We start from the raw sequence: 922,746 nt of genomic DNA, 5'->3' as shown, positions 1-922,746 counted from the left end.
TGGTTGCTCAACCCGCCTACAACAGCCCTTATTTCAGTGGGATAAACCCTTATGCACTTGGCTTTGCGATGTTTAGAGACATCCGACGTATCTGTGAAGAGCCAACCGATGAAGATAAGGAGTGGTTCCCTGAATTAGCCGGCAGTGATTGGTTAGAGGCGGTTCACTTTGCGATGCACAACTTCAAAGATGAAAGCTTCATCAGCCAATACCTTTCTCCAAAGATCATTCGTGACTTTAAGCTATTCTCAGTACTCGACGACGACCGTAAAAATACCATCGAAGTTAGTGCAATTCACGATGATCCTGGCTATCGCTTGATTAGAGAAAAACTGGCTGCACAATACAACCTAAGTAACCTTGAACCGAATATTCAGGTGTTTAATGTGGATGTTCGTGGTGACCGTTCAATGACATTGCAATATGTCCCTCATGACCGTATCCCGCTTGATAAAGGCTACGATGAAGTGATGAAGCATCTCTATCGCTTATGGGGCTTTGATGTCATTTTGGAAGAGCTCAAAGACACAGGCCATAGAGAAATCCTCACGACGTGTCCAAAACGTAACGATTATGGATCCAAGATTTAATACCAATCAAAGTAAGTGATTGGTATAAGACTCCGCTCCCCCTACAACATAGTGGTCAACCCGCTCGGAAGTGGAGCAATAAAAAGCGCATAAGTCTGATGACTTATGCGCTTTCTTTTTAAGGCTCAAACGTCTTCAATAGACGCAAGGCACTAAACCTAGATACTAGAGCTAAAGCTAAATAAGCTTAAACAATCGGCTTTTGGCCGCGTTCAATCAGCTTCATCAGCACGCTGTCTGCAGATTTACCTGCCACGCCCGCTAGTTTGTCTGAAAGCTTTTTCTTCTGTACATAGTGAATCGCTAGAACCGTCTTGTCCTTACATGCCGCTACAACTAAATTATCAGAAGTGCTGATCTCATCCACCAGCCCAAGCTCATGCGCTTGTGTGCCAAACCAGTGTTCACCGGTTGCTACTTTTTCAAGATCTAGCGCAGGTCGGTGGTCATGAATGAAGTCTTTAAATAAACCATGAGTTTCCTCTAGCTCTTCTTTAAACTTCTCGCGTGCTTTATCACTGTTCTCACCAAACATAGTAAGCGTGCGTTTGTACTCACCCGCAGTTAGCTGTTCGAATTCAATATCGTGCTTTTTAAGCAATTTGTTGAAGTTTGGTAGTTGAGCGATAACACCAATAGAGCCAACAATGGCAAAAGGTGCAGATACGATTTTGTCTGCGATACATGCCATCATGTAACCACCACTCGCGGCTACTTTGTCTACCGAGATAGTCAGAGGCAGGCCTGCTGCTTTGATACGGTCGAGTTGAGAAGACGCCAAACCATAGCCATGAACCATGCCACCGCCAGACTCAAGCTTAAGTAATACTTCATCACCTTCACGAGCCACAGCCAACACCGCCGTTACCTCTTCACGTAATGAAGCCACTTCTTTAGCATCAATGCTGCCGTTAAAATCGAGAACGAATAGGTGTGGTTCACGCTTGCTATCAAGCTCACCCTCTTTCGCTGCTTTTTTCACTTCTTTGCCACGTGATTTTACTTTTTCTTTTTCCGCTTTTTTTTCAGCTTTATCACGGGCTTTGATGAAAGCATCATCATGTAGATGGTGCTCAAGTTGCTCAATCGTCTGTTTGTGGTGTTCAGATAGGTTCGTGATTTCCAGCTCACCTTTAATTGCGCTTGATTTTCCACCCACCGATTTAGCAATCACCAAAATTGCAATGATGGCGATTACAACGGTCGCAATCTTGGCTAAAAACAAGCCGTAGTCCAACAAAAATTCCAATGTCATATCCCCTAATGTATGAATTAGTGTATTGTAACCATCTTGTCACGATTACCAAGAATTTCTCATCATTCCTGCGTTTATCTGTGTGATTAAACACCAATGGAATGACGAACATAATAAAAGAAAGAAGGATAAGCACAGTGGATTACCCAATCTCTACAGATGCCCTCAAAGATAAAGTAATTTTAGTTACAGGTGCCGGTGCTGGCATTGGTCGCCAAGCCGCGCTAAGTTTCGCTCAACATGGTGCAACTGTTATTCTGTTAGGCCGCAATGTCAAAAACCTTGAATTAATTTACGACGAAATCGAAAGCGCTGGTTACCCACAGCCTGCGATTATCCCATTGGATTTAAAAGGCGCGACAAAACAGAACTACGTTGATATGGCAGAAACCATTGAGTCACAGTTCGGTCGTTTAGACGGCCTACTGCATAACGCAGGTGTGCTTGGCACGTTAAGTCCATTCGATCAAATCGATGAAGAAACGTTTGATGGCGTTATGCAAATCAACGTTAAAGCTGAATTTCTAATGACTCAAGCATTACTGCCTGTCATTAAGAAAGCGGAAGCGGGTCGTATTGTCTTTACCTCTTCAACGGTTGGTCACTCTGGCCGTGCGTTCTGGGGCACTTACGCGATTTCAAAGTTTGCTACCGAAGGCATGATGCAGATCTTAGCCGATGAGCTTGAAGACACAAACATCCGTGTTAACGCAATCAACCCAGGCGGAACTCAAACACGCATGCGTGCAAAAGCTTACCCAGGTGAAGATGCGAACAAGCTGAAAACACCACTCGACATCATCCCGCTGTATCTACACTTAATGAACCCAAGTGTGACAGACATTAATGGCCAATGTATCGACGCTCAACCTAAGTAGCTGATATTATCAGCAATAACAAGAAGTCGCTTTAATAGCGGCTTTTTTTGTATCTAAATCAACCATCTAATATTTAGTTCATCTGATTTTCATCATTTTTCTTTGCATCTTTTTCATTGTTAAATATACTGTATAAATATACAGGTATTTAATTATGCATGAACTCATAAAAAACTTACAAGACCGCCAGTTAATCTGGAAAGGGTTACAATCGACAACACAAGGAAGTACCACTTCGACAGGCTATCCTCAACTGGATAAACAGCTTGATGGAGGCTTCCCAACGCACGGTGTTATTGAGGTTGAATCACAACAAGGGATCGGTGAACTTCGCCTGCTTACGCCCTATTTAGCTCAACAAAACTCGCAAAAACTGGCCATATTCATTAACCCGCCAGGGAAAATTTGTGCCGAGTTTTTTAGCAGTCAAGGCATTGAACTAGAGAACATTCTCGTTATCCAACCTCAGCGCGACCTCGATGCATTGTGGGCAGCAGAGCAGTGCCTTAAAAGCGGCGCCTGTCACTCGGTATTGCTATGGGGAGCCGATCTAGAGATACACCAAACCAAGCGCCTGCAAGCAGCAAGCGAAACGGGTAAGGGTCTGCAATTTCACTTTAAGGCCACCAGCCATAATCAGTTATCCCTACCCGTTTCTCTAAGCATGAAGCTATCTTCTCACGCCCAAGGGTTAAAGATTGAGGTCACAAAAAGGAAAGGCAGTTGGTCGTATGGCTGCTTTATTCTAGACATGAGCCAAAATTGGCCGTTACTCACAGAAAAAGTCATCTATGAAGACAGTTCAAACCACGGGTTGTCTGGTAATACGGTGCTGGCTTTTCCTATTGCGAAGCAAGGCTAGCGTATGTTGTGGCTTTATCTGCACTTTCCATCTCTGCAGTTGGATACCTTGTTTAACTCTAATGAATTGGGTTCAAGCAAAGACTCACGCGAACAACCTATTATCATCGTGGATGAAAAAGATCACCATGTGCTGCAAGCTAACCCAGCCGCGCTGGAATCAGGCATAACACTAGGTATGGGGCTAGGATCTGCAGCGGCGCTTTGCCATAACTTACACGTTCACCCTTACATCATTGAGCTAGAGAAAAATAAGCTGAAAGAGATTGCTCAATGGGCCTATCTGGTTACATCCGACATGGCCTTACTGCCACCTAATGGATTATTGATTAAGGCCTCTAACATGCTGTCGCTTTACGATGGGCTAGATAACTACTGGCATGAACTCAAAAGCCATTTAGAAACGCTCAATATCCAGTTCAGCTTTGCTACGGGTTATTCGCCGCTTTCTGCAATCCTTTTAGGCAAGCAATCCATCAACCAAGCGACGAATAATGTTGAGCAAATGAAAGCTTGGGTAAGTCAGCAGGCGCTGAGTTCAAGCGAGCTTCCTGCTAAACAAGTTGAGCGCCTGAATCGTGTTGGTATCAATGTCGTAGAAGACCTATTAAAGCTGCCTTTGCAAGATGTCGCGCGCCGCTTTGATATCGACTTGGTGAACTATGTGGGTCGTCTTAATGGGCAGTTCAAGCACCCTATTGATTTTTATCATCCACCAGAGAGTTTCCAACAATATTTGGAGCTGCTGTTTGATATTGAAAACATCCTATTCATCGAAAAGCCTTTGCTGAAATTGTTGAATCAGCTCGAATGCTTTTTGAGGTTACGTGACCGAGTGGCTTTCGAGTTAACGCTGACTTTGCACCTAAGAAATAAAGACGACCACCCTGTCTCTTTTTATTCAGCACAAGGTGATTACCTTGCGACAAAGTGGGTAAATCTCACGCATCTCACCTTAGAATCACTAAAGCTCACAGCACCGGTTCAGGGGCTGACCCTATCCTTGGTTCGTCATGGAGAACCGCAAATGGCCTACCATGATCTTTTTGATGGTAACACAGGAACACTTGCCACGTTAGATTTGCTCTCACTACTGCAAGCAAAGCTTGGGCAAGCCTGCATTCAAACACCGAAAATACAATACGACCCAAGGCCAGAAAAGGCCAATCAGTATTCACTCCCAACACTGAGTAAACCTGTGTCAAAGAGACAAACTCCCTCAGGGAGCGAGCAACAAACCATAGCTCTCAGCGTCAACCAACAACGACTCAGGCCCAGTATTTTACTGCCAGAGCCCGAAGCACTAACCGAAAGCGTCACCTTATCTCAAGGCCCTGAGCGCATTGTGTCTGGCTGGTGGGACGGAGAGAAGATCATTCGTGACTACTTTATTGCTCACAGTGAAAACGGTCGATGGCTCTGGATATTTAGAACACCAGATAAACAGTGGTTTTTGCACGGCTTATTTAGCTAGTTTGTAAGACAGATAGTAAGAAACTTCGCTATCTCGTCCGTTCTGCTTATTGAACTTCAACATCCTTTTTCAATCATATTCACTCGCAATGGTTAAGTGAGATTACGTTATGTCTCAGCAATACTCAGAGCTATTTTGCCAAAGTAATTACTCCTTCCTTGAAGGAGCTTCACACGCAGAGGAGCTTGTTTTACAGGCCGACTTCTTACGTTACAAAGCGCTCGCAGTTACTGATGAGTGCTCGCTGGCGGGCATCGTTAAGGTTCACTCAGCAATCAAGCAACATAAACTGTCGCTCAAACAAATTGTCGGGAGCATGTTTTGGTTAAATGAAGAGTGCCAAGTGATCTTGATATGCCCAAACAGAGAAGCCTATGCCGAGCTGTGTCGTATTATTACCAATGCGAGACGTCGTAGCAGTAAAGGACATTATCAACTCTCTGAGTGGGATATCATGTCGGCTAAGCACTGCTTTATTGTTTGGCTCCCTCAACAGAAAAATGAAGATGCACACTGGGGGCAATGGCTTTCTCAGCATCATTCAGGTCGGCTTTGGATCGGCTTACAACGACACCTAAAGCAAACCGATCAGCAGTACATCGACTATTGCGTCGAGATGTCACACCATCATCAACTGCCGATAACCGCTTGTGGTGGCGTGCTGATGCACAATGCTAACCGCTTACCCTTACAGCACTCACTCACTGCGATAAAATACCAAAAACCTATTACCGAAGTGGGCAGTCACTTACTCGCTAATGCCGAGCGCTGTTTACGAAGTATTAATAAGCTATCGCATATATTCAAAACTGAGTGGCTAGAAGAGAGCAACCGAATCTCAGAGCTGTGCGAGTTTGAGTTAGACAGCTTGCGCTACGAATACCCAAGCGAGCTGATTCCTCAAGGTGAGACTCCAATGAGTTATCTACGCATGTTGGTCGAGAAAGGAAAACAGGCTCGCTTCCCGCAAGGCGTGCCTAGCGACATTCAACAAATCATAGATAAAGAATTGGGGCTGATTGACGAGCTTGAATACCCTTTCTTTTTTCTCACCATTCATGACATCGTTATGTTTGCCAAAAGCCAAGGAATTCTTTATCAAGGTCGAGGTTCAGCGGCCAATTCCGTGGTCTGTTACTGCTTAGAAATCACCTCTGTCGACCCAAGACAGATCTCAGTATTATTTGAACGCTTCATCAGTAAAGAACGTGATGAGCCGCCGGATATTGATGTCGATTTTGAGCATGAGCGCCGTGAAGAAGTCATCCAATACATCTACAAAAAATACGGTAGAGAACGCGCAGCACTTGCCGCAACTGTCATTTCATATCGCTTCAAAAGTGCAGTAAGAGATGTCGGCAAAGCTTTAGGGCTACAAGAAACTCAGCTGGATTACTTCATAAAGAACACCAACCGCAGAGACAAAAGCTTAGGTTGGCAGGCTCAATTAACTCAATTGGGGCTGCAACCGGACTCTTTGAAAGGTCAGCAATTTATCCATTTAGTTAATGAGATCATCGGCTTTCCACGTCACTTATCTCAGCACGTTGGTGGCTTTGTGATCTCTTCTGGGCCTTTGTACGAATTGGTTCCCGTCGAGAATGCAGCTATGCACGATCGAACCATCATTCAATGGGATAAAGATGATCTTGAAACCTTAGGGCTGCTTAAAGTCGATGTACTCGCGCTTGGTATGCTTTCTGCGATTCGTAAGTGCTTCGACCTGATCAAACGCATTCACGGGCGATCACTCACCATCGCAGAGATCACTCGCCTCAAGGACGATCCTCAGGTTTATGGCATGATTCAACGAGCAGACACGGTCGGTATATTCCAAATTGAGTCACGCGCGCAAATGAGCATGCTGCCAAGGCTCAAACCAAGGACTTATTACGACTTGGTGATTCAAATCGCTATCGTGCGTCCTGGGCCTATTCAAGGCAATATGGTTCACCCATTCTTAAAGCGTCGAGATGGTATTGAGCCAATCAGCTATCCATCTAAGGATGTTAAATCGGTACTGTCGCGCACCTTAGGTGTGCCGATATTCCAAGAACAAGTGATTAAGCTCGCGATGGTGGCAGCAGGGTTTACAGGTGGAGAAGCGGATCAACTCAGACGCGCCATGGCGGCTTGGAAGAAAAATGGTAACGTCTTTAAGTTCAAAAACAAGCTCATCGAGGGCATGCAAAATCGCGGTTATGAGACAGAGTTTGCTGAGCAGATATTTAAACAAATATGTGGTTTTGGTGAATACGGCTTTCCAGAAAGCCATTCCGCCTCATTTGCCGTTTTAGCCTATTGCTCAGCTTGGTTGAAATGTTACTACCCAGAATGTTTCTACGCGTCTTTGCTCAATAGCCAACCCATGGGCTTTTATAGCCCTTCACAGTTGGTACAAGACGCACAACGACACAATGTGGCGATTCTTCCAGTATGTGTGAACACCTCACAAGACAACCACATAGTCGTTGAACATCAGAATGGTTTAGCGATTCGCTTAGGGCTACGACAAATCAAAGGGTTCAGCGAGCATGGAATCCAAAGCGTGCTCGCCAATCGCCCACATTCCGGTTATCGCCATCCGAGCCAAGTGAAACAGTTGTCGATGAATAAGAAGGACATAGAGTTACTCGCGTCAGCTAATGCGTTACACAATGTTTCTGGTGACCGTTTTCAGACACGCTGGGCAATGATGGATTCAGCATCTGACTTACCGTTATTTAGTCAAGTTCACGACGACATAAAACACTCACTTCATCAACCCAGTGAAATGCAAAATTTATTAGAGGATTTCAGTAGTGTCGGGATTTCGCTAAATAAGCACCCTATCACCTTACTAGAAGAAACTAATCGATTAGGCCGCTTCACACATATGAAAGACTTAAAACAACAAAGACATAAATCCATGGTCACGGTCGTTGGTTTAGTCACTGGTAAGCAGTCACCCGGCACCGCAGCCGGTGTCACCTTTGTCACATTAGAAGATAACACGGGCAATATTAACGTTGTGGTATGGGGAGCCACCGCACGCGCACAGCAACAAGCTTATCTGACAGCGAAGGCTTTAAAGGTGCAAGGGGTCTTAGAGAAGGAAGGCGAAGTCGTGCATGTGATTGCGGGAAAGCTCATCGATATTACCGATGAAATTACTGGCTTGAACACCAAATCACGAGATTTTCATTAGTTGTGAATTATCAGCAACGGTAAAAATAGCCATGCCATCAAAGACCAACGAAAGAGACGTAAAAAACAGAAAAGGGAGCCTTCAGCCTCCCTTCAATAAAAATTGTTGAGCTATCACTCAACGTCAGCTTCCGTACGTCTTTTCTTAAATTCCCTATATAGTAATAAACTCAAAGTCATTACAACTTTAGAAGTTAACCATATCATTAAGAGAAACTGCCTTAGGTTGTGTGTGAAAAGTTACGCTAATCGTTGAGCATATTTCGTTACGATAAATATGCTTCATCAATGTTAACAAACGTTTTCTATAAGATCATTAAAAATAACCGTACAGCAGGTTTAATTATAATAACTGACGCATTCTCTCTTGAGTCACTTCAACTAAGAGGTCAGGTTGAAATTTAGAAATGAAGCGGTTACACCCTACTTTTTCAACCATAGCTTCATTAAAACTTCCGCTTAATGAGGTATTTAGTGTGATAAATAGATCATGCATTCTAGGGTCAGTACGTACTTCATGAGTCAGCTTATAGCCATCCATTTCCGGCATTTCGGCATCAGTGATCATCAGCAGGATTTCTTGATTAATGTCTTTACCTTCATCACACCATCCTTTAAGTAAGGTTAGCGCTTCTAAGCCATCACAGCACTCGATAATGTTCAAACCCAGTTGTGACAAGGTACCTTTAATCTGATTACGAGCGGTTGAAGAATCATCAACGATAAGCACGTTACGCCCAACCATTTCATTGGCTAGCTGCTCGTCTAAAACACCTTCAGAGATAGAAACGTCGTAATCAATGATCTCGGCCAACACTTTCTCAACATCGATTATCTCAACAATTTTATGCTGATCTTCTTCTTGAATATGTGTGATAGCTGTAAGGTAATTTGCACGACCCGCCGTCTTCGGTGGTGGCTGAATTTCAGTCCAGGTCGTATTCACAATATTACGGACTTGCCCAACCAAGAAACCTTGTACCGTTCGGTTGTATTCCGTAATGATCAAGTTACTTTCTTGAGACTCAGCACGTGATGGAGGAAAGCCAATCGCACTGCGCAAATCAATAACAGGAACAGATTCGCCACGCAAAGAGGCAACCCCTGTAATGTGATGGTGAGAGCCCGGTAAGCGAGTGAGTACTGGTACTTTTAAGACTTCTTTTACTTTAAATACGTTAATCGCGAATAATTGACGACTATTTAAGCTGAATAATAAGAGTTCCAGACGGTTTTCACCAACTAGCTTGGTTCTCTGATCAACCGAATTTAAAACGCCAGACATACAACACCTTAGGGACAAATAATAACTGTGGCTACAATAGCCTACTTCAATAGGTTAAAGCAAAGCGCCAATGCACAGAATGCTTAAACTAAGTACAACAAATAATGTTATACAAAGCTTAAGTACATGGAAAGGTTTCAGGTAAAGCTAAAAGACGGGTAAAAAGAAGTTAGCCTTCAATCACTTTCATTAATAATTGACCATCATATAAGGCCTGCTTGATAAGCGCGGCACCTGGCATGGTCGCCTGCTTATAGAATCGAGACTCCACTAACTCTAAGTCTTGATGGTAAACCGACAAGCTCTGCTCTTCGATACACTTTTGGATCGCAGGATACAACACGCTCTTTGCCTGATTGATAACGCCACCAACCAAGACTTTCTCTGGATTGAAAAGATTAATCACAATCGCTATCGCAGCACCTAAGTAACGACCTAACTGTTCGATCACTTCTACTGCAAGAGGATCTCCATCGGCAGCGGCAGCACAAATCTGTTCAATAGTTACATCTTCAAACACTGTCAGTGTCGATGCTTCACCATTCGCCAATCGTTCTTTTACTTGATCACGGATCGCCTGGGAACTCGCGACCGTTTCTAAGCAGCCTCGGTTACCGCAGTGACAAAGTTTGCCCTGCTTATCGATCTGGATATGCCCAAGTTCACCAATATTACCATGTCGACCTTGCAACACTCGACCGTCGAGAATGATCCCGGCACCTACACCGTGGTGAATTGAGATAAGAACAGAATTATCGTTATCTTGTGAGTGACCAAACAGCTTCTCTGCTAATGCCCAAGCTCGGGTATCATTGGCGATAAAGACAGGTAGCCCCGTTTCTTTGTAGATTTCAGGACCCAACGCTAAATTTTTAACGTTGTAGTGCGGCATTTGCAACACAATACCTTGCTCAGAATTGACCAAACCTGGCAATGTGATTGCAATACTCGTCACCCTGTCGAGTTGTTCAGCATAAGTTTGGAAAAACTCATCAATCTCATGCAGAAGACGTGCAAGTACATCATCTTGATCACGTTCATGAATATCAATTTTAGTATCGATAAGCACGTCGCCACCCAACTCATGAAGTGCGATGGTCAAATATCCACGACCAAGACGCATTGACAAAAATTGCCAACCCTCGTTATTGGTTTGCAAACCGACAGCAGGACGCCCACGAGTCGTGGCTTCTTGAACCGTGGTTTCGTGAATGAGGTGAGCTTCAATGAGTTCACGGGTAATTTTAGTAATACTCGCCGGAGCCAACTCACTTTGCTTGGACAGATCGATACGAGAAATAGGACCTCTAAGGTCAATTAGTTTATATACACGACCAGCATTGACCTGTTTGATATGATCAATATGGCCCGGTTGAGCCATGTACATTTTACGCTCCAGAAATCATCAACAGGTTAATTTTTTTACTTTGCGAAGTAATTGTGAAGTCACTTGGTATATCGCCGTGACCAGTATCACGTATATACATGAATCTTTGTGTATCTAGTCAAATAGTTTGAGAAAAATTAACACCCATATCGATAAATTGAGACTTAATTTTCAGAATGAAACATCGCATTTTTGCTCTGAATTCAATAATTGGAGACAAATAAAGAAATATCTCCCTAGCTCCCAATAAATTATCAATTAATGCATATACTTAATTCAGTCTTTTGAAAGATTACTTGGCCTCACTCTAGGAGTATTCATGACAGCCGAATTAAGAAAAACGAAAATCGTCACAACGCTAGGCCCCTCTACTGATAAAGGTAACGTGCTTGAAGAAATCATCAAAGCAGGTGCCAATGTCGTCCGTATGAATTTCTCGCACGGCACTAGCGAAGACCATATACAACGCGCAGAAAACGTCAGAGCGATAGCAAAAAGACTCGGCACTCAAATCGCTATTCTCGGTGACTTACAAGGTCCCAAGATTCGTGTGTCGACATTCAAAGATAACAAAATACAACTTACCGTCGGTGACCAATTTACGCTCGACAGCAGCCTAGGTTTAGGTGAAGGCGATCAACAAGCCGTCGGTCTTGATTACAAAGAGCTCCCTAACGATGTATCCGCTAACGACATTCTGTTACTCGACGATGGTCGTGTTCAATTAAAAGTCACCAAGGTGGAAGGCTGTCGCGTTCACACAGAAGTCATCATCGGTGGTCCTCTTTCCAATAACAAAGGCATTAACAAAAAAGGGGGGGGGCTTTCCGCAGAAGCGCTGACAGAAAAAGACAAGCGCGATATCGTCACTGCAGCTCAAATCAAAGTCGATTATTTGGCCGTTTCTTTTCCTCGCAACGGTGAAGACATGCATTACGCTCGCCAGCTTGCACGGGAAGCTGGCTTAGAAGCTCACCTTGTCGCAAAAGTAGAGCGAGCAGAAACAGTAGCAACAGTTGAGAACATGGATGACATCATATTAGCCTCAGATGTGGTCATGGTGGCCCGTGGTGACCTCGGAGTGGAAATTGGTGACCCTGAGTTGGTAGGAGTACAAAAACAGCTTATACGTCGTGCTAGAGCGCTTAACAGAACCGTAATCACCGCAACGCAAATGATGGAGTCGATGATCTCCGCGCCAATGCCAACCCGCGCAGAGGTGATGGATGTAGCCAATGCCGTACTTGATGGCACCGATGCTGTCATGCTTTCGGGGGAAACAGCGGCGGGCGATTACCCAGTAGAAACCGTGAAATCAATGGCAGAAGTCTGTATTGGCGCAGAGAAAATGGCGGGCATTAATAACCAATCTAATTACCGTATTGACCGCACCTTTGTTACCGCCGAAGAAACCGTTTCGATGGCGACCATCTACTCAGCAAACCATATGGAAGGCATTAAAGGCGTAGTCACTCTCACCGAGTCAGGGCGAACTGCACTGATGATGTCTCGCCTGAGTGCCGACATGCCTATCTATGCCCTGTCTCGTAACGAAGGAACGCTTAATCGTTGTACTTTATACCGAGGCGTGACGCCTATTTACTTTGAAACAGAGGCCAAAGACAGCTTTGATATTGCACTATCAACATTAGATTGCCTGAAAGAAGAAGGATACCTTAAATTTGGCGACCTCGTGATCGTCACCCAAGGCGATATTATGGATGTGGCGGGGTCAACCAACTGTATGAGAATCCTACCGGTCACATAAGTCTAATCACTAGAGTCTAGAATCCTAGGTTTAGGCATAAAATTAAGAAAACAAAAAAGGGTTATCGAACCAAGTTCAATTACCCTTTTTCACTTCAAAATATTGTCGGTCTAACTACTTATTACCTGCGAGCATTATTTATCAACAACGCTGGTGGCAAGCTGTGACATGTGTGAACTACGAGCGTTCTCTGTTGACGTATAAGTTTCGACAAATCGGTAACCCGCCTCTAAACCCAATTCGTAGTCATGTAGCAAATCTTCTTTGTCACTCATTAATGAACTCGATTTAAGCGGCTGACTAGGTGCTATCTGGACCACAAACGCATCATCGGGTGGTGAGTTAAGAAAGTTTTGAGTTAGCGAGTAAGTTTGATAATGAACCATCAACATATCAGCTAAGCCTGAATCAAACTTATCACCAATCAAATGGCTTAAACGATAGATATCATCAGCACCAAACAACCATCGACCGCCATTTAAAAGATCCAAATGTACCCTGTCGCGCTTTTGCTCTTTTGAACTCAAAATTTGTTGTTGAAAGAACGAGCTCCAATCGGTTTTCCATTGGTCTACTTTTTGTTGCCAATGACCTTGAACATTATTCAACGAACCACGAAACCACTCAAGTTCTTCTACAGAGGCTCTGTTGCTCTTCGCTAAAATTGGCTTATTGTGATCCTGAATGGGTAAGTCAACACTCGACTCAAAGGTAGGTTCGGTTCTAATGACAACAATAGATCGAGCCTGACGGCGCCAAGCTTCTTGCACAGGAATAGCAGCCGAAACACCACCGTCTACGTATGTTCCATTACCAATCAGTATTTCATCATTGTATAAACGAGGGATGGCGCAAGTTGCAATCATCACTTTATACCAATCTTCACCCAGCAAAGGGAAGTAATGGTCTTGAAGGTCTTTCGAGTCGGTTACCGCAGCAAAGAGTTGTCGAGCACCCAGGGTTTGTCGCCCCAAATCAAGATCGAGCTTATATGGGTAAGCCATGATCTGCTCCAACGCCCACTCTAACCCTAAGTTCTTACGATGTCTTATGTAAGAAAACAGATTAAAGAATTCTGGTGCTGTGGTGAGATCGAGAACAAAAGAACGGCCTAGGCCTTTATCACGGCACAGATAGGCACATAAATTTAAAGCACCTGCGGAAGTACCAAAAAATTCATCAAAGGGGTCAAAATTAGAAAGAAGAAAGGCATCCAGCACTCCAGAAGTAAAAATACTTCTCTGTCCGCCACCTTGAGCGACCAGTGCTGTTTTTCCAGCAATAAACTTAGCGTAATAATCCAAGTCTATTGCTGTATCAATATTGGTTATGAGCCCACTATTCATTAATACCCTGAGTATGAAAACCCAGCCTCACGATAAATGGTATTAACTACCAATCGCAATAAAACCAAATGAAAGAATGATTGTGTAAATTAACACCGTTATTTGTAGGGCATTTTTCAGATTATGGTCCATAGACACCTCTGGCTTATTATTAATTTGTTGAGTCACTATTTAAGTACTATCAGGTGTGTGAAGTATCTTCAAGAATCGTCGAAATTAGTCGCACAATATTGATGTAACCATCACAATTAGTAAGTGTATGGATAAGGATATACTCATGAATAACAAAGTAAATATGATGGCATTAATTGCGTTTTTCTCCGTGTCGGGCGTATATGCGTCTCCAGAGATCATCATTACTCCCATGGTAGGTTATACCGGTGGTGGCAGTGTCGAAGACCAGGATGGTAAAACCTTTGACATGGAAGGCTCAGAAAACTTCACCTTCGCAATAGAAACCCCATTAGAAAAAGGACGTATCGGTTTTTTCTATTCCAACCAAAGCTCTGAGTTAGAATCGCTGGATCTTAGCTCCTCAATCCAATACTTGCACTTTCAAAGCAGTATCTACTACCCTGCATCGCCTATGTTATCTGGCTACCTAGGGCTAGGTCTCGGGGCATCATACGTTGATGTGGATTGGGCGAAGGACAAGTATGGATTCTCAACCTCAATCTTTGGCGGCTTGGAATACAAGTTTAGCGACCGCTTAGCGCTGAACACCCAGGTGCGTTGGCTAGGTACGGTTGTCGATAACGACACATCCGGTGTTTGTAACATACCAAGCACTGGACAAGACTGCATTATCCGCTTTGATACAGACTGGATGAACCAATTCCAAGCCAATGTTGGATTGAGTTTTACCTTCTAAGTTGAGTCCCCATACTGGATCAATAAGCCTTTAGACTAGAAGTCTTCTAACGAAATGAAAAAACCAGCTTGATGCTGGCTTTTTCATTATAAAAACGGTTTTCAGTTCAACTTAGAACTTGTAGGTCACACCTAGTGCGCCACCTACTTGTAACTCAACACCTTTATACATGTCGAGTTCAGGATGAACTTGTGCGTACGCATTCCAACCTTCGTAGAAATTCACTTTCACGCCTAAAGGTACTCGCAAACCAAAGTCATCATTCCATTCAGCCCACGCACCTGCACCGACATACCAGCTCAACGGAGCTTCCGTCTCAAACTGACCACGCTTCCAAATGTAGTCAAATGCAGCGCCGTCATTGCCAATAGTTGCGCGATACTTCTGATCAAACTCCACAACGACACTTAGGTCTTGGTCAATAGCGAGACCAACTTCTAAATCTGGAGCTTCAGAAGCATGGGCAAACGAGACCCCGCTGCAACACATAAGGCCGATCAAGTAACGATGTTTCATAATATTCTCAGACTGTTTTAAAAAACGATAGGTTACATGAATCACAAACAGTGGTGTCATCGTAAAGTTAAAGATAGCAGATTGAGCTCACAGAGATTAAACGTATCAAGATCTTTCATAGAGCAAAAAACCAAAAAGGAGGCCTAAAGGCCTCCTTTCAATTTATTGAATCAGTGATTAACCGTTGTTACGGATCCACTCATCCATGTCTGTCTTAAGGTTGTCAGACTTAGTACCGAAGATAGCTTGTACGCCACCAGCTACTACGACTACACCAGCAGCACCTAGTTTCTTCAGTTTGTCTTGGTCAACAATAGCTGTATCAGCAACTGCAACACGTAGACGAGTAATACAAGCGTCAAGACCAGTGATGTTAGCTTTACCGCCAAATGCAGCAACTAGCTCACCAGCAAGTTCAGAACCAGTAGCAACTGACTCTTCTTCAGTTTCGTCTTCACGGCCTGGAGTTTTAAGGTCAAGAGCTTTAATCACAGTGCGGAATACGATGTAGTAAATCGCAGCGTAACCAATACCACATACAACCATTAGACCCATCTTAGACGCATTGCCAGATAGAACTAGGAAGTCGATTAGACCGTGAGAGAAAGATGTACCGTGTACAAAACCTAGAGTATTCGCAAGAACGTAAGCAGAACCAGCTAGTAGAGCGTGGATTGCGTACAGTACAGGAGCAACGAATAGGAATGAGAATTCGATTGGTTCAGTGATACCCGTTAGGAATGAAGTCAACGCAGCAGAAGCCATGATGCCCATTACTTTAGCGCGGTTTTCAGGTTTAGCCGAATGTGCAATTGCGATTGCAGCAGCAGGTAGACCGAACATCTTGAACATGTAACCACCAGCTAGCTGACCGAAGCCATTGCCCGCAGCACGAGATGCGTCATCAGCAACTAGGTAACAAGTAAGAACACCGTTTTGAGTTTCGCCAGCTGCGTTTACACAAGTACCAGCTTCGAAGAAGAAAGGTACGTTCCAAACGTGGTGAAGACCAAATGGAATCAGAGAACGCTCAACGATACCGTAAATACCAAACGCCACTTGTGGGTTTTGGTGAGCTGCCCAATCAGAGAACGCAGAGATAGCGCCGCCAACTGGTGGCCAAACTACAGAAAGTAGGATTGCTAGACCAATCGCAGAGAAACCTGTGATGATTGGCACAGCACGCTTACCAGCGAAGAAGCCCAGGTATTCTGGTAGTTGAATACGGAAGAAACGGTTGAATGCCCAAGCAGCAACACCACCGACTAGGATACCACCTAGTACACCAGTATCGATTTTATCAACGCCCATTACACCGGCCATTACGCCTAGTGTAGCAGTCATGATGCCGTAACCAACGATAGCAGCTAGACCCGCTACACCATCGTTGTTAGTAAAGCCAAGTGCCACACCTACTGCGAACAGTAGTGCCATTTGACCGAATACTGAACCACCCGCTTGTTCCATTAAGTTTGAAACAATTTCTGGAATGAAAGGAAGGTCTGCTGCACCGACACCTAGCAAAATACCCGCAACTGGTAAAACTGATACTGGTAGCATCAGAGACTTACCAACTTTCTGCAGGCTAGCAAAAAGGTTCTTAAACATGTTTATGCTCCTGATAAAGATAAAATAATTATATGGGTTCTAACGGCACACCCCCGTAGCCTTTATGTTAGCACCCTGCGAAAATGTAACCATGTATTGCATTATATTTTCTGCCGCTAAATATATATTGATGGGGAACTAACTTTCTAGTCACTTACGAAATTTAGTTTCAAAACACGTCTTGGATCACATGTCAAATCTAGAAATGCAATCCTTTACAAGAGTCTAATACACTGAAAAATAAACATATTTTTTGAAGGTCTTATTATTTTACTGGGTGAATAAAATAGGAGTAAATGTTATTTTTAGTAACAAAATTACAAATGTTATAAATAGCCCTCTCAAGTTCAACATAATTCGTAAACATTAAAAAAAAACGCACTTTTGGTGATCAAAAACACAAAAAGGGAGCTTTCGCTCCCTTTTATTTACTTACGTAGTTTTTTACCGCAAAAAAAGTTTTTGGTAATTTCTGGTCGTTTGTTCAGCAACCTCTTTCATCGACAAACCTTTCAATTGCGCGATATATGCGGCAACTTCTACTACATATGCAGGCTGATTCTGTTCGCCACGATATGGAACTGGTGCCAAGTATGGAGAATCAGTCTCAATCAATAGCCTATCGAGAGGCAAATTCTTGACAACCTCTTTCAGTTCTGTGGCCTGTTTAAAGGTAACGATTCCTGAAATTGATATATAAAAACCTAACTCCATCGCTGCTTCAGCGAACGATTGATCTTCAGTGAAGCAGTGAATAACACCGCCACACTTTTCAGCACCGCCATCACGTAAAATAGCCAACGTGTCTTCACGAGCGTTACGAGTGTGAATGATTAATGGCTTATTAAGCTCTACAGCGAGCTCTACATGTTGCTTAAATCGTAGTTGCTGTAGCTCTGCAGTCTCAGGCTGATAGTGATAATCAAGACCAGTTTCACCAATCGCCACAACCTTTGGATTACTCGCATACTCGCGCATTCTTTCTAAACAGAAATCGCTTTCTACATCGAGAGGATGAACACCACAAGAGGCTTTCACGTTATCAAACGGTGCGATCATATCGAGCATATTTTCGAACGAATCTAGTGTCACACCAACAGAAAGCAGCTGCTCAACGTTTGCTGCTTTTGCCTTGTTAACGACATCTTCTACACTAGTGTGTAAATCTTGGTAATCTAGCTTGTCTAAATGACAATGGGAATCTACGAACATGTTTCCTCGCAAGTGGCAATTAGCCAATTCATTATGAGTAGCTCCGTATTGAGCCCAGGGTGTTGTTTTAACTGCTCAATCAATGTCAGCAGTTTATTCGAGGCGGCATAAGCACTTTGGTAAGACATCACCTCAAACAGTGCTTTCGCACCTGGTGTAATAGCTTTATTGGTCAAGCCGAAATGCAGCTTCTGTACATCGGAGAGTAAATGCCATAACCAACCAAGTTGAATCAAAGGGTCTTTACCAAGCTCTGTAGAGAATTTTAACATGTCAGGTTGAGTACCTTTGATAACATTCACAAAGCCATCTAGCGCTTTAGTTGAAGTATCAACACCACCTTGTTCAAACATCACCTTTGCTTTTAAAGGCGCGTTGTCATTCAGTGTTAGAACATACGGTGGAACGGCTTTACCCACTTCATAATCTAACCATGCAGAACCAACGTCTAATTGAGGACTCACCACATTAAATTGCTGGCAACGACTTAGGATAGTTGGCATCAAGCGATGGCTGTTACGCGTAGAAAGAATGAAAATACACTTGCTTGATGGCTCTTCCAGCGTTTTTAAAAGCGCATTCGATGCAGATTCGTTCATTGCTTCAGCAGGCTCAAGCAAGATGACACGTACCCCCCCTAGCTGTGAAGACTGTTGGGCCCAGCGGTTACTCGCACGCACTTGGTCAACCGTGATCGACTTACCTTCCTTTTCTGGTGAGAGTACATGGAAGTCAGGATGGCTTCCCGACTTCATTAACTCACAGCTGTGACAAAAGCCACAAGACTCACTTTCATAATTAGTACACATTAATGACGCAGTAAGTTGGCCAATCAGCGCATCAACGCCAAGCCCTTCCGGCGCATTAACAATAACAGAATTGGGAAAGCGCTCTGCATCGAGACTTTTTTTCCACTCACTCCATACGGGAGCAAGCCAAGAATACACTTCAGCCATGACTACCTACTGTTTATCTAGCCAAGCACTTAGCGCGACTTTAATATCAGCGGCTACTTGCTCAATTTCTTGCTGCGCATTAATCACAAGTACAGAATCATCTTGTTCTGCAATTTCTAGATAGCGCTCACGCGTGCGGTCGAAAAATGAGATGTCCATCTTTTCAATTCTATCAAGCTCACCACGACCTCGAGCACGCTCTAGCCCAACTCTAGGGTCTAGGTCCAAATATAGCGTTAGATCGGGCTTAAAGCCGCCTAGTGTAGTTGCTTTCAGTGATTCCATAGTCGTGCGTGCGATCTGACGACCACCACCTTGGTATGCCTGTGAAGACATATCATGACGGTCACCCAATACCCATTGACCACTGTCGAGTGCGGGCTTGATAACGTTCTCTACTAATTGAACACGTGCTGCGTACATCAGAAGCAATTCAGTCATGTCTTGAAGCTTCTCGCCTTCGTGCTCTTCTTTAACCAATGAGCGCATCTTTTCAGCTAAGACAGTACCACCCGGCTCGCGAGTATTAACAATATTCTCGACACCCGACGCTTTTAATGTCTCAACGATGGCATTGATTGCTGTGCTTTTGCCAGCGCCTTCAAGGCCTTCGACCACGATAAATTTCGACTGATTCATAATTTGTTCTTTATTTGTTTTTTCTTAATTGTTTTAAGTAAGCTCGTACTGCACGGTTATGCTCAGTCAAACTCTTTGAAAATACGTGACCGCCAGTACCACTCGCAACGAAATACAAGTAGTTGCTCTTCTCTGGATTCAACGCCGCGTTGATAGACGCTTTACCTGCCATGGCGATAGGTGTCGGTGGCAAACCACTCATTGTATAGGTGTTGTACGGAGTTGGCGTGCGTAAGTCTTTTTTACGGATATTGCCATCGTAGCTGTCACCCATGCCGTAGATAACCGTTGGGTCAGTTTGCAATCGCATACGCTTGTTCAAGCGGTTAACGAACACAGAAGACACACGCTCACGTTCTGACGCAACAGCGGTCTCTTTCTCAATAATAGACGCAAGAATTAACGCTTCGTATGGCGATTTAAGAGGAAGCTTATCCGCTCTGTTTTCCCACTCTTCATTCACCACGTTCATTAGATCTCGGTGGGCGCGCTTCAACAGATCTAAATCCGTTGTGCCATAGGTGTAGTGATACGTTTCTGCTAAGAAAAGACCTTCAAGCTTTTCATTTTCAATACCCAACTTTTCAGCGATCTCTGTTTCAGACACACCGTCCAACGTCTGTTGAATGAATTCGTTGTCTTTAAGCTGAACAAGCCACTCATCAAAGCGACTGCCTTCTACGAAAGTAATCGTGAACTGGTGCTCTTTCCCTTCGACCAACACTTGTAGCGCTTGCTCGAGGGTTAAACCTGGCTCAAGCAGGAATGTACCCGCTTTTACGTCTACAAGCTCAGGATGTAACTTACGGATTAATTTCTCGTAAGGAGAAGCCTCAAATAGCCCCTCATTCATCAACTGTGCCAGAACACGATTAAAGCTGCTGCCTGAAGCAACAGTCACAACTTGTGGTTTTTCTAATTGAATAACTTGTTTCAGGTTATCTTGCGCTTGGTTATAAACGTAGAACCCAGCAGCACCGGCTGCAATTAGGCACAAGATAATAAAAATAAATAACTTTTTGATCACGAGTTTAGTTGTCCTTGAAGGCTACGAGTAACGTTTCCAATGTTAAATTGGGTATCACTTATACGGGTAACTGGGGCAACCCCTAAGATGGAGTTGGTCATGAAAACCTCATCAGCTTGCATGAGTTGAGATAAGCAGTAGTCACTAATAGTAACGGAAAGTTCAGCTTGATTCAGCGCGGTTAACACTTGCTTACGCATAACCCCAGCAACGCCACTTTGTGTCAGTTGAGGAGTGTGAATCGTCTGCCCTTTTCGCCAAAACAGATTGGCCATGGTGGTTTCAATCACATTACCTGAGATATCAAGAACCACACCATCCACTTCATTCGCCTGATCCATTTCATCTTTCATCAAAATCTGCTCAAGACGGTTATTGTGCTTATGGCCAGCAAGCAGCGGACTCAAACCTAGCGCTTGATCACAGATACCGAGTTCAACACCGGAGTCTTGCCACGCTGAATAATGACTGGGGTAATCAAAGATAGTGATGGTTATTGTCGGTTTGACGATATTCTTAGTACTGTAGCCTCGCCCACCGGCTCCACGGCTAACATGCAGCTTAATCCCTGCTTTTTCATTATGAAGAGCGTTATCTTGGATATGTCGAAGCGCATTATCGAGCCAAAGGTTAACCACATCCCAATCAAGTGCGGAAATGCGTAACGCTTTAAGGCAATCATCGACACGACGCTGATGATCGTGAAAATGTTGTATCTCACCATCACTCACGAGCATTGTCGTAAAGCAGCCGTCTCCGTACTGAAACGAGCGATCCAGGATATCGATAGTTTGCTGGCTTTCCCCATCAACCCAAAACATGTTTTTCCCCATAAAAAGAAACGGCTCAATGCTAAAGCATCAAGCCGTTTAAAAACAAGTCTAATTGTGACTATCTACGAGTGTTTACGTCTTTAATAAGATGATTAAATCTTTTTGAAGATCAAACAGCCGTTTGTACCACCGAAACCGAATGAGTTACATGCAGCATATTCCATGTTGCTAACTTCACGCGCAGTGTGAGGTACTAAGTCAATATCTAAACCTTCTTCAGGATCATCTAGGTTGATTGTTGGTGGAACAATTTGATCAACCAGAGACATCGCTGTGATGATAGCCTCAGCAGAACCAGCAGCACCTAAAAGGTGACCAGTCATCGATTTCGTAGAAGATACCAATACTTGCTTGCTGCCTGCTTCGCCAAGAGCACGCTTGATGCCCTTAACTTCCGCTACGTCACCTGCTGGAGTCGAAGTACCGTGTGCGTTAACATAACCGATTTGTTCACCAGTAATGCCTGCATCACGCATAGCCGCCTCCATTGCTAATGCACCACCAGAGCCATCTTCACTTGGAGATGTCATATGGTAAGCGTCACCCGACATACCGAAGCCAACTAGCTCACAGTAAATCTTAGCACCACGAGCTTTCGCATGTTCGTACTCTTCAAGAACCATCATGCCAGCACCGTCACCAAGAACGAAACCATCACGGCCTTTGTCCCATGGACGAGAAGCTTTTTGAGGCTCATCGTTACGAGTAGATAATGCTTTAGCCGCACCAAAACCGCCCATACCTAGTGGAGTTGATGCTTTTTCAGCACCACCCGCTAGCATTGCGTCAGCATCGCCGTATGCAATCATACGAGCTGCATGGCCAATGTTATGTAGGCCAGTCGTACATGCAGTAGAAATCGCGATGTTTGGACCGCGTAGGCCACGCATGATAGACATGTGACCAGCAATCATATTCACGATCGTCGACGGTACGAAGAACGGGCTAATCTTACGAGGGCCTTTTTCAGTTAGAGCCTGGTGACCGGCTTCGATCAAACCAAGACCACCAATACCAGAACCGATAGCAACACCCACACGTGGAGCGTTTTCTTCAGTAATAGTTAGGGCTGAATCATCTAAAGCTTGAATACCTGCTGCGACGCCGTACTGGATGAACAAGTCCATCTTACGAGCATCTTTTTTAGTCATATACTCTTCGCAGTTAAAGTCTTTTACTAGACCTGCAAAACGAGTTGAGAAATTGGTTGCATCAAAATGATCGATATTAACGATACCACTTTGACCAGCTAGCAGGGCTTTCCAAGAAGATTCTACAGTGTTGCCTACCGGTGACAACATACCCATGCCAGTGACAACTACACGACGCTTGGACACGATTTTACACTCCGGAGATTGAGGTGATTTAAGATGAGGATAGATGAGTTAGATAAAACACAGGCGGTCGAGGTGACCGCCTGGGAGAGATTATTACTGAGCGCTAGTTACGTAATCGATAGCTGCTTGAACAGTAGTAATTTTCTCAGCTTCTTCATCTGGGATTTCAGTGTCGAATTCTTCTTCTAGAGCCATTACTAGCTCAACTGTGTCTAGAGAATCTGCACCTAGGTCATCAACGAAAGAAGCTTCGTTTTTAACTTCAGCTTCGTCTACACCTAGCTGTTCAACAATGATTTTCTTTACGCGTTCTTCGAGGTTGCTCATTTTTTCTTTTCCTTTACAGAGTTCGCTTTATGCGATGTTTTCCGTAGTTTATTCAATCTATTGAAAGTTGCAAGGTCAACTTTTCTGGTCAAACCACAATTTTCACGATTTTAACCGAAATTACGTATGATCTTGACTTAAATCATGCACAAATGTTGCACATAATTTACACCATGTACATACCGCCATTGACGTGAAGTGTTTCACCTGTGATATAAGCTGCCGCAGGTGACGCCAAAAATACCACAGCTTCAGCGATTTCGCGAGGGTCACCTAGTCGACCTGCTGGTACATTCGCCAAAGTTGCTGCACGTTGGTCATCATTTAGCGCTTTAGTCATGTCTGTTTCGATAAAACCAGGCGCTACAGTGTTTACTGTAATGCCACGAGACGCAACTTCACGAGCCATTGATTTAGTAAAGCCAATTACACCAGCTTTTGCAGCTGCGTAGTTAGCTTGACCAGCGTTACCCATAGTACCAACTACAGAACCAACGTTAACAATACGGCCTTGACGCTTCTTCATCATGCCACGCAATACAGCTTTAGACATGCGGAAAATAGGCGTTAGGTTAGTATCAATGATGTCGTTCCACTCATCGTCTTTCATACGCATAAGTAGGTTATCACGAGTGATACCAGCGTTGTTAACTAGAATGTCAATCGCACCAAATTCATCGTTGATGGTTTTCAGTGTAGCAGCAATTGAGTCAACATCAGTGACATTAAGAGCAAGACCTTTACCGTTCTCACCCAGATACTCACTGATTGCAGCTGCGCCGCCTTCAGAAGTAGCTGTACCGATAACTTTAGCACCACGCTCAACTAAAAGTTCAGCGATTGCACGACCGATACCACGGCTTGCGCCTGTAACTAGTGCAACTTTGCCTTCTAAATTCATCATAACTTCTCTATTAAGTGGTTATTTACTTAGCAGCTTCTAGTGATGCAGTGTCGTTAACTGCAGCAGCTGTCATAGTTTTTACGATTCGTTTTGTTAGGCCAGTAAGAACTTTACCTGGACCTAATTCTAGTAGTTTCTCTACGCCTTGTTCGTTCATTGCCTGTACACCTTCAGTCCAACGAACTGGGCTGTATAGCTGACGAACAAGTGCATTTTTGATTTTCGCAGGGTCTGTCTCAGCAATAACATCAACGTTATTGATAACAGGCAGTACTGGCGTATTGAACTCTAGCGCTTCTAGAGCAACCGCTAGTTTGTCTGCTGCCGGCTTCATCAGTGCACAGTGAGATGGCACAGAAACAGGCAAAGGAAGCGCACGCTTTGCGCCGGCTTCTTTACATAGTGCACCAGCACGCTCTACCGCCGCTTTGTTACCTGCGATAACAACTTGGCCAGGAGAGTTAAAGTTAACTGGAGACACAACTTCGTCTTGCGCAGCTTCTTCACACGCTTTAGCAATCGCTTCATCGTCAAGACCGATGATTGCGTACATTGCTCCAACGCCTGCAGGAACGGCTTCTTGCATCAGCTGACCACGTAACTCAACCAATTTGATCGCTTCTTTAAAGTCGATGACACCAGCACAAACCAGTGCAGAGTACTCACCTAAGCTGTGACCTGCTAAGTTTGCAGGTTGCTCTAGGCCAAGCTCTTGCCATACACGCCAAATTGCAACAGACGCTGTTAATAGAGCCGGTTGAGTGCGGAAAGTTTCATTTAGATTTTCTACTGGACCATCTTGAACCAATGCCCATAGATCGTAACCAAGTGCTTCTGAAGCTTCAGCAAATGTCTGTTTTACAACATCATACTGTTCGCCTAGGTCAGCAAGCATACCGATAGCTTGAGAGCCTTGGCCTGGGAATACGATAGCAAACTTGCTCATTGTAATTTTCCTTTAAGCAAAGCAAAAATTGAATAAGGCACATAAGTTATGTGCCTTGTTTGTTGATTTTCGCTTGAGGTTAGAATTTAACTAACGCAGAACCCCAAGTGAAGCCGCCGCCAAATGCTTCAAGTAGAAGCGTTTGACCACGTTTAATTCGCCCGTCACGCACAGCTTCATCAAGTGCTGTAGGTACGGTAGCTGCCGACGTATTGCCGTGCTTATCAAGGGTGATCACCACTTGATCAAGTGACATCGTCAGCTTTTTAGCAGTTGCCGAGATAATACGGTAGTTCGCTTGGTGTGGAACTAGCCAATCAAGCTCTGACTTATCCATATTGTTCGCAGCCAATGTGTCTTTTACCAGCTTAGAAAGCTGAGTTACAGCTACTTTAAATACTTCGTTGCCCGCCATGTGCAGCCATTTGTCTGCATCACCGCCACGCTCTGGTACTTCTAGGCTTAGAAGCTCACCGTATTTACCATCAGAGTATATGTGAGTAGACAAAATACCTGGCTCTTCGCTTGCGCCTACAACCACCGCACCTGCTGCATCACCAAATAAGATGATAGTAGAGCGGTCAGTCGGATCACAGGTTTTTGACAGTGCATCAGCACCAATCACCAAAACATTTTTACACATGCCAGTCTTGATGTGTTGATCAGCAACAGACAATGCATAGACGAAGCCAGAGCATGCCGCAGCCAAATCAAACGCAGGGCAACCTTTGATACCAAGTTTGCCTTGTACCTGACATGCCGAAGACGGAAATGTATGGCTACTGCTGGTTGTCGCAACGATGATTAAATCAATATCTTCTTTGTCGATACCTGCCATTTCAATGGCATTTTCAGCAGCGTAAAACGCCATATCAGCAACGGTTTCGTTTTCCGCTGAAATACGACGCTCTTTAATACCTGTTCTAGCAACGATCCACTCATCGCTAGTCTCTACCATTTTCTCTAAGTCTGCGTTAGTACGCACCTGAGATGGCAAGTAGCTGCCAGTACCTAAAATTTTGCTATACATGAAGACTAATAATGCCTCTCGAGTAAAACCGCTTCCAAACGATCGCTAATGCGGCTGGGGACTTGTCGTTTGACCTCGTGTACTGCTTCACCAATCGCGTTGACGACTGCAGACACATCAGCACTTCCATGACTTTTAATGACAATGCCGCGCAATCCTAACAAACTTGCGCCGTTATACTGGTCGGGGTTCAAGGTTTTTAATTCAGTAAATAGCTCAGAAAACAGCTTTCTGGCAATCCAACCCTTTATTGTTGAAGCCATCATGCGCGTTTTTAGCTTATCAATAAAGAGCTGAGCTGTACCTTCGCACGTTTTTAAGCAGACATTGCCCACAAAACCATCACATACGACGACATCAGCTGCATCTTGAAGTAGTTGATTACCTTCAATATAGCCTATGAAGTTAACGGATTGAGTATTAGCCAACATTTCGGCGCATCGTTTTACAAGGTCGTTGCCTTTAATTTCTTCTGCACCAATATTCAAAATAGCGACGCGTGGAGCTCGCCCTAAATGTTGTTCTGCTAATGCGCTGCCCATCACGGCAAACTGAAAGAGTGAATCCGCATCACTAGATACGTTTGCTCCTAAATCAAGCATCCACGTCCGGTTACCAGAGGCAGTAGGCAAAGCGGAAACCAATGCAGGCCTATCAATACCAGGGAGGAGTTTGAGTCGGAAACGAGACAAAGCCATCAATGCACCAGTGTTACCACCACTCACACAAGCATCAGCCTGTGATTCGGCAACCAGATCGATAGCGACACGCATAGAGCTACCCTGACTATTACGTAAAGCTAGTGACGGTTTTTCAGAATTGGAGATAACTCGGTCACAGTGCTGGATACTCAAACGAGAATCAGGCATTTGACCTAATGAAGATAATTGAGATGTGATCGCGTTTCGATCACCTATGAGAATGACTTTTAGCTCTGGGAAATACGACAGTGCCTGCACGGCGGCAGGCACTGTTACACGGGGACCGAAGTCTCCGCCCATTGCATCAAGCGCAACGGTTAGATTTTGCAAAGGTCAACCTTACTTGTTGATAACCTTTTTGCCGCGGTAGAAACCTTCGGCAGTCACGTTGTGACGTAGGTGAGTTTCACCTGAAGTTGCGTCTACAGAAAGTGCAGCTGTAGTTAGCGCATCGTGTGAACGACGCATGCCACGCATTGAACGTGATTTCTTGCTCTTTTGTACGGCCATTGACCCTACTCCTATGTAAATTCTTAAAGATACTTATTTGTTAATAAGTTACTTCTTCAAGTTTTTTAAAACATCAAATGGATTCGGCTTTTTGTCTTCCTCAATTTCTTCAGGAAGTTCACCAAACACCAAGTTATTTGAGTTAACGCTACATTTCGCATCGTCGTGCATTGCTATTTGTGGCAATCCAAGGATGAACTCGTCTTCAACTAATTGAATCAGGTCTAACTCACCGTACTCGTTCAGATCTACCAAATCGTACTCTTCCGGTGCTTCCTCTTCACTTTTCTCGCTGTAAACAGGAGTATAAGTAAATTGGACATCGCACTCATGCGCGAAAACCTCATTACAACGTTGACACTCTAAATCGACTTCGACGTTAGCTTTACCAGAGATAACGACTAATCGTTGTTCATCAAGCCCAAATGACATTGAGACTTGCGCGTCACGTTTTACGCCTTCAGTTGCTTCGGTTAAACGCTTTAAAAGACTGACTTGGATGATACCATCCATATCGAGTCGTTTTTGAGCCGTTCTTGCCGGATCAACTGTACGCGGTATTTTTTCCTTTTGCATAGGGCGCGAATCTTATCTTCCAAATCATGTTTAGTCAAAGGAAATGGCAAAAAAAATGTACTTTCCTGCCTTTCCTATTCAGAGCATTATGAATAGCAGGACAAGTTACGTTATCCTGAGATAAATGCTTCCGTGAATTGTAAATTAAAATGAGAAATTACCAACTAGTTTTAGCCTCTACCTCACCATTTAGGCAAGAGATCCTCAAAAAACTACACTTAGACTTCATAACAGCCAAGCCTGACTGCGATGAAACACCGTTTCCAGAAGAGACACCTCAGCAGTTAGTGATGCGTTTAGCTGAGACGAAAGCCAAGTCTTGTACAATTGAACAACCAGGATTAGTGATTGGTTCTGATCAGGTTTGTGTGATTGACGATGAGATCATTGGTAAGCCACACACTCGTGAAAAAGCAATTCAGCAACTATCTCGCCAAAGTGGTAAAAGCATCACTTTCTATACTGGACTTTCCGTTTGGAACAGCGAAACCAATAAAGCTGACACGCGTCTCGACACCTTCGTGGTGCATTTCCGCGATCTAACAGAGCAACAAATCATTTCGTATGTTGAGAAAGAGCAGCCTTATTTCTGCGCAGGCAGTTTTATGTGTGAAGGATTAGGCATTGCTTTGTTCAAACAAATGGAAGGCAAAGATCCAAATACCTTGATCGGGTTACCTCTGATCGATTTAGTCGATATGTTAGAAGCGCAAGGAATGAGAGTGCTGTAACAAATACTCTCTCTTTGTTAAGGGTCCCCTACTCCTTCCTTCGTCCGTTTAAGAAACGACGAGAAAGAAAAGTGAAATAAGTAGCGAAACGGTCTTTCAGTAAATTTCGTCATCCTCAAGAGAAGGGATGAGCGAGTTAAGGATCTTCGACAACATATGAAAACAAAAAGGTTGACGATATTCGTCAACCTTTTCTAATTAAAGCTCAGATACTCAATTCACGAAAAATTTGTGAACTCGTATATTTCTAAAGCTTACGTAAACCAGTCAGGGCCTTCTCTAGCCTTTTTTCCATTGGCGCTGAGATATCCATCTTCTCTTCGCTACCTGGGTGAGTAAACTTGATGTTTGCTGCGTGAAGAAACAAACGATTCAATCCAACTTTACCCGTATAAGCATCGAATCGACGATCGCCATAACGGTCATCCCAAGCAATCGGATGACCAGTATACTGAGCATGCACACGAATTTGGTGGGTGCGGCCGGTAATAGGGCTCGCTTGAACCAAAGTCGCGTCTTGGAATTTTTCTAAAACCTTAAAACGAGTTTCAGACGCCTTACCATTTGGGTTAACACGAACAATGCTGTTTACTTCATTTTTCAACAAAGGTGCATTGACCACTTTACAACTGTTCTTCCATTCACCCATCACCAAAGCGAAATAGTATTTCTGAACCGTTTTTTCACGGAACTGCGCTTGAAGATGTCTTAGTGCAGAGCGCTTCTTAGCAACAAGTAGAATGCCAGACGTATCTCTATCAATCCGATGCACTAACTCAAGAAAGCGAGCATCAGGACGAAGTGCACGCAATGCTTCAATCGCGCCAAACTTTAGCCCACTACCACCATGAACAGCAGTACCCGACGGTTTATTAAGAATCAACAGATGATCATCTTCATAAATGATGCACTGTTCTAGTTCAGAAACCTTGTTGAGTTTTGTGCTCGGTATGTTCTCTTCTGTTTTCTCTTCAATCGTTACTGGTGGGATACGAACTAAGTCACCAGCTTTTAGTTTGTACTCAGCTTTAATGCGTTTTTTGTTTACGCGGACTTCGCCTTTACGCACGATTCGATAAATCATGCTTTTCGGGATGTTTTTTAATTGGTTGCGTAAGAAGTTATCAATACGCTGACCAGCCATATCTTCGTCGATGTCGACAAACTGGACTTGGGTTCTAATTTCGCTCATGCGGTTATTGTATCACTGTCACTTTTGATAATTGAGATTTTCTTAGCACTATTCCGCACTAATTTACGCTTAATAGTCTCGAATCCATCACTAAATTGCACTCGAAGTTCTATATTTCTTTGATTCTTCGAACAAAAAAGCATCAAGATTCCTGCAAATTAAAATATCAAATGATAAATTATTTATAGACAGTGAGTTAGAGCTATCAAAACCCAAACAAAAACTGTTTTTTTTACAGCATTCCGACAAAGCAGATTGCTGTGTTTACCGACCGCTGCTATAGTTCACAGCTGCTATCAGTGGTTTGACTATTATTTAAACAGCTAACCATTCATAAGCAAGTAAATGAGTAGATAACTCAGATTAGACAGTGCTGCAATCGGCGTAAGACACGGTCAACTGAGCTCCTTATCGCTCTACTCACGTACACTCATGTTGAGTATTCACCGCCACATCGCGGATCATAGGCTAACTCCCTATGATGACTGACGTGCCCCAGAGCATCCCTCTCCAGCCGGGAGGCTGCACCGATAAAGCCATGGGATCTGGCACCATGAGAAACGAAATAAAGCGATAAGAACAATGATGAAAATAAGAAAAGACAATGAGAATTTCTAAATGAAAAGAATGTTAATTAACGCAACTCAAAAAGAAGAGTTGCGTGTCGCTTTGGTTGATGGCCAGCGACTGTTCGATCTAGATATCGAAAGTCCAGGTCACGAGTCAAAGAAAGCGAATATCTACAAAGGACGTATTACCCGTATTGAACCAAGCCTAGAAGCGGCATTTGTTGATTACGGCGCAGAACGTCATGGTTTCCTCCCTCTTAAAGAAATTGCCCGCGAATACTTCCCTGAAGGTTATACATACCAAGGCCGCCCTAGCATTAAAGAAGTGCTAAGAGAAGGCCAGGAAGTGATCGTACAAGTAGAGAAAGAAGAACGTGGTAGCAAAGGTGCTGCACTGACGACTTTCATCTCTTTGGCCGGTAGTTACTTAGTTCTTATGCCTAATAACCCTCGCGCTGGCGGTATTTCTCGTCGTATCGAAGGTGATGAACGCACTCAACTGAAAGCAGCATTAAGCACTCTTGAACTTCCTCAAGGTATGGGCTTAATCGTGCGTACAGCGGGTGTTGGCAAAAGTGCAGAAGAGCTAGAGTGGGACTTGAATGTTCTATTGAATCACTGGGGCGCTATCAAGCAAGCTTCTGATTCAAACGCAGCCCCTTTCCTTATTCACCAAGAAAGTAACGTAATCGTTCGTGCGATTCGTGACTATCTACGTCGTGATATTGGCGAGATTCTAATCGACAGCAACACTATTTTTGAACGTGCACAAGCGCACATTCAATTAATACGCCCAGATTTCATGAATCGCGTTAAGAAATACGATGGTGAAGTGCCTCTATTCAGCCATTACCAGATTGAAAGCCAGATCGAGTCTGCTTTCCAACGTGAAGTTCGCCTTCCTTCTGGTGGTTCTATCGTAATCGATCCAACAGAAGCTCTGACTTCTATCGATATCAACTCTGCTCGTGCAACAAAGGGCGGCGATATTGAAGAAACTGCGCTAAATACTAACTTAGAAGCGGCCGATGAAATTGCACGTCAATTACGTCTACGCGACCTAGGTGGTCTTGTTGTTATCGACTTCATCGATATGACTCCGGTTCGCCACCAACGCGAAGTAGAAAGCCGTCTACGTGATGCCGTTCGTTTAGATCGCGCACGTGTTCAGATTGGCCGTATTTCTCGCTTTGGTCTTCTAGAGATGTCTCGTCAACGTTTGAGCCCATCACTAGCAGAAGCAAGCCACCACATTTGTCCTCGTTGTACAGGTACTGGTGTTGTTCGTGATAACGAATCTCTAGCACTGTCTGTTCTACGTTTGATTGAAGAAGAAGCCCTGAAAGACAATACAGCGCAAGTACTTGCTGTTGTACCTGTTCCAATCGCTTCTTACCTTCTGAATGAAAAACGTCGCTCAGTAAACCACATTGAGAAGAACCAAGAAGTTAAGATCACTGTTGTTCCTAACTCAGACATGGAAACGCCACACTTTGAGGTTATCCGTGTTCGTGAAGGTGAAGAGTTTGATCTACTGTCTTACCTACTTCCTCAAAAGCTAGATGCGCTTAAAGAAGCGGAAAGCAAAGAACCTGCAGAACAGACTATTCGCCCTAAGAAGCTCGAAGAGCCGGCTCTAAAAGGCTTTGCAGCTCCAGCTCAATCAGCACCGACTCCAGCTCCAGCTCCAGCTCCAAAAGCTGTAGAAGAGAAGAAAGCTGAGCCAGTAACAACTCAAGAACCAGGTCTAATCGGTCGTTTCTTCAAGGCTATCGGTAGCTTCCTATTTGGCTCTTCGACTCAAGAAGAGAAAAAAGAAGAGAAGCAAGAAGAAGAGAAACCTAAAAGCAATCGTAACAACGGTAACCGTCAACGCCGTGATCGTAACGACAACCGCCGTCGTAACCAACGTGGTGACCGTGGCGAACAACGTAACGAGCGTGGTGAACAACGCGGCGAACGTGGTGACAACCGTAACGAAAACCGTGACAACAAACGTCGTCGCAAACCTGCACGTGATGAGAAACCTGAAGAGCAAAAAGAAGCAGCTCCACAGCAAACTCGTCAACCTCGTAAGCCAAAGCAAGATCGTCGCAACAAGCCACGTGATGAGCAGAAGCAACGCGAAGAGCAAGTACCATCTAAATTAGCAGAAGAAGGTCTACAGCTGGCGGCAGAAGCTCAAGCTGACAAGCCTGAAGCGCCTAAGGCAAAACCTGAAGCTAAAGCTGTTAAGATTAAAGAGCGTCGTCAGCGTCGTAAACTGAACAAACAAGTTCGAGTTAAAGACCAACAAGCTCAAGCTGAAGCAGACAACTCATCTAAAGAGCAAGTTGTCGCAAAAGAACAGTCAGTAGCAAAAGAGCAAAAAGTTGCGGAACAAGTAGAAGCAACTCAAGCAAACTCTGAGCAAACTGAACAGGAAGAGCCAAAACAACGTCGTAACCGTCGTTCTCCACGTCATCTACGTGCAAGTGGTCAACGTCGTCGTCGTGGTCGTGATCGTCGCCCTAACCCATTCCGCCTACGTAAAGGTGGCGTAGCTTCTCCTGAGATGGCTATGGGTAAAGTAATGCCTCGCTTCGTACCAAAGCCTCATCACAAACAGGCAAAACCTGAAGTGACCGAAGTTCAAGTGAGTACAGAGACTAAAGTTGCTGTTCAAGAGCAAAATGTTGCTCAAGATACAGCACCACAAAGCAACGTAGTTATGGCAGGTGGCTTTGCGTGTCCTGAACTGGCTATGGGTAAAGTAATCATTCGTCGTGACGATGCTGCTATTATTGAGCAAACTGCAACTCAACAAGTTAACGTTGAAGCTCAGGTAACTGAAGCTCCAGCCGTTATTAAAGAAGCTCCTATCGCTGTTGAAACGACGAAAGTTGAAACTCCAGTAGCAGAAGCTCCTGTTGTAGCTAAACCTGTACAATCAGAAGAAGCAACACCCGTTGTTGAACCTGAAGTCGCTGTTGAAACTCCTAACGCTGAAAGTGTAAAAGTTGAAGAAGTTCCTGTTGTAAAAGCAGAAGCTCCTAAAGCGGCACCAAAGGCTGTGGTTGCTAAAAAGCAAGCAGGTTCACCAATGACTAAAGCGCCGGGTCCTCAAGAGATCAAAGAGATTCAAGTTGTTGCAGCTCCCTTCCGTACTGAGCGTTTTGTACCGAAAGGTGCGGGTAGCCAAGCAGCGTCAAACAAAGCTGGCGCAGGCATGACTAAGCCTCAATACTAATAAGTTTCACGGATTAATCCGTAGATAACACCAAAGGGCTGCTTATTAATAAGCAGCCCTTTTTTATATCTATTCTTCCGATAACTTATAATAGATATATTACTCAAAGTGGGGTTCAACCTTGAACTTAATCACATTTTTGGGTAGCATTCGCGCACTTATCTTTTCGACACTTCGCTATTGCCGCTCTTTTCCATCACTGTTTGGCTACGCAATACACTCGTGTCGGTAAATCCATTTTTAGCATAGCTGAGCAAACATGTTCGAATTCCCACAATTTTCAAAGCACTCTGTAAAGAATGACGTGCTTTCAGGTCTTACAGTAGCCCTAGCTCTGGTACCTGAAGCCGTAGCATTCGCTTTTGTTGCTGGCGTTGACCCAATGGTTGGTCTTTACGCAGCATTCATCGTAGGTTTAATCACTTCTGTCTTTGGCGGTCGTCCAGGTATGATATCTGGTGCAACTGGCGCAATGGCTGTAGTAATGGTAAGCCTAGTGGCAACCCATGGTGTTCAATACCTATTTGCAGCCGTAATGTTAGCCGGTCTTCTGCAAATTGCAGCTGGTGTATTTAAGCTAGGTAAATTTATCCGTATCGTTCCGCACCCAGTAATGATTGGTTTCGTGAACGGTTTAGCGATCGTTATCTTCTTGGCACAGCTTGGCCAATTTAAAGCGCCTGATGTAACGGGAGCATTAACTTGGTTACCAAGCGGTCAAATGACTCTGATGTTAGGCCTAGTAGCACTGACTATGGGTATCATCCACTTCCTACCTAAACTCACAACAGCAGTGCCTTCTTCATTGGTTGCTATTGTTACGGTAACGGCTTTGGTTGTTGGTCTTGATCTTGAAACTCGTACTGTTGTCGACTTCCTACGTACTATGTCTGGTGATGAAGCAGCGACACTAGCAGGTTCTCTACCAACGTTCTCGATTCCTGCGGTTCCATTTTCATTTGAAACACTGCAAATCATTCTGCCATACGCCATTATCCTTGCGGCTATCGGCTTGATTGAGTCTCTACTAACACTAACGGTACTAGACGAAATGACAAACACTCGTGGTCAATCTAACCGTGAATGTGTAGGTCAAGGTATGGCTAACGTAACGTGTTCAGTATTTGGCGCGATGGGTGGTTGTGCGATGATCGGCCAATCGATGATCAACGTAAACTCAGGTGGTCGTGGTCGTCTTTCAGGTATCGTAGCTGCAGTTGCACTTCTGATGTTCATCCTGTTTGGCTCCGCGCTTATCGAGATGATTCCTCTAGCGGCACTAGTGGGTGTAATGTTCATGGTTGTTATCGGCACGTTTGAATGGGCCACCTTCAAGCTGGCGCGTCGTGTACCTAAGCAAGACTTCTTCGTTATCATTCTTGTAACAGTAGTAACGGTGTTAACTGACCTTGCGGTAGCCGTTGGTGTTGGTGTTGTAGCTTCAGCGTTAATGTTCGCTTGGCAACATGCTAAACACATCTACGCAGACACCTCAGTAAACGCAGAAGGCTCAAAAGAGTACAAAGTTAACGGCCCAATCTTCTTTGGTTCAACGGCTAACTTCCTAGAGTTGTTTGACGCATACAACGATCCACAAGATGTCATCGTTGATTTTGCAAACTCACGCGTTACTGACCACTCAGCGATTGAAGCAATCGACACGATTGCTGACCGTTACGCAGCATTAGGCAAAACTCTTCACCTTCGCCACTTAAGCAAAGACTGTGTCGCTATGCTGCACAAAGCCGGGAGCTTAGTTGAAGCGAACGTTGCAGAAGACCCTATCTACAAAGTAATGTCTAAGTAATCTTAGCTATCGCTTAAATTAGATTTAGAAAGGCCGACATTCGATGTCGGCCTTTTTATATCTATAATTCTTGATATTCTTGATCGTGTTGATCTTGTTCTTTTTTGCTCAAAGACCGAACATCACTTCGACGTTAAATCGAATTTAATATTGCATCACTCGACTCTTCGATTAAATCCAACACTAATTCAAAGCCATTCCCCTCACCATAATAAGGATCGGGAATTTCTTGATACTGTGACTCTCCAAAACTCAAAAACAGCGCGAGCTTGTATTGGAGGTGAACTGGACACTGGCTCATTAAGTCTTCCAAATTAGCTCTATCTGCTGCAAGTATCAGGTCAAACTCTTCAAAGTCATTCATAACTACTTTGCGGGAGGTTATTCCCTTAAAACTGTACCCTCTCTTCTCTCCTGCCGACTTTGAGCGTGAATCCGGTGGATTGCCTTGGTGGAATCCAATTGTACCCGCAGAGTCGACCACAACATCAATCCCTATCTGCTGAGCTTTCTTTCGAAGCACCGCTTCACCTGTTGGCGAACGACAAATATTCCCCATGCAAACAACGAGTATCTTTTTCATCCGTAATCACCTGTTCTTCCGATGGTTTTTGCTATCGTTAAGTTAGGCTATGATAGACGCAATCACAACTTAAAAGGATTTGTTATGTCGACCGAAGACAACAAAGAACAACGCCATAAGGCAAGACAACAGAAAGTAAAAGAACAAGTCGATGCACGAGTGGCTGCAGCACAAGAAGTGAAAGGCTTATTGTTGGTTATTACTGGTAACGGTAAAGGTAAATCAACATCAGGTTTCGGTACCATCACTCGAGCTGTAGGCCATGGTAAGAAATGTGCCGTTGCTCAATTTGTTAAAGGCACTTGGGATAATGGCGAAAAAAACGTTCTTCAAAAGCTGGATGTAGAGTTCCAAGTGATGGGAACCGGCTTTACTTGGGAAACCCAAAACAAGGCTCAAGATATCGAAGCTGCGCAGCGCGTATGGAAAGAGTGTCAACGTATGCTAACCGACGAGTCGATTGATGTAGTTTTATTTGATGAGCTGACGTACATGGTGAGTTATGGCTACATCGAATTGGACGAAGTAGTAGAAGCTCTAAATAATCGCCCGAAAATGCAATCAGTAATTATTACTGGACGTGGTGCGCATCGAACGTTGACTGACATGGCTGATACGGTATCTGAAGTTCGTAACGTGAAGCACGCTTTCGAATCTGGCGTTAAAGCTCTGCAAGGTGTGGATTGGTAATCCCGTTCAATTAGAGATCCCCGACTCGGTCATTCTTCCCTCTCGAGGATGACGACTCTTCAGTGTTACTCCCCTAAATAAAGGATGAGCACCGATCGTCATTCCCTAGAACGAGGGACGAGTGTCATAGAGAATCTCTCGAAAGTATCATAAGCATCCAAACAAAAGCGCCATTCCCTGCAATAAGGAATGGCGCTTTTTTCTATGCTAGTTCAAGCGAGCAGAGATTAGTTAAAGAAACCTTTCAATAAACCATCAACCGCTTCTTTCGTTTTTTCGTCTTTGATCTTATCCGTTAGCTTATTCACACCACGGTCAATCTCTTTCTGCGCTTTTTGCTTCAACACATCATCAAAAACAAGCGCAAATTTCGGTTCTGCCCACTGGCCAGTGACCTTGATTGGGATAGTGACATCTTTCAGGTCATCGATACTCTTACCACCCTGACCTTCTAAAGACCCAACTATCGATGTTCTCACAAGGAAATCGACTGTCTCATTGATGAAGTTTGCCTTACCTTGGCCCGTCACTCTTAAAAGCGGTGATTGAGCTGACAAGTCATTCGTTGAAACCCAGCCTTTATCCACTTTGAGTGTCGCTTTCATTGCACTGAAATCAGTCTTCTGTGCGCCATCAACTTTTTCGACCTTCTCACCCTTGATCTTGGCGTAGTTTTCTCGAATCAGCTGAGCGACATTAATACCGTTAACCGCACCATCTTCGAAATTAATCGCAATCGTACCGACTAAGTTCTGTTTAATTCCTGTTGGTGTCAAGCTTTTACCTTTGACGTCAACATCGATATTACCAGTACCTTCTAGCATATCGTTTTCAGCGACATCAACCAGTAACGGCTGAACTTTCACACCTTTGATTTTCTTCTTAGCGGTGTAAGTCGCCGGTGTATTACGTGCATCTAATCTAGCTGTTGCAGAGATAGACCCATCGTAGAGATTCGATGTAAATGAGGTTAGCTCCGCGATACCACGATTAACAGAAAATGCTGTTTTAACATTCTGCATCTTCGCGTTGTTCGCTTTGAACTTATCAATCGTGATGTCACCTTTCACGTCTAACGTTTTCAGAGCCGAAAGATCAGGTTCTACTTCTTTAGTAGGAGCTGAACTATCAGAATTTGACGTTGAGCCACCAGCAGAATCAGAAGGCGCTGTGCTCGCTGTTTCTGTTGTCTTACCCAAACCTAAGAACTCATCTAAATCGATATTTGGACTATGGAGAGAGAAACGAACCTTTGGTATTTCAGATAAGGTGACGTCTGCTTTACCGTCTAGCTCGATAGCATTTGCTTGCAACTTCTCTAGCACAAAGCTCAAGTGGCTCTTATTAAGATCAAAGCTTAGGTCAGACAACATATCCACTTTCATTGGTGATTGTGGAAGCGCATCGCCTTTGAGTGTTGAATCTAACGTTAGCTTATTCAATGTGACTTTTGAAATCGCACTATCTACCGTTAGTTCACCACCACCTTTAAGATCAAGGTCAAGGCCTGCGGCGTTACCAACTACAGCATAAGTAAGTTGGTTTACCTTATCGAACTCAAACGTGTTCAAACCAATTTTTGCAGATTCAATCGACGTCGCAGGATCATTGAACTTAGCGTTTAGGTCAATATTGCGAAGTGCGTAACTTGCAAAACCTTCCGCTAATTTAAACTCAGCACTACCTTCTGCAGAGAACTTCTGCTGATTGTTTTCACCAGAGGCAGCAAAGGTCGCAGTGGTCCACGTATCAACCGCAAATTCAGACAAGTTTAAAGACACATCGTATAACTTAGTGAATGAGCCGGCTTGCTTGTCGTCCATTTCAAACAATGCGTTTGAGACAGTAACGCCCGCAAGGTTTATCGTCCAACCTGATACTTCTGTCGTACCTTGTTCTTCGGTCGCTGGCGCGGATTCAGAACGGGTATCTGCAACAGACTCAGGCTCTTGAGACGCTGATGCCTGCGTTAACGCATCGATGTTCTTACGACCATCTTTAAGGGTTTCTAAATAGAATTCTGCACCATCCAGAGTCACGTTGCCGATTTCTAGTTGGTTGCTAAATAGCGGAGTAACCGACACATCAACACCAACGTTATCAACCTTAAATAGGTTAGGTTGGGTAAATCCTTCAGGGTTACGTAATTCAGTTTGACCAAGAGCAAAGCCAATAGATGGGAAGAATTGCCAGCTGATATCACCCTCGATCACGAGCTCTAGGCCGGTGTGTTTTTGGGCTTGTTCGACAATTAATGGCTTAAATTGGTTGGGATTCACTAACAGCACTAGTGCCAGAATTGCTGCAATAACAACAAACACTGGTACAGCTATGAAAATGAGTAGTTTCTTCATCCGCATATTCCTTGCTTAGATTCCAAAAGAAAGTGGCACTATAAAAGTGCCACTGATTCGGTAAAAAATAAAGCTAAGTGAGTCACTTAGGCAAAATTTTATTCGATTAAGACTTCAACAACTTCGCAATGTGCGCTTTTAACACATCAATCGCAATACGGTTTTTACCACCACGAGGAACGATGATGTCTGCGTGTTGTTTTGAAGGCTCGATAAACTGCATAAACATTGGGCGCACTGTTTCTTGATATTGCTTAAGTACCGTGTCCATTGTACGACCACGCTCTTCTACATCACGTTTAACACGACGTAGTAGACAGATGTCTAATGGCGTATCCATAAACACGCTTGCGTGCATTAGTTTACGGAGACGCGGGTCAGTTAGAAGCAGAATACCTTCTAAAATGATCACTTTCTTAGGGGTAAGTGTAGTCGTTTCAGAAGTGCGTGTATGCTCTGTGTAACTGTATTCCGGAACTTCTACTGCATTACCACTCATTAGCTGCTGTAGATGTTCACATAAAAGATCATGATCTAGTGCATTTGGGTGATCGTAGTTAGTTTTAACACGCTCTTCCATACTCAAGTGGCTTTGGTCGCTGTAATAGCAATCTTCCGTGATAACACCAATTTGATGGTCGCCTACTTTTTCGCGCAATTCATTATAAATTGTACTAGCAATCAGACTTTTTCCTGAAGCTGAAGCGCCAGCGATACCTACGATGACACATTGATTATTATCAGACATTAATTTTGCACCCGATATGGTTTGGTGGTGGGAAGAGATAAACCGCCTGATTATAGGGGCTAAACAACATAGATTCTAGTCGCCATTTTAGCTAATTGCAGTCAAATTGATGATATCAATGCATTTAATGAATACAATCGTTTGCTTTCAAATAACTTACCTACAACTATTTGCACAACCCCAATGGCTATTTCCTAAACCCAAAAAGCCATTTATCTTACCAACCATTATTTACAAGACATTGAGAGTGGCCAACTTTATTCAACCATAGAGAAGTTAATTGCTTCCGGTCTCGCTTTTCCCGTCCAAAACATCTTCGCAGCAACATTTTCAGCAAGCTCTAGATAATGACGAGTATGTTCGCTGTCTGGGCGACGTATTACCGTTGGGCAGCCAGCATCAATGTCTTCTCGTACATCAATATGCAGTGGAATTTGCGCCAAGATATCGAGGAAAAATTCTTCAGACATAGCCTCTGCGCCACCAGCGCCAAAGATATGCTCTTTCTCACCACAATGACTACAAATATGGTAGCTCATGTTTTCGACGAGACCCGCCACAGGTACGTTCACTTTATCGAACATCGCTACACCTTTACGTGCATCGGCTAAAGCCAAATCTTGAGGAGTCGTCACGACTACCGCGCCCGTTACTGGGATCTGCTGCGACAACGTTAGCTGAATATCACCCGTGCCCGGTGGCATATCGATAACAAGGTAATCCAACTCTGGCCATACGGTTTCGTTAACAAGTTGGCCTAAAGCTTTAGCTGCCATAGGGCCACGCCAGATTGCCGCATCGTCTTTCGACACAAGATACCCAATAGAATGTGTAAAAATGCCATGCGCCTCAATTGGCATCATCCATTTATTATTCTGTACTTGTGGTCTTGCGTCTAATTGGCCAAGCATCATAGGCACTGACGGGCCATAGATATCTGCATCCAGCAAACCGACTTTTGAACCTGACTTAGATAACGCGAGCGCAAGGTTTACCGAAGTTGTTGATTTACCCACTCCCCCCTTGGCAGACGTTACCGCGATAATGTTCTTAACGCCTTTCAATGGTGTAGCGACGGTAGTTTCAAGCGCTGATGGCTTCACATTCACTTCGAATTGAAAAGCGCTGACAAGTTGCTGTTCGATCTGAGCGTTAATCCAGTATTTAAGATCAGCAGCCAGTTGATTCGCAGCAAAAGGTAAAGTAATAACAAATGATCCACGCGGATCAACCGATACAATATTTTGGTGTTGCGCCCACTCAGGAATGAGGATTGGTGATTCGAACTCATTCAACCATGAACAGAAATCTTGCTTAGAAGTAAAGTTACGCATTGAGGCTCCTTTTTTATTTATGCTATCACCCACGAGATAAAGACTGAACCCCTAAAAAACTAGGGGAATCCTTTGTCTGATACCTTGGCGTATCACACGTTATAAAGTAGTATTACCTCTCAAAATTTATACCTATCAAAAAAGCGAATTATTAAGTATGGCAACTGATCCAAGACAACTTTTGGTAACTTGTGCGCTTCCGTACGCTAACGGCTCTATTCACCTTGGTCATATGCTTGAGCATATCCAAGCTGATATCTGGGTTCGATACCAGCGTCTACGTGGCAACACTGTAAACTTCATCTGTGCTGACGATGCTCACGGCACGCCAATTATGCTTAAAGCTCAACAGATGGGTATCACACCAGAAGAGATGATCGCTGCTGTTAGTGAAGAGCACCAAAAAGACTTCGCTGGCTTTGATATCAGCTTTGATAACTACCACAGCACACACAGCGAAGAGAACCGTGAACTGGCTTCTCACATCTACCTAGAACTTAAAAAGAACGGCTTCATTTCTAGCCGTACTATTTCTCAGCTTTTCGACCCTGAGAAAGAGATGTTTCTACCAGACCGCTTCGTAAAAGGTACTTGCCCTAAGTGTAAATCAGAAGACCAGTATGGTGATAACTGTGATAACTGTGGTGAGACATATAGCCCAACTGAACTGATTAACCCTAAATCAGCGGTTTCTGGCGCAACTCCAGTAATGAAAGACTCTGAGCACTTCTTCTTCGACCTACCTCAGTTCGAAAGTATGCTTAAAGAATGGACTCGTTCTGGCTCTCTACAGAATGAAACTGCAAACAAAATGCAGGAATGGTTTGAGTCTGGTCTGCAACAGTGGGATATCTCACGTGATGCACCTTACTTTGGCTTTGAAATCCCAGGTGAAAAAGACAAGTTCTTCTACGTATGGCTAGACGCACCTGTTGGCTACATGGCTTCTTTCAAGAACCTATGTGACAAGCGTGACGATCTAAACTTCGATGAATACTGGAAGAAAGACAGCACAACTGAGCTTTACCACTTCATCGGTAAAGACATCGTTTACTTCCACAGCCTATTCTGGCCAGCAATGTTAGACGGCGCAGGCTTCCGTAAGCCAAACAACGTATTCGTGCACGGCTACGTAACAGTGAACGGTGCAAAGATGTCTAAGTCGAAAGGCACATTCATCAAAGCAAGCACGTACCTAAACCACCTAGACCCTGAGTGTCTGCGTTACTACTACGCAGCTAAGCTAAACAGCCGTATCGATGATTTAGACCTTAACCTTGAAGACTTCACTCAACGTGTAAACGCTGATGTAGTAAACAAGATTGTTAACCTAGCTTCTCGTAACGCTGGCTTCATCACTAAACGTTTTGAAGGCAAGCTAGCTGCTGAATTTTCAGAACCTGAGCTATACAACGAATTCGTTGCTGCTGCTGAGCGTATCGGCGAGCTATACGAAACTCGTGAGTTCAGCCGTGCTATCCGTGAAATCACTGCACTAGCGGATAAAGCTAACCAGTACATCGATGAGAAAGCACCTTGGGTTCTTGCAAAAGAAGAAGGTAAAGAGAAAGAGCTTCAAGAAGTTTCTTCTGTTGGTATTAACCTATTCCGCGTACTAATGGCTTACCTGAAACCAGTAATGCCAGAGCTTGCAGCTCGCACTGAGGCTTTCCTAAACGAAGAGCTAACGTGGGAAGCGATTGCGACTCCGCTAACTGATCACGAGATCACTAAGTTCAAAGCGCTATTCAACCGCATTGATCCTAAGAAAGTGGAAGCAATGGTTGAGTCTTCTAAAGAAGATGCAGCCACAGAGGCAGCAGCGAAAGAAAAAGCAGAAGCTGAAAAAGAACAAGCAAGCCAAACTGAGCTAGACAAAGAGCCAATCGCAGACGAGATTGAGTTCGATGCCTTTGCTGCAGTAGACATGCGTATTGCTCGTATCATCTCTTGTGAAGAAGTACCAAAAGCGAACAAACTACTAAAGTTCCAACTGGACATCGGTGGTGAGACTCGCCAAGTATTCTCTGGCATCAAATCAGCATACAAACCTGAAGAGCTAGAAGGCAAGCTAACCGTAATGGTAGCTAACCTAAAACCTCGTAAGATGAAGTTTGGTATGTCTGAAGGCATGATCCTGGCAGCTGGCCCTGGCGGCAGCGACCTGTGGATCCTTGAGCCACACGAAGGTGCTCAACCTGGTATGCGTGTAATGTAATTCTGGCTTCAGTCAGATAACAAGCACTCATCACTAAATCCCTAATGCATTTTTAACTTGAAAGAGTTAATCAGCATTGGGGATTTTTTATATCTACCGAAAATAAGCGTTCTCTGTTAGAGTCGCCGTCAACTATGCTATGTAGAGTAGAAATTAGTTTGTCGACGATAAACACCTCTTTACTCTAAAACCCTTTTTAGGAATCCCCAGTGACTAACAACGAAATCTTGCGTCGTATTCAACACGCACTAAACCTTAAAAATGCACAAATCATCAAAGCTATCGAACAAGCTGATGTGACCGTTGCTCATGACCAAGTGATTAACTGGCTAAAAGACGACAACGACAAGTCATGCTCTAAGATGAAAGATAAAGAGTTAGCGGTATTCCTAAATGGTTTCATCAACCTTAAGCGTGGCAAGAAAGAAGGCGAGCAACCTAAACCTGAAGTTGCACTGACGAACAACATGATCTTCATGAAGCTTCGTATCGCATTAAACATGAAAGCAGAAGATGTTTTGGACGTACTAGAAGTAGTTGGCATTAGCTTGAGCAAGTACGAAATTGGCGCTTACTTCCGCAAGCCAGAGAACAAGAACTACAAAGTATGTGAAGACCAGCTACTTTGCGATTTTCTAAATGGCGTGCAATTTACTAACCGTCCAGACTCAGAAGAGTTTGCAGGGTAAGTTACTGCCTATTGATAAGTTTTCACCAACTATCGATGAATAAAAAGCGGCGAGATAATTTGATTATCTCGCCGCTTTTTCGTTTTCTTTACGTCACCGACTAAACAGGAGCAACAATAGTAAACCTATGGCTTAGCTGTCGTCTTCAGTGAAGTTCGTTGGTAATGTCGTTTTCATTTCATTCCAAACTTGTGCACTTGCGATGCCGTAGTTACGAATCACTAATGGCAAGTTTTCACGTTGGCCGCTCTCGCAGATAATGAACAACTCTTTATAGAAGTCCATCGCCAAGCGTCGAGCTTCTGGGTTAGAGAAGTAGTAACTGCCAATTCGGTCATACAATTTACGCACACCATTAAAAATCAGGCCATAGATTTGGTTGCCTGAGTGAAATGCCAGGCGTTGGAAAAGCATGTAGTCATAAAAGTTAAAAGTCTTCGCGATTAGTATCGTCTGACGTTTCGCTTCATCTTTTTCTACATCTTCTTTCACTGATTGTTTGATCTTATCAGCATAAGGTGAAGACTCTAAAAACTCGTCCCACGTTGGTGCCGCAAGTAGCGCTTCGCAAGATTCAATCACATTACTGATCGTACGCTCTGAAGCTTCTTTATTTGATTTGAATGCGTAACGCATAAAGATAGGGCTGATATTCGTTCGAGCAGCAAGCAAGTCTTCTACCATCTTACTTGCATTATCCACGTCCAACGTCATCAATGTATCGAGAATATGAAGACCTGAGGTTTCCATAAACTGATTAACTTTCGTTGGCTTGCCATGTTGGATTGTCAACCAACCATCACGTGCAAGACGCTGAAGTACTTCACGAAGCGTAGTCCGTGTAACGCCAATCAGCTCGGAAAGCTCACGCTCTGCTGGCAAGATAGAACCTGGAGGGAAACGGCCATTCCAAATACTTTCAATAATATACTTCTCTGCAAATCCTGCCGGGCTCTTCGCCTTAATGACCATCTACACTTCAATCCAATTTAATTATTCTGTTTTAATTTACTCATCATACCACTAGTCACACCTAGCGGAAACACCCTCAAAAGTTTTACTCCCCCAAAACACGAGTAGAGTTAAAACTCTAAAGTTCAGCACACGTTTGCAACTTAGCTTTAGAAAGCAAGCAACTACAAACCACCATTTCAACAAATTATTAACACAACAAATTTCCTTTTAAATCAATGATTTTGGTCATATTTTTAAAACCACTAAATTGCAATGTTAAGTTGTAATAATCATATATAAACCGCTTCTATCATGTAAATTTCAATCATTTCGCTCAAATATTGATTCTAGTCGGTTTTTATCACATTTTAAGTGGTATGCTTGCGCTACTTTGATCGCGTTTCTCGATAAAAAAGGGGTATTTTTAGTGCAGCAGGGCTTTTCCTGTTGACTAAATGTTATCTAAGAGTAGAGTTGCGCTCAAAAATTAGCAGTGCTTGAGTTTCTAAGGGAGTGACTTGGCAAGACCACAGAACATTACATGGAATGTAGTTTTTCTAAGTCACTGTTAGTTATGTGTTTTAACAAATACATAACTCGATTCTCAAATGTTGTATTGCTTGTCTATTCATAATCAACATAAAAGAGTATTAACATGCCGATGTCTCTCGGAAACGCTTTTATCAAGAACTTCCTTGGTAAGGCTCCTGATTGGTATAAACTTGCCATCATTTCCTTTTTAATCATCAACCCGTTTGTTTTCTTCCTAGTTGACCCATTTGTTGCGGGCTGGCTATTGGTGGTTGAGTTTATTTTCACGCTAGCTATGGCGCTAAAATGCTACCCTCTTCAACCTGGTGGTTTATTAGCAATTCAAGCCATCGCCATTGGTATGACCAAGCCTGAAATGGTTTATCACGAGCTACAAGCAAACCTTCCTGTATTACTCTTATTGGTGTTCATGGTTGCTGGTATCTACTTCATGAAAGAACTGCTTCTGTTCATTTTCACGAAGATACTGCTCGGCATCCAGTCCAAAGTTTTACTCTCTATTGCGTTTTGTGTTGCCGCTGCTTTCTTGTCTGCCTTCCTAGATGCACTGACAGTAATCGCGGTCGTTATTAGCGTTGCAGTTGGCTTCTACTCTATCTACCACAAAGTAGCATCAGGTAAAGGCACAACGTCTGCGCACGATCATACTCATGATGAAGAGATCTCCGAACTAACACGTGATGATTTAGAAAACTACCGCGCTTTCTTACGTTCACTGCTTATGCACGCTGGTGTTGGTACCGCGTTAGGTGGTGTAATGACTATGGTAGGCGAACCGCAAAACCTAGTAATTGCTAAACAAGCAGGTTGGGAATTCGGTGAGTTTATTATCCGTATGCTACCAGTAACACTGCCTGTATTCGTCTGCGGTATTCTAACTTGTGCGCTTGTAGAGAAATTCAAAGTGTTCGGCTACGGTGCAAAATTGCCAAATAACGTTCGCCAAATCTTAGTTGAGTTCGACAACAAAGAACGAGCAAATCGTACCAAGCAAGACGTTGCAAAACTATGGGTTCAAGGTGCAATCGCAGTTTGGCTTATTGTAGGCTTGGCGCTTCACGTCGCTGAAGTGGGTTTGATCGGTCTTTCAGTTATTATTTTAGCAACGGCATTTACTGGCGTTATCGAAGAGCATTCAATGGGTAAAGCCTTTGAAGAAGCGCTACCATTTACAGCACTTCTGGCTGTCTTCTTCGCTGTAGTTGCGGTAATCATCGACCAATCACTATTTAAGCCAGTGATCGATGCAGTACTTCACGTTGAAGATAAAGGCGCACAGTTAGCCCTCTTCTATGTAGCCAACGGTATCTTATCGATGGTTTCGGATAACGTGTTCGTAGGTACGGTTTACATCAACGAAGTGAAAACAGCGCTCGTTGAAGGCATCATAACTCGTGACCAATTTGACTTACTTGCTGTTGCTATCAACACAGGTACTAACTTACCTTCGGTTGCTACACCAAACGGCCAAGCTGCATTCCTATTCCTATTAACATCAGCACTTGCTCCGTTAATTCGACTGTCTTATGGCCGCATGGTCATCATGGCTCTGCCATATACTATCGTGTTGGCACTGGTTGGCCTTGCCGGTATTGTGTTCTTCGTTGAACCAATGACAGCATGGTTTTATGATGCAGGTTGGATTATTCACCGAACTGGTGAAGTCATTGCTCCAGTTATCTCTGGCGGTCACTAAGCTAAACACTGTGTCACAAACCACAACAAGTATAACTAACTAATCAAAAATATTAGTTGATTAGGAAACTTATCCAAGATAAAAAGCTCTGAGTATTCAGGGCTTTTTTATTTTATAGACAGGATTAAATTCGTGAATTTTTTTGTAATGCTCAAAGACTTCTCTAAGGGACGTTTATCTTGGCTTTTATTGCTGGCTTTTATTGTATTTTTTGAAGCATGCGCTCTCTTCTTTCAGCATGTGATGATGCTTGGCCCTTGTGTAATGTGTATCTATGAGCGCGTTGCTATGCTTGCTATCGGCGTCGCGGCAATCATTGGCGCTGTTGCTCCTAATAACCCAGTATCACGCTGGCTAGGCCTCGCTGGTTGGGGATTTGGTGCTTATAAAGGTTTAATGCTTGCGTTAGAGCACGTTGACTACCAGTTTAATCCGTCTCCTTTCGCTACCTGTGATTTATTCGTAACCTTCCCTAGTTGGGCACCATTAAACCAATGGGCCCCGTGGATGTTCGAAGCTTACGGCGACTGCAGTAAAGTCGTTTGGCAACTCTTAGACCTGTCGATGCCTCAATGGCTAGTGATTATCTTTGCCGGTAACTTAATTGCTTGTGGTTTTGTTATCATTTCTCAATTTTTCAAATCGAAAAACGATTAACACTAGATCATTTAAAATAGAACAACAAAAAAGTCGACCACAAGGTCGACTTTTTTATCGCTTAAGCTTTTTATCACTTAAAGAATGTCTGTCACTCAGCTGAGTTACTCAACAAGCCGTGATTAGCTGTTTTTGCCACAGCACTGCTTAAACTTTTTGCCACTTTCACATGGGCAAGGGTCGTTGCGACCAATACCTTTGAATGGGTTCACGCTCTGCGATTTATTGCCTAACATAGCTTCATCAGCCGCCAATGCCACCTCTGAAATCATTAGATCAACCTGCCCCACTAAATCTTGAAGTGATGGTGGGTTTTCAAGCCCAGCCGCAATCATTTGCTGCTGAGTTTGTTCTTCATCAATCGCTAACATGAGAGTTGTTAGGAGCGCTTGTAACATACGCAGAGTGCCATCAGCCATCGTCACTGTTTGCCATTGCTCTTCCACAGTAGGCCAAACCATCATAAAACCTTCAGCGAAATCGGCGAACTGCTCATTAAAATCGCCATCAGCCAACACATCACTCAGTAAATATTCATTACGCTGAATTAGATTATGTTGACGGTTAATTTGCTCAGTCACCATTGAAACCAATTCTTTGCCAGCTTCAGGAGCAATGACAGCCAGCCACGCTTCTGGATCTAATGGCTTAGTCGCAAGGTTAGAAGCAAGAATTGCCCCTTCGATAAATTGAGGAGTAATGTCAGTCGTAGATTCAGGTAAGTTTAATAATTGATATGTCATGAAAGCTCTATTTATTAGATCATTTATCCCATTATAACGTTATCAGGCTTAACCTGTCGCTATTAACCGCTGAAGCCGTTATGCCGACACCTACTACACGCATAGTGACATCTCTATGATCAAACCGTACAATCACGCCTCTTAATTTTCGATACACTCAGTTTCGGTAGAGCAATATGCGAGTAATACTTGGCCCTATGGAGGGCGTTCTAGATCACCTAATGCGTGAAATTCTTACAGAGATCAATGATTACGATCTCTGTGTCACAGAATTTGTGCGTATCGTTGATCAACTTCTTCCCCCGCATGTTTTCCACCGTATTTGTCCAGAATTACTTCAGGGCTCTCAAACCATGTCTGGTGTGCCTGTCCATGTTCAGCTACTGGGTCAACATCCTAAATGGATGGCAGAGAATGCTATTCAAGCAGCAAATCTTGGCGCGAAAGGGATCGATCTAAACTTCGGTTGTCCAGCCAAAGCGGTAAACAAAAGTAATGGTGGGGCTTCATTGCTCAAAGAGCCAGAACTTATTTACCAAGTAGTAAAAGCATGCAGAGAAGCAGTGCCTGAGCATATTCCCGTTTCAGCTAAAATTCGCTTGGGTTGGGAGCACCCGGATGAGTGCTTTGAGATTGTCGACGCTATCGAACAAGCGAAAGCGGATGAACTGACTGTACATGCTCGTACCAAAGTTGGCGGCTACAAAGCCAGCGAAATCAAATGGGATTACATCAATCAAATAAGAGAGCGGACCTCTTTACCGTTGATTGCGAATGGAGAAATTTGGAACTATCAAGATGGTCAAGATTGCATTGAAACAACAGGAATCGATTCATTGATGGTTTGCCGTGGTGCTTTCAACATTCCGAACCTTGGTAATGTCGTTAAGCACAACCACCCTAAAATGCCGTGGAATAAAGTGATTGAACTTTTACTGCGCTACTCAGAGTTTCAAATTAAAGGGGATAAAGGCATGTACTACCCCAATAGAGTGAAGCAGTGGTTTGTTTATTTAAGTAAAGGCTACCCTGAAGCAAACGAACTATTTAAAGAAATTCGTACCTTTAAGAAGGCGCCACCGATAGTAGAACGCCTGCAGCTTTACCAAGAGCAACACTGCCAATTCCATTAATTCTTTAGGCACGTTTTATTCAAAAAACGCATCACTGCTTACTTACTCCTCAAAACACTTGTCCAATCGCGTGGCTAAAATTCGAGACGGTTTTTACCTGTCGTCTTAGCCACGTACAGCTTTTCATCTGCGTATTTAAATATCTCTTCGAAGTTAAGTTTGTTTTGCTCTGTTTCAACGAGACAGACACCACCTGATACTGTAAATCCATTGGGAATAACATCGGCTGATGTCGCGCAAATCGCATTTTTCACACGCTCTAACGTTCTCATCAGTGTCTCACGATCCTCGCCTTTCATGTAAACAACAAACTCTTCTCCACCAAACCTAGCTGCCACGTCACTGCTTCGAATGCTGTTATTTATCTGACGAGACATAAAGCGAATCACATCGTCGCCTTTATCATGCCCATAGGTGTCATTGATTGACTTAAAATCATCAATATCAAGCACCGTTAGAGCAAATAGTTGGTCATGCTCTACGCTTTGCCAAAACACTTCTAAACCACGTCGATTCAATAACCCTGTCATCGGATCTTTGGCAGCAAGCTCTTTAAAGTAACCGCGTTCAATATTGGAATTAACGTAAAAGAAAATGGTCACGGAGAACAGATAAACGATAATCGCAACAATTAAGCTATCTTTTTCATAAATAAAGAAATGCTCGATTTCCTTAGCTAGATTTAACTCGTAATACATCGCATGATGTGACGCGACGCCTTCTAAGGAAATCTCACGATAAAAGATTGCAGAATCGCTTGGATCCACCAGAGTCGTATCAATAATGTTCACTCTTCCCGCTAAATGCTGATTAGAAGCCTCTAACAGTTTGTCCGCATCAATATCGACAGATAGCATCCCTTGATGGACGCCTTTGTGAAATACAGGAATAGTCATACTGATAATTCGGTCCAGTGAATCGAATCGGTACACAGGCCCAGTTAACGTAAGTTGTTCTGGATTATTAGCAGTTTTTTGCCAATAAGGTCGACTTTTGATGGTGGAAAGAAGCGCCTTACTTAATCCTTTGGCAAAATTTTCAGGTGATGAAATGACATAACCACTCGCATCAATGAAGTGCACACCGTCATGATATTCATCAAGTTGAGATAGAAATGAAAGGATAGGAGCTAAAGCGATCTTCTCTGATGCACCTTTATAGCTATCGCTGCTTTCAGAGCACAACGACTCTTCACCAACCAGCATATAGTCGATGTCAACTGAAGGGATATCGCCGGTTTTACCATCTGCGAGAAGCAGGACGTCGATAGGCCAAATGCGACATAGGCCATTAACTACCTGCTTATTATGGTCGAGAAAAAGTGGATTTCCGGATTTGTAGTAGTTTGAGAAGCTGTAATCTAAAGCAGTAACCACCTTCGTCGTTCGTGTGAACACCTCTTCAATGCGATGAAACTCAACGTTGATATCTTTTTTTACCGCATCAAAATGATTCTTACCAATTAGACCTAGCAACATTATGGCGATCACGGCAGGGAATCCAAAGACAAAGCGAAGGCTAAAGTGCCTGTTTACTTTCATATAATGTGCTCTTAGTGCTCAGCTATTTTCATTTATACCATTAATATTATGGCATTAATTGTCATTTCCCTCGATGTAAAATGATGTAAATTGATATTAACGATATGACTAATGGTAAGATAACTGCTTAAAAATGAATAAAGTAGAACGCAAGCCAGATATAGAATCGATGAGTTTTGTTTATCTAAGCAAATTCAATACTGTTAACAACAATCACTTAAATACTGTCAAACAATTGATAATTAACCTTATCAACGACTGATTATCGCACGATCAATGACGGACTTCGGCAGTGTCACACCAAGTTCGCGAGCCGCGTCTAAGTTAATGACCAGTTTCGAACTCTTTGCTGTTTTAACACTTAACTTTCCAGGTTTTTGTCCGTTCAGAATCGCCGCTACATAGTCTGCAGTTTGGACACCTACGTTATAATAATCTAACCCTAAGCCCGCAATAGCTCCCTTACCAACGTAAGAAGTAGCCCCTGCGACGACGGGAGTATTCGCTTGATTCGCTGCTTCAATAAGACCTTCTATACCACTTGCAACCGTGTTATCGGTCAACGCATAGATAACATCAGACTTCTTGGCAACAAACCCTGCTTTTGATTCAACATCATCAATGGTCAACGCTTTTTCAGTATAAAGAGTAATACCAAAATCTCTCGCAGCCTCTTTCAACAAACCAACTAACGCAACGGCATTTGCTTCTGCAGGATTATAAACAACCCCAATAGAGCTTGCCTGAGGAAGAAGCTCTCTAATCAGTGAGACATGTTGAGAAACCGGAGATAAATCAGAAAGACCGGTGACATTTCGCCCCGGCATTTCCAATTGTTTAACTAGCCTTGCACCGATTGGATCGGTAACTGCCGTAAATACAATAGGAATTGAACGAGTAGCTGAGACTAACGCTTGTGAGGTCGGGGTAGCAATGCCCACTAACACATGGGGATTTTCGCTCACTAACTCTCTAGCGATCTTGGCCGCTTGGACAGGACTGCCATTGGCCATTTCGTAGGAAAACTCTAAATTTTTACCTGCTTCATAGCCTTTCGCTCTCAATCCTTCGATAAGCCCTAGACGTGTCGCATTCAGATCTGGGTGGTCAACAACTTGTGAAACCGATACTTTGGCGACGTTCGCCATTACGTTGCCAGTCCACAGCAACAACAGACAGCCTAAAACCGCTGCCAATACCTTTCTTACAGAACCCATTATCGCTCCCTACATCAAGCTCTACTCGTTATTAATCGCTCGAAGAGAACAACATCAAAATAATCACTATTGACATTATTACCAGTAACTATTGATAAGTTGAAGTGATATTTAACAAAAATACAACAAAGTTCGAGTTATGCGAGAAAAGGCCAGATTAGGTTAACTGAAAGGTAAGAAACAAAATGAATAAGGGAGTAACTAAACAACTAAAGTAGAGAACGAATCTGAGAACGAGCTACTGATGCAAAGTCGTTCTCAGACAAACGGAGGAAACAAACTGCTCTTTTAGAACCAACGCTCCATAGAGGACTTATCTAGCTGACGAAATGCGCGATTTAAAATGATCGCCAATTCTTTATAACGAGGACGTGGCTTTATTGGTTCTAAAGCAAAACCTGTCTCAGTAATTTTCTCGTGTAATTCGCGATACCACGATACTAATGCTGGTGGAAGTTGCGTGTTTGAGCGGTTGCCTAACCACCACATACCCTGAAGCGGTAAACTAATAGCGAACAAAGCCATAACCACAGCTTGCGGCATCGCTTGATAATTATTAAAGACCATTTGCGTAAGAACGCTAATAGCGGCTATTGCTGGCATCACCTTTACGCCAAAGCGCGTCGCCTTGATAATGCGTTGCTCAGGGAAAATAGCGTTTAACTCTTTTCGAACAGGCCAGAGATCCATGTACTTTTGGCCATCTTTTAAACTGCTCGCTAAACCAACTCTATTGCTCATATGAGTCTCCCGTTAAAAAAAAGTTGAAATCATCAACTAAAAACACAAAAATTTGACGAAAAATAATATTCTTTCAAATTTTTTTGTTATATTTGCACAATATCGCTATTATTTGCAGACCTCAATCTCATTGTTGCCCTTATTTACAATTTAAGCAACTCTGGGACGACTTCTGCAAGGAATGCAAGAGCCTCTTTTCTTAAAAAGTGGCTTTCACTTTAATACGGAAATTAACGTTTTTTTGACCAAGGTTAGTACGCAAGCAACAGTGCTTCGTCTATTCTTGAGATTAATTTTCATCCTTAACTGATTTCGATCAGAAAAATAAACAGGTAGTCATTAATGTCTAAGCTAGTTTTAGTTTTAAACTGTGGTAGTTCTTCTCTTAAATTTGCTGTTGTTGATGCAGAAACAGGTGCTGAGCACCTAACTGGTCTTGCTGAATGTCTTGGTCTTCCAGAAGCTCGTATGAAATGGAAACTTGACGGCAAGCACGAAGCACAACTAGGTGCGGGCGCAGCTCACGTAGAAGCACTATCTTTCATGGTAGAAACTATTCTTGCTTCTAAGCCTGAGCTTAAAGCTAACCTTGGCGCTATCGGTCACCGTATCGTTCACGGTGGCGAGCAGTTCACTTCTTCTGCACTTATCACTGATGAAGTGCTTAAGGGTATTCAAGACGCTGCGACTTTCGCACCTCTTCACAACCCAGCTCATCTTATCGGTATTGAAGCGGCTCAACAAAACTTCCCAGGCCTTAAAAACGTTGCTGTTTTTGACACTGCATTCCACCAAACAATGCCTTCTGAGTCTTACCTATACGCTCTGCCGTACAACCTGTACAAAGAGCACGGCATCCGTCGTTACGGCATGCACGGTACTTCTCACCTATTCATCACTCGTGAAGTTGCAGGCCTACTAAACAAGCCAGTTGAAGAAGTTAACATCATCAACTGTCACCTAGGTAACGGCGCTTCTGTATGTGCAATCAAGAACGGTCAATCTGTAGATACTTCTATGGGTCTTACTCCTCTTGAAGGTCTTGTAATGGGTACTCGTTGTGGTGACCTAGATCCTGCGATTATCTTCCACCTACACGATGCTCTTGGTTACTCTGTTGAAGAAATCAACAACATGCTGACTAAAGAGTCTGGTCTTGCTGGTCTAACTGAAGTGACTTCTGACTGTCGTTTCGTTGAAGACAACTACGGTGAGAAAGAAGAAGCAACTCGTGCAATGGACGTGTTCTGTCACCGTCTAGCTAAGTACGTTGCTGGTTACACTGCAACTCTAGAAGGTCGTCTAGACGCAATCACTTTCACTGGCGGTATCGGCGAGAACTCTGGCCCAATCCGTGAAATGGTTCTTAACCGCCTAGGCATCTTCGGCATCGAAGTTGACGGTGAAGCTAACCTTAAAGCTCGTTTCGGCGGCGAAGGTACTATCACTACAGCTAACAGCCGTATCCCTGCAATGGTTATCTCTACTAACGAAGAGCTAGTAATTGCTGAAGACACTGCGAAACTAGCAGGTCTTTAATTGATTTTCCTGACTAGCTTCACTCGAAGCTAGTCAGTTTTTCATATCAAGAAAATGGGGCTCAACTTCTATTCCTACCCCAATTTTAATATCGGTGGGAATAGCAGTTGAGCTTTTTTTATTTCCAATAGTTAAAGGTGTTCGTCAATGTCCCGTACTATTATGCTTATCCCTACAAGCGCTGGTGTTGGTCTTACTAGTGTTAGCATGGGTGTTCTTCGCGCTATGGAGCGTAAAGGCGTAAGTGTTTCTTTCTACAAGCCAATCGCTCAGCCTCGTAGCGGTGGTAACCAACCAGATCTAACGTCTACTATCATCAGCGCAAACAGCGACATTAAGATTGGTGAGCCAATCGCAATGACTAAAGCTGAAGCTTTGATCGGTAGTGAAAAAATGGACGAGCTTCTTGAGTCAGTTGTTGAGCAATACAACAAGATCAACAAAGACGCAGAAGTAACGCTAATCGAAGGCCTAGTTCCTACTCGTAAGCACCCATTTGCTAACCAAGTGAACGCGGAAATCGCGAAAACACTTGGTGCGGAGATCGTATTCGTTGCGACTCCTGGTACTGATAACCCTACTCAGCTTAAAGAGCGTATCGAAGTAGCATGTTCTAACTTCGGCGGTACTAAGAACAAGAACATCAAAGGCGTGATTATCAACAAGCTTAACGCTCCTGTTGATGAAGCTGGCCGTACTCGCCCTGACCTATCTGAAATCTTTGACGATGCAGATAGCGCTCAACAAGCGAACCTTGAAGTAATGCAAATCTTCAACTCTAGTCCTATCCGTGTTCTTGGCTGTGTGCCATGGAGCATCGATCTAATCGCAACTCGTGCGGTTGATATGGCTAAACACCTTAACGCTGAAATCGTTAACGAAGGTGAAATCTCTACTCGTCGTATTAAGAGCATCACTTTCTGTGCACGTTCTTTACCGCACATGATTGAGCACTTCAAGCCAGGTTCACTGCTAGTAACTTCTGCAGACCGCCCTGACGTTATCGTTGCTGCGGCTCTTGCTGCGAAAAACGGTGTTGAAATTGGCGCAATCCTACTGACTGGCGGTTACGACATTCCAGAAAGTATTGCTAACCTTTGTGCACCTGCATTCGCTTCAGGTCTACCGATCTTTAAGGCGCAAGGTAACACTTGGCAGACGTCTCTTAACCTACAGAGCTTCAACCTAGAAGTACCTGCAGACGATAAAGAGCGTATCGAGTTCGTTAACGATCACGTTGCAAGCCACATTGATGGCCCTTGGATTGATTCTCTATCTGAAGGCACTCAAGGTATTCGCCGTCTAAGCCCACCAGCATTCCGTTACCAGTTAACAGAATTCGCTCGTAAAGCGGCTAAGCGCATCGTTCTTCCTGAAGGTGATGAGCCACGTACTGTTAAAGCTGCATCTATCTGTGCTGAACGCGGTATCGCAACATGTGTACTTCTTGGTAACCCTGAAGAAATCCGTCGCGTTGCTGCACAGCAAGGTGTTGAGCTAGGCGCTGGCGTTGAGATCATCGATTCTGCTTCAGTTCGCGAAAACTACGTAGCTCGTCTAGTAGAACTTCGTGGCGCTAAGGGTATGACTGAAGTTGTTGCTCGTGAGAAGCTAGAAGATTCAGTATTCCTAGGCACTATGATGCTTGAAGCTGGTGAAGTTGACGGCCTAGTTTCTGGTGCTGTTCACACAACGGCGAACACAATCGTTCCTCCGTTCCAGATCATCAAGACTGCTCCTGATGCTTCTATCGTATCTTCAATCTTCTTCATGCTTCTGCCTGATCAAGTGCTTGTATACGGTGACTGTGCGATCAACCCAGATCCAACAGCTGAACAGCTTGCTGAAATCGCTATCCAATCTGCAGATTCTGCTGCGGCATTCGGTATCGACCCACGTGTTGCTATGATCTCTTACTCTACTGGTGAATCTGGTAAAGGTGCAGACGTAGATAAAGTACGTGAAGCAACCAAACTTGCTCAAGAGAAACGTCCTGATCTAGTGATCGACGGCCCTCTTCAGTACGACGCAGCAATCATGGAAAACGTAGCCGCTTCTAAAGCGCCTAACTCTCCAGTTGCAGGTAAAGCGACAGTATTCGTATTCCCAGACCTAAACACGGGTAACACGACTTACAAAGCGGTACAGCGTTCAGCAGACCTAGTGTCTATCGGTCCAATGCTTCAAGGTATGCGCAAGCCAGTAAATGACTTGTCTCGTGGTGCTCTAGTAGACGATATCGTTTACACAGTAGCTCTAACAGCTATCCAAGCAGACCAAGCCGCTCAAGCTGAAGAAAAAGTAATTAACTAATTTTTCTTTTGTAGAAAGCAAAAAACCCTAGATTCTTATCTAGGGTTTTTTTATGTCGAGGATTAATCTAACCTCGCCCGTGGGCTGATTCTAAATCTAGCGTTGGTCCTTTTGGTACAACTTGAGTTGGGTTGATACCTGTGTGACTGTAGTAATAGTGACGCTTTATATGGTAAAAGTCGGTCGTCTCTTTGATTCCCTTCACTTGATACAACTCTTTTAGATAACCTTGAATATGGACGTAATCAGCAATGCGCTGTTTATTGCACTTGAAATGCCCGACATAGACCGCATCAAATCGAACCAGAGTGGTAAATAATCTCCAATCTGCTTCTGTAATCTCGTTACCCGCTAGATAACGGTGCTCACTAAGGTGGGCGTCAACTTTATCTAAAGCTTCAAACAACGAGTCATACGCTTCTTCGTAGGCTTCTTGTGTTGTCGCAAAGCCCGTTCGGTATACACCATTATTGATATTCGGATAAATATAATCGTTCCACTGATCAATCTTGCTCGCTAATTCCCACGGGTAGTAATCGTCTGTGTTGCCCGTTAACTCATTAAATTCTGAGTTGAACATGCGGATAATCTCAGAGGACTCGTTACTTACAATGGTGTTTGTTTTCTTATCCCATAACACAGGTACCGTTACCCGGCCAGAGTAATCAGGCTTAGCTTGAGTGTAGATTTGGTGCATACGAGTATGACCGAACAGAGGTTCAGGTAACCCCATTTGCCAACCTTCACTCATCATGTCTGGACAGACTACCGTCACATCAATATGATCGGTTAGGTCTTTCAGCTCACGAAAGATCAGAGTTCGGTGCGCCCAAGGGCAAGCTAATGATACATATAAATGATAACGGCCGCTTTCTGGCTGAAATTGTGCGCCCGACTTGTTCTCTACCCAGCTTCGAAAGCCAGCATCTTCACGAACAAATTTGCCGCCACTTTCCTTAGTGTCGTACCAAACATCATGCCACACACCTTCAACTAACTTACCCATATCCAAACCTCTGTCATCCAAAATTTTATATACCAATCACAGTAAGTAAATGTTCAGAAATAGCGCAGAAAAAGGCTTGAGAACAAGGCAGAATTTTTCTGTTAGTAGTTATTCTACAATCAAAAATTCTAACGCCGTTATCAAGCGTTTTAACAAGCTAGGATGAGCAGTTATTTACTACGATTAGTATTAGTATTAGTATAAAAAAAGCCCACGGTTTCAAAACCAGAAGAAGTTGGCTTAGTTGTTCGAATTATTTGATGAAGCTTGTTCAGCGTGAAAGTCTAGACACAAAAAAAGCGCAACTCATAAAAAAGTTGCGCTTAAGCCTGTCACAGGCTGAACCGTTTTAAATGGGTTCTAGACTTGTACGTGCAAGCAAGATACTGCGTGTACGTCATCGCCTTGAATTGTTGGCTTAGTTTGAGCACAAGCCTCAGTTGCTTGTGGGCAACGAGTACGGAACACACAACCTGACGGTGGATTGATTGGTGAAGGTAAATCACCTTCCAACATCTGAATCGTTTTGCTGCGCTCTAAGCGAGGATCTGGAATAGGAACAGCAGACATCAACGCTTTGGTGTATGGGTGCTTAGGATCGGAGAACAAAGCATCTGATTCACCAAGTTCTACCGCATTACCCAAATACATCACCAATACACGGTCAGAGATGTGTTTCACAACCGACAAATCGTGCGCGATGAATACCAAAGACAAACCTAGCTCTTTCTGTAGTTCCATTAGAAGGTTTACTACTTGAGCTTGGATAGATACATCCAGAGCAGAAACCGGCTCATCACAGATGATCATCTTAGGCTTCAAGATAAGTGCACGCGCGATACCGATACGTTGACACTGACCACCAGAGAATTCATGTGGGTAACGGTTGATTACGTTGGGCAGTAGACCAACCTTTGCCATCATCTCTTTAACTCGATCTTTCACTTCCTGTTTAGAAAGCTCAGGATAGAAAGTTTGTAGAGGCTCAGCAATGATGTCTCCAACTGACATGCGCGGGTTAAGCGATGCTAGCGGGTCTTGGAAGATCATCTGAATCTCTTTACGAGTCTCACGACGCTTCACTTCCTGCATCTTAGTCAGGTCTTGACCTAACCACATAACTTCGCCTTCAGTTGCCTCAACTAAACCAATAATTGCGCGGGCAAATGTTGATTTACCACAGCCAGACTCACCTACTACACCCAGAGTCTCACCTTCGTAAAGGTGAACATCCACACCATCAACCGCTTTAAGGTTTGATGGTTTCGCCCAAGGCCAAGCAGACTTAGCCGCAATGCTAAAGTGAACCTTAAGGTTTTTAATATCTAATAGTAATTCTTTACTCATTTTGTCCAAGTCTCCCAATCAGAAAAACAAGCACGCTGACGGTCTTTAGCAAATGGCTGCAAAATCGGTGCTTCTTGCTTACAACGGTCCATTACGCGGTGACAGCGGTCTTGGTAAGGACAACCTGTCGGTAGGCGAAGTAAGTTGGGTGGGTTTCCTGGAATCGTCGGTAAAATTTCACCTTCGGTATCCAAACGAGGAATTGCTTTAAGCAGGCCTTCCGCATAGGGATGGCTTGGCTCATAGAAGATTTCATCAACCGTGCCGTATTCCATAGTACGACCTGCGTACATCACCAATACTTTGTCACAAGAACCAGCAACCACACCCAAGTCATGGGTGATCATGATAATCGCAGTATTAAACTCATCTTTAAGCTCGTTCAGCAATTCCATGATTTGCGCTTGAATAGTTACATCCAACGCCGTTGTTGGTTCATCCGCGATAAGCAGTTTCGGACGACACAGCAGGGCCATTGCAATCATCACACGTTGACGCATACCGCCAGAAAATTCGTGTGGATACATGGTAATACGTTTACGTGCTTCAGGGATTTTCACCGCTTCAAGCATGCGTACTGATTCTTCGAACGCTTCCGCTTTACCCATACCTTTATGCAGCATGAGAACTTCCATCAACTGATCACATACTTTCATGTAAGGGTTCAGTGAGGTCATTGGATCTTGGAAGATCATCGCGATCTGTTCAGCGCGAACTTTGTTCAATTCTTTCTCAGGTAGGTTGAGAATTTCGTTGCCTTCAAACTTTGCACTGCCTGAGATGATGCCGTTCTTAGCCAGCAACCCCATCAGTGCAAATACCGTTTGAGACTTTCCCGAACCTGACTCACCAACGATACCTAGCGTTTCGCCTTGGTTGAGTGAGAAATTCAGGTCGTTTACTGCGGTTACGGTACCATCTTGCGTGGTAAATTCGACGCGCAGATCTTTGACATCTAATAAGCTCATTATTGCTTCCTTAATCTTTTATAGCTTTTAATTGCTATTTCGTTATCTGTCTTTTGGATCAAGCGCGTCGCGCAGACCATCACCTACGTAGTTAAAGCAAAACAGGGTAACTACCATGAATGCTGCTGGAAATGCCAGTTGCCAGATAGCAACTTCCATTGTTTGCGAGCCTTCTTGTAACAGCGCGCCCCAACTTGTCATAGGCTCTTGAACACCAAGACCAAGGAAAGATAAGAATGATTCTGTAAGGATCATGCTTGGAATAAGTAGCGTTGAGTAAACCGCAACAATACCCAATACGTTCGGTACGATATGACGTGTAATGATTTTCCATTTGCTGACACCACATACGTGAGCAGCTTCAATGAACTCTTTACTACGTAAACTCAATGTTTGGCCACGTACAATACGCGCCATATCGAGCCAAGCAATAGCACCGATAGCAACAAAGATCAGTACGATGTTACGACCAAAGAACGTTACCAGTACGATTACTAGGAACATGAATGGCACCGCGTATAGGATCTCCAGGATTCGCATCATTACTCGGTCAGTGCGACCGCCAATGAAGCCTGAAGCTGCACCGTAAAGCGTACCAATCAGTACCGCTACGAATGCACCCATCACACCTACCATAAGAGATATACGGCCGCCAATCATCGTACGAACATATAGGTCACGACCTAAACTGTCGGTACCAAACCAATGATCCACGCTTGGTGCTGCATGCATTGCGTACCAGTCAGTATCATCATAAGCATGCTGTGCTAGCATCGGTAAGAAAATGACCGATAGCACCATGAGCGTAAGGATAAATAGACTGACCATTGCCGCTTTGTTACGCATAAAACGAATACGCGCATCTTGCCACAAACTGCGACCTTCAATTTCCAAACTCTCAGAGAATTTTTCGATCGCTTCTAAGTTTTCTTTTTTCTTCAACATAACCATGCGTCCTGCTAGTAGCGAATTTTCGGGTCTATAAGCGCTAGTAAAATATCAACGATCGCGTTGAATAAGATAAATAGGAAACCAATCAAAATGGTTACACCCATTACTAGCGAATAGTCACGGTTAAACGCGGCGTTAACAAACAGTTTGCCGATACCCGGTAGGCCGAAGATGGTTTCAACGACAACTGAACCTGTAATGATACCTACGAACGCAGGTCCCATATAAGAAACAACAGGAAGCAGGGCTGGTTTAAGTGCATGTTTAAGAACAATGTAACGGTAACTTAGACCTTTTGCGCGAGCCGTTCGAATAAAGTTACTGTTTAGAGTTTCAATCATGCTACCACGAGTGATACGAGCAAAAGTGGCTACGTACAGAAGAGACATCGCAATAACTGGCAGGACGATGTACATATAAGTACCCCCGTGCCAACCACCTGCTGGAAATATATGCCAGTGTAGAGAGAATAGGTAAATAAGCGCTGGTGCCAACACGAAGGACGGCATGACCACCCCGAGCATGGCAGTCGACATTATGGTGTAGTCGACCCAGGTGTTGTGTTTCAATGCGGCAATGGTTCCGACCGATACCCCCATAATCAGGGTAAAGATAAAGGCAACAAAACCGACCTTCGCAGATACAGGAAGCGCAACTGCGATCAGCTCATTTACGGTGTAATCTTGATATTTGAATGATGGACCAAAGTCACCTTGAACGATGTTAGTCAAGTACGTTGTGTACTGTTCAAATACAGGTTTATCTAAGCCGTATTTAGCTTCGATGTTAGCCATAACTTCTGGCGGTAATGGGCGTTCGCTCGAAAACGGGTTACCCGGTGCGAAACGCATGAGAAAGAAAGATATAGTGATCAACACCAACATGGTTGGAATCGCTTCGAATATCCTTTTCATAATGAATTTAAGCATAAACTCACTCTTTTCAGTCTGTGACAATTAAAAATTAAATAGACACTGCGTGCGATTTCTCGCACACAGGTCTAAGTTAGTTATATTTTATTTTTATAGGAGGTTATTTTGCTTTGATATAAAGATCTTTTGAATAGATCTTATCTTCGGCGTTACCTTCTGGGTAACCACCTAGCTGAGGTGATACAAGACGTGTTGTAACGTACTGGTAGACTGGAGCAATTGGCATGTCTTTAGCTAGCAATTTTTCTGCTTCGATATATAACTTAGTACGCTCTTCTTCTGAAGTAGAGCTTAGTGCTTTATCGATAATCTTGTCATAGTCTGCGCTCTTATAGTGCTGACCAGCAGTTGTATTTTGGCTAACCATCAATGTTAGGAATGAAGATGCTTCATTGTAGTCACCACACCAACCTGCACGAGCAACGTCAAAGTTACCAGTATCTTTACTGTCTAGGTATGATTTCCACTCTTGGTTTTCGAGTTTCGCGTTAATACCAAGCTCTTTCTTCCACATTGATGCGATTGCTACAGCAAGCTTCTTGTGATTTTCAGACGTGTTGTAAAGCAGGTTGAATTCAAGTGGGTTGCTCTTCGTGTAGCCAGCTTCTTCAAGAAGACGCTTCGCTTCAGCAATACGCTCTTTTTGAGAAAGTTGACCATACTCTGGAGTTACCGGGTCAAAACCAGCAGTAATTTCAGGAGTCAAGAAGTAAGCTGGTTTTTGGCCTTGACCAAGAATCGCTTTCGTCACGATGTCACGGTCCATCGCATAAGACATTGCTTTACGAACACGTACATCGTCGAAAGGTGCTTTCTGTGCATTAAATTGGTAGTAATAAGTACACAGGTTACCCTTAATGTTTACATCTTCTGGATACTCTTTCTGTAAGCGACGGAAGTGCTCGTTAGGCACTTCGTATGTGAAGTCTAGTTCGCCAGAAAGGAAGCGGTTCATTTCCGCAACTTGGTTCTCAATTGGTAGGAATGTTACTTTGTTAAGAACTGTATGTTCGTTATCCCAGTAATTTTCGTTACGTACTAGTTCAAGACGCTCGTTAACTACCCATTGATTTGGAACAAATGCACCATTACCAACAAAGTTTTCAGGCTTAGTCCACTGGTCACCGAATTTTTCAACAGTTGCTTTATGTACTGGCTTCACTGTTGTGTGACCCATCATCATTACGAAATATGGGACAGCTGTATCTAATGTCACTTCTAACGTGTAGTCATCTAAAGCTTTAACGCCTAGTTCACTCTTGTCTTTCTTACCCGCGACGATATCTTTCGCATTCGCCATCTTGGTATATTCCATATACCAAGCGTATGGAGAAGCAGTTAAAGGATCAACGGCACGTTGGAAGCTGTAAACGAAGTCATTCGCCGTTACAGGATCGCCATTAGACCATTTAGCGTCTTTACGCAGGTGGAAAGTAAATGTTTTGTTGTCTGTCGTTTCCCAGCTTTCAGCTACTCCTGGGATAGTATTGCCGTCGCCATCTTGGTTCACTAAACCTTCTAGAAGGTCACGAATTACGTGAGATTCTGGTACACCTTGAGATTTGTGAGGGTCGAGTGTTGCTACTTCAGTACCGTTACCACGAACCAGTTCTTGAACTTTTGCTAGTTCAGTGCCTGCTGGAACTTCAGCAGCGATAGAAAGAGTAGAAGTGGCAGCCACTGCCAAACCAGCACCTAGAAGAAGGGCTTGAGTGATTTTATTCTTGTACATTTAATAAACTCCAAGTTTTTCGTATTGCATCCATGACTTCTTTGCTAGGTTCACTGAACGGCAGTGATTTAGATTTATTTAGCTCAAAATATAAGCATAAAAACCTAAAACCTTACAAAGATTGAGGCACACACTATCAACCATTGAAGTAATTTGCCATAAACAAGCCGCAAAAAATCGGATAATTCTCCGAAATATTCAAGGTGTCAGTGTATTAATCTAATAAAACTCCAATACATAGTGAGTTACGCATAGGGATTTATTAAAAAACAGCCTTTAGTGTTGATGTATCTGTACTGATACTTTTTTTTAGCATCTTATGCTAGAACACGGCCAACAAATTAACATTAATGCCACATCAAATCTAATTGCACATCACATATCCCCTAAACAGACTGCACTATTTGTGAGGGTTATCACTTTATACAAAACAGCATAATACACTGCACCAAAACAGAAGAAATACTGCACCAATAAGGGCTAGTTTGTCATTAGAATTTATATTCACAGGAAGTGCTTAATCATTTATTAAAATACAATTTATTTATATATAACGCTATAACAAATACAAAAAAGCCGACTTAGGGAGTCGGCTTCGTTTATTTAAATAAGGACTACTAATTTCGTCAGGACTGTATATATCAGTTCCACTATTTAAAGACGTGACGAAATATTAACGGGCTATTTTTCCCAACGTTCTGCAGCCTTAGCATCGGAATCTCGCGAATCTACCCAACGAGTGGTTTCAGTAGTACGTTCTTTTTTCCAAAACGGCGCTTTGGTTTTCAGAAAGTCCATAACAAACTCACACGCTTCGAAGGCAGCGTCACGATGCGCACTGGATACACCAACGTAAACAATCTGGTCACCGATATCTAGGTCACCCACGCGGTGAATCACTCGCATCTTCTCAATCGGCCAGCGAGCTTCAGCTTGGTCGCAAATCTCGCTCAGCGACTTCTCTGTCATACCCGGATAATGCTCTAGAGACAAACCAATTACGTTGTCGCCAAGATTCATGTCGCGAACTTTACCAACAAACGTCACTACCGCTCCTGCAGCTGTACCTTGAGCTAGATAATCGTATTCGTCACCCACAGAAAAGTCTTCAGCAGTAACTACTACTCTTAGATCTATAACTCGAGAATCATTCATGACTAGCCTCCAGTAACTGGTGGGAAGAAAGCCACTTCGTCGCCGTCTTTCACTTCAGTTGTCAAAGGTACGATTGATTGGTTAAGTGCAGCCAGAAGCTTGCCCTCTTCCAATGCGATATCCCACTTGCCTTCTTGTGCTACAAGGTGGCTGCGAATCGCTTCAATGGTATTAAATTGTGCATCGACTTCTAGGCTATCGACACCGACAAGCTCACGAGTTTGAGCAAAGAACAGTACCGTAATCATGATTCCACCTTGAAGTGACCTGATTTACCACCCGTCTTCTCTAACAGGCGTACATTCTCGATAACAATGTCTTTCTGAACAGCTTTACACATATCGTAAATCGTTAGCGCAGCAACAGAAGCAGCCGTTAGCGCTTCCATCTCAACGCCCGTCTTACCTGCAAGCTTACAAACAGATTCAATGCGAACCTTGTTTTCAGATTCGATAGCTTCTAGCTGCACTTCTACTTTAGTTAGTAGTAGAGGGTGGCACAGTGGAATCAAGTCCCAGGTCTTCTTCGCCGCTTGGATGCCAGCAATACGTGCCGTCGCAAAAACATCACCTTTATGGTGGCTACCAGAAACAATCAGCTCTAGCGTTTCTGCTGACATTTGAACGAAAGCTTCCGCTCTCGCTTCGCGTACAGTTTCCGCTTTAGCCGATACATCGACCATGTTCGCTTCGCCAGACGCATTAATGTGTGTAAATTGGCTCATACTCAAACCACCTTATACAGAAAGATGTGGCATAAAGTTACAAGGGCGGTGGCTAGCATCCATTTGTTGCTTGATGATCTTCGTCCAACCGGTGCGACAAGCACCTGTAGAACCTGGCATCGCAAAGATTACTGTGTGGTTAGCAAAGCCCGCAATCGCACGCGACTGAATTGTCGAAGTACCAATCTCTTCGTAAGACACTTGACGGAAAAGCTCACCAAAGCCTTCTACTTCTTTGTCGAATAGTGGCTTAAGTGCTTCAGGTGTACTGTCACGAGAAGTGAAACCCGTACCGCCAGTGATCATGATCGCTTGCACGCTGTCATCAGCGATCCACTGAGATACGATCGCGCGGATCTTGTACATATCGTCAATAACGATTTGCTTATCAACCACGTTGTGACCCGCTTCTTTAGCATGCTCAGCTAGGTAACCACCTGACGTGTCATTTTCTTCTGTACGTGTATCTGAAACCGTTAGTACTGCAATGTTTGCTGCTTGGAATTTGCTTTCTGCGTGACCCATTTGTTCACCTATATAAATTTTCAATGATTAGACTGATTCGCCCAGCCTAAGGAAGCTGAGCGATAAAATGCTTTAGAGTGTGTAGCGGGTTAACCGCCGATTGACGCCAAGTTTGGAGTCATGCCGCTGTTGCCATCGTGTAAGAAGTGGCTAACGGACTTAGTTTGAAGCTGAGCCTGAATTCGATCAATGAGCTCTTGCTCTTGTTGATCTTCTTGAATCAGATCTCGCAGTTCAACACCGTGGTCGCCAAACAGACATAGGTGAAGTTTACCGGTCGCTGAAACGCGCAGTCGGTTACAACTCTCACAAAAGTCTTTCTCATAAGGCATGATTAAACCGATTTCACCCTTGTAGTCTGGGTGGACAAACACTTGTGCCGGACCATCATTAACGGCTTTGACTTTTAATAGCCAACCATTAGCAATAAGCTGATTGCGAATCGCAACGCCAGAAACATGGTGTTTATCGAACAACTCGTCCATCTCGCCGGTTTTCATAAGCTCGATAAAACGTAATTGAATAGGTTTGTCTTTGATCCAATTAAGGAAGGCTGGTAACTCCTGACTATTGAGGTCTTTCATTAATACGACGTTTACTTTGACTTGTTCAAAGCCAACCTCAAACGCTTTATCAATACCTCGCATAACCTCTGTAAACTTATTCTCACCAGTGATCTGATGGAACATACGCGAATCTAAACTATCCACGCTAACGTTTATGTGGGTTAAACCAGCATCACGCCATTGCTCTACTTGTTTCTCCATGCGGTAGCCATTAGTTGTGGTGGCTACTTTTTCGATGCCAGGAGTAGAAGCGACGGTATGTATGATTTCAGGAAAGTCTTTACGCAGGCTCGGCTCTCCGCCTGTAATGCGGATCTTTGAGGTACCACAATCTGCAAACGCTTTAACAACGCGTTTGATCTCGGGAACACTTAAAAAAGACGAATTTTTTTGCCCTGACGGTTTATAACCATCTGGCAAGCAGTAAGTACATTTAAAGTTACAGACGTCTGTAACCGACAAGCGCAAGTAATAAAACTTGCGATGGAATCTATCTTCGAATTGTTGCGCCACGGAACACCTTTCCAAACACGGGAGGCATAATCATTTCCAATTAAGCCCTTGTGACAACATGTCACTGGCTCTTGATGCGTATCGGTACAGCAAATACCACTGTGCGACTTAGCATGCGAGAGCTCGGAGTTATGGCAACTGCACGTTATATTCACACACGCAGTAGCTGTGTAATAAAATACTTAATATTTGTACGTGAATCTAGCTCTGATGGTAAAAAACGGGCCACATCGGCAAAAAAAACGTATCAAACGCTCAAAATAACTCTTGTTGAGTATATAGCGAGAAGTATTTAACCTAAATTATAGTTGGTAATAATCTAACAAGAATAAAAAATGAATATTTACGCTTCAAAGAAAGTCGTAGCAATCGGTGGAGGCCATGGCTTAGGTCGTATGCTTGCTGCACTAAAAGACTTTGGTAACAACGCAACTGGCATTGTTGCAACAACGGATAATGGCGGCTCAACAGGACGAATTCGAGACTGCCAAGGTGGTATCGCTTGGGGAGATACACGCAACTGTATCAACCAATTAATAACAGAACCTTCAATTAGCTCGATGATGTTCGAATACCGCTTTCGCGGCCAAGGCGAACTCGACGGTCATAACTTAGGTAACCTAATGCTCACTGCATTAGACAACCTCTCGGTTCGCCCACTAGAAGCGATTAACCTAATTCGAAATATGCTCAAGGTCGATGTCAATATCGTCCCAATGACGGAGCACCCTTCTGACCTCACAGCCCTATCCATGGACGGTCGTTGGGTAACCGGCGAAACCAATGTTGATGACATGACCGAAAAGCTACGCATGATGGATTTGTCGCCAGAAGTCCCCGCAACCAAAGAAGCCGTTGCGGCCGTCGAACAAGCAGACTGTATCGTTCTTGGTCCTGGCAGCTTTCTGACCAGTGTGATGCCCCCGCTTCTTCTGCCTGAAATTGGTAAAGCAATCTCGGAGAACGCTAAGGCTAAAGTTATCTTCGTTGAAAACCTTTCGCCAGAGCACGGCCCTGCAGGGAAAATGACCCTTCAAGAACAATTAGAGTGGTGTGAGCGCACCTGTAAAGCGAGAAAAATCGATGTCGTGCTGGGCAATGCTCCACACCCTGAACTTGAAGGACTCTGGAACTGTATAACCACTGACCTTGCTTCTCCCAATCGAGATTGGCGACATGACCGTGTAAAGCTTCAGCAGGCAATTAGATTCCAGCTAGCCTAGGTCCATATTGATGATGTAAAAAAGGAGCATAACGCTCCTTTTTTTGTGCCTGTATCTAGTATACGTCGCCATCAGCGGTTTTAGATGTCGGTCATCAACTGCTGATATTCCTGATAAGTTGTTAGCAACAGTTCTTGCATATTTTGAAAATCAACCTCTGTCACAGGCAAGGCTTGTTTTACTTTTGCATCCAAGCTGATCGCAAAACTGCACAATGAATCTGCGCCAAAACTCGCCGCACTGCTTTTAAGTGCATGGCTAATATCAGCCAAATATTTGGAAGTATCGTTATCTTTATTAAGCTCTAGATGCTCATAATAACCTTTCAATTCACCTAAAAAGATGTCCAATAAAACTGGCACATTCTCTGGCCCTATTTCACTGGCAAGCTCATCAACTTTTTGCTGATTTAATACTTTCGTCATTGTTCTTTTCTTATTGTTTAGTGACTACTGCTTCGCATTCCACGTTTGTAACTTACGATATATCGTCGATGGACTGACATCTAAGAAGCCTGCCGCACGAGGGATGTTGCCATCACATGCTTTTATGGCCTGTTCAATCGCTGTTTTTTCAGTGATCCACAATGGGAAAATGTCTTTTACAGTGATGTCTTCATTTTGCATCTCTTTCAACCGCAGACTGCTCTCAATCGGCTGGTTCAGTGGAGGTGGAAGCATGTTCAGGGTAATCTCTTTACCATTGTTCAGTACCACCACGTTTCGCAACACATTTTGTAGCTGACGAACGTTACCCGGCCACTCGTATTGGTTAAAGCGGTCCAGCACTTCCTGAGCAAAACGAACAAAGGCCTTACCTTCCTCAACAGACATGTAGCCCAGCAGTGAATATGCAATCTCGATAACATCCTCGCCACGCTCACGCAATGGCGGTAGGTGCAGTGGAATTACATATAAACGGTAGTATAAATCTTCTCTAAAGCGACCTTCTTGGACTTCTTTCCAAGGGTCTCGGTTGGTTGCACATACAAAACGAACATCCACACTCTTCATCTTCGAAGAGCCTACTTTTTGGAAAGTACCCGTTTGAATAAAACGCAAAAGCTTGGTTTGTAGCTCAAGATCCATCTCACACAACTCATCGAGGAACAAGGTTCCACCATCGGCAAGTTCAGCCGCACCTTGACGATCGGTTGCAGCGCCAGTAAAGGCACCTTTTACGTGACCAAACAGCTCACTTTCGATTAAATCTTTAGGAATAGCCGCACAGTTAATCGCAATGAATGGCTTATCACCACGCTTACTCGCCGCGTGAATCGCTTCTGCACACACCTCTTTTCCGGTACCACTTTCACCGGTAATGAAAATACTCGCTTTACTCGATGCCGCGGAATCGATTGTTCGATAAACCTGCTGCATGGTTTGGCTACTACCGATGAATCCTTGATAGTTTTGATTACCCGGGTTTTCAGAACTGTTCTTCAGTTTAGTGGCTTTGCGTATCGCGTTATTCACCGTTATACGGAGTCGATCGGCTTCACAAGGTTTAATAAGGAAATCTTGAGAACCATGACGCATGGCTTCTACTGCGGTATCGATAGAGCCGTGAGCCGTCATGAAGATAACGGGGACTTCTGGGTATTTTTGTTTTACAGCAAATAGTACGTCCATACCCGTCATATCAGGAAGGCGCAGATCTAATAAGATGAGGTCAGGGATTCGATGATTCAAACTCTCAATTGCATCGCGACCTGTGCCGACAATGTTGATATCAATTTCGAGCGGTGTAAGATACGAGCGATATAAAGCGGCGACCGAAGCCGTATCCTCCACCATCAACAAATACTTTGATTTGTTATCTAGCGTTTTTGATTGCATATCCTAGCCATTTATAATTTGCATTTCTTATTATAGTCGCATTCCGCTTTGCATTATGCAAATCAACCACGGTATTTGTATTATATTTCTCTACCTGCTTCAAATAATCAATGTATTAGCTACATGGCACGAACGATGCAACGGCTAGATTGACCTTCGGGTCACCTAGCCAACTGACGTTGTTAGTGGACTCAGTGTTCACAAACGTAAGCCAGTAGAACATTTACTACTGGCTGTTTTTTGTCTGAAACACTCTCCACTTTAAATTTTTCCGATATAAACTTCTTGAATAAGAATTGAGATTAGCTGTTGGTAATGAACTGCTTTCTCAACTGCTCTATCTCATCACGCTTTTGCGCCGCTAATTCAAATTCCAAGTTCTGAGCATGTTGATACATCGTAGCTTCTAGCTTACTGATCTCTTTATCAAGCTGCTGCGGGGTAAGCACGGTGTAATTTTCAGAAGGCTCGGCGACTTTCGATAGTGGAACCTGCTTAGATTGTCGCTGCTGTTTCGACTTAGTGAGATCACCCAGCTCCATAATATCTTTGATATTACGTTTCAGTGCTTGCGGAGTGATGCCTTGCTCTTCATTGTAAGCCTGTTGTTTCTCCCTGCGACGGTCGGTTTCATCAATCGCTTTTCTCATCGACTTAGTAATTGAGTCTCCATACAAGATCGCTCGACCCTCCAAGTTACGTGCCGCACGACCAATCGTTTGAATAAGAGAACGTTCAGATCGCAAGAAGCCCTCTTTGTCAGCATCAAGAATCGCCACCAGCGATACTTCAGGCATATCCAAACCCTCACGAAGTAAGTTAATACCCACTAACACATCAAACTCGCCTAAACGTAGATCTCGAATGATCTCGACACGCTCAACGGTGTCGATGTCTGAGTGTAAGTAACGCACTTTAACCCCGTGTTCACTGAGATACTCTGTTAAATCTTCTGCCATTCGTTTCGTTAGCGTCGTGACCAACACTCGCTCTTCCTTAACAGAGCGTATTCTTATCTCAGATAACAAGTCATCAACCTGAGTAGCAACCGGACGAACTTCAATAATAGGGTCAAGCAAACCCGTCGGACGAACCACTTGATCGGCAATTTCGCCATCTGATTTTTCTATCTCATAGTTACCAGGCGTTGCTGAAACGAATATCGTCTGCGGAGCGATCGATTCAAACTCGTCAAACTTCATAGGACGGTTATCCAGCGCAGAAGGCAGCCTGAAACCAAACTCAACCAAGGTTTCTTTCCGAGATCGGTCACCTTTATACATGGCACCAATTTGCGGCACCGTTACGTGTGACTCATCGATGATCAGCAGGCCATCGTTAGGTAAATAATCGAACAGCGTAGGGGGCGCTTCCCCTTCCGCACGACCGCTTAAGTATCGTGAATAGTTTTCGATACCCGAACAAAAGCCAAGCTCAGTCATCATCTCGATATCAAACTGTGTTCTTTGAGAGATACGTTGTTCTTCTAACAGTTTGTTGTTGTCTTTTAGGTATTGAGCCCTATCGCGCAATTCATCTTTAATCTTCTCAATCGCTTCAAGGATTTTTTCTCTTGGGGTTACATAGTGAGTTTTTGGATAGACCGTAAAGCGTGGTAAGTCTCTTTGCTTAATCGCACCAGTCAGTGGATCAAAAATACTAATACAATCGACTTCGTCATCGAACATCTCAATTCGAACCGCATCTTGGTCAGATTCAGCCGGGAAGATATCGATCACTTCACCACGAACACGGAACTGACCACGTTCAAAGGCGACATCGTTTCTTGAATATTGCAGCTCAGCCAAGCGGCGTAAAATATCACGCTGATCCATCACCTCACCGCGACTCAAATGAAGCATCATCTTCAAGTAAGACTTAGGATCACCAAGACCGTAGATAGCCGACACAGAAGCCACAATGATGGCGTCTTTTCGCTCGAGTAAGGCTTTGGTTGCCGAAAGCCTCATCTGTTCAATATGAGCGTTCACAGACGCATCTTTCTCGATGAACGTGTCCGTGGTTGGAACGTAGGCTTCAGGTTGGTAGTAATCGTAGTAAGAAACGAAATACTCAACGGCATTGTTTGGAAAGAAAGATTTCATCTCACCGTAAAGTTGAGCCGCCAATGTCTTATTAGGCGCTAACAGGATCGCAGGTCTTTGAGATTGGGAAATGACGTTGGCAAGAGTAAAGGTTTTACCAGAGCCTGTTACCCCTAATAAAGTTTGATGTGCCAAACCGGAATCTAGTCCGTCCAATAATTTGGTTATCGCAGTCGGCTGGTCACCGGACGGGCTGTAGTCCGATACCAAGTCAAAGAGTTTACTCATAGGTCGCCATTTCCATACTGTTTTTATAATCAGGTCATTGTCACTCTAGGAGGAGTGTCGTTGCAACTATTATCTAGAGAAACGCATCTTAAGATCTGATATCAGTTATAGCTTTTATTTTTATAACTTGGTATCATCCGTGCCCCTGCAAAGTTTCTTCAGCTATATTACTCTAATTTTAATCCACTACTTTTCCCCAAAAAATCTAAAAATACCGCTTGTTCTGCTGTTTTCTTTATAATCTAAAAAAGTTATACAACAGCGATATTTCAATACAAACTCTTTAAATACATTACTTTATTTGTATTTTTTACATTTTCAGATTTATCCCGATTATTGTTGTTAAGATTTCACACACACACTTATCCACAATTTTGGTGGATAACTAAAGCAAAGCTAAATCCGATAAGGTGTTCAAGAAAGTAAAGTTTTTTATCTTACTTTTTTCTGCTATTTTTTGTTGACAGAAAATCGGACTATTATTAAAATCCGCATCGCTAACAAGTAATTCCCCTTTAGTTCAGTTGGTAGAACGGCGGACTGTTAATCCGTATGTCGCAAGTTCAAGTCTTGCAAGGGGAGCCAAATTCAGAAAAGAGCCCAATCGAAAGATTGGGCTCTTTTCGTATATAACTGCGACTAACTTGTTCCAAGTTAATGTCACACCCGAATCGCCGGACCTTGCTACACGCCCGTTTACGAGCCTCAGAAAAGAGGCCAAACTTAAGAAGCCGCATCACTCGATGCGGCTTTTTGCGTTTTAGTTACAGCAGAACTCGGTGAACTCAGTATTAATAATTAACATCCATAAAAAACGCCTCACTAGGAGGCGTTGGAGCTTAGTGACTAAACTGAGTTTTATTCTAGATTAGACGTCGTTTAGCGGTTATGCTTCTGCAGTAATAACATTTACCGGAGTTTCTTTATCAGCTTGGTCTTTATCAAAACCTTCGTGTAGATGGTAGTAACGTTTATAAACAAGAGCACTTACCGTCATTAGAATCGCAGGGACTCCTACCATCATGAACTGTAAACCCATAATTGTACTGTCAGACTGTTCAACGTTTGGTACATAACCTACCACCGACAACCCCATACCAACAATAAAACCACCAGCCGCGCCTGCAAACTTAACAAGCATCGTTTGAACAGAGAAGATAACACTCTCACTGCGACGACCTGTTTTGTGCTCACCGTAATCCACGACATCGGCAAGCATTACAGTTTGCAGTGCGTTAGCGATACCGACACCAAACTTGATTGCAGCGCCTGCGATACCGATTAGAATCGCGCTACCTGGTGCGATAAAGCCCATGATAAGTAGCGTGATACAAGACAGCACTGGGAAGCCACAAGCAATAACCCATAAGTGCTTGCGTGGTAACACTGATGCAATACGAGGGAACAAGAAAACACCAGCGACTTCAGCGACACCTGCGACCATCATATATACTGGGAACAGGTCAGCATTGCCTAAGGCATAAGAAAAGTAGTAAATCGCAAAACCACCAACTAGCAAGTTTGCTATTTGGAACGACAATACGGTACCAATAAGTGCTTTTAGCTGGTCATTCTTACCAATGATAACCAGTACATCTTTAAAACTGAAGCGTTCTGCTGGTTTAGCATTCGCCGGTGCAGATTTTTCTTTCACGTTACGAGCAATCAAAAACGCACTCATCACGAACAATACCGCAATCAAAATAGCTACGTTGAAGAAGCCTTGCCCTTGGTCACCATCACCAAGCTTACCAACAATGTGTAAACCATAAGTACCAGTGACAAACCACGCTAAGCTAGCAAACAGTCTCGGCCACACAACAAGCTTTTCACGTTCTTGACGAGAGCTAGATAACGCAGGAATCATAGACCAGTATGGAATATCCATAATGGTGTACGTAAGCCCCCACAGAATATAAGCAGCGGCTGCATAAATGTATAACGTAGTGCCTTCAAACATATGCGTACTAAAAAGACCCACTAGCACTACAGCATTTAATAAGGTACCAATAACAATCCAAGGACGAAATTTACCAAATCTAGAGCGCGTGTTATCAACGATAACGCCCATCATTGGGTCGGTGACCGCATCGACAATGCGCGCGGCCAAAAAAATAGTACCCACAAATGCCGCTGACAACCCAGCAACGTCGGTAAAGTAAAACATTAAGAAAATGTAGATCGGAGCACAGGCAAAATCTTTACCTAAAGCCCCAAGTCCATAAGATAATTTGGTTTGTAGAGTAATTTGATCAGACATAGTATTTCCTTCAGGCGCGTAACTTCATCTCCTAACAGACGTTGAAACGCTTACCTTTTATTTATAATAATTTATCCACTCAAGTTCTGTTTTAGAGCCACTCTATGGTCGCTTCTTAAAACACTCAAGTATCAAGTCCGACGCTAATGTAACCATTCCAACGAACAGATACTGTGATCAACAACCATTCAAATGGAAACGTTTTCAGTCAACTATCTAAAGTGAGAGATCGAACAATAAAAAAAAACATTTTCTAGGAAATACCGGTAATTAAAACGCTAAAAACAGCTAACAAGGCAAGATTAAGCATGAGAACGATTACACTACGTCATATCAAATTGTGTATTACCTAGCCCCCCTTACGCTAGTAAGGTCGCTTTAAGCCTATTAGATAATTATTGATGACTTATTGAAGGCAATAAAAAACCGCGTAAGTGCACCTACGCGGTTCGTCAAATATAAAAGTCGAAGCTAAAACTTAGTCGATACGTTCAAACTTAATCAGCATCGCTGTTTCTGCATCAAGTATTGGCATCGTTAGACCAACCTCAGCACACCAAGCACCTGATAGCTCACAGCCAGCTTCTGTCCATGGTGGTTGATAATTCACAATATCGTCGTAGTTTAACGGTTTATCAATCACAGAAACTTTGTATAAGCTTTGTGGATCTAGCCCAGGTATGCGCAAATGACCGCTCAACGAATTAGTTGGCATTGCCAGCTGTGCAATCATCACAACAGCTTCTGACACATCTTCGGAAACGACCGCATGGATTTGATGGGCACTATCGTCCGTTGGAACTCGCCAAGTTCTCCCGCTATGCAGTAACGGACGCAGCATCTTATGTAGCTTTATGTAGTGCTCAAAACCCTGTTTCTCTTCTTGAACTTCTTTTACAGGGTCTAATTCAATCCCCATATGACCAAACAGTGCTGTCAGGCCACGAAACTCAATACTATGACGACGACGGGTGCTGTGGCAGTGGCTCGCACCTATATGACTTCCCATTACCTCAGGAGGGAAGAAGTAGCCCATCCCGCGCTGAATAGTTTGCCTTTCTAATGCATCATTGTTATCTGAAGCCCAAAAACGTTGCGTACGCTTAAGAACCTCAAAATCGATACGACCACCTCCAGCCGCACAAGATTCAATATCAACCATAGGGTGCTTATCTCGGACTTTATCGACCAACTCATAATAGCGAGCGGTTTGTTGATGAGCTGCAGCCCTGCCTAAATGCGCAGGTTGTACAACTTCTCGGTTCATATCCCACTTAATGTAAGCAATGTTGTACTTACTTAAGAAATGATCAAGACGTTCAAACAGAAAGTCGAATGCTTGTTGATTCTGAAGATTGATAACATATTGATTGCGACCAGTTGGTTGGTCATAGCCGTCCACCGCGAGCAACCAGTCTGAGTGGGTTCGGTATAAGTCAGAATCCTTATTGATCATCTCAGGTTCAAACCACAATCCAAACTCCATACCTAATTGATTAACCTGTTCAACTATCGGCTCTAAACCACTTGGGTATTTTTTTTCATCTAAGAACCAATCCCCTAGTGCGGCCTTGTCTCCACAGCGCCCTTTGAACCAGCCATCATCAATGATAAAGCGCTCTACTCCCATATCCGCGGCTTGGCTAGCCATCGACATAATATAATCAGGATCGTGGTCAAAATAGATGCCTTCCCATGTATTAAGATGGATAGGTCGAGGCTTTTGTACGAAAGACTCCGGCAAGATGGAACCTCTCACGTGGGAGTGGAATTGGTGGCTCATTCCATTTAGGCCTTCCGAGCTGAAACTGGCATATAACCAAGGTGTCGTTAAGCTTTCACCTTCATCCAATGCAATCTCGCCCGGTAGATAAATAACTTCCGCTTGCACGTAGCGACGACCGTCTGCTTTTACATCCGCGCGCAGTCTGTGATTACCACTCCAAGCGAAGTGAATACCCCACACATCACCTGCCATTTCATTAAAGTTAGCGGTACCAACAACCATCGCTGGATAATGTTCATGAGACGTTCGTCCGCGGCGATTTTCTTGTTGATAGCCCCCTTGCTGTAAGGGTTGACGCACCGTTTGGAACTCATGTACCCAGCGGCCGTAGTACGTCATCAACTCATTAGCTCTTGCTGGTAATGGTAATGTATTGGCGAGACGGCTCACCTGATAAAGGCCGGCTTTAACGTTGCTTAAGGTGTGACGAGATTTCACAACATCATGTTTATCAAGGCATAACTCGGTTGTTAAACGTAAGCCTGCACGTACATCTTCACTCTCAATGATTAAGTTAGATGGTGTTTGTTGAATATCCGTAATAGAGAACACAGGCGCCCAGTCCAATCCGTCTCGGTGTCCTTCTAATGCCGGACTGCTGAACACACCGCGCCCGAGTTCTGGGCTCAGCGACATAGCAACATCATTATCAAGGCGACCGTAAGGAACAGGCCTTTGAAGAGAAACACGAAAGTTTGCTAGATCGCCACGAACTGGAACTCCCCAATGCAGAATTTCCGCGAAATCACCAAGTTGAACGATCAGTTGCGAGTCTTTGCCCGTAATTTCTACTAGGGATTTATTCGTCATTTTATTTAACCTTAAGGCGTTTAATTACCCCGTATCATAATTATTGAGCTGAGAGTTTCTGTGATCAAACCCAAAATCATGAAAACGTTTCCATTAAATATTAATGGATTAATAGGTTCAAATAATACCTCCTAATTCAAAGATTTATACCAACAATCACCTCAACACATATACTCCAGATCCCAAAAAATAGGGGTATTCCACATTAAATAAAGCGTTATAATATTAAAATAAACAGGAGTTTAACAACAATCAAACCCATAAAATTCAATGGGTTATGATATAGCTGTAATTTGAAAATTAGCTCAGACACATTTCCTCTTGAACTCGCCACACCACACTCGTATTCTTAACCTTTAGAGTACAACTATGAAGTGTCTCCCTGGGTCCTAACTTTTACATTCCAGCTTGACGGTATAGAACTCAATGCCTGTAGCCTAGCTTCAGCATTGAATTTGATACTTGCTTCCTTGTCTCACATGCCCAGTTATCATTGACTGGGCTGCTTTTCCCCTCAAAAAATCCCCAAGACACTGATAGCCCTAGCCTCGCATCACTATTACCTACGTCCGAACACAACGAACAACTTCAGCTCTAACGCACGGTCAACCTCCACAACCCCTTAAATAGAAAACGATTCCACTAAAAATCCACAGAAATCTCTATAAAACCTCCACTACAAGCTCAATAATCAGATCAAAATCACACAAAATAGTCACAAACCCATCAATAGAGCAAAAATGCCAACCTCATCATGAAAACGTTTCCATTGTTTATTTACACTCTCGCTCGAGTTAGGACTCAAACATAAAAATATCCATAAAAAAAATAATGGAGACACTTCATGAAACAAAAAATGCTAGTTAAAGCATTAGGATTCACTCTGGCCCTCACCCCATTAATCAGCTCCGCTGCAGTGGAAAACGTAACGTATTTTGGTTATGCGAAATGGGGCAACATCTACACCGACAATGACCAACATAACGATGGAAAAGGAGAACGAAGCGACGTTATTCGAGCAAGCCAAGGTTACGGTAACTATCGTTTAGGCAATGAATTGAACTGGTGGGAAGCCGGTGTTAAAGCGGATGTATGGCGCGACAATGACGCCTATTTTGATACCACTATCTACCTGGGTAGTGGAGATAGCTGGGGGGATGTCAGCACGATCCAACTTTGGTCGGCAGGTCATGGGCTTATAGACGGACAACCCAACGCAAAAATTTGGGCAGGTGAACGTTTTTACCGTCGCCACGAAGTCCACATGATAGATGTGAAGTACTGGGATACATCTAGTACCGGTGTTGGTATTGAAGATTGGGATCTCGGCTTTGCTGATGCTCACTTAGCCTGGATGGCACCAAATTCCAGTGACGATGGGCGTAGTCTTCATAACATTGATGCTCGCTTGAGCGGCATTGAATTGAGTGACACAGCAGATCTTACTCTTGGTTTGAACTACGTAACCACGCAGAACTCGAGCTACGACGATAAAGACATTACTACTTCTGGCGCAATGCTCTCTGCACTTTACCGTCAAGCTTGGAACTACGGTTCAAACACCTTGGCCTTCCAATATGGTACCGATGCGTTGGCAGGCGGATTAATGAGTGCTGAAGGTGGCTCAAACAGAAAATACAGCACGGGCGTTGAACACGATGGCTCTAGCTGGCGACTGTTTAACCACGGTGACTTGAATATCAGTGAAGATGTTCAAGTGATGTACTCCATCGCTTATCAAGACAAAAACCTAGATAACAACGATGGTGAGAAGTGGTTCAGTGTGGGTGCGCGCCCTCAATATGCTTGGACAGATTACATGTCGACAGCATTAGAGGTGGGTTACGAAACGGTAGAAGCTCAAAACGGAGCCGGCACCAACGATATGTATAAAGTGACCGTGGCTCAAATGTTCCAAGCTGGCAAAGGGGTATGGGCTCGCCCATCAATCCGTATCTTTGCAACTTACTCTGAATCAAATAACGAGTGGGATCGTGGTAACGAAGTGTATGGCACGGCGACGAGCATAAACGCAGAGACCGTCGATGAGATTACCTTTGGTTTCAACGTAGAAACTTGGTGGTAAACCACAACCTCCGAGCGTCTATTCAATTAACGAATTGACGCTCTACACTGGAATAGCAATTTAACGGGGAAAGCCACTGTTTTCCCCTTTACTAAGGTAGCAATCAGATGAAATTAAAATCATTGGTGACCATTGTCGCTGCACTCACCGTTAGCGCATGCAGCGGAATACCAGAAAATGAACTCAATACTGATTTCAATAACAGTGCATGCTGTTCTCAATTAAATGCGCTGCCAACGACTCAATTGCCTATTCCATTTCACCAACAAGTGATTATGGACGGTCATTTACCGACCCTCTCCTCTTCATTGTTAAACCAAAATACACAGGCAAGTAGGCAGCGCTTTCCAACTATCGCGTATCAAATCAGTAACACGACAGAATCGCTGTCTTTATTAATTCGCTCATACATTAAAGATGACGCGCTTTTCGCTCCGTCTGTTTATGTCTTTGACAAACAATGGCAACTGCTAGGTCATTACAACGCTAACGACTTCACTTACCACCCTACCTCTATGCAAGGCCTAGAAAGAATTGAGGTATCCATTTCACTTATGCCCCAACGAGACAATGCACAATATGTTGTTGTCAGTACCGATAGCACAAAATTAGACAGCACTATCAGCCGTATTCACCCGGAAGAATTGTATTCAGAATCTCAGCAAATCATAGGCAATAAGCAACTGCCTCTGACTGCCACGTTGAGCAGCGTAGGTGTCATTGATGTCACGGCGAGCAAATCAACAAACAACGCCGTTTTGACTCTATTGGCTGAGCTTAGCGTTTCATCCAACAATGAGCCCGATACCTTAGGTTCAAAGCAAGTTTCTCAACCATCAACTCAGGCAGTTGAAACCAATCAAAAGGCGCAATGGCTGAATATCCAAAAGGACATCGACCAAGCCCTAAACAACAATGACATCAAACAAGCCGCATTTATTGCTAATCAAGCGGCCGAACAGGGCATGCCCGAAGCAAAAGGTTATTTATTAAAACAGCTAGCTGAATAAGCCAACAGAACAATACGTAGAACCAACTATTTGATAACGGTCATCACGGTTTAAAAAACTGATGACTTAATAGAATTATTACCAATATTGAACACTTTAAGAGTAGGAATACCATGAAGGCATTTTCAAACATCATCCAAAGACGCGATTGGGAAAACCCGCAGTCTGTGAATATCCACTGCCTAAATGCGCACAGCCCATTATCAAGCTACCGCAATCTCGAACACGCCCGAGACGGCATTGAATCACGATGTAAATCTCTTAATGGACAATGGAAGTTCAAATACTTTGACACACCGGAAAACGTTAACGGTGAGTTCATCGAAACAAGTTTTGATGACTCACAATGGGACGAAATAACTGTTCCTGCTAACTGGCAACTTCAAGGCTACGATAAGCCGATTTACGCTAACGTAAAATACCCATTTGAAGTCAATCCACCGTTCGTTCCAGCAGACAACCCAACCGGTTGTTACCGTACTCAAGTTACATTAACGGAACAAGATTTAGAGAACACACAACGTATTATCTTTGATGGTGTAAATTCTGCTTTTCATCTTTGGTGTAACGGTGACTGGGTTGGCTACAGCCAAGATAGCCGCTTGCCTGCCGAGTTTGACCTAACTCAGTACCTAACAGTTGGCGAAAACACACTTTCAGTAATGGTGATGCGTTGGTGTGATGGTAGTTATCTTGAAGACCAAGATATGTGGTGGCTAAGCGGTATTTTCCGTGATGTAACCTTGCTAGCAAAACCAAAGCAGTGCATTGAAGATGTGTTCGTTACACCAGACTTAGACTCGTGCTACCGCGATGGTTCGCTATCTATCGTGACAAAAATTACTGCACCAGACATCTTCCAAGTTCAGGTTCAATTGTTTGAAGGCAACCACGCGATGACCGAACCGATTATCGATCGCCCACACAATCGCCGCATTGATGAGCGTGGGACATACCATGATGTGGTATTCCAAACTCTTCATGTCCGAGAGCCAAAGAAGTGGAGCGCAGAAGTTCCTAATCTCTATCGAATTGTCGTTTCATTGCTTGATGAACAAGGTAAACACCTAGAAAGTGAAGCTTATCAAGTTGGTTTCCGAAAAATAGAAATGACCGACGGTCAGCTAAAGCTAAACGGCAAACCGCTATTGATTCGCGGCGTAAACCGTCATGAGCATCACCCAGAGTTGGGGCATGTGATGACGGAAGAAGATATGATCCGTGATATCTGTCTAATGAAGCAGTACAACTTCAACGCTGTACGCACAGCTCACTATCCTAACCACCCTAGATGGTATGAACTGTGTGATGAATACGGTTTATATGTGTGTGATGAAGCAAACATCGAGACACACGGCATGCAGCCTATGAACCGCTTGTCTGCCGACCCGCAATGGGCACACGCTTATATGAGTCGATACACACAAATGGTGATGCGTGATAAAAACCACGCTTCAATTATCATTTGGTCTTTGGGCAACGAGTCAGGGCACGGCAGCAGCCACAATGCGATGTATGCTTGGTCGAAACAGTACGACCCTTCTCGCCCTATACAGTACGAAGGCGGCGGTTCGAACACCACAGCAACTGACATCATTGCTCCAATGTACGCACGTGTTAACAGCACTATCGAAGACGATGCGGTTCCGAAGTGGTCTATCAAAAAATGGGTTTCTTTACCTAATGAGCAACGCCCGCTGATCCTTTGCGAATACGCGCACGCAATGGGTAACAGCTTAGGTAGCTTTAACGATTACTGGGATGCATTCAGAGACTACCCTCGCCTGCAAGGCGGCTTCATCTGGGATTGGGTTGACCAAGGCCTAAGCCAATGGGATGAAAACGGTGAACACTTCTGGGCATACGGTGGCGACTTCGGTGACACGATCAACGACCGTCAATTCTGCATCAATGGTTTGATCTTCCCAGATCGCAGCATACATCCAACCTTGGAAGAAGCGAAGTACTGCCAAAGAATGATCAGCGTGACATTGGATGAGCAAACTGAAAACCAAGTCCGCCTAACGGTGACCAATGAAAACCTATTCCGTGCGACTGATAATGAAACACTGAACTGGCAATTGCTCGAAAACGGCATCGCGATTCAATCGGGCAAACAAATTTTAGCAATTGCGGCAGACAGCTCGCAAGCTCTTGAAATAGATCTGATGTTCGTACCAAAAACAGAGGCTCAATATCATCTCGACACAGATATCACTCTGACTCATTCAACCCAATGGGCGAAAGAAGGCCATGTTTGTGCAACGGAACAGTTTGCCTTGCGTAACCAAGCTGGATTACAAATTCCTGAGCCGAAGAACGCCCTCGCACCTCAAGTAAAACAAAACGACACTCACGTGATGGTGTCTAGCCTAGATGAAACACATCAATGGCAATGGGATACACAAAGCGGATTACTTACGAATTGGATTGTCGATGGACAACCTCAGGTACTCAAAGCACCAGAAGATAATTTCTATCGTGCGCCACTAGATAACGACATTGGCATCAGTGAAATAGACAACATCGACCCGAACGCATGGGCTTGTCGATGGGAACTTGCAGGTATTGGTCAATGGGAACGTCAGTGTACAAGTTGTATCGTGCAAGCACTCGCAGATTCAGTACAAGTGGCGTCAGTATTCGCCTACCAATTTAATGGCCAAATCCAAGCGATTACAAAATGGCAATACACCTTAAATAACCTAGGTGAAATGAATATCGCGGTTGATGTCACCTTAGCCGATCACTTACCACCGATGCCGCGTATTGGTCTTGAAATGGAGCTGCCTTTACCAATCGAAACCGCGAATAAAACACCGATTTCATGGCAAGGTTTAGGGCCGTTTGAAAACTACCCTGACCGCTTAGCCGCTGCGCGATTCGGTTTACACAAACAAACACTGGATCAGATGCACACGCCGTATATATTCCCAACCGATAGCGGGTTACGTTGTGGAACCAAAAACTTGAATGTGGGAAGTATCGGGATCGAAGGCGATTTTTCATTCAGTGTGAGTCAGTACAGCCAGCAACAATTAACGGATGCTAAGCATATCAATAACCTGACTCGTGAAGATAAAATCTATGTACGCGTTGATCACCAACATATGGGCGTTGGTGGTGATGATTCTTGGAGCCCAAGTGTTCACCAAGAGTTTCAACTCACCGACAATCAATATCGTTATCAGGTTACGCTAACAAGCACATCATAAGTAAAATTAAAGCCAACGGCTCGACCTTAAGCCGCTTGGTTTTGCGATGCTCTGACTAGCTTGATTCACACGCCAATGTGATTCCAAAGCCGAGCTCTTGACTAGAGCTTGGCTTTTTATTTTCAAACGAATAAGTCAATCAGAAATAAACCATTAAACCTCGTCATATTTGATGTTTAGCATTTGAATTGCCTAACTATCCGTTGTTAAATGTCCAACCATCAGCACACAGCATTATATTTAGAATAAGAGAGCGGAATGGCTACCATCAAAGATGTTGCGAAGGAAGCAGGCGTATCAATCGCGACCACCTCTCGAGTAATCAACAATGCACCTCACACAAGTGAAACCGCGATTGCAGCAGTAAAAGCCGCTATGGAAAAACTCGGCTATCGCCCAAATGCCAACGCCCGAGCATTAGTCAGCAAATCTTCAAATGCGATTGGTGTACTAGTTAATGATGTCTCTGCTCCGTTCTTTGGCTCGATGATCAAAGCCATTGATACCGTGGCAAGCGAGCAAGAAAAACAGTTATTGATTGGCAGTGGCTATCATGACGCCACCAAAGAGCGTAATGCCATTAATCTACTGATTAACAGCCGCTGCGAATCACTCGTTGTTCATAGTAAAGGCATTAATGATGAAGAATTAGTAAAACTGGCAAACGAAGTACCCGGAATGGTGTTGATCAATCGTATTGTGCCCGATATCGAAAACCGCTGTATTGCACTCGATAATCGCCGAGGCTCTTACATTGCAACCGAACACTTGATTAAAAATGGCCACAAACACATCGGCTACATTTGCTCGAGTCACAATATTGAAGATGCTCATGACCGTTTAGGTGGCTACTTAGACGCGCTCAAAGAATACGGCATTGAATCGAACGATGAATACATCGAGTATGGAGAACCTGATGAGCTCGGCGGCGAGCAAGCCATGGTTAACTTGATGGCAAAAAACACTGATATAACTGCCATTGCAACGTATAACGACTATATGGCGGCAGGCTGTTTGGCACTATTACAAGAAAATGGGGTTCATATTCCAGAAGATATGTCAGTTATTGGGTTTGACGACGGCCACATTGCACGTTTCATCTATCCTCGATTAACCACTATTCGCTATCCAATCCAAGTTATGGCAAACCAAGCAGTTAAGCTCTCTCTTCAACTCGCAAGTGACGAACCTAAAGAGCATCCGGAGCACAAATTATTTATGCCAATTTTGGTGCGTAGAGCCTCTGTCCGAAATATTAATTGAGAAAACTCAAACTTTTGAAGACTACGTAATTTTGCCCCTCAATACTGTTTACAAAAAATAGGATTGATTAGATGAGTTATCATTGAGTTAATCTTATTTTTTATTACGATCAAATACCCACCTATACTTAACCTGACCCATCTTAATTAAACGATTACCTGGTTATTTTTCCACCAAGCATCTAAATCCCTAGTGATCCTTGGTTGTTATTAGGCGAGCAAAGCAGGATAATATCGGGATCGGAATCTCAAGAATTAATCCATTATGACCGAATACCTTTTGTTGTTGGTTGGCACAGTGCTGGTCAATAACTTTGTGCTAGTGAAGTTTTTAGGGCTATGTCCTTTCATGGGAGTCTCCAAGAAACTGGAGACTGCGATTGGCATGGGCCTCGCGACGACTTTCGTTCTGACGTTAGCGTCGGTATCTGCATACCTAGTAGAAACCTACATCCTTACCCCTCTGGGTATTGAATACCTGCGTACCATGAGCTTCATTTTGGTTATCGCTGTGGTCGTTCAATTTACGGAAATGGTCGTTCACAAAACCAGCCCGACTCTTTATCGCCTATTGGGTATCTTCCTGCCTCTTATCACCACCAACTGTGCGGTATTAGGTGTGGCACTTTTGAACATCAATGAAAACCACAACTTCATTCAGTCGATCATCTATGGTTTTGGCGCTGCGGTGGGTTTCTCTCTTGTATTGATCCTATTTGCTGCGATGCGTGAACGTATTGCGGTTGCTGATGTTCCAATGCCCTTCAAAGGCGCATCGATTGCGATGATCACAGCAGGCTTAATGTCTCTGGCATTTATGGGCTTTACTGGGTTGGTGAAATAAGCATGAGTACCATTTTAATTGCGATCATTGCGCTAGCCGTTTTAGCCGCTGTTTTTGGCGCTATTTTGGGCTTTGCTTCTATCCGCTTTAAAGTTGAAGCCGATCCTATCGTCGATCAAATCGACACCATCTTACCGCAAACTCAATGTGGTCAATGTGGCTACCCAGGTTGTCGCCCATACGCAGAGGCGATCGCTAACGGAGACAAGATCAACAAATGTCCTCCGGGCGGCCAAGCAACTATTGAGAAGCTAGCAGACTTAATGGGCGTAGAAGTTGAAGACTCCGCTCATGATTTAGATAACAAAGTAAAAACCGTTGCCTTCATTCATGAAGATATGTGTATCGGCTGTACTAAGTGTATTCAAGCCTGCCCTGTTGACGCCATTGTTGGTGGTACCAAGGCACTACACACAGTAATTAAAGATGAATGTACAGGTTGTGATCTATGTGTCGCACCGTGCCCTACTGACTGTATCGAAATGATTCCAGTGGCAACAACGACTGAAAATTGGAAATGGCAGATGAACATCATTCCTGTTACTGATATCACTAACCAAGCCACTGATGCGACTGCATCAGAGCCGAAAGCATAGGGTTAGTTGGTATGATCTCTTTAATTGAACAAATTCGCACGGGCTCTATTTGGGATTTCCCGGGCGGCGTGCATCCTGCTGAAAACAAAAAACAGTCAAATACTACCGATATCACCCATGCAAGGCTTCCTGAAGAAATCGTTCTTCCAGTGAAACAGCACATCGGTAAGCCCGGTAACCTATTGGTTGCTGTTGGTGACACCGTACTAAAAGGTCAACAACTGACGGCCTTAGATACGGGTTTTACTTTGCCAGTACATGCACCAACTTCGGGTGTGATTACCGCTATTGAACCAAGAACCACCGCTCACCCTTCAGGTCTGAGCGAAATGTGCGTGGTTATTAAACCTGATGGCTTAGACACTTGGATTGAAAAAAATCCAGTTGAAGACTTTTCTAAAAAAACCTCTGACGAACTGCTGGATGTGATTCGCCAAGCCGGTATTTCAGGCATGGGCGGCGCGGGCTTCCCTACGGCTAAGAAGCTTCAATCAGGTTTAGGTCGTACCGACATTTTGATCGTCAACGCTGCTGAGTGTGAACCTTACATCACCTCAGATGACAAGTTGCTTCAAGAGCATGCCAACGAAGTTTTAAAAGGCATTGAAGTGGTTGAACATATCCTTCGACCAAAGCTGACCGTTATCGGTATTGAAGACAACAAACCTGATGCAATAAAAGCACTTGAGGTTGCAGCGAAAAACAAAGACATCGTCATTCGAGTTATCCCAACTAAATACCCTTCGGGTGGTGAGAAACAGCTCATCAAGATCCTCACCAATAAAGAGGTTCCAGCTGGTGGTATACCTGCAGATATTGGTGTTTTGGTTCAAAACGTCGGTTCTCTCTACTCTATTAAAAGAGCAGTGGTTGACGGCGAGCCCGTTATCAACCGTGTTGTGACTTTAACAGGGAAGACCTTTAAGCAACCTCGCAACGTATGGGCACTATTAGGTACACCAGTACACGAGTTACTGGAAGAGTTTGGCTACAAAGCGGATAAAAAGCTGCCGCGATTGATTTTGGGCGGCCCTATGATGGGCTTCACTTTACCACATGCTAATGTGCCAATTACCAAAACGTCCAACTGTATTTTAGCGCCGACACGCAGTGAAATTTCGCCAAGCACTTATGAAATGGAATGTATTCGATGCAGTGCTTGTGCCGAAGCATGTCCTGCGTCATTGCTCCCTCAACAACTGCAATGGCATGCGAAAGCCAACGAGTTGGATAAGTGTGAAGAACTAAATATTAAAGACTGCATTGAATGTGGTGCTTGTGCCTTTGTCTGCCCAAGTGAAATTCCTCTTGTTCAGTACTATCGCCAAGCGAAAGCAGAAATCAAAACAAGAAAAGACGAAGCAACAGCTGCAGAACGCGCCAAGATTCGTTTCGAAGAAAAAAACGCTCGCATGGAGCGTGACAAAGCAGAGCGTGAAAACCGCTTCAAGAAAGCCGCTGACAACCGTCGTAAAGACATGAAGTCTACGGATGGTGATGATGCGATTGCAGCTGCGATTGCTCGCGTTAAAGCGCAAAAAGCCGCGGCAGACCAAGCTCCTAATGCGGAACCGGCTGTAAAACCTGCGGTTGCAGCGGCTATTGCTAGAGCAAAAGCAAAACAAGCTGCGGCCCAGAAAGCAAATGACGCAGAACCAGATAACTCTGAAATGTCTAAGCTACGTGAAGAGCGTAAACGTCAAGCACGAGAACGTAAAGCACAGCAAGCTGCAACGGATAATCCAACAGAAAGCTCTGGTGACGGTAAGAAAGATGCTGTCGCTGCTGCAATAGCTCGCGCTAAAGCGAAGAAAACTCAAAAAACGGAATCTACTTCTGAAGCTCCAGCTGAAAGCTCTGGCGATGCTAAGAAAGATGCTGTCGCTGCTGCAATAGCTCGCGCTAAAGCGAAGAAAGCACAACAAACAGAGTCTGCTTCTGAAGCTCCGGTTGAAAAATCAGGTGACGCTAAGAAAGATGCGGTTGCTGCTGCAATAGCTCGCGCCAAAGCCAAGAAAGCGCAACAAGCTGAATCAGCTTCTGACGCTCCAAGTGAAAGTAGTGGCGATGCTAAGAAAGATGCTGTCGCTGCAGCGATTGCTCGAGCTAAAGCGAAGAAAGCACAGCAAGCTAAACAGGAAGAGACAACTGAAACTCCTGAGCCCGAGGCTCCAGAAGAATCTGTCGATCCTAAAAAAGCTGCCGTTGCCGCTGCAATAGCTCGCGCTAAAGCGAAGAAAGCACAACAAGCTAAACAGGAAGAGACAACTGAAACTCCTGAGCCCGAGGCTCCAGAAGAATCTGTCGATCCTAAAAAAGTTGCCGTTGCCGCTGCAATAGCTCGCGCTAAAGCCAAGAAAGCACAACAAACAGAGTCTGCTTCTGAAGCTCCAGTTGAAAAATCAGGTGACGCTAAGAAAGATGCGGTTGCTGCTGCAATAGCTCGCGCTAAAGCGAAGAAAGCACAACAAGCTAAGCAGATCGAAACAGAAGCAACGACTACTGAACCTGTAATTGAAATTGAAATTGAAGCTGATATTCAGTCAGAACCAGTCGATCCTAAAAAAGCAGCAGTTGCTGCCGCAATAGCTCGCGCTAAAGCGAAGAAAGCACAACAAGCTAAGCAGATCGAAACAGAAGCAACGACTACTGAACCTGTAATTGAAATTGAAATTGAAATTGAAGTGGAAGCTGATATTCAGTCAGAACCAATCGATCCTAAAAAAGCAGCAGTTGCTGCCGCAATAGCTCGTGCTAAAGCAAGAAAGGCGCAGCAAGAGCAAGACAAAAAGAATAATGAGGAGAAAGAGTAGTGGCCTTCTTTATCGCCAGCTCACCGCACGCGCACAATCGTAGAAGCACCCCTGATCTCATGAAATGGGTCGCTATTTGTGCGTTGCCAGGTCTACTAGCTCAAACCTACTTCTTTGGATGGGGTACGCTCATCCAATTAGTATTTGCTATTGCACTTGCTGTTACCTTTGAAACCGCTGTAATGTTGCTAAGAAAACGTCCGCCAGTGATGGCATTGCGTGATTACAGTGCGGTTGTTACCGCTTGGCTGCTGAGCGTCGCGATTCCCCCACACTCTCCATGGTGGATTCTAGTCATAGGTATGTTTTTCGCGATTGTTATTGCGAAACACCTCTACGGTGGTCTTGGGCAAAATCCGTTTAATCCCGCGATGGTGGCTTACGTTGTTTTGCTGATCTCATTCCCAGTTCAAATGACGAGTTGGAATGCGCCGACTAGCTTAACCGCTGAAACAACAAGCTTTGTTGACTCATTTTTGATGATCTTTACCGGTTTCAATAATGAAGGTTTGTCACTGCAACAAGCGCGCCTTGGTATTGATGGCACCACGATGGCAACGCCGCTCGATGCATTCAAAACCGCTTTAACGGCGGGTAACACAGCTTCTGAAGCTCTGTCTCAACCACAATTCAGCTGGTTAGCTGGCGTAGGTTGGGAATGGGTTAACCTTGCTTATTTAATAGGTGGCTTAGTGCTCATTAAACAACGTGTGATTCAATGGTATATTCCGGTCGCTTTTATCGGCAGCCTTACGTTGTTTAGTTTGGTCTTCTTGATCCTAACTCCGGGTGAAACCGCTTCTCCAACCATTCATCTATTGTCTGGCGCAACCATGCTTGGTGCTTTCTTCATAGCAACTGATCCGGTTTCAGCCTCGACGACAGTAAAAGGTCGCTTGGTATTTGGTGCTCTGATTGGCGGGTTAGTCTTTATTATTCGCAGTTGGGGTGGCTTCCCTGATGGTGTGGCGTTTGCTGTATTGTTAGCTAACATGTGTGTTCCACTAATTGACTACTACACCAAACCTCGTACATACGGCCACTAAGGAGCGGATACCATGCTAAATGCAATTAAAAAAAATGGCCTTGTACTCGCGGTTTTTGCTTGTGCTTCGACAGGATTAGTGGCGGTAACTCACTACCTCACCAAAGATCAGATTAAGCAACAAGAACAGGCTCAACTATTATCTGTGCTTAACCAGGTGATTCCGCACGACCTGCATGATAATGAACTATTTTCAGCCTGCACTCTGGTTCAAGCAGAAGAGTTGGGGACGCAACAAGCGATGCCTGCTTACATTGCTAAACTCAATGGTGAGCCAAGTGCGATTGCGATCGAAGCGATTGCACCCGATGGCTACAACGGGGCGATTAAGGTCATTGTTGGAATGAAAATCGACGGTACTATTTTAGGTACTCGCGTTCTTTCACACCAAGAAACTCCAGGTCTGGGTGATAAAATTGATTTACGAGTGACTGATTGGATACTCTCATTTTCGGGTAAACAAGTAACTGACTCTAACCTTGAGCGTTGGAAAGTTCGTAAAGATGGTGGCGATTTTGACCAATTTACCGGCGCAACCATTACACCGAGAGCCGTCGTAAAATCAGTGAAACAAGCGGTTCAGTACGTTAACCAAAACAACCAAGCATTGCTTGCTCAACCTCTAAATTGTGGCGGTGAATAATGAGTGACCATAAAACACTAATTAAAAATGGCATGTGGGCCAACAACCCTGCCCTAGTGCAACTTCTTGGGCTGTGTCCATTACTGGCTGTGTCGTCAACGGTGACCAACGCGCTTGGGTTAGGCATTGCTACATTGCTTGTATTAGTCGGTTCGAACGTCTGTGTATCTTTGGTTCGTCACCATGTACCAAAAGAAATTCGAATCCCAGTATTCGTGATGATCATTGCTTCACTGGTAACCTGTGTTCAACTTCTGATGAATGCTTACGCGTATGGCCTTTACCTATCTTTGGGTATCTTCATACCACTGATTGTAACCAACTGTATCATCATTGGCCGAGCGGAAGCCTTTGCTTCAAAAAATGCAGTTTTACCTGCTGCTCAAGATGGTTTTTGGATGGGTCTTGGCATGACATCGGTACTGGTTGTATTGGGTGCGATGCGTGAGGTTATTGGTAACGGAACCCTTTTTGATGGTGCAGACCTACTTCTTGGCGACTGGGCTTCAGTGTTACGAATCCAGATATTCCAATTTGATAACAGCTTCTTGCTAGCCCTGCTTCCACCAGGTGCCTTTATTGGTGTTGGTTTCTTGATTGCTTTGAAAAACATCATCGACAACCAAGTAAAATCTAGACAGCCAAAACAAGAAAAACCAGCCATTGAACGCGCTCGCGTTACCAATGCTTAATAAGTTACAGTAGCTTAAACCCTGCTGAGTAGCTCAACCGCTCAGCAGATAATTAGATTGACCAAGTACACATAATAATGACGCTCATAAGAGCGCGTAACCGATGATAAAGCCTGAGCATTTAGAGTTTATTGAATACCAACTCCGGAGCTCAAGCCCTAACTATTTGAAAGTAATGTCGCTATGAACAATGTAAAACGAGTAGAAATACTTGAGCGTTTAAGAGAAAACAATCCAAAGCCAGAAACCGAGCTTAACTGGAACAGCCCTTTCGAGTTGCTGATCGCCGTGCTCTTATCTGCGCAGGCAACTGATGTCAGCGTCAACAAAGCCACTGATAAGCTTTACCCAGTGGCTAATACTCCACAAGCTATTTTCGACCTAGGTGTCGATGGCTTAAAAGAGTACATCAAGACAATCGGCCTCTTTAATTCGAAAGCAGAAAACACCATTAAAACGTGTCGCATGCTGCTTGACCTACATAATGGTGAAGTACCGGAAGATCGCGCTGCATTAGAAGCCCTTCCTGGTGTTGGCCGTAAAACAGCCAACGTGGTATTGAATACTGCTTTCGGTTGGCCAACCATTGCCGTTGATACCCACATCTACCGCGTATCAAACCGCACTAAATTAGCGATGGGCAAAACGGTCGACGATGTTGAAGCTAAGCTGCTCAAAGTCATTCCCAAAGAATTCAAACTGGATGTCCACCATTGGCTCATTCTTCATGGACGTTATACCTGTGTCGCGCGTAAACCACGTTGTGGCAGCTGTATCATTGAGGATTTGTGTGAGTTCAAGGAAAAAACAGACGTCTAAGCTAAGAAGCTAAGAAGCTAAGAAGCTAAGAAGCTAAGAAGCTAAACCGTGCCGCACTTTTCTGGCGGCATAAAACAGAATTACAAAAAACGTAAACATAGTTAACGCTAGGAGCAAATCATGTCAAACGGTCGTATTTTACACACCATGCTACGAGTTGGTGATCTAGATAAATCTATCGAGTTCTACACCAACGTAATGGGCATGCAACTATTACGTAAGAACGAAAATAAAGAGTACGAATACACACTGGCTTTTGTTGGCTTTGGTGACGAATCTAAAGGTGCTGTTATTGAGTTAACTTACAATTGGGGCACAACTGAATACGACCTAGGCTCAGCTTTCGGTCACGTAGCGATCGGTGTTGATGATATCTACACTACGTGTGACGCGATTAAAGCCGCTGGCGGTAACGTGACTCGTGAAGCCGGCCCTGTAAAAGGCGGTTCTACTCACATTGCATTCGTAAAAGACCCTGACGGCTACATGATTGAGCTTATTCAGAACAAACAAGCAAGTGCAGGCCTCGAAGGTTAGTCACTAACCATTGCGATACTAGGCTTTGAAAGCAAAAGCTAAATTAATGCACAAGAGAAGCGAGCACTATGCTCGCTTCTTTTTTATCAATTCATTCATAATCAATATTCTTTACCCAGTATTATTCACAATCTAATCGATGAAACTTTACATGATAATGATTATCATTTAAATTAAACCCATCTTGATTAGTGAGGTTATACAATGATTAGCGAATGGGAAAAACACACGTTACTTGCCGATACTGCATTGCAACTCGACGATCCTGTACGAAGCATTCTTCACTATCAGCAGGCGTTGAATTTAAGCGAAGAAATTACTGAGCGTACTGATATTCAGGCCGATGAACGCTTACTGATTTCGGTCATCTCTTGCCACAACCTTGCTCAGTTTTGGCGATGGGCGGGCGATACAGAATATGAACTTAAGTACCTTCAGCTTGCCTCTGAAAAGGTCCTGACACTGATTCCTCAGTGCCCTAATACGCAATGCTCTAGCTTTATAGATTCTATTGGTTGTTGTAAAAAAGCCCTTATCGATTTCATGAAACGTCATCCAAATCCTAAAATAGCCTCTATGGTTGAAAAAATCGATACTGCGACCAACTGTGAAATGATTGCTCGGTTCCGCTTGAATTAATGGTTGCCTCGAATAATTAGAGCCAAATCGACATGTTATCCAAACAAAAAATGCCCATCACGTAGATAGGCATTTTTATCTTTATCTTTATCTTTATCTTTATCTAGACAAGCTATTCAGTTTAAACCTGTGTACGGCCTAAAGAGATCACAACGCGTCGGTTTTTATCTTTACCAATTGGCGAGTTGTTGTCAGCAATCGGGCGACGCTTACCATATCCTTGAACTTGAATACGGTCTTCTGGCAAACCGAGTGACTTAAAGTACTCTCTTAGTGATTCAGCTCTTCGTTCTGAAAGGTTTTGGCTGATGCCTTTACTGTCAGCAGAATCGGTATACGTGGCCACTAGCACAAGATCAATATCTTGGTTGTAGCGAACGTAATCAGCAATCTGGCTTAGCCTGTTACGTGACGATTTGTTCAACTGGTCGCTGTTACGATCGTAGTGCAAAATGGTAAAAGAGATATCTTCAAAGCTATAAGGCAACAAATTGGCAATACAGTCACTAAACACATTGTACTTTTCTTGAAATAGCACTGACGATAAAGATACCTCAATCCGCTGATCTCGGCTCTGCCATTCTTGATAACTGAATGTCGGGTAGCGACCTTTCTCCAACTCGCTCAATATCCCCCAAGCTGTTTGACCACCTACATAGCCGTCAAATTGTTGGAAGAACTTGATGGTTGTCATGCGATCAGCACTCTCGCCCGGACGCCAAGGTGGCGGCATAGAAATCAAGCTAACATTACGTGTTGCTCCCATTGGACGACGCATTTTAAGTTCAAAGTCCAAAATAATTTTTTTGCTTGCACGAGATGAAAACTCAGCATCACCGAAATTGGGAATCGGATGAACTAAACGACATTCGAGTGGTGTATTGGCCACCATCTCCCATTCCGACTGTTGAGGAGATGCTCCGTAACGCTTTTCTTGTGCCAATACCGATGACGACATAAGTAGCGAAAATAACATTGAACCTGTTATGAGTTGTTTCTTCATAAAGTGGAGTATCTCTTAAGCAATTCGTTTAACAATGCAGCCAATTGCCGCATATTTCTATCGAGTTTAAATATGCAAATATCAAGCCGCAATAGAGTGGCTAATTTATTAATTATTGCCGTTCCCTAGTTTTTATCACTGCTATTATCTGCAATAATGTAGCCTTAATCACACTTATTTGGGCTAACATGACTGTAGAAAACGAAGCTCTGACCCTAAAAAACCGCTTTCGTGGCTATTTTCCCGTGGTCATCGACGTGGAAACCGCAGGGTTTAACGCAGAAACAGATGCATTATTAGAGATCTGTGCCATTACATTAAGAATGGATGAGAACGGAGATCTGCAACCTGCATCAACGCTTCATTTTCACATTGAGCCTTTTGAAGGCGCAAATATAGAGCAGGCAGCATTAGACTTTAACGGAATTAAAGACCCATTTAGCCCATTACGTGGTGCTGTGTCGGAGCAAGAAGCCCTTAAAGAAATCTACAAGCTAGTGAGAAAAGAACAAAAAGCTTCAGATTGCAGTCGCGCAATCATGGTCGCTCACAATGCTACATTCGATTTAAACTTCGTAAATGCAGCAAGTGAGCGTTGTAAGCTTAAACGCGTCCCTTTCCATCCATTTGCAACTTTTGATACTGCAGCTCTTAGTGGTCTTGCCTACGGTCAAACCGTTTTGGCTAAAGCTTGCCGCACTGCTGGGATGGAATTTGACAACAAAGAAGCACACTCTGCTTTGTATGATACGCAAAAAACCACAGAGTTATTTTGCGGCATTGTAAACAAATGGAAAGCCCTTGGTGGTTGGCCTCTTGTTGACGAACAACAAAAATAGAATCGGTAAACGTTCGTTCGTATTGCCTTCATAAAAAACACAACATCTCGAGAATAATATGAATCCTGTTGTAATTTCAGTTTGCATCATGCTTGTTTTAGCTTTGATGCGCGTAAATGTAGTTGTTGCTCTCACGTTCAGTGCAATTATCGGTGGCGTAGCCTCTGGTATGGGTCTGAACGACGCTGTAGCTGCTTTCGAAAGTGGATTAGGTGGCGGTGCAACTATCGCACTTAGCTACGCAATGCTTGGTACTTTTGCTGTTGCTATCTCTAGGTCTGGTATCACAGACCTACTAGCTCAAAGCGTAATCAAGCGTATTCACGGCAAAGAGAACAGCGCGGCATCTAATGGTCTTAAGTACGGTATCCTTGCGTCTTTGATCTTAGTGACCATGTCTTCACAAAACGTGATTCCTGTACATATCGCCTTTATCCCAATCTTAATCCCACCTCTATTAGGCGTATTCGCAAAAATGAACCTAGACCGTCGTCTAGTTGCGTGTGTACTTACTTTTGGTCTAATCACACCTTACATGGTGTTACCGATTGGTTTTGGCGGTATCTTCTTAAACAACATCCTACTAAAAAACCTTCATGACAACGGTCTTGAAAGCGTAGTAGCAAGCCAAGTACCAATGGCAATGTTGTTACCAGCAGCCGGCATGATCTTCGGCCTTCTAACGGCGGTATTCTTTACTTACCGTAAACCTCGCCAATACAAAGAAACGTCTCACACTGTTGTTTCAACAGAAGTAAAAGAGATCAACAAGAAGCACATCCTAGTAGCGGCAGCTGGTATCGTTGCTGCATTAACCGTTCAACTGTCGACGGGCTCTATGATCATCGGTGCTCTGGCTGGTTTCATGGTATTCACCTTCGGTGGCGTAATTGCTTGGAAAGAGACACACGATGTCTTCACTAAGGGTGTTCACATGATGGCAATGATCGGCTTTATCATGATTGCAGCAGCAGGTTTTGCAGCAGTGATGAAACAGACTGGTGGTGTTGAATCTCTAGTTGAAGCACTTTCAACAAGTATCGGTGACAACAAGCCTCTAGCAGCTCTGCTTATGCTGGTAGTCGGCTTATTAGTAACAATGGGTATTGGCTCTTCGTTCTCGACGATTCCAATCCTTGCAACTATCTACGTTCCTCTAGCGGCGGCATTTGGTTTCTCACCAATGGCCACTATCGCGCTAGTGGGTACAGCGGCAGCGCTAGGTGATGCTGGTTCTCCGGCTTCTGACTCAACATTAGGTCCAACATCTGGTCTAAATGCTGATGGTCAACACGAACACGTATGGGAAACCGTCGTACCAACATTCTTGCACTACAACATCCCACTGATCGTATTCGGTTGGATTGCAGCTATGGTTCTGTAATTAGGTTCTGTAGTAAAGAACCTAAGCTATTATTACAAAGACCGCCTCGTGCGGTCTTTTTTGTATCTGGGATATATCTTGCTCTTTTATTCTCTCTTACCCTTTACCACCTCAATAAACTCATTGCGCCAGATAAAAGAAAAGGCTTACTGTTGTAAGTAAGCCTTCAAAGTAGTGTGAACTAATTGAGAGTTAGAGCTCTCATTGAACTAAGCAGTAGGAGCGCTATTCACAAGTACTTCACGAATAGATTTAAGCGTCGTCTCCGACGAATGGTAATCCAACGCAACCTCAGTGAAGATACCGTTAACTTCAAGCATTAACGTTGGGTAAGAATGTACGCCTATCGCTTCTTTAAAGCCTAACTGGTCATCCAATTCACTTTCCAATAGTTTGCTAGAAAGATCATTTTCAAACTGTTGTACGTTCATACCCAACTCTTCAGCGAGTTGCAGATGAGTATCTTGGCTGTGTGGCAACATCGCACGCAAATAGTAAGCATGTTGAATCGCTTCAAGCATGGCTTCATAGTGGTCTTGAAAACCAGCAGCTATCACAGCGCGGCACGCTGGATAGGTGCTTCGCACAGGTTTGCACTCAGTCCAAAATTCGTGGTTAAATTCAGTACCCAGCTTAGCTTCGATCTGCTTCCAGATAGCCTGAAGCTTGCCTTTCATCTCCTCAGACATTGGCTCATCAGAATCAGGAGCTAAACCGCCAACTACGTAATTAAACTCAATGCTCGCAGGCAATTGTTGTTTCAATAACTCAAGTGTTGGCTTGTATCCCCAACACCAGCTGCACATTGGGTCATGTACATAATGAAGTTTCACGTCCATTGTTCATTCCTTATTGAGTCAATGACTCAATCAATTAAAACAAAAAAGGAGCCTAATTAAGGCCCCTCATTTTATCTATTCAAGCAAAAAAGCGAGAACTTACTCAGCGTCATCGCCAGCAACTTTAGCCGCTGCTTCTTTAACGATTGGCTGAAGTTCACCTTTTTGGAACATCTCAAGAATGATGTCACAACCACCGATTAGCTCACCTTCAACCCAAAGTTGTGGGAAAGTTGGCCATTGTGCGTAAGCTGGAAGCTCTGCACGGATATCAGGGTTTTGTAGAATGTCTACATATGCAAATTTTTCGCCACACGCCATTAGAGCTTGAGATGCTTGAGAAGAAAAACCACAGCTTGGCAGCTTAGGAGAACCTTTCATGTAAAGTAGAATGGTGTTTTCTTCAATTTGCTGTTTGATTTTATCGATAGTTTCCATTGCTTCCTCGTTAATGGATTACGGCTTTCATTGCCTTTATTCTACCCCAAACCAAAAGAATAAAAACCATATAAAAAAAATGGTTAACAAGTTAAGCTAACAATTCACACAAAAGTGATGAATTAAGCTTTTAATAAAGTAAAAACTTGCTAAACTATATCGCAAGTCAGCAAATTGACCATGGTTGTCAGTATAGCCAGCCATGAATAATAATATCACTGGAAGCAATCGAAAGAGTTAACTCTTTCATATCAATGGAGAATTGAGCAATGGCATTTGAACTACCGGCTCTTCCTTACGCGAAAGACGCGCTAGAACCACATATCTCAGCAGAAACGCTAGATTTCCACCACGGTAAGCACCACAACACTTACGTTGTTAAACTAAACGGTCTTATCCCAGGTACTGAGTTTGAAGGCAAAACACTAGAAGAAATCATTAAGACTTCTACTGGTGGTGTTTTCAATAACGCTGCTCAAATCTGGAACCACACGTTCTACTGGCACTGTCTTGCTCCTAAAGCAGGCGGCGAACCAACTGGCGCTGTTGCAGAAGCTATCAACGCCGCATTCGGTTCTTTCGAAGAATTCAAAGCAAAATTCACTGATTCAGCAATCAACAACTTCGGTTCTTCTTGGACTTGGTTAGTTAAAAAAGCTGACGGTTCTCTAGACATCGTTAACACTTCTAACGCTGCAACTCCTCTAACAGATGAAGGTGTTACTCCACTTCTAACTGTTGACCTATGGGAACACGCTTACTACATCGATTTCCGCAATGTTCGCCCAGACTACATGGCTGCATTCTGGAACCTAGTAAACTGGTCTTTCGTAGAAGAGAATCTAGCTAAGTAATTTTTACTTATGCTGCGCTATTAATAGCGAGTGACTTATTAAAAGCTCATGCCTCGGCGTGAGCTTTTTTGTATCCGTCGTATTTTCAGCTTGAACATGGAAGGTGAAATGAGTTAACAGAGCTTGTTTTATCACCGACTCCTTCAGTTACCCCTAATCGAAACTAAGCTCTTATCTGCTCTACATAGATTATGTATTTGTCTGTAACTAAACACTAAAGTTTGCCGACTCCGTGCCGTTAAAGGTGTATCAAATGAGAGGCAACATGCAAATACACACTTTAGACAAAGCAGGAATCATCAACGAACTAAAGTTCGGCATCGGGATCAACCAAGCGGTTGAACAAGGTCGCCGTGCAGATTTCGCGTTGCTGCTATCCATGTTCTCTAATGATGTCCGCGATTGTACTCCTATAAATACTATCGAGGTAACCGAGACTAGCGAAGATCGCCTGCGCAAACAATTTGGTGTCGCTGAACCTCAACAATTGCGTTCTGATCAATCCTCATACGAAATTTCTGCACAACAGTCGAATTACTTTCATCAAGCAAGCCTTGCTAGTGCAAAACTAAGTCATTACTTAAAACCAGAAGCACTGGCTTTTATGCCTGAAGATACTGGCGATTTTCCCGAAGACGTCTACCAAAACCTTTCAGGTCACGACCGACGAAAACTTGCAAATAAGCACTTACCTGAATTACCTAATGCGACTCTTTACAACGATCTCTCTACCGCTCAACGTCAGTATCAAATTCAGGCCCAAGTATAGTCACAACAAACCTTACCTCACTGCCTGCTCATCAGCTCCTAAATTGTATCCCTTAAGCAATTGATGTGAGTGATATGAACCACTAGCCTTAGGCACACTCAAAATACAAATTGTGGGTTACGTCTTGAAGTTACTACAAAATGTGAGCTGCCACTAAGTTCATACAAACTTATCAATTGGTACGTCTTAGTTTGAACCAATTCACACCCGTTGTATGAAATTTAACCCATCCTTAAACGACATAGATTATTTTCTTAGGTGTTTGGATGGAAATAAAAAGCTCAATCATATTGGTGACATCAGCAGGCTCGCGCTTGGGAGGAACGATTGCGAACCACTTTGTTAACCTTGGAGCCACCGTTATCCTTTGTGATAAAGATCCTACAGCACTGCAAGAAACCTATACCCAATGCTCTCGACTCTCTGATTCGGTCTACCGCTATACGCTCGAAAGTAATCATAACCAAGCCATACTAGCGGTCTTCGATTTTGTCCAGCACACCTTCAATACGACACCTGATGTGTTAGTTAACAACTGGATCAGCGTTCCAATGCCAAGTTTGATTGGCGACCAACCCGTCAGTAGTTATATTGATGATTTGTCTTCGAAAGCCTCTACCCTTTTTGCATTTGGCCAGATAAGTGCTGAGCGATTACGAGAAGAAGATAAAGAAGGCGTGATCGTCAATGTGATCTCTCATGATGATTTCAGTGATGTATCAGGTTTAGAAAGTGCTAACTCAATGATTACCGGCTTTACCCATAGTTGGGCTAAGGAACTCACCCCATTCGGGATACGAGTTGGTGGGGTCGTTCCTGCCGTTCACAATGCAGACGGAAAACTCAACCGATGTCATTGGGCTCAACTACAAGATGAACTGACCAGAACAACCGAGTACATCATTTCTAATGACTACTTCAGCGGACGTGTCGTCGCTGCCGAAGTGTAGATCCTTTTTATTTTCTTACTTTTTATATTGTTAGTTTTAACCTAACCGACCACATAAAAAAGCCCCAGTCTCTCGACTGGGGCTTTGTTCTTTTCCCGATTAGATAAGGTTCGTGCTAGCGAAAACTTATCTCAAAACTAATGCTTACTTATTATGCGTTAGCTTTTTCTTTTTTAGCTTTTGGCGCTTTCGCGTCAGCTGGCTTTTGATCTGCTTTCTTAAGGATAACTGTAGTACCTTCGAAAGTTTCGCCTTCAACGTATGGTTGGCCGAAGTAAGAAGTTGTTAGAACTTCTTTTAGCTCAGTGATTAGAGGGTAACGTGGGTTAGCACCTGTACACTGGTCATCGAACGCTTCAACAGCTAGCTCGTCTAGTTTAGCGATGAAGTCAGACTCGTTAACACCCGCAGCTTGGATAGATAGTGGGATGTCTAGGTCAACTTTAAGCTCTTCTAACCAAGTCAGTAGACGTTCAATCTTCTGAGCAGTACGGTCACCAGCTTGGCTTAGGCCTAGGTGGTCAGCAACTTCAGCGTAACGACGACGTGCTTGTGGACGATCGTACTGAGAGAATGCAGTCTGCTTAGTTGGGTTATCGTTCGCGTTGTAACGTACAACGTTAGAGATAAGCAGTGCGTTAGCAAGACCGTGTGGTAGGTGGAACTCAGCACCAATTTTGTGAGCCATTGAGTGACACACACCTAGGAATGCGTTCGCAAATGCTACACCAGCGATAGTTGCTGCGTTGTGTACTTTCTCACGAGCGATTGGGTCAGCTGCACCATTTTTGTAGCTTGATGGTAGGTATTCTTTAAGCATCTTAAGAGCTTGAAGAGCTTGGCCGTCTGAGTATTCGTTCGCAAGAACAGATACGTAAGCTTCAAGAGCGTGAGTTACTGCATCGTAACCACCGAATGCTGTTAGAGACTTAGGCATGTTCATTACTAGGTTAGCATCAACAACAGCCATGTTTGGCGTAATTTCGTAATCAGCTAGTGGGTACTTAGCACCAGTCTTGTCGTCTGTAACAACCGCGAATGGAGTAACCTCTGAACCCGTACCAGAAGTCGTAGTGATACATACAAGCTCAGCTTTTTTACCCATTTTAGGGAACTTGTAGATACGTTTACGGATATCCATAAAGCGCATTGCTAGTTCCGCGAAGTGAGTTTCTGGGTGCTCGTACATAACCCACATGATCTTAGCAGCATCCATTGGAGAACCGCCACCTAGAGCAAGGATTACGTCAGGTTGGAAGCTCTTCATTGCTTCAGCGCCTTTCTCAACAACAGACAGTGTTGGATCCGCTTCTACATCGAAGAATACTTGAACTTCAATACCTTGTGCTTTAAGGATTTGTACTACGTCGTCTGCGTAACCGTTGTTGAATAGGAAACGGTCCGTTACTAGGAATGCGCGTTTCTTACCTTCTAGGTCGCTCATAGCGATTGGAAGGCTGCCACGACGGAAGTAGATAGACTTAGGTAGTTTGTGCCACAACATATTTTCAGCTCGCTTCGCTACAGTTTTCTTGTTGATAAGGTGCTTAGGACCTACGTTCTCAGAGATAGAGTTACCACCCCATGAACCACAACCAAGAGTTAGAGAAGGTGCAACGTTGAAGTTGTACAGGTCACCGATACCACCGTGAGTAGTAGGGATATTGATTAAGATACGAGCCGTCTTCATCTTGTCACCGAAGTAACGAATGCGGTCTGCGTTAGTATCTTGGTTAGTGTAAAGACCAGATGTGTGACCGATACCACCGATTTCAACCATTGTTACAGCTTGAGCGACAGCATCTTCGAAATCGTCTGCGCGGAATAGACCTAGAGTCGGAGACAGTTTTTCATGAGCGAATTCGTCATCGTAAGAAACTTTACCAAGGCCTTCACCAACAAGTACTTTTGTATCAGCAGGAACTTTAACACCCGCCATTTCAGCGATTGCTGGAGCAGGTTGACCTACGATTTTAGCGTTTAGGTTGCCGTCGATAAGAAGAACTTTACGAACTTTATCTGCGTCAGTTTTAGATAGAACGTGAGCTTTGTGAGAAGCAAAACGCGCTTTAACTTCGTCATATACTTCGCTAACTACGATTGCAGCTTGCTCAGAAGCACATACAACACCGTTATCGAATGTTTTAGACATAAGGATAGATGCTACAGCACGTTTGATGTCAGCTGTTTCATCGATAACTACAGGAACGTTACCAGCACCAACACCGATCGCAGGCTTACCAGAAGAGTATGCTGCTTTAACCATGCCTGGACCACCAGTAGCAAGGATAAGTGCGATACCGTCATGCTTCATCAGCGCGTTAGAAAGCTCTACCGATGGTTGGTCGATCCAACCGATGATGTCTTTTGGAGCACCAGCTGCTACCGCTGCGTCTAAAACCAGTTTAGCTGCATCGTTTGTTGAATTCTTTGCACGTGGGTGTGGCGAGAAGATGATGCCGTTACGTGTCTTAAGAGAGATTAGAGATTTGAAGATTGCTGTTGAAGTTGGGTTCGTTGTTGGAACGATACCACAGATGATACCTACAGGCTCAGCGATAGTCATAGTGCCTAGGCTTTCATCTTCTTCTAAGATGCCACATGTTTTTTCGTCTTTGTATTTGTTGTAGATAAATTCTGAAGCGAAGTGGTTTTTGATAACTTTATCTTCAACAATACCCATTCCAGATTCAGCAACGGCTTGTTGAGCCAAAGGAATACGAGCATGGTTAGCAGCAAGAGAAGCTGCACGGAAGATTGCGTCTACTTTCTCTTGAGAGAATGTTGCGAACTCTTCTTGAGCTGCTTTAACGCGAGCTACTAGAGCATCAAGTTCCGCTAAGTTAGTTACAGGCATGGTGGATCTCCTAAAATAATAAATATTAAAAACTTTTTATTAATTTCACTGCTTGTCTTTAACCCTAATTCACAGCGTTCTTAGTAAATTGCTTTCAGGGCTGAGTATATTATTTCACAGTGTGAAAAAAATTGACCCAGATCAGTTACCCAAAAATAATTAACCAGAAAGTAGTAAGGCAATCGCAAAAACAAACTTAAGAGTCTGATTTATATAGATTAAAGTCACACTTTTCGTTAGCGCAAAAAACAAGCAAACAGACAAAGTTTTTTTACATAGAGTCATAACTTGTAAAAAACTTTCATTTTTAGTCCGTTAAATTACATGTATACAGCTGTATTCGTGCTACTGAGAGTATATCCATAGCGTTGCACGGGCTAGATTCTGACATATTTTTTATTAATTTCGTGCGACAGTTAACATTTACTCAATAAGATATTACAAAATGAAACACCAACGACTAGCTTGCAACAAGGCTAGTACAAAAGTGAGATTCAATTAGTTTTTCTAAGAAAAATCCCCTATTTCGCGTTAGTTTTTTTCATTCGTGAAATTTAGAATTGTCACTTACATTACGCGCTCTGACTATGTACAGATCAAACCCCTCAATCCTAAGAACGCTATCTGGAGATCGCTCTCATGCAAGGTTTAGAACTCGCAATTTTTATGCAATTCTTCCTTGGGCTTGTTGCTGCCGTAAACCCAATCGGCATAATGCCTGTTTTTGTTTCTCTTACTGCTCATATGCCCCCAGAAGAGAGGAATAGGACAGCCTTACAAGCCAACGTTGCTGTTGCCGTTATCTTGATTGTGTCGCTTGTCGCGGGACAATTGCTTTTAGACATGTTCAGCATCTCTCTCGACTCATTTCGAGTTGCAGGCGGCTTGCTATTATTGAGCATCGCATTTTCGATGATGAGCGGTAAGCTCGGTGAAGATAAGCAGAACAAGCAAGAGAAGTCTGAATACATTAGCAAAGAGCAAATTGGGGTCGTTCCTCTAGCGATGCCTTTAATGGCTGGCCCTGGTGCAATCAGTTCGACCATTGTTTATGGTTCTCGCTATCCAGCCGCGATTGATACAGTAGGAATCGGCCTTAGCATTATTGCTTTCGCGACTTGCTCTTGGCTTCTGTTCCGTTCTGCGCCAGTTATCGTTCGCTTTCTTGGTCAAACAGGAATTAATGTTATCACCCGTATCATGGGCTTGATTCTGGGAGCACTCGGCATCGAATTCATTGCAAACGGGTTACGTAACCTATTTCCAGGATTAGCATAACAATATCGGTATAACCCGCCGTTGTGGGGACTCAGCATTGATATTAACGAGGCGAGTAAAGTGGTTAGGCTTTCACTCGCCTCATGATTATGAAGCTTGTATAATCACAGTTAATACATTTAACAAAAGGTGAACTTCACCCTATGTCACGTCAGCCTCTTAAGCATCATTTGTACGTCATTATTTTTGGTACTCATACTCCAGCAGGACGTGCATTTGATATCTCTCTGATCATTGCGATCGTCGTTTCATTGATCGTGCTAATCTTAGAGTCAATCCCGAGCGTGATGACCGAATGGTCACAGCAGTTACGTTACATCGAATACAGCTTCACAGCACTATTCACACTAGAATACTTATTGAGGCTTTATTGCTCCCCAAAACCTAAGTCCTATGCCACCAGCTTCTATGGAGTGGTTGACCTACTCGCCATTCTTCCAACATACCTTGCAATCATCTTCCCAGGTGCTTCGTTCATGGGTGTGGTCAGGCTGTTACGTGTCATGCGCATATTCAGAATTCTTAAGCTGGTTCGTTATTTACAAGACTCCAATATCCTGCTGCGTTCGCTATTAATGGCAAGAAGAAAAATACTTATCTTTTTCAGCACTGTTGGCATCCTCGTCACTATCTTTGGGTCACTAATTTTTGTCATTGAGGGGCCTGAAAATGGCTTCACAAGTATCCCTCAAAGTATCTACTGGGCAATTGTGACAATCACGACGGTGGGTTACGGAGACATCACCCCACAAACCGCGTTTGGCAAAGCTATCGCATCACTGACCATGCTATTGGGTTACTCTATTTTAGCGGTGCCTACAGGGATAATTACCGCAGAACTCAGCAATGAAATGAACTCTCATAAAGAGTTGGTTAAGTGCCCTAACTGTAACCGTGCAGGCCATGATTCGGATGCCATGTATTGCAAGCACTGTGCAAGTGAGTTAGCAGATCCAGACAAACGAGTCGTCGCCAAAGATCCAGACTAAGCATCAGATACAAAAAAAGCGCCTTAAGGCGCTTCTTCTTTAATTATTATCAGAGATGAGGCAGTTACGCTTTCTCAGAAAGAATAATACGTAATGTACGACGTAGTGGTTCTGCAGCACCCCACAGCAGTTGGTCACCAACAGTGAATGCGTTCAGGAAGTCGTTACCCATAGACATCTTACGTAGACGACCTACTGGTACAGACATCGTGCCTGTTACTTTCGCTGGTGTTAGTTCCTGTGCCGTAATATCACGGTCATTAGGAATCACTTTAACCCAATCATTGTGTGTCGCGATTATCTCTTCAATCTCGTCCATTGGAACGTCTTGCTTAAGCTTGATTGTTAGTGCTTGAGCGTGACAACGCATTGCGCCGATTCGCACACAAGTACCGTCAATTGGGATTGGCTGACCATCTAAGCCGAGAATCTTATTCGCTTCAACGCCCGCTTTCCACTCTTCTTTACTTTGACCATTTTCACGTTTCACATCGATCCAAGGAATCAACGAGCCTGCAAGAGGTGCACCAAATTGATCAGTTGGGAATGAAGATGAACGAATGGTGTCTGCCACTTTTTTATCAATATCAAGAATTGAGCTTGAAGGGTTAGCTAACTCAGAGCTAACGCTATCGTTGATAACACCCATTTGCGAAATCAGTTCGCGCATGTTCTTAGCACCAGCGCCGGATGCCGCCTGGTACGTCATGGCACTCATCCACTCAACCATGCCTTTCTCATATAAACCACCCAAAGCCATAAGCATTAAGCTCACGGTACAGTTACCACCAACGAAAGTGTTAGTGCCACCGTGGATGCCTTGTTGGATTTGAGCCAAGTTAACAGGATCAAGAGTGATGATTGAATCAGCGTCCATACGTAAAGTAGAAGCTGCATCAATCCAGTAACCTTTCCAACCTGCTTGACGCAATGCTGGGTATACTTTTGATGTGTAATCGCCACCTTGACAGGTAATCACGGCATCAAGCTGTTTTAGGCTATCAATATCAAAAGCGTCTTGAAGTAGACCCGCATCTTTACCACCTAAAACAGGGGCAGGAATACCAATCTGAGATGTGCTGTAATAAACAGGCTCAATTAGGTCGAAATCTTTCTCTTCAACCATACGTTGCATCAGTACAGAACCAACCATACCGCGCCAACCAACTAGACCTACTCTCATCGCTCACTCTCCATGTATAAATTAAAAATTGCTCTCCCCCATCTATAAGTTTTTCAGAAACAGAACTCAAGTGCTTTTTGTCAAAAAGTGTAACTTTTTCGTTTCTTTTAAGTGAACGCGATGAATCACGCAGTTATCTCTTGTTGTTCATTCCGCCGCTTAGTCACTGATAAAACACCGACTATCACCAAACTTATGTGTTTATTGATATGAATTGTTCAATTTACGAGCAATTAGATCCTGCTTGCAACAGTAATTACCACTATTTAACAAAGGTTAACCAGAATAATATTTTACACAACGAAAACAACGTGCGACAGAATTCAACATGTAACAATCATGAATTTAACAAATTTTCAGACCATGAAACCACGAAACATTTATTTAGCAGTCAAATATCACAACTTAGACGCATTTTTTCGATATAATAAACTAATTACTGTAGTGTCCGTTTTGCACCACACACTATAACGAAGCACTATAAATGCTCGAAATAACAAGAGGCTTTTATGAAGCAGAGTAAAACTCGTCTACCGAACCTATTGCAGGTATTCATCGCGTTAGGACTATTTCTATCCCTTGCTTTTTCCTTTACAGCAAAGCTTGACCTACCAATCCAACTTGCCTTGTACATTGGCTGGTTCATTATCATGGTTTTGGGTATTCGTCTTGGACACCAATACAAAGACTTAGAAAAAGCAGCACTCAAAGGAATATCCAATGGCTTAGGCGCGGTTTTAATACTTTTAGCCGTTGGCGCTCTTGTTGGTACTTGGATCTCTGGCGGGATCGTACCTACTATCATTTACTATGGTCTGAAAGCTATCCACCCTTCTATCTTCCTTTTAGCGACCATGATCATCTGTTCTCTAACTGCATTGGCGACCGGCACCTCATGGGGCGCTGCAGGTACAGCAGGTATAGCGATGATGGGTATCGGCCAAGGTCTAGGTGTTCCAGCACCGATTACTGCCGGTGCAGTGCTGTCAGGTTGTTATTTCGGTGACAAAATGTCTCCGCTTTCTGATTCAGTGATTTTGGCTTCTTCAATGTCTGGTGTTGAAGTAGTTGAACACATCAAGGGCATGCTTCCAGTTGCGTTAATCAGCTACGTGATTACAGGCATCATGTTTACTGCGTTTGGTTTCCACTACGCGGGTAACGTTGACATGAGCCAAGTTGATTCTGTAATCAAAGCGATGGAAGTTCAGTTCTACATCACGCCTTACTCATTCGTTCCGGTACTTATTGTGCTTGGTTTGTTGGCTTTCCGCATGCCTTCATTCCCAGTCATCAGTTTTGGTTCTCTGCTGGGTATTATCTGGGCAGTCATGATCCAAGAGATCGACTTCCTAACGGCATTCAACACTGCTTGGGCACCTTTCTCCATCTCATCTGGCGTAGAGTTCATTGATTCGATTCTTAACCGTGGCGGTATGTCTTCCATGCTGGGTTCGGTTGCGGTCATCGTATTTGGTCTAGGTTTCGGCGGCTTGCTGGATAAAGTGGGCGTACTAGAGACAATTGCTAAAGTGTTCGAGCGCCGAGTAAACAGCGCTGGCTCACTAGCAACTAGCACAATTGGTACGGCTTTCATGGGTAACGTGTTCGGTTCAGCAATGTATGTATCACTCATCCTTACGCCAAAAATCTGTGCGAAAAACTACGACCGTTTAGGCTACAAACGTAAGAACTTATCTCGTAATGCTGAGTTTGGTGGCACGCTGACCTCTGGCATGGTGCCTTGGAGTGACAATGGTATCTACATGGCGAGTATTCTAGGTGTCGCGACACTATCTTACGCACCATTCATGTGGTTAAGCTTCATCTGTATCATCGTGACTATCGTGACTTCTTACATGGGTTGGTTCGTTGATAAGTGTGAACCAACGGCACCTGCGTTTGAAGCTGAAGAGGCGACAGAGTTAAGTAAGCAACAGGCTTAAGTTTATGAGCTAATGCTTTAGGGCATAACTCAAAACGTTAATAGAGAAATGCAAAAAGAGCGCCCTAGAGCGCTCTTTTTTAACCTTCTAATTCATCTATTTACATGTTTACTATTTATTTATGGTTCGCTTACCCAACCAGTAACCGATTCCTAAAGGTGCAAAGAACACGACTAAGATAAACAGGATGAAGTAGATAACCACACCTTTGATTAACTCCATCAGCTTATCAATTGCAAGCACAACCACATCTTGAGAAACACGGTCTAGATCTTGAGTGAACAACTCTCTTTCTGATGCCACAATACCAGCAATTTCAATCCGCTCTTTCGCAACCATCTCTATCAGAGCTTCTCTCTCTCGTGTCACCATATTTTCTAGTGCCACGCGTTCATCGCTTAGTCTCTCTAATTTTTGGTCTGTCTTATCGCTCAAGTCATTCAGTAGCGGCTGCATTTCTGTCGACATAATCGAAGCTAGCGTTTGCATGTACTCAGGGTTATTTTCAATAAAGTCCTGCATGCTTGCTGATGTTTGACGAAGGCTTGCGAGCGTCATAGACAGGTCTTCACCCGTTAGCGAGCTATTCAGAGCGACTAACTCTGCTTTCCACGACATCAATTTTGGTGTTTGATCCGCCATCAAGCTTAAACGGTCTGACGCATCGTTCATCGCCTCTGGCATCGTTCCTAAGCTCTGAACGATTTGCGACTCGTCTTTCCCTAGGTAACTCAGCCATTCACGGTAAGCGGGTGTGCTTCTGAATGTGAGGTCTTTAAATGGGTGGCTAGCAACAAACTGCGCAACGAAATCTTTGCTCTGATCGAAATCGCTCGAGCTCAATACGCCTTTTGCGAGTTTCTTTACTTCTTGATCAAGAAAAATAGCGGTTTCTACCGCATCATTTGTCTCGAACAAATCAGCCCCTTGACTTTGAGCATAGAATTGATTCATTTGCGCAGTAAATACCCAAGAATCAATCAACGCTGACATCGGTGAAGTTTGGTAAGCCGCTTGTTGTAAGCCCTGCTCCGCATGGATCTTCCAAAGCAAAACATAGGATTGATGTAGGGTGTCATCGTCAGAGTAAGATTGCGCGATCAAGTCCGCGGAGCCTTCTACTCGTGTAAAAAACATCTTGGCGTATTCACGCGTCATAATTCGAGCGTTTAGCTCTTGCTGAGTGAGAGGTGTCGACTGACTGTCTAACTTAACTTCTAATAGAGAACAACCACTTAACGCAATGCTAAGCAACAATACCATCCAACTTCGACTCAACACTAGTAACATATAAACCTCTGACAAAGACTAAGGGCGCGGATTGTATGAGCACTTCGTCAGAGTATTGTCAAAATTTCTATGAAAGTTAATTCCGACTATCTAAATAATCTACAGCGGCGTCAACAGAAGCTTTTATTGCCAATTCTAATTCTTCTAAATCGTGCTCACTGATGGCTCTAGATTGTTTCATTGTCATTTCAACGCTCGCTGCAATAATGGCTAATCTCGATGCTTTGATACTACCAGCCACACCTTTCAAGCTATGCACAACACGCGCGGCAGAAGTTTCATCATTAACCAATAAAGATTTGAACTTCGTGTAATCATCAGCATGGTCTTGTACAAAAACTCCAAGCAGCAATTCTACAGATTCAGCGTCACCATCGAGCGTTTCTAACATATCTTCGATATCAATCGCAGGTTTTGAATCGGTCACACTAGCGATATGTTTCCCGGCCATCGACACTTCTTCCAGATTTTGTGAGCTTGTAACACTTGCTGTTAATACATTTTTGTCTAAATTAACACTTGGAATTGTTGGATTAGCGCTTTGAACTTTTAGATTAGAGCTCTGTTGTGATTGCGGTTCTGAGTGTGGGTTAAGTGACGCTTTTCTCTTAGTGTGTGTGTTATTGTTAGATTGTTTGAGGCTCGGAGAAATCGCATTGTCTTTAGACTTTTGAAACACGTGCTCTTCTTCACCAGAAAGCGATATAAAGTCTTTGTTATCAGATTCGTCCTCAGTGTCTAGTCCCAAATTTTCCGCTGATTCTTGCACGACCATTTTTGAGCGAACACATAATAAGACTAGCGCTATCATAGCGACCAAACTCAAGCCTAACATCACAACCAAAAGGTTGAATTGACGATCATGAAATTCAGCTTCGAGTTTAATGATCTGCTCATTAACCGAGTTTTTCTTAATTTTATCGACCAAATAATGGAGCTTAGCGTAATCACCTAATAAGGCTGAAGCATCCACCAACAGTTGTTGGATTGCGTCTTGCTCTTCAGTTTTTAATGAGTAAGATTTTTTTAGAATAGAGTCAAAGGCTCGATAGGTGGCTGATGAGCTTTGACTATCGGAATACATAGCTTCAAAGACAACAACACCAAATTCGTTCATCAGAGGTTTTAATTCAGAAGAAAGATTATTATCTGCACGCATTGCTTTAACCGTATCAACAATATCTTGAACCTGACTTTCGATTGGAATGAACTCGTCAAACTTCTCTAAAAACTGATCGGCTACGTAAAGCAGTTGATTTACATCAGGGCGAAACAAGGCATGTTGGAAATCAGACTCAATCTGCAATCGGATCGAGTAAACAAGTTGTGCATCAAGTGCTAAATCATTAATTCGAGACACTCGCAGCGGTTCAGAGAAATAAAGCGATTGCCTCAATTCATTGACGCGAATACCAAGTTCTTCAATTTGAGCGAGAGAAGTAGTGTAAGAACGGCTTAAATTCAGAAGGGTCAATGAAGGCAATAGCCACAGAGCCAAGAGCACAACCAAGAAAGTGGTTGGTTTTTTAAAGCGACTGGGCTTTGCTACTGATTGTTCCATCTATATTCCTTGTGCGTGTCGTCGATAAGCCATTATCCTGGCTAAGAATACCAAGCACAAAACAAGCGACAGCATCCTGCTGTCGCTTTTCACCATTAACTCAGGACTATGACTTATTGCGAGTCAGTTGGTCACGTAAGTTAGGTGGTGTGCCTTTAATGGTTAGTGTGTCAGTCTCTGGATCGTAAAAGATACGTTCACCAAGAAGTAGACTATCAAAACTAACATTCAAACCGCCACCAGCACCAACAAATTTTGTTAGTTTACGCATAGTTGCGCGATCAGCTGGAAAACTTTCTTCTAACTCGTAGCCTTGCTCACTAGTATAGTCAAAGAAGCTTGTGCCATCAGTGCTCGCTGGCAGTTCTCCAGAAAGCTCACGAACTTGAACCTCATCACCCGCTTTTAGCTGTTCGTTACAGTAATCCGCAACTTGCTTTTTGTAGCTGATCGCCTCTTCTTTCTCTAACTTAGAGTCAGAAACAAAATCTTCTACCGCTTGCATCAATACCTGGTTTTGTTGCTTGGCGTCTAAACCCACTTCAGCTTGTAGAAAATCTAAGAAAAAATCTGCGACTTTACGACCAATACGCCCCTTTATATAAGTAAGGTAACGGTTTGACTCTTTGTCTGTATCGTATGTTGAAAGATCAAGGCGTGCCACGATGTCCATCTTTGAAATATCAAGATAGTCAGTCGCGCTAATGTCGAGACCTTCTGTGACTTTCAAACTTTGGTTCGAAGGCAGTAAGCCAATGAAAAGGTAGTCTGTTGCCAGTGATTGATATTCAGCTAACACCAACGTGCCTTCATCAGCAAATGGATACTTTGAAAGTTCATCTTTTAGACGTAGAGCACTTTTTTGAGAGAAATCATAGAAACTTTGCTCCCCAGCTCGAAATTCATGCAACGACTGCTGGAATTCGCTGTCGGATTTGAAAGAACCAAACCCTTTGCCTGCTTTTGAGTTGAACACGCGGTGAAGCTCAGCCACTAGGCTTTCAGATGAAGCATCGTTCTCTAGAGATTCAGCACGATAGTTAACAATCAGCTCTTCCTGATCGTTCTTGCTTAGTTGGTGTAAAATTACGTTGGAAAGGTGAAGGCTCATAGTGAAAATATTACCGTTCAGGTTTCAGTTGTCATGCATAGTAGGTTATCATAAGCCGCTTTTACTATCATTATTAGAGTCCTTATGCCGATTATATCTAAATACACAGATGCACAAGTTGAAAAAATCCTAGCTGAAGTGGGTGCTGTTCTATCTAAGCACAAAGCTTCACCAGAACTTTCACTGATGATCGCTGGAAATATCGCAACCAATGTCTTAAATCAGAACGTTGCTGCTTCACAACGCAAAGGAATTGCTGAAAAATTTGCCGAGGCTTTAATTTCTTCTCTTGAAGATAAAAAGTCTCACTAAATTTGATTGACGGATAAAAGAATTATAAATGGTAGACAGCGCAAACTCATATAGCGATCGTGTATCTCGACTGGTTGGTTGGGGTCATTGGTTTGCATTTTTCAACATCATTGCGGCGATGTTGATCGGTACTCGTTATATTACTCAATCGGCTTGGCCTGAAACCCTATTGGGTCAGTTTTATTTAGCTGCATCGTGGGTTGGTCATTTTGGCTTTTTAGTCTTCGCTCTCTATCTATTAGTGCTGTTCCCACTCACTTTTATTCTTCCGTCGAGGAAGTTACTACGTTTGGTTGCCGTTTGCTTCGCGACCATAGGTTTAACTGTCCTGTTAATTGATACCCAAACGTATCAAAATATAAACCTCCACCTGACACCTGTCGTGTGGGAGGTTTTATTCAGTGGCGAGGAATCTGCATTCACTTCTGATTTGCAGCACCTGTTCATTGTTATGCCGCTCATCTTCTTATTACAGCTAGGCCTATCTGAATGGGTTTGGCGTAAGCAACGTAAACTGTCTCATAAGCACATCGGCCGACCAATTACGGCAGTGTTCTTTTTGTGTTTCATCAGTAGCCACCTAACTTATATGTGGGCTGATGCGTTTTTCTATAATCCAATTACAAGCCAAAAAGCCAACTTCCCACTGTCTTACCCTATGACAGCGAAAAGCTTTATGGAAAAACATGGCCTACTAGACCGTGAAGAGTACCTCCAGCGCTTAGAAGAGAACAAAGAAAACGTAAATCTAGTTAGCTACCCGCTAGAAAAGATTCAATACAATCGACGCAGTGATGATCTCAACATCCTGATGGTCAGCGTAAATAACCTGCGTTCTGATGCGCTAAACGCTGCAGCAATGCCAAACAGCTACGCTTTCTCTCAACAAGCAATCAACTTTACTAACCATTACAGTTCTAGTAATGACATGTTTGGTATTTTTGGCTTGTTCTATGGGCTGCCAAGTAGCTACTCAAGCAGCATCCGAGCTCAAGGCTCAAATGCCGTACTGTTCGATGTTTTAGACAATCATAATTATAAGTTCGCAGCATTCAGTGGCGATAATTTCGACGATCCACTTTACTCGGAAATCATTTTCCGTGGTCGTGATGTTATGCCAGAGCAAGCAACTTATGATGACCAAAGTGCTATCCAAGCTTGGTCTGATTGGGTGCAATCACCAGACACTAAGGGTCCTTGGTTCAACTTTATTGAGCTAACGACACTCGACAACTTTTCGAATTACGATGCAAGCTCTGATCCTGCGTTAAGTACTGAAGAGCGCTTTGCGGCCGATTACAAAAAATCAGCACAAGCAGCCGATAGCCAGTTAGCGACTATTTACGCGGAATTAGAACGCCTAGAGCTTAGCGATAATACTGTAGTGGTCATCACTTCGAATCACGGTACTGAATTTAACGAAACCAAGACAAACAGCTGGGGTGCAAACTCGAACTACAGTCGCTATCAGTTGCAGGTTCCTTTAGTTATCAGCTGGCCAGGTAAGTCTCCCTCTGAGTACACACATCGTTCAAGTCACTTAGATGTGTCTGTCACATTGATGCAAGAACTACTGGGTGTGTCTTCAAACCCAACAGACTTCAGCAGCGGTCGCAGCCTGTTTGATGAGCGTAAGAGAAAATGGATACTAGCGGGCGATTCTCGTGAATTGGCGCTTGTTACCGACAAGCAAACAACAGTGCTCGACAAGTTTGGCAACTATAAACTGTACGACCAGGATTATAAGCGCTTAAAAGACGTAAGCCCGCGCTTACCAGTGTTGATGCAAGGCCTAACTGAGCTACAGCGTTTCTACACAAAAAATGACTAAATGATCATCAATTAAAAAAGGGAAGCCAACGGCTTCCCTTTTTTATTGCCATCAATGATTAGAAAACAAGCAACAAAACAAAATTATGTAAATTAAGGGTTTACAAGATCCTCCGCCCCTTATATTATTCACGCCACTGGAGGGATGGCTGAGTGGTCGAAAGCACCGGTCTTGAAAACCGGCAACCGTTAATAGCGGTTCTAGGGTTCAAATCCCTATCCCTCCACCACATTAAAGAAAGCCGCTGAGAAATCAGCGGCTTTTTTGCATCTGAAGTTTATGCCCAAACTTGCAAGCCTTCGCCCTAATCATTTGAAAATCTCAAGCTTCAAGTTCTCGCTATATTTATTCTCCTCCCCTAAGTTCCACCCATCGTGGTAAATAACTGATCACTCTAGCGAATGAAGAAACTCGATAACTGCGTTAGGGCTTTTGATTGCAAATACTCGCTTATCAGGAATAAACTGAACTTTTCATCGAAAATAACGCGCAAAAAATTACCAATAGAAATAAAAATATTAAAAAGCGTTCATAAAAAAAGCAGTCAGTTGGTAAGGGTATTTACAAGCGAAAGCCAGCCTTATATTATACGCGCCATTGGAGGGATGGCTGAGTGGTCGAAAGCACCGGTCTTGAAAACCGGCAACCGTTAATAGCGGTTCTAGGGTTCAAATCCCTATCCCTCCACCACATTAAAAAAAGCCGCTGAGAAATCAGCGGCTTTTTTGTATCTAAGGTTTATGTATCTAAGTTGAAGCTTATGCACTCAACTTATCAAGCCTGTGCATCAAGCAACTTTTCTGCTCACTTCAAAGCGTCCGATTAATTGATCCAATCGGCTTAACGCATTCCCCATTAAAGACACTCTACGTGCTAATTGTTTAGTAGAGAGTTGCAAGTCAGATATAGACCGTTGTGCCTTATCGGCAGTTTGCCCATTCTGCTGACTATTTTCATCTAGGTTAGACATCGTGGTAAAGAGCTCAGAAACCGCCGCTTGAATTTGTTCACTGCGAGCGTTTGAGTCTACTGTTAAGTTTCCTTTACTCACATTCTCAACGCCTTGCTCCATAGACTCAACAGCACTACGAGACTTACTATGTAGCTCTTTCATTAGGTCACTAATATGATTAGCGGCTTGGGATGTCCGGTCAGCCAGAGTTCTGACTTCAGATGCGACGACAGAGAATCCTCTCCCGTGTTCACCCGCTCTTGCCGACTCGATGGCCGCATTCAAGGCTAAAAGATTAGTCTGCGCGGTAATGTCAGTAATGATGTCTATAATGTCAGACACTTTGGACATTTCATTATTCACCTCATTAACACTGTTCGCTGAGCTTTCTACGATATTCCGAACAATCTCCATACCTTCGACAGACTGATTGTATTCCTCTTCCGCATTAAGAACAGCTTGCTTCATTACCACATCCATTTGCGTTGCCGATACAGTCGCATGGGTAATTTCACTCTGTTGATACTGACTCAATTGCAGCATATTACTTAACGCCTGTGATGCCTCGTCGCTAGTTTGGCTCATTACCACACTGCGGCGGAACATAGACTCTGAAACTTCTCTGACTTCATGACTAGCATGAACCAACTCACTAACCGTATTATCCAAATTATCGATAAAACTGTTGGTCCAACGCCCCAAATTACCAAGTTCATTATGACTGAATGTGGTTGGGTCGAGTCTCCGACTTAAATTGCCATCGCCTTCCGCTAAGGTTTGCATTACCCCTGTCATCTCATGAACTTTATCCGCTAACGGTTTGGCGCTGATCCATCTGAATAGGCCTAAGCTCACTATTGCGCAAGCGAACATAAGGCCACTTTGTAAGTAAGGCGAAAGTGAATAAAGGTTGGAGAGCAATAGCGGAATAAAGATGGGTAACGACATACACCCGATAAAATGCTTAGATAGGGTATAACTCAAGCTTCGGTCTCTATAGACTTCTTCCAAATCGGATTCACACATCATCCCAAAGGTGTCTGGAGATCCGTCCAGCTGAAATGTAAGCCCTTTTCCAATAACTGGTATATGACGGTAGTCTGAATAACCGGGGTATCCAACAAACAGGTTGCTCCCATTTTCAATGGTTTCCCTGACCCCCGGATGAAGTTGATTAGTGGCCGGATCGGTAAAGCGAATTTCGAACTCAGTGTGTTGTTGAATCTTGACCGTTCCCCAGTCAGTACTGATTCCTTGCTTTAAATTCTCACCATGAGAAAAAGTGTTATCTTCAAAACGAGAACGAGATAGTGCAACACCTGGTTGAATATGTGGATCATGAATCGAGTCCACCATAAAGATATAGTTATCACCCGACTCACTGTAGATATGCCCAGCTTCTCGTTGAATGATATCGCTAATCACATCATTGGGCACTCTGCCACACAAGAACTGCTGTGTGTTATCGTCTCGAGAGAACGGCACATAAAACATCAATGTGACTTGGTCATGAAACGAAGAGCTTGATGCTCCTACATTCAAAGTGCGCGAGTCCATATACGGCCCGTGTAGATAGCGCTGCTTTGCATTTGATATTGCTTTTTTATCTCCGATAGCAATACCGACATGCTCTTGAAAACTCGAAGCTTGTGCGATGCCTTTGCCATCAATGATCGCCAACTCAGAAAAATCCGAACTGCGTTTGAGCAGGCTCGCTAACGTATCCTCAGCTTGCTCTTCATTTCGACTCGCTAAATAAACAGCAGAGTCCTCTAGGAAATCCCATTGATTCTTGACCCAATTGTGAAGCAGTTTAACGCGAGTGTGAGCGATGCTTTCAAATGCTTGCTCAAGCTCTCTTGTTCTACTTCGATTTAGAAAACAGGCTCTTCGCATTGCCAGTTTACCTGTCACACCAAACCAATTAAGCCAACTGCGTTCCTTGTCCGTCAGGTTCATTTACATCCCTTGTATTTTTTATAGACACAGAGGATAAGCAATTTATAGACCATAAATAGTCGCAAAAATAAGTAACTATCTAATAAGAAAGTACTTTATTTAAGCCAAACTGGTGCAATTCCATGTCTTTTTTGGTGCAGGTGAGAACCATTATGGTGCAAGGGGTTTTTAGATAGCCGGTTTCTTTAATAGGTTTTTGGGGGACGTTTAAGCATAAATTTCATAAGCTGCTTTCAATAATTGCATGTGAATAGGAACCAGATCTTGATGCTGAGTCCGATATCCACCACCAACCACACACGCCATAGGAATAGACTCTAATTTTGCGAGACTGACCATCAAACAGTCGCGCTCAAATATCCCTTGTGTCGAGACATTCAAATAGCCCAGCTCATCGTCTTGGTGAATATCAATGCCCGCATCATAAACGATCAGATCAGGTTGGTGATGAGCAATAGCCAACTTGGTAACTTGTTCGAAACAGCGCAGAAACTCTTCATCTCCGGTTTCACGGCTTAATGGCACATCCAAATCGGATAGCGGTTTACGTGCAGGAAAGTTTTTATCGCAATGGAACGATAGAGTAATAATATCGTCATTCTCTTGGCATAGAGTCGCTGTACCATCACCATGATGAACATCGCTGTCGACGATAAGCACTTTATCGATATGTTCAAAGGTCAGCGCATGTTTTGCCGCTAACACCAGATCGTTCAACAAACAAAAGCCGCTACCAAAATCATGGTGTGCGTGATGATAACCACCACTCAAATGAATCGCGAAACCACTCTCTATCGCCATTTCAGCGGCCAAGCAAGTTCCACCGCTTGAGTAGAGTGTTCTCTCAATAAGTTGTTCACTCCACGGGAAACCGATGCGTCTCATTTTCGCCGCGGGCAAATTACCTGAAATAAGCAAATCCACATACTCACTATCGTGAACCTGTTTTACCTGTTCAACCGAAACTGGCATTGGTTGGAAGACTTCAAACTGACTCTTCCATAGAGGATCGCTATCCATTAGTGCTTCAACAGCACCGTGTAACAACTGATATTTGTTGATTGGGTAGCGGTGCCCTTCTGGCAAAGGTAACTGCGAATAAATTGGGTGGTAAATTAAAGGAATCATAATCAGACTAATTGCGTATTTTTATCAAAATCATAACAGCATCAGACTTGGCGACAACCCCAAATAATGATAACAATTATCATTACCTAGAATTATATTCAAAGACCACTATGAAAAACGTAATACTCCTCTTTGGGGTGATCTGCAGGTCCATAGCATCAGTAATGATTTTGTGGAAATGATGATGGCCAGTTGGTGGACCGTTGCTTTTCTTGTGTTAAGCAATCAAACTTAACTAATTGAACTGAAAGGAATCACCATGAGCGTTATTTTTATTACTGGAGCGAACCGCGGCATTGGCTTAAGCCTGACTCAACAATACTTGAAAGGTAATCACAAGGTGTACGCAACTTACCGTGACGCCTCTTCAGCCAAAGGCCTGATCTCACTTGCAGACCACAACACCAACCTAACCTGCATTCAGTTAGAAATAACCGATTACCAAGCGGTGAGCCAACTTCCCTCTCAAATTCCTGCGATCGATATATTGATTAACAATGCTGGCTACTACGGGCCAAAAGGCTACGGTCTGGGCAATACCGATGTTGAAGAGTGGCGCCGTGTTTTTGAAGTCAACACCATTGCGCCATTGAAGCTTGTCGAAACGCTATTACCTGTTCTAGAAAACAGTGACGTGAAAAAGGTCGCTTGCTTGTCTTCTCGAGTGGGCAGCATGACAGAAAACACCTCTGGCGGCGGCTACATCTATCGTTCCTCTAAAGCCGCGCTAAACTCCGTGGTGAAGAGCTTAAGCAACGACTTAACCAATAACGGCTTCACTGTATTAGCACTGCATCCAGGCTGGGTACAGACAGAAATGGGCGGGCCGAATGCTCTGATCGACACTGACATTTCTGCTTCTGGCCTTATTGAAGTCATCGAGTCAGCGAATACCGAAGTCAGTGGTCACTTCTTCAATTTCGATGGCAGCGAAATCGACTGGTAACCCACAGATGAATGTAGGCCCTCTCTCAAACCTAGTAAAGCACTCAGCGCTGTTTTGTCTGACGGTAATACTAGCTGGCTGCTTCAGTGATGGCCCCGGAGACTTATTCGACGACTACCAAACCAAGATAGCCAGAGTACAAGATGTTGACGAGATAAAAGAGGAATGGGAATTTGAAAACCTACCGAGAAAAAGAGAACTGTTGATTGACGTGCCATCGCTTTCTATCGGTCTCATCGACAGTTACCAGCTTCGTCAGTGTGGATTGTTCAACCTGATTGCAGAAAGAAACTCCGTACTTGGAAAAGTAGCCGACGAGTTTCGCAATTATGATTATCAAGTCGCCCTACTTGCAGGTGTTGGGAAATGTTTATCCGGTAGAGAATTAGACTCTGAGGTCGTAGAACTACTCAAAGAAATCGAGCAGCAAAAACTCGCACAATTTCCACTGCACCAATGGAATCTCATCTATGCAAGCGATGCCATGCAATCACAAATGCGTGGTAGTCAGTGGTTACGTGCAGATGTCGGCGATCAGGTACGACAAACCAGTGATGCATTAGGACATATCAATCAAGCGTTAAACACATCGCTCGTTTCGGGCAAAACCATTGAGGTTCAAGAAGTATTAGAGAAGAGTTCGACCCTTGGGGATTTGTATTACTCACTCGCTCGTGCATCGGTTGAGCTTGATACCATCACCAAACAACTCACTACTTTCGATGACAGTATAATCTGTGGTAAACAACGAGACACCACTAAGTTTCGCTATCTCAACAATGTGTTCGAGCAGCAATATATAGGCAAAGTTCAGCCCTACATGGCGCAGCTGGATGGCTACTATCAGCAGTTAGCCCCGCAACTAGGGATGTTTGACGCGCAACCTGAACTGCACAATTATTACTTTCCCATTCAAGATGCACATCAGGCCTTTCGATCATCAACTCGTCGCCACGTGGACTATTGGCAGCAGCTGTTTAAGCGCTGCGGACGAAAGGTCGGGCGCTAATCCTAACCTCAATAAGTCTTAGCTTTTAGTGCCCTTCCTAGCGTAAGTCCCTTTTTTAGCATACGTACCTTTGTTAGCAGAAGACTTCGCACCACCGCCTTTGCGACGTTTAAAAGCCGGTCTTTCGACTTTAGGAAGATGACGCAGAGACTCAGGAACTTCGCCTGTTTTTACCTTGCCCATCAAACCATCAATCTTGCTTTCTAGCGCTTGCATGAAAGGTTGATACGCTTGATTTCGTTCAGCCATGCCTTGCAACTGATGCTCCCAGTGAGCTGTCATGTCGGGAAAGGTCGAGTCCTCAGGTAAAGCATGAATCAAACCTCTGCCCGCAGGGCTACTATGAATGCTCTTACCTTGGCGCGTTAGCAGTTGCCTTTTGAATAGAGTATCTAAAATGCCCGCACGGGTTGCTTCTGTGCCAAGGCCGTCGGTCTCTTTCAAAATGGCTTTAAGGTCTTTGTTCGCGACAAAGCGCGCGATACCTGTCATCGCTTGTAGCAAGGTCGCTTCCGTGAAGTGTTTTGGCGGCTCGGTTTTCTTATCGCCAATCACACCTTCACGACACGTCAACACAGAACCTTTATCTAGCGGTGGAACCGCATCAGTTCCATCCCCCTTCTCTTCGGTATCTGTTTTACCCATCAACGCCTTCCAACCAGGGTTAATAAGCTGACGCCCTTTCGCAATGAACACGCCACCAGCAATATCAAAGACTAACTTGGCATCGGCAAAAATAGCAGGTGGGTAGAATTGCATTAGATACTGACGAGCGATTTGCTGATAGATCTTCATCTCATTGGCAGATAGGCCGTTCACCGATGACTTTTTCGGAGTAGGAATTATCGCGTGGTGAGCGTCGACCTTGCTGTCGTTCCATGCTTTGGATTTAAGAGAAAGGTCCGCACCTTGAGCACCACTTTGCAGCTCTTTCGTATTGTTAGCGATAGCATCCACGACCGACTCTCGTTGTGAGTAGTGATCTTTCGGTAAATAGCGGCTATCAGAACGCGGGTAAGTGATGAGTTTGTGTTTCTCGTACAACGACTGACACGTATCTAACACCTGCTGAGCACTCATACCAAAACGCTTAGACGCATCAATCTGCAGTGCTGACAGCGAATAAGGCAGTGGCGCAGCTTGTTTACTTTGTTTTTGCTCTGATTCCGTTACCGTCGCGGGTTGATTCGCAATTCGGTTAGCCACGTTCTCAACCAGCTTTCGATTGAGCACTCGGCCTTCTTCATCTTGCCATGGTTTACATGCTTCGCTTGGTTTCCAACGCGCTCGAATATCAAAGCTCTGGCCGTTGTTTTGATAAGGGATCAAAGCGTGCAGAGTGAAGTAATCTTTAGGAATGAAATTCTCAATTTCTTCATCACGTCTTACAACCAAACCAAGTACTGGCGTTTGCACTCGCCCTACCGACAACACGCCTTGGTAACCCGCCTTTTGACCCAGCAAGGTGTAAGCTCGGGTCATGTTCATGCCATACAGCCAATCGGCTCTAGAGCGTGCTAAAGCAGAAATAGACAGTGGAATAAAGTCTCGGTTACTGCGCATTTGAGAGAGCGCACGCTTTACCGCTGGTAAGTTCAAATCGCTGATCAGCAGCCTGTCCATCGACTCTTTCTTGGCCTTGGATACCTTGCAATAGTCGATCACTTCATCGACTAGCAGTTGCCCTTCTCTATCTGGGTCACCCGCATGGACAATTTGTGTGGCGTCTTTCAATAGCTTTCGGATCACCGTAAGCTGTTTGCTTGAAGTCTTACGCGGTCTCAGTTGCCATTGCTCTGGCACAATAGGCAGATCAGCTAAGTTCCACTTCTTATAACGGTCATCATAAGCATCCGGCTCAACCTGTTCCAATAAGTGTCCAATGCACCAAGTCACCACGTCCCCATTTCCACATTTGATAAACCCTTGGTCTTTCTTCTGTGGATTCGGTAATGCGGCGGCAATCGCGCGGCCTAGGCTTGGTTTTTCAGCAATGATAAGACGAGACATGTTTTTCCAGGTGCTACAAACAATTAGGGCCACATTATCTAATGTGGCCCTAATAAATCAAGGAAAACTGGTTGTTTATACAGTTAGTATTCCACTATTCAGCTTCAACGTACTCTATAAGAACTCGACGAACTTTGAGAATTCACGCTCTGGTACTTTCATTGGCGTACAGCCCGGAGTACCCAAATATAAAAAACCAACAATTTCGTCATCACCTTCCATGCCAAATGCTTGGTGAACTTCTGGATGGAACATCCATTTCCCTGAACGCCAAAAACCTTGGAAACCTTGCGCGACAGCGGCCATTTGCATTGCTTGTGCAGCGCAACCCGCAGACAGGTGTTGTTCGAACGCTGGCACTTTTTCGTGCTCAGTTACCTTTGCGATGATTGTGATCACCATTGGAGCTCGAAACGGCGCTTTCTTTACTTTCTCAATCACCGCTTCTTCGCTTTGGTCAGCTTGTGCTGCACGAACTAAAATGTCAGAGAGTTTTTGTAAACCTGAACCTTGCGCGATAACAAAACGCCAAGGTGTCAATGCACCATGGTCTGGAGCTCGTAAGCCCGCTTTGATGATATTTTCTAACGCGACACCTTCAGGTGCTGGATCAGAGAGTTTGGCGATTGAGCGTCTGTTGAGCAATAGATCCAAAGCATCCATTTGAAGTCCTTACTAATTCTTTATTATTTATATACTTGAACTGTAGCATAAAATGCAAACGATAATAAATCTCAACGACAGTCCATTTGAAATAAGAGTTAGTGCTACTAGAAACAATAAAGGCTCCTAAATCTGTGACTTAGGAGCCTTATTTACCTTTCAATCTACAGCGAGTTGAGCAAAGTCATTCAACTGTTTTCTAAAGCTTAATAGCCAACTCTACACCTTGACGAATTGCACGCACCGCATCCAGTTCACCTGCATAATCAGCACCGCCTATCACGTGCAGTTTGCCGCCAAACTCTTGCCACATGTCTTCGAATGGACGAACAGAAACTTGCCCCGCACATACAATAACGGAATCGGCATCGAGTACCTGCTCTTTCTTACCAACGCTGATGTGCAGACCTTGGTCGTCAATCTTGTTGTAGCTCACGCCGCCAAGTAAGTTCACACCACGTTTTTCCAATGTGCGTTTATGAATCCAACCTGTAGTCTTACCCGGACCTTTACCGACACGACCTGCTTTACGTTGCATCACCCAAACGGTCTTATCGCTAAATGAATCAGGATAAGGGTAAAGCCCACCTGGGTGCTCCATATTCTTATCAATGCCCCACTCATGTAGCCAGTCGTCCAAGCTGTGAGAAGTCGGCTCGGTCAGCATAGTTGCCACATCAATACCAATACCACCGGCACCAACAATTGCAACTTTTTCGCCTACTGGTGTCTTTTCGCGAATCAAGGTTTGATAGTCGACTACGTTTTCTTGATCGATGCCTTCAATATCAAGCTTTCTTGGTTCAACACCAGCAGCCATCACAACTTCATCGTACTTCAACAGTATTTCAAACGTTGCTTCAGTATCAAGTTTCAGATTCACGCCTGATACATCAATTTGGTTAGCAAAGTAACGAATGGTTTCTCTGAACTCTTCTTTACCCGGAATCTGCATTGCCAATCTGAATTGGCCGCCGATACGATCGTTTTTCTCAATCAAGTCAACCTTATGTCCACGTTGTGCCAAGGTCGTAGCACAAGCTAAACCAGCAGGCCCAGCACCAACAACAGCAATCGTTTTGGTCGCTTCGGCAGGCTGAACAATAATTTCAGTTTCATAACAAGCACGTGGGTTAACTAAACAACTCGCTCTTTTACCTTTAAACACGTTATCAAGGCAGGCTTGATTACAGCCGATACAAGTATTAATAAAACGCGCTTGATCTTGAGCGGCTTTATTGACGAAGTCTGGATCAGCCAAGAAAGGACGAGCCATGGAGACCATATCCGCCTGCCCGGAACTGAGAATGCGTTCTGCTTCTTCAGGCGTATTAATTCGGTTACAGGTAATCACCGGAATAGAAACGTGAGGTTTTACTTTTTCCGTCACCCAAGAGAATGCGCCTCTTGGCACTTGTGTCGCGATGGTCGGAATACGAGCTTCATGCCAACCGATGCCGGTGTTGATAATGGTGACACCCGCTTCTTCGAGTTTTTGAGCCAACAGCACAACATCTTCAAAGGTACTGCCTTGCTCAACCAAATCCAGCATCGACAGTCTAAAAATAATAATGAAATCATCACCAACCGCTTCACGAATCGATTTGACTACCTCTAACGGGAAGCGCATGCGTTTTTCATACGAGCCACCCCATTCATCGTAACGCATATTGGTACGCTTACAGATGAATTGGTTAATCAGGTACCCCTCAGAACCCATGATCTCAATGCCATCATAGCCAGCAACTTGCGCCAACTCAGCACTATTGGCAAAGGCACCAATGGTCTTTTTAATTTGGCGAGGGCTCATCTCACTCGGTGCAAACTTAGCGATCGGCGCTTTAATGCCAGAAGCACTCTGCGCGAAGGGGTGCATTGCATAGCGACCAGCATGCAACAACTGAAGAGCAATTTTACCACCATGCTTATGTACGGCTTCAGTAACAACTTGGTGCGCTCTAGCGTGCTTAACTTTACTAAATTCAGCACTGAATGGGGTTAATCTGCCACGTAAATTAGGAGAGAAACCACCGGTAACAATAAGGCCAACGCCTCCTTTTGCTCGCTCTTCATAAAATGCGGCGAGTTTGTGCAGGCCTTCTTTATTTTCTTCTAAACCTGTGTGCATTGATCCCATCAATACACGGTTACGTAACTGAGTAAATCCAAGATCGAGTGGTTCAAGTAAATGTGGGTACATGGCAGACATCACTTCTATTATTTTATCCTTGTGGTCTGACCACATTATAGTTCAATCACCAAAATTTCAAACAACCGTTTACATTTTTGTAACACCGATCATAATGCAGGCCGCATTAATCGTTCAACACCCCCTAATATGACTACACTTAATGAGAATATATATCGATTAACAATTCTTGGTGTAGTTTGAGCTAGGGAATTATCGTAGGATACTAAGCAGTTCATATTATTGAGATTAATAGTACTGCTGCTTGTTAAAGCGACGTGATCTCACTGCGGAGACAGAATGAAAAAAATATTCAAATTTATAGGCATGATCTTTAAAGGGATTTGGAAGCTCATCACGTTTGTGCGTCTTGCGCTTGTTAACCTCTTCTTTTTACTCAGTATCGCCATCATCTACTTTGTGTACTTTCACTCAGATACGACTCAACCGACAGTCCCACAACAATCGGCTCTAGTGCTTAACCTTTCTGGTCCGATTGTCGAACAAAGTCGCTACATTAACCCAATGGATTCCGTAACAGGTTCATTACTGGGTAAAGACCTTCCAAAAGAGAACGTCCTGTTTGATATCGTTAAAACGATTCGCTATGCCAAAGATGATGATAACGTCACCGGTATCGTTCTTGCGCTCAGAGAATTGCCAGAAACCAACCTAACTAAACTTCGTTACATTGCTAAAGCGCTAAATGAATTTAAGGCAACGGGTAAACCTATTTATGCAGTGGGTGATTTTTACAACCAAAGCCAATATTACTTAGCCAGCTACGCCGATAAGGTCTTCCTATCACCAGACGGTGGTGTGCTCCTTAAAGGTTACAGCGCTTACTCACTTTACTACAAAAGCTTATTAGAGAAGCTAGACGTGAACACACATGTGTTCCGTGTGGGTACTTATAAGTCTGCAATAGAACCTTTCATTCGCGACGATATGTCGGATGCTGCCAAAGAGTCCGCTTCTCGTTGGTTAAGCCAACTATGGGGAGCCTATGTTGATGACGTGAGCAACAACCGTCAGATCGATGCTAAAACGCTGAACCCAAGCATGGACTCTTTCTTAAAAGACCTTGAATCAGTAGATGGCGATATTGCAAAACTGGCAGAGAAGTTAGGGTTAGTCGACGAACTAGCAACTCGCCAGCAAGTTCGACTTGAGCTTGCTGATGTATTCGGTAGTGATGGTCAAGACAGCTACAACGCACTTGGCTACTACGAGTACCGAACAACCATGCTTCCTGATCTAACAAGCGAGTCACACGATGTTGCGGTGATTGTTGCCAGCGGCGCGATTATGGATGGTAAACAACCACGTGGTACGGTTGGTGGTGATACAACTGCAGCCCTACTTCGCCAAGCGCGCAACGACGATCAAGTGAAAGCGGTAGTACTTAGAGTAGATAGCCCAGGTGGCAGTGCATTTGCTTCAGAAGTGATCCGCAATGAAATAGAAGCGATCAAACAAGCAGGTAAGCCAGTCGTCGTTTCGATGTCTAGCCTTGCTGCTTCTGGTGGTTACTGGATCTCAATGGGCGCAGACAAGATCCTAGCTCAACCAACCACGCTGACCGGTTCGATTGGTATCTTCAGCGTCATCACAACTTTCGAGAAAGGCTTGAATGACATTGGCGTTTATACTGACGGTGTTGGAACTTCACCTTTCTCTGGCCTAGGTATAACCACCGGATTAAGCGACGGTGCGAAGGATGCATTCCAAATGGGTATTGAAAATGGTTACCGCCGTTTCATCAGCTTGGTTGGAGAAAATCGAGGTATAGAAGTTGATGCTGTCGACAAGATCGCTCAAGGCCGAGTATGGACAGGTCAAGATGCGATGCAAAAAGGACTCGTGGATGAAATCGGTGATTTTGACGATGCAATCGCGGCAGCAGCTTCACTAGCAGACCTTGAAACCTACAACATCTACTGGGTAGAAGAGCCACTCTCTGCCACTGAACAATTTATTCAAGAATTTATGAATCAAGTTCAGATGTCGATAGGCCTAGATATCCAATCGATGATACCGAGCAGTTTACGACCTGTTACTCAGCAGTTAGCCCAAGATAGCCAGTTGTTAGGCAACTTTAACGACCCACAAGGCCGATATGCTTTTTGCTTAAACTGCCAAGTTCAATAAGTTAAACCAATAACTCAATAATCAAGAGGCGCCTCTGTGTAAGGCGCCTCTTTTTATTGCATGATAATTCGCTATAATCGCCTCCCTGTTCCCTATATCACACTAAGTATTAATCGCCATGGAAAGAAAACACATCTATATCGCGTATACCGGCGGCACAATTGGCATGCAGAAGTCTATTGATCACGGCTATGTTCCTGTCGCTGGTTTTATGGATAAGCAGCTAGCAGGTATGCCAGAGTTTCATCGTCCAGAGATGCCTGAATACACCATTCATGAATACTCTCCATTGATGGATTCTTCCGATATGACGCCACTTGATTGGCAAACTATCGCTGATGATATTCGCGCGAACTACGATAAGTACGATGGTTTCGTTATCCTGCATGGTACAGACACTATGGCTTACACGGCTTCGGCGCTGTCTTTCATGCTTGAAAACCTAGGCAAACCTGTGATTGTTACGGGCTCTCAGATCCCACTAGCTGAGCTTCGTTCAGATGGACAAGCAAACCTGCTGAATGCGTTACACCTTGCAGCTAACTACCCTATCAATGAAGTAACCCTGTTCTTCAACAACAAGTTGATGCGCGGTAACCGCAGTACAAAATCACATGCAGATGGCTTCAATGCCTTTACGTCGCCAAACCTAAGCCCATTGCTTGAAGCAGGTATTAATATCCAGCTTAGCAATAACGTAAAAGTCAACGAACAACCTGAAGGAGCTTTCAAGGTTCATAACATTACGCCACAACCCATCGGCGTAATCACTATGTATCCAGGCATCTCACATGAAGTAATCCGCAACACGCTGCTACAGCCTGTTAACGCGATGATCCTACTGACTTTTGGTGTCGGTAATGCACCACAAAATCCAGAGCTGCTTCAGCATCTGAAAGATGCGTCAGAGCGTGGTGTGATTGTGGTGAATCTAACGCAATGTTTGGCAGGTAAAGTCAACATGGGCGGTTACGCAACAGGATGTGCACTTGCAGAAGCTGGCGTAGTTAGTGGCTTTGATATGACGCCAGAAGCGGCGTTGGCTAAGCTACACTACTTATTAAGCCAAAACCTAAGCTATGAAGAAGTGAAGGCTCAGATGCTACAAGTGCTTCGTGGTGAGATGAGCTTATAAGCTTGTTTTGCTGTGGATTGAGCCAAGATCTTCGTGTTGGTAATAAGTTTCATGGTTCACAATAGGTTTCATGGTTAACAATAGGTTTCGTAGTCAATAGGAGCTTTCGTCGTTAACAGGAGCTTTCATCATACAAAGAAAGCTCCGCGAGAGCATGAACCTTCAATGGGTTCAAAAGTATTTAACGTGAGCTAAATCGTTTAACTGCTTATAAATAAGCGGCTTAAAATTAAAAGGGGTGGCACAGTGCCACCCCTTTGTTGTAATTTAGCTTAGTGATTCGGGTTGACCCTAACAATATCTTCTTGGTCTGACTTAAACTGTTTTTTCAGTTCAGACTTAGATTTAAAGCTAATTTCACCACCAGCTGCAATTGTCATATGTTGAGCTTCAGAGTTATGTTTAGATTGGTATAACATCACCGCCTGCATACACGAGTCGCGCTGTTCTTTTGAGAGCGCCGTACCTTCTGGCCATTTACCTGTTTCAACAGCGTAGGTTAAACGTTCGTAGACTTCGGGAGTCATTGCGCTAAGAAGTTGTTCTGCATCCATGGTAAAAAGCCTTAGTTTTAACAATTTTCACCAGAAAATAACCCGTAACGAAATTGAGTCAAGAACCTGACCGAAAATAAGTGTATTTGATCACAAGTGAAGGAATATGAAAATTATGAAATGGTTGGCGGTTGGCATATTGCCTTTCACTCTGGTTGGGTGCCTTGAAGGAAACAAAAACACGGATCAGCTATGCCAAAGTAACCCAACGTTACAATGTGAGCTGCTGAACATGAACGACGGACAATGTCGTGTTGCACGTACCGACCTCATATGGCATCGATTTGAAGTTCAAAAACAACCAACCGAAACCAATAAGATTAAAGAATTCGAGTTAGTCACTGCATATAAAAAGTGTTTAGAACTTGCCGCACAGATCGAGACCATTGACCAATCCCAACTTCAAGAACGTCGCTTTACGGCATTAATGCACAGTATTGAAGAGTCAGAACGAATCGTTAGTGAGCTATCTCAATCAGACACACCAGAAACACTCTACTTCTTGTGGTCACAAACTGGTGATACTAATGCAAGACGCAGCTTCTTACAGTTAGAAGGAACTGAAGCGTTAAATACGGCGGAGATGCAATATGCTCTAGCGACTTTCTATACCACGAGAGATCATGCCAAGACATTGAAGCTACTCAATAATGCGCTAACCTTGTCGAATAACTCGGTTGTTAATACTGAGATATTTAAGTCCATGGCTAGCATCAATCACAGCTTAGGCCATAGAGAAAAGGCGTACGTATGGGCAATGGTAGCCAAAGAGTTTGATGTGCCGATTGCTTCTGAAGCGGAGTTGGCCGTTCTCTATAACTTCGACGCCCCAAGATACAAGCAGTTAAATAAAGACGCAGACAAAATTGTCGAAGCCATTGAAGATGGGGTTTACAGCCCTTCGGTCGTCCCTAATTACTGATCGAACACTTATTGATTTCTAACCTAGACTTCCTATTCATCAGCCTAAAAAAACAGCTACCTTTCTGGTAGCTGTTTTTATTTGTACTAGAATTAATTCTGAAATCTTGGGCAGTTCAGTATTCCTAAATCGGCAAATGCAATCTGTAAGGATTAAACAATAGTTACAAGTTATTTCGTAATTTTGTCATTTTTGTTGAAAATTAACGACACTGAATTAACACAGAAGCGCTCGCCAGTTGTCTGTGGGCCATCAGGGAAAACGTGACCTAAATGGCTATCACAAGCAGTACAACGGATCTCTACACGCTTCATTCCGTGACTTAGATCTTCTATATAGCGTACCGCTTCATCATTCACTGGGGCGTCAAAACTAGGCCATCCACACCCAGAGTCATATTTGTTATCCGACAGAAACAAAGGGCTTTCACAGCATGTGCAGCTATAGACACCCGTCTTCTGATTATGCAGTAACTTACCGCTATAAGGGGCTTCAGTTCCACGTAGACGACACACTTCAAATTCATCGTCTGATAGGCGTTCACGCCAGTATTCATCAGGCTTTAACATATTTCCTTCCTTTTGAATCACGTTAATATCTCTCCACATTCTCATTTATTATATTTACTTTTTACCATAAAGGCTTGCATATGAGTCGTTTTGTAGCACATACTTTCTCACCAGGAAACATTGTACATATACACTCATAAGTGAATCATCATTTAGGGGTATTTTACCCAACTGGAAGGGTACAGAACCACTCGCAATGGTCAATTTTCAACCACTTACACCCAATTGTTAAGAAAAGCGTCGCTTTTTTTTGACATTAAACAAGTTAAGTCGGATTATCTATTGCAGATGTATACTGGATTCTGTAATTTTACTACCAGTTATCTTTAATCAGAAATTAAGTTGTGGAGCAACTACAATGACTATCAAAGTAGGTATTAACGGTTTTGGCCGTATCGGCCGTTTCGTATTCCGCGCAGCTCAAGAGCGTGCAGACATCGAAGTAGTAGGTATTAACGATCTAATCGACGTAGAGTACATGGCATACATGCTTAAGTACGACTCAACTCACGGCCGTTTCAACGGTACTGTTGAAGTTGAAGGCGGTAACCTAATCGTTAACGGTAAAACTGTACGTGTTACAGCTGAGCGTAACCCAGAAGACCTTAAGTGGGATGCTATCGAAGTAGACGTAGTTGCTGAAGCAACTGGTCTTTTCCTAACTGATGAGACTGCACGTAAGCACATCACTGCTGGCGCTAAGAAAGTAGTTCTTACTGGTCCTTCTAAAGATGCAACTCCAATGTTCGTAATGGGCGTTAACCAAGCATCTTACGCTGGTCAAGACATCGTTTCTAACGCTTCTTGTACTACTAACTGTCTTGCACCTATCGCTAAAGTACTTAACGATAAGTGGGGCATTGAGTCTGGTCTTATGACTACAGTTCACGCTACTACAGCAACTCAAAAAACTGTAGATGGTCCTTCTGCTAAAGACTGGCGCGGTGGCCGTGGTGCTTCTCAAAACATCATCCCATCTTCAACTGGTGCTGCTAAAGCTGTAGGCGTTGTTCTTCCAGAACTAAACGGCCTTCTAACTGGTATGGCTTTCCGTGTACCAACTGCTAACGTATCTGTAGTTGACCTAACTGTTAACCTAAAAGAAGCTGCATCTTACGAAGAAATTTGTGCTGCAATGAAAGAAGCTTCTGAAGGCGAAATGGCTGGCGTTCTTGGTTACACTGAAGACCAAGTAGTATCACAAGATTTCATCGGTGAAGTTCAAACTTCAGTATTCGATGCTAAAGCTGGTGTTGCTCTAACTGACAAATTCGTTAAAGTTGTATCTTGGTACGACAACGAAATCGGTTACTCAAACAAAGTTCTAGACCTAATCGCTCACATCTCTAAGTAATTTCTTTTTAGAAATCGCTTTAGACAAGCATTAGCGAAGACTTTCATTGAGAAAGACTTTGAAAAAGGCGACCTTAGTGTCGCCTTTTTAATACCTGCTATATTTTGAGCGTCTTTTGAATGAAGTTGATTAAAAAACAACGAAGTTCAATTCTAATACTGTCTGAGCTTGTTACTCGTCATATCACAAGCATCACTCTAGTCAGCATTTGAATTCAATTTCCTTAGAAGGATCATGTAATGGATTTATCTACTCTACCCACACTGACTGTACTTTCTGACAACGTGACTATCGTAGAACACGAAGGCGTAAAACTAGTTCGCGTTATCCACGATAAAGCAAACGCAGCCATTTCATTGTTTGGCGGCCATGTCGTGTCATTCCAACCACAAGGCCAAGAAGACCTAATTTGGATGAGTCAACAAGCTAAGTTTGATGGCAAAACGGCTCTACGTGGCGGTATTCCGGTATGTTGGCCTTGGTTTGGTCGCATTGCAGCACCTGCTCATGGTTTTGCACGTTCAAGCGAATGGCAATTAGTTGAGCACCGTGAAAGCGAAGCGGGTGTGATAGTAAGCTTAGGTCTAAAGCCAAACGAAGAGACGTTAACTGTCTGGCCTCATCAATTCGATGCTCGTTTGAATGTTGAAATCGGCGAGCAACTAAAAGTGACCTTGGATGTGAAGAACACTGATTCTCAGCCATGGACTTTCTCTGGTGCGCTGCACTCTTACCTAAACGTTGGAAATATTCACAACACAACCACGACAGGTATGGGCGCTGAATACATTGATAGCCTACAAGGTGGTAAGATCTGCCAAGGTGGTTCTGAGCTTGTCCTGACTGACACCATCGATCGTGTTTACACACAACCAGAAGCGCAAATTTTTGTTGCTGACAAAAAATTGGATCGCACTTTAACGGTTGAGAACCAGGGTCATAACTCTGCTGTATTATGGAACCCGTGGGCTGAAGGCGCTGCGAGTATGGGCGATATGCAAGACGACGGTTACCTCACTATGATGTGTGTAGAATCAACGCTGCATGCACCAAGCCTAGAAGCAGGTAAAACGTTACAGCCAGGCGAGAGCCACCAACTGATTACGGTTATCTCTTCGAATTAAGCGTCTAGCTAATTCGAAGAAAAAACAATAAATGCAGCCTTCACAAGCTGCATTTTTTATTGTCTACAATCTCACCACTCCCCAGAGCAATGGCATGTATCCAATAAGGAGTAGCGTATATCCTGAAAAGTCATAGCGCATAGCCACAACAGCCTTCCTCGTATTGGTTCAAATCAACACCAGATCACCATTTATCAGTTTAATTTATAAAAATAACCATCAATTCATTAATTATTATCAATCCATGCCGATAAATAAGTTCTTATGATATAAAACTCAATAGTAAAACCAAATCTAACAACACCTAAATGAAGACAGGATAGTGAATTCATGTTCGATAAATACAAAAATCAAAGTGTTGGTTTCCAACTTAAGCTAGTGATTTTACTTTGCTTGCTGATCGCCTTTGGTTCAATTGCGACCCTCGTGTATCGAAATGCCTCACAGGTATTATTAGACAACACACTGAAAGAGCATCAGTCAAAAGTCGAAGCAATGGCCAAAACAATATCTGGTCAATTTGATGCCTACCTGCATACCGCCGAAGTTTTAGAATCAACTTTTCGTAACGGTTACCTAGCAGGTGTTTATGTTGAAAGTTATGACGTTGAGTTCAACGGCCATTCGATTCCTAACATGACGCAATATGGTGAAAGCCTGATCAACGACACCAAACTCGTTGATAGCTTTACTCGTGATACAGGCGCAGTAGCAACATTGTTTGCCCCATTCGGTGAGGACTTCATTCGTGTATCAACATCTCTTAAAAACCCTTCAGGTGATCGAGTAGTTGCTACTACGCTAGGACGAAACCACCCAGGCTATAACAAACTCAAAAGTGGCCAGCCTTATTACGCTCAAGTAAAACTATTCGGCCAGCGTTACATCACCTACTACGCTCCCTTAACCAATGCTCAAGGTAAAGTTAATGGTGTGTCTTTCATTGGCTTACCCGTTGAAGAAGCAACTCAGAGCTTATTTGAGTCTTTGCGCTCGGTATCATGGGGAGACACCGGATACACCATCATTGTTGATAATGAAAAAGAACATCAAGGTCAGTACTTATTGCATCCTACCCTTGCTGGCGGTGGCAAATCGATTATTGATGTCGCCGATTACGATGGCAACAAACCTTTCTATCAACTCTTCGAACAATCATCAGGCCTGATCCTATACCCATATGAGTATCAAGGAACAGTAGGTGAAAAATATCTGGTATACACCGACGTTCCGGGTTGGGGATGGAAGCTACTTGGCGGCACGTTCATTAAGGAAGTGACCAAAGGCAGTGACGAGCTTCTGAAGCTTATCGCTATCATTGCGACCTTGATTGCCGCCGCTACAATCGTAGTGTTAACTTTCGTTTTGAACCATACACTAACACCGCTAACAACCTTAAACGAATACATGATGCGTTTAGGGAAAGGCGAAGTCAGCCTACATATTCCAAACTCAGGTAAGCAAACAAAGAATGAAATCAGTAACCTAAATACAGGGGTTGCAACCATGGCTGCCCAGTTGAATACATTAGTGGGTGAAATTCGTGCGACCAGTGATCAAGTTCAAAATAGCTCAAGCAGTGTTTCTCAAGATGCAAGCCACAACTTAACGCAATCTGACCGTCAACAGGCGCAAGTAGAACAAGTAGTAACAGCAATAGAAGAGATGGCGACGTCGGCTGAATCCGTAGCTCAACAAGTCAACAGCATTGCTGAAAACGTCCGTCTGGCAAATGACGATAGTCAGCAAGGCTTAGAGGTTGTTGAAGGTGTGTGTATTGATGTTGCTCAGCTCAACGATCAGCTAGATAAATCAGCATCAGCGATTGAGCAAGTAAGCGCTGATAGCGAAAGCATCCAAACTGTTACCAAAATGATTGATGACATCGCAGAACAAACCAACTTACTTGCGTTGAATGCTGCGATTGAAGCTGCACGTGCTGGAGAACAAGGCCGTGGCTTTGCCGTTGTTGCTGACGAAGTGAGAACGCTGGCTCATCGTACTCAAACCTCAGTACAAGACGTGGTAAGCATTATTGAGAAACTAAAAGCTTCCACTAATAATGCCGTAAATCTAATGACGCAGAGCCAATCGAATGCCAACCAAGTACTCGATAAAGCGCAAGAAGCCGGTACAGCACTAGAATCCATTGCTTCTCAGGTTGAGTCTATTGCTTCTCAAGCTGAAACTATTGCTGCAACATCTGAAGAGCAAGCTCAAGTTTCTCAAGAGATAGCCGCCAACGCACATGCAATCAGCGACCTAAACCAACAAAGCCGAGAAACCAGCGCTAAGACATCTCAAAGTGCTGATGAACTTCAAAAGCAAGCTGAGTCATTGAAAAATCAAGTGAACTTCTTTAGCTAACCATTTATTTAACTAAAGACTTAGTGATTAGCCTTGGTTAATAACTTTAGTAAATAGCTTGAGTTCACATATCGCTGCGTGAACTCAATAACTTCACATAGAGCCAACACCTCGTTGGCTCTACTTATTTAAGGCAACCTCGTTTACGCTAGCGCCCCTCTTTGCTTCCTGTTAAAATTTCGCCCTTAAGATATCTACCTCGAGTTCGCAATGACTTACCAATGCCCTTTGTGTCACCAACCTTTATCTCAAAACGATCGTACGTTTAAGTGTGAAAAGAACCATCAGTTCGACCTAGCGAAAGAAGGCTATGTCAATTTGATGCCAGCACACCACAAACGCTCAAAAGATCCAGGTGACAACAAAGAGATGATGCAGGCTCGTCGCCGCTTCCTTGAAGGCAACCACTATGACCCAATGCGCCAAGCGGTGGTGACATTGTGTTCTCATTATCTACCAGCAGAGGCACCTGCCCTATTGGATATTGGTTGTGGCGAAGGTTATTACACCAACGAAATTGCGGTAAACCTAAAAGAAAAGAATGGTGCTACTTTTGGCCTAGACATTTCTAAGATCGCTATCAAATACGCGGCTAAACGCTACCCTGCAGTCGACTTCTCGGTTGCATCAAGCCATCGCCTACCCTTTGCTGAAAACAGCTTAGACGGCATTCTACGCATTTACGCGCCTTGCAAGGCTGAAGAGCTGCAACGCACCATCAAAGATAATGGTGTGGTGATCACCGTGACACCCGCTAACCGACACCTGTATCAACTGCGTGATGCAATTTATGATGGCGTTCGCTTACATGACGAAGATCCAGAAGTGATCGAAGGTTTTACGCTTGAACACCAAGAACAACTAAACTATATGATGGAACTATCGGGGTCAGATGCATTCGACCTGCTACAGATGACGCCATTTGCTTGGAAAGCGAGTGAAGAGTTTAAACGACAACTCACCGATGCAGAGCAATTCAACTGTGAAGCTGACTTTATGTTGAGAGTGTATCGCAAACAAATTTAATTGATATTGATTATCGTTTGCATTGAAATCTCATCTTGCCTCCTTTAGTATGCGTGTTCTTCAAGGAGGCATTTCATGCAACGTATTATTCTTATCGGATTAGCTACCCTGCTTACAGCTTGTGCTACTCAACCTTCAAACAACACTTCTCAAACAGTGGCTAACACGCAAACAAAAACCGTTTTCACATTTTATGATTACCAGTTTGCTTCCCCACAAGGTAAAACACTTTCCCTCGATGCGTTACCCAAGCAACTGACAGAAGCTGACGTCGTTCTTATTGGAGAATGGCACACTCACTCTGCTATCCATCGCTTCCAAACCCATTTCCTAAAAGTGCGTCGAAACGCTACGCCAAACATTGCGTTATCAATGGAACAATTCACTCGAGAGCATCAAGACACATTAAACCAATATCTAAACGGTGAGATTGGCGAACAAGTTCTTATGTCTCAAGCCGCTGCTTGGCCAAATTACGAAAGTGATTATCGTGCGCTGGTTGAATTCGCAAAAGCCAACGATGTCGATATCATTGCGGCAAACGCACCAAAACCCTTTGTACAGTGTATCGGCCGTAAAGGATTATCCTATCTAGATCAGCTAACGACGGAACAACGCCAATGGATTGCTTCAGAAGTCGATACTGGCGATAGCCCTTACAAAGAAAAGTTCATGGCTTCAATGCATCACGGCACACCAGAGCAAACAGAAAAGCAATTTTCCGCTCAGGTAACCTGGGACGAAACTATGGCTGAATCGATTGTGGATTACCTAGCATCAAACCCTGAACAACAGGTGATCCATGTGGCTGGTAAATTCCACACCGAAGGTGGTTTAGGCACTGCAGCGTCGATTCTACGTCGTAACCCTGATTTGAAAATTGCCATCATCAGTCCAGTTGAAGAAATCTCATCGAATAGCAGTGACTACCAACTAAAAGTGCTTTCTCCACCGGCTCGTTTTGTTAAGAAAGAGAACCGAATGAAGGCATACAAGCACCTATCTAAGCGCGGATCCGATCTCAAGTGCGACTAAACTCGCTATCCAGACTTAATCTTATCCAAGTTTAGGTCTGGCATGCTACAAGTCTGGCAAACTAAAAGCTTGTTCAATCGCGCCCTAAGATAAATATTGATATCGGCATAGGAATTGCTTAATTACCAAGCAGTTTTGATTAAGCAGATGAAAATGTAATGTGCGAATAAAAAAACATCACCATGGTGATTAAATGCACAAGTTTTTCACACCTCTGCCGATACTATATTTAAGGATAGGTAAGGAGAGCTATATGACGCCGGTAGGAACGAGTAATACCCAGCTATATTCACCTTCGCAAATGAACTCACAGAGTAAAAACAGTGAAGCTGAAAAGCCCGCGCCTCTTAAGGTTGAACAAAACACTGTTAAGCTTTCTAATGAAGGCAAAGCGCTCTTATCTGCCCTGAAAGAAATCGATAAAGAAGCAAAAAAAATTGAAGCAGAGAATGAAACCGTTACCGATAAGGTTGAATCATTTGCTCATGGCGCTCTAGGTATGGATCACCCAGACAAGATCGAAGAAGAAGACGACGGTTCGTATTCAGCTGGGCAATATTTGTCCGCAGCGGCAACCGTTGGTGGAATCCTTCTCGCTCTGGTCTAACACTTTATCGTTCTCCACTGCATCCCATCCCTTACGCTGCATCTCTTGCATTGCCCCTTTGCATAGAGTCTTTTCTATTGTAAAAAGTGATTTGTCGTCACGACAACAGACCTGATTTGTCCTAAAAAACGAGTTCACTCCATAATTCCGCTCTCATTTTAATGGAATAATACTCGTGAAAAACACTTTTGAGCTTATTGACAAGCCGACCTTTTTTGGTGCGATAGCACTCCTACTCACGATCGTCTTCCCGCTGATTATGTTCCCTACTCAAGGAGCAGACTGGATTGCGGTAGCTAAAACTTTTATGACCGATCAACTCGGCTTTCTATATTTAGCGCTTGGCCTAGCAGCGTGTGCGTTCATGGTTTATGTTGTCTTCAGTGATATGGGACAAATCAAACTTGGCGAAGCGGACGAAGAGCCAGAATTTAAAACAGCATCATGGGCAGCAATGCTGTTCTGTGGTGGTATCGGTGCAAGTATCTTGTACTGGGGCTGTATTGAGTGGGCTTATTACTATCAATCACCTCCTTTCCAACTGGAGCCAGGCAGTGAGGAAGCCGTTCGTTGGGCAGCGACTTATGGTCTGTTCCACTGGGGACCAATCGCATGGTCTATCTACTTGATCCCTGCGATTCCTATTGCTTACTTCTTCTATGTTCGTAAACAACCTGTTCTAAAAATCTCTAGCGCTCTAATGCCCGTTCTTGGTGAACACCGTAGTAAGGGCGTACCGGGAAAGATCGTCGATATCCTATTCATTTTCGGTCTATTAGGCGGCGCAGCCACAACTTTAGGTTTAGCAGCTCCTCTTATCACTGAAGGCCTTAACCACCTATTCGGTCTGCCTAAAAACAACCTAACTCAAGTGATGGTACTTCTGGTTTGTACTGCTATTTTTGCGTACTCATCTTATGCGGGTTTAGAAAAAGGCATCAAGATCCTCAGCAACATCAACTTCTGGGGTGCGATGGGGCTATTGGCTTTCGTTCTGATTGCTGGCCCTACGATTTTCATGCTGGAAACAGGCCTAGATTCAATTGGTCGCCTACTGTCTAACTTTTTCGTGATGGCAACATGGGCGGAACCATTTGGTGGTTACGGAACCTTTGAAAACACGCACTTCCCACAAGATTGGACCATTTTCTATTGGGCATGGTGGCTAGTTTTCGCACCGAGTATGGGCCTATTTGTTGCACGAATCTCTCGTGGCAGAACCATTAAACAAATGGTGTCAGGCTCAATCTTCTTTGGTTCATTAGGCTGTTTCTTATTCTTCATGATCTTAGGTAACTACGGTTTATCTCTACAGTTGTCTGGCGAGCTCGATGTCGTTGCTATCTTGAACGAAGAAGGCGCAACTAAAGCGATCTTCTCGATGCTGGCACAACTGCCAATGAGCACATTGGTGATCGCAGTATTCACACTACTATGTATCATTTTCACTGCGACAACCTTTGATTCTATCTCTTATATTCTGGCTTCTGTAGTTCAGAACAACGTGACAGAAGAGCCGATGCGTTGGAACCGTATGTTCTGGGCATTTACACTTTCGTTCTTACCAACAATCCTGATGTTCTTGGGGGGGTTAAGTACACTACAAACCGCAGCAATCGTAGGTGGTTTACCACTACTAGCGATCTCTGTGATGTTGATGATTTCAGCCGTTCGAGCCACTAGCCTAGATCTACGTCATCAAGACGCGTACATCGAACCAACGATTAACATCGAAGAACTACCAGACATGGATCCATGGTCGGCAGAAGGTATGGCATTAGCACAGTTTGAAAAAGAGAAAGATGCCGCACAAGAGGCAGCTGAACATGAACGTGAAGCTTACAAAGCGCTAGCGGATGTTAAGAAAGAAATTCGTGCTTATGTTCTTGAACAAGGTGCGCAAATGGAAACACATGAACTTCCAGAAAATCTACAACAAGCTCTTGAGCAGGCTGAAAACGACTTAAGTACAGCTCAAGCGAAGAAAGTAGAGTTATCTGAGCAAGCTCAAAAAGCTCGAGTCGCGTTCAACCAGGTGGTTGCAGAACTGCCGCTTGCTTGACATTAGCCATGACATCGTCCGTTAATCTGGACGCTCCTAAATAAGACCAAGGCTCACAGAAATGTGAGCCTTTTTTTATGTTTTTCTAAAAACTTGAGTTATTGCTCACTTTCATGTTGATGAAACAAATATGAAACGACTTTGACATAAATCGGTGTTCTAATCATCCCGCCTATATAAAAAGGGATAACTAATGAAGCACTTTATGAAACCAATTGTTACCGCAGTGGTAACCTCTACACTCTCATTCAACGTACTTTCAGCAGAAATCAAAAATGTCATTCTGATGATCGGCGACGGCATGGGACCTCAGCAAGTTGGCTTATTGGAAACCTACGCAAACCAAGCGCCAAATTCCATCTATAAAGGGAACAAAACGGCCATTTATCAACTTGCTCAAGAAGGGGTTATTGGTTCATCCCTAACGCATCCGGAAGACGCAATCGTAGTGGATTCAGCTTGCTCTGCGACCATGCTTGCAACGGGTATCTACAGCGGTTCAGAAGTGATCGGTATCGATTCACAGGGTAACCATGTTGAGACCGTACTTGAGAAAGCGAAAAAAGCAGGCAAAGCGACCGGCTTAGTGTCCGACACACGCTTAACTCACGCGACCCCGGCTTCTTTCGCCGCTCACCAACCTCACCGTTCTTTAGAGAATCAAATTGCATCTGATATGTTAGCAACGGGCGCTGATGTGATGCTCTCTGGAGGGCTACGTCATTGGATTCCTAAATCGACCAACGACAAAGGTGAAACCTATAAGCAACTTGAGAAACTGACTCAAGGTGATGTTTATCTCAAATCGAAGCGTAAAGACGACCGTAACCTGCTGACTGAAGCAGAGAAAGACGGCTACCAACTGGTGTTTAATCGCAACATGCTAGACGACGCTAAGGGCGATAAACTACTTGGCCTATTCGCCTACTCAGGCATGGATGATGGCATCGCTTACAGCAACAAGAAAAAGAGTGGCGAACGAACTCAGCCAAGCCTGAAAGAGATGACAAAAAAAGCGCTCAACATCCTATCCAAAGATGAAGATGGCTTTTTCCTAATGGTTGAAGGTGGCCAAATCGATTGGGCGGGTCACAGTAACGATGCCGGCACGATGCTGCATGAACTGCTCAAGTTTGATGAAGCGATCCAAACTGTGTATGAATGGGCAAAAGATCGTGAAGACACGATCGTGATTGTGACCGCAGACCACGAAACAGGATCTTTCGGTTTCAGCTACTCTTCTAACGACTTACCAAAACCACAGAAACGTTCTGGCGAAGCCTTCGCTGATCGCGACTATGCACCCAACTTTAACTTTGGCGCATTCGATATTCTTGATGGTCTATACAATCAGAAACAAAGCTACTACGGCATGATCAGCGAATTTCAAAAGCTAGATAAAGCACAGCAAACACCTGAAAAACTGGCCGAAATCGTCAACAAAAACAGTGAGTTCCCTATTACAGCGGAACAAGCGAAAAACGTATTAGCCAGTAAGCCGAACCCATACCGATTGGCTCAGCACAAATACTTGTCAGCAGAAGAAGTACCTGCTATCAACGATTTCGATGCATTCTTCCCATATAACGACCGTGGCAACCTGCTTGCTCGTGAACAAGCAACGGGTCAAAACATTGTTTGGGGTACAGGTACACATACTCACACACCTGTGAACGTGTTTGCTTGGGGCCCTGCTGAGAAAATACTGCCGGTTTCGAAAATCATGCACCACTCAGAATTGGGTGAGTACATTAAACAACAAGTAAACTAGCCTGAATCTTTTTTGCTCGTTTAACTTTAGCGCCCTCCGGGGCGTTTTTTGTTTTAAGCCTTTAAGTTAAGTAATTAAGTAAGTTTTAAATTTAGGCGACGCAAAACAGCCGCTCAAAAGCGGCTGTTTTTAGAATAACTAACGGTTCGGGTGGTTTAAAATGTGGTCTTCCCAATCGACAACATCAATTTCATACACCACTTTATTACGAACACTTTCGCCTGCTGCATGCATCTCTGTTTTTGATCCCGTGATCAATGGGTGCCATTCAGGAATAGGCTTAGATTCTGATAAAAGGCGATAAGCACAAGTATCTGGTAGCCAGTGAAACTCGTCGATCTTGTCACGAGTCAGCTTCAAGCACTCTTCACCAGAAGTGAAACGGTTCGGGTAGTCTTTACACGAACATGTTTTGTCGTTTAACCAGCTACACGCCACATTGGTGTAGTAAACTTCATCGCTATCTTCATCCATTAGTTTATGCAGGCAACACTTACCACAACCATCACACAGTGATTCCCACTCTTGCTCTGTCATCTGTTCTAGTGTTTTTTCTTGCCAAAATGGATTCGTCATAGGATTACTTCTTACTCATTTACTGGGGTGCGTGTTATACCGCTAGCCCATAAAAAGTTCAAGGATAATCATTGTTCATTCTTTGATTCAATCAACAGCTGTCACTCTCATCATTTTTTGCTACTATCGCGCCCCCTGCTATTTAGTGAGTTTAATTTGATGGAATGTCGTTTAGGTTGTGGAGCATGTTGTGTCGCTCCAAGTATTACATCAGCTATTCCTGGAATGCCCAATGGCAAGCCTGCGGGCGTGCGATGCATTCAATTAAATGAGCAAAATCTTTGTAAGCTGTTTGGTCTATCTTCGCGCCCTAAGGTGTGCCACCAATTCAAAGCCTGCCCTGTCATTTGTGGCAAGACCGACCAAGAAGCCCTTGATAACCTGATCGAATTAGAAGCGATTACCTAAGCGCATCTGCCCTTTTCTGCCTTCTATATGCTCAAGATTTCACAAAGTTACGAAATCTAAACTATCTTGTTGATACTGGTACAGATTAATAAGGATCGTTATGAATAGGTATATCGCAGAAATGTTTGGTACGTTTTGGTTGGTGTTGGGCGGTTGTGGTAGTGCCGTCTTAGCCGCGGCTTTCCCTGATGTGGGAATTGGCCTACTCGGAGTTTCCCTTGCCTTTGGTTTAACCGTACTCACTATGGCTTTCGCTATTGGTCATATATCCGGTTGCCACCTCAACCCTGCTGTCACCATCGGCCTATGGAGTGGTGGTCGCTTTGATGGCAAAGATGTTGCGCCTTATATTATTGCCCAAGTGATTGGCGGTATTATCGCGGGCGGCGTGCTATTTGTGATTGCTTCTGGCCAAGCAGGTTTTGACGTTGTCTCATCAGGCTTTGCTTCGAATGGTTACGGTGAACACTCACCGGGTGACTATTCGCTAACCGCAGCACTCGTGTGTGAAGTGGTCATGACCATGGTGTTCCTATTCGTGATCATGGGGGCAACCGATTCAAAAGCACCGGCTGGATTTGCACCTATCGCGATTGGTCTTTGTTTAACCTTGATCCACCTTATCAGTATCCCCGTCACTAATACCTCTGTGAATCCTGCTCGAAGTACTGGTGTAGCCGTATTTGTTGGAGACTGGGCTGTTTCGCAATTATGGCTATTCTGGATTGCACCGATTATTGGTGCCGTGATTGGCGCTGCGATTTACAAAGCCGTGCGCGGCTCTGATTAATCGTTTGAAAGGTTTTAGAATAGACACGTTCAAGGACAAAGCTTTATAACAAAAGAAGAAAAAGCCGCTTAGTGATTATTCACCAAGCGGCTTTTTTATATCTTATGACGACCGAGTAAGGAGTGCGAAAGCGTGGTGCCATCCACCAGCTCTAGCTCACCACCAACGGGAACACCATGGGCGATTCGACTTGCGTTCACTTCATGGGCATTGCATAGCTCAGCAATGTAATGGGCCGTTGCTTCGCCTTCAACCGTTGGGTTGGTCGCGAGAATAACCTCTGTGATATCACCACGACGTAAGCGGTAATCCAAAACATCGAGGCCAATATCACTTGGACCAATCCCATCAAGTGGCGAAAGGTGGCCCATCAACACAAAGTAACGGCCTGAATATTGGCCAGTTGCTTCAATTGCTGCAATGTCTGCAGGGCTCTCTACTACACAGATTTGACCATTTTCCTGACGTTTAGGGTTGGTACAAATATGGCAGGTATCTTCTTCAGTAAAAGTACGGCACTCATTACAATGACCAATTTCTGTCATTGCCTGGCTAAGAGCATCAGCCAACTGTAGGCCGCCTTTTCTATCGCGCTGTAACAAATGAAAGGCCATACGCTGCGCCGACTTGGGACCAACCCCAGGTAGACAACGTAAGGCCTCCATCAAATGCTCCAGCATATGACTGGTACGCATAGTTAACCGTTCTGATTTTCAAACGGTGACTTGTTCAACACAAACCACCACTTGAATTAACTTTAAAGAATAAGTTACTTAGAAAGGCATCTTCATACCTGGTGGAAGTTGCATCCCACCAGTTACGCCAGCCATTTTCTCTTTTTGAGTCTCTTCAACACGACGAGCCGCGTCGTTGAAAGCAGCAGCGATAAGATCTTCAAGCATCTCTTTATCGTCTTCCATTAGGCTTTCATCGATATCAACACGGCGAACGCTGTGGCTACCAGTGATGGTTACTTTTACAAGGCCAGCACCTGACTCACCTGTAACTTCCATATTCGCGATTTCTTCTTGAAGCTTTTGCATGCGCTCTTGCATTTGCTGGGCTTGCTTCATCATGTTGCCCATACCGCCTTTACCAAACATGTTAATACTCTCTGGTCTAATTGGTTTATTAAAATTTATTAAGCTTTGGTGCTTAAATGGGGGTTAAACCACAGTGATTCAACCCCTCGAGGTTCAGTTCTCAGATTTGCTTATCTAGGATGATACGCAGGTCACTAAACGTGAAAAAGCTCTATATAGGGCGAACACTGTCTCTGTCGAGCTCAGCAGCAAAACGCCTCTCAATAAACTGTACATTGGCATCGTTTTCCAAAGCGGTAAACGCGTCTTTCAACTTACCTTGGTACAATCTTTCTCTTAATTCGAGAGGTGTTTCTCCACCGTCACCGATTTCCACACTCAAATGACACTCTTCTCCGAGCACGGTATTGAGAGACTGTAACAACTCACTCTGTGCTCGATCCGTATTCAGGTGAGCTTGGCTCGATCTTAACGTTAAGGTGATTGATGTGCCATTTTTAGCAAACACTGAGTTCAATGCTAACTGTTCAACAAGCTTTGCTGTTTCCAGCTTTTGAATCGTGGCGGACCATTCATCTTGAGCAATAGATTCTTGCAGCAATTTATCAACCATTTCTGGTGTCTTAATGTGCTCTAACGCGCGCTTGATCTGAGTGGGTGTAAGCTCTTTACTCACCTCTTTCACTACAGGTTTAGACGGTTTCCAGCGATAAGGTTCATTATCATTGGCAACATTTTCTGTAGAAGAAGTGGATAACGAAGCTGGCGACACCCGCTCAGAACCACCGTGTTGCTGAGCAACTCGGTCAAGAACTGAAGTTTTAGCTGGTGTCGCTTTAGCCTTTTTTGGCACTGACCCTTTGTTTTCTGTTGCGGCACTGCCTCTACGTTGAGAACGCAATTGATGGCGTAAGCCACTCACTGGCGAGGTTGCGCGCGCTGGTTGCTCTTGCAAAACAGAAGGAGCAGAAGGTGCAGCGCTTGGCTGTTGAACCGGACTCTGGTTCTGATAATTCGTTTGTTGCTGCTGAGGCTGATCTGTACCGTAGCTAGGACGTTCGTCATAAGCCGGTGGCGCATCATCTTGGCTATGCGGGTAATCCTGTTCTGGATAACCTTGGTTGCCTGAATGATCAGCGTAACCTTGCGAATCTGAATATTGGTTCTGATTCTGCGGCGGTTGTTGTTGCACCGGCTGCTGAATAGGAGCTTGCTGAGGCACTTGAGGCTGTGAAACCGCTGGAGCCTGAGCTGACTGTCTCGGAGCGGCCATTGGTGTAGATGGATTCACAGGTTGAGCAACGCTTTGAGCTTGAGTAGCAGGCGCTAGCACAGGACTTGTCGACTGAGTCGTGATAACTGTAGCAGCCGCTTGTTCAACCGGTCTAAACGCCAACATACGCAGAACCACCATCTCAATACCAACACGAGCGGTTGGCGATAATGGCAAGTCTTCACGACCTTTCAGCACTATCTGGTAGTAGAGTTGGATGTCTTGAGGGCTTAACGCTTTGCTCAGCAGTTCCAGCCTTTCGGCATCAGGCTGAGCCTTATCTAAAGTAGACGGCAGAGCTTGATACATCGCCAAACGGTGTAGTTGAGTCGCAAGTTGACTCAGCAATCCATCCCACTCAACGCCATTTTCAGCAAGAGCTTGAATGCAAGCCATCGCTAATTGTGGCTGTTTACTGCTAATCGCTTCAAGAAGATGAATCGCTTGGTCGGTATCAAGTGTCCCGAGCATATGAGCAACAGTGTCTGTCACTACATTGCCATTGCCTAATGCAATCGCTTGATCTGTTAGACTAAGAGCGTCACGCATACTGCCATCGGCCGCATGCGCAATCATTCCAAGCGCACGAGACTCAGAAGTTACGCTCTCTTGCTCTAGAATATGATCAAGCTGCTCATGAATGTTATCCACGCTGATCGGCTTAAGGTGGAATTGCAGACAACGCGACAAAATAGTCACTGGAAGCTTCTGTGGATCTGTCGTTGCGAGCAAGAATTTCACATATTCAGGCGGTTCTTCTAAAGTTTTTAGAAGTGCGTTGAAACTGTGCCTAGAAAGCATGTGTACTTCATCGATAAGGTAAACCTTGAAGCGACCACGTGCAGGCTTGTACTGAACATTGTCCAGAAGCTCGCGGGTATCTTCTACCTTTGTTCGTGATGCCGCATCAATCTCGAGCAGGTCAACAAAACGACCTTCATCGATCTCTTTACAGGTTGGGCATTCACCACAAGGTGTTGAGGTAATGCCTGTTTCACAGTTGAGGCCCTTAGCAAACAAACGACCGATGGTTGTCTTACCGACACCTCGTGTACCGCTGAACAAGTACGCATGGTGCAACCTATTCTGGCTAAGGGCATTCTCTAATGCTGTTAAAACATGGGCTTGACCAACCACTTCTTTAAATTTGGTTGGTCGCCATTTTCGCGCTAACGCAAGATAGCTCATGAATAATTCCGAAAAGGATTAATGACCGTCGAATTCGCAGATGCTAAACACTTCTAGACCTAGGCCTTTTAAGCGCTTGTCACCACCGATTTCTGGAAGGTTAATTACAAATGCAGCATGCTCTACCACACCACCAAGCTGACGAATCAACTTTGTTGTTGCTTCAATCGTACCGCCAGTTGCAAGCAAGTCATCGACCATCAGTACTTTATCGCCTTCAACGATAGCGTCGGTATGGATTTCTAATGTATCTGTGCCGTACTCTAGCTCATAAGATTGTGCCACTGTTTCGCGAGGCAGTTTACCCGGTTTACGAACAGGGATAAAACCAACACCAAGCTCAAGTGCCAAAGGCGCACCAAATAGGAAACCACGAGCTTCAGTACCAACAATCTTAGTAAAGCCCATATCCTTGTATGTTTCCGCCAGCAGGTCGATAGTCGCTTTGTAAGCTGCAGGATCTTCCATCAAGCTTGTCACGTCACGGAACAAAATACCTGCTTTAGGGTAATCAGGGATACTTTTGATGCTAGCTTTGATCAGAGAGATTTTTTCTGTGTTCATAATCTTATGCACTTCATTAGGCCACTTTCCAAACTCTCGTTAACGAATCAAACAAGTTAACGCACGAAACCAAGGAAAGGTACGATTGGTATTCATTGCAACGAGAGTCATAACTTTCATTGCTGAAATAATAAACGCCCGCTAAATAAGCAGGCACACTGGCTTAATGGTAGTGATTTTCTTTGCTGTCAGCAACCAACTCATGAGTTGGAAGTCGCATAAACCATGTGAGAAGAATAACAAGTACGCAAATTAGGAAAGCCTTGACCCAAATGATAGGAGCAAAGTAGATGGATAACGCAAAACTCAACAAGATAAAGAATACGCCACGCGTTTTAACTTGTTTGGTAACGGCACCGTATTGATACCAATTGTTCAGTAAAGGGCCCAGCGTTTTGTGCTCATGCATCCATTTATGAACTTTCGGATTGCTTCGCATGAAGCAGGCGCTGGCAAGAAGGAGAAAAGGAGTGGTTGGCAGAACGGGCAAAACTATCCCTAGAACTGCGAGAAATATACAAAGGCCACCAGCAATATTGAGGCTTAAAACTCGAACGCTAATTGTGGCCTCCTTGAGTTAACTATATTAGTTTATCTAAGATAGCTTCACTAGAATGTTGCGTAACCATTGAATACTCGAATCAACGTAAGGGTTGCTGGTAATAATGGGATCGCTAAAAATGCGGCTAAAAATCCTAGAAAGTAGAATACATTAAACGGGTCTTGAAAGTCTTTGTTATCTGCCATGATTACTTCTTGTTTTTGTTAGTAAAGGTAAGTGTGTGGCGAACCAAACCCTCTTTGCTAAATCAACATTTAACAAAAAAGGCATAGCCACACCATTTGCGCAACTATACCTTAATCAATTATTCACAAAAACCGAGGAAATATAGGGTTAATCAGTAGACCCTTGGTGTATGTCTAAGCTAAAACTTGCCGATCCCAGTAAGCTCATTGACAACTGGCACCCTTTTTCAATCGGCAGATCCCTTGTAATAAAATTCTTCTTACAGTTTTCACCTAAACGCTCACCTGCAGCAATGTGTTGATTCACCTCACCGTTTGACCACCGCCCATCTAAACCCGCAGGTAAGATAGAGATAGTCCCTTCAGCAAGATTAGCCACACCAAACAAAGCATCAACTGGCGTAGCGCACTTAGAGCAATGAATCCCTTTCTCTAAAACCTCAGCAATATCTTTGAGGTCAACATTAAAATCTTTTCTATTCCTGATGTAATCGTGGAATAGAGCTCTCACCAGTAAGGTCGTCGCGGAGCCTCCATTATCAGAAGAAGACGAATCAACGAGATAAAAAGCAAACTGCCCGTTCATCAGCCACGCGTAATCAAACACAAGTGGCATCATTTCTGTTGATTGCAACAATCGATAACTACAGCGCCACGCTCCTTGTCGTGTATCTTTTTCCGGAAGTAGCGCATGCAATAGATCTTTTGCTGCACTAGGGTTGTCTTGCAAGTAATTCAAGTGCCAATGTAATTCTTGATCTTCAGGGATTTCTCCTCCGTCATCTACCGAAAACCATTGGCTCGAAAAGTCTCGTTGGTCTGAAATATTGTCAAACGAGTCTTTGAGTGTATTAGCTATCGCGCTACCTAAATGGGCGTGATCCTCTAACGGTTTAGCTAAAAAGTCTTTAATGCCAAATCGCAATGCTTTAGCGACATCTGACATGTCGTCTGTCGCTGACACAACAATCATAGGCAATGATGGATACTCTAAGCTGAGCTCTTCTACAAGCTCGATGCCATCCAAAATTGGCATTGATAAGTCACACACAATTAAATCTGGTGCTGAATCCCTAAGCTTTTGCAAAGCATCCAGTCCATTCTCAGCCTCAACCACTTTATAACCAATCGCATCTAAATACGCGCTGGTTATACGGCGAAAAATGGGGTCATCATCAACCAACATGACACATTTTTGGTTGATCATCTCCTGAGCCGAGGTCATTACTGGCTGACTGTAAGTTTTGTACATAATCTTTAACCTCACAAAACTAAGTCGAATTATTATTGTTATCTGTTCCAAGAACTAATATAAAACTTAGTAATAAAATGCTAAATACACAAATTTGCACTCTTTACTGGTAATTCGTGACGAGGGTTGGAATACTTGTAAATAGTGCAACGAGTTGACGTAACGCAAACATTGATCTCACTGTTACGTATAAATTAGATGAGATTGTAAACAAATGTGTCTGGATTTATGAAATTAGATGATTTAAACCTCTTTCGACTTGTCGTTGAAAATGGAAGCTACACCGCAACATCACGCAAAACTATGATTCCGGTTGCGACCATCACACGACGCATCCAAGCCTTAGAAGACTCTTTAAACCTAAGGCTTCTCAATAGACACGCGCGTAAACTCTCTTTGACAGAGGCTGGCGAACGTTTTTTCAATGAGTGCTCTCCGTTACTGCAACGTCTGTCTTCTACTGCAGAAGAGCTCACTGATGTGTGTAAAGGTGCTTCAGGGAAGATCCGTATTACCGCTCCCTCCAACCTGACTAAGCGCATGATGATGCCGATGTTCAGTGAATTCATGACTCAATACCCTGATATCAATATTGAGCTGATGATGAACAACCAAGCCGATCAGCTTGACCCAACGGAGTGGGACGTAATTTTCAGAGTCGGTCCGCAACGTGACTCAAGCTTAATCGCGAGAAAAATCAGCGAAGTGAAAGATATTCTTATCGCAAGCCCTGATTACTTGGCTAAGAACCCTGCACCAAGTCACGCTGAAGAGTTGGCAAACCATTCGTTGCTCAAAGGCTACCCATTGATTAAGTGGCAGCTGAGTAATTCGAATGAAGAGACCGTCGTTAATAGCGAGAAAGGTCGTTTCAACGCCAATGCATTGAATGTTGTCAGACAAGCGTGTTCTGAAGGCCTAGGTATCACCCTAATGCCTGATGTCATGATCCGTGAATACATTGAAGACGGCAGCTTAGTACAAGTCTTAGAAGACTGGAGCGCTAACCCTCGTGATATTTACATGCTTTATAACCACAAAGACCATTTACCTGAGAAGGTTAGATTGTTTATTGATTTTGTGATCGCATACCACATTCATTAATACTAATCCCATTCCCCGCAAACAAAAAAAACCAGAGCTGATGCTCTGGTTTTTCTTTTTAGCCCGCTAACAACACTGTGGTTCGTTATTAGTGAAAACACTTGATTGTTAGCGAACACACTTTATTAATAATGGAATCGCTTTACTGCTTACGAAAGTGCTTTACCACTAACAAAAGTGATCTGTTGCTAACGAGAAACTAAGCGCCTTCGTTATGCAGCTCTAAGTTCGCTAAGTCTTGCTGGATTTCACGTTGAACCTTTGAGTCGTCATTACGCAAAGAATCTAGGAAGTCTAGGTACGCTTGGTCAATATCGCCCGTAACATACTCACCGTTGAATACTGAAGTATCGAAACGAGAGATGTCTTGATTACCCATGCCGACTGCAGAAATAAGGTCTGGTAGTGTTTGGAAAATCAAAGCGTCTGCGCCAATCTGCTTACAAATCGTTTCATTATCACGACCATGAGCAATCAGCTCTGTCGCGCTTGGCATATCGATGCCGTAAACGTTAGGGAAGCGTACTTCTGGAGCGGCTGAAACCATGTAAACTTTGTTTGCGCCTGAATCACGAGCCATCTCAATGATCTGCTCTGATGTCGTACCACGAACAATAGAATCATCAACCAGTAGAACGTTCTTATCTTTGAACTCAGAACGAATAGCGTTGAGCTTACGACGAACTGACTTCTTACGCTGTTGCTGACCAGGCATGATGAACGTGCGGCCAACGTAGCGGTTTTTCACGAAACCTTGACGGTATGGCTTGTTAATCGCTTGAGCGATTCGCAACGCGATATCATTCGATGTTTCTGGAATTGGAATTACCACGTCAATGTCTAGGTCTGCGTACTCTTCCTTAATACGTTTACCTAGCATCTCACCCATCTCAACGCGCGCGCTGTAAACTGAGATTTTATCGATGAACGAGTCAGGACGAGCAAAGTAAACAAACTCAAAGATACATGGATTTAACTGTGGGTTATCTGCACATTGCTTAGTGAAAAGATCACCGTCGAATGTTGCGTAGATAGCTTCACCAGGAGCAACGTCACGCATAAAGTCAAAACCAACAGCGTCTAACGCTACTGACTCAGACGCAACCATATACTCTGTTTTACCATTAACTTCACGCTTACCAAGACACAGCGGACGGATGCCATGTGGGTCACGGAATGCGATCATGCCGTGGCCGATAATCATTGCCGTTACGGCGTAAGCACCACGAATAGTGCGGTGCACGTTCGCTACTGCGCGGAAAACGTCTTCTGAAGTCACGTTACCTTTAACGGTATCGATCTCATGAGCTAATACATTCAGTAGAACTTCAGAATCAGAGGTTGTATTCACATGACGACGGTCTTTCTCGAATAATTTCGCACGAACTTCATTTGCGTTCGTTAGGTTACCGTTGTGCGCCAACGTGATGCCAAAAGGAGAGTTTACGTAGAAAGGCTGAGCTTCAGAAGCACTTGAACTGCCCGCTGTAGGATAGCGAACGTGACCAATACCCACTTCACCTTGTAAGCGCTGCATGTGTTTTGCTTCAAAAACATCTTTTACTAAACCGTTCGCCTTACGCAGACGGAAACGATTGCTTTCTATGGTACAAATACCAGCGGCATCTTGGCCACGATGCTGCAATACCGTTAAAGCGTCATAAATAGACTGGTTTACAGGTGTTGAACCCACGATTCCAACAATACCACACATGTCCTAATCCTCGATTTTCGACATTAACTGGCGCTAAAGCGCGCCAGATAAGAAACTAGATGTTGCTTGTAAATGCTCGAAGAACGGCGCAATGATTCGACTAAACTCCGGAACCAATTGCGAATTCTTCCACCACTCAGAACTTGGGAATGCAGTAAACGCATCCATGAAAAACAACACTGCAGAAACAATCAAAACACCACGTAAGCCACCAAAGACGACACCGAGGATTCTGTCTGTACCCGACAGGCCTGTTTTCTGAACTAGTTGACCGATGACATAGTTAACTAAGGCACCAACAACTAACGTCGCAACAAACAATGCTGCTATCGCAGTTCCGTTTCGAAACATCTCATCTTCGATATTGGTGAAGTACATGGCTAATTTAGCGTAGTACTGGCTAGCAATAAAAAATGCTCCAAACCAAATAACAAGTGACAACGCTTCTTTAGCGAAACCGCGAACTAAACTGATCACGGCAGAGAAGCCGATCACGCCTAAAATGACAAAATCTAACCAATTCATGAATTCTTCATCTTAAGTTGGCGCGCATTTTAACAGAAAAAATGCTGACGCAAACGTTTTCTTATGGATTTAACGGTTTAAATTTGAGCAATTGGCCTTTTGAACCCGTAATTTTTTCTAATTCCTTAATTTGTCGCTCAAGTTTGGATTTAGAGACATCCGGGCCAATAATTACTCGCGTAAAAGTTTTTTCTTGTTTGGTGTGAGCCTGGTAACCACGCTTTTGTAAATCCTTAACAACATTTTTTGCGTTGTCAGCATTCTTCAAAGCCATTAATTGAATAAGCCAAGCACTGTCTTGGTATTCATTTTTTTCTGGTACAGGTTTCACCACGACTGCCACTTTGTCTGCTTCTTTATTGTTTGAAGTCGACGCCATTTGCGTATCGGATTTATCAGCACCGCCACTTTCAACCACTTGCTCAACCGGAGAATCCGGTAATGCAATCTGATCTTCAACAGGGTCGAGCACTTCAAAAACCTCAACATTACTATCAAGCTCAGGTTTAATCGGAATGCTTGCAAACTCTTCTTTGTAGTGGAGCTTCTTACCATCAAGCACATCGGGCAATACAATCACGCCAATGGCCACTAAAATGATGGTGCCGACTAATCGGCTTTGGAATTTACTTGCCATTTAGTTTCCTTTTTTCTGCCAGTGCTCCAACACTTCACCAACGGTATGGAAAGAACCGACCACCAACACAACATCATCACCTTGAGCCGAAGCTAAAGCCGCTTCAAACGCCGCAACAGGAGTTGTATGCTGCTTTATACCTTCAGGTAAGCTTTGACACAATTCCGCCGCCGTTGCAGCTCGTGGGCCTTGCAGTGAAGCTGGGTACCAATGTGTTGTCATCGGCGCTAATACTTCCAATGTCGCGGGGATATCTTTGTCATGAAGCATAGCGACAACAACGTGTAAGTTTTTTCCTGCGTACGTCTTCTCAACTTGCTGTGCAAAATATTCGGCCGAATGCGGATTATGCGCGACATCAAGCACAATCACGGGGTGTTCACTAATTTGCTGCATGCGTCCCGGGAGCTGAGCATTCTTCAAACCGTTCACCACGTTAACATCGCTAATAGTCAGATCTGAAGTACCTAGTGCCATTAATGCTGTTGCTGCATTAGGTAATGGTAGGCTTGGAATAGGCAGTGATTCCAATTGAAATGCACCACTGCGCCAATTCCACACATCACCATCTACATCATAAGCATATTGAATACCCACTTGATAGAACTCAGCCTTAATGTCATCAGCGTGCGCAGCAACCGTCGCAGGTGGCTTGGGTTGACCACAAATAGCAGGTTTACCACTACGATAGATACCCGCTTTTTCAAAGCCAATCACATTGATGTCGTCACCCAACCAATCAACATGGTCGACAGCCAAACTGGTAATCACAGAAACATCATGTTCAACGATATTGGTCGCATCTAGACGCCCGCCTAGACCCACTTCCAATAACACAACATCAACCGTTTCTGTTTGAAAAGCACGTAACGCCGCCAACGTACCATATTCGAAAAAGCTAAGGCTGATTTCGCCACGCTCTTTCTCAATGAAATCGAAAGACTGAACCATCTTTTCGTTGGATAGATCTTGGCCGTTAATACGAACACGCTCGTTATAGCGAATTAAGTGAGGAGAACTGTAGACACCAACTGAGTAACCAGCGTCCAACAGAATCGCTTCCATCAGAGCACACGTTGAGCCTTTGCCATTGGTTCCAGCAACGGTAATAACGTGTTGAGCAGGTTTGGTTAGCTTTGCCTTAGAGGCGACGGCTTGAACTCGGTCTAAACCAAGATCAATAGCACTTGTGTGGATGTTTGATAAATAATCAAGCCACATCTCCAAAGAGGATGTGGCTTGAGGAATAGGTTGTTGACTCATCTAACTCATAACCATGATTAAGTAGGTTTGTTAGATGGTACTTTACCCTTTTTCTGGCGCTTCTGGTACTTCATAAGTAGCTTCATTCGGTGAATCGTTCACAGAAACTACCAATGGTGAAGGCTGGTTGGTCATTTTAGCAACAAGGCTTGCAACACGCTGACGCATTTCACGACGGTCAACGATCATGTCGATAGCACCGTGGTCTAGTAAGAACTCACTGCGTTGGAAACCTTCAGGAAGGTCTTCACGTACCGTTTGCTCAATTACACGACGTCCAGCAAAACCGATAAGCGCTTTTGGCTCACCAATATTGATATCACCAAGCATGGCCAAACTTGCAGAAACCCCCCCCATTGTTGGATCAGTCATTACTGAAACAAACGGTAAGCCTTTCGCAGATAAGCGCTCAAGAGCAGCACTGGTTTTCGCCATTTGCATTAGAGACATAAGCGCCTCTTGCATACGAGCACCACCACTTGCAGAGAAACACACTAAGCCGCAATTGTTTTCGATAGCTGCATCAACAGCTTTCACAAAACGTGCACCTACCACAGAGCCCATTGAACCACCCATAAATGAGAATTCAAACGCACATGCTACGATAGGTAAACCAAGTAGTTCGCCTTTCATTGCCACTAATGCATCTGTCTCACCGCTGTTTTTCTGTGCAGCAGAGATACGTTCTTTGTAGCGCTTAGAGTCTTTAAACTTAAGTTTATCTTGTGGCTCAAGATCAGTGCCCAGTTCAACACGCTCACCTTTGTCTAGGAATGTATCCAGACGGCGACGTGCCTTCATGCGCATGTGATGGTCACATTTTGGACATACTTCTAGGTTACGCTCTAGTTCAGCATGGTAAAGAACCTGCTCACAAGAAGTACATTTAGTCCAAACCCCTTCAGGGATAGACGCTTTACGAGATGTTACGATGTTGCTTTTTTCTAAAATCTTTTCAAGCCAACTCATGGAAGACCTTTTTGTTTCGATTCTTCCGCTTGATTGCGAAAGAAATAAATTTGGGAATTATGCGTGGGAATTAAAGCACATAAAACAGCGACTGTAGATAAAAAACTGGTTGTACCTATTTTCTGTGACTATTTTACGCACGAAACCGTAATATTTTTTGAACCTAAGTCTCACATTTAGTTCAAATTATCCGGTAAAAATAGAGGGCCAATTGGCTCTCTTGGTAGATCAAAATGTTCAGGATAATCAACATCTACCAGATACAAGCCTTCCGCTTTTGCGGTCGCACCTGCAACTTTTCGATCTTTTGCTTCTAAAAGCCATTGGATCCACTCTGGTTTCTGCTCACCTTTACCTACCGCAATTAAGCTACCAGTGATATTCCTCACCATATGATGGACAAACGCATTCGCTTTAATATCGATCACGATGTAGTGTCCATGACGAGTCACGTTTAAGTGAATCATGTTTCGCCATGGACTGCGAGATTGGCAATGTGTTGCTCTAAACGACGTAAAGTCATTTTCACCAAGCAAGTACTGACCCGCTTCGTGCATTTTTTTCTCATCAAGGTGACCATGATAATGACTCACTCCTGAATTTAAAATGCCAGGGCGTAATGCGTGGTTAAAGATAATGTAACGATAGCGACGAGCTGTTGCTGAGAAACGAGCATGAAAATCTTCATTCACTTCTGTAGCCCAACGAACCGCAATATCTTTTGGCATATTGGCATTCGCGCCCATTGTCCACGCTACCATTTTGCGATCGACATTTGTTTCAAAGTGAACGACTTGCCCCGTACCGTGAACACCAGCATCGGTTCGACCTGCGCACATAACTTCTACCGGGTGATTCGCGACAACTGAAAGAGCCTTTTCCAATTCTTCTTGGACACTTTTCACGTCTCGTTGGCGCTGCCAACCAAAGTAGTGGGTACCGTTATATTCAATACCTAAAGCAATTTTCATGTTCTTGTTCTCTTTGAAAATGGGCCGAGAAGTATATACGGAAATGAGTGTTAGCCCAAATGAGATGGAGTTAAAACTGCAATAAACAATCACCAGCGCCCTAAAGTAAAGGGTAGCCAACGCTACCCTTTATGTTTGATTTAATTTATCGGCCGTTTAACGTATCGATGAGGTTCTTTGCCTCTCGGCGAATATCATCGCTGCCGTCTACTATCGCCTCTTCCAAGAGCTTAATAGCTCCATGAGGATCACTCATCTCGATATAGATTTTAGCCAAATCAAGCTTACCAGCAGCTTCAGCGTTGCTGTCCACATCAAAATTACCAATATCACCAATGACATCAGGGAATTCATTTAGGCCAACGTCCAATTTTAACTCTTCATCGTCTGGATTAATGACTTCTTCACCTTCTTGCTCTACTTGAGCCATTAGTTCATCAATCGTCATGTACTGCTTATCACGACTGTTGCCTGATTCGGTTAGGTTGTCTTGTTGAGCCCAATTCTCTTCTTTGATCTTCGGTTCAGCTTGCTGTTCAGCCGACGCCCAAATCTCTTGTTGATCATCAGGCACATCATTATGCATGCTCGATTGTTGCTCTGGCGCTAGGTTAAAGCCTTTCCAATCTTCACCGCCAACTTCAAGCATGGCATCAATATCAAGTCCTGCACTATCAATTGAGGTCGCATCCAGTGGTTTGTTGAACATGTTGTCGACAGAGTCTTGAACATCTTCAGAAAGCAATTCAGCTAATGCTGTTTCATCAAAATCATCAAAGCCTTCAAGTGGCTCGTCTTGAGTCAACGCTGTGTTTAAGTCTTGTCTTGGTGCTTCACCCGCAGAAGTCATCGGTTGAGTAAAGTCTTCAACTTCAGGTTCTTCTGTATCAGAGAAATCATCAGCTTGACTAAAGCTTTGTGGATTAGAGAACAAGTCATGCAATGCGTCTTGCTCTTCACCTTGCGGGCTAAAAGAAGTTAACGGCGTTGGTTTTTCAGCAAAGGCATCTGATATAGCTTCATCTTCACCGTATTCCGGCAAATCAAATTCATCTAATTCTACGCCTTGTTCTTCAGCGACTGGCTCGTCACTACTTTGTTCAATGTCATCAAGAACAGAATCCGCTTTGGCACTCTCTTCATCGTACTCAGGAAGGTCAAGGTCATCGAACTCGAACGTCTCTGTACCATCAGATAAGTCTTGCTCTAACTGTGCTTCGTCCGGTTCACTAACTGCTTCCGCCAACGCATCTTCTTCACCAAACTCTGGAAGTTCAAAATCATCAAACGAAAACTCTTTTTCGCTATCTGATCTCGCCATTTCAGTTTGTGGTGCAGCTTCGGTTTGAGGTTCTGCGGTTGGTTGTGAATCAGTAACAGGTGCTGTTGGTTCTGGTGTTATTTCAGTGTTAGCTTCCGCTAATGCATCTTCTTCGCCAAACTCAGGAAGCTCAAAATCATCAAAAGAGAACTCTTCTTCGCTGTCTGATGGTGTAGCTTCTATTTGAGGTGCAGATTCAATTTGCGGTGCAGCGTCTAGTTGCAATTCAGTATCGAGTTGAGAGTCAACAACAGGAGCTTCTAATTCTGGTGTGACTTCAGCATCAGCTTCCGCCAATGCATCTTCTTCACCGAACTCAGGCAATTCGAAATCATCAAAAGAGAACTCATCCTCGCTGTCTGAGGAAGTAGTTTCAGTTTGAGGTACAGATTCAACTTGCGGTGTGGTTTCCGTTTGAGGCACAGCACCGCTTTCAGGTGCAGCATCGAGTTGAGAGTCAGCAACAGGAGCTTCTGATTCCGATGTTACTTCCGCGTCAGATTCCGTCAATGCACCTTCGTTAATTGTATCCTCTCCAATCAGCCAATCGTCGTCCTCTGGTACACCAAATTCATTGGGAATGATCTCTGGCATATTCGCAGCACGAACTGGCTCTGGCTCTGGCTCTGGCTCTGGCTCTGGCTCTGGCTCTGGCTCTGGCTCTGGCTCTGGCTCTGGCTCTGGCTCTGGCTCTGGCATGGATTCAACAACATTCTCTAGCTCATCGCTACCTTCAATTTTCGGTTCAAAGTCAAAATCAGAGTCAATGTTCTCTGGAGATTCGACATCGTCGATCGCTTCTGCTAGCCAATCTTCAACCGTCTCTTCATCGTCTTCAGATATATCATTCAAAGAAGGCGGAGCAACGTGGTTTTCAAGACTAGGTGCGGTGTCTTCACTACTGTCTTGTGCGGCTGACTCGCCTTGTTCAGGTCTGTGTTGACTAGGTTCTTCCTGCTCTAGCTCATCATAAACTGGTGCTTCGAGATCAGAGTTTTCAGATAGCAGTGAATCTATATCCAGTTCGTCATCTTCAACAGACGACACGCTCTCTTCTGGTAAGGTTTCAGTAGCATCCGGAAGAGACGTTTGTTCTGGCTCTGAAATATTATCAATGAGATCTTCAATTGGCTCTTCAACCGCTTCCTGTAAAGCACTGTCATCAGACGTCATCAACTCATCAACCAACTCTTCGTCAGTTGTTTCTAGTGCATCATCTAGCAATGCATCCGTTGCAGGCGCTACGCCAAACAAATCATCGATAAAGTCATCACTGTTAAACGCTTTTTCACTTTCAGCCGGAACATCAACATCGTTTTCAGCAATTTCCGAATCTAATGATTCATCGTTGGTTGAAGGTTGTTCAGGCTGCAGTGTTTCACTTGTATCGGTTGTTTGTGCTAACTCAGCTTCTGAGGACTCAAGTTCAGTTGGTTGATCGGTTATCTGTTCAGGCTCAACGTCTGAATCGGTAAGAAGGTCATCACTGGTTTTGTCTAAATCAAACGCGATGTCCAACTCTTTATCAAACGTCAATTCTTCTGATTCAAGCTCGTCTTCAATACCACTGGTTAGTAAGTCATCAAACGGGTCTAAAGATTCAGTGACCGGCTTATCTGTTCCATCGGTTGAAAGATCGTCAGCTAATAATTCGCTATCAAGAAAATCATCAAGTAAATCTGTACTCTCAGCATCAAGCTCAAAGTCATCACCATCAGAATCACTGATCAATTCATCCAAGGTTTCTATACTGTCTTCTGCGATGTTTAGTTCATCATCGGTTGATAGACCAGAAAGCTCCTCCAGTTCAGATAAAGCATCAAAGCCCAAAGGTTCGCCAGAATCCTCATCTGATTCATCTTCTAGCATTTCGTCAAGCAGGTCAGTTGAGTTACTTAGATCAACATCATTTCCTGATAATTGTTCATCCAGTAGATCAACACTGTCTGGTTCTTCTTCACTTTCTAATGGTTGATCAAACTGAGCCAGAATATTTTCAATATCATCATCAGACGCTAAACCGCTGTTAAGATCAGAAGCAATCTCATCATCGCTATCTAGGTCAAAAGGATCATTAGCTCCATTGTTCTGCGCTGCGACTTGAGCAAAGATGTCATCAATATCATCTTCTACACTAGGAACCGCAGGTTGTGAGGTCTGCTGTTCAGAAATCAAAGCATCGATATCAAATTCATCGTTGCTCACATCGGCTGGTTTAGCATCGCTCTGTTGCTCTGAAATAAGCGCATCAATGTCGAAGTCATCAGTTGTTGGCATGTTTGTGCTAGAAGCCGAATCATTTTGCTCTTCTGAAATCAACGCATCGATATCGAAGCTGTCATCATCTTCATCATCAAGCGCAAACAGATCATCAAGTAGAGATTGGTCTAGCTCATTTGAGCCTAAATCTTCTGTTGCGGATTCTTGAGATAGTAACGCCTCAATGTCATCAGCAGACATTGTATTGTCATCCGAAAGGTCAAAATCACCATCATCCGAATCAAGTGCGCTTTCTGCCGTTTTATCAAGCGCACGTTCCATCTCTTCAAGGCCAAGTGCTTTTTCTTCAGCGTTGACACTGATGCCGTTACTGCTGTCTAAGTCCAGCTCGTCGAAGTTGGTATCTAAGTCACCGTTATCACCGATGCTGGCAAATGGGTCATCATCTTCACCGTCAAGGTTGAAGTCGAGATCAGACTCTTCTAAACCCGCAAATACATCGTCTTCTTCTGCAAGTGCTTGGTCATCAAACAACTTATTGGCGTCATCTTCAGTGCCAAACAACTCATCATCTAGAGATAGATCGTTGTCAAAGTCATCCATTTCATCGCTAAGAGCGATAGGCGCTGCGCTGCTTGGCTCTGGCTGAATAGGTTGATCTTGAGAGGTTTGTTGCTGTTCATCATTTTTAGAACGACGACCTAACAACATCACAATAATCAAACCAAGTAAAAGACCCGGAATAATCGCAAGGGCCGCAACTAACCAACCATTAGATAACAGTTCGTCCATCGCACTCGGTGCCATTTTTTCGATTTCAGCGTTCTTTCTACGCTCTTCATCAAGTAGCTTTTCGACTTCGCTGCGAATGCGGTCTTCATCACTGAGTTCTGTTTTTAGTTCATCGACTTCCGATTGAACATTCGACAACATCAAACGAAGTTGGTGGTTTTTCTCTTCAAGTGACAACAACTCTGTTTCTGAAAGCTCTAACTGTTTCTCTAGCTTGTTCATCTCCTGGGTTGGAGCTGAGTTGGCTAGAGAGGACTGGGTTGGAGACAATGGCTTTTTAACGGTTTCTGCAGCGCTGACTTGTTTGGCTGGGGCAACATTGTTTGCGCTTTCAGGAATCGGCGCCTTTGGCTTCGAAGCTGCAGGCTTAGTCACAGGAGCGTCAAGCTTAGCAAGGTGCGAGTTCATGATGTTGATAGCTTGCTGCGTCGAGCTAGCACGTGTTTGCTCTAAAGAAGGAACACGTAAATTACTGGCAGGCAACAAGCTATGGATATTCTGATTTTCAAACGCTTGCGGGTTTAAGTGATAAATAGCCAACAAGGTTTGTTGAACTGAAACAGAGTTATCAGGGCGTAGCTTTGAGGCAATAGACCACAAAGTTTCTGAGCCACGAGTTGGACCATAGAAACGAGAAGGCTCAGCGCTATTCGACTGCGCTCTTTGAAGAGGTTCTGAAAACGTAGGCGCTGATTGTATCTGACCATTAGGCCCTACAACTCGAATGGAATCTGCACGAACAACGGAAATCTGAGTCGCAATGATAAAGGCAAAAGGCATTAACCACGGCTTGAAAATTTGAAACATAAAAGGCTCAGCTAGGTGCTTAAATTCGGAAAAGTGATGATCTATTAAATATATCGGATAAATGACGTAAAACTATAGAGATGAAAACAAAAAATGTGTTGCAGCAACAATATTCGCAGCAATTTCACACAATTTGACTAACAATATTTTCAATCGATTAAAAAAGCCTCACTAAAGAGTGAGGCTTGTTTATCAAAGCAATGAAGCTTAGAAGTAATCGCGAATCAGAACTTCAGCGATTTGTACTGCGTTTGTCGCCGCACCTTTACGAACGTTATCAGCAACCACCCACATGTTCACGCCGCTGTGGTGGCTGATGTCGTTACGAATACGACCAACCATAACGTGGTCTTTACCACCAGCATCACGAACCTGAGTTGGGAAGTCGAGCGCTTGGAATACTTCAACACCTTCTGTGTTCTCTAGAAGCTGAACCACTTGTTCTGCACCGATTGGCGCGCGAGTTTCAATGTGTAGAGATTCAGCGTGACCGTAGAATACAGGTACGCGAACACACGTTGGGTTCACTGTGATTGAAGAATCAGCAAAGATCTTTTGAGTTTCCCAAACCATCTTCATCTCTTCACGCGTGTAGCCGTTCTCAGTAAACTCATCGATTTGAGGAATACAGTTGAACGCGATCTGCTGTGAGAACGCTGAATTTTCAGCTGGCATGCCGTTAAGAAGCTTAGCCGTTTGACCTGCTAGCTCATCGATACCCGGCTTACCTGCACCAGACACAGATTGGTAAGTTGAAACGTTAATACGCTCAAGACCGACTTCATCGTGAATTGGTTTTAGTGCTACAACCATTTGGATAGTAGAACAGTTAGGGTTCGCAATGATGTTACGGTTACGGAACTCAGCAATCGCTTCAGGGTTCACTTCTGGCACAACCAGAGGAACATCGTATTCGTAACGAAAGCGTGATGTGTTATCGATAACAACCACACCTTCATCCGCAGCAATTGGAGCCCAACGCTCAGAAAGCTCGCTACCAGCAGAGAAAAACGCAATATGTACTTGAGACCAATCGAAGTCTTCTACGTTTTGTACTTGTATTGTTTTGCCGTTAAAACGGGAAGTTTTGCCTTCACTACGTTCACTTGCTAGTAAGTGCAGTTCACCGACAGGGAATTTACGCTCTTTAAGTACTTCAAGAATGGTTTCACCAACCGCACCAGTCGCACCTAAAATAGCAATATTAAATTCTTGGCTCATTGTTTCTCTCTTTTATAAAGTTGGCTTTACCATAAAACCGAGTTTAGATAACGGCGTTAAATTACAAGATTCGTCGCCCGTTAACTCGACTGCACTGTACTCTCTACGGTCCCAATATTCTTTACGCATCTTATCAAAAGAACCCGGCGTAGAGATATTGCGACGGAATAAGGCGTCGTCTTTGCGCACATCATAGATCAACTGAGTCAAATTGTGCAGTGTTGCTTCATCCCAAGCTCTATCTAATTTCATTTGAGGCACTGGGGCTATCGGCAGAAGATCGCTTGCATAAGCACGTTGTTCAGTACCTAAAAATTCACAATAACTGTTGAAGATCATCGTAGTACCGCGCGCTTTGCCCTCTAAACCGTAGCCCGCTACGTGAGGTGTTGCAAAAGCAAGTAGTGGAAGCAGCTCGAAATCGACTTCAGGTTCAAACTCAAATACATCCAGAACCGCAGTAAAACCGTCAGCTTTTTGCAGACGAGCTTTTAGCGCTTGGTTGTCGACAATCGGGCCACGCGCAGCATTAATTAGGATCTGATCAGCGCGGAAGTTATTCAGCACTTTTTCGTTAATCATGTGGTGCGTTGGAAATTCGCCCGTCTTGGTGATAGGTGTATGCAAAGTAATTACATCAGATTGTTCTAACAACGTTTCAAGGTCGGTGAACTCACGAGTATCACCCTCTTGCTGTTTTAGAGGGTCGTTCAGCAAGACTTTAATGCCAATACCTTCTAAGCACTTCGCTAAGTAGCTACCTACCTGACCACAACCGATAATACCGACCGTTTTGTCGAATACAGAGAAGCCTTGTTGCTGCGCAAGCACCATCATCGCGCTGAAGGCATACTCAGCAACACCCACCTTGTTACAGCCAGGCGCTGCAGTAAAGAAAATACCACGCTCTTTCATCAATTCTTGGTCGACGTGATCCATACCAGCTGTTGCAGTTCCAACAAACTTAAGCTTGTTCGCTTTGCTGATCAGCGCTTCATTGACCTTAGTCACCGAGCGAATCATCAGAGCATCTACGTCAACAAGATCGTCAGCGGTTAGCGTTCGACCGGACTTCATTGTCACTTCACCTAGCTGGCTAAAAAGCGCTTCAGCATAAGGCATATTTTCATCGATTAAGATTTTCATTGGGAAGGTACTTTCGTTGGGGTCTGTCGACCTTAAATGTGAATTGAAATGATTGTGCAAAATTCCACACTCGGTGTCGAGTCGCAATTGGAATACATTATAAATAAAGGGCTGAATCGCCTAGTCTGCACAAACAAGAACAGAAATAAGAACCAATACCTAAAATCAAAAAGTAAAAGTCAGAAGACTAAAACGAAAAATGCCCGATTGAATAAACAATCGGGCAAACATCCAGAACAAAAGGATCCTATCTCGCTCTCCAGGAGACAGAGTCTTGCGTCTGTTCAACCAGTACTAACCAAAGTCACTACTGGTCAAGCTCTGGAAACCTTTCAACTTCTAAATCTTGATTTAAAAAGCCATTTTCTAAAGCGAAGCTTACAAAGCTAAGGTTAAAAAACACGCTTAAAACCCTATTTATAAAAGCTATGTTCTGATGGTCATGATTACTGAGTGGCCTGTGCGTGTTGAATCTGCACTCACGTCACCCATTAACGATTAACCTTTTATTAATTTAACCTTGGCTTCAGTTAGCCTTGGTATTTTTTGATTACTAGCGTTGCGTTCGTACCACCGAAACCAAAGCTGTTAGACATAACCGTTGTTAGCTCTTGCTCACGAGCTTCCGTTACGATGTCTAGGCCTGCACCTGCTTCGTCTAGGTTTGCAACGTTAATGCTTGGAGCGATAAAGCCGTTATCAAGCATTAGTGTTGAGTAAATTGCTTCGTGTACACCAGCTGCACCTAGAGCGTGACCTGTCATCGCTTTAGTTGCTGAGATTGCTGGGCTGTTGCCGCCAAATACTTCTTGGATTGCGCCAAGTTCTTTAACGTCACCAACAGGAGTTGAAGTACCGTGAGTGTTCACGTAGTCAACACCATCAACGTTTTGCATTGCCATCTTCATACAACGAACCGCGCCTTCACCAGAAGGAGCAACCATGTCGTAGCCATCTGAAGTTGCGCCGTAACCCACGATCTCGCCGTAGATTTTTGCGCCACGAGCAACTGCGTGCTCAAGCTCTTCGATTACTAGCATGCCGCCGCCACCAGAGATAACGAAACCGTCACGGTCTGCATCGTAGGTACGAGAAGCCAATTCTGGCGTGTCGTTATATTTAGTAGAAAGAGCGCCCATTGCGTCGAACATCATAGTCAGAGACCAATCCAGTTCTTCACCGCCACCAGCGAATACAACGTCTTGTTTACCCAGTTGGATAAGCTCCATTGCGTGACCAATACAGTGTGCAGATGTCGCACATGCAGAGCTCATAGAGTAGTTCACGCCACGGATTTTGAATGGTGTAGCAAGACAAGCCGAAACCGTCGAAGCCATTGTACGTGGAACCATGTATGGACCAACGCGCTTAACGCCTTTTTCACGGATGATGTCTACAGCGTTAACTTGGTTTAGAGATGAAGCACCACCTGAACCCGCAACGATACCTGTGCGGTCATTAGATACTTGATCTTCAGTTAAACCAGAGTCAGCAATTGCTTGCTCCATTGAAAGATATGCGAATGCCGCTGCATCACCCATAAAGCGCATTTTTTTGCGGTCGATATGGTCAGCAGGGTTCATTTTCAGGTTACCCCAAACTTGAGAGCGCAAGCCATTTTCCTTGAACTGCTCTGAAGCGGTAATACCTGATTTACCCTCTTTCAGTGATGCTAAAACTTCTTCGACGTTGTTACCGATACTTGAAACAATACCCATACCGGTGATTACGACTCGTTTCATGTGACATTCCTATAATTCTAAATTCAGCTAGATGATAACTAAGAAGCCTAACAAAAGTGGTCAGCTTTCCTAGAAATTCGTACAATCCCTACCAACATATCGCTTCAAATCACAAAATGATAGATTTTATGACTTCAATTACTAATGCAGAACTGGAATGGAATGAGTCTGGCACGCCAGTTTCAGACCAATTTGACGACGTTTACTTCTCTAATGTTAACGGTTTAGAAGAAACTCGCTACGTCTTTTTAAAACAAAACCACCTTCCAGAGCGTTGGCTTGAACATCAACAACGCCGTTTTGTGATTGCGGAAACCGGATTTGGTACCGGTTTGAACTTTCTCGCGGTCTGGCAATGGTTCGATACTTTTATTAAAGATAACCCACAAGCGATGACCAAAGAGTTACATTTCATCAGTTTTGAAAAATATCCTTTAAATAAAGAGGATCTCATCAAAGCACATCAATCGTGGCCAGAATTAGCCGAGTATGCGACGCAACTCCAAGACCACTACCCTATCGCTCTGCCTGAATGTCACCGCATTGTGCTAGGCGACGGTACAATCACGCTTGATTTGTGGTTTGGCGATATTAAAGATTGTATGCCTAACGTACCAACCCCACGTGAAGGTTTGGTTGACGCTTGGTTCTTAGATGGTTTTGCGCCAAGTAAGAACCCAGAAATGTGGAATCAAAACCTATTCAACGGCATGGCTAAACTGGCAAAACAAGATTGCAGCTGTGCAACGTTTACCGCCGCTGGTTTTGCTCGCCGCGGTTTAATTGAAGCTGGCTTTGCGATGAAAAAAGTCAAAGGCTTTGGTACTAAGCGTGAAATGATTGCTGGCCGCCTTGACAAGAAGCACGCTCATACCAACATCAAACCTTGGTATGGCCTAGCTCAACACAGTGATTCACAAGATATCGCCATTATTGGCGGTGGCGTTGCCAGTGCTGCATTAGCCAAAACGCTAAGCCGCCGTGGTAAAAACATCACCCTTTACTGTGAACACCCACAAGCAGCGGGCAATGCCTCAGGCAATAACCAAGGTGCGATTTATCCGTTATTGAGCGAAGCGACCTCGAACGTGTCTCGCATTTTTGGCCCTGGGTTACTGTTTGCTCGTCAATTTATTAATCAAGCAGCTCAGTCTATTCAATTTGACCACAGCTGGTGTGGCGTAAATATTCTGATGTGGGATGAAGGCTCAACCAAAAAGCTCAATCGCATGTTGGAAGGCAACTTCCACACCGACCTAATTCAGCGTTTATCGCCAGAACAAGCGAATGAAAAAATTGGCTTACCGGTTGATAAAGAGAGTGTTTACTTTCCATTGGGTGGGTGGCTAAGCCCTCTTCAGCTTACTCGAGGTTTGATTAGCAAGTTAGAACAAACCAACCAAGTGAGTGCGCACTATCAACATCAAGTAACTCAACTTGAGTGGCTCGAAGTTGAACAACAATGGCAACTCACCATTGATACTCCACAAGGTGCGATTCAAACTAAACATGACCAAGTAGTCGTTGCGAACGGCCACAAGTTCACCCAGTTTGAGCAGACTCAACCCGTACCTCTTACTCCGGTTAAAGGCCAAGTAAGCCATATTCCGACCACAGAAAACTTAACCAAGCTAAAAACCGTGTTGTGCTTTGATGGTTACCTAACGCCGCAAAATCCAAATAACGGTCACCACTGTATTGGCGCGAACTACGACAAAACCAATATCGACCAAGAGTTTGATATTGAGGTTCAGCAACATAATGGTGATCGCCTGAACGGATCGCTGCCAGACCAAGAGTGGACAAAAGATGTCGACACCAGTGACAACTTAGCGCGCCAAGGTATCCGAAGCGTAAGCCGAGATCACCTACCATTTGTCGGCAATGTGGGCAATTTCGAATCGATCAAAGAGCAATACCAAGGCCTGCACAACTTCAACCCTCAACGAGATTCGGTTGAGGATGTTCAAACGGTAACGAGCTTCCCTAACCTTTATTGCTTTATTGGACTAGGCTCACGCGGCTTAAGCTCTGCGCCATTATTAGCTGAAGTGTTAGCATCACAAATGTGTGGCAATCCGCTGCCTTTGCCTGTTGATGTGCTTGAGGCTATTCACCCAAGCAGAATGTGGGTTCGTAGGTTGCGTAAAGGCAAAGCGTTAACGGCGGGATGGGTTGCAGACAAGCACTCTAAAACAAACCCGTAGCGTCTAGTTCAACAATTCTGAACATCTGATATTTCCGAATATTAGAAATATATAAAAGTAAAAGCTAATGAAGCCCGAGCAACATTATGTCACTCGGGCTTTTTGTTGTTCATATTGCTCTGAACTGATGTTCTAAACGAAGCAGTATTTACAGCTTAGCAACTGCCTCTTTAATCTGTTGTGCGATCTCTTCGTTGCTGATAGAGCCAGACTCAAAATCAAAGTTATCGTAGAAACTCGGTACTGAAAGCGACGCTTTAACGTTACCGCCAAAAAATGGTGCTGAACCTGTTGCCGCACCAAGCACAGTTTGCGCACCACCAGGACCAGGAGAAGTCGCTAAGTAAACCGCTGGCTTGTCACCAAATACTGAACGTTCAATGCGTGTCGCCCAATCAAAGAGATTTTTGTACGCTGCAGGATAGTGACCATTGTGTTCTGCAAACGAGATAACAAATACGTCAGCTTCTGCTAAATCACGCAAGAATGCCTGCGCACCTTCAGCTTGGCCAATTTCTTTCTCAGTATCTTCACTGAACATAGGAACGTTGTAATCGTTGATGTTTAGAACTTTTACTTCAGCACCTTCAATCAAGTTAGCTGCGTAAGTTGCTAATGCTTTGTTGATGGAGGTAGAGCTTGTGCTTGCACCAAATGCGATAACTTTCATGATGTGACCTTTCTGTAATTCCGTTAAGTGGGATTAGAATAACGTAGCCAGGAAATGGAACCATCACAAGAAATGAACGGACTCATTCAAAAATTTCGAATGAGTCTCAAACTATTCACGACTCAGCAAAATGAAAAGGGAGGGACTGAGCGGATAATGATAAATAGCTAGCGATCAAGCTTGATTCTGTAGCTCAACCCAAAGGTCATTGACGATAGTGCGGTCTGCTGGTGTTAGTTCAGAGCGTGCATCTTCTAAACTCTTTTCAATGCGTACTTTTACTTCAGCCACGTCTTCAATACCTTCTTCTTCACATGAAGCCACTGAAAGAGAAATATGACCACGTAAGTAACCACCAGCAAACAATTCATCGTCTGATGCGTTTTCAATGCGAGCATCAATTACTTCAAGTAGTTTTTCTTCAAATTCGATAATCATAATATTCTCTTATTTCACAATAAATTGACTAGCACATAACGGTTCAACATCGTAGAAGCTGCGTAATGCTTCAGAAAGCATTTTTACTCTAGGAGGGAGGCCAACTTCTAAGATACCCATGACTTCACTGTGTACTTTATTCATAAAGGCCAAGCGATCTGGCTCAAAATCGCCGTGTAGATTGTCACAGCTGACATTAAAAGGAAAGCCTGCGCTCGTCGCAATGATCCATTCATACGCTTGTGGGCGTATTTCGACTTTTTCAAACTCAGCTTGAACTGACTCAGTTCGGCCATCAGGTTCATACCAATAGCCAAAGTCTTCCAATAAACGACGCTCAGGACCAGCGACACACCAATGTGCTATTTCATGTAACGCAGAGGCATAGAAGCCTCGAGCGAAAACAATTCGATGATGTGGAGTGTCGTCGTCGGCAGGTAAATAGATCGGCTCATCAGCGCCGAGCTCCAATTTGGTGTTAAAGCTTTCAAAGAAAGTCTGATTAAAAATGTCGATAATGTCTGAGTATTGGTGCGTCATAAATTCATATTTAAGTAAAAAGAACAGGGGCATTTTGCGTTTTTTTAAGCACTCGGTAAAGCCCTATAACGAGTAATGGTTTTGTGCTAACCATTAGACTTTATCGTGACAATCGATTGCTGATCCAAGATTACACCACTTTGAGGTAAATAATTAGTTTAGCTAATCCGAAATGCCTATTCACGGTACAAATATTCATTCGTCAATCAGCGTTTTTACTACTACACTCGCGCTTCATTTTTATATCCTCAAGGCCTTATAAAACTCCAATTTATAGACCTAAATTATAGAGCTACAGCAATGCTACTAAGTGTTTTGTATATCATTGGCATCACGGCAGAAGCCATGACCGGCGCTCTCAGTGCTGGCAAACAAAAAATGGATTGGTTTGGTGTAATGTTGGTTGCAAGTGCAACGGCAATTGGCGGCGGTACAGTACGAGATATCTTACTCGGCCATTACCCTTTAGGTTGGGTTGAAAACCCACAATATCTGGCGATCACCTGTATCGCAGGTGTTATCACAACAGGACTGGCTAAATGGGTAATCAAGTTAAAAGGCTTGTTCATTCGTTTAGATGCTCTAGGTCTTATCGTGTTCAGCATCATTGGCACGAAGGTCGCGATGACCATGGGTCTGCACCCAATGATCTGTATGGTGTCTGCCTTGGTAACTGGCGTGTTTGGTGGTTTGTTGCGTGACCTTATCTGCCGTCAAACACCATTGGTTCTGCATGAAGAGCTATATGCATCTGTCGCACTTGTCGCTTCAGGTTTATACCTAGGTTTGCTTGAGCTTGGCATTAACGACGTAACCGCAACGATTGTTACGCTTGTGGTTGGTTACTTGCTGCGTATGGCGGCCGTACGATTCAAGTGGCGCTTACCTTCGTTTCAGCTTGACCCTGAAAGCTCGGTACACTAGCGCTTGCTAGTACTAAAATACGAAACGCTGCGCGTCATGCACTAAAATATAAAAAAAGGGGCAGCCTCATAATGAGACAGCCCCTTTTAGTATCTATAATTTCAATATTGAAAGAATAGATGCAAAATTAGATTTTTGGCGTTTCAGTTGTCACACCAAAGTTTTGACCGCGATGGCGTAGCAAGTGATCAAGCAGAACGATAGCCAGCATCGCTTCAGCAATAGGCACCGCACGGATACCAACACATGGATCGTGGCGACCTTTAGTGATTAACTGCGTTGCTTCACCGTCTTTAGTGATCGTGTCACCAGGAACGGTAATGCTTGATGTTGGTTTAAGCGCAATGCTTGCCACAATATCTTGACCAGTAGAAATGCCGCCTAAGATACCGCCAGCATGGTTGCTGCTGAAGCCTTCTGGAGTTAATGGATCACGGTGTTCACTACCACGTTGATTAACGACATCAAAGCCATCACCAATCTCAACACCTTTCACCGCATTAATGCTCATTAGAGCGTGAGCAATGTCAGCATCTAAACGATCAAATATTGGCTCACCAAGGCCTACAGGCACTTTAGTCGCAACCACTTGAATCTTCGCACCGATCGAGTTGCCTTCTTTTAGCAGGTCACGAATCAGTTGGTCAAACTCAGGAACTTTGTCGGCATCTGGGCAGAAAAACGCGTTGTTTTCGATCTCATTCCAATCCACTTTATCAATTGAGATATCACCCATTTGAGAGAGGTAAGCTTGGATTTCAATACCAAATTCTTGTTTCAGGTATTTCTTCGCAATTGCACCTGCCGCAACACGCATTGCAGTTTCACGAGCAGAAGAGCGACCGCCGCCACGGTAATCACGCACACCGTACTTTTGATGGTAGGTATAGTCAGCATGACCAGGACGGAATTTGTCTTTAATTTCGGAATAGTCTTTAGAGCGTTGGTCTGTATTTTCAATCAATAGACCAATAGAAGTGCCCGTAGTTTGGCCTTCAAATACACCTGATAAGATTTTCACTTCATCCGCTTCACGGCGAGCCGTTGTATAACGAGAAGTACCAGGGCGACGACGGTCCAAATCTCTTTGAAGGTCTGCTTCGGTAATTTCTAATCCTGGTGGGCACCCATCTACGATACATCCTAGTGCGATACCGTGACTTTCTCCGAACGTAGTCACGCGGAAATGTTGTCCGATACTGTTTCCTGCCATTACTTCCTCTAAATCAGCTATTGGCAGAAGGTTTGATTCTTAAACCGACTGGCTAATAGCTTTACTTGTCTATTCTTCGTGAATTCATAGTGGCTTTATTACCAAATGATGTAAACCCAAAAAACGAACAATTTTAACTTTATATTACATAAGTCGAATGAAACGAATAACAGAAGAAAATGAGTAACGCTTGAAAAGAAGTGTTTTATGATGTGTAAAATGCAAAAAACCCGACAACTCGGAGAGTTATCGGGTTTCTTTAAGTAATGGCACGCCCTGAAGGATTCGAACCTTCGACCACCTCCTTAGAAGGGAGGTGCTCTATCCAGCTGAGCTAAGGGCGCGCTACAGGAACGAATTATACGAATTCGAATCAGTAAAGCAACGGCTTTATGTAACATTCTGATCTAAGTGAGTAAAAAAAGGGCAACAAACATATAAGTGTTGAAAATTAAACCAAAGCAATCGTTTGCTTGATGGTAATCAAAAAGATTTTCTGGAATAATGCGCCAAAAACATCAGCCACTAACTTGAATATCAATACTAAGGAAATTCATGACTGCTCAAAATATTGATGGAAAGCTAATTTCTCAAACGGTTCGCTCTGAAGTAGCGGCACGTGTAAAGGCTCGTACAGAAGCTGGACTACGCGCTCCGGGCCTAGCGGTTGTTTTAGTGGGTGAAGACCCAGCATCTCAGGTTTACGTAGGAAGTAAGCGTAAAGCGTGTGAAGAAGTTGGCTTCGTTTCTAAATCTTACGATTTGCCAGCCACAGCGACAGAAAATGAACTACTAACATTGGTAGACCAACTGAACGAAGATCCGGAAATTGACGGTATTCTAGTTCAACTACCTTTGCCTGCTGGTATTGATACTACTCACGTTCTTGAGCGCATCACACCAGAAAAAGACGTTGATGGCTTCCACCCATACAACGTAGGTCGTTTGGCTCAACGTATGCCTAAGTTACGCTCTTGTACGCCTAAAGGCATCATCACGCTGCTTGACCGTTACAACATCGACTTACGTGGAAAACACGCGGTTGTGGTTGGCGCATCAAACATCGTAGGTCGCCCAATGACGCTAGAACTTCTTCTAGCAGGTTGTACGACAACAACATGTCACCGCTTCACCAAAGACCTTGAAGGTCATGTACGTCAGGCCGATGTTGTGGTGGTTGCCGTTGGTAAGCCTAACTTCATTCCTGGTGCTTGGATTAAGAAAGGTGCTGTTGTGGTCGATGTTGGTATCAACCGTTTAGAATCTGGCAAGCTCGTTGGCGACGTTGAATACGATGTGGCTAAAGAGAGTGCAAGCTTCATCACACCAGTACCGGGTGGTGTAGGTCCAATGACAGTAGCGAGCCTAATCGAGAATACAATGATCGCTTGTGAACAATTTCACTCAAAGTAACTCGCAGCGACAGTATGAATAAAATGAAAAAGCCGCAACGTGAAGAACGTTGCGGCTTTTTCTATGCTTTTCACTTTTGATACTAAGCTACTCACTTTTAATATAGAGCGACTCGCTACTTATCTGGAATATCGGTTTTTTCTGTCTGTTCAGAAGGTGGTAGTAAGCTAACGATCTCGCAATCGGTGGATGCTAGTTTTTCCAGGTCAGAACCTTGTGTCACTAAGCGGAAATCACCGTCGGTAATCACCCCAAGAGGAATCGCTTTAGGGTACAGAGCCTTAAACTCGTTGAGATCAAATGCTTCTGTTAAGCCTGTGCTCTTAATTTGGCTGCCTTGAGCCATTAGTGAATTCAATTTGGAATACGTCACCCCTTCAGAAAACAGACTTCTATTTCCATCGCGGTTCACTTGATGCCTTTCATGTTTATTCTCTGAGGATTCAAGCTCAAAGACTTTATTCTCTCCAAACTCGTCTTGATAGTGCATGCTAACTAACGGGTTGGTTTGACGATACGGCGATACAATCATCGCACGCCCTATTCCATCCAAATCAAGATTATTTTCAGCGTGGCTCGAAGCTGGATTACCAAAATAGACATTCAAGTTATCCATGCGCGCCAAGCGAATGCTTTCCCAGTTGGTATCGGCAAGCACACTGTTAATGTTATGTGTCGCCAGTACTTTGGCAAACTGCCGTGCAAAGTGAGTCGCACCAAAGAATACAACCCCTTGTGCCTTCTCCTGGGTCACACCTAACTTCCTTGCCCACCAACTGGCAGTGAGACTCTGAATCACAACCGTACCGATGATGACCAAAAACACCATTGGCACCAACAGGTCTGCGCCTTCGATTAATTGCTTTTCTTGAAGCTTGATTGCAAACAGAGAAGAAACTGCGGCAGCGACGATCCCGCGAGGCGCCATCCAACTCAAAAACCATTTATCTGCCGAGCTGAGATCCGTGCCGATCCCGCTGATCCACACACTCAGAGGACGAGCCACCAGCATAACGACCGCTAATAAGCCAATCCCCCCCCAACCTATCGAGAGGAAAGCCCCTGAATCAAGTCGACTCGCCAGTAAGATAAACAGTGCTGAGATAAGTAACACAGTTAAGGTCTCTTTGAACTCAATAATATCTTCGAGATCCAACCCTTTCACGTTAGCAAGCCAGATACCCATGATGGTCACGGTTAATAGACCAGACTCTTCACTCAGGTCATTAGAAAAAGAGAATGCCGCCAACATCAACGTCAGGACAGCCACGTTACGTAGATAATGCGGAAACCAGTGCCCTTGTAACATCTTAGCAATCAGGTGACCGCCAATACTGCCTAACCCCAAACCAATCGCTAGAGTCAGCCCCAAAGCTGAAAGTACATGCCCAGTAGGATCGGCAGAAGAGACAATGTATTCATAAACAAGAACAGCAAATAGAGCGCCGAGAGGATCAATAATAATCCCCTCCCATCGCAAGATACTGCCTAAAGAGGATTTGGGCTGAATACTACGTAGCATAGGTACAATTACCGTAGGGCCAGTGACAACCACCAATGCCCCAAACAGTGCCGCTAACGGCCAACTGAAATCGACAAAATAATAAGCCCCCATCACGATGCACGCCCATGTAATCAACATGCCGAAACTCACTAAGTGAGTCACCATCCGGCCATGGCCTCTGATTTCTTTGAAATTCAGAGTTAATGCACCTTCAAACAGAATGATAGCAACACCTAACGAAATCAGCGGAAATAGAACATCACCGAAAATAACATCGGGATTAAGGATAGTTAAACCGGGACCTAGCAACAGGCCAACGATAAGAAGAGGGAGAATCGCGGGAAGACGCAAACGCCAGCCAAGTAGCTGACAAGCTAAAGACAAAAGTCCAATTAACGCCAAAGAAGAAGTAATCGACAAATCCATTTGTGCCCCTAAAAATTTGAACCACACCCAGTGATACAAACCTATTTGCTGAAACAAGAAAGCCTACGTGATTAAACTATAGGCTCTCTTTTTCGTGCTAACCGAATATTATTGCGATTAATCAGTCACTTTACTATAGGGGAAATAAAGTGACTGACTCATCCATTCGGTACTTATCATCTAGCTACAGAGAAAGTACCACACCAGCAATCGCTGCACTCATTAAGTTAGCAAGCACACCCGCACAAATCGCTTTAAAACCGTATTGTGAGATGAAAGAACGACGCTCTGGAACTAAACTGCCCAAACCACCGATCAGAATCGCCATGGTAGAAATGTTAGCAAAACCACATAAAGCAAAAGTCACGATCGCTTGTGAGTGTTCGCTCAATGCATCTTTTACGTCCATTAGCTGAATGAAAGCCACGAACTCGTTCACGACAATCTTGTTACCGATCAGTGAACCTGCAACCACAGCCTCTGACCATGGCACACCAATCAGCCATGCAACAGGAGCGAACACATAACCTAGGATAAGTTCGAAGCTTAGATTTACGCCAAACCAGTCACCAGCCATGCCCAGTAAGCCATTTAGCATTGCTATCACACTGATAAAGGCAAGTAGTGTTGCGCCCACTGCAACAGCAATGCGAAGTCCAGACATAGCCCCATCTGCCATTGCCTCAACGACGTTTGTTGCTCGTGGAATTTCAACGTCAGACTCAATATTTTCTTGAGCCTCATCTGCGTTACCTGGTACCAAAATCTTGGCCATCAATAGACCAGCAGGCGCTGACATAAATGCCGCAGCGATCAGGTAGTTCAAATCAACACCAAGCGATGCATAGCCAACTAACGTGCCACCAGCCACTGAAGCCAAACCACATACCATCACCGCAAACAGCTGTGAGTCTGTCATGTGTTTTAGATAAGGTTTGACCACCAATGGTGCTTCGATCATGCCAACAAAGATGTTTGCCGTCGCAGACAGTGACTCCGCGCGGCCTGTACCTAGGAACTTTTGCAAAGCGCCGCCGATGAGGTTGATCACCTTTGGCATAAAGCCGATGTGGTACAAACCTGAAATCAATGCAGAGAAAAAGATAATGATGCCCAAAACATTAATCGCAAAAACGAATCCACTATTGGTAAGGCCACCAAAAAGGAAGTTTATCCCTTCTTGACCGTAATTGATTAAGCTAGACACCGCGCCTGTGGCTGCATTCAATACTTCTTTGCCCATTGGAACATACAGTACCAATAGCGCGAATGTAACTTGCAGTAAGAAAGCTAGAGAAACCGTTCTCAGCGGGATATTTTTTCTGTCCGTAGATAGTAACCAAGCGGCAACTAAAATAGTGATAATTCCAAGTAGGGAAGCCATGTGCGTCAACCTAAAAGTTGTAGATAGGAAAGGCGACGCATTGTATAGAGGAAATCGTTTGCGGCAAGGTGCGATTGTTAACGTGATGTTGGGGTAATCAATTCGGAGCAATGGAATTAATTAAATCATTGAATTTTAATAAATAACTTTGATTAAAAAGCATACTTTTTCCATATGGAAATTATATTTATAGATTTAGAAAAAGTTAGCGATGTAATTCAACGCAGGTTTTAAGGTTTTCATCCCAATAGGTCGGTGATCCGATATGGTCTTTAATAAATTCAATCACCGCGGAAAGCTTCTTCGGCATATTCTTGCGGCTAGGGTATACGGCATAGAAAGGCATCAACTGGCTCGCTCGCCATTCCGGTAAAACTTGGATGAGCTTGCCCGTTCTAAACTCTTCCTTCACTAAATATGTGGCTAGATAAGCTACGCCCCACCCTGAAACTGCGGCATCCCGTACTGCTTCAGCCAAATCCACAGAATAGTCGCCTGCTACTTTAACACTGAGATTCTCTTGCCCGTTATCAAACGCCCATGATGTGTAGTCTCGTTCACGACTGCGATAGATAAGGCAGTTATGCTCAATAAGGTCAGAAGGCACGTGTGGGGTCCCTGATTTAATCAGATAATCCGGTGATGCGGCCACCACAAACTGGCTGTCTGCCAAACGCTGCGCAATGTAACCTTCGGGTAGATCTTCATTATTGGTGATCCAGAGATCCAGACGCTCTTCAATCATATCCACTTTGTAATCGAACAAGTGGACCTCGATTCTCAACTGAGGATAAAGCTGTCTGAGTTGATCAATCGCGGGAATGATATGCAGTGTGCCAAATGACTGTGACAAGCCGACTCTCAATATTCCAGAAATATCATCTCGTTGGCTGTCCATATCCATTTGAGCCGCTTTGACAGTATTGAACAGCTGCTCACAGTGCTGATAGAACACTTCCCCAGCTTCGGTCAGCGTTAGGCTACGTGTGGTTCTTTGTACCAGCTTGATACCTATCGAATCTTCGAGCAAAGCAACTTGCTTACTGATGTGAGACACCGACACATTCAAACTTTTTGCAGCACTGGTAAAGCCTTCATGCTTGATTAACGCATGGAATATCACCATCTGTGCGGCTCTATCTGTTAGCACAAGGCCACCTTCTTAAATCTCTGAAATATAAAATCGGATAAAACAAAAAGGACTCCGAAGAGTCCTTTAGTTCGTTCGGCCTATACTAGGCTAAATGCTATTCAAGGCGACCTTAGGTCGATTAATCAAACTTAATTCTGTCTGCTAGGTGGCTAACTGCTAACGCAAAGTAGTAAGAACGATTCCACTTCATTAACACATTGTAGTTGTTGTAAATGAGGTACGAACGACCAGTTTCATCATCAGGCATAATCAGCCAAGCTTTGATGTCTTCGTCTAGCTTAGGTAGCGCGCGACCATCGAAACGCGTAATACCGAGTTCAGACCACTCTTTTAAGTACTTCGCTTTGTCTTCGTCTCGACCTTGCATCTCAATAGACACGGTTGATGGAACGTGAACCTGACGCCCCCAAGTATATTTGTCATCCCAACCCGATTGGCTGAGATAATTAGCCGCCGAAGCAAACACATCTTCTTCAGTACCCCAAATATCTTTCTTGCCATCACCACTGCCATCAGCGGCGTAAGCTAAAAATGAGCTTGGCATAAACTGAGGTTGACCCATAGCACCAGCCCAAGAGCCTTTCATGTCTTTGGGTGCTATATGTCCTTGGTCGAGAATCGTTAGTGCGGCCATAGCTTCTTTACGGAAGAAAGCTTCTCTGCGTCCTTCATAAGCCATGGTCGTCAATGCATCGATAACGCTGTAATTCCCCGTGAACTTACCAAAATTACTCTCTACGCCCCATAACGCGACAATGAACCTTGGTTGAACGCCATACTCATCGCCAATACGCTTTAACGCTTGGTAATGCTCTTTATAAAGCGCTCGCGCCTGCTTCACTTTCCAATCTGGCACTGCTCTTGGAATGTACTCATCCAGAGTCAGTTTTTTCTCAGGCTGATTTTTGTCGGCTTTCACGGCTCTTGGCTTAAACGTCACACCATCAAAGGCTTCTTCAATGATCGCTTCGGAAATGCCTTCTTCACGGCCTTGTTGCTTTAGTTTTTCTACATATTGCTCAAAGCTCAACTCTTCAGCTTGTACTGAGCTAATGGCCAAGCTATTACCCAATAATAACGCCGACACTGCCAATATGGTTTTTGAAAATTTACTCAACGATCACTCCTCCCTGAATTGAGGTGGCTATCACTCTTCGTCTTGAACTTTTTGTTGCGATTTACGCTCTTTATGAAGCTCAAGCTCATTAACCGGTGGTGGCGGAACCTGCAAAAAGAAACCATCGGTATTCAGTGACTCTCTCACTTTATCGATGTTCACTTGAGCCAGTTTACGACCATCCATTTTAATTACCATTACAAAACTAGGTTTACCAAACATTTGCATCAATGCGTCAGGAACTTGTGAGAAATCATCCTTCTTAGGGATATAAAGGTATGTTCCTTCTTTCTTTGAACTTTTATATATAGAACACAGCATGACAAACCTTTTTTAATTGTTTATGACTACAAAACTCTCACTTGCGAGATCAATAGTTTATGTTGGGGAAATATTGAGAACAAAACGTTCATTTGACAACAAGATTACTTGCTGTGCTTGGTTTGGGAATATAACATGATAAACCTAGTTTCAGGCAATGCCCTTTATTTTATTGATAAAGAAATTGTACCCATTCGCTATTGAGGTCCTGTAGTTTTTCGATGTCTAGTAACCCAGATCTAAAAGGTAGCAGTTTTACGCTATCTGTATTGCACTTATCCGATGATCAAGTCGAAAATGCAGTGTCTTTTCTTCAAGAGAAGGTAGACCAAGCACCTACGTTTTTCGCTGCTGCGCCCGTTGTTATCAACATCAGTAAAGTCGCAGGCGATATCGACTTTATTCGACTGAAAAGCGGTATCTCTCAAGCGGGCATGATCCCGGTTGGCGTGGCTGGCTGTTCTGATAAGCGTATGCAAAACCTAGCGAAAGAAGCTGGCTTTGCTGTTATGACAGCAAGCAAGTCTCCCTCTCAAGCTCCGGCGAAAATGGCTCCGATAAAAGTGGTGAGAACACCGATTCGTTCAGGCCAACAGGTGTATGCAAAAGATGGCGATCTATTAATCCTAAGTCATGTAAGCGCCGGAGCAGAAGTGATAGCCGATGGCAGCATCCATATTCATGGCACTTTACGAGGCCGTGCTATTGCAGGTGCAAGTGGTCAAACTGAAGCAAAAATAATTTGTAATGATTTACAAGCCGAGCTGGTTTCCATTGCTGGAAATTACTGGCTCAGCGATCAAATTGATAGCGAGTACTGGCAGAAGAAAACCATGTTCAGTATGGCAAACGATGTATTAAACGTTGATGTCCTCGCAATATAAGAGAAATAAAAGGAAAACAGAATGGCACGCATTATCGTTGTAACGTCAGGTAAAGGCGGGGTAGGCAAAACAACCTCCAGTGCAGCTATAGCCTCGGGTTTGGCTTTAAAAGGAAAGAAAACCGCAGTTATCGACTTTGATATCGGTCTGCGTAACCTAGATTTAATCATGGGTTGTGAGCGTCGTGTTGTTTACGACTTCGTTAACGTTATCAATGGTGAAGCGACGCTGAACCAAGCGATGATCAAAGACAAGCGCACGGAAAACCTGTTCATTCTTCCTGCGTCTCAAACTCGTGATAAAGACGCACTGACGAAAGATGGTGTTCGTCGTGTATTTGATGAACTGGATGAAATGGGCTTTGATTTCATCATCTGTGATTCTCCGGCAGGTATCGAGCAAGGTGCTCTGATGGCGTTGTACTTCGCTGACGAAGCGATTGTTACGACTAACCCAGAAGTTTCTTCTGTACGCGATTCAGACCGTATTCTAGGTATTCTTGACTCTAAATCTCGTCGTTCAGAAGACGGCTTAGAGCCAGTGAAAACGCACCTTTTACTGACTCGCTACAACCCAGCACGTGTGACTCAAGGTGAGATGCTAAGTGTAGAAGACGTTGAAGAAATTCTGCACATATCTCTACTGGGTGTAATTCCAGAGAGCCAAGCGGTATTGAACGCATCGAACAAAGGTGTGCCCGTTATCTTTGACGAAGCAACCGATGCAGGCATGGCTTACAATGATACTGTAGAACGACTACTGGGTAACCAAGTAGACTTCCGTTTCTTAACGGAGCAGAAGAAAGGCATCTTCAAAAGACTGTTCGGGGGCTAATACGCAATGTCATTATTAGAGTTTTTTAGACCACAGAAAAAGACAACCGCAAACCTAGCCAAAGAGCGTTTGCAGATCATTGTTGCAGAGCGACGTAGCCATGACGACCCAGCACCGTCATACTTACCACAACTAAAAGAAGACATCTTGAAGTGTATTGCAAAGTACGTTGAGGTGGATCCTTCAATGGTTGATCTAACGTTCGAACACAAAGATGACGACATTTCAGTATTAGAGCTGAATGTTAAACTTCCAGAAGAAGATCGATAAGTAGAGCTAGAGCCGTGCTTATCAATACTCAATAAAAAAGAGAGCCTAGGCTCTCTTTTTTGTATCTACATTTATAGTTGTAGTTCGCTTAAACTTGGGAGCAATAAACGGTTATTTGATCGCTTTGTTAAGCTTCTCGCCAACCACTTCTAAACGCCAGCCTTGCATAACATCAGGCAATTTCTCAGGGTTACGGTCATGTTTCCAAACCCAGCTCAACACTTGATTTAGTTGCTTCTTGGATGCTAAAAATTCCGTTGCTAAACCACTGTGTTGCGATGCCGTTTTCACTTCGTCTTTCAACACTTTGAATACTTGCTTGTAGCCTGGATAGTCCATTAAGCGTTCTACTGGTGCTGGGTACTCTTCTTCTGGAGTATGCTCAGCTAACTTAACGATTGAACTGATTTTAGCACCATGGCGACGTACAGAGCGGTAATCAAAACCTTCTTGCTCCATTTGCTTGGGATCTTTCATCGAAAAACGCGCCACGGCCCACAAGTCTTGCTCTTTGAATACAAAGTTCAACGCTAAATCGCGCTTAATCGCTTCTTTTAAACGCCAAGTTGCAAGGGGTCTTAAGATAGCAAGCTGCTTAGGCTTTAACTGCCACGCACCCTTAATATCAAGGTAAGCGCTGTCAGGGTTTGCTTTACGGATACGCTTAGCCACTTGTAAATCAGACTCTTGTTGAGCCGCTTCCCACCAGCCTGCTTCCATCACTTTTTCTAGAAGCTTGTTGTACATAGGCATTAGGTAATGAACGTCTGCCGCAGCATAGTCGAGCTGTTTTTGAGAAAGCGGACGAGCTAGCCAATCAGTGCGAGATTCACTCTTGTCTAAATCAACACCGACAAACTCTGAAACCAAGGCAGCAAAGCCAGTTGATAAGCCATGACCTAAAAAAGCCGCCATGATCTGAGTATCGACCATTGGAGTTGGCGTGCAACCAAATGCGTTCTGGAATACTTCTAAATCTTCACCGCAAGCATGCAGCACTTTTAGGACAGAAGCATCTTTTAACAACCCTACAAACGGTGTCATTTCACCAAGAGCAATAGGGTCAATCAGTGACAGCGTTTCACCATCAAATAACTGAATCAAGCCTAATTGAGGGTAATAGGTTCTTGTACGAACAAACTCCGTATCAAGCATAACGACATCGGCTTCACGTGCTTGTTGGCAAACTCGCTCAAGGTCTTTCAATTGGGTAATGATTTGATAATCCACAAAAACTCTCACTGGTTTTACTTTGATCGCCGGATACAAAAATGCCGACATTAACTGTCGGCATTCTAACACCATTTTTCGGCGCTCGCTTAGATTAAGCACTTCGATGGTTTCTGGTGCGATGGTTACTCGAAAATTAGCTCGTTACTCGCTTGCGCGTTTAGCAAGCTCAGCATCATTCTCTTCACGTAATACACGGCGCAAAATCTTACCGACATTGGTTTTCGGTAACTCTTCACGGAACTCAATCAATTTAGGGATCTTGTAGCCAGTTAGGTGTTCACGACAGTGCGCGATAATGTCTTCTTTGGTTAGGCTAGGATCACGTTTTACCACGTAAATCTTAACCAGCTCACCAGACACCTCATGAGGTTGGCCGATAGCCGCTACTTCTAACACTTTACCATGCAGAGCCACTACGTCTTCAATCTCGTTCGGGTAGACGTTAAATCCAGACACAAGAATCATGTCTTTCTTACGGTCAACGATGTATAGCAAGCCTTCTTCGTCAAACTTAACGATGTCACCTGTCGATAACCAACCGTCTTGATCGATCACCTCTTTGGTCGCTTCTGGGCGTTGCCAGTAACCTTGCATCACTTGAGGACCACGAACTTGCAATTCACCCACTTGATCATTGGCAATTACTTTACCTTCATCATCAATAATACGAACTTCCGTCGATGGTACAGGCAAGCCGATTGCACCCGTGTAGTCTTTCAAGTCATAAGGATTACCCGTAACCAAAGGAGCACACTCGGTTAAACCATAACCTTCCAGCAAGTGAATACCTGTCACTTTCTTCCATTGTTCAGCAACAGCACGTTGAACCGCCATACCGCCACCAACAGACAAGCGTAAGTTACTGAAATCTAGCTCGTGGAAATCTTCGTTGTTTACTAGTGCATTGAACAGCGTGTTTACGCCTGTAATCGCAGTAAATGGGACCTTTTGTAGCTCTTTGATGAAACCAGGAATATCGCGAGGGTTAGTAATAAGCAGGTTTCGACCACCCATCTCAACAAACAATAAACAGTTCACAGTCAGCGCGAATACGTGGTATAGCGGCAAAGCTGTTACCACCAGTTCTCGGCCTTCTTGCAATACAGGGCCGTATGCCCCTTTCGCTTGAAGTACGTTCGCAATCATATTGCGATGCGTTAGGATTGCGCCTTTCGCTACGCCCGTTGTGCCACCCGTGTACTGTAGGAACGCGATGTCATCACCCGCCATAAACGGCTTCACATATTGCAGACGACGGCCTTTGTGCAGCGCTTTTCGAAACGAGATAGCACCCGGCAGATCATACTTAGGTACCATACCTTTTACGTATTTCACAACGAAGTCGACAATTGTTCCTTTAGCACGCGGCAGCATTTGCCCTAGACTGGTTAGAACAACGTGTTTAACTGGAGTGTTGTCCACCACTTTTTCTAGCGTACTCGCAAAGTTAGATACGATCACAATCGCCTTTGCACCAGAATCGTTCAGTTGATGTTCAAGTTCACGAGGCGTATACAGCGGGTTGACGTTCACTGCAATCATACCTGCACGCAATACACCAAAGAGTGCAATTGGGTATTGCAGCAGGTTTGGCATCATAAGTGCGACACGATCGCCTTTCTTCAGTTTCAGATCATTCTGCAGGTAAGCAGCAAAAGCACGACTGCGCTCTTCAAGCTTACGGAATGTCATGATAGACCCCATGTTCTCGAATGCCGGTTGGTCTGCGTACTTCTGTACCGACTGTTCGAACATTTCAATAAGAGATGGGTACTGATCTGGGTTGATCGTTTCTGGTACGTCACTTGGATAACGTGAAAGCCAAGGTTTATCCACGATGTTACTCCTCGTTTATCAGCTGACGACTGCTCGCCGCTATTTATCATTGCGGTATTACAGCACAGCTTTAGTGCATGAGCACTAAAAGGCTCAAACACTTGTTTAAATTTTGTTAACTACACCAAGAATTAGCTCTGAAACTAGCTCTGGGCTCTCTAAATGACAATGATGTCCGCCAGGAATAGTCTCTATATGCAGAGAACTATGGGCTGATTTGTAGCGATTATGCTGCAAATGTCGGAATCCATCATTCCCTAAAACTATTAATTGAGGGCATTCAATAGCCGCCATGATCACTTCAGCATGCGTCTGTGACATACGATACAACGAGTCACATTTTAGGTTAGGGTCGCATCGCCATTGCCAAGAGTTCTCGAACTCGGCAATACCTCGCTCAACAATAGGAGCAATAAGTTCTGCTTTAATTTGATTGGCGTGAACTCTCAGCTTAATAGCATCCTCAAGGCTTGCTAGAGGACGTGAAGGCTTTCTTCGCTGTCGAAGACGACTGAGTACCCCTTCCCTCAAGCGAGAGACTGTTTCGTGGGGAGCTTCTGAAAGAGGTCCGTGACCTTCAATTTGAATTAATCCTGACACCTTTTCAGGAAAGGCGGCACTATAGCAACTTGCGATCAATGCACCAAGTGAATGTCCTACTAGTACCAGTCTGTTTGGCGATAATTTAGTCACCAACTGATGCAAATCATCGATATAGTCGTGAAATGGGTAGTAACTGCCTGACTTATGAGATGAAAAGCCATGACCAAAGAGGTCAATCGCAACCAGATGAGAATTTGGTGAAAGTACTTGTAGATTCGATATAACAGAAGAAAAGCTCGCTGAGTTATCAAGCCACCCATGAATAAAAACGACCGTCGTTGCGGTCGTTTTTGGGTTACCAATCTGCTGTGTTGCAAGTGTTCCACTTGCAAGGGAGTATGACTTTTCAATCATATACGGTTTGTTTTCCCTGTTTTGATGTATCCATAAATCTTAACCAACTCTGCCTATTCGACGTCTTTAATTACGCGGCCTTGTCTTGGCATCGTTTGGAAACTACGACAATGTAAGCTGCGACATGAATAATAGGTAGGAGCAAAGTCGTTCACAACCACTCTCTCTGTAATTTGCCACAAGCGTTGGTTATATACATTCATGACTGGGAAGGTATAAGGATAATCACCAATGGTGCTATCTTCTGAGCCATTTGATGTGCCAACTAAAGTAACCAATCGGCCTTCAGCAAAGCTCAATGGTTCAACATAACCATCAATGTACGCAACAAAACGCCCTTTTGGCTCGGCATCTAGATCAGGTTTCCCGTTACTTGAGATCGCCATATTAACCACTTCAACACGCGTCTTATCTTTCAAATTAGTTACTTTGGCAATCACACCACCTAAGCGAACATCGCCCGCATCCGGTAGGGTGTTTACCCATTCCTGATAATTGGTAACCACTTGTTCTGAGTTTGCATTAAGTTCTTTTGGAAGCGATGAGCACCCCATCACCATCGAAGAGAAAGCAACAAGGAAAAATAAGCGAGATTTAGAAATGAGAGAAAACATAATGCTGGTCCTTGGAACAGGAGAAATAAGAGCGCAAAGCTAGATATAAATATCGACCCCAATAAGCTTCGCAAGTTCCTCTTTTTTAGCTTGATTCATCACATCCATATACTCTTCCATCGCACGTCGTCCACGTCCTTCAGGAAGATCATATTGAACCTGAGCTTTGTGAATCTCAGATTCTTTAACTTGGCGAATCGAATGCGAGACAGCATTCGCGACCCTAGTTGGCTGACCAACTGAGGTTTTTGCATCGCCTTTTTTTACCTCATTCTTTTTATTGGTTCGATTGGTTTTGGATGTATTGCCTATCGAAGAAGGAGGTAAGCCGTTTATTGAAACCATGCTTGAAGAGTTTTATACCTGACTTTAGTGATCTGACTTTAGTGATCTGAATTATGAGTTTATCATGGCTCTACAAGATATGTTGCAGAGCCAAACAGTACCTATTTACTCACGACCTGGCAGCTTTTTCCACGTCACTTTATCACGAAGATAAACAGGCTCAGACTCTTCTGCTGCAACCGCTTTACCGTCTGCGTAAGCAAACTGAGCAAGGAACGCCATATCTTGAGCTTCTGGGAACAGCACTTCACACGCTTTGGTGTTGATCGCTAGTGTGTCCATATGCTCTGCATACGCTTCCCACCCTGTACCGACTTTTGCCCATGTCTCAGAATCCGCTTCAAGCTGCGCAGCTAATTCGCTTGGTGGTGTAACACACTCAGCATCAACTGCAGTCCAACGACCATCTTGTTCACGGCTGTAACGAGCCCAGTACACTTCACTCATGCGAGCATCAATCGCTGTTGCTACGTGCGTTTCACCAAATTTACGGTAGCTGCCCTGCGCCATCGCTGCCAATGTAGACACACCGATCATCGGTAAATCAGCACCAAAAGCCAAGCCTTGAGCAATACCGATACCAATACGCACACCCGTGAAACTGCCTGGGCCTTGGCCAAACGCGATTGCGTCGATATCGGTTAAAGCGACATTCGCTTCTTTCAGTACTTCATCAACCATAGGTAGAATTTTTTTCGTATGATCTCGAGGAGCCTCTTCGCTACGTACGAACACCTGGTCACCCATTACTAGTGCAACTGAACAGTTTTCAGTTGCGGTATCTACTGCAAGAATTTTCGCGCTCATTCGTGTCTCAAATATTCGTTATCTAATCTAAAAATAATGGCTAAGCTCAACAATGCTAATTACTCAGCAGCGGTTGAATGGTCTTTAGCTAAGAATTCTTTAATAATCCCTAAGTCACGGGTACGTGGGATAGGCGGTAAACTCGCCAAAAATATGCCACCGTAATCGCGAGTCACCAAGCGGTTATCGCAAATAATCAAAGCGCCATTGTCGCGTTTATCACGTATCAAACGGCCAACACCTTGTTTCAAGGTAATTACAGCGTCTGGCAACTGCACCTGTGCAAAAGGATCACCCCCTTTTAACTTACAGTCTTCGATTCGAGCCTTTAATAAAGGATCATCAGGGGCTGTAAAGGGCAATTTATCGATGATAACACAGCTTAATGCGTCGCCCCTAACATCTATCCCTTCCCAGAAAGCGCCAGTGGCTACCAGCAATGCGTTACCTAATTCCATGAATTCGGCTAAGGTTTTTTGTTTACTTGTCTCACCTTGTAGCAGGACTGGAACCGAGAGCGTTTCACGGAATCTTTCGCCTAGCTCTTTCATCATGCTGTGAGAGGTACACAAGAAGAAACAGCGACCTTGGTTTTGCTCAATCACAGGGGTCAACATTCTTACTAGCTTATCCGCTAAGCCGGGACTATTTGGTTCGGGAAGATAGCGAGGCACACACAAACGCGCCTGATTTGGATAGTCAAACGGGCTTGGCAGTGAAAACTGTGCTGACGGTTTTAACCCGAGTCGAGAGGTGAAATGGTCGAAATCGTCCGACACAGCCAAAGTTGCTGAGGTAAACACCCATGCTCCCGGTTTAAGCTCGATTTGTTCGTGGAATTTATCCGCGACCGACAATGGTGTGATGTGTAAAGCAAAGTGGCGTGGCGTGGTGTCATACCAATAGGAATAACCGGTAATCGACACATCACATACACGTTCGATACGCGACTTAATCATCGTTGCACGCTCAAAAGCCGTATCTAATAACTGACTTCGCCCCAGTGCCAATTTCAATACATCGACCGCAAGCTGCAACGCATCTTGTAAACGTACTAGCTCTCTTGCAATCGACTCTGACTTCAATGCTTCACGCCAGTTACCACGAAAGCCGGTATCACCGAGTACGATACGCAGATCAGCTGACGATTGAACGAGTCTATCCCCTACTTTCTGCAGCTGACGCATGTCTTTGGCTTCAGTTCGGTAAGCGATTTCAATGTCTTTGGCTAGCTCCTGGATCTGTCGACTAGAAACCGATTGCCCGAAATACTGACTGGCGATATCAGGAAGTTGGTGCGCTTCATCGAAAATAAACACATCGGCTTCAGGTATCAGTTCACCAAATCCGGTTTCTTTAATCGCTAAATCCGCTAAGAACAAGTGGTGGTTCACTACAACAACATCAGAGTCCATCGCTTTTTTACGCGCCTTAAGCACGAAGCAATCAGTGTAGCTTGGGCACTCTTTACCTAAGCAGTTATCATTAGTTGAGGTAATAGTCGGGATAACAGGGCTGTCTTCAGCGATATCATCACAATCACCCAAATCACCCGTCTGAGTGGATGACGACCAACTACGAACTTTTACCAATTGCGCTAGTAGTGTTGGATCAGTATGAGTGCCATGACTCTCTATCATTTGGCGGCTCAACCTATCCAAACATAAATAGTTTGAACGACCTTTCAGCAAAGCAACCTGACCATAAAAACCAAGCGCATCGACCATCAATGGTAAGTCACGATGAAATAGCTGTTCTTGAAGGTTTTTTGACCCCGTACTAATAATGGTTTTCTTACCACTAAGCAGTGCCGGTACTAGATAAGCAAACGTCTTACCGGTACCCGTCCCTGCCTCAACAACTAATTGGCTTTGTTGTTGAATTGCTTGTGAGACCGCTTCAGCCATGTCTAACTGAGCTTGTCGTGGTTGAAACCCTGGAATCGCTTTACCCAGAGCACCATCAGCAGAAAACGTTTTAGATATCATAGAGTACGAGGCTTGGAAAAATAGAAGGCGAATTATGTCAGGTTTAGTGAGCCGGTGCGAATCAAGAATGACTTCGCGCCGGAGGTATTTGGTTTCGTTTGATTTGGTTTAAGCGACCTAATAGGTAACGACCAGAGAAGTAGTAATCAAAGAATCGTTTTCATTTTCGGCTAAGATAACGCGACAACCAAGAAGCACCTTCGAAATGGTTATCACAAGGTTGGATGGCTTTTACTGCATCGAATGGTGAAGTCTTACTTTCCCACATTTCATCTAGAATATTACCGTCTAACTCGGTACCTCTCACCAATGAATTCACTCGCTTGCAGTACAATTTTTTTGCTAGTAACTCTTTATCCATAAGTATCACCTCTATTTTTACCGCGGCAAGAATTACCTCGGTTGAAGTTCAAATGCGTACTAAGGTCAAAACTATAAAAACTAAGCTTCTGCCTTTATTACTATCTAAAAACGGATATTTCTACATAAAGCAATTGTTCAAACCGATAAATGAACAGCAGAATTTGTTGAAACCAACTCGATAATAGATTAATTATAACGGTTATATTGCGGCTCAGTTCACCGTTCGGCGGCCTGCATTTAATTTGAATAATAAAAATATTTCATGGAAGTAAGATGCAAATGGAAAGAAAAACGTTACTCACACACTGTACTGACGCCCCTGGCCTCATCTCAAAGATCACCAACATTTGTTACAAGCACCAACTCAATATTATCCACAACAATGAATTTGTAGATAATACAAGTGGTCACTTTTTCATGCGTACCGAGTTAGAAGGGTATTTCAATGATGAAACTCTGCTTGCTGATTTAGACCAAGCTCTACCAGAAAACACAAAACGTAAACTTGTAGATTCGTCTCGCAAACGTGTTGTTATCTTGGTGACAAAAGAAGCACACTGCCTTGGCGATATTCTGATGAAAAATTTCGATGGTAGCTTAGATGTTGATATCGCGGCCGTTGTCGGTAACTACGATACGCTACAAAGCCTAACTGAACGTTTTGACATCCCATATCACCATGTTTCTCATGAAGGGCTAAATCGCCAAGAGCATGAGAAGAAGATGCTTGAAGTTATTGATCAATATGAGGCGGATTACCTTGTACTTGCGAAGTACATGCGTGTGTTGACTCCGGGATTTGTTGAAAAATACAACCATAAGATAATCAACATTCACCACAGCTTCTTGCCAGCTTTCATTGGTGCTAAGCCATACCAACAAGCCTACGAGCGTGGTGTTAAGATCATTGGTGCTACGGCGCACTTTGTAACGAACGATCTCGATGAAGGTCCAATCATTAAGCAAGATGTTATCCCTGTGGATCACAACTTCAGCGCGAAAGACATGGCACAAGCTGGTCGTGACGTAGAAAAGAATGTATTGAGCAAAGCCTTGAACAAAGTGGTCAACGATCATGTATTTGTTTATGGTAACAAAACAGTGATTCTGTAAGCCGAATATTAATTAGCTTCCCAATCAGAAATAAAAACGCGCAATAGGGTTAACCCCATTGCGCGTTTTTTGTATCTAAATCTCAGGTTGGCTTAAGATATTCCCAGTAAATCCCTACTCAAATTCAGCTTGTTCAGACTCAACAATCTTCTTCAAAGTGTGTGGATGCAGCTTGATGCAAATCCCTTGATGCTTGAATGCAACGGTTGGGTTATTCAAACGTTCACCCTCGCCTTTCGGACTAGAGAGTTTTACCTTAACACCGTGCTCCGACAAAGTGTCAAAGTTAGCAGCAAACAGCGGGTAGGTTTCTTTAAGATCCGCTAAATACTCATCGGCGGTTTGCGCGTGAGAAGGAATCACAAACTCTACGTGCTCCCAATCTTGGCTAGGGTAGCTCTTGCCTTCCGCAGGATATGGCAGCTCTAAGCATTCAATTCTCCAGCCTAGGCTTTGTAATGGCTCATCAAAAGCCAACACCACAATGGGACGACCGTTGATCATAGCTTCTGAAATCGTCGAACCATATTCAGACCATGCATGATGCGCAGATTTTGCTAATTCAGTTTTATTGATTCGAAGCGCAATATGATCCGCTTGAGCAAAGCTTAAATCTAAACCTAAGATATTTCCTAGGTTCTCGATTTTTGCCATAAAGGTATCAAGGCGTGCGATCATTTGTTGTGGTTCTAGTTCAGCTTGCTTCAGGCTCATCGTCATCGTCTATATTCTCCAAATAATGGCTGCATGTTATCAGTTTTGCTTCCATCAACAAGCCTTGCTTTGCCAAAAAACACTCAGCGAAGTACGCTAACTCAGCTTCCCAAACAGACAAACTCAGACGGGTAAAAGTCGATTGTCAAAAACCCCTAAGTAAATGTTAATTTTCTATCAATTCGACCTATAAGAAACCTTACAAAATTGGTATGATTACCGCCATTTCTGTGAACTTAAACAGAGTCTGCTGTTCATTTCGGCATTAAATCGTTAACTAGAAGCATAATTAACCAATTTAGTGACCATGAAATAATGGCCACTCTTATCATCCTTGAATTGAAGGAAACGCGTGTGAATATCCAAGCACTTATTAATGACAAAGTATCTCAGGCTCTAGAAGCCGCTGGCGCACCTGCAGGCTCTCCTGCTGCTGTTCGCCAATCTGCAAAACCACAGTTTGGTGATTACCAAGCAAACGGCGTTATGGGCGTTGCTAAACGACTAGGCACTAACCCACGAGAATTTGCTCAAAAAGTATTGGACGTTCTAAACCTAGACGGTATCGCTTCAAAAGTTGAAATCGCTGGTCCGGGTTTCCTAAACATCTTCCTAGATGAAGCTTTCCTAGCAAAACAAGCAGATGCAGCGTTGGCTGATTCTCGTCTTGGTGTTGCAGTAGCAGAAACACAAACCATTGTTGCAGATTACTCTGCGCCAAACGTAGCAAAAGAAATGCACGTTGGTCACCTACGTTCAACCATCATCGGTGATGCGGTTGTTCGTACTCTAGAATTCTTAGGTCACAACGTTATCCGTGCTAACCACATCGGTGACTGGGGAACTCAATTCGGTATGCTGATCGCAAACCTTGAGCGCGTTCAGGCTGAATCTGGTGAAGTTTCAATGGAACTTGCTGACCTTGAAGGCTTCTACCGTGAATCTAAAAAGCTTTACGACGAAGACGAAGAGTTCGCAGTTAAAGCTCGTGGCTACGTAGTGAAACTGCAAAGCGGCGATGAGTTCTGCGCAGAGATGTGGAAGAAGCTAGTTGACGTTACTATGATTCAAAACCAACGTAACTACGACCGTCTAAACGTATCTCTTACTCGTGATGACGTAATGGGCGAAAGTATGTACAACAACATGCTACCAACTATCGTTGCAGATCTGAAAGAGCAAGGTCTTGCTAAAGAAGATGATGGTGCACAAGTTGTATTCCTAGACGAATACAAAAACAAAGATGGCGACCCAATGGGCGTTATCATCCAGAAACGTGATGGCGGCTTCCTTTACACAACAACCGATATTGCTTGTGCAAAATACCGTTTTGAAGAGTTAGGCGCTGATCGTGTTCTTTACTTCATCGACTCGCGTCAACACCAACACTTAATGCAAGCTTGGACTATCGTTCGCAAAGCTGGCTACATCCCAGAGTCTGTTTCTCTTGAGCACCACGCGTTCGGCATGATGCTAGGTAAAGATGGTAAGCCATTCAAGACTCGAGCAGGCGGTACTGTTCGTCTTGCAGATCTTCTTGATGAAGCAGAAGTTCGTGCAGCACAGCTAATCGAATCTAAGAACCCAGAACTAGCGGAAGAAGAAAAAGCAACAATTGCTAACACAGTTGCAATGGCAGCGGTTAAGTACGCAGACCTTTCTAAGCACCGTACTACTGACTACGTATTTGATTGGGACAACATGCTTGCATTTGAAGGCAACACAGCACCGTACATGCAGTACGCATACACTCGTGTTGCTTCAATCTTTGCTAAAGCTGGCATTTCTATGGACTCTCTTGAAGGTGAAATCAAAGTCACTGAAGAGAAAGAGAAAGCACTTATCGCAAAACTTCTACAATTTGAAGAAGCGGTACAGTCTGTTGCTCGCGAAGGTCAGCCACACATCATGTGTAGCTACCTATTCGAACTTGCTGGTCAATTCTCTAGCTTCTACGAAGCATGCCCTATCCTTGTGGCTGAAGATGAAACCGTTAAGCAAAGCCGCCTGAAGCTTGCTGCACTGACAGCTAAGACTATCAAGCAAGGTCTGTCGCTTCTTGGTATTGAAACTCTAGAGCGTATGTAATTCCGTTCGGGTTACAATGAATAAATACAAAGGTTGATGTGAGAGCATCAACCTTTTGTTTTATCTAACATATACTGATACCAATCGTAGTAAATAACTAATCATCCTAGCTAGTTAAAACGCTCGATAACTGCGTTAGAATTTTTGATTGTAGAGTAACTACTTATCAAAAGAATCTGCCTTGTTCTCAAACCTTTTTCCTGCGCTATTTCTGATCATTTACTTACTGTGATTGGTATGACTTCAAGACATCGAAATGGATAATAATAATGAGCTTTGAACTTAACCCACAGTTAGCAAAAGACACCACGCTTATCGGCGAATTTCCACTAAGCTTGGCACTGCTAAGCAAAGACAGTGCAGTGCCTTGGGTTATCTTGGTACCAAAACGTGCCAACCTAAAAGAGTTGCATCACTTACCAATGAAAGAACAACAGCAGTTCTTGCTTGAGTCTCAAGCGGTAAGCCAAGCATTAGAAGCAACGTTCCAACCAGACAAGTTAAACCTAGGCGCGCTAGGTAATATGGTGCCTCAGCTACACATTCACCATATTGCACGCTTCAAAGATGACATCGCGTGGCCAGGTCCTGTATGGGGTAACACCAAAGGCGAACAACGCAGTGAAGAAGATCAAGCAGCTGTCCTGACTCGTATTCAAAATGTTCTGTCACTGAGCTCTATCTTCAAGAAAGCGTAATTCGAATATCTCGTTAAACTTTAAAGCCTAACAGTTCAGAAAAGACACATAACAAAAAGCCGCTTATCTAAAATAAGCGGCTTTTTTAATTTTCTAGCCTCGCCGTTATCAACGAGTGTATGTAGCTCTGAACTACATCATCACGTTAAGCGACAAACCATCTTGTTTACTGATGGTATAGCGAATACGCGTTGTATGACCATGTTTGTTGGTATCGACCAAGCGAGAAACTTTTCCTTTCTTGACCCACACACTCAGCATCGCATCGACGCCATCTTCACTCATGCCAAACTTTGCAGCGAGCTCTTTGCGAGCCGCAACGCCTTGGCTATCAATGTATTGATGAAGTTCAGTTAAAATCATACGACTTGCACCTCTAAGGCTTTCTGCTTACTGCCCACTTTCTTGAAGACACGATACGTCACCACAAAACCACCAGCAATCGCCACCATCCATACTGCACTTGTCACTGGATGGGCAGCAAAGTTTGCTGCTTGGTAGTAGAAGGTCGCACCAAAGTACCCAAGAGCCATCGTCCAAACCGCTATGAAGCGTGCAAACATCTGACCAAATTCACGAACATAAGCACCCATCGCTGCCACACAAGGTGTGTAAAGCAGAATAAGAATCAAGTAAGCGAATGCAGCATGCCCTGACACGAATTTATCTTTCAAGTTACCAAAGATAGAGGTATCCACTTCTTGATCAGCCGCCACAGAACTTGAATCAGACAAATCACCAACTTCAATACCTAGAGGATCTGAATAACTCAAGCCAGATAGGTTTTCAGGAATGGTCATTACCGCTTCTTGCAGGCTTGCTGCTAAATCAAATTCAGCCGCTTCTTCATCGGATGGTGTTGTATATAAACTGTTTAATGTACCCACCACCGCTTCTTTAGCGAAGATACCCGTAATAATACCAACCGTTGCTGGCCAGTTATCTTCCGTAATACCAATCGGTTGGAATACAGGCGTTACAACTTGAGCCGCTTTAGACAACACAGAGTTTTCGCTGTCTTCATTACCAAAGCTGCCGTCCATACCTAGCGAGTTCAAGAAGCTCAGGATTGCCACAACCATTACGATAGTTTTACCTGCGCCAAGTACGAAACGCTTCAGTTTTTGCCACGTTTTAAGCATTACGTTTTGCACTGTCGGCAATTCGTAATCTGGCATTTCCATTACTAAGCTATCGCTGCTACCTGGATAGATGGTGTTCTTAAGGAACAGACCCGTAAACACAGAAGCAACAATACCCATGATGTACAGAGCGAATACCACGTTTTGTCCCGCGCCAGGGAAGAATGCTGCTGCGAACAGTGCGTACACCGGAAGACGAGCACCACATGACATAAACGGCGCCATTGATGCAGCCAGTTTACGTTCGCGTTCTTGGTCAAGAGTACGCGTCGCCATAATTGAAGGCACGTTACAACCAAAGCCCAGTACAAGCGGTACAAATGCTTTACCCGGTAAGCCAATCTTCTGCATTACTTTATCAAGTACAAATGCCGCACGAGCCATGTAACCCGAGCTTTCGAGTACAGCTAAGAACAGGTACAGTGCAGCGATAACAGGAATGAAAGTCGCAACCGTTTGAACACCACCGCCGATACCATCAGCGAGTATGGTTACTAACCAAACAGGTAAGTGGCCATCCAGTAAGTGGTGTCCACCATCAACTAATATTGCCCCTACACCAATATCGAAGAAATCGATAAACGCACTACCAATATTGATAGAGAACATGAACATTAGGTACATGATGACGAAGAAGAAAGGAATACCGACCCATTTATTCAAAATGAATTGGTCTGCTTTCTCTGTAAAGTTGCGGCTTAGCTTACCTTCGCTGCGACGAACACGTTTACAAAGGTCGTGTAAGAAAGTGTATTTTGCATCAGCAACAGCGAGGTCGATATCAAACTCAGCACTAAGACGCACACTATCAATTTGGGTGCGAGTGTGAGGGGCAAGCCCATTTAATACCAAGTAATCATTTTCTAACGCACGAATAGCCAAAGCTCGGTGAGAAACATCAGCATCATCGAACTGTGATTCAACAGAAGGAATCAATGCCTCTAAAGCTACGTCGTAATCAATAGAAATAGGATCAAGGCTCACACCTTGAACAAGCAGTTTATGAAGACGCTCTTTAAAGCGAACCACTTGACCTTTGTCGTTTGCAGACAAACTTAGCACAGGGCAACCTAGCTCTTTCTCTAGCGCTTTAAGATTAATCACCTGACGTTCACGCTTTAACACATCCATTTTGTTCAACACAACGATCATTGGGCGCCCCAACTCACGTAGCTGTAATGTCATGTATAAGCTTCGTTCTAGACAGCTAGCGTCGACAACATTGATGATAACGTCAGCTGGATGAGTCAAAACGGCACGAGACGCGATAGATTCATCAATACTGTTAGCATCATTACCACTATCAAGAGCGTAGATACCTGGAAGGTCAGTCAGTTGAAACTGATCGCCCGCATGCGAATACAAACCCGTTTTCTTTTCTACGGTTACACCAACCCAGTTACCAACGTGCTGTTTCGCACCAGTCAGTGCATTGAATAATGTTGTTTTACCACTATTAGGGTTACCAACGGTAAGAACTTGATAATCCATTTAGATAACCTCGATTTGTTCTGCAATGCTTTCACGAATGGCAATTGAAACCCCTCTCACTTCAACTTGAAGCGGATCACCCATAGGTGCGCGACGAATCAACGTCACCTCGGTTTTTGGCAGCATCCCCATAACCATTAGTTTTTTTCTAACGTCCGGTGTTAGGCCTGTTAGTGCAACAATAGAAGCCGCTTTTCCTTGCTCGAGTTGTGAAAGTTTCATAAATACCCAATTCGTGACTGATAATGAGAAAGATTGTTATTAACAGCCATGATACACATACATGACCACAATTCTATTGTGTGAAATCAAAGTTTTCGGAAATACATACTCGTAAATTTCGTTAAAAACGTTTACGTCAAAAACGTTACTTTCAACAATTAGCGAGAACTACCTCACGAGTACCGCCCAATCAAAACCAAAATAAATCATTAAATATCAACAACTTAATACAATGTCGGTTTTCTCACAGATATCTGGCGTTAATTTTATAAGTAAAATAAGTAACTCACCGTATAGTTTCTCCATCGAAGAGAAATTACTTCTCTTTAATTTTATTCCAGAGGTGGTGTGGTTTCCATATCACTCCGGCAGCAAGCGAAGGTGTCCTTGGCACCCGTGGTATAGTCCCCCCGGCTATGCCACGATATTTTTTTTCTTTCCTTAATTTTGTCACTTTCCACCAAAAATCGTTAGAACTCCCAACTCCAAATATCTTTCGTATCTTCCGTATCTTCCGTATCTTTCGTATCTTCCGTATCTTCCGTATCTTCCGTATCTTCCGTATCTTCCGTATCTTCCGTATCTTCCGTATCTTCCGTATCTTCCGTATCTTCCGTATCTTCCGTATCTTCCGTATCTTCCGTAAAACCCTAAAAAAGCCCCGACATGAATGTCGAGGCTCAAGGTGTCTTTATTGACCTTTAGACAGGAATAAACCTGCGGTTGATTACTCTTCGTTATTTTCCGCAAACTTAGATGGAGACATGCCAAAGTGGTGCTTAAATCGCTGGCTGAAATAAGAAGGGTCATTAAAGCCAGAATCGAACGCGACGTCTGACACCTTTTCTCCGGCCAATAACCTTTCACAAGCATGCTCTAAGCGAACTTGATTAAGGTGCTCTTTGAATGTCTTGTTGTAAGCCGATTTAAAGCGTCGTTGTAAGCTTCTCTCGGACATGAACAAGTATTTAGCAGCTGTTGCAGTGCCAAACTCCGCATCAGCGTAATGTTCACTAACAAGCTGAGACACTTTATTTTTCCATTCTTGTTCTGCCGTCAGTTTTTGTTGCTCTGGTGACGAAGCGGCAAGCTTAATCGTTTCAATCTGTTCTATTGTGCTTGCTTCAAGGTCATCCAAAACCTGATATTCAATTGGCCATGAAAGCTGAACCTTGTTTTGAGAATCAGAAACAAAAGCGTTGAGCTCGCCACCGCTTTGATTGATTAACAAAGGTAGTTTCTCGATATTAAGATCAGTCGACTTTCCATTACTTTCATTAATCGATGAAGCCAATTTAGGAAAAGGCATACCATGATCGCGAATGGTCACGACTAAATGCTCTTCAACCTCTTCAACCAATACCACCATACTCTGCGATTTAAAATTTCTCTTAATGATACTCGCAACTAAGCTATTAAAAATGATATCCAAATTGAAATACAACAACGACACATGCCTATGCTTGGTTTCAACGTTAATATAGAGCTCAATACCCGCTTTAGCTAGATCACCTTTCCACGCTTTAAGCACAGATTCCAATACTAAAATTACATCGCAACAGACTGTCTCTGAACCTTCTTGGCTATTGGTCAATTGGGCGAGCCCGTTCTTCAACGTCAGGATTGGTGACTGACCTTGGTCATCGTTCCAACTAGGTAACATCGCAGCAATCTGAGTCACTTCATCAGATAACTCCTTCGCTGTATGTGAGACCAAAACATTTTTGACCAACAGCTGTTTCTTGAGTTGTTGATTGGTCGTCAATAAAATACGACTTTGATGTCTCAGCTGGTCCGTTTTTAATGCAACTTGCGCTTTCAAGTGTCTGTTGGCAAAAGTGACATAACGCGAACGCCAAAAAACAAGAACAGTCACCAATCCAATTAACATCGTAAGAGAACTAGCTACAGCCCAATTACTCAAGTACCAAGGCTCAGCAATTGAGAAACTTTGGGTTGTAGACACAAATCGATAATGAGAATCTTTCACCGGCTTAACTTCTAGCGTGTAATCACCTGGGAGCAAATGATCCAGTGTTAACAAACCACCTTCAAATTCGCTCCACGGCTCGTCATCGGTGAGCCGATATTCCATCGCAGGCGCGAATGTCGCGGGTAAAATACCAAGCTTAAAGCCAATCGATGAACCGTAAGGCACTTCCTCTAGGTCAACTGTTTTACCACCAAGTGATACAGTTTGCTGATCAACACTTATCTTACTGAGTAATGCTCGGCTATGAGGTGTGGTCGAAACCAATAACTCATTGGACAGTGCTGTAACCACACCATATTTTGAGCCTAAAACCAACCGAGATGATTGATTCTCATCACTGTAAAACAGGGCACACGCACCAGCAGTCAGTTCATTAGTGATCAGACCAAATGGCGAACCAATATGTTTGAGTAATTGCCCATCAAGCCCGTAGTAACTTACACCTTTCGAAGACCCTAACCAAACACCGTTATCATCGCTGATCAAGCAATTTGGGCTAATGTTATCTTCAATAAGAGCAACCTCTTCAATGACGTTGGTGTCATGAGGCATTCGATACACCCCATAACTACCCGCGAACCACTGTGCGCCATCTTTGGCCTGTTCGATATCAACAACTTTACCAAACCGCTCACTCAAACGACTGAAGCTAATTCTCTTATCAATAAAGGAATAGAATCCGTGATCTGTACCAATATAAAGACTGCCTTGCAAACCCATATTAAGGTCAGTAATTTTCGCTGGCAAAAACTTATCAACCAACCAATCAGTGCCATAACTGGTGAGAGCCATAGTATCAAGCAACAATGAATAAAGGTTTTGCCCCGAACTCATCCAGAGCACATTGTCAGCTTGAAGCGCAAAGTTCTCAATGTGGATACCCTCAACAGCTCTCGGTAAGTTGAGCTCTTGAAGTTCTAATGTATTGGTATTAATACTAATAATACCGTTTTCTGTTGCCAGCCAGATTGAAGTATCAAAAACCTCTAAGTCCTTTACAGGTTTTTGATAAACACGAACTGGGGGGGCTTCACTTTGAGAGTCGACTAAATACAGCCCCATCGAAGATGCAACCCACGATAGATTATCATTCACAGGCTGTATCCTATTTATCACCACGCTGCTGGAATGCATTCCCATTCCTGTTAGCGGCGTTCTAGAGAATGTCTTACTGAATAGTGAAAAATATCGAATACCATTATTGGTCGCAACCCACATTCCCCCCGCATGGTCATTGATCAGCGAATATATTTTCTCGCCTGGCAATGAGAAATCTTGATTGGCAGCTTGATCAAAACGTGTAACTTGACCAGTAATAAAATTATAGCTAACGAGCCCGTGCTCTGTACCTATCCAATATTGATCAGACGTTTCAGCAAGAGACAACACATGTGAACCTCGAACAAATATCTCTTTATCTGGATCAGCAAGATCAACAATGACCGCACCATTTAAAGTCCCAATAATGAGTTCGCGTCTAGTGTTCGAGAAATAAACCGTCTCAATGTGGTGCTTGTCTGATGCGGCAATGTGAGTAAACTCTTGATTTTCTGAAAGATAAACTCCAGAACTCGTCGCTAATACCCATTTAGACAACACACGCTCTGCGTCATTAATTACGATGTCACTGCTATTGTTATATCGATACAGCTTGAGTAATGAATAAGTGTTGAATTCTAGAGATTGCGTATTGTAAGTATAAAAATTGCTACCATCAGTCACCCAAATATAATCACCAGATACACCGATATTAACGATCTCAGCACCGGGGCTTAGACTAAACGCGAGCTCATTACCGATACCTGGGGTATGTCGATAAACCTCGTTATCGAAAAAACTCCAAAATTCATCGTTGAGAAACGCCACTTTTTCTGAAGAAAATTGTAGAAGACTGCCCTTTCTCGGTAGCAGGGTACGACCATCGTAAAATAGAACTTTTCCATGCACATCGTGGATCCAGAGACCTCCTCCAGCCCCGAGATATAGGTTTTTGGCCGCAAGAAAATTCCCTTGTGCTTGAACAGGCAAAGGATAGAAAACAGAGGGTGATGTATTTACCGCTAGAACGCTAAATGAAACACTCATTAACATGAGCACTTTGAAGATAATCTGATACAACTTTTAATCCTGAACAGCAACAACACATGAAATTTCAGTAGCCGCAATGGTTCACCACTGCTTGAACATAAGCTGAGTTTTTTTGTGATTATAATTATCTTTCTATTTTAGCGGAATTTAACGAGGGAGAAAGGAGGTTTACGATTTGTTGAAAGGTTTTATCTTAGCGGTCACGAAAATGCCGCAAAAAAGCGGCATGATTCATGAATTATCGGGAACAAAGTAAGGTAATGACTACTTTATATTAATTACTCAGCACTTAAGCAGCTTGTGTAACTATCTGTAAGTTGCTGAAGAAAATCGAAATAACTTCCACTCTTCACTTCAACACTTGAACCTACCGGGTCAAGTTGCCCTTGCTTCGCATTACTTCCACGAGTTACCGACTCAATCACAGCAGGTGTAAATTGAGGCTCAGAGAATACACATTGGACATTGTCACGTACCAAAGTTTTCTTGATTGCAATCAGACTTTTAGCTCCGGGTTTACGTTCAGGACTAACCGTAAAGTGACCTAAGTTATTCAATTCAAATTCTTGTTCAAAGTAACCATACGCATCGTGGAACACGTAATAACCTTTATTTTTCACTGGTGCAATTTGGTCACGAATCGATTGTTCTTTATCTTTCAAAGCAATGAGGAATGAATCTAGGTTCTCTTGATACGCCATCGCGTTATCAGGATCAGTTTCAATCAACTTAGCTGAGATATATTTAGCGGCGACTTCAACTTGATCGATACCTAGCCAAAAATGTGGGTCATGGCTACCATGGTTATGTCCTTCATGCGCGTCGTGGTCTTCATGCCCAAATTCTCTCAAGTTAATGCCAGGAATTGAACTGATCTTTATAACGTTTTCTTTCGAACCAATCACCTTAGTCAAAAAGGCTTCAAGGTCAGGACCGAACCAAATCACCATGTCAGCACTATGAACTTTTTTGACATCAGATGGCTTAAGCGCATAATCATGCGGCGAAGCATTACTGTTCATTAGCACATCCGGTTCACTAACGCCTTGCGTTAATTCCGTGACAATCATTTGAATTGGTTTAAAACTTGTTAAAATAGTATTAGCACTTGCAACACTTGGCGCTAAAAGCAAAGTAGCAAGTATAAAAGATGAACGTGACATAATCCCTCGATAATAGAAAAGTAGCTTAGGCTTGAGGTAAATGTTACATTATAACATTAGCGAATTGCAAATGAGTTCTATTCATGGATAACTTAATCCAACTAGATTCTGTGAGCGTCGAATTTGACGGTCGAAAAGTTTTAGACAACATATCTCTAAATTTAGAGCGTGGCAGAATCACTACCCTAATTGGGCCAAATGGCGCGGGGAAATCAACCTTAGTTAAGGTACTACTTGGGCTCCAGAACAAATATTCCGGAAAGATCACCAAATCAAAAAAACTAAAAATTGGTTACGTTCCTCAAAAGCTAAAGCTGAACGACTCTCTGCCTCTCAATGTAGAGCGTTTTCTTAAGCTCACCGGAAAATTCAGTAAACAAGAGATCCTAGAGTCTTTGATGCTAGTGGGCGCTGAACACCTGATGAAAAGTAACATGCATCAACTGTCTGGTGGCGAAAACCAACGTGTGCTGATCGCTCGCTCTCTTTTGAAAAGACCCGATCTGCTCGTTCTTGATGAACCCGCACAAGGTGTTGATGTACAAGGCCAAATCGATCTTTACGATCTGATAGATTCCATCCGTCACCGCTTTGGTTGTGCTGTGTTTATGGTTTCACATGACTTGCATTTAGTGATGGCAAAAACAGACGATGTGATCTGTCTGCATCACCACATCTGTTGCTCTGGTGCACCAGCTGATATCAAGCACCACCCTTCTTATATCGCGCTATTCGGTACCGCGGTTCAAGAGAGTTTGGCTTTCTACCACCACCAACATGACCACCATCACCATGACTTGGCCGGCCAGCCAGTTTCTGGAGATGTGCACGACTGCTCCAACCATAAACACGGACATCACCACTAATGCTTGAGTTTCTTCTACCTTCTATTCTTGCAGGCTTAGGCATTGCTCTTATTGCTGGACCACTGGGTTCGTTCGTAGTGTGGCGCAAGATGGCTTACTTTGGTGACACCCTTGCACACGCCTCTCTGATGGGCTTAGCGCTTGGCTTCCTGTTCAACATTAACTTGTACTTCGCGCTGCTGATCTGTTGTTTGATGCTGGCTGTGTTGCTCGTAACATTGCAAAAACAAAAGCTGGTCGCGACGGATACCCTACTCGGTATTTTGGCGCACAGTGCGCTATCACTTGGCTTGGTTGCTGTCAGCTTCTTAGACAATGTTCGTATTGATCTGATGAGCTACCTATTTGGTGACTTGCTGGCGGTATCTCCGACTGATTTAGTGTTCATCTATGCGGGTGCCGCTGTAATTGGACTGGTACTGGCTATCTTTTGGCGACCACTATTATCAACGACAGTTAACGAAGATCTCGCGGCTGTTGACGGTATAAACATTGATTTAATGCGTCTGATTTTGATGCTGCTTGTTGGTATCGTGATTGCTGTCGGTATGAAATTTGTGGGTGCGTTGATCATGACATCACTGCTAATCATTCCAGCAGCAACTGCAAGGAAGTTTTCTAATACACCGGAACAGATGGCGTTCCTTGCTTCCATTATTGGCTCTATCTCTGTATTCGGTGGATTAAGCTTGTCTTGGTTCTATGACACGCCTGCTGGCCCGTCTGTGGTTATCAGTGCGGCTGCGATGTTTATGCTATCTCAGATGGTTAAGACCCGAGCGTAATCATACGATTCGTATCTCGTATCTCGTATCTCGTATCTCGTATCTCGTATCTCGGGAACATAAAAAAGCTTGGTCAGTGACCAAGCCTTTTTTATATCGTTCAGTTAACTTCTATCTCATTCGATAAAAGTTAGCTGATTACCAACCTGTGATTTCACGTAGGCCTTTACCGATGTCAGCAAGAGACTTAACTGTCTTAACGCCTGCTGCTTCTAGTGCTGCGAATTTATCTTCAGCAGTACCTTTACCGCCAGAAATGATTGCGCCTGCGTGGCCCATACGTTTACCCGGAGGAGCTGTAACACCAGCGATGTAAGAAACAACTGGCTTAGTTACGTTCGCTTTGATGAACTCAGCCGCTTCTTCTTCCGCAGTACCACCGATTTCACCAATCATTACGATTGCTTCAGTCTCTGGGTCTTCTTGGAAAAGTTTTAGGATATCAATGAAGTTTGAACCTGGGATTGGGTCACCACCGATACCAACACATGTTGACTGACCAAAGCCTTCATCTGTTGTTTGCTTAACTGCTTCGTACGTCAGAGTACCGCTGCGCGATACAATACCTACTTTACCCTTCTTATGGATATGACCAGGCATAATACCAATCTTACACTCATCTGGAGTAATAAGACCTGGACAGTTAGGACCGATCATGCGAACGCCAGTTTCTTCTAGCTTCACTTTAACGTCGATCATATCTGTTGTAGGGATACCTTCAGTGATCGTTACGATCAGTTCGATACCTGCATCAATTGCTTCTAGGATTGCATCTTTACAGAAAGGAGCTGGTACATAGATAACGGTTGCTGTTGCGCCTGTTACTTCTACTGCTTCACGTACTGTGTTGAATACTGGAAGGCCTAGGTGAGTTTGACCACCCTTACCAGGTGAAACACCACCAACCATTTGCGTACCGTATGCGATAGCTTGGTCTGAGTGGAATGTACCTTGACCGCCAGTGAAACCCTGACAGATTACTTTAGTGTCTTTGTTAATTAATACAGACATTATTTAGCCTCCGCAGCAGCAACAACTTTCTGAGCAGCATCTGTTAGAGATTCAGCTGCAATGATATCAACGTCAGAATTAGCAAGTACTTCGCGACCTAGGTCTGCGTTAGTACCTTCTAGACGAACAACTACAGGAACTGTTACGCCAACTTCTTTAACCGCACCGATAATACCTTCAGCGATCATGTCACAACGAACGATGCCACCGAAGATGTTTACTAGTACTGCTTTAACATTGTCATCAGAAAGGATGATCTTGAATGCTTCAGCTACACGTTCTTTTGTCGCGCCGCCACCTACATCAAGGAAGTTTGCTGGCTTGCCGCCGTGTAGGTTTACGATATCCATCGTACCCATCGCAAGGCCTGCACCGTTAACCATACAGCCAACGTTGCCATCAAGTGCTACGTAGTTCAGTTCCCACTGTGCTGCGTGTGCTTCGCGTTCGTCTTCTTGAGATGGATCGTGCATTTCACGTAGTTTAGGCTGACGGTACATCGCGTTTGAGTCGATGTTGATCTTGCCGTCTAGACAAAGCAGGTTGCCTTCGCCAGTGATTACAAGCGGGTTGATTTCTAGTAGAGCTAGGTCGTACTGAGAGAACATTTGGCCAAGACCCATGAAGATCTTAACGAACTGTTTAATTTGATCGCCAACTAGACCAAGTTTGAACGCAAGTTCACGACCTTGGTAAGCTTGAGGGCCAACAAGAGGGTCGATCGCAGATTGGTGAATCAACTCTGGAGTTTCTTCAGCGATCTTCTCAATGTCCACACCGCCTTCAGTTGACGCCATGAATACAATTTTGCGCGTTGCACGGTCAACAACAGCACCTAGATAAAGCTCGTTAGCAATGTTCGATGCTTCTTCAACTAGGATTTTTGTTACAGGCTGACCATTAGCGTCTGTTTGGTAAGTCACTAGGTTTTTACCTAGCCACTTTTGTGCAAACTCTTTAACGCCTTCTTTAGTGTCATGTAGCTCTACGCCGCCCGCTTTACCGCGACCACCAGCGTGTACTTGACACTTAACAACTTTCTTGGCTGTACTAATACGGCCTGCAGCTTCGAAAGCTTCTTGTGCTGTGTCACACGCGAAACCTTCAGGTACAGGCAAACCGAATTCTGCAAACAGCTGTTTGGCTTGGTATTCATGCAAATTCATTTTGATATTCCGTTTATTTTCCCTTAAGGGATTATTATTTCCATAACGACACAGTTTCCTGTGTTACGTCTGTAGGGTCTTCTCAAATCAACTGCTGTCCATTTTCTAATGGCTTTACAGTTCAATTGAAGGCCAGACGTTGAGCAGCCTAGCCTTTGAAACTTTTTACGTCTAGCTAACAGGGTTAACTAGACGTTTTAGCGATACTAAACGTCTAATAGCAGACGTGCAGGATCTTCTAGAAGCTCTTTGATGGTCACTAGGAAGCCAACTGATTCACGGCCATCGATTAGACGGTGATCGTAAGAAAGCGCTAGGTACATCATTGGTAGAATCTCTACCTTGCCATCAACAGCCATTGGACGGTCTTGGATTTTGTGCATACCCAAAATTGCCGCTTGAGGCGGGTTAATGATTGGCGTAGACATTAGAGAACCAAATACACCACCGTTTGTGATAGTAAAGTTACCGCCCATCAGCTCGTCAACAGTTAGCTTGCCGTCACGGCCTTTGATTGCTAGCTCTTTGATGCCTTTTTCGATGTCAGCGAAACCTAGTGTGTCACAGTCTTTCAGTACTGGAGTCACCAGACCACGTGGCGTTGATACTGCCATGCTGATGTCGAAGTAGTTGTGATAAACGATATCTGTACCATCAATAGAAGCGTTCACTTCTGGGAAACGTTTCAGTGCTTCTGTTACTGCTTTCACGTAGAAAGACATGAAACCAAGACGCGTATCGTGACGCTTCTCAAATTGGTCTTTGTACTGCTTACGAAGGTCCATGATTGGCTTCATATTCACTTCGTTGAAAGTAGTCAGCATTGCTGTGCTGTTTTTCGCTTCTAGAAGACGGTTTGCAACTGTCTTACGTAGGCGAGTCATAGGCACACGTTTTTGGCTACGAGCCGCTGCTGGCGCTTCAACTGCTGGTGCAGATGCTGCTGCCGGCGCCGCTTTCGCTGCTGCTAGATGTGCGTCGATGTCTTCACGAGTAATACGACCACCAACACCAGTGCCTTTAACGTCAACCGGTTGTAGGTTGTGTTCAGCAAGCAGGCGACGAACAGCTGGGCTTAGTGCATCGTTGTTCTCTTCTGTTAGCGCAGCCTTATGGCGCTTATCAGGAGATGCTTCTGTATCTTCAGTGGTGTCTTTCGTTGGTTCACCAGCGACAGCACCCGGCTTGATTTTAGCCAGAAGCTGTTTAGAAAGTACCGTAGCACCTTCTTCTTCGATGATAGCTTCCAGAACACCCGCTTCAGGAGCCGGTACTTCTAGAACTACTTTATCTGTTTCGATATCTACAATGACTTCATCACGTGCAACCGCTTCGCCCGGTTTTTTGTGCCAAGTAGCAACTGTTGCATCAGCCACAGATTCAGGTAAATCTGGAACCAGAATTTCAATTGTCATGTGCGTATTTTCCTTTTACTTCTAGTTCTTAAGTAGGGTCAAAGCGTCGTCAACTAACGCTTTTTGTTGTTTCAAGTGTACCGACATATAGCCAACAGCTGGTGATGCTGACGCAGGACGACCTGCGTATTGAATATCAGCACCTACTGGGATAGCAGCTCGGAAATTATGTTGGCTACTGTACCAAGCACCTTGGTTTTGTGGCTCTTCTTGACACCAAACGTAATCGACTACATTTGTGTACTGTGCGATTGCAGCTCTTACGTCCTCATAAGGGAACGGGTAAAGTTGCTCAATACGTACAATAGCGACATCGTCTTGCTCGTTCTTACGTCTTTGATCAAGCAGGTCAAAGTAAACCTTACCTGAACAGAACACGACGCGTTTTACGTTCTCAGGAGCCAGATCATCAATTTCTGCTATTGCTGGTTGGAACGTACCTTCGGCTAAATCTTCCATAGAAGACGTACACAAAGGGTGACGAAGCAATGATTTAGGCGACATTACGATCAGAGGACGACGCATTGGTCGAACAACCTGACGTCGAATCATGTGATAAACCTGCGCCGGCGTTGAAGGAACAACAACCTGCATGTTTTGTTCAGCACATAACTGAAGGTAACGCTCAAGACGTGCAGAAGAGTGCTCTGGGCCTTGGCCTTCATAACCGTGAGGAAGTAACATTGTTAGGCCGCATAGACGTGCCCACTTTTGCTCACCTGATGAGATAAATTGGTCGATCACAACCTGTGCACCGTTTGCGAAATCACCAAATTGTGCTTCCCAAAGGGTTAGACCGCTTGGCTCTGCTGTTGCATAACCATACTCAAACGCTAGTACTGCTTCTTCAGATAACACAGAGTCAAACACTTGGAATGGCCCTTGTTTATCATGGATGTTCGCAAGAGGAACGTAAGTGCTCGCATCTGATTGATTGTGCAAAACTGAGTGACGGTGGAAGAAGGTACCACGACCAGAATCTTGGCCAGAGATACGAATGCGTTTTCCATCATCAACCAGTGTTGCGTAAGCCAGAGTTTCAGCCATACCCCAATCGACTTGTTTTTCACCATTCACCATGGCAGTACGATCGTTGTACAGTTTATTGACTCGGCTTTGCAGCTTATGGCTGTCTGGGTATTGGCAAAGTTTGCTACCAAGCTCTTTCAGGCGCTCGATATCAATTTTGTTGTCCCATTCAATGTTCCAGTCGTGACCAAGGTATGGAGACCAGTCAACAGAATGAAGTGCCATTGGGCGCCACTCTTTAACCACAACTTCACCGTGATCAAGTGCATCACGATATTCGTTAACGAGTTGGGTTGCCGTATCAATACCAAACTCACCGCGCTCCATCAGTACGTCAGCATACAGCTTACGTGGTGTTGGGTGCTTCTTGATTTTTTGGTACATCAAAGGCTGTGTTGCGTTTGGCTCATCGGCTTCATTGTGACCATGGCGACGGTAACAAACCAAATCAATAACAACATCACGCTTAAACGTATTACGATAATCTAGTGCCAGGCGAGCAACGAAAGCGACCGCTTCTGGATCATCAGAGTTGACATGGAAAATCGGAGCCTGAACCATCTTCGCAATATCAGTACAGTACATCGTAGAGCGTGTATCGCGAGGGTTAGATGTTGTAAAACCAACTTGGTTATTTACAACGATACGAACCGTACCACCGACACAGAAACCACGCGCTTGAGACATGTTAAACGTCTCTTGTACTACACCTTGGCCAGCAATTGCTGAGTCACCGTGAATAGTAATTGGAAGTACGCTGCTGCCATCTTTATCGCCTAGACGATCTTGACGAGCACGCACTGAGCCGATAACTACCGGGTTTACGATTTCTAAGTGTGATGGGTTAAATGCGAGTGCTAGGTGAACATTGCCGCCTGGTGTTGCGAAGTCTGCAGAGAAACCTTGGTGGTATTTCACATCACCAGTGCCCCACGTGTCGTCATTGTGCTTGCCCGCAAATTCGTCAAACAGATCTTGTGGCTTTTTACCAAGCACATTGACCAGCATGTTTAGACGACCACGGTGAGCCATACCAACAACAACTTCACGCATGCCTTGTCCACCAGCATGACGAATAATTTCTTTCGTCATTGGAATAAGAGCATCACCACCTTCTAATGAGAAACGTTTAGCGCCTGGGAACTTAGCACCAAGATAGCGCTCAAGACCTTCAGCAGCTGTTAGCTCTTCTAGGAAAGCTTGCTTTTCTTCTTTATTGAAAGATGGTTGACCAGATACAGATTCTAAACGTTGTTGAATCCAACGTTTTTGCTCTGTATTCGTCATGTGCATGTATTCAGCACCGATAGATCCACAATAAGTTTGCTTAAGAGATTTATAGAGATCTTTAAGCACCATCGTCTCTTGGCCTATGGCAAAAGAACCGACGTTAAACGTCTCATTGAGGTCATCTTCGGTAAGAGTGTGGAAAGAAGGATCCAGCTCTGCAACTGTATCTCTTTTCCATAGACCGAGGGGGTCTAGATTTGCTGCTTGATGCCCTCGGAATCGATAGGCATTAATAAGTTGCAGAACTTTTACTTGTTTCGCATCGACATCTGGATCACTAACTTGGACACTGTAATGCTTTGTTTCTTGAGCGAGTCGACGGAAGTATTCACGAACACGAGAGTGTGGTTGTTCCACCGTTTCTGAAGCTTGCACAGGCAATTCTTCGAAAACGCTTCTCCATTCGTCACTTACCGAATCGGGATCACTTAGATACAGTTCATAGAGTTCTTCTACGTACGTTGCATTGGCGCCAGCCAAGTGTGAAGACTCGAGCCATGCCTTCATCACGCCGTTGTGCATATTTTCCCTTAACCAGTAGTTTTCACGTTTGCTGCGGTCTGAGCCGAGCTATTAAAAGGCCGCCCCAAAACTTCTAGGGCGGCAATTTTTTTATAACTTAAACCGAACGATTTACCAGCATGGTCTTAATATGACCAATCGCTTTCGTCGGATTTAATCCCTTAGGACAAACACTTACACAATTCATGATGCCATGGCAACGAAAAACGCTAAATGCATCATCAAGATCGGACAAACGTTCGTCTGTCGCCGTATCTCGGCTATCAATTAGCCAACGGTACGCTGCAAGCAAGCCAGCAGGACCGATGAATTTATCAGGGTTCCACCAGAACGACGGGCATGAAGTTGTACAACATGCACACATGATACATTCGTACAGTCCATCTAAATGCGCGCGCTCATCAGGGCTTTGTAAGTTTTCACGTGCCGGCGGTACATTGCCGTCTGACACGAGGAATGGCTTAACCTTCTCGTAGTTGTCGTAGAACTGCGTCATATCGACAATCAAGTCACGAACAACTGGCAAACCAGGTAATGGGCGGATTACAATTTTGTCTTGGCCAGAAAGCGCAGACAACGGAGTAATACAAGCCAGTCCATTCTTACCGTTCATGTTCAGACCATCTGAACCACACACACCTTCACGGCACGAGCGACGGAATGAGATTGTTGGATCTTGTTCTTTCAACAGAATAAGCGCGTCCAAAAGCATCATGTCTGAACCTTCATCCACCTCTAGGGTGTATTCCTTCATGTAAGGCTTTTGGTCGACATCTGGATTGTAACGATATAAAGAGAAATTCAGTTTCATGGTCATATCTCCTTAGTACGTACGTGCTTTAGGCGGGAACGCTTCACGATGGATTGGTTCCATGTTTACGCCACGCTTAGTCATACTTTCAGATTCAGGGTTGTACAGTGAGTGACATAACCATTGCTCATCGTCACGGTCTGGGAAGTCAAAACGAGCATGAGCACCACGGCTCTCTGTACGGAAGTTAGCAGCAACAGCTGTTGCAAACGCTGTTTCCATCAGGTTTTCAAGCTCTAGACACTCAATACGCTGAGTGTTGAACTCCGTAGATTTGTCAGATAGGTGTGCATTTTTCAGACGTTCACGAATTACTTTAAGCTCTTCTAAGCCTTCAGCCATTGCTTTGCCTTCGCGGAATACTGAGAAGTTGTTCTGCATACATTGCTGAAGATCTTTACGAATTTGCGCAGGGTCTTCGCCGTCTGTACTGTTTTCCCAACGGTTGTAACGCTCTAGAGAACGCTCAATGTCAGCTTCAGTTGCTGGCTTAGCTTCTTCTTGCTTCTTCAGAGTCTCACCTAAGTGTAAACCTGTCGCACGACCAAATACCACCAAATCAAGTAGTGAGTTACCACCTAGACGGTTAGCACCGTGAACGGATACTGATGCAATTTCGCCACAAGCAAATAGACCTTGGATTTCAACATCGCTGCCGTCTTCGGTTTGCTTAATAGCTTGACCAGAAACTTGTGTTGGGACACCACCCATCATGTAGTGACATGTCGGGATTACTGGGATTGGCTCTTTTACTGGATCAACGTGAGCAAAGGTACGAGACAGTTCACATACACCAGGTAGGCGAGATTCAAGCGTCTCTTTACCTAGGTGATCAAGTTTCAGCTTGATGTGTGGACCCCATGGACCATCGCAACCGCGACCTTCACGAATTTCAACCATCATTGAACGAGCAACAACATCACGACCCGCTAAGTCTTTAGCGTTTGGTGCATAACGTTCCATGAAGCGTTCGCCGTCTTTATTGAGAAGGTAACCACCTTCACCACGACAACCTTCCGTTACCAATACACCTGCACCAGCGATACCCGTTGGGTGGAACTGCCACATTTCGATGTCTTGCATAGGAACGCCAGCACGGATAGCCATACCAACACCGTCACCAGTATTAATATGTGCATTAGTTGTTGATGCGTAGATACGACCCGCACCACCAGTCGCAAGAATTGTTGCCTTCGCTTTGAAGTAACAAACCTCACCCGTTTCCATACAAAGCGCGGTTGTGCCTAAAATTGCACCATCTTCGTTCTTAACAAGATCCAGTGCATACCACTCAGAGAAAACCGTCGTTTTATGCTTAATGTTTTGTTGGTAAAGCGTATGAAGCAGTGCGTGACCAGTACGGTCGGCTGCCGCTGCTGTACGAGCCGCTTGCTCACCACCAAAGTTTTTCGATTGACCACCAAAAGGGCGTTGGTAAATAGTACCGTTCTCAAAACGAGAGAATGGTAGGCCCATTTTTTCAAGTTCGATTACCGACTCAGGACCGTTTTTACACATATATTCGATAGCGTCTTGGTCACCGATGTAATCGGAACCTTTTACAGTATCGTACATATGTTGTTCCCAATGGTCTTCATGCGCATTGCCAAGAGCAACAGTAATGCCACCTTGCGCTGAAACCGTATGAGAACGAGTAGGGAAAACTTTAGAAAGCAATGCACAAGATAGGCCTTGCTCAGAAATTTGCAGTGCGGCACGCATACCTGCACCACCAGCGCCGATAACTACGGCATCAAACTCACGAACAGGAATAGTCACTTACGCACCCCACAAAATAAACAGACCAGAGAAGAAATATCCAAGAAGAACTGCAACAACACCGACTTGAAGACCAACACGCAGTTTTGCGCATTTGATGTAGTCAGTTAGTACTTGCCATAGACCGATCCACGCGTGAACCAAAACAGAAGTAAGCGCTAACATAGTGAAGACTTTAGTGAAGGTTCCACCAAAGAATTGCGTCCAAGATGCGTAAGAAATATCACCAGAGAAAGCACAGAAGCTCACTAGGTAGATAGTGTAGAGAGTCATAATGATGGCAGTTGCACGGATCAATAAATAATCGTGAACACCATTACGACCAAAAGTAGAAACGTTGTTTACCATACTAAGATCCCCGCTAGTAGAGACAATACCGCTGTTGCTGCGAATGCAACCTTAGCGCTCTTAGCGCCAGATTCCAGCTCTTCGAAGTGACCGAGGTCCATAAGAAGGTGACGAATACCACCAGCAATGTGGTAAGCCAAAGCGGTTAAAATGCCCCACAGAATAAACTTCACGAAGAAACCGTCGACAATGTCGCTAGCTTCCATAAAGCCTACTGGGGATGAGAGGGAAGTGGATAGTAACCAAAGCAGAATTCCAATCGCGACAAAAGTTATCACCCCAGACACACGGTGTAGGATGGAAGCTATTGCTGTGATCGGAAAGTGGATGGTCTGTAAATCTAAATTAACAGGTCTTGTCTTTCTTTCTTTCACGGGCTTGCTCACTCAGCTCCATTGAGCATTATGGTCATTAAATAACCTTATGATATTGTTATGGACAAAATTTGATTGCTAACCTTCAAAATTTAACATTAACTTAACAAATAACTGCAGTTGAGCCTTAGATAATTGTAAAATAATTGTTAACTGCTCGATTAAGAAAGACACCTCACATTTCTTCTTAGCCTTGCATTTATAAGGTTTTAACCAAACTTTTCAGCGCCACTATACGGCTGGCAACATTCTAATACAATTGATGTAACAAATAATGCTACACAGACCAGATTTTTAACGAATTTAATGTAAAAAACACTAACAAGTGCACACAAAGCTGCAGAAAAATTGACTTTCGGACGTAAGACCAGTAAAAAAATGGCACATAAACATCCTGGACGGATAAAATAATAAACAAAGGAGATTGTTATGGCGGATAAGAAAGCTACCCTTCACATTGAAGGTCATGCGCCGATCGAACTGCCGATTACAGAGGGTGTACTTGGTACACCAGTGATCGATGTTCGTACACTAGGTTCTAATGGTTTTTTTACTTTTGATCCTGGTTTTCTTGCCACTGCATCTTGTGAGTCTCAAATCACTTTTATTGACGGTGGAAAAGGTATCCTTTTACATCGTGGTTATCCAATTGACCAACTTGCCAATAACGCTGATTACTTAGAAGTATGTTACATACTTCTATACGGTGAAGCCCCTTCTCGAACTGAATACGAAAAGTTCAAGACTACCGTGACACGTCACACTATGGTGCATGAGCAAATTGCTAGTTTCTTCCACGGCTTCCGTCGTGACGCTCACCCTATGGCTGTAATGTGTGGTGTTGTAGGCGCTCTAGCGGCGTTCTACCACGACTCACTTGATATCAACAACGATACACACCGTGAAATTGCGGCTTATCGCCTAATTTCAAAAATGCCAACGCTGGCAGCAATGTGTTACAAATATTCAATAGGTCAACCGTTTATCTACCCACGTAACGACTTAGGCTACGCAGAAAACTTCTTACATATGATGTTTGCAAACCCATGTGAAGAATATGAAGTGAACCCTATCGTTGCACGTGCAATGGATAAAATCTTTACACTACACGCAGACCACGAACAGAACGCTTCAACGTCCACAGTACGTCTAGCCGGTTCATCTGGTGCTAACCCGTTTGCGTGTATTGCGGCAGGTATCGCATCACTTTGGGGGCCTGCTCACGGCGGTGCAAACGAAGCTTGCCTACGTATGCTCGAAGAGATTGGTAGTGTAGATAACATTGAAGAATATGTTGCGAAAGCAAAAGACAAAGATGACCCATTCCGTTTGATGGGCTTCGGTCACCGTGTTTACAAAAACTATGACCCACGTGCAACAGTAATGCGCGAAGCATGTCACGAAGTACTTAAAGAGTTAAACATACAAGATCCGCTACTCGATGTAGCAATGGAACTTGAGCGTATTGCCCTTTCTGATGAGTATTTTGTTTCTAAGAAGCTATACCCGAACGTAGATTTCTACTCAGGTATCATTCTGAAAGCAATCGGAATTCCAGTATCAATGTTCACAGTAATCTTCGCGATGTCTCGTACTATCGGTTGGATTGCTCACTGGAATGAAATGCACAGCGATCCGACGAACCGTATCGGTCGTCCTCGTCAGCTGTATACTGGTGAAGAACAACGTGACTTTAAAGCACTTCACGAACGTGAGTAGTTGCTATAAAGCATAATGTTAAAAGGGGTTGATGTGAGAACATCAACCCCTTTTCTTTTATACGGGATACTTTGAATCTTTACCTAACCTTACCAACTGTACTCTTATAGAAATTCTTTCTTTGCAAAAGCTACGATCGACTAGATATTCCCAATCACTTACCTGTTTTACACAGGATTATCAATATCAATAAACTCGACATCTAAACCGTGCTCTTTCGTTAGCCACTCACCTAATGCCTTCACACCATATCGCTCTGTTGCATGGTGACCCGCAGCAAAATAATGGATGTCTTGCTCACGTGCTGAGTAAGTCGTGCGCTCTGAAATTTCACCAGAGATAAATGCATCAATACCCTGAGAAGCCGCTAGTTCAATGTAGTCTTGGCCACCGCCAGTACACCAACCTACCTTTTCAATCATTTTATCGGTGTTTTCAGGAGCAATATGTAACGGTATACGATTCAAAACTTGACCAATCTTTGCAGCAAGCTCTTCACCTGTCACTGGTGTTTTTAATTTACCAAACATTGCAATCGATTGTGGATGTCCTTCCAAGCCACCTTCAACTTCAATATCAAGCAGTTCAGCGAGCTTAGCATTGTTACCAAGTTCAGGGTGGATATCGAGAGGTAAGTGATAACCTAGAAGATTAATGTCATTCTTAATCAGAGTACGAATGCGCTTGCCCTTCATGCCTCGAATCGCTTCTGACTCACCTTTCCAAAAGAAACCGTGATGAACCAACAAAGCATCGGCATTCAATTCTACCGCTTTATCAATCAGAGCTTGAGAGGCCGTTACACCAGTAACGATGCGCTTCACTTCAGAAGCCCCCTCGACTTGAAGACCATTCGGGCAGTAATCTTTAATCTGCTGTGGCTGCAGTTTTTCGTTCAGTAGCTTTTCTAATTGTATGTTATTCATTTTTATTTCCAGCTTACCTTTATAATAACGCCGTTATATCAATTTACGGGTAGAATGTCGAAAGCCCCAGGGCCATGTTTATAAAGATCTACGTTTATAAAGAGCTATGTTTATGAGGAAGAGATGACAGCACTGCAACGTTTTTACCAATGGGTTATCGACTCACCGCCATTATTGGAAATCAAGCCGCCCATATCTGATCTCGGTGCATTCTCAAGCCACCTAGAAATCGACGAATCACATACTTATAATGGTAATCCTAGATTAGGCTTTCTCTACCAACACCTATGTGAACAAGTCATCATTGCTTCGGATAATTATTCAATCAAGCACGATGAGATTCAGATCAATGTCGAAGGTAGAACACTAGGTGCTATCGACTTTATTCTCGAAGAAGAGAACAGCCAAAAACTGCAACATTGGGAAGTAGCGATTAAGTTTTATCTACTCCATGAACAGACATGGTTTGGTCCGAACTCTCACGACCAATTAGATAAGAAGCTCGATCGAATGTTGGACCACCAATTGGGTATGTCGTCTTCAACGGCCTTTCTTGAACAATATCCAGAGATCGATGTCGACTCAAAACATCTCCTCATGCAGGGTCGTCTCTATACCAACCCATTCTTAGATCAAAAAATACCTACTGAATGTTTGGGCTACGACATTAACTCAAGTCAAGTAAACGGTTTTTGGTGCTATCAAAACCAAGCCCATTTAATCACTGAAGCGCTCTACCCTCTCAGCAAAGAGGAATGGGCTGCGGGTACTGATGACTTAACCAGTGAACCTCTTACTGAGTTTGGTGAGCGCTTTGTACATGGGCAAACCCAATCTGGGCAATTCTGGTTTGTGATGCCACAAAGTTGGCCACACGGTTAGCCGCCTAAGCTAACTCATTTTGCTTTTCCCGCTTACACGCAACCAGCGCAAATAAAAAGGGCTGATGCTTTCACATCAACCCTTCTATTATTTGCTTGATAATTCTATGAATCGTAATCGATTATAGACCAGCCGCTGCAAATACTTGGTTCACAATCTCTTGAGCTTCTGCTTCAATTGCTTTTAGGTGCTCTTCACCTTTAAAGCTCTCACAGTAGATCTTGTAGATGTCTTCAGTACCTGATGGACGAGCAGCAAACCAACCGTTCTCAGTTGTCACTTTAAGGCCACCAATCGCAGCACCGTTACCTGGAGCGTGTGTTAGGCGTGCAGTAATTGCATCCCCAGCAAGCGTCTCAGCAGAAACCATCTCTGGAGAGAGCTTTTTAAGCACGTCTTTTTGTGCGCCATTAGCGACTGCTTGAATTCGGTTGTACTTAGATTCACCGTGTTTAGCGGCAAGTTCTTCATAGTACTCTTGTGGGTTCTTACCAGTAACGGCTGTGATTTCAGCCGCAAGTAAGCAAAGAATCAGGCCATCTTTATCTGTAGACCAAGGCGTACCGTCTTTACGTAAGAAAGATGCACCCGCACTTTCTTCACCACCGAAACCAAACTGACCGTTATAAAGGCCATCAACGAACCATTTGAAACCAACTGGCACTTCGCAAAGCTCGCGGCCTAAATCAGCAACAACGCGGTCAATCAGAGCGCTTGATACTAACGTCTTACCAACAGCAACGTCTTTACCCCAACCTTCACGGTTACGGTATAAGTAGTCGATACACACTGCTAGAAAATGGTTTGGATTCATTAAGCCTTTTGGTGTAACAATACCGTGGCGATCGTAATCAGGGTCGTTACCAAACGCTAATTGATAATCGTCTTTAAGGGCCAGTAAACCTGCCATCGCGTACGGAGAAGAACAATCCATTCGAACCACGCCATCTTTATCTAAAGACATAAACTGGAACGAAGGATCAACAGCTTCACTTACCAAAGTAAGATCTAAGTTGTACGCTTTACCAATTTGACGCCAATAATCGATGCCGCTACCACCTAGTGGATCCACACCAATTTTGATGTTTGCTTTCTGAATCGCTTCCATATCAACCACGTTAACCAAGTCAGCAACGTAAGGAGCAACGAGATCAACTTCTTTTACTAAATCAGACTGTTTAGCTAGCGTGATAGGGGTACGTTTAACACCTTGCATTTTCTCAGCAATGATGACGTTCGCACGATCTTCAATCGCTTGAGTTAGCTCAGCTTCAGCAGGGCCACCGTGTGTCGGATTGTATTTAATACCGCCGTCTTGAGGTGGATTATGTGAAGGTGTGATAACAATGCCGTCGGCTTTTTTATCATTTACTAGGTTATGCGTAAGGATCGCGTGCGAGATGCCTGGTGTTGGAGTAAAGCCATTTTTTTCTTGAATAATAACTTCAACACCGTTCGCTACAAGCACTTCGATAACAGTAGAAAACGCAGGCTCAGATAGAGCGTGAGTATCTTTACCTAAGAAAAGTGGGCCTGTTGTACCCTGTTCAGCACGAACTTCAGCCACCGCTTGTGCGATCGCGAGAATGTGGTTTTCGTTAAATGTTGATTTGTCTGCTGTACCACGGTGACCCGAAGTACCGAATAGAACTTTATGCTCAGGGTTACTAGCATCCGGTTGCTGTAAGAAATAGTTAGCCACTAAAGCCGGAATATTATGAAGATCTTCCTGCTGAGCTTTTTGCCCGGCACGAGGGTGCATAGCCATTTTTCGACATCCTTATATATAAAATTTAAAAACAAAAAAACCTCATAATATCTTCTTATCCATGGATATTATGAGGTTTAAATCAGATTTCTTTAAATTGAACCTGTTACTTTTTCTATCAATTCTGCTTGGAAATTCATGCGGCTCATAAGCTGCTCAACCATCTGTCTTTTGCGGCTAGTATTATTATTAGTAATAACCCAAAAAGGACTGTGTGGAATCGCTTTAGGCTTGGTTGTATTCCCGTTTGCTAACAACGTCTCTTCGTTATCTGCAAAGTAAACACGCTTACGGCCTTTTACTTGAGTTGCTTCTGAAAAGCTTAAAGGGTCGATTTTATGCAGTGTTGATAACACAAGCATGAAACGATCAATGGCTTTCTTTAGTGATGCAAACTCATCTGATATTAGTAGTGAGCGCATTTCTTTAACGCCATCGAACTTCTCTGGAGTAAAGCCTACCTCTTTGCTAACAACGATACCTTTTGGTTCAACGATCTCATCGATCGGAACCATGCCTTGGCTATCAACCTGTAACAAGCGGCGCAGAATATCTGAAGCGCTTTCGCCAATACGTTCTGTCTGACCCGCAATAAAACGGTATAGGTCCTCATCAACCTCAATTGTTTTCATTCGCTTTTCACAATCTCAATGTTTAAACTCTGGGGGATTATAGCGAGATCCGCGCGGATACTCTACGTCAAACCCACCATGAATAAGATAAAAATGTCAGTACAGCTCAACTATAAAATTGAAGGTGAGGGTCACACCATTGTTTTGATCCATGGATTATTCGGTAATCTGGACAACCTTGGCCTGCTCGCTAGGGATCTAAAAACCGATCATCAGGTACTTAGCATCGATCTACGCAATCACGGTCAATCCTTCCATAGCGACACCCATAATTATCAAGCAATGGCCCAAGATGTTGCCCAATTGCTGCGTGATCTTGAGTTAAAAGACGTCACTGTAATTGGTCACTCTATGGGTGGCAAAGTAGCGATGGCACTGACACAGCATCTTACACTGCATAAGTTGATTGTCTTAGATATGGCACCGGTCGCATACACCCAAAGTCGCCACGACAACGTATTCGCCGGTCTGCAAGCGGTTATCGAAGAAAAGCCGACCTCACGATTGGATGCGCTAAAGATCCTCTCAAAACATATCGAGATCGACGGGGTTCGTCAGTTCTTAACAAAATCTTTGTTCAAAACAGAACAAGGCATTATGGAATGGCGTTTTAACGTGGCATCACTATTGAATAACTACCCCCAGATTATTGGTTGGGAACCCGTAGATAAAACCTCGGTCAAAACATTGCTAATAAAAGGCGGTGATTCTGATTACCTCACTGCCGATCATCAAGCCGCGGTTCAACAACAATTTTCTAACGCTAAGGCTCATGTCATTGCGAATACTGGGCACTGGCTGCATGCAGAAAAACCAGCTGAAGTACTCAGAGTAATCAGAAAATTCATCGCTTAACTGCTCTTTTTCATGCAGATAAATGAGAACTGTGCAATCACTGCAGATTAACTTTATCTCACAACAGTGATATAGTGCGCCCAAGCAAAATTGGTATATAAGGTTCCCATGCTTTACGACTACATGAACATCATTGAATCTATTGGTTTAGATCTCCTGTTTGCCGCGATTTTCTTTTTAATCGGTATGGCAATTAAGGACGTTCTAAAGCAGGGAAATGTTCCTGCATTTGGTCGTCGTATTGTATGGTTAGTACTTTTCCTTGGCTGCGCAGGTTTTATCGCTAAAGGGATAATCCAACTAAGCTGGGAAGGAACTGGGATCTAACGATTTCCTCCGAACTTTGTTACACCGACAACAGACAAAATTAAAGGTAATGATTCTATGGCAAGTGTAGGTCTCTTCTTTGGTAGCGATACAGGTAACACTGAAGCTGTTGCTAAGATGATTCAAAAGCAATTGAGCAAGCAGCTCGTTCACGTTCAAGACATTGCAAAAAGCAGCAAAGAAGATATCGATAACTTCGATCTACTGCTGCTTGGTATCCCTACGTGGTACTACGGCGAAGCACAATGTGATTGGGATGACTTTTTCCCAGAGCTAGAAGCTATTGATTTCTCAACGAAGCTTGTTGCTATCTTTGGTTGTGGCGACCAAGAAGATTACGCAGAATACTTCTGTGATGCTATGGGTACTATCCGTGACATCGTTGAAGCAAAAGGCGGTACTATCTTAGGTCACACATCAACTGAAGGCTACGAATTCGAAGCATCGAAAGGTTTAGTTGAAGGCGATGATAGCCAATTCGTTGGTCTATGTATCGATGAAGATCGTCAACCTGAACTGACTGACGAACGTGTTTCTAATTGGGTTAAACAAATCCATGAAGAAATGTGCTTAGCAGAGCTAGAAGACTAGTGCCCGTTCACTAATCGTGACTAATTAGTCACGATTATACAGATATGAAAAAACCTCCATTTAGGAGGTTTTTTACTATTTATATCGCCGGATTAGCATTCAGCTTCTAATCCGTCGTCATCCTCTCTAAACTGCGGTTTCTTTCTGACATACAGAGTGCGCTGAATTTCTGAAACCACATTCCCCTTCTTATCCTTCACATAGATAACAAATTCAGGGAAACATTTTTCTCCAAGCTGTGTCTGACGATAAATTTCATCAAGCTGCCCCTGACTGATTTCAAAATCGGCGTACAAGTCAGACTGACCAGGCTTAATGAAGTTAATGCTCGCTTCCTTATCCCAAACATAATACCGCTCACCTAAAATTCCCATTAACATCAAAGAGTAAACAGGGTCAGTTAAAGAAAATATGCTGCCGCCATATTGAGTGCGATTGGCGTTTTTGTTCCACCAGCGTAGCTTTAATATCGTCTTAACGACTCTAAAGTCAGGGCTTATATGAGCAATACGAATACCCGCTCCCCAGAAAGGTGGCCAAATATTGAGTGCGAATTTTACAATGTTCGGTTTGTAGATTTTTGCGAGTTGCTTATTCATAACAACATTCCATGTTCATATCAGAAACACCGTCACCTTGACTGGTCGAACCTCCACTATAAGTGAGATGCCTCTATTTTACAAAACAGATTGTGATGTCAGTGAGTAACCCTTTGAAGTTCGTGGTTTATTGTTATGCCTGACTAAACTATAATGGTATTAATATTGAATTCTGTTAATTGCGGCAGATCATCAACAGGAAAGTATATGTCAGACAATAATCAAGCGCTAAAAGATGCTGGTCTTAAAGTGACCCTTCCACGGCTCAAAATTTTAGAAGTATTACAACAGCCAGACTGCCAACATATTAGTGCTGAAGATTTATATAAAAAGCTGATCGACTTAGGTGAAGAGATTGGCCTTGCTACCGTTTATCGAGTGCTTAACCAGTTCGATGACGCAGGTATTGTAACGCGTCACCACTTTGAAGGCGGTAAGTCTGTATTTGAACTTTCAACACAACACCACCATGATCACCTAGTGTGTCTAGACTGTGGCGAAGTTATCGAATTCTCTGATGACCTTATCGAAGAAAGACAAAAAGAAATTGCAGAGCGTTACAACGTGAAGTTGACAAACCACAGTTTGTACTTATACGGAAAGAGCATTACCGGAGATTGCAAAGGCAATCCAGACGCGCATAAAGCGAAGAAGTAACATAGAACGCTGGCTTGGGCCGGCGTTTTTTATATGGTCACTACATAAGACGATTAATCGCAACTTATTCTATAATTGACGACTTTATTCAGATACAAAAAAACCGGCTCTAAGCCGGTTTTTTATTAGGGTGCTTATCGAAAGCGAATCACTTTAGCGATTAAGCTTCAGTTTTTCCCCAAGTATCGCGTAGACCAACCGTACGGTTGAATACTAGTGCAGCTGCTTTAGAATCTTTCGAATCTACACAGAAGTAACCTGTTCGTTCAAACTGGTACGCTTGCTCTGCTACACCTTCAGCTAGGCTAGGTTCAACAAAACCGTTAAGTGTAACAAGTGATTCAGGGTTGAGCGTTGCAGCAAAGTCATCAGCAGCAGCTGGGTTTGCCACGGTGAATAGACGATCGTACAAACGAATCTCAGCAGGCAATGCTTTATCAGCCGATACCCAGTGGATAACGCCTTTCACTTTACGGCCATCTGCAGGGTTCTTACCCAAGGTTTCGTTATCGTAAGAACAGAAGATAGTCGTAATGTTGCCTTCTGCATCTTTTTCGATACGTTCAGCTTTAATCACGTAAGCACCACGTAAACGAACTTCTTTACCTAGAACCAAACGCTTATACTTTTTGTTTGCTTCTTCACGGAAGTCATCACGTTCAATCCAAATTTCACGCGTAAATGGTACTTCACGAGTGCCCATTTCTGGCTTGTTTGGATGGTTTGCAACGGTTAGCGTTTCTACTGCGTCTGCTTCGTAATTTTCGATAACGATCTTAACCGGATCCAGAACAGCCATTGCACGAGGTGCATTTTCGTTCAGATCATCACGGATACAAGATTCAAGTGAACCGAACTCAATCATGTTCTCTTGCTTAGTCACACCAATACGCTTACAGAATTCACGGATAGAGCTTGAAGTGAAACCACGACGACGTAGACCAGAGATAGTTGGCATACGAGGGTCGTCCCAACCTTCAACTAGGTTTTCAACCACAAGCTGGTTCAGCTTACGCTTCGACATTACCGTGTATTCAAGATTCAGACGGCTAAACTCGTACTGACGAGGTTGGCAATCAATCGTGATGTTGTCTAGCACCCAGTCATACAAACGACGGTTATCTTGGAATTCAAGCGTACAGATAGAGTGGGTAATGCCTTCTAGTGCATCAGAGATACAGTGTGTGAAGTCGTACATTGGGTAAATGCACCACTTGTCACCTGTCTGATGGTGGTGAGCAAAACGAACACGGTAGATAACAGGATCGCGCATCACCATAAATGAAGAGCTCATGTCGATCTTAGCACGTAGGCACGCTTTACCTTCTTCAAAGCCACCGTCACGCATTTTTTCAAACAACGCTAGGTTCTCTTCAGGGCTGCGGTCACGATATGGACTCGCTTTACCAGGCTCTTTTAACGTGCCACGGTATTCACGGATCTGCTCAGGACTTAGCTCGTCAACATACGCTAAGCCTTTATTAATTAATTCCACAGCATAAGCGTAAAGCGTATCGAAGTAGTTTGATGAATAACAAATATCACCAGACCATTCGAAGCCTAACCAGCTTACATCATTCTTAATAGACTCAACGTATTCAACGTCTTCTTTTTCAGGGTTTGTATCATCGAAACGAAGATTACATTGTCCCTGGTAGTCCTGAGCAATACCAAAGTTCAAGCAAATAGATTTAGCGTGACCAATGTGCAGGTAGCCATTTGGCTCCGGCGGGAAACGAGTATGCACGCTACTGTGTGTACCATCCGCTAAATCTTTATCAATAATTTGGCGAATGAAATTCGATGGACGAGCCTCAGCTTCACTCATCTATAGCACCTCTATGTATTTAGTATTGTCAGAGAAAGTTATCTTTCATATCCGAGACAAAGGCCGCTTTTATTGCCTGTCAAAGATAGAAAGATCATTGTTGCTAATCATCCACAATTCTGCGCCTTTGCACAATAAGAACCGTCCTTTAATTGTGATTATTTCTCCGATTCGATGAAGAATAGAACGAACATTGTTCACTGGCTCTAAACAACAGGCACAAAAAAGCCTCCCATGTGGGAGGCTTTCAATTTGACACTTACTTAAGAGTAACTTTACGTCTTAATTAAGTACTTCCCTTACTATGGAAGTTTTACATCAGATAGGTCTTCACCTGCACCGATAGCTTTCATTTCGCCAGCTACAATTTCAGCTAGTGGACCTAGGATAACCTGTAGGTTGTTTTCACCTAGTTTAACCACACCTTTAGCGCCGAGCTTCTTAAGAACAACTTCATCAGCGATAGAGCGGTCTTTTAGCGTTAGACGTAGACGAGTGATACAAGCATCGATTGAAGTCAGGTTTTCGTGACCACCTAGTGCTTTTAGGTATTGGCGTGCAACCTCACCTTTTGGTGCGTCGCCAGCAGGAGCCGCTACAGCTTCGTCATCATCTTCACGACCGGGCGATTTCAAGTTGAAAGCGCGGATTGCGAAAGAGAAAGTGAAGAAGTATAGAGCACCGAATGCTAAGCCAATCAATAGTAGAGTGAATGGTTTAGTTGCTAGACCCCAGTTCAATACGAAGTCGATAAGACCAGCAGAGAAACCGAAACCGTGCAAAGTACCAAACATGTTAGCAACAACTAGAGACAGACCAGTAAATACAGCGTGCATTGCGTATAGAGCAGGAGCTAGGAATACGAACATGAATTCTAGCGGCTCTGTGATACCTGTTAGGAATGAACAGAATGCAACAGAGAACAGTGCGCCACCAACTTGACTACGTTTTTCAGCAGGAGCAGCTAGGTACATTGCAAGTGCAGCACCTGGTAGACCAAACATCATTACAGGGAAGAAACCGTTCATGAATACGCCAGCACCTTTATCACCACCGAAGAAACGGTGTAGGTCGCCAGATTTAACTGTTTCAGTCACTTCTTTCACAACAGTTGTGATTTCTGGAGTAACAGAGTTAGCGAATGTGAACGTGTGCTCTTGACCAACAACTAGTGTTTTAGCCAGTGCAGGGTCAACACAAAGTTGAGTGATACCAGCGAATGCGCCTTGACCAGCAACGATGATTTCTTGACATGTGCCCATACCAAACCAGAAGTATGAGTTCAATACGTGGTGAAGACCAACAGGGATAAGTGCACGGTTAAGAGTACCGTAAACGAATTGACCAACAGCGCCAGACGTTGATACTGCGTGAGCTAGTGCGTCTAGACCAGATTGAACACCAGGCCAAACCACACCAGACACAGCACCTGCAACAAGTGCAAATAAGCCGGCCATGATTGGTACTAAACGTTTACCTGCGAAGAAAGCCAGCCACTCAGGAAGACGTGTTGCATGGAAGGCGTTGTAAGAGTGACCTGCGATGATACCTGCGAAGATACCGCCGAAGAACGACATGTTAACGTCGGCGTTAATTGTCGTTGCTGTAGCTGTTAGTACGAAGTAAGCAACTGCACCAGCAAGACCCGCTGCGCCGTTACCATCTTTAGAAAGACCAATCGCGATACCTAGACCAAAAAGCAATGGTAGGTTACCGAAGATAGCACCACCAGCTTGCGCCATAAATGGAATATCAAGTAGATCGCCTTGACCTAAACGTAGTAGAAGCGCCGCAATCGGAAGCGTTGCGATAGGTAGCATTAACGCTTTACCTAGCTTCTGTGCATATCCTAGAATATTCACCAGTTGTTTCCCCCTATAGGATTTTTTAGAATTCGTCTGAGAAACTTATTTTAGTCGCTCAATTTAGTCCTATTCAGTGTATTCAATTAATTTTGCTCCGCAAATTAAAACCTTACCATTTGTGATCCTAATCACCAGTTTTTACCAAATCCAGAGGTTTTTGCTAGCGAGATCATAAAACTTATTTTATCATTCAAAAAAATGAACATTTATAGATAAAATCCAAATATAAAGATTGGGTTAATGCCCGGTCATTTTAGGTAGAAAATGCCAATAAACAACCGAAAAACATTAGCTTAAAACTATAAAATTAACTAATTGTTCATTTGTTTTTCAAACACTTAAATACTTTTCTCATTTTAAAAACGTTTGCTCGTAAAAGATAAATCGTTACGTAAATGATGCTCGCAAACTAAGTCCACATTTAGGTAACGAACAAATTTAAAAGATCTCACGAAATAAGGATTAGCTGACTATGTACGCGCTAAGTAACTGTAAAATTTACACTGGTAGTGATGTTCTAACCGATCATGCTGTTGTAATTGAAAACGAACTGATCAAAAAAGTCTGTCCTATCTCTGAATTACCAGAAGGAATCGAGGTCCGTGACCTAGATGGTACAAATCTAAGCCCGGGTTTTATTGATCTACAACTGAATGGCTGTGGCGGTGTAATGCTGAATGATGAGATCACTGCTGACACAATGCAGATCATGCATAAAGCAAACCTTAAATCGGGCTGTACTAGCTTTTTACCTACGCTAATCACCTCTTCGGACGAAGATATGCGCGCGGTTATTACGGCAGCTCGTGAATACCACAACCAATACCAAAACCAGTCTTTAGGTTTGCACCTTGAAGGCCCATATCTAAACGTTGCGAAAAAAGGCATCCACAGTGTCGATCACATTCGTAAATCTGACAATGAAATGATTGAGCTTATCTGTGAAAACAGTGACCTTGTGGCCAAAGTAACACTGGCTCCTGAGCTCAACGACCCAGAACATATTGAGCGTCTACACAAAGCTGGCGTAGTGGTTTCTATCGGCCACACCAATGCCACTTACGCTGAAGCGCGTCAAGGCTTTGAATCAGGCATCACTTTCGCGACTCACCTGTTCAACGCTATGACACCTATGGTTGGTCGTGAACCTGGCGTTGTTGGCGCGATTTACGACACGCCTGAAGTTTACGCTGGCATCATCGCTGACGGTTTCCACGTTGATTACGCAAACATCCGAATTGCACATAAAATAAAAGGAGAAAAGTTGGTATTAGTGACGGATGCCACAGCTCCTGCAGGTGCTGACATGGAATACTTTATTTTTGTCGGTAAGAAAGTATATTACCGTGATGGTAAGTGTGTTGATGAAAACGGCACACTGGGCGGCTCAGCTCTGACTATGATTGAAGCAGTTCAGAATACAGTTGAGCACGCTGGTATCGCTTTAGACGAAGCTCTTCGCATGGCTACGCTATACCCAGCTCAGGCTATCGGTGTAGAAAGCAAGCTAGGTCGAATCAAAAAAGGCATGGTTGCAAACCTTGCCGTATTTGACCGAGACTTTAACGTTAAAGCGACTGTTGTTAACGGACAATACGAGCACAATTAAGTATGAATGGCGGACAAATAGGTAACGTAGACTTAGTTAAACAACTAAACAGTGCGGCGGTATACCGACTTATAGACCAACAAGGGCCTATCAGTCGTATACAAGTGGCTGATGTAAGCCAACTCGCACCGGCAAGTGTTACAAAAATTACCCGCCAACTTTTAGAACGCGGCCTAATTAAAGAGGTTGCGCAGCAAGCGTCTACTGGCGGTAGACGCGCTATTTCCCTAACCACAGAAGTAGAACCCTTTCATTCTGTTGCTGTGCGTTTGGGGCGAGACTACATTCAAATAAGCCTGCATGACCTTGGCGGTCGTGAATTGGCTTTCCAACAACAAGACCTGAATTATTCAGACCAATCAGACCTTACCCAAGGCTTGGTCAATAGCTTGAAGGCTTTCATTGCTGAACATCAACCAAAGATCGATCAGTTGATTGCCATTGGTGTCACTCTTCCTGGCTTGGTTAACCCAACAACAGGTGTTGTTGAGTACATGCCAAACACAGACATCGATAACCTAGCATTAAGCGACATTATTCGTGACACATTCCATGTTGCTTGTTTTGTGGGTAATGACGTTAGAGGAATGGCACTTGCTGAGCACTACTTCGGTGCGAGTAAAGATAGCCAAGACTCTATTTTAGTTAGTGTTCACCGCGGTACAGGTGCCGGCATTATTGTAAATGGTCAAGTGTTCCTAGGCCATAACCGCAACGTGGGTGAAATTGGTCATATCCAAATTGATCCGCTCGGCGAGCAATGCCAATGTGGTAACTTCGGCTGTCTTGAAACAGTAGCGGCAAACCCAGCCATTGTTGAGCGAGTACAGAAGCTGATTAAGCAAGGCTATGAGTCTTCTTTGACCGAGCTTGAACATATTACGATTCAAGATGTTTGTGACCACGCGATTAATGGTGATGAACTAGCGAAGCAAAGCTTAGTTCGAGTAGGAAATCAGTTAGGTAAGGCTATCGCAATGACGATTAACTTATTTAACCCTCAGAAAGTTATCATTGCTGGTGATATAACTAAGGCACAAGAGATTGTTTTCCCTGCGATTAAGCGCAATGTTGAGAATCAGTCGTTAACGGCTTTCCATAGCGGCCTGCCTATTGTAGCATCTCAGATCGATAAACATCCTACGATGGGAGCTTTTGCCATGATCAAGCGCGCCATGCTCAACGGTGTGTTACTTCAAAAGCTACTCGAAGACTAAAGAAAAACAATTCTGATTGTCCGCGGGCCGTGTTTGTATAAACACGGCCCGTTTTTTTAAGCTAGGGAACTACAACAACAAGTTATGGAACTTATATTAATATCCACTGCGTTTATTGCAGGATTTATTGCTTTAAAGTGTCACCTTCCTCCATTAGTTGGTTTTTTGGTCGCAGGTTTTGGGCTTTACGCTCTAGGCTTTGAAACCAATGACACCATCATTACCTTGGCTGACCTTGGTGTCACCCTGCTCCTATTTACAATTGGCTTAAAGCTAGACATCAAAACCCTACTCTCTAAAGAGATCTGGGCCGGTGCTACCATCCATAACCTTTTATCCACTCTGTTTTTTGCTGTAGCCCTGTTTGGTTTTAAATTCTTAGGTATTTCGTCTCTAGCAGCAATGTCGATAGAACAAATCGTTCTACTCGGTTTCGCTCTCTCATTCTCTAGTACCGTATTCGCGGTGAAGTCTCTGCAAGAAAAAGGGGAAATGAACGCGACCTATGGCACGCTAGCGATTGGTATTCTCGTCATGCAGGATATCTTTGCAGTGGTCTTTTTGACCGCATCGACAGGTAAGATTCCAGAGTGGTACGCCATCGCACTCTTCGCTTTACCATTTTTACGTCCGCTGTTCTACAAAATCCTTGATTGGGTTGGGCACGGTGAAATGTTGGTGCTGTTCGGCATCTTTTTCGCATTAGTTGTTGGTGCTGGCTTGTTCCAGTTTGTAGGTGTAAAACCAGACTTGGGCGCTCTTATCTTAGGTATGTTGCTAGCAGGTCACCCAAAAGCTTCAGAGCTGTCGAAATCGCTGTTTAACCTCAAAGAGCTTTTCCTCGTTTGCTTCTTCTTGAATATTGGGTTATCCGAGCAACCTACTATCCAAGGCTTCATGCTCGCTATCTTATTCTTGCTGTTGCTGCCAGTGAAAGGCGTGCTTTACTTCTTGGTACTCAACCGCTTCAAATTCCGTGTTCGAACATCCCTACTCGCCTCTCTATCACTGTTTAACTACAGTGAATTTGGTCTTATCGTTGGCGGTTTAGCCTTTAAGATGGGTTGGATGTCTGGTGACATCTTGGTGGCTGTGGCGATTGCAGTTTCGCTATCGTTTTTGATCGCTGCGCCTCTAAACAAAGCGGGCCACAAACTTTATCAACAATCAGGCCGCTGGTTAAAAGAGCATGCAGCTGAAAAACTTAACCAACGTGATAAACGAATTGACCCGGGCCGTGCACAGGTATTGATTCTAGGTATGGGACGTATTGGTACTGGCGCCTACGATGAATTACGTTCGCGCTATGGCAAGGTTAGCTTAGGTGTCGAAGTTCGTGAAGAAGCGGCACACAACCATAGAAACCTAGGAAGAAACGTTATTTCTGGCGATGCAACTGACCCAGATTTCTGGGAGCGTATCTTAGATACAGCAAACGTGAAGTTAGTGATCTTGGCGATGCCTCATCACCAAGGAAATCAAACCGCCTTAGAGCAATTGAAGTCACGCCACTTTAAAGGTCAAATTGCGGCGATTGCTGAGTATCCCGATCAGCTCGAAACACTGAAAGAGAATGGCGTCGATGCGGCATTTAATATTTACAGCGAAGCGGGTAGTGGTTTTGCTCGACACGTCTGCGAACAACTAAACCCAAATATCGATAAAACCTAACCTTAAATGCCCTCTGCCAAACCTCTCAAATTTGCTGTTTTTTTGCACTTTTGGGAGGTTTCTGTACAAAAAACCGACCACAATTAGATAGCAAACACCAAAAACACTAAATAATTAGATATTTTCTAACAGAACACCCTTTATATTATTTTTTTGCTCACATCTGGTTGCTTTTTTTAGCCAGAATGGCAAATTGAATGCAGTTAATTTAGAAATTATTTAAAAGGAAGTTCTATGTGTTCAGTATTTGGCATTCTCGACATTAAAAGTGATGCCGCAGCACTTCGCCCTATTGCTTTAGAAATGTCAAAGAAGCTTCGTCACCGTGGTCCAGACTGGTCTGGTATCTACGCTGGTGAAAAAGCAATCCTCGCTCACGAACGTTTGGCTATCGTTGGCCTGAACAGTGGCGCACAGCCACTATACAGCCAAGATAAAAAACACATTCTTGCAGTGAACGGCGAAATTTATAACCACAAAGAACTTCGTGCACGCTATGAAGATAAGTACCAGTTTCAGACAGATTCTGACTGTGAAGTAATCCTAGCGTTATACCAAGAAATGGGCGCAGACCTTTTAGAAGAGCTTAACGGTATTTTCGCATTCGTTTTATACGACGAAGAGAAAGACGAGTACCTAGTGGGCCGCGACCATATTGGTATTATCCCGCTTTATCAAGGTTACGATGAGCACGGCAACTACTACGTTGCTTCAGAGATGAAAGCATTGGTTGAAGTATGTAAAACAATCAGTGAATTCCCTCCAGGTAGCTTCTACTCTTCAAAAGATGCAGAACCTCAACGCTATTACATCCGCGATTGGAACGAGTACGCTGCGGTACAAGGCAACAGCACAAGCAAAGAAGAACTGACTGAAGCGCTAGAAGCAGCCGTTAAACGTCAACTAATGACTGATGTTCCTTACGGTGTACTTCTATCTGGAGGCCTTGATTCATCAATTACTTCAGCAGTCGCTAAACGCTTTGCAGCAATGCGTATCGAAGATGATGAGCAATCTGAAGCTTGGTGGCCACAACTGCACTCATTCGCTGTTGGCCTTGAAGGCGCACCAGATCTTATCGCTGCTCGTGAAGTTGCAGACAAGATCGGTACAGTGCACCACGAGATGACTTACACCATTCAGGAAGGCTTAGATGCCATCCGTGATGTTATTTACCACATCGAGACTTACGATGTAACGACGATTCGTGCATCAACGCCGATGTACTTACTTGCTCGTAAGATCAAAGCAATGGGCATCAAAATGGTACTGTCTGGCGAAGGTGCTGATGAGATCTTTGGTGGTTACCTATACTTCCATAAAGCACCAAACGCAAAAGAGTTCCATGAAGAGACAGTACGTAAGCTACTTGCTCTAAGCATGTTCGACTGTGCTCGTGCAAACAAATCACTGGCGGCATGGGGCGTTGAAGGTCGTGTACCATTCTTAGATAAAGAGTTCATTGATGTAGCAATGCGTCTGAACCCTGAAGATAAAATGTGTGGTAACGGTAAGATGGAGAAACACATCCTACGTGAGTGTTTTGAAGACTACCTACCAGACTCAATCGCTTGGCGTCAAAAAGAACAGTTCTCTGACGGCGTTGGCTACGATTGGATCGATACGTTGAAAGCAACGGCTGAAGCAAAAGTAACGGATCAACAAATGGAAGCCGCTAAATTCCGTTTCCCTTACAACACGCCAACAACCAAAGAAGGTTACGCTTACCGTGAGATCTTCGAAGAGTTATTCCCTCTAGAATCAGCAGCAGAATGTGTCCCTGGCGGTCCTTCGGTTGCCTGTTCATCTGCGAAAGCCATTGAATGGGATGAGTCATTCAAAAACTGTGTAGACCCATCTGGTCGTGCGGTACAAGCCGTTCACAACGACTCTTACTAAGAGGTTTCGTTTGAATAAATGCTAAACACTAAAAAGGCGCATAATGCGCCTTTTTTATTAAGCCTTGTTTTTATTCTTGCGCTTATGCTTGGGCTTGAAGTGCCTCGTTCTCAATACTGACAGGTACCACTTGACTGATCATCTTAACTAACATGATAGAACGCGCCTCACCATCTTTTTGATGATAGATAGCCTCAATACCAGCAAACTGACCACTCTTAATTTTCACGACTTGCCCTGATTCAAACTCAATACAACAGTCTTCAGTATCGTCACTAAAACATTTCTCGAACTCTTTAAGCTCAAACACTAAATCACCTTGTACTTCATGTGGCCTAGATCCGAATTTAATAAAGTCGACAACACCACGAGTAGAGCGAACCGTCGTAAAACTTGGGCCTTGCTCATAATCAAAGCGAACAAAGATGTAAGATGGAAATAACGGTTCTTTGACCTGCTTTTCTTTCCCTCGAACAACCTTTTCAACTTCTATTTGGGGATAAAAACACTCCACCCCTTGATTTTCTAAGTGCAACTGCGCGCGTTTTTGATCACCACGCTTACAGTAAAGTAAATACCAACGTTTCATTTTACTAGCCATTTTATATTTTTAGATATTTTACCACATGCCTAAAACGGTTGAATCGCCATTAATAAAATGAATCGAGCAAGCAAGAAATAATGCGTAGCAGACCAATTTATCAACAAAAAGTTATAGGTAGCAAAAGTGGTTAAGCATTGTACAGGGATCGTTTTCAGATAAAAAGGTGCATTATTGTAAGCGTGTGTACGCCACTCCTATTATGCATAGCATACTCTTTAAAACCCGAAGTAATACACCAAACTAATACATAACAATTAAACCATTCAGGGATGCGCTTGAATTGTTTATTACGCCACCAAACCAAATTTGAAAAATTAGTTTGCAGCACGCGTTAACTGGGTGACATTACAAAGAAAACCTCACATTATCATTTACTTATAAAAAATAAGTTGTCGTAACCATAAAATACACCTATTGCAGATGGTTATTCTACTCTGTATACATAAGTAACTATAAAATCTTTTAATACCTAAAATTAATAAAACTTATGCCAAGCAATCACAAAATTTTTGGCCACCCTAGAGGCCTATTTCTACTTTTTAGCACAGAGCTATGGGAACGTTTTTCCTACTATGCGATGCGTGCAATTCTGGTTTTATTCTTAACTGACACTACCCTCAACGGTGGACTTGGTTGGTCAACAAAAGACGCACTCGATCTCTATGGTATTTACACCGGTTTAGTCTATATCACACCATTAATTGGTGGCTGGATTGCCGATAATTACCTAGGTCAACGTAAATCGATCTTGATTGGTGGCCTATTAATGGCACTTGGTCAATTTACACTTGCTCTGCCCAATGGTTTCATTGGCTTAGACCAAGTAAACGCTCTTTACCTTGGTTTAGCGCTGCTTATCAGTGGTAACGGCATGTTTAAACCAAACATCTCGACCATGGTTGGCGATCTGTACCAAGAAGGCGATAACCGACGTGACGGTGCTTTCACCATTTTCTACATGGGCATTAACTTAGGCGCACTACTTGGTGGCTTAATTTCAGGCGCTGCAGTCGACTCTTTCGGCTGGAAGGCAGGTTTCCTTGCCGCTGGTATTGGTATGGTCATTAGCCTGATTATGCAAATGACGATGGCTCAATCTTGGTTAGGTAACATCGGTTCGGTGCCAGCAGCTGCACGAGCAAAAGCACTGAACAAGTCGAAAGAGAAAACGCCACTCACAAAAGAAGAGTTCGACAGATTAAAAGTTATTCTGGTTATGGGTCTGTTCGTGATCGTTTTCTGGGCAGGCTTTGAACAAGCCGGTGGCCTAATGAATATTTATACTCAGCAATATACTGACCGTATGATAGGCGATTTTGAAGTACCAGCTGCTTGGTTCCAGTCTCTGAACCCGTTCTTCATCATCACACTTGCGCCATTAATAGCCGCATTCTGGGTCAAACTTGGTAAGCGCGAACCAAACTCTCCTGTGAAATTTGCGATGGCTCTGTTTTTCTTAGCTCTAGGCTTCGTGTGCATGATGGGTGCAGTAATGGAACAAGGTGGCGACCTAACAGTCAAAACATCCATGCTTTGGCTAGTCGGTGCTTTCTTCTTCCATACTCTTGGTGAGCTTTGTCTATCTCCTATTGGCCTGTCGTTGGTCACTAAGTTAGCTCCACTTCGCCTAGCATCGTTAATGATGGGGGCATGGTTTGGCTTTAACGCCATTGCAAACTACGTAGCAGGCCTGGTAGGTTCACACGTAGGTGAGCTTGGTGCTATGTCTATTTTCAGTGGTATTGCGATTACTGCAACGGTGAGTGGCATATTACTGTTGCTGTGTGCTGGTAAACTCGTGTCATGGATGCATGGCGTAGAAACTAACACCTTGCTAGAAGCTGAACCAAAAACAACAGAAGCTTCAGCTGTTTAATAGCTAAGCGTCTATTACTAGACGAAACATCAAAATAAAAAAGGACTGCTCTATGAGCAGTCCTTTTTTATTTCTATTATGTGAAGTGCTGTTGCCAATAAACAGTCGTTAGCGATGAATCGCCACTAGCTCTGCCATCATATCAATATGAGAGTCCCTGTCGTTGAGACACATAATATAGCTAAAGTCTGAACCACCAGCTTCAATGAAGGTCTCTTTGCACTGGTCCGAAATCTCTTCCAACGTTTCCAGACAGTCAACTGAGAATGCAGGTGCCATGATATCGATCTTTTTGATGCCCTTGCTCGGCAGTGATTCCAGCGTCTCGTCAGTGTAAGGCTTCAACCACTCTTCTCGACCAAACCGAGACTGGTACGTCATGGTAATATCGTCCTCTGACAACTCTAACTCTGCAGCCAGTAATTTTGTCGTCGCTTCGCAATGCTGCGGGTAAATATCACCCTCATCTGCCAATCGCTTAGGGATACCATGGAAAGAACACACTAAATGATCGGCTCTGCCATTTTTATCCCAATGGCTACGAACGCTTTCAGCCAGTGCTTTTGCGTAACTTGGATGCGCGTAGTAGTCACGAATAAAGCGGTAGCTTGGAATCACAGACATCTGTTTAAAGGCTTTAGTTAAACCATCAGAAACAGCCGCTGTCGTTGTTCCAGAGTACTGAGGGTACAGAGGTAGTACGATGATGTCTTCGACGCCCTTCTCCATCAGCTGTTCGACACCCGTCTTAAGACTTGGGTTGCCATAGGTCATACCCAACGCAACAGGCATTTGCAATTTCTTCTGCAGTTTCTCAGCTTGTCTTTGTGAGTACACAAGCAGCGGTGATCCATCGTCCATCCACACAGACTGATACAATTTAGCCACTTTCGGAGCTCGAATCGGTAAGATTACACCATGCAGGATTGGACACCAGAGCCAACGAGTTAGGTTTACCACTCGCTTGTCATGTAAGAATTCACTCAAAAATCGACGAACGCCAGCCGGGGTTGCCGAATCTGGAGTCCCTAAGTTCACCAGTAAAACGCCCTGCTTTTTATTATTTTCCATAGATACCTGAGACTAATATGTGATTTTCTGGAAAGTAATATACTAATCGGAATAAGTTCAAGATCATTGTGTATACCAAATGTTTGAATAATCATTCTGAACATGAGGTACCTCAAGCTCCACACTGCTATCTATCATCAGGACTAATAATCTTGAATCATGTGCAATCAAACTTATCGAGATTGGTATCGTACTAAAATTTGGAACAAAAAAAGCGACCCGTAAGGTCGCTTCTAATATATCAAATTCTAAAACTGGCTGTTAGCCAATTATGCTAGTGCTTTCTCAAGTTCTGCACTAACTTCAGCGACTTGCTTAGTACCGTCAAATTTAAGGTACTTAGTGTTGCCTGCTTCCGCTTCTTTACCGTAGTAAGAAATAAGCGGAGCTGTTTGATCGTGGTACACACCTAGACGAGCACGAACTGTTTCTTCTTTGTCGTCATCACGTACAACTAGTTCTTCGCCAGTGATGTCATCTTTGCCTTCTTCTTTAGGTGGGTTGTACACATTGTGGTATGTACGACCAGAAGGAAGGTGAGCACGACGACCAGCCATACGTTCAACAATCACATCATCAGCTACGTCAAATTCAACAACGTAATCTACAGCGATGCCCATTTCTTTAAGGCCATCAGCTTGTGGGATTGTGCGTGGGAAACCGTCTAGTAGGAAACCTTTCTCGCAGTCATCTTGAGCAATACGCTCTTTGATAAGACCAAGGATAATTTCATCAGAAACTAGCTGACCAGCGTCGATTACTGATTTTGCTTGCTTACCAAGCTCAGTACCCGCTTTGATAGCAGCACGTAGCATGTCACCAGTTGAAATTTGAGGGATACCAAATTTGTTCATGATGAAGTTAGCTTGAGTGCCTTTACCCGCGCCAGGAGCACCTAGAAGAATGATGCGCATGTTTAATCCTCTTATAAAATTATGATTTATACCGAAGCTCACTATTCCACTTTCGTAGTTCATTTTTAGGATAAACAGAAAGCGTTAGATAACCATTGAGGTTAAGTAAAACTGCAAATAGAAGCCAAACGGTAAGTTTCGGTATAACGTTTAAAAATCATACAACTGGGAACGATAGGTTCCTAGTCCCAGCTGATTAGGTCGAGCATTCTATCACATTAATATTCAATTTGGCTGAATTTACGACTAAAGAATGCATCGACAACATTTGTGGTAACGATAACGGTGGCGTTGGCCACATTTACCGAATTTTCAACGACGTTCATAAAAAAAGCTCGCATTTGCGAGCTTTTTATTACAATTATTGGATTAGCCCAAAGTCGAAAGACTAGCGCTTTGTTAGTAGCTCGTTGATTGCACCCAAGAATTGTGACGGATCTTCCATTGAGCCTTTTTCAGCTAGCATAGCCTGGCCAAGGAGTAACTCAACCCAACGACCGAACGCTTGCTCGTCCGCTTCATCTGCCATTTGTTTAACCAGAGCATGCTCAGGGTTAATCTCAAAAATGTACTTAACTTCAGGTGCCGCTTGGCCAGCAGCTTCAAGAAGTTTAGCCATTTGCGTACCCATTTCGAAGTCGTCAGTGACAACGACTGCTGGCGTTGTTGCTAGCTTGAAAGTAGTACGAACTTCTTTAACACGATTGCCAAGGTAAGCTTGAGTGCGTTCGACAACAGATTTGAACTCTTCTTCTGTCTCTTTTTGCTTCTCTTTCTCTTCTTCACCTTCAAACTTGCTTAGATCTAAGCCAGCTTTAGTGATTGACTGGAACTGCTTACCGTCGAAGTCCGTTAGGTAGTTCATCACGTACTCGTCAATGCGATCGTACATTAGAACCACTTCAATGCCTTTGGCTTTAAACTGCTCTAAGTGAGGGCTGTTCTTAGCGGCTGCGTAGCTATCAGCAGTTAGATAGTAAATCTTGTCTTGGCCTTCTTTCATGCGCTCAACATAAGAAGCAAGGCTGATGGTTTGCTCTGCAGAGTCTACTTCCGTAGATGAGAAACGAAGTAGACCAGCGATCTTCTCTTTGTTAGCCATGTCTTCCGCTGGGCCTTCTTTCATCACTAGGCCAAACTCTTTCCAAAACTCTAGGTACTTATCGTTATCATTCTTTGCCATACGCTCAAGCATCGTTAGAACACGTTTAGTACATGCACCACGTAGAGATTGAGTTACCTTGTTGTCTTGGAGAATTTCACGAGACACGTTGAGAGGCAGATCATTTGAGTCAATTAAACCACGAACGAAACGCATGTAAGATGGCATGAATTGTTCAGCATCATCCATAATGAATACACGCTGCACGTAGAGTTTCAAGCCACTTTTATGGTCACGGTTCATCATATCCCAAGGAGCTTTCGCTGGGATGTAAAGCAAGCTTGTGTAGTCGTTCTTACCTTCAACTTTGTTGTGGCTCCATGTTAATGGATCAGCAAAGTCGTGAGATACATGTTTGTAGAACTCTTGGTATTCTTCTTTCTCGATATCAGATTTGTTGCGGGTCCAAAGTGCTTGCGCTTTATTGATCTGTTCCCAATGCTCCTCCTCGGTATCTTTACCTTCGTCATCTTTAACGGCTGTTAAGATAGAAACCGGGATACCGATGTGGTCAGAGTATTTACCGATCACTTCACGCAAACGCCATTCATTTAAGAACTCTTTGCCGTCTTCACGCATATGAAGAATGATGTCGGTACCGCGAGACTCTTTAGTGATGTCTTCAATGGTGTAATCACCTTCACCTGCAGAGTGCCATTGAACGGCTTCATTGCTCGCTAGGCCCGCTGCACGAGTGCGAACAGTTACTGCGTCTGCCACGATAAATGCAGAATAAAAACCAACACCAAATTGACCGATCAGCTGAGAGTCTTTGCTCTGATCTTCAGACAACTTTGAGAAAAAGTCTGCAGTGCCTGACTTCGCGATCGTACCTAAATGCTCAATAACGTTGTCGCGGCTCATGCCGATACCGTTGTCAGAAATCGTTAAAGTATTTGCTTCCGCATTAAACGACAGTTTAACACCTAGATCCGCGTCACCTTGGTAGAGGTCACCATTCGATAGCGCTTGAAAACGAAGCTTGTCAGCCGCGTCAGATGCGTTAGAAATCAACTCTCGTAGGAAAATTTCTTTGTTTGAATACAGTGAGTGAATCATCAGATGAAGTAGCTGTTTTACTTCAGATTGAAAGCCACGAGTCTCTTTATTTTGCGTTGCCGTTTCGCTCATTTTTACTCCAAAACATCTATACTTTATGTTGAACAAATACAGGGGCGTTATATTGAATACCTCTCATATGTTCATTAACATGAGGATGACAATTGTAAATTCAAGGTCAAAAATCATAAAAACACTGTTTTTTTGATCTGTTTTTATTATCCTTGAGCCTGATAAATATAAAAGAACATAAAAGAAGCCATAATTTGGTGAAGAATCAGACGAACTTCACCTCTAATTTGTCTATTTCGCACCCAAAATCATCCAAAAATAGAAGAATTCAATGAGCAATATCGGCACAAAGTTTATTCTCGCACAGCGGTTCGTATTCGATCCAAATAGCAATTCACTTGTTGACCAAATGAGCGACGGCGAAGTCGTACGTCTTGGTAGCAATGAAAGCCGCATTCTCCTAATGCTGTCAGAAAGGCCCAATGAAGTTATCACTCGCAATGAATTGCACGAATATGTTTGGCGAGACCAAGGCTTTGAGGTCGATGACTCAAGCTTAACGCAAGCAGTATCGACACTGAGAAAGATGCTGAAAGACTCGACCAAATCTCCAGAGTTCGTTAAGACCGTTCCAAAACGGGGTTACCAATTTATTGCCACTGTTGAGCGTTCTGCACCACTTTCATCAAGTGACCAGTCAATGATGACTGAAATTGCAGAAAATGACGTCGAACCAATCTTGACATTTGCACATACTACGACGATCGAAGATATCGCATCTGAAACCATAGAACTAACACCAATCACGAAAATTCAAGAGACAAAAGTTGAGGTCGAGCCAACCATAACGCCCGTTTTAGCTTCGACCAACAACAATAAATGGCTAACGTTTTCGTTACTGCTTGCAGCTTTCATCATGCCTATTCTGGTTTTGACGTTTACTAATCCTGCAGAATCAGAGTTTCGCACGTTAGCTGAGGTTGACGGCGTGAAAGTACAATCACCAATCAATCACCCTGATCTATCCAGTTGGCTACCAGCCATAGAAAAATGTGTGTTGCATTACAATACCAATCACACAGGAATGCTAAAGCCAGCTGAAGTGATTGCGACAGGCGGTCAAACCAATAATCTTGCTCTTAACTATATTCACCCTCAAGAATATTCGAGTGAAAATGTAACCCTTAGAATTTACGCTAACCAGGCGGATTTAAACGACATTTGTAAAGGTAATCAGTAATATGAAATTAAAAGTATCCATTATTTTACTGGTCCTTTCTGCATTCCTAAGTGGTTGGTTGTATTGGGGAAGTGATGCAAAAGTCGAGCGACTACTTACTCAGCACGAGTGGCAGTCAAAAATGGTGACTCTGATCACTGACAACAAACAAGCTGACTCGATTGGCCCACTTCGTAAGGTTGAACTATCTTCCAACGCAAAATACTTACCTAATGGCACTTACTTAAGAATGTCGATAGTTAGGCTATATAGCACACAAACTGCACCGGCGAATGTGATCAACATTTCAGAGACGGGTCAATGGGATATCAATGACAACTACTTACTTGTCTCTCCTACTGAGTTTAAGGATGTGACTTCGGCCCAGCGCCAAGATTTCTCTGAAGAGCAGCTAAACCTAATCACTCAGGTTATCAAGATGGATGCAGAACAGAGCCGTCGAATTGATATTGTGAACACGAAAACGCTGTTACTCACTAGCTTGAATCACGGTTCTACAGTATTGTTTTCAAACTAAGGTCGAATAGCTCCTACCTCATACCCATTGCTGTGAAACCTTAAACGGTATACCAATAGAAAAAGGGGCATGATGCTCCTTTTTTTATTACCTGTAGCATCTGTATTCTCATTGAAGTCATGATGTTGGTATCAGGATTTACTCATACTTAAAGGACGTCCAATGAATACAAGCTCAGACAAAGCATCATCAATCACTAAAGCATCTATATCCATACACTATTGTCGTCAATGTAATTGGATGCTTCGCTCTAGTTGGTTGTGCCAAGAATTACTGCATACTTTCAGTGAAGAAATAGAGCAAGTGAGTTTGAACCCAGGCACAGGAGGCAGGTTCGAAATCTTTTGTAATGGCGTGCAAATTTGGGAAAGAAAAGCAGATGGAGGCTTTCCTGAAGCTAAAGTACTGAAGCAAAGAGTTCGAAACATCATTGCTCCAGATAAAGATCTTGGCCACGTAGACTCAAAGTAAGCGTTCCAGAAGGGTTTAGCTATTTAGCCTCAATTAACTGTTGTTTTTAATTAACTGAGGCACTCAAATCAACGACTCTACTCAATCGGCGACTGTAGTATTCATAAGTCTCTGATCGGTTTACTCACGACGACCAGTTTATAGATTGCCACTCACAAGCAAGTCGCCTTCGAGGCTAATCACTTGAAATGTGTTGTTTTCATAGATGCCATAGCTAGCGGCATGACCATCTCTTGGAAACGTGACTGAGCTTGGATTGAAGATAAATACACCATCTTGGTATTCTGCAACAGGGATGTGAGTATGCCCGTGCGCAATTACATCACCCGCTTTTAATACAGGTCGCTTGTTGGTGTTATAAAGGTGACCATGAGTTAAGAAGATACGCGCGCCAGACTCTAACAGTACCCATGAATAATCCATCATCATCGGGAAAGACAGCAACATCTGATCCACTTCGCTATCGCAATTACCGCGAACGGCGATAATCTCTTCTGAAAACGCATTTAACTTTTCTGCGACCGCAGGCGGATTATATCCCTCAGGAATCGGGTTTCTTGGACCATGATTCAGAATATCACCCAATAGAACTAAATATTGCGCACCAGACGCTTGATAAAGTTCTAATGCCTTTTCAGTAGCTGGTAGCGATCCGTGTAGATCGGAAGTAAAAAATAATTTCACACATACTTCTCCATAAAAATTATGTGTCTATTGTACGTATTGAAAGGTTAAACGTCATCTCTCGCCATACCATTGATCACGATATTATTGTAACTAACCATACCGACTATCTTATTATCACAGACCACCGGAGCACGGCTGATACCAAAGCGCTCAAACAAACGAGCACAATACTTAACGTTCATATCTGCCGATACGCTTAAGGCTGGTTTTGTCATGATCTCATAAACATTTGTACGCTTTGGAGAGCGGTTCTTAGCAAGCACTTTCTTAGCAATATCGTTCATTAGTACAATGCCGTATTCATCATCCTCATGACGCTTGTCAACGATAATCGCTTTTACCTTGTGGTCTCTTGCCATCTCAATCGCTTCTAACACGGTGGTTAACCCATCGATAATCACATAAGTATTGGCCATCACATCACTTACTCGGATTTTTTCGCTGCTACTCATAGTTCATCCTCCACAACCTTGGTTAGCTTCTCTACTTGATGCGCAACCCCTACGGCATCTTCGACATCTATCTGTACCGCAATACCCTGTCCCGATTCTTGGTCAAACTCCCCCACTTCACTAATTCTTTCGAGAATATGCCTTGCTAGATGCTCCTCGACGACAAACAGCAGCACGTCTTTTTGAACCTCTAACGTCAAACCAAAAAAGGTACGTTTCTGGTTTAAACCTTGCCCTCTGGCATTGTTAATCACCGTCGCCCCGGTTGCTCCAGCATCACGCGCGGCGTCAAGTACGATGTCTGTCTTGCTCTCTTCTACAAACGCTAAGATCAGTTTAAAGCGCATCTTTACTCTCCTTAGAGGTGTATATACGGTTTAACCAATGAGTTATTTGGGCATAACCCATAACCGAAATAATTGGAAATAAGCTGGCAAATGCAATCAAGCCGAAACCATCGATCACTGGATTACGTCCAGGTACGGTTGAAGCAAGTCCTAATCCTAGCGCTGTCACCAAGGGTACCGTCACCGTTGATGTGGTTACACCGCCAGAATCGTATGCGAGAGGGATGATTAATTTGGGGGCATAAAGGGTCTGAATCACGACGATGACATAGCCGAAAATAATGTAGTAATGTATAGGGTCGCCTGCAACGATACGATAGCTCCCAAGAGATATACCAATAGCAACACCGAGTGCAACCGCAATTCTTAACCCGTTGATACTAATGCTGCCACCAGAAACTTGGTTCGCTTTAATCGCGACGGCAATCAAAGAAGGTTCGGCAATAGTGGTACTAAAGCCAATAAAAAATGCAAACAGATAGACCCAATAATAGTCAAACCACACCAACCCATGTCCTGAGCTGATCTTAAATTCCGATAAAAAGTTTGGCTCGGTCAACTGCATCGCCATCGTTTCCCCTAGAGGAAACAGGGCCAACTCTAGTCCCATCAAAAACAAAGATAACCCTAAAATGACGTAGAAAAAACCTAGCAATACTTTGGCTAAATTAGTCACAGGTTTACGCAGCACCACTAACTGAAAGCCAAAAATAATGACCCCAATTGGAATGACATCAGTCACGGTACCAAGAAAGGTATCCAAAAATTGCTGAAAGCTCATAATGTCACCACCATTCCATAAACCATCACAAACATCATCGGTAGCAAGGAAGCAAAAGCAATCAAGCCAAACCCATCAATCATCGGATTACGTCCCTTGATTGCCGAAGCTAAACCAACCCCTAATGCTGTAACCAATGGAACCGTGATGGTTGATGTTGTCACCCCTCCAGAGTCATACGCAATGCCTATGATGTTCTCAGGAGCAAATGCAGTTAGCACCACGACACCAATATAACCACCAATAATCATGTATTGAATTGGCCAGCCTTTTAGGATTCGCAATACGCCGAGTAAAATAGCGATACCAACTGACAACGCCACAGTGAATCGTAAGCCATTCGCGTAGTGTTCCATTTCATCTAAAGAGTTAGGGATTACCCCTCCCTCAGCCGCGACTTCGGCCGCCTCGGCTGCTACCGCAGTTAATGCAGGTTCAGCGATAGTCGTGCCAAACCCCAAACAAAAAGAAAAGGTCAATAACCAGAACACGCTCCCCTTACGAGCAAATGCTTGAGCCATCGACTCACCAATCGGGAAAAGTCCCATTTCGAGTCCAAATATGAAGAAAGTGAGACCCAAAACCACCAGCAGCAAACCAATAAGGATAGAAAAGAGATGTGGAAGCGGCTCTTGGAGGACCGCGAGTTGAAAAAAAGCAATCACCGCGACAATCGGTAACAAATCTCTCAGACTGCCTAACATCGCTCGAAACAAAGCAAGCACTGCTGTCATCGTGACTCCTTTTGTTTGCGATTATGTTCGGTTATCAATTACTAATAATCATGGCAAATCCTTATCATTGCTTGTGTGACAAATATTACGCAGTTGGTAACCTATCTGAGTAAAGTTCATAAGTGTGATAAAGGTACATAGTCCATCATCAAAATTTAAATTCAGGTACCTGTTTATTGCGGTCGTAATTTCACTATCACACGATTGAAACCAACTGATCGTTATAGTTATTTTTTCGTATTGGTTGGCTATTAAAAACAAGCCATGTCTATAATTATATTTAATAGGGAGATTGGTATGAAGATATTGTTAACTGGTGGTACTGGATTTATTGGCTCAGAATTGATCAAGACTTGGAACACTGATGACGTGACATTACTGACGCGGAGCCCAGAAAAAGCAAAGCAAAGCCTAAACCACCTTAATCAGAATAATCTTCATTACATTCAATCTCTGGATGAACTAAGCGATCTCAATGATTTCGATGTGGTGGTTAATCTTGCAGGTGAACCTATCGCTGACAAGCGCTGGAGTTCAGAGCAAAAAGACAGGATTTGTAACAGTCGCTGGCACATTACGGAAAAACTGGTCGAATTAGTTCATGCCAGTAGCAACCCGCCTGAAGCTTTTATCAGCGGCTCAGCCGTCGGCTACTATGGTGATCAACAACAAAAGCCGTTTGATGAAACATTAGAAGTGGAAGATGAAAGCTTTCCTCATAAAGTTTGTGCTCATTGGGAAGAAATCGCCAAACGAGCTCAATCTGACAAAACGCGCGTTGTTTTGCTGCGCACGGGCATTGTTCTTGGCGAAAATGGCGGTGCATTAAAGAAAATGCTGACGCCCTACAAACTGGGAGTTGGTGGGCCTCTCGGCTCGGGGAAACAGTACATGCCATGGATTCACATGCTTGATATGGTTCGGGCCATAAACCACTTATTGTCGATCCCTCACGCTCAAGGAGAATTCAATCTGTGTGCCCCTCATCCCGTCACCAACAAACACTTTAGTAGGACATTAGCCAAGCAATTACGACGCCCGCATATCCTTTTCACTCCTAAATGGGCAATGTCACTACTCATGGGTGAGTCTTCTTGTCTATTATTCGACAGCATTCGCTCTAAGCCAAAGAAACTCACTGAGATGGGGTTCATTTTTAGTTACTCAAGAATCGAACCTGCTCTGAAAAACTTGTTACAACATCAAGACTAATTCTTTACCCTAGAACAATAGAAACTCTAATTAAGGATTAAGTGTGAACAAGTCAATTCTTATTACCGGTTGCTCAACGGGTATTGGCTACACATGTGCTCATGCACTTCAAAAGCGCGGCTTTAATGTCATCGCATCTTGTCGTGATCCACAAGATGTAAAACGTCTTCAAGACGAAGGGCTCACATGTATCCAACTGGATCTTTCCAACCAGGAAAGCATCGAGCAAGGCGCAAAACGAGCATTAGAACTGTCTCCGAACGGATTATACGGCCTCTTCAATAATGGGGCTTATGGCCAAGCTGGCGCACTAGAGGACTTACCAATCCAAGGACTTAGAGAGCAATTTGAAACTAACTTCTTTGGCTGGCATCACTTAGTTTGTCAAATTCTTCCTCACATGCGCGAGCGTGGTGAAGGGCGCATTGTACAAAACAGTTCTGTGCTAGGCTTTGCAGCAATGAAATATCGTGGTGCTTATAATGCATCGAAGTTCGCTCTTGAAGGATGGACTGATACCTTGCGCTTGGAGCTACATGGCAGTGGTATCCACATTTCTCTACTGCAACCTGGTCCGATTGAGACTCAATTTAGAACCAACGCCCTGAAAGCATTTAACAAATGGATATCGATTTCAGGTAGTGCACATCAAAAAGCTTACCAACAGCAAAAAGACCGACTCGAAAAAGAATCATCGAACAACGCGTTTGTTCTGCCGCCTGAAAGCTGCGTTGGGCCAGTATTTCATGCACTCACAGCCGATAAACCCAAGCTAAGATACCGAGTTACGACCCCGACTAAAGTGTTCGCGATATTGAAAAGAATTCTACCAAGTCGCTTGCTAGACCCTATTTTGAGAAAAGCTGCATAAATTACTAACTTTGTATCAATAGTCGCAAACTTTAATGTAACGATGTAATTTTTCCGTAACAATAAGATGCCATGATTACCCTATCTCATCAATTATTCCCGATTGATGAATAGACTCTGGAAACTTCATGACTTTAAACCGCCTTAATTGGGTAGGTGTGGGTTTGGCTATTACGTTGTTTATTCTGTTTTGAGTATCTCACGCAACACCTCACTGACTACCTTTATGATAACGCTATGCCTTCCATGTAGAGACAACTACTTTACCAACATAGAAGCATAGCGTTTTTCTATATTTGTCTCTTTTTATCTGAGATAACAGAGTTAGATCTTGAAGTTACCAACTTATCCCCCCATATTTGCAACGTATCCATAAAACAACCCTCAAGGAACGTAAATGCAATCTCCGCATATTGTTGAACTTAATGAACAGAACTTTCGCCAAGTATTAGAAGGTTCGATGCAGACTCCTGTACTCATCCATTTTTGGGCACCAATGAGCCAAGAGAGCGCCCAAGTCATTCCTGAACTACAAACATTAACTCAGCAATACAACGGCGCTTTCACCCTAGCCCTGTTGAATTGCGAGCAAGAGCAAGCCATTGCTAGCCAGTTTGGTGTACAAGCACTGCCAACCATCGCACTGTTTGTTAACGGTCAACCTGTCGATGGATTAGGTGGTCCTCAAAGCGTGGAAGCGATTGTGGAAATGCTAAGTAAGCACTTACCTAGTCAAGAAGAGCTCGCTTTGCGCCAAGCTCTAGAGCAAATGCAAGCCGGTGAGCACGCACAAGCACTCTCGGCAATGCAACAACTGCCAACAGAGTTAACAAACAAAGGTGAAGTAAAACTGGCTATCGCTGAATGCCTTTTAGAGACACAACAGTTTGAACTCGCTGAAACTCAGCTTGCCACTATCCCTCTCGAGTACCAAGACAACTACTATAAAGGCTTAGTCGCTAAGCTTGAACTTCACAAGCAAGCTGCTGACAGCCCAGAAATCCAAGCATTAGAAGCGGCTTTACAGCAAAATCCAGGCGATGCGAAGACCGCTTCTGAATTGGCATTGCAATATCACCAAGTAAATCGTAGCGAAGAAGCTATGGATCTACTTTGGTCATTCCTAGCTAAAGATCTCAATACGCTCGATGGCGACATGAAGAAAGAGTTCATGGATATCTTAAGTGCATTAGGACAAGGTAACGCAGTTGCGAGTAAATACCGTCGTCAACTGTACTCGCTACTGTATTAGTAAAGCACACATATCACAGCGTAGTGTTTAGCTGATACCTATCTCGATAGATAACAAACCCTCAGCAGACCGTACGAATCGAACAACGTTAAATGGGCCATAAAATCAAGGTTTTATGGCCCATTTCTCATTTATAGATTTGCTCGATTTTTAAATATGAGCCAGTATGAGTAATGAACTATCAAAAACTTAAACTTACAAAGGATTTTGTATGGCTATTGATACATTAATTACCATCGGCGTCTTTACTGTCGTCGCAATACTGTTCATTTTCGCTGGAGTAAAAACGGTTCCGCAAGGCAACAACTGGACTGTAGAACGCTTCGGTCGTTATACACAAACACTCAAGCCAGGATTAAATCTGATCATTCCATTTATCGATAAAGTTGGACAACGCATCAGTATGATGGAACGAGTTCTCGATATCCCGGCTCAAGAAGTCATCTCCAAAGATAACGCAAATGTGGTTATCGATGCGGTGTGCTTTGTACAAGTCATAGATGCCCCAAAGGCTGCTTATGAAGTCAATGATCTTGAGCATGCGATCCGTAACTTAACCCTAACTAATATCCGTACTGTGCTTGGTTCCATGGAGCTAGATGAGATGCTTAGCCAACGTGATATGATCAATACCAAATTGTTAAATATCGTTGATGAAGCAACAAATCCTTGGGGCGTAAAGGTTACACGTATCGAGATTAAAGATGTACAACCACCAGCCGATCTTACTGCCGCGATGAATGCTCAGATGAAAGCCGAACGTAACAAACGTGCTGATATCTTAGAGGCAGAGGGTGTGCGACAAGCTGAGATCTTAAAAGCAGAAGGCCACAAACAATCAGAGATCCTCAAAGCGGAAGGTCAAAAGCAAGCAGCAATCCTGCAAGCAGAAGCGCGTGAGCGTGCTGCAGAAGCAGAAGCAAAAGCAACAGAAATGGTATCAACAGCTATCGCTCAAGGTGACATGCAGGCAGTTAATTACTTTATAGCACAAGGTTACACCGACGCATTGAAGTCTATTGGCCAAGCTGAAAACGGTAAGATCATCATGTTACCACTCGAAGCAACTGGCCTAATGGGTTCTGTTGCAGGTATCGCAGAGATGTTTGCACAAAGCAATGACAAAGGCAGTAAGGACTAACGTATGGTCGAATTACTAGAACAAGTAAACCACTGGCATTGGTTGGCGTTTGGTCTAGCACTATTGGCTCTCGAGCTTATCGGAACGGCTGGCTACTTTCTTTGGATTGGTATGTCAGCCATGCTCGTCGGGGCTCTTTTGGGTGCATTACCACTGAGTTGGCAGATGCAATGGTTGTCCTTCGCGAGCTTCTCTCTTATCACCACTTGGCTGTGGTGGAGAAGGCAGTTGTCTAATGACAAGGAATCAGACGCAGGGCGAGAGTTAAACCAAAGAGAGAAACAACTGGTAGGTCAAACGGTTCGTTTAACAGAAGATATTCAGCGCGGGAATTGCCGTATTAAGGTAGGCGACTCTTCTTGGTCAGCAAGAGCGAGTCAAGATATCCCTTCTGGTACCGAAATTAAGATCATCGCTTTAGACGGAATTGTTCTAATAATAGAACCTTTATAGCAAAATGAAATATAAGGCCTGCATTTTGAACAAGTGTAGGCTTAGGGGATTTTCAGGGCTCAATAATATTCGAATTATCATTGTGATAGTTCAAACTAAATAAAAAATAAGTTCTTATTTCGTAAGGCTAATTTACGTAATAAGATTAAAAAGATATAAGAAAGCCTAGTTTATTTACCAACATGTATATGAATTGGAAGCCGTAAACTCGCTTAATTATAATTAATAAAAATGTTAAGTCTGTCTAATTTTTGAAATTTTCTTTTCCTTGTCCATACTTCATTTATCTCGATTAGAGATAAACATAATGGAGTTCATATGAGACATTTTTTAATAATTTTAACAGCTATTTTCAGCCTATCATTTGGAAACGCTTTAGCAAGCAGTCAGTCTCCAAGCAATGGCAATATGGGGCCTATTGTTAAGTGTTCAGATGGAAACGCAGTCACTCATGTGCCACTGCTGATCTGTAAACATTACGGCGGAAAAGTGCAGTGATAGAAGACTAAGTCAGGCTAGTGATGTAATTGCAGCCTGACGATTATTTATAACTGAAACCGGCTAACTGCGACCTGATAGATTGTTTAGGATTGGGCATTCCGTTGAAGCATCTCCTGGGCAATCATGTACCCAAGATTGCAACTGAGCTTTCATCTTATTTAACTCCACAAGCTTCAACTCTATTTCATCTAACTTCTGAGTGGCCTTTTTCTTTACTTCGTAGCTTTGTCTGTTGGGATTCATTGCCAACTCGACAAGTGACTTACACTCACCGAGAGTAAACCCAACCATTTTAGCTCTCAGTACAAACTCTAACTGTTCGATGTGAATCTCGCCGTATTGCCTGTACCCATTTTCTGAACGGTGCGGTGGGCTCATCATGCCTTTACTTTCGTAAAAACGAATGGACTTCGCTGTTGTGCCAACACGTTTCGCTACTTCACCAATATTCACTGTATTACCTGTAATATCTAAAATGAAAAACCGCAGTACTGCTGTTATACAATACTGCGGTTGAAAAACATAGTTAGAGACTTACGTTGGAAGCTTACTCTTGCTCTAACAACCAAATCATAGTTTGAGACTTTTCTTCGCTGTCTAGCTTGTTGAACCAGTATGAAACCATCTCGATTTCTTTTGAGCCTTCAATTGATGCTGGAGAAGCGTTCTTACGATTTTTGAATGCCCAATCTGTCACTGCAGACTGCTCTTCTTTTGTCGCTTGCCCATACCAGTAGTTAACCATCTCTTGAGCTTGTGAAGCTTTTGGTTCTTCAGCAACAACCGCTGCTACAGGTACCGCGACTGGGGCAACCGCGATCGCAGTATGATTATTTGCACCATTATAAATTGTGTCGATATACGCTTTCGGCACAATGAAAGTTGTACTCATTACTGAGTTTTGTCCATCAAGTGTAAATTCTAAATTCTTTTCTCTTGCTTGCTGGATGTCAGCTTCGCTCAATGGAAATTTAATATATTGAGTCTTTGTGCAGTGTTCGCTGCAACTTTCTCTTGGAAGTTGTCTATCTTCTAGCTCAAGCGTTTTACCAAAAAATCTCACCGTTTCGTATTCTTTATAGCTCTGGAAGTAACTCACATCCATGATAATTGAAGATTCTGGAGCCGAGCTCTGTGTTATTTCTTTGTTGTATGTAAAGTAGAGTGACGATTTCAGGATATCAGCACCGACGTTCGCTTTACTTTCCGCCACGTAAGATTGTCCAGTCACTTGAATGTAACCACCTTTAGGCTGTACATCTGCTACTGAATCTGAAAAATTACTTTTTGAATCAAGTGAACTACAAGCTCCCAAAAATAATGATAATACAACTACGCTAACTTTATTCATTATGACTAATTCCTTATGTTCACTATGGAAAAACGCTGGCAAAATAATTTACCAGCGTTTTGATTTTTATCTAACTATTTTTAAGCTGATAACTTTAGCTTAGAAACCGTATTCAAGACCAACGCGAGTTACGATATCTGTATCAGCGTCACCAACAGTACGACCCGCTACACGTAGGTAAGGTACGAAACCATTGTGAACAGCCATTAGCTGACCAGAGATAGTGTTGCTATCTGTGTTAGCTTCTTTGCTACCGTTAAGCTCAGATTCTAAGTTCGCTGCATAACCAAGTTTGAAACCGATTGGACCATTCCAGTATTGACCAATAATAGAGTAAGAATCTTGAGTTTGCTTACGGATACCGTTATCTAGCTCTTCGCCTTTGAATGCTGCTGCAAAGCCGAAACCTGCAGGTAGGCTAGCTTCAAAACCAACGATGTATGCGAATGTATCATCATCGTAGCCAGCTACTTCAGGAGCTTGCTCTGGCTGACCATTTTCGTCGAAAGACCAATCTCCACCAGTAGCAGCAACTACACGTGTACCAGATTCAACCGCACCCATGAATGTGATTTTTTCAAAGCTGTACTTAGCACTTGCGCCAACGAAGTTCGCATCACGAGTCGCTGCACCGCCACCATTGTCGTTATCATCACGACCAACAGAAGCTGCAAAAGAGAAACCACCAAATTTAGCTGAGTCGTAACGTACTTGGTTAGATTGACGATCGTAGTGACCGTTGATGCCGCCCCAATCGAATACTGAGCCTAGACCAGGGTTAGAGAATGGCCAATCGACGATTTCGTATAGTGGCGTAAGAACACGCCCCACACGTAGGTTACCCCAAGAGCCAGAAGCACCAACGAACGTATCACGGAAACCAAGCACACCGCCTGAAACACCACCATGAGACCAGTCTGTGCTATCTACGTAACCAGATTCAATCTGCATTGTGATTAATACGTCATCAAACATCTCTTTGTGTGCACGAAAGCCGATACGAGATTCATTCTCTACAGCGTAACCTGAGCTAGAGTCATTGTTGTCTGTTGTGTTGTAGTTCACTAGAGAGATAGCTGCAACACCGTATACGTCAACGTTGAAGTCAGAGTTGATACCAACTTCTTTCGCCATTACGCCTGTCGATAAAAGTGCAACCGTTGCACCTAGTAGAGTACGTTTGAAAAATTTGTTTTCCATGGAATAAAACTCCTAAAAATGGATATAGCTGTTTGAATATTCCCCGCCTAAAGTTGGCCGCCGTAGAGAGAAATACCTTTTCTTGTTTGAGAACCCTAAACTCTGAATTCTCTATTTCCTTTCTGGTTATACACATCGTGTGCATCCATGGCATTAAGACTAACTTCGCCCTCAAAAAGATCAATGAGAACTTAATTTTCATCTAAAAAAATATGAGTTGGTGCAAATTTACTGGGTACTTAGTGATCTCGCTCGCTAATTTTAAAAAACCACAAAACAACACACAAAACTAAATTAAAAACAATAACTTAAAATAAAATTAGATTTCATAAAATTGATATGACTCGCAAATATTCTACAACTAGAATAGCATTTCATTAATATTGAGCGTCATCACTGTCCTGATTTTATAGTTCGTATAGACACAAAATTCTCAGCAATTAAAAAGCCTTAATTTTTATAGCGGACACAAAAAAAGCACTCCAGAGAAAGGAGTGCCTTTGAGCTTTTTTTATCTGTATTTACTTACGAAATGAGGGCTATTAGATCATCTTCTGTTCTTATTTCGATACCTAAATCTTGTGCTTTGGTTAATTTAGAACCTGCCGCTTCGCCAGCAAATAATATGTCGGTTTTCTTCGATACGCTACCCGTCACTTTCGCACCTAATGCTTGTAGCGCAGCTTTAGCTTCACTTCGACCTAATTGGGACAATGAACCTGTTAACACAACGACTTTACCTTCTAATGGTAGATCTTGGTCATCCGCAACAGCTTCAATTGCAGGCCAGTTAACACCGAGCTCTAGCAACTGCTCGATTACGGCCCTATTTTTCTCTTGTGAGAAGAAGCTTGTGATATGACTAGCAACAATGTCGCCAATATCTGACACTTCAACCAATTGTTCATGTGTTGCTGTTTGAACTAAATCGAGAGTCTTGAAGTGTTGCGCTAAGTTCATTGCTGTCGCTTCACCCACTTCACGAATACCTAGTGAGTAAAGGAAACGTGCCAGTGTTGTGTCTTTAGCTTTGTTAAGAGCACTCACCACGTTCTGAGCTGACTTAGGCCCCATTCTATCAAGTACCGTAATCACACCTGCACTGAGCTTAAATAAGTCAGCTGGAGTTTCTACCATTTCACGATCCACAAGCTGCTCAATTACTTTTACACCAAGACCATCAACATCAAGTGCTTTTCTAGAGACAAAGTGCTTAAGCGCTTCCTTACGCTGTGCCTGACACACCAAACCGCCAGTACAACGCGCTACCGCCTCACCTTCTACGCGCTCAACAGTAGAGTTACATACAGGACAAGTATCAGGGAAAACAATGTCTGTAGCAGTATCAGGACGACGGTCTTGTACAACAGCCACTATTTGTGGAATAACGTCACCAGCACGGCGAATGATAACGCTGTCGCCCACCTTCACGCCTAAACGAGCAATCTCATCAGCATTGTGAAGCGTGGCATTACTTACCGTCACACCACCAACAAAGATAGGTTCTAGTTTAGCCACTGGCGTAATCGCGCCAGTACGACCAACCTGAAACTCAACATCGTTAAGTAAAGTAATCTCTTCTTGAGCTGGGAACTTGTAAGCAATAGCCCAACGAGGTGCTCGTGCAACAAAGCCTAAAGTTTCTTGTGCGGCAATGTCATCGACCTTAATCACCACCCCATCAATCTCATAGGCCAGAGCATCACGACGAGACATAATATCTTGGTAATACGCTTTCACATCATCGAGTGAAGTTAGCTGCTTGGTCTCTGGGCACATTGGTAAACCCCAGCCTTTAAGCTGTATAAAACGTTGGTAGTGACTAGTAGAGAGCTCAGCACCTTGCACAACACCGACACTGTACGCGTAAAAAGCTAATGGTCGCTTTGCCGTAATACGAGAATCAAGCTGACGTAGACTACCTGCGGCGGCATTACGAGGGTTAACAAAGACTTTCTCGCCTTTTTTCAACGCCAGTTCATTCAGTTTGTTGAAGCCTGCTTTTGGCATAAACACTTCACCGCGAACTTCAATGCGCTCAGGCCAACCTTCACCTTGCAACTTAAGCGGAATAGAACTGATCGTACGCACGTTTTCGGTTATGTTTTCACCTGTTGCGCCATCACCACGAGTTGCAGCTTGAACTAAAGAGCCATTTACATAGAGTAAGCTCACCGCTAAACCATCAAGTTTAGGCTCACAACAGAAAGTCTTGAGGTTTGCCGTTGGCGCTCTATCAGACATACGCTTATTAAACGCATCCAAATCTTCATCAGAGAAAGCATTGTCCAAAGAAAGCATTGGTATCTCATGAGTCACTTGCGTGAAGCCCTCTAAAGGCTGGCCACCAACACGCTGGCTCGGAGAATCTACCGTCACTAGCTCCGGGTTCTCTTCCTCAATCTTGAGCAACTGCTGCATTAAGCGATCGTATTCGACATCAGGGATCTCAGGGCTATCTTCTACGTAATAACGAACGGCATGATAGTGCAGAGTTTCTCTTAACTGCTCTAAGGTAACTTGAATCGATTCTTTCATATCATTCTCTGTCGTGATTGAAATATCAAAAAGGGCTCCCTTAGGAGCCCTTTTCTATAAATATAGATTATTTACAAGGCTAAACAATGAGGCTAGGCATTGGAAGCCGTCATAAAGTCTCTGATTTGTTTACGGTAGTCAGACAAGCGGTTTGGTGTCATTAAGTTACGTGACTCATCTAATACGTTACCGCCCATGTCGTCGGCAATTTTCTGAGCAGCACTGAGCATAACGTTGAAATTTTGATCAGCTTGGCCATAACAAGGCAGCGTCATAAAGAACGAAATACCTTTTGTGGTAAAGTCAGCAGGATCGTCGTGTTCTAGAGTTCCTGGTTGCATCATGTTCGCAACACTGAAAATAACTTTGGGCTTGGCACTAGATTGCGCAAAACAGTGATAGATAGACATCTCACCATAGGCTAAGCCGTTACTCTCCATACTACGGAAAAGTTCAGTACCAACAAATGGAATCTCTCCAGCGCAGTGAACATTAAGAACAATCACTTCCAGACCTAACTCTTCATCTTGCTTAACTTCTTCAACAGGCGCAGCACTTTGTGTCACAACGGCTTCTGTTGTAATGAACGGCTCATTCGGCGTCAAGCGCTCGCTTTGAGTTAAAGGTCCATCAATCACCTCGTCTGACTTGTCATCAAAAGAACCATATTGTTCTCGGAAGCCAGCGTGATTTTCTCTCTGCTCATCAGTCAAATCAAAGCTTGGAACTTCATGTTCAACCACTTCTTCAAGCTCTTTAGGTTCTTCTACCTTGATTGGGTCTTCAACACTGAAAGAAGGAAGATCACTCAATTCTATACCATCTTCGTGCACTTCTTTTGTTTGTGGCGCGGTTAACGGATCTGAGTCAATCAGAGGATCCGTCGCAGATGGCGAAACCGCAAAATCCGGCTCTTTACGCTCTTTTCGGATTATCTCAAAATCATCTTCTGGGGCGAATGAACGGTTTGGGATAGTTTCTGCGTCATCTAAGCTATCGTTATCAAGCTTACCAAGCGGCTTATCACCAAATTTTGCTTTTCCTTCTTTTTTACTCGTCCACAGACCGTGAAACAATAATGCGGCGATAGCTAATGCGCCAACAATAATGAGTACAAATCGCAATTCCTGCATTTTTCGCTCTCAGCTTTCTTAGTCAACTAGCTATAAAGATGCTGTCACTAAGTTGGGTTAATTTGGCCAATTTCACTACTCTATCAAAAGTAGCCACTGTTTTAGAACAACTTAATACAATTAGTTCCTTACATGGTGTGATTTTCGCCACGCTTTTTTTCTTAATTTCGGTCGAGTACACTAGGGATGTTTGCTATTTAACCAAATTCACATGTGACCTAATTTAAATATGACTATTGAATCTGTTCCCCGCTCTGGCTTTGGCTACTTTATTTTCGGAATAAAGATCGCTTTGTCGCCGAGTATTCGTAAGTTTGTACTACTTCCTCTCATCGCTAACGTGTTACTCGTTGGTGGTGCTCTATTTTATATTTTCTCCAATCTGAACACTTGGATAGAAGGCTGGATTGGAGCACTGCCAAGCTTTTTGTCTTGGTTGTCATATATTTTATGGCCACTCTTAGTATTAACCGTATTGGCAACATTTTCGTATTTCTTTAGCACACTTGCTAACTTCATTGCCGCGCCCTTCAATGGTTTGCTTGCAGAAAAGGTAGAAGAGTTGCTCAGTGGCAAAAAAGTCAATGATGATGGTTTACTCGATGTTCTCAAAGACACTCCACGTATATTAGCGAGAGAATGGCGCAAACTTGTCTACGTTCTGCCAAAAGCGATCGGTTTATTCCTACTTTTGTTAATTCCAGCGCTAGGACAAACCGTTGCACCGTTTTTATGGTTTATCTTTACAGCATGGATGTTAGCGATTCAATACGCTGATTACCCATTTGATAACCATAAAATCAAATTTGATGACATGAGAAACAATTTGAAACAAAAACAAGGCAAGACCTACAGCTTCGGAGCGCTTGTTTCTGTGTTCACAACGATTCCAATTCTAAACCTCATCGTTATGCCGGTTGCCGTCTGCGGCGCTACTGCGATGTGGGTTGCTGAGTTTAAAGACCAAGCGCTACGTTCTCGCCTATAAACTCCCTCAATTTTTAATAACTGCGCCTATCTTTTTTGAAGTTCTTATTTCCATAAAGATAGGCGTGAATTCTGCGACATATCTATATGATATAACTTTTTAATCCTTTTACCTTTTTTTCAAGTTGTTTAATCTAAATTCAAGCTAAACAAACATCGAAAGACACTAGACGGTAAAGTGATTGATATACTACGTTTAGTTCTGTCATTAAATGAAGGAATATCGCATGAGCAAGATCTACGAAGACAACACACTAACGATTGGTAACACGCCTCTAGTTCGCCTTAATAAAGTAAGCAAAGGCAATATCCTAGCTAAAATTGAAGCTCGTAACCCAAGCTTCAGCGTGAAGTGTCGTATCGGTTCAAACATGATCTGGGAAGCAGAAAAAGCAGGTACTCTAAAACCAGGTATTGAACTTGTTGAACCTACAAGTGGTAACACAGGTGTTGCTCTTGCATTCGTAGCAGCTGCTCGCGGTTACAAGCTAACGCTAACGATGCCTGAATCAATGAGCCTTGAACGTCGTAAGTTACTTAAGGCGTTAGGCGCAAACTTAGTACTGACTGAAGCGCCAAAAGGCATGAATGGCGCAATCGCTAAAGCAGAAGAAATTGTCGCTTCAGACCCAGAAAAGTATCTGCTGCTTCAGCAATTCAACAACCCAGCTAACCCACAAATTCACGAGAAGACAACAGGCCCTGAAATTTGGGAAGCAACAGACGGTGAGATCGATGTCTTTGTCGCTGGCGTGGGTACGGGTGGTACGCTTACAGGTACAAGTCGCTATATCAAAGGCGAGAAAGGTAAAGCAATCACTTCAGTCGCGGTTGAACCAGCAGAGTCTCCAGTGATTGCACAAGCGCTTGCTGGCGAAGAAATCAAACCCGCTCCACACAAAATCCAAGGTATTGGTGCCGGTTTTATCCCTGGTAACCTAGATTTAGACCTGATTGACCGAGTAGAGCCAGTAACTTCTGAAGAAGCGATTGAGATGGCTCAACGCCTAATGAAAGAGGAAGGTATTCTAGCGGGCATCTCATCTGGCGCAGCAGTAGTAGCGGCAAACAGAATCGCGGAACTACCTGAATTTGAAGGAAAAACCATTGTTACCGTGTTACCAAGCTCAGGCGAACGTTACCTAAGTACAGCCTTATTTGCTGGCATCTTTACGGAAAAAGAGAACCAACAATAATATGTGGTCAAATCAATTTTTCGTCCAAAAAAGCCCCGTTTAGGGGCTTTTTTGTTGATCCCTGCCCCACCTTTGGTAATATCGGGTCTGTTTTATTTTTCGCTTCAAAATAAAAGAAGCAATAAACAAATTCTGAAAGTCATGAGTACTCAATAAAAGATGACCATGGCTGGATAAAAATTTATAACCAGTCTAAGTTCTAACACGAACATGGCGTACTAGCCTCTAGCGCATTTGGGCTAAAGCAGTTAAGCTAATCTGGTTACAAACTTACAAAAAATAAATTAATTGGGGTATATAAAATGTACGAGAAGCAAGTAGAAATCACAGCAGAAAACGGCCTTCACACTCGTCCAGCTGCACAGTTCGTTAAAGAAGCAAAATCTTTCGACGCTGACATCACAGTGACTTCTAACGGCAAAAGCGCTAGCGCAAAAAGCCTGTTCAAACTACAAACTTTAGGCCTAGTAAAAGGTACTAACGTTACTATTTCTGCTGAAGGCCCTCAAGCTCAGCAAGCAGTAGACCACCTAGTTGCTCTTATGGATCAACTACACTAATACGGTCTTCTTCTTTCAAAGCCATTTTGCATAGCAAAGTGGCTTTGTTCGAAATAGATAGCAATAAACGCGACATTAGTCGACGACTTAAAGTCACACATTCTCCCGTTTACAGTTGAACAACTAAGGTAAGGCTATGATTTCAGGCATCCTAGCATCTCCTGGTATTGCTTTCGGTAAAGCACTACTACTTCAAGAAGATGAAATTGTCCTAAACACTCAATCTATCTCAGACGATCAAGTTGAAGCAGAAGTTCAGCGTTTTTTTGACGCTCGTAACAAATCTTCTCAACAACTTGAAGTTGTAAAGCAAAAAGCACTTGAAACTTTTGGCGAAGAAAAAGAAGCAATCTTTGAAGGCCATATCATGCTGCTTGAAGATGAAGAGCTAGAAGAAGAGATTTTAGCACTCATCAAGAAAGACAAAATGCACGCAGACAACGCGATCTACACAGTGATCGAAGAGCAAGCTGTTGCACTTGAGTCACTTGATGATGAGTACCTAAAAGAACGTGCGACTGATATCCGTGATATCGGTACTCGTTTCGTTAAAAATGCACTAGGCATCAACATTGTTTCTCTAGCAGATATCAATGAAGAAGTTATCCTAGTTGCTTACGACCTAACACCATCTGAAACTGCACAAATCAACCTAGATTACGTTCTTGGTTTTGCTTGTGACATCGGCGGTCGTACATCTCATACTTCAATCATGGCACGTTCACTTGAGCTTCCAGCTATCGTTGGTACTAACGATATCACTAAGCAAGTTAAGAACGGCGACATGCTTGTGCTAGACGCGATGAACAACAAAATCATCATCAACCCTTCTGAAGCTGAGCTAGCAGAAGCTAAGAAAATCAAAGAAGATTTCGAAGCTGAAGCGGTTGAACTAGCAAAACTAAAAGATTTGCATGCTGAAACTCTAGACGGTCACCGTGTAGAAGTTTGTGGCAACATCGGTACAGTAAAAGACTGTGACGGTATCCTGCGTAATGGCGGTGAAGGCGTTGGTCTGTACCGTACTGAGTTCCTATTTATGGACCGTGACGCGCTTCCTACTGAAGAAGAGCAATACGTTGCTTACAAAGAAGTAGCTGAAGCAATGGAAGGCGAGTCAGTGATTATCCGTACTATGGATATCGGTGGCGATAAAGACCTACCATACATGGACCTTCCACAAGAGATGAACCCTTTCCTAGGCTGGCGTGCAGTACGTATTAGCTTGGATCGTCGTGAAATCCTACGTGACCAACTGCGTGGCATCCTACGTGCATCTGCACACGGTAAACTACGTATCATGTTCCCAATGATCATTTCTGTTGAAGAGATCCGTGAACTGAAAAAAGCAATCGAAGAGTACAAAGTTGAACTTCGCGCTGAAGGCCTAGCTTTTGATGAAGAAATCGAAATCGGCGTAATGGTTGAGACTCCAGCAGCTGCTGCAATCGCACACCACTTAGCGAAAGAAGTGTCTTTCTTCTCTATCGGTACTAACGACCTAACGCAATACACTCTTGCGGTAGACCGTGGTAACGAAATGATTTCTCATCTATACAACCCATTATCTCCTGCTGTTCTTACAGTAATCAAGCAAGTGATCGACGCATCACACGCTGAAGGTAAGTGGACTGGTATGTGTGGTGAGCTTGCTGGTGACGAACGTGCAACATTACTTCTTCTTGGTATGGGTCTAGACGAGTTCTCTATGAGCGGTATCTCTATTCCTAAAGTTAAGAAAGTAATCCGTAACTCTAACTTCGCTGAAGTTAAAGCGATGGCAGATGAAGCACTATCTCTACCTACAGCAGCAGAAATTGAAGCTTGTGTAGAAAAGTTCATTGCTGAGAAAACTCAGTAATCGCCAAGAGCTTAATAAGATTAGACGGCTAAAAATAGTCGTCTAATTTGTTAGATTGGTATAGTATATTCTACAGAATAAAACTAAACGTTAGGAGCATGACACAATGGGTCTGTTTGACAAACTGAAAAAGCTTGTATCTGATGACAGCGCTGATGCTGGTGCAATCGAAATCATCGCACCTCTTTCTGGTGAAATCGTAAACATCGAAGATGTGCCAGATGTAGTTTTCGCTGAAAAAATCGTTGGTGACGGCATCGCTATCAAACCAGCTGGCGATAAAATGGTAGCTCCAGTTAACGGTACTATCGGTAAGATCTTCGAAACTAACCACGCATTCTCTATCGAGTCTGACGACGGTGTTGAGCTTTTCGTTCACTTCGGTATCGATACTGTTGAACTTAAAGGCGAAGGCTTCACTCGTGTAGCTGAAGAAGGTCAATCTGTTAAAGCTGGTGACACTATCATCACTTTCGACCTAGCGCTTCTAGAAGAGAAAGCGAAATCTACGCTTACTCCAGTTGTTATCTCTAACATGGACGAAATCAAAGAGCTGAACAAGCTTTCTGGTTCTGTAACTGTTGGTGAAACTCCAGTTCTTAAAGTAACTAAGTAATTCTGATTACTTATCTGCTTTAATAAAAACGCTACCCAAGGGTGGCGTTTTTTGTGCCTGTTATATTGATCGAGTTCCTTAAACAACGGTTCTGACTGCCGCTCTTCACCTCCTTGTAGACAGCCCCTCAATAAGCCACAGCAATACCAATCCTTAATTGCCAACTAACCGCACTACTTTGTTATTAAACCCAGTTAAACGCACCCTAGGCGCTGACCTTGCATGTTAGATAACGCGGTATAACTTCAGGTAGACACAGACCTCTGATATCTCGCTCAGATCGATTCTGAGATGACGACCAACGACTTCGATTCAGGTAAACAATGGATAACTACCTCTCTATAGTCGTCATTCCCTACAGCGAGGGACGAGCGTTATAGGGAATCTCGCTTTTGCTCCTTTCAGCATTACGGCACTTTCTCAAACTACACTCTTAGCTAAATCACAGGCAATAAAAAACCCAGCCGAAGCTGGGTCTGTTTAGCGCTCATCTCTCACCACGAGCTAATTTGTGGAAACCAAACGTTAACGCATTGGGTCATGGGTCAACGTGGCCTTTCAATCGATTAACCGAGTAGGCTAAGTGCCGAGTTCGGTGCTTGCTTCGCTTGAGCAAGAATCGAGCTTGAAGCTTGAGAAAGGATCTGAGACTTAGTCATCTGAGTCGTTTCTTTCGCAAAATCGGTATCTTTAATACGGCTCTTAGATGCGTTAACGTTCTCGTTAATGTTGTCTAAGTTGCTGATAGCGTGGTCGAAACGGTTTTGGAAAGCACCCAGTTCAGCACGGTGGCTATCTACGTACTTAAGTGCCGCATCAATTACTGCTACAGACTCTTGTGCACCACCCACTGACGTTACGTCGATAGTATCAACCGTTACGTCTTTGCCAGGTTGCATACCAAGCTCACCCGCTAGGCTACCTGAGAACGCCACTTCGCCTTCAACTTTGTTGTTACCAGTAAACAATTGTAGCTTACCGTCTTCAGTTACAGACGCTTTCACAGAATCTTGTTGACCGTTGATGTACGTTGCTAGCTCTTCGATATCGTCACCCGCTTTTGCGTTGATGTCGATTTCTTGCGCTTGGCCGAAGTTGTCGGTGAACGATAGTTTCAGGTCGTTAGAACCCGCTTGAACGTTCCAGTCTTTGTCTTTCGCGTTCTCAGTTTGGTAGCTCTTACCACCCATCTGAGCGTTATCAGAACGCATGTCTTTCAGTTGAAGCATTACCGCTTCACCGTTATCCGCACCGATTTGGAATGATTTAGTACCGTGAGTACCGTTAAGCAGTTTGTTACCACCAAAAGACGTGGTTTCTGCGATACGGTTTAATTCGTCGTTTAGTGCTGTTACTTCTTCTTGAATCGCTACACGCTCAGATTTTGAGTTTGAGCCATTTGAAGATTGTAGAGACAAATCACGCATACGTTGCAGGATGTTCGTCGTCTCATTCATTGCACCTTCAGCAGTTTGTGCAATAGAGATACCGTCGTTCGCGTTACGAACAGCAACATCAAGGCCGCGGCTCTGAACGTTCAAACGGTTAGAGATTTGTAGGCCCGCAGCGTCATCTTTTGCGCTGTTGATTTTAGAGCCTGAAGCTAGGCGCTCCATCGATGTTTGTTGTGCGCTATTAGCATTGTTTAGGTAACGTTGCGCTGTCATCGCTGAAACGTTTGTATTTACATTCACTGCCATGGTGATTTCTCCAATTGATTTTCCGGTATAGCGGTTTCCGACGTCTCGGAAAACCAAGTAGTTATCTCTAAGTTACTATTAATAACGGCGTGAGTGCTGAAACCTTTAGAAAAAAAACAACAAAATTAAAGAAATAGCGATAAAGGAGAAGAAAGCGTGACTAGTCGTGAAATTATCAAAAAAAGATCAAAAAAACGCTAAAGTTGTCGAGGAGTCAGTCGGGACAAAAGTTGTGTTTTTATTAACCAAAGGGCTTTGGTTAAGCTAGAACACCGTTATAAAATTAAACTTAATTTATTAGCCTAGCAGCGTTAAAGCTAGATTGGGAGCTTGCTTAGCTTGAGCCAAAATAGTGGTGCTGACTTGTTGTAGTATTTGTTGCTTAAGCATCTGAGTGCTTTCTTTGGCGTAGTCGGTATCTTTAATACGACTATTTGATGTCGCCAAGTTCTCATGAACATTTTCAAGGTTATTGATAGCATGATCAAAGCGATTTTGCATTGCGCCGAGTTCGGAACGATGGCTATCTACATACTTCATCGCTGTATCTAAAATAGAGACTGCACGCTGAGCACCACCTACATCAGTCACATTGATGTCATCGACTGACTCGTAATAACCCGCCGACATCGAAAGCTCACTGGCTAACGAACCTGAGAAAGAGATCGTGCCTGCCGTGTCTTCGCCAGACATATAGATCTGAAGCTGCCCTTCATCATTGACGGAAGCAGAGACGAGATCCGTTTGACCATTAATATAAGTCGCCAACTCTTCGATATCGTCGCCTTCTTTCGCGTTGATGGTGATCTCTTGTGGCTGACCAAAACGGTCAGTAAATGACATTGTCATATCATTCTGATCGGGCTTCACTTCCCATAAGTCACTTGCCATGCCGTTGGCAACATAGCTAAAACCACCCATGTTGATGTCGTCAGTACGCATGCTTTTTAAACCGATCTGCACAGCCTCACCTGAACTGCCACCGATTTGAAATGAAGAGCTACCAAAGCTACCGTTAAGAAGTTTTTTACCACCAAATGAGGTGGTTTCTGCAATTCGATTTAACTCATCATTTAAGGCGGTCACTTCCTCTTGGATCGCGGTTCGTTCCGATTGGCTATTCGAGCCGTTACTCGCTTGTAGTGACAAATCCCGCATGCGCTGCATGATATTGGTGGTTTCATTCATCGCCCCTTCTGCGGTCTGCATAATGGAAATACCGTCGTTAGCATTTCGAACAGCAACATCAATGCCACTCATCTGTGTTTCTAATCGATTCGAAATTTGCAAGCCCGCCGCATCGTCTTTTGCACTATTAATACGGCTCCCTGAAGCCAAGCGCTCCAAAGATTGGTTCAGCATGTTGTTGGCATTAGAGAGGTTTCTCTGGGCCACCAGCGCTGAGACATTCGTATTAACAGTTATAGCCATAGACCTTCACTTACAAAAAGATGAATAAAAATCACGATTGCTCTTATATCGACCAGTTCATATAAAGCTTTAATAAAAAAGGAGCCCTGAGGCTCCTTTTCTTTACTGCATACGAGGTTATTTACTTAATCGTTAATGCACTCAACATATCAGTCGAAGGCGCAAAGTAGTAAGCGCCTGTCACTGCTTTAGTGAAACGAAGCAGTTGGTCTGTTTTACCATCTGTCGCGCCGTACATACTCTCTAACATCGCATCAAAGTTATGACGAACATTACAGTAAGCAATGAACAGTAAACCATGATCGCCCGTAGCGGTTCCGTAAGGTAGGCTATGGCGAACAATCTTAAGGCCTTTACCTTCTTCTTTGATATCAACACGGCCTACGTGAGACGCAGCAGGAACATCATCAAGTTCAATTGAATCAGGCTTAGTTCGACCAATCACTTTCTCTTGTGCCGACACATTCAATCTATTCCAAGCTGGCAGGTTGTGTACAAAACGCTGCACCATCACATAACTACCACCAGCAAATTCACCTTCAGGAACAATCGCTACTTCAGCGCGCTGTGCGTCTTTCGGGTTTTCAGTACCATCAACAAAATCAGTCATATCACGAGAATCGAGGAAGCGGTAACCGTAGGTTTCATCAACGACTTCAACGTCCGCAGCGACTTCAGATAGTAATTTGCGTAGGATAAAGAAGTGCAGATCATGTCGATTTGAATGACAGTGAATCAGAACATCAGACAATGTGCTCGGTGCAGTGATATCACCCTCACCAAGCGCAGGAAAATCAATTAAGTCAGAAGGCGCAGCTTGCTCGAACTTATCCCAAAAAGCCTTTGAGAACGCAACCGATGCAGTTAAGTACGCATCTGGTTGAGTTTGATTAAGCTCGGCGATTAGATTCGGAAGCTTTTGAAGTTCCGCTAATACATTAGCAGCGTTAGCATTCACTTTTAATTGAACGTAAAGAGCGAAAGGCCCAGCTTCTGGCAAGATAGCACTTTGAATTTGAGACTGCTCATTTGAGATGTTAAGCATAGATTAATCCTTTCATTTTTAGCTTCTAAGTATAATTGTGAACGGGACAAATGTTTTGATGAGAATCAGTCTTCGTGCTCGACCGCTTTAAAGCAATCTTTAGCGGTATGACTATTGGTTAGATAAAGTGCTAACCACAGGAGTAACAATAAAGTTACCCCATTCGACCAACGAAACCATCCGTTGTCCAAATAGATTAAATAAAGGGTATGTGCTCCCTGTGCCAAAATAGCGATCATGGTAACCCAACGCCCCCATGACACCACTTTGTTCAAGCGTTTTCTATCTGGTGATCTCAACCCAAACAACCACATAATAAGTAAACTAGGAATGCTCAATGCGATCCCAATGTAGAACATGTGGTGATCTGGATAAATAATTTCGAGGATATCAGTTCCCGACTCTCTGCTAGCGCCAGCAACGATGAAAACAACCAAAGCTTTCGCCAGAAATAACCAACCCAACCATAATAAGATTGGGGCTTTCAAAAAACCGTTCTTATCGTATTGTTCTATGGAGTACCGCACAAATCTCACTTTCACTTAGTTTCAAACCAACACTTTAACGCAAATCATTCATACTTAACTAGGTTTGCGTTATCTTATTAGCTAATCCGCTTTAATTATCGAACTCAGTATGAAAAAGAAAACTAATACGCCGTCTGTTGAATCTCAACAAGAAGCTATGAAGATAGCCAAAGCAACTCAAAAGCCAGCTCAAACCAAAGAACAAACCAAACTGATCGCTCAAGGTATCGAAAAAGGCATCGCACTCTATAAAAAACAACAAAAAGAGCGCAGTCGCCAAGCAGATAAAGCCAAGAAACGCATACAGAAAGAAAAGCAGACTCAACAAGCTAATCTAGATGAAGAGAACAGTGTAGATACCAGTGTTGAAACAACATCAAACCACGCCAGTAAATTGCCGTGGCTACTATTAATCATAAGCTGGATAGGCTTCGCGATTTATTTGATGAAATAACAGGATAAACGTATGAAAAAGGAATGGGTTGCTTTGGCTATGAGTGGAACCCTTTTGGGATGCACGACACCGACTTCATCTCCTCACAATGAAGCGGACAAAGTACAAATGGATTTCCACGGTCTTATCAATATTGAGCAGTGCGAGTATAAAGGGGAGGTCACGGGTAGCGAAGGCCACTGGTATAGTTACCTCTTTTTCCCGAACGACACCTTGATTCAGGGCGCCATGAATGAACTCAAATCGAATACGATTGAGCTAGGCGCAGATACGGTGATATTTACACTTCCCCAAGACTTTAGCACTTCTGTCACGATGCTTGGCACAGCCTATCTGTGTGAGTAAGAAAATAGACAGATAAGTAAACCAGCATATCTGTATGCTCTGATTTTGCGACGCCCAAAAGAAAGCCAGCTTTCGCTGGCTTATGCACTAAATCCAAGGCTTGTCGCTATATCGCCTTTACGTTCTAGAACCCACTGACTATCAAACGGCCCCCAGTCGGATAACTGGTAATAACCATCATTATGACGTCGCCCATCTTGAACAAACATAAGTTCGATACCGATCCCCGGTAGCGCCTTGAGTACATCTTGAATCGTACGACGAGGCCAACCCGTTTTTTCGATGAGTTTAGGCACATTTGGCCTATCAAGGCTTTCCACTAACAATGCTAAATATAGCCGCCTTGCAAAAACAGGACTCAACTCCATTGACACCTCCTATATATGTGCAGCTCAATTATTTCTTTTTTCGCTGACAACATGTTGAGGCTGATCAATAAGTCTCCAATAGTGACATTTTCTTACTGTTTTTTTTCACTCTATGAAATATTCCTCACTCTATTTTGTCTGAATTGCCGCTTCCTGATAGGATTCAACTCATAACAATGAAATAAAATCACCCAAAGGAAGAATAATGACTATCACTATGTTTGGTATCCCAAATTGCGACACCATTAAAAAAGCAAAGAAATGGCTCGAAGCTGAAGGTATCGAGTTCGAATTTCACGATTATCGCAAGCAAGGCATCACAGAAGAGCTAGTAACAAGCTTCTGCTCAGAGCTTGGTTGGGAACTTGTGCTGAACAAACGTGGTACGACTTATCGCCAACTTTCACAAGAACAGAAAGAGACGTTAACGGAAGACAAAGCCGTGTCTCTACTTGTTGAGCAACCGGCAATGATTAAGCGCCCAATCCTAAAAGTGGACGGTAAGCTTCACATCGGATTTAAAGCTGACCAATACGCCGCTATTTTTGCTTAGAGCACCGCATTTATATCGAAAGACAACCGGACGTTGATCACTGATGCAACGCCCTAAAAATTAATGACTATACGTTTTATTTAAACAAGGAATTCAAGGATGACAGATAGCCCAACTTTGGCTCTGGCAAAAGATCTCATTAGCCGCCAATCAGTAACGCCTGAAGACGCAGGTTGCCAAGACTTAATGATTGAACGCTTAAAAGCGCTCGGCTTTGAAATCGAAGTGATGGTATTTGAAGATACCACTAACTTTTGGGCTCGCCGTGGCACAGAAGCACCTCTGTTTGCTTTTGCTGGTCACACAGACGTTGTGCCAGCAGGTCCAATTGAACAATGGAACACCAAGCCATTTGAGCCGACTATAGTCGACGGTTTCCTTCACGGCCGTGGCGCAGCAGACATGAAAGGTTCCCTGGCTTCAATGATCGTTGCCGTAGAGCAATTCATAGCTAAGCACCCTGATCACACAGGCTCAATCGGCTTCCTTATCACATCAGATGAAGAAGGCCCTTTCATCAACGGTACGGTACGAGTTGTTGAAGCGCTGATGGCGCGTGGTGAGAACATCGACATGTGTATTGTGGGTGAACCATCGAGCACCGAATACGTGGGTGATGTCGTAAAGAACGGCCGTCGCGGTTCTATCACTGGCGATCTAACGATTAAAGGTACACAAGGCCATGTTGCCTATCCTCACCTAGCGAACAACCCCGTACACAGTTCTCTGCTTGCAATCAATGAGTTGGCAACGACTGAGTGGGACAAAGGTAATGATTACTTCCCACCAACTAGCTTCCAAATTCCGAACGTAAGCGCAGGTACGGGCGCATCGAACGTCATTCCTGGCGAGTTTAACGTTCAATTTAACCTGCGTTTTAGTACAGAATTAAACAACGACATCATCGTTGAACGCATCACATCAATACTCGATAAATACGATTTCGAATACGACCTAAAGTGGACATTCAATGGCGACCCGTTCTTAACAGACGCTGGCTCGTTGCTTGATGCTATCGTGGATGCAGTTGGTTACGTGAACGACGTGAAACCCGCACTATTGACTACCGGTGGTACATCTGACGGACGCTTTATTGCGCGCATGAAAGGGCAAGTGGTAGAACTAGGTCCGGTTAATGCAACCATTCACAAGGTTAACGAATGCGTGAAAGTGGCTGATTTAGAGAAGCTCACTGATATGTACGAAAGAACATTAGTGAATCTTTTCGCCAAATAGTGTTTCACCAGAGATTCATAGCATCCCATTATTGAGAGACGCGTTATGACACCAGAGCAGCTTACCGGACAATCAGATTCTCATCTGGAACCTAACCTGATTGGCACCAAGACATTCTTGGTTCACAGTGATGTCAAAGATGATCTGAACAATTTGATTGAAGCTGCTCAACTTGCTGGTTTTAAAATGGAGATTGCCAGTGGCTTTCGCGACTATGAAAGGCAATCTCTGATTTGGAATCGTAAGTTTTCTGGTCAAGCGCCGATATTAGACTCAGAAAGCCAACCACTTGATGCTTCAACACTCAGTGAACAACAAAAGTTGTCGGCGATCCTAAGATGGTCTGCGCTTCCCGGAGCGAGTCGTCACCATTGGGGTTGTGATTTCGATGTCTTTGCTCGTAATCACTTACCTGAAGATATACAGCTGCAATTAGAGCCATGGGAATACCTTACTGGCCACCAGCAAGTGTTTTATCAATGGTTATCTGTTCATGCATCTCAGTTTGGATTCTTCTTTCCGTACAACCAAGACCTTGGCGGTGTGGCGATTGAACCGTGGCATATTAGCCACCGTAAGGTATCAGACTCGTGCTTATCACAGTTATCACCTACTTTACTTGGCAAGCAACTCCAATCTAAGCCAATATTAGGGTATGAGATTATTATGGAGCAGCTAGACGCAATCTATGCACGCTTCGTAGCAAATATCAATCATTAGGAGCGCTTATGTTGGAGTGGCTTACAAACCCTTGGGTTATCATCATCATCGTGGTTAGCGTTGTGGTAGGTAATATTGCTGCGCTCAAACAGACCGCCAATATGGATCTGACAGGTCGTAACAAAACAGAGAAAGACTTAGATAAGCTCAATCAATTAGATAAGCTTAACCAAGAGAAAACTCAAAAAGATGAGTCAACCGACAACAAAAACGCTTAATGTTGTTACTCTGATGGGCCAACCTAATTAGCGGAAAAATCGCTGCTGATTGCTCAACGAATATAAAAAAGAGGACACATTGTGTCCTCTTTTTTATTGGTTTTAGCTAATCATAGAGCTGATATGACTCAGCTCTATGATTTATTTTGTCGTGCTTACTCAGCTTTCGCTTCTTTGTCATCTTTGGTTTGGTCAGCAATATGCGCGAGTACCGGAACCATTGACTTAAGCAGCTCTTCTTCTACTGGTTTACCTGACGCATCCGTCACGTTGATTGACGTACGGTTGCCAAGGTCACCAAATAGGAAGTTGTATGTACCTGGCGCCAAATCGATAGGCTGTAGGCCAATTTCTTCCCAGAATTCATCATCTGGTGCAGCGTACTTCGCCTTTACCGTACCCTGAGATTGATTACGTTCTTCAAGCTCAAAGCCCATCGTCGGTAACAAGGTAGGCAGACGCTGCCAGAATACGTTGTATGGTGTACGAGCAATGATCACAGGGAAACCGCTGCGGTCAGCACCCATTGAAATTGGAATACGCTTCACCAACTCTTGCGCTTTCAGCGCAGCTTCAGCACGAAGGTTTTCATCGTACTTAGCCATGACTAAGTTGGTTAAAAACGCGTTATAACGCTCTTTATTGGTTGCGGTTACTGGTTTCTCTTCAATACCTTCACGCCAATCAATTAGGTTGATCTTGAAGCCATGGCGGTTATTTGTTTGGAAACGAGCGATAGAGTAGCGACTGCCAATCTCTACATCTTCATCTTCAGAAACCCAAGTTACCCAATCGGTCTCAATCTCATTCTCTGATTGTTCACGAATACCAATACCACGTTGAGCCAGCATATCTACTGCTGTTTGCCACACTCGGTCTGCTTCTTCAGCACGAAGAAGCCATAGCGTCACTTCACCGTTTTGACGCTCGGCACGAGCGCCCGGGATCAGCTCAAGAACCTGCTGTGGTGGACGAATATCCACTTTACGACCGGTACCACCACTAAACTCACCGCTTGGGATGTCAAAGTTTGGGTAAAATTGAGGTTGAGCATCTTCAGGCAATTGCCACTGTGAAAACTCAGGTGTTTCTAAGTATTCGAAATCATCTTTGGCTTGGCGACGTTGAGTCGGGCTGCCAGAACATGCTGTAAGAACGAAAACAGCCAGTGACCCAATCACTAGCTGGTGAGAATACTTCATTTATACTCCTAAATGCCGAAGGTTCGCTTCGGCATCACTTCATACGTTTTTAGTAAATGCACGCTTCAGTCATTGCTTGAGCAACAACAGGTTGAGCTGGCTCTGACAGTTCAGTCAGCGGTAGACGTAAGCCACCTTCAGCAATCAGACCCATTTTGTGAACCGCCCATTTTACGGGAATAGGGTTAGACTCAACGAACAGGTTCTTATGTAGAGGCATCAAACGCTCATTGATCGCTTCTGCTTCTTCAAACTTACCTTCTTTCGCTAGCTTGAACATGGTTGCCATATCAGCGGCTGCAACATTATTGGTTACAGAGATCACGCCATCGCCGCCACGCTTAACAAATTCTAAGCCAGTTAAGTCATCACCACTTAGTAAGATAAAATCTTCGCCACAAAGTTCACGGTGAATTGCAATTCTGTCGAGATCACCCGTCGCATCTTTCAGTGCAACGATATTTTCGATCTCAGAAAGACGAGCAACGGTTTCTGGTAACAAGTCTACAGCAGTACGACCCGGTACATTATATAGAATCTGTGGAACGTCACTTACTTCAGCAATCGCTTTGTAGTGTTGATACAAACCTTCTTGAGTCGGCTTGTTGTAGTAAGGCGTTACGCTCAGGCAACCAGCAATACCAGAACCATTTAATAAACGGCTGAATAACACTGACTCGTGAGTTGCGTTTGCGCCTGTTCCTGCAATAACAGGAATACGACCATCTGCAAATTCAACGATCTTATTGACAACTTTGACATGCTCTTCAATAGTGAGTGTTGAAGACTCACCAGTTGTGCCAACCGCAACCAGACCATCACTACCTGCAGCAATATGGTGCTCAACTAGCTTTTTAAGGCTGTCGAAATCCACTTCACCATCTGTGTTAAATGGCGTAACTAGCGCAACTATACTTCCTGAAAACATGTCTATCTCCCTTAATTTATTCTTTTTGCATGTTACTGTAAGCCAATCAATAAACACAAGACATTAAAGTGGCTTACTGGCAACATCTGCATTAAATATTGTTGTATGTTTGAGGTAAGACGACTTCTAACGGCGTTCTACCTATAAATTTGGCTAACCTTTATTCAATCTAGCGGATGCCGCATCGCTGGATGTCAGTAACAGGTAAGCTGTTTCTTCTTGTTCGTTTCTTGTTTTCACACACTAGATATTCCTATCCTATACAGCACGCGAGAAGCAAAACGCCTCATAAAAAGCCCCGCTCGCACGCTTATTCCTCGTGTTAACTGTGCTAACATGCAGCATCAATGGAATATATAGAGACGTGATTTTATGACTCAACATCTAGTAATCACAGCTGTGGGCACTGATCGCCCAGGTGTATGCAACCAAGTGGTTCATTTGGTCACCCAATCAGGCTGTAACATTATTGATAGCCGTATCGCCCTATTTGGCGAAGAGTTTACGCTTATCATGCTACTGTCTGGAAAGGCAAACAATATTACCCGGGTTGAAACCACCCTGCCTTTGCTTGGCCAAGAGCACGACTTGATTACGATTATGAAGCGAACCTCGCCTCATGATGTGATTGAGAACTCCTACACGTTAGAAGTTTTCGTTGAGTCAGATGACAAACTCGGACTGACCGAGCAGTTCACTCAGTTCTTCGCAGACCGTTATATCGGCCTCGACTCGCTTAGCGCACAAACCATCAACAAATCCAAGATTCAGCTCGATAACGACCAATTCCATATCTCTATTACCGCTTCTGTGCAATCAGAATGTAATTTGATGCAGCTACAAGAAGAATTCAATTCGCTGTGTCAGAGCCTATCAGTTCAAGGCTCGCTCAACTTTATCAAAAACAGTTTTTAAAAAGGAAATATCATGAATACGCTAACGGCTGGTGTTCCAGCACCTGCTTTTTCTCTTCCAGATCAAGATGGCAATATCGTATCTCTTGGTGACTTCAAAGGTAAAAAAGTCCTTTTCTACTTTTACCCAAAAGCAATGACCCCTGGTTGTATTGTGCAAGCTGAAGGCCTGCGTGATATCAAAGCACAGCTTGATGACCTAAATGTGGTTGTTTTAGGTGTGAGTGTTGATCCAGTCAAACGCCTACCAAACTTCGTTGAGAAGAAATCTCTGAACTTCACTCTGTTATCAGATGAAGATCACAGCGTTGCTGAGCAGTTCGGGGTTTGGGGCGAGAAGAAATTTATGGGCAAGGTTTATGATGGCCTACATCGTATTAGCTTCCTCATTGATGAAGAAGGTCAGATTGAACACGTCTTTAATAAGTTCAAAACTAAAACTCACCACGAAGTGGTTTTAGATTACTTCAATCAAGAAGCTTAAGGTCAATTTGAGTGCGTTAATTATTTAGGTTTCCCACTCAAATTAAACGAATGCAAAAAAGGCCGAACATCATAGATGTTCGGCCTTTTTCTATAATAAATCAGTTATTTTTGATGCTCAGGCTCATCCTCTAAAGCATGGCTTGGCAGAGCGTTCCAAACCGCTTTCACTAAGGTCGCCAGTGGTATGGCAAAGAATACCCCCCAGAAACCCCATAATCCGCCAAACACTAATACTGCAACAATGATCGCGACCGGGTGAAGGTTCACTGCTTCAGAGAACAGAACCGGAACCAACACGTTACCATCTAGCGCTTGAATGATGCCGTACGCAAGTAACAGCCAGTAGAACTGAGGTTCAAGCCCCCATTGGAACAAGCCAACAATTGCGACAGGAACGGTCACAGCAGCAGCGCCGATATATGGAATCAAAACCGAAAAACCGACTGCGACCGCTAGCAGTGCTGAATAACGTAAATCTAGAATTGCGAAGGTTACGTAACTGACACCACCGACAATTAGAATTTCTAACACTTTACCGCGAATGTAATTTGAGATTTGCTGGTTCATCTCTACCCAAACCTTAGTCGCTAGACGGCGGTTCTTAGGTAATACACCACTTGCCATGCTGATCATTTCTTCTTTATCCTTGAGCAAGAAGAAGATCAAAAGCGGTACAAGAATCAAGTAAACCGCAAGTGTCGCTAAACTCACAAGAGATGCTAAAGAACCTTTCACTACGCTTTCACCGAAACCTAGCGCTTTGTTCTTTGCGTTAGACATGATCGATTCAACAATCTGTAGGTTGGCTAATTCAGGGTAGCGTTCGGGAATCGTCGCAATGAACTTTTGCAAACTACCATACATGCTCGGAATATCATTAATAAGGTTGCCCACTTGCTCCCAAATCGTTGGTACTAAACCAAACAGTGCCAGCAGCATCAGGCTAAAGAACATCATGATCACCAACATCACCGATGGTGTTCTTGGCACACCAAGTCTTTGAAGTTGGGTAACGGGCCACTCAAGTAAGTAAGCCAAAACAATAGCAACCAATAATGGCGCAATGAGATGACCAAAGAAGTAGATCGTAATAAAGCCGAATAGAATGATGGCAACCAAACTGACAGCATGTGGATCAGAGAAACGTCGTTTATACCAACGATTGACCATTTCAAGCATCTGACTGCGATTCCTTTTTAGTGATGAGGAGATGGTGGTAATTAGAACAAACCTCTGTCATGACAACATAAGCTTGCTTAGACAAAAAAGTAACAATATCTTTCATCGAGCTGTTATCAGAAACATAAATTGACAATGATTGGCCTACTTCTAACTTTACACTGTGACGCTTGGCTAATAATAACGCCATTGGGCATCGCTCTTGGCGTAAATCTAGAATATTAGGTGTCATTCTTGGGCTCGATGCTTATTATAAGGGTCGTATTGTAATCTGTTTTTGAAAACGCGCCATCATTCATTCATCTTCCTTTATGATAGCGCACGTACTTGGCAAAGGTTAAATCAGATAAAGAACCAATTTGCATTGCACTTGTCTTACTGTCAGAAGAAACGGAGTATTACTGACTAATATGTTTAAACGCGCTCGTTCAATTGCTTGCTTATGCATCGCAGCTACATTAAGCACCCCAACGTTGGCAAACACCAACAGTTTGGAGCTTCCAGATATTGGCACCGCGGCTGGTGGCACACTCACTATCGATCAAGAACTAATTTATGGTGATGCCTACATGCGCATCATCAGAAGCAGTCAGCCTATCGTCAACGACCCGGTTCTAAATCAATATATTGATACTCTAGGCCACCGCCTTGTCGCGAACGCGAACGATGTAAAGACACCTTTTCAATTCTTTATGATCCGTGACCGCAACATTAACGCGTTCGCTTTCTTTGGTGGCTATGTAGCATTGCATTCAGGTCTGTTCCTGCATGCACAATCTGAAAGTGAGTTAGCTTCAGTATTAGCGCACGAAATCGCGCACGTTACTCAGCGTCACTTAGCACGTAGTATGGAAGATCAAGCTCGTCGTTCCCCAGCGACCATCGCAGCACTTGCGGCCTCGGTATTATTGGCAATTGCAGCTCCTGAAGCGGGTATTGCAGCTCTAACAGCAACGACTGCAGGCAACATGCAAAGCCAAATAAACTACACACGTAGTAATGAAAAAGAAGCGGACCGATTTGGTATCAACACACTTGCAAAAGCTGGGTTCGATGTAAACGCTATGCCGCGTTTCTTTGGCCGTTTAGCCGATGAATATCGCTATGCGAGTACACCACCACCAATGCTATTAACTCACCCATTGCCAGAAGATCGAATCACAGATTCACGAGCTCGTGCTCGTAGCTATCCACCACTAAAACTGGCGCCTTCGTTGGATTACCATCTAGCAAGAGCCCGCATTGTTGCACGCTACGCGGGTATCAATAATGATGCTGCTCTCGATTGGTTTGAACGTAAGCTGAAAAAAGCCCCGAAAGCGTTGGTTCCATCATTAGAATACGGCCAAGCACTGGTTTACCTTGATTCTAACAAATTAGATAAAGCAGCGCCGATTTTAACCAAGCTCATCAACAGCGATCCAACAAACCTATTTTATTTAGATGCGATTTCAGATCTGCATATCGAGCAAAAAAAGCCTGAAATTGCGATTAAAGAACTCAAGTCAGCACTGGTTCGTCAACCGAATAACTCAGTACTGACCATTAACTACGCCAATGCGCTAATTGAAAATGAAGAACTTCAAGAAGCCGTTCGCGTATTACAGCGTTACACGCATGACAACCCGAACGACACCAATGGCTGGCATCTGCTTTCAAAGGTAAACATTAACCTAGGTAACAGCGATGAAGACCTTGCCGCTCGTGCAGAGATTTTGGCATTGCAAGCTAACTGGAACAAAGCGATTCAGTACTATACGCAAGCAAGCCAAATCGCAGAACTCGGTAGCCTAAAACAAGCGCGTTACGATGCTCGAATTGACCAATTAATGATTCAGCGTGAACGTTTCTTATCGCTACAGTAAATCGCTCAACTCGCTGCAAGTAAACGCAAAACGAAAACGAAAGCTCAACGGATACAGTGAAGAAGCCACTCGAATGGCTTCTCCTGAAAATCAAACCAAAAATAATAATGAGGAAGAACCATGTCTGTCGTGATTTATCATAATCCACGTTGCTCAAAGAGCCGTCAAACTCTCGAACTGCTTGAAGCTAACGGTATACAACCAGAAGTTATCAAGTATCTAGACACGCCTTTAACTGTCGAGCAGCTGAAAGTACTTTTCACTCAACTGGGTTTTGACAGTGTTCGCGAAATGATGCGCACCAAAGAAACTGACTACAAACAAGCAAACTTGGCTGATACATCAGTGACTGATGAGGAGCTTTTCTCTGCAATGGCCAAGAATCCAAAACTGTTTGAGCGCCCTGTGGTTGTCGCGAACAACAAAGCAAAGATTGGTCGTCCACCAGAACAAGTATTAGAGATTTTGTAAGCCAATATGAGCATCAACATCCTTGTTCTCTACTACAGTCGCCACGGCAATACTCAAGCTCTAGCAAGACAGATTGCACGAGGGGTTGAATCCATCCCGAACTGCGAAGCCATGCTAAGAACGGTGAACGACGTGTACACAGTAGAAGAGCAGCCTGATTCGCGCTATCAACCAACAGATCCTATTGCGACCTTGCAAGATCTCCGTTCTTGCGATGGTTTAGCACTAGGTAGTCCAGTATGGTTTGGCAATATGGCTGGGCCAATGAAGCACTTTTGGGATAGCACAACATCACTATGGATCAATGGCGATCTTATAGACAAACCTGGTTGCGTATTTACCTCATCTTCATCACTGCATGGGGGTCAAGAGACGACACAGCAAAGCATGATGTTGCCTCTGCTTCATCATGGCATGTTATTAGTGGGTATCCCCTACTCAGAGCCAGTACTACACACCACTCAAACCGGCGGCACACCTTACGGTGCAAGCAGTACTGGAGAGAGCGCTTCTTTAAGCAAAGAAGAGATTGAGTTGGCGCAGAACCTAGGCAAACGCTTAGCACGTATCGCCATAAACCAGAAGGGAATTTCTCAATGATGTATATGCCAGAGAAGGCTATGTCTCCCAAAACCAAGTTATTTCGCTACCTTGCGCTAACGGGTAACTTGTCACTTTTATTCTGGGTAGTCGCTTGGCAGATGACACTTTCGCCGCACCCTCATCTAAGTAATATAACGCTTGCGATTGCTTGGGCTATACCACTGTTACTGCCATTACCAGGCATTCTAGCAGGCAAACCTTATACGCATGCTTGGGCGAATTTCGTCTTAATGCTCTACTTCCTACACGCATTAACTATTTTGTATATAGACGGTGGTGAGCGATTATTAGCGGCTGTAGAACTACTCCTGACTACCTTAGGGTTCGCGGGTAATATCTTATTTACTCGTTTTAGAGCAAAAGAGTTGGGCATCAAGCTCAAGCGTCTTTCTGAAGTAGAAAAGAAAGAGAAAGCTAAGTTCGAGCAATAACTTAGGTTCGGTTACCTTTAGCTAGTACAAGTAGAAAAAGCAACAATAAACAAACAAAAAGCCCTGCGAGATTTCTCTTGCAGGGCTTTTTCATGAATGCATTTCAATCCGCAATGTCAGTAGACCATTACTAGCGAACCCATTCGTATACTAGACTTGGCTTAGCATGTACTGGCGCAACAACTGTTAGCTCTTCCGAGCCAGACGTATTCGTTAGCTCAGCATCCGCTTTAGCTGATAACTTACTACCTTTGATGACTTGAACACTTGGGTCTGCTTCGTTAACCGTCGCTTCTGCGCCATCGTTCAGGGTCGTATCAGTAATAGCTGCTGAATCATCGCCTACAGACATGGCGTTGTCTTGCGTTTCAAATTCAGGGCTCACTTCAGGTTCAATGTAAGATTCTTCAACCTTTGCGACTTGGCGAATGCTTTCCACTTCTTGCTCAAACTCTTGTTGAGTCGACAATAAGTGAATTCGGAACGTCACTTCGTTGTTTTGAATCTTGAGAATATCTAAACTTGCAACTGAATTTAGACGCTTAAGTGCGTTCTCCAGTTGGAAGAAATCCTGCGCGTTATTCAAGCTAATAAACTGCGTTAATATTGATTCCGAAGATTCACTGGCTACGGTAACCGCACTTTTACCTGCGTAGTAGTTGCTGATTTGGTCGACTAGCTTCTTAGAAGTCGTAGCGCTGTTACCCGACACTGAACCGCTCACTGGCGATGTTGGTGCGCTCGTCAATTGACTCGGCTTTTGATCGTACAAAGTCCAACGTAAACCTGAAGATTGAGCCTTAATCACCAACACAGCATCAACAGGGTAACGCTGACTCGCTTTACTGATTGGCGTAACAAAGCTGCCCCACAAATCAGAAGTCGCAATACCTGTAATATCATCAAAGTCACCCACAGGTAGCGTTAGAGGCAAGCCGCGCTCTTTTGCGTTAGCTTGTAAACCTGCCGCTAATTGTGAGTTGGAGTGTTCCCACACAATATTTTTGTCGTAGTTGTCTTCTTCTACGAGCCAAACAAGAATGTTTGAACGAGTATCAGGCCAGTACGGTAACTGCGCTTGGGTCAATAGAGAACGGATTTGAGCACCGTTAAAACGCATGCGCAATGTTGATTGGTCATTGCTCCCGCCAAAACTCATTTGAGACATGTACTGCGAACTCTTACGCATCGCCTTTTGAATGGTTTCGTTCGATGCAACATCAGTTTGGCCAGTCGCACGTATCAATACCTGCTCCATACCGGTATTTCTTGCCACTTGTTCTGGCTGCTTGTTTTCAGCGTTAATCGCAACTTCAGCACTAAAAATATCTACTTGAGTTAATGCATAACTCGGAGAGGCTAATAGTGCCATTAACAAAAATGCTATGTAGCGCATACTGATCCTAATATTCAAATCTTGTGCCTAGATGATAAGCAACTATGGATTGAGGGGCAAGGTCGATAGCGCCCACTGTGTTTAATAACCACAAAATATCACCTGACCATGATAAATCGTTCACTTGTAAACTGTATTTCTTCTTATTTTGATAGCAACAAACATCACTAAGATAAATAAATTTGATCTATTTGGTATAGCAATCGATTGCTAAGTGATAGAATCCTGCGAATTTTATTTTCCACTTTTCATATAACGACCAATTTAAGGACTTCACATGAAAAATGCTTTGCAAGGTGCGCAAATGCTGTTTGTAGCTTTTGGTGCACTTGTATTAGTGCCGCTACTAACTGGGCTTGATCCTAACGTTGCACTCTTTGGCGCGGGTATCGGTACTCTTTTATTCCAACTGATTACACGCCGCTCAGTGCCAATCTTCTTAGCATCTTCTTTTGCATTCATCGCACCTATCATGTTTGGTATTCAAACTTGGGGCATTGGCGCAACAATGGGCGGCCTAATGGCTGCAGGTGTTGTGTATGTCTTAATGGGCGCATTGATTAAAGTTCGAGGTGTTGCTTTCATCCATAAACTACTTCCACCAGTCGTGGTTGGCCCTGTAATCATGGTGATCGGCTTAGGTCTTGCACCCGTTGCAGTAAACATGGCGTTAGGCAAAACCGGTGATGGTGCTGTGCAACTTATCGATGCTGATGCAGCATTATGGATCTCCTCTATTTCACTACTAGTGACGATTGTCATCAGTGTTTTCTCGAAAGGCTTCCTTAAACTACTGCCTATCTTTGGTGGTATTGTAGCGGGTTATGTAACGAGCTTAGTATACGGAGTCGTTGATTTTACCCCTGTCACTCAAGCAGCTTGGTTAGCACTACCTAACTTCACAGCACCAGAATTTAACATCAACGCTATCTTCTTTATGGTGTTTGTTGCTATCGCACCAGCCGTAGAGCACGTAGGGGACATGCTTGCTATCTCTAACGTAACCGGTAAAGACTACCTTAAAAAGCCAGGTTTACACCGTACTATCACAGGCGACGGCGTGGCTACAATCGCAGCTTCTATGCTGGGCGCTCCGCCAAACACAACCTACAGTGAAGTAACAGGTGCAGTAATGCTGACGAAAGCATTCAACCCAGTGATCATGACTTGGGCTGCTGTTACTGCTATCGTTCTTGCATTGGTTGGTAAGCTAGGCGCACTACTTCAAACGATTCCGGTTCCTGTAATGGGTGGCATCATGATTCTACTGTTTGGCTCTATCGCAACAGTGGGCCTTAACACACTCATCAAGAACAACGTTGACCTGCATAAATCACGTAACCTTGTGATTGTGGGTATTACTTTAGTCTTTGGTATTGGCGGTATGGCCTTTGGTATTGGTGACTTCAGCCTACAAGGCGTAAGCTTGTGCGGTATCGTGGCGATTCTACTTAACCTAGTACTTCCAGAAGAGCTAGGTGACAATACTGTGGTAGACAAAGCTCAAATCGATTAATCCATCGGTAGTGCTAGATTCAAAAGAATCACAAACCAACAAGATCAAAAAAGGGAGAGCGTCGAATGCTCTCCCTCTTTTATTAATACGGCTAATTCAGCGAGTTAAGAAACGGTTTGAGTCACTTAAGCTGAAACCGAATTACTTAGTACCGAAGATTTTATCACCAGCATCGCCAAGACCAGGAACAATGTAGCCCTTGTCGTTTAGCTTCTCATCGATTGCAGCTGTGTAAAGCTCAACATCTGGGTGCGCTTTTTCTAGAGCCGCGATACCTTCAGGTGCAGCAACAAGGACAAGCACTTTAAAGACTTTACAGCCTTGCTCTTTTAGTAGATCAAGAGTTGCAATCATAGAACCGCCAGTCGCTAACATTGGATCAACAACTAGAGCAATACGCTCATCAATGTTAGATGCTAACTTGTTGAAGTACGGTACAGGTTCTAGTGTTTCTTCATCACGGTAGATACCAACTACACTAATACGAGCACTTGGCATGTGCTCAAGTACACCATCCATCATACCTAAACCAGCACGTAGGATTGGTACTACTGTTACTTTCTTACCCTTGATTTGGTCAACTTCTACTGGGCCATTCCAACCATTAATGGTTACTCGCTCAGTTTCGAAATCAGATGTCGCTTCATACGTTAGAAGGCTACCCACTTCTGTTGCTAGCTCGCGAAAACGCTTAGTGCTAATCTCACCTTCACGCATCAGGCCAATTTTATGTTTTACTAGCGGGTGTTTCACTTCAACAACTTTCATTTCCAACTCCGGCAATATTTAAACAAACCTGTAGATTATACACGAACTGTGTGGTTATTTCAGAATCTTTATTCTAATAAAAAAAACCGCGCAAACGTTTGCTCTTCGTAATCAAGCCCTGTTAGAATAGCGCCGTTTTCACATCCAACTTAAGTTCGAGGACTATCCCGTGAGTGGTAATACTTCTTCTCTAAGCTACAAAGACGCTGGTGTTGATATCGACGCAGGTAATGCACTAGTAGACCGTATTAAAGGTGCAGTTAAACGCACTCGTCGCCCTGAAGTGATGGGCGGTATTGGTGGCTTTGGCGCCCTATGTGAACTTCCAACGAAATACAAAGAGCCAGTACTGGTTTCAGGTACTGATGGTGTTGGTACTAAACTTCGCCTTGCTTTGGATCTGAAAAAACACGACACCATTGGTATCGACCTAGTGGCAATGTGTGTGAACGACCTAATCGTTCAAGGTGGTGAGCCGTTATTCTTCTTAGACTACTACGCAACAGGTAAGCTAGATGTAGATACAGCTGCAGACGTTGTTTCTGGTATTGCTGAAGGCTGTGTTCAAGCTGGTTGTGCACTAATCGGTGGTGAAACGGCTGAAATGCCAGGTATGTACGAAGGTGACGACTATGACGTAGCTGGCTTCTGTGTTGGTGTTGTAGAAAAAGCTGACATCATCGATGGCACTAAAGTAGCAGCAGGCGACGCACTTATTGCTGTTGGCTCAAGTGGTCCACACTCAAACGGTTATTCTCTAATTCGTAAAGTTCTAGAAGTTTCTGGTGCTGATAAGAGTGAAGAACTAGAAGGCCGCACAATCGGTGAGCACCTACTAGAACCAACTAAGATTTACATTAAGTCAGCGCTTAAGATGATTGCTGAGCATGACATTCATGCTATCTCGCACATCACAGGCGGTGGTTTTTGGGAAAATATCCCACGCGTACTTCCTGAAGGCACTAAAGCAGTGATTGATGGCAAGAGCTGGGAATGGCCTGCTATCTTCAATTGGCTACAAGAGAAAGGTAACGTGGAAACATTTGAAATGTACCGCACTTTCAACTGTGGTGTAGGCCTAGTTGTGGCTCTACCTAAAGATCAAGCTGAAGCAGCTGTTGAACTACTGAAAGCTGAAGGCGAAAACGCTTGGGTTATCGGTGAGATCGCAAACGCTGAAGCTGGTGAAGAGCAAGTAGAAATCAAATAAGTGATGTATTCACTTATTTAGTTAATCAATGAGGACCTAATGGTCCTCATTTTGCTATTTGGCCCGCAGAAAACCTTAGTTTATGTAGGTAAATTGTAAACAGTCCTGTTAACTAATCGTATGACCCACTCTATGAAAAATAATCACTCAAATAAAACCAGTCACTCTAAGAAAAACATCGTTGTTTTAGTTTCAGGAAGCGGAAGTAACTTACAGGCAATTTTAGATGCCTGCGATAACAATATGATTGATGCTTCTGTTAAAGCTGTGTTCTCAAACAAAGCAGAGGCTTTTGGGTTAGAGCGAGCAAAGGCCGCAGGTGTTAACGCACATTCTGTTAATCCAAAAAACTTTGGTTCACGCGAAGAGTTTGATCATGAATTGATGGTTCAAATCGATGCTTACCAACCCGATTTGATCGTGCTCGCGGGCTACATGCGTATTCTAAGTTCAGAGTTTGTTCGCCATTACGCAGGGAAAATGATCAACATCCACCCTTCTCTACTTCCTAAATACCCCGGCTTACACACCCATCAGCGCGCTATTGATGCGCAAGATAAAGAGCACGGTACAAGTGTTCACTTTGTAACAGAAGAACTCGATGGCGGACCTGTGATCTTACAAGCTAAGGTACCAGTTTTTGAAGACGATGATGCTGACATGTTAGCAAGCCGAGTCCTCACCCAAGAGCACTGTATTTATCCGATGGTCTGCAAATGGTTCGCTGAAGATCGTTTATTAATGGTAAACGGGCAAGCGATCTTAGACGGTATAGCATTGGGCAAGCACGGTTACGCAGAAGAGTAGTTCGTCAAAAACTAAATCAAATAAAAAGGCCGCTTACTGATCTTTTGGTTCAGTGAGCGGCCTCTCTTTTGTTCAGAGCAAATAATACTACCCGGAGGTTTTAGCTCAATGGCTCAGTCGGTGCTTGGCTCGCAACTTTTTTAGGTGCGTAAGCAACATCTTCTAACGCTTGATGGTTGTTACCTATCAGCTCACCAAAATGAAACAGCGCATATTCGCCAGGTTTCATTCTAAACCACTCCTCATTGCATGTAAGAGGTTGAGTTGCCACTACGGTAACTATATCGTTCGGCGTGGTCTCTTCTTGGAAGTTAATCTCAACGTCTTCATCAATTAAGCTCGCGTTGCCAAAAGGCGCGCGTCTTGTTATCCAGTACAAATGATTGGTACAGTACGTCATCACATACTCACCATCACTCAACAACATGTTGAAGACACCTTTATCTCGTAACTGGTCACAACACTCAGCAACAAAGCGAAACATGCCTTCCATGTCTTGAGGTGGTTCAGGAAAGCGATCCTCGAGCTGTTTTAATAACCAACAAAAAGAGAGCTCACTGTCCGTCTCACCTACCGGTCTGAAACGACCACTGATAAGATCATCGTAGTCTGTTAACTGACCATTGTGAGCAAAAGTCCAGTATCTTCCCCAAAGTTCGCGGGTAAAAGGGTGAGTATTTTCAAGATTAACCCCACCACGGTTGGCTTGACGAATATGACTGACAACAGCCTGGCTTTTAATTGGGTAGTTTTGAACCAACTCTGCGATCTTAGATTCACAGCTAGGGTTAGGATCTTTAAAAGTACGAAAACCCTTTCCCTCATAAAAAGTGATACCCCATCCATCACGGTGTGGACCTGTGTTACCTCCACGCTGCATCAGACCAGTAAAACTAAAACAAATATCAGTTGGCACATTCGCGCTCATACCGAGCAATTCACACATGGTTTAATCTACTCCCTATTAAAACCAGCAGAGCCTAAGCTGTGCTTTAAATCTCTGTAAACGACTATTCCATTTCTTTTTCAACAAGTTGAATCACAATATGAATAATCTTAATGTGAACTTCTTGAATGCGATCTGCGTAACCAAAATGTGGAACTCGGATTTCGATGTCTGCACAACCTGCCATTTTACCGCCATCTTTACCTGTTAGGGCGATGGTTTTCATGCCTTTCGCTTGAGCAGCTTCAATCGCTTTTAAAATGTTGCCAGAGTTACCAGAAGTCGACAAACCAAACAGCACATCACCTTTACGGCCTACCGCTTCTACATAGCGAGAAAATACGTGGTCGTAACCAAAATCATTACTCACGCAAGATAAATGGCTAGGATCTGAAATCGCAATACCAGCATAACCTGGGCGGTTCTCACGGTATCGACCAGTAAGCTCTTCCGCGAAGTGCATGGCATCACAGTGTGAGCCACCGTTACCACAAGAAAGCACTTTGCCTTCTTGTTTGAATGAGTCGGCAATCAGTTTTGCAGCCGCTTCAATTTGAGCGATGTTGTGGTCATCGCTCAAGAACTTGTTAAGAACGTCAGCAGCTTCGTTCAATTCACTTTTGATTAGGTCTTGGTACATAAGGCTTATCTCTTATTTTTTTGGCGCAGTTTAACTTGCGCGAAACGAGAATTGAGGGGTTCCCCCTCTTTATATCACTGAGTTTACCCACAAACATGAAATAGTGTCGACACTTAAGCCCAAAGATTGCCACCTTTATTAACCAGTCACTGTCGATCCGCCCAAATATTCACCACCAACCTCTCACAATTAGAATTTTAACTCTATTCAGATCGCTTTTTATCCAATTTAGAGTTTTACAAATATTTAATATTTTGTTTACACTTAACTGGTTAGACCTCTTACCTAAAACTTAATAACAATAAGTGATCTCTGAAAAGGAAATCGATCATGAACATATTGCTCTCCCTACTCGGCATGACCGTCATCTTAGGCGTCTGTCTTTACCATAGAGTTAGTCTTGTGCGTGCATTAGTTGTACTAACCTGCGCGATGATAGCACTCACACTGTTTGACGGCGTCGCGATTACTGGCTGGCTTTGTTACCTATTAGCAGTAGCGATTTTTGCTGTACCGACTATTCGTCAAACCCTAGTAAGCCAAAAGGCGCTTTCTCTATTTAAGAAAGTTCTACCAGCAATGTCTCAGACAGAAAAAGAGGCTCTAGAAGCAGGCACTGTATGGTGGGAAGCAGAGCTATTCAAAGGCAAGCCTGAATGGAAAAAACTACAAAACATCGCCGATCCAAAACTCTCTGAAGCTGAACAAGCATTTTTAGATGGCCCTGTTAATGACGTGTGTGAAATGGTCAATGATTACCAAGTGACACATGAACTTGCTGATTTACCGTCAGAAGTATGGCAATACCTGAAGGACCATAAATTCTTCGCCATGATCATCAAGAAAAAATACGGCGGTTTAGAATTCTCAGCTTACGCTCAATCCTTGGTTCTACAAAAGCTAACCGGCGTGTCTAGTGTATTGTCATCAACCGTAGGCGTACCTAACTCATTAGGCCCCGGTGAACTATTGCAACACTACGGTACAGAAGCACAAAAAAACCACTACCTCCCACGTTTGGCAGAAGGTAAAGAGATCCCGTGTTTTGCCCTAACTAGCCCAGAAGCTGGTTCAGATGCCGGTTCAATCCCTGATTACGGCATTGTATGTAAAGGAGATTGGCAAGGCGAAGAAGTACTTGGAATGCGTTTAACATGGAACAAGCGTTATATCACTCTTGCTCCTGTCGCAACCGTTTTAGGGTTAGCCTTTAAACTACGTGACCCTGATGGTCTGCTTGGAGATAAACAAGATCTTGGTATTACTTGTGCGTTGATTCCAACGGATTTAAAAGGCGTTGAGATTGGCAACCGTCACTTTCCGCTTAACGTTCCGTTCCAAAATGGCCCAACGCAAGGCGACGACCTTTTTGTGCCTATCGACTTCATCATTGGTGGTCAGAAAATGGCAGGTCAAGGCTGGCGTATGCTGGTTGAGTGTTTGTCGGTTGGCCGTGGTATCACACTGCCTTCAAACTCGACAGGTGGCATTAAATCTGCGGCATTAGCTACAGGCGCTTACGCTCGCATTCGTCGTCAATTCAAGCAACCTATCGGCCGTATGGAAGGGGTTGAAGAACCACTGGCACGTCTAGCAGGAAACGCCTATGTAATGGATGCGGCAAGTAACCTAACCGTCGCAGGTATCGACCTTGGCGAAAAGCCTTCGGTTATCTCTGCAATCGTTAAGTATCATTGTACCCACCGTGGCCAACGAAGCATCATTGATGCGATGGATATCGTCGGCGGTAAGGGTATTTGTTTAGGTCCATCCAACTTCTTAGCACGTGGCTACCAAGGTTCGCCTATCGCCATAACAGTTGAAGGTGCAAACATCCTGACTCGTTCAATGATCATCTACGGCCAAGGGGCGATTCGTTGTCACCCTTACGTACTTAACGAAATGGAAGCCGCTTATTCTGAAAGCAGCGATGCGCTTGAGAAGTTTGATTCAGCGTTAGCAGGGCACGTTAGCTTTACTATGAGCAACCTAGTCCGCAGCTTGTGGTTTGGTTTAACCGATGGTCGTGGTTCAGATGCACCAACACCATTAAATAAAACAGATAAACAGACACAGCGCTACTACCAACAGCTTAACCGCTACAGTGCCAACCTAGCGCTACTTTCTGACATCTCAATGGCCGTTTTAGGGGGTTCATTGAAACGCAGAGAACGCCTATCAGCAAGACTGGGGGATATCCTGAGCCAACTCTACTTAGGTTCAGCAACACTGAAACGCTTTGAAAGCGAAGGCAGCCACGCTGAAGATCTACCGCTAGTACATTGGGGTATGCAAGACAGCCTAAGACAGACAGAAATTGCTATTGATGAGTTTTTAGCAAACTTCCCTAGCCCTGTGATTGGTCGTTTACTTCGCGTTGTATTGATGCCATTTGGCCGTATTCGTCGCGCACCAAACGACAAGCTGGATAGCCAAGTAGCGCATATTATTCAAACGCCGAGCGAAACACGTTCACGTATCGGCCGTGGTCAATACTTAGAAGCAACTGAACATAACCCAGTAGGTAAGATTGAGAAAGCACTCGAAGTGATTCTTCAAGCTGAGCCACTGTTCGATAAAGTTTGTAAAGAAACGCATCAAAAACGCGCTTTCTTACGACTAGACCTTGTCGCTCAATTAGGGCTTGAGAAAGGCATCTTAACGGAGAAAGAAGCTGCGTTGCTTGTCAGTGCAGAGGAACACAGACTGTATACAATTAACGTTGACGATTTCTCTCCAGAAAAGCTTGCTTCAAAATCACAGTACCCAGATCAATCAATTGAGAACGTTGCCTAGCATCGATAACCAAGGCTAAACGAGACATTAAAATCGAACGGGTAGCTGAAGCAAACAAGCAATAAAAAACGGGACTCTTATGAGTCCCGTTTTTTTAATAACGACTATGATTCTTTACAATACCAACGCAAATCGGCCTTACACCAATGATTTATATGCCAATGCTCATACTTACAAAGACCATATAGCTTGCAAGCTTACTTAGGTGCCTTTAACTGCATTTCTGGTTGAGCCTTTTTCTTCACTTTCACCTTTCGAACCACAAACCAAACCAACAAACCCAATAGAATCGCGATCACATTGCCCACAGCTATAATGATCATACTACGTTGCCTGTCATCTTCTCGCTTCTGAAGTATCATTAATTCTGCTGCGATACGCTTTTGCTCCTCAAGCGCTTCTGCTTGAAGGCGTCGTGACTCCGCTAAATCGATATCTTCAACAACGCTGTACGATTGCTCAGTAATTGGGAAAATCAGCGGACGCTGGCTTGAAGCATCAGTGGCATAAACCATCCCCGACCAGTTATAAATACCCAGTTCACCAGCGTAAGGTACCTCTAGAGACACTTTCATTGCATCAACCATAGCTTGGCCTTGTCTGTACATAACAAACTCATCAGGAGCCTTGTGCTCAACATGAACCGCCAAAGAGCTGGGCGCGATCATGCCTTGCTCGCCGGACACAACGATAGTATGAGGTAAACCCTCTTTGCGAGACTGGATAAAAGTAGTGGTAATGGGGGTTGGATACACGAGTACTTCTTGTTCTTGCGCTCGCAAAAACACGCCATTGCCAGAGGTTATACGAGCTCGGTATTTACCCGGTTCAATATCAATAGGTAACGATACTGTGAATACGCCATCTCCGGCTTTTTCGTCTAAACCTGTACCGTCGTCGGCAAACTCTCCCATCACAACAGGGACCGGGCGCGCCTCTCTGACTAGAGAATCTTCATTTTCGACAAATTTAGTAAAGGTGACTTTAAGTTTCACGCGATCAAGGAAATCGCGCAGTACTAGAGGCTTACCATCTGAGGTCAAACGAGCGGTGAACTTGATGTGTTCGGTTTGATACAACTTATTTGGAAATTCGTTGGCATCCAAAACCAAATGAGACAATAGTTTAATGTTGTTCTTAGGTGAGACTTTACCTATCGCTTGCCAAGGGCCTGGCATTGGCTTATCAATAGAGACAATGTCCATAGATGATTCTTCGTACCAACGGACGTTATCAGCATTGCGCCAAGAGTAGTATTTCTTGCCATCAGGGCGAACCAAAACGACGGGTTTAGAGTTATCGGCTCGATAAATCACAAAGGTGACTTGTTCAATACTGGGATCAACGCGAAAACGGTTATCCAATAAACTCATTACGGATTCCGTTGCGGCATGTAAGCTAAAGCTTAACAGCAATAAGTAACCGGTAGCCAATACCCTTAACATACTTTCTCCCTACTGACGCCAAAGGCAGCTTCCGCTTTTCTCGACGAGGTCTAAACGATTTTGATGCGCTTCTACTTCATCGGCCGTAGCTCGTAAAACCTTTAGGGATTTTCGACCACTTTCTACTCTTCGTATACTTTCGGCTTCGCCTTCTTGTTGGCCAGCGTTAAATTGTAGCGAAGTTTGCCCACCCGTCATCAATAAGTAGACGTCGGCTAGGATCTCCGCATCGAGCAATGCGCCGTGGAGAGTACGGTGCGAGTTATCAATACCGTAACGGTCACATAAGATATCTAGGTTGTTTCTTTTACCTGGGAATATCTTCTTCGCCATTGCCAAGGTATCGGTGACTTTGCAGTAGTCATCCGTTTTACCTATCGCAGGATTAAGCTTCTCAAACTCATAGTCCATAAACCCCGTATCGAAGGGCGCATTATGAGCCACCAGCTCCGCACCTTTGATAAAGTCGAGAAACTCTTTATGTATATCTTGGTATTCAGGCTTATCAATCAAGAATTCATCGGTAATACCATGAACGCCAATCGCCTCTTCTTGAATCGCACGATCGGGCTTGATGTAGACGTGGAAATGACGCCCGGTCAACCTACGGTTGATGATCTCTACTGCACCAATTTCAACGATGCGGTGGCCCATATAGTGAGGACCACCTTCTGTATTCATACCTGTGGTTTCGGTATCGAGTACAACAATGCGCTTATTTTCGTTCGAACTGTTTTTTTCGTTCGTGCTTTGTTCTGGAGTGCTACTGGTATTCATAAGGATAACTGTGTCAGACTATGCCGATAATGTGCTTGAGGTAATAGTATCAAATCATGACGAAACAAGTTGAAATTTTCACTGATGGTTCTTGTTTAGGTAACCCTGGTCCGGGTGGCTATGGTATCGTACTTCGCTACAAAAAAGTCGAAAAGACACTAGCAGAAGGCTTCACGCTAACAACCAATAACCGTATGGAAATGCTCGCCGCTGTTGTTGCTCTCCAAACCCTCAAAGAGCCTTGCTCTGTGATTTTGACCACCGATAGCCAATACGTACGCCAAGGTATCACACAGTGGATTCACAACTGGAAAAAGCGAGATTGGAAAACAGCTGATAAGAAACCTGTTAAAAACGCCGATCTTTGGCAAAGGCTTGATAAAGAAACTGCTCGTCACACCGTTGATTGGCGCTGGGTAAAAGGACATGCGGGACACAGAGAAAACGAAATGTGTGATGACCTAGCGCGAACTGCGGCTGAGAATCCAACTCAAGAGGATACTGGTTATCAACCAAGCTAATTATCTTGGTTCAATTCGATGTAACATTTGAACCAAGATAGTTTCTCGAACTGATTGATAACTTATTAAAGAAATTGATAATTTCTTAGCCCAATGAATAGATGAAAAGCCGACCTCTAGTCGGCTTTTTCTGTTTTTAGCGGGTATGAAGCTTTGGCTGAATCCATTGTACGACGCGTATTGGTTCTAAAGCTCGCTCCAACAGGAGAAAAACGTCGTTTAAGGTGCCAATGAGGCTTAATCGGTTTGAGCGGATAAGTACGCTTGCGAGCAACAATAAAGTATTGGCTTCCCGCAAAGGAGGCACAACCGCCCAAGCTATTCTCTAACCAAGTCCACATCGCCTGATATTTACTCATCGGAAACAGCGCGTAGGTATCACAGTGGATCACTTCATAATTTAGTACACCTAACCAGTCTTTAACTCGACTTGGCGTATACATGCGCCCACTCCAAGGTAAACTGTTTCTTCGCCAAGGTAGTAAACTCGCAAGCCCAGTAAGACTAAACGGATTAAAGCCTGTGATGATAATATAGCCATCGTCCATCATCACTCGGTCAACTTCTCTCAATAACCTATGTGGGTCATTGCTATAATCTAATTGATGACTGAGCACCACAACATCAAAACTTTTCTCTAAAAAGGGTAAATTATAGCCATCCGCTATCACATTATGTAATGGGTTCTGGATATCTAGGTTTACTTGATGTTGAATGTTGCATGTGCAGCTAGAAATCTCACTACTGAGGCCGCCGAGCTTGAGCATGTGGTAACCAAAAAGCTTTGGACACCACTCATCGAGTCGAGTTTGAATTGATTCTCTCAACCAGTCCCCATTGTGCAACTGTGCCCAAGTGTAAGGACGCTCAAACTTCTTTCTGCTACGCGCTGGCTTCATCAATAATCTATCTCACTTATTCTGTCTCACTAAAAGTGACTGGAGATCCAATAATGTTACATATCAAAAGCATACCTGCATTTAACGATAATTACATCTGGCTGATTGAAAATAGCGATCGCCGTTGTGCTGTCGTCGACCCTGGTGATGCGGCTCCAGTATTAGAGTACTTGGCACATCATGAGCTAACTTTAGATGCAATCTTGATTACACACCACCACCATGATCACATTGGTGGCGTTCCAGAATTAGTAAGGCAACACCCTGGCGTTGATGTAGTGGGCCCAAAGAACGAACCGATCCCAACGTTGACTCACCCTGTCGACGATGGTGACCAGTTAGAGCTGTTTGGCGAAGTCTTTCTAGTACTTGGGCTCAGTGGACACACCGCAGGTCACATCGGTTATGTCGGTGATGCTAAGTTATTTTGTGGCGATGTATTGTTCTCAGCGGGTTGTGGTCGAATCATGGAAGGCACACCACAACAAATGTTTGACGCGCTGAATAAGATCACGGCACTTCCTCAAGAAACGGAAGTCTATTGTGCACACGAGTACACAGCAGCTAATGTCGCTTTCGCACTTGCCGTTGAACCTGATAACCAACATTTGCAGCAATATCGAGACCAAGTAAACCGACTGCGCGCTCAGAATAAGTCGACCATCCCCACAAATTTGAGACAAGAGAAGTTTGTGAACCCTTTCTTACGTTACACAGAGCCAAGTGTAGTTAAATCAGTATCTAATCGTACCGAGCAGACCGATCCTTTATCAGTCTTTACCGCTTTACGTGCGTGGAAGAACGAATTTTAACAAATCCATACTTGTCACTCATAGGGAGTGGCAAGTATTATCAGCAGCCGTTTATTAAAAAGGCTGTAACATGCGAGTTAAGTACAGCTGGGCTTTGGTATTACTACTTTCTGGTTGCCAATTAACTCAGTCAGAGAATCCAGACCAAGCTTCCGAGCAAACCAACACATCTCCTACTAAAGAAGTTTCTCAAACGAACGTTTCATCAGAAGCGACCAAAGAAGAATCCAAAGTTGAAGCACCTATCGTTACTCCACAAACACAAGAAGATGTTTGGAAACGCATTGCGATGCAACTTGAAATGGAAGTACCCGACGAAAAGAAAGTCGACTACTACCGAACTTGGTATCTAAAACACCCTAGTCACCTCAAAACCGTCTCACAACGTGCTGAACCTTTTCTTTATCTGATTACGACGAAGATTGAAGAAAAAGGGTTGCCATTAGAATTGGCGTTGTTGCCAGTTGTAGAAAGTTCTTTTGATGCGTTTGCCTACTCTCATGGCAGTGCTGCAGGACTATGGCAATTCATTTCTGGCACCGGCAAAGACTATGGGCTAGAACAGAACTTCTGGTATGACGGTCGTCGTGACGTAGCCGCTTCTACCGATGCGGCATTGGATTTCCTTTCGGACCTAAATAGACGCTTTGATGGCGATTGGAACCATGCGATTGCGGCCTACAATAGTGGTGGCGGTCGAGTAAACAGCGCAATTCGTAAGAACAAGAAACTAGGTAAACCAATCGACTTCTTCTCTCTAGATTTACCAAAAGAGACCAGCAGCTATGTTCCTAAGCTACTCGCGCTGGCTGATGTAATCGCAAATCAAGAGAAATATGGAATTGATATTCCAGCTATTCCTAACAAACCCGTATTAACTCTGGTGAACCCAGATGAACAGCTCGATCTCGCGATTGCTGCTAGCTACGCAGGTATTCCAGTTAAAGAACTGCAAGGCTACAATCCGGCTTATAACCAGTGGGCGACGGCACCAGAAAAACATCAGCAATTATTGCTTCCTCTAAGCTCTGTTGAAAAGTTCAACAAAGAAGTGGCAGCTAATAAAGGCAAAGGTATGAAATTGGTGCGCTATAAAGTGCAATCTGGCGATAGCATCAGCGTACTGGCGAGTAAATACAGCACCACCAGTAAAGTGATTCGCTCTGCAAACGGGATGAGCAACAACAATATCCGTATTGGTCAGCACCTGCTTATCCCAACCTCAACCAAAGACGACAAAACATATGCACTAAGCGCTTCAAACCGCCTAGCTAACACACAGTCGAAGAGTCGCGGCCAATATAAGCTCAGTCATACAGTAAAAAGTGGTGACAGCTTATGGACGATTGCGCGCGCAAACAAAGTCTCTCACCAATCGCTGGCTAAGTGGAATGGTATGGGGCCACGCGACACACTTCGAGTTGGTCAAGAACTGGTCATCTGGAAGAATAGTTCAGACGGCTCTATCATACGCACTGTCTTCTATAACGTAAGATCAGGTGACACAGTCAGCGGTATTGCATCAAAGTTCAAAGTAAAAAGTGCAGATGTTGTAAAATGGAACACTTTGCAGAACAAGAAATACCTACAGCCAGGACAAAAACTGAAGCTGTATGTTGATGTAACTAAGGTAAGTGTATGAACCCGTCAAGCAACCCACTCGTCATGCTGTTGGATATTTTCCGTTCACCAACGGCTTGTTTCTTAGCGCTTTATCAACGAAGTGCTTGGGGATGGCAACCCTACGTTGTATTAATACTCAGCCCATTTTTATTTTGGGGTGCCTATTTTTCAAATGTAGATTTTGCATGGTTAAGTTCAGAATTGTCACAGCAACTGGCTGAAACTAATCCTGACCAATTGGCATTACTTGACAGCAATACTCTACTCGCGAGCGAAATCATCAGTGATGTATTTGGCCGTACACTAAGCATTGCTCTGTTGGCATTCTGGTTTAACCTCGCAACAAAGCCAAGCCAACATCAGCATAGTTACTGGAGATGGTTTGCCGCTTCATCGGTTGTGATGTTCCCTGCGGTTTTAGGTGATGTAGCAAGCTACGCAAGCCTACTCCTCAAACATGGACAGGTGATGAGCTACGCCGCTGACTTGAACAGCTTAAACGGCTTAATCAAGTTACCACTAACCAATGACTGGTCACAGTTCGCGAGCTCATTACCGCTTTTGTTACCTTGGTACATCGTGCTAGGTTATGCCGCAGTGCTGACGTGGACTGAATTTGAACGCGGACAAGCACTGGTCATCTCTGGTTTGCCATGGGTTGGTTACTACCTAATCTGGGCTCTCTACATTTTAATATTCTAAGCTTGAGTCGATAAAATAAAGGCTAGAGGATACTCACTAGTCTATTTGTTTCATTAGCTAATTATTAAAAGTAACCACTGTGCAAATAGCTAATTGCCATTGGCTTGTTACTATCTAGCCTTAAAGGTCACTCGCATTGGGTTATGATCAGAAGCGTCCGTAATGGGCGCTTTTGCTTTTTCTACCTCTAACCCTCGATAGAACACGTGGTCAAGCACCAAACCTGTCATAAACTGAGTTCGGTTATCAGGGTCAAAAACAACCTCGGTCAGACCAACTTTTTCCAACGCCTCTTTCAATACCGCAAAGCGAGCTTCGCTCCAGCTGTTAAAATCGCCAGCAAAAATGACTGGTCCGCGATATTTTTGCAGGTTATCGGTTAGGCTTTTAAGCTGAGCTTTATAATCTTCGGTGCCAAACGTAAAGTTCACGGCATGGATATTAATGACGGCAAGCTCTTCTCCATTACTTAACTGATAGCGAGACCAAAGTGCAGATTTAGGCAGTTGAAGCCAAGGCTCTTCATGAGTATATGCACAAGCTTCGATCGGTAAATGGGTCGCTAGACTAAGCACACCCGCACTTTGTTCAAAAACTTCAAACGCATTAACACGAGTACTTCCCCACTGTCCGCTTGTCACCCATTGACTAAGCTCTTTAGTCATACGTGCTTCTTGTAACAACACTAAATCACTTCCCTCCGTCAATTGATTCAGTTCATTCTGCCAGTTATTGCGGTTTTGCTTGTAGATATTCCACACAATTAGGCTCAATCCGTCTGAAACATCAATCGATTTAGGTAGTGAATTTTGATAGCAACTATAGGTATCGTTACTGGTGCTATAAGAGGAAGTAACCAGATTAGGTTTTTGAGGAATAACGAAGATAAGATGAAAACTAGCAACAACAAGTGTTATCAAAACTGCGATAACAATGATGGTTTTCTTAAACATACAACACCCACCAGAAATGAAAAAGGAGCGATAAGCGCTCCTTTTAGGGTAATCGTTTTTTATACAGCGTCTTCGTCTTCTTCGCCAGTACGAATACGTACCACACGTTCAACATCAGTAATGAAGATCTTACCGTCACCAATCTTACCGGTTTGAGCCGTTTCGATAATGGTATCTACGCATTGATCCGCAACTTCATCAGTCACGACAATTTCTAATTTCACTTTTGGCAAAAAGTCGACCATATACTCTGCGCCACGGTATAGCTCAGTATGACCTTTCTGACGTCCGAAACCTTTTACTTCAGATACAGTCATACCTGTAATGCCAACTTCTGCAAGTGCTTCACGTACATCATCAAGCTTAAATGGCTTGATAATCGCTTCAATCTTTTTCATGTTCATCCCTTAAACTGTACGAATAGCTCATTATCGGTTAGCTATTGTAAACATTCAATGAAAAAAGCCAGAGCTTTAAAGCTCTGGCTCGAAATTTATCATCTTGTTTAATTAGCGCTTTGAGGAAACTTTATTTAAGGCTTGCATAGTAAGCAGCTAGGTTCGCGATATCATCATCACTTAACATTGAAGCTTGAGCTTGCATTACAGCTGCTAAGCCGCCATTACGTTGCTTTGTTTTGTACGCGTTAATTGATGACACAATATACTGTTCATTCTGTCCCTTGAGGTTCGGGTAACCGGGGATGACAGCGATTCCATCTGCACCATGACATGCTGCACAGATTGCGGCTTTAGCTTGACCTGCGGCAACATCCCCTGCCAGAGCATTACCACTCAATAGTCCAAATCCAATAACTAATCCTAGTGTAATTTTCTTCATTGCATATTCCATTAATTATTTTTATTAAAGTAACGTCAAATTGTGACACAAACTTTTTTTACTTGCTCCAAAGCGCTTCACAATCTTGACCTTCGTAGTTTTTATCTACGAATAAGCCTAAAACTGCGATCACTCGATCACCATCCATTAATATTGGTGTTCGACGTCGTAACCAACTTGGTACCTGATACTCTTGAAAGAGCTTCTTAAGCTTTCTGCTATGCCCGCGTCCAACAGGGTGAGCCGATAATCCTTCCGGATTAAAAATCACCCTTAGTGTTACGCTTTTATCCGACAAACTAAAGCTTTGCAAATCACGGTTGCTAGATACGCCCTCACTCATCGCTGAACTTAAGTGTAGCTCCCCTAAACCATCAGGCAGAACTAAGCTACCTTCCGCTGAAATATCACTTTGCCAGCTCGACAAATCTTGGGTGTCTTGTACCAAATAGAGCTGGTTATTAAAACGCCTAATCTCAACATCATTCAACACCAGCTTAGGATTGGCATCTGCCTGAGCACAGGCTACCTCATCCCAAATAAGTTTTAGCTGCTTTTGGCTCGGCATAGGTTGATTGCAATGGTTCAACCACATTCTTAGCAAGCGTGCGCGCAGTAAATCAGAATGCTGAGATAAGGCCTCAATGCTTAGGCTTAGGCTCTTATTGCCCCTCAAAGCTTGCTGAAAGTGAGACTCAAGCAGTTCATCGAGTAGCAACTCTTGTTCTGCGCACAGTTGAGCGCTGCGACTGACCGACTCTCGAAAACTAGGCCATCGTTCAATTAATGTCGGCGTAACTTGGTGACGAATAAAATTACGGTCATAGCGCAGGTCTTGATTACTCTCATCTTCGACCCAAGTTAAACCCATATTATGAGCTGATGTTTCAATATCTGAGCGGGTCACCGACAGCAGAGGACGAAGCATGAAAGCTTTCCCAAACGGCATAATATTCGCCATAGAAGAGAGTCCTTTTGGGCCACTTCCACGTTTTAACGCTAACAAGAAAGTCTCAAGTTGGTCATCAATGTGCTGACCCGTGACTAACACATCACCCGATCTGACATGCTGCTCAAAAGCTTTATATCGAGCGTCTCGCGCAAGCTTTTCAACGCTCTCGCCACTATTAAGATCTAATGATACTCGCTCTACAGCCAAAGATACCGACAACACATCACACCATGCTTGGCATCGTTCTACCCAGTAGTCGGCGTTTTCGCTTAGGCCATGGTGAACATGTACCGCACGACACTCAATGTCATGCGTTTGCGCGTACTGTGCCGCTAACTCTAACAAAACTCGAGAATCAACACCGCCACTGAAAGCCACGATCAATCTACTAGGCTTAAGTGCGCTTTGATGAAGTGCCGATGTAAAGGTTTTGATTAAGTGAGTCATGAGCGAGTGAACCATGAGAGTAGGTTTGACGGGGGTATGTTCTAATAATAAAAAAGGGTTGGTACTGAGTCCAACCCTTTCATCATCTTGTTACTTGAAGCTGCCTCATTTCAAGGCACGCTTATCAGCAGTAACCGTAGCTCATTAGACGCTGGTAACGACGCTCAAGAAGCGCTTCATTATCAAACTGCTCTAGCTCTTCTAGTTGTTTGACTAGCATGTCTTTCATGTTCTGAGCAGTTTGTACTGGATCGCGGTGCGCGCCACCTAGAGGCTCAGGAATGATTTCGTCGATAAGTTCAAGCTCTTTAAGACGAGGAGCAACTAGACCCATTGCTTCTGCAGCTTGTGGCGCTTTATCTGAATCACGCCATAGGATTGAAGCACAGCCTTCTGGAGATATTACTGAGTACGTAGAGTACTGAAGCATGTTCACGTAATCACCAACGCCGATCGCTAGTGCACCACCAGAACCGCCTTCACCGACAACGTTACAGATAACTGGTACAGATAGACCAGCCATTACCTTTAGATTTTTTGCGATAGCTTCAGATTGGCCACGCTCTTCAGCACCAACACCAGGGTATGCACCCGCCGTGTCGATGAAAGTAATAATTGGCATGTTGAAACGCTCAGCCGTTTCCATTAAGCGAAGAGCCTTACGGTAACCCTCAGGCTTTGGCATACCAAAGTTACGGATCACTTTTTCTTTGGTCTCGCGACCTTTTTGATGACCAATAACCATAACAGGACGGCCATTTAGACGAGCCATACCACCCACAATTGCTTTATCGTCAGCGTAAGCGCGATCACCCGCCATCTCTTCAAATTCTGTGAATGCATGCTCCAGGTAATCTTTGGTATAAGGACGTTGAGGGTGGCGAGCAAGTTGAGCCACCTGCCACGCACCTAAGTCACTAAAGATTTTCTGTTTAAGCTCTAAGCTTTTTTTCTCTAGTTGTTCGATTTCTTTGTCTAGATCTACCGCTGCGTCACCACCGTGACGAGAAACGTCACGTAGCGCTTCGATTTTTGCTTCAAGTTCAGCGATAGGCTTTTCAAATTCTAGAAAGTTCAGGCTCATCTATGAATCCTTGTTGATTCAGCTCCACGTTAGCGAAGCTAAATTTTAGTTAAATTCGAGTTCTACTTGGCTATTTCCAAGCAGCTGTTTTAATTCGTCTAGTAATGTATCACTTGGCGTCACACGCCATTCTGTGCCCAATGTTAACCGCGCTCTAGCGTCGGCACGTTGGTAGTATACATTGACTGGGACCGTTCCGGCTCTATAAGGTTCTAAGATTTGACCAAAGCGTTCAAAAAATTGACCATTAATCTGGGATTGATCGATAGATATCGATACCCCACGAGCATATTTTTCACGGGCGCTTCCTAAGTCCATGACCTCGCGCGCGGACATTTTAAGCCCACCGTTGAAGTCATCAAAGCTGACCTGTCCAGAAACGACCACAATTTTGTCTTTTTCGAGCAATTCTGCGTAGCGATCGAGTGCATCAGAGAACAACATCACTTCCATTCGGCCAGATCGGTCATCAAGTGTCATTAAACCGATTCGTGTACCGCGTTTCGTGGTCATGACCCTAGCAGCAATGACCAAGCCTGCAATCGTTAATGATTGGTCACGACGCGTTGGCGTAGCATCTTTCAAACGACAGCTGGTGTATTTTGCTAACTCTTTGATGTAAGCATTCACCGGGTGACCCGTTAAATACAAACCCAGTGTTTCTCGCTCACCTTCAAGCCAAACTTTTTCAGGCCATTTAGGTACTTGAGTATACTTGTGTTCAACCTCTTCTGGAGCATCAGTCAACACACCAAACATGTCGGATTGACCAAACGACTCAGCATGGTGATGTTGGCTTGCAGCTTTAACTGCATCTTTCAATGACGCCATCATCGCAGCACGGTGAGGACCTAATCTATCTAAGGCTCCAGATAGAATCAACTTTTCGATAACACGTTTGTTAACCTTCTTCAGATCAAGACGCGCACAGAAGTCGAATAAATCTTTAAAGTAACCGCCCTTATTGCGCGCTTCAATAATCGCTTCAATAGGGCCTTCACCCACCCCTTTTATCGCACCAATACCATAAACAATCGCTCCGTCTTCATCGACATTGAATCGGTATAGGCCTGAATTGATATCAGGTGGAAGAAGCTTAAGCTTCATACGGAAACACTCATCAACAAGGCCAATAACCTTCTCCGTGTTGTCCATATCTGCGGTCATTACCGCCGCCATAAATTCCGCTGGGTAGTGCGTTTTCAGCCATAATGTTTGATAAGAAACCAATGCGTAGGCAGCCGAGTGAGATTTGTTGAAGCCGTAGCCCGCAAACTTCTCTACCAAGTCAAAGATCTTCATGGCCAATTCGCCATCAACACCGTTAGCTTCAGCACCCTCTTTAAAGGTACCGCGCTGTTTTGCCATCTCTTCAGGCTTTTTCTTACCCATCGCACGACGCAGCATATCGGCTCCACCAAGCGTATAACCCGCCAGAATCTGAGCGATTTGCATTACCTGTTCTTGATACAGGATGATGCCGTAAGTCGGTTCTAATGTTTCTTTTAACGACTCGTGTTGCCACGTTTCATCGGGGTAAGATACTGCTTCTCGTCCATGTTTACGGTCGATAAAGTTATCTACCATACCTGATTGAAGAGGGCCCGGACGGAACAAGGCCACTAATGCGATGATATCTTCAAAACAGTCGGGCTGTAGACGCTTGATCAGGTCTTTCATACCGCGAGATTCCAGCTGGAATACCGCCGTCGTTTCAGAATTTTGTAATAAGTTAAACGACGCTTGGTCATCAAGAGGAATCGACTCGATACGAACCGGATCTTTACCCTCTTTTGCCAAACGTGGATTCACTAAGCCCAATGCCCAATCGATAATAGTTAAGGTACGCAACCCCAAGAAGTCAAACTTAACCAAGCCAGCGGTTTCTACGTCATTCTTATCGAATTGCGTTACTGGGAAGTTACCTTCCGCATCGGCATAAATAGGTGCAAAGTCAGTAATCGTGGTGGGTGAGATTACAACCCCCCCAGCGTGCTTACCAGCGTTTCGTGTACAACCTTCTAGAATTCGACATTTATCAATCAGCTCACGAACTTCTTCATCACCATCATAGAGTTCAGGTAATGCGGGTTCAGCGAGGAAGGCTTTCTCTAGCGTCATACCCGGGTCAGGCGGAACTAGCTTAGAAATTCGGTCAACAAAGCCAAATGGGTGGCCTAACACACGACCTACATCTCGAATTACCGCTTTCGCTGCCATGGTACCGAAGGTGATGATCTGCGAAACAGCATCACGGCCATACATTTCTGCAACGTGATCAATGACTTGGTCACGCTTATCCATACAGAAATCGATATCAAAATCGGGCATCGATACACGCTCTGGGTTCAAGAAACGTTCAAAAAGTAGATCGTATTCAAGTGGGTCAAGATCGGTGATATCCAATGCATAAGCCACCAAAGAACCAGCACCAGAACCACGGCCTGGACCAACAGGTACATCGTTGTCTTTGGACCACTGGATGAACTCCATAACAATCAAGAAGTAGCCTGGGAACCCCATGTTATTGACAACTTCAAGTTCAATTTTGAGGCGCTCATCGTACTCTGGCCTACGCTCTGCTCGGATTTTTTCGTCAGGGAATAGAAACTCTAAACGACGCTCAAGACCTTCTTCTGACTTCTTAATCAGGAAGTCTTCAATCGCTAAACCTTCGGTTGGGAAGTTAGGCAAGAAGTATTCGCCAAGGCGAACGGTTACATTACAACGCTTAGCAATCTCGACACTGTTTTCCAGAGCTTCAGGGATATCAGAGAACAACTCGCACATCTCTTCTTCGCTACGAAGGTATTGCTGTGCGCTGTAGTTTTTTGGTCGACGTGGATCAACCATTGTAAAACCGTCGTGGATCGCTACGCGGATTTCGTGAGCGTCAAAAAGATCTTCGGTTAGGAACACCACTTCATTCGTCGCAACAACAGGCAAATCTTCTTGTTCTGCCAGTTCTAATGCAAAGTGTAGGTAAGACTCTTCATCCGGACGCCCGGTACGAATAAGCTCAAGGTAAAAACGATCTGCGAAATACGTTTTGTAAAACTCAACGCTGCTCGCGACAAGTTCACGGTTACCTTTCAGTAACGCTTTGCCAATCTCACCATCTTTGGCGCCCGATAAAATAATCAGGCCTTCTGCATGCTCAATTAACCATTCTTTATCGAGAACAGGTTGATGCTGTACATGACCACGAAGATAGGCCTTCGAGATCAATAAAGTAAGGTTGTTGTAACCCTTGTTATCCGTGGCCAGTATTGTCAACTTTGTTAACTCGTCACCAAATTCTGGAGACTGCATAACGAAGTCCGCACCAATAATAGGTTTAACCCCACACCCATGGGCAGTACCGTAAAACTTAACCAAGCCACAAAGGTTGGTAAAGTCGGTAAGTGCTAGAGCAGGCATACCCATTTCAGCTACTTTTTTTACTAATGGTGGCACCTTAGATAGGCCATCCACCATCGAAAAGTCACTGTGTACGCGTAGGTGAACAAATTTTGGATCTGACATTATTTTTCCTGAGTTCTAGGCTCAAGCCTAGGATTACAACTGTGTGTATTCTATTTTTTTCTGCCGCAAATAGGCAACTTTATTCGCTGCTACGTTTAAATCAATACGAAGCCCTAATCAATATAAAGCTCGAACCAATTTAAAGCGTTGGCCAAAGCACGTTAATCGATACCTAAAATACGTTTTACTGGTTTGAAGCTCTTACGGTAATGTTCGGTTACGCCGTGTTTTTCAATTGCTTCGAAATGCGCTTTAGTTGGGTAACCTTTATGTTTAGCGAAACCAAATTCGGGATGGATCTTATCAAGTTCTTCCATCTCTTGATCACGGACCACTTTAGCAATAATAGACGCCGCACTGATTTCAGCGACTCGTAAGTCACCCTTTACAATAGCCATACCGTCCATCGGCAGTTCAGGAACACGGTTACCATCGATTAATGCCATATCGGGCTGAATATTAAGTCCGGCAATGGCACGCTGCATCGCTACCATGGTTGCTTGCAGAATATTAAGTTCATCAATCTCTTGAGGAGAACAGCGACCAACAGACCACGCCAACGCTTTTTCTTTGATTTCAGGAAGTAAAGCAAGGCGTTTTTTTTCAGACAGTTTTTTGGAGTCGTTCAAGCCTTCAATTGGATTATTTGGATCAAGAATAACCGCAGCCGTCACTACATCACCAACCAATGGCCCACGCCCCACTTCATCCACACCAGCAAACAACTGGTAACCCTCAGGATACTCAAAAGGAGGAAGTTCTTTTTTCTCTTTTACTGCCATAATTATTCTCTTAGTGCTCTATTAAAGCTATCAACGCTTACGCTTCAACAAATGGCTTATTAATAAGGTTCAAGACTGCATTGGCTGCTTGCTTGTCCGCGCCTTTACGAATCCAATGATGCATCTCAGTAAAGCGTTCGATCAACGCAGTATTGTCCGCTGAGAGCATTTTATCGACAGACGGAAACAAAAAGTCTGGGTGACACTCTTCAAGAATATGTTCTTTCACTATCTCTTCACCTGCCAAAATATTCGGCAATGAGACGAACTCGGTAATCGATAATTTCTTAACAATGTATCCCGTCAGTTTATTTACTTTGTAGCCAACGACCATCGGGCGTTTCAGTAACATACACTCAAGAGCAACAGTACCTGAGGCAAGCAGCACAGAATCAGCAGCGGTAATTACGTTTCTCGCGGTATCATCCACTAACGAGAATTCAAGTTCAGGTGCTGTCGATTGCCAAATGTCGGTAAACTGTTTTTTACGCTGTTCGTTAACAAGCGCAACAACAAAATTGATATCAGGGTATTTCTGTTTAATGCGTTGGCACGTTTCGATAAATGGTTGAGCAATCAAACTCATCTCACCACCACGGCTACCCGGCAATACCGCAAGCCACTGCTTATCTTGATCTAAACCTAAAAGCTCTCGAGCTTCCTGCTTATTTGGGTCCAGAGGGATAGCGTCTGCCAAGGTATGGCCAACAAATTCACAGGCAACATTATATTTATCGTAGAACGCTTTTTCGAATGGCAAGAAAGCAAGGACTAAATCAGTTGCTTTATCGATTTTAAAGATACGCTTAGGACGCCAAGCCCAAACTGAAGGGCTAACATAATGAACCGTTTTAATTCCAGCTTTCTTCAGATCTAACTCAAGTCTCAGGTTGAAGTCAGGAGCATCAATACCAACAAAGACATCTGGTGGGTTCTGTGTGAAATACTTAACCAGTTCTGCTTTCACTTTTAACAAACGAGGTAAACGACCCAATACTTCAACTAACCCCATTACGGCAAGCTCTTCCATTTCGAAAAGAGATTCACAACCCAGAGCCTTCATCTTTGGTCCACCGATACCTACGAACTCAGCATTCGGATACTGGGATTTTATTGCTTTGATGAAACCTTCACCTAGCGTGTCTCCGGAGAGCTCTCCCACAACAATACCGACTCGCAGTGGTTCATTCGAAACAAAGTTAGAGCTATCAGTATGCGCATCTTGTTGTGCCATAATTTTCAATTCCCTTCTTGCCTAAAACAAAAAAGATCGCCTAACAAGTAGCGATCTTTTTGTTATACCAATCTGATGAAGTAATGATTGTCATACTCATGTTGACTGGTACATAACCACATCAAGTATTAACGAATAATACCGCGCTCAGAGTTCTCTAGCATTTCTAACATCGGAGTTATAGAAGTAAACTCTTTCGCCATTTCAACTAAAGCCACTTTCGCTTCTTCAAGTGTTTTGCCTGAGCGGTATAACTCTTTGTACGCTTTTTGTAATGCTCGGATTTCCGGTTTCTCAAACCCATTTCGCTTCAAGCCCACTAGGTTAAGACCAAATGGAGCAGCATGGTTGCCCTGCGCAAGCACGTACGGCAGTACATCTTGAACAACAGCAGAGCAGCCGCCAATATAAGCGTAAGCGCCGATTGAACAGAATGGGTGAATAGCAGAAAGCGCCATAACGCCAGCGTAATCGCCTACGGTTACGTGGCCACCAAGAATCGCATTGTTACCAATATGAGTATGGTTACCAACAATTACATCGTGCGCTACGTGAGCATTGACACAAAGTAGGTTGTCATCACCAATCACTGTGGTTGCTTTATCTTGAGTTGTACCACGGTGGATCTGAACTGCTTCACGGATCACATTACGATCACCGATCACAACAGTTGTGTCTTCACCGCCGTATTTCTTATCTTGGTTTTCTTCACCAATCACTGCGTGTGGGAAGATTCGATTTTGCTTACCAATTGTTGTGTGACCTTTGATCACAACATGTGACATCACTTCTGTGTCATCGCCAATAGTCACATTACCAGCAATGTAAGTGAAAGGCCCAACCGTCACGTTAGCACCGATTGTCACATCACCTTCGATTACTGCTGCCGGGTGAATTTTCGCTGTTTCATGAATCATATTAAAACTCTCTACGAGCACATTTAAGTTCAGCTGAACATACTACGACGCCGTCTACTTTAGCTACACCATTAAATGATGCGATACCACGACGCTCTTTTAAAAACTCAACTTCGATAACTAACTGGTCACCTGGCACTACAGGTTTACGGAATTTTGCTTTATCGACACTTGCAAAGTAGTAAAGCTCATTGCCAGAAGGAGCACCAAAGGATTTAAATGCCAAAAGACCTGTAGCTTGTGCCATTGCTTCTAAGATCAACACGCCTGGGAATACAGGAAGTTGTGGGAAGTGGCCTGTGAACTGAGGTTCGTTAACAGAGACATTCTTAATTGCAGTCAGTGTTTTTTCTTTTTCAAAGCTAGTCACACGATCAACCATTAAGAATGGGTAGCGATGAGGTAATAGTTCCTGAATTTCAGTAATGTTCATCGTTGTCTGTTCAGTAGTCAAAGTCGTATTCCTATATATTCTTTATTTAATTAGAAGGATTATAAACGAAAAAGACTCGCTGCTCGCGAGCCTTTTATTAGAAATGCTGGAATTATGATTCCGCGCTCTTCTCAATAAGTTTTTCAACGGTTTTCAAACGCTTGTTCATTTCATCAATACGATGTACACGCGTTGCTGTTTTACGCCAATCTTTGTTTGGCTGTAAAGGAATACCAGAAGAGTACATGCCTTTCTCAGTGATGCTACGCATTACCATCCCCATACCAGTGATTGTAACGCCGTCAACGATTTCAATGTGACCATTAATCACGCAGCCACCACCAATGATACAGTACTTACCTATCGTTGTGCTGCCAGCGACAATAGTACCACCGGCAAGGGCAGAACCATATCCGATGTGAACGTTGTGAGCAATTTGAAGTTGGTTATCTAAGATAACATTATCTTCAATCACAGTATCGTCCAAAGCACCACGGTCGATGGTTGTACACGCGCCAATTTCTACGCGATTACCAATACGAACTGAACCGACTTGCGGAATCTTAACCCACTCGCCTTTCTCGTTTGCATAACCAAAGCCATCAGAGCCAACGACAGTGCTTGATTGGATCAAACACGCATCGCCAATAACAACCTCATGATAAATGCTTACATTCGCCCACAACTTAGTGCCGGAGCCAACCTTTGCGTTTTTACCAATAAAGCAACCTGCACCGATGACTACATCATCACCAAGTACAACGCCTGATTCAATCACTGCGTTTGCACCAATAGACACATTTTGTCCAATGGTCGCATCGCCTGAAATTGAAGCAGAATCAGCAATAGCCGCAGCTGGTGCTGGAGTAGTGTCAAGCGCTTGAGCCACTTTAGCAAAAGCAACGTAAGGGTCATTAACCACAATAACGTTGGTCTTACAAAGTTCACGCTCAGTCTCTTTGACCATAATAGCGGATGCCTTACAGTCACCTAAGTGCTTGCTGTACTTAACGTTAGAAAGGAACGTAATGTTACCTTCTTGCGCTTTATCCATAGGAGCGACTGCTGAGACGGTAATACTACCGTCTCCATGTAGCTCTCCACCGGTAATCGTTGCCAATTCGGCTAAAGTCAGGTTCTTCATAAAAACTTATTTCAGTGCTTTAATTACTTTCTCAGAGATGTTGTATTCTGGCTTACCATACTGCAGAGCTTGAATATCAACAATCATGTCGTAGCCTTCTTTCTCTGCAACTTTAGTTACAGCATCTTGAATCACTTTGAAAAGCTTCTGCTTCTCTTGCGCTTCACGACGTTGGCTTGCTTTTTCTAGTGCTTGAGCTTTGATTTTGTACTTACTGTCTAGTTGACCTACTTCGATACGTAGCTTCTCAACTTCGTCAGGACCTAACAGTTCGCCATCACGCTTAAGCTTTTCGATCTTAGTCTTAGCTTGTGCTTGAATACTTTGTAGTTCAGCCGCTTTGTCTTTGAACTCTTCCTGCATTTTTTGAAGAACAACTTCACGCTGAGGTAGAGCCTGGAATACTTGTGCAGTGTTTACATAACCCACTTTTTGCGCAGCTTCAGCCGCTGTTGCAAAGAAAGAAGAGCTAAGAACTACAAGGCCTAAACCTGCTGCTTTAATCATATTTTTCAAAATATTGTCCTTTAAATATTAGAAGGTTCTACCGATGGTGAATGTGAAGAACTCTTCATCATCACCTTCGTAAACTTTAATTGGTTTCGCTAGAGAGAAAACCAGTGGGCCCATTGGTGACATCCATTGAAGAGCGGCACCATAAGATGAGCGATAATTACTTGGATCAGAGTAATCGTAGTAATACTGACTGCCACTGTTAGGTGCGCCTCGGTCTACGAATTCTGTATCCCATACACTTGCCATGTCGAAGAAAACACTGGTGCGAATTTGACTACGCGCTTCATCAGAAGCAAACGGCGTTGGTACGATTAGCTCTAAACTAGCCAAAGCAACCGCATTACCACCTACTGAATCATCCGTAGCTGTGTCGTAAGTTGGGTTGTTACCCGTACTGCTTCCGTAAACGGCTTTCGGACCTGCCGAGTTAGAACCAAAACCACGTAGCGTAGTGAAACCACCTGCATAATAGTTCTCGTAGAATGGGAACAAGTTATCGTTACCATCCGTCTGACCATAACCATTACCATAGCCTAATCGGCCACGCATCAATAGTGTGAACTCATGCTTTTTGGTCAGCGGGATGTAATGTTTTACATCATACTGCGCTTTGAAGTACTGAGCATCAGACCCTGGTACCGTCATTTTAGCGAAAGCACGTTGGTGGTTACCCTCGGTTGGGAAAAAACCACGGTTCAAGTTATTACGTGTCCAAGAAATATTGATGTCGAAATCATCGGTCAAGATGTGTTCGTCACCATATTGGTCAATACTTCTCGCAAACTGTTCAACTTGAATATAGGTCGGAACGTTACCGATCTTGTTGTGTGTATAGCCGATACCAAACTCGATACGATTCAGCTCATCGACAGGGAAGCCCCATGTTAGGCTGGTACCATAACTTTGGTTGGTATAGTCGACGATACCCGCTTCAGATGCTTCGAACTCGTTGTAGAAGATCTTACCGCCTAAACTCACACCATCAAGGTTCCAGTATGGGTCACGGTAGTCTAAGCTCACGTTCTTCTGGTAATCGTTCATCATGGCACTAACGCCAACACGGTTACCTGAACCCGCAAAGTTATCTTGTTGCAAACCAACTTGGAAACTCACGCCTGACTCAGTACCGTAACCAACACCAAAGTTGATGCTGCCTGAGTTAGCTTCTTTAACGTTGTAAACCAAATCAACTTGGTCGTCACTACCTGGGACACGTACGGTTTGTACATCCACAGTTTCAAAGTAACCTAAACGGTTCAGGCGGCTCTTACCGGTATCAATTGACTTAGAGTTAAGCCAGCTTCCTTCCATTTGACGCATCTCACGACGTAACACTTCATCTTTGGTTGAGTTGTTACCCGTAAAACGAATATCACGAACGTAGATACGACTACCCGCTTCTACATTGATCACTAACGAAACTTCTTTCGTTTCATCATCAAATTCTGGAATAGTGCGAACTTGTGGATAGGCATAGCCTGATTCACCAAGAATTCGTTTAACGTTTTCTTCAAGTGAAGTCACCGAAGAACCGTTATAAACATCGCCATCTTCAAATGGGACTAATGCGTCGAAATCTGCTTCACGACCGATCAACTCACCACGGAAAGCGACATCTTTAACGATATAGGCCTCACCTTCATCAATACCGAGCGTGATATAAACGCCTTTTTTGTCTGGTGAGATCGCTACCTGAGTAGAATCGACCTTGAATTTAAGGTAACCACGGTCAAGATAGTAAGATTTCAGAGCTTCAATATCGCCAGCCAATACTTGCTTTTGGTATTTTTCATCCGCAAGAAAGTTCCACCATGCAACATCGACATTCAAGTTGAAACGACTGAGCAAGTCAGCATCAGAGAACACTTCATTACCAATAAAGTTGATTTGCTGAATTTTAGCGGACACGCCTTCAGTAAACACAAATTTAAGGTCAGAACGGTTACGCGGCAAAGGCGTAACAACTGCTTTTACGGTTGCGTTGTATTTACCAACACTGTAATAAAAGTCTTCGAGGCCTTTCTCAATGTTACTCAGTGTTGTACGGTCAAGCGCTTCACCTTCACGAACACCAGACGCATCTAGGTTCTGTTGAAGCTGCTCTTCTTTGATCGCTTTATTTCCTGAAAACGAGATACTTGCAATGGTTGGCCGCTCTTTAACTTGAACAACTAAAACACCTTCATCACGAAGTACTTTAACGTCCTCAAAGTTACCTGAAGCATATAATGCGCGAATGATCTCAGATACATCGCCTTCATCTACTTCATCACCAATACGTACTGGCATTTTCAGTAGAGCTGCACCAAGTGCAACACGCTGTAAACCTTCGATCTTGATATCTTGAACCACAAAGTTTTGTGCTCCGTTCGCAGCCACACTAGTGGCCAATAGACTTGCGAACAGAATTTGCTTAATCGCCATACTTATTCTAATTATTCCTTGCTACTACCAATGCCTGTAAGAAACCATTTACAGGCGAGTAAAATCGTTAAATATTGCCAGAGCCATCAAAGAGAAGAGGATTGCCCCTCCCACTCTGTACCCCATCTCCTGAACTTTTTCAGGGACCGGTTTACGAGTAACGGCTTCAATAGCGAAAAAGAGCAAATGTCCGCCATCAAGCATAGGCAGCGGAACCAAATTAATAATACCTAAGTTCACACTAATCAAAGCCAAAAAGCCTAGGAAATAAACCAAACCATAATCGGCGGTTGTCCCTGCACCTTTGGCAATTGAAATAGGACCACTCAAGTTGTTTAAGCCAACATCACCAACGATAAGCTTTTTAAGCATTGTCAGCGTCAAACCAATAATTTGACCTGTTTTATCAAATGCTTTTCCTACAGAATCAATTACACCAAATTGTAACTCAAAGCGATAATCTTCTGGCCATTCTGCGACTTCTGGAGCAATACCCGCATAGCCAATTACAGAACCATCAGAAAGCTCCCGGCTTTTTGGCGTCATAACCAATGACTGCTCAGCACCATTTCTCAACACAACAAGGTCTAATGACGTCATCGGGTTTGCACGAACTAACTCGACTACCGACTGCCACTGTTCAATGGGCTGCCCATCAATCTCAACAATTTTATCACCGGCTTCTAACCCTGCCGAGTATGCCGCACCGTCGTCAATCACTTGAGCAAGCGTTGTCGATATTTCTGGCGAATACGGTCTAAAACCAAGCGTTGTCATTGCAGATTCAGTTTCTGGGTTAAACGACCAGTCTGAGATATCCAATGTCATCTGTTGTTCGAAGCCGATATCATCTTGAGAAGCGACAGTTACAGTCATGGATTGATCACCAATGTGTGATATCAAACCCATATTAACAGATTCCCAATCTGCGGTTTTGATTCCTGAAACTGATTTAAGTTCCATTCCACTTTCAATTCCGGCTTGTGCGGCAATAGATTGCGGGGCGACTTCGCCGATTACGGGTTTAACCGCAGGCACACCAATCAAAAATACCAACCAGTACGCAAACACAGCAAAGATAAAATTAAATGCAGGACCGGCACCGACTATCGCAGTTCTTTTCCACAATGGCTTCTTATCAAAAGCGTATTGTTGTTCATCTTCAGAAAGGTCATCAACACGACCATCAAGCATCTTAACGTAGCCGCCCAATGGAATAGCTGACAAGCTGTACTCTGTGCCATCACGGCCAACTTTGCTCCAGATTGATTTACCAAAACCAATCGAGAATTTTTCAACTTTCACACCACAGCGACGAGCAACCCAGAAGTGTCCAAACTCATGAACAGCGACCAGAATGCCAAGCGCTACAATAAAAGATGCGAAGTTCCACAGAATTCCACTCATGTAAGCTGCTCTTTAATAAATTGAATGGCTATTAGACGAGACATATTATCGAGCTCGAGAAGGCTTTCCAAGCTATCTAAGCCCTCAGAGTTATGTTGTTCACATACTTTGCTCATAACATGCTCGTTAATGATAGCAATATCGGTAAACTTCACCTGATTATTCAAGAAAGCATCAACTGCAATTTCGTTTGCCGCATTAATTGCAGTTGTTGCATGCTGACCTAAGTAGCAAGCTTCAATCGCTAATCTTAAGCAAGGGTAACGAGTTAAATCAGGCTCTAAGAATGTCAGCTCACCAACCTTAGTAAAGTCCAACGGCTTAACACCGGCTTCAGTACGTTCAGGATAAGACATGGTTAGAGCGATCGGCGTCGCCATATCGGGTTCGCCCATTTGAGCCAATACTGAACCATCTTTGTACTGAACCATAGAATGAATAACAGACTGAGGGTGAATAATAACTTTGAGTTGTTCTTGAGAAGCATTGAATAGCCATTTCGCTTCAATGTACTCTAGGCCCTTATTCATCATAGTTGCTGAATCAACAGAGATCTTAGGCCCCATAGACCAGTTAGGGTGCGCAATAGCTCGTTCAGGAGTCACTGATTCGAGTTCTGCGACATCGGTATAGCGGAAAGGGCCACCAGAGCCGGTCAAAAGAATATGATTGATACCGTTCTCTTCTAGGTTACAACGACCTAGATTGGTTTGTACGTTTTGTGGTAGGCATTGAAAAATAGCATTATGTTCACTATCTACAGGAAGTAGCTCGGCCCCGTACTTTTCTACAGCGTCGATAAACAGCTGACCTGACATCACCAAAGCTTCTTTGTTGGCAAGTAGGATACGCTTACCGGCTTTAACCGCAGACATCGTAGGAAGCAAACCTGCCGCACCGACAATAGCAGCCATAACTGTGTCGACTTCCTCTAAAGAAGCGACCTGACACATACCTTCCGGACCTGAAAGTACTGTAACGTTAGGGTAATTTTCGGACAACATGCCTGTCAGCTGAGATGCAGCATCAGGACAAGCCATAGCAACATAGCTTGGTTGCCACTTTTCAACTAACGCCAGCATCTTTTCAACGTTCGAGCCTGCAGCCAGTGCAACGACCGAATAAAGTTCTGGATTTTGCTCAACGACTTTTAGTGTACTTGCACCAATTGAGCCGGTAGCGCCAAGGATAGTTAGATTTCGCATCACATATGACCGTAGAAATGTAATAAAGGGCAGAAACACTGCCCTTTTTTATTAGAATGCTAAATAAAGCAGAGCAAAGACAGGGAATGCAGCCGTTAAGCTATCTATTCTATCAAGTATACCACCATGACCAGGAATCAGATTACTACTGTCTTTCACTCCGGAAACACGCTTAAACATGCTTTCTACAAGGTCACCAAGAACAGAGATAACAACGGTCACTAGGGTAATAATAATCATGTGAAGAGGGCTGGTGAATTGGATATCAAACAAATCAGCAAAGATCCAAGCCACGATCACCGCAGTAATAATGCCACCAATAAGACCTTCAATCGTCTTATTCGGACTTACCGCAGGTGCCATTTTTCGCTTACCAAAACTCTTTCCTGAAAAATAAGCCCCGCTGTCTGCTGCCCAAACAAGCAAACAAACAAACATTACCAATTTTGCACCGTGGTAAGGGTCAACATCGATGCCGTTAGCGCGCAGGATAACCACACTCCAGAAGAATGGCAGTAAAGTCAATACACCAAAAGCATGACGAAGGAAAGAAGAGTCTTTCCATGCTGGCATCGACTTAGGATAAGTCACTGCCATACCACTTGCGATTACCCACCAAATAGAACCAATAGTTAATATTGCGTAATGGGCGCTAGATAAGTCATTAAGGCTAAATGCATCAAAAGGGATAAAAGCAAAACTTACCGCACTGACCACAACCGTTGGAATCAAGGCTAAATAACGCGACTTGCTTTCAACAAACTGAGTCCACTCCCAAAATCCCAAGAGCGAGATGACCGCTAATGAAAAAATAAACGTAGGAAGTGACAACTCGAAAATACCTAGAATAACTAGGGGAGCTAAAATCAACGCCGTAATAATTCGTTGTTTCAAACCAAAAAATCCTTATTAACTGTCCATCAGAGCTTTGATCTGTTCACCGGTGCATCCGAAACGACGCTCACGGTTTACAAACCAAGTCACAGCTTCTACTAAGCTGTCTTCATTAAAGTCTGGCCAGAATTGTTCAGTGAAATACATTTCAGCGTAAGCCAATTGCCAAAGCATAAAGTTACTAATGCGACACTCGCCACTAGTACGAATTAATAGGTCAACTTCCGGAATATCGGCCATAGTCAGGTGTTGTGTAATCATAGCTTCATCAATGTCTTCTACATTAATATCACCAGACTTTACCTGTTGAGCAATAGAAGTCATTGCTTGCTGGATATCCCACTTGCCACCGTAGTTGGCCGCAATATTAATAACCATGCCAGTATTGGTGCGAGTCAAAGCTTCCGCTTCTTCGATCTTCTTTTGGAGTCGATCATTGAAACGACTTTTGTCACCAATAACACGAAGCTGTAGATTGTTTTTATGAAGTTTTTTTACTTCACTCGAAAGGACTGAAATAAACAGTTCCATCAAGATACCGACTTCTTCTTCAGGACGACGCCAGTTCTCGCTACTAAACGCAAAAAGTGTAACGGCTTTAATGCCAAGTCTGGCTGCAGAAGAGATGGTTTTGCGAACGGCTTTAACACCGTTTTTATGACCAAAAACGCGAGGCTTGCCCTTAGCTTTTGCCCAGCGACCATTACCATCCATAATGATAGCAATGTGTTTAGGAAGAGAGTCTGTGAACGCTTGAGAATTATGCATAAAAGAGTGAATCAAATTCTAATAGTCGAACAGAGTAGCATAAAAAAACGCTGAACCGTGAGTACAGCGTTTTTCCGGAAAGAAAAGAATATGGAAAATTAAACTTCCATCAACTCTTTTTCTTTAACTGCTAAAACTTCGTCTACGTTCTTAACCGCAGCGTCAGTTAGCTTTTGAATTTCGTCTTGTGCTTTACGATCTTCGTCTTCAGAGATTTCTTTATCTTTAAGAAGCGCTTTTAGATCGCCATTCGCGTCGCGACGGATGTTACGGATAGCAACACGGCCACCTTCAGCTTCGCCACGAACAATTTTAACTAGATCTTTACGACGCTCTTCCGTTAGCGGTGGAAGTGGTACACGGATAACCGTACCTGCAGACATAGGGTTTAGGCCTAGGTCAGAAGTCATGATTGCTTTTTCAACGAGAGGAGTCAGTGTTTTATCAAACACTGTAATTGCTAGTGTACGTGCGTCTTCAGCAATAACGTTAGCTACTTGAGTCAAAGGTGTTGGCGCACCGTAGTACTCAACGGTAAGGCCAGAAAGTAGGCTCGGGTGAGCACGGCCTGTACGAATTTTTTGTAGGCTGTTCTTTAGTGCATCAACACTTTTTACCATGCGCTCTTGAGCGTCTTTTTTGATTTCGTTAATCACAATTTCACCTTGATTATGTTCTTTCTTCAAGAAAGCTTTTTATTTGGAGTGATAAGGATAAGCTTACCAAAGCACAAGGCTTCAGTAAGCCCGAAAAATTAGTCAGCGTCGCTGATTAACGTACCTTCAGTTTCACCCATAACCACGCGACGTAGTGCGCCTGGCTTATTCATGTTAAATACACGGATTGGCATTTTGTGATCACGTGCTAGCGTAAATGCAGCCAAGTCCATTACTTTCAATTCTTTCTCAAGAATCGTGTTGTAAGACAAAGTATCATACAGCTCTGCGTCTGGGTTTGCTACTGGGTCAGCAGTAAATACACCATCTACTTTTGTCGCTTTTAGAACTACGTCAGCTTCGATTTCGATACCACGTAGACATGCAGCTGAGTCAGTAGTGAAGAATGGGTTACCAGTACCTGCAGAGAAGATCACAACGCGACCTTGACGTAGTTGGCTGATTGCATCTGCCCAGTTGTAGTCGTCACACACACCTTTAAGCGGGATAGCTGACATTACACGCGCATTTACATAAGCACGGTGCAGAGCGTCACGCATTGCAAGGCCGTTCATTACCGTTGCAAGCATACCCATGTGGTCACCAACAACGCGGTTCATGCCTGCTTCAGCAAGGCCTGCACCACGGAAAAGGTTACCGCCACCGATAACAACACCTACTTGAACACCTAGTTCAACCAATTCTTTTACTTCTTGAGCCATACGATCAAGGATCGTAGGGTCAATACCAAAACCTTCTTCGCCTTGTAGTGCTTCACCGCTAAGTTTTAACAGAATACGTTGATACGCCGGTTTAGGGTTCGTAGTCATGGAGTTTACCTTCCAAAGAGTTGATGATTAACAGTCATGGATAAAAACTGATTAGCTCAGTTCGTATTCATAACAGCTAACAAAGCAAAAAAATTGTTCATTATTCATAAAAAGACCGCAGCATTTGCCACGGTCTTTTTCAAACAATACGCTAAGGATTAACCTTTTTGTACCGCAGCAACTTCGTCAGCGAAGCTCATTTCAGCCGCTTTCTCGATGCCTTCACCAACTTCTAGACGTACGAAGTCAGATACTGAAGCGCCTTTCTCTTTCAGGATAGCGCCAACAGTTTGCTTAGGCTCCATGATGAAAGCTTGACCAGTTAGAGAGATTTCGCCCGTGAATTTCTTCATACGGCCAACAACCATTTTCTCTGCGATTTCAGCTGGTTTGCCTTCGTTCATAGCGATTTCAACTTGAACTGCTTTTTCTTTCTCAACTACGTCTGCAGGTACGTCTTCTGGGTTTAGGAACTCAGGACGTGATGCAGCAACGTGCATTGCAACGTGCTTAAGCGTTTCAGCTTCGCCTTCACCAGCAACAACAACACCGATTTTCTCGCCGTGACGGTAAGAAGCTAGTGCAACACCTTCAACGAATTGTACGCGACGGATGTTGATGTTTTCACCGATCTTAGTTACTAGTGCAATACGCGCTTCTTCAAATTTAGCTTGAAGAGCAGCGATTTCTAGACGTTCTGCTAGAGCAACTTCAGCAACTTCGTTAGCGAATGCAAGGAAACCTGCATCTTTAGCTACGAAATCAGTTTGGCAGTTAACTTCAAGAAGAGCAGCTGCGCCGTTTGCTTCTTTGATGATGATTGCGCCTTCAGCAGCAACGTTACCAGCTTTTTTAGCTGCTTTCGCTGCGCCAGATTTACGCATGTTTTCAATTGCTAGCTCGATGTCGCCTTCAGCAGCAACAAGTGCTTTTTTACATTCCATCATGCCCGCAGCTGTGCGTTCACGAAGTTCTTTAACTAGAGCTGCAGTTACAGTTGCCATTCTCTATTCCTCAGTAAATTCTAAAAAAGATAAAAAACAGGGGCCTAATTAATTGGCCCCTGATATTGACTGTATTCAGTCCGTTAAGCCACCGATTATGACCGCTTAATATGAACTAAATATGGCTCAGAGCCGCTATTATTCAGCTTCTACAAAACCGTCTTTTTCAGCAGCTACAGCAGCAACATCTTTGTTACGACCTTCTTTAACCGCGTCTGCAGCAGCGTTTAGGTAAAGCTGTACTGCACGGATTGCATCATCGTTACCTGGGATAACGAAGTCAACGCCGTCTGGGTTAGAGTTAGTATCAACTACAGCGTAAACTGGGATACCTAGGTTGTTTGCTTCTTTAACTGCGATGTGTTCGTGATCAGCATCGATTACGAATAGAGCGTCTGGAAGGCCGCCCATGTTCTTAATACCACCAAGAGATTTCTCTAGCTTCTCCATTTCACGAGTACGCATTAGAGCTTCTTTCTTAGTAAGCTTGTCGAAAGTACCGTCTTGAGCTTGCGCTTCAAGTTCTTTCAGACGCTTGATAGACTGACGAACAGTTTTGTAGTTCGTTAGCATACCGCCTAACCAGCGGTTGTTAACGTAGAACTGGTTGCTGTTGATAGCAGCTTCTTTAACAGCTTCAGATGCAGCGCGCTTAGTACCAACAAAAAGAACTTTACCTTTCTTCTCGCCAACTTTAGCAATTTCAGCTAGAGCGTCGTTGAACATTGGTACAGTTTTTTCTAGGTTGATGATATGTACTTTGTTACGAGCACCAAAGATGAATGGCTTCATTTTTGGGTTCCAGTAACGAGTTTGGTGACCGAAGTGAACACCAGCTTTAAGCATATCGCGCATTGATACAGTTGCCATTTTAAAATCCTCTATGGGGTTAGGCCTCCACATCCCCCATGAATCCGACCCCTAACAACTAACCACTTTTCAGCCGTTATCTATGTTGTTGAAGCACCCCGGAACATGTGTCGGAATGTGTGTGATTTAAAGAAATAAGTTAGTGGACACAAAGCTTGTTTCGCCAAGTGGAGAAAACAGTCCTGATGTCCGGCGCGCTTTATACCATATTTTGTCTATCTATGGCTAGAAAAAATTCTAAAAATGGCGACTGCTATACTGAACCGTGGCGGCGAATTTCCTCTGTAAAATAGTGTCCTATTCAAATCACGCTGCACCATTAAACCGAACATTATCCACTCAGATTGAGCAGTATCCACCAACATTGTACGGACATGGTAATGTTGCGCTAAAATGCTGCACTGATAGAATAGCCCCAATATGCACACTTAGGTGCTACCAAATTAAGAGATATGCAATGGCTGTAAAAATTAAAACTGCTGAAGAAATCGAAAAAATGCGCGTTGCCGGCAAACTGGCCGCTGAAATTCTAGAGATGATTGAACCTCACATCCAAGTAGGTACAACGACAGAAGAACTGAACAAAATCTGTCACGAGTACGCTCTAGAAAGAGGCGCATACTCAGCACCACTTGATTACCACGGTTTCCCTAAGTCAATCTGTACGTCTATCAACCACATCGTGTGTCACGGCATTCCAGCATCACAAGATGAGACAGGTAGCACAGGTCAATTCAAACCTGCAGTATTGAAAGATGGCGATATTCTAAACGTTGATATCACTGTGATTGTTCCTGATGATGAAAATGCAGATCTAAGCGTTCGTCCACAAGGTTACCACGGTGACACATCTAAGATGTTCCTTGTTGGTGAGGTTTCACCGGCAAACAAGCGTCTATGTATGGTTGCTCAAGAAGCACTTTACGAAGGTATGCGTCAAGTTAAGCCTGGTGTTCAGCTTGGCCAAATCGGTACTGCTATCGAGAAGTACATCAAGACAAACAACAAGAACAACCCACGTGCTAAGTTCTCTATTGTTAAAGATTACTGTGGCCACGGCATCGGTTCTGAGTTCCACGAAGATCCACAAGTGGTTCACTACAAAAACAACGACCGCACTGTGCTAAAAGCTGGCATGTGTTTCACTATCGAACCAATGATCAACGCTGGTAAATTCGGCTGTCGTCTCGATGACGAAGATAGCTGGACAGTGTACACCGCTGACAGCAAGAACTCGGCACAGTGGGAACACACATTGGTTGTGACTGATACAGGTTGTGAAGTACTAACCCTGCGCAGCGATGATACTATTCCACGTATCATGAAGAACGCTTAGTTCATTAAACTGAACGCATCGGCCTTTTAAAAATATCCTCGCATTGTCGAGGATATTTTTTTCCGCTCAATTTCGATTTTCCACCAGCTTCTGGTAAATTGTTTACTATTCTCATTTGCTTGCACGGATAGCAAACTATGCCTTATCAATGCCCTCTTACGTTCAATGATGAACAAATTGAAATCTGCGAATTAAAAAATCAGCTCGAAATCTTCACGCAGTATCAAAAAAATGAATTTCTAAATCATCATCCAGTTACTGATTTAGTACTATTGCGATCCAAATACATGGATTTGCTTCTCAGTCGATTATGGGAACATTTAGGCTTTAATAAACTGCCACATATTTCCCTTGTCGCAGTGGGTGGATATGGTCGAGGTGAACTTCACCCGTTATCGGACATTGATATTCTCATTGTCTCGCAAAAAACGCTTCCACCAGCTCTTGGTGAAAAGGTCAGTCAATTCATTACTCTACTTTGGGATTTAAAGCTCGAAGTTGGCCATGCTGTGCGAACTATTGCTGAGTGTCTTGATATCGGCACCGATGATTTAACCGTCGCGACTAACCTACAAGAGTCACGCTTACTTTGTGGCAGCGAAGACACCTTCCAAGAGCTGAAACTAAAGATTCATTCCGATTCATTTTGGCCTAGTGAGACTTTTTACAAAGCTAAAATTCAAGAACAAAGAGAGCGTCATGCTCGCTACCACGACACCACTTACAATCTAGAGCCAGATATCAAATCAACTCCAGGCGGCTTAAGAGATATTCACACACTGAGTTGGGTAGCTCGTCGACATTTTGGTGCGACATCGTTACTAGAAATGAGTAAATACGGCTTTCTTACCGATGCTGAATATCGCGAGCTCGTTGAGTGCCAAGATTTTTTATGGCGTGTTCGCTTTGCATTGCATATTGAACTGCGCCGTTACGACAACCGTTTAACGTTCGCACATCAAGCTCAAGTCGCTGAGCATCTAGGTTATACTGGTGAAGGAAACCGTGGCGTCGAGATGATGATGAAAGAGTTCTACCGAACACTTCGTCGTGTAGCAGAGCTCAATAAGATGCTACTTAAACTGTTCGATCAAGCGATCATCAATGGCGGTGAGACCCAAGAAGCTGAAATTCTTGATGACGATTTCCAGCGTCGAGGTTCACTGATAGAGGCGCGTAAGCCTGCACTGTTCCAAGCACGACCAGAAACGATTCTCGATATGTTTATCCATATTGCCAATGACTCTTCCATCGAAGGAGTAAGCCCACCAACACTGCGACAACTGCGCACAGCGCGCCGTCGACTGAACCGATTCTTACATACCATCCCTGAAGCTCGTGACAAGTTCATGGCATTGGTTCGCCACCCAAATGCTCTGCATAAAGCCTTTAGCTTGATGCACAAGCTAGGCGTCTTATCGGCATACTTACCACAGTGGAGCCAAATTGTTGGTCAGATGCAATTTGACCTATTCCATGCTTACACCGTTGATGAGCACAGTATTCGTCTGCTCAAGCACATTAACCGTTTCAGCCAGATAGAAAACCACGACAAGCACCCTATTTGTTGTGAAGTGTACCCACGAGTTCAGAAGAAAGAACTACTGATTCTGGCGGCTATCTTCCATGACATAGGTAAAGGCCGCGGTGGAGACCACTCAGAAATTGGGGCAGTAGAAGCTTACTCTTTCTGTATTGAACATGGGCTATCTAAACCCGAGGCTAAGCAAGTGTCGTGGTTGGTACAAAACCACCTGTTGATGTCTGTCACTGCACAACGCCGTGATATCCACGATCCCGATGTTATCGCCGAATTTGCCAAAAAAGTACGTGATGAAGAATCACTTGAGCTTTTGGTTTGTCTAACCGTCGCCGATATCTGCGCCACTAACCCTGAGCTCTGGAACAGTTGGAAACGTACCCTACTAGCGGAATTATTCCATTCAACACAAAGAGCACTGCGCCGTGGTTTAGAAAATCCGGTTGATGTCAGAGACCGTATTCGCCACAACCAACAAATGGCCTCCGCCCTGTTACGTAAAGAAGGCTTCACCGCTCGCGAAATCGAAGTGCTTTGGCAACGTTTCAAGGCCGACTACTTCTTGCGTCATACCCACAAGCAAATCGCTTGGCATTGTGAGCACTTACTTCGCTTGGAAGATCCAAGCCAACCCTTGGTATTGATAAGCAAAAAAGCCACTCGTGGTGGTACTGAAGTGTTTGTCTACTGCAAAGACCAGGCTGCACTGTTTGCGACCGTCGTTGCTGAACTCGATCGACGTAACTTTAACGTCCACGACGCACAAGTTATGGTCAGCAAAGATGGCCATGTTTTAGACACCTTTATCGTTCTAGACCAACATGGCAAAGCTATTGATGAGGCAAGACACAAAGCCGTTGCCAAACATTTGGTTCATGTCCTCGCTGATGGTCGCCCAACTAAGATCAAAACACGTCGTACACCTCGAAATTTACAGCATTTCAAAGTCAAGACTTTAGTCGAATTCCTACCAACAAAGAGCAAAAAACACACTTTGATGGAACTCAGAGCACTGGATACCCCTGGGTTATTGGCTGAAGTAGGTGCGACCTTTGCTGAGTTAGACATCAATTTACATGGCGCAAAAATCACGACTATCGGCGAACGAGCGGAAGATTTATTTATTCTGACCAGTGACGCTGGAGGAAGGCTTTCAGAGGAACAGGAACAAGCGTTAAGAGAAAGATTAACCGAGCATGTTTCGGAACTCGCACCTTAGAAAGCTAATTCAATGCCAAGAGTAGGCTTAATAGCCAAATTAATGTGGGTAAAGATAGAGAGCGATCTTGCCCACAACTTACAATCAATTCCCAGATATCAACTATCTAGCGCGTGATTAGGCTGCTACATTGATTAGGTCAATTTCATAAAAGTATTACATTCATAAACTAGAGGTCGCTTATGTATCCAAACCTCACTGGCTTAGGTATCCACGAACCTAAACAGATTGAACGTTATTCCCTTCGCCAAGAAGCCCACAAAGATATTCTAAAGATTTACTTTTGTAAGCAGAAAGGCGAATTGTTCGCGAAAAGCGTTAAGTTTAAATACCCACGACAGGTCAAAAGTGTGCTTGTTAGTGGTGGCAACAATCAATACAAAGAAGTGACGGAGATAAACCGCAACCTCACCCTTGTGATTGATGAGCTAAACAAGATCACCAAACCTACGCCAACCACTGAGGTCGATGTGAAGCAGAAGATCCTCACTGATTTACGTCACTTAGAGAAAGTAGTATCGAGTAAGATCTCAGAGATCGAAGCTGATCTAGCAAAGTTAAAATGATCCCGCTATTAGCAACTAGATTCTAGTAAGTCGATTCCAATTACACAGATATTAGAAAGGGCTGATATTACTATCAGCCCTTTGTTTTATGCTTTCTACGTTTACTTGGACGCGTGTACTTTTACTTAGGCGAACATGCTTCAGCATTCACTAAGTTGGTATCCCACTCAAAAGTTTCAAACAACCTTAACCACGTTTCATCTAGGTTAGCCTTCATCACTAACTCCTTCTTTGTAAAAGGGTGGATGAAGCGTAGTTCAGAAGCATGCAGTAACAAACGGTGAGAGTCTAAATCATCACGAAACAGACGGTTATGCTTACCATCACCATGCGAAGTATCACCCACGATTGGGTGTCTTAGGTGAGCCATATGACGACGCAACTGATGCTTGCGACCTGTCTTTGGCATCATCTCAACCAAGCGATAACGACTGGTTGGGAAGCGGCCTGTTGAATACGGCACTTCAACTTTCGCTAACGGCTCGTAAACGGTAATAGCCTCTTGTGGTTCTTTATCTTCTTTCACGAACTTGTCTGCGATCTTATCCAACTCGACCTTGAGTGCGTAGTCGAGCGTATCGCCCTCTTCTATCCAGCCACGCACAATCGCATGATAAGTCTTTTGCATCTCATGGTTGGCGAACATCGGCATGACTTCAGAGGCAACCTCACTCGACAATGCAAACACCAAAACACCGGATGTAGGTCGGTCTAAACGATGCAAAGGAAATACATGCTGACCAATTTGGTCACGCAGTGTTTGCATAACAAATTGAGTCTCGTGTTTATCCAACCATGAGCGATGTACTAGCATACCTGCAGGCTTATTCACCGCGACAAAATACTCATCTTGATAAATGATCTCTAACATTACGCGCATACCTCATCAATGCTCAGAATCGTCACTAGCAGTTCAGCTTTGTCTGCCTTATTTTTCCACACTTCACTAAAATAAGGATGAATCGCAAAGCCTTTCGGTAGACTTATTTGGGCATCCATCATTGCGTTGATCTTAACGATAAAGATCCACTGCAACCACTCTTCCGGTTGTAGCGAATCAACCGCGAAAGGTTCAATGCTCGCAAGCGCCTCATCCGAGGGTGGAAACGTGCTCCACAGAGAACATTGGCGCATTTGTTGTTCTAATTGTTGAAGTAAAAGAGGTAACTTTGTGGCAGCTGTCATTTTTCACCAAGTTATTTATCTAGTGACCTTGAAATTGGGGCATAGAGTACCATCTATTTAGGAAAGAAAGTTAGGAGCTTTATTACTATGGAAACCATTCACACGCTCACTCAGTTGCTAAAGAATAGCGGTTGCCAATATGATATCTACGATCTAGGTCGTCGTATCCAAAAGATCGACAACAACCTATTCTCTGATGTTGAGCAGGGGAAACAGCCGTACCCATTTCCACTGCAGAAACAAGCTCACTTAGCGATTAGCTACTGGAACGAACACAAGCAACCTTGGATTTGGTTCCTAAAATTTAAACTGGATGAAAGAGGCCTATTGCATCAAGGAGATGTGGGTAACTTCCTAAAGTTTGTTATTGAAGCAATGGGCACTCGTTTGAACGGCGAGATCACCGAAGAGCAACAACAAAAGCTGTCTAACAACCCATATACCTTCAAGCCTTCTGAAGACAAGATGGCCGTGTTCCATAGCCAAGTAAGATCAGGTTTAGATCTTGCGACGAGCCAATACTACGAACACGCTCAACATTACTTCACAGGTGAACTCGGTTGGGACAACTGGAAAACGGTTGGCTTGCAGGGTATCACAGATATGTGTGCTCGCTTAGGCAGCCAGCAAAACGGTGTCACTATTCGTAAGGCTCTTCATAAACTGCCATCAGAGCCTCTTTATGCAACACTAGGAGCGCTTGAGCATACGCAAATCAATGACAAGCTAGCTCAACGCTTGCAAGAGATGGCAGAGAATGAAATCTCAAGTAAAGAACCGGATCTGTTTTTACTTTCAGCATTAGTTCGTGCCCTTTCAGGTGCAGAGCAAAATACAACGAATGCTGTGATTACCCAAGTTTTGGCTAGCCCACGTTTAAGTCATCAAGAAGTATTAATTGGTTTAGCTGGTCGAAGTTGGAGTGCCCTACAAGATCCAACTATTGCTGAGCAATTTTTGCTGCGTCTCGCACAAACAGGTAATCAAAACCTATTCAATCAGCTATTTGCAGATTTAGTGATGATTCCGACACTAAGAATGGTATTTTTACCATTGTTGAACTCGAATCCATCACCAGAGCTTGCTAATGCATTGGTTGAATTGCAACAAGCAACTAAAGCTCAACAGTAGACTAACTAAAGAGTAGATCTACTCAATAGCTCCTAACACTAAAGTCACAATTGGAAGAAAGAGATAAAAGGAAGTATGGATTAAATGATAGATAACTTATTGGCTATTTTGTTTCTGTGCTTCTTTTGCTTTCTGTTTTGGCAGCAACGCAGGCAATCTGAGTTAGCAAAAACAGCCATTGCGAGAAAGTGTAAAGAACTCGATTTGCAATTATTAAGTGTCGCCTTTAGTGGTCATAAACTGAAGATGCGCCATGAGCTCACCACCATTTGGCGCTGGCATACTGTGTACCATTTTGAGTTTTCGGCGTTAGGTGACGACCTGTACCAAGGAAAACTAACCATGGTAGGTTTCCGCTCTATGCGGTTTGAGCTACAGCCTCATAGAATGTAACGTCGCAATACGCGGTATAGCTATATTCATGATAAGGACCAAACATATCTTGTTTGGTCTCTTTGAATGCAAAGCCTAACTTTTCTAATAATTTAATGGATGGGTTATGACCAACATTTACAGTTGCAACCACATTCGTTAAGTGCTCTTCAAAACAAGCCAAACTAAAAAAGGGTTTTAGCGCTTCACTCGCCAGTCCTTGATGCCAGTACTCTTTGTCCAGAATAAAACCCAGTTCGTGTTTTCCATCCGCAGATGAAATAAACAAGTGCCCAAGGTATTCGCGAGTTTGATTGTGGATAATAGCCCGACAAAAGCCGACGTTATCGTTCAATATTTCTTGGAATAAGTGCTTCGCAGAAGCAATAGAGTGCGGCCCATTCATTTCAGCACGATTAATGGGGCAACAATTCAACTTAATAAAGTCATGTTCTAACTGCTCGGTATAAGGTACCAACAGCGTTCTTGAGGTTGCAATCGTCATAAAACACTCCTTGTGTTGACCATTAGCAGAAAAGCAGATGTGACGCTTTAAGATAAAACTATTAGATAAAAAGCGCTCAGATAACAAAGCACCGAAATAAATAAAGGCCCAGAAAAGAAAAGCCCCGACACCGAAGTGTCAGGGCTAGGGTCTTACTCGCAGCAGTCCGGCTACTAATTAATGCTCCATGCATCATCCATAATAGTGGCTGTAATCCTTCAGCTCTTTCCTTTACTTCGCCGTCCTAGCGGTGTCCAATCTTCCTGAAAGCTAACAATCCTAGTTAGCGCACATCACTTGTTCCGTGAGCGGTGTCCTTTACATCGTCCTGATGCTAATCCAACCCTTTATCCTAAAGGTGTCCATTGTCATTCCGTTGCAGCTAACTTCCTGTTAACTGTCTGTATCCCTACAATGTCCTTGCGCTCCATGCTTGATCACTCAATCCTAAGTAACCAAATCTTCATCCTGAAGATAACCAAATCCTTGGTGCTTTCCTGTTCCGTGTCAGAATCCTTCCGACAAGGTTTAATTTACGCGATTTAAGATTTCGGACAATAGATTTTCATCACACTTTTAATCCAACCAAGTTGTTAATTAAATAAAACACTTAAAATTCAAAACCTTAACCACATGCATATCAATCTCTCTAGCGATATATTCGTGTTATCTCACAGCCTTTGTAAGAGATCTCTCACAAACTATAGGCGCTTTTATGATTCGCTATCGCGCACTGGAGCGAGTAAAATGAAAAAATACTAAAAATGGAGGTCAACATGCTCACAAAAGATGTGTCTGAAGAGTTAAAATCGGTGCTTGAAGGACTGCAAGCCCAAGGGAAAGAGCCGACAGTTGCTTTAGTTAAAGCTCGTATGAGCACATCAGTTCCAATGCCCGCTTTGATCACGACGATCAAAAGCTGGAAAACGGCCAATCGCGTCCCTAAAGTGGAAGTCGCGACACAAGAAGCGCCAGCACTCGATCGTGTTAGCCAACTAGAAAAGCAAATTGTAGAACTTACCGCTCGCGTTGCCATGCTTGAAGCCAAGTTAACTGAGCAATAAGTTAACTGATAAATAAGCTAATAGAGAAATAGAACACTATGAAGATATGGGTTGATGCGGACGCTTGTCCTAAGGTTATCCGAGAAACAATCGTACGCGCAGCTGAGCGAACAGGTGTGGAATGTACCTTCGTGGCAAACCACTTGGTACCCGTTCCTAAACGCAACAACATTCACTCAATTCAAGTACCAAGCGGGTTTGATATTGCAGATGATGAAATCGTAAAACGCACTGCACCCGGTGATTTAGTGATTACCTCCGATATCCCTCTCGCCGATGAAGTGATCACCAAAGGTGCACTTGCTTTAAGTTCTCGCGGCGAGCTTTACACCAAAGAGACCATTAAAGCGCGTCTTAACATTCGTGACTTTATGGATACTATGCGTTCAAGTGGTATTCAAACTGGCGGACCAAGCACCCTTTCTCAAACCGACCGTCGTGAGTTCGCAAACCACCTCGATCGCCTATTAGCAAAACGCTAACCACAGCTTTCTAATGGCGGCAGCTTTAGAAGTCACCTCTTACATCGCTGTAGCCCAGATGAAATTTTAATCGACATACTCCGTTCTTGATATTTATTACAATAACGGAGTATTGCTTATGATTCGTCGAATCGCCCTCTCGCTATCCATTGTTTTTGGCAGCACCCAACTTTCTTTTGCTGATGAAGACTTTGCCGATGAACACTTTGCTGATCAAGAGTACGGAATCATCGGAGGTAGCATCACCTATGGTGAAAGTGTTTTCTCGACTAAAAGTGCCCCTCAATTTGGCGCGACACCCAACCTATTCTATTCAGGTCCAAAAGGCTTTATCGATGGTAGCTTAGCCAATTGGCAACTGCTGCCTTACGTAGGGCTATCTGGAAATTGGCGCTTTGCTGAAGTGTCAGACACTTTTGTGGACCTACCTAACGGCATTCAAGACAGAGATGGGAATGGAGAACTGGGGATAACCTTAGGAACAGTAGGCGCACGCCTCACCTACTTACACGATGTAACTTCAGAACATGATGGCTACGAAGTTCAGCTTCACTTAGGCAGAACGTTAGAAACCTGGACGCAGCCATTCACCATTACGCCCTACCTAGAAGTCGATTATCGAGACAAGAAACTGTCCAATCACCTGTATGGTATTTCTAACACCGAGTCATCAGCTTCGGGACTAAACCAATTTGATGCGGGCTCAACCTTTGTCTATCAAGCAGGGTTAATCGGGCTTTATGAGTTCACGCCAACTTGGATTGGTATCGCTCGAGCAGACCTAATTCATCATGACAGCGACAGCGCGTTGATACAACGAGACGTGGGCTGGTCATTCGAACTAGGCGTTACCTATCGGTTTGCGGGATTGTAAGTTTACTGACTCAAACAAAAAGAGCCTGCATTGATGCAGGCTCTTGGGTATCTCGTCTTTTATTCAGTTAATAAGCGAATTGAAATGTTCGCCTATCACTGTTCACTAAGGCGTGTAGTACGTTGCAGCGCCTGGACCTACTGGTAGACCGAATACGAATACCCATAGGTAGAACAAGATGCTCCAACCAAACATGAATACCATTGAGTAAGGCAACATTGTCGCGATCAGTGTACCGATACCTAGGTTCTTCATGTAGCGAGTTGCTACGGCAAGGATAAGACCGAAGTAGCTCATCATTGGTGTAATGATGTTGGTTGTTGAATCACCGATACGGTAAGCCGCTTGAATCGTTTCAGGTGCGTAGCCTACTAGCATTAGCATTGGAACGAAGATTGGCGCTGTTACTGCCCACTGTGCAGAAGCTGAACCGATCATCAGGTTAATGAAACCACACATTAGGATGAATGCGAAGAACAACATTGGACCCGTTAGGCCGATATCCTGAAGGAATGTTGCGCCGCCTACAGCAACCACTTGACCAAAGTTCGTCCACTTAAAGAAAGCAACAAACTGTGCAGCAAAGAATACAAGAACGATGTACATGCCCATTGAAGACATCGACGTTGCCATTGCATTAATCACATCACGGTCATTCTTCATTGAACCGGTAATTTTGCCGTAAACAAAACCAGGAATAGCAAAGAATACAAAGATAAACGCGACGATACTTTTCAGGAATGGAGAGCCTGAAATCGTGCCCGCCTCTGAACGTAGAACACCGTCAGCAGGAACAACAGTCCAAGCTAAAAGCGCACTCACGATTAATACAGCGACACCCGCCAATCTAAGGCCTTTCTTCTCAATAGCAGTAAGCTTACCCATTGAGTCATTTGAAAGATCTTCAGACGCGTCTTCGACATTGTATTTACCCAGTTTAGGTTCAACAATCTTCTCTGTTACCAATGCACCGGCAATCGAGATAAAGAAGGTCGAAATAAACATGAAGTACCAGTTTGATTCAGGGCCAACAGAGTAAGATGGATCAAGCATTTGTGCTGCTGTTTCTGTGATACCAGAAAGCAGTGGATCAACCGTACCGATAAGTAGATTTGCAGAATAACCACCAGATACACCAGCAAATGCTGCCGCTAGACCTGCTAATGGGTGACGACCCAATGAGTGGAAAAGCATTGCTGCAAGAGGGATAAGTACTACGTAACCCAGCTCTGAAGCCGTGTTAGAGATAATACCGGCAAATACCACGGTTACAGTAACCATGCGCTGAGATGCGCCCATTACCATGCCGCGCATTGCCGCAGATAATAGACCTGAGTGTTCAGCAATCGCAACACCTAGCATTGCAACAAGTACAGTACCAAGTGGCGCAAAGCCAACAAAGTTCGAAACTAGATTCGTTACGATGAGTTGTAAGCCTTCAGCATTAAGTAAGCTTACAACGTGGATCATACCATCAGCAGCACGACCACTAGCACCTTCAGGGCGAGGGTCCATGACAGACACTTCAAAGTAACCAGCAATACCTGAAGAAACTAGGATTGCGACACAGAAGATAGCAAAAAGAGTGATTGGGTGGGGTAAAAGGTTCCCCAAATATTCAACGCTGTCTAAAAAGCGTGTGAAAATAGGTTTCTTTGGTGCGTTGTTTTTTATTGAAGCAGATGAACTCATCTGTTCCCTCCTTGTGTAGTGATTCCTGTGCAATTGTGACAAAGATGTTCAAATTGCCAGCGAAGGGTACGCGACAAAAATATCAATTAGAAATTCAAAATGTTACAAAATGTGTAACAAACGACGACCTTTAACTCTATTTGAACAATTAATTAGCAAATAAATCTATATTAAACACAAAAACTAGATTTATAATTCACAACAACGCATTCACTAGAAATATAACTCACAATATAACCCATTGATTCACTTGAAAATAAAATACATCGTACGTTAAATGCACACTCGATATCCGGTTAAGTTCCTCTCGAAGGAAAAGAAAAACAGACAAATGAATGAAGTTTGACTTTTCCCTCGTTTTTACACACATGTCACATCATATTGACGGTTATTTTTGAACCGCTTTAAATCTTGGATTGGATTTACAGATCACATAGTGACGCCCTCTACGCTTAACTATCTGGCAATCAGGGTGACGGCTTTTCGCACTTTTAAGTGATTTAACAACTTTCATTATTTAGCTCCCTTACCTAATTGACCAAAGCGACGAGTAAAATTAGCAACACGTCCCTCTTTATGTAGCACTCTCTGTTTACCCGTATAGAAAGGATGTGATTTTGAAGACACTTCAATAGTGAAATAAGGGTAAGTATTACCATCTTCCCATTCGATAGTACGCTCTGTTTTCAAGGTGGAGCCAATCAAGAAGTACTCATCAACATTGGTGTCGTGGAACACCACTGTGCGGTAGCCCGGGTGGATATTCGGTTTCATTGTATTTCCCTAAATAATTAAATTGATATGTTATAACATAACAAATGATAATTATTATCAAAAGAAAAACAAGCGATTTTATGATATTTTCCCGCCATAGATCGTAATCAGAGACGTCCACTCATGTACTCCATTGAACCTATTGGCTTTATAGAGTCTCCCTATAAAGAGAAGTTCGCAGTGCCAAGGCAACCTAGATTGGTACCAACATCCACCTCAAGAGTCAGGCTGGTTGACGCAGCAAACTGTCTTGAGTCTGTTCGGGATATTGAGCAATTTAGCCATGTGTGGTTGTTGTTTCTGTTCGATAAGAACCTTGAAGCGGGCTGGAAACCAACTGTGAGGCCGCCTCGACTTGGCGGCAATGAACGTATCGGTGTCTTCGCATCACGTGCGACATTCAGACCGAATGGGATTGGTATGTCCGCGGTTGAGCTCAAAGGTGTCTCTCAAGAAAAAGGACAAACTTGGTTGGACTTGGGCAGCGTCGATCTCGTTGACGGTACGCCTATCATCGACATCAAACCTTATATCCCCTACTCGGATTCAATTCCCGATGCACTAGGAGGGTTTGCCGCCGATGAACCTGAAGTGTTAGATGTGAACTTCTCTCAGCAAGCCCAAAGTAAGCTGTCTGGTCACCCGCAGGCGCGCCATATCATCCAAGTGATCAAAGAAGTGCTTGGTCAAGATCCGCGACCTGCCTATAAAAAAGGCAAGCCAGACAGTAAGGAATATGCGGTAAATTTGTTCGATCTTAACGTGAAATTCGTTGTTGAGGCGCTTTTCATCAATGTAACTGACATTGAACGCTTTTGAGATCCCAAATAGGCTGATATTATATACGGCTATATCAGATTTGCTGTAGTCACTCACTGCAGCAAATTTTCTTTTATCAATGATGAAACGGATACCATAGAATGCGTACCAGTAACTACCTTCTTTCTACTCTGAAAGAGACTCCAAACGACGCAGAAGTTATCAGCCACCAGCTGATGCTACGTGCAGGTATGATCCGTAAGCTAGCTTCAGGTTTATATACTTGGCTACCTACTGGTCTACGTGTACTGCGTAAAGTCGAAAATATCGTTCGCCAAGAGATCGATAATGCAGGTGCCGTTGAAATCTTGATGCCCGTAGTTCAGCCGTTTGAGCTTTGGGAAGAGACTGGCCGTTCTGAAAAGATGGGTCCTGAGCTACTTCGTTTCACAGACCGTCACTCTCGTCCATTCGTTCTTAGCCCAACAGCTGAAGAAGTAGTGACAAGCCTAGTACGTAACGAGATCAGCTCTTACAAACAGCTTCCTCTAAACCTGTACCAAATCCAGACTAAATTCCGTGATGAACGCCGCCCTCGTTTTGGCGTAATGCGTGCACGTGAGTTCTCTATGATGGATGCATACAGCTTTGATATCGACAAAGAAGGCTTAGAAAAGTCTTACCAAGCGATGCACGATGCTTACTGTAAAGCATTCGACCGCATGGGCCTTGAATACCGCCCGGTATTAGCAGACTCTGGCGCAATCGGCGGCAGCGGCTCTCAAGAGTTCCACGTTCTTGCTGAAAGCGGCGAAGACCTAATCGCATTCTCTTCTGAATCTGATTACGCAGCGAACATCGAGAAAGCAGAAGCACTAGCTCCTACTGAAGAAGTTGCAGCGCCTACTCAAGAGATGGAATTGGTTGATACGCCAAACGCAAAAACAATCGCAGAACTTGTAGAGCAGCACGGTCTAGCAATCGAGAAGACAGTTAAGACTCTATTCGTTAAAGCATCTGATGAAGTAGAAACAGATATTATTGCTCTAATCATCCGTGGTGACCACGAGCTTAACGAAGTGAAAGCAGAAAACCTTCCACAGGTTGCTTCTCCACTAGAGATGGCTTCTGAAGAAGAAATCCGCGCACTTGTTGGGGCTGGTCCTGGTTCACTTGGCCCTGTTGGCCTAGAGCTACCATTCATCGTTGACCGCTCTGTTGCCGTAATGAGCGACTTTGGCGCTGGCGCAAACGTAGACGGTAAGCACTACTTTGGTATCAACTGGAGTCGTGACGTAGAGCTTGCTCAAGTTGAAGACCTACGTAACGTTGTTGAAGGCGACCTAAGCCCATGTGGTCAAGGTACTATCCAACTTAAGCGCGGCATCGAGGTTGGTCATATCTTCCAACTAGGTAATACTTACTCTAAAGCAATGAACTGTAACGTGCTTGGTCCTGATGGTAAGAGCGTAATCCTAGAAATGGGTTGTTACGGTATCGGTGTTTCACGTGTTGTTGCATCTGCTATCGAGCAAAACCACGATAAATTCGGTATCACTTGGCCAGACGCACTAGCGCCGTTCCAAGTTGCTATCGTACCAATGAACATGCATAAATCTGAGCGCGTTAAAGAAGCAGCAGAAAAGCTATACGCTGAATTAACAGCTATGGATATCGAAGTACTATTCGATGACCGTAAAGAGCGTCCAGGTGTTATGTTTAAAGATATCGAGCTAGTGGGTATTCCTCACACTATCGTTATCGGTGATCGCAGCATGGACGAAGGTAACTTCGAATACAAAAACCGTCGTACTGGTGATAAAGAAGCTATCGCTATGGACACGGTTATCGAGCACCTTAAGGCTCAACTAGCTAAGTAATCCGATTACTCACTAGATAAATATTGAAAGGCTGCTATTAGGCGGCCTTTTTTGTGCCTGTCGTTTCACTTCAAACTCCCTTCTATTGATCAATAGAGCAAATTACATAAGTTAATCACCAGTTCATCTTTAAGCCCGTATATTGGTTTTAACGACTCTTTAGTACATTTATATTGGAGGTATCGATGGATATCAAAAGCTTACTTAACCATGCACTTAAGTCAGATCTCGTAAAACAAGGTACTCAAAAGCTTTCCCAAGGATCTTCGAGTTTAAGTAGTCTTTCTAAAAGCTGTAATAGCAATGACAAGAGTATCAACAAAAACACACTTGGGGCTTTCGGGGCGGGCGCTGTTGGCGGTGGACTCTTAGGTGTGCTAATGGGTTCTAAGAAAACCAAGAAAATGGGCAAGAAAGCGACTGGGATTGGCGGCGCAGCAGCACTGGGCGCTTTGGCTTATAAAGTCTACAACGACTACCAATCCAAACAAGGGCAGACACCCAATGTCGAACAGGCTCAGTTTGATGAAAATGATGCAAATCACAGCGTGCTGATTCTAAGATCGATGATTGCTGCGTCCAAAGCCGATGGTCATATCGATGAAGAGGAGATGGCAAAGATCGAGCAAGCGGTCGAAAATATGGGCGCCGATTATCAACTGACTAAATTGGTGTCTGAAGAGCTGCACAAACCCCTCGCTCCAAGTGAAATTGCTCAGCTCGCTATTTCACCTCAACAAGCGAGTGAGATCTACTTAGCCTCTTTGATTGTGGCTGATGAGCAGAACTTCATGGAGAAGTCTTACCTCAAAGAGCTAGCCAAGCAACTCAACCTGGCTGATGAAGTGATTTATCAGCTTGAACAACAAATCTCTGATTAAGCGGTAAATATCAGGCTAATCGATAAGTATCTGGTTAAACAACAAGCTAGCAAAGTGATATATTTAGCATCAACAAATGAGATATTGAGCAAGGACAAATTAACTCTGATCTTCATCAGTTCCACTTTGTTTTTGTCTACCTCTATGTGTATATTGAGATAAGTTATCATTTGGTTAGGTATAAAAATGAAAGTATACGATTGTTGTGATTTGGTGCGTGAACTGTATTCTCAAATTGGCAGTGGCGACCAAGGCTATATCCCTAAAGCGGTTACCTGCGCGGTAAAAACATTAAACGACCTTGCTGCGGATGAGTCTCTTCCTAAAGATGCTCGTGATCGTGCAGCATTTGCTGCGGCAAACCTGCTGATCTCAGATTTCGAGGACTAACATGAACCTCGCTAATTTTGCAAAGATGGATCCAGTGATGTTAATGAGCATCGTCAACATGAAGCTACGTGACGACTTCGGTGGTGATTTGGATCGAGTGGTTAACTTCTACGAAATCGATAAGGCAGCCTTGATCGCTAAACTTGCGTCTGCTGGTTTTGAGTATTTTCCAGAAGCAAAACAGTTTCGATAGTCATTTAAAACAAGCTTTATTTCGAAAGACCAACCTCTGTGTTGGTCTTTTTTGTTTGAGGTACGTAATAGACCAATATCAATACCAATACCAATACCAATACCAATACCAATACCAATACCAATACCAATACCAATAAACCTATTATAAATTATCTGTTTGCACCTATACTTTTATATCTTAGAGTCAGCCAACGCTCCTTGAATCAAAGTGTGTTGTTGTATAGGCTACCAAGAACAGCATATAAAAATCATCACTAAATTTGATGATATCGAAGGACTAACAATGAAAAGACTCGGACTATTAGCCGTTATTGCAGCCGCACTCACTGCCGGTTGCTCTTCAAACTCTCAACAAGACAACTTTCGTGAAGCGTCTTTTGAGCTGTGTAATACTGAAGTCGATATCTACTCTGTAAGCCATGATGAGAGAATTCGTATCGTCTGCTCAGATGGTTCTAAATTCGCTTTAAACAGCGAAGATACACTAGAAGTCATGCGTGATATCAACATCGACTACTGCGATGGCGAAGGCTTGGGTAAGTTTAATGAAAGCCGCAGCTACTACTCGTTTAGATGTAAATCAGGCACTTTACTGAGCATCAAAAAGTAAATCCGAGACCAACAAACAACAAACAACAAAGGGTTGATGTACGAACATCAGCCCTTTTTAGTACCTGCCATTGATTACCCAGATAACTAACCTTCAAATACAAAAAAGGCCCCACAAGGGACCTTTAATACCGTCAATCTATTTTCAAAGTAGTTGTTTGAAATTCTAGAAGAGCATGCGGAGCTTACGGATGTAAATGAGCATACTCGACAACGGCTTTATTACTTACGAATACAAAAAAGGCCCCTAACAAGGAGCCTCTAATATCAATATTTTTCAAAGTAGTTGTTTGAAATTCTAGGAGAGCACGCGGAGCTTACGGATGTAAGTGAGCATACTCGACAACGGCTTTATTACTTACGAATACAAAAAAGGCCCCTAACAAGGAGCCTCTAATATCAATATTTTTCAAAGTAGTTGTTTGAAATTCTAGGAGAGCACGCGGAGCTTACGGATGTAAGTGAGCATGCTCGACAACGAAGTTCAAATTACTACGAAGAAAAAATTAAGCGTAAACCGGTAGACGCTTACAGATCTCTAATACTTTCGCTTTAGTTGCTTCGATAACAGACTCATCGCCCATGTTATCAAGGATGTCACACATCCAGCCAGCAAGAGCTTTCGCGTCTGCTTCTGAGAAACCGCGACGAGTGATAGAAGGAGAACCGATACGGATACCAGACGTAACGAACGGGCTACGTGGATCGTTTGGTACTGAGTTCTTGTTAACTGTAATGTTAGCTGAACCTAGTGCTGCGTCTGCTTCTTTACCTGTGATGTCTTTGTCGATAAGGTCAACTAGGAACAGGTGGTTCTCTGTAGAACCTGAAACGATGTTGTAACCGCGTGCTAGGAATTCAGCAACCATTGCTTTTGCGTTAGCAACAACGCGAGCTTGGTATTCTTTGAACTCTGGCTCTAGTGCTTCTTTGAACGCTACTGCTTTACCAGCGATAACGTGCATTAAAGGACCACCTTGGCCGCCAGGGAATACTGCTGAGTTTAGCTTTTTGTAAAGATCTTCGCCTTCGTTAGAAAGGATAAGACCACCACGAGGACCAGCAAGCGTTTTGTGCGTTGTTGTTGTAACAACGTGAGCGTGTGGAACTGGGTTTGGATAAACACCGGCAGCGATTAGACCCGCAACGTGAGCCATATCTACGAAGAAGTAAGCACCTACTTTGTCAGCGATTTCACGCATGCGCGCCCAATCACAAACTTGAGAATAAGCTGAGAAACCACCGATGATCATCTTAGGTTTGTGCTCGATTGCGAGAGCTTCCATCTCTTCGTAATCGATTTGGCCAGCTTCATCAATACCGTAAGGGATGATGTTGTAAAGCTTACCAGAGAAGTTTACTGGAGAACCGTGCGTTAGGTGACCACCGTGCGCTAGGCTCATACCTAGAACGGTATCGCCAGCATTCAATAGCGCCATGTATACAGCGTTGTTAGCTTGAGAACCTGAGTGAGGTTGTACGTTCGCGTATTGAGCGCCAAAAAGTTCACATGCACGTTCGATTGCTAGAGTTTCAACTTTATCTACGAACTCACAACCGCCGTAGTAACGCTTACCAGGGTAGCCTTCAGCGTATTTGTTTGTAAGTTGAGAACCTTGAGCTTCCATTACACGTGGGCTTGTGTAGTTTTCTGAAGCGATAAGTTCGATGTGCTCTTCCTGACGAAGAGTTTCTTCTTGGATAGCTGCGAATAGGTCCGCATCGTAATCAGCAATGTTCATGTCACGCTTAAGCATCTGTATCTCCTGACTCAGATTGTACTGAAAGTTTCAAAAAAACCACACAACGACCGAAAGCAAACGTTTCCGTCACCGTTTTGATGTGACGCATTCTACATAATTTGATCTAGGTCATAAAGAGCTAATTGCAATTTTATCATGCAGTTTTTTCATAATCACAAATAAGATTCATCATGGTTATTAAGCTTATCCAACCAAAGATGACGCTTACTGTCAATTTTACGCTTTACACCCTGTAAAACGCAGATTACATAGGTTTACCTTAATTTTGCACCTCAAGCTACCGAAAGCTAAGGTTTTTATCTACTATGCACGCCTTTATTGGTTAGGTAATTATAAAAACGATGGAAAAACACTCACGTAAAGAAGATTGGGTAGCGATTCTTACTGGCACGTTTTTAGTGGCGTTAGGCGTATTCTTTTTACAATCAGCAAACCTGCTTACCGGTGGTACTACAGGCTTGGCTCTGCTTTTGAGTCAATTTACGCCGGTAACCTTTGGTATTTTGTACTTTATTGCTAATTGTCCATTCTACTTATTAGCATGGAAACGATTTGGCCGTCACTTTGCGATTAGCAGTGCCATCTCAGGCGCTTTAGTGTCTGTATTTGCCGATCATTTATATCTAGTGATTTCATTAGACGTACATAATGAAATTTACTGTGCCGTCGCTGGCGGCTTATTAATGGGCTTAGGCATGTTGATTTTGTTTCGTCATCGCTCAAGCTTGGGTGGCTTCAACGTATTATGTTTGTTCATCCAAGACCGCTACGGTATCTCAGTAGGCAAAACCCAAATGGCCATTGATGCCTGTATTCTGTTTGCATCCTTCCTCTTCGTATCGCCTTGGGTAATTGCAGTATCTGTATTAGGCACAGCGGTATTGAACATTGTATTAGCCATGAACCATAAGCCAACTCGCTACTCAGTGAACTACGCGTCTTAATTCTTATAACTTGCTCTACGTTGCTAATACCTGATGCTTTCGATTCTAAACTATTTAGGCAGAGACACTATAATCAATACATCACTAAAACAAAAAGGCTTTGGGGAGCACTCCAAAGCCTTTGTTGAAACCTAGATCTCTAGGGGAAACGGAGAATTAGGTTAATTGAAATCGTAACGAGACTAAGCTTCGATCAAGAGGATACGCGTCTCGTAAGGTCGCAGCACTTGATGATGAGACGCCGCTAAACTCTCGCTTACTTGATAATTAGACAACAAGCTTTCAGCCTTCAGCATCTCAAAACGTTCAGGTAAAACACATTCCGCCTCTTCACCATAGTAGTTATTAAGACAAACCAAAGTCTGACTATCGCTTTCACGTACATATGCAAAAATAGATGGATGCTCAGGCAATAAATCTTGATAGCTACCACCCGTAATCACTGGCACTTGTTTACGCAACTCAATCAAACTCTTGTAGAAGTAAAATACAGAGTCTTTATCTTCCAATGCTTGTTCGGCGTTGATCTCAATGTAGTTATTCGCAACATCAAGCCATGGCTGAGCTTGTGAAAATCCTGCGTAAGTTTTATCGTTCCATTGCATTGGCGTACGAGAGTTATCACGAGATTTCTGCGCTAAGATCGCCATCATATCTTCATGAGCCACACCATCACGATTAACCATGATATCGTACATATTAGTACTCTCGACATCACGATACTGGCTAATTTCAGTATAGCCAGGGTTGGTCATACCAATCTCTTCACCTTGATAGATATACGGTGTGCCTTGCATCATGTGGACTGACGCAGCAAGCATCTTGGCTGATTCAACTCGATATTGCTGGTCGTTACCCAAGCGGCTCACGACTCTTGGTTGATCGTGGTTACACCAGAATAGTGCGCCCCAACCTTTGCCGTTCAAACCGGTTTGCCAGTGATTGAAGATCGACTTGAGCTGTAAGAAATCAAACGGTGCATTAGTCCACTTCTCACCATTGGTGTAATCGACCTTAAGGTGGTGGAAGTTAAACACCATTGATAGCTCGCTGTTATCAACATTTGAATATTGCTGACAATGTTCCAACGTGGTTGAAGACATCTCGCCGACGGTCACGCTGCCGTATTTCTGGAATACCGCTTCGCTGATCTCTTTCAGGTATTCGTGCACACGTGGACCATCAGTGTAAAAACGACGACCATCACCGATATCATCGTTAGGGAAGTCTTGCTGTTTAGAAATCAGGTTGATCACATCCAAGCGGAAGCCATCAACGCCCTTCTCAGCCCAGAAGCTGATGACGTCTTTCACTTCTTCGCGTACAACCGGGTTCTCCCAGTTAAGGTCGGCCTGTTCTTTGGCGAATAAGTGTAGGAAGTATTGCCCTGTCGCCTCATCGAGTTCCCACGCATTACCACCGAACTTAGACTGCCAGTTAGTTGGTGCTTGGCCATCTACGGGATCTTTCCAGATATAGTAATCGCGATACGGGCTGTTTTTGTCACCCAATGCAGACTGAAACCATGCATGCTCTGTTGAAGTATGGTTGACCACAATATCCATCACGATACGGATGCCACGCTGGTGCGCTTCAGACAATAATAAGTCGAAGTCTTCCATGGTGCCGAATTGAGGGTTAATCGAGTAATAGTCTGAAATATCGTAACCATTGTCGATCATAGGTGATGCGTAAACTGGGGTTAACCAAATCGCATCGACACTCAAATGTTTAAGGTAATCCAGTTTCGAAATGATCCCTTTGATATCGCCAGTACCTTTACTGCCACTATCACAAAAGCTCTTTGGGTAGATTTGATAGATGGTTGCGGTTTTCCACCAACTTTCATCATGCTCAGTCATCGCCATCTCTAACACTCACTTACCAGAAAATATAAAATAAAAATCACCATGTGAATCATGGTTGAATAGCCGTTATAACTAAAAGAAAAAGCTATAACTAAGAGCAAAAGCGATGTCTCACTTTGGAGTCATCGCTTATTTAATGCATTACGCGTTGGCGGTTTCTAGCTCACCTTTCATCTGTGCTCGTTTATAGAAGAACAGTGTTAACGTAACGGGTAGTACAATCGCCACCAGCATCGCGACTAAGTAAATCGACCAATATTGAGGTTGAATCGATAGGATGCCCGGCAAGCCGCCGACACCGATACCATTCGCCATCACACCTGCGCTACCACAAATTGCGGCTGCAACAGCACTACCAATCATTGCGCTCAGCATTGGGAATTTGTATTTAAGGTTGATGCCGTACATTGCAGGCTCTGTCACACCTAAGTAGGCTGAGATTGCCGCAGGTACTGAAATGTCTCGCTCACCTTCACGCTTACTTAAGATAATGATGCCGACAACTGCTGAAGCTTGTGCGATATTTGATAGCGCAATCAAAGGCCAGATTGGCGTACCACCTAAGTCTTGCATCAGTTGTAGGTCAACGGCGTTGGTTGTGTGGTGAATACCCGTAATAACCAAAGGTGCGTAAAGGAAGCCAAATACCACAGAACCCAGAATCGCAAAATCACCCGTCATTGCCGCTTTAGCCGCGAATGCCACGCCATCGCCTAACATACGGCCAAATGGACCAATGAAAGCGTGTGCTAGAATTACAGACAAAATAATCGATACAAATGGCACCACAACTAGGTACAAGTAAGCAGGGACAATGCGCTTAAGATTGGTCTCAATGAACGCCAAAGCCGCACCCGCTAACATCGCAGGGATAACTTGAGCTTGATAGCCGACTTTCTCAATCACGAACAAGCCAAAGTCCCACACCTCAGGTACCGATTTACCTATCATGTAAGCGTTCATCAACTGTGGAGAAACCAAGGTCACACCGAGCGTGATACCCAGAATAGGCGTTCCGCCGAGTTTCTTAACTGTTGCCCAACACACGCCAACTGGTAAGAAGAAGAAAATAGCTTCACCGATCAGCCATAAGAATGAGTGAACGGTTGCCCAAAATTGGCTGATTTCAACCAAAGTTTTGCCGTCGAACATGCGAATGTCGCCAATCACATTACGGAAACCAAGAATCAAACCACCAGTAATGATGGCAGGCAGCAGTGGTACGAAAATTTCGGCTAAATGGGAGATACCACGCTCAAGGAAGTTCATATTTTGACGAGCAGCCAACTTCGCCTCATCTTTTGACGATGCATCTTTGCCCGTTTGCTCAATCAAAAGTGTGTACACCTCATCAACCTCGGTGCCAATCACGACTTGGAATTGACCGGCGTTAGTAAAGCAGCCTTTTACTAGCTTTAGTTTTTCTAGTTCCGCTTTGTTCGCTTGCTCTGTATCGTTCAATACAAAACGCAGTCGAGTCAGACAGTGACTGACACTCGCTATGTTTTCTTTACCACCGACTAACTCGATAAGACGCGCAACGTCTTGCTTCGCTATCTTACTCATACTACCCCACCCTGGTTTCATTCAATTACTCACCTAAACCATGCGGCTATAACCACTCAGATTTAGAGTTATGGGAACATTCCCAATCGTGATTGTTATAATGCCCGCGCTAATTATAAATTAAAATGGGAACAGTCCCATAAATTGAAAGAGATCACACTCTAATTTTAAGCTAGCGGTTCTATTTCGCTTGATTGAGTGGATTATAGAATAGGAGATTGAGTGTGATGAGATATCTCTGCATTGCCTAAAAGCTGGGATATCAATAAATTAGCTGCCAACTTACCTGCTGATTGGTAACCAGGATCAATGCTAAATACTCGCGGGAATAAAAAAGAAAGAAGATCATTACCACCAACGCCAGTTACTATTACATCTTCACGTTGTAGCTCTTGCAGTCGTTTGATGACACCAAGGGCAAGAGTGTCACTGGCACACACAATCGCTTGAGTCGCAGGAGCGAGCACCTCATCCACCAACTGATAAGCACTTTCATGATGAAGTTGACCGGTACGATAGTTGGCAACTGAGCCTGTGTTTTCACACCACTCGAGATAAGCCTTAAGACGCAGTTCACCGGTTGATTTGTCGCTAGGATCAACGCCAATGAAACCAACCTCAGAGATCCCCTGATCTGCTAAATGCGTTAACGCACTATTGATCACCTGTCGGTTATCATAGTTAATCGACGTCACATTCTCAGTATCCAAAGCAATCACCACCGCTTTGTTTCCCCAAGCTTCAATCGCAGGAATATCACAGTCAGTAAAACCAAACACGATAATACCATCTACATTGCGACGCTTGAGAACCTGAAGGTGTTCGTTAGCTTTATCTCTATCTAGCTGACTTTCCATGATCACGACATCGTAATCCGCTCGATACAATTCTGCCAACATGGTGCTAACTGCTTTGTTCTCAGAGGGAGAATCTAAACGAGAGATGATCACGCCGATGACTTTTTGACTGCCACCGCGCATGGATTGCGCAGACTTTGAAGGCGTGTACCCAGATTCTTGAATTACTCTTTCCACCCTTTCTCGGGTTTCAGGTTTCACTTTTGGATCATTGGTCAGAACACGAGATACGGTTGACTTACCAACACCGGACAGCTTAGCAATATCGAGAATAGTGAGTTTTTTGCTCATAAAAAGTCTAACGTTAAAGGAAAGAGAAGAAAAAGTGAGGGTAGGTTTCCTCACTTAACTGTTTGTAAAATATAGCAGTTCTTACTATGACTTACTTTTGGCAATTACGATAGACCACACGGCCTAGTTCTAGACGTGCGTCGTCACCTTTCGTGCGCAAAGTGATGCTGCTAATCATCTCAGAGGTGCCATCGTCTAGAATGTATTTGGTTCCTGAGCCTGCCGGTACTTGAGTCAATTGGTACTCGTTCTCAGGTAAACGCAGTACTGCTTTTTCATTACTAAGGTAAGCCACATCAAACGAGACGTCAGACTCACATTGATAAGTCACGAATTGATTATCAGGGGCTGCTGATTTAGAGCACCCGACCAATGCTACCGTACATAGAGATGCTACCAACATAGCTTTCATACTTCGTTCCTCATCTTTATATAGTCAATGACACTTAGTTTAGACTCAGGTTAGAAAAACCTTAGTGATAAATAGAACGTTTAACCTTTCAAGAAAGCGGGTACGTCTTTAATGCTATCAAGTACTACGCTGGCTAACGCTTCACCTTTTTCAGTGACTGGCTTACCGGTCCTTACCAACACTCTAGTGCCAACACCTGCCGCTTCTGCAGCCATCATATCTTCAGCTTTGTCGCCGATCATGACTGAGTTAGCCATATCAATCTTAAGAAAGTCACGAGCAGAAATGAACATACCTGGTTTTGGTTTACGGCACTCACAATCTTGCTTGTAGTCGCCTAAGCCTTGTTCAGCATGATGCGGGCAGTAATAGATGCCATCAAGCTCAACGCCGTTATCAACAAAGTTCCAATCCATCCACTGCGTTAAAGAAAGAAAACGGTCTTCGCTAAACATACCACGAGCAATGCCTGACTGGTTGGTCACTAGCACCAATAAATAGCCCATATCTTTAAACGCTTTCGCCGCTTCAAACACACCATCGATGTATTCAAAGTCATGCTCATCATGTACATAGCCATGATCAACGTTAATCACACCATCACGATCTAAAAAAACAGCAGGTTTAGACAAAATTTTGTTCTCTATCAACTCTCTATTAATCATTAATTATTACACGCTTTATTTGCTTCATCACTATCTATTTAGTTTTGCGTTCGTTAACGATTTGTTTCCAGCTTAGCCATACAATCGGCGTTTAGCCATCTAGACGTAAAAATATCTATTGACTTAGATCATAGAACACCATAGCATCGTCTGTAAATCGAGCGAGCTATCGACATATTATTCTGTTCTACCGGCACGGGTTTCTCTATGATTAAAGTGAATCAAGTCAATAAGGTTTTTTATCAAGGCACTAAAGAAATCAATGCCTTAATTGATATCAACCTCCATATTCCTCAAGGTCAAATCTTTGGAGTCATCGGCTCTTCAGGTGCAGGCAAAAGTACTCTTATCCGCTGTGTAAACATGTTGGAAGCCCCAACGTCGGGTGAAGTGATTGTTGACGGAATCGACCTGACAAAACTCAACAAATCAGAACTTAGCGTAGCACGTCGTAACATCGGCATGATATTCCAGCACTTCAACTTGCTGTCTTCTCGCACTGTATTTAACAATGTAGCACTGCCTTTAGAACTTGCAGGTAAAGATAAAGCAGCAATTGAAGCAAAAGTCAGTGAGCTACTTGAGTTGGTTGGTCTTGCTGATAAGCGCGATACCTACCCTGCAAACCTAAGTGGTGGTCAAAAGCAGCGTGTCGCGATTGCTCGCGCACTGGCATCTGACCCAAAAGTACTGCTTTGTGATGAGGCGACCAGTGCTTTGGATCCAGCCACGACTCAATCTATCCTTGAGCTACTGCGTGAAATCAACCGTAAATTAAGCATCACTATTTTACTGATTACTCACGAAATGGACGTGGTTAAAAGCATTTGTCACGAAGTCGCAATCATCGGCGGCGGCGAACTAGTAGAAAAAGGGACCGTAGGTGAAATATTTGCTCACCCTAAAACAGAGCTAGCACATCAGTTTATTCGCTCAACACTGGACCTGACGATTCCTGAAGATTACCAAGCGCGTTTACATGAAACTCGAGTAAACAGCAGTTACCCATTGGTACGTCTTGAGTTTACAGGAGCAACCGTTGATGCACCGTTAATGACGCAAATCGCTCGTAAATTCAATATCGATGTTAGCATCCTAAGCTCAGATCTTGATTACGCTGGCGGCGTAAAGTTCGGCATGATGGTAGCTGAACTGTTCGGTAATGAAGCAGATGATAATGCTGCTATACAATTCCTACGCGACAACAATGTAAAAGTAGAGGTGCTTGGTTATGTCCTTTAGTTTCAACGAGATTGCTGACTGGATCAGCCTTAACGGTAACCTTCTACTAGGCGCAACAGGCGAAACGCTTTACATGGTTGCAGTCGCAGGCATCGTTGGCTTTGCCGTCGGTATCCCATTAGGCGTGATTCTACACACGACTAAAAAAGGTGGTTTGCTAGAGAACACCAAACTAAACAAAATTTTGGGTGCGGTTGTGAACGTAGGTCGTTCAGTGCCTTTCTTAGTGTTGATGGTTGCTATTATCCCACTGACTAAGATGCTGATTGGTACCTTCATCGGAACAACAGCAGCGATTGTTCCACTGACGATCGGCGCTATACCTTTTGTTGCTAGACTTATCGAAAGTGCACTACTTGAAGTGCCCACAGGTCTAGTGGAAGCCGCTCAGTCCATGGGCGCAACACCGACTCAAATCATCAACAAGGTTCTGCTTCCAGAAGCACTACCGACTATCATCAACTCAGTAACGATTACACTCGTGACTCTGGTGAGCTATTCAGCAATGGCCGGTACTGTAGGTGGCGGCGGTCTAGGTGATGTCGCGATTCGTTACGGATTTCACCGTTACGATGTGACCATCATGGCAGTGACAGTAGTGATGTTGATTGTGCTTGTACAAATTATTCAATCAATCGGTGATTCATTAGTTCGCCGCGTTGACCACAGATAAAGGCTCACGATTAAAGATTAGAGTCATCGAAACCAAATTAGATAGATTTATTAAAAGGAGATTATTATGAAATTTAACCTTAAAGGTTTACTTACTATCGCAGCAGCGGCATCAGCGTTAGTACTAGCAGGTTGTGGCGATAAAGAAGTGGATACTTCTAAAGTAAAAGTTGGCGTAATGGCAGGTGCAGAAGCACAAGTTGCTGAAGTTGCAGCTAAAGTGGCGAAAGAAAAGTACGGACTAGATGTTGAACTAGTGACTTTCACAGATTACGTAACACCAAATGCAGCTCTAGATGACGGCTCTATCGACATCAATGCATTCCAACACGCACCGTATCTAGATCAGCAAGTTGCTGACCGTGGCTACAAACTGACTATCGCTGGTAACACGTTTGTTTACCCAATCGCGGGTTACTCTAAAGAAGTGAAATCTGTTGACGAAATCCAAGACGGCGCGCGCATTGCTGTACCAAACGATCCAACTAACCTAGGTCGTTCTCTGCTGCTTCTTGAGCAACAAGGTCTACTTGAGCTTCGTGAAGGTGCAGGCCTTCTAGCGACAGTTCGTGACATCGTTAAGAACCCTAAGAATCTTACAATTGTTGAACTAGACGCAGCACAACTGCCGCGTTCTCTTGATGATGTAGCTTTGTCTATCATCAACACAACTTACGCAAGTTCTATCAACCTGACTCCACAAAAAGATGGTGTATTCGTTGAAGACAAAGACTCTCCTTACGTGAATCTAATCGTTTCTCGTGAAGACAATCTAAACGCAGAAAACGTACAAAACTTCGTTAAAGCTTACCAAACTGAAGAAGTGTACAACGCAGCTTCTGACATCTTCCAAGGTGGTGTGGTTAAAGGTTGGTAATCAACTAAACTACAGCGCGGTATAGATACCCGAAGGGCTGATATAACATCAGCCCCTTTTTATTGGTTACGATTTACAAGAAAATTCGACTTACCACCAAGCTTCCACTTGCATGCCAACACTCATTTCACTGTTCTTACCTTCACCGAAAGCATTATCATTTTCAGCATCATTTAGGTAAGTCGCAAAGATACGAAATTCAGGACGTGACCAGAAACCCACTTGCGGTACCCAAGCTTGAGCGACAGTGAACTTGCCGCCCGCGCCGTCTTGGTTATCAATAGTTTCAACAAAGCCACCAATTTCAAGAATGGTACGCATGCGCTTGTCCCACTTATAAAGCGGTCGTATTACTGCACTGAACGACTCATCATCACTGTTATTCGCACCAACCCCCGATGACGCGGCATAACGAACCGTGTGGCCAAATTCGATGTTCTCACCGATAGCAAGCACACCCCAGTTAATCAATCGAAAGCCGTCAGCATCATTGTTGTTTGCATCACGAACAATGCCCTTACCTGTACCAAAGGTTGTCATCTGCTCTGCATAACCAGAGTTAGCAACTTGAAGAATGGTTTTGTTGAAGCCACCCGCTAGGTTTTGATTTAGGCTGGCCGTGAGCATCACACTATCATCCGCGTCCACCGTTTGACCCTGCTTTTCATTGGCGAAGTTCATATCAATACCGACCTCAAGATCCGCATTGTTCCACAATGGAATACCCGCATAACGTATATCAGCAATCATGGCTGTGGTCTCTTTGCCATCAAACACATCGCCCGTAACCGTGTCTTGAATCAAAGCCACCGATAATTTACCAGGGCCCATATTGATGTGTTCAACACCAGCACCAATACCACTTACATCCCAGTAGTAATTATCAACGATGTGTACATCATGGCGTTGGTAGTAGCGCTCACCGGCCCAAATACCAATACCTTTATCTTCAAAAAGCCCTACAGCTTGAACATTGAGTTGAACTACATCCACGCTTTTATCCGCAGCGTTCTCATCTTGGCCTTGCCAGTACGACAACATGGAATCAACTAAAAATGAAACGTCGTCCTCTGCATACACTTCTTTTCTAAAACCAAACTCGCCATATAGGTCATTTTCGTTGCCGAGTCGGCCTACTTTACTCACCTCCCATTTGCTATTTGAACCGCCTTCATTACTCAAGCCAACACCCCCGCGCATGTAGCCATTAAACTCCAATGGTGTGGTTTCGTCAGCGTATAAATTAGGTGCAAGTAAGACAGTAGAGAGTGCAGCAGCAATAGGTAACAGTTTCATCGTCCATTCCTTTCAGATCTTGAATCAGATTATTTTATTATAAATGGGAACATTCCCATGGGATCGATCCCATTTATATTGGGAAGAATATAAATTGAAAGAGAACTGATTGATTATTGTGATCAGGCTAACTATTGAGATGACTGAAAGTTGATGGGTGTAGGGTTATTTAAATGAATACATTGGCACTACAGAAAGAGCTGAATATCACGCTCTGCTCGTATTAAAAGGAGAAAGAGATAAACAATGAGGAGTAAGAAAAATAGAGCTAAAGTAAGTCATGAGGCCACAGTACCGAACATGAAGCAAGGTACTGAATTTTTAATATAGAAATGATAAAAATGAATATCGGAGCACTTAATTAGCACTCCGACACCTAAAATATGACGCTTAAATATACACTAGAAGGTTACTTTAGGTGATCCCAAGAGATGTTTGACACCAGTCGGCAGTCATCACACTTGAAATAGAAAATATCGTGGATCGGTGCATCTAGCAGCCATTCACCACCACACTGCGGGCATTTCCGCTCTTTCTCGGCCTTTAAACTAATGCCCCCCACACGGTACAAGTAGTAATAAGTTGGGATCTTCGTGAGATATTCAATGCGCCCTCTCAAGCCCCAACCGCGTTTGAACAATACGCTTTTGGTATCACTGATCTCCGCTAGCGTTGCGTGTTCTGCACGGCAACCACCGCCCATTTGTACTTCATCACAAGCTTGCCATTCTGTCTGCCATTTCAGTACGGCTTTATGGTCACCATTGAATGTTGGTGGGTTGCGATATAAAGGGATTGGCAGCAAGCTATCACCACTGCGCAGCGGCGAACAGGTATGAACGAATGTCGTGTATAACACCTGCCAACTTGGCGTTTCATCTTCTGCAACTTCTTCGGAATTAAGATCTCGACCCAACAAACGCATTTTAGGCGCAAGAAGGCTCGCGTTAGACAAGCGCTCAAAACACACTTTTACGAAGTCTGAGTGATTACGCGGATGTAAACTGTCTTGCTCAGGACACACAACGCGAACATAGAATTCACCGTCGCCCATCACGATTGGAAACTCACGACCTAACACTTGTCCGTTATAACGAAGTGCATCCATCAAGCCATTAACCGCCTTATCGACAGCGCTGACCGTTGTGTTATCAAAACACTCAAATTGAAGCTCTAATACGTACATCTATTTATACCGCAGGTTGTAGCTTGTCTAAGAATTCTGCCAATGTCTCGGCCAATACATCACGATTTTTAGTGCCTAAGCGTTCTAGAATCACGTTACCCGTTAAGTTACAGATAGAGATAACATCCAGTTCAGCGTCTGTTGCAGCAATAAATACGGTCGGCTTAAGTTTTAAACGGCGTTGAGTCACAAGGTGACCCAGAATATTCTCTTGTAGGCATTCGAAGTCTTCATCACTCCAAATCTGCAATAGAGTCAATTCATTGCCATCAAACGTCGCGTTCATATCAGCACTGTATTGCGCACCATAGAAGGTTTTGATGTCTTCATGCAGGGTTAATTCAATGCCAGTTTCAACATTGGTAAAATCAGCAAATTGCTCACGTGGATAGCTTTTCCATAACACGACGTCGCCACTCTTTTCTTCTACGCATGGCGATACGATATCCACAAGCTCCTCGTTACGGGGTAAGCTCTGGTGTTGCTTTTGCCACGTATCAACGTATCGCTGACTAAAAGAAAACAGTGCGTCTTGAGCACGTTGAGTCATGAAAATCTCCTAAACACAAAATAATAAATAGAATCCGAGCCCTTTCCGCACCGATTAAGCGATGACTTAATGACAGGGTAATGGGGATTCAGTAAAATCGACCCCATTCTAATCGAATTTGAAACGAAAGTATGAGCAAATATTCTGACGCAAAAGAGCTAGCGGGTTTAACCCTAGGCCAAAAAACTGAGTACTCTAACCAATACGATGCAAGTTTATTGCAACCAGTACCTCGTAGCCTGAATCGTGATGATCTTGCGCTAAACGGCGAGCTGCCTTTTGTTGGTCATGATATTTGGACGATGTACGAGCTTTCATGGCTTAACACCAATGGCCTGCCACAAGTGGCTGTCGGTGAAGTTTTCATCCCAGCAACTAGCCCAAATTTAATTGAATCAAAATCTTTCAAGCTTTATTTGAACAGCTACAACCAGACTCAATTCGAAAACTGGGACCAAGTCACTGAACGTCTTACTCAAGATTTGTCTGCATGTGCAGGCGAAACGGTGATTGTAAATGTAAATTCAGTAACGGATTACACCAACCAGCCTATCGTGACGATGGAAGGCGATTGTATCGACAATCAAAACATCCAAATCAACAGCTACGATTTTGAAGCGTCACTGCTAGAAGGAGCTGCTAGCGAGCAAAATGTTGAGGAAACACTGCACAGCCACCTATTGAAGTCGAACTGTTTAATCACCAATCAACCCGATTGGGGCAGCGTTGAGATCGCATATTCAGGTAAGCAAATTGACCGTGAAGCACTGCTGCGCTATTTAGTTTCTTTCCGTGAACACAACGAGTTCCACGAACAATGTGTTGAACGTATCTTTACGGATATCATGAAATACTGCGCACCATCGAAACTCACCGTATTTGCACGTTACACGCGTCGTGGTGGCTTGGATATCAATCCATACCGTTCAACAGAGCAAGATAGACCAAGCCACAATAAGCGTATGGCCCGCCAGTAATTAGGCTGGAACCACCCACACTTATTTGAACCTACCCAATCTTTAAAGGGATATTGAAATGCGTTGGTTATACGTTTTTAGCCTATTTATTTTAAGCTTAAGCACGTCGGTTAATGCGTCGGTTTATTCTTCGGCGCTGCTTAATGAAGCCAATAACTTGGTTGAGATAGAGCCGAGCCAAGCAAAACAAATGGCGAACAGCTACCTAACGCTACGTATCCTTTCAGACCAAAGCGAGAAAAGCCCATCGGCTATTTCTCGCGAAGAGACAGACTCTTCGATCAGAACCCCAAACAGCAGTATTGATGCCTACAAGATATTAGCGAAAGCAGAATACAACCTTGGTAATATTCATATTGCGATTCAACATATCGACAAAGCATTTGAGCTTGCGAAAACCTATAAGCTTGAGTACCTAAAACTGGATCTTGAGATCCTAAAAGTACGCTTACTTTGGCTGAGTGACAGGAAATCAGCCAAAGCAAAAACAGAGCTGGCGAGTATCGAAGCAAACCTAGAATCGGTGAATAAAACCTTGCGTTTAACAGAAGGTATTACCTATCGTTTGATCATGCTGAAAGCTGATATTTCCTCTTATGACAATAAGGTCGATGAAGCCGAGAAGTTCTACCAAGAAGCGAAAACCTACCTCGATCAGCGTTACTCAGAAAAAGTGACTATCGACTACCACATCGCGGTCGGTGAATTTTATCTAACCCATAAAGAGTACAACCACGCACTATCTGAGTTGTTGTATGGCTACTGGAAATCCGTAGAAGGTAATCTGAGCTCACGCTTAGCAAAAGTAAACCGCCTGCTTGCTCAGCTTTTCTTTGAACGCCAAGTGTTAGATAAAGCTCTCGAGCACTTATCTCAAGCTGCTGATTTCTATGATAACTTTGAAAACTCACCTGTTTTGGCACAAGTGCTTAAAAAAATGGGTGATGTATACTTCTTTCAAGGAAAATATAACCTTGCGTTAGTGCATTTCTTCAACGTTTTGGACCATGAAAGCACCGACCGAGATATCCAACAAGTCATTGATATTCGTCTGAGTTTATCAGCTACCTACTTACGCCTTTATAACTACCCTCTTGCAGAACAATACCTAACACGCGCTCTTGAGCTGTTGGAGTACACAGATATTCCAAAACTGGAAGGCCGCGCTGCGCTGCTGTCGGCAGGGTTAGCTTATCATCTACAAGAGAGCGATGACGTAATCAAGCATGCGACACGTGCACTTGAGATTTCACGTCAGATAGAAAATATGCACCTGTCACAGCGTTCGTATTACTTACTGTCCTTAGGCTATGAACAAGCAGGTCGTCCTCAACAAGCATTAGCGAATCTCAAGCAGTACAACAGTTTAGTTTCTTTAGAACAGCAAAAACTCAATCGTGTAGGTGAGGATGCATTCCGTCAGCAGAAAGAGTTTGCTGAACAAACTTTGCACTACGCTGGTCAAGCGCAAGAATTAGAAAGGTATAAGTTAGAGCATCGTAAATTCCAAAAGATATCCTTCGCCCTATTTCTGTTCAGCATCGTCCTATTCTTCTTTGTACTACGCAGAGGCTACCTCATCCAAACCTTAGCTAAAGAAGTGGATTCGCTGCGTACTGATCTTTTCACGCACTCACGTTCAAAGCTTCCGAACCTAAGAATGCTCAATGCTAAGCTCTCAAATTCGTTAGAACAAACCAGCCAAACCTTCGAGCAATGGCAGCTTGGGGAGTTGATTTATGAACCATTAAACGACCGCTTACGCTTCGTTATGATTGACTTACCTTTCCTGCGCAACATGTATACGCAAAATGGTTATAAAGCGGGCTTAGAGCTCGAAGATGCTTTCGGTGATTTCTTAAAATCAAAACTGGAAGGCCCAGCTCGCGTCTATCATTTCTCAGATGCGAACTTGCTTTATATAGAGCCAAATTCAGATCGTGATTCATCACCAGAAGCGATGTTCCTAAAGATTCAATCGTGGGTGAATGACTTCGAGCCAGAACGTAATATCAACCGAACGATTCGAATGGGCATCGCTGACTACCCGTTTTTACCACGAGCTTACACCGCGATTAATGACCAAGAGCTATTAGATGTATTGTTGATGTCGACCAACCTAGCGCGTGAAATCAGCTTGAAAGAACGCACTAGCCAATGGGTATACCTCAAAGCTATCGATAACGCACCAGCGGCAAGCCTTGCAACTGGTAACATACGAGAAGCTTGTAAACATGCCATTAATCAAGGGTTAATAAAAATACAATCGTCGTACCAGAATGAGGACAACATCAAAAAAATGCTAAAAGATGACTGAATTGCGAGCGGTTAAGACTTGCAAGTCGTGACCTTATTTTTAGTTTTGTTATTATCGATGCAACGGAATTTCATCTAAATGATCGTGATCGATCTACGCGGCGCTAATTAATACATCTATGGGCATTCTTGAAAAAGACATTCAGGCGCAACTCCACCAACTGAAATTTCAGTTGGAGCAAGTTCGCTTGACGCAAAGAGACACCTCGTTCAAATTTATTAGAGAGCAAAAAGTTCTTAAGCGCATCGTCACATCTTTAAGTGATGCGTGCGTTGGTAGTAACAGTTATTTAGATGAAAACCTCATTGCCCTTAGGGAAGAGCTAGAAAAGCAAAAAGACATCAGCTCGATGATCCCTAAATTGGCAGTCATAGAAAGAATGCTCAAGCAGAAGACGTTGGCTATGGATAAACAGAACGGATATCTGGATGATAGCATTAAGCACAGTGGAGAAACGCTACAACGCATAACTGGCCTACCAGCACCGTTGAAACGTGATCTACGAAACTTACTTAGCTTCTCCGAATGCAATGGCAGTCAGAAAGTCGACCACGCCATGAAACTCCTCGGTATTTACGAGCGTGCCATAAAGATCATGGCGAACAACTCTCGTACTCATTTTGCCGACGCTGCGCAATCGCCTGAACAAGAACTCCTTGCCGACTTATCAAACGAATTACAACATCTGATCACCGAACTCGATTTTGAGGGTGAATCGGGTGAGCTACTTACCGATATTCGAGCCAAACTGCTGCTTGGTGTTTCTACACAAAACCTCCTTGAGCTGACGCTTCAAATTCTCAAACTAGTCATAGAGGGCACCAATCTAGAGCGTAAAAAGTCTGAACAGTTTATTGACCAGCTTAATTCTTCACTCGCGTCTAGCATCAAAACCGCAGATCAAAATGCAGACCAAAGCCAAAGCTACTTTAAGCATCGCCAAGGCCTGAACTCTGAGCTAAATGAGCTTGTCATCAAGAGCCAGAGTTCTGTAGATAAAGCAACGGACATTGATAACTTAAAGCAGACGATTAATCCTCTGCTTAGTGAAATCGCCTCTCTTTCTGAAAGATTGAATCATGCAGAGCAAAAAGAACAAGCTCTGATAGAGAGAATGAATTACGGGAAAACTCAGTTAGACTCGCTCTATGAAGTGACTCAAGACTATCGAAAGCGTTTAGAAGATCAGGCTCAGCGTATGTTGCTTGACCCGCTCACCAAGGTCTACAATCGTACCGCCTTTACCGATCGCTTAGAACTTGAATACCGCCGTTGGATTCGCGCGCAACACTCACTGCGTGTTGTACTGCTCGACATCGACAATTTCAAAGCCATCAATGATAGTTTTGGTTATACAGCGGGTGACAAAGCACTCAAAATTATCGCAAGAACCATCACCAAAGAGACCGGCGCTACCGATAGTGTGGCTCGTTTTTCTGGTGAGGAATTTATCTTGTTATTACCAGAGCAAACGGATGAATATTGCCACCAGGTAATTCAAAACATCCAGACTCAAGTCAGCCGTTTACCTTTTAAGTTCCGTGACCAACAAATCACGATTACTTTGTGTGCAGCAAGTACTCAATTCAAAGAGTCAGATACACCTGAAGAAGTACTAGAGCGACTCAATAAAACGCTAAACAAAGCCAAACAACGTGGTACTAACCAATTGGTTTGGAATTAAACTAGGCCTGATTTAATTTATTTCTTTTTTTCAAATACTTATCACATACCAATTCCCTCAATGTTTGCTAAGCTTATGATTAACATTCGCTTAACAAGCATTCTTGACAAGTCATGCTGTTTATAAGATCTTAAGCAACTCGATATTAGCCCTTAAGCAATTCCATACAATCCATAAAGCAACGCTGTCGTAACCGTTTCGTCTGGTTAACTCTCCTCACCTTTAACCAAACACTTTCAACGTTTGCTTCTCACTCTCGAGCCAGAGGGTCACTTCAAAAGTCGCCTCTGCTCTTCTCAACAAGGAGGCACTATGATCACTCATATCAGCCCTGCCGGTAGCATGGATTTACTCTCTCAACTTGAAGTTGAGCGTCTTAAAAAAACCGCATCTAGTGATCTGTACCAACTGTATCGTAACTGTACGTTAGCGGTACTGAACTCGGGTAGCCACACCGACAACTCCAAAGAATTGCTCGACAAGTATCAGTCATTTGATGTTGAAGTGGTGCGTCGTGAGCGTGGTATCAAGCTCGAACTAAGCAACCCACCAGAGCATGCCTTTGTCGACGGTGAAATCATCAAGGGTATTCAAGAACATCTATTCTCAGTGCTGCGTGACATTGTCTACGTCAACATGCACTTGGCCGATAACCAAAGGCTTAACCTCACCAACGCAACTCACATCACCAATCTTGTGTTTGGTATTTTGAGAAACGCAGGAGCACTCACACCCGGCATTGAGCCGAGCCTGATCGTGTGCTGGGGTGGTCACTCAATTAATGCCACTGAATACCAATATACTCGCGAAGTCGGTAATGAACTTGGCCTACGTGAACTCAACATCTGTACGGGTTGTGGACCAGGTGCGATGGAAGGGCCAATGAAAGGTGCGGCTATTGGTCACGCTAAGCAGCGCTATACTGAACATCGTTATTTAGGGTTAACTGAACCATCAATCATTGCGGCTGAGCCGCCAAACCCGATAGTGAACGAACTGGTGATCATGCCCGATATCGAGAAACGTCTTGAAGCGTTTGTTCGTATGGCACATGGCATCATAATCTTCCCTGGAGGCCCAGGAACCGCCGAAGAACTGCTGTACATCCTAGGTATCATGATGCACCCAAACAACGCAGACCAACCGATGCCTATCGTTCTAACTGGCTCTAAAGAGAGCGAGGCTTACTTCCGTTCAATTGATAAGTTCATTGGTGAAACATTGGGTGAAGAAGCGCAAAAGCACTATGAAATTGTCATTGATGATCCAGCACGTGCTGCGAAAATTATGAAGCAAGCAATGCCAGATGTACGCTCTCACCGTAAAGAAACAGGCGATGCTTACAGCTACAACTGGTCACTGCATATTGAGCCTGAGTTCCAACTCCCCTTCGACCCTACTCACGAATCTATGGCGGCACTCGATCTGCACATGGATCAGAAAACAGAGAGCCTTGCTGCGAATTTACGTAAAGCGTTCTCAGGTATTGTGGCAGGTAACGTCAAAGCCGAAGGTATTCTGGAGATTGAGAAGCATGGGCCATTCCTCATTGATGGCGACAAAGAGTTGATGACTAAGATGGATCAACTGCTAAATGATTTTGTTGAACAAGATCGAATGAAACTGCCGGGTGGTACCGACTACGTTCCTTGTTATAAAATTGCGCCAAGCAGCTGATGATAATATCTGACTGATAACAAAGCCGTAAGCATAAAGCTAAACAAGTCATGACGTTTACGTCACCAGCGTTTCAACTCACCAAGTGATACGTTACTATAAGGGGCTAGCAGCCCCTTATTTATTGCCTATTTAGTGGAAACTTATGTCTATCCATCTTGTTATTATCGATGCCTTGAACCTAATCCGACGCGTTCACTCAGTTCAGCCGGATCCAACCGATATAGCAAGAACCATCACTACCACGACTCGTACTCTTAATAAGATTCTTGCGGAGTCTAAACCAACTCACATCATCGCGGTATTCGATCACCACTTACAAGATCGGGGCTGGCGTGCAGAAGTCCTTCCTGCCTATAAACAAAACCGAAAGCCAATGCCTGAGCCATTACTGAAAGGCCTCGATGCTATCCAACAAGCTTGGTGGGAATTAGGTATTGATTCGCTGTTATCTGATGGCGATGAAGCTGATGACTTAGTAGCAACACTCGCAAAAAAAGTGGCTGACCATGGTGAAAAAGTTACGATAATCTCTACCGATAAAGGTTACTGCCAACTGTTATCACCTACACTACAGATCCGCGATTACTTCCAACATCGCTGGTTAGATAAGCCCTTTATCGAAGCTGAGTTCGGCGTAAAACCAGAGCAACTTGCAGATTACTGGGGATTAACGGGCGTTAGTTCAAGCCAAGTACCTGGGATCCCTGGCGTGGGACCAAAAGCAGCCAAAGAGATCTTAACGACTTATCCCGATATTGAAGCCGCATTCCTAGCTGAAGATTTACCTAAAAAATATCGTAAGAAGTTCGATGAACACATCGAATCCGCACGAGTGTGCAAGTTGGTTTCAGCTTTAAAAACTGATATAGATTTGGGCTTCAATCTTCAAGACATTCGCTACGAAGCTCATTCTTAACTCCCGATAATGCGATGAGCAGATACAAAAAATGCCCCTTAAAGGAGCATTTTCTTTATCACTGACATACTAATGAAAATATTAGTACGGTGAGATATTCGAAAGTGACTGAATGTGAACCGTGATCTCTTCGCGATCATGGTAAAGGTGCTTCGCCTGCATCTTGAATTTAACTTTGTTATCAATCAGAAACTGTTTTAGGTTCTCGATATCTTGCAGTACTTCATCGTAACGGCCTTTCATTGGCAGTTTAAGGTTGAACAGTGCTTCTTTCGCCCAGCCTTTGATAATCCACTCACCCATCAAGTGAGCAACACGAGCTGGCTTCTCAACCATATCACAGATAATCCAAGTCACGTTCTTACGGTCAGGTTCGAATTTAAAGCCATCTACCATGTGGTGCTTAATTTGCCCCGTTTCCATAAGGCTATCTGCCATCATACCGTTATCAACACAGTGAACAAACATAGAACGCTTAACCAATTGGTAAGTCCAACCACCTGGACACGCACCTAGATCTACGCCCCACATGCCCGGAGCCAGACGCTCGTCCCACTCATCACGAGGGATGAATACGTGGAATGCTTCTTCTAGCTTCAATGTAGAACGGCTTGGTGCATCTGATGGGAATTTCAAACGAGGAATGCCCATGAAGAACTGTGAGTTGTTGGTTGGGTAAGAGTAACCAATAAAACAGTGACCCGGAGCGATAAAACATAAGTGCAGCACAGGCTTTTTAACATTGTCTTTCGCTGTCATCAGGCCTTTACCACGCATAGCTTGACGCATTGGCACAGTAAACTTACGGCAGAATTTCAAAAGCTCTTTCGCTTCATTGGTGTCTGGCGTTTCAATTCGGATATCGCCACAACGTGGGAAACCTTCTTTCTCAGAAAGCGCCTCAAGAATTGGAGAGATACGGTCATCGGTTGGCAGGTCTTTGATTTCAACCGCTACCGCGATCATTTGACGAGCAAAGATTAGAGATTGGAAGTCGACCTCTTTGATCAACTTATCTGCTTCACCTGCTTGATAGCATTCGAACAATACAAAGCCTGTATTGTTCTTTAGGCGAGGAAAACCAAACACTTCCAGTTGTGTTGCCTTGTCTTGAATTTCGCCAGCACATTCTTTTTCAAAACCAGAGCGACAATAAAGTAGTACGTGTTTCACTGAGTTACCTCTTTTATATTCAAAGCAGCGAAGGAGAAGACTCCCCAACCAATGATAAATAGTAGACCACCGAACGGTGTTATAGGGCCAAACCATTTTATTCCTGTCAGTGCTAACCCATAAAGGCTGCCACTAAAACAAAGGATGCCGATGATAAAGCAAATTGCCGCAATGAAAAAATATTTTTGTGATTTAGCGCCAAGTTTCATCTGTAACAGAGCGCCACACGCCAATATCGCCAGAGTATGGATAAACTGGTACTGAACGCCAGTCTCAAACACGCCTAGCTGATACTCAGATAAAATAGCTTTCAGGCCGTGAGCGGCGAAGGCACCTAGCATTACGGCTATTGCACCAGAGATACCTGTAAAGGTGAGTAAATATTTACTTCTCATTAAGCACCTCTTTGATAAACGCCGATAGTTTCTCAACGGTTAAAGCTATGTTTTGCTGTTCGGTGTAGCCAGAACTCTTACGAGGCTTAAAACTGTGGTCGCCATCGGGAATAAATTCAACACGAATAGAACCAGACAGTTCAAAATCAGCAAACTCTTCACGCTTACCGAAGGTGTCACGTTCACCTTGTAAAATTAAACAAGGTTTCTCTAACTCAGCAAGATGCTCACCTTTGTACTTCTCAGGCTTACCTGGAGGGTGGAAAGGAAAGCCTAAACACGCCATTGCTGCCACCTTATCAACTTCAGACAAATGGCTCGCCATGCGTCCTCCCATCGATTTTCCGCCAATAACAAGCTTATCAGCATCAACCTGCTCAATAATCTCTTGGTAAGCTTCAAGCAGCTTAGGCGCTCTGTCAGGTGGACGACGCTTGCCATCTTCAGCACGTTTAATCATGTAAGGGAAATTAAAACGGATAACTCGTATCCCTTTAAAGGCCAACCCTTTTGCCACCGACTGCATGAATTCATGCTCCATACCTGCGCCTGCGCCATGTGCAAAGATAAAGGTGATTGGATTGTCTTCACCATCAATGATGACGTTATTCATCGAGTAAATCCTCTTGTTCACTTTGCGCTTTCGCCAGCATCCAGTCGCGGAAGGTGGCGATACGGCCCATGTCAGCTTGTTTTTCATGACAAACCACATAGAAGGCATTCTTGCTCACCAACACTTCGTCAAAAGGCGCAATCAAACGACCCGCCTCTATTTCAGGCTGGGCTAATACATTATTACCCAATGCAATGCCTTGGCCGTGAGCCGCAGCCTGCAACACCATGGTTGAGTGACTAAAGATAGGACCGTGATTGACGTTCACGCCATCGATGCCATTTTGCTTAGCAAACTGCTTCCAATCCTTTCGAGAAGTATCATGCAGTAACGTATGACATGCCAAATCACTGAGCGTTTCTAACGGCTTGCTCCCAAGCAACACCGAAGGTGAGCATAAAGGAATTAAATATTCTTGATAAAGCTTATCGGCCCTAAGTCCCGACCAATTACCTCGACCATAATAAATAGCTACGTCTACGTCATCGGTCAGCGAGCCTTCGTCCATATCAACGGCTTTGATTCGCACATCAATATCAGGCTCTTGTTGATTAAAGTCAGCAAGTCTTGGCACTAACCATTGAATCGCAAAGCTTGGAGGTAAGCTGATGGTCAATGCGCCCTTCTCACTTCGCTCAAGCACTTTATCCGTCGCTTCAGCCAGTGATGTGAAAATATCTTTGATATCCAAGAAGTAGCTTTGCCCTTCTTCAGTAAGCAACAAAGAACGATTTCTTCGACGAAAAAGCTTCAAAGACAAGAATTCTTCAAGCGCTTTGATCTGATGACTGACGGCAGCTTGAGTAACAAACAACTCTTCTGCAGCACGCGTAAAACTCAAGTGTCGAGCCGCGGCTTCAAACACTCTTAACGAGTTTAATGGGGGTAATCGACGAGACATAGTTACTCTCTAAATAAGCATTAGTTTTTTTTATCTGAAACATTATAATTTGTCCATTGCCTAGCGGCCAGAGAAATTCTATATTTCATCCCGCAGCAGCTAGCCTGAACGGCTTGATTCTCTCTAGAATCAATTGGTTTAGCTCCTGCGATGTTGTGTTTGCAAACTCGTTCTTTTCGAGTTGGGTAGAGTTCTACCAAATGTTTTGTTGCAGTTCTATACTGGAACGAGGCATGTACTTCCTGTATTTATTTTGACCTGTCTGTCAAATTTGTTTGCACCGCCTTATGGGCGGTGTTTTTTTATGTGCAAAGAAAAGTAGCAACAAGTTTATCAATAGCTGTGCTAATTAATCTTTATTATTTTTCATCATTAATCACAGAATTAAACAAGCACTCAAATAATCAACTGAACACATACAAATCGAATCATTGAATCGCACTAAAAACTAACAGAATCCTTCAAGATACTCATATTTTCAGCGTCACAAAAACCCGCTTCAAGCCCAACAATTTAACATATGAAATCAGAGCATATAGATCGCGCACCAAACTCTCGACTATGCCTCAGTACTGTAGAGCATTCTCAATAGAAATAAAAAAGCCGCTTACTTTTCAGTAAGCGGCTTTGCAAAGTATTCAGCAATTCGGTTAGCACACCACTATGGGCGGTAAACCTTAACGTTATGGAAACCTTGCTCTTGTAGGTAAAGTGCCTGTAGACGGCTCATGACACCACGGTCACAGTACAGCAAATATTCTTTCGCTTGGTCTAGGTCGCCAAACTGAGTTGAAAGCTTGAAGAACGGGATGTGCTTAATTTCAACACCATCGATCTCTAGTGGGCTTTCGTCTTCCTCGTCTGGGCTGCGGATATCTAGAACGACAGCGTGCTCAGCAACGGCTTGAACTTGTTCAACTTCAGGAGCTTGCTCTTGACTCTCTTTCTCGATGTCACGGATATCCATAATACGAGCGTTCTCGATCACTTGATCCAGGACTTCAAAGTTAAACTTAGCTTCTTCCGCTTCTAGTTTACCTTTCTTCGCTTTCACTGTTGGCTTCTTAGAAATAACACCACAGTACTCTGGCATTACTTTCGCGAAGTCTTCAGTACCAATCTTACGAGATAGGTCGATAATGTCTTCTTTGTCCCAGTTGATAAGTGGACGAAGAATCAACGTATCGGTCACGTTGTCGATGTGGCGAAGGTTAGTTAGCGTTTGGCTAGAAACCTGGCCAAGCGCCTCACCGGTTACTAGCGCTTCAATACCCAAGCGTTCTGCAACCATACCACCAGCGCGCATGAACATACGCTTAAGAACCACGCCCATTTGGCCGTCTTCAACGTTCTCAAGAATCTCTGCGACTACAGGTTCAAAATCGATAGAGATGAACTTCACCTTGGCCGATGAGCCGTATTTGTCCCATAGATAGTGAGAAACTTGCTTAACGCCAATTTCGTGTGCTGGACCACCTAGGTTAAAGAAGCAGTAATGCACTTTCGAACCACGTTTGATGTGCAAGTAGCTTGAAACGCCAGAATCGAAACCGCCAGAGATCAAGCTCAGTAGGTCTTCTTGAGTACCTAGAGGGAAACCGCCTAGGCCTTTATGACGTTCAATCACTTGGTTTAGCTTGCCGTTCTCGACTTCAACCTTAACGGTAATATCTGGGTTTTTCAGTTTTACTTTTGCTGAGTCTACCGCTTGGTTTAGACCACCACCTACGTAACGCTCTAGCTCGATAGAGGTAAAATCATGTTTACCGCGACGCTTAGCTCGCACAGAGAAAGTCTTACCTTCAATAAGACCACGGCTGCGCTCAAGAACTTGCTCGTAAATATCGTGCAGGTCTTTAAATTCTGATTGCTGAACTTCAAGGGAGTGATGAATACCCGGAGTTTGCGTCAATACTTCGAGTGTTTCTTTAAAGTATTTGTCGCTCTCAGACGTCACTTCAATGTAGTCACGACGGTTGAAAACAGCCACAGACTCAGTACGACGCTGAAGAATAGTGCGAATATTACGTTCTAGAATCTTTGTGAAGCGCTTACGCACCGATTCACTTTTTACAAAAATTTCCGGGTGGGGCTTAACAATAAATTTCATAGTACTTTCACGCCAATAAGGTTCACAATTTTAATAGGTTCATCACCACGTAAAAGGTCATTTCACATAGTTATTGAAGCAATAGTAGATCAATATTAAATCTAAGGGCGCGGATTATACATGAGAAAAGGAAACAAGGAAAAGAGTGCGTGCTTTAGCGCCAGTAATAAATACGCACCTTATTAAAAATAGCATCTCTGTTCACCATCGTAGTGTCATAGGTACACAAATTTGAACTCAGTTAATCATGACGAATTAAAATAAAAAGCCCAACCTCATCATAAGGTTGGGCTTTCTAAATCATATGAGCACGCGATATTATTGAGTAACCACTGGAACTTCTTCGCTGTATAGTGGCTCGCCCTGCATGATGCTGATCTCTACGCGGCGGTTTAGGCTGCGTTGCCATTCCGTATCATTCGGCTCTACAGGCTCAGTATCAGCCATACCACGAACTCTCAAGCGTTGATGAGAGAACCCACGAACCTTCTCCATCTCTTGAGCAACAGATACGGCTCGCTGAGATGACAGATCCCAATTCGAGCGATACAGCTCAGAATCAAGCCTTTGGTTATCAGTGTGCCCTGAGATTCGAACAATACCCGGAACATCTTTCACCAGTTCAGCCACCTGTCTCACCAAAGGTCGGAACTTCGGCTGTAGGAAAGCAGAACCCGATGGGAATGCACCCTTCTCACGAATTCGAATCACAATCTGTTGGCCAAGGTTTTCCACCTCAATCGCGCCTTGGTCGATTTCTCGCTCCAACGCCTTCTTGATGCTTTCCATCAAGGTTTCCATCTCTTGCGATTGAGCTTCAGCTTGTTGTTGCTGTTGGTCTGACTCAGAGTTTTGATTGTCGTGAGTCGAAACCTCTGGCGACTTGCCTCCGGTCATCTTGCCTTGGTCACGCATGGTGCCGCCAGCACGCTCAGATTCACCTTCATGAAACTCCAGCGTCTGCTGAGTAATATCGATGGTTTGCTGCATGATCACATCAATCGGTGTTGGTTCTGGACGACCAGGGCGAAACTCTTGTGCAATGATGCTGGTCCCTTTCGGGATGTCTTTCACTTCTAAACGGTTTTGTACACCAAACGCAAACTTCATCGAGCCCGCGATCTGTTTGAACTTCAGTACGTCCATCTCAGAGAATGAGAGCAGCAGTACGAAGAAACACATCAGCAGTGACATCAAGTCAGCAAATGTCCCCATCCATTGAGGTAACCCCGGAGGAGGACATTTACATGGATTTTCTTCATCCATCTTCAATTCCTCTTACGCGGGTTCACCATCAATCGTGCGCTTACCTTCGTTTAGGTAGCTCTTCAGGTAACCATCGATAACACGTGGGTTCTGGCCATCTTGAATCGCTAAAACACCATCCATCACCAGACGACGGTTTAGTGTTTCTTGGTCACGACGCAGCGCAAGCTTGTCGGCAATAGGGAAGAACACCATGTTCGAAAGGATTGCACCATAAAGCGTAGTTAAGAGTGCAACCGCCATCGCAGGACCGATCGCTTTAGGATCATCCATGTTCGAAAGCATGGCTACCAGACCAACTAAGGTACCAATCATACCCATCGCAGGGGCAACATCACCGAATGCAGAGAACACTTTCGCGCCCTGCTCGTGACGTTCTGTCGTTAATGCGATGTCTTTTTGCAGTGCTGCACGCACCACATCACCATCATGGCCATCCACCAATAAGTCGATACCCTTTTGCATGAAACTGTTGCTGATTTCCATCTCTTCAAGTGCCAAGAAGCCACCTTTACGTGCAGCATCTGCCATCTCTACAACTTTAGCGATAAGATCTTCAGGCTCATCGGCTTTAAACATAAATGCTTTGCCGGCAATTTTAGTCGCACCAAAGAACTGTCCCATGGTGAACTTCATCAGAACAACAAACGTTGAACCACCCACCACGATCAAAATGGATGTCGTGTCATAGAACATCCCGAGGCTTCCACCTAGGATCATTGCCATGATTACAAAGGCAAATCCACCAATCAAACCTATTAGGGTTGCTAAATCCACTGAGCACTCCTCATGCTTTTTTGTAGCTCTACGTCGACGATAATCTTTTTATCGGCCAGACTATAAGATCTTTTAGTAAATTCTTGGCTTAAGTATCACACTTTTCGTTTTTGAGTCACTACTATTCGCAGACTTTACCCCTATACGTAGCGCATAAACTCGATAAAGCTAAGGTTATTCAATCAAAGTGAGTTCAAGCCCCTTAAAAACGAACTTTCTAGCAAAATTCCTTTGTTACATTTGACCATATCAGCGGCCTAGGGTAACGTTCGTTCATCTTTCCAAACGCAGATTTATTATGGCTACTAAGAAACCTGAAAATATGAGCTTTGAAGCGGCAATCGAAGAGCTTGATGGCTTGGTTGATCAACTAGAAAATGGTGATCTAGCTTTAGATGATGCGCTGAAAAAATTCGAACGAGGTATCTCCCTCGCTCGAGCCGGTCAAAGTAAACTAAACGATGCAGAACAACGCGTTAGCATCTTACTGCAAAACGATCAAAATGCAGAACTTAGCGACTTTAACCCACAACCTGAATAACAAATTGTATGAGATCCCCTATGATCGAGACGTTATTGTCTTATCAAGCACGTAATAACGAGCAACTGAACCTTTGGCTTGATCGCCTGCCACACCAAAATCAAAATCTTATCAACGCAATGCGTTATGGATTGCTTTTAGGCGGCAAACGTGCGCGTCCATTTCTTGTCTACATTACAGGGGAAATGCTCGGGTGCACGGCTGAAGAGCTCGATACTCCAGCTTCTGCAATCGAATGTATTCATGCCTACTCTCTGATTCACGACGACCTTCCGGCGATGGATGACGATGAACTGCGCCGTGGTCATCAGACTTGTCACATCAAATTTGATGAAGCGACCGCTATTTTAACTGGCGATGCACTACAAACTCTCGCGTTTACTATACTTGCGGAAGGCACGTTAAGTGCTGATGGGGAAAGCAATCGCGTTCGAATGATTCAACGCTTAGCTGAAGCCTCTGGTGCTCAAGGTATGTGTATTGGTCAGGCGCTTGATATTGAAGCCGAAAACCGCGCTGTTACGCTAGAAGAATTAGAAGAAGTTCACCGAAATAAAACGGGCGCTTTAATGAAGAGTGCCATTCGATTAGGTGCACTCGCTGCTGGTGAAAAAGCGTTAGAAGTAATGCCTCAATTAGATAGGTACGCCGATGCCATCGGGTTAGCCTTCCAAGTTCAAGATGATATTTTGGATATCACCAGCGACACGGAAACTTTGGGTAAGCCACAGGGTTCTGACCAAGAATTGAACAAAAGCACCTACCCTTCTTTGTTAGGTTTAGAGGGCGCTCAAGAAAAAGCGCAAACTCTGCTACAGGAAGCGCTTCAAGCTTTGGCTGCAATCCCATACAATACCCAGTCACTCGAAGAGTTCGCCCGATACGTCATCGAGCGCAAGAACTAAGACAATAAGCGCGCATTACCTATGACTCTTGATATATCAAAGTACCCAACTCTTGCTTTGGCTGATAAGCCAGAGGATTTGCGTCTACTTCCGAAAGAGACGCTAACACAGCTTTGTGATGAATTACGCACCTATCTTCTTAACTCAGTGAGCCAGTCAAGTGGCCACTTAGCGTCAGGCTTAGGTACAGTAGAGCTAACAGTGGCTCTGCACTATGTGTATAACACTCCTTTTGACCAATTGGTTTGGGATGTTGGCCACCAAGCATACCCGCACAAAATTCTTACTGGTCGTCGCGACCGCTTGTCGACTATTCGTCAAAAAGATGGATTGCACCCATTCCCATGGCGACAAGAGAGCGAATACGACACCCTTTCTGTTGGTCACTCTTCAACATCGATCAGTGCCGCACTTGGTATGGCGATCAGTGCTAAGAAGGAAGGTAAGGATCGTAAAGTTGTCAGTGTCATTGGTGATGGCGCGATTACCGCAGGTATGGCTTTCGAAGCCATGAACCATGCGGGTGATATTCACAATGACATGTTGGTTATCCTTAATGATAACGAGATGTCGATCTCTGAAAATGTAGGAGCTCTAAACAACCACCTAGCTCAAGTTCTTTCTGGCAGTCTTTACACGTCAATTCGTGAGGGTGGCAAGAAAGTGCTATCAGGCGTTCCGCCGATAAAAGAGTTGGTCCGTCGTACAGAAGAACATCTAAAAGGTATGGTTGTCCCTGGCACTATGTTTGAAGAGTTAGGTTTCAACTACATTGGTCCAATCGATGGTCACGATGTGAATGAGTTGATTAAAACGCTCAAGAACATGCGAGATCTTAAAGGTCCTCAGTTCTTACATATCATGACGAAGAAAGGCAAAGGCTACGAGCCAGCTGAGAAAGATCCAATTGGTTATCACGGCGTACCTAAATTCGACCCTGCACATTCAAGTCTGCCGAAGAGCACCAGCTCTAAACCAACTTTCTCTAAGATTTTTGGCGATTTCTTGTGTGATATGGCTGCTCAAGACCCTAAGCTAATGGCGATCACACCAGCAATGCGTGAAGGTTCTGGTATGGTTCGTTTCTCTAAAGAATACCCAGAGCAGTACTTTGATGTAGCGATTGCTGAGCAGCATGCTGTGACGCTAGCAACCGGTATGGCGATTGCAGGTGATAAGCCGATTGTCGCTATCTACTCGACTTTCCTACAACGTGGCTACGATCAACTGATCCACGATGTGGCTATCATGGATCTACCGGTTATGTTTGCTATTGACCGTGCGGGTCTTGTCGGTGCCGATGGTCAAACACATCAAGGTGCGTTCGATCTAAGCTTTATGCGCTGCATTCCAAACATGGTGATCATGGCACCAAGCGACGAAAACGAATGTCGCCAAATGCTTTACACTGGTCATCAGCACACAGGGCCAAGTGCCGTTCGTTACCCTCGCGGTAATGGTATGGGTACTGAGATTCAAAGTGAGTTTACCGCTCTTGAGATTGGTAAAGGTCGTATCGTTCGCGAAAGCGAAAAAGCAAAAGATGGCTCGAAAGTCGCAATCCTAAGCTTCGGTACTTTCCTGGAGAGTGCGCTTCAAACGGCTGACGCTATCGATGCGACGGTTACAGACATGCGCTTTGTGAAGCCACTCGATAAAACACTAATCAAACAACTTGCTGCTGACCACGATGTACTTGTGACAATCGAAGAAAACGCGATTGCAGGTGGTGCAGGCGCGGGTGTGATTGAATTCTTGATGCAAGAGAAGCTACTGATGCCAGTATTAAACCTTGGCTTACCAGACAAGTTTATTGCTCAAGGCACTCAAGGTGAACTGCACGAAGAGCTTGGCTTAGATGCCAAAGGTATAGAGAAGTCTATCTCTGACTACCTTGCTAAATAGCTTTCATCAGCAAGCAGCATAAGTAACAAAGCAAAAAAGGTTGGCCCTAAGGCCAACCTTTTTAGTATCTGCTAACTCATTAACTATTCACTGTTTAGTTGTTAGTTATTAGCTATTGGCTATTGGCTATTAAACCAGCTTAGCAACATGGCTTAAGCACCGGTGCGTCATAGTTCTCTGGTTCATCAGAGTAGATAGCAACGTTGAAGTTCTCAACCAAGCCGGTTTCTTCAACACACTGCTCTTGGAAGAACTGTTGAATTTCACGACGTTGACAGTGTGCTTCGAATGCTTCGTTATCAGCCCAGATCTCATTGAATGCAATAGGGAAACTTTCACCTTCTGCAAATGGGCTGTTGATGTGACGAGTCACTGTATATTGAATACAACCGTCTTCACGCATTGTGTTTGGCTCTAGTGATTTCAGAACTTCAAACAACTCGTTCAATTTTCCTTTTTTAGGCTGAAATTGAGCAACACAGTAAACCTTCTTAGACATTGTTATTCCTTGTTTTTATCTATTATTGTTAGTGCTTTGAATATTAATTCTTAAACGAGCCAGCCAGCAAAATGAGCCACAGCATACAAGGCAACAGCCGCCATAATGCCCGCAACAATATCATCAATCATGATACCTAAGCCGCCATGTACTCGCTGATCTAACCAACCAATTGGCCAAGGTTTCACCATATCGAAAAAACGAAACAAGACAAAACCAGTGAACAGCCATTTCCAATCATCTGTAGGGATATTCAATAAAGGCACTAAGCCCATGGTGATCCAAAAGCCTGCGAATTCATCCCACACGATAGAGCCGTGATCGTGCACTCCCATATCATCAGATGTCACTTGGCAAATTTTGATACCAATAATGCAGCTTACAACAACTACCGCAACATAAGCAGGAAAAGGGAGCTGAACCAATAATAGGTACAACGGAATCGACGCAAGCGTACCCATAGTTCCAGGAATAATCGGCGATAAGCCACTACCAAAACCGGTTGCCAATAAATGCCAAGGGTTTTTAAGAGAAATAAGAGAAAGTGGGTTTGTCATCAATTAGCCTTAAAGTGATCGTAACCAGTTAAGTTCCAACTTAGTGGTTCACCATTATTGTGTAGTTCAAAATATTCTACAGGTCTTATCTGGCCAATGCAGGTGACTTTTGTTCCTGTGTGCGACAAAGCACTTTCCAATGAACCTTTATTTTCTTCAGGCACAGTAAAGCAAAGTTCGTACTCTTCACCACTGGTCAGCGCATACTGCTGAGCTGAAGTAATATCACAAGCGAACTGACGTAACTCTGGAGAGAGGGGCAGCGTGCTTACATCAATACTCGCACCAACCTGAGAACGTTTGAGGATATGTTTTAAATCAGCAATAACACCATCAGAGATATCGATAGCCGATGAAGCAAGGTTAACTAGAGCTTGACCCGCCAATATTCGCGGAGTGCTCAGGTAGTGCCTCTCTTCAAGCTCTAGCGCATAAGGCTTCACTTTGTTCTTTTCGGGGTTCAGTAACACGTCTAACCCAGCTTTGCTGTCCCCTAGATTACCCGTCACGTAAATCCAGTCGCCCACTTTAGCGTTATCTCTGCGCAACGCTCGACCTTCTGGCACAAAGCCTTGTACAGTCAACGTCAAACTTAGCGGCCCTTTGGTTGTATCACCGCCGATTAGCTGAATACCAAAGTAGTCTGCAAGTTTGAAAAAGGAATCACAAAATGGGGCAAGCCATTCTTCATCGACTTCTGGCATAGTTAAAGCAAATGAAACCCAAGCAGGCGTCGCACCCATAGCGGCAAGGTCGCTAATGTTCGAAGCTAACGCTTTATGCGCCACCCATGCAGGATTCGCTTCGGCTAAAAAGTGCGTACCTGCAACTAAAGTGTCGGTGCTGATTGCGATCTCTACATTGCTTGGCGCTTTGACCAAAGCACAGTCATCGCCCGCTGCTAGATGTACGTCTTTACGTTGTGGTTGTCGATTTACAAAATATTTTTCAATCAGGTTAAACTCGCCAGACATCACATGCCCTATCTTTGGTCTTAATACAAATCACCGTAATTATTGATATTACAGAAATTTAGTTACAAAAAAGGCCAGCATGAGAGCTGACCTTTATATTCAATATACGCACGTGTTATTTCTTACGAACGTGCGGCGCTGCTTTATCAAGCACACCGTTAACAAACTTATGGCTGTCTTCTGCTGCGAATACTTTCGCAAGCTCGATAGCTTCGTTGATAACCACTTTGTATGGTACATCTTCGCGACGAGTCATCTCGTACATAGCTAAACGTAGAAGCGCTAGTTCCATCAAATCCAGATCTTGCATAGGACGAGATACGAATGGACGCAGCTTGCTATCAAGTTCCATGTGGCTAAGAGCAACACCAGTTAGTAGGTCGCGGAAGTATGCAACGTCTGTTTCTGGCATAGCTAGAGCAGGTTCTGCGGCATGATGCTCTTCTTCATCATACTTACCACCAGATAAGAACTGTTCTTCAACGGTAGCAATATTTTCTTTAGTAATTTGCCAAGAATAAATTGCTTGTAGAGCAAATTGACGTGCGTTACGACGTGCGGCTGGTTTCACACTGGCCCCCATTAGGAATCGATTTCAGAAAGAACGTTGATCATCTCAAGTGCGCTAAGTGCTGCTTCTGCACCCTTATTACCAGCCTTGGTTCCTGCGCGTTCAATAGCTTGATCGATCGTATCAACAGTAAGAACACCAAACGCTACTGGAAGAGAAAATTCCAGAGACACTTGTGCCAAACCTTTATTACATTCACTACAAACATAGTCAAAGTGAGGTGTACCGCCACGGATTACTGTACCAAGAGATACAATCGCATCGAACTTACCCGTTTTTGCAACGCGCTGCGCTACAAGTGGAAGTTCTACTGCACCTGGGCAGCGAACAACAGTAATGTTGTCTTCGCTTACTTGTCCATGACGCTTTAAAGTATCGATTGCACCAGAAAGTAAACTTTCGTTAATAAAACTGTTGAAACGAGCAATAACGATAGCAATTTTTGCATTTGGCGCTGGGAAGCCACCCTCGATCACTTTCATAAGCCTTCCTTTAACTATTTTCATCAAGTGAGAATCGCCGGATTCTAGCACAAAACTGTGAGCAATATCTAATGCTAATTTAGCAGAGCAGACACCGGAGATGTAAAGATGATAGTGCAGCGTCGCTCCCAACCATATGGGAACAGCAAGAAGAAAAGCGCACTCGCTGAGCACAGAGTAAATCAAGCTTCTCTACTTTGCTCTTTTGGCATGTTCAACAGCCAAAAGAGCAACTGAAATCATCGGTAAATTATGCCGCTAAAACGGAGAAACATGTGTTCACCGGCACATGATTTATTCGCAAACGTACTCAACAACGTTAAGACCAAAACCACCCAATGCGTGGTAACGCTTAGTGCTTGAAGAAAGCAGACGCATATCGTGAACGCCTAGATCTTGAAGGATCTGAGAACCCACACCAACACGACGAGAAGTACCTTGCTTCTTGGCCATGGTTGGTTGTTCGTTCTTATCTTGCGCTTCAAATGTCTTCACTTTGTGAATCAAAGAGTCAGACGACTCTTCGTTGCCCAGAATAACTAACACACCGCCTTCGTCGCCAATGCGCTTCATTGCTTTATCTAGCGACCAGCTACGTTCCGTTCCACGGTCTGAATGAAGTAGATCGGTAAACGTGTCATGCAGGTGAACTCGTACTAGTGGAGCGCCTACAGACAAGTCGCCCTTTTGCATTGCGTAGTGGATCTGGTTATCAATCGTGTCACGGTAAGTCACAAGCTCAAAGTCACCAAACTCTGTTGGCAAATGGCATTGTGCTACACGTTCAATCGTCGTTTCCGTGTTGTTACGGTATTCAATCAAGTCAGCAATCGTACCCAACTTGATACCATGCTTTTCAGCAAACACTTCAAGGTCAGGACGACGTGCCATGGTGCCATCGTCATTTAGGATCTCAACAATAACCGAAGCTGGCTCACAACCCGCTAGGCGAGCTAGATCACAACCCGCTTCAGTATGGCCAGCGCGAGTTAATACACCACCTTCTTGAGCTGTCAGTGGGAAGATATGCCCGGGTTGAACAAGGTCAGCGGCTTTCGCATCTTTTGCCACAGCCGCTTGAACGGTAACGGCGCGATCTGATGCAGAAATCCCCGTAGTTACACCCTCAGCAGCTTCAATCGAAACCGTAAAGTTGGTTGTGTATTGAGCATTATTATCTTGAACCATAGGCGCTAGACCCATACGGTTTGAACGCTCTTTGGTCAACGTTAGACAAATTAAGCCACGGCCGTACATCGCCATGAAGTTAATCGCTTCAGGCGTCACATGTTCTGCTGCCATGATTAGATCGCCTTCATTTTCGCGATCTTCATCATCCATCAGGATAACCATTTTTCCTAGGCGAATGTCTTCAATAATTTCTTGAGGAGTACTAATTGGCATTGTTCTATATCCTTTGAAATGGTTCTGCTTCCTAGAACCGACACTATTTAAACCTGATGATATTGCTTCGCTTTACAAAGTCTCGCTTAACACACTTTGTACCAACGATTAGGCAAAACCATTCTGCTGTAAGAATTCCATCGTCAATCGAGATTCAGGCTCAGACTCTTGCTGCTGGCCTTGCAGTAGACGCTCCATATAACGCGCTAATACATCGACTTCTAGATTCACTTTACGACCAACATTGAATTGATCGATGGTCGTTTCTGAAGAGGTGTGAGGAACGATAGTCAGCTTAAAGGCATTTTTGCGTAAATCGTTCACCGTTAGGCTAATACCATCAACAGTGACTGAACCTTTTTGAGCTACGTACTTTGAGATCTCTGCTGGCATTTCAACCCAGAACTCAATTGCACGACCGACTTGGTTACGCTCAACAATCTCACCCACACCATCAACGTGACCCGATACAATATGACCACCAAAACGGGTAGTCGGTAGCATTGCTTTCTCTAGGTTGACCTTATCGCCGGCTTGGTAATCCACAAAGCCCGTTTTTTTCAGGGTCTCAAGCGAAAGGTCTGCACTGTAGCTGTGGTCGTTATACTCAACAACCGTCAAACAAACACCATTGGTAGCGATACTGTCGCCTAACTTAACGTCAGCCATATCAAGATTACCAACATTAACCGTTACGGTGATGTCTTCTCCGCGGGGAGTGATTGCACTCAATGTACCTACGGCTTCTACAATTCCTGTAAACATTTTAAAACTCTTTTTGTTGTCAACGACATGTATTTGGTTAGTAGAACTATTTCCACTATGGTTTCGTTACTATCGGTTTCGAAATACGGGTTTCGCTACGATGCGAATATCCACACCAACCTGTCGAACATCTTTAATTTCTAGGTCAATCACATCAGACATTGAAGTGAGCCCTAATGCGCCCATCAAACCTCGTCCGTCACTGCCCATAAGTTTAGGCGCTAAATAGAGGATTAGCTCATCCACTAACTGTGCTTCAATCAAGCTTTTTGCCAATGTCGCGCCCGCTTCGACCCAAATATGATCAATATGGTTCGCTGGCAATTGACGCATCAAATCGTGTAAATCAAGCTGACCAGCATCCGTTGTTCCGACCTCAATATCAGCAGAGGTTTCAGCAACTCTCAATACCGAAGTTGGAGTCTGGAATAACTTGAGCTCAGGATACAGCTGATTTTGGCGATCAAGAATCACGCGAATCGGCTGACGCAACTCGTCTTCAGCGTAATGATCTTTGATACTACTTGGTAACTCAGTCCAGCGAACATTCAATGACGCGTTGTCTTCAATCACCGTTTGGCTGGTTGATAACACCGCGCCTGATTTGGCTCGGTAGTTCTGAACGTCACGACGCGCTTCTGACGACGTGATCCACTGGCTTTGACCATTTTCCAATGCCGTTTGGCCATCTAGGCTAGCCGCCATTTTTAACTGTACGAATGGCATGCCCGTTTGCATACGCTTGATAAATGCAGGATTTAAATCGAGAGCATCTTGCTCTAACAAGCCTATCTCAACCTCAATACCCGCATCACGTAGCATCTTGATGCCACGCCCTGCGACTTTAGGGTTTGGGTCCTGCATGGCGCAAATCACTTTTGAAACTTGAGCCTTAATCAAACCTTCCGCACAAGGCGGCGTTCGACCATAATGCGAACAAGGTTCTAGCGTAACGTAAGCCGTTGCACCTTTTGCCTTATCACCCGCCATTCGCATAGCGTGCACTTCAGCATGAGGTTCGCCCGCTTTGGCATGAAAACCTTCACCAACGATCTGACCATCGGCTTGTACGATGACACAGCCTACATTTGGGTTTGGCGCAGTGGTGTAAATGCCGCGTTTCGCTAATTGAATAGCGCGCGACATCATTTGAAAATCTAGGGGAGTAAAATTAGACATAACTGAGGGGTTAGTCCTCTAATTTAGCGATTTCTTCGCCAAACTCTCGGATGTCTTCAAAGCTGCGGTAAACAGAGGCAAAACGGATGTACGCCACTTTATCCAATTCTTTCAATTGGCCCATCACAAGATTACCAATCATCTCGCTTGGTACTTCACGCTCACCAGTTGCACGGAGTTGTGACTTAATAGTACTGATCGCAAGTTCGATCGCATCAGCACTCACTGGGCGTTTTTCTAGGGCACGCTGAACACCACCTACCATTTTATCTTCATTAAATGGTTCGCGGTTTCCATTCGACTTAATGACTTTAGGCATCACAAGCTCTGCCGATTCGAAAGTAGTAAAACGTTCACTACATGCAAGGCATTGACGGCGACGACGAACCTGATGGCCATCGGCTACCAGTCTTGAATCGATTACTTTAGTGTCGTTCTCTGAACAAAAAGGACAATGCATATCACCTCCAAATAATTGAATATCAGTGTAACGGAATTGCCAAACGTTAGGAAAGAAAAAGGGCCAATTAAGGCCCTTTTGTGTGGTGATTCATTGATTATTGTTACTCGATCGCCATTTCAAAAATGAGCTGATGAGTAAAATTAACGACCAGCGTTAACCGCGAACTAAATAGTTCGCTTTGCCTACCCATTTGTAGCTTGTCAGCTCTTCTAAACCCATTGGGCCACGAGCATGCAATTTCTGAGTAGACACTGCTACTTCAGCACCCAGACCAAACTGTGCGCCATCAGTAAAACGTGTTGATGCATTCACATAAACCGCAGCAGAACCGACTGAGTTAATAAAGCGCTCTGAGCTTTCTAGACTATTCGTCATGATCGCGTCTGAGTGGCTCGCGTTGTGGACGCGCATGTGGTCAATCGCTTCTGCCACATCCGCGACGACTTTCACGCCTAACGTATAGCTTAACCATTCAGTGTCAAAGTCGCCTTCAACCGCATCACGTTGGTCTTCAAAACCCGCTAGCAGCGATTTTGCACTAGTGTCAGCAACCAAAGTAACCTTGCCGGCTAAACGCTGTGTTAGCTGCGCTAAGAAAGCTTCAGCAACCGCTTCGTGCACTAATAATGTATCTAGCGAGTTACAGGCAGATGGGCGTTGAACTTTAGAGTTTTCAACAACATCAACGGATTTCTCAAGGTCAGCGCTTTCATCAATAAAAATATGGCTGATACCGAAACCACCGATGATCACTGGAATCGTGCTGTTCTCTTTACACATCTTGTGCAAGCCAGCGCCGCCGCGAGGAATGATCATATCCACGTAATCATCCAGTTTAAGCAGTTGAGAAACGAGCTCACGATCAGGTTTTTCGATGTACTGAACTGAAGCGGCTGGAAGCTCCGCTTTCTCTAATGCAGACTGGATAACTTTAACCAACTCCATGTTTGAGAAGAATGTCTCTTTACCACCACGTAAGATACTTGCGTTACCTGTTTTTAGACACAGTGCCGCAATATCGATAGTTACGTTTGGACGCGCTTCGTAAATAACACCAACCACGCCAAGTGGTACACGACGACGAGACAGTGACATACCGTTTTCCAGTACCTTACTGTCCATTTCGCTGCCAACTGGATCATTCAGGCTAATTACGTTACGTACATCGTTAGCGATACCTGTTAGACGCTCTTCATTCAGCAATAGACGATCAAGCAATGCGTCAGTTAAACCCGCTTCACGACCAAGTTCGATGTCTTTTGCGTTCGCTTCTAAAATCGTTGCTGCGTTTGCTTCTAACTCATCAGCGATGATCGCCAATGCCTTGTTCTTTTGCGCCGTTGAAGCGGTCGCTAGGTGGAAAGCAGCGTCTTTTGCTGCGATACCCATGTTAGTTAAATCCACGTTTAACTCTCCCTAAGTTCTGTCTGTCTTTGGATGTAAAAAGGCGCTTTACGATTATGTATATTCGCAGTGCATCGCCTTATCATCACGAGCTACTCTTGAATCACTACCATGTCATCACGGTGAATAACTTCTGATCCGTAGTCATAACCCAGTATCTCACCAATATCTTTACTGTGTTTACCTGCGATTTTCGCTAAGTCTTGGCTCGAGTAGCTAGCGATACCACGCGCCACTACCTTGCCTTTGATGTCTGTAACTTGGGTAACTTCACCACGAGAAAACTCGCCTTGAACTCGAATGACCCCTTTCGCCAACAGGCTGCTACCTTTAGTGTTCACAGCATTAACGGCGCCATCATCAACCACAATATCACCGGCAGATGCAGGGCCAGCTAAAATCCAGCGTTTGCGGTTTTCAAGCGCTTCTTCTAGAGGCAAAAAACGAGTACCTTGTGGATTGTCACTCAACGAGTCAAACACCACATTTTCAGCACTACCCGCCGCAATAATCACTTCAATACCGGCACGACGAGCAATATCAGCCGCCTGCAGTTTAGTCGCCATACCGCCGGTACCTAACGTAGTACCACTTCCGCCTGCGATCTTGCGTAATGTGTCATCAATGGTTTTCACTTCTTTGATGAGCTCTGCATTCGGATCTTTGCGAGGGTCTGCCGTAAATAGGCCTTTTTGATCGGTTAATAGCAGAAGCTTATCGGCTCCACATAAAATACCAACCAGTGCCGACAAGTTATCGTTGTCGCCCACTTTAATTTCGTTAGTTGCTACTGCATCGTTTTCATTAACCACCGGAATAATATCGTGTTCAACGAGTGCGTTGATCGTGTCGCGAGCATTAAGAAAACGCTCGCGATCATCGAGATCAGCACGAGTCAGTAGCATCTGGCCAATTTTAAGGCCATAGATAGCAAACAAAGACTCCCAAACTTGAATCAACTGGCTTTGCCCAACTGCCGCAAGCAATTGTTTGCTCGCCATCGAGTTGGGAAGTGCGGGGTAACTAAGGTGCTCACGCCCAGCAGCAATTGCGCCAGACGAAACCATAACCACAGAGTGGCCTTGTTTTTTTAATTCAGCACATTGACGAACCAACTCAACCATGTGAGCACGATCTAATGCCAATGTTCCACCAGTTAAGACACTGGTACCCAGTTTAACAACGACAGTTTTACTCTGTGTTGTTGTCCCGCTTTGATGATTTGTTGTCATGAAGTCTTTTATAGATAAAACAAATAAGAGGTGATGTTTTAGCAATCAACAGGGGAATTCACAAGCAGAAAAGGTGCGAAATCGCACCTTTTTACTTTATAGAGAAGAGTAACCTTTAAAATCAGACGAATTCGACAGACTCTTCGTCGAATTGAACGCTGATTTCAAACTTATTTTGAAGTTCGTCAACCAGCTTTTGGTGGAAAGCTTCTTGAGTGCGAGACACTTCAGCTACCGCCTTCTTCGGCAATGGTAAGCAATCCCAATTGCCATCGATGTTGTACTTGCCGATGTTGTATTTCGCCGAATATCCCTCTTCCGACTTATCCAACTCTAACCACCAACCCCAAAACTCACGTTCTTCTGGTGATTTTTTATCGTTCACACACACAGATAAACAATCAAAAATATAATGACCTTCTTCTGATTGTGGTTCTCTTAAGTAAGGCCCAATCGCCTTTAAAACATTCAACAAACGATAATGCGTAGGTTGTTGTGTCACTTCTGACATATTGAATCTCCATTTTCAATGTTAAGAATGACGTTACTCAGACTGCAATACGTAGAAAGTACGCAATTGGATTTTATAAATTACCTCTGAGTATCAGGTACTTAGTTTGTACACTTTTCATGCTTAACTAATTTAGGAGAAATGTCATCTAAATAATTCATCCTCAAGCCATTTTATCGCCAATTCGAGGGATTGCTCATAACCCTGTGTAATTGATTTAGCTTTGATTTTCTTCGCTTTGCCGTAATCACTGTAAATAGCAACCAGTTGATTATCCATTGGTGGTGAAACAGGGTCTCCTTCTAAGGCTAGTGCCAAGATAGGAACGCTGGTTTTACTGTTCGACAGCAAGCCTTGTACCTTGAGTGACCAAGCCATCAGTTGCCCAGAAAGACTATTGATATCTACCGCACCTTTACCGAGACGCGAAGCTAACACATCTAAATGCATTTTAGGCATCTGTTTCAATTTGTCTGCATGAACAAAGATATCGTGAATTGGCGCGCCTAAAGAGATACACGCTTTGAGCTTATGTTGCTCTAGGAAAGATAATCTCACCATCGCATTGCCACCAAAACGGAAGCCAAACAAGCCGACCTTGTGGTGATCGACCCATGGGATGTTAGGCAGTTCATTGAGCACAGCTTGGTGAAGGCAAGACGAGTCTTCAGTTAAAGGCCAATGCGCACTGTGCCCTATCGACGGCATATCGACCGTCAACATAGCAATGTTTTTAGGGGCTAGGTAATCTCTAAACAAGCGCCACATATCGGTTTGCAAACTGTCTAGTCCAGCGCTCACAATCACAACAGGCTGAGGTTTATCTGTTTTGGTGAGATGCAAGTTCGCCTTAATTTTCTTATTCTGATACGGCACTTCAAGTTGCTTAACGATCAGCTTGGTATGCTTGATGGCTTCAGAATAAGCCGCGTTCGCCAGCACTTGAGCCTGAGCTGCCAAATTGTCGTTCTTGAGATGTGGGTAACCCGCTATGCTAAAACATAACGATGCTGAAAACAGCTCTTCAGCCATCTCTTCACCGTTCTTTTCATTAGAGCGATTTTGATGCTGCATACCAAGCTTAGTCCACTCGTATGCCCAGTTACCGCTGCGATAACCCATGACGGTATCTAACCACTCGTCCGTCGTGCGAGAATTATCTGACGACGCAATTCGAGCTAACACCGCTTCTTGCTCTATTGGGTTAACGCCTTGCCATACCCACTGAAGACGCCTTAAATTTCGATACCATGATGAATTTTGCTGTTTACGCTTCTCATCCAATAGCTCTTCTGAGCTTGGCATGTAGCGCGTCAGCATTGAGGTTTCTTTAGCCTGCTTATGCTTTACAAACAAGGTTTCCGAAAGGTTCGAGCTCGTTTCTTCTGATTCAGACATAGGGACACTTAATAAGAAATGGTTGTCACTAATAATATAAAAAAAAATGACCCTATAAAGGGTCATTTCTCAAAAAACTAAGTTTACGCTTATTTTGACTTGCGATTTACTGGCTCAACGAAGCTTAAGCTAGTATCCCAAGGCTGCTCAATCCAAGTGTCTTGAGCGATATCAACGATGTACTCATCTAGTAAATGTGCGCCAGATGGTTTTGCACAAACTGCGATTAGTTTCGCTTTCGGGTACATTTCGCGAAGTTTACGTGCAGTGTCACCACTATCAACAAGGTCTTCAACGATAAGGAAGCCTTCGCCGTCACCCTCAGGTGCTTTAACTACCGTCATATCACGTTGGTGATCGTGGTCGTAGCTAGAAATACAAATCGTATCTACGTGACGAATACCTAGCTCACGGGCCAAGATTGCACCAGGAACTAAGCCACCACGGCTTACTGCCCAGATGCCTTTCCACTGTTCTGCTGGCATTTGCTTTTCTGCTAGTTGGCGGCAGTAAGTCTGCATGTTGTCCCAAGTGATAACGAATTTGTTGCTCATAGTATAAAACCTAATAATTTTGTCATGTTATTAGAGGCTATGCGAAACATAGCCTCTTCAACGATTAAGCAGAAATCTAGACGATTAAGCGAAAATATATTTAAGAATAAAGATAGCCGACATTACCCACACTGCAGGTGAAACATCACGACCTTTACCACTTAGCAGCTTAATTGCAGCGTAAGCGATGAAACCTAGTGAGATACCCTCAGCAATAGAGTACGTCAGCGGCATTAGCAAACATGTTACCACGACTGGTGCAGCTTCCGTAAGATCACGCCAATCAATGCCAACTAGACCAGACATCATTAGAATTGCTACATAAAACAGTGCACCAGATGTTGCGTAAGCCGGGATCATGCCTGCAAGCGGCGAGAAGAAAAGAGCCAGTAAGAATAAGATACCAACAACAACTGCTGTTAGGCCGGTACGACCACCCTCAGCAACACCAGCAACACTTTCTACGTAAGAGGTTGTGTTTGATGTACCTAATAATGCACCGATAGACGTTGCTGTAGAGTCAGCGAGTAGTGCTTTATTCAAGCGTGGTAGTTTGCCGTCTTCTTTAATTAGGTTTGCTTTTGTTGCAACACCAACCAAAGTACCGGCAGTATCGAATAAATCGACAAACAAGAATGCAAATACCACTGAAATCATACCGATTTCGAATACAGCAGAGAAATCAAGCTGCATGAATGTAGGTGCTAGGCTTGGCGGTGTAGACATGATACCGCCATATTGAACGTCGCCAATTGCGATACCAATCGCTGTGATTGCTAAAATAGCAATCATTACTGCGCCTTTAACACCACGATGAACGAGAGCAATAGTAAGGAAAAAACCCAGTGCGCCTAGAATAGGAGCAACCGCGGTAATATCGCCCAGTGAAACCTTAGTTGCTGGGTTAGAAACCACGATGCCAGCATTGCTAAGTGCAATGAACGCTAAGAAAAGGCCGATACCTGCAGAGATACCAACACGCAGAGACATAGGGATCGAGTTAATAATCCATTCACGAATCTTAAAGATACTTAAGAAAATGAAGATTACGCCTGATACGAAAACTGCTGACAGAGCAACTTGCCACGTATAACCCATACCCATTACAACAGCGTAGGTAAAGAATGCGTTCAACCCCATGCCTGGAGCTTGAGCAATTGGGTAGTTAGCAACAAAGCCCATAATGAAACAGCCAATAGCAGCCGCTAAACAGGTTGCTACAAATACAGCGCCATGGTCCATCCCAGCGTCAGCTAGAATCATTGGGTTTACAAAAATGATGTAAGCCATTGTTAGGAAGGTTGTTAGACCTGCGATGATTTCAGTGCGCACATTGGTGCCATTTTCACTGAGTTTGAATAGCTTTTCGAACATTATCGAATCCTATAAGGGTAAAAAGTAAACGGTTGCGTAATCGATTGGCTGTGGATTATAAAGTTATCAAATAACAAATTCCAGATAGAATTAAGGCTCTAATTAATATTTATCAGAATGACGTATGAAACAAAGTGATTAAAAACATAAACTGAATAATTAAATAATCATTAAAAACAAAGATTTAAAACAAAAAAACAACAATTATACTTGATTACTTTTTCGACCATCGATTATTTTCATTGAGAATCTAGCCATCAAATTCTCAAATGAAACCCACAAGAGTTGTGTATTTTTCAACAGGATTCGTAATAAGGCGTGAATTGATCGTTTGGCGTTTAAAAAATAACCGCAACGAATGACAGAGAAATAATGAATGAATGAAAGTGGTTGGGAACAAGATAGGCGATAAAGTAGCAGGCAAAAAAAACGCCACTCAAAAATGAGTGGCGGTAGAATCAGTCAACCAAAGGGTTGTAAAAGAATTCCAATATATAGGGGTGAACAAACTGTTCAAGTTACAAGCAGCTGGTATTAGTAACCAAAGCTTGTTGGGTATGCAAAGTTGCTAGTGTAAACAGAGCTGTTAAGCCAGAACATTGCAGATGGTAAACCTTTCATAACTATCACCTTAATAAATCAATAAAAACGAATTTGATTTCTCGGTTCCCTGGAGGCGATAAAACGGACTCATCCTTTGAGCATTTACTCTTCACTTAAGAAGTTGGTTATTAATATACCTCAAAGAAAAAAGATTACAAGCTTTTCCTGCTCCACATCACACTTTTAGCTGTTTATGGTTATTTTACAAACTAAATCTCGTAATTAAATTACACAACAAAACTAAATAAACGTTTGCCTGAATTAATTATAAGCATCAAGACACTTACTCATGATCAAATGAACAATCTAGCTTTCAAAATTTGAGGAGTCTGGGGCTTAGAAGCGCTACTCGTCAAAACGCGCAAGTGGTATGCTGTTGCCATCAAAACAGATCCATATTTTAGATTTTTGTTCTAACTTTCCATCCATCCAAATCCTAAATATATGGTTATCAAATAAAAAAGGAGTCATCCGTGTCTGAATTCCATTCTGAGATCAGTAAATTGTCCCCTGCCCCTATTTGGCAGTTTTTCGATAAGATTTGTTCAATCCCACACCCTTCAAAGCACGAAGAAGAGCTTGCTCAATACATTATTGCTTGGGCAACAGAGCAAGGCCTAGATGTGCGTCGCGATCCAACGGGCAACGTATTCATCAAGAAGCCAGCGACACAGGGCATGGAAAACAAGAAAGGTGTCGTGCTACAAGCTCACATCGATATGGTTCCACAAAAGAACGAAGACACAGTTCATGACTTCGCTAAAGATCCAATCCAACCGTACATTGATGGTGAATGGGTTACTGCAAAAGGCACAACACTTGGTGCCGACAATGGTATGGGCATGGCTTCTTGTTTGGCCGTTCTTGCTTCAAACGAAATCCAACACGGCCCTATCGAAGTTCTACTAACCGTAGATGAAGAAGCGGGTATGACTGGTGCTTTCGGTCTTGAAGCGGGTTGGTTAGAAGGCGATATCCTTCTTAATACCGATTCAGAGCAAGAAGGCGAAGTGTACATGGGTTGTGCTGGCGGTATCGACGGTGCAATGACTTTCGACATCACTCGTGATGCAGTCCCTGATAATTTCGTTACACGTAAGCTAACGCTAAAAGGCCTTAAAGGCGGTCACTCTGGTTGTGATATTCACACGGGTCGTGCAAACGCAAACAAATTACTTGCTCGTTTCCTAGCGTGTCACGCAAAAGAGCTAGACCTTCGTATCATAGAGTTCAAAGGTGGTAGCCTTCGTAACGCTATCCCTCGTGAAGGCTTCGTAACGGTTGCAGTACCGGCTGAAAACCAAGAGAAACTGGCTTCGTTATACAACTACTACACTGAGCTTCTATCTACTGAGCTGGGTAAAATCGAAGACAGTATCGTAACATTCAACGAAGAAGTAACCGTTGAAATGGGTACTCTTACTCAAGCAGAACAAGCTCGCTTTATCGCGGCACTTAACGCATGTCCAAACGGCGTGATTCGTATGAGTGACGAGATTGAAGGTGTTGTTGAAACGTCTCTAAACGTAGGTGTTATCACAACAGAAGAGAACTCGATCACAGTGCTTTGCCTGATCCGTTCTTTGATCGATTCAGGTCGTAGCCAAGTAGAAAGCATGCTGCACTCTGTTGCTGAGCTAGCAGGCGCTAACATCTCGTTCTCTGGTGCTTACCCAGGTTGGAAACCAGACGCAGATTCAGAAATTATGCATATCTTCCGCGACATGTACGAAGGTATCTACGGTCACAAGCCAAACATCATGGTTATCCATGCAGGTCTTGAGTGTGGTCTATTCAAAGAACCTTACCCGAATATGGATATGGTTTCTTTCGGCCCAACAATCAAGTTCCCACACTCTCCTGATGAGAAAGTGAAGATCGACACAGTTGAGCTATTCTGGAACCAAATGGTTGCACTGCTTGAAGCAATCCCAGAAAAAGCATAATTCGATAATATATATACTCAATAGATGCTGCTTACAGTAAGCACCGTTTATTCAAAACAAAATAAAACAGGTACTCAATGAGTACCTGTTTCTGTATCTAATCTTTGTAATCGACTATTTGTGACTAAACAAGCAATTAAGCGCGTGTAGCCGCGTAGCTCTCTAGCTCATCAATTGAAGTTTGTGCCACAACTTCACCATCGATGAAGTACGTCACCATCTCGCCATCGCGAACACCGATTAATGTAGCACGCTCACCAGATTGGTATGTAATATCCATTTGGATAGTGTTTTCATCGATCTGCTGCATTTGACCTTTTTCGATCATATCAGCACTTGTGATAGGACCTACCGGCGCTTCCGTTAGAGACGGATCCAGTTGATGGTTAATATCAAGGTAAGTATCCATCTTAGTATCAAAGATATGCGGGGTACCAGTTAGAGGGTTACTACCCGTCCAGAACTCTAGCGAGTTGAACACTAAGTAATCGGCAGCAATAGTTAGACCGTAAGCTGGTGCTAACAATAAGTTTAAACCACCACGAGCATAACGGTTATCAACAGCTTTAAGGTTGAATTTCATTAAGTACCCCGTCACTGCGTTGCTACCAACGCAGCCAGATAAAGCAACTGATACCACCGCCAGAGCTACGACTTTTGAAATTGTTTTCTTCATTTTTATCTCGATATTTGAATTTGGCCACCAAAAATGGCGATGGATAATAGCAGCCATCACATTCTGAATTATCAGATTAAAATCAATAAATTGTCAGAAAAATCACAAATTGAAACACCCAAAATTATCGCAAATTAAAAATTGAAACCAATAACCAACCCCCTCCATAAAAAAGTTTTGTCGTCACAGTAAAGCGATTGATTCGTACTAAAAATCAACGATTGCTACATTCCGTGTTAACGAATTATCACTATGTTGAGAACAACCTAAATGGCAAGACTAAAACCTAATCAACCATTCGAATTACTTGGTTATACTGTTCAGCCAGGACAACGAAAAGAGATTGAACTACAGGCAGCTCAGCTTTACACGCACTCTCCACTTTCGATCCCGATTGAGATCATCCACGGTCGCCAAGCTGGCCCAACACTAATGGTAAACGCTGCTATTCACGGTGATGAGCTAAACGGTGTTGAGATTGCACGACAGTTAACTAACGCAATAGAACCTAATAAACTGAAAGGTACATTAATTGTTGTGCCGATCGTAAACGTATTTGGCTTCATTCATAAATCTCGTTACTTACCAGACCGTCGCGACCTAAACCGTTGCTTCCCAGGTAGTGAGAAAGGCTCATTGACATCACGCATCGCTTACACCTTCTTCGAAAACGTAGCGAAGCACTGTGATTACATTTTGGATCTACATACAGGTGCTATTCACCGTACTAACCTGCCACAGATTCGTGCAAACCTATCAAATCCAGAAACATTACGAATTGCGAAAGCGTTCGCAACGCCAGTAATCATTGATTCACCTTTGCGTGATGGTTCACTGCGTAGCGAAGCTGAAAAACTGGGCATCCCGGTACTGACTTATGAAGGTGGTGAAGCGCTGCGTTTTGATCCTTTAGCGATTCGTGCAGGCTATCTAGGCGTTCATCAAGTGATGAAAGAAATAGGCATGTTGCGCCCTAACCGTAAGAAGTTGCCAGAGCCAGTATTGAGCAAATCCACCAGCTGGATCCGCGCTGAATCAGACGGCATCTTGCGTAATATGGTAAGACTTGGTGAACAAGTTGAGGCTGGGCAAACTCTAGCTTACATCAGCTCTCCTTTGGGCCACGAAGAAGGCCAAGTGATCACAACCAAAGGTGGTATTGTGATTGGCCAGCAAACGCTGCCTCTTGTCAACGAAGGTGATGCAGTATTCCACATTGCTTACTTCAAACAAGACGATGAAGAAGTAGGCCAATCAGTAGAAAGCTACATTGAAGAAGTAGCAGAAGACGATTGGCTAACCACACTGAACAACTGATTAAAGCTTGATAGAGCGACGTTAAAAACGATAAATAAAAACCGTCGCTCTTAGGCAAAATAGAAACGAACTCCACAAACGAAAAAGCCCCAATATAGTCACCTATATTGGGGCTTTTTTTATAAGTCCCTTATCTTAAAATTAAGGGACCTATAAGTTAATCGTGCACCGAATTACTCAGCGTCTTCCTCTTCTGCACGAGCTTTAGCGCGTGCTTCACGAGCTTGCTCAGCTTTAAGCTCTTTAGTGTGACGTAGTTCGTCACGCTCTTTACGCTGCTCTGATTTACGCTCGTTACGTTCTGCTTGGTTTGCGATGAAAGATGCTAGTTCTTTCTCTGCCCACTCTTGTGCTAGAGCTTCAGTTTCGAAACCAGACTCACGCTTAGATACTGTAGTACTGCGAGATGTTACTTGACGAGTAATCTCTGCACACCAACCGTTGCGTTTTTCTGTAAGGCGGATATCAAATTTTTTGTTCTTAGACATGTTCTATTTTTTCCTAAGGGAGATCATTACGGGATCGGTCAACTTTGATAACTCCATCTAAGTGGGTATCTTTTAACACCATCCCTTGGTAAGCGCGGTATTAGAGCACAAATCAACACATATTGCTGCAAATATTTGCAGCGGATCACACTCTAGTGCGGTAAATCGTTTGCGAGTCATTTCAATTCGTTCATAACTCCAAAATAGCTTCCAATTTACGGGGCACTTTCTCGATAACGAGCAAATGAACTATGCTCAAATAGAGATAAATGAAAGAGATAGCCTATAGACTCGGATCTCACCATCGAAACATCTCACCTACTCCGCCCATAATTACAATAGCGAAGGGGTTGCTATGGATAGCTTTATCAAAAATTTACCTAAAGTTGAACTGCACTTACATATTGAAGGTTCGTTAGAACCAGAACTGATGTTCAAACTCGCCAAGCGTAATAACATTTCAATTCCCTTTGAAAACCCAGACCAAGTAAGGGACGCGTACCAATTTCACAATCTTCAGTCCTTTCTCGATATCTATTACCAAGGCGCTAACGTACTCATTCATGAACAAGACTTCTACGACCTGACATGGGCTTATCTACTGAAGTGCCAGCAAGATAATGTGGTTCATACCGAAATATTCTTCGACCCTCAGACTCACACTGAACGCGGTATTGCCTTTGAAGTCATAGTCGGTGGGATCACTCGAGCTTTGAATCAAGCAGAGCAAGAACTTGGCATCAGCAGCCAACTGATCATGTGCTTTCTGCGTCACCTTGATGAAGACAGCGCTTTTGAAACGCTCAAACAAGCACTTCCCTATAAAGATAAGATCATTGCCGTTGGGCTAGATTCATCAGAACAGGGCAACCCGCCAGAGAAATTTAAATATGTATTCCAAGAAGCTATCAACCAAGGCTTCCTGACCGTCGCACACGCCGGAGAAGAAGGCCCAGCACAAAATATTATCGACGCACTGAGCTTGTTAAGCATTACCCGAATTGATCATGGCGTTCGCTGTGTTGAAGATGAAAACTTGATGGAACAGCTAATCGCTAAACGCACACCGCTGACGGTCTGCCCACTATCGAATACCAAGCTCAAAGTCTTCGACACCATGCAAGAGCACAACATCGTCGAGTTGCTGAGAAGAGAGCTATGCGTCACCATCAATTCCGATGATCCCGCTTACTTCGGCGGGTATATGAATGATAACTTCCTCGCCGTCGCCAATGCTCACATGGTGACGAAAAACGAATTAGCACAGTTCAGTATTAACGCCATCGAAGCCAGTTTCATCTCACCTCACGCCAAAGAAGCTCTCATTGCACAAGTGCGCCAATATCTTGCTGAAAATATTCACTAAAAAATGGACCTATGCAGCGATCAAAAAAAGGGAAGCTCAATGTTTCCCTTTCAAAATGAGTTCGAAAATCAATACGCTTAGCCTGGGTGACCATCCACTCTTGGGGTTAACAGCATCATGCCAAACTTCCAGATAAATAGACCAAACGCTAACGTCCACAAACCTGCGCTGATGTTCACAATTTCAAACAAGTAGGCAGGGAAGAAAGTCACGCCTAAACTGCGAACGAGTGCTGCGATAAAAATAGCAGAGAACGCCAAAGCCATACTCTGCCCTTTATAGATAGCACGACCAGTATGCCCCATCGTCACACGCGTAATCATCGCTAGAATTAATCCACTCAGACCGCCAATAGCAAACAGGTGCAGCATGTTATGGCTTGCGAACGGGTTGTCCAACAAACCTCTCAGCAACAAACTCAAGGGAATACATAAGTAAGCCGCATGCAGTGACCACACCAAAGGTTCAGATAATGTCGTCCACGGTTTCCAGCGAATGAAGCGTACCAATTGAGCTGCTCCCGCAAATACCATCAATTGATTGCCAATTTGAGCAAAAGTTAATGGGAAGAAGCTCAACACAAATAAACCAACCAAAGGTAGATTCGCTAACCATTCTAACCAAACGAGTGGTTGTGCTTTTTCAAAATCAAAACGACGCGCCGTAAAGAATGGAATCACTCGTCCACCCATTACAGACAATAACAACGTAAACCACCACAACATCGCGTGCCATACTGCAGACGATGGAAATGGAGGCATGCCCTTAATGGTTGCATAGCTAGCAAAATTCGCCACGATAGCCAGTATAAACAACGGAACAAAGAACAAGTTCTTCCAGCCTTTTGACTTCACAACTCGGAAACCAATTTCGTAAGCGGCAAAGATCATAAACAGCGCCTCAACCGATGAGATCAGCCACAAAGGTGCAGGAGTCCAAAATAGAAGGCGAGGTGCAAGCCATAATCCCACTAAGGCAGCCAATCGATAATGCTTAGTGCCATTGACTCCCGTCCACGTTTGCACCGCCGTTAAAACAAAGCCGACAACAATCGCCATAGCAAAGCCAAACAACATTTCATGTACGTGCCACCAAAGCGCAGGGACTTTTAAAATCTCCGGCTGACCATTTTGGAACATGACAACCCAAGCCACGATAGCGATAACGGCATAGAGACTGCCCAAAAAGAAGAAAGGTCGGAAGCCTAAACGCAGATAGGCTGGAATTGCGTCTTCTACACTTTTATCTGTGATATTTAACAAACTCGTTCCTCATTTCAGATAACGGCCAAGAATGGCTTATATGGAATTGGCATAAATAGCCAAATTCATGATGCAGTCATCATTACTGTTATTTTTATTTAAGTAATGCACGAAACGCGCCAAAGGTATAAACCCAATAAAAACAATCATAAACGCGTAAAAAACACAAAGAAAAGAGTCAATTAAACACACCAATACATGTCAATTAGACACGAAAGTGTTAAAAATAATAACTACTGACATTTAGTTACTTGGAACATATAGTAAGACTAGTCTCAAATTCAAAAGAACAGACAGGGAACGCGATGTATATTTTCGGTTACGGTAGCTTAATCAACTCCTCTTCACGTCAACTAACAGGTCAAACTGGACAGGCCATTCCTGCAATTGTGCATGGCTTAGTGCGCCATTGGAGTAAAATTGATGACAGTTACGTGTTGTCCCCCCTCATAGTCAATCCAGGAGATGGTCAAGTGAATGGAGTATTGCTTGAGGTTGATGATATTACACTGGCTGATTTTGATCGCCGTGAACGCGGTTATCACCGAATCGAACTCAAAGCCGATCAGATAGAGAGCAACACTGAGTTCAAGCAGGATCAATCGATTTGGGTATACATCAAAAACGAAATTGAAGCGCCTTGCGAGAACAGTCCTATCGTTCAAACCTATGTCGATACGGTATTAGCAGGATGTTTAGAGGTGTCTGAAAGCTTTGCGGCGCACTTTGTTAAACACACACAAGGTTGGCATCACCCATTAGAAAATGATCGCCACCAGCCTAAATACGGCAACCTTGCAGGAGTTTCCGATCATCACCATAGTGTAATTGATGGCTTGATACTGACCGTACGCGGCTAGTTAATATACATAGCTAATTGCTCGACAAAGCTAGCTAATTTAGGTTGGTGAACACATTGACTCACCAACCTAAAGCGAGCTTAAACGACACGAATACCCGTTGGCATCACACGTTCTGGTGTCAGCAGTACACTTTCAGATTCACCTTCCGTTTCTGCACATAACAACATGCACTCAGAGGTGTGGCCTCTCATCTTCGCTTTCGCTAAGTTACACAATACAACCACTAGTTTGCACATTAACTCTTCTTCGGTGTAGTAAGGGACAAGGCTGGTTACCGTTTGTAGCGTCTTCTACTTGCACAATGTAAAGCTTGTCTGCGTTTTCATGACGCACAACCTCAATGATCTTACCCACACGCATTTCTAACTTAGCAAAGTCACCATAAGAGACAGTATCCATTTCTCACTTCCTATATTGATTGGTTTCCACTCATTAAAAATATTTACTAAAATTAAGTAAAATGTAAATGTTTACACTAGCATTAAGCCTAATAGTTACAAGCGGTAAAGATCGCATTAATGGAAGTAAAATGAGAGTTTCATTGCCTTACCTTCATTGTCGGTGTTAAATAGATACAGCAATGAATAGAGGTAAAAGATGGCAACAATTAAAGATGTAGCAAAGGAAGCTGGTGTTTCAGTTGCAACCGTATCTCGAGTCGTAAACAAGTCTCCGAAGGCAAGTGCAAATTCAATTGAGTCTGTAACTAAAGCCATGACAAAACTCGGCTATCGTCCGAATGCCAATGCTCGTGCGCTTGTAAGCCAAAGCACGAACACGGTTGGTGTGTTAGTGGGTGATATCTCCGATCCCTTTTTTGGCACCTTAGTTAAGGCTGTTGATAATGTCGCACGCGAAAACGGTAAACATATCCTTGTCGGCAATGGTTCTCACGATCGTGAAGAAGAGAGACAAGCCATTGAGTTGCTGATCAATAGTCGCTGTGATGCCTTGGTGATCCATTCCAAGGGATTAACGGATGAAGAACTCATCGCCTACGCAAAAGAAGTAAAAGGCTTAGTGTTGATCAACCGTTATATTGCCGAAATCGCCGAGCGTTGTATTTTCTTAGACAATAAGAAAGGCGCTTACCTTGCTACAGAATATTTGATTCGTCATGGTCACAAGAACATCGCATGTATCGCTTCATCACACAGCATTGAAGATGCCGATGAACGAGTGCAAGGCTATCTAGCTGCACTCTCTGATTACAAAATCGCGCTGTCTGAAAGCTACATTGAATACGCCGCTCCAACCAGTGACGGTGGCGAGTACGCAATGACCAACCTATTGACCAAATCTCTCCCGATTACAGGCCTTGTGGCTTACAACGATTACATGGCGGCTGGTGCGTTATCTGTACTTGATGAAAACGGTATTCAAGCACCAGATAAAGTATCGATTGTTGGTTTTGATGACGGCTTAATTGCGCGTTATGTACACCCTAAGCTAACTACGATTCGCTACCCTATTCAGATGATGGCAGAGAAAGCCACTCGCCTAGCGCTTGTGCTAGCTAAAGGTCGAGGTACCTCTTCCGAGCCTATGATGTTCTCTCCTACTTTAGTGCGCCGAAATTCGGTAGAGAAAATCTAAATTTTAGTCAACTCATCAAACAAAAAAAAGCCCTAACAGAAGCAGTTCTGTTAGGGCTTTCTCACCATACTCTTCCCAACAATAATCCCTTTGTTGGAGCCAATTAGCATAAACCGTTTTGAGCTAGAATGGACTAGTTTGAATAATCCCCCGAAAATTCAAACTGGTAACAAGTTCGATAGTGGTATTCCTGTTCAGGCCTAAGAATACAACTTTCTTGCTTCCACTCTGGGTGGTTAGGTGAGTCTGGTAAGAACTGGGTTTCCAATGCAATACCTGCATAGTCTTCATAAGTGCCACCGTTTCGATTGGGTGTTCCACCCAACCAATTTCCGGTATACAGCTGTATAGCTGGCTTAGTAGAAAAGACTTTCAAGGTGACAAGTGCATCAGGCGACGTCACTGTAGCTGCGCATTTATCGCGCTTACAGCCATCCGCTAAAAGAAAAGAGTGATCATAACCTTTGGCCGCTTTTTGTTGTTCATCCCCAAGCAAACGTTCAGAGATCATCATAGGCTGACTGAAGTCAAAGCTAGTCGATTTCACCGCCTTTAAATTGCCTAATGGGATACCAACAGCGTTAGTTGGTAAATATTGTGAAGCATTGATACTAACAATATGAGACAGACAATCGTGACCGTTATTCGCCCCTAGTAGATTAAAGTATGCGTGATTCGTTAGGTTAACCACGGTTGGCTTATCAGCGGTTGCAGAGTAGTTAATGGAAACTCGATTATCTTCGGTTATGTCATAACGCACCGATACATTCAAATTCCCCGGAAACCCTTGGTCTCCATCAGTAGACTCTAGAGTAAACACCACTGACGTTTCTGTTTGCTCGGTAATATTCCAACGACGTTTATCAAAACCATCAGGACCACCATGCAAGGTATTGCCCGCTTGGTTGGTTTCCAACTTGTAGTTCTGGCCGTCAATTTTGAAACGACCATTGGCAATGCGGTTAGCATAACGACCAACCGTTGTGCCCATATAACTGGCTTGTTTCTCGAAGTTCTCCATTGAGTTTACACCTAACAAAACTTCACGTTTGTTTCCTTTGACTGGCAGGATACAACTCAACCACGTTGCACCAATATCCATGAAGGTGACTTGCATGCCATGCTTGTTGGACAAAGTAACTAACTGAGCAGGTTGACCATCATAGGCTGCCGTTTGTGTCATGGATTGATGCAAATTCTGCTCTGAGGTCATTCTAAATTCCTTTCTAGTGCCAGCAAAAAACCTCTACATTAGGTAAAGGATTTACTATTTAGCCTACCATGATCTTTTTACTCGGTAGACCTTCGCTTTTGAGCATTAAGTATCTAAACAGCTAGATTACTTCAACAAGACCCGCTCCGTCTTTAGCTTGGCACACATAAATAGATTCTTTTAGCCCCGTCGCCACTTGATATTTCTGTTCAACGGCTGTTTTAATTTCATCAACCAATGCAGGTGGAACCAATGCCACGATACAACCGCCAAAACCGCCGCCAGTCATACGTACACCACCTTGCTCACCGATCACTTCTTTAACCATATCAACCAACGTGTCGATCTCTTTCACTGTGATTTCAAAATCGTCTCGCATTGAAGCATGAGATTCTGCCATCAACTCGCCCATACGCTTCATATCATGAGTACGTAAAGCTTGAGCCGCTTCAACGGTACGGTCATTTTCAGTAATCACGTGACGAGCACGTTTCGCGACCATTTCATCTAACTCAGACTCTTTCGCTTTGAATTGTTCAATGGTCACATCACGCAGTGCCGGAACACCAAAGATGCGCGCCGCTTCTTCACATTGCTCACGACGCGTGTTGTATTCGCTGTCGACTAAGCCGCGTTTTTTGTTTGAGTTAATGATAACCACAGCCATATCTTCTGGCATAGAGACAGCCGTTGTTTCTAGGCTACGACAGTCCAACAGCATCGCGTGGTTTGCACGACCTTCTGCAGAGATCATTTGGTCCATGATGCCGCAGTTACAACCAACGAATTCGTTTTCGGCTTGCTGACCATTCAGAGCGACTTCCGCTTGACTAATCTCTAGGTTGTAAAGCACCTTGAATGTCTGACCGATGACCACTTCCAGAGCCGCAGAAGAACTTAAACCCGCACCTTGGGGCACGTTGCCGGTTACAGAGATGTCGGCACCTGTAAATTCAAAGCCACGCCCCATTAGGCACTTCACCACACCACGAATGTAGTTAGCCCACATTTTGTCTTGTTGGAATGTAATCTCTTGAGTTAAATCGAACTCATCTACTGCATTACCGTAGTCTACTGATACTACACGCACGATGTTGTCGTCACGCTTAGCCGCTGCGACTACCGTTTGGTAGTTAATGGCACACGGTAGAACAAAACCATCGTTGTAGTCGGTATGCTCACCAATCAGGTTCACACGACCTGGAGCTTGAATTATGTGAGTCGCTTGGTAACCAAGGACTTGCTCAAAAGATGCTTTCACGTTTTGGATCAGATCAGACATAAGTAAACTCTCTGCTTAACTCTTTAATCAATTGGTTATGGCCCCTTTACGACACCACTTTAATTCTTTTAGATTCCCGACTTCTTCGTTCCTCACTCTCGGGATTGACGCTAAACGTTTCAATGAAACTGTCATTCCAGGATCGACGGACGAGATATCAGGAATCTCGCTCGTTATCTACGAAGTAGGCTATTCCTGCTCTTTGTAGTGAACGTCACTCAAATCACGAAGACGTTGCGCGGCTTGTTCTGCGGTTAAATCACGCTGAGATTCCGCCAACATTTCGTAGCCCACCATGAACTTACGAACCGAAGCACTGCGTAACAGTGGCGGGTAGAACAACGCATGCAGTTGCCAGTGATCGATGTCCGTACCTTCTTCGAAGAACGGTGCATAGTGCCAGCCCATTGAGTAAGGGAATGAACATTGGAACAAGTTATCGTAACGACTGGTCAGCTTCTTAATCGCAAGCGCTAAATCATTACGTTGTTCGTCAGTCAGTTCACTCATACGGCGAATGTGTGTTTTTGGTAGCAACATAGTTTCAAATGGCCACGCTGCCCAGTAAGGCACTACGGCAATCCAATGTTCAGTTTCAACCACAGTACGTGAGCCGTCTTTCATTTCAGCTTCAACGTAATCGACTAACAGGTTCGAACCTTGTTGCTCGAAGTACTCTTTCAGTAGCTTTTCTTTACGTTCAATCTCGTTTGGCAGAAAGCTGTTCGCCCAAATTTGACCGTGTGGGTGAGGCTGAGAACAACCCATGGTCTCGCCTTTGTTTTCGAAAGCTTGAACCCATAGGTAATCTTTACCTAGCTCTTCAATCTGCTCGTTCCAGGTATCAATCACACCACGGATTTTATTAACTGGTAACTCTGGCAGCGTTTTGCTGTGGTCCGGAGAGAAACAGATAACGCGGCTCAACCCGCGAACACCTTGAGTCTTGAATAGAGGGTTTTCAGACTCTGGAGCGTCAGGTGAATCAGGCATCAACGCCGCGAAATCGTTACTGAATACGTAAGTACCATCATAATCTGGGTTTTCGTCACCCGAGATACGCGTATTGGTCGGGCACAAGAAACACTCTTTCTCATACGCTGGAAGTTGCGCAGTCGATGGCTTTTCATCTTGGCCGCTCCACGGACGCTTTGCTCGGTGCGGTGATACTAAGATCCACTGACCCGTTAATGGGTTATAACGACGATGTGGGTGGTCTACTGGGTTAAATTCAACTTTTGACATGTTTAGGTTGCTCTCAAATTTTGTGTCTTGGTCAATTCACCAAGATGAATAATTCTTCTACAAGGAGATTCCCTATCACGCTCGTTCCTCGCTGTAGGGAATGACGTTCAGAAATCGTAGTTTTAAAATTCGTCATTCCAGAATAGAGGGACGAGTTATCTGGAATCTCTCTTTTCTCATCTATTACCTTTGCATTCCCCAATGAAATTGGAGTTGCAGCTAGGCAGCTTCAATCACACAGGCTAAGGCTAGTAGCCATTCGGGTTATTCGACTGCCAATTCCACGTATCCGCCGTCATTTCCATCACGCTGCGCGTCGCCTTCCAGCCAAGCTCTCGCTCTGCTTTTTCAGTACTTGCCCAACATTCGGCAATATCACCTGCGCGGCGTGGGCATAGTTCATAAGGAACTAGCTTGCCCGATGCTTGTGCGAAGGCTTCAACCATCTCGAGTACACTTGAGCCTTTGCCCGTACCTAGGTTGTAAATGTGTAAGCCCGCTTTCTCGCCCACCACTTTTAGCGCTGCGACATGGCCATCCGCTAAATCCATTACATGAATATAGTCACGAACGCCTGTGCCATCGACTGTTGGGTAATCGTTTCCAAAAACAGCCAATTTTTCACGGCGACCAACGGCTACTTGAGCAATAAACGGCATCAGATTATTTGGGATACCTTGTGGGTCTTCACCCATGGTGCCTGATGTATGTGCACCAACAGGGTTAAAGTAGCGCAGTAACGTCACGCTCCAGTCGTTTTCAGCGTTGAATAGATCGCTCAAGCACTCTTCCACCATGTATTTACTGCGACCGTAAGGGTTAGTTGTCGCGCCAGTTGGTGAAGTTTCAGTAATCGGCACCACTTCTGGATCACCGTAAACAGTAGCCGAAGAACTAAACACGATGCTTTTCACGCCTGCTTTTTTCATGCTTCGAGCTAACACCAGTGAACCATTTACGTTGTTATCGTAGTACTCCAAAGGCTTAGCCACCGACTCCCCTACCGCTTTCAGACCAGCAAAATGAATCACGGCTTGGATATCATTCTCTGAAAACACGCTATCTAGAAAAGATTGGTCACGAATGTCGCCAAGATAAAACGTTGGTCGCTTGCCAGTTAACGATTCGATTCGTTCCAGCACTAGCTCTTTGCTATTGCAAAGGTTATCAACAATGATCGGCTCCATACCTGCCTGTATCATTTGAATGCATGTATGACTTCCGATGTAACCCATGCCGCCCGTAACCAGTACTTTCACAATCAACCTCTCTTTGTCGTCATTCGTGGGCTAACTCGAACTGATATTCAGCTCAGTAGCACCGTATGTCAGAAATAGTAGCAGCCATTTTGACTATAATTCTGTGATCAAAACCACGAAGTGTAAACGTTTACACTAAGTTTAATCATTGGTACAGAATAAGACATAGAGATAACGCATAGATATTAACCTCTAAACCATTGAATCTTAATAATATAATTATAGATAGTTAGGTTTTAGACATCACAAATGAGTTGAGCATTTATTTTACTAAAAGTTAATGCAATGACGTCTAGTTTGATTACAATAGGTTTGTAGAATAAAGAGGTGCATTGCTTTTTTACTAAATACCAATTTCAAAGCAGCGCAATATTCCAATAACAGGAAGTGAGTATGGCAACGTTAAAAGATATCGCGACTGAAGCGAATGTATCATTGGCTACAGTTTCAAGGGTTCTCAATGAAGATCCAACATTAAGCGTCAAGGAAGAGACCAAAAGGCGTATCTTTGAAATTGCAGAGAAGTTGGAATACAAAACCAGCAGCTCACGAAAAACCGTTAGCAGTAAAAAACAAAACCATCACTTTCTAGCACTGTATAACTACAAGCAAGAAGTTGAAGTTAACGACCCTTACTACCTATCAATCCGCCATGGGATTGAAACCCAATGTAAAAAGATGGAAGTTAAGCTAACCAACTGTTATGAGAGCAAAATACAGATTAACTCAACGCCAATCACAGGTGTTTTGTTAGTAGGAAGAATGACACCGGAGGTTATCGAACAAGCCAAAAAGCTAAGCGATAATATCTGTTATGTCGATTTCACTGATCACTCTGAACCTTATGACTCTGTCGATATCGACCTGGCTTTGATCAGCAAAGAGATCACCAACTTCTTTATCAACCAAGGCTATCAACGCATTGGTTTTATTGGCGGACAAGATAACGTCAACACTCCTGATATTCGCGAAGTAGCCTTTGCTGAATACGGTAGCCTTAAGAACGTTGTCAGTGAGCAAGACATCTACCGTGGTGACTTCTCTAGCTCATCAGGTTACAAGCTTGCAAAACAGATGCTCGCGACTGACGACTACCCTAAAGCCATGTTTATTGCATCAGATTCCATCGCTATTGGCGTTTTACGAGCGATACATGAACACGGATTGCGCATTCCTGAAGATATTGCGCTGATCAGTGTAAATGACATCCCAACCGCTAAGTTTACTTTCCCATCTTTATCAACGGTTCGTATCCATTCTGAACTGATGGGAATTCAAGGTGTTAACCTTCTGATAGAGAAAGCGCGCGACGGCCGAACCATCCCATTACGCGTCTATGTACCAAGCAAAATTAAGCTGCGCGACACAACAAAATAGTTATAAATATCAAATAAATAAACCAAAGCCACCTTTATTTAAGGTGGCCTTTTTTTGCTCATCACATATATCAATCGACACATATCCTCCTCTTTAACCTGCTGCATAAATCAACCAATAGCATTCTTTTAAGTGGATCACACAGCACCGCAAAAAGACCATAAAAACGTGATTAAGTTAAAATAAAACCATCCAATAATTCAGTAAATACTTTACTAATAATTATATCAAACCAAAAGTACTCGTATTCACTAAGAACCTATTATGCATAAGAAAAAAATGCAAATACGTTTCAGAGAGAACGGTTCAGCTACTTTCAACTATTGCATGGCCAATGGAAGGCCACAGCGATCTTAAATACGCAGATGAAGGTTTCCTATTACCAATTGATGTGCCTTTCGTACCATAAGACAACCCAACTGGCACAGACATCATGACCGTAACCTTCTACAACGCGGGCGGTATCTTGATCTTCCTTGGCTACGCATGGTAGAGGTACGGTCAATACGAGAAAAGCTTATCTCCAGAAGAGAACAAACTAGAAGCAAAACCTGAACCGGTGAACGCTTAGTTTTACCCTACATTCTGATTGAATACTTAAGGTACTCCCATTTGGTGAGTACCTTTTTTATGACTAAATAACAAGCTCTTAGACTATTTGGCCTACCATGATCCTTTTACTCTATTCACTGTACGTTAGCCTATGTCACCACAATGGAAGCGCACCTGATAATGGTAATGCTCTTTCAATAATTTGAACTCATCATGGACACTGGGCGTCCATGAGTCATCGCCACCGACGCCCATATGGAAGCCATCCACATAAACAAACAGCTGTTCTTGTTCTGTTAAGTCACAAGTATGCTTTGCCTTCTGTAACTGCTGTAACCCAAAACGACTGACTGAGAAATGGAAGTCTCCTTGCAATTCAAATGCTCCCATTTTTGCGTCACGAACATCACAACGCAAGCCACAATCAGAAGGAAAAATATACGGGGTATGCATTCGTTCAATGCTCTGCTGATATCGCCCCATATGGGCTGACATTTTTCGGTCTGGGTAATTTTCGTGTGGCCCACGACCAAACCATTCCACACCATCAGGCACATGGTTCAAAGCAAACTCAAAACCGACTCGTGGCAGAGAAGGCAAACCTTTCGCCGCTTGAACATGCACTTCAATGTTCACTTCACCATCAGCAAACAGTTGATATTGCCACGTAGAGAGCAAACGTACTTGCCCCTCAACTAAGTGGGCAATTCTTGCAGTCACTGACACCGAGTTTTGCTGAGTAGAACATGAAAATTCGATGCATTCTGGAGTGAGCTTGTCTAACTTCATCGCCTGCCAGCGGGCTATCCATGAATTAGGATCGACTCGGTTTGCTTCACTGACACCGATATCGTTGTCTAATGGTGCACGATAAAAGTTATCTCGAAGGCCACTAGCAAGTTGTTCCACCCCTTTGACTTTCCAGCTCTCTAATGTCCCAGATAATCTGTCGAACTCTACTTGATAAGCATCTCCAATCACCGTCAGCAGCGCGTCGGTTTCAGTCACTTTTGGTGGAAATTGAGAGAGGTTGGCATCCAACATCAATTGCGGCTGAGTGGGTAAGGTAAGCTGTTCAATCGCCGTCACATGACCTTTATTCGCCCATGCAGTATTGGTGTTTAATACCACTTCTAGATTGAGGTAATTTAGCGCGTTGGCCGTATGAGGAATAGTCACACCATTAAGTTCTATCTGGACACTCTCGCCCGCATCAACCATCAATTCGATACAACCATCGCACGTGACCACACCATTCTGGGTAACCGTCCAATTCAACGTTTCAACCCTGCTGGTCACAAATAGGTGTTCGCTGTGTACTTCAATCACCAGTGGTGATGCAGACACCAGCTTGAACTGATAAAACTGTTGCGCCTTTTTCACTTCATGCAGCGTTGGATGTACCGTTCTGTCTGGGAATACCAAACCATTAATGCAGAACTGGCGATCATTAATCTCGTCGCCGAAATCACCACCATAGCCCCAATATTGTGTGCCGCTCGAATCGGTTTTGGTGATCCCTTGATCGACCCAATCCCAGATAAATCCGCCCTGTAATCTTGGGTTGTCTCTAAACGCCTGCCAGTATTTATCAAAGCTACCCAGACTGTTCCCCATTGCATGGGCGTACTCACAGAGAATAAGAGGACGGTGCTCGTTTGGTAGAGCGATCGCTTTGCGAATACCCACGCGAGGTGTCACTTCAGGTTGACTCTCAACCACAGGTAAATCCCAATCAACCCGCGCATACATAGGACATAAAATATCGGTCGCTGCTGTATCAGCACCGCCACCTTCATACTGAACGGGACGTGTTGGATCAGCTTGCTTCACCCATTGATACATCGCATGGTGATTACGACCAATCCCCGACTCATTACCCAACGACCAAATGATCACGCTGGCGTGGTTTTTATCGCGTTCCACTAGCCTTGTCATTCGTCTCATGTACGCATTCAACCACGACGAATCATTAGACAGTCGACACATCGGAAACTGACCATGGGTTTCCACATTCGCTTCATCTACCAGATACAGGCCATACTCATCACACAGTTCATACCATAATGGGTGATTAGGATAATGAGCGGTTCTAACGGCATTGAAGTTATTTTGTTTGAGCAGTTTGATGTCTTGAATCATCCCTTCACGCGTCATGGTGTGACCCAATTCAGGGTGATGTTCATGGCGATTCACACCACGAATCAGCAACGACTTACCGTTAACTTTGAGCAAACTATCGGTAATTTCAACACATCGAAATCCGACATCGTAAGCCTCACAATCGACAAGCTCATCATGTTTATTGAGCAATGACACCACACAACGATATAAGTAGGGTGACTCGGCACTCCACTTGTTCGGATTCACGACCGAAAGGCAGTGCTCTGCGACTTCACACCAAGGCCCTTTCTCATCCACAACTCGCTCACCAAAGCCCACGATTTGAGGTTCACAAACCAACTGTCCTTGAGCATCATAAAGTTCAGCTTTCAGCTTATCGAAGCCTTCTACATCATTACTGTGCTTGGTTATTTGCGTAGAAATATTTAAAACCGCATCGCGATAGCAAGCATCTAGCTGAGTCTCAATACCAACATCCTCGATTGCGACCTTGGGCTTTCTCAATAAAGTCACATCACGGAAGATGCCGCTGAGCCACCACATATCTTGGTCTTCAAGATAGGAACCATCAGACCAACGCAGCACCATGACAGCTAGCGTGTTCTCGCCTGCTTGTAAGTATTCAGACACGTCAAATTCAGCCGGTAATCGACTGTCTTGCGAATAGCCAACCCACTTGCCGTTGCACCACAAATGAAATGCAGAATTCACGCCATCAAAGGTCAGCCTATGGGTATCTAATAGCTCCGGTTCCGTGCAGTTAAAATGCGTGCGGTAGAGTCCTGTCGGATTATCGCTAGGGACGAAGGGAGGGTTATCAGCGAAAGGATATTTCACATTGGTATAGATCGGTTTATCAAAGCCTTGCATCTGCCAGTTGCTTGGCACCGCGATCGACTTCCATGAGGAATCATCAAAATGTTCAGAGACAAACTCTTCGCAGACCAACTCCGGCGAATCGAACAGCTGAAACTTCCAAACCCCATTGAGAGACAAGGTGCGTGACGAGTTCTTCCCCACAGCCTCTGCCAACGAGGTGTAACCATTCAAAGGAGCATGAGCCTCAACAACGTTATGATGAGTGATGTGTTGGTTTTCCCATTCGCGGGCAGAGATGATCTGAGAGAAAGTTCTCATTAAGTGTTCCTTACGATAAACCGAATATAGTGAATCATTGCAAGTAGTACTAGGCAGGTTGTAATGGGTGCCTCTAGTGCTCAAAACGAGGAACACTAATCAAATAACACTAACAATGACAAACTGAAAAGGAAAAGAGCCGCAGCAAGAGTCGCTGCGGCAGATAACGTATTACTTAAAGGTACGCTTGCTCACCTTATCGAGTTTCTTCAAGATTTTTTCGATTCGGTCTGGGTGAACCATAAACTCTTGGAAGCCTTTCATGCCCTCTTTGGCCATCGCGGGATCGGTATCACGGTCATAAAACTGAGCCGTACCTTCGGTAGAAGAGAGCATCGCAACGCCTTTGTCCAAGAACGGATCAGATTTCGCTTTGGCTTTGTTGTTAGTTGGGATTTGCAACAGCATCTCATTGATTAGCTGCTGATTTTCTGCACGTGCAACAAACTCTAAGAACTTACGCGCGTCTTCTTTGTTCTTCGCTTTTGAAGGAATATGTAGCGTATCCATTGGTGCATCTTCAGACATAGGTACGCTTGAGTCGATCACTGGGAATTGGAAGAAGTCCATCTTGCCATCTAATTCAGCCGGGAAGTTTGGCGTAATGAAGTTACCCATTAGATACATCGCCGCCTTGCCGTTATACAAGAATGGTTGAGCTTCTTGCCAAGAATAAGAGGCGTGATTTTCTAAGTAGTAACCAGGCTCAACAAGCTCTGCCCAGTTAGCGAACGTTTTCTTCACTCGCTCGTCAGAATAAGGCACCTTGCCTTCCATCAACTGAATGTGAAAATCCAAGCCGTTGGTACGCATGTTGATGTAATCAAACCAACCTGCCGCGGTCCAAAGATACTTAGTACCGATCGCAAACGGCGCCACACCATTTTCTTTAAGTGTTGCAGACGCAGATTTCAAATCTTCCCACGTTTTCGGTTCTGCAATTCCATATTGCTCAAAGATGTCTTTACGGTAGTAGATGCCCCATTGGTAATACGTGTATGGCACACCAAACTGCTTACCTTGCACTGTCATCGCAGGAGCGGCAGCCGCAAAGTCTTGCTTCATGTTGTTGTCTGTCCAAATATCGCTCACATCTTCGAACAGACCACGGTCAACAAAGGCTTTCATTCGGTTACCCGCATACCAGAAAACCACATCAGGCGGCGAAGTGACCAACCAATTACGAATCGTTGTTTTGTACGACTCGTGATCGTACAAATTGTACTTCACCGTAATGTCGGGGTTTTCTTTTTCAAAGCGATTGATGATCTCACCCCACGCTTCTTTCGGCGCTGGATCGGAAGCATCAGAGTTGATGACTAAGGTTCCTGCAAACGCGGTTGTAGAAACGGAGGCGGCAAGCACTGCTGTGGCAGCGATATGTTTCACGTATTTCATATTGAGGTCCTTGTTATGGAGCTAAGCTCTCTAAGTCCAATTCTTATAGTTTTGTCTTGTAGGGTTTTCGTGCCTTTTTTACTCTTATAGTGAATCCAAGTTGGATCTATTCAGTTAAGGCGGCTAACGTCGAGCCACCTTACTTGATTCTGTTTAAGTCTCCTTTCACCATTCTAGAAGAACGTTTTATCCTTTCGTTGCTCCCAATGTTAGGCCTGCAATAAAGTGTTTCTGCATAGTAAAAAACAGAACCACTGGTGGAATGGCTGCCACTACCGCACCAGCAGACATAAATTGCCAAGATGCTAACCATTGGCCTTGCAGTGAACTAAGACCAGCAGTCACAGGGCGGACTTCGTCGCTCTGAACCAATACCAACGCCCAGAAAAAGTCATTCCAAATAAAGGTAAACACCAAGACTGCTAACGCCGCTAATGCAGGGCGAACCAGAGGCAGTACCACGTGCCAAAATATTTTCCACTCACTGACTCCTTCAACTCGTGCTGCTTCAATCAAAGCATCGGGAATACCAACAATAAAGTTACGCATGAACAAGGTGCAAAAACCGGCTTGGAAAGCGATATGGAAGAAAATCAGCGCCCAATGAGTATCGTATAAACCCAATCCAATGGTTAAATCACGCACTGGAATCATCAAAATTTGGAACGGAACAAAGTTGCCCGCGATAAACATCGCAAAGATCCAAACATTGGCTTTGAAGTTGTATTTCGCCAAGGCGTACCCAGCCAAAGTCGAAAGAGCGACAGCCCCTGCGACCGCTGGCAATGTAATAATCAAACTATTGATTAAGTACTGCCCCATCGAGGTCGAGGTAAAAACTTGGGTGTAGTTCTCAATGAACTGAATCTCGTTCGGCCACCCCCAGTAGTTACCCTTATTGATATCATCCATCGAGCGAATCGATGTCATCATCACAGCAATAAGTGGCAGTAACCACATCACTATCGAGATAGGTAGCGCGACTCGGTAACTGATATTAGTAAAGCGACCGGCTTTTTGAATTGGTTGCGGGAACATTATTTTTCACTCCTTAACATGCGCCACAAGAAGTAAGCGATATAGACATCCATGATCAGAAACAGCACCACGGAAACCGCGGCTCCGTAACCCATTCGATAGTTAAAGATCGACTCTTCATACATTTGATACGCCAGTACCGTCGAGCTTCCCCAAGGTCCACCCGCCGTCATGGTTGCCACTAAATCGAAAGAACGCAGGGCACCAATCACCGTCACCACAACAGCAATAAATGTCGCCGGTCTTAATTGCGGCAATACCACATACCACAACATCCGCCACTTCTTCGCCCCATCAAGGCGAGCGGCTTCTAGCTGTTCTGGATCTAGGTTATTCAAACCCGTTAAATACAAGATCATGCAGTAGGAGATTTGTGGCCATAAACCAGCGGCAATAATTCCATAAGTCACATAATCTTCATCGGCGAGAATCGAAATAGGTTCAATACCAAACGCACCTAATGCAATGTTAAAAAGACCAAATGACGGGTCATAGAACCAAGCAAATACAAGGCCGACCACCACTTGAGAAATAACAAACGGGAAGAAAAATAGGGATTTGACGACACGAATACCTCTCACTTGTTGGTTTAGAAAAAGGGCAATCGCCAAGCCACAAGGTGGCGCAAGCATAAAGAAGATCAACCAAAGGAAGTTATTCGTTAGAGAAGTGTAGAAAGCCTCGGAATCAAACAGTTCACGATAGTTTTCCAGCCCTACCCACTCTTTTTCACCTAGCCCATCCCATTCAAAGAAGCTAAGCCAAATACTGTCCAAGATTGGATAGATAACGTAGAGAGAGAAGATAGCGATAGCCGGGGCTAAGAACAGCCAAGGCGACACCTTAGAGCTTATGCGTCTTTTCTTCTTCGCTGACGGGGTGCGATTTTGTGGGTATATCGTTTTCACAGATTGCTCCATTTCCCGAAATTCCTTGTCTTCAAAGCTTCATTTACTATTTGGTCAATTTCCACCTAGATTTCTAAATTTCATCTAGCAACTCAGCATTTATAATGATTACGTTCAAATATTAGGCTTATTGATAACATTACGCACAGTTATGTTTTATTTTTGTAAACGTTTCCACAAAAAACACTACAGATCGTTAAATTTATATGACTCGGATCAATAAATCATGCGAGGCATCTAACAAATTTCTGATGAAAGCGTATGTTTTAAAGGCAAAGTGATGTAGTCCAACGAAGCAAGGAGAGAGCATGGCTGATATCAGCTTAAAACAGGTCATCAAACGATATGGTGATGTTCAAACGATCCATGGTGTTGATCTAGAAATAAATAATGGCGAGTTCGTCGTATTCGTTGGTCCGTCTGGTTGTGGTAAATCAACCCTCTTACGCTTAGTTGCTGGCTTGGAAGAGATTACTGAAGGTGAGATCCATATCGGTGATGATCTTGTAAACGATGTCGATCCTGCCGAACGTGGTGTCGCAATGGTATTTCAGTCTTATGCCCTTTATCCGCACATGACTGTTGAAGAAAACATGGGCTTTGGCCTGAAAATGAACGGGGTCGCCAAGGAAGTCGTCGAGAAACAGGTCACGGGCGCAGCAAAAACGCTTCAGTTGGAACCTTTATTGAAACGTAAACCTAAAGAATTGTCAGGTGGACAACGTCAACGTGTTGCTATTGGTCGAGCAATTGTTCGTAACCCGAGAGTGTTCTTATTCGACGAACCTTTGTCTAACCTAGATGCAGAACTCCGTGTCGATATGCGCTTACAAATCGCCAAATTACATCAAGATCTGCAAAATACCATGATCTATGTAACGCACGATCAAGTGGAAGCCATGACGCTTGCCGACAAAATAGTCGTACTTAGAGATGGCCGAGTTGAACAAGTTGGTTCGCCACTCGAACTGTATCACTCTCCTCAAAATGAGTTTGTGGCCGGCTTTATTGGCTCCCCGAAAATGAACTTCTTACCTTGTTTGGTCAATAACATCTCTGAGACTCATGCTCAACTGACCGTAAATGGCTCGAGTAAAATTACTCTACCACTGCCAAGTGATGGCCTTGCAGAAGGGCAAAAACTCACTCTCGGTATTCGACCTGAACATTTAGAGATTAATGGCGAGTCGGATATCACCATTGAGTTCCAGAGTGAGGTCGTAGAAAGGCTAGGCAACAGCACTTATATGTTTGGTCAGTCTTGTGGTGTAGACAGCTTTAAAGTTCATCTGCCCGGAGATCAAGAGGTCACTCGCTATCAGTCTCTCAATCTAAATTTCTCATCAAAAGATTGTCATCTGTTTGATGCTGAAGGGCAGAGAATTAATTAAGCGTTTAAAAACGGTAAAGCTAGCTGATGTTGCTCGCTTTACCGCTTCATTTCAAACTCACTTCTTGTGCCACTTTTTAGTCGTTAAACGCTTCCACTTTATTCCTCTTTACCTTATGAAACATCTCTCAAAAGTTTCATAACTCACACTTAAATGTTGGCCTCTGAAGGCTTATTCGAACTTTATTTACCCTTAATAGCTATCCGGACATTAATTTGATAGTCGTTTACTAAATAATCGCTAAACTATAGTGTCGCCTACCCCCTTTTGAGAAAACCTAAATGCCTACTGCTGATTCCACCCTAAATAAACGCATGGGAATCGTTGCGCTCACCTGGCCAATTTTTATCGAAGTTCTTTTAAGAACAGCCCTCAACACCAGTGATGTCTTCATGCTATCTGGATACTCAGACAAAGCTGTGTCTGCCGTTGGTGTTATCTCTCAGATATCTTTTTTTCTGATCATCGTCTCGACCATGGTCAGTAGCGGAACTGGCATATTAATCGCGCAATATAACGGTGCTTCTCGCGACGAAGAGAGCGCTCATGTGGGTGTGGCGAGTATTGTATTAGCCATCATTACAGGCCTGTTACTGAGCATTATCGCCATTCTTGGCGCTGAGTATTTTATCCCGCTTTATCAACTTGAAGCTCAAGTGGAACAATACGCTCAAGAGTACCTATTTATCAGCGGTGCTCTCACCTTTAACGTGACGATTGGCGTTGTGCTAACGACGATTCTGCGCAGTCATGGCTACTCTAAGTCACCGATGATCATTAACTTAATAGCAGGTGTTATTAACGTACTGGGTAACTATTGCGTGTTGTACCAACCTTTTGGCCTACCAGTGTACGGTGTACAAGGCGTTGCTGCAGCAACGGTCATTAGCCAAATGATTGGCCTATTGATCTTAATCGGTGTTGTAAGAAATAAAGGAATAGACTTACCTCTTAAGCAGTTCAAATCCGTACCTAAAGCTATCTACCAAAAAATCATTAAGATCGGCTCGATGAATGCGGGTGAGGTGCTGTCTTACAACATGGCGCAAATCACGATTACTTTCTTCATAGTGCAGATGGGAACCTCGTCATTGGCAGCGTTCACCTATGCACAAAACATCGCGCGTCTCTCTTTTGCGTTTGCTTTAGCTATCGGCCAAGGAAGCCAAATTCAAACAGGCTACTACATTGGAAAGGGTTGGATAGATGAAATTACGAACCGAGTACAACGCTACTTTGTAGTTGGCTTCATCGCCTCAACTAGCATTACTTGTATGGTCTATATATTCCGTTTTGAGATTCTAGATCTATTCACTCAAGATCCTGAAATCATCGCCCTTGCTGCATTACTTATTGCCGGTTCAATCTTGTTAGAAGCTGGCCGTGTTTTTAACCTTATCTTCATCTCATGTCTAAAAGCGACAGGCGATATTAAGTTCCCCGTAAAGATGGGAATATTGAGCATGTGGGGTATTGGGGTTGCAATGAGCTATTTGCTTGGTGTGCACTGGGGCTACGGTGTATTTGGTGCCTGGATGGCTATCGCGATGGACGAATGGTTCCGTGGAATCATCATGGCCTATCGCTGGCGAGCTAAGAAATGGACTCGATTCTCTTTTTAGATCATTTAGCCTTCCATTTATCTTCATCAGACAAACAAACGCCGCTCTCTATTTCCAAGGAGCGGCGTTTTCGTTTTTAATTACTCGAACTCATCTACGCGGTCGCAAGTGCTTTCTTGCGCTTCGCTAATCGGCCAAAAATACCGACTAACATCACGATGCCACATACACCATAGACTTGCATGATGGTTGGATCATCCGAGACAAAACCAACATCAGAGAACATCACGTACGCACCTAATACCATGTAGAGAATGATAGCCGAAGCTTCGAAACGGAACGCCCAAGGCGTAACATCAATGTTTTCATTTACAGGCATCACATAATCATCTTCACGTGGCATAAAGTAACCAATAATGAACATCAGCGCCGTACATACAACAAACAGAATCGCCAATTGGTGTAAGAAGTGAATAGGTGTTTTGAACACTAACTGCATCGCAGCGTATGAACTTACAAATACCACCAATGCCACTTTAGCCGCTAGAGCTGGCACACGTTTAGAGATGTAACCCACAAACACGATAGTGAAGATTGGCACACTGAAGAAGCCCGCTACCATTTGTAGGTATTGGAACAAACCTTCTGGTGCGTACATGATGAATGGTGCGATACATACCGAGATAATCGCGATCACAACGCCAAAGATACGGCCTTTACCCACCAGTTCTTCATCCGTTTTACCTTGACCAAACAAAGGTTTGTAGACATTCAATGCAAATAGAGTGGTCGAACTGTTAAGTACACCATTAAATGTACTTAGGATGGCACCAAACATAACCGCAACAAAGAAGCCAACTAAAGGCTTAGGTAATACTTCGTTTACCAAGCGCGTGTACATGGTGTCAGGGTTACCCGCATCAGCACCAAACATGTGGAATGCAATAATACCTGGAATGATCAAGAACAGCGGAGAGATAACCTTAATTGCCCCCGCAAGGATCACACCTTTCTGACCTTCTTTTAGGTTCTTAGCACCCAATGCACGCTGGATGATCGATTGATCCGTACCCCAGTAGTAAAGGTTCACAAGTAGAAGACCGGTAAACAAGGTTGAGAACGGCAGTGGATCGGTCTCAGTACCAACCGATTGCAGTTTCTCTGGCGCAGCATAAAGCAGTATATCTAATCCAGCACCGAAGCTACCCTCTCCCAGCACCATCAAACCGAATACTGGAATCATCATGCCACCAACAATCAAGCCTACGCCATTAATAGTATCCGCAATCACCACTGCTTTTAGGCCACCATAAATCGCATAAAAGAAGCCAAGTAGACCGATCGTCGCTGAAATTAAGGCTATCGAGCTAAACTCTGAAATATTAAGCAGAGCTTGAACATCAAAGATCTCACCTAGAACAACGGCACCGGCGTAAAGTGTGGTTGGCAAAATATTAATGACGTACTGACATAAGAAAAGCAAGGTCACAAACTTCTTCACCGACATGTCGTAGCGGCTCTCTAAGAAGTCTGGAATCGTCGTGATCCCTTGCTTGAGGTAACGCGGTACCAACATCAGAGCAATGATGACTAAAGTGACACCAGACGCCACTTCCCAACCCATGACGCTCATGTTGTGGGTATAAGCTTGTGCACTCATGCCAACAAAGCTAGTCGCGCTCAAGTTAGTTAAGATAAGCGAGCTTGCAATTAAACCGCCGGTTAAGCTTCTTCCGCCGAGAAAGAAACCATCTTGTGAGGTGTTTTTGTCATTCTTCACTTTGTTGTAGGTAAACGCGACTACAAACCCAGTAAATAACAAAAATGACAGTAGAACTGTAATAGACATTTTGTTTTCCTTAAGTTGAGTTATTGCGGCAGCAATACCTCGCTGCCGATTATAATTTTTATATTTAGATTTTTATTTGTAGGGGTACTCAGAGTCAGAGATTCACATCTTTTTCAAGTGCACAATCAAGGCAGACTCTGGGTCGAGGATAGGTAAGGTCAATCCAATCTCTTTGAGGTTATCGCCGCTTAAGGTTAGAGTTTTGTCTAACCATTGAGGGCGTTGTTTCATCAACTGGAAACTGGTTTTTGGCATGTCCACTAACTTCACTTGATACATCGCGCTGTCTTCCACGCAGCTAATACGAAGTGGCGAAGGCAGAGCATATTCAGGCATAGCAAGTTGACACACGGTGATCAGCATTTCGTCGTCATTTTCAACGCCATAAATATTCTGATTTTTGTCCGAAGGGTCCATGCGGAAACTGCGACCAGAATGCAAAATATGACGAAACTGCTTATGCAGTGAAATGTAATGTGAGAATGCTTGTTTCTCTTCTGGTGACTCTTTAACCGGATCAAGTTCTACGCCCATGTGTCCCATCAAGGCGGTGACACCACGCATATTGATACTGTGACGACGGTTGGTGGAGTGGCACTCAGCAGGACCAATATGTGCACCCATAACTTCTGGTGGGAAGAAGTAACTCATGCCCTTTTGAATCGCTTGGCGTTCTAATGCATCGTTACAGTCAGACGCCCAGAATCGGTGTGTTCTCTTTAGGATTTCAAAATCGATACGGCCACCGCCTGAAGAACAGGACTCAATCTCGACTTCTGGGTGTGCTAGGTTCAACTCATCAACAAGACGATAAAGCGCTTTCGTTTGACCATGTACCGCAGCCTTACCTTGGTGACCTGGTTGAACCAACTCTCGGTTCATGTCCCACTTAAGATAAGTAATGTTGTATCGAGTCAGCAGCGCATTGAGGCGTTCATATAGGTAGTTAAAACACGCTTCATTTTGTAGGTCTAACACGTATTGCCAACGACCAGACGGTTGATGATACCCTTGTAAACCAAGCACCCAATCAGGGTGGTTTCGGTAAAGATTCGAATCTTGGCTGACCATTTCAGGTTCAACCCAAAGACCAAACTCCATGCCTTGTTGGTTTACATGTTCAATGACAGGTTCTAAACCATTTGGGTATTTCATTTCATCGAGATACCAATCACCTAAGGCCGTTTTTTCACCATCACGACCAATAAACCAACCGTCATCAATAATGAATCGTTCAACGCCCATCACACCGGCCTCAGTAGCCATCTGCATGATGTATTCAGGTTTATGGTCAAAGTAGATCCCCTCCCAAGTATTTAAATGCACAGGGCGAGGCTTATCGGTAGGGAATTGAATAATATTGTCACGAACAAACTGCTGAAAACGCTGAGCAATACCGTTCAAACCAGAATTGCTGTAACAGCCATAGAGCCAAGGTGTTTGGTAAGTACTCTCAGGTTCTAGAATCGATTCACCCGCTAGCAATAACTCTCCTGCTTGTACAAAACGTCGACCATCACTACGAACATCCGCGCGCATTTGGTGGTTACCGCTCCAACCCAAATGAAATCCCCAAACCAAACCATTTTGCTCTGAGAAACCTTGCGTACCTGCAAACATTCCTGGGAAGTTTTCATGTGAAGTACGACCGCGACGGTTTTCTTGCATGAAGCCACCGTGTTCAAAGCGCTGGCGTTGCGTTTGAAACTCATGACACCAGCGGCCATGGAACGTCATAAGCTCATTAGCATGATTCGGCAATGGCAGCGTTGAAGAAAGTTTATTAAGGCAGTATTTATTACTGCCTTTATTGGTGACGGTTACACGCTTTTGGACGACGTCAGATTCGAAATCCAGTTTGATCTCAACCTGAAGCTCCAATAGAGCAATCTTGTCTTCAAGGAAAAAACTCACTTCTTGCTCTTGAACATCGTAACGAACGGTCTTAAACACGGGTGCCCAATCAAGCCCTTCTCTATGACCTTCAATGCCCGGAGCGTTAAAGTGTCCACTGCCCAACTCAGGGCAAAGAGAAAGTGGCACATCCACATCCAATCGCGCTTGGGAAATCGGTCTCTCTGTCGAAAGCAGAAGATCTTCATCAATACTGGCGATCTTTGCTCCCCAATGCAAAACCTCTGGAACACGCCCTGATTTAATGATCAAACTATGATTTTTACTCTTTAAGTGAATAAATTCGTTCATTACTAATCTCTATTGTTTTCGTAAACATAATATAAAAATAATAGTGCACTCATAACGCCAAATTAGTATCTAAAATCGACAAAAACGTGATTTAAATTGGCTTTAACATTCGAAGAATTTGCACAAGATCGACTGTTTACGGAAACATTTTTAATGTTTTAAAAGACATTTATTTGAGAGTGCGCAGAGTTTAGTTTGGTAAATTTCGGTAGGCTTATTTCACCCTAAAATATTCGATGAGTAGAGCGATGAGTATCACCTTTAAAGACGTAGCAAAACTGGCAGGGGTATCCACCCAAACAGTATCTCGAGTAACCAATGGCTCACAAGACGTCGCGGAATCCACCCGCAATAAGGTTAACGCCGCCATAAAGCAACTTGGCTATGTGCCCAATAAAGGTGCTCAAATGCTCAGTCGAGCCAAGTCCACCAGCGTTGGCTTAGTCACTCTCGATATGGCCTTACACGGTGCCGCAATGATCGCAAATGGTGTGCGAATGCAGGCTCACGATATGAGTTATGGCGTTGCTTTCTCTGTTGTTTCCGAGCCCAATCTCGCGAATACCCGAGAGGCAATTCGTGAACTGATAGCCCAACAAGTCGACAGCATCATTCTCAATGTGCCTTTAAAGAGTGCCGATGCAGAATTGTTAGTGGATCAATATCAACACCTCAACCTCATTTTCATTGATGTTCCTTCTAACAGCCAAGTGAACTATGTTTGTGGTGACCATGCGGAGGGAGCAAAACTGGCGGCTCAACATCTACTTGAGAGCGGACGAACGGACTTTTTGTTGATCACAGGTCCGAACGAATCCAGCGCCTCAAAGATTCGTCATCAAAGTTGGTTAGCCGCGTTATCAGATGCAGATAGTAAGGTGAAGTATCAATATCAAGGAAACTGGCAAGCAGAAAGTGGTTATCTTGGCGTTCGAGAAGCTGTCGCTAAACAAACCCGATTTGATGCCGTGCTAGTCGCAAGTGACCAAATGGCGTTAGGAGTATTACGCGCGCTACAAGAACTGCAAATCAAAGTGCCCGAAAAAGTCGCGGTCGTCGGCTTTGATGGCATCGAAGACAGCGCTTTTTTTAACCCGCCACTCACCACAATCAAACAAGACTTTACCACGATAGGTCGACAAGCTGTGGTTATTGCAGAGAAGCTCAGCGCGAACTCACAAGATGCCCTATTACAGCAACATATTGAAACTCAACTGATTCACAGAGAGAGTAGCCAATCTAAAGTCACTGCTCACTATGAAAAACAACAGATAGAACAACTATTGAGTAAAATTCACAGCTTACTGCCTGAATAGATGTCAGGGAAAAGAAAAAGCGCTAGGGGGAGCTAGCGCTTCAAGACCAACTAAGTCCGTTTAGCCTGGTAGTTTTTTAAGCTATATCATAAGGATATAACCATTTTTTTACTTAGGTAAATCAAAAAGCCTATTCTTTACGACTGCTTTGAGTCGTAAATTAAGTATAGTCGGATTCTTATAATAAATCGGATTTTTCTAAAATTAATTTATATAAAATTGAAGACTACCCTGCACTATAGACTATTCGGAAATCACAGAAGAGATCGCATTCACAATCAATTTTCTAAGTCGCTTATTTTTATCATCTAAATGTTTAGCCTTTCTATAAACAAGCTGTATATCAAAATCCGGAACATCAATAGGTGGTTTCACCGCCAGCAAAGTTTCTTCGCTGCGCGCGACTAGCTTGGGGACAATACACAACAATTCTCTCCCACGAATCAATCGCTTTACTGTTAAAAAATTACTTGAGGCTATAGCGACCTGTCGACTAAAACCCACTTCTGCCAGTCGACTATCAACGCCCGTTTTTAAATCACCAGAAGGCGACACAAGTGCATGCTCCACAGAAACAAATTGCTCTAAAGACATAGGTAAATCAATAGACAAGACCGATTTATCAAACAAGCAAACATGTTCCTCAGTGTATAAATGCTTTGTTCGATAATGCTTTGGTACCTGACCAAAACTACCGATCGCAATGTCGAGTTTGGCATCTTCAAAAAGTTGTTGATAGTTGCTCCGGTTTACATTGAACAACGCGACTTGGGAGTAAGGAGAAGATTGCTTAATAAGGTCAAACAATATTGGAGCGAACATCTGCTCAGCATAATCAGTGAGACCAATCTTCCAAGTCCCTTTATAAGTCGCGGCATCAAACGATTTAGACAGTAACACCTCTAACTGAATGGTATTGAGTAAAGTCTCTACCGTACTGGATAATTCGATGGCTCGATCGGTCGCCTCCATCCTGCTACCAACACGCTCAAACAAAGGGTCATCAAACAACTTTCGAAGCCGTTGTAAACTATGACTCATTGCTGACTGGCTGACATAACAACGTTCAGCTGCCTTGCTAACGCTATTGGTTTTATACAGCGCCTGTAATGCAATCAACAAGTTAAGGTCGATCCCTTTCCAGTTAAAATCAGCCATAAAACAAAACCTATATTATTCATAGTTATAATTAAAACAATTAATTTGAATCATAGTTTAACTCCACCTAAATTACGCTAAACATTTATCTGGAATCGATCATGCTTTCAATTTTTAAAACCTTTTTCTGGCTTGGCTGGATTAGCTTCGGTGGACCAGCGGCGCATATTGGCTACTTCCGTAAAACATTTGTTGAGAAACTGAATTGGTTGTCCGACGAAGAGTACGGGCAAATAGTCGCACTCAGTCAGTTTCTACCGGGCCCAGGTTCAAGCCAAGTTGGCTTTGCGGTTGGCTACAAAAAAGGGGGCTTGACTGGTGCGATAGCTGCTTTTATCGGCTTCACATCCCCATCGGTCATTCTGATGCTGATATTGGCTTTAGTGAGCAACCAACTATTGGAAGCGCCGTTGTTCAACTCAATCATCCACGGACTAAAGCTGCTCGCAGTTGTGGTTGTAGCTGACGCCACTTTCGGCATGTATAAAAACTTTTGCCAATCAAAGATAGCAACAGCATTGTGTGTGATTACAGCGATTGTCCTGCTGTTAATTCCAGGGATCTGGCCGCAAATTTTTGTACTTCTGTTTGCAGCTATCATTGGCAGCACGTTTTTGACTTCACAAGAGTTAAAGACAGTCCCATCGACACATAAGATATCCATAACGCCGCTTGTTATTTTTGTAGCACTATTGGTTGGTTTACCTCTGTTCAGTGCATATTCTCAAGGCATCGAAGTGTTTGGGTTATTTTACCAAGCAGGCAGCTTAGTCTTCGGTGGCGGTCACGTGGTTCTTCCGTTGCTACAGAATGGTATTGGCGACCAACTGTCTCAAGATACCTTCCTAACAGGCTATGCTGCTGCGCAAGCGGTTCCCGGCCCGATGTTTACGTTAGCTACTTACCTCGGTTATGTGTTAATGCCATCAGCACCGATTACAGGTGCACTGCTCGCAACAATTGCCGTGTTCTTACCGGGCTTCTTATTGCTACTAGGTGTACTGAAGAACTGGCAGGCAATTGCGAGCAAACCTTTGGTGGCTGGTGCTCTTACCGGTGTGAATGCAGCAGTTGTTGGTCTATTACTTGCAGCCCTGTATCAACCTATCTTCACCAGCGTAGTAAGTAGTGGCTTAGATTTCGCATTGATCATTGTTGGTGTTTGGCTATTGAAAACCGTGAAGATGCCGATTGTAGGTTTAGTTGGGATATTCATGTTATTTGGTGCCGCTACTGGCCTGTAACATTAAACAGGAAGTAGGAAGCTAACTGCTAGCTTCCTACTCTAATGCTTAGAAACAATTTTAATTCCATGAAAATTGAAGAATAAATTACAATCGATAAGGGGGGCAAAACTCAACGGCCAAAACGAGTTTTGATTGTCAGGAAGGTAATAGTTTAAAAAGGCAATTAAGTTATTACATGGATTAACATGTTCTCTCGCCATTATGTAATCGTAATTCCAGCCCTTTTTTAAACCGTGTTTTCTTGTCGTCATATAACGCCCGATCTTCCAAGCGATTCCTGGATCGGTAGGAATCAAAATAGACAGAGTTCCCCCTGGTTTTAACACTCTTAACCACTCTTTGATCACCAAATGAGGCTCGTATAGGTGCTCCAATATATGAGTTGCGATCACGCGATCAAAACTGTTACTTTCAAAATCTAACTCACAAGCATTAGTTACGTTAAAAGTGAGTTTGTCATAAGAATTGATATGGCTGAGTTGCTTATCTGCTACTTCTAGTGCTGATGCATCACCATCACTAACAATGTATTCATCGAAGGTGTGTTTAACATGCAATAAGTGTTCACCAGTTCCAGAACCTACCTCTAATACTTTGGGGAAATGCTTATCTTCTCCGAATGGTCTTTCACACGCGATATGACCTGCCCTCATCACATACCCCGTGGTATTACGCTCATAAACTCGTTCATCGTATTCATCACTGAAACGAGATAAATAATCGAGCCAATCGTTATCTTCATCCTTGCTTATTCTCATACCAGAATCCTATTCCAATGGTTTGTTATTACTGCATCTTAATATAGAAAGAATTCGCATCTCTCGCCGACCTCGTGACACATTGTCGAGTATCAATCCACAGAAAAAAGACATCACCGAAATTAATGCAATCGAGCTAGACAAAATCGCAGTTGGCACCCTTTCTACTAGTCCGGTATCAACAAAATCTAAAATAACGGGAATTCCCAAGCTCAATGAGATGACACAAAGCAACATAGACAATACGCCAAAGAAAAACATCGGCTTAACATCTCTCAATAAGAACAAGATAAAGTTGAGGATCTTCAGACCATCACTCAATGTATTCAATTTGCTAGCGGTTCCTTCCGGCCTAGATTGGTACTGAGTTGAGACTTCTTTAATGGACATATTATGATGTAATGCATGCACGGTGAGTTCGGTTTCAATTTGAAAACCATCACTAAAAATCGGGACTGATTTCACAAACCGGCGACTCATAATCCGATACCCCGAAAAAACATCACTTAATTGGGCGTTAAATCCCTGATTGATAAGTGAAGAGAACATTTTATTGCCGAATATATGTCCTTTAGGATACGCACCTGAAGAGCGCTCTCGGCTTCCAATAATCATATCGAGCTTTTCATTATTTAATTGCTCGATCAAAGCCGGACATATAGACGCATCGTAAGTGTCATCACCATCTGCCATCACGTAAATATCAGCCTCAACATCAGAGAACATGCGCCTAACGACTTCTCCCTTCCCTTGACGAGACTCATGTCGAACAACAGCACCGGCTTGCATCGCCTCCTCTATCGTGTTGTCAGTTGAATTGTTGTCATACACATAAATAGTAGAATTAGGTAAAGCTTGTTGAAAAGAAATGACCGTTTTTCCGACCGCGCCAGCTTCGTTATAGCACGGGAGTAACACAGCAATGGTTTGGTTTTTCATGAACTCCCCCTAACTCTAAAGACTCGATAACCGCTTTCAATGTTGTCGTGTACAACCTCCAACCAAGTTGGAGTATCTGAGCTGTATAATTTATTGATAAACGCCTCCTCTCCCGCCGAACCCTTTAGAATCAACAAATGAGGATCATTGCCAACAACAATAATATCTACGCTTTTGTCTATAATTTTCCTTTCAACTAACCCGAGATCTTCCTCTAGCATTACCTCAATAAGAAACCTATTCCCGACAATATTTCGATGATAAGGAGCGGCAATAATACTGTTATTTGTCTTTGCTAATACAGGAGCTCCAGTTTCTATTCCAGAGAGGATTGTTTGTGAGTCTATATCGTTATCTTTTAGTACTTTATAGATATTCAGCGATTCTTTCTCTTCATCAAGAGTAGTTGTAATTTCCTCTGATGGCGACAAAGCGAGAATGACAAATGCTACAGCTAACGGTGCGCCAGAAAAAATAACTGTAGCTTTTAAGATTGAAGAGCGAATGTAACCTGACAACTGCAGAACAACATATGCTTGAAGAGGTGCAGCTAAAACAAAGCACAGTCTCATAACCCTAATCTGCCAAAAAATCGCAAGGGCTAGATTAAACATAAAAATGAGATACAAAATTGTGCAATGGTCGTTTTTATTCTTAAAAAGTGGGTACAACGTGGCTGGAACAACGAGTAAAGCATAATTCTCTATGGATAAAAAACCGTGACTCATGATGTATCTAGCGATCGATTTTGCTTCTGTAACTTGGTCAAGCCAATACAATTTTAGTAGTGGGGAGTAATCAATAAATAAAGCACTACTGAGTGAAGGGTAAAGCACTGCAACTAGAATTAAAAATAAAACAGCAAGAAAAAATAATAACAAAGCCCTTTGCAATAGGCTCTTACCTTCATTCATTATTCGATGGTAAACATTTACAAAGAGCCAGCCACAAAAGAAAAGAATGATGAGAACAAATGATATTTCGTCGTACTTAAAAACAAAAAACTCATCGTAAGGCCGATTTAATAAAATTGCAAAAATTCCAAACAAAGCGGAACTCGCATACAACTTAGAAACATAACTAAGCCACTCGTGGCGTACAAGACCGCAATACACGGTGTAAATAGCGAAGAAAATCATAAATAACAATATATTATCTAAACCCGTCCACAACGATAAAGACAGGATAATTGATTGAGCATAAACACGCCATGAGTGATTCACCTGGCTATGATTCACAGGTGTTAAAGCTAAAAATAGGGCTGCAAAGATAAGCTGAATATTATGATGATCAATAGAACCCGGTAAGAAGTGAATAATTGAAGGGGAGGAGATAGTAAACATCATGCTAATAAAACGATATTTGTCGCCAAATAAATGTTCACTTAAATAAAAGCATGACAATGCAAAAATCAGTAAATAAAGTAATGGAACAATCGATATTGAAATCGTATACGCAACACTATCATCGGCGACTAGTAATAGTGGAAAAGCGACTAGCGATAACATTAGGTCAGGAAAACGAGACCAATGGATTATATTACCATCAGCGGGATTAAAGTTACTCATCGGTTCAAGATACCAATGACCGTTCTTCATCCACTCTTGAAACTGAACAAAACGCATATAATCGTCATTATCATTCAGGTTTAATATTGAAACGCTTTCCCACTTGTAAATAAATATCGCGATGGCGCAAACTAGCCAAATTGCAGAAATAACAACGATATCTTTGTTAAAATTATCATTTTTAGGCAACATGAATATCCTTTTCATTGAGCCAAAGTCAAATCATTACTGTTCCATCTCTCTCACTTCTGCTAACGCTCTGTTTAAATTTTCATTTGCTACTTTGTAATAAGATGATTTTTTATCGATAGCTTGTTGTAAATATGGAATCGCCAGATCAGGCTTTCCTTGTAATATCAGGAAATATCCAACATTATTCAACGCTTCCGGTGCATCCATATGCCTCATGAACACGTTGGTTGCCTTCTTAATATCCCCAGAAGCTAAATAAATAAGCGCCAGATTATTCTGAGCTTTTTCATTATTTGGCTCTAACTCTAAAGCTGAACGCGTGTACTGATACGCTTCCTTATAATTACCGTACATGTAATGAGAGTAGCCCATATTCAACAAAGCTTTGACTGAGCTTTTATCTATCGTCAGTGATTTTTTAAAGTACTCTTGTGCAATCTGATGCTTCCCGTCAACATCTTCCAGTACACCAATCCCCATATAAGCCAATGCAGGAGACATACTATCGACCTTCAAACTAGCTACTTCACTTTGACTCAACGCTTGGTAGTTTTTAATCGTTTCACTGCTTTTTAATCGCACTTGATCTGAGTTGATCGCTTTAAAGAAATAGCTTCGCCCTTCATCTGTGCGGCGCTGTTTCGTATATAAAACTCCCAACTGCTCCAATACTTCTGTATGGGCAGGATTAAAATCTAATGCAGCTAGGTAGGCTTTCTCGGCCAGTGAATAGTTACCTCGAGACGAATGTATTCGGCCAATAGTGAACAAAGTTTTATCATGAAATTCTTTTTCTGGAAAAGATAACGAACGTATATATTCATATAATGCCAAATCTATGTTGTTATCTCGAAGAGCAATATCACCACGCATTATTGCTTCTTTCTCATTAAGAGGTGGATCATCACTCGTTAAAGTATCTATTGGCTTCCCGGAATACAGCTCAGCATCAAACTGGTTTGTAGGCTCATCAGAAGAGGCGCACCCAAGCAGTAATATGGGTAACAGAAAAATAAGAAATTTATTATTAAAAATCATAAGCTTGCTCCCGGCGCACTTAGCGCATCCATTACGATCAATAGTCCTGGGCCAAGTGCAACAATGAAAAAGCAAGGCCAAATAAATATCAGCATGGGGAATAACATTTTAGTCGGTATTTTTGCCGCGATTTCCTCAGCGGCTTGCTGACGCTTATCTCTAAAATCTTCCGTATAATCACGGAGTGTTTGCGCTAAACTCCCACCCATTCTCGATGCGTGAGAAAGCAAAGAAACCAAACCTTCTAATTCTACTAAACCGGTTCGTTCGATAAACTGTCTAAGCGCATCAGGCATAGTGACACCCGCTTGGATTTTGGCAAACACAGTCTCTAACTCATCCGCTAAATCAGGCTGAGAAACATAAAGCTCTGACGCCACACGTCCCAGAGCAGCATTGAAACCAAGTCCAGATTCAGTACACACTACGAGAAGGTCAAGTGCATCAGGTACGCCATTTCTAATTTTTTTCTGACGTTCTTTTTGTAGTTTACTTAGAATAATATTGGGTGTGAAAGTCCCAAGAAAAACACAAGTCATTATGAGTAAATTATTGTAACTACCACCTAGTGATATGTAATAAACCATAAAAGCAGCGACAATCCCTATCAAACTAGATAAGACTTTCAACGCGTAAAAAACAGATAACGCCCTTTTTTCGTGGAACCCAGCGTGCATCAACTTTTCTGAGTAGGTTTCATTATCCTTTTTATTCCCTTTACCAATAAAAGGACTCAGTGACTCTAACGTATTTGAAAAATCATATGGTTTTCTTGAATGAGTACCGCTCTCTTCTGATATCTGTTTTAGCTTCTTATCCAAAGGGGAGCTAGCGCCTAAAAGTAAGAATCCAATCGTTAATGTGAGCAAAACAGTTGTGAGTAGAATCATCAAGTAGATGACCATCTGAGAACTTACTCCAAAACTTGCGAGCATCTGCTTCCATACTTCAATATTTAATAGTTCCATGAGCTAAATCTCTATACTGATGATCTTTTTAATCCATAACGCTCCTATCGCTAAAAGCACAATACCGACACTTACCATCGAAACACCTCGCGGATCTTTATAAAGAGGTTCGATATATTCAGGGCTAGCTATCTTTAAGGCAAAAAATAGACCGAATGGGGATAGCGTTAGGATCCAAGCTGACAAACGACTTTCAGCAGACAGTGTTTTTATTTTCCTTTCTAACTTGAAGCGAGCTCTTAGTACTTCGGATACCTTTTGTAGATTCTCTGACAGATTCCCCCCGGTCTCTTTTTGCAGCATCACCGCACTAGAAAAAGCTAACATTGAAACCGTCGGCACGCGCTCTGCCATCTGCAAAATCGCTAACCGTAAATCATAACCATAGTTAAGCAGGTTATAGGTGTTTTTGAACTCTACGCCAATGGGATCAGGCAGTTCCTCACCTACTTCATTAAAAGACTGAACCAGTGGTTGTCCGGCTTGCAATGCCCGTCGGATAATATCTAACGCTTCCGGAAGTTGTTCTTCAAATCGAGCCATTCTGTAGGTCACTCGATTTTGCACAAATAGATAGGCGATAACCCAAACAAAAATGAAGGCTGCAACGCTAATAAACCATACTTGGTTTGTCATCATCGATATCAGTGAGAGTAATACACCACACAGGAAAACGGTAAACAAGAATCGACTTAGCGTTATCTTCATACCCGCTAACTCCAACATTCTTTTTAATCCAGCAAAGAAAGGGATAATTGTCAGCTTGCGGTCTATCGGAGATAAGTCTTTGTTATAATGTTCTTTAAGTAATGACAAACTCTCTTCATCAATATTACGTTGCGTCTCTTTCAAGCGACGAGATAACTCTTTATGCTTCGCTTTTTTCCCCGCAGCCGGTAATAACAAAGCCTGCGAAATAAAAAGTACTGCGATAAATAACAGGGCTAATGAAACACTTACATTATCCATAATCCCTCCTTAATTATGAGTCTCAGTAAAGAGCTCAAAGGGCAGTTCGAGACCACGTTTTACCAACTGATCGTGGTATTGAGGAACGACACCCGTAGCAGTGAAATAGCCGATAATGTTTCCGTCTTCGTCAATACCTTTACGTTGAAAACGGAAAATTTCCGACATCGTAATCACTTCACCTTCCATACCGTTGATTTCTTGGATACTAACCATACGGCGCTTACCATCTTCTTGTCGCTCCATTTGAACGACAAGATGAATAGCAGAAGCAATTTGAGCTCTTAAGTTTTTGGTCGATATATTCCACCCCGCCATTGAAAACATGTTCTCAACACGGCTTAAGGCGTCACGAGGAGTATTCGCATGAATAGTAGCAAGTGAGCCATCATGACCAGTGTTCATAGCAGCTAACATATCCACCGCTTCACTACCACGTACTTCCCCAACCACGATTCGATCAGGACGCATACGTAAGGTGTTTTTGACCAATTCACGTTGACTGATTTCTCCCTTCCCTTCTAAGTTAGCAGGGCGGGTCTCTAAACGAATAACATGTGGCTGTTGAAGTTGTAATTCCGCAGAGTCTTCAATGGTAATAATGCGCTGATCACGTGGAATGAACCCAGAAAAGATATTGAGTGTTGTGGTTTTTCCTGAGCCGGTCCCACCCGAAATAAGTATATTCAACTCTCCCTTGACCGCCGCCTCGACGAACTTGGCCATTTGGGGAGAAACTGAGTCATAGCCAATTAAATTATCCATCGTCAAACGATCAACAGCAAAACGACGGATTGACACAGAAGGGCCATCAAGTGCTAAAGGGGGGATAATCGCATTTACCCTAGAACCATCGATAAGTCGAGCATCTACCATAGGTGATGCTTCATCTATGCGGCGTCCAACTTGGCTTACGATTCTGTCGATGATATTTCTTAAATGGCGATCATCAAGAAACGTATAAGGCGTTTTTTCTAGCTTACCTCGACGTTCCACATAAACACTTTTAGGTCCGTTTACCAATATATCAGATACAGTTTGGTCGGCTAGCAGTGGCTCTAATGGACCAAGACCAAAGACCTCATCCTCAATCTGCTTAATGACTCTTTTTCGTCCTTCAGCACTTAGAGCATGGCTACCGTCCTCAGCCATTAATTGCACAATAGCCTCATGCAGATCTACCTTCGCTCGCTCTTTCTCCAAACTCGATAACAAGCCAAGATCTAAGGTTTCAAGAAGTTGTTTGTGAAAGAAGTGCTTTATAGAAAGCTCGTGCTCCAATACTTTCCGAGCTTCATCAATGGCTTTTTCTTTCTCTACATTCGCATTTGATTTTTGAGTTTGGTTAGACACATCAACACTAGATAAATGCTCAACAGAATTGACACATTCGGAATCATGCGAAACCTGTTCTACTTTTTTTTCAAACTCTGGGTTTACATTTTTTCGTTTAAAAAACATCACAATCCCTCGTGTTTACTTTTTATCAACGTGTTATGAAAACAACTTTTTCAACCACCCTTTTTCTTCTTGCTCTGGTGGTGAAAGAATGTGAGACAAGTCGATGATAGAGCGAGTAATAGAGCTTTTCTTTCTCGATTGAACTAACGGTTGGCCTAGATTGGCACTCTCTAACGCCACTTTAAAATCATTAGGCATAAGGTGTATGTCATGTTTGCCTACCGCTTGTTCAATGTCTTTTAACTTGATTGAATGTCGCTTTTCATACCGGTTGATAATGACTTCGATTGAATCGCCTTGTAGACCATATTCAAATTTCAGAGACTTAATTAACCTGCTGGTATTTTTTACTGATACTAAGCTTTGCTGCAAAACCAACAGTACTTTGGTTGCTGGTGATATTGCTGATGCAAACACATGATCTAAACCTCGAGAAAGATCGATGATCACATAAGGGTAAAAACGACGTAGTATCGGAAGCAATCGACCTATTTTCTGTGCTTGTTCAAAGTCATCCGCGTTGTTTTCATGTTTAAAGCTTAGAATATGTAGACCAGATTCGTGTTTATTTACTAACGCTCCCAAAGACATTTCATCCAAGTCATTCGAACTATTAATTGCATCAGAAACACTATAAGTAGGCACAATATTTAAATAATCGGGTATCACGCCAAATTGAAGGTCGATGTCGAGCAAAAGAACTTCACCTGGATGCTGACTGGCCATTTCAATAGCAGTATTCAACGCTAGGGTCGTTGCCCCCATCCCTCCCTTAGTATTCAGAAATAGGATGAATTCACCGTAGCTCGAATTTTCGAGTTTTTCAGAAGCCGTTTTTTTCAATAAAGGGAGCAAATCCGAGAGAGTCACGTTATGAGATAAAAAGTCTGAAGCCCCTAAACGCAAAGCGATTTTCAAAGAACCATTATCGCTTTCATCACCAAGCACCACTAATGACAAATCCTTGTCTTCTAGTGATAAATCATACCCCTGAAGCTCCACCATCTTTTGAGCCCAATTCCCATGAGCTTCGACAAAAATAAGCTCAGGAACGTCTGCACTTTTCAAGTACTCCTCTCCCATTGCTGCTAGAGAAAATGACGTCACGTGCACATTTCGACATTTATGCAGCTCTTGGCTCATATGTGAATGAAAACCATCAGTACTGTAAATTAACCAAACCTTAAGGTTTGTTCTTAAACGCGTAATATCGTTCTCATTAGGCGTTATTTTAACCGCTTCCCCCATACCGCTACTCCCGTAATAAATAACTATGGACACCGATTCCTTTTTTCAGAGTCAGCCCTAACCACACCCAAACTTTCAGCGGGTAATATTGTTTCAAATGAGGGAGCGGCCAAATAGCCACCTGCACCTAAAAAACTTAAATTATCAATAAGTTGAATTCCATACCCCGTAGCCCGAGCACGAACAAATTTAATGTTGCTAAACCCTGGATTAGTATCGTAACCGGACGAAATTTCACTGCCATTAATATCTAAATAAGCAACTTCTAGATTTGCATTAGTAAATCCAATAAGCGGCAGTTCAGCCACAACCATTCCTGCAATATTATCTCTATCTTCAACATAGCAAACAGTTGCTAGCCTTGCGGCTTTCCTCGTCGCTTCACTGACCATTTGCAACGAAAATACATAGGCCCCTAGCGCTAAAATGAGAAACACCAATAAAAAAACAAACCATGAGACGATTGTAAATTCAATAATGGCAATCCCTTTTATTCCTGTTTTAAATTTTTTCATCACAGCACCCTCATCACCGAAGTGACGCTCAGCGGAATAGAAAAACTTGCTGAAGAAAAAGGGATAGATAAAAACTGCGGTATGTAGTCATACGTAACACTCACCCGCACGTAACTATCACCTGAAGGTGGACTAATAGTTACGTCAGCTGTTGTTAAAGTAGATAACAGTGCTGTGCCTATGCTGTTCTGACCGTAAACCACCACATTTTGTATTTCTGACGTTGGCGCGATCGTTCCACCTATAGTTCCGTAAACTTCACTAACGGCGTAACGAGCACCATTTTGCACAGACTTTGAGATAACATTGTAATGAATCAGAATATTGCCGAACTCAAGCACTAAGATCAGAAAAAACAACAGTACAGGTGTCGCAATGACCATCTCAATGGCAGCAAAACCGCGATTAGATTTATTAAAAAATTTCATAATCAGGACTCTCCACTGTTAGGGTCTTTGTACAAAACAATTTTGTAAGCCCCTTCTGTAGTTGACTCTGTACTACCTGATCCGCTCGTAACACTGCAAGAATGTATAAACTCACCAAAAACGGCTGGTGTTCCCGAGTTATTGGTTGGTGCTTTTTGCAATAAGAAGAAACAGCCAATTTTGCTCACTGTAAAGTCGGTCGTACCACCACTTTTTCCAGAGCAATCAACCATTGGTATCGGTAGAATACGGCGCCAAGCCACACCATTGGAAGCACATCCCGAACCGTTATTCGCAATGCATGTATTTGTATCTGATTCATATTGAGCAAAGGTATAACTGCCATCAGAATCGATCTCACCAGTATTGGCATCAATCGTTATTTCATCAGTTGGTTCTGTGGTCACATAATCAGAAGGGTAATCGGATGCTGACAAACCACCACCATAATCACCAAAACGAGTATTCAAACCATCGCCAGTAGGGCCAACCGTGCCACCGGGCTTCGTCGTGATATCTTCACCGATTTCGACTGGGTAACTATAGTTTCCGCCCAACCCTTCTTTTACCGCTTTACCACCTGAACCAAAATCTAATAAGTGATAGTTACCATTTCCCATTTCAGATAGATTTTTATCTCCCACTTTTAATGCATGAACGGTCCCAACTTCATAACCAAATACACTCGTTATAGCTGCACCAGTTTCATCATGAAATCCATCTTCTGGATCAATATCGTTATCAGACGTACCATCACCAATACAAACACCAATCGGCACAACATTATTTACAACACGAAATCCTGAACTTGGTCCAGCAACGGCACTCGCCGAGACAGATTTCTCTAAACCAAACATCTGTATAAAGAACTCATCCATATCCAATGAATCCACTCGAACCCGAACATAGACATCATCATCAGCACCAAAAGTGGCAGTCCCAGTGAAGTCTTGAGGATCATTTGAATAATCAATACTTATAGATGCCGTACTAAAATCAAATTCATGATTTCCCGTTGATGCCGCCATGGCATTCAGTGCCGTACCTATTTCCGCGTCGACAGCATCTTTATCTTTGCTGTTGTCTAATATGGTTGCGGCAGCCAACGCTGCAGAATCAACTGCATTTTGTAAGCGTGTTTTATTCACAACCATATGGTTTATATCGACAGCTAACGCTGACACCGCTAAGAAAACTAACAAGGCAGCAGTAATCATTATCACGACTAAACCTTTCTGTTTTTTAGGGCTTTGTGATACTCGATACAACATGTGAGTACCTCCAGATTTAATTAAACTCTTCTAAGATCTGGCTACTACTTCCAGACAGATCGCTTTCACCTCTGCCTACATATCTGTCGTAACCAGTCTGCATCCGCTCCCCTGTACCGTCAGGTACTACGAGTAAGTTCTCTTGGGTCGCATTAGGGTTATACGTTTGTTCTGTTTTCACCAGCGCTACCGAATGCCCCAATCGAACATCATTCGCACAGCCAACTAATACCATTACGAGAAAGACCATCATTGTTCTAATCATATCTATCTCCTTATAAATCATGCCCAAATGAGCCTTCGCTACCACCATCTGTCGAAGGGATATCTTGTGATGCTTGAGATTCGCCTGAGTCAGAACCAGATGGCTCTGCAATGTAAGCACTCCTACCTAACAAGTAATATTCCAAGTCATTCGGATTAACAAAAGCATCAGTTGGTAAGGTCACTTTGCTTCGATCGATTGGCTTGGCGAGTCTTGGGGTCACCAAAATAACTAACTCAGTTTCTCCAGACACATACTCTTGACTATTAAAGAGCTGACCTAATATAGGGACATCACCAATACCCGGCATTTTATTACTGATATCTCTGACATTTTCACTGAGCAAACCAGCAATACCGATAGTCTGACCGTCGGCTAACTCAAGCGTCGACGACGCACTTCTTCGAGTTATCGGAGGAATAAAATAAGTAGCATTTGTCGTGCCTGGGTCAATGGTTAACGAACTACTATTCGCAATTTCACTTACATCGACAGCTAGGTTAAGGTTTATTTTCTTGTCGCTGAGCACTGTCGGTATAAATTTCAACCCTACACCATATTCTTTGTATTCAATCGTAATACCATCGTCATCTGGGACGGGAATCGGAAACTCCCCCCCAGCTAAAAACTCGGCCTTTGATCCACTTAATGCGGTTAGATTCGGTTCAGCCAAGACCTTGGCAACACCATTTTGTTTGGCTACATCCAATGCAAAGGTAAACAAAGTATTACTATCAATAAACGACCCCAAAATGCCGTAATCGGTTGAAATAGGAATATCAAAAATAGGCGTTGCTCCTATCACTCCTGCTGGAACTGAAGAGGCACCCCAAGAAAAATTCGACCCACTCGTTTGAAAGAAATGAAAGTTCGCATCGAATTTTCTCACTAAGCTTCTTTGAACCTCTGCCACCGTAACTTCCAACATAACTTGTTGCGCGCCACCTATCGACATCAAATTAATAACACCCGTTGTAGCAACTTGCTCGCTACCACTTTCCTTTGATTCATCAGCACTTTGACCTGAGGAATACGTTTCGGCAATTCTCATCGCAACATTCATTTGCTGTTGATTACTCACCTGACCACTCAACAACAAACGATTCTGTGCGCTGTGCACCTCAATAGTTTCATCAGGAAGAAACTCATATAATTTCGCTTTTAGGCTGTTGAGATCGTGAGTGACCTCGATATCAATAGATTCGATCAACTGACCTCTTGAATCCCATGCCATTAAGTTGGTAGCACCCAACTTCTTCCCGATTAAAAACAGCTCATTGGATTTCAACATCACAATGTCCAGAACATCAGGATCACCAAGCGATACTTTGCTGGCTTTCCCTGATAGAACCACGTGTGCCGATTTATGATGAGGAACCGTTACGGTTTTTCCAGTTTGAAGAGCAGCAAAGCTCAGTGTAGAAAAACAAACTAGGCTCAAAATACACGTTATTATTATTTTCATATATCACCTCAATCCTTGACGCGAACGCTAGATGCTTGTGTACCTTTAATGATAGTTACGCTAGGTCTAGGTACGTATCGACGAACAACCTTCTTCTCAATTTCGTGAGGATTTCTCAATGTAAGCTGAATGCTGCCTTTACTCTTTGCAGTTAGTAATTTCTCGGCGTCTTTTGGGGAGACCTCTAACGTTACGGCTCGCACAATAATAGGGCTGTTTTCTTTTGTTTTTGCCGTTTGGTCTACCGCAAGTACTTTGATATCCTTGAGTACAGTTTGGGTAGATGCTGAATTTTTGCTATAAGAAACGGTATTTAGGATATCAACCTTGTTCCCTGGCAATAGGAAACCCGCAACACCAATAACATCATCAACTCGAATGGTCACAGCTCGCTTATTTTCAGGGATTAACGCAGCTAACGTAGAGCCCTCACCAGGGACAGTAAAACGCATTCTATGAAGTATTTCTCCAGCATAAATCGTATTGGCGACGACCTTACCTACCAGCTCAGTAGCATCGGAATAGTTGTTTTCATCAATCCAATCGACTTCCATGAGCTTAGTGTTTAAAAATTGCTCTTCAATAACCGTTCCGGCTTCGATTTCTTGGGACGCAACCACAATCGGATGACGCTCCACAGTTTCAACTTCAACGGTTGGCTTAACTTGGTTGTCCATCCACTGTTTAGCAAAAAATACAGCAGCTAAACCAAATACTACGGACAATAAAAACAGTAGGAAAACTTGACTCTTATTCATTATTTTCGTCCTCGTGTCCATCAGAGGTAAAATAGACTTTCCATGCCATAGAAAGAATATCGAAGGTAATCACAGGCGGGAGTTGTTCGAACGAAAGAATGTCTTTGCTGATACCAACGAGATCTTTCGGTAAACAAGGAAAAAGTGGGACTTTGTAAAGCGTGTGCATTTGGGACAAACGCTCAAAGAATCCATCTTGAAGCGCAACCTCTTTTTCAGAAACGATGCTCATCCATAAAGCTTCATAATCTCTCTGATTCAGAGGCTTGAATTGAATTTTGTAACCTAAACGACGTAAGAATGCAGGGTCGCTTATTTTTTCGGGATTTAAGTTGGTAGAAAAGGCTAGCGTTAGCACAAACGGCATCGTTATTTGCTGACCGTTAGGTAGAGATAAATAATCGAAAGAGTATTCCATAGGTACAATCCAACGATTAAGCAAAGTATCAACGGGCATAGGCTGACGACCAAGGTCATCAATCACAAAAATCCCATTGTTTGCCATCATCTGTACAGGTGCTAACCAAACGCGACTATTCTCCGAGTGATTGACCTCAAGCATATCCATGGTGAGCTCTCCCCCAACCTGAATATTTGGCCTTTCACAATTAAGCCAACGTTTATCATATTGATCTTTAAGAGAGATAACTTTATCACTACCATTACTATCCAGCGGCTTATGATGCTGTGCAGAGAACACTTTAATAATGTTACCTAGAGCATAGACCGCGTAAGGTATAAAAACAGATGTACGTAAAGCGTTCACAATCCGGCTCGCGACAAATGTTTTTCCGGTTCCGGCATGCCCATATAACAACAAAGCACGCCCAGAATTTATTGCAGGCCCTAGCACTGAAATCATCTTATCTACACCATAAACATCGCTTAATGCCACTTCAACATGCGGTCTAGTTACCAACTCAGCTCTCAGATCTTGTTGTTTTACTACCTCTGTATATTGGGTAAGCGAAACCGGTGCGGGACCTAAATAGGCATCCCGTTTGAAAGATAAATCTGCTTCCTCAAGCCCTTTGTCAGAAAGAGAATAGCGAACATGGCTATGTGAGACTGACGCAAAAGAAATGTCCGAAGTCGGTTGAAACACCTCTATTAATGACTTTTTCCGCAAAACAGCTAAAGCACTTTCCACAATATGAGTAACAACACACAAATAATTAGATAGATCTAAAACATCCGATTTAGGATAAGCAGATAAATGTTTAAGTACGAGATTTTCAATTACGACTTCAGGAACACCCAACATATCAATAGATGTAGGAACGGTTGGGGCTGAAATTTGAGGCTTCAAAGTTGTTGGATCAGTATGCCCTATAATATCCATATATTATTCCTCTCCATGAAGCGAACCAACAACAGATTCAAGTAAAGTAGCTATACATCGCTAACCCTATGACAACAGATGGTGCAAAAGGCATCGTCACTTTATTTGAGTATCGAATATGCAAGCCAGCAGTTTTGTCTACGACAGGTGCAGCACCACCAAGCACTATTAGCTTATTTTCAAAATAACCTTTGATACTAAGACTGCTCGAATTAGAAAAGTTATATAGCAGATAGAAAGCGCCTATAACTCCAGAAGAAACCAAAATAAAGTATGAAGCATCCAGTAACTGTCCCCACCCAAGATACATCCCTACAATACCTAATAACTTCACATCCCCTGCAGACATCGCTCTAAAAAAATAAAGAAGCAAACCGGCACCGAAAAACACAACGGCTCCAGATAGTGACATTAGAAAAACATCTAAAGTGTAATTGCTGTTAAACATTGATAGTAAATATACAAATATAAACATAATCAATATTTTGTTTGGTATACGATGCTTATCAACATCGTATACCGAAACTGCAATTAACAACGCCCAAAAAACAGAAGGCTCATTAATCATATAGTATATTTACACACTCGATATTATACTTTGGAATTTACTCAACAAAGCTGACGACATTCCAAAAAAAACTAACGCGATAAAGATAACAAGTGAGGCCGCACCGATCACATACTCGACCGTCGTTAATCCTCTCTGTTGTCTCACTATTTTTCTATTCATGAGGTATTAACCACCAGTAGTCGTACCAACATTGGCTACAATAGCATTCAGTTTGGTCGACAATGTGTTTCCTAAACCTGAAAATACCGTTGTTAAGCCTAATACCAATAATGCTGCTCCGATTACGTACTCGATAACAGTCAACCCTTCTTCATCTTTCATGAATTCTTTACAATTATTCAAAAACTTATCCATGAGAACCTCTCCTTGATTTACATATCAGGCTTTGTTTACCTGTAAACTAAATCTAGAGGTGAGTTATATATTAGGTTAGGATTTTTTTGCCATTTACTTGCACTTTTTTGTGGTACTTCTAATCTATTTTATATGCATAGAAATTTATCGTTTTATAAAATTAAAATTTAAATATGAAATAGAGTTGATATTTATATGAAATCAATAACACCTTTATTATCGGATAGAGATAGTGAGTTCAATTCCATTATTATAAAAAAAATCAGTCATTACTTCTCTATTGACAATTTTGGACAAGATATATCTATAATCAGTAACTTAGAGGTCAGGTTAGTATTCTTTATACTAAACAGAACGGATAAACTTCAATTACTTACAATGGCCCTATCTATTTGTGAAAACCTAAACAAACGAATCGTTATTATTTGCTCAGACGCTTTACCTAATATCGTTCGAAATCATAAGAATATATTTTTCATTATTGAAACAAACAGTAATCATCTGACCAGTACCTTTGAGCAACTTAAGCACAAAACGCAACATATCTTCGAGACCCATTTCGATCTCGACAGGGACATGAACAACAACAATCAACTGCCAGCCAAACTGTTTACTTCAGAAGTCGTCAACTTTGTTATGGACAACATAAACAAAGAGATCAGAGAAAAAGAAATTGCAGAAAAATGTCACTGTTCAACGACCTACTTTTCTAAAAAGTTTCATCTACACTTTGGAGTAAGCTTTAGGGACTTCGTGTGCGATAAACGAATCCTACTAGCAAAGAAATTGATTGAGGCAGATACCGAATCAAAAATAGCCGTTATCGCTTATCAATGTGGATACAAAGATGTCTCGTATTTCTCAAGAATCTTTAAGAAAAGAACAGGTGTGACACCTGCGAGCTATAGGCGTGCCTGCATGGATAACATAAAACGCTAATTTTACTCCCTAAAAGAAAAAATCATGGTACATTTAACATGATTTTAACAAAAAATAATAACTTAGCGAAAAACATGGAGTTAGACAATGATTCAGCCTAACGAGTTTAGCCAAGAAAAAGCAACAGCTCTCCCTACACCCAATGACATGATTTTAAGATGGGCAGAAGAACGTCCAGATGAAGTCTACTTAAAACAAATAATTAACCGCCAATTTGTTGAGTTCACTTATAAAGAAGTGGCCGACAAAGCACTAAAACTGGCATCAGCATTAGAGGGACTCGGAGCTCAACCCGGTGACCGAGTCGCTCTCGTATCTAAAAACTGTGCAGAGTGGTTTATCTGTGACCTTGCCATGATGTTAGGAGATTTTGTCAGCGTCCCAATCTTTCCTACTGCTGGCACAGACACCATTCAATATTGTATTGAGCACAGTGAAAGTAAGATTGTGATTACAGGCAAACTTGATGATCCTGCGGCAACTCAAAAAGTACTCGATGACAATCCGAACTTAGTGAGCATTTCGCTACCATACGATAGCGCTGCGAAGTGCCAACACACTTTTGAACAGCTCATCGATACACACGAGCCATCAACCAAACGTCCTCAACATCACGATGATAAGCTAATGTCACTTGTCTATACGTCTGGTACATCAGGACTACCAAAAGGTGCTATGCTCACCTACGGCGCCTTTACGTGGTCTGTACAAAGGTTGATCGATCATATTGGTATTCAACCTGGCGATCGTTTGTTTTCTTATCTGCCGCTCGCCCATATCACAGAACGCGTTTATATCTTTGGCTCTTCAGTAGCCGGTGGTGTGGTCACCGCTTTCCCAGAGTCGTTAGACACATTTATTGATGATGTGAAAATGCACCGACCAACCTTGTTTATTTCAGTGCCTCGTTTATGGACTCTGTTCCAACAACGAATTCAAGATAAGTTACCGCAGAAAAAACTGAACTTTTTACTTAAAATCCCGTTTGTTAATAACATCATTAAGAAGAAACTGGCTGATGGTCTGGGGTTAGACCAAGCTCGCGTTCTTGGCTGTGGTTCAGCTCCGGTATCACCAGCTCTACTTGCATGGTATGAGAGTGTTGGCCTACACATTACCGAAGCTTGGGGAATGACTGAGTCTTTCGCCTACAGCACGATTAACTACCCGTTTAGAGCAGACAAAATTGGCACTGTAGGTAATGCTGGTCCGGGCATTGAACTCAAAATTGCAGAAGACGAAGAGATTTTAGTTCGAAGCAAAGGCATGTTCTCTGGTTATTACAAAAATGACATTGCAACTCAAGAATCTTTTAACTCAGAAGGTTGGCTTCATACGGGTGATATTGGTGATATTGACAGCGAAGGCTATTTAACGATTCGTGGGCGTAAGAAAGATACCTTTAAAACCGCGAAAGGCAAGTTTGTCGCTCCTGTACCAATCGAAAATAAACTCTTTGAGTACAGCCGCGTGGAGATGATGTGTTTGATAGGCTTAGGCTTACCTGGCCCTATCCTGCTCGTAGTGCCGCATGACTTCCCTAATTTTGATCGGGCTCGTTACGAAAGAACAAGCAAACGCGTCATTGAAAAAATGAACGAACAGTTAGCTTCGCATGAGAAGATCAAAGGCGTACTGATGATTAAAGAACCGTGGAGTATTGAGAATGGCGTGTTAACACCAACGCTTAAAATCAAACGACATATCCTTGAGCAGAAATATCATGAGGTCGGTCATAACTGGCCGAAAGATAAATTAGTGGTTTGGGAAGAATAGTCAAAATCGAGAAGGAGCCATTTTGGCTCCTTTTTTGTAAGCTTACATTATAAGTACTTAGTACAATCAACAGAATCACTACTCTTGCAATCTAAACCAACGTCATTTCTCATTAGATGACTTAACGATTACGAGCAAACAAGTTGGATGGAAATAGATATCTTTGATATAGGCATGACACCTGGCGTACAAGTTAACTTATGTTTTGATCCTAGCTCACCGAGGAAAGAGCGTATTGCGGCGTTTACTGAATGGCTACATGAAGAAGTTTCTGATATCTCAAAGATCTAGCGTTGGTTTTGGTGTAACTCTTCCTAAGAAGAAAGAGTTCGTCTGATCATCTGAATCACTCCCAAAATGACTTTCTCACCTCTTCATTAGCCTGACCTCGGGTAATACCAACATCTTCAAGTAAATGATCTGACAGTTCAGCTAGGTGCTTTCTCGTTCTACGGTTCTGAAAATAAAGTCTAAATTTAGAATAGAATTCCTTAACTGATAATGATGAAAACAATGCTTGATGACGATTTGTTCTCGCAGTTATCGTGTTCATAACCTTTCTCCTATTGATTCACCGCTTTGTTATGGTAAATAATCGACCAACAACACACTCGCGACAAACGATAGATACTGGCATTCAGTTAAGGAAAACTAATGTGAGAGAGCGACCCCCACCTTTCCAAGGGATCTACTATTTTTATACTGCAGCTGAAACAGGCAGTTTTAAACTCGCGGCTGAAAAGCTGTTTGTCACGGCAGCTGCCGTCAGCCAACAAATTCGTCAACTTGAAGAGTGGTTAGGTACAGACTTGTTTATTCGTCAGCACCGAAAAATAGTATTAACCCATGAAGGCGAAGTACTGTACCTGCAAGCGAAGAAAGGCTTTGCCCATATTCAAGATGGAGTAAGACGAATTAACCAAGATCCAAACCCTACTCAGCTGTCGATTTCTACCGTGCCTTCCTTTGCTCAGCATTGGCTAGTACCGAGAATTGGCGACTTTCGCGATCGCCACCCTGATCTATCCATGTTAATTGAGCCGACTAACAAGCTAGTCACGTTTGAAGATTCTAATATCGATATCTGCGTTCGATATGGTCATGGAAATTACCCAAATATCGAATCACGCTGGTTGATGGACGAAGTAATTTATCCTGTCTGCCATCCTATTTACCAAGAAACGCATGGAATTCATGGTATAGATGACCTTCACAAAGCCGAACTGATTGAAGATCGCTGGCCAGATATGGATTGGAGTCTCTGGTTACAAGTAGCCGGAGTAAAAGCTGGCCGCACATCATTACAATTTGATGGTTCGCATTTCGTTTTAGAGGGTGCGCTATCTGTTCAAGGAGTCGCCCTTGTTAAACACAGTTTGGTGTATCGCTATCTACAAGAAAGGAAATTAGTTCGGATAGGTAACATCGCACTTCGGCCTAAATACAATTACTATTTATGTGCACCCGCTGGTTACTTTAACCGTGAAAAGATAAAACGTTTTGAAGCATGGATGCAAAGCCAGGTTCAGCTATTTGGTTATAAAGGGCGGGAGGAGCTTTCTATTATCGATACCGACTACCAGTTGAAATGGTCGGATAATTCACCTGATTAACCTGATATACTTAGCCCAAATAAATGGCGAGAACATCTCATGACACAAGAAAACAACCCACTTCACGGGATCACCTTACAAAAACTACTGACTGAATTAGTTGAACATTACGGTTGGGAAGAACTGAGTTATATGGTGAACATCAACTGTTTTAAAAAAGATCCGAGTATCAAATCTAGCTTAAAGTTTTTGCGTAAAACGGACTGGGCACGTACCAAGGTAGAGCAAATTTACGTACAGTTGAAAACCAATTAATTACCTTTAACACAGCGCACTAATTATGGTACGAAAGTATGAGTAATTAGTGTTCGCTCCAAGCTAAAACTTAATTTCATCTTAAAAATCAAACACTAAGAAAATATCGCGTTAGAGTTATTGAATAATATTCAATAAATACTACTATTATTTAACCTAAGATAGCGATATCACCCCCCCTAGCTTACGGATAATTATAGACTTTATGTTTGAATAAATAGAGAGGTCATCATGGAAGCTGGTTCTGAACTCGGTTTGGACATTCATGTACTTACCCGTAATAACTCATACTTACGGGTGATAAAAGACCTACTTGGTTTATCTCTTCCTAATGCTCAAATAACCCATGCTCAGTGCTTCATGCAAATACCCAAACTAGCACCTGAAACTGTAGTTTTATTTGATATTCAGACTATGCCTTGCCCCAAAAGATACGGGTTTATTCTCCATGAACGACACGAGTTCTGGTTAGCGGTAAATGTCAATGACAATACATCGACAATATGGCTAGAAAAAGGTTTTTCGGGACAAGTAGGTCAAAATTTCGAATTCATATCGAAGGCAATACTCTCTGTTTATCAAGAAGATATATGGTTTCCTAGAGCTATTCTAAATAAGCTTGTCTCTTTTTATCAAAATAATGAACCAAGCTTTGAATCTGCTTGCGAAAATTTAGTTAATTATAAAGAGTTAACAAAAAAAGAAAGGGATACTTGCTCATTGATCCTAAAAGGGCTGTCAAACTCTCAGATAGCATCTCAGCAACACGTCAGTATCAACACCGTGAAGACTCACTCATCAAACTTACTTCGTAAATTACACTTACGCTCCAGGTATGAACTTCTTGCTCAGGTAAAAAGCTTTAATTAGATTCCATATAGCAAGGTCACAAGAAATTAGTAAGATCACAAGAAAAGTGGAATATAACAAAACTCATTCTAAACTCACCCTATGTAAGCGATATTTTTCACTCTATGTGATGAGGTTTGGCACTTTGTTCCCTCGTAACCTTTAAAGGTGATGCACGGGTATGCATCTTAAATCAACGAGGGATTGAGTTATGAAAAAGTTACTTCTTGCTACTGCTGTAGCAGCCGCTTCACTTTCTTTTGGCGCTTCTGCGGTTCAATTTAACAATGCGGTGGACTTTACGACACTGAGTAAAACGGACCAAAAAACGATTCGAATCGAAGGGCGAGTTCCGAAACGCTGTCTATTACGAATAGGCAAAAAAGACGTGAAGAATAACGTTCTACGCAAAGCGAACAAAGTACACGAGGATTCATGGTCAAATGGATTCAACAATAAAGAAGTATTAGTGGGTAACTTACGTGCATGGTGTAATTACGGTACTGATTTGGAATTTTCAGTAACGGCTTACCAGCTAAACGGTGTAACCAAGCACAATATGAGTGAGAAAATTGACTACCAAGTGAAAATTGGTTCAGAATCGGTCGCGGATACCGCAAGCGACCACGGCTTGGAAATGACGGCGTCGCCAATACCATCATTGGGCGAACACTTGGTGAACAGCATCAACAAACATCCAATTTATGTTCAACCTGAAGATTCAGGCTTTGCACGAGCAGGTAAATACAAAGGTAAAATTAAAGTGAGTCTTGCTGCGGCAGGTCCAGCAAGCTAAAAGCCGATGACACTTTAAGGATGATGTCTTTTAGACAAATAAAACTTGGCTCGGTTATCGAGCCAAGTTTATTTTATGGAGAAATATCAATGACTAGGATTATAACTCTTCTATTTTCTTTATTTTTCAGCTCAGCCCTTTTCGCGTACGAAGTCAGTCCAATCTATCTAGAACTCGATGATGTTGGTCGAAATGCACAAGGCTTGTACAAAGTGACTAATGTGGAAGAAGAACCAATCCTTCTAGAAGTAAATGTCTACCAAACTGATTTTTCTACTGGCGAAGAAATTTTAACACCAACGGAAGATGAGTTTCTCGTCCTCCCACCTCAAGCTAAAATTGACGGGCTAAAGTCTCAGACTTTCCGCGTACGTTACATGCCAACAGGGCCAATAAAACAAACTGTCACTTACCGTATCGTCTTTTCACAAATTGAACTAGAAAATCAAATAGAGGAAGATGAGGACAGTTCTATTTCCATGTTGCTAGAGTTTGCAACTTTGGTTTTTGTCTCTCCCACATCCAGTAAATCGATTCCAACCACGACAGTTCAAAACAGCCAGGTCGCTATCCGCAACGATGGCAAACGAGTACTGAATATGAATGGTATGGAGTTTAGCTTCTCTGGTGGCAAAGCAAACAAAACAGTTGATTGGGAAGTATTAAGTAAAAAGACAAGCGCTTATTTAATGCCAGGAACGACCGTCAAGTACACTTTACCAAGTGAATTAGGGCAGCCAAAGAAAGTTTCTGTTAAAACAATCGATTAACGAGACTTTCGTGAAGAATCTCATTTTATGCCTCACATTAGTCACAGCCATACAAACCGCGTTTGCGCAAAGTTGGTTATTCCCATTTCCCCTGACTTGGGGTGAGAACACTATAGGTGAAGTGAATGCGTATTCTGATGGTATGACTGTTGGCTCTATTAACGTGGAACAGCTTGCTCAGTCAACTCAAAAGCTGATCAACCCTGAGACACTGACAGCGTTACGAAATTTATCCGAAGAATACATTACGATCAAACAACTGAACCATATGGGCATCAGTGCAACCTTCAACTCTTCCGATCAAAATATTAATTTAGTCATTGATGAAAAGGCTGCAGCTGAGTTCTTGCTGTCGTTTGGTAGCAAGTATGAACCGGCTAAATATTCAGAAAGCACTTTTTGGACAATACAGAATACACTGAATGCGAGTACGGACTACTCCTTATTCAGCGACTCTAATACAGAGGACACGCAAACGTGGCTTGGTGAGTGGTTATTAAAAGCCAATATTGGTGGCGTTCGAGGCGCCAATCTTGACATTTCCGGTTTTGTTAGCGGTGGTAACGATATCAACTCTGATGTGTATCGTGGCGAAGCTCGTCTTTTCTTTGATGAACCTAATACCCCTTTTCGACTAACCTTTGGTGATGTAACCCAAGCAAGTGCTGGACACCTTCCTAGTACACCTCTCGGAGGCATTGCTTTTGAACGTTTGTATCAAGACTTACAACCTACCCGAAATATCCAAAATGGAGGAACTCAACCACTGGTATTGAATGAGAGCGCTGATGTCGAAGTCTATATTAACGACGTTTTTCTCACTGAAATTCGCTTACCCCCGGGGCGATATACACTTGACGACTTGCCTCTCGTTTCTGGTACCAATGACGTTCGATTGGATATAAGTTATCAATCAGGTAGGACCGATACCATCGTTTATAGCCAGTTCTTTAACTCACGTTTGTTACGTGAAGGCATTTCTGATTTTGGCTTCTACTCTGGTTTAACGTCGACGATTGAAGATAACAACTTTAAGTATGACGACGAGCAATGGGTAACTTCTGGCTATTACGACTATGGTGTCAGCGATACCTTAACAATTGGCGGAAACGCTCTGTATCACCCCGAAGGGCAACAAGTCGGCATAATTGCAACAATTGGTTCTGATTGGGGGAACTTGGGGGTTCGAGCCTCTGCACAAAACAACAAGCCCAGTAATGATACAGGTAGTATCTACAGCTTAGATTACTCCCACCAATTATGGGGAACAGACAGTTACGGCTCCCCAAACTTTCGTCTTGGAAGTGAGTATCAAGATAATTATTTTGCATTGCCTTGGCAGATTACGGATGCAAATACTGGGCTCCGCGTCTTTTCAAACTACGTTTTCAGTATTACGGATAACCTTAGTTTAATCCTGAGTGGTGACTACCGTGACTTTGAAGAGTCAGAGGTGCAATGGCAGGCTTCTACGGAAATTGCTTGGCAATTTTACAATCTAGCACTTTCTGCAGGTGTAGAAAAAGAAGAGAACCCAAATGAAAACATTGACGAAACTCGGTTTACTTTTTCTGCAGATTGGGATTGGAACTCTGACAATGGAGAATACAATGCAAATATATCCTACTCCAATGAACCAGATACCTATCGAGCTCAATTTCAACGCCCTTCAGAGGACTATACAGGCAGTTACGGCTATGCGGTGACAGCAGAAGGCGATACTGATTCTCAAGCTTACTCAGTCGAAGGTAATTATGTGGCAAACCGTTTTATCACAGATGCTAAGGTTTCTCACCTAGCATTTGATAGCTCAGCAAGTTACCAAACCGCTTCTTTACGAGCAAGTACAGCGCTTACGTTGGCTGACGGTAACTTAGCTTGGTCACGACCTCTCAATGGACCAGTGGCAATTATTGCCGTCCATGACTCGTTAGATGCTGATGTAGAAATAAATGCAGTTGCAGACGATCCTGCAGAATCGATATCTACCTATACTATCAGTAATGCCGTTCAGTTGTCTGGAGGCCACCAACTGTCCACTGTCTACATTGATGCGCCAGATGCACCTATAGGGTATGACTTTGGCGACCACGAGTACAACATTACGCCAGGAACACAAACGGGCCATCTAATAAAAATCGGTTCTGCAGCATCGAAAACCATCATAGGTAAGATTGAGATCGGGCAAAACAAACCATTAAAACTCATCCAAGGTCAGTTGGTTGGACAACAGAAAACGTATGAATTTTTTACTAATCAATCAGGCAGGTTCGTTGTGGAAGGCGTTGCGCCGGGTAACTACACCATCGTCATAGATGGTTTTATCCCAACAAAATTAAACGTCCCAGAAATCAATGACAACCTGATTTACTTACCAACTTTACTCATTAAAGAGGGATAAACCATGAAACACTTACTTAAGCTCTCAGTGTTCGGTTTAGCCATGTTATCTCAATCACTTTGGGCCGAATGCAATGGCAAATGGACACTAAACGTCGACAGAAGCAATATTGAATTTAAGCGAGATTTGGGCGCTTATATTCCTGCTTATCTAGAGTTGTCGCGTGATATTCAGAGCTGTCGATTCCCGATGGCCCTAGTATCGATCAACAATAAACAATCTAGCTACTTAAGTTCAATCGGAGCGAATTTGCCCCTGACAATTCTGGACAAAAACTTTCGTCAATTGAGTCACTTTCCTAGCAAGGGCTTTCAACTACCTCTGGATAATAGCCAAAGGACGAAGTTTTGGATAAAAGTTCCAGAGGCTAAAGTAGCTGCGTCAGGTAACTACACCGGACTTCTTGAAGCCTCTATTTCCCTAAATAGAAAACGAGAGACAAAAAATGCCAAAGTGAAACTCAACGTCCCTGCGTTTGTAGCTTTCAACTCCGTTCCTAACGCACCAAACCTTCAACGCTCAGGTAGCTCAGGTTATCGCTTCCAGCTTGGTGATCTTGAATCTAACCGCACCTATCGCTCCGATTTTGATCTTCTTTCAAACTCGAATGTAAGGTTAGTCGTAAAGCAGAAATATGGTGAATTAAAGCAGAAGTCGGAACCCAATATCTCGATCCCATATACGTTGCGATTTAATAACGCCTTGGTAAACCAGAAGTCAATTTTTACCTTCTCAAACAATGATGAAACCAAACGTTGGGGGGTTCCCCTTGAAGTAATGCTAGGTAACATCGACTTTGCGAGAGCTGGTAAATATCAAGATACGATAACGGTTGAAGTAAAGGCTATGCCATAGAGGCACGTGATAAGCAAACTTACGGTTTAATCAGTGGACAAAGGAAAATACCTCCAAACTGTAACGAACACCGTATATGACTTTATTACTATCCAACGAAAAGGAACTGATGCATTCCCAGTAATTTTAAGTGTTTGGATATAGACACTTAAGATAGGAGAACAACATTGGTTTAGTTGATAACAAAAAGCCCCGCAAGCTTTCACTTGCGGGGCTTTTTAGCTAATTTAGAAAAGGGCTAATTACTTACCAGCTTCTTTTTCTGCTTTAACTTTTGCAATCACTTCGTCAGCAACGTTAGTTGGACATGGTGCGTATTGTGCGAATTCCATAGAGAATTGGCCACGACCAGAAGTGATAGTACGTAGGTGACCGATGTAGCCGAACATCTCAGAAAGAGGTACGTCAGCTTTAATACGAACACCAGTAACGCCAGCTTGTTGATCTTTGATCATGCCACGACGACGGTTAAGGTCACCGATAACATCACCAACGTGATCGTCTGGAGTAAACACGTCAACGTTCATGATAGGCTCAAGAAGTTGCGCGCCAGCTTTAGGCATAGATTGACGGAATGCACCTTTCGCTGCGATTTCAAATGCGATTGCAGATGAATCGACTGCGTGGAAACCACCATCGAAAAGTTCAACTTCAACGTCTAGCGTAGGGAAGCCAGCTAGTACGCCGTTATCCATCATGCCAGCAAAGCCTTTCTCAACTGCAGGCCAGAACTCTTTAGGAACGTTACCGCCCACAACTACAGAGTTGAACTTGAAGCCTGAACCAGGTTCACCTGGTTTGATACGGTAATCGATCTTACCGAATTGACCAGAACCACCAGATTGCTTCTTGTGCGTGTAGCTATCTTCAATTGCTTGAGTGATAGTTTCACGGTAAGCAACTTGAGGAGCACCTACAGTTAGGTCAACGCCGTATGTACGCTTAAGGATATCTACCTTGATGTCTAGGTGAAGCTCACCCATACCTTTCAGGATAGTTTCGCCAGTCTCTTCGTCAGTTTCAACTTGGAAAGATGGATCTTCTGCAACCATTTTACCGATCGCGATACCCATTTTCTCAGAACCGCCTTTATCTTTTGGAGATACAGCGATAGAGATTACTGGAGTTGGGAAGACCATTGGCTCAAGCGTAACTTGATCTTTAGGATCACATAGAGTGTGACCAGTTTGAACGTTCTTCATACCAACAATCGCAATGATGTCACCAGCTTGTGCGCTAGTTAGTTCGTTACGGTCATCTGCTTGCATCTCAACCATACGGCCAACACGCTCAGTCTTACCAGTAAATGAGTTAAGGATCGTGTCACCTTTGTTCAATTTACCAGAGTAAATACGAACGAAAGTTAGAGCACCGAAACGGTCATCCATGATTTTGAATGCAAGAGCTTTGAATGTTTCGTCAGTAGAAACGATAGCGTGTTCGCCAGTTTCTTCGCCGTTTTCATCCATTAGAGGTTGAGGATCAACTTCAGTTGGTGCTGGTAGGTAATCTACTACAGCATCAAGGATAAGTTGCATACCTTTGTTCTTGAACGCAGAACCACAGAACGTTGGGAAGAATGCGATATCACGAGTACCTTTACGGATACAACGCTTGATATCTTCAACAGAAGGCTCTTCACCTTCCATGTAAGCTTCCATTAGGTCGTCGTCTTGCTCTACAGCAGTTTCGATTAGCTCTTCACGGTATTGCTCAACGTCATCAACCATGTCCGCAGGAACATCAGTGATTTCGTAGTTTTCAGGAAGACCAGTGTCATCCCAAACGTATGCTTTACGGCTTAGTAGGTCTACAACACCAACGAACTCGTCTTCACGGCCGATTGGTAGAACCATAATTAGAGGAGTAGCACCTAGAACGTTTTTAACTTGGTCAACAACGTTGTAGAAATCTGCACCCATACGGTCTAGTTTGTTAACGAAGATCAGACGAGATACTTCTGATTCGTTAGCGTAGCGCCAGTTAGTTTCTGATTGAGGTTCAACACCACCAGAACCACAGAATACACCGATACCGCCATCAAGAACTTTAAGAGAACGGTATACTTCAACTGTGAAGTCAACGTGTCCAGGAGTATCGATAACGTTTAGACGGTGATCGTTCCAAAAACAGCTTACAGCTGCTGATTGGATAGTAATACCGCGCTCAGCTTCCTGTTCCATGAAGTCAGTCGTTGATTCGCCATCATGTACTTCACCAGTCTTGTGGATTTGACCAGTTAGCTTAAGGATACGCTCAGTGGTAGTTGTTTTACCCGCATCAACGTGCGCGAAAATACCAATGTTTCTGTATTTCGATAAATCTGCCATTGTCTTACTCTGTTAATAGGATATAAAATGCGCGCAGAGTATATCACAATCTGTGAAGACTGATAGCTTTGCATGCATTTGGGACTAAAAAACTTTGCCTTTTTCTAACATGTAGAAAAAGGCAATCTGTAGAAACAATCTAAGTGATTGTTAAGTTTAGTGCTAACTTAAAGCGCAATTAGCGCTCAAGTTAAACTGATTTTCTGCTGTATAGAGTAGCTGAAGTGGGCTCAATTACAACTCATCAAAAGCATTAATTGCTTCTGATAATTTTTTCACACCGTGGATCTGCATTCCTGGAATGCCACCTTTCGGCATGTTCGCTGCCGGTACAATCGCTTTCTTGAAACCGTGTTTAAAGGCTTCATTAAGACGTTCTTGCCCACTTGGTACCGGTCGAATCTCACCCGCTAAGCCTACCTCGCCAAATACCACCACATCTTTTGGCAATGCGCGGTCTCTGAAACTCGAAAGTAATGCCATCACTAAAGCAAGATCAGCACTGGTTTCGGTTACTTTAACACCACCGACGACATTCACAAACACATCTTGGTCAGCCATTTGTAAGCCCCCGTGTTTATGCAGCACCGCTAATAACAACGAAAGTCTGTTTTGTTCTAAACCAACTGCAACACGGCGCGGATTTGCCAGCTGGGAATAATCCACCAGTGCCTGGATTTCAACAAGAAGTGGACGTGTCCCTTCCCATACCACCATAACAGAACTACCTGACGTTTCTTCTTCGCCTCGAGATAGGAAAATAGCCGATGGATTACTGACTTCTTTAAGGCCTTGGCCTGTCATTGCAAACACACCCAACTCATTGACCGCACCAAAACGGTTTTTGTGACTACGCAGAGTTCTGAATCGACTATCTGTTCCGCCATCGAGCAGTACAGAACAATCGATAATGTGTTCAAGCACTTTTGGTCCCGCCAACGTACCATCTTTAGTGACGTGCCCAACTAAGAACACAGCAACGTTATTCTGCTTCGCGTATCGCGTTAACGCCGTTGCCGACTCACGAACCTGGGCAACACTGCCCGGTGAAGATTGAACATCAGCTACATGCATAACTTGGATTGAGTCGATGACCATGATCTTTGGCTGTTCTTTTTCAGCAACCTGGCAGATCTTATCAACGTTGGTCTCAGAGAGCATCTTTAGGTGCTCTTTTGGCAACCCAAGTCTAGAAGCGCGCATTGCAACCTGCTGTAGGGATTCTTCGCCGGTTACATAAAGTGTCGGTAATTGAGAAGAGAGCTGACACATGGTCTGCAATAACAGCGTTGATTTACCTGCCCCAGGGTTACCACCAATCAGGATCGCAGCGCCAGGAACAACACCACCACCGAGTACGCGATCGAGTTCTTTGAAACCACTGCTAAAACGTGGCACTTCTTGTAGATTAATTTCAGATAATGTCTGAACGCTCGATTCTGTTACAGAACCAGCATAACCAGATAATCTTTCATTGCGCGCTACCTGAGGTGAAGCGGCTAACCTAACTTCTGTAATCGTGTTCCAAGCACCACATGCGTTGCACTGCCCTTGCCAACGTGGAAAGTCAGCGCCACAGTCATTACACACATAAGCTCGTTTTGCCTTAGCCATAAAACCTCAATAATTTGCTTGGTAACTGGTAAATGTTACTATTTTGTGACCTTGTTGACCGTACGCATTAAAATAAACGTTGCAGTCATACCACTTATACTTAAAGATCGATTGAAACTAGCCGATAACATCAATGCACCGTCCATTCTAACAAGAAAAATATGCAGCAATCTGAAATTCTATCTGTAGCAGAACGACTTATCCCGGCTTACCACGCCGAAGATTTCGAATTCCTTCTTTCACAAATGACAGAAGGCGAGTCGCCGTCTCTAAAGCTACTCGTTAAAATGGAACTGAATCGTATCATGGCTCCGTGTACAAAGAGCATTGATTTACGCGGGCGTATTGATAATGAATGTCGCCAGTTCACGCTAGACGGCCGTAAACACTGGCTTGATGACATCGCTTTGAATGCTTACCAACGCGGCACTAAAAAGTTTAAAGGTTACACAGAGGGCACGTGGGAGTTGGTAATGACACCACGAACTCAGCCACTTCGCAGTGTTGTTAATATCTCCTCTCAAAATAAACATGACATCACCAATGCGAATAGTCCATATGAAGCAGAAGCGATTAACTTGGGCTACGATTTAAAACGTCAAGAAAACAGACTCAAGATCAGTTCACAGGTTGAAGTGACAACATCTAAAGGTCAAAGCCTACATGGTGTGACAGTTGATATATCTCCGTCAGGCGCAAAATTCAAAGTACCAAGCACCTTTCGATACAATCTTGGTGAAATCATTAGTGTTAAATTCACAGAGTTGGTTGAGAAATCTCTAGAGATCGATGTTAACAAAGCCATTGAATTCCGTGTTTTGGGCATTGATGAATCTTATGAAAACAATGCTGTCAAATTTTTAAGAACCATCAAAGTAAGCGACAACAATATTTTAGCTCGCTTACTCGATGAATCTTTAAATAGTTCAAGTAAAAAAACCAGCCATGAGAACCAAGATAGGGTTATTCGAACTCGTACCCGAGGTATCGAACACACCTACTTAAAACACACCTGTAACCTTCCCCTATTTTTCAGTGGTAGCGAACTAAAACTGGCTCTGCTCACGGATAACAACCATCCATTGTGGCAATACTGGCACGACGAACGAAACCAGCAAGCTTTGGGTACCTTATTCAACGAACAAAGAATGAACTTGCTGGCCAAGCCAGGAGTAAAGGGAACCAGTAACGTTATCTACTCTTTTACTCACGAGCATCAAAATAAGACTTTATTCTACTCGATGATGCTACCGGAGGCCTCTCGCGAACAACGACAACTGTTCTGGCACATCGGTGGTAAGCGTAAAAGCTGGAAAGCGTTCAAGTTCTCTGTCTTTGAGCTATCAGAGACTGAGCGACAATCTTTAGCTAAGCACTCGGATACGCTCGCTCAAAGCTCAGAGCAACTGACGCATTGCGGTATATTGCAAGAGATCGGCGATCACGAAAGCGCTGCGGATTACCTACTGAGTGAAAAACCTCGCATTCCAAGCAGTGAACTGAACCGTTTCCGTCACCCACGTACCGTTGTTGGAAATATTCAAAGTATCTACTTTGACTCTCAAACTCGTCGTAAAGAACCGAGATACAAATTTAAATCTCCTTTGCAACTGGCCTCACAAGATGGCACAACAGCGAATGGACACACTTTGGATATCTCGAAACGTGGACTCAGTATTACTCTTGAGCATCCAATGGTACTCAAGACTAGTGACTCTGTATTAGTGAACTTTAATGAGCTTCAACTCTATGACAAAAATTTGCCATTAAGCACAGTTCCATACCACGTTATTCGAGTAAGTCCTAACGGTCGCAACGTACAATTAGTGATCGAAGAAAACGCGAAGACTATGCGAACCATCGCATTCCTTAACGGGCTTATCGATCAAAACCAAAGCAAGCTGATTAAGAAAAAAGAGATACTACCAACGCATTCGTTGCTTGAATCACTGCACAACATTTTGCTGAGCAAGATGGTGAGCAGTCCAATATTCATTGATAAACCAAGCTCAACACTGCGCTGTAAGATCATTGGTGTGAATTTCCCATTGAATAAGCATCTAGCCTTGCTCGCAAAGCTTGGACACAATCAAAAGTTCTCACTCGAACCTATTTTCAAAGGGCACTCTAACTCGCTACTGGCTGAGCCACTAAAAAGGATTGAAGGGGCAGAACCTAAACACCATGACGTCTACATTGCTGCGGTTAAGTTTGGTGACAAGATCCAATCCGTACATACGAAACTGGTCAAAGATTTCACGTCTGCAAAAGAGCGAATCTTATTCATTAAGAAGGCACAGCACTTAGGTGACGTATACGTATTGCGAGTCACGACAGCTCCCATCTTTAATCCACTCACCAGTTTATTCCAATCGGATTTAGAAGAACTTGCACGAATCAGCATGCACCAGGCGAAGAAATTAGAAAATGAGGTCACCGCTTTTATCGGTTATGGTGAGATAGAAGATATTACCGATGAAGTATTGATCCGATTAGAGTTAACACGTTAAACACTGACGTTACACTTAATTTAAAAATCAAAAAGCAGGCGGAAAGCCTGCTTTTTTTGTATCTACTCTGCTATTGCCAAAAACGACCAATAGCGCTGAGAAAGCCCTAAGGTTTGGCTTGCCAGCTAATCTTTTGCTGCTTAGCTAATACACCCGACAAGATACAAAGCACACCACCTAAACCTGCGTAACGCACTGCGGTTTGAGCTTGCTGCTCTACCTTGGGTTTTGCATGGTAAGCTATCCCTAAGCCCGCAGAGCCCATCATCACCAAGTCGTTAGCACCATCACCCACAGCAACCGTGTTATGCAGTTCAAGTTCATACTCTTCCGCTAGCTCAACTAAGATATCCGCTTTAGTCTGCGCCGAAACAACATCACCTAAAACTTCACCCGTCAACTTACCATTAACGATTTCGAGGGTGTTTGACTGAGCGTGGTGAAGATCAAGTGTATCTTTTAGGTAATCTGAGAAGTAAGTAAAGCCACCGGATGCGATAGCAGTTTTCCAGCCAAGTTTATTGAGCGTATTAACAAGTTCAACAAGGTCTGGCATGAATGGCAGAGATTGACGCACTTGCTCAAGAATCGCTTCATCAGCACCTTTAAGTGCTCCAACCCTCTGGCGAAGGCTCTGTTCAAAATCGAGCTCACCTTGCATTGCGCGCTCTGTAATTTCAGAGACTAACTCCCCCACTCCAGCTAACTTAGCGATCTCATCAATACATTCAATTTGAATCGCTGTGGAGTCCATATCCATCACAATCAAACCTGGCTTAGATAAGTCTGGGACCTCGCTAAGGCAAGCATAATCAAGCTTTAGAGCCTGTAGGATTTCTTCATGTAGCGGCGTTAAATTTCCAGACATCAATGCCACTTCGTATTTACCCACTTTCCAAGTATCTAGAATAGTGTTGTAAGTGCCAGTAAAGAAATCGATGTCATCGAAAGATTGTGGTGATAAGTACTCGCCAAATACGATCCAATTGGCTTTAGCTTTAGCGAGTTGAGAAGCGAAACGAGTCTCGGGAAGTCGAGTTAATAATGTCGTATGCCTTTTAATCGGCAGATATTTCTGAGCGTCCATGTGTATGATTCCTAATTAACTATGCTAAACGTTAACCTATTGCAATTTGAAAACGCAAGTCTCAATATGTCTTAATCATAACATTTGTTATTTCAGGCTTCGTTAAACATGAATGAATCATTGTTCTCAATACGTAACGCTTTACGAATGTTAGCCCTCATTTTGTTGGCTACCATGTTCGTCGTGACGATTAAAAATACGGTCGTGATCAGTAAAGGCAACGAGAAAATCCAAGCAAAACAACTAGAGACACTAACCAAGGTTCTTATCTCTCAGGCATCACTTTCTGCTAGTAAGATGATCACGCAACAAGACCAAGAACGACTGCTTGAACTCACTAATCAGCTGTCTCAAGATCGACTGGTATTCGATACCACCATCTACGATGCAGAGGGTATTCGACTGGCATCGAGCGAAAAAGCACTCTCGGTACGCGAAGTTCTTGGCTTAGACACGCCACTTTCAACAGCAAGTATCGGCAGGCAGCAGTTAGTCGAACCTATCTACTCACCAGAAAAAACGATCATCGGTTTTATTCGTGTGACGTTTGAAACGGGGAAAATGACGGCGATTTCTGATCACCACTATCGAAAAAGCGATCGTTATATGATCGGTATGGTCTTAATGGGCTTCGTCAGTGGTGTGCTGTTCATTATGCTGATTCGCAGAAGACAAACGAAATCTGGCGAGAACTTACTGCTTAAGAATGTAAGCTCTTAACGGCTTAAAGGGATCCAATAAAAAGCCCCGACGCTCAGGCAGCGACGGGGCTTTTTGTTATCTAGTGTCTAAACAAATCATTGAGAATAACGACTAACGCTACATTGGCCCTTAAGCCACCAAAGATTTACTCTTGATCACCAAGAAGCACAGAATCCAGTGCAATTATCATCATGTCGTTGAAAGTTGTTTGACGTTCGTCTGATGTCGTTTGCTCACCCGTTTTGATGTGATCAGAAACAGTACAAATAGTCAGAGCTTTTGCGCCGTATTCAGCACATACGCCATAGATACCCGCCGCTTCCATCTCTACGCCGACGATGCCGTACTTGTCCATAACTTCGAACATTTCAGGGTCTGGCGTATAGAACAGCTCAGCCGAGAATAGGTTGCCCACTTTTACGTCGACACCGCGAGCTTTGGCTGCATCTTCTGCCGCGCGCACCATTTTGTAATCTGCGATAGCCGCGAAGTCATGACCTTTAAAGCGAATACGGTTCACTTTTGAGTCGGTACACGCGCCCATGCCAATCACCACATCACGCACTTTGATATCTTCACTCACTGCACCACAACTGCCGACACGAATGATCTTTTTCACACCAAAGTCTTTGATCAGCTCAGTCGCGTAAATAGAACAAGATGGAATGCCCATACCGTGCCCCATGACTGACACCTTACGACCTTTGTAAGTACCGGTGTAACCAAACATATTACGAACATCACACACCTGAACCACTTCTTCTAAGAAGGTTTCAGCAATGTATTTAGCGCGTAGCGGATCGCCTGGCATTAGAACTACGTCAGCGAAATCACCCATTTCAGCATTAATATGTGGAGTAGCCATTGAAAATATCCTTAATCTCAAAACAAAAAAGAAGAGAGAGGTTTCCCTCTCTCTAGCTAACTATTATAAAAAGCTTGTACCGTATCCCATTGGCGATGTGCCAAAGTATGACGCTAAGCTTTGACCGATATCAGCGAAAGTATCACGACGGCCTAGAGAGCCTGCTGGAACCTTGTTACCGTAAACGATCACTGGGATATGTTCACGAGTATGGTCTGAACCCGGCCACGTTGGGTCACAACCGTGGTCTGCCGTTAGGATAAGTACGTCATCTTCTTTCATTATATCGATGATTTCATTGATGCGACCATCGAAGTACTCAAGTGCCGCTGCGTAACCTGCAACATCACGACGGTGGCCGTATGCTGAGTCGAAATCAACGAAGTTAGTGAACACGATAGTGTTGTCGCCCGCTTCAGTGATCGCTTCTTTGGTTGCTTCAAATAGCGCTGGAATACCTGTTGCTTTAGTTTTCTGAGTGATACCACAACCTGCGTAGATATCAGAGATCTTACCGATTGAGTGAACGTTGCCGCCCTTCTCATCAACAAGTTTCTGAAGGATAGTTGCCGCTGGCGGCTCCACAGAAAGATCGCGACGGTTACCAGTACGTTCAAATTGACCTTTACCCGCACCAATAAACGGACGAGCGATAACACGACCAATGTTGTAGTCAGCTAGCTCTTCACGAGCGATCTGACAAAGGTCTAATAGGTTTTGTAGGCCGAATGTCTCTTCATGACAAGCGATCTGGAAGACAGAGTCTGCAGAAGTGTAGAAGATTGGCAAGCCAGTCTTCATGTGCTCTTCACCTAGGTTATCTAGGATTTCCGTACCCGATGAGTGGCAGTTTCCTAAGAATCCAGACAAACCAGCACGCTCAAGAATTCGGTCAGTCAGTTCCTTTGGAAAGCTGTTCTCTTTGTCGGTGAAGTAGCCCCAGTCAAACAATACCGGTACACCTGCGATTTCCCAGTGACCTGATGGCGTATCTTTACCAGAAGACAGCTCAGCAGCGTGACCGTACGCGCCAATGATCTCTGCGTCTGCATCCATACCAGGAGCAAAGCGACCTGTAGACTCTTTGTGAGCCATCGCTAAACCTAGCTTAGACAGGTTTGGCAGCGTTAGTGGACCTTTACGATCCGCGTTGTCTGCAAGGCCTTGATCACAATGGTCAGCAATGTGACCCATTGTATCCGAACCTACATCGCCAAATGTATCTGCATCCGCTGTTTCACCGATACCGAATGAATCTAAAACTAAAATAAATGCTCTTTTCATTTTCTTCACCAACTTATTGCTCTTTGCACCAGAACTCTGTTTATCGGTATACGCGATGTATACCGATACCTGTTATTTACACGTCTTCAGAACGAATCTGACGGTAAACGTCTGGCGTTGCTGTATATTCTCCGCCCACAGTGATTGCATGTTGTAATGCCGTCGCAGCTTCTTGCCACTGTTGTTCATTGCGAGCATGAATCATTGCTAATGGTTTATCGTCGCTTGCTACTTCGCCAAGGCGAATGAAGCTATCAAAACCGACTGCGTAATCAATGCTGTCTGTTGCTACGCGGCGACCACCGCCCATACCAACGACAGCCATACCAATTGCACGCGTATCCATCGCTGATACTACACCGCTTTCGAGTGCGTACACTGGTTTAACAATTTCTGCTTTTTCTAGGTAGTTATCGTAGTTCGTTACGAAATCTGCAGGACCACCAAGGCCCGCTACCATCTTACCGAAGCATTCTGCTGCTTTACCGTTATCCAGTACTGCCATCAGTTTTTCACGCGCTTCATCGGAATCTTTAGCTAGATTACCCAGCACCAACATTTCCGCACACGACGCTAGTGTGATTTCCAACAAACGTGGATTACGGTATTCGCCAGTTAGGAATTGAACCGCTTCACGTACTTCGACTGCGTTACCCGCTGAAGAAGCCAGAACTTGGTTCATATCCGTTAGGATTGCTGTTGTTTTAGTGCCAGCACCGTTTGCTACTGCAACGATAGATTTCGCTAGTTCTTCAGAGGCTTCATACGTAGGCATAAATGCGCCTGAACCTACTTTTACGTCCATCACTAAAGAATCAAGGCCGGCTGCCAGTTTCTTCGAGAGGATTGAAGCTGTGATTAGCGAGATGTTATCTACTGTTGCCGTGATATCACGAGTCGCATAAACGCGCTTATCAGCCGGTGCTAGGTCGCCCGTTTGGCCGATGATCGCCACACCAGCATCTTTGGTTACTGCACCAAATACATCGTTGGTTGGCGTAATATTATAACCAGGGATAGATTCTAATTTATCTAGTGTACCGCCAGTGTGGCCTAAACCACGACCAGAGATCATAGGAACGAAACCGCCACATGCTGCCACCATAGGGCCAAGCATCAGGGAAGTTACGTCACCAACACCACCAGTAGAGTGTTTATCAACGATTGGGCCATCAAAGTTCATGTGACTCCAATCAATCACCATGCCTGAATCACGCATTGCACATGTTAGTGCGATGCGTTCTGGCATCGTCATTTCATTAAAAAAGATAGCCATTGCGAATGCAGCAATCTGGCCTTCAGAAACCGTGTTTTTAGCGACACCTTGGATGAAGAAGTTAATTTCTTCTGTGGTTAGTACTTCGTTATCACGTTTTCTGCGAATAATTTCTTGAGGTAGATACATTAGTGCCTCCCAAACTCTAGTGAGTATGGTGTGTAGGGAAAGAGGTAATATGGAGTGACTTAACGCCACTCCATCAAACAGACTAAATCTTGTTACACCCGATTGGGATATTAGTATGCTGCTGGATCAGCAGTTTGGTCTGTCACTTCTAATGTATTAAGAAGGTTAGTTAGTAGGCTTGAAGCACCAAAACGGTAGTGCATGTTGTCTGCCCACTCAGCGCCTAGTAGCTCATCAGCCATTGCTAGGTATAGTGCTGCATCTTCAGCAGTACGAACGCCACCAGCAGGTTTGAAACCAACTGTTTTAGCAACGCCCATGTCACGAATAACTTCAAGCATCATGCGCGCGTACTCTGGAGTCGCGTTTACTGGCACTTTACCTGTTGAAGTTTTGATGAAGTCTGCACCAGCTTCGATACAGATTTGAGAAGCTTTCTTGATCAGTGCTTCTTCTTTCAGTTCACCTGTTTCGATGATCACTTTAAGCGTGATGTCACCACAAGCAGCTTTACATTGCTTAACTAGCTCAAAGCCAACTTCTTCGTTGCCAGCAATAAGAGCACGGTATGGGAATACTACGTCAACTTCATCTGCGCCGTACGCTACTGCTGCTTTTGTTTCTGCAACAGCAATTTCGATGTCGTCATTACCATGAGGGAAGTTAGTTACAGTCGCAATGCGTACTTCTGGAGTACCTTGCTCACGCAACGCTTTCTTAGCTGCTGGGATAAAGCGAGGGTAAATACAGATTGCAGCTGTGTTGCCTACTGCAGTCTTCGCGTCATGACAAAGCGCCACTACTTTCTCAGTAGTATCGTCGTCATTTAGCGTAGTTAGGTCCATAAGTTTAAGTGCACGTAGAGCTGCTGCTTTTAAATCGCTCATTTCTATCTCCGATCAATATATTCAAATAGTTAACTACTTCGCCCTCCATCCAGTATAGATGGATATTTTAGTAATGCTCAGTAGCCACAAATGAACGGACTTGGTTCCCTGAAGACTTGATAACTTTCGCTATCAATTGCAATCCTTGTCACCGCACAGTACCAGTTTGGTCTATGGCACAACAAATCAGTCATGTTGTGTCTAACATCTATAGCGTATCGCTAAGTTTGGCTTTATCCCAGAAAAATAACGTCGAGTTGATTTCGAGGTTACGTTCTTGCCAACAGAGACATCCTATCCCTTTAGCTTATACATTATAGGTATCCATCAATAAATTGTAGTGCTCCTTAGAACGCAAACGGTTTGTATCTCAAAAAAACATTCTAGACCCAATATCGAATTCAAACACATGTTCATCTTCATGCTTAAAAATGCAGGGCCTAAAAACAAAAAAGCCCCGCAGCAATTTCTTGCTACGGGGCGATATTATTATGGCGTCTATATATCGATTTCTAACGAATTAGAAAGACAGGAAGAAGCCAGCAATTGTTGCTGCCATCAGGTTAGATAGAGTACCAGCAATAACCGCTTTAACACCCATACGAGCGATGTCGTGGCGACGGCTTGGTGCAATACCACCTAGACCACCTAGAAGAATCGCAATTGAAGAAAGGTTTGCGAAACCACATAGAGCGAATGAGATAATTGCTTGAGTCTTAACAGACATCACTTGACCAGTCGCTTCAACGATTTGAGCGTTGTCACCGATGTATGGTACGAAGTTTAAGTATGCAACGAATTCGTTAACAACTGTCTTCTGACCAATGAAAGAACCAGCGATAGTCGCTTCTTCCCATGGTACACCAATGATGAATGCTAGTGGTGCGAATATCCAACCTAGAAGAAGTTCTAGAGTTAGGTTTTCCATACCAAACCAACCACCGATGCCACCTAGGATACCGTTGATTAGAGCAATTAGACCGATGAATGCTAGTAGCATTGCACCAACGTTAAGAGCTAGTTGTAGACCAACTGATGCGCCACCAGCTGCTGCGTCGATAACGTTAGCTGGTTTGTCATCGCCACCGTCCATTTCGTCAGCGATGTTATCGTCTGGCGTATCTGTCTCAGGTTTGATGATTTTAGCGAATAGTAGGCCACCAGGTGCTGCCATGAATGACGCGGCAACTAGGTACTCTAGAGGAACGCCCATAGATGCGTAACCTGCTAGTACACCACCAGCTACAGAAGCCAAACCACCACACATTACTGCGAATAGTTCAGAGTTAGTCATTTTAGGAACAAATGGACGAACAACTAGAGGCGCTTCCGTTTGACCAACGAAGATGTTTGCAGCTGCAGACATAGACTCGGCGCGAGAAGTACCTAGAGCTTTCTGAAGACCACCACCTAGAACTTTGATTACAACCTGCATTACACCAATGTAGTAAAGTACAGAGATAAGTGCTGAGAAGAAAATCAGAGTTGGTAGTACTTGGAAAGCAAAGATGAAACCGATACCGTCAACTGAGAAGTTAACTAGGCTGCCGAATAGGAAACCAGTACCGTCTTTACCGTAGTCGATCACGTTTGCTACACCAGCAGAGAAACCTGCAAGTAGATCACGACCCCAAGGGATGTAAAGTACGAATGCACCAAGTGCGAATTGGATAGCGAAAGCGCCACCCACTGTTCTTAGATTAATAGCTTTGCGGTTGTCAGATAGTAGTACTGCGATTGCAATCAGTACGACCATACCGACTAGGCTCATAAACAGGCTCATAGTTTATGACTTCCTTATTAGTTATTTATTGGCGTGTTACAAAATGGGGCTATAAAGCGGAGGCAATTATACTCATGCGACCACTAATAAAGTAATGCCGTCCTCACACTTTCGTACAAGATTCATGTACCATTCATACACAAATGTGAACCAAATCACACGCCCAGTGCAATTTACGCAAACGATAAACAAAAACCTTCGATTTTATTCACATATACCGAATGCACGATGGCTATTCTGCCAAATCTGCGTTGCAACCGATTGCTTTGTCTCTTTTCTAATCAAAAAAAGTTCATTCAATATCGTAACTAAATATTTGGAATGATTAATATTTCCCTGGTTTCCATACGTTGGCATGTCCGGAGCATCGGTTTCCAATACCAAGTATTCTAGGGGCAGTTTAGCGATGGTTGTGCGCGTTTTTTGCGCTCTTGGGTAAGTTATCGTTCCACCGACGCCAATATAGAAACCAAGCTTGATCCACGCCAAAGCCTGCTGTTCACTCCCGGAAAAGCCGTGAATAACACCACCTAAGGTGAATTTGTACTGCTTTATTAGCTCAATAAGGCGGTTGTAAGACTTCCTCTCATGAATGATCAAAGGCAACTCAAATACCTTCGCTAGTTCCATTTGTTGGATGAAAAATCGCTCTTGTTTCTCCCTCTCAACGTCCACAAAAAAGTCGAGTCCACACTCCCCAATAGCAACACATTGGCTCGGTTTTGAGGAGAGTAATTGACGAAGTTCTGAAAACTGAACCTCAACAGCTTGCTCTAAAAAGTAAGGATGAAATCCTAAAGCGTAATAAATATTGGGGTTAGATTTAGCGATTTTATCGAGTTTCGACCAGTTACTTTGGCCAATAGAAGGAATAAGAATCTTCTCAACTTGTGCCTGTTTTGCTTCTTTAAGGTAGCTATCAATGCTTTGCTCGGGTGCAGATCCCTGATCAATTCCAATATTTTGGCAAAAGACGTCAAAATCCGCATGGCAATGAGTATCAAACAGCGGAGATTCACTTAATGGAGGAGTCATCTTCCCTACTCTCTGTCTGTTTTTCTTGGGGATCACGGCGATAAGCCACACAGCTACGCTTATTTTCAGGTGTTAAGCCAAGATCTTTACACCACATGTCGTATCTTCTAATCCAAACTTTTACCCAACCAAACATATTCACCCTCAAACCTCAGCCTTTAACAAAAATAAAACGCATTAAAAAACGCCTACTGCAGAACAATAGACGTTTTTGATTAGCTCGAATAGATCGCGAAGAAATTAGTGCTCGCGCGTTGCTCGGAATTGAACGTCAGGGAAACGTTCAGAAGCTAGGTTCAAGTTCACCATAGTCGGTGCAATGTAAGACAGGTTGTCACCGCCATCTAACGCGAGGTTAGATTGGTTCTTACGTTTGAATTCTTCTAGTTTCTTAGCGTCATCACACTCAACCCAGCGAGCTGTTGCAACGTTAACGCCTTCGTAGATAGCTTCTACGTTATATTCCGCTTTCAAGCGCGCTACAACCACGTCGAACTGAAGTACACCAACCGCACCAACGATCAAATCATTGTTTTGCATAGGACGGAATACTTGTACTGCGCCCTCTTCTGAAAGCTGAACCAGGCCTTTGAGAAGTTGCTTCTGCTTCAGAGGATCACGTAGACGAATACGACGGAACAACTCAGGCGCGAAGTTTGGAATACCTGCAAACTTCAAGCTTTCGCCTTGAGTAAAGGTATCGCCAATCTGGATTGTGCCATGGTTATGCAGACCAATAATGTCACCAGCGTATGCTTTTTCAGCACGCGCACGGTCGCCCGCCATGAAGGTTACCGCATCCGAAATACTTACGTTCTTACCAGTACGAACATGGTTCATCTTCATGCCTTGGTCGTAAGTACCTGATACGATACGCATGAATGCGATACGGTCACGGTGTTTTGGATCCATGTTTGCTTGGATCTTAAACACGAAACCAGAGAATTTCTCTTCTGTCGCTTCTACATCACGCTCATTCGCTTGGCGCGTTTGAGGTGCAGGAGCCCACTTCGTTAGACCATCAAGCATGTGGTCCACACCAAAGTTACCCAATGCAGTACCGAAGTAAACAGGTGTTAGCTCACCAGCAAGGAACAGTTCATGATCAAACTCCGGACAAGCACCAATAACAAGCTCTAGTTCTTCACGTACGCTTTCCGCAAGATCAGCACCTACCGCTTCATCTAGCTCAGGGTTGTCCAAACCTTTAATGATGCGAACTTCTTGAATCTCATGACCGTGGCCAGATTCGTACAAGATCGTTTCGTCACGGTGAATATGGTAAACACCTTTAAACTCTTTACCACAACCGATTGGCCATGAGATTGGAGCACAGGCCATACCTAGCTCGCTTTCCACTTCATCAAGCACTTCCATCGGGTCACGAACATCACGGTCAAGTTTGTTCATAAACGTTACGATTGGAGTATCACGAAGACGTGTTACTTCCATCAGCTTACGAGTACGGTCTTCGACACCTTTAGCAGCATCGATAACCATCAAACAAGAATCAACCGCTGTTAGCGTACGGTACGTATCTTCCGAGAAATCTTCGTGTCCTGGAGTATCGAGTAGGTTTACTAGGCAATCATTGTATGGGAATTGCATTACAGACGTAGTTACCGAGATACCACGTTCTTTTTCCATCTCCATCCAGTCAGATTTAGCGTGCTGGTTAGAGCCACGGCCTTTTACGGTACCCGCTTTTTGAATCGCGTTTCCGAATAAAAGAACTTTTTCAGTAATCGTGGTTTTACCCGCATCCGGGTGAGAGATAATCGCAAACGTTCTACGTTTGCTCACTTCTTGTTGGAAAGACATAGTCGCCCTTTGCTGATCTAAAGCGTAAAAAGGGCAAGTAGATAATACTTGCCCTTGAATTCTGTGTGCGGATTATACAGAAAGCGTATCACTTTCTAAAGGGTCAGTTTACACCCTATTTCTTGGCTAATTTTATGATTAGCTATCTAGTTAGCGAAAAGACGTAACATTACTAGCTAAAAGACATAAAAAGATAGCTCATAATGATGGCATCTTCGTTGCCTTGTTTAGTTGGATAGTAATTACGACGGCGATCAACTTCGTTGAAGCCTGCCTTTTCGTAAAGATTAAACGCGTTCACATTACTTTCGCGAACTTCCAGCCAAGCGCTTTCAGCATCAGCTTGTTCACATATATCAAGGAAATGTTCAGTTAGTGCCTTACCATAACCTTTGCCTTGCTTGCTTGGGTCTACCGCAATATTAAGCAGCGTCACTTCACCAACAATATTTTGAGCGAAGAAATAGCCCACCACTTGTCCATCAACTTCAAGGACATGATGACAAGCGCCTCGGCTCTCAAGATCCCGGATCATAGTTTCAGACCATGGATGGGAGTGTGCGGCCTGTTCTATCTGCCAAATTGCGTCTAGATGTTGTTGTGAAGTCGGTAAAAATTGATTAGTCATAAGCACAGATTTGTTGCCATAAGTCGCGACGATGTTGGTTATTACCATTAATGTCAGACAGTAATGGAGATTGAAGTGTTTTAGCCTTCAGCTCTTGAGTCGACTCGCAACCAGCAAACCACACCCACTCAACCGCCCCGAAATCCACAGAAGATAGGTGCTGAGGCTGAATATGTAATGCTTGAGATAAGTCGAGCTTGATACTTTTGAGTACTCGCTCAAACATCACAGCAAGATCTTCCTGAGGTTTTTCAGGCGAAACCAACAGTAACTTGCAATCGTTCGAGAGCGAAGTTAATTCAGATTCATAGCCCGCCAAACGCTCTGGGTGGCTAAGCTCCCATTGGCTAATGCCCATCTCTTGCAGGTATTGTGCGTGTGTTTGTGACATATCTAGCGGTGTAACCTTAGGTTGATAGTGGGCGACTTATTAGAGCGGAGTTAAAAACGAGCTCATCAGAGTTGGGCTGATACTAACAAAAAATAAAGGAGCATCAAGCTCCTTTATTTAGTCTAAATCAGTTTGCATCATATTACGTGAGAAATGGACTTATAAGTCGTTGAACTCAGGACTGTAAGCAATCTCACCAGCATGTCCTGCAAGCGCACCTTCAACTAACTCGATAGCTTGAAAGGCTCCCTCAGGCACATCCCAAGTGCAGCTCAAACCAAACTCACTCGCCGCCTTAAAACCAAAACGACCGTAGTAAGCAGGATCACCAAGCACAACGCAGGCTGGGTAACCAAAATCAACCAAAGTAGAGAAAGCATCTTCAACTAATGACTTGGCGATACCTTGATTGCGATATTCTTCTTTCACCGCAAGAGGCGCAAGGCCCTGCCAATTATGATCGTGACCATTTAGGGTTATAGGGCTAAACATCAGATGACCAATCACCTCACCCTCGTCTGAACAGGCCACCAACGATAGTGTTAAATGACTATTCTCACGCAGGCTCATAACTAAATTAGCTTCTGCATCTGTTTCAAAAACAGATTTCAATAAACGATCAATGACAAGTATATCTGCCGGTGCTTCAGTTCGAATAAGCATTCATTACCTCACTTTGTGTATCTGGAGATTGTACCCCCTTCTGCACAAAATCAGCTAATTGATTTAACAAAGTTTTCATAGGTGTCGGTAATAAGTCCAAATCGACGCTATCCATCAAGTTTTTGACTTCTAAACCAAGTTCAGTATCACCTTCAATAGATAACCTACGCTGGAAGAAAAGCGTATCTGGGTCTTCTTTACGGCCAGCAATGAGTACAAGATCGTTAAGATTGCCGCTAAAGCTTACATCTTCATCAACATCTTTATCAGCTACAACTAGTTGCTCATTTTTGTAGCTAATACACCAACTTAACCCCATATCTTTTATTGAGACTTTAAGCCACTTGTCTTCTAAGAACTCAAAGTCACCGTCCTCTAAAGCTTCTTTAAAGACATTTTTCAGAGATTCCAATAAGGCTCTTTTTTGTACTGTTTTAGGCAATAACTGGACTGGAGATCGCAAAATTGATGCGGCATTTTGAACTAGTTGAGTGCGAATCTTGTTTATCACGTGACTTATCCGTAACTTTGTCAATAATATGGAATGCATCATAGATGATGTTGAGATCTCAGTTACTGTTATGTATCAAATTAACTTCTGTTTGATACTCGACCTTTAATATCCTGAAAATCACAGTTATAGTAACTCAGGTAATGAGAATTACAGCGGATCGCTGCACTCACAGGTAAATATCGATAGTCACACAAAAATTAATAAATATTTATCGATAGTGAATATTCAAGCTCTTGGAGAATTGGTAGTACTTTGATGCCTCCCCAGCAACTACAACATTGGTTTACCCAGCTAACTGCAAACAGTCCGTTCTTTTTTGCAGTACTTGATGCCCAACACAACTATTTTATGGTGAATGAGCGTTACTGCGATATTGCTGGTTTAAGTCAAACCGAGCTTGCTGGGATGAATGACCGCCAAACATTGGGTGAGCAATTCTACCAACATCTTAAGCCGTATTATGAGCGAGCATTCAATGGCGAGGCGATTGAGGCTGAAGTCACTCTCAACGAAACTGACCTCGATACCAGCTTGCACTTTAGCCTCTCCCCTCTAATTAACGGCAAAAAAACCGACTACATCGTCTTTCATGCCTTCGATACCTCAGAAAACCAGGTACTTGTTCGTTCTTTAGAAGAATCCGAAGCAAAATTTCACAAGCTATCTCAACTGCTACCTGATGGGTTACTTCTTGTCGAAAATGATTACATCCTGTCGTCAAACCCGGCCGCAGCAAGGTTACTTGGATTTAACTCGACCACTGAATTGATTGGCGAAGAATTAGGTCGCCTATTTATCGATGAACAAACCAAAACAGTCTTCAACAATAGCCTTAGTTCTATTATTTCAGAGTCTGGTTTAGTTTGCTTAACGGGTGCCCGATGTGGTTTTGAACGTAAGGTTCAATTACATATCGACTCAACTTCTGTCCTTGGTAGTAATACCCAACTTGTCCTGATCCAAGACGCACAAGAAACCACAAAACAATTTACACCCGCTAACAGTGAAGATGCTTACATTGATGCACTGACTAAACTCTATAACCGAGTAGGGTTTACCAAGCGCCTTGAGCAGTTCATTCACAATGAAACTCCAGTTGTGATGCTCTATTTGGACATAGATAATTTCAAGAATATCAATGATTCACTTGGCCATCACATCGGTGACAAAGTGATTAAAGAGGTCGCTTCACGATTAAAACGTTTATTGCCTCGCCAAGCAGTTATTGGCCACTTGGGCGGTGATGAATTTGGTGTAATTCTGCCAGAGCCCGAACACCCTCGAACACCTGAAACGCTCTCTGAGAAGATCATTTCCCTGATCAATCAACCCTTCGATCTTCACCATTTTAGTAAACGCTTAGCCTGCTCTATTGGTAGTGTGAGCTTCCCTCAAGATGGTACAGACGCACGTATCTTGCTGCAAAACGCCGACACAGCTATGTACGAAGCCAAAGATCGTGGTCGTAACCGCCTGATTAAGTTCAACGAACAAATGAACAAAGAAGCGCGTATGCGGCTGTGGCTTGAGATTGAACTGCAGAAAGCACTTCAGCAAAATGGACTTGAGGTTTGGTATCAACCAAAGGTCAATGCCCGTGACTTCACCATCAACGGCGCTGAAGCACTAGTACGTTGGAAGCATCCTGTAGAAGGTTATATTAGCCCTGCGGCATTCATCCCTGTAGCGGAACGTGCTGGTCTTATCGAGCAACTTGGTCGCGTGGTTATGCGTGAAGTATTTGCGACGGTTAAGCGCTGGAAAATGCAAGGTATCCTACCTGGCCGCGTAGCGATCAACCTTTCACCAGAGCAATTCGGCAACCCAAAACTGATTGATTACGTTGAAAAACTACTACGCTCTACAGAATTAGATCCTAGTGCCATTACCTTTGAGCTCACAGAAAGTGCCGTAATGAGTGACAGTGATCACACACTGCAAATGCTGAATGCGATTAAGAAACTAGGCTTTGCTCTGTCTATCGATGATTTTGGTACCGGTTATTCTTCTCTGTCTTACTTGGCTCGCTTCCCAATTGATGAGCTTAAGATAGACCGCGCCTTCATTTCTGATATCGATACACTACCAAAGCAAATCACAGTAATCGAAAACATCATCAACCTTGGTAAATCTCTCGATTTAACTGTGGTTGCGGAAGGTGTCGAAACCAGTGAACAAGCGACGCTACTGTCGAACCTCAACTGTAGCTCCATTCAGGGATTTCATTTCTACCGTCCTCAGCCAAAACAAGATGTTGAAGAGCTATTTGCTCAGAATCGCCGTCACAAAAACTAGTTAAGTGATTCGACTTAATTCTCCCTCATAAGCTAAAACAGAAAAAACGGTCACCAGTCAGTACCTCAAACGGAGTAAAAGCAGATTTATCCATCTAAACCTGCCTTACATCAATTCCGTCATTCATAATTCTTCATAAAATGCTCGCCTCAACTTAATTCTACTGGTAGTGAGCAAATGGAACTCTTATGCCCAGCAGGTAACCTACCTGCTTTGAAAACCGCCATTGATTGCGGTGCGGATGCTGTCTATATCGGATTTAAAGACGATACCAATGCCCGACACTTTGCAGGTCTTAATTTTGCGGGTAAGAAGCTCGATCGTGCCGTGCAATACGTGCATGACCGCAACAAGAAAATTCACGTTGCCTTAAATACTTTTGCTCACCCAAATGGCTTCGAACGATGGACTAACGCCGTAGACAACGCCGCAGCACTGGGGGTTGATGCGCTGATCATTGCAGACATCGCGGTGCTCGAATACGCGGCCAATAAATACCCTGACTTAGAACTGCACCTATCAGTTCAAGCCTCTGCAACCAATGCGGCGGCTATCGACTTCTACCACAAGAACTTCAATGTAAAGCGTGTGGTATTGCCTCGCGTATTGTCGATTCATCAGGTCAAACAGCTTTCTCGTAATATCACTTCTGACGTTGACCTTGAAGTATTCGCCTTTGGTAGCTTGTGCATCATGGCAGAAGGCCGTTGTTACCTCTCTTCCTACATGACAGGCGAATCACCCAATACAGTTGGTGCTTGTTCTCCAGCTAAATACGTTCGCTGGCAAGAAACAGAAACCGGCCTAGAGTCTCGCTTGAATGAAATCCTTATCGATAAGTATGAAGCAGGTGAGAACGCAGGTTACCCAACGCTGTGTAAGGGTCGTTTTGAAGCGGATATCGATGGTGAACGTAAGCGCTATCACGCACTTGAAGAGCCGACTAGTCTAAACACGCTATCCATGTTGCCTGAGCTTTTCGCGGCCAATGTTGCCTCAGTGAAGATTGAAGGTCGCCAACGCAGCCCTGCTTATGTTGAACAAGTGACTCGTACTTGGCGCGCTGCTATCGATCGCTACTTAGCGAATCCTGAACAATACCAAGTAGAACAAGCTTGGAACGCGACACTGGCAAATGTATCTGAAGGTACACAAACCACGCTTGGCGCTTATCACCGTAAATGGCAATAGAGCCAAATGGAGAACTCAATGAAATACGCATTAGGCCCTCTACTTTATTTTTGGCCAAAACAAGATGTTGAAAGCTTCTATGAGCAAGCGAAATTAAGCTCTGCCGACATCATCTACCTAGGTGAAGCCGTGTGTTCAAAGCGTCGTGAGATGAAAGCAAAACACTGGATGGATATTGCCAAAGAGCTGTCGGCTTCAGGCAAGCAAGTCGTACTTTCCACCATGGCATTGCTAGAAGCACCAAGCGAAGTCAACATCATGAAGAAGTACATTGATAACGGTGACTTTGCGATCGAAGCCAACGACGTGTCTGCGATTCAATTAGCAAGCGAAAGCAAAGTGCCTTTTGTGGTTGGCCCGGCGGTTAATACCTACAATGCACGCACTCTGAACCTGTTCTTGAAACAAGGTATGACGCGTTGGTGTATGCCTGTTGAGCTTTCTCGCGAATGGCTAAGCAACGTAATGACACAGTGCGAAGATCTTAATATCCGTAATAAGTTCGAAGTAGAAGTATTTAGCCACGGCTACCTACCACTTGCTTACTCAGCGCGTTGCTTTACCGCTCGCGCGGAAAACAAAGCCAAAGACGATTGCGAAACTTGTTGTATCAAATACCCAACAGGGCTACAAGTCGAAAGTCAAGAAGGCCAGTCGGTATTTAACCTTAACGGCATTCAGACACAATCGGGCTACTGCTACAACCTAGTTAACGATCTACCGAACATGCATGACCTAGTCGATGTGGTTCGTTTAAGCCCACTCGGCATCGATACCTTCTCTGAAATTAATAACTTCAGAGCGAACGAGCAAGGTCAAAAACCGATGAAAATTGAAAGCCGCCAATGCAACGGTTACTGGCATCAACTCGCAGGTTTAGACGTTAAGAACATCTAGTTCCTTAAATTAGAATAATCAGTAACAGATACAAAAAAGGTCTAGCATTCGCTAGACCTTTTATCATTCAGTTTAAGAAAAACGATCTACGCCGTCGCGGTTTCCAGCGGCGCAGCATCGAGCTTCTTTACGTCTTTGTAGAGCATGATCATAACAACTACACTTAACGCGATATTGGACAATGGATACGCAATCCAGATCCCCGGCACACCGTACAACTTAGGCATAATATACAAGAAAGGTAATTGGATAAGCATGTTACCTATCGTCACAAACATCGCCTTGCTGCCCTTGTTCACCGCTTGATAGTAAGCACCCGCTACGACTAAGAAGCCATCAAGAGCCAGTGCAAACATGTGTAGTCGAACACCCAACACGGTGTACTCAACTAGCTGAGGTTCATCTGAGTTAAATACTGACACAAACTCACGTGGGAACGCGTTCAAAAGTAGCACGAACGCAACACCGATCAATACTGAACTCATCATCGCAATCTTAAGTAACTTACGAATGTTCGCTTGATTACGCGCACCATGGTTGTAACTCACTAATGGTTGCATGCCGTTTGCGATGCCTTCAGCAGTGAGGTAGTAAACCGTCACGATGTAGCCCAAAATCGCATAAGCACCAATCATCAACTGGTCGCCATACTGGGAGAACAACGCATTGTGCAGCGCCACCATCATCGAACCATAAGCGTACATAAAGAAGCTTGATGTACCAATCGAGAAGATTTGTGGAATCACATCAAGTTTCAGTCTCAATTCATTCCAGCGTAAACGAAGGTTTGCTCGATGCGAGAAAAAGTAAGCTAAGCCAAGTGCAGTCACTACAAACTGGGCAATCGCTGTTGCTAATGCTGCGCCCATCAACTCCCAACCATATAGAGCGATGAACAGGTAATCGAGTACGATATTAATTACTGCGCCAACGATCATCAGTATCGTTGCTAGATTAGGGCTGTCGTCGTTACGCAGTAAAAACGGCATCGCGATCGAACCCAAAGTGAAGACACTAGCACCAATCAGGATGTGTAAATATTGCAGGCCGAGTTCGTACACACGTCCTTCTGCACCCTGCCAAAATAAGAAATTGTCGGCGAACAAAAACAACACTGCAGAAACAATAGGCGTTATCGCTAGCAACAAGGTTAAACCTGTTGCTAAGATCTGCTTAGCGCCTTGAGTATCTTTTTCACCTTGGTGAATCGAGACAAGCGCCCCCGTACCCACGCCTACTAGCATACCAATACCGAGGATCGACCCAATAACAGGCCACGCGACGTTAATACCCGCAAGTCCATCGGCACCTACATAACGACCAATGAAAATGCCATCTACCACTTGGTAAAGGCCATTAACTAACATAGCTGCTACGGTAGGAATTGTGTATCGCCAGAATTGACGACTAATTGAGTTACTCATTTCTTACTCTACTTTCATTAGTGAGCCACCTATCAATATGACGCGACTCAAATTAGTTAACAAGGCTAACTAAATATCTAAATTGTTTACTTCAAAGCTTTGTATAACAGCTGGTTTAATTGTAAGGATTCCTGTTCAGACAAACGACTTTCTAATATTTGTGCCATTACCTGGTAGATCTTACTCTCTTCTTCCAACCCCACTTCTGCCTTATCGGTCAAAATGACCAATTTAGATCTCGCATCCTCAAGCGAAGCTTTGCGTTCGACGAGGCCTTTTCTTTCTAACCTTTGAACCATGGTAGTCGCTGAAGGTTTAGTAACCTGCATCTCAACCGCAAGATCTGTTAGCCTAATAGGTTCTGGCGACGCCTGAATGACCTTCAAATAATCGTACTCATTGAAGCTCAATTGACAGATAGGATCTTCATTAACTTGAGTTCGCCATATCTTAGAGGCGAAGCGTTCAATCTTTTCTAAATTCTGGTTCAGCATACTTACCCAATCAAAGCATTGCATTTAGTTAGCAAGGCTAACTATTTTAATACTGTGTAATTAAAAAGCAATCGAAATGAAATAGGACATATAAAAAAACCGCTGACAGGCAGCGGCTTCTTAAATTTCTAATATGTATTTTATTTAGCTTTGGCTTCTTCTTCAGCTTCTGCCAGTTTAGCGGCTGCTAGTTTAGACTGCGCCAAATGTTCTGCTTTAAGCGTGCTAAAGATACGGCTTAACTCTAGGAATGAATAGCGATGTTCAACGTATTCATATACGTTAAAAGATACCGCTAGCTTGTACAAAGAGATCGCATTCGCGTAATCACCATTCATGTGGTAGCGCTTAGCAAGGTAGAAGTAAGTCTCTGTTAGGCGCTGTGCAAGTAACGTGTTATCACGAGTACCCGTTAAGATCGCCTTAAAAGCCTGCTCTTCAGTAATATCGTCAAGCATGATCGCAACTAATACCCATCCCCACTGCTCATCACGGCTCTCGTAACGCTTTTGCAAATCAAGCTTGGCTTGCTCTGGAGTGAGTTCATGCTGAATGATATAAAGCCACAGAGCGCGAAACGGATCGCTAGGATCATCGGCGTAGTGCTTCATCATCTCTTCATTGGCTAAATCATAGCGCTCGCCATAGTAGAGTGCGATAGAGCGATTTCGTTCTGCATATGAGTTTGCAGGATCAAGCTCTAACGTCGAATCAAAAGACTCATAAGCGGCATCAAACTCCCCTACTTGCGTAAAGTAAACACCCAAAAGGTTGAAGATATCAGGTTGAGCGGGGTTCAATGAAAGAGACTGATTGAAATCAAGACGTGCTAAATCACGCAGGCCAACGCTGTCGTAGTAGTTACCACGTTCAAACAGCATTTTAGCTCGAACTTCATCGTTCAGATCTGGGCGCTGTAATAACTGACTAAGGCGTGCAATTTGAACTTCTTGTTGAACACTTGGTTGCAGTGGCACTGCCATTGGTGGATAAACCCAACGAGAGGTGTTATCTGATGTTGTCGCACAACCAGTTAGTACAAGCAGTAAACACATACTCGCGGTTTGAAACCATTTCACAAATAATTACTCCTGTTATGACCGCAATAAAAAAGGGGAGCGATATGCTCCCCTTTATAACATGCTTTTTTACCAATGGGTTAGAAATCACTAAAAAGCGATATTCCCATCAATACGCTAAGAATTACTCAGCAGCAGGTGCTTCGCCTTCAGCTGGTGTTTCAACTGCTTCTTTCATGCTTAGACGTACACGGCCTTGACGGTCAATTTCAAGAACCTTAACAGGTACTTCTTGACCTTCAGTTAGGTAGTCAGACACTTTCTCAACGCGCTTGTCAGCGATTTGAGAGATGTGTACTAGACCATCTTTACCTGGAAGGATAGTAACGAATGCACCGAAGTCAGCTAGACGAGCAACTTTACCTTGGTAAATGCGGCCAACTTCAACTTCAGCAGTGATCTCTTCGATACGACGGATAGCTTCTTTAGCAGCTGCGCCTTCAGTAGCAGCAATCTTAATCGTGCCATCGTCTTCGATTTCGATTGTAGTACCTGTTTCTTCACAAAGAGCACGGATAACTGCGCCACCTTTACCGATAACATCTTTGATCTTATCAGAGCTGATTTTCATTGTGTGGATACGTGGAGCGAATTCAGAGATATCTTCACGAGCACCAGAGATAGCTTCATCCATTACAGAAAGGATGTGCTTACGTGCACCTTGCGCTTGGTTAAGAGCAATTTGCATGATCTCTTTAGTGATACCTTCGATCTTGATGTCCATTTGAAGTGCAGTGATACCAGCATTAGTACCTGCTACTTTAAAGTCCATGTCGCCTAGGTGATCTTCGTCGCCAAGAATGTCAGAAAGAACAACGAAATCGTCGCCTTCTTTAACAAGACCCATTGCGATACCCGCAACAGAAGCTTTGATTGGAACACCAGCATCCATAAGCGCTAGAGATGTACCACATACAGAAGCCATTGAAGAAGAACCGTTAGATTCTGTGATTTCCGATACAACACGAACTGTGTATGGGAATTCATCAACAGAAGGCATTACAGCTTGGATACCACGTTTAGCAAGCTTACCGTGACCAATTTCACGACGCTTAGGAGAACCAACGAAACCAGTTTCACCTACACAGTATGGAGGGAAGTTGTAGTGTAGAAGGAAGTTATCTTTCTTCTCACCCATTAGGCTATCGATGATTTGTGCATCACGTTGTGTACCAAGCGTTGCAGTAACAAGTGCTTGAGTTTCACCACGAGTGAATAGAGAAGAACCGTGTGTACGTGGAAGAACACCAGTACGTACGTCTAGCGCACGAACCATGTCTTTTTCACGGCCATCGATACGTGGGTTGCCAGCAATGATGCGGCTACGTACTACGTTTTTCTCTAGAGAACCAAGCATGCCGCGGATTTCGCGCTCATCTAGGTTTTCGTCTTGTGCAATTAGAGTTTCAACAACGTCGTTCTTAATTGCGCCAACTTGCTCGTAACGAGCCATTTTCTCAGTGATCTGGTACGCGTCAGATAGACGAGTTTCAGCTTGCTCAGCAACTTTAGCTTTAAGCTCAGTGTTAACTGCTGGCGCTTCCCAGTTCCAAGATGGAGTTGCAACTTCAGCAGCAAACTCGTTGATCGCTTTAATTACAACTTGTTGTTGGTCGTGACCGAAAACAACAGCTGAAAGCATCTCTTCTTCAGATAGGTTATCTGCTTCAGATTCAACCATTAGCACTGCGCCTTCTGTACCAGACACAACTAGGTCTAGTTTAGAGTTTTCAAGCTCAGTATTTGATGGGTTAAGAACAAGTTCGCCATCGATGTGGCCAACACGTGCAGCACCGATAGGACCATTGAATGGTGCACCAGAGATAGCAAGTGCAGCAGACGTTGCGATCATAGTGATCATGTCTGGGTTTACGTCAGGGTTGATAGATACAACCGTAGCGATAACTTGAACTTCGTTTTTGAACGCACTTGGGAAAAGTGGGCGAATTGGACGGTCAATCAGACGAGCTGTTAGTGTTTCGCCTTCAGAAGGACGACCTTCACGCTTAAAGAAGCCACCAGGGATTTTACCCGCAGCGTATGTACGCTCTTGGTAGTTAACTGTTAGAGGGAAGAAATCTTGACCTGCAACAGCTTCTTTCTTAGCAACAACAGAAACGAATACTGATGTATCGTCCATAGTTGCCATTACAGCAGCAGTAGCTTGACGTGCGATTACGCCCGTTTCTAGAGTAACGGTGTGATTACCGTACTGGAACGATTTTACAACTGGTTTTTCAAACATTGTATATCCTTAGCTCTAAAGTCATGACTTTAGATTAAGTGAATAATGACTCAAGATATTACCAATCGCGACTAGTGAAAAGGGACTCGAGATAGTGTTTCTTTGTATGAATTCATACGCCGAATTAGGACCAAATCCGCCTTTGAATAGTCGCGACCTATTGGCCGACATCTGTGACTGTAATCTCTTGAGAAGGTTGATTGCCAAACGTGAAAACGCTATAGGCGGGCGTAGTATAAACTATTTTTATTAGGAGATATATTTCCTATCAGAAAAAGCCAGGTGATATTCTAAGCATCCGGTCTGCCATTTTCTTACAGGCACAAAAAAAGGAGCATAAATGCTCCTTTTCTTCAAACTGTCTTTGCAGACATCGCTATTAGCGACGTAGGCCTAGACGCTTGATTAGGTCTTGGTAACGAGCAAGGTTTTTGCCTTTCAAGTAATCAAGAAGCTTACGACGGCTAGAAACCATACGTAGTAGACCACGACGGCTGTGGTGATCGTGCTTGTGTGCTTTGAAGTGACCTTGTAGGTGGTTGATAGAAGCAGTAAGTAGTGCTACTTGTACTTCTGGTGAACCTGTGTCGCCTTCAGATTGTGCGTATTCTGCAACGATTGCTGCTTTAGTTTCTGCATTCAGAGACATAATTCTCTCCTGATAAGAGTAAGTTTATATTTGTAGCAGCCAATCTCTGATTCAGCCGCTACGCGAGCCGAGGATTATAGGGAAGTTTATGAATTGGTGCAATAACAATCGAACGCCTTAAAACGAAAAAAGCGAACCACTAAATGAAAGGGCTCGCTTTCTTTATCAATTGTTGGCCCTTAAGGACGAACGACTAATATTCTGACTCGATTTAAACGCTACGCTTGTGGCTCTTCATCTCTGAAAACCACCAAGCGCTTAGGTGCAACTCGGCCATCTTCTGCAATCTGAGCAACGCCAACAAACAGCTTTTCTTCACCACTTGTCATACGAACCGTGCCTTCAGTTGGTGCACCAGAAACCTGAACTGGCATGCCGTGCTGAACTAGGTCAGTCAGTTCCGCGTTCAAATTCACTTCTGGTAAGTCTTCTACGGCAGTGTCCATTGGCATCAGAAGTGGATCAAGCAGCTCTTTTGGTGCAATTTCTTGCGCTTGTGCTTGCTCTAGGATCTCGTTTAACTGCTCCAAAGTCACCATACGTTCATAAGGGTACTTTGCTACACCAGTACGACGAAGCATTGTCACGTGAGCACCACAACCTAGCATTTCACCAAGGTCATCGGTAATTGTGCGAATGTAAGTGCCTTTCGAACAATGCACTTCCATTTCAACTTCATCACCTTCAAAGCGAAGCAATTCAATAGAGTACACAGTGATCTTACGAGACTCTCGAGGTACTTCAATACCTGCGCGAGCGTATTCGTACAAAGGCTTACCTTGATACTTCAATGCCGAGAACATTGATGGGATCTGGTCGGTTTCACCCTTAAAGCTTGCAATGCAACGTTCAAGTTGTTCTTGAGTCACATTCACTTCACGAGTTTCAACCACTTCACCATCAGAGTCAGAGGTGTTGGTACGCTCACCAAGCTTAGCGATTACTACGTAGCGCTTATCAGAATCTAGAAGAAACTGAGAAAACTTCGTTGCTTCACCAAGACAAATTGGCAGCATGCCAGTCGCAAGAGGATCCAGAGCACCTGTGTGCCCTGCCTTCTCTGCAAAGTAAATACGCTTTACTTTTTGCAGTGCATCATTAGATGAAATACCAGTAGGCTTATCTAACAGAATTACCCCGTTAATAGGGCGACCTTTACGACGGCGAGCCATTACTCTTCGTCCTTAGACTGAATTTCGTCAGTGCGGCCAGCTTCTTGCTGCTTACGCTTATCGTCGCTTAGAACTTCACTCACTAGGTTAGACATACGCATGCCTTCTACCAATGTGTTGTCGTAAGTAAAACGTACTTCAGGCGTTAGACGGTGGCGAATGCGCTTACCAAGAGCCATACGAACTGGCACTTCATGCTCTTTAAGAGCAGCAAGGCACGATTCAGGCGTTTGCTCGCCGATACATAGGAAAGTAACGAATACTTTTGCGTATGCAAGGTCACGAGACACTTCTACGTCTGAGATCGTTACCATACCAATACGTGAGTCACGAACTTCACGTTGTAGGATAAGGGCAAGCTCTTTTTGAAGCTGCTGAGACACACGCTGTGTGCGGCTAAATTCTTTTGACATTTTCTTTTCTCACTTAGAAAGATGGGGGGCTTGGTAATTACCAGCCCCCCATGGTGTATTCAACAACCGATTACTTATTACCATTACTAGTAATGTTAGTAACCTTAGTCAATATGTCGAGTCCTACTGACTGATTAGTCTAGAGTACGTTTAACTTCAACAATTTCGAATACTTCGATCTGGTCACCAACGCGAACGTCGTTGTAGTTCTTAACGCCGACACCACACTCGTAACCATTTTTAACTTCTTGAACGTCATCTTTAAAGCGACGAAGTGACTCTAGTTCACCTTCGTAGATAACAACGTTTTCACGAAGTACACGGATTGGGTTGCTACGCTTAATTGTACCTTCAGTAACAATACAACCAGCGATTGCGCCAAGCTTAGGTGACTTAAATACGTCACGAACTTGTGCAAGACCAATGATCTCTTGACGGAATTCAGGAGCAAGCATACCGCCCATCGCCTGTTTAACTTCGTCAATCAGTTGGTAGATGATTGAGTAGTAACGTAGATCTAGGTTTTCGTTCTGAACCGTACTACGCGCAGTTGCGTCAGCACGAACGTTGAAACCAAGGATGATAGCGTTAGAAGCCGCTGCAAGCGTTGCATCAGTTTCAGTAATACCACCAACACCAGAGCCTACGATGTTCACTTTAACTTCGTCAGTTGACAGTTTCAGTAGAGAATCAGCAATCGCTTCTACAGAACCTTGAACGTCAGCTTTAAGTACAACGTTAAGTTCAGCAACTTCACCAGCCGTCATGTTCGCGAACATGTTCTCTAGTTTCGCTTTTTGTTGGCGAGCTAGTTTAACATCACGGAATTTACCTTGACGGTAGTTTGCAACTTCACGCGCTTTACGCTCATCACGTACAACAGTCGCTTCGTCACCTGAAGCAGGAACGCCAGAAAGACCTAGAATTTCTACAGGGATAGATGGACCTGCAGTTTCAATGTCTTTACCGTTTTCATCACGCATTGCACGAACACGACCGTACTCTTGACCACAAAGAACGATATCGCCTTTGTTTAGAGTACCAGACTGTACTAGTACTGTTGCAACTGGACCACGACCTTTATCAAGACGAGATTCAACAACAACACCAGATGCCATGCCTTCTTTAACTGCTGTAAGCTCAAGAACTTCAGACTGAAGAAGGATTGCTTCTAGAAGACCATCGATGTTTGTACCCTGTTTTGCAGAGATGTGAACGAAGATGTTCTCGCCGCCCCATTCTTCAGGGATAACGTCGTATTGAGCTAGCTCATTCTTAACGTTGTCTGGGTTTGCACCCTCTTTATCGATCTTGTTCACAGCAACAATCAGAGGAACACCTGCCGCTTTCGCGTGCTGGATTGCTTCGATTGTTTGTGGCATTACGCCATCGTCTGCTGCTACTACTAGGACAACGATATCTGTCGCTTGAGCACCACGAGCACGCATAGCGGTAAACGCCGCGTGTCCAGGAGTATCAAGGAACGTGATCATGCCGTTATCAGTATCTACGTGGTAAGCACCAATGTGCTGCGTGATACCGCCAGCTTCGCCAGAAGCAACGTGTGCTTTACGAATGTAATCAAGTGTTGAAGTTTTACCGTGGTCAACGTGACCCATGATAGTAACAACAGGAGCACGACCCTCAGCCGTTGCATTGTTGTCACGGTCAGCTAGTACCGCTTCTTCAAGTTCGTTTTCTTTACGTAGGATAACCTTGTGGCCCATTTCTTCAGCAACAAGTTGTGCTGTTTCTTGGTCAATCACTTGGTTGATAGTCGCCATAGCGCCCATCTTCATCATTACTTTGATAACTTCAGTTGCTTTAACTGACATTTTGCTCGCCAGTTCAGAAACAACGATAGTTTCGCCGATAGCAACGTCAGATTTAGCAACCGTCGCTGACTTATCGAAGCCTTGCTGCATTGAAGTTGGTTTAGCAAGCTTACCTTTACCGCCACGACCACGTTGGTTACGACCGCCACGGTTGTTTGCTGGTTGGTTAGCAGGAGCTGCTTTCTTCTTGCGACGACGAGGTGCTTTCTCGTCTTTCTTATCTGCCGCATCTTCAGCTTCACGAGCGTAAGTAGAAGTAGTCACATGGTAATCCGCAGATTTCTCTTGCTCTTTCTTCTTCTTCTCTTCTTCAGACCAACGTTCTTGGTTCTCTTCAGCTAACTTACGAGCTTCTTCAACAAGCTTAGCTGCTTCAGCTTCTGCTTTACGAGTTGCTTCTTGCTCTTGACGAGCTTTAAGTTCATCCGCTTCTTTTTTCGCTTGTGCGTTAGCGTCTGCATTTTTTGAATTCATGTCTTTTTTAGCCTTTTCAGCTTGTGCGCGTTGAGCCTTCTCTTCAGCATCACGTTTTGCATCCGCTTCACGTGTTACTTTTTCTTCGGCTTCGCGCTGTGCTTTCTCTGCAGCATCACGTTTCGCTTGCTCTTCAGCATCGCGTTGTGCTTTCTCTTCCGCTTCACGATTAGCTAGTTCCTCAGCTTCACGTTTCGCTTCATCTTCAATAGTGCTGCGCTTCACGTAAGTACGTTTTTTACGTACCTCTACTTGAACATCCTTACTCTTACCGCCTCCAGCAGCAACACTTAACGTGCTGCGGGTCTTGCGCTGAAGAGTTAAACGAGTCGGTTCTGTTTCACCAGAAGTATCACCATGCTCCTTTTTTAGGTGCGTTAGCAATGTTTGCTTCTCTGAATCAGTCACTTGATCCGACCCTGATTTCTTCATGCCTGCATCAGCAAGTTGTTCAATTAAGCGGTCAACTGGCGTACCAATCTCTTCACTCAGTGCTTTAACTGTTAATTGTGTCATACCGCTTTCTCTCCTTGCTGAATTATTCTTCGTCGCCGAACCAACAGATGTTACGCGCAGCCATAATTAGCTCGCCTGCACGCTCTGCAGTTAGGTCTTCGATGCCTTCTAGTTCATCAACGCCTTGGTCAGCTAGGTCTTCCAATGTCGCAACGCCTTTTGCTGCTAGCTTGTAAGCCATTTCACGCTCAAGACCTTCAAGTGCAAGTAAGTCTTCAGCAGGCTCAACACCGTCGAAAGTTTCTTCTTTCGCTAGCGCTAGAGTAGTCAGTGCGTCTTTTGCGCGGTTACGTAGTTCTTCAACGATACCTTCGTCTAGACCGTCTACTTCAAGAAGCTCGTTCACAGGAACGTATGCTACTTCTTCAAGCGTAGAGAAACCTTCTTCAACAAGCATTTGAGCAAAGTCTTCTTCGATGTCTAGGTGCTTCATGAAGTTTTCAATAGAAGCAACAGCTTCTTCTTGGTGCTTCTTCTCAAGATCAGCAACAGTCATCACGTTCAGTTCCCAACCAGTTAGTTGAGAAGCTAGACGTACGTTTTGACCACTACGTCCAATCGCTTGTGCTAGGTTATCCGCTTCAACAGCGATATCCATAGAGTGTGCATCTTCATCAACGATGATAGATGCAACGTCAGCAGGAGCCATAGCGTTGATTACGAATTGAGCCGGGTTATCGTCCCAAAGAACGATATCGATACGCTCACCGCCAAGATCGTTAGAAACAGCTTGTACACGAGCACCACGCATACCAACACACGCACCAACAGGATCGATACGTTTGTCGTTTGTTTTCACAGCGATTTTAGCACGAGAACCAGCGTCACGTGCAGCACCTTTAAGTTCAATTAGCTCTTCACCAATCTCAGGCACTTCAACACGGAATAACTCAGCTAGCATTTCTGGCTTCGAACGAGTAACAAAAAGCTGGAAACCACGAGCTTCTGGTTTAACTGCGTAAAGAAGACCACGAACACGGTCACCTGGACGGAAGTTTTCACGAGGAAGTTGGTCATCACGAAGGATTACCGCTTCAGCGTTGTTACCTAGGTCTAGAATAACGGTATCACGGTTAACTTTCTTAACTGCACCAGTTACTAGCTCGCCTTCGTTATCAATAAACTGTTCAACGATTTGAGCGCGTTCAGCTTCACGTACTTTCTGTACGATAACTTGCTTAGCCGTTTGAGTCGTAATACGGTCAAACGTTACTGATTCGATATCATCTTCAATGAAACCGCCAAGTTCGATCTCTGGGTCATCGTACTTTGCAGCTTCAATAGAGATTTCTTTTGTTGGGAATTCAACTTCCTCAACAGCTTCCCAACGACGGAAAGTTTCGAAATCACCCGTTTTACGGTCGATTTCAACACGAACTTCGATTTCTAATTCGCTTTTCTTTTTTGTTGCCGTTGCAAGCGCGATTTCAAGCGCTTCAAAAATACGCTCACGAGGAACTGCTTTCTCATTAGAAACAGCTTCTACTACCGCCAAAATTTCTTTGTTCATTAATCTAGCCTCTTAAGCTCTTCTCTCTAGGAGAACTAAAATTTAGGGATCAGGTTAGCTTTCGCAATATTGCTAAGGACGAATTCTTCTTCTTGTCCTTCAACCAATACTTTTACTGTCTCGCCTTCGATAGATTGGATATCACCTTTCCATTTACGACGGTTGCCGACAGCCATTTTCAAAACGATGCTTACCTCGTGACCAATAAATTGTTGGTAATGCTCTGCTTTGAACAGTGGTCTCTCTAAACCTGGTGAAGACACTTCAAGGTTATAAGCCACTGAAATTGGATCTTCAACGTCCATTACGGCACTTACTTGGTGACTAACTTCAGCGCAATCATCTACATTGATACCATTTGGTGAATCGATGTAAATACGTAGCGTTGAGTGCTCACCAGCACGAATAAATTCTAATCCAACTAACTCATAACCCGATGCTGCTACTGGAGCGTCAAGCATTTCAGTAAGTTGTCTTTCTAAACCAGTCATTTAACCACTCCAGAAACAAAAAAAGGGCTCAAAGCCCAATTTAAATTCCAAGCAAACATTATCTAAACGCATTTACAAATGCTTAGATAACAAAAAACCCCGTATAAGCCGGGGTTTTTGTTGCTGGACCCTTATATGTTAAGTGCCATCATATTTGATATCACACTTAACTCACAGTGAGGTTCACACTGTGCAAACTTGCTACCAATACAAGCTATATAATAGCATTGAAATTGGTTGCGGGAGCCGGATTTGAACCGACGACCTTCGGGTTATGAGCCCGACGAGCTACCAAACTGCTCCATCCCGCGTCCGACTTGCGAGCATTATACGCCCAACAAGATGTTTTACAAGTTTGTAAACATGGTGCCGAGAGAGGGACTCGAACCCTCACACCCTAAGGCACTAGCACCTCATGCTAGCGTGTCTACCAATTTCACCATCTCGGCATCAAATCTTTACAGCTTATTGTGGAATTTCGTCGCCTTGCGCCGGAATTTCACTCGCTGCATCATCAGCTTGCTGAATTACCTGACCTTGAGTCGGGTCAATCCATTGTGACTCAGTCTTATGTGTAGACATATTACCAAGCACTAAGCTAAGGATAAAAAATGTAGTTGCAAAAACTGCAGTCATTCGGGTAAGGAAATTTCCTGAGCCACCAGCACCAAACACAGTGTTTGAAGCGCCAGCACCGAAAGAGGCTCCCATATCTGCGCCTTTACCTTGTTGAATCAACACTAGGCCAATTACACCAAGCGCTGCCAACAGGTAAATCACAAGTAGAACTGTAAACATTTTTCCACCTATGTTCCTAATTGTTGAGCCAGCGCCGTTCAAAAAACTATTTTTAAGAACAAGGCTAGCGACCTCCTAACTGAAGGCCGAGCAATACTAGCGAATGAGGCGATGGCTGACAAGGAGAATTTGCTAAAAAATAAGCCTTTACCAAGTGAGTGGTCAAAAAAAGGTCAAAAGCGACACAAAACTCATTTTCGCCTCTTTTGACCGTTCTGTAACTCAACCAATCCTAATAACAGGTACATATCATTGCACCTGCTAAATAAAGACTAAATTAGCAGTTTGCTTTTACTGCATCAGCAATTTTAAGTGCCGAAGATTGAACTAACTCAGCGTCTTCGCCTTCTACCATTACGCGCAATAGTGGCTCTGTGCCAGATTTACGTAATAGCACACGGCCTTTCTCGCCAAGTTCCGCTTCCACTTCAACCACAGCCGCTTTAACCGCCTCTGCTTCTAGTGGGTTTGAATCTCCGCTGAAGCGAACATTTTCTAGGACTTGAGGGTATAACGTCATACCTTGAGAAAGTTCATTCAATGTCATTTCACTATCGACTACCGAAGCCAGAACTTGCAGAGCAGCAACAATAGCATCGCCCGTCGTTACTTTGTCTAATAGGATAACGTGACCCGAATTTTCTGCACCGATCTTCCAGCCTTTAGCAAGAAGTTGCTCCATTACGTAACGGTCACCAACAGCAGCGCGAACAAACGGAATACCTAACTGCTTAAGGCCGTTTTCCATACCAAGGTTCGTCATTAGTGTACCAACTACGCCACCTTTCAATTCACCACGACGCAGTGCATCACGAGCAATGATGTAAGCGATCTGGTCGCCATCAACCTTGTTCCCTAGCTCATCAACCATGATGATACGATCACCATCACCATCAAAACCAAGGCCTAATGCTGCATTTTCTGCAAGCACTTTCGCTTGCAGAGCACGTACATCCGTTGCGCCTACTTCGTGGTTGATGTTAGTACCATTTGGCTCAACACCAATCGCAATAACTTCAGCTCCTAGCTCTCTGAATACAGCGGGAGCAATGTGGTAAGTCGCACCATGGGCACAATCAACAACAATCTTCATTCCTGCAAGCGTCATCTGATTTGGGAACGTGCTTTTACAAAACTCAATATAACGGCCAGCCGCATCGTTTAAACGTACCGCCTTACCAAGTTCAAATGAATCAACACATTCGATGTCTTTATCCAGTTCCGCTTCAATCGCTAGCTCGATATCGTCTGGCAATTTAGTCCCCTCTGAAGAGAAAAACTTGATGCCATTATCGTAGTAAGGATTATGCGATGCAGAGATAACAATCCCCGCCTCAGCACGGAAAGTTTGCGTTAGATAAGCAACAGCCGGTGTCGGCATTGGCCCCGTAAACGTAGCCTGAAGACCCGCAGCAGCTAAGCCAGCTTCTAAAGCAGACTCAAGCATGTAGCCAGAGATGCGAGTATCTTTACCGATAATCACTTTCTTTGTGCCTTGTTTAGCAAGAACACGACCCGCAGCCCAGCCAAGCTTCAGAACAAAATCAGGTGTAATCGGGTACTGGCCTACTTTGCCACGCACACCATCAGTGCCGAAGTAACGTCTTTTATCAGACATGTTGATTTTCCTTAATTATGATTAGTGATTGTTATTCATCACTTCGATTATCTTCATCGCTTCCAACGTATCTTCGACGTCATGAACACGAATAATTTGTGCACCTTTCATTGCTGCAATGGTCGCACAAGTAACACTGGCGACCATGCAGTCCGCAGGAGCTTTGTCTAATAGCTTAAAAATCATCGATTTTCTCGACATCCCCGCCAAGACAGGTAACCCAAGCGTGTGAAATTTTTCAAGGTGCGCTAATAGGCGGTAATTATGCTCAATGGTTTTACCAAAACCAAAACCGGGATCCAGAATCAACTGCTCTTTTGATATCCCTACAGCCTCACAAGCTTCAACCCTTTCTTGTAAGAAAGCTTCTACATCCGTTAGAACATCGTCGTAACTAGGATTCGCTTGCATAGTTCTTGGCTGACCTTTCATGTGCATCAGGCAAACCGGAACCTTCGCATCAGCGGCAGCTTCTAAAGCACCGGGCTCTTGTAAAGCTCGCACATCATTGATCAAATCAGCACCAGCTTCAACCGCTTGACGCATCACTTCAGCTTTACTGGTATCGATAGAAATCCAGACATCAAATCTAGCTTGAATAGCTTTAATAGCAGGAATAACTCGAGATAATTCTTCTTCTAAGGCAACCTCAGGAGCGCCAGGACGAGTCGACTCACCACCAATGTCAATGATGCTAACACCAGCTTGAATCATTCGTTCAGCTTGTAACAAAGCATTGTCTAATGAACTAAATTTACCACCATCAGAGAAAGAGTCAGGCGTGACATTGAGAATACCCATTACATGTGGGCGGTCTAAAACGAGCGTTTTATTGTGTGCTTTTAATATCATGGAAGGCTGGTCTTAAAGGTAAAAACATCTTGGGCTAGAAACAGAAAAACCCTGAGCGTACTCAGGGTTTTAATTTAAAGCTTAGCGATTAAGAATCTTTGTTTTGAGCATCATCTGATTCAGATTTAACTTCTTCAACTTTCGATTCTTCAGCTTTTGGTTCGGCTGCTTCTTCTGATTTCGCTTCAGGTTTAGCTTCTTCCTTTGCAGGTTCTGCTTTCGCCTGGTCACCCCAACCAGCAGGCTCGCGAATGTCGTCTTTACGTTCCATCAGGTCATCAATCTGACCAGCATCAATCGTTTCAAACTTCATTAGTGCATCTTTCATCGAGTGCATGATATCCATGTTCTCTTCGAGAATTTGCTTCGCACGAGCGTAGTTGCGGTCGATTAAGATACGAATTTCTTCATCGATCAACTTAGTTGTATCGTCAGAAACATGTTTCGCTTGGCTCATGCCACGACCTAGGAAAACTTCGCCTTCTTCTTCAGCATATAAAAGAGGACCCAGTTTTTCAGAGAAGCCCCACTGCGTGACCATCTTACGAGCAATATCAGTTGCACGTTCGATATCGTTAGACGCACCAGTCGAAACTTTGTCTTTACCGTAGATAAGTTCTTCAGCAAGACGACCACCGTACAAGCTAGAGATCATTGATTCTAGATGTTGGCGAGACATACTTACGCGGTCTTGCTCAGGTAGGTACATAGTTACACCAAGCGCGCGACCACGTGGAATGATTGAAACCTTGTACACTGGATCGTGTTCTGGTACCAAACGACCAACAATCGCGTGACCCGCTTCGTGGTAAGCCGTTGACTCTTTCACTTCTTCAGACATCACCATCGAACGGCGCTCAGCACCCATCATGATTTTGTCTTTCGCAAGCTCAAACTCGACCATCGAAACATTTCGCTTGTTACCACGAGCAGCAAACAGCGCCGCTTCGTTCACAAGGTTGGCAAGATCTGCACCAGAGAAGCCTGGAGTACCACGAGCAATCAGAGATGGTTCAACATCACCCGACAGTGGAACTTTACGCATGTGTACTTTAAGAATCTGTTCACGACCACGTACATCAGGCAGACCAACCACAACTTGGCGGTCAAAACGACCAGGACGAAGTAATGCAGGGTCTAGTACGTCTGGACGGTTAGTTGCAGCGATAACGATAATACCTTCGTTACCTTCGAAACCATCCATCTCAACCAGCATTTGGTTAAGTGTTTGTTCACGTTCATCGTGACCACCACCAACACCAGCACCACGTTGACGACCTACAGCATCGATTTCATCGATAAAGATGATACAAGGTGCTGCTTTTTTCGCTTGCTCGAACATGTCACGCACACGAGATGCACCAACACCAACAAACATTTCAACGAAATCAGAACCTGAGATAGTAAAGAACGGTACTTTCGCTTCACCAGCAATCGCTTTTGCAAGCAACGTTTTACCAGTACCAGGAGGACCAACCAACAGGATACCTGTAGGAATCTTACCACCTAGCTTTTGGAAACGACTAGGGTCGCGAAGGTAATCAACCAGCTCTTTAACGTCTTCTTTTGCTTCGTCACAACCAGCAACATCCGCAAACATCGTTTTAATTTGTTCTTCGCTCATCATACGAGCTTTGCTCTTACCAAAAGACATAGCGCCTTTACCGCCGCCACCGCCTTGCATTTGACGCATGAAGAAAATCCACACACCAATTAGTAAGATCATAGGGAACCAAGAGATGAAGATAGTGCCGAGTAAGCTCTGCTCTTCAGGTGGTGTACCCTGAACTTTTACGTTTTGATTAATTAAGTCATCAAGTAGCTTTTGATCATAAACAGGCATGTAAGTTACATACTTAGAACCACCGCCACGACGTGTGAAGGTAATTTCGCTGTTATTGAACTGTGCGTCTTGAATCTGGCCTTGGCCAACTTCCTGTACAAACGTGGTGTAATCTACTGCTCTGCCGTTGCTTTCCCCAGGGCCGAAGCTCTGGAATACCGACATCAACACTACCGCGATAACAAGCCACAGAATTAAATTTTTTGCCATGTCACTCAAGGTGTAAGCCTCTCGATAACTAATTGTAATTAAAGGTAGGGTACTACAGTTTGTAACCTGTAGCCATGTTGTTAACTCTCACTCTTGGAAGAGAATCGTTAACCTTTGTAACCAGTGGCTACGATGAACACTTCACGAGATCGAGCTCGAGAAGAGTCGGGTTTTCTAACTTTGACTGTTTTAAACATCTCACGGACGTCCTTAACATATTGGTCAAAGCCTTCGCCTTGGAATACTTTTACAACAAAACTACCATTGGTAGCTAGAACTTGTCGACACATATCCAAAGCTAATTCAACTAAATACATAGCTCTTGGCTGATCTACAGAATTATTGCCTGCTATATTAGGTGCCATATCAGACATCACCACATCAACCATGTTGGGTTGTATACGTTCCAACAAGGCATCTAGAACAGCTTCTTCCCGGAAATCACCTTGTAAAAAGCTAACTCCGGCAATCGGGTCCATTGGTAACAAGTCACACGCGATGATTTGTCCGTTGTCGCCAATAATCTTAGCAGCATATTGAGACCAACCGCCAGGCGCTGCGCCCAGATCCACAATGGTCATCCCAGGAGACAGCAATTTATCTTTAGATTGAATCTCTTCCATTTTGAAATAAGCACGTGAACGATAACCTTTCTTTCTTGCTTCGTTTGCGTACTTGTCGTCGAAGTGTTCCTTCAACCAACGACCTGAACTGGCCGAGTGTTTCTGTTTGCTCATTGGATACCTAAATTGGAGGAAAGTACTAATTGCTGAATAAATTATAGTCTTCAGCTTTAGATGGCGTTAAAATAGGTTTTTTCAACCCTAATACTAAATAAAATTGGCCGCGTAATGAACCTAAGTACCAAACAAAAGCAGCATCTAAAGGGCCTAGCTCACAGTTTAAAACCTGTAGTGCTAATGGGCGCAAATGGACTTACTGAAGCTGTTCTAGCGGAAATCGAATTAGCTCTAGACCACCACGAACTGATCAAGATTAAAGTTGCATCAGAAGACCGTGAGACTAAGCAACTGATTATCGATGCAATTGTACGTGAATCTAAAGCTGAAAAAGTACAAACTATCGGTAAAGTTCTTGTACTGTTCCGTCAGTCAGAAGCACGTAAAATCGAGATTCCACGCAAATAAGCTAGTTTGACTTCAAGCTAGCTCCGCAATAAGAAAGCCATAGTGCTTATCTTTTAGTGTAGCGTGAGAAACGAAAAAGGTCGCATTAAGCGACCTTTTTACTTATCAGAAACAAAGCAAATTCAATTAGATGTATTCTACTTTGTCGATTTCGAAGTCTTTATCACCGCCAGGGGTAGAAATATGAACTTCGTCACCTTCCATCTTACCGATCAAACCGCGAGCAATAGGTGATTTAACTGAAATACGACCGGTTTTGATATCGGCTTCATCTTCAGAAACAATTTGGTAACGGAATTCATCATCAGTATCCACATCAACCAAAGTCACTGTCGTACCAAAGATGATCTTACCTGTGTTATCCATCTGGGTTACATCGATGATCTGAGCCAGTGATAATTTGTATTCGATATCTCGAATTTGAGCTTCACAGATACCCTGCTCTTCACGAGCTGCGTGGTATTCAGCATTCTCTTTCAAGTCACCTAGTTCACGTGCTTCACCAATAGCTGCTGAGATAACAGGGCGTAGCTTAAGTAGGCGATCTAATTCGTCACGTAGCTGCTGAGCGCCACGTACTGTCATTGGAACCTTTTCCATTTTTTACCTCTATGCCAAAGCTTTCTTTGACCAACATAAATTCACCCAACATCTTTATTAGGTGATAGAAACAAAACAATTTGGCTTAGTGTAAACAAACTTGATAGCTAAATCACCTTTATTCCACTTTGCGTTATAAAAGCTTTATCTAGGTCTAAATTACAGACATCACAGAAATGAATAATAACCTCCTCATCAATAAATCACCGACCAAATACCTAAAAAAAACAAAAACAAACCAAATAAATACAGATCACACTTTTATAAAAAAACATTAAAAACAAAAACTTAAACAACAGTAAATATAATAAAACAGTGTTCACAATTTTTATTGATATCATTTTACTAACTAGCTATGGAACTTTAGGGGTAAAAAGTAACTCATGGATTGCACTGGCATTTTTTAGACTTCTGTTCTAATCATGGTTATGAAGCTTGATTAATACAGGCAATACACAAAAGGGTTCAAATCCTTGATAAAACTTCTATGGACAGTAATTAGGAAATAATAACATGAACAAGACTATGATCGCGCTTGCTGTATCTGCTGCAGCTCTTGCTACTAACGCTGTAGCAGCCGACGGTAAACAAGCTGGTGGTATTGACGGTACTTCTGTATACAGCTCAAACGGCACTTCTCTAGAGATCGGTGGTCGTGCGGAAGCTCGTCTATCTCTAAAAGATGGCAAAGCTGAAGACAAAACTCGTGTACGTCTTAACTTCCTAGGTAAAGTTGAAATCCAAGACGGCCTATACGGTGTTGGTTTCTACGAAGGCGAATTCACAACGGCTGAAAACGGCGGTTCTACTGATAACAACGACGGCGACATCACTAACCGTTACACATACGCTGGTATCGGCGGTGACTTCGGTGAAGTTACTTACGGTAAAAACGACGGTGCGCTAGGCGTAATCACAGACTTCACGGATATCATGTCTTACCACGGTAACTCTGCTGCAATGAAAATTGCTGTAGCAGATCGTTCAGACAACATGGTTTCATACAAAGGTCAATTCCAAGACCTAGGCGTAAAAGCAAGCTACCGTTTTGCTGACCGTCAAGAAGGTGTTGTTAATGGTTGTAACATCGGTGAGTACTGTGACAACGACGCTGATGGCTACTCTCTATCTGGTATCTACGCTATCGGCGACTCTGGCTTTAAGCTAGGTGCTGGTTACGCAGACCAAGCTGACCAAAACGAATACATGCTAGCAGCTTCTTTCCGTACTGAAGCGCTATACTTTGCTGGTACGTTCACAGATGGTGAACTAGCGAAGAAAGACGGTGACTACACAGGTTACGAATTCGCAACTGCTTACACGCTAGATAAGACTGCATTCACGCTAACGTACAACAACGCAGAAACAGATGGTGATACATCTGCTGACAACGTTGCAATCGATGCTACTTACTACTTCAAGCCTAACTTCCGTACGTACATTTCGTACAACTTCAACCTTATCTCTGAAGGTGACAAGTTCGGTAATGCTGACGGTGTAAACTTTGGCGCTACTAAAGTACAAGCTGAAGACGAGCTAGCTCTAGGTCTACGTTACGACTTCTAATTCTGATTATCTAATTGATTAATTAGTTAATTGAGAATCAAAACGCCCGCTCTCTAGCGGGCGTTTTTTATATCTGTATACTAAAAACATCAGCCATCCAAGAAAAAATCTTCTATGCGCCTTCTATCCACTCTACTTCTATGTGGCTTATCACTTGGTAGTTACTCACTTACCACTTTCGCCTACGCCCCTTTAAATAAACTGCCTGATGGCAGTAGCACAAGTCTAATCTTGGAATCCTTGAGTGGTGATTCAAATGAAATAAGCATCAACATTGATGGTTTTTATCCACCAGCCAGCACCTTAAAACTGGTCACCGCTTTGGCAGCAAAGTTGGAATTGGGGGATGACTTTCACTATACGACCAGCATAGCTCGTTCTAATAAAGATGTTGTGATCTCATTCAGCGGTGACCCAACGCTACAACGAGAGCAGTTAAAAAGGCTTTTAGCTCAATATGCTAAATCACAATCTAAAACTATTAACGGTAACCTGTATCTCGATAACTCAGCTTATACGGGCTATCAACGAGCGGTGGGATGGCCTTGGGACATTCTAGGCGTTTGTTACAGCGCACCTTCTAGCGCGATGACGTTAGACAGTAACTGCGCACAAGCCTCTATTTATACAAAAGATAACGGCAGCACTCGAGTCTATATTCCCGCCCACTATCCGATAGACGTGACAACCATCGCAACCACCGTAACTCGCTCAGGGCAGAAGGCGACACAATGCGACTTAGAGCTCATTACCACTCCAGACAACGCTTACAAGCTCTCTGGTTGCTTAGTAGAGCGTAAGAAACCACTACCACTCAAGTTTGCGATTCAAAACCCCGAGCTTTATACCTATCAAGTCGTGACCTCACTGCTTAAAGAGCTGAAAATCCAAGTTAAAGGCGATGTGATTGTTGGTAAAAAAGCTAAAGCAGACAAAACTACGTTAGTCGCGAGCCACCATTCTGAAAAGCTTCCTGAACTGCTCGATACCATGTTGAAGAAATCAGACAACCTAATCGCAGACAACCTGACCAAAACACTGGGTGCAACGTTTTATGTCCAGCCTGGTAGTTTCAATAACGGCACCGAAGCGATAAAACAGATATTACTGACCAAGGCCAACATTGACCTAAACAAAGCACAGTTGGTTGATGGCTCAGGGTTATCGAGGAATAATCGCATGACCTCGCAAGCTATGGCTCAGGTTCTGCGTTACATCTGGGATAACGACAAACAGCTCAACCTGATTGAGGCTATGCCTATATCTGGCACTAATGGAACGCTCAAGTACCGTCAGAGTATGAGAAAAGCACCAATCCAAGGTAATATTATTGCGAAAAGTGGGTCTTTGTACGGTAGCTACAACATGGCAGGTTTTGGTTTAGATAAAGCGGGCAATCCAAACTCTCTGTTTGTACAGTTTGTCCGTGATTACTTCCCTGAAGAGCAAGATCCAGAAAAACCTGTAGAAGCACCAATCACCCAGTTTGAACGAACTTTCTACAAAGGTGTGGTCGAACTCAGTCAAACACAAAGCAAATCTAAGTAATGTTTAGCTCTCTGTAAGCTTCTACTTAAACAATAAAAATGGCGCTGAAGATCGTATGATCTTCAGCGCCATTTTTGTTTCTAAGGTGTTTTTAGCTATTTTTATAGGTGCCTATTTTTATAGGAGCTAAGCGATACCGAGGAATGAGTTAACGACTGTAAAATAAATCCACATCCCTGAAATATCGACTATTGAAGCGAGGACTGGGCTCACCAGCACCGCAGGATCTAATTTGAATAACCGAGCAACAATTGGCAATCCAGCACCTAGCACGGTTGATATTGTCACTTGAATAAACAGAGCGACAGCAATCGCGTAAGCAATCATATTAATGTCGTAGCCACCCGTTGATTGGTTGTCACTGAACAGTAAGATGCGGCCTATCATCACCAAGGCAATCGCAAGTGCTAAGCAAATCGCGACTCTAAATTCTTTCCAAAGAACGTTCGCCCACTGGCGTTTCTTCAATTCACCAGTAGCTAGAGCTCTGATGACCAAAGTCGCCGCTTGTGTGCCTGTATTACCACCCGCAGCAGCGATTACCGGCATATAGATCGCCAGAAGTACTAGCTGGCTAAGAATGTCTTCATACTGAGCAATGATAAGCCCAGAGACAATACCCAGCAGCGCTAATGCAATAATCCAACCGATACGTTGCCTAACATGGCTAAGCACTCCAGTTGAAAGGTAACCCTGTTGAGGTTCAACCTCTGAGTAGATCAGCCCTAGTTGGTGAGCTAGATGTCGAGAGCGCTTCTCAAAGCCCTGCTCTTCTAGCTCACTAAGTAAAGTCTGAATCGTACTAAGAGAGCATTGCCCAAGTACTAACACCGCATCTTCAAGTGGCATACGGTTCAAAAGGTTAATTTGTTGCTCACGTCCGTACTGTTGAAAGGCATTAGATACAGCTTGGATGTCTTTCTCTGAGTACAGAGCTTCAATAGATAAAAAAGTGTTGTTCATTACCGTCATGGCGAATCTCCCGATTGGCAAAGGTAACGACCATCAAAACAAATAGCTTATAGCGAGTACACCAAGAGCATTTAACTCGTGTATCAAGAGCGTATAGCCCGTATATCAGGAGCGTATAGCTAAGCGCACCAAGAGCTTAAAGCGCTAATGTGTCTACTTGTTAGAATCTAGTGTGTGGAAAAGAATGAGGGGGAAAACAAAGATACCCTACCTGAACGGCAGGACAATAGATCAATACCGAGACAGGTTATTCTTCTCCATTCAAACTAGGAGGATGGTCGGTATTGTTCATAAAAATCTCCAGAATTACTGTCAATATGACAGCGCGCATAGTGTAGCAATGCACGTTCAAAAACTTCGTCAACTTTGTGTCAATAAAAAAGGCATCCGTGGATGCCTTTTGTTCAATTATTGATGTGCACTATTACTTAATAGTAATACGAGCAAACTTACGCTTACCTACTTGGTAAACTGCAGTACCTGCTTCAGGTACGAATTTGCTGTCTTCAATCTTCTCGCCTTCAAGCTTAGCAGCACCTTGCTTGATCATACGCATCGCATCAGAAGTAGAGTTTACAAGACCCGCTTCTTTTAGAACGTTAGCAATCGGTAAGCCTGCTTCGAATTCGAATTCAGGCATTTCGTCTGGTACTTGATTCTTAGCAAAACGGTTAACGAACTCTTGCTCAGCCGCTTCTGCATCCGCTTCACTGTGGAAACGAGCAATGATCTCTTTCGCTAGCAGTACTTTAACGTCACGAGGGTTTTTGCCCGCCTCAACGCCAGCTTTCAGTTCCGCAACTTCTTCAAGTGGACGGAAAGACAGTAGCTCGTAGTAGCTCCACATTAGATCGTCAGAGATAGACATGATCTTACCAAACATCTCGCTTGGTGCTTCGCTAATACCGATGTAGTTGTGCGCAGACTTAGACATCTTCTTAACGCCGTCTAGACCTACAAGTAATGGCATCATCAGTACCGCTTGTGGTTTTTGACCTGCTGCTTTTTGCAGCTCACGACCCATTAGAAGGTTAAACTTCTGGTCAGTACCACCAAGCTCAACATCACTCTCTAGTGCAACAGAGTCGTGACCTTGTAGAAGTGGGTACATGAATTCGTGGATTGCGATCGGTTGACCACCAGCGTAACGCTTTTTAAAGTCATCACGCTCAAGCATACGAGCAACAGTTTGGTTAGAAGCAAGACGAATCATGCCTTCAGCGCCAAGCTCAGATAGCCACTCAGAGTTGAAACGAATTTGCGTTTTCGCAGGGTCTAGAATCTTGAATACTTGCTCTTTGTAAGTTTCAGCATTCTTCAATACGTCTTCACGGCTTAGCGGTGGACGCGTTGAGTTCTTACCCGATGGGTCACCAACCATTGCAGTGAAATCACCGATAAGGAATGTCACTTCATGACCAAGCTCTTGGAAAGCACGAAGCTTGTTAAAGATAACCGTATGGCCTAGGTGGATATCTGGAGCAGTTGGATCGGCACCCAGTTTAATGCGTAAAGGACGACCTTCTTTTAATTTAGCAATCAGTTCGTCTTCTGGAATCAGTTCTTCTACGCCACGTTTGATCTCGGCTAGTGCAGCTTCAATACTCGCCATTCTTGTTCACTCCCACAGATTTGGCAAAAATATAATAATTAGACATCTTACTTGAATAGCGATGTATTTTGAAACCAGTTACACTATTCCGTCGTCTATTTTCATAATATTTACTGAACGAACCGGAACATGTTGTCTATTTTTGCACGCCTTCCTATTTTGCACCGGGCTTTTATCGCATTTTTTAGTGCCGTAATTTTCGTCGCGATTTTCTTACTACCCGATGTCAGCAGTTTACGTGACGATACGGGCGCTTTAGTGGTGGGGAAACATTACCCACTCACGATCAATGCATCGGCGCTTGTGAGTTCGAGTGATGCTCCGCCAACAGCTGTGCTTAGCTGGGAGAGATATACCGTTCGTTCAGGTGAAAGTACCTCGGTTTTATTCGAGCGAATTGGCCTCTCATACCGCCTGTTAATCACCCTACTCAATACCAACAATGATATTAAGAAACAGCTATCAAATCTAAGACCTGGCGACGTATTACAGTTCGGCTTCGATGAAAACAACGACCTTATTCAATTAAAACGACAACTTAGTGCGTTTGAAAGCTTTAAGATCACTAAGTCTGGTGATTCATTCTCCTCTAGCCTCGACAAAAAAGAAGTGGCCTACCAATACAATTATGCCGAAGCCAACATCACCTCTAACTTTTGGAATGCAGGCGTCAGTGCAGGCCTAACTGCAAACCAAATTATGGAATTGGCGGGGATCTTCGGTTGGGATATCGATTTTGCATTGGATATTCGTAAAAATGACAGCTTCAAAATCTTGTATCAAGAGAAAGTAGTAGAAGGTGAAGTGATTGGCCGCGGTAAGATTATGGCGGCTGTATTCAAAAACCAAGGTGATTCGTTTACTGCGGTATTGGATGATAAGAGTGGCAACTATTTCGATGAGAACGGTCGCGCAATGAAGAAAGCCTTTCTACGCTCACCGATTGATTTCCGTCGTGTAACATCGAATTTTAACCCAAACAGAAAACACCCAGTAACAGGCAAGGTTCGAGCTCATCGAGGTACAGACTACGCAGCCCCTGTAGGTACACCTATCTGGGCGGCCGGTGACGGCATCGTTCAGAAATCAGGTTACAACCAATTTAATGGTAACTACGTGTTCATTCGACACAGCAACACCTACATCACCAAGTACCTGCACATGAAGCGACGCATGGTTAAGGCTGGCCAGCGCGTAAAACAAGGCCAAACCATTGGTACCTTGGGTGGTACAGGTCGAGTGACGGGCCCGCACTTACACTATGAATTTTTGGTCAATGGTGTACATAAAAATGCGCGAACCGTGAAATTGCCTCAATCTAAGTCGTTAACAGGTAAAGCAAAAGCAACATTTATTGCGAACTCAGAGATTCGACTGAATAACCTTGAGCGATACGGCCAGTTGCTCGCGACTAATTAGGTTAAGAACCCTATAAGCCAACGAAAAGAGCGCCCACCAAGGTGCTCTTTTTTATTTCCGTCGAACCTGTACTTATCGTTCATCGTCGTTGCTTTGGAGTATATCGGGTTTATTATCTCGCCCTAGCATCAGCAAACAGGGCGTCAGCACCAAGGTTAGTACCGTTGCAAATGCCAAACCTCCAGCAATAGCCGTAGCGAGTTGCGACCACCATTGCGTGCTCGGTGCACCAAACTCAATTTTTTGGTTAATCAAATCGATGTTCATCTCCAACACCATAGGCATCAAGCCTAAAATGGTGGTAACCGTGGTCAGCATTACTGGCCTTAAACGCTGAACTCCCGTTCTGAGAATCGCATCTCGCTTCTCCAAGCCGCGCTTTATCAGTTGGTTATAGGTATCAATCAACACGATATTGTTGTTTACCACAATTCCGGCCAATGCAATCACCCCAATACCAGACATCACTATACCAAACGGACGTTGGAAGATAAGCAAACCAACAAACACGCCAACCGTTGAGAACAACACCGCGCTAAGAATCAAAAATGCTTGGTAGAAGCTATTAAATTGAGTAATCAGAATCAAAGCCATTACCGCCAAAGCGACTAAGAAAGCACTTTGTAAGAAAGCAGAAGAATTTTCTTGCTCTTCATTTTGACCTCGGATACGGAACTCAACGCTACTCGGTAAGCCCAACTCGCTTAACGCTTGCTCGATCTTCGGCAGTTCAAGCGCAAGGTTATAGCCCTCTTCCATATCCGCCATGATATTCACTACACGCTTTCCATCAAGACGCTTAATCGTGTCTTGCTTGTGGTCGGGAATAATCTGCGCGAAGTTGGTAATCGGAACAAGACCAGCCGGTGTTTTGACTCTTAACTGGTCAAAGCGGCCAATGTCTCTCTTATCATTCGGGTAACGCACTAAGATATCGACCTCTTCTGATGAATCATCAGGAAGGTAATCACCGATCTTTAATCCATTAGTCACAAACTGAACGGTATTACCCACCAAGGTAGCATCAGCCGAAAAACGCGCAGCATCTTCTCGGCGAATATCCACCTTCCAGTCGATCCCGTCTTTGCTTGCAGTGTCGCTGATATTGGTCAGTGCTTGATTACCATCCGCCCAGTTTCTGACGATCTTTGCCGCTTGATTAAGCTGCTCTGGCGTCTTGGCCGAAAGCTCAATCACTAAGTCATTCTCAACCGGAGGCCCTGCATCTGGAAACTTATATTCAATCTCAACACCAGCGTATTGATCGGTTTGCACCTTTAACTCTTCAATGATCGCCTTAACACTGCGGCGGTATTGCCAATCAACGGGAGTAATCGATATCAAACCAATCTGGTCATCACCGCCAGTACGTGTGTAAACCGTGTCAAACTCATCATGATTGAGCATCTTTCGTTCAATATCGCGCATGATCAAATCTTTTTCTTGAATAGACAGATCACCATGAGATCGAACTTTAACGTTGAAGAATGGAGGGTCAACCTCTGGGAAAAACTCTGCACCGAGCCCTGCCTTTGAGTAGGTAAAACCAACTGCGATAGATAATACAATCGCACTAACAAGAATCTTAAACGGATGTTCAATAGCAATCGATAGTGTCTGGTAATACGCTTTAGTTAAACCTGTTGCTTGTGAGAAGTCACCATTGTGTAGTGCTACCATTCGAGCTTGGTTTTTAGGGGAAACGTATTGAGGTTTACCGATCAAGCCGCCTAGAACTGGAACAAACAGCAACGCCATAATCAATGAAGCAGTTAACGTGGCAATCAATGTTAATGGTAGGAACTTCATGAACTCCCCCGTCACATCTGGCCAAAACAGTAACGGAGCAAACGCAGCTAAGGTCGTTGCCGTTGATGCCGTTATTGGCCACGCCATACGTTTCGCAGCATCTCTGTAAGCGGCTTTACGCCCTTCACCTTCTTGCATTCGCCTGTCGGCAAATTCGGTAACCACAATTGCGCCATCGACCAACATACCCACTGCCATGATCAAAGAGAACAGCACCACGATGTTGACGGTTAGACCAAACACAGACAACACCAACAATCCCGTGAGGAACGATCCAGGAATTGAAATTCCGACCAATAGAGCGGTTCGAACACCAAGAATGGCGATGATCACGATCACCACTAAAATGATGGCGGATAAGATATTGTTTTGCAGATCGTTGAGCATGATCTTCACATCTTTAGATTCATCCCAAGTGTATTTGACCAAAAGGTTATTTGGCCATTCAGCTTGCTGCTGAGCACCTGCCATTACTGCCTTGACTAGCTCAACGGTTTCAATGATGTTTTCACCCGCTCGCTTCTTTATATCCAAGACAACCGCGGATTTGCCATCTAAACGGGCAAAGCTTTCAGGATCTCGAAACGCTCGGCGAACCGTAGCCACATCGCCAAAGGTCACGACCTGTTTACCATCCACTTTGATTGGCAACTCAAGTACGTCTTTTAAGGAGTTAAACACAGAAGGGACTTTGACAGAAAAACGCCCGTAACCCGTATCAACAAAACCGGCCGCTACTACTCGGTTATTCAAGGCGATCAGGTTATAGATATCCGCTTGATCTAGGCTATAGCTTTCCATCAATAACGGATCAACGATGATTTCAACGATGTCATCACGATCGCCTGCAATATCCACTTCTAGAATTTGGCGATAGCTTTCTAATTTATCTCCAACCTCTCGCGCAATTTGCACAATGGTACGTTCGGGAACAGTACCAAATAGCACAACAGACAAAACTGGTTGTTCAGATGCGAGTGTTACTTCATTTACGGTCGGTTCATCGCTGTCTTCTGGCAACTTGGGTTTGGCCAAATCGACAGCATCGCGCACATCCGCCATCGCTTTGGTAAGATCGACGCCAACATTAAACTCTAACACCACAGAGGCGTGCCCTTCTGCTGCGGTTGCTGTCATCTCTTTTACGCCTTCGATTGACCTAAGCTCTTGCTCAATAGGTCGAACCAATAAACGTTCTGCATCCGTTGGCGAGATCCCTTGGTGCCCGACAGAAACATAAATAATTGGGATGGTAATATCGGGGCTCGACTCCTTGGGTATCGTAATGTAAGTCACTGCACCTGCGACAAGAATTAGCGCCAATAACGAAAGCATTGTTCGTGCACGAGACAAAGCTGCATCAATAATTGAATACATCTGCTATCTCCTACTCAGCTTTCGCTTTAGAAAGTTCAGTACTTTGCTCGATAGCAATCACTGAATCACCATCACGTACAAAGCCTTGCCCAACCGTAATGATATCAACTTGTTGGCCTAGCCCAGTAAGCCAGACTCCATCTTGTTCTGCCTTTACTAATTGGATGCCCACAAACTTCACCATTGGTGAGTCACTAGCAGAGACCAAGGTTTTGACCCCGAGGTTACCCGCCTCATCCAATGCCAGCATCGCCGGTGTTATCTTGATTGCGTCTCTTGTTTCTAGATTGAGGGTTACTTCAGCACTGACACCGGCAGGTAACAGACCATCGGAGTTATCGATTTCAATCTCAATTGGGAAGGTATTGGTTGAGGCCGAAGATATTCGAGAGACGTAACGCAGCCGACCTTCCGCTTCTTCTCTTCCTAACAAACGGACCAAAGCAGATTGATTGACTAACAGGTGTTGGATATGGCGCTCACTGACATCAGCCTCAATAACCAGAGGATCAAGGTCAATCACGCCCGCGACTGGATCGCCAACCCCAACGAAATCACCCAATTCGACCATCAAATCCTGAACCACACCCGAAAAAGGCGAGGTAATTACAGTATTTTTTAAAGCCAACTCCGCATTGCGCATTATGGCTTTTGCTTCAGTTAAGGATGCCTCAGCGGTGGTGTAGGCGATCTCACCTTGCAGACCTCTTTTCTTCAGTGACTGCGCCGCTTTGAACTCTTTCTGCTTCAAGCGATATAACGCAGATGCTCGCTCTAGTTGAATCTCTAAATCACCTTTATCTATCTGGGCAATGGCTTGTCCTGCTTTAACCATATCCCCCTTAACAACATTCAATCTGACAATCTTGCCCGCGACTTCTGCACCTAGACGAGCATGCCGATCGGGCGCCGTTCTTCCATAGAGATCAATCGTTTTAAAGGTCGGTGATGAGGTGAATGTTTGAAAGGATACCTTTGCCAACGGAATTTCTGTCGACTTTTTTGCCGGCGACTCTTCCGCTTGCCCGACTCCTAAGCCAAGCCAGATCGACAATAAAATCACAAGAGCAAGTGAAACTAACCAAGGCTGCGTGAACTTTTGAGAAAGCGATGAGCCAGAAAATTGAGTAGACATACCAAATCCTTTTGTGCCATGTGGTTTAGGTGTGCGATTTTATTGCACAACGTAATGTACAACATCCTGATGCACAAAGAGTTACCTTAACAGAGCAACACCGATCGAAGTTGGACGCTATCGACAATTTAAAAAATATGGCGTTTACTATAATTCAAACTGATGCGACAAATATTACACATCGAAATTATAAATATTTTTATAAGCTAAACGAATTGAATAGATTAGCTTACTCTCTGTTTTATATAATGATTTTCTTAAAAACAAAAACGCCGAACATAAGTTCGGCGTTTACAGTATTTCCAAGATAACTTTTAACTCAAGTTAACTTTCGGGCCAGTCTATACGCTAAATGATGCGCCACAACCACATGTTGTTGTTGCATTAGGGTTGTTTACAAAGAAACGTGCGCCTTCTAGGCCTTCAGTGTAATCAACCATGCCGCCCATTAAGTATTGCAGGCTCATTGGATCAACAACCAGCGTTACACCGCTGTTTACAATCGTAGTGTCGCCATCATTTACTTTTTCATCAAATGTGAAGCCATATTGGAAACCGCTACAACCACCACCTGTAATGTATACACGCAGTTTTAGTTCTGGATTTTCTTCTTCAGCAATCAGCGTTTGTACGCGGGTAGCTGCTGCATCAGAAAAAGACAATGGGATATTTACTTCGCTCACGACAACCTCTCTTACCTGTGTCAAAAACAACATGATACAAATCTAATTCGAGACCATAGTTGTTGAGTATTTTCTTATATTCTGATGATTATCTAATACCTGACTGAAACGTTCAAGTATTCACCACAGGATCGCTCCTTTTACTGCTGTAAAGTCGCTAATATCTAGCAATTAAAACGTGTAACCACACAAAACAACCAGATTCGGGTGATTATCTGGGCGAAAGCATTCCTACTTGGATTGTGGATAGGTACAATGCGTGCCAATTGGTCCGACAGTCAAAAGAGGATATATCAATGACCAAATCAGCAGAGCTATACGAAAAAGCACAGCAAACTATTCCTGGTGGCGTAAACTCTCCAGTTCGTGCATTCAATGGCGTAGGTGGTTCTCCAATCTTCGTTGAACGCGCTGACGGCCCACTTATTTTTGATGCTGATGGTAAAGCGTATATCGACTACGTTGGCTCTTGGGGTCCAATGATCCTTGGTCACAACCACGCTGTTATTCGTGATGCTGTGATTGCAGCAGCTCAACGCGGCCTTAGCTTCGGTGCTCCAACCGAAACTGAAATCAAAATGGCTGAACTTGTATCTGAGATGGTTCCATCGATGGAACAGCTACGTATGGTGAGCTCAGGTACAGAAGCAACAATGAGTGCGATTCGTCTAGCTCGTGGTTTCACTGGTCGTGACAAAATTCTTAAGTTTGAAGGCTGCTACCACGGCCACGCAGACAGCCTACTTGTAAAAGCAGGTTCTGGTGCACTGACTTTAGGTCAACCAAGCTCTCCTGGCGTACCAGCTGATTTTGCGAAACTAACACTAACAGCAACCTTCAATAATCTAGATTCAGTTCGTGAAATCTTCGCAGCAAACAAAGGCGAGATCGCTTGTATCATCGTAGAGCCAGTAGCGGGCAACATGAACTGTATCCCTCCTGTCGAAGGCTTCCACGAAGGTCTACGTGAAATCTGTGACCAAGAAGGTGCATTGCTAATCTTTGATGAAGTAATGACAGGTTTCCGCGTTGCTGAAGGTTGTGCTCAGGCTTACTACAACATCAAGCCAGACCTAACATGTCTTGGTAAAGTGATTGGCGGCGGCATGCCAGTGGGTGCTTTCGGTGGTCGTAAAGACGTGATGCAATACATCGCACCAACGGGCCCAGTTTACCAAGCAGGTACGCTTTCAGGTAACCCTGTTGCAATGGCTGCTGGCTACGCATGTTTGAACCTTCTACGAGAAGAAGGCAACGAAAAGCGTCTAGCTTCAAAAACTAAGCAGTTGGCAAAAGGCTTCAAGCAACTTGCTGACAAGCACGGCATCCCAATGCTAGTTCATCAAGTTGGCGGTATGTTTGGTTTCTTCTTCACAGATCAAGAAACTGTGACGTGCTACGAAGATGTAACTAAGTGTGATGTAGAACGCTTCAAGCGCTTCTTCCACCTAATGTTAGATCACGGTGTTTACCTTGCACCTTCAGCATTCGAAGCAAGCTTTACTTCTCTTGCTCATGGTTCTAAAGAACTGGATGCAACACTAGAAGCTGCTGACCGCTCTCTTGCGATCATCGCTGCTGAGAGCAAATAGTCGAAAGCACTTTATAAGTCGCTAACCGATTGAATTTAGGGCTGCATTAAATGCAGCCCTTTTTTATATATGGTGTTCATTAGCCACACATATGACAGTTTTTTAGCCGTCAATTAAGGCTAAAGCTGAACCAAAAGCGATTAACGTTCCCAGAAAAGAAAAACCAACAGCATCAAGGTACCAAGGAACATTCTGAACCAAGGGATCTCTTTTTTTATTTGCTGTTCCTCGTCTTGGCATTTCTTATCTTTATTACAGCACCCCATAATCAAAACTCCTCATTGCTAACTCTCTGTTTTGCAGCCATTATAAACTCAGAACGCAAATATAGAGACCATTAACGTGTCAGAAAAACTCAAAATCAATACTAGCCACTGGGTGATCATCATTGCCCTACTTGCGGCGGCTTATGCTTGTTACTTGCTTATAGAGCCGTACGTCAACTCAATCGTGATGGCCTTTATCATTTCACTATTGATGTTCCCAATCCATGAGTGGCTTGAAAAGAAGATCCCTAATAAAGAAAACGTCGTTTCGCTACTTTCATGTGTAATCTTGACCTTTATTATTGTTATCCCTTTATTAGCCGTGTTTGCAGCGATTGTGCAGCAAGGCTCTTTGTTTTCTCAAAACACCTACCAATGGGTGACACACGGTGGCATTCAGACTCTGTTTGCTCATCCGTTAGTGGTCAAAGCGCTGTCGTTTGTGAATAATTACCTGCCTTTCGACAACATTGAGCCCCAAGCCATCGCACAGAAAGTCGGTGAATTTGCGACCAGCTTCGGCTCAAAACTGGTTGGTATCAGTGCAAAAATCCTTGGTGATGCGACCAATTTCTTGATGGATTTCTTCTTGATGCTGTTTGTTCTGTTCTTCTTATTAAGAGATCATGACAAAATCATCAGTGTGGTTCGTCATATTCTTCCGCTGTCTCGTAGCCAAGAAGACAAACTTCTAACAGAGATAGAGCAAGTATCGAAATCAGCTGTAATGGGTTCATTCTTAACCGCAATAGCACAAGGTTTTGCGGGCGGTTTAGGTATGTGGATTGCCGGTTTCCCAGGCCTATTCTGGGGCACTATGATGGGCTTTGCCTCTTTCATCCCAGTTGTGGGTACCGCATTAATCTGGATCCCAGCAGCAACTTACTTGTTCCTAACTGGTGATACCACGTGGGCGATTTTCCTAACGGTTTACTGTGTGGCGATTGTTGGTTCAATTGATAACCTGTTGCGTCCGCTGTTAATGCAAGGCAGCGCTGGCATGAATACCCTAATGATCTTCTTCTCGCTATTGGGTGGTATTCAACTGTTTGGCCTAATTGGTCTTATCTACGGCCCACTAATTTTTGCGATTACCATTGTTCTATTCAACATCTACGATGAAGAGTTTAAGGACTTTTTAAACCAACAAGACAAGAGTTAATCAACTGTTCGGCAACTTGGTTGGCGAACGAGTATTAAACACTTCAAGCTTTAGGCGGATTATGCGAAAATCCGCCCTCATTTTTTGCTAACGATTCAACAGAGTGTCCTATGTCAGCTTATATTGCCCCAAGCCAGATTGCTCAACGCCAACTCGCCTATTTTGAAGGCAAACATGTTTTAGTTGCAGGTGAGGCAGAAGACTTGTTCCCTGTTGAGTTAGCCAAGCATTGTGAATCTGTATCTGTATTCACCTCTAATTACAGCTACTACCGTCAGCTTGAAGGTTATAGCAGCATCCAACGCTTTTACGGTTCAGAGTTTACCGAAGAGACCGAAGCTGACTTAGTGATGCTGTACTGGCCAAAAGCCAAAGCGGAAGCAGAATTTTTGTTGGCGATGCTGTTTGCCAAGCTAGGCAAAGATACCGAGATCGTCGTGGTTGGTGAGAACCGTTCAGGCGTGAAAAGCATCGAGAAGATGTTTGCTCCTTACGGCAAAGTCGTTAAATACGATTCAGCTCGTCGTTGCTCTTTCTACTGGGGTCAATGCTTCGAGCAACCACAAGCGTTCAACCTGCAAGACTGGTTTAAGACCTACACAGTTAACATTGATGAACAACCTCTGACGGTAAAAAGCCTGCCTGGCGTCTTCAGTCACGGTCAGTTCGATGTTGGTAGCCAACTTCTGTTGGATACCCTGCCAAAACTAAAAGGCAAAGTACTCGACTTTGGCTGTGGTGCAGGCGTACTGGGCGCAGTAATGGCATCTCGTCACCCTGATATCGATCTAGAAATGTGCGACATCAGTGCATTTGCCGTCGCATCAAGCCAAGCGACCCTCGAAGCGAATGGTTTAACGGGTAAAGTCTTCGCTTCAGATGTCTATTCTGATACTGCAGAAGACTACCAGTTCATCATCAGTAACCCACCATTCCATTCAGGTTTGGACACTAGCTACAGCGCGACTGAGACCTTACTTGCTCAGGCTCCTAAGCATTTGAAGCGTTCTGGTGAAATGATTATTGTTGCGAACAGTTTCTTAAAATATATTCCAATTATTGAACAGGCGTTTGGAAAATGCGCGACTCTAAATAAGACCACTAAATTCGCGATCTATCACGCAAACAAATAACCTATCTAGCACAGCGCAGGGTCATTATCTGCGCTGTCTGTTCATGTTTTTGTCAAAATTCTATAAAAATGAGCTTTTGCACACGCTTTAAATACCACTTACTTGTCAAAGTAAAAAAACTCGTTAATTTCGTTAAATTGGAACCCGTTAATTCTATTCTCTGTACTTGTTTTCGCCCCTTTTAGCAGTACATCAAAGGAAAGTAGTACCCAATTTATGTTTAGATTCTATCGTAAGCAGAAGTTTAAGCGCCTTCAAAATACCCTAATGTTGGCATTTCTTGTCCTCAGTATTACACCAGTGACACTTATCGCGATATTTTTCCTCCAATCGCACAGTCAGGATCTTCAGGAACAAAGCACCTCACACCTTGTTTCGGTTCGTGATACTAAGCAGCAGCAAATTGTCGATTACCTGCAAGCTCAAGAATCCCAAGTCATGGGCTTTGTTCGCTCAGAATTGGCCAATGCCAGTGGCGGACGCTTTTATGGTTTGATTAACGCCTTCCAGCGTCTCGGTTTAGATATTGACGAGGCACGTAGCAATGCTCAGCAACGCTACATCCAAGGCTCCGGCGATCAAATTAAAACATCGATTCTTCCAGAATCCAGCAGCTTTATAGGCAGTGAACGTTATCGTCTGCTGCACAAGCGCTACCATAACGCTTACCTAGAGCTGCTTAAACGCTCCGATTTTGACGATATCTTATTGGTTGATATTAACGGCAATGTGGCTTATTCGGTGTTTAAATATGACGATTACGGCACCAATTTGCTGACTGGAAAATACAAAGATTCAAATCTCGGTGTTACCTTTCAACGCTTAGCAAAAGACGTAAAAGACAAACGTAAATCCAACGAAGATTACACGCCCGTTATTGTTTCCGACTTTAAAGACGAAGACGGAAAACAAACCGCATGGTTAGGTGCGCCTATCGTACAACAGGGCTATCTACACAGTTATGCGATGTTTAGACTACCGATTAACGGCATTACTAAGCTGATCGCCGATTTAAATAAGCGCTCAAATATTCAAACCCTTTTGGTTGGTGACGATCACTTTCCTCGCAGCCTTGCGCACTCACAAGAGTCGATTAATTTGAGTTTGGATGTTGTCGATAAGGCACTTGCCGGTGAAACAGCCGTTGGGACGTTTGATAACACTCAAGATCAAGCGATCATCGCAGCCTACACTCCTATTGATCTTAAATACGCAACATGGGCTTTGGTCGTGGAACTTCCAGAAAAAGAAGCCTTTGCTCGTATTCATCAGCTAGAAAAGATCTTCGTGATCGTTATGCTAACAGCGATCATTCTTGTATTTGTCGCATCGCATTATCTGTCTAACTTTATCACTTCCCCACTACTTAAACTGACGTGGGCTGCCGAGAAAGTCTCGGCGGGAGATCTTGATGAAACCATGATCAATACCGAACGCAAAGATGAAATAGGTCGCTTGGCGGTGAGTTTCGAAAGAATGCAGCGATCGATTCGTGACAAAATGCAGCTGATCAAGAGCCAAAACGATGAACTAGAGGACAACCTTAAGACCATTCAAAAGCAAAACGAAGAGTTGCAACTGGCCAATAAACTGAAAGATGAGTTCTTAGCCACCACCTCACATGAATTGAGAACGCCATTGCATGGCATGGTTGGTATTGCTGAAGCGCTGATATCTGGTGCCAACGGCCCTATTCCTGCCAGCCAGAAATACCAACTGGATATCATCATCAATAGTGGTCAGAGATTGGCAACATTGGTTGATGATCTTCTCGATTATCACAAAATGCGTTATGGCAGCTTGGACATTAAAAAGTCAGCGGTTGACCTGTCGGCTGCCACCAGCTTGGTACTTGAGTTATCTCATCACCTGTTAGGTAACAAACCAATCCGTATCATTAACCAAGTGCCGAGTGATTTAGGGCTCGTTTCATCCGATCCTCAACGACTTGAGCAAGTCATGTATAACTTGGTTGGCAATGCTATCAAGTACACATCCGAAGGCAAGATTGTTATCTCAGCAAGCGTTATCGACGACAACATTCGTGTACAAGTTGTCGATACAGGTCAAGGTATCCCAGCAGAATACCTTGAACACATCTTTGAACCACTGATTCAAGCAGGCCAAGATTCAAGTAACTATCGCCAAGGTGCAGGGCTTGGGTTATCCATTAGCCGTCAGCTCATTGAACTAATGGGCGGCTCGTTGTACGTGAGTAGTCAACCAATGCTTGGGACAACCTTCAGCTTCACATTACCTCTAGCTACCCAACAAGAATTGGATAGTTACAATGAATCAGGGAGCTACTCACACTTCCAAGCCCCAGATTTAATTGATAACTCTCAGCAAGAAAACAGTGTTATCAACGAAGACCCTAATGGTCCGTTGTTAGTGATTGCTGACGATGAGCCAGTCAACCTGCGCGTGCTAGACAGCTTCTTAAAATTGGAAGGTTACCGAGTTCGTACCGCATGTGACGGCCCTGAAACCATTGAACTGATTGAGAAAGAGAAACCAGAGCTACTTCTGCTCGATATCATGATGCCAGGTATGAGCGGCTATCAGGTTTGTGAAGCACTTCGTAAGCGATACGATCATGCACAGTTACCAATCATCATGCTAACGGCACTCAACCAAGCAGAAGACCGTGTTCGAGGTTTCGAAGCAGGTGCCAATGACTATTTATCTAAACCGTTCAACAAACAAGAACTGGCCGCTCGAATTACAGCGCATCTATCAGCAAGTAAAGCCGAACAGAGACGCCTTGAAAACGACCAACTGCAACTGGAACTCAAGCATAGAGCTATGGTTGAAGCTAACCTGTTGGAAACTCAAGGTCGACTGCTAGAACAACTAGAATCAGCCCCTGAAGCCATTATATGTATTCGTGATGACCAACGTATTCGCTTCGCCAACGAAGCGGCAGCGAAACTATTTAGACGTGGGCAAGAACAACTCAAGCGTTCAATGGCCGACGAGATAATCGCGCCTAAATATCTTAAAGTGGAACAAGCCCATTACTGTGGTGATATTGATATCTACATAGATGACACACGTCAGCGCATACCAAGTGATATCCTTAAGCTACCTGAAGGCTCAGGGCTCGACACAATGTATATCTTTAATGTGGGTGGTGGTGTTAACTCAAACCGAGTTAATAATCTTGAAACCGCGGTTGAAGCACTTTCAAGCTACGCCTTTGAAGGTGACAAAGATAAACTACAACAGCTCAAGGAACTTGGCGGTGAGTTTACTCGCCTTGCTGATAAAGCGAGCGGTGAAGGTAAAAACAAACAAGAACTGATGCGTGAAGTACTAGTCGATGTCATGACTAATGCCATCATCTACTGGGAGTCTGTTACTGGTGAAACCAAGTTTGCCTTCGCAGAGAAAAGTGGGTTGTGGCGCGTCTATTTAGACCGCAGCACCCTGCAAACTCGAACGCTAGACAAATACCTACGCGTCGAAACCCTACCGAAAACGCCTCGCTGGCGAACGGTACTAAGCTCAATCGAATTCATACTTGAGCACTGTAAAGAACAAACACCAGAAAGAACTCATATTGAGATGCTAAGGGATAAACTACAGAAACTACTGACTAGTTAACCTTGAAGTAAGATCACAACACTGTGAATCATGGAGCCCACCTAGCGTGGGCTTTTTTGTGAGTATCATTTGCGATAAAGCACAATAACGTCTATTCAAATACACTTCTTTCACGATATTAAACAAGCAAAATGACACGTTACTCAAGCTTAAACAATCACTAGTTCAACCGCTATTTTTAAGCTTATTCTTGGCTGAATTTCACTATCCCCCTACTCTTTGTTGCAGTTTGAGAAGCGAGTCACAACAGAACGGCAGATTTAATTTTCTAGAGAAATTTAACGTAAAATTAGCAAGTGACCAAGATCTACAATTACATCAAAACCAAACAACCCCCTATAATAAAATGAACCTCAAGTAAGTAAGTACTAACAATTAAGTATCACTACAAATTCAACTGCGAGTCACATCACTCTAACAATTGCGCGCAAAAAACCATCAATCCGCCCTATTTTGACGTTAATGACGTGGGGTTGTGTGTTTTTAACGTTTTTGACGGGAAACGAGTTTGATTAATTCATCGATAAGGTGTTTTCTTACTCCTGCCAAAGGCCTACAGGCCACTCTTACCACTTCTCAGAATCAACGATGAATCTGGAGCAACGAAGAAGAGGTAGGCCTTTAACTAGAGTGTGTATCTACTAAACAATTAGCGACAGATAACATTCAATCCATTAGCGAAATGAAAGCAAATAGTAAGGAACAGCTATGCTTGCCAATATAAAAAAAACAGCACTAGCAACAGCAATTATTGCAACTGCTACAACAGGTTTTGCATCAGTAGCAACTGCTGCAGAACGCAGCGAACTGACCGTTCACCCGAAAGAGTACACTACATTCGTACGTAACTTTAACCCGTACCTTGGTGCTACTAACCTACATACTACAACTGACTTCATGTATGAGCCGCTAGTAGTATTTAACGAAATGCACGGTAACACTCCAGTGTTCCGTCTAGCTGAAAACTTCAAGATGTCAGATGATCTGATGAGTGTTGTTTTCGACATTCGTAAGGGTGTTAAATGGTCTGATGGAGAAACTTTCTCTGCTGATGATGTTGTTTTTTCTTTCAACCTTGTAAAAGAGAAGCCAGAGCTTGACCAGTCTGGTATCAACTCTTGGGTAACTTCTGTAGAAAAACTGAACGATCACCAAGTTAAGTTCAGCCTAACAGAAGCAAACTCGAACGTACCTTATGAGATTGCTAAAGTACCAGTAGTACCTAAGCACATCTGGAAAGACATTAAAGACCCATCAACTTTCACTAATGAAAATCCAGTGGGTTCTGGTCCATTTACAGAAATCGATACGTTTACAGCTCAACTTTACATTCAGTGTGAAAACCCGAACTACTGGGATGCTGACAACCTAGATGTTGACTGTCTACGTGTTCCACAAATTGCGAACAACGACCAGTTCCTAGGTAAAGTTGTAAACAGTGAAATGGACTGGACATCTTCTTTCGTTCCAGATATCGACCGTACATACGCAGCAGCTAGCCCGAAACACCACTACTGGTACCCGCCAGCAGGTACACAGGCATTCATCGTTAACTTCAAGCACCCTGATGCTGCAAAGCATGAAGCATTGAGCAACGTTGAATTCCGTCGTGCTTTCTCTATGGCTCTTGACCGTCAAACTATCATCGATATCGCATTCTACGGTGGCGGTACTGTGAACGATTTCGCATCGGGTCTTGGTTACGCTTTTGAAGCTTGGTCTGATGAAAAAACTCATGACAAGTACAAAGGTTTCAACACTTACAACGCTGAAGGCGCGAAGAAGCTTCTTGCTGACGCAGGCTTCAAAGATGTAAACAAAGATGGTTTTGTTGACACTCCATCTGGCAAGTCTTTCGAACTAATGATTCAATCGCCAAACGGCTGGACTGACTTCAACAACACAGTTCAACTAGCGGTAGAACAACTGAACGAAATCGGTATTAAAGCGAAAGCTCGTACACCTGACTTCTCTGTTTACAACCAAGCAATGCTTGAAGGTACATACGACGTAGCATACACAAACTACTTCCACGGTGCGGATCCATACACTTACTGGAACAGTGCTTACAACTCATCACTACAATCTGGTGATGGTATGCCTCGTTTCGCTATGCACTTCTACAAAAACGACAAGCTGGATGGTCTTCTAAACAGCTTCTACAAAACAGCTGATAAGAACGAACAGCTAGATATTGCACATGGCATCCAGCAAATTATCGCTGCAGACCAAGTAACAATCCCTGTGATGTCTGGTGCTTACATGTACCAATACAACACAACTCGATTCACTGGTTGGTGGAACGAAGAAAATCCAAAAGGCCGTCCAAACATTTGGGCTGGTATTCCAGAGCGTCTACTTCATGTACTGGACCTAAAACCAGTTAAATAAGTAATCGTTCAATCTTTGCGGCGTAACCTCTTACGCCGCTTATAAAAATCCCCACACTATCAATTGAAAGTATGGCGCTAGTCGTCAGGGGATTTTTCGTTCCAAATTTCGCTAGGAGCGACCTGAATCCAGAAACAGGGAAACAATCTGGGTGAGTAAGGTGTGAGTTATGGGTTATTTTTTAAGACGTTTGTCATTTTATTTTGTCGCGCTATTAGTCGCAGCGACGTTAAACTTTATTATTCCAAGAGCAATGCCTGGTGACCCAGTTACCATGATGTTTGCGAACGCTTCTGTTCAAGTTACTCCTGAACGTATTGCTGCAATGAAAGAATTATTAGGCTTCGTTGATGGCGGCTTATTAGTTCAATACGTGGCGTACATGAAGAACATTCTTAGCTGGGAGCTTGGTACATCAATCCAATTCTACCCACTTTCAGTAAATACACTGCTGGGTGGTGCATTCGGTTGGTCGCTTTTCTTAGCTGGCACAGCGGTTATTCTTTCTTTCTCTATTGGTTCAATCCTAGGTATTTTCGCAGCATGGAAACGCGGCAGTAAATACGATGCATTTGTAACTCCAGGGATGCTGATTCTCCAAGCTGTTCCTCAAGTTGTTATTGCCATGATTGCGCTGTTTACCTTCGCAATCGGCTTGAAATGGTTCCCAACCGGCTACGCCTATACCGCAGGTACGATTCCGGATTGGACAAGCTGGGCATTCATTAAAGATGTCGCTTTCCACGCCTTCTTACCTTTGCTATGTGCATCTATTGTTCAGATTGGTGGCTTCCTAGTAAACATGCGTAACAACATGATCAACCTGCTAGCTGAAGACTACATCACCATGGCGAAAGGCAAAGGCTTGAGCGAAAACCGAGTAGTATTCAACTACGCAGCTCGTAACGCGATGCTACCAAGTGTGACGGCACTTTCGATGTCACTAGGTATGGCAATCGGTGGTCAGTTGATTATCGAAATCATCTTTAACTACCCAGGTCTTGGCAGCGTACTTTTCAACGCAATTAACGCTCGTGACTACCAAGTACTGCAAGGTCAACTGCTTATCATGACGCTATTCATGCTGTTCTTTAACTTAGTTGCAGACATGCTTTACGTTGTTCTTGACCCTCGTCTTCGTAAGGGTGGTAAATAATCATGAAAGATATTCTAAAACTCATTTGGCGTAACCCGATGGCCCTAACAGGCGTCATCATCCTAAGTATTTTTATTCTTGGTGCTATTGCGGCTCCATTGATCACAAAACATGTTCCAGACAAGCGTACAGGTAATCCACACGAATACCCTGGCTTCGTGGTGAAGTCTGCACAAACTAACCCTGATGGCTGGGTTGCTCAAAACCTAGCAGACGATCGTCGTACGTTGATAATGTCTAAGAAGGCAGACCACGTACTGGGGACAACTCGTATGGGTCGTGACGTTTGGTCACAAGTGGTATACGGCGCACGCGTATCTCTTGCTGTAGGTTTTGGTGCAGGTCTTACCGTATGCTTGCTTGCAACAGTGATCGGTGTTTCTGCGGGTTACTTTGGCGGACGTGTCGATGATGTTCTGACAGCCGCAATGAATATCATGTTGGTTATTCCTCAATACCCATTACTGTTCGTAGTTGCAGCCTTTATCGGTGAGGCAGGGCCACTCACCATAACCTTGGTTATCGGCTTTATGTCCTGGGCTTGGGGCGCTCGTGTTGTTCGTTCCCAAACCTTAGCACTGCGTGAAAAGGAGTTTGTAAAAGCCGCTGAAGTTCTGGGTGAATCTTCATTCCGTATTATCTTCGTAGAGATTCTTCCAAATCTTATCTCTATCGTTGGCGCGAGCTTCATCGGTTCGGTGATGTACGCAATCATGATGGAAGCAACGATTTCGTTCCTAGGTCTTGGTGACCCGAACACAATCAGCTGGGGCATCATGCTTTACAACGTTCAAACCTCTTCATCAATGCTGATTGGCGCTTGGTGGGAACTATTGGCTCCTTGTATCGCACTGACACTACTTGTAACTGGTCTTGCTCTACTTAACTTCGCTGTCGATGAAATTGCCAACCCGCAACTGCGTTCTCACAAAGGCATGAAGCGTTGGAAGAAATTAGCAGCACAAGACAAAGAAGAACGTGAACCAGAACTACCACCACAAAATGCACTTTGGAGCGGAGATAAATAATCATGTCTGAACCACTAATTTCTATCCGCAATTTATGCGTGGATTACATCACAGAGTCTGGCGATGTTCGTGCGTGTAACAACGTAAGTTTCGACATTGCTCCAGGTGAAGTATTTGGCCTAGCTGGTGAATCTGGCTGTGGTAAATCAACCGTTGCTTTCTCTCTTATGCGTCTACATAAGCCACCCGCTTACATCAGTGGTGGTGAGGTTATCTTCAATGGTGAGAACATTCTTGAATACAGTGATGACCGTATGCAAGCATTCCGTTGGAGCGAGATGTCGATGGTATTCCAGAGTGCGATGAACGCACTCAACCCAGTATTACCAATGGAAGAGCAGTTCTGTGACGTAATTATGCGTCACACCAACATGACTCGTGAGCAAGCTAAGCAACGCGCTGAAGGTTTACTTGAAATCGTAGATATTCACCCAAGCCGATTGAGTGACTACCCTCACCAATTCTCTGGCGGCATGCGTCAGCGCTTGGTTATTGCTATCGCGTTAGCATTGAATCCAAAGCTGATCATTATGGATGAGCCAACGACCGCGCTTGATGTGGTTGTTCAGCGCGAAATCCTACAAAAGATCTATGCACTGAAAGAAGAATTTGGCTTCTCTATTCTGTTCATCACCCATGATTTGTCATTGATGGTCGAGTTCTCTGACCGCATCGGCATCATGTATTCAGGTGAACTTATCGAGGTTGCTAATGCTCAAGATATTCTAGAAAACCCTTACCACCCTTATACCAAAGGGCTGGGAAGTTCTTTCCCTCCACTAACAGGGCCAAAGACAAAACTAGCGGGCATTCCGGGCAACCCTCTGAACTTGTTAGAGATTCCTGAAGGGTGTCGTTTCCAAGCTCGTTGTGACCGTGTACATGAAACGTGTACCAAGGTACCAACCAAGCTGCGTTCTATCGACCCGGGGCATTTGTCTAACTGCCACCTGTACGGTGACCCAATAGTACAAAGGAAGCTATAGCTTGCACGCTGATTCAGCGTGAATAACGAATAAGGCGGTTCGACCGCCGAAATGCAAGCAAAGCGAATAAGGATTCTGGAGACAATTATGAGCAAAGATTTCGGTCAATTATTGGTAGAAGGCAAGAATGTCGTAAAAGACTTCCCAATAAGCAGTACCACAATTCAAACCCCAATGATGCGTGCGATTAACGACGTGTCATTCAAGATGTACAAAAGCCGCGGTCTAGCGGTGGTTGGTGAGTCTGGTTCAGGCAAATCAACAACAGCAAAAATGATCGCAAAAATGTACGCGCCTTCGGGCGGTACAATCGAATACAAAGGCCGTGATATCCAAGAGATCTCAAGCAGAAAAGATCTTATGCATTACCGTGAAGGCGTGCAAATGGTATGGCAAGACCCGTTTGGTTCCCTGAACCCAACACATAACATCTTCCACCACATTGCTCGACCATTGTTGATCCACAAAAAAGTATCTCCAGGTAACAAGAAAGAGTTACAGGAGCGTGTGTACGATCTTCTAGAGCAAGTTGGCTTAGTACCACCACAAGCAACGGCAGAGAAGTACCCTCACCAACTCTCTGGTGGTCAGCGTCAACGTGTCAACCTAGCTCGTAATATCGCAGTAGGTGCAGAAGTTGTATTAGCCGATGAACCTACGTCAATGCTTGATGTATCGATTCGTGCTGGTGTTTTAAACCTAATGGAAGAGATGAAATTTGAGAAGCAAATGTCTCTTCTTTACATCACTCACGATATCGCAACCGCTCGTTACATCGCTGAAGATCTTTCAGTGATGTACGTAGGACACATGGTGGAATGGGGCGATACCGATGACGTTATTGCTGACCCTCAACACCCTTACACTCAGCTATTGGTTTCGGCAGTTCCAGATCCGAAGAAATCGATCCACGAGAAACTGGCAGGTAACAAAGGGGAAATCCCTCTTTGGACACCAGTCTCAGCTGGTTGCCCATTTGCAGGTCGTTGTACTCATGCAATGGATAAGTGTAAAGAGCAGTTACCAGGGGTTACGCAATTAGCCGATAACCACTTTGTACGTTGTTACCTACACGAAAGCTAAGCAATAAATGCCCGTTAGGGTCTGCGGACCCTAACTATTTATCCTAAAAAATTTCAGGTACCTAGCCATAAGAAACTAGGACTTTTGGAGAGTATTGATGCTGTTATTGACCAACCATATTGGCTACGAATCCACGGCTCCAAAGCAGGCTATCTTACAAACTAAGAAAGCTCGCTTATCAAGTACGACTGCATTATTAGTGTGTGCCGACAACCATATTACCGTGGGCAACTTTGATGTTGTAAAACAAGGCCGCGTAGCAAACTGGCATCAAGGACAATTCTTCACAATCGATTTCAGTTCATTTACCGAATCCGGTCGCTACTACCTGCGCTTTGATAACCTACGTTCAGAAGTGTTTGAGATTGGCAACAACCTACTAATGAACCACACGTTTTCTGATGTGCTTCATTACTTTAAGTCACAACGCTGTGGCGGTATTTTCGACAAAAAAGATCAACAGGCACAAATTCTAGGCACTGACAGATACGTCGATGTCCATGGCGGTTGGTACGACGCATCGGGTGATGTGAGTAAGTACTTTAGCCACCTGTCTTATGGCAACTACCTTAATCCTCAACAGATTCCTATGGTTGTTTGGAACATGCTTAAAAGCGTGCGCTTAACCAACAATAACCCTGACTTCCCAAAATTCTCCATGACTCGCCTGACGGAAGAAGCCCTATTCGGTGCCGACTTCTTAGTCCGCATGCAAGACGCGGCTGGATACTTCTATATGACGGTATTCGATAAGTGGAGCAAAGACATCAATCAGCGCGACATCTGCGCTTATGCCACTCAAGAAGGCCATAAATCAACGGACTTGCAAGCGGGCTATCGACAAGGTGCGGGCGTTGCTATCGCCGCATTAGCTGCTGCATCTGAACTTGAAACCTCGGGCAGTTACTCGAGCCAAACTTACCTTGAAACTGCCGTTAACGGTTATTGGCACCTAAAAGAACATAACCTGCAGTACCTAAACGATGGCGAAGAAAACATCATCGATGAATATTGTGCCCTACTCGCTGCAAATGAACTGTACCGAGTAACAGAAGACGAGCAGTACCTATCAGAAGCAAGAACTTGGGCGAATCGCTTGATCGCTCGTCAGCAATCCGATGACTCATTTGCCCACTTCTGGTCGGCCAACTCTGATGGCTCTCGCCCCTATTTCCATGCAGCTGAAGCTGGCCTTCCAGTGATTGCTCTGTGCGAGTACATCGACAATGAAACCAATGCAGTTCTGAAAGAACAAGCTCGCACGGTTGTTGAAAAAGCCTGTCAGTTCGAAATCAATATTACCGACAAAGTCATCAATCCATTTGGCTACCCAAGACAGTACGTTAAAAATGTTGATGGTGATAAGCGCGATGCTTTCTTCGTTGCTCAGAAAAATGAAACGGGCTATTGGTGGCAAGGCGAAAACGCACGTCTTGGTTCAATCGCAACCATGGCGTACTTAGTTCAACCACATATTCAAGATAGCGAACTTCAAAAGCGTTTAATCCAGCTTTCACAAAACAGCCTTGATTGGATTTTAGGTCTCAACCCTTACCACATGTGCATGCTCGATGGTCATGGGCATAATAATCCTGATTACCTACCTCAGCTTGGTTTCTTCAATGCGAAAGGCGGCATCTGCAACGGTATTACCGCGGGTTTTGACGATGAACAAGACATCGCATTCAATCCGCCAGCTCAAAAAGACGACATGCTTCAAAACTGGCGTTGGGGTGAACAATGGATCCCTCACGGCGCTTGGTTCCTATTGGCAACCGCTGCGCAATTCAACTACCTAGCACAGCGTAAGGAGCAATAATTATGACGCTTTACTACGTAGGTATTGATGGTGGAGGCACGTCTTGTCGCGCTCGTATTCGTGATGACCAAGGCAAGCTGATTGGTGAAGCAAAAAGTGGCAGTGCCAACATCCTTCTGGGTGTTGATGTAGCGATGAGATCAGTTATTGATGCCATTACTCAAGCGGAACAACAAGGGCAGCTCGACTCAAGCCACTTTTCAAATATGCATGTTGGCCTAGCACTGGCTGGCGCAGAGCAAAAGTCGGCATGGTTCGACTTCATGGCTCAACCACATCCTTTCGCAAGTATGACGCTCAACACTGACGCTTACGGTGCTTGTATTGGCGCTCACAATGGCCAAAACGGCGCCATCATGATAGGTGGAACAGGCTCATGCGGCATCTACCTACAAGACGGTGAGCAACATGTGGTTGGCGGTCGTGAATTTCCAATTTCAGACCAAGGTGGCGGCGCAGTGATGGGCCTTCGCTTAATTCAACAAGTCCTGTTAGCAGAAGACGGTATTCGCAGCAAAACCCCACTGACTCAACACGTGATGAACCACTTTGACAATGATGTTGATGCGATCGTGGCGTGGTCAAAAGGCGCCATTCCAAAAGACTACGGTCAATTCTCGCCAGTGATTTTTCAACTCGCTAACGAAGGCGATGAGCTGGCTATCGAGATGCTCAAGCAAACCGCAGCTGATATCGAAATGTTTGTGCTAGCACTTCATCGCAAAGGTGCAGACAAGGTATGCCTGATGGGCAGTATCGCTGAGCGCATTCTCAACTGGCTATCACCACCAGTACAACAATGGATCGTTGAACCTCAATTTGACGCTATTGAAGGCGCATTGATGTTTGCCGGAAAACCACAACACAACTTGTATCAACAGGCTTAGCAGGGAAGTTATATGAATTATCGCATCGACTTAGCTGTTCTTTCTGAACAAAAAAATAACTGCCGATTTGGCCTTACGGTACATAACTTAAGTGACCTCGACGTAAAAGATTGGTCACTGTATTTTGCCTTTGACCGATTCATCCTTCCGGAGAGTCTATCTCAAGGTGAACTGACTCAAGTTGGAAGCTTTTGCTCGTTCAAACCAAGCTCTCCGGTGTTAAAGGCGAACAACCACTACTACCTTGAATTCAGTATTCAAAGCGCCCCATTTCGCTTCTATTCTGATGGCCTTAATGATGCATTTATCCAATCACATCATGATGGAGAAACATCGGTACTGCCTGTCGCGATATCACCGATTTTTTTGGCTTCGCCATACCGTGAACGCAACCAAATACCTGAAGTTAACGCTGCTGAAATTGCATTAATTCCTCAGCCAAATCAGATCGAACTTCAGTTAGGTAGCTTCGCACTAAGTAGCGAATGCAAGATTGAGGTTCAATCTCAACTTGCTGATAAGGCGTTATCTTGGCTGCAACAAGAATTGCTTTCTACCTTTGAACTGTCGATTTCGAATGAGCTTTCAACTGAATTTTCAAAAGACGAAAGCGGCGACATTCTATTTCGCAGCAACCCGACGTTAGACGAAGCCGAGTACAAGCTCACCGTCACGGCACAACAAATAATGGTTGAATCAGGCAGCCAATCGGGCTTCACACACGCTGTAGCAAGCTTGATTCAGTTGGTACAACAACTGGATGCCAAGAACTTCTCTGTTCCATGTTGCAAAATCGTCGATCAGCCTCGTTTCAAATACCGAGGCATGATGCTGGATTGCGCTCGTCACTTCCATTCAGTGGAGCAAGTGAAACGCTTAATCAACCAACTCGCGCACTACAAGTTCAACGTCTTTCATTGGCACTTAACCGATGATGAGGGTTGGCGAATTGAGATCAATAGCCTACCTCAACTTACTGAAATCGGTGCTTGGCGTGGCCCTGACCATGCACTAGAACCGCAATACACACACCTTGCTGACAACTATGGCGGCTTCTACACGCAACAACAGATTCGCGAAGTCATTGAATACGCAGAGCAGCGTAGCATCACTGTAATCCCTGAGATTGACATCCCAGGTCACTGCCGCGCCGCGATCAAATCACTGCCTGACATGCTGGTAGAACAAGCTGACACCACTCAATACAAGAGTATTCAGCACTACAACGACAATGTCCTAAACCCTGGCTTGCCAGGCACTTACCAATTCTTAGATGCGGTTATTGAAGAAGTCGCAGAGCTATTCCCCAGCGAATTGATTCACATGGGTGCAGACGAAGTACCACCGGGTGTGTGGACTAACAGCCCTGCAGCTCAAGCTCTGATGAAAGAGCATAAATATCAAGACAGCAAAGACTTACAAGGCCACCTATTCCGTTATGCCGAGAACAAACTCAAGCAACTTGGCAAGCGCATGGTGGGCTGGGAAGAAGCGCAACACGGCGACAAAGTCAGTAAAGAGACCATCATCTACTCGTGGCTCAGTGAAGAAGCAGCAGTGAATTGCGCTCGCCAAGGCTTTGATGTGGTGTTGCAACCGGCACAATTTACCTATCTCGACATGACCCAAGATTATGCACCGGAAGAACCGGGCGTCGATTGGGCTGCCGTTATCCCATTAGAACAAGCTTATAACTACGAAGCACTTGCTGAGATATCCGACACCGACCCAATTCGTAAGCGGATCCGCGGAATTCAGTGTGCTCTATGGTGTGAGATCGTCACCAACCAAAAGCGTATGGATTATATGGTATTCCCAAGAATTAGCGCTTTATCTGAAGGATGTTGGACACATAAAAACAACCGAAACTGGCTAGATTACCTATCTCGCCTAAAGGGGCATCTGCCATTACTCGACAGACTCAATGTTGATTATCGCAACCCTTGGAAAGGTCAATAAAACAAACCAAAGCGACACTCACATCGAGCGGTTGCTGACTCAAATTAAGGTGCTCAGTCAGATAAGACTCAGCATCACTATTTAAAAATTAGCTGCATAGATGCAGTTTGTTAAAAAGGAAATGACAATGAAATACGGCTATTTCGATAACGACAATCGCGAATACGTCATCACTCGCCCTGATGTACCAGCACCATGGACCAACTACCTGGGTACTGAAAAGTTTTGTACCGTAATTTCGCACAATGCGGGCGGTTATTCGTTCTACAATTCTCCGGAATACAACCGTGTTACTAAGTTCCGTCCAAATGGCACCTTTGACCGTCCAGGACACTATGTTTACCTGCGTGATGATGAGACGGGTGATTACTGGTCTATCTCTTGGCAACCAGTGGCAAAAAGCCTAGATGAAGCGAACTACGAAGTTCGTCATGGTCTGTCATACTCAAAGTTCAAATGTGAATACAGCGGTATTACGGCAACCAAAACGCTATTCGTTCCTAAGGGCGAAGATGCAGAAGTTTGGGATGTCGTACTGAAGAACAACACCGACAAGCCAAGAACCATCAGCACATTCTCATTTGTTGAGTTCTCATTCAGCCACATCCAATCGGATAACCAGAACCACCAGATGTCTTTGTACTCTGCGGGCACGTCTTACCAAGAAGGAGTGTTGGAATACGACCTGTACTACAACACCAACGACTTTGAAGGCTTCTACTACCTAGCATCAACCTTCTCTCCAGACAGCTACGATGGTCAGCGTGACAACTTCCTTGGCATATACCGTGACGAAGCAAACCCAATTGCCGTTGAGAACGGTAAATGTTCTAACAGTGCTCAAACTTGTTACAACCACTGTGGTTCTCTGCACAAGCAATTTACGATTCAACCGGGTGAAGAAGTTCGCTTTGCTTATGTACTAGGTATCGGTAAAGGCAACGGTGAACGCCTCCGCGAGAAGTACCAAGACACAGCAAACGTAGATGCGGCGTTCCAAGGCATCAAAGATCACTGGGACGAGCGTTGCAACAAATTCCAAGTTAAGTCGCCAAACGAAGGCTTAGACACCATGATCAACACGTGGACGCTATACCAAGCGGAAACCTGTGTGGTTTGGTCACGCTTTGCATCATTCATCGAAGTTGGCGGTCGTACTGGTCTTGGTTACCGTGATACTGCGCAAGATGCGATCTCAGTGCCTCATGCCAACCCACAAATGACCAAGAAGCGTATTATCGACCTGCTTCGCGGCCAAGTGAAAGCGGGCTACGGTCTACACTTGTTCGATCCTGACTGGTTCGATCCAGAGAAAGCTGACGTTGAACCTTCAAAATCACCAACGGTTGTTCCAACGCCGTCAGATGACGACAAGATCCACGGCATTGACGATACCTGTTCTGATGATCACTTATGGATCGTACCTACCATCATCAAGTACGTGATGGAAACCGGTGAACACGATTTCTTTGACGAAGTGATTCCATACGCAGATGGTGGCGAAGCAACGGTTTACGAACACATGAAAGCCGCACTTAACTTCTCTGCAGAATACGTAGGTCAAACAGGTATCTGTAAGGGTCTTCGCGCAGACTGGAATGACTGTCTGAATCTAGGTGGCGGTGAATCTTCTATGGTTTCATTCCTACACTTCTGGGCTCTTCAAGAGTTCTTAGACCTGGCTAAGTTCCGCAATAACGATGCTGACGTTACTAAATACACTGAAATGGCAGCTAACGTTCGCGAAGCGTGTGAAACGCACCTTTGGGATGACGAGGGTGGTTGGTACATCCGTGGTCTAACTAAAAATGGCGACAAGATCGGTACCGCTCAACAAGCTGAAGGTCGAGTTCACCTTGAATCAAACACGTTAGCGGTTCTCTCTGGTGCGGTATCTCAAGAACGTGGCGAGAAAGCAATGGACGCAGTTGATGAGAACCTATTTTCTGAATACGGCCTACACCTAAACTCTCCATCATTCGCAACACCAAACGATGATATCGGCTTTGTAACTCGCGTTTACCAAGGCGTAAAAGAGAACGGTGCTATCTTCTCTCACCCGAATCCATGGGCTTGGGTAGCAGAGGCGAAGCTTGGCCGTGGCGACCGTGCGATGAAATTCTACGATGCGCTTAACCCTTATAACCAAAACGACATGATTGAAACACGTTACGCGGAACCATATTCGTACGTGCAGTTCATCATGGGTAAAGACCACCAAGACCACGGCCGTGCAAACCACCCATGGTTAACAGGCACCTCGGGCTGGGCTTACTTTGCGGTAACCAACTTCATTCTTGGTGTTCGCACCGGATTCGAAGGTTTAACTGTAGATCCTTGTATCCCGACTGATTGGCCAGAGTTTGAGGTCACTCGTCAATGGCGCGGTGCAACTTACAACATCACGGTGCAAAACCCTAATGCAGTAAGCAAAGGTGTAGCCTCTATCACTATCAACGGTGAGTCAGTTGAAGGTGCAATCCCAGTACAAACAGAAGGCAGCGTGAATGATGTTGTCGTTGTTCTAGGCTAGTCACGCAATTTAACGAACAGCTCCGGTCTCAAGTCTTTACAGGCTTGAGACCGTGAGACTAAAAGGATTTTCTAATGATTAAATTTGGTACCGGTGGCTGGCGCGCTTTCATTGGTGAAGAGTTCACCAGAGACAATGTTCGCTTGGTGGCACAAGCGCTCGCTAACATCATCAATAATGAAAATGCCGCAAAGAACGGGTTTGTGATCGGCTATGACCGCCGATTCCTTTCAGATAAAGCAGCATGTTGGTTTGCAGAAGTACTTGCGGCGAACAACATCAAAGTAAGCTTCATTGATAAGTTCGTTCCAACACCTATCGTGATGTTCCAAGCGAAAGAGATGGGCTGCATCTACTCGGCATGTATTACCGCATCTCACAACCCAGCAGACTACAACGGCATCAAAATCTTCATTGAAGGTGGACGTGATGCTGATGAGATCATCACCGAGAAGATAGAACAGCAAATCGCAACATTGACCAGCGAAGACGTTATACGAGTTGATTTCGAGCAAGCGTTAAACGACAAAGAAATCGAGATCATCAACCCGATGAACGACTTTGTTGATTCAATCATCAACTTCATCGATATCGAGTCGATCAAGAAAGCTAACCTACGCGTGCTGATTGACCCAATGTTTGGCGTAGCGAAAAATGCTTTGCAGACAGTGCTGATCAACGGTCGATGTGATGTCGACGTCATCAACGATGGCAAAAACCCAGATTTTGGTGGCTTGATGCCATCACCAAATGCCGCAACGCTCTATCGCTTGAAGCACTTAGTTGCAGCAGAAGGCTATGACATAGGTATTGGTACTGATGGCGATGCCGATCGTCTGGGTATTATTGACGAGAAAGGTCACTTCATTCACCCTAACGAAGTACTACTACTGCTTTATTACTACTTACTGGAATACAAAGGCTGGAAGGGCTCTGTCGTTCGTAATATTGCCACCACACATCTACTGGATAAAGTAGCTGCGGATCATGGAGAGAAGAGCTTTGAGGTTCCTGTAGGCTTTAAGCATATCAGCTCTCAAATGGAAGCTGATGATTCTCTAATTGGTGGCGAAAGCTCAGGAGGCTTAACCATTCGAGGTCACATCAAAGGTAAGGATGGCGTATTTGCATCAAGCTTGCTGGTTGAGATGATCAGTGTGACAGGCAAGAAGCTGTCTGAATTGCTTGATGAGATTTACTCTAAATATGGCTATGCCTACACCGCAGAAGGCGATTGTAAGTTTAAACCTTCAGAGAAAGAAGCGCTCTACACTAAGATCTACGTCGAGAAGCAACTACCTGAATTTGAATACGAAATTGAAAAAGTTAGCTATGAAGATGGTGCAAAGGTGTACTTCAAGAATGGCGGCTGGGTCATTGCTCGCTTCTCAGGAACAGAGCCGTTACTACGAATTTTCGCAGAAATGGAAGATAAAGACACTGCAGAACATGTTCTTCAAAAAGTAAAAGACTTCCTCTCTCTATAGGCTTATAGAGTGCAGCAGCTTTGTATGGGACTTAACATATCACTGCCTTGTTAAAGCCTATTGATGAAGAACTTTTGCCCAGTACTTTTAATTAAGTTCTGGGCTTTTTTATGACTGAGCTTTATTTACAGGAATGGGAATGACGAGAAATCGTTAAAACGCCAATACGCCTTTGGTATCCACTTTTACGGTTACCGGCATACCCATTTCAAGAGCCTCTGAAGAGGTTGCTAATAACTTCTGACCGTTCGCTTCAATCACATAACGACAGTGGTCTCCCATGAACTGCTGTTCTAATACTGAAAGGTTACTGTCTACATCATGAGTAGCCACGATATGTTGAGGTCTTAACAACAACGCACATTCAGCCCCCACTTCGATCTCGGTTTGCGCCTTGGCCTCAATCAAACCTAAGCTTGTTTCAAATTCGTTATCTGAAATACGTTGTGCATTCAAGTAACTTCCGCCACCTAAGAAATCAGCAACAAACTTGCTTGATGGGTGGAAGTACAGTTCTGACGCCGAGCCGTATTGTTCGATGACACCATGATTCATTACTGCCATCTTGTCAGCAAAAGCAAACGCTTCTTCACGACTGTGAGTCACAAAAATAGCCGTCACACCCTGCTTCTTAAAGATTTTACGAATCTGAGAAATCAGCTCATGACGTACTTGGGTATCAATGTTAGAAAACGGTTCGTCCAATAGCAGTAGGTCTGGCTTATATGCCAAAGAGCGCGCAATCGCGACACGTTGCTGTTGTCCACCAGATAGCTGATGAGGGTAACGATCGCCAAATTGGTCAAGGTGTACGAGCTCAAGCATCTCTTGAACTTTCGCAGTCTTATCTTGCTCAGACATATCGCGTAGACCAAATGCCACGTTCTGATTCACGGTGAGGTGTGGAAACAGAGCATAATCTTGGAAAATCATTCCAATGTTACGCTGCTCTGGCGGCAACCAATTCGCAGCGTCATCAATAACTTGGCAATTCAAGCTCATAACGCCACTACTCAATGGAAGCAGACCTGCAATCGCTTTAAGCAGCGTCGTCTTACCACATCCACTGGCACCAAGCAGACAAACAATTTCACCATGCTCAACTTCTAAAGAAAGAGATTCCAAAATGGTTTGGGAATCATACTTACAAGTCAGATTTTTAATTGATAATGCACAACTCATTAGTGTTTCTGCTCCAAGGAACGGTTTACGATGATCAGTGGGATTAAGCCTACCAATACTAATAACACAGCAGGCATAGCTGCTAATTCAAGGTGTTCATCTGACGCATAGTTATAAACATAAGTCGCGAGCGTTTCGAAATTAAAGGGACGCAGCAGCAATGCTGCATTTAGCTCTTTCATTGATTCGATAAACACCAATAAGCCTGCAATCAAAGCACCACGCTTAATCAAAGGTAGGTGAACACGGCGTAACATCTGGTTGGTATTACACCCCATTGTTTTAGAGGCCATATCCAATGAAGGTGATACTTTACTTAGGCTACTTTCGATACTACCAATAGCAACAGCTGAAAAACGCACTACCATTGCAAAGATAAGCGCAAACATGGAACCAGAGAAGATCAAACCAGGTCGTCCCCACTCCATCACTTTAGCGATGTCATTGACCAAGTGATCCATAAACAACACGGGTACCATCACGCCAATCGCTAGAACGGTGCCTGGAACAGCATAGCCCATTGAAGCAAACCTCATGTAAGCCAGGTTTTTCTTACCAGGGCTCACACGTTGATTAAAATTCACAATCAACGCAACGAGTACACCAATAATCGCCGCGACAACAGAGACGTAAAGACTATTAAGTGCATATTCTCTGAATTCTGGTGTCCAACTTTGAGCGAAATACTTGTAGGCATAAATGATCAATTGCGCGAGGGGGAATAAAAACGCTATGCACACTAACCCCCAACACCAAAACAGTGACAACCACTTTTTCCAACCGATTAGTTCATAACGAAAATCTTCGCGGCTACTAAATTGATTTTGAAATAACTTTTGTTTACGACGGCTGTATCGCTCGGTGCTCAATAAGAGAATGACAATCACTAACATGATTGCCGATATTTTTGCAGCGGCTGTTAGGCTCGAGTAGCCCAACCAAGTATCGTAAACCGCTGTCGTTAGTGTGTTAACAGCAAAGTAGCTTACAGTACCGAAGTCACCTATGGTTTCCATCGCAACAAGAGACAAACCGACCGCCATGGAAGGACGAACAAGTGGAAGTGAGATACGACGAAAGCTTTCCCAGGGAGAGCACTTCAACAAGCGAGCAGATTGTAATAGGGAAACGTTTTGCTCCATGAAAGCCGCACGGCAGAGCAAATAAATATAAGGGTAAAGAACGAGAGACAGAACAATAATAGCGCCTGATAAGGTTCTAATGTCGGGGAACCAATATTCACTAGGTCCCCACCCCGTCAGTTCTCGTAGCAGGATTTGAACAGGGCCAGCAAAATCAAACCAGTCGGTAAAAATATAGCCCACAATATAGCCAGGCATTGCCAATGGCAGCACCAAAGCCCATTGCAAAACACGCTCTCCAGGAACACGACACATTGCCATGATCCATGCAGACGGAATACCGAAAATCAAAGACAGGAACATGGTTCCTATGACTAAAACCACCGTATTGTAAGCATAGGTGGGCATTACTGTAGACATAAGATGAGAAAATAGCTCATCCGTTTCTCCAACAGCAGTCGTAAAAATCGCCAAGATTGGTAAAACAAGCAGTACAGCGATTATTCCGCTACTGGTGTTCCATAAATAATTCTTTTCTTTCATCGCCTAACTACAATGAGGCTTAATGAAATACATATGCATTTGCAAATACATCTCATATCCTTTTAATGGTGGGGGTATTTATACCCATATACCGTAATGACTTCAAGGTGAGATACTCATAACTCAATGGATCAAGGGAGAGCTTTGTATCAAAAAGTGATTTCTCCAAAAACAAACAACCCCAAGGAGCCGAAAATAGCCACTTGGGGTCATAATTTTATGCGGGCCGGAGCCTACAATAATAAATTATAGATCGAACTTAACTTCATCTAATAGCTTGATTGCCGCCGCATGGTGGTTTGCAATTTCATCTAGAGAAATAGTATCTGCTTTGAACTCACCCCACGAAGCAACAAGCTCAGAAGGTTTAACGTCTGCTTTTACTGGGTATTCGTAGTTCACTTCTGCGTACATGCTTTGTGCAGTGTTACCAGATAGGAATTCCATCAGCTTAACGGCATTCTCTTCGTTTGGAGAGTATTTAGCCATTGCCATACCAGAGATATTCACGTGAGTACCCGTTGTCTCTTGATTAGGGAAGTTAATGTAAACAGAGTCAGCCCAAGCTTTTTGCTCTTTATCATTAATCATTTTACCTAGGTAGTAACTATTACCAAGAGCAACATCACATAGACCTTCTTTAATCGCTTTAACTTGTGCACGGTCGTTACCTTGAGGCTTACGTGCTAGATTTGCTTTTACGCCTTCTAGCCACTCTTTCGTTTCAGCTTCGCCTTTATGAGCAATCATCGAAGAAACGAGAGAAACATTGTACGGGTGCTTACCGCTACGAGTGCAGATTTTGCCTTTAAATTCAGGCTTAGTTAGATCTTCATAAGTGAATTCTTCACCTAGACGACCAACACGGTCACGTGAAGAGTAAACGCTACGTGTACGAGTTGTTAGAGCGAACCACTCGTTAGCAGTATCTTGGTACTGGGCAGGGATGTTTTTTTCAAGTACATCACTTTCAACTGATTGAACTAGACCTTGCTTAGTTAGCTCAGATAAACGGCTAATATCGACAGTTAATACAACGTCAGCTGGGCTGTATTCACCCTCTTGAGCTAACTTCTCTGCTAAACCTTTTTTAGCAAACTTCACGTTTACTTTAATGCCAGTCTCTTTTGTGAATTCTTTGAACATTGGCTCAACAAGGAAAGGTTGACGGTAAGAGTATACGTTTACTTCTTCCGCAGCCATTGCTGTCGGGGCAATTACACTACACGCTAGAGCTGAAAGTGTTAGCAGTTTTTTCATTGTAAAATCCTTTATATCGAAATGATAATGTCTATCAGTTGCGTTATTATATTCATCATCAACATAATTACAATGACGAGCGACAAAAAATCTGTCTACTCAGACCATTAAAATCTTCACTTTTGTAACAAAACATTTCAACAAGAATAACCACGCACTCACCAGTGCAGAGCCTTTATATTGGCATCAAGGTGTCTAACAATTACTCTACCGTAAATAAAACAAAACCCCACAACCATAAGTTGTAGGGCTTTCTTTCTATCACCTAACCTTTTCAGGCTAGGTTATTATTACTGATTATTTTACTGACACAAACTCAGGGTAAGCACCAACACCACAATCATGCATATCCATACCTTCAAGCTCTTCGTCTTCAGTTACACGAATACCGATTGTCGCTTTAAGCACAGCCCATACCGCTAGACTCGCACCAAATACCCAAGCAAAGATTACTGCAGCACCTAATAGTTGAGCACCAAATGTTGCATCAGCGTTGCTTAGTGGCACAGCCATTAGGCCGAAGAAACCACACACACCGTGCACAGAGATAGCACCAACTGGATCATCAATCTTAGCTTTATCTAGAGCGATGATGCTGAACACAACAAGTGCACCAGATACCGAACCGATTGCTACCGCGAATAGAGGTGATGGTGATAGAGGGTCAGCAGTGATTGCAACTAGACCAGCTAACGCACCGTTAAGGATCATTGTTAGGTCCGCTTTACCCCATGTTGTCTTACATACTAGTAGTGCTGCAATTGCGCCCGCTGCTGCTGCTGCGTTAGTGTTTAAGAAGATTTGACCAACTGCTGTTGCGTTCTCAAAGTCTGAAACCATTAACTGAGAACCGCCGTTGAAACCGAACCAACCGAACCAAAGGATAAATGTACCTAACGTTGCAAGTGGCATGTTTGAACCAGGAATCGGGTAGATTTCACCGTTCTTACCGTATTTACCTTTACGGGCGCCAAGTAGTACAACACCTGCTAATGCTGCCGCTGCGCCTGCCATGTGTACGATACCTGAACCAGCGAAGTCACTGAAGCCTGCTTCTGATAGGAAACCACCGCCCCAAGTCCAGTAACCTTCCATTGGGTAAATGAACGCTGTTAGTACAACAGAGAAGATCAGGAATGACCAAAGCTTCATACGCTCAGCAACTGCACCCGATACTACAGACATTGCTGTTGCAACGAATACTACTTGGAAGAAGAAGTCTGACTCTAGTGAGTGGTCTGCACCTTCACCTTGAGTACCAATTAGAGTACCGAATGAAGGTAACCAACCACCTTCACCATTGTCTACGTACATAATGTTGTAGCCAACCACTAAGAATGTAGTACAAGCAATTGCGTACAAACAGATGTTCTTAGTTAAAATTTCTGTGGTGTTCTTTGAGCGAACTAGGCCAGCTTCTAACATTGCGAAGCCTGCTGCCATCCACATTACCAACGCACCTGAAATGAGGAAGAAAAAAGTGTCTAGTGCGTAACGTAGTTCCGTTACTGTTGTTGTAAGTTCCATATTAAAGTCTCCAGTCCTTGTAATTCTTTAAAGTGCTTCAGCATCCATTTCACCAGTACGAATTCGTACGGCATGGCTAAGGTCATACACAAAAATTTTGCCATCGCCGATTTTTCCGGTGTGTGCCGCTTGGCTAATCGCTTCAACAACTCGGTCAACATTCTCAGCTTGGGTAGCTATCTCTAGTTTTACCTTTGGCAGGAAATCAACTTGGTACTCTGCACCACGATACAATTCAGTGTGTCCCTTCTGGCGACCGAAACCTTTCACTTCAGAAACAGTCATACCTTCAATACCTACATCAGAGAGCGCTTCACGTACATCGTCTAATTTAAATGGCTTAACAATGGCATTTATTAATTTCATATTCGTTCCTTAAATTCTTCACAAATCCGTTAATTCCCTTATTACAATCCAAGTAGCGTGCCAAAAAGTTAAGTCATTGATTTAAAATAAAATAAAGATATTAAGAGCGTAATAACAAAAAAGGCCGCACCATATTGGTGCGGCCTTTTCACTATCTTAATGCGTAACGCTATTGTTGCTCCAGTTTTGGGCAACGAGATGATTACAGTATGAAACTATTGCTAATTCATAACCTAAAAGTCGTTACTGATCGCTGAGAAATCATAACTAATAACCTAAAAAGTCAATCCAGCGTTCGAGCAACAGCTCAAAATCATCAATTCCGCAACTCGCTTGGCTTTCACAGTTATAAAAATCGAACTCACTACCCTCTTCCATCTCTTGCTCATGCGCTAACACATTTTCTTGAATCGTGACTTCATCTTCATTGATCGCAAGGCTGATCTCTTTGCCAAGTAGTGTAACTTCATTACTAAGATCTTGGCGAGACTGCTCAATAAGCGCCATGACATGCTCTAACTTTTGCTTATCTTTACCAATCTCTTCTTGAAGCCAACGACCAACAATTTCATGGCCCATGCTGCATTTCACATAGTATTCACCCATGAGAGTGTTTCTAGTAAATTCGAATTCCATACGGCTCCAAAGTTCCAATAAAGAGAAGATTCAATAAATAAGTAGTAGCAAAAATGAGGCGAGAGTATATAGCTAACTCTATTTGAGATCGAGCCTGTTTAACGAGACACAGTGCCTCTTACAAAAAGCACAAACAAAAACGCCCTCTCACATGGAGAAGGCGTTGAATTAACAGTTAACACGTACCTTAAAAGCAGTAAGTGCTTACTTGTTATCTATTAAGCGCTACGCAGGCTCTTGAAAGATAACAGTGTCTGCTTTTTCCGTGTACTGACCCATTTTATGGAAGTTCAGGTAACGGTATGTATCTGCAGCGGTTGCATTAATCTTCTCAGCGTACTCTAAGTACTCTTCTTTCGTTGGTATACGACCTAGAATCGCGCCAACCGCAGAAAGCTCAGCAGAAGCCAGGTAAACATTCGCGCCATTACCTAAGCGGTTCGGGAAGTTACGAGTTGACGTCGACATAACCGTCGAAGCATCAGCCACACGAGCTTGGTTACCCATACATAGTGAACAGCCAGGAGTTTCGATACGTACACCAGCACGACCGAAGATGCCGTAGTAGCCTTCTTCTGTCAGTTGGTCTTTATCCATCTTCGTTGGCGGAGCTACCCATAGGCGAGTATTTAGCGAGCCGTTAAACTCTTCTAGCATCTTACCCGCAGCTCGGAAGTGACCGATATTTGTCATACAAGAACCGATGAACACTTCTTGAATCTCAGTACCTTGAACGTCAGAAAGAAGACGAGCATCATCTGGATCGTTTGGTGCACATAGGATTGGCTGATCGATGTCAGCAAGGTCGATCTCGATAACATGAGCGTATTCCGCATCTGAATCAGCAGATAGCAACTCAGGGTTCGCTAGCCACTCTTCCATTGCCGTTATACGACGCTCAATCGTACGTACATCACCGTAACCTTCAGCAATCATCCACTTAAGCATAACGATATTCGAGTTCAAGTACTCATCGATAGACTCTTGAGATAGCTTAACAGTACAACCTGCAGCAGAACGCTCAGCAGATGCATCAGAAAGCTCAAATGCTTGCTCAACAGATAGGTGCTCAACACCTTCAATTTCTAGTACACGACCAGAGAATTCGTTGATCTTACCTGCTTTCTCTACGGTTAGTAGACCTTGCTTGATACCGTAAAGAGGAATGGCATGTACTAGGTCACGTAGCGTGATACCTGGCTGCATTTCACCTTTGAAGCGAACCAAGATAGATTCAGGCATATCAAGAGGCATAACGCCTGTTGCAGCAGCAAATGCGACCAAACCAGAACCCGCAGGGAACGAAATACCTAGAGGGAAACGAGTATGCGAGTCACCACCTGTACCAACAGTATCAGGAAGAAGCATACGGTTTAGCCATGAGTGAATAACACCATCACCTGGGCGAAGTGAAACACCCGCACGGTTCATGATGAAATCAGGCAGCGTATGGTGAGTATTTACATCAACTGGTTTAGGATATGCCGATGTATGACAGAAAGACTGCATAACAAGATCAGCAGAGAAGCCAAGACATGCAAGATCTTTAAGCTCATCACGCGTCATAGGGCCCGTAGTATCTTGAGAGCCAACAGTTGTCATTTTAGGTTCACAGTACTGACCAGCACGTACACCTTCAACACCACATGCTTTACCTACCATCTTCTGAGCTAACGTGTAGCCTTTGTCAGAAGCAGAAGGGTCGATTGGTTTAGCAAATAGATCGGTTTCAGCTAAGCCTAGAGCCTCACGAGCGCGACCTGTAAGGCCACGACCGATGATCAGTGGAATACGACCACCAGCACGAACTTCATCTAACAATACTTTGCTTAACTCAAAGTTTGAAATCACAGAACCGTTTTTATGCACAACACCTTCATATGGGTAGATATCAATAATATCGCCCATGTTCATGTCTTGTACGTTTAGTTCAATTGGTAGTGCGCCAGAATCTTCCATTGTGTTGTAGAAGATTGGGGCAATTTTACCACCTAGACAAACACCGCCAGTACGCTTGTTTGGCACGAATGGGATATCTTCACCCATAAACCAAAGCACTGAGTTTGTTGCCGATTTACGTGAAGAACCTGTACCAACAACATCACCAACATAAGCCAGTGGAATGCCATCTTTTTGCATTTCTTCAATTTGAGTAATCGGACCAACGCTACCCTGTTCGTCAGGAGTGATGCCTTCACGTTCCATCTTCAGCATCGCTTTTGCGTGCACTGGGATATCTGGACGCGACCAGGCATCAGGCGCTGGAGATAGGTCATCGGTGTTGGTTTCACCGGTGACTTTGAATACTTTAACGGTAATTTTCTCTGCTACTTTGTCTTTAGCAGTAAACCATTCAGCATCAGCCCAAGATTGAAGTACTTGTTGTGCAGAAGTATTACCTGCTTTCGCTTTCTCTTCTACGTCGTAAAAAGCATCGAACATCAACAGAGTATGAGAAAGCGCTTTAACAGCGATTGGAGCAAGCTCAGCATCATCGAGTAGAGATACGAGAGGTTCGATGTTGTAGCCACCTTGCATAGTACCAAGCAGCTGAGCCGCTTTTTCTTTGCTTACTAGTGGAGAAGCTACTTCACCTTTCGTGATAGCCGTTAAAAAGCCAGCTTTTACATAAGCAGCTTCATCAACGCCTGGTGGAATGCGGTTTTCTAGTAGGTCAAGAATATATTCATCTTCACCTTGAGGTGGGTTCTTTAGAAGTTCAACTAGGCCAGCGACTTGCTCAGCGTCTAGTGGTTTTGGAACAACTCCCTCGGCAGCACGTTCTTCGACGTGTTTACGGTAGGCTTCAAGCACGACTTTTTTCCTCTCATTGCGGTCCACTTCTTCCCTTCATAATTGTTAGTAAAATAAAGAAGTGAACATCCTTGGAAACTTGGCTCTCCATTGCCATTTTTGTCATTCAATTTGTATTGATGAGCGGCGTCATAGAGGCCAAACTGTGGGCGGTAGAATAGCAAATTTAACGTTAAATTAAAATCTTATCATTTTGACCAACATAGCAAGTTAAGACGAAAGTCCTACGATTTTTGCCTATTTAGTCGGAAAAAGAGCTATCACACGCATGTTTATTTGTAAGACGTTCCGATAATTAAGTAGACCGAATCGTAGTTACTTTCGGTTCTACCGTAAGCTAAAATAATCGGCCCTATTGGAGAATCAACTCCAGCAAAGACAGAGCCAGCAGTGAACATCGGCGCTTCATCAAGACTCAGTTCATTGTTCGACCACACACCACCATGTTCAACGGATGCACCCACGTAGAATGGTGATTTAAAGAGGCCGAAATCATTTTCAAACCACTTGTAACGATAGATTAGACTCGTATAAGCCAAGTTTTGACCGATCAGGCTATTTCTTGGGATACCGGATAAATTAAGGAATCCACCAAGCTCCTTCGGATCAATTGGAAATACAGAGTTTTTGCTTTCTACCATACCAAAATCCAGCTTTGCGACTAAAGTATGCTTCTCAATACTTTGTGCCGCCATGAAATTAGCGGAAATCTCGTAAACGGTATCACTCTCAGAGGTTAAGTCAGAATCCCCAAGAGAACTGTCATTTTCAAAGTCATCATGAGAGACAAGATACTCTAAATCAACAAAGTAACCTTCCGTCGGTAAACTAAAGTTATCTAAGGTATCCAACCGATAACTAACGAATCCTCCGATACGTGAATACCCTCCATTACCTAGAGAGGGCAATGAAGCAACCTCAACTTCACCGTCGGTATAACGAACACCTGCTTTAAGCTCTTGCCACAATGTTGGTTGGTAACCCAATGCAAGTTCACCCACATACTCTCTGTAAGTCATCGGTAAGTAATCTTGCGTGACATCGAGGGTCGGCTCTTCAATCGCTTCCTCACCGGCGGGTAAATTTCTTTTCTGGTTGCTGTAAACAAGCGACGCCGAGGTAAACAACTTCTGGCTTGAGAAAAAAGGAGAAAACAACTCAGCCTCAATAAGCTTATCAGTACCCATTTCTAGATTCGTTCTTAACTCAGCACCGTGCGAGTTGATATCAGTGAAGTTCGCAGACATACCTATTGAATATTGGCTATCAGTTGCAAAGTCATCTTCAAGGTAAAAGCGAAAATTGAGATAATTAGGGCCCCATGATTTCTCATTCACATCAACGACGAGTTGATCTTCACCATCAACGTTTTCAAATTCATAAGTGACCAGTTCAAAGCGGTCTAATGCGTAGAGATCTTTAACCTGAGATTCAATCTCACTGGTTTTAAGGATCTGCCCTGAATCGAGGTTCAAGCGATTCTCTATCAACTTATCTGAATAGTGGCTGTTATTGTTGATAATAACCTTATCAACAACGGTTTGATCACCGTGTTTCAGCTTTTTTCGAGCTTGTTGTTTATGCTCGATATACTTCTGATAGTCTGCATTGGAGAGTGATAACTTAGAAAGTTCAGCGCTGTATTGGCGCGCGGCATCATAACCCGCTTGATAGGCGCCCGGCATCTTATCAAATTCAGTGGTTTCCATTAGCCCAACATCAGGGCGTAGGAACACATCGTCGTCCGTTAACGTCTCGGCCTGCTCTTGAGTGCTACGACGAACAAGGTAGTTGGATAGCTGATCGGCGGCGGCTAGAAAATTAGTAAAATCTTCCTTACCTTTGTAGTTTGAGCTGATATCGACAGCAATAACGATATCTGCTCCCATCGCTCTGGCAACATCAACCGGCATGTTATTGGTGACACCGCCATCAACCAGCATTCGCCCATCGACTTCATAAGGCGGCAAAGCGCCAGGCACCGACATACTTGCCATCATCGCATCAACAAGATGACCATGGTCGATAACGACTTCTTCGAGTTTAATAATATCTGTAGCAACAGAACGGTAAGGGATAGCAAGGTGGTCAAAAGAATCCAGCGGGGATAAGTTACCCGTAGTTTCACGCAAAATACGCAACATATTCTGACCTTGAACCACGCCTTTTCTTGCTTTGATTTCTCCCCAGCCTAAACCTAGATCGGTGTTCAGCTGATAGCGGTCTTCATACTCTTTGTCACGCACTCGGCGATCACTACGATTAACGCGATCACGGTAGCCGCGATTCCAATCAACCGTATAAATAAAGCTCTCGATCTCGTCAGCGCTCATTCCTGTCGCATAAAGTCCACCAACATAAGACCCCATGCTGGTCCCCGTAATGTAGTCGACTGGAATTTGCATCTCTTCGAGCGCTTTAAGCACACCTATATGTGCCGCACCTTTCGCTCCACCACCGGCAAGTACTACAGCAACCGTCGGTCTTTTATAGGCTTGTTCAGCCTGTTGAGATTGAGCAACGTCTGTCACAGTAAAAGCAAACAGCTGAAAACTGATCACAGCACTGGCGATGCTCAAGCTACTCACTAACCAACGAGAAATCATTATTTAAACTATCCTTGTCATTCTTTTCTGTTACGACTTTACCACTGAAAAAGCTTTTTTAGCCACTGTTTTGGTTGACTTTCACAGCCCTTCTTAATATTTCCGTTCTCATCCCACACCGGCAATTTAACAGCGCCATCACAGTCTAACTCTAAGGCACCATCTGACGTTCGGGTAAAACTAGCTGTCGCGACTCCTGTTGGCCACGGCAGTAACAATTGTTCAGGTGTTCTCTGCTTTAAGTAATCAGCATAAACACGTAACGCACCACTAGAACCGGTTAGCTTTGTTGGTTGATTGTCATCACGCCCTAGCCAAATAGTAGTCACTTCACGGCCATCAACCCCAACAAACCAACTATCTCGGCTGTCATTACTGGTACCCGTTTTACCGGCCAAACCTGCCCATGCAAACTGACCTTGTAAGAAGCGACCTGTGCCTTCCGACACCCCTCGCTTCATTGCATAAGTCGTTAACCAAGCCGCTTGTTGATCAACACTTTGCGATACACGAGGAATCGATTGATACAGAACCTCACCATCATTATCAACAACCGAACGAAGCGCAGACAAAGGTGCTATACGGCCAGAGTTGGTAATCGTTTGGTACATCTGCGCTACCTGAAATGGGGTCAATGAGAATGAACCCAAAAACATCGATGGCACTGGGCGAATTTCGTTTTTATCGACACCCAGTTTTCCGATCGTATCGGAAACGCTATCGATCCCTAGCTGCATCCCTAAGCGAACCGTTGGGACGTTGTAAGACTTAGAAAGCGCTACATACAAAGGCACCTCGCCACGGAACTTCCGATCGAAGTTTCTCGGGCTCCAGACACTGCCTTTACTGCCTTTCAAACTCAGTGGCGTATCCATCAAGGTCGTCGCCAACGTATATTTCTGGGGTCGTTCTAATGCAGTCAAGTAGATTGCAGGCTTAACCAAAGAACCAATAGGACGACTCGCGTTCAAGGCTCGGTTAAAGCCATCGTAGCCAGTACGTTTACCACCTACCATTGCTCGGATTTCACCAGTATTTCGATCAACGGCAATCGCAGCTGCTTCAAGCTTATTACCCGCTGTTTTCGAGAGTTCCGGAACTTTACGCGCAATCGACTTCTCTAGCTTATCTTGAGAAACCGGATCCAAAGATGTAAATACTCGTATCCCTTTTTTCGCTTCAAAGCGGTCACCAACATATCTCTTCAGTTCAATATTAACCTGTTGGAAATAAGCTGGCTGACGACTGGCTATGCGAGGGTTATCTTGAATATCCAAATCACGGCTCGCCGCTTCTTCGTACTGTTGCGGAGTAAGAATATCTTGTTGCATCAACAAACGAAGAACCAGATCTCGTCGAGTCTTCGCTCGTTCGGGATAGCGAACGGGGTTGTAATACGAAGGGCCTTTGACCATGCCAACCAGCAGAGCCAACTGATCAATTCGCAGCTCTTGAATCGGCTGACCGAAGTACAAACGAGACGCTAAGCCGAAACCATGAATGGCTTCACCACCATTTTGACCAAGATAAACCTCGTTCAAATACGCTTCTAAGATACGATCTTTGCTATAACGATGATCCAAGATCAACGCAATATAGGCTTCACGAACCTTACGCCACAAGGTACGCTCACTGGATAAGAACAGGTTCTTCGCTAATTGTTGAGTCAGCGTACTGCCCCCTTGCACCGTTCGACCCGCCTTAACATTAACCACCATCGCACGAGCAATCGCCAATGGTGAAACGCCATCGTGCTGGTAGAAATTTCGGTCTTCGGTTGCCAATAACGCATCAACCATTACCTCAGGGAACTGATTGCGTTTTAAGAACAGACGCTGCTCATCGTTACTTTTCTCAAGCATGCCAAGCATTTTCGGTTCAACACGCAGGTACCCCATATCGCCTTTCTTCTCTAGCGACTGGATACGAGTTAGTTCGTTGCCGTTGAAATGCAGCATCACATGACGATCCGCTTCTGGCCCATCGACAAACTCGAACGGGCGACGAATCATTTCAATCTTAGTTGATGAAGAAGAGTATTCACCCGGATGACGAGGCGCATTCACCTTGCGATAATTAAGAACATCGAGCTCATTCTTCACTTGTACCAAGCTAACCTGAGTTCCCGGTGACAAGTCCAGCACTCGTGCATAAACAACGGTTGGCAAGTCAAACAACTGGCCTTCAAAGCGCTGTTTGACTACCGAATCCAAATAAATACCGACGAACAGCAGCAATGCTGCTAGCGCTAGGCCCGCTTTCCAAGATATGCCCCATAGAATCTTCAGCCAACTTCTTTTACTCGAGTTCTTAGCGCTTGATTTGGTCTTTTTCGTAGCCGTTCTCGGTTTTCTTGTTTTAGCTTTAGTCGTTGGTGACTTTTTTGCTGGCGCTTTTTTAGGTGGTGCCTTTTTTGGCGTTAACATTTTGGTCATCATCGATTCAACTGTCGTTTGGTTTTAGTGGTTGCTACATGGTTAGCAGGGTCATCCGGCCAAGGGTGTTTGGGGTAACGGCCTTTCATCTCTTTTTGCACTTCTTTGTACGCGCCAGCCCAGAAGCCAGCTAAATCTTGAGTGATTTGTAATGGTCGTTGTGCAGGTGAAAGTAATTCCAGAACCACCTTTTTACGCCCTTGAGCTATCAATGGGGAATCTTGTTCGCCAAAAACTTCCTGCATTCGTACTGAGATCACAGGCTCAGATTGATATTGGTATCGAATCGCCTTTTTACTTCCCGTTGGCATTAGGTAATTCGTTGGTAACCATTGGTCGATGTCTTGATTCAAAGGCCACCCAAGATACGCCGATAGCGCTTGCTCCACCGAAACATTCAACAACCCTTTAGCTGACTTAATGCCATTTAAATACGGCGAAAGCCACTCATCAAGATGCTCAACTAAGCTTGCATTATCCATCGCAGGCCAATCATGCTCAGGCATCCAAAGTTCAGCACAACGCACGCGCTCAACAAACTGCTTCGCTGAAGCTGTCCAATTCAAACGGTCAAGACCACATCGAGCGATATAATTCAGTAGCGCTTTGCTTGTCTGATTCGCATCCGGCTCTGGCAAGGCTTTAGTGCTGATGATTAGGCTACCCAATGACACTCGTTGTTCGGCGACCAAACGGCCACGCTTCTCATCCCAATCCGCATAATCAGAAATCACGAAGAGCTTCGGAAATGCCTCTTCTAACTGTGCGATATCAATCGCAGTTGCGAGGAAGATCTGACTTGCTCGCCCAGTGCTGCGCATCAAGTCAATCACCACGATATAATCATTGTTAGCCAATGGATCATCATCACGCACCTCAGCTCCGTGACCGTTCGCTAGAAGAAAAGCACTGCTCGTTGTGCTTCTCGCCTGAGCAATTCGGTCTGGAAATGCAAAACAAAGCACTAATGGTAGCAATGATTCGTCAAGTTGTGACAAATCTAAGTGATGATTGAGTCTGCTAGCGAGGCTTTTCGCTCGTTGCATAACAATACTGTTTTTCGAGTGTTTTCTTTGCTTAAATCGGTGCAATGAATGCTGAATATCAGTGACATTTCGCTCAGGTTCCTCAAGTAAAGCGGCAGCGACGATGGCAATGTTAAGTGAAAGTTGGCTGCTTTGCTGTGCTTTGATTAGCATGCTAGCGATACGAGGTTCTAAGCCTAAACGCTGTGCCTGCTTCCCCATTGCCGTAAACTGGCCATTGCCATCGAACAACTCAAGACCCTGTAACAGTTGTTTAGCTTGCGCAATTGAAGCCTGTGGTGGAGTGTCTAGCCACTGCAGTTCATCCGCATTTGCAGCTCCCCATTGTGTCAACTCCGCCACCAACGAAGAAAGGTCGAAATGAAGGATTTCAGGTTCTGGTACAGCGGGTTGCTGCATAAGTTGCGTTTCGCTGTACAGACGAACACACAGGCCCTCTTCAATTCGGCCAGCCCGGCCAGCTCGTTGCTCTGCTGAGGACTGCGAGATTTTCACTTGCTCAAGCTTAGTGATGCCCGTTTTCAAATCAAACTTTGCCACTCGTTCTAAACCAGAATCCACCACCAAGCGAATGCCCTCAATCGTCAAAGAGGTTTCGGCAATATTGGTAGCTAACACCACCTTTCGACGGCCTTTCACCGATGGCGAGATCGCTTTCTGCTGTTGAGAAAAGCTGAGCTGACCGTACAAAGGGCAAACATCGATATCACCGGCAAGTTGTTCGAGTTGAGATACCAACTGTTTAATCGCAGAAACGCCCGGCAAGAAAGCTAAAAGCGAACCCGACTCTTTTTCCATCACAGATCGAATCACACTGGCCATTTTAGGGGCTAGATATTCATTTGCGTTAAGAGGCTGATAGCGAAAATTGACAGGGAAACTTCGACCTTGTGATTCCACGTATTTAGCATTCGGCAGCAAAGTTTGTAGAGCTTGTTGATCTAAGGTTGCCGACATCACAACCACTTTTAGATCGTCACGCAGTGCCTCTTGGATCTCTAAACTAAACGCCAATGCGGTATCGGCATGAATGCTGCGCTCGTGAAACTCATCAAAGATCACCATATCAACCCCTGTTAACTCAGGGTCGCTTTGGATCATTCGAGTCATAATCCCTTCGGTAACGATTTCCAAGCGCGTCGAACTGCTGGTTTTAGATTCACCACGAACTCTATAACCTATGCTTTCACCCACCGTTTCTCCCAATTGGCTCGCTAAATAAGTTGCAATATTCCTTGCAGCCAAACGCCTCGGTTCAAGCATGATGATCTTTCCTTGAACAGCGTTAGTCTTAACTAGTTGCAGAGGGAAGAATGTTGACTTACCCGCACCGGGAGCGGCCTTTAGAATAAGTTGAGTGTGCGTTCGTACGCCAGCGAGTAGATCTGGCATCACAGCTTCTATGGGCAGTTGTGGCAATGGGAGAACCTTGTGGTGTAATGTTGGCAACATTGTACATAAAAACCTACCTGTCTAAATAAGTAATATGCACTTCAATCCCCCATTAGAGCCAGCGACTCTTATTAAACGCTATAAACGTTTTCTCACTGATATAAAACTTCCAGACGGCAGTGAGCGTACTATTCACTGTGCTAATACTGGAGCGATGACGGGATGCGCAACCCCAGGCAATACGGTGTGGTACTCCACATCAGATAATGCAAAAAGAAAGTACCCAAACAGCTGGGAGATCTCAGAAACAGACAAAGGCCACCGTATTTGTGTAAATACTGCGCGGGCAAACCAGCTTGCAGTGGAAGCAATTGAAAATGGGACTATAGTTGAACTCTTAGGATACAACGCGTTACGGACTGAAGTTAAGTATGGCAGTGAGAATAGTCGAATAGATATTCTGCTTGAAGATAGCGAAAAGCCGCTCTGCTATATCGAAGTAAAAAGCGTCACTTTGCTCGACGAGCAAGAAACGTCAACCAAAGGACAAGGTTTTTTTCCTGATGCAGTCACAACCCGAGGCCAAAAACATCTGCGTGAACTCACAGAAATGGTCGAATCTGGAAATAGAGCCGTACTTTTATTCACTGTTTTGCATTCAGGTATTGAAAAAGTGTCTGCGGCACACCATATAGACGCCAAATATTCGTTATTACTAAAACAAGCACAAGACGCTGGAGTTGAAGTGCTTTGCTATAAAGCAGAGCTCAGCAGTACTCAAATACAACTAAAACAAGCCGTTGAATTTATCAATAGCTAAGCAAAGATGCTGAACTAATCACATTGATTGCAACTTTGGATAAGAGTATTTGCCACCATTCGTTCTTTCTGCTATAGATACCCGCCTTAAAATTAGCTGCTTTGCAGTTGACTAGGTGTAAATAGGAGATGCTGTATGCCAGAATCTAAGAAAAAAGCGCTAGGCATCCTAGCCATCGCAGGTGTTGAACCGTACCAAGAAAAGCCAGGTGAAGAGTACATGTCACCTGAGCAAACGGAACATTTTACAAAAATTTTAGCAGCTTGGCGCAACCAGCTCAGGGAAGAAGTTGATCGTACTGTGCACCACATGCAGGACGAAGCAGCGAATTTCCCAGACCCAGTTGACCGTGCTTCTCAAGAAGAAGAATTCAGCTTAGAGTTACGTAACCGTGACCGTGAGCGTCGTCTTATCAAGAAAATCGAGAAGACACTAGACAAGATCGAAGAAGACGATTTCGGCTTCTGTGATTCTTGCGGTATCGAGATTGGCATTCGTCGCCTTGAAGCTCGCCCAACTGCTGATCTTTGTATTGACTGTAAAACGCTTGCAGAGATCAAAGAGAAACAGATGCAAGGTTAATTCTTGCGGATGTAAAAAAGGGAGCTTTGGCTCCCTTTTTTGTTTGTTATTCAAGCGAAGTATTTCACACGCTTGATAGTAAATAGCAGCTTTAAGCCTTGGTTCTATACATCAAACCTTGTTTATAGAGATTGAAGCTTAGTTCTACACATTAATGCTCTAGTTAAACGTCTTAAGAATCGGCTACTGCGGTACCATTTAGATTAGGTTGTTCACTCATGAATTATATCGGGCGCTTTGCACCATCACCGTCAGGTCCTCTTCATTTTGGATCACTTGTTGCAGCTCTTGGTAGCTACTTTCAAGCGAAATCTAACCAAGGACAATGGTTGGTTCGCATGGAAGACTTAGACCCGCCAAGAGAAATGGCCGGCGCTGCAGACCTGATTCTTAAGACGCTTGAAGCTTACCACCTGTTTTGGGATGGCGAAGTCGTTTATCAAAGCCAGCGTCATGACCTCTATCAGGCACAAATCGAGCAATGGGTCGCTGATGGCCAAGCTTATTACTGCCAATGCACCCGTAAACAGATAAAGTCCTTAGGCGGATTTTATAATGGTCACTGTAGGCATGCTGGTTTAATTGATTCCGGTGAACAAGCCGTACGTTTGTGCATGGACTTCCCAGTAGAATCTTTTCAGGATGTTCGACACGGTCAGATTCAGATCCCTAAAGGATTGGCTGAAGAAGATTTTATTATAAAGCGCAGAGACGGACTGTTTGCCTATAACCTCGCGGTTGTCCTTGATGACATAGAACAAGGGGTGACAGAGGTAGTAAGAGGTGCAGACTTAATAGAACCGACAGGTCGACAGATTAGCTTGTATAAGACACTCAAACAAAAAACCGTGAATTACTTGCACTTACCATTGGCAACCGATGGCTTGGGGAATAAACTGTCAAAACAGAACCATGCTACTGCAATCGATATCGACAACCCAAAACCGACGTTAATCAACGCCATGCAATTCTTAGGTTTTGATATACCTAAAGCTCTTTATGAGGCCTCAATGGATGAGATTTTAACGTGGGGCAGCCAACAATGGAACGTCAGTCAATTACCTGATAGTTTACAAAAAGAGCACTGTAATTAGCTCGAAACTCACGGCAAATAGTAAAAGCGACACATAAAAATGCCATAACCAATAGCTGCAGCTAAGCAGACGATGTTCTCAAATGGCTCGCGCTAAGTTATTATTAGCCGCAATTAAACTCTGCACTACCACTTTGGACTAAGAGAAAAACAAAGTTGGCGATACCTACTTTGTTCTAAACTAATGAATACAAACGACAATACCCCAAGCGAACAACGCGGATTCCACGAATTAGCACTGAATATTTATACTCGTCAAGAGCACAATATTTCACGCAAGCAGATCAGTGACAACGCACTAAAAGTGTTATATCGCCTGAACGGTGCGGGTTTTGACGCGTTTTTAGTCGGTGGTGGTGTACGCGATATCTTATTAGGCTCTCAGCCAAAAGATTTTGATATTGCTACCAACGCAACGCCAGAACAAATCAAACACCTATTTAGAAACTGTCGCCTTATCGGTCGCCGTTTTCGATTAGCACACATCATGTTTGGCCGAGACATCATTGAAGTAGCGACTTTCCGTGGTCACCACCAGGAACCATCGAAAAACGTTTCGGCTCAATCGGAAGAAGGCATGTTGCTACGCGATAACGTGTACGGTAATGTTGATGAAGATGCAGAGCGTCGTGACTTCACTATAAATGCAATGTACTACAACATTGCAGACTACAGCATCCACGATTACGCAGGTGGTGTAGAAGATTTAGAAGATAAGCTGATCCGTCTAATTGGCGATCCAGAAACGCGTTACCGCGAAGATCCAGTACGTATGCTACGAGCAATGCGCTTCGCTGCTAAACTGGATTTTGATATCGAAGAAGATACTGCAGACCCTATCGAAGAGTTAGCGCATCTTCTAAAAGATATCCCAGCAGCACGCCTTTACGAAGAGTCTCTGAAGTTACTGCAATCAGGCCACGGTTTAGAAACCTACCACTTGATGCGCGAATACAACCTGTTCCAACAGATGTTTCCATCCATCGCTGAGCACTTTACAGAGAGTTACGATTCTCACACAGAACAGATGCTTGATTTGGTCCTTGATTCAACAGACCTTCGTATTGAAGATGGTAAGCGAGTAAACCCAGCATTTATGTTTGCCGCGATTCTTTGGTACCCAATGAACAAGCTCGCTGACAAACTTGTCGCTGAGCAAGGTATGGCTCATTACGATGCGATCATGGAAGCAAGCAATATCATCCTTGATCAGCAAGTTAAATCGATTGCGATTCCTCGTCGTCACACTGCAACCATTCGTGAAATTTGGCAACTGCAACTGCGACTGCCTCGCCGCAACGGTAAACGTGCCGTTCGTTTAATGGAACTCAACAAATTCCGCGCTGGCTACGATTTCCTAGAAATGCGTGGTGAGATTGAAGGTGGTGAAACCAAAGAGCTTGCAAAATGGTGGGAGCGCTATCAAACCGCTGGCCGCAACATGCGCCAAGCAATGGCTAACGACGTAGCGGCACCATCAAAATCAGGTCATCGTCGCCGTAAGACTTACCGTAATAAAAAAAGTAAGCAATCCGAATGATAACGGCTTATATTGCGGTCGGCAGCAACCTTGCCGACCCAGTTAGCCAAGCAAATTTGGCTATCGAAACGCTAAAAAACCTACCGCGTTCAACGTTTATTGCGACCTCTCAGCTATATAGTAGCACTCCAATGGGGCCACAGAACCAACCTGACTACATCAACGCGGTAGTCGCTATCCAAACCGAATTAACGCCAATTGAGCTACTTGATTGCACTCAAAAAATCGAGCTAGAACAAGGGCGTGTCCGTAAAGACGAACGTTGGGGGCCAAGAACCTTGGACCTCGACATTGTGCTGTACGGCAATGAGGTGATCGATTCAGAGCGCTTAATTGTTCCTCATTACGGAATGAAAGAACGAGAGTTTGTACTCTACCCGCTTGCTGAAATCGCACCAAGTTTACAACTCCCTGATGGGACTGAGCTGACAGACTTACTCAAGTTAGTTGATAAGAACGGGCTCAATGTTTGGCAACAATAGCCAGGCGCATTAAGGAAAACCAATGAAAAAAGTAACCATTAACGACCTGATCAAATGCAAACGTGAAGGCCGTAAATTCGCGACGTCGACAGCTTATGATGCGAGCTTTGCTCAATTATTCGAAAGCCAAGAGATGCCCGTCCTACTTGTCGGTGATTCACTGGGTATGGTTCTACAAGGCCATAACGATACGTTGCCAGTAACCGTTGAAGACATTGCTTACCACACGCGTTCAGTTCGCGCAGGTAGCCCAAACTGTCTTCTTATGGCTGACATGCCATTCATGAGCTATGCAACACCAGAACAAGCTTGTGAGAGTGCTGCAACTTTAATGCGTGCTGGCGCGAACATGGTAAAAATCGAAGGCGGAAGCTGGTTGGTTGACACTGTGAAGATGCTAACAGAGCGTGCAGTACCCGTTTGTGCACACTTAGGCTTAACGCCTCAATCTGTGAACATCTTTGGTGGTTACAAAGTACAAGGCCGTGACGACGAGCAAGCCGATAAAATGGTTGCAGATGCGCTAGCTTTACAAAATGCAGGCGCTCAGATCGTATTACTTGAATGTGTACCAGCTTCGTTGGCAAAACGAATTACAGAAGCTTGTGACGTACCGGTTATCGGTATCGGTGCGGGTAACGTTACTGATGGTCAGATCTTGGTTATGCATGACATGTTCGGTATTTCTGCGAACTACATGCCGAAATTCTCTAAGAATTTCCTAGCGGAAACAGGTGATATGCGTAAGGCAGTAGCTCTATACAAAGAAGAAGTAGAGAGCGCGCGCTTCCCTGATGAAGCTCATACAATCGCTTAGGAGTAAGTATGCAAACTTTTGCTGAAATAGCGGCTCTTCGTGAGCAGATTAAACAGTTTAAGCGTGATGGACGTACGATTGCTTTTGTACCGACAATGGGAAACCTGCATGAAGGCCACCTCACTCTGGTAAAGAAGGCTCGTGAATTAGCTGACATTGTTGTGGTAAGCATTTTTGTTAATCCAATGCAGTTTGATCGTACTGATGACCTAAACAACTACCCTCGTACGTTAGAAGAAGATCTAAGTAAACTAACAGGCGAAGGCGTTGAGCTAGTGTTTACACCGACTCCAGAAGTAATGTACCCAGACGGATTAGACAAACAGACGTTTGTTGAGGTCCCAGGTATATCTCACATGCTTGAAGGTGCATCTCGTCCAGGTCACTTCCGCGGCGTCTCAACGATCGTCACTAAACTGTTTAATATCGTTCAGCCAGATTTTGCATGCTTTGGTGAGAAAGACTTCCAGCAACTTACCATTATTCGCCAGATGACGACTGACTTAGCATTAGACATTGAAATCGTGGGGGTGGCGACGGTTCGTGAGATGGATGGCTTAGCGATGAGCTCTCGCAATAGCAACCTAACGATTGACGAACGTCAGCGTGCTCCGGTTCTTGCTCGCACTATGCGCTGGATCAGCAGTGCAATTCGTGGCGGCCGCGATGATTACGCGTCAGTTATTGAAGATGCAACAGACCAACTTCGAGCAGCCGATCTGCAACCGGATGAAATTTTCATTTGTGATGCCAATACGCTACAAGCTATTACTTCAGAATCGACTCAAGCTGTGATTCTAATGTCGGCTTTCTTGGGTAAAACGCGTCTTATCGACAACCAAGTTCTCGATTTGGTAACGGAAACGAAAGAAGAAGTGAAAGAAGAAACAGCGGAATAATCGCTTTCTTCTCTAAATGCAGAAAAACGCAAAATATAAAAAAGGTCGATATATATCGACCTTTTTCTTTGCCTGTCATTCCGAGACTTACAAGGAAGACATTAACTACGTAAGCCGATCCCCTTAGTGACTAAGTAATGTGCAATGCCATACAACAGCACGATAAACACACCTAGTACGCCAAACGATGTCACGATACCCACATCAGACACACCCAAGAAGCCATATCTGAACGCGTTTACCATGTACACGATAGGGTTCAACTTCGATACACCTTGCCAAAATTCAGGCAATAGACTGATAGAGTAAAACACACCACCAAGATATGTCAGCGGCGTTAAGATAAAGGTCGGGATAATAGAGATATCGTCAAACGTACGTGCAAATACAGCGTTGATTAAACCGCCCAGAGCGAACACAACAGACGTTAGAAATACCGTCGCAATAATCACCCCCCAATGATCAACTTGCAGGTCGACAAAGAACAGCGATACGAATGTGACTATGGTACCCACTAACAAGCCACGCACTACACCGCCCATTACGAAACCAGCAATAATCACGTAGTTAGGAACTGGAGCTACAAGCAGCTCTTCAATGTTCTTCTGGAATTTGGCACTAAAGAACGAAGAAGCAACGTTAGAGTACGAGTTGGTGATCACCGACATCATAATCAAGCCAGGAACAATATATTCCATATAGCTAAAACCGTTCATTTCACCAATACGCGCACCAATCAGGTTGCCGAAGATGATGAAGTAAAGTGTCATGGTAATCGCAGGCGGCACCAAAGTTTGCACCCAAATACGCGTGAAGCGATTGATCTCTTTGGTCAACAAGCTGCAGAAAGCGGTCCAATATAGGCTGTACATATTATTTACTCCCCTCACGGACGATACTCACGAATAGCTCTTCTAGACGGTTTGCTTTGTTACGCATAGAGAGGACTTTTACCTTTTGATCGCTCAATTGAGCAAAGATAGTATTCAAACCTAGGTTCTTGTCGATTTCAATTTCTAGCGAGCCATTTACCATCAATTGGCTATTCACGCCTTCTAGCTTAGGTTCAGTCGCGCCCTCTTCAAGATCCAAAATAAAGGTCTCTGCGCTCAACTTACCTAGCAACGCTTTCATAGTTGTGTTCTCAATCAGCTCACCACGATTGATGATACCGATATTGCGACACAGCATTTCCGCTTCTTCTAGGTAGTGTGTGGTCAGAATAATGGTAATGCCTTGCTTCTCGTTGATCTCTTTCAGGAACTCCCACATAGAACGACGCAGCTCAATATCGACACCCGCAGTTGGCTCATCAAGAATCAGCAGCTGTGGCTCATGCATCAGTGCACGAGCAATCATCAAACGACGCTTCATACCACCAGATAAGTTACGTGCACGTTCGCCACGCTTTTCCCACAAATCTAATTGAGATAGATACTTTTTAGCGCGATCTTTAGCAAGTGCTTTCGGCACACCGTAGTAACCCGCTTGTTGCAGTACAATCTGCTCAACAGTTTCGAATGGGTTAAAGTTAAACTCTTGCGGTACTAAACCTAAGTTCTGCTTCGCCAACTCCAGATCGGAATCAATGTCGTAGCCAAACACTTTAACCTTGCCTGATGTTTTGTTAACCAGAGAAGAGATAACACCGATAGTGGTCGATTTGCCGGCGCCATTTGGACCAAGCAACGCGTAAAAGTCGCCTTTTTTGACTTGTAAACTAATGTCTTTAAGAGCCTCAAAGCCCCCAGCATAGGTTTTTCTTAATTGTTCAATTTCTAATGCATACATAGAGATAGACTGCCATTTGCGATAGATAGATGATGACCAAGCATGAGGAAGAGAGTAAAACTTAAAATGAGTTAGCAGAGAACTAACTAAAAACTTTTTCATTCGGCCATTTTGCAAACAAGTTTATCGTTGATTAACGATGAATACAAATATCGTGTGAGAGTTTCTTTCGAAAAAAATAAGCATGCTGGCTACGTGAAGACCAAATCAACGTTCAATAAATATAAAAAATGCCGCTAAGTTATTCACTTAACGGCATTAATGATCAACCTTGAAGTGAGCGTCCAAAGCTTATTCATATCAGTTTATTCATATCAGTTTATTCATATCATCTTATTACAGAATAATTAAACTGACTCAAATTGATGTTCACCTCTGTCGACATAGCTTGTTGCTGCCGTCAGGGCTTCATATCTAAATCGATAAGTATTGGATTCAGGTACGAGATCAAGCACGTGGAATTTCTCTAATTGCTGGCGAGTATTCTCGTTAGGGCACAGCAGGTACACTTCGCATTGTGCATCTAACGCATCTTTAATCGCGTTTTCTAATGCCAAGCCTACAGTGACATCAATCATCGGCACATCCGTCAGATCTAAAATCATAGCTTCATAATCAGAGATACTTGAGTGCTGACGCGAAATCGCCTTTGAAACACTGAAGATCATTGGGCCAGAGAGATAAAAGAACAACACCTTACCATTGGCACTATCCAGCAATTGACGTTCACTATCAGTCAACGGAATATCGTCTTCGTCATCACCATCACTAATGGCCTTAACCTGTCTGGCTTGCTCTCGGCTTAACCTTTCAATGATCAGGATATTCGAGATAAAAACGCCCAGTCCAACGGCGATGATCAAGTCAACAAAAACGGTTAGTAGCATCACGCCATACATCACTCCCATGCCTGCATAACTGACCTTATGTGCACGCTGGATGAAGCTCCAATCAAGTATGTTGAAACCAACATACATCGCGATACCCGCTAAAACCGCCATAGGAATCGGTTCGGTTAAGCCACCAGCAACCAAGACCACTAATGCCAGAACCAATGCACGAATGACGCCAGAAAGCGGAGAACGGGCACCCACCTGAATATTAGTCACGGTACCCATGGTCGCACCGGCACCAGGTAGTGCACCAAATAAGCCCGAAATCATATTCGCAATGCCCTGGCCGCGAAGTTCTTTGTCTGAATCATGCTCTTTACGAGTCAGTGAGTCTCCAATAACCGCGGTCAGAAGCGTATCAATACAACCAAGTGTACCCAGCACCAGAGCATCGATAACCATAGTGGTAAATTGCTCAGAGCTGATCGTAGGAATAACAAGAGAAGGTAAGCCCGCTGGTATCTCACCGATACGGCGAATAGAATCGGTATCAAAAATGATGACGGATAAAAGAGTAACAGCGACCAAAGCAACAAGCTGGGCTGGTACATACTTACGGTATTTCGCCGGAAAGCCGAAAAGGATTCCTAGCGTTAATCCACCTAAAAACAGTTCGCTTATTTTCAGGTTGGCTAAGGTATCAGGCAGCGCAGAAAGCGTTCCCATCACCCCACCAGATGGAGCAGCATGTCCTAACAATGGAGACAGTTGCAAGATAATAAGAATGACACCAATACCCGACATAAACCCGGAGATCACGCTATATGGCATCAACGTAACGTATTTTCCGAGCTTTAATGTACCGAGTAATATCTGAAAAGCACCTGCCATCATGACAACGGTAAAGGTCATTGCCATTCCGGTTTCAGGATACTTAGCCACCATGCTCGTCATCACTGCCGTCATGATCACCGTCATGGGCCCAGTAGGTTCAGATATCAGACTACTCGAACCTCCGAACAACGCCGCGAATAAGCCGACCATGATAGCGCCCCAAAGACCGGCTTCAGCGCCCGCGCCAGACGCGACACCAAATGCCAACGCTAAAGGCAATGAGATAATGGCTGTAGTCACACCGCCAAACATGTCACCTTTGAGACTGATATCCGAAAAACGACTTCCAAACAAAACACACCTTCCTGATGATGAAATGACAAACTTTATAACTTTAACAAATGAGTTAGTCAGACAGAAAGTGTTAATTCAATCACATTATTCATGACTTATAACCAGATGGTAGTTTATGTGCTAAGTTAGTGATTTTAACGACTAGAACACGTCAGATGAGTACGTGTTAACGCAGTTTTTACGGGATTGAATTTGTAACATTGTGTATAGTTACAATTCTTAATTAAGGGATGTAAGACGCAAAATGCCAGAGATTAAACAGCTTTTTGAAAACAACTCTAAATGGTCTGAAGAAATTCGATCTCAAAGACCTGAGTATTTTACAACGCTTGAAGAGGGTCAAAGCCCTGGTTTTTTATGGATAGGTTGTTCAGATAGCCGAGTACCGGCCGAACGCCTCACTGGTTTGTACTCCGGAGAACTGTTTGTTCACCGAAACGTGGCTAACCAAGTGGTCCATACTGATCTCAACTGCTTATCTGTTGTGCAATACGCGGTGGATGTACTCAAAGTTAAACACATCATTGTCTGTGGCCATTATGGCTGTGGGGGTGTGAATGCAGCTATTGATAATCCGAAGCTAGGCCTAATTAATAACTGGCTACTTCACATTCGCGACAATTACCTTAAGTACCGTAAGCAGATCGAATCTTTACCTCGTGAACAATGGGGTGATAAATTGTGCGAAATTAACGTCGCAGAGCAAGTCTATAACTTGGGCAACTCCACCATCATGCAGACCGCATGGGAACGTGGGCAAGATATTGAAATCCATGGTGTTGTTTATGGGATTGGTAATGGCAAGCTGCAAGATCTTGGCGTTCGTTGTTCAAGCAATGACACGTTAGAGAATAGCCACTTAGATGCGCTTGATAAGATCTTATCGACGCCCATTCTTGGTTAACGGTTATCTCTTAACGTTTAATAGACAAATATAAGAAAGGCTCGCATTGTGCGAGCCTTTTTTGTCACTATTTAACAGAGTAATAATTACTCTTGAGGTACAACTTTACCGATGTAAGGTAGGTGACGATACTTTTGTGCGTAGTCGATACCCACACCAACAACGAATTCATCAGGAATTTCAAAACCAATCCATTTAGTATCAACAATCACTTCACGGCGAGAAGGCTTGTCTAATAGCGTACAAATTTCGATGGATTTAGGACCACGTAGGCTTAGAATCTCTTTCACTTTAGTCAGTGTGTTACCTGTATCGATGATATCTTCTACAAGTAGAACGTCTTTACCTTGGATATCGTCATCAAGGTCTTTCAGAATACGTACGTCACGTGAGCTTTCCATACCGTTGCCGTAGCTAGATGCGGTCATGAAATCAACTTGGTGAGTTAAATCGATAGCACGAGCAAGATCTGCCATAAAGACAAAAGATCCACGTAATAAGCCAACTAAAACAAGATCTTCACTACCGTTGTAGTGTTCCGTGATCTGTTTACCTAGTTCATTCACTCGATCCTGAACTTCTTGCTCAGAGATCATGACTTCAACTGTATGCTTCATACTGCTCTCATTTTGTTGGGTGATTGCGACAAGTTTAGACAGTTCTGCCATGGGTGCCGCTCAATTTTGTGCGTAAGTCTAGCATTGCTCAAATACCCACACCACCTTACAGCTCGAATTTACTGTTAGATTCTCAATGAAATGTGCACAGCCCCCTTGTTACATACTCGCTTTCTTTCACATCCATGCTGATCACGCTTTATGTATCAAGTTTGATGTAACTGTCTATAAAATAAGCTCAAAGGATTGACCATTTGCATATGCACCATTACACTCATCTTGGCTTAAATAATAATAAAATCATTAATATAAAAAATTCGTTGGCAAGGAAAACAAAATGGACTCAATATCTAAGAGACCTAGAACTAGGCTTTCACCTTTAAAAAGAAAACTTCAATTGATGGAAATCGCACTTGAGGTATTCTCTCGCCGCGGCATTGGCCGTGGTGGGCACGCTGATATAGCTGACATTGCTCAGGTATCAGTTGCAACCGTGTTTAACTACTTCCCAACCCGTGAAGATCTGGTTGATGAAGTACTTAACCACGTCGTTCGCCAATTCTCTAACTTCCTTTCAGACAATATCGATCTCGATATTCACGCAAAAGAGAACTTACATAATATTGCGACTGAAATGGTGACGTTGGTGGCTAACGATTGCCATTGGTTGAATGTATGGTTTGAATGGAGCGCATCAACCCGTGATGAAGTATGGCCTCTATTCGTAACCACAAACCGCACTAACCAAATGTTACTACAAAACATGTTTAGCAAAGCGATAGAGCGTGGCGAAGTCTGTGACGACCACGACCCTAAGCACCTTGCGAATCTGTTCCACGGCATTTGTTACTCGCTATTCATTCAAGCGAAGCGTGTAGATACGCAAGAAGAACTTTCGACCTTGACGGATAGCTACTTAAACATGCTGTGCATTTATAAGTAGATTCGAGATTCGAGATTCGAGATTCGAGATTCGAGATTCGAGATTCGAGATTCGAGATTCGAGATTCGAGATTCGAGATTCGAGATTCGAGATTCGAGATTCGAGATTCGAGATTCGAGTAAAATGATTTAAGGATTGGCGTTTTGCGTCAATTCTTTTTTATTACCAATAGATTGCTATTTGTTGAAAGAGATTCCCTACAAGTATGATGACCAAATTTTCTTCAGACATAAAAAAACCGCTGACGAATCAGCGGCTTTTATAATCTAGATATGCTCAAAATAATTGGAGTTTCAGCTAGGCGACCCTTTCTTTGTTAAGTAACTAAAGTTCAGCCCTATGAGCATAGATTTACTATGTGATTAGGGTGAACTTACGCCGTTAACAACGCTGCGGCTTCAAGTATGAAGAGTATTTACTTTTTCTTTTTCACTGCTTTCTTATTTGGAAGGTCAGTGATTGAACCTTCGAATACTTCAGCAGCTAGACCAACAGACTCGTGTAGAGTTGGGTGAGCGTGGATAGTAAGTGCAATATCTTCTGCATCACAACCCATTTCAATTGCTAGGCCGATTTCGCCAAGAAGTTCACCACCGTTAGTACCAACAACAGCACCACCGATTACGCGATGAGTATCTTTATCGAAGATCATCTTAGTAACGCCGTCTGCACAGTCAGAGGCGATTGCACGACCAGAAGCAGCCCAAGGGAAAGTAGCAACTTCGTAGTTGATGCCTTCAGCTTTCGCTTCTTTCTCAGTCTTACCTACCCAAGCAACTTCTGGCTCAGTGTACGCGATTGATGGAATAACCTTAGGGTCGAAGTAGTGCTTCTTACCAGAGATAACTTCAGCAGCTACGTGACCTTCATGCACACCTTTGTGAGCAAGCATTGGTTGACCAACAACGTCACCGATCGCGTGGATGTGAGGAACGTTAGTACGCATTTGCTTATCAACATTGATGAAGCCACGCTCATCAACTTCGATACCCGCTTTTTCAGCGTCGATAAGTGCACCGTTTGGAACACGACCGATAGCAACAAGAACAGCATCGTAGCGCTCAGCTTCAGCTGGTGCTTTTTTGCCTTCCATTGATACGTAGATACCGTCTTCTTTCGCTTCAACAGCAGTCACTTTAGTTTCAAGCATTAGCTTGAACTTGTTCTTAATGCGCTTAGTGAAAACTTTAACGATATCTTTATCCGCAGCAGGGATAACTTGATCGAACATCTCTACAACTTCAACTTTAGAACCTAGAGAGTGGTAAACCGTACCCATCTCAAGACCGATGATACCGCCGCCCATGATAAGCAGTTTTTCAGGTACTTCGTTTAGTTCTAGTGCATCCGTAGAATCCCAAATACGTGGGTCTTCATGTGGGATGAAAGGAAGTTTGATTGGGCGAGAACCCGCAGCAATGATTGCGTTGTCGAAGTTAACCGTAGTTGCTTCACCTTCGCCTTCAACAAGAATGCTGTTAGGACCAGTGAACTTACCGAAACCGTTAACAACAGTAACGTTACGCATCTTAGCCATACCGCCAAGACCGCCAGTTAATTGATCAACTACTTTATCTTTCCAGATACGAATCTTGTTGATGTCAGTTTGTGGCTCGCCGAATACAACGCCGTGCTCTGCCATCGCTTTAGCTTCTTCGATTACTTTAGATACGTGAAGAAGTGCTTTTGATGGAATACAACCAACGTTTAGACATACACCACCAAGAGTGCTGTAACGTTCAACTAGTACTGTTTCTAGACCTAAATCCGCACAACGGAATGCAGCTGAGTAACCAGCAGGACCTGAACCAAGTACAACAACTTGGGCTTTAATTTCTTTGCTCATTGTGACCTCTTGTAGTCATTATCCCTAACAGGCTGAGTAGATGTTCTTAAAATTATTGGGCTTTCAAACAGGAAACATTTTACAGAGATGTTAACAGTGTGAAAGTAGCTTTAAGTTAGCCTGTGAGCTAGACAACAATTCCCTCTCGCTTTCTTAGAAATGCGGGAAACTGTTCTCTAAAAATAGTCTTTATATAAAGAATTAAGGTGACCCGAAAGCCACCTTAATAATTACTTTCTCAATTACAGAACTAGACGACGAATGTCAGATAGTGCGCTGTTTAAGAAAGTAATGAAGCGTGCACCTTCTGCACCATCGATCACGCGGTGATCATATGATAGAGACAGTGGAAGCTGTAGACGTGGTTGGAACTCTTTACCATTCCAAACTGGCTTAATCTCAGACTTAGATACACCTAAGATACCTACTTCTGGAGCATTTACGATTGGTGTAAATGCAGTACCGCCAATACCACCAAGGCTAGAGATTGTGAAACAACCGCCTTGCATGTCTGCCGCAGTTAGCTTGCCAGAGCGTGCTTTCTTAGAAACAACCATTAGTTCTTCAGATAGCTCGTAAATACCTTTCTTGTTCACATCTTTGAAAACAGGAACAACTAGGCCGTTTGGTGTATCAACTGCGATACCCACGTTTACGTACTTCTTAAGAATGATGCTTTCGCCATCGTCAGAAAGAGACGAGTTGAATGCTGGGAATGCTTCTAGCGCTTTAGCAACAGCTTTCATGATGAACACAAGTGGAGTGATCTTCATACCAGTGTCTTTCTTCGCTTCGATTGCGTTCTGTTCTTTACGGAATGCTTCTAGCTCAGTGATGTCTGCGTTGTCCCACTGTGTAACGTGAGGGATCATTACCCAGTTACGGTGCAGGTTAGCGCCAGAGATCTTCTTAATCTTAGAAAGCTTCTGAACTTCAGTTTCGCCGAACTTGCTGAAGTCAACTTTTGGCCATGGTAGTAGACCAAGAGCAGAACCGTCACCGCCTTTGCCAGATGCCGCTGCACCAGACTCAAGACGCTTAAGTGCATCTTTAACGTAAGACTGAACGTCTTCTTTAAGGATACGGCTCTTACGACCAGTACCTTTAACCTTAGAAAGGTTAACGCCAAATTCACGAGCAAGACGACGAACTACAGGAGAAGCGTGCGCGTAGTCACCGTTCTCTTGGAAGTCGCCAGCTGCTGGAGCTACTGTTTCTGCTTTAGGTGCAGGTGCTGCTGCCGGAGCTGCTGCTTGTGCTGGAGCGGAAGCCACTACTGCTACTGGAGCTGCGCCTTCCACAACGAAAGTCATGATTAGAGAGCCAGTTGACACTTTGTCACCAGCTGCAATCTTGATCTCTTTTACTGTACCAGCGAATGGTGCAGGCACTTCCATTGAAGCTTTGTCGCCTTCAACAGTAATTAGAGATTGCTCTTCTTCTACTGTATCGCCAACCGCTACCATGATTTCAGTAACTTCTACTTCGTCACCACCGATATCAGGAACGTTCACTTCTTTCTCAGTAGATGCTGCTGGAGCCGCTGCAACTGGTGCCGCCGCTGGAGCAGGAGCTGCTGCAACTGGAGCGCCAGAACCTGCCACTTCAAATACCATCACTAGAGAACCAGTAGATACTGAATCACCAGAAGCGATCTTGATTTCTTTAACGATACCAGCGAATGGTGCAGGTACTTCCATTGAAGCCTTGTCACCTTCAACAGTAAGAAGAGATTGCTCTTCTTCTACTGCGTCACCGATAGCTACCATGATTTCAGTTACTTCAACTTCATCACCGCCGATATCAGGAACGTGAACTTCTTTAAGCTCTGCCGCTGCCGCTGCTGCCGCTGCCGCTGCAGGCGCAGCTACTGGAGCTGCCTCTGCTGCTGGAGCAGGTGCAGCTTCAGCTGCACCCTCGGCTTCGAAAATCATGATAAGAGAACCAGTAGAAACAGAATCGCCTTCAGCTACTTTTATTTCTTTAACAATACCTGCTTGAGACGCTGGAACTTCCATAGAAGCTTTGTCGCCTTCAACAGTGATCAGAGACTGCTCTTCTTCAACCTTGTCGCCAACGCTTACAAGAATCTCAGTAACTTCAACCTCATCCGCACCGATGTCAGGTACATTAATTTCGATTGCCATTGCTTATTTACCTTCTAGTTAAGCGCTGTATTAAGCGTATTGTGGGTTTGTTTTTTCAGTGTCGATATCGAATTTAGCAATTGCTTCAACAACTACAGATTTCTCGATATCACCACGTTTAGCCAGTTCAGTTAGCGCTGCAACTACGATGTAGCCAGCGTTAACTTCGAAGTGACGACGTAGGTTTTCACGGCTGTCAGAACGGCCGAAACCATCTGTACCAAGTACTTTATAAGACTCAGTTGGCATGTACGCACGTACTTGCTCAGCGTAATTCTTCATGTAGTCAGTCACTGCGATTGCAGGTTCTTTACCAAGAACAGTTGTGATGTACGGTACTTTTTCTTCCGCTTCTGGGTGAAGCATGTTGTCACGCTCTACCGCTTGACCATCACGAGTTAGTTCGTTGAACGACGTTACAGAGAATACGTCAGATGCTACGCCGTACTCTTCACTTAGAATTGCAGCCGCTTTACGCGCTTCGTTCATAATAGTACCAGAGCTCATTAGTTGAACTTTGCCCTTAGCACCAGCGTGAGATTCAAGCTTGTAAATACCTTTACGGATGCCTTCTTCAGCGCCTTCTGGCATTGCTGGCATTGCGTAGTTCTCGTTCATTACTGTTAAGTAGTAGTAAACATTTTCTTGCTCAGGACCGTACATGCGACGGATACCGTCTTGCATGATTACCGCTAACTCGTAAGCAAACGTTGGGTCGTAAGAGATACAGTTAGGTACTGTGTTCGCCATGATGTGCGAGTGACCATCTTCGTGCTGTAGACCTTCGCCGTTTAGCGTTGTACGACCAGCAGTAGCACCCAGTAGGAAGCCACGAGCTTGTTGGTCACCTGCTAGCCATGCCATGTCGCCAATACGTTGGAAACCGAACATTGAGTAGTAGATGTAGAACGGGATCATCGGTAGATCGTTTGTGCTGTATGACGTTGCAGCAGCAACCCATGAAGCCATAGAACCTAGTTCGTTGATACCTTCTTGAAGAACTTGACCAGACGTTGCTTCTTTGTAGTAAGAAACGATGCCTTTATCTTCTGGAGTGTAATCTTGACCGTGTGGGTTGTAGATACCAACCTGACGGAATAGACCTTCCATACCGAATGTACGTGCTTCATCACAGATGATAGGAACGATGTTCTTACCAATGTTCTTATCTTTAAGAAGGATGTTTAGCGTACGTACATAAGCCATAGTTGTAGAGATATCACGCTTCTGCTCACCTAGTAGAGGTGCGAATGCGTCTAGCTCAGGAACCTTGAACTCTTGTGTAAACTTAGGAAGACGTGCTGGAGTGTAACCGTGTAGAGCGTTACGACGCGCGTGCATGTATTCGTATTCAGCAGAACCTTCTTCCAGTTTTAGATATGGAAGTTCAGCAATTTTCTCATCTGATAGTAGGTCTTCAAGGCCTAGGCGATCACGCAGGTGTTGAACATGAGTCATGTCCATTTTCTTAACACCGTGTGCAATGTTCTTACCTTCAGCTGCATCACCCATGCCGTAACCTTTAACAGTTTTAGCTAGGATTACCGTTGGCTTACCGTTTGTCTCTTTTGCATTGTTGAATGCAGCAAACAGTTTAGAAGAATCGTGACCACCACGCTTAAGAGCGAAGATTTCGTCATCAGTCATATCAGCAACGAGTGCAGCTGTTTCTGGGTACTTACCAAAGAAGTGCTCACGTACGTATGCGCCATCTTTAGATTTAAATGTTTGGTAATCACCATCGATAGTTTCGTTCATTAGTTGAAGAAGCTTACCAGTAGTGTCTTTAGCCAGTAGTGAATCCCAGTTGCTACCCCAGATAACTTTAACAACGTTCCAACCTGCGCCTTTGAATAGGCCTTCAAGTTCTTGAATGATGCTACCGTTACCCATTACAGGACCGTCTAGACGCTGTAGGTTACAGTTGATTAGGAAACATAGGTTGTCTAGCTTCTCACGCGCAGCGAAAGAGATAGCACCACGTGATTCTGGCTCATCCATCTCACCGTCACCTAGGAACGCGTATACGCGTTGCGCTGAAGTTTCTTTCAGGCCACGGCCGTCAAGGTACTTAAGGAAGCGCGCTTGGTAGATCGCAGAGATAGGACCAAGACCCATAGATACTGTCGGGAATTGCCAGAACTCAGGCATCAGTTTCGGGTGCGGGTAAGAAGGGATACCTTTACCATCAACTTCTTGACGGAAGTTATCTAGCTGCTCTTCAGTTAGACGACCTTCAACGAATGCACGAGAGTAGATACCTGGAGAGATGTGACCTTGGTAATAAACTAGATCGCCACCGTCAGTCTCGTTTGGAGCACGGAAGAAGTGGTTGAAACATACTTCGTAGAACGCTGCTGCTGACTGGTAAGAAGCCATATGACCACCAAGGTCTAGGTCTTTCTTAGAAGCACGCAATACGATCATGATTGCGTTCCAGCGAATAATCGAACGAATACGACGCTCAAGAGTTACGTCACCAGGGTAAGCTGGCTCTTGTGCTGCTGGAATTGTGTTGATGTAGTTTGTGTTGATGCCTGTAGCCATATCAACACCATCTAAACGCGCTTTATCTAGAACTTGTTCTAGTAAAAACTGTGCACGTTCTACACCTTCTTCACGTACTACTGACTCAAGAGCTTCTAACCAATCTTGAGTTTCCAGAGCATCAACGTCATGCTTCATGTCAGACATGGCGATCTATCCTTTTTGTTAGTTGGATTCTACTAAACACGTAAAAAGCCGAAGTATTACGGCTATTTACCCTGTTGAATTCGACGTAGGGAACGTTCGCGACGCGACTCTTCCTTCGTCAAATCCAGCAATGTTTCTTCGATGTAAGCTAAATGAGAATGTGACATTTCACGTGCCTGTTCTGGCTGCCCTGAAACAATCGCATCTACAATGTTAGCTCGATGTATACTCACTTTCTCCACAACGTCTTTACGACGATGCAACAGCTTTAAATTCTCTAAGACGTTTTGTTCGAGTAACGGAGCCAAACTACGAACAATGTGCAATAACACCACATTGTGTGCAGCCTCTGTTAAAGCAATAAGAAAAGCCATCACTGCTGCAGATTCGGCTTCAATATCACCCTTATCTTGCGCACCATGAATCTTTTCTTGGCATGCTTGAATTCGAGCAAAGTCTTCATCAGTACCACGTAATGCCGCAAAGTAAGCCGAAATCCCTTCCATCGCATGACGCGATTCCAACAAGTCTAGTTGGGTTTCAGAATGGGATGACAACAAATTAAGCAAAGGATCTGAAAAGCTTTTCCAGATATTTTCGCTCACAAACGTACCTCCACCTTGACGGCGAGTAAGCAAGCGTTTTGCTTCTAAACGTTGTATGGCTTCTCGAATTGAAGGACGAGACACATCGAACTGTTTCGCCAGTTCGCGCTCTGGTGGCAGCTGCTGCCCAGGAGCCAGTGTTCCCTCCACAATCAACCTTTCTAACTCTTGTTCGATAACATCGGAGAGTTTTGGCTGACGAATCCTTTGATAAGCCATAGTTTGTTATTCTTCTTTTTCTTCGCTGACAATTGGTAATACCAATTTTAAGTTGCGCAGAAATTAACATAATTAAAACGCCACTGTCCAGTCTAAAATTGACCTGCATCATAGAATGCAGTGTGAATTAACCGTGATTTAACAAATGAAATTTAAAACAGCAACCAAATTGGTCTTACCATTTACAGGGGTAATACTTTTGGGGAGGATTCGTGCTAGAAAGTTTCAGGATAAAAATGAATTGTTTCAGAAAGATTAGTCAAACTAGGTCAAAAATCGAACCGAGCGCACATTAGAGACAGAAATTCTGTTCATAAGTCTTAATATTTAGGCGTTTGATAAGCGCGTCACACTCTGGATTTATTGATGCTTAGCTCCCAACCACTTTATTTACATAGCAACAACAAAAATTCACAAGTCATTATGCTAGGCGTTGATTATTCATACCTAGCTGTCAGTAACACCATTTAAAACTCGAAGCTTAGGCCTTGAGCTTTCTTTTGAATTTCTGCCAGTCGAAAACCAAACCAGGATCAGTCTTACGCAAAGGGGCAATATATTGATGTCCTGTGATGCGTTGTTCTGTGATCTCTGGAAAATTCGACATTAGAGTTTCAGTCAGCTGCGACAAGGATTGATACTGCTGCTCGGTATAAGCCGCAAAGTCACTGCCCTCGAGTTCAATACCAATAGAGTAATCATTACACCTTTCACGCCCAGCAAAACTCGACTGGCCAGCATGCCAAGCTCGGTCTAAGAACGAAACAAACTGTACCACTTCACCATCACGACGAATCAAACAATGGGCAGACACGCCCATTTGGTGAATCACCTGAAAAAACGGGTGTTCAGCGGGGTTCAATTTCCCAGTAAAAAATTGTTCAATATACGGGCCTCCAAACTCACCGGGAGGCAAACTAATATTGTGAACCACCAGCAAAGAAACATCATCAACACTAGGCCTAGCATCAAAATGCGGGGAAGGAACATGCCGAGCGTTGTCATACCATCCGTTGGAGCTGATCGTCATCTTAATCTCACTTTCTTTTCCGCTAACACAATAGATTGTGACTTTGCCCATAGAGCCGTCGTGCTAGCCTCTTTAATTTGAAGTTAAGCAAGAGTATCATTCCATTCCCACTCCCTTTCAAGATTAGATTTGCGATGAAAAACACACATAACAGCCACCAACGCCTTGACTACTTAAAAGAGCAACTGCCTCTAGAGATCACTCGTGCAGTGGCTGAGACTATCCGAGAAGATCTAGGCGGAACACTCGATCCAGCGGCTGATATTACGGCAAGTCTAATCCCAGCAGACGCAATCAACAGTGCAACCATTATTACCCGTGAACACGGCGTGTTTTGTGGTAAAGCTTGGGCTGATGAAGTGTTTAAGCAATTGGGCGGTGAAGTGACTATCGAGTGGAACGTAGAAGATGGCGACAAGGTTGAACCAAACCAAACGCTTTGCACGCTAACTGGCCCAGCACGCGCGCTGTTAACGGGTGAGCGTAATGCAATGAACTTCATTCAAACGCTTTCTGGCTGCGCGACGACGACGGCAACCTACGCAGATAAAATCAAGCACACAGAATGCCGCCTGTTGGATACGCGTAAAACGATCCCAGGCCTACGCAGCGCTTTAAAATACGCAGTCGCTTGTGGTGGCGGTTTCAATCATCGTATTGGTGTATTCGATGCTTACCTAATCAAAGAAAACCACATCATCGCCTGTGGTGGCATTGAGAAAGCTATCTCTACGGCAAAAGAGCTTAACCCAGGTAAACCTGTAGAAGTAGAGACAGAGAGCCTAGCAGAGCTAGAGCAAGCAATCAACGCGGGTGCAGACATCATCATGCTAGACAACTTCACTACCGACATGATGCGTGAAGCGGTTAAAATCAACACTGGCCGTGCGGCACTAGAGAACTCAGGTAATGTAACTCTAGACACTATTGCAGAGTTCGCTGAAACGGGGGTTGATTACATCTCGGTAGGCGCACTCACTAAGCACCTAAAAGCTATGGATCTATCAATGAGATTCAAAGCGTAATTTAGAATAGTAAATAACTTATGACTAAGGCACCGTTAATGACGGTGTCTTTTTTATTGCTTAATTTATCAGTATTTCAATCACTTATTTAAGTCGATCGCATAATTTTGCGCTCCATATGAAACATCGCACTAATAAATACCAAACCACTCGCGACCACACCTGAATACCATTCCACTTCCCCATTCCGACTTCTATTCTGTCAATCAACCAGTGCCTGCACTGAAATAACTAAACAATGGAATAGAACAATGAATAACAAAAGTAAAAGAACAAATCAGAAAGGCTTTACGTTGATTGAATTGATGATTGTGGTGGCAATTATTGGTGCTTTATCAGCGATCGCTGTACCTGCATATAAAGACTATGTATCCAAAAGCCAAGCATCTTCTGCATTAGCAACACTAAAAGCACTAATTACACCAGCTGAATTATTAATCCAAGAGGAAGGCAGCATTAGTGGCGGCGTTAGTGCGTTGGGGATTTCAGCTAGCTCAAACACTTTAGGGACTATCTCAGCTTCAGGCACTACCATTTCATTTTCGTTTGTAGACGGTAGCCTTGATGGTGACAGTATGACTATGAGAAGGAGTGCGGATACTGGTTGGTCATGTTCACTATCAGCCTCAAGCGCAATCCCTTCAATAGAAGGTTGCAACTAATTTGGGACTCACCAACCTCCCAACCGTTCTACGTCAGGCTGGCTTACTTAGCCTGGCTCAAGAACAAGCCGTTGCGGAACATGTACAAGCTTCAGGTGTTTCGACACCTGAAGCTTTGCTCGTTCTAGATTTCTTCAGCGGCGATTCCTTAGCAAACAACATTAAAACCATCTTCGGTTTACCCTTAGTACAACTTGCCAATACGGACTATGAAACCTTATGTGACCAATTAGGGCTTCGCGAACTGATTACTAAATATCGTGCTATCCCGATTTCAGTTTCTAGCTCCACTCTCACACTCGCTTCTGCCGACCCTACGGATTTACAAGCTGAAGATGACTTTCGATTCGCAACCGGATTACAGATTGAATTGGTTGTCGCTAATTACTCTGAATTAGAAGGCGTAATACGCAAGCTGTATGGTCGATCTATTTCCGGGCAAGATTCTAAGCGTAAAGAGATCACCCAAGATGAGCTAGCTAACCTCGTGAAGGTATCTGACGACGAAATAACGTCGATTGAAGATCTCAGCCAAGATGACTCTCCTGTGAGTCGCTTTATCAATCAGATTCTGGTTGATGCGGTGCGTAAAGGCGCATCGGACATCCACTTCGAACCTTACGAAGAGCATTACCGAGTTCGCCTACGTTGTGATGGCATTCTTGTCGAGATCCAACAGCCCGCCTCTCATTTAAGCCGTCGTCTGTCAGCTCGCTTAAAGATCCTCGCTAAACTCGATATTGCCGAACGTCGCTTGCCTCAAGATGGTCGTATCAAACTGCGTTTAAATGACGAACTGGCAATTGATATGCGTGTGTCTACGCTGCCAACATTGTGGGGAGAAAAGATCGTACTGCGATTGCTTGATAGCAGTGCGGCCAATCTCGATATCGATAAGCTCGGTTACAGCGAGGCTCAAAAAGCCCTCTACCTCAATGCACTAAAGCGCCCGCAAGGGATGATCTTAATGACCGGGCCAACCGGCAGCGGTAAAACGGTTTCTCTTTATACTGGACTTCGAGTACTCAACACCTCTGAACGCAACATCTCAACAGCTGAAGACCCTGTAGAGATTAACCTGTGTGGCATCAATCAGGTACAAGTGACGCCTAAGATTGGCTTTGGTTTCGCCGAGGCACTACGATCGTTTTTACGACAAGACCCAGACATCGTGATGGTTGGAGAAATCCGAGATTTAGAAACCGCCGAAATCGCGATCAAAGCCTCCCAAACCGGGCATTTAGTACTTTCAACACTGCACACTAACTCAGCCGCAGAAACCGTGACCCGGCTTGCTCATATGGGAATCGAGCCCTTCAACCTTGCTTCGTCTTTGAGCTTGATTATTGCTCAGCGTCTTGCGAGACGCTTGTGTAACCACTGTAAAACCGCAGACGACTCACCAGACATTTATCTGCGCCACTCTATCCCAAACAGCCAAACCATCTACAAAGCCAACTCTCAAGGCTGTAATGAATGTAACCAAGGTTACTCAGGTCGAGTGGGTATCTATGAAGTGATGCCGTTTACCGACAAGCTAAAAACCAGCCTTATCAATAAACCCAATGCGCTAGCGATTGAAGATCTCGCACGTCGAGAAGGCATGAGAACTTTACAAGAGTCAGGGATAGATAAACTGCTTGAAGGCACCACCAGCTACCAAGAGCTACAACGTGTTCTATACCTATAATTCACGGAGCGAAAATGAGTAGTAAAAGCAAACAATCACAACTAAAAAACTACCATTGGAAGGGAATCAATAGTTCTGGTAAGAAAGTGTCTGGGCAGAGCTTAGCGCTCACCGAATTAGAAGTGCGAGAGAAGCTCAAAGAGCAGCATATCCAAATTAAGAAAATCAAAAAGAAAAGTATCTCCGCAATCACTCGCATAACACACCGAGTCAAAGCTAAGGACATCACCGTTTTAACTCGGCAACTCGCGACTATGTTGGCTACGGGTGTGCCTATTGTACAAGCCATCAAGTTGGTATCAGATAATCATCGTAAAGCAGAAATGAAATCTATTTTATCGCATATCTGCAAAGGTGTAGAAGCCGGAACGCCAATCTCAAAAGCAATGAGAACCGCAAGCCGCCACTTTGACGATCTCTACACCGACCTAGTCGCCACCGGAGAGCTTTCCGGCAACCTCGCACAAGTCTTTGAACGCTTAGCGACATATCGTGAAAAAAGTGAACAGTTAAAAGCTAAGGTGGTGAAAGCGCTTATCTATCCAGCAATGGTGGTCACGGTTGCGCTGACCGTCTCCTATCTCATGCTAACCATGGTCATCCCAGAGTTTGAATCGATGTTTTCAGGCTTTGGTGCCGATCTTCCCTGGTTCACCCAACAAGTCCTCGACCTGTCTCATTGGATGCAAGCTTACAGTTTTTATACCGCCCTAGGCATCGGGGCTACCACGCTGGTTGTTCATCAACTGTGCCAACGTTCTTACTCGATTCGACTATCAGCCAGCCGCTTAGTGTTACGCTTTCCTGTACTTGGTAGCGTAATGGCAAAGGCCTCTATCGCCAAGTTCAGCCGCACCTTATCAACCAGCTTTAGCTCTGGTATTCCCATCTTAATGAGCCTCAAAACCACCGCAAAGACTGCAGGTAATCTGCATTATGAATCTGCGATCATCGAAGTACACCGAGAAACAGCCGCGGGTATGCCGATGTATATTGCAATGCGCAATACCAATGCCTTCCCTGAAATGGTGTTACAGATGGTGATGATTGGTGAAGAGTCAGGTAACCTTGATGATATGCTGAATAAAGTCGCTTCCATCTATGAGTTTGAAGTCGACAATACCGTCGACAACTTAGGCAAAATTTTAGAGCCACTGATCATCGTGTTTTTAGGTACGGTTGTGGGTGGGCTTGTTGTCGCGATGTACTTACCAATCTTTAATCTTATGAGTGTGTTAGGATAGTTAAAAGCGACTAAACACCCATGAGTAGAAACCTCTGCTCACCTTGATCAAGTGGTAAAGGACACTATGGAAGTATTTCACTACTATCCTTGGCTATTCCCCGTATTAGCTTTCATTTTTAGCCTTCTTATCGGTAGTTTTCTCAACGTGGTCATACATCGTTTACCGATTATGATGGAGCGAGAGTGGCAACAAGAGTGCTCGGAGTATTTCTCTCAATATAAAATTCCAGCACCAGAGGGGAAGTTTAACCTCAGCATTCCTCGCTCTACTTGCCCTAAGTGTAAAACCCAACTAAGAGTAATCGACAACATCCCGGTATTAAGCTGGTTATTCCTAAAGGGCAAGTGCCACAGTTGTGCTAACCCAATCAGTGCTCGCTACCCTTTGGTCGAACTGCTTACGGCGATACTTTGTACCGTAGTCGCTAGCCACTTTGGTTTCAGTTATTACGCGATTGCGCTGATATTTTTCACCTTTGCTTTGATTACCGCGACCTTTATCGATCTCGATACTATGTTATTGCCAGATCAAATCACCTTGCCTTTAGTTTGGTCTGGTATCGCTTTAGCACTGTTTAATATCAGCCCGGTATCGCTGCAAGATTCCGTCGTTGGAGCGATGGCTGGTTACCTAGCACTTTGGTCTGTTTACTGGCTGTTCAAGCTGCTCACTGGCAAAGAAGGGATGGGGTACGGTGATTTTAAATTGCTAGCGGCATTAGGGGCATGGCTTGGTTGGCAACATCTACCAATGATCATCCTTCTATCATCGCTAGTGGGCCTTGTGTTCGGATTGATTCAACTGCGACTGAAGCAACAAGGCATAGATAAAGCCTTTCCGTTTGGCCCCTACCTTGCGATTGCGGGATGGGTAAGCTTGATGTGGGGTAACGACATCATGGGTTGGTATTTCACTTCTGTACTAGGAATTTAACCATGGCAACGATCATAGGATTAAGTGGTGGTATCGCCAGTGGCAAAACCACCGTGGCTAACCTCTTCAACGAACATTTTAATATTGATATTGTCGATGCTGATATTGTGGCTCGTGAAGTCGTAGCACTGGGCAGCGAAGGTCTCAAACAGATTACTGCTCATTTTGGGGAGGCTATCTTACTTGAAGATGGCACGCTCAACCGAAGTAAACTGCGTGAGCTAATCTTCTCAGATCCCAAACAGAAGATGTGGCTCAATGACCTCCTTCATCCCATGATCCGCAATAAAATTGACAGTGACCTGTCTAAAGTGACCTCTCCTTATGCTTTATTAGTAGCACCTCTATTAATCGAAAACCATATGCAAGGCATGGCTGATCGCGTATTAATTGTTGATGTGCCAGTAGAAGTACAAATAGAGCGTACGATGAATCGTGATAACGTTTCTAGGGAACAAGTTGCGTCAATTTTAAAATCACAGACTTCAAGAGAACAACGCTTAGCAGTTGCAGATGATGTGATTAAAAACCATACTAAAAACCAAGAACTTTTGCCTCAAATCACAGATTTACATCAAAAGTATCTGGCAATCAGTACAGTAGATGGGTCAGAATAGAACAATGTTGAATGAAGGTTTGCTCGATGATCACCCACAAATTTGAACATCCTCTAAATGAGAAAACACGAATCTACTTAAGAGTTGAATCACTCTTGAGGCAGCTACACTTGTCTTCTACATTTTCCGATGCTCAACAGTATCAACTCTTTTTCCGTTCGATCTTTGATTTGATTGAAATCTTTGAACAGATCCAACTCAAAAGCGAGCTCGCAAAAGATATTGAGAAGCAGCGTGTAACCTACAAAAGCTGGTTAGATGTTGAAGGTGTCGATCAAGAAATGCTGACTTCACTGCTCAACGACATTAGCAATATCTATCGTGAATTGATGCAGGCAGAGCGTTTTGGCCAGTCACTTAAAGAAGACCGCTTCCTAAGTGCTATTCGTCAACGCTTTAACCTACCTGGTGGCTCATGTTGCTTTGATTTACCTGCGCTACATTATTGGTTACACCTCCCTCTCGATAAGAGAATGAGAGACGCCAAAACGTGGATGGATAGCCTACAGCCTTTGTATGAGGCGCTAACGCTATGGCTGAAACTAACCAGAGAAACAGGTCACTTTAAAGATCAAATTGCGCGTGCTGGTTTCTTCCAGAGCGATGCTGATGAAGCGAATATCCTACGTCTTTCTATTCCAATGCAATACGGCGCCTACCCGATGATCTCGGGGCACAAAAACCGTTTTGCCGTGAAATTTATGAGCTTTGAGACTGGACAAGCCTGCACTCAAGATATCGAATTTGAATTAGCAATCTGCACCTAATTAATTGTCTTTTATCGTTTGGCTTGAGTACTTATTCAGGCCCAAACTCATTGTTATTGTACCTCCAAATAAAGAATCACTATGTCGAAAAAAATCACCATCGTTAAATGCCCTCAATGTAATGCTGACGTTGAATGGGGTGAACAAAGCCCACATCGCCCGTTTTGCAGCAAGCAATGTCAGATGATTGATTTTGGAGAATGGGCAGACGAAGAGAACAGTATCGCTGGCGCACCGGATATGTCGGATAGCGATGGTTGGTCAGAAGATCCGTACTAAGCGAATAGCGAATAGCGAATAGCGAATAGCGAATAGAATTTGAAGGATTGGCGTTTAACGTCAGTCCTTTTTTTATTGTCTCTAACATGGCGCTAGTAGAGATTCCCTACTCCTTCGTCAGTCTAGGGAATGACGGTTAAATATGAGTTTAGGTTTTGTCCGTAACCCTCAAGAGCAAGAGATGAGCGAGCTGGGGATCTCCTACCTACGATACGCTAAGTAGCAGGCACAAAAAAGCGGAGCCAAATGGCTCCGCTTTTATCGATAGAATGCAAAAAGAATTACTTCTTAGTAAGCTTCTCTTTAATACGAGCTGACTTACCAGAACGCTCACGTAGGTAGTACAACTTGGCACGACGTACTGCACCACGGCGTTTAACTTCGATGCTATCAACCATTGGAGAGTGAGTTTGGAACGCACGCTCTACGCCTTCACCGTTCGAGATCTTACGAACTGTAAATGCAGAGTGTAGACCACGGTTACGAATAGCGATTACAACGCCTTCGAAAGCCTGTAGACGCTCACGGTCACCTTCTTTTACCTTAACCTGAACTACAACAGTGTCACCTGGTGCGAATTTAGGAAGGTCTGATTTTAGTTGCTCTTCTTCAAGAGCCTTGATGATGTTGCTCATTTGTATAAATTCCTAGAATAAACTGATACTAAATTTAATAGGTTACTGCTTGCTTTTCGTTAAGAGCGATGCTCTTTAATGAATTCAGCCAGTAATTGTTCCTGTTCGTCAGTCAGAGCTAGGTTTTCCAGGAGTTCTGGTCTTCTTAGCCAAGTTCGGCCCAGCGATTGTTTCAACCGCCAGCGACGAATATCCTTATGGTTTCCAGACTTGAGTACCGATGGCACATCTTTATCGTCTAGCACCTCAGGGCGCGTATAATGGGGACAATCTAGCAAACCATTTGCAAAAGAATCTTCTTCTGCTGAAGCGAAATCTCCAAGTACACCCGGAACAAACCGAGATACTGAATCAATCAACGTCATGGCTGGTAGCTCACCACCCGTCATCACAAAATCGCCAATCGACCATTCTTCGTCGACTTCAGATTGAATGATGCGCTCATCTACCCCTTCATAGCGACCACAAATAAGAAGTAAATTCTCGTTTGTTGCCAGCTCTTCAACACCTTTTTGGTCGAGTTTACGACCTTGAGGTGAAAGATAGATAACTTTCGTCTTCCCCGGTGCTGCTTGCTTGGCAGTTTTGATAGCGTCGCGCAAAGGCTGAACCATCATTAACATGCCAGGACCACCACCGTAAGGTCTGTCATCAACAGTGCGATGTTTATCATGAGTGAAATCACGAGGATTCCATGTCTCAATAGATAAAAGACCTTTCTTAACCGCTTGACCTGTTACTCCAAAATCAGTAACAGAACGGAACATTTCAGGAAACAGGCTAATTACGCCAACCCACATGTGTTCTCTCGCTCTGTAATTTGGAGTTAGAATCCAGGATCCCAGTCAACTTCGATCCGGCGAGCTTCGCGATCAACTTTCTTGATCACTTGCTCTTCAAGGTACGGTACTAACCGTTCCTTTTGGCCAAAAGCATCTTTAAGATTTGCTTTGATTACTAGAACATCGTTCGAGCCAGTTTCTAACAGGTCAGTGACCTCACCAAGGTTGTAGCCTTTAGTTGTAAAAACTTGCATACCAAACAATTCGCGCCAGTAGAATTCATCTTCTGACAATTCAGGTAACGAAGCAGGGTCAATAGCAATTTCAAAGTTAGTCATCAGTTGCGCGTCTTCACGAACATCTAATCCCGCTAGCTTACATACATAACCTTGGCCATGACGTTTCCAGCTCTCAACTTTGTACTCAACCCACTTACCCTTTAGGTTTAAATACCAAGGGCTGTAATCAAATATGCTTTCAGCATTGTCTGTGTAGGAGAACACTTTAAGCCAGCCACGAATACCATAGGTAGACCCAAGTTTACCCATGACAATTCTATTGTTTTGCTCGCTCATAGTTTCTTTACCCTTCATCGACATAAGCTATTTCTCTTTAAAAAAGAATTAAGCCGCTTTTTGAGCGTCTTTAACTAGCTTAGCTACACGATCAGATAGAGATGCGCCTTGACCAACCCAGTGGTTAACACGATCTAGGTCTAGACGTAGACCTTCTTCTTGACCTTGAGCAGTAGGGTTAAAGAAACCTACTTTCTCGATGAAACGGCCAGTTGCAGCGTTACGGCTATCCGCAACTACGATTTGATAAAATGGGCGCTTCTTTGCACCGTGACGTGCCAAACGAATGGTTACCATGTCGTCCTCTTTGCTTTCTTAATAAAATAATTAACCCCAAGTATAAGTAAATAGCTTGGGGTCTCGTGCCAAATTAAAGCCCCGGAATTTTACTCTTATTCCGGTGCAATGCAAGGGCTTTAGCTATTTTTTCACCAACATAGCTGCCGAACACTTTCTGTGACAGGGCTAACACTATGAAAAGTAACGTAGCTAAAGGTTACATTTGTAGATTATCGACCAAACGGGTTAAAACCACCACCCATTCCGCCCATACCTCCACCGCCGCCCATCATGCCTTGCATGTTGCGCATCATGCCTTTCATTCCACCTTTTTGCATTTTCTTCATCATCTTCTGCATTTGGGTGAACTGTTTAAGCATACGGTTTACATCTTGTACCTGAGTACCAGAACCAGCAGCAATACGCTTTTTGCGAGAGCCTTTGATTAGGTCAGGGCGTTGACGCTCTTTCATTGTCATAGAGTTGATGATCGCTTCCATCTGCTTGAACATCTTGTCATCAACTTTATCTTTAACGTTATCTGGTAGCTGAGACATACCTGGAAGCTTATCCATCATGCCCATCATGCCGCCCATATTTTGCATCTGACCAAGCTGTTCACGGAAGTCTTCTAGGTCAAAACCTTTCTTCTCTTTGAACTTCTTCGCCAGTTTCTCTGCTTTCTCGGTATCAACGTTCTTTTGTAGGTCTTCAATTAAAGACAGTACGTCGCCCATACCTAGGATACGAGAAGCAACACGATCTGGGTGGAACGGTTCTAGTGCATCAGTTTTTTCACCAACACCTAAGAATTTAATCGGTTTACCCGTGATATGACGAACAGACAGTGCAGCACCACCACGCGCATCACCATCAACTTTCGTCAAGATAACACCGGTTAGTGGTAGAGCATCACCAAAGGCTTTAGCCGTGTTCGCTGCATCTTGACCTGTCATAGCATCAACAACGAATAGAGTTTCTACTGGCTTAATTGCCGTATGAAGCTCTTTGATTTCGCCCATCATCTCTTCATCGATAGCTAAACGACCCGCCGTATCGACAAGCAGCACGTCGTAGAATTTTTTCTTCGCATGGTCGATTGCAGCGTTTGCAATATCAAGAGGCTTTTGATCCGCTGAAGACGGGAAGAAGTCTACGCCCACATCGCTTGCTAACGTTTCAAGTTGTTTTATCGCCGCAGGACGGTAAACGTCGGCAGACACAACCAATACTTTCTTCTTGTCACGCTCAGTCAGGAGCTTAGATAACTTACCTACCGATGTGGTTTTACCCGCACCTTGTAGACCCGCCATTAAGATGACTGCTGGCGGTTGCGCTGCTAGATTAAGAGCTTCGTTAGACTCACCCATCACCGCTTCAAGTTCAGCTTGAACGATCTTAATGAATTCTTGACCCGGTGTTAGAGATTTAGATACCTCAACACCCACAGCGCCTTCTTTTACGCGCTTAACAAAATCACGGACAACTGGCAATGCAACGTCGGCTTCAAGTAGCGCCATACGTACTTCACGCAGCGTCTCTTTAATATTGTCTTCGGTCAGACGACCTTTACCGCTGATGTTCTTCAGCGTTTTGGATAGACGATCCGTTAAATTATCAAACATAGTTTTCTCTTCGCTCAAAACTGCGACTATTACTGTGAGTATACATTAGCGCGGATTAGAGTCATACCCGTTGTAGAGCGTTAATCATCCGTGCTTGTGATGTGAGACATTATTCACTTGGAATTGAATGAGGTTCACCATAGCCCCAAAGAGCGATGCGAGGTATAATTCGCCAATTAGTAATCATTTAAATGGATACCATGGACAGTCTTATTGCGATCGCAGCAGCCTTTCTTTATATAATGGCGATTTCCACGATCATTCCAGGTCTCGTGCACCAAACAGGGATCCGTGTAAAAACGGTGCTTATCAGCGCATTACTTGCTCTAGTTTTTCATGCTTTGTTGCTTGGCGATTTGATTTTTAATGCCAGTGGCCAAAACCTAAGTATCTTGAACGTTGCTTCATTAATCAGTTTAATTATCTCTGTGGTAATGAGCGGTGCCATGCTCAAAACCCGTTTGTGGTTCATCTTGCCCGTTGTTTATAGCTTCGCTGCGTTGAATTTGATGGCGGCCACTTTTCTTCCAAGCACCTTCATCAAACATTTAGAGAACGATCCAAAACTGCTCGTACACATATCTTTGGCGTTGTTCTCGTACGCAACGCTTACCATCGGTGCGCTATACGCCCTACAGCTCGCTTGGCTCGATCACAAACTTAAAAAGAAGAAAGCCCTAGTGATAAACCCTAACTTACCTCCTTTAATGATGGTGGAAAGGCAGCTTTTCAAGATCATTTTGATTGGTAATGGTTTATTAACGGGTACTTTATTGACTGGCCTTATCTTCGTACAAGATATGTTTGCTCAAGGAAAAGCACACAAGGCTGTATTGTCTTTTATCGCTTGGGTTATCTACTCCATCCTTTTGTGGGGTCACTACCAGAAAGGTTGGCGTGGACAAAAAGTGACTTGGTTCGCCTTAGCAGGTGCCAGCATGCTGACATTAGCCTACTTCGGTAGTCGCTTCGTTCAAGAAATAATCCTGAACTAATCTGTAAAATAAAGGCAAGGTCTCGTGTACCTTGCCTTTAATATATTGAGTGCAAGACATTCAATTGACATCTCGGCCATGTTCGGTCATAAATTAATCAAGATACACAAATAGGAAAAGAATAGTTTTGGACGACATATCAACGGGTATCTTATTTGCGCTACTCGCGTGTCTCATTGTAATTTCTGGTTATTTTTCTGGTTCCGAAACGGGCATGATGTCCTTGAACCGCTACCGTTTAAAGCACTTGGCCAATACGGGTCATAAAGGTGCGAAGCGTGTAGAAAAACTTCTGAACCGCCCAGACAGATTGATTGGCCTCATTCTCATCGGTAACAATCTCGTCAATATTCTAGCATCAGCGATCGCGACTATTCTAGGTATGCGCATCTACGGGGATATCGGTGTGGCTATCGCTACAGGTGTCCTGACTCTCGTGATCCTTGTGTTTGCCGAAGTCACCCCAAAAACCATCGCCTCTCTGTTTCCTGAACGTGTCTCTTACGCCAGCAGTATTCTATTGATGATACTGATGAAGGTACTGTCACCACTGGTGATTTTAGTGAACTTCATTACTAACGGGTTCATTCGTATCTTAGGAGTCAAAGCCAGTCACGATGCAACCGACCACTTAAGCTCAGAAGAGCTGAGAACCGTGGTAAATGAAGCGGGAAGCTTAATACCTCAGCGTCACCAAGATATGTTGGTCTCTATTCTAGATTTAGAGCACGTCACCGTGAATGACATCATGGTGCCACGTAATGAGATCACCGGCATCGACATCAATGATGATTGGAAATCAATCGTCCGCCAACTGACTCACTCACCTCATGGCCGTATCGTGTTATACCGCGATCAAATAGATGAAGTGGTTGGCATGCTGAGACTGCGAGAAGCTTATCGTTTGATGCTTGAAAAAAACGAGTTCAATAAAGAGACGCTGTTACGTGCTGCAGATGAGATCTATTTTATCCCTGAAGCGACACCACTCAACATTCAACTACTGAAATTCCAACGCAATAAACAGCGTATCGGTTTAATTGTTGATGAGTATGGCGATATTAATGGATTGGTTACACTAGAAGATATTCTTGAAGAGATCGTTGGTGAGTTCACGACTTCAATTACACCTAGCTTGTCGGAAGAAATCACTCCGCAAAGTGATGGGAGCTTCTTGATTGAAGGTAGCGCTAACATCAGAGACATAAACAAAGGCTTACAGTGGGCTCTGCCTACCGACGGTCCAAGAACGCTTAATGGTTTGATATTAGAGCACCTCGAAGATATTCCTGAGAGCCACTTAAGTGTTCAAGTTGCGAGTCACCCAATGGAAATCGTAGAACTTGAAGAGAACCGTATCAAACTGGTTCGCGTGTTCCCGCAGGTCGTGAATGGGTAATGATTGAGTGACCACTATCGGTTGAGAGCAATTGCTTACTCTCACGCTTAGATAAAAATAGATTGATAAACAAAAGAAGGCCCGGTTCATCGAACCGGGCCTTTTAATATCTAGCTAATTTAAAATAAATCTAAATGATTAGTCGATTTTAAGCTCTTGTAGCATAGACTCTGGCAACGCCAGTTCGTCATTTTTGTTTACAGAGATACCAGCTGAGATGATCGCATTGGCAATCTCTTTCGCTTCATCCAAAGAATGCATTGCCGCAGTACCACATTGGTATTCGTTCAACTCAGGAATTTTATTTTGATTCTCAACTTTCAGCACATCTTGCATTGCTGCCAACCAGCCGTCCGCTACCTGTTGCTCTGTAGGTGTACCAATTAGGCTCATGTAGAAACCAGTACGACAACCCATCGGTGAAATGTCGATAATCTCTACATCTGAACCGTTCAGTTGATTACGCATGAATCCAGCATATAAGTGCTCAAGCGTGTGGATACCTTTCTCAGATAGGATATCTTTGTTTGGCGCAGTAAAACGCAGGTCAAACACAGTGATGGTATCCCCTTTCGGGGTTTGCATTGTTTTAGCAACACGAACGGCTGGTGCGTTCATGCGTGTGTGATCAACAGTGAAACTATCTAATAAAGGCATTGCTCTTCTCCATGACGGTTGGCTTTAGAAAAACCAACTTCGATTGTCTTCCAGTTCTTTGCGGCACTGTTTAAGTTGCCAGCCATAATCTTTTGCTTGTTGTTCTACTTTGCGAGCCACCTTAATCAAAGATGGTTTGCTGTTGTATGATTTACGCTTATAACCACCACGCCCTTCATGATAAGCCAGGTATTGGTTATAAGGATCCCACAAAGAAATTCCAAGCTGACGGCGCGTCTCGTTGGTGTACCAACCAATGAACATCAATGCATCATCGAAGTTGGTTCTTGAGCCACCGTTATTAGTCGCTTTTTGGAAATCTTCCCAAGCAGGATCTTGAGCTTGCGCATAACCGTAGGCACTACTTACACGCCCCCAAGGAATGAAGCCCAGAATATAATCTTTTGGTGGGCGCGCATCATGACGAAAGCTACTTTCTTGTTTCACAAAAGCCATCGCTACGTTGATTGGTGTGCCCCACTTTTCTTGCATATCCAAGGCATCTTCATACCACGATGGGTGTTCTCTGAAGATGCTACACAGATTATCTTGCTGTTTAGGCGGTGGCGTTGCACAGCCAACCAACAGGCTAGAGACAACACCAACAGTGATGACAGGTAACCATTTACCACTCGCATGAGTAGGCTGACCTAATAAGGCTTGCTTCCTTTCCACCAAAGTCTCGCTATGCTTTTAAATACGAAAAATAATCCGCTAAGAAGCTATCAAAGTCTTGAGTGCTAGCTTCTTCACTTTGTTGCTGAGCAATCATAGAGCGTTGAACTTCCGCTTCCATCAACTCAGCTGAATACACTTTGTACTGGTGCGCTTTATGTTGCTGAGCGTAAGTTTTTCCTAACGCACAACCTACATTACCCAAACCACCTAATTTTTTGGTTTCTTCAAGCAACTGACCTGAAATAGTCAGCTCTGGATTATCAATCCAAGTTTCAAGCGTATCGCAAGTTTCTTGGTAAGCACGGCCACCTTGCTCTGCATCCATCATTTCAGCAATAGAACGCAAATCTTTGAATACACGCTTAGCCCAGTCTTGTAATGATAGTCTCTCGCCGTCACAACCAATTTTCAGTTCTAAACCAACCTGACGACCTTCTAAGATTACCTTGTTCCAGTTATCTCGCCAGCATTCCAACTCACAATTATCCATCTCAGCAGAGTCTGTTAACACGCTCCACGTTAGGAACAGGTCAAGGAAACGAACCTGCTGCTCATTGATACCAACTGAACTGAATGGGTTTACATCTAAAGAACGAACTTCTATGTACTCAACACCACTGCGAGCCAATGCTTCAGACGGCTTCTCACCGTTTTTCGCTACGCGCTTAGGGCGAATTGGCGCATACAGCTCATTCTCAATTTGAAGAACGTTAGTATTAAGTTGACGATATTCACCATCAACCTTGGTACCAATCTCAGCAAACTCTTCTGATGGTGTACGAATCGCTTCATTCAAACCTTCGAGGTACTGACCTAGGCTGTTGAAACCAATTTTCAATACACTTTGAGCGCTGTTAGTGTAGCCAAGATCACTCAGGCGAAGTGCCGTTGCTTTTGGCAGGTATAGTGTCTCACCAATTTTTTCAAAAGGTAGGTTTGTTTCTCTTCCTTTAATGAAAGAAGGGCACAATGCCGGTGAAGCACCAAAGAAATATGGGATTAACCAACCAAAACGGTAGTAATTACGAATCAAACCAAAGTACGCATCTGACTTAGCTTCACAACGCGCTTCTTCTGTTTGCTCACCAAACAAGCTATCCCAGAAACTTTCAGGGAAAGAGAAGTTAAAATGAACACCTGAAATGATTTGCATCAGACTACCGTAGCGGCGCTTTAGGCCTTCACGATATAGCGTCTTCATTTTGCCGTTGTTAGAGGTGCCGTATTGCGCCAGCTGAATGTCATCTTCACTCCCTACGTAACAAGGCATTGAAAGCGGCCACATTTTCTCGCCATCTAACTTGGTTTGTGTGAAATGATGGATATCAGATAACTGATTCAAAAGAGTCGGAACGTCGTTAGAAACAGGCGTAATAAACTCCAGTAGCGACTCGGAAAAATCGGTCGTTACCCATCCGTTCATCAACGCAGATCCCAAAGCCTTTGGGTGCGGCCCAGTAGCAAGATGCCCATCTTCCGTGTAGCGTAACGTTTCCCTTTCAACACCACGACCAAATTGAGAGAAGGTCTTAGGGTTGGTTGCAACTTGCTTTAGTCGCGCAGCAAAATCAGTCAAAATTCAGTTCACTTATCTTATATCGTTCTGATTAGAACTATCATAAATTAGGTTGGAGGAGAAAAGTAGAGTCTATTCCCTCCCCCTTTAATGTGTACTCTAACGAATGATTTCAAGCTCTTCTATTGGAATATCTAACTTTTCTAATTGAGGACGAAGCGAAGTCGCATCGCCAACAACAATTATTTGATAATCATTCGGGTCAAACCATTTCTTCGATAGCTCGTTTAACGTCTCTTTTGAGACGGTTTCAACTATCTGATTACGTTGTTGTAGGTAATCTTCATCTAGGCTCAATGCGACAATATTACTCAACAAACCAGCCTTTTGACTTGGTGTTTCGTATTTAAGCGCATCTTGTTGACCGACCGCAAGGCGCATAAATTTCACCTCTTCGTCAGTTAATCCACTCTGACTAAACTCATTCAGTTCATTAATAAACTCTTGAATCGATGGAACCGTCGCATTGGCTCTCACTTGAGCACTAAATACTACGGCACCGGTTTCTCGAGTACTCGCGAAGTAACCGCTTGCACCGTAAGTGTACGCCTTGTCTTCACGTAAGTTTTGGTTAATGCGGCTATTGAAGTTACCGGCCAAGTTAAAGTTGGCTAGCTGGCTCAAATACAACTCACCAGTCGCGTCGAAAGGTAAACCTTTACGCACTAAACGAACGATGCTCTGTGGTGCTCCTGGCTTATCCACTAAGTACAAACGTTGCCCTGAAAGCTCTTTGATGATCTGAGGACGCGTTAGTGGTGCCGCATCGCCTTGCCATTGTTCGAAGAATTGAAGCTGCTTGCTGGCCTCTTTCTTCGAGATGTCGCCTACAATAACAATATTAGCCCCCTCAGGAGTATAGTGCTGACTGTAAAACAGTTTTACATCGTCTAAGGTTAACGATTCTAAAGAGGCCTTAGTACCATCACTAGCTCGACCAAAGATGCTGTTGCCAAACAAAACTTCACGTGTGGCTTGAGAAGCCATCCAGCTTGGTTGTTGATGCTGATAAACCACCCCTTCTAACATCTGTTTCTTAACGCGTTCGAAATCTTGCTCATCAAACTTAGGCTTAAATAGAACCTCTTCTGCTATTGCTAAGGTTTGAGGCAAATTTTTCTCTAACGTTGAGATAGAAATATCCGTGGTATAGCTGCCCGCGTTTATGCTAACGCTACTGCCCAATTTATCTAAGGTTGCTTGTAACTCTTCAACCGTTCGTTGAGTCGAGCCTTCTTCCATCATCGCTGCGGTTAGGTTTGCTAGGCCTTCTTGACCTTGACGAACATAACGCTCACCAGCAGGAAGCTGAATTTGTAGCTGTACTGTCGGTGTTTCATTGGTCTCGGTACCAATCAAGTCAGTACCGTTTGCAAAGTGCATGCGATAAAGATCAGGCATAGTTGCTTCAACACCAAAGTTCACTTCAGGCATCACACTGCGATCAAAAGTATTCGGTGCTTTTCTGATATCAAGCTGATCTTCCGTTACCTTGCTGTATTCAGGCAGAGTACGATCGGGGGTAGTGAAAGTGGCTTCACGAACCGCTAAATCGAGCTGTTTTTTCGGAACGACACTCAACGTCACCTTATGCTTACCCTCGATAAAATCTTGATAAGCTTTGCTAACACTTTCAGGCGTAACCGCTCGAATTTGATCTAACTGCGATTCAATACGATCCGGTTGGCCATAGAAAGTTTGATTAGAAGCGAGTTGTGACACCTTGCCTTTGACACTTTGCAGCGCAAAAACCGCATCCGCTTCAGCCATACCAGTAATTTGGTCTAAACGCTCTTGTTCAACACCCTCTTTAGAAAATTGTTCTAAGGTATCCATCAATTCTTTATTAAGAACCGTCAAATCACCTTTTTTACCCGAGTTGCCCATCGCATAAACATACATAGTACAAGCGAGTTCAGCACAATCATGGAAAGATCCTGCGCTTACTGCTTTTTGTGTTTTTACTAGGTTTTGATACAGGTAACTGTTGGTACCAGAACCCAATACGTTAGACAAAGCATTTATTGACGCTTGTGTTTCTTCACCGCGATAAGTCGTCGGCCAGCCGACAAGCACCATCGGCTGACGAATATTATCTTCTAGGGTGATGTATTTATCTTCTTTTAGTATCGCTGGTTGCTTCTCTGCAGCCTTAACTTCCGGGCCTCTAGGGATAGGACCAAAATACTTGTTAATCCACTCTAGCGTGTCATCAACATCGATATCACCACCAATCGTCAATACTGCATTATTTGGACCATACCAACGTAAGAAGAAAGCCTTAAGATCATTCACATCAACGCGGTCTAGATCTTCAACATAACCAATTGGTTGCCACGAATATGGGTGGCCTTCAGGGTAAAGAGCTTCACCCATTCGTTCCCACATTAAACCGTAAGGGCGGTTTTCATAACTCTGAGCTCGTTCGTTTTTAACCGTGCCTCTTTGAACCTCAAATTTCTTTTGAGAAACCGCGTCCAATAGGAAACCCATTCGGTCTGATTCTAACCACAACATTTTCTCAAGTTGGTTAGAAGGAACCGTTTCAAAGTAATTGGTACGATCGCGGTTAGTAGTGCCGTTTAGCGAACCACCCGCTTCGGTAATAATCTTAAAGTGTTGCTGGTCACCGACGTTCTCAGAGCCTTGGAACATCATGTGTTCAAAGAAGTGTGCAAAGCCCGACTTCCCAATCTGTTCACGAGCAGAACCGACGTGATAAGTCACATCGACATGCACCAATGGATCAGAATCATCAGGGGAAAGAATAACAGTTAGACCATTCTCAAGTTGATACTTAGTATAAGGGATCACAACTTTATCTTTGGAAGGTTTAACTTCTTCTAATAAAGTGACGCCTTCCGGTAATGAAGAAAAGAAGGGTGTTGAGCTAGGTACATTGTAAGAACAGCCTACGATGGCGATAAGAGAAAATGTACCAAGTAAAACCTTTTTCATAGGTTCTCCTTAGAAAAAACCGAAGTAAATAGCAGCTAGTAAGCTATAGCGAGCGGCCTTGCCAATTGCTATCAAGATAACGCTAGGGATGAATTTCATTCTTAGCCAACCCGCAGCAAGACACAACGGATCACCAATGATCGGTAACCAACTAAACAACAGAGTCCAATAACCATAGCGGCTCAGCCAAGCCATAGCCTTATGACCATGTTTTTCAGATTCAGTTCGGTTAGGCAACCACAAACCAATCCAATAATTGGTCAAGCCGCCTAAGGTATTGCCAAGTGTCGCCAAAAGGATAATCGATGATGTTGAGAACTGATCTAAGCTCAAGGCAGCCACAAGGCTTGCTTCTGAACCGCCGGGTAACAATGTGGCACTCAAAAAGCCACTGATGAAGAGTACCCATAGCGCTGAATCTGAAAACCACAACGCTATATTTTCAAAAAGAGAATTGAAAAACTCTAGCACTGCATATCAACCTTCTTGCATTTTAAGTAGTACCTTGCCTCTGGTGTGTCCGGTTTCAACCTGTAGGTGAGCCGACTGCGCTTCGTCTAACGGGTAAATACCTTGAATTTCTGTTTTGAGCAATCCAACGCTAACCATGTAAAGCATGGTATCCATTTGCTCTGGGTTTGGCTCAACCAGCATACCTGATGCAGTAAAGCCTAATAATGTTGCTTTTTCGCAAATCAATTCAGCAGATAAAGTTGGGACTGTCACAACTCTTGCACCATCTTTTAAGCACTTCAGTGCATCAAGAGCGGTGTCTCCACCGACAAGATCGATCAAAACATCAACATCAGAGACTCGTTCAGATGCCGGAGCAAATTTATAGTTGATCGCATGAGCCCCTAATGTCGCTAGGTAATCAAGGTTGGATTCACTACAAGTTGTGTAGACTTCAGCTTTTGCCGCCACAGCGATTTGAACCGCTAGGTGACCAACGCCGCCTGCCCCCGCCAGAATGAGTACGCGATCGCCCTCTTTCACTTCAGCTTTGTTTAGTGCTTGTGCTGCTGTTTGGCTAGCGAGTGGCAGTGCAGCTGCCGCTTCTAGCGTAACTGAATCAGGTACCATGCTTAAGGCTGCTTCTGGAACACACACATACTGGCTGTAGCCGCCACCTTGCAGTGGGAAACCAATAAAGCCAGCTACATTATCGCCAATAGCAAAGCGCTCAGTCTGATCGCCTACCGTGACGATTTGCCCTGAAATGTCGTAACCAGGAACCCAAGGAAGGTTCTCTTTGTTCTGCGCCGCGGCCCAACCGAGGCCTGCACGAGTTTTAACATCAATCGGATTAATGCCCGAAAAAGAAACTTTAACCACCACTTCTCCAGCTTTAGGCTCAGGAATAGCACGGGTTTGAATACTAAGGTTTTCGACGCCGCCGAATTGAGTAATCGCTATCTGTTTATTTTCCATTTCCACATTTCCTTGATTGATAAAGCCCTAGTGAGCAAACACCCTAATTGATAAAAAGAAAGGGATGCGAAAGCATCCCTTTGACTATAAACCATTTAATAAGGCTAAGTTAACCGCTCATTCGTAAATTGACGACCAATTAACGTAACGATACATGACCCAGTATTTTATTAGCCTACTAGCGCTAATAAAATACCCGCAGCAACCGCACTACCAAGTACACCAGCCACGTTAGGTCCCATTGCATGCATTAACAAGAAGTTCTGAGGGTTTGCCTCAAGTCCAACCTTGTTCACAACACGAGCCGCCATCGGAACGGCTGATACACCAGCTGCACCAATAAGTGGGTTAATGTCTTCTTTCGAGAAGCGGTTAAGCACCTTCGCCATCAAGACACCACCGGCCGTACCAATACTGAACGCCACGGCACCTAAACCGAGAATACCAAGCGTCTCTAAGTTCAAGAACGTATCTGCTTGAAGCTTAGAACCAACGCCTAGACCTAGGAAAATAGTCACGATGTTAATCAGTTCATTTTGGGCTGTTTTTGAAAGACGATCCACTACACCAGCTTCACGCATTAAGTTACCCAAACAGAACATACCTACGAGAGGTGTTGCTGAAGGTAGGAACAAAATCGTCATCAATAGTACAGCCAGCGGGAAAAGAATTTTCTCTGCTTTGCTAACATGACGAAGTTGAGCCATCTTAATCTTACGTTCTTCCGGTGACGTTAACGCTTTCATAATTGGAGGCTGAATAATAGGAACCAAAGCCATGTAGCTATATGCCGCTACGGCGATTGCGCCTAATAGATCAGGAGATAACTTACTCGCCAAGAAGATCGCAGTTGGGCCGTCGGCACCACCAATGATCGCAATTGACGAAGCATCTGCCATCGAGAACTCCATTCCAGGAACATAATTCAGCAAGATTGCACCAAATAATGTTGCAAAGATACCAAACTGAGCAGCAGCGCCTAGCCACAATGTTTTAGGGTTCGCAATTAACGCACCGAAGTCCGTCATAGCACCAACACCCATAAAGATTAGTAGTGGAAAAATACCCGTCTCAATACCTACGTAGTAGACGTAGTAAAGCAAACCACCAGGCTCAGTAAATCCAGCATTTGGAATGTTTGCTAATACTGCACCAAAACCAATCGGTAACAACAATAAAGGTTCAAACCCTTTTCGAATAGCCAAAAACAACAATAAGCAACCAACCAGCATCATACAGATTTGGCCGAACTCAAAGTTAGCAATTCCTGTTTCAGACCATAAGGTCATCAATCCTTCCATGGTACTCCCTTACGCCAAGCTTAGTAGTGGAGCGCCTACAGTAACTGCATCGCCTTCTTTAACATTCAATTCTTGAACGATACCACCACGAGCAGCACGAACTTCCGTTTCCATCTTCATCGCTTCCAAGATAAGCAGAACATCGCCTTCAGCAACCTCCGCACCCGGTTGAACGATAACTTTAAAGATGTTGCCCGCCAATGGCGCAGGTACGGATTCCGCATCAGACGCTGCCACTGGTGCCGTTTGAGTCGCTTGAGCCGGTTTTGCCGATGGTGTTACTGATGTAAGTTCACCTTGTGGGCCAACTTCAACATCATAAACTTGACCATCAACCTTCACACTATAGCTTTCAATACCACCAGAAGCTTGTACAGGAGCTGCTGCAACTGGAGACGCTGTTTCTAGTGTTGGCGCAGGCTCAAATGCTTCAGGGTTATGACGATTCTTAAGGAACTTAAGACCTACTTGTGGGAACAGTGCGTAAGTAAGAACATCATCAACCGTGTCTTCAGCTAATGAAATACCGTCTGATTTTGCTTTTTCTAAAAGCTCTGTCGTTAGCGTATCCATCTCTGATTTAAGTAAATCAGCAGGGCGACAAGTGATTGGCTCAGCACCATCGAGAACTTTAGCTTGCAGTTCAGTATCAACTTCAGCAGGAGCTTGACCGTATTCACCTTTCAGTAGACCAGCCGTCTCTTTAGTGATGCTCTTATAGCGTTCACCCGTTAGCACATTGATAACCGCTTGAGTACCGACAATCTGAGAAGTTGGTGTTACCAAAGGAATGTACCCAAGCTCTTTGCGTACGCGTGGTATCTCTTCCAGTACCTCATCCATACGATCGGCCGCGCCTTGCTCTTTCAGCTGGCCTTCCATATTGGTTAGCATGCCACCAGGAACTTGAGCAATTAAAATACGAGAATCCACACCTTTTAACTGACCTTCCCATTTTGCGTACTTTTTACGTACATCACGGAAATAAGATGCAATAGGCTCAATCTGATCAAGTTTAAGGTTAGTATCGCGCTCAGTACCCTCTAACATCGCCACAACAGTTTCAGTTGGCGTGTGACCGTAGGTACAGCTCATTGAAGAAATAGCGGTGTCTAGAATATCGATTCCCGCTTCAACGGCTTTAACCGCGGTTGCTGTCGATAGACCTGTTGTTGCGTGGCTATGTAGCGCTAGAGGCACGCCACACGACGCTTTGATACGAGTAATCAGCTCTTCAGCTTCATACGGCTTCAATAAGCCTGACATATCTTTAATACATAGAGAGTGACACCCTAAATCCTCTAAGCGTTTAGCCAAATCAACCCAAGTATCTGAGTTGTGAACCGGACTGGTTGTATAAGACAAAGTACCTTGAGCGTGACCACCAACGTCGATCGTTGCTTTCACTGCTGTTTCAAAGTTACGTACATCATTCATCGCATCAAAGATACGGAAAACATCCATACCATTCTGGTGTGCACGTTCAACAAACTTTTCGACTACATCATCCGCGTAGTGACGGTAACCCAGCAGGTTTTGACCACGCAGTAGCATCTGCATTGGTGTGTTTGGCATCGCTTTTTTCAGTTCACGCAAGCGCTCCCATGGATCCTCTCCAAGAAAACGGATACACGAATCAAACGTCGCTCCGCCCCAAGTCTCTAATGACCAGTAACCGACTTTATCCAGTTCTGCCGCAATTGGCAGCATATCTTCGATACGCATACGAGTAGCAAATAGTGACTGGTGCGCGTCACGAAGTACCACATCTGTGATAGCTAGTGGTTTAGACATGCTCATAAACTCCTTTTTAATCCTTTAAATGCTACTTAGCAGTAGACGCACGGTATTGATGAACCGCGGCCGAAATTGCTGCCACAACTTGTGGACTAACAGCTGAAGGGTTTGATTGTGATTTTTTGATTTTTTTAGGTGCTGCGATCGGTTCAGGTACTTCTTCTGGTACCAGTTTTGACATCAACCGAACGAGGTAAACTAGAATAGTTAGGAAAATAAAGACAACGGACATACCCGTTATCATTAGAGTTGCCGCATCTCCTAGCAGGCTTCCAATATTAGTCATGTTGCTTCCTTTCTTCGTCATCCTGACATGTGCGCAGGATTTCAGCGAATAGTTATCCCGACCCATGGATTATCTCGATTGCTAAAAGTTTGTCAATTTTGTTTAAGGTTCTGTTACGGATAACGCACACATCAGGTTAATTATTCGCCTATCAGATCACATAAATCTGTTAAATACGTCATTTTTAGATATTTAAACTGTGACTTAAACGGGGCTCTTCTGAGAAATGATATGAGAAAGGTAGAATAAGAAGGAAGCACTCAAGAACTACTTAAAATACAATAAGTTAAATAATCATTAAATTTAACATTACAGCAACAATTTTATGACAAGTATAAAAAAAGCCTCGCATAAACGAGGCTTTTTTTAATAATGTGGCGCGCTCTGGAGGATTCGAACCTCCGACCGCCTGGTTCGTAGCCAGGTACTCTATCCAGCTGAGCTAAGAGCGCACGGTTTTAATATCAATTTATTGTTAGTAACAACATATCAATATAAGGATTTCATTCTCATAAGAAAGAAGCCCTAAAGAGTGGCGCGTCCTGGAGGATTCGAACCTCCGACCGCCTGGTTCGTAGCCAGGTACTCTATCCAGCTGAGCTAAGGACGCGCAGTTTTCGATATCGGTATTTCCAATATCAGGAGTTCACAAGGAAACCCTAAAGAGTGGCGCGTCCTGGAGGATTCGAACCTCCGACCGCCTGGTTCGTAGCCAGGTACTCTATCCAGCTGAGCTAAGGACGCGCAGTTTTCGATATCGGTATTCCCAATATCAGGGGTTCAGAAAAGAAACCCTAAATAGTGGCGCGCTCTGGAGGATTCGAACCTCCGACCGCCTGGTTCGTAGCCAGGTACTCTATCCAGCTGAGCTAAGAGCGCACGGTTTTAGTATCAATTCGCTGTAAACAACTATTCAATACAAGGGTTTCTATTCTTAGTAAGAAAGAAGCCCTAAAGAGTGGCGCGTCCTGGAGGATTCGAACCTCCGACCGCCTGGTTCGTAGCCAGGTACTCTATCCAGCTGAGCTAAGGACGCGCAGTTTTCGATATCGGTATTCCCAATATCAGGGGTTCATAAAAGAAACCCTAAATAGTGGCGCGCTCTGGAGGATTCGAACCTCCGACCGCCTGGTTCGTAGCCAGGTACTCTATCCAGCTGAGCTAAGAGCGCACGGTTTTAGTATCAACTTGTTGTAATCAACAATTCAATACAAGGATTTTCATTCTCGTAAGAAAGAAGCCCTTAAATAGTGGCGCGTCCTGGAGGATTCGAACCTCCGACCGCCTGGTTCGTAGCCAGGTACTCTATCCAGCTGAGCTAAGGACGCACGGTGTTCATTCACTTAGAATGAAGTTGTGAAATATATCACATTCTTCTTGCTACGAAGAAAAAAAAAGGCCATCGGCCTGTAATGAATGGCGGTGAGGGAGGGATTCGAACCCTCGATGCGGCTACAAACCACATACTCCCTTAGCAGGGGAGCGCCTTCGGCCACTCGGCCACCTCACCTAATTCATTATTCCCAAATCACTTACAAGTAAGAGAAAAGAGAATGGCGCGTCCTGGAGGATTCGAACCTCCGACCGCCTGGTTCGTAGCCAGGTACTCTATCCAGCTGAGCTAAGGACGCACATTTACATTTGTCTAAGTTGCTAATTTTAGACTCGCAAGAAATGGCGGTGAGGGAGGGATTCGAACCCTCGATGCAGCTACAAACCACATACTCCCTTAGCAGGGGAGCGCCTTCGGCCTCTCGGCCACCTCACCGTCTTGCGGAGGCACATATTACGTTTTACCGAAAATATGTCAAACACTTTATTGAAAAAAATTGGACAAAAACACTCAACCGTTTGCTATTTAATCAAAGCGCTTGCAAATTGAACTTCCAAGATCAATTTAACGCATTTTCCCTTAAAAATTAAGGCGAAAGATTGACGATAATAAACAGTCGAAAACAATTATCTATTTTATCCAGTAACAAGTGTTACCGCTGTTTGCACCATACTACGGGATGCATTATTGCGCCATAGGGCAAGCTAACAAAACTTGAGTTTTAGCCAACAAATAAACCGTCAAACGAACGACTTCAATCACATCTGTGTCTCACCACTTTATGAAGTATTCGTTTCACTGCCGCAGTGATCATCTAGCTGGTCGTCAATTTATATAGAAATACTCTTTTCTATTCTGCAAGATCAAAAAAGGCTAGCAATAATGCTAGCCTCTTCTCTACGCAAAAGTATTAGTAGTTGCCAGGTGCAACGTTACCATTACCTTTTTCAGCTTGAATGCGCATGTAAATCTCTTCACGGTGAACAGATACTTCTTTAGGTGCGTTAACACCGATACGTACTTGATTACCTTTAACGCCCAGTACAGTAACTGTTACTTCATCACCAATCATCAGTGTTTCGCCAACGCGGCGAGTCAAAATTAGCATTCTTTGCTCCTTGAGTAATCTCTAAATTTATCTAGCTACGAGAGCATTATCCAACAAAAGTTATATTTTCGTAAACTATCGATTGAGTTTATTTAACCAAAATGCACTTCTTTTTTAGGATAATCCTGTGTTTCACGCGCTACGATGTATGCATTGTGTAATATGTTAGCAGCCATATCGACTTGCGTTGGTGATATCACCAAAGTTAAAGACTGCTGCTGCAATAAGTGATGTTGTACATCAATTTCGCCTTCAGACAACAATCCATGTGAACTGACCACAATATCTTGTGTTCGGCTTCCTACCACAGTTAACAAACTAACCTGTTCACTATTACGGATTTTTTCGGCAAAAACTAGTTTTAATTTAGCACTTATGTCTTGTTTAATAATGAGCGCTGCCCGTTCTGTTTCCTCGATCACACTACAGACTTCGATCCCTAACAAATGGCATTGCGATATAAAAGACGGTAAATCATCATTCAAACACTCAATACGCACCATATCTCTTTGAATGGCGATGCCAGCGATCTCATTCAAACACTGATTGCCCGCAATTAACGTGCCCTCGCCTGATTCAAAACTTGATAGCACTCTCAATGGCAGATTATGTTGCCACGCATACTGGACACACGGTAGATGCAGCACTTTAGCGCCTCTACGGGCCATCTCTTCCATCGAGGGAAAATCTAGCGTATCCAGTTTTTTAGAATGCTTAACGACTCTAGGGTCACAAGAATAAACACCATCAACATCAGTATAGATTTGGCACTCTTTAGCCTGCAGTGCGCCCGCTAGTGCAACCGCCGTGGTATCTGAACCGCCACGGCCTAATGTCGTTATATCGCCTTTGGCACTGAAACCTTGAAAGCCAGCCACTACGACAATTTGACCATCATCTAACAGGGCTTGAATTGGAGCGGTATCAATACGCTCAATCGTCGCATTATTATGATTTGAATCGGTGTGTATCTTAGCTTGATAACCCGTCATCGATGTCGCTTCATAACCTAACTTGTGCAACGTCATCGCCAACAAAGCCATGGAAACTTGCTCTCCAGCCGTTAACAGCACATCCAGTTCTCTAGCGTTTGGTACGCTATCAATTTGCGAGGCTAAGTTAACTAACCGATTTGTTTCACCTGACATAGCAGAAACGACAACCACTACCTGGTTACCTTCATTTTTCGCTTCAATGATTTTATCTGCTACATGATGGATTCGCTCTATTGAACCCACCGACGTTCCACCAAATTTCTGCACGATAAGAGGCATTTTCACCCTTCCTCACCTTCCCAAGACCAATGTCTATATATGACAAAAAAACACTCGCTCCGCGTCATAGCGAAGCAATAAAAAATTAACCAAGGAGTCTAACGTTACCATTAGACTTCTTGGTTAATCTCAATCAAACCTTGTTTAAAAGCTCTTGCTATAGGCAAAATAAAAGATGCCCAATCAATTGATTGGGCATCTTTATATCAATTACTTAAGCTTAAAGGCGCTCTTCAAGCCAAGTACGTACCGATTTAAGCGCTTCTGGTAGTGCTTCAACGTCTGTACCACCCGCTTGAGCCATATCAGGACGACCACCGCCTTTACCGCCAACTTGCTCAGCAACCATCTTAACGAGGTCACCCGCTTTTACTTTGCCAACAAGGTCTTTGGTTACGCCAGCAATCAAGCCAACTTTGCCGTCAGCGATATTCGCGATAAGGATGATGCCGCTACCTACTTGGTTTTTAGCGTTATCAACCATAGTACGTAGGTTCTTGTTGTCTGCGCCTTCAATTGCAGCAACCAAAACTTTAGTACCAGAGATATCTTCTACTTTGCCCATGATGTTTGCGCTTTCTGCCGCAGCCATCTTTTCTTTAAGCAGTTGGATTTCTTTCTCTAGCGATTTTGCTTTCTTAGCTGATTCAGCAAGCTTCTCTTCGTAAGCGTTAGCCTGAGCTTCTACTGCATCTAGAGCTGCTTCACCCGTTACCGCTTCAATACGACGAATACCCGCAGCAATACCACCTTCAGAAGTGATCTTGAATAGACCGATATCACCCGTGTTGCTTGCGTGGATACCACCACAAAGTTCAGTAGAGAAATCGCCCATAGATAGAACGCGAACTTCATCATCGTACTTCTCGCCAAACAGTGCCATTGCACCTTTTTGTTTCGCTGACTCGATGTCCATGATGTTGGTTTCAATCACGTGGTTCTTACGAACTTGTGCGTTAACCAAGCGTTCTACTTCTTTAATCTGTGCCGGTGTTACCGCTTCAAGGTTGGAGAAGTCAAAACGTAGATTGTCTGGCTTAACTAAAGAACCTTTCTGAGCAACGTGCTCACCTAGCACTTCGCGCAGTGCAGAGTGAAGTAAGTGAGTTGCAGAGTGATTCAGTGAAATAGCAGCACGACGCTCAGCATCAACGCGCGCTTCGACTTTATCGCCTTGAGCAAATACGCCTTCAATTAGCTCGCCGTGGTGTGCAAATGCGTTACCTAGCTTCTGAGTATCTTGTACTTTGAAGAGACCCGACGCAGTGCTTAGCGTACCAGCGTCACCACATTGACCGCCTGACTCTGCATAGAATGGTGTCTCTTCAAGGATGATGATTGCTTTGTCGCCAGCCGATAGTGAAGATACTTCTTCACCGTCAACGAATAGCGCAGAAATATCACCAGCACCTTCAGTACTTGTGTAACCACAGAACTCAGTGTTCGTGTCTACTTTGATCGTCGCGTTGTAATCAGTACCGAACTGACCGGCTTCACGTGCACGCTTACGCTGTGCTTCCATCGCCTTCTCAAAGCCTTCTTCATCGATGGTAAAGTCGCGTTCACGAGCTACATCGTTCGTAAGGTCAGCAGGGAAGCCGTATGTATCGTAAAGTTTGAATACTGTTTCACCGTCAAGCTCTTTGCCTTCAAGTGCGTCTAGTGCGTCGTTAAGGATAACCATGCCGCGCTCGAGCGTGCGACCAAAGTTCTCTTCTTCAATGCGAAGTACTTTTTCAACAAGCTCTTGCTGTTTCTTAAGTTCATCTGCCGCAGAGCCCATCACTTCAGCCAGTACACCCACAAGTTTGTGGAAGAACACGCCTTGTGCGCCAAGCTTGTTACCGTGACGAACTGCACGACGAATAATACGACGTAGAACGTAGCCACGACCTTCGTTTGAAGGCATAACGCCGTCAGCGATTAAAAATGAACAAGAACGGATGTGGTCAGCAATAACGCGTAGCGATTGGTTAGATAGATCGTCATGACCCACAACTTCCGCTGTCGCTTTGATTAGCTTTTGGAATACATCAATTTCGTAGTTAGAGTGAACGCCCTGCATGATTGCAGAAATACGCTCAATACCCATACCTGTATCTACAGCAGGCTTAGGTAGCGGTTCCATTGTGCCGTCAGCGTGACGGTTGAACTGCATGAATACGTTGTTCCAGATCTCGATGAAACGGTCACCATCTTCTTCAGGTGTACCAGGACGGCCGCCCCAGATGTGCTCACCGTGATCGTAGAAGATTTCAGTACATGGACCACAAGGACCTGTGTCACCCATCGTCCAGAAGTTATCAGACTCGAACTGTTTACCGCCTTCTTTGTCGCCGATTCGAACGATACGGTCAGCAGGTACACCTACTTTCTTGTTCCAGATATCGAATGCTTCATCATCTGTCTCGTATACCGTTACTAGTAGACGATCTTTTGGCAGTTGAAGAGTTTCCGTCAGGAATTCCCAAGCAAACCCAATCGCTTCTTCTTTGAAGTAGTCACCAAAGCTGAAGTTGCCTAGCATTTCGAAGAACGTGTGGTGACGAGCCGTAAAACCTACGTTTTCAAGGTCATTGTGTTTACCACCCGCACGTACACAACGCTGAGCCGTAGTTGCTCGAGTGTAGGCACGTTTTTCGGCGCCTAAGAAGCAATCTTTGAATTGGTTCATACCTGCGTTAGTGAATAGCAGGGTTGGATCGTTATGTGGAACTAACGATGAACTGTCTACGATTTGGTGTTCTTTGCTCTCAAAGAACTTAAGGAACGCGTTGCGAACCTCATCAGTGCTCATGTACATGCAGCTCTTCCTGAAAATAGTCGAGTTAGAATTTTGCCGTATTGTAGATCATGGTTAAGGCTTCGACTAGTTTTCTTGTAGAAAAGACACCCTTGGGCAGGATTTTAGTTGAAATTCGATAAAACGTAGAATATTCCACTATATCTAGCCGTAGAAAAGCAGAACTAAATTGGCGACATAATCACTAAAAACTCAGGTAACGAGAGAGAGTTGATTAAAGAGATATCCGATAGGCTATTCCAATAAAAAAGCCCCGCAAAATATGCGAGGCTTTAAATTCTTTCCAAGTGAATGCTTATTTCAAGCATTCACTTTATAAAACGTTAGCTTATAGCTCTTCGCTTTCTTCTTCTTTCTCTGCGCCCTTCTCTTCAAGAACAGCAGGAGTTAATAACAACTCACGAAGTTTAGTATCGATCTCAAGAGCAACCTCTGGGTTTTCACGTAGGTATTTACCAGCGTTAGCTTTACCTTGACCGATCTTGTCGCCCTTGTAGCTGTACCAAGCGCCTGCTTTTTCTACTAGCTTATTCTTAACACCTAGGTCGATAAGCTCGCCTTCACGGTTGAAGCCTTTGCCATAAAGAATTTGAGTTTCAGCTTGTTTGAATGGTGCAGCAATCTTGTTCTTAACAACCTTGATACGCGTTTCATTACCAACAACTTCATCACCATCCTTAATCGCACCTGTACGGCGAATATCAAGACGAACAGATGCGTAGAACTTAAGCGCATTACCACCAGTTGTTGTTTCTGGATTACCGAACATCACACCAATCTTCATACGAATTTGGTTAATGAAGATAGCCATACAATTAGACTGCTTAAGGTTACCTGTTAGCTTACGCATTGCTTGAGAAAGCATACGAGCTTGAAGACCCATGTGGCTATCGCCCATTTCGCCTTCAATTTCCGCTTTAGGTGTCAGTGCAGCTACTGAGTCAATAACAAGAACGTCGATAGCACCTGAACGAGCTAGAGCGTCACAGATTTCTAATGCTTGCTCACCCGTATCAGGTTGAGAAACAAGAAGCGCGTCGATATCAACACCAAGCTTCTGAGCGTAAATAGGGTCAAGTGCGTGCTCCGCATCAACGAATGCACACGTTTTACCTACTTTCTGTGCTGCAGCAATAAGCTCAAGCGTTAACGTTGTTTTACCTGATGATTCTGGGCCGTAAACTTCAACGATACGACCCATTGGAAGGCCACCAGCACCTAGTGCGATATCTAGAGATAGAGAACCTGTAGAAATAGTTTCTACGTCCATTGTGCGGTTGTCACCAAGACGCATGATCGAACCTTTACCAAATTGTTTTTCAATCTGACCAAGGGCTGCGGCTAACGCTTTTTGTTTATTCTCGTCCATTTCTATCTCCACATAATCGGTTGTCTCAACAAGCGATTTAGAATCTATTTCTAACCCACATAGGGGTGACTAATTGGCTTTCATTATACTGTTGATTCATACAGTGTCTATACCTGTGTGAAAATAATTTGTACAAATGTTATCTGTCTTCCATTGAGAGGTAATCATAAATAACTTGCAGGGCATGGTGCGTCGCTTGTTGGCGTACTTGTGATCTATCACCTGTAAATACATTCGTTTCTACTTTATTCCACCCATCACAGGCCTTCCAAGCAAAACACACCGTCCCTACAGGTTTATCTTCCGAGCCACCACCAGGACCGGCAATACCACTTATCGATACCGAAATTGTGCCATTTGAATTTTGCAACGCACCATCAGCCATTTCGATTACTACAGGCTCACTGACAGCACCAAACTTAACTAAGGTTTCAGACTGAACACCGATCATCTCTTGCTTTGCTTCATTACTGTAGGTCACAAAGGCGCGATCAAACCATGCTGAACTTCCAGCAATATCTGTAATAGCGGTCGCTACACCTCCACCAGTGCAAGATTCAGCCGTCACTAAGATATGTTGGTGTTTAGCGAGTAAATGTCCAAGCTGTTCACTAAGAACTTGAATCGTATACATCATCGGCTCCCTTTATCTACGGTCATATCATTTGGATTTGCATCTTTTCGCATGTGTCGCTTTTCGCACGAAACGCTTTCACGTATCCTAAGCCGCAATAGAAATAAACGAAAGAAGTTAACTGTGAAAGCCGATCAAAAACATACTCCCATGATGCAGCAGTATCTGAAACTCAAAGCAGAAAACCCAGAAATTCTGCTGTTCTATCGCATGGGCGATTTCTACGAGCTTTTCTACGATGACGCTAAAAAAGCCTCTCAACTACTCGATATTTCACTGACTAAGCGTGGCTCTTCAAATGGTGAGCCAATTCCTATGGCGGGTGTTCCATACCATGCTGTTGAAGGGTATCTTGCGAAGTTAGTGCAGTTGGGCGAGTCCGTAGCAATTTGTGAGCAGATTGGTAATCCAGCAACTTCAAAGGGCCCTGTTGAGCGCGCGGTTGTGCGTATCGTGACACCGGGTACCGTAACCGACGAAGCCCTGCTTTCTGAGCGAGTCGACAACTTAATCGCCGCTATTTACCACCACAATGGTAAATTTGGCTACGCGACGCTTGATATTACTTCTGGTCGATTCCAGCTATGTGAGCCGGAAACCGAAGAAGCAATGGCGGCAGAATTGCAGAGAACGTCACCACGTGAACTGCTATTCCCTGAAGATTTCGAACCTGTAAATTTGATGGCAAGTCGTAATGGCAATCGCCGTCGTCCAGTATGGGAATTTGAATTAGATACAGCTAAGCAACAACTCAATCAACAATTTGGTACTCGCGATCTTGTTGGCTTTGGCGTAGAAAATGCGAAGCTCGGTTTGTGTGCTGCGGGTTGTCTGATCCAATACGTTAAAGATACCCAACGAACAGCCCTTCCGCATATCCGTTCACTCACAATGGATAAGCAAGATCACTCAGTGATCCTTGATGCGGCAACTCGCCGTAACCTAGAGATCACTCAAAACTTATCGGGCGGCACTGATAATACCCTTGCCGAAGTGCTTGATCACACCGCAACCGCTATGGGCAGTCGTATGCTTAAGCGTTGGTTACATCAACCAATGCGCAATATCTCAGCACTCGATCAGCGCCTAGACGCGATAGGTGAAATGAAAGATTTGGCTCTATTCACAGAGCTACAACCAACCTTAAAACAGATCGGTGATATCGAACGCATTCTTGCTCGATTAGCACTTCGTTCAGCGCGTCCTCGCGATATGGCTCGTCTTCGCCAAGCAATGGAATACTTACCAGAGCTTGCTGAAACACTGACGCAACTTAAACACCCATATCTTACTCAACTTGCTCAATATGCTTCTCCTTTGGGTGAAGTTTCTGAACTACTTGAGCGTGCGATCAAAGAAAACCCACCGGTGGTTATCCGAGATGGTGGTGTGATTGCAGAAGGCTATAATACCGAGTTAGACGAATGGCGTGACCTTGCAGCGGGCGCAACAGAGTTTCTTGACAAGCTTGAGCAAGAAGAGCGTGAACGCCATGGCATCGACACGCTTAAAGTTGGCTACAACAACGTACACGGATTCTTCATTCAAGTAAGCCGCGGGCAGAGCCACCTTGTGCCACCACACTATGTTCGCCGTCAAACGCTTAAAAATGCAGAACGCTACATTATTCCCGAGCTAAAAGAGCATGAAGATAAAGTCCTCAACTCAAAATCGAAAGCCCTGGCTATCGAGAAGCAGTTGTGGGAAGAGTTATTTGATTTGTTACTGCCTTATCTAGAGCAACTGCAAAATATCGCTTCTTCTGTATCTCAGCTTGATGTTCTGCAAAACTTAGCGGAACGTGCAGACACTCTTGATTACTGCCGTCCAACGATGACAGAGTCAGCTGGTGTGCAAATTCAAGCAGGTCGTCATCCTGTAGTGGAACAAGTGATGGACGAACCTTTCATTGCGAACCCTATCGACCTCAATGATCAACGTAAAATGCTGATCATCACAGGTCCAAACATGGGTGGTAAGTCGACCTACATGCGTCAGACCGCACTCATTGCGCTGATGGCTCATATCGGTTGTTATGTACCAGCAGAAAGCGCGACGATTGGCTCTATCGACCGTATCTTTACGCGTATTGGCGCATCGGATGATTTAGCTTCGGGTCGTTCAACTTTCATGGTTGAGATGACAGAGACCGCGAATATTCTGCATAACGCTACACCAAATAGCCTTGTGCTAATGGATGAGATCGGCCGCGGCACCAGCACTTATGATGGCCTATCACTGGCTTGGGCAAGTGCTGAATGGCTAGCTAATCAAATCAATGCGATGACACTATTTGCAACGCACTACTTTGAACTAACTGAACTGCCTAACCAACTTCCAACCTTAGCGAACGTACACTTAGACGCAGTTGAACACGGTGACAGCATTGCCTTTATGCACGCAGTGCAAGAAGGTGCTGCAAGTAAATCTTACGGCCTCGCTGTAGCTGGATTGGCTGGTGTACCTAAAGCGGTCATCAAGAATGCACGCACGAAGCTGACTCAGTTAGAGTCATTGAGTATCGACTCTCCAACCTCAAAGCCAAGCGGCGTCGATATAGCGAACCAACTGAGCCTGATACCTGAACCAAGTGAAGTAGAACAAGCACTGGCGAATGTTGATCCTGATGATCTAACCCCTCGCCAAGCATTAGAAGAGCTCTACCGCTTGAAGAAACTACTCTAATTAAAATAACCAAGCGCTGTGTTTTCTAGCTAAGATAGAGCTAGACCAAAAACTAAAAAACGCTGACATTTGGTCAGCGTTTTATTATTTCGAGATCGTGGAATATCGTTTAGTCGTTTTCAACGTTAAACAGGTTTTCCATGTTCAGACCTTGCTTGATCAGAATCTCTCGTAGACGGCGAAGACCTTCAACTTGGATTTGACGAACACGTTCACGAGTCAGGCAGATTTCACGGCCTACTTCTTCTAACGTTGACGGTTCATAGCCAAGTAGTCCAAAGCGACGTGCAAGCACCTCTTTCTGTTTCGGGTTCAGCTCATCTAGCCAGAAAATCAACGAGTTCTTGATATCGCTATCTTGAGTTGAAACCTCAGGATCGGAATTGTTGATGTCCGGAATAATATCCAACAGTGCTTTCTCACCGTCACCACCAATTGGCGTATCAACGGAGCTCACTCGCTCGTTTAAACGAAGCATCTTGCTCACATCACCAACTGGCTTGTCTAGCTTAGTAGCAATTTCTTCAGCCGTTGGTTCATGGTCAAGCTTTTGTGATAACTCTCTTGCTGTACGTAGGTAGATGTTCAGCTCTTTCACAACATGGATTGGCAAACGGATGGTGCGAGTCTGATTCATTAAAGCACGTTCAATGGTTTGACGAATCCACCATGTCGCGTAAGTTGAAAAGCGGAAACCTCGCTCTGGGTCAAACTTCTCTACGGCGCGAATCAAGCCTAGGTTGCCTTCTTCAATTAGATCGAGAAGTGCCAAACCACGGTTGCTATAACGACGAGATATTTTAACCACCAAACGCAGGTTACTTTCAATCATGCGTTTGCGGGCCGCTTCATCACCGCGTAGAGCTCGACGTGCATAAAGCACTTCTTCTTCAGCGGTTAGTAGTGGTGAGAAACCAATTTCGCCTAAGTAGAGTTGAGTAGCATCTAAACTTTTAGACGTAACTTCAGCTTCTTCTTTCGCTTCGGTTTTCTTAGTGACTGTTCGTTTTGCTTTTCCAAGTGTTTCCGATTCCGTGGTTACTTGGTTAAGATCGAACTCTTCTTTGGTTACTGCATTGCTTATACTCATAACGCCTCCCCCTGGCGAAATTAGCATGACATCACAACTTTATATGTCGCTAAATGACTATGTCACTCCATACAATATGTATTATTTGCATATTGTATTTAAGGCAAATATCGTTTTGGATTAACGGACTTACCTTGGTAACGAATCTCAAAGTGCAGCCTAACACTGCTGGCTCCAGAGCTTCCCATTGTTGCAATCTTCTGCCCTGGTTTCACACTTTGCCCTTCAGATACTAATAGTCGGTCGTTATGCGCGTATGCACTTAAGTAATTATCATTATGCTTCACAATCACTAGATTGCCGTAGCCTCGTAATGCATTACCCGAATAAACAACCGTTCCCCCTGCAGTAGATACTATTGGCTGACCTCGCTGTCCTGCTATGTCTATGCCTTTATTTCCTTGTTCGCCTACAGAGAAATTCTTGATTACTCTCCCTTTAGTTGGCCATAACCATTTGGATACTTTATCACTTGTTGGTTTGGTGGACGGTGTAACATTCTGTTTACCTTTAGAACCAACATACTCCTTTGATTTGGATTGTTCAACCTTCTTTGGTGGATCTTTTTTAACCACTTTAGTCGTAGTTTGAGTTGGCGCAGGTTTAGAGTTTTTACTCTTTTTAGGCGTAGTTTTAGGGGTACTTGCTGTCGATGACGTAGTGGATGCCGATGATGTAGTGGATGCCGCGACAGGCGCAGCAACTGCTGCAACCGCCACTGTTGATTTACCATACGCTGGTGCGCTGTAGCTCGGGCGCCACAACTTAAGCTTCTGGCCTGGGTGGATTGTATAAGGAGCAGAGAGCTTGTTATAACTAACTAAATCGTTAACGTCTTTGTTCGTCACATAAGCAATAAAATAAAGCGTATCGCCTTTTTTCACTTCGTAGTAACTACCGCGATAGCTGCCACGATCAATCGAAGAGTATTTTTTATTTAAGCTTGAAACTGGCGCAGGCGAATTCGCTGCACACCCAACAAGGGCACAGCTAAGTAGTAAAGCACTTACTTTTAACAACTTCGAACGCATCGACTCTCTACCCACCTACACCATTAGTCTTGTTATTAAGCTAGTTCACCGGGAACAAGAGGTACAAATCTCACCATCTCGATCACGCTCGATAAAAACTCGTCACCATGGCGAACAATCTTCAACAATTGTTGTTCGTCATCACCAACAGGGATTAATAAACGGCCGCCATCTTTCAACTGCTGTAAAAGAGCCTGAGGAATCGACTCTGCAGCTGCGGTGACAATAATCGCATCAAAAGGCGCCTTGGAAGACCATCCTTGCCAGCCATCACCATGTTTGGTTGAAATATTGTAGAAATCGAGTTGCTTCAACCTGCGTTTAGCATCCCATTGTAGAGACTTTATTCGTTCAACCGAATACACATGGTCAACAAGTTGAGCTAGTACAGCGGTTTGATAACCAGAACCCGTGCCAATTTCCAAAACACGGCTATCTTGTTGTAGTTCAAGTAACTCTGTCATTTTAGCAACGATGTACGGCTGAGAGATCGTCTGCCCTTGTCCAATAGGCAGCGCATTATTATCATAAGCTTGATGATGCATCGCCTGCGACAAAAAACTCTCTCTTGGTAATTGGTAAATCGCATCAAGCACTTTCTGATCTTGAATGCCATTTTCAATCAGAAAAGTAACTAAGCGCTCTGCTTGTGGATTACTCACTTACTTCTCTCCTAACCATGTCGCCATCGCACCCAACGACTCATGCGCCGTTAAATCAACCTGTAGCGGTGTTACCGATACAAAACCATGCTCTATCGCATAAAAGTCCGTACCTTCACCAGCATCTTGTTCTTTTCCCGGAGGACCAAGCCAATAAATATCATGCCCGCGAGGATCTTTCTGCTTAATCATATCTTCAGCATGATGACGAGCTCCTAAGCGCGTCACTTGAGTACCAGACAGTTGATCCAAGGCTAAGTCAGGAACATTAATGTTTAGTAGGCGATTGGTCGGGATTGGATTTGCTAAATGTTGTTCGACGATACGACGAGCAATAACTGCCGCTGTCTTAAAATGTTTTTTTCCAACCAGAGAAAACGCCACTGACTGAACACCTAAAAAGTGCCCTTCCATTGCTGCTGCTACTGTACCTGAATAAAGCACATCATCACCAAGGTTAGCACCGTGATTAATACCCGTTAAAACCAGATCAGGCATCTCATTTTTGAGTAGTTCATTTAACGCAAAATGCACACAATCTGTTGGTGTCCCTTGTACCGAATAGGTATTTTCAGCAATCTCTTGAACACGCAGAGGTTGTTCTAAAGTTAATGAATTTGAAGCTCCCGAACGATTACGATCAGGTGCAACAATGATAATTTCAGCAAGATCACGTAATTCATTTGCCAGCTCATGAATACCTTGAGCGTGCACTCCATCATCGTTGCTGAGTAAAATCTTCATCTTGTTTCCTTTCTTTTGTTCCATGCCAAGTGACTCAAATTCCCATATCAAGCCACTTAGCTCCAAACTGAATCATTACTGCTCGTAGCTTCTCTCTACGTGAACTTCTTCGACAAGTTCACGAACGATAGCGGTAGCAAAACAACCCGCATCAAGAGAAAACTTAAGAGTAATATTATCTTCGTCCACTTCCCAAGTTAAACCAGTAGGCTTCAACGAAGCTTCACGGCGATCATGGCGCATGCGGTTACCGCAAATAAGCGCCATTAGATCCGGTTCAGCATCAAGGTGTTTTTGCTCTAAAGCTTGAGACGCATCAATTGTAGGTAACGCATTATCTCCAGCCAAAGCAACCGTAATAAACGAAGAGCCGTTCTCGATGTCTTGATTTACCGCTTCGATATTATCCGCAGTTACCACTAGTTGAGCACCGTCTTTCACGACAATATCGCCAACCAGTGCCGATGCAAACGCATCTTGCTTGATACGGTCTGAAAGGATCAGGTTGTAAATCCAAGAACGAGCTGCAGAAAGGTACAAGCTGCGCTTATTCTGATTACGCGTACGAACATTTTCACGCCCCCAACGTCGAGCTTCAGATAAGTTGTTACCTTCATTACCAAAACGCTGAGCTCCGAAGTAATTTGGCACGCCGACTTGAGCGACTTTTTCTAAACGCTTTACCACATCATCACAATCAGTTACTTCAGACAAAGTCAGCTCAAATTGGTTGCCAACTAAATCACCTGGACGTAACTTTTTGTTGTGTCGTGCCATCGCCAAGATCTCAATGCTTGGATACTGTGCTAAGAAATCTGAAAAGTCAGGCTGACCTTTAGGTAGGTGTACGCTCAACCATTGCTCGGTAACCGCGTGACGGTCTTTCAAACCAGCCCAACTCACGTCCTTCGACTTAACACCACATGCTTTAGCCAGCTCATTTGCTACGAAGCTCGTGTTTTCACCAGTTTTACGAATACGAACCATTAGGTGTTCGCCTTCACCAGTAAACTCAAAACCTAAGTCTTCATTAACGACAAAGTGTTCGGCTTTTGCTTTTAGTTTTGCTTTCGCAGTTGGTTTACCGTTTAGGTAAGCCAATGAAGATAAAATATCTGACATGCTGTTCTTTTCGTGTTGGTGCTTACGCACTTTTAGTAATTAGGACTACCGCTTCACATGCGATGCCCTCTTTGCGACCTGTAAAACCTAAACGCTCAGTAGTCGTCGCTTTTACATTCACATTGCCAATGCTGGTTTCTAAATCTTGTGCAATAGCTTGGCACATAGAGTCTATATGAGGAGCCATTTTAGGCGCTTGCGCCATGATAGTAATATCTGCATTACCAATCACATAACCTTGCTCTTTTACTCGACGGTACACATCTTTAAGCAATTCACGACTATCTGCGCCTTTCCATTCATCATCCGTATCAGGGAAATGACGACCAATATCACCCGCTGCAATTGAACCCAGTAAAGCATCGCATAATGCGTGCAGGGCAACATCACCGTCTGAGTGTGCGATAAGTCCTTGCTCGTAAGGAATGCTAACGCCACCAATAATTACCGGGCCTTCACCACCAAACTTATGTACATCAAAGCCGTGACCAATACGAATCATCATTATTCCTTATTCTGACTTAAATAAAACTCAGCCAAAGCTAAATCTTCAGGCTGAGTAATCTTAAAATTATCTGAACGCCCCGCTATTAAGGCTGGTGATAAACCTTTCCACTCAAAAGCAGAGGCTTCATCTGTAATTGAAACACCTTGCTCTAACGCCTGACTCAATGCGTTACGTAAAGGCTTAGTTCGAAACATTTGTGGTGTAAGGGCGTGCCATAAATCGGCTCGATCAACGGTATGCTCAACCTGCCCTTGGGCACCTCGCTTCATCGTATCGCGAACAGGCGCAGCTAAAATAGCCCCTACCTCATGGTTCATCGCACCTGAAATCAACTTGTCGATATCACTCAATTGAACACAAGGTCTTGCTGCATCGTGGACCATAACCCAATCACCGAGTTGCTGTCGCGCGATATAATCTAAGGCAGAGAGCACGGAATCAGCTCTCTCGCTCCCACCAGACACTCTGAGCACTTGTGGATTATGATTAAGCGTAAGCTCTGGGTAGTAAGGATCATCGTCACTAACCGCAACCACAATTTGCGACACTTGTGGATGAGAAAGTAACTTCTCAACGGTGTGCTCTAAAATGGTTGTGCCGTGAATCTTAAGATATTGCTTAGGTCGGTCAGCCTTCATTCGGCTACCAATACCAGCTGCTGGTACGACCGCTACAACGCTTTGAAGTTGTGTAGACATTAATGAGATTCCTCACCAATTATGCGGTAAAACGTTTCGCCTTCTTTCACCATCCCAAGCTCATGACGAGCACGCTCTTCTATTGCGTCTAAGCCTTGGCGCAGATCATCAATCTCAGCAAACATTTCTGCATTTCGAATATGCAGCTTTTCATTTACTTGTTGTTGAACTTGGATTTCGTTGTTCACACCGTAGTAATCAGAAATACCATTTTTACCGAGCCACAGTGTATGTTGTAGCCAGCCAAACACTATGAGCAGTACTAAAGCAAAAATTCGCATAACACCTTTCGCCGGTTGAAAAAGAAGGAACTAGAATAAGGCACATATATACCATAATGCGCTTATTGGTGCGAGATATGTGGAGCTAGGGAATAAATAAGTCGGGGGACTATTATTGTTCGTAACACGCGATGAGATTATCAACGCCCTCCTCCGTAGGTCTCGAGAATGACGAATTGTAGGTATAAAAAGGACAGTTTAATAAGTTCACTTTTATACAGGCAAAAAAATACCCCGCATAAGCGAGGCATTTAAAAAGCTTAGATGAATAATTCGCTAGGAATTATTGACCTTTAACTTCTTTAAGACCGTTGAAAGGAGCTTTAGAACCTAGAGCTTCTTCGATACGGATAAGTTGGTTGTACTTAGCAACACGGTCAGAACGGCTCATAGAACCAGTTTTGATTTGACCTGCAGCTGTACCTACCGCTAGATCAGCGATAGTTGCATCTTCAGTTTCGCCAGAACGGTGAGAGATTACTGCAGTGTAGCCAGCGTCTTTAGCCATCTTGATAGCAGCTAAAGTCTCTGTTAGAGAACCGATTTGGTTGAACTTGATAAGGATAGAGTTAGCTACGCCTTTCTCGATACCTTCAGCAAGGATCTTAGTGTTTGTAACGAACAGATCGTCACCAACGATTTGAAGCTTGTCGCCTAGAAGTTCAGTTTGGTGCTTGAAGCCATCCCAATCTGACTCATCAAGACCGTCTTCGATAGAAACGATTGGGAAGTTGTTCGCTAGCTCAGCTAGGTAGTGGTTGAACTCTTCAGAAGTGAAAGTTTTACCTTCGCCCTTCATGTTGTAGATACCAGCTTCTTTGTCGAAGAACTCAGATGCTGCACAGTCCATAGCAAGAGTAACGTCTTTACCTAGTTCGTAACCAGCAGCTGCAACAGCTTCTGCGATAACTTCTAGAGCTTCAGCGTTAGACTTAAGGTTAGGAGCGAAACCACCTTCATCACCAACTGCAGTGCTGTAGCCTTTAGACTTAAGAACTTTAGCTAGGTTGTGGAATACTTCAGCGCCGATACGTAGACCTTCTTTAAGAGTTTTAGCGCCAACTGGTTGGATCATGAACTCTTGGATGTCAACGTTGTTATCTGCGTGCTCACCACCGTTGATGATGTTCATCATTGGTAGAGGCATAGAGAACTGACCAGCAGTACCGTTTAGCTCAGCAATGTGCTCGTATAGAGGCATGCCTTTCGCAGCAGCAGCAGCTTTTGCGTTAGCTAGAGATACAGCTAGGATAGCGTTCGCGCCAAACTTAGACTTGTTATCAGTACCGTCTAGGTCAAGCATGATTTGGTCAACGTCAGCTTGTGCTTTAGCGTCAGAACCTACTAGAGCTTCAGCGATTGGGCCGTTTACAGCTTCAATAGCTTTAAGAACACCTTTACCTAGGAAACGTGATTTGTCGCCGTCACGTAGCTCAAGAGCTTCGCGAGAACCAGTAGATGCGCCAGATGGAGCAGCAGCCATACCTACGAAACCGCCTTCTAGGTGTACTTCAGCTTCTACAGTTGGGTTACCACGTGAATCGATGATTTCACGACCTAGAACTTTAACGATCTTAGACATTGAATGTTTCCTTCTCGTTGAATATATATAAATGTCAAATTTAAAAGGTAGCAGCACAACTTACGCAGCTACCTGTATTCCTTTTTACTTTTCTAATTCGCCGCGCTGATATTCACCAGCTGCTTTAACGAAACCTGCAAACAATGGGTGACCATCGCGAGGTGTTGAAGTGAACTCTGGGTGGAATTGAGCAGCAACGAACCATGGGTGGTTCGGGTTCTCAATAACTTCAACCAGTTTCTTGTCCGCAGATAGACCTGATACTTTTAGGCCCGCTTTTTCAATTTGTGGACGAAGATTATTGTTCACTTCGTAACGGTGACGATGACGTTCATGGATCGTCGCGCTACCGTATAATTCGTAAGCCTTAGTACCTTTAGCAAGGTGACAAAGCTGTGAGCCTAGACGCATAGTACCACCTAGGTCGGATTTTTCAGTACGTTCTTCAACTTTACCTTCGCCGTCGATCCATTCAGTGATTAGGCCAACAACAGGGTATTTAGTTTCCTTACAGAATTCAGAAGAGTGTGCTCCTTCCATCTTCGCAACGTTACGAGCGTACTCAATAAGAGCAACTTGCATACCCAGACAGATACCTAAGTAAGGTACTTTGTTTTCACGAGCGTATTGAGCAGCAAGAATCTTACCTTCAACACCACGATCGCCAAAGCCACCAGGAACTAGGATTGCGTCTAGGCCTTCTAAAATTTCTACGCCTTTTGACTCAACATCTTGAGAGTCTACGTATTTAATTGTGACGCTTAGGCGGTTTTTCAAGCCTGCGTGCTTAAGTGCTTCGTTTACTGATTTGTATGCATCAGGTAGTTCAATGTACTTACCAACCATACCAATCGTCACTTCACCCGTTGGGTTAGCTTCTTCGTAAATTACTTGTTCCCACTCAGACAGATCAGCTTCTGGTGCATTGATACCGAAACGCGTACACACAAGATCATCAATGCCTTGTGCACGGATTAACTGTGGGATCTTGTAGATAGAATCTACGTCTTTCATCGAGATAACGGCTTTTTCTTGTACATTACAGAAAAGAGCAATTTTCTTACGTTCGTTTGCTGGGATAACACGATCTGAACGACAAACTAGGATGTCAGGTTGGATACCGATAGAAAGTAGCTCTTTTACAGAGTGTTGCGTTGGCTTAGTTTTCACTTCACCTGCAGCCGCTAGGTAAGGAACTAGAGTTAAGTGCATGAACATTGCGCGTTCACGACCTAATTCGACAGCTAGCTGACGAATCGCTTCCATGAATGGTAGAGATTCGATGTCACCAACAGTACCACCAACTTCAACAAGCGCGATATCGTGGCCTTTAGCACCAGAGATTACGCGTTCTTTAATAGAGTTAGTAATATGAGGGATAACCTGGATTGTTGCACCTAGGTAATCACCGCGACGTTCATTACGTAGAACGTCAGCATAAACACGACCTGCTGTGAAGTTGTTACGCTTAGTCATCTTGGTGCGAATGAATCGCTCGTAGTGACCAAGGTCAAGGTCAGTTTCAGCGCCATCTTCCGTAACGAACACTTCACCGTGTTGAGTCGGGCTCATAGTGCCTGGATCAACGTTGATGTAAGGGTCAAGCTTCATCATAGTCACTTTAAGACCACGAGCTTCTAAAATAGCCGCAAGAGATGCTGCTGCAATACCTTTACCTAGAGAGGATACAACCCCGCCAGTAACAAAAATGTAATTTGTCGTCATGTTTAACCTGAAATTGGTTGAATGAGGGAAATGGATTACTTCTGGACGGGATGAAAATATACCAGAAGCCCCTTATCGCCACAACGTGAAATCTATCACACTGCTATTTTTTATTTTTTGCTTCAAATCAATTCATGATAAATGCTTTGGTTATCTTTTCTCCGCCACTTTGACTTCATCCCACATAGAATCAAGCTGTTGTAGTGAAAAATCGGTTAAATCCTTATCTTGTTGGCGAACTATTTGTTCGACGCCTTTAAAACGTCGTGAAAATTTCAGGTTTGCTTTTGTCAGAGCCGATTCCGGATTTTTCCCCAGATGTCGGACCAAATTAACCGTCGCAAACAGTAAATCACCCAACTCTTCTTCAACCATGTCTTCATTTGGTGTCACTTGAAGCGCTTCTTCTAGCACCTCATCGACTTCCTCTAAAACCTTATCTGCAACTGGACCGATAGAGTCCCAATCAAAGCCGTATTTTGCGACTTGTTTTTGAATCTTTGTAGCACGCGAAAGTGCGGGCAGAGAGTTTGGTATTGAGTCTAGAATACTTTCCTGAGTTTTTCCTGCCTCGGCTTTTTCTTTGGCCTTTTCAGCTTCCCAGTTAGCATTAATTTCTTCATCACTTGCAAATTCGGTATCAGAAAAAACATGCGGATGGCGGCGTGTTAGTTTCTCATTGATACCGTCGACCACATCAGAGAACTCAAACAAGCCCTGCTCTTTTGCTAATTGGCTGTAGAAGATTACCTGAAACAACAAGTCACCCAACTCTTCTTGCAGGTTCGGCCAGTCTTTGTTGTAAATCGCGTCCACCACCTCATATGTTTCTTCGATAGTATGCGGCACAATTGTTTCAAAGTTTTGTTTCAAATCCCAAGGACAGCCACCTTCAGGATCGCGCAGCTTAGTCATAATCTGTTCAAGTTGTTCAATCGGGTGATTCATCGTTTTCTTCCTATTCACTGTCTTTGATTTTTTAAATTTATAGCTTCACTGAAACTAAAAGGTACTCAAACTAAAAGATATTAGAACTAAAAAAGGTGAGCAGCCAAAACCACTCACCTTTGTTGATACTGTCTAATTCTCTAAATAATTGAAACTGTGGCTAGGCGACAAGCAAGCGAAACTCCTGAGCATAGCTTGTCTATGTGATGAGCCTGGGCCGGCACTCCGGAGTGCGCGCAGGCAACAACGCCATCAGCTTCAAGTATGACGAGAATTTTAGCCTAGGCGTTTTACGCTCATGACATCTTTGATTTGTTCTACTCGGCTAGTCACTCGACTCAGAATTTCAATATTGGTCACTTCCAAATCAAAATCCATCACCGATAGCTGACGTTTGTAGTCGATACGGCTCTTCATTGTCGTCACACTAATCTTTTCATTTGAAAACAAAGAGGTGATATCTTTCAATAAGCCATTCCGCTCTAGCGCTTCAACACGCAGCGTTAGGATATATGATCCAACGAAGCCATTACCCCAGACGGTATCAATGATACGCTCTGGTGCGTGCAGGTGAAGCTCACCTAATTGCTCACAATCAGCCCGGTGAACTGAGATACCACGCCCTTGAGTGATATAACCTTTGATTGTATCGCCAGGGATAGGTTGGCAACAACGCGCTAAATGCGTCATCAGGTTATCAACGCCTTCAACGACAACCGCATCTTTCTTAGGGCGGCTTTGTTGCGCGGGTTTGTTTTCTGACTCAAGCAGTTTCTCTAACGCTTTTTTGTCTTCTTCTTCCGCTGTTGGTTTGTTAACCAAGGCATTAATGTGATTAACCACTTGGTTAATACGCAAATCGCCACTACCAATACCAGCATAGAGTTCATCTGGCGTATTTACATTGAAACGTTTCAAAGCATATTGATCGGCATCTTTTAGGGTTGCACCCACTTTGGCTAGTTCAACCTCAAGGATGTCTCGACCCGCTTCTAGATTTTTCTCACGACTTTGAGCACGGAACCATGCGTTAATTTTTGCACGAGCACGACCAGAATGAACGAAGCCTGTGGTTGGGTTTAGCCAGTCACGTGAAGGGTTCGGTTCTTTCTGGGTGATGATTTCAACTTGATCACCCATTGATAGCTTATGAGTGAATGGGACGATTCGACCAGCAACTTTGGCACCGATACAACGGTGTCCAACCATCGAGTGGATGTGGTAAGCGAAGTCCAGTGGGGTTGCACCCATAGGTAAATCAACCACGTCACCTCGTGGTGTAAAGGCATAAACGCGGTCATCGAATACTTGGCTACGAACTTCATCCAGCATCTCGCCAGAATCAGACATCTCTTCTTGCCAGTCGATAAGTTTACGCAACCAAGTAATTTTCTCGTCGTAACCACTGCGTCCGCTTGAAGCACCTTCTTTGTACTTCCAGTGCGCAGCGACACCAAGCTCAGAGTCTTCATGCATCTGCTTGGTACGGATTTGAATCTCAATGGTCTTGCCTTCAGGGCCCAGAACTACAGTATGAATTGATTGGTAACCATTTGGCTTAGGGTTCGCCACGTAGTCATCAAATTCACTTGGTAAGTGTTTGTATTTGGTGTGAACCACACCCAAACCGGCATAACAGTCTTGCAGTTGATCTGCGATAATACGCACTGCACGCACATCAAAAAGCTCATCAAACGCTAAGCCTTTCTTCTGCATTTTACGCCAGATACTGTAGATGTGTTTTGGTCGACCGCTGACTTCCGCATTAATGCTTGAACGCTTCATTTCTGCCGTTAAGTCATCAACAAAGTCTGTGATGTATTGTTCTCGGACGATACGACGCTCAGACAGCTGTTTAGCAATCTGCTTATAAGTGTCGGGTTGTTGATAACGGAACGCGTAATCTTCGATTTCCCACTTCAGCTGACCAATACCTAAACGGTTAGCAAGTGGAGCATAAATATTAGAACACTCTTTTGCTGCCGCACGGCGCACAGAATCAGGGGCCTTTTTCACTTCAATAAGGTTACAAATTCGCTCTGCTAGCTTGATGACTACGCAGCGGAAGTCGTCGACCATCGCCAGTAGCATACGACGAACGTTATCGACTTGACCCGAGGCAGCACTGCCTTCAAGGGTCACGTTTAGCTGGCCTAACGCCGCCATTTCTTCAACGCCATCAATCAGCTTTACGGTTTCTTTGCCGTAGTATTCTTCAAACGCTTCACGCTCAAAAACACCACTTGAGACGACTGGGAAAAGTTGTGCAGCGATCAACGTCGCACGGTCCATAGACAGCGTAACCAAGATTTCGATCATCTCACGCCCACGCCAAAGCAGGAGAGACGCTTGATCGTGATCTTTTAACAGCTCTTCACAGTGACGATAAACTTTGATCAGTTTATTCGAGGTCTTTGCGTCTTGATTCAATGACGCAATCCAACTTTCTAGCTCAAACTGTTCGCTTGGGTTTAAATGTGCGCTTCTTACCGCAACCATCATGCCTTCCTAGTTATTATGTTTTATACCCAATTCAATATGACTAACTGATTCCAAGTTAGTTCGACCATATTGATATCAGCGCAGGCTTTCCTGCACCTTTTTGATTCATTTTGAAGCCTTATTTAGAGGCCTCTAAGCCTTGATAAAGAGAGCCATCGATTCTAGATGACTGGTGTGCGGGAACATGTCTAGCATACACAATTTGGCCAATTGATAGCCTTGTTTTTCTAAGCTCTCAGAATCTCTAGCTAGAGTAGCAGGATTACACGAAACATAAACCACACGCTTCGCTCCTAGCGCTGAAATTTGATCAACGATCCCACTCGCTCCAGCACGGGCAGGGTCAAGCAATATTTTATCAAATTTCTCTTTTGCCCAAGGTTGTGAAGACAGCTCTTCTTCTAGGTTTGCTTGGTAGAAATCCGTATTGCTTAACTGGTTTAATGCTGCATTAGATGTGGCCTGTTGGACCATTTCATCTACACCTTCAACACCCACCACAAATGCCGATTGTTGCGCGATCGGTAAACTGAAGTTACCCAGGCCGCAGAACAGATCAAGCACTCGCTCATCGGCTTGAGGTTCTAGCCATTCAATCGCTTGAGCAACCATTTGCTGGTTCACTTTCTGGTTTACTTGAATAAAGTGGTTTGGTTCAAACGGTAACATTACGCCAGTTTCGCTATAAGAAGGCGTATCGCCAACTAAACGAATAAGCTTGTCCGTTTCTGGCATAGTATACAACGTAGCACCTTCAACTTTAGCGAGTGCAATCAATGCTTGCTCATCTTTCTCAACCAAAGGCTTAAGATGACGTAGCACCATAACAGGGCCAGTATCGCCCAAAACCAATTCAACGTGTCCTAAAGACGTAAGGTTGCTGAAAGTATTGAGTAAACTTTTCAGCTTTGGCAGCAATATATTAAGGTGAGGATCCAGTACAGCACAGTCGGTGATGTTTTCAATCTGCTTACTTTGTTTCTTACGGAAACCGAATTGAAGCTGTTGTGTCTTCTTGTCAACAAATAGGCTGATACGCGCGCGACGTCGATAACCGGTTTCATCACCTACAATCGGCTGAGTAACTTCAGTATTCGCCGTTTGATATTGGCTCATCAAATGCGTCAAAGATTGTGATTTATGCTCAACCTGAGAAGAGTAACCAAGATGTTGAAGGTGACAGCCACCACACTGATTAAAGTGATTACAAAATGGCTTTAATCGCAGCTCACTCGGTTTAAGTAATTTGATAAGTTTTGCTCGCGAAAACTTACTTTTGCTCTCAGTAAGTTGAATAACCACCTGCTCACCTGGCAATGCGCCATCAATGAAAACGGGTTTATTCTTCTGATAAGCGATGCCAGCGCCATTGTGATCCATTCGTTCAACCAAAACCGATTGATGCTTGGTCTCGAGTTGAGTTTTCTTTTTTGGTTGGAAAAAACGTGCCATTGCTTGTGCCTAATGTATCTTTTAATAAGTAATTGGTATCCAGGACTCACTATTATGTCTTGGAATCATTGTCGAACGTCACGGCTTTGATTAAGCTTACCGTTCACTTAACCGCCATTGTGTGCGTTATTTTCCCATATCCAGACCTCGATGTAATTAAAGAACATGACCAGATATGGCTTAAGAGCCCGTGTAATTACCTTAACTCTAGCTCCAACCCTGATTATTGGGCTGCTATTGAGTGCATTTTTCTCATTTAACCGCTATCAAGACCTTGAGGGTCAAGTGGTTAATACTGGTACTAGCATCATTGAACCACTGGCGATTGCGAGTGAATCAGGCATGAAACTCGAAAGTCGAGAGTCTGTTCGTCAGTTGATTAGCTATGCGCATCGAAAAAATTCTAAACTGGTGCGCAGTATCGCGGTATTTGATGAACGCCATGAGCTGTTTGTAACCTCAAACTTCCACCCAGACTTCGAAAGCCTTACCTACCCTAAAGATAAACCGATTCCGCATTTAAGCTCATCGAACCTACTCGATAACACGCTGATTCTTCGGACGCCTATCATCGCTGAGGGTCAATACATCAACTCAGCCAATGGGCAGTCTCAAGCCAACCAAGCGATCGGTTATATTGCGATAGAGTTAGACCTGTCATCACTGCGATTACAGCAGTATCAAGAGGTGTTCTCTGCTTTCTTGGTATTAATTCTTGGGCTTGGGCTCTCTGGTGTATTTGCTTTTCGCTTGATGCATGACGTAACGCAACCGATCACACACATGAAAAATATGGTCGACCGAATTCGTCGTGGTCATCTCGATGTGCGTATCGAAGGAAAAATGCATGGTGAGCTAGACTCATTGAAAAACGGTATCAACGCGATGGCGGTATCGCTATCAGAATACCACGTCGAAATGCAGCACAGTATCGACCAAGCGACCTCAGATCTACGTGAAACGCTGGAGCAGTTAGAAATTCAAAACGTTGAGTTAGACATCGCGAAAAAACGAGCTCAAGAAGCGGCGCGAGTTAAGTCTGAATTTTTAGCGAATATGTCTCACGAACTGAGAACGCCGCTGAACGGGGTGATTGGTTTTACTCGTCAGATGCTTAAGACGCACCTATCGAACAGTCAAACTGATTACCTGCAAACCATTGAACGCTCAGCCAACAACCTGCTTAGCATCATCAACGATATCTTGGACTTCTCGAAACTTGAAGCCGGCAAACTGGCTCTAGAGAACATTCCATTTGAGTTCCAAGCTAGCCTTGAAGAGGTAGTGAACCTTCAAGCAACCAATGCTCATGAGAAAGGGCTAGAGTTGACGCTTAAGATCGATCCGAAAGTTCCACCAGGTGTGGTAGGAGACCCACTCCGAATCCAGCAAATTCTAACCAACCTAGTAGGTAACTCAATCAAATTCACTGAGCGTGGCAACATAGACATCAGTGTTGAACTACGCTCTCAAACCGAAGATAGCATTGAGCTACAGTTCATGGTTCGAGATACCGGCATTGGTATCTCTGAGCGCCAACAAGCTCAACTATTCCAAGCGTTCAGCCAAGCCGATGCAAGTATTTCTCGTCGTTATGGCGGTACTGGTTTAGGCCTAGTTATTACCCAAAAGCTGGTGAGCCAGATGGGAGGAGAGATAAGCTTAACCAGTCGCCTACACCAAGGTTCTACGTTCTGGTTTACGTTGAGACTTTCTTCTACCGATATGCCAATGACAGAGCTTATCGAAACACAGTGCCTACAAGACAAACAGCTCCTGCTGATCGAACCAAATATGCAAGCGGCATCGATCACTCAGCAGATCTTGACCCAAGAAGGCTTAGTGGTCACTTATCGTTCGGTGATGCCGGACGAGTCTACCTCGTATGACTACGTTCTACTCAACCTTGCTGCAAATCAAGAATACCAATTTGATACCGTAAGTGGTTGGGCTATTGGCGCTAAGAAGATCGCTCAAAATGTAATTATAGGAACACCAAGTACCGAACTCGCGCTGGGTGAGCAATTAATGAAAGAGGTCGATGTTCAGTGCATAACCAAACCTCTCTCTCGTAAAAAACTGTTGCAAACTCTCGTCTCTAATCAGGCGCCAACCTTGATTGCACCAGCGATTGAGACTCACTCGGAAGAGAAGTTGCCGCTCACGGTATTAGCGGTTGATGACAACCCAGCCAACCTTAAATTGATTACCGCGTTGCTAAAAGAACGTGTAGAAACGGTCATAAGTTGCACCAGTGGTCAGCAAGCGATCGACAAGGCAACAGAAACACACTTTGATATCGTCTTCATGGACATTCAAATGCCTCAAATGGACGGTGTAACCGCCTGTCAGAACATTAAGAAACTGGCTAATAATGCGAATACACCCGTGATAGCCGTGACAGCTCATGCCATGATTGGCGAACGTGATCGACTGCTTGCAGCAGGTATGGATGACTACCTCACCAAGCCAATTGAAGAGCACGTTTTACAACAGGTGTTGATACATTGGAGTTCGACATCAGAGGTTGAGCACATTGAAAAAATAGATCCAGCGCATCCGGCGGTATCCACTGAAATAGACAGTAGTCAAATATCAGAAACAGAAGCGAACGAACATAAGAACATCATCATTGATTGGCAAGCAGCAATGAAACAAGCCGCCAACAAAGAAGATCTCGCACGCGATATGCTGAAGATGCTAGTGGACTTTATCCCTGAGGTTTATGAGGCCGCAGATAAGGCCATTGAAGACAGTGATTACCCAGTTGAACAGTTGATACACATAATCCATAAGATGCATGGCAGCAGTTCATACAGTGGTGTCCCAAGGCTAAAATCGGTTTGTGCGACGATAGAGAAAGAGTTACGTTCAGGCACTTCCGTTGAAGATATCGAGCCAGAACTTTTTGAACTTCAAGATGAATTAGATAAGGTTCAAGCAACCGCAATTCATTATTTGAAACCGGCCAAGAGATAACAGCGGTAGAACGGCTGAGCGCTCTAAATGTAGATCAATAAAAAGCAGAGCCTATGAGCTCTGCTTTTTTTGTCTAATTCTGAATTCGAACTAGATTAAGATTAGCGGTAATCTGTTTATGATTCGAGTAAGACCGTTGCTACTGCATAATACCGCTCATCGGAAATAGTCAGATGGATCGACTTGGTTCCACTTGCTTCCGCAATTTCACGCGCTTTTTTATGCAGACTCAATACGGGCTTGCCATGCTCATCATTAGAAACCTCAAAGTCGTGAAAGGTCACACCAAGCGCGATGCCGGTGCCTAACGCCTTAGATGCAGCTTCTTTTGCCGCAAAACGCTTCGCAAGATAACGCCCTTTCTGCTTGAGTTGCTGAAATACTTCAAACTCAGAATCCGTCAAAATTCGCTGTGCGAAAGCGTCACCACTTCTCGACAACGCCTTTTCGACACGTTCAATTTCTGCGATATCTGTACCTAATCCAACAACAGCCATGTTTACCCTACTACCAAATTTCTATCGATTAACTTTAACTATTTTACTGATTAACCGCTTAACGCTTACTACTAAACTACTTACTCGTTAAAGAACTAAGCGTTGTTGCGTGCTGTCTCCATTACGGCTTTCATGTCTGCAACGGCTTTGTTTAAACCATCAAAGACTGCGCGTCCCATGATCGAGTGGCCAATGTTCAGCTCATAGATCTCTGGAAGTGCCGCAATCGGTGCAACGTTATGGTAAGTCAGACCATGACCTGCATTAACTGTAATACCAAGATCATCAGCGTAGCTTGCGCCTGCTGCAATTTTTTTCAGTTCGTCTTGTTGGTCTTCTTCTGTTTTCGCGTCAGCATAGTGGCCAGTGTGCAGTTCAATGAACGGTGCGCCACACGCTTTTGCCGCATCGATTTGCTCACGGTCAGCATCGATAAACAGAGATACTTTGATACCAGCAGCCGACAGTTTCTCTGTCGCCGCTTTGATCTTTTCAAGCTGACCAACCACATCCAAGCCACCTTCAGTCGTCAGTTCTTCACGCTTTTCTGGAACCAGACAAACAAACTCAGGGTTAGTATCGAGTGCAATTTGAACCATCTCGTCCGTCACTGCCATCTCTAAATTCATACGAGTTTGAATAGTTTCAGCCAGAATACGTACATCGCGATCAACAATATGACGGCGATCTTCGCGCAAGTGAATGGTAATGCCATCTGCACCCGCACGTTCAGCAATTTCAGCTGCGTGTACTGGATCTGGGTATTTAGTACCACGTGCATTACGCAGTGTTGCAATATGGTCGATATTAACGCCTAAAAGGATTGAGCTCATTTTCCAATACTCCGTGCTCTAGAGAGAGCTATTGTTGGCATAAATAGCTCTCTACTTTTTAATGGTTTGCCGCCAAGATACGGCTTTAAGGCTATGCGTGTAAAGCGTTTTGCCGCTTTTAACTGCTCTTTAGTGATAAACCTACGTTCGCTGATTGCGATAAGTTCATCGCCCATGAATGTCAGGTTATCTCTGCGTATCGAAGCGATGAAGCCTTTCTGTTCTCGATAGCGATAAGTCATACTAGGATCAATCGTTTCACCGGTGCCCGCGCAATGTAAAAAGTCGACGCCGTATCCCATAGCGGATAATAGAGCCAACTCAAAACGACGCAGCGCTGGCTCAGGGTTCTCATTATGAGCCAGTTCTGTTAAAGCATGAAGATAGTCGTGAAAAAGGGCAGGCATGGCGACTTCAGCCATCAATACTCGGCCGATTAACTCGTTCACATACATAGCTGAATACAGATTGATACCGGCGAGGGGAAGCCCTAAGCTAATAGGCTCAGCTTGGCGTAACGTTTTCATTGAACCATTGCCTGACCACTTAAGCAGTAGCGGCGTAAAAGGTTGCAATGCACCTTTCAAATTGGAACGCTTACTTCGAGCGCCTTTAGACATCAACGTCACCCGACCGAACTCTTCACTGAAGACATCCAGAATCAGGCTCGACTCACTGTATGGTCGACGGTGCAACACAAAGCATCGCTGTAACCCTTCGCTCAATCACTTACCCTTATTACAGATACAAAAAGAGAGAGTTCGCACTCTCTCTTGGATTTATATTTAGTTCAACTTTCTTATCGAAGAAAGTGATACTCAGCCTATATTATAGATCGTCGATGTAACCTAGTGAACGAAGTGCACGTTCATCATCAGCCCAACCAGATTTAACCTTGACCCAAGTCTCTAGGTAAACCTTACGACCGAATAGCTCTTCCATATCGATACGCGCTTCACGACCAATCGTCTTGATCTTCTCACCCGCTTTACCAATCACCATTTTCTTCTGACCAGTACGCTCAACAAGAATCAGTGCATTGATATGGAAACCATCGTTATCTGGGTTGTAATCAAAACGTTCGATTTCAACCGTCACCGAATAAGGTAGCTCATCACCTGTAAAGCGCATTAGCTTTTCACGGATGATTTCAGATGCCATAAAACGTTGCGAGCGATCAGTCACATACTCTTCAGGGAAGTGATGTGTCGCTTGCGGTAAATGCTCACGTACGTGCTTACGCAGTACATCAATGTTTTTACCTTGCTTCGCCGAAATAGGTACAACATCAACGAATTCCATCTTCTTAGAGACTTCCATCATGTGTTGCATTACATCTGTACGGTCTTGAACGTTATCTACTTTGTTAATACAAAGTACCACTGGGAAATCTGTTTTTCTCAGCTTATTCAATACCATTTCATCATCTTCAGTCCAATGTGTACCGTCAACAAGGAAGAATACTAGGTTCACATCACTCAGTGAGCTATTCGCCGCACGGTTCATCAAGCGGTTGATTGCACGCTTTTCTTCAATATGAAGTCCAGGAGTATCAACAAAAATCGCTTGGTAATCACCTTCAGTTTCTACGCCCATAATACGGTGACGTGTCGTCTGAGGTTTACGTGATGTAATAGAAATTTTCTGTCCCAGAATATGGTTCAGAAGCGTCGACTTACCTACGTTTGGGCGACCGACAATAGCGATGAAGCCACAGTGTTGGTTTTCCGGTAGGCCCGTTTTTTTGCTATCAGATGAAAAGAATGCATCGATATCGAAATCTTGATTGTTATCAGACATTGCTTAGTTGCTCTAATGCTGTTTCAGCAGCCGCTTGTTCTGCCTTGCGGCGGCTAGTGCCTTTACCGATAACAGGTTTATCCACACCTGCCACTTCACACTCAACCGTAAACTCTTGGTTGTGTGCTTCACCTTTAATATTAGTCACTGTGTAGACAGGTAGAGGATTTCTTCGACCTTGCAAAAACTCTTGTAGACGAGTTTTCGGATCTTTTTGAGATACTCCAGGCTGAATAGCATCTAGGCGAGATTGGTACCAGCTTAAAATAATGCCGCGAACCACTTCGGTGTCACTATCTAAATAGACAGCACCGATGATCGCTTCGACAGCATCCGCTAGAATAGAATCGCGACGGAAACCGCCACTCTTCAACTCACCTGGACCTAATTTTAAGTAATCTCCTAGTTCGAATTCACGACCTAGTTCTGCCAATGTATGACCACGTACTAATGTTGCGCGCATGCGGCTCATATCACCTTCGTTTACCTTAGGAAAACGGTGGTAAAGATCATCAGCGATAACAAAACTTAAAATTGAATCGCCCAGAAACTCAAGACGTTCGTTATGTTTACCTGCGGCGCTGCGGTGAGTCAGCGCCAAGTGGATAAGATCGGCATCATTAAACTGATAGCCAATCTTTCTCTCTAGTTTATCAATTGGAGAATTCATGCTCTCTCGATGTGTTATGTGATCGATTAATGAATCCCACCGATGCGATTAAAACGCACACCAGTAGGAATCCATGTTGGAAGTATACTGTCTGAACCGCGTTCGAATTCGAAGCTGATCCAAATAGCAACAGCCTTACCAACAAGGTTTGCTTCAGGGACAAAGCCCCAGTAACGGCTATCGGCACTGTTGTCACGGTTATCACCCATCACAAAGTACTGGCCTTCTGGAACGACCCATTCATTAACACCATTGCGAGGCTGATATGCTTGCACACGATCACGACGTAATGGGTTAACTAAAATCTGGTGCTCTACGTCTCCAAGCTGTTCGTTCAGCTGAATCAGAGGCACACCATCTTGAATAAATTGACTTTCTTCAACGTTACTTAGTTTCACTGGTTCACAGCTACTTGTACCCTTCGCCTGAATACAGATCTCTTTACGACTGCTGTAGCGAATCGTATCACCTGGCATACCAACAACACGCTTAATGTAGTCAATGTTCGGCTGAGGTGGATACTTAAATACGATTGAGTCACCGCGTTCTGGTTTGCCTGTTTCTACCAATTGAGTTCGCCATACTGGGTCTTTCAGACCGTACGCGTACTTCTCTACCAAGATGAAATCACCAACCAAAAGGGTTGGCATCATCGAGCCAGAAGGGATTTGAAACGGTTCATAGATGAATGAACGCAAGATCAAAACAAATGCAATTACCGGGAAAATAGACACACTGTTCTCAACCCACCAAGGCTGAGCCGTAACTTTTGCGCTGATTTCAGCGTCTAGGCCATTCGATTGTGCTTCAACGTCAGCAAGCTTTTGCTGGCGCTTCTTCGCCCACACAAACTTTTCCAACGCCCATACAATGCCGGTTACTAGAGTTACGATCACTAAGATAAGCGAAAATGTGTTAGCCATTGATATCCCTTAAATTTCATTTCTTTAAAAATAACGAAAGTGAAAGAGTAGCGAGCTACTCTTTCACTTTCAATTATTCGTTTAATGCTGGATAAAGTTAGTCTTTTCCAACATGAAGGATTGCAAGGAAAGCTTCTTGAGGCAGTTCAACGTTACCGATCTGCTTCATACGCTTCTTACCTTCTTTTTGTTTCTTAAGAAGTTTCTTCTTACGACTGATATCACCACCATAACATTTTGCGATTACGTTCTTACGCAGTTGTTTCACTGTAGAACGAGCAATGATGTGGTTACCAATCGCTGCTTGAATCGCGATATCGAACATCTGACGAGGGATGAATTCTTTCATCTTCTCTACCAGTAGACGACCACGAGACTGGGCAATATCTTTATGCGTAATGATCGCTAATGCATCAACGGTTTCGCCATTCAGCAATACGTCGACACGTACCATGTTTGATGGCTCGTAGCGTTGGAAGTTGTAATCCAATGATGCGTAACCGCGAGACGTTGACTTCAGACGGTCGAAGAAGTCTAGAACGACTTCTGCCATAGGAAGATCATACGTCACAGCAACTTGGTTACCGTGGTAAACCATGTCGACTTGTACGCCACGCTTCTCAACACACAGTGTAATTACGTTACCTAGGTAATCAGAAGGTACCAGAATATTACAGCGTGCAATTGGTTCGCGAATTTCTTCTAGGTCATTAACTGCTGGCAGTTTAGCCGGGCTATCAACGTACAGAACCGTTTTATCTGTTTTTACAACTTCATATACTACTGTTGGTGCAGTCGTAATTAGGTCTAGGTCGTATTCACGCTCTAAACGCTCTTGAATGATCTCCATGTGAAGCATTCCTAAGAAGCCACAACGGAAACCAAAACCAAGTGCTGCTGAACTTTCTGGTTCGTAGAACAACGATGCATCGTTCAGGCTTAATTTGCCTAGCGCGTCACGGAAGTTCTCGTAGTCATCAGATGATACAGGGAATAGGCCTGCATATACCTGAGGTTTCACTTTTTGGAAACCAGGTAGACGTTCAGTGCTGCCGCCTTTAGCAAGCGTCAACGTATCACCAACCGGTGCACCTAGGATGTCTTTAATACCACAAACAACCCAACCTACTTCGCCAGTATTTAGCTCAGTGGTGTCGATTTGCTTAGGAGTAAAGATACCTAGACGATCAACACCCCAAACTTGGTCTGTCGACATAACTTTAATCTTGTCGTTCTTCTTCAGTTTACCGTTTTTAATACGAACCAAAGAAACAACACCAAGGTAGTTATCGAACCAAGAGTCAATGATCAGTGCTTGTAACGGCGCTTCAGGATCACCTTCCGGTGGCGGGATTGCCGTCACGATGTTCTCTAAAACGTCGTCGACACCCAAACCTGTTTTCGCAGAACAGCGAGTCGCTTCCATCGCATCGATACCAACGATCTCTTCGATTTCTTCTGCAACACGTTCTGGTTCAGCTGCAGGTAAGTCAATCTTATTCAAGATTGGCACTACTTCCAGTTCCATTTCAATCGCGGTGTAACAGTTAGCTAGAGTCTGAGCTTCAACACCTTGGCCAGCATCCACTACAAGAAGTGCGCCTTCACAAGCTGCTAGAGAACGAGATACTTCGTAAGAAAAGTCTACGTGTCCAGGAGTGTCGATAAAGTTAAGTTGGTAAGTTTCACCATCTTTAGCTTTATAATCTAAAGTCACACTCTGCGCTTTAATTGTAATACCACGCTCGCGTTCTATATCCATAGAATCGAGGACTTGAGCTGCCATCTCACGTTCACTTAATCCTCCACAAACTTGGATTAAGCGGTCAGAAAGGGTCGACTTACCGTGGTCGATGTGGGCGATAATCGAAAAATTACGAATGTGCTTCATAGGCTTGGTGTGACTAAACTCTTTGAATAGGGATAATAAGAAAGCCGCGACACGTCCAATCTAGATTCAGCATTGGTGGCGGCATTTCAATCAAGTTGGCAGATTCTACCCAATTTAAGGGCAAGAAGCATCATAAATTAGACGAGAGACTCACCTAGAATTCGAATCAATACGACTTCTTGCTTGGATTTGTCTTCCATAGGTTTGGCCAACCGCTTCGCTAAGGCAATCCCACCAGCAGTAAACAGCGCTGCACTGAGTATGACTATCCCCTCGCCCCCTTGGAGCAAGGGTTGTAACAAGAGTTGTCCAAAACCAGCACCAATCATCAACATGAAAAGTGGGATGAGATAAACGATCGCAGCCGACTGAAGTAGGCTTTTTTCTGGAAAGCCAATTTCTACAATTTGTCCTGCTTTGACTAAACTTTTGGTTTTAAGCTGCCAAAACAAAGATTTATTGCCAACAGCCTTAGTCACAATACCCGTGCCGCAGCTTTTTTGAGAAGAGCAACTGCTACAACTAGTTTGTTGTTCACAGCTCAGCTGAACAAAATATTGCTTACCTGTTCGTTCGACCGAGCTAACGGTCGCTAACGCGGTCATCATTGCGTTGACACCTGTTTGTTGAACGTCACAGATTGAGCTACACGTTTGGCGGTTTCTGGCGGAATATCACCAACGACAGAGATTTCTTTATCGCCAATCACTAAGCTGTGTAAGGTTCTGCGCCCTTGGCGTACCAATTGCCCTTTCAATGAATGCTCATCTTTATCGGCGATATACACAGAAAAGCTAAACAACCCATCACTAAACAGCTGACTTTCGACCATTTTATCGGTCGCTGCCATTTGATAACGACTAAGCTCTTTTGACTTAAACCCTTCCGGAATCCAGGCAGCTTGCCAGTTAGTTTCGCTCACAAGACCTTCTGGCAGTGATAGAACCTTAGGTAACTGAGCTTGATTCAAGCCTCCCATAGCCTCGGCAATCTTGTCACTCACCACGAAAGAGATGGTGCGGTACTGTTCAAGCACTTCGCCATCACGGTCAAGAAGGTCTGCACGCAATGGAAGGCTCGTTTTTTCATCAACCCAAACCACGTAAGAGTAACGAAGGCCGTCTTTCGGCACGACACGTAGGACTTGAGTGGTGCTGCCCGCCTCACGAGAACGTCCAACTTTTACAAAGTCGTAGAACTGATTAAGAGATTCGATATCTCGATTAATCATTGGAATAACAGGTGCAACCATACTGCCAGACTGAATAGTAAAAGGCTCTGTTCCCGGTTCGATATAGCTAACTTCATTGCCACGTCGAATGACTTCACGAACAGGGCCACTCAGATAAACAAGGTGTGCAAGTTGTTGGTCGTCTTTAACTGCATGTCGATAAACCAGAGGTTCGATACTGCTCTTCTTTATCAATATGTAGGAGAGTTCGTAATTTAGATGCTGACTGGCCTCGTTCATTTGATGTAACAATGCCTTTGCAGTAGTTTCCTCTGCAAAGGCTGTTGGAGACATCAAGCTGAACAGTGTCAGTGCACTGACCAGGATTTTCTTCATTCAATGTCCGATTCTAGATGTGCATCTTGCATTGGCGATGCATCACTGTTTAATCTTAGTTGTAGCTCATAATCTTCTAGCATTGCATGAACGCGTTTACGCTGCTCTTGCAAGTTAGCTTCAGATGCAGGCTTTTCAACAGAGTCACGAGTCAAGCTTACTGGTTCAGCAGAGCCCGCAAATGGAATCGTTTGTAGCACAGGCAACTGTTCTGGTGCTGCTGGATCGCTACCACCATATTGCTGAACACCTAGAACAACGGCCAGAGAAACACACGCTGCCACGGCAACTTGTCCAAACTGTTGTAACCACGCAGGAAGCTGACGCTTCGCTTGCTGAGGTTTGGGCTGCTCTTCAATTGGAGTAACAGCCGGTTCTAAATTCACTTGGTGCAGATTCGACATTGAACCATGAGCAGGCTCATTATCAAGCGCTGCCGCAACACTGTTAGCAATGTTCCACTCTGGAGTTTCTGGCGCATCCCCACGCATAACATCACCAATTAAATGGTAACTCTGCCAGGTATCCATGCTTTCTTGATCAGATTCTAAGTCTACTATGAGAGCTTTATCGATCGTTTCACCATCCATGAGTGCCGAAAGCTTTTCTTTATCAGCCATTATTTTCACCATAATTATTACAAGTTCTAGCGTTGCAAAAGAGGCTTAATTTTCTTTTCCACCGCTTCACGAGCTCGGAAAATACGCGAACGTACGGTTCCTACAGGGCAATCCATTACTTCTGCAATCTCTTCGTAGCTCAAACCTTCAAGCTCACGTAACGTCATTGCAGTTTTTAAGTCTTCTGGTAACGCTTCAATCGCTCCAAAAACGACTTGTTTCAATTCTTTTGACAGCGTTAAGTTCTCAGGGTTCGATATTTCTTTTAAAGCGCTGCCTGTTTCGTAATATTCTGCATCTTCTGCATCTACATCTGTTGCTGGCGGCCTACGGCTTTGGGCAACAATATGATTTTTAGCGGTGTTCACGGCAATTCGGTACAGCCATGTATAGAAGGCACTCTCGCCACGAAAGTTAGGTATCGCGCGGTAAGCTTTAATAAAAGCTTCTTGTGCTACATCAGGTACATCACCGGAATTATTCACGTATCGAGAGATAAGATTACAAACTTTGTTTTGATACTTAACCACTAGTAAGTTAAATGCCTGCTTATCTCCACTCTGAACTCGCTCAATCAACACTTGATCGGTTAGCTGCTCGTTCATTCGAGCGGGTACTCCTATTGTTATAACCCTTACCTTCACAGATATGGGTACTAATTATGCGAAATGTAGTATTGACACCACCGTCTACAAGAGCACTATTGTGACTGAGCCAAATACCGAAAGTTCCAACTTTCTTAAAATTATTTGCCATTATTGTTTCACAATGTGATGTAATAAAAACAGCTATCCCTATAAATTTGGGGAAACTTGAGCAAAAGCAATGGTATTGAGCAATTAAATATTTCTAGATAGCTGTCTATATCTTGATTTTGCATAGCGTTTTAGGATGGCTCAAGGAAGATTATAACAGTCTTAGCGCATCTCCTAGAACAAGACAAAGTCAATTGAGAGTGGACAACTCGACTATAGCCCGGGATTGAATAAGTGTTATGAACGCAAACCGTGAACATCAGTGTGATGTATTAGTGGTAGGAAGTGGTGCGGCAGGCTTGTCATTAGCCTTACGTGTAGCTGAACATGCAAAAGTAATTGTATTGAGCAAAGGACCACGCAGCGAAGGATCGACGTATTACGCACAGGGTGGTATCGCCGCGGTGTTCGATGAGTCGGACAGTATTGAGTCTCACGTAGAAGATACTCAAATTGCTGGGGCTGGGTTATGTGAAGAAGATACCGTTCAATTCATTGCTGAAAATGCAAAAGAGTGTGTTCAGTGGCTGATTGATGGCGGCGTTCCATTTGATAAAGATGAGAACAGTACCGAAGGTCAACCGAAATACCACCTCACTCGTGAAGGTGGTCACAGCCACCGAAGAATTCTGCATGCGGCCGATGCCACTGGCATGGCGATGCAAACCTCACTACAAGATAACGTCAATAATCACCCAAACATCGAGATCTTCGAGCGCCACAATGCACTTGATTTGATCACTGAAGATAAAGTTGGTGGTTCAAAAGACAAGGTTATCGGTGCCTACATCTGGAACCGTAACCAAGAACACGTGGAAACCGTGCGCGCTAAATTTGTTGTACTAGCAACTGGCGGCGCTTCAAAGGTTTATCAATACACGTCTAACCCAGATGTTTCTTCAGGTGATGGTATTGCTATCGCTTGGCGCGCGGGTTGTCGAGTAGCAAACCTTGAATTCAACCAATTCCACCCAACTTGCTTGTTCCACCCAGAAGCACGTAACTTCTTGCTAACGGAAGCACTGCGTGGTGAAGGCGCTTACTTGCGTCGCCCAGATGGTTCTCGTTTCATGAAGGACTTCGATGAGCGCGGTGAACTGGCGCCTCGCGATGTAGTCGCTCGTGCGATTGACTTCGAAATGAAGCGCCTAGGTGCTGACTGCATGTATGTCGATATCAGCCACAAGCCTGAAGATTTCATCACAACGCACTTCCCAATGATCCACACTCGCTTGATGGACCTTGGTATCGACATGACCAAAGAGCCTATCCCGATAGTGCCTGCAGCGCACTACACTTGTGGTGGTGTCATGGTCAATAAGCAAGGTCAAACTGACCTAACCAATCTATATGCTATTGGTGAAGTGAGCTATACCGGCCTACACGGTGCGAACCGTATGGCTTCTAACTCACTGCTTGAATGTGTGGTTTACGCCTGGGCTGCAGCCAAAGACATCGTTGAAAACATCGATCAGTCTCAGCTTTGTGCTGAACTGCCAGCATGGGATGAAAGCCAAGTCACCAACAGTGATGAAGAAGTTATCATTCAACATAACTGGCACGAACTACGCCTGTTCATGTGGGATTACATGGGCATTGTTCGAACCGATAAACGACTAGAGCGAGCTTTACGTCGTATCCAAATGTTGCAACAAGAAACTCATGAGTACTACAGCTACTTTAAGGTTTCAAATAACCTGCTAGAGCTGCGTAACTTATTACAAGTTGCTGAACTGATGGTGCGTTGTGCGATGCAGCGTAAAGAGAGTCGCGGTTTACACTACACATTGGATTACCCTGAGCTTGCAAAAGACAGTGGCCCAACGATTCTGACGCCAGAGAAAAACCAGTCATAATCATTATTTAAAAGCGACTAGTGAATCAATTATTTAACTAAACGCAATCAAACGAAAAGGAGCCTAGTGCTCCTTTTTCTTTTTATCGAGTGTTCTCATTAACCTCATGCGGTCGTTGTAAGTTCGTCAGAAAATGGCGATATTCACGTTCGCAACAGCTATCACGCCAAAGCAGTACCGAGTGCCCACATTCGAATTTTAACTTAACGAAAAACTGTGCCCAGGTCTTATCGACTGACTTTAATTTGTAGGATTGATCATTCAGGCGAATCTCACCATCTTCTTTGTAATCAAAGTATCCATGTGCGGTATTAAGGATCACATGATCGGATCTAAACAAGCTGAAAATTAGAGATAAACAATAGAGAGCGACAACGAGCGGAATAGAAGATAGGACAATGAAAAACAAAAGGCACCCAAAAATAGTGCCTTTTGCAAATAATGCGAAATACGAAGGGTTAAGCTGAAGCTTAACGAACCTTGCTGAGGTTGTGTGCGACAATTTTATCAACCATTGATGCATGGCCTAGGTTTTCACTGCGTCCGTGTCCCATCACCCAAGTAAACAAATCTGGGTCATCACACTCAAGTAGAGAAACAAACTCACGCTGTTCCTGCTCTTGCAATGAATCAAAACACTCTTCAAAAAATGGCATGATGACAACATCAAGTTCTAACATGCCACGACGGCAACCCCATTTAATTCGTGCTTTCTGCTCTGCAGTGTACATTGGCTATCCTCACCTATAATTTTTCTTTCTCGGAGTGTAACAAGTCATACGCTCTGCAACTACTATGTGAGTCACAGTCCCTATCTAAGCTCACAAAAAAACCTAGGCTGACAAAGAAACAGAACCGGATTAACATAGAGCCAAATAAAATTCTTAGGAAAGATAAAATGGATTGGAAAAACACATTTCAGCCGCTCGCTCATACGCAAAATGAATCGCTTCCAGAACTGATGATGACACACGTGTCGGATTGGAGCGCAATTACCATGATAGGCGATGACAAAAAATCATACCTACAAGGTCAAGTTACATGCGATGTCGTCACTCTTCCTAATGATGAATCTACATTAGGTGCACATTGTGATGCGAAAGGGAAGGTATGGAGTATCTTTCGTTTGTTCCACCACAACGGTGGCTACGCACTCATGCAGCCTAAATCTGCGATTGAAGTAGAGCTCGTTGAAATCAAAAAGTACGCGGTGTTCTCTAAGGTCGATATCGAGCAAACGTCTGACGTTGTTATCGGTGTGATGGGTGCGTCTGCTAATCAATACATTGATTCCATTTCAGAAAGCCAAGGTAATGTACGTGCTATCTCTGGTGGTACGGCTGTTCTAGTATCAGATAACCGCTGGGCTCTACTTGTTACAGAAGAAGCCGCTGAAGCCTTGGTATCAAACAGCGCTGCGGAGAAAGTATCAGAAGCGCTATGGCAGTATCATGAAATTCTTGATGCTCAGCCTAACCTATCGAAAGCAGAGCAAAACGAACACATTCCTCAAGCACTTAACCTGCAAGCGATTGGCGGTATCAGCTTTTCAAAAGGCTGCTACACAGGTCAAGAAACGGTTGCTCGTGCTAAGTATCGTGGCATGAACAAGCGTGAAATGCGTATTGTTTCAGGAACGACTTCAGATGTACTGTCTCTTGAGAATACGATTGAACTAGAACGCAGTGTGGGTGAAAACTGGCGTGGTGCAGGTCGACTATTAAACGTGTATCAATTTGCTGATAACTACGCGATTGGTTTGATGGTGCTACCAAACAACCTTGATGACGATGTTCAGCTTCGATTGACAGCACAACCTGACCAAGTGTGGAACATTCTGCCACTGCCTTACAGCCTTGACGAAGAGTGACCACGTGGAAACACTGATAACACAATGGTTAGATCAACAGCAGGTGGACTATCGCCTGCTGATGCAAAGCAAACCAACCACCAGCATTGAAGAGACAGCGCAAGAACGAAGCATCGATGCCTCTCAAATGGTCAAGTGCATCCTGCTCAAGGATATGGGAAACCAGTATGCGTTAGCTTGTATTGCTGGTGATCGCCCTATCGACCCGAAGAAAGTACGCTCGGTACTGAATTGCCGTCGAATGACCTGCGTATCACTGAAAGATGTTGAAGCCATCACCGGCTTTAAAGCTGGATGTGTCGGGCCGATTGCTCTGAAGAGACACATGCCGATCATTTTTGATCCTTCCATTCAAAAAAACTCGACCGTTACTATTAGCTCCGGTGACCGAATGGCTGGAGTTGCGCTGAATCCCAATGATCTAATGGCACTTTGTGCACCAATCGTTGCAGACATCAGTCGATGATCTTTTCGATCGCGCCTTCGCTCTCAAACTTAACTACAACTTTGCATTGAGTACATTTTTAGTGTGAAGTTTGTCATAAGAAGAGCACTGTAGTAGTAAATATTTAATCAAAATAAAAGCATAAGTAGTCACAGAGGTGAATTTGCGTTATTGTGGGTTTACTGACTCGCCTTAAGGCAAATCAGTACAAGTGAATCCACTGAGTAACATCAGTATCCACTTTTGTGTAATGCATCTGTGACTATTCGCCCGTTTTAGACGGGCTTTTTTTATACTTAAAATTTACAATTTGATTACACAAACAAAAAAATCCCGCCTATTCTTATACTTGTAACATTACCACTGCTTAATACCGGACAGGAAAGTTCACAGCAGTTCACTACTCAGTATTATTTTGGGGAGGAGCTCACGTAAAAATAGATATTTACTGAAGAAAGTGCTTAGAGCAGCACAAATATCTAATTCACGTTAACTCTACTGCATATAACTCCATACTTGTCACACTTATTATCTCGGAGTTTTTCTATAATATGCAGGCTAGGTAAATATAAGGATAATTTAGAATGAGACTGTTTAAGCGCTATACACCGGGTATGATTGCTAAACATGTAAGTCGACTTTTCAAAGGACGAATCTACATTTACGGCGTAGGAAAATTTGAGTTTGATAACGGTAAACTAGTGCTGCCAGATCGAGCAGAAAAACGTCACTTTCAAACTGTGAAAGAGATAAATAGTGAAATTATGAAACTGCGCTGCGCATACGCATGATCTGATTACCTAAAGAATTAAAAACAAAAAGGGTTGGCATTATGCCAACCCTTTTTTCGTGTTTGTGATGCAATGACTAAAATCTTCTATTTGCTATCAACAATGACTCGTCGTGCGCGACTATCGTTGCGATACGGGACGTTTGGCTAAATCAGGAAGATTACCTGATAAGCCAAGTGCCCGCTTCATGATTTCATCTTTCGCGCCAGGCAGTTGACCCGCTAGCTTCATACCGATGCCACGAATCAACTTCTTGGCTGGATTATCGCCTTCAAACAGATCTTTAAAGCCCTGCATTGAAGCAATCATTTTCGCCGCCTCTGCTTTTCTCCAGCGCTCATAACCACGAAGATTGCGCTTGGTACCAATATCCTCACCAGCACCCCATAACGTTAATAGCTCTTGCGCTAAGCTTGCTGCGTCTAATAGGCCAAGGTTCACGCCTTGCCCTGCTAACGGGTGAATCGTATGAGCAGCATCACCCACCAAAGCAACACGCTCTACAGCAAAGTCACGTGCATAACGCATGCGCAGAGGGAAGGCAAAACGATCACCAACCACTTCGCATAAGCCAAGTTTTGAGTCAAATTCAGCAGTCAGTTGCTTGTTAAAATCAGCATCTGACATTGATACAAGCTTCTCTGCACGATTAGGATCCGTTGACCAAACAATCGAACTCATATGGCTTGGCTGCATTGGTAGGAATGCCAAAGGCCCTTGTGGTGTGAATATCTGACGAGCAACGCTGTGATGCGGCTCTGTGGTCTTGATATTCGCGACAATCGCACTGTGGCCGTAATCCCAATGTGTCAGAGGGATGTCTTGCTGCTTACGAACCCAAGAATTTGCGCCGTCCGCTCCAACGACCAACTTGGCTGTCAGTGCTTGTCCATTATCTAATGTTAACCATGCTTCGCTTTCACCAATCGCCATCGTTTTGCAGATTGCAGGCATGTATAGGCTAACGTTGTCTTGCTTCTTAACCTGCTCAAGCAAAGCTAATTGGATCACACGGTTTTCAACAATGTGGCCAAGATTAGGCTGAGCCAAGCGCGTTGAATCAAACTCAATGCGAGCAAAGCTGTCTTGTTCCCATACTTCCATCGCTTGGTAAGGTGCAGCGCGCCTTTGTTCAATGCCTTGCCATGCGCCTAAATTACGAAGAATCAATTCGCTCGAACGACTCAGAGCCGAAACTCGAACATCAGGTAATTCACTAAGCCCTTCGCTAGGTGCCTTGCCTTCAATAACAGCAATTCTTAAGTCACTGTCTTTCAGTGCTGCAGCGAGTGCTAAACCAACCATGCCACCGCCAACAATGGCGATATCAACACTTTGCATCATTATTTTTCTACCTTATCTTTCTACTAGGCCAAGCGTATGACGCAAAAGTGGACCTTTAAGAGGTGGGAGGTTATCGATGACAGCTAACCCAAGATTTCGCCCAATACGAGCAGTCAAAAAATCGTTTGAAAACAGGTGGACTAGGCTTGATGTCAGCGTTATCGTGGTATCTCTGTCTTGTTCTCTACGCTTTCTAAAGTTAACAAGACCGGTATAACGACCCACGTCATCCAATTGAGAACACAGCTCTTCAGCTAATGAAGCGACGTCACGAATACCGAGGTTAAAACCTTGCCCGGCAATCGGGTGAAGAGTTTGAGCTGCATTACCTATAATCGCGAATCGATGAGAAATATTTTGTTGGCGGTGGCGAAGAATCAATGGGTAGTTAGCACGCTTGCCTACCTTCTTTAATCGGCCAAGTCGCCAACCAAAGTCATTCTGCAACTGCTCAAGAAATTCGTCATCGTTTAAAGCCATAACTTGATGTGCTTGTTCCGGTGACAAACACCAAACCAGCGACAAACGGTTGTCATTCATCGGTAATAGAGCGACGGGCCCATGATGAGTAAAACGCTCAAATGCTCGACCTTGATGGGGTTCACTCGCCACAATATTAGCAATCACAGCGACTTGCTCAAAGTCATGTTCACTCAATGGTATATTCAGTTGCTGGCAACAGGTTGAGATAGCACCATCAGCAGCAACCAATAATTTGGTTGTGACTGTCTTTCCACTTGTCAGTTCAATGGTAGTTAGTGCTTCATCACGTACCACGTTACTGACAGACTCAGGGCAAAGCATCGTAATTGTGGCTTCTGATTCAAGCTTTTGCTGATAGATTCGCCCCACATCCGCCAATTCAACCACATAGCCAAGTGCATCTACCGCAAGCTCTTCACTGTAGATATCTGTCATTCCGGCATGACTTCGATCCGATACGTGAATATCTTTAATCGGAGTCGCAACCGGAGCAATAGCTTGCCACAAGTGCAAAGAATCGAGGATCTGTACCGTGCCATAAGACAAAGCAATCGAACGAGAATCAAACCCTGGATGAGCTTGATGGTTAACCTGATAAGGCTCCACTACCGCAATCGACAAGGAACCTTGACTTAATTGGTTCAGAGCAAGAGCTAACGTAGCCCCTGCCATTGCACCACCAGCAATTACAACATCATACTGAGCCATCATAACCTCAAACCGACAAACGGATTAATGAATGGTTGGAGCCACATCTTCAGATGGGCGAGCACCGAATTCAGCATGAATTGTCAATGCACACGCTTTTACGTGCTCAATAACATGCTCTAGCAACTGTGCTTGCTCTTCTAGATCATCTTCTTCGTCGATACCGAGCTTTGCCATCTCTTCAAGATCAGCTAATGCTTCTTTAGTACCGTCAGACGCTTTGTTTAATTGAGCGCCAACCAGACCTAAACCAGAAATAAAGTGGTTAATCCAGTCAGAAACGCCATCCGCCAAATCAAACAAGCTTGCACTTGCATCTTCATCAGGCAGCAACATAGATAGTTCCATACCTGAACCTGTGATTTCACTGGTCGTTACTTTTAGTGTCGCTTCCGCTAATGTCAAAGCACGATCTGGCCATCCCATACCTTCGTTGGTGTAATCAAAGATAAGTGGTTGCCAGCTTTTATCTGTTAGGTTTAAGCCTCCGCTCAACATACCCGTTAATAAACCATGCATCTCAGCAGGGGTTACGGCTAGACTTGCCGATTGAAGTTCAGTCGCAACCGTTAGGTAGTCAGGTAAAGTAGTTTCGCTCATCAGATAGCTCGCTCAGTTATTCTTTATATCGATAGTTTAATCGTACCACTTCACCCCAATTCTGGTAAGCATCGATCCTGAGCAATTGAAGGATGACTGACTACCAATTGTTCAATTTGCTGAATTACTGTGTGCTCAAGCTCTCATTTACAAACAGTCACTCTGAAAAGCTTGAATCTTAATAGCGGTTTACCTATAGTTTCTCCCTCAGAGGAGATTGCTTCCTCATCGGTACTTGCACTTTTTCTTTTAAAAAAAATGATAAAGAGCAGCAGCCTTAAAAATAGCGCGTTAAAGAGTTCATCCATCATGAGTAATCAAGCGGTAGACGTTGAAATATTAGGAAAACTGACTCGAGTGAATTGTCCCCCAGGGCAAGAAGAGTCATTGATTGCAGCGGCGGCCGATCTTGATAATCGATTGAAAGAGATGGCTGAACGTACTAAGGTAACCAATGAAGTGAAGCTGCTAACGATTGCAGCTCTGAATATTTGCTACGAATTACAAACCAAGAAGTTTGAAGCAAATGACGAACAAAACGCACTGACCGAGCGAATGGAACAGCTCACGACATCACTTTCAGATGTTCTCAGTAAAGTTAAGCACGGACAGCAATAGCGTACACAAAATTTACCCTGGAGTGTTTGTCAGAGGATTCACGTCCCCGAGCCGATAAGCAATCCCTAAGGGTTAGTACTTGAGTGCTATTGAGCATGCTCGGCCTGACCGAGAAGCCTACGGTAATCATTGCTGATCCGCCTTGAACTCGCTGGTTCAAGGGCCATCTATTCTCAACGGCACTTTGGGGTATCCCTTCTTATGAAGACGCTCACACGCAGCGAATTTCGCAAACAGATCCGTATCAAACGCAATGCCTTATCTGGCGAACAACAAACTCAATCCGGTATCGACTTAGTAAAGCAATGTTCTCAACTCAATGAGATTCAGTCAGCTCAACATATTGCCCTCTATATCTCCATTGATGGCGAACTCGATACTCAGCCTTTAGTCGAATGGTTATGGGCGCAAGGTAAGCAAACTTATTTACCAGTATTACACCCCTTCTCTGCCGGACATCTTCTGTTCCTGCACTACTCGCCAACCACACCCACTGTGTTGAATAAATACGGTATTGTCGAACCTCAGCTCAATAAATTGCTCGTTAAGCCGTGCCAACAACTAGACCTTATTCTTACGCCCCTTGTCGGCTTTGACTCCCATGGCCATCGCCTAGGTATGGGCGGCGGATATTACGATCGCACCTTGGCGAAGTGGTTCGAGACAGGGGAAGGCGCAACTCCCATTGGTTTAGCTCATGATTGCCAGCATGTTGATACCCTACCGATTGAAGAATGGGACATTCCGTTACCTAAAATCGTGACTCCGAGTAAAACTTGGCAATGGGAAAACAACCATTAAAGCGCTATAATCGCGCCGCAAACGTTAACCTCGATATATAAACGTTAACTTCAATACGCGAACGATTAATTCAAAGCGCAAGACCTTATTCAGGAGAATGGCATGACTCAAGATGAAATGAAAAAAGCAGCTGGCTGGGCAGCACTTCAATATGTTGAAGAAGGCAGCATTGTCGGCGTAGGTACTGGCTCTACAGTAAATCACTTCATCGACGCACTTGGCACAATGAAAGACAAAATCAAAGGTGCGGTTTCAAGCTCTGTAGCCTCTACTGAAAAATTAGAAGCACTAGAAATCAAAGTTTTTGAGTGCAACGACGTGTTCAAACTAGACATCTATGTCGACGGCGCAGATGAGATTAACGGTTCACGTGACATGATCAAAGGCGGCGGCGCTGCACTGACCCGTGAAAAAATCGTAGCGGCGATCTCTGATAAGTTTATTTGTATTGTTGACGGTACTAAAGCCGTTGATGTATTGGGTAAATTCCCACTGCCTGTTGAAGTTATCCCGATGGCACGTTCATACGTTGCACGTGAACTAGTAAAACTTGGTGGTGACCCAGTTTACCGCGAAGGCTGCACAACCGATAACGGCAATGTGATCTTAGATGTTTACGGCATGGCCATCGAAAATCCAAAACAACTGGAAGATATCATCAATGGTATCGCAGGTGTGGTGACGGTTGGTCTTTTTGCTCACCGTGGTGCTGATGTGGTAATCACTGGCACACCTGAAGGTGCAAAAATCGAAGAATAAATAATAGAAAATTGAGTTTTTCTGTTACTTCATTACATACGGTGCCCAAGGGCGCCGTTTTTTTTGCTTTCTGTCTGTAAAATTATGTCTTATTCCGTAATTTTCTTACCCAAAACATTTTTTTTTTGTTACTTTATTGTTCAGAAGACGCACAGGGAAAACGTTTGTCTCCTGACAAAGTGGTGAATTTGTTCCCCTTTCAGCCATTTTGTAGCACGTGCGCCGCATTTGCCCAACCTTTCCATTTTAAGGACGAGAACAATGGCCAAAGTTTCACTGGAAAAAGAAAAGATTAAAATTCTACTTCTGGAAGGTCTTCACCCTTCTTCTGTAGAAGTACTGCAAGCCGCTGGTTACACAAATATTGAGTACCATAAAGGCTCGCTACCTGAAGATGAACTTCTTGAAGCAGTTAAAGATGCTCATTTCATTGGTATCCGTTCTCGCACAAACATCTCCCAAGAAGTGATTGATGCAGCTGAAAAGCTAGTTGCAGTCGGTTGTTTCTGTATTGGTACTAACCAAGTCAATCTTCAAGCGGCAGCAAAACGCGGTATTCCTGTTTTCAATGCTCCGTTCTCAAACACTCGAAGCGTGGCTGAGCTGGTTCTTGGCCAGGTTCTACTACTATTACGTGGTATTCCTGAAAAGAACGCACTTGCTCACCGCGGCATTTGGAAAAAGAGTGCCGATAACTCAAACGAAGCTCGTGGTAAGCGTCTCGGTATTATTGGTTACGGCCACATTGGTACTCAGCTGGGGATTATTGCGGAAAACCTTGGCATGCGCGTTTACTTTTACGATATTGAAAACAAACTATCTCTAGGTAACGCAACTCAAGTCCATACCATGACTGAATTGCTGAATAAGTGTGACGTGATCTCTTTACACGTACCTGAAACCAATGAAACGAAGAACATGATGGGTAAAGAAGAGTTCGAGCGCATGAAGCCTGGCTCTATCTTTATCAATGCAGCACGCGGTACTGTAGTCGATATTCCGGCTCTGTGTGGCGCTCTAGATTCTGGTCACCTTTCAGGTGCAGCAATTGATGTATTCCCAACAGAACCAAAAACCAATGCCGACCCATTTGAGTCGCCATTGATGCAATTCGATAACGTGATTCTTACTCCTCATGTAGGTGGTTCAACACAAGAAGCACAAGAGAATATCGGTGTAGAAGTTGCAGGTAAGTTGGCTAAATACTCAGATAACGGTTCAACACTATCAAGCGTTAACTTCCCAGAGGTATCATTGCCACTGCATACAGGTACTTCTCGCCTACTTCACATTCACGAAAACCGCCCAGGAATCCTAACTCAAATTAATACCATCTTCGCTGAAGAAGGGATTAACATCGCAGGTCAGTACTTACAGACTGCAGCAGATATGGGTTATGTGGTTATTGATGTAGAAGCAAACCGTTCAGAAGAAGCACTGCTTAAGTTGAAAGAAATTGAAGGCACAATCCGCGCTCGTTTACTTCACTAATCATCGAATTAGATCTTAAGTAACAACAAAAAGGCTCTCACAATGAGAGCCTTTTTAGTATTTAGTCTACCGTAGGTAAATAGATCATGATGATCTAACGACTCTTTGAAGTACGCTCACTACTCTTCTAGTTGGTAGATCACATTCACTCGGTCACGAATGGTGATCGTCGAATCTTCATAAGAATTCGACTCGGTTCTTGCATCCATCGCCATTGAACGCATCAATACAGGCTGAGAAGATTGTGCGTTGTAATCTACGCGCCAAACGTCACCTAACTCTCGTTCAAAACCGCTCGCTAATGATTTGGCTTTTGATCTTGCATCTTTGATTGCTTCTAAACGCGCTTGCTCTTGATACTTAGCTTGGTCACGAACTTGAAGCTGGATGTTATCGATCTGGTTAATGCCCTGCCCAATAGCAATATCCATATACTCATTGAGATTTGCTAACTCATTCACTTGAACTGTCACATTACGTGAAGCTCTATAGCCCACCAATTCAGGCTTACCATCTTTAGGGTAATGGTACTGAGGCGATAAATAGAGGTTCGAGCTGTGCACACTCGCCTCATCTACACCAGCTTGATGCAGCTTGTTAAGAAAACCAGTCACCACTTTATCAACGGTATTTTTAGCCTGTTCAGCAGTCATCGTCGATTCTACGACTCTCACGGAAAATGTCGCCATATCTGGTGTTGCGATCACTTCACCGTAGCCCGTCGTTGAGATATGCGGAAAAGATGGCGAGTTAGCCAATGATGGAAAACTCACAGAACTCAACGCAACAGTAAGAGTAAGAGTAAGAGTAAGAGTAAGAGACGTTGCTAACATCTTTGGTACAAACTTCATTAGGTAGACCTATGCTGAACAAATGTTCTTTTATCATAGAGCAATTTGTAACATAACCAATCCCACGGAAGGACTTCTAACACAACTTTGACGCTGTAAAAACCAACAGCTTACTGAGGTAAGTGATTGTGGGTATAGCTTAATATCGCTTGAGATATCTCTTTTAATACCCCGCTCTCTAGTTGCCAATGGTGCCAATAGATTCGATAAGACAACAAAAAGCCGGGCGTAATATCGATCAATACACCGGACTCTAGCTCATCAATGATCTGCAATCGAGGGATCAAACAATAAGCAACACCTGACAGCGCCAAACGCACAAATGCTTCCGAGCTGCCGACCGTATGATTAATAACGCTGTCCCTTGGTACATTAAAATGATCATGCAAAAACTTCTTATGTAGATCATCGTATTGATCATAAGAAACAGCCGGAGCTTTACTGAGCGTTACGTAATTTACACCCTCAGAAAAATAGCGTTCATGGAAATCCGGACTAGATACACACACATAATCCATCCTACCCAGATAGTCTGCACTGCAGCCCGGAATCGCTTGGGACTCTAAACTGATCGCCCCTGCAACCTCACCGCTTTTAATCTTCTCAATGGTTCTCGATTCACCATGAATCGCAAGATTCAATTCAACCTGACGCGACGTCATTACATCCGATAATGCTGGTAACAACCAAGTTGCTAAGCTATCAGCGTTGGTTGCGATAGAGATCGATAATGGTTGAGAACCCTCTTCATTCATTAGCTCAGGTACAAGCTCATGCTCTAGTAAGCGAACTCGACGATATAAACCCAAAAGCTTTTTACCTGCCGGTGTCGGCCTTGGTGGATTTTCTCTCACTAAAGCCGGCTGTGCTATCCACTTTTCGAGCTGCTTGATACGCTGTGACACCGCTGATTGAGAAATATATAACTGCTCAGCGGCCCTTTCGAAACTGCGTTGTTTTACCACAGCATCGAGTGCTTCTATCCACTTATAGTCCAACCCACGCATCAACTTGCTTCCTTTTTAACCTAATCATCCTTTACATTAGCAACTCTAATAATAGATTAAAATCATTAATTATACTTATTCAAAGGGTCAGAGTATCTTCGCCATATAGCACATAAATATCGTTAAATAAGTGGAGGTTAAAATGAATTTTTGGGTTTTATTACAAGGTTTTGGTCTAGGGGCGAGCATGATCATCCCTATTGGCGCTCAAAATGCGTATGTCCTAAATCAAGGGATAAAGCGCAATCATCATTTAACGACAGCGACAATTTGTAGCCTGCTCGATACCTTATTTATCTCATTGGGTATTTTTGGCGGAGGAGCGATCCTTTCGCAAAATGAATTGTTGTTAACCTCTGTCACTTTGGGTGGTATTACCTTTCTAACGGTCTATGGGTTGTTATCACTACGTAGTGCATTTAGAACACGTACAAGTAATGAATCAAAGGGTGAGATACTGGCTCGTGGCAAGCGTACCGTTGTTTTAGGTGCGTTAGCGGTGACCGTGTTAAACCCGCACCTCTACTTGGATACCGTAGTGATTCTAGGTTCAATCGGTGGGCAATTTGAAGGTAATGACAGAATTGCGTTTGCTATGGGGACGATCTTGGCTTCATTCGTGTGGTTTTACTCATTGTCACTAGGCGCTGCAAAATTAGGCCCAACGCTATCTAAACCGAATGTTAAGAAAGGCATCGATATCGCAGTAGCGGCTATGATGTTTGCTATTGCGTTTGTACTTGCCAACGGACTAGTTGAACAATACGTGTAACCTGATTTCAAAACAAAACGTAGCCCACAAAAAAGGCGGATAACTTAAGTTATCCGCCTTTCTTTATAAAAGCTTATCGCTATAAAAACGAACTAGAGATTAAGCTTCTACTTTATTCATGTGTACATCCATTTGCGGGAATGGAATTTCGATGCCTTCATTATCCAAGCCTTCTTTGATTGCTTGCATCAGGTCGAAATAAACACTCCAGTAGTCAGCCGTGCTAACCCATGGACGAACTACGAAATTAACTGAAGAATCAGCAAGTGTATGAACACCAACTTGAACGCCAGGTTCTTTTAGTACACGCTCATCAGATTCACAGATCTTAGTCAGTAGCGCTTTTGTCTTCTGAAGATCAGCGTTGTAAGAAACACCAATCATTAGATCAATACGTCGCGTCGCATGACGAGAGTAGTTTGTGATTGGACTACCGATAACACTGCCGTTAGGTACTACAACCATTTTGTTGTCTGGCGTTGTTAGGATTGTTTGGAAGATTTGAATAGAATCAACCGAACCTGCTACACCACCAATCTCTACATAGTCACCTGACTTGAATGGACGGAATGCAACAATAAGTACACCGGCAGCAAAATTAGATAGCGAACCTTGTAGTGCAAGACCTACCGCTAAACCAGCAGCACCAATAACAGCGACCACAGATGCAGTTTGAACACCTAGACGACCAAGTGCAGCAATAAGAACAATAACAAACAACAAGTAACGAACTAAACCGTGGATAAACTCCACAACAGCTCGGTCCATTTTCTTCTTCTCAAGAACCTTGGACACGCTATTCGCTATTGCTTTAACGATGATGTTACCGATAAATAAAATTATCAGTGCAGAAATGATATTTACGCCATATTGGATAAATAGGTCTGAATTATTTGTTAACCACTGCTCAGCGTGAGACAAGCCGTCCACAAGTGGGGTTTCAATTGCTGTCGAACTATCAGCCATAATGTGCATCCTCTATATAATATGCTATGGGCTAAACTGCCTTAAGCCAAACTTACTCTACGATAACGAAAAAGATTAACCTCTGTTAAGTCATTGTGTTAAAAGTAAATTAAAGCCAAGTCCTTTTTATAAACTGAACCAAGTTCAGTTTTTCGGCACGATATCCTATCTTTGACAGATTGCAAAGTCATATTTATGTAAGCTTTTGAATTAATAAAACTTACTAATAAACACAAATACCGATAACTAAAAGACTACGAAATTTATTCACCGTAGGCTAGGTTTTTCACATATTTAATACAAGTTTTTATCAGACATAAAAAAACCCGCTCTATGAGCGGGTTTTAAAAACTTAAAGAGTACTTAATTCAAAGAATTATAGTACGTCTACAGCGTTAAGGTCAGCAAATGCTTTCTCTAGACGAGCAACCATTGAAGCTTGACCAGCACGTAGCCATACGCGTGGATCGTAGTACTTCTTGTTTGGAGCAGCTTCGCCAGTTGGGTTACCAATTTGACCTTGTAGGAAGTCGAAGTTGTCAGCAGAGTACTGACGGATACCATCCCAAGTTGCCCACTGTGTATCAGTATCGATGTTCATTTTGATAACACCGTAGCCGATAGACTCTTGGATTTCTGCTTCAGAAGAACCAGAACCACCGTGGAATACGAAGTTTAGAGCGTTAGGTGCAATACCGAACTTCTCTGCACAGTATGCTTGAGAGTCACGTAGGATAGTTGGAGTAAGTACAACGTTACCAGCTTGGTAAACACCGTGTACGTTACCGAAAGAAGCAGCGATAGTGAAACGTGGGCTAACAGCCATTAGTTTCTCGTATGCGTATGCTACGTCTTCTGGAGAAGTGTAAAGCTCAGATGCGTCCATATCAGAGTTATCAACGCCGTCTTCTTCACCACCAGTACAACCAAGTTCGATCTCGATTGTCATGTTCATTTTAGCCATGCGCTCTAGGTACTTAGCACATGTTTCGATGTTCTCTTCTAGAGACTCTTCAGAAAGGTCTAGCATGTGAGAAGAGAATAGAGGCTTACCAGTTTGTGCGAAGAACTCTTCACCAGCGTCTAGTAGACCGTCGATCCATGGAAGAAGTTTCTTAGCAGCGTGGTCAGTGTGCAGGATAACTGGAACACCGTAAGCTTCAGCTACAGCGTGTACATATTTTGCACCAGCTACAGCGCCAAGAACTTGTGCGCCTTGACCTTCAAGTTTAACGCCTTTACCTGCGAAGAATGCAGCGCCACCGTTAGAGAACTGAACAACTACTGGAGCTTTAACTTTAGCAGCTGCTTCTAGTACTGCGTTTACAGAGTCAGTACCAACAACGTTTACAGCAGGAAGAGCAAATTTGTTTTCTTTTGCTACTTCAAATACTTTCTGTACGTCATCGCCAGAAATCACACCAGGTTTTACAAAATCGAAGATCTTAGACATGGAAATAGTCCTATTTATTCTATCGTTTTAAGATTAAAAAACTTAAGTTCAAAAACTTGCAATCGTTTGCTCACAACTTGTGCCATTCTAGCAAAAAAGTGTGATATGCCGCAAACGTTAAAAGGCGAGATTCACATCTCGCCTTTCTGAATCAATTATGCTTTAGCACGCTCTTCAAGCATTGCTACTGCAGGAAGTACTTTACCTTCAACGAACTCAAGGAAAGCGCCACCACCAGTAGAGATGTAAGAAACGTCAGCTTTGATACCGAACTTGTCGATAGCTGCTAGCGTGTCACCACCACCGGCTACAGAGAAACCTGCAGATTCAGCGATTGCTTTAGAGATACCAGCAGTACCCGCTTCGAAGTTCTTAAATTCGAATACGCCTACAGGGCCGTTCCAAAGGATAGTTTTTGCATTGCCGATGATTTCAGCAAGAGCAGCCGTTGAATCTGGACCAAGGTCGAAAATCATGTCGTCGTCTTGAACTTCAGAAACGTGCTTGATTTCAGCTTCAGCGTTTTCATCGAAAGCTTTAGCACATGCAACGTCAGTTGCTACTGGAATAGCACACTCTTTCATTAGCTTCTTAGCTGTCTCAACTAGGTCTGCTTCGTATAGAGACTTACCTACGTTGTGGCCTTCAGCAGCGATGAACGTGTTCGCGATACCACCACCAACAACAAGTTGGTCAGCAATTTTAGAAAGAGACTCTAGAACCGTTAGTTTAGTAGAAACTTTAGAACCACCAACGATAGCAACTAGTGGACGAGCCGGGTTGTCCATTGCTTTGCCAAGAGCTTCAAGTTCAGCAGCTAGAAGAGGACCAGCACATGCTACAGGTGCATAAGTACCAACACCGTGAGTAGAAGCTTGTGCACGGTGAGCTGTACCGAATGCATCCATTACAAAGATGTCACATAGTGCAGCGTACTGCTTAGAAAGTGCTTCTTCGTTTTTCTTCTCGCCTTTGTTAAAGCGAACGTTTTCAAGAACAACTAGTTCACCAGCGTTTAGCTCTAGGCCGTTAACGTAATCTTTCGCTAGCTTAACTTCGCAGTCTAGTGCGTCGTTTAGGTAGTTAACTACAGGTGCTAGAGAGAACTCTTCGTTGTATTCGCCTTCAGTAGGACGACCAAGGTGAGAAGTAACCATAACTTTTGCGCCAGCTTCTAGGCAAAGTTTGATAGTTGGTAGAGATGCAAGGATACGTGCATCTGAAGTTACTTTACCGTCTTTTACTGGTACGTTTAGGTCAGCACGAATAAATACGCGTTTACCTGCAAGTTCCAGGTCAGTCATCTTGATCACAGACATGTTTTGTCCTCTCAAATTTAAATAAATATAAAGTTTTGGAAACTCAGCAACCCTGCTAAGCCTATAAATTATTCAACTGGTAATTCTTTAACTACTCATAATATGTGGATACTTTGTATTTATTTCAAGCTAAAAAATAAATAATCCGCACATTTGCTTCTAGGTCTTACTTCTTGCCTTCAGAAGCTTGCATTGCAAGAACCGTATCCAGCATTCGGTTCGCAAAGCCCCATTCATTGTCACACCACACCAGCATTTTCACTAGGTGGCCGTTGCTCACTCGCGTTTGTGAACCATCAACAATTGCGCTATGGGGATCGTGATTAAAGTCGATGGAAACGAGCGGCGCTTCAGTATAGTCAACTATATTGTGTAATGTACACTGGGACGCATTAACAATGGTTTGATTTACGTCATTAACTTTCACATTTGTATTAATTGTGACACTTAAATCCATCGCAGTTACGTTTACCGTAGGCACACGCACAGATATCGCTTCGAACTTGTTAGAAAATTTCGGGAAGATCCTTTCAATACCTTTGTGCAATTTGGTATCAACAGGAATGATGGATTGGCTTGCAGCTCGAGTACGGCGAAGGTCGCTATGATATGCATCGATCACTTGTTGATCATTCATTGAAGAGTGAATAGTCGTGATGGTCCCAGACTCAATACCAAAAGCGTCATCAAGTACCTTGATGATAGGGACAATACAGTTAGTCGTGCATGAACCGTTGGAAACAATTCGATGGTCAGCTGTGATAGTGTCGTGATTCACACCGTAGATAATGGTGTTATCAAGGTCATTCGCACCAGGATGTGAAAATAGAACTTTTTTAGCCCCTGCAGCGATGTGCGCTAGGCCATCATCTCTACAACCGTAGACGCCTGTACAATCGAGAACAATATCCACCTCAAGGTCACGCCAAGGCAGCAGTTCAATATCAGCAAGATGTAAGATACGAATAGTATCAAACTCGCCTTTATCTTCTGCACCAATACCATGGTGGATATAGATGTGCTCTTGATCGTTGGAGATCTTCTTACCAAAGCGACCGTGACTGGTGTCGTATTGTAATAAGTGAGCCATAGCGTCAGGCTGAGCAAGCTCATTGACAGCTACCACTTTGATTTGTTGGCTTTTGCCACTTTCATAGACAGCGCGCAATACATTACGCCCTATTCGTCCAAATCCATTTATCGCGACTTTTAGCATAGTTCCGTACATCTAACCAAAATTTCGTGCAACAGATGATAACTGAATCCTACCCAAAAGGCATTACTTGAATACCTCAGTCTACTTAGGACAGGTTGATCTGCTACTTATAAAGATGAGTCTAGGAGAAAACAAATCCCAGATACAAAAAACCGAGCTCAGCGCTCGGTTTTTTCCTTCATTTAACTGTTAGCACAAGGCCATCAGTCAATGATTAAGCAAGAAGCTCTTTCGCTGTGTTTACTACATTTTCAGTAGTGAAACCGAACATCTTGAATAGCTCACCCGCTGGTGCAGATTCGCCGAACGTTGTCATACCGATGATCTTGCCACCGAAACCAACGTACTTGTACCAGAAGTCAGCGATGCCAGCTTCTACAGCGATACGTGCAGTTACGTCAGATGGAAGTACAGATTCGCGGTATTCAGCGTCTTGCTTATCGAATGCGTCAGTTGCAGGCATAGAGACTACGCGTACTGCTTTACCTTCAGCTGTTAGTTGTGCTGCTGCTTCAACAGCAAGCTCAACTTCAGAACCTGTAGCAATGATGATTAGCTCTGGCTTACCAGCACAATCTTTCAGGATGTAACCACCCTTAGCGATATTAGCTACTTGCTCTGCGTTACGATCTTGTTGTGCAAGGTTCTGACGAGAGAAGATTAAAGATGAAGGACCATCTTTACGCTCAATAGCCAGTTTCCAAGCAACTGCTGATTCAACTTGGTCACATGGACGCCATGTGCTCATATTTGGAGTCAGACGTAGAGAAGCGATCTGCTCAACCGGTTGGTGAGTCGGGCCATCTTCGCCAAGACCGATAGAATCGTGCGTGTAAACTTGGATGTTCTGAACTTTCATCAGAGCAGCCATACGCATTGCGTTACGCGCGTATTCCATGAACATTAGGAACGTTGCACCGTAGGGTACGAAACCACCGTGCAGAGCGATACCGTTCATGATAGCCGTCATACCGAACTCACGTACACCGTAGTGGATGTAGTTACCAGAGAAGTCAGTTGCTTCAAGAGACTTAGAACCAGACCACATAGTTAGGTTAGAAGGCGCAAGGTCAGCAGAGCCGCCCATGAATTCAGGTAGCATCGCACCGAACGCTTCTAGTGCATTTTGAGACGCTTTACGTGAAGCGATGTTAGCTGGGTTAGCTTGAAGGTCAGCAATGATTGCGTTTGCTTTCTCTTCCCACTCAGCTGGAAGTTCGCCGTTAGTACGACGTTTGAATTCTGCTGCTAGCTCTGGGTAAGCCGCTGCGTATGCGTCAAACTTAGCATTCCACGCTGCTTCTTTCGCTGCGCCTGCTTCTTTCGCATTCCACTCAGCTGCGATATCTGCTGGGATTTCGAAAGGACCGTGTTCCCAACCAAGTGCTGCTTTAGTTGCTGTGATTTCATCTGCACCTAGTGGAGCACCGTGACAGTCGTGCGTACCCGCTTTGTTTGGAGAACCAAAACCGATGATAGTTTTAGTACAGATAAGTGTTGGACGAGGATCTGCTTTAGCCGCTTCAATTGCAGCATTGATAGCGTCAGCATCGTGACCATCAACAGCAGGGATTACATGCCAACCGTAAGCTTCAAAACGCTTAGGTGTATCGTCAGAGAACCAACCTTCAACTTCGCCATCAATAGAGATGCCGTTGTCATCCCAGAAAGCAACCAACTTACCAAGGCCTAGCGTACCCGCTAGAGAACATGCTTCGTGAGAGATACCTTCCATCAGACAACCATCACCCATGAATGCATAAGTGTAGTGGTCTACGATGTCGTGGCCTTCTTTGTTGAACTGTGCAGCCAGTGCTTTCTCAGCCATTGCCATACCAACAGCATTAGTGATGCCTTGACCTAGAGGGCCTGTCGTTGTTTCGATACCAGGAGCGTAACCGTACTCAGGGTGACCAGGCGTCTTAGAGTGCAGCTGACGGAAGTTCTTAAGGTCTTCAATTGAGAGCTCGTAACCTGCCAGATGAAGCAGAGAGTAAATCAACATTGAACCATGCCCGTTAGACAAGATAAAACGGTCGCGGTCAGCCCACTCTGGGTTTCCTGGGTTGTGGTTCAAGTGACCACGCCAAAGAACTTCAGCGATGTCAGCCATACCCATAGGTGCGCCAGGGTGGCCTGAATTTGCTTGTTGAACGCCATCCATGCTAAGTGCGCGAATTGCATTGGCTAGATCTTTACGAGAAGGCATGTCTGCTCCTGAGTACATAAGCGATTTAAAAAAGAGATTAATGCTAAAATTTTCATTCTTATTAGCGCGGGTATTCTCTCAAACGACTTTAGCGACTGCAAACGTTTTACTGGCATTTTAACAGTCATTTTTCGCAATTTTCGAACATTTACATCGCTTGGCAATGGCTTATACCGACCGATACGCAAACGTTTAGTTATGACATATCATAAAAAAGAGCTTGTAATTCGACCGCTGGAATTTAGAATAGCCGTCTAGATGTAGAAACACCTACAAAATATACTGTATTTAATGGCAGCGCTTGCTAGCTTGCGATGCCTAAAATTATTTGCATTTAACTGTTTGCAACTAAAAACTAATTGCAACTAAAAACTAAAAGTGGAGCTCTCATGGCTAAGCACCTATTCACTTCTGAATCTGTTTCAGAAGGCCATCCAGATAAAATTGCAGACCAAATCTCTGATGCTGTTCTTGATGCCATCTTGGAACAAGATCCAAAAGCACGTGTTGCTTGTGAGACTTACGTAAAAACCGGCATGGTTATGGTTGGCGGTGAAGTAACAACGTCTGCATGGGTTGATATCGAAGAAATCACTCGTGAAACAGTACGTGAAATTGGTTACGTTCATTCTGATATGGGCTTTGACGCTGACTCTTGTGCCGTTCTAAACACAATTGGTAAGCAGTCTCCAGACATTAACCAAGGTGTCGATAAAGCAGACCCTAAAGAGCAAGGCGCTGGCGACCAAGGCATCATGTTTGGTTACGCGACTAACGAAACACCAATCCTAATGCCAGCTCCAATTACTTACTCTCATCTTCTTGTTAAGAAGCAAGCTGAAGTACGTAAGAGCGGCAAACTTGACTTCCTTCGCCCAGATGCGAAATCTCAAGTAACATTCCAGTACGACCAAGGTAAGATTGTTGGTATTGATGCTGTTGTTCTTTCTACTCAACACTGTGATTCAGTAACAACTCCGGATCTACGTGAAGCGGTAATGGAAGAGATCATCAAGCCAGTACTTCCTGCTGAATGGATCAACAAAGACACTAACTTCTTCATCAACCCAACAGGCCGTTTCGTAATCGGTGGCCCAATGGGTGACTGTGGTTTAACAGGTCGTAAGATCATTGTTGATACCTACGGCGGCGCAGCTCGCCACGGTGGCGGTGCATTCTCTGGTAAAGATCCATCGAAAGTTGACCGTTCTGCAGCTTACGCAGCGCGTTACGTTGCGAAAAACATCGTTGCTGCTGGTATGGCTGATCGTTGTGAGATTCAACTGTCTTACGCTATCGGTGTTGCAGATCCAACATCTATCATGGTTGAAACGTTTGGTACTGAGAAAGTCGCTCACGAAATCATTATTGAAGCGGTTCGTCAAAACTTCGACCTACGTCCATACGGTCTTCAAGAAATGCTGAACCTTCTTCAACCTATCTACAAGCAGACAGCTGCATACGGCCACTTCGGTCGTGAAGAGTTCCCTTGGGAAGCGACTGACAAAGCAGCAATCCTTGCCGACTTCGCCGGTCTAAAATAATTTAGCCACTGCGATTTGTTTCTTTAAAGCCCTTACTTGTTAGTAAGGGCTTTATTTTTATGTACTTATCTAACCCTTACTCTGCGTAACTCGCTCTACCTGCCTTCTTTACAGTTAACCACTTAGTATAAAAAGCCATTGATAATTTGTGTTTTCTAGTACTAATGACAATAGTTAAGGTAACTCCTAGCAGATCAAGCTCACATTTAACCCCAATGCAGTTAAGCCTAATATCAATAGTTAAGTGAACGCTAGAACAATAACTAGGACGATAACGAGCACTTTAGCTCAATCCCATAATGCTCATTTAAGCCACAATATTGAGCTCTATGGAATTATAACTAGGACGTTATTTAACTAGGGGGATCTATGCCTCGTACCGCGCACCCATCCGAACTGAACGATAAAAAACACAAGGTCAGCGATCAGGATTATGCTCGCACCATTCCTTGCAACCAAATCAGTATTTCTGCACCCTTTCATTGGTTGTCGCTTGCTCTGCATGACTTAGTGAGAATGCCATTAATCAGCGCGTTTTACGGGCTGTGCTTTATGGCTGCGGCAATCGCCATTGTTCAACTTGTCCAGTGGCAAGGAACGCACTTGGTCGTGATGCCAAGTTTGATCGTGTACATGTTGATAGGGCCATTTCTTGCTCTGGGCTTGTATGACGCTGCTTGGGAAAGAGAAAAAGGGCACAACGCTAGTCTATTGCACTCGATGAAAGCCATCACGCGTAATTCTACCCATCAATGGGCCTTTGCGATTGTATTAATGGTCGCGATGATATTCTGGATGCGTATCGCTGCGTTATTGCACGCACTCTACCCTTCAGTACAAGGCGCGCCATTGACCGAATTTGCTCCCTTTTTAATCACGGGTTCTGTGATTGGTTTTGTTATCGCAAGCCTAATATTCAGTATTTCTGCCTTTTCAATTCCATTGATGATGGAGAGACGTGTTGATGTCATGAGCGCTATTTTCACTAGCTTTAATGCCGTGAAATCGAACATCCCTGCAATGGTCGTGTGGGCGAGTATTATTTGTACCGGTATTCTGGTGGGCTTTGCAACCTACGGAATCGGAATGATCGTCACCATGCCGCTACTTGGCTATGGTACATGGCATGCTTATCATGAAATCATCAAAAAGAAACATCACGTATAAATCGTAGAGAGATCGACGAGCAGTGTTATTATGAGGCCTTAGCGTTAATGCTGAGGCCTTTTATTTGGAGTTAACTCGCTTGTCATACACCCCGCAACAACATCGAGCCAATAAGAAATTGGCGGAATGCTTAACCACCGCTAACCAACATTTCTCACGTGTATTTCCATGCCCGCTCATCACTTACAAGTTAAGAGGTAAGGCAGCAGGAAAAGCCTACTTGCAGCTGAATGAAATTAAGCTCAACCAAATACTTTTTACAGAAAATGAAGAAGCCTTTATCAACGAAGTGATCCCTCATGAAGTCGCACACCTGATCACACATCAAGTCTTTGGACGCGTTAGACCGCACGGCAATGAATGGAAGTACGTAATGGAAAAGGTATTTAACGTACCAGCCAAAACCACTCACAGCTTTGAAATCACCTCAGTACAAGGGAAAACCTTTGAGTACCAATGTGAGTGCACCACTTACCCGTTATCCATAAGGCGACACAATAAAGTACTTCGAAACCAATCGACCTACCGTTGCCAACTGTGCCAGCAAACCTTAGCTTTTACGGGGACTCAACTAAGCTAGTTAGGGGTTGATTAACTCAATAGAATAAATCTAATAGAGAGATCTAACATTTGAGTGCTAGACTGATGTTTATCATACTTTTATCAGTCTTTTTCTATGCAAAAAATCACCTTCAAAGCATTTGGCCTACCTATGTCTTTTTACTTAACGATAGTATTGGGCCTACTGGTAACCCAAAGTGTTTTCGCGGCACCACCGAGCTCATTTTCCAAAGCAAAAAAAGAAGCAGTGAAGATTTATCTCGACCACCCGACCTCATTTTATTGTGGCTGTGACATTACTTGGAAAGACAAAAAGAAAGGTATTCCCGACCTTGATGGTTGTGGTTATCAAGTCAGAAAACAACAAAAGCGAGCGAGTAGAATTGAGTGGGAACATGTGGTCCCAGCTTGGCAGTTCGGCCACCAGCGTCAATGCTGGCAAGACGGCGGACGTAAGAACTGCACTCGAAATGACAAGATATTCAAATCGATGGAAGCCGATCTTCATAACCTGACACCTGCCATTGGCGAGGTTAACGGTGATCGATCCAATTACAATTTCAGTCAGTGGAATGGAATGGATGGCGTGAGCTATGGTCAGTGTGAAATGCAGGTCAACTTCAAACAGCGCAAAGTTATGCCACCGGACCGAGCAAAAGGATCTATCGCGCGAACTTATCTTTATATGAGCCAAGAATACGGTTTTAAACTATCTAAGCAGCAAACGAACCTGATGATGGCATGGAACAAGCAATTTCCCGTAAATAAATGGGAATGTACTCGTGATGAGCGAATCTATGCTATCCAAGGTAATCACAACCCATTTGTCTACCCTGCTTGTAACTAACTTCTACCACACAATCACCTCGAACAAACAAGAGTTTCAAAATTGCCTCTGAAACTCTTGCCCTACCCTTGTTTTTTCGACTAAAAGCATCCATGTTAGGCAGAGATAAAATACCCAAATGAACATATTTATAGGTTTACCAGCATGAGAATCCCTCGTATCCATCACCCAGAACGCATTCATCAGTTAGGTTCACTCGCTTTAGGCGAAGATGCCGCGGGTCATGTTGGTCGAGTCCTTCGCATGAAAGAAGGCCAAGAAGTGCTTCTATTTGATGGCAGCGGCGCTGAATTTCCATCAACCATTGCAGAAGTATCAAAGAAGAATGTCACAGTTAATGTTACTGAACGTATCGAGCGTAGCAGCGAATCTCCGTTAGACTTGCATTTAGGCCAAGTGATTTCACGTGGTGATAAAATGGAGTTTACGATTCAGAAATCGGTTGAGCTTGGTGTCAACACCATTACCCCACTGATTTCAGAGCGCTGTGGCGTTAAGCTTGATACTAAACGCTTCGAGAAAAAGCTCGCGCAGTGGCAAAAGATTGCTATCGCAGCATGTGAACAATCAGGCCGTAATACGGTTCCAGTTATTCGTCCAATCATGCAACTTGAAGAGTGGTGCAGCGAACCGAGTGAAGCGTTAAAGCTAAACCTGCATCCTCGTGCAAAATACTCAATTAACACCCTTCCAGAACCCATCAGCAAGGTGCGCCTGTTGATTGGCCCTGAAGGTGGATTGTCAGCTGAAGAAATCGGTATGACAGAACAATACAAATTTGAAGAGACGCTACTCGGCCCACGTGTACTTCGTACCGAGACAGCAGCTCTAACCGCAATTACTGCCTTACAAGTCCGCTTTGGCGATCTAGGCTAGGAGAAAAAAATGATCAAACTTGGCATCGTAATGGATCCAATTTCATCCATTAACATCAAAAAAGACTCTAGCTTTGCCATGATGCTTGAAGCTCAGCGTCGTGGTTACGAAATCCATTACATGGAAATGGATGATCTACATTTAGATCAAGGCGTAGCCATTGCTGACACTAAGGTTGTTGAACTAAAAGAAGACCCAAATGGTTGGTACGAATTCAAATCAGAACAAACTATTGCATTATCTGATTTAGATGCAGTATTGATGCGTAAAGATCCTCCGTTTGATACTGAGTACATCTACGCTACTTACATTCTTGAGCGTGCTGAAGAAAATGGTGCACTGATCGTCAATAAGCCGCAAAGCCTTCGCGACTGTAACGAGAAACTGTTCACAGCCTGGTTCCCTGAACTCACGCCAACAACAATCGTAACTCGTAAAGCTGAAAAAATTAAAGCGTTTCGAGAAGAACACGGTGATGTGATCCTAAAACCACTTGATGGCATGGGCGGCGCGTCTATCTTCCGAGTGAAAGAAGGCGATCCAAACGTATCAGTGATCATTGAAACTTTGACTAACCATGGCCAAAACTACGCAATGGCACAAACTTTTGTTCCAGACATCAGCAATGGTGATAAGCGTATTCTTGTGGTTGACGGTGAACCAATGCCTTACTGCCTAGCGCGTATTCCTGCTAAAGGAGAAACTCGAGGTAACCTTGCCGCTGGTGGTACAGGTGAAGCTCGTCCGCTAAGTGAAACCGATTGGGCTATCGCAAGAGCAGTTGCTCCTGCACTTAAAGAGAAAGGCTTAATCTTTGTCGGACTTGATGTTATCGGCGACAAGCTGACTGAAATTAACGTGACAAGCCCTACTTGTATCCGTGAAATTGAAGCTGCTTTTGATATTTCGGTAACGGGTAAATTAATGGATGCAATCGAGCGTCGCGTTAACGCTAAATAGCCTAAACTAAAGAAAGCCTTAGCTATTCGAAAACACAAAAATATCTAGGCAAAGAACAATGAGCGGCTTTACGTCGCTCTTTTTCCTTTACTGGGAACACACTGGCAGGAGGCTCTATGAATTTAACGAACCACTTTCTGGTCGCTATGCCCGGAATGAAAGATCCATATTTTCAAAATTCGGTGATCTACCTTTGTGAGCACAATGACGAAGGTGCGATGGGCTTGATGATCAACGCCCCTATCGATGTCACTGTCGGCAGCATGCTTAAGCAAGTTGAGGTTGATTCTGAACAGCCGAAACCCAACCAAGCAAGCCTTGATAAGCCAGTACTTAATGGTGGGCCAGTCGCAGAAGACCGAGGGTTTATTTTGCACAAACCCAAAGGCAGTTATCAATCCAGCATCAACATGACGGATCAAATCTCGGTAACAACCTCGAAAGATATTCTAATGGTGTTAGGTACAGAAGATGAACCAATGCATTATCTGGTCGCGCTTGGTTATGCAGGATGGGAGCCAGGACAACTAGAAGTAGAGCTTACAGAAAACTCATGGTTAACCGTAGAAGCGGATCCAAAGGTTATTTTCGATACGCCAATTTCAGAACGCTGGAAAGTTGCCGTGCAGATGTTAGGCATTAATGCAGCTCAGCTTTCAGCAGACGCTGGTCATGCTTAGCCCAAACCAGTGAATAACACCTCAAACACAGACAAATTTGGAAACTTCATGTCACGAACAATTATGGCATTTGACTACGGTACAAAAAGTATCGGTAGTGCGATAGGACAGGAAATCACGGGCACAGCCAGCCCTTTAAAAGCCTTCAAAGCCAAAGATGGTATCCCGAATTGGGATGATATTGAAAAGCAAATTAAAGAGTGGCAGCCAAACCTTATCGTTGTTGGCTTACCAACCGATCTTCATGGTAAAGATTTAGCAGCCATTACACCGAGAGCAAAGAAGTTCGCAAACCGTCTTAAAGGACGCTTTGGTGTGGATGTTGAACTGCATGATGAAAGACTTTCTACGACAGAAGCAAGGGCCGACCTTTTTGAAATGGGTGGCTATAAAGCGCTAAGTAAAGGCAATGTTGATAACCAATCAGCTGTTGTCATTTTAGAAAGTTGGTTTGAAGCGCAATATTCTTAGCAAAAATTAAGTGAGCAAAATTTGAGCTAATTTATGATCCCACACGAATTTAACTCCGTAGTGCCAGAGCAAGTCATAATAAGGACGTGGGAGTTCATATGAAAATTTTTCTAGCAATATTCACCTCTCTAGCAATCACAGCGTGCAGTTCAATGAGCGGAGGCTCAGCAGGCTATACCGGTGAACAATATCCGACAAAAATTAAATTAGAGAAAGAACGAGGATATTCTGGTAACAACAATAGTTACGGCAATCACTAATTTATCTAGCCCAAAAAACCGCCTTCACAGCGGTTTTTTCAGCATTTAGCATCGATCTAACCCATATCAATTTTAACTCCCGCTAAGGCTCCCACTCCGTAATCGTCATCACCACGTTTAGTCTTGAGCATCAAGCGCAAATCATTAGCGGAATCGGCACTATGGAACGCATCCTCTTCACTGATCTTGCCTGCAACGACTAAGTCATACAAAGCTTGGTCAAAGGTCTGCATCCCAATCTCTTTTGATTTAGCCATTGTCGACTTGAGTTCATGTAACTCACCTCTACGAATCAAATCAGACACCCGTGGGCTGTTGAGTAGGATTTCGAACACACCATGGCGACCACTACCATTCTTATCTCGGATTAATTGCTGAGCAACGACACCACGTAGATTCATCGACAAATCAAATAAGAACTGATCTTTTTGCTCTTTCGGCACCAAGTGAAGAATACGCTCTAGCGCTTGGTTGGCATTGTTGGCATGTAAAGTCGCCATGCAAAGGTGACCGGTTTCAGCAAACGTCATCGCGTACTCCATGGTTTCACGGGTACGGATTTCACCAATCAAGATCATGTCAGGGGCTTGGCGTAACGAGTTCTTAAGCGCGACTTCATAGCTCTCGGTATCGAGCCCAACTTCTCGCTGAGTCACAATGCACTTTTTATGTTCGTGCACGAACTCAATCGGGTCTTCAACCGTCAAGATATGCCCCGAACGGTTGGTATTGCGATACCCCGTCATCGCAGCCATTGAGGTTGATTTACCAGAACCTGTAGCCCCAACCACCAACACAAGTCCGCGTTTTGCGATTGAAAGGTCTTGTAGTACGTCTGGAAGCTTTAATTGTTCGAAGGTTGGGATGTTAGTCTCGATACGTCGAATTACCGCTCCTGGTAGCTCTCGCTGAAAGAATGCGCTAACACGAAAACGACCAAAATCACGCACAATAGCAAAGTTAGCCTCACGCGTTTGTTTGTACTCGTCGCGCCTGTCTTGCTCCATCATCGCATCCAGTAACAGCGCAACCTGAGCCGCATTCAGTTTCTCTCCCTGAGGTCGCAATTCACCATCAACACGAAACAGAACCGGTGCATCTACCGTGATGTAAAGATCCGACGCTTTTTGTGAAAGCATACCTTCAAGAATTTGATTCAATTCCATTTTTATCACCTTGATTAAAACATAGAGGCTTGAATTTCGATCTTTTTCTCGACCTCGTCCGAATCAACCAAACCTTGCGCGATCAATTGCTTCGCATTTTGCTCCATGGTTTGCATGCCATGTGCGGCACCCGTTTGAATGATCGAGTACATCTGCGCGACTTTGTCTTCACGGATCAAGTTTCTAATTGCAGGTGTCGCCATCATTATTTCATGACAAGCCACACGACCACCACCAACACGTTTTAACAGCTTTTGAGCAATCACCGAGCGTAGTGATTCAGATAACATTGAACGAACCATATCTTTGTCGCTACCTGGGAAAACGTCGATAATACGGTCGATAGTTTTTGCCGCAGAGCTTGTATGCAAAGTACCAAAAACTAAGTGACCCGTTTCAGCTGCGGTTAACGCTAAGCTGATCGTCTCTTGGTCACGAAGTTCACCAACAAGAATCACGTCCGGATCCTCACGTAATGCACTGCGCAACGCCGCTTTAAAGCTGTGAGTATCACGATGAACCTCACGCTGGTTTACTAGGCATTTATTATTGGTGTGAACGAATTCAATTGGATCTTCAATCGTCAAAATGTGTTTGTTGTGATTGCGGTTTACGTAATCCACCATCGCCGCCAAAGTTGTCGATTTACCAGAACCTGTAGGGCCAGTGACAAGCACTAAACCTTTCTCGTAGTTCGCAATCTTTTCAAAGATTTCTGGCGCACCAAGCTGATCTAAAGTCGGGATCTCTACAGGGATAGTTCGAAAGACAGCAGCACACCCACGAGCTTGATTAAAAGCATTAACACGGAAGCGACCAACATTGGGTAATTCAAAAGAGAAGTCGACTTCCAATTTTTCCTCAAACTCACCGCGTTGTGAATCGTCCATGATCTCAAAAACTAAACGATGTACATCAGCATGACTCAAAGCTGGTATTCCAAGCTTCCTTACTTCACCATCTATACGTACCATTGGAGATACACCCGCAGAAAGATGTAGATCTGACGCGTTATGCTTTACACTAAAATCTAGTAACTCAGTGATATCCATTTATTTTCCCTTAAGTAAAGTCAGCTATGAGTAGTATTCAACAAAATATAGAACAAATCACCTCACAGATTCGTAGTGCTGAGAAAAAGTGCGGACGAGATCCAGACTCCGTGCAACTTTTAGCCGTCAGCAAAACTAAACCTATTGATGCGATTCTAGAAGCCGCACTCGGAGGCCAAGTTGCCTTTGGTGAAAACTATGTTCAAGAAGGTGTTGATAAAGTAAAACACTTTTCAGAACATCATTCTAATCTAAATTTGGAGTGGCATTTTATTGGTCCAATTCAATCCAATAAAACCCGTCCAATCGCTGAAAGCTTCCAATGGGTTCATTCTGTCGACCGCGATAAAATCGCACAAAGGCTCAATGATCAGCGACCAAGCGAGCTTCCACCTCTGCAAGTTCTCATCCAAGTAAATACCAGCGGTGAAAATTCCAAATCAGGAACGTCAGAAGAAACAGTTTTTGCACTCGCAGAGTTGATTTCGTCGCTCCCTAACCTCACTTTAAGAGGATTGATGTCAATTCCTGCAAACGTCTCTGACTATCAATCACAGCTTAATGCATTTTCTCAATTGGCAAAGCTTCAACAAAAGCTAGTCGCTAAGTATGCAGACATTGATACCCTTTCGATGGGTATGAGTGGTGATATGGATGCAGCAGTTGAGGCTGGTAGCACAATGGTTCGTATTGGAACGGCTATTTTCGGTGCTCGTGATTACGCGAAATAGCACAGCAAGTAACAAGAAATAGCTACAGCAAGCAACAACAAGTAGCAACGAAAAATACAGTATTGATACCGCTTCGCTTTAACCGCGCAGCGACACGCTCAGGATTTTATATATGGAACATAAGAACATCGCCTTTATTGGGGCAGGAAACATGGTTCGCTCAATTGTAGCGGGCTTAGTAGCAAGTGGTTATCCAGCGCAAAAGATTACGGCAACAGCGCCTTCAGAAACCAGAAGGCTGCCGTTAGAGCAAGAATACGGCATCAATACTACCAGCGATAATATTGCCGCAGCTGAGCAAGCAGACGTTGTTGTATTATCAGTGAAGCCACAAATGATGGCTAATGTATGTAACCCCTTACAAAGCATCGACTTTAGCAACAAACTGGTTATCTCAATTGCTGCGGGTATTAATGCGAATCGACTCAATGAGATGTTAAACTGCCAACTGAACCTTGTTCGTGTGATGCCAAACACGCCATCACTGCTTGGTAAAGGGATGAGCGGTCTTTATGCCGACTCAGCGGTCAGCCAAGATGATAAAGACTTCGCTTCTCAGCTGATGCAAGCTGTAGGTGAAGTCAGCTGGGTTGAGCAAGAGTCTGGTATCAACAACATCATTGCGGCAGCGGGGAGTGCTCCAGCTTACTTCTTCCTGTTTATGGAAGCGATGCAAGCTGAGGCAATCAACCAAGGCTTCGACCAAGAAACCGCTCGTAAATTAGTGCAGCAGTCTGCATTAGGCGCGGCAGAGATGGTGGTAGCGAATCCAAATACTGAATTATCTACTCTGCGTGAACAAGTGACTTCAAAAGGCGGAACAACCGCAGAAGCGTTGCGCACGTTCAATGAACATCAACTATCAGACATCGTAGCCAAAGCCATGCAAGCGGCAGTCGCTCGAGCTGAAGAGATGGAAAAACTGTTTTAATACTCGTTACAGTACAAAAGCATTATGTCGTTCGGGTTATACCTAAGCGGCAAGTAAATCCGAAAAAGGAAACAATATGAATTCGATGAGCTTTCTGATCTCGACCGTTTTTGATCTTTACATCATGGTTGTGATCTTGCGTATCTGGCTACAAGCATCACGTGCAGATTTCTACAACCCGTTCTCACAATTTATCGTAAAAGCGACACAACCGGTTGTAGCCCCACTACGCCGAGTGATTCCATCAATCGGCAGCCTTGACCTTGCGACTGTTGTTTTCGCTTATGTGCTGTGTGTACTTAAGTTCGTCGCTCTAAACTTGATTATCTCTGGCGGTGCGGCTGTATTTGATATCAGCTTCCTGATCTTTGGCGCCCTTTCTCTGCTCAAAGCGGCGGGAGGTTTAATTTTCTGGGTTCTACTAATCCGTGCAATCCTGAGCTGGGTTAGCCAAGGCCGAAGCCCAATCGAGTACGTGTTCCATCAACTGACTGAACCAATGTTAATGCCTATTCGCCGTATCCTTCCTGACATGGGTGGTTTCGATCTAAGCGTACTGGTTTTGTTTATTGTACTGCAGTTTGCAAACTTCCTAATGGGCGACATGATCGGCCCTATTTGGTATCAGCTATAATTCAAGTACGAACATCAGGTACTTTGACGATGCCAAAAGCCGTTTGGGCCGAGGAGGACGATATTCTTCTTAGGCTTTATATCCAACCCAAAGCAAGCCGCGATAAAATCGTTGGCCTGCACGGCGAAGAACTAAAAATTGCCATTACCGCACCACCGGTTGATGGCAAAGCCAATGCCCACTTAGCGAAATACCTTGCGAAACAGTTTAAGGTCGCTAAAGGGCAAATTAAGATAGAAAAGGGAGAGCTCGGTCGGCATAAGCAAGTTCGAATATGCTCGCCAAGCCAAGTCCCAACTGAAGTCAAAGCCATCCTATGATGGCTTTTTGCTATTTATTGGAGTCACTCTATGCGTCTATGGATTACAGCACTACTCACCGCTCTTGTTGCCCTACCAAGCTCAGCAGGACAATTTAAAAACATTAAGGATGTCGAGGTTCACTACTCGGCTTTTAACTCGACATTTCTAACAGCTCAAGTCGCTAAGCAATATAAGCTTAAGCGAAATGGCTACTCAGCGATTCTGAACATCAGCGTTTTAGACAAAGCTTCCCTTGGCAAGCCAGCAACAACGGCTAAAATCACGGGAACAGCGAAGAACCTTGTAGGCAACACTCGCACGCTTAACTTCCGCGAAATAAAGGAAGGTGATGCGATTTATTACCTAGCTGAGTTCCCTGTAACACACGAAGAAAACATCACTTTTAATATCGATGTTAACGCAGGTTTGAAAGGCACTGGCCCACTGCGATTCACACAAAAATTCTATATAGAAGAGTAGCTTCAACCACCACTTTTCTGTTCACTAACTTATTAGAGCCACATCCCCATGAGTAAGATTGTTTTAGCCACAGGCAACCAAGGTAAAGTTCGCGAGATGGCAGATATTCTGTCTGAGTTTGGTTTTGACGTTGTCGCGCAAAGTGAGTTTAACGTTTCAGAAGTCGCTGAAACGGGAACAACTTTCATTGAAAATGCCATCATCAAAGCTCGCCACGCTGCGAAAGAGACGGGGCTACCAGCCATTGCTGACGATTCTGGCTTAGAAGTTGATTACCTTAATGGTGCACCCGGTATCTACTCAGCGCGTTACTCAGGTGAAGGGGCGACTGATAAGCAAAACATCGAAAAGCTTTTAGATGCTATGCAAGGTGTCGACGTTGAAAAACGTACCGCTCGTTTCCACTGTGTGTTGGTTCTAATACGTCACGAAAACGATCCAACACCATTGGTGTGTCACGGTAAATGGGAAGGTCGTATTCTGACTGAAGAACACGGTGAGAATGGCTTTGGCTACGATCCTGTATTCTTTGTGCCAGAAGATAACTGCGCCTCAGCAGAGCTTGAATCGTCGCGTAAAAAGCAACTATCACACCGTGGTAAAGCCCTCGCGTCATTATTTAAGACTCTCAAAGAGCAAGCTCTGTAATGCACAATACAGCGCTAATTCCACCCGCACTTAGCCTTTATGTCCACATCCCATGGTGTGTACAAAAGTGTCCGTATTGTGATTTTAACTCTCACGCTCTCAAAGCCGAGATCCCAGAAAAAGAGTACATCGATGCACTGCTTGAGGATCTCGATACTGACATTGAAAAATATCAGCTCGATGGTATGCCTCGTCCGCTACATTCGATCTTTATTGGTGGCGGAACCCCAAGCCTGTTTTCTCCTGAAGGAATTGGCCGATTGCTACAAGGCATTGAACAGCGTATCCCGTTCAAACCTGAAATAGAAATCACCATGGAAGCCAACCCGGGAACTATCGAAGCTGAGCGTTTTGCTGGTTACCAAAAGGCAGGGGTGAGTCGAATCTCGGTAGGCGTACAAAGTTTTGAGCAAGAGAAACTGGAAAGGCTTGGGCGTATTCATGGTCAAGATGAAGCGGTCAACGCAGCTTACTTAGCGCATAAGATTGGATTAAATAGCTTCAACCTAGATCTAATGCACGGCTTACCGGATCAAAGCATTGATCAGGCCTTGGCTGATCTAGACAAAGCGATCGAGCTCGACCCTCCACATTTGTCTTGGTATCAGCTAACAATAGAACCTAACACCATGTTCTATTACAAAACGCCCAAACTGCCTGACGATGATGACCTTTGGGATATCTTCGACTTGGGTCATAAGAAGCTCGCAGACGCAGGGTATGTGCAGTACGAAATTTCAGGCTACAGCAAGCCGGGATATCAGTGTCAGCATAATCTCAACTACTGGCGCTTTGGTGACTACCTAGGTATTGGCTGTGGCTCTCATGGCAAGCTGAGCTTTGCAGATGGACGTATTGTTCGAACCACTAAGGTTAAACACCCTAGAGGCTACCTAGCAGCGTATCAGAATTTAGTGAAGCCCTATCTGTCAGATGAACTTGAAGTCACTAATGAAGACCGCCCTTTTGAATTTTTCATGAATCGCTTCAGGCTAATGGAAGCGTGTCCAAAGCAAGACTTCATTGATACGACGGGGCTAGACTTTGACTCGATCCAGCCAACAATAGAGTGGGCAAAAGATCTCGGTTACTTGAGCGAAACCGACACTCATTGGCAGATTACCGAAAAAGGAAAGCTGTTCCTAAATGATTTGCTGGAAGCCTTTATGGCTGAAGAAGACGAATAATTCGAGATTCGAGAAGTATTGCGTAAGGGTTGGCTTAAGGGTCAACCCTTTTCTAATTTGAGCGCCGACAAATAATAGATTCCCGATTACGCTCCTTCGTCGCTATCGGGAATGACGGGTATCAAGCAAGTCTTATCCCGCAAAAGTTAGAGGTCAGTACGTCGAAAGTTACAAACACACCGTCATCCTCAAGAACGAGGGCGAATGAGTTGGGGATCTCTTACAAATGTAGAACCCCAGCTTAAAAGCGCTTTTAGAAAATAGAACGACCAATTCGCTCAGAAAGCAGCTCTAGCGCCTTAGTGCCCGCTAACGAGTTGCCCGAAGGATCCAGCTCTGGAGACCACACTGCAATCGTCATTTCGCCAGGAACGATGGCAATAATACCGCCACCGACACCCGATTTGCCCGGCATACCAACGCGGTAAGCAAACTCACCTGCCCCATCGTACAAACCACATGTTGCAAGCAAAGCATTCAACTGCTTGGTTTGCACAGGTGTGATGATCTCTTTCTTGGTCTGAACCGACACACCTTTGTTCGCCAAATAGCTAAAGGTTTTCGCCAAGTCCACACATGTCATTTTAAGTGCACAAGCATGAAAGTAATTGTTGAGTACGGGGATAACATCGTTCTCAAAATTACCAAATGAACGCATCAAGTACGCGATAGCCGCATTACGATCGCTGTGCATCATCTCAGAAGCCGCTACTATCTTGTCATACACAATATGAGTGTCACCCGATAACTGGCGCACAAACTCTAATAAGCGATGTCTCGGTGCTGACAGGCGGCTTTGTAATAGATCCGCTACGACAATAGCACCTGCATTGATAAACGGGTTACGAGGAATACCATGCTCCATTTCAAGCTGAATCATCGAGTTAAAAGCTTGACCTGAAGGTTCCTTGCCTACGCGCTGCCAAATTTCGTCTGGCTTATAAAGCACCATAGCTAAGGTCAAACTCAGTGCTTTCGATATTGATTGCACGGAGAAAGCTTCGTTGGCATCACCCGCTTGAATGACTTCACCTTCATTAGTGTATACCGCAATCGCCAGTTTCTGGTTCGATACGCGAGCCAATGCAGGAATATAGTCAGCGACCTTTCCCTGACCAATTAAGGGACGAACTTCGTCTAAAATCTCGGCTAAAATAGCTTGAGTTGGTTTCATGTGAGCTTACTTCTTATTGTTATTTTTGTAGGGGTATAACATTCAATTTTGTCCTTAAACTTCTAATTTGATAAAAGCCTAAGGACAAAAAAGCCAACACTACAATAATGTTGGCTTTTATCAATCCCACAAAATGTAAGGTTAAGATCTTAATCCGATCTCACCTTCATTTTTTGTTCAGAATTACTTGGTACGCTTGTACTTGATATCCCAAACACCATGACCTAAACGGTGGCCCCGAGCTTCAAATTTCGTTAGCGGGCGCTCATCCGGACGGGGGATGTAATCACCATCTTCAGCAATATTCTCGAATCCTGGAGCTACGTTCATCACTTCAATCATATGTTCTGCGTAGTTTTCCCAGTCTGTTGCCATGTGGAAAATACCGGTATCAAGTTGCAGCTTACCGCGAACCATCTCTGCAAACTCTGCCTTAACGATACGACGTTTATGGTGACGAGCTTTGTGCCATGGGTCAGGGAAGAACAGTTGCAGCGTATGCAGGCTGCTATCTGGAATCATGTGCTCAAATACTTCGACTGCATCGTGACACATTACGCGTAGATTCGTCACACCCGCATCGCGAGCTGTACCCAAACATGCACCAACACCTGGGCTATGAACTTCAATACCTAAGAAGTTTTTCTCAGGCGCATTCTTTGCCATTTCAACCAGTGATGCACCCATACCGAAGCCAATTTCTAGTACAACAGGGTTATCGTTGCCAAATACTTCTTTCCAGTTAAGAAGCTCTGGGTTGTAGTCGATACCCATTGTTGGCCAACATTCGTTCATCGCGTTCTCTTGGCCTTTTGTTAAGCGGCCTTCACGGCGAACAAAACTACGGATCTTACGAACCAGTTTGCCGTCTTCAGTATATTCGTTAGTGGTCACTTCACTCATTGATTTTTGCCTGCACATTGATTAATCAAAGCGGGGATTATCCAAAGAATTGCCTCCGGTGCAAGTCTTTCCGTGGATAAATTCCCACACAATTTGTCTGTTTTACATCCAACCGTAAGTGTGGTGCAATTTCACTCCTAATAATAGCAAAGCATAGAGCATGTCGTGACTCCTTTCGCAACCGCCATATTAAAGTGGTATGACGCCTACGGGCGTAAAGAATTACCTTGGCAACAAAACAAAACCGCCTACACCGTTTGGCTATCTGAAATTATGCTTCAACAGACTCAGGTTGCTACGGTCATCCCATACTACCAGCGCTTCTTAGAACGTTTTCCAACGGTGATTGACCTAGCGAATGCCGAACAAGATGAAGTACTCCACTTATGGACGGGGCTTGGTTATTACGCACGAGCTCGCAACCTTCACAAAGCAGCCAAGATCGTTGCTGAGCAGTATGGTGGAGAGTTTCCGCTATCGATTGAAGAGATGAACGCGCTACCAGGTATTGGGCGCTCTACGGCAGCAGCAGTACTGTCATCCGTTCACAAGCTTCCTCATGCGATTCTTGATGGTAACGTTAAGCGTACACTGGCGAGAAGCTTTGCCGTTGAAGGTTGGCCTGGGCAAAAGAAAGTTGAAAACCAGCTTTGGGAACACGCTGAGGCAAACACGCCCAACCAAGATGTCGATAAATACAATCAAGCAATGATGGACATGGGGGCAATGGTTTGTACTCGTAGCAAGCCAAAATGTACCTTATGCCCGATTGAAAGCATGTGTGAAGCTAAGAAGCTCGATAGACAGCTCGAATTCCCGGGCAAAAAGCCTAAGAAAGAAAAGCCAGTAAAAGAAACATGGTTTGTGATTCTGTATCACGACAACCAAGTGTGGCTCGAACAGCGCCCTCAATCTGGTATCTGGGGAGGACTATTCTGTTTCCCTCAAAATGAAAATGCAGAGGTCGAACACCAACTAGATCTTCGTTCGATCAAAGACAATGAAACCGATTCAATCAAGACAATGAAACCGATTCAATCAAGACAATGATCGCGTTTAGGCACACTTTCAGCCACTACCACTTAGATATCACGCCAGTATTAGTAAAATTAGATAAACAACCAGATTTGATAATGGAAGGGACTAAAGGTCTCTGGTATAACTTATCAAAACCGGAAGAAATTGGCCTAGCCGCTCCTGTAAAGCAGCTTATTGAGAGCCTACCCTTTGAACTAAACGACGACGTTTGAATAAGCGAACGCGATAAGAGGAACCACTATGAGCCGCACTGTATTTTGTGCTCGCCTTCAAAAAGATGCTGAAGGCCTAGATTTTCAACTTTACCCAGGTGACTTAGGTAAGCGTATCTTTGACAACGTCTCTAAAGAAGCTTGGGGACAATGGCAGAGCAAGCAAACTATGCTCATCAATGAAAAGAAGCTAAACATGATGGACCCAGAACACCGTAAACTTCTTGAAACTGAGATGGTTAACTTCCTTTTCGAAGGTAAAGATGTCGTTATTGATGGCTATACTCCACCAAGCGAATAAGACATTTATTTAAGCAATTTTTAATGACATCATAGTTCACGCTACGGTGTCATTTTTGTTTGAGGAACTATGAAAAAGCTAAGTTACTTCCTAATAACCTTGTTATTAACAGGGTGCAGTCGTGAATTTGTCGAAAGCATTTATGATGTTAATTATGAACCGACCAACCGATTCGTAAGTAATTTGGCGGAGCTACCCGGTCAATTTGAAAAAGATACGGGCGCATTAGACTCTTTAATCAATAGCTTTTCAGGCAATATCCAAAAGCGCTGGGGAAGCAGTGAAGTAAAAATAGCGGGTAAGAGTAACTATGTGAAATACATAGATAATTACTTGAGTCGTTCAGAGGTGAATTTTAGCGAAGGCCTCATAACGGTAGAAACTGTTTCCTCCACAGATCCTAAAAAACACCTAAAAAACGCAATAATGACAACGCTTTTAACGCCAGATGATCCAGCGCATGTCGACCTGTTTTCTTCCAAAAGCATCAAGTTAGAAGGTCAACCTTTTCTCTACAATCAAGTTGTAGACCAAGAAAAAAAACCAATCCAATGGACATGGCGCGCGAATAAGTTTGCCGATTATCTGATCGCTAATAACCTAAAAACCAAAGAAATCGACTTTAAAAAAGCTTACTACGTTGAAATTCCTATGGTGGCCGACCACGCCAGTAAACGTAGTTATAAGTATGCTGATATAGTGCAACGAGCATCTCAGCGTTATGACATTCCTGAAGACTTGATTTACGCGATCATCAAAACAGAAAGCAGTTTTAACCCATACGCTGTGAGCTGGGCTAATGCCTATGGACTTATGCAGGTTGTCCCAAAAACCGCAGGTCGAGATGTCTTTAAGCTTGTCAAAAAGAAACCTGGAGAACCAAGTCCTGAGTATTTATTCAATCCAGAAAACAACATAGATGCTGGCACTGCGTACTTTTACATCCTTAAAAATCGTTATTTGAAGGACGTGCAACACCCGACAACTCTCGAATACAGCATGATCTCAGCATACAACGGTGGTACTGGTGGCGTACTCAATACCTTCAGTAAGGACAGAAAGCGGGCAATGCGTGACTTAAACTCATTGCAACCTAGTCAAGCTTACTGGGCACTTACAAAGAAACACCCAAACAAAGAGTCGCGTCGATACTTAGAAAAAGTAACAAAATTCAAGAAAGATTTTAACCAAGGTAAAACGTAAGCCTCACTTTTGAATAAAAAAACAACTAACGAACGTTTTTTTTGATTATTTTCAAAAAAGGTGTTGACGGTTATGCAGAAAATCCGTTTAATAGCGCTCCGTTGCCCGGATAGCTCAGTCGGTAGAGCAGAGGATTGAAAATCCTCGTGTCGGTGGTTCGATTCCGCCTCCGGGCACCACAATTTGATTTGTTGGTGTCATTACTCTTTAACAGGGAGTAGCAACACGAACAAAAGCATAAAGAATTTAGTGTGCCGACTTAGCTCAGTAGGTAGAGCAACTGACTTGTAATCAGTAGGTCACCAGTTCGACTCCGGTAGTCGGCACCATTCTTTTGCCTCGATAGCTCAGTCGGTAGAGCAGCGGATTGAAAATCCGCGTGTCGGTGGTTCGATTCCGCCTCGAGGCACCATTATTTGGTACTTAACAAATAATGGTCTTTATAGACCTGATGTTGAGACAAGTAATTCCCCTTTAGTTCAGTTGGTAGAACGGCGGACTGTTAATCCGTATGTCGCAAGTTCAAGTCTTGCAAGGGGAGCCATTTTAAAGAACTTCATTTTATATGAGGTTTTAATTAGAGAGTTTACTCTCTAAAGCAAAGAATTTAGTGTGCCGACTTAGCTCAGTAGGTAGAGCAACTGACTTGTAATCAGTAGGTCACCAGTTCGACTCCGGTAGTCGGCACCATTCTTTTGCCTCGATAGCTCAGTCGGTAGAGCAGCGGATTGAAAATCCGCGTGTCGGTGGTTCGATTCCGCCTCGAGGCACCATTATTTGGTACTTAACAAATAGTGGTCTTTAATAGACCAGATGTTGAGACAAGTAATTCCCCTTTAGTTCAGTTGGTAGAACGGCGGACTGTTAATCCGTATGTCGCAAGTTCAAGTCTTGCAAGGGGAGCCACATCCGAGAAAGCCAAGTCGAAAGACTTGGCTTTTTTTTCGTTTGAACAAAGGTTAACTAGACCCAGTCTTCGTATTCGATCAACACGAAATATTGATGAACCAATCAAGAGAGCCACTTTCCTTCTACTTTAAGTACAACATTTATTTCATTTCTAACGAAGTCTTCCCTACCCAAACTAAGTCGAGTGGTTTGATATTATACATTCTGCAACACGCCCATAATCACACTCGAGTAAACAATACATAGATCTGTTACTTTTTTTTCTTCGAAAATTTAATGTTCATCATGTTTGATACCTTTCTAATATCAGACCTACACCGCTTAGATTAAGATTCGATACGTTATACCTAATCTTATTATTACATCGCTGCGCGGGGAAATATGAAACTTAAAACGCAAGCTTACTTATTATCGGGCATAATATTGATTGCACTGCTAGCCCTGACTGCTACTGGTTTATGGACATTGAGAGTCGCTAGCAACATGGACAACAAAGCTCGCGTGACAGAGCTATTTAAGAGTGCATATAGCATTCTTACTGAAGTCGAGAAAATGGCGATTGATGGCACACTAGAAGAAAAGCAAGCTAAGCAACTTGCCACTCGTCTATTACGAAACAACATTTATAAAGACAACGAATATGTCTACGTTGCTGATGAAAACATGACGTTTGTCGCGACACCACTAGATCCTCAACTACACGGAACCAGCTTTAATGACTTTAAAGATGGCGACGGCAATAGTGTTGGCCAACTCATTCAACGAGTACTTGGCAATCGTACTGGCCAGATCATTGAGTACACCTGGACACAAAAGCTTCCAGACGGAACGATTGAAGACAAACGGTCTATTGCAGAGAAGACTCCGCATTGGGGTTGGGTTGTCGGTACAGGTACCGGCTTCAATGAAGTCAATGCACGTTTCTGGTCAACGGCTCAATGGCAATTGTTTCTATGTGTCGTGATTGCTGGCCTTATTTTATCAAGCCTAATCGTATCTATTAAGCGAATGCTATCGCTTCTTGGCGGCGAGCCTAAAGATGTAAGAGAAGCGGTACAAGCCGTCGCAGAAGGCCGCATTCAAACCTCTTTTGAAACTCAGGCAATAAACGGCAGTATTTATCACGCCGTACAACAAATGAGTAAGTCGTTAGCCGAGCTAGTCTCAAACCTTGATGCTTCAATGCTGGCACTGAGAGCCGAATTGCAACGCGTAGAAGACCGTGCAGGGTCAATTGCTCAACTAACAGAGACCCAGCAGCAATCAACAGAGATGATCGCAACAGCAATGACCGAGATGGCTTCTTCAGCAAACAACGTTGCTGATTCAGCTAGCGATACCGCGCGCAACACCGATGAGGCCGATAAACAGAGCCAACATACCCAACAACTCATTCACAACACTGTAGACAACATTCAAGGCCTGGCAGGGCAACTAAACACAGCAAGCGAAGCTGTCGCTAACCTAGATAGCGATGTAAACAACATTGTGAAAGTATTGGATGTGATTGGTGATATAGCGGAGCAAACTAACCTGTTGGCACTGAACGCAGCCATTGAAGCAGCTAGAGCTGGCGAACAAGGTCGTGGATTTGCAGTTGTGGCAGATGAAGTTCGTAACCTTGCAGGCCGAACGCAATCAAGCACTAAAGAAATCCAGTTAATGATCAATAACCTTCAAGAAGGCTCTCGTAATGCGATTCAAACGATGGAAGTATGTGCGACTACCAGTGAGAGTACAGTCACAGAGTCTCAGAGTGCCTCTGAAGCACTACAACAGATTGTTATTGCTCTAGAGTCCATCTCATCAATGAGTCATCAAATCGCGACAGCAGCGGCTGAGCAGACTCAAGTGAGCGATGATATCTCAAAGCGTATCAACATGATCGAAGAGAGCGGCAACCAACTAAGTAATGTAGTAACTGAAAGTCATAATAGCACCCAAACACTCGCTTCCCTTTCTAACGAATTAGAAGCTTGGATTAATAGGTTTGAAGTAAAACACTAAACTCACAGGAAAATCTCCAACCATAGAAGCACGTTTTCACACGTGCTTTTTTTATTTCGGCACCCATTCAGTGTAGTTAAAAGAAGTTTTACGATCTTTTAGAGCATGCTAGACCTGGGTTTTTTGAACCAAATGAACAAAAACAACCCACTAAGTATAGAAAAACATCAAACGATACTTTTTTTGCAATTTAATGTTGACCCAGAACGCGAAAACACGTTTAATACACCTCGTCGCCCGGATAGCTCAGTCGGTAGAGCAGAGGATTGAAAATCCTCGTGTCGGTGGTTCGATTCCGCCTCCGGGCACCACAATTTATTTGTTGGTGTCCTAGACAACAACAGTAAAGCACAAAGAAATATTTATGTGCCGACTTAGCTCAGTAGGTAGAGCAACTGACTTGTAATCAGTAGGTCACCAGTTCGACTCCGGTAGTCGGCACCATTTCTTTAAAGCTTTAAGAATAATTCCCCTTTAGTTCAGTTGGTAGAACGGCGGACTGTTAATCCGTATGTCGCAAGTTCAAGTCTTGCAAGGGGAGCCAAGTTAATCATCAAGCATAAGCTTTTTGATTCATGATGCCGACTTAGCTCAGTAGGTAGAGCAACTGACTTGTAATCAGTAGGTCACCAGTTCGATTCCGGTAGTCGGCACCATTCTCTTGATTAGAGACTAAACAATCAATTCCCCTTTAGTTCAGTTGGTAGAACGGCGGACTGTTAATCCGTATGTCGCAAGTTCAAGTCTTGCAAGGGGAGCCAATTAGAAAAGGCCGCATCATTGATGCGGCCTTTTTGCATTTATAGATCCTAACTTATCAATACAACTACCCTCACCTTTCAAATACCATATTCAATTCAGAAACCAACCGTTTTCATATCCTTTCAAAGCTACAAATCTTCGCTACTTAACTCTCTTCAATATTTCCCAACAACAAACGACACATTCACGTAAGAGTTATTCAGAGTAACGTTACTAATCATTTTATTAATGAGGAGAACCGCTGGACAAATCAATACTAAGCCTGGAAATGAGAAAGCTAAGTAACGAATCAAATAAGCGCTAGAAAAGCTCTGAAAAGCGCTTCAATCCAAATGATACACAAGTCACTCTTTATCAAAACTATCCACTACAATAGCGCCCATAGAGGCTGGCATTGAAATAACAATAACTCTTTTGAACGATACAACTGGATCACTCAATAGAGGTAATTTGTCCAGGCAAGTCAGTACCAAAGCAACGACCAATGCCGTCATAACATAAGCAATCACTATTCTGAAAATAAACACTGGCAACCGAGCAACAACGTCTTTTTGAAAGACACTCTCATACGTATAGAAGCCCAGGAACACCGCAGACAGCAAAAACAACAGCAATAGATTTGCGGTAGGTAAGGTCTCCCCTAACTTCCAGGCCTCTTCAGAAAAAGAAATCGGCACGGCCAAAGCAAAAGATCCCACAAAGATCTGGCTCGCATCTTCAAAGTTAAAGCTCAATTTCATAGTTCTACCCATTAGGTTTATTTAAGGCTTTATCTATTTATTAAAATAATAACAAACTATCCGCGATGATTTGGGGAATTTTCTATTCTTACCAAGCAATAAGCCATAACACTTCTTAGTTTTATATTAGTCGAAATATAACCAAAACATAGCTTGAACTAACCAGCAAGAAATTAATATGTTGAGAGCAAAGTGGTCAAAACGACTAATTCATATCGAGTCAACAAACACCTCAGAATAGAAGAGATACTGGTCACCCTAAAATACCAATGCCTAGAACCAGAGAATATAGCAATCAGCTGGGTGATAAACAGCACTACATGTATAGACACGGGTGTGAAGGATGCTCTATTTCTTAGCTTATCATCCCTCCGACATTACTTTAGTAGGCCCGCAATCTAGCGACTTTCACCTTCAAAGTGAATCTAGTCCATTTTCACCCTTTGAAATACGTCGAAAAAGGCACTCAATACCATCGAGAAAGGTTTAAGCATAGAGCATTAAGTCGACTCATTTAGGGCTATAGCGTTCTTAGCAGAACTATCCTATAGATTCACAGGTAGGGTAGAAGCAAGGTTTCATAGAGGAAAAGCTGTAAACCGAGTACCTGAAAGGACACTTGCTAAATAAAGAAGCGACATACAAGTACAGAGCAGAAAGATGGGTTGTAGGGCTTATATAGCTTCAGGTTTTGAGAAGATAATATGTTGAGTCAGTTCAATCTCATAAAGCTAACTTACAACGTCATATGGCTCGAGGTATTTGATCACTCAGCTTAAAGCTATAATGTTTAAAGTCGTGCTCGTGTCAACTCACACCGGAATCAGAAATGATGTCACTCTAATCGTAAAGTTGGGATTTCTGATAAGCGATGGAATAATAGGAACACGTTGCTAGGAGTTATGAGCTACGAGAAAACGGGTGGGGAAGCCATTCGATAGAAGGGCGGAATAGATGCAAAAAAGCCCCGCTATTTCTAGCGAGGCTTATTATAAGTGGCGGAGTGGACGGGACTCGAACCCGCGACCCCCGGCGTGACAGGCCGGTATTCTAACCAACTGAACTACCACTCCGCAGTGTCTATTCAGCATAAAGCAATATGAGCCTGACGATGTCCTACTCTCACATGGGGAAGCCCCACACTACCATCGGCGCTATTGTGTTTCACTTCTGAGTTCGGCATGGAATCAGGTGGGTCCACAATGCTATGGTCGTCAAACAAATTCTGTTGTTAACTTGATAAATCAAATCAACTAAATAGTGGTGCTGATACCCAGACTCGAACTGGGGACCTCACCCTTACCAAGGGTGCGCTCTACCGGGCTGAGCTATATCAGCGATTTAAGAACCGTTAAAAAACGACTCTAAAAATTTAAAGCCTGGCGATGTCCTACTCTCACATGGGGAAGCCCCACACTACCATCGGCGCTATTGTGTTTCACTTCTGAGTTCGGCATGGAATCAGGTGGGTCCACAATGCTATGGTCGCCAAGCAAATTTTAAAATTCGGAAAGCTGCTTCTCTATTTAATAGAGCTATAAAAGTATCTCTTCAAACGCATTCAAGGTCTGTCTTTCTTTGAGTCCACAAAACCCCTTGGGTGTTGTATGGTTAAGCCTCACGGGCAATTAGTACAGGTTAGCTCAATGCCTCGCAGCACTTACACACCCTGCCTATCAACGTCGTAGTCTACGACAACCCTTTAGGACACTTATAGTGCCAGGGAAAACTCATCTCAAGGCTCGCTTCCCGCTTAGATGCTTTCAGCGGTTATCGATTCCGAACTTAGCTACCGGGCAATGCCATTGGCATGACAACCCGAACACCAGAGGTTCGTCCACTCCGGTCCTCTCGTACTAGGAGCAGCCCCTTTCAATTTTCCAACGCCCACGGCAGATAGGGACCGAACTGTCTCACGACGTTCTAAACCCAGCTCGCGTACCACTTTAAATGGCGAACAGCCATACCCTTGGGACCGACTTCAGCCCCAGGATGTGATGAGCCGACATCGAGGTGCCAAACACCGCCGTCGATATGAACTCTTGGGCGGTATCAGCCTGTTATCCCCGGAGTACCTTTTATCCGTTGAGCGATGGCCCTTCCATTCAGAACCACCGGATCACTATGACCTGCTTTCGCACCTGCTCGAATTGTCATTCTCGCAGTCAAGCGGGCTTATGCCATTGCACTAACCACACGATGTCCAACCGTGTTTAGCCCACCTTCGTGCTCCTCCGTTACTCTTTGGGAGGAGACCGCCCCAGTCAAACTACCCACCAGGCACTGTCCGTAACCCCGATTCAGGGGCCAACGTTAGAACATCAAAACTACAAGGGTGGTATTTCAAGGACGACTCCATCACATCTAGCGACGCAATTTCATAGTCTCCCACCTATCCTACACATGTAGGTTCAATGTTCAGTGCCAAGCTGTAGTAAAGGTTCACGGGGTCTTTCCGTCTAGCCGCGGGTACACTGCATCTTCACAGCGATTTCAATTTCACTGAGTCTCGGGTGGAGACAGCGTGGCCATCATTACGCCATTCGTGCAGGTCGGAACTTACCCGACAAGGAATTTCGCTACCTTAGGACCGTTATAGTTACGGCCGCCGTTTACCGGGGCTTCGATCAAGAGCTTCGACCGAAGTCTAACCCCATCAATTAACCTTCCGGCACCGGGCAGGCGTCACACCGTATACGTCATCTTACGATTTTGCACAGTGCTGTGTTTTTAATAAACAGTTGCAGCCACCTGGTATCTGCGACTCTCGTCTGCTCCATCCGCAAGGGACTTCACTGATAAGAGCGTACCTTCTCCCGAAGTTACGGTACCATTTTGCCTAGTTCCTTCACCCGAGTTCTCTCAAGCGCCTTGGTATTCTCTACCCGACCACCTGTGTCGGTTTGGGGTACGATTCCTTACAATCTGAAGCTTAGAGGCTTTTCCTGGAAGCATGGCATCAATGACTTCACTACCGTAGTAGCTCGACATCGTATCTCAGCGTTAGTAGCGGTCCGGATTTACCTAAACCACCCGCCTACATACTTGAACCTGGACAACCGTCGCCAGGCCCACCTAGCCTTCTCCGTCCCCCCATCGCAATTGTAAGAAGTACGGGAATATTAACCCGTTTCCCATCGACTACGCCTTTCGGCCTCGCCTTAGGAGTCGACTTACCCTGCCCCGATTAACGTTGGACAGGAACCCTTGGTCTTCCGGCGAGGGAGTTTTTCACTCCCTTTATCGTTACTCATGTCAGCATTCGCACTTCTGATACCTCCAGCAGCCCTTACAGACCACCTTCAACGGCTTACAGAACGCTCCCCTACCCCACATACCCTAAGGTACGTAGCCGCAGCTTCGGTGTATAGCTTAGCCCCGTTACATCTTCCGCGCAGGCCGACTCGACCAGTGAGCTATTACGCTTTCTTTAAATGATGGCTGCTTCTAAGCCAACATCCTGGCTGTCTGAGCCTTCCCACATCGTTTCCCACTTAGCTATACTTTGGGACCTTAGCTGGCGGTCTGGGTTGTTTCCCTCTCCACGACGGACGTTAGCACCCGCCGTGTGTCTCCCGGATAGTACTTACTGGTATTCGGAGTTTGCAAAGGGTTGGTAAGTCGGGATGACCCCCTAGCCTTAACAGTGCTCTACCCCCAGTAGTATTCGTCCGAGGCGCTACCTAAATAGCTTTCGGGGAGAACCAGCTATCTCCAGGTTTGATTGGCCTTTCACCCCTAGCCACAAGTCATCCGCTAATTTTTCAACATTAGTCGGTTCGGTCCTCCAGTTGATGTTACTCAACCTTCAACCTGCCCATGGCTAGATCACCTGGTTTCGGGTCTAATCCTAGCAACTGTACGCCCAGTTAAGACTCGGTTTCCCTACGGCTCCCCTAAACGGTTAACCTTGCTACTAAAATTAAGTCGCTGACCCATTATACAAAAGGTACGCAGTCACACCACGAAGGTGCTCCTACTGCTTGTACGTACACGGTTTCAGGTTCTATTTCACTCCCCTCACAGGGGTTCTTTTCGCCTTTCCCTCACGGTACTGGTTCACTATCGGTCAGTCAGTAGTATTTAGCCTTGGAGGATGGTCCCCCCATATTCAGACAGGATATCACGTGTCCCGCCCTACTCGTTTTCACTGATTATGAGATGTCGACTACGGGGCTATCACCCTTTACTGCGGCACTTTCCAGAGCCTTCGTCTGTCTCATTAAAAGCTTAAGGGCTAATCCAATTTCGCTCGCCGCTACTTTCGGAATCTCGGTTGATTTCTCTTCCTCGGGGTACTTAGATGTTTCAGTTCCCCCGGTTTGCCTCCTGTTGCTATGTATTCACAACAGGATACTTACTTATGTAAGTGGGTTTCCCCATTCAGGAATCCCAGACTCAAAGGTTATTACTACCTAATCTGGGCTTATCGCAAGTTATTACGCCTTTCATCGCCTCTGACTGCCAAGGCATCCACCGTGTACGCTTAGTCACTTAACCATACAACCCGAAAGGGTTTCTATTTGCTTTCACTTTAAAAAGTGAAGACAAATAAGCGTATGGCAACTAACCAAGGTTTTTGGTTGTCATCAAGAAGGGTTAATTCTTGATAACTGTTTGCCGGACTCAATTGTGAATCAATGTAAACATTGATTCGAATACAAGACACTTGAATGTGTTTGTTGTGTTTATCTAATGAAAGATAAACATTGAGAACTTTTAAATTTGATTGAATTACTCGTAAGTAATCAATCAGTCAGCTTTCCAAATTGTTAAAGAGCTTGATTCAATAAAATGAACCATTTTTAAAGACTCTCTTAAGAGAATACTTAAAGATGGTGGAGCTATGCGGGATCGAACCGCAGACCTCCTGCGTGCAAGGCAGGCGCTCTCCCAGCTGAGCTATAGCCCCATCTAGGTCGATATTGGTGGGTCTGAGTGGACTTGAACCACCGACCTCCCGCTTATCAGGCGAGCGCTCTAACCAGCTGAGCTACAGACCCAATATCGTCTCTTAACTTTTTTAAACCTAATCAATCTGTGTGGACACTCATCGTAAGTATCTTCGTATAAGGAGGTGATCCAGCCCCAGGTTCCCCTAGGGCTACCTTGTTACGACTTCACCCCAGTCATGAACCACAAAGTGGTGAGCGTCCTCCCCGAAAGGTTAAACTACCCACTTCTTTTGCAGCCCACTCCCATGGTGTGACGGGCGGTGTGTACAAGGCCCGGGAACGTATTCACCGTGACATTCTGATTCACGATTACTAGCGATTCCGACTTCATGGAGTCGAGTTGCAGACTCCAATCCGGACTACGACGCACTTTTTGGGATTCGCTCACTATCGCTAGCTTGCTGCCCTCTGTATGCGCCATTGTAGCACGTGTGTAGCCCTACTCGTAAGGGCCATGATGACTTGACGTCGTCCCCACCTTCCTCCGGTTTATCACCGGCAGTCTCCCTGGAGTTCCCGACATGACTCGCTGGCAAACAAGGATAAGGGTTGCGCTCGTTGCGGGACTTAACCCAACATTTCACAACACGAGCTGACGACAGCCATGCAGCACCTGTCTCAGAGCTCCCGAAGGCACACCTGCGTCTCCGCTGGCTTCTCTGGATGTCAAGAGTAGGTAAGGTTCTTCGCGTTGCATCGAATTAAACCACATGCTCCACCGCTTGTGCGGGCCCCCGTCAATTCATTTGAGTTTTAATCTTGCGACCGTACTCCCCAGGCGGTCTACTTAACGCGTTAGCTCCGAAAGCCACGGCTCAAGGCCACAACCTCCAAGTAGACATCGTTTACGGCGTGGACTACCAGGGTATCTAATCCTGTTTGCTCCCCACGCTTTCGCATCTGAGTGTCAGTGTCTGTCCAGGGGGCCGCCTTCGCCACTGGTATTCCTTCAGATCTCTACGCATTTCACCGCTACACCTGAAATTCTACCCCCCTCTACAGCACTCTAGTTCACCAGTTTCAAATGCAGTTCCGAGGTTGAGCCCCGGGCTTTCACATCTGACTTAATGAACCACCTGCATGCGCTTTACGCCCAGTAATTCCGATTAACGCTCGCACCCTCCGTATTACCGCGGCTGCTGGCACGGAGTTAGCCGGTGCTTCTTCTGTTGCTAACGTCAAGATGCGCAGCTATTAACTACACACCCTTCCTCACAACTGAAAGTACTTTACAACCCGAAGGCCTTCTTCATACACGCGGCATGGCTGCATCAGGCTTTCGCCCATTGTGCAATATTCCCCACTGCTGCCTCCCGTAGGAGTCTGGACCGTGTCTCAGTTCCAGTGTGGCTGATCATCCTCTCAGACCAGCTAGGGATCGTCGCCTTGGTGAGCCATTACCTCACCAACTAGCTAATCCCACCTAGGCATATCTTGACGCGAGAGGCCCGAAGGTCCCCCTCTTTGGCCCGTAGGCATCATGCGGTATTAGCCATCGTTTCCAATGGTTATCCCCCACATCAAGGCAATTTCCTAGGCATTACTCACCCGTCCGCCGCTCGACGCCCATTAACGCACCCGAAGGATTGTTAGTGTCGTTTCCGCTCGACTTGCATGTGTTAGGCCTGCCGCCAGCGTTCAATCTGAGCCATGATCAAACTCTTCAATTTAAGATTTTGTGACTCAACGAATACTGACTTCAAAACTAATATTCATTCGCTCTTTCGAAAAAGATTGATGAACATGTAATTCTAAAGCTATTACCATTCCAACAGAATGGTAATGAATTGACTGTGCCGAATAACTACAAGTAGTTAAACGTATTGGTCACTCAGTTCATTGAAATCAATTTTGATTCCGAAGAATCTGTTTTATCTAACGATAAAACGTTTTGATATTCATCAACGAGTGCCCACACAGATTGATAGGTTTAAATTGTTAAAGAGCTTGTTCTCTAAAAAGAGAACGCTTTCAGTGCCTTAGCACTTAAGCAGGACGCGTATAATACGCTTTCCACTTTGAAAGTCAACATAAAATACTAAGAAAACTTAGAACTCTATGGTGACTTGTCTATTAAATAGACAAAGTCGAAATTAAAGCCTGGCGATGTCCTACTCTCACATGGGGAAGCCCCACACTACCATCGGCGCTATTGTGTTTCACTTCTGAGTTCGGCATGGAATCAGGTGGGTCCACAATGCTATGGTCGCCAAGCAAATTTTAAAATTCGGAAAACTGTATTTAAAAGTTATGTCTCTTCAAACGCATTCAAGGTCTGTCTTTCTATTGAGTCCACAAAACCCCTTGGGTGTTGTATGGTTAAGCCTCACGGGCAATTAGTACAGGTTAGCTCAATGCCTCGCAGCACTTACACACCCTGCCTATCAACGTCGTAGTCTACGACAACCCTTTAGGACACTTATAGTGCCAGGGAAAACTCATCTCAAGGCTCGCTTCCCGCTTAGATGCTTTCAGCGGTTATCGATTCCGAACTTAGCTACCGGGCAATGCCATTGGCATGACAACCCGAACACCAGAGGTTCGTCCACTCCGGTCCTCTCGTACTAGGAGCAGCCCCTTTCAATTTTCCAACGCCCACGGCAGATAGGGACCGAACTGTCTCACGACGTTCTAAACCCAGCTCGCGTACCACTTTAAATGGCGAACAGCCATACCCTTGGGACCGACTTCAGCCCCAGGATGTGATGAGCCGACATCGAGGTGCCAAACACCGCCGTCGATATGAACTCTTGGGCGGTATCAGCCTGTTATCCCCGGAGTACCTTTTATCCGTTGAGCGATGGCCCTTCCATTCAGAACCACCGGATCACTATGACCTGCTTTCGCACCTGCTCGAATTGTCATTCTCGCAGTCAAGCGGGCTTATGCCATTGCACTAACCACACGATGTCCAACCGTGTTTAGCCCACCTTCGTGCTCCTCCGTTACTCTTTGGGAGGAGACCGCCCCAGTCAAACTACCCACCAGGCACTGTCCGTAATCCCGATTCAGGGACCAACGTTAGAACATCAAAACTACAAGGGTGGTATTTCAAGGACGACTCCATCACATCTAGCGACGCAATTTCATAGTCTCCCACCTATCCTACACATGTAGGTTCAATGTTCAGTGCCAAGCTGTAGTAAAGGTTCACGGGGTCTTTCCGTCTAGCCGCGGGTACACTGCATCTTCACAGCGATTTCAATTTCACTGAGTCTCGGGTGGAGACAGCGTGGCCATCATTACGCCATTCGTGCAGGTCGGAACTTACCCGACAAGGAATTTCGCTACCTTAGGACCGTTATAGTTACGGCCGCCGTTTACCGGGGCTTCGATCAAGAGCTTCGACCGAAGTCTAACCCCATCAATTAACCTTCCGGCACCGGGCAGGCGTCACACCGTATACGTCATCTTACGATTTTGCACAGTGCTGTGTTTTTAATAAACAGTTGCAGCCACCTGGTATCTGCGACTCTCGTCTGCTCCATCCGCAAGGGACTTCACTGATAAGAGCGTACCTTCTCCCGAAGTTACGGTACCATTTTGCCTAGTTCCTTCACCCGAGTTCTCTCAAGCGCCTTGGTATTCTCTACCCGACCACCTGTGTCGGTTTGGGGTACGATTCCTTACAATCTGAAGCTTAGAGGCTTTTCCTGGAAGCATGGCATCAATGACTTCACTACCGTAGTAGCTCGACATCGTATCTCAGCGTTAGTAGCGGTCCGGATTTACCTAAACCACCCGCCTACATACTTGAACCTGGACAACCGTCGCCAGGCCCACCTAGCCTTCTCCGTCCCCCCATCGCAATTGTAAGAAGTACGGGAATATTAACCCGTTTCCCATCGACTACGCCTTTCGGCCTCGCCTTAGGAGTCGACTTACCCTGCCCCGATTAACGTTGGACAGGAACCCTTGGTCTTCCGGCGAGGGAGTTTTTCACTCCCTTTATCGTTACTCATGTCAGCATTCGCACTTCTGATACCTCCAGCAGCCCTTACAGACCACCTTCAACGGCTTACAGAACGCTCCCCTACCCCACATACCCTAAGGTACGTAGCCGCAGCTTCGGTGTATAGCTTAGCCCCGTTACATCTTCCGCGCAGGCCGACTCGACCAGTGAGCTATTACGCTTTCTTTAAATGATGGCTGCTTCTAAGCCAACATCCTGGCTGTCTGAGCCTTCCCACATCGTTTCCCACTTAGCTATACTTTGGGACCTTAGCTGGCGGTCTGGGTTGTTTCCCTCTCCACGACGGACGTTAGCACCCGCCGTGTGTCTCCCGGATAGTACTTACTGGTATTCGGAGTTTGCAAAGGGTTGGTAAGTCGGGATGACCCCCTAGCCTTAACAGTGCTCTACCCCCAGTAGTATTCGTCCGAGGCGCTACCTAAATAGCTTTCGGGGAGAACCAGCTATCTCCAGGTTTGATTGGCCTTTCACCCCTAGCCACAAGTCATCCGCTAATTTTTCAACATTAGTCGGTTCGGTCCTCCAGTTGATGTTACTCAACCTTCAACCTGCCCATGGCTAGATCACCTGGTTTCGGGTCTAATCCTAGCAACTGTACGCCCAGTTAAGACTCGGTTTCCCTACGGCTCCCCTAAACGGTTAACCTTGCTACTAAAATTAAGTCGCTGACCCATTATACAAAAGGTACGCAGTCACACCACGAAGGTGCTTCTACTGCTTGTACGTACACGGTTTCAGGTTCTATTTCACTCCCCTCACAGGGGTTCTTTTCGCCTTTCCCTCACGGTACTGGTTCACTATCGGTCAGTCAGTAGTATTTAGCCTTGGAGGATGGTCCCCCCATATTCAGACAGGATATCACGTGTCCCGCCCTACTCGTTTTCACTGATTATAAGATGTCGACTACGGGGCTATCACCCTTTACTGCGGCACTTTCCAGAGCCTTCGTCTGTCTCATTAAAAGCTTAAGGGCTAATCCAATTTCGCTCGCCGCTACTTTCGGAATCTCGGTTGATTTCTCTTCCTCGGGGTACTTAGATGTTTCAGTTCCCCCGGTTTGCCTCCTGTTGCTATGTATTCACAACAGGATACGTGCTTATGCACGTGGGTTTCCCCATTCAGGAATCCCAGACTCAAAAGGTTATTACTACCTAATCTGGGCTTATCGCAAGTTATTACGCCTTTCATCGCCTCTGACTGCCAAGGCATCCACCGTGTACGCTTAGTCACTTAACCATACAACCCGAAAGGGTTTCTATTTGCTTTCACTTTAAAAAGTGAAGACAAATAAGCGTATGGCAACTAACCAAGGTTTTTGGTTGTCATCAAGAAGGGTTAATTCTCAATGACTGTTTGCCGGACTCAATTTACTTTTTGTTTCCACTTTTTAATAAAAAGTAGAATCAAAAAATGAACAATCATTTCTGATCATTCGAATACAAGACACTTGAATGTGTTTGTTGTGTTTATACTGTTCTTAATAAATAAGAGCAGATAAACATTGAGAACTTTTAAATTTGATTGAATTACTCGTAAGTAAATCAATCAGTCAGCTTTCCAAATTGTTAAAGAGCTTGATTCAATAAAATGAACCATTTTTAAAAACACTTAAATAAATGTGCTTAAAGATGGTATCCCGTAGGGGAGTCGAACCCCTGTTACCGCCGTGAAAGGGCGGTGTCCTAGGCCTCTAGACGAACGGGACATAGGTTACTCTTAACTGTTTAAACATATCAATCTGTGTGGACACTCATCGTGGTATCTTCGTATAAGGAGGTGATCCAGCCCCAGGTTCCCCTAGGGCTACCTTGTTACGACTTCACCCCAGTCATGAACCACAAAGTGGTGAGCGTCCTCCCCGAAAGGTTAAACTACCCACTTCTTTTGCAGCCCACTCCCATGGTGTGACGGGCGGTGTGTACAAGGCCCGGGAACGTATTCACCGTGACATTCTGATTCACGATTACTAGCGATTCCGACTTCATGGAGTCGAGTTGCAGACTCCAATCCGGACTACGACGCACTTTTTGGGATTCGCTCACTATCGCTAGCTTGCTGCCCTCTGTATGCGCCATTGTAGCACGTGTGTAGCCCTACTCGTAAGGGCCATGATGACTTGACGTCGTCCCCACCTTCCTCCGGTTTATCACCGGCAGTCTCCCTGGAGTTCCCGACATGACTCGCTGGCAAACAAGGATAAGGGTTGCGCTCGTTGCGGGACTTAACCCAACATTTCACAACACGAGCTGACGACAGCCATGCAGCACCTGTCTCAGAGCTCCCGAAGGCACACCTGCGTCTCCGCTGGCTTCTCTGGATGTCAAGAGTAGGTAAGGTTCTTCGCGTTGCATCGAATTAAACCACATGCTCCACCGCTTGTGCGGGCCCCCGTCAATTCATTTGAGTTTTAATCTTGCGACCGTACTCCCCAGGCGGTCTACTTAACGCGTTAGCTCCGAAAGCCACGGCTCAAGGCCACAACCTCCAAGTAGACATCGTTTACGGCGTGGACTACCAGGGTATCTAATCCTGTTTGCTCCCCACGCTTTCGCATCTGAGTGTCAGTGTCTGTCCAGGGGGCCGCCTTCGCCACTGGTATTCCTTCAGATCTCTACGCATTTCACCGCTACACCTGAAATTCTACCCCCCTCTACAGCACTCTAGTTCACCAGTTTCAAATGCAGTTCCGAGGTTGAGCCCCGGGCTTTCACATCTGACTTAATGAACCACCTGCATGCGCTTTACGCCCAGTAATTCCGATTAACGCTCGCACCCTCCGTATTACCGCGGCTGCTGGCACGGAGTTAGCCGGTGCTTCTTCTGTTGCTAACGTCAAGATGCGCAGCTATTAACTACACACCCTTCCTCACAACTGAAAGTACTTTACAACCCGAAGGCCTTCTTCATACACGCGGCATGGCTGCATCAGGCTTTCGCCCATTGTGCAATATTCCCCACTGCTGCCTCCCGTAGGAGTCTGGACCGTGTCTCAGTTCCAGTGTGGCTGATCATCCTCTCAGACCAGCTAGGGATCGTCGCCTTGGTGAGCCATTACCTCACCAACTAGCTAATCCCACCTAGGCATATCTTGACGCGAGAGGCCCGAAGGTCCCCCTCTTTGGCCCGTAGGCATCATGCGGTATTAGCCATCGTTTCCAATGGTTATCCCCCACATCAAGGCAATTTCCTAGGCATTACTCACCCGTCCGCCGCTCGACGCCCATTAACGCACCCGAAGGATTGTTAATGTCGTTTCCGCTCGACTTGCATGTGTTAGGCCTGCCGCCAGCGTTCAATCTGAGCCATGATCAAACTCTTCAATTTAAAGTTTTGATTACCTAAATTAATAGGTGTGACTCAACGAATACTGACTTCAAAACTAATATTCATTGTTCTTTCGAAAAAGATTGATGAACATGTAATTCTAAAGCTATTACCATTCCAACAGAATGGTAATGAATTGACTGTGCCGAATAATTTCTTTCTACAAGAGAAAGTAGTTAAACGTATTGGTCACTCAGTTCATTGAAATCAAGTTTGTTACCGAAGTAACTGTTACTACCTAAGTAATAACGTTTTGATATTCATCAACGAGTGCCCACACAGATTGATAGGTTTAAATTGTTAAAGAGCTTCTCTTCGTTGTGAGTTACATCACTTCGGAAGAGGCGGCCATTCTAGCGATTTAATTCTCAGTGTCAAACACTTATTCGGAATTAATTTCTACTTTTAAAAAGTAAAAGCGAATCATCGCTTAAAGCTAGTTGCCTTACTAACATTCTTCGCTGAAGCCTTATGGCATCTGCCGTGTCAGTGAGGCGGCATTATAGAGATGCAGCTCTCATTGGCAAGCATTAAATACGTTTTTCATTAAAAAAAGAGGCTAAGCGAAGAGATTTCAACCAAGAGTCTATTTATACCAATCTCACCCCAACTTTTAAACAAATTAACCACAGAACCTTGTGGATAACTAGTCGTTACTTTCAAAAAAGTAAGATAATCGAGCTCGTGGATTTAAATACTCTCTCACTTGCTCGGGTAGTTTGCTTGGATGTACTGCATTAACGATTTTTATCTCTTTATTAAGCAAGTCAATAATCGGAGCTTGAGTTCTAGGGACGCTAGGATCATAAATCAGTACATTCGGGTAGAGCATATGTTTCGCATTAACGGAGATCACAACACCAATAGAGTCATTGGAAAGTTGTACCACCGTACCTGGCGGATACACACCCATAAACTTAACTAACAAACTCAAGTTGTCCTGACTATATAGGTGTTTGCAATTCTTGTATAAGTGGGACAATGCTAGATAAGGGATCTTAGGGTGAGGTTGCCCTCTGCCATGACAAAGGTTGTCGAAGGTATTCGCTACAGCGACTATCTTCGCAAATTCATCAATCTCTCCTTCCGTTAACCCTTCGGGGTAACCTGAACCATCATTCATTTCATGGTGCTGACCAATTACCTTCTTCGCGCTGTCAGGAAAATCATCAATTCCTGCGACTATATCCACACCGTATTTCGTATGAAGCTTTAAATAGTTTTCTTCCGGTACCGTTAACGCAGTCTGTTTTCTTAAGATAGCCGTAGGTATTTTTATTTTGCCGATATCGTGAAATAACGCAGCAAAGGAGAGTTCTTTTAATTGTTGAGTATCGAAACCTTTAGCCTTACCTATCATTAGTGCAACAACAGAAACATTCAATGTATGAAAGTAGAGGTCATCAAAGTCCACTTTAGTATTCATAAGATGCAGGGTAACGTTGTCATCGCTCACGAGTGTTTCGACAATATCGTCAACAAGAGCCTTCACCTCCCCTACCGCAGCTAAAGGACGATTACGAATCTTGGTCATAACAGAACGCATTCGAGCAAGCGAACGTTCGAACTCTTTCTCACAATGGCTTACTCTGCGACGGTAAGAACTTAGAGTTTCAATACGTTCATGCTTATCTTTCCACATTCTTTCCGTTTCAATACTTGCCTGTAAATCAGTATCCAAGGCTTGTTCATTCACGTGGTTAACTGGTAGAGGGGATGTATCGCTCTGATTCGGATTTATATAGACGTGCTTGATTCCAAGATGTCGAATTACTTGTACTTGAGCATCATCTTTGATTTTGAAACTGTTGAGTAGAAATGGGTGTTCATTCCATTTTACTGGGAGTCGTATGTGTAGACCGGGCTGAATGCGATCTACGGTAATCTTTATGCTGCCCATTTTTATATATAATATCGATCAATAATCTCTATTTATAATTCTAATAAAACCAAGCAGCAATTTCACTATCCAATTTCACTGGTTCAACTTAAAGAGTCACAATGTACCATCCAGCGTATACCAAATTTATCTTCCACTTTACCAAACCGCGCTCCCCAAAAAGTATCCGCTAAAGGTGTCATAATACGACCACCTTGCTTTAATTTTTCAAAGATTTGCTCTTGAGTCGTCGTATCCTCAGTAACAAGGGAGAGTGCAAGATTGTTTCCTTCTAATTCTTTCGCTTTGACGCCATCTGACATCATAAGCTTCATACCGAATGCTTCAAACTCTGCGTGCATAACCCAATCAGGCTGAGCACCCTCTATTACCTGTGGTGCGTCACTAAATAGTTGTTTTGATAAAACTACACCACCAAAGCACTTGTGATAAAAGTCCAATGCTTCATTACAACGACCATCAAAAAATAAGTAAGGGGTAACTTTCAGCATATCTCTCTCCTTTATGATCTATCTTAAACATAGACAATAGATGTGAGAATTAAAGGTAACATTCTGATTTAAGATAATTAATTCATTGGCACATTAGATTACGAAGAGAAATGATGAAATTTAGGAATGAAACATCAAGATCTGACTGATTGAACAGGCATACCTGCCGCCACAGCGAAGACAACGTTTTCTGCTCTCCAGATACAACAAAGCCCCGATTTGAGTCGAGGCTTTGTCATTAAATATGATCCGATAGGCGACTTGACTGGGCTTGCATCCAAGCCGGCACCCTGGGTTAGGAATTCACAAACGCCCAAAACGACGAAAGGTCGAGATAAAAACGACCTTTCTATGTTTGGTACCCGCAGGCGGACTGATTGGACAGGCACCCCTGTCGTCACAGCGAAGGCAACGTTTTTTGCTCTCCAGATACAACAAAGCCCCGACTTGAGTCGAGGCTTTGTCATTTAAATATGGTACCGGTAGGCGGACTTGAACCGCCACGCCCGAAGGCAACGGATTTTGAATCCGTCGTGTATACCAATTTCACCATACCGGCATTATCTTGGGGCATTGCCCTTTCGATGTCTGGCATTATACGTATGCGAACTGATGTGGCAAGTATAAAAACTTGAATTCATGTGTGTTTGCCGATAATTTCGCCACTAAGTCATAAGCTGTGCGTTATGTCTCTTTTCACGCTAAGCCTTAAACTATATTCTGACGCCTCAATTTTTGAAGAAGTAATAACACAATGACATCAACAAACACTCTGCCACCAGCAGGAGTAATGCGCCGATTTGGTGCTTTGTTCTATGACGCCCTTATTGTAATCGCTATTGAAATGTTGGCAGCTGGCGTTATTGTCGCTCTGCTGCACGCTCTAATGGCTCTTGGTATTTTTAACCATAGCGGATATGCAGATGTTAGTGACTTCTTAACAAACCATCCGATTTGGAGCCCAGCGTATACTTTTTACTTAGTGGTCGTTTGGGTTTACTTCTTTGTGTTCTTCTGGACAAGAGCAGGACAAACTCTGGGAATGAGAGCCTGGAAGCTACGCGTTCAAAACAAAGACGGTTCAGCTATTACAGTAACTCAGGCGATGATTCGTTTGGGTACTTCAGGTTTTGGATTGGCAAACCTATGTGTTCCATTCGATCCAAAAAAGCGTGGCTTTCACGATATCTGGGCAAAGACCGAAGTCGTTGTGTTACCACAAGCACGATAGCGTGATTTAAGTTAGCTCTAATCAAGATCAAAAAAGGAAGGCGTTATACCTTCCTTTTTTCTATTTACAGTTTCCGCCTCAAGAGCATGACTGCTATTCCGAGGAATACCACACTCGGAGCTAGCGCACCAAAAGCGGGGGGAATTTGATAAACCAAACTCACTGGACCAAAAAACTCACTGGATATGTAGAAAGTAAAACCTGCGATAACACCAGAAAGAATCCTAGCACCCATGGTCACACTACGTAGAGGGCCAAAGATAAACGATAATGCCATCAGCATCATGACCGCTATCGAGATAGGCTGAGTTATCTTTCGCCATAACGCCAGTTCATAGCGTGATGCATCTTGTTCTGAAGCTTTGAGATAAGAAACATAATCATACAATCCACTTAATGAAAGCTCTTCTGGTTTAACCGTTACTATCGCGAGCTTATCCGGTGCTAATGATGTCTTCCAAGAATAAGTTGGCAGGCTTTCTTTAGTAATTTGAAGTTCGTTTTCAAAAGACGTGATCTCTACATTTTTCATCGTCCACACGTTATCTCCAACGTAATCAACTTCGTCAGAGTAAATAGCGGTCTTTAGAGCTTTATTCTCATCAAAGCGCCACATGTTCATTCCATATAGCTTCTCATCATCAATTTTGACAATGAAGATAAAATCATTGGCATCGCGAGCCCATACACCACTTTGAGTCGAGATAATATTACCACCAGCAATTGATATGGTTCTTAAGTCACGAGCCATTTTCTGTGCTTGAGGTGCGCCCCACTGACCAAGCAATGTCACAACGATCATCAGTGGGATTGCGGTTTTGAGTACCGATAGGCCGATATCTAACTTAGAGAAACCCGCAGCCTGCATTACAACGAGTTCAGAACTTGCAGCAAGCATACCAAGCCCGATCAATGCGCCAAGCAAAGCGGCCATTGGAAAGAACATTTCAATATCACGTGGGATACTCAACAAAACGAAATACAGCGCTTGTAATAGATCGTATGTACCGCGACCAACCTTTCTAAGCTGCTCTACGTACTTGATGATCCCAGAGAGGCCAACAAACGTCACCAATACCAATGACGTCGTTGCGATGATGGTTCTGCCTATATATAAATCGAGAATTTTAAACACGGCTTAAGCCAACCTCTTATTCTTGAATTTTTCTTTCAAACGCCTTACTGGCACACTATCCATAAAGTTTGCACCAATCGCGACAAGTAACAACAACGCATTTATTGGCCACATGCCGACTACCGCGGGAATACTCCCTTCTTCAATCGAAGATTTGGTTGCACTGATTGCTAAGAAGTAAGTTAGATAAATCAGTATAGCTGGGCCGATTTTGGCGAAACGACCTTGTCTAGGGTTTACTGCAGACAGTGGCACAACAAGCATGGTCAACAATGGAATACAAAGCACCAATGAAATTCGCCACTGCAATTCTGCTTTCGCACTGTTTTCTGGATTACCAATCAGATCGAGCGTAGGAATGGCTTCCCAGTCACGGCCTTTCTTCTCAACTTCACGTTGGCCAATCAGGCCTTCGTACTCTTCAAAGTGTGTCACCATATAATCAAGACGAGTTGGAACACCTTCATGACGGGTACCATCGTACATCACAATCACTTGTCGACCATCGCTAAGCTCTTTTACGTCTCCGGATTTAGAGAACATTACACTAGGTAACACTGAATCACGTGGGCGCATTTGAGCTACAAACACATTTTCTAACTTATTACCGTCGATGTCATCGATGAAAACGACTGAAGAACCATCAGGAGTGCCTTCAAACTTACCTTTTGGCAGTAAATCCACACTGTTCTCTGCAGCCACTTCTTCATACATTTGCTCAACTTTATCTTGCGACCAAGGAGACAGCCAAAATGAGTTAAAAGCAGCAACAGATGCTGTGATTAAGGCCAAGTAAAGTGCAGATTGAATAAGGAATTTATTACCAATACCAGTCGCGTTCATTACGACTATTTCACTTTCAGCGTAAAGGCGACCAAAAGTAAGTAAAATACCAATATAGATACTGAGTGGAAGCATCAATAAGCCCATCGCGGGCATATTTAAGCCAACAATTGATAATATGAGGCTCGCTGGGATATCACCATCAGAGGCGTCCGCTAAAACACTGATGAATTTTTGGCTGAGAAACACGAGAAAGAGAACAAAAAAGATCGCAAATTGGCTCTTGATTGTCTCGCGGATCAAATATCTAACAATAATCACGCTCAAATTACCTATACAAAACTTGTTTTTTTGATTGAATCACTATAATTTCCCGTTGAACCTTTTATTTTTTTAAATTTTTAGCTAAGTGTTAGCGTTCTTCTTTAAGGTTAGTTCCATTATAGGATCCAACAAGTAAGAACCCATTATCTAACATTTAGTTCGATTTGTCTTCAGGATGTAGGAGTACGCATGGAGTTCAGTGTAAAAAGTGGCAGCCCAGAGAAACAACGCAGCGCATGTATCGTTGTCGGTGTATTCGAACCGCGCCGCCTTTCTCCAGTCGCCGAGCAATTAGATAAGATTAGCGATGGCTATATTAGTTCACTGCTTCGTCGCGGTGATCTAGAGGGTAAACCTGGCCAGATGCTACTACTGCATCAAGTACCTGGTGTACTTTCAGAACGTGTTCTACTGGTAGGCTGTGGTAAAGAGCGTGAGCTAGGCGAACGTCAATACAAAGAAATCATCCAAAAAACCATCAGCACACTAAACGAAACAGGTTCTATGGAAGCAGTATGTTTCCTTACAGAACTTCACGTTAAAGGTCGCGACACTTACTGGAAAGTTCGTCAAGCTGTAGAAGCAACTAAAGATGGCCTTTACACGTTTGACCAATTCAAGAGTAATAAGCCAGAGACTCGTCGCCCACTACGTAAATTGGTATTCAACGTACCTACACGTCGTGAATTGAGCCTTGGTGAGAAAGCTATTTCTCATGGCCTTGCTATTGCTTCAGGTGTGAAAGCATCGAAAGATCTAGGCAATATGCCACCGAACATCGCAAACCCTGCTTACCTTGCATCTCAAGCTCGTCGCCTAGCTGACGATTATGAAACTGTGAAGACTAAGATCATTGGCGAAGAAGAGATGGAAAAACTGGGTATGACTTCATACCTAGCAGTAGGCCGTGGCTCTAAGAACGAATCGATGATGTCTATCATGGAATACAAAGGCGCTGCGGATCCAGACGCAAAACCTATCGTCCTAGTCGGTAAAGGTCTTACTTTCGATTCAGGCGGTATCTCACTTAAGCCTGGCGAAGGCATGGATGAGATGAAGTACGATATGTGTGGTGCTGCCTCTGTATTCGGTACAATGAAAGCATTGGCGAAACTTAACCTGCCAATCAACGTTGTTGGTATTCTAGCGGGTTGTGAAAATATGCCTGGTAGCAACGCTTATCGCCCTGGTGACATCCTAACTACGATGTCTGGTCAAACCGTTGAAGTATTAAATACTGATGCAGAAGGTCGTTTGGTTTTATGTGATGCTCTAACTTACGTTGAGCGTTTTGAACCTGATTGTGTTGTCGACGTTGCGACACTAACTGGCGCATGTGTTATTGCTCTAGGTCACCACATCAGTGGTGTTCTATCAAACCACAACCCACTATCTCATGAACTTGTTAATGCTTCAGAGCAAGCAAGCGACCGAGCATGGCGTCTACCTATGGCTGACGAATACCATGAGCAGCTAAACAGCCCATTCGCTGATATGGCGAACATCGGCGGCCGTCCTGGCGGCACAATTACTGCTGGTTGCTTCCTGTCTAAATTCACTAAGAAGTACCACTGGGCACACATCGACAGTGCTGGTACGGCGTGGAAGTCAGGCGCAGCGAAAGGCTCGACAGGTCGTCCTGTCTCAATGCTTGTCCAATTCTTATTGAACCGCAGCGGCCAAGAGACTGAAGAGCAATCTTCAAAATAGTAAAAAGGGCCTACGGGCCCTTTTTTAATAACTGCTATTTGTTAGAGTCTGTAGACCAAGTAATATTGAGGTCCACAATTTTCAGTTCGAGTGTTAAGTATGCAAACTGCCACTTTTTACATAGTGCCTTCAGACAGTCCGCAAGCCCGCGAAGATGGTTTTACTCACTATGTGCTGTTTCTTGTTCAGCACTTTGCAAAACAAGGCGCTAAACTTTATCTCAACTGTAATGACAAAGAGCATGCCGAACGTATTGCGGAAGTTTTCTGGCAAGTTGAACCCAGTGAATTTATGGCACACAACTTGGTTGGCGAAGGACCAAAGTATTCAACCAACGTCGAAATCGGCTACCAAGGCGTAAAACATAATTGGAATCGTCAGCTAGTAATTAATCTGGCCGATAATCATACAACCTTTGCGAACGCCTTTGCTCAGGTGATAGACTTCGTGCCTTGCGAAGAAAAAGCTAAGCAACTCGCTCGAGAAAGGTATAAAATTTACCGTCAAGCTGGATATCAGCTACAAACTATCGAGATTCAACATCCATAGTCAAACGTCATAGTTAAAGCTCTCTTTGACTTTAAACTCAAGAAGCTTCACTTATGAAGTTTGACCACGATTAACCATTCACAGTATCCGTTTAAGAGCACTATGGAAAAGACATACAACCCAACATCAATCGAACAAGCTCTGTACAAGACTTGGGAAGAGAAAGGCTACTTTAAGCCACACGGTGACACATCAAAAGAAGCTTACAGCATCATGATCCCGCCACCGAACGTCACTGGCAGCCTACACATGGGTCACGCGTTCCAAGATACGATCATGGATACGCTTATCCGTGCTCAACGTATGAAAGGCAAAAACACGCTTTGGCAAGTGGGTACTGACCACGCTGGTATCGCAACTCAAATGGTTGTTGAGCGTAAGATCGCTGCTGAAGAAGGCAAAACAAAACACGACTACGGCCGTGAAGCTTTCATCGATAAAATCTGGGAATGGAAAGGCGAATCGGGTGGCACGATCACTCAACAACTTCGTCGTCTTGGTGCATCTGTAGATTGGGATCGTGAACGATTCACTATGGATGATGGCCTATCGGCTGCGACTCAAGAAGTGTTTGTTCGTCTATACGAAGAAGACCTAATCTACCGTGGTAAGCGTCTAGTAAACTGGGATCCTAAACTGCACACGGCAATCTCGGATCTTGAAGTTGAAAACAAAGACAAAAAAGGTTTCATGTGGCACTTCCGCTACCCGCTAGCGAACGGTGTTAAAACGGCTGATGGTAAAGATTACATCGTTGTAGCGACGACTCGTCCAGAAACCATGCTTGGCGATACTGGCGTTGCTGTTAACCCAGAAGATCCTCGTTACAAAGATCTTATCGGCAAAGAAATCCTACTTCCTGTTGTAAACCGTCTTATTCCTATCGTAGGCGATGAGCACGCAGATATGGAAAAAGGCACGGGTTGTGTGAAGATAACTCCAGCTCATGACTTTAACGATTACGAAGTGGGTAAGCGCAACAACCTACCAATGATCAACATCCTAACGTTCAACGCTGATATCCGTGATGCTGCTGAAGTCTTCACAACGAACGGCGAAGAAAGCGATGTTTACTCAACGGACATCCCTGCTAAATACCAAAGCATGGAGCGTTTTGCTGCACGTAAAGCTATCGTTGCTGAATTCGATGAGCTTGGTCTTCTTGAAGAGATCAAAGATCACGACCTGACTGTCCCTTACGGCGACCGTGGTGGCGTGGTTATCGAACCAATGCTGACTGACCAATGGTACGTGCGCACAGCACCTCTTGCAGAACCTGCGGTTAAAGCGGTTGAAGATGGCCAAATCCAATTCGTACCTAAACAGTACGAAAACATGTATTTCGCGTGGATGCGTGACGTGCAAGACTGGTGTATCTCTCGTCAACTTTGGTGGGGCCACCGTATCCCAGCATGGTACGACAACGATGGTAAGGTTTACGTAGGTCGCACTGAAGAAGAAGTTCGTGAAAAGAACAACCTAGCGCCTGTTGTTGTACTTAAGCAAGACGACGACGTACTAGATACTTGGTTCTCTTCTGCACTTTGGACATTCGGCACGCAAGGCTGGCCTGAAGATACTGAAGCACTAAAAACATTCCACCCATCTGAAGTACTAGTATCTGGTTTTGATATTATCTTCTTCTGGGTTGCTCGTATGATCATGATGACCATGCACTTCGTGAAAGACGAAGATGGCAAGGCTCAAGTACCTTTCAAAACCGTTTACATGACAGGTCTTATCCGTGATGAAAACGGCGACAAGATGTCTAAGTCGAAAGGTAACGTACTTGATCCAATCGACATGATTGACGGCATCGGCCTTGAAGAGCTAGTAGAGAAGCGTTGTGGCAACATGATGCAACCTAAACTGGCTGCTAAGATCGAAAAGGCTACACGTAAAACTTTCGAAGATGGTATCGAACCATACGGTACTGATGCATTACGTTTCACTCTTGCTGCTATGGCTTCAACTGGCCGTGACATCAACTGGGACATGAAGCGTCTTGAAGGTTACCGTAACTTCTGTAACAAGCTATGGAACGCAAGCCGTTACGTACTGATGAATACAGAAGAGCACGATTGTGGCATGTCACTGTCTGTTGAAGACCGTGCAAACATGGAATTCTCTCTAGCAGATAAGTGGATTGAATCTCAGTTTGAAGTTGCAGCGAAAGAATTTAATGCTCACCTAGACAACTACCGTCTAGACATGGCAGCAAACACGCTTTACGAATTCATCTGGAACCAATTCTGTGACTGGTACCTAGAGCTAACTAAACCGGTTCTTTGGAAGGGTACTGAAGCTCAACAACAAGCGACCCGTTACACTTTGATCACGGTTCTTGAGAAAACACTGCGTCTTGCTCACCCAGTTCTTCCTTACATCACTGAATCTATCTGGCAGAGCGTTAAGCCACTAGTAGACGGTGTTGAAGGAGAGACAATCATGACTCAAGCACTTCCTCAGTTTAATGAAGCTAACTTCAATGCTGAGATCGTTGACGATATCGAATGGGTTAAGACTTTCATCACTGCTATCCGTAACCTACGTGCGGAATACGATATTGCTCCTAGCAAAGGCCTAGAAGTGATGATCAAAGTCGCTGATGAGAAAGATGCTGCGCGTATCGAAGCAAACAAGATCGTTCTTACTTCTCTAGCGAAACTAGATGACATCAAAGTACTGGCTGATGGTGAAGTGACTCCAGCTTGTGCAACGAAGCTTGTTGGTAAATCTGAATTGATGATCCCAATGGCGGGTCTTATCGACAAAGATGCTGAACTTGCTCGTCTAGATAAAGAAGTGGCTAAGACTCAAGGCGAAATCAAACGTATCGAAGGTAAACTAGGTAACGAAGGTTTCGTTGCTAAAGCACCTGAAGTTGTTATCGCGAAAGAGCGTGAAAAGCTTGAAGGCTACCAAGAGACTCTTGTTAAGCTTGAAGAGCAAAAAGCGACCATCGCTGCGCTTTAACTGATTGAACGAGAAAGCTTCGAACTTCTCGATCTAAATAGAAAGGTTGGTCCTCGTGACCAGCCTTTTTTATGCCTCTGATTCCAATATATCTTACTCGCCACACTTATTGATAGGTTTCATCTATCGAATCAATCCTTACAACCCACTTTAATTAATGATAATAATTCTCAATAATAGTTCTATCAAAACAACAAAACGATTGAGTAATTATCATGAAAAAGACACTAACCTTTGCCGCATTGCATTTTACTATCGCATTTAGTGTCGCTTACGTACTAACGGGCGACATCTTGATTGGTAGCTTAATTGCCATGATTGAACCCTCCGTAAATACAGTCGCTTTTTATTTTCATGAAAAGGCTTGGGCTCAAATTCCAGCACTTAAAGCTCGCCAATTTATGACTAAACTAAAAACAGCAAGCTTTGCCGCTATCCATTTTAGTGTTGCCTTTGCCGTTGTCTATTTATTAACTGGTGATGCCTTTATTGGCGGTGTGATGGCCACGCTAGAGCCAGCTTTAAATACAATCGCTTACTATTTCCACGAAAAAGTTTGGTTACGAAAAACAGAAAGCCAAACAACACAATTACAGTTTTGTTTGCACCAACATGCTTAATCACAATATATTGGGCTTCTGATGAGTAACCCATTTTTATAGGCAGAACATGGAACAGATTGCTAACCTCACTATTCGCTCAATTGAATTAGAAGATAATCCAAGCATTGCTAACGTAATTCGCCAAGTTTCTTATGAGAACGGACTGACAGAAGACAAAGGCTATGGCGTAGCAGATCCAACATTAGAAGACATGTTCAGTGTTTATAACAATGAAAGATCGCAATATTGGGTGATTGAGCTTAATGGAAAGGTCGTCGGTGGCGGTGGATTTGCGCCGTTAGCAGGAATGCCCGAAGTATGCGAACTACAAAAGATGTACTTCTTACCAGTAACTAGAGGTAAAGGCTTAGCTAAGAAGTTGGTCAATATGTCGATGGACCGGGCTAAAGGTTTAGGTTATCAACATATGTACTTAGAAACGACAGAATGCCTTAATGCAGCGGTGAAACTTTATGAAAAGCTAGGCTTTGAACACCTGGATTCAGCATGGGGAGAAACTGGCCATGATGCTTGTGAAGTTGTCATGGCCAGATCGTTGTAAAAAGAGTAACTAAGAAATAACTCTTCTAACGCAGGAAGTTACTCACGCAAGAAGCTGGATTCAAGGCCACAAAAGAGCTTTCTTTTTGCCCATCGAGTTCAACTTCTAACGGATACAAATGCTTAGGATTGGGGTTCTCAAGATCAAAACAGATCGGAGCCTCAACCTGGAACACAACGCCAGTATGTTCGGCTCGCACATCTATCGGCATAACTAATGTCATACCATTAAATTTAATAGAAGCCGACACCAACCCTGCTTTTAGTGTCTGATAAATAACATCCACTTTAAACTCACAGCCGCCACCGTGATGCCAAATTTGCTCGGTGACAACTTGCTCTAGCTTGACGTTACGAACAAATTGCAAGTACGGTGCGTGCCAAACCCCGATACGCGAATCAGATTTAGCGACAATTGCTGAAGAGGCTGACTCATCCATGTCCTCTTCAAGCAACAAGCTCTCCTCTTCCTCTAAGAAAAGAATCTCAAAACGATTTCGACCAAGCTGCATATAAGGGCGAATGTCTTTACGGTATTCAGATTCGCTGCCATCACAGTCAAACACAGCAACGCCATTAAGCCGTACTTCTGCAAAGTAATCGACGCCTGCAACCACTAGCTCAACAAACGGGCATGCCAACATGGCATCATCCACTTCAATGTCGTGCATCAAGTGCCATTCTTGCTTTGCAATATCGTCTTCACTCAAGCTATCAGGGAGCTTTGAACTTAACGGAGCAGGAAAGGCAATGTCATCTTGTGGAATAGAAAGATCCGTCAGTGGCGAAATTTGCCAAAGACCATCGAGAGGTAGCCGCATGTCATTCCTTGAGCTAGATCAATTTTGAACGCATTATAAAGAATGAATGCATATAAAGACATTTATTTTTCTGAGGACAAAAAAATGCCAGCTCGAAGCTGGCATTCTTTAAAACTGGGAGAGATTACTCTTCGCCTTCATCATCTTCATCTGGGTAGATAGCATCTTCACCTTCGTAGTAAGTGCCCCACCCGTCATAGATAATGTCAAACTTCTCTGCAAGATTCACAAGCTTCTCAACTTGCTCATCAATCGCTTCTGCATTCAGAGTACACTGCATCGTCGCATCACAACAAAGTAGCTTATTGCCATCTTCGTCTTCTGTCTCTTCAGCTTCAAGAACTTCAAAGCCCATTTTGAAGGCTTCAACAACCGCTTTCTCAAGTACACCGAAATCTTCAGCAAATAGGTGATGCTCGATATCGTATAGAGCTTCAGGATCGCTACCATCTTCAATTAACGCTGTAATGATGTCGCGAGTCTCTTCCTTTTGAAATTCAATTAATTCCGCTACTGATAGATATTCATCTTCGTGAGACATGTGTCTGCTCCAGAGTGTTGACTATGAAAAGATCAAATTTGATTGCCACGAAATATGTCATGGATCGTCCAGAAAAGCCACCTAGATCAGGCTTATAAAGGTAAGTTTCTCGCCGGATAACAAAGGCAATACCAATAAAAAAGTGAAATCAAAATCACAGAAACAAATTTTCAACATATTATTAACCCATGCGTGTTTTAGCATTTCATTTTTATTGCGCTCTTTGCCGAAAGTGAATAAAAACTGCGTGCTTAGTCACACAAAATGCATACTCCTGACAACTTTAGAGTTGCATAAAATCTCGACCTGAAATCAAAAAATGAATAATAGTGAATAAAAAATCACTATTATCAGACAAAAGTCGACTCCAAACTCACAAGGTTTTGAGCATAGATCGTCAAAAAGGTTGTTGGGGAATTACATCTGTTATTTGGGTTAAAATATAAATAAATAGAATATATATGGGATTTAACACTAAATATTCTAGAAACACCTCGTATTAACACAAGCTTTAAAACTTGCATATTACGATCAAGCTTGTCATAAATAGACGCTGGATTAATAGTAAGGATGCAAAATGAGTAAGCTGTACGTTGGCTCCGAAGTCGGTCAATTAAGACGAGTTCTCCTAAATCGACCTGAAAGGGCACTCACCCACCTCACCCCTTCTAACTGTCATGAGTTACTCTTTGATGATGTACTTGCAGTAGAAGCCGCAGGTGAAGAACACGATGCCTTTGCGACAACACTTCGTAACCAAGACGTTGAAGTGTTATTACTGCATGACCTACTGGTTGAGACACTTGCTGTTGCTCCAGCTCGTGAATGGTTGCTTAATACTCAAATATCTGATTTTCGTTATGGTCCAACATTTGCGCGTGATTTGAGAGAATATCTTGCTCAAATGGACAATGAGCATTTGGCTACCATCCTACTTGGTGGTTTAGCTTACTCTGAGCTTCCTATCAAATCATCTTCAATGCTACCGAAGATGCATCGCCCACTCGATTTCGTTATCGAACCGCTCCCTAACCATCTATTTACACGAGATACCTCATGTTGGGTTTATGGAGGCGTCTCTCTTAACCCGATGATGATGCCTGCTCGTCAACGAGAAACAAATCACTTACGAGCAATATACCGCTGGCATCCTGTCTTCGCTGGCCAAGATTTTATTAAGTATTTCGGTGATGAGGATCTTCACTACGATAACGCAAATATTGAAGGCGGCGATGTCCTAGTTATTGGTAAAGGCGCCGTGCTTATCGGTATTTCAGAGCGAACTAAACCACAGGGTGTCGAAAACCTAGCAGCGAGTTTATTCAAATCGGGTCAAGCAAAAGAAGTCATTGCAATTGATTTACCAAAGCACCGCTCTTGCATGCACCTTGATACGGTTATGACTCATATGGATATCGACACGTTCTCAGTCTACCCAGAAATTGTTCGCAAAGACTTAGACACCTGGCGCTTAACGCCAAAAGAAAATGGCGAGATGCGTGTAGAAAAGGCTGACAACTACCTTTCTGCTATTGAAGGTGCATTAGGACTCGATCAACTGAAGATTATAACCACAGGTGGTGACAACTACGAAGCTGAACGTGAACAGTGGAATGACGCAAACAACGTACTTACCGTGAAACCAGGTACGGTTATCGGTTATGAGCGTAATGTTTACACCAATGAGAAATACGACAAAGCAGGTATCGAAGTTCTGACGATTCCAGGCAATGAACTGGGTCGTGGTCGCGGTGGCGCTCGTTGTATGAGCTGTCCTATCGAAAGAGACGGTATCTAAGCTACAAAATTTAATAAAGCGAACACACTAACTTATCTAGGCCAGTACCATTGTACTGGCCTTTTTTATCAATTTAATAAAATAAATATTCACAAATACAGCATTTTTATGTTTAACTGAGTTCTTCATTGATTCTATATACACAAGGAGCGAGAGATGGCCTTTAATCTTCGCAATCGTAACTTTCTAAAACTTCTCGACTTTACTCCTAAAGAGATTCAGTTTTTACTCGACTTGTCTGCTGACCTAAAAAAGGCAAAGTATGCAGGAACAGAACAGAAGAAACTCAACGGTAAAAACATCGCTTTGATCTTTGAAAAAGCATCAACTAGAACTCGATGTGCGTTTGAGGTGGCTGCCTTTGATCAAGGAGCTCAAGTCTCTTACTTAGGTCCTTCTGGCTCTCAGATTGGTCTAAAAGAATCAATGAAAGATACGGCTCGTGTATTAGGTCGTATGTACGATGGCATTGAATACCGTGGTTTTGGTCAAAGTATTGTTGAAGACCTAGGCGCTTATGCGGGTGTACCGGTTTGGAATGGTCTCACCGATGAATTCCATCCTACTCAGATCTTAGCTGATTTCCTCACTATGCTTGAGCATGGTCGCGGTAAACATCTGCACCAAATCAGCTTTGCTTATCTAGGTGATGCTCGCAATAACATGGGTAACTCTCTGCTAGTGGGGGCCGCGAAGATGGGTATGGATATTCGCCTTGTCGCACCAAAATCATTTTGGCCAGAAGAGCAGCTTATTGAAGAGTGCCAAGCTATTGCGAAAAATACTGGTGCAAAAATCACGCTGACAGAAGACGTTGCCGAAGGCGTGAAAGGTTGTGATTTCCTTTATACCGATGTTTGGGTTTCTATGGGTGAAGCGCCCGAAGCTTGGGACGAACGAGTAGCAGTAATGACGCCTTACCAAGTGAATATGGATGTCATAAAGCTCACTGGTAACCCTCAAGTGAAGTTTATGCATTGCCTGCCCGCTTTCCACAACAATGAAACCGTGATCGGCCAGCAAGTTGCAGACAAGTATGGAATGAACGGCTTAGAAGTCACTGACGAAGTGTTTGAGTCTGACTACTCAATTGTATTTGATGAAGCAGAGAATCGTATGCATACCATCAAAGCGATAATGGTGGCGACCTTAGGTCAATAACTAAGAATGAAAGTAAACAAAAGCTTGATGTAATCGCTTGCGCTCACAATTTGAAAGCGTATAATTCTCGGCAATTTGTCTGAGAGTAGTGAAAATGACGCCAAGCAATGTTGTGATAAAACATAATGATATTGTGAAAACACATAATAATATTGTGAAAACACCAAATATTGCTCGTAAGCTAAGATGCTTACCAGGTCGTCTATTCTGCTTTTCAGCACTTTTTTAAAGCCTCCCATTATGGGGGGCTTTTTTATGGCCAATACATTATTGTGGGGAAGAAGATCATGGCGAATTCGCTTTATCAAAAGCACATCATCTCAATTCCAGAGCTTTCTCGTGAAGAGCTAGAATTAATTGTTCAAACAGCTGGTCAACTCAAAGCTGAACCGAACCCAGAACTCATCAAGAACAAAGTTGTGGCAAGCTGCTTCTTCGAACCTTCAACGCGAACTCGTCTCTCTTTTGAAACTGCGATTCAACGCATCGGTGGTGATGTGATTGGTTTCGACAGTGGTGGTAACACTTCCTTGGCGAAGAAAGGCGAAACGCTAGCGGACTCTGTACAGGTTATTTCTTCTTATGTTGATGCTTACGTAATGCGTCACCCTCAAGAAGGTGCTGCGCGTCTGGCCTCTGAGTTTTCTAACGGTGTACCTGTTATTAACGCAGGTGACGGTGCAAACCAACACCCAACTCAAACACTGTTAGATCTATTCTCTATCGCTGAGACACAGGGCCGCTTAGATAATCTCAATGTTGCATTTGTCGGTGACCTTAAGTACGGACGTACGGTTCACTCGCTGACTCAAGCACTAGCTAAATTCGACAACATCTGTTTTTACTTCGTTGCTCCAGAAGCACTAGCGATGCCTGACTACATTTGTGAAGAGCTTGATGAAGCGGGTATCAAATACCAACTACTGACAGACATGGAAGATGTCATTCCTGAACTTGATGTTCTTTACATGACTCGAGTTCAAAAAGAACGTTTTGATGAATCGGAATACGCGCACATCAAATCGGCGTACATCCTGACCGCTCCGATGTTGGAAAATGCACGTGATAACCTAAAGGTTCTTCACCCTCTTCCTCGTGTTGATGAAATTACTGTCGATGTCGATAAAACACCTTACGCTTACTACTTCCAGCAAGCAGAGAACGGTGTTTACGCACGTGAAGCATTACTAGCCCTTGTTCTTAACGAAACGCTGTAGAGGAGAGATATCATGTCTAAAGAGACTCAATTAAAAGTTGAAGCAATCAAGAACGGAACGGTTATCGACCATATCCCAGCAAACATCGGGATCAAAGTGCTAAAACTGTTCGACATGCATAACTCTCATCAACGTGTGACGATTGGCCTAAATCTACCTTCATCTGCGCTCGGAGGCAAAGACCTACTCAAGATTGAGAATGTGTTTATCACTGAAGAACAAGCAAGCAAACTGGCACTATATGCACCTCACGCTACGGTTAACCAAATCGAAGATTACGAAGTAGTTAAGAAATTAGCATTAGAGCTTCCAGAGCAAATCAACGATGTGTTTGAGTGTCCAAACACCAACTGTATTACTCACAATGAACCAGTTGAAAGCAGCTTTAAGATCTTTGAAAAGAAAGAAGATATTCGATTGAAGTGTAAGTACTGCGAAAAAGTTTTCTCTCGCGAAATCGTGACAGAAAGATAACGCCATACGGCAATATTTACCGAACCTATAAACTATCAAATACCTCGCCTATGCGGGGTATTTTGCTCTTTACCTATCGAAAGTTTGTAGGCACACTGAAAATTGCTTTTTATCTAATAACTGATGGAATAAACCAATGACTAAAGTACTTCACACAGAATCAGCTCCAGCTGCAATCGGCCCATACGTACAAGGTGTTGACCTTGGCAACATGGTACTGACTTCTGGTCAAATCCCAGTAAACCCAGCAACTGGTGAAGTATCTGCAGATATCGCAGAACAAGCTCGCCAATCTCTAGATAACGTTCAAGCCGTAGTTGAAGCTTCAGGCCTGACTGTAAAAGACATCGTAAAACTAACGGTATTCGTTAAAGATCTAAACGACTTCGGTACAGTAAACGAAGTTTACGGTAAATTCTTCGATGAACACGGCGTTGCAAACTACCCAGCACGTTCATGTGTTGAAGTAGCGCGTCTACCAAAAGATGTAGGTATCGAGATCGAAGCGATTGCAGTTCGCAAATAGATTTTAATATCTAGAATAAACGGTTTCTAGTAAACAAGTTGGCATAAAGCTGAATGTTTATCAGAGACAAAAAAGGTTGCCCTATTGGCAACCTTTTTTATTATTCATCGTTTCGCTTAGCTTAAATTACTTCTTATTAAGCTCAACCACTTCTTTGTCTAACTCTTCAAGCTTAGCGGCCATTTGCTCTCGGGCTAGGTTAGCAAGTTGACGAACGTTCGACTTGTCGTAACCTTCAGTGCTGATAGGCGGCAACATTTCAACTATCACGTGACCATTGTTCCAACGGTTTAGCTTCACGCCACCTGTTGAGCTACACACGATAGGGATAATAGGCAAGCCAGCGCCAATTGCGGCATGGAAAGCACCCGTTTTGAATGGCAACAGACCACGACCACGAGAACGAGTCCCTTCAGGGAACATCCATACTGAAACATCGCTCTCTTTTAAGCTCGTCACTACTTGGTCGATCGTACCTACCGCTTTGCTGCGATTGGCACGGTCAATTAGGATATTACCCGTCAGCCAGTAAAGCTGACCAAATAGAGGCATCCACACTAAGCTTTTCTTACCAACCGTCACTACCTTAGGTGTCACTGCTGATGAGATAGTGAATAGATCCCAGCTGTTTTGGTGGTTCGCCACATAAACATGTTGGCCACGAGAGTAAGCATCTTCCGGGATACGAAGTTCTAACTTCATGCCGAATATTTTAGACATACGACCGAAGTAACGACCAAAGGTAAATACGTGTTTCGGGTTACGTGGGCTTAGTAAACAGTAACCACACCCAAATACAAACATAAGAATCGCAAATATCGCCACTGCGAAAATACGTAATATTGCTATCATTTTGTTCCTCTCAACCGTCAAGTTTTTCACCTATTCGCACAAAATTGGCATCAGATTCACTTGCGGTAAATACAACTATAAAAAAGCCGAAACCAAGGTTCCGACTTTTATGCTTTCATGTCACTAATTCAAGAACCCACTAACCGAAGTTAGTTCGAATCACTAAATCGTGTAATGTTTGCGCCTAGGGCTGAAAGCTTATCTTCAATCTTATCGTAGCCACGATCGATGTGATAAATACGATCAACGATAGTTTCGCCTTGAGCGATACAGCCAGCAATAACAAGGCTCGCAGATGCGCGCAGGTCCGTTGCCATTACTTGAGCACCGCTCAATTTTTCCGTTTCACCACAGATAGCCGTGTTACCTTCAATCTCAGCTTTCGCACCCATTCGCTGTAATTCAGGAATGTGCATAAAGCGGTTTTCAAAGATAGTCTCCGTGATAACACCACTGCCCTTCGCCATCATGTTAAGCAAAGTAAATTGTGCTTGCATATCAGTAGGGAAACCAGGGTGAGGTGCTGTTACGATTTTTACCGCTTTCAGCTCACGACCTGTCATATCAAGACTTATCCAGTCTTCGCCCGTTTCAACCTTCGCACCCGCTTCTTCAAGCTTCGCTAATGCAGCTTCAAGAAGATGAGCGTTAGTATTGCGACAAGTCACGGTACCGCCAGACACAGCAGCAGCAACTAGGAAAGTACCGGTTTCAATACGGTCAGCAACCACAGAGTGGTGACCACCACCAAGACGTTCAACGCCTTCGATCGTAATCGTGTCTGTACCTGCGCCAGAAATCTTAGCACCTAGCTTGTTTAGGAAATCAGCTGTATCAACAATCTCAGGCTCGCGGGCCGAGTTATCAAGTACTGTCGTTCCTTCTGCTAGCGTTGCTGCACACATGATAGTAATGGTGGCACCCACACTTACTTTATCCATCACGATGTGCGCGCCTTTCAAGCGGCCATCAACACTTGCTTTCACATAACCATCTTCCAGTTTAATGGTCGCACCTAATTGTTCTAGGCCATGGATATGTAAATCAACAGGTCGAGCACCAATAGCACAACCACCAGGAAGTGACACTTGTCCTTCACCAAAGCGAGCGACTAGCGGACCTAAAGCCCAAATAGAAGCACGCATTGTTTTCACTAAATCATATGGCGCACAGAACTCGTTGATTTCGCTGCCATCAACATGAACGCTACCATTACGCGATACTTTTGCGCCTAAACGCTTAAGCAATTCCATCGTCGTATCGATGTCACGTAGGTGAGGAACATTACTGACTTCTACTGGCTCTTCAGCAAGAATTGAAGCAAATAAAATAGGTAGCGCTGCATTTTTTGCGCCGGAGATCGTCACTTCACCGCTTAGCGGTTTATCCGATCCAATAACTCGAAACTTTTCCATCATAAACCTTAAAGTGACATCAGTTTCTTATCACGTTCCCACTCTTCAGGCGTAAAAGCCTTAATAGAAAGAGCATGGATATCATTGCGTTGAATGTATTCCATTAGTGGGCCGTAGATTAGTTGCTGCTTCTTAACTCGATTCATGCCGTCAAAACATGCATCAACCGCAACAACTTCGTAATGACTGCCTTCTCCCTTCACGAAAATTTCCTGAAGGTTCAGTGCTTCTGCTAATAATTCTTGTACTTTTGTGCTGTCCACAAATAGCTCCTGCCTAATTTTTTATGTGTTCTGCCATCATTGGCTGGATATTGCTCAATTGGAACAACGTTCGTAATTGTTCTGGCACGAAACTGAGCATTATATGACAGTTTTGATTTTTTGCATGCTCTAATAAGTGAATTAGCATCACCATTCCTGCTGAATCGACTCTATTTATATGGCTGAGGTTAATTTCAACACTCGATTCCGTCGTTTGCCACTTTTCTAATATACGCCAGATTGCAGGGACGGTATCTCGGTCAATGTCTCCGAGAAGTTGGAACTCTTTAGAACTTAGCTTTTGCCATTGAGAGTCGCTCATTATTTATTACTCTCAAAACGAATCGGCTGTGCGGACAGTTTCTCCAATTCATCAGCAACTTGTAAAATGCCTTCTTGACGAATTTTAGTATTCCACTCTGATTGCTTGCTCGATAATAGGCTAATACCTTCAGCAACCATATCAAATGCCTTCCACTCACCCGACTTCTTATCTTTACGTAGCTTAAACTCAAGTTTAATGTTTGGTCGAGGTGTATCAATAATATCAACCTTGATACTGGTGATGCGGCTTTCCGGCTTCACTTTTGGCTCTGGACCAAATTCAATTGTCTGATCTGTGTATTGAGTCAACACTTGAGCATAAGAAGAAACGAGGTATTTACGGAATGCATCAATAAATACGCGTACATCTTTTCTGTCCGCACCTTTTAAGTTAGGCCCTAACAACTTAAGTGCCGCATATTGAGCATTCACATAAGGCATCAATTCTTCTTCCACGATGACCTTTAGTAACTCAGGATCATTGTGAATGTTTTCTTGCTCGTTTTTTAAACGTTCAAAAGCGACTTCAGCTACTTGAGTCATCATCTGATAAGGCTGAGTGCGGTCAATCGATTCAGCAGCAAAGGCTTGAGTCGATATCAATAAAGCGACCGCAGTCATAACCAATCTTTTCAAAATGGCATTAGTCTTCAACATGTTTTTGAACTGTGACATGAGACTACTCCTTAGCTTCGTTGTTATCAGAACCACCAACGCTATACAGCACTTGGCCAATCAAATCTTCTAGCACTAGTGCTGATTTAGTGTCTTCAATCGAATCACCATCAACCAGCATCTCTTCGTCATCAAAAATGAACCCTGGTACTAGGCTGATATATTGCTCACCGATCAAGCCTGACGTTAAGATTTGAGCACTAGAGGTATCAGGAAATTGTGAGTACTTCGCATCAATAGACAATTCGACTACAGGAAGGTAACTCTCGGTATCAAGCTCAATGCTTTTAACTCGACCAACAACAACGCCACCGACCTTCACTGGAGAACGAACCTTTAGACTACCAATATTGTCGAAAGTCGCTTTTAAGTTGTAAGTATGGTTTGAACCTAAGCCTTTTACGTCAGCGACTTGAAAGATCATGATTAAGATTGCGCAAATTCCGGCTATAACAAAGGTGCCGACCCATAATTCTAGTTTTCGAGTTTGTTGCATGATTAATTCCCAAACATCAATGCGGTAAGAATAAAATCTAGCCCTAGTACCGCTAGAGAAGAGTGCACGACTGTGCGCGTGGTTGCCTGACTAATGCCTTCAGAAGTCGGTACTGCGTCATAACCGTTGAAAAGTGCGATCCAAGTTACGGTGATAGCGAAAACCATACATTTGATCATGCTATTACCAATATCTCGACCAAGCTCAACTGAAGACTGCATCGCAGACCAGAAACTGCCGTGATCAATGCCTTTCCAATCAACACCAACTAGCTGACCGCCCCAAATCCCGACCGCCATAAAGATCATAGCTAACAACGGCATTGAGATAAGCCCAGCCCAAAGTCGTGGTGCAATAATACGTTTAAGAGGATCAACAGCCATCATCTCAAGGCTGGAAATCTGCTCTGTTGCTTTCATTAAACCAATTTCAGCGGTTAATGCTGAACCTGCGCGGCCTGCAAACAATAACGCAGTCACAACTGGGCCCAACTCACGTAACAGTGAAAGTGCGACCATTTGACCAAGGTTACCTTCAGCGCCGTAGTCGATAAGTACGACATAGCCTTGAAGACTCAGCACCATACCGATGAATAAACCCGAAACTAAAATAATAGCCAATGACTGAACGCCAACGCTATAAAGTTGTTTTACTAATAAGGGGAAGTTTTTTAGTCGCGGGATGCCAAACAAAGCCCCAAATAACATTAGGCTTGCTCGACCAAATGACTCACAGATCGCAAGTGTGCGTCTACCGACACCTACAATAGTTTTAACAATCATATTAAAACAGATCCTCTTCTAAGCTCTTTGCAGGGAACCTAAATGGCACGGGACCATCCGCTTCACCTTGCAAAAATTGCTGCACTCGAGGATCGCTATTGTTGTACAACTCCTCAGGCGAGCCCGATGCAATAATCTTCCCATCAGCCATCAAATAAACCCAATCAGCGATACTCATCACCTCTGGGACGTCATGCGACACCACAATCGAGGTTAAGTCTAAAGCTTGGTTGAGGTTTCGGATGAGTTCAACCAAAACGCCCATGGTAATTGGATCCTGGCCAACAAAAGGTTCATCGTACATGATAAGTTCCGGATCCAACGCTATTGCTCGAGCTAACGCCGCACGCCTCGCCATACCACCAGACAGTTCACTTGGCATTAATTCTGCTGCGCCTCGTAAACCCACCGCTTCAAGTTTTAGTAATACGATGGTACGAATGAATTTTTCATTAAGTTCAGTGTGCTCTCGCAGTGGAAACGCCACATTATCAAAGACATTGAGATCCGTAAAAAGTGCACCCGATTGAAAAAGCATGCTCATTTTCTTACGTGCTTGATAGAGCTTTCGACGAGATAATGCAGGGATATTGTCCCCATCAAACCAAATTTCACCGCTATCTGGCGGTAATTGTCCACCGATCAAACGCAACAAGGTCGTTTTACCGATCCCTGAAGGGCCCATAATTGCGGTTATTTTTCCTTGAGGTACTTCTAAACTGATGTCATCAAAGATAACTCGTTCACCTCGAGAGAAACTTAGGTTTTTAACTTTTACAAGCTCAGTATTCAACATGATCTTGTTGTTTCCTTGCTCTAAAAAACGCCAATTGTGGCTGCAATAATAATGAGTCTACTTTAGAATTAAAAGCACTGTTCAATTAATTGTACAAAACAGAAAACAGTGACAGGGATTTGAAAGCATTAAGAAATTCATCATTCAGCGACATTTCTTTACTGCTAACGGGCAATTAATTTGTCGAGTGACTTCCCTTTTATCTAGCAACAAGTCAAAATTAGCGGTTAATTCTCCGTTTTTTATTAATTTTTAGGAATCATCATGCTTGAAGCGATTGCGTTTCTTATTATCGGCCTAGGTTTTTTGGTGTGGAGCGCAGATAAACTGGTCTTCGGCGCCGCCGCTCTTGCTCGCAACTTCGGTATATCACCATTAGTTATCGGTATGACGATTCTAGCAATGGGCTCTTCAGCCCCTGAAATGATGGTTTCAGCAACAGCAGCTCTTGACGGCAAAACAGATACGGCTGTTGGTAACGTTCTCGGTTCTAACATCGCCAACATCGCTCTGATTTTGGGTATTACAGCACTTATCAAACCGCTATCAATTAGTTCAGGCGTAATTCGCCGTGAACTACCATTAATGATTGGTGTCACTCTACTAGCAGGCGCACTGCTTTGGGATAACCATTTAGGTTTCTACGAAGGCGTGTTGTTGTTTGTTCTTTTCGCCGCTTTCTTATTTGCGATGTTACAAATCAGCCGTAGCGAGAAAAAGAACGGCGATGCTTTCCTTGATGAACAAGAGTCAGAGATCCCTGAGGGCGTAAGTAACCTTAAAGCCGCCATGTGGGTAGTAGTTGGTCTAATTATTCTACCTTTAGCGGCCAATATGTTGGTTGATAACGCGGTTGTTATCGCGAAGTTCTTTGGCATGAGCGATCTTGTGATTGGTTTAACCATTATTGCTGTTGGTACCAGTCTTCCCGAACTTGCCGCATCACTTGCCGGTGTAATGAAAGGGGAAGATGACATGGCCGTAGGTAATATCATTGGCTCGAACGTATTCAACATTCTTGCAGTGATGGGGATACCGGGCATCCTCAACCCTTCAATCTTAAGTGAATTTGCTATGGGTAGAGATTTCTGGGTAATGCTAGGCGTATCACTTTTACTCGTGGTAATGGCACTAGGTAAATCTCGCAGTGTGAATCGTATTGAAGGCGGCGTGTTAATCATAACGTTCGTGGCCTACCAAGCTTACTTACTTATGAACATGTCGGCTTAATTGTTGATTTAAATTCCCGTACTTGGAGTATTTGATGTCTCAGCCATTTGATTATCGCAGTGTTGCAAAACAAGTTTTGGAAACCGAAGTTGCAGGTCTTACTCAATTAGACCAATATTTTAATGATGATTTTTGCAAGGCTTGCGATCTTATCCTGAACAACAAAGGTAAAGTCGTTGTGATGGGCATGGGTAAATCAGGCCACATTGGTAACAAAATAGCAGCCACACTGGCAAGTACTGGTACATCAGCTTTCTTTGTACATCCAGGTGAAGCGGCACATGGTGATTTAGGAATGATCGAACCTGGCGATATTGTGATTGCAATATCAAACTCAGGTGAATCAGGAGAGATCCTCAGCCTATTCCCAGTATTAAAGCGTTTGAACATTAAGATTATCAGTATGACAGGTAAGCCAGCGTCGAACATGGCGACCTTATCTGATATCCATTTACAAATTTCAGTACCGGAAGAAGCATGCCCACTGGGCTTAGCGCCAACAACCAGTACCACTGCTACTTTGGTGATGGGGGATGCACTAGCCGTTGCACTTTTACAGGCACGAGGCTTTACCGCTCAAGATTTTGCTCTGTCTCATCCAGGTGGCGCTTTAGGTCGTCAATTACTGTTGAAACTCGATGACATCATGCACACAGGTGATGCTCTGCCTGTTGTGGCTCCGGATGCTCTGATAAGAGATGCTCTATTAGAGATATCTCAGAAAGGCTTAGGCATGACGGCAATCGTTGGTAGCGATGGTCAAATGGCCGGTATTTTTACTGATGGTGATTTACGCCGTATCTTAGACAAACGTGTTGATATTCATAACACTCAGATTGGCGACGTAATGACGCTTAATCCTACGGTAGCAGAACCAAACATGCTTGCAGTTGAGGGGCTAAACTTAATGCAGGCTAAAAGTATTAATGGCCTGATGTTATGCCATGAAGGTACATTAGTTGGAGCTTTGAACATGCATGACTTACTGAAAGCAGGAGTAATGTAATGACGCAGACAGTTGAAACGTTATACGGCACGGTCGATTCAGACGTATTTGCCGTAGCAAAAGAGATCAAACTGCTAATTTGTGATGTCGATGGCGTATTCTCGGACGGTCGTATTTACATGGGCAACAACGGTGAAGAGCTGAAAACCTTTCATACTCGTGATGGCTACGGTATCAAATCACTGATGAATGCTGGTATTGAAATCGCAATCATAACTGGTCGTAAATCTCAAATTGTTGAAAACCGCATGACAGCTCTGGGTATTAAACTTATTTATCAAGGCCAAGATGATAAAGTAAAAGCGTATTACGATATTTGCGATAAACTTTCTGTTGCGCCTGAAAATACAGGCTACATCGGAGACGATCTGATCGACTGGCCTGTCATGGAAAAAGTTGGCTTAAAGGTATGCGTGGCAGATGGTCACCCACTACTTGCGAAGCGAGCGAATTATGTGACCACGATTAACGGCGGCCATGGTGCTGTACGTGAAGTATGTGACCTTATTCTGCAAGCAAGAAATGAACTCGACGTGCATAAAGGTTTAAGCATATGAGTTTTACTCGTATTATCTATTTAATACTCATATTTATTGCTTCTTGGTCGACCTATTATTTGTTCGACAAAGAGCAAGCTTCGACAATACAAGTGGCTCCAAATTTGGAGCTGCCCGCTTTTAGCGGCAAAAGTCTAAACAACATAAGCTATGACCAATCAGGTATCCGTAGCTATCAAGTTGAGTCGACGTATTTAGAACACTATTCAGTAGTTGGTGATACACATTTTCAAAATCCTGTTCTTTCGGTGTTCCGGGAAGGACATACGATTGAATGGCAAGTCACCGCTGATCGCGCGATTATGGATGAGAATCAAGTTGTCACGTTCTATGACAACGTTGTGGCAAAGAATCTATTGCCAGAAGCCAGTTTCGATACTATGACCACAGATAAAATGGTTGTTGAGCTGACTAGCCGAGATTTTTATTCAGAGACTCCGGTCCATATGATCGGTACATTTTTTGAAACTGAGGGTCAAGCAATGAAGGGGAACTTCGGTACCAACAATGCGACTCTCTTTAATTCTGTTCAAGGTAGATATGAAACTCTTACACCTTAGTTTATTCGCTTTGACCCTTGCGGCACCTAATGTCTATGCCCTATCTTCGGATAGTGAGCAGCCTGTCTACATTGACTCAGACAGCCAGCAATTGGATATGAAAAGTAACCAAGTGACCTTCCTTGGTGATGTAAACCTTAAGCAAGGTAGCATCAACATCAATGCCGATAAGGTCATTGTTACTCGAAATGCGGTCAACGGTGAGATAGAAGAAATTCAAGGCTATGGCAAGCCTGCGACTTTCTCTCAACTCACTGATGATGGAAAAACACTTTACGGTGAAGCTGATGATTTACATTATCAACTGATTGCCGATAAATTGATCATGACCAAGAATGCAATGCTCTCTCAAGATGGCAGTATCATCCGTGGCTCTAAGATTACTTATCAAATCGCTTCTCAAAAACTGGTTGCCGATAGTGATAGTAGCGAACGTGTATCAACGGTCTTACAACCTGCGGAAGTGAATAAGTAGCCATGGCTGTTCTTAAAGCAAAAAACCTAGCAAAAACGTACAGCAAGCGTAAAGTTGTAACCGACGTAAGCCTGCAGGTAGAGTCTGGTCAAATCGTTGGACTACTTGGGCCTAACGGGGCAGGCAAAACGACCTCTTTCTATATGATTGTAGGTCTGGTCGCTCGTGATGAAGGCACGATTAGCATTGATGACCGAGACATCAGTATTTTGCCAATGCACAGTCGCTCGCGTCTTGGTATCGGTTACCTACCTCAAGAAGCTTCTATTTTCAGAAAGCTTTCCGTTGAGAACAACATCATGGCCGTTTTACAAACGCGTGACGAGATGACCAACGAGCAGCGTCAAGATAAGTTAGAAGACCTTCTAGAAGAGTTCCACATCCAACATATCCGCACCAGTAATGGTATGGCTCTGTCAGGTGGTGAGCGTCGTCGTGTTGAGATTGCTCGAGCTCTAGCGGCAAACCCTCAGTTCATTCTATTGGATGAACCCTTTGCTGGTGTTGACCCAATCTCGGTTATTGATATCAAAAAAATCATTGTTCACCTACGCGATCGCGGCTTAGGTGTTCTAATTACCGACCACAACGTCCGTGAAACATTAGACGTGTGTGAAAAAGCTTACATCGTAAGCCAAGGGCACCTGATTGCTGAAGGTACTCCTGAAGATGTTCTCAATAACGAGCAAGTTAAACAAGTTTATCTAGGCGAACAATTCCGTCTATGATTAGATAGAGAGTATCGAGAATTCTAAGAATAATAACTAGGTAAGTCACACTGAATGAAACCCTCATTACAACTTAAGCTAGGCCAACAGTTAGCAATGACTCCTCAATTGCAGCAAGCGATTCGTTTGTTGCAGTTGTCTACATTAGATTTGCAGCAAGAGATTCAAGAAGCACTTGAATCTAACCCACTACTCGATGTCGAAGAAGGCAATGAAGAAACGCCTGCATCGGAAGAAAAACCTAGCAGTGACGAGAAAGAAACAGTTGAAGCCACAGAGCAAGACTTACCTGATAGCTCAGACTTAATCGAAAAATCAGAGATTGGTAATGAACTAGAAATCGACACAACTTGGGAGGATGTCTACAGTGCAAACACCGGAAACACTGGTATTGCGATTGATGATGACATGCCAGTTTACCAAGGTGAGACGACTGAAAGCCTACATGATTACTTACTTTGGCAGCTCGACCTAACACCATTCACTGAAACAGATAGAAGCATCGCTTTTGCTTTAATAGATGCCATTGATGACTATGGCTACCTCACCGTATCTTGTGAAGATATTCTTGAAAACTTCGATAGAGAAGAAGTAGAGCTTGATGAGATTGAAGCCGTTCGCAAACGTATTCAGCAGTTTGACCCTTTAGGTGTCGGTTCAATCAACCTGCAAGATTGCTTGTTACTACAACTGGCTACCTTCCCGCAAGATACCCCTTGGCTTAATGAAGCTAAGTTAGTACTTACTAGCCATATCGACCAACTAGGTAACCGTGATTACAAACTGGTTATCAAAGAAACTAAGTTGAAAGAAGCAGAACTGCGTGAGGTTTTGCAACTGATTCAACAACTGGATCCACGACCTGGCAGTAAGATTACACCAGATGAAACCGAATATGTTGTTCCTGATGTTTCAGTATTCAAAGATCTTGGTAAGTGGTTAGTCACCATAAATCCAGACAGCGTGCCTAAACTGAAAGTGAATCAACAATACGCCGACCTTGGAAGCAAAGGTAGCAGCGCCGACAACCAGTACATTCGCTCAAATTTGCAAGAAGCAAAATGGCTAATTAAGAGCTTAGAAAGTCGAAATGAGACGCTACTCAAAGTTGCACGATGTATTGTTGAACATCAACATGATTTCTTCGAACATGGCGAAGAAGCGATGAAACCTATGGTTCTCAACGATGTTGCGTTAGCCGTTGATATGCATGAATCCACAATCTCTCGTGTGACGACTCAAAAATTCATGCACACACCACGTGGCATCTTCGAACTCAAATATTTTTTCTCGAGCCACGTCAGTACAGACAATGGCGGAGAGTGTTCATCGACAGCAATTCGTGCGCTCATTAAGAAGCTTGTCGCGGCGGAAAATACCGCGAAACCTCTAAGTGATAGTAAGATTGCTGCTTTACTGGCTGACCAAGGAATTCAGGTAGCTAGACGTACCATAGCAAAATACCGTGAGTCTCTGGGCATCGCCCCATCTAGTCAGCGTAAACGCCTGCTGTAGGCTAATTTAGTTAGCTATAGATTTAGTTATAGTCAGGCAACCAACTGAAAAGGAAAGTCTATGCAAATCAATATTCAAGGCCATCACGTTGATCTTACCGATTCAATGCAAGACTATGTTCACACCAAATTCGAAAAACTTGAACGCTTTTTTGATCACATCAATAGCATTCAGGTTGTTTTAAAAGTTGAGAAAATCAATCAAATTGCAGAAGCGACCCTTCATGTAAACCAAGGAGAGATTCATGCAACAGCAACAGATGAAAGTATGTATGCTGCGATTGATTCATTGGTTGATAAACTCGTCCGTCAACTCAACAAGCACAAAGAAAAGCTAAGTAGTCACTAACATGCAATTAAGCGAAGTACTTTCATTGGACTGCACCAAAAGTGCAGTCCAATGCACAAGCAAGAAAAGAGCCCTTGAGCTCATCAGTCAGATCGCAGCAGAAAGCTGTGGTCAAGATTCAACAGAACTGTTTGAGTGCATGTTGAGCCGCGAGAAAATGGGCAGTACAGGTATTGGTAATGGCATTGCTATTCCCCATGCTCGTATGAACGTCAGTGACAAAGCAATTGCTGTATTACTGCAATGCCAAGATCCCATCGAATTTGATGCGATTGATAACCGTCCTGTCGATCTACTATTTGCTCTGCTTGTTCCAAGTGAACAATGTAAGGAGCATCTAAAAACCCTTTCTTGCATGGCAGAACGACTTAACGACAAGCAGACTCTTAAACAGTTGCGTAATGCTCAAAGCGATCAAGAGCTTTACGACATCATGATTCAAGTGCCAACTTGCGAGCAATAACATGCGGTTAATCGTTGTTAGTGGCCAATCAGGAGCAGGTAAAAGTGTCGCGCTACGAGTCCTTGAAGACTTGGGGTATTACTGTGTCGATAACCTTCCAGTAAATCTGCTCAACGACTTCGTCGAGTCAGTTCGTGAAATCAATCAAAACGTCGCCGTTAGCATTGATATTCGTAACTTACCGAAAGAGCCTCAATTAGTCACAGATACGCTTGAGCAGCTTGAGTCTGCAACCGACATCGATGTGAACGTGTTGTTCTTAGATGCGAGCAAGCAAACGCTACTTAAACGCTACAGTGAAACTCGCCGAATCCATCCTTTGTCGATTGGCCAAGAAAAGCTCTCTCTTGAACAAGCTATCGATTTAGAGAAGACACTCCTAACACCGCTTGCTGAACAAGCCTGCATTGTAATTGATAGCAGCGACTGCAACCTCTACGAATTGAGTGAAAAGGTTCGCTTTAAAGTTGAAGGTAAAGAGAAGCAAGAGCTGATCATTGTTTTTCAGTCTTTCGGCTTTAAATATGGTCTACCAAGCGATGCTGACTATGTGTTTGACGTACGCTTCTTGCCGAACCCTCATTGGGAACCCGCTCTACGACCATTAACAGGTCTTGATGCCCCTATTCACTCTTTTCTAGAAAAGCACCCGGAAGTTCTAGAGCTCAAGCAACAAATCCAAGGCTTTATCGAGCAGTGGTTACCAATGCTAGAAAAGAATAATCGCAGTTACCTAACGGTCGCGATTGGCTGTACTGGCGGCAAACACCGCTCGGTTTATCTGACTCAGAAAATTGGTGAGTATTTCGATCAACTTGGCCATCAAGTTCAGATCAGACACGCCTCCCTAGAGAAGCACCAACAGGGCTAACCATGGAATTAACTCGAACTGTACTGATCCAAAATCGCTTGGGTCTTCACGCTAGAGCAGCCGTCAAGTTGGTTGAGCTAGCGCAAAGCTTTGATGCGACCATTACTATCCATAGCGAAGAAGATAAGATCGCGACTGCAGATAGCGTGATGGGGCTACTTATGCTGGAATCAGCGCAAGGGCAACACATTACCATTCAAGCGGCAGGCTCTGATTCTCAGCAAGCTCTTGATGCTGTCTGTCAGCTAATTGAAGCAAAGTTTGATGAGGGTGAGTAACGAAATACGTCACTCACGCCGCCAAAAACTCAAACAACGAACCAACCAATATTAAATCTTAGTTCTACCTAAGTTAATGATTTAAATAAGCCCCAGAATTAAGTTACTATTCCAAGCATTGTTAAAATAATGAGATAGGAGGAAAATATGGCAGAGCAATTAGAATTCGACCAAGCTCACCAAACCCTCCAAGAAGTCAGCGAAGCCCTAGAAAACGGCCGATTTGTTCATGTACGCCGACAGCTTCAGGACATGGAACCTGAAGATATTGCACACCTTTTAGAAGCCTCCCCTCGCAAAAGTCGTGATGTACTCTGGCAACTCACCGATCCTGAAGACTACGGTGAAATTCTTGATGAGCTAAACGAAGACGTCAAAGATGCTCTTGTGTCGAAAATGGCACCAGAAACCTTGGCAGAAGCAACCGAAGGCATGGAAACCGATGACGTCGCGTACGTACTTCGAAGCCTACCCGACGATGTTTCTCGCGAAGTACTTTCTCAAATGGACTCCGTTGATCGTGCTTTAGTTGAAACCGCACTATCGTACCCCGAAGATTCAGCGGGTGCGTTAATGAACACTGACGTAATCACAATCCGTGGTGATGTCGATGTTGAAGTTGTCTTGCGTTACTTACGTATGCGTGGTGAATTACCTGACGCAACTGATGCTCTCTATGTTATCGACGACGATGAACGTCTCATTGGTAACCTTTCACTCAGTACATTGATCACAACACAACCCGATGTGGCGGTTTCGGAAGTAATGGAAGATGCCGACGAAGCTATCGCTGTGGAAACCAGTGCTTCTGATATCGCCAGCCTCTTCGAACGTCGTAACTGGGTTTCAGCTCCTGTTGTCGATGTAAATCAACACCTTGTTGGCCGTATTACGATCGATGACGTGGTTGATGTCATTCGTGAAGATGCTGAACACTCTATGATGAGTATGGCGGGTATGGACGATGACGAAGACACCTTCGCTCCGGTCGTCAAATCCGCTCGTCGTCGTAGTGTGTGGTTAGGCGCAAATGTTTTGGCGGCACTCGCAGCAGCGTCTGTGTCTAATATGTTTGAGGCGACACTGAATGAGATGGCAGCCATCGCTGTTTTGATGACCATCGTACCGTCCATGGGTGGTGTTGCTGGTAACCAAACCGTTGCTCTGGTCATTCGAGGTTTAGCACTTGGTCACATTGGTGACAGTAACAAACGTGAATTACTACTCAAAGAAGCCTCTATAGGCTTCCTTAACGGCATTCTATGGGCCGTTATCATTGGCGGTATAGTGGTTGCTTGGAAAGGCAATTGGATCTTGGGAGGCATTATCTCTGCAGCGATGATGACAAACTTGATTGTCGCGGGTATTGCAGGCGTAACCATTCCAGTGATGCTGAAGAAGATGAATATCGACCCTGCCCTTGCTGGTGGTATGGCACTCACAACGGTAACCGATGTAATTGGCCTATCGGTGTTCTTAGGCTTAGCCACCATACTTATCTAGCTTGATTACCGACTCGGTAAATACAAAAAGGGAGCCATTGGCTCCCTTTTTTAATACATCAGATTTAAGCTTCAGGTTTAAATCTTATGTTTAAACCTAAGCAAATTAAGCAAATCACTCGCCTGCGACTTTCATCGACTCAAGCAAGATAGAACCGGTTTGAATTTGCGAACGTGTTTCTACGTCGTTACCAACCGCAACAATCTGAGTGAACATGTCTTTTAGATTGCCCGCGATCGTCACTTCAGATACTGGGTACTGGATTTCTCCATTCTCAACCCAGAAACCCGCAGCGCCACGAGAGTAATCGCCAGTAACGGTATTCACACCTTGACCCATCACTTCAGTCACAAGGAAACCTGTGCCTAATTCTTTTAGCATTTGCTCAAAGCTTTGACCTGTCGATTTAACGAACCAGTTATGGATGCCACCGGCATGGCCTGTTGGCGTCATATCCATTTTACGAGCAGCGTAACTCGTCAGTAGGTAAGTGGCTAAAACACCATCGGTGATGATTTCACGGTCTTGAGTGTAAACACCTTCACTATCAAATGGACTCGAAGCCAAACCACGTAAAAGATGTGGGCGCTCTGAGATATTGAACCAATCTGGTAGAATTTTCTGACCGAGGTGATCCAACAAGAAAGATGATTTACGGTAAAGGTTGCCACCACTGATTGCCATCACAAGATGACCAATTAAGCCAGTTGCGACATCGTTAGCGAACATAATCGGGTATTGGCCTGTTGGTAGTTTTTTAGCATCCAAACGACTGATCGTTTTTTCTGCAGCTTCTTGACCTACACGCTCAGGCGTCCAGAGCTCGTCACGGTGACGTGCAACTGTGTAGCTGTAGTCTCGTTCCATTTCACCGTTAGTGCCTTGCCCAATCACACAGCAGCTCGTACTGTGGCGACTGGAAGCGTAGCTCGCAAGCAAGCCATGACTGTTACCATAAACTTTAACGCCATAGTGACTGTCGTAGCTTGCACCATCACTTTGCTTGATCTTGTCGCTATAAGCTAATGCTTGCTTCTCAGCAGCTATCGCAATCTCCGCGGCATAGTCTGGGTTTGGTTCATCAGGGTGAAAAAGATCCAAATCTGGAATTTCTTTCACCATATATTCTTTTGTGGCAGGGCCAGCAAATGGGTCTTCCGAAGTGTATTGAGCAATGTCTAGTGCCGCTGCGACAGTTTGAGCAATAGCCTTCTCACTTAGATCAGATGTGGATGCGCTGCCTTTCTTCTGGCCACGGTAAACAGTAATACCTAGTGCACCATCACTATTAAATTCAACGTTTTCCACTTCACACATACGTGTTGAAACACTTAAACCCGTTGACTTAGTAATAGCGACCTCAGCTGCGTCTGCACTCACTGATGCCATATCCAACGCTTTAGCTACTGCGGCTTCTAGCTCAACTCTTTGCTGGGCGACTTGCTGTTTTACATCCATATCTATTCTAATTTTGTAGGTCAATATTAGGTAGGATAACAAGAATTTCGCTTTCTCCCCAAGATTCTTGCTAAAATAGGCAATATATTCGTTTGAGATAGTGACATAGGCAGAAAAGATGGCTCGCAAAAACCAAAAAGCCCCATGGGAACCAGAAGAAGAAATCATCTGGGTAAGTAAGACAGAAATGAAAACGGACATGGATGCCCTGCAAAAGCTGGGAGAAGAGCTTGTTGGTTTAAAGCCTTCTGTATTAGACAAGTTTCCTCTGTCTGAAGATTTGGCACAAGCGATTAAAGATGCACAACGCTTTAAAAATGAAGCGAAGCGCCGTCAACTTCAGTACATTGGTAAAGTAATGCGTAGTGTCGATCCTGAGCCAATTCAAGCGGCTTTGGATAAAGTACGTAACAAGCACTCACAAGCAACCGCTGAGCTACATAAGCTTGAGCAACTGCGTGACCGTGTTGTAGCTGAAGGCGATACTGCCATTTCAGACGTTATGGAGATGTACCCTGAAGCAGACCGTCAACGTCTTCGTCAGCTCGCTCGCCAAGCTAACAAAGAAAAATCAGCGAACAAGCCAGCCAAAGCTTCTCGTGAAATCTTCCAAATCTTAAAAGAGCTAAAGCTAGGCGACTAATCTTCGTCTCGCTTTACTTGTAAAGATAATCAAAGACCTAGCACATGCTAGGTCTTTTTGTTTTCGACGCTCTCAATATCAAGAAGTATTCAATATCAAGGCTGAATGAGTCTTCACTCACCTGCTCGAACAAAGGAACTCAATTCGACTTGTGGGTGATCGACAGTTAGCGCATCTATCGAGTCTTCGACTAAAACCTTACCCAATGCCACAAACACAAACTTGTTCGCGATACTGCGCGCATCACCTAAATGGTGTGTCACCATCAAAACAGTAATGTTTCGCTCTGCCGCTAATCGCTTCACTAAGCTCAGCATCTCTTCACGAAGCAAAGGATCAAGCGCAGAAAATGGCTCATCAAGCAGCCAAATATTATGCGGCTGTACAAAACAGCGAGCTAGCGCAACACGCTGACGCTGACCACCCGATAAATGCTCTGGCAGCCGATCTAAATACTCAGCAACCCCTACTTGTGTAGCAGCTTGTTCGACTTCTAGCTTTTGGGTTACCGTAAGCTTTAATCCTGGGTGCAAACCCAGGCCAATATTTTCACGCACCGTGAGGTGCGCAAATAGGTTGTGTTCTTGGAACAACATCGCCAATGGGCGCTGATGTGCTTCTTTGCCAATCAGCGATTGGCCTGCCACCGAGATCTCGCCCGATGTTGGCTCAATAAAGCCAGCAACCAATGCGAGTAGCGTTGATTTCCCCGCACCACTTGGCCCCATAAGAGCAACAATATCGCCCTGCTCTGCTTGGAAATCAAAACTAAACAACTCTTGGTGATAATGGTAATCCACATTTTTCATCACTAACATCATCGGTTCCTTAACTCTTTAGCTTTGAGCTTCGAGTAAACAAAAATTCAATCAAACTAAAGCTGCCCACACTCAGTAACAATAAACTCACTGACACCACTGCCGCCGCTTCCATTTGATAGCTGCCTAACAATTGAAATAGATACAAAGGCAAAGTTCTAAAGTCTTGGCTACCAAACAAGGCTATCGCACTTAAGTCGCCCATCGCCAGCATAAAGCTGATTGAGAATGCTTGCGCCATCGGTTTGCGCAATGCGCGCCACTCCACGAGCCTAAAGCGAGTGAACCCTGTCATTCCTAAGCTTGCACACACATACTGATACTGCTGAGAAAGATGCAGCATAGGTTGGGCCAAGGTTTTAATCACGTAAGGCAGCGCCATCAAGCTGTTTACAGCAATCACAATAAAGAAAGCCAAACTGAACACATCGGTAAATGAGCGCAGTAATAAGAAGAGGCCCGTACTGATCACTAAGCCAGGCGTCACCAAAATAATAGTGCCAATCAGCTCAATCTTATCCGCTCTATAGTTCTTGTTTTGCAAACGCCATGCGCGACTAGTTAGAAGGATTGCGATACCAATACCAACGGCGATAATGCTTGCTAGGGAAGCAACACGAACCGAGGTCATTAGCGCAGCCCAAAACGGCTCACTGCTCAGTACAGTGAGTGCCTGGGAGTTAATACCACCTAGAACAACCATGGCTAATGGCGGTAATACCAGTATTGAGACTATGATGATCCAAAAGCTATCCCAAGCTTTTGACCACCAGCTGTCCTTAACCAAATATTTATCTTCCGACAGCTGACTAGCCGTCACAGAGATGGGCTTAGACAAACGCTGAATACTCACCGCTAATACGCCACACAACAGCATTTGCCATATCGCGAGTAACGCGCCAGCCTGCAGGTCAAAGTCGAATTTAATTGCTTGGTAGATGGCTAGCTCAATGGTGGTTGATTTCGGACCACCACCCAACGCCATCACGGTAGCAAAGCTGGTGAAGCACAACATGAAGACCAAACCGCACACATGCGGCAGCTGCTGTCTTAACCTCGGCCATTCAACCCATTTAAATTTATTCCAATGGCTCATGCCTAAATGAGCACACAGCTTGTGCTGCTCGGCAGGCACGGTATCCAAAGCTTGCAGAAGTAAACGGCTGGCGTAAGGCAGGTTGAAAAAAACATGCGCTAGCAAAATACCATTCAAGCCATAAATCGAGAATGGTAGCTCTATGTCGAAGTTCGCTAAGAACTTAGCTAACCAACCACTGTTGCCGTAAATCGCCAGCAAGCCAAATACGCCGACCAACACAGGTAGAACCAAGGTTGACGCGAACAACCTTAATAACAAGGCTCTTCCAAAGAACTGTCTGCGACACAGAGCATGCGCAATAGGTATAGCAAAGCCAACACTCAGCACAGTTGAGAGTGTCGCCTGATAAAAACTGAATTTCGTTACATGCCAATAGTAAGGATCAGACCATACTAGGCTGATATCAAGAGAAGGGGCATTGCTAAGCAATGCCCCAACTGCTGAAACCACGAAGGCGGTAATGAGTATCGCAACCCAGATCCCGACCTTAGGTGTTTTCTTTATCATAAATTAATTATTTACCGTAAATGGCTCATTCCAAACATCACGAATGAGCCTTTAAGTACAGGGCGCTCATCTTTTTAATAGTAAGTTAAAAAGTAAGTGCACTCTGCCATTCACGAATCCATGGCTTACGCTTAGATGCTATTTCTTCAGGCGTGAAACCTAGCGCTTTTTGAGGAACCGTAAGTTGCTCGAACCCTTTTGGAAGCTCAATATCTGTCACTGGGTACATCCAGTTACCCGTTGGCATCGCTGATTGGAACTCGTCACTCAGGATAAATACCATAAATTCATCAGCCAGCTTTTCGTTCTTGCTGCCTTTGACCTTAGCTGCCACTTCGACTTGAGTATAATGACCTTCTTCAAAGCTTGCTGCTGCGTACTTAGAATCACCTTCTGCAATGATGTGGTAAGCCGGAGAAGTCGTGTAAGACAGGACTAAGTCCGACTCGCCTTTTAGGAACATAGAGTAAGCCTCAGACCAACCTTTAGTCACAGTAACCGTTTTCTGAGCGAGCTTCTTCCACGCGTCTGTCGCTTCATCACCGTAAACAGACTTCATCCATAGCATCATGCCTTGACCTGGTGTTGATGTACGTGGATCCTGGTAGATAACCTTAAGATCATCACGCTGCTCAACCAGTTCTTTAAGGCTCTTAGGTGGATTTACCAACTTCTCTTTGTTGTAAATAAAAGCAAAGTAGCCAAAGTCATATGGAACAAAAGTGCTGTCACTCCAACCATTAGGAAGCGTTACTGATGACGTATCAACACTGTGCTCAGTCAATAAGCCCGTCGCTTTCGCTTCAGCCATTAGATTGTTATCTAGGCCTAACACGATATCAGCTTTGCTGTTACCACCTTCAAGACGCAAGCGATTTAAAATAGACACGCCATCTTCTAGCGCGACAAAATTCACATCACAACCACACTTTTCTTCGAATGCTTTTTCAACGGCAGGACGAGGGCCCCAATCCGCAGCAAAAGAATCATAGGTATATACAGTTAGAGTATTGTCTGCAGCAACGGCAGAGAAAGAGATAGCTGTAGTAACAGCAAGAGTTGTAAATGTTAATTTCACTGGACGCTCTCCATGGTCTGAGCGGCACAGGTTTGAGGGAGGAGAACGGTAGAAGTTGTTCCTAACTCAATTCCTACGCCAGCATTATCTGGTTCAGGTTTACGGGTCCCAAGCACTTGCTTGATCTCAGCTCGCATTCATTATTTGAATGGTTTGCTCCCCGATGAGTGTTCAGAATTGTAATTCGAATTTTAACAATAAGCTATCAAGTTTGGATCAATTACGTTGATCGTACCCCCAACGTGGCACTAAACCTTGCTCGATACCAAGATGATCGAGAATACGCGCCACCATAAAATCGACCAGATCTTCGATCGACTTAGGTTGGTGATAAAAACCCGGAGCCGCGGGCATGATCGTTACGCCCATGGTCGAGAGTTTGTGCATGTTCTCTAAGTGCAACGTAGAAAATGGCGTCTCACGAACCACTAACAACAGCTGGCCTCGCTCTTTCATAACCACGTCCGCTGCTCGCTCGATCAGGTTGTCCGATAAGCCGTGAGCAATGGATGCCAAGCTTCCAGCAGAACATGGACACACCACCATCTGCTTCGGTGCTGCTGAACCAGAGGCAACCGGTGAGAACCAATCATCTTTGCCACACACCACCAGCTTTTCTGGGTCGCAACCTAAATGCTTAACTAAAGCTTGTTTCGCAGCATCTGGCCCAGCAGGTAACTTAAGTTCATGCTCGGTCGCCAACACCACTCGAGCTGCCGACGATATCAGCAAATAAACCTGATAATCTGCCGCCAGTAGGCATTCAAGTAAACGCAGTCCGTAAGGCGCACCAGATGCGCCAGTGAAAGCGAGGGTTATCGCTTTATCGTGTTTTGTCATGTTCTCAATTACTTCAAATTATAAGGTCGTGGATGTCGTTAGCCTTTGAGTGCCAATCCATCCAACAGTTTTTGGTGAATGCCACCAAAGCCACCATTACTCATTACCAAGATTTGGTCGCCCGCTTGTGCCTCTGAGACAATTTTAGCAACGAATGCATCCATATCATCACTCACATACGCAGGTTGGTGACAAGCGTCTGCGACATCTTGAACCGACCAATCAATATTATCCGGTTGGAATAAGTAGGTAGAATCCGCCTGTTTCAACGAATCAGCCAAAGTTTCTTTGTGCACACCACGTTTCATTGTGGCAGAACGAGGCTCTAAAACGGCAATGATTTTTTTCGTGTCGACCTTATTACGTAATCCGCCCAGAGTAAGTTCAATCGCCGTTGGGTGATGTGCAAAATCATCATAAACAGAAACACCTGCCACCTCGCCTTTAAACTCCAAACGACGCTTAGTATTAATAAAAGTAGCTAACGATTCACAAGCTAGGTCTGGTGTCACGCCCACGTGTCGTGCAGCAGCTATCGCCATCAAAGCATTATTTACGTTGTGGTCGCCCACTAAATCCCAGTTTACCGTTCCAACACATTCATTTTGGAGGTAAACCTCAAATTGAGAGCCATCTTTAACCAGCTTCTTAGCATCCCAGTCGCCTTGCTCACCACTCGATTCTCTTTCACTCCAGCAACCGCGAGCTAGAACATCTTGAATAGCGGTGTCTTGCTTAGGTGAAAAAATACGACCGTTACTTGGTACAGTGCGCACCAAATGATGGAACTGTCGCTTAATCGCTTCAAGATCATCGAAGATGTCAGCATGATCGAACTCTAGATTATTCACTACCAAAGTTCTTGGGTGGTAATGAACAAACTTAGATCGCTTATCGAAAAAAGCACTGTCGTATTCGTCGGCCTCCACCACGAAGAACATACTTTCACCAAGGCGAGCCGATATACCAAAATTACCCAATACGCCACCCACTAAGAAGCCTGGCGCATAACCACAATCTTCTAAGATCCAAGCCAACATACTTGATGTTGTAGTTTTGCCATGCGTACCCGACACCGCCAGAACCCAACGGTCATGCAGTAGGAACTCTTGCAACCATTGCGGGCCAGATGTGTATCTAAGATTATTATCCAATACATACTCAACGCACGGATTACCACGGCTCATCGCATTGCCGATAACCACTAGGTCCGGCCTTGGCTCTAATTGGCTCGGGTCGAACCCTTCAATAATTTCAATCCCTTGAGATTCCAACAGCGTGCTCATTGGAGGATAAACATTCGCGTCACTACCCGTAACCTTGTGACCTAATTGACGAGCCAATACCGCAGCACCACCCATGAAGGTGCCACAAATTCCTAAGATATGAATATGCATATATTGCTTCCAAACGCTTGGCTAAATGAACCATGTTTAAATCAAACTATCAGCCTTCATTATCATGAATTGACGATTAAAAGCGAGTGGCAATGCAAAACAAATTTAGTCGACATAGTAAGTGAGATCTGTGTCGCTTAGTTCATTACCATTAAAAAGATCTAAGCCGTAGAATTTAGGTAAGCGTCTAGATGAATAAAGCCCACACAAGAGGCAGAATCTACAGTGCTCAAATCCCCCCTAATATTGAGAGAAGTTTAAGGAAATAACATGTCTGAGATGCGCACCCTTGGTGAGTTCATTGTTGCAAAACAAAATGACTTTCCCCATGCAAGTGGTGATCTATCATCCCTTTTGTCATCAATTCGTCTTGCTGCAAAAATTGTTAACCGTGAAATCAACAAAGCAGGTCTTGTCGACATTACTGGCGCTGTTGGTACAGACAACGTTCAAGGTGAAGAGCAGCAGAAGCTAGACCTTTACGCTAACGACAAATTTAAAGCAGCTCTAGAAGCTCGCGATCAAGTTTGTGGTGTAGCAAGTGAAGAAGAAGACGAAGCAGTTGCCTTCAATAAAGAGCTAAACAAAAATGCAAAATACGTTGTTTTGATGGATCCACTTGATGGCTCTTCAAACATCGATGTGAATGTATCTGTTGGTACAATTTTCTCTATCTACCGTCGAGTATCACCGATTGGCACTCCGCCAACAGAAGAAGATTTCCTACAACCTGGACACAAGCAAGTAGCCGCAGGTTACGTGATTTACGGTTCTTCAACCATGCTTGTTTACACGACAGGCGCTGGTGTAAATGGCTTCACCTACGACCCATCATTGGGTACTTTCTGTCTGTCTCATGAAAACATGATGGTCCCTGATGAAGGTAAGATTTACTCAATCAACGAAGGTAACTACTTCCGTTTCCCTACGGGTGTTAAAAAGTACATTAAGTACTGCCAAGAAGATGAGCCGAGTGACAACCGTCCTTACACCTCTCGTTACATTGGTTCTCTAGTATCGGATTTCCACCGTAACCTACTGAAAGGTGGCATCTACTTGTATCCAAGTACACAAAGTCACCCTCAAGGAAAACTACGTCTGTTGTACGAGTGCAACCCAATTGCTTTCCTTATGGAGCAAGCTGGTGGCATCGCATCAGATGGTGTTCAACGCATCATGGATATCAAACCAACTGAGTTACATCAACGTGTGCCTTTCTTCGTTGGCTCAACAAGTATGGTACGTAAAGTAGAAGAGTTTCTTGAGCTTAACCGAGACTAGTTTTCTCGATTAATTATCAAAATAACGTCATTAAAAAAGCCAGCATTTACATGCTGGCTTTTTGTTATTCATTGTATCTGTTTTAGGATAAAACAGTATTATCGAACACTAAACTTCGATTCTGCGCCCCGTTCAAAGTTAAAACGGAACCATTTGTCTACATCATCACAAATCCCCAGATAAGTCTCACCTCGGCGTCCTAGCGTTCTTGGGTTCTGAGAACAATACTGAGTTTTACCGACTTCATAACCTTGGCCATAAGCAGCATACAAATTTGCATCAATAGAAGGTGAAGACGCAGCTTCAGCCAAACTTTCTTCCGTCTGTTTTGTTTTTCCTTTTAGTGCCATCTCTTCACCAAAACTCTGCCAATCCATGGTGTTGGATGATGTTGGCGGTGGAGTTTGCGCACAACCAAATAGCATTACCGAAAATACCACTAGTAGATATTTCATAATTTCCTCCTTTTGAAAATATGATTAGCCTATATCGAGACTTTTAACTATTACGTCAGAACGCTCTCAGTAGTTCATCAACTAAAGCGGTTATTTCGCTTACACCAGTCACCCGAAAGTATTTCTTTATTCTCTGCTAGATCAAGCTGATACAAATATACCCATGCTAATCCAAATATAGTTTCTATTTGCTCGCGACGATACTCAACCGGGACATCCTCTAACCGATCGAGCGATGCCAGAACTTCGTCGTTAATTAAATAGACCTCACCAGCGACACTTTTCTTTCCAAAAACCATCGCTGGATATGCAACTAAATCAAAAATAGCATAATATTCAGGTGTATCAAACCTTCCTAAGTACTCGCACTGCTGCAAATAGTGATGGTTAGATTGACCTTGTCTCAACGTTCCATATACAAAAACAAGATGCTGCATACGCCCTCCATGACCCTTTCTATTTGTGTACCAATCAATGTATGAAACCACAGCAACTCGAATTCAAATGAATTTACTCAAATTCAAATTGATAAAGAAGGTCCACAGCACTATCAAGGCCAGATACTGCTTCCACGTAGAGATCCTGCATCAATCGATAACGAACGGTAAACTCACCCAATGAGTTGAAGATACCCACGCCATATTTGACTTGTAACCCCGGAAGGATATAACCACTCACCGTCACTTGAGAGTCATCTCCAGAGCCTGCGGTATCCAATTGTAGATCCTGTACGCCAAATGCCTCGCCAATTTCGCCAACGACCTTACCGCTCTTCGCTAAGCTCAAACCAATTAATGTGGTCGTCATAGAACCACTCGACTCTCCATCGATATCTTGGCCCCGTAAGATATAGGATAGCGCGTTGGCTTGCGGCATCGCAGGGTCAGAATAAATCTCGATGGTCGGCTCTGTAGCAGGGCCTGTAACTCGAATCCCAGCAGTCACGTCATCCTGAGTATTATCAGGGTTGCGAATCGCATTTATCGCTACATATGGCTGATCCGGTGGCCCATTCATTAGGATCTTGCCCTCTTCAATCAGGAGGTCTTGACCGAATGATTGATAAGTACCATCTACGATATTTACTTCTCCGGTGATAAACGGGCCTTGATCTTTTTGAGCCACATTCAACTTACCCACTAAATCACCTTCAAGGCCAAAGGCTGAAAGCTTAAAGTCATCACCAATTGAAATATTAATATTAGTCATCACATTGAATGGAATCGTATCTTCACTTTCTGGTTGAAGGTCTTTATTCAAAATAACTTGATCAGAAGACACACCAACTGCTGACGGAGGTAAATCTTCTACGACAATTCGCCCCCATGGCAATGCAATGTCACCCGTAATTTTTGCAAGCTCCGGCGTAACATCAATGGTCATATCAGGAACTACTTTAACCTTGACCATCGGTGGAATATCAACCATCAACTCATCAGCAAAGATTCGGACATTTGATCGCCATGCTTGAAGATCCTGCCAATCTCCGGAGCCCTCAATATCAAGGTGGCCGTCTGGAGTCTCGACATTCGCATCAAGCTTTGCGCTGTAACCGTTAAAGTCGAGATCAATACGACCGTCTTTAACATCCACAGGCGTCACATCCCCTTTAACTTGAATCCCATTAACCGAGAATTGACCAAAAACTTGGGGGTGCATCAAAGAACCTTGGACCTTTAAGTCAGTCTCAAGATCAGCCTTCAGCATGCTGTATTCACCAAGGATCGGCTGTAAGAAGTCCAAATGGAATGTCGTTAGTTTAATTGCCGCATCGACCATTTTGTCTTCAGCAACAATATCTGGTAACGACACCGTGCCAGATAAGTCACCATTATCAGAAACATCCAACTTAAAGTCGGCATCCAGTTTGTTGTCTTTCAGCCGTGCATTCAATGCAACACTTTCCCACCCCAGTGTGATTGGCTCTCCGACTTGCTGAACAACCTGACCTTTTGGCATATCGACGCTAACCGTTACTTCAGGTTCACCTTGTTTCGACCATTTGGCATGAGCGGTCGCATTCACTAAGCCCTCTAGTTGCGTCTCTTTAGGCACAAAGGCTTTAATCTGATCGAAGTCGAATTGGTTGATGGCCAACTTGGCCTCACCCGAATTTCCAACACGAACGTCTTCATCCAAACACACACTAGAACCGGCCTGTTTCCAACAATGAGCTTGAATATCGGCAAACTGCTTGTCGGCATCGGCTTTAATTGCGACGGGTTGATCTAGCACCCAAGGTCCTTGTTCCGTGGCGATTTTGACTCGATCTAACGACCCATTCCAAATAATAGAAGGCTTTTGAATCAGCTCACCCGAAATAGCCAAGCTTGTGGAAATCACGTCGGATACCACGTCGAGCGTCACGGTATGCTGCTTCTCACCACCTTTCACGGTGAGATCAATGCTGTCAACCTTTTGCTCTTGATAGGCTAGGTTATTCGCTTTCAATACCAAATCAGCCTGAGGCGCAGGCAATGGAATCACTGAACCACGAAGAGATAGAGATTCTAATGTAGCTTCATCGTTCCAATCGACACGGTCGACGTTAAGAACCATGTCAACTTCCGGCTCTTTGAAAGGCCCGCTGAGACCAATATCGCCAATCACTGTACCTTTCAGTTCAGGAATACTTTTCGTCAATTGGGGAAGGTTAATAGCAACGCCCATATCCCACTGCTTGTCGAGTTGACCCTGTGCTTTTATAGAATTAACACCGTGAGCTAAGCTCAGGCCGCTGGTTTTTAGTTTAGGCTCACCGCTCGCGCTGCGGTCAGACGCTGATAACTGGCCTTCGATATCCAGAGGATATTCTCGCAAGATCCCCTCGATATCTAACTTAGGCAGCTCAATCGCCCAACCACCCGCTTCGGTCAACTCACCCGAAGTAACGATGCTTCCGCTAATGTTACCTTCGGCTTCTGGCCACTGCAGACCCGGCTGAATATCCTTCAGCGTCACATCGGCTTGCCAGTTAATAAGCTTCTTCCAACTCGCTTTAACCACACCATTGAGTTCACCACCCAGCGTGTTCAGTTTTAAGCGCTCAAGTTCAATCTGCTCGGTGGTGCCCTTACCCTCTAGGTCGATGGTTAAGGCAGGTATCTCCTGACCATCCGCTTCACCTTTAAACTGCACATTAAAACCATCTAATGAGCCATCGGCTTTAAACTTCTCGATAACCGCTTGGTAATCACTTTTACCAGTAAGAGGCCATTGCGCTTTACCTCCCTCTAAAAGAAGGTCAAATGGCAGAGTCGGCTCTAAAGATTGAATATCTCCTGACAGCTTTGCCTCAATCAGTTCAGAAAACTGAGAATCGAAGTGTAGCTTCGCGACACTCCCTTGTGCTTTCAGCGACAGTTTTTGACCTGTAAGATCAGTTTCTTTCACCTGTGCATTTAAAGAAAGGTCTAACGGATAGCCATCTTTAAGCTCAACTTTAGCGGCAAGGTTAGCGCTTGCTTGTGGCATATCAAGTTCAAGAGTAGAAACTTCGACCGTGTTTTTACCCGCTCGAGCTTCAAGCCCAAGGTGGTTTACCACAATCGGTGTTTCTTGTTCTAAGGTGAAACGGTTGAGGTCAAAACGCTCCAGCACAATCTGTAAAGGGACCCAAACTTCAGGCAACTCGATAGCAGCCTTAGTTGCAGTCTCTGGTTCGACGATTTCTGCTTGCGGCTCTTCGGTAGACTCTGCAAGTTTAACCTTAAGATCATTAAATAAGGTTGGCGATACAGTCAGCTTCTCACCCTGCATACTCAAAGCCGTTGAAAACAACCCCCATTCAATCTCATGCCCCAAGATATTCAGTTTAATATCAGACAAAGCAATACGGTTGATCACGATTGGCAGCGGTGTTTTCACCGATGTCACTGGCGGAGTCGGTTCTGTTTCTTCTGTAGAGGCAGGAGGCAATTCAGTAAATGCGAAGTCCAATCCTTGAATCGCTAAACGATCGACACACAACTTAGGATCAAGCAAACAGCGAGGGTTGATAGCCAATGCCATTTTTTGAACCTTGGTATCAATATGAAGACTGTCATCTTTAAATTGAACGTTATGGAGAGTAAAACTCGGAAAAAGTGCCCCATTAGTACTTTCAACTTTAAGCTGTGGCAGCGCTTTTTCAGCCCCCCACAACACCGTGTTAAGTCCTAGGTTAGTAAATAAAACAAAACCTAAAAGTGCTATCAATAACAATAGAATCGACGTCAAAGATATCGATGTCCACTTAATGCACTTACCCATCACTTTGATCATAATTCAGGCCCTAAACTGAAGTGCACTTGAAACTCATCACCTGGGTCAGCATCAAGCCCCCACGCAAAATCTAAACTTACCGGTCCAACGGGCGATGCCCAACGAACGCCAACACCAGTACCGCGCTTCCATTCTGGTTTATCATTGAAGGCATCACCAATATCGTAGAAGGCCGCTCCCCACCAATTTCCAACTAGGCGGTATTGGTATTCAAACGAGCTGGTTGCAATAAATTTTGCACCGGTTAATGCACCACTTTCATCTTTAGGAGATATAGACTCATAGCCATAACCACGGAGACTATTATCACCACCCGCGAAAAATCTTAGTGAAGGTGATAATTTATCAAACTCGTCAGCAAAGTTACCGCCAAACTGAAGCCGAGTTAAACCTCGATGATTATCGCCAATACTTCTGATCCATGCAGTTTGTCCTTGGAAACGAACCACCTTAGTTTCAGACAATATTGTGTCATCGCCCGCTTCAATCATGACGCTCTGTTTATCTCCCCACATCGGCATCGAACCACCTCGAGTTCGAGTTCGGGAAAACGCCACGCCTGGTAACACAAATTGCGCTAAATCGTCTTGTAGACCTTGTTCATAGTTTTCAACTAGGTATCGAATGAACACCGTACGTTGCCAGCCGTTATCTAATCGCCAATATCTTTCCAAAGCGAGGTTTGACTCCAAACTCTTGGTATCACGATTATCCAGATTCTTCATACCGTACTTAATTTGATAGTAATCATTAAGTACATCATCCAAAGGGATTTTATACGTTGCTGTTATCGTCTGCTCTGGTTTAGAGATAGACAAACTGCTATTGAAACTATGACCAAGTGAGTTTACCCAAGGTTTCTTCCATTTGAGGGTACCTTTTACGCCAAGGTCAGTAGATACACCGATACCTGTTTCGATTTGGTTACGCGCTTGCGGAGCAAGGCTCACCTTCATCGGAATTTCTCTGCCATCACCCAACTGACTTAAATCAGGCTCAACAAAAACAGATGAGAACCAATCAGTATTAGAGAGATTTTGGTTATACTCGCCTACTTTTGTGATCGAGTACGGTTCACCATCTTCAAATGGTTTAAGGGATTGCACCTTTTCATCTTCAATTTGGCTACCCGTCACCTGGGTAGCACCAAAGTGATATCGAATGCCACTGTTATAGTGAAGGCGAACATAAGCACGATTTAATTCGGGCGCAACTTCTAACTTACTAAGCTCATACGAGCCATCGAAATAGCCTTTGGCTAATCCAAGATTACGGATAGATGATTTCAAAGAGTCATAATTGCCGTGGTTAAGAATCGAACCTTTCGACAGTTTGCTCTTGGCGATCAGTGCTAGAAAATCAGGATCATCTTCTGCTTCACCACTTAATACGATATCTGAGGTATAAATAACAACGGGTTCACCTGGTTCAACCGTAACGGTCAATTCAATGTCGTCTTCGGAATGGGAAAAAGCGATACGAGGTTGGTAGTAGCCTAACGCATTCAACGCTTCTTTAATAATAGACTCCAAGCGAGATTGGAACCTCAATGAAGCCGAATACTCTTCTTCGGGGATCGCACTCAGATAAGCATCAACATTATCCTCAAGCGCTCCATCAAGCCCTTTAATCTCAAGGGAAACATCAGCGAAAGCAAGCGTCGATGACAATAGAGTGCTAATCAGAACTGGTAAAGTTTTTCTTATCATGTTTAATTGGTGCAGAAGTTATAAATACGTTAATAAAGTGAATAGAAATAATACCGCTAAAAAGGCATTGAGTCTGTAATAAATCCTAGAATAACAAGGTCTAATTTAAAGACTGATTCAATATAAACCAACAGTAAATATGAGCCTACAGTTAATATAAACCTAGATCTAATGTTAACTAACGCGGTAAACGTATGCGAAAAGGAATACAACATGCTAAATAAACAACAACTGGTTTCCGCTACAACCGCATTACCGGGGAATGCTGATCCAATCCGTATCACTGAACGCCATTTCATCAATCAAACCGACTTACTCGATGCGCCTACAGGTTCCCAACAAGAAGTATTACTTGGTATGGGGTGCTTCTGGGGAGCAGAGCGACTGTTGTGGCAACTTGATGGTGTAATTTCTACCTCCGTTGGTTACGCTGGCGGATACACAGTTAATCCAACTTATGAGCAAGTATGTACCGGGCAAACAGGCCATACAGAAGTTGTTCGAGTTATTTTTGATAGTGAGCAAACGTCTTTAGCACTAATACTTGAAACATTCTGGGAACGTCACGACCCAACTCAAGGGATGCGCCAAGGTAATGACTTAGGCACTCAATATCGCTCAGCCATATATACTTTCAGTGAAGAGCAACAGGCTATCGCTGAGCACTCTAAACGTGAATACCAGCGAGCAATGACTGAATCTTTAGGCAACGAGATCACAACGGAAGTTCTGCCTGCTGGAAAATATTTTTTCGCCGAAACTTACCATCAGCAGTACCTAGCAAAAAATCCGAATGGTTATTGTGGACTAGGTGGAACAGGTGTTTGTTTCCCACCGCAATAAAGTATAACCGGATATAAAACTAGAACGACTCGCATTAAAAAGGGCTTCATTAACGAAGCCCTTTTCAATTGTTAGCATGTTTTAGGTACGACAATAAACGAAGTTAAGTTACACGGGCAACGCAGCTATCGTGCCATTAACTTCTTTAAAAATAATCAATTTTTGTTTATCTGAAACTTCAGGGAGAAGCACCTTGCCTTGGTCGAAGCGAAACTCGCCGATACCTTCAATAGCAAACTGGCCTTTGAATAGGACTTTAACGAAACGCGCCACCTGATGTGGACGGTAAGTAGAAAACTCTCTTAACATAATACAACCTCAATTCCATTTGAGTACAACTGCTGCTTCTCTGAACAAAGCCTTATTCAAAGCACATCTCATTGCTAAATCCGTTAGCTAACAGCAAGATAATCTATTGTTTACCCTGATACTGTCGCATTATACCTTTTAGTAACAAGCCCGCAACTTGTTTCTACACCGTACGATAAAAAAGTTAAAGAGGCATTTTTCAGATTTCATATTATACTTCCAATGCAAACCAATAAGCGGAACAAAAATATAATGAAAAACAAAACTCTACTGGCTTTTTTAGCCGCAGCCTCTCCACTCCTCGCCAACGCTCACAATCTATCTGTAGGCTCTTCTCTGCCTGCTGTCGATGTTAGCAATTATGGTGAAATTGTCATAAACGACGGTAAAACAGGATATCAAACTTGGGCAACCAATGAGCTCCTAGGAAAAGTTCGCGTCGTTCAAGCTATCGCTGGTCGTAGCAGCTCTAAAGAGCTAAACGCACCACTGATGGCTGCAATTACAGCATCGAAATTCTCAGAAGACAGCTACCAAACCACCACAATCATCAACCAAGATGATGCCATTTGGGGTACTGGGTCTTTTGTTAAATCGTCAGCAGAAAGCAGTAAAGAAGAATTTCCATGGTCTTCGATGGTGCTAGATGAAGACGGAACGGTAGCGTCATCATGGGCTCTAAAAGAAGAGAGCTCAGCGATTATCGTTCAGGACAAGCAAGGTAAAATCTTGTTTGTTAAAGAAGGCGCACTTAACGAAACTGAAGTCACTCAAGTCATTGAGCTGATTAAAGCGAGTCTTTAATCAGATATTCGCGTCTTTTTCGAGACCTAACCAAAGGATATTGTTATATTATAACAGTATCTTTTTTTAATTCTGTGGTAAATCATCTTCATGTGGCAAAACACACCTAACAATGTGAAACGCAAAATAGGCTTTTTGCTCGGGCTGATGCTCTTGCTCAGCGTATTAGCAGCCACACATATGGTAGACTCTGATCCAGGGCATCATACTTCACACCACTGTGAACTGTTTTCGATAAACCAATTCATCACGGCGCACTCACTTCCACAGGTTCCAGAGTTCCCTTCAGAGTTTACTGTCGCTACCACAGAGTCAATAATTTCGTTACAGCGCTTATATTTTGCCTATTTAGCACGCTCACCTCCTGTAAAGATCGCTTAATTACCATTACTTTTTAATTAACCTTTATTCAGGAAAAAAACATGAAACCTACTATTTTAGCCGTTGTTATCGGCATGGCTGTGTCTACGAACGTTTTAGCAAACGAAGAATTCCGCTCTCACGACGCACATGTGCACGGTAAAGTTGAAGTGAACATAGCTCAAGATGGGCAAGAACTGCTTGTTGAAGTGACGGCTCCAGGCGCTGATGTGGTTGGCTTTGAACATGCTCCAAAAACTGCAGAGCAGAAAGCTTTGTTTGAGCAAGCTATCGCACAATTAAACAAGCCAGAAGAGCTATTTGGTTTCAATAACACTAGCTGTACGCTGAAGTTCAAGTCAGTGACTAACACACTGGAAGGCGATCATGATGACCATGAAGGCCATGACCACGCGGAACACGATCATGATGACCACGAAGGCCATGACCATGCAGAACATGATCATGATGACCACGAAGGCCATGACCATGCAGAACACGATCATGATGACCACGAAGGCCATGACCATGCAGAACATGATCATGATGACCACGAAGGCCATGACCATGCAGAACACGATCATGATGACCACGAAGGCCATGACCATGCAGAACACGATCATGATGACCACGAAGGCCATGACCATGCAGAACACGATCATGATGACCATGAAGGCCATGACCACTCAGAAGGCGGCCACGGTGAATTTACAGCCGAGTACCACTACCAATGTTCAGATATTGCTAATCTGAATACTGTTAATACCCAATGGTTCTCGAAATTCAGTAATACAAAGTCAATGACCGTGAACTTACTGACAGATAGTGTTCAAACGCAAGAAGTTCTTAATGCAGAACGTGTTAGCTTCCGATTCTAATAAGAATTCGATAGATTTTGCGTAGATAAACAACCAAGTAAGTATTCACTTACTTGGTTGTTAAAACCGGTGTACTTGGGGAATTAATTGTCTTTTAGACTGTCCAGAAGAGACACCGCTTTAAATATTGGAGCTAGTATGTCTTTTGACAGTTCATCACTTGTGGTCAAACTAGAAAATATCAGTTTTCGTTGGAAACCTGAATTACCCCCAACGTTAGAAATACCTTCATTACATATTCAACCTAAAGAGCACCTTTTTATTAAGGGGCCAAGTGGTTGTGGTAAATCAACACTGTTAGGGTTACTTACGGGGATAAACCAAGCGCAACAAGGCGAAGTGTCTATCTTAGGCCAAGACCTTACCCAATTGACACCACGTCAGAGGGATAAGTTTAGAGCCGATCATATCGGTTATATATTCCAACAATTTAATCTACTGCCTTACTTATCAGTAATCGACAATGTGACACTTCCTTGCCAATTTTCAAAAATTCGTAGACAGCAAGTCATTGAAAGTCAGAACAGCCTACAAGCAACCGCTCAAGAATTGTTGATCAGACTAAAGCTGCCTCAAGCCTTGATGGATAAACCCGTTACTGAGTTGAGTATAGGCCAACAGCAACGTGTCGCTGCAGCTCGAGCCTTGATAGGCCAACCTAAAATCATCATTGCCGACGAACCGACATCGGCTCTGGATCATAACAACCGAGAAGCCTTTATCGAGTTGTTACTAGAACAAGCGAACCAAGCAGGTTCCACTCTCATCTTTGTTAGTCACGATCCGACATTAGAGAAACTGTTCACTCGAACCATAGATTTAAAAACCGTTAATCAAGCTAAGGTTGTCGTATGAAAGTAATTACTCACTTAGCCCTAAAAAGCGTACTCAACCGTAAAGCCACAGCCATTCTGACGATTCTTACCGTAGCGGTGTCAGTCATTCTATTACTCGGTGTGGAACGTGTAAGAACCGAAGCTAAGAGCAGCTTTGCTAATACGATTTCAGGCACTGATCTTATTGTCGGAGGTCGATCCGGTCAGGTCAACCTACTGCTTTATTCGGTATTTAGAATCGGCAATGCCACCAACAACATCGACTGGAAAAGCTATGAAGAATTTAGCCAGCACAACGCTGTAAAGTGGGCCATACCAATCTCATTGGGTGATTCACATAAAGGCTTCCGCGTAATGGGCACCAACCATAGCTACTTCGAGAATTATCGCTATGGAAGTAAGCAGCCACTTACTTTTCAAAAAGGCAAAGAGTTCGAAGAGCTATTTGATGTTGTGATTGGTGCTGATGTCGCGAAAAAATTGGATTACAAGATCGGTGATAATATCATTCTTGCTCATGGCATCAGCGACGTCGCCTTCAGCCGACACGATAACCTGCCTTTCACTATCGTAGGAATCCTTTCTCCAACTGGAACGCCAGTAGACAAAACCGTGCACGTTTCATTAGAAGCCATTGAAGCAATTCATGTCGGCTGGGAATCTGGAGCAAATCTAGGGCATACACCGAACGCTGAAGTATTGAAGCAACGTGACTTCCAGCCTAAACAAATTACCGCAATGATGCTGGGACTAAACTCGAAGATTCAAACCTTTGCACTGCAACGAGAAATCAATAACTACCGTCAAGAACCTTTGAGCGCAATTATGCCGGGCATTGCATTGCATGAATTGTGGGGCATGATGGCCGTTGCTGAACAAGCACTGCTGATTGTGTCAGGATTTGTTGTCGTTGCTGGATTATTGGGTATGCTGAGTAGCCTACTCACTAGCTTACAAGAGCGACGTAGAGAAATGGCCATCCTCCGAGCAATGGGAGCAAGGCCTCGACATGTTTTCGGTTTGCTGATTAGTGAAGCTAGTGCCCTAACCTTCCTTGGCATAACCTTAGGTGTCGCACTCTTGTTTGCACTGATCGCAGTAGTTGCTCCAATTGTGCAACAAAGTTATGGTATCAACATATCGATATCCGCAATCACACCTCATGAATGGAAACTACTTATGTTGGTTCAAATTGCAGGTATTATTATCGGCTTTATTCCCGCTTTCCGGGCTTACCGTCAGTCATTGTCTGATGGCATGACTATTCGAATCTAAATTAGGAACCTACGATGCAACGCAAATTCCTACTGATACTTGGACTGCTTTTATTTCCATTTATCAGCACAGCTCACGCTGACACAACTCAGACTGACGAATCGGTATTAACACTCGATTGGATTGACTTAATTCCAGAATCAGAGCGAGCACAACTAGACTCATTTGGCATGCCGATGGTTAACCACGACAGTATGGACAAACCTCAGCAATCGACAATTGGTGCTGTTCGCCCCGAGTTGAATGGCAGCACAGTGAAGATTCCTGGTTTTGTCATTCCATTGGAGGGTGATGAGAACATGATCACAGAATTTCTACTGGTACCGTACTTTGGCGCATGTATCCACGTACCACCACCGCCACCAAACCAAATCATCTACGTGAAATTCCCACAAGGAGCACCAATACAGCAATTATGGGATGTGATCTATTTAGTAGGCACGCTGAAAACAGAGTCGATCAGCCACGAATTAGCGCAAACAGGTTATCTTATTGAAGGTACAGCGATTGAAGAATACGACGACATGTAGTCATTAGAAGGGTGGCTCATGGATGAGCTGCGGTCACTGAACAAATGATCTTATTCAACAACAGTTTAATAACGATGTTGTTTATCTAACTTACGCGATGTAATCAGATAAATAAGCTAGCACAGCGACATATGTAACGAGTAATAGCCCTATGCCAAGCTGTTTCTTCAGCTTGTTATCATTGACTTGATTCATAACTCCTCCTTGAGAATTACAACAAATTTAACATTTTATTATCATTAGCAAAAGTAAAATTTTGTTGAAGTCTTCAACTCTGCACGCAAAATCTAGCCACCATTAAGATAAAGAGTTACATTTTAGACAGTTAAGTCGTCTCGTAACGGTACTCTTATGTCAGAAACCAAACAGCCAGTAATCATCGAACATGCTAGCGATACCCAGCATAAGCATGAAAAAAAGCCTCACATTGCCGACAGTGCCAGCAGAATGTTGCACATCGCACAAAGCTTCGGTTTAGATTCCTTAATCAGCCATAGTGCAAAACCAACTGATAAAAGTGAAAGTACACTTATCGAGCGGGCACTGTTACGAGAAAAAAAACGTAGAGAGCAGCGTCAAAAGAACCTAGAGCAGATTCTAAAGTTGGCACACTCTTCATGTAAGGATGAAGCGGCTGGAGACCCTGATCAGGACTGGCTATACCGTTTCTTCGATATGGCACAAGAGATCCACAATACATCGATGCAGAGGCTATGGGCTCAAGTACTGAAACGAGAAGTCACCAACCCAGGATCGACGTCAATGAAGGCGCTTCAGATCTTAAAAGACATGACACCAAAAGAAGCGCTCACCCTGCAACGAGCAGCGTCACTGGGTTGTAGTTTTGGTAGTGATAACAGCAGGAAGCTATTACTCGGTTTCAAAAACCATGCAGGGATATTCAGCTTTGGCAAAAGAGACACCACCAATACCATTAACCTTGGTGGGCATAACCTACCCTATTCAAGCCTATTACATCTGATTGAACTCGGGATTATTCTGGGGACTGAGCTAGAGTCTGGGGAGATTGATTTCGATCCAGCCTTGCATCTAACCTATCAAGGGAAAGGTATGTCACTGGCACCGTTGTCAAAAGGGGTGAAGCTGATTTACTACCGATTCAGTCCTACTGGAAATGAGCTGTGCGCCTTGCTTGGGAATAAACCCAATGGGCAGTACTACGACCAACTTATTGCTTTATTAAGCCAAAAATTTACGGTACAAACAGAAGTTAAAAGCACCGTAAACTACACCGTCTAGACAATAGACGGTGTAAGCAATAGACAATATAAAAAGTGACGATTATTGAGAGGAATAGAAATCTAGTAGATAGGTTTCGTGTCTCGGGAAACCCAAGCTGGATTACTTATGAAAGCGTAAATATGCAGATAAGTAAATGGGTAGCCTTAGTCATACCAACCCTATTAATTGGCTAAAATATTACGCTTCTCTAACGCATCAATACACAATTCGACCAGTTCATCGAGTGTCTTCTCACCTGCCGGTAGATCGATTTCTGGGTTCTGAGGGGCTTCATAAGCAGAGCTAATGCCCGTGAAATTCGGGATTTCTCCAGCACGTGCTTTTTTATACAAGCCTTTAGGGTCGCGCTGCTCGCACACCTCGAGCGGCGTGTTAACAAACACCTCTAAAAACTCGCCTTCAGGTAGCAGGTCTCGCACTAACTGTCTCTCCGCTTGATGAGGAGAAATAAAAGCAGACAGTACAATTAAACCTGCATCCGCCATCAATTTAGCCAGCTCACCAATACGTCGGATATTCTCTCTACGATCTTGCTCAGAGAACCCCAAATCACTACACAATCCGTGACGAACATTATCACCATCCAATAAGTAGGTATGATAACCAAGCTGTGCTAGGCGATTTTCTAATGCTCCAGCGACTGTCGACTTCCCAGAACCAGATAACCCCGTGAACCAGAGCACAGCTGGCTTTTGTGATTTAAGATCAGAGCGAAATGCTTTATCAATCGAATGTTGATGCCACACAACATTCTCATCTTTTGGTTTGAGTACTGCGGTCATAAATAGTCCTTTAAATAAATAGCATTAAAATGGAAAAAAATAAGGAATTAGGGTCAATACCAAGCCCGAATAAACAATCGAGATTGGGATACCGATACGTAGATAATCCGTGAGACGGTAATTACCTACGCTATAAACAAGTAAATTGGTTTGGTAGCCGTATGGCGAAATAAAGCTGGCGCTGGCACCAAACAGAACCGCCATAATAAACGGCATAGGATCAACGCCATAACCTACTGCCATACTGTAACCAATCGGAAACGAGAGTGCTGCTGCCGCATTATTGGTCACCAGCTCTGTAAGAACCAACGTCATAAAGTAGGTCGCGACTAACGCACCAAACACGCCCCACCCATTGAAGGCTTCTATGAACATCAGCCCCATACGCTCAGATAGCCCAGATGAAATCATCAGTTGAGCAATAGAAAGAGCAGAGCCCACTATCACCACAATATCAACAGGAAAACGACGACGAAGCTCACCCAGCTGCACCACACCAAATGCCACCAGCAATAGTAAGAAACCTGCTAGTCCTTTGATAATCGGCACCACGTCAGCAAGGGCTAAACCAATCACACTGGCAAAACCGAGCAACACGAACGTCGATTTATCTGCATCAAGCTTGGCACTTGAGTCCAAGTCATTCATCAGCACAAACTCTTTGTTATGCTGCTGACGCTGCTCTTCAAAGCGTTTTCCGGGAACCAAAATCAAGGTATCACCTGCGGTTAATGTGATATTCCCTAACCCACCTTCAAGGCGTTCATGCCCACGGCGAATGGCAACCACAACTGCATCGAAACGGTCTCTAAATTGACTAGTTTTCAGTGTTTTATTACAGAAGCTTGCCGATGAGCTCACCACTACTTCAACAAAGCTTTGTCCGTTAAGGTGGTGTTGACCAAACAAGGTTAGCCCTTGAATCTCTTGTAATGTCGCTACGCTCTCAACATCACCACAAAACAGCAGTCGATCACGAGCTTGGAGAATAAAATCAGGGTCAATAGACGCCGTAGTTTTCCCGTCTCTAATAACTTCGGCTAAGAACAGTTTTCTCAGCGCTCTAAGGTTGTTTTCACTGACACTGCGACCAACTAACGGTGAGCCGGGCTCAACCCTTGCTTCAAGAAAATACGGAAGGTCGTCCTGCGATCCATCATCGTAGCTAGGTAAAAAGTAACTCAGAGGAATAAGGATCAATACCCCACCGACCAAAACAGCTAAACCGATCAAAGTTGGCGTGAAAAAGTTTAAACTCGGCAGTCCTGCATCTTCAACAAAGCTATTAATGATCAAGTTGGTTGAGGTGCCGATCAATGTCAGGGTTCCACCTAAAATGGCAGCGTATGACAGAGGGATAAGCAGTTTAGATGGCGCGTGTTGTTGATTGCGTTTGATTGCGCCGATCAAAGAGACAACCACCGCCGTATTATTAGTAAAAGAAGAAAGTAACGCTGTGGAAATACCCAACTTCGCGACCACGGTGCCTAGCCGGCCTTCAGAAATATTGCGGCTAACCCAGCTGATCAAGCGAGTTTTCTCCAACGCACTTGATGCGAGGATAAGAAGAATTAAAGTCAGTAGCGAAGAATTCGTGAAATTACTCGCTAAGCTCGACAGATCTATCATGCCTGCCATAAAAGCAATAAACGCTGCACCAGCAAAGATAAAACTAGGCTTAATTCGGGTAACGAGCAGGCAAGTAACAATGCCGAGCAAAATCGCTAATACAAATCCTTGTTGCCACATATACCCGTCCTTTATGGCGGAAACGATGAGTTTCCGCCTTACACCATTGATTCAATGAGCAATTACTTGTCGTTTATGACTTCAGTAACTGGCTTAAATCCTTGGCATCCCAATGAGGGAAGTGTTTACGAACCAATGCGTTGAACTCAAGTTCAAATGCAGAGAAGCTACCTACTTGCTGTTCAACAGAGTCCAAACGATCTCGAATCAAACCTGCACCAACCGTTACGTTGGTAAGACGGTCAATAACAATAAAACCACCGGTATCGGCACTTTCACGATATTTATCCAGCGCAACAGTTTCGTTCAATGACCATTCACATAAACCAATACCATTCAGTAGCAGCTCATCCACTTCATAGGTCGACAAATTATTGATGTCATACTGATGACGAACTACTTCAACCTGACCAACCGTTTTCTTGCCCGCGATTTTGATGTCGTAAGCTTTACCTGGTTTCAGGGGTTGTTCAGTCATCCACACGATATCTGCCAATACATGGTTAGTGGATTCAATTTGCGCGTTTTCCAACACAATCAAATCACCACGACTGATATCGATCTCATCTTCAAGGGTCAACGTTACCGCCAATCCCGCTTGTGCAGATTCCAAATCGCCATCAAAAGTCACAATGCGTGCAACTTTAGAGGTCTTGCCAGATGGAAGCGCCTTGATCTCGTCACCCACACTCACACGTCCAGAAGCAACGGTGCCAGCAAATCCGCGGAAGTCTAAATTAGGACGGTTCACATACTGCACAGGGAATCGGAATTCACCTGCAGAGCGTTTTTGGTCAATGTCTACATTCTCTAGCACTTCTAATAGAGACGGGCCTTCGAACCATGCAAGCTCTTTGCTTGGCGCTGCAACGTTAATGCCTTCAAGCGCAGAAACAGGCAGGATTTGAATATTGGTTTCGCCTTCTAGGTTTTCAGCAAATTCTAGGTACTCATCGCGAATCTCTTCAAAACGATCTTGTGCATAATCCACTAGATCCATCTTGTTGACTGCTACAATGAAATGCTTCAGACCAAGTAGATTGGAGATAAACGAATGACGACGCGTTTGATCCAATACGCCCTTACGAGCATCAATCAAGATCACAGCCAGATCACACGTTGAAGCGCCTGTTGCCATGTTGCGCGTGTACTGCTCATGCCCTGGAGTATCAGCAATAATGAACTTACGTTTTTGCGTCGAGAAGTAGCGGTACGCTACATCGATCGTAATGCCTTGCTCACGCTCAGCCTGCAGACCATCAACAAGCAGTGCTAAATCAGGCTTCTCACCCGTAGTACCTACTCGCTGACTATCAGAGTGAACAGCTGCTAGCTGATCTTCATAAATCTGTTTTGTATCATGGAGCAAACGGCCAATTAACGTACTTTTGCCATCATCTACCGAGCCACAAGTTAAAAATCTAAGCATAGATTTATGCTGATGCTGACTTAGATAACCTTCAATCCCTAGTTCAGCCAATTCGGCTTCTACTGCACTATTCATTTTTCTTTCCTTAGATTCTTAGAAATAACCTTGGCGCTTTTTCAGCTCCATCGAGCCCGACTGATCATGGTCAATCGCTCGACCTTGACGCTCACTAGAAGTAGCCACCAGCATCTCTTCAATAATGCCTGTTAACGTATTGGCTTCAGATTCAACCGCTCCAGTTAGTGGGTAGCAACCTAAAGTTCGGAAACGAACACTTTTCTCTTCAATCACTTCACCTTCTTGCAGCTCCATACGGTCATCATCAACCATGATCAGCATGCCATCACGCTCAACCACAGGGCGTTTGTCTGAAAGGTAAAGTGGAACAATATCAATGCTCTCTAAATAGATGTATTGCCAAATATCGAGCTCAGTCCAGTTTGATAGAGGGAATACACGAATGCTCTCGCCTTTATTTACTTGGCCGTTATAGGTATGCCAAAGCTCTGGGCGTTGGTTTTTTGGATCCCATGTGTGATTCTTGTCGCGGAAAGAGTAAACACGCTCTTTTGCTCGAGATTTTTCTTCATCACGACGTGCACCACCAAAAGCAGCATCGAATCCATACTTATTTAACGCCTGCTTAAGGCCTTGAGTTTTCATGATGTCAGTGTGTTTCGAAGAACCATGCACAAATGGGCTACATCCCATTTCAATACCTTCTGGGTTCTTATGGACTAAAAGGTCAAAGCCGTACTTTTTAGCCGTACGATCACGAAATTCAATCATCTCGCGAAATTTCCAATCGGTATCAACGTGTAACAGCGGGAATGGAATCTTACCTGGGTAAAACGCTTTGCGAGCTAAATGGAGCATCACAGAAGAATCTTTACCTATGGAGTACATCATCACTGGGTTATCAAACTCAGCCGCTACTTCACGGATAATATGAATACTTTCCGCTTCTAGCTGTTTTAAGTGGGTTAAACGTTCTTGGTCCATTTCAGTGCTTCCTTTAAGGCTCGCGTTACGAGCAATTCATTACTTGGCATACCAAGTAAGGGATTTAACTCATCCACTGGTGTGAATGGGAGTATTGGCACTAGAAGAAAACAGAAGCTTCGTATGAGCTATCCTTGCTATTCATCTGCCTGATACGTCCTTGATATAGGCATTATGACGAGCCTCTCATATTACTGGAAATTCTAAAATTTCATTTTTTATTCGAAAAGCTGATAAGGGATTGGATTTATCGATAAACAGATGAAATGAATGGACTAATATTATCGATATCATTTGTACATTGATGGACAGCTTTGAGAGGTATATTGCAGAACACCATAAAGTAATCGATCAAAGTCACGATTTAACATTCGTTGTAATCATTGTTTCATTCGATTTTGTTACATTACGCAACAAATTTTCTACTATCCACTTTGGAGCTACACAATGAAAGTTGCAATAAAACCTTTGTCATTGGCTGTACTTGCGGGTCTTGGTTTGACTCTAGCAGGCTGCACAACAACACCAGATACCGATGAAGTGATTAAACTACGTGTCGTAGAAACGACGGATATCCATACCAACCTAATGGATTACGACTACTACAAAGACAAGCCATCGAAGAAAATCGGCTTAGCACGTACTGCAACTCTAGTAAAAGAAGCTCAAAACGAAGTAACCAATAGCGTATTAGTTGATAACGGTGATTTACTGCAAGGTAGCCCAATGGGTGACTACATGGCAGACAAAGGCATCGTTGCTGGTGAGGTTCACCCTGCATATAAGGCAATGAACCAACTAAGCTACGACGCTGCAAACCTAGGTAACCACGAGTTCAACTACGGTCTTGAGTTCCTAGAAGAGTCTATCAACGACGCTGATTTCCCATACATCAGTGCTAACGTTTACGACGCAGAAACCAAAGAACACTACTTCACGCCTTACATCATCAAGACTCACACGTTTGAAGATACAGCAGGCGTAAAGCATGAAGTAAAAGTCGGCTACATCGGTTTTGTTCCACCACAAATCATGACGTGGGATAAGAAGAACCTAGAAGGCAAAGTGATCGCTCGCGATATCATTGAGACAGCTAACGAGTTAGTACCTCAAATGAAAGCGGAAGGCGCTGAAGTTATCGTTGCTATCCCTCACTCAGGCGTATCAACTGACCCGTACAAAAATGGTGAAGAAAACTCAACGTTCTACCTATCTGAAGTAGACGGCATTGATGCAATCGCATTCGGCCACTCTCACGCAGTATTCCCAGGTAAAGGTTTTGATGACATTCAAGGCATCGACAACGAAACGGGCACAATGAACGGCGTTGCGGCAGTAATGCCTGGTCGTTGGGGTAGCCACGTTGGTGTTATGGATCTAACACTTGCACAGAAAGACGGTAAGTGGGAAGTCGTTAAAGGCCAATCAGAAGCACGCCCTATCTACGACAAGATAGAAAAGAAATCACTTGCTGCTGCTGATGAAGGCATCGTAACAGCACTAGAAAAAGACCACGCAGGTACTCGTGAGTTTGTTAACCAACCGATTGGTAAAGCAGACGATGTGATGTACAGCTTCCTGTCTCTAGTACAAGACGATCCAACAGTTCAAATCGTTAACCTTGCACAGAAAGATTACGTTGAACAGTTCATCCAAGGTGACCCAGACCTAGATGGTACGCCAGTACTTTCAGCCGCTGCACCATTCAAAGCCGGTGGCCGTAAGAATGATCCAGCGAACTTCACTGAAGTTGAATCTGGTCAACTGACATTCCGTAACGCAGCTGACTTGTACCTCTACCCGAACACACTAGTTGCGATGAAGGTTACAGGTCACGAAGTAAAAGAGTGGCTTGAGTGTTCTGCTGGTCAGTTCAACCAAGTGGATGTTAACTCAACTGCACCACAACAGTTGATCGAGTGGGATAACTTCCGTACTTACAACTTCGATGTAATCGACGGTGTTGATTACCAAATCGACGTAACTCAACCTGCGAAATACGATGCAAACTGTAAAGTGGTTAACCCTGACTCACAGCGTATTGTTGGCCTAACTTACCAAGGTAAGCCAATCGACATGAAGCAAGACTTCCTGATCGCAACCAACAACTACCGTGCATACAGCGCTAAGTTCCCAGGCACAGGTGAAGACTTCATCGCATTTGATGCACCAGATGAGAACCGTACTGTTCTTGCAAACTACATATCTCGCGTAAGCAAAGAGCAAGGTCAAGTGAGCCCAAGCGCGGATAACAATTGGTCATTTGCGCCAATCAAAACGGATAACAAACTAGATATCCGCTTTGAAACATCTCCAAGCGACAAAGCAGCAGAGTTCATCAAAGAGAAGGGTCAATACCCGATGAAACGTGTTGCGACTGACGATGTTGGTTTTGCTGTTTACCAGATTGACCTAACTAAATAGATTGCTTAAGTAATCCATAGTTAACATTCTGAAAGGCTGAGTTTAACGACTCAGCCTTTTTCTTTTTCACATGGGATCCCCATATCCAACGCCCGGCTTTCAAATCCAAACTCTCGATACATCTACTTTAAAAACAACACATTATTCGCTTTCATTTCGCTTTAAGATCGACTTAAACAACGCATTTCAAACCACGGATGGAATCAAGCTCGCACAAAAAATCCTCAATCATCTGTAAGTTTTTCTCAGCTCCTCGTGTCTATTTAATTTACTACACTCAATGAATGACCAATAAGCCATTCATTTATAGGATAGATAGGACATTTGATGAGCACCGTCGAGAGTATCCAAGCATGGTTAAATACAGGAGAGGAATCGCTGCTATGGCTGATGCTTGGCATTATCGCGCTTTCTTATCTGCTTGAAGATCTGGCGATTGTTACGGCGGCAGGTATAGCGACTCAAGGTCTAATACTTCCTCAATATGCGCTGCTTGCCATTTTCATCGGCATTGCCACGGGTGATCTCGGTCTTTATTACTTAGGAAAGTCAGGACGTTACTTCCGAGGTGTGCGATATAAAGCTCTCACGAATAAGTACTTTCGTATGCTTCGTACCAAATTACGTCAAAACGCATTCAGCAGCCTTTTTGTTATCCGCTTTATTCCTGGGCTGCGTACCGTTGGTTTTACCCTGAGTGGCTTTTTCGCCATCCCTCTACCTACTTTCTTGTTTGCCGTGATCAGTGCCACTGCGCTCTGGACTGGCATTGTCTTCTCCGCCATCTACTATTTAGGGACATCAGCGTGGCTGCAAGCCTCTGAATATCAATGGATCGTCATTCCGTGTGCCATCGCTTTGCTGTTTATCGGCAATCGATTAATGAATAAAACCTACTCTAGAGGATTATCATGAGTTCACCGCAAGATATTCACATCATTCCCGCACATCAAATTAATGCAGGCATGCCTCTGCTTGAAAAAGATACCGTGCGTAGTGTCTCTCCTTATGAGTTTCTTCCAACTTGGTTTTTCTACACGCCAGTGGTGATTCAAAGCCTGATGCAAGGGTTACGGCACTTTGACTGGGCACTGCCGCTCATCGCCAATCCGAGTATCAAACTCAGTGGTATGGTCGGCGAGTCAAAACACGAGATATTAAGCCTTGCCGGATCTTCAAGTCAGCGTTGGATCTCTCCGTTTATCACCTTAACCAAAACGGATCTTAGCAGTAAGAAACAAGCTGAAGATGCGCGCAGCGCACTCATACAGTCGGATCTCGATTTCCCGATTGTGGCTAAACCGGATCTTGGTTGTCGAGGTGTTGGTGTTAAGCTGATCAACACACAAGATCAACTAGAACAGTATGTTGAATCTTTCCCAAATAATGCTCGCTTTCTATTGCAAGAAAAGGCGCCTTATCAAGCCGAAGCGGGTGTTTTCTATGTTCGCTACCCAAACAAAAAGCAAGGTGAGATCATCTCGATCACACTCAAATATTCACCGATGGTGGTGGGTGATGGCACCTCGACACTCAAACAGTTGATTGAGAATAGCCCGCGAGCTGGACAACTCAGTCACCTCTATCTGCCAAGGCATGAAGATAAATTGGATCAAGTGCTCGCAGAGGGCGAAGAGTTTCAACTCGCGTTCGCAGGCAGCCATAGTCGTGGTTGTATCTTTCGAGACGGTAATCAATACATCACTCAGGCTCTAACAGAACGTTTAGACGAGATATTCGATGATTTCGATGGCTTTCATTTTGGCAGACTCGACGTCAAATTTAAGGACATGCATAGCCTAATGAACGGCGAGGATTTCACTATCCTCGAGGTCAATGGTGCGAGTAGCGAAGCCGGACATATCTGGGATCGCAACACACCACTACGAGAGATATTTTCTACACTACTTCTGCAATACCGCATTCTTTTTGATATAGGTGCTCAACAGAAGCACCGAGGCCATAAGACTCCCTCTTTCAAGAGCTTATTTGCTGCGTGGCAAGAAGAGCGACGTCTTGTTCAACAATATCCGACCACCGATTAACTTTGTACGAGGACCATGAATGAACCCCATAGCCCAACCAAGCGCCCTCACTTCTTTCTCTCCAAGTATCACAGGAGCGGTAGAAATATTGAACCAGGGGCTAGAGTTTTTGTTAGCGATATCCGACAGCGACTACCTGACACGAGCAAAGCCGCACGTTACAAGCTCTATTGGTGAACATACTCGTCATACGCTCGATCTTTTTCACGCCTTGATCTTAAAAGAGAATGCAACCGTTGACTACAACACTCGCCGTCGTGGTCATCCCGTCGAGTACGAGCGCTCAATTGCAGTAAAAGAGATCCATTATGTGATCAACTGGCTTGAGCGATTAGACCGTCGGGATCTCGAAGCGCCTATCATGATCCAAACCGAAGTTTCAATGGATGCTCAAGTATTCGCAAGCCTACCTTCTACGCTAGAAAGAGAAGTCACCTTCGCCGCGCTGCATGCCAATCATCATTACGCGATGATCAAAGTGATCACCACCTTCCTAGACATTGACACCTGCAATACCTTTGGTTACGCCCCAACGACTAGCAGCTATCTGAGGGAACAATAATATGTGCTCAGTCTCTTGGCTACTTGAAGAAAATGGTTATCAGGTCTTTTTCAATCGTGATGAACAGAAAGCACGAGCACTGGCGATGCCGCCTAAACAATATCGAGTCAACGGTGTCGATATCATAATGCCACTCGACCCTACTGGCGGTGGTAGTTGGATAAGCATTAATGAGTTCGGGCTTTCTTTATGCCTACTCAATAACTATCAAGGCATAGTACCTGCTGGTCCTTTGGTCAGCCGCGGTTTATTACTTAAAAACCTATCATCGAGTCGTAACATCAGTAAGCTCTCTGAAGCATTTCATCAGCTAGACCTACACTCTTTTGCTCCTTTTACCTTGTTGGCTTTCGCCCCGAATTTAACTCAGAACAGTGGTTTGGTTATCGCCTACATGTGGGATGGTATTCAACAAAAAATCGTCGACACTGATTCTCCACTCTTCTCATCCGGTGTCGATTTAGAACGCGTGCAAGCTTATCGTAAAGCGAAATATGATCAGCTGATGGAAACCGGTAAGAATCAACAGAACTTACTGATGTTCCACTCTCATCATCACAGCGAACAACCTCATTTAGCAACCTGTATGCATCGTGAAGACGCACACACGGTGAGCTTTACTCATTTACGCAACCTACACGGCCAAGCTTCGATGTTTTATGCACCTGGCTCGCCTTGCGAACCCATTAAGCCATGTCGGATAAATCAACAGCGCTTTACCTTCGATTTATCACCCGTAATCAATCTATAGATGGAGTCTATCATGAGAAAACTATTAACCATGGTTCTGCTACTTGTTAGCCCGTACGTATTTGCCGCCGATGAAATCTACACCGGATTCTTTAGCAGCAAGGCACTCGATGGCTACGATACTGTCGCGTATTTCACTTCCGGTAAGCCCGTCGAAGGCAGTCAAAAATTCAGCACCGAGTACAAGGGTGCAGACTGGTATTTCTCTTCTGAAAAGAATTTGACTTTATTTGTTAATAATCCTGAAAAATATGCCCCTCAATATGGAGGCTATTGCGCTTGGGCTGTATCAGCCAAGAGCGACTTTGCACCTGGAGACCCTCATCAATGGACGATTGTTGATAACAAGCTTTACCTCAACTACGACCAGGAGATTAAGCAACGCTGGGAGCAAGACCAAGCACAACATATTCAACAAGCCGATAAAGTTTGGCCGAAACTGATCAAGTAAGGGAATAACGATGACATTCACTCCAACCAAGCATATCCCTGCGGCATTTATCGCGTTTGTGTTTATTCAGTCACTGTTTTTTAAGTTCACTGGCTCATACGAGACTGAACATATCTTTGGCACTCTCGCGACATGGTCTGGACTAAGTTGGTTCGGCTCGCTTGGCGGCTATTTAATTGGATTCGCGGAATTGATTGCTGCTATTTTGCTATTCACACGCTGGCATGGCCTTGGAGCCATCATGACAGTGGGAATTATGAGTGGCGCGATTTTCTTCCACCTGTTTACGCCACTCGGCATTCAAATGCCTGAGTTCAATACAGCGGGTGACATTGTCGGTTATGACGGCGGGTTATTGTTTGGTATGGCATGCCTAGTCTGGTTATGCGGTGCATTTTTAAGTGTGAAAGATTTCAAGAATCAAGACGGTTTCCTAAACAACTTTAGTCAATAAGGTAGCTTCATTATGATTGATAGTCCTTTTCGTTTACCACGTTACACACCTTTTGGTTTAGGTGAGTCTGTTGTCGAGTGGGCAACTGGGCTATCTAAGCTAGACAAACTCTATCAAGATAGACCGAACGAGTTATCTAGCTTTGAGTTTATGCATCACACTCTATCGGCACTCAATATCGACTATTCGGTTTCATCTGGAACCACAGAGAATATTCCAGAAGATGGGCCTGTGGTGATTGTGGCCAATCATCCTCTTGGCGCGATTGAAGGCGTGATCCTTGCTGATCTCGTAGGATCGGTAAGGAAAGATGTAAAGGTACTGGCGAATGAGTTGCTCAAGCGACTGCCTGAACTGGATGATCTTTTCATCGGAGTCGATGTCTTTAATAGCAAAGAATCGAAACGAACCAACGCCAAAGCGATTCGAGATGCCAATCGTCACTTAGCAGATGGTGGACTGCTGATTGTGTTCCCTGCGGGCGAAGTCTCGAGTTACCGCAAAGGGGCAAAGACACTGACAGACATCGAATGGAGCAAATCGGTAGCCAAATTCGTCAAACGTCATCAAGCCACTACGGTACCTATCTTTATCAATGGTAAAAACAGTGAGCTTTTCTATCAAGCTGGCCGTGTCCATCCACTATTAAGAACAGCTCTACTCGGCCGTGAACTCCTCAATAAGCAAGCGACCACGATCGCTATCTCTATTGGCTCTTCGATTCCATATTCAGAAATAAAATCGTTTGAACAAGAAATGGATATCGTCAACTACCTGCGACTCAATACCTACCTGATGAGTCAACAAGATAGCCCGAACACACCAATCCACGCGCCCTCTTTTGATACTCAAGTGATTGCTCCGATTCCACAAGAAGTCTTGGCAATAGAGATAAATTCACTCCCTGAAGAGATGAAACTGCTCGAGCAAGGTGACTTCGAGGTCTACTGCACGCCAAGCCAATCTATCCCTAACTTAATGCGCGAGATTGGTCGAGTCAGAGAAGAAAGCTTTAGAGAAGTCGGAGAAGGCAGCGGCCTTGCCTGTGATTTGGATGAGTATGACCTTTACTACCATCAACTGTTTGTGTGGAATAAAACTAAAGCAGAACTAGTCGGTGCGTATCGACTCGGTATGGTCGACAAGCTAATCGCTGAGCATGGGCTTGATAAACTCTACTCTCGTAGCCTGTTTAACTACAATCAAGAGTTCATTAACACCTTAGATAACAGTATTGAACTAGGACGCTCCGTAGTGAGTAAACCTTATCAAAAGAGTCTTAACTCACTGTTACTATTATGGAAAGGCATCGCGGCCTTTGTATATCACCACCCTCAATATACCCATTTATTTGGTCCGGTAAGTATCAGTAATGATTACAGCCACAATGCACGATTATTGATAGCGACCACCTTATCCATACATCATTACGATGAACAAAAGGCGAACCTGGTTTCTCCTTCGTCACCACTCAATACCAGTAATAATGTGTTCTGGCAGAATCACCTACTATCGTCATTGGCGAGTGTCCCTCTGCTTTCTAAAGTGTTGGCTCGTATGGAGCAAGGAAAAGGCCTACCAGTACTGCTTCGCCAATACCTGGGGATGAACGGTAAACTGGTGTGCTTTAACGTCGACCCATCGTTTAATGATGCTTTGGATGGCTTGATTGTCGTCAACCTCAAGAAGGTACCATTGAAAACTCTAGGCAAATATATGGGCCGAGAACTTGCTCAAGACTATCTAGAGCAGCATTCAAAGCGTTAGGTCATTAATACTGACCCTATATTGATATTCAAATTCTGTACCTCTCCCCAAATAAGTGCGATGATTTCGACACTTATTTGGGCTAGGTCACCTTCATGCACACGTCTTTTATCGAACAACTACAAAGCTTTGATTTCTCTGAAAATCAGATTGAATCTCTATTAGCCGTCGCAAAGCCCCTTGAGCTCCCAACAAGACACATTCTGATCAATCAAGGTGAGATGGCGAGTTCAATCTACTTTGTGCTTGAAGGCTTATGTCATGCTTGTTACCTCACTAATGACGGAAAACAATACAGTAAAGAATTCTACTGGGAACAAGACTGGATCATAGGCTTTGAGAGCTTGATAAAAAACCAAGCGTCCCCTTACCTATTAGAAACGCTCACACCCATCACCATGTTAGAACTGCCAATGAACGCCGTAATCGAGTGGCGAGCATCAAACAACCCTCTATACCTAAAGTTGTTAGAAACTCAGCTCATGCATAAAGAAAACAAAGAACGCTTTATGCTGCTCTATACTCCTGAACAACGTTATCAACTGTTCTGCGAACATTATCCTGATCTTGAACAGCGCTTGAACGACAATCAAATTGCCGCTTACCTAGGAATAACCGCCATCAGCCTTAGCAGAATTAAAAGTCGAATTAACAATAGTTAATGCCAACAATCATCGCGCATAGTACATTCAGAGCATCGATAATCTCTGGATGTAAACATGATCACTTGGCACTCAATTCCTTTTTCTGAACTCTCAACACAACAGCTGTATCAACTACTTAAATTAAGAGTCGATGTATTTGTGGTTGAGCAAACTTGTCCTTATCCAGAGCTCGACGGCAAAGATATACTCACAGGTGTTGAGCACCTACTTGGTTATTATAATAAAGAGTTAGTAGCGTGTGCACGCATACTCCCTCCTGGCACCACATACGATAACGTCAGTATCGGTCGTGTCGCGACCAAGCAATCAGCAAGAGGAAATGGCTTAGGGCACCAATTGATAAAAGAGGCATTGACTCGTTGTGAAGAAATTTGGCCAAACGCGACCATAGACATCGGTGCACAAGAACACCTAGAAAACTTCTATGCAAGCCATGGGTTCAATACGGTATCTGAGATGTATCTGGAAGATGATATTCCACATCTAGACATGAGATTAGAGAAATAATGTCGAATATCACTGTCGGTATTTTATTACTGATTGCAGGTAACTTGTTTGCCTCGTTTTCCGACGTAGCGGTAAAACTGTTGAATGGCGAAGTGCCGCCACTTCAGTATATTTTTTTCCGACAGTTGATATCTCTGATCATCATTACGCCTTTGTGGCTGCAGCAGAAAAAAGAAAAACGGCACTTAAAACAAGCTAAAATAACCTTCATACGAGGGCAGCTTATCTTAATCGGTAGTGGATGTATGGTTGTTGCAATCACTCACTTATCTTTGGCCACCGCTAATGCTGTATTTTATGTCGCGCCCTTATTGATGTTGCCTCTATCGATGTTTCTACTAAAAGAGCAACCAGCACTCGGTAAAGTTATCGCCACCACAATAGGCTTTATTGGTGCGCTGATTGTATTGAGACCTTCGCAATTTCATTGGGCAGCGCTGTTTGCTTTGGGGACAGCACTCACTCTCGCACTATTTAATGTACTCGTAAGAAAGCTTCCTAGTGAACAAACCGTCATCACAACACTGTGGTGGACAACGCTATTTTCCATTCCTGCATCATTGATACTGTGCTTTCTATACTGGCAACCCGTGTCTGTCGAGCACTTGGGATACATAGCCCTGAGTGCAACACTCATATTAAGCTATAACGGCTTTGCCGTTTCCGCTTACCAAAAAGCTCATTCCAACCAAATAGCATTAGCTGAATATTCAGGATTAGTCTTTGTCGCACTTATAGGTGCGCTATGGTTTAACGAGATTCCAGACACATTAACTTTTACCGGAATAATGCTCATTATCTTACCACTAGCACCTTTTAAGCGACCAAAAAAAAGAGCTAACGCTTAGCTCTTTTTATCACTGATCCATGTCTATGAAGTGCCTTAACTAACGGGTCAGAATCGCTCTATTTGCTTCGACCAAAACCACCGTCAGACAGTCTAAAGAACATTACCGAAGTATCACCCTTCTCTAGCTGAAGAATATCCAGTTGCCCAGTCTCAGCAAGTTTGAAACGAACGAGCTGACCCTTGCGGATCTGGCTTAGTGGCTTATCAGCACCTTCAATACGAACCAAGGCATTAAGATCAGACAATGGCAAATCATTATTTCGGAAAACCTGCGCTAGAGTATCTCCTTGTTTAACAAGGTACTCTTGCCAATTACTGGGTTCTGATGAATTGCTTTTGGCATTTTGCTGTTCGCTTAAACCAACGGTGTTTATCTCAAGCTCAACGCGCGATGTTATCGGAGCAGAATCCACTTTCGGTTCTGGTAGCGGCACAAAAAGTAAAATTAATACAATCGGCGAAATCACCATCAATAATCTCTGGTGCAGCTTTGGTAATGAACTCCAAGTTTCCGTTATCGAAGTCTTCATCTTTTTTATATCGATTGAGTTCAATTTCGCTTTTATCTGTTCCAGTCGAACCTTGAGCTCTGCTAAGTGGTCAACTTTTTGCTTTTTCTTTTGACGACGATTCATGCCACTGCGTCCTATATATTGAATCACTACAGTATAAAAACCAAAGTACCAACAGTATAGATCTTTCCGTCACAACGGAGAGCAAAGCGAGAAAATTGACATCCCTGTGATATCAGCACGGTAAAGCACAAGTGATCATAGGCTAGCCGTTTCTTCACGCTGCTAATACTGGTATTCTTACCCTTTTCGTACTGACAAAAAGAGTGACTTTTCATGTCTGAAGTAAAATTTGAAACTGTAGAGCAAAAAGCTAGCTACGGTATCGGTCTACAAATGGGCCAACAACTTGCTGGTTCTGGTCTTGAAGGCCTAAACGTTGACGCAATTGCTGCTGGTATCGCAACAGCTCTAGTTGGTGACATGCCAGCTATCGAAGTTGACGAAATCAACAACGCACTACAAGAACTACACACTCGTGGTGAAGCTGCACGTCAAGAACTAGCTAAAGCTGCTGCTGCAGATGGCGAAGCTTTTCTAGCTGACAACGCTCTTCGTTCAGAAGTAACAGTTCTTGAGTCTGGTCTTCAATACGAAGTACTAACTGAAGGTACTGGTGAAATCCCAACTGCAGACAAGCAAGTACGTGTTCACTACCATGGCGAACTAACTGACGGTACTGTTTTCGACAGCTCTGTATCTCGCGGTCAACCAGCTGAATTCCCAGTAACTGGCGTAATTCAAGGCTGGGTACAAGCTCTACAAATGATGCCTGTTGGCTCTAAGTGGAAGCTATACATCCCTCAAGATCTAGCATACGGTGAGCGTGGCGCAGGTGCTGCAATCCCACCATTTGCTGCTCTAGTATTTGAAGTAGAACTTCTAGCTATTCTTTAATTTTTATAAAAAGCCTCAGTGAAACAAATTACTATATAGGCAAATAAAATTAAAATAATCCAACGGCGATGTGACTACATCGCCGTTTTTCGTTTATAGTGGAAGAGTAAATGACTTTATTACTTAAGGACAAATAATGAAGAAAGTACTCATCACTGTTTTAAGCAGCCTTGCTGTTGTCTCTTGCGCTAGTACTAGCGATTCTGGCACAACCAGTTCTACTTCTGATACCAACTATTCCCAATTGACTCAAACTGCACTTATGGCTGCGGTGAATATGTGGTCTCAACAAAATGAAACAACACCTCTGGCAGATACCGTTGCCAATCAAGCATCAGTTACGAGCGATCAAGCTGTTGGCGGGATTGGTTCGATGCTCGCTCTTGCACAGAATTCACTTGGCACAGCAGATAACAACGAGCTTGCGTCACTCATTCCAGGAATGTCTACGCTTGAATCTACTGGCCTAACATCGGTACTAAATTCGCAAGGCGCGGTTGAAAGTGCTTTCTCAGGTTTAGGAATGGATTCGTCAATGATCAGCACGTTTGCGCCAATCATTCTTCAAGCACTTCAATCCCAAGGTGCGACGAGTGGCCTAATGGATTCACTTGCAGCTGTTTGGCAATAAGATTAGCGATTAGCGATTAGCGATTAGCGATTAGCGATTAGCGATTAGCGATTAGCGATTAGCGATTAGCGATTAGCGATTAGCGGAATAATATCGATAAGAAGAGCACAGAGGTGCTCTTTTTTGTACGTGGAAGAAAGGAGATACGAGATATTTTTGGAAAATGGCTCAGATCAAGCAAGTAAAAATGCCAAACATCATGGTACAAGTTCTTAATGTACATTTCCTTACTCTACAGATACAAAAAAGCCGAGCTAATGCTCGGCTTTTGTATTAAGAATCTAGTTTAGATTACTCAGCAGCTTCTTCAGCAGCTGGGCGGTCTACAAGCTCAATGTAAGCCATTGGAGCTTTATCACCAGTACGGAAACCACATTTAAGAATGCGAGTGTAACCACCTTGGCGAGCCGCGAAACGCGGGCCTAGTTCATTAAATAGTTTTGCTACCACTTCGTTATCACGAGTGCGAGCAAATGCAAGACGACGGTTAGCAACACTGTCTGTCTTAGCTAGGGTAATCAATGGCTCAATTACGCGACGTAGTTCTTTTGCTTTTGGCACGGTAGTTTTAATAACTTCGTGACGAACAAGAGAGCTAGCCATGTTGCTGAACATCGCTTTGCGATGACTGCTGTTGCGGTTGAGTTGACGACCACTTTTACGATGGCGCATGACCTAATCCTTCTAACTTTTCGATTAATCTTCAGCGATTGACGCTGGTGGCCAGTTTTCTAGACGCATGCCTAGAGAAAGACCACGTGAAGCAAGCACATCTTTAATCTCTGTAAGAGATTTCTTACCAAGGTTTGGCGTTTTAAGTAGCTCAACCTCAGTGCGCTGTACAAGATCACCGATGTAGTGAATCGCTTCTGCTTTCAAACAGTTAGCAGAGCGAACTGTTAGTTCAAGATCGTCTACAGGACGTAGTAGGATAGGATCGAATTCTGGCTTCTCTTCCTTCTCCTCAGGTACACGTACATCACGAAGATCTACGAACGCATCCAATTGTTCAGCTAAAATAGTAGCTGCGCGACGGATTGCTTCCTCAGGTTCTAGAGTACCGTTCGTTTCCATATCGATAACAAGCTTGTCTAAATCAGTACGTTGTTCTACACGTGCTGCTTCTACAGCGTAAGCGATTTTATCAACCGGGCTGTAAGTAGCGTCAACTAGTAGACGACCGATAGGACGCTCATCTTCTTCAGTATGGATACGAGCTGAAGCTGGAACGTAACCACGACCACGTTCTACTTTGATACGCATAGCGATCTCAGCATTGTCATCCGTTAGGTGACAAATTACGTGCTCAGGGTTAGCGATCTCTACATCACCATCGTGGGTGATGTCACCTGCAACAACAGGGCCTGAGCCTGATTTGTTCAGTGTAATAAACACTTCATCTTTGCCTTCAGCAACGCGTACAGCTAAACCTTTAAGGTTTAGAAGGATTTCCAGGATATCTTCCTGAACGCCTTCTTTAGTGCTGTATTCGTGTAGCACACCTTCAATTTCAACTTCTGTTACGGCACAACCCGGCATAGAAGATAGAAGAATGCGGCGAAGAGCATTACCTAGAGTGTGGCCGAAACCGCGCTCTAATGGCTCAAGAGTTACTTTCGCGTGTGTCGTATTGATCTGTTCAATGTCAACAAGACGCGGCTTAAGAAATTCTGTTACAGAACCCTGCATTGTGTCCTCTCTTTTTTTAACCTTACTTAGAGTAAAGTTCGACGATCAAGTGTTCATTGATGTCAGCTGATAGGTCAGAACGCTCAGGCATACGCTTGAATGTACCTTCCATTTTGCCAGCATCTACTTCAATCCAAGTTGGCTTTTCACGTTGTTCAGCAACTTCTAAAGCCGCTTTAATACGAGATTGCTGTTTAGCTTTCTCGCGGATAGAAACAACGTCGTTTGCCGCTACTTTGAAAGAAGGAACGTTTACAACTTTACCGTTAACTAGGATAGACTTGTGGCTAACTAGTTGACGAGATTCAGCACGAGTAGCGCCAAAACCCATACGGTAAACTACGTTATCAAGACGACCTTCAAGAAGCTGAAGCAGGTTTGCACCCGTGTTGCCTTTAAGACGTGCAGCTTCTTTGTAGTAGTTGCGGAATTGTTTTTCTAGAACGCCGTAGATACGACGAACTTTTTGCTTCTCACGAAGCTGAACGCCATACTCAGATAGACGACCGCGACGAGCGCCGTGTACACCTGGTGCGTTATCAATTTTACACTTGGTATCGATCGCACGGACACCAGACTTAAGGAATAAGTCAGTACCTTCGCGACGGCTAAGCTTCAGCTTAGGACCCAAATATCTTGCCATGATCTTTCTCCAATATTCCTAGAAACGAAACTTAAACGCGACGTTTCTTAGGTGGACGACAACCGTTATGAGGGATTGGTGTCGCATCAACAATGTTAGTGATACGGAAACCAGCAGCGTTCAGTGCACGAACAGTAGATTCGCGACCTGGACCTGGACCCTTAACCATAACTTCCAAGTTCTTTAGGCCATATTCTTTAGCCATTTCACCACAACGCTCAGCTGCAACTTGTGCTGCGAACGGAGTAGATTTACGAGAACCACGGAAACCTGAACCACCTGCTGTAGCCCATGCAAGAGCATTGCCTTGACGGTCAGTGATAGTTACGATTGTGTTGTTGAAAGAAGCATGAATGTGCGCTACGCCATCAGCTACTTGCTTGCGTACGCGCTTACGCGCGCGAGTTGGTTGTTTTGCCATTGTACTCTACCTTATCCGACTATTTCTTGATCGGCTTGCGCGGACCCTTACGGGTGCGAGCGTTGGTTTTAGTACGCTGTCCACGTAGTGGTAGACTGCGACGATGACGAAGACCGCGGTAACAGCCAAGGTCCATAAGACGCTTGATGTTCATCGATACTTCACGACGTAGATCACCTTCTACAGTGTATTTAGCTACACCATCACGCAGTTGATCGATCTGCTCTTCAGTTAGTTCACTGATCTTAGCATCTTCAGCAATACCCACTTCAGCTAGAATAGCTTGAGAGCGAGTTTTACCAATACCGTAGATTGCAGTAAGTGCAATTACAGAATGCTTATGATCAGGAATGTTAATGCCGGCTATACGGGCCATTATTCACTCCTAAGGGGTTCATAAAAGAATTATCCGCAGCAAAGCCCGTTATGGATACGCTGCGGCATACTACTTCTTTTGCACGCAAAAGGTAGGCCGAGGAATATACTCGACTCTACCTAGTATTTCAAGTAAAAATTTCTGCTGATTAGCCTTGGCGTTGCTTATGCTTTGGCTCACTGCAAATCACGCGAACGACACCGTTACGCTTGATAACTTTACAGTTACGGCAGATTTTTTTAACGGAAGCACGAACTTTCATTGCTAAACTCCGTAAATGGAATCGAAATAATTACTACCGAATTAACGGCCGTAACCTTTCAGATTCGCTTTCTTTAACACAGAATCATACTGTTGTGACATCAGATGAGTCTGTACCTGTGCCATGAAATCCATGATAACTACCACTACGATTAGTAGTGATGTGCCGCCGAAGTAGAAACGAACGTTCCACGCGACCATCATGAATTCAGGAATCAGACATATAAAAGTAATGTATAGAGCGCCCGCAAGGGTTAGTCTAGTCATCACTTTATCGATATATTTCGCTGTCTGCTCACCTGGGCGGATACCGGGTACGAATGCACCAGACTTCTTCAAGTTATCAGCTGTCTCGCGAGGGTTAAACACCAACGCTGTATAGAAGAAACAGAAGAAGATTATAGCTGCTGCATAAAGCATTACATACAAAGGTTGACCTGGGCTAAGAGCTAATGACACGTCAGTTAACCAACCGAACGCGCTGCTTTCACCATTTTGACCAAACCACTGCGCTAATGTTCCTGGGAACAAAATAATACTTGATGCAAAAATCGCTGGAATAACACCTGCCATATTAATCTTAAGAGGCAAGTGAGAGCTTTGTGCTGCAAAAACTTTACGACCTTGTTGACGTTTCGCATAGTTAACGACGATACGACGTTGACCACGTTCCATGAAAACTACGAAGTAAATAACAGCAAAAGACAATACAGCAATCAACAGCAGAAGAAGCACATGCAATTCACCTTGACGCGCTTGCTCGATTGTTTGACCGATTGCAGAAGGCAATCCAGCAACAATACCTGCAAAAATCAGAATGGAAATACCATTACCGATTCCTCGCTCAGTGATTTGTTCACCTAACCACATTAAAAACATGGTACCAGTTACTAAACTCACGGTAGCAATAAGCGTAAACATGGTTTGGTTGATAACAACCAGATTGTCGACCATGTTTGGTAAGCCTGTTGCGATACCAATAGCTTGGAATGTTGCAAGTACAAGCGTGCCGTAGCGTGTATATTGGCTTATCTTACGACGGCCTGCTTCACCCTCTTTCTTGAGTTCCGCTAACGCTGGATGAACTACAGTTAGCAATTGGACTACGATCGATGCCGAAATGTACGGCATGATACCCAATGCTAATATAGATGCACGCTCAAGAGCACCACCGGAGAACATGTTAAACATTTCAACGATGGTACCTTTTTGCTGATCGAACAAATCGGCAAGTACAGCTGCGTCAATACCAGGGATCGGCACAAAAGAGCCGGCTCGGAATACTAAAAGTGCACCAATTACGAATAATAAGCGCGACTTTAGTTCACTTAAGCCGCTCTGAGCACTACGAAAATCTTGTCCTGGTTTCTTAGCCATCTGTACCTCGTTCCTCGAGATTATTCCTCGATTTTACCGCCTGCAGCTTCGATTGCAGCTTTAGCGCCTTTAGTCACGCGTAGACCTTTAACAGTCACAGCTTTGCTTAGGTCACCAGAAAGAACGATCTTAACAAATTCGATGTTCTTAGTGATAACGTTAGCAGCTTTAAGGCTGTTAAGATCAACTACGTCACCTGTTACTTTCGCTAGCTCAGCTAGACGAACTTCAGCAGACACTAGGCTCTTACGAGAAGTGAAACCGAATTTAGGTAGACGTTGTTTTAGAGGCATTTGACCGCCTTCAAAACCTGGACGAACAGAGCCGCCAGAACGTGACTTTTGACCTTTGTGACCGCGGCCACCTGTTTTACCAAGGCCAGAACCGATACCACGACCTACACGCTTCTTAGAAGGTTTAGAGCCAGCAGCCGGTGATAGAGTATTCAAACGCATTCTGATTACTCCTCAATCTTAACCATGTAGTAAACCTTGTTGATCATACCGCGTACGCACGGTGTATCTTCAAGTTCTACTGTATGGTTGATGCGACGAAGACCTAGACCTTTAAGGCACGCTTTGTGCTTAGGTAGGCGACCAATTGAGCTTTTAGTTTGAGTTACTTTAATAGTTGCCATCGTGTTCTTACTCCGAAATAGATTCAACAGTTAGACCACGTTTAGCAGCAACCATTTCTGGTGACTTAACGTCTACTAGAGCACCAATCGTTGCACGAACGATATTGATAGGGTTCGTTGAACCGTATGCTTTAGAAAGTACGTTATGTACGCCCGCAACTTCAAGTACAGCACGCATTGCACCACCGGCAATAACACCTGTACCTTCTGCAGCTGGCTGCATGTAAACTTTAGAGCCCGAATGACGACCTTTCACCGGGTGGTGAAGAGTGCCTTCGTTAAGCGCAACAGTAACCATGTTACGACGCGCTTTTTCCATTGCTTTTTGAATCGCAGCAGGTACTTCACGAGCTTTGCCGTAACCGAAACCTACGCGACCATTACCGTCACCAACTACTGTTAGTGCAGTGAAGCTCATGATTCGACCACCTTTAACCGTCTTAGATACACGGTTAACAGCGATCAGCTTTTCTTGCAAATCATTAGCTTGTTGTTGTTCTTTAGCCATCTTCCAACCCTACCTTAGAATTTCAGACCAGCTTCGCGAGCAGATTCTGCTAGCGCCGCTACTCGACCGTGGTATTGGAAACCAGAACGATCGAATGCAACCGAAGCTACGCCTTTTTCAAGAGCGCGCTCAGCAACAGCTTTACCAACTGCTTTAGCTGCATCAACGTTACCAGTGTTCTTAACTTGCTCACGGATCGCTTTTTCTACAGTAGAAGCAGCTGCGATAACCTCAGAGCCGTTTGCCGCGATAACTTGTGCGTAAACATGACGAGGAGTACGGTGTACTACCAAGCGAGTTGCGCCAAGTTCTGCAATCTTACGACGTGCACGTGTAGCACGACGGATGCGAGATGCTTTCTTATCCATAGTGATACCTTACTTCTTCTTAGCTTCTTTAGTACGCACATTTTCATCTGCGTAACGAACACCTTTACCTTTGTAAGGCTCAGGAGCACGGTAAGAACGAATGTCAGCCGCAACTTGACCTACTACTTGCTTATCGCAACCAGTAATAATGATCTCAGTTTGGCTAGGGCACTCAGCTTTAATACCTTCAGGTAGAGCGTGCTCTACTGGGTGAGAAAAACCAAGAGTTAGACCTACAGAGTTGCCTTTCATAGCAGCACGGTAACCAACACCCTTAAGAGTTAGCTTCTTAGTGAAGCCCTCAGTAACACCCACAACCATGTTGTTAACTAGAGCGCGAGCTGTACCAGCTTGTGCCCATGCGTTAGCAACACCTTCTTTCGGACCGAAAGTTAGGTTGTTTTCTTCTTGTGCAATAACTACGGCGCTGTTAAGAACGCGAGTAAGCTCACCTTTGCTACCTTTTACAGTAACTTCTTGGCCGTTTAGTTTCACCTCTACGCCAGCTGGAATAGCGACAGGTGCTTTAGCAACACGAGACATAATCTACTCCTTAAGCTACGTAACAGATGATTTCACCGCCAAGACCTGCTTTACGAGCAGCACGGTCAGACATCAGACCCTTGGAAGTAGAAACAACTGCAATACCAAGACCACCCATCACTGTAGGTAAAGAGTCTTTATTTTTATAAACTCTTAGACCAGGACGTGATACACGCTTGATTTGCTCGATTACAGGTTTAGCTTGGAAGTACTTAAGAGTAACTTCTAGCTCAGGTTTTGCTTCGCTGTCAACAGCGAAGTCTACGATGTAACCTTCAGCTTTAAGTAATGCAGCAATTGCAACTTTAAGCTTTGAAGAAGGCATTTTTACAGCAACTTTGTTTGCTGCCTGACCGTTACGAACGCGGGTCAGCATATCCGAAATCGGATCTTGCATGCTCATAAGATTTACTCCAAATGATTAAGTGGCAATTACCAGCTAGCCTTACGAAGACCCGGAATCTCGCCTTTCATGCAAGCTTCACGAACCTTAATGCGGCTTAGACCGAATTTACGTAGGTAACCGTGTGGACGACCAGTTTGGTTGCAACGGTTGCGCTGACGTGATGCACTTGAATCACGTGGAAGAGATTGCAGTTTAAGAACCGCATTCCAACGATCTTCTTCAGATGCGTTTACATCGCTAATGATAACTTTTAGCGCAGAACGCTTTTCAGCGAACTTAGCTACTAGTTTTGCACGTTTAGCTTCACGTGCTTTCATTGATTGTTTAGCCATAACAGTAACCCTACCCTTACTTACGGAATGGGAAGTTAAAGGCAGCCAGCAGAGCTCGGCCTTCCTCATCGGAACCCGCAGAAGTCGTGATAGTGATATCAAGACCGCGGACGCGATCGACTTTATCGTAGTCGATTTCCGGAAAGATGATTTGCTCGCGAACGCCCATGCTGTAGTTACCGCGACCGTCAAAAGACTTAGCGCTAACACCACGGAAATCACGTACACGTGGAAGTGCAATAGAGATTAAACGCTCTAAAAATTCCCACATGCGCTCACCACGCAAGGTTACTTTACAACCAATTGGGTAGCCTTCACGAATTTTGAAACCAGCTACAGATTTACGCGCTTTAGTGATAAGTGGCTTTTGACCAGAGATCGTTGCCATATCAGCTGCTGCGTTTTCTAGCAGTTTCTTATCGTTGATTGCTTCACCAACGCCCATGTTTAGGGTGATTTTCTCAATCCTAGGGACTTGCATGACGCTTGTGTAGCTGAACTCTTTGGTAAGCTCAGCGACTACAGACGACTTGTAGTAATCATGCAGTTTCGCCATAGTAGAACTCCAAATTACTTCTAATTAGTTAGAAACAGTTTCGCCGTTAGATTTGAAGAAACGAACTTTCTTGCCATCTTCGATACGGAAACCGATACGGTCTGCTTTACCAGTAGCCGCGTTAAAAACAGCAACGTTAGAAGCATCAATAGCTGCTTCTTGTTCAACGATGCCACCTTGTTGACCTAGAGCCGGAACCGGCTTTTGGTGTTTCTTAACAAGGTTGATGCCTTCAACGATAACTTTACCAGTTGTCAGAACCTTAGTTACTTTACCTTTCTTGCCTTTATCTTTACCAGCAAGAATGATTACTTCGTCATTACGACGGATTTTAGCTGCCATGTTGCCGCTCCTTACAGAACTTCAGGTGCTAGTGATACAATCTTCATGAATTTCGCGTTACGAAGTTCACGAGTCACAGGACCAAAGATACGTGTGCCGACTGGTTGCTCAGTAGTGTCATTTAACAATACACAAGCATTACTGTCGAAGCGAATGACAGAACCGTCTGGGCGACGAACGCCTTTACGGGTGCGCACTACTACCGCCTTCAGAACATCACCTTTCTTTACTTTACCGCGAGGAATCGCTTCCTTCACTGTAACCTTGATGACGTCACCGATATGTGCATAACGGCGGTGAGAGCCACCCAGAACCTTAATACACATTACCTTGCGCGCGCCAGAGTTATCTGCTGCGTCAAGTGTACTTTGCATCTGGATCATTGTTAGTGCTCCGCTAAATATTAAAACTAGACCCTCTCGGGTCGGGCTGCCTCTTTAAAAGGGACGCGAATTGTACCACCCTTTTTTTAAATTGGGTAGACAAAAAACAAGCGGCTCCAAAAAATAATTTGGAGCCGCTTATAAGTTATAGAATTACAAAGATTAAATCTTCGCTTTTTCTAGAACTTTAACCAATGTCCAAGACTTAGTCTTAGACAGAGGACGACACTCAGCGATTTCAACTTTGTCGCCTAGGCCACAAGTGTTGTCTTCGTCGTGTGCGTGTACTTTAGTCGTGCGTTTGATGAACTTGCCGTAAATCGGGTGTTTTACAGTACGTTCAATAGCAACAACGATAGACTTGTCCATCTTGTCACTTACTACACGGCCTTGCTGGATGCGGTTAGTTTCGCTCATTATGCGCCTGCCTTTTCAGTCAAAACAGTTTTCACACGTGCGATGTCACGGCGTACAGCTTTTAGAGTATGAGTTTGCTGAAGTTGACCAGTTGCAGCTTGCATGCGCAAGTTGAACTGTTCACGTAGCAAATTCAATAGCTCAGCGTTAAGCTCTTCAACGTTCTTTTCGCGTAGATCTTGTGCTTTCATCACATCACCTGCTTAGTTACAAAAGTAGTTTTAACAGGCAGTTTACGTGCCGCTAGGCGGAACGCTTCACGTGCCAACTCTTCAGGTACGCCATTCATCTCGTACATAACTTTGCCTGGTTGGATTTGAGCAACCCAGTACGCAACTGAACCTTTACCTTTACCTTGACGAACTTCAAGAGGCTTTTCAGTAATCGGTTTGTCTGGGAAAACACGGATCCAGATTTGACCTTGACGCTTAATGTGACGTGTCATAGCACGACGTGCCGCTTCGATTTGACGTGCAGTCAGACGACCACGGCCAACAGCTTTAAGACCGAATTCGCCGAAGCTTACTTCAGTACCTTTAGCTAGACCACGGTTACGACCAGTCATAACCTTGCGGAACTTAGTACGTTTTGGTTGTAGCATCGTTCGACTCCTTACTTACGGCCTTTACGCTGCTTCTTAGGCTTATCGCCTTTTGGCTCTACTGCGTTAGCAGCTGGCATACCGCCTAGAATCTCACCTTTGAAGATCCAAACTTTAATGCCGATCACACCGTATTGAGTGTGAGCCGAAGAAGTTGCGTAATCAATGTCTGCACGTAGAGTGTGTAGAGGCACACGGCCTTCACGGTACCACTCTGAACGTGCGATTTCAGCACCGCCAAGACGGCCGCCTACTTGTACTTTGATGCCTTTAGCGCCTAGACGCATAGCATTTTGTACCGCACGCTTCATTGCACGACGGAACATAACACGACGCTCTAGTTGAGACGCGATGCTATCAGCTACAAGCTGACCATCTAGCTCAGGCTTACGTACTTCAGCGATGTTAATTTGCGCTGGTACACCTGCGATTTTAGCTACAGCTGCGCGTAGCTTCTCTACGTCTTCACCTTTCTTACCGATAACAACGCCAGGGCGAGCAGTGTGAATAGTCACACGGATGCTCTTAGCTGGACGCTCGATAACGATACGAGATAATGATGCTTTTTGTAGTTCCTTTGTAAGGAACTGACGTACCTTGAAGTCGCCGTCTAGGTTGTCAGCGAATTCGTTGGTATTAGCAAACCATGTAGCATTCCAAGGCTTAACGATGCCAAGACGAATACCATTAGGATGTACTTTCTGACCCATTGCTTACTCTCCTAGTCTTTAGCGATCTGCTACAACAATAGTGATGTGGCTTGAACGCTTCAAGATACGATCCGCACGACCTTTAGCACGAGGCATAATACGCTTCATGATAGGGCCCTCATCTACGAAGATTTTAGCGACATTTAGATCGTCGATATCTGCACCTTCGTTATGTTCCGCGTTAGCGATAGCTGACTCAAGAACTTTCTTAACTAATACAGCAGCTTTTTTGTTGCTGAAAGTTAGAATTTCTAGAGCCTGGTCTACCGACTTACCGCGAATTTGGTCTGCAACTAAGCGAGCTTTCTGTGGAGAAATACGAGCAAAGTTATGTTTAGCTAAAGCTTCCATCATCTACTCCTTATTTCTTCTTAGCTTTCTTATCTGCAGCATGACCGCGATAAGTACGAGTTGGTGCAAATTCGCCCAGTTTGTGACCGATCATTTCTTCGGTAACGAAAACTGGAACGTGCTGACGACCATTATGGACAGCGATGGTCAAACCAATCATTGTTGGGATGATCATTGAGCGACGGGACCAAGTCTTAATAGGCTTTTTGTCTCCGCTTTCCACCGCTTTCTCTACCTTCTTCAGCAAGTGTAGGTCAATAAAAGGACCTTTCTTGAGAGAACGTGGCATGGCGATTCCTCTTTATAAATTATTTAGTGCGACGACGTACGATGTACTTGTCAGTGCGCTTGTTCTTACGAGTCTTGAAGCCCTTAGTAGGAACGCCCCAAGGAGATACTGGGTGACGACCACCAGATGTGCGGCCTTCACCACCACCATGTGGGTGATCCACCGGGTTCATTACTACACCACGTACGGTTGGACGTACGCCGCGCCAGCGTGAAGCACCAGCTTTACCAAGTTCACGTAGCATATGCTCAGAGTTACCAACTTCACCGATCGTTGCACGACCTTCAGAAAGTACTTTGCGCATTTCACCAGAACGTAGACGGATAGTTACGTATGCACCATCGCGAGCGATGATTTGAGCATAAGCACCAGCCGAACGAGCTAGTTGAGCACCTTTACCAGGCTTAAGTTCAACACAGTGTACAGTAGAACCTACTGGGATGTTGCGCATCGGCAGAGTGTTACCTGCTTTGATTGCAGCATCTACGCCAGATTGAATCTGGTCGCCTGCGTTAACACCTTTAGGTGCAATGATGTAACGACGCTCACCGTCTGCGTACAGAACTAGAGCGATGTTAGCACTACGGTTTGGATCGTATTCTAGACGCTCAACTTTCGCTGGGATGCCATCTTTAGTACGTTTGAAGTCAATTACACGGTAATGGTGCTTATGACCACCACCGATGTGACGTACTGTAATACGACCGTTGTTGTTACGACCACCGTTCTTAGAGTTTTTCTCTAGAAGTGGTGCGTATGGCTTACCCTTGTGTAGGTCAGCGTTAACAACTTTAACGACGTGACGACGACCAGGGGAAGTCGGCTTACATTTAACAATAGCCATTTTTACTACTCCTGTTATTCCGCGCCGCCAACGAAGTCAAGATCTTGACCTTCTTTCAAAGTAACGTAGGCTTTCTTAACGTCTGAACGACGGCCTTCACGCATACCTTGACGTTTGGTCTTACCCTTTAATACAAGAGTATTTACAGACTTAACTTCAACTTCAAATAGCTTTTCTACAGCTGCTTTGATCTCTTTCTTAGTTGCATCTTTAGCTACTTTGAAAACGATAGTGTTCGCTTTCTCAGCTGCCATAGTTGCTTTTTCAGAGATGTGCGGAGCACGTAGAACTTTTAAGATACGCTCTTCAGTGATCATGCTAGCATCTCCTCAACTTGCTTAACTGCGTCAGCAGTCATTAGAACCTTGTCGAAAGCGATAAGTGATACTGGATCAACACCAGCAACATCACGTGCATCTACTTTGTATAGGTTACGAGCAGCTAAGAATAGATTTTCATCTACTTCGCCAGTTACAATCAGAACGTCGCTTAGCTCAAGCTCTTTAAGCTTAGCTACAAGTTCTTTTGTTTTTGGTGCTTCTACAGAGAAGTTATCAACAACGATTAAACGCTCTTGACGAACTAGCTCAGAAAGAATGCTCTTCATAGCACCGCGGTACATTTTTTTGTTTACTTTTTGGCTGTGATCTTGTGGTTTCGCAGCAAAAGTAACACCACCTGTACGCCAGATTGGGCTACGAATTGTACCAGCACGTGCGCGGCCAGTACCTTTTTGACGCCATGGCTTAGCGCCACCGCCAGATACTTCAGAACGAGTCTTTTGAGCACGAGTACCTTGACGAGCACCTGCTGCATATGCAACAACTACTTGGTGTACAAGAGCTTCGTTGAAGTCACGTCCGAAAGTAGTCTCGGAAACAGTTAGTGCATCAGCACCTTTAACCATCAATTCCATTACTTACTCCTAGACGTTATGCTTTAACAGCAGGTTTTACGATCACGTTTCCGCCTGTTGAGCCCGGTACTGCACCTTTAATAAGGAGTAGATTGCGCTCAGCGTCAACACGTACGATCTCTAGGTTTTGAGTCGTTACACGCTCAGCACCCATGTGACCTGCCATTTTCTTGCCTTTAAACACGCGGCCTGGAGTTTGACATTGGCCAATTGAACCCGGTGCGCGGTGAGACAAAGAGTTACCGTGAGTCATATCTTGAGTAGAGAAGTTCCAACGCTTGATAGCGCCTTGGAAGCCTTTACCTTTAGATGTACCAGTAACGTCTACTTTTTTAATTTCGTTGAAAAGTTCTACGTTTAGCTCAGCGCCAACTTCAAACTCTTCGCCGTTTTCTAAACGGAATTCCCAAAGACCGCGACCTGCTTCTACACCCGCTTTCGCGAAGTGACCAGCTTCAGGTTTAGTTACACGGTTAGCTTTCTTAGCACCAGTAGTTACTTGGATTGCTGCGTAGCCGTCTGTCTCAAGAGTTTTAACTTGAGAAATACGGTTCGCTTCAACCTCAACAACAGTTACTGGGATAGAAACGCCTTCTTCAGTAAATACGCGGGTCATACCCACTTTACGTCCGACTAGACCAATCATTATTCTTATCTCCCTTAACCTAGGCTGATTTGAACATCAACGCCAGCTGCAAGATCAAGACGCATTAGAGCATCAACAGTTTTATCTGTTGGCTCAACGATGTCGATCAAACGCTTGTGAGTACGAATTTCGTACTGGTCACGTGCATCTTTGTTGACGTGTGGAGAGGTAAGAACAGTGAAACGCTCTTTACGAGTAGGAAGTGGAATAGGACCACGAACCTGTGCGCCAGTACGTTTTGCTGTTTCAACGATTTCCGCAGTTGAAGCATCGATTAGCTTGTAATCAAACGCTTTAAGGCGGATACGAATACGTTGGTTCTGCATGAGACAGAGCTCCAATTATTAAAAATTACACAAACAATATCGCCACTCAAGCTCGAAAGAACGAGAGAATGCCGATTGATTTATGTGAAACCGTAGCATCCAAAATCAGGACGCATTGTCAGTTAACTTTTGAAGTAAATGCAATATTTACTATTTTTATTAACCGCGAACATAAGCTGAGTATACATTACTAGGTAAGACCTACTCCTCAGTGCTCATTGGTTCACAAACCGGCGTTAGCCAGTGCGATGCATTATACAGATCACACTTTAGTATGCAAGTGGTGTTGGAAAAATAATCGGAATATATTGAAAAAGGAGCTTAAAGGATGTGAGGTATTGCGCGGGAAAAGGCTTTATTTATAAACAAAAAAAAGGGAAGCTAAAGCTTCCCTTTTTAAATGCGTGCTCTTCTAATGAAGAGTGTGCAAAAATCTAAATGCTATTAAGCGAAGATTTTAGCTACAACACCAGCACCAACTGTACGGCCACCTTCGCGGATTGCGAAACGTAGACCTTCGTCCATTGCGATTGGAGCGATTAGCTCAACAGTCATTTGAACGTTGTCACCTGGCATTACCATTTCTACGCCTTCAGGTAGAGTGATGTCGCCTGTTACGTCAGTTGTACGGAAGTAGAACTGTGGACGGTAACCCTTGAAGAAAGGAGTGTGACGGCCGCCTTCGTCTTTAGAAAGTACGTATACTTCAGACTCAAACTTAGTGTGTGGGTTGATTGAACCTTTCGCAGAAAGTACTTGACCACGTTCAACGTCATCACGCTTAGTACCACGTAGAAGTGCACCAACGTTCTCACCTGCACGACCTTCGTCAAGCAGTTTACGGAACATTTCAACACCAGTACAAGTAGTAAGAGTAGTCTCTTTGATACCAACGATTTCTACTTCGTCACCTACACGTAGGATACCGCGCTCGATACGACCAGTTACAACAGTACCACGACCTTGAATTGAGAATACGTCTTCAATTGGTAGTAGGAACGGCTGGTCTACTGCACGCTCTGGCTCAGGAATGTAAGAATCTAGTGCTTCTGCAAGCTCAACGATCTTGTCTTCCCATTGCTTCTCGCCGTTTAGTGCGCCAAGTGCTGAACCTTGGATTACTGGTAGGTCATCACCTGGGAAGTCGTATTCAGAAAGAAGTTCACGAACTTCCATCTCAACTAGCTCAAGTAGCTCTTCGTCATCAACCATGTCACATTTGTTCATGAATACGATGATGTAAGGGATACCAACTTGACGACCAAGTAGGATGTGCTCACGAGTTTGAGGCATAGGGCCGTCAGTCGCAGCAACAACTAGGATACCGCCGTCCATTTGTGCAGCACCAGTGATCATGTTTTTAACATAATCCGCGTGTCCTGGACAGTCTACGTGTGCGTAGTGACGTGCTGGAGTGTCGTACTCAACGTGAGAAGTTGCGATTGTGATACCGCGCTCACGCTCTTCTGGAGCGTTATCGATAGATGCGAAATCTTTAGCAACACCGCCGTACACTTTTGCAAGAGTAGTACAGATAGCAGCAGTTAGAGTTGTTTTACCGTGGTCAACGTGGCCGATAGTACCAACGTTTACGTGCGGTTTCGTACGTTCAAATTTTTCTTTAGACACAATCGTGTTCCTTCCTAGTTATGATTCGCCACGTTCATTATTGAGCGAGACGCGCCAGAAATTGCTATTTTATGCGCCAACTCTCGTTAGCGCAATATTTGGACGCATTGTTCTTTCAAAAAATGAAAAAAAATGCGTCCGTCTTGTTTAACCACGTTCTGCAATGATTGCTTTTGCAACATTGTTAGGCACTTCAGCGTACTCACTAAACTCCATAGAGTAAGAAGCACGACCTTGTGTCGCAGAACGTAAATCAGTTGCGTAACCGAACATGACAGACAACGGAACTTGTGCACGAATTATCTTCAGGCCAGCTGTCCCCTCGTCCATACCTTCAATGAGGCCGCGGCGACGGTTAATATCACCAACAACATCACCCATCCAGTCTTCTGGAGTAGTTACTTCAACTTTCATCATAGGCTCAAGCAGAACTGGTTGCGCTTCAAGTGCACCCGTTCTGAAAGCCATAGAGGCAGCGATTGTAAACGCCATCTCACTTGAATCTACTTCATGGTAAGAACCATCATATAGTGTAGCTTTGATATCCAAAACTGGATAGCCAGCAAGTACACCATTGTTCATCTGCTCTTCAACACCTTTAGCAACTGAAGCGATAAACTCTTTTGGAACGATACCGTTGGCAATTTCGTCTACAAAGACAAAACCTTCGCCAACTTCTGATGGTTCGAGCTTAAGCCATACGTGACCGTACTGACCTTTACCACCATGTTCGCGGATGAACTTACCTTCCGCTTTCGCTGTACCACGAATGGTTTCACGGTAAGCAACTTGCGGGTTACCAACGTTGCAGTTAACGTTAAATTCACGTTTCATGCGGTCAACGATGATATCTAAATGCAGTTCACCCATACCAGAAATTAGTGTCTGGCCTGTTTCGTCATCCGTTTCAACACGGAACGATGGATCTTCTGCTGCTAGCTTACCTAGAGCGATCGTCATTTTGTCTTGATCAGCTTGAGAGCGCGGCTCTACAACGATCTGAATAACTGGATCTGGGAACTCCATGCGCTCAAGAACGATTTTATGGTTCTGGTCACAAAGCGTTTCACCAGTGGTCACATCTTTAAGGCCAATAATAGCTGCGATGTCACCTGCTCGTACTTCTTTTACTTCTTCACGTTTGTTTGAGTGCATTTGAACAATGCGACCTAAACGTTCACGTTGTTGCTTCACTGAGTTGTAAGCCGTTTTACCGCTTTCAACAACACCAGAGTAAACACGGATGAAAGTTAAAGTACCAACAAATGGGTCTGTTGCAATTTTAAATGCCAGTGCAGAGAACGGTTCTTTGTCGTCTGCGTGACGCTCTGCTTCATTCTCGTTCTCATCGATACCTTTAATAGCAGGTACATCAACAGGTGAAGGAAGGAAATCAACGACGGCATCTAGAACAGCTTGTACGCCTTTATTTTTGAACGCACTACCGCAAGTTGCGAGTACGATTTCATTGCTAAGGGTACGAGTACGTAGACCTTGTTTGATTTCAGCTTCAGTCAGTTCACCTTCTTCAAGGTACTTATCCATTAGCTCTTCAGATGCTTCTGCAGCTGCTTCAACAAGTTCTGTACGATACTCTTCAGCCATTTCTTGCATGTCTGCTGGAATATCTTCGTACGTAAAAGTCATGCCTTGATCAGCGTCGTTCCAGTTGATTGCCTTCATCTTGATAAGATCGACAACGCCTTGGAAATTATCTTCAGCACCAATGTTCAGTTGAATTGGAACAGGAGTCGCGCCTAGGCGGTCCTTGATCTGTTCAATTACACGCAAGAAGTCTGCGCCTGTACGGTCCATTTTGTTAACGAAAACCATACGTGGAACTTGGTACTTATCAGCTTGACGCCAAACTGTCTCTGACTGAGGTTCAACACCCGACGAGCCACAGAACACGACAACGGCTCCATCAAGTACACGCAGAGAACGTTCTACTTCAATAGTGAAGTCAACGTGTCCTGGAGTATCGATGATATTGATACGGTGGTCTGGGTACTGAGCTTCCATACCACGCCAAAACGTAGTAGTTGCAGCCGAAGTGATCGTAATACCGCGCTCTTGCTCTTGCTCCATCCAATCCATGGTTGCTGCACCATCGTGAACTTCGCCGATTTTGTGAGAAAGACCGGTATAGAACAGAATACGTTCACTTGTGGTTGTTTTACCTGCATCTACGTGAGCAACGATACCAATATTTCGGTATTGCTCTATAGGAGTTTTACGAGCCACGGTTGAATCCTCTTATTCGAGACTTAGGGACTATTGCTATGTCTAGATTATGCGTTAATGGCGATACTTCGCTAAAAAAGGCTTGCCCTAGAAATAGCAATAGTTCCTAGCATAAGCATAGGAACTAAAGAAGTACTGCAAGGAACCTTGCAGTACTAAAAAGGTATTACCAACGGTAATGTGCGAACGCTTTGTTTGCGTCAGCCATGCGGTGAACGTCTTCACGTTTCTTAACCGCAGTACCTTTGTTCTCAGACGCGTCTAGCATTTCAGCAGCTAGGCGTTGAGCCATAGATTTTTCACCACGCTTACGCGCAGCTTCAACTACCCAACGCATAGCAAGAGCGTTACGGCGAACCGGACGAACTTCTACAGGTACTTGGTAAGTTGAACCACCTACACGGCGAGATTTAACTTCTACCGCTGGGCGAACATTTTCAAGAGCTTCTTCAAATACAGCTAAGTGGTCTTTACCAGACTTCTCAGCCATTGAATCTAGTGCAGTGTAAACAATTTTCTCTGCAGTAGATTTCTTTCCGTCAACCATAAGGATGTTAACGAATTTTGCCAGCAATTCAGATTTGAACTTAGGATCTGGAAGGATCTTACGCTGACCTATTACGCGACGACGTGGCATGGATATTCTCCGTTGTCTTCTTCAGGTTTTTTCCAAAACTTTTCAGAATAATAAATAAAATAGTGTTTGGCCTTACTTAACGCTTTCTTTTAAAAAAGAAAATGCATTAAGACTTAGGACGTTTCACACCGTACTTAGAACGACCTTGTTTACGGTCGTTAACGCCAGCACAGTCAAGCGCGCCGCGAACAGTGTGGTAACGTACACCCGGAAGGTCTTTTACACGACCGCCACGGATTAATACAACACTGTGCTCTTGAAGGTTGTGACCTTCACCACCGATGTACGAAGTTACTTCGAAACCGTTGGTTAGACGTACACGACATACTTTACGTAGTGCCGAGTTAGGTTTTTTAGGTGTAGTAGTGTAAACACGAGTACATACACCACGTTTTTGTGGGCACGCTTCTAGTGCAGGCACGTTGCTTTTAACAACTTGCTTTACACGAGGTTTGCGAACCAACTGGTTAATAGTTGCCATTAACTAGCTCCTGAAATTTACTTGAAAGTAAGCTTTGTGAAAAATCTATCCCTAATTACAAGTCGTAATTAGGGACGCAAAATTCTATTCAGCAGTGGGAGGTGTGTCAAGAAATATACAGATCTTTTTTAGCCATCTAGAGCTCAGGATGGTTTATTTTTGACCACAATGATAAAAGATAGTTACCAAGTTACTGATTTGTCGTTTAAAACCGTTAATTTAACAAATCCATCGAAGTCTACTTGAGCCAATGAACTTGAAGCCAACTGTTGTAAACCTCGACTGTCGAGATCCGGTTTTAATACCGACACATCTTCAACTGCAGAAATTTGAGTGTATAACTCATGATTTGGAAGGCAAACATACACAGCATCCTCGACCAAAATAAACTGATCCTGTGGTTGGGAATACAATAATGCGAGTTTTAGTTTCTCTGCCGATTTTACAATATGAAGCATAGCGTTTCCTAAAAAGTCAGTATTTGTTGGCATTGAGCTAACTTTCGCGCTAATTGATCCACTTCAACAACCGTCACATCAATCAGTAAATTGTCCGTCGATAAACCAAATTGATTTAGGCTACGTTGACACACATACACCTGTTCGATGTCGTATAGGTCCATTAATTTAAATGCAGAGATGTAGTCACGTGATAGTGTTTCGCTTGGCTGCTGTGCTTTGAGAAGCTGTGTCACACCATCTCCGACAAAGAACACGGTAATATCTTCACTGAAAGCTGAAGCCGCGAGCAATGCATCTAGCCCTTCTCTACCAGCCGCGGTTGTGTGAGGAAAACTATTAAATATAAAGGCTAATTTTCTCAAAACTGCACAACCCTATCTTGTGTTAGTAACGCTTCAGATAAGCTTCCCAACCCAGTTTGAGTGAAGCCAGATGCTAGATTAGAACCGCTTAATTGATGTTGCTCAGATTCTTCAGAGCTTACCACACCTCGTCTTAAGGCCGCTGCGACACAAGTTTCAAGGCTAATGTCATATTCACTTGCAAGCTTTTGCCACTCAGAAGCTAAATCAAATTCATCATTAGCAGGCACAGTGAGATTCGAGCCATTGCTCACACCGTCTTGATAGAAGAATACACTGTGTAGCTTATGGCCCTGCTTTAGTAGAGCCAATGCAAACTGGTAAGCACTTCTGGCAGATTGTGAACCATAAACAGGTCCATTGACTAAGAGCGTATAACTTAACAACCCTCTTCATCCTCTGTTTTACGTTGACGGATGTACAAGTACACGGTGTGCTTAGAGATATTCAAACGCTCAGCAACACGGTTAATCGCGTCTTTGATGTCGAAAATACCTTTGTCGTAAAGCTCCATCACTATTTGACGGTTCTTGGTGTTGTTCGATACAGACTTGTCTGCATTGATTTCTTCAATGGTTCGTTCAACCGTTTGGTCAACAAGTTCTTCAACATCACTAGCAAAGTTAACCGAAGATGCAGCTTCGTCAGCATCTTGCGTCGGCATAAAAGATTGCAGCACTTGTGAGAAAGGTGCATCTAAGTTGACGTTAATACACAACAAGCCAATCACTCGGTCTTCACCATTGCGAATAGCAACCGTGATTGACTTCATTAATACTCCACCTTTAGCGCGAGTAAAGTATGAACGAGAGAAGTTACGCTTAGAACCTTCAATATCTTTTAGCATCTTTAGCGCAAGATCGGTGATCGGTGATCCAACCTGACGACCTGTGTTTTCGCCATTGGCAATTTTGATTGCAGAAGTATTGAGGTCTTCTAGAGAGTGTAAAACGATTTCACAAAACGGACCAATCAGGCTCGCGATACCGTCGACCACGGCCTCGTAAGATCTTAAGATAATTTTATCGTGTTCACTGAATGGCATGACATGGACTGATTCCATTTCGAGTAACACGTCCGCATTGACTGTTTCTGTAGTAGTCACTTATTCCTTACCTTCGTGTGAAAAATCAACAAATTTATGTAAGTTTATCAGAAAATTTTAATTGCACACCTAGCTAACATTGCAACTAGTGATTTAGAACAAGTTTAAAAATCAAATACTCACCTTCAAATCATAAAAAAAGCCTAACTTGAAGTTAGGCTTTTTGTTCAATCAACGAATTTGAGAACAAGAGTTCTCGCTGATATTACTGAGCAGGAGCCGCTTCAGCGTTATCAATGTTTAATAGTTCAACTTCGAACACTAACGTTGAGTTAGCAGGGATAGTCGGTGTGTCTTGCTCACCGTATGCTAGCTCTGGCGGAATAACGAACTTGTACTTAGAACCAACTTGCATCAGTTGTACGCCTTCAGTCCAACCCGGGATTACGCGGTTTAGTGGGAATGTTGCTGGTTCGCCACGATCGTAAGAGCTGTCGAACTGAGTACCGTCTGTTAGCGTACCTTTGTAGTGTACTTGAACGGTATCAGTGTCTTTTGGAGAAGCACCTTCACCAGCAGTCATTACTTGATAAAGTAGGCCAGATTCAGTTTGCTTTACGCCTTCAGTTTTTGCGAACTCAGCGCGGAACTCATCGCCCGCTTTTTTCACTTCTGCTGACTTTTCTGCAGCTTGTGCTTGCATCGTTTCAGCAACACGCTTGTCTAGAGCTTCAAGAGCAGCGCGAGTTTCTTCTTCGTTCAGTGCTGTTTTCTCTGCGAATACGTCTTCGATACCTTGAAGAACCATGTCTTTGTCTAGGTTAATGCCTAGCTCACTTGGCTTATCAATACTTGTGCTTAGGTAGTTTGCGAAAGATACACCGATTGCGTAAGCCGCTTTGTCATCTTCTGTTTTAAAGTTTACTGCTTCTACTTTAACTTCTTCAACCTGTGGAGCTTCTGCCTTTGGTTCTTCTTTCTGACAACCAACTGCTAGCATAACCGTTGCGGCAAGCAGTGATACTTTTAAAACTGATTTCATTGAATTCTCCAATTAATGGCCAAGCCATTGGTTATTGTGCACAAATCTAATGATTAGATTGGTGTGAATACGTTAGTTATAACAATATACTAGTCATATGTCTTTCGACACAAACCGGATTATTAGATGTGATGCGAATATTTTTCCACTCATTGCTATATACAATTGTCATCACCTTGTTAAATGGTTGCTTTTTCTTCCAGGATGATGATCAGCGTTGGGAAATAGAACCCAATGGCGCCACCAGCTTTGCACTCAGCAGAGATGGACGTTTTGCCCTGCTCTACTCTCAAGAAAAACAACTGCTCCTTTGGGATTTAGATCAAAACAAAGAACTCGCTCAACTTGGCCCCCAAGACCAATCCGAAAACCAAGTATCGCGAATCCGCATCTCAGACAATGGCCGCTTTGCCATTACCGCCAGCCAGATGAACTTCGCCGTTTGGGACTTATCTTGGACTCAGGCTGAGGGGCTCTGGTCTATTTCCGATGGCTTGATTCGTGATGTCGATATTTCTAGCAATGGTGAAAAAGTCTTGCTTGGCCTATCTAATGGCAAAGCTATCTATGTGGACTTAGTCACCGGACGCCGTCTTGAGTTCCTCGCTCACAGAGAAAAAGTAAATTCAGTCTCCCTTTCTTCGAATGGGCGCTACGCATTATCAGGCGGTAACGACTACAAAGCTTACCTTTGGGACACCGAATCAGGCTTAGTGTTACGTACCTTCAAGCATGAACAAAGAGTAGTACGAGTTGCACTACAACGGGATGGAGAATTAGCTTTTACTTCCGATGGCGGCAACCAAGCGATGATATGGGATTTGGAAACAGGTGAACCTCAAGCGCAATTGCAAAGCTGGTCTCGACAGCTGATATTCTCTAGCGCTCGCTTTTCTGATAACGGCAGTATGCTGGTGACAGGTACGCCATCAAGCCAAGTGAGTGTGTGGAATACTCAAGATGGAAAACGAATTTCTCGTCACGATGCTGAGCCACTAAAAGATGCTCGCCCTCCCCGTGCGGTAGTGTATGATGCAGCCTTTGATGAAAAGAACCGTGTGATATCGGGCACCTCTGCGGGCATCGCCCAAGCTTGGAATGTGGATTAGAACGATGACAGAAAAGCGAATTGAACAACTAGAAAGCCGTGTGAATGACCTAGAATGTCAGTTGGCTTTCCAAGAACAAACCATTGAAGAACTCAATGAAGCGCTTAGCCAACAACAGATGTTGATCACGAGAATGCAAGATCAAATGAAGTTCGTGGTGGGTAAAGTAAAAAATATGGACGGCTCCAACTTAGCTGACGCATCAGAAGAGACGCCACCTCCGCACTATTAAGCGCAGTTCAAAATGACGAATAGATTCTAGTGACGCATATCGCTAGTCTCTCGCCCTCGATGTGTAAACTCATTTCAGGACGGGACATAGAAAACTAAAAGGGCGACAGATGCTTATCTGTCGCCCTTTTGTTCGTTTAATCTTCGCTAATTCAACTAAAGCTAGTTAAGCTAATAAAAGCTTAGTCATCAGCATAAATTTTCACTTCCACACAACCGTTAGTATCAACACTCGCGCGATACATCCCTGAACTGTTCATGCCAAAATGAATATCACCTTGGCCATCAATAGCGATCAAGCCACCTTCTCCACCCATGGCCTTCAACTCACCTTGAATGATAGTTTCACAAGCCGTATGTACATCTTCTTTGAGATAACGCATTCGTGCTGCGACATCACTGGCGACCATTTTACGTAGGAAGAACTCGCCCATACCTGTTGTTGAAACAGCCACGTTGCCATTTTCAGCAATAGTGCCTGCGCCTATAATTGGAGAGTCTCCCACACGACCGTATTTCTTATTGGTCACACCACCAGTACTGGTTGCTGCAGCTAAGTTCCCGGATTGATCTAACGCCACGGCGCCAACCGTGCCGTACTTCTTATCATCTGGATATTTATGGGCTTGCTGTTCATCATATTTCGCTTCAGACAAAGCAAAAATGCCCTTCTCTTTCATTGATAGAAGTTGGTCATAACGACGCTCGGTAAAGAAGTAATCCTGCTCGGTGAAGGTGTACTCATGCTCAAAGGCGAACTTCTCAGCGCCTTCACCAATCAACAACACATGATCGCTTTTCAGCATTACATCACGTGCAAGTTCAATGGGATTCTTGATATGACGAACACCCGCAACCGCACCGGCATCCATTTCACTACCATGCATAACAGAAGCATCCATCTCAACAAACTCATCATGAGTCAGCACCGAGCCTTTACCAGCATTAAAGTGTGGGCTGTCTTCCATCACTTTTACCGAAGCAACTACAGCATCCACAGCATCACCGCCCGATTGCAGCACCTGGTAACCAGCTAACACCGATTTTTTTAAAGCTTCTGTGATGCCTGTTTTTAATTCATCACTCATTTGCTCTCGCAAGATGGTTCCTGCACCACCATGAATGGCAATTGAAAAAAGCTGTGACATGTGAATTCTCCACTGACGTATTTTTATAATGTTGTTCTATCAATACCACATCCATGATCCGATGTCTGATAGTAGAAACTAAACTTTTTCGGATGGTTGCCTTATTAGATAAACAGTTAATCCAAACAAGCCTCGGCTCCAATACGAAAAAACCTCCACAAGGGAGGTTTTCAGCGTTCTTAATCTAAACCGTTCATTCGGTATTAGTGAGAACCACAGCTACCGCCGCCGCAGCAGCCTTCTTTTTTCTCTTCACCGTGGTCATGGCCTTCGCCACCACAACAACCACCTTCGTGATCATGGTCGTGATCACCACAGCCACCTTCTTGGTGTACGTGACCATGTTGAACTTCTTCTTCAGTCGCTTCACGAACCGCTACAACTTCAACGTCAAACGTTAGAGTTTGGCCAGCTAGCATGTGGTTACCGTCAACAACAACTTCGTCGCCATCTACTTCAGTCACTTCAACTGGGATTGGACCTTGGTCAGTATCCGCTAAGAAACGCATACCAACTTCGATTTGCTCAACACCTTGGAATACGTCAGCAGGAACACGTTGAACTAGGTCGTCGTTGTGTTCACCGTAAGCGTCTTCTGGAGTAACCGTTGCAGAGAACTTGTCACCAGCAACTTTGCCTTCAAGCTCTTTTTCAAGACCTGTAATTAGGTTGTTGTGACCGTGAAGGTAATCTAGTGGAGCTTCTGCAGTTGATTGGTCAACTACTACGCCATCTTCAAGTTTCACTTGATATGCAACACTAACTACTACGTTCTTTTCAATTTTCATGAGAGCTCCAAGGAGGTTTGGACTAGGCTCGAACAGTTGAGCCTAGGAATAAATTTTATACACCCGGTATTATGGGGATGAATTAGTGAAACTCAATCATTCTGGTTTAAAAATACCGATCATTTCTTGATTCGCGTGTTCAGATTTCTCTACAGTTTTCGGTTTCCGCTGCTCATTGAAATTACAATCAACACATTCCACCAATTCGATATTATTCTCTATCCACCAGCGAAGAGTATCTTGAGTGTTGCAGCTTGGGCAGCTCGCCCCAGCGATAAAGCGTTTTTTCTGTTTCACGTTAATGTCCTTTACTACTCTGGATTCGCAGTTCATCCCGCCCGCTCTATTAGAAACTAAGCAGAGACCGCGTTTATTATTAGGTTGGTTCTTTAGACTGCTATTTCTGAGTTCAGTTATATTCCTAAGCTCGGGTTATTCACTCTAGACTCAGGCTACTGCCAATAGTTTCGAGACTGATGATCATTTTCCATCTCGTGTCCAAAAATTTCTTCCAGCTCTTTACGAGCCTCTTTCGCTCTTTGAGCTAGCTCGGCATCTTCGTTGTGCTGAGGAAGTAACTCTTTGAGCATACCATTATCCAATTTCCTAAAATGTGCTTCTGCTCGCTTCGCTTTATATGGATGCATGCCAAGTTCAGTCAATGTTTGACGTCCTAAGTCTAATGCTCCAAGGAAAGTTTCACGAGAGTAGTTGCTCACACCATGGTTAAGTAATTGATAGGCTTCAACACGGCTTCGTGCACGCGCTAAGATCTTTAAGCGCGGGAAGTGCTGCTTACATAAATCGACGGTTTTCATGATTTCATCGGGAGAGTCAGTACACAGTACAATCGCCTCCGCTCTATCAGCGCCTGCGGCACGTAACAGTTCTAGATGAGTTGAATCACCGTAAAATACCTTGTAGCCGAATTTTCTAAGGATATGTATTTGGCTGGCATCACTTTCAAGGACGGTGATACGAATCTTATTAGCGTACATCAAGCGACCAATGATCTGACCGAAACGACCAAAACCAGCAATGATCACTCTAGGGCTACGATCAACCACATCAGAAGACATCGCGCTTTCACTGATTTGATTAAGTTGACGAGCAAAGAATCGGTCTTGCAGCTTAAGCATCAATGGCGTAGTCACCATTGATAAACTCACCACGACCAGTAAGAACGATACCTGTTCACCACTTAAAATACCCTGTGCACTCGCCGCAGTAAAAATAACAAAGGCAAACTCACCACCTTGGCTGAGTATCATCGCCATTCGGCTACGCGCTTTTGTCTGTGTACCAAAGATACGGGCAAGTGCATACAGTACCAAACCTTTCAACACGACCAATGCACAAACTGCAATCAGTATCGCGAATGGGCTTTCGGCTAGTAAACCTAAGTTCACCGCCATACCCACAGAGATAAAGAACAGGCCAAGCAATAACCCTTTGAATGGGTCAATCGCAATTTCAAGCTCGTGTCGATATTCACTTTCTGCTAGAAGAACACCCGCTAAGAAAGTACCCAGCGCCATCGACAAACCAATCTGCTGCATGATGACGGCAATACCAATCACCAATAGCAGCGCTGCAACGGTAAACAACTCACGAACACCGCTCATGACCACATAGCGGAATAGTGGTCTCAGTAAGAAATGACCACCAACAAGTAAGCCAATCACGCCGCCTAGCATCCACAACATGTCAGCCCAACTACCGCCCGTATTGCCCGCAAGCAGAGGCAACACCGCTAACATAGGGATTACTGCAATATCTTGGAAAAGTAAGACTGCAAAGCCTGACTGTCCCGCTTCTTTACCACCAAGCTCTCGCTCTTCAATAACGCGCAAGGCGATGGCTGTCGAAGATAAGGCTAACCCCATACCTATCACGAGGCTAGTTTGCCAAGTCAATCCGAACAAACAGGCGATGGCGGTAATAATCAAGGTGGTGATCAACACTTGCGCCCCCCCTAAGCCGAGAATAGGCGCCCGCATCTGCCACAGTTTTTTGGGGTTAAGCTCTAAACCAATAAGGAAGAGCAGCAGCACCACCCCGAACTCTGAGAAATGTAGAATGGCCTCTACGTCACTGATTAGGCCAAGCCCCCATGGACCAATAGCGACACCCGCTAATAAGTAACCTAATACTGAACCTAAGCCTGCTCGCTGCGCGATAGGAACCGCAACCACAGCCGCCGCTAAAAATATAGCGCTACTTTGTAGGAAATCATTAGTCAGAGCCATCATTTGCTCCTATATCTTGTAGCGGATCTCGCAACCAATTTCGATATTCTTCAGCGTGTTGGTAACGCGTCATATCCGAGACATTTCGAGCCCAATGTAAAACTAAAGGTGACATCCAGTGCATCTGGCACAAAGCGGCAGTTAGCTCAAACGGTTGCAAGATCTCTTGTAAGGGATACTTATTATAGCCTGCAGCACCAAACGCCTCTTCTTTACCACCCGTGGTGATAACACTGCGCCAATGCTTACCCTTAAGTGCACTTTGCTCACCAAACGCAAAGCCCTTGCCTAATACTCGGTCAAACCATTCCTTCAATAACGAAGGGCATGAGTACATAAACAAAGGATGTTGGAATACAATCACATCGTACTGCAGAAGCAGTTCATGCTCATAAGGCACATCAATAAAGAAGTCAGGATAGAGGGCATAAAGATCGTGGATTTTAACATTCCCAAGCGACTCTATCTTTTTAACCATGATCTGGTTAGCGATAGAGGTTTGCGGCTCTGGGTGCGCATAGATCACTAATACCTTTGGCACGGGTTTGTCTATCGAGGGAGTAATACTCATTCCTTTGAAACATTCCTTTAAGGGCTAAACGGTGGCAAGGCCACTAGAATTTAAATAAAAGTTATTAATATGTTATTGGCATCATAACGCAAATTGCATTGTGATCGACTTTTATCTGGATTCAGCCTACTATGCAGGCGTCTGTTCACCTCTAATTTCTATGCTACCTCTATATGATTACTTTCTCTGATATTCAATTGCTACGCGGCGGTAAGCCACTCCTCGACCAAGCATCTGCGACTTTTCATCCTGGCGACAAGATCGGTTTGGTTGGTAAAAACGGCTGTGGTAAATCTACGCTGTTCGCCTTAATTAAAGACGAGCTGTCTATTGATGCTGGCTCATTCAGTAAACCAGCCCATTGGGAAATGGCTTGGGTTGCTCAAGAAACGCCAGCACTAGAAAGAACAGCGATTGAATACGTGATTGATGGCGACCGTGAATATCGCGGCCTTGAAGATCAACTAGAGAAAGCTGAACAAGCCGACAACGGCACATTAGTAGCAGAGATCCACGGCAAAATTGAAACCATTGGTGGTTACAGCATCAAAGCACGTGCTGCTGAGCTATTGGATGGCTTAGGATTTCGCCAAGAACAAATGACATGGAACCTAACCCAGTTCTCGGGTGGTTGGCGTATGCGTTTGAACTTAGCGCAAGCCCTATTGTGCCGCAGTGACCTACTGCTACTCGATGAGCCAACCAACCACTTGGATTTAGACGCAGTAATGTGGCTAGAACGCTGGTTACAAAACTACCCTGGCACACTCGTTCTTATCTCGCACGATAGAGATTTCTTGGATCCTATCGTCAACCGCATCGTGCATGTTGAAAACCAGCAGCTCAATGAATACACCGGTAACTACTCATCGTTCGAAACTCAACGCGCGCAAAAACTGATCCTGCAACAAGCGATGTACCAAAAACAGCAGAAACAAATGTCTCATATGCAGAGCTACATTGACCGTTTCCGCTACAAAGCCTCAAAAGCTCGCCAAGCGCAAAGCCGTATCAAAGCATTAGAGAAAATGGAACAAGTGCTGCCCGCTCAATTTGATAACCCATTCAGCTTTGAGTTTAGAGAACCAGACGCGCTACCAAATCCAATCATGATGATGGATGAAGTCTCTGCGGGTTACGATGACAACCTGATTCTAGAGAAGATTCGCTTGAACCTAGTACCGGGCAGTCGTATTGGTCTACTTGGCCGAAATGGCGCTGGTAAGTCAACACTGATTAAACTCCTTTCTGGCGAACTGAAACAGCAAGGTGGTGAACTGAGCTATTCACAAGGCGTTAAGATGGGTTACTTTGCACAGCACCAATTAGAGACGCTGCACCCAGAAGAAACACCGCTGCAACACATGATGCAGATTGCCCCTAAACACACAGAGCAACAACTGCGTGATTACCTAGGTAGCTTCGGTTTCCAAGGTGAAAAAGCGCTCGATAAAGTAGCCCCCTTCTCAGGCGGTGAAAAAGCGCGTTTAGTTCTGGCGCTACTAGTATGGCAAAAACCAAATCTGTTGCTGCTCGATGAACCAACCAACCACTTGGATCTCGACATGCGTCAGGCGCTGACGTTTGCATTGCAGACGTTTGAAGGCGCAATGGTTATCGTATCGCATGACCGTTACCTACTCCGTGCGACTACCGATGATTTGTATTTGGTACACGACCGCCAAGTGGCACCGTTTGATGGTGACCTAAGCGATTACTACAAGTGGCTAACCGAACAGCAGAAAGTTGAACGCAAAGAAGCACAAGCATTGGCACCAGCAAAAGACGGCGCCAACAGTGCAGCAGCAAAAAAAGATCAGAAACGTAAAGAAGCAGAGTTCCGTAAACTAACGGCACCAATTCGTAAAAAGCTGAGTCAATTTGAAAAGCAGATGGATAAATTAACGTTGGCTCTTAAAGAAGCCGAGCAAGAATTATCCGACACTTCACTGTATGAAGCTGAAAATAAGGCTAAACTGAATAAAGTACTCGCTCTCCAAGCGAGCAGTAAATCACAGCTAGAAGAAGTTGAAATGGATTGGATGTCCACTCAAGAAGAGCTTGAGCAGATGGAACAGGATATGGATAGCTTATGAGCCCAGAGCACGCCCCAATATCACTAACACTGGAACGACTATGGCAATTTAGCCTTCAGTATTACAGTGTGCGTGGTGTAAAGGATGCGTGCCTAGCTTTACAAAACCAGTTTCACGGCAACGTCAATCTACTGCTGCTGCTCAAATGGCTTGATGAGCAGCAATTGTCTTTTGCCGAAGAAGAGTGGCACAAAGTTCAACAGTGTTTGAGCCGCTCTGAAACCCTGCTTCATAGTTATCGAGAGCTACGTAAGCATCTCAAAGCACACGTTGTTGATTCACTCTACCGTGAAGCCTTACAGTTCGAATTACAACTAGAGAAACAACAACAATCTGATCTCGTCGACTACATAAACTCTCTTCAGCTTTTCGCAAACCAACAAGCGCCTCTCGCTTTTCAATACTGTCGATTATTAGGGGCAGAAAACCTCTATGTTGCTTTTTCTGAACCAGCCCCTCAGCCCTAAGGCATTCCCTTTTCCTTTTGTTAGATCAAGATCCAAGCTTATTGGGGACTATCGTTCTTCGTGTTCACGCGATGGTGGCTCGGATTATTAGCAATATATAGAGCTTAACCTCGATAGTATTCAACCAGTTACCTACAACCTGTTTTGTAACCTGTATGAGTGAAACTCTTGCGCTTATGCCGAGAATCAACCAAGCTCAAATAAAAACATGGGCGTTTCACTAAAAGCTCAACACTTTATCAAAGCCCATAAAAGAAGCATGGACTGTTTTATGACAATATTTACCGCAGCGGCTGGTCTCTCTAATCCGCACTTACAAACCTTAGTGCCACGGTTTATTAGAAAGCAGGCGTTATTTGATCCTCAATGGCAAACCTTAGAAACTCCCGACGGTGATTTCCTCGACCTTGCATGGAGCGAGGACCCTAAGGGAGATAGCACCAATAGTGATAATAAAAGCAGAGGAGATGCGAATAATAAGCCCATTTTCGTTCTATTCCACGGTTTGGAAGGCAGCTTTGAAAGCCCTTACGCCAATGGACTGATGAATGCGTTTGCTAAAGATGGTTGGTTATCCGTGATGATGCACTTTAGAGGATGCAGCGGAAAACCGAATCGCTTGGCTCGCGCGTACCATTCAGGAGAAGTAGAAGATGCTCGTTTCTTTCTACGACACTTACACGCGCAATTTCCCAATAACCCAAAGGTTGCGGTTGGTATATCTCTAGGCGGAAACATGCTGGCGAACTACTTGGCTGAGTATGCGGACGACCCATTACTGTCGGCGGCAACGATAGTTTCTGCTCCTTTTGATTTAGCTTGCTGCTCCAGTCGTATTGAAAGAGGCTTCTCTAGGCTCTATAAAAAATACCTGCTCAACTCACTCAAATCGAATGCCTTGAAAAAGGTTAAGCTGTTACAAGAAAAAATAGGTATCTCCGCTGAAACCATCAAAAAAATAGACAAACTGTATGAGTTTGATGAAAGGATCACTGCGCCTCTGCATGGATTTAAGAATGCTCAAGACTACTATGCTCAATGTTCAGCGCTTCCAAAACTGAATAAGATTAAGCTACCGACTCAGATCATTCATGCTAAAGACGATCCTTTCATGACTGATGATGTTATTCCAAAATTCGTACTACCAGACAATATTGATTATCGCTTGTTTCAGAAAGGTGGCCATGTGGGGTTCATTACCGGTAGCACGCTCAAGCCCAGGTTTTGGCTAGAAGAAGCATTGCCAGCCTACTATGAAAGTATCCAAGATTCGGCATAATGACCGAGCCTTAGTAAATAGAAGTAAAAACATTACTAATTAATAAACATAGTTATCAACATATCCATGAACATAAAAGAGAGAAGTATTTATGATCATCCCATGGCAAGACATTGCACCAGAAACACTGGAAAACCTCATCAAAGAGTTCGTGCTGCGTGAAGGTACAGACTACGGTGATGTAGAGGTTTCATTGCAAAACAAGATTGACCAAGTGAAACATCAATTAGCCTCAGGAGAAGTCAGTATCGTATTTTCTGAGCTGCATGAAACCGTTGATATTCAAGTCACAAAACGCTTCTAGGCTGCGCTCATAAAGGAGCCGTGTTATAGTGGTAAACGATTGCTAACAAGTAAGTTACTCAAAAGACAAGGGTTGTCATGTCCGCTAAACATCCAATTATTGCGGTGACGGGTTCATCAGGAGCCGGCACCACCACCACCTCAGAAGCCTTCCGTAAAATGTTCAATATGATGGACGTGAAGGCCGCTTGGGTTGAAGGGGATAGTTTCCATCGCTTCACTCGACCAGAGATGGATGTCGAGATCCGTAAAGCGCGCGAGCAAGGTAAGCACATCAGCTACTTTGGTCCACAAGCCAACGACTTTGGTGCGCTAGAAGAGTTCTTCCGTAAATACGGTAACGAAGGTACAGGCAAGGTACGTAGCTACCTGCACACGTTCGATGAAGCCGTTCCTTACAATCAAATGCCAGGCACCTTTACGCCATGGCAAGAGATCCCAGAAAATTCAGATGTGATGTTTTACGAAGGCCTGCACGGCGGTGTGGTTGATGGCGATATCAATGTTTCTCAACACGTCGACTTGCTGATCGGCATGGTACCTATCGTCAACTTAGAATGGATCCAGAAATTCGTTCGCGACACACGCGATCGTGGTCATTCTCGTGAAGCAGTAATGGACTCGATTGTTCGCTCGATGGATGATTACCTTAACTACATTACTCCTCAGTTTTCGCGTACTCACATCAACTTTCAGCGTGTTCCAACGGTAGACACATCAAACCCTCTCAACGCTAAAGGGATCCCAAGTTTAGACGAAAGCTTCGTTGTTATACGTTTGCGCGGCATCAAAAACGTCGATTTCCCTTACCTTTTAGCTATGATTGATGGCTCATTTATGTCTCGCCACAACACGCTTGTGGTACCAGGAGGGAAGATGAGTTTTGCTATGGAGCTCATTGTAAGGCCGATCCTACAACAACTCATCGAAACCGGAAAAATTGGTTAACAGAGCACCATTCTGGTTGATTACTTTTCATACCGTGATCATGTGCACAATTTTGCGTAAAAAATCGTAGCTTGGTCACGATTAAAATCAAGAAATAGTACCTGAAAAAGGATACTATTCTTAAACGAAACACAAGATAGCTTGCAGCGCTCAACGAGTGCTCTTATCCTACAAGTCAATCCAGGCTTAGCTAAAATACGGAAAGCGGCAAGCATACCCTGCAGAGGAAGTGAGATATTATGGTTCTAGGTAAACCTCAAACCGATCCAACATTAGAGTGGTTCCTTTCACACTGTCATATTCATAAGTACCCATCAAAAAGTACTTTGATTCATGCTGGTGAAAAGGCAGAAACCTTGTACTACATTGTTAAAGGTTCTGTGGCAGTTCTTATCAAAGACGAAGAAGGTAAGGAAATGATTCTTTCTTACCTAAACCAAGGCGACTTCATCGGTGAGCTAGGCTTATTCGAAGAAGACCAAGAGCGTACAGCTTGGGTTCGTGCAAAATCTCCTTGTGAAGTAGCTGAAATTTCTTTCAAGAAATTCCGTCAACTTATCCAAGTGAACCCAGACATCCTAATGCGTCTATCAGCGCAAATGGCAAACCGTCTACAAGTAACTAGCCAAAAAGTTGGTGACTTAGCGTTCCTTGACGTAACTGGTCGTATCGCACAAACGCTACTAAACCTAGCAAAACAACCAGATGCAATGACTCACCCTGACGGCATGCAAATCAAGATCACTCGCCAAGAGATTGGCCAGATCGTTGGTTGTTCTCGTGAGACAGTTGGTCGTATCTTGAAGATGCTAGAAGAGCAGAACCTAATTTCTGCACACGGTAAAACTATCGTGGTATATGGCACTCGTTAATCTCGATTAACTGAGCCTAAAATTTGAAAGCCACCAAATGCAAATTTGGTGGCTTTTTTGTTTTCTAAAGATCTAGAGAGCAGATGCGAGATGCGAGATGCGAGATGCGAGATGCGAGATGCGAGATGCGAGATGCGAATGAAACACCTACAGCTTCGAAGCGCAAACACTCTCGAAGCGAAGCCTATCTGCATCTTTAGGGTAAAGTCCGTACTCGTATCTTTCTTTAACCGTTAGTGCTTTCGAAGATCTTGTCAGCCGATGCTGCCACAAAACCGGTATAAAGCTCACCATTAGCCATCGCATAACGCTTAGCGAACTCATAGAAGCCTCCAGGAATCATCTCATTGCCCTCAACAAATGAAACTGGGACTTTATCTGCCATTGTTGATGATTGCTCTAATAAGACCTCTGGAGAGCCTTTAACCTGGCCACCAGATGCATTGATCGTGAAGCCTGATTCGCTCAAATAATCATTCACTGCCTGCACTTCATCAAAAGCATCGAGTTGATTAACGCTCACTGTAAAGTGGTTGGCACCGTAACCATGAGCTGCGAGCCAAGACGCGTATTCACTTTCTTTTGCAAGCACTTGGAAATCTGCGAAGCTCAAGTCCCATAGACGACCACCAAACAAGAATTCATGGCCTTGAAGCTTGCTTACGTCGACTTGCTCAACCAATTTAGCAACGATCTGTTGTAAGTCACTTGAACACTCTTCGACCTTCAACTCACTAATGAACACTTTAGGTTGATTTGGATCTGGGTGCTCGTAATGCTTCGCGACTAGCTTCTTACTCTCAAACAAGTAATCGCCACACGCTTTATAACCTAGCTCAAGGAAAGGCTTAGCCAATGTTTCAATACCTAGCGGAGCAACATTGAAAGTACGCAGTGCAATGTGATCATTAATCAGAGCTTCGTCTTCTTTCAGCAAGTGATGTACTTTCTCAGCCGATGGACAAAGCCTGTGAATGTAATCGTCCCAAAGTGATTTAAAGAGTAGATCGGGCGTCATGGTGACTCCTTGTCAGAGGTTCTAGCAAGCTAGTAATTTGGATTAGAAAGGGAGAGGCTGAGACACAGAGTCAGCAGCCATCAGCCTGTGACATACTTTTCTATTATTATCTACCGCCCAATCTAGGTGTTGGGCGTGATGGAAAAAGGAAGCGATAGCACCGCTTCCTATTTCAAACTTAACGCATAAGCCTAAGACTCATTAGCCTAAATTAAAGCTCAATACCTGGGCTAAACGTTGCCGGAAGTTGAGTTTCGCCACCTTCCATTGAAGCCATAGGGTAAGCACAGTAGTCAGCCGCGTAGTAAGCACTTGGGCGTAAGTTGCCCGAAGCACCTGGACCACCAAATGGAGCATCGCCACTTGCGCCTGTTAGCTGGCGGTTACGGTTAACAATGCCCGCACGGATATGGTCAACAAAGTATTCCCATTCAGAATCATCTGTTGATACTAAGCCAGCAGATAAACCAAAGCGTGTGTCGTTAGCTAGCTCAACCGCTTGCTCTAGCGATTGATAACGGACCACTTGTAGCAATGGACCAAAGTACTCTTCATCCGGCAGTTCAGCAATGTTGGTTGCGTCGATAATACCAGGAGAAACAAACGCCGCTTGACCCGCTTTTGCTTCTACTAGACTTACACCGCCTAACGATTGCAGATTCGCTTGTGCGTCCAGAATGAACTTAGCCGCAGCTTCAGAGATCTGTGGGCCCATGAAGGGTGCTGGCTCAGCGAATGGCTGATCGACACGAATTTTCAAGGTCGCAGCAACGAGCTTATCCAGTAGTTGATCGCCCTTATCTCCTATTGGAACATACAAGCGACGTGCACATGTACAACGTTGACCCGCACTGATGAAAGCTGATTGGATGATAGTGTATACCGTTGCGTCTGCATCACCGTATTGGTCGCTGATCACCATAGGGTTGTTGCCGCCCATTTCTAGTGCCAGCATCTTGCCCGGTTGGCCCGCGAATTGACGATGCAGGATATGACCGGTATTGGCACTACCTGTGAACAGCACGCCATCAAGGCCTTTAGCATCAGCCAGTGCGATACCTGTCTCTTTGGCACCTTGTACTAGGTTAATTACGCCAGCAGGAAGGCCAGCTTCTTGCCATAGTTTCATCGCAAACTCACCCGTCCAAGGTGTCTGCTCTGACGGCTTAAATACCACGGTATTACCCGATAGCAGTGCTGGAACAATATGACCGTTAGGTAGATGACCAGGGAAGTTATAAGGACCAAATACTGCCATTACGCCTAATGGACGATGACGCAGTACAATTTGGTTGCCTGCAGCTTCACGTGAAGCTTCACCAGTACGTTCATGGTAAGCACGAATAGAGATAGCAATTTTGCCCGCCATCGCGCCCGCTTCAGTACGCGTTTCCCAAATCGGTTTCCCCGTCTCTTTTGCAATAATTTGTGCTATTTCTTCGCTATTCTCTTTAACTTTCTCAGCAAAATTCAACACGATCGCTTCACGCTCGGCAAAGCTCAGTTTTTTCCAAACTAAGAAGGCTTCACGAGCCGCTGCTACTGCAGATTCAACCTGTGCAGGAGTTGCGCTATCACCCTGCCATACTACTTCATTATTGTATGGGCTTACTGATGCCATGGCGTCACCTTGACCTGCCACCCATTGTCCTGCTATCCACTGAGTCATACTTCTATCCTTAAAATCTTCGACAGATAATCGCTGCTCTTACTGAGCTAACATGCGAACGAATTCGCCTTCTTTTACTTCAAGAGCGCTTGCTACTTCAGATGATAAAATCACTGTGTCACTTGCTTGGTCATACGCACCTTTCGCAGCGACTGCGCGGAAGTTCTCGAACGAGGTATTACCAATTAGGAAGTCTTTAGAGCTGGAGTGCTCTGCAATTTTTACTTGAGCACGAATCGCATAACGTACCGATTCAATGTTTCTTAAATCACATTCAACCGTTGGCCCCGCATCAAAGATGTCAACGTAGCCTCGGTTAGTGAAACCTTCACGTTCCAGCAACTTAAGTGCAGGGCGCGTATTATCATGTACCTCTCCGATCACCGCCTGAGCTTCTTTGCTCAGCAGGTTCACATAGATAGGTAGCTTCGGCATTAGGTCAGCAATGAAGCCTTTCTTACCAATACCGGTTAGGTAATCAGCAAGCGTGAAATCAATCGAGAAGAAGTGCTCTTGCAGCCATTGCCAGAAAGGAGAGTTGCCTTCGACATCCGATACACCACGCATCTCAGCAAAAATCGTTTTTGAGAAACGCTCTGGGTGTTCCGCCATGATCAAAAACCGACACTTCGACATCAAACGACCGTTCAAGCCGCCACGGAAATCTGGACGCAAAAATAGCGTACAGATCTCACTGCACCCGGTGTAGTTATTACCGAAAGTCAGTAGCTTAACGACGTTGTTCACGCCTAGCTTTTGTGATGAGTGGACTACTTTGCTGATATGGTAAGAATAAAACGGTACATCCCAGCCAATCGAGGCTTCTATGCCGGTCGTACCCGCCACTTCTCCGGTTTCGGTATCGTAGCCAACCATCAGGTAGCCTTCATCACCGGGCTCGGTCACGTCTTGTTTCGCGAAGCTGTATTCAGAGTGAGTAATACGATTGGTTAACAGTTCTTCGTTAACCGGAAGAGATGTGAATCCATGTCCTGACTCAACAGCGCAGGTATGCAACGCGTCGTAATCAGATAGTTTAATTGGGCGAACAACTAGCATCAATATTCCCTCCAGATGCAAAATAGGCCCAAAACCAGAAGCTTGGGCCTTTAGCAAAACGTCATGGGATCGCTCTAATGGCGATCATTCCTATGACGCCGCTTAGGCTAAACTAGCGTAGCGATTGCTTTGTCTAGTTTTGATAAGCCTTCTTCAATTTCTTGTGTAGTAATAACCAGTGATGGCGTAAAACGAACCACGTTTGCACCCGCAACCAGTACCATCAAGCCTTGTTCGCCTGCCGCTACTAATACGTCACGTGCACGTCCTTGCCACTCGTCATTTAGTGCAGCGCCTAACAATAGGCCTTTACCACGAACTTCACTGAATATTTGATATTTGTCATTAATCTTAGCTAAGCCGTCACGAAACAGCGCTTCACGCTCTTTTACGCCAGCTAAGGTTTCTGGTTGGCTAACGACGTCAACAACCGCTTCAGCAACGGCACACGCTAGTGGGTTACCGCCGTATGTTGAACCGTGCGTACCGACTTTTAGGTGTGTCGCGAGTTCAGTCGTTGTTAGCATCGCGCCGATAGGGAAACCACCACCGAGTGATTTTGCTGTACTTAAGATATCAGGTGTCACACCTAGGCCTTGATACGCATAAAAATTGCCCGTACGGCCATTACCTGTTTGCACTTCATCAAAAATAAGCAGCGCATTGTGCTTGTCACACAGCTCACGAACCGTGTTCACAAACTCAGAGGTTGGAGAGATGATGCCACCCTCACCTTGCAGAGGTTCCATCATGATTGCACATGTGCGATCAGAGATGTGCGCTTCTAGCGCGGCAATATCATTGTAAGGCAGGTGAGTTACATCGCCCGGTTTAGGACCGAAGCCGTCAGAATAAGCTTCTTGACCACCTACAGTTACAGTAAAGAAAGTACGACCATGGAAACCTTGTTTGAATGCAATGATTTCAGATTTCTCAGGGCCATGAACATCTGCCGCCCAACGACGAGCCAACTTCAATGCTGCTTCATTCGCTTCTGCGCCAGAGTTGGCAAAAAATACTTTTTCTGCAAAACATACGTCGGTTAGCTTCTTCGCTAGACGCAGTGCAGGTTCGTTGGTCATCACGTTACTCAGATGCCAAATCTTGTTTGCTTGCTCAGTAACGGCATTCACCATTGCTGGGTGACAGTGACCCAAGCAGCTCACAGCGATACCGCCAGCAAAGTCGATATACTCTCGGCCTTGTTGGTCCCAAACGCGTGCGCCTTCCCCTTTTACCGGGATCATTTCCATTGGGTTATAACAAGGCACCATCACCTCATTAAAAAGACTACGTTCTACATTATTTTCCACTGTCATCGTACATTCCTTCTCGATACCGCAAGCTTCGCAAATAAGCGTAATGGTTCATAAGTGAGATAAAGATATTTTGTCCCGCCATAATCCCGCTGCAGCATTATATTTACATTTAATTAACCTTTTCAATAGTAGATTATTCTTTAGCCATCCCTAACAACCAGCTAAACGTCACTACCTATGACTATTTATGCATCAAACAATCTGTTTTATGAAGCTTTTTTTAACTAAACGTCTATCCATCAACAGCAAAGCCTTACTGGTACAGCGGTATAAGGGGTTCGAGAGGAAATAAGGCGAATAATATTGCATAGACTAAAAACTTAGCCTGAAGAGGGAGAAATGTTATAAAAAGTGATCGGCGTCAGAGGGATGAAGACGCGGCGCGCCCGAATTAAAACGCTTAACGAACGAGGTAATACGTTTAACTGGCTTATTTGAACGAATGAAAAGCCAAATTTAAACACTCAACGCGCTAAGAAGTTAGCAAGAAGCTGGTGTCCTTGCTCTGTTTTAATCGATTCAGGGTGAAATTGGACGGCATCAATCGGCAAGGTTTTGTGTTGATAACCCATGATCTCATCCATACTGCCATCTTCAAACTCTGTCCAAGAAGTGAGTTCAAAGCAGTCAGGGAGCGTACCATTTTTCACCACTAAAGAGTGGTAACGAGTCACAGTCAGAGGATTATTGAGACCTTGAAAAACGCTCTTACCGTTATGACGGATCGGAGAGGTTTTACCATGCATCACTTGTCTGGCTCTCACCACTTCACCACCAAAGACTTGAGCAATGGCTTGATGACCAAGACACACACCTAAGATCGGCAACTTACCCACGAAGTGCTCAATGACTTGCAGAGAGATTCCCGCATCATTCGGCGTACAAGGACCCGGAGAGATAACAAGATGGCTAGGGTTCAGCGATTCGATACCCGCAATATCAATCTCATCGTTGCGAACAACTTTCACAGTGACCCCTAACTCACAGAAATACTGATACAAGTTATAGGTAAAAGAGTCGTAGTTATCGATGATAAGTAACATGGGTCGAAATCGTTTGCTAAATACTAAATGATTGAGAGATATAGGGGCGGTATTGTGCAATACCCATGGCGAAAGGCAAGTGGAAACTGCATTTCGCCAATAATTAAGGCCAACCTAAGTTGACCTTAATTGTTTACAGATAGCCCTAAGTTATCTGAACTGGCTTGTCTCGCTTCTAGCGGACTTAATTGTGACTAAGCGGCTTACGACGACGCCACATTGCTAAACCAAACAATGACATCAGTGCACCGAAGCCGAAAGAACCGCCAACAGTACCCTCTGGTTCGGTAGGAACGGTGGGAGTTGTATCTGACTTCTCAACAGTAACCTCACGCTCAGAGCTGAACTTAACCGTTTCACCAGTAGAGTCAGTTAATTTTTCTTCTAGTAGGTACTGCCCTTGATCTAACTCTTCGTTAAATTCAACATTTACACTTCGAGCATCAATATCAGCCTGGTCCAAAGTCACACTAGCAGTGTAACCTTGAGCTTCAGAGTCGGATGAGGCAGCTTGAATTGCCCCAGTTAGAGTTAAGCTGACCGTAACAATGTCATTCACGGCTGCATTTGGTGGCAGACGAACTTCAACTGCGAACTTCTCACCTGGGCTAGGCAAATCAAGATCGGTGTTAGGAAAGTCTATAGCAATGATCACTGGATCATGGTCCGACGCTGAGAATGCATCTTTGTACTTCGGCATATTACCAGTGTACTTGCTGCTATATTCGAACAAGTTACTTTCTAGCGAGTTAATGTGCCAATCTTCAATAGCAACTACTTTTTGAGCCAAACTACTGCTCGCCAGTGCATGATCCAAGTTACCTAGCTCACCAGAATAAGTGTATGAAAAAGTATCAGAACCGTGCAGTACCGTATTCAAATTGTGGTAACCGTAACCTTGTTGAATTTGCGTTTTTTCTACCTGTAGCTCGCCACCATCTAATGTTGTGTAAGACGCAGTGTAAATATCACGCTCGTATTTATCTTTTGAGTAGTCGGTTAAAGTTAATAAAGGATCTTCCATACCGTAGGCATTCAGATCACCCATGACCAACATATCACCTTGAATGTCTTTCAATGCTTCACCAACAACATGGGCAGCGGAAACACGGAAGTTATTACAGTTACCTTGAAGGTCAGTTGGCTCTGAATCTTCAACACCTGCGAGCCACTCTTCAATACACTCAGAGCCCTTCGATTTAAAGTGGTTAACTACAATTGAAAGATCTTCACCCGTCTCTTGCACTGTAAAGGTTTGCAACAAACTATGACGCTGATATTTATCGTATGACGGGTTATTTTCAGCACCTTCATTACGAGTTATTGTATTTGCCTCAATGTGTTGTTCAGGAGTCACAATGACTTTAGCCGCTTGCTTTGGCATCACGGCCTTCGCGCGGTACAAGATAGCAACCATGATTGCATCGCTACCAAAGTACTCATCTTGATATTTATCTTGTTCAGAAACCTCAACATAAGTGTAATGATCATCGACATCATCGATCTCAGCGTTTAATGCGTTAACTAGGTTATTCAAAGCACTATCGTCACCGAAACCGTTGTTCTCGATTTCCATTAAACCAATAATGTCTGCATCCATTTTGCTCATCGCTGCAACGATTTTTGCTTGTTGAATTAAGAATTCATCAAGGTTTGTAGCACCCCGGTTTTGTCCGGTTGGATTGTCATGACCACTGTCAGCAACAGAAGTAAAATAATTGAGAACATTAAAACTCGCGACACGCAGATCAGACTCAGCAATCGATGGTGTTGCTTTTCGAGCTACGTCGAAATTATCACCTGATGTCACAAAGTTTGTGTTATTTACCTCATTTGTGGCGATCAAACGATATTCGTTGTAACTGTAACTGACCACACCATGTAGACCCTCAACACGAGAACCAAGGCGAATATGTTGCTCAGAAGTACCATCTTGATCAGCATCTTGGCCAAATTCTGGGTAATAAGGGATCTGACCGTTAGCCGCTTTGTCATCGGACTCTAAGAACACGCGATTACTAGCATTCTCTTTTGCTAGATCAGTCGCACCTTCACTTTCCGCCGCATACAGTTGAGTTGGTTTAAGTAAAGGCGCTTGATATGACAGCATCATATTGTTGCGCTTTGAATCATAGTCATAAGAAAAATTACGTGTAACAAACAAATCGCTCGCTGAGCTCAATTCAACTTGCATTCCTTCGTGACGCTCTAGCGCATCACGTAAGGTTTCCCCTTCTTTGATGTTCAGTTCAGTAACAAGAGAGATATCGGACTCTCCCGTCTTAATGTAGCTATTTGCATCAGAGGAAAGCTGAGTACTACTATAATACTCTTGGACTTTACCTTTCACACACACAACATCTCCCGGCTTTAAGTCTGTATCTGCGGTATCGGTATGAATAAATAAGCCTTCGGAAGTCTTATCATTATTATCGTTCTCAATAGCCTGCAAATAGAAACCTTTTGTTAAACCAGTGGTTACGGCACTGACAACACCAGTTACAAAGTGATCTTCTTCTGTAATGTACGGATAACCGTCAATAAGTGGAGAGGAGCCTTCTTCACCCTGAATATCTTGAATGGTTGTGAAGGTAGGTTGTTGTCCATCGACTTCACAAACAAACGGAACTGGCGGTTCAACGGTATTTAAATCTCCAAGACCATCAATGTTATCTTTTGCGAATGCAGTCCATTGTGCAGCTTGGTAGGTCGCAGAGGGAGTTAAGGCATCACTATTACGAACTAGAGTGGTATCTTTACCAAAATCAACATCCCCCATAACACCGAGAATGTCGTGTACTTCGCCATTTTTCAGTAATGCTAATGGGTCATCACCGTTGAAATTAGCTACACTTTTATCGGTAAAGTCAGCAATAGCTGTAATCGCGGCGCTCGAGTCACCATGAGCAACAACATATACTTGGTTCGCTTGCAAAGTCACTGTGCTCAGGTCTAGCTTACTGCCCCAACTACCATCTCCATTCGAAGATTTAGCCAATTCATAGCCAGTCAAGGTTACTGCTGTATCCCCAATATTCGCGATTTCTACCGCTTTATTGTATGAGCCACCTTCGACATACTGGGAAATAATAATTTCAGCATTAGCATTGGCACTGAGCGTGCTAGCAATTGTCAATGCAAGTAAAGAGGGTTTGATTAACGTGTCCATTGTCGTACCTGATATTTATTTAAATACAAACTAAGCCCTAAGCAAAGAGCCCACCATTTGTGCTTACTATCAGGTTTATTTATGAAACAAATAAGAAAGAACAACAGAAGCCGTGAAATCAATCACATACGAATGTTAAAAATTATGCCAGAGCTGCTCATTTAAACAATTTTTGTAACAAATATATCAATTAACTAAATCAAAACTAATAATTGGAGTTATTACTCAGATTTATATTTTTCATTATGTTAAGTGAGCTGAGCAATAAAATAACTAGTCTAATCTTTTAGCTCCGATGCAGGTGGTGTATACGATTTAGAACAAAACGAATAGATAACCTGAGTAGAATAAGCGATACAATCCATCACAATAGTTTAATTCGATTCTCCTCTTCATCTTATAAGAAGAAGTGAACCTTACGACGCAGCACTCTTATATTAATACCTCATCGACAATAGACATAAAAAAGCCCCGCCAGTGGCGAGGCTCTAAAGTCTTATTATCATCTCAGTAAGGTCTACGGACGAGTTACAAAACCTACCGCTTCGTATGCTTTTTTCAGTGTTACTGCAGCACGCTCAGAGGCTTTTTCAGCACCCGCTTTCATTACTGCATCCATGTAGGCACGATCAGCACGGATACGGTGATATTCAGATTGAATCGGCTCAAGCATCTCAACCAATGCTGCGCCTACATCTTTCTTGAATGGACCGTACATTTCAACGCCTTGATATTGCGCTTCGATCTCTTCAAACGTTTTACCCGTCGCCGCAGAGTACAGACCCATTAGGTTAGAGATACCCGCTTTGTTTTCCCAATCGTGAGCAATACGTGGTGGCGTTTCTGCATCGGTTTGCGCTTTGTTGATCTTCTTGATGAGCGACTTAGGCTCTTCTAGCAGAGTAATTACGTTCTTACGGTTGTCATCCGACTTAGACATTTTCTTAGTCGCATCTTGCAGGCTCATAACACGTGCATTCACTGTTGGAATGTAAGGTTCTGGTACTTGGAAGATTGGCGTTTCAGGGCCGTAGATGTTGTTGAAACGAGTTGCGATATCACGCGCTAGCTCTAGGTGTTGTTTCTGGTCGCTACCTACCGGCACCTGGTGAGCACCGTAAAGCAGGATGTCTGCAGCCATCAGAACTGGGTAGTCGTATAGGCCTACGTTTACATCATTTGAGTGACGTGCAGACTTATCTTTGAACTGAGTCATACGGCTCAGTTCACCCATTTGTGTGTAACAGTTAAGAAGCCAACCAAGTTGAGCATGCTCTGGTACGTGTGACTGAACAAATAGCGTGCTCTTCTTTGGATCAACACCGACAGCAAGACAGATTGCTAATGCGTCTAGAGTCGCTTCATGCAGTGCTTTCGGATCTTGGCGAACCGTAATTGCGTGAAGGTCTACAACACAGTATTGGCAATCGTAATCATCTTGCATCTGTTGCCATTGACGTAGAGCACCCAAGTAGTTACCGATACTTAGTTCACCAGATGGTTGAACACCACTCAATACGATGGGCTTGCTCATGGTTTTAATTCCTTTGCTTGTTCGCTAAGCTCGTTAACTTAGTTTCTTAACGTAGTATCTGAAAAACTTAGCTTCTTAACTTTAAAATAGAAAAGCCGCACAGCTCTTCTGTACGGCTCATCCAGTGTACTCATTGATAAGTATTTTGCTAGTAGGTTAGCTAACTTTTGTCCGCTTTATGCTGAAACTAGAACGACATCTAGTAATTGCGCAATGTTGTCTGCGACATAGTCAGGGTTCGATGCTGAAATTGGCTCACCGTGGTTGTAGCCGTAAGTCAGACCAAACGAGTGGCAGCCTGCATTCTTAGCGGCTTTGATGTCGTTGCTTGAATCACCAACCATCAGCATCTCTTCAGCCTTCACATTGTGCTTTTCTAGCAACCAGTTCAGCGCCACTGGGTTCGGCTTTTTCTCTGGGAAAGAGTCGCCTCCCAACACATCAACAAAGTACTTACCGATACCGTGCTGCGCCAGAACGTCTGGTACAAATTTCGAGGGCTTGTTGGTGACAAGCGCCATCGTGAAGCCCGCTTTGTCTAGCTCAGCGAGTGTCTCTTTAACCGATGGGTAAAGGTGGCTCAGCTTATGACCACCCTGCTCGTAGAAATCATCAAACAGGATACGTGCTTTCTTTAGCAGCTCAGGCTCTAGGCTTGGATCAACCGTCAGGTTGCGGCTGAGTGAACGTCCGATAAGAACGTCAGCACCATTACCCACATAGTCGCGAACTTGCTCTTCGCTTACTGAAGGGAAACCCAGCTCCCGACAAGCTTGGTCAGCCGCGACAGCCAAATCCGGTACGCTGTCTAACAAGGTTCCATCCAAATCAAAGGCGATCAGTTTTATTGAGCTTAATGACATCTTACTTTCCTATTTATTATGTTCATCTTACAGGTTGAGCTACAAGACGTAAAAAAGGGGCTAATTAGCCCCTTATTCTAAATTTTTAGTTTGGGTCAACAGACCCTAGTTCTACTTTTATGCGTTAACTTTTGCAAGCTCTGCTCGCATCTCATCAATCACTTCTTTGTAATCCGGTTGATTGAAGATTGCTGAGCCAGCAACGAACATATCAGCGCCCGCTTCTGCAATTTCACGGATGTTATCCACTTTCACGCCACCATCAATCTCAAGGCGAATATCGCGGCCTGACTCATCAATGAGTTTACGAACAGCACGCAGCTTATCAAGAGTGTGTGGAATGAAAGATTGACCGCCAAAGCCAGGGTTCACAGACATCAGTAGAATCATGTCTACTTTGTCCAGGATGTAATCTAAGCAAGACAACGGTGTTGCCGGGTTTAGAACAACACCTGCTTTACAGCCGTGTTCTTTGATCAGCTGTAGAGTACGATCTATGTGCTCTGATGCTTCAACGTGGAAGGTAATCATTGATGCGCCAGCTTTAGCGAACTCAGGTACGATGCTGTCTACTGGCTTCACCATTAGGTGAACATCGATAGGAGCAGTAATACCGTAGTCACGCAGTGCTTTACAAATAGGCGCGCCAAAAGTCAGGTTAGGTACGTAGTGGTTATCCATCACATCAAAGTGCACAACGTCGGCACCGGCTGCGAGTACTTTTTCTACGTCTTCACCAAGACGAGCAAAATCTGCAGACAAAATAGATGGAGCGATTAGAAAATCTTTCATACCTGACCTCTTAAGAGTGAGTAAAATGCGGGCGTCACTGCCTCTATGGCTGGTTCACAAAAGAAACACAGACACACAAGCTATTTAGGGCGTAATTCTACCTAAGCACCTAAGCAGATCCTAGCAGTTCGAAAGATTAGTTTAAGAAAGTATCCGTTGGTCACTCAATTTAATGAGTTTGGCGGTTATTCTGACCAGTACTATTCCGCAGATGCGTGTTGCTGGTTTTTCTCTTTATGGAAAAGCGCCAGTAGCTCATCAACTTTATTACGCCCCGCGCCATTACGGCTGATAGTGCGTTTCACCTTAACCACGTTCAACTCCGCCCCGTGATATAAGCGACGTGTTAACGTCGTATCGTGGTTAGATATCAAAACGGGAATACCGCGCTCCATTGCTGCTCTTTCAGCAACGTCAGCCAAGGCCGCTTGATCATCTAAGCTGAAGCCATTACCTGCATAAGAGGTAAAGTTAGCCGTGTTCGACAACGGTGCGTATGGGGGATCACAATAAACCACGCAGCCTTTACGGGCGCGGCTAAAGGTTTCATGGTATCCCTCACAGACGAAAGTGGCTTTTTTCGCTTTCTCAGCAAAAAACTCCAGCTCGGCTTCTGGGAAGTAAGGTTTTTTGTAAGAACCGAACGGAACGTTAAAGCCGCCCTTCTTGTTGTAACGACACAAGCCATTGAAGCCAAATCGGTTCATATACAAGAAAGCAAGCGAGCGATACATGATGTTATCTGTACCGTTGAACTGAGCTCGAATATCTAGAAAAACTTCTTTGCGGTTGTTCTCAGGGCAGAACCAACGCTTTGCTTCAGTGATGTACGTTTCAGGGTCGGTTTTCAGTAGGTTATATAGGTTGATAAGGTCGGGATTGATATCGGCTAGTAGGTACTGCTCAAAATCAGTGTTCAAAAATACTGAACCAGCACCGACAAACGGTTCTACCAATTTACGAGCAGGTGGCAGGTGACGTTGGATGTCTTCAACTAGGCCATATTTACCACCAGCCCATTTTAGAAAGGCACGCTGCTTTTTCATTTACTGCTCTATCTATCAACTCAAAAATAAGGCTGCGGAATGTAACATATTTTGAGGCTAAGCTCAGGGTTATTTCGCACGTTCTATCTCTCGATGCACTTGATTCATCGATTTTGCCCAAGGTTCCAACTGTTGAAGTGGTTTTGATAATGCACTTACCGCGTCCCGAGCTACTTGAATCGTTGGATAATCTTGATAAGTAATAATAAACCACTTGGTGTCATTACGAAGTGTTGGATAGATACGAACCTTGTCTTCGACTTCATATTCTTCAATAAAAGACTGAACGTCTTCTAATGACGTCATGGCACTCAACTGCAGAGTATAAGCTCGTGGTGAGATAGCTTGTAACTCTTCGCGAGCAAATGAGAAAGTGATCTTTTTCGTCGGAGGATTTGAATTTGTTAGGTCTAACTCTTCATCGATCGAAGGCTGTGACTCTACCTTTTCTGATTCTGGCTGTGGACTAACCGGGTCACCTGTGTTTTCTTCAACAACAGCATCAATCACACTGGTATCGGCACTCTCCGGTTTATCGTCAAGTAGAGCATCAACCACATCAGAGGTAATCACGACACGTTGCTGATCTTGCTCCACCTCTCCAACACTAGCGGTATCTTCAACAACGGTTGGTGGCAGAGATGAACTATCATCATCAGCACCTTGGTAGCTCATGTCAGTTTCGGCTTCAGCACTTAGCGCTCCGTCGACTCCAACCTGTTCGGAACTACTTTCCACTTCAAAGGTTGGGATAGCTGTCTGTTCAATGGGAGCAATAAGAGATTGCGCTTTATCGTCAGGGGTTGGTTGACTGAACATCCACCAATAACCACCACCAATTAAAACCAACATCAAGGCCACCACTATTGCAATGTTGATGGGCGAGCCAATAATTGAGCGAATAATAATCCTTTTTTCCACTTTCAATTCTCCTAAAGCCATTAACTCACCGGGCAGAGGTTGTGCTTTATTAAACGCACGTCGCACGCGAGTTTCAGACTCATCATCTACATATCGAATCACCAGAGATTCAAAGAAATGTTCAGCCTCTGATTGTGAAAGGTCATCGATCTCGAGATCGATAGGCTTGTGTTGCTGACCGTAACTCAGACGTGTTAATAACGTATCTAAGTGGCCACTTTCCGAAAAGAGAACGATATTGATCGTCCATTGAGGGTTTGATTGAGCCTCAAGTACCAACATCCATAATTCGGATACTAATAGCTCTGAGAGTCGGTGGGCATCATCAACAACAATAACCACGTTGCACGAGTCTCCGTCAAGTAACCTAGTAAGGCTATCTGACAAGGAATCATGTTGGTTAAACAGTGGATCAGAAACAATTTGGCTAAGAATAAGCGCTCGATGTTGTTGATCATCTTGGCTCGGATGGCAAAGCAGTAAACACTGATTTTTTTCTGTGGACCACGCTTCAAGATAACGCTGAGCTAACCAAGAACGGCCAGAGCCAGCTTTACCAGCTACCGTCACAAGGTTTGAACCAAAGTTCGTCAAAAGTTGTAAGCGTTCTAGTAGCTCAACTTGAGACTCTAACTCCAATACTCTTAATTCATGAGCCAAACTCATTGGGGATCCCTACTGAATAAGACCGATCAGTAAAACGCTTCAGTTGCCTAGGGTTTAGCTAGGCAACCTCACAACCAAATTTAAAGAGTACGGCAGAAATCAATCGCTTGTTTAATGATGTCCTGAGGCACATCAGCAACCACTTCAGCAGTACCAATACTTGTTGGCAATACCAGACGTAACTGACCAGACAGCACTTTTTTATCTCGCATCATATGCTTCATAAAGTCTTCAAAAGACATGCTTTCTGGCGTATGGATTGGCAGTTTCGCATTCTTGAGTATAGAAATAATTCGCTCAAGTTGCTGCTGAGAAATCAGCCCCTGTAATTGAGCAGTTTTCGCTGCCATTACAGTACCTGAAGACACAGCTTCACCATGTAGCCAATTACCATAGCCTAGTTCAGCTTCGATCGCATGACCAAATGTATGACCTAGGTTCAATAACGCTCTGATTCCTGACTCTTTTTCATCGATAGCAACCACTTCAGCTTTAATTGCACAACAACGAGCAATAGCAGTGATCAGTGCTTGTTCATCAAGTTGATAAAGTTTCTCTAGATTCAGTTCCAACCAATCAAAGAAAGCTTCATCATAAATGATGCCGTATTTAATGACCTCAGCAATACCCGCTGCAAATTCACGCTCAGGAAGTGTGGCTAAACAGTTAGTATCGATGATGACAGATTTTGGTTGGTAAAAAGCGCCGATCATGTTCTTACCAAGAGGATGGTTCACTGCAGTTTTACCGCCTACAGAAGAATCCACTTGAGAAAGAAGTGTCGTCGGGATTTGAATGAAATCAATACCGCGTTGGTAACAAGAAGCAGCAAAACCGACCAAATCACCGATAACACCACCACCCAAAGCAATTACCACCACATCGCGGCTGTAATTTCCTTCAAGCATGTAGCTCATCACTGAATTGAATGTTTCAAGGGTTTTATACTGCTCGCCGTCTGGCAACTCTAAAAGAGAAGTCTGACAACCAACTTGATCCAATAACGATAAAATTTTATCAGCATAAAGGGGCGCTACTGTTACATTACTGATAACAACAACTTTCTGTTTGCCTGATAAAAAAGAAAGGTACGCCGGGTCTTCAAATAACCCGGCGCCAATAGAGATAGGGTAGCTACGCTCAGCTAGATTGACCGTAATCCGTTCCATGGGTTTGCTCTCCGAAAAATGAACTTAACGTTCTTCTAGCATTTTTACGATCTGGTTGGCTACCACTTTTGCACTTTGGTCGTCAGTACGAACTGTGTAGTCCGCCACTTCTTCGTATAGTGCGTTGCGAGATACAGCTAGATCTTCTAGCACATCACGCGGGTTGTCTGTTTGAAGTAGAGGGCGTTTCTTGTCGCGGTTAGTGCGAGCAAGTTGCTTTTCAATTGTTGTCTCTAGGTATACAACAATGCCTCGTGCAGATAGACGGTTACGGTTTTCTTTGCTCAGCACTGAACCACCACCTGTCGCAAGAACAATACCTTGTTCTTCTGTCAGATCGTTGATTACAGATTCTTCGCGCTTACGGAAACCATCTTCGCCCTCAACATCAAAAACCCATGCGATGTCTGCGCCAGTGCGCTCTTCGATCACAGTGTCGGAGTCTAAAAACTCCATATGAAGTTGGGAAGCTAGGTGTCTACCAATTGTACTTTTGCCGGCGCCCATTGGGCCAACAAGAAAAATATTGCGTTTCTCAGCCATGTTTTTAGCAGTAATTTACAACGTTAATTCAATGACATCGCCACAAGGTAGGTCAGTACAAGTACTGAAATTAAAAGGCCTGTGGCACCGATTCCTCACAGATAATTCGTGATAAGACCCGAAATTATCAAGGTTAGGTGCCACTAATGCAACTTTATTTTTAATCTAATTGTTCATTACTGAATCACAACTTTAGGTGTAACAAAAATAAGCAGTTCACTTTTGCCTACATTTTCATAGCTGCGACGGAACAATGCGCCTAAAACTGGCAGGTCGCCCAACAGCGGAACTTTGTCGACAGTACTGCTGACACTATGTTGAAAAATCCCGCCAAGTACGACTGTTTCACCATTATTAACAAGCACTTGCGTTCCTATTCGTTGAGTATCAATGGCCACTGCTTCGCCCGTTCCTGTTTTCACTACCTGCCCAGGTCTATCTTGAGTCACACTCAAGTCCAACACTAAGCGGTTATCTGGCGTGATCTGCGGTGTCACCTTCAAACTTAATACCGCTTTCTTAAATGCGACCGACGTTGCACCACTTGAAGAGGACTCCAAATAAGGAATTTCCGTACCTTGCTCAATATAAGCCGGTTTTTTATTGGTGGTGATTAAGCGTGGGCTCGAAATTATTTCGGCTTTAGATTCTTGTTGTAGCGCTGATAATTCAAGATCGAGCAGCGTATCCGAACCCAACTTAGCAACCTGAAACGCAATACTCGATGCGTTCGGCGATGTTGCCCCTAAATTGACGTTGAGATAATCATCAATCGCACTATTCCCACCATTATCGTCATACGGCGTAATTTGCGATGGGTGGTTGCCTTCAATTGAACCGCCAACGGTGAAGCTTCCGTTGTTTGAGGAAACGCCCCAGCGCACACCAAGCTCATCCAGGTTACCCTCGGTGACAGTTACGATGCGCGCCTCTATCTGAACTTGCTTCACCGGAATATCTAGCGATTCAATGATGCCTCGGATCACCGCAATGTTTTCTTCCAACTCACGAATGAGCATTGAGTTGGTTCGTTCATCAATGGTAATTGAACCTCGATCAGACAACATACTCACCGCACCTTCACCGCCAATCATGTCGGCAATGTCGGTCGCTTTAGCAAAGTTGATTTTGATGATTTCAGATTTGAGTTCACCCAACTCCTCTTCTAAACGCGATTTCTCGAGCGCTTGCTGCTCTCGAAGATCGAGTTCCGCTTTCGGTGCGACCAAGATAACGTTGCCATCAACACGTTTATCTAAGCCTTTAACTTGCAAGATAATATCGAGAACTTGCTGCCAAGGTACGCCATCTAAACGTAAAGTTAGGTTACCTGCCACCGAATCAGATACGACTAGATTGAAATCATTGTAATCGGCAATCAGCTGCAAGACATTTCGTACCGGGATATCTTGGAAGTTAATCGATATCAGTTTGCCCTCTTTTTCTAAGATACTTTTCTCAATCGCAGCTTCATCGATCTTAGGCTGACTCACAACAACCTCAATAAAACGTCCTTTGAGGTTGTACTCATATTGGTAGTCATTGGAGATGTTTGCCAACAGCCGAGTGCTCGGCAACTCCCTAAAGACTTCAATCCCCTCAACTAAAGTCGCAAAGTCCTTTACGTCCAGTAGGTACAGTTTATCGTCGTCAACCTCAGTATTGATCAGTTCAATACTCAACCCTTCTTGCACTCGCTGAACATCGACAACCGCAGTAGTCGTTGCCAGTTCAATAATGATGACCGCTTCTTTGTCCTTGTTGACCCTGAAATCAATATTCTCCAGCTTGTTGGAGGTCTCTGCATGACTCATCACCGTAAAAAACAACACCACCGACAACACAATGCCTTGCAGCCCTCTGTTCATTGTCTCACTTATTCCTTTAATCATAGTTACATCTCATATCCACATCATGTGACATTGGTTTACTTCAGAGCCAGCCTAACGTTGCGCTTGTGCCAACAACCTAAGCCATCTGGAAGAGTTTCATTAATCAGAACGTACTGGCTTGTTATCTTGGTAACTCGACCATTGTTTAAGCCGATGAACTGACCTTTCTTAACATTCACAACGTTACCTATAGGCGTCTGCACAAGGCCAAATACACTTGAGTCACTTCCCATTACACCTTTTAAACGCAACTGATTTAGCGGGTACTTTTCTAATTTTCCATTACGAGCACGAGTACTGGGCTGCCAACAGTTTTTTTTAACCAGAGGTTGATTCTGCACAATAGCTTCCTGAGGAAGTTCAAAAGGAGGACGAAAAGCTCGGCGTTGATAAGTGGCAGCAGCAAACTCAGAGGCAGGAACAAGCTGTTCCACCTCTTTCCTCGCCTTGGCCTCAACTTGCACAACAAAGTCTTCTAACGAATCCTCATTTGCTTTGCAGCCCGACAATAAAAGTAATAACAAGATCGAATAAAGCGCGTTACTGGGTTTCATCATTCACCTCCGACTTAAACTGGTAGGTATAAGCGCGAACCCTAAAGTGCAGCGTGCTACTTTCTTGACTGACTCGCTGCCAGTTCACATCATCAAAGCTAATAATTCGTGGCAGCTTAGCGATGGCCGCCGAGAAATCACCAATCTCATGATAGTCACCCGTCAACTCGATATTGAGAGGTAACCGATACAGAAACGCTTTGTTTTGCTTCTGCCCCCAATCAATCCGTGTAAACGTCAGCTTGTTATCCAAGCCAAGTTCATTCACTGAGGCCAACATGCTGGCCAGCTCCTTTTGAACCGGTAGTTGCTCTAACAAGTAGTCGTAACGGCTAGTTAATTCATCTAACTGACTCTGCAACTTAGGCAAGGCTGCAACCTTATTGGCCTTTATTCTCAAGGTCGCTTTTAAGGTTTGCTCTTGTTGTTTCATTTTCTGTAGCTCATCGTCCAAAGGCAGAATATAGAGCCAAGTCCCTAATCCTTGGATAAGCACCATCAACAACAGAATCACCAGTAATTGAGGCAGTAACGGCCATTCGGTGATTTCATCAACATCAAGATCTTGCAAGCTCATCCTATTTTGCCAACTAATCCTATTTTGAAGGTTAGCCATGATTCGCCCCCTTCTCTTTTATGTTCGCAGTTGTGCCCTCTGCGGTTGTGTTTTCTAAAGAAACAGGGCTAAACACAAAAGAGACCTTGAAGCTCTGAAACTCTTTATTGAAGCGCTTACGGTTATGAACAATAGAGTGCATCTCAACTTCTTTAAGAGAGTCAGAACGTTCTAGGTTGTCCAACATGGTGGCTAGACGAGCGGTGCTGTCGCTGATGCCCGACATTTCAATCTCCTGACCATTCATCTTTATCTTGTCGACATACACGCCCTCAGGAATCAGCTCCGGCATCAGGTTCATAAAGTCGGTGGTTTTATTGCGCCCGAACTGTAAAGACTCCACGACAGCAAGTCGTGTAAGGATGGCTTTGTGCTCTTGCTCTGCGACTTTTAATGACTGGATTTGTCGGTCGAGCACTGCGATGTACTTATCGAGATAACTGAGGCGCGCTTGCTGCTTGGCTTGTTGGTCATGAAAATAGTGTCCCACCGCCCATTGCCCGGCAAGCGCAATGATGACGCCAAGAATGACCAGATGAATGAAACGCTTTTTATGCTGAGCGCGAATCTCATCACGCCACGACAACAGGTTAATTTGATGCAACATGCTTTTCTCCCTGCCACTTGAGTCCACTCATCGCCATGCCTGCTGCAATACCAAAATGTTGCCAATCCATGGGTAATCGACGTTTTTTCGCGACCTTATTCTCAAACAAAGATAGGGGGTTCAAAGACTCACAACTTAACTGAAAATGTCGCTCTAACTCTTCAACGACCATCGGCATACTTGCTCCTTCGCCCATTAGCCAAATTCCTGAGATAGGTTGAAGCGCATTGACCGATGAATAGAGCTGTAACTGACGCTTGAGTTTTTCAATCAAATTGACAATAAACTTATGCTTCTCCTCAACGTTACTAAACCCACCCTCCATATCCATCGAGTTACCCGTACTGCAAAGATCTTGAATGCCAAAGGCAATATCTTTATAAAATGGCGCTGAACCTTGGGGAATAATGCCTAATGAAGTTTGATCAACGCCAACATCCACCAACAGCCAATTCTTTTTTTCTGGATACAAATGCGAAGCCAATTGCCAAATGTTGAGTAAACCATGGGCCTGAGTGTCGACAACGATGGGCTTAAACCCTGCTTTCGTTAGCGCGTCAGCTCGGCTATCAACCACCTCTTTACGAGTCGCATACACTTGATAGCTGCTTGTTGCTCCTTTACCAAATCGTTTGTCTTCTAGCTTTACAAAATCTAAACTCAGCTCCTCGATAGGAAAGGGAGATTGATGAGCAAAGGTTTGATAGATCGAGAACTCCTTTTCTCTATCTTCTAATTCGCTCTCTATTTGCAGTACTTTGCTGATCACCGTGTTATCCGGTACCGAAATAGCGACGTTGCGGCTTCCAAAAGGCAGCCCTTTCCTAAGTTCTTTGAGTTTCTTAACAGTTTTCTGATACTCCAAAGTATGGTTAGCTGTAAAAATGTCGTCCGAAATCGGCAGCTCTTTGTATCCCACCAGGGCATACGACTCCCCAACGGGTTTTAGTACCACGGCTTTGATGCTGTGGTGATTTATATCTATACCTGTAATTAATGATGAACCCATGTGACCTAGCTCCTGAAGTGCCAAGCATTTCGTTGATTATCTAGGGGTTGTGATTATTAGTTAAATAAGCGTTAATAAACGAAAGCTAAGTTTTTAACCTAGAGTACAAGGGTTTGCTGCTTATCAGCCTTAACTAATCAGGGATTATCCGGTGAAGTTCATAAAGCGATTATTCATATTTACATTGGTTTGCATGATTCTTGGAGTCAGTACAATTTTCGGGTTTTATTATTACGTAAAACCAGAGTTGCCTGATGTTGCCACTTTGCGTGACGTAGAACTCCAAACGCCAATGCAAGTCTTCAGTCAAGACGGTAAATTGATCTCTCAATTTGGTGAAAAACGTCGTAACCCAGTCACTTATGACGAGATCCCTCGCCACTTAATTGAGGCTCTGATTGCCACCGAAGACAGTCGTTTTTACGAGCACCCAGGTATTGACCCAATCGGTATTACTCGTGCAGCGATCGTGGTTGCGATGTCGGGTTCAGCAAAACAAGGGGCGAGTACCATTACTCAGCAACTTGCACGTAATTTCTTCTTATCTAATGAGAAGAAGATCATGCGTAAAATCAAAGAGATCTTTATTGCGATCCACATTGAACAGCTGCTAAGTAAAGAAGAGATCATGGAACTGTACGTGAACAAGATTTTCCTTGGTCATCGTTCATATGGTTTCGGCGCCGCAGCTCGTGTTTACTTCGGTAAAGACCTTCCAGAACTAACACTCAGTGAGCTCGCTACGCTTGCTGGTATGCCAAAAGCACCGTCAACCATGAATCCTATTTACTCGGTAGAGCGCGCAACTCATCGTCGTAACGTTGTATTGCGTCGTATGTTAGACGAACAGTACATCACTCAAGAAGAGTACGATGACGCTCGCAGTGAAGAACTTATCTCTAAGTACCACGGTGCCGAAATTGAACTCAGTGCACCGTATGTTGCTGAAGTCGCACGTGCTTGGATGGTTGAGCGATACGGTGAAGCCGCTTACACATCAGGTATGAAGGTTTATACGACTGTTGATTCAAAGCTGCAGAAAGCCGCAAACCAAGCTGCGATTAAAAACCTACTTGGTTATGATGAGCGTCACGGTTACCGCGGTGCTGAAAAAGTGTTGTGGCAAACTGAGCAATCGGCTTGGGAGCATGAACAAATCGTTAAGCACCTTAAATCTCAACCAACCTATGGCGACCTAGTCCCAGCAGTGGTTACGGCCGTCGATGCAAAAAGCGCACAAATCTGGGTTAAGAACCAAGGTGAAGGCTCTATCGAATGGCAGGGTATGAATTGGGCGCGTAAATTCCTAACCGACAACCGCCAAGGACCTGCGCCTTCTCAAGCAAAAGAGATTCTGGCTGTTGGTGAACAAATTTGGGTTCGCCATGAAGCAATTACAGGCGACGAAGTATCTGAAGAGCCTAAAGAAGAATCAGCGATAACTGAACCTGCAAAACCTGTTGTATGGCGACTAAGCCAAGTACCCAATGCGAATACCGCTTTTGTTGCAATGAATCCAAATAACGGCGCGGTATTGTCGATGGTCGGTGGTTTTAACTTTGTTCACAACAAATTCAACCGCGCGACGCAATCTATTCGTCAAGTCGGTTCTGGTATCAAACCATTTATTTACTCGGCGGCGATTGATAAAGGCTTAACGCTGGCATCACTGATCAACGATGCGCCTATCAACCAATGGGATAAGAGCCAAGGTACGGCATGGCGACCAAAGAACTCACCACCGACATACGTGGGTCCTACGCGTTTACGTATTGGCTTAGCTCAATCTAAAAACGTAATGGCTGTCCGTGTACTACGTGAAGTGGGGTTGGATGACACTCGTAATTACCTAACTCGTTTTGGTTTTGATATTGATGAAGTACCTCGCTCAGAAACTATTGCTCTAGGTGCTGGCAGCTTAACACCAATGAAAGTAGCGCAAGGTTACTCAGTATTTGCGAATGGCGGCTACTACGTAGAGCCTTTCTACATCAGTCGTATTGAAACGCCATTTGGTGAAATTGAATTTGAAGCGACACCAAAAGTGGTGTGTAAGGATAATTGCGAGCAGAACGTCGCTACAGACCCAATGGCCGATGAGTTTGCAGAGCAAGATGTTGACGCGAAAGTACAATACGCGCCTCAAGTTATCTCTGAGCAGAACGCTTTCCTTGTTCGTGAAATGATGTACAGCAACATCTGGGGTGGCGGAGATTGGAGTGCTGGTACTGGTTGGAACGGTACAGGCTGGCGTGCTCAGCCATTGAAGCGTCGTGACATTGGCGGTAAAACTGGCACCACTAACGATTCAAAAGATACTTGGTACAGCGGCTACGGCCCAGGCATGGTTGCAACGGTATGGGTGGGTTTTGATAACCACAACCGCAACCTAGGTAGAACCAAAGCGAACTCAAACCTTGGCAAGAACCAGATTACAGGTGCAGAAGCTGGTGCTAAAACAGCAGAGCCTGCATGGGTAGATTTCATGGGTACAGCGTTAGCTGGCGTGCCAGCACAACGTAAAGAACTTCCGGAAAACATCATCCGTGTTCGTATCGACCGCGAAACTGGCTTACTGACAAACAAGTTCGATAGTTCATCAATGTTCGAGTACTTCGAGAAAGGCACAGAGCCAACCGAATACATCACTGAACGTTTCAATGACATCTACTCAACATCATCAGGTGAAGCCGTAGAAGAGCTGTTCTAACTAGGGTTTGTTGAACCTAGCAACATGAACCAACAAAAAGGGTTGATATGAATTCATATCAACCCTTTTTTATATCTATTATTTAATACAAACCGCTAAACTGCTTTCTCTAATTGAACTCGGATAGTGTCCGCCAGTTGCTCAAAACGTCCCTTCAATGGAGAGCCCGGTCGATATGCGACCACAATACGACGTGAAGGTGTTGGATTAACAGCCGGTACGTAACACACACCGTCTTTCTTTTTTTCCTTTGGAACGGAAAGTTGAGGTAACAAGGTAATGCCTGCCCCTGCGGCGACCATGTTACGAAGCGTCTCTAAACTGGTCGCTTTAAAGCGTTCATCATCTTTTGCACCTGCGGCAAAACAAAACCCTAACGCTTGGTCTCGTAAACAATGCCCATCGCCCAAAGCCAGTACCGTTCTCCCGTTAAGCTGCAACATGTCCACACTGTCTTGATTCGCCCATTCATGGTCGCATGGCACGGCAACACTCAATGGCTCATCGTAAACATCAATTTCTTTAAAAGAAGCCGTTTCATCAACCGCAGCCAGTACTAAACAATCCAATTTGCCATCTTCTAGCTGACTCACTAATTGATTTGTCTGTGCTTCATGCAAGTAAAGCTCAAGATCTGGAAAGCACTCTTTCAGATGAGGAATAATTTTCGGCAAGATGTATGGGCCAACGGTCGGAATAAAACCAATATGCATTGGCCCCGTCATCGCTTCACCATGCCCGCTCGCCATATCTTTAAAAGTTTTCACTTCATTAAGAATGCGCTTTGCCTGCTCGACAAGTTGTAAACCCGATTCTGTAAATATTACCTTCCTTGGGCTACGCTCGGTTAACTGAAGTCCAATTTCATCTTCTAGTTTACGTATCTGTCCGCTCAAGGTGGGCTGACTGACAAAGCACGCTTCTGCCGCTTTTCTAAAGTGCTTATGCTCTGCAAGAGCCACTAAGTATTCAAAGTCACGAATGTTCATGATCTGTCTCTTACCTCAAGTTTTAAAAAGAACAAAGGTCTGAATATAAATATTTTGGAATAAAATACTTTTGATAGAATTTACCTATCAAAACCATAACATCAAACGATTAGAACTATCAAAGGTTTTATCTAATAATGGGCTCAACGAAACGAAACAGAGCAAAGAAAAACGTTAAGCTCTGATAGAACAAAATTAAAATACTATTTAAGGAAATCAATATGTTTGCATCTAAAGAAGGTCAATCAATCCCTCAAGTAACATTCCCAACTCGCCAAGGTGATGCATGGGTTAACGTAACGACGGAAGAACTATTCAAAGATAAGACAGTTATCGTATTCAGCCTGCCAGGTGCGTTTACACCAACATGTTCTTCAAGCCACTTACCTCGTTACAACGAACTACACTCAGTGTTCAAAGAAAACGGCGTTGATGACATCCTTTGTGTTTCAGTAAACGATACGTTCGTAATGAACGCATGGAAAGCAGACCAAGAAGCTGAAAAAATCACATTCATCCCAGATGGCAACGGTGACTTCACAGACGGCATGGGTATGCTGGTTGAGAAAAACGACATCGGCTTCGGCAAACGTTCATGGCGCTACAGCATGCTGGTTAAAAACGGCGTGGTAGAAAAAATGTTCATCGAAGAAGATGTACCAGGCGACCCGTTCAAGGTTTCTGATGCAGATACTATGCTTAACTACATTGCTCCTGAGCACAAAGAGCAAGAGTCGATCACAGTATTCACTAAGCCAGGCTGTCCTTTCTGTATGAAAGCGAAACAAAACCTAATCGACAAAGGTCTAAACTACGAAGAAGTGGTGTTAGGTAAAGACGCAACAACAGTAAGCCTACGTGCAATCTCTGGTCGTACTACCGTTCCTCAAGTATTCATCGGTGGCAAACACATCGGTGGCAGCGAAGAACTAGAAGCTTTCCTAGGTTAATCACTTAGTCGCTAATAAACGCCTAGCAATTAAATAACCTAAGTAATTAAATAGCTTAGTAATACCAGCTAACCCAACCTCTTGTGGGTTAGCTATTCCAAATCACTCTTATATGAGCTTTGGAAAAGATAAAGCTTCTGACTCGCGAACTTTTAACTAACCTATAGTTAGTAACAAGAAGCAGTTAGTAACAAAAAGCTGAATCACAAGCTAAACCTAATAAAACAGAATCACAAAACTGAACCGCTATCCTGACTCTCAACAAATCACCAGAGTTGGAGGGGTTTGTTCAAACTAAATTTAGCCATTGCGAGAAGATTATTATGAAACAAGTCAATGTAGATGTAGCAGTTATCGGGGGCGGTACGGCAGGTCTAGGTTCTTACCGCGCTGCAAAAGCACACACTGACAGTGTTGTGATGATTGAAGGCGGCCCTTACGGTACAACCTGTGCTCGTGTTGGTTGTATGCCATCGAAACTGCTTATTGCAGCTGCAGAAAGCGTACACCAAATAGAGAAAGCTCCGGCTTTTGGCGTTCACCCACAAGGTGATATCGTGATTAACGGCCGTGAAGTGATGGATCGAGTGAAGTTTGAGCGTGACCGTTTTGTTGGTTTTGTTTTAGAAGGTGTTGATGAAATCCCAGAGCAAGACAAGATCTCTGGTTACGCAAAGTTCTTAGATGACAACACGCTACAAATTGATGATCACACGGTTGTCACCGCTAAACGTATTGTTATAGCAACCGGTTCTCGCCCTGCATATCCTGCAGTTTGGAATGAGCTTGGTGACCGTCTGATCATTAACGACGACGTGTTCAGCTGGGATGATTTACCGGAATCAGTCGCAGTATTTGGACCTGGTGTTATTGGGCTTGAGCTTGGTCAGTCACTGCACCGCTTGGGTGTAAAAACAAAACTGTTCGGTTTAGGTGGTCAAGTAGGCCCAGTAACCGACCCAGAGATCATGGCTTACGCAGACAAAGCTTTCAATGAAGAGTTCTACCTAGATGCTGACGTAAAAATCGAAAGCATGAAGCGTATTATGACTGAATCAGGCGAAGTTCGCGTCGAAATCCAGTTCATCAATAAGCAAGGTGAACTAGAAACCAACATCGTTGAGTTCGTACTGGCAGCAACAGGTCGTCGTCCTAATACAGACAAGCTTGGACTAGAAAATACCTCTCTAGAACTTGATGAGCGTGGTGTTCCAATCGCAGACCACTACACGCTACAAACATCGCTACCATCAGTATTCATTGCAGGTGATGCAAGCAACCAACTGCCTCTACTACATGAAGCAGCAGACCAAGCTCGTATTGCGGGCGACAACGCAGGTCGTTTTCCTGAAATTCGAGCAGGCTTACGCCGCTCTAAAATTTCAGCGGTATTCTCTGACCCGCAAATCGCGATGGTTGGTGAAACGTACAAAGAGATCACAACACGATTGGGCACATGTGGTTGTTTCGCAACAGGTGAAGTGTCGTTTGAGAGCCAAGGTCGTTCACGAGTGATGCTACGCAACAAAGGTATCCTGCACGTTTACGGCGAACAAGGCACTGGTCGCTTCCTTGGTGCTGAGATGATGGGACCAAATGCGGAACACTTGGCGCACCTATTAGCTTGGGCACATCAGAATAAGATGACGATTTCGGAAATGCTAGACATGCCTTTCTACCACCCAGTGATTGAAGAAGGTGTACGGACAGCACTACGTGACTTGAATGCGAAACTGCACCTAGGTCCAGAGACGGTGAAACACTGTCTAGATTGCGGACCGGGCTGTTAATCTCAGATTATCGTTAGCAGTTAGCAGTTAGCAAACACTAGATACTAAAAAGGAAAGCCATTGGCTTTCCTTTTTTTGCAACGAGCAAATAACAGACTCCCTATTACGCTCCTTCGTCACTATCGGAAATGACGATAATTTTCACAATATGGTAGGAACAAAATCCTCTACGTCATTCCAGAACCGAGGGACGAGGTATCTGGAGTCTCTTGAAGCCATAGCCTGTCGCTAAATACTTAGCAGTTACTTCTCAGCAGCAATCACAGAGATTTCAACAAGTAGCGCTTCGCGAGCCATATCGCCAGTCACACATGCGCGAGCTGGAGCGTGACCTTCTGGTACCCATGCATCCCAAACTGCGTTCATTTCTTGGAAATCTTTCATGTCTTTCAAGTAAATCGTTGCTGACAGCATGTGCTCTTTGTCGCTGCCTGCTTGCTCAAGTAGCACTTCTACTTTATCTAGCATCGTCTGTGTTTGCTCAGTGATGTCTTTGGTTGCATCAGCACACACTTGGCCACATAGGTAGATAGTGCCGTTGTGTTTCACAATACGGCTCATGCGTTGTTTGGTGTCTTGGCGCTCAATCATCGACTTTCTCTCTCTGTGTCACCGTGATCCAATATCTTGTGACGTGTTATTATCAGGGCAATAAGCATAACGCGAATCAAACCCAAGATGACATGCATTCATTGCAATAAAAGTGAAAAAATCCGTAACAAACTCGGTCGCTGCCAGCGTTGCATGAATCAGCTGATGGTGTTGTCGATTTTGAGTTGGGGAGTATGGTGGCTATTTTTCAGAGAAGATCCAAAAACCATCAATGCCATCGCTTTGATGATGGCCGCTTTCGCGTTCAGTGGTTTGTTGTCGCTGCATTGGTTCATGAAGTTTGTCGTGCTGCCTTTAAGGAACAAAAAGCATTAATAACGAGATTGGTTGGATAGAGGATAACGGCTAAGTGCTAGATTCAATACACAAAGAATTAATCTCAACTCGAGTTATCATCACTTCTCAAACAACAGATAGAAAAAAGCCCCAGAACCAATCGATTCTAGGGCTTTCTTAGAAAATTCTAAGAAAAAGCAGTGGTACTTTAATAGACCGGACTTTTCTTAATTTGTTCCCAAAAAAGATCAGATTTTTGATCTTTTTTTAGGGAGCTACAAAATCAATGCGTTATGCCACATTAACCTTTGCGATAATCTGCTCTACCAAGTTTACTTCCAAGGCCACTTCATCACATGCATGTTGACGAGGGCACTGGTCACAATCTTTCAGTACTTTCTCTGGCAACAAAGATTTTGAAGTTGGTAAGAAGTCATGCTTCATAAAGAACTCAGGAGTGCGCGTCAGTACAAACACCTTCTTGATGGCCATTTGTCGTGCTTTATCAACCAAGTGTTGCACAATCGCCGTACCCTGCCCTTGACCTTGCCAGCCAGCTTCCACACCAAGTGAGCGAATTTCTGCTAAGCCAGAGTCATACACATAGAGTGATGCACAACCAGTGACTTCACCATGATGTTCTGCGACCGCAAACGAGCCAATATCACGCACCAGTTCATTACGAGAGCGAGGTAGGTTTTCACCCATATTCGCCCAGTAGGCCACCATGCCTTCTAATGCTTCAATATCGGTCAGACGAGCAGGACGAACCTTCACAATAGAAGTGTCACGCTGTGATAAACGTTTCTCTGCTTGGTCAACCGCGTAAGCCACCTGCTGTGGTGATACACCGCCTAGCGCACTACGTTTTTCAAGACACGATTCAATGGTTAGGATGTCATACACATCCTCTTCTATCACCTCAGAGAACTCTTTCATCTCTGCGATGGTTAATTCTTCTAATGCGCAGCCTTTTGCAATCGCCGCCACTACCGTTACACCGACAATGTGGTGAGCTTCACGGAAAGGAATGCCTTTCGCTACTAGATAATCAGCCAGTTCAGTTGAGTTCGCGTAGCCTTGTTTTGCCGCTTCAAGTGTACGCTCGCCGTTCACTTTAATACCGTCAAAACACAATGCCGCCATTTCCATACAATCATTCCAAGTATCTAAAGCGTCGAACAGACCTTCTTTATCTTCTTGCATGTCTTTGTTGTACGCCAAAGGCAGAGCTTTCACTGTCATCATCATTGCGGCTAATGAGCCATAAACACGGCCAGTTTTGCCACGAATCAATTCTAGCGCATCAGGGTTTTTCTTTTGTGGCATCAGAGATGAACCTGACGTCACGGTATCCGCTAACTCGATGAAGTTTGATTCACCTGAGTTGTAGAAAATCATATCTTCTGCAAGACGTGAAAGGTGAAGCATTGAAATAGAAGCGATCGACATCAGCTCCATCACATGGTCACGGTCAGAAACTGAATCTAGAGAGTTGCGCGTTGCACGACGGAAACCTAAGTTGTGAGCTAACTCTTCACGGTCCATCGGGTAAGCAGTTCCTGCAAGGGCACCAGAACCCAGCGGACATGTATCTAGACGCTTAATCGCATCATTCAAACGTGAATAGTCACGCTCAAGCATTTCAACGTAAGCCAAGCACCAGTGAGCAAAAGTTACCGGCTGAGCACGCTGTAAGTGAGTGTAGCCAGGAAGCACGGTTTCTTGATGCTGAGAAGCAACATTCACCATTTGGCTCTGCAGACGATCAAGCGCTAGCAACAGTTGGTTGCCTTGTTGACGACACCATAGCTTAAGGTCTGTCGCCACTTGGTCGTTACGAGAACGGCCAGTGTGGAGCTTTTTACCTAAATCACCGACTTTGCCGATAAGTTGTTGCTCAACCCAGCTGTGAATATCTTCTGCATCAGAACGTAAGATCTGTTCAGGGTCTTCCATCACTTCAAGTTTTAGCTCATTCAGCGCTAACTCAAGCTTCTGTTGCTCTTCTTCTGTTAATACGTTGACCGATTGTAGAGCTTTTGACCAGGCAATTGAGCCCACAATGTCTTGCTCAGCCAATCGGTAATCAAAACGAAGAGAATCGTTAAAATCTTTAAACCGGGTGTCTGCTGCTTGGGTAAATCTACCGCCCCATAATGCCATTGTGTATCTCCTAATTGCACAGTGCTCACTGTTTTTGCAAATGATAATTCTGATTAAGATTCAGTATTTTTCTGATGGTTTAAACTTACGGCAATTCAAAATGAAAATAAAGTATTAATTCATTATTTTCACATATTTATTCACAAAAAGTTCAATCCATTGATTATTTCATTGTGGAGCGTGAATTATATGCCATTCGATAGTAAAAACCGAAGCTGATTTATTAAACAAACAGAAAGCAAAAAGCCCACTCACTAATCAATAGTGAATGGGCTTTGCATAATAATGTCTGTTTACTGGCCTTCAACCTTTCGCGGAGGCTAGCTCACTAACTCATAGTTAGGATTACTTTTGACTATTCAAAGCACGGATACGGCTTGATAGTGAGTAAAGACGGATGAAGCCTTCAGCATGGCTTTGGTCGTAAACTTCATCTTCACCAAAGGTTGCAAATTCTTCTGAGTACAAACTGTTGTCAGAACGTTTCTGAGTCACCGTTGCATGGCCTTTGTAAAGCTTAATAACCACTTCACCATTTACGTCTTGTGCTAGTTCATCTGTCGCCGCAAGAATTGACTTACATAGCGGAGTGAACCAACGACCATCGTATACAAGGTGAGAAGCTTTAACACCTAGCTCTTCACGGAATTCGAATGCCGCTTTATCAAGAACCAGTTGCTCTACTGCACGCAGTGCTTCCATCATGATTGTGCCACCTGGAGTTTCGTAACAACCACGAGACTTCATACCAACAAGACGGTTCTCTACGATATCTATACGACCAACACCGTGCTTAGCACCCTTCTCATTGAGGTAAACCAGTGCGTTGTATGGCGTCATTGCTTCGCCATCTACCGCTACCACTTCGCCTTTTTCAACTTTCAGCGTTACTGTTTCAGATTCGTTTGGTGCTTGCTCTGGATCTACCGTCCAAGCCCAGCAATCTTCATCAGGTGCATTCCATGTATTTTCCAGAACACCGCCTTCTGTAGAGATGTGCCATGCGTTTGCATCACGTGAGTAAATCTTAGTAAGAGAAGCAGTACAAGGAATGTTACGCTCAGCTAGGTAATCTAGACACTCTTCACGGCTCACTAGATCCCACTCACGCCATGGCGCAATTACGTGTAGATCTGGTGCCAGTGCAGCGAATGCGCCTTCAAAACGAACTTGGTCATTACCTTTACCTGTACAACCGTGACAAAGTGCGTCAGCGCCAACTTTACGCGCTACTTCAACCTGTGCCTTCGCGATGATTGGACGCGCCATTGAAGTGCCTAGTAGGTATTTACCTTCGTAGTAAGCACCTGTTTTTAGCGTTGGGTAGATGTAGTCTGCGACCATTTCTTCTTTAAGGTCAGCGATGTAACATTCAGATGCTCCAGACGCTTTTGCTTTTTCTTCGATGCCAATCAGCTCTTCATCACCTTGGCCTACATCAGCAACAAATGCGATAACTTCGCAGTCATAGTTCTCTTTCAACCATGGAATGATTACTGATGTGTCTAGACCGCCAGAGTAGGCTACTACAACTTTCTTTACGTTAACTTTGCTCATTTTCTTTCTCCTAGTTTCCATACTGCACATGGCGGTCAGCGTTGGAAATGACTTTAATAGTTATATGTTTGTACTAAATTTTTTTGTCTAAATTCTTTAAGTAGTAACTCGTTGTGAGGCCTACTGAGGTAAAAACTGTGTTCCTATACTTTTACCTGAAAAAAGTTGTGTTAGTTTTTCTGGATATCGCCAAGTAGCAACTTCGATAGGTCGTCCTAAGTCGTTAGCAGCTTCTAGTGCGGCTTGTACCTTGACGATCATGCCATCGGTAATCACTTTACCGGTAATCAGGTCATCGGCTTGTTTTTGGTTAAGGCTTGGAATGAGGTGGCCTTTGCCATCCAACACACCACTGACATCAGAAAGTAGCACCAATTCAGCATCGAGTGCGCCAGCAACGGCAACCGCCGCTTGGTCTGCATTGACGTTCATCAGTTGGCCTTGTTCAGTCAAACCAATCGAGCTAATGATTGGCAATGCGCCAGCATTAAGAATGGCTTGTAGAACAGTTGAGTCTCCCGGCTCCGCTTTGCCTACCGCGCCCAGTTCAGGATCCAGTTCGCTCACTTTACATAAGCCGCCATCTGCTAGGCTCAAACCAACAGCGTTGATGCCATCTTTAATCGCCTGACCTTGAAGCAGTTTGTTAGCCGTGCCCGCTAGTGCACCGGCGATCACAGGGATTTGGTCGTAAGGGGTAACACGTAGCCCCTCTTTCTTCACCGTCTTTAGGTTTAAATTCTTCATCAAGTCATCAACAAGGTAGCCGCCACCGTGCACAATCACGATTGGTCGTTGTGCCTGTTGTTGGTAAGCAGAAATTGCACCAAATAACTTGCTAAGTGTTTCACCACAAGATAGCGCAGCGCCACCTAACTTTATGATTAATGGTTGATTATTCAGACTCATATCTGGATTCCTTTACACTAACGCAGTTAATGGTGCAAAACCATAACGTAAATTTAAACACTGCATCGCTTGACTAGATGCACCCTTTAATAAGTTATCAATCGCTGAAACAACGATGATGTGCTGACCTTGAACCTTCCAACCTAAATCGCAGAAAGGTGTCTGTTCTACATCTTGAATTCTTGGCAGTGTCTCTTCGAGTAATCTCACTGCTGGCTTCCCTTGATAAGCTTTCTCAAAGGCTTCTTGTATCTGTTTTTCTGTCACGCCTTCAGCCAACTTCATGGTAATGGTTGCCAAAATACCGCGCTTAAAATTCCCTAGGTGCGGTGTGAAAATCACATCACATCCTAGATGGGCAGCCATTTCAGGTTGATGACGGTGGTTAAATACACCATAGGCTTGCAGGCTTACTTCACAGAAGCTGTTAACCATACTCGCCTTTCGACCAGCACCCGTTACACCACTGGTCGCGTTAATCACTGGCCATTGGTTTGTATCAAGTAGCTTTGCTTCCACAAGAGGTTTAATCGCCAATTGGGAGGCCGTTGGGTAGCAACCCGCTACTGCGACAAGTTGAGCTTCTTTAATTTCTTGCTCATTCCACTCAGCTAATCCGTAAGCCGCTTTATCTAGCCATTGTTCGTGTTGATGCTCAAAGCCGTAGAACTCTTCGTAAAAATTTTCACCTTTCACTCTGAAGGCACCTGACAGATCGAATACTTGGCACCCATTTTCAAGAAAGATGGGTGCTAGGTCGTGACTGACTTCATGCGCGGTTGCTAAGAAAATCACATCAGACTGCTTTGCCACTTCTTCAGGATTGGTTAACGGCTGTACTGGCATATCAATCAAGCCAGCTAACTTACCGTGCAATGCTGCAATAGGTTTGCCTGCATCTACACTATTGGCTGAGACATATAAACCTGATAGCGTGAGCTCAGGGTGTCTGTTTATCATTAGAGCCAGTTCTGCTCCTGTGTAGCCGCTTGCGCCAATGATCGTGGTTTTCAACATCTCAACACATCCATTCTTGAGGTAAGTAACATTTCAAATTTGACTATTCATACTTAATTTTTAGCTTTATTTGATTTCTTATGCATTAAATATGATTTAATATGTGTTTTACCGACTTATGGTTTTCCTGTCAATAGTAGAAGTGAAGATAATATGCAATTACCGAGTTTTCTTGAGGTCTATAAAGGCCTAATTTCCACAGACTCTATTAGCTCTACCGATCCAAGCTGGGATCATGGCAACGAAAAAGTCATAGAAAAAATGGCGCAATGGTTTAAAGACCTGGGCTTTAGCGTTGAAGTAGTGGAAGTCGAACCCGGCAAGCATAATATGGTTGCGAAGATGGGTTCTGGTGAAGGTGGCTTGCTACTTGCGGGACACAGCGACACGGTTCCCTTCGATGAAGGACGTTGGAACTTCAACCCTCATGCGCTTACTGAACACAACAATCGCTTCTACGGACTAGGCACCGCAGATATGAAAGGCTTTTTCGCTTTCGTTTATGAAGCTGCGAAGAAAATGGATTGGAGCAAACAAACCAAACCACTTTATGTATTAGCCACCTGTGACGAAGAAACCACCATGCTAGGTGCTCGTCATTTCACGGAAAATGCACCATTTAAGCCGGATTACTGCATTATTGGTGAGCCAACCAGCCTAGTGCCGATTCGCGGTCACAAAGGTCACGTGGCAAATGCAGTGCGAGTAACGGGCAAATCAGGCCACTCTTCAGATCCAGCTTTAGGCGTCAACGCCATCGAGATCATGCATGAAGTATTGTTTGCTTTAATGCAACTGCGTGACAAGTTAGTAAAAGAGTATCATCACCCTGGTTTTGCGATTCCAAGTCCTACTCTAAACCTGGGACATATCCACGGTGGCGACAGCGCCAACCGTATCTGTGGTTGTTGTGAACTGCACTATGATGTTCGTCCTTTACCAGGCATCAGCTTAGATGGCTTGGATAACATGCTGCGTAGCGCACTTAAAGAAGTCGAAGCAAAATGGCCGGGCAGAATTGAGATTACTCCATTGCACGAACCTATTCCGGGTTACGAGTGTCAGCACGATCATCCCTTTATTGGTGGAATGGAATCGGTGTGTGAAACTGAATCTCAAACCGTGAACTACTGCACAGAGGCACCTTTCCTTCAAGAGTTGTGTCCAACCTTAGTACTGGGCCCAGGTTCAATTGATCAAGCTCACCAACCCGACGAATTCCTGAGCTTCGATTTTATTGACCCAACGATTGATGTTCTAAGTAAATCGATCCGTAAATATTGTTTCTAGTTACCCACTATCCATTCGATATTTTCCGATAAAAGCCACCCTAAAAAGTGGCTTTTATTCTGCCATCCCTGATATAGCCGCAATCTTGTAATTAAATTTCACTTTTTCCCTAAGTTTTGAAAAATTTACTTCTCCCGCATTTTTAAACCTAATAATTGCAAACTTAGAATGCTTTATTTGACTAGATACAGCACTTTTCGCTAGATTGTGTACTTAACAAGGAACAATGGATGTAATTTTTTTACGAGGCAGGATGACAATGAACGAGAAATACGCCGCTCTCAAGAGTAACGTAAGCATGCTGGGACGCTTGCTAGGTAACACAATCCAAGATGCACATGGTGACGTTATCTTAGAGAAAGTGGAGACTATCCGTAAACTTTCCAAATCCGCCCGCGCAGGCAACAAAGCTGACCGTGACAGCCTAGTTGAAGAAATTAAAAACCTGCCGAACGAACAACTCACTCCTGTTGCTCGTGCATTTAACCAATTTCTCAACCTCACTAACATGGCAGAGCAATACCACACGATCTCTCGCCACTGTGAGGAGCATGTTTGTGAACCAGATGTGCTGCAATCTCTATTTTCCAAATTAAATCAAAATGACATCAGCAAGCTAGACGCAGCTCAAGCTGTTCGCGATCTGAACATTGAACTCGTTTTGACTGCTCACCCAACAGAAATTACTCGTCGCACCATGATCAACAAGTTGGTTAAGATCAACGAGTGTCTGTCTAAATTAGAATTAAGCGACCTATCACATAAAGAGCGCGTGAAAACCGAACGTCGCCTAGAGCAGCTTATCGCGCAAGGTTGGCACTCTGATGTGATTCGTCAGCAACGCCCGACACCACTTGATGAAGCTAAGTGGGGCTTTGCGGTTGTAGAAAACTCTCTATGGGAAGCTGTGCCTGATTTCCTACGTGATATGGATAGCCGACTAAAAGGTTACCTTGGTGAAGGCCTACCAATTGATGCACGCCCTGTCCACTTCTCATCTTGGATGGGCGGTGACCGAGATGGTAACCCATTCGTAACGCACACCATCACCAAAGAAGTACTGCGCCTATCTCGCTGGAAAGCCGCTGATCTGTACCTAGGTGACGTGAACGAGCTGATTACCGAACTGTCGATGACCAAGTGTAATGATGCCGTTCGTGAATTGGCTGGCGATGAGCACGAAGCTTACCGTGCCATCCTCAAAAGCCTACGCACTCTGCTGAACAACACGCTAGAAGTGCTTGATGCAAAACTGCACGATGCTGAAGTACCGAAGAAAGAAACACTACAGAACATCGACCAACTTTGGACTCCGCTTTACGCGTGTTACCAATCGCTGCACGAATGTGGCATGGGCGTAATCGCGGATGGTTCTCTGCTTGATACCCTGCGTCGCCTGAAAGCATTCGGTGTGCACCTAGTGCGTCTCGATGTTCGTCAAGAAAGTACACGTCACTCAGATGTGCTGTCTGAACTGACTCGCTACCTAGGCATTGGCGATTACGACCAGTGGAGTGAGCAAGACAAGGTTGCTTTCTTAACTAATGAATTAAGCTCAAAACGCCCGCTGCTACCACGCGACTGGGAGCCATCTGAACAGGTCAAAGAGGTTTTAGACACCTGTAAAGTGGTTGCTGCTCAACCTCGTGAAGCCTTCGGTGCTTACGTGATTTCTATGGCTCGTACTGCATCAGATGTACTGGCTGTTCACTTGCTGCTACAAGAATGTGGTTGCCCGTACCGCATGGACGTATGTCCTCTGTTCGAAACGCTAGACGACTTGAACAACTCAGAAGCGGTAATGAAACAGTTAATGAGCATCGACTTGTACCGTGGCTTTATCCAGAACCACCAAATGGTGATGATTGGATATTCTGACTCAGCGAAAGATGCCGGCGTAATGTCTGCAGGTTGGGCTCAGTACGACGCGATGGACAAACTGGTTAAGGTTTGTGAAGAAGAAGGCATTGAGCTGACTCTATTCCACGGCCGTGGCGGTACAGTTGGTCGTGGTGGTGCACCAGCGCACGCAGCCCTACTTTCTCAGCCACCTAAGAGCTTGAAAGGCGGCTTACGTGTAACAGAACAAGGCGAAATGATCCGCTTTAAGCTTGGCCTACCAGATGTTGCCGTAAACAGTTTCAACTTATACGCAAGTGCGATTCTAGAAGCGAACCTTCTGCCGCCACCTGAGCCAAAACAAGAGTGGCGCGACCTAATGGAAGTTCTGTCTCAAGTCTCTTGCGAGGCTTACCGCAACGTGGTTCGTGGTGAAGAGAAATTCGTACCTTACTTCCGTCAAGCGACGCCTGAACTGGAGCTAGGTAAACTACCTCTTGGTTCTCGCCCTGCAAAACGCAACCCGAACGGAGGCGTAGAAAGCCTACGTGCAATTCCGTGGATCTTCTCTTGGAGCCAAAACCGTTTAGTTCTTCCTGCATGGTTAGGCGCTGGTGAAGCGATTCAATACTCAGTAGACCAAGGCCATCAAGCGCTACTTGAAGAGATGTGTCGTGAATGGCCATTCTTCTCGACTCGCCTCGGCATGCTAGAAATGGTGTACTCTAAGTGCAACATGGAAATTGCCAAGTACTACGATCAACGTCTTGTTGACGAAGAACTGTTACCTCTAGGTGAATTACTGCGTGAACAGCTGCAAAAAGACATCAAAGCAGTGCTGAATGTAGAAAATAACGAGAACTTGATGCAAAGCGACCCTTGGGGGCTTGAATCGATTCGTCTACGTAACATCTATGTTGAGCCACTAAACATGCTTCAAGCAGAGCTGCTTTACCGAACTCGTAAGTGTGAGACACCACCAGCAGAGCTAGAAGAAGCACTAATGGTGACGATTGCAGGTATTGCTGCTGGTATGCGAAATACAGGTTAATTAGCGAACCCTACTATAATCTAAGTAGCATTTACCTCTAAAAAAAGAACAAAAGGTCGCCATGTGCGACCTTTTTATTTTGCCATAAAATAATTAATGAGTATTTTGTCAGTTTTTCGGGTTATTTTGTCCATGTATTCTACTTTATGCTTATTATTTAGATATACTACTGCTCCGCTGCGGAAACACTCCAAAAAAATAATCTGCAGCAACTTGACCAATAAACTGGTCAACCTAGGTGATAAACGGCTTTGTAAGGTGACATAACCAACCGATGAGTTGGTGCTACTTAGACATAACCAATATAACGTGCCATTAGAAGCACACTTGTTGTTTAAGTATTTGTTTACTGTTTACCATTTGGATTTCAGACATGTCATTACCACACGTAATTCTAACCGTTTTAAGTACACGCGATGCTACTGGTTACGATATCACAAAAGAATTCTCCGCAAGCATTGGTTACTTCTGGAAAGCTAGCCACCAACAAGTTTACCGCGAGCTAAATAAAATGGCTCAGAACGACCAGGTAACTTGCGTGCTTGAGCCTCAAGAAGGCAAACCTGATCGTAAAGTTTACTCTATCACTGATGCAGGCCGTGGCGCGCTAGGTGAATGGTTTGAACAACCAACTGCACACCCAACTGTTCGTGACGAGTTCTCAGCTAAGCTAATGGCTTGTGCTGTGCAACCTTCTGACGCTTACCGCGTACAACTTGCTGAGCTAGTAGAAGAGTCTCGCAAACTGGTTTCTCACTACAAAGAAATCGAAGCAGCTTACTACGCAACGCCATCGACGCTAGACAAGCAAGCACGCCTTGAACGCCTAACGCTTCGTCGTAACCTACTTATCCGTGAAGCATGGATTGTATGGGCTGAAGAAGTACTGCTTGAACTTGGCGCTCTTGCTTAAGTTAAGCTAGAAGCTGAAAAGCAAAAGGCTTGAACTCTTAGAGTCCAAGCCTTTTTTGTATCTATAAGATTTGAGAGGTACAGCCGATGGCTTTTTATCCGAGCCTGAACTTAACTACAAGGCAGCGACTTATGGACGAACACCCAAAGTATGGCAAAGTGCATAAGTCATTTCTGCACGGTTTAGCGTGTAGAAGTGGAAGTCTTTCACACCTTCACGGCTCAACGTACGAACCATATCGATCGCTTGACTAGCACCCACTAACTGGCGAGTCGTTGGATCATCATCCAAACCTTCAAATTGCTTGGCCATCCAGCCCGGAACTTTCACGTTATTCATCGCAGCAAAGCGAGACGCCTGCTTGAAGTTAGAAACAGGTAAGATGCCCGGTACGATTTCAACATCGATACCTGCCGCCACACAGCGATCACGGAAACGTAAGTAACTTTCTACATCAAAAAAGAATTGCGTGATGGCACGGTTAGCGCCAGCATCCACTTTACGCTTCAAGTTAATAAGGTCTGATTGAGCACTTTTTGCTTCAGGGTGAACCTCAGGGAAAGCTGCAACAGAGATATCAAAGTCGTGGCGAGATTTAAGCAGCTCAACCAAGTCAGATGCATACATATCTGGAGCGCCACCGCCTGTTGGGATATCACCACGCAACGCAACAATGCTCTCAATGCCATTTGCCCAGTAATCATCAGCAATTTGAATCAGCTCTTCACGGCTAGCATCAATACACGTTAAATGTGGTGCAGCAATTAGGCCTGTTTGGTTCTTAATTTCTTTAATAATTGAGTGGGTACGATCACGCTCACCCGAGTTTGCACCGTAGGTTACTGATACAAATTTTGGTTGGAGTGTTTTAAGACGGTGAACAGAATTCCACAAGGTCTCTTCCATCTTCTCACTGCTTGGTGGAAAAAACTCAAATGACACATTGATGTTGTCAGAAAGCTCAGCGATATTCTGATTTAAAGCGTCTATATGGCCTGCGTGTGTGTATCCCATCTTACTCTCCCTGTGGCAAAAACAACCACTAAAACTCAAATCCTTAAACGACGTTTAGACGTCTATATGTCTGTAGAATGTATTGAATACGATTTAATGTCAACAGATCCATTATGAATTTTTCTCAAGTAGATCGTGAGAAAAACTCAAGTCGATAGGTGAGTTGCCAAGAAGAAATAATGTAAAAAAAGGCTGAAAAACACATCGTGCTTCCAGCCTTATTTATCTTAGTGAATAGTATGCTATTTAGAATTTAAAACAGGCTAGACATTCTGTTTAGATCAGATTGAATTGCACCTGCCGTCACTTCACGCCCCGCTCCTGGGCCACGAATAACCAATGGATTATCTTTGTACCATTTGCTCTCAATCGCAAAGATGTTATCGCAAGGCAGTAAGTTAGCCAGCGCATGCTCTTTCGACAACGCCTCCACACCGACCGTTGCCTTGCCGTTCTTCTCTAAACGCGCTACGTAACGTAAAACCTTCTGCTGAGAGTGCGCTTTTTCTAAACGCTCGGCCAGTTCTTCACTCAACACAGAAGCCTTATCAAAGAAATCATCCACTGATAAATCTTGCAGCGCTTCAGGTACTAGCGATTCGACTTTTACGTTTTCAGGCTCGATCTCTAAACCAGATTCACGCGCTAGAATCACCAACTTACGCATTACGTCTGAACCATCTAAGTCAGCACGTGGGTCTGGTTCAGTAAGGCCTTGTTGCCATGCTAAGTCGACCAACTCACTGAACGGTACTGTGCCATCAAACTGTTGGAACAACCAAGACAACGTGCCTGAGAAAATGCCAGACAACGCAATGATGTCATCGCCACTCTCACGCAGGTCGCGTACCGTGTGGTTAATCGGCAAACCTGCACCAACGGTCGCGTTGTATAACCAGTGACGGCTGATCTTAGCAAACGCATCTTGCACCTGATGGTAATACTCACTTGATGCAGAGCCTGCAACCTTGTTGGCCGAGATCAAATGAATGCCTTGTTGTGCGATTTGCAGATATTTTGCTGCAAGCACTGGGCTCGCTGTAACATCAAGAACCACCGCTTCATCGTAACCCTGAATCGAACCTAAGCGCTCTAACCAATCGTTACCATTATTAGCAATCGCTTCATCATCAAAACGCTTACTAACAGACGTCGCATCAATGCCTTGATCGTCAAACCAATAGGTTTGGCTATCAACCACCGCAACCAACTCAAAGTTCATTCCACGACGCTTTTCAAGTTCAGCCTTTTGCTCAGCAAACAGGCTTAACCAACTTGAACCAATGTTGCCCTTACCACATAAGGCAATCGCCACACGCTTCTGTGCTTGAAACAATTGAGAATGAATGCCTTTCACTAAGCTTGAGGTTTCACTCTTACGAATCACTGCGACCAAGCTTAAGCCTGAATTCGCTTCTGAGATAAATTCAACCGGTGAGCTCTTTAGTTGCTGGTAGAAGCCGTAGCAATGGTTCGGGTTTTTAGTCACACCCGCACCCACTGCAGCAATCAGAGAGAAACCTTCCTTTAGTTTGATTTCAGCTTCAATCGCATGGTCTTGTAGGTATTCCAGAGCACCACCAGCGATCTCTTCTGTGTAAGCAAGACGCAAGCAATGTTGATCCGGTTCAAGTTCATAAGCAAGTGGCTCTAGTTGAGCACGCTTAAGACCTTCCAACACTTCACTTTCTAGACGGTCGAAATCATGTCCGTGACCAAACGTCAGTTGCACGATAAGAACTTCATCTAAAGAGGTAATAATTTTTGCACCGCGACCTGAAGCCAGTACTCGCTCTATCTGTGTAGAGCCCGCCTCTGGCTGGTAACTGCAGCGTAAGCTCAGATCCATAGCACTTTGAGCCACAGGTTGTAGCGTTCGGCTATGAAGCACAGGAGCCGCTAGACGAGCCAGTTCACTCGCTTCATCAAGGCGAAGTAAAGGTAACAAACACGCATCTGAAACTAAACGAGGATCAGCGCTGTATACACCAGCCACGTCACTCCAAATCGTTACGCGTTCAACTTCTGCCAAAGCACCAATCACTGTCGCCGAGTAATCCGAACCGTTGCGGCCGAGCAGCACTGTTTCGCCCTCGCAGTTCTGAGCCATAAAGCCAGTAATCACTACACGGCAATGCGTATGCTGAGCCAAAACTTCTTTAATCAGAGGGTAAGAACGTGCGCGATCAACTTCAGGTTGAGCGCCCACTTCTGCTCGTAAAAAAGCACGCGCATCTTGAGCGACGGCTTGTAAATCATTTTGGCACAACAAAGCCGCCAACAAGCGTGAAGACCAAACTTCGCCATGACCAAGCACTTGCGCTTTTTGCACTTCACTTAGAGGAGCAGTTAACTCTCCTAAAGCGGTGAATTCTTGTTGGATGGTTGCCGTTAGTTGCACTGCGAGCTCACCTTCAAGAAGCACTTCAATCAGCTCTAGTTGGAACTGACGAAGAGTTTGTAGGCACTCATGGGCAATACGACCATCTTTATCGAGAGCTTCAACAAACTCTATCAAGCGGTTGGTTGTTTTACCTGCGGCAGATACCACAACCAAATCGGTTGCTGATGAATATTCTCTAAGAATGTTCACAACGCGTTGGTAACATTCAGGGTTCGCTAAGCTGCTACCACCAAATTTATGTAGCTGGCGAAAGGTTGTCATTATTAACCCTCCCCTTCAGCGATAAAGCGTTTTGTCTTTTCAAAGGCTTGCTTGAGATCGTCAATCAAATCTTCAGCGTCTTCTAAACCAACCGAAAGGCGTAATAGTTGCTGAGAGATCCCCGCTTCTGCCAAGGCTTCTTCACCCATTGCACGGTGAGTCATCGACGCAGGGTGACAAATCAAGCTTTCAACACCGCCCAAAGACTCAGCTAAAGAGAACAGCGCTAACTCGCCAACAAAGTATTTAAGCGCCTCAAATGAGCCTGAAAATTCAAAGCTCAGCATTGAACCAAAGCCAGACTGCTGTTTCTTCGCAATATCATGACCTGGGTGGTCAGATAAACTTGGGTGATAAATAGTGCCAACAAGATCTTGCTGCTGTAGCGAAGTTAAGATTTCACGCGAGCTCTCTTCATGAACACGCATACGAGCCCCAAGCGTACGAATACCACGTAGCGTCATGTAGCTATCAAACGGTGTGCCGGTCGCACCGATGCAGTTGCCCCACCAAGCTAACTCTTCAGCGTGCTCTTCCGTCTTGGTAACGACCACACCACCAATCACGTCTGAGTGACCATTAATGAATTTCGTTGTTGAGTGGATAACAAAATCGGCACCTAGCTCTAACGGCTTTTGGAACACAGGCGTCAAAAACGTATTATCAACAGCAACCAATGCACCCACTTCTTTTGCTTTACGGCAAGTTTCAGCAATATCAACAACGCGAACCAGTGGGTTCGATGGAGTCTCTAATAAGATCAGCTTAGGCTTAAGTGCGATCGCCGCATCTAGCGCAGCTTGATCCGATTGATCAACAAACAGCACTTTAAAATCGCCTTTAAGCGAACGCGTGTTAAATAGACGGTAAGTACCACCATAACAATCGTGTGGTGCGACAATAAGATCATCACCACCTAAGAAAGTAGACACCCATAAGTTAAGCGCCGACGTGCCACAGTTAGTCACAACGGCACCTTTACCAGACTCCAGTTCAAACAGAGCAGTTTCTAATAAACCACGGTTTGGGTTACCAGAACGGGTGTAATCGTACTTTGGCACTTCACCAAAAGCGGGAAAACCGTAGTTAGTCGACAGATAAATAGGTGGAACTACGGCATGATGTTGAGTGTCTGACTCGATGCCAGTACGTACGGCGATGGTTGCTGGCTTCCGGCTGCTCATAGGTGCTTCCTTACAAGTTTGGCGTCTGGGTATCACAGCAGCTTGTGGGGTTTTTGCGGCTGTGTTAGATATATGTTATTCACTTTACTTTCATAAACGCGAGACGTCAACACTTCTAGACGTCTATATGTCTTTGCTTATGGCAGTAAATCCCGCTAAAATCACCACTATTAATTTATTCTAACAACTAAAGTGATGAAGGTACGCAATGGCCGACTGGAATGGTGAATACATAAGCCCATATGCTGAGCATGGAAAGAAAAGCGAACAAGTAAAGAAAATTACAGTTTCTATCCCTCTAAAAGTGTTAAAGGTTCTCACTGACGAGCGTACTCGCCGCCAGATTAACAACCTACGCCATGCAACAAACAGTGAGCTACTGTGCGAAGCCTTTCTACATGCGTACACAGGCCAGCCACTGCCAACGGATGAAGACCTTCGTAAAGATCGCCCAGATGATATTCCTGCTGAAGTGAAAGAACTGATGACAGCAATGGGTATCGAGTTCGAAGCATTTGACGAAGAATAACAATAACTCAGTCGCTGCCTTCAGTATTGATCCGCTATAGCTGAACCCTATTTGTCACATCAGCCACTATCTTATCTAGGCGTGTGCTGTAAATGATAGACATAAAAAAACCGACTCCTGATGAGTCGGTTTTTTATTATTCTTTTTTGCTCAATCGAGCAACCGCTATAACAAGCGATTACGCCATCCAGTATCTATGCCATACGCTTTTATGCCATATGCTTTTATGCCATATAGTTAGCAGGCATCTCAATACGAGCTACGCCAGATTCAACTGCCGCTACGGCTACCGCTTTTGCTACACGAGGAAGTAGACGTGGGTCCATTGGCTTAGGAATGATGTAACCCTTACCGAACTTCAGTGCAGTCTCACCTGCAGCTGCTAGTACTTCAGCTGGAACTTCTTCTTTCGCTAGTTCACGAATAGCTTTAACCGCCGCTAGCTTCATTTCGTCATTGATTTCGCTCGCACGTACGTCTAGTGCACCACGGAAAATGAATGGGAAACAAAGTACGTTGTTTACCTGGTTAGGGTAATCACTGCGGCCTGTACCCATAATTAGATCAGAACGAACTTCGTGAGCAAGCTGTGGCTTGATCTCTGGATCAGGGTTTGAACATGCAAACACAACTGGCTTATCAGCCATTAGCGTTAGTGCTTCTGCTGGTAGCAAATTAGGGCCCGATACGCCCAAGAAAAGATCAGCACCTTCAATAACATCTTCAAGCGTACGCTTGTCGGTGTTGTTTGCAAACAGTGCTTTGTACTCATTCAGATCATCACGACGAGTGTGGATCACACCTTTACGATCAAGCATGTAGATCTTCTCACGCTGAGCGCCACACTTAATCAGTAATTCCATACAAGCAACTGCGGCTGCTCCAGCGCCTAAGCAAACGATCTTACACTCTTCGAGTTTTTTACCTTGAAGCTCGATTGCGTTCAGCATACCCGCGGCAGTTACAATCGCAGTACCATGTTGGTCATCGTGGAATACAGGTACATCACAACGCTCAATCAGGCGACGTTCAATTTCAAAACAGTCTGGTGCTTTGATGTCTTCTAGGTTAATACCGCCGAATGTATCTGCGATATTCGCAACCGTATCAACGAACTCATCGATTGTGCGGTGTTTTACTTCAATATCGATAGAATCTAAACCAGCAAAACGCTTAAACAGTAACGCTTTACCTTCCATAACAGGTTTAGAAGCAATAGGGCCAAGGTTACCTAAGCCAAGAATCGCGGTACCGTTAGAGATAACTGCAACCATGTTGCCTTTACCTGTGTACTTGTAAACGTTATCGACGTTCTGTGCGATCTCTCGGACTGGCTCAGCCACACCAGGACTGTATGCAAGTGCTAGGTCTTCTGCAGAGTTTGCAGGCTTCGTCAGTTCTACGGCAATTTTGCCAGGAATTGGGAACTCATGGTAATCAAGAGCTTGCTGACGGAATTGTTCTTGAGGCGATAATTCTTGAGAGGATTGAGCTTGGCTGCTGTCTTCAGACATAGGTGTAGGTTCCTAGGATATTATTATTTGGGGGATCTTGTTCATGTTAATGGATGTACTTCAAAGTTCCTAGATGGTTGAAGCCTCTGTCTCATTAAAAAACGAGATTTCACTACTAATAAGACCAGTGAGCAGTTGAATTTACTGTCGCTTGTTGCACTTTCGAGTAGATTTCAATCATGCATGATTCAGGCGGAACGATGAGAGTTAAGCTTAGTTGGCGAAAGAGTATAAGAATAGGTTAAGAACGGAATAATATTGATCTGTTTATCAAACGCCAGAAAACAAAAAAGGACACCGAAGTGTCCTTTTTGTTTCTAAATAGCGAGAATTACTTCTTGCTAGAAAGAGCACCGAAACGCTTGTTGAAGCGATCAACACGGCCGCCCGTATCTACGATACGTTGCTTACCAGTGTAGAATGGGTGACATTTGTCACATACGTCTAGGTGGATAGATTCTTTTGCAAGCGTTGAGTTGAACTCAAATGTGTTGCCGCAAGAACAAGTTGCAGTAACTGCTTTGTATTCTGGGTGGATTCCAGCTTTCATGGGATAACCTCAAGTAGGCCGTGTCGCTATACGATTCTAAGCCGCACACCACACGTAGTTAAAAAATAAATAAAGACACCGCTGTATCACTAAATAGAGATAAAGCCATACCTTTAAGGCGCAGTATAATAATGAATCTGTGAGATAGGATCAACTAATTTGATACATTTTTCACCAATCGTATCTTTATTTTCTACATCGAGTGGGATTTAGACGTGCTAGTTGGCTTCATACGCTAACTCAGCCTTCTCATCCAAACTGCTTCTCGAATTTAACTGGCTTATCCTTTAGACTGTTCGCTCTCGTCAACTCAGATAAAGCCGTCCCTTTATGCGTCCAATGATTGCCCGTGTGGCACTGCCTGTTCCACTCGACAAGCAGTTCGATTACAAGATTCCCAACCACCTATTTCCTATCATTGGCGGTCGAGTGTCTGTGCCATTCGGACGACAAACCTTAACTGGCATAGTCACGGCTCTGGTTAACGAATCAGAATTCGAGCTAGACAAGCTCAAGCCAATCAAAGCTTTATTAGATAACCAACCCGTTTGGCCAGAATCAGTCTACTCACTCTTAATGTGGTGTAGCCAGTTTTATCAGTATCCATTGGGTGAAACTTTGGCTAACGCTCTGCCAAGCGCTTTACGAAAAGGAAAAGCGGCCGACTTCGCAACACTTGTCGAGTGGCAACTGACCCCATCAGGTAGAGATCAGCTGATGCAAGGCTTTGGTCGTGCAGTCAAGCAAGCCAAAGTGATGCACATGCTTGAGCACGGTCCCGTTCCTCATCAAGAGTTCATCGATGAAGAAGTCGGTAGTGCTGTACTCAAGACACTCGAAGAAAAAGGTTGGATTGAATCTGCTGAGAAAAAACCGAAACGCCAACCGTGGCCAACTGACCTCGAAAACGACCAAGACAAACCTAAGCTCAACGAAGAGCAAGCTATCGCGATAGCAACGGTAAATAGCCAAACCGACTTTGGTTGCTTCTTATTAGAAGGTGTCACGGGCTCAGGTAAAACTGAAGTCTACCTTAATATGATCAAGCCGATTCTAGACCAAGGTAAACAAGCGTTAGTCTTGGTTCCTGAAATAGGCCTGACACCTCAAACGATTAACCGCTTTAAACGACGCTTTAATGTACCCGTTGAGGTCATCCATTCAGGGTTAAACGATTCTGAGCGATTGAATGCTTGGTTATCGGCGCGTGATAAAATTGCGGGTATCGTGATTGGTACACGCTCGGCTCTATTCACGCCTTTTGCCGATCTGGGCATCATTATTGTCGATGAAGAACATGATGCTTCATATAAACAGCAAGACAGCCTCCGCTACCACGCTCGTGATGTGGCGATCATGCGTGCTCACAAAGCACAGATTCCGGTTGTTCTTGGTTCAGCTACTCCGGCCTTTGAGACACTGCACAATGCTCAGATCGGTAAATACAGCTACCTCACTCTCACCTCACGCGCGGGGGTCGCTCTGCCGACCACCAATAAAGTATTGGATGTTAAGGGGGAATACCTAGAAAGCGGCTTATCTGCGTCGTTGATTGCAGAAATGCAAAGGCATCTCAAGGCGGGTAACCAAGTGATGTTGTTCCTCAACCGCCGTGGGTTTTCTCCAGCACTTATGTGTCACGATTGTGGTTGGACTGCAGAATGTAAACGCTGTGACGCTTACTACACCTATCACCAATACAGTAATGAGATGCGCTGCCACCATTGTGGTTCACAACAGCATATCGTACATAATTGCCAAGGCTGTGGTTCAGCGAACTTAGTAACCGTGGGTGTCGGTACCGAGCAACTAGAAGCTCAACTTGGCCAACTATTCCCTGAATACAAAACCATTCGCATTGATCGCGATAGTACTCGCCGTAAAGGCAGCCTAGAAAATGCATTAGAGTCGATTCGCAAAGGTGAATACCAAATTCTGATTGGTACACAGATGCTTGCTAAAGGGCATCACTTCCCAGATGTCACACTTGTTGCGTTATTGGATGTTGATGGCTCTTTATATAGTAGTGACTTTAGAGCTTCAGAACGCCTTGCTCAGTTATTCATTCAAGTAGCGGGACGCGCCGGTCGTGCAAGTAAACCGGGTGAAGTCATCTTACAAACTCACCACCCTGAACACGGATTACTGCAAGCACTATTACATAAAGACTATAACCACTTCGCTCAGACTGCCTTAGCCGAACGCAAACAGGCGATGTTACCGCCATATACCTTTATGACGTTATTCCGAGCGGAAGCTAACGACACGCGCTTAGTGGAAGAGTTTCTACGTCAAGTGCGTCATACATTAGAATCGCATCCGCTGTTTGACCAATATTGTATGGTGTTAGGGCCAACCCCTGCCCCGTTAGCAAAACGAGCGGGCAAGTCGCGCTGGCAGTTAATCTTACAAACTCAGACGCGTTCATTAATGCAGAAGCTATTAATGAGCGCGAAACCGGCAATCAATATGTTACCCGCTGCAAAAAAAGTCCGCTGGTCACTCGATATAGAGCCTCAAGATTTGAGCTAAATCCCATCGGGTTAAAACTAATGATAAGTTTGTTCACAAATCTTTCATATTTCTCGTGAGCAACTTCACACTAGTCATGTGATTTTTGTTAATCTAGCCGTAACTTTACACAGATTAAACGAATAAAATATTGCAATAAAAAAAGTGTTAGCAACACTTTCACAATATCTATTCGATTAAATTTATTATTCATGCCTTAGATACTTAGGCAGCAAAGGAACTTACAAGAGGGTTTAATTTATGGCGACAATGAAGGATGTTGCCCAGCTAGCAGGCGTCTCAACAGCAACGGTATCACGTGCATTGATGAACCCTGAAAAAGTCTCTGTTTCTACTCGTAAGCGAGTCGAAGCGGCAGTGCTAGAAGCTGGATACTCACCCAACACATTAGCTAGAAACTTACGTCGCAACGAATCAAAAACCATCATCACTATCGTTCCTGATATCTGTGACCCTTATTTTGCTGAAATCATTCGTGGTATCGAAGACGCCGCAGTAGAAAATGATTACCTTGTTCTACTGGGTGATAGCGGCCAGCAAAAGAAGCGCGAGTCTTCTTTTGTTAACTTGGTTTTCACCAAGCAAGCTGACGGTATGCTGCTGCTTGGCACTGACCATCCGTTTGATGTCAGCAAGCCTGAACAAAAGAATTTACCGCCGATGGTGATGGCATGTGAATTCGCCCCTGAGCTCGAATTACCGACAGTACACATCGATAACTTAACCTCTGCATTTGAAGCGGTTAACTACCTAGCCCAATTAGGTCATAAGCGTATCGCTCAAATATCTGGCCCAATATCAGCGACACTGTGTAAATTCCGCCAACAAGGCTACCAACAAGCATTGCGCCGTGCGGGTGTATCAATGAACCCAGCTTATAGCACGGTCGGTGACTTTACCTTTGAAGCTGGTGCTCAAGCGGTTCGTCAACTTCTAGCTCTGCCCGAGCAACCTACTGCTATTTTCTGTCATAACGATGCAATGGCGATTGGTGCGATTCAAGAAGCGAAGAAGCTAGGTTTACGCGTCCCTCAAGATTTATCAATTGTTGGCTTTGATGACATCCAATTCGCTCAATACTGCGATCCACCACTGACAACAATTTCTCAGCCTCGTTACGAGATTGGACGTCAAGCCATGCTAATGATGCTTGATCTCCTTAAAGGTAACGATGTTCAAGCTGGTTCACGTCTGCTTGAAGCTAAACTCGTGGTTCGAGGCAGTACTGCACCACCGCGAATTTAATAGCACAAAATACCTATACAAAGTGGCGGTACATTTTGACGTGCCGCTTCCATTTCTGCACTATTATCCTCGCGCAATCTGGATTACCATGAGAGCAGAATCATCAACTATTGAATTGTCTTGTGGCTAATAGAGATTATGTAAAGCGCGGTCGTGGCACAAAAAAAACGACTAAAAAACAAGCCCCTCGCCGTAAGCCTTGGCGCAGTGGTCTTTTGGCGATCCTCCTTGCCGGTGGTTTTGGTTATGGACTTTACTTACTGAGTAATGATCCTGAGCCGCCAACTCCCGCTCCTGTGGTAACCAAACCAAAACCTAAGCCAAAACCTGCGAAAATGATTCCACCACCTCCTGAAGAGAAATGGGATTATGTCGAAACGCTGCCAAGCCGCGAAATTGAAGTCAAAGCAAAAGAGCAACAGATCTCAAAAATCCCTTACGTGATGCAGTGTGGTGCTTACAAAACCTCGTCACAAGCTGAAGCTCGTAAGTTAGATATTGCCTTCCAAGGTATCTCAAGCGAAATCCGCAAGAAAGATGGCAGCAGTTGGTATCGTGTGGTTCTTGGACCATACAAGTTGAAGCGCGACGCTGAGCGAGATCGCCATAAGCTGCAACGAGCGAAAATAGAACCTTGTGCTATTTGGAAAGATACCGAGTAGTTACAGATTTAGCAGAAGCAGAAAAAACCAAACACTGAAGGCCTCCCATTGTGGAGGTTTTCTTTTATTCGCTCCCTTTCTCCAACTTTCCTTACAACTTCCGTCGATAAGTTACACGACATCACTCGTGGTTCCTTGAATTATCCGAGTGCCATCCTCATATACTTTTTATACCCAAAGATAAGAAATATTAAGAGGCCCTACTCGTGACTACCATTGTATCTGTACGTCGTAATAATAAAGTCGTCATCGCGGGTGATGGACAAGTATCTCTAGGCAATACTGTAATGAAGGGCAATGCCCGTAAAGTACGTCGCCTATACAACAACAAAGTACTGGCAGGTTTTGCTGGCGGTACCGCTGATGCTTTCACGCTATTCGAAAAATTTGAAAGCAAGCTACAAATGCACCAAGGCCACCTGACCAAAGCTGCCGTTGAGCTAGCGAAGGATTGGCGTAGCGACCGTGCTCTACGTAAGTTAGAAGCATTGCTTGCAGTAGCGGATGAGACCGCTTCACTGATCATCACTGGTAACGGTGACGTAGTTCAACCTGAGAATGATCTGATTGCGATCGGTTCGGGCGGTAACTTCGCTCAAGCAGCAGCTACTGCACTATTAGAAAATACTGATTTAGATGCGCGTGAAATCGCAGAAAAGTCGCTGAACATTGCCGGCGATATCTGTGTCTTCACCAACCATCACCACACTATTGAAGAACTAGAAAGCACCGTTGAGCTGCCAAAGCCAGAGTAACGACCGCTTCCATCAATAACGTTGTATTCAACAGTGATTAAAGAATTAAGGAAAAACCATGTCTGAGATGACTCCTCGCGAAATTGTTCACGAACTCAATCGCCACATTATCGGCCAAGACAACGCTAAGCGTTCAGTTGCTATTGCCCTGCGTAACCGCTGGCGTCGTATGCAGCTTGAAGAAAGCCTGCGTGTTGAAGTATCACCAAAGAACATCCTAATGATTGGCCCAACGGGTGTAGGTAAAACTGAAATCGCTCGCCGCCTAGCGAAATTAGCAAACGCGCCTTTCATCAAGGTAGAAGCGACTAAGTTCACCGAAGTGGGTTACGTTGGTAAAGAAGTTGAAACCATCATCCGTGATCTAACGGACGTTGCGATCAAGATGACGCACCAACAAGCGATGGAAAAAGTACAATACCGCGCTGAAGAACAAGCTGAAGAACGCATTCTTGATGCCCTTCTACCACCAGCTCGTGATGCTTGGGGTCAGAATGAGCAATCAACTGAAGACACAACCTCTTCAAACACTCGTCAGATTTTCCGTAAAAAACTGCGCGAAGGTAAGCTAGACGACAAAGAGATCGAAGTTGATGTAGCGGCACCGCAAATGGGTGTTGAAATCATGTCACCTCCAGGTATGGAAGAGATGACTAACCAGCTACAAGGCATGTTCCAAAATCTCGCTGGCGACACCAAAAAAAAGCGTAAGATGAAAATCAAAGACGCATTCAAAGCACTGACAGAAGAAGAAGCTGCGAAGCTTGTGAACCAGGAAGAGCTAAAAGAGAACGCGATCTTCAACGCTGAAAACAACGGTATCGTGTTCATCGATGAGATCGACAAAATCTGTAAACGTGGTGACAGCTCAGGCCCAGACGTATCTCGCGAAGGTGTTCAACGTGACCTACTGCCTCTTATCGAAGGCAGCACAGTATCAACGAAACACGGCATGGTTAAAACTGATCACATCTTGTTTATCACATCAGGCGCATTCCAAGTGGCTAAGCCATCTGACCTGATCCCTGAGCTGCAAGGTCGTCTACCAATCCGTGTAGAACTTGAAGCGCTTTCTGCACATGACTTCAAACGAATTCTTACTGAGCCAAAAGCATCTTTAACAGAGCAATACATTGCCCTGATGAAAACAGAAGATGTGAGCATTGAGTTCACTGAAGATGGCATTAATCAGATTGCTGACGCGGCATGGCGTGTTAACGAAACCACGGAGAATATCGGTGCGCGTCGCCTACATACTGTTATGGAACGCCTAATGGATGAGATTTCATTCGACGCAACAGAAAAAGCCGGCAGCAAACTCGTCATTGATGAAGCTTACGTAACGTCGAAGCTCGGTGAATTCGTTGAAGACGAAGACCTAAGCCGCTTCATCCTGTAGCACACGAAACTCCAACTTATTGCTCTATCTCAAAGAAATAGCAGCTAATAAGCGAATTCAAGGCCCACTTTCGAGTGGGCTTTTTATTACTTGAAGAATGGGCGTATACTCAAATCACAGTTTGAAACGAAGACTTACAAAGAAATAGACCTACGATGAAACAATCTCTACTGATTTGGCTTGATGCCGCACGACCGAAAACTCTGCCTCTCGCACTCGTCTCTATTCTTACAGGAAGTAGTTTAGCGTTCTCCAGCGATCACTTTTCTTTATCGATAGCACTACTGGCTTTTTTAACCGCCACACTCTTACAAATTTTATCGAACCTAGCGAATGACTATGGCGATGCGGCTAAAGGCACCGACAACGAAAATCGTCTAGGACCAACACGCGCAATGCAATCTGGCGCGGTGACGGCAACAACCATGAAGCAAGCGATCATCCTCAATATCGTGTTTACCGTTATCGCAGGGCTCATTCTGATTTTCCATGCGCTGACATCAATTGAAAGCATTCTGTCTTTCATCGCACTCGGCGTATTAGCGATTGTCGCGGCTATCGCATATACCGTAGGCAACAAACCCTATGGATATATTGGCCTAGGGGACTTATCTGTCTTTATCTTCTTTGGTTTGTTAGGTGTTTCTGGTACTTACTTCTTACACACTGGTCATGTTGAACCAAGTCTATTTCTTCCAGCGTTAGGCTGCGGACTGATGGCGGTTGCGGTACTCAATATCAATAACATGCGTGATATCGAAAACGACAGTGAATGCGGGAAACGCACCATGGCCGTTCGTCTAGGACAACGCAAAGCTAAGCAATACCACTTTGCACTTCTTGGATTGGCTCTCGCGTCTTTCGCTCTGTACCTACTCATTCAAGAAAAACCAGTCTGGATCAGTCTACCGTTTTTACTCAGCATTATTATTGTCTATAAGCATGGCAAGGCCGTGTGGGAAACAGAGAAGCCAGCACAAATAGCGCCGATGATGCCTGTCATTGTGAAATGCTCACTGGTCACTAACCTATTGTTTGCAGGGGTTGTCGTAGCTCAAACTCTACTGAGTTAATTGAGACTAATCATTGCAAAGGGATCAAGCACCGATATACTCAAACTAAGCTCATTGTTCAAAAGGTACGCAAATGGAATACAACACTTCAGCACTGTGCGACATATATCTGGATCAAGTGGATGTCGTGGAGCCAATGTTCAGCAACTTCGGTGGACGAGCATCCTTCGCCGGACAGATCACGACATTAAAGTGTTTTGAAGACAACGCTTTGATTCGCTCCGTATTAGAGCAAGATGGCTTGGGACGAGTGTTGTTAATCGATGGTGGCGGCTCACTACGTAAAGCGCTGATCGATGCGGAGATAGCCCTACTTGCCGAAGACAATGAGTGGGAAGGTATTGTGGTTTACGGCTGTGTGCGTGAAGTCGATGAGCTTGAAGATATGAACCTAGGTATTCAAGCCCTAGCCTCTATACCTGTCGGCGCAAGCCAAGGTGGAGTAGGTGAGATTGATGTACCGGTTAACTTTGGTAGCGTGACCTTCTTACCGGAAGATTACCTCTACGCAGACAACACCGGCATCATCCTTTCTGCAGAGCCTCTGGATGTAGAACTTGATCTGGATGTTGAAGAAGAAGAGGTCGAGTAACTCAGCTTTGAATAATAAAACAAAGCATAAGAGTACGAAGCATTAGAACACAAACAAAAACGCCCGCTAATCAGTAGCGGGCGTTTTTTTAAATCCGAAGAGTCAATTACTCTACGTCATCCATTTTACCAAGAAGGTTACGGATACGATCTTGCCATGCAGAATGCTCTTCCTGCATTTGCTGAGTTTTTTGCTCTAGCTCATGACGACTTGCTTTAAGCTCACTAGCTTCAGTTGCTAGTGCTTGTTTCTCTTCTTTAAGCTCTTCCACTTCCATTTGAAGAAGTGCAATTGTATCTACTGCTGTTTGAATTTTTGCTTCTAGCTGCTCTAGTACTTCAAAAGACATTCTGGCCTACCTTTAAGTTATTCGTTTGATGGTGAAGGTTCACTCCACTTATTTCCCCATTCTACTCAGCAGAGCAAGGATAAACACTCAATATATTCGATATTTTGCGTCATTCGATGAAAAAAACAGCGCTTTTTACCGAATATTGACGTGAACTATTACCAACGCAACAACAGACTGATTATTTTGATGAATATTACCGGTTTTCGACCGCAAATTGATCAAGAGCAATCCCCAAAAAACAAAAAGGCAAACGTTTCCTTTTGGATATGGTAAAATTCGCCGCGAAATTTCTATTCCCCCTTTGAAAATTTTGGAGTCCGCATGAAACGCGATTTAGCAATGTCATTCTCTCGTGTCACAGAAGGTGCAGCACTAGCTGGTTACAAGTGGCTTGGCCGTGGCGATAAAAACGCTGCAGATGGCGCTGCTGTAGAAGTAATGCGTAGCCTATTAAACAAAACCGAAATTAGCGGTGAGATTGTTATCGGCGAAGGTGAAATCGATGATGCACCCATGCTATACATCGGCGAAAACGTAGGTGTAGGCGGCGACGCTGTCGACATCGCAGTTGACCCAATTGAAGGGACACGCATGACAGCAATGGGTCAATCAAATGCATTGGCAGTACTTGCTGCAGGCGAAAAAGGCAGCTTCCTTAAAGCGCCTGATATGTACATGGAAAAATTGGTAGTAGGCCCTGGCGCTAAAGGCGTGATTGACCTAGAGCTTCCATTGACCGAGAACCTCGAAAACATCGCTAAAGCATTAGGTAAAACACTCGATACTCTAGTAGTAACCACGCTTGCTAAACCTCGTCACGATCAAATCATCGCTGACATGCAAGCAATGGGCGTCCGTGTATTTGCAGTGCCTGATGGTGATGTTGCTGCTTCAATCCTAACGTGTATGCCAGATAGCGAAGTAGACGTCATGTACTGCATCGGCGGTGCACCTGAAGGTGTGGTTTCTGCTGCGGTTATTCGCGCACTAGACGGCGACATGCACGGCCGTCTTCTCCCTCGTCATGAAGTCAAAGGCGACACAGAAGAAAACCGTAAACACGGCGAAATTGAACTAGAACGTTGTGCTGAAATGGGCGTAACAGCGGGCATCGTGTTAAAAATGGAAGACATGGCGCGCAGCGACAACGTTGTATTCTCAGCAACAGGTATCACTAAGGGTGACTTACTAGAAGGTATTTCTCGCAAAGGTAATATCGCAACCACAGAAACACTGCTTATCCGTGGTCGCTGCCGTACGATCCGTCGTATCAAGTCTATCCACTATCTAGAGCGTAAAGACCCAGAAGTAGTGGGTCATATCCTGTAAACCTAAGCTCGGTTAAACAAAACATTCGAAGGCTGATACCAAGTATCAGCCTTTTGTTTTATGTCCTACGAGAATGGCACCATTTACAATCAATATAGTAAATGGTTATCAATATAGTAAATGGTTTGCTTTATAAACACCTTGCCCCATAATAGTAAGGTTCATGAGGTAGGGATAGTATGAAAACGAGCGACAAAATCTTACAAACCATTAAGCGTCAAGGCGCGGTAACCGCGAAACAATTGTCAGAAGAATTTGGCATGACGACAATGGGTGCAAGACAGCACCTGCAAAGTTTGGAAGATGACGGTATTCTTGCGTTTCATGACGTAAAAGTAAAAGTGGGACGCCCTACCCGCCACTGGTCTCTGACTCAGCAAGGGCATAGTCAATTCTCAGACCGACACGGTGAACTCACCATTCAGGTGATTGACGCTGTCGAAAACCTATTTGGCAAAGAAGGCTTAGCTAAAGTTGCAGCTGAACGTGAACAGCACACTCTTAAGCAATATCAAGCCGCTCTATCCGACTGTAATAATCTGATCAGTAAACTTGAAAAACTCACCCAACTTCGCGAAGAAGAAGGCTACATGGCAGAACTTCAAGAACAAGGTGATAACTATATCTTGATCGAAAATCACTGTCCTATCTGTAAAGCAGCGACTCGCTGTCCAAGCCTCTGTCAATCTGAGCTCAATGTATTTACTGAGTTACTCAAAGGTGAGTGTCATGTAAGCCGCACTGAACACATTATCGCTGGTGAGCGACGCTGTACTTATACTTTAACACCAGCACTTTTAACGTAGCCTCTGTATCAATACCAAGTCCAAGTCCAAGTCCAGCAGGCTGACGCCAAGTCATTGATCTTGTCTCAAGATTGAGAAAATACAAATTGATTAAAATTTGTACTAATTTATTTCTTAAGCTTAAAGCATATGAAACATGCTTAACGCTAAGGAAAGAAACATGGCATATCCACAGTCGGATCAAAAACTGCCCCCCTTTGACGAACTCGTCCAACTAGCGAAAAGTGATCCTGAAGCATTTAATCAATTCAAACATGATATGTGTGAACAAATGATTTGTTCTGCCTCTGAGGTGATGCAAGATCGACTTCGAGCCCAACAAAGTCACCTCGACTTAGTGGTCAGCCGTTGCAAGAATCCACACCATGCTAATGTTGTACTGATGCAAGAGCTACGCTGTCAGGTCTGTAAATTTCAAGATGCGCTTCAAGGCCGCTGTAGTTTTGAAGAGCCTGAATCTGAAAATGTGGTTCCTTTTAGGCCGAACACAGAACCGAAAATGTATTAAAAAATCGTTACTCAAACGCCCAAGCATCAGTAGCAAGATATTAGAGACCAAAAACAAAAAAAGGGAGCACAATGCTCCCTTCTTATTTCTCAATCATTCAATCTTTACACTGGGTCGTCACCGTAATCATTACGGCCTTCAGTTCCCTTGAGCAATCCACATTCAATCAAAATCCATAAACCACATACTAATGCTGCAACCGTTGCTGCCATGTGAACTGGCGATACCGACTCTGTTGTCGTTGCGACCATTGGCGAAGCCAAACGCCCAAGCACCAGTGGCACGTTCAACAGCAACCAGTAGTTCGACTTATTGCGGTCGTGCCAGCGTTTAGCGGTAATTGCAAGATCTGGGATAACCAGCAACAGTAGAAAGATTGGTAGCAGGATATAGGAATATGCAGGGAACAGAACAGAAATACCGGAAGCAAAACCAGTAATCGCTACATAGTAGAAAACATTCCAAATCCAGTAAGTCTTACGACCAATTCTCCCTTTGAAAGAGAGCAGTAAATCTTTCATCGACATCTTAAAATACTCAAAAATTAATACGCTACCAAAAGTTAGCAGCAAATAGTTGGTTAATCACTTTTAGATCGTTGATTATTTTTAGCTAATTAATCACTTTCTGAAAGCAACTTTTATCCATATCTCGTATGTTGACCGTTAGGCTTCTTACATGACTCGCTTGTTCTTGCAGGATCTGCATTAACGATCGTGACAATTCTCGCTTTTGCTCTTCCGTTCGTCCCGAAAGTAACTCAAAGCTGATATGAATAAAGTCTACACTATCTTCCTCCTCACCGACCAACCAATTATGGCAACGCAGTGAACGAGACTTCACTGACGGCACATCAAACAAGCCACATGTGAGAGCGACTTGATGGAGATCTTCCAGTAAGCCTTGGATATTCACACGCTCATCCACTGAATTTGAGTACTCTAGAACTAGGTTCGGCATTGTTACTTCCTTATTGTTAACGCAATCGTTTGTCCCTTAATAGCAACTAACGATGAAAAATCCGAGAAGTTAGCTATTATTCTGTCTGCCGGATCACTGATATTTGCTCAGAATCTACTCTGACCATTGAGTAAGATCCAAGAAAGTCATGACCACAGTCATGATCTGTTGATATTAATCTGTTATATTATTTCGTAATAAAGTTTACTTTTTTACATTCGATTTATTTAAATACTTTGGAGATATTCCTATGCGTCATCCTGTAGTTATGGGTAACTGGAAACTAAACGGCAGCAAAGAAATGGTTGTTGATCTACTAAACGGTCTTAACGCTGAACTTGAAGGCGTAACAGGCGTAGACGTAGCAGTTGCTCCACCAGCACTTTTCGTTGATCTTGCAGAACGTACGCTTACTGAAGCGGGCAGCGCAATCATCCTAGGTGCTCAAAACTCTGACCTAAACAACAGCGGTGCATTCACTGGCGACATGTCTCCAGCAATGCTTAAAGAGTTCGGCGCATCTCACATCATCATCGGTCACTCTGAGCGTCGTGAATACCACAACGAATCAGATGAATTCGTTGCTAAGAAATTCGCATTCCTAAAAGAGAACGGCCTAACTCCAGTTCTTTGTATCGGTGAATCTGAAGCACAAAACGAAGCAGGCGAAACTGTTGCAGTATGTGCTCGTCAACTTGACGCTGTTATCAACACTCAAGGTGTTGAAGCTCTTGAAGGCGCTATCATCGCTTACGAACCAATCTGGGCTATCGGTACTGGTAAAGCAGCGACAGCTGAAGATGCACAACGCATCCACGCTCAAATCCGTGCACACATCGCAGAGAAATCTGAAGACGTTGCTAAGAAAGTTGTTATCCAATACGGCGGTTCTGTTAAACCAGAAAACGCAGCAGCTTACTTCGCACAACCAGACATCGACGGTGCTCTAGTTGGCGGCGCAGCGCTAGACGCGAAAAGCTTCGCAGCTATCGCTAAAGCAGCAGCTGAAGCAAAAGCTTAATTTAAACGTCACCGTTTAGATTGAATGAAAGGTCAACTTAGGTTGGCCTTTTTTATTACCTGTCAGTTCTAAAGCCTCAAACAACAGGCACAAAAAAACCGCTGATAAATCAGCGGTTTTTAATATTTTAAGCGAACGCTAAGCGTTGCTTAGAACAACTCTTCTGCAACGCGGAATAGCTCAGAACGGTCTGGGTTCTGCATGTTCTCGATACAGTCGATGATGTCGTGGTGAACAAGCGCTTCTTTCTCAATACCAACACAACGACCACCGTGGCCTTCTTGAAGAAGGTGAACTGCGTAGTTACCCATGCGAGAAGCCAGTACACGGTCAAATGCAGTCGGGCGACCACCACGTTGGATGTGACCAAGAACCGTTGCACGAGTTTCACGACCTGTTGAAGCTTCGATCTCTTTCGCAAGTTCGTTCGCGTCCATCATAAGCTCTGTTAGAGCGATGATTGCGTGCTTCTTACCTTTCGCAATACCATCTTGGATATTGCTGATCAGCTGATCTTTATCTAAGCCAGTCTCAGGAGTGATGATGTATTCACAACCACCTGCAATTGCTGACATAAGCGTAAGGTCACCACAGTGACGGCCCATGATTTCAACAATAGAAATACGTTGGTGAGAAGAAGACGTGTCACGTAGACGGTCAATTGAGTCGATAACAGTGTTAAGCGCTGTTAGGTAACCGATTGTGTAATCAGTACCTGCGATATCGTTGTCGATAGTACCTGGAAGACCGATACATGGGTAACCCATCTCAGTCAGTTTCTTAGCGCCCATGTAAGAGCCGTCACCACCGATAACAACAAGTGCTTCGATACCGTGCTTTTTAAGGTTCTCAATGCCTTTCTCACGAACAGCAACATCTTTAAACTCAGGGAAACGTGCAGAACCTAAGAAAGTACCACCACGGTTGATCACGTCAGATACGCTTGAACGGTCAAGCTTTTCGATACGGTCTTCAACAAGGCCTTGGTAGCCATCGTAAATACCGTAAACTTCAATGCCAACTGATAGCGCTGTACGAACTACACCGCGAACTGCTGCGTTCATGCCTGGAGCGTCACCACCACTGGTCAAAACACCGATCTTCTTAATCATGCTCACCCTCGATTTTTGGGAATCTATTATTCAATTCTTATTCTTGCTGATTGTATATCAACAAGATTTTAAATCTATATTTGTGCGTTATGTTACATTTCCTCAACAGGAATAGCACTCAAATCGCGTAAAATTATGTAACATTTCTACTTCTGTAAGAGTATTACAGTTTTACTCAGTAACTTTGTTGATTCACATCAGAATCAACATTAATTGTTACTAAGGTGATTTTTGAATCACCTTTGAGTTAGTAATTTTTACTCACTCTAGTTCAAAAGCCGGCCACTTACCATTTGCTCTCAGCTTTATCACTCATTACCAAGAATGAAACTTCTGCTGTTTCTCTGGGCCAAATACCACCGAATACGGATCTTGATGAATTAATACATCAGCATCAGGAAAAACAGAGATAAGCTTGTCTTCTACTTCGTCAGAAATGCGATGCGCTTCAATAAGTGGGATATTATCTTCAAGCTCCAAATGCAATTGAATAAAGCGAATTGGGCCCGAACGACGCGTTCGTAATTGATGCACACCCAATACACCTTCGATACTCAACGACGTCTCTTTAATCTGTTTAAGCTCTTCATCCGGTAGCTTTCTATCAAGCAATGACTGAATCGCTTCATTTGCCATTTGATAAGCGCTGTAAAGAATGTAGATACCGATACCAATCGCGAATACCGAGTCCGCTTGCCCAATACCAAACCAGCTCAACGCCAATGCCAGCATAATGGCCGCATTCATATAGAGATCCGATTGATAATGCAGTGAGTCCGCCGCAATAGCCTGGCTACCGGTTTTTTTCACGACATGTTTTTGGAATCGAACCAAACCAAAAGTCATCACCATCGCGAATAAGCTGACGTAGATACCAATTTCAGGAGAGTTCAGTTCGTGAGGCCTAAAGAAGCGTTCAATACCATTAAGTATAAGGAAACAAGCGGAGCCGGAAATAAACATCGCCTGTGCTAGTGCTGCAAGAGATTCAGCTTTGCCATGACCAAAAGTATGTTCTTTATCGGCAGGCTGGAGAGAGTATCGAACGACGATTAGGTTCACGACTGACGCCGCAATATCTAACAAGGAATCAACCACGGAAGCCAACAGACTCACAGAGCCGGTCACCCACCATGCTGCGACCTTCACGATCAATAAAATTGTGGCGATGGTAGTGGCTGCCCAAGCGGCGAGCGTAACTAAACGTGCGTATTCTTGTTTCATAATTTGGCTATAAAATGACTGATAGCACAAAGTATAACCTGCAAACAATCAATTGAATATGACAGACATGATGTAAGAGATTCATTTTAAGGGATCAAAAAAAGCGGCACACGGCCGCTTTTTCACATTATTCTGGGGATTAAACACCAGATTAGATGAAAGACTATTTGTCTTTGTTCATGCGTTTTTCCATTTTGTCAGCGCACTTACTCATACGCTCTTGTTGGATCTCTTTCAATTGAGTTTTTTGCTCTGCTGTCAGAACGCTCATCATGTCGTGTTGTTTCTTCAGCATTGCGACACGACGTTCAGTTTGCTTAGCAACCATTTGGCTTGCTAGATCGTTTGCAGCGGCTTCATCGAAGTTGTCGGCCAATACTAGAGCTTGAACCTTTTCGTGATGCGCTTTCATTTGCGCCATTTTTGCCGTTTTGTTTGCACCGCGCTTTGCTTTCATCTCAGCACGGTCTGCTTCACGCATCTCTTTTAACTGTTCTTTTTGAGCGTCGGTTAGGTCTAGTTGGCGCATTACTTTTTTATCGAAACCGCCACACTTGTCGTGCATACCTTTGTGGTCACCTTTATCACCACCACCGTAAGCATACGCGCTTGCTGTACCAAAAATAAGTGGAAGTGCCGCAGCTGCTAGTACAAGTTTCTTAGTCATTTTCATAATTGTTGCCTCAATTCGGTATAATAAGTCATGTGTTGCGTCTGTTTCTCAGCGCTTGAATATAGATTAGTCTTTCCCTCGTAAAGTGACGTTTAGAAAGCGTAAAGAATCGTAAAGAGTGAAAGTTGACGAATAATTAGCAGTATTATTAACCTAACTAAATGATTAAGGCTTCCCAATGGCGAACATTCTTCTTATTGATGACGACACAGAGTTAACCAGCTTACTTAAAGACATTTTGAGCTTTGAGGGCTTCACTATCTCCGAAGCCAATGATGGCTATGCCGGGCTTGAAGCGATCAATGATGAGATTGATCTGGTCCTTTTGGATGTGATGATGCCGCGCCTTAATGGCATGGAAACGCTAAAAAAGCTGAGAGAAAATTGGGAAACGCCGGTACTAATGCTGACAGCGAAAGGCGAAGAAATAGATCGTGTTATTGGCCTTGAACTTGGTGCGGATGATTACTTGCCAAAGCCCTTCAGTGATCGAGAGCTGCTCGCTCGTATTCGTGCCATCTTGCGTCGTACGCAAACCAACACAGTGCCTAAAGCGGCCAGTGATAGGATTCAATACCAAGACATTGAAGTATTCCCTGGCAAACAAGAAGCTTATTGCAATGGTCAGATTATCGATCTCACCACTACCGAGTTCGCTCTCTTGAGTCACCTAATCCAGAACCCTGGACAAGTGATCACCAAAGAAGCATTGAGTTTAGACGTGTTAGGTAAAAGGCTAGCGGCGTTTGACCGTGCGATTGATATGCACATATCTAACCTGCGCAAGAAGATTCCAGAACGCAGCGACGGGAAATCTCGCATTAAAACCTTACGAGGTCGTGGCTACTTGTTAGTAGAGGAGGATTAATGCGTATACCTAAAATCACCAGCTTATATGGACGTATCTTTGCTATCTTTTGGTTCACCATGTTACTGGTGCTTTTGTCGGTGCTATCACTGCCACACTTAGATCCTCGAGTTGCTCGCGATGTACCGGTCGAGCACCTCAAGAAATTAGAACGCATTGCGAAAAGTACAGAGAAGCGATTCGCCAAAGAAGACAACTTAGGCAAGATTGTCTTCCAACTGGAAGGCCCAACCCGCAGCAGAAAAGACACACGCCCTCGGATGTATTTGACTGACCTTGAAGGCTCAGTACTAACGACTAAAAAGCATTCAGATTACAAAGTGAAAGCAATTCGCAATTTCGTGACTACGATTGATAACCCTGAAGTGCCAAAACAAAAGCTGTATGGGCATTACATGGTGGCAGGCCCAATCCCAGTTTCACTCGCCGGTGAAGACCTGATGATGTACATCGGAGTTAAATGGGATCAGCCACCACCATTTTTACTGCGACTGTTTGATAAACCATTACAGTTATTACTTGCCGTGATGCTGGCGAGTACCCCGCTGCTGCTTTGGTTAGCTTGGGCGCTAAGTCAACCAGCACGAAGGCTAGAACTTGCTGCACAACGCGTTGCTAAAGGTCAATTTGAGGTTGACCCTCAACTGGAAAAAGGCACATCAGAATTCAGACAAGCCGGTGAGAGCTTTAACCAGATGGTCGAAGCAGTAAACCAGATGATTTCAGGGCAGCAACGTTTATTGTCTGATATATCTCATGAATTACGTTCTCCACTCACTCGATTACGCATGGCGAATGCACTCGCCATTCGTAAGCAAGGCGACAGCCAAGAGCTAGAGCGTATCGATACTGAAGCGCAGCGTTTAGAACAGATGATCAGTGAACTTTTAACTTTGTCTCGTATGCAGGTCGATAGTCACATCACACGTGAAGTGCAACCCTTATCGAGCCTGTGGGAAGAGATCCTAAAAGACGCAGAGTTTGAAGCAGAGCAAATGGGCAAGCAGATGAGGTTTTCAAAAATTCCTAATCGTTCTATCTCGGGTAATCCGAAGTTATTGATGAGCGCGCTCGACAATATTACTCGCAATGCCATTTACTATGGTAGAGACCAAGTTGATGTTCAATTTAGTGTTCAACAAGACCAACTGACGATTTGCGTGAATGACAACGGTGAAGGCGTTCCTGATGACGAATTAGATTCAATTTTCCGACCTTTCTATCGTGTTTCAACGGCAAGAGATCGAAACTCAGGCGGAACAGGATTGGGGTTAACCATTACAGAAAGTGCGATTCGTCAACACAGTGGTTCGATCACAGCAAGCCGCAGTAAACTAGGTGGATTACAACTAGAGATCACTCTGCCAATCCTACCAGCGTAATACCCCTACAAAGATCACAGTTGATAATGATAGTTATTATCATTATGGTAAATCCTCTAATTAAGGAGGATTTACCATGTCACACTCTTTCCCAGATCTACCCTACGCTTACGATGCCCTAGAACCTTACATTGATGCAAAAACAATGGAAGTGCATTACAGCAAACACCATCGAACCTATTACGATAAGTTTATTACTGCGGTTTCTGGTAGCGAGCTTGAGCACCAGTCTCTCACCGAGATTTTCGCTAACATCTCTCAGCACAGTCCAGCCGTTCGTAACAATGGTGGCGGTTACTACAATCACATCTTGTATTGGAACTGCATGTCGCAAGACGGTGGGGGTGAACCTACGGGCGAACTAGGTGAAGCGATCAAAAGTACATTCGGAGATTTCAAAACCTTCCAAGACCAGTTTGCTCAAGCGGCAATCAATACCTTTGGTTCAGGCTTTGCTTGGTTGGTGGTGGAAAAAGGACAGCTGAACATCGTCTCGACCTCGAATCAAGACAACCCATGGATGGATACCATTGCCAGTAACGGAGAACCGGTTCTTGCGCTCGACGTTTGGGAGCACGCCTACTACATCAGCTACCAAAACCGTCGCCCTGATTACATCAATGCATGGTGGAACGTGGTGAATTGGAATGCGGTATCTGAAAACTACGCACAAGCACTAGCGAACCAAGCTTAAGCAAATGGTGACGGTGGCGAACTGTACTCACTCTGCTTGCCACCGTATACTCTGGCTATCTTTGATTATTCTTGTGAACCAACATGTTTGATATCGCTCTATACGAACCAGAAATTGCACCCAATACGGGTAACATCATCCGCCTATCTGCTAACTGTGGCGCGAACCTACACCTAATTGAACCGCTTGGTTTTGACTTTGAAGAGAAGAAAGTACGCCGTGCCGGTTTGGACTACCACGACCTAGCGCGAGTAAAACGCCACAAGAATCTAGAAGCCTTTCTTGAGTACTTAGAGAATGAACGTGAAGGTGACTTCCGTATCTTCGCATGTACCACAAAAACCACAGGCCACCACGTTGATGCTAAATTCCAACAAGGTGATGTATTGATGTTTGGCCCTGAGACACGCGGCCTACCTGCTGAGCTCATCGAAAGCATGCCAATGGAACAACGCATTCGTATTCCAATGATGCCAGATGCGCGCAGCCTAAACCTATCTAATGCTGTGGCAATCATTGCTTTTGAAGCATGGCGTCAAATGGGTTTCGAAGGCGCGGTATAACTGAGCGCTCAAACTTATTTGTTATCTGTTATCTGTTATCTGTTATCTGTTATCAATAATAAACAGTAAGTAACAACAAGCGACACGCAATAAAAAAGGCTCTTACCATTATCGCTTTCATGTGAAAGATAAAGGTAAGAGCCTTTTCTGTTTTTCCCTCTATATAAAGAAGAGAGAAAACGGATTAGTTTAGTCGGTTACGATCGTTGTCGTCGTCTTTCTTTTCAAACTCACCCTCAAAGGTGTTGCCGTCTTTTGATTGATCAGATGGATCTCGATTGAATGGGTCTTGTCCAAATGGGCTCTGCCCAAAACCACCTTGTCCACCTGCTTGGAAACCACCAGACATATTGGTAACCACCATTTTTTCCATCATTTTCTTAGCAATCATCGCTCTTGGTGCAGGCAGCAATACCAACATACCAAGTGCATCCGTCATAAAGCCCGGAGTCAGCAGCAATACGCCTGCAACCGCAAGCATCACGCCTTCAAGAATCTGTTGAGCTGGCATTTCGCCTTGTTGTAATCGGCCTTGAACAGACATTAATGTTTGAATGCCTTGGCTACGAACAAGTGATGCACCGACAAATGCAGTGATCAGAACCAACGCAATCGTTGGCCACAACCCTAAGAAGCCACCAACTTGAATAAATAGTCCAATCTCAATGATCGGTACGAAGATAAATAGTAATAATAAGATAGGAAACACACGCACTCCTTTGTTACATCCAGTTTACGCTGAAAGCCCTACCAATCTCAAATTTATCCTGTAAATAAGCGTGTTTATTGACCCGGAATAAGTTTGCTAAATATTGACGAAACAAAAACGAAAAAGGTGATCAACTTACTATTTTTATGCGCTAAGTACAGTATCATGTGCCACATAAGTCAGGACGGATTTATCAGCCCAATATTCTAGCGAACGGAGTATTTGCACACAGAATAGGCTAATAACTAACTATATAATCAGAATAATTCTCTAAGGATCCTGTTATGGCTACTCTATCAGAAGCTCAAGTTGATGCTCCTCAAGCTACTCGTCTCGAAGAAGATCTTTTAGGTCAACGTCATGTTCCAGCTGATGCTTACTACGGCATCCACACCCTACGCGCAGTTGAAAACTTCAACATCTCAAATGTAACGATCTCAGATGTACCTGAATTCGTTCGCGGTATGGTGATGACTAAAAAAGCTGCGGCTTTAGCAAACAAAGAGTTAGGTGTAATTCCAAGCGAAGTGGCTAAATACATCATTCAAGCTTGTGACCTAATTCTAGATACTGGCAAGTGTATGGATCAATTCCCATCGGATGTATTCCAAGGTGGTGCAGGTACTTCTGTAAACATGAACGCAAACGAAGTGGTTGCGAACGTGGCACTTGAACTTATGGGCAAAGAAAAAGGTCAATACGAGTTCATCAACCCAAATGACCATGTAAACCGCAGCCAATCGACAAACTGCGCCTACCCAACGGGCTTCCGTATCTCTGTTTACAACAGCGTACTGAAACTGATCGATGCGATTGAATACCTAAAAGGTGCATTCGAACTTAAGAGCCAAGAATTCAACACCATCCTGAAAATGGGTCGTACTCAACTTCAGGATGCAGTTCCAATGACGGTTGGCCAAGAGTTCCACGCTTGGGCGGTAACCATCAATGAAGAAATCAAAAACCTAGAATACACTTCAAAACTACTGCTTGAAGTTAACCTAGGCGCAACAGCTATCGGTACTGGTCTGAACGCAGCACCGGGTTACCAAGGTCTAGCAGTTAAACACCTAGCTGAAGTAACTGGCCTAGAATGTGTTCCTGCGGAAGACCTAATCGAAGCAACATCTGACTGTGGTGCCTACGTAATGACGCACGGCGCACTTAAACGCTTAGCGGTTAAGCTGTCTAAAATTTGTAACGATTTGCGTCTGCTTTCTTCAGGTCCACGCACTGGTTTCAACGAGCTAAACCTACCGGAACTGCAAGCGGGTTCTTCAATCATGCCTGCTAAAGTAAACCCAGTTGTACCTGAAGTAGTGAACCAAGTTTGCTTTAAAGTTCTAGGTAACGACAACACGGTTTCTTTCGCTGCAGAAGGCGGTCAACTTCAACTGAACGTAATGGAACCCGTTATTGCACAAAGCATGTTTGAGTCTCTAGACATTCTAACTAATGCATGTGTGAACCTACGCGACAAGTGTGTAGACGGCATTACGGTCAACAAAGAAGTGTGTGAATCTCACGTATTTAACTCTATCGGTATCGTGACTTACCTAAACCCATACATTGGCCACCACGAAGGTGACATCGTTGGTAAGATCTGTGCTGAGACAGGTAAGAGCGTTCGTGACGTGGTTCTAGAGCGTGGTTTATTAACCGAAGAAGAACTTGATGACATTTTCTCTGTTGAAAATTTGATGCATCCTCAGTATAAAGCAAAACGCTACGAGTAAATCTAGCAAATAGGGCTCCAAACGGAGCCCTTTTTTAGGCTCCAATACGGTTAACCACGTTTATTTTGTGGGCTTATGTTGGTTGCACTTTTGCTCAATAGAATCTAAACAATAGAACTATTATGTGAACATTCCATCGGTGAATGTTCACATAATAAAATCTAAAATGAGGTGTTACTTATGATTGCAGTAGAACTATTTGTCGTCCTACTCTTTATCTTTTTGGGGGCTAGAATTGGCGGTATCGGTATCGGTTTTGCCGGTGGTGCTGGTGTTATTGCCCTTTCACTTATTCTTGGTGTTCCAACAAGCCAATCTTTCATTCCGATCGATGTCATCTTGATCATCATGTCGGTAATCACTGCAATTGCTGCGATGCAAGTTGCCGGTGGTATGGATTGGTTAGTACAAATTGCAGAAAACTTTTTACGTAAACATCCTGAACGCATTACCTTCTATGCGCCTATCGTTACTTTTGTAATGACATTAATGGCAGGTACAGGTCACACAGCATTCTCTACACTGCCTGTTATCGCTGAAGTAGCGAAGGGCCAAGGTGTTCGTCCTTCTCGTCCTCTTTCTATTGCAGTTGTGGCATCTCAAATTGCTATCACAGCTTCGCCAATTTCGGCAGCAGTTGTGGCTTTCGCTGCGATGCTTGCACCATTTGGTGTTGATTACCTAACGCTACTCATGGTTTGTATCCCAACAACCTTCATCGCTTGTATGGTTGGTGCGGTTGTTGCTAACTACATGGGTAGCGAACTGAAAGACGATCCAGTTTACCAAGAGCGTCTTGAGAAAGGTCTAATCAAGCTAGCAACTGAAGAGAAACGCGAAATTCTACCAACGGCAAAGAGAGCGACTTACATCTTTCTAGCAGCGATTGGTTTTGTGGTTTGCTACGCAGCGGCTATCTCTAGCTCTGTCGGCCTAATTGAAAACCCAGCTCTAGGCCGTAACGAAGCGATCATGTCTGTGATGCTGGCAGCAGCAGCGGCAATTGTTATGTTCACTAAAATTGATGCTGCGAAGATTTCTTCTGCACCAACATTCCGCTCAGGTATGACAGCATGTGTATGTGTACTGGGTGTGGCCTGGTTAGGTTCAACGTTTGTAAACGCACACGTTGCTGAGATCAAAGACGTAGCAGGCGCTCTATTGGCTGACTACCCGTGGATGCTAGCGCTTGTTCTGTTCTTCGCTTCTATGCTGCTTTATTCTCAAGGTGCAACAACGGTTGCACTGATGCCTGCCGCTCTGGCGATTGGCGTGGCACCATTAACAGCTGTCGCTTCTTTTGCTGCAGTAAGTGCGTTGTTCGTACTTCCAACTTACCCAACGCTACTGGCAGCAGTTGAGATGGACGACACAGGTTCAACGCGTATTGGTAAGTATGTATTTAACCACCCATTCTTCATTCCTGGTGTGGCAACAATCAGTACTGCGGTAGCACTCGGCTTCGCATTCGGCGGTCTGTTTATCTAACATTCGCTGATGATTAAAACTTTAAAAGGAAGCTTCGGCTTCCTTTTTTGTTTTCTACTCAATGTGTTATTTGATACACATCAAATAACTATTATAAACTTTAAAATCCGCCCAAAAATAAAATTTGAATAAAATTCCAAGATTATTCAACCCAACTAATAACAACACTTACCAAATCAATTCCCCCTCGCTTCCACCTAATCCACATCGAATATTAATCCAAGCTAACTAACCAAAAAACCTTGCTGATTTTATGCCATTTTCAAGCCATCTTATTGGCCACTATTTTTGTGAACAGCACCAAACTTAAATGCTTACTTAAAGCATAAAATAACCGTAGTTAAATTGGATCTATATTCATTCGGACATGTAAATATATAAACATTTTTAGTTTAAATTCGGAAGTTTTATATAGTTAACGGCTTAATAATGGCAATAGTTTTATATCTTTGAATACTTTATAAATGTCACTGTGTTTACAATCTATAAATCATTAGTCGCTAATTCACATCAATTCTATTTAAGATGGTGTAAGGAGATAGCTATGACGACTCAGACGATACCAAGCGAAACAAAAAAGGGTGGCTTCTTTGCCAACTTTAAATTCCCTTCTGCCTACACCATTCTATTTATTCTAATTGCATTCGTAGCCCTGCTTACCTGGGTTGTTCCAGCAGGCCAATACGACCGAGCAATGAATGAAGAGTTAGGTCGAGAAGTACCGGTAACCGGCACCTATCAAGCAGTAGAAGGTAATCCTCAAGGTGTGATTGACGTACTACTCGCGCCTATTGACGGTTTCTACGACCACAATAGCTATGAAGCTGCAGCAATCGACGTTTCACTGTTCATCTTAATCATTGGTGGCTTCTTAGGGCTAGTAACCAAAACTGGCGCCATTGATGCCGGTATCGAACGCGTCACCGCCCGCCTAGAAGGGCGAGAAGAGTTGATGATACCGATACTGATGGCATTGTTTGCTGCTGGCGGTACCGTTTACGGCATGGCGGAAGAATCACTGCCATTCTATACATTGCTAGTGCCTGTAATGATGGCGGCGCGTTTTGACCCGCTTGTCGCCGCTGCGACCGTACTGCTTGGCGCAGGGATTGGGGTGCTAGGTTCCACCATTAACCCATTCGCAACCGTGATCGCTGCCAACGCCTCTGGTATCCCATTTACTGACGGTATCGTGCTGCGTATTGCCATGTTGATTATTGGTTGGGTTATTTGTGTCGCTTACGTCATGCGCTACGCCAGAATGGTTCAAGCAGATCCTTCGAAATCCATTGTGTTCGACAAATACGAAGAGAACAAAGCGCACTTCTTAGGTAATGCGAGCGGCGAAAAACTTGAATTCACCATGACTCGTAAACTGATTCTGACTATTTTTGGTGGCTCGTTCGCTGTGATGATTTACGGCGTATCCGTTGCTGGATGGTGGATGGCTGAAATCTCAGCGATGTTCCTAGCTGCAACTATTATCGTTGGTATTGTGGCTCGCATGAGCGAAGAAGAGTTTACCACGAGCTTCATTGACGGTGCCCGTGATCTACTGGGTGTTGCGCTTATCATAGGTATTGCACGTGGTATCGTGGTCGTAATGGACCGCGGTATGATCACCGATACAATTCTATTCTCTGCAGAACAAATGGTTACCGGGCTTTCTTCAGTTATCTTTATTAACGTGATGTTCTTCTTAGAAATTCTATTGTCATTCTTAGTGCCATCGACCTCTGGCTTAGCGGTACTCACCATGCCAATCATGGCACCACTGGCTGACTTTGCAGGTGTAGGTCGAGACCTAGTGATTACCGCTTACCAATCCGCATCAGGCTTGGTAAACCTAATCACCCCAACCTCTGCGGTTGTGATGGGTGGCTTAGCGATTGCTCGCGTTCCATATGTACGCTGGGTTAAATGGGTGATGCCATTAGTCGGCATCTTAATGGTATTTTGTATTGTGGTACTGAGTATTGGTGCTCTGATCTAACTCAAAACGCTTCACTCTGTTCTCATCCAAAGCCGCTTCCCATAGCGGCTTTTTTATTAATCCCTCTCCCAATGTGACCCTCTGCTGCTAAAATAGGTCCTCAAAGCCATACACGCGACATTCAAGACACCTCCTGCTCCTACTAAGGCTCAGCGTAACCAAAAGTACTCATCACTAAAGAAACACCCTACTTATAGACATCAAATTAGCTTGATGAAATAACACTCAATTAGCAGCCATGATATTTATCCAGATAGTTAGTCACTTATTAGAGCTAATTATATTTAAAGTAATTTTCAGTCTAATAAACAGACGAGGATTAACGCTCTTTTTTATCAAAAAACACACTTAAACAGACGATTTTAAAATGTGACCACAACAGCTTTATTCTAATTTATTTTGTTAAAATTTAATTAATTTCACATCCAAAATTAAATATATAAATAGAAACACTGCATACTTCCAATCTAAGTACATTCTTATCAATAAAACTATTCTGCATATAATCCCTCATAAATTAGATTCTAGTAAGTTGAGTTAAAAAAGCATGCATAATATTCCCAAGGAGTTAACTATTTAGAAAAGGTTGGCAATAGTTGAAAGTGCATAAAGTTTGTTAAAACCCTTGATTTTAAAGGGCTGCGGGATAAAAAACGATTTGTGATAGATCTCTAAGAATACCTGACTAGCAGGCGTAATATTAATTCAAGACAAGAGACATGAATAAATAATTCATTCTTCTCAACTGAAAATAAATAATTACTCTTAGCGATAAAAGTAATTCAAATATATAAGAGAGAGACGATCATGAGTAAGTTCTATGTAGGTTCTGAAATAGGTCAATTACGCCGCGTTCTAGTTCACCGCCCAAGACGCGCACTGACTCACCTAACACCCTCTAACTGTCACGATTTGCTGTTTGATGACGTATTGGCTGTTGAGCGTGCGGGTAAAGAGCATGACGCATTTACTCAAACGCTACGTGATCAAGGTGTAGAGGTTCTTCTTCTTACAGACCTGCTAGCAGACACGCTAGCCGTGCCAGAAGCGAAAGATTGGCTACTAAACTGCCAAGTATCTGATTACCGTTTGGGTAAAACATTCGCCAATGATGTGCGCTGCTACTTGGGCGATTTACCAACCCTAGAGTTAGCAAAAATCTTAACGGGCGGTTTGTCTTACGCTGAGATGCCAATGAAATCATCTTCAATGATGCAAGGCATGCACGCACCAACCGACTTCATAATCGAGCCTTTACCAAACCACCTATTTACTCGCGACACATCTTGCTGGGTATACGGTGGCGTATCTATCAACCCAATGGCGAAACCCGCTCGTCAACGTGAAACCAACCACGTTCGTGCTATTTATCGCTGGCATCCAACATTCGCAGGTCAAGACTTCATTAAATACTTTGGCGATGAAGAAAACATCAACTACGACAACTCAACAATTGAAGGTGGTGACGTTCTTGTTATCGGTCGTGGCACGGTGCTTATCGGTATGTCTGAGCGTACAACAGCACAAGGTGTTGAGCACTTAGCATCGAACCTATTCAAACACGGTCAAGCGAAACAAGTTATCGCAATGCAGCTACCAAAACACCGCTCTTGCATGCACTTAGACACCGTTATGACGCACATGAACGAAGATACGTTCTCTGTTTACCCTGAAGTGGTGAGTAAGGATGTGCAGTGCTGGAACCTAACTGGTGATGAGTCAGGCGCTGTGAAAGTGAAAGAAGAAGGCTACTTCGTAACGGCTATCGAAAAAGCACTTGGCGTAGACAAGCTAAACCTAATCACAACGGGTGGCGACAACTTCCATGCAGAACGTGAACAGTGGAACGATGCAAACAACGTTCTAACGGTTAAACCTGGCGTCGTTATTGGCTACGAAGGCAACACATACACCAACGAAAAATACGACAAAGCAGGCATCACGGTTCTTCCGATTCCAGGAGACGAACTTGGTCGCGGTCGCGGTGGCGCACGCTGCATGAGCTGCCCAATTGAGCGTGATGGTATTTAATCACTAAGACGAAACGGCCAGGTTGAATGAATCTTAAATCACCTCAGCTTGGCCAAAATGAGAGAACACAATTATGACTAAGCAAACTGTTGTTGTTGCACTCGGCGGTAATGCCCTACTTCGTCGCGGTGAGCCGTTAGAAGCCGATGTTCAACGCCGTAATATTGAAACCGCGGTTAAAACCATCTCTGAAATCGCAAAAGTGTACAACGTGGTGTTAGTGCACGGTAATGGCCCACAAGTTGGTTTACTTGCTCTGCAAGGCTTGGAGTACAAGAAAGTAAATCCGTACCCGCTGGATGTATTGGGCAGTGAGACTCAAGGCATGATCGGCTACATGCTGATGCAAGAGTTCAAGAACTATCTTCCCAACCGCAACATCTCATGCATGTTGACGCAAATGACAGTCGATCCAAACGATCCTGCATTTGCGGATCCAACCAAACCGATTGGCCCGATCTACAAAGAAGCAGAAGCGCGTGAATTGGCAGAGAAATTCCACTGGATCGTAAAACCCGACGGCCAACATTTCCGTCGCGTAGTACCAAGCCCACGCCCTACCGGGATTGTTGAACACGACGCGATCACCCAACTTATCGATGCAGGTCATCTCGTGATTTGTACTGGCGGTGGTGGCATCCCAGTGAAAAAAGAAAATGGCAAATTAGTGGGTGTTGAAGCGGTTATCGACAAAGACATGTCAGCGGCTTTCTTAGCAAAACAATTGGATGCAGATGCACTGCTTATTCTGACTGATGCTGACGCTGTATACCTTGACTGGGGCAAACCAACTCAACACGCACTGCGCAGCACCACACCAAGCGAATTGGCGAAATTCACATTTGACGCAGGCTCTATGGGGCCAAAAATTGAAGCATCGTGCGAATTCATTCAGCAAGGCGGCAAAGTTGTAGGTATCGGTGCACTCGAAGATGGCTTGCAAATTCTGCAAGGCCAAGCGGGCACCAATATCACCAAAGGTTAACGTACTAGCGAGCTTTATCATCTTGAGAACCTTAAACCTTGAGAGCTTTTAAAGCTTGCGAAAACAGATTAAACGAAACAAACCGAACCGAACCGAACCGAACAAATTTAACTAAAAATTGAATCGCGCTTTCTTGAATTTTCTTTCCCTGTAACAGGAAAGCGCCTAAATCTAAGAAGGAATACATCATGGCTTTTAACCTACGCAATCGTAACTTCCTAAAACTACTAGATTTCACTCCACGCGAAATTCAACACTTGTTAGATCTTTCTATGGAGCTAAAAAAAGCGAAGTACAACGGTTACGAACAGCCAACACTGACTGGCAAAAACATTGCGCTTATCTTTGAGAAAACCTCAACTCGTACTCGCTGTGCATTTGAAGTTGCTGCATTCGACCAAGGTGCTCGAGTTTCTTACTTAGGCCCATCTGGCTCTCAAATTGGCCACAAAGAATCAATGAAAGACACCGCTCGCGTTCTAGGTCGTATGTACGATGGCATCGAATACCGCGGCTTCGGTCAAGAAATCGTTGAAGAACTAGGCGCTTACGCTGGCGTTCCTGTATGGAATGGTCTGACTGACGAATTCCACCCAACACAAATCCTGGCTGACTTCCTAACCATGACGGAATACGGCCGTGGTAAACAACTGCATGAAATCAGCTTTGCTTACCTAGGTGATGCTCGCAACAACATGGGCAACTCTCTGATGGTTGGCGCGGCGAAAATGGGCATGGACATTCGCCTTGTTGCTCCAAAACAATTCTGGCCACAAGAAGAGCTATTGGCTCAATGTCGTGAAATTGCAGAGCACACTGGCGGCAAAATCACACTGACTGAAGATGTTCAAGAAGGCGTGCAAGGTTGTGACTTCCTATACACCGACGTTTGGGTATCCATGGGTGAAGCAAAAGAAGCATGGGCTGAGCGTATTAACCTAATGATGCCTTACCAAGTCAACATGGACATGATCAAAGCGACCGGCAACCCACATGTAAAATTCATGCACTGCCTACCCGCTTTCCACGGCGAAGACACAACAGTAGGCAAACAGCTTGCTGCTGAATACCCACAACTAAAAGACGGCGTTGAAGTAACAGATGAAGTGGTTGAGTCTGAATACTCTATCGTGTTCGATGAAGCTGAAAACCGCATGCACACCATCAAAGCAGTAATGGTTGCGACATTAGGCAGTTAATAAGCTGAACAACTAAGAATCTAGATAACTAATAATCTAAATAGTTAAGCACTCACTTGTTCGCAAGACATTAACAAGTTAAGTGTAATAGCAGGGAAATGCGGGTGGCATACTTGGGATTTAACCCTTGGATAAAGCCCGCATTTTTTTTCATTCGACTGAAGAAGTTATCACCCCAAAAAACACAAGTTTTTCTGTTTCAACAAAGGCTTAAATAGAAGTTAAAAACGGACATCATTTCGCATAAAAATCCATTAAATGAATACTTTACAGAAAGTATTGCATGGCGTTTTTATCTGAGTATAATCCTCCGCAATTTGTCTTAAGAGAGCAAAAAATGAACCGCAATTCTGTCGCACATTATTGTCAAACTACACGCCAAAGAGTGGCGGTGGTGTCATTTTTATTTTGCTCTATTGATCGTTTCGAAGCCTCCTATTTTTAGGGGGCTTTTTTTTGTCCGCAATTTGACTGTATGCATAGAAGGAAGACCCGTTATGGCGCATTCGTTATTTAACAAGCACATCATCTCCATACCTGAGCTCACTCGTAATGAACTGGAGCTTATCGTCGACACCGCAGCAAGGCTCAAGGCAGAGCCAAACCCTGAGTTGCTGAAAAATAAAGTCGTTGCGAGCTGCTTCTTTGAGCCTTCAACTCGAACTCGCCTCTCATTCGAAACCGCGGTTCAGCGCCTTGGCGGCACCGTCATCGGTTTTGATAATGGCGGCAACACCTCACTAGCGAAGAAAGGTGAAACGCTTGCCGATTCGGTGCAGGTTATTTCATCTTATGTCGATGCCTTTGTGATGCGTCACCCACAAGAAGGCGCAGCACGTTTGGCCTCAGAATTTTCAAACGGTGTTCCGGTGGTGAATGGCGGCGACGGTGCCAACCAGCACCCAACTCAAACCTTGTTGGATCTGTTCTCGATTTACGAAACACAAGGTACGCTTGATAACCTCAATGTGGCGTTCGTCGGCGACCTAAAATATGGCCGAACTGTGCACTCATTGACGCAAGCACTATCAAAATTCAATAACGTGCGTTTCTTCTTTATCGCGCCAGAAGTGTTAGCGATGCCAGATTATATCTGTGAAGAATTAGAAGAGATGGGTATCCAATACAGCACCCACAGCAGCATTGAAGAGGTGGTGCCTGAACTGGATGTCCTGTACATGACTCGCGTACAGAAAGAGCGCTTTGATGCATCGGAATACGCACACATGAAGTCAGCTTACATCCTAACCGCCGATACATTGAAAGACGCTCGTCAAAACATGAAGGTACTTCACCCACTGCCACGCGTCGACGAAATCACCACTGACGTTGATAAAACGCCACACGCTTACTACTTCGAACAAGCTGAAAACGGTGTGTATGCACGTGAAGCTTTATTAGCCCTAGTTCTAAACGACACTTTATAAGCAGGAGATACAGTCATGGTTAAACAAACTCAGCTACAAGTAGAAGCGATCCGTAACGGCAGCGTGATTGACCACATCCCTGCTCATCTTGGGATTAAAATTCTCAAACTGTTCAAGCTGCATAAAACAGAGCAACGCATCACCATGGGGTTAAACCTGCCATCATCAGCGCTCGGCAACAAAGACCTAATCAAGATTGAGAACATCTTTCTGACCAAGGAACAAGCCAATCAATTGGCTCTGTACGCTCCACAAGCGACTGTGAATCAGATTGAAGAGTACAAAGTGGTCAACAAGCTCACACTTGTTCTGCCAGAACAAATCAACAGTGTGTTCGCCTGCCCAAATAGCAACTGTATTTCACACGGTGAACCTGTCGAAAGTAGCTTTAAAGTGCAGCTAAAACACGAAAACGTACAGCTAAAATGTCACTATTGTGAAAAAGTATTCTCTCGCGAGATCATGAGTGAAATTCGCTAACCCTTAGCGCTACTACCTCCGCAACAAAAACCATTTAAAGTTTATGGATATTTATTCCCAACACGGAATAAATATCCATTTAGTCAAAGAATAAAACCCCACAAAAAAAGCAATTAACCAGAATTTTGTTTGGTGATCACCTTCAAAAAGATAACTATTCTTTAGTGGTAGACTCAATGTATAGATGATCATACATCTCGCATACCCTTCCTTCTCTACTTCGGGATTCATCGGTAAGCCTAATTAATCATCGTACTCTACGGCTTTGGGAGTGCGCTCAGCGCTATGGACAAGCGATATCCACAGTTTGACCTTAAGGAGTTGTTCATGAACGAAATCACTGAGCACGGTTGCTTGTATTCAGCTGAAGATAAAACACTGACTGCCGCGTGCAAACGCTTACTACAACAACAAAGCTTCTCGACCCAGAACCAACTGCGCGAGAAACTGGTCGACATTGGCTATACAGGTATCAGCCAATCGACCGTCTCTCGCATTTTGTCACAGCTTGGCGTTGTCAAAATTCAGAATGCCTGTGGTAAAAAGGTTTACTGCATCACGGTTGAAAGCGCGCCTGTGCGTGTCGATGCCTCAATCTCATCACAAATCGAATTAATTACTCACAACCAAGCGATGGTGATCGTAAAAACAAACCCTGGCTGCGCACAGTTGGTCGCAAGATTAGTCGATATCGACCCACATACCGAGATTATCGGTACGGTTGGCGGCAATGACACCGTGCTAATTATCCCGAAAGACACGATGAACATTGATGCTTGTGAACAAGTAGTAAGAGCACGCTTAGGTGTTGCCTAAATGTCTTATTGGCAAGGGCTGTTACTGCAGTTGCGCAGCTAACCCTCTCTCGACAGCCTAAAAAAGTGGCTCACCCGCCCTAGCGGATATTTGCTGGTCGATGAAACTAATCACAAACTATTACGGTCTGATTGAGTTAAGATACCTTCAACTCCATTTTGATGACTAAATAGTATGCGACGACTTGCCACATTACTTTTTGTTTGTGTTTCCCTGTACACCCAGCCTGCGTGGGCGCTTTTTGGAAACAACAACGCCGAGCCAAGCTTCGGAGGCAATAACAACGGTTTTGTCCCTGTAGACCAGGCTTTCCCTTTCAATTACTACCAGCAAGACGGTAAGGTCCTTCTAGACTGGCAAGTAAAAGAGGGCTACTACCTCTATCAACACAGCCTATCGTTCACTGGCCAGAATCTCGCTATCGGCAATGTTGAAATGGAAGATGGCCAACCACACCAAGATGAATTCTTCGGTGAGGTGAGCATTTATACTCAGCCGTTATTCGTGCAAGTTCCTCTACAGAGTTACCAAGATGGCTCAAAGCTGGTCGTTAAGTATCAAGGCTGTGCGGATGCGGGTTTCTGCTATCCACCCGAAACTCGAATCATCGACATTGAGCCATTTACGGCTTCAGGTTCAAGCGACTCTCAAGCCAATGCCGTGTCGCAAGAGTCATCGGCTGTTAACAATGAGGCCGATGCTTCAATGCAACAGGCTTCTCCAAAAGCAGACGTTGCCAATAACACCACTCCACAATCAAGCGCACCCGTTTCAAAAGAAGCGAGCCTAGCCGATAAGCTCGGTGACAGTTGGTGGACGCCATTATTATTCTTAGCACTTGGTGTTGGCTTAGCCTTTACACCGTGTGTTCTGCCGATGTACCCAATTCTAACGGGTATCGTATTAGGTGGTGGCAAGCTCAGCCAAGGCCGTGCGCTGATGCTGTCCTTCATCTATGTGCAAGGTATGGCGTTAACCTACACCTTATTAGGTCTAGTGGTTGCCTCTGCGGGTATGCAGTTCCAAGCTGCCATGCAACACCCCTATGTGCTAATCGCGCTAAGCGTTCTGTTCGTGGCTTTAGCGATGTCGATGTTTGGCGTTTATAACCTGCAACTGCCAAGCAGCATCCAAACCTGGCTCAACAACCAAAGTAACAAGCAACAAGGTGGTAATACCTTGGGCGTGTTCGCGATGGGTGCTATCTCTGGCTTGGTGTGTTCACCTTGTACCACGGCTCCATTGTCAGGTGCGCTGCTGTATGTCGCCCAAAGTGGTGACCTATTAACGGGTGCGATTGCTCTGTATGCCTTAGCGATGGGTATGGGTATCCCACTGATCTTGGTTGCGGTGTTTGGTAATAAGCTGCTGCCGAAAGCGGGTAGCTGGATGGACAAGGTGAAGGTAGTATTTGGCTTTATCTTGCTGGCTGCACCTATCTTCCTACTAGAGCGTATTATCCCTGAGTTGTGGGCAACCGTGCTTTGGTCTGGCCTTGGCTTCATCGCCTTTGGTTGGCTTTACCACAGCAAGAATGCACTGCCATTCGGCGACTGGAAACAGAGCGTAGTGGGCATCATCGCGATGCTCGGCCTGTTCGCTTCAGCGCAACCAGCATTGAATTACTGGTTCGCAGAAAAGAGCGTTGTGGTTGAACAACAAATCCAATTTGCACGCGTCAACACGGTTGAAGAGTTAGAAATCCAGCTCATCGAAGCCAAGAAACTCGGAAAGCCAGTGATGCTCGATTTCTACGCCGATTGGTGTGTGGCATGTAAAGAGTTTGAGAAGTACACCTTCCACCAAGCTGATGTTGAGAACAAGCTTTCTGATTTCGTCCTGCTCCAGGCTGACGTGACGAGAAACATGCCTCAAGACATTGAACTGCTTAAACAATTACAAGTGCTCGGTTTGCCAACTATAGAGTTCTGGGATGGCGAGGGTAACCATGTTCCAAATGCTCGTGTCACTGGCTTTATGCCTGCAGATGTATTCTTAAAACACATGCAAGACCACCAGCTATAACCTTGCTAAAGCAGTAACGAAAGCAGTAACGAAAGCAGTAACGAAAGCAATAACTGACCACTTCTAAGCTATTCAGTTATATAAAGTAAACCTGAAAGCCGAGTAAACTTCTCCCTAAGTGGGATGGTTGCTCGGCTTTTTTGTTAATGAAAGCAACGGATTCCTGTTCTGGCAATAAAAGTCGATATGGTTCAGACTTTTAATGCATAAATATTGTCCACATACTCAATCAGGATGATAATAAATATTAACTAAATTGTTAAAAGTATGAACGTCATGGACTCGACCTATACCATCATCATTGCTGATGACCACCCTCTTTTTCGCAACGCCCTATTTCAGTCAGTTCATATGGCGATCAGTGGTGCGAACCTGCTTGAGGCTGATTCTCTCGATGCCTTACTGACTCTACTAAAAAAAGAAGATGAACCCGATCTGTTGCTTCTCGACCTTAAAATGCCCGGTGCGAATGGGATGTCAGGCTTGATTCAACTGCGCGCAGAATACCCCGACTTACCTATAGTCGTGATTTCAGCCAGTGAAGAAGCGAGCGTCGTCAGCCAAGTGAAGAGTCATGGTGCTTTTGGCTTTATTCCAAAATCGAGTGATATGCGCGAATTAGTGAGTGCACTCAATCAAGTGCTCAATGGCGACCCGTTCTTCCCTGAAGGACTGATCACCAATAATGCTGCCTGCACCGACCTTGCAGAAAAGATTTCCACACTGACGCCTCAGCAATACAAAGTATTGGGGATGCTTTCTGACGGCTTACTTAACAAGCAAATCGCGTATGAACTAAATGTTTCGGAAGCGACCATCAAAGCACATATGACAGCCATCTTCCGTAAATTGGATGTGAAAAACCGAACTCAAGCAGTTATCTTGCTACAAGAAGTCCACAATTAAACTTCGTCAATATCCTTTCCTAAAGTCGTCTTGGGCAAACATAAACCCAACTTGACGACTTTATAATCATTTATCTCTGCCACCACCCAATTAATGCCATTCCACTTGAAGTTATCGCCCAATACAGGGTGTGCACCAAGCTCTTGAACAACCAATTGTTTTAGCGTCATTTCTCGCTCCTGCTCGGAACCCAACTCTATACCATAACAATCACTGACGGCAGCGACCGATAGCCCAACATCTAAGAAGAAGTCGCCAAAGAATCGAGCGGTATCTTCAGCCAAAGGAGCCTCACTGAACAGTTCGCTTAAGCTATCTAGGTCTTTATCTTGCCCAAGTACACATAAGATATCATTCGCCTCTAACACGGTACTGCCCGATGGGTGGAGCAAAGCATCTTTTCTAAATAACGCGGTAATTCGCGTCCCTTCAGGCATAGACAAGCGTTTAAGCGGTTCGCCAATACACCACTTGTCCTCTTTCAACTTATAGACAAACATCTCCCACTCACTGGTAGGGTAGATCTCAATGCCGGTACGAGAAATCGGTGTCGGCGTTGGCGGTAAGGTCACTTTCGCGAGTCTAGCGACTTTCATTAAGCTGCCGCCCTGAACAATCAGCGAAACCATAACCACGAAGAAGGCAATATTGAAATACAACTGAGCATTTTGCAGGCCTGCCATCATCGGGAAAACCGCCAAGATGATCGGCACTGCACCGCGTAAACCCACCCAAGAAACAAACCAGCGCTCTTTGGTGGTAAAACGTCGAAACGGCAATAAACCGAGCCAAACAGAGATTGGACGAGCAAACAAAATCATACCGAAAGCAAGCGCAAGCGCCGGTATAGCAATGTCCATTAGTGTCGATGGTGTCACCAACAAACCTAACACTAAGAACATCACGATTTGGCTAAGCCACGTCATGCCATCAAGAACATTGAGAATAGAGTGTCGAGAGCGAGTCGGACGATTTCCGATGAACAAGCCCACTAAGTAAATAGATAAAATACCGCTGCCGCCAAGCATGTTGGAGAACGCAAACAGCGCTACGCCACCACTCAGCACCAAAATAGAGTAGAGACCATCAGCCAACTTAACTCGATTGATTAGGCTCCATAAAACCCAGCCGCCACCGATACCTACAAGGGTGCCGATACCAAACTGCATTGCGAAACTTTTCAGTAGGAAATTCATTCCCATTTCAGCTTCGGGGTTACCTAACAGCGCGATTAGGGTTACCGTAAGGAAGACGGCCATTGGATCGTTGGTACCCGATTCAATCTCTAGGGTTGAGCCTACACGCTCATTGAGACTTTGCCCTTTAAGTAAAGAGAATACCGCCGCAGCATCGGTTGAGCCTACAATGGCCCCAACCAAAATCCCCTGCATCAGTGACAGCTCAAACAGCCATGCGGCCATTAAGCCCGTTAAGGTTGCAGTACATGCCACGCCTATCGTTGCTAGGGAGAGCGATGGCCAAAAAGCAACCTTGAAACTCGCCACCTTAGTTCGCATACCGCCATCTAGCAAGATCACGGCAAGAGCCAAGTTACTCACTAAGTATGTCAGAGAGTAATCATCAAAATTGATGCCACCGGGACCATCTTCACCGGCTAACATGCCAACGAAAAGGAAGATCAAAAGAATAGGTACGCCCAATCGAGAGGACACTTGCGAGAAGAGTACACTGATGGCGATGAGTACAGCACCAGTTAAGAATAAGTGGTTGATAGTTATTGCGTCCAATTCGTTCCCCCAAATAATAAACCCGAGCTTTAAGCCTGTTGATCTTCTGCCGTTTAGCAGAGCACGGTCGGTGAAAGTGCCTTAGATACTATAACAAACTTATGTTTCGCTTCGTGTCATATGCAGGACTAAATACCATTTATCGGTGATTTAGTTGTTAAATTTTATGACTCGCACTCTAATTCGCTCTATTTTGTTAGACCTTTGGCTAATTTAACAACATTGCAACATCACACTTTTCTATGGTTATGCCCTCTAGCCCCCATATTTCAGCACTTTAGTCTCAATACCGTCCAGACTAAAGTTGCACAGATCCCTTGACTTATCCTTGCTACATTCTAAATCGTAACATTACGTTAACACGGCTATTTTACAAAAACGGTTTCTACGAAAACGGAATAAAGGAGAAGGCAATGGCGTTCGAATCTACGGAACATGCTCAAGCCTACTGGAAGGAAAACTTGGGAATTATGGGAACACTGCTCGCGGTTTGGTTTGCAGTGTCTTACGGCGCTGGCATCTTATTTGTGGATGCCCTCAATACCGTTCAGTTTGGCGGGTTCAAGCTAGGCTTTTGGTTCGCTCAGCAAGGTTCGATATACACCTTCGTGGCGCTGATATTTATTTACGTTGTTCGCATGAATGCGCTCGACAAAAAATACAACGTACAGGAAGACTAGAGGCTAGAACATGGATATTCAAACTTGGACGTTTATTCTCGTCGGTATTACTTTTGCAGTATATATCGGCATCGCAATCTGGGCTCGTGCAGGGTCAACCAGTGAGTTCTACGTAGCCGGCGGCGGTGTACACCCAGTAGCCAATGGTATGGCGACAGCGGCTGACTGGATGTCGGCAGCATCATTCATCTCAATGGCAGGTATCATCTCATTTGTTGGTTACGACGGTGCAGTTTACCTAATGGGTTGGACAGGTGGTTACGTACTGCTTGCACTATGTTTAGCACCTTATCTACGTAAATTCGGTCAGTTTACGGTTCCTGATTTCATCGGCGAACGTTACTACTCGAAAACGGCACGTATGGTAGCGGTATTCTGTGCAATCTTCGTATCATTCACATACGTTGCTGGTCAAATGCGTGGGGTTGGTGTTGTATTCTCACGTTTCCTAGAAGTCGACATTAACCTCGGCATCATCATCGGTATGGGTATTGTGTTCTTCTACGCAGTACTTGGTGGCATGAAAGGCATCACTTATACGCAGGTAGCTCAATTCTGTGTCCTCATTTTCGCCTTCCTTGTTCCAGCTATTTTTACTTCGATCATGATGACAGGTAACCCGCTTCCACAGGTTGGTATGGGTTCAACTCTCTCTGGCACCGACGTTTACCTACTTGATAAACTGGATGGTCTAACCGAAGAGCTCGGGTTTACCGCCTATACCGAAGGTAACAAGAGCATGGTAGATGTATTCTTCATCTGTGCGGCTCTAATGGTAGGTACAGCAGGTCTTCCACACGTAATCATTCGTTTCTTCACTGTGCCAAGAGTACGTGATGCTCGTATTTCAGCGGGTTGGGCACTACTGTTCATCTCATTGCTATACACAACAGCACCTGGCGTTGCAGCATTCGCTCGTGTAAACATGATCGAAACCATTAACGGCCCAGACATGCAAGGTGTCGCAGCAGCAGACGCACCAAGCTGGTACAAAAACTGGGAAAGCACTGGCCTTGTAGGTTGGGAAGATAAGAACGGCGATGGCAAAATGTTCTACTCGGGCGATGAACGTAACGAGATGAAGATTAACCGTGACATCATCGTACTGGCTTCTCCAGAGCTAGCAAAACTACCAAACTGGGTTGTCGCACTACTTGCAGCTGGTGGCCTAGCAGCCGCACTATCAACAGCCGCGGGTCTACTATTGGTCATCTCAACGTCGATTTCACATGACTTATTGAAGAAAGGCTTCAGACCAAACATGACCGACAAGCAGGAGCTATTAGCCGCTCGTTTAGCCGCTATGGTCGCCATTGTCGGCGCGGGTTACTTAGGTATTAATCCACCAGGCTTCGTAGCACAGGTAGTCGCGTTTGCCTTCGGCCTAGCCGCAGCATCCTTCTTCCCTGCCATCATCCTAGGTATCTTCTACAAGAAGATGAACAAGGAAGGCGCTATTGCAGGTATGTTGTCAGGTATTGCCTTCACAGCAAGCTACATCATCTACTTCAAGTTCATTAACCCAGCAGCAAGCACACCGGAAAACTGGTGGTTTGGTATCAGCCCAGAAGGCATCGGTACGCTAGGTATGTGTCTAAACTTTGTAGTATCAATTGCAGTGAACAAAGTGACCGCTGAAGTTCCTGAAGATGTACAAGAGATGGTTGAGTCTATCCGTTATCCTAAAGGTGCTGGTGAAGCTCACGACCACTAAGAAGCTCGCGACTTAGTGACTAGGATAAGAAGTACTTAGAAAATGAATCAGTGCTTACATTGTAGGGATTAGGTACTGACTCCAAGAAAGCCGATGCATTCATGTATCGGCTTTTTCTTTTCATTTTATAGAAAGATAAACAAAGGGTTGTTTTTAAAATCTCATTTGATAATAATTATCATTAACATCCAATAAAGAGATGCAGATTATGATGAAAGAACAGCAAAGTCTCTATTCGAGATTTTACAAAGCACAGGATCGCTTTGCTTCATTAGAACAAGTACAAGGCCATGAGCCTTTTGTGATTAGAGAGTATATAGAGTGTGCACTCACGCTTTCTGCTTACTATGAAAAACACGCCGCCCAAGAAAACATCTTGTTGTGCGAGCTTTACCTGCGCCAAGTTTTCTTCCATTTAATTGAAGCGATTGAGTCTCCTGAGCGCAGTTTCGCCTTTCGTCATATCTGCCTAGACTCTATTCACTCACCGCTATTTTATCTGAAACGCCACTACTGCCAGCTACCTCAAGGCCAAGCGCGTTTTTTGAATCTCAGCCAAACACTACAACAAGTCCAAGCCCCACTTGGCTAACAAGGATAGAAGATGACCCTACAATATCGAATTGAGAAAGACAGCATGGGAGAAGTGAAAGTCCCTGCCGATGCGCTATTCCAAGCACAAACTCAGCGTGCAGCAGATAACTTTGCTTTTAGTTCACACAAAATGCCAACTAGCTTCATTCAAGCACTAGCATTCATTAAGCAGGCCGCCGCTGACACCAACGCTCAGTTAGGTTTATTGGAAGGTGATATTGCCAACGCGATTTCCGAAGCAAGCCAAGAGATCATTGATGGTAAATACCTCGATCAATTCCCAATCGATGTCTACCAAACCGGCTCTGGCACTAGCTCCAATATGAATGCCAATGAAGTGATTGCAACGCTCGCTTCAAGAAGTTTACAAGGTGACGTGAACCCGAATGACCACGTCAACATGGGCCAAAGCAGCAACGATGTGGTACCAACCGCCATTCAAGTGAGCGTTGCTTTGATGGCAGAAAACAAGTTGTTGCCAGCACTAACTCACCTTGCTGAAGCTCTCACTATCAAGCAACAGGAGCTTGCTGAGGTAGTGAAGACAGGCCGCACTCACCTAATGGATGCGATGCCAATTACCTTTGCTCAAGAGCTAGGTGGTTGGAAGTTTCAGATTGAGCATGCCAAGCAAGCCATTGAAAGCAGTTTGCCAGCAACCAAGGCACTTGCTCAAGGTGGCACAGCGGTAGGAACAGGGATCAATGCTGAACCGCGCTTTGCCGATAAATTTGCGAGTAACCTTTCTCAATCGACAAAGATCAGTTTTACCTCGAGTGAAAACTTCTTTTTTAACCTCAGCAGCCAAGATGCGATCGTCGCATTGTCTGGCCAGCTTAAAACTGCAGCAGTTGCGATCATGAAGATCTCAAACGATCTTCGCTGGATGAACTCCGGGCCGTTGGCGGGCTTAGGTGAGATTGAATTACAGGCGCTACAGCCAGGGTCGTCTATCATGCCTGGAAAAGTAAACCCAGTGATTCCAGAAGCCGCAGCAATGGCTGCAGCGCAAGTGATAGGAAATGACACCACCATTACGCTGGCTGGGCAATCTGGTAACTTCCAACTGAATGTGATGTTGCCGGTGATTGCTCATAACGTGTTAGAAAGTATTGAATTGTTAGCAAATAGTTCTGTCGCCTTGGCAGACAAAGCCATCGTTTCCTTCGCTGTACGCCAAGACAATCTCGATTTGGCACTGTCAAAGAATCCGATTTTAGTCACAGCGCTAAACCCTGTGATTGGTTACCTAAAAGCGGCAGATATTGCCAAGAAGGCCTATAAAGAAGGTTTACCGATCCTCGATGTTGCAGAGCGAGAAACAGACCTAAGCCGAGAAGAACTCAGCAAGCTGCTTGATCCAAGCACACTGACGCAGGGCGGCATTGCGGGCTAGCTCGTTAGCAAATTATTAAATTAGCAAATAAATAGGTATTAACGAGCCTTACTGAAACAAAAAAGGCCTCATCCGAGGCCTTTTTACATCCGTTCATTAATTAGGAATTAGAGCTTATTATTCCTAATTAACTCACCCGATTTAAGACTGCTCTGAGTTTTAGCGGTTTCACTGGCTTAGCAATAAAGCTGAAGCTGTTAGCCTTTATCGCAGCCAACATGTCATCGGTTCTATCAGCACTGATGATGACACCTTCAAAAGAGTCGCCAAGACGTAAACGACACTGTTGCAAAACTTCCAGCCCCGTTCGGCCATTATCGAGGCGATAATCAGAGAAAATTACATCCGGATGCCAATCATCATCGAGACACTTCAAGCTTTCGACTAAGTCGACGGCCGTCTTAACCTCACAGCCCCAGCGACCAATCAAGTTCTCCATCCCGACCAAAATCTCGCGCTCATTATCGACACACAATATTTTCAGGTGTTCGATGTCGCTGGTCGCCATTGGCGCTGAAACTTGTACAATTGGAGTAACCTGTTCGGCTCTAGCCAAGGTGATAGAAAAAACACTGCCTTGCCCTGGCCATGATCGCATTGATATTTGGTGACCTAAAACATGAGCGATGCCTTTAGAAATCGCGAGCCCTAACCCCAAGCCTTGATCGGCACGAACTTGGCTACCACGAGTAAACTCTTCAAAGATCTCTTGCTGCTTATCTTCGTCGATACCCGTTCCGTTATCCCACACATCAATTCGCACCTGGCCGTTAACTCGTCTCGCACCCAGTACTACTTTCCCTTCCGGGTTGTAACGAAAAGCATTGGTCAAAAAGTTCTGAATAACACGCCTTAACAATTTGGGGTCAGAATGAATAAACAGAGATGAAGGGATCATCTTGAACTGGATTTTTTGTTGTGTCGCCAAAGCACTAAATTCAGCATTCAAATGGATAAGAACATCATGCACGGCAATCGCATGAACATTGGTTTCTAACTTTCCCGACTCCAATCGAGAGATATCTAATAAATCACCAATCAAGTCCTCAGCAGCACCAAGTGCACTTTCGATATGGGATGAAAGCTGCTTCACCTCTTGTTCCTTTGCCACTTCAGAGAGTGAAGAAGCAAACAAACGAGCAGCATTCAGTGGTTGCATTAAATCATGGCTAACCGCTGCTAAAAAACGACTCTTAGATTGTGATTCTTGATCAGATATTTGCGTTGCTTTTACTAAGCGATGGTTAAGTTTTTCGAGCTCTTGGGTTCGTTCATGGACTCTTGATTCTAAACTTTCATTGGCATCTTTCAGCGCTTGCTCGGCTTGTCTAAATACCGTGATGTCAGTAAAACTCATGACGAAGCCACCACTTGGCATCGGGTTACCTTGAACTTCAATGACTCGACCATCAGGACGAATACGAGAAGATGTATGTCGAGTGCCTTGCTCAAGGTGATAAACACGACGTCGAACGTGATCCTCTGGGTCGCCTGGACCACACAAACCTTGTTCAGCATTATGACGAATGACATCAGCGATTGGTCGACCGACTTGAATCAACCCCGCAGGAAATTCAAACAATTCTAAATAGCGCTGATTCCATGCTACCAGCCTCATCTGTTTATCTACCACCGCAATACCTTGGCCAATATGCTCGATTGCACCTTGCAGTAAGCCACGACTAAAATCATATAGCTCAGAGGCTTCATCAACGATGGTCACCACTTCTTCAAGCTGCATATTTCTGCCTTGTAAAGCAGAAGTAAGTACTAACTTAGCTGAAGATGCACCAAACACACCCGCAAGCACGCGTTCTGCATGTCGAATCAAACTTGCAGGCGCTTGTTGATTCGGAAGTAGCGGTTGACCATGTTGTTGCCAGTAACTGTGTAAGGCACTTTTTGCCCGTTTACGACCGACAAAACGAGACGCCAACATCTCCAATTCAGCTACCGTGACACGACTCTGATAGAGGCTTATATTTTCATTTTCAGGCAGCGGAGTGCCAACAAATGCCGCTGATTGTAAGCGCTCACTTAGGCTTGGTCTGGTCGTCATTGACACCACGGTATAACACAAAGTATTGAGCGTAATACTCAATACAATACCCCAGTTTGAGCTACTGATATCCCAACTACTGAGCAATTCGGGTGGCGTGATTATCCATAACAATAGGTTGCTTTCGCTATCACCTGCCAACATGCTGGTTTGGCTCATCAAGGTAATAAGCCAAACGACTGACCCGACTAACAAACCGACATAGACACCTTTGCGATTACCTGGACGCCAATACAAACCACCTAACAATGCCGGTGCAAATTGTGCGATAGCAGCAAAGGAGAGAAAACCGATCGCCGACAAAGAATGGATCGTATCTAGCGCCTGATAGAACACCCAAGCGCCAAGTAAAAGCAGTAGAATTAACCCACGACGAATCACCAATAACAGGCCAGAAAAATGCTTATGGGTTCTTTGAGTCAAACGCATCCGGCGCAGCAGCAATGGCATCACTAAGTCGTTCGACACCATAATCGCTAGTGCAATAGTCGAAACAATCACCATACCACTGGCCGCTGAAGTACCGCCAAGAAAGGCTAACAAGGCAATGTGATTCGCTCCTTCAGCCATTGGTACACTGATGACATAAGTATCGGCTGGCATGTTGGTGAGTAACCCCTGACCCGCCCAAGCAATGGGCAGAACAAACAGCCCCATCAAGATTAGGTAAACCGGGAATAACCAACGAGCGGTATGTAAATCCTGTGGGCGCTCGTTCTCAACAACCATGGTATGGAACTGACGAGGTAAGCAAACAATCGCCAGCATGGTTAAAACGGTATGAATGATTAAGGTCGGAATGTTAGGTGATTTATAGGTGGAGGCTGCAACATCAAGTAGGTCGATTTTATCGCTACTCATCGCCAGATAAATAATAAACAGACCGACAATTAAAAAAGCCGCGAGCTTAACGATGGATTCAAATGCCACCGCCATCATCATGCCACGGTGATGCTCTGTGTTATCGATGTGCCGAGTACCAAACAGCATCGTAAAAATAGCCAAAGCACCAACCACAAACCAAGACACGTGATAATCTTGATAGCCGAAATCAGCCGCCAGATTTGGGGCAACAATATCTAACCCCATGGTAATACCGCGAAGTTGTAATGCGATATAAGGAAGAATACCGACCACAGCAATGATGGTCACGGCAACCGCTAGTCCTTGAGATTTGCCATAACGAGCCGCAATAAAGTCAGCAATTGAGGTGATATGTTCACGTTTCGCAATGAGTATCAGCCGCGCTAAGATCCGCCACCCAAGTGTAAATACCAAAATAGGTGCGAGATAAATGGGTAAAAAGGACCAAGGGTTATTGCTGGCCTGCCCGACCGTTCCATAGAATGTCCACGAAGTACAATACACCGCAATTGAGAGGCTATAGATCCACGGGCGCCAACGCGATAGCCAACGAACCTGCCTGTCTCCATACCAAGCGATCAGAAATAACACACCCAAGTAGGCTAAAGAGACTGGAATTACTATCCATCCTTGCATTAAAAACCCTTTTTCATCCATAAAAAAACCTCTCCATAAGGGAGAGGTTTTATTTAACTAAGGATGGGTCATTAACTCAATCGCATCGCTTAAATTCTGTGCTTCAGACTCTAATTATCAGCATTTGCTTTGAGATTCTGACTGTTCCGAATCTAATTGATTAATCTCAACCACTGAACTTCTCTCATCCAACTTAATGAATAGAGCAAGTGCACCCATAGCAGCCATACCCCAGAAAATATTGGCGCCCCAAAGCTCGTAGCCCCAACCACTAAAGGTGGTCATTAGTGCGATAAAAGCACCTAATGGAATCGCGTTATACAGAGCCTGTAGTGCGACCATCTTATTCGGCTCTTCAGACTGGATGTATTGAATCGCTGCGATGTGTGCCATCGCAAACGTCACACCGTGCAGCAGTTGCACCATAACCAGTGCAAAAATCGCTGTCGTTGATGCTGTAATACCCCAACGAGCCATCACACCGAATGCAGCAATCACAAACAGAGTGCGAAGAGTAAGACCAGAGAAAAGTCGCTTACTTAAAGCAAACACCGCAACTTCTGCGACAACACCTAAACTCCACAAATAACCAATAACCGCTTCCGAATGCCCTGCTTCTTTCCAATAAATAGCACTAAAGCTGTAATAAGCGGCGTGGCTACCTTGTAGCAGTGCCATCAAAGCCAAAAACCTAACCACAGATGATTCACGCAACAGTTCAGCTAATTTAGGTCGTTCCGCTTGTTGTTCCGATAACGTCACTGGCATCACGTTAGGATTTCTCATCGCTAAAACTAATGACAGCAGCACACCCGCAAGAGCCGTATACAGAATCATATCAGTGCCAAATTTGGCCACTAGGAAACCAACCACGGTTGAACCTGCAATAAAAGCAATCGACCCCCACAAACGAGTACGGCCGTAGTCGAGCATTTTCAAGCGGCTGTAATGGTTCGCCATCGCATCAGAAAGAGGAATGATCGGCCCACAACATAGATTGAACAATACTGTGGCTAGCAACATCAATAAGAAGCTACCACCAGTAAAGAAATGGAAACCGACAAACAATAAGGCTGCAAAGCTCAAACAACGCAGAGCTGGCATTAGATGTTCCACTTTATGGATTCGTGGGGTAATCACTAGGTTGGCAACACAACGCGTCGCAAAACCGATACCAATTAATACGCCAATATCACCAGCAGACACGCCCTGGTCTTCAAACCACAATGCCCAAAATGGCAAGTACACGCCATACGCAAAAAAGAAACCAAGAAAATACTGAGAGATCCAGCCATAAGGGGAAGGGCTAAACATAAATAACCTATAAAAATGTGCGGAAAAAGGCAGCACTAATTATGCCTATCTCGCATACGATGAAAAAGGGAATTATTACTGGGATAGTATTCCCATATTCAATTAGTTTGAATATCGCATTTCAATGAAATATCTCACTCTCATCGATACCCATTCTCGCATTTAGACTAAAGTCGTCTGGAGCTTCGCTGGTAATTTGCCAGACTAAGTAAAGACTCCCAATTGTTTCGATGCTTATGCCTGATAAATTTAATATGCAGCACCCACCTTTCGATAGCCTGTCCGATACGGAGCAGTTAACACTGCGTTCGTCATTGGATGTGGTTTACTACCGAGCGCACGAGGTGATTTTGGAAGCTGACCAACCAAGTCGTCACCTGCATATTCTGATTAAAGGCGCAGTCGAAGAGCGGGCAAGCAGTGATGGTGAGATCTATGCTCACTATGCCAATGACGATATTTTTGATGTCCGCAGCCAATTCGACGCGCATACCAAACACCAATATATCGCGCTAGAAGATACTTTAAGCTACTTACTACCAACCGATGTCTTTCTCGAGCTGTACCACGCCAATGGCCAGTTTGCCGCATACTTTGATAACAACCTTTCGACAAGAAAAGCGCTAATTGAAGCCGCTCAACAGCAACAGAATCTTGCCGAGTTCATACTGACCAAAGTAGACGAGTCGATCTATCACCCTCCACTGATACTTGAACCAAACCAACCTATCAACCAAGTCACTCAAACCCTTAAAGAACAAGGGCTGGACTCGGCCTTGGTTCATTTAGAACATTATGATCAAAAAGCTTTTAGATCATCATGTACCTTACCGTATGGAATTGTCACAAGAACCAATTTATTACATGCTGTAATGTTAGATAACCGCCCTCTGGATACGCCTGTTGGTGACATAGCGACCTTTCCAGTGATGAATGTCAATCAAGGTGACTTCCTGTTTAATGCCATGATTACCATGACCAGAAATCGCGTAAAAAGGTTGATGGTTTGTGATGGTTTAAATGCAGTTGGTATGGTGGACATGACTCAGATTCTTAGTGCGTTTTCCACTCATTCACACGTTCTCACTTTACGTATTGCGCGAGCTACCAGCGTTGAAGAATTGGCAATGGCCTCCAACAAACAACGTCAATTGGTCGAAAGCCTGCTCGGTAATGGCATTCGCACGCGCTTTATCATGGAGCTCATTTCAGCGGTCAACGAGCAGATAATTGAGAAAGCCTTTGAACTCACGATTCCACCCGCGCTGCATAATCACTGCTGTCTAATTGTTCTGGGGTCAGAAGGCCGTGGAGAGCAGATTCTCAAAACCGATCAAGATAATGCGCTCATCATTCAAGATGGCTTGGAGTGGCATCAATGCCAAAGTGCCATGAACGAGCTCACCCACACTCTGCAACAATTAGGTTACCCACTGTGCCCAGGCAACGTAATGGTCAACAACCCTAAATGGGTGCACTCTCAGCAAGAATGGAAACAAACCCTCACGAGTTGGGTAAGAAAAGCCACGCCAGAAACCGTCATGGATATTGCTATCATGGCGGATGCACACGCCGTTGCGGGTAACAGAGAACTTTTAAAACCGGTCAAGCAGCACCTGAGTAATTTGATATTGGGACAGGAGTTAATCCTCACTGAGTTTTGTCGCCCTGCCCTTAGCTTTTCGGTTCCCCTCACTTTGTTTGGCAATGTTAAACAGTCAAAGTCAGGGCTCGATATCAAACGAGGCGGTATTTTTCCTCTAGTCCATGGTATTCGGGCACTCAGCCTTGAGCATGGAGTCACCGTAAACAACACCTTTGAGCGTATTGAACAGCTCGTCAATAAAAATGTATTAGAACAAAGCACCGCTGACAACCTTAACGAGGCACTCAAGCAGTTCTTTAAGTGGCGGTTATCTCAGCGACTATCCCAACAGCACAGCAGCAATAAAATTAACGTTAAATTGATGGAGCGAGCAGATAGAGATCTGCTTCGCCATAGCCTGCATGTGGTCAAAAAGTTCAAGCAATGGCTCGGCTATCATTATCAGATAAGAGATTGAGGCAATTGAGCGATGAATAGATTGGTTCGTTATTTCTGGCACCACAAACTCAAAGGGTCCCCTTATCAGCCTCTGTTTGTTGCGCCTGCCCATAATGAATACGTATCTTTAGATTGTGAAACCACCAGCCTCGACCCCAATCAGGCCGAATTAGTCACCATTGCCGCCACAAAAATCATTGGCAATCGAATTATTACCAGTGAGCCTTTTGAAGTTAGGCTTCGAGCGCCACAATCGCTCGATTGCAATTCCATCAAGATTCACCGTATTCGTCACCAAGATTTAAAGCAAGGTCTAGAAGAAAAACAAGCCCTGATTGAGCTACTAAACTTCATCGGAAATCGTCCTTTAGTCGGCTATCACATTCGTTATGATAAGAAAATCCTCGATCGTGCCTTTTTAAAACAGCTTGGATTTCCACTGCCTAACCGATTAGTCGAAGTGAGCCAACTCTATCAAGACAAACTCGAAAGACAGCTACCCAACGCTTATTTCGACCTCAGCATGGATGCGATTTGTCGCCAGCTCGATTTACCTATCCCGGTCAATAAACATGATGCATTACAAGACGCTATCTCCGCAGCACTGATCTTTGTCCGCCTTAAGCACGGCGACTTGCCCCGCTTCAACTCTTCTTATTCGTAATTCAACTGCAAGCTTTCCACATAGAGAGCAACATCTCAAAAATGAACTTAACTTGCTATTTTGTAAGTGAAAAGCGGCGTCTCATCCTAAAGTCTAATTGTGGAAATCGTCGTCCTAGCCGAGAGTGATAACACAACGACAGTCCTGTAATAGACTTAAAAACTGAACACAAAGGAAGTTGCCAGTTCATTTAGAATGTAGGCACAAGGAGAGATGCAATGAGTGAAGCCCACGTTTATCCGGTAAAAGAAAATATTAAATCAACCACACACGCGGATAATGACACTTACCTAGCCATGTACCAGCAATCTGTTTCTGACCCTGAAGGCTTTTGGGGTGAACACGGAAAAATCGTTGATTGGATCAAGCCTTTCACACAGGTAAAAAATACTTCTTTCGACCCTGGCCACATTGATATTCGATGGTTTGAAGATGGCACGCTTAACGTTTCGGCTAACTGTATCGACCGTCACCTTGCTGAACGAGGTGATGAGGTTGCTATCATCTGGGAAGGCGATGACCCTACTGATGATAAAACCCTAACCTTCAACGAACTGCACAAAGAAGTGTGCCTGTTTTCTAATGCTTTAAAAGAGCAAGGCGTACGCAAAGGGGATGTGGTTTGTTTATACATGCCAATGGTTCCAGAAGCTGCAGTTGCCATGCTGGCATGTACCCGTATCGGTGCGGTTCACACAGTGGTATTTGGCGGTTTCTCACCAGAAGCACTGTCCGGTCGTATTATCGATTCCAACTCTAAAGTCGTTATCACTGCCGATGAAGGCGTGCGTGGCGGCCGTGCGGTTCCACTGAAGAAGAATGTCGACGAAGCACTGACTAACCCTGAAGTGAAAAACATCGAGAAGGTTGTTGTATTCAAACGCACTGGCGGTGATGTTGCATGGCACGAACACCGCGATGTGTGGTGGCACGATGCTATTGCTAATGTATCTACAGATTGCCCACCAGAAGAGATGAACGCAGAAGATCCACTATTCATTCTTTATACGTCAGGCTCAACAGGTAAACCTAAAGGCGTTATGCACACTACAGGTGGCTACCTTGTTTATGCAGCAATGACCTTCAAATACGTATTCGACTATCAAGAAGGCGAGACTTTCTGGTGTACTGCCGATGTGGGTTGGATTACCGGTCACACATACCTTGTTTACGGACCACTAGCCAATGGTGCAAAAACAATCCTATTCGAAGGTGTGCCTAATTACCCTAATACCAGTCGTATGAGCGAAGTGGTTGATAAGCACCAAGTCAATATTCTTTATACTGCGCCAACCGCGATTCGTGCATTAATGGCGAAAGGTAATGAAGCCGTTGAAGGCACCTCTCGTGACAGTTTACGAATCATGGGGTCAGTGGGTGAACCTATTAACCCTGAAGCGTGGGAGTGGTACTACAAAACAATCGGTAATGAGCAATCGCCAATTGTTGATACATGGTGGCAAACAGAAACGGGCGGTATCTTGATTGCACCACTGCCGGGCGCAACAGACTTAAAACCAGGCTCTGCAACTCGTCCATTCTTCGGTGTGCAACCGGCGTTGGTTGACAACATGGGTAATATCATTGAGGGTGCAACCGACGGCAACCTAGTTATTCTGGACTCTTGGCCAGGTCAAATGCGTACCGTTCATGGCGATCATGACCGTTTTGAACAGACTTACTTCTCTACTTTTAAAGGGATGTACTTCACCAGTGACGGTGCTCGTCGTGATGAAGACGGCTACTACTGGATTACTGGTCGTGTCGATGATGTACTTAACGTATCAGGTCACCGTATGGGTACCGCTGAGATTGAATCGGCTCTAGTGGCGTTCGATAAGATCGCTGAGGCTGCGATTGTGGGTATCCCTCATGATATTAAAGGCCAAGCAATTTATGCTTACATCACACTGAATGATGGCGAGTTCCCAACCGCAGAGCTTCATAAAGAAGTGAAAGACTGGGTACGAAAAGAAATTGGCCCAATCGCAACACCCGATGTCCTGCACTGGACCGACTCGTTACCGAAAACGCGTTCAGGCAAAATTATGCGCCGTATCTTGCGTAAGATTGCCACTGGCGACACGGGGAACTTAGGTGATACTTCGACACTAGCAGATCCAAGTGTGGTCGATAAGCTCATCGCAGAGAAAGCCGAACTGGCATAATCAACCAGCAACACGAGCTAATTACCGTTTAAAACAGGCTCATCCTAAACCGTCACCTATGTGGCGGTTTTTTTATGGCTGATCTTGATCTCAAATATCTCCCACAAAATTAAGGATACAACGGTTTTTTGTTAAGTTGGTAACAATTCCATGTTGTATCAATAGGAGATTAGACCAGTAAATTGCTGCGATTTGCGCTGAATTAGCTATAATCTGGTTCTAATTTTTAATTTTGGGTTTTTCTCACTGGAAATTAACCCCAAATTTTCAATAAAATGGCAACATTCACGTTCGTAAACACGATAAAGGAAGATAGCCCCACGATGTCTACAAAGTTTCGCATTCTAGTTTTAAATGGCCCAAACCTTAACCTGTTAGGCCTTAGAGAGCCTGCACACTACGGTTCTCAAACACTTGACCAGATTATTAGCTCATTGACAGAGCAAGCGAAAGCACACGATGTTGAGCTATCTCACTTACAGTCAAATCGTGAGTATGAGCTGATTGAGGCTATCCATAGTGCTTATCAAAATGTTGATTTCATTATTATCAACCCAGCAGCCTTTACACATACCAGTGTGGCACTGCGTGATGCACTACTTGGTGTAGCTATCCCATTTATTGAGGTTCATCTATCGAATGTTCACGCACGTGAACCATTCCGTCACCACTCATACCTATCTGATAAAGCAGAAGGTGTGATTTGTGGCTTAGGTGCTCAAGGTTATCAATTTGCTTTGACCGCTGCGCTCAGCAAGCTCAACTCAAAGTAAACATAAACAACGAACTATTACTAACCTACTCAGTCATAGAGTAAGTTCAATTAACAGATAAAGAGAAAGAAACAATGGATATTCGCAAAATCAAAAAGCTAATCGAATTGGTTGAAGAGTCTGGTATTTCTGAGCTAGAAATCTCTGAAGGTGAAGAGTCAGTACGAATCAGTCGTAACAGTACTGCACCTGTTGCACCGATTCAATATGCAGCAGCTCCAGCTCCTGTAGCAGCGGCAGCAGCTCCTGCGGCGGCACCTGTAGCAGCAGAAGCAGCGGCTCCTGCAGTTCCAACTGGTCACCAAGTTCTTTCTCCAATGGTTGGTACTTTCTACGGCGCTCCAAGCCCAGATGCAAAACCATTCGTTAAGGTTGGTCAATCTGTAACTGCTGGCGAAACGCTATGTATCGTTGAAGCAATGAAAATGATGAACCAAATCGAAGCTGATAAATCTGGTGTGGTAACCGCAATCCTTGTTGAAGACGGTCAGCCAGTAGAATTCGACCAAGCTCTAGTAATTATCGAATAATAGAGAGCACTCATTATGTTAGATAAATTAGTAATCGCGAACCGTGGTGAAATTGCACTACGTATTCTGCGTGCATGTAAAGAACTTGGTATTAAAACGGTAGCGGTTCACTCAACTGCTGACCGTGATCTTAAGCATGTACTACTTGCAGACGAAACCATTTGTATCGGTCCAGCTCGTGGTATCGATAGCTACCTGAACATTCCTCGTATCATCAGCGCAGCTGAAGTAACGGGTGCAGTCGCTGTCCACCCAGGCTACGGCTTCCTATCTGAAAATGCAGACTTTGCAGAACAGGTAGAACGCAGTGGTTTTATCTTCGTTGGCCCTAAAGCTGAAACCATTCGCATGATGGGTGACAAAGTGTCAGCTATCACGTCAATGAAGAAAGCTGGCGTACCTTGTGTACCCGGTTCTGATGGCCCTCTTGATGATGACGATGCAAAAAACAAAGCGCACGCTAAGCGCATTGGTTTCCCAGTTATCATCAAAGCATCTGGCGGTGGCGGCGGTCGTGGTATGCGTGTTGTTCGTTCTGAAGCAGAACTAACAGAAGCTATCGCAATGACTCGTGCAGAAGCAAAAGCTTGTTTCAACAACGATATGGTTTACATGGAGAAATTCCTAGAAAACCCACGTCACATTGAAGTACAAGTACTTGCAGATGGCCAAGGCAATGCTATCCACCTAGGTGAACGTGACTGTTCTATGCAGCGTCGTCACCAGAAAGTTGTGGAAGAAGCACCAGCCCCAGGTATCACTGAAGAGATGCGTAAATACATCGGCGAACGCTGTACTCGTGCATGTCTTGAGATTGGTTACCGTGGCGCAGGTACATTTGAATTCCTATACGAGAACGGTGAGTTCTACTTCATCGAAATGAACACTCGTATCCAGGTTGAGCACACGATTACTGAAATGGTAACAGGTATAGACCTAGTGAAAGAGCAACTGCGTATTGCTGCAGGTCAGCCTCTATCATTTACACAGGATGATATTAAGCTGCGTGGTCACTCAATCGAATGTCGCATCAACGCGGAAGATCCTGTTCGTTTCCTACCTTCACCAGGTAAGATTCAACGCTTCCACGCTCCAGGCGGCATGGGTGTACGTTGGGAATCTCATATCTATACGGGTTACACAGTACCACCACACTACGATTCAATGATTGGTAAGCTGATCACTTACGGTGAGAACCGTGATGTTGCTATCGCTCGTATGAAGAACGCATTGGGTGAGATGATTATTGAAGGCATTAACGTTAATACTGAGCTTCAATTGGCTATTATGAACGACGAAAACTTCCAACACGGTGGTGCAAATATCCACTACCTTGAGAAGAAGCTTGGTCTCCAATAGAAGCTAGCCTCTATCATTCGTTCTTTTAAGAACAGGTAAAATGCTCACTTCGGTGGGCATTTTTTGTTTTTAGAGCACTCGAAAAAATCAATCGATAATCCCTTTTATATTCCATGGGGTTTTGGTGAATTTGCTCATATTTTCTGCTAGACTCGCCATCCAATTTTTCTCATATAGAAGATGCAGCCATGCCTTGGATTCAAATCAAGCTTAATGCTACCAATGAAAATGCCGAACAGATCGGCGACATGTTAATGGAAGAGACTGGTGCTCTTTCCGTAACTTTCCTTGATGCACAAGATACCCCTGTATTTGAGCCTCTGCCGGGTGAAACTCGCCTTTGGGGTGATACTGACATTCTCGCGCTTTATGACGCTGAGACTGATACAGGTGTCGTCCTAGCACAGATTAAAGCTAGCAACATGTTCCCTACTGACTTTGCTCATAAAGTAGAGCAAATCGAAGACAAAGACTGGGAACGTGAATGGATGGATAACTTCCACCCAATGAAGTTTGGTGAGCGTCTTTGGATTTGCCCTAGCTGGCGTGATATCCCAGAACCAGACGCAGTAAACGTCATGCTGGACCCTGGTCTAGCGTTTGGTACGGGTACTCACCCAACCACCGCATTGTGTCTTGAGTGGCTTGAAGGCCTAGATCTAACGGGAAAAACCGTAATCGACTTCGGTTGTGGCTCTGGCATCCTTGCGATCGCTGCAATCAAACTTGGCGCAGCAAGAGTTATCGGGATCGACATTGATCCTCAAGCTCTGCTGGCTTCAAAAGACAACGCACAGCGCAACGGCGTGGCAGACCAATTAGACGTATTCTTACCACAAGATCAACCTGAAGGTTTGCTAGCTGACGTTGTGGTTGCCAACATTCTTGCAGGTCCATTACGTGACCTTTCAAGCATCATCAAAGGCCTAGTTAAGCCAAATGGTGTACTAGCGATGTCGGGTGTTTTAGATACACAAGCGGAAGATGTAGCGACTTATTATCGTGATGAACTTCACATTGATCCGATCATTGAACAACAAGAATGGTGTCGCATCTCAGGTCGCAAGCAAGGCTAGACAAGACTTTGGGCGCTAATTGACTGAAATTTAAGCGAATTACAAAAACAAATTGTAAATGCTCAAATATTAGTCTTTTCACGCAGCGAAAAAATGCGTAAAATGCGCGCCCTTGCTGGTACAGAACTGTGATGACATTTTTGAAAATCGGAAATTATCAACTTAAGAACAATCTAATCGTCGCTCCTATGGCTGGCGTAACGGATAGACCATTCCGTGAGTTGTGTCTTCGCTACGGTGCGGGGATGGCAGTCAGTGAAATGATGTCCTCCAATCCGAAAGTTTGGAAAACGTCAAAGTCTCAGCAGCGTATGGTACATGAAGGCGAATCGGGCATTCGTTCAGTACAAATCGCTGGTGCAGATCCACAGCTTATGGCCGAGGCTGCTCAATTTAATGTGGATAACGGTGCGCAAATCATCGATATCAACATGGGATGTCCAGCCAAAAAAGTGAATAAGAAGCTTGCGGGCTCAGCCCTACTTCAGCATCCAGAACTCATTGAAGAAATTCTGAAAGCTGTGGTAAATGCTGTCGACGTTCCAGTAACGTTGAAAACGCGAACAGGCTGGGATACAGACAATAGAAACTGTGTCCAAATTGCTAAAATAGCCGAAGACTGCGGCATACAAGCTCTTGCCCTCCATGGAAGAACACGCGCTTGTATGTACAAAGGTGAGGCAGAATACAAACACATTAAAGCAGCGAAACAAGCAGTATCTATTCCGGTCATCGCTAACGGTGATATCGATAGTCCGGAAAAAGCGAAGTTTGTGCTGGAGTACACTGGCGCTGATGCTTTAATGATAGGTCGACCTGCCCAAGGACGTCCTTGGATTTTTAACGAAATCCTACACTATTTGGAAAACGGTACCACGATGGACCCACTCCCGATTTCGGAAGTGAAAGACATCATGCTTGGTCATGTGCATGCTCTACATGAATTTTATGGAGAGTTTTTAGGCCCTCGCATCGCTCGTAAGCATGTGGGTTGGTACCTAAAAGAACATGAACAAGCGAGTGAGTTTCGCCGTACCTTCAACGCATTCGAAGCAGGTGATCTGCAGCTTGAGGCGCTAGAAGGTTTTTTTGATAACGTTGCACCATAATTACGAGAAGAGCTAGACCGAATATGTTCGAACAAAATCTGACTTCAGAAGCATTGACAGTAACTACAGTTACATCACAAGACCAAATCACGCAGAAGCCACTACGTGACTCAGTTAAAGCATCATTGAAAAATTACCTTGCTCAATTAAACGGTCAAGAAGTCAGCGAGTTATACGAATTAGTATTAGCTGAAGTTGAACAGCCACTACTAGACACTATCATGCAATACACTCGCGGTAATCAAACTCGCGCAGCAACCATGATGGGTATTAACCGCGGTACTCTTCGCAAGAAACTTAAAAAATACGGCATGAACTAATCGTTCTTTCGTAATTTTTTGAATGAAAGCCAAGCTCATTTTTTGAGTTTGGCTTTTTTTTGGCTTATGGTTCTTCAATTAGCCGCAGGTTAGTCTCCAGAGCGACAACAGCGTCCTTTATCAATGTTTGCAGAGTCCAAGGCGGCTAAAATAGAACAATGGCTTGCGTTGTCGTCTATGTGGCCACAGCACGCATCGTTAATCTTCCTCAGAGCAGTGCGAATCTTAGTGAGCTCTGTAATTTTCTCATCAATCATCTCCAACTTGGCTGTTGTAATCGATTTAACTTCGGCACAACTGTGCTGCGTCGCTTCCAAGCGAATCTCGAGTAATTCTTTGATCTCATCCAAACTCAACCCTAACTCTTTAGATTTTAGAATAAAGGTCACCTGTTTCTGATTATTTTCATCATATAGTCGATAACCTGATTCACTGCGACTGGCAGGTGCGATCAGGTTATTTTTTTCATAAAACCGTAAGGTATCGGCTGTCACACCGCATCGTTTCGCTAATTCACCGATCTGAAACATGTTTTTCCTATTCCTTCGTCCATTCCATAATTAACCTTATCGTTACTTTTCAGGTTGAAATGACACTTTTCATAATTAATTTTGAGATGCCAAACGATTGCGCGAGCTTTTTTGTAATAAATTAGTTAGAATCTGCGCCATCAAATTTGGAGTTGGTTATCTTATAGCTTAATCATAAGACGACCCCAAAAGGTCTTTACCAAAACTGGCCAATATTTTATCTCTTACCGGTATCTAAGATAACCCATGTTAAGAAGGTAGAAACAAGTTCTTTTTTGGCAAATATCTTTATTTTAACCCCATGAATTTGAGGAAGATGGAAGCATGAATAACGCTCGTCCAATTCGCCGCGCTCTAATCAGCGTATCAGACAAAACTGGTATCGTTGAATTTGCACAAGCTCTTGCTAACCGTGGTGTAGATATCCTATCTACCGGTGGCACTGCTCGCCTGCTTGCTGAAAAAGGCATCTCTGTTACAGAAGTATCTGACTACACTGGTTTCCCAGAAATGATGGATGGCCGTGTTAAGACTCTGCACCCAAAAGTTCATGGTGGTGTTCTAGGCCGTCGTGGCCAAGATGATGACGTGATGGAAACTCACGGTATCAACCCTATCGATATGGTTGTTGTAAACCTATACCCATTCGCAGAAACCGTTGCTAAAGAAGGTTGTACCCTTGCTGATGCAGTTGAGAACATCGACATCGGTGGTCCAACAATGGTTCGCTCCGCAGCGAAAAACCACAAAGACGTGACTATCGTTGTAAACGCACACGACTACGAGCGCGTTGTCGCTGAAATGGACGCGAACGAGAAATCTCTAACGCTAGAGACTCGCTTCGACCTAGCTATCGCAGCATTCGAACACACGGCTTCTTACGACGGTATGATCGCAAACTACTTCGGCACTATGGTTCCTAGCTACGGCGAGAACAAAGAAGGCGACGAAGAGTCTAAATTCCCTCGCACGTTCAACCAACAGTTCGAGAAAAAACAAGACATGCGCTACGGTGAGAACAGCCACCAAGCAGCCGCATTCTACGTTGAAGCAAACCCTGAAGAAGCGTCAGTGTCTACTGCTCGCCAAATTCAAGGCAAAGCCCTTTCTTACAACAACATCGCTGATACTGACGCAGCACTTGAGTGTGTGAAAGAGTTCGACCAGCCAGCATGTGTGATTGTTAAGCACGCTAACCCATGTGGTGTAGCACTAGGTGAAGACATCCTAGAAGCTTACGACCGTGCATTCAAAACAGACCCAACGTCTGCATTTGGCGGCATCATCGCTTTCAACCGTGAACTAGATGCTGCAACAGCAACGGCTATCACAGAGCGTCAATTCGTTGAAGTTATCATTGCACCATCAGTTTCTGCTGAAGCAGTAGAAATCGTAGCGGCTAAGAAAAACCTTCGCCTACTTGAGTGTGGTGAGTGGACAACGAAGACAACCGGCTTTGACGTTAAACGCGTTAACGGTGGTTTGCTAGTTCAAGACCGCGACCAAGGCATGGTGTCTGAAGATGACCTTAAAGTGGTTTCTAAGCGCCAACCTACAGCTGAAGAGCTAAAAGATGCCCTATTCTGCTGGAAAGTAGCGAAATACGTTAAATCTAACGCTATCGTTTACTCGAAAGGCGACATGACAATTGGTGTCGGCGCTGGCCAAATGAGCCGCGTTTACTCTGCGAAAATCGCAGGCATCAAAGCGGCAGACGAAGGTCTACAGGTTGAAGGTTGTGTAATGGCATCGGACGCGTTCTTCCCATTCCGTGACGGTATCGACGCGGCAGCAGAAGCTGGCATCAAGTGTGTTATCCAACCAGGCGGCTCTATGCGTGATGACGAAGTTATCGCAGCAGCAGACGAACACGGCATGGCGATGATCTTTACGGGCATGCGTCACTTCCGCCACTAATATTTAGTTTATCTAAACGATTAGTAGCTATCGAGCCTCTCAATTTTGAGGGGCTTTTAAGAATTAAAGACTTAAGGATTGAAACATGAACGTATTAATCATCGGTGCTGGCGGTAGAGAACATGCTTTGGGTTGGAAAGCGGCACAAAACCCAAATGTCGAAACGGTATTCATCGCTCCTGGTAACGCAGGTACTGCACTTGAGCCGAAACTTGAGAACGTAAACATCGGCGTTGAAGACATCGCTGGTTTAGTCTCGTTTGCTCAAGAGAAAAAAATCGAACTGACCATCGTTGGCCCTGAAGCGCCATTAGTTATTGGGGTCGTTGACGCATTCCGCGAAGTAGGTCTTCCTATCTTTGGTCCAACTCAAGCGGCAGCACAGCTTGAAGGATCTAAAGCATTCACTAAAGATTTCCTAGCTCGTCATGACATCCCAACAGGTTACTACGCAAACTTCACTGAGATTGAGCCAGCTCTCGCTTACGTACGTGAGCAAGGCGCTCCAATCGTAGTAAAAGCGGACGGCCTTGCAGCAGGTAAAGGCGTTATCGTTGCGATGACCCTTGAAGAAGCAGAAGACGCAATCAAAGACATGCTAGCAGGCAACGCATTTGGCGAAGCGGGCAGCCGCGTGGTTATCGAAGAGTTTCTTGAAGGCGAAGAAGCAAGCTTCATCGTAATGGTTGACGGTTCTAGCGTCCTTCCTATGGCCACCAGCCAAGATCACAAACGTGTTGGCGACAAAGACACAGGCCCTAACACAGGTGGCATGGGTGCTTACTCTCCAGCCCCAGTGGTAACGCCTGAAATCCACAACCGTATCCTTGAGGAAGTTATCTACCCTACGGTACGTGGTATGGACGCAGAAGGTGCACCTTACACTGGTTTCCTTTACGCTGGACTAATGATCGATGCTGACGGCACACCTAAGGTTATCGAATACAACTGCCGCTTCGGCGACCCAGAGACGCAACCTATCATGATGCGTATGGAATCGGATCTTGTTGAGCTTTGCCTAATGGCTATCGACGAGAAACTCGACGAAGCAGAGTCTAAGTGGGATCCACGCGCGTCTATTGGTGTCGTTCTTGCAGCTGGCGGTTACCCTGCTGACTACGCAAAAGGTGACGTTATTTCACTACCAACAAGCGAAGTTGAAGGCCAAAAGGTTTTCCATGCAGGTACGACAAATAACGAAGCTGGCGATGTGGTGACAAACGGTGGTCGTGTACTTTGTGCGACTGCACTCGGTAACACGGTTTCTGAGGCTCAGGAACGCGCTTACGCGTTGACTAAGCAAGTTAGCTGGAATGGTATGTTTCACCGCAATGACATCGGTTATCGTGCGATTGCGCGCGAACAAGAGCAGTAATCAACATCATCATTCGGCTAGATTCGAATATCAGCAAATGAATAACTGCAATTGAATAAAAGAAAAGGCGCCTCAACAGGCGCCTTTTTTACCGATTAGTGGTACTTGTACTGACTAATCAGCACTTGGCCTATAGTAGGCCAAATACTCTTATATCTTTTCAATATTCTTTACTCTTTCAGCAAAGATGGTCTTGCGATGCACTGATGGTTATCATCTGCCAACATCAAGAATTCAGCGACTGATAATTTTCTAAGAGATCCCTTGCCGACAAAAGCACCATAGCTTTCTACAGACGACAAACGGTTAATCACAAAATTAGGCAATGTTTGGTTGAACTCAATGTCAGTAAATTGCTGACCAGAACAAGTCTGAAACACTTTACCATTCCAGTAACCCTGTAAAAGCTCTAACCCTGCATCATTTTGCTTCTCAGTAACGTCGAGAGCAGATGTCGCTTCCTGTTTAAATCTGTCCAGTTGAACCGACTGTAGCGGTAGGACTTTTCCATCAAGGCGATATTGCTGGTATACCGCTTCACCAGATTGATTGAAACGCACATGCACACGATACGGAACTAATGAGAGTGAGTCATCGCGTAGCTCGCCTTCACGGACAAATTCACGAAGCACATCTTCTGACCAAGCATAGTCAGTTTTGTACCAGCCGTAATCGCCCATAGTGACATAGTCAGCAGAGGTATGAGGTTGCGTTAGCTTGTTAGTGACCCAGTAGAAACTCGTCGCATCGCCCATAACTTGGCCGCCGGTGTGGGTTTCAAATTGCTCTAGGTTGGTGCGAGGACTGGTTGAAGAACAGCCAATGAGAAATGTAGATAACAGTGAAACGAGAAGAAATGCTTTTTTCATAAAACCTGTACCGAGGTGGAATACGACTACCTCGGTACAGTTTAGATTATTTCACTGAATCTTTCAGCGCTTTACCTGCAACAAATGCTGGAACATTTGCCGCAGCGATTTGGATCTCATCACCAGTTTTTGGGTTACGACCAGTGCGAGCTGCACGGTGGTTTACTTTAAAAGTACCAAAACCAATTAGCTGAACTTGATCGCCGTCTTTAAGAGCATCTGTAACACCACCAAGAGTCGCTTCTAGAGCAGCTTTAGCTTGTGCTTTAGAAAGGTCCGCTTTTTCAGCAATAAAGTCGATTAATTGAGTCTTGTTCATTTTAGGTTTCCCTTCTTTGTATTTTTGAATTCAATTCACTCTAAAACATAAATGCCCCATCTGGCAAAGGTTTGTCGTCGATCTTTAGCTCTAATGCCGGAGTTTTAGCCATAATATGAGTAATAACTCACAATTTGTTACTGAATTTCGATGGCAAGCCCTTGTTTAAAAGGGGCTGAGAGCAAAATTAATGATGACCTAACCACTACTTTATCTCTATAATCCACGCTGAATCGCTGCTAAAGCGTACAATTTAATTTAAGGGCAAACATGCTGCTGCTAACTATTTACGTCTCCATTGCCATTGGAGTTTCTTTTATTTGTTCTGTTTTGGAAGCTGTACTTTTGAGTATTAGTCCGAGCTATATTGCTCAACTAAAACAAAATGGGCACCCTGCAGCAGAGTCATTAGACAAACTGAAAACAGATATTGACCGCCCGCTTGCGTCAATTTTAACGCTCAACACCATCGCGCATACTATCGGTGCTGCGACAGCAGGTGCACAAGCGGCTGTTGTTTTTGGTAGCCAATGGTTAGGTGTCTTCTCAGCCGTGCTAACGCTAGGTATTTTGGTGTTGTCTGAGATTGTTCCAAAAACCATTGGTGCAACCTACTGGCGTCAACTTGCTCCTGCTTCGGCAAGCGTGCTGCGCTGGATGGTATTCTTCCTAACACCGTTTGTATGGTTCTCAGAACAGATCACCAAACGTCTTGCTCGTGGCCACCAAGCACCAAAAATGCGTGATGAGTTATCTGCAATGGCGATTTTGGCAAAAGAGAGCGGCGAGTTTGCAGAAGGTGAGTCAAAAATTCTGAGCAACCTACTGGGTATTCAAGATGTACCCGTGACTCAAGTAATGACACCACGTCCAGTGGTATTCCGTGTTGATGCGGAAATGAGTGTGAATACGTTCCTAGAACAACATAAAGACACGCCATTCTCACGTCCGTTGATTTACAGCGAGCAGAGTGACAACATCATTGGTTTTGTACACCGCTTAGAGCTATTTAGATTGCAGCAAGCAGGTTGTGGCGAAAAAGCTCTGGGTGAAGTTATGCGCCCTATCCACGTGTTGCTGAACAATATGGGTTTGGCTAAAGCCTTTGACCAGATGATGGCAAACCGCCTTCAACTATCTTTAGTGGTTGATGAATACGGTACGATTCAAGGCATCATTACCCTAGAAGATATCTTTGAACACTTAGTTGGTGAAGAGATCGTCGATGAAGCGGACAAAACCACCGATATGCAAGAACTGGCGTTCCAACGCTGGGAAACGTGGAAAGAGACACACGGTGTTATCGAAAACCGCGATGAAGAGGACGAGCCAGAGGAAACTCTAGTAGACGACAACTCATCAGATTCAAAATCAGATAACGGCTCATCAAAGGACAAAGCGCAGAACGAAGGTAAAAAAGATTCTTAATCCACGCCTCATTCCATCAGATAAAACAAAGGCTCCCTAGGGAGCCTTTGTTTTATTCATACTTTGACGCAAAAGCGAATTACAACGCAACACCAATGTTACTCACAGGGTCTTCACGCAGTTCGTGGCGTAAGTCTTTAATCAATTCTAGGTCACGCTCTGCCGTTTCACGTAATGGTCGGAAAATCGCCCACTGAACATCCCACTCTTCACACACCGCTTCATTTTCTTTCTGGTTTTCGTTCGTCACTTCGTCAGCGCCTTGAGCAAACTCAAGCTCAGCAACCGTCTTCACCGATTGTTGACTCACTTTAATTACAGCTTCCAACATATGCTCACGATCAAGTAGACCATGAATTAATGTTGCTAAGCCTTGGCATGCATCCATGGCTGGGTAAACACCATAAAAATCAAAATCATCACCGCTAGGGAATAGCTCTTCAACTTTCTCAAGTTGACGCTCAAAATTCACCTTTGCAGTTTTAACCGTTAAGATTTCCCAGATGCTATCCAACACGTCACGATAGATTCGAGCTTCCGCAAATTCTGTATTCTCACAAAACATGGCATAGTTAGGATACATACGCTCACATAGACACGCCATAAAAGTAATTTGTTGCCAAGGTTCTAACTTTTCAAGACGAACCTGCAGTGGATTCTGAAGCATAGTCACTCAATAATTGCAGAAAAAGACAGCGAAAGTGTACTTGATAAACCCTAGGGGGAAAAGGTAAGCCGATGAACAATTTTACGAATAAGCTCTATATTCTTACTGAGCATGACGATACCTATACGCAACTAATTCTAAACCAGGATTTACCCGACCTAGAAATCACTCAAAACCCCAAGTTAGCCGAGGTTGTCTTGGCATCGCCTCCACTCATAGCTGAACGCCTTGATGAGTTTAAACAACTCGACTGGGTTCAAAGCACCTATGCTGGAATTAACAAGCTCACCCAACCAGATCTTCGCCAAGACTATACACTCACCAATGTGAAAGGTATTTTCGGCCCGGCGATCGCTGAATACGTGTTGGGTTACACGATCAGTCACTTCAGACACTTCCCTCATTACCACCAACAACAGGCCGAGAAGAATTGGCATCCACAGCTTTATACTAGCCTAGCTGGCAAAACTATGGTGATTTTAGGGACAGGTTCAATTGGAAGTCATTTAGCGAAAACTGCCGCTGCGTTTGGTATTTATACCATTGGAGTCAACCGTACGGGTATCCCATCAAAGCAAGAGACCTTTAAACAAACTTTCCACATCAATGAGATAGAAGCCGCCCTTAAACAAGCGGATATTGTGGTCAACACCTTGCCATCAACTGCTGAAACCTATCAACTGTTGGATGAAACTACCCTAGGCTATTGCTCTAATGTATTGCTGTTTAATGTTGGCAGGGGGGAAAGCCTAGATAACAAAGCATTACTGTTAGCGATTAAAAATAAGTGGGTGGAGCACGCATTTCTAGATGTGTTTGAAAATGAGCCTCTACCCAAAGATCACCCTTTCTGGAAACTGCCGCAAGTGACCATCACTCCACACATTGCAGCACTGAGTGAGCCAAGGCAAGTAGTAGAAATCTTCGCCGAGAATTACCAACAGTGGCGAGATGGCTTTAAACTGAACCACACTATCGACTTCGACAAAGGTTACTGATGTTCTCATCACTGCTCACCGAGATACGACAATGCACCGCTTGTGAGCCTCATCTATCACATGGGGCTAATCCTGTGATTCAAGCACACCCAAACGCGCGCTTGCTGATCATAGGTCAAGCGCCGGGCATCAAGGTGCATGAGTCATCCATCCCTTGGAACGATGCCAGTGGTGAACGATTGAGAGAATGGTTAGGGATAGACAGCGATACCTTTTATGACGAGCAAAAAGTGGCGATTGTGCCTATGGGGTTTTGTTACCCGGGGAAAGGAAAAAGTGGCGACCTCCCTCCAAGACCAGAATGTGCTGAGTTGTGGCATCAGAAAGTGCTGCAATCCCTACCCAACATTCAAATGACACTGCTGATTGGTCAGTATGCGCAAAACTATTATTTAAAGGAAAAGACAACTAAAACACTGACAGAGACAGTCAAGAACTGGCAGGCTTGGGCACCAGAGTTTTTACCACTTCCCCACCCTTCACCACGCAATAATATCTGGCTTAAGAAGAACCCTTGGTTCGAAAGTGAAGTCATTCCTTATATCAGGAAACACATTTCAGAGCATTTGGCCTACCATGTTTCAAACGCCTAATTAACTGCACACAACGAATTTCAACAAATCTTCAGGCAATAAAAAAGCGCTGTAGGTTGCCCAGCAGCGCTTTCAATCGTCTTACACAGGATTACTTGTGGTAAGGCTTAGACAGTTCGTGAACAGCGTCAACGAATACACCAGCGTTTTCTGGCGGCACATCTAAATGGATACCGTGACCTAGGTTAAATACATGGCCTGTACCTGCGTCGCCAAAGCCTTCAAGAATGCTGCCCACTTCTTCACGAATACGTTCTGGTTGAGCGTAAAGCATAGAAGGGTCCATGTTACCTTGCAGTGCCACTTTGTCGCCGATGCGAGCTTTTGCATCTGCGATGTTGATTGTCCAATCTAGACCTACCGCATCACAACCTGTTGCTGCGATAGACTCAAGCCACATGCCCCCGTTCTTAGTGAACAGAGTAACCGGTACTCGACGACCTTCGTTTTCACGGATTAGGCCATCAACGATCTTGTGCATGTATTGCAGTGAGAATAGGTTGTAGTCACGAGGAGTCAGCACACCACCCCATGTATCAAATACCATTACCGATTGAGCACCCGCTTTAATTTGCGCGTTCAGGTATTCGATAACACTGTCAGCCAGCTTGTCTAGAAGCAGGTGCAGCGTTTGTGGTTCTGCGTACATCATCTTCTTGATCTTAGTGAATGCCTTAGAACTTCCACCTTCAACCATGTAGGTCGCTAGAGTCCATGGGCTACCAGAGAAACCAATCAATGGCACTTCGCCTTTCAGATCTTTACGGATCTGACGAACAGCATTCATTACGTATTGAAGCTCGCCTTCGGGATCCGGTAGGCCAATCTTCTCTACGTCAGCTTTACATGTGATAGGGCGTTCAAATTTAGGACCTTCACCAGTTTCAAAGTACAAGCCTAAGCCCATTGCGTCAGGGATAGTTAGGATGTCAGAGAACAAGATTGCCGCATCAAGCGGGAAACGACGTAAAGGTTGAAGTGTTACTTCTGATGCTAGTTCAGCGTTTTTGCACAAAGACATGAAATCGCCCGCTTCAGCACGCGTTGCTTTGTACTCTGGAAGATAGCGGCCAGCTTGGCGCATCATCCATACTGGTGTGTAATCAACAGGCTGTTTTAAAAGTGCGCGTAAATAGCGATCGTTTTTTAATTCGGTCATTCCGTTAAATTCCAATTCAATCTTGTCTAGTTTTGATGGCAAGTATTCTAACACTGATTGAAGGGTAAAAGCTGTGTGCTTTGCAACCTAGATCAAGTTATTAACTTTTAAATCAATGCTTAATTTGCACCCAATTGCAGGAGCATGTTAAAAATTTGTTCGCTAGCGAAAATTACAATTATAACATCTGAGTAGTCACTACTCAGCATCTCATAACGACATCTTACTTACCCCCTCCACTTGTGGAGGGTTTTTTTTAGCTTTTGACCACCTATAGACCAAATACTATCATAGGTAAATTAGTACTCTATCGTCTGCTCTGCCACACCATTTTTCATCACGTCACCCACAGTTTTCTCAATCAATTGTCTCGCAATCGTTCCTACTGGAGCTATATCAGGCAGGCTTGTTACATCAAACCATTGGGCATCCGACAGTTCACTGTAATCTGGCTTGAGCGTACCGCCAGCGTAGTCAGCGAGAAAGGCCATCATCATACTCGATGGAAAAGCCCATGGTTGACTGCCAAAGTAACGAATATTATCCACATCAACGCCCGTTTCTTCTTTAACCTCTCTTGCAACACACTGCTCTAGGGTTTCTCCAACTTCTAGGAAGCCCGCTATCACGGTATACATACCAGTTTTATGCCTAGGGTGCTGTGCAAGCAATATCTTGTTGTCGTTACGTACAGCAACAATGATGCACGGGAAGATACGAGGATAATGAAGTGTTCGACAGTCTCCGCATTGCATCGCCACCTGATTATGGTTGAGGTGATTACGACCACCACATTGCGGGCAGAAACGCATACTTTGTGTCATGTGCCCATATTGGATAGCTTTACTTGCGGTAAGGAAACTAGATTCAGGCCAATGAAGTAACTCCCTCAGGTTAACCATGGTTAGTTCACTCTCAACATCACAGTCGTTGAGCCAATACACTTTACGACCTTGATGCTGACCGATACAGATCGCGTGTTCAACACTCAGCCCTAACTCATCAGCAGACCCATAAGGAAACTGATCATTATTAACCCAAATATCACTACCTGAAACGACGCACCAATAAGCTTGCTCTGTCATTTTGTTATCACTTTTTTTTAACATCCCTATACCTCATTGCTTGCAGTTCGTTCATTTTACTGGCAATCTAATTTCATACTAGAGTTGTAGCAGAGAATAATTCAAACTATTACTTTTAGTAGCTACCAATAAAATGGACCCTGCTTAGGCAATTACTTGATCACAAGGTTGTGATCAGATCATGAGGACATGGTCATGCTAAATAAATTCAAACAAGTACAAGAACAATGGGGTGGCTCTAATGAGGTCATCGATCATTGGCTCGAAACTCGACAGTCTCTAATCGTTGAGTATTGTAAGCTTGCCGCTCTAAAGCCTTCATCGTCAAAAACACCTGCTATCACTGAACTACCATCTCCAGAAGCGCTCCAAAAATTCAGCCAACATCTTGTTGATTACATCTCTGAAGGTCATTTCAAAATATATGACATGGTGATGGATAAATGGCAGTCTACTGGCTTCAAAGCAACAGACGAAATTAACCAGTCTTATGGTCATATCGTTCTTACCACTGAGCCACTACTTAACTTTACCGATAAGTACGCTGCAATTGAAGCGAGTGATGCGCTAGAAAGTTTTGATAGTGATTTGTCTCTAATTGGTGAGATTATTGAGGCAAGGTTTGAAGTGGAAGATCAACTGATACAACAAATTGCCGATAGCTTAGCCGTTCCACCAGGGGCATAATTGGCTTAACATCTTCTAAGCTTGCCTCTGTGCAAGCTTTTCGTTTTGTCTATAGATTATATAACCCACCCTACACGTTCAGTGGAAGATTTTAAGATCCCCCAGTACCTTAATGTTCGATACTGGACAAAACTACATTCCAAAATCAGCATCCACCAGCCAACGCTCGATAACTGAGTTAGAGTTTTTGATTGTAAAATAACTACTTATCAAAAAAATTCGCCTTGTTCTCAAATCTTTTTCCTGCGCTATTTCTGATCATTTACTTACTGTGATTGGTATTAAAGAGTTAAGACTGCTCGCAGTCGCCATGATTCACTTATATTTCAGATACAAAAAAGGCACCCGAAGGTGCCTTTTTTTATCTCTTAGAGACTACTCGTAGAGCTTACTCTTCTGAAGAGAAACCAGCATTTAGAAGTGCTGCTAGATTGTCAGTAGCTTGTTCAGCTGAAGGACCTTCTTGCTCTTCTTCACGTTGCTTTTGACGCTCTTGGTGGTATGCGAAACCAGTACCAGCTGGGATCAGACGACCAACAATTACGTTCTCTTTCAGGCCGCGAAGGTCATCACGCTTACCAGAAACCGCAGCTTCTGTTAGTACGCGAGTCGTTTCTTGGAACGATGCAGCTGAGATGAATGACTCAGTTGCAAGAGATGCTTTAGTAATACCTAGTAGATCACGTTCGAAACGTACTAGTTCTTTACCTTCAGCTTCTAGTTTACGGTTAGCAATCTTAACATTGTGGTACTCAACTTGTTCGCCAGGTAGGAACTGAGAGTCACCAGAATGGGTGATTGTACACTTACGTAGCATTTGACGAACGATAGTCTCAATGTGCTTATCGTTAATCTTAACGCCTTGTAAACGGTAAACTTCTTGAACTTCGTTCGCGATGTACTGAGTCACAGCGTGGATACCACGTAGACGCAGGATATCGTGTGGAGTTTCAGGACCGTCGGCGATTACATCACCACGTTCAATCTTCTCACCTTCAAACACGTTCAATTGACGATGCTTAGGAATCATCTCTTCGTAAGCGTCACCGCCTTCACGAGTGATCACTAGACGACGCTTACCTTTCGTTTCTTTACCGAAAGACACAGTACCTGTGTGCTCAGCAAGAATCGCAGGCTCTTTAGGCTTACGAGCTTCGAATAGGTCAGCTACGCGTGGTAGACCACCAGTGATATCTTTGTTTCCGCTCGATTTTTGAGGGATACGAGATAGTGTGTCACCAATGCCAACTTCAGCGCCATCTTCGATGTTTACAATCGCTTTGCCAGGTAGGAAGTAGTGAGCTGGCATATCTGTACCAGGGATCATTACGTCGTTACCTTGCTCATCAACAAGTTTGATAGCTGGACGCATATCTTTACCCGCTGCTGGGCGAGCTGCTGCGTCTGTTACTTCACTTGAAGAAAGACCCGTTAGATCGTCAGTTTGACGAGAAACTGTAATACCATCGATCATATCTACGAATTGGATACGACCTGCCACTTCAGTGATGATTGGCATAGTATGCGCTTCCCAGTTAGCTACAACTTCACCAGCAGTAACTGCTGCGTTGTCGCCTTTGGTTAGCATCGAACCGTAAGGAAGTTTGTGCTTCTCTTTAGTACGGCCGAATTCATCAATAATCGTCATCTCAGATGCACGAGAAGTGATAACCAGTTTCTTATCTTTGTTCACTACGAACTTAGCATTGTGAAGTTTCACAGTACCAGTTGTCTTAGCTTGGATGCTGTTCTCTGCCGCAGCAGTAGATGCCGCACCACCGATGTGGAACGTACGCATCGTTAGCTGTGTACCCGGTTCACCGATAGATTGTGCAGCGATAACACCAACTGCTTCACCTTGGTTTACTAGGTGGCCACGTGCTAGGTCACGACCGTAACACTGTGCACAACAACCGAAGTCTGCATCACAGGTAACAACTGAGCGCACTTTCATGCTATCTACAGAGTTGTCTTCCATGATTTGACACCACTTCTCATCAATCAGAGTATTACGTGGAATCAGTACATCTTCAGTACCAGGCTTAAGAACATCTTCAGCAACTACACGACCAAGAGCAAGCTCAGAAAGTGCAACTTTAACGTCACCACCTTCGATGTGAGGCATCATGTCGATACCTTCATGCGTGCCACAGTCATGTTCGTGTACTACAACGTCTTGTGCTACGTCTACTAGACGACGAGTTAGGTAACCCGAGTTAGCTGTTTTCAGTGCTGTATCCGCAAGACCCTTACGAGCACCGTGCGTTGAGATAAAGTACTGAAGGACGTTTAGACCTTCTTTAAAGTTCGCTGTGATCGGCGTTTCGATGATTGAACCATCTGGACGCGCCATCAGACCACGCATACCTGCAAGCTGACGAATCTGAGCTGCAGAACCACGTGCGCCCGAGTCGGCCATCATGTAGATGCTGTTAAACGATTCTTGCTGTTCTTCTTCGCCATCACGGTTGATAACTGTTTCAGAAGATAGGTTATCCATCATTGCTTTCGCAACGCGGTCATTCGTAGATGCCCAGATATCGATAACTTTGTTGTAACGCTCACCCGCAGTAACAAGACCAGATTGGAATTGCTCTTGGATTTCACGAACTTCTTCTTCAGCAGATTCAATTTCATCGTATTTCGCTTGAGGTACAACCATATCGTCGATACCAACAGAAACACCTGAAAGTGCAGCGTATGCAAAACCTGCGTACATGATTTGGTCAGCGAATACTACTGTATCTTTAAGACCAAGCTTACGGTAACACTCGTTTAGTAGGTTAGAAATTTGCTTCTTACCTAGCTTCTGGTTAACGATGCTGTACGGTAGGCCAGCTGGAACGATTTGCCATAGCATTGCACGGCCGACAGTTGTATCAACCATCTTCGTTTCAGTAGTGCTGTTACCATCTTCATCTACTACAGTCTCAGTGATACGTACTTTAACACGAGCGTGTAGCTCAGCAGTCTTAGTACGGTATGCCTTTTCAGCCTCAGCAGGGCCAGCAAGGTACATACCTTCACCTTTCACGTTGATCTTGTCACGTGTCATGTAGTAAAGACCCAATACAACGTCCTGAGAAGGTACGATGATAGGATCACCTGACGCTGGCGACAGAATGTTATTCGTCGACATCATCAGAGTACGAGCTTCAAGCTGTGCTTCTAGAGTTAGAGGCACGTGTACCGCCATTTGGTCACCATCGAAGTCGGCGTTGTATGCCGCACACACTAGTGGGTGAAGCTGAATCGCTTTACCTTCGATTAGTACTGGTTCAAACGCTTGGATACCTAGACGGTGAAGTGTAGGTGCACGGTTAAGCAGTACTGGGTGTTCGCGGATTACTTCGTCTAGGATATCCCAAACGATAGCTTCTTCGCGCTCTACCATCTTCTTAGCAGCTTTAATTGTCGTAGCCATACCACGAGTTTCTAGCTTGCTGTAGATGAACGGCTTAAATAGCTCAAGTGCCATCTTCTTAGGAAGACCACACTGATGTAGACGAAGGTATGGACCTACTGTGATTACAGAACGGCCAGAGTAGTCTACACGTTTACCAAGAAGGTTCTGACGGAAACGACCTTGTTTACCCTTGATCATATCAGCAAGAGATTTCAGAGGACGCTTGTTAGAACCCGTGATCGCACGACCGCGACGACCGTTATCTAGAAGGGCATCAACAGACTCTTGCAGCATACGTTTTTCGTTACGTACGATGATGTCTGGAGCCGCTAGCTCTAGAAGACGCTTCAAACGGTTGTTACGGTTAATCACACGACGGTAAAGGTCGTTAAGATCTGAAGTCGCAAAACGACCGCCATCTAGAGGTACTAGAGGACGTAGATCTGGTGGTAGCACTGGAAGCACAGTTAGGATCATCCACTCAGGCTTGTTACCTGATGAGATGAACGCTTCAACTAGCTTCAAACGCTTAGTAACTTTCTTACGCTTAGTTTCAGAGTTAGTCGTTTCTAACTCTTCGCGCATTTCTTCCACTTCTTGATGAAGGTCCATTGTTGAAAGCAGATCTTTGATCGCTTCAGCACCCATCTTAGCAGTGAATTCGTCACCCCACTCTTCTAGACGATCTAGATACTCTTCTTCAGTAAGCATCTGAGATTTTTCTAGATCAGTCATACCCGGTTCAGTTACTACGTACATTTCGAAGTAAAGAACACGTTCGATATCACGTAGAGGGATATCCATTAGTAGACCGATACGAGACGGTAGTGATTTTAGGAACCAGATGTGAGCAACTGGTGAAGCTAGTTCGATGTGGCCCATGCGGTCACGACGAACTTTAGTTTGTGTAACTTCAACGCCACACTTCTCACAGATAACACCACGGTGCTTCAGGCGCTTGTATTTGCCACAAAGACATTCGTAGTCTTTAACTGGACCAAAAATACGTGCACAGAACAGACCATCACGTTCAGGTTTGAACGTACGATAGTTAATTGTTTCTGGCTTTTTAACTTCACCAAAAGACCACGAACGAATCGTGTCTGGTGAAGATAGACCGATTTTGATTGCATCAAATTCTTCGGTCTTATGCTGTGCTTTTAGAAAGTTTAATAAGTCTTTCACGTTCAGCTCCTGTAAGGAGTTAAAGGAGCTCACCGACTAAAGTGAGCCCCCTTTACCAAGTAATCCAATCTTTTTAAAAAGAGGGATTACTCTTCGTCTTCTAGCTCGATGTTGATACCTAGCGAGCGAATCTCTTTCAACAGTACGTTGAACGACTCTGGCATACCAGGTTCCATGCTATGGTTACCGTCTACGATGTTCTTATACATCTTAGTACGGCCGTTAACGTCATCCGACTTAACTGTTAGCATTTCTTGTAGAGTATATGCAGCACCGTATGCTTCTAGTGCCCATACTTCCATCTCACCGAAACGCTGACCACCGAACTGAGCTTTACCACCAAGTGGTTGCTGAGTTACTAGGCTGTAAGAACCAGTTGAACGAGCATGCATCTTGTCATCAACCAAGTGGTTCAGTTTCAGCATGTACATGTAACCAACAGTTACAGGACGCTCAAACGAATCACCAGTACGACCATCAAACAGTTTAAGCTGACCAGATTCTGGCAGATCACCCAGTTTTAATAGCTCTTTGATTAGAGACTCAGAAGCACCGTCGAACACAGGGGTAGCAATCGGTAGACCGCCACGTAAGTTCTTAATCAGTGTACGAACTTGATCATCAGACAGTTCAGCAATATCAACTTTCTGACGAGTATCACCAAGATCATAAACCTTCTGTAGGAACTCACGGAACTTATGCAGCTCTTGTTGTTCCTTAACCATTTGGTTGATCTTGTCACCGATACCTTTCGCAGCCAAACCTAAGTGTACTTCTAGGATCTGACCGATGTTCATACGCGATGGTACACCCAGTGGGTTAAGTACGATGTCTACAGGCTGACCTTTCTCATCGTATGGCATGTCTTCAACAGGGTTAATCTTAGAGATTACACCTTTGTTACCGTGACGACCGGCCATCTTATCACCAGGCTGGATACGACGTTTAACCGCTAGGTAAACTTTCACAATCTTAAGAACGCCAGGCGCTAGATCATCACCTTGAGTGATTTTACGACGCTTAGTTTCAAACTTCTTATCGAAGTCAGCTTTTAGCTCATCCCACTGCTCAGCAAGTTGCTCAAGCTGTGTTTGTAGCGCATCGTCTTCTAGAACTTGCTCTAGCCATTGCTTACGACCGATAGTATCAAGCTTAGCTTCAGAGTAACCACCAGACAGAAGTACAGCTTTAACACGGTTAAGAAGGCCGCCCTCGAGAATTTGGAACTCTTCAGTTAGGTCTTTCTTAGCTTCTTTAAGCTGCATCTGTTCGATTTCAAGTGCACGTTTGTCTTTCTCTACGCCATCGCGAGTGAAGACTTGTACATCGATGATAGTACCTGAAACAGAGTTTGGTACACGTAGAGAAGTATCTTTAACATCAGATGCTTTCTCACCGAAGATAGCACGTAGTAGCTTCTCTTCAGGAGTCAGTTGAGTTTCACCTTTAGGGGTTACTTTACCAACTAGGATGTCGCCACCCTTAACTTCAGCACCAATGTAAACGATACCTGACTCGTCTAGTTTAGACAGAGCAGACTCACCTACGTTTGGAATATCAGCTGTGATCTCTTCAGAACCCAGCTTAGTATCACGAGCCACACAAGATAGTTCTTGAATGTGGATTGTCGTGAAACGGTCTTCTTGAACTACGCGCTCAGATACTAAGATCGAGTCTTCGAAGTTGTAACCGTTCCAAGGCATAAATGCGATACGCATGTTTTGGCCAAGAGCAAGTTCACCAAGGTCAGTTGAAGGACCATCAGCAAGAACATCGCCGCGTGCAACTGGTTCACCAGGAAGTACAGTTGGACGTTGGTTAATACATGTGTTTTGGTTCGAACGCGTGTACTTAGTTAGGTTGTAGATATCGATACCAGCTTCGCCAGGTACCAATTCATCTTCGTTAACCTTAACTACGATACGAGAAGCGTCAACAGACTGAACTTGACCACCACGTTTAGCAACCGCTGTAACACCAGAGTCAACTGCGATGTTACGTTCGATACCAGTACCTACTAGAGGCTTATCAGCCTTAAGTGTTGGTACCGCTTGGCGTTGCATGTTGGCACCCATCAATGCACGGTTCGCATCATCGTGTTCTAGGAACGGGATAAGCGAAGCAGCGATAGATACTACTTGGTTTGTCGCAACGTCCATGTAGTCAACGTGATCGCGTGGGTGAAGACCAGATTCACCTTTTTGACGAGCAGTGATTAGCTCATCTGCAAACGTAGATTCTTCAGTAAGAACCGTGTTCGCCTGTGCGATAACGAATTGACCTTCCTGGATTGCAGACAGGTAATCAACTTCTTCTGTTACAACACCATCTACTACACGACGGTACGGAGTTTCTAGGAAACCGTAATCGTTACAACGTGCAAACGCAGATAGCGAGTTAATCAGACCGATGTTTGGACCTTCAGGCGTTTCGATCGGACATAGACGACCGTAGTGAGTTACGTGAACGTCACGTACTTCGAAGCCTGCGCGCTCACGAGTAAGACCACCAGGACCTAAAGCAGAGATACGACGTTTGTGCGTAACTTCTGACAATGGGTTGTTTTGGTCCATAAACTGTGAAAGCTGTGAAGAGCCAAAGAATTCTTTAACTGCAGCAGAGATCGGCTTAGCGTTGATAAGGTCTTGAGGCATAATTGCGTCAAGATCACCAAGACTTAGACGTTCTTTAACGGCACGTTCTACACGAACTAAACCAACACGGAATTGGTTTTCTGCCATTTCACCTACAGAACGGATACGACGGTTACCAAGGTGGTCGATATCGTCCACTTCGCCTTTACCGTTACGGATGCCGATCAGTTTTTTCATCACTTCAATGATGTCTGATTCATCCAGAGTACCGCGCTCTTCTTCTTCTTCACGCTCGATAGAGCTGTTGAATTTCATACGGCCTACAGTTGATAGGTCGTAACGATCTTCAGAGAAGAATAGGCTTTCGAACAATGATTCTGCAGCTTCTTTCGTTGGTGGCTCGCCAGGACGCATCATGCGGTAGATTTCTACCAATGCAGAAATGCGATCTACTGTGCTATCTGCACGTAGAGTGTCTGACATGAATGGACCATGGTCTAGGTCATTCGTGAACAGAACTTCTAGAGTCTTGTGACCTGCTTGAGATAAGTTAGCAAGAGCCTCTAGGCTGATCTCTTGGTTTGCACCAACAATGATCTCGCCAGTTGCTTCGTTGATGTAATCTTTCGCAGCAATCTTTTCAACGATGTACTCTACTGGTACTTCGATGTGCTCAACGCCATCTTTTTCAAGTTGACGGATGTGGCGAGCAGTAACACGACGACCAGTCTCAACGTAAGTTTTACCATTTGCTTCGATGTCGAATGACGCAGTTTCACCACGTAGACGATCAGGGACCAACTCCATAAGTAGAGTTTGGTCTTTCACTTCGAAGTTCACCTTGTCGAAGAACAGATCTAAGATCTCTTCTGTCGATTTACCAAGTGCACGAAGAATAATCGATGCAGGTAGTTTACGACGACGGTCGATACGTACGAATAAGTTATCCTTAGGATCGAACTCAAAGTCTAACCATGAGCCACGGTAAGGAATTACACGTGCGTTATAAAGAACTTTACCTGATGAGTGGGTCTTACCCTTATCACTGTCGAAGAACACGCCTGGGCTTCGGTGCAGCTGGGATACGATAACCCTCTCGGTACCATTAATTACGAAAGTACCATTGTCTGTCATAAGCGGAATTTCGCCCATGTAGACTTCTTGTTCTTTAATGTCTTTTACAGTACCTGCTGGTGCATCTCGATCAAAGATAACTAAACGTAGTTTTACGCGTAGTGGCTTTGAGTAAGTAACACCGCGGATTTGACATTCTTTAACGTCAAAAACTGGCTCACCAAGACGGTAGCTAACGTATTGCAGCTCAGAATTGCCGTTGTAGCTCTGAATTGGAAATACAGAACGGAAAGCAGCTTCAAGACCGTATTGACCTTCTGGATCCTGTTCGATGAATTTATCGAAAGAATCAAGCTGGATCGATAACAGGTATGGAATGTCCAAAACTTGTGGACGAGTACCAAAATCCTTACGGATGCGCTTTTTCTCGGTATAAGAGTAAACCATGGGGTTCCTCAGCTCGCTGATAAGTGACCCAAACCACCCAAAACACTCTTCAGAGGGGGCGGTGACAAACAGCTGTTTACTGTAGTGAACAATCATTTCGAAAAAATGACTGTTTTTTTGCTCGGATTATGACGGTTAAACAGCGGAAAATTCGTCATAGCCCTACAGCGCAAAAAGGCCGGTGGTTAATTAACCACCAGCCATTAGCCTTGCGGCTAAGAAATTAAGTAATAATTACTTGATTTCAACAGAAGCGCCAGCTTCTTCTAGCTGTGCTTTAAGAGCTTCAGCTTCAGCTTTGTCAACGCCTTCTTTAAGCGCTGCAGGAGCTGAGTCTACAAGACCTTTAGCTTCTTTAAGACCTAGGCCAGTTGCGCCACGTACAGCTTTGATAACTTGTACTTTGTTAGCGCCAGCAGCAGTAAGGATAACGTCGAATTCAGTTTGCTCAGCAGCAGCTTCAGCAGAAGCACCACCAGCTACAACTGCAGCAGCAGCAGTAACACCGAATTTCTCTTCCATAGCTTCGATAAGCTCAACAACTTGCATTACAGACATTTCTGCAACTGCGTCTAGGATTTGCTCGTTAGTAATAGACATAACAATTCTCTTTTAAGTCAACAATAAGTTTAAATAGCAACCAGTGAAAAGCAAGGCTTATGCCGCAGCTTCTTCTTTTTGGTCGCGAACAGCAGCGATAGTACGAACCAGCTTGCCAGCAGAAGCTTCTTTCATGCACATCATTAGGCGTGCGATAGCTTCGTCGTAAGTTGGTAGTGTCGCTAGTACTTCAGCATCAGTAACTGCGCCTTCAAATGCAGCAGCTTTGATCTCGAAATCTTTATTCTCTTTAGCGAAGTCTTTGAAAAGACGCGCTGCAGCACCTGGGTGCTCATTAGAGAATGCGATCAGAGTTGGACCAGTGAAAGTGTCTACTAGACACTCGTAGTCTGTACCCTGAACCGCACGGCGTGCTAGTGTGTTACGAACAACTTTCATGTAAACACCCGCTTCGCGAGCTTGTTTACGTAGAGAAGTCATTGCGCCAACTTCAACGCCACGAGAATCAGCTACAACTGCAGAAAGTGCACCACTGGCAGCTTCGTTGACTTCAGCAACAATTGCTTTTTTGTCTTGAAGATTTAAAGCCATTTGGATTAACCTCTGGTTGTGATTACAGCACTCAGTACAAAATGTATTGAGCGTTTACGATGTTATTTAAAAGCAAATAAATTCACTTCAAACAACAACATCGCCTACGTAGGTTTTATTAAGCTTCATCTTAAAAAGATTTAGCGCCTACGGTCTTGGGATAGATGATTTTGAATTGCTTCAAAAACCACCCAACCACAAATATTAGGCGCAGAAGTATACACTAAATCTGCGCCTAAGCAAATTAGTTTGCTTGAGTATCAAGGCTAGCTTGATCAACAGCAACACCAGCACCCATCGTAGTAGAGATGCTTACTTTCTTCAGGAAAGTACCTTTCGCTGAAGAAGGTTTAGCTTTCTTAAGAGCAACTAGAAGAGCTTCTAGGTTCTCTTGAAGCTGGTTAGCTTCGAAAGATGCTTTACCGATAGTAGTGTGGATGATGCCGTTCTTGTCGTTACGGTAACGAACCTGACCAGCTTTAGCGTTTTTAACCGCTTCAGCAACGTTAGGAGTTACAGTACCAACTTTAGGGTTTGGCATTAGACCGCGTGGACCTAGGATTGTACCTAGTTGACCAACAACGCGCATTGCATCAGGAGAAGCAACAACAACGTCAAAGTCCATTACGCCTTTTTTCACTTGCTCAGCAAGATCTTCCATACCAACGATATCTGCGCCAGCTTCTTTAGCTGCTTCTGCGTTTGCACCTTGAGTGAACACAGCAACGCGGATTTCACGGCCAGTACCGTGAGGTAGCACAGTTGCGCCACGTACGTTTTGGTCAGATTTACGAGCATCGATGCCTAGATTAACAGCAACATCTACAGACTCAACGAATTTAGCAGTAGCTAGTTCTTTAAGAAGAGCAACAGCTTCGTTGATTTCGTATTCTTTAGTTGAGTCAACTTTGTCGCGGATTACGCGCATACGCTTAGTAAGTTTTGCCATGATCTTATCCCTCTACCACTAGGCCCATTGAACGAGCAGTACCAGCAATAGAACGCTTCATTGCTTCGATGTCAGCGCCAGTCATATCAGCAGCTTTAGTTTCTGCGATTTCCTGAACTTGAGCGTCAGTTACAGTACCAACTTTCTCAGTGTTTGGACGACCTGAACCAGACTTAACGCCAGCAGCTTTCTTAAGAAGAACAGCAGCAGGTGGAGTCTTAGTTACGAACGTGAAAGAACGGTCATTGTAAACAGTAATAACTACTGGAGTAGGTAGACCTTTCTCAACAGATTCTGTTTTTGCGTTGAACGCTTTACAGAATTCCATGATGTTCACGCCGTGTTGACCTAGAGCAGGACCAACCGGTGGACTTGGGTTTGCCATACCAGCTGCAACTTGCAGTTTGATATAAGCTTCAACTTTCTTAGCCATGATATTTCCTAATATTTTGGGTACGTGCGCTAACCGTAAGGCAAGCTCCCCATAAATTAAATTAACTCTTTTTTACTTCCGAAGAAGCAAAAAGGCGCGAAATTATAATCATAATTCGCGCCTTTAACAACCCTAAAAAGGTGATTTTTTATACTCTTTTATTTTGAACAGCTTATGAAGTATTTATCCACAGCTTGATCAAAGGTTCGAGTATTAGTCCAGTTTTTCAACCTGACCGAATTCAAGCTCAACCGGTGTTGCACGACCAAAGATCGATACAGATACCTTAATGCGGCTTTTCTCGTAATCTACTTCTTCAACAGTACCGTTAAAGTCAGCAAATGGACCATCGTTCACACGAACCACTTCACCCGCTTCGAACATTGTCTTAGGACGTGGAGACTCGCTCGCTTTCTCTAGACGGTTCAAGATAGCATCAGCTTCTTTATCAGTGATTGGTGCAGGACGATCAGAGGTACCACCAATGAAGCCCATAACACGCGGAATGCTGCGTACTAAGTGCCATGATTCATCATTCATGATCATTTGAACTAATACGTAGCCAGGGAAGAACTTACGTTCACTTTTACGGCGTTGACCTGCACGCATTTCCACTACTTCTTCAGTAGGTACTAGCACATCGCCAAATAGTTCTTCCATGTTGTGCATTTTAATATGCTCGCGTAGCGATTGTGCAACACGACCTTCAAAGCCAGAAAAGGCTTGAACTACATACCAACGTTTTTTTGGAGCTTCACTCATGAATCAGAACCCTCTACACCCCAGTTGCTAGAGAAACTAGACGGACCATAATGCCGTCAATTCCCCAAAGCACTAGAGACATAACAATACATACAGCTAAAACGATCAATGTAGTTTGCATAGTTTCTTGGCGAGTAGGCCAAACAACTTTACGAATCTCCATACGAGATTCTTTTGCAAAATCGATCGCAGCTTTACCTTTAGTTGTTGTTGCTGCAACGCCTAGTGCGGCAGCAATCAGCACAACTACACCTGCAGCGCGAATTACAACAGACAATTCACCATACAGGTAATTACCCACAACAGCAGCAGCCAACAGAACAAAAGCGACGATCCACTTCATTGTATCTGCTGCACCTGAGCTATCAGGAGTTTCAGCGTTTGCTTTCATAAAACCAACCTGTGATAAGTCTTAAATATAGACGACAATAACCCCGCTGTTGCAGGGCACATTCCTTTGCGTTGCAAAACAACACATCTAACAGTCATTTTAGTCAAAAAGACCGTTTAATTCTTTGCTAATAGCGAAAATCGATGTCAAAACATCCAACTCTTTTTTCAGCGCAGAAAAAGGGCATCAAATGATGCCCTTTTTACTAGTGGTTCGTCAAATCTTATGCAAAGATTTTAGCTACAACACCAGCACCAACTGTACGGCCACCTTCGCGGATTGCGAAACGTAGACCTTCGTCCATTGCGATTGGAGCGATTAGCTCAACAGTCATTTGAACGTTATCACCTGGCATTACCATTTCTACGCCTTCAGGTAGAGTAATGTCGCCTGTTACGTCAGTTGTACGGAAGTAGAACTGTGGACGGTAACCCTTGAAGAAAGGAGTGTGACGGCCGCCTTCGTCTTTAGAAAGTACGTATACTTCAGACTCAAACTTAGTGTGTGGGTTGATAGAACCTTTCGCAGAAAGTACTTGACCACGTTCAACGTCATCACGCTTAGTACCACGTAGAAGTGCACCAACGTTCTCACCTGCACGACCTTCGTCAAGCAGTTTACGGAACATTTCAACACCAGTACAAGTAGTAAGAGTAGTCTCTTTGATACCAACGATTTCTACTTCGTCACCTACACGTAGGATACCGCGCTCGATACGACCAGTTACAACAGTACCACGACCTTGAATTGAGAATACGTCTTCAATTGGTAGTAGGAACGGCTGGTCTACTGCACGCTCTGGCTCAGGAATGTAAGAATCTAGTGCTTCTGCAAGCTCAACGATCTTGTCTTCCCATTGCTTCTCGCCGTTTAGTGCGCCAAGTGCTGAACCTTGGATTACTGGTAGGTCATCACCTGGGAAGTCGTATTCAGAAAGAAGTTCACGAACTTCCATCTCAACTAGCTCAAGTAGCTCTTCGTCATCAACCATGTCACATTTGTTCATGAATACGATGATGTAAGGGATACCAACTTGACGACCAAGTAGGATGTGCTCACGAGTTTGAGGCATAGGGCCGTCAGTCGCAGCAACAACTAGGATACCGCCGTCCATTTGTGCAGCACCAGTGATCATGTTTTTAACATAATCCGCGTGTCCTGGACAGTCTACGTGTGCGTAGTGACGTGCTGGAGTGTCGTACTCAACGTGAGAAGTTGCGATTGTGATACCGCGCTCACGCTCTTCTGGAGCGTTATCGATAGATGCGAAATCTTTAGCAACACCGCCGTACACTTTTGCAAGAGTAGTACAGATAGCAGCAGTTAGAGTTGTTTTACCGTGGTCAACGTGGCCGATAGTACCAACGTTTACGTGCGGTTTCGTACGTTCAAATTTTTCTTTAGACATGGGGTGTCCCTCTAGGTACGGATTAGGTGGCTTAACATAAGACCACGCAACCAAAAAAATGGTTTTTTATTAAAGGAGAAGAAGCTTTAGACTGGTGCTAATACCCAGAGTCGAACTGGGGACCTCACCCTTACCAAGGGTGCGCTCTACCGACTGAGCTATATCAGCACACAAAATGAGTTGGAGCGTGCAGCGGGAATCGAACCCGCATCATCAGCTTGGAAGGCTGAGGTAATAGCCATTATACGATGCACGCAACACGTAACTCTGCTTGAGCTATTTAACCTTTAGAATATGGTGGAGGGAGACGGATTCGAACCATCGAAGGCAGTGCCGGCAGATTTACAGTCTGCTCCCTTTGGCCACTCGGGAACCCCTCCAAATTTTGAGCTTTCTCTCGCTGCCTTATAGGAAGGGAGAAAGTGGTGCCGACTACCGGAATCGAACTGGTGACCTACTGATTACAAGTCAGTTGCTCTACCTACTGAGCTAAGTCGGCACAAGTGGGGCGCATTTTATTGAATGATTTTCCACCTTGCAATAGTAAATTGAAAAAAAATGGAAAAATCTCATCTCAAATTCCTATATACAGCTATTTAGCTCAAGGTTTCTGCCTTTAACCCGCATCTAGTACAGGAAGATATTTTATTTATCTAGCGCATGATGTATTTTCCATGCACTTGTTTTGTCATCCACTATAGAGTTTAGTATGAGTCCATATATGTCATTCGACCGCGCACGTTGGTCTGAGCTAAGGAATTTAGTTCCGATGACACTTTCTGAAAGCGACTTAAAAGAGCTTCAAGGCATCAATGAAAAACTCACAATGGAAGAAGCTGTAGAGATTTATCTACCGTTATCTCGTCTATTGAATCTCTATGTTGCCGCAAGACAAAACAGAAATTCAGTGCTTCATGAATTCCTAGATAAAAAAGAGAAAGCGCCACCTTTTATTATTGGCATAGCTGGAAGTGTTGCTGTAGGTAAAAGTACAACCGCACGCCTGCTTAAAGCTCTCTTATCCCGCTGGGAAAACCATCCCAAAGTAGAACTCGTGACCACAGATGGCTTTTTGTACCCAAATGAGGTGTTAGAAGAGAAAGGGTTGATGAGTAAGAAAGGGTTTCCTGAGTCTTACGACATCAAGCGCTTAGTCAACTTTGTTTCAGATGTTAAAGCATGTAAAAGAAATGTCACTGCGCCAGTTTACTCTCACCTGACTTATAATATTACTGGTGATGTGAAGTGTGTGGATCTACCAGATGTTCTTATCATTGAAGGACTTAACGTTTTGCAAAGTGGCATGAACTACCCACACGAACCACATCGTGTCTTCATATCTGATTTCCTTGATTTTTCACTCTATGTTGATGCGGACAGCAAGCAGATCAAAGAGTGGTATATCAATCGTTTCATGAAATTTCGTGATGGCGCGTTTACCAAGCCCGGTTCGTACTTTAGTCATTACACCCGTCTGTCGAATCAAGCAGCATTCGATAAAGCGGAAGGTATATGGAGCTCAATTAATGGCTTGAACCTAGAACAAAATATCCTTCCGACAAGAGAAAGGGCACATCTGATTCTACGTAAAGGCGCAGATCATATGGTTGAAGAAGTGTTGCTTAGAAAATAGTAACGCCTTAGTCTCCTTTTCTTAACGATATCTCTCCACCAATATAGCTCTCGATGCCGTTCTCTGTTTTGAGTAACACGGCACCTTGTTCATCGATCCCCTGAACGACACCTTCAATTTCTCTAGGTCCAATAATCAATTTGACATTGCGACCTAAGAAATTATCTAAGCGATTCCAACGTTCGACAAAATTCGACATCCCTGTTAGTTCATAGTCGACAAGAGACTTGTCCCAGGCATTAATCAGAGCCTGTGCAAGCTGATTACGATCCGGTACTTGTCCATCACACACCTCCTTGAGAGAGGTCCATGGCTGGCCAATACCTGATGTTGTCGGATCCATAGATAAGTTAAGGCCCAAACCAATTACAATATGAGCAGCACCACCAGATTGCCCTGACAACTCTACCAATATTCCTGCTAGCTTTTTGTCATTATGGTAAAGGTCATTCGGCCATTTAAGCTTAACGCCTTCGACTCCCATCTCTTCCAAAGCTTCAACAACGGCAACACCAACTACGAGGCTTAATCCCATAGCAGCAGCCATACCCGCATCAAGTCGCCAGTACATCGAAAGGTACAGATTAGCGCCAAATGGTGACACCCACTCGCGCCCGCGACGTCCTCGACCTGCTGCTTGATATTCAGCAATGCAGACTGAACCGGATTCGAGGTCGTTGGTGCGTTCTAACAGATGCTGGTTTGTTGAACCTATGATTGGAATCAGTTCAAGGGAAGCATCACGGCTAACAGCAGACAATCGCCCTTGGTCAAGCATTTCTAAGCGGCTGGCTAGCTTATAACCTTTCCCTTGCACTCGATAAATATCCAAGCCCCACTCTTGAATACCTTTAATATGCTTACTGATCGCAGCTCGTGATACTCCGATCATTTCACCAAGGAATTCTCCAGAATGAAACTCACCATCAGCAAGGCATCTTAATAAGGCAAGCTTAGTACTGTGTTCTCTCATACTAATATCTCCAATGCTTTATCTAAGTTTGTCTCACCTTGTCGTCCCATAAAACGGACTTCATGTTCCAATTGAATATCAAATTTATCTAAGACAGATTGACGTACTCGCTCAGCTAGCTTAATGACATCCAAAGCAGTGGCTTTGTCATAGTTGATAATAACCAACGCTTGGTTTGGGTGAACTTGAGCACCACCTTCGATTACACCTTTGAACTGACATTGATCAATGAGCCATCCAGCAGCAACTTTGATCATGTTATTATTCTCATAACCTACAATGCTCGGGTACAGCAATCGCAATCGATCAAAATGATCTTTGGTGATCACTGGGTTTTTGAAGAAGCTGCCGGCATTACCTTGCACAGCAGGGTCTGGCAACTTGCTCGAACGAATGGCACATACTTCATCAAATATAGTACGAGGAGAAAGAGTCTCTATAGGAAGGCTTTTTAACGGACCGTAGTGATTACACGGCTTCCACTCTTTAGGTAATGCTAAGCCGATCGCAACAACAATCGCTTTACCGTATAAAGCGTGTTTGAAAATAGAATCTCTATAACCAAAGAGACATTGCTCTTTGGTTAATCGTTTAACTGTATAAGTATCCAGGCAAAGAGTATCGACATATTCGCACACGTCTTGCAGTTCAACACCATATGCACCAATATTTTGAATAGGTGCAGAACCTGAACAGCCCGGTATCATTGCTAAATTTTCGAGGCCACCAAGCCCCTTTCCAACGCTCCACTCAACCAAGCTAGGCCAATCTTCACCACCGTTAACATGCAGTAAGTGATGGCTATCTATCTCGGTCAAAGTAATCCCCGTCAACTGATTCACAATGATCAGGCCCGCGAAATGATCAGTAAAAAGCATGTTACTGCCCTTTCCCAGTATTAACTTAGGTAAGGCCGACCATTTAGAGTCTTTATAAACAGAAATCAGTTCTTCGATGGTTGTCACTTCAACCAACGCATCACACGTCTGATCGATGGAAAATGTATGAACATTTTTTAAACTAGCATTGAGATGGAATTGCATGATGATATTCAATTAACTTACACTGCAGCCATTCTACCGTAGATAAACAAGTGGCGCAGTGACAGAATGAACAATGTCATCATTACCCAATTAGACCCCGTAAAGGTTCCTCTCGTTAAACGTTTCTATAAAGAACACTACCCAACAGGAAAAGCTAATAAGAGTGAACTGATTTATTCATTGTTACTGGATAACGAGCTTTGTGGTGTCGTGCGTTTTCGAACGATAGAAGATAGCCGCTTGCTTACCGGCATGGCTATCTCAAAACAGCATAGAGGCAAGCAATTAGGCTCCCAGCTTATGGAGTACTGTGAGCAACATACACTCACAGAAAAAGACTACTGCTTTACATACGCTCATCTCATAAACTTTTATACACGACACCAATTTATACAAATAGACCCAAAACAACTACCTAATGGTTTGAGAGTTTTATACGAGCGATATTCGAATAGCGGAAAAGATCTCATTCCTATGCATTATCAGCAAAATTGTTAGAGAATGCCTCGATTATCTAGTATTTGATGCTATGCCTTTGGTAAAATTAAAGGTTCGCAATTTTGCATATTTTTAAGGTAAAACAGTCAATATGATTGCCAGTAGGAATCCATTCATACAATTGCCAACCATAGCGCAGAATCCTGACAAGTTTGAAGTACTACTATCAGCGCAAGAGTTTCGAACTCGTTTACTTGACGAGATATCTCGCGCAACGACTCGTATTAGTTTAGTCGCTTTGTACCTTGAAGATGATGAGGCTGGCCGTGAGATCCTAACTGCCTTATATGAAGCAAAGCAAAAGAACCCAGATTTGGACGTGAGTGTTTGTGTCGATTGGCATCGAGCACAACGCGGATTAATTGGTGCAGAATCTTCTGAAGGCAATGCAGCAATGTACAAAGAATTCGCTGAAAAATATCAGCTCTCTGTTCCTGTCTATGGCATCCCTGTTCGCGGTAAAGAGGTCTTTGGCGTTTTACATCTGAAAGGATTTATTGTCGACGATAACGTGATCTATAGCGGTGCAAGTCTTAATAATATTTATCTGAATTATCATGACCGCTATCGCTTTGATCGCTACCATGTTTTAAACAACCCAACACTGGCTGATTCAATGTTCACTTATGTACAAGAACAAATGATCGCAGATAGTGCTGTTTATGATTTAGCTGATAAGAACAAGCCTGCTACCAAAGAACTCAAACCAGCTATTCGCCAATTCCGTTCGTCATTAGCAAGATCTCAATATCAGTTCGATGGACAAGAAGTTTCACCTGAACAAGTTGCCATAACGCCACTGGTCGGTATAGGTAAAAGACGTAATCGCCTGAATCAAGGAATTAATCAGCTGGTTGCTCAAGCGAAAGATGAGATATTCATTTGTACTCCTTACTTTAACTTCCCACCTAGTTTAGCAAAGGAAGTAAAGAAAGCGCTCAAGCGTGGTGTAAAGGTCAGCATTGTTGTTGGTGATAAGACCGCGAACGACTTCTTCATTTCACCAGAAGAAGAGTTTAAAACCATTGGCGGGCTGCCTTACCTTTACGAATTGAACTTACGTCGTTTTGCTAAAGCCAATGAAGCCAACATTGCCAGTCGCAATTTATCAATTCGGCTTTGGAAACACGACTCTAATAGCTTCCACCTTAAGGGTATTTGGGTCGATAAGCGCTATATGCTATTAACGGGGAATAATCTCAACCCTCGCGCATGGAAACTAGATCTAGAGAATGGTATTTTTATCCAAGATAACTACCATCACCTAACGGATAAGTTCCAAGCCGAAGTTGATAACATCCTTCAACATACGCAACTTATCTGCACTTACAAACAATTAGATAAAGTCGATACCTACCCGGTCGAAGTTCAGAAATTGATTCGAAAGATCACTCGCGTGAAAGCCGATAGAGTGCTTAAGCAAATACTGTAGTAGATGTATTAAAAACACTATTTATCAACGCCTGGCAAACGCTAGGCGTTTTTGTATCTACGAGGTAACGAGTCAACATCTCTATTTATTCACAGTGAGTGTGGTAGATCTAAGTGCTAAGTACCCTAACTTTTCCTTAGTTAGTCTAAGAGTTCCGGATACCTGTATCCGGTATGATATAGAGAACAGTTAAACGAGTACCAATACGAACATAATCGACAATTACCCTCTACGTATTAAAAGCAATAATGGTCGTCATTCCCTACAGCAAAGTGCGTGAGCGATAGGAAATCTCACATAATAAAGCAATAAGATAAGCCCAATTTGATGTTCTGTTCTATTTTAGCTTAACGACCAGAGTTAGAAGTAACCACCTATATTCCCAAGCAGCACGTCCCGATATCGAGTGAAGTACCAGAGCTAGTGATAAGGATCTGTAGCCAAATTCCAAAACACATACGCTTAAAACGACGAAAGCCTAGTCGTCAGACTAGGCTTTCTAATATGTGCCGGCATAGCGTTAAGTGCAGGGGCTCGATGCCTTTACCGCACTCATACAATCTAAAAGCAAAACACTTTTCTTCAAATGTAAAAAAGCCCTGCTATTACTAGCAGGGCTTTCTAATAAGTGGCGGAGTGGACGGGACTCGAACCCGCGACCCCCGGCGTGACAGGCCGGTATTCTAACCAACTGAACTACCACTCCGCAGTGGTCAACTCACTAAGTGAGCGTCCATATCTCCAGGTTGGTCAACCTAAAGATTT

The 922,746-nt window shown here is 44.0% G+C and carries 821 protein-coding genes, 39 tRNA genes, 7 rRNA genes, 1 other RNA gene, 5 pseudogenes and 2 riboswitches (1 of these 875 only partly in view); of the genes and pseudogenes, 361 read left to right on the top strand and 512 right to left on the bottom strand.

Going from position 1 to position 922,746, the window contains the following annotated elements:
• Positions 1-590: the 3' portion of a SpoVR family protein gene (locus SJY39_RS06675; protein ID WP_010437342.1), read on the top strand. It extends 973 nt beyond the left edge of the window; only the last 590 of its 1,563 coding nucleotides appear in the window; the start codon falls outside the window, past its left edge; its stop codon occupies positions 588-590.
• A gap of 187 nt (positions 591-777) precedes the next feature.
• Here the strand turns inward: SJY39_RS06675 and sohB are convergent, their stop codons facing one another.
• Positions 778-1,845 carry a protease SohB gene (gene sohB / locus SJY39_RS06670; protein WP_032546066.1) on the bottom strand — a complete coding sequence of 356 codons (1,068 nt, stop codon included), beginning with the start codon at positions 1,843-1,845 and terminating at the stop codon, positions 778-780.
• Positions 1,846-1,982: 137 nt separating this feature from the next.
• Here sohB and SJY39_RS06665 point away from each other — a divergent pair, with 137 nt between their 5' ends.
• From SJY39_RS06665 to SJY39_RS06650, 4 genes are all read left to right on the top strand, one after another.
• A complete protein-coding gene (locus SJY39_RS06665; protein WP_016792973.1) occupies positions 1,983-2,723 on the top strand; it encodes a YciK family oxidoreductase in 741 nt (246 codons plus the stop codon).
• A 154-nt stretch (positions 2,724-2,877) separates the two neighbouring features.
• Positions 2,878-3,585: a translesion DNA synthesis-associated protein ImuA gene (imuA, locus tag SJY39_RS06660; protein WP_016792974.1), complete on the top strand. Its 708-nt coding sequence runs from the start codon at positions 2,878-2,880 to the stop codon at positions 3,583-3,585.
• Between the two features lie 3 nt (positions 3,586-3,588).
• Positions 3,589-5,058 (top strand): DNA polymerase Y family protein, encoded by a 1,470-nt coding sequence (locus SJY39_RS06655; RefSeq protein WP_016792975.1) that lies wholly within the window; start codon positions 3,589-3,591, stop codon positions 5,056-5,058.
• 109 nt (positions 5,059-5,167) lie between these two features.
• Positions 5,168-8,245 (top strand): error-prone DNA polymerase, encoded by a 3,078-nt coding sequence (locus tag SJY39_RS06650; RefSeq protein WP_016792976.1) that lies wholly within the window; start codon positions 5,168-5,170, stop codon positions 8,243-8,245.
• Between the two features lie 342 nt (positions 8,246-8,587).
• On the opposite strand, the gene SJY39_RS06645 is transcribed toward SJY39_RS06650, so the two are convergent.
• Complete coding sequence (locus tag SJY39_RS06645; RefSeq protein ID WP_010437325.1) at positions 8,588-9,529, bottom strand: chemotaxis protein CheV; 942 nt, start codon at positions 9,527-9,529, stop codon at positions 8,588-8,590.
• A 169-nt stretch (positions 9,530-9,698) separates the two neighbouring features.
• Positions 9,699-10,916, bottom strand: a complete 1,218-nt coding sequence (locus SJY39_RS06640) for an ROK family protein (RefSeq protein WP_010437323.1) — start codon at positions 10,914-10,916, stop codon at positions 9,699-9,701.
• Between the two features lie 319 nt (positions 10,917-11,235).
• On the opposite strand from SJY39_RS06640, the gene pyk reads away from it, so the two are divergent.
• Complete coding sequence (pyk, locus tag SJY39_RS06635) at positions 11,236-12,684, top strand: pyruvate kinase (protein WP_010437321.1); 1,449 nt, start codon at positions 11,236-11,238, stop codon at positions 12,682-12,684.
• Between the two features lie 134 nt (positions 12,685-12,818).
• Here the strand turns inward: pyk and SJY39_RS06630 are convergent, their stop codons facing one another.
• The gene (locus SJY39_RS06630) at positions 12,819-14,030 is read right to left on the bottom strand and encodes a patatin family protein (protein WP_016792977.1); all 1,212 of its coding nucleotides are present in this window, start codon (positions 14,028-14,030) and stop codon (positions 12,819-12,821) included.
• A gap of 42 nt (positions 14,031-14,072) precedes the next feature.
• Entirely contained in the window at positions 14,073-14,162 is a 90-nt protein-coding gene (locus SJY39_RS06625; protein ID WP_099049783.1) for a YnhF family membrane protein, read from the bottom strand.
• Between the two features lie 145 nt (positions 14,163-14,307).
• Between SJY39_RS06625 and SJY39_RS06620 the strand changes: the two genes are divergently transcribed.
• Complete coding sequence (locus tag SJY39_RS06620; RefSeq protein ID WP_016792978.1) at positions 14,308-14,901, top strand: hypothetical protein; 594 nt, start codon at positions 14,308-14,310, stop codon at positions 14,899-14,901.
• A 111-nt stretch (positions 14,902-15,012) separates the two neighbouring features.
• Here SJY39_RS06620 and SJY39_RS06615 read toward each other — a convergent pair whose 3' ends face one another.
• The 15 genes from SJY39_RS06615 to yceD form a co-directional block, all read right to left on the bottom strand.
• Positions 15,013-15,417 carry a hypothetical protein gene (locus tag SJY39_RS06615; protein ID WP_010437311.1) on the bottom strand — a complete coding sequence of 135 codons (405 nt, stop codon included), beginning with the start codon at positions 15,415-15,417 and terminating at the stop codon, positions 15,013-15,015.
• Between the two features lie 177 nt (positions 15,418-15,594).
• Complete coding sequence (gene ptsG / locus SJY39_RS06610) at positions 15,595-17,025, bottom strand: PTS glucose transporter subunit IIBC (protein WP_010437309.1); 1,431 nt, start codon at positions 17,023-17,025, stop codon at positions 15,595-15,597.
• Positions 17,026-17,469: 444 nt separating this feature from the next.
• Positions 17,470-18,237, bottom strand: coding sequence for a TatD family hydrolase (locus SJY39_RS06605; RefSeq protein ID WP_016792979.1), 768 nt, complete (start codon positions 18,235-18,237; stop codon positions 17,470-17,472).
• Positions 18,228-19,193, bottom strand: a complete 966-nt coding sequence (locus SJY39_RS06600; RefSeq protein ID WP_016791520.1) for a DNA polymerase III subunit delta' — start codon at positions 19,191-19,193, stop codon at positions 18,228-18,230. Before SJY39_RS06600 ends, SJY39_RS06605 begins: the two co-directional genes overlap by 10 nt.
• Before the next feature lie 6 nt (positions 19,194-19,199).
• Positions 19,200-19,832 carry a dTMP kinase gene (tmk, locus tag SJY39_RS06595; RefSeq protein ID WP_010437299.1) on the bottom strand — a complete coding sequence of 211 codons (633 nt, stop codon included), beginning with the start codon at positions 19,830-19,832 and terminating at the stop codon, positions 19,200-19,202.
• A gap of 10 nt (positions 19,833-19,842) precedes the next feature.
• Positions 19,843-20,859, bottom strand: a complete 1,017-nt coding sequence (gene mltG / locus SJY39_RS06590; protein ID WP_016791521.1) for an endolytic transglycosylase MltG — start codon at positions 20,857-20,859, stop codon at positions 19,843-19,845.
• Positions 20,856-21,680, bottom strand: coding sequence for an aminodeoxychorismate lyase (gene pabC / locus SJY39_RS06585; RefSeq protein WP_372042793.1), 825 nt, complete (start codon positions 21,678-21,680; stop codon positions 20,856-20,858). Before pabC ends, mltG begins: the two co-directional genes overlap by 4 nt.
• A gap of 104 nt (positions 21,681-21,784) precedes the next feature.
• Positions 21,785-23,029: a beta-ketoacyl-ACP synthase II gene (fabF, locus tag SJY39_RS06580; protein ID WP_010437291.1), complete on the bottom strand. Its 1,245-nt coding sequence runs from the start codon at positions 23,027-23,029 to the stop codon at positions 21,785-21,787.
• Positions 23,030-23,122: 93 nt separating this feature from the next.
• Positions 23,123-23,356, bottom strand: coding sequence for an acyl carrier protein (acpP, locus tag SJY39_RS06575; protein ID WP_004737381.1), 234 nt, complete (start codon positions 23,354-23,356; stop codon positions 23,123-23,125).
• Between the two features lie 166 nt (positions 23,357-23,522).
• Positions 23,523-24,257, bottom strand: a complete 735-nt coding sequence (gene fabG, locus SJY39_RS06570; RefSeq protein ID WP_010437280.1) for a 3-oxoacyl-ACP reductase FabG — start codon at positions 24,255-24,257, stop codon at positions 23,523-23,525.
• Positions 24,258-24,282: 25 nt separating this feature from the next.
• Positions 24,283-25,206, bottom strand: a complete 924-nt coding sequence (gene fabD, locus SJY39_RS06565; protein WP_016787169.1) for an ACP S-malonyltransferase — start codon at positions 25,204-25,206, stop codon at positions 24,283-24,285.
• A gap of 79 nt (positions 25,207-25,285) precedes the next feature.
• Positions 25,286-26,236 (bottom strand): beta-ketoacyl-ACP synthase III, encoded by a 951-nt coding sequence (locus SJY39_RS06560; RefSeq protein WP_010437276.1) that lies wholly within the window; start codon positions 26,234-26,236, stop codon positions 25,286-25,288.
• A gap of 5 nt (positions 26,237-26,241) precedes the next feature.
• Positions 26,242-27,267: a phosphate acyltransferase PlsX gene (gene plsX / locus SJY39_RS06555; RefSeq protein ID WP_010437265.1), complete on the bottom strand. Its 1,026-nt coding sequence runs from the start codon at positions 27,265-27,267 to the stop codon at positions 26,242-26,244.
• 9 nt (positions 27,268-27,276) lie between these two features.
• Positions 27,277-27,447: a 50S ribosomal protein L32 gene (gene rpmF, locus SJY39_RS06550; RefSeq protein ID WP_004737376.1), complete on the bottom strand. Its 171-nt coding sequence runs from the start codon at positions 27,445-27,447 to the stop codon at positions 27,277-27,279.
• Between the two features lie 48 nt (positions 27,448-27,495).
• Complete coding sequence (yceD, locus tag SJY39_RS06545; RefSeq protein WP_010437250.1) at positions 27,496-28,023, bottom strand: 23S rRNA accumulation protein YceD; 528 nt, start codon at positions 28,021-28,023, stop codon at positions 27,496-27,498.
• Between the two features lie 149 nt (positions 28,024-28,172).
• Between yceD and SJY39_RS06540 the strand changes: the two genes are divergently transcribed.
• Positions 28,173-28,754 carry a nucleoside triphosphate pyrophosphatase gene (locus SJY39_RS06540; protein ID WP_010437248.1) on the top strand — a complete coding sequence of 194 codons (582 nt, stop codon included), beginning with the start codon at positions 28,173-28,175 and terminating at the stop codon, positions 28,752-28,754.
• A 247-nt stretch (positions 28,755-29,001) separates the two neighbouring features.
• On the opposite strand, the gene rluC is transcribed toward SJY39_RS06540, so the two are convergent.
• Entirely contained in the window at positions 29,002-29,946 is a 945-nt protein-coding gene (rluC, locus tag SJY39_RS06535; RefSeq protein ID WP_016783818.1) for a 23S rRNA pseudouridine(955/2504/2580) synthase RluC, read from the bottom strand.
• A gap of 618 nt (positions 29,947-30,564) precedes the next feature.
• Here rluC and rne point away from each other — a divergent pair.
• Both rne and SJY39_RS06525 read left to right on the top strand, forming a co-directional pair.
• Complete coding sequence (rne, locus tag SJY39_RS06530) at positions 30,565-33,744, top strand: ribonuclease E (RefSeq protein WP_016792584.1); 3,180 nt, start codon at positions 30,565-30,567, stop codon at positions 33,742-33,744.
• Positions 33,745-34,003: 259 nt separating this feature from the next.
• Positions 34,004-35,551 (top strand): SulP family inorganic anion transporter, encoded by a 1,548-nt coding sequence (locus tag SJY39_RS06525; protein ID WP_010437243.1) that lies wholly within the window; start codon positions 34,004-34,006, stop codon positions 35,549-35,551.
• Positions 35,552-35,684: 133 nt separating this feature from the next.
• On the opposite strand, the gene SJY39_RS06520 is transcribed toward SJY39_RS06525, so the two are convergent.
• A complete protein-coding gene (locus tag SJY39_RS06520; RefSeq protein ID WP_016767663.1) occupies positions 35,685-36,134 on the bottom strand; it encodes a low molecular weight protein-tyrosine-phosphatase in 450 nt (149 codons plus the stop codon).
• 84 nt (positions 36,135-36,218) lie between these two features.
• Here SJY39_RS06520 and cobO point away from each other — a divergent pair, with 84 nt between their 5' ends.
• A complete protein-coding gene (gene cobO / locus SJY39_RS06515; protein WP_010437241.1) occupies positions 36,219-36,824 on the top strand; it encodes a cob(I)yrinic acid a,c-diamide adenosyltransferase in 606 nt (201 codons plus the stop codon).
• A gap of 227 nt (positions 36,825-37,051) precedes the next feature.
• Here the strand turns inward: cobO and SJY39_RS06510 are convergent, their stop codons facing one another.
• From SJY39_RS06510 to apbC, 3 genes are all read right to left on the bottom strand, one after another.
• On the bottom strand, positions 37,052-39,178 hold the full coding sequence (locus tag SJY39_RS06510) for an AsmA family protein (protein WP_010437240.1): 2,127 nt from the start codon (positions 39,176-39,178) through the stop codon (positions 37,052-37,054).
• Between the two features lie 106 nt (positions 39,179-39,284).
• Complete coding sequence (udk, locus tag SJY39_RS06505; protein ID WP_004734002.1) at positions 39,285-39,926, bottom strand: uridine kinase; 642 nt, start codon at positions 39,924-39,926, stop codon at positions 39,285-39,287.
• 257 nt (positions 39,927-40,183) lie between these two features.
• Positions 40,184-41,260: an iron-sulfur cluster carrier protein ApbC gene (gene apbC / locus SJY39_RS06500; RefSeq protein WP_016787172.1), complete on the bottom strand. Its 1,077-nt coding sequence runs from the start codon at positions 41,258-41,260 to the stop codon at positions 40,184-40,186.
• Between the two features lie 157 nt (positions 41,261-41,417).
• On the opposite strand from apbC, the gene metG reads away from it, so the two are divergent.
• Positions 41,418-43,478 carry a methionine--tRNA ligase gene (gene metG / locus SJY39_RS06495; protein ID WP_010437233.1) on the top strand — a complete coding sequence of 687 codons (2,061 nt, stop codon included), beginning with the start codon at positions 41,418-41,420 and terminating at the stop codon, positions 43,476-43,478.
• A gap of 209 nt (positions 43,479-43,687) precedes the next feature.
• Positions 43,688-44,167, top strand: a complete 480-nt coding sequence (locus SJY39_RS06490; RefSeq protein ID WP_010437231.1) for a DUF1456 family protein — start codon at positions 43,688-43,690, stop codon at positions 44,165-44,167.
• Positions 44,168-44,299: 132 nt separating this feature from the next.
• Here the strand turns inward: SJY39_RS06490 and fadR are convergent, their stop codons facing one another.
• Complete coding sequence (gene fadR, locus SJY39_RS06485; RefSeq protein ID WP_010437230.1) at positions 44,300-45,139, bottom strand: fatty acid metabolism transcriptional regulator FadR; 840 nt, start codon at positions 45,137-45,139, stop codon at positions 44,300-44,302.
• A 637-nt stretch (positions 45,140-45,776) separates the two neighbouring features.
• On the opposite strand from fadR, the gene nhaB reads away from it, so the two are divergent.
• Both nhaB and dsbB read left to right on the top strand, forming a co-directional pair.
• Positions 45,777-47,369, top strand: coding sequence for a Na(+)/H(+) antiporter NhaB (gene nhaB / locus SJY39_RS06480; RefSeq protein ID WP_016767668.1), 1,593 nt, complete (start codon positions 45,777-45,779; stop codon positions 47,367-47,369).
• A gap of 147 nt (positions 47,370-47,516) precedes the next feature.
• Positions 47,517-48,026: a disulfide bond formation protein DsbB gene (gene dsbB, locus SJY39_RS06475; RefSeq protein WP_016767669.1), complete on the top strand. Its 510-nt coding sequence runs from the start codon at positions 47,517-47,519 to the stop codon at positions 48,024-48,026.
• A gap of 122 nt (positions 48,027-48,148) precedes the next feature.
• Here the strand turns inward: dsbB and SJY39_RS06470 are convergent, their stop codons facing one another.
• Positions 48,149-48,769, bottom strand: coding sequence for a YecA family protein (locus tag SJY39_RS06470; RefSeq protein ID WP_016789287.1), 621 nt, complete (start codon positions 48,767-48,769; stop codon positions 48,149-48,151).
• Between the two features lie 176 nt (positions 48,770-48,945).
• Here SJY39_RS06470 and dusC point away from each other — a divergent pair, with 176 nt between their 5' ends.
• Positions 48,946-49,902 carry a tRNA dihydrouridine(16) synthase DusC gene (gene dusC / locus SJY39_RS06465; RefSeq protein ID WP_080572729.1) on the top strand — a complete coding sequence of 319 codons (957 nt, stop codon included), beginning with the start codon at positions 48,946-48,948 and terminating at the stop codon, positions 49,900-49,902.
• 74 nt (positions 49,903-49,976) lie between these two features.
• Here the strand turns inward: dusC and SJY39_RS06460 are convergent, their stop codons facing one another.
• From SJY39_RS06460 to yfbV, 3 genes are all read right to left on the bottom strand, one after another.
• Positions 49,977-51,443, bottom strand: a complete 1,467-nt coding sequence (locus tag SJY39_RS06460; RefSeq protein WP_010437221.1) for a sensor domain-containing diguanylate cyclase — start codon at positions 51,441-51,443, stop codon at positions 49,977-49,979.
• A 251-nt stretch (positions 51,444-51,694) separates the two neighbouring features.
• Positions 51,695-52,660, bottom strand: a complete 966-nt coding sequence (locus SJY39_RS06455; protein WP_016783811.1) for an ABC transporter substrate binding protein — start codon at positions 52,658-52,660, stop codon at positions 51,695-51,697.
• Positions 52,661-52,948: 288 nt separating this feature from the next.
• Positions 52,949-53,401, bottom strand: a complete 453-nt coding sequence (gene yfbV / locus SJY39_RS06450; RefSeq protein ID WP_010437216.1) for a terminus macrodomain insulation protein YfbV — start codon at positions 53,399-53,401, stop codon at positions 52,949-52,951.
• 342 nt (positions 53,402-53,743) lie between these two features.
• Between yfbV and SJY39_RS06445 the strand changes: the two genes are divergently transcribed.
• Together SJY39_RS06445 and pta are read left to right on the top strand one after the other, a co-directional pair.
• On the top strand, positions 53,744-54,940 hold the full coding sequence (locus SJY39_RS06445; protein ID WP_010437209.1) for an acetate kinase: 1,197 nt from the start codon (positions 53,744-53,746) through the stop codon (positions 54,938-54,940).
• A 147-nt stretch (positions 54,941-55,087) separates the two neighbouring features.
• Positions 55,088-57,253: a phosphate acetyltransferase gene (gene pta / locus SJY39_RS06440; protein ID WP_010437208.1), complete on the top strand. Its 2,166-nt coding sequence runs from the start codon at positions 55,088-55,090 to the stop codon at positions 57,251-57,253.
• Positions 57,254-57,320: 67 nt separating this feature from the next.
• On the opposite strand, the gene SJY39_RS06435 is transcribed toward pta, so the two are convergent.
• From SJY39_RS06435 to moaA, 11 genes are all read right to left on the bottom strand, one after another.
• Complete coding sequence (locus SJY39_RS06435) at positions 57,321-58,259, bottom strand: glutathione S-transferase family protein (protein ID WP_010437206.1); 939 nt, start codon at positions 58,257-58,259, stop codon at positions 57,321-57,323.
• Between the two features lie 360 nt (positions 58,260-58,619).
• Positions 58,620-59,606 carry a murein tripeptide/oligopeptide ABC transporter ATP binding protein OppF gene (oppF, locus tag SJY39_RS06430; RefSeq protein WP_010437204.1) on the bottom strand — a complete coding sequence of 329 codons (987 nt, stop codon included), beginning with the start codon at positions 59,604-59,606 and terminating at the stop codon, positions 58,620-58,622.
• Positions 59,603-60,574 (bottom strand): ABC transporter ATP-binding protein, encoded by a 972-nt coding sequence (locus SJY39_RS06425; protein WP_010437202.1) that lies wholly within the window; start codon positions 60,572-60,574, stop codon positions 59,603-59,605. The genes oppF and SJY39_RS06425 overlap by 4 nt, the downstream gene beginning before the upstream one ends.
• Positions 60,575-60,616: 42 nt before the next feature.
• A complete protein-coding gene (gene oppC, locus SJY39_RS06420; protein WP_010437200.1) occupies positions 60,617-61,519 on the bottom strand; it encodes an oligopeptide ABC transporter permease OppC in 903 nt (300 codons plus the stop codon).
• 14 nt (positions 61,520-61,533) lie between these two features.
• Positions 61,534-62,454, bottom strand: a complete 921-nt coding sequence (oppB, locus tag SJY39_RS06415; RefSeq protein ID WP_010437199.1) for an oligopeptide ABC transporter permease OppB — start codon at positions 62,452-62,454, stop codon at positions 61,534-61,536.
• A 103-nt stretch (positions 62,455-62,557) separates the two neighbouring features.
• Positions 62,558-64,189 (bottom strand): ABC transporter substrate-binding protein, encoded by a 1,632-nt coding sequence (locus SJY39_RS06410; RefSeq protein WP_016767672.1) that lies wholly within the window; start codon positions 64,187-64,189, stop codon positions 62,558-62,560.
• Positions 64,190-64,870: 681 nt separating this feature from the next.
• Positions 64,871-65,344, bottom strand: coding sequence for a molybdopterin synthase catalytic subunit MoaE (gene moaE / locus SJY39_RS06405; RefSeq protein ID WP_016767673.1), 474 nt, complete (start codon positions 65,342-65,344; stop codon positions 64,871-64,873).
• Between the two features lie 2 nt (positions 65,345-65,346).
• Entirely contained in the window at positions 65,347-65,592 is a 246-nt protein-coding gene (gene moaD / locus SJY39_RS06400) for a molybdopterin synthase sulfur carrier subunit (protein ID WP_010437182.1), read from the bottom strand.
• Positions 65,589-66,068 (bottom strand): cyclic pyranopterin monophosphate synthase MoaC, encoded by a 480-nt coding sequence (gene moaC / locus SJY39_RS06395; RefSeq protein WP_004734026.1) that lies wholly within the window; start codon positions 66,066-66,068, stop codon positions 65,589-65,591. The genes moaD and moaC overlap by 4 nt, the downstream gene beginning before the upstream one ends.
• A gap of 12 nt (positions 66,069-66,080) precedes the next feature.
• Positions 66,081-66,593, bottom strand: a complete 513-nt coding sequence (moaB, locus tag SJY39_RS06390; RefSeq protein WP_010437177.1) for a molybdenum cofactor biosynthesis protein B — start codon at positions 66,591-66,593, stop codon at positions 66,081-66,083.
• A gap of 89 nt (positions 66,594-66,682) precedes the next feature.
• The gene (moaA, locus tag SJY39_RS06385) at positions 66,683-67,672 is read right to left on the bottom strand and encodes a GTP 3',8-cyclase MoaA (RefSeq protein ID WP_010437176.1); all 990 of its coding nucleotides are present in this window, start codon (positions 67,670-67,672) and stop codon (positions 66,683-66,685) included.
• Positions 67,661-67,813: riboswitch (molybdenum cofactor riboswitch) on the bottom strand. Its footprint overlaps the gene before it by 12 nt.
• A 194-nt stretch (positions 67,814-68,007) precedes the next feature.
• Here moaA and SJY39_RS06380 point away from each other — a divergent pair.
• Positions 68,008-68,895 carry a YvcK family protein gene (locus tag SJY39_RS06380; protein WP_010437175.1) on the top strand — a complete coding sequence of 296 codons (888 nt, stop codon included), beginning with the start codon at positions 68,008-68,010 and terminating at the stop codon, positions 68,893-68,895.
• An 80-nt stretch (positions 68,896-68,975) separates the two neighbouring features.
• Here SJY39_RS06380 and luxU read toward each other — a convergent pair whose 3' ends face one another.
• The 3 genes from luxU to uvrB form a co-directional block, all read right to left on the bottom strand.
• Positions 68,976-69,320, bottom strand: coding sequence for a quorum-sensing phosphorelay protein LuxU (gene luxU, locus SJY39_RS06375; RefSeq protein WP_010437174.1), 345 nt, complete (start codon positions 69,318-69,320; stop codon positions 68,976-68,978).
• 24 nt (positions 69,321-69,344) lie between these two features.
• Positions 69,345-70,733: a quorum-sensing sigma-54 dependent transcriptional regulator LuxO gene (gene luxO, locus SJY39_RS06370; RefSeq protein WP_010437172.1), complete on the bottom strand. Its 1,389-nt coding sequence runs from the start codon at positions 70,731-70,733 to the stop codon at positions 69,345-69,347.
• A 302-nt stretch (positions 70,734-71,035) separates the two neighbouring features.
• Complete coding sequence (uvrB, locus tag SJY39_RS06365) at positions 71,036-73,066, bottom strand: excinuclease ABC subunit UvrB (protein WP_016767675.1); 2,031 nt, start codon at positions 73,064-73,066, stop codon at positions 71,036-71,038.
• Positions 73,067-73,575: 509 nt separating this feature from the next.
• Between uvrB and SJY39_RS06360 the strand changes: the two genes are divergently transcribed.
• Positions 73,576-73,651 (top strand) — tRNA-Asn (locus SJY39_RS06360).
• A 301-nt stretch (positions 73,652-73,952) separates the two neighbouring features.
• Here SJY39_RS06360 and melB read toward each other — a convergent pair.
• The gene (gene melB / locus SJY39_RS06355) at positions 73,953-75,326 is read right to left on the bottom strand and encodes a melibiose:sodium transporter MelB (RefSeq protein WP_010437169.1); all 1,374 of its coding nucleotides are present in this window, start codon (positions 75,324-75,326) and stop codon (positions 73,953-73,955) included.
• 478 nt (positions 75,327-75,804) lie between these two features.
• Positions 75,805-77,922 (bottom strand): alpha-galactosidase, encoded by a 2,118-nt coding sequence (locus SJY39_RS06350; protein ID WP_390241550.1) that lies wholly within the window; start codon positions 77,920-77,922, stop codon positions 75,805-75,807.
• Between the two features lie 844 nt (positions 77,923-78,766).
• Between SJY39_RS06350 and SJY39_RS06345 the strand changes: the two genes are divergently transcribed.
• The 13 genes from SJY39_RS06345 to SJY39_RS06285 all read left to right on the top strand — a co-directional run bounded on the left by SJY39_RS06345 (position 78,767) and on the right by SJY39_RS06285 (position 94,123).
• Positions 78,767-80,008: a carbohydrate porin gene (locus SJY39_RS06345; protein WP_016792666.1), complete on the top strand. Its 1,242-nt coding sequence runs from the start codon at positions 78,767-78,769 to the stop codon at positions 80,006-80,008.
• Positions 80,009-80,115: 107 nt separating this feature from the next.
• Positions 80,116-81,018 (top strand): MalM family protein, encoded by a 903-nt coding sequence (locus SJY39_RS06340; RefSeq protein ID WP_016793850.1) that lies wholly within the window; start codon positions 80,116-80,118, stop codon positions 81,016-81,018.
• 113 nt (positions 81,019-81,131) lie between these two features.
• Positions 81,132-84,233: a beta-galactosidase gene (locus SJY39_RS06335; protein WP_372275603.1), complete on the top strand. Its 3,102-nt coding sequence runs from the start codon at positions 81,132-81,134 to the stop codon at positions 84,231-84,233.
• A 258-nt stretch (positions 84,234-84,491) separates the two neighbouring features.
• Complete coding sequence (locus tag SJY39_RS06330; RefSeq protein ID WP_010437150.1) at positions 84,492-85,496, top strand: substrate-binding domain-containing protein; 1,005 nt, start codon at positions 84,492-84,494, stop codon at positions 85,494-85,496.
• Between the two features lie 264 nt (positions 85,497-85,760).
• Positions 85,761-86,339, top strand: a complete 579-nt coding sequence (gene rsxA / locus SJY39_RS06325) for an electron transport complex subunit RsxA (RefSeq protein ID WP_004734039.1) — start codon at positions 85,761-85,763, stop codon at positions 86,337-86,339.
• Positions 86,340-86,341: 2 nt separating this feature from the next.
• Positions 86,342-86,935, top strand: coding sequence for an electron transport complex subunit RsxB (rsxB, locus tag SJY39_RS06320; RefSeq protein ID WP_004734040.1), 594 nt, complete (start codon positions 86,342-86,344; stop codon positions 86,933-86,935).
• 11 nt (positions 86,936-86,946) lie between these two features.
• The gene (gene rsxC / locus SJY39_RS06315; protein ID WP_372042788.1) at positions 86,947-89,748 is read left to right on the top strand and encodes an electron transport complex subunit RsxC; all 2,802 of its coding nucleotides are present in this window, start codon (positions 86,947-86,949) and stop codon (positions 89,746-89,748) included.
• Positions 89,748-90,794 carry an electron transport complex subunit RsxD gene (rsxD, locus tag SJY39_RS06310; protein WP_016767677.1) on the top strand — a complete coding sequence of 349 codons (1,047 nt, stop codon included), beginning with the start codon at positions 89,748-89,750 and terminating at the stop codon, positions 90,792-90,794. Before rsxC ends, rsxD begins: the two co-directional genes overlap by 1 nt.
• 12 nt (positions 90,795-90,806) lie before the next feature.
• Positions 90,807-91,436 carry an electron transport complex subunit RsxG gene (gene rsxG / locus SJY39_RS06305; protein WP_010437142.1) on the top strand — a complete coding sequence of 210 codons (630 nt, stop codon included), beginning with the start codon at positions 90,807-90,809 and terminating at the stop codon, positions 91,434-91,436.
• A complete protein-coding gene (locus tag SJY39_RS06300) occupies positions 91,436-92,128 on the top strand; it encodes an electron transport complex subunit E (RefSeq protein ID WP_010437140.1) in 693 nt (230 codons plus the stop codon). The genes rsxG and SJY39_RS06300 overlap by 1 nt, the downstream gene beginning before the upstream one ends.
• A 183-nt stretch (positions 92,129-92,311) precedes the next feature.
• Entirely contained in the window at positions 92,312-92,947 is a 636-nt protein-coding gene (gene nth, locus SJY39_RS06295; RefSeq protein ID WP_010437137.1) for an endonuclease III, read from the top strand.
• Positions 92,948-93,067: 120 nt separating this feature from the next.
• A complete protein-coding gene (gloA, locus tag SJY39_RS06290; protein ID WP_016790351.1) occupies positions 93,068-93,484 on the top strand; it encodes a lactoylglutathione lyase in 417 nt (138 codons plus the stop codon).
• Positions 93,485-93,688: 204 nt separating this feature from the next.
• Positions 93,689-94,123: a DUF2753 domain-containing protein gene (locus SJY39_RS06285; RefSeq protein ID WP_004734047.1), complete on the top strand. Its 435-nt coding sequence runs from the start codon at positions 93,689-93,691 to the stop codon at positions 94,121-94,123.
• Positions 94,124-94,244: 121 nt separating this feature from the next.
• Here the strand turns inward: SJY39_RS06285 and SJY39_RS06280 are convergent, their stop codons facing one another.
• Complete coding sequence (locus tag SJY39_RS06280; RefSeq protein WP_010437120.1) at positions 94,245-95,126, bottom strand: flagellar protein MotY; 882 nt, start codon at positions 95,124-95,126, stop codon at positions 94,245-94,247.
• A gap of 188 nt (positions 95,127-95,314) precedes the next feature.
• On the opposite strand from SJY39_RS06280, the gene rnt reads away from it, so the two are divergent.
• Positions 95,315-95,965, top strand: a complete 651-nt coding sequence (gene rnt / locus SJY39_RS06275) for a ribonuclease T (RefSeq protein ID WP_010437118.1) — start codon at positions 95,315-95,317, stop codon at positions 95,963-95,965.
• Between the two features lie 58 nt (positions 95,966-96,023).
• Positions 96,024-97,349, top strand: coding sequence for a Na+/H+ antiporter family protein (locus SJY39_RS06270; protein WP_010437117.1), 1,326 nt, complete (start codon positions 96,024-96,026; stop codon positions 97,347-97,349).
• A 209-nt stretch (positions 97,350-97,558) separates the two neighbouring features.
• Here SJY39_RS06270 and SJY39_RS06265 read toward each other — a convergent pair whose 3' ends face one another.
• Both SJY39_RS06265 and SJY39_RS06260 read right to left on the bottom strand, forming a co-directional pair.
• A complete protein-coding gene (locus SJY39_RS06265; RefSeq protein WP_010437114.1) occupies positions 97,559-98,188 on the bottom strand; it encodes a DsbA family protein in 630 nt (209 codons plus the stop codon).
• A gap of 99 nt (positions 98,189-98,287) precedes the next feature.
• Positions 98,288-98,626: a Grx4 family monothiol glutaredoxin gene (locus SJY39_RS06260; protein ID WP_009848715.1), complete on the bottom strand. Its 339-nt coding sequence runs from the start codon at positions 98,624-98,626 to the stop codon at positions 98,288-98,290.
• 269 nt (positions 98,627-98,895) lie between these two features.
• Here SJY39_RS06260 and sodB point away from each other — a divergent pair, with 269 nt between their 5' ends.
• The 3 genes from sodB (at position 98,896) to SJY39_RS06245 (ending at position 101,199) form a co-directional block, all read left to right on the top strand.
• The gene (gene sodB / locus SJY39_RS06255; RefSeq protein WP_016799205.1) at positions 98,896-99,480 is read left to right on the top strand and encodes a superoxide dismutase [Fe]; all 585 of its coding nucleotides are present in this window, start codon (positions 98,896-98,898) and stop codon (positions 99,478-99,480) included.
• 265 nt (positions 99,481-99,745) lie between these two features.
• The gene (locus SJY39_RS06250) at positions 99,746-100,249 is read left to right on the top strand and encodes a VC2046/SO_2500 family protein (RefSeq protein ID WP_261383653.1); all 504 of its coding nucleotides are present in this window, start codon (positions 99,746-99,748) and stop codon (positions 100,247-100,249) included.
• 266 nt (positions 100,250-100,515) lie between these two features.
• Positions 100,516-101,199 carry an SDR family oxidoreductase gene (locus SJY39_RS06245; protein ID WP_016769061.1) on the top strand — a complete coding sequence of 228 codons (684 nt, stop codon included), beginning with the start codon at positions 100,516-100,518 and terminating at the stop codon, positions 101,197-101,199.
• Positions 101,200-101,350: 151 nt separating this feature from the next.
• Here SJY39_RS06245 and adhE read toward each other — a convergent pair whose 3' ends face one another.
• Positions 101,351-104,056 (bottom strand): bifunctional acetaldehyde-CoA/alcohol dehydrogenase, encoded by a 2,706-nt coding sequence (gene adhE / locus SJY39_RS06240; protein WP_016769062.1) that lies wholly within the window; start codon positions 104,054-104,056, stop codon positions 101,351-101,353.
• A gap of 639 nt (positions 104,057-104,695) precedes the next feature.
• On the opposite strand from adhE, the gene SJY39_RS06235 reads away from it, so the two are divergent.
• Together SJY39_RS06235 and SJY39_RS06230 are read left to right on the top strand one after the other, a co-directional pair.
• Positions 104,696-105,334 carry a YchE family NAAT transporter gene (locus SJY39_RS06235; protein ID WP_010437104.1) on the top strand — a complete coding sequence of 213 codons (639 nt, stop codon included), beginning with the start codon at positions 104,696-104,698 and terminating at the stop codon, positions 105,332-105,334.
• A 143-nt stretch (positions 105,335-105,477) separates the two neighbouring features.
• Positions 105,478-106,323 (top strand): ion transporter, encoded by an 846-nt coding sequence (locus SJY39_RS06230; protein ID WP_010437102.1) that lies wholly within the window; start codon positions 105,478-105,480, stop codon positions 106,321-106,323.
• Positions 106,324-106,387: 64 nt separating this feature from the next.
• Here the strand turns inward: SJY39_RS06230 and asd are convergent, their stop codons facing one another.
• Positions 106,388-107,506: an aspartate-semialdehyde dehydrogenase gene (gene asd / locus SJY39_RS06225; protein WP_016792781.1), complete on the bottom strand. Its 1,119-nt coding sequence runs from the start codon at positions 107,504-107,506 to the stop codon at positions 106,388-106,390.
• 509 nt (positions 107,507-108,015) lie between these two features.
• Between asd and nhaC the strand changes: the two genes are divergently transcribed.
• Complete coding sequence (nhaC, locus tag SJY39_RS06220; RefSeq protein WP_016769064.1) at positions 108,016-109,452, top strand: Na+/H+ antiporter NhaC; 1,437 nt, start codon at positions 108,016-108,018, stop codon at positions 109,450-109,452.
• Positions 109,453-109,563: 111 nt separating this feature from the next.
• On the opposite strand, the gene SJY39_RS06215 is transcribed toward nhaC, so the two are convergent.
• From SJY39_RS06215 to yejK, 4 genes and pseudogenes are all read right to left on the bottom strand, one after another.
• Positions 109,564-110,742 (bottom strand): DHH family phosphoesterase, encoded by a 1,179-nt coding sequence (locus SJY39_RS06215; RefSeq protein ID WP_010437093.1) that lies wholly within the window; start codon positions 110,740-110,742, stop codon positions 109,564-109,566.
• Positions 110,743-110,818: 76 nt separating this feature from the next.
• Positions 110,819-111,190: pseudogene (locus tag SJY39_RS06210) on the bottom strand (Hpt domain-containing protein); the annotation flags it as partial.
• 326 nt (positions 111,191-111,516) lie between these two features.
• A pseudogene (locus SJY39_RS06205) lies at positions 111,517-112,303 on the bottom strand (Hpt domain-containing protein); the annotation flags it as partial.
• A gap of 106 nt (positions 112,304-112,409) precedes the next feature.
• On the bottom strand, positions 112,410-113,414 hold the full coding sequence (gene yejK, locus SJY39_RS06200) for a nucleoid-associated protein YejK (RefSeq protein ID WP_016792779.1): 1,005 nt from the start codon (positions 113,412-113,414) through the stop codon (positions 112,410-112,412).
• An 84-nt stretch (positions 113,415-113,498) separates the two neighbouring features.
• Between yejK and SJY39_RS06195 the strand changes: the two genes are divergently transcribed.
• The 4 genes from SJY39_RS06195 to SJY39_RS06180 all read left to right on the top strand — a co-directional run bounded on the left by SJY39_RS06195 (position 113,499) and on the right by SJY39_RS06180 (position 116,247).
• Positions 113,499-113,726, top strand: a complete 228-nt coding sequence (locus tag SJY39_RS06195; RefSeq protein WP_010437090.1) for a YejL family protein — start codon at positions 113,499-113,501, stop codon at positions 113,724-113,726.
• Between the two features lie 28 nt (positions 113,727-113,754).
• The gene (locus SJY39_RS06190; RefSeq protein WP_010437089.1) at positions 113,755-115,557 is read left to right on the top strand and encodes a DUF3413 domain-containing protein; all 1,803 of its coding nucleotides are present in this window, start codon (positions 113,755-113,757) and stop codon (positions 115,555-115,557) included.
• 138 nt (positions 115,558-115,695) lie between these two features.
• A tRNA-Ser gene (locus SJY39_RS06185) sits at positions 115,696-115,786 on the top strand.
• A 370-nt stretch (positions 115,787-116,156) separates the two neighbouring features.
• Positions 116,157-116,247: transfer RNA gene (locus SJY39_RS06180), tRNA-Ser, on the top strand.
• A 97-nt stretch (positions 116,248-116,344) separates the two neighbouring features.
• Here SJY39_RS06180 and SJY39_RS06175 read toward each other — a convergent pair.
• A complete protein-coding gene (locus SJY39_RS06175) occupies positions 116,345-118,468 on the bottom strand; it encodes a methyl-accepting chemotaxis protein (RefSeq protein WP_010437088.1) in 2,124 nt (707 codons plus the stop codon).
• A 207-nt stretch (positions 118,469-118,675) separates the two neighbouring features.
• On the bottom strand, positions 118,676-119,596 hold the full coding sequence (locus SJY39_RS06170) for a histone deacetylase (RefSeq protein WP_016793848.1): 921 nt from the start codon (positions 119,594-119,596) through the stop codon (positions 118,676-118,678).
• Positions 119,597-119,855: 259 nt separating this feature from the next.
• Between SJY39_RS06170 and SJY39_RS06165 the strand changes: the two genes are divergently transcribed.
• Both SJY39_RS06165 and SJY39_RS06160 read left to right on the top strand, forming a co-directional pair.
• Positions 119,856-120,542: an SDR family oxidoreductase gene (locus SJY39_RS06165; RefSeq protein ID WP_016792778.1), complete on the top strand. Its 687-nt coding sequence runs from the start codon at positions 119,856-119,858 to the stop codon at positions 120,540-120,542.
• 7 nt (positions 120,543-120,549) lie between these two features.
• Positions 120,550-121,551, top strand: coding sequence for a DUF3080 domain-containing protein (locus tag SJY39_RS06160; protein ID WP_032546068.1), 1,002 nt, complete (start codon positions 120,550-120,552; stop codon positions 121,549-121,551).
• A gap of 18 nt (positions 121,552-121,569) precedes the next feature.
• Here SJY39_RS06160 and SJY39_RS06155 read toward each other — a convergent pair whose 3' ends face one another.
• The 3 genes from SJY39_RS06155 to SJY39_RS06145 form a co-directional block, all read right to left on the bottom strand.
• The gene (locus SJY39_RS06155) at positions 121,570-123,561 is read right to left on the bottom strand and encodes a DNA topoisomerase III (RefSeq protein ID WP_016793847.1); all 1,992 of its coding nucleotides are present in this window, start codon (positions 123,559-123,561) and stop codon (positions 121,570-121,572) included.
• Between the two features lie 114 nt (positions 123,562-123,675).
• Positions 123,676-124,224, bottom strand: a complete 549-nt coding sequence (locus SJY39_RS06150; RefSeq protein ID WP_016783800.1) for an NAD(P)H nitroreductase — start codon at positions 124,222-124,224, stop codon at positions 123,676-123,678.
• Between the two features lie 199 nt (positions 124,225-124,423).
• Positions 124,424-126,433 carry an FAD-dependent oxidoreductase gene (locus SJY39_RS06145; protein ID WP_372275501.1) on the bottom strand — a complete coding sequence of 670 codons (2,010 nt, stop codon included), beginning with the start codon at positions 126,431-126,433 and terminating at the stop codon, positions 124,424-124,426.
• Positions 126,434-126,712: 279 nt separating this feature from the next.
• Between SJY39_RS06145 and sppA the strand changes: the two genes are divergently transcribed.
• Together sppA and ansA are read left to right on the top strand one after the other, a co-directional pair.
• Positions 126,713-128,563 (top strand): signal peptide peptidase SppA, encoded by a 1,851-nt coding sequence (sppA, locus tag SJY39_RS06140; RefSeq protein ID WP_010437076.1) that lies wholly within the window; start codon positions 126,713-126,715, stop codon positions 128,561-128,563.
• Positions 128,564-128,681: 118 nt separating this feature from the next.
• On the top strand, positions 128,682-129,698 hold the full coding sequence (ansA, locus tag SJY39_RS06135) for an asparaginase (protein ID WP_010437068.1): 1,017 nt from the start codon (positions 128,682-128,684) through the stop codon (positions 129,696-129,698).
• Between the two features lie 272 nt (positions 129,699-129,970).
• On the opposite strand, the gene SJY39_RS06130 is transcribed toward ansA, so the two are convergent.
• Positions 129,971-130,252, bottom strand: a complete 282-nt coding sequence (locus SJY39_RS06130; protein WP_010437067.1) for a YeaC family protein — start codon at positions 130,250-130,252, stop codon at positions 129,971-129,973.
• 115 nt (positions 130,253-130,367) lie between these two features.
• On the opposite strand from SJY39_RS06130, the gene SJY39_RS06125 reads away from it, so the two are divergent.
• On the top strand, positions 130,368-131,174 hold the full coding sequence (locus SJY39_RS06125) for a DUF2989 domain-containing protein (RefSeq protein ID WP_010437066.1): 807 nt from the start codon (positions 130,368-130,370) through the stop codon (positions 131,172-131,174).
• Positions 131,175-131,344: 170 nt separating this feature from the next.
• Here the strand turns inward: SJY39_RS06125 and msrB are convergent, their stop codons facing one another.
• On the bottom strand, positions 131,345-131,743 hold the full coding sequence (gene msrB / locus SJY39_RS06120; protein ID WP_010437061.1) for a peptide-methionine (R)-S-oxide reductase MsrB: 399 nt from the start codon (positions 131,741-131,743) through the stop codon (positions 131,345-131,347).
• A gap of 358 nt (positions 131,744-132,101) precedes the next feature.
• Between msrB and gap the strand changes: the two genes are divergently transcribed.
• The 8 genes from gap (at position 132,102) to SJY39_RS06080 (ending at position 143,089) form a co-directional block, all read left to right on the top strand.
• Positions 132,102-133,097, top strand: a complete 996-nt coding sequence (gene gap, locus SJY39_RS06115; RefSeq protein ID WP_009848658.1) for a type I glyceraldehyde-3-phosphate dehydrogenase — start codon at positions 132,102-132,104, stop codon at positions 133,095-133,097.
• Between the two features lie 239 nt (positions 133,098-133,336).
• A complete protein-coding gene (locus SJY39_RS06110; protein ID WP_010437059.1) occupies positions 133,337-134,221 on the top strand; it encodes a D-hexose-6-phosphate mutarotase in 885 nt (294 codons plus the stop codon).
• A 330-nt stretch (positions 134,222-134,551) separates the two neighbouring features.
• Positions 134,552-136,588, top strand: coding sequence for a methyl-accepting chemotaxis protein (locus tag SJY39_RS06105; RefSeq protein WP_010437057.1), 2,037 nt, complete (start codon positions 134,552-134,554; stop codon positions 136,586-136,588).
• 210 nt (positions 136,589-136,798) lie between these two features.
• Positions 136,799-137,614: a 23S rRNA (guanine(745)-N(1))-methyltransferase gene (gene rlmA / locus SJY39_RS06100; RefSeq protein WP_010437055.1), complete on the top strand. Its 816-nt coding sequence runs from the start codon at positions 136,799-136,801 to the stop codon at positions 137,612-137,614.
• Positions 137,615-137,689: 75 nt separating this feature from the next.
• Complete coding sequence (locus tag SJY39_RS06095) at positions 137,690-138,649, top strand: ChaN family lipoprotein (RefSeq protein WP_010437054.1); 960 nt, start codon at positions 137,690-137,692, stop codon at positions 138,647-138,649.
• Between the two features lie 253 nt (positions 138,650-138,902).
• On the top strand, positions 138,903-139,256 hold the full coding sequence (locus SJY39_RS06090; RefSeq protein ID WP_010437053.1) for a hypothetical protein: 354 nt from the start codon (positions 138,903-138,905) through the stop codon (positions 139,254-139,256).
• Between the two features lie 175 nt (positions 139,257-139,431).
• Positions 139,432-141,318 carry a BCCT family transporter gene (locus SJY39_RS06085; protein WP_010437049.1) on the top strand — a complete coding sequence of 629 codons (1,887 nt, stop codon included), beginning with the start codon at positions 139,432-139,434 and terminating at the stop codon, positions 141,316-141,318.
• 193 nt (positions 141,319-141,511) lie between these two features.
• A complete protein-coding gene (locus SJY39_RS06080; RefSeq protein ID WP_010437048.1) occupies positions 141,512-143,089 on the top strand; it encodes an alkaline phosphatase in 1,578 nt (525 codons plus the stop codon).
• A gap of 138 nt (positions 143,090-143,227) precedes the next feature.
• Here SJY39_RS06080 and SJY39_RS06075 read toward each other — a convergent pair whose 3' ends face one another.
• Complete coding sequence (locus tag SJY39_RS06075) at positions 143,228-143,665, bottom strand: YcgN family cysteine cluster protein (RefSeq protein ID WP_016767514.1); 438 nt, start codon at positions 143,663-143,665, stop codon at positions 143,228-143,230.
• Between the two features lie 159 nt (positions 143,666-143,824).
• Between SJY39_RS06075 and SJY39_RS06070 the strand changes: the two genes are divergently transcribed.
• Together SJY39_RS06070 and aqpZ are read left to right on the top strand one after the other, a co-directional pair.
• Positions 143,825-144,073: a YkgJ family cysteine cluster protein gene (locus SJY39_RS06070; RefSeq protein WP_010436940.1), complete on the top strand. Its 249-nt coding sequence runs from the start codon at positions 143,825-143,827 to the stop codon at positions 144,071-144,073.
• A gap of 100 nt (positions 144,074-144,173) precedes the next feature.
• Positions 144,174-144,863 carry an aquaporin Z gene (gene aqpZ, locus SJY39_RS06065; protein ID WP_016767513.1) on the top strand — a complete coding sequence of 230 codons (690 nt, stop codon included), beginning with the start codon at positions 144,174-144,176 and terminating at the stop codon, positions 144,861-144,863.
• 95 nt (positions 144,864-144,958) lie between these two features.
• Here aqpZ and recR read toward each other — a convergent pair whose 3' ends face one another.
• The 7 genes from recR to SJY39_RS06030 form a co-directional block, all read right to left on the bottom strand.
• On the bottom strand, positions 144,959-145,558 hold the full coding sequence (gene recR, locus SJY39_RS06060; protein WP_010436925.1) for a recombination mediator RecR: 600 nt from the start codon (positions 145,556-145,558) through the stop codon (positions 144,959-144,961).
• A gap of 78 nt (positions 145,559-145,636) precedes the next feature.
• Positions 145,637-145,966 (bottom strand): YbaB/EbfC family nucleoid-associated protein, encoded by a 330-nt coding sequence (locus SJY39_RS06055; RefSeq protein WP_009848672.1) that lies wholly within the window; start codon positions 145,964-145,966, stop codon positions 145,637-145,639.
• A 151-nt stretch (positions 145,967-146,117) separates the two neighbouring features.
• Positions 146,118-148,367 (bottom strand): DNA polymerase III subunit gamma/tau, encoded by a 2,250-nt coding sequence (dnaX, locus tag SJY39_RS06050; RefSeq protein WP_016793838.1) that lies wholly within the window; start codon positions 148,365-148,367, stop codon positions 146,118-146,120.
• Between the two features lie 18 nt (positions 148,368-148,385).
• Positions 148,386-148,931: an adenine phosphoribosyltransferase gene (gene apt, locus SJY39_RS06045; RefSeq protein ID WP_010436920.1), complete on the bottom strand. Its 546-nt coding sequence runs from the start codon at positions 148,929-148,931 to the stop codon at positions 148,386-148,388.
• A gap of 163 nt (positions 148,932-149,094) precedes the next feature.
• Positions 149,095-149,466, bottom strand: coding sequence for a YbaN family protein (locus SJY39_RS06040; RefSeq protein WP_029189203.1), 372 nt, complete (start codon positions 149,464-149,466; stop codon positions 149,095-149,097).
• Between the two features lie 74 nt (positions 149,467-149,540).
• Positions 149,541-149,678, bottom strand: a complete 138-nt coding sequence (locus SJY39_RS06035) for a hypothetical protein (RefSeq protein ID WP_004734169.1) — start codon at positions 149,676-149,678, stop codon at positions 149,541-149,543.
• 148 nt (positions 149,679-149,826) lie between these two features.
• On the bottom strand, positions 149,827-150,930 hold the full coding sequence (locus tag SJY39_RS06030) for a response regulator (RefSeq protein ID WP_010436916.1): 1,104 nt from the start codon (positions 150,928-150,930) through the stop codon (positions 149,827-149,829).
• Between the two features lie 228 nt (positions 150,931-151,158).
• Here SJY39_RS06030 and SJY39_RS06025 point away from each other — a divergent pair, with 228 nt between their 5' ends.
• Entirely contained in the window at positions 151,159-152,034 is an 876-nt protein-coding gene (locus SJY39_RS06025) for a LysR family transcriptional regulator (RefSeq protein ID WP_004734167.1), read from the top strand.
• 199 nt (positions 152,035-152,233) lie between these two features.
• Here the strand turns inward: SJY39_RS06025 and purF are convergent, their stop codons facing one another.
• The 9 genes from purF to SJY39_RS05980 all read right to left on the bottom strand — a co-directional run bounded on the left by purF (position 152,234) and on the right by SJY39_RS05980 (position 165,620).
• Positions 152,234-153,748, bottom strand: coding sequence for an amidophosphoribosyltransferase (gene purF, locus SJY39_RS06020; protein WP_010436912.1), 1,515 nt, complete (start codon positions 153,746-153,748; stop codon positions 152,234-152,236).
• Between the two features lie 33 nt (positions 153,749-153,781).
• On the bottom strand, positions 153,782-154,273 hold the full coding sequence (locus SJY39_RS06015; RefSeq protein ID WP_009848678.1) for a CvpA family protein: 492 nt from the start codon (positions 154,271-154,273) through the stop codon (positions 153,782-153,784).
• A gap of 61 nt (positions 154,274-154,334) precedes the next feature.
• Complete coding sequence (locus tag SJY39_RS06010) at positions 154,335-154,910, bottom strand: SPOR domain-containing protein (RefSeq protein WP_010436902.1); 576 nt, start codon at positions 154,908-154,910, stop codon at positions 154,335-154,337.
• A complete protein-coding gene (gene folC, locus SJY39_RS06005) occupies positions 154,911-156,173 on the bottom strand; it encodes a bifunctional tetrahydrofolate synthase/dihydrofolate synthase (RefSeq protein ID WP_016767511.1) in 1,263 nt (420 codons plus the stop codon).
• 42 nt (positions 156,174-156,215) lie between these two features.
• On the bottom strand, positions 156,216-157,142 hold the full coding sequence (gene accD / locus SJY39_RS06000) for an acetyl-CoA carboxylase, carboxyltransferase subunit beta (RefSeq protein ID WP_010436898.1): 927 nt from the start codon (positions 157,140-157,142) through the stop codon (positions 156,216-156,218).
• A 176-nt stretch (positions 157,143-157,318) separates the two neighbouring features.
• Positions 157,319-158,113 carry a tRNA pseudouridine(38-40) synthase TruA gene (gene truA, locus SJY39_RS05995; RefSeq protein ID WP_016783795.1) on the bottom strand — a complete coding sequence of 265 codons (795 nt, stop codon included), beginning with the start codon at positions 158,111-158,113 and terminating at the stop codon, positions 157,319-157,321.
• A 145-nt stretch (positions 158,114-158,258) separates the two neighbouring features.
• Positions 158,259-163,253 carry a FimV/HubP family polar landmark protein gene (locus SJY39_RS05990; protein ID WP_390241524.1) on the bottom strand — a complete coding sequence of 1,665 codons (4,995 nt, stop codon included), beginning with the start codon at positions 163,251-163,253 and terminating at the stop codon, positions 158,259-158,261.
• 207 nt (positions 163,254-163,460) lie between these two features.
• On the bottom strand, positions 163,461-164,474 hold the full coding sequence (locus SJY39_RS05985) for an aspartate-semialdehyde dehydrogenase (RefSeq protein WP_010436890.1): 1,014 nt from the start codon (positions 164,472-164,474) through the stop codon (positions 163,461-163,463).
• Between the two features lie 12 nt (positions 164,475-164,486).
• Complete coding sequence (locus tag SJY39_RS05980; RefSeq protein WP_010436888.1) at positions 164,487-165,620, bottom strand: 4-phosphoerythronate dehydrogenase; 1,134 nt, start codon at positions 165,618-165,620, stop codon at positions 164,487-164,489.
• 48 nt (positions 165,621-165,668) lie between these two features.
• On the opposite strand from SJY39_RS05980, the gene SJY39_RS05975 reads away from it, so the two are divergent.
• Complete coding sequence (locus SJY39_RS05975; RefSeq protein WP_010436885.1) at positions 165,669-166,010, top strand: hypothetical protein; 342 nt, start codon at positions 165,669-165,671, stop codon at positions 166,008-166,010.
• 140 nt (positions 166,011-166,150) lie between these two features.
• On the opposite strand, the gene fabB is transcribed toward SJY39_RS05975, so the two are convergent.
• Positions 166,151-167,362 carry a beta-ketoacyl-ACP synthase I gene (gene fabB / locus SJY39_RS05970; RefSeq protein ID WP_010436883.1) on the bottom strand — a complete coding sequence of 404 codons (1,212 nt, stop codon included), beginning with the start codon at positions 167,360-167,362 and terminating at the stop codon, positions 166,151-166,153.
• Between the two features lie 128 nt (positions 167,363-167,490).
• Here fabB and mnmC point away from each other — a divergent pair, with 128 nt between their 5' ends.
• Positions 167,491-169,569 (top strand): bifunctional tRNA (5-methylaminomethyl-2-thiouridine)(34)-methyltransferase MnmD/FAD-dependent 5-carboxymethylaminomethyl-2-thiouridine(34) oxidoreductase MnmC, encoded by a 2,079-nt coding sequence (gene mnmC / locus SJY39_RS05965; protein WP_372275497.1) that lies wholly within the window; start codon positions 167,491-167,493, stop codon positions 169,567-169,569.
• Between the two features lie 148 nt (positions 169,570-169,717).
• Here the strand turns inward: mnmC and SJY39_RS05960 are convergent, their stop codons facing one another.
• From SJY39_RS05960 to SJY39_RS05950, 3 genes are all read right to left on the bottom strand, one after another.
• Entirely contained in the window at positions 169,718-170,239 is a 522-nt protein-coding gene (locus SJY39_RS05960; protein WP_010436877.1) for an NADPH-dependent FMN reductase, read from the bottom strand.
• Positions 170,240-170,413: 174 nt separating this feature from the next.
• On the bottom strand, positions 170,414-170,677 hold the full coding sequence (locus SJY39_RS05955) for a YfcL family protein (RefSeq protein WP_010436875.1): 264 nt from the start codon (positions 170,675-170,677) through the stop codon (positions 170,414-170,416).
• A 9-nt stretch (positions 170,678-170,686) separates the two neighbouring features.
• Positions 170,687-171,217 (bottom strand): elongation factor P hydroxylase, encoded by a 531-nt coding sequence (locus SJY39_RS05950; RefSeq protein WP_010436873.1) that lies wholly within the window; start codon positions 171,215-171,217, stop codon positions 170,687-170,689.
• 300 nt (positions 171,218-171,517) lie between these two features.
• On the opposite strand from SJY39_RS05950, the gene SJY39_RS05945 reads away from it, so the two are divergent.
• Positions 171,518-172,141, top strand: coding sequence for a trimeric intracellular cation channel family protein (locus SJY39_RS05945; protein WP_004734183.1), 624 nt, complete (start codon positions 171,518-171,520; stop codon positions 172,139-172,141).
• Positions 172,142-172,268: 127 nt separating this feature from the next.
• Here the strand turns inward: SJY39_RS05945 and aroC are convergent, their stop codons facing one another.
• Together aroC and SJY39_RS05935 are read right to left on the bottom strand one after the other, a co-directional pair.
• Positions 172,269-173,354 carry a chorismate synthase gene (gene aroC / locus SJY39_RS05940; protein WP_010436870.1) on the bottom strand — a complete coding sequence of 362 codons (1,086 nt, stop codon included), beginning with the start codon at positions 173,352-173,354 and terminating at the stop codon, positions 172,269-172,271.
• Between the two features lie 267 nt (positions 173,355-173,621).
• A tRNA-Arg gene (locus tag SJY39_RS05935) sits at positions 173,622-173,698 on the bottom strand.
• A 211-nt stretch (positions 173,699-173,909) separates the two neighbouring features.
• Between SJY39_RS05935 and folD the strand changes: the two genes are divergently transcribed.
• The gene (gene folD, locus SJY39_RS05930) at positions 173,910-174,767 is read left to right on the top strand and encodes a bifunctional methylenetetrahydrofolate dehydrogenase/methenyltetrahydrofolate cyclohydrolase FolD (RefSeq protein WP_010436868.1); all 858 of its coding nucleotides are present in this window, start codon (positions 173,910-173,912) and stop codon (positions 174,765-174,767) included.
• A gap of 115 nt (positions 174,768-174,882) precedes the next feature.
• On the opposite strand, the gene SJY39_RS05925 is transcribed toward folD, so the two are convergent.
• The 5 genes from SJY39_RS05925 to SJY39_RS05905 form a co-directional block, all read right to left on the bottom strand.
• Entirely contained in the window at positions 174,883-176,697 is a 1,815-nt protein-coding gene (locus SJY39_RS05925; protein ID WP_371960964.1) for a cation:proton antiporter, read from the bottom strand.
• Between the two features lie 184 nt (positions 176,698-176,881).
• On the bottom strand, positions 176,882-178,081 hold the full coding sequence (locus SJY39_RS05920; RefSeq protein ID WP_102337057.1) for a NupC/NupG family nucleoside CNT transporter: 1,200 nt from the start codon (positions 178,079-178,081) through the stop codon (positions 176,882-176,884).
• Between the two features lie 205 nt (positions 178,082-178,286).
• Positions 178,287-179,207, bottom strand: a complete 921-nt coding sequence (locus SJY39_RS05915; protein WP_016767502.1) for a LysR family transcriptional regulator — start codon at positions 179,205-179,207, stop codon at positions 178,287-178,289.
• Between the two features lie 145 nt (positions 179,208-179,352).
• A complete protein-coding gene (locus SJY39_RS05910) occupies positions 179,353-180,351 on the bottom strand; it encodes a lytic transglycosylase domain-containing protein (protein ID WP_016767501.1) in 999 nt (332 codons plus the stop codon).
• 30 nt (positions 180,352-180,381) lie between these two features.
• Positions 180,382-180,672: a YcgL domain-containing protein gene (locus SJY39_RS05905; RefSeq protein ID WP_010436854.1), complete on the bottom strand. Its 291-nt coding sequence runs from the start codon at positions 180,670-180,672 to the stop codon at positions 180,382-180,384.
• A gap of 221 nt (positions 180,673-180,893) precedes the next feature.
• Here SJY39_RS05905 and minC point away from each other — a divergent pair, with 221 nt between their 5' ends.
• The 3 genes from minC to minE are packed head-to-tail and all read left to right on the top strand — an operon-like array spanning position 180,894 to position 182,660.
• Positions 180,894-181,556, top strand: a complete 663-nt coding sequence (gene minC / locus SJY39_RS05900; protein ID WP_010436851.1) for a septum site-determining protein MinC — start codon at positions 180,894-180,896, stop codon at positions 181,554-181,556.
• A gap of 21 nt (positions 181,557-181,577) precedes the next feature.
• The gene (gene minD, locus SJY39_RS05895) at positions 181,578-182,390 is read left to right on the top strand and encodes a septum site-determining protein MinD (RefSeq protein ID WP_010436849.1); all 813 of its coding nucleotides are present in this window, start codon (positions 181,578-181,580) and stop codon (positions 182,388-182,390) included.
• Positions 182,391-182,396: 6 nt separating this feature from the next.
• Positions 182,397-182,660: a cell division topological specificity factor MinE gene (minE, locus tag SJY39_RS05890; RefSeq protein WP_010436847.1), complete on the top strand. Its 264-nt coding sequence runs from the start codon at positions 182,397-182,399 to the stop codon at positions 182,658-182,660.
• Between the two features lie 111 nt (positions 182,661-182,771).
• On the opposite strand, the gene rnd is transcribed toward minE, so the two are convergent.
• The 8 genes from rnd to SJY39_RS05850 all read right to left on the bottom strand — a co-directional run bounded on the left by rnd (position 182,772) and on the right by SJY39_RS05850 (position 190,801).
• Positions 182,772-183,890 carry a ribonuclease D gene (gene rnd / locus SJY39_RS05885; RefSeq protein WP_010436844.1) on the bottom strand — a complete coding sequence of 373 codons (1,119 nt, stop codon included), beginning with the start codon at positions 183,888-183,890 and terminating at the stop codon, positions 182,772-182,774.
• A gap of 144 nt (positions 183,891-184,034) precedes the next feature.
• Positions 184,035-185,729: a long-chain-fatty-acid--CoA ligase FadD gene (gene fadD / locus SJY39_RS05880; RefSeq protein WP_010436843.1), complete on the bottom strand. Its 1,695-nt coding sequence runs from the start codon at positions 185,727-185,729 to the stop codon at positions 184,035-184,037.
• Positions 185,730-185,834: 105 nt separating this feature from the next.
• Positions 185,835-186,686 carry an alpha/beta fold hydrolase gene (locus SJY39_RS05875; RefSeq protein WP_010436841.1) on the bottom strand — a complete coding sequence of 284 codons (852 nt, stop codon included), beginning with the start codon at positions 186,684-186,686 and terminating at the stop codon, positions 185,835-185,837.
• 53 nt (positions 186,687-186,739) lie between these two features.
• Positions 186,740-187,300: a Slp family lipoprotein gene (locus SJY39_RS05870; protein ID WP_010436838.1), complete on the bottom strand. Its 561-nt coding sequence runs from the start codon at positions 187,298-187,300 to the stop codon at positions 186,740-186,742.
• 39 nt (positions 187,301-187,339) lie between these two features.
• Complete coding sequence (locus SJY39_RS05865) at positions 187,340-187,645, bottom strand: hypothetical protein (protein WP_010436836.1); 306 nt, start codon at positions 187,643-187,645, stop codon at positions 187,340-187,342.
• A 105-nt stretch (positions 187,646-187,750) separates the two neighbouring features.
• Positions 187,751-188,452, bottom strand: coding sequence for a tRNA (adenosine(37)-N6)-threonylcarbamoyltransferase complex dimerization subunit type 1 TsaB (gene tsaB / locus SJY39_RS05860; protein ID WP_010436833.1), 702 nt, complete (start codon positions 188,450-188,452; stop codon positions 187,751-187,753).
• A 59-nt stretch (positions 188,453-188,511) separates the two neighbouring features.
• Complete coding sequence (locus SJY39_RS05855; protein ID WP_016767494.1) at positions 188,512-190,440, bottom strand: ATP-dependent DNA helicase; 1,929 nt, start codon at positions 190,438-190,440, stop codon at positions 188,512-188,514.
• A 160-nt stretch (positions 190,441-190,600) separates the two neighbouring features.
• Positions 190,601-190,801, bottom strand: coding sequence for a hypothetical protein (locus tag SJY39_RS05850; RefSeq protein WP_010436827.1), 201 nt, complete (start codon positions 190,799-190,801; stop codon positions 190,601-190,603).
• Positions 190,802-191,082: 281 nt separating this feature from the next.
• On the opposite strand from SJY39_RS05850, the gene purU reads away from it, so the two are divergent.
• Complete coding sequence (purU, locus tag SJY39_RS05845; protein ID WP_010436824.1) at positions 191,083-191,916, top strand: formyltetrahydrofolate deformylase; 834 nt, start codon at positions 191,083-191,085, stop codon at positions 191,914-191,916.
• 114 nt (positions 191,917-192,030) lie between these two features.
• Here purU and SJY39_RS05840 read toward each other — a convergent pair whose 3' ends face one another.
• Positions 192,031-192,636: a VOC family protein gene (locus tag SJY39_RS05840; RefSeq protein ID WP_010436821.1), complete on the bottom strand. Its 606-nt coding sequence runs from the start codon at positions 192,634-192,636 to the stop codon at positions 192,031-192,033.
• 348 nt (positions 192,637-192,984) lie between these two features.
• Between SJY39_RS05840 and argS the strand changes: the two genes are divergently transcribed.
• A complete protein-coding gene (gene argS / locus SJY39_RS05835) occupies positions 192,985-194,718 on the top strand; it encodes an arginine--tRNA ligase (RefSeq protein WP_010436816.1) in 1,734 nt (577 codons plus the stop codon).
• 269 nt (positions 194,719-194,987) lie between these two features.
• Entirely contained in the window at positions 194,988-195,416 is a 429-nt protein-coding gene (locus SJY39_RS05830) for an HIT domain-containing protein (protein WP_010436813.1), read from the top strand.
• 132 nt (positions 195,417-195,548) lie between these two features.
• Here SJY39_RS05830 and SJY39_RS05825 read toward each other — a convergent pair whose 3' ends face one another.
• The 3 genes from SJY39_RS05825 to SJY39_RS05815 are packed head-to-tail and all read right to left on the bottom strand — an operon-like array spanning position 195,549 to position 198,271.
• Positions 195,549-195,779: a FeoC-like transcriptional regulator gene (locus tag SJY39_RS05825; RefSeq protein WP_010436811.1), complete on the bottom strand. Its 231-nt coding sequence runs from the start codon at positions 195,777-195,779 to the stop codon at positions 195,549-195,551.
• Positions 195,776-198,049 (bottom strand): Fe(2+) transporter permease subunit FeoB, encoded by a 2,274-nt coding sequence (feoB, locus tag SJY39_RS05820; protein ID WP_010436809.1) that lies wholly within the window; start codon positions 198,047-198,049, stop codon positions 195,776-195,778. The genes SJY39_RS05825 and feoB overlap by 4 nt, the downstream gene beginning before the upstream one ends.
• Positions 198,050-198,271, bottom strand: a complete 222-nt coding sequence (locus tag SJY39_RS05815; protein ID WP_004734203.1) for a FeoA family protein — start codon at positions 198,269-198,271, stop codon at positions 198,050-198,052. It lies immediately after the preceding gene.
• Between the two features lie 416 nt (positions 198,272-198,687).
• Between SJY39_RS05815 and SJY39_RS05810 the strand changes: the two genes are divergently transcribed.
• Positions 198,688-198,969: a hypothetical protein gene (locus SJY39_RS05810; protein ID WP_390241510.1), complete on the top strand. Its 282-nt coding sequence runs from the start codon at positions 198,688-198,690 to the stop codon at positions 198,967-198,969.
• Positions 198,970-198,998: 29 nt separating this feature from the next.
• On the opposite strand, the gene SJY39_RS05805 is transcribed toward SJY39_RS05810, so the two are convergent.
• Positions 198,999-202,349, bottom strand: coding sequence for an AraC family transcriptional regulator (locus SJY39_RS05805; protein WP_016793834.1), 3,351 nt, complete (start codon positions 202,347-202,349; stop codon positions 198,999-199,001).
• Positions 202,350-202,630: 281 nt separating this feature from the next.
• On the bottom strand, positions 202,631-203,515 hold the full coding sequence (znuA, locus tag SJY39_RS05800) for a zinc ABC transporter substrate-binding protein ZnuA (RefSeq protein ID WP_016793833.1): 885 nt from the start codon (positions 203,513-203,515) through the stop codon (positions 202,631-202,633).
• An 83-nt stretch (positions 203,516-203,598) separates the two neighbouring features.
• Here znuA and znuC point away from each other — a divergent pair, with 83 nt between their 5' ends.
• Both znuC and znuB read left to right on the top strand, forming a co-directional pair.
• Positions 203,599-204,381: a zinc ABC transporter ATP-binding protein ZnuC gene (gene znuC, locus SJY39_RS05795; RefSeq protein ID WP_010436800.1), complete on the top strand. Its 783-nt coding sequence runs from the start codon at positions 203,599-203,601 to the stop codon at positions 204,379-204,381.
• Positions 204,381-205,166: a zinc ABC transporter permease subunit ZnuB gene (znuB, locus tag SJY39_RS05790; protein ID WP_010436798.1), complete on the top strand. Its 786-nt coding sequence runs from the start codon at positions 204,381-204,383 to the stop codon at positions 205,164-205,166. Before znuC ends, znuB begins: the two co-directional genes overlap by 1 nt.
• 138 nt (positions 205,167-205,304) lie before the next feature.
• Here znuB and sucD read toward each other — a convergent pair whose 3' ends face one another.
• The 8 genes from sucD to sdhC all read right to left on the bottom strand — a co-directional run bounded on the left by sucD (position 205,305) and on the right by sdhC (position 214,923).
• Entirely contained in the window at positions 205,305-206,177 is an 873-nt protein-coding gene (gene sucD, locus SJY39_RS05785) for a succinate--CoA ligase subunit alpha (RefSeq protein WP_004734209.1), read from the bottom strand.
• Positions 206,177-207,343: an ADP-forming succinate--CoA ligase subunit beta gene (sucC, locus tag SJY39_RS05780; RefSeq protein ID WP_010436793.1), complete on the bottom strand. Its 1,167-nt coding sequence runs from the start codon at positions 207,341-207,343 to the stop codon at positions 206,177-206,179. The genes sucD and sucC overlap by 1 nt, the downstream gene beginning before the upstream one ends.
• 206 nt (positions 207,344-207,549) lie before the next feature.
• Positions 207,550-208,758 carry a 2-oxoglutarate dehydrogenase complex dihydrolipoyllysine-residue succinyltransferase gene (gene odhB / locus SJY39_RS05775; RefSeq protein ID WP_016767487.1) on the bottom strand — a complete coding sequence of 403 codons (1,209 nt, stop codon included), beginning with the start codon at positions 208,756-208,758 and terminating at the stop codon, positions 207,550-207,552.
• 21 nt (positions 208,759-208,779) lie between these two features.
• Entirely contained in the window at positions 208,780-211,599 is a 2,820-nt protein-coding gene (sucA, locus tag SJY39_RS05770; protein WP_010436776.1) for a 2-oxoglutarate dehydrogenase E1 component, read from the bottom strand.
• Positions 211,600-211,696: 97 nt separating this feature from the next.
• Entirely contained in the window at positions 211,697-212,410 is a 714-nt protein-coding gene (locus SJY39_RS05765) for a succinate dehydrogenase iron-sulfur subunit (protein ID WP_010436773.1), read from the bottom strand.
• 12 nt (positions 212,411-212,422) lie between these two features.
• Complete coding sequence (gene sdhA / locus SJY39_RS05760; RefSeq protein WP_010436771.1) at positions 212,423-214,189, bottom strand: succinate dehydrogenase flavoprotein subunit; 1,767 nt, start codon at positions 214,187-214,189, stop codon at positions 212,423-212,425.
• On the bottom strand, positions 214,190-214,537 hold the full coding sequence (gene sdhD, locus SJY39_RS05755; protein WP_010436768.1) for a succinate dehydrogenase, hydrophobic membrane anchor protein: 348 nt from the start codon (positions 214,535-214,537) through the stop codon (positions 214,190-214,192).
• Positions 214,531-214,923 carry a succinate dehydrogenase cytochrome b556 subunit gene (gene sdhC / locus SJY39_RS05750; protein ID WP_010436766.1) on the bottom strand — a complete coding sequence of 131 codons (393 nt, stop codon included), beginning with the start codon at positions 214,921-214,923 and terminating at the stop codon, positions 214,531-214,533. The genes sdhD and sdhC overlap by 7 nt, the downstream gene beginning before the upstream one ends.
• 417 nt (positions 214,924-215,340) lie before the next feature.
• Between sdhC and SJY39_RS05745 the strand changes: the two genes are divergently transcribed.
• A complete protein-coding gene (locus SJY39_RS05745) occupies positions 215,341-216,630 on the top strand; it encodes a citrate synthase (RefSeq protein ID WP_010436764.1) in 1,290 nt (429 codons plus the stop codon).
• 167 nt (positions 216,631-216,797) lie between these two features.
• Here SJY39_RS05745 and SJY39_RS05740 read toward each other — a convergent pair whose 3' ends face one another.
• Positions 216,798-217,556, bottom strand: coding sequence for a Nif3-like dinuclear metal center hexameric protein (locus SJY39_RS05740; protein WP_016793832.1), 759 nt, complete (start codon positions 217,554-217,556; stop codon positions 216,798-216,800).
• 123 nt (positions 217,557-217,679) lie between these two features.
• Between SJY39_RS05740 and SJY39_RS05735 the strand changes: the two genes are divergently transcribed.
• Positions 217,680-218,438 (top strand): DUF1853 family protein, encoded by a 759-nt coding sequence (locus SJY39_RS05735; protein ID WP_016793831.1) that lies wholly within the window; start codon positions 217,680-217,682, stop codon positions 218,436-218,438.
• 121 nt (positions 218,439-218,559) lie between these two features.
• Here SJY39_RS05735 and pgm read toward each other — a convergent pair whose 3' ends face one another.
• Complete coding sequence (pgm, locus tag SJY39_RS05730) at positions 218,560-220,206, bottom strand: phosphoglucomutase (alpha-D-glucose-1,6-bisphosphate-dependent) (protein WP_010436758.1); 1,647 nt, start codon at positions 220,204-220,206, stop codon at positions 218,560-218,562.
• Between the two features lie 92 nt (positions 220,207-220,298).
• A complete protein-coding gene (gene seqA, locus SJY39_RS05725) occupies positions 220,299-220,838 on the bottom strand; it encodes a replication initiation negative regulator SeqA (protein ID WP_010436756.1) in 540 nt (179 codons plus the stop codon).
• 93 nt (positions 220,839-220,931) lie between these two features.
• Here seqA and SJY39_RS05720 point away from each other — a divergent pair, with 93 nt between their 5' ends.
• From SJY39_RS05720 to fldA, 3 genes are all read left to right on the top strand, one after another.
• Positions 220,932-221,693 (top strand): alpha/beta fold hydrolase, encoded by a 762-nt coding sequence (locus SJY39_RS05720; RefSeq protein WP_372264215.1) that lies wholly within the window; start codon positions 220,932-220,934, stop codon positions 221,691-221,693.
• Between the two features lie 108 nt (positions 221,694-221,801).
• Positions 221,802-222,020, top strand: coding sequence for a DUF2788 domain-containing protein (locus tag SJY39_RS05715; RefSeq protein WP_010436749.1), 219 nt, complete (start codon positions 221,802-221,804; stop codon positions 222,018-222,020).
• A 57-nt stretch (positions 222,021-222,077) separates the two neighbouring features.
• A complete protein-coding gene (fldA, locus tag SJY39_RS05710) occupies positions 222,078-222,611 on the top strand; it encodes a flavodoxin FldA (protein WP_010436745.1) in 534 nt (177 codons plus the stop codon).
• Positions 222,612-222,703: 92 nt separating this feature from the next.
• Here fldA and SJY39_RS05705 read toward each other — a convergent pair whose 3' ends face one another.
• Positions 222,704-223,210, bottom strand: a complete 507-nt coding sequence (locus SJY39_RS05705; protein WP_010436742.1) for a DUF4442 domain-containing protein — start codon at positions 223,208-223,210, stop codon at positions 222,704-222,706.
• 207 nt (positions 223,211-223,417) lie between these two features.
• On the opposite strand from SJY39_RS05705, the gene fcrX reads away from it, so the two are divergent.
• The gene (fcrX, locus tag SJY39_RS05700) at positions 223,418-223,867 is read left to right on the top strand and encodes a ferric iron uptake transcriptional regulator FcrX (RefSeq protein WP_010436739.1); all 450 of its coding nucleotides are present in this window, start codon (positions 223,418-223,420) and stop codon (positions 223,865-223,867) included.
• 160 nt (positions 223,868-224,027) lie between these two features.
• On the opposite strand, the gene glnS is transcribed toward fcrX, so the two are convergent.
• Together glnS and nagE are read right to left on the bottom strand one after the other, a co-directional pair.
• The gene (gene glnS, locus SJY39_RS05695) at positions 224,028-225,695 is read right to left on the bottom strand and encodes a glutamine--tRNA ligase (protein ID WP_016767481.1); all 1,668 of its coding nucleotides are present in this window, start codon (positions 225,693-225,695) and stop codon (positions 224,028-224,030) included.
• Positions 225,696-225,997: 302 nt separating this feature from the next.
• Positions 225,998-227,557, bottom strand: a complete 1,560-nt coding sequence (gene nagE / locus SJY39_RS05690) for an N-acetylglucosamine-specific PTS transporter subunit IIBC (protein WP_010436734.1) — start codon at positions 227,555-227,557, stop codon at positions 225,998-226,000.
• Between the two features lie 475 nt (positions 227,558-228,032).
• Here nagE and nagA point away from each other — a divergent pair, with 475 nt between their 5' ends.
• The 4 genes from nagA to asnB all read left to right on the top strand — a co-directional run bounded on the left by nagA (position 228,033) and on the right by asnB (position 233,956).
• Positions 228,033-229,169 (top strand): N-acetylglucosamine-6-phosphate deacetylase, encoded by a 1,137-nt coding sequence (gene nagA, locus SJY39_RS05685; protein ID WP_016767479.1) that lies wholly within the window; start codon positions 228,033-228,035, stop codon positions 229,167-229,169.
• 2 nt (positions 229,170-229,171) lie between these two features.
• Positions 229,172-230,386: an ROK family protein gene (locus SJY39_RS05680; RefSeq protein WP_010436729.1), complete on the top strand. Its 1,215-nt coding sequence runs from the start codon at positions 229,172-229,174 to the stop codon at positions 230,384-230,386.
• Between the two features lie 84 nt (positions 230,387-230,470).
• On the top strand, positions 230,471-232,057 hold the full coding sequence (locus SJY39_RS05675; protein WP_016767478.1) for a cation:proton antiporter family protein: 1,587 nt from the start codon (positions 230,471-230,473) through the stop codon (positions 232,055-232,057).
• Positions 232,058-232,291: 234 nt separating this feature from the next.
• A complete protein-coding gene (asnB, locus tag SJY39_RS05670; RefSeq protein WP_016767477.1) occupies positions 232,292-233,956 on the top strand; it encodes an asparagine synthase B in 1,665 nt (554 codons plus the stop codon).
• A gap of 82 nt (positions 233,957-234,038) precedes the next feature.
• Here asnB and rfaH read toward each other — a convergent pair whose 3' ends face one another.
• Positions 234,039-234,545: a transcription/translation regulatory transformer protein RfaH gene (rfaH, locus tag SJY39_RS05665; RefSeq protein ID WP_016787729.1), complete on the bottom strand. Its 507-nt coding sequence runs from the start codon at positions 234,543-234,545 to the stop codon at positions 234,039-234,041.
• A 502-nt stretch (positions 234,546-235,047) separates the two neighbouring features.
• Here rfaH and SJY39_RS05660 point away from each other — a divergent pair.
• A complete protein-coding gene (locus tag SJY39_RS05660) occupies positions 235,048-236,436 on the top strand; it encodes a peptide MFS transporter (RefSeq protein ID WP_016787730.1) in 1,389 nt (462 codons plus the stop codon).
• 108 nt (positions 236,437-236,544) lie between these two features.
• Here the strand turns inward: SJY39_RS05660 and hemH are convergent, their stop codons facing one another.
• The 3 genes from hemH to htpG all read right to left on the bottom strand — a co-directional run bounded on the left by hemH (position 236,545) and on the right by htpG (position 240,714).
• Positions 236,545-237,507, bottom strand: coding sequence for a ferrochelatase (hemH, locus tag SJY39_RS05655; RefSeq protein WP_010436714.1), 963 nt, complete (start codon positions 237,505-237,507; stop codon positions 236,545-236,547).
• 269 nt (positions 237,508-237,776) lie between these two features.
• Positions 237,777-238,421 carry an adenylate kinase gene (adk, locus tag SJY39_RS05650; RefSeq protein ID WP_009847341.1) on the bottom strand — a complete coding sequence of 215 codons (645 nt, stop codon included), beginning with the start codon at positions 238,419-238,421 and terminating at the stop codon, positions 237,777-237,779.
• A 388-nt stretch (positions 238,422-238,809) separates the two neighbouring features.
• Positions 238,810-240,714, bottom strand: a complete 1,905-nt coding sequence (gene htpG, locus SJY39_RS05645) for a molecular chaperone HtpG (protein WP_010436709.1) — start codon at positions 240,712-240,714, stop codon at positions 238,810-238,812.
• 271 nt (positions 240,715-240,985) lie between these two features.
• On the opposite strand from htpG, the gene SJY39_RS05640 reads away from it, so the two are divergent.
• The 3 genes from SJY39_RS05640 (at position 240,986) to SJY39_RS05630 (ending at position 242,882) form a co-directional block, all read left to right on the top strand.
• Positions 240,986-241,894, top strand: coding sequence for a transcriptional regulator (locus tag SJY39_RS05640; RefSeq protein ID WP_016793829.1), 909 nt, complete (start codon positions 240,986-240,988; stop codon positions 241,892-241,894).
• Position 241,895: 1 nt separating this feature from the next.
• Positions 241,896-242,411, top strand: a complete 516-nt coding sequence (locus tag SJY39_RS05635; protein ID WP_010436702.1) for a regulatory protein ToxS — start codon at positions 241,896-241,898, stop codon at positions 242,409-242,411.
• Between the two features lie 162 nt (positions 242,412-242,573).
• Entirely contained in the window at positions 242,574-242,882 is a 309-nt protein-coding gene (locus tag SJY39_RS05630; RefSeq protein ID WP_010436699.1) for a SelT/SelW/SelH family protein, read from the top strand.
• Between the two features lie 138 nt (positions 242,883-243,020).
• Here the strand turns inward: SJY39_RS05630 and yfcE are convergent, their stop codons facing one another.
• The 5 genes from yfcE to SJY39_RS05605 are packed head-to-tail and all read right to left on the bottom strand — an operon-like array spanning position 243,021 to position 245,883.
• Positions 243,021-243,566 (bottom strand): phosphodiesterase, encoded by a 546-nt coding sequence (gene yfcE / locus SJY39_RS05625; protein WP_010436695.1) that lies wholly within the window; start codon positions 243,564-243,566, stop codon positions 243,021-243,023.
• 47 nt (positions 243,567-243,613) lie between these two features.
• Positions 243,614-244,021, bottom strand: coding sequence for a CBS domain-containing protein (locus SJY39_RS05620; protein ID WP_010436692.1), 408 nt, complete (start codon positions 244,019-244,021; stop codon positions 243,614-243,616).
• On the bottom strand, positions 244,018-244,368 hold the full coding sequence (locus SJY39_RS05615) for a P-II family nitrogen regulator (protein ID WP_010436689.1): 351 nt from the start codon (positions 244,366-244,368) through the stop codon (positions 244,018-244,020). The genes SJY39_RS05620 and SJY39_RS05615 overlap by 4 nt, the downstream gene beginning before the upstream one ends.
• Positions 244,358-245,152, bottom strand: coding sequence for a DUF1538 domain-containing protein (locus tag SJY39_RS05610; protein WP_010436686.1), 795 nt, complete (start codon positions 245,150-245,152; stop codon positions 244,358-244,360). The genes SJY39_RS05615 and SJY39_RS05610 overlap by 11 nt, the downstream gene beginning before the upstream one ends.
• Entirely contained in the window at positions 245,146-245,883 is a 738-nt protein-coding gene (locus tag SJY39_RS05605) for a DUF1538 domain-containing protein (RefSeq protein ID WP_016793827.1), read from the bottom strand. The genes SJY39_RS05610 and SJY39_RS05605 overlap by 7 nt, the downstream gene beginning before the upstream one ends.
• 297 nt (positions 245,884-246,180) lie before the next feature.
• Here SJY39_RS05605 and SJY39_RS05600 point away from each other — a divergent pair, with 297 nt between their 5' ends.
• The 5 genes from SJY39_RS05600 (at position 246,181) to SJY39_RS05580 (ending at position 250,811) form a co-directional block, all read left to right on the top strand.
• Entirely contained in the window at positions 246,181-247,095 is a 915-nt protein-coding gene (locus tag SJY39_RS05600; RefSeq protein ID WP_016793826.1) for a TIGR01777 family oxidoreductase, read from the top strand.
• Positions 247,096-247,138: 43 nt separating this feature from the next.
• Positions 247,139-247,966, top strand: coding sequence for an SDR family oxidoreductase (locus tag SJY39_RS05595; RefSeq protein ID WP_016767474.1), 828 nt, complete (start codon positions 247,139-247,141; stop codon positions 247,964-247,966).
• A 396-nt stretch (positions 247,967-248,362) separates the two neighbouring features.
• Complete coding sequence (locus tag SJY39_RS05590; protein WP_016793825.1) at positions 248,363-249,217, top strand: co-chaperone YbbN; 855 nt, start codon at positions 248,363-248,365, stop codon at positions 249,215-249,217.
• Between the two features lie 211 nt (positions 249,218-249,428).
• Entirely contained in the window at positions 249,429-250,358 is a 930-nt protein-coding gene (locus SJY39_RS05585; RefSeq protein WP_016793824.1) for an SPFH domain-containing protein, read from the top strand.
• Positions 250,359-250,361: 3 nt separating this feature from the next.
• Positions 250,362-250,811 carry an NfeD family protein gene (locus SJY39_RS05580; protein WP_016793823.1) on the top strand — a complete coding sequence of 150 codons (450 nt, stop codon included), beginning with the start codon at positions 250,362-250,364 and terminating at the stop codon, positions 250,809-250,811.
• A gap of 561 nt (positions 250,812-251,372) precedes the next feature.
• On the opposite strand, the gene cueR is transcribed toward SJY39_RS05580, so the two are convergent.
• The 5 genes from cueR to zipA form a co-directional block, all read right to left on the bottom strand.
• A complete protein-coding gene (cueR, locus tag SJY39_RS05575) occupies positions 251,373-251,765 on the bottom strand; it encodes a Cu(I)-responsive transcriptional regulator (protein WP_016789598.1) in 393 nt (130 codons plus the stop codon).
• A 94-nt stretch (positions 251,766-251,859) separates the two neighbouring features.
• Entirely contained in the window at positions 251,860-252,663 is an 804-nt protein-coding gene (locus SJY39_RS05570) for a DUF2057 family protein (RefSeq protein WP_016793821.1), read from the bottom strand.
• A 99-nt stretch (positions 252,664-252,762) separates the two neighbouring features.
• Positions 252,763-253,863 carry a porin gene (locus SJY39_RS05565; RefSeq protein WP_016789596.1) on the bottom strand — a complete coding sequence of 367 codons (1,101 nt, stop codon included), beginning with the start codon at positions 253,861-253,863 and terminating at the stop codon, positions 252,763-252,765.
• Between the two features lie 525 nt (positions 253,864-254,388).
• Positions 254,389-256,401, bottom strand: coding sequence for an NAD-dependent DNA ligase LigA (gene ligA / locus SJY39_RS05560; protein WP_010436641.1), 2,013 nt, complete (start codon positions 256,399-256,401; stop codon positions 254,389-254,391).
• A gap of 92 nt (positions 256,402-256,493) precedes the next feature.
• Positions 256,494-257,534, bottom strand: a complete 1,041-nt coding sequence (zipA, locus tag SJY39_RS05555; protein ID WP_010436639.1) for a cell division protein ZipA — start codon at positions 257,532-257,534, stop codon at positions 256,494-256,496.
• 229 nt (positions 257,535-257,763) lie between these two features.
• On the opposite strand from zipA, the gene cysZ reads away from it, so the two are divergent.
• The 5 genes from cysZ (at position 257,764) to crr (ending at position 262,754) form a co-directional block, all read left to right on the top strand.
• Positions 257,764-258,522, top strand: coding sequence for a sulfate transporter CysZ (gene cysZ, locus SJY39_RS05550; protein ID WP_016767454.1), 759 nt, complete (start codon positions 257,764-257,766; stop codon positions 258,520-258,522).
• Positions 258,523-258,748: 226 nt separating this feature from the next.
• The gene (gene cysK, locus SJY39_RS05545; RefSeq protein WP_016793820.1) at positions 258,749-259,717 is read left to right on the top strand and encodes a cysteine synthase A; all 969 of its coding nucleotides are present in this window, start codon (positions 258,749-258,751) and stop codon (positions 259,715-259,717) included.
• Between the two features lie 302 nt (positions 259,718-260,019).
• The gene (locus tag SJY39_RS05540; protein ID WP_004734263.1) at positions 260,020-260,277 is read left to right on the top strand and encodes an HPr family phosphocarrier protein; all 258 of its coding nucleotides are present in this window, start codon (positions 260,020-260,022) and stop codon (positions 260,275-260,277) included.
• A gap of 136 nt (positions 260,278-260,413) precedes the next feature.
• Positions 260,414-262,138: a phosphoenolpyruvate-protein phosphotransferase PtsI gene (gene ptsI / locus SJY39_RS05535; protein ID WP_010436632.1), complete on the top strand. Its 1,725-nt coding sequence runs from the start codon at positions 260,414-260,416 to the stop codon at positions 262,136-262,138.
• A 106-nt stretch (positions 262,139-262,244) separates the two neighbouring features.
• On the top strand, positions 262,245-262,754 hold the full coding sequence (gene crr, locus SJY39_RS05530; protein WP_004737851.1) for a PTS glucose transporter subunit IIA: 510 nt from the start codon (positions 262,245-262,247) through the stop codon (positions 262,752-262,754).
• A gap of 566 nt (positions 262,755-263,320) precedes the next feature.
• On the opposite strand, the gene SJY39_RS05525 is transcribed toward crr, so the two are convergent.
• The 4 genes from SJY39_RS05525 to SJY39_RS05510 all read right to left on the bottom strand — a co-directional run bounded on the left by SJY39_RS05525 (position 263,321) and on the right by SJY39_RS05510 (position 267,457).
• Positions 263,321-264,454: a flagellin gene (locus SJY39_RS05525; RefSeq protein ID WP_390241490.1), complete on the bottom strand. Its 1,134-nt coding sequence runs from the start codon at positions 264,452-264,454 to the stop codon at positions 263,321-263,323.
• 297 nt (positions 264,455-264,751) lie between these two features.
• Positions 264,752-265,885, bottom strand: coding sequence for a flagellin (locus SJY39_RS05520; RefSeq protein WP_010436622.1), 1,134 nt, complete (start codon positions 265,883-265,885; stop codon positions 264,752-264,754).
• Positions 265,886-266,006: 121 nt separating this feature from the next.
• Positions 266,007-266,930, bottom strand: a complete 924-nt coding sequence (locus SJY39_RS05515; protein ID WP_010436619.1) for a Dyp-type peroxidase — start codon at positions 266,928-266,930, stop codon at positions 266,007-266,009.
• A 65-nt stretch (positions 266,931-266,995) separates the two neighbouring features.
• Entirely contained in the window at positions 266,996-267,457 is a 462-nt protein-coding gene (locus SJY39_RS05510; RefSeq protein WP_010436616.1) for a DUF2919 domain-containing protein, read from the bottom strand.
• A 109-nt stretch (positions 267,458-267,566) separates the two neighbouring features.
• On the opposite strand from SJY39_RS05510, the gene SJY39_RS05505 reads away from it, so the two are divergent.
• The gene (locus tag SJY39_RS05505; protein WP_010436613.1) at positions 267,567-267,911 is read left to right on the top strand and encodes a DUF2956 domain-containing protein; all 345 of its coding nucleotides are present in this window, start codon (positions 267,567-267,569) and stop codon (positions 267,909-267,911) included.
• Positions 267,912-267,923: 12 nt separating this feature from the next.
• Positions 267,924-268,256, top strand: coding sequence for a DUF4156 domain-containing protein (locus tag SJY39_RS05500; RefSeq protein WP_010436610.1), 333 nt, complete (start codon positions 267,924-267,926; stop codon positions 268,254-268,256).
• 80 nt (positions 268,257-268,336) lie between these two features.
• Here the strand turns inward: SJY39_RS05500 and SJY39_RS05495 are convergent, their stop codons facing one another.
• Positions 268,337-268,624, bottom strand: a complete 288-nt coding sequence (locus tag SJY39_RS05495; protein WP_004741665.1) for a helix-turn-helix domain-containing protein — start codon at positions 268,622-268,624, stop codon at positions 268,337-268,339.
• Positions 268,625-268,829: 205 nt separating this feature from the next.
• Between SJY39_RS05495 and SJY39_RS05490 the strand changes: the two genes are divergently transcribed.
• The 4 genes from SJY39_RS05490 (at position 268,830) to SJY39_RS05475 (ending at position 271,351) form a co-directional block, all read left to right on the top strand.
• Positions 268,830-269,177, top strand: coding sequence for an ArsC family reductase (locus SJY39_RS05490; RefSeq protein WP_010436602.1), 348 nt, complete (start codon positions 268,830-268,832; stop codon positions 269,175-269,177).
• Positions 269,178-269,276: 99 nt separating this feature from the next.
• On the top strand, positions 269,277-270,413 hold the full coding sequence (dapE, locus tag SJY39_RS05485; RefSeq protein ID WP_010436599.1) for a succinyl-diaminopimelate desuccinylase: 1,137 nt from the start codon (positions 269,277-269,279) through the stop codon (positions 270,411-270,413).
• A gap of 45 nt (positions 270,414-270,458) precedes the next feature.
• Positions 270,459-271,133, top strand: coding sequence for a M15 family metallopeptidase (locus tag SJY39_RS05480; protein WP_016787737.1), 675 nt, complete (start codon positions 270,459-270,461; stop codon positions 271,131-271,133).
• Between the two features lie 8 nt (positions 271,134-271,141).
• A complete protein-coding gene (locus SJY39_RS05475) occupies positions 271,142-271,351 on the top strand; it encodes a DUF2897 family protein (protein WP_010436593.1) in 210 nt (69 codons plus the stop codon).
• 155 nt (positions 271,352-271,506) lie between these two features.
• Here SJY39_RS05475 and bamC read toward each other — a convergent pair whose 3' ends face one another.
• Positions 271,507-272,553: an outer membrane protein assembly factor BamC gene (gene bamC / locus SJY39_RS05470; RefSeq protein WP_016767915.1), complete on the bottom strand. Its 1,047-nt coding sequence runs from the start codon at positions 272,551-272,553 to the stop codon at positions 271,507-271,509.
• Positions 272,554-272,602: 49 nt separating this feature from the next.
• Positions 272,603-273,481, bottom strand: coding sequence for a 4-hydroxy-tetrahydrodipicolinate synthase (gene dapA / locus SJY39_RS05465; protein ID WP_010436589.1), 879 nt, complete (start codon positions 273,479-273,481; stop codon positions 272,603-272,605).
• Positions 273,482-273,853: 372 nt separating this feature from the next.
• On the opposite strand from dapA, the gene SJY39_RS05460 reads away from it, so the two are divergent.
• Both SJY39_RS05460 and bcp read left to right on the top strand, forming a co-directional pair.
• Entirely contained in the window at positions 273,854-274,396 is a 543-nt protein-coding gene (locus SJY39_RS05460; RefSeq protein WP_016790916.1) for a glycine cleavage system protein R, read from the top strand.
• A 12-nt stretch (positions 274,397-274,408) separates the two neighbouring features.
• The gene (gene bcp / locus SJY39_RS05455; protein ID WP_010436585.1) at positions 274,409-274,879 is read left to right on the top strand and encodes a thioredoxin-dependent thiol peroxidase; all 471 of its coding nucleotides are present in this window, start codon (positions 274,409-274,411) and stop codon (positions 274,877-274,879) included.
• Between the two features lie 104 nt (positions 274,880-274,983).
• On the opposite strand, the gene SJY39_RS05450 is transcribed toward bcp, so the two are convergent.
• Together SJY39_RS05450 and SJY39_RS05445 are read right to left on the bottom strand one after the other, a co-directional pair.
• Complete coding sequence (locus tag SJY39_RS05450) at positions 274,984-276,060, bottom strand: AI-2E family transporter (protein ID WP_010436584.1); 1,077 nt, start codon at positions 276,058-276,060, stop codon at positions 274,984-274,986.
• A complete protein-coding gene (locus SJY39_RS05445; RefSeq protein WP_010436581.1) occupies positions 276,053-276,292 on the bottom strand; it encodes a sulfurtransferase TusA family protein in 240 nt (79 codons plus the stop codon). Before SJY39_RS05445 ends, SJY39_RS05450 begins: the two co-directional genes overlap by 8 nt.
• 178 nt (positions 276,293-276,470) lie before the next feature.
• On the opposite strand from SJY39_RS05445, the gene SJY39_RS05440 reads away from it, so the two are divergent.
• From SJY39_RS05440 to SJY39_RS05425, 4 genes are all read left to right on the top strand, one after another.
• Positions 276,471-277,925, top strand: a complete 1,455-nt coding sequence (locus tag SJY39_RS05440; RefSeq protein ID WP_016789590.1) for a M48 family metallopeptidase — start codon at positions 276,471-276,473, stop codon at positions 277,923-277,925.
• 120 nt (positions 277,926-278,045) lie between these two features.
• Positions 278,046-278,396 carry an arsenate reductase (glutaredoxin) gene (gene arsC / locus SJY39_RS05435; RefSeq protein WP_010436575.1) on the top strand — a complete coding sequence of 117 codons (351 nt, stop codon included), beginning with the start codon at positions 278,046-278,048 and terminating at the stop codon, positions 278,394-278,396.
• A 6-nt stretch (positions 278,397-278,402) separates the two neighbouring features.
• The gene (gene wrbA / locus SJY39_RS05430) at positions 278,403-278,996 is read left to right on the top strand and encodes an NAD(P)H:quinone oxidoreductase (protein ID WP_010436572.1); all 594 of its coding nucleotides are present in this window, start codon (positions 278,403-278,405) and stop codon (positions 278,994-278,996) included.
• Positions 278,993-279,430, top strand: coding sequence for a DUF2069 domain-containing protein (locus tag SJY39_RS05425; protein WP_016767573.1), 438 nt, complete (start codon positions 278,993-278,995; stop codon positions 279,428-279,430). The genes wrbA and SJY39_RS05425 overlap by 4 nt, the downstream gene beginning before the upstream one ends.
• Positions 279,431-279,560: 130 nt before the next feature.
• Here the strand turns inward: SJY39_RS05425 and SJY39_RS05420 are convergent, their stop codons facing one another.
• Positions 279,561-280,826: a DUF2066 domain-containing protein gene (locus SJY39_RS05420; protein WP_016785014.1), complete on the bottom strand. Its 1,266-nt coding sequence runs from the start codon at positions 280,824-280,826 to the stop codon at positions 279,561-279,563.
• 277 nt (positions 280,827-281,103) lie between these two features.
• Between SJY39_RS05420 and SJY39_RS05415 the strand changes: the two genes are divergently transcribed.
• On the top strand, positions 281,104-282,342 hold the full coding sequence (locus tag SJY39_RS05415; RefSeq protein ID WP_010436565.1) for a uracil-xanthine permease family protein: 1,239 nt from the start codon (positions 281,104-281,106) through the stop codon (positions 282,340-282,342).
• 141 nt (positions 282,343-282,483) lie between these two features.
• Here SJY39_RS05415 and upp read toward each other — a convergent pair whose 3' ends face one another.
• Positions 282,484-283,110 (bottom strand): uracil phosphoribosyltransferase, encoded by a 627-nt coding sequence (gene upp, locus SJY39_RS05410; RefSeq protein ID WP_010436563.1) that lies wholly within the window; start codon positions 283,108-283,110, stop codon positions 282,484-282,486.
• A gap of 169 nt (positions 283,111-283,279) precedes the next feature.
• On the opposite strand from upp, the gene purM reads away from it, so the two are divergent.
• Complete coding sequence (gene purM / locus SJY39_RS05405) at positions 283,280-284,320, top strand: phosphoribosylformylglycinamidine cyclo-ligase (RefSeq protein WP_010436562.1); 1,041 nt, start codon at positions 283,280-283,282, stop codon at positions 284,318-284,320.
• Between the two features lie 132 nt (positions 284,321-284,452).
• On the top strand, positions 284,453-285,127 hold the full coding sequence (gene purN / locus SJY39_RS05400) for a phosphoribosylglycinamide formyltransferase (protein ID WP_010436560.1): 675 nt from the start codon (positions 284,453-284,455) through the stop codon (positions 285,125-285,127).
• A gap of 100 nt (positions 285,128-285,227) precedes the next feature.
• Here purN and SJY39_RS05395 read toward each other — a convergent pair whose 3' ends face one another.
• Positions 285,228-286,073 (bottom strand): class II glutamine amidotransferase, encoded by an 846-nt coding sequence (locus SJY39_RS05395; RefSeq protein ID WP_010436557.1) that lies wholly within the window; start codon positions 286,071-286,073, stop codon positions 285,228-285,230.
• A gap of 64 nt (positions 286,074-286,137) precedes the next feature.
• Positions 286,138-286,713 carry a D-sedoheptulose 7-phosphate isomerase gene (gene lpcA, locus SJY39_RS05390; protein WP_010436554.1) on the bottom strand — a complete coding sequence of 192 codons (576 nt, stop codon included), beginning with the start codon at positions 286,711-286,713 and terminating at the stop codon, positions 286,138-286,140.
• 330 nt (positions 286,714-287,043) lie between these two features.
• Between lpcA and fadE the strand changes: the two genes are divergently transcribed.
• Positions 287,044-289,509: an acyl-CoA dehydrogenase FadE gene (fadE, locus tag SJY39_RS05385; protein WP_029189261.1), complete on the top strand. Its 2,466-nt coding sequence runs from the start codon at positions 287,044-287,046 to the stop codon at positions 289,507-289,509.
• A 197-nt stretch (positions 289,510-289,706) separates the two neighbouring features.
• Here the strand turns inward: fadE and SJY39_RS05380 are convergent, their stop codons facing one another.
• Positions 289,707-290,954: a TIGR03503 family protein gene (locus SJY39_RS05380; RefSeq protein WP_016791319.1), complete on the bottom strand. Its 1,248-nt coding sequence runs from the start codon at positions 290,952-290,954 to the stop codon at positions 289,707-289,709.
• 9 nt (positions 290,955-290,963) lie between these two features.
• The gene (dnaQ, locus tag SJY39_RS05375) at positions 290,964-291,731 is read right to left on the bottom strand and encodes a DNA polymerase III subunit epsilon (RefSeq protein ID WP_010436546.1); all 768 of its coding nucleotides are present in this window, start codon (positions 291,729-291,731) and stop codon (positions 290,964-290,966) included.
• Positions 291,732-291,787: 56 nt separating this feature from the next.
• Between dnaQ and rnhA the strand changes: the two genes are divergently transcribed.
• Positions 291,788-292,252, top strand: coding sequence for a ribonuclease HI (gene rnhA / locus SJY39_RS05370; protein WP_010436543.1), 465 nt, complete (start codon positions 291,788-291,790; stop codon positions 292,250-292,252).
• A gap of 116 nt (positions 292,253-292,368) precedes the next feature.
• On the opposite strand, the gene SJY39_RS05365 is transcribed toward rnhA, so the two are convergent.
• Entirely contained in the window at positions 292,369-293,151 is a 783-nt protein-coding gene (locus SJY39_RS05365) for a class I SAM-dependent methyltransferase (RefSeq protein WP_016787743.1), read from the bottom strand.
• A gap of 53 nt (positions 293,152-293,204) precedes the next feature.
• Between SJY39_RS05365 and gloB the strand changes: the two genes are divergently transcribed.
• From gloB to SJY39_RS05350, 3 genes are all read left to right on the top strand, one after another.
• On the top strand, positions 293,205-293,963 hold the full coding sequence (gene gloB / locus SJY39_RS05360) for a hydroxyacylglutathione hydrolase (RefSeq protein ID WP_010436538.1): 759 nt from the start codon (positions 293,205-293,207) through the stop codon (positions 293,961-293,963).
• Between the two features lie 70 nt (positions 293,964-294,033).
• Positions 294,034-295,605 (top strand): LysM peptidoglycan-binding domain-containing protein, encoded by a 1,572-nt coding sequence (locus SJY39_RS05355; RefSeq protein ID WP_010436536.1) that lies wholly within the window; start codon positions 294,034-294,036, stop codon positions 295,603-295,605.
• Positions 295,602-296,288: a YIP1 family protein gene (locus SJY39_RS05350; RefSeq protein WP_010436533.1), complete on the top strand. Its 687-nt coding sequence runs from the start codon at positions 295,602-295,604 to the stop codon at positions 296,286-296,288. The genes SJY39_RS05355 and SJY39_RS05350 overlap by 4 nt, the downstream gene beginning before the upstream one ends.
• A 110-nt stretch (positions 296,289-296,398) precedes the next feature.
• Here SJY39_RS05350 and SJY39_RS05345 read toward each other — a convergent pair whose 3' ends face one another.
• The 21 genes from SJY39_RS05345 to rpsB all read right to left on the bottom strand — a co-directional run bounded on the left by SJY39_RS05345 (position 296,399) and on the right by rpsB (position 319,173).
• The gene (locus tag SJY39_RS05345) at positions 296,399-297,241 is read right to left on the bottom strand and encodes an endonuclease/exonuclease/phosphatase family protein (RefSeq protein WP_010436530.1); all 843 of its coding nucleotides are present in this window, start codon (positions 297,239-297,241) and stop codon (positions 296,399-296,401) included.
• Between the two features lie 59 nt (positions 297,242-297,300).
• The gene (glnB, locus tag SJY39_RS05340) at positions 297,301-297,639 is read right to left on the bottom strand and encodes a nitrogen regulatory protein P-II (protein WP_004738609.1); all 339 of its coding nucleotides are present in this window, start codon (positions 297,637-297,639) and stop codon (positions 297,301-297,303) included.
• A 130-nt stretch (positions 297,640-297,769) separates the two neighbouring features.
• Positions 297,770-298,081: a cytochrome c gene (locus SJY39_RS05335; protein ID WP_010436524.1), complete on the bottom strand. Its 312-nt coding sequence runs from the start codon at positions 298,079-298,081 to the stop codon at positions 297,770-297,772.
• A 58-nt stretch (positions 298,082-298,139) separates the two neighbouring features.
• Positions 298,140-299,480: a tRNA lysidine(34) synthetase TilS gene (gene tilS, locus SJY39_RS05330; RefSeq protein WP_016787746.1), complete on the bottom strand. Its 1,341-nt coding sequence runs from the start codon at positions 299,478-299,480 to the stop codon at positions 298,140-298,142.
• 124 nt (positions 299,481-299,604) lie between these two features.
• On the bottom strand, positions 299,605-300,564 hold the full coding sequence (gene accA / locus SJY39_RS05325) for an acetyl-CoA carboxylase carboxyl transferase subunit alpha (RefSeq protein WP_010436520.1): 960 nt from the start codon (positions 300,562-300,564) through the stop codon (positions 299,605-299,607).
• A 45-nt stretch (positions 300,565-300,609) separates the two neighbouring features.
• Complete coding sequence (gene dnaE / locus SJY39_RS05320) at positions 300,610-304,089, bottom strand: DNA polymerase III subunit alpha (protein ID WP_010436518.1); 3,480 nt, start codon at positions 304,087-304,089, stop codon at positions 300,610-300,612.
• A gap of 161 nt (positions 304,090-304,250) precedes the next feature.
• Positions 304,251-304,871 carry a ribonuclease HII gene (rnhB, locus tag SJY39_RS05315; RefSeq protein WP_016785005.1) on the bottom strand — a complete coding sequence of 207 codons (621 nt, stop codon included), beginning with the start codon at positions 304,869-304,871 and terminating at the stop codon, positions 304,251-304,253.
• A 37-nt stretch (positions 304,872-304,908) separates the two neighbouring features.
• Entirely contained in the window at positions 304,909-306,105 is a 1,197-nt protein-coding gene (lpxB, locus tag SJY39_RS05310) for a lipid-A-disaccharide synthase (RefSeq protein ID WP_010436514.1), read from the bottom strand.
• Positions 306,106-306,233: 128 nt separating this feature from the next.
• The gene (gene lpxA / locus SJY39_RS05305; protein WP_010436512.1) at positions 306,234-307,022 is read right to left on the bottom strand and encodes an acyl-ACP--UDP-N-acetylglucosamine O-acyltransferase; all 789 of its coding nucleotides are present in this window, start codon (positions 307,020-307,022) and stop codon (positions 306,234-306,236) included.
• Between the two features lies 1 nt (position 307,023).
• The gene (gene fabZ / locus SJY39_RS05300; protein WP_009847408.1) at positions 307,024-307,476 is read right to left on the bottom strand and encodes a 3-hydroxyacyl-ACP dehydratase FabZ; all 453 of its coding nucleotides are present in this window, start codon (positions 307,474-307,476) and stop codon (positions 307,024-307,026) included.
• A gap of 91 nt (positions 307,477-307,567) precedes the next feature.
• Positions 307,568-308,599: a UDP-3-O-(3-hydroxymyristoyl)glucosamine N-acyltransferase gene (gene lpxD, locus SJY39_RS05295; protein WP_010436510.1), complete on the bottom strand. Its 1,032-nt coding sequence runs from the start codon at positions 308,597-308,599 to the stop codon at positions 307,568-307,570.
• A gap of 6 nt (positions 308,600-308,605) precedes the next feature.
• A complete protein-coding gene (locus tag SJY39_RS05290; RefSeq protein ID WP_016767578.1) occupies positions 308,606-309,106 on the bottom strand; it encodes an OmpH family outer membrane protein in 501 nt (166 codons plus the stop codon).
• A gap of 27 nt (positions 309,107-309,133) precedes the next feature.
• Complete coding sequence (gene bamA, locus SJY39_RS05285; protein ID WP_010436504.1) at positions 309,134-311,539, bottom strand: outer membrane protein assembly factor BamA; 2,406 nt, start codon at positions 311,537-311,539, stop codon at positions 309,134-309,136.
• Positions 311,540-311,587: 48 nt separating this feature from the next.
• The gene (rseP, locus tag SJY39_RS05280; protein ID WP_371959191.1) at positions 311,588-312,946 is read right to left on the bottom strand and encodes a sigma E protease regulator RseP; all 1,359 of its coding nucleotides are present in this window, start codon (positions 312,944-312,946) and stop codon (positions 311,588-311,590) included.
• The gene (gene ispC, locus SJY39_RS05275; RefSeq protein ID WP_010436498.1) at positions 312,943-314,151 is read right to left on the bottom strand and encodes a 1-deoxy-D-xylulose-5-phosphate reductoisomerase; all 1,209 of its coding nucleotides are present in this window, start codon (positions 314,149-314,151) and stop codon (positions 312,943-312,945) included. The genes rseP and ispC overlap by 4 nt, the downstream gene beginning before the upstream one ends.
• 51 nt (positions 314,152-314,202) lie before the next feature.
• Positions 314,203-315,045: a phosphatidate cytidylyltransferase gene (locus SJY39_RS05270; RefSeq protein WP_016793815.1), complete on the bottom strand. Its 843-nt coding sequence runs from the start codon at positions 315,043-315,045 to the stop codon at positions 314,203-314,205.
• Between the two features lie 15 nt (positions 315,046-315,060).
• Positions 315,061-315,813: an isoprenyl transferase gene (locus SJY39_RS05265; protein ID WP_010436491.1), complete on the bottom strand. Its 753-nt coding sequence runs from the start codon at positions 315,811-315,813 to the stop codon at positions 315,061-315,063.
• A gap of 98 nt (positions 315,814-315,911) precedes the next feature.
• Positions 315,912-316,469 (bottom strand): ribosome recycling factor, encoded by a 558-nt coding sequence (frr, locus tag SJY39_RS05260; protein ID WP_009847417.1) that lies wholly within the window; start codon positions 316,467-316,469, stop codon positions 315,912-315,914.
• Between the two features lie 98 nt (positions 316,470-316,567).
• Positions 316,568-317,299 carry a UMP kinase gene (gene pyrH, locus SJY39_RS05255; RefSeq protein WP_009847418.1) on the bottom strand — a complete coding sequence of 244 codons (732 nt, stop codon included), beginning with the start codon at positions 317,297-317,299 and terminating at the stop codon, positions 316,568-316,570.
• Positions 317,300-317,457: 158 nt separating this feature from the next.
• A complete protein-coding gene (gene tsf / locus SJY39_RS05250; protein ID WP_010436487.1) occupies positions 317,458-318,303 on the bottom strand; it encodes a translation elongation factor Ts in 846 nt (281 codons plus the stop codon).
• Between the two features lie 138 nt (positions 318,304-318,441).
• A complete protein-coding gene (rpsB, locus tag SJY39_RS05245) occupies positions 318,442-319,173 on the bottom strand; it encodes a 30S ribosomal protein S2 (protein WP_009847420.1) in 732 nt (243 codons plus the stop codon).
• 457 nt (positions 319,174-319,630) lie between these two features.
• On the opposite strand from rpsB, the gene map reads away from it, so the two are divergent.
• From map to SJY39_RS05230, 3 genes are all read left to right on the top strand, one after another.
• A complete protein-coding gene (gene map / locus SJY39_RS05240; RefSeq protein ID WP_010436481.1) occupies positions 319,631-320,509 on the top strand; it encodes a type I methionyl aminopeptidase in 879 nt (292 codons plus the stop codon).
• A 137-nt stretch (positions 320,510-320,646) separates the two neighbouring features.
• Positions 320,647-323,268 (top strand): bifunctional uridylyltransferase/uridylyl-removing protein GlnD, encoded by a 2,622-nt coding sequence (gene glnD, locus SJY39_RS05235; protein WP_010436479.1) that lies wholly within the window; start codon positions 320,647-320,649, stop codon positions 323,266-323,268.
• Positions 323,269-323,450: 182 nt separating this feature from the next.
• The gene (locus SJY39_RS05230; protein WP_010436477.1) at positions 323,451-323,834 is read left to right on the top strand and encodes a DUF3461 family protein; all 384 of its coding nucleotides are present in this window, start codon (positions 323,451-323,453) and stop codon (positions 323,832-323,834) included.
• 121 nt (positions 323,835-323,955) lie between these two features.
• Here the strand turns inward: SJY39_RS05230 and truC are convergent, their stop codons facing one another.
• Positions 323,956-324,705 carry a tRNA pseudouridine(65) synthase TruC gene (truC, locus tag SJY39_RS05225; protein ID WP_390241467.1) on the bottom strand — a complete coding sequence of 250 codons (750 nt, stop codon included), beginning with the start codon at positions 324,703-324,705 and terminating at the stop codon, positions 323,956-323,958.
• Positions 324,705-325,019 (bottom strand): YqcC family protein, encoded by a 315-nt coding sequence (locus SJY39_RS05220; RefSeq protein ID WP_016784998.1) that lies wholly within the window; start codon positions 325,017-325,019, stop codon positions 324,705-324,707. The genes truC and SJY39_RS05220 overlap by 1 nt, the downstream gene beginning before the upstream one ends.
• An 87-nt stretch (positions 325,020-325,106) precedes the next feature.
• Here SJY39_RS05220 and SJY39_RS05215 point away from each other — a divergent pair, with 87 nt between their 5' ends.
• Together SJY39_RS05215 and SJY39_RS05210 are read left to right on the top strand one after the other, a co-directional pair.
• Entirely contained in the window at positions 325,107-326,150 is a 1,044-nt protein-coding gene (locus tag SJY39_RS05215) for a DUF3549 family protein (protein ID WP_010436470.1), read from the top strand.
• Positions 326,151-326,234: 84 nt separating this feature from the next.
• Positions 326,235-326,543 carry a DUF3301 domain-containing protein gene (locus tag SJY39_RS05210; RefSeq protein ID WP_016786808.1) on the top strand — a complete coding sequence of 103 codons (309 nt, stop codon included), beginning with the start codon at positions 326,235-326,237 and terminating at the stop codon, positions 326,541-326,543.
• Here SJY39_RS05210 and SJY39_RS05205 read toward each other — a convergent pair.
• Entirely contained in the window at positions 326,509-327,027 is a 519-nt protein-coding gene (locus SJY39_RS05205; protein ID WP_010436467.1) for a GNAT family N-acetyltransferase, read from the bottom strand. The two genes, SJY39_RS05210 and SJY39_RS05205, sit on opposite strands and share 35 nt — an antisense overlap.
• Positions 327,028-327,803: 776 nt before the next feature.
• On the opposite strand from SJY39_RS05205, the gene SJY39_RS05200 reads away from it, so the two are divergent.
• The 3 genes from SJY39_RS05200 (at position 327,804) to SJY39_RS05190 (ending at position 329,447) form a co-directional block, all read left to right on the top strand.
• A complete protein-coding gene (locus SJY39_RS05200) occupies positions 327,804-328,091 on the top strand; it encodes a hypothetical protein (protein ID WP_010436465.1) in 288 nt (95 codons plus the stop codon).
• A gap of 38 nt (positions 328,092-328,129) precedes the next feature.
• Entirely contained in the window at positions 328,130-328,573 is a 444-nt protein-coding gene (locus SJY39_RS05195) for a YaiI/YqxD family protein (RefSeq protein WP_010436462.1), read from the top strand.
• 118 nt (positions 328,574-328,691) lie between these two features.
• The gene (locus SJY39_RS05190; protein ID WP_016787753.1) at positions 328,692-329,447 is read left to right on the top strand and encodes a MipA/OmpV family protein; all 756 of its coding nucleotides are present in this window, start codon (positions 328,692-328,694) and stop codon (positions 329,445-329,447) included.
• 105 nt (positions 329,448-329,552) lie between these two features.
• On the opposite strand, the gene SJY39_RS05185 is transcribed toward SJY39_RS05190, so the two are convergent.
• The 3 genes from SJY39_RS05185 to SJY39_RS05175 form a co-directional block, all read right to left on the bottom strand.
• Complete coding sequence (locus tag SJY39_RS05185; protein WP_010436458.1) at positions 329,553-331,139, bottom strand: AbgT family transporter; 1,587 nt, start codon at positions 331,137-331,139, stop codon at positions 329,553-329,555.
• 388 nt (positions 331,140-331,527) lie between these two features.
• Complete coding sequence (ykgO, locus tag SJY39_RS05180) at positions 331,528-331,653, bottom strand: type B 50S ribosomal protein L36 (protein ID WP_010436457.1); 126 nt, start codon at positions 331,651-331,653, stop codon at positions 331,528-331,530.
• Positions 331,653-331,913: a type B 50S ribosomal protein L31 gene (locus SJY39_RS05175; RefSeq protein ID WP_010436456.1), complete on the bottom strand. Its 261-nt coding sequence runs from the start codon at positions 331,911-331,913 to the stop codon at positions 331,653-331,655. The genes ykgO and SJY39_RS05175 overlap by 1 nt, the downstream gene beginning before the upstream one ends.
• A 123-nt stretch (positions 331,914-332,036) precedes the next feature.
• On the opposite strand from SJY39_RS05175, the gene tsaA reads away from it, so the two are divergent.
• From tsaA to SJY39_RS05145, 6 genes are all read left to right on the top strand, one after another.
• Entirely contained in the window at positions 332,037-332,732 is a 696-nt protein-coding gene (gene tsaA, locus SJY39_RS05170; protein ID WP_010436453.1) for a tRNA (N6-threonylcarbamoyladenosine(37)-N6)-methyltransferase TrmO, read from the top strand.
• A 101-nt stretch (positions 332,733-332,833) separates the two neighbouring features.
• A complete protein-coding gene (locus SJY39_RS05165) occupies positions 332,834-334,552 on the top strand; it encodes a proline--tRNA ligase (RefSeq protein WP_016784992.1) in 1,719 nt (572 codons plus the stop codon).
• A gap of 185 nt (positions 334,553-334,737) precedes the next feature.
• Positions 334,738-335,433 (top strand): tellurite resistance TerB family protein, encoded by a 696-nt coding sequence (locus SJY39_RS05160; protein ID WP_016784990.1) that lies wholly within the window; start codon positions 334,738-334,740, stop codon positions 335,431-335,433.
• A gap of 186 nt (positions 335,434-335,619) precedes the next feature.
• A complete protein-coding gene (locus SJY39_RS05155; protein ID WP_016767591.1) occupies positions 335,620-335,823 on the top strand; it encodes a YaeP family protein in 204 nt (67 codons plus the stop codon).
• Position 335,824: 1 nt separating this feature from the next.
• Complete coding sequence (locus tag SJY39_RS05150) at positions 335,825-336,016, top strand: DUF4250 domain-containing protein (protein WP_016767592.1); 192 nt, start codon at positions 335,825-335,827, stop codon at positions 336,014-336,016.
• Between the two features lie 285 nt (positions 336,017-336,301).
• On the top strand, positions 336,302-336,628 hold the full coding sequence (locus tag SJY39_RS05145) for a hypothetical protein (protein WP_010436435.1): 327 nt from the start codon (positions 336,302-336,304) through the stop codon (positions 336,626-336,628).
• A gap of 505 nt (positions 336,629-337,133) precedes the next feature.
• Here SJY39_RS05145 and glyA read toward each other — a convergent pair.
• The gene (glyA, locus tag SJY39_RS05140) at positions 337,134-338,384 is read right to left on the bottom strand and encodes a serine hydroxymethyltransferase (RefSeq protein ID WP_010436432.1); all 1,251 of its coding nucleotides are present in this window, start codon (positions 338,382-338,384) and stop codon (positions 337,134-337,136) included.
• Positions 338,385-338,731: 347 nt separating this feature from the next.
• Here glyA and SJY39_RS05135 point away from each other — a divergent pair, with 347 nt between their 5' ends.
• Positions 338,732-339,334 carry a YitT family protein gene (locus tag SJY39_RS05135; RefSeq protein ID WP_010436430.1) on the top strand — a complete coding sequence of 201 codons (603 nt, stop codon included), beginning with the start codon at positions 338,732-338,734 and terminating at the stop codon, positions 339,332-339,334.
• 182 nt (positions 339,335-339,516) lie between these two features.
• Here SJY39_RS05135 and treC read toward each other — a convergent pair whose 3' ends face one another.
• From treC to gmhB, 5 genes are all read right to left on the bottom strand, one after another.
• On the bottom strand, positions 339,517-341,202 hold the full coding sequence (gene treC, locus SJY39_RS05130) for an alpha,alpha-phosphotrehalase (RefSeq protein WP_010436428.1): 1,686 nt from the start codon (positions 341,200-341,202) through the stop codon (positions 339,517-339,519).
• A 141-nt stretch (positions 341,203-341,343) separates the two neighbouring features.
• The gene (gene treB, locus SJY39_RS05125; protein ID WP_032546093.1) at positions 341,344-342,768 is read right to left on the bottom strand and encodes a PTS trehalose transporter subunit IIBC; all 1,425 of its coding nucleotides are present in this window, start codon (positions 342,766-342,768) and stop codon (positions 341,344-341,346) included.
• Between the two features lie 203 nt (positions 342,769-342,971).
• Positions 342,972-343,916 (bottom strand): trehalose operon repressor TreR, encoded by a 945-nt coding sequence (gene treR, locus SJY39_RS05120; RefSeq protein ID WP_016793813.1) that lies wholly within the window; start codon positions 343,914-343,916, stop codon positions 342,972-342,974.
• Between the two features lie 91 nt (positions 343,917-344,007).
• The gene (locus SJY39_RS05115) at positions 344,008-344,328 is read right to left on the bottom strand and encodes an MliC family protein (protein WP_016784980.1); all 321 of its coding nucleotides are present in this window, start codon (positions 344,326-344,328) and stop codon (positions 344,008-344,010) included.
• Between the two features lie 80 nt (positions 344,329-344,408).
• Positions 344,409-344,960 (bottom strand): D-glycero-beta-D-manno-heptose 1,7-bisphosphate 7-phosphatase, encoded by a 552-nt coding sequence (gene gmhB / locus SJY39_RS05110; protein ID WP_032544876.1) that lies wholly within the window; start codon positions 344,958-344,960, stop codon positions 344,409-344,411.
• Between the two features lie 240 nt (positions 344,961-345,200).
• On the opposite strand from gmhB, the gene metN reads away from it, so the two are divergent.
• From metN to SJY39_RS05095, 3 genes are all read left to right on the top strand, one after another.
• Positions 345,201-346,235 (top strand): methionine ABC transporter ATP-binding protein MetN, encoded by a 1,035-nt coding sequence (metN, locus tag SJY39_RS05105; protein ID WP_010436418.1) that lies wholly within the window; start codon positions 345,201-345,203, stop codon positions 346,233-346,235.
• Positions 346,225-346,908, top strand: a complete 684-nt coding sequence (locus SJY39_RS05100) for a methionine ABC transporter permease (RefSeq protein WP_004734372.1) — start codon at positions 346,225-346,227, stop codon at positions 346,906-346,908. The genes metN and SJY39_RS05100 overlap by 11 nt, the downstream gene beginning before the upstream one ends.
• 66 nt (positions 346,909-346,974) lie before the next feature.
• Positions 346,975-347,784, top strand: a complete 810-nt coding sequence (locus SJY39_RS05095; RefSeq protein WP_010436416.1) for a MetQ/NlpA family lipoprotein — start codon at positions 346,975-346,977, stop codon at positions 347,782-347,784.
• A gap of 90 nt (positions 347,785-347,874) precedes the next feature.
• On the opposite strand, the gene SJY39_RS05090 is transcribed toward SJY39_RS05095, so the two are convergent.
• From SJY39_RS05090 to syd, 3 genes are all read right to left on the bottom strand, one after another.
• Positions 347,875-349,080: a carbohydrate porin gene (locus SJY39_RS05090; RefSeq protein WP_010436412.1), complete on the bottom strand. Its 1,206-nt coding sequence runs from the start codon at positions 349,078-349,080 to the stop codon at positions 347,875-347,877.
• Between the two features lie 409 nt (positions 349,081-349,489).
• Complete coding sequence (locus SJY39_RS05085) at positions 349,490-350,266, bottom strand: Zn-ribbon-containing protein (RefSeq protein WP_010436409.1); 777 nt, start codon at positions 350,264-350,266, stop codon at positions 349,490-349,492.
• Positions 350,267-350,270: 4 nt separating this feature from the next.
• On the bottom strand, positions 350,271-350,816 hold the full coding sequence (gene syd, locus SJY39_RS05080) for a SecY-interacting protein (protein WP_010436408.1): 546 nt from the start codon (positions 350,814-350,816) through the stop codon (positions 350,271-350,273).
• 131 nt (positions 350,817-350,947) lie between these two features.
• Here syd and queF point away from each other — a divergent pair, with 131 nt between their 5' ends.
• The 5 genes from queF to xni all read left to right on the top strand — a co-directional run bounded on the left by queF (position 350,948) and on the right by xni (position 358,390).
• Positions 350,948-351,793 (top strand): NADPH-dependent 7-cyano-7-deazaguanine reductase QueF, encoded by an 846-nt coding sequence (gene queF, locus SJY39_RS05075; RefSeq protein ID WP_016767598.1) that lies wholly within the window; start codon positions 350,948-350,950, stop codon positions 351,791-351,793.
• A 58-nt stretch (positions 351,794-351,851) separates the two neighbouring features.
• Positions 351,852-354,110: a lipopolysaccharide assembly protein LapB gene (locus SJY39_RS05070; RefSeq protein ID WP_016793812.1), complete on the top strand. Its 2,259-nt coding sequence runs from the start codon at positions 351,852-351,854 to the stop codon at positions 354,108-354,110.
• 118 nt (positions 354,111-354,228) lie between these two features.
• Entirely contained in the window at positions 354,229-355,794 is a 1,566-nt protein-coding gene (locus SJY39_RS05065) for a GGDEF domain-containing protein (RefSeq protein ID WP_016767599.1), read from the top strand.
• 312 nt (positions 355,795-356,106) lie between these two features.
• Complete coding sequence (ppnN, locus tag SJY39_RS05060; RefSeq protein ID WP_016793811.1) at positions 356,107-357,471, top strand: nucleotide 5'-monophosphate nucleosidase PpnN; 1,365 nt, start codon at positions 356,107-356,109, stop codon at positions 357,469-357,471.
• A 145-nt stretch (positions 357,472-357,616) separates the two neighbouring features.
• Positions 357,617-358,390, top strand: a complete 774-nt coding sequence (gene xni / locus SJY39_RS05055) for a flap endonuclease Xni (protein WP_010436394.1) — start codon at positions 357,617-357,619, stop codon at positions 358,388-358,390.
• An 81-nt stretch (positions 358,391-358,471) separates the two neighbouring features.
• Here the strand turns inward: xni and rlmM are convergent, their stop codons facing one another.
• From rlmM to pomA, 7 genes are all read right to left on the bottom strand, one after another.
• Positions 358,472-359,563 carry a 23S rRNA (cytidine(2498)-2'-O)-methyltransferase RlmM gene (gene rlmM, locus SJY39_RS05050; protein WP_010436393.1) on the bottom strand — a complete coding sequence of 364 codons (1,092 nt, stop codon included), beginning with the start codon at positions 359,561-359,563 and terminating at the stop codon, positions 358,472-358,474.
• Entirely contained in the window at positions 359,560-359,958 is a 399-nt protein-coding gene (locus tag SJY39_RS05045; protein ID WP_010436391.1) for a DUF423 domain-containing protein, read from the bottom strand. Before SJY39_RS05045 ends, rlmM begins: the two co-directional genes overlap by 4 nt.
• Positions 359,948-360,571, bottom strand: a complete 624-nt coding sequence (locus SJY39_RS05040; RefSeq protein WP_010436389.1) for an alpha/beta fold hydrolase — start codon at positions 360,569-360,571, stop codon at positions 359,948-359,950. The genes SJY39_RS05045 and SJY39_RS05040 overlap by 11 nt, the downstream gene beginning before the upstream one ends.
• The gene (locus tag SJY39_RS05035) at positions 360,564-361,472 is read right to left on the bottom strand and encodes a transcriptional regulator GcvA (protein ID WP_010436387.1); all 909 of its coding nucleotides are present in this window, start codon (positions 361,470-361,472) and stop codon (positions 360,564-360,566) included. The genes SJY39_RS05040 and SJY39_RS05035 overlap by 8 nt, the downstream gene beginning before the upstream one ends.
• Before the next feature lie 661 nt (positions 361,473-362,133).
• Positions 362,134-363,582, bottom strand: a complete 1,449-nt coding sequence (thiI, locus tag SJY39_RS05030; RefSeq protein ID WP_016767601.1) for a tRNA uracil 4-sulfurtransferase ThiI — start codon at positions 363,580-363,582, stop codon at positions 362,134-362,136.
• 318 nt (positions 363,583-363,900) lie between these two features.
• The gene (locus SJY39_RS05025) at positions 363,901-364,848 is read right to left on the bottom strand and encodes a flagellar motor protein MotB (RefSeq protein ID WP_016767602.1); all 948 of its coding nucleotides are present in this window, start codon (positions 364,846-364,848) and stop codon (positions 363,901-363,903) included.
• A 12-nt stretch (positions 364,849-364,860) separates the two neighbouring features.
• On the bottom strand, positions 364,861-365,625 hold the full coding sequence (gene pomA, locus SJY39_RS05020) for a flagellar motor protein PomA (protein WP_004734406.1): 765 nt from the start codon (positions 365,623-365,625) through the stop codon (positions 364,861-364,863).
• Between the two features lie 298 nt (positions 365,626-365,923).
• On the opposite strand from pomA, the gene xseB reads away from it, so the two are divergent.
• The 3 genes from xseB to dxs are packed head-to-tail and all read left to right on the top strand — an operon-like array spanning position 365,924 to position 368,976.
• The gene (xseB, locus tag SJY39_RS05015; RefSeq protein WP_010436379.1) at positions 365,924-366,166 is read left to right on the top strand and encodes an exodeoxyribonuclease VII small subunit; all 243 of its coding nucleotides are present in this window, start codon (positions 365,924-365,926) and stop codon (positions 366,164-366,166) included.
• 20 nt (positions 366,167-366,186) lie between these two features.
• Positions 366,187-367,071 carry a (2E,6E)-farnesyl diphosphate synthase gene (gene ispA / locus SJY39_RS05010; RefSeq protein ID WP_010436376.1) on the top strand — a complete coding sequence of 295 codons (885 nt, stop codon included), beginning with the start codon at positions 366,187-366,189 and terminating at the stop codon, positions 367,069-367,071.
• 21 nt (positions 367,072-367,092) lie between these two features.
• A complete protein-coding gene (dxs, locus tag SJY39_RS05005; RefSeq protein WP_016793809.1) occupies positions 367,093-368,976 on the top strand; it encodes a 1-deoxy-D-xylulose-5-phosphate synthase in 1,884 nt (627 codons plus the stop codon).
• A 139-nt stretch (positions 368,977-369,115) separates the two neighbouring features.
• Here the strand turns inward: dxs and SJY39_RS05000 are convergent, their stop codons facing one another.
• The 15 genes from SJY39_RS05000 to SJY39_RS04930 form a co-directional block, all read right to left on the bottom strand.
• A complete protein-coding gene (locus tag SJY39_RS05000) occupies positions 369,116-369,475 on the bottom strand; it encodes a putative quinol monooxygenase (protein ID WP_016767605.1) in 360 nt (119 codons plus the stop codon).
• Between the two features lie 50 nt (positions 369,476-369,525).
• Positions 369,526-370,032: a phosphatidylglycerophosphatase A gene (pgpA, locus tag SJY39_RS04995; protein ID WP_010436368.1), complete on the bottom strand. Its 507-nt coding sequence runs from the start codon at positions 370,030-370,032 to the stop codon at positions 369,526-369,528.
• On the bottom strand, positions 370,032-371,006 hold the full coding sequence (gene thiL / locus SJY39_RS04990) for a thiamine-phosphate kinase (protein WP_010436366.1): 975 nt from the start codon (positions 371,004-371,006) through the stop codon (positions 370,032-370,034). The genes pgpA and thiL overlap by 1 nt, the downstream gene beginning before the upstream one ends.
• A 115-nt stretch (positions 371,007-371,121) precedes the next feature.
• Positions 371,122-371,589, bottom strand: coding sequence for a transcription antitermination factor NusB (nusB, locus tag SJY39_RS04985; RefSeq protein WP_004734399.1), 468 nt, complete (start codon positions 371,587-371,589; stop codon positions 371,122-371,124).
• Positions 371,589-372,059, bottom strand: a complete 471-nt coding sequence (gene ribE, locus SJY39_RS04980; protein ID WP_004734398.1) for a 6,7-dimethyl-8-ribityllumazine synthase — start codon at positions 372,057-372,059, stop codon at positions 371,589-371,591. Before ribE ends, nusB begins: the two co-directional genes overlap by 1 nt.
• Positions 372,060-372,353: 294 nt before the next feature.
• The gene (ribBA, locus tag SJY39_RS04975; protein ID WP_016790437.1) at positions 372,354-373,463 is read right to left on the bottom strand and encodes a bifunctional 3,4-dihydroxy-2-butanone-4-phosphate synthase/GTP cyclohydrolase II; all 1,110 of its coding nucleotides are present in this window, start codon (positions 373,461-373,463) and stop codon (positions 372,354-372,356) included.
• Positions 373,464-373,571: 108 nt separating this feature from the next.
• Complete coding sequence (locus SJY39_RS04970) at positions 373,572-374,228, bottom strand: riboflavin synthase (RefSeq protein WP_004734396.1); 657 nt, start codon at positions 374,226-374,228, stop codon at positions 373,572-373,574.
• A 69-nt stretch (positions 374,229-374,297) separates the two neighbouring features.
• A complete protein-coding gene (gene ribD, locus SJY39_RS04965; protein WP_016790436.1) occupies positions 374,298-375,377 on the bottom strand; it encodes a bifunctional diaminohydroxyphosphoribosylaminopyrimidine deaminase/5-amino-6-(5-phosphoribosylamino)uracil reductase RibD in 1,080 nt (359 codons plus the stop codon).
• A 40-nt stretch (positions 375,378-375,417) separates the two neighbouring features.
• Entirely contained in the window at positions 375,418-375,867 is a 450-nt protein-coding gene (nrdR, locus tag SJY39_RS04960; protein ID WP_004734394.1) for a transcriptional regulator NrdR, read from the bottom strand.
• 156 nt (positions 375,868-376,023) lie between these two features.
• Positions 376,024-377,274: a glutamate-5-semialdehyde dehydrogenase gene (locus SJY39_RS04955; RefSeq protein ID WP_016793808.1), complete on the bottom strand. Its 1,251-nt coding sequence runs from the start codon at positions 377,272-377,274 to the stop codon at positions 376,024-376,026.
• Between the two features lie 92 nt (positions 377,275-377,366).
• Positions 377,367-378,551: a glutamate 5-kinase gene (gene proB, locus SJY39_RS04950; RefSeq protein WP_171343695.1), complete on the bottom strand. Its 1,185-nt coding sequence runs from the start codon at positions 378,549-378,551 to the stop codon at positions 377,367-377,369.
• A 76-nt stretch (positions 378,552-378,627) separates the two neighbouring features.
• Complete coding sequence (crl, locus tag SJY39_RS04945; protein WP_010436351.1) at positions 378,628-379,017, bottom strand: sigma factor-binding protein Crl; 390 nt, start codon at positions 379,015-379,017, stop codon at positions 378,628-378,630.
• A 144-nt stretch (positions 379,018-379,161) separates the two neighbouring features.
• Positions 379,162-380,415, bottom strand: coding sequence for an esterase FrsA (gene frsA / locus SJY39_RS04940; RefSeq protein WP_010436349.1), 1,254 nt, complete (start codon positions 380,413-380,415; stop codon positions 379,162-379,164).
• A gap of 89 nt (positions 380,416-380,504) precedes the next feature.
• The gene (gene tet(34), locus SJY39_RS04935; RefSeq protein WP_010436346.1) at positions 380,505-380,969 is read right to left on the bottom strand and encodes an oxytetracycline resistance phosphoribosyltransferase domain-containing protein Tet(34); all 465 of its coding nucleotides are present in this window, start codon (positions 380,967-380,969) and stop codon (positions 380,505-380,507) included.
• 84 nt (positions 380,970-381,053) lie between these two features.
• Positions 381,054-382,343, bottom strand: coding sequence for an NCS2 family permease (locus SJY39_RS04930; protein ID WP_390241444.1), 1,290 nt, complete (start codon positions 382,341-382,343; stop codon positions 381,054-381,056).
• A 1,076-nt stretch (positions 382,344-383,419) separates the two neighbouring features.
• Here SJY39_RS04930 and SJY39_RS04925 point away from each other — a divergent pair.
• On the top strand, positions 383,420-384,892 hold the full coding sequence (locus SJY39_RS04925; RefSeq protein ID WP_016791373.1) for an aminoacyl-histidine dipeptidase: 1,473 nt from the start codon (positions 383,420-383,422) through the stop codon (positions 384,890-384,892).
• Between the two features lie 136 nt (positions 384,893-385,028).
• Here the strand turns inward: SJY39_RS04925 and SJY39_RS04920 are convergent, their stop codons facing one another.
• The gene (locus SJY39_RS04920; RefSeq protein WP_010436340.1) at positions 385,029-385,568 is read right to left on the bottom strand and encodes a DUF3332 domain-containing protein; all 540 of its coding nucleotides are present in this window, start codon (positions 385,566-385,568) and stop codon (positions 385,029-385,031) included.
• 270 nt (positions 385,569-385,838) lie between these two features.
• Here SJY39_RS04920 and SJY39_RS04915 point away from each other — a divergent pair, with 270 nt between their 5' ends.
• Positions 385,839-386,885 (top strand): succinylglutamate desuccinylase/aspartoacylase family protein, encoded by a 1,047-nt coding sequence (locus tag SJY39_RS04915; RefSeq protein WP_010436338.1) that lies wholly within the window; start codon positions 385,839-385,841, stop codon positions 386,883-386,885.
• A 173-nt stretch (positions 386,886-387,058) separates the two neighbouring features.
• On the opposite strand, the gene SJY39_RS04910 is transcribed toward SJY39_RS04915, so the two are convergent.
• A complete protein-coding gene (locus tag SJY39_RS04910) occupies positions 387,059-387,373 on the bottom strand; it encodes a DUF3622 domain-containing protein (protein WP_010436335.1) in 315 nt (104 codons plus the stop codon).
• A 355-nt stretch (positions 387,374-387,728) separates the two neighbouring features.
• Here SJY39_RS04910 and SJY39_RS04905 point away from each other — a divergent pair, with 355 nt between their 5' ends.
• Positions 387,729-388,739, top strand: a complete 1,011-nt coding sequence (locus SJY39_RS04905; RefSeq protein WP_016793807.1) for an adenosine deaminase — start codon at positions 387,729-387,731, stop codon at positions 388,737-388,739.
• Between the two features lie 77 nt (positions 388,740-388,816).
• Here SJY39_RS04905 and SJY39_RS04900 read toward each other — a convergent pair whose 3' ends face one another.
• A complete protein-coding gene (locus SJY39_RS04900; protein WP_016767617.1) occupies positions 388,817-390,001 on the bottom strand; it encodes an NnrS family protein in 1,185 nt (394 codons plus the stop codon).
• A 305-nt stretch (positions 390,002-390,306) separates the two neighbouring features.
• Between SJY39_RS04900 and SJY39_RS04895 the strand changes: the two genes are divergently transcribed.
• Entirely contained in the window at positions 390,307-390,861 is a 555-nt protein-coding gene (locus tag SJY39_RS04895; protein ID WP_010436312.1) for a gamma-glutamylcyclotransferase family protein, read from the top strand.
• An 80-nt stretch (positions 390,862-390,941) separates the two neighbouring features.
• Here SJY39_RS04895 and SJY39_RS04890 read toward each other — a convergent pair.
• Positions 390,942-391,263: pseudogene (locus tag SJY39_RS04890) on the bottom strand (tRNA-binding protein).
• Positions 391,264-391,461: 198 nt separating this feature from the next.
• On the opposite strand from SJY39_RS04890, the gene SJY39_RS04885 reads away from it, so the two are divergent.
• Entirely contained in the window at positions 391,462-392,460 is a 999-nt protein-coding gene (locus tag SJY39_RS04885) for a substrate-binding domain-containing protein (RefSeq protein ID WP_010436305.1), read from the top strand.
• 133 nt (positions 392,461-392,593) lie between these two features.
• Here the strand turns inward: SJY39_RS04885 and galM are convergent, their stop codons facing one another.
• The 4 genes from galM to galE all read right to left on the bottom strand — a co-directional run bounded on the left by galM (position 392,594) and on the right by galE (position 397,459).
• A complete protein-coding gene (gene galM / locus SJY39_RS04880) occupies positions 392,594-393,673 on the bottom strand; it encodes a galactose-1-epimerase (protein WP_010436301.1) in 1,080 nt (359 codons plus the stop codon).
• A 121-nt stretch (positions 393,674-393,794) separates the two neighbouring features.
• Positions 393,795-394,955, bottom strand: a complete 1,161-nt coding sequence (gene galK, locus SJY39_RS04875; RefSeq protein ID WP_010436297.1) for a galactokinase — start codon at positions 394,953-394,955, stop codon at positions 393,795-393,797.
• 189 nt (positions 394,956-395,144) lie between these two features.
• A complete protein-coding gene (locus tag SJY39_RS04870) occupies positions 395,145-396,200 on the bottom strand; it encodes a UDP-glucose--hexose-1-phosphate uridylyltransferase (RefSeq protein ID WP_016787772.1) in 1,056 nt (351 codons plus the stop codon).
• Positions 396,201-396,448: 248 nt separating this feature from the next.
• Complete coding sequence (gene galE, locus SJY39_RS04865; RefSeq protein WP_016767619.1) at positions 396,449-397,459, bottom strand: UDP-glucose 4-epimerase GalE; 1,011 nt, start codon at positions 397,457-397,459, stop codon at positions 396,449-396,451.
• Positions 397,460-397,852: 393 nt separating this feature from the next.
• Here galE and ebgR point away from each other — a divergent pair, with 393 nt between their 5' ends.
• Together ebgR and SJY39_RS04855 are read left to right on the top strand one after the other, a co-directional pair.
• Complete coding sequence (ebgR, locus tag SJY39_RS04860; protein WP_016791861.1) at positions 397,853-398,836, top strand: transcriptional regulator EbgR; 984 nt, start codon at positions 397,853-397,855, stop codon at positions 398,834-398,836.
• Positions 398,837-399,251: 415 nt separating this feature from the next.
• Positions 399,252-399,407, top strand: a pseudogene (locus tag SJY39_RS04855) (amino acid permease); the annotation flags it as partial.
• A 125-nt stretch (positions 399,408-399,532) separates the two neighbouring features.
• Here the strand turns inward: SJY39_RS04855 and SJY39_RS04850 are convergent.
• The 4 genes from SJY39_RS04850 to SJY39_RS04835 form a co-directional block, all read right to left on the bottom strand.
• The gene (locus SJY39_RS04850) at positions 399,533-402,649 is read right to left on the bottom strand and encodes a beta-galactosidase (RefSeq protein WP_016794555.1); all 3,117 of its coding nucleotides are present in this window, start codon (positions 402,647-402,649) and stop codon (positions 399,533-399,535) included.
• Between the two features lie 171 nt (positions 402,650-402,820).
• Positions 402,821-404,047, bottom strand: coding sequence for an ABC transporter substrate-binding protein (locus SJY39_RS04845; protein WP_016795158.1), 1,227 nt, complete (start codon positions 404,045-404,047; stop codon positions 402,821-402,823).
• A 186-nt stretch (positions 404,048-404,233) separates the two neighbouring features.
• The gene (locus SJY39_RS04840; RefSeq protein ID WP_010436280.1) at positions 404,234-405,085 is read right to left on the bottom strand and encodes a carbohydrate ABC transporter permease; all 852 of its coding nucleotides are present in this window, start codon (positions 405,083-405,085) and stop codon (positions 404,234-404,236) included.
• Entirely contained in the window at positions 405,085-406,005 is a 921-nt protein-coding gene (locus tag SJY39_RS04835) for a carbohydrate ABC transporter permease (protein WP_010436277.1), read from the bottom strand. The genes SJY39_RS04840 and SJY39_RS04835 overlap by 1 nt, the downstream gene beginning before the upstream one ends.
• A 296-nt stretch (positions 406,006-406,301) precedes the next feature.
• Between SJY39_RS04835 and SJY39_RS04830 the strand changes: the two genes are divergently transcribed.
• Together SJY39_RS04830 and SJY39_RS04825 are read left to right on the top strand one after the other, a co-directional pair.
• Positions 406,302-407,384: an ABC transporter ATP-binding protein gene (locus tag SJY39_RS04830; RefSeq protein ID WP_010436275.1), complete on the top strand. Its 1,083-nt coding sequence runs from the start codon at positions 406,302-406,304 to the stop codon at positions 407,382-407,384.
• A 281-nt stretch (positions 407,385-407,665) separates the two neighbouring features.
• Complete coding sequence (locus SJY39_RS04825) at positions 407,666-409,006, top strand: MATE family efflux transporter (protein ID WP_016796739.1); 1,341 nt, start codon at positions 407,666-407,668, stop codon at positions 409,004-409,006.
• Between the two features lie 94 nt (positions 409,007-409,100).
• Here the strand turns inward: SJY39_RS04825 and SJY39_RS04820 are convergent, their stop codons facing one another.
• A complete protein-coding gene (locus SJY39_RS04820; protein WP_016796738.1) occupies positions 409,101-410,795 on the bottom strand; it encodes a solute:sodium symporter family transporter in 1,695 nt (564 codons plus the stop codon).
• A gap of 102 nt (positions 410,796-410,897) precedes the next feature.
• On the bottom strand, positions 410,898-413,000 hold the full coding sequence (locus tag SJY39_RS04815; protein ID WP_016796737.1) for an alpha-galactosidase: 2,103 nt from the start codon (positions 412,998-413,000) through the stop codon (positions 410,898-410,900).
• Positions 413,001-413,248: 248 nt separating this feature from the next.
• Here SJY39_RS04815 and SJY39_RS04810 point away from each other — a divergent pair, with 248 nt between their 5' ends.
• Positions 413,249-414,316 (top strand): LacI family DNA-binding transcriptional regulator, encoded by a 1,068-nt coding sequence (locus SJY39_RS04810; RefSeq protein ID WP_010436267.1) that lies wholly within the window; start codon positions 413,249-413,251, stop codon positions 414,314-414,316.
• Positions 414,317-414,559: 243 nt separating this feature from the next.
• Here SJY39_RS04810 and SJY39_RS04805 read toward each other — a convergent pair whose 3' ends face one another.
• Complete coding sequence (locus SJY39_RS04805; protein ID WP_016787777.1) at positions 414,560-415,474, bottom strand: LysR family transcriptional regulator; 915 nt, start codon at positions 415,472-415,474, stop codon at positions 414,560-414,562.
• Positions 415,475-415,575: 101 nt separating this feature from the next.
• Here SJY39_RS04805 and chrA point away from each other — a divergent pair, with 101 nt between their 5' ends.
• Positions 415,576-416,718, top strand: a complete 1,143-nt coding sequence (gene chrA, locus SJY39_RS04800; protein ID WP_010436263.1) for a chromate efflux transporter — start codon at positions 415,576-415,578, stop codon at positions 416,716-416,718.
• Between the two features lie 41 nt (positions 416,719-416,759).
• Here the strand turns inward: chrA and SJY39_RS04795 are convergent, their stop codons facing one another.
• The 17 genes from SJY39_RS04795 to SJY39_RS04715 all read right to left on the bottom strand — a co-directional run bounded on the left by SJY39_RS04795 (position 416,760) and on the right by SJY39_RS04715 (position 432,831).
• A complete protein-coding gene (locus tag SJY39_RS04795; protein WP_010436262.1) occupies positions 416,760-417,479 on the bottom strand; it encodes a class I SAM-dependent methyltransferase in 720 nt (239 codons plus the stop codon).
• A 9-nt stretch (positions 417,480-417,488) separates the two neighbouring features.
• Positions 417,489-418,418, bottom strand: a complete 930-nt coding sequence (locus tag SJY39_RS04790; RefSeq protein WP_010436260.1) for a glycosyltransferase family 2 protein — start codon at positions 418,416-418,418, stop codon at positions 417,489-417,491.
• Positions 418,415-420,178 carry a hypothetical protein gene (locus SJY39_RS04785; protein ID WP_016767625.1) on the bottom strand — a complete coding sequence of 588 codons (1,764 nt, stop codon included), beginning with the start codon at positions 420,176-420,178 and terminating at the stop codon, positions 418,415-418,417. Before SJY39_RS04785 ends, SJY39_RS04790 begins: the two co-directional genes overlap by 4 nt.
• Positions 420,179-420,211: 33 nt before the next feature.
• Positions 420,212-421,216: a lipopolysaccharide assembly protein LapB gene (locus SJY39_RS04780; protein ID WP_016793804.1), complete on the bottom strand. Its 1,005-nt coding sequence runs from the start codon at positions 421,214-421,216 to the stop codon at positions 420,212-420,214.
• Complete coding sequence (locus SJY39_RS04775) at positions 421,213-422,184, bottom strand: type II secretion system F family protein (RefSeq protein WP_016767627.1); 972 nt, start codon at positions 422,182-422,184, stop codon at positions 421,213-421,215. The genes SJY39_RS04780 and SJY39_RS04775 overlap by 4 nt, the downstream gene beginning before the upstream one ends.
• Before the next feature lie 3 nt (positions 422,185-422,187).
• The gene (locus SJY39_RS04770; protein ID WP_010436253.1) at positions 422,188-423,153 is read right to left on the bottom strand and encodes a type II secretion system F family protein; all 966 of its coding nucleotides are present in this window, start codon (positions 423,151-423,153) and stop codon (positions 422,188-422,190) included.
• A gap of 9 nt (positions 423,154-423,162) precedes the next feature.
• Entirely contained in the window at positions 423,163-424,614 is a 1,452-nt protein-coding gene (locus SJY39_RS04765; RefSeq protein WP_016767628.1) for a CpaF family protein, read from the bottom strand.
• Positions 424,615-424,647: 33 nt separating this feature from the next.
• The gene (locus SJY39_RS04760; RefSeq protein ID WP_010436251.1) at positions 424,648-425,862 is read right to left on the bottom strand and encodes an AAA family ATPase; all 1,215 of its coding nucleotides are present in this window, start codon (positions 425,860-425,862) and stop codon (positions 424,648-424,650) included.
• A gap of 23 nt (positions 425,863-425,885) precedes the next feature.
• On the bottom strand, positions 425,886-426,377 hold the full coding sequence (locus SJY39_RS04755) for a TadE/TadG family type IV pilus assembly protein (RefSeq protein ID WP_010436249.1): 492 nt from the start codon (positions 426,375-426,377) through the stop codon (positions 425,886-425,888).
• Positions 426,377-426,805, bottom strand: coding sequence for a TadE/TadG family type IV pilus assembly protein (locus SJY39_RS04750; protein WP_010436248.1), 429 nt, complete (start codon positions 426,803-426,805; stop codon positions 426,377-426,379). Before SJY39_RS04750 ends, SJY39_RS04755 begins: the two co-directional genes overlap by 1 nt.
• A 2-nt stretch (positions 426,806-426,807) precedes the next feature.
• Positions 426,808-428,076, bottom strand: coding sequence for a Tad domain-containing protein (locus SJY39_RS04745; protein WP_016767629.1), 1,269 nt, complete (start codon positions 428,074-428,076; stop codon positions 426,808-426,810).
• 16 nt (positions 428,077-428,092) lie between these two features.
• Positions 428,093-428,362, bottom strand: a complete 270-nt coding sequence (locus SJY39_RS04740) for a hypothetical protein (RefSeq protein WP_010436246.1) — start codon at positions 428,360-428,362, stop codon at positions 428,093-428,095.
• Complete coding sequence (locus SJY39_RS04735) at positions 428,352-429,806, bottom strand: type II and III secretion system protein family protein (protein ID WP_010436245.1); 1,455 nt, start codon at positions 429,804-429,806, stop codon at positions 428,352-428,354. Before SJY39_RS04735 ends, SJY39_RS04740 begins: the two co-directional genes overlap by 11 nt.
• Positions 429,807-429,814: 8 nt before the next feature.
• Complete coding sequence (cpaB, locus tag SJY39_RS04730; protein ID WP_016793803.1) at positions 429,815-430,564, bottom strand: Flp pilus assembly protein CpaB; 750 nt, start codon at positions 430,562-430,564, stop codon at positions 429,815-429,817.
• Positions 430,557-431,906, bottom strand: a complete 1,350-nt coding sequence (locus SJY39_RS04725) for an ATPase AAA (RefSeq protein WP_016789365.1) — start codon at positions 431,904-431,906, stop codon at positions 430,557-430,559. The genes cpaB and SJY39_RS04725 overlap by 8 nt, the downstream gene beginning before the upstream one ends.
• Before the next feature lie 37 nt (positions 431,907-431,943).
• Positions 431,944-432,474: a prepilin peptidase gene (locus SJY39_RS04720; RefSeq protein WP_010436242.1), complete on the bottom strand. Its 531-nt coding sequence runs from the start codon at positions 432,472-432,474 to the stop codon at positions 431,944-431,946.
• A gap of 168 nt (positions 432,475-432,642) precedes the next feature.
• Entirely contained in the window at positions 432,643-432,831 is a 189-nt protein-coding gene (locus tag SJY39_RS04715; protein WP_010436241.1) for a Flp family type IVb pilin, read from the bottom strand.
• A 195-nt stretch (positions 432,832-433,026) separates the two neighbouring features.
• Here SJY39_RS04715 and SJY39_RS04710 point away from each other — a divergent pair, with 195 nt between their 5' ends.
• The 3 genes from SJY39_RS04710 (at position 433,027) to SJY39_RS04700 (ending at position 435,837) form a co-directional block, all read left to right on the top strand.
• A complete protein-coding gene (locus SJY39_RS04710) occupies positions 433,027-433,770 on the top strand; it encodes an AraC family transcriptional regulator (RefSeq protein ID WP_016789363.1) in 744 nt (247 codons plus the stop codon).
• An 87-nt stretch (positions 433,771-433,857) separates the two neighbouring features.
• Complete coding sequence (locus SJY39_RS04705) at positions 433,858-435,546, top strand: AMP-binding protein (RefSeq protein WP_016793801.1); 1,689 nt, start codon at positions 433,858-433,860, stop codon at positions 435,544-435,546.
• A 147-nt stretch (positions 435,547-435,693) separates the two neighbouring features.
• Positions 435,694-435,837: a hypothetical protein gene (locus SJY39_RS04700; RefSeq protein WP_016767632.1), complete on the top strand. Its 144-nt coding sequence runs from the start codon at positions 435,694-435,696 to the stop codon at positions 435,835-435,837.
• A gap of 55 nt (positions 435,838-435,892) precedes the next feature.
• On the opposite strand, the gene SJY39_RS04695 is transcribed toward SJY39_RS04700, so the two are convergent.
• Entirely contained in the window at positions 435,893-436,099 is a 207-nt protein-coding gene (locus SJY39_RS04695; protein ID WP_010436235.1) for a DUF1127 domain-containing protein, read from the bottom strand.
• Between the two features lie 103 nt (positions 436,100-436,202).
• On the opposite strand from SJY39_RS04695, the gene SJY39_RS04690 reads away from it, so the two are divergent.
• The 7 genes from SJY39_RS04690 (at position 436,203) to SJY39_RS04660 (ending at position 443,085) form a co-directional block, all read left to right on the top strand.
• Entirely contained in the window at positions 436,203-437,159 is a 957-nt protein-coding gene (locus tag SJY39_RS04690; protein WP_016791870.1) for a LysR substrate-binding domain-containing protein, read from the top strand.
• Positions 437,160-437,198: 39 nt separating this feature from the next.
• Positions 437,199-437,414, top strand: coding sequence for a VF530 family DNA-binding protein (locus SJY39_RS04685; protein WP_010436225.1), 216 nt, complete (start codon positions 437,199-437,201; stop codon positions 437,412-437,414).
• 231 nt (positions 437,415-437,645) lie between these two features.
• Positions 437,646-438,284 carry a helix-turn-helix transcriptional regulator gene (locus SJY39_RS04680; protein WP_010436223.1) on the top strand — a complete coding sequence of 213 codons (639 nt, stop codon included), beginning with the start codon at positions 437,646-437,648 and terminating at the stop codon, positions 438,282-438,284.
• A 190-nt stretch (positions 438,285-438,474) separates the two neighbouring features.
• Positions 438,475-439,059 carry a hypothetical protein gene (locus SJY39_RS04675; protein WP_010436221.1) on the top strand — a complete coding sequence of 195 codons (585 nt, stop codon included), beginning with the start codon at positions 438,475-438,477 and terminating at the stop codon, positions 439,057-439,059.
• An 89-nt stretch (positions 439,060-439,148) separates the two neighbouring features.
• Complete coding sequence (locus SJY39_RS04670) at positions 439,149-439,829, top strand: molecular chaperone (RefSeq protein ID WP_010436219.1); 681 nt, start codon at positions 439,149-439,151, stop codon at positions 439,827-439,829.
• A 10-nt stretch (positions 439,830-439,839) separates the two neighbouring features.
• Positions 439,840-442,230 carry a fimbria/pilus outer membrane usher protein gene (locus SJY39_RS04665; RefSeq protein ID WP_010436217.1) on the top strand — a complete coding sequence of 797 codons (2,391 nt, stop codon included), beginning with the start codon at positions 439,840-439,842 and terminating at the stop codon, positions 442,228-442,230.
• Positions 442,231-442,233: 3 nt separating this feature from the next.
• Complete coding sequence (locus tag SJY39_RS04660; protein WP_010436215.1) at positions 442,234-443,085, top strand: hypothetical protein; 852 nt, start codon at positions 442,234-442,236, stop codon at positions 443,083-443,085.
• Between the two features lie 242 nt (positions 443,086-443,327).
• Here SJY39_RS04660 and fusA (SJY39_RS04655) read toward each other — a convergent pair whose 3' ends face one another.
• Complete coding sequence (gene fusA, locus SJY39_RS04655) at positions 443,328-445,415, bottom strand: elongation factor G (RefSeq protein WP_010436214.1); 2,088 nt, start codon at positions 445,413-445,415, stop codon at positions 443,328-443,330.
• Between the two features lie 234 nt (positions 445,416-445,649).
• Positions 445,650-447,029, bottom strand: coding sequence for a DNA repair protein RadA (gene radA / locus SJY39_RS04650; protein WP_010436213.1), 1,380 nt, complete (start codon positions 447,027-447,029; stop codon positions 445,650-445,652).
• 161 nt (positions 447,030-447,190) lie between these two features.
• Between radA and SJY39_RS04645 the strand changes: the two genes are divergently transcribed.
• Complete coding sequence (locus SJY39_RS04645) at positions 447,191-449,539, top strand: PilZ domain-containing protein (protein WP_010436212.1); 2,349 nt, start codon at positions 447,191-447,193, stop codon at positions 449,537-449,539.
• Between the two features lie 106 nt (positions 449,540-449,645).
• On the opposite strand, the gene serB is transcribed toward SJY39_RS04645, so the two are convergent.
• The gene (serB, locus tag SJY39_RS04640; protein WP_010436210.1) at positions 449,646-450,626 is read right to left on the bottom strand and encodes a phosphoserine phosphatase; all 981 of its coding nucleotides are present in this window, start codon (positions 450,624-450,626) and stop codon (positions 449,646-449,648) included.
• 108 nt (positions 450,627-450,734) lie between these two features.
• Here serB and SJY39_RS04635 point away from each other — a divergent pair, with 108 nt between their 5' ends.
• Positions 450,735-451,346, top strand: a complete 612-nt coding sequence (locus tag SJY39_RS04635; RefSeq protein WP_010436208.1) for a YtjB family periplasmic protein — start codon at positions 450,735-450,737, stop codon at positions 451,344-451,346.
• A 127-nt stretch (positions 451,347-451,473) separates the two neighbouring features.
• Here SJY39_RS04635 and deoD read toward each other — a convergent pair whose 3' ends face one another.
• The 12 genes from deoD to SJY39_RS04575 all read right to left on the bottom strand — a co-directional run bounded on the left by deoD (position 451,474) and on the right by SJY39_RS04575 (position 462,601).
• Positions 451,474-452,193 carry a purine-nucleoside phosphorylase gene (gene deoD, locus SJY39_RS04630; RefSeq protein ID WP_010436206.1) on the bottom strand — a complete coding sequence of 240 codons (720 nt, stop codon included), beginning with the start codon at positions 452,191-452,193 and terminating at the stop codon, positions 451,474-451,476.
• Between the two features lie 63 nt (positions 452,194-452,256).
• Positions 452,257-453,477 carry a phosphopentomutase gene (locus tag SJY39_RS04625; protein WP_010436202.1) on the bottom strand — a complete coding sequence of 407 codons (1,221 nt, stop codon included), beginning with the start codon at positions 453,475-453,477 and terminating at the stop codon, positions 452,257-452,259.
• Positions 453,478-453,553: 76 nt separating this feature from the next.
• Positions 453,554-454,882, bottom strand: a complete 1,329-nt coding sequence (deoA, locus tag SJY39_RS04620) for a thymidine phosphorylase (RefSeq protein ID WP_016789356.1) — start codon at positions 454,880-454,882, stop codon at positions 453,554-453,556.
• Positions 454,883-454,992: 110 nt separating this feature from the next.
• Positions 454,993-455,769, bottom strand: coding sequence for a deoxyribose-phosphate aldolase (deoC, locus tag SJY39_RS04615; RefSeq protein ID WP_010436196.1), 777 nt, complete (start codon positions 455,767-455,769; stop codon positions 454,993-454,995).
• A gap of 520 nt (positions 455,770-456,289) precedes the next feature.
• Complete coding sequence (locus SJY39_RS04610; RefSeq protein ID WP_010436193.1) at positions 456,290-457,552, bottom strand: NupC/NupG family nucleoside CNT transporter; 1,263 nt, start codon at positions 457,550-457,552, stop codon at positions 456,290-456,292.
• A 204-nt stretch (positions 457,553-457,756) separates the two neighbouring features.
• Positions 457,757-458,638, bottom strand: coding sequence for a TatD family hydrolase (locus SJY39_RS04605; protein WP_016793799.1), 882 nt, complete (start codon positions 458,636-458,638; stop codon positions 457,757-457,759).
• Complete coding sequence (locus SJY39_RS04600; RefSeq protein WP_228006017.1) at positions 458,568-458,723, bottom strand: DUF5363 domain-containing protein; 156 nt, start codon at positions 458,721-458,723, stop codon at positions 458,568-458,570. Before SJY39_RS04600 ends, SJY39_RS04605 begins: the two co-directional genes overlap by 71 nt.
• A gap of 104 nt (positions 458,724-458,827) precedes the next feature.
• Complete coding sequence (prfC, locus tag SJY39_RS04595; protein WP_010436189.1) at positions 458,828-460,408, bottom strand: peptide chain release factor 3; 1,581 nt, start codon at positions 460,406-460,408, stop codon at positions 458,828-458,830.
• A 172-nt stretch (positions 460,409-460,580) separates the two neighbouring features.
• On the bottom strand, positions 460,581-461,036 hold the full coding sequence (rimI, locus tag SJY39_RS04590) for a ribosomal protein S18-alanine N-acetyltransferase (RefSeq protein WP_010436187.1): 456 nt from the start codon (positions 461,034-461,036) through the stop codon (positions 460,581-460,583).
• Entirely contained in the window at positions 461,029-461,427 is a 399-nt protein-coding gene (locus SJY39_RS04585; protein WP_010436184.1) for a DNA polymerase III subunit psi, read from the bottom strand. Before SJY39_RS04585 ends, rimI begins: the two co-directional genes overlap by 8 nt.
• Before the next feature lie 159 nt (positions 461,428-461,586).
• The gene (locus SJY39_RS04580; protein ID WP_010436181.1) at positions 461,587-462,090 is read right to left on the bottom strand and encodes a GNAT family N-acetyltransferase; all 504 of its coding nucleotides are present in this window, start codon (positions 462,088-462,090) and stop codon (positions 461,587-461,589) included.
• Positions 462,074-462,601, bottom strand: a complete 528-nt coding sequence (locus tag SJY39_RS04575; protein ID WP_010436179.1) for an SCP2 domain-containing protein — start codon at positions 462,599-462,601, stop codon at positions 462,074-462,076. Before SJY39_RS04575 ends, SJY39_RS04580 begins: the two co-directional genes overlap by 17 nt.
• A gap of 258 nt (positions 462,602-462,859) precedes the next feature.
• On the opposite strand from SJY39_RS04575, the gene SJY39_RS04570 reads away from it, so the two are divergent.
• From SJY39_RS04570 to SJY39_RS04560, 3 genes are all read left to right on the top strand, one after another.
• Entirely contained in the window at positions 462,860-464,899 is a 2,040-nt protein-coding gene (locus SJY39_RS04570) for a bifunctional diguanylate cyclase/phosphodiesterase (RefSeq protein ID WP_010436176.1), read from the top strand.
• Positions 464,900-465,076: 177 nt separating this feature from the next.
• Complete coding sequence (locus SJY39_RS04565; protein ID WP_016767827.1) at positions 465,077-466,090, top strand: peptidase U32 family protein; 1,014 nt, start codon at positions 465,077-465,079, stop codon at positions 466,088-466,090.
• Positions 466,091-466,108: 18 nt separating this feature from the next.
• Positions 466,109-466,987 carry a U32 family peptidase gene (locus tag SJY39_RS04560; protein ID WP_016793797.1) on the top strand — a complete coding sequence of 293 codons (879 nt, stop codon included), beginning with the start codon at positions 466,109-466,111 and terminating at the stop codon, positions 466,985-466,987.
• Positions 466,988-467,073: 86 nt separating this feature from the next.
• Here SJY39_RS04560 and SJY39_RS04555 read toward each other — a convergent pair whose 3' ends face one another.
• The 17 genes from SJY39_RS04555 to rlmE form a co-directional block, all read right to left on the bottom strand.
• The gene (locus SJY39_RS04555; protein ID WP_016787795.1) at positions 467,074-468,411 is read right to left on the bottom strand and encodes an MATE family efflux transporter; all 1,338 of its coding nucleotides are present in this window, start codon (positions 468,409-468,411) and stop codon (positions 467,074-467,076) included.
• Positions 468,412-468,497: 86 nt separating this feature from the next.
• Positions 468,498-468,905, bottom strand: a complete 408-nt coding sequence (locus tag SJY39_RS04550; protein ID WP_010436149.1) for a MarR family winged helix-turn-helix transcriptional regulator — start codon at positions 468,903-468,905, stop codon at positions 468,498-468,500.
• A 140-nt stretch (positions 468,906-469,045) separates the two neighbouring features.
• Positions 469,046-469,984, bottom strand: coding sequence for a lipoprotein NlpI (gene nlpI / locus SJY39_RS04545; protein ID WP_010436147.1), 939 nt, complete (start codon positions 469,982-469,984; stop codon positions 469,046-469,048).
• A gap of 124 nt (positions 469,985-470,108) precedes the next feature.
• The gene (gene pnp / locus SJY39_RS04540; RefSeq protein ID WP_010436145.1) at positions 470,109-472,229 is read right to left on the bottom strand and encodes a polyribonucleotide nucleotidyltransferase; all 2,121 of its coding nucleotides are present in this window, start codon (positions 472,227-472,229) and stop codon (positions 470,109-470,111) included.
• 379 nt (positions 472,230-472,608) lie between these two features.
• Positions 472,609-472,878 carry a 30S ribosomal protein S15 gene (rpsO, locus tag SJY39_RS04535; RefSeq protein ID WP_010436144.1) on the bottom strand — a complete coding sequence of 90 codons (270 nt, stop codon included), beginning with the start codon at positions 472,876-472,878 and terminating at the stop codon, positions 472,609-472,611.
• A gap of 218 nt (positions 472,879-473,096) precedes the next feature.
• Positions 473,097-474,050: a tRNA pseudouridine(55) synthase TruB gene (gene truB, locus SJY39_RS04530; protein ID WP_010436141.1), complete on the bottom strand. Its 954-nt coding sequence runs from the start codon at positions 474,048-474,050 to the stop codon at positions 473,097-473,099.
• Positions 474,050-474,463, bottom strand: a complete 414-nt coding sequence (rbfA, locus tag SJY39_RS04525) for a 30S ribosome-binding factor RbfA (RefSeq protein WP_010436137.1) — start codon at positions 474,461-474,463, stop codon at positions 474,050-474,052. Before rbfA ends, truB begins: the two co-directional genes overlap by 1 nt.
• A 134-nt stretch (positions 474,464-474,597) precedes the next feature.
• On the bottom strand, positions 474,598-477,288 hold the full coding sequence (infB, locus tag SJY39_RS04520; protein ID WP_010436135.1) for a translation initiation factor IF-2: 2,691 nt from the start codon (positions 477,286-477,288) through the stop codon (positions 474,598-474,600).
• A gap of 22 nt (positions 477,289-477,310) precedes the next feature.
• Complete coding sequence (gene nusA / locus SJY39_RS04515) at positions 477,311-478,798, bottom strand: transcription termination factor NusA (RefSeq protein WP_010436132.1); 1,488 nt, start codon at positions 478,796-478,798, stop codon at positions 477,311-477,313.
• 35 nt (positions 478,799-478,833) lie between these two features.
• Positions 478,834-479,289, bottom strand: coding sequence for a ribosome maturation factor RimP (gene rimP, locus SJY39_RS04510; protein WP_004738265.1), 456 nt, complete (start codon positions 479,287-479,289; stop codon positions 478,834-478,836).
• Positions 479,290-479,523: 234 nt separating this feature from the next.
• A tRNA-Met gene (locus SJY39_RS04505) sits at positions 479,524-479,600 on the bottom strand.
• A 53-nt stretch (positions 479,601-479,653) separates the two neighbouring features.
• Positions 479,654-479,738 (bottom strand) — tRNA-Leu (locus SJY39_RS04500).
• A 16-nt stretch (positions 479,739-479,754) separates the two neighbouring features.
• Complete coding sequence (gene secG, locus SJY39_RS04495) at positions 479,755-480,087, bottom strand: preprotein translocase subunit SecG (RefSeq protein ID WP_010436124.1); 333 nt, start codon at positions 480,085-480,087, stop codon at positions 479,755-479,757.
• A 277-nt stretch (positions 480,088-480,364) separates the two neighbouring features.
• Positions 480,365-481,705 carry a phosphoglucosamine mutase gene (gene glmM / locus SJY39_RS04490; protein ID WP_016790253.1) on the bottom strand — a complete coding sequence of 447 codons (1,341 nt, stop codon included), beginning with the start codon at positions 481,703-481,705 and terminating at the stop codon, positions 480,365-480,367.
• Positions 481,706-481,726: 21 nt separating this feature from the next.
• On the bottom strand, positions 481,727-482,557 hold the full coding sequence (gene folP / locus SJY39_RS04485; protein ID WP_065612778.1) for a dihydropteroate synthase: 831 nt from the start codon (positions 482,555-482,557) through the stop codon (positions 481,727-481,729).
• Positions 482,558-482,645: 88 nt separating this feature from the next.
• The gene (gene ftsH / locus SJY39_RS04480) at positions 482,646-484,610 is read right to left on the bottom strand and encodes an ATP-dependent zinc metalloprotease FtsH (RefSeq protein WP_016767297.1); all 1,965 of its coding nucleotides are present in this window, start codon (positions 484,608-484,610) and stop codon (positions 482,646-482,648) included.
• A gap of 107 nt (positions 484,611-484,717) precedes the next feature.
• Positions 484,718-485,347, bottom strand: a complete 630-nt coding sequence (rlmE, locus tag SJY39_RS04475) for a 23S rRNA (uridine(2552)-2'-O)-methyltransferase RlmE (protein WP_010436116.1) — start codon at positions 485,345-485,347, stop codon at positions 484,718-484,720.
• 114 nt (positions 485,348-485,461) lie between these two features.
• Here rlmE and yhbY point away from each other — a divergent pair, with 114 nt between their 5' ends.
• Entirely contained in the window at positions 485,462-485,758 is a 297-nt protein-coding gene (gene yhbY, locus SJY39_RS04470) for a ribosome assembly RNA-binding protein YhbY (RefSeq protein ID WP_004734509.1), read from the top strand.
• A 126-nt stretch (positions 485,759-485,884) separates the two neighbouring features.
• Here yhbY and greA read toward each other — a convergent pair whose 3' ends face one another.
• Positions 485,885-486,358 (bottom strand): transcription elongation factor GreA, encoded by a 474-nt coding sequence (greA, locus tag SJY39_RS04465; protein ID WP_010436111.1) that lies wholly within the window; start codon positions 486,356-486,358, stop codon positions 485,885-485,887.
• Between the two features lie 513 nt (positions 486,359-486,871).
• On the opposite strand from greA, the gene SJY39_RS04460 reads away from it, so the two are divergent.
• Both SJY39_RS04460 and dacB read left to right on the top strand, forming a co-directional pair.
• Positions 486,872-487,924 (top strand): porin, encoded by a 1,053-nt coding sequence (locus tag SJY39_RS04460; RefSeq protein ID WP_010436108.1) that lies wholly within the window; start codon positions 486,872-486,874, stop codon positions 487,922-487,924.
• 114 nt (positions 487,925-488,038) lie between these two features.
• Complete coding sequence (gene dacB / locus SJY39_RS04455; RefSeq protein ID WP_016789350.1) at positions 488,039-489,472, top strand: serine-type D-Ala-D-Ala carboxypeptidase; 1,434 nt, start codon at positions 488,039-488,041, stop codon at positions 489,470-489,472.
• A 126-nt stretch (positions 489,473-489,598) separates the two neighbouring features.
• Here the strand turns inward: dacB and SJY39_RS04450 are convergent, their stop codons facing one another.
• Both SJY39_RS04450 and tyrS read right to left on the bottom strand, forming a co-directional pair.
• Positions 489,599-490,444 carry a magnesium transporter gene (locus tag SJY39_RS04450; RefSeq protein ID WP_016768990.1) on the bottom strand — a complete coding sequence of 282 codons (846 nt, stop codon included), beginning with the start codon at positions 490,442-490,444 and terminating at the stop codon, positions 489,599-489,601.
• 424 nt (positions 490,445-490,868) lie between these two features.
• The gene (gene tyrS, locus SJY39_RS04445; RefSeq protein ID WP_004734518.1) at positions 490,869-492,056 is read right to left on the bottom strand and encodes a tyrosine--tRNA ligase; all 1,188 of its coding nucleotides are present in this window, start codon (positions 492,054-492,056) and stop codon (positions 490,869-490,871) included.
• A 129-nt stretch (positions 492,057-492,185) separates the two neighbouring features.
• Here tyrS and SJY39_RS04440 point away from each other — a divergent pair, with 129 nt between their 5' ends.
• On the top strand, positions 492,186-493,475 hold the full coding sequence (locus tag SJY39_RS04440) for a peptidoglycan DD-metalloendopeptidase family protein (RefSeq protein ID WP_010436072.1): 1,290 nt from the start codon (positions 492,186-492,188) through the stop codon (positions 493,473-493,475).
• 72 nt (positions 493,476-493,547) lie between these two features.
• On the opposite strand, the gene SJY39_RS04435 is transcribed toward SJY39_RS04440, so the two are convergent.
• From SJY39_RS04435 to erpA, 3 genes are all read right to left on the bottom strand, one after another.
• Positions 493,548-496,661 carry an efflux RND transporter permease subunit gene (locus SJY39_RS04435; RefSeq protein WP_102312952.1) on the bottom strand — a complete coding sequence of 1,038 codons (3,114 nt, stop codon included), beginning with the start codon at positions 496,659-496,661 and terminating at the stop codon, positions 493,548-493,550.
• 10 nt (positions 496,662-496,671) lie between these two features.
• Positions 496,672-497,796, bottom strand: a complete 1,125-nt coding sequence (locus SJY39_RS04430; RefSeq protein ID WP_016793795.1) for an efflux RND transporter periplasmic adaptor subunit — start codon at positions 497,794-497,796, stop codon at positions 496,672-496,674.
• A 341-nt stretch (positions 497,797-498,137) separates the two neighbouring features.
• A complete protein-coding gene (gene erpA / locus SJY39_RS04425) occupies positions 498,138-498,479 on the bottom strand; it encodes an iron-sulfur cluster insertion protein ErpA (protein ID WP_004734539.1) in 342 nt (113 codons plus the stop codon).
• A 296-nt stretch (positions 498,480-498,775) separates the two neighbouring features.
• Between erpA and hemL the strand changes: the two genes are divergently transcribed.
• From hemL to SJY39_RS04355, 14 genes are all read left to right on the top strand, one after another.
• Positions 498,776-500,071 carry a glutamate-1-semialdehyde 2,1-aminomutase gene (hemL, locus tag SJY39_RS04420; protein ID WP_010436060.1) on the top strand — a complete coding sequence of 432 codons (1,296 nt, stop codon included), beginning with the start codon at positions 498,776-498,778 and terminating at the stop codon, positions 500,069-500,071.
• Positions 500,072-500,413: 342 nt separating this feature from the next.
• Positions 500,414-501,499 (top strand): AI-2E family transporter, encoded by a 1,086-nt coding sequence (locus tag SJY39_RS04415; protein ID WP_009847558.1) that lies wholly within the window; start codon positions 500,414-500,416, stop codon positions 501,497-501,499.
• A gap of 110 nt (positions 501,500-501,609) precedes the next feature.
• On the top strand, positions 501,610-502,632 hold the full coding sequence (gene rsmC / locus SJY39_RS04410; protein WP_010436055.1) for a 16S rRNA (guanine(1207)-N(2))-methyltransferase RsmC: 1,023 nt from the start codon (positions 501,610-501,612) through the stop codon (positions 502,630-502,632).
• Between the two features lie 216 nt (positions 502,633-502,848).
• On the top strand, positions 502,849-506,238 hold the full coding sequence (locus SJY39_RS04405; RefSeq protein ID WP_016793794.1) for a response regulator: 3,390 nt from the start codon (positions 502,849-502,851) through the stop codon (positions 506,236-506,238).
• A 708-nt stretch (positions 506,239-506,946) separates the two neighbouring features.
• Positions 506,947-508,629: an ABC transporter substrate-binding protein gene (locus SJY39_RS04400; RefSeq protein WP_016768984.1), complete on the top strand. Its 1,683-nt coding sequence runs from the start codon at positions 506,947-506,949 to the stop codon at positions 508,627-508,629.
• A 169-nt stretch (positions 508,630-508,798) separates the two neighbouring features.
• Complete coding sequence (locus SJY39_RS04395) at positions 508,799-509,785, top strand: ABC transporter permease (protein ID WP_010436046.1); 987 nt, start codon at positions 508,799-508,801, stop codon at positions 509,783-509,785.
• Between the two features lie 2 nt (positions 509,786-509,787).
• The gene (locus tag SJY39_RS04390; RefSeq protein WP_009847563.1) at positions 509,788-510,813 is read left to right on the top strand and encodes an ABC transporter permease; all 1,026 of its coding nucleotides are present in this window, start codon (positions 509,788-509,790) and stop codon (positions 510,811-510,813) included.
• A gap of 2 nt (positions 510,814-510,815) precedes the next feature.
• Positions 510,816-511,799 (top strand): ABC transporter ATP-binding protein, encoded by a 984-nt coding sequence (locus tag SJY39_RS04385; RefSeq protein ID WP_009847564.1) that lies wholly within the window; start codon positions 510,816-510,818, stop codon positions 511,797-511,799.
• An 87-nt stretch (positions 511,800-511,886) separates the two neighbouring features.
• Positions 511,887-512,882 (top strand): ABC transporter ATP-binding protein, encoded by a 996-nt coding sequence (locus SJY39_RS04380; protein WP_010436038.1) that lies wholly within the window; start codon positions 511,887-511,889, stop codon positions 512,880-512,882.
• Positions 512,883-512,979: 97 nt separating this feature from the next.
• Positions 512,980-514,701, top strand: a complete 1,722-nt coding sequence (locus SJY39_RS04375; RefSeq protein WP_016792057.1) for a glycoside hydrolase family 9 protein — start codon at positions 512,980-512,982, stop codon at positions 514,699-514,701.
• Positions 514,702-514,703: 2 nt separating this feature from the next.
• Complete coding sequence (locus tag SJY39_RS04370; protein ID WP_016793793.1) at positions 514,704-515,588, top strand: N-acetylglucosamine kinase; 885 nt, start codon at positions 514,704-514,706, stop codon at positions 515,586-515,588.
• Between the two features lie 12 nt (positions 515,589-515,600).
• Positions 515,601-517,547 carry a beta-N-acetylhexosaminidase gene (locus SJY39_RS04365; RefSeq protein ID WP_016791603.1) on the top strand — a complete coding sequence of 649 codons (1,947 nt, stop codon included), beginning with the start codon at positions 515,601-515,603 and terminating at the stop codon, positions 517,545-517,547.
• A 127-nt stretch (positions 517,548-517,674) separates the two neighbouring features.
• Complete coding sequence (locus SJY39_RS04360) at positions 517,675-520,080, top strand: GH36-type glycosyl hydrolase domain-containing protein (protein ID WP_016793792.1); 2,406 nt, start codon at positions 517,675-517,677, stop codon at positions 520,078-520,080.
• Between the two features lie 74 nt (positions 520,081-520,154).
• Positions 520,155-521,567 (top strand): phosphoglucomutase/phosphomannomutase family protein, encoded by a 1,413-nt coding sequence (locus SJY39_RS04355; protein WP_016789344.1) that lies wholly within the window; start codon positions 520,155-520,157, stop codon positions 521,565-521,567.
• Positions 521,568-521,720: 153 nt separating this feature from the next.
• Here the strand turns inward: SJY39_RS04355 and SJY39_RS04350 are convergent, their stop codons facing one another.
• From SJY39_RS04350 to hrpB, 10 genes are all read right to left on the bottom strand, one after another.
• Positions 521,721-522,749 (bottom strand): ABC transporter ATP-binding protein, encoded by a 1,029-nt coding sequence (locus SJY39_RS04350; protein WP_010436024.1) that lies wholly within the window; start codon positions 522,747-522,749, stop codon positions 521,721-521,723.
• Positions 522,749-524,374 (bottom strand): iron ABC transporter permease, encoded by a 1,626-nt coding sequence (locus tag SJY39_RS04345; RefSeq protein WP_016768976.1) that lies wholly within the window; start codon positions 524,372-524,374, stop codon positions 522,749-522,751. The genes SJY39_RS04350 and SJY39_RS04345 overlap by 1 nt, the downstream gene beginning before the upstream one ends.
• 246 nt (positions 524,375-524,620) lie before the next feature.
• A complete protein-coding gene (locus SJY39_RS04340; RefSeq protein ID WP_010436022.1) occupies positions 524,621-525,634 on the bottom strand; it encodes a Fe(3+) ABC transporter substrate-binding protein in 1,014 nt (337 codons plus the stop codon).
• A gap of 297 nt (positions 525,635-525,931) precedes the next feature.
• Positions 525,932-527,161 (bottom strand): ammonium transporter, encoded by a 1,230-nt coding sequence (locus SJY39_RS04335; protein WP_010436021.1) that lies wholly within the window; start codon positions 527,159-527,161, stop codon positions 525,932-525,934.
• Positions 527,162-527,188: 27 nt separating this feature from the next.
• On the bottom strand, positions 527,189-527,527 hold the full coding sequence (gene glnK / locus SJY39_RS04330; RefSeq protein WP_010436019.1) for a P-II family nitrogen regulator: 339 nt from the start codon (positions 527,525-527,527) through the stop codon (positions 527,189-527,191).
• Positions 527,528-527,794: 267 nt separating this feature from the next.
• Positions 527,795-528,163, bottom strand: a complete 369-nt coding sequence (locus SJY39_RS04325) for a YacL family protein (protein WP_016768974.1) — start codon at positions 528,161-528,163, stop codon at positions 527,795-527,797.
• A 225-nt stretch (positions 528,164-528,388) separates the two neighbouring features.
• On the bottom strand, positions 528,389-530,977 hold the full coding sequence (gene acnB / locus SJY39_RS04320) for a bifunctional aconitate hydratase 2/2-methylisocitrate dehydratase (RefSeq protein WP_010436014.1): 2,589 nt from the start codon (positions 530,975-530,977) through the stop codon (positions 528,389-528,391).
• 272 nt (positions 530,978-531,249) lie between these two features.
• Complete coding sequence (locus SJY39_RS04315; RefSeq protein WP_010436011.1) at positions 531,250-533,583, bottom strand: patatin-like phospholipase family protein; 2,334 nt, start codon at positions 533,581-533,583, stop codon at positions 531,250-531,252.
• Between the two features lie 38 nt (positions 533,584-533,621).
• Complete coding sequence (mrcB, locus tag SJY39_RS04310; protein WP_010436009.1) at positions 533,622-536,021, bottom strand: penicillin-binding protein 1B; 2,400 nt, start codon at positions 536,019-536,021, stop codon at positions 533,622-533,624.
• On the bottom strand, positions 536,018-538,516 hold the full coding sequence (gene hrpB / locus SJY39_RS04305; RefSeq protein ID WP_081324229.1) for an ATP-dependent helicase HrpB: 2,499 nt from the start codon (positions 538,514-538,516) through the stop codon (positions 536,018-536,020). The genes mrcB and hrpB overlap by 4 nt, the downstream gene beginning before the upstream one ends.
• Positions 538,517-538,550: 34 nt before the next feature.
• Here hrpB and sfsA point away from each other — a divergent pair, with 34 nt between their 5' ends.
• The 7 genes from sfsA (at position 538,551) to panC (ending at position 544,689) form a co-directional block, all read left to right on the top strand.
• A complete protein-coding gene (gene sfsA / locus SJY39_RS04300) occupies positions 538,551-539,276 on the top strand; it encodes a DNA/RNA nuclease SfsA (RefSeq protein WP_016793789.1) in 726 nt (241 codons plus the stop codon).
• Positions 539,277-539,411: 135 nt separating this feature from the next.
• On the top strand, positions 539,412-539,858 hold the full coding sequence (gene dksA / locus SJY39_RS04295) for an RNA polymerase-binding protein DksA (protein ID WP_004738189.1): 447 nt from the start codon (positions 539,412-539,414) through the stop codon (positions 539,856-539,858).
• 218 nt (positions 539,859-540,076) lie between these two features.
• Entirely contained in the window at positions 540,077-540,952 is an 876-nt protein-coding gene (gluQRS, locus tag SJY39_RS04290; protein WP_016793788.1) for a tRNA glutamyl-Q(34) synthetase GluQRS, read from the top strand.
• A 183-nt stretch (positions 540,953-541,135) separates the two neighbouring features.
• The gene (gene pcnB, locus SJY39_RS04285; RefSeq protein WP_010435997.1) at positions 541,136-542,491 is read left to right on the top strand and encodes a polynucleotide adenylyltransferase PcnB; all 1,356 of its coding nucleotides are present in this window, start codon (positions 541,136-541,138) and stop codon (positions 542,489-542,491) included.
• Positions 542,488-542,973, top strand: coding sequence for a 2-amino-4-hydroxy-6-hydroxymethyldihydropteridine diphosphokinase (gene folK, locus SJY39_RS04280; protein ID WP_016768219.1), 486 nt, complete (start codon positions 542,488-542,490; stop codon positions 542,971-542,973). The genes pcnB and folK overlap by 4 nt, the downstream gene beginning before the upstream one ends.
• A gap of 22 nt (positions 542,974-542,995) precedes the next feature.
• Positions 542,996-543,790 (top strand): 3-methyl-2-oxobutanoate hydroxymethyltransferase, encoded by a 795-nt coding sequence (panB, locus tag SJY39_RS04275; RefSeq protein ID WP_010435992.1) that lies wholly within the window; start codon positions 542,996-542,998, stop codon positions 543,788-543,790.
• A gap of 8 nt (positions 543,791-543,798) precedes the next feature.
• Entirely contained in the window at positions 543,799-544,689 is an 891-nt protein-coding gene (gene panC, locus SJY39_RS04270) for a pantoate--beta-alanine ligase (RefSeq protein WP_010435989.1), read from the top strand.
• 101 nt (positions 544,690-544,790) lie between these two features.
• Here the strand turns inward: panC and SJY39_RS04265 are convergent, their stop codons facing one another.
• The 3 genes from SJY39_RS04265 to SJY39_RS04255 all read right to left on the bottom strand — a co-directional run bounded on the left by SJY39_RS04265 (position 544,791) and on the right by SJY39_RS04255 (position 548,459).
• Positions 544,791-545,561, bottom strand: coding sequence for an ABC transporter permease (locus SJY39_RS04265; RefSeq protein ID WP_010435987.1), 771 nt, complete (start codon positions 545,559-545,561; stop codon positions 544,791-544,793).
• Position 545,562: 1 nt separating this feature from the next.
• Positions 545,563-546,480 carry an ABC transporter ATP-binding protein gene (locus tag SJY39_RS04260; protein ID WP_372275368.1) on the bottom strand — a complete coding sequence of 306 codons (918 nt, stop codon included), beginning with the start codon at positions 546,478-546,480 and terminating at the stop codon, positions 545,563-545,565.
• A 347-nt stretch (positions 546,481-546,827) separates the two neighbouring features.
• On the bottom strand, positions 546,828-548,459 hold the full coding sequence (locus SJY39_RS04255; protein WP_372043037.1) for a SulP family inorganic anion transporter: 1,632 nt from the start codon (positions 548,457-548,459) through the stop codon (positions 546,828-546,830).
• A gap of 286 nt (positions 548,460-548,745) precedes the next feature.
• On the opposite strand from SJY39_RS04255, the gene can reads away from it, so the two are divergent.
• Positions 548,746-549,405 carry a carbonate dehydratase gene (gene can, locus SJY39_RS04250; protein WP_010435977.1) on the top strand — a complete coding sequence of 220 codons (660 nt, stop codon included), beginning with the start codon at positions 548,746-548,748 and terminating at the stop codon, positions 549,403-549,405.
• Between the two features lie 86 nt (positions 549,406-549,491).
• Here can and hpt read toward each other — a convergent pair whose 3' ends face one another.
• Entirely contained in the window at positions 549,492-550,022 is a 531-nt protein-coding gene (gene hpt, locus SJY39_RS04245; protein WP_010435974.1) for a hypoxanthine phosphoribosyltransferase, read from the bottom strand.
• Positions 550,023-550,359: 337 nt separating this feature from the next.
• Between hpt and SJY39_RS04240 the strand changes: the two genes are divergently transcribed.
• A complete protein-coding gene (locus tag SJY39_RS04240) occupies positions 550,360-550,965 on the top strand; it encodes a LuxR/HapR/OpaR family quorum-sensing transcriptional regulator (protein ID WP_032547945.1) in 606 nt (201 codons plus the stop codon).
• Positions 550,966-551,380: 415 nt separating this feature from the next.
• On the opposite strand, the gene lpdA is transcribed toward SJY39_RS04240, so the two are convergent.
• The 5 genes from lpdA to ampD all read right to left on the bottom strand — a co-directional run bounded on the left by lpdA (position 551,381) and on the right by ampD (position 559,557).
• Positions 551,381-552,811 (bottom strand): dihydrolipoyl dehydrogenase, encoded by a 1,431-nt coding sequence (gene lpdA, locus SJY39_RS04235; protein WP_010435969.1) that lies wholly within the window; start codon positions 552,809-552,811, stop codon positions 551,381-551,383.
• Positions 552,812-553,053: 242 nt separating this feature from the next.
• Positions 553,054-554,958 carry a pyruvate dehydrogenase complex dihydrolipoyllysine-residue acetyltransferase gene (gene aceF / locus SJY39_RS04230; RefSeq protein ID WP_372275365.1) on the bottom strand — a complete coding sequence of 635 codons (1,905 nt, stop codon included), beginning with the start codon at positions 554,956-554,958 and terminating at the stop codon, positions 553,054-553,056.
• A 30-nt stretch (positions 554,959-554,988) separates the two neighbouring features.
• Entirely contained in the window at positions 554,989-557,652 is a 2,664-nt protein-coding gene (aceE, locus tag SJY39_RS04225) for a pyruvate dehydrogenase (acetyl-transferring), homodimeric type (RefSeq protein WP_016768210.1), read from the bottom strand.
• A gap of 62 nt (positions 557,653-557,714) precedes the next feature.
• Positions 557,715-558,476 (bottom strand): pyruvate dehydrogenase complex transcriptional repressor PdhR, encoded by a 762-nt coding sequence (pdhR, locus tag SJY39_RS04220; protein ID WP_016768209.1) that lies wholly within the window; start codon positions 558,474-558,476, stop codon positions 557,715-557,717.
• Between the two features lie 481 nt (positions 558,477-558,957).
• Positions 558,958-559,557, bottom strand: coding sequence for a 1,6-anhydro-N-acetylmuramyl-L-alanine amidase AmpD (gene ampD / locus SJY39_RS04215; RefSeq protein WP_016791286.1), 600 nt, complete (start codon positions 559,555-559,557; stop codon positions 558,958-558,960).
• An 83-nt stretch (positions 559,558-559,640) separates the two neighbouring features.
• On the opposite strand from ampD, the gene nadC reads away from it, so the two are divergent.
• The 8 genes from nadC (at position 559,641) to yacG (ending at position 566,726) form a co-directional block, all read left to right on the top strand.
• Positions 559,641-560,531: a carboxylating nicotinate-nucleotide diphosphorylase gene (nadC, locus tag SJY39_RS04210; protein ID WP_016768207.1), complete on the top strand. Its 891-nt coding sequence runs from the start codon at positions 559,641-559,643 to the stop codon at positions 560,529-560,531.
• A gap of 251 nt (positions 560,532-560,782) precedes the next feature.
• Positions 560,783-561,193, top strand: coding sequence for a pilin (locus SJY39_RS04205; RefSeq protein ID WP_016793485.1), 411 nt, complete (start codon positions 560,783-560,785; stop codon positions 561,191-561,193).
• Position 561,194: 1 nt separating this feature from the next.
• Complete coding sequence (gene pilB, locus SJY39_RS04200) at positions 561,195-562,883, top strand: type IV-A pilus assembly ATPase PilB (RefSeq protein ID WP_016793486.1); 1,689 nt, start codon at positions 561,195-561,197, stop codon at positions 562,881-562,883.
• Between the two features lie 14 nt (positions 562,884-562,897).
• Positions 562,898-564,127 carry a type II secretion system F family protein gene (locus SJY39_RS04195; protein WP_016793487.1) on the top strand — a complete coding sequence of 410 codons (1,230 nt, stop codon included), beginning with the start codon at positions 562,898-562,900 and terminating at the stop codon, positions 564,125-564,127.
• Between the two features lie 66 nt (positions 564,128-564,193).
• Positions 564,194-565,063 (top strand): A24 family peptidase, encoded by an 870-nt coding sequence (locus SJY39_RS04190; RefSeq protein WP_016793488.1) that lies wholly within the window; start codon positions 564,194-564,196, stop codon positions 565,061-565,063.
• Between the two features lie 2 nt (positions 565,064-565,065).
• The gene (coaE, locus tag SJY39_RS04185; RefSeq protein ID WP_016793489.1) at positions 565,066-565,680 is read left to right on the top strand and encodes a dephospho-CoA kinase; all 615 of its coding nucleotides are present in this window, start codon (positions 565,066-565,068) and stop codon (positions 565,678-565,680) included.
• A 26-nt stretch (positions 565,681-565,706) separates the two neighbouring features.
• A complete protein-coding gene (gene zapD / locus SJY39_RS04180; protein ID WP_010435917.1) occupies positions 565,707-566,447 on the top strand; it encodes a cell division protein ZapD in 741 nt (246 codons plus the stop codon).
• Between the two features lie 81 nt (positions 566,448-566,528).
• The gene (gene yacG, locus SJY39_RS04175; RefSeq protein WP_010435916.1) at positions 566,529-566,726 is read left to right on the top strand and encodes a DNA gyrase inhibitor YacG; all 198 of its coding nucleotides are present in this window, start codon (positions 566,529-566,531) and stop codon (positions 566,724-566,726) included.
• A gap of 281 nt (positions 566,727-567,007) precedes the next feature.
• Here the strand turns inward: yacG and rplS are convergent, their stop codons facing one another.
• From rplS to ffh, 5 genes are all read right to left on the bottom strand, one after another.
• Positions 567,008-567,361 (bottom strand): 50S ribosomal protein L19, encoded by a 354-nt coding sequence (gene rplS / locus SJY39_RS04170; RefSeq protein ID WP_004735514.1) that lies wholly within the window; start codon positions 567,359-567,361, stop codon positions 567,008-567,010.
• Between the two features lie 59 nt (positions 567,362-567,420).
• Entirely contained in the window at positions 567,421-568,161 is a 741-nt protein-coding gene (trmD, locus tag SJY39_RS04165) for a tRNA (guanosine(37)-N1)-methyltransferase TrmD (protein WP_010435912.1), read from the bottom strand.
• A gap of 26 nt (positions 568,162-568,187) precedes the next feature.
• Positions 568,188-568,742, bottom strand: coding sequence for a ribosome maturation factor RimM (gene rimM, locus SJY39_RS04160; protein ID WP_016768202.1), 555 nt, complete (start codon positions 568,740-568,742; stop codon positions 568,188-568,190).
• A 24-nt stretch (positions 568,743-568,766) separates the two neighbouring features.
• Positions 568,767-569,015 carry a 30S ribosomal protein S16 gene (gene rpsP / locus SJY39_RS04155; RefSeq protein WP_004410028.1) on the bottom strand — a complete coding sequence of 83 codons (249 nt, stop codon included), beginning with the start codon at positions 569,013-569,015 and terminating at the stop codon, positions 568,767-568,769.
• Positions 569,016-569,227: 212 nt separating this feature from the next.
• Positions 569,228-570,622, bottom strand: coding sequence for a signal recognition particle protein (ffh, locus tag SJY39_RS04150; protein ID WP_010435884.1), 1,395 nt, complete (start codon positions 570,620-570,622; stop codon positions 569,228-569,230).
• A gap of 200 nt (positions 570,623-570,822) precedes the next feature.
• Between ffh and SJY39_RS04145 the strand changes: the two genes are divergently transcribed.
• Both SJY39_RS04145 and SJY39_RS04140 read left to right on the top strand, forming a co-directional pair.
• A complete protein-coding gene (locus SJY39_RS04145; RefSeq protein ID WP_010435882.1) occupies positions 570,823-571,617 on the top strand; it encodes an inner membrane protein YpjD in 795 nt (264 codons plus the stop codon).
• Positions 571,618-571,744: 127 nt separating this feature from the next.
• Positions 571,745-573,016 (top strand): HlyC/CorC family transporter, encoded by a 1,272-nt coding sequence (locus SJY39_RS04140; protein ID WP_010435880.1) that lies wholly within the window; start codon positions 571,745-571,747, stop codon positions 573,014-573,016.
• 138 nt (positions 573,017-573,154) lie between these two features.
• Here SJY39_RS04140 and luxS read toward each other — a convergent pair whose 3' ends face one another.
• From luxS to pncC, 24 genes are all read right to left on the bottom strand, one after another.
• On the bottom strand, positions 573,155-573,673 hold the full coding sequence (gene luxS / locus SJY39_RS04135; protein WP_010435876.1) for an S-ribosylhomocysteine lyase: 519 nt from the start codon (positions 573,671-573,673) through the stop codon (positions 573,155-573,157).
• Between the two features lie 24 nt (positions 573,674-573,697).
• The gene (locus SJY39_RS04130) at positions 573,698-574,348 is read right to left on the bottom strand and encodes a hypothetical protein (RefSeq protein WP_010435873.1); all 651 of its coding nucleotides are present in this window, start codon (positions 574,346-574,348) and stop codon (positions 573,698-573,700) included.
• Between the two features lie 10 nt (positions 574,349-574,358).
• On the bottom strand, positions 574,359-575,927 hold the full coding sequence (gshA, locus tag SJY39_RS04125) for a glutamate--cysteine ligase (RefSeq protein ID WP_010435871.1): 1,569 nt from the start codon (positions 575,925-575,927) through the stop codon (positions 574,359-574,361).
• A gap of 99 nt (positions 575,928-576,026) precedes the next feature.
• Positions 576,027-578,885 (bottom strand): pitrilysin family protein, encoded by a 2,859-nt coding sequence (locus SJY39_RS04120; protein ID WP_016768200.1) that lies wholly within the window; start codon positions 578,883-578,885, stop codon positions 576,027-576,029.
• 9 nt (positions 578,886-578,894) lie between these two features.
• Positions 578,895-579,356 (bottom strand): YqaA family protein, encoded by a 462-nt coding sequence (locus tag SJY39_RS04115; RefSeq protein ID WP_010435850.1) that lies wholly within the window; start codon positions 579,354-579,356, stop codon positions 578,895-578,897.
• Positions 579,357-579,362: 6 nt separating this feature from the next.
• Positions 579,363-580,316, bottom strand: coding sequence for an NADP-dependent oxidoreductase (locus SJY39_RS04110; RefSeq protein WP_016785576.1), 954 nt, complete (start codon positions 580,314-580,316; stop codon positions 579,363-579,365).
• 170 nt (positions 580,317-580,486) lie between these two features.
• Positions 580,487-581,617: a sodium ion-translocating decarboxylase subunit beta gene (locus SJY39_RS04105; protein WP_010435846.1), complete on the bottom strand. Its 1,131-nt coding sequence runs from the start codon at positions 581,615-581,617 to the stop codon at positions 580,487-580,489.
• Between the two features lie 9 nt (positions 581,618-581,626).
• Positions 581,627-583,411, bottom strand: coding sequence for a sodium-extruding oxaloacetate decarboxylase subunit alpha (oadA, locus tag SJY39_RS04100; protein WP_016793490.1), 1,785 nt, complete (start codon positions 583,409-583,411; stop codon positions 581,627-581,629).
• A gap of 31 nt (positions 583,412-583,442) precedes the next feature.
• Entirely contained in the window at positions 583,443-583,700 is a 258-nt protein-coding gene (locus SJY39_RS04095; RefSeq protein WP_010435831.1) for an oxaloacetate decarboxylase subunit gamma, read from the bottom strand.
• A gap of 375 nt (positions 583,701-584,075) precedes the next feature.
• Positions 584,076-584,152: transfer RNA gene (locus SJY39_RS04090), tRNA-Arg, on the bottom strand.
• Positions 584,153-584,233: 81 nt separating this feature from the next.
• Positions 584,234-584,310: transfer RNA gene (locus SJY39_RS04085), tRNA-Arg, on the bottom strand.
• 57 nt (positions 584,311-584,367) lie between these two features.
• Positions 584,368-584,444, bottom strand: a tRNA-Arg gene (locus SJY39_RS04080).
• Between the two features lie 58 nt (positions 584,445-584,502).
• Positions 584,503-584,579 (bottom strand) — tRNA-Arg (locus SJY39_RS04075).
• Positions 584,580-584,659: 80 nt separating this feature from the next.
• Positions 584,660-584,736: transfer RNA gene (locus SJY39_RS04070), tRNA-Arg, on the bottom strand.
• Between the two features lie 58 nt (positions 584,737-584,794).
• Positions 584,795-584,871, bottom strand: a tRNA-Arg gene (locus tag SJY39_RS04065).
• Positions 584,872-584,951: 80 nt separating this feature from the next.
• Positions 584,952-585,028: transfer RNA gene (locus tag SJY39_RS04060), tRNA-Arg, on the bottom strand.
• Positions 585,029-585,117: 89 nt separating this feature from the next.
• Positions 585,118-585,210: transfer RNA gene (locus SJY39_RS04055), tRNA-Ser, on the bottom strand.
• A 44-nt stretch (positions 585,211-585,254) separates the two neighbouring features.
• Positions 585,255-585,331, bottom strand: a tRNA-Arg gene (locus tag SJY39_RS04050).
• A gap of 44 nt (positions 585,332-585,375) precedes the next feature.
• Positions 585,376-585,468, bottom strand: a tRNA-Ser gene (locus SJY39_RS04045).
• A 475-nt stretch (positions 585,469-585,943) separates the two neighbouring features.
• The gene (csrA, locus tag SJY39_RS04040; RefSeq protein WP_009847619.1) at positions 585,944-586,141 is read right to left on the bottom strand and encodes a carbon storage regulator CsrA; all 198 of its coding nucleotides are present in this window, start codon (positions 586,139-586,141) and stop codon (positions 585,944-585,946) included.
• Positions 586,142-586,233: 92 nt separating this feature from the next.
• Positions 586,234-587,415 carry an aspartate kinase gene (locus tag SJY39_RS04035; RefSeq protein WP_010435816.1) on the bottom strand — a complete coding sequence of 394 codons (1,182 nt, stop codon included), beginning with the start codon at positions 587,413-587,415 and terminating at the stop codon, positions 586,234-586,236.
• Positions 587,416-587,635: 220 nt separating this feature from the next.
• Complete coding sequence (gene alaS / locus SJY39_RS04030; RefSeq protein ID WP_016790038.1) at positions 587,636-590,218, bottom strand: alanine--tRNA ligase; 2,583 nt, start codon at positions 590,216-590,218, stop codon at positions 587,636-587,638.
• A gap of 328 nt (positions 590,219-590,546) precedes the next feature.
• Positions 590,547-591,587: a recombinase RecA gene (gene recA / locus SJY39_RS04025; RefSeq protein WP_010435812.1), complete on the bottom strand. Its 1,041-nt coding sequence runs from the start codon at positions 591,585-591,587 to the stop codon at positions 590,547-590,549.
• A gap of 139 nt (positions 591,588-591,726) precedes the next feature.
• Positions 591,727-592,221, bottom strand: a complete 495-nt coding sequence (gene pncC, locus SJY39_RS04020; RefSeq protein ID WP_016768194.1) for a nicotinamide-nucleotide amidase — start codon at positions 592,219-592,221, stop codon at positions 591,727-591,729.
• Positions 592,222-592,344: 123 nt separating this feature from the next.
• Between pncC and mutS the strand changes: the two genes are divergently transcribed.
• Positions 592,345-594,906: a DNA mismatch repair protein MutS gene (gene mutS / locus SJY39_RS04015; RefSeq protein ID WP_016768193.1), complete on the top strand. Its 2,562-nt coding sequence runs from the start codon at positions 592,345-592,347 to the stop codon at positions 594,904-594,906.
• Between the two features lie 109 nt (positions 594,907-595,015).
• Here mutS and rpoS read toward each other — a convergent pair whose 3' ends face one another.
• The 13 genes from rpoS to rlmD all read right to left on the bottom strand — a co-directional run bounded on the left by rpoS (position 595,016) and on the right by rlmD (position 609,251).
• The gene (gene rpoS / locus SJY39_RS04010; RefSeq protein WP_010435803.1) at positions 595,016-595,996 is read right to left on the bottom strand and encodes an RNA polymerase sigma factor RpoS; all 981 of its coding nucleotides are present in this window, start codon (positions 595,994-595,996) and stop codon (positions 595,016-595,018) included.
• Positions 595,997-596,094: 98 nt separating this feature from the next.
• Entirely contained in the window at positions 596,095-597,027 is a 933-nt protein-coding gene (gene nlpD / locus SJY39_RS04005; protein ID WP_016768192.1) for a murein hydrolase activator NlpD, read from the bottom strand.
• A gap of 35 nt (positions 597,028-597,062) precedes the next feature.
• The gene (locus SJY39_RS04000; RefSeq protein ID WP_010435798.1) at positions 597,063-597,689 is read right to left on the bottom strand and encodes a protein-L-isoaspartate(D-aspartate) O-methyltransferase; all 627 of its coding nucleotides are present in this window, start codon (positions 597,687-597,689) and stop codon (positions 597,063-597,065) included.
• Entirely contained in the window at positions 597,690-598,433 is a 744-nt protein-coding gene (surE, locus tag SJY39_RS03995; RefSeq protein ID WP_010435796.1) for a 5'/3'-nucleotidase SurE, read from the bottom strand.
• A 75-nt stretch (positions 598,434-598,508) separates the two neighbouring features.
• Positions 598,509-599,555, bottom strand: coding sequence for a tRNA pseudouridine(13) synthase TruD (gene truD, locus SJY39_RS03990; RefSeq protein WP_010435794.1), 1,047 nt, complete (start codon positions 599,553-599,555; stop codon positions 598,509-598,511).
• Between the two features lie 22 nt (positions 599,556-599,577).
• Positions 599,578-600,057 (bottom strand): 2-C-methyl-D-erythritol 2,4-cyclodiphosphate synthase, encoded by a 480-nt coding sequence (gene ispF, locus SJY39_RS03985; RefSeq protein ID WP_010435793.1) that lies wholly within the window; start codon positions 600,055-600,057, stop codon positions 599,578-599,580.
• 2 nt (positions 600,058-600,059) lie between these two features.
• On the bottom strand, positions 600,060-600,761 hold the full coding sequence (ispD, locus tag SJY39_RS03980; RefSeq protein ID WP_010435790.1) for a 2-C-methyl-D-erythritol 4-phosphate cytidylyltransferase: 702 nt from the start codon (positions 600,759-600,761) through the stop codon (positions 600,060-600,062).
• Positions 600,761-601,042: a cell division protein FtsB gene (gene ftsB, locus SJY39_RS03975; RefSeq protein WP_010435786.1), complete on the bottom strand. Its 282-nt coding sequence runs from the start codon at positions 601,040-601,042 to the stop codon at positions 600,761-600,763. The genes ispD and ftsB overlap by 1 nt, the downstream gene beginning before the upstream one ends.
• 283 nt (positions 601,043-601,325) lie before the next feature.
• Entirely contained in the window at positions 601,326-602,624 is a 1,299-nt protein-coding gene (gene eno / locus SJY39_RS03970; RefSeq protein WP_010435783.1) for a phosphopyruvate hydratase, read from the bottom strand.
• An 84-nt stretch (positions 602,625-602,708) separates the two neighbouring features.
• Positions 602,709-604,349, bottom strand: coding sequence for a CTP synthase (locus SJY39_RS03965; protein WP_010435781.1), 1,641 nt, complete (start codon positions 604,347-604,349; stop codon positions 602,709-602,711).
• A gap of 150 nt (positions 604,350-604,499) precedes the next feature.
• A complete protein-coding gene (gene mazG / locus SJY39_RS03960; RefSeq protein ID WP_016793491.1) occupies positions 604,500-605,297 on the bottom strand; it encodes a nucleoside triphosphate pyrophosphohydrolase in 798 nt (265 codons plus the stop codon).
• A 276-nt stretch (positions 605,298-605,573) separates the two neighbouring features.
• Positions 605,574-607,796: a GTP diphosphokinase gene (relA, locus tag SJY39_RS03955; protein ID WP_016793492.1), complete on the bottom strand. Its 2,223-nt coding sequence runs from the start codon at positions 607,794-607,796 to the stop codon at positions 605,574-605,576.
• 135 nt (positions 607,797-607,931) lie between these two features.
• Positions 607,932-609,251 (bottom strand): 23S rRNA (uracil(1939)-C(5))-methyltransferase RlmD, encoded by a 1,320-nt coding sequence (gene rlmD / locus SJY39_RS03950; protein WP_016793493.1) that lies wholly within the window; start codon positions 609,249-609,251, stop codon positions 607,932-607,934.
• Positions 609,252-609,416: 165 nt separating this feature from the next.
• Between rlmD and barA the strand changes: the two genes are divergently transcribed.
• The gene (gene barA / locus SJY39_RS03945; RefSeq protein ID WP_010435772.1) at positions 609,417-612,230 is read left to right on the top strand and encodes a two-component sensor histidine kinase BarA; all 2,814 of its coding nucleotides are present in this window, start codon (positions 609,417-609,419) and stop codon (positions 612,228-612,230) included.
• Between the two features lie 116 nt (positions 612,231-612,346).
• On the opposite strand, the gene acpS is transcribed toward barA, so the two are convergent.
• The 11 genes from acpS to rpoE all read right to left on the bottom strand — a co-directional run bounded on the left by acpS (position 612,347) and on the right by rpoE (position 621,636).
• A complete protein-coding gene (gene acpS / locus SJY39_RS03940; RefSeq protein WP_065100291.1) occupies positions 612,347-612,727 on the bottom strand; it encodes a holo-ACP synthase in 381 nt (126 codons plus the stop codon).
• A 95-nt stretch (positions 612,728-612,822) separates the two neighbouring features.
• Entirely contained in the window at positions 612,823-613,560 is a 738-nt protein-coding gene (gene pdxJ, locus SJY39_RS03935) for a pyridoxine 5'-phosphate synthase (protein ID WP_009847651.1), read from the bottom strand.
• A complete protein-coding gene (recO, locus tag SJY39_RS03930) occupies positions 613,557-614,285 on the bottom strand; it encodes a DNA repair protein RecO (protein ID WP_010435765.1) in 729 nt (242 codons plus the stop codon). The genes pdxJ and recO overlap by 4 nt, the downstream gene beginning before the upstream one ends.
• Positions 614,286-614,388: 103 nt before the next feature.
• The gene (gene era, locus SJY39_RS03925) at positions 614,389-615,360 is read right to left on the bottom strand and encodes a GTPase Era (RefSeq protein ID WP_065100292.1); all 972 of its coding nucleotides are present in this window, start codon (positions 615,358-615,360) and stop codon (positions 614,389-614,391) included.
• Positions 615,353-616,030: a ribonuclease III gene (rnc, locus tag SJY39_RS03920; protein WP_010435759.1), complete on the bottom strand. Its 678-nt coding sequence runs from the start codon at positions 616,028-616,030 to the stop codon at positions 615,353-615,355. The genes era and rnc overlap by 8 nt, the downstream gene beginning before the upstream one ends.
• A gap of 26 nt (positions 616,031-616,056) precedes the next feature.
• Positions 616,057-616,953 carry a signal peptidase I gene (gene lepB / locus SJY39_RS03915; RefSeq protein WP_016792824.1) on the bottom strand — a complete coding sequence of 299 codons (897 nt, stop codon included), beginning with the start codon at positions 616,951-616,953 and terminating at the stop codon, positions 616,057-616,059.
• A gap of 97 nt (positions 616,954-617,050) precedes the next feature.
• A complete protein-coding gene (gene lepA, locus SJY39_RS03910) occupies positions 617,051-618,844 on the bottom strand; it encodes a translation elongation factor 4 (RefSeq protein WP_010435753.1) in 1,794 nt (597 codons plus the stop codon).
• Between the two features lie 137 nt (positions 618,845-618,981).
• Positions 618,982-619,452 (bottom strand): SoxR reducing system RseC family protein, encoded by a 471-nt coding sequence (locus SJY39_RS03905; protein ID WP_010435750.1) that lies wholly within the window; start codon positions 619,450-619,452, stop codon positions 618,982-618,984.
• Positions 619,449-620,411 carry a sigma-E factor regulatory protein RseB gene (gene rseB, locus SJY39_RS03900; RefSeq protein WP_016793495.1) on the bottom strand — a complete coding sequence of 321 codons (963 nt, stop codon included), beginning with the start codon at positions 620,409-620,411 and terminating at the stop codon, positions 619,449-619,451. The genes SJY39_RS03905 and rseB overlap by 4 nt, the downstream gene beginning before the upstream one ends.
• Positions 620,408-621,031, bottom strand: coding sequence for a sigma-E factor negative regulatory protein (locus tag SJY39_RS03895; protein ID WP_010435744.1), 624 nt, complete (start codon positions 621,029-621,031; stop codon positions 620,408-620,410). Before SJY39_RS03895 ends, rseB begins: the two co-directional genes overlap by 4 nt.
• A gap of 26 nt (positions 621,032-621,057) precedes the next feature.
• Positions 621,058-621,636 (bottom strand): RNA polymerase sigma factor RpoE, encoded by a 579-nt coding sequence (gene rpoE / locus SJY39_RS03890; protein ID WP_008223963.1) that lies wholly within the window; start codon positions 621,634-621,636, stop codon positions 621,058-621,060.
• A gap of 389 nt (positions 621,637-622,025) precedes the next feature.
• Between rpoE and nadB the strand changes: the two genes are divergently transcribed.
• Complete coding sequence (nadB, locus tag SJY39_RS03885; protein ID WP_010435737.1) at positions 622,026-623,642, top strand: L-aspartate oxidase; 1,617 nt, start codon at positions 622,026-622,028, stop codon at positions 623,640-623,642.
• An 82-nt stretch (positions 623,643-623,724) separates the two neighbouring features.
• On the opposite strand, the gene SJY39_RS03880 is transcribed toward nadB, so the two are convergent.
• Both SJY39_RS03880 and SJY39_RS03875 read right to left on the bottom strand, forming a co-directional pair.
• Positions 623,725-624,165 (bottom strand): protein YgfX, encoded by a 441-nt coding sequence (locus tag SJY39_RS03880; protein WP_315897535.1) that lies wholly within the window; start codon positions 624,163-624,165, stop codon positions 623,725-623,727.
• Positions 624,113-624,373 (bottom strand): succinate dehydrogenase assembly factor 2, encoded by a 261-nt coding sequence (locus SJY39_RS03875; RefSeq protein WP_004735374.1) that lies wholly within the window; start codon positions 624,371-624,373, stop codon positions 624,113-624,115. The genes SJY39_RS03880 and SJY39_RS03875 overlap by 53 nt, the downstream gene beginning before the upstream one ends.
• 167 nt (positions 624,374-624,540) lie before the next feature.
• Here SJY39_RS03875 and ygfZ point away from each other — a divergent pair, with 167 nt between their 5' ends.
• The 3 genes from ygfZ to SJY39_RS03860 all read left to right on the top strand — a co-directional run bounded on the left by ygfZ (position 624,541) and on the right by SJY39_RS03860 (position 626,748).
• Positions 624,541-625,512, top strand: a complete 972-nt coding sequence (ygfZ, locus tag SJY39_RS03870; RefSeq protein WP_010435735.1) for a tRNA-modifying protein YgfZ — start codon at positions 624,541-624,543, stop codon at positions 625,510-625,512.
• A 4-nt stretch (positions 625,513-625,516) separates the two neighbouring features.
• Positions 625,517-625,978 (top strand): aminoacyl-tRNA deacylase, encoded by a 462-nt coding sequence (locus tag SJY39_RS03865; protein WP_016793496.1) that lies wholly within the window; start codon positions 625,517-625,519, stop codon positions 625,976-625,978.
• A gap of 563 nt (positions 625,979-626,541) precedes the next feature.
• Positions 626,542-626,748 (top strand): DUF1107 domain-containing protein, encoded by a 207-nt coding sequence (locus SJY39_RS03860; protein ID WP_010435728.1) that lies wholly within the window; start codon positions 626,542-626,544, stop codon positions 626,746-626,748.
• A gap of 120 nt (positions 626,749-626,868) precedes the next feature.
• Here SJY39_RS03860 and SJY39_RS03855 read toward each other — a convergent pair whose 3' ends face one another.
• Genes SJY39_RS03855 through SJY39_RS03845 form a run of 3 tightly spaced genes read right to left on the bottom strand, consistent with a single transcriptional unit; the run spans position 626,869 to position 629,883 of the window.
• Positions 626,869-628,092: an FAD-dependent 2-octaprenylphenol hydroxylase gene (locus SJY39_RS03855; protein ID WP_016788330.1), complete on the bottom strand. Its 1,224-nt coding sequence runs from the start codon at positions 628,090-628,092 to the stop codon at positions 626,869-626,871.
• Between the two features lie 12 nt (positions 628,093-628,104).
• Positions 628,105-629,283, bottom strand: a complete 1,179-nt coding sequence (ubiH, locus tag SJY39_RS03850; RefSeq protein WP_010435721.1) for a 2-octaprenyl-6-methoxyphenyl hydroxylase — start codon at positions 629,281-629,283, stop codon at positions 628,105-628,107.
• Positions 629,284-629,307: 24 nt separating this feature from the next.
• Positions 629,308-629,883: a YecA family protein gene (locus SJY39_RS03845; protein ID WP_010435718.1), complete on the bottom strand. Its 576-nt coding sequence runs from the start codon at positions 629,881-629,883 to the stop codon at positions 629,308-629,310.
• A gap of 309 nt (positions 629,884-630,192) precedes the next feature.
• Between SJY39_RS03845 and zapA the strand changes: the two genes are divergently transcribed.
• From zapA to serA, 5 genes are all read left to right on the top strand, one after another.
• A complete protein-coding gene (gene zapA / locus SJY39_RS03840; protein ID WP_004735366.1) occupies positions 630,193-630,501 on the top strand; it encodes a cell division protein ZapA in 309 nt (102 codons plus the stop codon).
• A gap of 11 nt (positions 630,502-630,512) precedes the next feature.
• A non-coding RNA gene (gene ssrS, locus SJY39_RS03835) (6S RNA) lies at positions 630,513-630,696 on the top strand.
• A gap of 6 nt (positions 630,697-630,702) precedes the next feature.
• Positions 630,703-631,302, top strand: coding sequence for a 5-formyltetrahydrofolate cyclo-ligase (locus SJY39_RS03830; RefSeq protein ID WP_016788329.1), 600 nt, complete (start codon positions 630,703-630,705; stop codon positions 631,300-631,302).
• A 102-nt stretch (positions 631,303-631,404) separates the two neighbouring features.
• Positions 631,405-632,061: a ribose-5-phosphate isomerase RpiA gene (gene rpiA / locus SJY39_RS03825; RefSeq protein WP_009847664.1), complete on the top strand. Its 657-nt coding sequence runs from the start codon at positions 631,405-631,407 to the stop codon at positions 632,059-632,061.
• 261 nt (positions 632,062-632,322) lie between these two features.
• A complete protein-coding gene (serA, locus tag SJY39_RS03820) occupies positions 632,323-633,552 on the top strand; it encodes a phosphoglycerate dehydrogenase (RefSeq protein WP_010435707.1) in 1,230 nt (409 codons plus the stop codon).
• 119 nt (positions 633,553-633,671) lie between these two features.
• Here the strand turns inward: serA and SJY39_RS03815 are convergent, their stop codons facing one another.
• Together SJY39_RS03815 and SJY39_RS03810 are read right to left on the bottom strand one after the other, a co-directional pair.
• On the bottom strand, positions 633,672-634,403 hold the full coding sequence (locus tag SJY39_RS03815) for an oxidative stress defense protein (RefSeq protein WP_016796667.1): 732 nt from the start codon (positions 634,401-634,403) through the stop codon (positions 633,672-633,674).
• Positions 634,404-634,513: 110 nt separating this feature from the next.
• Positions 634,514-635,410 (bottom strand): LysR family transcriptional regulator ArgP, encoded by an 897-nt coding sequence (locus tag SJY39_RS03810; RefSeq protein ID WP_016793497.1) that lies wholly within the window; start codon positions 635,408-635,410, stop codon positions 634,514-634,516.
• Between the two features lie 142 nt (positions 635,411-635,552).
• Between SJY39_RS03810 and SJY39_RS03805 the strand changes: the two genes are divergently transcribed.
• On the top strand, positions 635,553-636,182 hold the full coding sequence (locus SJY39_RS03805; protein ID WP_016768180.1) for a LysE/ArgO family amino acid transporter: 630 nt from the start codon (positions 635,553-635,555) through the stop codon (positions 636,180-636,182).
• 99 nt (positions 636,183-636,281) lie between these two features.
• Here SJY39_RS03805 and mscS read toward each other — a convergent pair whose 3' ends face one another.
• The 5 genes from mscS to tkt form a co-directional block, all read right to left on the bottom strand.
• Positions 636,282-637,148, bottom strand: coding sequence for a small-conductance mechanosensitive channel MscS (gene mscS, locus SJY39_RS03800; RefSeq protein WP_010435697.1), 867 nt, complete (start codon positions 637,146-637,148; stop codon positions 636,282-636,284).
• A 376-nt stretch (positions 637,149-637,524) separates the two neighbouring features.
• A complete protein-coding gene (fbaA, locus tag SJY39_RS03795) occupies positions 637,525-638,601 on the bottom strand; it encodes a class II fructose-bisphosphate aldolase (RefSeq protein ID WP_010435694.1) in 1,077 nt (358 codons plus the stop codon).
• Between the two features lie 155 nt (positions 638,602-638,756).
• Positions 638,757-639,920 carry a phosphoglycerate kinase gene (locus SJY39_RS03790; RefSeq protein WP_010435691.1) on the bottom strand — a complete coding sequence of 388 codons (1,164 nt, stop codon included), beginning with the start codon at positions 639,918-639,920 and terminating at the stop codon, positions 638,757-638,759.
• 166 nt (positions 639,921-640,086) lie between these two features.
• Entirely contained in the window at positions 640,087-641,136 is a 1,050-nt protein-coding gene (gene epd, locus SJY39_RS03785; protein WP_010435688.1) for an erythrose-4-phosphate dehydrogenase, read from the bottom strand.
• A 214-nt stretch (positions 641,137-641,350) separates the two neighbouring features.
• Positions 641,351-643,345 carry a transketolase gene (gene tkt / locus SJY39_RS03780; protein WP_010435685.1) on the bottom strand — a complete coding sequence of 665 codons (1,995 nt, stop codon included), beginning with the start codon at positions 643,343-643,345 and terminating at the stop codon, positions 641,351-641,353.
• A 389-nt stretch (positions 643,346-643,734) separates the two neighbouring features.
• On the opposite strand from tkt, the gene metK reads away from it, so the two are divergent.
• The 9 genes from metK to SJY39_RS03735 all read left to right on the top strand — a co-directional run bounded on the left by metK (position 643,735) and on the right by SJY39_RS03735 (position 650,711).
• Positions 643,735-644,889, top strand: a complete 1,155-nt coding sequence (gene metK, locus SJY39_RS03775; protein WP_010435682.1) for a methionine adenosyltransferase — start codon at positions 643,735-643,737, stop codon at positions 644,887-644,889.
• 369 nt (positions 644,890-645,258) lie between these two features.
• Positions 645,259-646,056 carry a DUF2189 domain-containing protein gene (locus SJY39_RS03770; protein ID WP_010435681.1) on the top strand — a complete coding sequence of 266 codons (798 nt, stop codon included), beginning with the start codon at positions 645,259-645,261 and terminating at the stop codon, positions 646,054-646,056.
• Between the two features lie 79 nt (positions 646,057-646,135).
• On the top strand, positions 646,136-646,636 hold the full coding sequence (locus SJY39_RS03765; protein ID WP_010435678.1) for a SprT family zinc-dependent metalloprotease: 501 nt from the start codon (positions 646,136-646,138) through the stop codon (positions 646,634-646,636).
• Positions 646,637-646,732: 96 nt separating this feature from the next.
• A complete protein-coding gene (locus tag SJY39_RS03760; RefSeq protein ID WP_016792982.1) occupies positions 646,733-647,464 on the top strand; it encodes an endonuclease in 732 nt (243 codons plus the stop codon).
• 144 nt (positions 647,465-647,608) lie between these two features.
• On the top strand, positions 647,609-648,340 hold the full coding sequence (gene rsmE / locus SJY39_RS03755) for a 16S rRNA (uracil(1498)-N(3))-methyltransferase (RefSeq protein ID WP_016783757.1): 732 nt from the start codon (positions 647,609-647,611) through the stop codon (positions 648,338-648,340).
• 9 nt (positions 648,341-648,349) lie between these two features.
• Positions 648,350-649,300: a glutathione synthase gene (gshB, locus tag SJY39_RS03750; protein WP_004735482.1), complete on the top strand. Its 951-nt coding sequence runs from the start codon at positions 648,350-648,352 to the stop codon at positions 649,298-649,300.
• 116 nt (positions 649,301-649,416) lie between these two features.
• Positions 649,417-649,980, top strand: coding sequence for a YqgE/AlgH family protein (locus SJY39_RS03745; protein WP_016768176.1), 564 nt, complete (start codon positions 649,417-649,419; stop codon positions 649,978-649,980).
• A gap of 48 nt (positions 649,981-650,028) precedes the next feature.
• Positions 650,029-650,451, top strand: a complete 423-nt coding sequence (ruvX, locus tag SJY39_RS03740) for a Holliday junction resolvase RuvX (RefSeq protein WP_004735480.1) — start codon at positions 650,029-650,031, stop codon at positions 650,449-650,451.
• Positions 650,452-650,549: 98 nt separating this feature from the next.
• Positions 650,550-650,711, top strand: coding sequence for a hypothetical protein (locus tag SJY39_RS03735; protein WP_193838523.1), 162 nt, complete (start codon positions 650,550-650,552; stop codon positions 650,709-650,711).
• Between the two features lie 56 nt (positions 650,712-650,767).
• Here SJY39_RS03735 and SJY39_RS03730 read toward each other — a convergent pair whose 3' ends face one another.
• Positions 650,768-651,877 carry a PilT/PilU family type 4a pilus ATPase gene (locus SJY39_RS03730; protein ID WP_010435664.1) on the bottom strand — a complete coding sequence of 370 codons (1,110 nt, stop codon included), beginning with the start codon at positions 651,875-651,877 and terminating at the stop codon, positions 650,768-650,770.
• 14 nt (positions 651,878-651,891) lie between these two features.
• Positions 651,892-652,929, bottom strand: coding sequence for a type IV pilus twitching motility protein PilT (locus tag SJY39_RS03725; protein WP_010435660.1), 1,038 nt, complete (start codon positions 652,927-652,929; stop codon positions 651,892-651,894).
• 26 nt (positions 652,930-652,955) lie between these two features.
• Between SJY39_RS03725 and SJY39_RS03720 the strand changes: the two genes are divergently transcribed.
• From SJY39_RS03720 to hemW, 7 genes are all read left to right on the top strand, one after another.
• Positions 652,956-653,660, top strand: a complete 705-nt coding sequence (locus tag SJY39_RS03720; RefSeq protein ID WP_010435657.1) for a YggS family pyridoxal phosphate-dependent enzyme — start codon at positions 652,956-652,958, stop codon at positions 653,658-653,660.
• A gap of 112 nt (positions 653,661-653,772) precedes the next feature.
• Complete coding sequence (gene proC / locus SJY39_RS03715) at positions 653,773-654,591, top strand: pyrroline-5-carboxylate reductase (protein ID WP_010435654.1); 819 nt, start codon at positions 653,773-653,775, stop codon at positions 654,589-654,591.
• Between the two features lie 76 nt (positions 654,592-654,667).
• Positions 654,668-655,225 carry a YggT family protein gene (locus SJY39_RS03710; RefSeq protein ID WP_010435653.1) on the top strand — a complete coding sequence of 186 codons (558 nt, stop codon included), beginning with the start codon at positions 654,668-654,670 and terminating at the stop codon, positions 655,223-655,225.
• A gap of 29 nt (positions 655,226-655,254) precedes the next feature.
• The gene (yggU, locus tag SJY39_RS03705; RefSeq protein ID WP_010435651.1) at positions 655,255-655,545 is read left to right on the top strand and encodes a DUF167 family protein YggU; all 291 of its coding nucleotides are present in this window, start codon (positions 655,255-655,257) and stop codon (positions 655,543-655,545) included.
• A gap of 30 nt (positions 655,546-655,575) precedes the next feature.
• A complete protein-coding gene (locus SJY39_RS03700; RefSeq protein ID WP_016768173.1) occupies positions 655,576-656,007 on the top strand; it encodes a DUF4426 domain-containing protein in 432 nt (143 codons plus the stop codon).
• A 48-nt stretch (positions 656,008-656,055) separates the two neighbouring features.
• Positions 656,056-656,655: an XTP/dITP diphosphatase gene (locus SJY39_RS03695; protein ID WP_010435646.1), complete on the top strand. Its 600-nt coding sequence runs from the start codon at positions 656,056-656,058 to the stop codon at positions 656,653-656,655.
• Positions 656,655-657,842 carry a radical SAM family heme chaperone HemW gene (gene hemW / locus SJY39_RS03690; protein WP_010435644.1) on the top strand — a complete coding sequence of 396 codons (1,188 nt, stop codon included), beginning with the start codon at positions 656,655-656,657 and terminating at the stop codon, positions 657,840-657,842. The genes SJY39_RS03695 and hemW overlap by 1 nt, the downstream gene beginning before the upstream one ends.
• Positions 657,843-658,095: 253 nt before the next feature.
• Here hemW and glsB read toward each other — a convergent pair whose 3' ends face one another.
• Both glsB and trmB read right to left on the bottom strand, forming a co-directional pair.
• Entirely contained in the window at positions 658,096-659,016 is a 921-nt protein-coding gene (gene glsB, locus SJY39_RS03685; RefSeq protein WP_010435642.1) for a glutaminase B, read from the bottom strand.
• A 183-nt stretch (positions 659,017-659,199) separates the two neighbouring features.
• A complete protein-coding gene (trmB, locus tag SJY39_RS03680) occupies positions 659,200-659,919 on the bottom strand; it encodes a tRNA (guanosine(46)-N7)-methyltransferase TrmB (RefSeq protein ID WP_010435641.1) in 720 nt (239 codons plus the stop codon).
• A 165-nt stretch (positions 659,920-660,084) separates the two neighbouring features.
• Between trmB and mutY the strand changes: the two are divergent.
• The 16 genes and pseudogenes from mutY to SJY39_RS03600 all read left to right on the top strand — a co-directional run bounded on the left by mutY (position 660,085) and on the right by SJY39_RS03600 (position 666,350).
• A pseudogene (gene mutY, locus SJY39_RS03675) lies at positions 660,085-661,169 on the top strand (A/G-specific adenine glycosylase).
• 28 nt (positions 661,170-661,197) lie between these two features.
• Positions 661,198-661,470 carry an oxidative damage protection protein gene (locus tag SJY39_RS03670; RefSeq protein ID WP_010435637.1) on the top strand — a complete coding sequence of 91 codons (273 nt, stop codon included), beginning with the start codon at positions 661,198-661,200 and terminating at the stop codon, positions 661,468-661,470.
• 69 nt (positions 661,471-661,539) lie between these two features.
• The gene (gene mltC / locus SJY39_RS03665) at positions 661,540-662,673 is read left to right on the top strand and encodes a membrane-bound lytic murein transglycosylase MltC (protein ID WP_010435635.1); all 1,134 of its coding nucleotides are present in this window, start codon (positions 661,540-661,542) and stop codon (positions 662,671-662,673) included.
• 103 nt (positions 662,674-662,776) lie between these two features.
• Positions 662,777-662,852: transfer RNA gene (locus SJY39_RS03660), tRNA-Phe, on the top strand.
• A 74-nt stretch (positions 662,853-662,926) separates the two neighbouring features.
• Positions 662,927-663,002: transfer RNA gene (locus SJY39_RS03655), tRNA-Thr, on the top strand.
• A gap of 7 nt (positions 663,003-663,009) precedes the next feature.
• Positions 663,010-663,085, top strand: a tRNA-Phe gene (locus SJY39_RS03650).
• A 56-nt stretch (positions 663,086-663,141) separates the two neighbouring features.
• Positions 663,142-663,217, top strand: a tRNA-Asn gene (locus SJY39_RS03645).
• 70 nt (positions 663,218-663,287) lie between these two features.
• Positions 663,288-663,363: transfer RNA gene (locus SJY39_RS03640), tRNA-Thr, on the top strand.
• 7 nt (positions 663,364-663,370) lie between these two features.
• Positions 663,371-663,446: transfer RNA gene (locus tag SJY39_RS03635), tRNA-Phe, on the top strand.
• A gap of 57 nt (positions 663,447-663,503) precedes the next feature.
• Positions 663,504-663,579 (top strand) — tRNA-Asn (locus SJY39_RS03630).
• 384 nt (positions 663,580-663,963) lie between these two features.
• Positions 663,964-665,589 (top strand): methyl-accepting chemotaxis protein, encoded by a 1,626-nt coding sequence (locus SJY39_RS03625; protein WP_372275363.1) that lies wholly within the window; start codon positions 663,964-663,966, stop codon positions 665,587-665,589.
• A 235-nt stretch (positions 665,590-665,824) separates the two neighbouring features.
• A tRNA-Phe gene (locus SJY39_RS03620) sits at positions 665,825-665,900 on the top strand.
• A gap of 57 nt (positions 665,901-665,957) precedes the next feature.
• Positions 665,958-666,033, top strand: a tRNA-Thr gene (locus SJY39_RS03615).
• Positions 666,034-666,057: 24 nt separating this feature from the next.
• Positions 666,058-666,133 (top strand) — tRNA-Asn (locus tag SJY39_RS03610).
• A 36-nt stretch (positions 666,134-666,169) separates the two neighbouring features.
• Positions 666,170-666,245 (top strand) — tRNA-Thr (locus tag SJY39_RS03605).
• 29 nt (positions 666,246-666,274) lie between these two features.
• Positions 666,275-666,350: transfer RNA gene (locus tag SJY39_RS03600), tRNA-Asn, on the top strand.
• Between the two features lie 345 nt (positions 666,351-666,695).
• Here SJY39_RS03600 and SJY39_RS03595 read toward each other — a convergent pair.
• The 16 genes from SJY39_RS03595 to SJY39_RS03520 all read right to left on the bottom strand — a co-directional run bounded on the left by SJY39_RS03595 (position 666,696) and on the right by SJY39_RS03520 (position 682,293).
• A complete protein-coding gene (locus SJY39_RS03595) occupies positions 666,696-667,091 on the bottom strand; it encodes a DUF2391 family protein (RefSeq protein ID WP_016767963.1) in 396 nt (131 codons plus the stop codon).
• 996 nt (positions 667,092-668,087) lie between these two features.
• Positions 668,088-668,164 (bottom strand) — tRNA-Asp (locus tag SJY39_RS03590).
• Between the two features lie 30 nt (positions 668,165-668,194).
• A 5S ribosomal RNA gene (gene rrf / locus SJY39_RS03585) occupies positions 668,195-668,310 on the bottom strand.
• Between the two features lie 42 nt (positions 668,311-668,352).
• A tRNA-Thr gene (locus tag SJY39_RS03580) sits at positions 668,353-668,429 on the bottom strand.
• A 39-nt stretch (positions 668,430-668,468) separates the two neighbouring features.
• A 5S ribosomal RNA gene (gene rrf / locus SJY39_RS03575) occupies positions 668,469-668,584 on the bottom strand.
• Between the two features lie 114 nt (positions 668,585-668,698).
• Positions 668,699-671,591: ribosomal RNA gene (locus SJY39_RS03570) — 23S ribosomal RNA — on the bottom strand.
• A gap of 336 nt (positions 671,592-671,927) precedes the next feature.
• Positions 671,928-672,003: transfer RNA gene (locus SJY39_RS03565), tRNA-Ala, on the bottom strand.
• A 14-nt stretch (positions 672,004-672,017) separates the two neighbouring features.
• Positions 672,018-672,094, bottom strand: a tRNA-Ile gene (locus tag SJY39_RS03560).
• 67 nt (positions 672,095-672,161) lie between these two features.
• Positions 672,162-673,716: ribosomal RNA gene (locus SJY39_RS03555) — 16S ribosomal RNA — on the bottom strand.
• 428 nt (positions 673,717-674,144) lie between these two features.
• A 5S ribosomal RNA gene (gene rrf / locus SJY39_RS03550) occupies positions 674,145-674,260 on the bottom strand.
• Positions 674,261-674,361: 101 nt separating this feature from the next.
• Positions 674,362-677,255 (bottom strand): 23S ribosomal RNA (locus SJY39_RS03545).
• 393 nt (positions 677,256-677,648) lie between these two features.
• Positions 677,649-677,724 (bottom strand) — tRNA-Glu (locus SJY39_RS03540).
• Between the two features lie 64 nt (positions 677,725-677,788).
• Positions 677,789-679,343 (bottom strand): 16S ribosomal RNA (locus SJY39_RS03535).
• The 16S, 23S and 5S rRNA genes sit together here with 5 tRNA genes alongside, the layout of an rRNA operon.
• 646 nt (positions 679,344-679,989) lie before the next feature.
• Entirely contained in the window at positions 679,990-681,243 is a 1,254-nt protein-coding gene (locus SJY39_RS03530; protein WP_016783725.1) for an HD-GYP domain-containing protein, read from the bottom strand.
• An 83-nt stretch (positions 681,244-681,326) separates the two neighbouring features.
• Positions 681,327-681,734, bottom strand: a complete 408-nt coding sequence (locus tag SJY39_RS03525) for a VOC family protein (protein ID WP_010441580.1) — start codon at positions 681,732-681,734, stop codon at positions 681,327-681,329.
• Positions 681,735-682,208: 474 nt separating this feature from the next.
• Positions 682,209-682,293: transfer RNA gene (locus tag SJY39_RS03520), tRNA-Leu, on the bottom strand.
• Between the two features lie 195 nt (positions 682,294-682,488).
• On the opposite strand from SJY39_RS03520, the gene SJY39_RS03515 reads away from it, so the two are divergent.
• Entirely contained in the window at positions 682,489-682,965 is a 477-nt protein-coding gene (locus SJY39_RS03515; RefSeq protein WP_010435000.1) for an RDD family protein, read from the top strand.
• 64 nt (positions 682,966-683,029) lie between these two features.
• On the opposite strand, the gene lptG is transcribed toward SJY39_RS03515, so the two are convergent.
• Positions 683,030-684,100 carry an LPS export ABC transporter permease LptG gene (lptG, locus tag SJY39_RS03510; protein WP_010435002.1) on the bottom strand — a complete coding sequence of 357 codons (1,071 nt, stop codon included), beginning with the start codon at positions 684,098-684,100 and terminating at the stop codon, positions 683,030-683,032.
• 3 nt (positions 684,101-684,103) lie between these two features.
• Positions 684,104-685,204, bottom strand: coding sequence for an LPS export ABC transporter permease LptF (lptF, locus tag SJY39_RS03505; RefSeq protein ID WP_010435003.1), 1,101 nt, complete (start codon positions 685,202-685,204; stop codon positions 684,104-684,106).
• 192 nt (positions 685,205-685,396) lie between these two features.
• On the opposite strand from lptF, the gene pepA reads away from it, so the two are divergent.
• The 5 genes from pepA to SJY39_RS03480 all read left to right on the top strand — a co-directional run bounded on the left by pepA (position 685,397) and on the right by SJY39_RS03480 (position 691,606).
• The gene (gene pepA / locus SJY39_RS03500; protein WP_010435005.1) at positions 685,397-686,917 is read left to right on the top strand and encodes a leucyl aminopeptidase; all 1,521 of its coding nucleotides are present in this window, start codon (positions 685,397-685,399) and stop codon (positions 686,915-686,917) included.
• A gap of 99 nt (positions 686,918-687,016) precedes the next feature.
• Positions 687,017-687,466 (top strand): DNA polymerase III subunit chi, encoded by a 450-nt coding sequence (locus tag SJY39_RS03495; RefSeq protein ID WP_010435007.1) that lies wholly within the window; start codon positions 687,017-687,019, stop codon positions 687,464-687,466.
• Positions 687,467-687,568: 102 nt separating this feature from the next.
• Positions 687,569-690,442, top strand: coding sequence for a valine--tRNA ligase (locus SJY39_RS03490; protein WP_016793855.1), 2,874 nt, complete (start codon positions 687,569-687,571; stop codon positions 690,440-690,442).
• A gap of 215 nt (positions 690,443-690,657) precedes the next feature.
• Complete coding sequence (locus SJY39_RS03485) at positions 690,658-691,062, top strand: DUF2061 domain-containing protein (protein WP_016783722.1); 405 nt, start codon at positions 690,658-690,660, stop codon at positions 691,060-691,062.
• A 49-nt stretch (positions 691,063-691,111) separates the two neighbouring features.
• The gene (locus SJY39_RS03480; RefSeq protein WP_010435013.1) at positions 691,112-691,606 is read left to right on the top strand and encodes a GNAT family N-acetyltransferase; all 495 of its coding nucleotides are present in this window, start codon (positions 691,112-691,114) and stop codon (positions 691,604-691,606) included.
• Positions 691,607-691,631: 25 nt separating this feature from the next.
• Here the strand turns inward: SJY39_RS03480 and SJY39_RS03475 are convergent, their stop codons facing one another.
• Complete coding sequence (locus SJY39_RS03475; RefSeq protein ID WP_010435015.1) at positions 691,632-692,426, bottom strand: beta-galactosidase; 795 nt, start codon at positions 692,424-692,426, stop codon at positions 691,632-691,634.
• Positions 692,427-692,550: 124 nt separating this feature from the next.
• Positions 692,551-692,967, bottom strand: coding sequence for a ribonuclease E inhibitor RraB (gene rraB / locus SJY39_RS03470; RefSeq protein WP_010435017.1), 417 nt, complete (start codon positions 692,965-692,967; stop codon positions 692,551-692,553).
• Between the two features lie 577 nt (positions 692,968-693,544).
• Here rraB and arcA (SJY39_RS03465) point away from each other — a divergent pair.
• The 5 genes from arcA (SJY39_RS03465) (at position 693,545) to SJY39_RS03445 (ending at position 698,143) form a co-directional block, all read left to right on the top strand.
• A complete protein-coding gene (arcA, locus tag SJY39_RS03465) occupies positions 693,545-694,765 on the top strand; it encodes an arginine deiminase (protein WP_010435019.1) in 1,221 nt (406 codons plus the stop codon).
• 156 nt (positions 694,766-694,921) lie between these two features.
• Positions 694,922-695,926 carry an ornithine carbamoyltransferase gene (locus SJY39_RS03460; protein WP_372275707.1) on the top strand — a complete coding sequence of 335 codons (1,005 nt, stop codon included), beginning with the start codon at positions 694,922-694,924 and terminating at the stop codon, positions 695,924-695,926.
• Positions 695,927-696,213: 287 nt separating this feature from the next.
• Positions 696,214-697,143: an aspartate carbamoyltransferase gene (gene pyrB, locus SJY39_RS03455; RefSeq protein WP_004735321.1), complete on the top strand. Its 930-nt coding sequence runs from the start codon at positions 696,214-696,216 to the stop codon at positions 697,141-697,143.
• A 12-nt stretch (positions 697,144-697,155) separates the two neighbouring features.
• Entirely contained in the window at positions 697,156-697,617 is a 462-nt protein-coding gene (gene pyrI, locus SJY39_RS03450) for an aspartate carbamoyltransferase regulatory subunit (RefSeq protein ID WP_010435025.1), read from the top strand.
• 136 nt (positions 697,618-697,753) lie between these two features.
• Positions 697,754-698,143 carry a RidA family protein gene (locus tag SJY39_RS03445; protein WP_004735319.1) on the top strand — a complete coding sequence of 130 codons (390 nt, stop codon included), beginning with the start codon at positions 697,754-697,756 and terminating at the stop codon, positions 698,141-698,143.
• 126 nt (positions 698,144-698,269) lie between these two features.
• Here SJY39_RS03445 and SJY39_RS03440 read toward each other — a convergent pair whose 3' ends face one another.
• From SJY39_RS03440 to mlaF, 8 genes are all read right to left on the bottom strand, one after another.
• Complete coding sequence (locus SJY39_RS03440) at positions 698,270-698,995, bottom strand: 1-acylglycerol-3-phosphate O-acyltransferase (RefSeq protein ID WP_010435026.1); 726 nt, start codon at positions 698,993-698,995, stop codon at positions 698,270-698,272.
• Positions 698,996-699,144: 149 nt separating this feature from the next.
• Entirely contained in the window at positions 699,145-700,410 is a 1,266-nt protein-coding gene (gene murA / locus SJY39_RS03435; RefSeq protein WP_016768634.1) for a UDP-N-acetylglucosamine 1-carboxyvinyltransferase, read from the bottom strand.
• A gap of 8 nt (positions 700,411-700,418) precedes the next feature.
• Complete coding sequence (ibaG, locus tag SJY39_RS03430) at positions 700,419-700,673, bottom strand: BolA family iron metabolism protein IbaG (protein WP_010435028.1); 255 nt, start codon at positions 700,671-700,673, stop codon at positions 700,419-700,421.
• Positions 700,674-700,686: 13 nt separating this feature from the next.
• Complete coding sequence (locus SJY39_RS03425) at positions 700,687-700,995, bottom strand: lipid asymmetry maintenance protein MlaB (protein ID WP_010435029.1); 309 nt, start codon at positions 700,993-700,995, stop codon at positions 700,687-700,689.
• The gene (locus SJY39_RS03420; RefSeq protein ID WP_022570894.1) at positions 700,995-701,618 is read right to left on the bottom strand and encodes a phospholipid-binding protein MlaC; all 624 of its coding nucleotides are present in this window, start codon (positions 701,616-701,618) and stop codon (positions 700,995-700,997) included. The genes SJY39_RS03425 and SJY39_RS03420 overlap by 1 nt, the downstream gene beginning before the upstream one ends.
• Positions 701,619-701,676: 58 nt before the next feature.
• Positions 701,677-702,168, bottom strand: coding sequence for an outer membrane lipid asymmetry maintenance protein MlaD (mlaD, locus tag SJY39_RS03415; RefSeq protein WP_010435031.1), 492 nt, complete (start codon positions 702,166-702,168; stop codon positions 701,677-701,679).
• 2 nt (positions 702,169-702,170) lie between these two features.
• A complete protein-coding gene (gene mlaE, locus SJY39_RS03410) occupies positions 702,171-702,950 on the bottom strand; it encodes a lipid asymmetry maintenance ABC transporter permease subunit MlaE (protein WP_010435033.1) in 780 nt (259 codons plus the stop codon).
• A 1-nt stretch (position 702,951) separates the two neighbouring features.
• Positions 702,952-703,746 (bottom strand): phospholipid ABC transporter ATP-binding protein MlaF, encoded by a 795-nt coding sequence (gene mlaF, locus SJY39_RS03405; protein WP_016787842.1) that lies wholly within the window; start codon positions 703,744-703,746, stop codon positions 702,952-702,954.
• A gap of 264 nt (positions 703,747-704,010) precedes the next feature.
• Between mlaF and SJY39_RS03400 the strand changes: the two genes are divergently transcribed.
• The 12 genes from SJY39_RS03400 to mgtE all read left to right on the top strand — a co-directional run bounded on the left by SJY39_RS03400 (position 704,011) and on the right by mgtE (position 713,280).
• Positions 704,011-704,976 carry a calcium/sodium antiporter gene (locus tag SJY39_RS03400; RefSeq protein ID WP_010435036.1) on the top strand — a complete coding sequence of 322 codons (966 nt, stop codon included), beginning with the start codon at positions 704,011-704,013 and terminating at the stop codon, positions 704,974-704,976.
• A 34-nt stretch (positions 704,977-705,010) separates the two neighbouring features.
• Positions 705,011-705,982 (top strand): arabinose-5-phosphate isomerase KdsD, encoded by a 972-nt coding sequence (kdsD, locus tag SJY39_RS03395; protein ID WP_010435037.1) that lies wholly within the window; start codon positions 705,011-705,013, stop codon positions 705,980-705,982.
• A complete protein-coding gene (kdsC, locus tag SJY39_RS03390) occupies positions 705,982-706,539 on the top strand; it encodes a 3-deoxy-manno-octulosonate-8-phosphatase KdsC (protein WP_016768636.1) in 558 nt (185 codons plus the stop codon). Before kdsD ends, kdsC begins: the two co-directional genes overlap by 1 nt.
• Positions 706,536-707,099 (top strand): LPS export ABC transporter periplasmic protein LptC, encoded by a 564-nt coding sequence (gene lptC / locus SJY39_RS03385; RefSeq protein WP_010435041.1) that lies wholly within the window; start codon positions 706,536-706,538, stop codon positions 707,097-707,099. The genes kdsC and lptC overlap by 4 nt, the downstream gene beginning before the upstream one ends.
• Positions 707,080-707,574, top strand: coding sequence for a lipopolysaccharide transport periplasmic protein LptA (gene lptA / locus SJY39_RS03380; RefSeq protein ID WP_010435043.1), 495 nt, complete (start codon positions 707,080-707,082; stop codon positions 707,572-707,574). Before lptC ends, lptA begins: the two co-directional genes overlap by 20 nt.
• A gap of 2 nt (positions 707,575-707,576) precedes the next feature.
• A complete protein-coding gene (lptB, locus tag SJY39_RS03375) occupies positions 707,577-708,302 on the top strand; it encodes an LPS export ABC transporter ATP-binding protein (RefSeq protein WP_004735304.1) in 726 nt (241 codons plus the stop codon).
• Positions 708,303-708,356: 54 nt separating this feature from the next.
• On the top strand, positions 708,357-709,817 hold the full coding sequence (locus SJY39_RS03370; protein WP_016793856.1) for an RNA polymerase factor sigma-54: 1,461 nt from the start codon (positions 708,357-708,359) through the stop codon (positions 709,815-709,817).
• 60 nt (positions 709,818-709,877) lie between these two features.
• Positions 709,878-710,165, top strand: coding sequence for a ribosome hibernation promoting factor (gene hpf, locus SJY39_RS03365; protein WP_010435048.1), 288 nt, complete (start codon positions 709,878-709,880; stop codon positions 710,163-710,165).
• Between the two features lies 1 nt (position 710,166).
• Entirely contained in the window at positions 710,167-710,628 is a 462-nt protein-coding gene (gene ptsN / locus SJY39_RS03360; RefSeq protein WP_004738707.1) for a PTS IIA-like nitrogen regulatory protein PtsN, read from the top strand.
• A gap of 1 nt (position 710,629) precedes the next feature.
• Complete coding sequence (gene rapZ / locus SJY39_RS03355) at positions 710,630-711,499, top strand: RNase adapter RapZ (protein ID WP_010435053.1); 870 nt, start codon at positions 710,630-710,632, stop codon at positions 711,497-711,499.
• 2 nt (positions 711,500-711,501) lie between these two features.
• Complete coding sequence (locus SJY39_RS03350; RefSeq protein ID WP_010435056.1) at positions 711,502-711,777, top strand: HPr family phosphocarrier protein; 276 nt, start codon at positions 711,502-711,504, stop codon at positions 711,775-711,777.
• A gap of 147 nt (positions 711,778-711,924) precedes the next feature.
• A complete protein-coding gene (mgtE, locus tag SJY39_RS03345; RefSeq protein ID WP_010435057.1) occupies positions 711,925-713,280 on the top strand; it encodes a magnesium transporter in 1,356 nt (451 codons plus the stop codon).
• 114 nt (positions 713,281-713,394) lie between these two features.
• Here the strand turns inward: mgtE and pmbA are convergent, their stop codons facing one another.
• Entirely contained in the window at positions 713,395-714,738 is a 1,344-nt protein-coding gene (gene pmbA / locus SJY39_RS03340; RefSeq protein ID WP_016793857.1) for a metalloprotease PmbA, read from the bottom strand.
• A gap of 118 nt (positions 714,739-714,856) precedes the next feature.
• Between pmbA and yjgA the strand changes: the two genes are divergently transcribed.
• Positions 714,857-715,381, top strand: a complete 525-nt coding sequence (gene yjgA / locus SJY39_RS03335; RefSeq protein WP_010435062.1) for a ribosome biogenesis factor YjgA — start codon at positions 714,857-714,859, stop codon at positions 715,379-715,381.
• A gap of 113 nt (positions 715,382-715,494) precedes the next feature.
• On the opposite strand, the gene thiQ is transcribed toward yjgA, so the two are convergent.
• The 5 genes from thiQ to mpl all read right to left on the bottom strand — a co-directional run bounded on the left by thiQ (position 715,495) and on the right by mpl (position 721,120).
• Complete coding sequence (gene thiQ / locus SJY39_RS03330) at positions 715,495-716,199, bottom strand: thiamine ABC transporter ATP-binding protein (protein WP_010435064.1); 705 nt, start codon at positions 716,197-716,199, stop codon at positions 715,495-715,497.
• 10 nt (positions 716,200-716,209) lie between these two features.
• Positions 716,210-717,805, bottom strand: a complete 1,596-nt coding sequence (gene thiP / locus SJY39_RS03325; RefSeq protein ID WP_016791196.1) for a thiamine/thiamine pyrophosphate ABC transporter permease ThiP — start codon at positions 717,803-717,805, stop codon at positions 716,210-716,212.
• A gap of 85 nt (positions 717,806-717,890) precedes the next feature.
• Complete coding sequence (thiB, locus tag SJY39_RS03320) at positions 717,891-718,883, bottom strand: thiamine ABC transporter substrate binding subunit (protein ID WP_016793858.1); 993 nt, start codon at positions 718,881-718,883, stop codon at positions 717,891-717,893.
• 53 nt (positions 718,884-718,936) lie between these two features.
• Positions 718,937-719,056, bottom strand: a riboswitch (TPP riboswitch).
• A gap of 43 nt (positions 719,057-719,099) precedes the next feature.
• Complete coding sequence (locus tag SJY39_RS03315; RefSeq protein WP_016787846.1) at positions 719,100-719,723, bottom strand: flavin prenyltransferase UbiX; 624 nt, start codon at positions 719,721-719,723, stop codon at positions 719,100-719,102.
• Positions 719,724-719,761: 38 nt separating this feature from the next.
• Positions 719,762-721,120: a UDP-N-acetylmuramate:L-alanyl-gamma-D-glutamyl-meso-diaminopimelate ligase gene (gene mpl, locus SJY39_RS03310; RefSeq protein WP_010435069.1), complete on the bottom strand. Its 1,359-nt coding sequence runs from the start codon at positions 721,118-721,120 to the stop codon at positions 719,762-719,764.
• Positions 721,121-721,390: 270 nt separating this feature from the next.
• Between mpl and fbp the strand changes: the two genes are divergently transcribed.
• A complete protein-coding gene (gene fbp, locus SJY39_RS03305) occupies positions 721,391-722,401 on the top strand; it encodes a class 1 fructose-bisphosphatase (RefSeq protein ID WP_010435070.1) in 1,011 nt (336 codons plus the stop codon).
• Positions 722,402-722,499: 98 nt separating this feature from the next.
• On the opposite strand, the gene SJY39_RS03300 is transcribed toward fbp, so the two are convergent.
• From SJY39_RS03300 to SJY39_RS03285, 4 genes are all read right to left on the bottom strand, one after another.
• Positions 722,500-722,856 (bottom strand): DUF2799 domain-containing protein, encoded by a 357-nt coding sequence (locus SJY39_RS03300; protein ID WP_010435071.1) that lies wholly within the window; start codon positions 722,854-722,856, stop codon positions 722,500-722,502.
• 77 nt (positions 722,857-722,933) lie between these two features.
• The gene (locus SJY39_RS03295; RefSeq protein ID WP_010435072.1) at positions 722,934-723,293 is read right to left on the bottom strand and encodes a gamma-glutamylcyclotransferase; all 360 of its coding nucleotides are present in this window, start codon (positions 723,291-723,293) and stop codon (positions 722,934-722,936) included.
• 73 nt (positions 723,294-723,366) lie between these two features.
• On the bottom strand, positions 723,367-727,119 hold the full coding sequence (locus SJY39_RS03290) for a translocation/assembly module TamB domain-containing protein (RefSeq protein ID WP_016793859.1): 3,753 nt from the start codon (positions 727,117-727,119) through the stop codon (positions 723,367-723,369).
• Positions 727,116-728,828 carry an autotransporter assembly complex family protein gene (locus SJY39_RS03285; RefSeq protein ID WP_029203017.1) on the bottom strand — a complete coding sequence of 571 codons (1,713 nt, stop codon included), beginning with the start codon at positions 728,826-728,828 and terminating at the stop codon, positions 727,116-727,118. The genes SJY39_RS03290 and SJY39_RS03285 overlap by 4 nt, the downstream gene beginning before the upstream one ends.
• A 213-nt stretch (positions 728,829-729,041) precedes the next feature.
• On the opposite strand from SJY39_RS03285, the gene msrA reads away from it, so the two are divergent.
• Positions 729,042-729,671: a peptide-methionine (S)-S-oxide reductase MsrA gene (msrA, locus tag SJY39_RS03280; protein WP_010435076.1), complete on the top strand. Its 630-nt coding sequence runs from the start codon at positions 729,042-729,044 to the stop codon at positions 729,669-729,671.
• Positions 729,672-729,779: 108 nt separating this feature from the next.
• Here the strand turns inward: msrA and SJY39_RS03275 are convergent, their stop codons facing one another.
• Positions 729,780-729,980, bottom strand: coding sequence for a DUF1107 family protein (locus SJY39_RS03275; RefSeq protein ID WP_010435077.1), 201 nt, complete (start codon positions 729,978-729,980; stop codon positions 729,780-729,782).
• A gap of 252 nt (positions 729,981-730,232) precedes the next feature.
• Between SJY39_RS03275 and SJY39_RS03270 the strand changes: the two genes are divergently transcribed.
• From SJY39_RS03270 to SJY39_RS03240, 7 genes are all read left to right on the top strand, one after another.
• Positions 730,233-730,784: a YtfJ family protein gene (locus tag SJY39_RS03270; RefSeq protein ID WP_010435079.1), complete on the top strand. Its 552-nt coding sequence runs from the start codon at positions 730,233-730,235 to the stop codon at positions 730,782-730,784.
• A 90-nt stretch (positions 730,785-730,874) separates the two neighbouring features.
• The gene (locus tag SJY39_RS03265; RefSeq protein ID WP_010435081.1) at positions 730,875-731,165 is read left to right on the top strand and encodes a DUF2607 family protein; all 291 of its coding nucleotides are present in this window, start codon (positions 730,875-730,877) and stop codon (positions 731,163-731,165) included.
• 41 nt (positions 731,166-731,206) lie between these two features.
• Positions 731,207-732,022 (top strand): DUF2796 domain-containing protein, encoded by an 816-nt coding sequence (locus SJY39_RS03260; RefSeq protein WP_065107004.1) that lies wholly within the window; start codon positions 731,207-731,209, stop codon positions 732,020-732,022.
• A 138-nt stretch (positions 732,023-732,160) separates the two neighbouring features.
• Positions 732,161-732,877, top strand: coding sequence for an ABC transporter ATP-binding protein (locus SJY39_RS03255; RefSeq protein WP_016783717.1), 717 nt, complete (start codon positions 732,161-732,163; stop codon positions 732,875-732,877).
• Positions 732,874-734,133, top strand: a complete 1,260-nt coding sequence (locus tag SJY39_RS03250) for an ABC transporter permease (protein ID WP_010435087.1) — start codon at positions 732,874-732,876, stop codon at positions 734,131-734,133. Before SJY39_RS03255 ends, SJY39_RS03250 begins: the two co-directional genes overlap by 4 nt.
• A 14-nt stretch (positions 734,134-734,147) precedes the next feature.
• Positions 734,148-734,663: a DUF3299 domain-containing protein gene (locus SJY39_RS03245; RefSeq protein WP_010435088.1), complete on the top strand. Its 516-nt coding sequence runs from the start codon at positions 734,148-734,150 to the stop codon at positions 734,661-734,663.
• 351 nt (positions 734,664-735,014) lie between these two features.
• Positions 735,015-735,923 carry a TIGR03899 family protein gene (locus SJY39_RS03240; RefSeq protein WP_010435089.1) on the top strand — a complete coding sequence of 303 codons (909 nt, stop codon included), beginning with the start codon at positions 735,015-735,017 and terminating at the stop codon, positions 735,921-735,923.
• Positions 735,924-736,087: 164 nt separating this feature from the next.
• Here the strand turns inward: SJY39_RS03240 and cysC are convergent, their stop codons facing one another.
• The 4 genes from cysC to cysD form a co-directional block, all read right to left on the bottom strand.
• Positions 736,088-736,708 (bottom strand): adenylyl-sulfate kinase, encoded by a 621-nt coding sequence (gene cysC / locus SJY39_RS03235; RefSeq protein WP_010435090.1) that lies wholly within the window; start codon positions 736,706-736,708, stop codon positions 736,088-736,090.
• A 24-nt stretch (positions 736,709-736,732) separates the two neighbouring features.
• Positions 736,733-738,457: an SLC13 family permease gene (locus SJY39_RS03230; protein ID WP_010435091.1), complete on the bottom strand. Its 1,725-nt coding sequence runs from the start codon at positions 738,455-738,457 to the stop codon at positions 736,733-736,735.
• Between the two features lie 73 nt (positions 738,458-738,530).
• A complete protein-coding gene (gene cysN, locus SJY39_RS03225; RefSeq protein WP_372264217.1) occupies positions 738,531-739,961 on the bottom strand; it encodes a sulfate adenylyltransferase subunit CysN in 1,431 nt (476 codons plus the stop codon).
• A gap of 18 nt (positions 739,962-739,979) precedes the next feature.
• Complete coding sequence (cysD, locus tag SJY39_RS03220) at positions 739,980-740,924, bottom strand: sulfate adenylyltransferase subunit CysD (protein ID WP_226088532.1); 945 nt, start codon at positions 740,922-740,924, stop codon at positions 739,980-739,982.
• A gap of 411 nt (positions 740,925-741,335) precedes the next feature.
• Here cysD and SJY39_RS03215 point away from each other — a divergent pair, with 411 nt between their 5' ends.
• The 11 genes from SJY39_RS03215 to SJY39_RS03165 all read left to right on the top strand — a co-directional run bounded on the left by SJY39_RS03215 (position 741,336) and on the right by SJY39_RS03165 (position 751,361).
• On the top strand, positions 741,336-743,312 hold the full coding sequence (locus SJY39_RS03215) for a bifunctional 2',3'-cyclic-nucleotide 2'-phosphodiesterase/3'-nucleotidase (RefSeq protein WP_010435096.1): 1,977 nt from the start codon (positions 741,336-741,338) through the stop codon (positions 743,310-743,312).
• Positions 743,313-743,639: 327 nt separating this feature from the next.
• Positions 743,640-744,227 carry a DedA family protein gene (locus SJY39_RS03210; RefSeq protein ID WP_016793861.1) on the top strand — a complete coding sequence of 196 codons (588 nt, stop codon included), beginning with the start codon at positions 743,640-743,642 and terminating at the stop codon, positions 744,225-744,227.
• Positions 744,224-745,357 (top strand): ATP-grasp domain-containing protein, encoded by a 1,134-nt coding sequence (locus SJY39_RS03205; RefSeq protein ID WP_016793862.1) that lies wholly within the window; start codon positions 744,224-744,226, stop codon positions 745,355-745,357. Before SJY39_RS03210 ends, SJY39_RS03205 begins: the two co-directional genes overlap by 4 nt.
• Positions 745,358-745,376: 19 nt before the next feature.
• Entirely contained in the window at positions 745,377-745,919 is a 543-nt protein-coding gene (locus SJY39_RS03200) for a hypothetical protein (protein WP_016768652.1), read from the top strand.
• A gap of 1 nt (position 745,920) precedes the next feature.
• Positions 745,921-746,670, top strand: coding sequence for an NRDE family protein (locus SJY39_RS03195; protein WP_010435105.1), 750 nt, complete (start codon positions 745,921-745,923; stop codon positions 746,668-746,670).
• A gap of 12 nt (positions 746,671-746,682) precedes the next feature.
• On the top strand, positions 746,683-747,120 hold the full coding sequence (locus SJY39_RS03190; protein WP_016768653.1) for a YHS domain-containing (seleno)protein: 438 nt from the start codon (positions 746,683-746,685) through the stop codon (positions 747,118-747,120).
• Between the two features lie 10 nt (positions 747,121-747,130).
• On the top strand, positions 747,131-747,574 hold the full coding sequence (locus SJY39_RS03185; RefSeq protein ID WP_010435109.1) for a hypothetical protein: 444 nt from the start codon (positions 747,131-747,133) through the stop codon (positions 747,572-747,574).
• A 12-nt stretch (positions 747,575-747,586) separates the two neighbouring features.
• Positions 747,587-749,341, top strand: a complete 1,755-nt coding sequence (locus SJY39_RS03180) for a lysophospholipid acyltransferase family protein (RefSeq protein ID WP_016788483.1) — start codon at positions 747,587-747,589, stop codon at positions 749,339-749,341.
• 95 nt (positions 749,342-749,436) lie between these two features.
• Positions 749,437-750,003 carry a Crp/Fnr family transcriptional regulator gene (locus SJY39_RS03175; RefSeq protein WP_010435114.1) on the top strand — a complete coding sequence of 189 codons (567 nt, stop codon included), beginning with the start codon at positions 749,437-749,439 and terminating at the stop codon, positions 750,001-750,003.
• A 57-nt stretch (positions 750,004-750,060) separates the two neighbouring features.
• Entirely contained in the window at positions 750,061-750,513 is a 453-nt protein-coding gene (locus SJY39_RS03170; protein ID WP_016793863.1) for a GNAT family N-acetyltransferase, read from the top strand.
• Positions 750,513-751,361 carry a DMT family transporter gene (locus SJY39_RS03165; RefSeq protein WP_010435119.1) on the top strand — a complete coding sequence of 283 codons (849 nt, stop codon included), beginning with the start codon at positions 750,513-750,515 and terminating at the stop codon, positions 751,359-751,361. Before SJY39_RS03170 ends, SJY39_RS03165 begins: the two co-directional genes overlap by 1 nt.
• 58 nt (positions 751,362-751,419) lie before the next feature.
• Here the strand turns inward: SJY39_RS03165 and SJY39_RS03160 are convergent, their stop codons facing one another.
• The gene (locus SJY39_RS03160; RefSeq protein WP_010435121.1) at positions 751,420-751,998 is read right to left on the bottom strand and encodes a LysM-like peptidoglycan-binding domain-containing protein; all 579 of its coding nucleotides are present in this window, start codon (positions 751,996-751,998) and stop codon (positions 751,420-751,422) included.
• Between the two features lie 213 nt (positions 751,999-752,211).
• Between SJY39_RS03160 and SJY39_RS03155 the strand changes: the two genes are divergently transcribed.
• Positions 752,212-752,832, top strand: coding sequence for an FKBP-type peptidyl-prolyl cis-trans isomerase (locus SJY39_RS03155; protein WP_008220519.1), 621 nt, complete (start codon positions 752,212-752,214; stop codon positions 752,830-752,832).
• 136 nt (positions 752,833-752,968) lie between these two features.
• Positions 752,969-753,463, top strand: coding sequence for a DUF2780 domain-containing protein (locus SJY39_RS03150; protein WP_010435125.1), 495 nt, complete (start codon positions 752,969-752,971; stop codon positions 753,461-753,463).
• A 291-nt stretch (positions 753,464-753,754) separates the two neighbouring features.
• On the opposite strand, the gene rplQ is transcribed toward SJY39_RS03150, so the two are convergent.
• From rplQ to fkpA, 37 genes are all read right to left on the bottom strand, one after another.
• The gene (gene rplQ / locus SJY39_RS03145) at positions 753,755-754,135 is read right to left on the bottom strand and encodes a 50S ribosomal protein L17 (RefSeq protein WP_004729812.1); all 381 of its coding nucleotides are present in this window, start codon (positions 754,133-754,135) and stop codon (positions 753,755-753,757) included.
• 24 nt (positions 754,136-754,159) lie between these two features.
• Entirely contained in the window at positions 754,160-755,152 is a 993-nt protein-coding gene (locus tag SJY39_RS03140; RefSeq protein ID WP_004729813.1) for a DNA-directed RNA polymerase subunit alpha, read from the bottom strand.
• Positions 755,153-755,174: 22 nt separating this feature from the next.
• Complete coding sequence (gene rpsD, locus SJY39_RS03135) at positions 755,175-755,795, bottom strand: 30S ribosomal protein S4 (RefSeq protein ID WP_004738777.1); 621 nt, start codon at positions 755,793-755,795, stop codon at positions 755,175-755,177.
• 31 nt (positions 755,796-755,826) lie between these two features.
• Complete coding sequence (rpsK, locus tag SJY39_RS03130) at positions 755,827-756,216, bottom strand: 30S ribosomal protein S11 (protein ID WP_004738778.1); 390 nt, start codon at positions 756,214-756,216, stop codon at positions 755,827-755,829.
• A 19-nt stretch (positions 756,217-756,235) separates the two neighbouring features.
• A complete protein-coding gene (rpsM, locus tag SJY39_RS03125) occupies positions 756,236-756,592 on the bottom strand; it encodes a 30S ribosomal protein S13 (RefSeq protein ID WP_004738779.1) in 357 nt (118 codons plus the stop codon).
• A 148-nt stretch (positions 756,593-756,740) separates the two neighbouring features.
• Positions 756,741-756,854 (bottom strand): 50S ribosomal protein L36, encoded by a 114-nt coding sequence (rpmJ, locus tag SJY39_RS03120; RefSeq protein ID WP_000868186.1) that lies wholly within the window; start codon positions 756,852-756,854, stop codon positions 756,741-756,743.
• A gap of 41 nt (positions 756,855-756,895) precedes the next feature.
• The gene (gene secY / locus SJY39_RS03115) at positions 756,896-758,230 is read right to left on the bottom strand and encodes a preprotein translocase subunit SecY (RefSeq protein ID WP_004738781.1); all 1,335 of its coding nucleotides are present in this window, start codon (positions 758,228-758,230) and stop codon (positions 756,896-756,898) included.
• 20 nt (positions 758,231-758,250) lie between these two features.
• Complete coding sequence (gene rplO / locus SJY39_RS03110) at positions 758,251-758,685, bottom strand: 50S ribosomal protein L15 (protein WP_004736758.1); 435 nt, start codon at positions 758,683-758,685, stop codon at positions 758,251-758,253.
• A gap of 5 nt (positions 758,686-758,690) precedes the next feature.
• A complete protein-coding gene (rpmD, locus tag SJY39_RS03105; protein ID WP_004736756.1) occupies positions 758,691-758,867 on the bottom strand; it encodes a 50S ribosomal protein L30 in 177 nt (58 codons plus the stop codon).
• 7 nt (positions 758,868-758,874) lie between these two features.
• The gene (gene rpsE, locus SJY39_RS03100) at positions 758,875-759,375 is read right to left on the bottom strand and encodes a 30S ribosomal protein S5 (protein WP_004738783.1); all 501 of its coding nucleotides are present in this window, start codon (positions 759,373-759,375) and stop codon (positions 758,875-758,877) included.
• A gap of 14 nt (positions 759,376-759,389) precedes the next feature.
• Entirely contained in the window at positions 759,390-759,743 is a 354-nt protein-coding gene (gene rplR, locus SJY39_RS03095; protein ID WP_004738784.1) for a 50S ribosomal protein L18, read from the bottom strand.
• 9 nt (positions 759,744-759,752) lie between these two features.
• Complete coding sequence (rplF, locus tag SJY39_RS03090) at positions 759,753-760,286, bottom strand: 50S ribosomal protein L6 (protein ID WP_010435141.1); 534 nt, start codon at positions 760,284-760,286, stop codon at positions 759,753-759,755.
• 10 nt (positions 760,287-760,296) lie between these two features.
• Positions 760,297-760,689 (bottom strand): 30S ribosomal protein S8, encoded by a 393-nt coding sequence (gene rpsH, locus SJY39_RS03085; RefSeq protein WP_009847785.1) that lies wholly within the window; start codon positions 760,687-760,689, stop codon positions 760,297-760,299.
• Positions 760,690-760,718: 29 nt separating this feature from the next.
• Positions 760,719-761,024: a 30S ribosomal protein S14 gene (rpsN, locus tag SJY39_RS03080; protein WP_004738789.1), complete on the bottom strand. Its 306-nt coding sequence runs from the start codon at positions 761,022-761,024 to the stop codon at positions 760,719-760,721.
• Positions 761,025-761,040: 16 nt separating this feature from the next.
• Entirely contained in the window at positions 761,041-761,580 is a 540-nt protein-coding gene (gene rplE, locus SJY39_RS03075; protein WP_004738790.1) for a 50S ribosomal protein L5, read from the bottom strand.
• 24 nt (positions 761,581-761,604) lie between these two features.
• Positions 761,605-761,922, bottom strand: coding sequence for a 50S ribosomal protein L24 (gene rplX / locus SJY39_RS03070; protein ID WP_004738792.1), 318 nt, complete (start codon positions 761,920-761,922; stop codon positions 761,605-761,607).
• 11 nt (positions 761,923-761,933) lie between these two features.
• Positions 761,934-762,305, bottom strand: coding sequence for a 50S ribosomal protein L14 (gene rplN, locus SJY39_RS03065; protein ID WP_004736740.1), 372 nt, complete (start codon positions 762,303-762,305; stop codon positions 761,934-761,936).
• A gap of 162 nt (positions 762,306-762,467) precedes the next feature.
• Positions 762,468-762,722, bottom strand: a complete 255-nt coding sequence (gene rpsQ / locus SJY39_RS03060) for a 30S ribosomal protein S17 (protein WP_004736739.1) — start codon at positions 762,720-762,722, stop codon at positions 762,468-762,470.
• Positions 762,722-762,913: a 50S ribosomal protein L29 gene (rpmC, locus tag SJY39_RS03055; protein WP_004736737.1), complete on the bottom strand. Its 192-nt coding sequence runs from the start codon at positions 762,911-762,913 to the stop codon at positions 762,722-762,724. Before rpmC ends, rpsQ begins: the two co-directional genes overlap by 1 nt.
• Positions 762,913-763,323: a 50S ribosomal protein L16 gene (gene rplP / locus SJY39_RS03050; RefSeq protein ID WP_004736736.1), complete on the bottom strand. Its 411-nt coding sequence runs from the start codon at positions 763,321-763,323 to the stop codon at positions 762,913-762,915. Before rplP ends, rpmC begins: the two co-directional genes overlap by 1 nt.
• Before the next feature lie 11 nt (positions 763,324-763,334).
• Positions 763,335-764,033, bottom strand: a complete 699-nt coding sequence (gene rpsC, locus SJY39_RS03045; RefSeq protein WP_004736734.1) for a 30S ribosomal protein S3 — start codon at positions 764,031-764,033, stop codon at positions 763,335-763,337.
• A gap of 18 nt (positions 764,034-764,051) precedes the next feature.
• A complete protein-coding gene (gene rplV, locus SJY39_RS03040) occupies positions 764,052-764,384 on the bottom strand; it encodes a 50S ribosomal protein L22 (RefSeq protein ID WP_004736732.1) in 333 nt (110 codons plus the stop codon).
• Between the two features lie 10 nt (positions 764,385-764,394).
• Positions 764,395-764,673 carry a 30S ribosomal protein S19 gene (gene rpsS / locus SJY39_RS03035; protein ID WP_004736729.1) on the bottom strand — a complete coding sequence of 93 codons (279 nt, stop codon included), beginning with the start codon at positions 764,671-764,673 and terminating at the stop codon, positions 764,395-764,397.
• Between the two features lie 19 nt (positions 764,674-764,692).
• Entirely contained in the window at positions 764,693-765,517 is an 825-nt protein-coding gene (gene rplB / locus SJY39_RS03030) for a 50S ribosomal protein L2 (RefSeq protein ID WP_010435149.1), read from the bottom strand.
• A gap of 14 nt (positions 765,518-765,531) precedes the next feature.
• A complete protein-coding gene (gene rplW / locus SJY39_RS03025; RefSeq protein WP_004736765.1) occupies positions 765,532-765,834 on the bottom strand; it encodes a 50S ribosomal protein L23 in 303 nt (100 codons plus the stop codon).
• Complete coding sequence (rplD, locus tag SJY39_RS03020) at positions 765,831-766,433, bottom strand: 50S ribosomal protein L4 (RefSeq protein ID WP_004738803.1); 603 nt, start codon at positions 766,431-766,433, stop codon at positions 765,831-765,833. The genes rplW and rplD overlap by 4 nt, the downstream gene beginning before the upstream one ends.
• A gap of 16 nt (positions 766,434-766,449) precedes the next feature.
• Complete coding sequence (gene rplC, locus SJY39_RS03015) at positions 766,450-767,079, bottom strand: 50S ribosomal protein L3 (protein WP_004736763.1); 630 nt, start codon at positions 767,077-767,079, stop codon at positions 766,450-766,452.
• A gap of 14 nt (positions 767,080-767,093) precedes the next feature.
• Positions 767,094-767,405 carry a 30S ribosomal protein S10 gene (gene rpsJ, locus SJY39_RS03010; protein WP_004736761.1) on the bottom strand — a complete coding sequence of 104 codons (312 nt, stop codon included), beginning with the start codon at positions 767,403-767,405 and terminating at the stop codon, positions 767,094-767,096.
• 444 nt (positions 767,406-767,849) lie between these two features.
• Positions 767,850-769,034: an elongation factor Tu gene (tuf, locus tag SJY39_RS03005; RefSeq protein ID WP_010435158.1), complete on the bottom strand. Its 1,185-nt coding sequence runs from the start codon at positions 769,032-769,034 to the stop codon at positions 767,850-767,852.
• Between the two features lie 147 nt (positions 769,035-769,181).
• Complete coding sequence (fusA, locus tag SJY39_RS03000; protein WP_016768003.1) at positions 769,182-771,278, bottom strand: elongation factor G; 2,097 nt, start codon at positions 771,276-771,278, stop codon at positions 769,182-769,184.
• Between the two features lie 166 nt (positions 771,279-771,444).
• Entirely contained in the window at positions 771,445-771,915 is a 471-nt protein-coding gene (rpsG, locus tag SJY39_RS02995) for a 30S ribosomal protein S7 (RefSeq protein WP_010435163.1), read from the bottom strand.
• 106 nt (positions 771,916-772,021) lie between these two features.
• Positions 772,022-772,396: a 30S ribosomal protein S12 gene (gene rpsL / locus SJY39_RS02990; protein ID WP_004737194.1), complete on the bottom strand. Its 375-nt coding sequence runs from the start codon at positions 772,394-772,396 to the stop codon at positions 772,022-772,024.
• A 182-nt stretch (positions 772,397-772,578) separates the two neighbouring features.
• On the bottom strand, positions 772,579-772,854 hold the full coding sequence (gene tusB / locus SJY39_RS02985) for a sulfurtransferase complex subunit TusB (protein WP_010435170.1): 276 nt from the start codon (positions 772,852-772,854) through the stop codon (positions 772,579-772,581).
• A gap of 8 nt (positions 772,855-772,862) precedes the next feature.
• Complete coding sequence (gene tusC / locus SJY39_RS02980; protein WP_010435172.1) at positions 772,863-773,219, bottom strand: sulfurtransferase complex subunit TusC; 357 nt, start codon at positions 773,217-773,219, stop codon at positions 772,863-772,865.
• Positions 773,216-773,605: a sulfurtransferase complex subunit TusD gene (tusD, locus tag SJY39_RS02975; protein ID WP_010435174.1), complete on the bottom strand. Its 390-nt coding sequence runs from the start codon at positions 773,603-773,605 to the stop codon at positions 773,216-773,218. The genes tusC and tusD overlap by 4 nt, the downstream gene beginning before the upstream one ends.
• Complete coding sequence (locus SJY39_RS02970) at positions 773,599-774,324, bottom strand: transcriptional regulator (RefSeq protein WP_004729851.1); 726 nt, start codon at positions 774,322-774,324, stop codon at positions 773,599-773,601. The genes tusD and SJY39_RS02970 overlap by 7 nt, the downstream gene beginning before the upstream one ends.
• Positions 774,325-774,529: 205 nt before the next feature.
• Positions 774,530-775,306, bottom strand: a complete 777-nt coding sequence (gene fkpA / locus SJY39_RS02965; protein WP_010435176.1) for an FKBP-type peptidyl-prolyl cis-trans isomerase — start codon at positions 775,304-775,306, stop codon at positions 774,530-774,532.
• A 131-nt stretch (positions 775,307-775,437) separates the two neighbouring features.
• Here fkpA and SJY39_RS02960 point away from each other — a divergent pair, with 131 nt between their 5' ends.
• Together SJY39_RS02960 and SJY39_RS02955 are read left to right on the top strand one after the other, a co-directional pair.
• Positions 775,438-776,415: a WD40 repeat domain-containing protein gene (locus tag SJY39_RS02960; RefSeq protein WP_010435178.1), complete on the top strand. Its 978-nt coding sequence runs from the start codon at positions 775,438-775,440 to the stop codon at positions 776,413-776,415.
• Positions 776,416-776,419: 4 nt separating this feature from the next.
• Entirely contained in the window at positions 776,420-776,647 is a 228-nt protein-coding gene (locus tag SJY39_RS02955; RefSeq protein WP_004729640.1) for a SlyX family protein, read from the top strand.
• A gap of 181 nt (positions 776,648-776,828) precedes the next feature.
• On the opposite strand, the gene SJY39_RS02950 is transcribed toward SJY39_RS02955, so the two are convergent.
• The 5 genes from SJY39_RS02950 to kefG form a co-directional block, all read right to left on the bottom strand.
• Entirely contained in the window at positions 776,829-777,794 is a 966-nt protein-coding gene (locus SJY39_RS02950) for an isoaspartyl peptidase/L-asparaginase family protein (RefSeq protein WP_016791426.1), read from the bottom strand.
• A gap of 203 nt (positions 777,795-777,997) precedes the next feature.
• Positions 777,998-778,582 (bottom strand): peptidylprolyl isomerase, encoded by a 585-nt coding sequence (slyD, locus tag SJY39_RS02945; protein WP_016783707.1) that lies wholly within the window; start codon positions 778,580-778,582, stop codon positions 777,998-778,000.
• Positions 778,583-778,678: 96 nt separating this feature from the next.
• A complete protein-coding gene (locus SJY39_RS02940) occupies positions 778,679-778,879 on the bottom strand; it encodes a YheV family putative zinc ribbon protein (RefSeq protein WP_022570897.1) in 201 nt (66 codons plus the stop codon).
• Positions 778,880-779,034: 155 nt separating this feature from the next.
• The gene (gene kefB / locus SJY39_RS02935; RefSeq protein ID WP_010435193.1) at positions 779,035-780,831 is read right to left on the bottom strand and encodes a glutathione-regulated potassium-efflux system protein KefB; all 1,797 of its coding nucleotides are present in this window, start codon (positions 780,829-780,831) and stop codon (positions 779,035-779,037) included.
• Positions 780,818-781,402, bottom strand: a complete 585-nt coding sequence (gene kefG / locus SJY39_RS02930) for a glutathione-regulated potassium-efflux system ancillary protein KefG (protein WP_010435196.1) — start codon at positions 781,400-781,402, stop codon at positions 780,818-780,820. The genes kefB and kefG overlap by 14 nt, the downstream gene beginning before the upstream one ends.
• Before the next feature lie 173 nt (positions 781,403-781,575).
• On the opposite strand from kefG, the gene SJY39_RS02925 reads away from it, so the two are divergent.
• The 6 genes from SJY39_RS02925 to crp all read left to right on the top strand — a co-directional run bounded on the left by SJY39_RS02925 (position 781,576) and on the right by crp (position 787,367).
• A complete protein-coding gene (locus tag SJY39_RS02925; RefSeq protein WP_010435200.1) occupies positions 781,576-783,498 on the top strand; it encodes an ABC transporter ATP-binding protein in 1,923 nt (640 codons plus the stop codon).
• The gene (locus tag SJY39_RS02920; RefSeq protein ID WP_010435202.1) at positions 783,495-783,965 is read left to right on the top strand and encodes a TIGR02444 family protein; all 471 of its coding nucleotides are present in this window, start codon (positions 783,495-783,497) and stop codon (positions 783,963-783,965) included. Before SJY39_RS02925 ends, SJY39_RS02920 begins: the two co-directional genes overlap by 4 nt.
• A 271-nt stretch (positions 783,966-784,236) precedes the next feature.
• The gene (locus tag SJY39_RS02915) at positions 784,237-785,244 is read left to right on the top strand and encodes a hydrolase (RefSeq protein WP_010435205.1); all 1,008 of its coding nucleotides are present in this window, start codon (positions 784,237-784,239) and stop codon (positions 785,242-785,244) included.
• Between the two features lie 91 nt (positions 785,245-785,335).
• A complete protein-coding gene (locus SJY39_RS02910) occupies positions 785,336-785,548 on the top strand; it encodes a YheU family protein (RefSeq protein WP_010435208.1) in 213 nt (70 codons plus the stop codon).
• A gap of 77 nt (positions 785,549-785,625) precedes the next feature.
• Entirely contained in the window at positions 785,626-786,495 is an 870-nt protein-coding gene (locus SJY39_RS02905) for a phosphoribulokinase (RefSeq protein ID WP_010435210.1), read from the top strand.
• A gap of 239 nt (positions 786,496-786,734) precedes the next feature.
• A complete protein-coding gene (gene crp / locus SJY39_RS02900) occupies positions 786,735-787,367 on the top strand; it encodes a cAMP-activated global transcriptional regulator CRP (protein WP_004729651.1) in 633 nt (210 codons plus the stop codon).
• 226 nt (positions 787,368-787,593) lie between these two features.
• On the opposite strand, the gene SJY39_RS02895 is transcribed toward crp, so the two are convergent.
• From SJY39_RS02895 to pilM, 18 genes are all read right to left on the bottom strand, one after another.
• Positions 787,594-788,385 carry a DUF1338 domain-containing protein gene (locus SJY39_RS02895; RefSeq protein WP_010435216.1) on the bottom strand — a complete coding sequence of 264 codons (792 nt, stop codon included), beginning with the start codon at positions 788,383-788,385 and terminating at the stop codon, positions 787,594-787,596.
• Positions 788,386-788,596: 211 nt separating this feature from the next.
• Complete coding sequence (astD, locus tag SJY39_RS02890; RefSeq protein WP_010435219.1) at positions 788,597-790,054, bottom strand: succinylglutamate-semialdehyde dehydrogenase; 1,458 nt, start codon at positions 790,052-790,054, stop codon at positions 788,597-788,599.
• 39 nt (positions 790,055-790,093) lie between these two features.
• Positions 790,094-791,113 carry an arginine N-succinyltransferase gene (astA, locus tag SJY39_RS02885; protein WP_010435223.1) on the bottom strand — a complete coding sequence of 340 codons (1,020 nt, stop codon included), beginning with the start codon at positions 791,111-791,113 and terminating at the stop codon, positions 790,094-790,096.
• A gap of 107 nt (positions 791,114-791,220) precedes the next feature.
• Positions 791,221-792,432 (bottom strand): aspartate aminotransferase family protein, encoded by a 1,212-nt coding sequence (locus tag SJY39_RS02880; RefSeq protein WP_010435225.1) that lies wholly within the window; start codon positions 792,430-792,432, stop codon positions 791,221-791,223.
• Between the two features lie 464 nt (positions 792,433-792,896).
• Positions 792,897-793,475 (bottom strand): aminodeoxychorismate/anthranilate synthase component II, encoded by a 579-nt coding sequence (locus SJY39_RS02875; protein WP_010435229.1) that lies wholly within the window; start codon positions 793,473-793,475, stop codon positions 792,897-792,899.
• Between the two features lie 184 nt (positions 793,476-793,659).
• The gene (locus SJY39_RS02870; protein ID WP_010435231.1) at positions 793,660-796,644 is read right to left on the bottom strand and encodes an ExeM/NucH family extracellular endonuclease; all 2,985 of its coding nucleotides are present in this window, start codon (positions 796,642-796,644) and stop codon (positions 793,660-793,662) included.
• A gap of 517 nt (positions 796,645-797,161) precedes the next feature.
• Positions 797,162-798,178: a tryptophan--tRNA ligase gene (gene trpS, locus SJY39_RS02865; RefSeq protein WP_372275703.1), complete on the bottom strand. Its 1,017-nt coding sequence runs from the start codon at positions 798,176-798,178 to the stop codon at positions 797,162-797,164.
• Between the two features lie 176 nt (positions 798,179-798,354).
• Entirely contained in the window at positions 798,355-799,041 is a 687-nt protein-coding gene (locus tag SJY39_RS02860) for a phosphoglycolate phosphatase (protein WP_016767991.1), read from the bottom strand.
• A 117-nt stretch (positions 799,042-799,158) separates the two neighbouring features.
• Positions 799,159-799,833, bottom strand: a complete 675-nt coding sequence (gene rpe, locus SJY39_RS02855) for a ribulose-phosphate 3-epimerase (protein ID WP_010435263.1) — start codon at positions 799,831-799,833, stop codon at positions 799,159-799,161.
• Positions 799,834-800,033: 200 nt separating this feature from the next.
• Positions 800,034-800,879: a Dam family site-specific DNA-(adenine-N6)-methyltransferase gene (locus SJY39_RS02850; protein WP_010435266.1), complete on the bottom strand. Its 846-nt coding sequence runs from the start codon at positions 800,877-800,879 to the stop codon at positions 800,034-800,036.
• A 69-nt stretch (positions 800,880-800,948) separates the two neighbouring features.
• Positions 800,949-802,466 (bottom strand): SPOR domain-containing protein, encoded by a 1,518-nt coding sequence (locus SJY39_RS02845; RefSeq protein ID WP_016767990.1) that lies wholly within the window; start codon positions 802,464-802,466, stop codon positions 800,949-800,951.
• A gap of 80 nt (positions 802,467-802,546) precedes the next feature.
• Positions 802,547-803,635, bottom strand: a complete 1,089-nt coding sequence (gene aroB / locus SJY39_RS02840) for a 3-dehydroquinate synthase (RefSeq protein ID WP_010435273.1) — start codon at positions 803,633-803,635, stop codon at positions 802,547-802,549.
• Positions 803,636-803,659: 24 nt separating this feature from the next.
• Positions 803,660-804,178: a shikimate kinase AroK gene (gene aroK / locus SJY39_RS02835; RefSeq protein WP_009848907.1), complete on the bottom strand. Its 519-nt coding sequence runs from the start codon at positions 804,176-804,178 to the stop codon at positions 803,660-803,662.
• Positions 804,179-804,354: 176 nt separating this feature from the next.
• Positions 804,355-806,046 carry a type IV pilus secretin PilQ gene (locus SJY39_RS02830; protein WP_016787694.1) on the bottom strand — a complete coding sequence of 564 codons (1,692 nt, stop codon included), beginning with the start codon at positions 806,044-806,046 and terminating at the stop codon, positions 804,355-804,357.
• 59 nt (positions 806,047-806,105) lie between these two features.
• Positions 806,106-806,624: a pilus assembly protein PilP gene (locus SJY39_RS02825; RefSeq protein WP_010435282.1), complete on the bottom strand. Its 519-nt coding sequence runs from the start codon at positions 806,622-806,624 to the stop codon at positions 806,106-806,108.
• Positions 806,611-807,240, bottom strand: coding sequence for a type 4a pilus biogenesis protein PilO (locus SJY39_RS02820; protein WP_010435284.1), 630 nt, complete (start codon positions 807,238-807,240; stop codon positions 806,611-806,613). The genes SJY39_RS02825 and SJY39_RS02820 overlap by 14 nt, the downstream gene beginning before the upstream one ends.
• Positions 807,233-807,847, bottom strand: a complete 615-nt coding sequence (locus SJY39_RS02815; protein ID WP_010435288.1) for a PilN domain-containing protein — start codon at positions 807,845-807,847, stop codon at positions 807,233-807,235. The genes SJY39_RS02820 and SJY39_RS02815 overlap by 8 nt, the downstream gene beginning before the upstream one ends.
• Positions 807,831-808,856 carry a type IV pilus assembly protein PilM gene (gene pilM, locus SJY39_RS02810; RefSeq protein ID WP_016767986.1) on the bottom strand — a complete coding sequence of 342 codons (1,026 nt, stop codon included), beginning with the start codon at positions 808,854-808,856 and terminating at the stop codon, positions 807,831-807,833. Before pilM ends, SJY39_RS02815 begins: the two co-directional genes overlap by 17 nt.
• A 151-nt stretch (positions 808,857-809,007) precedes the next feature.
• Here pilM and SJY39_RS02805 point away from each other — a divergent pair, with 151 nt between their 5' ends.
• Positions 809,008-811,566: a penicillin-binding protein 1A gene (locus SJY39_RS02805; protein ID WP_010435294.1), complete on the top strand. Its 2,559-nt coding sequence runs from the start codon at positions 809,008-809,010 to the stop codon at positions 811,564-811,566.
• A 95-nt stretch (positions 811,567-811,661) separates the two neighbouring features.
• Here the strand turns inward: SJY39_RS02805 and oxyR are convergent, their stop codons facing one another.
• The gene (gene oxyR / locus SJY39_RS02800) at positions 811,662-812,555 is read right to left on the bottom strand and encodes a DNA-binding transcriptional regulator OxyR (RefSeq protein WP_010435297.1); all 894 of its coding nucleotides are present in this window, start codon (positions 812,553-812,555) and stop codon (positions 811,662-811,664) included.
• A gap of 221 nt (positions 812,556-812,776) precedes the next feature.
• Between oxyR and SJY39_RS02795 the strand changes: the two genes are divergently transcribed.
• Together SJY39_RS02795 and SJY39_RS02790 are read left to right on the top strand one after the other, a co-directional pair.
• Positions 812,777-813,505 carry a glutathione peroxidase gene (locus SJY39_RS02795; RefSeq protein ID WP_010435300.1) on the top strand — a complete coding sequence of 243 codons (729 nt, stop codon included), beginning with the start codon at positions 812,777-812,779 and terminating at the stop codon, positions 813,503-813,505.
• Between the two features lie 323 nt (positions 813,506-813,828).
• Positions 813,829-815,295 carry a dihydrolipoyl dehydrogenase gene (locus SJY39_RS02790; RefSeq protein ID WP_010435302.1) on the top strand — a complete coding sequence of 489 codons (1,467 nt, stop codon included), beginning with the start codon at positions 813,829-813,831 and terminating at the stop codon, positions 815,293-815,295.
• Between the two features lie 243 nt (positions 815,296-815,538).
• Here the strand turns inward: SJY39_RS02790 and SJY39_RS02785 are convergent, their stop codons facing one another.
• The gene (locus SJY39_RS02785) at positions 815,539-815,886 is read right to left on the bottom strand and encodes a RidA family protein (RefSeq protein ID WP_010435305.1); all 348 of its coding nucleotides are present in this window, start codon (positions 815,884-815,886) and stop codon (positions 815,539-815,541) included.
• An 87-nt stretch (positions 815,887-815,973) separates the two neighbouring features.
• On the opposite strand from SJY39_RS02785, the gene SJY39_RS02780 reads away from it, so the two are divergent.
• On the top strand, positions 815,974-816,222 hold the full coding sequence (locus SJY39_RS02780; protein ID WP_080572706.1) for a DUF3624 domain-containing protein: 249 nt from the start codon (positions 815,974-815,976) through the stop codon (positions 816,220-816,222).
• Positions 816,223-816,474: 252 nt separating this feature from the next.
• Here the strand turns inward: SJY39_RS02780 and argH are convergent, their stop codons facing one another.
• The 4 genes from argH to argC form a co-directional block, all read right to left on the bottom strand.
• Positions 816,475-818,349: an argininosuccinate lyase gene (argH, locus tag SJY39_RS02775; protein WP_010435308.1), complete on the bottom strand. Its 1,875-nt coding sequence runs from the start codon at positions 818,347-818,349 to the stop codon at positions 816,475-816,477.
• A gap of 345 nt (positions 818,350-818,694) precedes the next feature.
• Complete coding sequence (locus tag SJY39_RS02770) at positions 818,695-819,906, bottom strand: argininosuccinate synthase (protein WP_010435312.1); 1,212 nt, start codon at positions 819,904-819,906, stop codon at positions 818,695-818,697.
• A 120-nt stretch (positions 819,907-820,026) separates the two neighbouring features.
• A complete protein-coding gene (gene argB, locus SJY39_RS02765; protein WP_010435314.1) occupies positions 820,027-820,815 on the bottom strand; it encodes an acetylglutamate kinase in 789 nt (262 codons plus the stop codon).
• Positions 820,816-820,827: 12 nt separating this feature from the next.
• A complete protein-coding gene (gene argC, locus SJY39_RS02760; protein ID WP_016767982.1) occupies positions 820,828-821,832 on the bottom strand; it encodes an N-acetyl-gamma-glutamyl-phosphate reductase in 1,005 nt (334 codons plus the stop codon).
• 153 nt (positions 821,833-821,985) lie between these two features.
• Between argC and argE the strand changes: the two genes are divergently transcribed.
• From argE to SJY39_RS02745, 3 genes are all read left to right on the top strand, one after another.
• Positions 821,986-823,122 (top strand): acetylornithine deacetylase, encoded by a 1,137-nt coding sequence (gene argE / locus SJY39_RS02755; protein ID WP_016783697.1) that lies wholly within the window; start codon positions 821,986-821,988, stop codon positions 823,120-823,122.
• A gap of 253 nt (positions 823,123-823,375) precedes the next feature.
• Positions 823,376-826,012, top strand: a complete 2,637-nt coding sequence (ppc, locus tag SJY39_RS02750; RefSeq protein ID WP_016787690.1) for a phosphoenolpyruvate carboxylase — start codon at positions 823,376-823,378, stop codon at positions 826,010-826,012.
• 373 nt (positions 826,013-826,385) lie between these two features.
• Positions 826,386-826,925 (top strand): PadR family transcriptional regulator, encoded by a 540-nt coding sequence (locus SJY39_RS02745; RefSeq protein WP_010435321.1) that lies wholly within the window; start codon positions 826,386-826,388, stop codon positions 826,923-826,925.
• Positions 826,926-827,054: 129 nt separating this feature from the next.
• Here the strand turns inward: SJY39_RS02745 and metF are convergent, their stop codons facing one another.
• The 3 genes from metF to SJY39_RS02730 all read right to left on the bottom strand — a co-directional run bounded on the left by metF (position 827,055) and on the right by SJY39_RS02730 (position 831,788).
• A complete protein-coding gene (metF, locus tag SJY39_RS02740; RefSeq protein WP_016793865.1) occupies positions 827,055-827,939 on the bottom strand; it encodes a methylenetetrahydrofolate reductase in 885 nt (294 codons plus the stop codon).
• Positions 827,940-828,192: 253 nt separating this feature from the next.
• Entirely contained in the window at positions 828,193-830,604 is a 2,412-nt protein-coding gene (locus SJY39_RS02735) for a bifunctional aspartate kinase/homoserine dehydrogenase II (RefSeq protein WP_010435325.1), read from the bottom strand.
• A gap of 2 nt (positions 830,605-830,606) precedes the next feature.
• Positions 830,607-831,788, bottom strand: a complete 1,182-nt coding sequence (locus SJY39_RS02730) for an O-succinylhomoserine (thiol)-lyase (RefSeq protein WP_010435327.1) — start codon at positions 831,786-831,788, stop codon at positions 830,607-830,609.
• 208 nt (positions 831,789-831,996) lie between these two features.
• Between SJY39_RS02730 and metJ the strand changes: the two genes are divergently transcribed.
• Complete coding sequence (metJ, locus tag SJY39_RS02725) at positions 831,997-832,317, top strand: met regulon transcriptional regulator MetJ (protein ID WP_010435330.1); 321 nt, start codon at positions 831,997-831,999, stop codon at positions 832,315-832,317.
• 224 nt (positions 832,318-832,541) lie between these two features.
• On the opposite strand, the gene SJY39_RS02720 is transcribed toward metJ, so the two are convergent.
• Both SJY39_RS02720 and rpmE read right to left on the bottom strand, forming a co-directional pair.
• Positions 832,542-833,831 (bottom strand): malic enzyme-like NAD(P)-binding protein, encoded by a 1,290-nt coding sequence (locus SJY39_RS02720; RefSeq protein ID WP_016790179.1) that lies wholly within the window; start codon positions 833,829-833,831, stop codon positions 832,542-832,544.
• Positions 833,832-834,162: 331 nt separating this feature from the next.
• Positions 834,163-834,381 carry a 50S ribosomal protein L31 gene (rpmE, locus tag SJY39_RS02715; RefSeq protein WP_004737142.1) on the bottom strand — a complete coding sequence of 73 codons (219 nt, stop codon included), beginning with the start codon at positions 834,379-834,381 and terminating at the stop codon, positions 834,163-834,165.
• Between the two features lie 330 nt (positions 834,382-834,711).
• Between rpmE and priA the strand changes: the two genes are divergently transcribed.
• The 7 genes from priA (at position 834,712) to rraA (ending at position 842,639) form a co-directional block, all read left to right on the top strand.
• Positions 834,712-836,913, top strand: a complete 2,202-nt coding sequence (priA, locus tag SJY39_RS02710) for a primosomal protein N' (RefSeq protein WP_016767977.1) — start codon at positions 834,712-834,714, stop codon at positions 836,911-836,913.
• Positions 836,914-837,153: 240 nt separating this feature from the next.
• On the top strand, positions 837,154-838,158 hold the full coding sequence (gene cytR / locus SJY39_RS02705) for a DNA-binding transcriptional regulator CytR (protein WP_010435348.1): 1,005 nt from the start codon (positions 837,154-837,156) through the stop codon (positions 838,156-838,158).
• Between the two features lie 122 nt (positions 838,159-838,280).
• Entirely contained in the window at positions 838,281-838,820 is a 540-nt protein-coding gene (locus tag SJY39_RS02700) for an SPOR domain-containing protein (protein WP_010435351.1), read from the top strand.
• Between the two features lie 206 nt (positions 838,821-839,026).
• Positions 839,027-839,575 carry an ATP-dependent protease subunit HslV gene (hslV, locus tag SJY39_RS02695; protein ID WP_004729692.1) on the top strand — a complete coding sequence of 183 codons (549 nt, stop codon included), beginning with the start codon at positions 839,027-839,029 and terminating at the stop codon, positions 839,573-839,575.
• A 58-nt stretch (positions 839,576-839,633) separates the two neighbouring features.
• The gene (gene hslU / locus SJY39_RS02690; protein WP_016767976.1) at positions 839,634-840,974 is read left to right on the top strand and encodes an HslU--HslV peptidase ATPase subunit; all 1,341 of its coding nucleotides are present in this window, start codon (positions 839,634-839,636) and stop codon (positions 840,972-840,974) included.
• 155 nt (positions 840,975-841,129) lie between these two features.
• On the top strand, positions 841,130-842,047 hold the full coding sequence (locus SJY39_RS02685; RefSeq protein WP_010435357.1) for a 1,4-dihydroxy-2-naphthoate polyprenyltransferase: 918 nt from the start codon (positions 841,130-841,132) through the stop codon (positions 842,045-842,047).
• Positions 842,048-842,120: 73 nt separating this feature from the next.
• Positions 842,121-842,639, top strand: a complete 519-nt coding sequence (gene rraA / locus SJY39_RS02680; RefSeq protein WP_010435359.1) for a ribonuclease E activity regulator RraA — start codon at positions 842,121-842,123, stop codon at positions 842,637-842,639.
• 106 nt (positions 842,640-842,745) lie between these two features.
• On the opposite strand, the gene zapB is transcribed toward rraA, so the two are convergent.
• Positions 842,746-842,988 carry a cell division protein ZapB gene (zapB, locus tag SJY39_RS02675; protein ID WP_010435362.1) on the bottom strand — a complete coding sequence of 81 codons (243 nt, stop codon included), beginning with the start codon at positions 842,986-842,988 and terminating at the stop codon, positions 842,746-842,748.
• 324 nt (positions 842,989-843,312) lie between these two features.
• Here zapB and glpX point away from each other — a divergent pair, with 324 nt between their 5' ends.
• The 3 genes from glpX (at position 843,313) to SJY39_RS02660 (ending at position 845,634) form a co-directional block, all read left to right on the top strand.
• A complete protein-coding gene (gene glpX / locus SJY39_RS02670) occupies positions 843,313-844,320 on the top strand; it encodes a class II fructose-bisphosphatase (RefSeq protein ID WP_010435365.1) in 1,008 nt (335 codons plus the stop codon).
• A 179-nt stretch (positions 844,321-844,499) separates the two neighbouring features.
• Positions 844,500-845,126 (top strand): metalloregulator ArsR/SmtB family transcription factor, encoded by a 627-nt coding sequence (locus tag SJY39_RS02665; protein WP_010435367.1) that lies wholly within the window; start codon positions 844,500-844,502, stop codon positions 845,124-845,126.
• 160 nt (positions 845,127-845,286) lie between these two features.
• Complete coding sequence (locus tag SJY39_RS02660; RefSeq protein WP_010435369.1) at positions 845,287-845,634, top strand: DUF3135 domain-containing protein; 348 nt, start codon at positions 845,287-845,289, stop codon at positions 845,632-845,634.
• 104 nt (positions 845,635-845,738) lie between these two features.
• Here SJY39_RS02660 and SJY39_RS02655 read toward each other — a convergent pair whose 3' ends face one another.
• Both SJY39_RS02655 and SJY39_RS02650 read right to left on the bottom strand, forming a co-directional pair.
• Positions 845,739-846,161, bottom strand: coding sequence for a DUF805 domain-containing protein (locus SJY39_RS02655; protein ID WP_010435371.1), 423 nt, complete (start codon positions 846,159-846,161; stop codon positions 845,739-845,741).
• 85 nt (positions 846,162-846,246) lie between these two features.
• The gene (locus SJY39_RS02650) at positions 846,247-846,594 is read right to left on the bottom strand and encodes a 5-carboxymethyl-2-hydroxymuconate Delta-isomerase (protein WP_016793866.1); all 348 of its coding nucleotides are present in this window, start codon (positions 846,592-846,594) and stop codon (positions 846,247-846,249) included.
• A gap of 250 nt (positions 846,595-846,844) precedes the next feature.
• Between SJY39_RS02650 and tpiA the strand changes: the two genes are divergently transcribed.
• Positions 846,845-847,615: a triose-phosphate isomerase gene (gene tpiA / locus SJY39_RS02645; protein WP_010435373.1), complete on the top strand. Its 771-nt coding sequence runs from the start codon at positions 846,845-846,847 to the stop codon at positions 847,613-847,615.
• Between the two features lie 149 nt (positions 847,616-847,764).
• On the opposite strand, the gene pfkA is transcribed toward tpiA, so the two are convergent.
• From pfkA to SJY39_RS02630, 3 genes are all read right to left on the bottom strand, one after another.
• On the bottom strand, positions 847,765-848,727 hold the full coding sequence (gene pfkA / locus SJY39_RS02640; RefSeq protein ID WP_004729705.1) for a 6-phosphofructokinase: 963 nt from the start codon (positions 848,725-848,727) through the stop codon (positions 847,765-847,767).
• A 315-nt stretch (positions 848,728-849,042) separates the two neighbouring features.
• Positions 849,043-849,951: a CDF family cation-efflux transporter FieF gene (fieF, locus tag SJY39_RS02635; protein WP_016767974.1), complete on the bottom strand. Its 909-nt coding sequence runs from the start codon at positions 849,949-849,951 to the stop codon at positions 849,043-849,045.
• A 163-nt stretch (positions 849,952-850,114) separates the two neighbouring features.
• On the bottom strand, positions 850,115-850,624 hold the full coding sequence (locus tag SJY39_RS02630) for a CpxP family protein (protein WP_010435378.1): 510 nt from the start codon (positions 850,622-850,624) through the stop codon (positions 850,115-850,117).
• 178 nt (positions 850,625-850,802) lie between these two features.
• Between SJY39_RS02630 and SJY39_RS02625 the strand changes: the two genes are divergently transcribed.
• The 4 genes from SJY39_RS02625 to SJY39_RS02610 all read left to right on the top strand — a co-directional run bounded on the left by SJY39_RS02625 (position 850,803) and on the right by SJY39_RS02610 (position 854,131).
• Complete coding sequence (locus SJY39_RS02625; RefSeq protein WP_010435380.1) at positions 850,803-851,492, top strand: response regulator; 690 nt, start codon at positions 850,803-850,805, stop codon at positions 851,490-851,492.
• On the top strand, positions 851,492-852,874 hold the full coding sequence (cpxA, locus tag SJY39_RS02620) for an envelope stress sensor histidine kinase CpxA (protein ID WP_010435382.1): 1,383 nt from the start codon (positions 851,492-851,494) through the stop codon (positions 852,872-852,874). The genes SJY39_RS02625 and cpxA overlap by 1 nt, the downstream gene beginning before the upstream one ends.
• A gap of 76 nt (positions 852,875-852,950) precedes the next feature.
• Positions 852,951-853,568 (top strand): superoxide dismutase, encoded by a 618-nt coding sequence (locus SJY39_RS02615; protein WP_016767973.1) that lies wholly within the window; start codon positions 852,951-852,953, stop codon positions 853,566-853,568.
• Between the two features lie 83 nt (positions 853,569-853,651).
• Positions 853,652-854,131, top strand: coding sequence for a tRNA (cytidine(34)-2'-O)-methyltransferase (locus SJY39_RS02610; RefSeq protein WP_010435387.1), 480 nt, complete (start codon positions 853,652-853,654; stop codon positions 854,129-854,131).
• A 184-nt stretch (positions 854,132-854,315) separates the two neighbouring features.
• On the opposite strand, the gene SJY39_RS02605 is transcribed toward SJY39_RS02610, so the two are convergent.
• On the bottom strand, positions 854,316-854,840 hold the full coding sequence (locus SJY39_RS02605) for an FxsA family protein (RefSeq protein ID WP_010435390.1): 525 nt from the start codon (positions 854,838-854,840) through the stop codon (positions 854,316-854,318).
• 284 nt (positions 854,841-855,124) lie between these two features.
• On the opposite strand from SJY39_RS02605, the gene aspA reads away from it, so the two are divergent.
• From aspA to SJY39_RS02550, 11 genes are all read left to right on the top strand, one after another.
• A complete protein-coding gene (aspA, locus tag SJY39_RS02600) occupies positions 855,125-856,576 on the top strand; it encodes an aspartate ammonia-lyase (RefSeq protein ID WP_010435392.1) in 1,452 nt (483 codons plus the stop codon).
• A 180-nt stretch (positions 856,577-856,756) separates the two neighbouring features.
• Complete coding sequence (locus SJY39_RS02595; RefSeq protein ID WP_016767972.1) at positions 856,757-858,064, top strand: anaerobic C4-dicarboxylate transporter; 1,308 nt, start codon at positions 856,757-856,759, stop codon at positions 858,062-858,064.
• 544 nt (positions 858,065-858,608) lie between these two features.
• The gene (locus tag SJY39_RS02590; RefSeq protein WP_016767971.1) at positions 858,609-860,057 is read left to right on the top strand and encodes a YfcC family protein; all 1,449 of its coding nucleotides are present in this window, start codon (positions 858,609-858,611) and stop codon (positions 860,055-860,057) included.
• An 807-nt stretch (positions 860,058-860,864) separates the two neighbouring features.
• Positions 860,865-862,088 carry an arginine deiminase gene (arcA, locus tag SJY39_RS02585; protein ID WP_010435401.1) on the top strand — a complete coding sequence of 408 codons (1,224 nt, stop codon included), beginning with the start codon at positions 860,865-860,867 and terminating at the stop codon, positions 862,086-862,088.
• Between the two features lie 73 nt (positions 862,089-862,161).
• Entirely contained in the window at positions 862,162-863,073 is a 912-nt protein-coding gene (gene arcC / locus SJY39_RS02580; RefSeq protein ID WP_010435403.1) for a carbamate kinase, read from the top strand.
• Positions 863,074-863,261: 188 nt separating this feature from the next.
• Complete coding sequence (locus SJY39_RS02575) at positions 863,262-864,272, top strand: ornithine carbamoyltransferase (protein ID WP_004729719.1); 1,011 nt, start codon at positions 863,262-863,264, stop codon at positions 864,270-864,272.
• A gap of 497 nt (positions 864,273-864,769) precedes the next feature.
• Positions 864,770-865,699: an aspartate carbamoyltransferase gene (gene pyrB, locus SJY39_RS02570; protein WP_010435407.1), complete on the top strand. Its 930-nt coding sequence runs from the start codon at positions 864,770-864,772 to the stop codon at positions 865,697-865,699.
• Positions 865,700-865,714: 15 nt separating this feature from the next.
• On the top strand, positions 865,715-866,179 hold the full coding sequence (pyrI, locus tag SJY39_RS02565) for an aspartate carbamoyltransferase regulatory subunit (RefSeq protein WP_004729721.1): 465 nt from the start codon (positions 865,715-865,717) through the stop codon (positions 866,177-866,179).
• A gap of 327 nt (positions 866,180-866,506) precedes the next feature.
• The gene (locus SJY39_RS02560; RefSeq protein ID WP_010435410.1) at positions 866,507-866,995 is read left to right on the top strand and encodes an arginine repressor; all 489 of its coding nucleotides are present in this window, start codon (positions 866,507-866,509) and stop codon (positions 866,993-866,995) included.
• A gap of 174 nt (positions 866,996-867,169) precedes the next feature.
• Positions 867,170-869,020, top strand: a complete 1,851-nt coding sequence (locus tag SJY39_RS02555) for a protein-disulfide reductase DsbD (protein WP_016793867.1) — start codon at positions 867,170-867,172, stop codon at positions 869,018-869,020.
• A 276-nt stretch (positions 869,021-869,296) separates the two neighbouring features.
• The gene (locus SJY39_RS02550; protein ID WP_016767965.1) at positions 869,297-869,926 is read left to right on the top strand and encodes a response regulator transcription factor; all 630 of its coding nucleotides are present in this window, start codon (positions 869,297-869,299) and stop codon (positions 869,924-869,926) included.
• Here SJY39_RS02550 and SJY39_RS02545 read toward each other — a convergent pair.
• Positions 869,923-871,674 carry a potassium/proton antiporter gene (locus SJY39_RS02545; protein ID WP_010435432.1) on the bottom strand — a complete coding sequence of 584 codons (1,752 nt, stop codon included), beginning with the start codon at positions 871,672-871,674 and terminating at the stop codon, positions 869,923-869,925. The two genes, SJY39_RS02550 and SJY39_RS02545, sit on opposite strands and share 4 nt — an antisense overlap.
• A 413-nt stretch (positions 871,675-872,087) precedes the next feature.
• Here SJY39_RS02545 and SJY39_RS02540 point away from each other — a divergent pair, with 413 nt between their 5' ends.
• The 4 genes from SJY39_RS02540 (at position 872,088) to SJY39_RS02525 (ending at position 876,058) form a co-directional block, all read left to right on the top strand.
• Positions 872,088-872,354 (top strand): DUF4212 domain-containing protein, encoded by a 267-nt coding sequence (locus SJY39_RS02540; RefSeq protein WP_010435433.1) that lies wholly within the window; start codon positions 872,088-872,090, stop codon positions 872,352-872,354.
• Positions 872,355-872,364: 10 nt separating this feature from the next.
• Positions 872,365-874,068: a sodium:solute symporter family protein gene (locus SJY39_RS02535; RefSeq protein WP_016783690.1), complete on the top strand. Its 1,704-nt coding sequence runs from the start codon at positions 872,365-872,367 to the stop codon at positions 874,066-874,068.
• Between the two features lie 208 nt (positions 874,069-874,276).
• On the top strand, positions 874,277-874,660 hold the full coding sequence (locus SJY39_RS02530; protein WP_010435452.1) for a hypothetical protein: 384 nt from the start codon (positions 874,277-874,279) through the stop codon (positions 874,658-874,660).
• Positions 874,661-874,672: 12 nt separating this feature from the next.
• Positions 874,673-876,058 carry a class II fumarate hydratase gene (locus SJY39_RS02525; protein ID WP_372275705.1) on the top strand — a complete coding sequence of 462 codons (1,386 nt, stop codon included), beginning with the start codon at positions 874,673-874,675 and terminating at the stop codon, positions 876,056-876,058.
• Between the two features lie 127 nt (positions 876,059-876,185).
• Here the strand turns inward: SJY39_RS02525 and SJY39_RS02520 are convergent, their stop codons facing one another.
• Together SJY39_RS02520 and SJY39_RS02515 are read right to left on the bottom strand one after the other, a co-directional pair.
• Positions 876,186-879,617 (bottom strand): PAS-domain containing protein, encoded by a 3,432-nt coding sequence (locus tag SJY39_RS02520; RefSeq protein ID WP_390241297.1) that lies wholly within the window; start codon positions 879,615-879,617, stop codon positions 876,186-876,188.
• 117 nt (positions 879,618-879,734) lie between these two features.
• Entirely contained in the window at positions 879,735-880,931 is a 1,197-nt protein-coding gene (locus SJY39_RS02515; protein WP_016790184.1) for a 3-phenylpropionate MFS transporter, read from the bottom strand.
• A 230-nt stretch (positions 880,932-881,161) separates the two neighbouring features.
• Between SJY39_RS02515 and SJY39_RS02510 the strand changes: the two genes are divergently transcribed.
• The 9 genes from SJY39_RS02510 (at position 881,162) to fis (ending at position 890,974) form a co-directional block, all read left to right on the top strand.
• Positions 881,162-882,994, top strand: coding sequence for a DUF294 nucleotidyltransferase-like domain-containing protein (locus SJY39_RS02510; RefSeq protein ID WP_016793869.1), 1,833 nt, complete (start codon positions 881,162-881,164; stop codon positions 882,992-882,994).
• Positions 882,995-883,006: 12 nt separating this feature from the next.
• Positions 883,007-883,639 carry a 3'-5' exonuclease gene (locus SJY39_RS02505; protein WP_016793870.1) on the top strand — a complete coding sequence of 211 codons (633 nt, stop codon included), beginning with the start codon at positions 883,007-883,009 and terminating at the stop codon, positions 883,637-883,639.
• A 218-nt stretch (positions 883,640-883,857) separates the two neighbouring features.
• A complete protein-coding gene (gene acs, locus SJY39_RS02500; protein WP_010435471.1) occupies positions 883,858-885,807 on the top strand; it encodes an acetate--CoA ligase in 1,950 nt (649 codons plus the stop codon).
• Positions 885,808-886,130: 323 nt separating this feature from the next.
• Positions 886,131-886,580 (top strand): type II 3-dehydroquinate dehydratase, encoded by a 450-nt coding sequence (aroQ, locus tag SJY39_RS02495; protein ID WP_010435475.1) that lies wholly within the window; start codon positions 886,131-886,133, stop codon positions 886,578-886,580.
• Between the two features lie 74 nt (positions 886,581-886,654).
• Positions 886,655-887,110, top strand: a complete 456-nt coding sequence (gene accB, locus SJY39_RS02490) for an acetyl-CoA carboxylase biotin carboxyl carrier protein (protein WP_016769213.1) — start codon at positions 886,655-886,657, stop codon at positions 887,108-887,110.
• A gap of 15 nt (positions 887,111-887,125) precedes the next feature.
• The gene (gene accC / locus SJY39_RS02485; protein ID WP_010435495.1) at positions 887,126-888,469 is read left to right on the top strand and encodes an acetyl-CoA carboxylase biotin carboxylase subunit; all 1,344 of its coding nucleotides are present in this window, start codon (positions 887,126-887,128) and stop codon (positions 888,467-888,469) included.
• Between the two features lie 188 nt (positions 888,470-888,657).
• Entirely contained in the window at positions 888,658-889,545 is an 888-nt protein-coding gene (gene prmA, locus SJY39_RS02480; RefSeq protein WP_010435498.1) for a 50S ribosomal protein L11 methyltransferase, read from the top strand.
• A 140-nt stretch (positions 889,546-889,685) separates the two neighbouring features.
• The gene (gene dusB / locus SJY39_RS02475) at positions 889,686-890,654 is read left to right on the top strand and encodes a tRNA dihydrouridine synthase DusB (RefSeq protein WP_010435502.1); all 969 of its coding nucleotides are present in this window, start codon (positions 889,686-889,688) and stop codon (positions 890,652-890,654) included.
• 23 nt (positions 890,655-890,677) lie between these two features.
• Positions 890,678-890,974, top strand: a complete 297-nt coding sequence (fis, locus tag SJY39_RS02470) for a DNA-binding transcriptional regulator Fis (protein ID WP_004729744.1) — start codon at positions 890,678-890,680, stop codon at positions 890,972-890,974.
• An 89-nt stretch (positions 890,975-891,063) separates the two neighbouring features.
• On the opposite strand, the gene zntR is transcribed toward fis, so the two are convergent.
• Positions 891,064-891,504, bottom strand: a complete 441-nt coding sequence (gene zntR / locus SJY39_RS02465; RefSeq protein WP_010435509.1) for a Zn(2+)-responsive transcriptional regulator — start codon at positions 891,502-891,504, stop codon at positions 891,064-891,066.
• 324 nt (positions 891,505-891,828) lie between these two features.
• Here zntR and purH point away from each other — a divergent pair, with 324 nt between their 5' ends.
• Both purH and purD read left to right on the top strand, forming a co-directional pair.
• Positions 891,829-893,421, top strand: a complete 1,593-nt coding sequence (gene purH / locus SJY39_RS02460; RefSeq protein ID WP_010435512.1) for a bifunctional phosphoribosylaminoimidazolecarboxamide formyltransferase/IMP cyclohydrolase — start codon at positions 891,829-891,831, stop codon at positions 893,419-893,421.
• Positions 893,422-893,506: 85 nt separating this feature from the next.
• Positions 893,507-894,796: a phosphoribosylamine--glycine ligase gene (gene purD / locus SJY39_RS02455; RefSeq protein ID WP_016769210.1), complete on the top strand. Its 1,290-nt coding sequence runs from the start codon at positions 893,507-893,509 to the stop codon at positions 894,794-894,796.
• Positions 894,797-894,966: 170 nt separating this feature from the next.
• On the opposite strand, the gene SJY39_RS02450 is transcribed toward purD, so the two are convergent.
• Complete coding sequence (locus tag SJY39_RS02450; protein ID WP_010435517.1) at positions 894,967-895,665, bottom strand: DUF1481 domain-containing protein; 699 nt, start codon at positions 895,663-895,665, stop codon at positions 894,967-894,969.
• 46 nt (positions 895,666-895,711) lie between these two features.
• Positions 895,712-895,984 (bottom strand): nucleoid-associated protein HU-alpha, encoded by a 273-nt coding sequence (gene hupA, locus SJY39_RS02445; RefSeq protein ID WP_004729753.1) that lies wholly within the window; start codon positions 895,982-895,984, stop codon positions 895,712-895,714.
• A 270-nt stretch (positions 895,985-896,254) separates the two neighbouring features.
• Between hupA and SJY39_RS02440 the strand changes: the two genes are divergently transcribed.
• Positions 896,255-897,412 (top strand): CNNM domain-containing protein, encoded by a 1,158-nt coding sequence (locus SJY39_RS02440; protein WP_016769209.1) that lies wholly within the window; start codon positions 896,255-896,257, stop codon positions 897,410-897,412.
• A gap of 79 nt (positions 897,413-897,491) precedes the next feature.
• On the opposite strand, the gene SJY39_RS02435 is transcribed toward SJY39_RS02440, so the two are convergent.
• Entirely contained in the window at positions 897,492-898,079 is a 588-nt protein-coding gene (locus SJY39_RS02435) for a YjaG family protein (protein ID WP_016769208.1), read from the bottom strand.
• Positions 898,080-898,150: 71 nt separating this feature from the next.
• On the opposite strand from SJY39_RS02435, the gene SJY39_RS02430 reads away from it, so the two are divergent.
• The gene (locus SJY39_RS02430) at positions 898,151-899,077 is read left to right on the top strand and encodes a D-2-hydroxyacid dehydrogenase (protein WP_016769207.1); all 927 of its coding nucleotides are present in this window, start codon (positions 898,151-898,153) and stop codon (positions 899,075-899,077) included.
• The gene (locus SJY39_RS02425; protein WP_016769206.1) at positions 899,077-899,670 is read left to right on the top strand and encodes a uracil-DNA glycosylase family protein; all 594 of its coding nucleotides are present in this window, start codon (positions 899,077-899,079) and stop codon (positions 899,668-899,670) included. Before SJY39_RS02430 ends, SJY39_RS02425 begins: the two co-directional genes overlap by 1 nt.
• 91 nt (positions 899,671-899,761) lie before the next feature.
• Here the strand turns inward: SJY39_RS02425 and hemE are convergent, their stop codons facing one another.
• Both hemE and nudC read right to left on the bottom strand, forming a co-directional pair.
• Positions 899,762-900,829 carry a uroporphyrinogen decarboxylase gene (hemE, locus tag SJY39_RS02420; protein ID WP_010435538.1) on the bottom strand — a complete coding sequence of 356 codons (1,068 nt, stop codon included), beginning with the start codon at positions 900,827-900,829 and terminating at the stop codon, positions 899,762-899,764.
• Between the two features lie 299 nt (positions 900,830-901,128).
• Positions 901,129-901,938 (bottom strand): NAD(+) diphosphatase, encoded by an 810-nt coding sequence (nudC, locus tag SJY39_RS02415; protein ID WP_016769205.1) that lies wholly within the window; start codon positions 901,936-901,938, stop codon positions 901,129-901,131.
• A gap of 165 nt (positions 901,939-902,103) precedes the next feature.
• Between nudC and SJY39_RS02410 the strand changes: the two genes are divergently transcribed.
• A complete protein-coding gene (locus SJY39_RS02410) occupies positions 902,104-902,601 on the top strand; it encodes an Rsd/AlgQ family anti-sigma factor (RefSeq protein WP_010435542.1) in 498 nt (165 codons plus the stop codon).
• A gap of 388 nt (positions 902,602-902,989) precedes the next feature.
• Here SJY39_RS02410 and rpoC read toward each other — a convergent pair whose 3' ends face one another.
• The 13 genes from rpoC to SJY39_RS02345 form a co-directional block, all read right to left on the bottom strand.
• Positions 902,990-907,192, bottom strand: a complete 4,203-nt coding sequence (rpoC, locus tag SJY39_RS02405; protein ID WP_010435544.1) for a DNA-directed RNA polymerase subunit beta' — start codon at positions 907,190-907,192, stop codon at positions 902,990-902,992.
• 86 nt (positions 907,193-907,278) lie between these two features.
• A complete protein-coding gene (gene rpoB, locus SJY39_RS02400; RefSeq protein WP_010435546.1) occupies positions 907,279-911,307 on the bottom strand; it encodes a DNA-directed RNA polymerase subunit beta in 4,029 nt (1,342 codons plus the stop codon).
• A gap of 234 nt (positions 911,308-911,541) precedes the next feature.
• The gene (gene rplL, locus SJY39_RS02395; RefSeq protein WP_010435548.1) at positions 911,542-911,907 is read right to left on the bottom strand and encodes a 50S ribosomal protein L7/L12; all 366 of its coding nucleotides are present in this window, start codon (positions 911,905-911,907) and stop codon (positions 911,542-911,544) included.
• 57 nt (positions 911,908-911,964) lie between these two features.
• Positions 911,965-912,459 carry a 50S ribosomal protein L10 gene (gene rplJ, locus SJY39_RS02390; protein WP_010435550.1) on the bottom strand — a complete coding sequence of 165 codons (495 nt, stop codon included), beginning with the start codon at positions 912,457-912,459 and terminating at the stop codon, positions 911,965-911,967.
• Positions 912,460-912,703: 244 nt separating this feature from the next.
• Positions 912,704-913,408 (bottom strand): 50S ribosomal protein L1, encoded by a 705-nt coding sequence (gene rplA, locus SJY39_RS02385; protein ID WP_010435553.1) that lies wholly within the window; start codon positions 913,406-913,408, stop codon positions 912,704-912,706.
• Positions 913,409-913,412: 4 nt separating this feature from the next.
• A complete protein-coding gene (rplK, locus tag SJY39_RS02380) occupies positions 913,413-913,841 on the bottom strand; it encodes a 50S ribosomal protein L11 (protein ID WP_010435555.1) in 429 nt (142 codons plus the stop codon).
• A 213-nt stretch (positions 913,842-914,054) separates the two neighbouring features.
• Complete coding sequence (nusG, locus tag SJY39_RS02375; protein ID WP_010435556.1) at positions 914,055-914,603, bottom strand: transcription termination/antitermination protein NusG; 549 nt, start codon at positions 914,601-914,603, stop codon at positions 914,055-914,057.
• A gap of 13 nt (positions 914,604-914,616) precedes the next feature.
• Positions 914,617-914,994, bottom strand: coding sequence for a preprotein translocase subunit SecE (gene secE, locus SJY39_RS02370; protein WP_010435558.1), 378 nt, complete (start codon positions 914,992-914,994; stop codon positions 914,617-914,619).
• 223 nt (positions 914,995-915,217) lie between these two features.
• Positions 915,218-916,402 carry an elongation factor Tu gene (gene tuf / locus SJY39_RS02365; RefSeq protein ID WP_010435158.1) on the bottom strand — a complete coding sequence of 395 codons (1,185 nt, stop codon included), beginning with the start codon at positions 916,400-916,402 and terminating at the stop codon, positions 915,218-915,220.
• A 92-nt stretch (positions 916,403-916,494) separates the two neighbouring features.
• A tRNA-Thr gene (locus SJY39_RS02360) sits at positions 916,495-916,570 on the bottom strand.
• A gap of 13 nt (positions 916,571-916,583) precedes the next feature.
• A tRNA-Gly gene (locus SJY39_RS02355) sits at positions 916,584-916,658 on the bottom strand.
• Between the two features lie 39 nt (positions 916,659-916,697).
• A tRNA-Tyr gene (locus SJY39_RS02350) sits at positions 916,698-916,782 on the bottom strand.
• A gap of 43 nt (positions 916,783-916,825) precedes the next feature.
• A tRNA-Thr gene (locus tag SJY39_RS02345) sits at positions 916,826-916,901 on the bottom strand.
• Positions 916,902-917,111: 210 nt separating this feature from the next.
• Between SJY39_RS02345 and coaA the strand changes: the two genes are divergently transcribed.
• Positions 917,112-918,035, top strand: a complete 924-nt coding sequence (coaA, locus tag SJY39_RS02340; RefSeq protein ID WP_029189146.1) for a type I pantothenate kinase — start codon at positions 917,112-917,114, stop codon at positions 918,033-918,035.
• Between the two features lie 7 nt (positions 918,036-918,042).
• Here coaA and birA read toward each other — a convergent pair whose 3' ends face one another.
• Both birA and murB read right to left on the bottom strand, forming a co-directional pair.
• A complete protein-coding gene (birA, locus tag SJY39_RS02335) occupies positions 918,043-919,008 on the bottom strand; it encodes a bifunctional biotin--[acetyl-CoA-carboxylase] ligase/biotin operon repressor BirA (protein ID WP_016788811.1) in 966 nt (321 codons plus the stop codon).
• On the bottom strand, positions 919,005-920,051 hold the full coding sequence (murB, locus tag SJY39_RS02330) for a UDP-N-acetylmuramate dehydrogenase (protein ID WP_016783679.1): 1,047 nt from the start codon (positions 920,049-920,051) through the stop codon (positions 919,005-919,007). The genes birA and murB overlap by 4 nt, the downstream gene beginning before the upstream one ends.
• Before the next feature lie 66 nt (positions 920,052-920,117).
• Here murB and SJY39_RS02325 point away from each other — a divergent pair, with 66 nt between their 5' ends.
• Together SJY39_RS02325 and pssA are read left to right on the top strand one after the other, a co-directional pair.
• On the top strand, positions 920,118-920,549 hold the full coding sequence (locus SJY39_RS02325) for a GNAT family N-acetyltransferase (RefSeq protein ID WP_010435583.1): 432 nt from the start codon (positions 920,118-920,120) through the stop codon (positions 920,547-920,549).
• A 91-nt stretch (positions 920,550-920,640) separates the two neighbouring features.
• Positions 920,641-921,981: a CDP-diacylglycerol--serine O-phosphatidyltransferase gene (gene pssA, locus SJY39_RS02320; protein ID WP_010435586.1), complete on the top strand. Its 1,341-nt coding sequence runs from the start codon at positions 920,641-920,643 to the stop codon at positions 921,979-921,981.
• Between the two features lie 629 nt (positions 921,982-922,610).
• Here pssA and SJY39_RS02315 read toward each other — a convergent pair.
• Positions 922,611-922,687, bottom strand: a tRNA-Asp gene (locus tag SJY39_RS02315).
• Between the last annotated feature and the right edge of the window lie 59 nt (positions 922,688-922,746).

This window comes from Vibrio sp. R78045 (assembly GCF_042466085.1).
GTDB lineage: Bacteria > Pseudomonadota > Gammaproteobacteria > Enterobacterales > Vibrionaceae > Vibrio > Vibrio cyclitrophicus.
This window is presented reverse-complemented; position numbering and strand designations above follow the sequence as displayed.

Bases quoted from the DNA above. Each gene is read 5' to 3' on its own strand.
- SJY39_RS06650 (WP_016792976.1), top strand. From the start codon at position 5,168: ATGTCTCAGCAATACTCAGAGCTATTTTGCCAAAGTAATTACTCCTTC.
- mazG (WP_016793491.1), bottom strand. From the start codon at position 605,297: ATGAATCACCCGATTGAACAACTTGAACAGATTATGACTAAGCTGCGC.
- glnK (WP_010436019.1), bottom strand. From the start codon at position 527,527: ATGAAATTAATAAATGCCATTGTTAAGCCATTTAAATTAGACGATGTA.
- accB (WP_016769213.1), top strand. From the start codon at position 886,655: ATGGATATTCGCAAAATCAAAAAGCTAATCGAATTGGTTGAAGAGTCT.
- SJY39_RS04760 (WP_010436251.1), bottom strand. From the start codon at position 425,862: ATGGGGGAAGCGGTTAAAATAACGCCTAATGAGAACGATATTACGCGT.
- SJY39_RS04670 (WP_010436219.1), top strand. From the start codon at position 439,149: ATGACTAGGATTATAACTCTTCTATTTTCTTTATTTTTCAGCTCAGCC.
- tusB (WP_010435170.1), bottom strand. From the start codon at position 772,854: ATGCTTCATATTGTAAAATCGGCAGAGAAACTAAAACTCGCATTATTG.
- SJY39_RS03480 (WP_010435013.1), top strand. From the start codon at position 691,112: ATGGAACAGATTGCTAACCTCACTATTCGCTCAATTGAATTAGAAGAT.
- SJY39_RS02540 (WP_010435433.1), top strand. From the start codon at position 872,088: ATGGCGTTCGAATCTACGGAACATGCTCAAGCCTACTGGAAGGAAAAC.
- SJY39_RS05475 (WP_010436593.1), top strand. From the start codon at position 271,142: ATGTTGGAGTGGCTTACAAACCCTTGGGTTATCATCATCATCGTGGTT.
- SJY39_RS05640 (WP_016793829.1), top strand. From the start codon at position 240,986: ATGAGCAATATCGGCACAAAGTTTATTCTCGCACAGCGGTTCGTATTC.
- SJY39_RS02550 (WP_016767965.1), top strand. From the start codon at position 869,297: ATGGACTCGACCTATACCATCATCATTGCTGATGACCACCCTCTTTTT.
- folP (WP_065612778.1), bottom strand. From the start codon at position 482,557: ATGATATTAAAAGCACACAATAAAACGCTCGTTTTAGACCGCCCACAT.
- panB (WP_010435992.1), top strand. From the start codon at position 542,996: ATGAAAAAAGTAACCATTAACGACCTGATCAAATGCAAACGTGAAGGC.
- SJY39_RS04740 (WP_010436246.1), bottom strand. From the start codon at position 428,362: ATGATTTATAAGGAGATAGATATGATTAGAACAATGATGGTCTTTCTC.
- dacB (WP_016789350.1), top strand. From the start codon at position 488,039: ATGCGCCTTCTATCCACTCTACTTCTATGTGGCTTATCACTTGGTAGT.
- nhaB (WP_016767668.1), top strand. From the start codon at position 45,777: ATGCCGATGTCTCTCGGAAACGCTTTTATCAAGAACTTCCTTGGTAAG.
- SJY39_RS04260 (WP_372275368.1), bottom strand. From the start codon at position 546,480: ATGTATGCATTAGAAATTGAACAATTAAGAAAAACCTATGCTGGGGGC.
- SJY39_RS03770 (WP_010435681.1), top strand. From the start codon at position 645,259: ATGCCTCGTACCGCGCACCCATCCGAACTGAACGATAAAAAACACAAG.
- rpsS (WP_004736729.1), bottom strand. From the start codon at position 764,673: ATGCCACGTTCTCTCAAGAAAGGTCCTTTTATTGACCTACACTTGCTG.
- SJY39_RS02815 (WP_010435288.1), bottom strand. From the start codon at position 807,847: ATGTTGCATCAAATTAACCTGTTGTCGTGGCGTGATGAGATTCGCGCT.
- SJY39_RS05815 (WP_004734203.1), bottom strand. From the start codon at position 198,271: ATGAAACTTTCACAACTCGAGCAAGGAAAAGCGGCTTCTATTGTTGCA.
- purN (WP_010436560.1), top strand. From the start codon at position 284,453: ATGAAAAATAATCACTCAAATAAAACCAGTCACTCTAAGAAAAACATC.
- hpt (WP_010435974.1), bottom strand. From the start codon at position 550,022: ATGAAGCATACAGTTGAAGTCATGATCTCTGAGCAAGAAGTTCAGGAT.
- SJY39_RS06170 (WP_016793848.1), bottom strand. From the start codon at position 119,596: ATGATTCCTTTAATTTACCACCCAATTTATTCGCAGTTACCTTTGCCA.
- SJY39_RS04660 (WP_010436215.1), top strand. From the start codon at position 442,234: ATGAAACACTTACTTAAGCTCTCAGTGTTCGGTTTAGCCATGTTATCT.
- rapZ (WP_010435053.1), top strand. From the start codon at position 710,630: ATGCGGTTAATCGTTGTTAGTGGCCAATCAGGAGCAGGTAAAAGTGTC.
- SJY39_RS04920 (WP_010436340.1), bottom strand. From the start codon at position 385,568: ATGAAGAAAACAATTTCAAAAGTCGTAGCTCTGGCGGTGGTATCAGTT.
- SJY39_RS05735 (WP_016793831.1), top strand. From the start codon at position 217,680: ATGACAGCACTGCAACGTTTTTACCAATGGGTTATCGACTCACCGCCA.
- hemL (WP_010436060.1), top strand. From the start codon at position 498,776: ATGACCAAATCAGCAGAGCTATACGAAAAAGCACAGCAAACTATTCCT.
- SJY39_RS05425 (WP_016767573.1), top strand. From the start codon at position 278,993: ATGATGTATATGCCAGAGAAGGCTATGTCTCCCAAAACCAAGTTATTT.
- rpsQ (WP_004736739.1), bottom strand. From the start codon at position 762,722: ATGAGCGAAACTAACCGCATCCAGCAAGGCCGTGTAGTAAGTGACAAG.
- gloB (WP_010436538.1), top strand. From the start codon at position 293,205: ATGTTACATATCAAAAGCATACCTGCATTTAACGATAATTACATCTGG.
- pyk (WP_010437321.1), top strand. From the start codon at position 11,236: ATGACAGCCGAATTAAGAAAAACGAAAATCGTCACAACGCTAGGCCCC.
- SJY39_RS04635 (WP_010436208.1), top strand. From the start codon at position 450,735: ATGAATGAATCATTGTTCTCAATACGTAACGCTTTACGAATGTTAGCC.
- SJY39_RS02575 (WP_004729719.1), top strand. From the start codon at position 863,262: ATGGCTTTTAACCTACGCAATCGTAACTTCCTAAAACTACTAGATTTC.
- ispD (WP_010435790.1), bottom strand. From the start codon at position 600,761: ATGTCTACACAACTTCAAAGCGTTGTAGCGGTCGTACCAGCAGCTGGT.
- SJY39_RS04845 (WP_016795158.1), bottom strand. From the start codon at position 404,047: ATGAAATACGTGAAACATATCGCTGCCACAGCAGTGCTTGCCGCCTCC.
- rplE (WP_004738790.1), bottom strand. From the start codon at position 761,580: ATGGCGAAACTGCATGATTACTACAAGTCGTCTGTAGTCGCTGAGCTT.
- SJY39_RS06300 (WP_010437140.1), top strand. From the start codon at position 91,436: ATGAGTGACCATAAAACACTAATTAAAAATGGCATGTGGGCCAACAAC.
- prfC (WP_010436189.1), bottom strand. From the start codon at position 460,408: ATGTCTTTCCAACAAGAAGTGAGCAAACGTAGAACGTTTGCGATTATC.
- relA (WP_016793492.1), bottom strand. From the start codon at position 607,796: ATGGTTGCGGTAAGAAGCGCACATTTAAACCCAAGCGAACAGTTTGAG.
- lpcA (WP_010436554.1), bottom strand. From the start codon at position 286,713: ATGTACCAAGACCTAATCAAAAGTGAATTGAACGAAGCTGCTGACGTT.
- SJY39_RS05145 (WP_010436435.1), top strand. From the start codon at position 336,302: ATGAAAAGACTCGGACTATTAGCCGTTATTGCAGCCGCACTCACTGCC.
- SJY39_RS05415 (WP_010436565.1), top strand. From the start codon at position 281,104: ATGAAAAATGCTTTGCAAGGTGCGCAAATGCTGTTTGTAGCTTTTGGT.
- SJY39_RS04795 (WP_010436262.1), bottom strand. From the start codon at position 417,479: ATGAGAATAAGCAAGGATGAAGATAACGATTGGCTCGATTATTTATCT.
- SJY39_RS06265 (WP_010437114.1), bottom strand. From the start codon at position 98,188: ATGGACGTGAAACTTCATTATGTACATGACCCAATGTGCAGCTGGTGT.
- cysK (WP_016793820.1), top strand. From the start codon at position 258,749: ATGAGCAAGATCTACGAAGACAACACACTAACGATTGGTAACACGCCT.
- SJY39_RS03525 (WP_010441580.1), bottom strand. From the start codon at position 681,734: ATGCTGAAAGTTACCCCTTACTTATTTTTTGATGGTCGTTGTAATGAA.
- accD (WP_010436898.1), bottom strand. From the start codon at position 157,142: ATGAGTTGGCTTGAAAAGATTTTAGAAAAAAGCAACATCGTAACATCT.
- SJY39_RS03625 (WP_372275363.1), top strand. From the start codon at position 663,964: ATGAAACTTAAAACGCAAGCTTACTTATTATCGGGCATAATATTGATT.
- fadE (WP_029189261.1), top strand. From the start codon at position 287,044: ATGAACATATTGCTCTCCCTACTCGGCATGACCGTCATCTTAGGCGTC.
- SJY39_RS03240 (WP_010435089.1), top strand. From the start codon at position 735,015: ATGTCAGAAACCAAACAGCCAGTAATCATCGAACATGCTAGCGATACC.
- SJY39_RS06270 (WP_010437117.1), top strand. From the start codon at position 96,024: ATGAATCCTGTTGTAATTTCAGTTTGCATCATGCTTGTTTTAGCTTTG.
- rplA (WP_010435553.1), bottom strand. From the start codon at position 913,408: ATGGCAAAACTTACTAAGCGTATGCGCGTAATCCGCGACAAAGTTGAC.
- galM (WP_010436301.1), bottom strand. From the start codon at position 393,673: ATGACCTCAGAGCAGAATTTGCATCAATCCATGACACAAACGGCAGCC.
- yejK (WP_016792779.1), bottom strand. From the start codon at position 113,414: ATGAGCCTTCACCTTTCCAACGTAATTTTACACCAACTAAGCAAGAAC.
- thiP (WP_016791196.1), bottom strand. From the start codon at position 717,805: ATGATAAAGAAAACACCTAAGGTCGGGATCTGGGTTGCGATACTCATT.
- sucA (WP_010436776.1), bottom strand. From the start codon at position 211,599: ATGCACAACGGCGTGATGAAGGCATGGCTCGAGTCTTCACACTTGGCT.
- SJY39_RS05960 (WP_010436877.1), bottom strand. From the start codon at position 170,239: ATGAAAGTTATCGCATTTGGTGCAAGCACAAGCTCTACCTCCATCAAC.
- SJY39_RS05205 (WP_010436467.1), bottom strand. From the start codon at position 327,027: ATGACGATTGCAACCTCAAGAACGCTGTTGGTACCTTATACCGAGCAG.
- htpG (WP_010436709.1), bottom strand. From the start codon at position 240,714: ATGAGCGAAACGGCAACGCAAAATAAAGAGACTCGTGGCTTTCAATCT.
- panC (WP_010435989.1), top strand. From the start codon at position 543,799: ATGCAAACTTTTGCTGAAATAGCGGCTCTTCGTGAGCAGATTAAACAG.
- aceE (WP_016768210.1), bottom strand. From the start codon at position 557,652: ATGTCTGACATGAAGCATGACGTTGATGCTCTGGAAACTCAAGATTGG.
- SJY39_RS05190 (WP_016787753.1), top strand. From the start codon at position 328,692: ATGATTCGTCGAATCGCCCTCTCGCTATCCATTGTTTTTGGCAGCACC.
- nth (WP_010437137.1), top strand. From the start codon at position 92,312: ATGAACAATGTAAAACGAGTAGAAATACTTGAGCGTTTAAGAGAAAAC.
- queF (WP_016767598.1), top strand. From the start codon at position 350,948: ATGAGCAAATATTCTGACGCAAAAGAGCTAGCGGGTTTAACCCTAGGC.
- metF (WP_016793865.1), bottom strand. From the start codon at position 827,939: ATGGGATACACACACGCAGGCCATATAGACGCTTTAAATCAGAATATC.
- lepB (WP_016792824.1), bottom strand. From the start codon at position 616,953: ATGGCTAACACATTTTCGCTTATCTTAGTGATCGTAACTCTAGTAACC.
- rsxG (WP_010437142.1), top strand. From the start codon at position 90,807: ATGCTAAATGCAATTAAAAAAAATGGCCTTGTACTCGCGGTTTTTGCT.
- SJY39_RS02325 (WP_010435583.1), top strand. From the start codon at position 920,118: ATGAACAATGTCATCATTACCCAATTAGACCCCGTAAAGGTTCCTCTC.
- SJY39_RS04405 (WP_016793794.1), top strand. From the start codon at position 502,849: ATGTTTAGATTCTATCGTAAGCAGAAGTTTAAGCGCCTTCAAAATACC.
- rnt (WP_010437118.1), top strand. From the start codon at position 95,315: ATGACTGTAGAAAACGAAGCTCTGACCCTAAAAAACCGCTTTCGTGGC.
- thiL (WP_010436366.1), bottom strand. From the start codon at position 371,006: ATGTCTGGCGAGTTTAACCTGATTGAAAAATATTTTGTAAATCGACAA.
- hupA (WP_004729753.1), bottom strand. From the start codon at position 895,984: ATGAACAAGACTCAATTAATCGACTTTATTGCTGAAAAAGCGGACCTT.
- SJY39_RS04345 (WP_016768976.1), bottom strand. From the start codon at position 524,374: ATGAAAGAAAAGAATTATTTATGGAACACCAGTAGCGGAATAATCGCT.
- SJY39_RS05090 (WP_010436412.1), bottom strand. From the start codon at position 349,080: ATGAAACTGTTACCTATTGCTGCTGCACTCTCTACTGTCTTACTTGCA.
- feoB (WP_010436809.1), bottom strand. From the start codon at position 198,049: ATGGATTATCAAGTTCTTACCGTTGGTAACCCTAATAGTGGTAAAACA.
- deoD (WP_010436206.1), bottom strand. From the start codon at position 452,193: ATGGCTACTCCACATATTAATGCTGAAATGGGTGATTTCGCTGACGTA.
- luxS (WP_010435876.1), bottom strand. From the start codon at position 573,673: ATGCCTTTATTAGATAGTTTCACTGTTGATCACACACGCATGAACGCA.
- SJY39_RS05085 (WP_010436409.1), bottom strand. From the start codon at position 350,266: ATGTACGTATTAGAGCTTCAATTTGAGTGTTTTGATAACACAACGGTC.
- tyrS (WP_004734518.1), bottom strand. From the start codon at position 492,056: ATGGCGAGTATTGAAGCTGCACTAGCCGAGATCAAACGTGGCGTAGAA.
- SJY39_RS06510 (WP_010437240.1), bottom strand. From the start codon at position 39,178: ATGAAGAAACTACTCATTTTCATAGCTGTACCAGTGTTTGTTGTTATT.
- SJY39_RS03180 (WP_016788483.1), top strand. From the start codon at position 747,587: ATGATTGATAGTCCTTTTCGTTTACCACGTTACACACCTTTTGGTTTA.
- SJY39_RS03845 (WP_010435718.1), bottom strand. From the start codon at position 629,883: ATGAGCGAAACTACTTTACCTGACTACCTAACGGTTGCGACTGAACTT.
- glnS (WP_016767481.1), bottom strand. From the start codon at position 225,695: ATGAGTGAAGCTGAGGCTCGTCCATCGAATTTCATTCGCCAAATTATT.
- hemW (WP_010435644.1), top strand. From the start codon at position 656,655: ATGCACAATACAGCGCTAATTCCACCCGCACTTAGCCTTTATGTCCAC.
- nhaC (WP_016769064.1), top strand. From the start codon at position 108,016: ATGAAGCAGAGTAAAACTCGTCTACCGAACCTATTGCAGGTATTCATC.
- tsf (WP_010436487.1), bottom strand. From the start codon at position 318,303: ATGGCAACTGTAACTGCAGCTCTAGTTAAAGAACTTCGTGAACGCACA.
- zntR (WP_010435509.1), bottom strand. From the start codon at position 891,504: ATGTTTCAGATCGGTGAATTAGCGAAACGATGCGGTGTGACAGCCGAT.
- SJY39_RS05200 (WP_010436465.1), top strand. From the start codon at position 327,804: ATGCTCACAAAAGATGTGTCTGAAGAGTTAAAATCGGTGCTTGAAGGA.
- SJY39_RS05335 (WP_010436524.1), bottom strand. From the start codon at position 298,081: ATGAAGAAAATTACACTAGGATTAGTTATTGGATTTGGACTATTGAGT.
- SJY39_RS04585 (WP_010436184.1), bottom strand. From the start codon at position 461,427: ATGTCACAAACACACGCACAATACCTGCAAGAGATGGGCATTAGCCAA.
- purH (WP_010435512.1), top strand. From the start codon at position 891,829: ATGAATAACGCTCGTCCAATTCGCCGCGCTCTAATCAGCGTATCAGAC.
- SJY39_RS05495 (WP_004741665.1), bottom strand. From the start codon at position 268,624: ATGGAGTTGAGTCCTGTTTTTGCAAGGCGGCTATATTTAGCATTGTTA.
- hemE (WP_010435538.1), bottom strand. From the start codon at position 900,829: ATGACCGAATTAAAAAACGATCGCTATTTACGCGCACTTTTAAAACAG.
- SJY39_RS05825 (WP_010436811.1), bottom strand. From the start codon at position 195,779: ATGATTTTAACTGAACTTCATCAATACATTGATAGCCAAGGCGTTGCG.
- SJY39_RS03595 (WP_016767963.1), bottom strand. From the start codon at position 667,091: ATGAAATTGAGCTTTAACTTTGAAGATGCGAGCCAGATCTTTGTGGGA.
- metJ (WP_010435330.1), top strand. From the start codon at position 831,997: ATGGCCGACTGGAATGGTGAATACATAAGCCCATATGCTGAGCATGGA.
- ppc (WP_016787690.1), top strand. From the start codon at position 823,376: ATGACAATGAACGAGAAATACGCCGCTCTCAAGAGTAACGTAAGCATG.
- astA (WP_010435223.1), bottom strand. From the start codon at position 791,113: ATGCTAGTTGTTCGCCCAATTAAACTATCTGATTACGACGCGTTGCAT.
- msrB (WP_010437061.1), bottom strand. From the start codon at position 131,743: ATGTTAAAGCCTGATGAATACTGGCGTGAACGCCTATCAGACGATGAA.
- SJY39_RS05915 (WP_016767502.1), bottom strand. From the start codon at position 179,207: ATGGTGATATTCCATGCGTTAATCAAGCATGAAGGCTTTACCAGTGCT.
- SJY39_RS04460 (WP_010436108.1), top strand. From the start codon at position 486,872: ATGAACAAGACTATGATCGCGCTTGCTGTATCTGCTGCAGCTCTTGCT.
- SJY39_RS03300 (WP_010435071.1), bottom strand. From the start codon at position 722,856: ATGAAATATCTACTAGTGGTATTTTCGGTAATGCTATTTGGTTGTGCG.
- SJY39_RS05615 (WP_010436689.1), bottom strand. From the start codon at position 244,368: ATGCGCTTTAAACTGATCTTAGCGTTTGTAGAAGAGAGCAAGACAGAC.
- ptsG (WP_010437309.1), bottom strand. From the start codon at position 17,025: ATGTTTAAGAACCTTTTTGCTAGCCTGCAGAAAGTTGGTAAGTCTCTG.
- SJY39_RS04675 (WP_010436221.1), top strand. From the start codon at position 438,475: ATGAAAAAGTTACTTCTTGCTACTGCTGTAGCAGCCGCTTCACTTTCT.
- rpsL (WP_004737194.1), bottom strand. From the start codon at position 772,396: ATGGCAACTATTAACCAGTTGGTTCGCAAACCTCGTGTAAAGCAAGTT.
- SJY39_RS05220 (WP_016784998.1), bottom strand. From the start codon at position 325,019: ATGACAGCTGCCACAAAGTTACCTCTTTTACTTCAACAATTAGAACAA.
- SJY39_RS05630 (WP_010436699.1), top strand. From the start codon at position 242,574: ATGAATACAAGCTCAGACAAAGCATCATCAATCACTAAAGCATCTATA.
- moaB (WP_010437177.1), bottom strand. From the start codon at position 66,593: ATGGGTCACGCAGAAAGCAAATTCCAAGCAGCAAACATTGCAGTACTA.
- SJY39_RS04710 (WP_016789363.1), top strand. From the start codon at position 433,027: ATGAAATCAATAACACCTTTATTATCGGATAGAGATAGTGAGTTCAAT.
- SJY39_RS02735 (WP_010435325.1), bottom strand. From the start codon at position 830,604: ATGACAACCTTTCGCCAGCTACATAAATTTGGTGGTAGCAGCTTAGCG.
- SJY39_RS06380 (WP_010437175.1), top strand. From the start codon at position 68,008: ATGAATATTTACGCTTCAAAGAAAGTCGTAGCAATCGGTGGAGGCCAT.
- trpS (WP_372275703.1), bottom strand. From the start codon at position 798,178: ATGAGCAAGCCCATCGTATTGAGTGGTGTTCAACCATCTGGTGAACTA.
- SJY39_RS03670 (WP_010435637.1), top strand. From the start codon at position 661,198: ATGAGCCGCACTGTATTTTGTGCTCGCCTTCAAAAAGATGCTGAAGGC.
- tsaB (WP_010436833.1), bottom strand. From the start codon at position 188,452: ATGAGCGCGAAAATTCTTGCAGTAGATACCGCAACTGAAAACTGTTCA.
- ptsN (WP_004738707.1), top strand. From the start codon at position 710,167: ATGCAATTAAGCGAAGTACTTTCATTGGACTGCACCAAAAGTGCAGTC.
- SJY39_RS02905 (WP_010435210.1), top strand. From the start codon at position 785,626: ATGTCCGCTAAACATCCAATTATTGCGGTGACGGGTTCATCAGGAGCC.
- ansA (WP_010437068.1), top strand. From the start codon at position 128,682: ATGGAAAGAAAACACATCTATATCGCGTATACCGGCGGCACAATTGGC.
- galK (WP_010436297.1), bottom strand. From the start codon at position 394,955: ATGTCTGATCTGATCCAAAACGTGAAAGCATCTTTTGAGCAAGTCCTT.
- mlaE (WP_010435033.1), bottom strand. From the start codon at position 702,950: ATGATTGTTAAAACTATTGTAGGTGTCGGTAGACGCACACTTGCGATC.
- dxs (WP_016793809.1), top strand. From the start codon at position 367,093: ATGACTCTTGATATATCAAAGTACCCAACTCTTGCTTTGGCTGATAAG.
- SJY39_RS03815 (WP_016796667.1), bottom strand. From the start codon at position 634,403: ATGAAGTTTGTACCAAAGATGTTAGCAACGTCTCTTACTCTTACTCTT.
- argC (WP_016767982.1), bottom strand. From the start codon at position 821,832: ATGTTGAAAACCACGATCATTGGCGCAAGCGGCTACACAGGAGCAGAA.
- metG (WP_010437233.1), top strand. From the start codon at position 41,418: ATGGCAACTGATCCAAGACAACTTTTGGTAACTTGTGCGCTTCCGTAC.
- SJY39_RS04695 (WP_010436235.1), bottom strand. From the start codon at position 436,099: ATGAACACGATAACTGCGAGAACAAATCGTCATCAAGCATTGTTTTCA.
- SJY39_RS05365 (WP_016787743.1), bottom strand. From the start codon at position 293,151: ATGAAGCCAGCGCGTAGCAGAAAGAAGTTTGAGCGTCCTTACACTTGG.
- SJY39_RS04970 (WP_004734396.1), bottom strand. From the start codon at position 374,228: ATGTTTACAGGAATTGTAGAAGCCGTAGGTACATTGAGTGCAATCACT.
- fkpA (WP_010435176.1), bottom strand. From the start codon at position 775,306: ATGAAATCAGTTTTAAAAGTATCACTGCTTGCCGCAACGGTTATGCTA.
- truA (WP_016783795.1), bottom strand. From the start codon at position 158,113: ATGAAAATTGCTTTAGGTATTGAATATAACGGTACCCACTACTTTGGT.
- glsB (WP_010435642.1), bottom strand. From the start codon at position 659,016: ATGAAACCAACTCAAGCTATTTTAGCCGAGATTTTAGACGAAGTTCGT.
- ykgO (WP_010436457.1), bottom strand. From the start codon at position 331,653: ATGAAAGTTGTTAAATCACTTAAAAGTGCGAAAAGCCGTCACCCTGAT.
- SJY39_RS05850 (WP_010436827.1), bottom strand. From the start codon at position 190,801: ATGGATAAAGAGTTACTAGCAAAAAAATTGTACTGCAAGCGAGTGAAT.
- SJY39_RS02730 (WP_010435327.1), bottom strand. From the start codon at position 831,788: ATGAGCAGCCGGAAGCCAGCAACCATCGCCGTACGTACTGGCATCGAG.
- SJY39_RS05450 (WP_010436584.1), bottom strand. From the start codon at position 276,060: ATGCTTGAAATGGTCAATCGTTGGTATAAACGACGTTTCTCTGATCCA.
- ispA (WP_010436376.1), top strand. From the start codon at position 366,187: ATGATCGAGACGTTATTGTCTTATCAAGCACGTAATAACGAGCAACTG.
- SJY39_RS03210 (WP_016793861.1), top strand. From the start codon at position 743,640: ATGAGCACCGTCGAGAGTATCCAAGCATGGTTAAATACAGGAGAGGAA.
- mscS (WP_010435697.1), bottom strand. From the start codon at position 637,148: ATGGCTGATAGTTCGACAGCAATTGAAACCCCACTTGTGGACGGCTTG.
- alaS (WP_016790038.1), bottom strand. From the start codon at position 590,218: ATGTACATGAGCACTGATGAGGTTCGCAACGCGTTCCTTAAGTTCTTT.
- SJY39_RS06090 (WP_010437053.1), top strand. From the start codon at position 138,903: ATGACGCCGGTAGGAACGAGTAATACCCAGCTATATTCACCTTCGCAA.
- pyrI (WP_004729721.1), top strand. From the start codon at position 865,715: ATGGTTAAACAAACTCAGCTACAAGTAGAAGCGATCCGTAACGGCAGC.
- rpsP (WP_004410028.1), bottom strand. From the start codon at position 569,015: ATGGTAACCATTCGTTTGGCACGTCACGGTGCAAAGAAGCGCCCATTT.
- SJY39_RS06630 (WP_016792977.1), bottom strand. From the start codon at position 14,030: ATGAATAGTGGGCTCATAACCAATATTGATACAGCAATAGACTTGGAT.
- SJY39_RS06600 (WP_016791520.1), bottom strand. From the start codon at position 19,193: ATGGCTGAAGTGTATTCTTGGCTTGCTCCCGTATGGAGTGAGTGGAAA.
- slyD (WP_016783707.1), bottom strand. From the start codon at position 778,582: ATGAAAATTGAAAAGAACGTAGTAGTTAGTGTTGCATATCAAGTGAAA.
- rpsH (WP_009847785.1), bottom strand. From the start codon at position 760,689: ATGAGCATGCAAGATCCGATTTCGGATATGCTGACCCGCGTTCGTAAC.
- SJY39_RS02955 (WP_004729640.1), top strand. From the start codon at position 776,420: ATGACAGAAAAGCGAATTGAACAACTAGAAAGCCGTGTGAATGACCTA.
- rpsK (WP_004738778.1), bottom strand. From the start codon at position 756,216: ATGGCAAAACAACCAACTCGCGCGCGTAAGCGCGTACGCAAGCAAGTA.
- SJY39_RS03420 (WP_022570894.1), bottom strand. From the start codon at position 701,618: ATGACTGCGGTCGCTTTATTGATATCGACTCAAGCCTTTGCTGCTGAA.
- SJY39_RS05035 (WP_010436387.1), bottom strand. From the start codon at position 361,472: ATGTCTCGTCGATTACCCCCATTAAACTCGTTAAGAGTGTTTGAAGCC.
- sohB (WP_032546066.1), bottom strand. From the start codon at position 1,845: ATGACATTGGAATTTTTGTTGGACTACGGCTTGTTTTTAGCCAAGATT.
- SJY39_RS03205 (WP_016793862.1), top strand. From the start codon at position 744,224: ATGAGTTCACCGCAAGATATTCACATCATTCCCGCACATCAAATTAAT.
- SJY39_RS04355 (WP_016789344.1), top strand. From the start codon at position 520,155: ATGATTAAATTTGGTACCGGTGGCTGGCGCGCTTTCATTGGTGAAGAG.
- rplS (WP_004735514.1), bottom strand. From the start codon at position 567,361: ATGAGCAACATCATCAAGGCTCTTGAAGAAGAGCAACTAAAATCAGAC.
- SJY39_RS03295 (WP_010435072.1), bottom strand. From the start codon at position 723,293: ATGCAGCATCTTGTTTTTGTATATGGAACGTTGAGACAAGGTCAATCT.
- cobO (WP_010437241.1), top strand. From the start codon at position 36,219: ATGTCGACCGAAGACAACAAAGAACAACGCCATAAGGCAAGACAACAG.
- SJY39_RS03855 (WP_016788330.1), bottom strand. From the start codon at position 628,092: ATGATGCAAAGTGTTGATATCGCCATTGTTGGCGGTGGCATGGTTGGT.
- SJY39_RS06620 (WP_016792978.1), top strand. From the start codon at position 14,308: ATGAATAACAAAGTAAATATGATGGCATTAATTGCGTTTTTCTCCGTG.
- SJY39_RS04705 (WP_016793801.1), top strand. From the start codon at position 433,858: ATGATTCAGCCTAACGAGTTTAGCCAAGAAAAAGCAACAGCTCTCCCT.
- truD (WP_010435794.1), bottom strand. From the start codon at position 599,555: ATGTCAGATATTTTATCTTCATTGGCTTACCTAAACGGTAAACCAACT.
- minE (WP_010436847.1), top strand. From the start codon at position 182,397: ATGTCATTATTAGAGTTTTTTAGACCACAGAAAAAGACAACCGCAAAC.
- SJY39_RS06285 (WP_004734047.1), top strand. From the start codon at position 93,689: ATGATTAGCGAATGGGAAAAACACACGTTACTTGCCGATACTGCATTG.
- SJY39_RS02630 (WP_010435378.1), bottom strand. From the start codon at position 850,624: ATGAAAATGACTAAGAAACTTGTACTAGCAGCTGCGGCACTTCCACTT.
- rlmA (WP_010437055.1), top strand. From the start codon at position 136,799: ATGACTTACCAATGCCCTTTGTGTCACCAACCTTTATCTCAAAACGAT.
- SJY39_RS05135 (WP_010436430.1), top strand. From the start codon at position 338,732: ATGGAAAAACACTCACGTAAAGAAGATTGGGTAGCGATTCTTACTGGC.
- SJY39_RS03700 (WP_016768173.1), top strand. From the start codon at position 655,576: ATGCGTCTATGGATTACAGCACTACTCACCGCTCTTGTTGCCCTACCA.
- SJY39_RS04725 (WP_016789365.1), bottom strand. From the start codon at position 431,906: ATGGATATTATAGGGCATACTGATCCAACAACTTTGAAGCCTCAAATT.
- kdsC (WP_016768636.1), top strand. From the start codon at position 705,982: ATGACGCAGACAGTTGAAACGTTATACGGCACGGTCGATTCAGACGTA.
- SJY39_RS02720 (WP_016790179.1), bottom strand. From the start codon at position 833,831: ATGTCTGAAGACAGCAGCCAAGCTCAATCCTCTCAAGAATTATCGCCT.
- SJY39_RS05265 (WP_010436491.1), bottom strand. From the start codon at position 315,813: ATGCATAATTCTCAAGCGTTCACAGACTCTCTTCCTAAACACATTGCT.
- SJY39_RS06615 (WP_010437311.1), bottom strand. From the start codon at position 15,417: ATGAAACATCGTTACTTGATCGGCCTTATGTGTTGCAGCGGGGTCTCG.
- xseB (WP_010436379.1), top strand. From the start codon at position 365,924: ATGGCTACTAAGAAACCTGAAAATATGAGCTTTGAAGCGGCAATCGAA.
- metN (WP_010436418.1), top strand. From the start codon at position 345,201: ATGATTAAAGTGAATCAAGTCAATAAGGTTTTTTATCAAGGCACTAAA.
- pnp (WP_010436145.1), bottom strand. From the start codon at position 472,229: ATGTTTGAAAAACCAGTTGTAAAATCGTTCCAGTACGGTAATCACACC.
- SJY39_RS05095 (WP_010436416.1), top strand. From the start codon at position 346,975: ATGAAATTTAACCTTAAAGGTTTACTTACTATCGCAGCAGCGGCATCA.
- folK (WP_016768219.1), top strand. From the start codon at position 542,488: ATGATAACGGCTTATATTGCGGTCGGCAGCAACCTTGCCGACCCAGTT.
- SJY39_RS02790 (WP_010435302.1), top strand. From the start codon at position 813,829: ATGAAACAAGTCAATGTAGATGTAGCAGTTATCGGGGGCGGTACGGCA.
- SJY39_RS03760 (WP_016792982.1), top strand. From the start codon at position 646,733: ATGCAAAAAATCACCTTCAAAGCATTTGGCCTACCTATGTCTTTTTAC.
- apt (WP_010436920.1), bottom strand. From the start codon at position 148,931: ATGAACACAGAAAAAATCTCTCTGATCAAAGCTAGCATCAAAAGTATC.
- SJY39_RS04770 (WP_010436253.1), bottom strand. From the start codon at position 423,153: ATGGATAATGTAAGTGTTTCATTAGCCCTGTTATTTATCGCAGTACTT.
- accA (WP_010436520.1), bottom strand. From the start codon at position 300,564: ATGAGCCTGAACTTTCTAGAATTTGAAAAGCCTATCGCTGAACTTGAA.
- dnaE (WP_010436518.1), bottom strand. From the start codon at position 304,089: ATGTCAGATCCAAAATTTGTTCACCTACGCGTACACAGTGACTTTTCG.
- rplD (WP_004738803.1), bottom strand. From the start codon at position 766,433: ATGGAATTGATGGTTAAAGGTGCTGATGCACTAACTGTTTCCGAGACT.
- SJY39_RS06145 (WP_372275501.1), bottom strand. From the start codon at position 126,433: ATGTCTGCCATGTACCCACATTTACTTGAACCACTCGATCTTGGATTT.
- SJY39_RS02590 (WP_016767971.1), top strand. From the start codon at position 858,609: ATGACGACTCAGACGATACCAAGCGAAACAAAAAAGGGTGGCTTCTTT.
- epd (WP_010435688.1), bottom strand. From the start codon at position 641,136: ATGCTAAAAGTCGCGATAAATGGATTTGGACGAATAGGGCGTAATGTA.
- SJY39_RS04340 (WP_010436022.1), bottom strand. From the start codon at position 525,634: ATGAAAAAACTGCTAACACTTTCAGCTCTAGCGTGTAGTGTAATTGCC.
- SJY39_RS04565 (WP_016767827.1), top strand. From the start codon at position 465,077: ATGGAACTCTTATGCCCAGCAGGTAACCTACCTGCTTTGAAAACCGCC.
- SJY39_RS02860 (WP_016767991.1), bottom strand. From the start codon at position 799,041: ATGTCATTAAGCTCAATAAAACTGATCGCCTTTGATTTGGATGGAACC.
- SJY39_RS05945 (WP_004734183.1), top strand. From the start codon at position 171,518: ATGCTACTAAGTGTTTTGTATATCATTGGCATCACGGCAGAAGCCATG.
- SJY39_RS06640 (WP_010437323.1), bottom strand. From the start codon at position 10,916: ATGTACATGGCTCAACCGGGCCATATTGATCATATCAAACAGGTCAAT.
- rsxC (WP_372042788.1), top strand. From the start codon at position 86,947: ATGATCTCTTTAATTGAACAAATTCGCACGGGCTCTATTTGGGATTTC.
- pdxJ (WP_009847651.1), bottom strand. From the start codon at position 613,560: ATGAGCTCAATCCTTTTAGGCGTTAATATCGACCATATTGCAACACTG.
- yhbY (WP_004734509.1), top strand. From the start codon at position 485,462: ATGAACCTAAGTACCAAACAAAAGCAGCATCTAAAGGGCCTAGCTCAC.
- SJY39_RS06010 (WP_010436902.1), bottom strand. From the start codon at position 154,910: ATGGCAAGTAAATTCCAAAGCCGATTAGTCGGCACCATCATTTTAGTG.
- SJY39_RS05115 (WP_016784980.1), bottom strand. From the start codon at position 344,328: ATGAAAGCTATGTTGGTAGCATCTCTATGTACGGTAGCATTGGTCGGG.
- SJY39_RS04700 (WP_016767632.1), top strand. From the start codon at position 435,694: ATGGAAATAGATATCTTTGATATAGGCATGACACCTGGCGTACAAGTT.
- SJY39_RS06030 (WP_010436916.1), bottom strand. From the start codon at position 150,930: ATGTACAAAACTTACAGTCAGCCAGTAATGACCTCGGCTCAGGAGATG.
- SJY39_RS03190 (WP_016768653.1), top strand. From the start codon at position 746,683: ATGAGAAAACTATTAACCATGGTTCTGCTACTTGTTAGCCCGTACGTA.
- SJY39_RS05745 (WP_010436764.1), top strand. From the start codon at position 215,341: ATGGCGGATAAGAAAGCTACCCTTCACATTGAAGGTCATGCGCCGATC.
- pfkA (WP_004729705.1), bottom strand. From the start codon at position 848,727: ATGATTAAGAAGATCGGTGTTTTGACCAGTGGTGGTGACGCTCCAGGC.
- SJY39_RS02875 (WP_010435229.1), bottom strand. From the start codon at position 793,475: ATGTTACTTATCATCGATAACTACGACTCTTTTACCTATAACTTGTAT.
- SJY39_RS02785 (WP_010435305.1), bottom strand. From the start codon at position 815,886: ATGATTGAGCGCCAAGACACCAAACAACGCATGAGCCGTATTGTGAAA.
- infB (WP_010436135.1), bottom strand. From the start codon at position 477,288: ATGACACAATTAACAGTTAAAGCACTGAGTGAAGAGATTGGTACGCCA.
- imuA (WP_016792974.1), top strand. From the start codon at position 2,878: ATGCATGAACTCATAAAAAACTTACAAGACCGCCAGTTAATCTGGAAA.
- SJY39_RS06250 (WP_261383653.1), top strand. From the start codon at position 99,746: ATGCAAATACACACTTTAGACAAAGCAGGAATCATCAACGAACTAAAG.
- rpoB (WP_010435546.1), bottom strand. From the start codon at position 911,307: ATGGTTTACTCTTATACCGAGAAAAAGCGCATCCGTAAGGATTTTGGT.
- SJY39_RS05395 (WP_010436557.1), bottom strand. From the start codon at position 286,073: ATGTGTGAATTGCTCGGTATGAGCGCGAATGTGCCAACTGATATTTGT.
- pta (WP_010437208.1), top strand. From the start codon at position 55,088: ATGTCCCGTACTATTATGCTTATCCCTACAAGCGCTGGTGTTGGTCTT.
- SJY39_RS04380 (WP_010436038.1), top strand. From the start codon at position 511,887: ATGAGCAAAGATTTCGGTCAATTATTGGTAGAAGGCAAGAATGTCGTA.
- SJY39_RS02925 (WP_010435200.1), top strand. From the start codon at position 781,576: ATGATTACTTTCTCTGATATTCAATTGCTACGCGGCGGTAAGCCACTC.
- mrcB (WP_010436009.1), bottom strand. From the start codon at position 536,021: ATGATGACCAAAATGTTAACGCCAAAAAAGGCACCACCTAAAAAAGCG.
- SJY39_RS02510 (WP_016793869.1), top strand. From the start codon at position 881,162: ATGCTTATGCCTGATAAATTTAATATGCAGCACCCACCTTTCGATAGC.
- minC (WP_010436851.1), top strand. From the start codon at position 180,894: ATGTCTAGTAACCCAGATCTAAAAGGTAGCAGTTTTACGCTATCTGTA.
- map (WP_010436481.1), top strand. From the start codon at position 319,631: ATGGCTGTAAAAATTAAAACTGCTGAAGAAATCGAAAAAATGCGCGTT.
- rplR (WP_004738784.1), bottom strand. From the start codon at position 759,743: ATGGATAAGAAAGCATCTCGCATCCGTCGTGCTACACGTGCACGTCGT.
- SJY39_RS03485 (WP_016783722.1), top strand. From the start codon at position 690,658: ATGAAAAAGACACTAACCTTTGCCGCATTGCATTTTACTATCGCATTT.
- kefB (WP_010435193.1), bottom strand. From the start codon at position 780,831: ATGGCTCTGACTAATGATTTCCTACAAAGTAGCGCTATATTTTTAGCG.
- znuB (WP_010436798.1), top strand. From the start codon at position 204,381: ATGCTTGAGTTTCTTCTACCTTCTATTCTTGCAGGCTTAGGCATTGCT.
- arcC (WP_010435403.1), top strand. From the start codon at position 862,162: ATGACTAAGCAAACTGTTGTTGTTGCACTCGGCGGTAATGCCCTACTT.
- SJY39_RS02655 (WP_010435371.1), bottom strand. From the start codon at position 846,161: ATGTCGATGAAAGATTTACTGCTCTCTTTCAAAGGGAGAATTGGTCGT.
- SJY39_RS05155 (WP_016767591.1), top strand. From the start codon at position 335,620: ATGAAAGTATACGATTGTTGTGATTTGGTGCGTGAACTGTATTCTCAA.
- SJY39_RS06525 (WP_010437243.1), top strand. From the start codon at position 34,004: ATGTTCGAATTCCCACAATTTTCAAAGCACTCTGTAAAGAATGACGTG.
- SJY39_RS06280 (WP_010437120.1), bottom strand. From the start codon at position 95,126: ATGAAGAAACAACTCATAACAGGTTCAATGTTATTTTCGCTACTTATG.
- frsA (WP_010436349.1), bottom strand. From the start codon at position 380,415: ATGTCTGAATCAGAAGAAACGAGCTCGAACCTTTCGGAAACCTTGTTT.
- SJY39_RS04775 (WP_016767627.1), bottom strand. From the start codon at position 422,184: ATGGAACTATTAAATATTGAAGTATGGAAGCAGATGCTCGCAAGTTTT.
- SJY39_RS04550 (WP_010436149.1), bottom strand. From the start codon at position 468,905: ATGCTGAACCAGAATTTAGAAAAGATTGAACGCTTCGCCTCTAAGATA.
- fbaA (WP_010435694.1), bottom strand. From the start codon at position 638,601: ATGTCTAAGATCTTCGATTTTGTAAAACCTGGTGTGATTTCTGGCGAT.
- SJY39_RS05230 (WP_010436477.1), top strand. From the start codon at position 323,451: ATGTATCCAAACCTCACTGGCTTAGGTATCCACGAACCTAAACAGATT.
- glnD (WP_010436479.1), top strand. From the start codon at position 320,647: ATGCCTTATCAATGCCCTCTTACGTTCAATGATGAACAAATTGAAATC.
- SJY39_RS04395 (WP_010436046.1), top strand. From the start codon at position 508,799: ATGGGTTATTTTTTAAGACGTTTGTCATTTTATTTTGTCGCGCTATTA.
- xni (WP_010436394.1), top strand. From the start codon at position 357,617: ATGTCTATCCATCTTGTTATTATCGATGCCTTGAACCTAATCCGACGC.
- rpsN (WP_004738789.1), bottom strand. From the start codon at position 761,024: ATGGCTAAACAATCAATGAAAGCACGTGAAGCTAAACGTGCAAAACTA.
- SJY39_RS05000 (WP_016767605.1), bottom strand. From the start codon at position 369,475: ATGTCTAAGAAGGTTTACTGTGTTGCTCAATTTCAGCCTAAAAAAGGA.
- radA (WP_010436213.1), bottom strand. From the start codon at position 447,029: ATGGCTAAGGCAAAACGAGCTTATGTGTGTAATGACTGTGGCGCTGAC.
- SJY39_RS04820 (WP_016796738.1), bottom strand. From the start codon at position 410,795: ATGTCTATTACAGTTCTACTGTCATTTTTGTTATTTACTGGGTTTGTA.
- SJY39_RS03860 (WP_010435728.1), top strand. From the start codon at position 626,542: ATGAGACTGTTTAAGCGCTATACACCGGGTATGATTGCTAAACATGTA.
- SJY39_RS06345 (WP_016792666.1), top strand. From the start codon at position 78,767: ATGAAACAAAAAATGCTAGTTAAAGCATTAGGATTCACTCTGGCCCTC.
- yfbV (WP_010437216.1), bottom strand. From the start codon at position 53,401: ATGAGCAATAGAGTTGGTTTAGCGAGCAGTTTAAAAGATGGCCAAAAG.
- treR (WP_016793813.1), bottom strand. From the start codon at position 343,916: ATGAGCAAAAAACTCACTATTCTCGATATTGCTAAGCTGTCCGGTGTT.
- nusG (WP_010435556.1), bottom strand. From the start codon at position 914,603: ATGAGTGAAGCTCCAAAAAAACGTTGGTATGTAGTTCAAGCCTTTTCT.
- rpoS (WP_010435803.1), bottom strand. From the start codon at position 595,996: ATGAGTATAAGCAATGCAGTAACCAAAGAAGAGTTCGATCTTAACCAA.
- SJY39_RS03830 (WP_016788329.1), top strand. From the start codon at position 630,703: ATGAAGACGCTCACACGCAGCGAATTTCGCAAACAGATCCGTATCAAA.
- pyrB (WP_010435407.1), top strand. From the start codon at position 864,770: ATGGCGCATTCGTTATTTAACAAGCACATCATCTCCATACCTGAGCTC.
- SJY39_RS03255 (WP_016783717.1), top strand. From the start codon at position 732,161: ATGTCTTTTGACAGTTCATCACTTGTGGTCAAACTAGAAAATATCAGT.
- SJY39_RS04645 (WP_010436212.1), top strand. From the start codon at position 447,191: ATGCAGCAATCTGAAATTCTATCTGTAGCAGAACGACTTATCCCGGCT.
- SJY39_RS02910 (WP_010435208.1), top strand. From the start codon at position 785,336: ATGATCATCCCATGGCAAGACATTGCACCAGAAACACTGGAAAACCTC.
- SJY39_RS04120 (WP_016768200.1), bottom strand. From the start codon at position 578,885: ATGAAAAAGGTTTTACTTGGTACATTTTCTCTTATCGCCATCGTAGGC.
- SJY39_RS05520 (WP_010436622.1), bottom strand. From the start codon at position 265,885: ATGGCTATAACTGTTAATACGAATGTCTCAGCGCTGGTGGCCCAGAGA.
- SJY39_RS02425 (WP_016769206.1), top strand. From the start codon at position 899,077: ATGTTCTCATCACTGCTCACCGAGATACGACAATGCACCGCTTGTGAG.
- truC (WP_390241467.1), bottom strand. From the start codon at position 324,705: ATGTTAGAGATCATTTATCAAGATGAGTATTTTGTCGCGGTGAATAAG.
- gap (WP_009848658.1), top strand. From the start codon at position 132,102: ATGACTATCAAAGTAGGTATTAACGGTTTTGGCCGTATCGGCCGTTTC.
- pabC (WP_372042793.1), bottom strand. From the start codon at position 21,680: ATGTTTTGGGTTGATGGGGAAAGCCAGCAAACTATCGATATCCTGGAT.
- dsbB (WP_016767669.1), top strand. From the start codon at position 47,517: ATGCTCAAAGACTTCTCTAAGGGACGTTTATCTTGGCTTTTATTGCTG.
- SJY39_RS05175 (WP_010436456.1), bottom strand. From the start codon at position 331,913: ATGAAACCGAATATCCACCCGGGCTACCGCACAGTGGTGTTCCACGAC.
- SJY39_RS05925 (WP_371960964.1), bottom strand. From the start codon at position 176,697: ATGGATTTGTCGATTACTTCTTCTTTGGCGTTAATTGGACTTTTGTCT.
- fadR (WP_010437230.1), bottom strand. From the start codon at position 45,139: ATGGTCATTAAGGCGAAGAGCCCGGCAGGATTTGCAGAGAAGTATATT.
- SJY39_RS02795 (WP_010435300.1), top strand. From the start codon at position 812,777: ATGTTTGCATCTAAAGAAGGTCAATCAATCCCTCAAGTAACATTCCCA.
- rpsB (WP_009847420.1), bottom strand. From the start codon at position 319,173: ATGGCAACTGTATCAATGCGCGATATGCTTAAAGCTGGTGTTCACTTC.
- zapA (WP_004735366.1), top strand. From the start codon at position 630,193: ATGAGTAATCAAGCGGTAGACGTTGAAATATTAGGAAAACTGACTCGA.
- SJY39_RS05855 (WP_016767494.1), bottom strand. From the start codon at position 190,440: ATGATATCTAAAACGTTTTCTGCTGATGGTGCTCTGGGTAAAGCGATT.
- SJY39_RS04785 (WP_016767625.1), bottom strand. From the start codon at position 420,178: ATGTTGCCTAAAAATGATAATTTTAACAAAGATATCGTTGTTATTTCT.
- SJY39_RS05165 (WP_016784992.1), top strand. From the start codon at position 332,834: ATGCGTACCAGTAACTACCTTCTTTCTACTCTGAAAGAGACTCCAAAC.
- SJY39_RS04625 (WP_010436202.1), bottom strand. From the start codon at position 453,477: ATGAAAAGAGCATTTATTTTAGTTTTAGATTCATTCGGTATCGGTGAA.
- SJY39_RS02685 (WP_010435357.1), top strand. From the start codon at position 841,130: ATGAAACAATCTCTACTGATTTGGCTTGATGCCGCACGACCGAAAACT.
- pcnB (WP_010435997.1), top strand. From the start codon at position 541,136: ATGAATACAAACGACAATACCCCAAGCGAACAACGCGGATTCCACGAA.
- SJY39_RS04365 (WP_016791603.1), top strand. From the start codon at position 515,601: ATGAATTATCGCATCGACTTAGCTGTTCTTTCTGAACAAAAAAATAAC.
- SJY39_RS03790 (WP_010435691.1), bottom strand. From the start codon at position 639,920: ATGTCTGTGATCAAGATGACTGACCTGGAACTTGCAGGTAAACGCGTA.
- SJY39_RS03175 (WP_010435114.1), top strand. From the start codon at position 749,437: ATGCACACGTCTTTTATCGAACAACTACAAAGCTTTGATTTCTCTGAA.
- SJY39_RS03150 (WP_010435125.1), top strand. From the start codon at position 752,969: ATGAAGAAAGTACTCATCACTGTTTTAAGCAGCCTTGCTGTTGTCTCT.
- SJY39_RS04560 (WP_016793797.1), top strand. From the start codon at position 466,109: ATGAAATACGCATTAGGCCCTCTACTTTATTTTTGGCCAAAACAAGAT.
- cysN (WP_372264217.1), bottom strand. From the start codon at position 739,961: ATGAATAGTGCAGTAGAAGCCGAATTGGCTGAACTAGGGATTGAAGGT.
- can (WP_010435977.1), top strand. From the start codon at position 548,746: ATGCCAGAGATTAAACAGCTTTTTGAAAACAACTCTAAATGGTCTGAA.
- SJY39_RS02650 (WP_016793866.1), bottom strand. From the start codon at position 846,594: ATGCCGAACCTAGTTCTAGAGTACTCAAATTCAGTGGATGAGCGTGTG.
- rplW (WP_004736765.1), bottom strand. From the start codon at position 765,834: ATGATCACTGAAGAGCGTATCTTAAAAGTTCTACGTGCTCCGCACATC.
- SJY39_RS04570 (WP_010436176.1), top strand. From the start codon at position 462,860: ATGCCTCCCCAGCAACTACAACATTGGTTTACCCAGCTAACTGCAAAC.
- SJY39_RS04715 (WP_010436241.1), bottom strand. From the start codon at position 432,831: ATGGATAAGTTTTTGAATAATTGTAAAGAATTCATGAAAGATGAAGAA.
- rpmE (WP_004737142.1), bottom strand. From the start codon at position 834,381: ATGAAAGCTGGAATCCACCCAGAATACAAAGCAGTTACTGCAACTTGT.
- SJY39_RS03720 (WP_010435657.1), top strand. From the start codon at position 652,956: ATGAGTAGTATTCAACAAAATATAGAACAAATCACCTCACAGATTCGT.
- SJY39_RS04360 (WP_016793792.1), top strand. From the start codon at position 517,675: ATGAAATACGGCTATTTCGATAACGACAATCGCGAATACGTCATCACT.
- SJY39_RS04580 (WP_010436181.1), bottom strand. From the start codon at position 462,090: ATGCTTATTCGAACTGAAGCACCGGCAGATATACTTGTCATTGATCGT.
- SJY39_RS05505 (WP_010436613.1), top strand. From the start codon at position 267,567: ATGAAAAAGAAAACTAATACGCCGTCTGTTGAATCTCAACAAGAAGCT.
- SJY39_RS04790 (WP_010436260.1), bottom strand. From the start codon at position 418,418: ATGAAAAACCAAACCATTGCTGTGTTACTCCCGTGCTATAACGAAGCT.
- SJY39_RS04350 (WP_010436024.1), bottom strand. From the start codon at position 522,749: ATGAGTTGTGCATTATCAATTAAAAATCTGACTTGTAAGTATGATTCC.
- SJY39_RS05500 (WP_010436610.1), top strand. From the start codon at position 267,924: ATGAAAAAGGAATGGGTTGCTTTGGCTATGAGTGGAACCCTTTTGGGA.
- SJY39_RS04205 (WP_016793485.1), top strand. From the start codon at position 560,783: ATGAATAACAAAAGTAAAAGAACAAATCAGAAAGGCTTTACGTTGATT.
- sucD (WP_004734209.1), bottom strand. From the start codon at position 206,177: ATGTCTGTATTAATTAACAAAGACACTAAAGTAATCTGTCAGGGTTTC.
- pyrB (WP_004735321.1), top strand. From the start codon at position 696,214: ATGGCGAATTCGCTTTATCAAAAGCACATCATCTCAATTCCAGAGCTT.
- purD (WP_016769210.1), top strand. From the start codon at position 893,507: ATGAACGTATTAATCATCGGTGCTGGCGGTAGAGAACATGCTTTGGGT.
- SJY39_RS06175 (WP_010437088.1), bottom strand. From the start codon at position 118,468: ATGAACCTGACGGACAAGGAACGCAGTTGGCTTAATTGGTTTGGTGTG.
- glnB (WP_004738609.1), bottom strand. From the start codon at position 297,639: ATGAAAAAGATTGAAGCGATTATCAAGCCATTTAAGCTTGATGATGTA.
- nusA (WP_010436132.1), bottom strand. From the start codon at position 478,798: ATGAACAAAGAAATTTTGGCGGTAGTAGAAGCTGTTTCTAATGAGAAA.
- pdhR (WP_016768209.1), bottom strand. From the start codon at position 558,476: ATGGCTTATCAAAGGATTCGTCAGCCAAAACTCTCCGATGTTATCGAA.
- SJY39_RS05585 (WP_016793824.1), top strand. From the start codon at position 249,429: ATGGCTATTGATACATTAATTACCATCGGCGTCTTTACTGTCGTCGCA.
- fabG (WP_010437280.1), bottom strand. From the start codon at position 24,257: ATGAATTTAGAAGGCAAAGTTGCACTAGTTACAGGCGCAAGCCGTGGT.
- crl (WP_010436351.1), bottom strand. From the start codon at position 379,017: ATGTCAGAAGTGACACAACAACCTACGCATTATCGTTTGTTGAATGTT.
- zapD (WP_010435917.1), top strand. From the start codon at position 565,707: ATGATCACCCACAAATTTGAACATCCTCTAAATGAGAAAACACGAATC.
- SJY39_RS03400 (WP_010435036.1), top strand. From the start codon at position 704,011: ATGCTTGAAGCGATTGCGTTTCTTATTATCGGCCTAGGTTTTTTGGTG.
- melB (WP_010437169.1), bottom strand. From the start codon at position 75,326: ATGTCTGATCAAATTACTCTACAAACCAAATTATCTTATGGACTTGGG.
- ppnN (WP_016793811.1), top strand. From the start codon at position 356,107: ATGATCACTCATATCAGCCCTGCCGGTAGCATGGATTTACTCTCTCAA.
- SJY39_RS06110 (WP_010437059.1), top strand. From the start codon at position 133,337: ATGGATTTATCTACTCTACCCACACTGACTGTACTTTCTGACAACGTG.
- SJY39_RS05490 (WP_010436602.1), top strand. From the start codon at position 268,830: ATGACTATCACTATGTTTGGTATCCCAAATTGCGACACCATTAAAAAA.
- SJY39_RS06230 (WP_010437102.1), top strand. From the start codon at position 105,478: ATGTCACGTCAGCCTCTTAAGCATCATTTGTACGTCATTATTTTTGGT.
- rplB (WP_010435149.1), bottom strand. From the start codon at position 765,517: ATGGCTATTGTTAAATGTAAGCCGACTTCCCCTGGTCGTCGTCACGTC.
- SJY39_RS02520 (WP_390241297.1), bottom strand. From the start codon at position 879,617: ATGCAAGGATGGATAGTAATTCCAGTCTCTTTAGCCTACTTGGGTGTG.
- rplL (WP_010435548.1), bottom strand. From the start codon at position 911,907: ATGTCTATTACTAACGAGCAAATCCTAGACGCAGTTGCAGAAATGTCT.
- cpxA (WP_010435382.1), top strand. From the start codon at position 851,492: ATGCGTATACCTAAAATCACCAGCTTATATGGACGTATCTTTGCTATC.
- SJY39_RS05740 (WP_016793832.1), bottom strand. From the start codon at position 217,556: ATGAATAACATACAATTAGAAAAGCTACTGAACGAAAAACTGCAGCCA.
- SJY39_RS02830 (WP_016787694.1), bottom strand. From the start codon at position 806,046: ATGAACAGAGGGCTGCAAGGCATTGTGTTGTCGGTGGTGTTGTTTTTT.
- lpxD (WP_010436510.1), bottom strand. From the start codon at position 308,599: ATGAAGAACCTGACTTTAGCCGAATTGGCAACGATTACCGGTGGAGAG.
- rpmJ (WP_000868186.1), bottom strand. From the start codon at position 756,854: ATGAAAGTTCGTGCTTCCGTTAAAAAAATCTGCCGTAACTGTAAAGTT.
- SJY39_RS02920 (WP_010435202.1), top strand. From the start codon at position 783,495: ATGAGCCCAGAGCACGCCCCAATATCACTAACACTGGAACGACTATGG.
- SJY39_RS04830 (WP_010436275.1), top strand. From the start codon at position 406,302: ATGGCTGATATCAGCTTAAAACAGGTCATCAAACGATATGGTGATGTT.
- greA (WP_010436111.1), bottom strand. From the start codon at position 486,358: ATGGAAAAGGTTCCAATGACAGTACGTGGCGCTCAGCAGCTACGTGAC.
- SJY39_RS05580 (WP_016793823.1), top strand. From the start codon at position 250,362: ATGGTCGAATTACTAGAACAAGTAAACCACTGGCATTGGTTGGCGTTT.
- SJY39_RS04825 (WP_016796739.1), top strand. From the start codon at position 407,666: ATGCCTACTGCTGATTCCACCCTAAATAAACGCATGGGAATCGTTGCG.
- rpmD (WP_004736756.1), bottom strand. From the start codon at position 758,867: ATGGCAACTATTAAAGTAACTCAAACTAAAAGCTCAATTGGTCGCCTA.
- treC (WP_010436428.1), bottom strand. From the start codon at position 341,202: ATGGCGATGACTGAGCATGATGAAAGTTGGTGGAAAACCGCAACCATC.
- purF (WP_010436912.1), bottom strand. From the start codon at position 153,748: ATGTGTGGTATTGTTGGAATCGTGGGTTCAACACCTGTAAACCAGTCT.
- SJY39_RS02950 (WP_016791426.1), bottom strand. From the start codon at position 777,794: ATGTCACAGCTTTTTTCAATTGCCATTCATGGTGGTGCAGGAACCATC.
- SJY39_RS02430 (WP_016769207.1), top strand. From the start codon at position 898,151: ATGAACAATTTTACGAATAAGCTCTATATTCTTACTGAGCATGACGAT.
- cysZ (WP_016767454.1), top strand. From the start codon at position 257,764: ATGACTATTGAATCTGTTCCCCGCTCTGGCTTTGGCTACTTTATTTTC.
- rsmE (WP_016783757.1), top strand. From the start codon at position 647,609: ATGAGAATCCCTCGTATCCATCACCCAGAACGCATTCATCAGTTAGGT.
- SJY39_RS02780 (WP_080572706.1), top strand. From the start codon at position 815,974: ATGACATGCATTCATTGCAATAAAAGTGAAAAAATCCGTAACAAACTC.
- tuf (WP_010435158.1), bottom strand. From the start codon at position 916,402: ATGTCTAAAGAAAAATTTGAACGTACGAAACCGCACGTAAACGTTGGT.
- fieF (WP_016767974.1), bottom strand. From the start codon at position 849,951: ATGAAACAAGAATACGCACGTTTAGTTACGCTCGCCGCTTGGGCAGCC.
- SJY39_RS05345 (WP_010436530.1), bottom strand. From the start codon at position 297,241: ATGTTTAAGAAAACCATCATTGTTATCGCAGTTTTGATAACACTTGTT.
- SJY39_RS04910 (WP_010436335.1), bottom strand. From the start codon at position 387,373: ATGTCTAAGAACAAAAAATTTGATATCCGCCTTACAGAAAAACGCAAC.
- pgm (WP_010436758.1), bottom strand. From the start codon at position 220,206: ATGGCTATGCACCCTCGTGCCGGGCAAAAAGCTCAGCAGGAAGATCTT.
- glyA (WP_010436432.1), bottom strand. From the start codon at position 338,384: ATGCTTAAGCGTGACATGAACATTGCTGATTACGATGCGGACCTATTC.
- pgpA (WP_010436368.1), bottom strand. From the start codon at position 370,032: ATGACAAACCCACTTTCTCTTATTTCTCTTAAAAACCCTTGGCATTTA.
- secG (WP_010436124.1), bottom strand. From the start codon at position 480,087: ATGTTTACAGTTCTACTTGTGATTTACCTGTTGGCAGCGCTTGGTGTA.
- uvrB (WP_016767675.1), bottom strand. From the start codon at position 73,066: ATGAGTAAACTCTTTGACTTGGTATCGGACTACAGCCCGTCCGGTGAC.
- moaC (WP_004734026.1), bottom strand. From the start codon at position 66,068: ATGAGCCAATTTACACACATTAATGCGTCTGGCGAAGCGAACATGGTC.
- SJY39_RS05715 (WP_010436749.1), top strand. From the start codon at position 221,802: ATGCTTTACGACTACATGAACATCATTGAATCTATTGGTTTAGATCTC.
- SJY39_RS04680 (WP_010436223.1), top strand. From the start codon at position 437,646: ATGGAAGCTGGTTCTGAACTCGGTTTGGACATTCATGTACTTACCCGT.
- SJY39_RS06215 (WP_010437093.1), bottom strand. From the start codon at position 110,742: ATGTTACTAGTGTTGAGTCGAAGTTGGATGGTATTGTTGCTTAGCATT.
- rlmE (WP_010436116.1), bottom strand. From the start codon at position 485,347: ATGAGCAAACAGAAACACTCGGCCAGTTCAGGTCGTTGGTTGAAGGAA.
- SJY39_RS02820 (WP_010435284.1), bottom strand. From the start codon at position 807,240: ATGGCTAACCTTCAAAATAGGATTAGTTGGCAAAATAGGATGAGCTTG.
- SJY39_RS02410 (WP_010435542.1), top strand. From the start codon at position 902,104: ATGGTCATGCTAAATAAATTCAAACAAGTACAAGAACAATGGGGTGGC.
- SJY39_RS03250 (WP_010435087.1), top strand. From the start codon at position 732,874: ATGAAAGTAATTACTCACTTAGCCCTAAAAAGCGTACTCAACCGTAAA.
- SJY39_RS04835 (WP_010436277.1), bottom strand. From the start codon at position 406,005: ATGGAGCAATCTGTGAAAACGATATACCCACAAAATCGCACCCCGTCA.
- SJY39_RS02850 (WP_010435266.1), bottom strand. From the start codon at position 800,879: ATGAAAAAGCAGCGTGCCTTTCTAAAATGGGCTGGTGGTAAATATGGC.
- rplV (WP_004736732.1), bottom strand. From the start codon at position 764,384: ATGGAAGCTTTAGCTAAACATAACTTTGCTCGTATTTCTCCACAGAAA.
- tsaA (WP_010436453.1), top strand. From the start codon at position 332,037: ATGTACTCCATTGAACCTATTGGCTTTATAGAGTCTCCCTATAAAGAG.
- murA (WP_016768634.1), bottom strand. From the start codon at position 700,410: ATGGAAAAGTTTCGAGTTATTGGATCGGATAAACCGCTAAGCGGTGAA.
- lepA (WP_010435753.1), bottom strand. From the start codon at position 618,844: ATGAAGCACATTCGTAATTTTTCGATTATCGCCCACATCGACCACGGT.
- rbfA (WP_010436137.1), bottom strand. From the start codon at position 474,463: ATGTCAAAAGAATTTAGCCGCACACAGCGTGTGTCTCAGCAGCTTCAA.
- SJY39_RS03530 (WP_016783725.1), bottom strand. From the start codon at position 681,243: ATGGGCAGCATAAAGATTACCGTAGATCGCATTCAGCCCGGTCTACAC.
- wrbA (WP_010436572.1), top strand. From the start codon at position 278,403: ATGAGCATCAACATCCTTGTTCTCTACTACAGTCGCCACGGCAATACT.
- argB (WP_010435314.1), bottom strand. From the start codon at position 820,815: ATGAGTCTGAATAATCAACCATTAATCATAAAGTTAGGTGGCGCTGCG.
- ribBA (WP_016790437.1), bottom strand. From the start codon at position 373,463: ATGCCAATTAGTACTCCTCAAGAAATTATTGAAGACATTCGCCTAGGA.
- ampD (WP_016791286.1), bottom strand. From the start codon at position 559,557: ATGGGCAAAGTCACAATCTATTGTGTTAGCGGAAAAGAAAGTGAGATT.
- SJY39_RS03425 (WP_010435029.1), bottom strand. From the start codon at position 700,995: ATGAGCGACTCTCAATGGCAAAAGCTAAGTTCTAAAGAGTTCCAACTT.
- lpxA (WP_010436512.1), bottom strand. From the start codon at position 307,022: ATGATTCATGAAACAGCGAAAATTCACCCGGCAGCAGTAATCGAAGGT.
- SJY39_RS05350 (WP_010436533.1), top strand. From the start codon at position 295,602: ATGAACCCGTCAAGCAACCCACTCGTCATGCTGTTGGATATTTTCCGT.
- pepA (WP_010435005.1), top strand. From the start codon at position 685,397: ATGGAGTTCAGTGTAAAAAGTGGCAGCCCAGAGAAACAACGCAGCGCA.
- SJY39_RS04105 (WP_010435846.1), bottom strand. From the start codon at position 581,617: ATGGAAGGATTGATGACCTTATGGTCTGAAACAGGAATTGCTAACTTT.
- SJY39_RS04555 (WP_016787795.1), bottom strand. From the start codon at position 468,411: ATGAGTAACTCAATTAGTCGTCAATTCTGGCGATACACAATTCCTACC.
- rplJ (WP_010435550.1), bottom strand. From the start codon at position 912,459: ATGGCTTTAAATCTTCAAGACAAAAAAGCAATTGTTGCTGAAGTCAAC.
- fabB (WP_010436883.1), bottom strand. From the start codon at position 167,362: ATGAAACGAGTCGTAATCACCGGTATGGGTATTGTTTCAAGTATCGGT.
- lptA (WP_010435043.1), top strand. From the start codon at position 707,080: ATGAAACTCTTACACCTTAGTTTATTCGCTTTGACCCTTGCGGCACCT.
- SJY39_RS06425 (WP_010437202.1), bottom strand. From the start codon at position 60,574: ATGAGCTTATTAGATGTCAAAGATCTGCGCGTCGAATTTACCACGCAA.
- acpS (WP_065100291.1), bottom strand. From the start codon at position 612,727: ATGGCTGTTGTTGGATTAGGTACAGATATCGCAGAAATTGAACGTGTC.
- SJY39_RS04905 (WP_016793807.1), top strand. From the start codon at position 387,729: ATGGATAGCTTTATCAAAAATTTACCTAAAGTTGAACTGCACTTACAT.
- folC (WP_016767511.1), bottom strand. From the start codon at position 156,173: ATGAGTCAACAACCTATTCCTCAAGCCACATCCTCTTTGGAGATGTGG.
- prmA (WP_010435498.1), top strand. From the start codon at position 888,658: ATGCCTTGGATTCAAATCAAGCTTAATGCTACCAATGAAAATGCCGAA.
- SJY39_RS04815 (WP_016796737.1), bottom strand. From the start codon at position 413,000: ATGAACGAATTTATTCACTTAAAGAGTAAAAATCATAGTTTGATCATT.
- SJY39_RS04110 (WP_016785576.1), bottom strand. From the start codon at position 580,316: ATGGAAAATAAACAGATAGCGATTACTCAATTCGGCGGCGTCGAAAAC.
- SJY39_RS05605 (WP_016793827.1), bottom strand. From the start codon at position 245,883: ATGACAGCAGTGCTTGCTTTGTTTCGAGCGATGTTAGGCAGTCTGAGA.
- SJY39_RS02870 (WP_010435231.1), bottom strand. From the start codon at position 796,644: ATGGACACGTTAATCAAACCCTCTTTACTTGCATTGACAATTGCTAGC.
- acs (WP_010435471.1), top strand. From the start codon at position 883,858: ATGAGTGAAGCCCACGTTTATCCGGTAAAAGAAAATATTAAATCAACC.
- argE (WP_016783697.1), top strand. From the start codon at position 821,986: ATGCAATTACCGAGTTTTCTTGAGGTCTATAAAGGCCTAATTTCCACA.
- luxO (WP_010437172.1), bottom strand. From the start codon at position 70,733: ATGCAATCAAAAACGCTAGATAACAAATCAAAGTATTTGTTGATGGTG.
- SJY39_RS04240 (WP_032547945.1), top strand. From the start codon at position 550,360: ATGGACTCAATATCTAAGAGACCTAGAACTAGGCTTTCACCTTTAAAA.
- SJY39_RS05975 (WP_010436885.1), top strand. From the start codon at position 165,669: ATGATTGTGCAAAATTCCACACTCGGTGTCGAGTCGCAATTGGAATAC.
- SJY39_RS04745 (WP_016767629.1), bottom strand. From the start codon at position 428,076: ATGTTGTATCGAGTATCACAAAGCCCTAAAAAACAGAAAGGTTTAGTC.
- glpX (WP_010435365.1), top strand. From the start codon at position 843,313: ATGAAACGCGATTTAGCAATGTCATTCTCTCGTGTCACAGAAGGTGCA.
- SJY39_RS05875 (WP_010436841.1), bottom strand. From the start codon at position 186,686: ATGATTGAAAAGTCATACTCCCTTGCAAGTGGAACACTTGCAACACAG.
- lpxB (WP_010436514.1), bottom strand. From the start codon at position 306,105: ATGGCACAACAAGATGCGCATACTGATAGCTCTAACTTTGTTTCGAAT.
- rnc (WP_010435759.1), bottom strand. From the start codon at position 616,030: ATGAATTCTCCAATTGATAAACTAGAGAGAAAGATTGGCTATCAGTTT.
- rpiA (WP_009847664.1), top strand. From the start codon at position 631,405: ATGACTCAAGATGAAATGAAAAAAGCAGCTGGCTGGGCAGCACTTCAA.
- rplP (WP_004736736.1), bottom strand. From the start codon at position 763,323: ATGCTACAACCAAAACGTACTAAGTTCCGCAAGGTTATGACTGGTCGT.
- pyrI (WP_010435025.1), top strand. From the start codon at position 697,156: ATGTCTAAAGAGACTCAATTAAAAGTTGAAGCAATCAAGAACGGAACG.
- rraA (WP_010435359.1), top strand. From the start codon at position 842,121: ATGGAATACAACACTTCAGCACTGTGCGACATATATCTGGATCAAGTG.
- SJY39_RS06105 (WP_010437057.1), top strand. From the start codon at position 134,552: ATGTTCGATAAATACAAAAATCAAAGTGTTGGTTTCCAACTTAAGCTA.
- bamC (WP_016767915.1), bottom strand. From the start codon at position 272,553: ATGAAGTATTCTCACCAGCTAGTGATTGGGTCACTGGCTGTTTTCGTT.
- SJY39_RS02435 (WP_016769208.1), bottom strand. From the start codon at position 898,079: ATGCTTCAGAATCCACTGCAGGTTCGTCTTGAAAAGTTAGAACCTTGG.
- rpsJ (WP_004736761.1), bottom strand. From the start codon at position 767,405: ATGCAGAACCAACGTATTCGTATCCGCCTTAAAGCGTTTGATTACAAG.
- dusC (WP_080572729.1), top strand. From the start codon at position 48,946: ATGCGAGTAATACTTGGCCCTATGGAGGGCGTTCTAGATCACCTAATG.
- SJY39_RS02895 (WP_010435216.1), bottom strand. From the start codon at position 788,385: ATGACGCCCGATCTACTCTTTAAATCACTTTGGGACGATTACATTCAC.
- SJY39_RS05955 (WP_010436875.1), bottom strand. From the start codon at position 170,677: ATGATTATCGAATTTGAAGAAAAACTACTTGAAGTAATTGATGCTCGC.
- ftsH (WP_016767297.1), bottom strand. From the start codon at position 484,610: ATGGCAAAAAATTTAATTCTGTGGCTTGTTATCGCGGTAGTGTTGATG.
- SJY39_RS05195 (WP_010436462.1), top strand. From the start codon at position 328,130: ATGAAGATATGGGTTGATGCGGACGCTTGTCCTAAGGTTATCCGAGAA.
- rlmD (WP_016793493.1), bottom strand. From the start codon at position 609,251: ATGGCACGTTTTTTCCAACCAAAAAAGAAAACTCAACTCGAGACCAAG.
- rraB (WP_010435017.1), bottom strand. From the start codon at position 692,967: ATGTCTCACGAAGATGAATATCTATCAGTAGCGGAATTAATTGAATTT.
- cytR (WP_010435348.1), top strand. From the start codon at position 837,154: ATGGCGACAATGAAGGATGTTGCCCAGCTAGCAGGCGTCTCAACAGCA.
- rimM (WP_016768202.1), bottom strand. From the start codon at position 568,742: ATGTCGATGAAGGGTAAAGAAACTATGAGCGAGCAAAACAATAGAATT.
- SJY39_RS06055 (WP_009848672.1), bottom strand. From the start codon at position 145,966: ATGTTTGGTAAAGGCGGTATGGGCAACATGATGAAGCAAGCCCAGCAA.
- nagA (WP_016767479.1), top strand. From the start codon at position 228,033: ATGTACGCGCTAAGTAACTGTAAAATTTACACTGGTAGTGATGTTCTA.
- adhE (WP_016769062.1), bottom strand. From the start codon at position 104,056: ATGCCTGTAACTAACTTAGCGGAACTTGATGCTCTAGTAGCTCGCGTT.
- aroQ (WP_010435475.1), top strand. From the start codon at position 886,131: ATGTCTACAAAGTTTCGCATTCTAGTTTTAAATGGCCCAAACCTTAAC.
- mltC (WP_010435635.1), top strand. From the start codon at position 661,540: ATGAAAAAGCTAAGTTACTTCCTAATAACCTTGTTATTAACAGGGTGC.
- yacG (WP_010435916.1), top strand. From the start codon at position 566,529: ATGTCGAAAAAAATCACCATCGTTAAATGCCCTCAATGTAATGCTGAC.
- apbC (WP_016787172.1), bottom strand. From the start codon at position 41,260: ATGCGTAACTTTACTTCTAAGCAAGATTTCTGTTCATGGTTGAATGAG.
- SJY39_RS04035 (WP_010435816.1), bottom strand. From the start codon at position 587,415: ATGCCTCTTATCGTGCAGAAATTTGGTGGAACGTCGGTGGGTTCAATA.
- SJY39_RS05045 (WP_010436391.1), bottom strand. From the start codon at position 359,958: ATGAGAAGTAAATATTTACTCACCTTTACAGGTATCTCTGGTGCAATA.
- coaA (WP_029189146.1), top strand. From the start codon at position 917,112: ATGAGTCCATATATGTCATTCGACCGCGCACGTTGGTCTGAGCTAAGG.
- lptB (WP_004735304.1), top strand. From the start codon at position 707,577: ATGGCTGTTCTTAAAGCAAAAAACCTAGCAAAAACGTACAGCAAGCGT.
- sucC (WP_010436793.1), bottom strand. From the start codon at position 207,343: ATGAATTTGCATGAATACCAAGCCAAACAGCTGTTTGCAGAATTCGGT.
- gloA (WP_016790351.1), top strand. From the start codon at position 93,068: ATGTCAAACGGTCGTATTTTACACACCATGCTACGAGTTGGTGATCTA.
- serB (WP_010436210.1), bottom strand. From the start codon at position 450,626: ATGGACGCTCAGAAATATCTGCCGATTAAAAGGCATACGACATTATTA.
- fusA (WP_010436214.1), bottom strand. From the start codon at position 445,415: ATGGCAGATTTATCGAAATACAGAAACATTGGTATTTTCGCGCACGTT.
- SJY39_RS02440 (WP_016769209.1), top strand. From the start codon at position 896,255: ATGCTGCTGCTAACTATTTACGTCTCCATTGCCATTGGAGTTTCTTTT.
- SJY39_RS02660 (WP_010435369.1), top strand. From the start codon at position 845,287: ATGGCATATCCACAGTCGGATCAAAAACTGCCCCCCTTTGACGAACTC.
- SJY39_RS06130 (WP_010437067.1), bottom strand. From the start codon at position 130,252: ATGGATGCAGAACAACTTCTTAGCGCAATGACTCCCGAAGTCTACGAA.
- SJY39_RS06460 (WP_010437221.1), bottom strand. From the start codon at position 51,443: ATGAAAGTAAACAGGCACTTTAGCCTTCGCTTTGTCTTTGGATTCCCT.
- SJY39_RS04600 (WP_228006017.1), bottom strand. From the start codon at position 458,723: ATGTTTGGTTGGGTAAAAGTTTGGATTAGAAGATACGACATGTGGTGT.
- upp (WP_010436563.1), bottom strand. From the start codon at position 283,110: ATGAAAGTTGTTGAAGTGAAACACCCGCTAGTAAAACATAAAATTGGC.
- truB (WP_010436141.1), bottom strand. From the start codon at position 474,050: ATGGCTCGCCGTCGTAAAGGTCGCCCTATTAACGGGGTAATTCTGTTA.
- SJY39_RS06435 (WP_010437206.1), bottom strand. From the start codon at position 58,259: ATGGGTAAGTTAGTTGAAGGTGTGTGGCATGATGTTTGGTACGACACT.
- secE (WP_010435558.1), bottom strand. From the start codon at position 914,994: ATGAAAGCAAACGCTGAAACTCCTGATAGCTCAGGTGCAGCAGATACA.
- SJY39_RS03230 (WP_010435091.1), bottom strand. From the start codon at position 738,457: ATGTGGCAACAAGGATTTGTATTAGCGATTTTGCTCGGCATTGTTACT.
- murB (WP_016783679.1), bottom strand. From the start codon at position 920,051: ATGCAATTCCATCTCAATGCTAGTTTAAAAAATGTTCATACATTTTCC.
- znuC (WP_010436800.1), top strand. From the start codon at position 203,599: ATGGATAACTTAATCCAACTAGATTCTGTGAGCGTCGAATTTGACGGT.
- sodB (WP_016799205.1), top strand. From the start codon at position 98,896: ATGGCATTTGAACTACCGGCTCTTCCTTACGCGAAAGACGCGCTAGAA.
- SJY39_RS03260 (WP_065107004.1), top strand. From the start codon at position 731,207: ATGAAACCTACTATTTTAGCCGTTGTTATCGGCATGGCTGTGTCTACG.
- SJY39_RS04720 (WP_010436242.1), bottom strand. From the start codon at position 432,474: ATGATTAATGAGCCTTCTGTTTTTTGGGCGTTGTTAATTGCAGTTTCG.
- SJY39_RS03725 (WP_010435660.1), bottom strand. From the start codon at position 652,929: ATGGATATCACTGAGTTACTAGATTTTAGTGTAAAGCATAACGCGTCA.
- gluQRS (WP_016793788.1), top strand. From the start codon at position 540,077: ATGAATTATATCGGGCGCTTTGCACCATCACCGTCAGGTCCTCTTCAT.
- SJY39_RS03160 (WP_010435121.1), bottom strand. From the start codon at position 751,998: ATGAATCGTCGTCAAAAGAAAAAGCAAAAAGTTGACCACTTAGCAGAG.
- adk (WP_009847341.1), bottom strand. From the start codon at position 238,421: ATGCGCATCATTCTTCTAGGTGCTCCTGGCGCGGGTAAAGGCACTCAA.
- ruvX (WP_004735480.1), top strand. From the start codon at position 650,029: ATGTCACGAACAATTATGGCATTTGACTACGGTACAAAAAGTATCGGT.
- rseB (WP_016793495.1), bottom strand. From the start codon at position 620,411: ATGAAGAAAATCCTGGTCAGTGCACTGACACTGTTCAGCTTGATGTCT.
- SJY39_RS03315 (WP_016787846.1), bottom strand. From the start codon at position 719,723: ATGACAAAACACGATAAAGCGATAACCCTCGCTTTCACTGGCGCATCT.
- oppF (WP_010437204.1), bottom strand. From the start codon at position 59,606: ATGAGTAAAGAATTACTATTAGATATTAAAAACCTTAAGGTTCACTTT.
- SJY39_RS06655 (WP_016792975.1), top strand. From the start codon at position 3,589: ATGTTGTGGCTTTATCTGCACTTTCCATCTCTGCAGTTGGATACCTTG.
- ffh (WP_010435884.1), bottom strand. From the start codon at position 570,622: ATGTTTGATAATTTAACGGATCGTCTATCCAAAACGCTGAAGAACATC.
- SJY39_RS05830 (WP_010436813.1), top strand. From the start codon at position 194,988: ATGAGCTTTGAACTTAACCCACAGTTAGCAAAAGACACCACGCTTATC.
- trmD (WP_010435912.1), bottom strand. From the start codon at position 568,161: ATGTGGGTTGGCGTAATTAGCCTGTTTCCTGAAATGTTCCGTTCTGTT.
- SJY39_RS06335 (WP_372275603.1), top strand. From the start codon at position 81,132: ATGAAGGCATTTTCAAACATCATCCAAAGACGCGATTGGGAAAACCCG.
- priA (WP_016767977.1), top strand. From the start codon at position 834,712: ATGCGTCCAATGATTGCCCGTGTGGCACTGCCTGTTCCACTCGACAAG.
- deoC (WP_010436196.1), bottom strand. From the start codon at position 455,769: ATGAGCGATTTAAAAGCAGCAGCTCTACGTGCACTTAAACTTATGGAC.
- oppC (WP_010437200.1), bottom strand. From the start codon at position 61,519: ATGTTGAAGAAAAAAGAAAACTTAGAAGCGATCGAAAAATTCTCTGAG.
- hslU (WP_016767976.1), top strand. From the start codon at position 839,634: ATGTCTGAGATGACTCCTCGCGAAATTGTTCACGAACTCAATCGCCAC.
- SJY39_RS04390 (WP_009847563.1), top strand. From the start codon at position 509,788: ATGAAAGATATTCTAAAACTCATTTGGCGTAACCCGATGGCCCTAACA.
- SJY39_RS04780 (WP_016793804.1), bottom strand. From the start codon at position 421,216: ATGATTTTTAATAATAAATTTCTTATTTTTCTGTTACCCATATTACTG.
- SJY39_RS06605 (WP_016792979.1), bottom strand. From the start codon at position 18,237: ATGTTCGTAGATTCCCATTGTCATTTAGACAAGCTAGATTACCAAGAT.
- rplC (WP_004736763.1), bottom strand. From the start codon at position 767,079: ATGATTGGTCTAGTCGGACGTAAAGTGGGTATGACCCGCGTATTTACT.
- SJY39_RS05705 (WP_010436742.1), bottom strand. From the start codon at position 223,210: ATGAATAAGCAACTCGCAAAAATCTACAAACCGAACATTGTAAAATTC.
- lpdA (WP_010435969.1), bottom strand. From the start codon at position 552,811: ATGAGCAAAGAAATTAAAGCCCAAGTTGTTGTACTTGGTTCAGGTCCT.
- SJY39_RS04930 (WP_390241444.1), bottom strand. From the start codon at position 382,343: ATGTTCGAAAAGCTATTCAAACTCAGTGAAAATGGCACCAATGTGCGC.
- SJY39_RS06330 (WP_010437150.1), top strand. From the start codon at position 84,492: ATGGCTACCATCAAAGATGTTGCGAAGGAAGCAGGCGTATCAATCGCG.
- arcA (WP_010435401.1), top strand. From the start codon at position 860,865: ATGAGTAAGTTCTATGTAGGTTCTGAAATAGGTCAATTACGCCGCGTT.
- SJY39_RS03460 (WP_372275707.1), top strand. From the start codon at position 694,922: ATGGCCTTTAATCTTCGCAATCGTAACTTTCTAAAACTTCTCGACTTT.
- recR (WP_010436925.1), bottom strand. From the start codon at position 145,558: ATGCGTACCAGTCATATGCTGGAGCATTTGATGGAGGCCTTACGTTGT.
- rpsM (WP_004738779.1), bottom strand. From the start codon at position 756,592: ATGGCCCGTATAGCCGGCATTAACATTCCTGATCATAAGCATTCTGTA.
- SJY39_RS06070 (WP_010436940.1), top strand. From the start codon at position 143,825: ATGGAATGTCGTTTAGGTTGTGGAGCATGTTGTGTCGCTCCAAGTATT.
- folD (WP_010436868.1), top strand. From the start codon at position 173,910: ATGACTGCTCAAAATATTGATGGAAAGCTAATTTCTCAAACGGTTCGC.
- SJY39_RS04735 (WP_010436245.1), bottom strand. From the start codon at position 429,806: ATGAAAATAATAATAACGTGTATTTTGAGCCTAGTTTGTTTTTCTACA.
- SJY39_RS05865 (WP_010436836.1), bottom strand. From the start codon at position 187,645: ATGGTTTCAATAAACGGCTTACCTCCTTCTTCGATAGGCAATACATCC.
- seqA (WP_010436756.1), bottom strand. From the start codon at position 220,838: ATGAAAACAATTGAGGTTGATGAGGACCTATACCGTTTTATTGCGGGT.
- SJY39_RS06160 (WP_032546068.1), top strand. From the start codon at position 120,550: ATGAATGTAGGCCCTCTCTCAAACCTAGTAAAGCACTCAGCGCTGTTT.
- SJY39_RS05215 (WP_010436470.1), top strand. From the start codon at position 325,107: ATGGAAACCATTCACACGCTCACTCAGTTGCTAAAGAATAGCGGTTGC.
- SJY39_RS03265 (WP_010435081.1), top strand. From the start codon at position 730,875: ATGTGGCAAAACACACCTAACAATGTGAAACGCAAAATAGGCTTTTTG.
- SJY39_RS06470 (WP_016789287.1), bottom strand. From the start codon at position 48,769: ATGACATATCAATTATTAAACTTACCTGAATCTACGACTGACATTACT.
- yceD (WP_010437250.1), bottom strand. From the start codon at position 28,023: ATGCAAAAGGAAAAAATACCGCGTACAGTTGATCCGGCAAGAACGGCT.
- SJY39_RS06645 (WP_010437325.1), bottom strand. From the start codon at position 9,529: ATGTCTGGCGTTTTAAATTCGGTTGATCAGAGAACCAAGCTAGTTGGT.
- dapE (WP_010436599.1), top strand. From the start codon at position 269,277: ATGACAGATAGCCCAACTTTGGCTCTGGCAAAAGATCTCATTAGCCGC.
- eno (WP_010435783.1), bottom strand. From the start codon at position 602,624: ATGTCTAAGATCGTTAAAGTTCTAGGTCGTGAAATCATCGATTCACGT.
- yjgA (WP_010435062.1), top strand. From the start codon at position 714,857: ATGGCTCGCAAAAACCAAAAAGCCCCATGGGAACCAGAAGAAGAAATC.
- ispC (WP_010436498.1), bottom strand. From the start codon at position 314,151: ATGCGAAATCTAACTATCCTTGGCGCTACCGGCTCAATTGGTGCAAGT.
- SJY39_RS06340 (WP_016793850.1), top strand. From the start codon at position 80,116: ATGAAATTAAAATCATTGGTGACCATTGTCGCTGCACTCACCGTTAGC.
- hpf (WP_010435048.1), top strand. From the start codon at position 709,878: ATGCAAATCAATATTCAAGGCCATCACGTTGATCTTACCGATTCAATG.
- SJY39_RS05870 (WP_010436838.1), bottom strand. From the start codon at position 187,300: ATGTTTTCTCTCATTTCTAAATCTCGCTTATTTTTCCTTGTTGCTTTC.
- SJY39_RS05025 (WP_016767602.1), bottom strand. From the start codon at position 364,848: ATGGATGAAGAAAATCCATGTAAATGTCCTCCTCCGGGGTTACCTCAA.
- SJY39_RS03155 (WP_008220519.1), top strand. From the start codon at position 752,212: ATGTCTGAAGTAAAATTTGAAACTGTAGAGCAAAAAGCTAGCTACGGT.
- tmk (WP_010437299.1), bottom strand. From the start codon at position 19,832: ATGAATCAGTCGAAATTTATCGTGGTCGAAGGCCTTGAAGGCGCTGGC.
- zapB (WP_010435362.1), bottom strand. From the start codon at position 842,988: ATGTCTTTTGAAGTACTAGAGCAGCTAGAAGCAAAAATTCAAACAGCA.
- ribD (WP_016790436.1), bottom strand. From the start codon at position 375,377: ATGATGTCGCGCGCTATTCAATTAGCGAAACGCGGCATTTACACCACT.
- csrA (WP_009847619.1), bottom strand. From the start codon at position 586,141: ATGCTAATTTTGACTCGCCGCGTTGGCGAAACACTGATGATTGGTGAT.
- SJY39_RS03140 (WP_004729813.1), bottom strand. From the start codon at position 755,152: ATGCAGGGTTCTGTAACAGAATTTCTTAAGCCGCGTCTTGTTGACATT.
- ligA (WP_010436641.1), bottom strand. From the start codon at position 256,401: ATGAAAGAATCGATTCAAGTTACCTTAGAGCAGTTAAGAGAAACTCTG.
- rpsE (WP_004738783.1), bottom strand. From the start codon at position 759,375: ATGGCTAAAGAACAACAACAAGCTAATGATTTGCAAGAAAAGCTGATC.
- SJY39_RS02880 (WP_010435225.1), bottom strand. From the start codon at position 792,432: ATGACAGTGGAAAATAATGTAGAACGTAGTCTTTTTAATGAGGTGATG.
- ebgR (WP_016791861.1), top strand. From the start codon at position 397,853: ATGGCAACGTTAAAAGATATCGCGACTGAAGCGAATGTATCATTGGCT.
- accC (WP_010435495.1), top strand. From the start codon at position 887,126: ATGTTAGATAAATTAGTAATCGCGAACCGTGGTGAAATTGCACTACGT.
- era (WP_065100292.1), bottom strand. From the start codon at position 615,360: ATGTCTGATAACAATCAAGATTTCGATATCGATGCATTCTTTTCATCT.
- SJY39_RS03810 (WP_016793497.1), bottom strand. From the start codon at position 635,410: ATGCGTGGGTTGGACTATAAGTGGATAGAAGCACTCGATGCTGTGGTA.
- cpaB (WP_016793803.1), bottom strand. From the start codon at position 430,564: ATGAATAAGAGTCAAGTTTTCCTACTGTTTTTATTGTCCGTAGTATTT.
- SJY39_RS02555 (WP_016793867.1), top strand. From the start codon at position 867,170: ATGCGACGACTTGCCACATTACTTTTTGTTTGTGTTTCCCTGTACACC.
- yggU (WP_010435651.1), top strand. From the start codon at position 655,255: ATGCCAAAAGCCGTTTGGGCCGAGGAGGACGATATTCTTCTTAGGCTT.
- SJY39_RS02825 (WP_010435282.1), bottom strand. From the start codon at position 806,624: ATGAAACCCAGTAACGCGCTTTATTCGATCTTGTTATTACTTTTATTG.
- SJY39_RS03735 (WP_193838523.1), top strand. From the start codon at position 650,550: ATGAAAATTTTTCTAGCAATATTCACCTCTCTAGCAATCACAGCGTGC.
- SJY39_RS04335 (WP_010436021.1), bottom strand. From the start codon at position 527,161: ATGGAACTTACAACAACAGTAACGGAACTACGTTACGCACTAGACACT.
- znuA (WP_016793833.1), bottom strand. From the start codon at position 203,515: ATGTCACGTTCATCTTTTATACTTGCTACTTTGCTTTTAGCGCCAAGT.
- SJY39_RS04265 (WP_010435987.1), bottom strand. From the start codon at position 545,561: ATGTACAGCCTATATTGGACCGCTTTCTGCAGCTTGTTGACCAAAGAG.
- SJY39_RS02770 (WP_010435312.1), bottom strand. From the start codon at position 819,906: ATGAGCAAAGTTAACGTAAAGAAAGTTGTAGTAGCCTACTCTGGCGGT.
- SJY39_RS06235 (WP_010437104.1), top strand. From the start codon at position 104,696: ATGCAAGGTTTAGAACTCGCAATTTTTATGCAATTCTTCCTTGGGCTT.
- SJY39_RS05590 (WP_016793825.1), top strand. From the start codon at position 248,363: ATGCAATCTCCGCATATTGTTGAACTTAATGAACAGAACTTTCGCCAA.
- SJY39_RS05920 (WP_102337057.1), bottom strand. From the start codon at position 178,081: ATGGCTTCCCTACTTGGAATTATCACTATTTTAGTTGCCGCTTGGTTA.
- ptsI (WP_010436632.1), top strand. From the start codon at position 260,414: ATGATTTCAGGCATCCTAGCATCTCCTGGTATTGCTTTCGGTAAAGCA.
- gshB (WP_004735482.1), top strand. From the start codon at position 648,350: ATGATCAAACTTGGCATCGTAATGGATCCAATTTCATCCATTAACATC.
- surE (WP_010435796.1), bottom strand. From the start codon at position 598,433: ATGAAGATTTTACTCAGCAACGATGATGGAGTGCACGCTCAAGGTATT.
- SJY39_RS06080 (WP_010437048.1), top strand. From the start codon at position 141,512: ATGAAGCACTTTATGAAACCAATTGTTACCGCAGTGGTAACCTCTACA.
- SJY39_RS05990 (WP_390241524.1), bottom strand. From the start codon at position 163,253: ATGTTTCAAATTTTCAAGCCGTGGTTAATGCCTTTTGCCTTTATCATT.
- rpsO (WP_010436144.1), bottom strand. From the start codon at position 472,878: ATGTCTCTGAATGCAGAAACTAAAGCAGCAATCGTTGCAGAATACGCA.
- SJY39_RS03440 (WP_010435026.1), bottom strand. From the start codon at position 698,995: ATGATAGCAATATTACGTATTTTCGCAGTGGCGATATTTGCGATTCTT.
- pncC (WP_016768194.1), bottom strand. From the start codon at position 592,221: ATGTATACGATTCAAGTTCTTAGTGAACAGCTTGGACATTTACTCGCT.
- SJY39_RS04430 (WP_016793795.1), bottom strand. From the start codon at position 497,796: ATGTCTACTCAATTTTCTGGCTCATCGCTTTCTCAAAAGTTCACGCAG.
- odhB (WP_016767487.1), bottom strand. From the start codon at position 208,758: ATGACAATTGAAATTCTGGTTCCAGATTTACCTGAATCTGTGGCTGAT.
- SJY39_RS04840 (WP_010436280.1), bottom strand. From the start codon at position 405,085: ATGTTCCCGCAACCAATTCAAAAAGCCGGTCGCTTTACTAATATCAGT.
- SJY39_RS02525 (WP_372275705.1), top strand. From the start codon at position 874,673: ATGACCCTACAATATCGAATTGAGAAAGACAGCATGGGAGAAGTGAAA.
- nadB (WP_010435737.1), top strand. From the start codon at position 622,026: ATGAACGCAAACCGTGAACATCAGTGTGATGTATTAGTGGTAGGAAGT.
- rplX (WP_004738792.1), bottom strand. From the start codon at position 761,922: ATGGCAGCTAAAATCCGTCGTAATGACGAAGTAATCATTCTTGCTGGT.
- SJY39_RS05570 (WP_016793821.1), bottom strand. From the start codon at position 252,663: ATGAATAAAGTTAGCGTAGTTGTATTATCATTATTTTTGGGAGCTTGT.
- aroB (WP_010435273.1), bottom strand. From the start codon at position 803,635: ATGGAACGGATTACGGTCAATCTAGCTGAGCGTAGCTACCCTATCTCT.
- SJY39_RS04685 (WP_010436225.1), top strand. From the start codon at position 437,199: ATGACACAAGAAAACAACCCACTTCACGGGATCACCTTACAAAAACTA.
- SJY39_RS03170 (WP_016793863.1), top strand. From the start codon at position 750,061: ATGATCACTTGGCACTCAATTCCTTTTTCTGAACTCTCAACACAACAG.
- kefG (WP_010435196.1), bottom strand. From the start codon at position 781,402: ATGAGTATTACTCCCTCGATAGACAAACCCGTGCCAAAGGTATTAGTG.
- birA (WP_016788811.1), bottom strand. From the start codon at position 919,008: ATGAGAGAACACAGTACTAAGCTTGCCTTATTAAGATGCCTTGCTGAT.
- moaE (WP_016767673.1), bottom strand. From the start codon at position 65,344: ATGAATGATTCTCGAGTTATAGATCTAAGAGTAGTAGTTACTGCTGAA.
- SJY39_RS05810 (WP_390241510.1), top strand. From the start codon at position 198,688: ATGCCACGATATTTTTTTTCTTTCCTTAATTTTGTCACTTTCCACCAA.
- SJY39_RS06195 (WP_010437090.1), top strand. From the start codon at position 113,499: ATGCCGATTATATCTAAATACACAGATGCACAAGTTGAAAAAATCCTA.
- SJY39_RS03495 (WP_010435007.1), top strand. From the start codon at position 687,017: ATGCAAACTGCCACTTTTTACATAGTGCCTTCAGACAGTCCGCAAGCC.
- SJY39_RS04805 (WP_016787777.1), bottom strand. From the start codon at position 415,474: ATGGCTGATTTTAACTGGAAAGGGATCGACCTTAACTTGTTGATTGCA.
- SJY39_RS06455 (WP_016783811.1), bottom strand. From the start codon at position 52,660: ATGGGTTCTGTAAGAAAGGTATTGGCAGCGGTTTTAGGCTGTCTGTTG.
- SJY39_RS02515 (WP_016790184.1), bottom strand. From the start codon at position 880,931: ATGTTTAGCCCTTCCCCTTATGGCTGGATCTCTCAGTATTTTCTTGGT.
- rplQ (WP_004729812.1), bottom strand. From the start codon at position 754,135: ATGCGCCATCGTAAAAGTGGTCGTCAACTCAACCGCAACAGCAGTCAT.
- SJY39_RS05445 (WP_010436581.1), bottom strand. From the start codon at position 276,292: ATGACACCTAATATTCTAGATTTACGCCAAGAGCGATGCCCAATGGCG.
- SJY39_RS03805 (WP_016768180.1), top strand. From the start codon at position 635,553: ATGAATTTTTGGGTTTTATTACAAGGTTTTGGTCTAGGGGCGAGCATG.
- moaD (WP_010437182.1), bottom strand. From the start codon at position 65,592: ATGATTACGGTACTGTTCTTTGCTCAAACTCGTGAGCTTGTCGGTGTC.
- SJY39_RS04315 (WP_010436011.1), bottom strand. From the start codon at position 533,583: ATGATTTCTCGTTGGTTAGTGAGTAGCTTGAGCATCGCCAGTGCTGTG.
- coaE (WP_016793489.1), top strand. From the start codon at position 565,066: ATGGCAACGATCATAGGATTAAGTGGTGGTATCGCCAGTGGCAAAACC.
- msrA (WP_010435076.1), top strand. From the start codon at position 729,042: ATGCTAAATAAACAACAACTGGTTTCCGCTACAACCGCATTACCGGGG.
- SJY39_RS02535 (WP_016783690.1), top strand. From the start codon at position 872,365: ATGGATATTCAAACTTGGACGTTTATTCTCGTCGGTATTACTTTTGCA.
- hemH (WP_010436714.1), bottom strand. From the start codon at position 237,507: ATGGAAAATAATAAAAAGCAGGGCGTTTTACTGGTGAACTTAGGGACT.
- SJY39_RS03875 (WP_004735374.1), bottom strand. From the start codon at position 624,373: ATGTACACTGCAGAGCAGAAAGCACGAATTAAATGGGGTTGCCGTCGT.
- SJY39_RS04435 (WP_102312952.1), bottom strand. From the start codon at position 496,661: ATGTATTCAATTATTGATGCAGCTTTGTCTCGTGCACGAACAATGCTT.
- thiQ (WP_010435064.1), bottom strand. From the start codon at position 716,199: ATGTTAGTGATGAAAAATGTGGATTACCATTATCACCAAGAGTTGTTT.
- SJY39_RS02665 (WP_010435367.1), top strand. From the start codon at position 844,500: ATGAAAACGAGCGACAAAATCTTACAAACCATTAAGCGTCAAGGCGCG.
- rpsG (WP_010435163.1), bottom strand. From the start codon at position 771,915: ATGCCACGTCGTCGCGTAATAGGTCAGCGTAAGATCCTTCCAGATCCT.
- SJY39_RS03490 (WP_016793855.1), top strand. From the start codon at position 687,569: ATGGAAAAGACATACAACCCAACATCAATCGAACAAGCTCTGTACAAG.
- SJY39_RS02450 (WP_010435517.1), bottom strand. From the start codon at position 895,665: ATGAAAAAAGCATTTCTTCTCGTTTCACTGTTATCTACATTTCTCATT.
- SJY39_RS04450 (WP_016768990.1), bottom strand. From the start codon at position 490,444: ATGACGGTAATGAACAACACTTTTTTATCTATTGAAGCTCTGTACTCA.
- syd (WP_010436408.1), bottom strand. From the start codon at position 350,816: ATGACTCAACGTGCTCAAGACGCACTGTTTTCTTTTAGTCAGCGATAC.
- ubiH (WP_010435721.1), bottom strand. From the start codon at position 629,283: ATGGCTCAGTATGATGTTGTAATTGCTGGTGGTGCAATGGCAGGGGCT.
- mpl (WP_010435069.1), bottom strand. From the start codon at position 721,120: ATGCATATTCATATCTTAGGAATTTGTGGCACCTTCATGGGTGGTGCT.
- fabD (WP_016787169.1), bottom strand. From the start codon at position 25,206: ATGAGCAAGTTTGCTATCGTATTCCCAGGCCAAGGCTCTCAAGCTATC.
- SJY39_RS03965 (WP_010435781.1), bottom strand. From the start codon at position 604,349: ATGACGACAAATTACATTTTTGTTACTGGCGGGGTTGTATCCTCTCTA.
- rimI (WP_010436187.1), bottom strand. From the start codon at position 461,036: ATGACTAATCAATTTTTACCGACTTCACAACAACATCTAGACGCAATT.
- SJY39_RS02505 (WP_016793870.1), top strand. From the start codon at position 883,007: ATGAATAGATTGGTTCGTTATTTCTGGCACCACAAACTCAAAGGGTCC.
- SJY39_RS04885 (WP_010436305.1), top strand. From the start codon at position 391,462: ATGGCAACAATTAAAGATGTAGCAAAGGAAGCTGGTGTTTCAGTTGCA.
- dksA (WP_004738189.1), top strand. From the start codon at position 539,412: ATGCCAGAATCTAAGAAAAAAGCGCTAGGCATCCTAGCCATCGCAGGT.
- chrA (WP_010436263.1), top strand. From the start codon at position 415,576: ATGCTTTCAATTTTTAAAACCTTTTTCTGGCTTGGCTGGATTAGCTTC.
- asd (WP_016792781.1), bottom strand. From the start codon at position 107,506: ATGAGAGTAGGTCTAGTTGGTTGGCGCGGTATGGTTGGTTCTGTACTG.
- barA (WP_010435772.1), top strand. From the start codon at position 609,417: ATGACCAGATATGGCTTAAGAGCCCGTGTAATTACCTTAACTCTAGCT.
- SJY39_RS03350 (WP_010435056.1), top strand. From the start codon at position 711,502: ATGGAATTAACTCGAACTGTACTGATCCAAAATCGCTTGGGTCTTCAC.
- SJY39_RS05805 (WP_016793834.1), bottom strand. From the start codon at position 202,349: ATGAGTGTTTCATTTAGCGTTCTAGCGGTAAATACATCACCCTCTGTT.
- aqpZ (WP_016767513.1), top strand. From the start codon at position 144,174: ATGAATAGGTATATCGCAGAAATGTTTGGTACGTTTTGGTTGGTGTTG.
- SJY39_RS05065 (WP_016767599.1), top strand. From the start codon at position 354,229: ATGGGCATTCTTGAAAAAGACATTCAGGCGCAACTCCACCAACTGAAA.
- SJY39_RS06625 (WP_099049783.1), bottom strand. From the start codon at position 14,162: ATGGACCATAATCTGAAAAATGCCCTACAAATAACGGTGTTAATTTAC.
- SJY39_RS06015 (WP_009848678.1), bottom strand. From the start codon at position 154,273: ATGAATTGGTTAGATTTTGTCATTTTAGGCGTGATCGGCTTCTCTGCC.
- SJY39_RS04765 (WP_016767628.1), bottom strand. From the start codon at position 424,614: ATGTTTTTTAAACGAAAAAATGTAAACCCAGAGTTTGAAAAAAAAGTA.
- SJY39_RS06520 (WP_016767663.1), bottom strand. From the start codon at position 36,134: ATGAAAAAGATACTCGTTGTTTGCATGGGGAATATTTGTCGTTCGCCA.
- metK (WP_010435682.1), top strand. From the start codon at position 643,735: ATGGCTAAGCACCTATTCACTTCTGAATCTGTTTCAGAAGGCCATCCA.
- rseP (WP_371959191.1), bottom strand. From the start codon at position 312,946: ATGAGTGGAATTCTGTGGAACTTCGCATCTTTTATTGTAGCGCTTGGC.
- SJY39_RS03270 (WP_010435079.1), top strand. From the start codon at position 730,233: ATGAAAAACAAAACTCTACTGGCTTTTTTAGCCGCAGCCTCTCCACTC.
- SJY39_RS05525 (WP_390241490.1), bottom strand. From the start codon at position 264,454: ATGGCAGTGAATGTAAATACAAACGTTTCAGCGATGACAGCGCAACGT.
- crp (WP_004729651.1), top strand. From the start codon at position 786,735: ATGGTTCTAGGTAAACCTCAAACCGATCCAACATTAGAGTGGTTCCTT.
- mnmC (WP_372275497.1), top strand. From the start codon at position 167,491: ATGACTTCAATTACTAATGCAGAACTGGAATGGAATGAGTCTGGCACG.
- oppB (WP_010437199.1), bottom strand. From the start codon at position 62,454: ATGCTTAAATTCATTATGAAAAGGATATTCGAAGCGATTCCAACCATG.
- nrdR (WP_004734394.1), bottom strand. From the start codon at position 375,867: ATGCATTGTCCTTTTTGTTCAGAGAACGACACTAAAGTAATCGATTCA.
- acpP (WP_004737381.1), bottom strand. From the start codon at position 23,356: ATGAGCAACCTCGAAGAACGCGTAAAGAAAATCATTGTTGAACAGCTA.
- dnaX (WP_016793838.1), bottom strand. From the start codon at position 148,367: ATGAGCTATCTTGCGTTAGCGCGAAAATGGCGACCAACCAAATTTAAA.
- SJY39_RS02960 (WP_010435178.1), top strand. From the start codon at position 775,438: ATGCGAATATTTTTCCACTCATTGCTATATACAATTGTCATCACCTTG.
- SJY39_RS05985 (WP_010436890.1), bottom strand. From the start codon at position 164,474: ATGAGCCAAGAATTTAATATTGCTATTTTAGGTGCGACTGGTGCGGTT.
- SJY39_RS06350 (WP_390241550.1), bottom strand. From the start codon at position 77,922: ATGACGAATAAATCCCTAGTAGAAATTACGGGCAAAGACTCGCAACTG.
- SJY39_RS05150 (WP_016767592.1), top strand. From the start codon at position 335,825: ATGAACCTCGCTAATTTTGCAAAGATGGATCCAGTGATGTTAATGAGC.
- SJY39_RS04195 (WP_016793487.1), top strand. From the start codon at position 562,898: ATGAGTAGTAAAAGCAAACAATCACAACTAAAAAACTACCATTGGAAG.
- fbp (WP_010435070.1), top strand. From the start codon at position 721,391: ATGTCTGAGATGCGCACCCTTGGTGAGTTCATTGTTGCAAAACAAAAT.
- deoA (WP_016789356.1), bottom strand. From the start codon at position 454,882: ATGTATCTACCTCAAGAAATTATTCGCAGAAAACGTGATAACGAAGTA.
- lptC (WP_010435041.1), top strand. From the start codon at position 706,536: ATGAGTTTTACTCGTATTATCTATTTAATACTCATATTTATTGCTTCT.
- ygfZ (WP_010435735.1), top strand. From the start codon at position 624,541: ATGGATTGGAAAAACACATTTCAGCCGCTCGCTCATACGCAAAATGAA.
- rplK (WP_010435555.1), bottom strand. From the start codon at position 913,841: ATGGCTAAGAAAGTTGAAGCTTATATCAAACTGCAAGTTGCAGCTGGT.
- ispF (WP_010435793.1), bottom strand. From the start codon at position 600,057: ATGATTCGTATTGGTCACGGCTTTGATGTACATAAGTTTGGTGGTGAA.
- SJY39_RS05720 (WP_372264215.1), top strand. From the start codon at position 220,932: ATGTCAGTACAGCTCAACTATAAAATTGAAGGTGAGGGTCACACCATT.
- kdsD (WP_010435037.1), top strand. From the start codon at position 705,011: ATGTCTCAGCCATTTGATTATCGCAGTGTTGCAAAACAAGTTTTGGAA.
- aroC (WP_010436870.1), bottom strand. From the start codon at position 173,354: ATGGCAGGAAACAGTATCGGACAACATTTCCGCGTGACTACGTTCGGA.
- recA (WP_010435812.1), bottom strand. From the start codon at position 591,587: ATGGACGAGAATAAACAAAAAGCGTTAGCCGCAGCCCTTGGTCAGATT.
- SJY39_RS06125 (WP_010437066.1), top strand. From the start codon at position 130,368: ATGAAATGGTTGGCGGTTGGCATATTGCCTTTCACTCTGGTTGGGTGC.
- fis (WP_004729744.1), top strand. From the start codon at position 890,678: ATGTTCGAACAAAATCTGACTTCAGAAGCATTGACAGTAACTACAGTT.
- hrpB (WP_081324229.1), bottom strand. From the start codon at position 538,516: ATGTTGCCAACATTACACCACAAGGTTCTCCCATTGCCACAACTGCCC.
- pmbA (WP_016793857.1), bottom strand. From the start codon at position 714,738: ATGGATGTAAAACAGCAAGTCGCCCAGCAAAGAGTTGAGCTAGAAGCC.
- serA (WP_010435707.1), top strand. From the start codon at position 632,323: ATGGCCAAAGTTTCACTGGAAAAAGAAAAGATTAAAATTCTACTTCTG.
- SJY39_RS03895 (WP_010435744.1), bottom strand. From the start codon at position 621,031: ATGGCTGATAAAGAAAAGCTTTCGGCACTCATGGATGGTGAAACGATC.
- mlaF (WP_016787842.1), bottom strand. From the start codon at position 703,746: ATGTTGAATACTGAGCTTGTAAAAGTTAAAAACCTAAGTTTCTCTCGA.
- dnaQ (WP_010436546.1), bottom strand. From the start codon at position 291,731: ATGAATACCAGTAGCACTCCAGAACAAAGCACGAACGAAAAAAACAGT.
- SJY39_RS05210 (WP_016786808.1), top strand. From the start codon at position 326,235: ATGATAGATAACTTATTGGCTATTTTGTTTCTGTGCTTCTTTTGCTTT.
- rnhB (WP_016785005.1), bottom strand. From the start codon at position 304,871: ATGGCAGTAAAAGAGAAAAAAGAACTTCCTCCTTTTGAGTATCCTGAG.
- SJY39_RS05680 (WP_010436729.1), top strand. From the start codon at position 229,172: ATGAATGGCGGACAAATAGGTAACGTAGACTTAGTTAAACAACTAAAC.
- rfaH (WP_016787729.1), bottom strand. From the start codon at position 234,545: ATGAAACGTTGGTATTTACTTTACTGTAAGCGTGGTGATCAAAAACGC.
- sfsA (WP_016793789.1), top strand. From the start codon at position 538,551: ATGCACTTCAATCCCCCATTAGAGCCAGCGACTCTTATTAAACGCTAT.
- SJY39_RS05950 (WP_010436873.1), bottom strand. From the start codon at position 171,217: ATGACGCACCAATACTCAGACATTATCGACATTTTTAATCAGACTTTC.
- bamA (WP_010436504.1), bottom strand. From the start codon at position 311,539: ATGGCGATTAAGCAAATTCTGTTCGCAAGTCTATTGGCCACTAGTGTG.
- aroK (WP_009848907.1), bottom strand. From the start codon at position 804,178: ATGGCTGAGAAACGCAATATTTTTCTTGTTGGCCCAATGGGCGCCGGC.
- SJY39_RS03195 (WP_010435105.1), top strand. From the start codon at position 745,921: ATGTGCTCAGTCTCTTGGCTACTTGAAGAAAATGGTTATCAGGTCTTT.
- fldA (WP_010436745.1), top strand. From the start codon at position 222,078: ATGGCAAGTGTAGGTCTCTTCTTTGGTAGCGATACAGGTAACACTGAA.
- SJY39_RS03200 (WP_016768652.1), top strand. From the start codon at position 745,377: ATGAACCCCATAGCCCAACCAAGCGCCCTCACTTCTTTCTCTCCAAGT.
- SJY39_RS04370 (WP_016793793.1), top strand. From the start codon at position 514,704: ATGACGCTTTACTACGTAGGTATTGATGGTGGAGGCACGTCTTGTCGC.
- SJY39_RS03515 (WP_010435000.1), top strand. From the start codon at position 682,489: ATGACATCAACAAACACTCTGCCACCAGCAGGAGTAATGCGCCGATTT.
- SJY39_RS05980 (WP_010436888.1), bottom strand. From the start codon at position 165,620: ATGAAAATCTTAATCGATGAAAATATGCCTTATGCTGAAGCGCTTTTT.
- nlpD (WP_016768192.1), bottom strand. From the start codon at position 597,027: ATGCGTTCGAAGTTGTTAAAAGTAAGTGCTTTACTACTTAGCTGTGCC.
- luxU (WP_010437174.1), bottom strand. From the start codon at position 69,320: ATGACGAAAGTATTAAATCAGCAAAAAGTTGATGAGCTTGCCAGTGAA.
- arsC (WP_010436575.1), top strand. From the start codon at position 278,046: ATGTCTGTCGTGATTTATCATAATCCACGTTGCTCAAAGAGCCGTCAA.
- SJY39_RS06150 (WP_016783800.1), bottom strand. From the start codon at position 124,224: ATGGATGCTTTGGATCTATTGCTCAACAGACGCTCAATCGCCAAACTC.
- nadC (WP_016768207.1), top strand. From the start codon at position 559,641: ATGAAAAACACACATAACAGCCACCAACGCCTTGACTACTTAAAAGAG.
- rluC (WP_016783818.1), bottom strand. From the start codon at position 29,946: ATGAGCGAAATTAGAACCCAAGTCCAGTTTGTCGACATCGACGAAGAT.
- zipA (WP_010436639.1), bottom strand. From the start codon at position 257,534: ATGCAGGAATTGCGATTTGTACTCATTATTGTTGGCGCATTAGCTATC.
- rplO (WP_004736758.1), bottom strand. From the start codon at position 758,685: ATGCGTTTGAATACTCTATCACCGGCTGCTGGCTCTAAACCTTCTAAG.
- secY (WP_004738781.1), bottom strand. From the start codon at position 758,230: ATGGCTAAGAAACCAGGACAAGATTTTCGTAGTGCTCAGAGCGGCTTA.
- SJY39_RS05380 (WP_016791319.1), bottom strand. From the start codon at position 290,954: ATGTTAAGGGTATTGGCTACCGGTTACTTATTGCTGTTAAGCTTTAGC.
- sppA (WP_010437076.1), top strand. From the start codon at position 126,713: ATGAAAAAAATATTCAAATTTATAGGCATGATCTTTAAAGGGATTTGG.
- SJY39_RS02530 (WP_010435452.1), top strand. From the start codon at position 874,277: ATGATGAAAGAACAGCAAAGTCTCTATTCGAGATTTTACAAAGCACAG.
- SJY39_RS06260 (WP_009848715.1), bottom strand. From the start codon at position 98,626: ATGGAAACTATCGATAAAATCAAACAGCAAATTGAAGAAAACACCATT.
- SJY39_RS03215 (WP_010435096.1), top strand. From the start codon at position 741,336: ATGAAAGTTGCAATAAAACCTTTGTCATTGGCTGTACTTGCGGGTCTT.
- rsmC (WP_010436055.1), top strand. From the start codon at position 501,610: ATGTCAGCTTATATTGCCCCAAGCCAGATTGCTCAACGCCAACTCGCC.
- cysC (WP_010435090.1), bottom strand. From the start codon at position 736,708: ATGACCGCAGTACTCAAACCAAAAGATGAGAATGTTGTGTGGCATCAA.
- ftsB (WP_010435786.1), bottom strand. From the start codon at position 601,042: ATGCGAATTTTTGCTTTAGTACTGCTCATAGTGTTTGGCTGGCTACAA.
- thiI (WP_016767601.1), bottom strand. From the start codon at position 363,582: ATGAAATTTATTGTTAAGCCCCACCCGGAAATTTTTGTAAAAAGTGAA.
- oxyR (WP_010435297.1), bottom strand. From the start codon at position 812,555: ATGAACATTCGTGACTTTGAATACTTAGTGGCTCTTGCAGAGCATAAG.
- SJY39_RS02615 (WP_016767973.1), top strand. From the start codon at position 852,951: ATGTCACACTCTTTCCCAGATCTACCCTACGCTTACGATGCCCTAGAA.
- ribE (WP_004734398.1), bottom strand. From the start codon at position 372,059: ATGAAAGTGATCGAGGGTGGCTTCCCAGCGCCAAATGCAAAAATTGCT.
- SJY39_RS03290 (WP_016793859.1), bottom strand. From the start codon at position 727,119: ATGATCAAAGTGATGGGTAAGTGCATTAAGTGGACATCGATATCTTTG.
- tkt (WP_010435685.1), bottom strand. From the start codon at position 643,345: ATGCCTTCTCGTAAAGATCTAGCCAATGCAATTCGCGCACTTAGCATG.
- SJY39_RS05100 (WP_004734372.1), top strand. From the start codon at position 346,225: ATGTCCTTTAGTTTCAACGAGATTGCTGACTGGATCAGCCTTAACGGT.
- SJY39_RS03275 (WP_010435077.1), bottom strand. From the start codon at position 729,980: ATGTTAAGAGAGTTTTCTACTTACCGTCCACATCAGGTGGCGCGTTTC.
- SJY39_RS02845 (WP_016767990.1), bottom strand. From the start codon at position 802,466: ATGAGTTTGGCTCATGAATTAAGAGTATTGGAGTTAGAGTCTCAAGTT.
- purU (WP_010436824.1), top strand. From the start codon at position 191,083: ATGGAAAGAAAAACGTTACTCACACACTGTACTGACGCCCCTGGCCTC.
- SJY39_RS05600 (WP_016793826.1), top strand. From the start codon at position 246,181: ATGAAGATATTGTTAACTGGTGGTACTGGATTTATTGGCTCAGAATTG.
- rnhA (WP_010436543.1), top strand. From the start codon at position 291,788: ATGACGAAACAAGTTGAAATTTTCACTGATGGTTCTTGTTTAGGTAAC.
- rimP (WP_004738265.1), bottom strand. From the start codon at position 479,289: ATGACTGGTTTAGAAAGACAACTTACTGAAATGCTTGACGCTCCAGTA.
- rpoE (WP_008223963.1), bottom strand. From the start codon at position 621,636: ATGAACGAGCAGCTAACCGATCAAGTGTTGATTGAGCGAGTTCAGAGT.
- SJY39_RS05440 (WP_016789590.1), top strand. From the start codon at position 276,471: ATGTTTAAACGCGCTCGTTCAATTGCTTGCTTATGCATCGCAGCTACA.
- SJY39_RS02560 (WP_010435410.1), top strand. From the start codon at position 866,507: ATGAACGAAATCACTGAGCACGGTTGCTTGTATTCAGCTGAAGATAAA.
- rplF (WP_010435141.1), bottom strand. From the start codon at position 760,286: ATGTCTCGTGTTGCTAAAGCACCTGTCGCTATTCCAGCTGGCGTAGAG.
- SJY39_RS05905 (WP_010436854.1), bottom strand. From the start codon at position 180,672: ATGCTGTGTTCTATATATAAAAGTTCAAAGAAAGAAGGAACATACCTT.
- SJY39_RS03165 (WP_010435119.1), top strand. From the start codon at position 750,513: ATGTCGAATATCACTGTCGGTATTTTATTACTGATTGCAGGTAACTTG.
- SJY39_RS05070 (WP_016793812.1), top strand. From the start codon at position 351,852: ATGCGTTGGTTATACGTTTTTAGCCTATTTATTTTAAGCTTAAGCACG.
- arcA (WP_010435019.1), top strand. From the start codon at position 693,545: ATGAGTAAGCTGTACGTTGGCTCCGAAGTCGGTCAATTAAGACGAGTT.
- SJY39_RS06155 (WP_016793847.1), bottom strand. From the start codon at position 123,561: ATGTCTCGTCTTATCATTGCTGAAAAACCAAGCCTAGGCCGCGCGATT.
- SJY39_RS02610 (WP_010435387.1), top strand. From the start codon at position 853,652: ATGTTTGATATCGCTCTATACGAACCAGAAATTGCACCCAATACGGGT.
- glmM (WP_016790253.1), bottom strand. From the start codon at position 481,705: ATGTCTGATAAAAGACGTTACTTCGGCACTGATGGTGTGCGTGGCAAA.
- treB (WP_032546093.1), bottom strand. From the start codon at position 342,768: ATGAGTAAGATAGCGAAGCAAGACGTTGCGCGTCTTATCGAGTTAGTC.
- SJY39_RS06560 (WP_010437276.1), bottom strand. From the start codon at position 26,236: ATGTATAGCAAAATTTTAGGTACTGGCAGCTACTTGCCATCTCAGGTG.
- SJY39_RS04095 (WP_010435831.1), bottom strand. From the start codon at position 583,700: ATGACTAATATTGGAAGCCTGCTAGGAGATGCGGCAACTCTAATGATA.
- SJY39_RS05480 (WP_016787737.1), top strand. From the start codon at position 270,459: ATGACACCAGAGCAGCTTACCGGACAATCAGATTCTCATCTGGAACCT.
- SJY39_RS05460 (WP_016790916.1), top strand. From the start codon at position 273,854: ATGACTCAACATCTAGTAATCACAGCTGTGGGCACTGATCGCCCAGGT.
- SJY39_RS06075 (WP_016767514.1), bottom strand. From the start codon at position 143,665: ATGACGAATCCATTTTGGCAAGAAAAAACACTAGAACAGATGACAGAG.
- SJY39_RS04190 (WP_016793488.1), top strand. From the start codon at position 564,194: ATGGAAGTATTTCACTACTATCCTTGGCTATTCCCCGTATTAGCTTTC.
- rpsC (WP_004736734.1), bottom strand. From the start codon at position 764,033: ATGGGTCAGAAAGTACATCCTAATGGTATTCGTCTTGGCATCGTTAAG.
- SJY39_RS06035 (WP_004734169.1), bottom strand. From the start codon at position 149,678: ATGGCAGATAACAAAGACTTTCAAGACCCGTTTAATGTATTCTACTTT.
- SJY39_RS04870 (WP_016787772.1), bottom strand. From the start codon at position 396,200: ATGTCAAAAGTTGAATTTAACCCAGTAGACCACCCACATCGTCGTTAT.
- rpmF (WP_004737376.1), bottom strand. From the start codon at position 27,447: ATGGCCGTACAAAAGAGCAAGAAATCACGTTCAATGCGTGGCATGCGT.
- SJY39_RS06540 (WP_010437248.1), top strand. From the start codon at position 28,173: ATGAGAAATTACCAACTAGTTTTAGCCTCTACCTCACCATTTAGGCAA.
- trmB (WP_010435641.1), bottom strand. From the start codon at position 659,919: ATGAGTGAAGTGACCACTAACGAATATACTGAAGACGGCAAACTGGTT.
- SJY39_RS03730 (WP_010435664.1), bottom strand. From the start codon at position 651,877: ATGGAATTGAATCAAATTCTTGAAGGTATGCTTTCACAAAAAGCGTCG.
- SJY39_RS05420 (WP_016785014.1), bottom strand. From the start codon at position 280,826: ATGCGCTACATAGCATTTTTGTTAATGGCACTATTAGCCTCTCCGAGT.
- SJY39_RS04850 (WP_016794555.1), bottom strand. From the start codon at position 402,649: ATGAGAACTTTCTCTCAGATCATCTCTGCCCGCGAATGGGAAAACCAA.
- SJY39_RS02745 (WP_010435321.1), top strand. From the start codon at position 826,386: ATGTCATTACCACACGTAATTCTAACCGTTTTAAGTACACGCGATGCT.
- SJY39_RS03710 (WP_010435653.1), top strand. From the start codon at position 654,668: ATGAATTCGATGAGCTTTCTGATCTCGACCGTTTTTGATCTTTACATC.
- SJY39_RS04610 (WP_010436193.1), bottom strand. From the start codon at position 457,552: ATGAGCCTGTTTATGAGCCTAGTCGGTATGGTCGTACTGATTGCAATC.
- SJY39_RS05515 (WP_010436619.1), bottom strand. From the start codon at position 266,930: ATGCTTAACATCTCAAATGAGCAGTCTCAAATTCAAAGTGCTATCTTG.
- SJY39_RS05635 (WP_010436702.1), top strand. From the start codon at position 241,896: ATGAAATTAAAAGTATCCATTATTTTACTGGTCCTTTCTGCATTCCTA.
- argH (WP_010435308.1), bottom strand. From the start codon at position 818,349: ATGGCATTATGGGGCGGTAGATTTACCCAAGCAGCAGACACCCGGTTT.
- pssA (WP_010435586.1), top strand. From the start codon at position 920,641: ATGATTGCCAGTAGGAATCCATTCATACAATTGCCAACCATAGCGCAG.
- SJY39_RS03370 (WP_016793856.1), top strand. From the start codon at position 708,357: ATGAAACCCTCATTACAACTTAAGCTAGGCCAACAGTTAGCAATGACT.
- SJY39_RS04810 (WP_010436267.1), top strand. From the start codon at position 413,249: ATGAGTATCACCTTTAAAGACGTAGCAAAACTGGCAGGGGTATCCACC.
- SJY39_RS05040 (WP_010436389.1), bottom strand. From the start codon at position 360,571: ATGAATAACGTCATCATTGATGGTGAAGACAATCCAATCACCTTTATC.
- rsxB (WP_004734040.1), top strand. From the start codon at position 86,342: ATGAGTACCATTTTAATTGCGATCATTGCGCTAGCCGTTTTAGCCGCT.
- SJY39_RS03695 (WP_010435646.1), top strand. From the start codon at position 656,056: ATGAGTAAGATTGTTTTAGCCACAGGCAACCAAGGTAAAGTTCGCGAG.
- SJY39_RS04385 (WP_009847564.1), top strand. From the start codon at position 510,816: ATGTCTGAACCACTAATTTCTATCCGCAATTTATGCGTGGATTACATC.
- pilM (WP_016767986.1), bottom strand. From the start codon at position 808,856: ATGGGTTCATCATTAATTACAGGTATAGATATAAATCACCACAGCATC.
- nudC (WP_016769205.1), bottom strand. From the start codon at position 901,938: ATGTTAAAAAAAAGTGATAACAAAATGACAGAGCAAGCTTATTGGTGC.
- SJY39_RS04755 (WP_010436249.1), bottom strand. From the start codon at position 426,377: ATGAAAAAATTTAAAACAGGAATAAAAGGGATTGCCATTATTGAATTT.
- fcrX (WP_010436739.1), top strand. From the start codon at position 223,418: ATGTCAGACAATAATCAAGCGCTAAAAGATGCTGGTCTTAAAGTGACC.
- SJY39_RS05355 (WP_010436536.1), top strand. From the start codon at position 294,034: ATGCGAGTTAAGTACAGCTGGGCTTTGGTATTACTACTTTCTGGTTGC.
- SJY39_RS04145 (WP_010435882.1), top strand. From the start codon at position 570,823: ATGGACAGTCTTATTGCGATCGCAGCAGCCTTTCTTTATATAATGGCG.
- SJY39_RS04375 (WP_016792057.1), top strand. From the start codon at position 512,980: ATGCTGTTATTGACCAACCATATTGGCTACGAATCCACGGCTCCAAAG.
- crr (WP_004737851.1), top strand. From the start codon at position 262,245: ATGGGTCTGTTTGACAAACTGAAAAAGCTTGTATCTGATGACAGCGCT.
- SJY39_RS03245 (WP_010435088.1), top strand. From the start codon at position 734,148: ATGCAACGCAAATTCCTACTGATACTTGGACTGCTTTTATTTCCATTT.
- SJY39_RS03880 (WP_315897535.1), bottom strand. From the start codon at position 624,165: ATGCATCAATGGTTGATAAAATTGTCGCACACAACCTCAGCAAGGTTC.
- rpmC (WP_004736737.1), bottom strand. From the start codon at position 762,913: ATGAAAGCACAAGATCTACGCGAAAAGAACGTTGAAGAGCTTAACGCT.
- SJY39_RS05620 (WP_010436692.1), bottom strand. From the start codon at position 244,021: ATGAGTAGCAGCGAAAAAATCCGAGTAAGTGATGTGATGGCCAATACT.
- oadA (WP_016793490.1), bottom strand. From the start codon at position 583,411: ATGTCTAAACCACTAGCTATCACAGATGTGGTACTTCGTGACGCGCAC.
- aceF (WP_372275365.1), bottom strand. From the start codon at position 554,958: ATGGCAATCGAAATTAATGTACCTGACATCGGTGCGGATGAGGTTGAA.
- bcp (WP_010436585.1), top strand. From the start codon at position 274,409: ATGAATACGCTAACGGCTGGTGTTCCAGCACCTGCTTTTTCTCTTCCA.
- SJY39_RS06165 (WP_016792778.1), top strand. From the start codon at position 119,856: ATGAGCGTTATTTTTATTACTGGAGCGAACCGCGGCATTGGCTTAAGC.
- SJY39_RS04750 (WP_010436248.1), bottom strand. From the start codon at position 426,805: ATGAAATTTTTTAATAAATCTAATCGCGGTTTTGCTGCCATTGAGATG.
- SJY39_RS03285 (WP_029203017.1), bottom strand. From the start codon at position 728,828: ATGATAAGAAAAACTTTACCAGTTCTGATTAGCACTCTATTGTCATCG.
- SJY39_RS03185 (WP_010435109.1), top strand. From the start codon at position 747,131: ATGACATTCACTCCAACCAAGCATATCCCTGCGGCATTTATCGCGTTT.
- SJY39_RS04895 (WP_010436312.1), top strand. From the start codon at position 390,307: ATGTATATTTTCGGTTACGGTAGCTTAATCAACTCCTCTTCACGTCAA.
- minD (WP_010436849.1), top strand. From the start codon at position 181,578: ATGGCACGCATTATCGTTGTAACGTCAGGTAAAGGCGGGGTAGGCAAA.
- SJY39_RS06190 (WP_010437089.1), top strand. From the start codon at position 113,755: ATGGTAGACAGCGCAAACTCATATAGCGATCGTGTATCTCGACTGGTT.
- SJY39_RS04400 (WP_016768984.1), top strand. From the start codon at position 506,947: ATGCTTGCCAATATAAAAAAAACAGCACTAGCAACAGCAATTATTGCA.
- SJY39_RS06410 (WP_016767672.1), bottom strand. From the start codon at position 64,189: ATGTACAAGAATAAAATCACTCAAGCCCTTCTTCTAGGTGCTGGTTTG.
- pyrH (WP_009847418.1), bottom strand. From the start codon at position 317,299: ATGACTACGAACCCTAAACCGGCGTATCAACGTATTCTGTTAAAACTT.
- udk (WP_004734002.1), bottom strand. From the start codon at position 39,926: ATGTCTGATAATAATCAATGTGTCATCGTAGGTATCGCTGGCGCTTCA.
- asnB (WP_016767477.1), top strand. From the start codon at position 232,292: ATGTGTTCAGTATTTGGCATTCTCGACATTAAAAGTGATGCCGCAGCA.
- sdhD (WP_010436768.1), bottom strand. From the start codon at position 214,537: ATGGTAAACAACGTTTCTACTTTTGGTCGTAATGGTGTTCACGATTAT.
- SJY39_RS03475 (WP_010435015.1), bottom strand. From the start codon at position 692,426: ATGCGGCTACCTCTCGATGGTCTTTGGCAAATTTCGCCACTGACGGAT.
- SJY39_RS05185 (WP_010436458.1), bottom strand. From the start codon at position 331,139: ATGAGTTCATCTGCTTCAATAAAAAACAACGCACCAAAGAAACCTATT.
- SJY39_RS03445 (WP_004735319.1), top strand. From the start codon at position 697,754: ATGACTAAAGTACTTCACACAGAATCAGCTCCAGCTGCAATCGGCCCA.
- dapA (WP_010436589.1), bottom strand. From the start codon at position 273,481: ATGTTTTCAGGAAGTATAGTTGCGCTAGTTACGCCATTTAACACAGAT.
- SJY39_RS02915 (WP_010435205.1), top strand. From the start codon at position 784,237: ATGACAATATTTACCGCAGCGGCTGGTCTCTCTAATCCGCACTTACAA.
- SJY39_RS04915 (WP_010436338.1), top strand. From the start codon at position 385,839: ATGGCAAGACTAAAACCTAATCAACCATTCGAATTACTTGGTTATACT.
- SJY39_RS04325 (WP_016768974.1), bottom strand. From the start codon at position 528,163: ATGGAATTCGAATTTACTAGAAACACTCTCATGGGTGAATACTATGTG.
- SJY39_RS02625 (WP_010435380.1), top strand. From the start codon at position 850,803: ATGGCGAACATTCTTCTTATTGATGACGACACAGAGTTAACCAGCTTA.
- SJY39_RS06445 (WP_010437209.1), top strand. From the start codon at position 53,744: ATGTCTAAGCTAGTTTTAGTTTTAAACTGTGGTAGTTCTTCTCTTAAA.
- SJY39_RS05160 (WP_016784990.1), top strand. From the start codon at position 334,738: ATGGATATCAAAAGCTTACTTAACCATGCACTTAAGTCAGATCTCGTA.
- SJY39_RS05840 (WP_010436821.1), bottom strand. From the start codon at position 192,636: ATGACGATGAGCCTGAAGCAAGCTGAACTAGAACCACAACAAATGATC.
- SJY39_RS05660 (WP_016787730.1), top strand. From the start codon at position 235,048: ATGCCAAGCAATCACAAAATTTTTGGCCACCCTAGAGGCCTATTTCTA.
- rplN (WP_004736740.1), bottom strand. From the start codon at position 762,305: ATGATCCAGATGCAAAGTACACTTGACGCAGCAGATAACTCTGGCGCG.
- rpe (WP_010435263.1), bottom strand. From the start codon at position 799,833: ATGAAAGATTTTCTAATCGCTCCATCTATTTTGTCTGCAGATTTTGCT.
- SJY39_RS03905 (WP_010435750.1), bottom strand. From the start codon at position 619,452: ATGATGACCGCGTTAGCGACCGTTAGCTCGGTCGAACGAACAGGTAAG.
- rne (WP_016792584.1), top strand. From the start codon at position 30,565: ATGAAAAGAATGTTAATTAACGCAACTCAAAAAGAAGAGTTGCGTGTC.
- aspA (WP_010435392.1), top strand. From the start codon at position 855,125: ATGGCTACTCTATCAGAAGCTCAAGTTGATGCTCCTCAAGCTACTCGT.
- tilS (WP_016787746.1), bottom strand. From the start codon at position 299,480: ATGACTCACTTAATCAAAACCTTTACATCGGCACTTCATCAAAGCGCA.
- SJY39_RS06095 (WP_010437054.1), top strand. From the start codon at position 137,690: ATGCAACGTATTATTCTTATCGGATTAGCTACCCTGCTTACAGCTTGT.
- SJY39_RS05675 (WP_016767478.1), top strand. From the start codon at position 230,471: ATGGAACTTATATTAATATCCACTGCGTTTATTGCAGGATTTATTGCT.
- SJY39_RS06025 (WP_004734167.1), top strand. From the start codon at position 151,159: ATGAAATTAGATGATTTAAACCTCTTTCGACTTGTCGTTGAAAATGGA.
- SJY39_RS05540 (WP_004734263.1), top strand. From the start codon at position 260,020: ATGTACGAGAAGCAAGTAGAAATCACAGCAGAAAACGGCCTTCACACT.
- SJY39_RS02595 (WP_016767972.1), top strand. From the start codon at position 856,757: ATGATTGCAGTAGAACTATTTGTCGTCCTACTCTTTATCTTTTTGGGG.
- SJY39_RS04255 (WP_372043037.1), bottom strand. From the start codon at position 548,459: ATGTTTGGCGGTGTGACTACAGCCATTATCTCATTGCCTTTAGCGTTG.
- tpiA (WP_010435373.1), top strand. From the start codon at position 846,845: ATGCGTCATCCTGTAGTTATGGGTAACTGGAAACTAAACGGCAGCAAA.
- proC (WP_010435654.1), top strand. From the start codon at position 653,773: ATGGAACATAAGAACATCGCCTTTATTGGGGCAGGAAACATGGTTCGC.
- mlaD (WP_010435031.1), bottom strand. From the start codon at position 702,168: ATGCAACAAACTCGAAAACTAGAATTATGGGTCGGCACCTTTGTTATA.
- SJY39_RS03745 (WP_016768176.1), top strand. From the start codon at position 649,417: ATGAATTTAACGAACCACTTTCTGGTCGCTATGCCCGGAATGAAAGAT.
- rpsD (WP_004738777.1), bottom strand. From the start codon at position 755,795: ATGGCAAGATATTTGGGTCCTAAGCTGAAGCTTAGCCGTCGCGAAGGT.
- rsxA (WP_004734039.1), top strand. From the start codon at position 85,761: ATGACCGAATACCTTTTGTTGTTGGTTGGCACAGTGCTGGTCAATAAC.
- mgtE (WP_010435057.1), top strand. From the start codon at position 711,925: ATGGCAGAGCAATTAGAATTCGACCAAGCTCACCAAACCCTCCAAGAA.
- SJY39_RS04440 (WP_010436072.1), top strand. From the start codon at position 492,186: ATGTTGTCTATTTTTGCACGCCTTCCTATTTTGCACCGGGCTTTTATC.
- SJY39_RS05565 (WP_016789596.1), bottom strand. From the start codon at position 253,863: ATGGAAAACAAATTTTTCAAACGTACTCTACTAGGTGCAACGGTTGCA.
- SJY39_RS06245 (WP_016769061.1), top strand. From the start codon at position 100,516: ATGGAAATAAAAAGCTCAATCATATTGGTGACATCAGCAGGCTCGCGC.
- nusB (WP_004734399.1), bottom strand. From the start codon at position 371,589: ATGGGGGCCAGTGTGAAACCAGCCGCACGTCGTAACGCACGTCAATTT.
- astD (WP_010435219.1), bottom strand. From the start codon at position 790,054: ATGACTCAGTGGATAGCAGGACAATGGGTGGCAGGTCAAGGTGACGCC.
- SJY39_RS05290 (WP_016767578.1), bottom strand. From the start codon at position 309,106: ATGATTAAAGCAGCAGGTTTAGGCCTTGTAGTTCTTAGCTCTTCTTTC.
- SJY39_RS05765 (WP_010436773.1), bottom strand. From the start codon at position 212,410: ATGAAACTGAATTTCTCTTTATATCGTTACAATCCAGATGTCGACCAA.